Genomic DNA, 922,746 nt, shown 5'->3' with positions numbered 1-922,746 from the left:
TATGCATGGAAAGAACTATATCAGTTAATGGATAAGATTGCAATTGAAGAAGGTGTTAAGCAAGAGAATATAATGATGGGACCTGGCTCATCTGATCTATTGGAAAAAACCGCCATGGTATTCTTTCAAAATGGAGGAAATATCGTTTCTGCGGACCCGGCGTATATGTCACTTATTAAAGTTGCAGAAGCAACGGGTGCCACTTGGAAACCAGTTCCACTTAAAAAAGATTGGTCACATGATTTGGCTGCAATGGAAGCAGCTGTAGATGATGACACCAAGTTGGTATATATATGTAATCCTAATAACCCAACAGGTAGTATGACAGACCATGATGAACTTATTGATTTTTGCTCTCGTGTTTCTGAAAAGACCCCCATTTTTGTTGATGAAGCCTATTTAGGATTCTTGGATGACGCCACCAAAAAAAGTATGGTATCATTGATCAATGAAGGTAAAGACGTAATCATAGCCCGTACATTTTCAAAAATACAAGGTATGGCAGGTTTGCGTGTTGGTTATATTGTAGCACAACCAGAAACGCTAGGAATTATTCAAAAAATTACACGTGGCGGCATGGGAATCTCCTTACCATCTGTTTACGCTGCTATGGCAAGTATGGATGATGTTGCCTTTAAAGATAAATCCAGAAAACTAAATAAAGAATGTAGAGACTATGTATATGAAAATCTTGACAGATTGGGGTTTGAATATGTGCCTTCTTCTACCAGCTTTATTATTTTCCCCATACAAATGGACGGTAAACCCTTCTTAGAGAAGATGACCGCCGAAGGTGTTGGTGTAAGAGCTTTTGAAATCTATGGTAAAAATTGGTGCCGAGTAAGTATGGGCACTATGGATGAAATGAAGTTGTTTACAACTGCACTTGAAAAAGTGCTCGTTTAAGTTTGAATTAGTCCGGGAGTTGGGCATATAAAGCATTGCCTTGACACAAAGCCAAAGTTCAACTCCTTTGGGCTATTTCTAATTTACTTTACAACATCAAATCCCAATGAAATTTTCAACAGCATGAATTTTGCACTACAAAAAACCCTAGAATTAATACTGATTATAGGACTTGGACTACTACTTCAAAAGAAAGTGGCAAAGCAAGATTTAAAAGGGATAAAAGTTCTGATTTTAAGCGTTGCACTACCTGCAACTATTTTTGTTGCACTATTAAAAATAGAACTTAAGGGAACCTTATTGGTGTTTCCCCTAGTTGCGTTAATTTTCAATCTTATAATGTTGGCAGCAACAAAATACTTCTTAGCTGCATCATTACACAAAGAAGAACAGAGCAAAAAGCGAACATTGATGATGTTGTTACCCTCAACAGCACCTGGCCTATCATGCTTTCCATTCATTGTAGCTTACTTAGGTGACGACACCTTAGCCTTAGCAGCACTTGCAGATATTGGAAACAAGATATTTGTACTTATCTTACTATACATGCTAGCCATGCACTGGTATCGTAAGAACTCCGTAATCAATAAACAGGAATCTTCTAAAAGTAAGCTTAAAGGACTATTTATTTCATTGATCAATGAACCTATTAACTTGGTTATCGTCATAGGATTGATCATGCTAGGCTTAGGACTTGATCTTTCATCACTGCCAACCTTTTTTCAAAATACCGCATTGAGCATTAAAGATTTAATGACTCCGTTAGTGCTCTTGTTCATAGGTATGGCGGTAAGAATTAATAAAGGCGAGTTTAAATTGATACTTGCTATGCTGTTACGCAGAATGGGCCTGGCATTTTTAATAAGCGGTGTTTTTGCCTATACAATACCTGCATTAACGCCTGCTATGATTCTACTTTTAGTAGTCTTTCCGCAAAGTGCCTGTAGCTTTTGGCCTTTTGCCCACATGAGTGCCATACAATCTATTGAAGAAAAAGACGAACAGCCAAAACCTACATTCGATGTCAATTTTGGGTTGAACATTTTGGCTTGTTCCCTACCCTTTTCAACACTATTAATAATTGGCATATTCTCATTTAGCGAATACTTCATTAACCCGCTTACACTTCTTGGTCTAGGCGCAATAATATTAGGGATCACATTTGCCCCCGATATTTTTAAATCTACCAGCTTTATGCTCGACAGAGAGCGTAAGAAGATGCCAAAATCAGTTAAACCAAAATCTAAGCTGACCATCGCAAAAAACGATTTTAAACATAAGTCCGAGAAAACAATGAACGAAGCTAAGGCCAGCTAAACTTTAGTATGTTTCTTTCATCCATTCATAAGGCTTTCTTTTGATCCAAAGTCCCCTAGTAAAATCAGGAAAATCCTGGGGTTCGCCATTATTGGCAATAGAAGCCTCTGATAATGGTGTAACAGCACTCCAAGCAGCTGCATCGTAAGCGTCTAAAGGTGGCGCTATGTTTTGTTTTGCAGATTCAACAAATGAGTTAAGTACAAAGAAATCCATACCGCCATGACCAGCATTTAAGGCATACGCTCCATACTTTTTCCAAAGTGGATGATCATATTGTTCCAACCAAGGTTTTGCATCATCCCATTGATGTGGTTCAGACTTTCCTTCCACATAAATACGACTTCCGTCAACCTCCCAGAGTCCGTTTGCACCTTGCACGCGAAAACCTAAAGAATACGGTCTTGGTAAATTACAGTCGTGTGTAATGATTATTGTTTCGCCATTTGTGGTATTAATGGTTGAGGTAATGACATCACCCTGCTTAAATTTAATTTTTGCATTTGGGTGTTCTGTTCCCCCCTGGCCAACAATATAATTGTGCAAGCCAATACCTTTTGTTGCATGTGAAGTCATAGATACAAATCTATTGCCCCTATTGACATCTGCCATTATAGCAACTGGTCCTAAACCATGTGTTGGGTACACATCCGCATTTCTCTTTACAGAATGCTCCGTACGCCATTTAGATTCAGAAATCCCCTTTTCTCCAAATTCAACACCTTTACCGTAGGCCGTTTTGCCATCATTGAACTTTACATGACGTAAATCATGCTGATATCCGCATCTATAATGTACCATTTCGCCAAATACATTTTGCTTTACCATATTCAGAACGGCCAATACATCTCGCCTATAATTTACGTTCTCAAGGATCATCATATGGGTACCGGTACGCTCATGCGTATTCACAAGATCCCAACATTCTTCTAAGGTATTGGACGCAGAAACTTCTACACCTGCGTACTTTCCCGCTTCCATGGCATCTACCGTCATTCGGGTATGCCATAACCAAGGTGTAGCTATGATTACGGCATCAACCTCTTGCAGAGTTAATAGGTTTTTATAATCATGCTCATTAGCCCCAAATACTCTAGGACTCTTACCATTTGCATCTGCAATATGCTTTTTAGCAATTGCTATCCTATTTTCGTCTATATCACAAATTGCGGTAACGTTAACGTCTTTTCTAAGTAATAAGTTTTGCAAATGGTTAGTTCCCCTTAAACCTACACCTATTAAACCTACATTTAGTTTATCCGTTACACTAAATTTTTTATGTGCAAAACCAGGTACTGTAACAATACCCATACTTGCTATTGATGTGTTTCTAATAAATTTTCTTCTCGTTGTCATTGTTGGCGGTTATTAAGAACACTGAATTTAAAAAAAGATACTGACTCATATTAACTAATCATCAATTTTAAAAGGGATACATCTAAAATTAGCCACAATTTCTATTAGCATTTCATATTTTTGGCATTTAAACACAAAAATCATGACATTACTTTTAATGGCTGCCGGTAGTGGTAGTAGATATGGAAAACTAAAACAATTTGATGATTTAGGTCCTAATGGTGAATTCTTAATGGAGTTTGCTATATATGATGCTATTCAGAATAACTTTGAACAGATAGTAGTTATTACCAAAAAAGAAAATGTTTCTTTTTTGGAGGAACATCTTTCAAAAAGAATTCCTAGCAATATTAAATTGAACGTTCTTGCTCAAGAACTTACAGATTTACCTGACGGAGTTACTTTTACAGGTGAACGTAAAAAACCTTGGGGTACCGCTCATGCAGTTTGGACGGCAAGAAATGTGATCAACGGACCGTTTGTAGTGATTAATGCAGATGATTTTTATGGTCAGTCTGCCTATAAAAAAGCTGCGGATTTCATGAAATCAGATGATAGTGCCTATGCACTTTTAGGTTATACCCTTAAAGACACTTTATCTGAGCATGGTTCTGTATCTAGAGGTGTTTGCGAAGTAAATGGCGATAACCTTGTATCTGTACAAGAGCGATTAAAACTGGTACAACAGGGAGATAAGATTATTGATGAAGATACTAATTTAGAATTTACAGGTGATGAACAGGCCAGTATGAACTTTTGGGTTTGTAGACCATCTATCTTTGATAAAATTGAATCTGAATTTAGAATTTTCTTAAAAGATGATGACCGTATCGCTAACAGCGAACTATACATTCCTTTAATGATACAAGAAATGTTACAGACCAACGAAATTGAGGTTAAATGTATACCTTCTGGTGGAGATTGGTTTGGTGTAACATATGCCAGTGACAAGGAAAAAGCAATGAACAGTTTAAAGGAAAAATCCGATTCAGGAAAGTACCCTGCGTCTATTTGGAAATAACCCTTTTCAACATATACCAGAACCCATTAATTTTTAATTTAATGGGTTTTTTTATGCTCTAAACCGACTTTAACTAAAAAGAGTCCGATCTTATCAGACCGGACTCTTTTACGAGAACACTATATGAAAATGAAAAAATTTTATTCGTTTTTAATTACATTGTAAATATATAGGTAAGGTTAATTATTAGAAACAAATTGATGTCAACCCCCTATATTTTGTTGTCAGATGGGCTATTTTTGTTGTGAACTGAATCTATAGCTATGAAAATTAGAATAAAAGGCGATTCTGTACGGTTTAGATTAACCCAATCTGAAGTGAAAACATTATCGGAAAGTGGAGAAATTTACGACAGTACAAATTTTGGAACTACAAAATTTAACTACGGTGTAGTATTAAAGAGCAATATTGAGCAATTACATATCAATTTTGAAAACAGTAGTATTATCCTTTCTATGCCAGAAGCTAATGGCAGACCCTGGTTTTCCAATGATATCATAACTTTTGACCATACCTTGAAAACAACCGATGGCAACAACCTGTACTTGCTATTGGAAAAAGATTTCACATGTTTGGACAATACTATAGAAGACCAATCTGACAATTACCCCAATCCTAAGTTGAATTAAAATATCCTATTTTAATCATTTGGACTACAGTTTTAATAGAAATGATTATAAACGATACTATTACATTTCTTAAGTTTATTGCATGAATGCAAAAAACGAACGTAACGTCTCTTTTAGAGGGTCTGAAGAATTTCTGGATATTGAAGTAAAAGAACCTGTAACACATGCTGCAGGTTATTTAGGCGTACGTGAAGCCCTCAAGCATACATTCAAAGAAATGGGCGTATTACGATCAATGCGCACCTTGCTGAGCATGAACCAAAAAGACGGTTTTGATTGCCCAAGTTGTGCTTGGCCCGATCCCGAACACCCATCAACAGTAGCTGAATACTGCGAAAATGGAGCCAAGGCCTTAGGTGATGAAGCTACTACCCAACATATTGGTGCAGATTTTTTCAAAAAAAACTCTGTAGAAGAACTTTCTCAACTTACCGATTACGAACTCAACAAGTTTGGGCGCTTAATTGAGCCTATGGTATTAAGACCCGGCAACGTTCATTATGAGCCAATTTCTTGGCAGGCCGCATTTGATCTGATCGCAGCTGAATTAAAAAAGTTGGACAATCCGGACGAGGCTATTTTTTACACTTCTGGTAGATCAAGTAATGAAGCTGCCTTTTTATATGGCATGTTTGCACGTGCATTAGGCACCAACAACCTTCCGGATTGTTCTAACATGTGCCATGAGAGCAGCGGCGTTGCCTTGGGTGAAACCTTGGGCATAGGCAAGGGATCAACCACTTTAGAGGATTTATACGAAGCAGAGGTCATATTGATAGCCGGGCAGAACCCAGGTACCAATCACCCTAGAATGTTATCCGCATTAGAAAAATGCAAGCAGAACGGTGGTAAGGTCATTAGTATAAATCCGTTAGAAGAATCAGGATTAGTGAATTTTAAAAATCCGCAACATCTAGGCGGATGGATCGGCGGTGGTGAGGACATGGCAGATATTCATTTGGCGGTCAACATTAACCAAGATATACCCCTGGTAAAATTAATTTTAAAGAAATTAGTTGCATTAGAAGAAAAAGGAAATACAGTTTTTGACCACGCATTCATTGAAAAATATACAGATGGTTATGAGTCTTTGATCTCTGATTTAAGAAGCTACAATGCAGAAGACCTATTGGCGCAAACTGGCGTATCCGAGGAAAAAATAAACGACACGGTTGCACTATTGGCGAATAAATCTAAAATTATAGTGTGCTGGGCCATGGGTCTTACCCAACATAAGAATGGCGTAGAAAATATTAGAGAGTTCATAAATCTTCTATTGTTGAAAGGAGCTATTGGAAAACCAAATGCAGGTACATGTCCGGTTCGTGGCCACAGTAATGTTCAAGGAGATCGCAGCGTTGGTATTCAGCATTTTGTAGATAGTGCCATGAACGCACGTATTAAAGAACATTTAGGGTTTACCCCACCTGAGCATGAAGGTGTAGATGTTGTAGGCTCCTTAAAAGCGATGTATGAAGGTAATGCCAAAGTATTCATGTGCTTGGGCGGTAATTTTTTAATGGCGGCATCTGATACAGAATATACCGCAAAGGGAATTCAAAATTGCGATTTAACGGTACAGATCAGTACCAAATTAAACCGTACACATTTAATCACCGGTAAAACAGCCTTGATCTTACCGACTATTGGAAGGTCTGAAAAAGATTTGAAAAATGGCAAGCCCCGTCATTTTACGGTTGAAAATAGTATGGGCAGGGTAAAAAGATCCAAGGGAATATTAAAACCTGCCTCGGAGACCATCATGAGCGAACCAGAGATTATTGCCAATTTAGGGCATACCTTGTTCGGCGAAGAACATCCTATGAACTGGAAATCTTTAGGTGAAGATTATGAATTGATCAGAAAGCGAATTGACCAAGTTGCAAAGGGGTTCAATGATACCGAAGAACGTTCAAAAGGCGCAGGATATTACTTACCAAATAATGTACGTGAATTGGATTTTAGCATGTTGCCTAACGGTAAAGCACAATTTACAATTAACAAACTACCAGAACACACCTTGGCAAAAGATGAATACATGTTGATGACCATACGTTCTCACGATCAGTTCAACACCACTATTTACGGATTAAATGACCGTTACAGAGGTGTTTACAATGCAAGAAGAGTGGTTTTTATGAATATAGACGATATGAAGGCCATTGGTGTAAACAAACTTGACATTGTTAATATTACCAGTACATATGACGGTATTGTAAGAACAGCCCATAATTTTAAGATCGTTCCATATAATATTCCATCGGGAAATCTGGCTTCTTATTTTCCGGAGACCAATGTTTTAGTACCCTACAATCATTTTGCCGACAAAAGTAAAACACCAATAAGCAAATCTGTAAAGGTTAGACTAGTAAAGAAATAGTTAATAAATACATTTCTGAAATTCAATTACTTAACAATCTCGTAACCGAATAATAAGTTAACAGTAACCTTTCTATAATCATAAATTTTGAAACTTTACGGTCATAAGTTTCAGCATATGAAATCTACTGATTTGGCCGCCTTATGTATTGCCATTCTTGCATTTAATGTCAAGTTTGAGGTGGTTCTATCTCTTTCTAATTTTCTAAAATTCCCAAGAAAGGAATCCCTCATTCACTTATGAAAAAAAGACCGGTTGATATTGTGGTCATTTCCGATGTTCATTTAGGAACATATGGCTGCCACGCCAAAGAGCTTTTAAAATATTTAAAGTCCATTAAGCCAAAAGAGGTAATCCTCAATGGCGATATTGTAGATATTTGGCAATTTAGCAAACGCTATTGGCCCAAGTCTCATATGAAAGTCATTAAACTTTTATTGGAGTGGGTAGCCAAAGGAATCCCGGTACATTATATAACAGGTAACCACGATGAACTTTTGCGGAAATTTTCGGGCAACAGTATGGGCTCATTAAATATTGTCAATAAAATGGTGATTCCGCTTGAAGATAAAAAAGCTTGGATTTTTCATGGTGACGTGTTCGATGTTACTATGCAGCATTCAAAATGGGTAGCCAAACTTGGTGCAAAAGGATATGACTTTTTAATTCTATTAAATAGAGCCATTAATTTTATAAGCAAAAAAATGGGCAAGGGTCCAATTTCAATGTCCAAGAAAATTAAGAACGGTGTAAAGTCTGCCGTTAAGTTCATAAACGACTTTGAACAGATTGCCGCAGATATTGCCATAGAAAATGGTTATGACTATGTTATTTGCGGTCACATTCACCAACCGGAAATTCGCAATATAAAAACAGATAAAGGAGAAGTCGTCTATTTAAATTCTGGAGATTGGATAGAAAATTTGACCGCACTTGAGTATCATAATGGTCATTGGAAACTATACTCTTATCTTGAAGATCAATTAACCATTGACCATAAAGAGGAAGAAACCTATGTATTGGAAAAAGCTGAACTGTTTCAAAGCTTGCTTGAAGAGTTTAGAATAAGTGGAATGACGCAACAGAGTAAATGAGAATACTATACGCAATTCAAGGTACCGGCAACGGACACTTGAGCAGGGCTAGAGATGTTATACCCGCATTATTAAAGCATCATATTTCATTGGATATTTTAGTAAGCGGCATACAAGCTGACATTAAACTGCCCTACCCCATTAAGTATCAATTAAAAGGATTAAGTTTTATTTTCGGCAAAAAAGGAGGTGTAGATGTTTGGAAAACCTATTACAAGGCAAACTCTATGCGTTTGCAAAAAGAGATAAAAAGTATACCGGTTGAAGATTACGACCTCATTATTAATGATTTTGAACCGGTTACGGCGTGGGCGTGCAAGTTAAAAAATATACCTTGCTATAGTTTTAGCCACCAAGCGGCAGTACTCTCTAAATTAGCTCCAAAGCCTAAAAAAACGGACAGAATGGGCAAATGGATTCTTAATAATTATGCACCCACCAGCCATCAATTCGGACTTCATTTCAAACCTTATGAACCTAATATCTATACACCTATAATCAGAAACGATATACGATCGGCATCAATTTCCAAAGGCGAGCATTATACCGTATATCTACCATCTTACAGTGATGAGAAATTGTTGAAGTTTTTAAGTAAGATGAAAAGGGTAAAATGGGAAGTATTTTCAAAGCACAATACCTATGAATATTTTAAAAAGAACATTCATATAAAGCCAATAACCAATGAGGCATTTGTAAAAAGCATGGCAAGTAGTAGAGGTATACTATGCGGTGCAGGTTTTGAAACACCCGCAGAAAGCCTATACATGCAAAAAAAGCTAATGGTAGTGCCTATGAAAGGGCAATATGAGCAGCAATGTAATGCAGCTGCCTTGGCAGATATGGGTGTACCGGTAATAAAATCGCTTAAAACAAAACACTTACCCAAGTTGCAACATTGGTTAGATACCGAAACCATTGTGCCGGTAGACTACCCAGATATTACCGACCAAATTGTGACCCAACTATTAGAGAAATCTCTAAAAACACATTAAAAAGCCACTACTCTATTGAGAGAACAAGAAGAATTCTTTTTAAATGCCCATGATTTTGGCAAAAATTTCACTTGGGGAGTTTCCACCGCAGCATACCAAATTGAGGGCGCGTACGACACCCATGGAAAGGGACCCTCTATTTGGAATACATTTACCACCAAACCAAATACGGTTTTAAATGGTGACAATGCCAATGTATCTTGCGATTTCTATCATAAATACAAGGAAGATATCCTATTGATGAAGTCCATGAATATTGACAACTATCGTTTCTCTATTTCTTGGACAAGAATTTTACCTAATGGTATTGGCTCTGTAAACGAACCAGGTATTCAATTTTATAATAATGTCATTGACTTTTGTCTAGAACAAGGTATTACCCCATGGGTAACCCTATACCATTGGGATCTTCCACAGGTGTTAGAGGATAAAGGCGGATGGACGAATAGAAACATTATACAATGGTTTTCAGAATTTACCAGCCTTTGCGCAACTTCTTTTGGAGATAGGGTTAAACATTGGATGGTTTTGAACGAACCCATGGTATTTACGGGTGCCGGTTACTTTCTAGGCGTACATGCACCTGGAAAAAAAAGATTGAAAAATTTTCTTCCCGCCGTGCACCATGCTGTTTTGTGCCAAGCGGAAGGTGGCAGATTACTTCGTAAACTAGTACCCAATGCCCAAATAGGCACCACGTTTTCATGTTCGCAAATTTCACCCTACAGACAAAATAACAGAGACAAGAAAACAGCTGTTCTGGTTGATGCCTTATTGAATCGGTTATTTATTGAACCAGCATTGGGTTTAGGTTATCCAACCAAAGAAGCTCCGGTTTTAAAAAAACTACAACCTTACATTCAACCTTCTGATATGGAAGATTGCCTGTTTGATTTCGATTTTATCGGAATTCAAAATTACACTCGAGAAAAAGTAAGATATAGTCTTTTGGTACCGTACATTAGAGCTAAAATTGTAAAGGCAAGTAAGAGAAATGTACCTACAACATTGATGGATTGGGAGGTATATCCGCCTAGTATTTACAACATGATCAAGAAATACAGTTCATACCCGCAAATTAAAAAAATCATCATCACCGAGAACGGTGCTGCTTTTAAAGATTCCATTAACGGAGAAATTATAAATGATATCGCTAGGGTAAATTATTTGCAGCGTTATTTAAACCAAGTGCTTAAAGCCAAAAAAGAAGGGTTGAATATCCACGGATATTTCGTGTGGACCTTTACGGATAATTTTGAATGGGCAGAAGGGTATTACCCTAGGTTTGGCTTGGTACATATTAATTTTAAAACCTTAAAAAGGACTATTAAAGCCTCTGGTAAATGGTTTGCCGATTTTTTATCGCGAAAAAATTAGCATTAAAAAAGCCGATGTCTCCATCGGCCATAGCTTATATCTAAAAAAAACATGCACACATCTTACACGCGCAAATCAAAGATAGATGGTGTTCAACAGTTAAATGTTATGCCCATTAAAGCAAACCGTTAAATTATTGAAAAGCAGGCATTCCAGTAATATCCGCCCCTGTAATCAGTAAATGAATATCATGAGTACCCTCATAGGTAATTACACTTTCCAAATTCATCATATGCCTCATTATACTATATTCACCGGTAATACCCATACCACCTAGAACTTGTCTCGCCTCTCGTGCTATATTAATGGCCATTTCTACATTATTCCTCTTGGCCATAGATATTTGGGCAGAGGTTGCCTTCCCTTGATTCTTTAATTGACCTAGTCTAAAGGCCAATAACTGGGCTTTGGTGATCTCCGTAATCATTTCTGCCAATTTCTTCTGCTGTAATTGAGTTGCCGCAATAGGTTTACCAAATTGAATACGTTCTTTGGCATATCTTAATGCAGTATCATAACAATCCATAGCAGCACCTATAGCACCCCAAGAAATACCAAATCTGGCAGAATCCAAACATCCTAATGGCGCGCCTAGACCAGATTTATTAGGTAATAGGTTTTCTTTAGGGACCTTTACATTATCAAATATCAATTCACCGGTAGCCGAAGCTCTTAATGACCATTTGTTATGGGTTTCCGGTGTTGTAAATCCTTCCATTCCACGCTCCACGATCAAACCATGAATACGTCCTTCCTCGTTCTTTGCCCATACTACCGCAATATCACAAAATGGAGCATTGGAAATCCAAAGTTTGGCTCCGTTCAAAAGATAATGATCGCCCATATCCTTATACTTGGTTTCCATACCACTAGGATTGGAACCATGGTTTGGTTCTGTCAACCCAAAAGAGCCCATCCATTCGCCAGTAGCCAACTTAGGTAGGTATTTTTTACGTTGGTCTTCGGTTCCATACGTATAAATAGGATACATTACCAAAGAGGACTGTACCGATGCCGTAGAACGAACACCACTATCTCCCCTTTCAATTTCTTGCATAATAAGTCCATAACTAATTTGATCTAATCCCGCACCGCCGTACTCCTCAGGAATATAAGGTCCGAATGCACCAATTTCAGCCAAGCCATTTATTATCTGCTTAGGAAATTCAGCTTTTTGGGCATACTCTTCAATAATTGGGGATACGTCTCTTTTTACCCATTGACGTGCGGCATCACGTACTAACAAATGCTCTTCAGATAATAAATCATCTAAGTGATAGTAGTCTGGGGCTTCAAATAAATCTGGTCTCATAACTATGCTTTTATCAAAGATAAATAAAGAAATATAACAATATGTAACACTAAAGTTACATTTTTAAATAGAACTCCTTAGTTAAAGCTATATAATCATCAGTATAAGAGTGCCTTTCAGTTTCAATGACCAATTCTGATGATTCTAATGGTGTTTTATTTTTTGAGAATGCCAATAATACCCGCTTCACCTCTACAGTAGAATTACCCTTTACATAAGTGCTTTTGATAAGATAAAGACCTTTTTCCTCTGCCATGGCGACAAACTCATCTTTCTCTTTATAGGGAATTACCGTTGTAAACAATCCATTTTCCGCCAACAAAACAGCAGCCGAGGCAATGAGCTCATTAAAAGGTAAAAAACCGTTCTGGCGTGCTTGATCCCGCTGTAAGTTGCCAGAACTAACATTTTCCGAATAAAAAGGAGGATTACACGTTATCAACTCATACTGGTCTTCGATTTCATCAACAAATTCATCTAAGCCGGCGTGGTAACAGTACAACCGATCTCCCCATGGGGAGCCTTCAAAATTCTCAACACATTGTTCATAAGCATCAGCATCTATCTCAATGGCATCTACCACATCCGCATTGCTTCTCTGGGCCAGCATTAAAGCGATGATTCCTGTACCGGTGCCAATATCTAAAATAGATTCCAATGATGTGTCCACTGGCGTCCATGCACCTAACAACACACCATCTGTACCAATTTTCATGGCACAACGATCTTGTTCAATACTAAATTGTTTAAATTTAAATAGTTGGCTCAAGGCAATTTAATTCTATAGTGAATAAGAAATTTTAATCTGTAAGGTTGTTAAGTATTCTGCTTTTGGCATCTGCTAAATAGCTTCTACCTATGGTGTACCTAATACCGCCAATTTCAACGCTATTGCCCTCAACCACACTTACCTTATCAACAGCTATAGTATAGGAACGGTGTATTCTTATGAAATTATCACCTGGTAACTCATCTGTAAAACTGCTTAAGGTTCTGTGAATTATATATTTTGCCGTTGGTGTTATGATCCTAATGTAATCTTTTAGGCTCTCTATCACCATAATCTCGTCCAAATAAATCTTTTGTAACTTCTTTTTGTCAACCTTAACAAAGATGGAAGGCTTCTCTTCTTTTTCAGCACTACCGTTACTACCTATTTTCTTAAGACCTATAATACGATCTATGGATTTAAAAAATCGAGGTAATGAAATGGGTTTCACCAAATAGTCAATGGCTTCTAGCTCAAAGCTCCTTAATGCATGTTCTTCATGAGCGGTGGTCATGATTACGAACGGTTTTTTGTGCAAGGTGCTTAAAAACTCCAATCCGTCCAAATAGGGCATATTGATATCCAAGAACATGATATCTACCTCATTGTCCCTCAAAAAGGTCGATGCATCCAAGGCATTGGAAAAAGTACCCTCTAGCTGTAATTCTTTTACCCTAAGTATATAGTTCTTAATCACATTTACTGCCAACGGCTCATCATCTACTACTATTACTTTTAAAATCATATTACCTTAAGCTTTAAAAACACATTGAACATTTTATCCTCTTCAAAAATCTTTAAATCGTACTCACTCTTAGCGTAGCCCAGCTCTAACCTCTTTTTCACATTAGAAAGACCAATACCTCCTCGTTTTACCGGGTATACATATTCTTTCTTTACTACTGGTATGGAATTGGATACTTTAAAATCCATAAAACTATCGTCAACATTTACATCGATCTTAATCTTCATATCACCAATATTCTTACTTGCCCCATGCTTAAAGCAATTTTCAATAAGTGGTATCAATAACATAGGTGGTATTTTACAGTTATCAAGATTCCCCGAGATATTCATATCAATCTTCAAAGAATCATCGAACCTTATACGTTCCAAATCTATGTAATTTCTTATACAATTAATTTCACTGGTTAGATCCTGTCGTTGCTTTTTGGTTGCGTACAATAAGTAACGCATTAGCTCTGAAAGTTTTAAAACCACCTCTGGAGCTTGGTCAGATTTCTCCAAGGTCAATGAATATATATTGTTCAAAGTATTGAAGAAAAAATGAGGTGATACCTGCGACCTCAAAAATCTAAGTTCGGTCTTTAGCTGTCGTTTTTCAAGATCATGTAGTTTGCTACTTTCCCTTAACCAATCTATGGTCAATTTAATTGCTGTAAAAAACGATATCACATAAACCTCACCAATCATAGTCTGCACGGCATACCCAATTGTCAATGAGTTGATAACATCCTGTGCTTCGGGCATAACATCTGTACTTACCAGGTAATACGTTAGATTATACTTCACCAAGAGCATTATGAACAATGACAGCAGTATATATACCGTATACTCAAAGTATCTTTTGGTATATATAAATTTTGGCATTAGGTAATAGGCATTTAAATACGCCAAAAACATATGAATGGGAAAACCTATTAGGTTGGTACGTAAAGAAAGTAAAAAGTCGTCATGTATAAAGGTCCACCTAAACGTATTAAAGATAAAATAGACAGACCAAAATAAAATATGGTGCCAAGGTTTAATTTCACTTGTACCAAAAAACTTGGGCCTTCTCAAAAACTTCATTAATCTAATGTCCATAGGCTACTAAAACCAATTTATTTTCTCCGTTTTTTTGACGTTGAGCAACAATCTACGGTTGTTAAGCTAAAAACATTCAGTTTACGAAGAATTTTAAAAATATTCAATTATAATCTCAGAATAGCCTCCTTAGCTTAATTATTTCTAAATGTAGTTAAAAACGGCCTAAGCAAAAGTGTAATTTGTAAAATTGAAAAGCAACTTCATCGCTTAGTTTGTGCATTCAAAAACTTTAGAAAAGCTTAGTATAATACAGAAGTAGCAGATTATTCACTACTTACAATTTTCTATTCTTAGGATTATAAGATCATCAACAAGTACAGGACAGACTATTAGGCTATGGAAATAATCAATAAAAAATCTTTAAAAACTAAAAAAGCCATAGCATTATTATTGTTTCTACTATACCTAGGAGCAATTTCCCTAATGGCCCAAGAAACACCACGCTCATATATTGCAGAAAATACACTTGAAAACATATCCATAGATGGCAAAATGACTGAGAGTGCATGGCAAACAACCAGTTGGTCTAGCGATTTCATTGATATTGAAGGCATAAAGAAACCCACGTATAACACAAAATTTAAAATGCTATGGGACCAACAATACATTTATTTTTTTGCAAAAATTGAAGAACCACATATTTGGGCCACATTAAAGCAAAAGGATACCATAATATTTTACAATAACGATTTTGAAATATTCCTGGACCCAGATGGCGATACGCACAACTATTACGAATTTGAAATAAATGCCCTAAATACCATATGGGACCTCTACTTATCAAAACCATACAGAAATAATGCGCACGTTACCGATGCTTGGGATTTTAAAGGCATTAAAACCGCCATACATTGCAACGGCACATTGAACAACTCAACGGACATAGACCAAGGTTGGACTGTTGAAGTAGCCATACCATGGTCTTTTACTACAGCCCCAGGTGGAACAACTAAAGTACCGGAAAATGAATATTGGAGAATAAATTTTTCTAGAGTAAACTGGGATTTTGATCTTAATAATGGTACGTATTCTAGAAAAAAAGATAGCAATGGTAATTTTTTACCAGAATACAATTGGGTATGGTCACCACAGGGAGTCATTAATATGCACGAGCCAGAACATTGGGGATATGTCTATTTCAATAAAGGTACCAAAACCACTAAATTTAATATACCTGATGATGAACATATAAAATGGTATTTATACAAACTATATAGAAATGTAAAGACCAAAAACGACCAAGAATGGTTGTCCATACATGGGGAACTGCAAAAAAAGCCGATTTTAATACAGGGCAAACCGGTTGTTGCTGTTTTAGAAAAGAACAACTTTGGCTTTAACATATGGGCAAAAAGCCCATTCACGAACAACAGACTAATTATACATACCGACGGAAAATTTACAACTGACTATGACCAAACCAACTAAGTTTTTACAGGCATTACTTCTTGCACTTATTACTCTTTTCATCTCATGCGGAACAAATGAACAAAAAGAAGAGAAAATAGCCACTACAGATACTTCATCTAACACTGAGACATTTAAATTATGGACATGGATTACTGCTGACAAAGCACGGACAGATGAATCTTTTGATGAAGAGTTTAAAAAGTACGGAGACAATGGTATTAATGCAATACTTATAAATACCTACGGAGATCCAGAATTACTGACTAGGTTGGTACCAATAGCCAAAAAATACAATTTAGAAGTCCATGCTTGGATGTTCACTATGAACCGCCCTGGCGATAAAGTTGCAGAACAGCATCCGGAATGGTATGCTGTAAGTAGAGATGGCAAGTCTTGCTTTGATGAACCACCCTATGTAGGATATTACAAATGGCTTTGCCCCACAAGAAAAGAATCTCGCGAACACATACTAAGTTTAATTGAAGGATTGTCAAAAGTAGAGGGTGTAGCAAGTTTCCATTTAGATTATATTAGATACTCGGACATTTTTTTACCTATAGGTCTTCTTCCTAAATACAATTTAAAACAAGAAACGGAATTGCCCAGATATGACTTTTGCTATTGCGATGTCTGTACTTCGGAATTTGAAAAAGAACATCATAAAAACCCAAATGATTTTAGCAACCCAGCGATAGATATGGAGTGGAAAAACTTCCGTTTAAACAAAGTAAAAGCCATTGTAGACGAAGCATACAAGATTACGCATGCAAATGGCAAAATACTTACCGCAGCGGTATTTCCTTATCCAGAAATGGCAGACCACATGGTTCGTCAACGTTGGGATAAATGGAATATAGATGCAGTTCTACCCATGATCTACAATGTCTTTTATAATGAAGAAATAGATTGGATCGGGTATGCAACCCAGCAAGGTGTTAATGATTTAAAAGGGAAAAACACTGAGTTACATACTGGCATATATGTGCCGGGCATGACACCAGAACAATTGCAGGAAGCTATACATCAATCTATTAGCAACGGTGCAAAAGGAGTATCTTTCTTTGACGGACCTGCCATAACTGAAGAACAATGGCAAGTAATTAGAGCATCACAAAACCCTCAATAATTGTTTCATTCCTAAAAATTTCCTTTTTATTAACATGCTGTTAAGCTTTTCATAATTGTTATTTGTCGAAATTTTTGATAATTAACTGGAATATGGCTCACCTTATGACAGTATTTTATACAAACTAACTTAACTCAAATATTTATGAATAAAAAAATCTCAAGTTTTTTGACCATTGCTGTGCTGCTGTTTTTTCAAGCAGTAATAGGTCAAGACAAGACCGTATCTGGTGTAGTCACAGATGACACCGGTTCACCTTTGCCAGGTGTTAACGTCGTTGAAAAAGGCACAACAAATGGAACTTCTACTGATTTTGATGGTAATTACTCCATCAACGTTGATGCAAATGCTACATTGGTTTTCTCTTCTTTAGGATACAAAACCAAAGAAGTAGGAGTGGATGGTAGATCTACAGTAAACACTTCAATAGCGGAAGATGCCAGTGAATTGGACGAAGTAGTTGTTACAGCACTTGGTATACGTAAAGAAACCAAAGCGTTAGGATACTCCTTAACTGAAGTAGATGCAGAGGAAATTGCAACCATTAAAACTCCAAATGCAATTAATTCTTTACAAGGTAAAATTGCAGGTGTAAACATCTCTCAAAATGCTACTGGTGCCGCCGGTTCTAGTAGAGTAGTCATTAGAGGTGCAAGTTCATTATCCGGTAACAACCAACCACTTTATGTAGTGGATGGTATTCCAATCGGAAATGGTAATAACGGTTCTGCCAGTTTATGGGGTGGATCAGATGGTGGGGACGGTATCTCTAGTTTAAATCCAGATGATATTGAATCTATCTCCGTACTAAAAGGTGGTGCGGCTTCTGCGCTGTACGGTTCTCGTGCTGCGGGTGGTGTTATCATCGTTACCACAAAATCCGGTAAGGGCCAGGAAGGTTTTGGCATAGAAGTAGGTAGTTCAGTAACCTTTGACAAGGTAGACACTTCATTACAAGATTTTCAAACAGAATATGGACAAGGAGTTAGAGGTGTAAGACCATCTTCACAAAGCGCCGCATTAGAAGCAGGTAGTTCTTCATGGGGAGAAGCTTATGATGGTGTAAACTCTCCTCAGTTCGATGGTGTATCAAGACCTTACTCCTATTTAGGTAACAATGTTGACAAATTTTATAGAACAGGGTCTACTTTCATTAACACGGTTGCTATAACCAGTGCTAAAGAAAATTTGACCTATAGACTTTCTGCATCTAATTTGGATAATGCGGATGTATTACCAAATGCAGGATTGAACAGAAAATCTTTTTCTTTCAACTCCAGTGCTATTTTAGGAGATAAGATAACTAGTAGCGTAAATGCCAAATATATTATAGAAAAGGTACAAAACAGACCTAGACTTTCAGATTCCCCTGGTAATGCCAACTTTTCAGTGGCTTTACTTCCAGGCAATATAGATGTAACTACGTTACAGCCATCTACCAATCCTGATGGTTCTGAAAGACAATTCTCAAACAATACATTTTCTACCAACCCGTATTTTGCCGCTTATAATTTTAATAATGAAGATGTTAGAAATAGAATAATTGCATCAACATCTCTTCGTTATGATATATTGGATTGGCTATCGCTAACCGGTAGAATTGGTATTGATAATGACATTATCAGAAGAACTTCCGTTGAACCTTTCGGTACGGCTTATAAACCATTGGGAGGCATTAACGAGGAAGAAAGAAGATACAATCAAGTGGATGCCGATTTAATTTTAGCGGCAGAAAAAGATATTACAGATAAGTTTGCCATTTCTGCATTAGTAGGTGCAAACAACAACCACGTTAAATCTGAAAATTTATTTCTAGGTGGTAACGACTTCATTGTTCCAGGCTTAGAAGACATAGGCAACACAGTTAGCCAATCTCGTAGTAGAGAATATTCGGAAAGAAAAATTGGTTCTGTGTACGGTTCGTTGGAATTATCTTATGACCGTTGGGCATATGTAACGTTTACAGGTAGAAATGACTGGTTCTCTACGTTATCATTCCCGGGTAAGACTACACCAAATGATGATTTCTACCCTTCGGTTAATGGTAGTTTAATATTATCGGATGCTTTTAATATGCCTTCTTTCGTTAGCTTCTTAAAATTAAGAGGTGGTTATTCAGAAGTTGCAGGTGGTGCTCAAAACCCATATTCCTTGGCTTTGAACTATGAGATTTTCGGAATTCCGATCAATGGCCAGCCATTAGGTAGAGTTTCCGGTAATACGGTTCCAAATGCTAATTTGGTTGCTTTTAGTAAAAGTGAAACGGAAATTGGTTTAGATATGAGGTTCTTTAATAACCGACTATCTTTTGATGTTGCTTACTATAGCAATGAAACCACAAATGATATTGTAGATGTATCAACATCTGTATATTCTGGTTATACCGGTGCTAGCGCAAATCTAGGTAAAGTAACCAACGAGGGTGTTGAATTTTTAATCAGTGGTACGCCGATCAGAACTAATGACTTCTCTTGGAATATGACCGTAAACGGTGCTTATAATGAAGGACTCGTAGTTGCTACAGATGATGTTGACTCTGACGTTAACTTAGATGAACCAAGAACACAGAACGTAAGAATTACCCACATTGTTGGTGAAACTTATGGTTCTATAGTTGGTGTTTCTTATGAGCGTGATGATAATGGTACTATAGTTTATGAAATAGGTGATGATGGTGTACCTAGAGCTGTTGAAGGTGAGCGTAAAATATTAGGTGAAGGCGTACCTCCATTGACATTAGGTTTTTCAAATTCATTTACTTACAAGAACTTTAACCTGAACTTCTTGATCGACGGAAAATTTGGCGGACAGATCTTTTCTGGTACCAACACTATACTTTATAGTAATGGACTTCACAAAAACACTTTAGAAGGTAGAGAAAATGGTTTAACCGTATCTGGTGTTGACCAAACTGGAGCTGCATTTACAACTACGGTTGCACCAGAAAATCTAGCTGACTATTATGGCGAAATTGCAGATATCGCAGAAGAATTCGTTGAAGACTCTGATTATATAAAATTCAGACAATTAAGCCTAGGTTATTCATTACCAAAGAAAGCCTTGGACAATGTATTTTTAACCAATGTTAATGTATCACTAATCGCTTCTAACTTATTCTACATAAAAAGAAGTGTAGATAATATTGACCCGGAAAGTGCATACACCGTTGGTAACTCACAGGGTCTGGAATATTTTGGAGTTCCTTCTTCTAGAAGTTACGGTCTAACTATCAATGTAAAGTTTTAAAAGAGAACTATGAAAAAATCAATATATATACTAATGTTTGCACTACTTTCTGTAGGTGCATGTGATGATGGTTTTGAAGATTTAAATGTAAATCCAACAAAACCTACCCAAGTTGCTGCGGGTAATAAGCTAACTGCAGTGATGAAATTTATATCTAGTGAAAGATATGACAACTGGAGAGCGGCGATGATCTATCAATCTACCATGATGCAACATGTAGCTACAACTGCCGGTTACTGGAGTGGTGATAAATATACGTGGAACAAAGGTTATGCTTCATCCTTATTGGATCGCTATTATGAGAATGCCATTAAATCAATTGAGGATTTGACCTTTCAATTAGAAGAGGAAGAAGCTCCTGAAGAAATGAAGGCAATTGTAAAAATACTACGTGTCTTTGCTTATTCTAGACTTACCGATCTATATGGTGATGTGCCGTATAGCGAGGCAGGTAAAGCAGTTATAGAAGGTATTTTTCTTCCTAAATATGATGCGCAAAGCGAAATATACCCAGATTTGTTAAATGAACTGGAAGAGGCTTCTGCTGCATTAGGCTCTGGTATTTCTGAATTTGGTTCTGCAGATGTTATCTATAATGGTGATCAAGCAAAATGGAAAAAGTTAGCTAATTCCTTGATGTTACGTTTAGGTCTTAGGTTAATTAAAGTAGACCCTACCGCTTCACAAGCTTGGGTTACAAAAGCTATTGACGGAGGTGTAATGACATCTAATGATGACATTTTTTACCTACAACATGATGCGGACAATAAAAATGGTATTGGCGAAGTGTTTACGGCTGATGGAAATCCAAGAATGAGCGATACGTTCATCAATTTATTAAAAGATGCAAATGACCCGAGATTAACGGTATTGGCATCATTACCTGCACAGAAAATAATTTTCAAAGAAGACCCTGATAATCCCGGTCTGTTCATAGAGGATTTTAGAGAAGATAGAACAGTGGAGGAAAGACTAGATCCAGACGCACAAAGAGGTCTGTCCAATGGTAAGGATCTTCCTATGCTACAAGAGCAAGATGTTGACCTTGATAATCTTTTCAGCAATTTAAACGACTACTCTGAGCCTAATCGTCTTTTAATTACCTCAGAAACTGCCCCTATGATTTTTCAAACTTATGCAGAAGTAGAGTTTATGCTTGCAGAAGCAAATGTAAGATGGGGTCTAGCAGGTGATGCAGAAACACATTATAACAATGGAGTTACCGCTGCTATGAAACAATTATCACTTTATGGTGATGCCGGTATTATTGCAGATGCCGACATTGCAGATTATCTTGCTGCCAATCCTTATGATTCGGCTAATGCACTAGAGCAGATCAATACACAATATTGGGCTGCCACTTTCTTAAATGAATATGAATCTTTCTCTAATTGGAGAAGAACAGGTTTCCCGGCACTTACACCGGTAAACTACCCTGGCAATGTTACCAACGGTACTATACCAAGAAGATTAACGTATTCTGAAAGTGAACAAAGTAACAACCCTGATAATTATGCCGCTGTAATAGCCGCTCAAGGTCCAGATGTTCTTACCACTAGAGTGTGGTGGGATGTTGAATAATAACAATTAAGTTTGGTTTTTGAGTGAAACCTCTCATAATAGTTTTGAGTTAATTTTTTATTGAGTTTGAAAAGGAGGGGAAACTCTCCTTTTTTTGTATAAAATAGTATCTTGTAATCATGAAAATTAGGCATTTATTATACTTCTGCTCCTTACTCGTTTTATGTTGTGAAAATGCTCCTGAAGAGACCAAGGCAACACCAAACTTATTTACACTTCTCAGTTCCAATGACACAGGAATTGACTTTAATAATATTATTAAAGATGATAAGGATAAAAACATATTTGCCTACGCCAATTTTTATGGCGGGGCAGGTGTTGGTGTGGGCGACTTTAATAATGATGGACTGCAGGACATCTTTTTTGCAGGGAATATGGTGCCTGATAAATTATATCTGAACAAAGGAAATTTGGTTTTTGAAGATGTTACCATAAAAGCTGGCATCAAAAATTTTGATGGTTGGTCTACCGGGGTCACCATTGCAGATATTAATAATGACGGACACCTAGATATTTATGTTAGCAGAGAACTGTATGATGAAAACCCGGAGTGGCGCAGAAATTTGGTATACATTAACAATGGAGATGGCACTTTTACAGAAAAAGCTGAAGAGTTGTCCATTGCAAATACAGAAAGAACAAGACACGCAACATTCATAGATTTTGATAAAGATGGACTATTAGATCTTTTTCTATTGACCCAACCACCAAATCCGGGAAGTCTTTCTCAATATCACAATGCGGACAATTTACTCATACCAGAATATGCACTTAAACTTTATAAAAACAATGGTACTACGTTCAAAGACGTATCAAAAACTGCAGGTATAGACCGCACCGGTTTTCCTAATGCCGTATCGGCGAGTGACATTAATAATGACGGATGGCCAGACCTCTATGTGGCCAATGATTTTTATGCACCAGATTTTCTATTTCTAAATAATCAAGACGGCACATTCACAAGCATTGAAAAAAACGCTTTAAAACAAACGTCTTACTATAGTATGGGTGTAGATGTAGCCGATATCAATAATGACCAAAATTTAGATGTATTTGTACTGGATATGGTGTCTGAAGATAATTTCAGATTAAAATCCAACATGAGCGGTATGAACATTGGTGCTTTTTGGAAAGTAGTAGAAGACGGTGGCGGATATCAATACATGTATAATACACTACAGCTAAACAACGGTAATGAAACCTTCAGTAACATTGCGCAATTTACCGGTATGTCCGCAACAGATTGGAGCTGGTCTAATCTTATAGCCGATTTTGACAATGATGGTCTAAAAGACACGTATGTCACCAACGGATTATTGCGTGACATTAGAAATACAGATGCGGATAAAAATGTAGCCCATTATATAAATACCACTAGAGCACAATGGCTACAGAATAATCCCAATGCCCAAAACGTTAAAAGCATATGGGATATCGTAGACCTTGAAAAAGCGGTTAGCATGGTCCCATCCCAACCTTTAAAAAACTACGCCTATCAAAATTTGGGCGATTTGGAATTTAAAAATACTTCCACTGAATGGGGTTTGGACAATGAATCTTTCTCCAACGGATCAGCATATGCCGATTTAGATAACGATGGTGATCTAGATTTGGTGGTCAATAACATCAACAGTGAGGCATTTATTTACAGAAACAATTCGGAAGCAAAACCAAACAGTAACTATTTAAGAATACAATTGGTCAATAAAAACAACGGACCAACATTTGGAACTAGGGTAAATATGTACACTCAAAATGGTGTACAAACCTTAGAGACCACAAACGTACGTGGTATTTATTCTACCAGTGAACCTACGCTACATTTTGGATTAAATAATTTGACACAAGTAGACAGTCTAACGGTTGTTTGGCCCAATGGAAAAAGTACTGTAAAAAGAGACATCTCGGCAAATCAACTGTTAGAAATTTCATCTGACGAATCTGAAATTTTAGAAATCAAAAAGAAAGAAACGGAAAAGACTCTTTTTGCAGATATGACCGATGTTTTTCCTGCAAAATTTAAACATCAAGAGAATCAATTCGATGATTTTGAGAAACAAATACTGTTGCCACATAAGCTTTCTCAATTTGGACCAGCCCTGACCGCGGGAGATATCAATGATGACGGATTGGATGATTTCTATATTGGCGGTGCCGCCAACCAAGCACCTACCCTATTCATTCAACAAAAAGATGGCAATTTTGAAGAAAGTCAGGTTGCATTTTGGCAAAAAGAAGCCGGTTATGAAGATGTAGATGCCTTATTTGTTGACATCAATAATGACGGATTAAAAGATTTGTACGTAGTAAGTGGTGGTAATGAGTATCCAAAAAACGATTTTCACTATACCGATAGAATCTACCTAAACCAAGGTAATGCGACCTTTAAAAAAGGAGCCATTTTAAATGCTAAAAGAATTAGTGGCTCTGTAGTAAAATCCGCCGATTATGACGGTGATGGTGATATGGACCTTTTTGTTGGTGGCAGACATACTCCGCAACAATACCCAAACCCATCTTCTAGCATGTTATTGGTAAACGACAATGGGCAATTGGTGAACCAAACAGAATTATTATCCCCACAATTGTTGCAAATAGGAATGATTACCGATGCCATTTGGAGCGATTATGACAATGACCAAGATTTGGATTTAATGATTGTAGGCGAATGGATGCCTATTACCATTTTTGAAAACAATAATGGTAACCTAGCAAAGGTTGAGAAGGAAAACTTTACATCTAGCTACGGCTGGTGGTTCAGCATAGAACAAGGAGATTTTGACAATGATGGAGATATGGATTATATAGCGGGTAATTTAGGTCTTAACTACAAGTACAAAACCAGCTCTGACAAACCTTTTGATGTATATTATAATGACTTTGACGCCAATGGTAATGCAGATATTGTCTTAGGATATTACAACAAGGAAAAACATTATCCATTAAGAGGGTTTTCATGTTCATCGGAACAAATTCCTGCCCTAAAGAAAAAAATAGTAAAGTATGATGCCTTTGCCTCTATGGAACTAAAGGATGTATATGGTGAAGAAAAACTGAAAAACTCCCTACATTACAGCGCAGACACTTTTGCATCGGTATACATTGAAAATCTAGGCAATGGTCAATTTAAAATAACGGACTTGCCCAATGTAGCTCAACTATCTAATCTCAATGATATGCTTGTAAGGGATTTTAACGGTGATGGCGCATTAGATGTTCTTGCCATAGGCAACTTATATGTTTCAGAGATAGAAACCCCTAGAAACGACGCAGGAACAGGACTACTGTTGCTGGGAGATGGTACCGGGAGCTTTTCTGCTAAAAGAGGGTCAGAGATAGGGTTCTTTGCAGATAGGGACGCCAAAAAACTGGTTACCTTAAGCAATGTTCAAAATGACTATTTCTTGGTGGGCAATAATGATGATGTCCTTCAGATTTTTGAATTACAGAAAAACTAATTAATCAATACGCCCGGGAGACCGGGTTTCACTACCCTTTATGTCCAAAAGGGAATCGCCCAATTTGGCTCGCATATCATCCGCCAATTTTTGTATGGTCTTTACCACTTCTGGATGAGCTGCTGCTACATCGGTAGTTTCGCTTTCATCCTGTTCCAAATCATAGAGTTCAATTTGCTCTAAATCGATCATTTTATATACCCCGGGCAATCCGTCTTTACCGGGGGTTTGTCCGTTCATAGTTCTGTACTTGTGAGGAAAATAAAGCTTCCATTTCCCATACCGCACCCCAAATAGCTCATTTACGCGATAATAAAAGAAATAGGCTTCTTGCGGACTCTCATCTGTTTTGCCTGTAAATAAAGACCATGCGCTTTTACCGTCTATCTCTTTCTCTGCCAATGGGGCATTGATAACCTCTGCTATTGAAGGTAAAATATCTATTGCCATAACAGGTGCCTCAATAATAATTCCCGCTTTTATTTCTTTCGGATATTTAATAATGAACGGTTCACGTTGACCACCTTCCCACCCGGTGCCCTTACCCTCTTTAAAAGGCAAAGCACTTCCGGAGTGATTTCCGTATGCCAACCATGGTCCATTATCAGAAGTAAAAATAATAATGGTATTTTGGGTTAATCCATTCTTATCAACAGCCTTTATAATTTCACCTACGGACCAATCCAATTCCATAATAACATCACCGTACAATCCTCTTTTAGACTTTCCCTTAAACTTATCGGACACAAATAAAGGTACGTGGGGCTGAGGATGCGGTACATACAAAAAGAATGGATTTTCTTTATTACGATTAATGAAGTCAACACTACGCTCTGTAATCTCAGTAGTCAAATTCGTTTGATCCGTTAATGTATCCAATACCTTTTCATTCTCATAAAGAGGCAAGGGACCAAAATTAAAAATAGGACCTTGCTGCGGATGTAACGGCCACATATCATTGGAATAAGGTATGCCATAATATTCATCAAACCCTTGATTATTGGGCATAAATTCTTTTGCATCTCCCAAATGCCATTTTCCGAAAATAGCCGTGGCATACCCTTCCGCTTTCAATAATTCGGCGAGGGTAGTTTCATCAGGATTCAAACCTACTTTACTATTGGGCATAAAAGCGTTATGAATACCGATCCTATTAGGATATGTCCCCGTTAATATACCTGCCCTTGAGGCGGAACACACAGCTTGAGCAGCATAAAAATGGGTAAGCATTGCACCGTCTTTAGCCATTTGGTCCAAATTGGGAGTATCTATGTCGTGAGCACCAAAAACGCCCACATCATTGTAACCTTGGTCATCCGTAAAAATTAAAATAACATTAGGTCTATCATTTGCAGCAACTCCGGTTTTCTGAGCCAAAAGACGCTGACCCGTAACCAATAGGAATATTATAAAGTAAACTGATCTTAAACTCATAACTATTATTTTGACTCTATTAATGGACATTTTTCAATACAGTTTCCACTTTTTAATTCAGCACTACTTCATCAATGAAAATCCAGCTTTTACCACCAGGATCAGTGTGCCAATCAGGGTTTTTCAAAGGACTCTTAATGGATAGTTTTACATACTTTGCTTGGGTGGTAGGTATATCTAAATCGAAAAAAGTGAGTTTCACCTCGGCATTGGGTTTCTCTTCTCCCATATCTTTTCTCCCTACTTCCTTAAAGTTAGTACCATCATTGGAAACAGATACCACGAAAGATGTAGGATAAAAAATCCAACTTGCAGGTGCGGACAATGCACCAATAGATACTTTTGAAATGGCGTTCTGCTCTTTCAGCTCTACCACGGCATTCAAGTGCTTTCCTTCAAAACCCAACCAGTTACCATCTACAAAATTGGTAGACCCACGCTTTTGATCCATTAAAGTTTTACCTTTTTTTCCTTGATACTTATCATTGGGCACCGTTAATAAATCTACATCGGCATAGGCTATATTGTTCTTAATAAACGTTCGTTCGGTAATGTTGCTTGGCTCCCATTCTTTTTTTGCAGCAATCGCTTTCACATTTGCCGTTGTCTCTAATGTGATCGCACCATCATACTTCAAGGAAGATTCCGTTGGCTCTGAGCCATCAAGCGTATAGTAAATCTCAGTACCATCAAATAGGCTTTCAATAGCTATGGTTAAACTATCACTAAAAAAACTACGGCCACTTATAATGGTGGGCGGGTCTAAAACGGTTGCCTTAAATACGTCTGCCCCAATTTGCTGAATGGTCACTCCCGGTAAATTCTGCTGTAATTGTGCCAGTCCGTCTTCCGTAACATCAGTTTTCCATAAATAAATATTACGAAGCTTTTTGTTTTCCTTTAAATCAAGAACGATCTTATCGGTAACGGTGGTACCATATAAATTTAATGACTCTAACAGTTCAAGATCACTAAGATATTTCCCAATAGCATCGGTTACTTTAGTATGCTGTAACTTTAATTTCAACAGATTTTTAAACGGTTTCAATTCTGACGCAAAATCATCGTTAAAGTTGCTGAACCCTAAATCTAGCTCTACAATGTTGGATGCATATTCTTCAAGCACTTCTAACGTATCGTCAGTAATAGAATCCATACTTGCCATATTCACAGAGAGCAAGTGATTCTCACTAGATAAGGTTTGAACCGATATACCGACGCGCCTAACATTTTGCAACCATTCTTGTGGCACTTCCAATGCTTCTTTCGTTAATACGGCAATTGCAGAAGTGTCTTGTTCCAATGAAGTTAATATTCCTGCTATATTTCCTTCCCTAGTCAGTTCATTTACTTTACACTCAAAGCAATTGTTATTTTCCATCCACCATTCAAGCAAAGCCTTTTCATTATCGGTCAATTGCACCTTACCTTTTGGAGGCATATGTTCATCATGATTTAAAGGCAGATGTACCCTTTCCAAGAAGAAAGATTTTTCTTGACCTGAAATTGTGTCTAAAAGACTACCCGTATCACCACCTTTAATGATATCCTTAGGTGAACCCATAAGCAAACCGCCTTTAGCCTTGCTTTCATTATGGCAGCTTACACATTTAGCGTCAAAAATAGGTCGTATGACTTGGGCGTAAACCTGAGCCTCTTCAATATTTGTAATGACAATTGCTTCTTTTTCATCTACAAATAAATAATCTTCTCCATGGGTCATATTACCACCAAAGTGACCGGTAAGGCTAATTAATGCCAATACCAATAACAACGTTGGAATATAGGTTTTTCTAATCCACCCTATTTTACTTCGTTTCACCAAATAAAGAAGTACTGTTGTAACGGTAAACGCAACAGCCATCCACTTATGTAGAAAAAGGGAATCTTCATCATAACCACTTTCCTCTCCGAGCAACCACCCGGTACCCAGTGAAAATATTGCCGTAATACCCGCTACCAAAAGTGTAAATTCTACTACCTCAGCAAAAGATTCTTTTGACTTTAATCTACCATAAATCTCTAAAATAAAGGCAAGCATGATGATACCTATGGGCAGGTGAACAAAAAGCGGGTGCAGGTGTCCTATTTGTATTCCTAATTGAATCATGCTATTGTATAATTATTTCATCTATAAAAACCCAAGGCGTTGTTCCTTTTCCTTGATGCCATGCTGGAATTTCGCTTAGCGGATGTATTACTACATTCAACGTATTGTACATTCCTGTACTTACCGGTACATGTAAAAATGTAGGACTGTTAGGTGTTTCTTGTTCGCTCTTTGCAAACGTCCTTTCTCCTATTAATTCGCCCTCATTAAAAACTTCAATTTTTCCAGGAGCGAATATCCAGTTAGATTGATTGGTCAATACACTGACCACTATTTTATTGACCGTGCTATTCTTTTCTAGCTGAAGTGCTGCCGTTATCTTCTCCGTTTGAAAACCCATCCACTGTTTATCCCCTGCAAATTGTGCACTTCCTTTTTTCAAATCCGATAATCCCATAGCACCCTTACCTGAATATTTCTCACTAGGTTCCGGTTTAATTGCTACCTGCTTAATAGCACTGTTCTTGGCAATCTTTACCACTACTAATTCAACTTCATCACTTTCTTTATAATCCGGATGAAACATTTTAGCCTTGATTACGGCACTTTCCTGTATTTTCAATGGTTCAGAAAACACCTTTGCGTTTTGATTTACCGAGCTACCATCCAAAGTATATTTTATAATCGAATTTGGCATATCTACGTTGAAATTGAGCATAGTATACGAATCGAAAAATATGGACGACACTTGAACACGAGGGTTGGATAGTTGAAATAAGGCTGTTGGTGCATGTTCCGTATTTTGAGAAATACAGGCTTGGCACAATAGTAGAATTATAGCTATTGAATAGAAAATTCGTTTGATCATATTCTATTCAATTTTATAGGATACGTCTTCCCTGAATTCCACTGGGCAACATATAAATTATCTTCATCATCTACACATACATCATGCGGATGCGTAAATATTTTGATGGATTGATACATAGGCTCCAAACCATTTTTCCCATAAACAGGAGTACATCCTCCAGGTGCGGATATAAGTTTATTTTGCTTATCCAATATGGAAATAAATCCGGTACCATCAGAGCCATCGCCAGACCAAATGGTTGCCAAATAAATGGTATCACCCTTAATTACCGGTCTACAAATATATGCTCCGGGCAAATCTATACTTGCTATAAATTCCCCATCCATGGTAAACCGTTTCAACTTATTTTGCTGTCTTGCAGTTATTAAAAGTTCGGGAGACTTCCCGCCTCTGGTATCTATACAAATACCGTGGGCATTGTTAAAAAGGTGATCAGCATCGCCTTTACCGCCAAAAGTTTGTAACAACTCCCCTTTGGCATTGTACCGCATAATATATTGAGCGCCATAACCATCGGTAATATATACATCGCCATTTTCAGCAATAGCCGTTTCTGTAGGTATGTATTGCTCCTTGGCTGTATATTTTCCCGATTCCTTGGGATACGAAAAAACTTGTACCACCTTACCATCTATGGTTGTCTTAATCACTTCATGCCTATTGTTATCCGCTATGTACAGAAAGTCCTCACCATTTTCAACATTCAATGTTAAACCGTGTGCACCGGGATAATCCGTTCCCCAAGTTTCCAACAATTTACCAGAACGGTCATAAACAATAACATTGTTCTTGGTATGGTTGGTTAACAATAAAATCCTGCCCTTGGAATCTTGCACCATTTCATGGCAATCGTTCACCGGATGGTAATTAGAATTCAATGCACCCCAGTTCAAATCTATTTTATACCGGTGACTACCATGACCAATAACGGCATCTTTATATTCCAATATACTTGCGCCAAAAGAAGAGCAAGTTAAAAGTCCCGCTGAGGCTGCGGCGGTATTTTTTATAAATGTTCTTCTCTGCATTATGATAAAATATCTTTAACCACATGACCTTCAACATCGGTAAGCCTAAATCGTCTACCTTGATATTTATAGGTGAATTTCTCATGATCAATACCCAATTGATGCAACATAGTAGCCTGAAAATCGTGAACATGCACCGGGTTCTTGGTAATGTTATACCCAAAATCATCGGTTTCACCATACACAATACCCGGTTTAATACCGCCACCTGCCATCCACATGGTAAAACATCTTGGGTGGTGATCCCTACCATAATTGGTATCTGTGAGCAAACCTTGGGAGTAATTGGTTCTACCGAATTCTCCTCCCCAAACCACCAAAGTATCTTCTAACATTCCACGCTGTTTAAGATCTGCCACCAGAGCCGCCGATGCTTGATCCACATCTTTAGCCTGTTTTTCTATTGCTCCAGGAAGATTATCATGCTGATCCCAGCCCATGTGGTACAATTGTATAAAACGAACATCTTTCTCTGCCAAACGTCTTGCTAAAAGACAATTAGCTGCAAAGGTCCCGGGAATTTTAGCATCCGAACCATACATTTTATAAATATAATCTGGCTCACCATCTGTATTCATGACATCTGGTACAGAAGTTTGCATTCTATATGCCATTTCATACTGGGCAATTCTACTTTGAATTTCCGGATCGTTAGATTCTTGATAATGTTGATCATTGAGTTCTGCCAATTTATCAAGCATAGATCTTTTTACATCTGCCGTAGTTCCTTTGGGGTCATTCAAATATAAAACAGGATCTTTTGCCGCTCTGAATTGTACCCCTTGATGAAGGGAATGTAGAAACCCGTTACCCCAAAGTCTCGTATACAACGGTTGCCCGTTAGGTCTACCCGAACCTCTTGACAGAAGCACTGTAAAAGCGGGTAAATTTTCATTCTCGCTACCCAGCCCGTAACTTAACCACGAGCCAATACTTGGTCTGCCCGGTTGCTGTGATCCCGTTTGAAAAAATGTTACCGCAGGATCATGGTTAATAGCTTCCGTATACATTGATTTAACAATACAGATATCATCTACAATTTTAGCGGTATAAGGCAAAAGGTCACTAATATAAGTACCATTTTTACCATACTGCTGAAATCCGAAATTAGAGCCCACCAAAGGAAATCTATCTTGACCGGAAGTCATACCCGTTAATCGTTGTCCGTTACGAATAGATTCTGGCAAATCTTCACCCCTACGTTGATTTAAAAGTGGTTTATAATCGAATAACTCTAATTGCGACGGACCACCACTTTGAAACAAATAAATTACCCTTTTAATTTTCGATAGATGATGCAAAGAATCGAGTACGCCCTTTACTCCTGTAGGTCCGCTATCTGCCGTATATAATCCGTTTTCACCTTTTCTAAATAAGTTTGTACCCAATAAAGAAGCCAATCCAATTCCACCAACTCCCAATGCAGCCTTTCCTAAAAAAGATCGCCTGTTTAGAATTAGCGACCGCTCTTCAACTATTTTCTTTTCGCTCATAATCAGCCTCTATTTATAGTTTCGTCTAAATTCAAAATTGTGTGTGCCGTTAAGGTCATTGCCACTAACTTTTCTTTGTCCAAACCCATAGGTACTTCACTTCTGCCAATACTTAAATACTCGCTTGTAGAAATTTCACCGTTCTCAACTTTCGACAGCATTTCAGTATAGTAATCGGTCAAAGACTGTATCTCCGTCTCATTGGGCATACGAGAGGTTGCTTTGTAAAACAGGGTTTTTATTTGCTCGCTCTCCGCATTTGGGTTTGCCTCCATCTCACCTACGGCGGCAACCCTTGCGGCTTCAACTATTTGTGGATCGTTCAATAATACCAAAGCTTGTAACGGGGTATTGGTCTCTTGCCTTTTAACAGAACAATAATCTCTTGAGCTACTGTCAAAAGTCATCATACTTGGTGGTGGAACGGTACGTTTCCAAAACGTATAAATACTTTTTCTATACACATCTTCACCCTCACTTATGGTATAGGAAGCCGTACTACCACCACCGCCACCCGTGGTTTCTTCCCAGATACCTTCTGGCTGATAGGGCTTAACACTAGGACCGCCCACTTCCCTATTCAGTAATCCGCTAAACGCCAAGGCTTGATCACGAATAGCCTCGGAAGAAAGTCGTAAACGAGAAGCTCGCGCCAAATATTTATTTTCAGGATCTTGCTCCAACTTCTCGGGACTAGCCTTTGTATCTTGCTGATATGCCTCGGACATTGCAATGTACTTCAACATTTTTCTGGTATCCCAACCTTCAGTTTTGTATTTGATAGCCAGATAATCCAACAATTCCGGGTGTGTAGGCAACGAACCTTGATTACCAAAGTCGAAAGAAGATGCTACAATACCACTACCGAACATTCGTTGCCACAATCTGTTCACCGCAACCCTTGCCGTAAGTGGGTGCTCATCATCAAACAACCATTTTGCCAATCCTAATCTGTTCTTCGGATAGTTATCAAAAGGTAAAATGGATTCCGGAGTATCAGGAAATACCTCATCGCCATATTGATCATAAATACCTCTTTTTAATATAAATGAAGATCTAGGCTGATCCATTTCTTTCATCACCATCACCGGCACCTCTTTCATCTCACTTTTCTCTAGGTTGATGAATCCTAGAATATCGTTCACCTCTTTCTGCGTCACTTTAATGTAAGGTTCGGGCAAATCCGCAGCATTATCCAACAAGCCTTTTTCTGGTATTGTGTTGAAGAAGCTATAAAACTGAAAGTGATCTTTTTGACTAATGGGATCATACTTATGGTCATGGCACCTTGCACATTCTAAGGTAAGCCCCAAAAACGCCGTACCCAGCGTGGTATTTCTATCCTCTACGTATTCAACCCGGTATTCTTCAGGAATCACCCCACCTTCGGCAGTTATCTTGTGATTCCTGTTAAATCCGGTAGCTAATATTTGTTCCAGGTTGGCATTTGGCATTAGATCACCCGCTAATTGATAGGTAACGAACTGGTCATATGGCATATTCTCCTTAAAAGCGTGAATAACCCAATCTCGCCAAGGCCACATGGTACGTTCAAAATCATCTTGATACCCGTGGGTATCTGCGTATCTGGCAATATCCATCCATTCCGCAGCCATATTCTCGGCATAATCTACCGATAACAACAAAGAATCTATAACCTCTTCATATTTTTCCTGTGAAGGATTTTCCGCAAATTTTTCTATTTGCTCTAAAGTGGGTGGCAATCCGGTTAAGTCAAAAGTAATTCTGCGCAATAGTTTTTCACTACTTGCCCTAGAACTAGGACTCAACCCTTTTTCGGTCAATTTACTTAAGATAAAAGCATCTATTTCATTGCTGCCCCAAACTTTAGCACCATCATTTTCCGGTACTTCTTGCGGAGTAGGTGGTATAAATGCCCAATGCGTTTTATACTCGGCACCTTGTGCTATCCATTTTTCTAGAATAGCTTTTTCAAAATCCTCTAAAACAAGGTTAGATTCCGGTGGCGGCATGATCAAATTAGGATCATCACTGAAAATACGTTCTACCAAACTACTTTTAGATGCATTACCGGGCACAATGGCCGCATGGTCTTTAAGTTCACCCAAAGCCCTATAAGCTTCTTCGGCGGAGTGAAGGGATAGATCACCTTCAACGGCATTCTTATCTGGACCGTGACATATAAAACATCGGTCCGATAGAATAGGCTTTACATGAAAAGTAAAATCGATTTTCTCGGGTATAGCCGTTTCTTTATTGCCATCTTCCAGTGCAATTGTCTTATCAGCTTCAGAAGCACAACTGCATAATATACAGCTTGCAAAAACAAAAGCAGCAATGCTGAACAATTGGCTCATTACATTCTTGGTCATTGATGGTGGTTTTAAATCTGTAATGAACTTACAAACTTTACCATTTAATAACCGTTAAAATTCGACCAATAACAAAGCAAACAAGCTAAATAATATCAAAATTCGTAAAAATGAAATCATAAAATATGATTATCCCAAAAAATGCTTGAAATACTTACAAAAACAGCAATATGTAGTAGTGTTTGATTTTAAGACAGATACAGATCTACTAGACCTTCTGGTGTAGTTACAAGAATACGCTTATTCTCACGATCTACCTTAGTAATGATATCATCACTTATGGGTATCAATAATTGTGCGCCATCTTTTTCCACCTCAAAGAGCGCTTGTGCAGTTGTATCGTTAACACTTTGTATAATACCAATATCACCGTGAACGGAATCGATCATAGCAAAACCGATAATCTCATGATAATAGAATTTGTTGCCGGTAAGTTTTGGCAACATGGTAAGGGGCAAATAAAGTCCAGATTTCATGATGCGATCTGCATCTGATTCTGATTTCACCTCTTCAAAATCTATACGAAGTAAGTTAGATTTATGAAGTCGGCATCTTTTAATAAAAAATGGAACCAGATTGTTTCCTAAAGAAACAAATACTGATTCCATATTTTCGTATATCTCAGGATCATCGGTATCTAGTTTAACCAATACCTCACCTTTGAAACTATATTTTGAAACGATATTACCTAGGTAGAAACAATCTTCCTTTCGCATCGTTTCTTAAAAATTATGCTTTATCGTCTTCAGCAGGAGCTTCAGTAGCTTGTTCTGGCTCACCAGCAGCTTCAACAGCTTCTACTTCTGCTTCAGCATCTTCACCTTCTGGAGTCTCTGGCAAAGCAGCAGCGGCAGCTTCAGCAGCACGCTTATCGTTTACTTCTTTCTCTGCCTTTAATGCAGCAGCTCTAGCTTCTGCTTTCGCTTTATCCAATCCACCAACTTTATCGGCAATTGCAGCTTCTTTTCCAGTAACCCAAGCGTTGAATTTTTCTTCAGCTTGCTCTTCGGTCAATGCACCTTTACGAACACCACCTAATAAATGATGCTTTAAAAGCACACCTCTATAAGAAAGAATAGCTTTAGCAGTATCCGTTGGTTGTGCTCCGTTTTGTAACCACTTTACAGAACTATCAACATCAAGTTCAATAGTTGCAGGGTTTGTATTAGGATTGTAGATACCTAATTTTTCCAAAAATTTACCATCTCTTTTAGCTCTTGCATCTGCAGCAACTACCCAATAGAATGGTTTACCTTTTTTACCGTGTCTTTGTAATCTAATTTTTACTGGCATATCACATTAATTTGTAGGGTGCCCGACCCCTGATTATTAATTCTAGTTTTTTAACTCGTTCGCCATCAATAAGCAAAGCTCATCTGAAAGCGGGTGCAAATATAATTCAAAATGCTGAATTGGCAACAATGTTTTAAAGTTATTTGAATCAACAAACCCAAAATTCTTTTCAAGCTCTAAAAACACTCAAATTCAATTATTTAAATCAGGAATAGCCCAAATAAAAATAGCTAAAAAATCACCCGTTGATAACTCTTAGCAACTACGTTTTCACCAACACCTCCTTTTTCGTAATTTTATAGTCACTTTTTAGGTCAAAATTCTGACCTCTTTTGAACACTCAGAAAACACGATATGTACCTTATTTTTGATACCGAAACCACCGGTCTTCCAAAAAATTGGAATGCCCCTATTACTGACACGGACAATTGGCCCCGTTGTATACAGATCGCTTGGCAGTTGCATGATGAAATGGGTAATTGTATTGAACATCAAGATTATTTGGTGCGCCCAGACGGATTCAACATACCCTATGATGCTGAACAGATCCACGGTATTTCTACAGAACTTGCCGAGCAACAAGGTGTATCTCTTGCAGAGGTTTTAGAGAAATTCAACATTGCTATGTCCAAAACAAAATTCATTGTTGGGCAAAATGTTGGATTCGACGTGAATATCATGGGGGCGGAATTTCACCGTTTAGGTGTTGAAAATCCGTTACAAGAACTTCCTGTTTTAGATACTTGTACAGAACACACTGCACAACTATGCCAAATACCCGGTGGTCGTGGTGGTAAGTTCAAATTACCCACATTGACAGAACTGCATGAGTTTTTGTTTGGCGAACCATTTGGCGAAGCCCACAATGCAACTGCCGATGTTGAAGCTACCACACGTTGTTTTCTAGAACTTATACGAAAGCAACAATATACCAAAGAACAATTAGACGTTCAACCCGATTATTTCAAGAATTTCTCCGAAGCTAATCCGCAAGAAATTCAACTCATTGGTCTTAAGCATATCAACCTTAAAAAAGCATCGAAAAAAATTGCCGATGCCCTATGGGAAAAAGATACGGGCGGAGTTTCACAAGAAGAAATACAGGAAAACCTTGCGACATTAGAAAATGCAAGTTTTGCACATTTACATAACCATACGCAATTCTCTATTCTACAGTCCACCATTAGTGTTCCTGATCTAGTAGCCGCCGCGGCCAAGGCAAAAATGCCGGCAGTAGCTATGACGGACCATGCAAATATGATGGGCGCATTTCATTTCGTCAACGGCGTACTCAATCATAATAAAGGAGTAGTATCCAGGAATGAAGCCAACCAAAAGCGCTATGAGGCTACCCAAAACGGAACGCTGGAAGAAGGTCAAGAACCTTTAAATGAGTTGCCCGAACCAGAACAGGAGATCACACCTATAATTGGTTGTGAATTTCAAGTATGTGAAGACCATACCAACAAATCTCAAAAAGACAACGGATACCAAATAGTCATGCTTGCCAAAAGCAAAAAAGGATATCTAAATTTGGCAAAAATGTCTTCAATAGCCTTTGTAGACGGTAAATACTACGTACCACGTATTGATAAGAAAATTGTTGAGCAGTACAAGGAAGACGTCATGGTACTTACCGGTAACTTATATGGTGAAGTTCCAAGTAAAGTATTGAACGTTGGTGAAAACCAAGCTGAAGAGGCATTACTTTGGTGGAAAGAAACCTTTGGCGATGATCTCTACATAGAAATTATGCGCCATGGGCAAGAAGATGAAGACCGTGTGAACCAAGTTTTAATACAGTTCGCAAAAAAGCACAATGTTAAGCTCGTTGCTACCAATAACACGTATTATGCAGAGAAAGAAAATGCCCATGCGCATGATATTCTTTTATGTGTAAAAGATGGGGAAAAACAATCAACTCCCATAGGTCGTGGTCGTGGTTACCGCTACGGTTTACCCAACCAAGAATACTACTTTAAATCATCTGATGAGATGAAGGAGCTTTTTAAGGATATTCCTGAAGCCATCATCAATATTCAAGAAATTATAGACAAGGTAGAAACCTTTACTCTTGCACGTGACGTACTGTTACCTGCTTTTGATATTCCAGAAGAGTTTCAATTCGAAGAAGATAAATTAGACGGAGGCAAACGTGGTGAGAACAAATTTCTAAGACACATCACCTATGAAGGCGCCAAAAAAAGATATGGGGAGATTACGCCCGAAATTGATGAACGTTTAGACTTTGAACTCAAGGTAATTGAAAAGACCGGCTACCCGGGTTATTTCTTGATCGTGGAAGATTTCATAAGGGCGGCAAGGCAAATGGATGTATCCGTTGGTCCGGGTCGTGGATCGGCTGCGGGATCTGCTGTTGCCTATTGCTTATGGATTACGAATTTAGACCCTATTAAGTACGATTTACTTTTTGAGCGTTTCCTAAATCCGGATCGTGTAAGTATGCCCGATATCGATATTGACTTTGATGACGAAGGGCGAAGTCGGGTTATGGACTATGTAATTGACAAGTATGGATCTAACCAGGTGGCACAGATTATTACCTATGGTACCATGGCCGCGAAATCATCTATTCGAGATACGGCAAGAGCGCTTGATTTACCTTTAGGTGATGCGGACCGTATGGCGAAGTTGATCCCGAACATGTCCAAGCTGAAAAAAATTATCGGCATTGATGAAAAGGTACTCCGAAGCAAATTCAACAGTGAAGAACTCGAAAAAATAAACGAGCTTTTGAACATTTCCGAAGGCGACGGATTAGAATCTGAAACCTTAAACCAAGCGTACGTATTGGAAGGCTCTGTACGTAACACCGGTATTCATGCCTGTGGGGTTATCATTACACCAGATGATATAACCAAGTTTGTACCCGTGGCGCTTGCCAAAGATTCGGAAATGTACTGTACCCAATTTGACAACTCGGTAGTGGAAAGCGCAGGGTTGTTGAAAATGGATTTCTTGGGACTAAAAACGCTGACCTTAATTAAGGATACCGTTAAAATCGTAAAAGCCAAACATGGTGTTGAGCTAGACCCTGAGAATTTTCCGCTGGATGATGAAAAAACCTATGAGCTTTTCCAACGAGGTGAAACGGTAGGTGTATTCCAATATGAATCTCCCGGAATGCAGAAGCACATGAGATCCCTAAAACCAACGGTTTTTGCCGATCTTATTGCCATGAACGCCTTGTACCGTCCTGGTCCTATGGAATACATACCAAGTTTCATTGCCCGTAAACACGGTACCGAAGAAATTGTATATGACCTTGACGCTTGTGAAGAATACCTAGCGGAAACTTATGGTATTACAGTTTACCAAGAGCAAGTGATGCTTCTATCGCAAAAGTTGGCAGACTTTACTAAAGGTGAAGCCGATGTACTGCGTAAGGCAATGGGTAAAAAACAGAAGCACGTACTAGATAAAATGAAGCCAAAGTTCATTGAACAAGCTTCAGCAAAAGGACATGCCGTAGATAAATTGGAAAAAATTTGGAAAGACTGGGAAGCGTTTGCAGCCTATGCCTTTAACAAATCGCACTCCACTTGCTATGCCTGGATTGCCTACCAAACCGCATATTGTAAAGCCCACTACCCTGCCGAATATATGGCGGCAGTACTGAGCAACAACATGAACGATATTAAACAGGTTACATTTTTCATGGAAGAATGTAAGCGCATGGGTCTAGATGTACTTGGACCAGATGTAAACGAATCTTACTACAAATTTGCCGTAAACGATGCCGGTGCGGTTCGTTTTGGTATGGGAGCGGTAAAAGGCGTTGGTCGTGGTGCCGTTGAAACTATAGTTGAAAACAGAAAAGATGTAGGTCCTTATAAATCTGTATTCGATTTTGCCAAACGAATAGACCTACGTGCAGCCAATAAAAAGGCATTTGAGAACCTTGCCGTTGCAGGTGGCTTCGATTCTTTTGGTACTACACATAGGGCACAATATTTTCATGATGAAGGTGACGGTATTACATTTCTTGAAAAAGTCATTAAATACGGTGCCAAGTATCAAGAAAACGAAAACTCTTCACAAGTAAGCCTTTTTGGTGACGCCAGTGAAGTACAAATACCAGAACCCGTTGTACCACCTTGCGAAGAATGGGGAACCATGGAAAAACTCCGTCGAGAAAAAGAAGTGGTAGGTATCTATATATCCGGACACCCTTTGGACGATTTTAAAACGGAAATCAAAGCTTTTTGTAACGCAAATGTGGGCTGCGTAAACGATTTACCCACGTATGTAAACAGAGAACTTACGTTTGCAGGAGTCATTACAGATGTACAGCATAGGGTTTCTAAAAACGGTAAAGGCTGGGCTGCGTTTACCATGGAAGATTATACGGACTCTTTTGAATTTAGAATATTTGGTGAGGAATACCTGAAATTCAGACATTTCTTAATGATCAATTCCTTCGCGTATGTAAAACTCTATGTACGAGATGGATGGACAAATAAGGATACGGGAAAGAAAGGAGATCCAAGAATGCAATTCAATAGCTTTATGTTATTACAAGAAGTCATGGAAACCTATGCCAGAAAACTGACCATAAAACTTAATATTGCCGAATTAAAAGAAGATAAAGTCAGGGCCTTAAAAGACACCTTTGACAATCATAAAGGAGACCATGCCATTAATTTTATTGTCTACGAAATGGAAGAAAAAATTAAGGTGAATTTGAACAGTAGAAGACAAAAAGTGCAGATTTCGAGCGAATTATTACAACTTTTAGAGCAACAAGACGTTCATTTTAAGCTCAACTAAATAATGTAATTATGGAGTATTAGGCTAAGAATATGCGTTTTACAAACATCCTTACTGCAAATTATAACTTTTATTTAGCAGTAAAATGTAAGAAAATAGCCCTAAAAATTGATAAATTAGCTTGATACCCCTATAGGTAAAACGAATTGTTGGCACGTAAGGAAACAGAAGAATAATTGACTAAATTTGCATAATCAATAAAAGTAAATATAATGGCATTAGAAATAACAGATGCTACTTTTGACGAGGTAGTTTTAAAAAGCGATAAACCTGTAGTAGTAGATTTTTGGGCAGCATGGTGCGGTCCTTGTCGTATGGTAGGTCCTATCATAGACGAAGTTAGTACTGAATATGACGGCAAAGCTGTTGTTGGTAAGGTTGATGTAGATGCAAATCAAGAGTTTGCTGCAAAATATGGTGTACGTAATATACCAACAGTTTTAGTTTTTAAAGACGGCGAGATAGTAAGTAGACAAGTAGGTGTTTCACCTAAGAAAGTGTACACAGACGCTATTGACGCAGCTTTGTAAGCAACTGTATCACGTTATAATCAAATAAGTTAGAAGAGCCGGCAAATGCCGGCTCTTGTTATTTGCAGTAATTTTAATTCTTTCCATTTATATAGTTCAACCGTCTTCACTATCTTTAGTAATGTGAATCTACAATCAGAATTAAACAAATCGTCGTTATTCTCCAATTTAGAGCTACTTGCCAATCAAGTTGTAGAAGGCTTTATAAGTGGAATACACCGCAGTCCGTTCCATGGGTTTTCTGCGGAATTTGCGGAACATAAAATCTATAACAATGGCGAAAGTACCAAGCACATAGATTGGAAACTATTTGCCAAAACAGACAAACTCTACACCAAGAGATATGAGGAAGAGACCAATTTAAGATGCCACATGATCTTGGACAACTCTGCTTCTATGTATTATCCGGAGGTAGACAATTTAAGTATAGACAACTTAAATAAAATTGGTTTTAGCGTCTTGAGTATAGCAGCGTTAATGAACGTACTTAAAAGACAACGAGATGCTGTTGGGCTTAGCATATTCTCCGATGCTTATAACTATTACGCCCCAGAAAAAGGCAGCGAACGTCATTTTCAGATGCTTTTAGCCCAGTTAAGTAGTGTGGGCATGGCAAAGAATCCACCTAAGGAGACCAAAACGTACACCTATTTACATCAGATTGCAGAGAATATTAAGCGTAGAAGCCTTATTTTTTTGTTTACCGATATGTTTCAGACCGAAAAAAATGATGCAGAATTGTTTGAAGCACTACGTCATTTAAAATATAATAAGCATGATGTGGTACTTTTTCACCCAATGGATAAACAGCGAGAAATCTTCTTCAATTTTGAAAACACCCCCAAGAGATTTGTCGATGTAGAAACCGGAGAACATTTAGACCTCTATGCAGACAACATAAAAGAAGCTTATAATGAACGGGTTACAAATTACTTAAATGATATAAAAATGAAATGTGCCCAATATAAAATTAAATATGTGGACATAGATATACACCGAGATTTCTCTACAGTTCTCAATACTTTTCTTGTGGAGAGAAATAAGTTTCTCTAGTTTGAAAAAAAATAAAGAAAAATGTTTGTGCAATTGAAAATGCGGTGTATATTTGCACTCGCTAAACGCCACGGTCTGGTAGTTCAGTTGGTTAGAATACCTGCCTGTCACGCAGGGGGTCGCGGGTTCGAGTCCCGTCCAGACCGCAAAAACAAATCCTAATTAGTTACTTTAACTAGTTAGGATTTTTGCGTTTATAGCGTGTACAGTATTTATACGGTAAATCTTTTCCTAGCTAAAATTACACTCATATTTATTTCTACAAGCTGTCCGTCCATAGAGACAAGATGTTACAATTGGTAATTTTAAATACTCGATTATATCGGAGGCTATTCACAATTATCCAAGATTAGATATTCTATTGACCATCAACAGAAACTATAAATTGTAAAAAAATCTACCTTATGTTATCGCAAGTATGTTGGTTAAGCAGCGTAATTTTCTAAAACTTAGTCGTCCGCGGGGCAAGCAACAATCTCTGAAAGACCTAATCGAAACGGACATCCAGATGGCAAGTATATTAATTTGCTAAGATTATTAAACCAATATTCTCAAAACTAAACAAATAACATATGTCATTGATTTATGATTGCACTACATGAAAATAAAAAAAATTTTCGTTTTAATTACATGGAAAAAGTAGCTAACCCCTTCCTGTGTTAAAAAGAAATAATACGTAGAGAGTAAAACATGTTGTGAATATCCGTGATTATGTTTTTAAACGCAATGAAATTATATTTTCGTCGTTAAACCAATTTAACAAACAAACAATCAAATTATGCTTAAAAGACCTATTGCACTTTTTTTATTGACCTTGTCTTTTTTAGGATGTTCTAAAAATGAATCCGATGATTCGCCTAAAACTCCAGAAGAGGAGGTTTTGAGTGATGCCAAAGAGATTATTTCATTTAAGATTAGTATTGACAATGAAGATTATACGGCGGCAATCAGGAACGACAGTATCTTTTATACTTTTCCTTCTACCACGGATTTAACTGCTTTGACACCGATAATCACCTATTCCGAAATGGCGGATATAGATCCCGCTTCGGAAGAAACGGTAGATTTTACAAGTCCGGTTAAATATACGGTAACAGCTGAGGACGAATCCCAAAAGGAATATACGGCCGTATTGGACAAATCTGATTCCGAAAATGAAATTACATTGGTAACTTTTGAGAATTCGGGTAGTTATAGCACAGGTTTTTACGGGCAAAATCCGGCAGATATAGATACATTGTACTACACGTTCACCTTTGCCGATATAACAGATTTAACAGCACAGATCGAGGTTTCTGAAGGATCTACTTTGGAGCCTGATCCCGCCGGAATAACTGATTATTCTTCTCCGGTCAAATATACAGTGACAGGAGCCGATGGTTCAACAAATGAGATTCTTGTTTTGGCTAAGAATCGGCCACTTCAAGAAGTGAGAATAGATGGTTTTGTTTCAAGTGAATTTGCTGATGTGCCTTTAGGAGGCGATATAACGTTCGAGGTGAATGAACTCACACCTTATCGCGATAGTATCCAAGTACGGTTGTTCAGTGATTTGGAGTCCTTTGACCTTGAGGTAAAGAGTATTAATGAAGAAACCAATGAAATAACGGCAACCCTACCCGATTCCTATATAAATAACAGATTTGCACTTGAAGTTTCGATAGCAAGTGAAAATACCGATGAATCTGACGGATTTAGGTTACTTAAAGGAAAATCGAATTTCACAAGGGTAGTAACCCCTTATAACGATGGCAATCCAATACCTGTTGAGAAAGCAATATGGCCGGGACATATTTTTGATTTGTTTGTATATATAAAGGATGATGCTGTGGATGATCATGAATTTTTCCTTTTAAAGGGTGGGGTCTATTATGAATTGATTAAAAAAGATGAGTATAATACATCCATTACATCAGGGGTTAGGGTTGAGATGCCGGAACTTCCAAATGTATTGCCGGCAGAAGGTACCGATTTTAAATTGGTCATACGAAATGCCGATGGGGATGAAGTATTTGACCTTGTCAATAGCGAAGGAAACAAAATAGAGGTTGTTTTTGCCAAGGAACCGGTAGTTAATTCTATAAGTACTACTTCGGTGCGAAAAGATGGGACTTTTAAAATATTGGGAGAAAATTTGTTTAATGGTCCTGTTATTGGTTATGCCAACTCAAACTTTTTAAGGGAAAGAAGTAATGTGTTACTAAGTGATGGTATGGGTAATTACCTTTATGTTTATAGTGAAGAAGTAGATGCTAACGGAAACCTTATCGTTGATCTTTCAACTCGCCAATACATGCCAACGGGAACCTATAACGTGGCTTATTCCAGTAACTATACGATTTATCCCTTAGAATACATCGGTTACAGCATTACTATTACGCAATTGCCTTCAGAGCACCCAACTTTAGAGGTTGCTGAGTCAAAGCTATATAGCGATAGCAATGCTACTTCTGCAAAACAGATTCTTTTGACTTTCAATGAAGATATTGGGGATTATACTATCAAAAGAATCGTAACAGGTAAACATGAAAATGTTGTTGTAGAGAATTATTTCACTTATCCCACCACGGTATTAACAGGAGCTTTATCAAATGAAGATTATGCCTTAACGGTGAATGATCGCGACGGTTATGTTGTGGTAGAGGATAATGGCGTTGAGTATAAAATCTATTTTACCATGCAACTAGAGGATTAAAATAAATTGAGTAACTATATCAATGCCCCACATATATGGGGCATTTTTTGTTTCTGTTCTTTTGAGTACGTGATAAACTCAAAAGAGTCCTATCAATCAAGACCGTACTCTTTTATGCATATTTTTTATAATCAATAAGCCAACTTTTAAATTTCTTAAATACAGACATATTAATTTCAGACACTTTATAATTATTTCCATCTGAAAATTCAGGATATTCCAAGATAATTCAAGTCAGGTCCAGACCGCAAAAAGCTCTCAAGAAATTGAGAGCTTTTTTTATACATTAATAATTCAAGATTATAATAGAATTGTCTTAGATAAGTAAGCGAAAAAATTAAATCAACTTACGCTTAGTTCTTAGCATTCGCTCATTCATTAATTGAGCATATAGTATCTGATTTTCTTCAATTAATCTTTCTCTCTCAGAAACCCCGGATACCACTTCATCACTTACAAAGGCATCAGAAGATTCCTCATCTTTTTGACTTTCGATAGTTAAATCGTTTAGCAAAAGATTTAACTCGTTAGTTACTTCAGTTTCAGATAATGCTACGGTATGTTCTTTAGAGACCACAGATTTGAATAGGCTTAAAAACGTCATAGGTATTGATTTGGGGTTTAGTATAAAACGATACTAATGTCAAAATAGTATAATTAAAAGTAATCTTTTTCCTACTTATTTTAATGACAGCAAATAGTATCTTATAACTTTAAAAAACTATAATTAGCTCATTTACGCCAAACCATACACGATGAATGCAAAATTCTTATTTTAGGGTATCCAAAATACTACAAAAGCAAAAAAATAGTTACCATATTAAAGAATCCATTATCTATATTTATGTTGAAAAACTGGTATGTACTATATGTAAAACCTAAGAATGAAAAAAAGGTAGCAGAAAGATTATTGAGCCATCAAATTGAAGTCTACTGCCCAATGATAAAGGAAGTAAAGCAATGGAGTGACCGTAAAAAGACCATTGAAGTCCCCTTATTTAAATCTTACGTTTTTGTACAAATTGCAGAATCGGACAGAAAGAAGGTGTTTAACGTTCCTGGTGTTGTACGGTACTTGTACTGGTTAGGCAAACCAGCCATAGTGCGCAATACTGAAATGGAAGCTTTAAAAAACTGGTTATCTAATGATACGGTAGAAAACTACAGTTTATGTAAACTAGAATCTGGTGATAAGGTTGCTATTAAATATGGGGCGTTAAAGGATCAAAAAGCCGAAGTTATAGAAGTAGGTAAAAAACGTGTAAGATTGGTTCTAGAAGGTATGGGTGTTGTACTTAATATGAAAATTAGGGATTTGGCATAATTTTTCTTCTCCACGTTCAACTTTAGCTCCTTACCTAAGTATCTAAATTATTCCAGTTAACAAAGACATATTTGCGCTTAGCCAATTCATATTTTCACACTTTCTACCCTTTGTTCTAAATTAAATACATCGTAGTATAGTAGAATTATTCTATTCTTATCATTTTAAAAAATCACACTTATAAATTCATAATAATAATTGTGAAATTATACCAAAGTACACGTAAATAGAGATTTAAAATTTCTATTTCATAATTTAATATTTCGTTATCGAAATTTTTTGGAATGTAACTTTATGCTACTTAAGTTTGTTCCTACATTTTACCCCCCCGTAAAAGTTTAATGAAGTATATAGGTATACTTCGTTTTTAAAATGCAAACCTACGGTTGGTTCTAGAAAATGGGGCTGACGATGCGGAGCGCTATACCCTATTTAAAGATCAGACATTTTCTCAGTAAAGAATTTTATTTCCCTTTTGCACGCTGTAGTTATTAGTTTCCATTCCATTTTATATACTAAAAACTACTATAGCCACAAGCTTAACCACCTTAGACAAACTTTATTCCCTGCAAATTGAAAAAGTCCTTTTTTGTTATACCACTTTCTTTCATAGCCCATATATTAATTATAAATATTACTTCATATGTACTTACCCCCTACACCTATCTAAATGCATTTAGTATTGTATTTTATAATCTGGCTTGGTTTATTGCCACTTATAGTCTAGATTTTTATCCCACAGCAAGAAGGGAAGGTTTTAATGTTAATTTTAAAAATTTTTTTAAGTTAATTATAGTTTTTGGACTTGCTTATTTTTCCTCTTTTACATTTTTGACTCCACATCCTTATTCTTGGCAATTTCTACTCATGGTTTATATGGTCATATGTTTATTGCTCTTGCTTTTTAGATTATTCTTTTACTGGGCAAGAAACCTTGTTAGAACAAAAGAATATGTGCATACCAGAGCGGTTGTTATCGGAAGGGATAAAAACCTTAAGAAAATCCGACGCATTTTTGATATTCCAAAATATGGCTATCGGTATATGGGTTATTTTGACAATTCTAAATCAAACAGCCCTACCTATTTAGGTAACATTGAGAGTAGTTATGAATATATCTTTAAGAACAATGTTGAAGAAGTGTATTGCATGGCATCACGTTTGTCAAAAGACGAGATAAAGCACTTAATGAATATTGCCGACAACAGTTTAAAGAAGCTTAAGATCATTCCAGATAACAAGGAGCTTTTTTCAAGAGCTATGTCCATCGAATTGTATGACTCTGTACCCGTGTTAAACTTAAGGGCCTCACCATTAGACTTAGAATATTCCAATTTAATAAAACGCATATTTGACATCATCTTTTCTTTAATGGTCATCATTTTAATACTCTCATGGTTAACACCTTTGGTGTACATATTAATGAAGTTAGATTCCAAGGGACCTTTATTTTTTAAGCAGAAGCGTCATGGGGTCAATAAAAATACGTTTTGGTGTTACAAGTTTAGATCTATGACCAAAAGCGACGATAGTGACACCAAAATGGCTACAAAAAATGATATGCGTGTAACCAAACTTGGCAAAATACTACGTAAAACCAGTATAGATGAATTACCACAGTTCTTCAATGTATTAAAAGGTGATATGAGTATTGTAGGACCTAGACCGCATATGGAGGTACATACTAAAGAGTACGAAACATCTGTTGAAAAATACTTGGTACGTCACTTTTTAAAACCAGGGATAACAGGTTTGGCTCAGGTAAAAGGATATAGAGGAGAAATCATACGTAAATCGGACATCGTAAACAGAGTTCGCTATGATATTTTCTACATGGAAAAATGGTCTCTATTCTTTGATTTACAGATAATTATACTCACCGTTACTAATATTTTTATGAATGATAAAAAAGCCTACTAGACTACCTATTCATGGCCTATCCATATTTTAATTAAGTTTACATAACCATTACAAATTAAACGTTATATATTTCATATGAAATCTGCACTTAATAAGAAAAACCTAATAGTTTTCATTCTCCTACCCCTAATATTCTCATGTTCGCGAAGAAACTTAGGGTATTTTAGCAATTATGGTGATGAAAAATTGCTCACTGAAGACATTACCTTAAAACAAAAACAACCCATAATTCAAACAGGTGATTTATTGCAGATTTCTGTTACCGATGCCAATCCTGCAGCGGCAGCACCTTTTAATCGTATTTCTTCTAACACATCAACAACTAACTCGGCATCCGTTAATTCTCAAGAAGGCTATCTTGTAGATGAAAACGGCATTATAGATTTCCCCATTTTAGGTAGAATAAAAATTGGAGGGCAAACAAAGGCCGAAGCCAAATTAAGCTTAACCAATTTGCTGACCAATTACCTAGGCAACCCAATGGTGAGTATTAGGTATCTCAATTATAGAATAACCGTTTTGGGCGAAGTTAAAAGCCCTAGCACTTTCCTTGTGCCTTCTGAGCGTATTAATTTAATAGAAGCCTTGGGCATGGCCGGTGATTTGACCATTTATGGAAAACGAGAAAATATTAAGATCATTAACGAAGCTGACGGTGTACGTACCGTAGCCCAATTAGATTTAAACGACAAGGCCATTTTAGATTCGCCATATTTTTACTTACAACCCAATGATATTGTGTATGTTGAACCGGTAACCGCTCGTAAAGATCAATCTAGCCTTACTAGATCCAATATTTCATTGGTTTTAGGTATTATCTCAGCTGCATCTTTAGTATTAATAAATTTTAGATAGACCTCAACCCTATGTTTGAACTCAATTCAAGTACAGTGAACTCAGATAACACCAATCTAAGAGATTTTTTAGCTTCTTATATTAAACATTGGTATCTCTTCGCAATTGGTATTTTCTTATGTGTGTTGGCGGCCTTTCTATATTTAAGGTATAAAGCCATACCCCAATATCAAATTACCAGTACGATACTAATAAAAGATAAGGATAAGGGATCTTCAACTAATTCTGAGCAGTCCTTAGGAGATTTAGGCTTGGTGAAACCTTCCACTAATATTGAAGATCAAATTGGGATCATTACATCTTCTTATTTTATGGAAATGGTAATGGAAGAATTAGCACTCAATGTTAATTATAGTGTCGAGGGTCAAGTGAAAGACATTGCCATATATTGGAAAAACCTACCATTTTACCTTCTTACCAGTAGAGCATCGCAGCCCACATCTAGCATGCCCTTAATAATTACCCCTATAGATTCAATAAGTTTTAATCTAAAAAGTACCACGGCTTCTACAGAAGTCCAAGCCGGCACCTACCAATTTGGCGATACTATTTATACGGGCAAGAAATTTTTTCAGGTTCTTAAAAACCCACATTACACCAATGGTCAAATAGATGTAACCCCAATACAGACAAATTTCACCAATATTGAAGATATAGCCATGAGCTATAGTGGACAATTGATGGTAGAATCGGTAAACAAAACGGGGAGTTTACTATCGCTTAGTTTATTAGATCCTATCCCACTAAGGGGTAAAGATGTTTTACAAAAACTTATAGAACTTTATGCAGAAGAATCGGTTAAATATCAAAATCAATTGGCCATTGGTACTATTGAAGTTATAGATGAACGGCTAAAATTATTGACCGGTGAAATTACAAGTGTAGAAAATGACGTAGCAACCTACAAACAACAGAACCTTCTAACTAATATCAGTTCTGATGCCGCAGTCTACTTACAAAGCGCACAATTAGCGAATAGACAATTAGAAGAATACCAAACCCAAATAGACATCTTAAACTCTATAGAAAGTTATTTACGACAGAATGGTGATGAAAGGTTAGTACCTAGTTCATTGAATATACAAGACCCTACCTTATCTGGATTAATTTCTCAATTCAACTCGAAACAACTGGAGCGGAAGACACTTGTTCGCTCCACACCGGCAGATAACCCTTTGGTAGTTTCTCTAGACAGAACTCTAACAGATCTTAGAATAGATATTTTAGAAAACCTTAGAAATATTAAAGATGGCTTACTCATTGCGCAAAAAAATGTACAAGCTAATTCATATAGGGCTCAAGCCAAAATAGCAAAAGTGCCTACCGCAGAACGTGCTTTACAGACTATCAATAGAGATCAGGGCATTAAACAAGACCTGTATCTTTATTTACTTCAAAAAAGAGAAGAAGAAGCATTATCATTAGAAGCGCCTATATCAAATACACGTATAGTGGATCCACCTAAGGCAAGTCGTTTTGCGGTAAGCCCTAATAAAACTTCTATTTATTTAGGCGCCTTAATTTTTGGTCTATTTATTCCATTCTCTTTTGTTTTTGCCAAAGACCAATTAAACAATAAAATTTCTGGAATAGCAGATATAGAAAAATTGACCAACGCCCCTTTATTAGGTCAAATTTCGCACAACACCGATCGTAAAAATCTAATTGTTCATAAAAACAATACCAGTGCCATTGCAGAATTGTTCAGGCTCATGCGTTTTAACTTGAGTTATTTGACCATAGAGAAAGCAAATAAAGTTTTATTGGTTACTTCTAGTAATGCCGGGGAAGGGAAAACCTTTTTTACCATCAATTTTGCAGCTAGTTTGGCCCTTAGCGGTAAAAAGGTTGTTGCTTTAAGTTTTGATCTTAGGGCCCCTAAATTATTGCAACGTTTAGGTTTAAAAGAAAGTATCGGTATTACTGACTATATCGTAGATCAAAAATGGACCAGTAAAGATTTATTGGTCAACGTACCAAAATATGAAATTTTAGATGTCATCGGATCCGGTCCTATACCGGTAGATCCAGGTGAACTTATGCTTCATGAGAGAATAGGCTCGCTAATCGAAGAATTGAAACAACACTATGATCATATTATTATAGATTCCGCACCTATAGGTAAAGTAGCCGATGCTTTTGCTTTTGTGCCTAATATAGACGCTACTGTCTTTATAGTAAGGCAAGATTTTTCGCTTAAGAAGGATGTTAAAATTCTAAATGACATGTATAGTAATAACAAACTAAAAAATATGATGGTGGTACTTAACGATACTAAAGTCGGAAATAACTACGGTTATGGAAACATTGAATTAAATAATTCCCGAAAATAAACCGCTTGTCATAATTTTAAGGTGCGGTAATAGTAGAGGGGGGCTTGACCACAAGAATTTAGGCAGGATTATTTATAAAAATTGACTCCCAGATGTTTAAATTTTTTGGAATAGAACAAACAGTAATGAAATTAAATAACTTAAAATCATTAAAATGAAAGTTACATTTTACTTAGAGTCTAAAAAACTAAAAAGATTTAATTGGGAGGATATTAAAAATGATACTGTAGCTCTTGCCGGAACAACTGGACAAGCATTTCGATTGATTTATAACCTTCAAAAAAAAACTGAATGGGAAATTAATCTAATAGATACAGCATCGATACCAAACTATGGAAATGTCAAAACTTTTCAATGTGAAAATTTTGAACAGGGAATTCAAATAGCAAAAGAGAATAAAACGGATGTTCTAATTTTTACCTTAAGTCCCATTTTCAGGGAAGAAGACTTGAGAATAATGAAAGTTGCCAATGATGCAAATTTAAAAATGATTATTTGGTCAAAAAATCAAATGCACGAGTCCTATTTAAAGCTCTTTAATGAATTAAGTTCTATAAAAGTAATTGCAGGACCTTCAGCAGTTATGATGAATTGGTATCGTCATAAAAAAGCCTTTAAAAAAATGACCTTTATGCACAATGCTTTATATTTTAATCATGAACCTAAAAATTCAATTTTATATAACAAGAAGCAGTTTGTATATATCGGAGCACTAACAGAAGATAAGGGTTTTCATCATTTAGCAAAAGTTTGGCCAAATATTATAAAAAAAGAACCAGATGCTAGCCTTCTTGTTATTGGCTCTTCAAAACTATATAACATAAATGATAAGATTGGACCTTTAGGTATTACTTCTGAACGTTTTGAAAAGAATTTTATAATACCCTACCTAGGTAAAAGCCTAAAAGATATAGATAAAAAAAATGTAAAATTCCTAGGTTTGCAGACTTCAAACCAACTTTCTAATCATATTGCCTCTTCCTTAGCGGGAATTGTTAACCCTAATTGGGAAATATCACCAGAGACCTTCTGTGTGTCAGCAATAGAGATACAATCAATGTCCAAACCAATTATAGGAGGAAAAGTAGGAGGTCTCATTGAGGTAAGCCAAAATAATAAAACAAGTTTATTAATAAAAAATCATCAAGAACTAGAAACTGCCATCCTATTTTTTTTGAGAAATCCTAAAAAGGCTGATGAAATGGGAAAAAATGCAAAGAAATATGTACTAGAAAAATTTGATAAAAATCGCATTACTAACGAATGGATTGATTTAATTTCCAAAATTAATGAATCAAAACTAAAAAAAATACCAATAAAATATAATGACTCATTTATCAAAACTGGCATTAAAGAGGCTATTAGGAACATCAATAGGGTTTTAGATTAGTGATAGTTTCAAATAGCTCTTTAAAATTATCCACTATAATATGCTAGAAAAAAAACAAAATAATTTTAAGATTGATATTAAAGGAATAAATCTGAAAGCTATTGGTCAAGTTTTAAGTTCTCAATTACTCTTACAGTTTTTTAGTTTTGGAATTGGAATAATCTTAGTACGAGAATTACCGAAAGTAGAATATGCTATTTATTCAATTTTAATGTCAATTTTGGCTATACTTTCAATTTTATCTACTTCCGGGATAATGATTGGCTTTACGAAAATAGGAGGTGATATTTGGGATGACATACCAAAACTTTCCTCACTGATAAAAACTGCTTCTTCTATTAGAGGTTATATTACATTTGGAGCTTTTATCATTGCCGGTACATATGGTTATATATTATTAACCGAACAAAATGTCACTTTAAGTCACACAATATTCTTTTTAGTCTGTATTTTACTAATGGTCATACCAGAAATTTATAAAGCTTTCATAACAGAAGCGCTATTGTTAAGAAAAGAAATTGCTCCTGTTCAATTGGTTAAAATAATTACACAAGCATTTCGGTTAATAAGTATAGGAATCATATTCTTATTTTTCAATGAATACCTTTCAATAAAAATTATTTTAGTTGTAACAGTAATTAGTGTTTGGATAGGATACCTATATATTAGGAAAAGAAGTGAGTTTTTAATTAATTCAAAGGCAAAAATAGTTCAAAAGTATAAAAAAACACTACTACACTATATTAAGCTAATTTGGCATAATGAACTATTTTTTGCTTTTCAAGGACAAATATCTATTTTCTTAGTTGGAGCATTTTCTACTTCAAATAATTTAGCTGATCTTGGAGCATTAGGGAGGTTTTCAGTCATTTTTACTGTACTATCTTCTCTAGTTGGTAATATTTACGGTCCTCGATTTGCTATCACAAAAAACAAAAAACTTTTAAAAAAGCAATTTTATCAATTAATGATTTCTCTTAGTATAATATCATTCTTAATTATAATTGTAGCAATCCTATTTCCTAATCTTTTTTTGTGGATATTAGGTACAAAATATACAGGATTAGAACTTGAGTTAAGTTTAGTAATCCTATTAGGAACATTTAATCTATTTGTTACCAGCATATCCATACTAAATCAAACCAAAGGGTGGGTTAAATTTAGAACCTATTGGGAGATACCAATTAATATTTTAGTACTAGTTTCAGGGGTTATTATACTGGACATCACCAACTTAAAAAATGTTTTAATTTTATCAATACTTGTATCAATATCAAATATTATACTTTGTATTGCCAATAGCATTCATGGTTTTAATTCCTATACAAATATTGATTAATAAAGCTATTTTAAATTGACCTAAATAAAAATATTCTAGATTACCATTCAGAGTTGAGCATTTATTAATAAAAAAAACGAAAATTTAACCCTACAGAATATATATGCAACGTATAATTCAAAAAACAGACTTTACTTTTAGGTATAATTTTTTGAAGTTCTGCACCTCTTTTGTTAGAAAACTCTATTTACGTAGTATGGGCATGCATATTGGATCAAACATAATTATCCCGAAACTATATATTACCTGGCCAAATCGTGTTAGTTTAGGCAAAAATTGTCATCTAGAACACGATATTTTTTTTAAATATGATGGTATTTGGGGAAAAGAATTTTCTATTATTATTGATGACAATGTATTTATAGGGTCTAACTGTGAATTTAATATTTCCAAAAAAATTGTTATAGGCAAAGATTCAATGATTGCTTCAGGCTGTAAATTTATTGACCACAATCATTCAACTGAACTAAAACCTAAAAAACAAAGAATGGGCGATAGTAAAAAAGAAATAATTTTAGGTGAAGATGTATGGTTAGGTGTAAATGTTACTGTATTAGAGGGAGTCAATATTGGTAATGGAGCTATAGTTGCCGCAGGTGCAGTAGTAAATAAATCTATACCCCCAAATGAAATCTGGGGTGGTATACCTGCAAAAAAAATTAAAAATAAATCATAATATTTCAAAGTTTGTACTAATCAGTAACTAAAAAATGACCAAAATAGTAGTCTTGACACCAATTAAAAATGAGGAATGGATTCTAGATACTTTTCTTAAAACAACTTCTAGTTTTGCCGACCATATTTTACTAGCAGATCAAAATTCAGATGACAATAGTCTTACAATAGTTAAAAAATATCCTAAAGTTGATGTAATTCAAAATAATTCTAAAAAATTCAATGAAGCAGAAAGACAGAAACTACTAATAAACACGGCAAGACAAAAATATGGTAATAATAATATTCTTCTAGCTATAGATTCAGATGAAATAATTACATATAACTCGTTAGAATCTCAAGAATGGGATACTATAAAAAATAGCGAACTAGGAACAGTACTATATTTTGAAAAACCCACTTTTTTTAATGGTATAAATAAAGTTATACGCTATGAAACTCATGGTGGTTGGCCGTTAGGTTTTGTCGACAACGGTGATGAACATAATCCAGAATTCATTCACAGTACTAGAATTCCAATTAATCCAACATCTCCAAAATTATTTTTAAAAGAGATTAAATTTTTACATTGTAATTTATTGTCTTTACCGCGACAACGTTCAAAAGTAAGATACTATTGTATTTTAGAACGTTTAGCAAAAACTAAACCTTGGTATCATAGACTTATGATGTATCGTCATAATTACGATTATGCAAAACATGAAGGCGATGGCTTAATGTCTTCAACTAAGGACTGGACAGATGGTTGGTTAGACAAAGGTATTTTATTTAAAGAAGCGAAAATAATGCCATACTATTGGTTTGATAGGGAAGCAGTAAAATTGCTACAAAACAAAGGTTATAAGTACTTTTGGTTAGAAGATATTTGGGATGTTGATTGGAATTCAGTCGAAGAACATTTTGGTTTAGAACAACAAATTCATGCACCGCCAATGTTAATAACAATCTTTAGAGAGTTTCTCTACTTTTTGATGAAGTGTATTTTTACAACAAAAAAAATGCTACGTATTTAATAAAAATATAGTGTTGGGAATTAACTCTAATATTCAAACCTAGCCATTAAATATTAATCAACCAGACTTAAAGCATTAATTTAAATTACGACTCAAAAACTTCATTAATGCTATAAATTTATTAGAAAAATATGAAAAGAATATTAGTTACAGGGGGAGCTGGTTTTGTGGGCTCACATTTGTGTGAAAGATTACTTAATGATGGGCATGAAGTAATTTGTATGGACAATTATTTTACTGGCAGAAAAAGTAAAATTCTTCATTTAATGGATAATCCATATTTTGAGTTGATAAGGCATGATATCACCATGCCATACTTCATTGAAGTAGATGAAATATACAATTTAGCATGCCCTGCTTCACCGGTACACTACCAACATAACCCCATTAAAACTATTAAAACTTCGGTTTTAGGGGCTATAAATATGTTAGGTCTAGCTAAACGTGTAGGGGCAAAAATTTTACAAGCATCTACCAGTGAAGTATATGGTGACCCAGAAATGCACCCACAACCAGAGCATTATTGGGGGCACGTAAACCCTATTGGTATACGCTCATGTTATGACGAGGGAAAACGTTGCGCAGAATCTTTATTTGTCAACTATCATGAATCTAATGGTGTTGACGTCAAAATTATTAGAATATTTAACACCTATGGACCAAAAATGGAACCTGATGATGGTCGCGTAGTCTCTAATTTTATCATGCAAGCATTACAAGGAGAAGACATCACTATATTTGGTGATGGCAAACAAACCAGAAGTTTTCAATATGTGAGTGATTTAGTAGAAGGTATGATTCAAATGATGGAGACGGAAAAAGATTTTATAGGACCGGTAAACATCGGTAACCCAGTAGAATTTACTATGTTAGAATTAGCTGAAAATGTAATAGAATTAACTAAAAGTAAATCAAAAATAATTCACTTGCCATTACCTAAAGATGACCCTACACAAAGACAACCAGATATTAGTTTAGCTTTTGAAAAATTAAATGGATGGCAACCAAAGGTTCCATTAAAAAAAGGACTGGTTGATACCATCGCCTATTTTGACCAATTAATTAAGAGTTAGAATTTGTCAAGATTAAATGTAGTTTTTATTTGTGGTTCTTTAGAGCCCGGCAAAGATGGTGTTGGAGATTATACCCGAAGATTAACCTCAGAAATAATAAGACAAGGAAATGGCGCCAGTATAATAGCCTTGAATGATACCTTTTGTAAAGGAATAAAGAATGAAAATCAAATTAGCGACAACATAAGTATTTCTACTTTACGCCTTAGTTCTAATACTTCCATAAAAGAAAGAATTTACCAAGCTAAATTATGGATAAATGAAAGGAATACAGATTGGGTCAGTTTGCAGTATGTACCCTATTCTTTTAATTCAAAAGGAATTCCTATAAATTTAGCAATACAATTAAAAACTATTGGACATCACAAATGGCATATCATGTTTCATGAACTAGGAATTGGCATTGAAAGTGGTGCGAGTTTAAAACATAGGTTAATTGGAAAAATACAACTGTGTATAATAAAATCTTTAAGAAAAAAACTAAATCCCAAAGTTGTACATACACAAACACAGCCATATTTGAAACTTTTAAATGATCTCAATGTTAAAGCTATATACCTACCATTATTTTCAAATATTCCAAATGAAAATATAATATTAAAAGAAAAAGATATTAATTCAGAAATTATATTTGTTCTATTCGGTGGCATTCATAGCAATGCCCCAATCGAAAATTTTGTAGCTGAAGCAATTTTATATTCAGAAGAAAAAAATATCAAGATTTCTTTACTTACGATAGGAAGAAATGGCAACCAACTAATAAAATGGATAGATTGTGCCAAAAATCAAGGATTACAAATTATAAATATGGGTGAACAATCCCTTTCTAGTATTTCCAAGACATTATCACGTTCCACTGTTGGCATAACAACAACACCATTACCATTAATAGAAAAAAGTGGATCAGTCGCAGCTATGTTAGCTCATAAACTACCTATTGTTTGTGTTTCTAGAGATTGGAATATGAAAAATCGAAACATTCCTCAATTTAAATATATATACTACTACCAAAAAGGAAATCTTGAAATTATCATTGAAAACCTCATGAAAAATATTTTAAACGATAATTATCCAAACGGCCATCAGGTATCACAAATTGCAAATACATTCTTAACCAGTTTAAAAGGTAAACAAAGTAATGGCAACGCTTAATTATTTATGGAAAAATAGAGCAAAATTCCCTTTAGGATCTAATCATTTTTTTAGAGCATGGGCAAAACGTGTTATTTCACTACCTGAATTGCTCAGAAAAAATAGAAGAAGAAGAGCTCTTATCAGAAAAGGAGCTTTAATTTCCAAAACCGCAGAAATAGGTGAAATACAAATTGGCGGACCTAAAAAATTATTTAAAGTTGGTTCTTTTTCTTTTTTAGGTAAAGTGAATATTTCCCTTCACCATGAGCTTCATATTGGCAATAATGTATGCATTAATGATGGTGTAGAAATACTAACGGCATCTCATGATGTTGAAGATCCTTTATGGCAACATATCAAGGCAAAAGTTACCATTGAAGATTATGTTTGGATTGGTACCGGAGCATTAATCTTACCAGGTGTTACTTTGGGGCATGGTTGTGTGATAGGCGCAAGGGCTGTAATAGCTAAATCTGTTGCTCCAGGGCAAATTGTTGTTGGAAATCCAGCAAAACCAGTTTCAAAAAAAAGAAGTGAAAATTTAAATTACAATCCATGTGAGTTTCTAGTGCCAAATCGCGCTTGGCTAGTGGGATAAATCAATATTATTATGAAAGTCATTTTTTCTAACATCACCAACAACACTTTTGCTCGTTCTGCCGCTTTAGGTTTAACCAAAGCCAAGCTCATGGCAAAATACTACACTACCATTGCAGTTTTTGAAGGTAATTTTTGGGACAGATTAAGTTCTATTACTAAACTGCAAGAAATACAACGCAGAAGGTTCGATCCAATGTTAGAACCATACGTTAACACCAGACCATGGCGTGAAATAGGTAGGCATATAGCTAGTAAAGCCAAAATATCCAGCTTAACAAAACATGAGACTGGCTTTTTTAATGTTGATTCTGTAAGTAAAGAATTAGACCAAAGGGTAGCAAAAAATTTAAAAAAAGCATTAGATGCAGGTGTTCGAGGTGTATATAGTTATGAAGACATGGCACTGTATTCTTTTAGAGAAGCAAAAAAGCATGGCATAAAATGTTTATACGACCTACCCATAGGTTATTGGAGAGAAGCCCACCGGCTTTTAAAAATTGAACAATCCGCATGGCCAGAATGGGCTTCAACTTTAACTGGGTTTAACGACTCAAAAAATAAACTAGCAAAAAAAGATGAAGAACTTGAGTTAGCAGATGCCATTTTTGTTGCTAGCACCTTTACCGCCAACAGTTTAAAAGCCTACCCAGGTAAGCTAGCACCAATACACATTGTACCTTATGGGTTTCCTCCAGTTATAGATAAGCCTAGAGATTATAAAAAAGATGATTCTAGAAAACTAAGACTTCTTTTTGTAGGCGGCTTGTCTCAAAGAAAAGGAATAGCGAATCTATTTAAAGCCGTAGAAGGTTTAGATGAAGAATTAGAGCTTACCATTGTAGGTTATAAAGCTAGCCAAGATTGCAAGCCATTGGACCAAGCGTTAAAAAAACATAATTGGATACCAACCCTACCACATGATAAAGTTTTAGAACTCATGCAACAAAACGATGTCTTAGTTTTCCCTTCTTTATTTGAAGGCTTTGGTCTAGTTATGACAGAAGCAATGTCTCAAGGAACACCTGTAATTACTACAGACCGTACCGCAGGACCCGATATTATGACCCATAATAAAGATGGCTGGCTTATTGAAGCAGGTTCTACTAAAGCTTTAAGGGAGCAAATTGAATATCTTATTGCCCATCCAGAAGAAATTGAAGCAGCCGGAAAAGCAGCTATTGAAACAGCTAAGAATTGGACATGGGATGACTATGGTAGAAAATTAACCGAAGTAATTGAAAATACCCTTAGCAGTTAAATTTCATTTATGACCAAAAAAATAATATTTATAAATTCTCATCCAATACAGTATTTTGCCCCTATGTACAAATACATGAATGAACAAGGGGTAAATACCGAGGCTTGGTATTGTTCGGACGAATCTATAAAAGGAGGTTTTGACAAAGAGTTTGGCGTCAAAATTACATGGGATATTCCATTATTAAATGGATATTCTTACCAGTTTTTTAAAAATTATTCTTGGAAGCCGTCAATATCGAAAGGTTTTTTTGGGCTAATAAATCTTGGATTAATCAAGCAATTGTTTAGCGAACCCAAAGCTGTAATAATTGTACATGGATGGAACTATTTTACCCATTTTATGGTTTTAATGTTGGGTAAACTTAAAGGGCATACCATATGTCTGAGGAACGATATGCCATTGAGCCATGAGCATTACAAAAAAGGTTGGAAGCAAAAAGTGAAAAAAATTGGCTTAAAATATATTTTGTTTCCTAGAATAGATAACTTTCTTTATATAGGGTCACAGAACAGACTGTTTTATGAAAGTTACTCCGTTAAAGAAAACAGATTGGTCTCATGCCCTTATGCAGTAGACAATGATAGATTTAAAGCCCAATTTAAAGCTATAAAACCTAATATTTCTATTATAAAAACAAAGCTCGGTATTCCTGCAAGTGATAAAATCATTATTTTTTCAGGAAAGTATATTGATAAAAAAAGACCACTTGATCTATTGCATGCTTTCAACAGTTTAAATAGTCCAAATTGTTGGCTTATTATGGTGGGAGAAGGGGATTTAAGAATCTCTATGGAGCGCTACATTGAGAAACACCAATTAAAACAAGTAATACTAACCGGATTTGTAAATCAATCAAAAATTGCCGAGTACTATGCTATTGGGGATCTTTTTGTTATGTGTTCATCATTAGGTGAAAATTGGGGATTATCTGTAAATGAAGCCATGAATTTCAATACTCCTTTATTACTTTCAGATCTTACAGGTTGTTCTGAAGATTTAGTTATTCAAGGTGAAAACGGTTACACTTTTAAAACTAAGGATGTTATTGAACTTAAGAAGAAAATGGAGGAAATACTAATAAAAAACTCTTTAACATTACGGACTACTTCAGAAGAAATAGTAGACAACTATAGTTTTTTAAGAATAACCAATAATTTAAAAAACTTATTGTAAGATTTTTTTACAATCAATTAAGAATATGCTAAATAAATCCAAAATCAATTCACAACAAATTATTAAAATTGGTATTTGGATTTATTTTTTTCTATTACTTTTTGAAGGAGGATTGAGGAAATGGATTTTACCCACTTTAGCAGGACCATTAGCATTGGTGAGAGATCCTATAGCTATATTTTTAGTATTGTTTTCATTAAGACAAGGGTTTTTATCAAAAAATAACTACTTAATTGCAGCTATTTTTTTTGGAGTAACTGCTTTGGCTACTACTTTTTTAACCGGTCATGGAAACCTTGGGGTTAGTATTTATGGCGCAAGAATTATGCTAATACATTTTCCAGTTATTTTCATAATTGGAAAGATATTCAACAAAGAGGATCTCCTTAAAATGGGCAAAATTATGCTATGGATAGCAATACCTATGAGCATTTTAATGATATTACAATTCTATAGCCCACAGTCTGCTTGGGTGAACCGTGGAGTCGGTGGCGATTTAGAAGGCGCAGGTTTTTCAGGAGCGCTTGGATACTATCGACCTCCGGGAACCTTCTCTTTTATTACCGGTCTAACCCAATTTTACGGTCTATTAGCATGTTTTGTTTTTTACTTTTGGTTACGACCCGGCATTGTTAATAAATATTTATTGATAACAGCCACTATAGGTTTATTAGCTGCTATACCTTTTTCAATTAGTAGAACCTTACTTTACCAAACAATTATCATATTTATATTTAGCGTATTTGTTGTTTCAAGAAAAATAAAAAACCTTCCCAAGCTAGTGTTTGGAGGTATTGGTATTGTTGCCGTATTGATATTTCTAAGTACATTAAGTATTCTTGAAACCCCCATGGAAGCGTTTACCTCTAGGTTTGTAGGTGCTACCAAATACGAAGGCGGTGTCAGTGGTACATTGATAGACCGTTATTTAGGTGGAATGTTCGAAGCTATACGCCCCGGTGAAAATCAATCAATATTTGGCAATGGACTAGGTAGTGGAACTAATGCTGGGGCGAAAATACTACTCAATACTGGAATGCATAAAATTCATTGGGTAGAAGAAGAATGGCAACGAATTACATATGAATCAGGCATAATTTTAGGTTTCGGTTTTATATTCATAAGAATTATTCTCGGAGTTCAATTATTTGCATTAGCCTTTCAAAGGCTTATTAAAGATTCTATCTTACCTTGGCTATTAGTAAGTTTCTGTCTTATATTATTACCAAACGGTCAATGGGGACAACCGGCCTCTCTTGGTTTTGCAATAATTGCTACTGGTTTAACGGTAGCTTCCTTAAAAAAGTAGCTATTAATAAAATATTAAATCTTGAATATTATTTTTTTTTCACATCCAAAATTTATAGGTCATCAAAGTATGCCGCGATATACCCATTTGCTAAGCAAAGGGTTGAAAGAAATTGGCTATACCACCGAAGTTTGGTCACCAATTGCCATTGCTAGTACTTTACCAGCACCTAAGGCTTTTAAAAAATGGCTTGGTTATATTGATCAGTATTTGTTTTTCCCTTTAAGCGTTAGAAAGAAGTTAAGAACCGTAAATAAAAATACTTTATTCGTTTTTACTGATAACGCTTTAGGGCCATGGGTGCCATTAGTTAAAAAATATAAACATGTAATTCATTGTCATGATTTTTTAGCCCAGCGTTCTGCATTTGAAGGCATTGATGAAAATAGTACAGGGTATACGGGAAAGCTTTATCAAAAAATGATTCGTAATGGATATTCAAAAGGCAAAAACTTTATATCTGTTTCTAAAAAAACACAAACGGATCTACATCGATTATTAGGGTTTACACCTAAAATATCTCAAGTAGTTTATAATGCCATGAACAGAAGTTTTTCGCCGCAACCCATAGCAGAAACAAGAATTTTATTAACCAAGCTAACTGGTATCTCATTCAACAAAGGATTTATTTTACACGTAGGCGGTAATCAATGGTATAAAAACAGAGTTGGTATTGTTGAAATTTACGACCAATTACGGCTTAGATATAAAATTGAAATTCCATTACTATTAATAGGCACTCCACCAGATGAGAAATTAAAAGATCTAATCTCAGCCTCTTCATTTCGCAAAGACATTCATTGTTTATCCAATTGCACAGATGAAATGGTCAAAAATGCATATGCTGGTGCATCTTTGCTACTTTACCCTTCTTTAGACGAAGGTTTTGGTTGGCCTATTGCAGAGGCTATGGCCTCTGGCTGCCCAGTAATTACAACCAACCAACCCCCAATGACAGAAGTAGGCGAAAATGCGGCATTTTATATACCCAGAAGACCAACGAGGAACCATGTTGAAAAATGGGCTTTTGAAGCTTCTAGTATAGTTCACAAAGTATTGACCCTTAGTCCTGAAAGTCGTAATAAAACTATTACAAATGGATTAAAAAATGTAGAGCGTTTTGAGCAAGAAAAAATGATTGCACAACTAGACAACATCTATAATCAAATCATGTCTCAACCATAACACGAGGTATTTATTTTAAGCTATAATTAGTATTGTTTTAATCTTATGATCAAAATATTAAATGTAATTACAAGTATGGACCCCATTTATGGCGGTATGTGCCAAGGTATTAGAAATAGTATTGGGTATTTAGATCAAAATGAAATTATTAGCGATGTAGTTTGTTTAGATGAATCAGATGCTGAATACTTAGATAGTGATAATTTTAAAATTTTTGCATTAGGTGGTAAAGCCACTCCATGGGCGTATTCGAAAAATCTTTTACCATGGTTAACTAAAAATATAACCAATTACCAAGTAATCATTGTACACGGTTTATGGCAATATCAAGGTTATGCTGTTAGAAAAGCGTTGAATAAAATAAAAGGTGAAAAAGAGGGCTCTCCAAAATTATTTGTTATGACCCATGGTATGATGGACCCTTATTTTCAAAAAGCTCCAGAACGTAGACTCAAGGCAATTCGAAATTCATTGTTCTGGAAAGCAATAGAAAAAAAGACAATGAATAGTGCAAACGGAATACTTTTCACATGCGAAGAAGAGCTATTGCTTGCCAGAAAAACATTTAAAGGGTATAATCCTAAAAAAGAACTGAATATAGGTTACGGTATTTTACCACCGCCCCCAAAAAACTTAAATGATATTAGCTCCTTTAAAAAACGACATGCTATATTACCCGATGAAGAATATTTGCTCTTTTTAAGTAGACTACATCACAAAAAAGGTTTGCTAAATTTATTGAATGCCTATTCCAAAGGTTTAAAAAAAGATATGAAGTTACCTAAATTGATTTTAGCCGGACCTGGTATTGAAAGCGAATTTGGTCAACAACTCTATGCCTTGGTAGAAAAAAATTCTCAATTAAAGCAACAGGTTACATTTATTGGAATGATTTCCGGTGCCGAAAAATGGGCATCGTTTTATGGTGCCAAAGCCTTTATTTTACCAAGTCATCAAGAAAATTTTGGTATTGCCGTCGTAGAAGCCTTAGCATGTAAATGTCCTGTAATCATCTCTGACAAAGTAAATATTTGGCGCGAAATAGAAAAGGGTAATGGTGGCATTGTATCAGAAGACACAGAACTAGCTACTTTTGAAGCACTTAAAAAATATAATTCGTTATCACACACAGAAATAACGAAAATGAAAGAAAGTGCATTTAACGTATACATAGACAATTTCACCATGGAAAAAACTTCCCAACAATATATTAATGCCATTACAGATGAATCAATCTAAATCTAAGGTTTCATTAAAGAATTTTGATGCCAGTATAGGATTAGACCGTGGTGCCAGTAAAATTAAAGAGATTATTTGGTATCTATTTAAAACGTTTTTTTTCCTATCTGCATTACCCTACCCTAGTAGATTGAAAGTTAGCATATTAAAAATGTTCGGCGCAAAGGTTGGTCATGGCGTAGTAATTAAACCTAGGGTAAATATTCATTTTCCTTGGAAATTAAGTATAGGAAGTAATGTATGGATAGGTGAAGAGGCATTTCTTCTAAATTTTGAGCCATTGCACATTAAGGATAATGTCTGTATATCGCAACGTAGTTTTTTATGTGGTGGCAACCACGATTATAAAAACCCTACTATGCCTTACAGAAATGGTCCTATCACCCTAAAAGAAGGTTGTTGGATAGGCGCCAACTGTTTTATAGCCCCAAATGTAACTATTGGAACGGATACCGTAATAACGGCAGGTTCCATAGTTACTAAAAGTGTCAAAGAAAATCTAGTGACCAGTATAACTCCTGAAAATTTCAGCAAACACCGTTGGGTCTAGTTTGGGTTTTAACCTTAAAATAGCAAAGAAGACCCGTTTATAATTTTCACCATAAAATACCTTTTTTTCTTGTCCATTCCCGGACCCCTCCTCGGGTTACATCAGTAGATATATTCTATCACAATATATTTATTCATAACGTTTTTAAACATACATAAGCAACCAACTAAATAGTATTATTTTGAAAAAAAGAATCCTTTTAATAGGCTACAATTATTCACCAGAGCTTACAGGCATAGGCAAGTATAGTGGTGAAATGATGGAGTGGTTGTCAAAAAAGGGCCACGAATGTTCTGTGATAACAAGTTACCCTTATTATCCGCAATGGAAAGTACAAGCGCCTTATCAAAAAAATAAATACTGGTATTTAAAAGAGAATGTAGAAATTGGGCAAAACCAATCACGCATTAAAATTTATAGATGCCCCATGTACGTTCCCAAAAAACCTACCGGACTCAAACGCATACTTTCCGACGTTAGTTTTTTTACATCTGCATTGCTATTACTGTTGTATTTTTTATTCAAGAAAAAATTTGATTTAGTTATTTCAGTTGCACCAACATTTCTATCGGGTGTTTTAGGTGCTTTTTATAAAATACTTAAAAACACCAGACATATACACCACATACAAGATTTGCAGATAGAGGCTGCCTTAAAACTCGGCATGATAAAGTCTAAATATCTTATCAGTTTATTATTATATGTTGAATGTTTCATTTTCAGAAATTCAGATAGGGTTAGCAGCATATCATTGAGTATGATCGATAAAATTGAAAAGAAATGTAAGAAAAAGGTGTTTTATCTTCCCAATTGGACGGACAATTCTTTGTTTTTCCCTATGGATAACAAAGCTGAATTAAAAAGAAAATTCGGATATAATAAAGAAGATAAAATTATTGTGTATTCAGGGGCTATTGGAGAAAAACAAGGTTTGGAAATCATACTCAATTCTGCCAAAGAATTTATTAAAGACAAACATATCAAATTTTTAATTTGTGGTTCGGGTCCATATCAATTGGTATTAAAAGAAAAAGCAAGTCTATTAAATTTAAATAACATTACGTTCTTGCCTTTACAGCCGAAAGAAGTATTTAATGATTTTTTAAATATGATCGACATTCATCTGGTCATTCAAAAAACCAATGCCAGCGATCTTATGATGCCGTCTAAACTTACTACCATTTTAGCTGTGGGCGGTATAGCCCTAATCACCGCTAATGAAAATACTGATTTGTATAGATTGGTTCATTCGCACAATATGGGGCATATCATACAACCAGAAAATGACACTGCTCTAACATCAGGGATTAATTATCTTATTTCAAATAAAAATTTGTCTACTCTGAAAAAAAATGCCCACATATATGCCTCACAATTTTTATCCCTTGATTATATTATGCAAGATTTTGAAAATAGGATATTGCTTGAACGTTCGTCTACCTAAAATAAGTAACTTTAGAAATGGGTGTAAATTTTAAAGAAATAATTTATTCCATTAAAACCAAGCTTTTAAAGCCTTCACTTTACAATTCTTTTTTGAAAACTGAAAAAGAACTTTTAAGTGAATCTGTTAATGACCTAAATTTTAAAAAAAGGCAAACACTTGTAAAACACGCCTTCAAAAATTCCGCATTTTATGGCAAAAAATATGCGAAAGTGTTAGATGACGTTGACCTTATAAGTGCTGAAGATTTTCTTAAACTACCGCCACTTACTAGAGAAGAATTAGCAAATAATTTCAATAGCATTAAGGTAAAAGGTTTAAAACCGTGGCAAATTCGTAAAGTAACTTCTTCTGGCAGTACAGGGCAACCCGTTTCCGTATTACATGATTTAAGATTCCCTATTAGTTCTTTACAATGGCGCATTTTAAGTTGGTGGGGTGTTAAACCTTACGAAAACCAAGCTTTTATCTATAGATACAAACGCTCTTTATTGAAAAGGATAGGTAATACTATTATGTGGTGGCCAACAAGAAGAATTTTTTTACCAGGGGCAGAAATGAATTTAGCACATGTAAAGAGGTTTGTATTAAAAATAAATGGACTAAAGCCAGCGCTCTTACAAGGTTATGTTGACGTTATGTATGAATTTGCACTTTTTCTATTAGACCACAACTTAAAAATTCACCCCCCTAAAATGGTTTGGGTGACATCTGCACCTTTACTAGAACATCAACGTAGAATTATGGAAAAAGCTTTTGAAGCACCGGTATGCGACCAGTATGGAAATACCGAAGTTTTATTGATAGCTGCAGAATGCCCAAACCAAACTGGTCTTCATATTTTACAAGATGCCGTACATATTGAATATGTTGATGATAATTACCAACCTGTACCACCAAAAGTTACAGGAAAAATATTAATAACCGATTTAAATAACTACGCTTTTCCTTTAATACGGTATGAAGTAGGTGATCGTGGTCAATATTCTTTAGGACAATGCGAATGCCATATACCCTTACCTATTATGTATGCGGTAAAGGGCAGACAAGCAGTCACCTTACAACTACCGTCAGGTCTAGGAATAAAAAGTGAACATTTACATTTACTTTTTGAAAAACAAATTAAAACCATTAGAGAGATACAATTGCTACAAAAAAAAGATTACTCGGTAGAGCTACATTATATACCCCAAATAAATTCAACTACTACTCATGAGGTCAATAATATTATTAAGTCTTTAGTCCATAGAACAAGAAATGAAATAAAAATAACACCCATAAAAGTGAATAGCGTTAAAATTCTAAACAATAAAAAACCTTTGATTATAAGCGAATTGCCTAGATAATAAATTAAGTATTATCTTAAAAATTCTATGATACCTACTGAACCTATTAAAAATTCCATTAAAAAATATTACTCGTCATTACTAGACAGACGGTATCACTTTATCTCTAACAGACAAGCATTAAAAGCTTTAAAACATATTGAAAAACAAAAAGGAAAACTACCTATACAATTAAAAAAAGTAGTACGGCAATATGCTCAAGAAACTTTAGGCTGGAAAGGTTACGCACCTTGGTTATTAGTGTACTCGGCAATCTGCGGAAAATTTAAAAAAGGATGGATACCAGACAATTATTACAGAATGGTAATCACCCCAAAATTACAGGGCGAATATGGAAAAGTATCTTTTTTAAAACCCCTTACCAAACCACTTTTTCAAACTGATACATTAGTGGATATTGCCTATTTTATCAATACTGATTGGTTTGATCATAACTACAAAAAATTATCGACACCACAGGTAGAAAAATTAATAGGTAAACAGACAAATAAAATAGTTTTTAAGGTAGATAACTCTTTTCAAGGAAAAGGCGTAAAGGTTTTTAATACAGAAGATTTAAACTTAAAGACGATAGAGAATATTGGGAACGGTACCCTACAACGATTTGTTGAGCAACATGATTTTTTTAATCAATTTCAAACCAACAGTACCGCAACAATTCGATTAACAACTGTAATTGACAAAACCGGAACAGCATCTTTACGAGCAGGTTATTTGCGCTTAGGCAGAACTAGGGATACACATATTTCATCTAAAACTCATATAAGAGTACCCATTGATATAGCAGAAGGCACACTAGAAGAAGTAGGTTACCTACCCAATTGGTATACAATTACCAATCACCCAGATTCTAAAATTGAATTTAAAGATAAAACCATACCCAACTTTAAGACATGTGTAGAAGAAGTAAAAAAACTTCACTTAAAGCTCCCCATGGTGCAATGTATAGGATGGGATGTAATAATCGACAAGCATTCTCAAATGGCCCTAATGGAATGGAACGGTTATGGTAACGATATAAAATTCTCTGAAGCTACACAAGGACCATGCTTTAAAGGTTTGGGGTGGATAGATTAAGGAAAGTGACAACTCTATATTGAGATTCCATATTAAACTTCACGATTTTTTCACATACGAAATCTCTTAATTTTAAAAACGTTTAAGGACATGTATTTAAAACTATTTAAAAGAGTAGTCTCTAAGGGTACGTATAGACCTGAAATAGATGGTCTTCGATTTATTGCTATTATAGCGGTACTTATATTTCATGTAGATGCCTTTCTTACACTCTATATGGACAAGGCTTCTGCATTATCCAGCTTATGGTTTACAGGGCATTATGGAGTTCCCCTCTTTTTTAGTATTTCCGGTTTTGTATTGTCTTCACAGTTATTGAAAACTAAAAAATTTAGTTATAAGCAATATTTAATAAGGAGAATAGAGCGTATTGAGCCGCCTTTTTTAATAACCACCATTGCATTTTACTTATTACTAAGCTTTAGAGACGGATTTGATCAGGAAAAAAATTATAGCTTATTTCGGGTATTAACATATACCAGTAATTTTGACACTAATTTAATTAATGTAGTTACTTGGTCTTTAGAAATAGAGGTCGTATTCTATTTATTATTACCATTGCTATACCTATTAGCAAAAGATACTATTTGGAAATGGTCTGTACTTGCCGTATGCACTTTTGTTTTTTCACAATTTTATAGACTGCCTTTTTTAAATACCTATTTTCATTGGTTTGCCATAGGTATTATCATAGCTATTTTGGAAACAAAAAAAACATCTTCTTTTTCTTATAAATTATTGGGGCAAACAATTACTTTATTATGTTTGATACTTTTTTTTGGTCTTGCCCATTATGAAACCTTACTAGTAATTGAAATAGTACAACCCATTTTACTGTTCTTTTTTTTATATGGGGTTTTAATACAGAAATACTTTTTAAAATACCTGTCTTTTACCTCTTTCACAATAGTTGGCGGGGCATGTTACATTATTTACCTCATACATTTTCAAGTTATTTCAGTAACAGGTCATTTACTGATACCTATTATAGCTCATAGGGAAATACTTTCATTAGTTTTAGTAGTTGTTACTACATTACTCTGTTTAATGGCATTCCCAGTTCTAGAAAGACCGTTTATGAAAAAAGGATGGTGGAAGATTAAAAGTTGAAATTTATCAATAAAAAATATAGAATTATTCGACAGTAATTGAAAGTATATCAACTTTCACACTATCTAAATCAGAAATTCTCCATCTATGAATACCACCATGCCAAGATTCATCAGGGTGATATAAATACGCAATATCAGAATTTAATGGATTGAAAACAGTATATGGATTTATTGCATTTCCAGCCATACCATCAAATGGCGTAAATACCTCACCGCCTAATCTACTAACAGAGAGACCATTTACATTTTTTGTCCAATTCGTACCGAAAACATTCAACAGCAAACCATTTTCCCAATAATGAGCATATTGGTTGGTTTGAAAACCCCCTTTCCAAAATTCCCCATAATACCCCCAAACAATATTATTTCCAAATGCCATTGCTTTACTCCCGGCATTATGGACGTCATTACCTGTATCGAATCGTCCATCAAGAGGATAATCACCAGTATAGTCCTTTCCCGTAGCTTTAGACGTTTTAAATATCCAAGTATTATCATTCGTATTTAATAACCCTAAATGATAGCCAGCTCCCATATTATTCTCCTCAGGTCGAGCATCAAAAGTAAGAAGTTTATAATCATCTAAAATTGCAACACTTAAGGAACTACCATATCGAAAAAGTGGTTCATTAGCTAAAATGTTAGTTCTTTTAGCTAAAAGTGATCCTCCTAAAAAAATAGGGTCGTTATCAATATCAAAATCATTTAATTCATACTTCTCCCAAATAACATTACCGTGCAATTCTGCTGGGTTAACATATACTAATGAACCGTCTTCTAACCAAACCCAATTAAAGCCATCTAAAACCTTATCCGTAATTCTTATTCCACTCTCTGTTAATTCCGCTATTACAAAATTATATCCTTCAGTTAGTAAAAAGTAGGTTTTTCCGTTAGACAAGGTAACCGGTTCTCTGATTCGACCGAATGAGTTATTGTAATCATCTTGTATTGAGAAGCCCCAATTATTTTTTAAAGACCAACTTTCACCAATATCTTCTTGTGAATAATCTATTTCATATTCCAAAAAATCAACAAATAATCTTGAACTATTGTTTTTATCGATAGACATTATTAGCCAATCTGGGGTATATTGAATTTTTTCTTGGAAGTTTCGATTACTATCATATTTCATCATTCTGTTGTTTCCGGTATCCAATACCCAAAACGAACCATCATTTTCAAAAGCCAATGATGCATGATTATACTGGGGCGTATATATATCTGCATTGAAATCTTTAGACTTTGAGTCTGAAAAATAAAACTTGTTATTAGATACTTTTGGTCCATTTGCATAACCTCCCAGTTCTCCAAATGGAGCATCTTCCTCACCATTATCAGCATTAAAAAAACGAATTTGTTGATACGCACCTCCGTCACACACACCTAGAATATTATCTTTTTTATTGAAGCCCAATGTCAATGGCTCATCTAATGACGAAATACTTAAATTAGATTTTTCTAATTGTCCATTTTCTTGAATAACGTATTTAGATACAGAAGATTCATCTGAAATTAACCAAAGATTCCCCTTATCATCTGTTGTTAATTCCCTAGGTGCATTAATAAATTGAATTGTTTGTACCAAAGAACCCCCATTTGATAAACTTAAAACATGTATAGTGTTTTGAAGCTGTCTTGCGACATACAAATACCCATTATAATAAGCCAAACCGGTTATGTATGAGTTAGTTCCCTCAATTAAATCTAAAGTAGATTCATATGTTCTAGAATACGTGACCTCATATGATATTGCTTTATCAAAAATATATTCTTCGTTGCTATTCTGATCTGTAACAAATACAAATGATTTATTTGCTTGAACATCATGGCCACTCCAAAACACTTTATCTTCTCCCGTAGCAATATATTTAACTATAGCTCCTTTGTCCAAAACCGGAGTAGTTACTTGTGGATCGCTTAACTCTGAAGTATATGCCGCAGTTCGCTGTTCATTGTAGCCATTAGACCAATAAATTTTTTCTCCATGAACTATAAATTTAAAGAAACCACTTAATCCGTGATATCTATTTACTCCGGTTAAATTTTTAGACGTATTTCCAATTTTTGCACCTTCCCATTCATATTTAACATTGTTAGAAAGCACTTTGATAGTATAATTTCCAGAAGAAACCGGTATACCTTCATCATCTAAACCATCCCACTCAATGCTATGTGTTCCTTTATCCTTTTCAACATTACTCCATAAAGTTCTCAACAACACTTCCCCATCATAGACACCTGCGCTTGTTCTTGCATTTTCATCCAAATAAAACTGTACTTCTTTAGCTGTATTTTTGTTTTCAACGTAATGGTAATTTTGCGCATTAAGCACATAAGACAAAAACAAAAAATAGTATAATATTTTCATTGTCCAGAAACAATATAAGAGTTAGCAGCTAGCTTTCTAAGTAGACCAAAACGAACATTACCCTTATTACTGATAAAAGTGGCATTGCCGTTTAATTGGTAATTTAGTTGAACACCTTCTAAGGCCTGTATATTAAGTACGGCACCATTGTGTGCCTCTAAATTAATATAATCCCCAACTTTCATTAGATCAAAATTAGAAGTAATACGTAAAGTGGCGGAATTAATACATTCTAAAGTGTTGAGAATATCCGATTCATTGATATCCCTATCTGTTTCAAATGAAATAATTTGAGATTTCTTCAAATACTCGTTGCCCATTGTTATGCTACCAGCAGTTTTGGCATAAAGAGCATATGGAACGCTCAAAAGCTCTGTTAAACCTGTAATTGAGTAATTAACACCTCCATTTAAGTCCATTTGAGTCTCTAAAAAAAAAGGACCATTTGACCAATCAATATCAGTAAAAGTCCCTTTTAATACCGTTCCGGTCCCAATCTGTAGGGTCATGAGTCCGTTTTCATTCGTTAATGGCAAATGTGATTCTTGGTAAACCTCTTGTCCATTTGTGGTTTGCTGGAGTATTGAAATTTTGATTCCTATAGTTGAATTACCTAAAATTTCACCATTAGTATTACGTACGATTGCCTGATAACTAATTTTTTCCGGCATTTGGGCATATATGCCTATAGTGAGAAAAAATAATGTAAGAAATTGATATAATTTCATTTTCAAATTTTTATAAATTTAATTGAAGTAATAAATTCATTGTTATTACGAAGTAACAGTATATAAATACCCTCAGACAAAAAGTTTAGTTCTATTTCCGTCACAATATCGTTGATATTATTAGTTGCCATCAATTTACCTTCAAGATTGAAAATCTGATAGTTTAAATTCTCAAAACTTAAACTATCAACACTTAACTTCATTAAATCTATCACCGGATTTGGATATACTTTTAAAGTTACCGACTCGTTACCTGAAGCCTTAAATGCATCTATACCTTGTTGAACCCCTAAATCTATTTGGTCTTCTTTCTTAAAAGTTTGGGTCGCAAAGATCTGACCTATGGAATAAGAATAATTTCCTTGTAACCCTACTGCAACACCACCTCCAGCATTAATAGAATAATTGGTTTGACCTACCTTTAAAGAATTGGACATATCATCAACATCTTGACCAAAAACAGAACTGACAACAATTAGCTGTAAAACAAAAAAAATAAATTTCATCAAAAATTATAAAACCCTTATTTCACCTAAGTGTTTAAAAATAAGTTTAGTACCTATTCCATAAACGAAAATAAAGCAAACTTGGTCTAAGTTATACGCTTTAAAAACATATAAAGACTATTGAAATTTATTTTTCTGTTATCTTTTTTAAAAACAACGAAAAAACTAATGAAAATTCAATAAAGTAGATGATTTATAGCAGGAAAGACAGATTTAAGAAATGTTAAATTTAAAATTTAACATTTCTTAAATCTCTAATACGGGAAATAATGTCGCCATTGCTTACTTAAAGAAGAATAAAGCTCTTATAATTAGTAACTAATGCTATTTTAATTAAATGTAGTCCTCATTCTGCTGTCTGCAGAAAACTTCGCCCTTACCAAATGTACTGCATAGACAACACCAAAATAAAGATACCTTTTAGACATTCGCCTAGGTTCGTTTACCAAACGCCCCAACCATTCTAAGCCTAAATCTCTCCATACTTTGCTTGGTCTTTCTACAGTACCTGCATAAAAATCAAAAACAGCACCAATACAGCATATAATCTTGGCATTAAGAAAATTTTTATGTGCATGGCTCCATTTCTCTTGTTTTGGAGCGGTCATACCAACAAAAAGCACATCTGGATCAAAACTATTAACCGCCTCAATCATACTTAGATTCTCTTCTTCAGTAAATTGCGGTTTAAAAGGTGGCGCATAACTAGCAAATCTAATATTTGGATATTCACCCTTTAAACGAGACTCTATTTTAGCCAAGGTATCACTGCTTGCCCCTAAGTAAAAACAAGATCCATGGTTTTCATTTAATCGTTTTAATTGATACTCATGAAAATCTGCTCCTGCTATTTTTTTTATGGAAGTACCATTCAACCATTTTGCAGCTAATGTTATGCCAACACCATCGGGCAGAATAATATCACTAGCCAACAACGCTTTTTTAAATTCAGCGTCTTCTTCAGCTATACAATAAGAATATTGATTGATTGTATTTACCAATAATTTAGATTTTAATGGTAAATTATCAAGTGAAGAATTGTAAATAGGATAACCAAGGCATAATACCTTTGAGTCAAATTCAGTAAGCATCATAAATTTCTAAAAAAGCCCTAATTATAATTTTGTTCTCCCAAAACATGTACGGAATATTCGCATCAATCTTCAACAACAATTATAACTATATCGGGGGTTAATGGTTGTTCAGACAAATATATTTATTTGGCATGCAACCACAGATTACTTCTGTTAACGTGTAGTAAAATATAGTTATAGCGCAGCTTAAAACATATGGCCTTACACTATCAAAAAGATCAATTACCAAACTTGTAGTACTATTCTAACAACTACTGTAAGTCGGTGATGCGCAGAAATTTTTAACTTTTAATAAACGCGCTGAGGACTGCATTTTACATTTTAAAATTTATCTTAGCATTCTTAATCATTTAAGAATTAACACATAAGGGATTCCAAATTTTTATTCTGCTTATATTTCCCCCAAATCATATTCTGAATAACAATTTTAAAAGACCCAAATGATCTTATAGAAATTTTAATGACTTTCAATTATAAAGACATTAATGAATACTTAAGAATTATGATAAGACCTACTTCATTAAAAAACACATTGTTCTTTTTTGCGACCCTCCTATTCTATGTATGTCTATTTGAATCTTGCGCCTCTGAAAAAGACCATGTAGAAGATGGGAATACCACGCATGAACAATCAGAAGAACCCAAAATCATCACTTTTAGTTTTTTAACTACAGATAATAATGGCTTAACCACCGATATTGCTGCAACCCTTGATGAAGAAACAAAAACTATCTACGTTGAGCTTGATCCATTAGTGTTAAACATAGACCAACTAATACCTACCATTACCTTATCATCTGGATCTAAGGTTAGCCCTATATCAAAATCTGAACAAGATTTTAGCCATGAAGTTACCTATACGGTTACTGCAGAAAACGGCACAACAACCGTTTATAAAGTTGTACCGAGTATTATAGGGAATATTTGCACTTCTAATCTAGTTGATTCCGGTCCTATTGTAGTAAGCACGAACAACCAACGCATAGATAACCTCTACATTAGAACATCTGACCAACATGGTATTGAGATCAACAACCATACAGGTGTGGTAATCTCTAATTGTATTATTGAATACACCGGGGCTTACATGGGAATAAAGTTCACCAGTGCCGATAACCTGACCATAAAAAACTGTTATATAAAATATACCAATGCGCCATCTAGCGGTCCATTAGCGGATTCTGAAAGAAACTGTATTGAAGGTATAGGTTCGCAAAATATTGTAATTGCCAATGTAAAATTAGAAGACGGGTCAACGGGCATACGATTAAACCAATGTGATGATTCGGTTTTAAAATATATTGAAGGTCATAATATGAGAGGTCCTTTCCCTAGGGGTCAATTAGTACAATACGATAAATGCGCCGGTGGGCTTTTAGAGAATTTCTCCGTGATCAATGATCGTGATGTGGCTTGGACAGAGGACAATATAAGTATCTACAAAAGTGGTGGGCAACAGATCAAAAAAGGATTGATCGTTGGCAATAACAGCCCTACTGGTGTTGGTGTGTTATTTGAAGATCAAAATACCGAAGGTGCAAGGGGTGGTTACGGCGGACTTGTAGAAGATGTAGATTTTTTGGAAATGGGTAACGGTGTGGTCTCCTCTGTAGAAGGCTCTAAAAATGTGAGTTTTACAAGAATACGAGCCAAACAGATCATTTGTGGCGATTTAGGACAAAACAGGGGAAAATCTACCTCTAACTCATTAATATTCGGTGCTTTTGGCACTACGGCAAATACCGGTGGAAATAGTATAAATGATTGTATCGTTTATAATTCCTGTAACCCCACCAATATTGTTTGGCCAGAACACAATTTTGATGTTATTGACTATAGAACAGATATTGATTTTGAACCCAGAAACCCTATTGTGCTTAATTTCAACTGTGATTAAGGTAGTAATGGCAATTAGACATGTTCAAGGAAAATACCACTACATTACCCTTCTGTAGCATACCCAGGAATTCTTAGAAAGCCCAATATTTTTCTGCGTACTATAGTGTCTTTAAAGAAATATTTAAAATACCTTCTATCTGCCTTTATATCCCTAATAATAAACTTAGGATGCAATAACGGAAAATCTATTTCCTGTGCTTCATTATATTGCCTAGCATCATTGGCACTAACGGTATGTGTAGCATCTTCACCAAACCCAACATTTTTGATCATATTTTGGTTTGGTATTATTGACAAGCCAGAGTTGACCAGTTTTGTATAGTCCCACTGATAGTCCCACCAAGAGACTTCTTTAGCATTGATCGTTTTTTCTATTTTACTAAGTCGATATTTCTTTTCGATGATGTTTGAAAAGTAATTGTCAAAATAGCCTTTCTTTTTAAGTTCTGGAAAGCTTGAACATTCATAATCATAGTTTTTCCAGGCTCTTCGCCAACTTGCCCAACCCCACTCATGACTAAAATAAGAGAAGTAATACGAATAATCTGAATCTGGGACATACCCATTCTGAAAGTTAGAGCCTCCAATATGCATAATCTGGTTATTGTCTCTATATCTTTCCAATAATTCTGAACAAAACTTGAAAAAACTCAAAGACGGCAAACAATCATCTTCTAGAATAATGCCTTCTTCCTCATTTTCAAAAAACCAATCTATAGCAGTTTTGGGTCCTAATCCACAACCTACATTTTCTTCCCTGAACAGCGTTTTAACTTCACAATCCCAATCTACTAAATCTATAATAGCCCTAGTTTCTTTGCATTTTTGATCATCCTTACCATTTTTACGTGGACCATCTGCCGCAACATAGAGTTTTGCTGGCTGGGCTTTCCGTATCATTTCAAAAACCCTTTTCGCCTGTTCCGGCCTATTAAAAATGATAAATAGTACCGGTGCTTGTGCTGTTGCTGTTTTCATTTTAAATAGTCTTCATTTTTAAACAATTGCCAAATGATGGGAAATAAGGTTTTACCCCACAACAGTAAGAATGCCTGTGGTAGGTGAAACGGAAAATGCACCTTAATGAACTCTAAATATTCTTTATACGATAAGCCTGTAGGGCTATATAAATATGCTATTCTTTGTTTTAAATTACTTTTTTGGCTTAACCAATTTACCCCATGATCATTTTTACAATAGCCACAATAAGCACTGGCAACATAGGTAAAAATACCATTATCCAAAGCTTTTAAGGTGTAATCAAAATCTGCAATTCCGTGCGTATAGGTTTCCGTTAAAGAACCGATAACCTCGTAGACTTCATGAGGTACCAGCATGATATTGGCATTGCCCATTTCGCACTTCTGCGGAAATTTATCATTAGGCAATACCATTTTACTCTTAAATGATAGTTTGTTTAAAATTTTATGTCCGCCATAAGAAACCTTCTTAGTATCTGGATTTAAGGTAGGACCCACGATGATACTTTTAGGTTCGTTTACTTCTTCTAAGTCACTTAACAGCCTGGTCAATGTATCCTTAAAAACAATGGTATCATCATTTAACAGTAAATAATAATCTGAATGCCTGTCATTATCACGAGCCGCTTTCCAAGCCGTACGCATGCCACCTGCCCAAAACAAACTACCTGATCCCTGTATGATATGAAGGTTTTTAAAATTACCCTGAAGGTATTCCGTAGTACCATCTGTACTACCATCATCTACCAGGTAGATTTTTAAATAGTAACTATCATCATCTAAATCACAGTTTAAAAGCGCCTCTAAACAGCTATACGTTTTCATCTTACGATTATGGCACGTAAGTAAAACCGTTATTAATTTCTTTTCTTTAGTTGACATCATCTCTAAACTTTTTCAACTGTTAAGCTGGTAACTTTCTGTTTTTTCTCATTTCTACATACACTTGGTACGGTGCAACAATTAACCCATTGACATTGGTTACCACAATTGCCATACAGATACCAAAAATTCCGTAACCCATTTCTACCGATAGGAAATAAGCTATTGGTACAAAAAATAGGATTACAAAAATGGAAATATAGAATTGTAAATTGACCTTACCCATGCCGTTCAACACACTTATAAATATTTCTGAAAAGCAATTAGACAACACTATTAGAACAACACCCAATGAGGTTATGAACGGTATGGTTATAATATCACCGATCCATAAGTTATAGATAGTAGGCGCCAATAATAATCCAATGATACATCCTACGGCAATAACGCTCCAAATGAGCAATAGCTTTTTTATCAATTTTTTAATCCACGTGTAGTCATTGTTTACCTGGGCATTGGTAACAGAACTCCACACCGGACTCAATATGATACCAAATATTAAAGAAGCAACGCTAAACAGCTTAAAAGCAATATTGAACTCGGTTACCTTTTCTGGTCTAAAGTATTTACTGATCAAAAAGTTACTGGTTTGAAACTGCACCATATAGGCAATGTTCAAAAAGAAAAATTTGATCCCTAGAGAAAAGATAGACCCTAAGGTATCTACCGTAGGCTTTTCTATTTTCTGTATTAAATCCGGTCTTTGTACTACAAAGAAATATGCGGTAAAGAGAAATATAGAAAGTAAGTTACTACCCATGACCACAAAACCTAAATTAAATAAGGAAGGCTCAGAAAATTCCCTTAAATACAGAATACCAATTAAGCCAAGCACATTGCCCAATAAGATAGTTCTGGCAATCATTGCTGGCTTTTGCAGGGCAAATTGGATAGGGTTATATATTTGAAAAATAAACTGTAAGCTAAAAAAGGATATTAAAAGAAAAACCAACTGTTGCAGTTCTGAACGGTAAGATGCATTTACTCCTAAAAATTCATCCCATTTTAACTGATCTGTAAATATGACATTTAAGATAAATATGATGGTAGAGATCAATATTAATACGGCTGCAGTGGTATGAACCAATTTTCGCTGCTCTTTGATATCATCCAGAGCTACGGCTTCTGAAAATTTATTGCGTAGACCGTTACCAAAGCCAATATCCAACAAGGTAAACCATGTTAACACAGAACTAAGCGTTAACCAAATACCGTATCGTTCAGCGTTGACAAAATTTATAACCAAAGGAACAAACAAGAAGTTTATAGCCGTACCCAAGCCTCTTAAAATCAATGAAGAAAAAACATTCTTAATCAACAGGTTAGTCCTAGAATTTCCTTGAAAATAAGACTGTATGATTACCTTAATGGAGTTAAACCTTTTGATCATTATATTGTGTTAGGTCTTTTTAATGGTAGGTACTTTGACCTATAATCAAATGACAAAGCTGAAAAATCTTGTTTTTTAAATGTGGGCAAAAATATAAATATGACACAAATAGGTAGCATTAGTATGGGTTCACCAAAGCTTAATATCAGTAAAATTAATATGGAATAACATACATATTCGGTTTTTCTTAAATACCCCCGGCATAACTTACCATATCTATAGAGTAAAACCATAAATCCAACCACACCGAACTTAGTTATAAAGTCCATAATACCGTTAGAAATATTAACATTAAACTCATTAATGTAGTACTCATCATATTGATTACTGACCCCTAAAAAAAGTTTCCAGTTAAATTGTTCGTAAAGAAAAATTATACTAGCAAAACGGTTTAAGGGTATTTGCCTTTCTACATCTTCATAATAGACAGATAATTGCTCCAGCTCTTTTAAATCACGTATATCTTGCTCATAAATCTCAACCACCTTCTCCCCTAAAAAAGGTACGTTGGGTATGGCCAATGCAAATATGACCGCAAAAATTATGATGGCGATCTTACTGCTCCTGTTCAATACGCGGTATCTAAGGAAAAATAATAGAAACACACCAAGGTAGGCCGTGGTAGACACCGTTGTTAAAATGGCTAAAGTAATTATCAATGCCTCTTTGTTCAGTTTAAAATCATTGATTAAAAAATTGAACATTAATGCCAACGTCAAAAACGAACCAAAAGCGCCAGGCTCCCAACAAAATCCGGAATTTCTATAGTAATGGATATCATCAAAGGTGAAAAACACAAAATTGGTATATCTAAAAGAGCCATCATCTACCGTTAAACTTTCAAACGTAGTACCTATTGTCTTTACAATTGCGCCATTTTGAAATAATTGTATGCTATAAAACACCAACGAGACTATGGCTAAATGTGAAATTACCTTTACCAAATAATACAAAGCCTTTTCTCGTAGTATCACACAAAACAAATAGGCCGTAAATGCAAATTTGAAAAAATAGAATACATCGCTTGTAAAATAATCCGCAGGTAGTTTATTCAGTTTGAATCGAACGGCGATATATAGAAAGTACACTGCCAGGCAAGTCAAGAAATACTGAATATCGCGCTTTTTAACCTTCTTCAATCGAAACGCAACGATAATCATAAAAACCTCAAGCCCGAACCAAGCCGAATTATAATCAACTAAAAAATTGGCTTTAGAAGAAAACAACAAGAAAAGTAAAACTACAAGGTAGTATATATTCATTTTGGCCTTTACTTTATTCTAATTTTGGTAGGTCGTTTATTAATTGTTCGTAACATCGTTAAAAACAACCATAGGATTTTTAAACTTCTTATTACGCTTAGCTTCTTCCAAGATTGCCAGATCATCTAAATGGGTGTAATTCTCACGAACCATAAAAACACAACAATCCGAATATTTAGAAAGGGCAAGCGTATCTGCCAATGTGCCAATTGGGGCAGAGTCTATGACAATATAATCGAAGTCATTTCTTAACTGCTCCATAAACTGAACCATTTGCACCGAATTAAAAGATTCTAATCCGTCTACTTTTTCGGAACCCAACCCTATGGCAAACAAATTGTCATTGTTATTTACCGGCACCAACAAATCGTTGATAGTAATAGTACGGGTTCCTGGTGATAGGTAATTTGAAACACCAATTTCTGAATTAGCAGCTCCCAATGCCCCCATTAATTCTGGATTGTGCTTATCTAATTCTAAAATCACGACTTTAGAGTTTGAAGAAGCCAGTGCCACCCCAATATTTGAAGAAAAGAAAGTTTTCCCCTCCCCTTCTTGCGCTGAGGTAACCAAAATAGTTTGCATCTTCTTTTTAGGTAGATGAAAACTCATATTCATACGCATCATTCTAAAATCTTGAGCCAATCTACTACTCTCCTCTCCCTTTTCAATAAGATTTTTACCTGATGCATTATGTGTTATTTCACCTATTAAAGGCACACTAACTCTTTTCTGAACATCTTTCTTATCGGCAACTTTAGTATTTAATCCATCCTTTAAATGAACAATACCTACAGGAACGGCAAGACCCAATAACAAGGATACCAACATGAAAAGTTTTTTACTGGGAGATTTAGACTCAAAATCAGTAATAGCCTTATCGATTACGGTAAAGTTATCTTGCCTAACACCAACCATTAAAGCCGCCTCTTCCCTCTTTTGTAATAAGTACAAAAATAAGTTTTCTTTAATACCCTGCTCTCTACTAATTTCCAATAATTGCCTTTGCATTGATGGTATTCTTTGCTTTTTGGCTGCAAATTGATTGGACCTACTTCTAATACTACCTATAGTACTTCTTAAACTTTGCCTAGATGTAGAAAGGCTACCAAGAATATTCCCTTTCAGCTGCTGTAACTGATCCCTAATATCAATCATACGCGGGTTGTTCTCAGGAACCGTTCTTTGCAGACTTTTGCGCTCTATCTGTAATCTATTATAATTATCTATTAAATACACCAGATTAGGGCTTGATACACTTAAAGAATTTAAAGTAGATTCATTATCCCCATTTCTTAAATTACGGTCTATAGCACTTAAAACTTTTAGTTCTATTTCAGCTTCGGTCAGTTTTCTACTATAATCTATTTCTTGCTCAGAAAATGAATTTGCATCTAACTCTACATTAGCCAGTTCATTTTCTGTTTTGAACTGGGCAACATTTTTTTCTACCTCACTAAGCTCTACCGATAATGCATTTAAACGCTCATCAATAAACTTTACGTTATTTAAAGCCATGGCATTTTTCTCTTGATATGCCTTTATACCATATATTTCAACCAATGTATTTATGATATCCTCGCCTTTCTGAGGATTTTGCTCTTTTAAAACAATGTTGATAACAGAAGCATCTTTATTGATTACATACACACTCAATGCTTTTTTCACATAATCATGTGCCATCTCATCTATATCCCTAAATTCCAGTAAAAATTCAGTACTCTTTACGTTGGACTTTTCATTGGGCACAATCTTAAAAGTTCCATAGGGTTTTTCAATCTTATAACCATAATTATATCTATTATAGCCATAACTTGAGCTAATAGAATTTGCTGCATCTAAGTCACCTTCAAAATCTTCCGATATACTAAAACTATCTTTTCCTTCTAACTTAATTTTAATAGAAGTATCATAAGCCGATGGATATAAGGTGTCTACAACAATTTTAAATGGCAACTCTGAACCATACAATTCCGTTTCAGAAAAAGTCTCTGGAGTACTAACTTTACATTGCAAGGACAAACTATCTAAAACAGAACGCATTAAATTTACAGAAGTCAACACCTCAATTTCATTGTTAACCCGCTCTGAATTACTAAACGGATTATTGCTGACCATGTTATTACCAGAGGCATCTATATTAGATGTTTCATTTTTCAATAAGATTTTACTAGAAACCTCATATGAGGTGCTTATGAACTGCAGGGCAAGAACTGCCAAGCCAATAAAAATCAGAAGAAACAATAGAAATAGTTTCCATGATTTCAGGTATTTGCTCAACAATGCCTTTACATCAAAATTTTCTTCATTATCAGAAGAAGATAGCCTTGAGTCAAAATATTCCTTTTCAGTCATTGTATTCAATTTATCGGGATAAATAAGCCTGACTATGAACAAGTCTTAGCTTAAGAATTTTTTAATTGTATGGATTGATTAAAAGCTGGCAATAGAAATTACCGCTAATGACAACGAACCTAATATTACCGAGAACCATTGCGTGGCATTAGAAGTATTTCTAACCTTTCTATCATTTGGTTGCACGTAAACAATATCATTTGGTTGTAGGTAATAGTTTGGTGAAGTAAATAATTCGTCTGAAGTAAGATCTATTCTTCTAGTACTTTTAATACCGTCTTCCTCACTTATTAATAACACATTATTTCTTTGGGCATATATAGTCATATCGCCCGCCATACCCAAAGCTTCTAGCAGTGTAACTTTTTCATTTGGTATGGTAAAAACCGCAGGTTGATTTACTTCTCCTAAAACAGAAACTTTAAAGTTCATAAAGCGTATATCAACTATTGGCTCCATCAACAATCTTTTAGATATCAACTCTTCTCTTATATATTCTCTCAGTTCTTTCTTTGTAAGACCGGCTACCGCTATTTTACCCAAAACCGGGAATCTTATAAATCCATCTTGATCGATCAAATAACCAGGAGTTTGTATACCGCCTACGTTATTGGCAATATTGAACATCTCGGTTACCTCAGCATTTAAGCTGGTAATATTGATACTCAACAAATCATTCTTTTGCAAAATGGGCTCTAAGGGCTCATAATATGATGCAAATGTATTATTACCTACTTCATTGAAATAAGATGATTTTTTAGCGCTACCACACGATGTCAATTGCAATGCCACAACAAGCAACATTGAAATTTTCAGCAAATAAGATTTAGTGTTGTGAAAGTTAATTGGGGAAATACTAGTTTTCATAAATTAATTGTTTGCAGCTTATAGTTACTGTAAATGGTGAACATCAAAATTAATTGAAAGAGAAAATTGAACGACATTAATTCCGACATCCTAGTTTATATAATCGTCGTAATTAAGATAACAGGGCATTTTACCCATTGCTAGCAGAAAATTTTAAAAGTAATTAGGCACTTCATCGTATTTACATGGTCTTACAACAATTCACCGAATAGTTTTGAAGAAATTGGATCCCATAAAATCCGCTATTTTTTCTGGGCTTACATGTGTAATCTCCGTACTGGAAAATTCATTTAAATGCTGTGTAGCAATATGGCATTTATATTCTGCAGTAAGATCTATTTCTTCTAAATAAAAAACTTCTTCACCTATTGTAGAAAATCCGTCAATAATTTCAATAGAATCCAAAGCTACATTCAAACCGGTTCCATAAGCTTTTAAAACTGCTTCCTTCTGTGTCCAAAATTCAAAAAACTTTTCTTGCACATGTAAAGAACCAACCATATTGTCATATTCCGATTTTGAGAATTGTAATCTAAAATCATTTATATCTACATTACTAATTTTCTCTACATCTACACCTATACCTCCATGAGACGTAAATGCACAAACTATAAAATCATTTGAATGGGAGATGTTAAACTGAACCTCAGAATTTTCTAAAAAAGGTCGTTTATCTTTAGAATATTCAATGGCAATATCATCAACATTAATGCTATAGAATTTTTGTAAACCATATGCCAACAACAGTCTGCCTAAAATAGTAGACTTAGCATCTTGCCATCTTTTATATTTCGAATATTTAAGCACAAATTCTTTAGAAAATTTCTCTTGTGCCTGCGCAAAGAAAATTTCATTGTCAATAGGTGTTAAGCTAGTACATAAAAGATGTGTCATCTAAACAGGTAAACAATATTCCCAAACCATTCTATATCTCTAAATATCAATTTTCAAATAGCCATTTTCTTTTGTGGCATCTGCTACGTACCATGCTGGCTGCCCATTCTCATCTCTACCTAAACGAGCACCTGGCACAGGTGGTGTGTTCAATCTCTCAAAAGAATTTTGCATTGTAACGGCATGCCCATTGGTTTCCTTTTTTAATATCCCAACAGTTACCAATTCATCAATGGAATCTAAAAGTGTTTTCTTCAAAAAGTCCACATCCTCATTGGTATATGCCGTGGTTAAAAAGCAAGGGAAGCCATCCCAAATATGTATTCCTTTCTCTCGCATAATTACAAACAGTAATTCTGAATACGGAATTTCTTTCTTAAACTTTATCCTCCATAAAGACCCAAAATAATTGATTTCTAAAGGCAGCCCGTTTTTAGCAAAATTTTCATTTAAACTAATCACCATTTGTTCAGTCATAGCAGAAACATTTGCCTGCAAACTTGGTCCTTGTTCTTTCATATGGAGCAAAGCCGCCTTCGCAGAGGCTAATGCCAAAGGATGGCGAACAAAAGTACCGGCAAAATAAGTAACCCCAACTTCTGGGTAAGAATCATCTCCATACTGCCAAAAGCCACCATCAAGTGCATCCATATATTCTTTTTTACCCAATATAGCACCGATGGATACACCACCACCTATGACCTTACCATAGGTTGCAATATCCGCCTTAACATCAAATAGGGCCTGGGCACCACCCGGATGCATTCTAAAACCGGTAATAACCTCATCAAAAATAAATGGTATTTCTTCGGCTGCAGTTATTTCCCTTACTTGCTTTATAAATTCTATGGGTTGAAATTCCGGTCTACGGCTCTGTACCGGTTCTACAAGAACGGCCGCCACTTCATGTGCTCTATCTTTAATAATCTGCAAGCTTTCCTCGGTACCGTAATCAAGGATCAACATATTTTGAACCGCTTCTGGTAGTATCCCTGCTGCAGCCGGAAAAGTTTTCTTTTTCTGGGTTCCCCTTACGATACCCTCATCATTAATTCCGTGGTAAGACCCCGTAAAAGCAATAATAAGCGAACGCCCGGTTACGGTACGTGCAATCCTCATGGCACCCAATACAGCTTCTGACCCAGTATTACATAAAGCAGCCCTGTCATGACCTGTAAACTCTAAAAGTAAATCACACACTTCACCAGCCAACGGATGTTGTGGTCCAACTTCATATCCTAGATCCACTTGTTTGTGCATTGCCTCTTTAATAAAATCTGGTTGGTACCCAAAGAAACACGAACCAAACCCGTTCAAAGCATCTATATACTGGTTGCCGTCTAGGTCCCAAAGTCTATTTCCCTGAGATTTACCGATCACTATGGGATATACCAAATCTTTGGTCAACGGTTTAAAACCCGACACCACTCTTGGATCCGCCATTTTTGCCCTGTGATCCTGGGCATAATTTTTACTGCCAATGGTTTTCTTGTTATATCTAGCAGTCAATTCATTTAAGTATTGAGACTGAGCTTGATCTAAACCAGTTGTTTGCTTTTCTATTCTTGGTGAAGCACCAAACGGTTTTTTATGTTCTTGTTTTTCCTGTTCCGTACGTATATCCATACTACTTGCACCATTGACCTTTTCTGGTTGTTGAGGAGCACTTGGCGCAACGCTTGGTTGTACAGTAGCTACCGAACCACCTTGCAAAAGCTGTAATTGCTTGCTAAGTAGTTGAAGTTGTTCCCCTATTAAACCAATAGCCGTTTGGTTACCAGCAGCCGTAACATATTGGGCTGCGTTATTTTCTTTAACCTGATGTATGGCAACACTAGGCTGTTGAACCACTTGTGGTTGTGGCTTTAGAACTTCTTCAGGTAAATTAGCATCTAAATAGCTTGCTAAAAGTTCTGGTGTATTAATATCCTCATTAAGCTGTCTAAATGTAATTGGAATTTTAAATTCTCTCTTACAAGTAATAGCCATTTGAGTAAGGATAAGGGAATCTAACCCTAGCTCTAAAAAGCTTAGATTTTTGTCATTGGTTTCAATTTCAATACCATAATTGTTTGAAACTAACTCCGAAATTTTATTTAAAATGGTCACGTTTCTCATTGGTGTAACGCTTTTTGGTTTTTCTGTTAAGGTTTGTATTGTTGGGTTGGTATGAACACTCGTCCTTTCAATTTTTGGTTGAGTAACTATAGGGTCTATCCAACATGGTTTTCGTTCAAACACATAGGTAGGCAATCGTAATCTTTGTCTGCCCTGTTTTTCATAAAAATTAGTCCAATCTATAGTTATACCCGTTAACCATAATTGTCCTAAGGCATTAAGTATACCGTGGTAATTATTTTCATTGGATTTAGGCACCGGTAATGAAGCTATAGACTTAATTTTTCTAGCTTCTTTGTTTTGACGGCTTAGCGTTGTAAGTGTATTTCCCGGACCAACTTCTAACAATACCACATCTTCTAATTTAACTATGGTATCCATAGCATCGGAGAATTTCACGGTATCTCGTAAATGATTGGTCCAATATACAGGGTCTACAGCCACCTCATTGGTCAGCCAAGTACCTGTTACGGTAGATACTATGGGTATCTGTGGAATCTTTAAATCGATATTTTCAACAATAGCGCCGAACTCCTCTAAAATAGGGTTCATCATTGCGGAATGAAAAGCATGGCTTGTAGCTATTAATCTATAAGGCAAATTTTCTTCCTTAAGTACCTCTGCAAATTTTTTAATTTCACCATCCTCACCAGAAACTACACAAAGTTTATGGGAATTAACAGCGGCTACAGATAAGGTTTTTGGCAATATTTTATGGAGCGATTCTTCATCTATACGAACGGTGAGCATACTACCTTTAGGAAGTGTACTTACCAGAATACCCCTCATGGAAACTAGTTTTAATGCATCTTCCAAGCTAAAAATACCAGCCAGATGAGCTCCAACGAACTCCCCTAAACTATGACCGCAAATTACGGTAGGTTGAATTCCCCAACTGATCCATAATTGAGATAGTGCATATTCTATGGTAAACAACGCCGGTTGTGTAAACCGTGTATCGCGAAGATTATTTTCCGCTTCCTCATTTAAAGATTCCGGGAAAATTATTTTTCTGATATCCAACTTTAGGGTGTCCAGCAACAAGTTGGCACATTTATCCACAGCATCTTTAAATACACCTTCGCCACTATACAACTCCTTGCCCATGTTCAAAAACTGGGAACCTTGCCCTGGCAATAAGAATGCCACTTCATTAGGAACTGCCCTAACTACTGACGATTGTGCTGTTTTATTATCTTTATCAAACAGTACATCTGAAGCCTCTTTAGTGTTCGATGCCAACATAAACCTTCTAGCACCAAAACTAGCTTTAGTAGTACTCAGCGTATAAGCCACATCTGCTAAATTCTCCTCTTTACCAGCATCAAAATGAGCTTTCAAGGCACTTTCATAACCCTCTAAACTTGTATTCGTTTTTGCGGAAATAGGTAAAAGCTGTACCGGTCTTTGTTGCACGGGCTCTTTTAACTTCATCTCATACTCTTCTAATACCACGTGTACATTGGTTCCACCAACGCCAAAAGAACTTACCCCGGCTCTTCTAGGGCCTTCTACGTCCCATGAAGCCAAAGTATTGTTTACATAAAACGGACTATTATCAAAATCTATTACCGGGTTAGGTTTTTCATACCCTAAAGAAGGTGGTAATTGTTTATGGTTAAAGGCCAATATCGTTTTAATCAAACCAGTTACACCTGCCGCAGCGGTAAGGTGGCCCATATTACTTTTTACCGAACCTAGTCCACAATAGTTTTTCTTGGATTGCTCTCCAAAGGCGAGGTTGAGTCCGTCCATCTCAATAGGATCTCCTAAAGGCGTGGCCGTACCATGAGCCTCTACATAGCTAATGGTTGCAGGTGAAATACCGGCATCATTAATAGCGCTCCTAATAGCGTTGGCCTGCCCTTTTGCGCTAGGAGCCGTAAAGCTACCCTTGCCACCGCCATCATTGTTAATACCTACACCCTTAATCACTCCATATATAAAATCCCCATCCTTTTTAGCTTCCTCCAAATCCTTTAAAACAACCACTCCTGCACCATCGCTGAACACGGTTCCTTTTGCTTGAGAATCAAAAGGTCTACAATGACCGTCTGTACTGAGCATTGATCCTTCTTGATACAAATGGCCACTATTAATTGGTGCCGTTATACTGGAGCCCCCAGCGAGAGCAACCTCACAATGTCCATTTCTAATAGCTTCGACCGCTTCGGCTATAGCCAGCAAAGATGTGGAGCATGCGGATTGTACACTTACCGCCGGACCTTTTAAATCTAAATGATAAGCCGTTCTTGATGATATATAGTCCTTTTCATTTACCGTATCCAGTTGTAGCTGACCAACGGACTCTATCAATTCATGGTTCGGTAAAATGTTCTTTTTATAATACGTATTGGTACCCGTACCGGCATAGACCCCAACCCTACCGCTATAATGTTCCGGAAGATGACCAGACTCTTCAAGTGCTTCCCATGCAAGCTCTAAAAACAAACGTTGCTGAGGATCCATGGCCGCAGCATGTTTAGGCGTTAAGCCAAAGAAACGCGCATCGAACATTTTAACAGAAGGTACTACACCTCTTGCAGCTACGTACAAGCTATCATTTCTTAAGGTTTCAGGAATACTTTGATCCAATTCTTCTTTGGTGAAAAATGAAATAGTTTCCTTTCCATTTTTTAAGACCTCCCAAAATTCATCAATATTCTTGGCACCGGGAAATCTGCCCGTCATACCTATAACGGCAACATCGTTAGATGAAGCATTATTTTTCTCTTTTCGCTTATTGGATAATATAGCAGGTTCTTTGTCGCCCTCTATAAAATTCACAAGTGCGGCAATGGTCGTATGTTGATACAGCTTGGTTACCGGAATTCTCTTGTTCAGAGTTTTCATAATGGCATTTACGACTTTTTGTGCCATAAGCGAGGTACCGCCCATTTCAAAAAAGTTATCATCAACACCAATACCCGAAAGTTTTAATTCCTTTTCCCAAATAGCAGCTATACTCTTCTCTACCTTGGTACGTGGTTTTTTAAAGATCACATCTGAATTTGACCTTACATACCCAGGAGCCGGTAGCTTTTCCTTATCAATTTTCCCATTAGAGTTTGTAGAAAACTCATCTACCCACATTAAAAAAGTGGGGACCATAAATTCTGGTAACTTATTGACAAGCGCTAGTCTAATACCGGTCATTTCAGGTTTCTCACCAACAGCCTGCATATATGCTACCAATCTGGTTTCACCTTCCTCATTTGTATTTGGCAACACTACAGTGCGTTCAATACCGTCTAAAGCATTTATGGTAGATTCTATTTCCCCTAATTCTATACGGTGTCCGCGAATTTTAACTTGATGGTCAATTCTGCCAATATATTCTAGAGTACCATTTGAAAGTCTTCTTACCAAATCTCCTGAGCGATACATTTTTTGCCCAGGTTCAAACGGATTCGCAATAAACTTTTCACTGGTCAATTCCGGTCTATTCAAATAACCTCTTGCCAATCCATGACCTGAAATGCACAGTTCACCTATAACCCCTACGGGTTGTAACTGGTTTTTGGTATTCACCACATGTGAAGTTAACGATGACACACAATTACCAATATTGGAAACATTGGTTCTTACATCCTCATCATCAATGATTTTAAATGTTGTAAATATGGTAGTTTCGGTAATACCGTAGCCGTTTACGAATTGAATACCCGGAAATTTACGGTACCATTTTTCTAAATATTTTGGAAACAATGCCTCACCACCAAAAATGACGTATCGCAATTTCAGATCGACATCACCTGAAGGTAAGCTACCCATGATATTTAAAAATGATGATGGTGTTTGGTTCAGAATGGTCACCTTTTCTTTTATGAGCAAGGACATAAATTCAAAAGGATCCTTGATCACTTCACTGGAAGGAATTATCAATTTACCCCCAAACAACAACGCTCCGTAAATCTCCCAAACAGAAAAATCAAAACAGTACGAATGGAACATGGTCCAAACATCGTTCTCATTGAAATCATAGAAAGGATCATCGTTAACAAATAAACTAACGACATTTCTATGTTCTAACATGACACCTTTAGGATTACCTGTAGTTCCTGAAGTGTAAATGATATAAATCAAGTCGTTAGGCAATAGCACTACACCTTTTAATCGGGCAGTTGTAAAACTAGCTTTAGTTGACTTGAACTCTTCAATTGCTGCGGCATCTACCGTTATATTGCAATTGCTATCGTTTTTAATATATTCTTTGCGTTTTTCCGGGTAGTTTGGGTCAACAGGCACGTATGCGGCACCAGTTTTCATAATCCCCATCATACCAATAATTAGCCATTCACTCCTATCTAGAATCAAACATGCCAGGTCCCTTGGTTTAACCCCTTTCTTTTGAATTAAATAATTTGCAAATTGATTGGACAGCTCATCTAACTCCCTGTACGTTAATGTATGCTCCTCAAAGGCTACAGCTATACGATCTGGAGTTTTTAGAGCCTGCTCCTTAAGCAAATCAACCACGGTTTTATCCGTTGGATAGTCTACGGTAGGTGTATTGAATTCAGTTAACAATATTTCACGCTCCTTATCTAAAAGAAAATCTATACTTCCTATTTCAGAAGTTGAATTTTTCATTAATAGAGAAATGATGCTCATATAATGCATCATAAACTGTTCAATAAAACTATTTTCAAATACCGCATCATTATATACGACATCTAACCTAATAGTATCAGCATTAATCTCAAGATTAATTTCCAAATTAGATTTGACATGGACTTCACCTATCCTTTTAATCTCATTGAATGTATCATTACCATTTGAGACAGAAGTATCATGAGTTTTTATAGCGTTAATGGAAAGCACGACATCTTGTAGTGCATTGTGACCATTGGTATCGATTAAATTAAAATCTGCCAATAGCTCTTCAGAAGGATAAAAATTTTCTTGATTTAGCGATAACCTTTCAGTAGTGTCTTTATTTACCCTATTAAAGTTAAATTCAGCCTCAATGGTATTTCTAAATAAAGATAGATTTTGATCTAACAATAGTCCAAAAGCAATATCGTTCTGATTTGTATACCTATGAAAGAGTACAGCTAATGCCGAAATTGCAAAAGTCGATATTTCAGTAGGAGAAGAAGTATTTGATTTCAAATAACCAGACAACTGTTCAGAAAAATAAGTACGCAACAAAACCCCTTTTGAAGCGGTATCGTTTACTTTTAAATTTCTATTGGGCAAGTCAAGCAATTTTATGTCGTCTGACAATAACTTTTCCCAATAGAATTTAGCGCTACTGGAAAAAGCCCCTTTATTTTTGGCATTCATATCTTACTTAATGCTATAATTATCAACTAAGTTCAAGTACTTTTCAAATTGCAAATGCCCAAAACATACTGCATGGATTATTGAATAGATTAAAGGAAAATTGTTTTGTGCTAAAAGCTTAAACAAGCATACCTATTTTTATAAAATATTTGAATGTATCATTGAACATTATAATAGTAGTAAAATTAGTGAATCTATTGTATAAATAAGATTTCAGCTAACAGCAATCAATGAACCATTTCAATCAAAATTAGATTACAAGTAATTGACTATCAATTAATTAAAAAATTATACGTCATCTATTACTAAAACATAAATTATTTCATTCCTATAATTTCATCGAATAAAAAAAGACGTTCTTCGATATACAATTTCACCCAAATATGACTAGGTAGATGAACTGTGTTATATTTAAGATAATCGGCGATTTCAAATAAATATATTGTTTATTTTCACAAGTAAATTACAACAAGATTAAAATGAAAGGAAAGCTTATATATCTCATAGGTGACTTACTCATATTGTTGATGCCAAAAAAAGCAAAGAAACTTGCAAAAACCGGCATGACAATTACCGATAGAAATAAAATTACCCTGATTGAGCTTTTTATGCGCAAGTCGCTATTAAAAAAAGTAGAGGATAAATCAGACTACAACACACTATCAGAATTTCATAAGGCATATTGGAAAAACAAAGGAGATGATTTCTTTACGGCCACCGATGACTCCTTTGAAAAAAACTTCTTACCCGAATGTTCTTTTATGTTTGACCTTTTAAAGAACAAATTATCTATAGAAGAGGAAGATTTTAATACCATAGTGGAGATTGGCACCGGCAACGGAAAAGTTTTAAATTATTTAAGCGAACAATTTCCACAAATAGACAGGTTCGTAGGCATTGACCTAAGTGAAAATCAAATAATTAGTAACCAAAAAATATACAGCAGGAACCAAAGACTTGAGTTTGTTGCCTACGATGCTTTTGATTGGGTAAACACGTATGCTAATAAGAATATGATTTTTGTCATCTCTAGAGGTGTACTTGAATACTTTACCGAAAGTAAGCTCTTAGACTTTTTACAACAGATAAATAGATTAGGAAACACCATTTTTGTAGCTATTGAGCCTAATGGAGTTAACCATGACCTTAATGCTAATACCGGTTCAGAGCCATATGGGTATGAGCGTTCATTTTCCCACAATTACAAGGTACTTTTTAAGAAAGCTGGTTTTACGTTATGGCATAGCTCAAAAAAAGACAGCACCCTTGATCACTATTTTAGTTATATGGGTGCTGATAATTATAGTAAAAAAGCTGTAATGGTAGCCTTAAGATAGTCTGGTTTGGCTATCATTTTTACACCTAGTTATTTTTATCTAGAACGTTTTGGAGCGTCTTTGATAAAATTTTATCATTAGGTGGTGAAAACATTGTTAAATGCTCACCGGGTACATAATGAACTTCTATACCATTTTTGGCATATGATTTCCATCCCAAATTTTTAGGATCATGGGTATAATCTATTACATCCTGTATTCTGAACAGATCTGCCTTAATGGGCAAAGGTTTTAAATGGTATTTATCCACGACCTTATTGTGTTCAATAATTCTGCTTTCATATTCCCAATCGTAATCCATTTTAGACAAGGTATTTTTATCCTTTTTCAACCTTAGATAAAACTTCTTCAAGTTTGCCTTGGTAACGCCTACTCTATAATTAAAGCCCTCTCTGCTTAACAACAATTGTTTTAATACATGCAAAGCCTTATTCGCTATATAATTACCGAATGCCAATTTTTTACCCAAATATGTATTACGCCCATAATGTGTATAAGCATAGGTATCTAATAATGCCAAGGTAGATATCTGTTCTCCTCTGTCCATCAACTGCTTTGCCATTTCATAAGCAATAATACCCCCAGAGGAATAACCCGCTAATTTATACGGTCCTTTAGGTTGTGTTGCCAATAACGCATCATTATAATGAGATGCTATTTCTTCTACAGAAGTCAACATAGCTTCTTTACCATCAAGACCTTTTGCCTGAAAACCATAAATGGGTTGTTCTGGATCCATATGGTCCTTTAGGGTTTTAAACGAAAGAATATTTAAACCTGCTCCATGCACAATGAACAAAGGGGTCTTAGAACCTTTTGGTTGTATTGGCACCATAGAATCCCAGGTTACGGTATTATCCTCTATTTTTAATAAACTAGCTAGTCCACTAACCGTAGAATACTCAAACAATGAAGAAAGAGGTAAGCGTTGACCGGACTTTTGCTCCAAACTGGTCATTACCTTGGCAGCTATTAATGAATGCCCACCGAGCTCAAAGAAATCATCATCTAGTTGTACTTGGTTTAAAAACAAGCATTCTTTCCATACTTCACAAACCAATTCTTCTGCTTTTGTTAATGTCCGAGGAGGTTTGTTTATATTGGCTTCGCCATTTAAAACAGTATCGGGAAAGCTCTTTCTATCTAACTTGCCGTTTATGGTCACCGGCAATTCCTTTAGTCTTATATATTCAAAAGGCAACATAAAAGAAGGCAATTGCTCAGCAAGTTGATTTTTCCATTGCAGCACACTTGCATCCCAATCCTCATTACTTCCATTAAAAACAATGTATGCTTTTAAAGCATGATTTCTAACATCTGTTGCAGCAGCTGAAACTCCCTTTAATTTCAGTAGTGCGTGTTCTATCTCGCCAAGCTCAATTCTATGACCACGAACTTTTACTTGACCATCTTTTCTACCCAAACACTCTATTTGACCGTTAGGCAAAAGTTTACCTAAATCACCCGATAAGTACATTTTAGATTGCCCGTCACCAACAAACGTATTATTCACAAAACGCTCATTAGTTAGTTCTCTTTGACCTAAATATCCGTTTGTTACTCCCTCACCGCCGATAACGATCTCACCTACCATACCTTTTGATACAGGATTTCGCTGATCATCCAAGAGGTATATTTGAGTATTGGCAATAGGCTTACCTATTGAAATAGGATTATCATTTGCCGTAATTTTAGTAAGTATACAGCATACCGTGGTTTCGGTAGGGCCATAAATATTCCACACTTCATTACACTTTTCCAATAATTGTAATGAAAGTGCTTTAGGCACAGGTTCTCCACCGATCAATGCTTTTATAGGTAATGGTTTTTTCCAACCGGAATCCAGTAAAATTTGCCAAATGGTTGGCGTTCCCCACATCATGGAAATATTATCGGCAATTGCTTTTTGCAATAAAAGATGTCCGTCTTTTCTAGTGTTTTCATCTACCAATACTACACTGGCTCCGTGGATTAATGGTAAAAATATCTCCATGACCATAGCATCAAACGAAATGGTCGTAGTTGCGAATATTCTGTCATGTTCTGAAATACCAGGCTCAGAACCCATTGAATGTAACAAGTTAATCACATTTTTATGCGTTACCTGTACACCTTTAGGTTTGCCCGTAGATCCCGAAGTATAAATGATATAGGCTCCCGAATCTGCAGAAACATCTATTTTCTGAAAATCCTCATTCCCGTTGGCTACAATATCCTCCACGAAAATTGTTTGACAACTGTGATCCAGTGCCTTCTTAGATGTATTGCAAATGAAAAAAGTGGCATGAGCATCGGCTATCATCAGTTTTGTACGAATATCCGGATAACCGGCATCTATAGGAACATATCTAGCTCCACATTGTAATATGGAAAATAGCGTAATAATTAAATCTGGAGATCTTTCTAAGGAAATTGCAACCGTAACCCCTGGCTTAATGCCTTTTTGCCACAAATAACCGGCTGTAGCATTGATCCTACTTTGCATTTCTGCATAGGTAATTTTCTCTTTATTAAACTCCAGTGCAGTTGCATTTGGGGTAATTTCAGCTTGTTTATGGAATAACTCGTGTAAGTTGGTATTTGGTAAAGCCATTGAAGCACCTTCAATACCGATCTGCTTTGGTTCTTTATCAATTATTTTAGATAGTTTGGCGTTAGGGTTTTCAACCAACTGGTTAATAATGGTCTTAAAAGCACTACCTAAGTTTAGTATCGTGTTCTCTTCAAATAAGTTGGTATTGTAAGACCACTCAAGTGTTATATTATCATTGGAGCCTGTAGCATTCAAGAACAATTCAAAAGTTTCGAAATTACGAGCATTACCATGATAATCATAGGTTAACCCTTCAAAAGCAACATCATCATCTAAATTCATGTCCACATTAAAAACAACAGGAACCAAGGGAACCCTACCTGGTGTTCTAGGGATGTTCAGTTTTTTCAACAGGCTACCAAAGGTGAGTTCTTGATTTTCGAACGCATCAAAATTGTCAGATTTACGTTTCTTTAAATAATCAATAAAACTATCATCATCATTAAGCTCACTTTTCATAGGAAGCAGCTTAACGCAATGACCCACTAAATTTTTAACGCCCATGTTAGATTGCCCCGCAACAGGAAGCCCTAGCACTATACTTTTTTGAGCCGTAGTTTTGTAGAGCAATATTTCAAATGCGCCCATTAAGGTCAAAACTAAACTAGAACCAGCTTTAATACCAGTATCTTTTATGCGCTTTACAATTTCTTTATCTAAAGTTTGATTTATACGAGCACCGTTATAGGTTCTTTTCGTTACTTGTCCAAAATCGGTAGGTAAATTTGTTTTGGGAATCTCACCTTTAAAAAGGTTCAACCAGTACGTTTCAGCTCTTTCAAACTCGCCATTGGTTTTTAATTCCTCTTGTTGAGTCACATAGGCAGTGTACGGTGTTGCTACCGGAAGATTATGAGATTTATGGAGTACTTTAGACGAATATAGCGCGCCTATTTCCTGCATAATAATGCCAACGGACCATCCGTCGCAAACAATATGGTGTGCGGTAATTGTAAAATTATAAACTTCCTCATCAAGTTTAAGCAGTGCAAACCTGATCAATGGTCCTATGGTAAGATCAAAAGAAGTATTCGTATCCTGTTCAGTATAATTATGTATTGCCTCCTTGGCTTTCTCAACTGAAAGTTGACTATAATCCACCAGGTCGATATTAGTAAACACCGATGAAAAAACGTTAATATACTTACCATCCGGGCTAAATGAAGATCTTAGTGACTCATGACGCGCAATCAATTCATCTACCGCCAATTGCAAAGCATTTACATTGAGCTGTCCTTGCAGTTTTATAGTTAGGGAAAGGTTGTAAGCAATATTTGCCGCCTCACCACCAAAATAACAAGAATACCAAATTTCCTCTTGCGCATCGGTCGTTTGCAAAATATGCTTAATCTCAGGTCCTTCAAAAGGATTAAAAGGTGTTAAAACTTCCAAGATTCTATAGTAAATAGGTTAATTATATAAGATAAGGGGAACACGTTTAAATTCACACAACTTCACCTTAATGGGTGTAATTATTTAAATCTTGGGATAAATATATTTATATTCCTGACAATTTGGATTTAGATTCGCTAATCTGTATATAAAAAGAGTTGTTTGTAAAAAAGCGAAGATTTTAGCCCCCTACTTAAGCCCCTTAATAATGATGTATATAACAACAAAAAAAGGTATAACCCAATAAAGTTTGGACTATACCTTTTCATTATCAATTACCAGGTTGGCATTTATAAATACTTATATAATTTCTCAAAAAACTGTATTAGCCTTTTAACAACCTTTCCGTCATTAATTTGGCATATATTATTTGATTCTGTTCAATAAGATTAGGTGAATGTTGATCTCTAGTACCTTGATTTTTTTTTCCATTCAAGGCAGAACCAGATGCATTGACCTGTCCACTTATCTTTATCTTAAAATAAGGCTTAAGTTGCTTATAGCAATCTTCAAGAGAAACTAACTTTTTACTTTGATAAGTAAATTTTAGCCTTCCATTTAAAATGTTAGATATCATTATTCGGGGTTTAAGTTGATACAATAACGAGGAGAAACAATAAACATTCTTAAAGTGAGAATTAAAATTAAAATTTTAAAATCCAAGTAAGACAATTCTTATAAATAACAAGCATATTACAAATAATAATAATATAACTATTAAAAAAATTAGATATTATCTAATTATTAACTAAAAAGATATTTATTTAACAAAAGTATATTTATGAGTTTTATTTTAGATATTGAAACACAAATTAAAACTCTCTCTTAATAAGTCTGAGAAATTATACTATTATGATTCAAAATATGGTAATTAAAATAAAAAATGAATGTAATCCAGCTTTACTTCAGATAGTCGTTTAAAAATAATGTATTTTTTAAAATCATAAATAAATAAAATTTAATGGAATTATTATTTAACTAGGACATTCTTAGAATACCTTAAGGTTTACATGTTATAAATACACTCTTCGTAAAAATTGAGAACAACATTTCAAATAACTACACTTTATCGAATAAATGATTAATTTGTCTATAGTTTGTTTTTAACAAGGTGATTTAGATAAATATTATCCTAACTTTGTTTCACAACCATTAACCACAGTCATTTTAGGCGGTTTGCCCTATTATGAACTTCAAGCTTATTTTGTTTTAATCTAGGTAGTGGTAAAAAATAATTTTACTTTTAAAACCAGTTTATTAACGAATAAAATAAACATCTTTTCCCACAGAAATTTATTGAACGTAATATTATCTTTGGCAAAAAGATGTTTGTTTTCTATAACAATTCAATTAATTAGAACAAAATTTAGATTTTCTAACTAAACATAAAATACTATTTAAATTCATTTCACAGCACTATGAAAGTAGCATTAATCACAGGAGTAACAGGTCAAGACGGCGCTTATTTGAGCGAATTTTTATTGAAAAAAGGATACCAAGTTCACGGACTTAAAAGAAGAGCTTCTCTTTTCAATACTGATAGAATAGATCACCTTTATCAAGACCCACATGTTGAACATAGAAATTTTGTACTTCATTATGGTGATATGACCGATAGTACTAACCTGATAAGATTAATACAAGAGATTCAGCCTGACGAAATATATAACCTAGCGGCCATGAGTCACGTTCATGTATCATTTGAAGTTCCTGAATATACAGGAAATGCAGATGGACTAGGTACTTTAAGAATATTGGATGCAGTTCGTCTACTAGGGCTAGAGAAAAAAACAAGAATCTACCAGGCGTCTACTTCAGAATTATACGGTAAGGTACAAGAGGTACCACAATCTGAAACTACTCCTTTTTACCCAAGAAGTCCCTATGCAGTTGCAAAAATGTATGCATTTTGGATTACGGTAAATTACAGGGAAGCTTATAACATGTTTGCTTGTAACGGTATTTTATTTAACCATGAGTCGCCCATTAGAGGGGAAACTTTTGTTACCCGAAAAATTACTAGAGCCGCCGCACGTATTGGCCTTGGATTACAGGACAAGGTATACTTAGGAAACTTAGATGCGCAGCGTGATTGGGGTCATGCAAAAGATTACGTACGTATGATGTGGATGATTTTACAGGCAGATGAAGCTGAAGACTGGGTAATTGCCACTGGGAAAACTACGCCGGTTAGAGAATTTGTACGAATGGCATTTGCAGAAATGGGTGTTGAAATAGAATTTAAAGGTGAGGGAGTTAATGAAAAAGGATATGTAAAATCTTGTAATAACCCAGAAATTCAATTAGAAATTGGCAAAGAGGTACTAGCTGTAGACCCTAAGTATTTTAGACCAACAGAGGTAGAATTGTTAATTGGCGACGCTACCAAAGCGAACACTAAATTAGGTTGGACCCCGGAATATGATTTACAAGGCTTGGTAAAGGATATGATGGAACATGACCTAAAACTAATGAAGAAAGACCAATATTTGAAAGAAGGCGGATATGTAACTTTTAATTATTTTGAGTAAGAAATAAACAACTATTCAAACAATTATTCAAGGTAAAATTTCAAAATGTTAGATAAAGAAGCTAAAATATATGTTGCGGGTCATAGAGGTCTGGTCGGTAGTGCAATTATAAAGAACCTTAAAGTCAAAGGCTATTCAAATTTAATTTTTAGGACACATAAAGAACTAGATTTGACCGATGCTGTAAAGGTTTCACATTTTTTTGAAACCGAAAAACCTTCATATGTTATACTTGCCGCCGCGAAAGTTGGCGGCATTGTTGCAAATAATACATATAGGGCAGATTTCATTTATGAGAATCTCATGATTCAGAATAATGTAATTCACCAAAGCTATAAGCATGGTGTAAAAAAATTGCTTTTTTTAGGTAGTACTTGTATTTATCCTAAAAATTGTCCACAACCCATGAAAGAAGATTATTTGTTGACCGATACTTTAGAGTATACCAATGAGCCTTATGCTATTGCTAAAATTGCTGGCATTAAAATGTGCGAAAGCTATAATCTACAGTACGGCACTAATTTTATTTCTGTAATGCCTACGAACCTATATGGTCCCAATGACAATTTTGATTTAGAAAAATCACATGTATTGCCTGCATTGATTAGAAAAATGCATTTAGGGAAAGCCCTAGAGAATGATCATTGGGATGCTATCTCATCTGACTTAAATGCCTTACCCATTGAGGGAGTCAATGGAAACTCATCAAAAGAAGATATTTTATTAGTCCTAGATAAATACGGTATTAAAAAGAAAGATGATAACATTCATTTAGAAATTTGGGGAACAGGAAAACCAATGCGAGAGTTTCTTTGGAGTGAAGACATGGCAGACGCTTGTGTTTTCTTAATGGAACAAAGAGATTTTAAGGATTGTTATGACAAAGACAATAAAGAAGTTCGCAATACACATATTAATATAGGTACTGGTGTAGATATCAGTATTAAAAATTTAGCTGAACTTATCCAGCAGAAAATAAATTTTAAGGGCGAATTATATTTTAACACCGAAAAACCGGATGGAACCCTAAAAAAACTAACAGACCCCTCCAAATTACATGACCTTGGATGGAAACACACCGTTTCTTTATCACACGGAATAGAACAAGTATATTCTTGGTATACCACTAAGAAATAGTTGTCATTTACCTACAGATTTCTATCAAACTCAAATTTACCTGTTATCTATTGGTTGAAACCAATGGATAACAGTAATAACATATCATTAGCTCTTACCAACCATTATTAAAAGCTGAAATGAAGAAATCAATTTTCATTATTCCAATTTCATTTTTTGTACATATAATGTTCATAAACCTTACATTATACGTATACATACCTGAAACCTACCTAAATATTTATGGCATACTATATTATAACTTAACTTGGTTAATTGTTGCATACAACATTAACTTTTACCCTACTGCGCGAAGGGATAGTTTTATGACAAATTTTAAGAATTTTGTCGCACAATTTACTGTTTATGGGTTGGTTTACTTTACCTCTTTTATATTCTTTAACCAGCAAACTTATACATCTATTTATTTAGTTCTAGTATATCTTCAGATTTGTATTTTTCTCACTGTTTTCAGAATACTATTTTACTGGGCGAGAAATTTATACCGTAAAAAAGGCTATAGCGAAATTAGAACGGTAGTAATTGGGCGAGATAAAAACTTACAAAAAGTAAAACGCATATTTGACAATCCTGAATACGGCTATCGTTATATGGGGTATTTCGACAATATTGAATCAAAAAATCCTTTTTACTTAGGTAATATTGAAAGTTCCTTTAATTACATTTTTGAAAATAACGTAGAAGAGGTGTATTGCATGGCTTCCAGACTCTCAAAATCAGAGATTCAATATTTAATAAACATTGCCGATAATAGTCTAAAGAAAGTGAAAATAATACCAGATAATAAAGAACTATTTTCAAGGGCAATGTCTTTAGAGCTTTATGGGCATGTGCCAGTACTAAATCTTAGGGCATCTCCTTTAGATCTAGATTATTCTAGCATTATAAAACGTTTATTCGATATTTTTTTCTCAAGCCTAGTAATTTTGCTAGTACTATCATGGTTAACTCCTATCATATATATCCTTATGAAACTTGATTCTAAAGGTCCTTTATTTTTTAAACAAAAGCGTCACGGGGTTAATAGAAAAACTTTTTGGTGCTATAAGTTCAGGTCCATGGCCCAGAATAAAACTAGTGATACTCAAATGGCTACTAAAAATGATGTACGGGTAACTAAATTGGGCAAAATTTTAAGAAAGACCAGTATAGATGAACTTCCTCAGTTTTTCAATGTATTAATGGGAGACATGAGTGTTGTTGGTCCAAGACCACATATGGTTGTTCACACGCAGCAGTATGAAGGTTCCGTAGATAAATATTTGGTCCGTCATTTCCTCAAACCTGGCATTACAGGTTTGGCACAGATACAAGGTTGTAGGGGAGAAATCATTGAACGTTCAGATATAGTCAATAGAGTACGCTACGATATTTTCTATATGGAAAAATGGTCTTTAGGGCTAGATGCAAAAATTGTATTCTTAACCATATACAATGCTATTAAAGGAGAGGCACGTGCATACTAGACAAAGTAAACCTTGTATGCTATTTTCTGAACATTGATTTAACCCCTTTAAAAATCAAAAGAGCTACAAACCCTACTACAAGTCCAGTTAAAAATTCCACAATAATACCTGGTACATTAGGCAACAGGTGATGTAAAAATTCAATATTGTGTACAAATATTCCCCCAGAAACCAAAAGTAACGCTATAGTACCTATTACAGCAAGCGCTTTAATCACCTTAGGTAATGCGCTTACAAAAAATTGCCCTATTTTATCTGAAATGGTATTGGTCTCTTCATTTATGTTAATTAATCTAGCACCAAACTCATCCATACGCACTATTAAAGCTACAATACCGTATACCCCAACCGTAGCCAATAAAGCAACAACTGAAACCACCGCTATTTGAGTAGCCAAAGGCTCTTCAATCACAGTACCTAACGCAATGATCACAATTTCTATGGACAAAATAAAATCCGTTAGAATAGCAGATTTCACTTTTGACTTTTCCAGTTCTAAAATTTCCGCCTTGCTCATTGGTTGAGTATCGGCAGAAACATGATCATGCTTGTGGGGTACAATAAATTCATAAATTTTCTCGGCACCTTCAAAAGCAAGGTAAACACCTCCTAAAATTAAAATCACTGTAACCGCCCAAGGTAAAAAAGCACTCAACAAAAAGGCGATAGGTAGAATTATAATCTTGTTGAGCAGAGAGCCTTTAGTAATTGCCCAAAGTACCGGTAATTCTCTTTGAGAGACGAATCCTGATGCTTTTTCCGCATTTACCGCTAAATCATCACCAAGTATACCAGCGGTCTTCTTAGTAGCTATTTTACTCATTGACGCTACATCGTCCAACAATGCCGCTACGTCATCCAATACTGCAAAAAATCCTGATGCCATTTAAATCATTTTACACAAAAATAATTCAACAAATTCATTATTAAGAATTCTATACCTAAAAAAGATAACCCATCCCTAATTTGTAACTTTAGTAAGAAATAAAAAGAGCCTTAAATGAAAGAAATTAATTGGGGAATAATTGGTTGTGGTGATGTTGCCGAAGTAAAAAGTGGACCTGCTTTTCAAAAAGTGGAAAACTCCAACTTGCTAATGGTCATGCGCAGAAATGAAGCTAAAGTTAAAGATTTTGCACAACGCCATGAGGTACCGTTATGGACTACCAATGCTGATGATATTATACAGGACCCATATATTAATGCAGTATATATTGCCACTCCCCCATCTTCTCACCTTACCTATACCATACAGGCTCTAAAGGCAAATAAAAATGTGTATTTAGAAAAACCAATGGCACTGAACCCAAATGAAGCTAACCAAATTTGTGAAGTATTAGTAAATAGCACAGGTAAATTAACCATGGCTCATTACAGACGTAAACTACCCGCTTTCTTAAAAGTAAAAGAATTACTAGAAATTAATGCTATTGGCAATGTGCTTCACGTTGGATTACAAGTTTTACAATCTAAAAATGAACTATTTGCTTCTGACAAAAAAGAGAATTGGAGAATACAACCAGAAATATCAGGTGGTGGCTATTTCTATGATCTGGCTCCGCATCACATAGATTTAATGCTTCACTTTTTTGGAGAAATTGATCAAATGCACGGCTTTACCAAACAATCTAACAAGAATCATGTGGAAGAAATAGTGAATGGGGTTTTATCTTTTAAAAATGGAGTTCAATTTCAAGGCATATGGAATTTTAATGTTTCCGAAGTGGATCAAAAAGATCAATGTATTATATATGGCACGGAAGGAAGTATTGCCTTTTCCTTTTTTGGCTCCAAAGTTCACCTTAATACTGAAATAGATAATAAAGAATATGAGTTCAACAATCCCAAACATGTTCAAGAACCCATGATAAAGGCAACTGTAGATTATTTTCTAGGATATAGCAAAAACCCTTGCTCTGCATTAGATGGATTAACTGTTATGAATATTCTAAATCAATTAAAGAAAAGTGAACACTAGACGCTTCATTTATCAATAGTTTCAAGTTCACTGAAAAACCCACAAACTTAAGTCCGTTATCTATCTACCAATAAACTTCAACTGAAAACAGCTTAAACAAACACCAATACACTATTATTTATAATCACTAGTTTCCCATATCGCCTAACAATACATTGAAACAATAGCAATCATCATTCAATGTATTTCCACAAAAGTAGATATTGGATGAATCTTTAGTTGACAAGAAACTCACCTTAATACCTGAAAAAATCACCTTAACACCTCCCAATACCATTAAAATCCTACAATTAACCACTTATTTCCATTAATAATATAAATTTTTAACGTTTGTGAAATCAATTTGTTAAAAAATAAATGTATTATTGTCACACTTTGAGACAATAACTAACATCTATCATGAAAAAAATACAAATTCTATTATTTAGCATCATTTTAAGCTTCAACTTTATGCTAGCCCAGGATACCAATTCTTTTTCTGTACAAGTACAAGTTGAAAACGGAATTATTGAGGGTAATTATGACACGCATACTGGAATTCAACGTTATTTTGGCATACCGTTTGCAAAACCTCCAGTAGGTGAGCTAAGATGGAAAGCCCCTCAACCTTTAGATAACTGGGAAGGCGTAAAGGAGACTAAAACATTTGGTCCTAGACCAATGCAAACTATTGTTTATGGCGACATGAAATCGAGATCAAACGGAGTTAGCGAAGACTGTTTATATTTAAATGTTTGGACACCTGCAGACCGTAATACCAAAGACTTACCCGTTCTTGTATATTTCTTTGGCGGTGGAAATGTAGTTGGTGATGGTTCTGAGCCCCGTTATGATGGTGAGAGTATGGCCAAAGAAGGTATTGTGGTTGTTACAACCAATTATAGATTGAATATATTCGGATTTTTGGCACATCCAGAATTAAGCGCAGAGGCACCATATAAGGCTTCTGGAAATTATGGATTGTTAGATCAAAATGCAGCTCTAAAATGGGTAAACAAAAATATTGCCGCTTTTGGAGGCAATCCTAATAAAGTAACTATTGCCGGAGAGTCTGCAGGATCTATTGGTACAAGTCAACAAATGGCATCTCCCTTGTCAAAAAATCTTATTGCAGGCGCTATTGGTGAAAGTGGTGCCGCTATTAAGCCAACGATGTCTCCCGTTAGTTTGGAAGAAGCAGAAAAAATCGGTTCAGACTTTCTAAAAAATACCGGTTATACTTCCATAACCGAATTCCGAAAATTGAGCTCTAGAGAGCTATATGAAATATATATCGAGTTAAATAAAATGCGTTTTCCTACTGTTTTAGACGGCTATTTTCTAACTAAAACACTACCTGAAATTTTTAAGAATAAAGAGCAAGCTATGGTACCTTTATTATTAGGATGGAACTCTGCCGAAATACCGGGTATGGCTTTTACCCAAGGTCCTTATACAAAAGAAAACTATGTAAACAAAGTCAAAGAAGCTTATCCAAAAAAATATGAAAAGGTATTAGAACTGTATCCTCATAGTTCTGAAAAAGAAATTGAATTATCTGCTACTGCTTTAGCATCTGACAGATTTATCTCTTATAGTACTTGGAAATGGTTCGACTTACATAGAAAAAATAGTGACCAACCGGTTTACAGATATCTATATAGCAAATTAAGACCCCCATTAGTAGATAACACTTTAGCTTCTGGTTTAGCCGGCGGCACAGTAGCAAAGGAATCAAATTCACCTACTGTTCCAAAAGCCGTGGGAGCACCACATGCTTGTGAAATTGAATACTGTATGGGCAATCTTTATCTCGTGGATGATTATGCCTGGACTGCAGATGATTATAAAGTTTCTAAAGTGATGATGACCTATTTCGCGAATTTTATTAAAACCGGAAACCCTAATGGCGAAGGACTACCAAAATGGAATCCTTCCAAACCCAACGACACAACTCCTCCGGTTATGGTTCTAGACACTGAAAGCAAATTAGTAAAGGCTCCCAATGATGAACGTTATGAGTTTTTAGATAAGTCTTTCAAAAATTAATTAGTAACTCCGTCCGTTCAAATACATCTCTTTTTCATTTTAATAGCATCTATGCTCTTAATAAGAAAAAGAGATTTTTTATTGAAACAAGTTTTTGAGCAACTTTTTACATCAATAGTAACCAAACAATATTATAAATTGCACCCATGAAAAAATTAATTCAAATTATTGGCGCATGGTACGGCGCAAAGAAAATAGGTGGTGGCAAATGTGGCTGCATAGGAACCGTTTTTGTATTTCTTATTCTGTATTGGATATTCGGTTATGTTTTAGAGGCTTTTTGAGGATGGTTGTTAGTTGTTAGTTGTCGGTTTATGGCTTTTACGCTGGGCGCTATGCGCCGGTCGCTTAACGCTTGACGCATTGCGCTGGACATTATAAGACGCTTTATCTGCGCAGAGCATATAGGGCTTTGCAAATAGCGCTTCCTCTATTCTCTAATTTCTATTTTCTCTTCTCCAGTTTTCTTTTGGTCAAAAACCTTGACGCTGGTTTTCATATCGGCATATCTAGGGTCTTGTATAAAATCTTGTTTTTGTAGTTTTATAACTTCTATACTTAGAAAACCAAATTCACTGACCACTTTACCATAAAACCGATAAATTCCTCGTCCTTTAAACATATATTTTCCTGCCACGGGCGGAAATAAGACCGTATCAAAAACCTGTCCCTGTTGATCCAACAATGTTGCAAAGTACATGGCTTTCTTTGTATGTGTTCTGGTGCGCTTTACTGTAATTAGATATCCGTAGATATCTATATTCTTACCTAAGTACCGCTCCAAATCTTTACTACCACAAGTATTCAAAGGCTGCTCTAACAACAACTGAAACGGACTGCATAAACTAAAGCCCAACAATTCTAATTGTGTAAAGGCAACTTCTAAATGGGTGCTATATAATGATGGAATTTCAAAATGTTGGTGTCGTGGCGCGAACAATTTAGGGTGATCCACTTTTTTAGTCTTATTTAAAAACAAATGTGCTTTCCACAGTAGTTCGTGCTTATTGGTTTTTGTGAACCTAAAAGCATCAATCCGTATTAAAATACTCACTTGCTCTATAGAGATAATCAACCTATCTAAAAAATCTTCTAACGAATGAAACTTTCCATTAAGAAAGCGCTCTTTTAAAATACGCTCCATAACCCGTTGTTCCAATTCTCGCAGATAGCCTAACCCTAAATACAAATCTTTACCATAAATGCAATTACCTGCATTACTTCTATTTACGCAAGGCGGATGTATGGTTGCGCCCAACATACGGGCTTCGTGCACATAGAATTCGGGTTTGTAGAATCCGCCGCCATTATTCAGTACCGCCACCATATATTCTAACGGATAATACGCGCGCAGAAACAAACTCTGGTAACTTTCTACCGCGTATGATGCCGAATGCCCTTTTGCAAAAGCATAGCCGGCAAAACTTGCCACTTGATCCCACACCTCATTAATAAGCTTTTCTGTATAGCCTTTTTTACGACAGTTATCTATAAATTTATCCTGTACTTTTTGAAACTCTTCTCGCGAGCGAAATTTACCGCTCATACCACGCCGTAACACATCGGCTTCACCCAAATCCAAATCGGCAAAATGGTGGGCAACTTTTATCACATCTTCTTGGTATACCATAACTCCGTAGGTCTCTGGCATAATTTCTAGCATCACCGGATGAGCCAACTCTTCTGCCCTGCCCTTGTTGCGATGCCGAAGAATATATTCTCGCATCATACCACTTTTAGACACTCCAGGGCGAATAATGGAACTTGCCGCCACCAAACCTAAATAGGTATCTACCTCTAGCTTTTTCAACAACATACGCATAGCGGGAGATTCTACATAAAAGCAACCCATGCACTGCGCTGTTTTTACCATGTTATTGATTTTGGGGTCGTTTTTAAATGCTTTGATATCGTGAATATCGAATTTGGCAAATTCCTCAGGGCGGTCACGTTCCAAAATATCGAGCGTTTCTTTTATTTTGGAGAGTCCGCGTTGGGCAAGAATATCAAACTTAAAAATACCGACATCCTCGGCAATCACCATATCAAATTGTGTGGTAGGAAAACCTTTTGGGGGCATATTGGTTGCCGAAAACCAGTGAATAGGTTGTTCGGTAATTAAGATTCCCCCGGCATGTATACTCAAATAATTGGGCATGCCGTGTAGCAACTGAGTGTATTTTAATACCAAAGCCGATATATTATCTAACCTGCTGGCTTGAAAATCACCGTTGCACAACACATCTATTTCATCTTTTGGCAATCCAAATACCTTACCCAATTCTCGAATTACCCCTCTAGACTGAAACGTAACATAGGTACCCAACAAAGCAACGTTCTTGAACCGATTAAAAATATACTCCGTCATTACCGGTCTGTCCCGATGCGAAAAATCAATATCAAAATCTGGCGGATTTACACGATACAGATTAATAAAACGCTCAAAATACAAATCGAGCTCCATAGGGTCCACATCGGTAATAAAAAGCAAATATGCCACAATACTATTGGCACCACTACCACGCCCCACATAAAAGAATTTCTGCTTACGGGCATAAGAGATGATATCCCAATTAATAAGAAAATAAGAGACAAAATCCATTTTTTTAATGAGGTAGAGCTCTTTCTCTAAGCGATCTAAAACAGCTTGGTTTATTTCTGGATACCGCTTAGGCAAGCCCTCTTGACACAGCTGTTCTAAAAACACCTCATCTTCTGCCTTGCTCCCTAAATACACATTTAAATTCTGTGGTTTTCGTTCCAAGCTAAAATCGAAATGAATAGCACAATTATTCATTAAACGCTGGGTATTTTCTAAAATAAAGCTATGCTCGGAAAAATGCGCTGCCAAATTTGGCATGGCATACATCTTTTCATCTTCATTAGCTTGCTCAGTAACCGACAGCATACTCAACAAGGTGTTATTAGCAATGGCGCGTAGCAACCTGTGTGCATTAAAATCGCGCTTATTTCTAAAGGTTACAGGTTGTAGCAATACAATTTTATCGTGCTGCTCTAACAACTTTGAAAATCGTAATCGTTTTAGCTCATTGACCGAAACCCCAATAAACTCATGTTCTGCAAAGACTTTCTTTTCACTCTCTAAAACTTTCTCAAAAGGATAAATAACAAAGACATTTTTAAACTGCGGAGCTATTTCAGGAATGTCCTTTTCATGATGAATATAATGCGATAAAAAATCGTTGAGCTCTAAAAACCCTTCGTTATTCTTAGCTATACCCACAAAACAAGGTTCAACCCCGTTTCTAAAATCGATTCCTAAAATAGGTTTTATATCATATTCTGGAGCTTTACGAACAAAATTTAAACAAGCCGATGTGTTATTGATATCGGTCAATGCCAGTTGCGTAACCCCATGATTTTTTGCCAATTGCAAGAGCTCCAGTTCCGAGAAGGTTCCGTAGCGAAGGCTGTAATATGTGTGACAGTTTAGGTACATTTTTGGTTGATGGTTGTTCGTTGTTGGTTGTTCGTTTTTTTTGCGCTTTGCGCTTTGCGCTGTTCGCTTGACGCTACGCGCAGTGTGCTTTTTTTTGCGCTTTGGATGTGGCGCTCGGCGTACTGCGCAATGCTCTTCTCTATTTTCTATATTCTAACTTCTAGTTTCCCTTTACATTTCACTTCAACTACGCTTAGTGAACGGATGTCGTCATTGCGAGGTATTTTGCGCTTGCCGTGAAGCGTTTTTTTTCCTTAATAAACAACCGACAACGAACAACCAACAACTAAATTTTCCGATGCGCCAGTACAACAGGCGGCAAGCCGTTAAAAGGGTTATGCATTCTACCAATGGTCTTTGCTCCCATGCCCGATGCCCGCAACACACTTTTATCTCCGTAGCGTTTTCGTATGTTATCCATAGCATTGTAAAGGCTCAGAATTTCTTCGGTATCATCGAACAAATTGATCTGATAATTGCCCGATACTAAATGACTAAAACGTATGCCTATTAAGCGTACTAGCAATCTACGGTTATACAAGTTTTTGAACAGGTCTAAAATTTTAGGAATTAAAATATGATCTGCGCTGGTATACGGAATACGCATTTGCTTTGAATAGGTATTAAAATCTGAATATCTGATTTTTACCGAAATACAAGCTGTTAGCTTCTCGCCTCTTCGTAATTGGTAGGCTAGGTTTTCGGTCATAGCAATGAGAATACCGCGCAGCCTGTTGACATCAATAGTATCTTTATCAAAAGTTCGTTCTGTAGAGATAGACTTTCGTTCGTTGAACGGAATAACGGGTGTATTATCAATGCCATTGGCACGTTTCCAAATAACGCCACCATTGGCACCCAACACACGCTGCATTACCTCCATGGGCATTTCTTGTACGGTACGTACTTGGCGCAATCCTAAATTTCGTAATGTTTGATAGGTTTTATCGCCCACCATAGGTATTTTTTTGATGGACAGCGGTGCCAGAAAAGGCTTTTCCAATCCCTCATCTATTTTTAATTGATTGTTAGGTTTTGCCTCGTTCGTAGCCACTTTAGAAACCACTTTATTTGCTGAAAGTCCAAAAGAAATAGGAAGCCCCGTTTCCCTAATAATCTTCTTTCGCATGTCAGATGCATATTGGTAGCAACCAAAAAAACGGTCCATACCGGTGAGGTCTGCATAAAACTCATCTATGCTCGATTTTTCGAATACGGGCACATACTCTTTTATAATTTCGGTTACAATATCTGAGTGCTTACTATAGTCACCCGCATTACCTCTAATGACAACAGCTTCGGGACAAAGTTCTCTTGCCATTTTCATGGGCATACCAGAATGTACCCCAAAGCCACGGGTTTCATAGCTACACGCTGCCACTACACCACGGTCTCCTGTACCGCCTACCAACAAAGGTTTATGCTGTAACTCACGATTATTTAATCGTTCTACGGACACATAAAAAGTATCTAAATCTATATGAAGAATGGTCTTGCTCATAACTACCCCTATAAAAAAGCGGGACAGCTAAATTATGGATTATTTCCAATTATTAGGATTATTTCCATTTTTTAACATTGAAAAATGAAGAAAAAAATTCTGAACCAAAATGACCATATACTTAATGCCTACTACACTACAAACTACTTACTATCAACACAATAAAACACACAACTTACCTCCCATTGCAAATATTCATCTTCTATATTATTTCAAAAAAATAGTAGCATTTATATTAATTTAATATAGTTTTTCGTTAAATGTCATATATCTTGTAGATTATAAGGGTCTTGAACAATTACTACTAAGACTATCTTTAAGATTAGAAAGTATATATGCGCCAACTTCATTTTATATTTTTATTTGTTTTATCATTATCATCTACTATTGCCCACACGCAAGAGATATCTACGATAAACATTACTTCTCCAAATGAAAACACAATCTGGAATATTCCAGAAAAAATAACATTAGAGTGGAATACCGTAAAAATAGATACCAGTAAGTCTATTCGTTTTTTTCTAGTTAGAAATGAAATGGTGGTACAAGAACTAGGCTCTTTTAAGAACGATGGTTTTGAAAGCGGAATAGAATTAGCAAAAAATATAGGTTCTGGCAATAGATACCAGGTAGTTGCCATAGAATTATTTCCTGATGACAAATACAATATTGCCAAAAGGGTAACACCTTTTTTTACCATTACCAATGCAGCCTCTGACGAAAGAAAGAAAAAGCAGCAATTAGCAAATGCCAATACGGTTGCCCCTAAAAAAAAGAGAAAGAAATCTAAAGTAAAAACAAAGGAACAAATTGTCCCGGCGCAAACAGAAGTTGCCCAAACCCAAAAGAAACCTGAAGTAAGAGAAAGTTTTGATGGAAGAAAAATCTCATATACCAAAGAATTTGAATTCGATTCTGAACACATTATTGTAAAAATATGGGACCATGGCAGGCAAGATGGTGACATCGTATCTATTTATCTTAACGGAGTACAAGTAGTAAAAAAGTATTATCTAACCTATTGGAAAAAAGAGTTTACAATTAAATTAGACCCCAATAAATCTAACGATCTTTTTCTCTATGCCCATAACCTAGGCGACTCGCCCCCAAATACCGTAGCCGTGGAAATCACCGACGGAAAAAAATCAGAAAATATTGTTCTTAACTCAGATTTACAAAGTTGTGAAGCGGTTTTGATCAGTGTAAAATAACCAACACTGAGTATGCCCTTCCATTGCTATTTTGATGAACCTGATAATTATAAAAATCAATTCGATTTTTATAAACAGGGTGGCTCCCCTTTCTTACTTCAAAAATTTATACGCACTATTGAAAAGGACAAGAACAATATTAAGGAAATCAATATTTCATGGTACCTATTCAACAATCAATATTTGTACAACTATCTTAAAGAGCTAGCCGCAAATGGCATTACGGTAAATGTAATTACTATTCCGCTAGAGGGCTATGACCATAACAATCCTAAAGTTTTAAAAGACCTTGATACCGGAAAAAAAACAACTCAAGAACTTACCAAATATAATTTAGCAAGAAAGATTTTTGGGGAAGTTTACAGATCTACATCTCTCAAAAATTTTCATTTTTATGTATTCTCCCATCTTTATGTTCGCAGCGCGAATATTAAAAAATTCTCAAGGGGCACATTACCGTATTCCCTGCATATAAAATCTGCCTACATAAAAAAGAAAAACGGCTATTTATTATTAATGAGCTCATCTAATTTAGCCGTAAGGGATTTAGTGAAAAATGAATCTATGATCTGTATTGAAAACGAACCTGGTTATGAAGAAACAGCCAATACGTTTTACAAGAATTTGATAGAGCGTTCTATTGCCATAAAAGATTACAGGTCTTCACTGAATACGACATGTAACACCCATGATAAGGCAGCATTTCAATTTTCCGATTCAATATATATCACCGCTCCTTTTTACGACAACTCTGCTAACCACCTAGAAATAACTTTGATCAATTACCTAGAAGCGGCAAAAGAAAAAATAATCATTTGCGCGCAACATTTAGCGGCATTTAATTATAATTTCAACGCCACACATTACTCTACTTTAGAAAAAAATGAAACTAGGCAAGGCATATTGGGCGTGGTACTAAAAATGGCAGACAAAGGCATTAGCGTCACCTGTTTATCTCAAACATTTGCTCCATTACCCCAAGATGAACAAAAATTTAAGGATGTAAAATTCAGAAGTCCGGTAAACACCGGGAATTTCCAAAAATTCTACAATCAGCTTAAAAACACCAAAAACGCAACATACTTTATCAATAATGACATTCACTCAAAATACATCATCATAGATGATCTTCTCATCTATTGCTCTTACAATTTTACCCCTACCCAATTTATATATTTAGATGATGTGAACATCCCTACATTTAAGAATATGCCAAATGTAAGTTATACCGGTATTCATTGCGAGGTGGGAATGCATGTTGTCATAAAAGACCGTAATATTATAAAGTCTTTTGAAGCCAACGTAGCGAATATTAAAAATAAGAAGCAGACCATACAAGTGAAATAGATACTTGGTTTAAAAGCATTTTGAAAATCTAAAATGTATTTTTGTAATAGCAATAGCATTTAAAATCAAGATATTGTTTAGAACAAAAACAATTGAATAGCACAAAAAAATGAATGTAGTATCCTTTTTTGCCGGAGCGGGCGGTTTAGATCTTGGTTTTGAACAAGCAGGCTTCAATGTCATTTGGGCAAACGAATATGATAAGGATATTTGGGAAACGTACGAGAAAAATCATCCGGATACTATCTTTGACAAAAGAAGTATTGTAGACATCCCTGCCGATGAAGTTCCCGATTGCGACGGAATCATTGGCGGACCACCTTGCCAAAGTTGGAGTGCAGCAGGTGCTGCCAGAGGCATTCAAGATAAACGAGGGCAACTCTTCTATGATTTCATTAGAATTCTAGAAGCCAAACAACCCAAATTCTTTTTAGCAGAAAATGTAAGCGGTATGCTTATTCATAAGCACAGCACCGCTCTTGATGGCATTAAAAAACTTTTAAAAAATGCAGGTGTAGGTTATGACCTATCATTTCAAATGCTAAATGCAAGCGACTACAATGTACCACAGGATAGAAAAAGGGTGTTTTTTATAGGTATTAGAAAAGATTTGAATTTTAAATATGAATTTCCTACCCGTACCTTCCCCAAAGTAACTCTTGAAACTGCCATACATGACCTAAAAAGTAACGCCATACCTGCATTGGAATATAATAACACCAATGGTACAAATTGTAAGGTAGCCAATCATGAATATATGATCGGTGGTTTTTCTACCATGTTTATGTCAAGAAACCGGGTTCGTAATTGGGACGAACAATCTTTCACCATACAAGCTGGCGGCAGACATGCCCCTATACACCCACAGGCACCCAAAATGAAACTGATAGATAAAGATGTTAGAATCTTTGTCCCAGGAAAAGAACACCTTTACCGAAGGTTAAGTGTACGCGAATGTGCCAGAATACAAACTTTCCCCAATGATTTTACTTTCCATTACAAAAAAGTAGCAGCAGGTTATAAGATGATCGGTAATGCCGTACCTGTGAATTTGGCAAAATTTTTGGCTGAAAGTATTATGGAGCAATTGAAGGCGAATGAGAAAATTACACCTAAAAAGGCAAGAGCGAAGAAAATTAAAATGGATAGCATAACAAGCTAATTAAATAGCAAGTTCAATTATTCCACAAAATCAACATTAGCAATACTAGAATTTTCCAAAATCAAAAAACCCTCTTAATCAATTGATTAAAAGGGTTTAGAAGTACTCGAGGTGGGAATCGAACCCACACTCCGAAGAACTGGATTTTGAATCCAGCGCGTCTACCAGTTCCGCCACTCGAGCATATTTGCCATTCAAAATTGGCATCCTATCAAAATAGGACTGCAAAATTAAATAATAATTTTCTTTCTACCACTAAAAATATCAATATTTATGCATTAGCAACCAAAATTAATTTTTAAATTTGCACCTTCTAAAAAACAAGTGCTTTCCACCATACAAGGAAGTAACTATTTGGAAAACAATAAACAAAGACATGCCATACCAAGTTCCGCAACCGAAAATATTTGCTTGTACACAAAGTAAAATCTTAGGAGAAAAAATTGCCAAAGCCTATGGTATGGAATTAGGTAATGTTATATTCTCCAGATATAGTGATGGTGAATTTCAACCTTCTTTTGAAGAATCAATAAGAGGAACCCGTATATTTCTTATTGGATCAACACATCCCGGTCCAGAGAACTTAATGGAAATGTTATTAATGATAGATGCTGCCAAAAGAGCATCTGCGCGTCATATTACAGCCGTTATGCCATATTTTGGCTGGGCAAGACAAGATAGAAAAGACAAACCTAGAGTGCCTATTGCAGCCAAATTGGTCGCAAAAATGTTAGAAACCGCTGGGGCAACTAGAATTATCACCATGGACTTACATGCTGATCAAATACAAGGCTTTTTTGAAAAACCGGTTGACCACTTATTCGCATCAACATTATTTTTACCTTATTTAAAAAATTTAGGATTAAGAGATCTTACCATTGCCTCACCCGACATGGGCGGATCAAAAAGAGCTTATGCATATTCCAAAGCTTTAGATAGTGATGTTGTAGTATGTTATAAGCAAAGAGCCAAAGCCAATGTTATTTCCCATATGGAACTAATTGGTGATGTAAAAGGTAAAAATGTAGTACTAGCAGATGACATGGTAGATACGGCAGGTACATTGACCAAAGCAGCGGACCTAATGATGGAACGTGGCGCTTTGAGTGTTAGGGCCATTGCTACACATGGTCTATTATCAGGAGATGCTTACGAGAAAATTGAGAAATCAAAACTTACGGAATTGATCATTACAGATTCAATACCGGCGGAGGTAAAGAGTGATAAAGTAAGGGTTTTAAGTTGCGCAGATTTATTTGCCGATGTCATGGACAAGGTACACAACAATAACTCCATATCTTCTAAGTTTTTAATGTAACGAAGAAGTCAAAACAAGAATATTAATTTTTAATACATATAATGAAGTCAATTACAATTAAAGGATCAGAAAGAGAAAGCGTGGGCAAGAAGGCAACGAAGGCCCTACGTAATGCTGGAAAGGTTCCTTGCGTGGTATACGGAGGGGATAAACCATTACACTTTTCAGCAGACGAACTAACGTTCAGAGACTTGGTTTACACTCCAAATGCACACACAGTTGCAATTGAGTTGGAAGACAAAGAAACTGTTAATGCAGTATTGCAGGATATTCAATTTCATCCTGTAACGGATGCCATCATCCATATTGATTTTTATCAGTTATTCGATGATAAAATGGTTACTATGAACATTCCTGTAAGATTACAAGGGAATTCACCAGGTGTACGTAATGGTGGACGTTTATTGTTCAGAAAACGTAAGCTTGCAATAAAAGCTTTACCTAGCAAATTACCAGATTTCTTCGATATCGATATTTCTAAATTAAGAATAGGTCAGAATATTTCTGTAGGATCATTATTAAGTGATGATTTCACTATTTTACATCCAGAAAACCAAGTAGTAGTACAGGTTAAAACTGCACGTACCGCTGTTGTTACTGATGATGAAGATGAAGATGAAGAAGGAGCTGAAGGTGCAGAAGGTGCATCTGAAGAAGCTGCTCAAGAATAGACTTAACGGTTTAAAATTTATTAAAAAGCATCCTGGTATTTGTATCAGGATGCTTTTGTATTTTTACGCACTAAATTATAGTTCAAATGCTCCGTTTACTTAAATCCTTTTTTACCAAACAGAGTATTATTATCGAAGAAAAAGATCCCATGAAAAAATTTTTGATCGTTGGCCTTGGAAATATAGGAGAAGAATATACCGAAACCCGACACAACATCGGTTTTAAAATACTGGACGAAGTAGCCAAAACAAACGACTTTACCTTTGAAACGGCAAAACTAGGAGACATTGGTTCTTATAAGGTAAAAGGAAGAACTATTATTTGTCTTAAGCCCTCAACATATATGAACAGAAGTGGCAAGGCATTGAAATATTGGATGGATAAAGAAAATATTCCGCAAAGTAACGTCCTTGTAATTACAGATGATATTAATCTGCCATTTGGAACCATTCGTATTAAAACAAAAGGCAGTAATGGTGGACATAATGGATTAAAGGATGTAGAATTATATCTACAGACCATTCAATACAACAGGTACCGCTTTGGAGTAGGTTCAGATTTTAGTAAGGGTAGACAGGTTGAATACGTGTTAGGACAATGGAACAGTGACGAGCAAGCATTGTTACCAGAGCGATTAAAAAAATCAACTGAGATTATCAACTCTTTCGCTTTAGCCGGCATTGCCAGAACAATGAATCAATTCAACAACTCTTAGCATTAAAGCACCTTAAAACTATATACCCCGGTATTAGATCTATTACCTTCTGCATCTATAACAATTACACGCCAATAGTAAACCGTATCTGAAGATACCGAAACTTTGATATTGGTAACATCTGATGAAAGCGTACGTATAAGATCAATTGGTGGCGTTTCTACCGAGAAATAGACTTCATAACCGGTTATATCATTATCCAGATCAGATGCAGACCAAACTAGCTCTACCTCATTATTGATGTCCTTAAAAACACTTGAAGATGAAGCCGGACTCTCAATAGTTGCCGGAAAGGGAGCAAATGTAGTTCTAGACCCCGCATTATAAAAATACCATTCTTCACTGGAAACAGTTTCTTCTACGTCACTATTACGTGATCGTACCAACCATGAAAACTGCTCTCCTTTAGCCAAAGGCAGCTTTGCTGAATTTGAAGTAGACACAATGGTTTGCACCGTACTCGTAGCAATATTGGTAACACGTAACTCATACGTTTCCGTATTATCCGCCAAATTCCATCTAAATTCTACCTGACTGGTTTCAGTACCTAAGCTTACACCGGTTGTACATTCAGAATTCTCTTCGGGGAATACTAAGCTTACTGCTTCTGGAGGTGTTGCAGAACGCTTTTTTTTACAGCTAGAAAAAGCTATAACTACGCAGAAAGAGAACATTAGAAAACGTATCATTCCTTAATTACTTTTGTTGTTCCATTAATTGTATTTCCCTCATACCTTAAGTAGTATATTCCCGCGGCCAATGCACTTAAATCTAACTGAATTATGCCATTCACCAAAGTGGTAGTTTCATCATAGATAAACCTACCGTCTATACTAAAAATACTTACAAAAACATCTTCTTGCTGCCCACCTATATACACCTGTACTACATCTTTTACCGGGTTTGGAAAAACTACCGGGCGCTCATAAAAACCTATTTGCTCTTCATGAACTCCTTGACAGGCAATTGGAGTATATACCTTTAAAGAATTTAGCCCTTTTTGCAATTCTAATTGCACAACAGAATCTTCCGTTTGTATGGCTATACCGTTCAACTCTATCGTATAAAATGAAGACCCGGTCAAATTCAATGTCACTAAAGACCCATCATCCGCAATTTTAGAAGAAACGTTTAACGGACCAGGTTCGGTTATTTGTACTTCAACACAATATTCTTGATACACAACTGTACCATCCGTACCCGTAATACATAACGTATACGTACCCGCACTTAAGTTTGCCAAATTAAAGCTATTGGAAAAATTTTGCGTTAAATCAACCCCATTACCCGACACGGTAATTTGATAATCCAATGCCAATTTAGGGGCAATGGTCAAAGACCCATCATTATTATCGCTACAGGTTTCACTTTCTAAAGTAATTACAAAATTCTCTGAAGGAAAGCGATAAATAGCACAACCGGAAGCATCTACCTCCTGCCCTGCCGGGGTATTTAGACAAAGGTCGTCACCATCATCGAATACACCATCATTATCTGCATCTGGTCTAAAGTCACCTTCAACACAAACCTCAAGAACAAAAGAAACCAAGCGTCCACCATCAGAAGGCGCATTATCTTTTACTTCCAAAGTCCATTCACCCAGTATAGATTCCCCATTAAAGGAACTTAACGTTCCCAATGGTTTCACAGACCCACCTATTCCAGGATTTACACCACAATTAAAAGCAGGGCTGTCATCATCGAAAATAGCATTGATGTCACTTGCATCACCACAAGAATTAGAAACCAAGGTAACGGTTGTACCTGCCGGTGAAGTTAAACTGACCACCAAATCAGCTAAAAAAGTATGCTCAATATCTAACTGCACATTAATATCCGCAATGGGTAAATCTTCTAAAAAGATCAACTTAGACGTTATTACCGGTGTTCCGCTGCTTGATATTGCTATTGGCGTATCAGTAGATTCTTTTGTCGTACAATTAAACTGTACGGTAGAGAAGCTAAAGGCTTCACTAAAATCTCCCTCACCACAATTGTTCTTAGGTTTTACGCGCCAATAATATGTGCTATTATTATCCAAAAGGGTTGGCGTGTAGGAACTACCTGATACGGATACAGATTCTACGATAGAAGTAAAGGCAGAATCGCTCGCAATTTCCAACTCGTACTGAGTATTACCGATCGATGTACCCCATTCCAAAAGAATATCTGTAGAAGCATTTGCAAATCCATTTGTAGGAGCTACTAGAATAACATCTTCAAAATTGTCTTCGAACACCCTTACTTGAAGCGTAATTTCCTTAGTGACCGTAGCGGATGTAGCTACCACCTTTATAGGGTACTCTCCTACGTTTAGACCCGCCACACCTTCTATAGCTATACTAACTTCGGTATCTGTTGCATCTGCGGTCGCCGGGGTAAAGGTTGCCGTTAGGCCTGCAGGCAAACCCTGAACACTAAATGTACTTTCCTCATCAAAACCCAAATTAGTTTCGTAATTAAAGGAAACATTTAAATCATTAGGCTTACAGACATCAAATATTACCTCATCAAAATCCATTACAATTTCAGAAGGTGTTATGGAAAATAAAGCATCGTTTACTGCAAAGAATATATTATTATCCGCCATTACCATTATACGCCCTGTACTGGTAGGTAGGTTCGGTATAATAACTTCATGACTTCCATCATTTAGTATATTCTCTGCCAATATTTCAGTAAAGGTAATTCCACGATCCGTAGATAATAATATGGTAACCGTTTCCGCATTGATCGGTGCTACGTTCGTATTGGCTACATCCCAAGCTATGGTTTGTACCGATCCAGCTTCAAAGGTCTCTTGTGTACTTTGTGAACTCACCAAAAAAGGACCGGCTTCACCGCTCACCGAAACTGTCATTTCATCAGAAACAGATTGCCCTCCGTTCAAGGCATTATCTCTTACGGTCACTGAAAAATTGAGATCCCTGCCAACGTTTGACACAGTTTCCCAAGCATCGCCAATTGAAGGCAACGCCTCTGTAAGTTCCCCGCCCAAAATACGGGTAAGGTTAGGAAAATATCGTTGTGGAATTAATGAAGGTGGCAAAGACCTAAAATTGGCTCCTGCCGGATTTGTAGGTCCGAACGTAGATTGGGTTACAATACCGTTATCTATTTGCTCCCATGTATAACTAAGAATATCACCGGTATCTACATCGTTAGCTTCTGCAGTTAGCACAAAAGGTGTGCCTTTTGGAATATTATAATTCACCAATGGACTTAACGTTGGTGGTGTATTTCCAAGTACCTCGGTACTACCACATGAAACTGTTTCCAAATAATCCCTGATCTGTACAATACTTACGTAGTGAAAATAATCATCGCTATTATTGGCAACATTATTATTTCCCGTAATACCGGCATACCCCATAATAGTTGTTCCACTGGCAGGCTCAACTTGTACTATAGTGCCTTCTGAAGTATGTGAAAAAGAGTGATTGGCACCAAATTGATGCCCTATTTCATGCGCTACCAGATCAATATCAAAAGCATCGCCTATAGGAGAAGACAAAGTAGTATAACCGCTACCTTTTCTTCCGTCTACGCAAACAGCACCTATAAAACCAGAATTACCATCCAAAGTATTATCCTGTTGGTTGAATAAATGCCCGATATCATAATTTGATTCTCCTATGACACTTGTTAGAGTGTTTTGCACCTGAGAGCTTAAACTACCGGTGTAAGGATCAGTATCTGAATTGGTATATATAACAAGATCTGTATTTGCGATCAACTCTAAAGTAATAGCCAAATCTCTTTCAAAAACGGCGTTGACCCTTGTCAACGTAGCATTTATGGCCGCTAAAGCATCTGCCTTGGTTCCCCCATGAAATTCTGTATACTCACCTGATGCAGAAATAGCTATCCTGAATTTTCTCAGTGTTTGATCATCTACCAATTTAGCGGTTACATTCTGTGAATACTCCTTAACCTCCGGTACTGTTTTACAAACAAAATCGATATCACTCTCCTCTTGTTCCGTTCTACGGTACAACACATAAATATCATCAGTAGATTTTTGCATGAACAATGCCCCATTTTCACCAGATGTACTCATTGTACTTTGTATACCCTTTGGCGACATGCTGAACCTTATCTGCGTTGTTGCATCGTTCAAGGCAACTCCTTTAAAAGATTTTATGGAAGGGTATTTCTCGGCTAAACCTTCAGCAAAAAGATGTGCATCTTCCACTAAAAAGGGAATTATTTCACCCAACTCGTTAGGGAAATAAACAATTTTAGATGATTTACCGTCGTTTAATACCTTCGTAAATTGTTCTTGATCTAATTTAAAAGCCTTGCTTTTATTTACTTTTAAGCGTTGTTTGGATAATCGCTTCGCCGCTCCGTTCAACTCCGTACTTTTCCAATATGTAGATTGCGCTACACTGGAAAAGGAAAGAAATACTATGGTAATTGTAAAAACTAGGCGTAATTTTGCAATCATTAAGGGACTTTTAACCAAAATCAAATATAAGTCTTTTTATTTTCTATCATAAGGTGATTACAGTCCGCAACATTTCCAAATACAAAGAAGAGTATCCTACGGTCATTACCATAGGCACCTTTGATGGGGTGCATATAGGCCACCTGAAAATACTTAACAAAATCATAAATCATGCCAAAAATACGGCATTGAAATCATCGGTTCTTACGTTTTTTCCGCATCCAAGAATGGTTTTACAGAAAGATGCCAATATAAAACTCTTGAACACTATTGATGAGAAGATCAATATTTTAGAGCGCTTAGGGTTAGATGTTCTTATTATCCACCCATTTACAAAAGAATTCTCTAGACTTACGGCAACAGAGTTTGTCCGTGATATTTTGGTTAACACCTTAAATACCAAAAAAGTAATTATTGGCTATGATCATAGGTTCGGTAGAAATCGTAATGCCAACATAAACGACTTGGTCACTTTTGGTAATACGTATGAATTTTCAGTAGACGAGATACCCGCCCAAGAAATAGATGATGTATCGGTAAGTAGCACCAAAATCAGAAAAGCTTTGGAAGAAGGTGATATTGAAACCGCCAACAGCTATTTAGGCTATGAATATATGCTTACCGGAACAATCATAAAAGGCAAGGGAATTGGCAAACAACTAGGCTACCCTACCGCCAACCTTTCCATTGCGGAAGACTATAAGCTAATACCTAAAAATGGAGCCTATATCGTAAATAGTACTATTAATGGTAAAATAGTTTACGGAATGATGAATATAGGTTTTAACCCTACCGTAAACGGCACCAAACAATCCATAGAAGTCAATTTTTTTGATTTTGATGCGGATTTATACAATCTTAAATTACAAGTTAATATTTTGGTTCGTTTACGAGATGAACATAAATTTGAATCTGTTGATGCCCTAAAGGCTCAATTGGCAATAGACAAAGAAAAATCTCTTCACTATATAAATAAGTAATTATGCTTAATAGGTTATTATTTCAACGCATAGATAATAGCTCATTGATCATTTTTAGAATCTTTTTTGGCATTCTAATCTCACTTGAATGTTTTGGCGCTATTGCTACCGGCTGGGTGAATAGAAATTTAATTGCCCCAAAATTTAAATTTCCATTTATAGATTTCGATTTTTTACAACCTTTACCAGGCAACGGAATGTATTTCTACTTTGGTATAATGGGTCTAATGGGCATATGCATTGCATTAGGTTTTAAGTACCGGGCAAGTATGATAACGTTTACAACCATGTGGACGGCTACTTATTTAATGCAAAAGACCGCCTATAACAATCATTACTATCTTCTTATTTTAATTTCATTGATTATGTGCTTTTTTCCTGCCGAAAGAAGCCGTTCAATAGACGTTAAGCTTAACACCAAGATAGAAAGCAATGCAATGTATGCATACATAAAATGGATTGTGGTGCTACAACTTTTTATTGTTTACACATACGCATCAATTGCTAAAATATATGGAGATTGGCTAGACTTCAGTACCATAGCCGTTTTAATGCATTCGAAGAGGAATTATTGGCTTGTTGGTGATATTTTACAGGAACCTTGGATACATACTGTTATAGGATCTGCTGGTATTTTGTTTGATTTACTCATTGTACCGGCATTACTTTGGAAACCGACCAGAAAAGCGGCTTTCTTTCTTTCATTATTCTTTCACCTATTTAATTCGATCATATTTCAAATTGGTATTTTTCCTTATTTATCCATAGCCTTCAGTGTTTTCTTTTTTGAGCCTGAAACCATCCGCAAAATTTTCTTTAAATCTAAAATTCCGTTTACCACATCAAAAGTCATCATCCCAAATTATAAAAACAGCTTTTTGATCGTAGCTGCAGTATACTTTTTAACACAGCTGTTATTACCCGTTAGACATTATACTTTTGAAGATGATGTGCTATGGACCGAAGAAGGACACAGAATGAGCTGGCGTATGATGTTACGCAGTAGACAGGGCAAAGGCAGGTACAAAGTAGTGGACAAGAATACCGAAGAGGTTTTTATAATCAACCCCAAAGATTACGTATCTCGTAGTCAAGAGCGAAAGATATTTGCTTACCCAGATTTTGCCTGGCAGTTTGCCCAATATCTTAAAAAGGAATTCAAAGAAGAAAATAGGGACGTTTCCGTATACTTAGAAAATTCAAAAATTAGCATAAACCGTAAGCCGTACGAGCCCTTTATAGATTCAAAGACCGACTTGGCGGCCGAGACATGGTACCGAACAAAACACCATAGCTGGATTCTTCCATCCCCATACATCAAATCAGAAAAATAGATAATTGATGTTTAGTCTTAAAAAGTAGCTACTTAAAATATTAGATTAAGTAAATTTGCAGCCAAATACAATTCTACAATGTTACAAATACAGATCATTAGAGATAACAAAGAAGAAGTTATCCTAGCTCTTGAAAAAAGAAATATTGATGCACAACCATTAGTGGACAATGTGCTTAGATTAGATGAAAAAAGACGTGCTTCACAAACTAGTTTAGATAACGTTTTAGCTGAATCTAACAAGATTTCTAAAGAGATCGGCGTATTGTACAAGACAGGTAAAGTTCAAGAGGCGAATCTGTTGAAAGAGCAGACCGTAAAACTTAAGGAGGAGTCTAAGCAATTAGGCGACGACTTAAATGCAGCTGAAGAAGAGTTAAAATCATTATTATATCAATTACCTAATACTCCGCATACCTCGGTTGTAAAAGGTTCTTCTGAAGAGGACAATGAAGAAGTATTCAGTGAAGGCGAAGTGCCAAAATTAGATGAAGCTTCTTTGCCACACTGGGAGCTTGCCAAAAAATATGATATCATAGATTTTGAATTGGGCGTTAAAATTGCCGGAGCGGGATTCCCTGTATACAAAGGCAAAGGTGCAAGGTTACAACGTGCACTAATAGCTTATTTTTTAGATAAAAATACTGAAGCGGGCTATACTGAAATTCAAGTACCACACTTAGTAAACGAACTATCTGGCTATGGTACTGGGCAATTACCGGACAAAGAAGGACAAATGTACCATGTAACCGCAGATGACCTTTATTTGATACCAACGGCAGAGGTTCCTGTAACCAATATTTTTAGAGATGTTATTGTAAATGAAAGCGATTTCCCAATAACTTATACAGGTTACACGCCATGTTTTAGAAGAGAAGCAGGTAGTTATGGTGCACACGTACGTGGACTAAACCGTTTACATCAATTTGATAAAGTTGAAATTGTTCGTGTAGAACACCCTACAAAATCCTATGAAGCTTTAGACGGCATGGTTGAGCATGTGAAAAATATTCTACGTGAATTAAAACTACCATACCGTATACTAAGACTTTGTGGTGGTGATTTAGGATTTACCGCTGCGCTTACTTTTGATTTTGAAGTTTTCTCAACTGCGCAAGATAGATGGCTTGAGATTAGCTCGGTTTCAAACTTTGAAACCTACCAAGCCAATAGATTAAAATTACGCTTTAAAGACGAGAGCGGTAAAAGCCAATTGGCACATACCTTAAATGGCAGCTCATTAGCATTACCACGTGTATTAGCTGGTATTTTAGAAAACTACCAAACCCCAGATGGCATTAAAATTCCCGAGGTGTTAGTACCTTATTGTGGGTTTGATATGATTGATTAAATCCTCAAAAGCCAACTTTTAAATTTTGGTTGATTTAACTTAAGGTTACAACAATCAGTAAAACGTCATGAAACTTATAAATTTCATGACGTTTTTTTTTTGATACCAATTAATTCTTCGACCTTTATATTTAAAATTGTTACTTATGAATTGGATATTATTAATTATCGCCGGCATATTTGAAGTAGCATTCGCTTTTTGTTTGGGTAAAGCAAAAGAATCTACCGGTAATGAAATGTATTTATGGTATATCGGTTTTTTAATAGCCTTAGCTATAAGTATGATACTCTTGATAAAAGCAACGCAAACTCTTCCCATTGGCACTGCATATGCGGTTTGGACAGGCATTGGAGCCGTAGGTACGGTTTTAGTGGGCATATTTGTTTTTAAAGAACCCGCTACTTTTTTACGAATATTATTTTTAACTACATTGATCGGATCTATAATAGGCCTTAAAGTCGTTTCACACTAGCTCATACCATTATGGCTTAAAACAATATTGAAAAAGTATGAACCTAAAAGTGGATGATTTTCTGAACGAACAAGTAGTATGGAAGAATGAACTTTCATTGCTCCGAGAAATAATCCTGGAATGCGATGTTAAAGAAGATTTTAAATGGAAACATCCTTGCTACACCAAAAATGGAAAGAACATTGTTTTAATTAACGGTTTCAAACAATACTGCGCTCTTCTATTTTATAAAGGTGCCCTGCTTAGAGACCCACATAATATTTTAATACAACAGACAGAAAACGTACAAGCGGGCAGGCAAATAAGGTTCAAGAATACAGAAGATATTTTAAAAATGAAAAAAGTGATCAAAGATTACATTTTTGAAGCCGTAGAAATTGAAAAATCAAATCTAATAACACCAACGAAAAAAGTTAGTGACTATGAAGTCCCTGAAGAATTGAAAATAATTTTTAAGGAAAATCCCGCTTTTAAAAACGCGTTTGAAGAATTGACCCCTGGTAGGCAAAAAGGATATTTATTACATTTTTCAAAAGCCAAACAATCTTCGACAAGGTTAGCCCGAATCAATAAATACACCAATAGAATTTTAAGCGGAAAAGGTCTTAATGATTGTGTTTGCGGACTTTCAAAAAGAATGCCCAATTGCGACGGGTCTCATAAGGGTACCGGAACCATTTCATAAAATATGCTGTGATAATATATGCTTTGTAACAACTTACAGCATTCTATGTATCTTTGAGTATGCGGTTTATCCTTTTTCTAATTACATACATAACCTTTACAACATTTTGTTTTGCCCAAGATGATTTTTTGGCCAAACAATATTTTGCAGATGGTGATTTTGAAAAAGCTGTAGTATTCTACGAAAAATTGGTAGAAAAAAATCCCCGAAGAACAGAGTATGTGCAAGACCTAGTTGCTTGCTACCAACAGTTGGAAGCATACCAAAAAGCAGCATCTTTTTTGAATGCACGGTTAAATGACCGCAATCCTTACCCTACCCTGTTAATTGACCTTGGTTACAACTATGCGCTACAAGAACAGCAAGACCTGGCGCAAAAGAATTACGACAAAGCTTTGGCCATTATAGATAAAAATCCCAATTACGGATATGCCTTGGGACTTCAATTTCAGAAATACAACCTTTTGGATATGGCCATAAAGGCTTTTCAAAAATCAATGGAGTTAAACCCCGCTTTAAACTTCAATTTTCAATTGGCAAGAATTTATGGGGAGCAGGGCAACGTTGAGGCTATGTATAATTCGTATTTAAATCTTGTTATTGATGGTAAAACTTCCAAAAGCAATATTCTAAGAAGCATAGACGATTTTGTATCGGAAGAACCGGAAAACCAAAATAACATTTTGCTAAAAAAAGTGTTATTGGAACGCGCTCAAAAGAATCCTGATATTTTATGGAACGAGTTATTGAGTTGGTTATTTGAAAAACAAAATCAATACGGTAGTGCATTTAGGCAAGAAAAAGCCATTTTTAAGCGTATGAATGGCAGTTCTACCAGTCGTTTAGAAAATTTAGGACAAAGCGCTCTGGAGAATGAAGAATATGAAATTGCTAAAGATATTTACAGCTATATCATTGAAAACACCAGTGATAAAATAGTTCAACTAGATGCAGAATTAAATCTAATTGATATTGAATTGGTTGGCGCAACGGATAGTACGTTAGACGCTATTCAAAAAAAATATGAGGAACTTGTGGATATTTATGGGTACAGATCACAAACCCTTCAGCTACAGGTAGCCTATGCCAATTTTCTGACTTTTAAAAAGAATGACCCGGCACCTGCCGAAAAATTATTGAAAAACAGCCTTGAACTGCCCATGAGCGATAAAGGCACTGCCTATTTAAAATTGGCACTTGGAGATATTTTAGTGTTCAACAAAAAATTCAATGAAGCACTCATCTATTTTTCACAGATTCAGCAAAAACTTAAAAACGACGTTTTAGGTCAAAATGCACGGTTTAAAGTTGCACAGACCAGCTTTTACAAGGGAGATTTTGATTGGGCCTTAACCCAACTAAAAGTTTTAAGAAGCTCTACCTCACAGCTTATCGCAAATGATGCCATGCAGCTAAGCCTTTTGATATCTGATAATTCATTAGAAGATTCTACTCAAACAGCATTGAAAAAATATGCACGGGCAGATTTTTTAGCCTATCAAAATAAAAACGATGAGGCGATCAATGCCTTGGGTGACATTCTAGAAAATCATAAGGGAGAAAAAATTGAGGACGAGGCTTTATTAAAGCAAGCCCAATTATACGAGAAACTTAAGAAATACGATGATGCGCAATTAAATTACCAAAAAATCATCACGTTCTATGGTAATGGTATTCTTGCAGATGATGCTTATTATGCTTTGGGAGAACTTTACAGAACAGTGTTCAATGACCCCATAAAAGCAAAAGAGCAATATGAAAAAATCATTTACAACTATCAAGATAGTTACTACTTCCCAGAAGCCCGCAAGAACTTCAGAATTTTAAGGGGAGACTCCATTAATTAAATTCAAGGGATATCTAATTCATAGTCAGGTCTAGTTGAACTAACTTTGCAATTCAATCTGAACAATAATACATGTACATATATAACGTTACCACCAATATAGAGGAAACAGCACATGACTCTTGGCTGCAATGGATGAAAGAGACCCATATACCACAAGTACTATCTACCGGTAAATTTTTGAGCGCAAAATTCACCAAGGTTCTAGTAGAAGAAGATATGGGAGGCTATACGTATTCCGTACAATATACGGTGCCCGATAAGGCAACATTAGATCGTTACTATGAAGAAGATGCCCCGGCACTCATAGAAAGTATCCAGAAAAAATTTGCCGGTCAGTTGGTTTCTTTCAAAACAGAATTAGAAGTTGTAGATGAATATTTTGTACAACGCGCTACTGCAACACACTTTTTGTTTACGTATGGCACTTTACAAGAAAAAGAAGTTCAATTGGGAGTTTTTGCAAGACCTTTGAACGGATTTGAAGATGAATTACCGTCATATATAATATCCGACCAAAAAATAGCAGACCTCTACCCTACTTTGCAACATACAGGAAAAGCGGAAGATTCCATTAAAGGCCAAGTGTACACCCTGTCTCATCAAGAATTGCAAAAAGCCGATGTATACGAGGGTGAAGCATATGAAAGAATTGAAATTCAATTGGCTTCCGGTAAAAAAGCGTGGGCTTATATTGCAAAATTTTAAGCTTTTAAAATAGATTTATGGGAACAAAGAAAAAGAAATACAAAGGAAATAAATATGCTCAAAAAAAGCATCAAGAAAAAGGTCCCGTAAAAGCAAAAAAACACCTTGGCCAGCATTTTCTAAAAGATGAGAATATTGCCAAACAAATAGCAGATACGTTATTACAGAAAGACTATAAAAATGTAATTGAAATTGGTCCGGGTACGGGGGTATTAACTAAGTACCTACTATTACGCAACAGTAATTTAGTGGCCATGGACTTAGATACGGAGTCTATCAATTACTTGAACGAAACTTTTCCACTAGAGCATCCAAAGGCATTTCAAGGTGAAGGTTCTTTTAAGGTTATTGAAGCGGATTTTTTAAATTTCGATATCTCTACTTTATTTGGCAATGAGCAGTTTGGCATTACGGGTAACTTCCCCTATAACATCTCAACCCAAATAGTTTTTAAAATGTTAGAGCTACGTGATCAAATTCCAGAATTTTCGGGTATGTTTCAAAAAGAGGTAGCACAACGTATATGTTCGTCAGAAGGTAGCAAGGCCTATGGTATTCTTTCTGTATTGTCTCAAGCATTTTATGATGCCGAATATTTATTTACCGTTGAAGCCGATGTCTTTGACCCACCACCAAAAGTGCAATCGGGCGTTTTAAGATTGACCCGAAAAGAGAATTTTAAACTCCCTTGTGACGAACAACTACTTTATAGGGTAGTAAAGACAGCTTTTAACCAAAGAAGAAAGACATTACGTAACAGTTTAAAAACATTCACTTTATCAGATAATCTAAGAGAAGACACTATATTTGACCTTAGACCGGAACAATTATCGGTCGAAGATTTTATTGCATTGACGAAGAAAATAGCAGATGACACCCTTTAAACTTACAGACGAATTAGTTTCAGAAATAGAACAGCTCATTGAACAAAATAATGACGCTGAACTAAATGCTATGTTAGGGACCGTGCATTATGCAGATGTTGCGGAGATCATTAATGAACTGGATAAGGAGCAGGCAACTTATTTGATCAAATTATTGGACAGCGATAAAACATCGGATGTTCTAACAGAACTAGATGAAGATGTCCGTGAAGCTATTCTTAGTAACTTATCTACCAAGGAAATTGCGGGCGAGCTAGAAGAACTTGACACAGATGATGCTGCCGATATTATTGGTGAACTACCAAAAGAACAAATACAGGATGTTATCTCTAAAATTGAAGATAGGGAACATGCCAAAGATATTGTTGATCTTTTAAGATATGCCGAAGATTCCGCAGGGGGACTCATGGCAAAAGAGCTTGTAAAGGTGAACGAAAACTGGAACGTGCTTACATGCGTAAAAGAAATGCGCACACAAGCAGAAAACGTTACCCGTGTACATTCTATCTACGTAGTAGATGATGAAGATAAACTAAAAGGTCGTTTATCCTTAAAAGACTTATTGACCACATCTACCAAAACCCACATAAAGGATGTTTTTATAAAAAATGTAGATTCGGTCAACGTTAATGAAGATCCAGAGGAAGTAGCTAGGATTATGAGCAAATATGACCTTGAAGCCATACCTGTGGTTGACGAAATTGGCAGGTTGGTGGGGCGTATTACAATTGATGATATTGTAGATGTCATTAAAGAAGAAGCGGAACGAGATTACCAAATGGCCGCGGGTATTTCACAAGATGTTGAGGCAGACGATAGTATTTGGGATTTAACTAGAGCTCGTTTACCATGGCTGATCTTAGGGCTTTTTGGTGGTGCCGCCGCCGCAGTAATTATGGGCGGTTTTGAAGAAATGTTTCGTGAGTATACCGTACTTTTTCTATTTACACCACTAATAGCGGCAATGGCAGGTAATGTTGGAGTACAATCTAGTGCTATTATAGTACAAGGTCTGGCCAATGACGACATTAAAGGAAGCATCAGTAATAGATTGATAAAAGAAATGTTATTGGCATTATTGAACGGGTTTATCCTGTCTTGCTTACTGCTTATTTTTACTTGGATTTGGAAAGGGGATTTTCCCACCTCATTGGCAATTTCCATATCACTGATCGCCGTTATCGTAGTAGCCGGTTTCATAGGCACATTTGTGCCATTGTTTTTAGACAAAAGAGGTATTGACCCCGCCATTGCAACAGGACCTTTTATTACGACTAGTAATGACATTTTTGGTATATTAATTTACTTCTCTATCGCAAAATTGATTTTGGGCATATAATTAACCCACTATCTTTTTTAGAATACTAAGGCTTTACGTATCTTACTGTATTCAATTTTACCTTAATTAAATCATTCTTTGCCATACCCTTCAAAAAGGATAAGGCAAACAACCCTATGAAAAGCATTAATCTTAAAGAAAAACATAAACTTGTAGATGGGTATTGGCATCCACACAAAATTGGTGTCGTGGATAATATGCAGGTATTATTGGCTAAGCTTAAAGGTGAATTTGTATGGCATTCACATGACAATGAAGATGAACTATTTCAAGTGACAAAAGGTACGCTATATATGCAATTTAGAGACCGTACGGAAGTGGTAAGACAAGGCGAATTAATTATTGTACCCAAAGGTGTAGAACATTGCCCTTTAACCAAAGACAATGAGGAAGTGCATATTATGTTATTTGAAAAACAAGGCATAGCACATACTGGTAATGTAATAGACGAAAAAACAAAGACAGAATACCCCAAAATATAATTGAACATAAATGAAAGTATTACACATAGATATAAACCACCCATTAATAATTGAACAGTTTGCTGAACTAGGTTTTACAAACGATGAAGATTATACTTCTTCAAAAGAACAGATAGAAGCAAAAATAGCCGATTATGATGGTCTGATCATTAGAAGTAGGTTTACTATAGACAAACAATTTCTTGATAAAGCAAAAAATCTAAAGTTCATTGGCAGATTAGGAGCCGGACTTGAGAACATTGATACCAAATATGCAAAATCATTGGGTATTTTTCTAGCAGCTGCACCTGAAGGCAATCGCAATGCCGTAGGTGAACATGCCTTGGGTATGCTTTTATCGTTATTCAACAAATTAAATACTGCCGACAAGGAAGTTAGAAATGGCAAATGGGACCGAGAAGGCAATCGCGGAATTGAACTAGAAGGAAAAGTAGTTGGTGTTATCGGTTATGGCAACATGGGCAAGGCCTTTGCTAAAAAACTAAAAGGTTTTGATGTGGAAGAAGTGATCTGCTACGATATTAAAGGCGGCGTTGAAGATGAAAACGCACGCCAAGTTGGTATAATGGAATTTCAAAGCAGGGTGGATGTCATAAGCCTCCATGTACCCCAAACAGAGTTAACCATAGGCATGATAGATGCAGAATATCTAGATAAGTGCAAAAAACCTATTTGGATTATTAATACTGCCAGGGGAAAATGTATAAAAACCAAAGATTTAGTTGATGCCTTAAAATCCGGTAAAGTTTTAGGGGCAGGTTTAGATGTATTGGAATATGAAAAAGCTTCGTTTGAAAACATGTTCACAGATGATAATCTTCCTGAGGCATTTCAGTATTTAATTGCATCTGACCAAGTAATGCTATCGCCACATGTAGCCGGTTGGACGGTAGAAAGCAAAATAAAATTGGCCCAAACCGTAGTTGATAAAATAAAGGCAAAATTCGAAAGCTACAATGAAGTACAAAGCTAACACACCAGACGAATATATTGCTCAATTACCACCCGAACGCAAAGAGGTATTTGAAAAGCTAAGGACAATTTTACTTAAAAATTTGCCTAAGGGCTTTACAGAGCAATTGAGTTATGGTATGCTGGGCTATGTAGTGCCACATTCGCTTTATCCGGCAGGTTATCATGTTCAACCAGAACTACCTTTACCTTTCATTAATTTGGCATCGCAAAAAAATTATATTGCACTGTACCACTCAGGCATTTATGCAGACAACACATTAATGAGTTGGTTTAAGGACGAATACCCCAAATATTGCAAACGTAAATTGGATATGGGCAAAAGCTGTATACGATTTAAGAGTATGGATGACATCCCGTATTCTTTAATAGAAGAACTGTGCACTAAAATGACCGTAAAGAATTGGATCCATCTGTATGAAAATACTATTAAAAGATAAATAGATATGAAAAAAAGAGTTACGGGACTAGGTGGCTTTTTCTTTAAGACCAAAGATCCCGATCATTCAAAAAATTGGTACAACAAACACTTAGGTTTAACTACCGATCAATATGGCTGTACTTTTTGGTGGAAAGATAAAGAAGGAAACGACTGTTCTACACAATGGAGCCCTATGAATAAAGACACTACCTATTTTAATCCTAGCAAATCTAGTTTTATGATGAATTTTAGGGTTGAGAATCTTGTAGAACTTTTGAAAGTTTTAAAAGAAGAAGGGGTCACGGTAATTGGTGAGATCGAAGAATTTGAATATGGAAAATTTGGATGGATTTTAGACCCTGATGGAAACAAGATAGAACTTTGGGAACCAGTTGATAAAGCATTTTTATGATGTTAAAATAATTGCTACATTTAACATCTATTAACCACCAAACAACAATTAAAATGTCAGACGAGAATAAAAATTTCGGAGATAAGGCTGAAGATGCTTTTGATAACGCAAAAGAATCTGCCAAAGAATTTTCTGAAGATGCAAAAGAATCAGCTAAAGAATTTAGTGAGAATGCCAAGAAAACTGCCGATGAATTTACTGCTGGAGCAAGGGAAGCTTTTAGTGGAGCAGGAGGAGAAAACAAAAAAGTTTTAGTAGGAATTTTAGCAATTATATTAGGTTCCTTAGGGGTTCATAAATTTTTATTGGGTTATCAAAAAGAAGGATTTATACTTTTAGGGGTAACAATTGCTGGTTATGCCACCACTTGTTTAGTTATAGGAGCTTTTTTCTTTTGGATACCGGGCGTTATTGGATTAATTGAAGGTATCATCTACCTAACAAAATCAGACGAAGAATTTTATAACACGTACCAAGTAGGTAAAAAACCTTGGTTCTAAATAACTTGAGCCAGATATGATCTATCTGGCTTTTTTTAACTTTTTTAATATCGTAATATTGCTATATACAAATATCTTATGGGATTAACGAAAACACAAATATTCAATGCAGAGCAAAATGACCTAGCTATTATTTTTAAAGTGCTTTCTAATCCCGCTCGCATTGCCATACTACAATACATAAGTCGGCAAGATGCTTGTATTTGCAATGATATTGTTGATGAAATAGGTTTGGCACAACCGACAATATCGCAGCATATAAAAGAATTGAAGAGTATTGATTTAATTAGAGGTGAAATTGAAGGTAAAAAAGTTTGCTACTGTATAAATCTCCAAAAATGGACAGCAATACAGGACTTGTTGAATTCATTTTTTAATACTACTAAAAGTAATTGTTGCTAATGAATATTAAAATCATTGAATTCCATTAAAGCTAATAAAGTATGAATAATATAACCATTAGAGCAATGTTGGCTACTGATTGGAATGCTGTATCAGATATATATGTAGAAGGTATTTCAACCGGCATAGCCACTTTTGAAACATGTGCACCAACCTTTGAAGCATGGGATGCAGCCCACATGAAAAACTGTCGTTTTGTTGCTGAAAGCAATGGTGAAATATTAGGTTGGGTTGCCCTCTCTCCCGTTTCTAATAGATGTGTTTATGGTGGTGTAGCAGAAATTAGCGTTTACATTGCTGATCACAGTAGAGGTAAAGGTCTTGGAAAATTGTTACTGGAACACGTCATAATCGCAAGTGAAAAAGAAGGTATTTGGACATTACAATCTGGCGTATTCCCTACAAATTATGGAAGCATAAAAGTTCATGAAGCAACAGGTTTTAGAATGATAGGTAAACGCGAGCGTATAGGAAAATTACATGGTAAATGGGTAGATAACGTGCTTTTTGAAAGACGTAGCAAAGTTGTTGGTATAGATTAAATTATGCTTCGTTATCAGTATTTTGACCTTCAAGTAATCGTCGCTCCAATTCAGCTTGAAATTCTTCCATAACAGGTTTAACCGTGCTTTCCGGCAGATCTGCTATTTTAATATACATCAATCCGTCTACAGAATTATTAAAAAGTGGGTCAACATTAAAAGCCACCACTTTTGCATTTTGCTTAATGTATTTTTTAATTAAAACCGGTAAGCGTAAATTACCAGGTTCTACTTCATCGATCAAGCGATCAAACTTATTTAAATCGGCCTGGGTTTCATCAAAAACGAATTCTTTATCGGCATCCTTTAGTTTCACCTTAAATTCCTTTTTAGGCCTAATGTATTGTGCCACATAGGGATCCCAGTAATTGGACTTCATGAACTCGATCATCAAAGACTTAGAAAAATTAGAGAACTGGTTACTTATACTTACACCGCCTATCAAATACTTATGTTCTGGAAAACGCAAAGTAGTATGCACAATACCTTTCCACAGCAAGAATAATGGCATTGGTTTTTGCTGATACTCTTTCGTGATATAGGCACGACCCATTTCTATGGAATGCTTCATCATATCATAGAGTTCTGGCTCTACCCTAAATAAATCCTGTACATAAAAACCATCTATACCATGAGCAGGAAATATCTCTGACCCCATACCCATTCTATAAGCACCAACAATACATTTAGCATCATCGTCCCAAAGAAAAAGGTGGTGATAGTAGGTATCAAAATCATCAAGATCTATTGCCTTATTGGTACCTTCTCCAATTGCCCTAAACGTTACCTCTCGCTGTCTACCAATTTCTTTTAAGATAAACGGCATATCCTTTTCTTTAGCTAAAAAAACCTCATAGTTCTTACTCTGCAGCAACCTACAATCTTTCTCCCTTAGCTTCTCAATTTCACCCTCCATAACCTCTTTACGAACCGCATCCGCAATTTTCTTTGGTTGCTTGGGCAGTTTAAGTGAAGTAGGTATTTGATCAATTAAACGCTCTTTCTCATAGGCGTTAGAGAGCATGTATGTTTTACGGCGCAAAAGATCAGTATATTCTTCAATACTTTGCTGTTCTTGCTGGGTGGTAAGTGAAATAGGTTGACCAATTCTAACTTTGATCGGTCTATTGCTTTGGGAAAAAACCTGTGAAGGTATCATGGCAGTTCTTAAAGAATCGCCCAACTTAGAGATCCTATAGAACAAAGAGCTGTTTTTAGCATGAAAATATATGGGTACTACGGGTACATTTGCCTTTCTAATCAGTTTAATGACCGCTTCTTCCCAAGGCTTATCAACAATTAACTTACCGTCTCTATACGTAGATACTTCGCCCGCAGGAAATACACCCAGTACATGACCATTCTTTAAATGTTCTAAGGTTTTCTTGAATCCGGCTAAATTGCTTCTAGCATCTTTATGGTTATTAAAAGGATTTACCGGTAATATATAAGGTTTTAAAGGCACCATTCTCTCTAAAAGAAAATTCGCCATTATTTTATAATCTGGGCGTTGACGCAACATTAGCTTGAATAACAGAATACCGTCAATTGCCCCCAAAGGATGATTACTGATAGTAACGTATGGTCCTTCTTTGGGCAAACGTTTAAAATCTTCCTCAGGAATTTCATAGTCAATATCAAAATGATCTAAAATGGCATTGGCGTAACTTTCCCCCTCTAAATGGGCAATAGAATCATAAAATCTATTGATAGCCGATATACGTGTAACCTTCATTAACACCCAACCAACAAAGGTACCCAATACCCCATATTTGGAGAGGTTAATGGCTTTGGCTATTTCTTTTGCGGTGACTAAACCCATATATTCATCCTCATTTTAAAATGTAAATATAGGCAAATAGCCAAAGTAGCTACCAATAATAAATTAGTGAAATAATGACTGTATTACTTCACTACCAATTGAACGGTTTCCGTACCGCGCTGCTCCAGTAACAACTCATGTCCGTTTTGCAAGGTCTCTAAAGCCTTATTGTCAAAATGCCTTATGGTATATAAAGAAACATTCTCGTGGTGTACCACTTTAAACTTACTTTTTAGCTGTTGTAATAACGCAGCCAATCCTCCAAATTTATTATCGATACAAACAGAAAAGCTAATAGCGGAATTCTGAATTAAATCTACCTTAATTTTATGCTGATGGAATAATTTAAAAAGCTCACTAATACTGTCTTCTACGATAAATGAAAAATCCAATGAGGATAATTTCATTAGTACCTGATTCTTCTTTACTATAAAGCAAGGTACTTTTGGTTCTATACCTACACCCTTGCCTACCGTAGTACCTTTATCCTTTGGGTTGACAAAAGATTTTACGTGCAAAGGAATTTCCTTGCGCTGTAGAGGCTGCAATGTTTTAGGGTGAATAACGGATGCCCCATAAAAAGCAAGTTCAATAGCCTCTCTATACGAGATATTGTTAAGTAATTGTGTTTCTTCAAAATATCTGGGATCCGCATTTAAAACGCCTGGAACATCTTTCCAAATGGTTACGGAATCCGCATTTAGGCAATAGGCCAAAATAGCTGCCGTATAATCAGAACCTTCACGTCCCAAGGTTGTTGTAAAGTTATTGTCATCACTGCCTAAAAATCCTTGCGTTATGTTAAGAACCTTTTTATCAATATTGGTTACGTTCTTTTGCGTACGTTCCCAATCTACAGTGGTATCTCTATAACTACTGTCTGTTTTAATATAGTTTCTAACATCTAACCATTGGTTTGCAATGCCAATCTCTTTTAAATACGCACTAATTATTGTTGTAGATAACAGCTCACCGTAACCTACAATTTGATCATAAACAAAATTATAATTAGGAGATTTGTTCCAAACTAGAAAGCCGTTTATTTCATCGATTAATACTTTTATTTCTTTATAAATGGTATGTGAAGCATTTGGAAATAATTCTGACACTATAGCATGATGATAATCGACCAACTCAGAAACCTTAGCTGGTATTTCTTGTTTATCATTAAAATAGGCATTAATAATATCTTCCATGGCATTGGTGGTTTTCCCCATTGCCGAAACTACCAGTAACGTATTATCATACCCTACTTCCCTTAGAACCTTAACTACATTTTTAACCGCATTTGCATCTTTTACAGATGCTCCTCCAAATTTAAAAACCCTCATATTCAATCTATATCTAATCTATTTATTTTCTTTTTCCTTAGTTCTTATGCAATGGCATTTAAATATGCTTTAATACCTTTTTGATCTAATTGAACTACATCCCAATCTCTCATTACATTGGCACCTTTACTTTCATAAAAACCTATAGCAGGCTCGTTCCAATCCAGCACTTCCCAGCAAATTCTTCTTACTCCTAATTCATCACCATACTTCACCACTTCATCTAAAAGCGCAGTACCCAATCCTGTTCCGCGCATTTCTTTGGTGACGATCAGGTCTTCTAAATGAATAACCGGTCCTTTCCACGTGGAATATCTTGGATATACCAATGCCATACCTACAATTTTTTGATTCTTTTCTGCAACAAAACAGTGAAACAATTTCTGTTTGCCAAAACCATGTTCCTTTAAATCTTGTACACTAACCTCAACGGCGTGTTCTTCCTTCTCAAAAGTGGCCAATTCTTGAATTAATTGATGCACTTGTTCCATGTCCCCTGCTTGGGCAACTCTAATTGTATACTCCATAATTGTTACAAATAAAACACAAAGTTATAAATTTAAAAAATGTAATTAAAATGAAAATGAAACGTTTAACAAAATACACGATATTTGTATATAACCATAAACTAAAGAATGTCTCCAAAAAGAAATCAGACCCTAGGGGAGTTTATTATTGAAAATCAAGATTCATTTCAGTACTCTTCGGGCGAATTATCAAAACTTATTAATGCCATTAGATTAGCGGCCAAAGTTGTAAACCATGAGGTAAGCAAAGCAGGACTAATTGATATTCTAGGTGGCGTAGGCGAAACCAACATTCAAGGTGAAGACCAACAAAAACTAGATCTTTTCGCGAACGATAAATTTATTCAAACATTAAAAAACCGGGAAATTGTATGTGGTATCGCCTCGGAAGAGGAAGATAGTTTTATCAGCATCAACAGTAACGATGATAACCACCAGAACAAATATGTAGTACTGATCGACCCATTAGACGGCTCGTCTAACATCGATGTAAACGTTTCCGTGGGTACCATTTTTTCTATTTACAGACGGGTTACTCCTATTGGAACTCCTGTTACTATGGAAGATTTTTTACAGCCTGGCCACAAACAAGTTGCCGCCGGTTACGTTGTTTACGGCACCTCTACTATGTTGGTGTATACCACAGGTGATGGTGTAAACGGTTTTACCTTAAACCCTGCATTGGGTACTTTTTACCTATCGCACCCAAATATGCAATTCCCGGAAGATGGTAGAATTTACTCCGTAAACGAAGGTAATTATGTGCATTTTCACCAAGGCGTAAAAGATTATATAAAGTACTGCCAAATGGAAGAGGATGATAGACCATATACCTCAAGATATATTGGATCATTGGTTTCAGATTTTCATAGAAACATGATCAAAGGTGGCATTTACATGTACCCTAAAAGTAGTGTTACTGAAAGCGGTAAATTAAGGTTACTATATGAATGTAACCCTATGGCATTTTTAGCCGAACAAGCGAACGGACTTGCAATTGGCGGCAAAAATCGAATTATGGACATACAACCAACAGAACTGCACCAAAGGGTTCCTTTCTTCTGTGGAAGTAAGAACATGGTCATAAAACTTCAAGAATTTTTAGATAAATATCATTAATAAAAAAGGGAGCTTTTAGCTCCCTTTTTCTTTACCCCTTTTCAAGGATAAAAATTATTTCTTTAATAAATACAAGTAATCTTCAAAATCGATTTTTCCTCCAAAAATAGCTACTGAACGCTCAATAACCTTATCTGCTTTATCACCGGTAAAACCAAGACCAATAGCATACTTTTTAATTAGAATTCTTTCTTCATCATCAATTTCATGATCAGAATAAACAATTCTAAATAGGTCATATAAACGCTCCAATCTTTTTTCGGAATCTGGCGTTGAATCTATTGGATATTTATTTTCTTTCTTAAAAACCTCCTCATACTCAGATTTGGTGATATCTAGTTTCGTAGCAAAACGATCTAGCATTTTTCTTTCCTCTGTACTAATTTCACCGTCTACTGACGCTAAAGTTGCCAAAGCTGCAAAGTGGGCCAAATTTCTTCTGTGCTCACCGCTAGTATATAAATCTGCAAAAGACATATCTTATTTTTTAATTATTGAGCAAATATAATTTTTTTAGAGGTCATAGTTTACTTTGACATCAACTTTGTTAAAATACAAAATTTGTAACTTGACAATGCTATGAAAACTCCCTTATTACAATTTACCAACAATGGTATTTTTTGCGAAAAAGCCAATGTATACCTAGATCCGTGGAAACCGGTAGACCACGCCATAATCTCACATGGGCATGCAGACCATAGTAGATATGGTCATAAGAAATATATAACCCACCACCGCAACGTACCAATTATTCAACATCGTTTAGGTGAAATAAATGTTACCGGAAAAGAATGGGGAGAAGTCTTCACGGTCAATAATGTAAAGTTTAGTCTTCATCCAGCAGGGCATATTATTGGCTCGTCACAGATTAGGGTAGAACATAAAGATGAAGTTTGGGTTTTTACAGGAGATTATAAAACTGAAAATGATGGTATTTCCACACCGTATGAACCTATAAAATGTAACACCTTTATCACAGAATGTACTTTTGGACTACCTGCATTTAAATGGACACCCCAAGAAGAAGTTCTAGCAAACATCAATAAATGGTGGGCAGAAAATAGCGCTGAAGGTAAAACATCCATACTTTTTGGATATAGTCTAGGCAAAGCACAACGATTATTAAAGTACCTAGATACCGACATAGGAGAAATATACACCCATGGCGCCATTGAAAATATGACCCAGGTACTTAGACCGATGGTAGATTTTCCCAAGACCACTTTAATTACCAGAGACACCAAAAAAGAGCAGCTATTGGGCAACATCGTTTTAGCACCACCAAGTGCCCATGGTAGTACTTGGATCAGAAAAATGGTACCCTATGTTACTGCTTCCGCAAGCGGATGGATGACCTTTAGGGGAGCAAGACGAAGAAGGGCTATTGACAAAGGTTTTGTTTTAAGCGATCATTGCGATTGGCCCGGTCTTTTAGAAAGTATTGAAGCTACAGGCGCCGAAAAAATTATCTGTACACATGGCTATACCGATATATTCTCGAAATATTTACGGGAACAAGGATATGATGCCCGTACGGAAGCTACGCAATATGGTGAAGAAGAAACAGAAGCTGCATTAGCTTCAAAATCGACAGCATCTGTATGAGAAATTTTGCACAGCTTATAAAAACCTTGGATAGTACCAACAAAACTACGGTTAAGGTACAGGCATTGACCGACTATTTTCTTAAAGCCGATGATGCCGATAAGGTTTGGACCATAGCAATTTTATCGCATCGCAGACCACCTAGACCGGTAAATACAACGTTATTAAGAACTTGGGCTTCAGAATTGGCTAACATTCCATTGTGGTTATTTGAAGAAAGCTATCATATTGTTGGTGATCTCGCAGAAACCATAGCATTGGTCATTCCTGCAGCCGACCAATCATCGGACAAAAGTTTAACCGATTTTCTTCAAGAAATGATTGCCCTTAAAAAGAAGACAGAGGAAGAAAAAAGAGCGTATCTCTACGAAAATTGGAGTGTTTTAAACTATTACGAACGGTTTGTGTTCACTAAACTGATTACTGGCGGATTCAGAATTGGGGTAAGTCAAAAACTAATGACACGTGCCCTTGCAAAAGCCACCCAAATTGATGAAGATATTCTAGCCTATAAATTAATGGGCAATTGGGACCCGAATAAAATAACTTTTCAGCAATTGGTTTTAGAGGAAAATGAGAGCGATTACCTTTCAAAACCTTACCCTTTTTATTTGGCTTATGCCATTGAAGGTGAAGTATCAGACCTAGGCGATATACAAGAATGGTCTGCAGAACATAAATGGGACGGAATTCGTTCTCAAGTGATCTTAAGAAACAATGAATTATTTGTTTGGAGCCGTGGTGAAGAATTGGTAACGGATAAGTATCCCGAATTTGAAAAATTCATAGGCGTTATTCCAAACGGTACGGTCATAGATGGTGAAATTCTCCCTTTTTCAAAAGGTGGTATTGGCACCTTTAACGATTTACAAACCCGCATTGGTAGGAAAAACGTAACCGCCGCACTTTTAAAAAAAGTTCCGGTAATCTTAAAAGCATATGATATTCTTGAATGGGAAGGAGAAGATATTCGCCAATTACCTTTTGTAGAACGTAGAGAAATTTTAGAACATCTTTTTAAAAATGTCACTGAGCATAGCCGAAGTGAAGACATTGAGCAAAGCCAAAGTGGGGTTACTGAGCGTAGCCGAAGTGATGTTCCCCTTCACCTCTCTAAAACCATATATTTTAATTCATGGGAAGAGATGGCTGAAGAAAGAGACCGCTCTCGCGAAATGCACAGTGAAGGCTTAATGTTAAAAAGAAAAGATTCGCCCTATTTAGTCGGTCGTAAGAAAGGCGATTGGTGGAAATGGAAAGTTGACCCACTGACCATAGATGCTGTTCTTACCTATGCCATGCGCGGTCATGGTAGGCGAAGTAATCTTTTTACAGATTATACTTTTGCCCTTTGGAAGGATAATGAAGAAGGAGAAAAAGAACTGGTAACCTTTGCAAAAGCATATTCCGGATTAACCGATGCGGAATTTAGAAAACTTGATGCTTGGATAAAGAAAAATACTTTAGAAAGATTTGGACCCGTTCGTAGTGTTACTCCGCATCACGTGTTTGAAATCGCCTTTGAGGGTATAGCATTATCCAAACGACATAAAAGTGGTGTTGCTACCCGTTTTCCCAGAATGCTACGCTGGAGAAAAGATAAAAACATCCATGAAGCAAATACCTTGGGTGATTTGAAGGGATTAATTCCGAGCGAAGCGAAGGAATCTGTTAAATAAAAAACGAAAAATTAATTTATATCTGTTGATTTCACAAGCCTAAATAAAATGAAAGGATATGTCTATATAACAACCAATAAAAATAAAACAGTTCTTTATGTTGGAGCTACAGATGATATTAAAAGAAGAATAAATGAACATAAAAGCAGAATATATCCAGATGCTTTCACCAAGAAATACAATTGCGATATACTAGTTTATTTTGAGGAATTTGAAAATGTGGAAGATGCATTTAAAAGAGAATTGAAATTAAAAGCTGGCAATCGGAAAAAAAAGGAAGAGTTAATAAACTCAATGAATCCTGAATGGGGTGATCTTTCCATTAATTGGTTAGATGATAACTTTAAGTTTCGGAACAAAAAATAAAATTCAAGAATAAATTAAACAGATTGCTTCGCTTTACTCGCAATGGTAAAAAGACAAGAATTCTACGATATAGCAGAAAACTGGTTTCAGGAACAAAACTGGAAACCCTTCAAGTTTCAAAAAGATACCTGGAAAGCCTTTTTACAAGGTAAAGACGGACTATTAAATGCTCCAACCGGTAGTGGTAAAACCTATGCCTTATGGTTTCCCATTGTTTTAAATTACATTAAGAGCAATCCTAACTACAAGACCAAACATAAAAAAGGGCTAAAAGCTATTTGGATAACGCCATTACGTGCATTATCGCAAGAAATTAAGCAATCGGCAGAACGTATTACGCAAGACCTGGACACACAGATGACCGTGGGTATTCGCTCTGGAGATACTACGACCAAAGAGCGGGCGCAACAAAAAAAGAATATGCCCGATCTGCTGATCACCACTCCAGAAAGTCTCCAGTTACTGCTTGCTACAAAAGGTTATGACAAAATTTTTAAAGACTGCTCGGCAATTGTAGTAGATGAATGGCATGAAATTTTAGGCACAAAACGTGGCGTACAAATGGAACTTGCTTTATCACGTTTAAAAAATATATCCTCACAATTAAGAATTTGGGGCATCTCTGCAACCATTGGCAATCTAGAACAGGCACGAGATGTTTTGTTGGGCATTGATTCTAAAACGATAAAAAACTCGGTGCTCATAAAAGCCAAACTCAACAAAAAAATTACGGTTAAAAGTATTATTCCCAAAAAAATGGAAACCTTTCCATGGCGCGGTCATTTGGGTTTACACCTTTTGGAAGATGTTGTCCCCATCATCAATAATAGCAAGACCACTTTACTCTTTACCAATACCCGCAGCCAATGTGAAATTTGGTTTCAAAAAATCTTGGAAAAGCACCCTGAATATGCGGGAGAAATGGCAATGCACCATGGCAGCATTAATAAAGAAACTCGCGTTTGGGTTGAAAATGCAATTCGCAATGAACAGTTGAAAGCAGTGGTTTGCACCTCAAGTTTAGATCTTGGAGTAGATTTTGCCCCTGTAGAAACGGTAGTACAGATTGGAGGACCCAAAGGTGTTGCTCGTTTTTTACAACGTGCCGGTCGCAGTGGTCATAGTCCCGGTAAGGAAAGTGTCATTTATTTTTTACCCACACACGCCATTGAGCTTATTGAAGCATCGGCTTTACAAAAAGCGGTAAAAATGAATTCTGTTGAAGACCGTATACCCTACCTTAACAGCTATGATGTGCTATTGCAATATTTGACCACCTTGGCCATATCTGACGGATTCTACCCTAAAGAAATTTTTCAAGAAGTAAAGCAAACTTTTTGCTACCAAACGCTGACCGAAAACCAATGGCAATGGTTATTGAATTTTTTGGTGATGGGCAGTCAAAGCCTACAAAGTTATGATGAATACAAAAAGGTAGAAATTGAGGAGGATGGCAAATTTAAGGTCAATAACCGTGGTGTTGCCATGCGGCACCGTTTTCAAATAGGTACTATTGTTGGCGATGTAAACTTATCTGTTAAATATCAAAAAGGAGGATATATAGGGTCTATAGAAGAGTTTTTTGTTTCTAAACTCAACAAAGGCGATGTGTTTACATTTGCCGGTAGAAATCTAGAATTCATCCGAATAAAAGAAATGACGGTGCAGGTGCGCAATAGCAACAAAAAAACCAACAAAATTTCTAGTTGGATGGGGAGCCGACTCACCCTTTCCGCACAAATGTCAGAATTATTGCGAAATGAATTATACAGTTCAGGCGAACCAATAAAAAATCAATCTGAAGAAATAAGGGCATTGGCTCCACTTTTTGAAAGACAAAGACGAGATAGTATTGTACCCAAACCATCAGAATTTTTAATTGAAACCTTTAAGACCAGAGACGGGTATCACCACCTCTTCTACCCTTTTGAAGGCAGATTTGTTCATGAAGCCATGGGCAGTCTTTTAGGATATCGCATAAGTTTACTATCCCCTATTACATTCTCTTTGGCATTTAATGATTATGGTTTTGAACTATTATCCGACCAACCCATAGACATTCAGCAAGTACTGGACAATGACCTGTTCACTACAGATTTTATGCTGGATGATCTGCAAAAAAGTCTGAATGCCACAGAAATGGCTCGCCGAAGATTTAGGGATGTTGCCATTATAAGTGGTATGGTCTTTACCGGATACCCAAAAAAAGGTATTAAAATGAAACACTTGCAAAGCAGTTCTCAGCTATTGTTCGATGTCTTTAGGGATTACGAACCAGAAAATTTACTCTTCCAACAAGCCTTTACCGAAACCTTTGAGCACCAGTTGGAAGAAGGGCGATTACGATTATCCTTAGAAAGAATTGCCACGCAAGAAATTGTTTGGAAAGCGTGCAAGCAACCCACACCATTCTCCTTCCCGTTAATTACAGAACGTGTTGGGCGCGAAAAACTATCTAGTGAAAAATTAGCAGACCGAATTAAAAAAATGGCAGCCTTATTGATGAAGAAATAGGTAATTTTGCAGTAATGACCCACACTATTATTCTAAAAGACCACACCTTTAAAATGCATTTCTCAGGTGCTTTATTTTGGGAAGAGCACTCCATACTTTTAATTAGTGATGTGCATTTGGGCAAAGTTTCCCATTTTAGAAAATATGGCGCTGCGGTACCACAACAAGCCGTACAGCAAAATTTTGAAGCGTTAACAGCGGTCGTTGAACATTTTAAACCAAAAACGATTGTTTTTTTAGGAGATTTATTCCATTCTGCCTTAAATACAGAATGGCTGTTATTTGAAAATTGGGTACAAAAAACCGCTCAAGAAATAATTTTAGTTAGTGGTAATCACGATATAATTTCTCCGCTTAAATATGAAGCGCTAAATATTAAGGTAATTCCAGAATTAACGCTTGATTCTTTTTTACTTACACATCATCCAGAGGAGCGCGATGGTTTCTTCAATTTTTCAGGGCATATTCATCCTGCCATTAAATTGAGTGGATTAGGTAGGCAATCGGTACGTTTACCATGCTTCTACAAAACGGAACATCAAATGATATTACCTGCTTTTGGAGAGTTTACGGGCACCTATACCCTAGAACCTTGTGAGGGCTGTGAAGTCTATGCCCTTATGGGTGATGCCGTATTACCCGTACCTATAAAAGAGGTGAAAAAAAAGCGGTTTAAACGAAAATAGTCCATTTAATACGCTAAAGGGCATACCTTTATAGAATATCTATGATATTTTTATAGGGATGAAAAAAAAGTTATCCATACTTAATTTGGTATCTGTTGTTTTGGTAATTGCCGTGAATTATATTTCACAAGCCTTTTCACTTAACGACACCACTATAGGTGAAATGAGTAGGCGTTATTACAACTTGTTTACCCCTGCCGGATATGCTTTTGCCATATGGGGCATTATATTTCTAGGCTTACTGGGCTATGGTATTTTTCAAGTAAAGAGAGCCTTCTACAGTAACAAAAAAAGCAATTTTATAGAACAGACTGGGTATTGGTTCTTTATAGCCAATATATTGAACTGTTGTTGGGTGTTTGCCTTTATGTACAATTACACAGGATTTTCAGTAATTATCATGCTCGGGATATTACTGTCACTGATAAAAATAATTCTTAATACAAATATGGAACGTTGGGACGCCCCAATTTCCACAGTAGCCTTTGTTTGGTGGCCTATATGTTTTTATAGTGGATGGATTTCTGTAGCCACCATAGCCAACATTGCGGCATATTTAAGTAAACTAGATTGGAACGGGGGCATACTTTCTGAACAAGCCTGGACGATCAATATGATTGTAGCGGCTACGATCATTAATCTATTGATGATTTGGAAAAGAAACATGCGAGAGTTTGCCTTGGTTGGTGTTTGGGCATTATTTGCCATTTTTATAAGACACAACGGGTCCAATATGTACATTGCCTATGCGGCTATTACAGGTGTTATTATACTTTTTGTTGCAATTACCATTCATGCCATGAAAAATCATGAGACCAACCCATTTAAAAAACTGAAAGAAAGATTGAGCGGTAAGAATTAAACCATACTCTTAATATCATTTACCCACGAAGGATACGTAAAAATAGTCGACTTAATATCCCTATCTGTCATTTTATTATTTATAGCCATGGTAAAAATGTTTATGGTCTCACCAGCATTAGGACCAATTAAGTGAGCCCCAACAATCTCTCTTGTTCTTTCGTTTAAGATTACCTTGTAGGCATACAACGGTGCATTTATGCGCTTGGCATTGAACCAATTTGTAGACACCTCATAATTAACAATGATATTTTTATATCTAGCACGGGCTTCTTCTTCAGAATAACCTACGGTAGCCAAATTTGGTAAGGTAAAAACAACAGAAGGTACTACAGGTACTTCCAATTCTTTTTTATTTCCGTTGATAATATTCTCTGCAACTACATAACCTTGTCTTCCAGAAAGAGGGGTCAAAGGCAAATTTTTGTCAGACACATCTCCGCAGGCATAAACATTGACATTGCTCTTACTTTGCAAAAAGTCATTGGTAACTACTCCGCTATCTGTAAAATCAACATTACCCTTATCCAAATCTAGCTCAGCCAATGCCGGTACACGACCTGCAGTATTAAAAATCATATGGGCTTCAATAATTTTTATATCACCTTTTACCTCATAGCTTAAAATATGTTTCTTTCGTTTCTTTTTAAGTGAAGTTGGTTTCGCCTCAAAAATGAAAGTAATACCTAAAGATTCAGAATACTTTTTCAGCGCTTTAACCAAGTCTGGATCAAATGCATGTAATGGTCGTTTACCCGTATCTACAACAGTGACCTTTGCTCCTGCGCGTGCCGCCATGTGGGCAAATTCCATCCCAATGTAACCACCACCAACAAAAACAATATGCTCTGGCAATTTTTTAAGGTTCAGAAAATCATCACTATTCTTAAAATGTTTTGAGCCCTTAATTTCTATTTTTCTAGGTACTTGCCCTGTAGCAATCACAATTTTTTGGGCACTTATTTTTTTTCCCTCCACCAGTAACGTTCGCTCATCAATAAACTTTGGAGATTGGTGAAAGAGGTGAATACCTTTCTCTTTTAAAACCCGCTCTGTAGCAACAGGCACGTTAACAGTAAAATTACGTTTATACTTTTGCAACTTGCCCCAGTTAATTTTAGGTGTTTTGGCAACGCCTTTCCCCTTCAAATTTTTACTAAGTTCATAAGCCTCCATTGCCCCTAATAGTATTTTTTTGGGATCACAACCTCTGTTTGCACAAGTACCTCCAAACTCACGGTTATCGGCTATAGCAACTTTTAAACCAGCCTCTACGCATGATTTTGCCACGGTTTGCCCGGCGATACCACTTCCTATTACAAAAACATCAAATGCATTCTCTTCCATAAACCTTACTTTATTAGCTACATCACAATTTCCAACTTTTTAAGGGTAATGTGTAGCCCATATGTGATAATAATGAGTGGTATCCATTAATTAGGTATACGTATATTTGCAAAAATTTAAACTGTTGAGTCATTCTTCTATCCAACAACGGTATGCCCAGTCTCCCCAAATAGGGAAACTGCAAAACGCTATTGCCGAATCTGAACAATCAGGAACAAAAAATATTCAACTGAAAGGTCTTGTAGGATCATCGTTATCCTTTGTACTTTCTAGTATTTTCGAATCTGAAGACCGACCGTTTTTGGCGATATTCAATGATAAGGAAGAGGCGGCCTACTACCTTAATGATCTAGAACGGCTAATTGGTGAAGACCATGTGCTATTCTACCCGGGCAGTTATAGAAGACCTTACCAAATTGAAGAAACAGACAATGCCAATGTGCTTTTACGGGCAGAGGTATTGAACAGAATAAATTCCAGAAAAAAACCTGCGGTAATTGTCACCTACCCAGATGCGCTGTTCGAAAAAGTGGTCACCAGAAAAGAATTGGACAAGAATACCCTAAAAATGAAGTTAGGGGATACGCTTTCTTTAGACTTTTTAAATGAAATACTTTTTGAGTATAAGTTTAAACGCGTAGATTTCATAACAGAACCTGGTGAGTTTTCAGTTAGGGGCGGTATTGTTGATGTCTATTCGTTTTCTAACGATGAACCCTATAGAATTGAATTTTTTGGAGATGAAATAGACAGCATTCGTACTTTCGATGTTGAGTCGCAGCTTTCAAAAGAGAAAATAAAATCAATTACCATAGTGCCAAATATGGCAGATAAGTTTTTGGTTGAAAAACGCCAAAGCTTTTTAACCTATGTTGCCTCTAAAACATTGGTATTTGCTAAAAACACCGATTTATTATATGACCGATTAGATGATTTCTTCGGCAAGGCAAAGGAAGCATTCACAAAACTCTCAAAAGATATAAAACATACCGAGCCCGAAGAACTTTTTATGGGTGGTAATGAATTTAGGAAGCAACTTTCCGGTTTTACGGTTTTAAGTCAAGATGCCCATAAAGATGCGCCCAACCTTGTTGAATTTCACTCAAAACCTCAACCATCTTTCAACAAAAAATTCGATTTATTAATCGAAAACTTAAATGGTTATAAAGACAAAGAATACACCAATTTTATATTCTGTGCCAGTGAACAACAGGCAAAACGTTTTCATGACATTTTTGAAGAAGTAAACCAACAAGTTCATTACCAAACCATTGTTTCGCCCCTTTTTCAAGGCTTTATAGATGACGACCAAAAACTGGTTTGCTATACTGACCATCAAATATTTGAACGTTACCATAAATTCCACTTAAAGAACGGTTATGCCAAAAAACAGGCCATAACGTTAAAAGAGCTGAACAAGCTTGAAATTGGTGATTATGTAACCCATATTGACCACGGAATTGGAAAATTCGGCGGATTACAAAAAATAGATGTTGAAGGTAAAAAGCAAGAAGCCATTAAATTAATGTATGGCGAGCGAGATATTTTATACGTAAGCATACATTCTTTACATAAAATATCCAAGTTCAACGGTAAGGATGGTGCTCCGCCAAAAATTTACAAACTTGGTTCTGGTGCGTGGAAAAAAATAAAGGATAAGACCAAATCCAGGGTCAAGAAAATTGCCTTCAACCTTATTAAGGTCTATGCAAAAAGAAGATTGGAAAAAGGGTTCCAATATAATCCAGACAGTTATTTACAGAATGAACTAGAAGCTTCGTTCATCTACGAAGACACGCCCGATCAAAGTTCAGCTACCGAAGACGTAAAGCGCGATATGGAAAGTGAACGCCCTATGGACCGTTTAATATGTGGCGATGTAGGTTTCGGTAAAACCGAGGTAGCCATAAGGGCCGCGTTTAAAGCAGTGGATAATGGCAAGCAAGTTGCTGTTTTGGTACCAACTACTATTTTGGCTTTTCAACATCATAGAACTTTTTCCGAACGTTTAAAAGATATGCCGGTAACCGTAGATTATTTAAATAGGTTTAGAACGGCAAAAGAGAAAAAAGAGACCATTCAGCGTTTAGGTGAGGGCAAAGTAGATATTATTATTGGTACGCATCAACTGGTCAACAAAAATGTCCAATTCAAAGATTTGGGACTTTTAATAGTAGATGAAGAACAAAAATTTGGGGTTGCCGTAAAAGACAAATTAAAATCAATTAAAGAAAATGTAGATGTTTTAACGTTAACGGCTACGCCAATACCAAGAACACTTCAGTTTAGTTTAATGGCAGCCAGAGATTTATCTACCATAACCACAGCACCACCAAATAGGTACCCTATTGAAAGTCAGGTAATCCGTTTTAACGAAGAAACTATTAGGGATGCGGTAAGCTATGAGATTGAAAGAGGTGGACAAGTCTTCTTTATTCACAACCGTATTGAAAACATAAAAGAAGTGGCCGGTATGATCCAAAGATTGGTACCCGATGCAAAAGTAGGTATTGGTCACGGTCAAATGGACGGCAAAAAACTAGAGGCGTTAATGCTTGGTTTTATGAACAGTGAATTTGACGTTCTGGTTTCAACAACAATTGTGGAAAGCGGTTTAGATGTAACCAATGCCAATACAATTTTCATTAACAACGCCAATAACTTTGGTCTAAGTGATTTACACCAAATGCGTGGTAGAGTTGGTCGTGGTAATAAAAAGGCATTCTGCTATTTTATTACACCGCCGTACGAAGTAATGACAACCGATGCCCGCAAACGAATTGAGGCTTTGGAACAATTTACAGAACTGGGCAGTGGTTTTAACATTGCCATGAAAGATTTGGAGATTAGAGGCGCGGGAGACCTATTAGGTGGTGAGCAAAGCGGATTTATCAATGAAATTGGTTTTGAAACCTATCAAAAAATTCTTGCCGAAGCCATAGAAGAACTAAAAGAAAATGAATTTAAAGACCTTTATGATGAAGTTGAAGGCAAGCAAGAAAAGATATTTGTAAAAGAAACACAGATAGATTCTGATTTTGAATTACTCTTCCCGGATGACTACATCAATAATATAACAGAAAGACTAACGTTATATACAGAACTGAATCAAGTAAAGGATGAGGAAGCCCTTCAAAAATTTGAAGCACAGCTTGTAGACCGTTTTGGCGAATTGCCCGATGAAGCTCAAGATTTACTGAATTCAGTACGTATAAAATGGATTGCTAACAGCATTGGTTTAGAGAAAATTGTAATGAAACAAGGTAAAATGATCGGTTATTTTATAAGTGACCAACAATCGGCCTTTTATCAAACTTCAACATTTACCAAAGTATTACAATATGTACAATCACATGCTCAGCAATGCAAGATTAAAGAAAAACAGACCCGTAACGGTCTAAGACTTTTATTGGTTTTTGATAGTATAAGATCAATTGACAGGGCTTATTTAGCATTAAGACCCTTTGAAAGTAAAGAAAAAACAACAGTATAAAATGGAATTTGACATCTCAGAAAAATTGGCAATCGTCCATCTTATAGACTCTGTAATCATTGCAGACGGTAAAGTACATGAAGGTGAAATTAATGCCCTTAGCAAATTAATGCCCATTATTGACTTTGATAGTAATTTCTTAATTCAGGCACGTACCATAGACATTGATCAAAGTGTACTTATTCTAAAGGAAATGACTGAAGATAAAAAAAGTAAACTGGCAGAAATCTTAGAAGAAGTCGCTATTTCAGATGGCTATGTGCATGAAAAGGAAAGTGATGTAATACGTCATGTATTTTCAGAGATAGGCGTTTCTAAAAAAGCTTAATCATATCCTGTTACAATAATTGTGTTGACTCTATATTATTTTATTATCCGTAGCAACTTATGTATCTTAACGGTAGAATTTAAATAAACCGTTTTGAACCACACCATAGTTTCTACACAAGAAATGCAAACTGTATTGGCGACTTTGTTCACCAAATACAATTTTCCACAAGAACAGGCAAAAACATTGGCCCGTATACATACCGAAAGTACAATTGATGGCATATATTCCCATGGTATCAATAGAATACCCGTATTTATAGATTACTTAAAAAAGGGGTTAATTAATATAGACACCACAGCAAGTAAAGTTACTGCTATGGGAAGTATAGAAAGATGGGATGGCAACCGTGCATCTGGCGTACTCAACGCCATAAAATGTACGAACAGGGCTGTTGATATGGCTAAAACGCACGGCATGGGCTTAGTTGCCCTTAGAAATACCAATCATTGGATGCGCGGTGGCACTTATGCCTGGCAAGCAGCTGAAAAAGGATGCATCTCTATACTTTTTACAAACACCATACCTAATATGCCAGCTTGGGGCGGAAAAGAAAATAGAATTGGCAATAACCCATTAGTCATTGGTATTCCACGTAAAAATGGACATGTAGTTTTAGACATGGCACTATCACAATATTCTTTCGGAAAAATGCAAAGTTTAGCTTTAAACGACCAAGATTTACCCTTTGACGGTGGATGGGATAATGACGGAAATTTAAGTAAAGACCCAAAAGCCATTATTGATTCTGGTAAGGCATTGCCCGTTGGCTATTGGAAAGGATCTGCACTATCAATGATTTTAGATATGTTGGCCACTTTATTGTCAGCAGGAAACTCAACGTATAAAATAGGCTTAGAAAAAGATGAAACCGCGTTATCACAAGTATTTCTATGCATAGACCCATCAACCTTTAAGGATACAGAAATTCAAGAAAAACTGCTAAACGAAATTATTGGTTTTGCCCATGACAGCAGTCCAATCTCAAAGGGAGACAGAACCTACTACCCTGGGGAACGAACTTTAAAACAAAGGTCAAAATCCATTAAAGAAGGAATGCAGGTCAACACGGTAATATGGAAAAAAATTCTTGAGCTTATTGCGTAAACAATTAATTGTCAAGTGTATAATTTTATACCTTTAACTGTTTCACCATCAATGTAATGCTCATGAAAAAAGTTCTACTCCCACTTCTCGCCTTATTGATTGTTTGCTCTTGTAAAGAAGTATCTAAGGGCAAAGCACCTGAGAAAGCTATAATCAAAAACAAAATAATTACCACAACTGCAAAAGCAAGAATAGACTCGGTACTCAACGCTTTCGTACAATCTGGAAATATTGCCGGTGCTTCTGCACTCATTTTTGAAAATGGAGAAGAGGTATATTATAATGCTTTTGGTTATGCCGATATCGCCTTAGAAAAACCAATGCAAAGAAATACTATAGTTCAAATATACTCCATGACAAAGCCCATTACGGGTACGGCTCTAATGACTTTATTTGAGCAGGGAAAATTCAAACTGGATGACCCTTTGTCAAAGTACATTCCCGAGGTTGAAAATATGACCGTGTATGCTGGTGTAGATGAAAATGGCAAAATGAAAACCGTACCACTAAAGAGAGAAATTTCCATTAGAGATCTAACCAGGCATACCGCTGGTTTTCCCAACAGGGACGACATTCCTGGCTTAAGCAAGTTATTTCGTAAGGCAGATGCTATGAATAGAGAAAATACACTTACTCAAATGGCGGAAAAAATGGCAAAAGTACCTTTATGGTTTCAGCCAGGTGCACAATGGGAATATGGTCCCAGTGTAGATGTACAAGCTTTATTGGTAGAAAGAATTTCAGGAATCCCCTACGGTGTATACGTACAACAACATGTATTATCTCCTTTAAAAATGGATGAAACCAGATATTTCATACCTAAAAAAGATAGAGATAGATTCTCAAAATTATATATTAGAAAAGGTGAAGGTGAGTTAGTTAAAGATACTACAACCTACAGTAATTATACAGCACATTGGCCACTTACACGTGGTGGCTCTGGACTTACCTCAACCTTAGATGATTATATGCGTTTTGCACAAATGCTAGTCCATCAAGGAAGTTTAGATAGCGTACAGGTATTACAACCAGAAACGGTAAAACTTATGACTACCAACCACTTGCCTGATAGTGTTACCAAACGTTCTTGGTTGCCCAGCAAAGGTCAGGTCGGTTTTGGCATTGACTTTGCCGTTAGGGTGGCACCACCAAAAACGCCAGAAGAAAATAACGGTGTGGTTGGCGAATTTTATTGGGACGGTGCAGCGTCTACCTTATTTTGGGTGGACCCCGTAAATCAATTAACGGCTGTATTGTTCGTACAACTTTTTCCTTATGACCAGATAGGGTTACATAAGCAATTTAGAGATGCAGTATATGGTCCTTACCCCATTTAAATTAATATAGCTTCTAAAATATTAGTGAATAACTAGTAGTTAAAGTCAATAAGATATCCTCTTGTTTTTCTTATCTTTCAGCTCCAAAAAAAAGTACATGGAGTTTGAAGATTTTGTAAAAGCGGCCTTTGTAAAAATGATTTATGAGGTTATAGAGGCAGACGGTAAAATTCACCCCGCGGAATTAGAAACCTTAAACAAACTAAAGAACATTATCGGTTTTGATAATAAATTTTTAGAACGTGCAAAGAAATTGGACTATGACAATGCCTTAATAACCCTTTATAATTTGCCCCATGATCAAAAGAACGCTTTGGCCCAAATTTTAGATGAGGTTGCTATATCAGACGGTGCCATTCATAAAAAAGAAATGGATCTAATCATAGAAACATTTATAAATATAGGCTTAGGCGAAGAAACGGAATAACTAAAAGTATGATGAATTACACAAAGGAAGAAAAGCTAGCTGTGGTAAAAATGGTTGACTATGTTATTTTAGCCGATAGCAAGGTTGCTCCTGCAGAAATGCAATTTCTTACCCAACTAATGGATCGCTTTACTTTTGACAGTTTCTTTATAGGTGAAGCCCGAAATTTAAATAAAGATTTAGCCTATAAGATTTTAAGTACAATGTCCCTGCCCAAAAAAAAGGCTCTTGCCCAACTCTTAGATGAAGTTGCATTATCAGATGGCTTTGTACATGAAAAAGAAATATTAAAAATTTCAGAGGCTCTTGGCCACATGGAAATTGAAAAAGAATTATCATAACCTTTTCAAAATTAAAGCTTTCAATTGCGGGTCTATTAGTACTTTTATACCGTGAATATTAAAATCTTCACTTCGTCAATGACCAAAACAATACCTTTTAAATCAACATCTTTATTTACCGGTGCTAGCAAGGTAATTGGTATAATAATTGTTTTTTAATTCAGCATGAGAGTATTTTTACGTTTTTGCATCTTTTTTATTACCATAAGTATACAAGCGCAAGGTTCTATAAGCGGCAATTTTTCCCCGGCAAAAGATTTTAAATGGCTCATTGCCTATGAGCTCACCCCCAATGGTGAACGTTACAGTAAAGACACCGCTGTTAAAGAGGGTGCATTTACTTTAGAAATGCCCGTGACCGCACAGGCAGGCATGTACAGACTAGTTTATGCAGTACCACAAGATGAGTTTTATATTGATATCATCTATGATAAAAAAGAAGAGGTAAAATTCAATTTTGACCTTCAAGATGGGTTGACCATAACCAACTCAATAGAAAATAAATGGTACAATGAATATTTTTCAAAAATAACAACTGCTCAAGACCGTTTATTGGAATATTATGAGCTAGGCAAAGATTCAAAAAAAGAATACATGGCCCTTCTTAAAGACTTACAAACACTACAAGATACATACGAGGAGAACCATGCCAATACTATTGCTCATAAATTCATAAAGGCCAACCGTAGTTATTTACCTACGGAATATGAGAATCTAGAAACCTTCCTGAAAAATAAAAAACAGCATCATTTTGATCATTTAACTATCAATGATCCTATACTACAGGGCTCTAATTTTTTGACCGATAAATTTGCCAGTTACGTTTTCTCAGCATTACCGGTGAATATTACCACCAAAGAACAATTAATTACAGAAGTCATTAAAAATGTAAATGTTACCGCTTCTAAGATTGCGAATACATCTACAGGTTTTCAAGTAAGATCATTTCACCAATTATGGAATATTGCGGATGCCAACGGTATGGCAGAAGTTCAAGATTACATTTTTAAAAATTATTTGAAAAAAGCAGCAATAGCTAACAATGACCAAAAACTTGTAGATGAACTAGAAATGGCTTCACGGTTAAGAATTGGTGCAATATCTCCTAATATAACCTGGGAAATCAATGGTAAGAAGAAATCACTTTCGACCATTGACCCAGCAGAAAACTACTTACTTATTTTTTGGAGCAGCACATGTTCTCACTGTCTAAAAGAACTACCTACACTTCATAAAGAACTTAAAGAATATGAAGATTTAAAGGTAATAGCCGTTGGTTTAGAGGACGATGCCATTAATTGGAAAAAAGTATCTGCCACATTACCTGCATTTAACCACGCCATTGCTTTAGGCAAATGGGAAAGTGATTATGCCAAAACCTTTGGTATTCAAAGTACACCAACCTATTTTATCTTGGATAGCGAAAAGCGATTTTTAGCTAAACCAGAATCTGATAAAGAGGTGGTTGAATTTCTAGAAAATTAAAGAGATTTTAAATCCTTAATAGTTTTGAATGCCATATCTACTTGTTCGTCATTAACAAGAATAGTGAACTCATTGGTTGTAGAAATTACTTCATAAAGTACAATGCCTTCCCAAGCCAAGCGCTGAAAAATAAAATAATATATTCCGGGTACCGAAACATTTTCAGCAGGTAATTTTACCGTTATGGAAGAAAGTTCCTCTGCTTTTTGTGTACATTTTTCATCCTTAAAAAGCTTTTCAACCGTTTTGTCCATCACATTGCTAATAACAATGTTTATTTCGTTAACACCACGGCTAGAGGTATAAAATACATCTTGGTTATCGTTGATCTCTTCAAGAAGCTTAGCTTGGTGCACCAATATTTTGTCCGATGCCAAAAAAGTATAATCGGTCAAAGAAGACCTTACGGTAATCTCACCAATATTCTTTAATACTTTAAGAATTTTGTGGGTTGCTCTAAATTCCAGGTCATCGGACAAGCGTTTTAGTGCCATTACAATTGCACCATTACGAATATCCTTACCTAATTCATGCTCAATTTCTGGTTTTACTATTCTAGATAGCGATGTAAGATTGATGATTCCCTGAGCAAGAGCACTTTGCAAAAATGGTTTTTTCTTGATGTACTCTTCAACGACTGACGATATTGTTTTCATTTTTATAACTGGTTGTTGTGCAAATATAACAACTTGTTATAAATAAAACAAAATGTTTTTATATAAATCTACTAATTAGGTAGATTATTCAAAAATGAAAGAATGCGGATTCTATATGTTCAAGTTGAAATTGCTTAGTATTTTTAAGGATGGTAATAATATCAAATCGAACCTCAACGTCCATATTATTCTCGTTAACATAATGGTCAGCTGCCATGACCAATAGTTTTATTTTTTTCGGTGTAACCGTTTCAGCAATATTCTCTAGAAAATCTGAGCTTCTTGATCGGACTTCAACAATGGCCAGCACATCATCCTTTCTAGCGATAATGTCTATTTCCGCCTTTAAGTACCTATAATTTTTGTAGCAAATGACATACCCATTCTTTTTAAGGAAGTCTACCGCTAATTGTTCTCCTTCCTTTCCAAACTCGTTATGTTTTCCCATGTAGTAGTGCTCAAATTGTGCAATTCATCGAAAATATAGGAATTTCGACGCCATTATAAGGATAATTCTCGTTATTTGATTCCAGATTATCGAAAATAGATAGTTTTAAATACTATACCAAATTTCGAAACGTTTAGCATAGAAGCCCCAACTCTACGAACGTAATACAAATGCCTATTTTAAGACTATGGAATATTTCATTAATTGTAATACTTCTACTCTTGCTCCGTATACAGCTAATTTAGACCAGCTTAGAGCATCTCATTTATATAGACGATTAGGGTTTAGCGCCTCTGTCGCCACTATAGACCAAGCCACGGGACAAAATGCCGGCACCTTGGTTGATCAGTTGGTTGATGAAGCGTTGAATATGCCCACGATAACTGCTCCTACCTGGGCAACATGGACTAATGCTAATTATCCTGAAGATAGTGACGCTAGCAATCAACTAAAGAGAGAACAAAAGAACGAGTTTCAGCTAGCATATGCCAATAGCTTGTTGAACAATAATTTAAGAGATAGGTTAAGCTTTTTTTGGAGTAACCATTTTGTTACGGAATTAGAGGTTTATAACTGCAACTCCTATTTATATGAATATATAGAGTGTTTACAAAGAAACTCAATAGGTAATTTTAGAACATTTACCAGAGAAATAGGGCTTACAAATGCCATGTTGTATTACCTAGATGGTGTATATAACAATGGTAACAACCCCAATGAGAATTATGCAAGGGAGTTGTATGAGCTCTTTACTTTAGGTGAGGGCAATGCTTATACGGAAGAAGATATTATTGAAACTGCCAAGGCTTTGAGCGGTTATGTAGAACGTGGTGAAATTGGTTGTTCTCCAGTAGCCTTTGATGCTACCAAGCACGATGCCGGTAGTAAAACCATTTTGGGCCAGACAGGTAATTGGGGCTATGATGATGTCATCAATATTCTTTTTGAGCAAAGGGCTCCTGAAATAGCCGAATTTATTTGTAGAAAACTATACGAATTCTTTGTTCACCCAGACTCTAGGGATGATGCCAATAACGCACAAGTTATAATCGATGGCATGGCAGCTACTTTAGTCTCCAATGATTTTGAATTAGCACCGGTTCTAAGACTTTTATTCAAGAGTCAACATTTTTTTGATGATGAAGCTATTGGGGTTATTATAAAGAGCCCTGTAGATTTCTATTTTAACACGCTCAACGAATCTGGTTTTGCTTATACCGATACCAATGTAGCCGAAATGGTAAATTATAGCGCATTGCTAAGTCAAGAGATATTTGAACCGTTTGATGTTGCCGGATGGCAAAGAGACCGATCTTGGATCAACACTAATTTTATGATCGGGAGATGGCTTACTATAGAAAGTATTTTAGAGAATTTCTACATGGCCGATAATGAACAATTTAGGTCTTTTGGATTAGAAATATCCGGTAATGCAGGCTTAACCAGTTCTAACCCAGATGAAGTTGCAAGGCTAATAATCGATTTTATCCTCTCCAAAGGACTATTAAATGAAGATGAATATGCCAAAGCATTTACAATTTTCAGGAGTGATGTTGAAGATGTGTATTATGAAGGTGGCAACCAAGAATCTTGGACCTTGGCCACTTGGCCACAAGCACCTTTTCAAGTATATCTACTTTTTCAATATTTAGCGAGACAACCTGAGTTTCAATTAAAATAACACCTACATCTATGTGCAATACACACCATACCCCATTTAAAGGCCTACATCACGAAGGTCATGATGAAGAACATAAAACATGGAGCAGACGCTCTTTTTTACAAGCAATGGGCATTGCAGGATCAGGCTCAATGATGTTAGGTTCCAACATGCTATCAGCTTCTGCTCCATCTGCATTGTCTGCAGGTATATCAGCAGCAGAAACAGATAATATTCTTATACTCATTCGCTTATCTGGTGGCAATGACGGGCTAAGCACCGTTATTCCCATTGAACAATATGATAGTTACGCAAATGCAAGACCCAACATATATATACCAGAAAGTAAAGTACTTAAATTGACCGATGAATTTGGTGTTCCTTCCTATATGAATTCCATTGCCCCAATGTGGGATCAAGGTCAGTTTAAAGCTGTTCATGGTGTAGGATATGAAGGTCAAAGTTTATCACACTTTACAGGTTCAGATATTTTTGCCAATACAGACATAGAAACTACGGGTTTTAGTGGACTAAATACTGGTTGGATGGGCAGGCACTTTGAAAGTATTTACCCAGATTATTTAGTAAATCCGCCAGCAGCACCTGCTGCCATTCAAATTGGACAATTCGGTAGTTTGGTCTTTCAAGGGGACGAAACCAATTATGCCTTTGTCACCTCAAATGTGGATCAATTAGAAGAAATAGCCGAATCTGGTGTAGTTTATGGTCTAGAAGATACTTTGTTCAACAATTGTATGTACGGTGATCAATTAAAGTTCTTAAGAGGTGTTGCCAATACAACCTATGAATATTCAGGAATTATTCACGACGCTTACACACGTGGACAAAACCAAGTTGAATATCAAGATAATAGTTTTGCCCGCCAACTGGCTCTTATAGCAAGATTGATAAAAGGTAATTTGGGTACTAAGGTTTATATGATTTCTATGGGAGGATTTGATACCCATGGCAATCAACCACAGGCACATGCACGTTTAATGACCAACTTATCTGTAGCCGTAAATAACTTCTATGAAGATATTGCATTTACTCAACAAGATGATAAAGTATTGAGCATGACTTTTTCTGAATTTGGTAGACGTATTTTCGAGAATGGTTCTAATGGTACCGATCACGGTAAGGCCACACCAACATTGTTCTTTGGATCAGGCTTAAACGGTAGTGCTTTTGTAGGTGACCATCCCACTTTAGATGACCCGGACGGAAGAGGTAATTTAGAATATACAATGGATTTTAGAGATCTGTACGCCACGGTATTAGCAGAGTGGCTCTGCGTTGACATTCCATTGGTAGAGGCACATTTATTGAATTACAAACCCTATGTTCCGGTAGATTTAGGTTTTAGTTGTAGTGGAGAACCATTTCCGGATATAGCTTACAGTGATGGTGAAGTTACACCACCGGTACCGCCAGGGGAAGAGGCCGAAACACCTATAACTCCAGATTTATTGAACGCTGTGGTACATAAACCATTCTACCCAACGGATCAGACACCACATATCTACCTAGAAATGCCATTTTCTGCACACGTAGATATTCAACTTTATAATATTTTAGGACAAAAAGTAGGCACCGTTTTCAACGAAATGATGTTAGAAGGTTCTACAGAAATAAATATACGAGAGCGCATGCCCGAACAGTTATCTACAGGTAAATACATCTATAGAATCAATGTACAGAATCAAAAGATGAGTAAATCTGTTATGGTAGCCTAGTTTGTTTCCCACAAATGAAAAAGCCCTATTTGCAATATGTAAATAGGGCTTTTTTTATGTAAGTTTAGAATTGTTCATCTTAGATTCAAATCTTAATTCTTTAATAACCCTATGGTTTTTGTTCTTGTGAACCAAAGCCACATTCTTAATGTTTTTCTCAACGCTCTTTCCTTCTATATCTAACTTTTCTAAACATTTATCTAGCTTTAGTTTTTTTGAATCACCAACTGCCATACCATATATATTTTAGTTAAAAAAATAAGTTTTTTCTTACAATAGAACTTTTTTTTATTCGTTTTAGTATATTTTTCAGTAACCTCCCTAATATTTACTTCACTTACCAGTCCTATATTGACTATAGTTTCATTAGGACGATAACTTCAATTGCTCGGATATTAGTAATTCTCCCAGCAAATTCAGTATTTTTGTGGCTTAATTTATTTTGATGTCCGATATTAAATCACCCTCTAGATATACGATTACTGCAGCACTACCTTACACAAATGGTCCAATTCATATTGGTCATTTGGCCGGTGTTTATGTGCCTGCAGATATTTACGCCCGTTACTTAAGATCAATAGGTAAAGATATCGCCTTTGTTTGCGGTAGCGATGAACATGGTGTTGCCATTTCAATGAAAGCTAAAAAAGAAGGCGTTACCCCAAAAGATATTATTGACAAATACCACGCAATAATTAAGCAATCGTTTATGGATTTTGGTATTACGTTCGATAATTATTCTAGAACCTCTGCTCCCGTTCATCACAAAACAGCATCGGATTTCTTTACGACACTCTACAAGAAAGGAGACTTCATAGAGGAAACTACAGCCCAACTATATGATGAGGAAGCCCAGCAATTTTTAGCTGATCGTTTTGTAATAGGTACGTGTCCAAAGTGTGGAAATGAAGAGGCATACGGTGATCAGTGTGAAAATTGTGGGTCAAGTTTAAATGCGACGGATTTAATAAATCCAAAGTCGACCATTACCGGAACAGTACCAACCACCAAGGAAACAAAACACTGGTTCTTACCATTGGACAGATATGAGGATTTTCTTAAAGATTGGATATTAAAAGGACATAAGGACGATTGGAAACCAAATGTTTACGGTCAATGCAAATCTTGGATCGATGGTGGCTTAGAGCCAAGAGCTGTCACCAGGGATTTAGACTGGGGTATACCGGTACCTGTTGAAGGCGGAGAAGGAAAAGTATTATACGTATGGTTTGATGCCCCGATCGGATATATTTCATCTACCAAAGAATGGGCTGCTCGTGAAGGAAAAGACTGGGAACCGTATTGGAAAGATAAAGACACTAAATTGGTGCACTTTATAGGTAAGGATAATATTGTTTTTCACTGTATTATTTTCCCATCTATGCTAAAGGCAGAAGGAAGCTATATTTTACCGGAAAACGTTCCTGCAAACGAGTTCTTGAATTTAGAAGGAAACAAGCTTTCTACATCTAAAAATTGGGCGGTTTGGTTACATGAATATTTAGTGGATTTTCCAGAAATGCAAGATTCGCTACGTTATACACTTACAGCAAACGCACCGGAAACAAAGGATAATGATTTTACTTGGAAAGATTTTCAAGCACGTAACAATAATGAATTAGTTGCCATTTTAGGTAATTTCATTAACAGGGTAGTTGTACTGACCAACAAATATTATGATGGCAAAATACCAGCTACAGGTAGTTTAACCAACGTTGATGCAGAGACACTTGAGCAATTATCAAAATACCCTGAAATCATTTCAACTTCTATTGAGCGTTACCGTTTTAGAGAAGCTGGTCAGGAATTAATGAACCTTGCCCGTTTGGGGAATAAATATTTAGCCGATGAAGAACCATGGAAGGTCATTAAGGTAGATGAAGAACGCGTAAAAACAATTATGAACGTGGCTTTACAAATAGCTGCAGGTTTAGCTGTTTTAAGTGAGCCATTTTTACCATTTACTTCTAATAAATTAAAGAATATTTTAAATCTATCCTCTTCGGGGACTGAGCGTAGCCAAAGTCTTAACTGGAACGATGTTTCTGATAAAGAAGCATTATTGAAGCCTGAACATCAAATAAATAAAGGAGAGTTACTTTTCAGAAAAATTGAGGATGCTGAAGTACAAACTCAGTTAGATAAGTTAGAAGCGACCAAAAAAGCGAACGAGAACGAAAACAAACAAGTAATGCCACAAAAAGATACAATTACCTTTGATGATTTTTCTAAATTGGATATGCGTGTAGGTACCATTATCGAAGCTGAGAAAATGGCGAAGGCCAAAAAGCTTTTGGTACTTAAGGTTGATACCGGATTAGATGTTAGAACCATAGTTTCCGGTATTGCAGAAAGCTTTAAACCAGAAGAAATAGTTGGTAAAAAGGTAACGGTGTTAGTCAACCTAGCACCAAGAGCATTGCGCGGTGTTGAGAGTGAAGGTATGATTTTGATGACAGAAAACGCCGATGGAAAATTGGTATTTGTAAATCCTGACGAGGATGGAGTTGGTAATGGATTGACCATTAATTAAACCAAACAGAATATATCATTAAAAGCTTTGGTTAATCACCAAAGCTTTTTGTTTTTAGATAAATAGGTCTACACCTTGATTTCAATACCTAATAATGGGTATTTTTAAAAGTTCTAAACGATTTTACATGCAATTACTGCCCTTTATACTTAAACACACCCAACTGCCCGAAAAAGGAATACAGAATACCATTGAGCTTTTAAATGCCGATTGCACCATACCTTTTATATCAAGATACCGTAAAGAAAAAACCGGCAATTTAGATGAAGTCCAAGTGGGAGCCATTGTTCAATTCAAGGAACAATTTGAAGCGCTAGAAAAACGTAAAAAAGCAATTATAAGGGCAGTTGATGAACAAGGCGTACTTACAACGGAACTACAACAAAAATTTGAGCGCGCGGAAGATCTTACCCAATTAGAAGATCTTTATTTACCTTTCAAAAAAAGCAAAAAAACAAAAGCCGAAGTTGCACGTAAAAACGGACTAGAGCCTTTGGCAAAAATCATTATGGCGCAACGTAATGATGATATTGAATTTACGGCATCTAAATACCTTAGCAATACTGTTGAGAATGAAGATGATGCTTTAGAAGGTGCACGCCATATTATTTCTGAGTGGATAAATGAAAGAACAGATATTAGAGCATCTATCAGATCTCAATTAGCAAGATTTGCCATTATTAGCACCAAATTGATCGGCACAAAAAAAGATGATGAAAAGGCGCAGAAATTCCGTGATTATTTTGATTGGAGCGAGCCTTTGAACAAATGTCCGTCCCACAGATTATTAGCTATACTTCGTGCAGAATCTGAAAAATTCATTCGGGTTAAAATTGAATTGGATGATGAACGATTATTAGACCGAATAGAAAACAGAATTATAAAAACAAATAATGCCTGTGCCCAACAAATTGAAATGGCTTTGGCAGATGCCTATAAGAGATTATTGTTTCCTTCCTTATCCAATGAACTTTTAAAAGCGGCAAAGGAAAAAGCAGACGATGATGCCATTGCTGTATTTTCCAATAATCTGAGACAATTATTATTGGGCGCTCCTTTGGGAGAAAAACGTATACTTGCCATTGACCCCGGTTTTAGAACGGGCTGCAAAGTGGTTTGTTTAGATGCCCAAGGCAATTTGCTACACAATGAAACCATATACCCACATGCGCCACAAAACGATTTTGGCGGAGCTATCAAAAAATTAAGCTCATTGGCAAATGCGTATAAAATTGAGGCTATTGCCATTGGCAACGGTACCGCGTCAAGAGAAACGGAACAAGTCGTAAAGAAAGTACTATTCAACGATCCCGTTGAAGTTTTTGTAGTGAGCGAAGCTGGTGCCTCTATCTATTCCGCATCTAAAATTGCGCGAGAAGAGTTTCCCAATTATGATGTTACCGTACGTGGCGCCGTTTCTATTGGTAGGCGCTTAGCAGACCCACTTGCAGAATTGGTAAAAATAGACCCTAAATCTATTGGTGTAGGGCAATACCAACATGATGTAGACCAAAACAAGCTAAAAACTTCCTTAGATACGGTAGTTGAAAGTTGTGTAAACTCCGTCGGCGTAAATATCAATACTGCCAGTGTTCCACTATTAAGTTATGTATCTGGTATTGGTCCTAAATTAGCAGAGAATATTGTAAGCCAAAGAAAGGAAAAAGGAGCTTTTAAAAGCCGAAAAGATATTATGGATGTTCCTCGTTTAGGCGGCAAAGCGTTTGAACAAGGGGCGGCATTTCTACGTATTAAAGATGCTGAAAATCCGCTTGACGATTCTGCCGTTCACCCAGAGAGTTACGGTATCGTAAAACAAATGGCAAAAGATAAAGGAACCGAAATTCTTTCCTTAATTGGCAACAAAACGCTCCTTAAAGACATAGACTTACAAAAATATTGTACCGCCGAAGTTGGACTACCCACCTTGGAGGATATTCGTTCAGAATTGGAAAAACCTGGACTGGACCGTAGAGAAAAGGCAAAGGTGTTCACCTTTGATCAAACTATTAAATTGATCACCGATCTACACAGTGGGCAATTACTACCAGGTATTGTAAACAATATTACCAACTTTGGGTGTTTTGTGGATATAGGTATAAAGGAAAGCGGATTGATCCATGTTTCAAATCTTTCGGACAGCTTCGTTAAAGATGTTAACAAGCATGTTCATTTACACCAACAAATAATTGTAAAGGTATTAGATGTTGATGTTTCAAGAAAAAGAATTCAATTGAAGCTTCACAAATAGAAATGTAATGCTAAAAATAGCCTATCATCCTATTTACAAACATCCATTGCCAGAAGGGCACCGGTTTCCAATGCTAAAATATGAACTGCTACCACAGCAACTTATTCATGAAGGCACATGTACCGAGGCTAATTTCTTTGAGCCAGAAATACCAAATGACAAGTATATTATAGCGGTACACGATCCTGAGTATTTCTATGATTTATTGAACATTATGATTTCGCCAAAAATGGCACGGAAAATAGGTTTTCCACTATCAGAAGAACTGGTAGAACGAGAACGTATTATTGCCGATGGCACCATAAAAGGTTGTGAATATGCATTGAAAAATGGCATTGCCATCAATATTGCCGGTGGCACCCACCATGCTTATAGCGACCATGGTGAAGCCTTTTGCATGCTGAACGATCAGGCTATTGGCGCAAGGTATTTACTGAATAAAGGGCTGGCGAAAAAAATTCTCATTGTTGATCTGGATGTGCACCAAGGCAACGGAACGGCAGAAATATTTCAAAATGATGAATCGGTCTTTACATTCTCCATGCATGGGGCTAGTAACTACCCGTTCAAAAAAGAAGAATCTGACCTTGATATTGCCCTACCTAAAGGAACCAACGACGAGACCTATCTTTCTATTTTAAACAAAGAATTACCTAGACTAATTGAAAATATACAACCAGATTTTATCTTTTATCTATGTGGCGTAGACATTCTTGAGAGTGACAAATTAGGAACTTTAGGTTTAACTTTAGAAGGATGCAAAAAACGGGACGAGTTTGTTTTAAGCACTTGTCATAGACTAAAAATACCTGTGCAATGCAGCATGGGTGGTGGTTATTCTCCAGATATCAAGATTATTGTAAATGCTCATGCAAATACATTTAGAATAGCACAGCGTCTATATTTTTAATGTCTTTTCAATAGTAATAGGATCAAACATTGTTCTAATTTCACTATATTCTAAACGACCAACCCATTAAATTTGCACCATGAAAAAATTATTGACCCTTTTAGGCTTTATTTTATGTATCTCATTAAGTGCACAAGAAACCAGTAAAGATTCTGTTGAAACAAGATGGAATATGTTCAAGTATGATATTGCCACCATGTTTCAAGGTGTGGGATATTCTTATACAAGACCCCTACATTGGGAAGGAAATCAATGGGCTCAATTTGGTGCGGTCGTTGGCGGTACAGCTTTGGTATATTTAGCAGATGATGATACCTCTAGGTTTATTAGAAATAACAGGGAAGGAGTACCCCAAGTAATTCGTGATTATGGAGAATTTTATGGTAGCCCGTCAAACAACTACATGGCAACTTCTGGTGTTTATGCAGTGGGATTAATAACCAAGAACGAAAAACTAAGAAGAACAGGTGTGCTACTGATATCCTCAGCCACCTCTGCCGGATTATTACAGCAGGTCTTAAAATCGGTCGTGGGCAGAGCAAGACCGCTCGCCGATCTAGGTAAGGATACCTTTGATCCATTTAACTCCAGCAGAAATTTCCATTCTTTTCCATCTGGACATGCCCTACTTGCATTTACGAATGCATATGCCATAGGTAAGCAATTTAAGAGTCCATGGGTAAAAGCAGGAATTTATACCCTAGGAGCAATACCTGGTATTTCACGTGTTTGGGACGGTCAACATTGGTTGAGCGATATGGTCTTTGCTTTTGCCATAAGTATTGCAACAGTAGAATCCATAGACAGATATTTGGACAAAAAATATGACCAAAAGTACAACGACCAAAAGAAGTTGGTCAGTTGGAACTTAAATTTTGGTCCAGGCACTATGGGTGTGACCGTTAATTTTTAAATTCCTACAACAGATTAATACATTTATATAGGTGTTTTCCTACATTTTACAACATTTTATTACATAAGACCTTAATATTAATGTTCTTAGCGAAATAAACAAACGCTATGCATTTAAGTCTTACCTACAAATTATTGTTGTTTTTTTTAATATCTAGTTTCGCCTCTGCACAGGTCAAAATAGGGGACGAAGTGAATTCCATAGATAATTCCTCTCTCTTAGAACTTGAAAGCAACACAAAAGTACTTGTCTTAACAAGAGTTACAAATTCACAAATGTTGAATATAAGTCCCCTAAACGGTGCACTTGTATATAATATTGACAATAGATGTATTTATACATACAATGGCACTCAGTGGATAAGTTTATGTGAAGAATCAACAAACAGTATTTCAATAATAGATAATGAGGATGGATCGTTTACATTAACTGCAAATGATGGTTTAACGTTCACATCTCCCAATGCTGCCAGCCTTAAAGGGGAAAAAGGAGACATTGGCGCAGAAGGTTTACCAGGACAGAATGGCGCCGACGGACTTAGCGCATACCAAATTGCAGTGAACAACGGGTTCTCCGGTACGGAACCGGAATGGCTTACCAGTCTCGAAGGTACAGACGGAAACGACGGAAATGATGGTGCTGCAGGTGCTGCAGGCGCTGACGGACTTAGCGCATATCAAATAGCAGTGAACAATGGATTCTCCGGAACGGAATCGGAGTGGCTTACAAGCATTGAAGGTGCAGATGGAGCAACAGGCGCCGACGGACTTAGCGCATACCAGATCGCGGTGAACAACGGGTTTTCGGGAACGGAATCGGAATGGCTTACTAGCATTGAAGGTGCAGATGGTGCTGACGGAAATGATGGTGCTGCAGGTACTACAGGTGCTGCAGGCGCTGACGGACTTAGCGCTTACCAAATTGCAATAAACAACGGATTCTCCGGAACGGAATCGGAATGGCTTACCAGCCTAGAAGGTGCAGATGGAACGAATGGAAACGACGGAGCAACAGGTGCCGATGGACCTAGTGCTTACCAAATTGCAGTTAACAACGGATTCTCCGGTACGGAACCGGAATGGCTTACCAGCCTTGAAGGCACAGATGGAACTGACGGAAACGACGGTGCTACAGGCGCAACTGGAGCAACCGGAGCAACCGGAGCAGCGGGTGCAGACGGTGAAGATGGACTTAGCGCATATCAATTAGCAGTGAACAATGGATTCTCCGGTACGGAACCGGAATGGCTTACTAGTCTTGAAGGAAGTGACGGAAATGATGGTGCTACAGGTGCTGCAGGCGAAGACGGACTTAGTGCTTACCAAATTGCAGTGAACAATGGGTTCTCCGGAACGGAACCGGAATGGCTTACCAGTCTCGAAGGTACAGACGGAAACGACGGAGCTACAGGCGCAACTGGAGCGGCAGGCGCCGATGGACTTAGTGCTTACCAAATTGCAGTGAACAACGGATTCTCCGGAACGGAATCGGAATGGCTTACCAGCCTAGAAGGAACTGACGGAAACGACGGAGCAACAGGTGCTGACGGTGAAGACGGACTTAGTGCTTACCAAATTGCAGTGAACAACGGATTCTCGGGAACGGAATCGGAATGGCTTACCAGCCTTGAAGGAAATGACGGAAATGACGGAGCAACAGGTGCTGCAGGTACCGATGGCGAAGACGGACTTAGCGCATACCAGATCGCGTTGAACAACGGATTCTCCGGAACGGAATCAGAATGGCTTACCAGTCTTGAAGGTACCGATGGAACTGACGGAAACGACGGTGCTACAGGCGCAACTGGAGCAACAGGCGCTGAAGGACTTAGCGCTTACCAAATTGCAGTGAACAATGGATACTCCGGAACGGAATCGGAATGGCTTACTAGTCTTGAAGGAACTGATGGCGCATCAGCAATTGTTCAGAATTTAGACAATGCAGATGCCATTACAACCTTAAGTACCTCTGCGTTAATATCATATCTTCAAACAGAAATACTAACCCAGTCAACTACTTTTAGCACTTCAAGCCTTCTGGGCATTGACACTATTGAGTTGAGTATAGTGGCACATACCTTTAATCCCGTATTAAGTAATATCTCAGGAGCAAAATATGTAGGGGAAATCCAATGGGAAATTTTAGAGACGTTGGGAATATTTAAAAACAGATTCGCTATTTATGTAAATGGTACACGAGTTACTCCAGTATTGAACATTTGGCCAAACGTTGTAAACATTACCTCTGCCCCAACGAGTAGATTTTTTGAATATACAAGTAATGGCAACGATGTTATTGAATTAAGAATGTCTAGAAGTTTAGGCGCAACTGGCATATCTCAAGTTTTAAATGCAGAGTTAAAATTGAAAAGATCACTTTAAAGTTCATTCTTCTAACATCCCATTTTATGAAACATAAAAATTTTACATACCCATTTATATTGCTATTCTTAGTAACTGCCATGCAATTACAAGGACAAAAAATGAGAAACCATGGAGATTTTGAAGTTCATACTAATGGGCAAGTGGGATTTTTTGGACCAATAATAAATGACGGCTTTTTTTTTTGTAATAGTGGATTAGTCGGACTGTACGGAGAAAGTTCTTATCATATTTCAGGAAACGTAGTACCAAAACTCTATGATTTAGAAATAGCAAATGCTTCAAGCATATTATTAAATGTACCTGTTACAATCAGCAATAATGTAAATTTTATTTTAGGAGATTTAGAAACCACAAAAACAGATAGCATCAACTATTTGGAATTCAGCCAATTGTCTTTTTCAACCGGATCATCTGATTTCTCTAAAATGAATGGTTTTGTTAAAGCCAATGTCCAAGAACACTTCATGTTTCCTACAGGTGACAATATCTTTTTAAGACCCATCTCTGTTGAAAGTACGCTATTGAATGTTAAACATATGGCCTGCTATTTATTTGAAGATTCTACAAAGAACTATCCGTTTTATAGTAATGAAGAAATAGCACAGATCAACACTAACGAATTTTGGATACTAAAAGGAGCTCACCAAGTTTCAATAACAATTGATTGGAATGAACGTAGCAGCATAGAAAGAATTACCGATGATATCAATGACATTGAAATAGTTGGTTATCATATTTCTACATCTCAATGGAAAAGCTTAGGAGGCAGAGGGAATACAGGCGACTTGAACAGTGGATTTTTAAGTTCAGAACCTTTTATACCCAATGATTACGCCGCAATTACTTTTGGAATTTTTAACCAAAATGAAAACGAACAACCAGAAATTCCACTAAACAGTTATCATTATATGCTTAGTCCGAATGGTGATGGTATAAACGACAAGTTTATTATTGAAGAACTAGCGGATTATGAAAATAACGTACTCCATATTTACGATAGAAATGGATTACTTGTTTTTGAAGCACAAAATTATACCGATGAATTTGATGGAAATACCGGAAAAACAATATCTGCTTTAGATAGAGATGCAGGTTTAGCCCAAGGTATTTATTACTATATAGCAGCTGTAAATGGAGGAGAATTTTCAATACAAGGCTATTTATATATCGACCGATAATCTGAACCATAGTACTATTAAAGTCAGTCATCCAACATATACAACGCAAACTTAATTTTCCAATAAGGCACTTTTTCTTCAAAGTATTCAAAATAATCTTTCAACCCTGTAGCATCGGTTAATTTTGATTTGGCTTTTTCTATTTGTGCTATTTCTTTAGCGTCAACAAACTGATCTAAATCTAGCTCCTCACCTTCGGCATGTTTTTTCATTAAATGTCCGTAAATGGTGTTTTCAGATAGGTTTCTTTGCGTGGCTATCTCAGAAACCGATAATCCGTCAGAAAACAGTTCAAAAGTTTGATCGTGAGTTTTCTTTTTAGATTTTTTAGTGCCTACATGCTTTTTAATTTCCTGCAAAAACACATCTGCATACTTCTCTAATTTCGCCTGACCTACTCCGGATACCTCCATAAATTCCGTTTCGTTCTTAGGTAACTTGGCTTCCATATCTTTCAAACTGGCGTCACCAAAAACTACATAAGCAGGAACATTCTGTTCTGTTGCGATCTGTTGCCTAAGCAATCGTAGTTTTTCGAATAAATCGGTTTTCTTCACTTTTGATTTGGATGGTGCCTTTTTCTTTTCCACGGCTTTTTGTAAAACGGCCAATTGTATTTTTTTACCGGAAAACAAAACTTCGTTTGCCAAGGGTGTTAACCCGATCCTAGCCCCTTCCCTAAAGTTGATTTCCAAAATACCTTGGTTCAACATTTGAATTACATACTGCTGTAAATCTAACCATGTAACATCTGTTACGGCGCCATAGGTTTTTATATGCTCATATCCCTTCTCTAATACCTGTGCGTTTTTTGCCCCTCTTAAAACATCAATCACCATACCCATAGGCTCACGCTCCTTTAGTCTGGCAACTCCGGAACATACTTTTTGAGCCAATACCGTAGCATCAAAATAAGCAGGCGGTGCGGTACATATATCACAATTACCACAACCTTGGGTAACTTGTTCTCCAAAATAGTTCAACAATGCAATCCTACGGCAACTTAAGGCTTCGGCAAACTGTTGCATGCGCTCTAATTTAGCATATTCAACATCTGCATTTTCACTTTGGGTTATAAACCTTCGTAATTGTGCTACATCTGCAAAACTATAGAACAACAAGGCATGTGCTGGCAGTCCGTCCCTACCACCACGACCAATCTCTTGATAATAGCCTTCTATATTTTTAGGTAAATTATAATGTATGACCCAACGCACATTACTTTTGTCTATTCCCATACCAAATGCAATGGTGGCTGCAATGATCGGTACTTTGTCCGTAATAAATTCTTCTTGCACCAATGATCGCTCATCTGAAGACATACCTGCATGGTAAGCTTTGGCCTTAAAACCTGCATTGCGCAATTTCTCGGCAATAGCCTCGGTACTTTTTCGGCTAAGGCAATAGATAATACCGCTTTCAAAAGGACGCTCCTCTAAAAATTCTAATATATGCTTTATTCTATCTTGGGCAGGTTTTACATCCAAATACAGGTTAGGTCTATTAAAAGAAGCTAAATGGCGATTGGCGTTCGGAATACTTAATTGATCAACAATGTCATCTTGTGTAGTTTTATCGGCAGTTGCCGTAAGAGCCATAAAAGGAATATTAGAAAACCTTCTTTTCAATCCGCCGAGCTGAGTATAAGCCGGTCTAAAATCATGTCCCCATGAAGAGATACAATGTGCCTCATCAACTGCGAAAAGACTTATTTTTAAGTTCCCGAGAATGTTATTAAAGAAGCCTAAACTTTCAGGAGCAACGTAAAATAATTTCAACTCTCCTCTCTCTAACTTCCCTAAAATTTCTTGTTGTGTTTCTACAGACTGGGAGCTGTTGTAGTACTCTGCAGCTATACCGTTAGCTTTAAGCACATCTACCTGATCTTTCATTAACGCTATAAGTGGTGAAATCACAATAGCGGTTCCTTCAAGTGCCAGAGCCGTTAATTGATAGCAAAGGGATTTACCACCACCTGTTGGCATTATCGCCAATACATCTTTTTGTTGCAATGCATCTTCAATAATTGATAATTGATTCGGTTTAAAAGAATCATAACCAAAATATTTCTTTAATAAGGGAAGTAATTCTTGCTCTTGTGTCATCATGTTTTGCAAAAATAAGAAGTTTGAATACCATAAAGGTCTTTGGACTGTACTAAGACTTGCATTCATCTACATTTATAATGCCGATTTAATGGTGCCAACTGAACTTTACACATAATTAACTCCTAATATTCAGATGTGTGTCAACCCGTTTTTAGCACAGTTCAAAGACCTGATAGTAATTATTACTTTCCTAACATCAACAGCTCATTACACCTAACTTCGGTAATATATCTTTTATCACCTTCTTTGGTTTCATAAGAGCGATGGGTTAACTTTCCCTCTATGGCAACCTGTTTGCCTTTTATCAAATAATTCTCTACGATTTCAGCAGTCTTACCCCACGCTACAATATTATGCCATTGGGTATCGTCTACTTTTTCTCCGTTTGCATTTTTGTAACTGTCTGTGGTAGCAATGGAAAATTTTGCCAATTTGTTGCCTCCTTCCAAGTTTACAATTTCTGGGTCTTGCCCTAAATGTCCAATCAACTGTACTTTGTTCTTTAATGCGTTCATCTTACTAAAATTTAATGGTTTAACAGTTCATACTATCAAGCTACTATAGCCCAACACCGCAAACCTAGAACAGCATTGAAATTTTATTCGGTATGTAAACGTTTACTATCGTTAGTTGTCGTTTACATTCGTTTATAAACGTTTTTATTTTTGATTTACAGTAATTTACAAAACATAGAAGAGTTATATTATTTTCTACGATATAACCACCAATTCATATCTCTAGTTAAAGTATATCCTAATTTTTCATACAGAGGTATTGCAGAGTTACCCTTATTGGTGTGAAGAATGGGCTTCTTATTCTCTTTTAGAATCTCTTTTGTTGTATGTGCAATTAATTGTTTTGCAAGTCCTCGTCTCGTAAAATCCGGATGGGTGACAACGGCACTAACCTCAATAAAAAGATCTGTTTGCATTCGTTGACCTGTTATTGAAACCAATTTACCATCCTTAAAAATACCGTAGTAATTACCCATTTCAAAAGTTTTTCTTCTGTAATATCCGGGCATTACCAACCAAACCAAATCATATATTTCATTGATATGTTCATCTCCCAACAAAACAATTTCCTCAGTGATAGAAACATCTGATAACTCATTCAGAACCATTTGACAACCATCTATTTTCTTTTCCAAAAAAACATGGGCACTATCAACTTTTGGAGTTTTATTTTCTGATACAAAGAAAAAACTATCGGTAGTTTTAAGGTATTGGTTTGAAGCGGCAGTGGTTCTATCTTCATCAAAAAATGCACCAAAAGTGCACACTTCTTGATCATAAAATAATACTTCCTTATACTTAACCGCAAATTTTTTGTGAGTTTCATTTAAGGAATACCACACCGGATTTTTAAGTTGCTGTTCTAACGCTGTCATTATATAAATATAAACAGTACAATTTAAATCTTAGCTAACTATATATTTACGACTAGTAAAGATTTTTGTTAAATAAATATAATTAGAACGCTTTTTAATATTAAAAAATGAACATTGTTTAAATAAATAAGCTTTTTTATCTATTTTAAACAAAGTAATTAATAAACCAACCATTTTGAAAACCTATATTCTATATGTTCTGGAATAGTATAGGCTAGAAGTTACAATGAAAACTTCTTTTTGTATCACCTAATACACCTATTGCACTTATGAACGTTATTGATTATCAATATTTTGAAACTTTTATTTTTACGGCAATTTTTGGTGTTTTTGCAATCTATCACATATTACTTTACATAATTCTAAGGTATAAGGCATTACTTTACTACTGTGTTATATTGATAGGCTTAACCGCTCATTTTACGCTCTATTTATTGCTATTCGATGCAGATAAGAGCTTTTCTCTACTAGTTCAAAATACATCGTTGATCACCGCTATGGTTACCACCTTTGGGTTTTTAATCTTTACAAGGAATTATCTTACCATAAACCAGTATAAGACACCAAGGTTAAACAAAACCTATAAATTTCTAATTGTAGCAACAATCGCCTTAACCATTATTCATATTCTTAACATCATTATCGCTGGATACAATACCTTTAGCAAACTTCTAGAATTATTAGCCGCTTTTACCGCATTGGCAACCATGATATTAAATATCATCTCAGGAGTTAAATTATTTCATGCAGAAAAATTCAATAAATACTACCTCTATTCTTACACACCTTATCTTTTAGCCTCGATCTTATACGTAATTACCTGGTTGTTAAGTTATTTTTTCAATATCAAAACTGACTATATATTATTAATCACCTCAATTTTAATAACCTTACAGATCATACTTTTCTCCATATTAATGGGTTTCAAATTCAAATCTATTCAAGATGAAAATAAGAGAATACAGGTAGAGGCCAATAATAGATTAGAATTCGAAGTTGATTTACAAACCAAACAATTACAATTAGCCAAAAAGGAACTTGAAATTCAAAATAAAGAACTTGAAACGGTAAATAAATTAAAAAACAAACTATTCTCCTTGCTTACGCATGATGTAAGAGGACCACTCAACAATGTTAGTACCTTAATTGAATTGATAGAAAATAAATTATCAGATAGTCCATTAAAGGAAATTACATCCAAATTAAAAAGTGATGTCAATGACAGGGTATCAATGATCAACACTTTGTTAGACTGGTCTTATAAACAACTAGAAGGTGTTAGGGTACATAAAGAACAATGTGATTTAAATGCAATTTTCATTACTATCATAAAGGAATTTGAACGGGCTGCACTTGATAAAAATATAAACATAGAACAAGAGGTTTTATGTCCCGTTATTTACATAGACCAGAATATGTTAAAGGTTATGCTACGTAACCTTTTATCAAATGCTATAAAGTTCAGTGAACACGGTCAAAAAATTATGTTATCGTCAAAATGTAACTCCGATACAATTGACATCATCGTTGAAGATTTTGGAACAGGTATGCAAGTAGATTGGTTCAATTCAAAAAACGAACATTGTCCCCAAACCAAAAAAGGCACCAAAGGTGAAGTCGGTACCGGTTTTGGGCTTTTGATTACAAAAGATTTTGCAGAAATGAATGGTGGAAAAATAATATGCGAAAGCGAAATCAACGAAGGCACTAAGTTCACCCTAAGTTTTGAGAATATTTTACCAGATTAAGATACCTTACAAAGCATTGATGTATAGGCTCACCCTACAATACAAAGTAACATAAACCTTCTCAAAAGCTATTGTGGCTTAAAAGAGTACTGTTTTACAAACCAGTTCCAATTATCTTCCTAAAAGAATCATTTTTTTCCTAACTTAAAAATTCTAAAATCAACAACTTACAAATGGAAGAAAACAAATCAAATGACCAATGCGTCACCACTATTATTGTAGCCAACAACGGTCCTTTAAAAGTTAAAGGAAACCTAGAAATACAATTGGCCTCAGGTGAAATTGTAACTAAAGAAGGTACCACAGGTTTTTGTCGTTGTGGCGCATCTGAAAACAAACCGTTTTGCGATGGTGCCCATAGAAAAATAGAATTTATAGGATAATCAAAACAAATCTGCCTAGCCATGGAATTAGCCATACATAATTGGATGCGTGCCGAGACTTTAGAACACACACTCAACAGGATCAACAAATTAGATTACACGCATATAGAAATACAAGGAACCCCAGAGAATTACGACATAAAAAAAGCTCAGTTACTTTTAGACCTCTACGGAATTAAATGTTGGGGATCTGTAACACTTATGTTAGAGCAACGTAATTTACTTGCTAAAGATCCAGCGCAAAGAAAAATGTCTATACAATACGTAAAGGATGTTGCCAAAATGGTATATGAATTGGGCGGTAAAGTCATTTCTTTAGTGCCGGCAACCGTAGGCAAAATTGTCCCCGATGCCAGACCTGAAGAAGAATGGGAATGGGCGGTAGAAGGCATTAAAGAAATTTATAAATATACCGAAGACCACGGTTTACAAATAGGCATTGAGCCCATTAACCGTTTTGAGACCTATTTTATCAACAGGGGCGAACAGGCATTGGCACTTGCAGAAGCTGTTGGTCCTAATTGTGGAGTTTGCCTAGATACATTTCATATGAATTTAGAGGAGGTCAATATGTTTGACACCATTAAAAAAGTAGGCAAGCGTTTGGTAAATTTTCATGTTGCCGATAATAATAGAATGGCACCGGGCATGGGGCACCTCAATTGGACTAAAATCATAAATACATTAAAAGAGATTGAATATGACAAGGTGCTATCAGTAGAATTTTGTTCCCCGTTGGATAGAACACCTGCCAATCCGTATCCGAATTCCATAGAAACAAATCCTAAGGGACTCACTGCAGAACAAAAGAAATTCTTAGAAGACCACGGTAGTTCTGCAGTCACCGATGAGTTTTACACCATGCTGACCAAAAAATCTATAGACACCCTAAAAGAGCTTATTAAATGAAAATCACCAATATAGAAGCGTTTTGGTTACGCTGTCCAATACCCAAAGAAAAGCAACATTTTTCAGATTATGGTCTATTGACAAATTTTGATATGACCTTGGTAGTGGTAACGACCGATACTGGGTTACAAGGTTTTGGCGAAGCAAAGGCAGCTGTAGGTTCTTCCGGGTCTTGTGCCTCTATTGTCAGCTGCATAGAAAACGAACTAAAACCACAATTAATAGGTAAGGATGCCCGAAATATCTCCCGTATTTGGGAACACGTATACAACGGCACACGAGATCATTATTCCCTATCAAGAGGTCGTAAATTTCCCATTTTAGGAAGAAGGGGATTGACCATTTCTGCCATGAGCGGAATAGACACCGCACTGTGGGACATTAAAGGAAAGGCTTTAAAAGCTCCCGTGGTAGAATTGTTGGGTGGTAGCTGTCGCGATAAAATGCCAGCATACGCCAGTGGTGGTTGGGCAAAAGCCGATGCTATTGGCGAACAACTGTTGGGGTATACCCAAAAAGGGTTTAGCGGTGTAAAAATGCGTGTTGGTATAATGGATCAAACTGTAGCCGAAAGTGTAAAAAGAGTTCAAGCAGCACGTGAAGCCTTGCCCGATCACATAAAGTTAATGACCGATGCCCATGGTACTTTTAGCGTACCCGAAGCCAAGCAGTTTACAAAGGGTGTAGAAGACTGCAACTTATATTGGTTTGAAGAACCTATTAGTCCAGATAATAAAATAGGTACAGCGGAAGTTCGCGCAAATACCTTTATACCCATTGCCGCTGGTGAAAGTGAGTACACCGCTTTTGATGTTCGCGATTTAATAGCTGAACGTGCGTTAGATGTGTTACAACCAGATTGCGCCATAATTGGCGGTATTACAGAAGCCATGCGGGTTTCACAATTGGCACATACCTATCAATTGGAATTGGCACCGCATTGTTGGGGATCAGCATTTTCATTTATGGCGGGACTTTCGGTGGCATTCGCTTCCCCTTCTGCCAATGTAATAGAGTTTTCGTTGGGCGGTAACCCTATGATGTATGATTTGGTAGAGGAACAAATTACGGTGGATAATGAAGGTATGCTCAATGCACCCACCAAACCCGGACTCGGTTTAACCCCTAATTGGGATTTTGTAAAGGACTTTAAACAATAAATTATGGCAAAGGCAGTACATATTAATCACGTTGCATTAGTGGTAAGCAACTTAGAAGAAGCTTGTAAATTTTACGAGGAAGAACTCGGTTTGGAAGCCATACCCGCATTCTTGTTTGATTATCCCACGGCATTTTTTAAATTTAACGAGGAGCAACAATTGCATTTAACCGAGTGGGAAGATGCCTATTCGTTTAGAGGTCATATCTGTGTTCAGGTAGATGACATCAATACCTTATTCTTTAGAATGAAAGAGCTCTGTGCCATTGATATAAAACCGTGGGGCAATGTACGTCAACTACCGGACGGCGCCATACAAATGTTTGTTCGTGACCCATCGGGGAATTTGGTAGAACTCTCTTCCGTTCCCGGCGATTATATAGACCCAAAGATTTTTGAAGACGAGTTGTTCAAAGAAGGAATCTATGTATCGGGCAGAAATGATTTCCGTGGATACAAATCCAAAGACGCCACGCTTTACCATAGATCAGATGAATAGAAAAAATATTCTTTTACTGGAAACGGTTGCCGAAGATGCCATGAATATGTTGGAAAATGCTTCGGACATGAATATTTTGACAGGGTTTGATGAAGCATCGCTAAAGCATCAGATAGAAAACAATGCTATTGATGCCATCATTACACGAGGAAAAGGTCAGGTACGTAATTCGTTCATGGAACAGTTGCCCAATTTAAAAGTAATATCTCGTTGTGGTGTTGGTTTGGACAATATTGATGTATCAAGTGCCACAAAACGAGGAATTAAAGTGGTGAACGCCCCTAATTCCAATGCCGACACTATTGCAGAACACACTATTGCCCTGCTATTAATGCTTCAGCGGAATTTGTACAATGCCGTTACCATGGTCAAAGAAAATAGATGGGGAGATCGGGGAACGTATGTTGGCGATGAAACCCATAGCAAAACTTTGGGGATTATCGGTATGGGAAATATTGGAAAAAAAGTAGCACATATCGCCAAGGCTTTAGGCATGAATGTCATTTATTGGAGCTCAAAAAAAGAAGATGTACCCTTCTCATTTGTAGAATTTAAACAGCTTTTAACCACTTCAGACGCAATTAGCTTACATCTGCCCTTGACCTCTAAAACAGAAAAACTAATTGATTCCGCTGCCTTTTCATTAATGAAAACCAATGCGTTGTTGATCAATACCGCCAGAGGAGGAATCATAGATCAAAAGGAGTTGTTCAAGTCCCTGCAAAGTCATAGCATAGCAGGTTTCGCCGCCGATGTTCTGGCAGAAGAACCACCAGTGGAAAATGATCCATTACTTCAATTAAAAAATGTATTGATTACTGCACATTTAGGCAGCTTAACCAAAACCACGTATACTAAAATGTGTACAATGACGGTTCAAAATACCTTGGCAATATTACGTAGTGAAGCTCCAATGGAAAATTGTGTTTTCAATAAAAAAGAATTGGACAACAACTAAAGCATGATTTTATGAGAAACAGTGAGCCTATAATTGTCACTCAGCTTTTTAACACTTCAATGGAGCAGGTATGGGAAGCATTGACACATGTGGAATACATGCGAAAATGGTACTTTGCTGTTATTCCGGACTTTAAGCCAGAAGTTGGTTTCACCACCAGTTTTCTCATTACCAACGAAGGAAGAAATTTTACCCACAACTGGGAAGTGATAGCGGTAACACCGCCATCAAAAATCAGTTATCGTTGGTCATTTGATGAATACCCCGGAGAAAGCATCAGTACTTTTGAGTTGTCCAAAAATGAACTAGGCACCCTTCTTACCCTTACTGGTGAAGTCATTAAAGATTTCCCGACCGATATTCCTGAATTTAAAAAAGAAAGTGACAAAGCGGGTTGGGAATATTTAATTCAGGAAAGTCTAGTCCAATTTCTAAAATCCCATAAATTTTAACAGCGGGCTATCGCCCTTAAATGAGTACCTTAGTTCAAAGAACTAAACTAACTTGAACATGAAAAAAGTACTACTCATTGGGGCATATTTCCTATGCTCCACATTTGCAATTTCACAAACGGTAGAAGATATGGTCAATGCCATAGAGAAAGAAGGCATTGAAAATTCTCAATTAGAACAATTGGCTTACGAATTAATGGACCTCAACGGTCCAAGATTAGTAGGTACGCCAGAAATGAAAAGTGCCCATGATTGGGCGGTAAACACCTACAAAAAATGGGGGATTTCTGCAGAAAACCAGCAATGGGGAACCTGGAAAGGATGGCAAAGAGGTATTACCCATGTAGATATGGTTTCACCTCGTGTAGCATCATTACATGCAACACAATTAGCATGGAACCCAAGTACTAGCTCTAAAGGTGTTATGGCTTCATTAATTACACTGCCAAGTTTTACAGATTCATTGTCCTTTGTAAAATGGCTACCTAACGTAAAAGGAAAAATAGTAATGGTGAGCATGTTGCAACCTACTGGCAGACCAGATGAAAATTGGGAAGAATACGCAACCAAAGCATCTTTTGAAAAAATGAAGAGCGAGCGCGATTCATTGGAGAAAATCTGGAGACAGAATATTAATAATACCGGCTATACCAGTAGAAACATCAATGCAGCATTTGAAAAAGCGGGTGCGGTAGGTATTGCACAATCAAGATGGTCCGAGGGTTTTGGTGCCAATAAAATTTTTAGTGCAGGCACTGAAAAAATTCCTGCTGTTGATATTTCATTAGAAGATTACGGAATGCTATACAGGATGGTAGAGCACGGTGCGGATACCAAAATTAAAATAGTGGCAGAGTCCAAAGACTTAGGCGTTGTACCAACATTTAATACCATAGCCACCATACCCGGCACCGAGTTCCCTGATGAATATGTGATTCTTTCCGCTCATTTTGACTCATGGGACGGCGGTACAGGTGCAACCGATAATGGTACAGGTACCATTACCATGTTAGAAGCAGCACGTATTCTGAAAAAAGTATATCCAAACCCAAAAAGGACTATTCTTGTAGGGCATTGGGGAAGTGAAGAACAAGGTTTAAATGGTTCTAGCTCATTTGTTGAGGATCACCCAGAAATTGTTGCCGGTGTACAAGCATTATTCAACCAAGACAATGGTACGGGCCGTGTGGTTCGTTTATCCGGGCAAGGATTTCTTCATGCATATGATTATTTGGGGCGATGGTTAGAAGCCGTACCGGAAACCTACAAAAACGAAATAGAAACTACATTCCCTGGTTCGCCCGGTCGTGGTGGATCAGATTATGCATCTTTCGTAGCGGCAGGTGCCCCTGCGTTTTCGCTAAGCTCCTTGAGTTGGGATTATTGGAACTATACTTGGCACACCAATTTGGACACCTACGATAAAATTGTTTTTGACGATGTACGCAACAACGCCATATTAACTGCTATTCTTACCTTTATGGCATGCGAAGACCCAGAAAAAACATCTCGTGAAAAAGCTGTTTTGGGCATTAACCCAAGATCAGGCAAAAAAGGAGAATGGCCAACACCAAGAACGCCACAACGTAAAGGCGGACAAGATTAATGGTACCATCTAAAACTGATTTTCAAGCTCAAGGCTATCCGCTGCCTGTAATGCTTTTTTAATAGCAGTACTCCACAGTGCATAGCCTTGCTTGTTCAAATGTAATCCATCAGAAAGGTATAACTCTGGAATAGGCCTATTATCAGTAGTGATCATTTGTGCAAACACATTAATGTATTGGGCATTAAGCTCAGAAATAAAATATTTTGACAGCATTAAATTAGTTTCCATGATCAGCGGGATCAGATGTTCACGCTCTACACTTGGTTTTAAACTTATAAGCGCCAATTCTACATCTGAGTATTTATTCTTGATCAATTCTACCAGCTCCATACACCCAGAAAGAACTTCTTGGGGTGTCTTGCCATCATTTAAATCATTTTCACCGGCATACAACACAATTTTAGACGGATTTGCCTCTACAAATATTTCATCAAAATAATGAATACACCAAGCAAAAGTAGAACCGCCAAAACCCAGGTTAACCACATTGAACGGGCTCAAGTCCCTTTTCATATTCACCCAAAGCCGTACAGATGAACTACCATAAAAGGCAATTAAATTATCTTGGGTAGGCAATTTGGCCACTCGTCTTTTAAGTCGCTTTATTTCATTACACCAAATTGCGGGTGGTTCTTCTAAACTATCGGCACCTGAGCTAGATACGTTCAATTGCTCTGCTCTTTCAATTGCCGCTTGCACATACCCTTTATATTCCTCTTGGTATTGCTCCATAAAAGCATATAGATCTTCATTGCTTTTAGAAGGCACCTTTTCACTCAAAAGAAAAGGTTCTTTAATGGCGCAATAATATAAAGATTTACCAATTCTGTGGTCAAAATTCACCATGACTATAGGAATAATGTATGGTTCCGGCTCTGTATGCATTGCTAGTTTAAAAGCACCCATTTTAAATGGCCCAGGAGATTCCTCAGTTCTATAAGATGTACCTTCTGGGCTTATGATCAGGTTATATTCCTGCTTTAAATGCTTAGAAGCCTCACTATAAAATATGCTTCGCGCCTGTTCCTTTTTATTACTTGTCGTTTGATCAGATTCTTTGGTGTAAACATTGATATAGCCTAGATTATTGTAATAATTTTGATGGCCATACTCCTGTCCTTGCCCAATACGAACAGTTCTAATACCCGGTTCTCCATATTTCTTATACAGTACCATAGCACTTAGAAAATGAGAATCTAAGGTTATTTGAAAATTATTGTTCAAGGTATAATGTGCATCATTGATCAGGTGATTATAAATGAAGATATTCCCTGTTTTATCAGGTAAATTATCCCATCCTTCAATAATATAGGGTACGTTTTTAAAAACCTTCATAGTCAATTCCGCACATACCTTTCTATTCAGCATTACATCATTACTATTCTTTTCCGCAACGTTTTCATACATCTGCTGTAATCCATTAACAAACTCGTGCTCCTTTTGATCTTCTCCCAATAATTCTAAACTCAATGAGGCTATATGACGTTCTAACGCTGTACCGTTTTTTAACAAATTTGCAAGTGCTTCATAAGCAAATTGCTTTGTAGTCATACTCTTTAAAAGATGTGGTACTTGGTGTAACGGCGATGAAAGCAATAAGCGCGATTTGTTGTTCTTGATCAATTGATATACGGCTTGCAAACTATGTTTTCCCAACAAACCAACATATCTAACAAAAGCCGCATTCAGTTGGTTGCCCATGAGCCAAAGCAACCGTTGATAAAATTGACCTTCAAAGGCATCATCTCTCTGAAACAATTTCATGAGATCACATTCCGGTATAAAATAGGCAGATGTCTTTGTATTGGTAATCGCAGAACAAATATCTTTCTCCTTTAAAAGACAAGACCACCCAAAAACAAACCCAGAATTTTTTATAGAGCGTTGTTTAATTTCAATGGTATTTTCAATTCTTTTTATAGTAACCTCGCCATGAATTAGAATAAATAACCCGTTGCTAGAACCGTCTTGCACATACAATACCTCATCTGGTTCATATTCACGCCTTTCCGCCAAGGCGGCCAATGCCATTAAATTTTTCTCCTCAAAAAAATCTAAAAACGGAGAACGTCTCATCAATGAGACTATTTCTTCTTGTTCCGTTACCGGGGAAATAAAAAACTGCCTATCCTCTACAAAAGGCTGAAACCTTGCCGGGCTCAACAATTCCGTTTGTTTCAATAATGCAGTACGCAAAACGTGATATAACTTGGCACCTATGTTTTTCAACAGAACGTTTTGGTGCCCCTTTTTTAAGTATACATCAAGATCGTTAAAAGGAATTTCAAAGAATGAAGCTTTTGCAGACGCCACCGTTGCTTTATAAGTAAAGCGTTTAGGCGTGTTAAATCCGTTTAAACCAATAGTTGAAAACGGTTCTGAATTTTGGCAAACCAAAATATCGCTCTCTGGGCTATCTAAAGAAATATAGTAATTGACGCTTCCTTCAATAAACCATCTAAAAGTGTTTACCTTTTTGTGAATATAACTAATAGCATACCCTTTTTCGTATGTTTTTATTACTCCTTTTGGGAAGTATTCCTTAAGTTTTTCAGTACTTATTTCTTGTCTTAAAAGTCTAGTTTGGTGTGTCATGCGCCTTCTAAATTAACCAGATAAAACCTAAAAAAGAAACCCTACTCACATTAAAATCAATTTATCATTTTAAGAAAATAATATTGGTCAAAACCATAAAAATGGCACCCTTAAAATTAGAATTACCAAATTAAATTTTCCCACTCACTTTTTACAAAGGCTTTTGTTATCTTACCTACTCAACAACTAATTTGACCACACCATGAAAACCATCAAATTTCTATTTGTGCTATTGATGATTGCACCTATGACCTTACAATCTCAACGTAGAAAAAGTAAAATAACCCAACCATCAATTACATTAGAAGACTCTCTTTTTACTGGATTAAAATGGAGAAATATTGGTCCGTTTAGAGGAGGAAGAAGTGTAGCATCTACCGGTGTGGTTGGTCAACCCATGGTGTATTATATGGGAACCGTTGGTGGTGGAATTTGGAAAACCACGGATGATGGAATCACTTGGAAAAATGTTTCGGACGGATTCCTAAAAACGGCAACCGTTGGCGCCATATCTGTATCTGAAAGTAATCCGAATATTGTAATTGCCGGCATGGGCGAACATGCGGCAAGAGGTGTGATGACCTCTATGGGAGATGGTGTTTACAAATCTACCGATGCGGGTAAAACATGGAAACACATAGGGCTAGACAAAACACGCCACATTTCTGATGTCATTATTGACCCTACAGACCCAAACATCATTTTTGTTTCGGCACAAGGTGCACAATATGGAGCTTCTACTGAAAGAGGCATTTATAAATCTACCGATGGCGGTGATACTTGGAAAAATGTTCTTTTCGTTGATAATACTACTGGAGCATCTGGTCTTACAATGGATATGACCAACCCAACCATATTATATGCCGCTATGTGGCAACACAGACGATATCCCTGGACAATGGAATCTGGTGGAAAAAACTCAGGTATCTATAAATCTACCGACAGTGGTGAAACCTGGCAGCAATTAACCGAGGGGTTACCAAAAGAAATGGGGAAAATTGGCATTTCTGTATCTAGGGCCAACCCTGAACGTGTTTTCGCGGTGATCGAGGCGGAAGGAGAAAAAGGCGGAGTATACCGTTCTGATGATGCCGGTAAAAAATGGAAATTGATCAATAAAGACCGTATTAATATTGCCCGTTCTTGGTACTACATGGAAATTTTTGCCGATCCCCTAAATGAAGATATTGTCTATGTGCTAAATGCACCGGTCACAAAATCAATAGATGGTGGTATATCTTTTACACCGTTGCCAACACCACATGGCGATAATCATGATTTATGGATAGACCCTTTGAACAACCAACGCATGATAAACTCTAACGATGGTGGTTCTAACGTTTCCAATAACGGTGGAAAAAGTTGGAGCACACAAGAGAACCAAAATACTGCACAATTCTACAGGGTAATTACAGATAATTTGGTGCCGTACAATGTATATGGCGGGCAACAAGATAATTCTACCGTTGCCATTGCGTCAAGAACAAACGATAACGGAATAGATTGGAAAGATTGGTACGCAGTTGCAGGTGGTGAAAGCGCCTTTTTAGCTTTTGACCCAGACGACCCAAAATTGATTTATGGTGGCACATACCAAGGAAATATTGACAAGTGGAACGCAAGTACCAAAGAGTCAAAACCCATTAAAGAATACCCGGAATTAGGTTTAAGTATATCTCCAGAAAATGCAAAATACCGTTATAATTGGAATGCCCCAATTATTACCTCTCCACATGACAGAAAAACAATTTACCACGGCGGCAATGTAGTTTTCAAATCAACTGACGAAGGTCAAAGCTGGTCAGTTATTAGTCCGGACTTAACACGAAACGAGAAAGACAAACACGGACTTGGCGGCAAACCGTTTACCAATGAAGCCGCAGGCGGTGAAATTTATAACACACTTACCTATTTGACAGAATCTCCACATGAAGAAGGCGTAATTTGGTCCGGTAGTGATGATGGTTTAGTACATGTAACCAAAGATGGGGGTGCTAATTGGTCAAATGTTACTCCCATAGGTGCCAAAGATGGTATTATCAATAGCATTGAAGTATCTCCACATGATCCGGCAACAGCTTACATCGTTTTAATGCGTTATAAGTCGATGGATTTCAAGAATTACATCTACAAAACTACGGACTATGGTACTACTTGGACAAAAATCACCAATGGCATTACCGGTGACAACACCTTTACCAGAGTGGTTCGTGAAGATAAAAAAGTAAAAGGTCTACTATATGCGGGTACCGAAACGGGCTTGTTTGTTTCTTTAGATGATGGCATAAATTGGCAGCCTTTGCAGTTGAATCTACCTTTAACCCCTATTAACGACCTTATTATTCAAGATAATGATTTGGTTGCTGCAACTGCCGGTCGTTCATTCTGGATTTTGGATGATTTAGCTGCTTTACAAAATGCCAGTACACCAAAACAGGCATTGAATATTTTTAAACCCAAAGACACCTATTTATTCATTGGTGGATATAGCGAAAAACCTGTTCCAGGCATAGGAAGCAACCCCAAAAGCGGCGTTACTTTTGATTATTACCTAAACGAAGCACAAGATAGTACTGAGCTAAAATTAGAAGTTTTAAAAGATGGAGATGTAATACGAACGATTACCAATAAAAAAGACAAAAAGTTTAGTTCTTGGCCAGGCGGACCATCAAAACCAGCCGTATTGCCTTCTAAAAAAGGATACAACCGTTTTACTTGGGATTTTAAAAGACACCCACTACCCGCAGTTGACAAAGTATTTGTACTGGGCGGATTAGATGGTTCTATTGTTGGCCCAGGAGATTATCAACTTAGACTTACTTTAGAAAATGAAACAGCAGAAACCTCGGTAAGCATTTTACCTCTCCCTAACATAAAAGCAACCATGGTAGATTACGAAGAGCAACAAAATATGTTGAAAACCATAGAAACTACCGTAATAGAAATACATACTGCAGTGAATGATATGCTATCAGCAAAATCTCAATTAAAACAGTATAATCAATTACTTGAAGACCACACAAAAGCAGAAGCACTTTTAAAACAAGGCGATTCTTTGATCAAACGAATTTCATCTTGGGAAGAAAATCTTATTCAACCCAACCAAAAAACCTTTCAAGATGTTATAAATTTCGAAAATAAACTAAACGCGCAATTATTGAATTTAAGAGGATATATTGACGTAGCAGAACCCAACGTTTCAATGGGCGCAAAAGAAAGATTACAAGATTTACTTGCTATATGGGGCAGTTTTAAAACAGAACATAATGCTATCATCAATACAGAAATGAAGGCATATAATACCCTATTCCAAAGTTTAGAAATCCCTGCAATTATATTACCGCAAGCACAAAATTAAAATTGAGTTGGAAAAACTAATACTAGACCAGACTTTTAAAGGTGAAAATTATACTATTTCCCGTTTGCCACGTGCAGAATATGAAAATTGCATTTTTGAAAGATGCGATTTTTCCAAAGGATACTTGGACAACCAAATCTTTTTGGAGTGCGAGTTTATAGATTGTAACCTAAGTAATGTGAATTTGGTGAACACGACTTTTAAAGAAGTTAAATTTTCACATTGCAAACTTATGGGTTTAGCCTTCCACACATGTAACAGTTTTTTAATGGACTTCTCCTTTTTTGATTGTAATTTGAATTTTTCCATATTTACCGAATTAAAATTAATTGGTCAGGTATTTAAAGCCTGTAACCTTTCAGAAGCAGATTTTAGTGACTGTGATCTAAGTAATTCCAAGTTCGTAGATTGTAATTTAGAACGTACCATCTTTTCAAGAACCAATTTACAAAAGGCAGATTTTAGCACAGCAACCCATTTTAACATAGACCCAGAAAACAACATGGTAAAAGGCGCCATCTTTTCCAGTGACATGCTAGAAGGTCTATTGCATAAGTATAAATTGAAGATATTGAAGTAATTTTAAATTATAAGTATATGTATGAATATCAATTTGTTAAAATAAACCTTGGAGGTATTTTTACCGCAAAGCCCAGCTCAAATTATAAAGAAATTATATCATCTAAAGCAAAGGAAGGGTGGCGATTTGTTCAAATTTTCGCACCAGCGACCTCAGGGTATGGAGCCGCATCTTACTTTGAATTGATTTTTGAAAAAAAGGTAGACTAGCATCGTCATTCATTTTGAACACTCTAACTGTCCAAATCGTAAAGTGAAAGACGCTAATTATTCAATTGCCGAAACCCTCCAAATAACACCACCGTCATCATCATTTACCAAAAGAGATCCATCTGGGGCAACGGTAACTCCAACTGGTCTACCATACACTTCACCAGCTGCTTCATCAGCAATAAAACCAGTTAAAAAGTCAACAGGTTTTTGAGGTTTACCGTTTTGAAAAGGGACGAATACCACCTTATAACCAGCAAATTCCGCTCGGTTCCACGAACCATGTTGACCAACAAATGCTCCATTTTTATACTTCTCAGGAAATTGTGAAGCGTTATAAAATGTAAGCCCTAAAGAAGCGGTGTGGCTACCCAAAGGCACCTCGGGAACTATGGTCATATCTACAAGATTTTGGTGCGGATCATCTTCCCATCTTGGATCATTTATGTCTCCATAATAACTATAAGGCCATCCATACCACCCTCCTTTTTTCACACTGGTTAGGTAATCGGGCACTAAATTATTACCAATCTTATCACGTTCGTTAACAGCCGTCCATAGTTCACCAGTAACCGGGTTCCAATCCATCCCCACCGGATTACGTATACCACTTGCGTATATTATTTCGTCAGACCCATCTGTATTTACCTCTAAAATAGCAGCACGTCTTTCCTCTTTATCCATACCCTGCTCCCCCACATTACTTGCCGATCCAACCGAGATATATAACTTATTTCCTTCCTTATTCGCTATTACATTACGGGTCCAATGGTTATTATAGCCACTTGCAGACAAAACAACTATTTTTTCTCCTTCCCCTTCAAGCTTGTTCTGACCTTCCTTGTAGGCATACCTATAAAGCCCATCTGTATTAGCGATATAGAAATATCCATCTAAAACCAACATCCCTAAATTTTGATTCAGTTGATCTTTAAACACATGTCGTTCATCTATTACACCATCCATGTCGTTATCGCGTAATAATGTAATCCTATCAGCGCTATTTTTCGTGTTAGATTCTGCGACAAAAATGTCATTATTAGGTGCAACATATGTCCACCTTGGATGCTCTAAATCTTGAGCAAATATTGCAACTTCAAAACCTATTGGGGCTTTGGGCAACTTGTTTGATGGCCACGCTATAATTTTACTGTTTTTAGTAACGGATTCAGATGAATATGGAGGTACTAATTCCAAAGGTCCAATAGCGGTTTCCACAACCGATGATCCCGTATTTCGCCATTTTTCTTTTGAATTTTCAGTCAACTGTTTTTTACTACTACAGCTCATTAAAATTGTAGTGGACGCTAGTATATATAGAATTGTTTTCATTGTATAGGTTTACTCTCAAAATTATAGCAACCGTATTAAAAAGTCTACCAAATACACCTGTTTACAAATACTTTAACAGATTTATACATAAAGTTTAAAATATTGATTATTAAGACTCTAAATAAATAAAATTCAATTTTTTAAGATTAACAATATCCATTTTAATTGAGTAAAGAATCATATTAATTTGAACCCAAATTTTAAATAATTAACTTTCTTTCATAATTAAGATTGATGACCAAAGAAATAAAAACAAAAATCATTCAAGTTTGCGATGCTAAAATTGCAGCGAAAGGGGAAAACGTAGGGCTGTCTTTCTATGCCTTTTTTAAAAATAAAAATGACCATCCAGAACTTTTGATGGAAGTTGCCCAATGGTGGATATTAGAAAACAAGTTAGACCATTTTGAGAAGGCGATAAAGATAAGGGATATGATAAAATCTTTAAATTAATCTGTAATGAAAAACAGTTTTTACGTGCTATTTCTACTGTCATTTCTAACTAGTTGCCAGCAACAAAATGTCAACCGTACCGCAGTAGTTAAATCATATTACAGTGCTTTTGATTCAGGAAATTACAACGCTTTAAAAGCAATTACCAATGATAGTGTTACAATAATTTCTGGCGACTTTACAACAAACTATGATAAAGAAGCTTTTTATGAATTCTATAAATGGGATTCCATTTTTAAACCTACTTACAACACTATTGAAATAGAAGAAGAGAACAATACTGTTTTATTTACCGTTGCTCAAAAAAATAAAAGAAACAGTTTTTTACAAAACAACCCTCTAAAATTTAAGGTCAGGGTTTCATTTATCAATGGAAAAATCTCCAAATTAGAAGAACTTGAATATATCAATGTTAATTGGAATGAATGGAACCAGCAAAAAAATGCCTTGGTAGAATGGGTACAACTGAATCACCCAGAATTAGATGGTTTTGTGAATGACATGACCATGAAGGGAGCTATGGATTATTTGAAAGCGATTGAATTGTATGAGAAAAAGGAATTATTGAACTAAGTTACTTTTATTTGAAAACGTGAAATGAACAAAATACATCATACCGCTATCATTTGCTCTAATTTCAAAATTTCCAAGAAATTCTACACCCATGTTTTGGGCTTAGAAATAATTCGTGAGGTGTATCGCCAAGAACGGCAGTCTTATAAATTGGATTTAGCTTTGAACGGAGATTATATTATTGAGTTGTTTTCTTTCCCTAATCCACCAAATAGACCTTCAAGGCCAGAAGCATGTGGTCTACGGCACTTGGCTTTTGAAGTAGATGATTTAGAAAAGATAATTGCCCATTGTAAATCCTACAACGTCATTGCAGAACCTATTAGAATTGATGAGTTCACCAACAAACGATTTACTTTTATTGCAGACCCTGACAACCTTCCTATAGAATTTTACGAAAAGTAAACCTATCCGTTTGTAGACGTTTAATTTGTATATTGTTACAAATACCGAAGTATGAAAATTTTACTATTACTCCTTCTGTCGGCCACTGCTATGGTCCATGCACAGAACACCATATCCTTTGAGCCTGAAATGACAAGTCCTAAAGCCAAATTAAGTCAGATAGAATGGCTGGCAGGTCATTGGAAAGGGGAAGCATTTGGTGGCATTGCTGAAGAAATATGGAGTCCACCTACAGATGGTAGCATGATGTTTTCTTTCCGACTAATTGATAAAGGCGCTGTAAGTTTTTATGAATTCGGACACATTATTGAGGTAGATGATACATTATTATTACAGCTAAAACACTTTGATGGTGATTTGAGCGGTTGGGAACAAAAAGATGAAAGCGTAGATTTTATATTGGTAAAAGTCGAAGAGAATAAATTTTACTTTGACGATTTTACTATTGAACGTATTTCTGATACAGAGATAAACATGTATGTGGAAGTCAGTGAAGAAGAAGGCACATCAAATGAAATAACTTTCAACTATCACAGACAATGAAAAGAGAATGTTTAGAATGCGGTTCAGAAGTTATTGGTAGAATAGATAAGAAATTCTGCAATGATTATTGCCGCAATATATATAATAACAAAGTAAACCCTGCTAGCAAACAGCTTATAAGAAATGTCAATAATAGGCTACGTAAAAATTACCGAGTACTGGATAGTTTTCAATTAAAGGATGGAAAAACCAAAACCACGGGCACACGCTTGATCGATAAAGGCTTTGACTTCAATTATGTTACTAATTTATATACCACCAAAAAAGGTACTACCTATTACTTTCTTTATGATTTAGGATACCTCCCATTGGATAATGACTATTACATGATCGTAAAGCGGGAATAGCAAGCCCCCTAGCCCCCAAAGGGTGAATATTATTGATATAAAAAAGGTTTCCTAATAGGAAACCTTCATGTATTTTAAGCTCCCCTTTGGGGTTGGGGGCTAGCTCTATTTCCAATTATGACCACTTAATTTTAGGGCGGCCACAACAATGTCTTTTCTACTAATTTGCCCTACTAAGATATCATTACGCATTACAGGTAATCTTCTTCTGTTGTGCTGGGCAAAAATACCCGCAGCATCAAAAATGGAGATATCATGCGGAATAGTTTCCACAGTTTTGGTCATAAACTTCTCAACACTTTTATCTAAAATAGGCTGATTGAAATATCTACTTTCAGAAATTTGTTTCATACAATCGGCTTCAGAAATGATACCTACTAGAAAACCGTTGCCGTCTAAAACAGGTCCACCAGAAATGCGATGTTTGGCAAATTTCTCCATAACGTCTAAAATTGAATCATCTGGCGAAAAAGTGATTAACTTAGTGGTCATGTAATCGGCCACAAGAATTGGTGCTTCAAATTCTTTTTTAAATACCTTTCTAACGCCTTGAAAGCTTTTGATTCCCATGATAGTATGTTTAGAGGTTGATTACTAAAGATAATAAATAAAATGAAATTTGCTAATAATTTTCGATGTATGTCAATTAATACTCAAAATTTTAATACATTTTAAAAGAATATCGCAATTATGAAAAAAACACCAACCGTATTAACCCTACTACTTATTATTCTTGCCACTTATTGGAGTTTTAGAGTGCTTTTACCTCAATATACGGAAGGGGAAACCGTTGCTGAGACTCAGTTTTCAACAGACAGAGCCTTAGTACATGTAAAAGAAATGTCTAAAGAACCACATGGTGTTGGTTTTCCTGCACATACCACGGTACGTAATTATATAACAGAGCAACTACGATCGTTAGGGTTAGAAACTACATTACAAGAGGGCTATACGGCCGGGGATTGGGGCAACCTAAGCAAAGCCGAAAATATACTTGCTAGAATTAAAGGCATCGAATCTGGAAAAGCACTTTTGTTATTGAGCCACTATGATAGTAATCCTCATTCATCATTAGGTGCCAGTGATGCTGCAAGTGGAATTGCCACTATCATAGAAGGTATTCGTGCATTTTTAAAAACCAACACACCACCCAAAAACGATATCATAATTTTAATTTCAGATGCCGAAGAATTAGGGCTCAATGGAGCCGACCTTTTTGTTGATAAGCATGAATGGTTAAAAGATGTGGGCCTAGTGCTCAATTTTGAGGCTCGCGGTAGTGGCGGACCAAGCTATATGCTCATGGAAACCAATAGGGGTAACAGCAGGTTAATTTCAGAATTTATAGCCGCTAAACCTGATTACCCCGTAGCAAATTCATTGGCATACAGTATATACAAAATGTTACCTAATGACACTGACCTAACCGTATTTAGGGAAGATGGCGATGTTGAGGGCTTCAATTTTGCGTTTATAGATGATCATTTTGACTATCATACCCAAATTGATAATTATGAAAGACTAGATAGAAATACGCTTGCACACCAAGGTAGTTACTTAATGCCCTTACTAAAGCATTTTAGCAACACTGACCTCACGAATTTGAAAAGTATAGATGACAATGTGTATTTTAACGTTCCCTTTTTTAAGATGGTTTCTTATCCGTTTAGCTGGATCATGCCAATGTTGATACTTGCCATTCTCATTTTTATTTTATTATTGATTTTAGGATTCAAGAAAAAAGTGTTGAATGCCAAAGATGTATTCAAAGGATTTCTCCCTGTACTATTAACCTTGGTTGTCAATGGTATTGTTGGGTATTACAGTTGGCAATTTTTAAAATGGGTGTATCCTGGATATACTGATATTCTTCATGGTTTTACATACAACGGTCATGCCTATATCTTTGCATTCGCCCTATTCTCACTTAGCACTTGCTTCTATGCATATTATAGATTTAGGGTTATCAAGACAGCTAATCTGTTAGTTGCCCCGTTTATTATCTGGATAATTATTTGTGGGTTGGTTGCCTTATATTTAAAAGGAGCCGCCTTTTTTATTGTCCCTTTATATAGTTTTTTGGTCGCATTTTACGTTCATATCAACCAGAAAAATCCGGATCCGTTTTTATTGTTGTTCTTAGGTATACCGGCACTGTTCATATTTGCTCCGTTCGTACAAATGTTTCCTGTTGGCCTAGGGCTTAAAATGATGGTTGCATCTACCCTATTTACTACACTCATCTTCTTTTTGTTACTGCCATTAATATCAAAATACAGAAAAAAGGGTGCTTTGGCATTTTTAAGTTTTCTGTTGTTCGCCGGTTTTATGGTATCGGCCCATATGGATTCTGGGTTTACTAAAGATAGACCTAAACCAACAAGTTTATTGTATGTATTAAATGCAGATGACAATACCGCTATGTGGGCAACCTATGAGCATAAATTATCTGATTGGACCGCACAATACATCATAGATAAGCTTGCCGTACCACCACAAATAAACGAAACCATTAGCAGTAAATATGGAACTGATTTCACCTATACATATGAAGCTCCACTTAAAAACATTCCAAAACCTACTATTGAGGTACAGTTAGACACTGTAATCAACAATGCACGTTCTATACGATTATGCATCACGCCCAATAGACCAATAAATCGTTTGGAAGTTTTCACTAATCCAATTGACATCCTAAAGGCAGATGTGAACGGTATTCAATTGTCTGACCATTTTCTACAAAACAGAAATAGTGGTAGATTGATTACCAACTACATCAGTGATAAAAATTTTACCGATATTAATTTAGAATTTCCGGCAGACTCCCCTTTAGAACTGACATTTTATGAAGCCTCTAATGATTTATTAAACAATGAATTATTCTCTATACCTGAACGTAGAGAAGATCAAATACCAATGCCTTTTGTGTTGAACGATGCAATAGTAACCGTACAAAAAATAAAATTTGGTCAATAAAATAGGAATAATAGGTTGTGGTTGGCTTGGGTTGCCCCTAGCCGAAAGTTTAGTGAACGGCGGATTTGAAATAAGGGGAACTACCACTTCTAAGAACAAAATGGCCGTTTTAGAGGAAAAAGGGATCCAACCATTTCAAATTTCTATTTCCGAGAAGGAAATCAATGGAGATATCCATGCCTTTCTTTCATCCATAGAAGTCCTAATTATAAATATTCCGCCTAAACTACGTGGCAAAGGTCCCAAGGAAAGCTATATTGATAAAATAAAACTATTGTACCTGGCCATTAAAAAGTCTGACGTAAAAAATATCATATTCGCCAGCAGCACCGCTGTGTATGGTGATGCAAAAGGTATCGTAACCGAAGAAACCAAGCCCCTACCTACTACAGCATCTGGCATTCAACTACTGCAGTGTGAAAACCTACTGAAAAACGACAAAGAACTGAATACCGTTATTATTAGATTTGGTGGATTAATAGGTCCTGATAGGCACCCGGTAACGATGCTATCCGGCAGGCAAAATTTGAGTAACGGAGATGCCCCTATCAATTTAATTCACTTGGATGATTGTATCGGTATTATTAAAACGATTATTGAACATAAGCATTTTAACGACGTATTGAATGCCGTTTATCCAGAGCATCCTACTAAAAAAGAATACTATACCCAAGCAGCCATAAAGAGAGGCTTGGAACCACCCACATACCATTCCACCGGCAAAAACCTTAAATTAATTCAATTTTGTAGGATTTTTCTTATTAACAATTATCATTTTCATACCCCGCTAAATTGATCATTTACAACACTAGAATATCCTTTCACAACAAAACCTGAAAATCAGCGTTAATATAATGTTGACTTTCAACTACTTATCGACGTAATACATACCTTTGTTTAACAATATAAAACCATAATGTTATGAAGAAAGATAAATTACGGGAGAGGGTTTTAGTTGAATTAGAGAAGCTCATCTCCCTAAGTTGTAAGAACCCAACAGGTTCTAAAAAATATGAAGATTTGCATGTGGCACTTTTAAAAAAGCATTACAGTGCTACCAATGTAACCATAGACTATCACCGTCATAGAATTCAAATGGAGGTTATAGAAGATGTTAGTCTATATGACCCTAAAACGGTAAATACATATTTACCTACATTCTACACGAATCTATTATTCAACAATTTATGTAATTTTTTGATTTCATGTGTAGAAAAGGACAATAAAAGTATTGGTTTTTACACCCAACTTTTAAACTCTTTCAAAGGTTCAAAAAACCAATTAGAGTTAGCTTAAGAAACCCTATTTGTTGTAAAAAAAAGACGCCATAACAGGCGTCTTTTTTTGTTTGGAACATTTAAACCTTTCCTTAACAAGATCATACAGAATAATTTAATAGTTTAGCGCACTTTAAAAGAATCAGATAAATGAAAAAATCAGTTTTAATATTAGTAGCGGCCATTTTACTATCGGGCAGCTATGGATATGCACAGACCAAATCAGAATTACTTAAACATTACGAAGCATTTTATGATCAAATGAGGTTGCAAGGTGATGTAGATGGTGTAATTAATGCACTAACTCACCTAAACGTGCTATCACCATCAAAAGAAAGAAATGATACCCTAGCCTATATTTATGCCAATGACAACCAACATTTACAGGCATTGAATATTATAGGGATTGAAAAACTGGATTCAGATTCCAACTTGGCCATACAGGTAAAAGCGGTTTCTTTAAAAGCTTTGAACCAACCAAAAAGGGCGTTAGAGCAATTTGAAGCATTATATGCCAGAGAGCCAAATGCCTACCTTGCTTATGAACTAGCAGACCTTAAGGTACAAACAGGAGATAATGTAGGCGCAATGAAACATGTTGAATATGGTATTGCAAATGCCAAAGACGATATGAAATATGCATTTTATGAGCGTCAGCAACCATACGAAGTACCTTTAAAAGCCGCCTTTATTCATGTAAAGGCACTTATACAGTACAATATGGACAAAACTAATATTGACCAAGCTATAGCTACTTTGGACGAAGCTTTGGCCATTGACCCCAATTTTAATTTGGCCAGCTTAAGCAAGCAAGCATTGACTTCGCGAAAAGAAGCACCTACTGAGAAAAAATAATGTCACTTAAGTTTAAAAAAAAGGCGAATCACTTGATTCGCCTTTTTTTATTAATTTGTTTTTAGCTTTTCTAAAAGAGTATTGTCCGTTTCTTTTTTCAGCTCTACCAACTCATCTATCAAATCATTAGGTACCGCAATAGACAGCACATAATGTGCTACCTTCCATTGTCCATCTATCTTTTTCAATACTCCCGATCCACGGCAAATTTTCATTTGTGTATCTAAAAGCTCATCGAACCATGCAAAATCGGCTTCATTATTTATATAAATATTACGCTCAACCGCAGTAAAATTCCATGCTTTTCCTTTATCAAAATAAGGTTTAGAAAAACTCATAAACGCATCTCTTTGCCAATTCTCGGTAGCATCGGTACCTATAAATACAGCATCATTCGTCATTAAATCAAAATAGGCGTCAAAGTCTGCAGAACCGGCCGCTGCATGCCAGCTGTTCAAAGTTTCGGTTATTTCTGCTTTCTCATTATTCTGTGAAAACACAAATGAGCAGAACAGAAATATAAATAGGCTAATTTTCTTCATTCTTAAGTAGTTCTTCTGGCAACGTATTGTTGACCACAACGTTAAATTGATTTCTAAGATCATTATAGGCCTTTATCATCTGAATCATAGATTCCGTAGGATTTTGTCTATACTCCAAATCGCCCTTGGTTTTTAAAACAAAGGTCTTGAACAGTTTCTGCCTACCCTTAATTTGTTGGATATTGAATTTTTCAGGGTATTCGCTTTCTTCTAGTTTTTTTTGATTTTCTATAATCTCATCGATCACAAGTTCAAAATCTTCTATGTAATCAGAAGAATACATTTTATCAAAACTTTTATCCAAGGCGTTATATTCCAACCAATCTTTTAAAATAGCATGGGCTTTGGTATCTAAGCCAATTTTTACGGGCAGGCTGTCTTTTGTAGACTGCCAAAGAGATTCATGTACAACCGTGGTTTCCTTTGCTTCCTCTTTGCAAGAGGCAACTAGGACTATGAGTGATAAAAAAAAGATAATTTTGGACATAAGCGAATGTACAAATTTTAAGAAAAGGTATCTTTATCTCAAATTCATTTAACGAAAAATTTAATGCCGAAATATATTTTGATTATTGGGGCCTGTGGTCAAATTGGAACAGAACTAACCTTAACCCTTAGGGAGAAATATGGTAGTGAGTATGTAATTGCCAGTGATATTAGGGAAGGTAATGAAGATTTAATGGGATCTGGACCATTTGAAATATTAGATGCCACTAATTATGACGCGCTTGAAGAGGTCATTGCCTATTACGAAATTTCTGAAGTGTATTTAATGGCCGCTATGCTTAGTGCAACGGCAGAGAAATTTCCGATGCGTGCATGGAATTTGAACATGAATACCCTTTTCAATGTATTGAATTTGGCAAAGGAGAAAAAAATAGATAAAATCTTTTGGCCGTCTAGTATCGCCGTTTTTGGTCCGAATACACCAAAAGACGATACTCCGCAAAATACCATAATGGAGCCAAGCACGGTTTATGGTATTAGTAAGCAAAGCGGTGAACGATGGTGCGAGTATTATTTCAAAAAATTTGACGTAGATGTAAGAAGCATTAGATACCCAGGTCTTATTAGCTGGAAAACCATGCCAGGTGGCGGAACAACTGATTATGCCGTGGAAATATACCATAAAGCACTTTCAGAAGGCGCATACACCTGTTTCTTGGAAGAAGACACTAAATTACCTATGATGTTCATGGACGATGCCATACGTGCCACATTACAGATCATGGAAGCCCCATCTGAGAACATCAAGGAGCGTTCTGCCTATAATTTGGCAGCAATGAGCTTTACGCCCAAAGAAATGGCCGAAAATATAAAAGCTGTGATCCCTGAATTTGAAATGGCCTATGAACCGGATTTTAGGCAAGAAATTGCCAACTCTTGGCCAAGTAGTATTGATGATAGCAGTGCCCAAAAAGATTGGAATTGGAAGGCAGAATTTGACCTTGAAAAAACTTCTGAAACAATGTTAGAAAATTTGAAGAACAGGGTTTAGCCTGTTCTTCAAATGAATATTTAGTTAATAAACTTCAATCGCTTTTCAATTGCCATGATCATGGCATTGGCGATATCTTTACCTGTAGCATTTTCAATACCCTCTAAACCTGGTGATGAGTTAACTTCCAATAGTAACGGTCCTTTGTTAGATCGTATGATATCTACGCCCGCAACGGCAAGGTTCAATACTTTAGCGGCTTTTAAAGCCAACTTCTTTTCATCAGCCGTAATCTTAACGATTGATGCCGTACCACCTTGGTGAATATTTGCCCTGAACTCCCCCTTTTGGGCTTGGCGCTGCATACTGGCCACTACTCTGCCGTTCACCACAAAACAACGGATATCTTGTCCATTTGCCTCTTTAATAAACTCTTGTACCAATATGTTCGTGTTAACACTCTTAAAGGCATTGATTACACTTTCAGCGGCCTTATTGGTTTCGGCAAGAACAACACCCTTACCTTGCGTACTTTCCAAAAGTTTAATGATCAATGGTGCACCGTTGACCATTTTGATTAAGTCTTTGGTATCCATAGGTGATTTTGCAAAACCGGTGATAGGAATATGGATATCATAGTTTGAGAACAACTGTGATGCGAACAATTTATCTCTAGATTGTGTAATAGCCTCTGCCGAATTCTGACAGTATACACCAAGATTGTTAAACTGACGGATCAATGCGCAACCGTAAAATGTTACGGATGGCTTTATTCTTGGTATTACCGCATCATAGTCTTTAAGTATGATACCACCACGATATCTTATTTCGGGAGAATGGGCATCAAGCTTCATATAGGCTTGCTCAACATTTAAGAAATGTATTTCATGACCCCTTGCCTCTGCGGCTTCCATGATTCTCTTATTACTGTACAAATTTGGATTACTGGCCAAAAGTGCAATCTTTAGTCCTGATTTTTCTTTAAAATAAGGAGCGTAAAACTTATTGACCTCTTGATCTTCAAACAATCCTAATTGATAGTTTACCGCAGGGTTTACAATAAAGCGCTCATTTAAAGCCTCTCTACCTAAAAGCATACGGAACTCCATAGTATCTCTATTGGCCAAGGTCAGTTCAATATCAAATGTAGCATCACCTAAGGTAACCGGTGTTTTTATCACCAGACGTTCTTCTGATATACCCGATGAACTTTTAACCATACGACGGGCAATCAACCTTGCTTGGCATTCAATGGCAATACTACGGTTTTCTTGAAGCGGACTAACCTCAAATTTTACCCATTCCTGACCTCCTTTTGATACTATTTTTAAATTAGTAGCTTGTATGGAAGATGTTTTTGCCCCAGAGTCTACCCTGGCTTTAATTGCCGGTATACCCAGGTCATTGAACACACACCACTCTTCACTACCTATTATTTTTAAATTATCCAATTCTGTTTGTTTTTGACTCCTTTTTAAAATAGGAGCTTTCTTATTTCTTTTTTAACTCAAATAAATCTGTTCTTCTATCGCGAAGATTACGTACTGCACCAAACTGATTTAGTTCACGTAATAAACTAATATCAACATCGGCAATTAAGATCATTTCTGTATTCGGTGTTGCTTCTGCCTTAATTCCGTTTGTTGGAAAAGAGAAATCGCACGGTGTAAAAACCATAGACTGGGCAAACTGAATATCCATATTCTGAACATTTGGCAAGTTACCTACACTACCTGCAATAGCAACATAACATTCATTTTCAATTGCTCTAGCCTGCGCACAATTACGCACTCTAGAATAACCATTTTGGGTATCTGTCAAGAAAGGAACGAATAAAATATCCATACCTTCATCGGCAAGCAGTCTACTAAGTTCAGGAAACTCAGAATCATAGCACACCAACACCCCAATTTTACCACAATCAGTATCAAAAGCCTTTAATTGATTACCGCCTTGCATTCCCCAAACCTTGGCTTCATCTGGTGTTACGTGAAGTTTTTCATAACGCTCCATACTACCATCCCTTCTACATAAATACCCCACATTGTATAGGCGACCATCGATCATTTCCGGCATACTACCTGTAATGATATTAATGTTGTACGATATGGAAAACTCAGAGAATTTTTGGGCAATTGCCTGTGTATGCTTTGCCAATTCACGAATAGCATCTGGCGTAGACATATGATTGTTAACCGCCATTAAGGGTGCATTAAAGAACTCTGGAAACAATGCAAAATCTGAACGATAACCAGAAACCGCATCAATAAAATATTCCGCTTGCTCCAAAAGCTCATCCAAATCTTTATAAGGTCTCATTTGCCATTGAATCAACCCTAATCTAATTACGGTTTTTTTAGTAGCAGCTTTTTTAGACGGTTTTTGGTAATAGATATTATCCCACTCCATCAAAATTGCAAAATCTTGTGAAGCCTTATCGCCATCTAAATACCCTTTCATTACCTTGGCAGGATGAAAATCATTACTGATCTGAAAATTTAGTACAGGATCTTGAATCTCTTTTCTACGGACCTTATCAATGTATTCTTTTGGTGATAGTTTTGATGCATAGGCATGGTAATTTGGCATTCTACCACCAAAAACGATACTTTTTAAGTTTAACTTTTCACAAAGCTCTTTTCTATAATCATATAAACGACGCCCCAAACGAAGACCCCTAAAGCTTGGCTTTATAAACACCTCTATACCATAAAGCACATCACCCTCATTATCATGGGTGTCAAAAGAGTATTTGCCCGTAATCTGCTCATATGTATGGTTGTCATCAAAAGCATCATAATCTACGACAATAGAAAGGGCTACCCCTGCAAGTTGACCATTGATCTTAATAACGACCTGACCCTCAGGAAATTTTTCGATCAACGATTTTATATGTTTCTCTTTCCAATATGAACCCGGCATATTGGTGTAGGCAGAAATCATAGCAGTTTTAAGTTCTTGATAATCATCAAGGTCCAAAAACTTTAATTCAATATTTTCAATTTCATCAATTTTCATATACCTGTTGAAAGCACAACGATAATTAGTTTTATAGTTTTATTGGTAATCCATTTTGGGACAGTCCCAAAGGGCAATCGGAAATTGTAATCGTAACATCTCGCTTTGCGAGAAGAACTTGGTTTTACGGTCTACAGAAAATAGACCGGATGTATTATTCTATAAAGTGCAGGAGCAACTTGGGCGATAGAAAAACTAGTCTTCATCATCACCATCAACCATATCCTCAGGATTTGGTTCTACAACTGCAGTTGGATCATCATCATCAAAATCTTCATAATCATCCTCGTCATAATTTTCCATTGTATACTCAAGCTTAGCACTGATTTTTACTAAATACTTAGTGTCTTCGGTCAATACCTCAACAGCTTCTATACGTTCTCCTTGAGCATTTCTAAAGGAGATAATATTACGGTCATCATACCCATCTGGGTATCTTTCTACCAACAGTTTCAACACTTCTGGTGTCAATTTTTTAAAGTCGACTATGACTCTTTTTAAATGTGCGTTCTTGTCCATAATTACATGTCTAATAGGTAAGCAAAAATTAAGGGCGCAACAATTGTCGCATCACTTTCAATTATATATTTGGGTGTATTGATATCCAATTTTCCCCAGGTAATTTTTTCATTTGGTACAGCACCCGAGTAGGAACCATAACTTGTGGTACTGTCGCTAATTTGGCAGAAATAGCTCCAGAACGGAGTATCTGTACGTTCCATATCTTGATACAGCATTGGCACAACACAAATAGGAAAATCTCCGGCGATACCTCCACCAATTTGGAAGAACCCAATTCCGTTTTCAGAATTTGCCGTATACCAGTCTGCCAAAAAGGTCATGTATTCAATACCAGATTTCATGGTACTAGCCTTTAGTTCACCTTTCATTACATATGATGCAAAAATGTTACCCATAGTACTATCTTCCCAACCTGGGCAAATAATAGGCAGGTTCTTTTCTGCTGCAGCGTACATCCAAGAATCTTTAAGGTCTATTTCATAATATTCCTCTAACACTCCGGAAAGTAACATTTTATACATGAATTCATGTGGCAAATAACGTTCGCCCTTATCATCTGCATCTTTCCAAATTTTAAAAATATGCTCTTGCAATCTTCTAAAAGCTTCCTCTTCTGGAATACAGGTATCGGTAACCCTATTCAAGCCTTTTTCCAACAGGTCCCACTCGTCTTGCGGAGTCAAATCTCTATAATTAGGTACACGCTTGTAATGAGAATGCGCCACCAAATTCATAATATCCTCTTCTAAATTGGCACCGGTACAGGAAATGATCTGTACCTTATCTTGGCGTATAACCTCTGCAAAGATCTTACCTAATTCAGCAGTAGACATAGCGCCAGCCAAAGAAACCAACATTTTGGCACCGTTGTCCAGCTGTTCTTCATACCCTTTGGCAGCATCTACCAAAGCAGCCGCATTAAAGTGTAAATAATATTTTTCTATGAAATTGGTGATTGCACCTTTAGTCTTCGTCATCTTCGAATCTTGAATTTGTATTTGCTTTATAATCAATATCAAAAGTATTGTCATACTCTTGATCTATGTCTTGCCCTGCAAATTTATAGCTGAGCATTTTGTAATATAATTTAGCCGCCAAAAAGTCTGACGATTTATCATTTTTGTTAGGGCAAAGTTCAACAATGTCAAAACCTACCACGTTCTTATCTTCAAAAACCTGCTTTAAAAACTCCAAGGTCTCATACCAAAGTAACCCTCCTGGCTCTGGTGTACCGGTAGAAGGCATAATGGACGGATCAAAAGCATCAAGGTCCAATGTTATAAAGACATTTTCGGTCATTGCTTCTATTACCTTATCTGACCAATATTCATCAGCAACCATATCATGGGCAAAAAAAGTTTTTTCCTCATCCATTACGGTCTTTTCAATCACATCCATAGAACGAATACCTACCTGAACCAAATTGGTAGTCTGGCTAGCTTCGTATACGGCACAGGCATGGTTATACTTTGTACCTTCATAAGATTCCCTAAGATCCGCATGAGCATCTATCTGCAATACCGTTAAATTATCAAAACACTCGTTAAAGGCTCTAATAGAACCAATAGATATTGAATGTTCACCGCCAAAAAGGGTTACAAACTTGTTACGTTTAATAAAATCTTTGGTAATGTTATGTACCTCATTTACCATTGCCTCTGGAGAACTATTCTCTGTAATTGGCTCGGTTAAATGAATACCCTGCTTGTAAACTTCAGAATCGGTTTCAATATCATACAATTCCATGTTTTCCGAAGCTTCCAAAAAAGCTTCAGGACCTTTGTCCGCTCCTTTACCCCAAGTACTTGTTCCGTCATAAGGAACAGGTATCAAGATAATTTTGGATTTTTCTAGTTGTGCGAATTCATCGGAAATACCGGCATAATTCTTAGATGTACTCATGATATATTAGCTATTGTTAAGTGGTTTTTTAGTAATATTTTCAATTTTATATACGTATTTCTATTTCTATCGGTCTTTATTACCGGATTATTTTTATTCATTTTCTGGCTCAACCTCATAACCCAGAATATTAAGTAGGTCTTCTGCTTTTTGCTGGGACCTAAAGAGTTTATAAGTGAAGTTACCGTTTTCATCCTTATCAATCAATATATGCTTTGGCTGTGGAATTAAACAGTGCTGTAAACCACCATAACCGCCAATGGTCTCTTGATAGGCTCCAGTATTGAAAAAACCTATATACAACGGCTTTTCCCTTTTATACTTAGGCAAATAAATAGCGTTCATATTCTGCTCACTATTATAATAATCATCGCTATCACATGTTAGTCCGCCCAACAATACACGCTCATACTCATCATTCCACCTATTGATCGGTAACATGATAAATCTTTTATTGATAGCCCAAGTATCTGGCAACGTGGTTATAAAAGAAGAATCTATCATATTCCACTTTTCGCGATCATTTTGTTGTTTTTGATATAAGATCTCATAAATGGCACCACCACTTTCACCCACAGTAAAGCTACCGAATTCGGTAAAAATATGAGGAACGGGCACATCTGCCTCTGAGCAAGTGATATTAATCTGATTTAAAATTTCATTGATCATGTATTGGTAATCGTACTCAAAAGCCAAGGTGTTCTTTATAGGGAAACCGCCACCAATATTTAAACTGTCCAATGATGGGCAAATTTTCTTTAGACGAACATAAACCTTAAGACATTTTACAAGCTCGTTCCAGTAATAAGCATTGTCACGAATACCGGTATTAATGAAGAAGTGAAGCATTTTAAGCTCTACCTTATCATTATCCTTGATCTGGTTCTCATAGAAAGGAACAATATTCTTATAGCCAATACCCAAACGAGAAGTATAAAATTCGAATTTAGGCTCTTCTTCAGATGCTATACGAATACCTACTTTAAAGGTGTCATTGATAGCATCTGAAAGTAAATCTATTTCTTCATAATTGTCTATAATGGGAATACAGTTCTGGTGTCCATTATTTATTAAGCGAGCAATATTATCAATGTATTTTTCACGCTTAAATCCGTTACAGATAACAAAAGTGTCATTGCTTAATTTACCATCTGCTTTAAGTTTTTCAATGATATTGATATCAAAGGCAGAAGAGGTTTCCATATGAATATTGTTCTTTAAAGCTTCATGCATTATATGCTGAAAATGCGAGCTTTTAGTACAGTAACAATAGTGATATTTACCCTTGTAATTATTTTTTTCTATAGCATTAGCAAACCAGTTTTTTGCCCTAAGAATATTCTCTGAAATTTTAGGCAAGTAAGTAAATTTCAACGGGCTGCCATATTGCTTTACCAGTTCATTTAGAGGTATGCCGTGAAATTGTAGATGTTCACCATCTAGATTGAACTCTTCTTGGGGGAAATAGTAAGTTTGATCAATTAGATCAATGTATTTGGTATTCATGAAATTGAATTATAATGAAATTTGATATTTGTTAAATATAGTAACTAGCCCAAAGACTTAAAGTTAAGAAAACGTAACCATGTTGAATAGTGTATCACACCAAAATTTGCCTCTGCGTAGTAGGAATAAAGAAGTAATCATGCTGACTTTGCATGATAGTAGAAAATGAATTGGAAGTTTGCTTTACTAATCGGCAACCTATCTTATAAGCCATTTGTGGGAAATACTTCCAATTTCCCTCAAACCCGAACATAGAATAACGATACATAATGTTCAGCTAAAAGCTTGAAATCTCCAACACACAAAGTTGTATATTAGGACATGACAAATGAAATCAAAAAAAATGAAAAAACAAGCGTTTTCATTTTTTTTACGACAATTAACATTTTTTTCAATTTTCATACTAAAAATAATTGCCAACTTTACGATAACTACTTAATTTTCAAATTTTTACAAACACACAACACCAATGGAAAAAATTAATTTAAAACTGATTTCTGCAAGTATTTTACTGCTTTTGACTTCAAGTTTGGTTGTAAACGGTCAAATTCCGACCGGAATTTACACTGACACCGTACAAAACAACGGATCAAAAACAGTGCATCAAGTAAAAATAAACGGTGACTATTTCATCTATAACGAGTATGAAGTTGACCCTGCAAAATTCATTAAGACTGTAGGAGGATTTTTTAAAATAGAGAACAACTCATCTCAAAATACCTTAGTAGTCCAATTGGAGTTTAACTCCGATTACGAAGAAGACGCCTTGAAACAACTTACCATACCTTTTAAAATGGATGGTGAAAATCTGCAACTGCATTGGAACCAAAAGTTAGCATTAGAGCCCACTACCCCAGCTGCCCAAGATTTAGATGGCGCTTGGCTCTTTGCCACTAGAGGACCAGATAATGGTCAAGAAAGACGTGGCGAAGAAAATTCTAGAAAAACATTGAAGTTATTAATGGACAATACATTTCAATGGGTAGCGTATGACACTGAATCTTTTAGGTTTTCTGGTACAGGTAGTGGTAGCTACACATCATTAGATGGTATATACACAGAACATATTGAATTCTTCTCAAAAGATGATACCAGAGTTGGGGCACAATTGAATTTTAATTATAACATAAAAGGAAAAGATTGGCACCACAAAGGTAAAAACAGTAAAGGTGAACCTATGTATGAAATATGGAGCAAAAGATAACCAACCAGGATTTTACCCTAACATAGCACATTAATTTATTGATAATTAGTACGTTCAGTACTTAAAACTTAAAAAAAACACTACCGTTTATCGAAAATAACATTAGATGACCATTACCCTTTCTTAGTTTTTATAGTTTAGCAGAAAATTCCTACTCATGTCTAACTACATTAACCTTTTCGGATTTTTTGCTATTTGTTTGGTAATTGCCTTTTTATGGGTATTCTTTTTTACCGAAAACAAAAATTGAATCCGAAAGGTTTAATGGTTATGACCAATATTTATGGCATAAAAAAGCCGATTTCAACAATCGGCTTTTTCAAACTAACTCAAACTAAGAACGTATCCCTTTATTAGGGCGCTGCAAAATTAGGGATCATTGTTTTCTACAAGGTCATTTGTACGTAAACATACTGTTATGAAATTGATACAACAATCAAAAAAGCCTTACATTTAATTTTCACGTTTAATATTTCTTATATCTTTTTGTGTCCAAAAAAATATATTCTAATATTTTGATTATTAATTTAATATAAATATTAATAAGATGAGGAAACTATTAACGATACTACTATTTTTCGTCCTCCAGGTTTCCCTTGCGCAGAATTCCGTGAACACTAAAAATTATCATCAAAGCTTTAAGGAGTTAATTTTTAAGAATCCGGATTCAGCTTTGTATTACATTAAAAAATTAAAGCTTGAAAAAGATGTAACAAATTCATTCTTTTCATCTTATTATTATCATCAGAATCTAGGTCAATATTACTTCTTCACAGCTAAATTAGATTCATCTGAATGGCATTATAAGAAAGCTTATGATATCAGTATACTGAAAGGAATCGACTCTTTAATTATTGACAGTAATATTTGGTTAGCAAACCATGAATACTTTAAAGGTGAATCAAAAAATTCTATTTTGAGATATGAGAACATACTTGAACATTCAAAAAAAGCCAATTATTTAGAAGGCATAGCCTCCGCCTACTCTAGGTTCGCAGGTGTTGAACCTGACTTGAGCAAAAAAATGAATCTTTATTTAAAAATAGATTCTCTTTACACAAATAACAACACCCAGTCATCTTTGTTAGCTCGTGTTAAAGGATATATTGCAGAAATTTATTTAGACGCAAAAGGAAACAATGATTTAGCCAAGAACTATATAGAACAATGTATTACCATATCAAAAGAAGTTGATTATCCACCAGGTGAGTATGAAGCCAATAGACTTTTAATAAAACTTGCCGTACAAGAAAATAATTTTAATGAAGCCATTCAATTATATAAACACCTATTAAATCAGAGTAACAAAATTGGAGACCCCACGGCAATTTCTGTTTCTACAATAGGTCTTGCCAAAATGTATTTCAAAAAAAAGGAGTTTGACAAAACAGAAAAATACCTTACCAACGTAGGATATTTAATAGAGAAACCAGAAGCTTCCACTTTTGCAGGAATAGTTCACTTGCATTGGGTAGAACTTTTTATTGCACTCAATGAACCTAAGAAAGCTTTGTTCCATTTAGAAAAAGCCCGAATGTATCCCGATGTTACTGATCTTTTAGGTTTTAAAACGGAACTAAATAGGGTAGAAATTAATTATTATGATTTAGTGAGTGATTATGCTAACGCATACCAGACTAAACTAGCTTACGACGAACAAGTCAAGTATCTCAATCAGCAAGAAAACGCCAACGGTTTTATATTAAATCAACAATTACGCTTTAAGGAGCAACAACTACAAGAAGTAGCCCTTTTAAAAGCACAGTACGAACTGACCGATACGTTACAAAAAGCACAGCGTAATTTTCTATTCGGAATCATAGCCTTTACTTCTTTAATTGCCCTGTTAATATTTATTCTATATCGTAACAGAATAAAAGTGAATCACAAATTAAAAGAAGTTGACGCCTTAAAAACCGAATTCTTTACGAATATATCTCATGAATTTAGAACTCCTTTAACTTTAATCTCGGCACCAATTCAAGAAGCACTGACCAATGCAAAACTCAGCAATGATCAAAGAAAGCATTTAGAGATTGCTCAAAAAAGTACAGTAAGACTATCTTCTTTAGTAGATCAACTACTAGAATTATCTAAAATTGATAGCGGCAATAGAAAATTACGTGTACAACAAGGGTATGCCACCCAACTGATTGCAGCTTGGAGCGAGTCTTTTTCATTTCTTGCCTTGCAGAAGAATATAGATTTTAATCTTCAAATTTCAGATACCGATAAACTCTGTTGGTTTGATCAAAATGCTGTAGAGAACATCGTCATAAATTTATTGGGTAATGCCATAAAATATACGCCTGAACAAGGTAGCATTCTTCTTAGTTCGAAAATCGTTCAAAATAACTTGAAGATAACAATAAAGAACACCGGTAATGGCATTTCTACTATACAGATGAAAACCATTTTCAATAGGTTTTATCAGACAAGTGATCATAACGAAGGTGTAGGTATTGGTTTATCACTAGTAAAAGAACTTACTGAACTACATGGTGGTAAAATAAACGTGAGCAGCGACAAACTAAACTATACGCTTTTCGATGTATCTCTATGTATAGACAAGAAAAAGCTTAAAAATATAGAGGTCATTAAAAGTATTGAGCCTAGACATTCAAAAATTACCACGACTACTGCATCTACAACTAGTCAAGAAGAAATTTCACCTAAGAACGATTTACCCATTTTACTTATAGTGGAGGACAATAAAGATGTAAGAACTTTGCTTCAGAACACCTTTAAAAACATGTACTCTATAATACAGGCATCTGATGGTGAAGAAGGTATTCAAATAGCACTTAATAAAATACCCGATATCATTATTTCAGACTTGATGATGCCTAAAAAAGATGGTCTAGAGCTTACAAAAACCTTAAAGAATGATGAACGTACCAGTCATATTCCCATCATACTTTTAACGGCAAAAGCTGGTGACGATCATGAATTAACGGGTATAGAATTTGGTTCGGATGATTATATTACAAAACCATTTAATCAAAAAATACTAGAGCGTAAAACCGCTTCTTTGGTAGCGCTTAGAAAAAAATTACAATCAAGGTACAGTCAAGAAATAATTCTTAGACCAAAAGAAATTGCGATATCGTCTGTAGATGAAAAATTCTTGAACAAACTTCAAAAAATTCTTGATAACAACCTCATAGACCCCGCCTTTAACGCAGCTGATTTTAGTACTGCTATTCACATGAGCAGAATGCAACTCCACAGAAAATTAAAAGCACTTACAGGTCTCGCCACTACAGAATTTATACGTTCTCAACGTTTAAAACTAGCTACACAAATGCTAAAAAAACCTGGTATAAATGTATCAGAAGTCGGTTATAGCGTTGGTTTTAATAATCACGCATATTTCAGCAAATGCTTTAAAGAAGTATATCATTGCACTCCCTCAGAATATATTTCTTCACACAACACCAAAATACAATAACATACTACACACCAATTGGTTACATATTAAATAGTAATTGTTACATACAATGTAGCACCATTAAAACACCTGCATTAATTTCATATTCAATAAAACTCGTGTATTTCAAAATGCAAAGTCAAACTGACTATGAAGAAAGACGATAATAGTCTTAGATGCTCAATTTACAGTTTACCTGAAAAGCAGATTTACTTGAATATTAACCATTTAAAAGAAGGGTTTTACGTATTAAAGATTATTCATAACAATAAGATGATCAAAAAAATATCGTTCCAAAAAAAAGATTGATGTTAACCTTTTTTAAATCGTGTCATTAAAAGACAAACGACAAAAAAAGAACATCATGAGAACATGTAAACTAATAGCGATTTTGTTTGTATTCAGCATAACTACCAATGCTAACGCACAATTTTTTAAAAAACTTAAAGAACGCGCACAGGAAGCTGCAGCACAAACTATAGAGAGAAAAGTAGCTGAAAAAACAGAGCGTGAAACAGAAAAATCTTTCGACACCGTTTTTAATAATAAAGGTAGAATATTTAAAAGTAAAAAAACTGAAAAACTTGAGATTTATACATTTAGTCACGAGTATGTAATGGAAATTGAGAGTGATGGAAGCACGACCGACATCACCTACTATTTAACCAATGAAGATGAATATATAGGCAGCTCTTTTAATATGAAAGATGCTTCTGAATTCGTAACCGTAATGGATTTACCCAATGAGGCTATACACACTTTCATGAATATGGGCGGACAGCGAACAACAAATTCCGTGAAAATAGATCTAGAAGATGCGCCAGAACTGAATATGGACAGTAATGATTATTCGGTATCTAACACAGGCCAAACCAAAGATATTTTAGGATATGAGTGTGATGAATATCAAGTTACCGGTCCACAAATATCTGGTACTGTTTGGATAACACAAGATGCAGATATTTCATTTCATACCGCATACTCAAGTTTACGAACAAAGAAATTTAAAAACATAAAAAAAGGAATTGACCCATCATGGTTAAGTATAATAGACGGTTTGGTACTTGAAATGGATATGATCGATTATTCGCAGAAAAATGCGAAGCCAGTTCATATGATCTGCACACAACTTATAGAGAAAGACTTTAGCATTAACACTTTAGATTATGAAAAACCATTTTAAAACATTCAGCATGAGACACACATTAGCTCTTTTTTTTATTACACTTTTAATTGCCTGTAATGACACCCCTAAAAAACAAGATACAAGCGAACCAAATACCAAACAGGTTTTATCGGAAAAAGAAGAAAGTAGTTCAAATACCTCAGGCGATTACAGTTCTCTATATAATAATGACAATTGTGATATGAGTATCGCTGAATTGGCAGAAGTGCTCAAAGTACCGGAATCAAACCTTAATATACTGGACAAAATCGGTGAAAACAAGTGTTCTTTTGATTTGAAAGGGTTTGGCACAAATACTTTAGATGGTGACTCAAGAATAACATGGAGGTCTACACCTAGTTCAAAAAAACAGAACAAAAAAGAAATTGCCAGTTATTTGGAACGTAAAGAAGCTGGGTTAAAGATTATGGGAATGGATATAGAGATGGCAGAAACGGGCGATTCTTATATAGCACAACAACCCGCTCATGGAAGAATAATCATTTACAATGAAAATTATGATCAGGCATTATTAATGCACTATGGAATTAAAAGTGCAAATACAGACCGCACCAAAGAGCAACATGAAGAGCTACGCCTTAAAATGACCGATTTGGCGAACTATTTATTGCAAAAACATAGAAAATAATACAGTTATGAGAACTATACTAATTTTAATTCTACTTGCATTTAGTAACTTAAGTAATGCCCAATTAACAGACTTCTTCGGCAAAACTATTGTACATGAAATAAAACTTAACAAGTTAGATGACGGTACTTACGCTGGTGCCATGGAATGGACTACAGGTGGTGCAGATTCTTTACAAAGATTTATCATTAACGGTTTAGATGTTAAAACACCTGTTATGGTAAGGATAATCTCAAAAGCTCCAGACCATAATATTGACTTAAGTTTTCATAAAGAGAGTTGGGAAAAAGTTGAATCGAAAGTTTCTACCAATGGGGAGAAATTTGTCGATAAAGTTTTTAGAACTATGAACACTGCTGGTATTGGAGTAAGTTCTGAGGTTGCAGAAATACCATATTTAATTACTGTAAAGACTGGCTTACAATTTCCGTCAACACAATCCTTAATACGTTTTACCGATGATATTGAAGAGTACAATCAATATGTACAAACACTAGGGGTATCTGGTAACATAATTTCCCTTGAGTCTCAAAAAGATTCAGAAGCTCCCGAAATCTCATTAATAAACAAAGTAGATAAAGAAAACAATTTAATGTACATCAGTATTGGGCTTTTAATAGCTATTATCATTTTATTCGTTTTGTTCATTTTTAAAAAACAAAAAACAAAAAAACTGTCCATTATAACTATTGGCATATGCTCTTTTGCAAACACCTATGCTCAATCTAGTCAACCAAGACCAATTCCTATATCTGATAAAGAGCCAGCGGTATTTATAGAGTATAGGTCAGAGAATGTAAGCAATCAAGTGCCTATTAATTATACAAGTCCAAATCACCGTCCTGCAGAAGACCGCACAGTACATTTAGAAGGGGATGATGGAACAACTCACGTAGTTAGACTAGAACCTAATCAAGGTTCCTTAGAATTATCAGGTGACGCCGCTGCCGCTGTTGAAAGAAGAATAAGAGAGGCAGATGAGCAGTTTAACGAAGATTATGGCGCTAATTCGCCTGGTGAACCAACAGAAAGTGATGCTAGAATATTACCTGATGATTTAATTCACGAAGAATTGGCAAGACTAAGAAACCAAGTTCGAAGATTACAAGCACAGGTAGATCTATTATCACAACAAGATCAACATCAAGAAGATGAAGGTGAAGATGAGGAACCCCCGATACTTGTATACTGTGAGGTTAAACAAGATTGCAAGAATTGTGCAATGAAGCCATTTAATAGATTTAGAAAAAGACATACCTATTTTATGCAATTACAGCGTTTTTATTATAGAAAACGATCAGATCTTAATGCTGCAATTACTAGTGCTGATGCACTAGCCTCTGTTCCGGGCGCAGGCCTTGGATGGTCAAATATTAAATTATACCAAGTTCGACCAGCTATGGAAAAATTAAAATTAGAATACGACAAAAAATTTAATCAATACATAAGTGATATGACCCTAGATATTCATGCTATCGAAGGTTGCCTAGCAACACATTCGCAGACTACAAGTCTATTTAAAACTCAGGCTACACTTATGTTAGCCAATATGCGAACTTCAAGAATTACTTTTTAATTGAAATGATATGAAAAAAATAATTCTATTTATCACAGTAGCTGTATTCATTGCATCCTGCAGCGAAAATCCTAAAAATAAAATTTTAGATGAAAATTTAGAAATTGAATCTGACGAAAGTGGTGATAAAACACAACTTTCATCAGATGAATTTGAAAAGTCAATGGAGCAATTAGGGGGACTCTTTAGTATAGACAGTGAGGATGAAAGCTCTAATAGTGAATTGCCAGAAGTAGAAGCACTGGAAAAACTACTACAAATGAGCGGCATGGAAGACCAAGGTACTAAGAAGGCATTTCAAGATTTGTTAACTAAAGATGTCTCTTCATCAGGTATGTTTTCAACCGAAGCAATTATCTCACTTTTAGAGCAAAGTGGCGTTTCTCGTACTGAACTGCAAAAACTCATCAATAATCCAGACAGTCTTCAAGCCTTGGTGCAAGAAGTAGAAGCAAAAAGGAAGCTAGAAAAACAAAATGAACCAAAACCAAAAGCGAGAATCAATAAAGAACAACTAACTTCAAAAAATACCCCTACTGGAGTTTCTTTGGAAGAGGCCATATTAATCGTTCAAGCTGAATCAGGACCAGAGGCAACAATGGCAAAACTTAAAACAATCGATTCATTGGCGGGCACCAATGTTATGGAAAAATTGGATTTGACCGAAGCGGAATATGTAATGAGAGATATAGAGCGAAAACACGAAACTCCGCCCACCGCCAAGGAAGAAAAGGAAATGGAGTTGCTTAACAAGCTATCAGGGCAACTACATAGTGACAAAGAAGCGAAACAATTGCTGATAAATCTTAAAAAGACTGAAAGTGAAATTGCTTCCGGTAGTCTTAAAGCAAGTCCTGCATATCAGCGGACCATAGAAGGCAAAGCAAAAATCGTTCAGATTTATAAGAATGATCTAGAAAGAAAGGCAAAAGCCGCAAAACACAAATTTCAAAAACTGAACCCGGACCTTTATTTTGGGGAGGAGTCGGAAGCAACTTATTTGGGCCATAGGAGAAAGGCCGTATATCTGCCCCTGGGCAAACTCTCGTTTGCAGATGCCGTTGTAAAAGCAAATCATCCCTTGTTAAAAACACAAGAAGTGAAAAATGTACTGGGCGAACCAGATGTATGGCAAGGTTTTGACATGGAAGATATTACGGGAATTCATAGCCTTGGACTGGGTGGTACCATTACTGTACAATTTACAAATAATGCATTGACCGATGTCAATGGACCTGACCTTTATATTTTTGAAATCGGTCAGATTGAACCTACCGATTTGGAAATATCCACAGATGGAAAAAATTGGATTCATGTAGGTAAAATTGATGGCGGTGTTGCCGAAGTAGATATTTCATCCTTTGTAAAACATGGCGAACTATTTTACTATGTACGCCTAACCGATTTAAAAATGGAAAGTGGTCTGCCAGGTGCCGATGTTGATGCCATTGCTGCAATTGGAGCAGCTATGCGCCTTAATCTCGACAGTAAAGTACTATTTGAGACCGGAAAATCTATCTTAAAACCAGAAGGAATAGTTGCTTTGAAAGAATTGGCACATAACATCGCCGTGCTTAAGAAAGGGAATGTAATTGTAGAGGGCCATACCGATGATGTGGGCAGTGCAGAAAGCAATCAAAGACTTTCTTTGGAAAGAGCCAAAAGTGTTTCTAACGAACTAAAAAAAATGATTTCAGGAAGTAGTTTTCGTTGGAAAGAAATGGGATTAGGCGAATCCAAGCCTTTGGTTGAAAATGATACAGAAGAAAATAGATCAAAAAACAGACGCGTGGAAGTTTTAGTATTACCGAATTAATTGCTCAAGCACTTTCGAAGGAAAAGAAATTCTATTTGCTAATCTTAACTTTTGTTATTGGAGCAAATCAGGCAAATTCCCAATCAATACTAATAATTTGATAGGCGCTTGGGAATTATTGGAAATATCTTCTAAGGTTAAACAGAACAATATATTACTTAGCCTTAACTGTAGATAGATGAGCTACAATGATAATTATATACACATTCTACCATTTATAACTTAAAGAAAATATCAAAGCCAAGAATCTATATAAGTGATTATTGTAGAAGATAAAAATATAAGCAACCGCTCATTTAAGTCAAGAATATGGAACATTATATACTAGACATGAATGGTATTTGATGGCTTTAAAGGCCGTTGTAAAAGAAAACTTAATCAAAAAAACTGATAATTTTTTAATAAGAATTTTCTATAGCAATAAATTCTTCCTAATAAAAAACTTGTAATACGTTAACCAACTAATTGGAAAGTCTATAACTTTTTCGAATTTCTAGCAAACTTGTATGAATAAAATACTTCCATTTTTATTAACTGTTATATGGGTAGGCATCTGTGCCTGTTCATACTCCCAATCTACCCAAGAAGCTTTGTTAGGTAAATGGCAATTAGTAAGTAGCAGTGGAGGCATTACTGGAAAAGGGTTCCCCATAAAAAAGAATGCTATAATAGAGTTTACTGCAGACTATCAATACTTAAGTTTTGAGCAAGATTCCTTAGAACAAAAATCCACATATTATCTTACAAAATCTCTTTCAAAATATCGCAAAAAAGATAGTTTAAACATCTTACTAATAGGGTACGGAGATTTCAAGAAATACGAATTGTATATAACTAAAACCAGATTGATATTACGCGAACCATATACCGATGGTTTCACTCGCGTTTATATTCGAGAACTCAAAAAGAAATGAAACTTTCCTTTGTACATATTTTTAAAAGTTAATTAGATATGACCTTAATTATCTATAAATAAAGTTTAAAAAAGACAATTAAATCTGTTAACCTTTTCATATTTCAAACATAAAAGGGAAATAATAATTAATAATCATTTAAACAAAAAATTATGAAAACAATTTTAAGTGTAATTGCAATCGTTAATATGGTCGTTTCATTACAGGCCAATGATGTAAAAATTCATCATAAATATGTGAAAGAAAATACAGCGATAAAAACAATGAATCCTGTAAATATTTCAAGCATAATAAATGATGTATTGAGTAAGAAGGGTTCGTACAATATGACCGGTTCTTTAACTATTTTAGATACTTCCAAATCTGGAAACGAAGTTCAAGCCCTAGATCTTTCATTTCGTAATAGTCCTGTTATTGCTTATAAAGGACGAGATTATATTCAGGCAAATCCTCAGGCCCTCAGAAATGATAACAATAGAAAAAACGAGGTTCGTGTATATGTACACCACGATACTAAGGGTAACGTGAACACCAAAAACGTAAAACTAAATTGGAAAAGTGGGTCAACAGGCGAAATTGTCGGTATTTTAAATAACGTCTCGGTATTATACCAAAAAAATAGCATTCTAATTACGGGTTCTTTCGAGAAAAACGGCTATATCGTAGGTGTAAGTCTTGCCATATCTAAAGTAGCCTAAAATTAAATAAGGACTTAGCATTCAATTATTTAATCGAAGTTCACAACTAAATCCGTGTACGGTATTTATAAAAAAAATTGTTACATTCTTTACAGCACGTGTTACATATGTAGTAGGTCTTAAAAGCTAAACAATATATTTTTGACAATACCTAACCCTCGTTAAAAAACTGAATGCTAAGCCTTTAAATAAAACTTTAAAATTACTACATCATGAAATCAAAACTATTATTAATTGTTTTTAGTAGCGTTATAATTTCCTCATGTATAAAAGACTTTACGGGGACAATTACCGACAAAGAAGAAATTGAAATTACCAGTGATAATTACCTATATGAAGGAGATTTATATAGAGAATATCTTACCGTTGAAATTCAAAATAATAATACCATTATTGAGGCATTAGAAAAGCTTTCTTTGGCAAGGCAACTTAATGAAATAGAAAAGGAGGAATTAAATAATGCTAAGGATAATATTCTTTCACTAAAAGATGATTTTGATAATATAATAGATATTGTAGGGCTAAGAATACCAAAACCAAAGCCCCCTTGCCCTAATCCTACTAATTGTGATTATTTTAATTTTCAAAACCTATTTATTTCCGGTAATGCAGAGATGATAAATATTGAGGCTTATAACACTTCTGATAAATTAGTACCTATTGAAATTGGCGAGTTCTCTCCCTATCCAGACTTAGGTATTCCTGTACAGGTCAGTAGTTTCAAAATTGAATCTTATAAGCAAACAGGTCTATTAATCAAAGTTCACGTTATTAATGAAGATGGTACAGAGCGTAGTTATTTTGTAGAAGGCAGATAATTTCATCTAAATATTTTTAACTTGAGGATGTCTTAAAAGTCTTATTTTAAACATCCTCTTTCCATTATGCGCCATGTAATAATTATAATTTTCTTCTTAATACTTAACAACGAAGCGTATACCCAAGAAGTTTCTTATGAAGAAAAACTAGAAAGTCTTTACGACAAAGCATATGAGCATTTATATGTTCATAGAGATTCTTGTTACTACTATTTTAGTCAGATAGAAAAAATTGCGACACAAAATAAGGACTGGGTAAATGTTCTTGAGGCGCTAATAAGTTCTAATCGAAATGCAGGCGAGTTTTATGATCTCAATACGATGAAAAGTAATCTAGCAACATTAGATTCATTATTTAAAACCAAAAAATATTATATAGACAGTTTGCCTGAAAAACGATTGATCGTCAATTCATATCTATACGATAAAGGCAATTACTATTTTAAATCCAATGATTTTGAAAACGCCCGTGTTGCATTTAACACTATAAAAGATTCACTTGAAATATTGCCTGTTTCTAATATGAATAGTGATTTAGTGGATTTGCTTTCTGCAGCATATAGCTTTCTGGCTAAAATGAACACTGAAGAAGGACAGTACGATTTAGCAAAACAATTCTATGAAAAAAATATTCGTTTTCTACAAAAAGAAAGTCCAAATGATTTAGGAACTTTAAATACAAACTATGGCTTATTAGCTGAGGTTTATGGCAAAGAACAACAGTATCAAAAATCAATTGTGTTATTCAAAAAAGCCTTGAAAAAATATTTATCACATAATATAAGTATCAATGGCATTATATCTACATCCCATAGTATTGCAGCAAATTACATAACACTTTCCAAAATTGATAGCGCACAGAAATACACTAAGCTTGCTGAAAATTATTTAAGCAAAGCACCGTATTTCCGGTCACAGCATCATAGAATAAAAGCTAAGTTATTTGCTGCTAAATTAGAAATGAACGAAGCCCTCAAAGAGTTAAATTTAGCTCTAATTCTAGACAAAAATAAACGTAATCATAAACAGAATAGTAGTACCGCAGTTATTTACAATGAAATAGGAAACATAAATAGTGACTTTGAGAATTATGCAAATGCTTTAGAAAATTATGAATCAGGTCTAACACAACTACAAGATAATAGTACAAATGGCGCTCTTCGCCTTAAAATATTGAAAAACAAATCAATTGCTTTAAATGAAGTTGGTACCTTAGATTCCTATGTTTTGTCTTTAGAAACTGTTGACACAGGTTTAGCTGTATTAGATAAGTTAAAACCGTCAATTAGTAGCATAAAAGACAAACTTGAAACTTTTGAAGATGCCTTTCCACTTTTTGAATCAGGAATACAAGCAACCTATAATTTATTTACTACTTCTGAAAATGACCATTATATTGATGAAGCGTTTCGAATTGCCGAAAAAAGCAAATCTGTTCTTCTTTTAGAAGCTATTCTTACTTCAAAAGCAACGAAATTCAGCAATGTTCCTAAAGATATTTTGGAGCGTGAAAACAGTTTAAAATCAGAAATCACATACTTTGAAAAGCAAATAATAACTACTGACAATAAAAACATTTCTACATATGATCATGTTTTTAATCTAAAACAAGAACTTCGTAATATGGTAGTAGATATAGAAACCAACTATCCTGCATACTATGACTTAAAGTACAACACTAAAATACTAACATTACCAGAAGTACAAAATAACCTAACAAAGAATGAACTCTTCATTTCCTACTTCTATGGTAACCAAAATATTTATACAATTGCTATTTCTAAGAATGATAAGTACTTTCATAGTATCAAAACCACAGATGAACTAGAAAATCATATTAGTGAACTTCATGCTATGCTCTCGAATTCCAAATCAAACCTAGATTCACTTTCCAAACTGAGCCATAAACTGTATCAAAAACTATTAGGTCCGATTTTAGAATTACATCCACAAGAAAAAATCATACTTGCCCCAGATGGCTTGTTAAACTATATCCCTTTTGGCAGTCTGGTTTCCAATGAGACAGAGCATCGCTACTTGATAGAAGATAGAACCATTAGTTATGTGAACTCAGCTACATTATGGTCTCAATTAAATAACAAAAAGCAAAACAGTGCTAACCTATTAGCTTTTGCACCTAGTTTCGATGCTAATATACCTTCAGACGGCACGCGTTCTCATGTACTGGGCAATTTACCGCACAACAGAAATGAAGTTCAGCAGATATTGACATCTTTTACCGGTAAGTCTTTTATCAAAGACCAAGCTACGCTTCAAAATTTCACTGCTTCATTGCCTGATTATTCGGTATTACATTTGGCAACACATGCTGTTTTTGATGATAAAAATCCCGAATATTCTTATTTAGCCTTTACGCCAAATACAGCCTCTGACGACCTACTTTTTGTAAAAGACCTATATAATTTAACCTTAAATGCCAGTCTCGTTACCTTAAGTGGGTGCGAAAGTGGCATTGGTGAACTTAAACGTGGCGAAGGTTTTTTAAGCCTTGCCAGAGGTTTTTTCTACAGTGGCGCAGCAAGTATCTCAAGTACATTATGGAAAGTGAACGACAATTCATCTTCGGTGCTTATGGGAGAGTTTTATGAGAATTTAGCTAATGGAAAACCAAAAGATACATCATTAAGGGAAGCTAAACTATCCTTCTTACAAAAGAACAAAGAGAACGGACTTGCACACCCCTACTATTGGTCAGGTTATATCATTCAAGGAAACACCGAGTCCTTAATTACCTCTCCGCATTGGCAATGGTATGTGTTTGCTGTAATAGCGGTTCTTCTTATTTTCTTGAACAGAAAAAGACTAGTTCAACTTTTCAAGTAATTCTGTTGCTTCATTCTTCTTATATGTTCCCATTTTTATAAGTTGCTCCAATAATTTTTCAGCTTCTTCTTCCTGTTCTAATTTTAGGTTCGCAAGCGCTGCATACCAATAGCCCTCATCCTTATACTCGCTATTTATTAATATAATTTCTTGGAATTTATCTGTAGCTTTTAAATAATCTCCCTTGGCAAGATAAGCTTGACCTAAATAAAAATCTACATAATCTAGTCTGGTCTTTTCCTTTAACTCAGTGAGGTAGGCTATAGCAGTTTCAAAATCATCAGTTTCGTACGCTTCAAAGGCTAAACGCTCCAATGACTTATCAGTAGCATCGCCACGTGTAATTGTATATACCGTATTAGGGTATTTCTCATAATTGGAAGCATACAATTCTTCTGTTCCATTAAACATATCAGAATTAAATGCAAACCAACTTAAACCTATTAATAAGGCAATACTAGCAGCTATTCTTAATGGTTTCCAGAAATTTTGTTGATTCTGGCTAGGTGCACCGCTTAATTCAGATTCAAAACCTTGTAGCTTTTTCTTAAGACTGTCATTTTCAGTTTTTCGTACAACAGATTTTACATTCTTTTCAAATTCAAACTGCGTTTTAAATTCTGCATCACTTTCTAAAAACTGGTTGAAATTGACCTTCTCATCTGCGGTCAATGAACCTTCAAAATATTTTAATAATAATTGTTCTTTATCCATCATAATTTGGGGGCATTTTTAATGGCTTCCTTTAATGTTTTTAAACATCTGGATTTCTGACTTTTTACCACATTTTCACTGTTATAATTACCTTCGGTCATAATTTCTTTGATGTTATACTGTTGGTAATAGAATAGCTTTAATATTTTTTGACATTTTTTTCCTAAAGCATCAAAGTACTTTTTCAATAATTTTTGTTCAGTTGACAAAGCATCATTGTCAATATCAAAAGCTTCGATTTCGTCATCTATTTCTTCTACATTGTTCAATAATAATTCATTGTTCGTATGCTTATTTCTGTTTCGTAATCGCTCCATAATCTTATACTTACCTATGCTAATTAGATACGTACTTAAAGAGCTTTTTAAAATCGTTAATTTTCCATTCTGAATATTCTCATACAGTGCAACATACGCATCTTGGTAAGCATCTAAAACCTCTTCATCTGCCAGGGAATACCTTCTTGCAAAATTCAAGAATAATTCACGATTCTCTTCATATACCTTTTTAAAAGCAGATTCAGAACCTTCTTTAAGTGCTTGTAATAAAGTTTCATCTGAATGATTTTCCATTTAATGCATTTACGGATAAATAGTTAACACTTAAAAGTAAAGAATTAAAGTGAATGTTAACCTTTTCTTGCTATTAGCATGAATAGTTGCAACCAAAAACTAAATCAAAATGAAAATAGTAACCCTCTTATTTATATGTACAGCATCAATTACCATGAATGCGCAACTAGTACTTGATGATTTTACTTCTGGTGAAATCAACCATTTGACATTTACCGATATGAATGAAAATAGAAAACTACAAACAGGCAATCACATCATAGGTCAGCACCGGCAGGTTTTTGCAAAGCTCAATCAAAACCCTTTTGAACACAACATGCAATTGAGTATAAAAAAAGGGCTACTCGTCATGAGCTACGGTTATGACACCAGGGGTACAACTTATTTAAATTACGGAGTCAATAAAAATGGAAATGCGCCACTAAATATAGATGCCAGCAAATACAAGTCTTTAAAGGTAGAATTTGAGGCTAAAAGTACGGTAAACGGTATAAACTTGAATCTTTTTACAAATACCACTTATGCTGCATACGGCAAACATGTACCGGCTCGCGAAGGAAAGTTCGTCTTTACCATTCCGTTTTCAGAAATAAAGCCAACCGGCGATGATTTTACATTTTCCGATATTGATTTTATAAGGTTACAATTCGATTCAAGAAGTAAAACCGGTTGTAACATGGCAATATCAAAAATTTGGTTCGAATAAATATTTAATAAACTATAAAAACAGAAATCATGAAAAATTACAAGAAAACCATTTTATTAGGGGTATTCGCTTTAACAGTATGTTCTTTCAAAGTTACCAAGGCAGCAGACAACCCAGAAGTAATGAAATCATCTGTTACTTGCGAAAATTTAGCGTACGACAATGCCGTTTTTGAACGGTTAGTGTCCAAAATAAATGAGGGATACATTTTTAACGCGCATATAAGCTCATCAACAGTTAAAAAAGATGGTAACGTAGAATTACCCTTTACAACATTTGGTTCAGGACCTTTAAACTTGAAAAAAGGAGATATCGTAACAGTTGATAATGTAAAAACCGCTTTTAATGACCGAAACAATTTTCAAAGTAAAAAGACTGTTGAAAGCTTATCGATTACATCTTCTGGAAGCAATGTGAAAGTAAAAATGAACTTTCATACCTGGAGTCAGAACGTAGAACTTTCTAATGTAAAAATCACAAAAGAAAGATTTGGATACTTCATCACCGGATCACAGTCAAATAGTACCAAAACAGTATATTATACTATTACCATTTCTCACAGAGGAAAACTTATTTAATATTTAATTTGCCTAGTATATATCAAAAACCGAGGTAGTTATCTCGGTTTTTTTCTGATTTAAATCTTAACAAATATTATAAAATCTCATATCAACCACACATTAAAAACTACTTAAAACAACACAAATCTTCCTTTTCTTAAATTCTTTGCTATTTTAGTTATAACCGAGAGAATAATAACGGGTATGGGTTTGTCTCCTAAATCAAAGAGAAGATTACAACGTATTTTACCATTTGGTGTAATATGGTGTGTAATTGGTCTTTTTGTTTTATTTATTCAAGAAGCAGCTACCGGCAATAAAAACATAAACCCAAATGCAGCAATTACACTAACCCCTAAGGTATTTGTATTTGCTATGACCTCAGTAACGCTTATTGGTTTGTTGATGGGAACTATAGAAGTACTTTGGTTAGGTAATTTGTTCAACAATAAAAGCTTTTACAAGAAAATACTTTACAAACTAGGTCTGTATTCCTTTCTACTGCTGATTACCATTATAATTGTATATCCAATAGCCGCTTCTATAGAATTGGGCTTACCAGTATTTCATCAATTGGTATTACAAAAGTTATCTAATTTTTTAATAAGCCTAGACTTTTTAAGTACCATGGTTTCCATTGCAGTAAGCCTATTTGCCGGACTCTTCTATTCGGAAATTAGTCAGAATGTGGGTGATGCCGTGCTTAAGAACTTTTTTACCGGAAAATACCACAAGCCCATTCAAGAAAAACGCATATTTCTTTTTTGCGATATGAAGTCGTCTACCACCATTGCGGAACATTTGGGGCATATTGAATATTTTAAAATGCTTAAAGCGTACTATGCAGATTTTACCAATGCCATAATCAATCATTCAGGTTCGGTTTATCAATACGTAGGCGATGAAATCATCATCTCTTGGAAGTATGAGGAAGGAATAAAAAACAACAACTGGATCAATTGCTTTTTAGCCATGAAACAAGACCTGCATAATAAGGCGGAATGGTACAACAACAATTTTGGTTTAGCGCCCACTTTTAAATCTGGCTTTCACGTTGGCGAAGTAACAACCGGCGAAATAGGTACGCTAAAAAAAGAAATTATATTTACCGGTGATGTTTTAAATACAACCGCAAGAATTCAAGGGCTCTGTAACACTTATAACGTTGACATTTTAATCTCTGAAAAGCTCATTAAAGAACTAAAACCAGAGGAAAGCTTGAAAATTATGTCACAAGGTATAGCCGAATTAAAGGGTAAGGAGGAAAAAATGGAACTTTTTACCGTGCTTAGAAATAGTTGAAGTAAAAGGCGATTAAATTACCTAATACAAAACTAAAAATTACACTTAAAATAGATATCTTACCTAAATAGAACGCATTGGTAAAAGCGATATAAAACGCAACACCGGCGCTTACCAATAATACAGACATAATTAATATAGCGATAGATACCGTACCCAGACCAAAAACGTTTAGTATACTGTTCAATACCACGGTAAAACCGAAAAGAGCCATGGCAAAATTAGTTTTTTTATGACCAACAAATAGATAATACGCTGCCGCCAATAACTCTACACAAATAGCAATAGCTCCAAACTGACCGTAATACGCTTTGGTAAAATATTCGCCAAGATGGTGTGGAGTAGCTACTTTTAAATAGAAAATTATTCCAAGGCTTATGGCAAGTATGCCAAAACCAACGGCTACTAGTTTCCTCCTATTTACAGAATTTGTTTTGTATTGCATAATTACTTTTTAAATTCTTCAATATCCTTTAAAAACTCTACTGCTCTTTTAGTATTATTACTTGCGAGAATATCTAACAATCTTCTTACCCATTTAATATGCAAATTTTTATAACTGAGCTTTTTTAGAAACCATAACAACGGTATTAGTAACAATGCATTTATAATCACATACCTATATACAAAAGCACTATCTAAATAAGGAAAAATATCAAAATTGAAAAAGTAAGTCAACGCTACTATCGGGTAAGCCCACCACACCGGAGCGGATAGAAAAGCAAGCTTTATAAACAGTAAACTATGTATGTTTATCTTTTCAATTTTCTCCCTAATCTCTACAATAGGTTTGGCATAATCAACTTGGGCAGCTAAAACCAATTGCCCAATGCTACCAATGAGTGCTATTAGTGCAAAAAACTGCACTAATATTCCACTCACCACAAGGTGCAGTTTACCCCAATGGTTAACCGTGAATTTTCCTAAAACTACCATAACCAATAAAAAGAAAGCTACCTCTATACTTCTTTTCACGAGAATAAAACGTGCTTGCTTTTTAGTATTTTCAAGCTTTATTCTTTCTAGCGATGCCTTATTTAAACTTAGAACGCTATCTAACTTACTATTATACTCTGTAAAAAGTTCTCTTATTTCTTTATCTTCCATGACTCTTTATTTTATCAAATTCTTTTTTAATCTTTACTTTGATCCTACCAATTTTAGTACCTACGTTAGTGGTAGAAATACCCAATATGTCAGCAATCTCCTCATAGCTATTTTCTTCTAAGTACAATAGCATAATTGCCTTATCCAATTCTTTTAGTTTTTGAATAAATTCCTGTAACAACTTTACATTTGTTGACAGTTCTAAAGCTTCAACCGCATTACCTTCTTCTAAGCGAAACATTGATTCATCATTAAAAAAATCGTTTCGTTGATACCATTTCTTCTCTTTTCGATAAAATGAAATAGCAGTGTTCAAAGCAATTCGGTACATCCAGGTGGTAAACTTGTAATTTGGATTATAGCTATCAAAAGCATTCCATAATTGTATTATTATTTCCTGCTCCAAATCCTTTCTGTCTTCAAGTTGCGGACAATAGGAGTTGACTATCTTATAGATGATACGTTTATGCTCATCTATTACACTTATGAAATTTTCCTTTTTGTTAGGTTCCATGTTTAGGCAGATAGTTACTGTAAGTTATGGTTATTGAACCAGTTGGCAATAATTTGCATTGCTTCAACATTATGATGAATTCCATTATGGCTTTCCTTGTCTATTATAAATACTTCACCATTACTATTCTCTGTAATTGCCTTAGGATATTCACTGGCATTAAACGCATCGTCACTAGCGCCAACCAAGACTAACAATGGTTTATCAACACTTTGTAGCCCTACTTTATAATCAGCAGGATACATACTCTCGTTAGCACGATAACTATACTTGGTAACGGGCATGGTTTCTGGTAAATTAAAAAATAGCATAGGCAAATCATTATACTTGGTTTCGCCAATGGAGTTCATCATTTTAATACCAATAACTCTATTCAAGTGCAGTTTTAAAAAGGGTTCTTTCTCCCCTTCTAACGGTCCAATTTTCAACGTTGGGGAGTTTGCGCCTAATTGTGGGGCAAAGAGTAAATATCCGTCCACTTCTATAGCTTCTTTTGCCATAGCGTATTTTAAAATAACACCTCCACCCATTGAATGCCCAGCTAATATAATTTTCTGTTTAGGCTGTTCTTTTTTGATACTATGGACTACATCGATAATATCATCTACATACTGGTCAATATAAGATACATCGCCAGGTGCACCTTGAGATTGCCCATGCCCTCTAAAATCAAGAGCTACAATTTCACTATGCGTTGCTTCTTGTAACAACCCTGCTGTTCTATTCATCATATAAGCACTGGACAAAATACCATGTAAAAGAAGAATAGTAGTATCACTGTTACTATCGTATTGATAGGCAAACAATTGTTTTCCATCTCTAGCCATAATTTTTATTGGTCTGTTCTTATATATTTGCTCCAAACCAAGATCTGCTATGGCTTTGGCATCCATAGGCTTTGTTGGGCTTGCCTGATGATTGAATAATGGATCAGGTAGGTTTATCAGTTTTGCAACTTCATTCTGTACTTTTTCAAATTGTACCCAGTTATTTTCCTGGGACCTTAGGAATGACGTTGTTATCAGAAAGAAAATAAGTATTAGGTAATCTGCTATTTTTTTCATGACTGTTAGATTTTTTTTGATTGTTTATTATATGATTCGCAAGACTTTAAATAAAATCACACTTTTTCATAATTATTTTCACAAATAACTGATAATCAATATAAATATAAGCTACATCTTACAGACAAAGGTTCTGATAATCATTTGTGAGTTCTATATTTCACACCCATATATACTTTCTATAAAAATTGGTACTTTTAGTATACCTAAAAAGCAAAACATCCCCCCCAAAAAAACTATTTGACCCGTGCACGCTGTTATAAATTCGAAATCAATAGCCGTGCTCCCATTTATAAATATTGGGAGTGATGAAAATGAATATTTTTCCGATGGTATATCAGAAGAAATCATCAATGCCTTAACCAAAATTAAAGGACTAAAGGTTACCGCAAGAACCTCTTCATTCTTTTACAAGAACAAGTCTTTGGATGCGCGCCACATAGGCAATGAACTAGGAGTAGAAACATTATTAGAAGGCAGCGTTAGAATTATAAATGAAAGGGTTAGAATTACCGCACAGTTAATACGTACCGATAATGGTTTTCATATGTGGTCAGAAAATTTTGACCGTAAACTCTCTGATATTTTTGAGTTACAAGATGAAATTAGCCTATTGATTGCCGATAAAATACGTGAAAATTTCGGTCATTTTGAGCTGCAAGAACATTTAGTAATTCCCACGACCAAAAATATAGAAGCTTATCAAAAGCTATTAAAAGGACGGGAATTACGCATGCGTTGGAATGGTGCCGACGTTGCAAGTGCCATCGCCTTTTTTGATGAAAGCATAGAGTTAGATCCTCAATATCCTGACGCTTACTTTGAAAAAGGATGGTGCATTGGCATGCTTGCAAGTTGGGGTTATATGGATAAAACGGAAGGTTTAGTACAGGCCGATAGAAATATAGATATAGGGCTGCAATTAAATCCAGATTCTTCAATTGGTCATTATGCCAAAGGCACAATTAGCTTTTGGGGGTACTGGAACTACAAAGATGCATTTAAGCACCTAGAGCGCTCTTTAGAAATAAACCCAAACGCAGCAGAAATTAGAGATGCCTTGGCAGACTGTTATGCTGGTCTTGGTAACATAGATAAAGCATTGGAGAACAATGCCATTGCGCTAAGAATAAATCCACTATCGGCAAACTTACATTTTACCCATGCCAATTTAATTTATTTTAAAAAACAGTTCAAAGATGCCATTATTCATTTAAATAAAGCCTTGAACATAGACCCTACCTTTCCTTTAGCACATGAGATGATGGTAGCCGCTCTTATTTTCGACAATCAACCAGAAGCACTAAAAAATCATATTGAAAAAAACAGTGAATGGTTAAGCAGACCAAAATGCTGCATGGCTATTTATGACTTAATGTACAAGGTAAGTAGGTTTAGGATAAGTGATATCGAACTAAGCCACGAACAGAACAAAAAATCATTACCCCTAAGGGCATGGGATCTTTATTTGGAAGTATACCGCAACAACCACTCTAAAGCTCTTAACATTTTAACAGAACGTATTAATGCTCGATCAGGACAGCTTTTTAGTTTTCAAAATGACTTATTCTTGCAGCCTTTGCATAATTATGGAGACTACCAAAGTCTAGTTGCTATCGTATTTCAGTCATCGGTAATACCAAAATTAAAACAGAAGACCATAAGTACCGACAAAGAAACACCTTTCACAGAAGATGAATTAAGTAAGGCAATTACATCCTTAGAGAAGGCCATGATATTGGGAAAAGAATATTGTAAACCAGAATTGTCCTTAAAGCAACTAGCCTTTAAAATTAATATACATCCCAACAAGCTTTCCTGGTTGCTCAACAATCACTTTGGTAAAAATTTCAATGATTTTATTAATCAATATAGAATCAAAGAGTTTCAACAACTGGCAATTCTTCCAGAAAACAAACACATAACACTGTTAGGCTTAGCTTATGATAGTGGGTTTAATTCCAAAACAGTTTTCAACACTTTCTTCAAAAAAGAAACAGGAAAAACGCCCAAACAATGGGTAAAGGCAAATTCATAAGCCCAGAATTTTCTTCTTTTTTCTTCATTTAATCACACTTTCATTATTAAAAAGTTCTGAATAATTTTTTAGAACCAACACCTGGGTATTCGAACTTTTAAAAAGGTTAAGGCCAGTAATTTGCGCTTGAAATTGAGCTACTTCCACATTTTTTTTTAAAAAAAGTGTGATGATTTAAAACGTGGTTCGAATAATAGAACAATCAATCAAAAAATAATCAAATCATGAAAAAACAAGGAGTTTTGTTAATAGTACTAAGCCTATTGACAATTAATGTATTTGCCCAAGAAACGTACTTAGACATTGTATTGAATTATACCCCTACCAGTATGAGTTTTGGGAGCAACAATGATGCTATCAAAGATTTTAAAAAGGGGTATTGGGGGTTACAAGCTGGGGCATCTTTACAAATGGGTATTACAGATCATTTTTCAATAGTTCCAGAATTATACTTTGTAATGAAAGGAACCAAGTTGAATGCTAACAATCCTTTGACGTACCAAGAAACCCGTATACGGTTTAACACCTTAGATATGCCCGTTTTAGCCCGTTTACATTTGTGCGACCTATACTTTAATGCCGGCCCCGTGATAAGTTATAATATAGGTGGTAGAGTAAAAACTGAAGGAACAGAAACCTTAGAGCCCAAAATTACCAAAATGAGTTTTGGAACCAGTTCTCTTACTTATAGCAGGTGGGATGCCGGATTACAATTTGGACTAGGTTATGAAATTCAATTAAAAAAATCGCGCCTGGTCGTAGATTTTCGCTATCACTATGGCATGGTAGATATGGGAAATGGTACAGAACTATACAATAGATATTTCAACATGAACATTCTGCTGGCCAAAAAGTGGAAAAAGAACCCTTTGTCCAAAGCCAAAACAAAAGACTTGGCTCTTTGGGAAACGGTAGATAATCATCCGTTTGCAGCCCAAGGGAATTAAATACTTAAAAAATTCATCATCATGCAATCAAAAAAACGAAATGCTAGAATAGCGGGTGTACTCTATTTGTTGGTCATTATTTTAGGTGTATTTGCTGAAAAGTATGTACGTACTGGCTTAATAGACTTAGATCATAGCGAAAAAACCATATCTAATATTATTGAACACGAACTATTATTCCGTTTAGGTTTTTTAGGCGATCTAGGCATGCAATTCACTTATTTCTTACTGGCAATATTCATGTACAGTATACTAAAAAACACCTGTGAACTAACTGCCAAAACAATGTTGTTAAGCGTTTGTATAGCCGTGGCCATCATGTGTTTAAATATGTTAAACCAATATGCGCCTTTGCTTTTGTTAAGCACCACAAATGAACCTTTGGAGTTTACCAATAATCTAGTTGTATTTTATATACAAATGCACTCCCATGGATACCATATAGCACAACTCTTCTTTGGGTTTTGGTTACTACCATTAGGATTTCTGATCATGAAATCTAAACACTTTCCAAGCATTATTGGCTATGGATTAATAATTGGTTGTTTTGGGTATCTGCTTGATTTTATCATCTACTTTCTATCTCCAGAAACAAATCAGAATCTATCTGAATTTATTACTGCACCAGCTGATATCGCAGAAATAAGTTTGTGCTTGTTCCTCTTAGTTGCAGGCATAAAACAAAATAATAATTAAAAAGTACCGAATCATAAAACGGAACGACCGGCATATAATTATACTGAATATTTGCACCTAACATAAATTAAAACATCAATCAAAAAACGAACAATCATGACAACTTTATCTAGAATTATTGGAATCTTAATTTTAACGATATTGATATTCCTTACATCCTGTTCCAGTGATGACGACACAGCAACCATACCTATATCTAATGAAACAATGACAAATGCGGAATTAACCGCTTATTTTACAACACTTGCAGAAAATACCGAGGTACCAGGGTTTGCCATTAGTATCGTAAAAGATGGCACAATTGTATATCAAAATGCCGTGGGCTATGCCAATATTGAAAATGAAGAAGCGTATACCAACCAAACCGTAAATTTCATTGCATCGCTTAGCAAAACATTTGTGGGCGCCGCAACAGCAAAAGCCATTGAAGAAGGGTATTTTACATTGGACACCAATATCAATGAACTTTTACCCAAACCCATTTCTAATCCAAAACAGCCAGAAGCGGTAATAACTGTTAGGCACTTGGTTACACATACCTCAGGTTTACTGGATAATGTGGAAAGCTATCTAGCCCATAATTATTATATTTTACCGGAGGAAAATGTCACAACCCCAGGAGCGAATATTTTAAAAGACGCAACAGGGTTAGAACAGAGAGCTGCGCGTTCATTAGAAGATTTTCTAGCCAATTATTTTTTAGAAAATGGGGACTTATACAGTACGGATAATTTTGCCAATGTAAAACCAGGGGAGGTTTGGAACTACTCTAATACCGGTACTGCTTTAATGGGCTATATAATAGAAACGGTTACCGAGCAGTCCTTTTACGACTATGTAAAACAAAATATACTTGCCCCACTTCATATGAATGCTTCTACTTTTAATATTAATGAAGTTAATATTAACGCAACCGCAACATGTTACTTAGAGCAAGGTATTCCACTGCCAAAATATGCCTTTGATTCTTACCCGGAAGGAGGTCTTTACACCAACAATGAAGATATGGGCAACTATTTGTTAGAAATGAGCAAAGGTTTAAGCGGAGATACCACCACATTATTTGGTTCATCTTTGTACGATATGTTATTTGATTACCAACTACCAAATGGCATTGTACCTAGTAATTTTGCCGATAACCACGGTTTATTCTGGTATGTTCACAACAATCTTTGGGCACATGGTGGTAACGACCCTGGCGTTTCAACATATATAGAATTAGCCGATGATGGATCTTGGGGGTATTCCATGTTATCTAATATGGATGCCGTATTTGGCGCAAATGAGGCCAAATATCTTCAAGTAAAAGAAAAAATAGAGAAAGGTATACAAGTATATTTAGAAAGCAATTGACAATCAAATGATTTAATGAGTTCCCCCATCATTAAACCATTAGTAAAACCATAAATTATGAAAATTAAAATATTGTTTATGATAGCTTTTTTAACTTACGGATTAAATTACGGTCAAAAAACAGCTCATGTAAAAGCAAAAATAGATTCTCTATTTAATGCAAAACTACAAGACGATTTAGTTCACAATGCTTTTCTTTCTGTGTATTCCGAAAAGTTAGAAATTGATTGGAATTATAGCGGAGGTACATTTATGAACGGAGAAAAAGTTACCAAAAACAACCCATTTCATAGTACAAGTGTAGCCAAGACTTTTACCGCAACCCTAATCATGTTACTGCAAGAAGATGGAAAGTTGAATATTAACGACCCTATAGCTGAATATCTTCCCGGTGAAATCATCAAAGGGCTACATGTATTCAATGGTATAGATTATTCTAAAAAAGTACTAATAAAGCAACTATTACAGCACACTTCTGGATTACCGGATTATTTTGCAGATACACCTAAAAATGGCGCTACTTTTATGGAGCAGCTATTCACTAATAATGACAGATTTTGGCAACCCCTTGAAATCATTGAATTTACCAAAACTCAATTACGGCCACATTTTGCCCCTGGTGCTAGTTACAATTATTGCGATACCGAATATGTTCTGTTGGGTTTATTAATAGAAGAACTTACAGGTAAACCATATCACATATTCCTCTCCGACAAGATTTTCAATCCTTTAAAAATGGAGCATTCATATATGCACTTGCGCTCAAGACCAATAAGTGAATCGCCGGAAAAATTATCAGAATTCTATGTAGAACAAACCAATATTAGCACGTTCAAGAGTTTAAGTGCTGATTGGGCAGGAGGAGGAATAGCAACTACTACAAATGATTTATTAAAATTCTATCGTGCATTGAACAATGCCGAAATCATTTCCAAAAAAAGCTTTAAGTCAATGCAAAATTGGATAGGAGAGTCATATGGTCTAGAATATGGGTACGGACTAAGAAAATTTGATGTTAAAAAACTATATCCATTTTCAAAAAACCACACACTTATTGGTCACTCTGGCACATCAGGTTCATTTATGTATTACTGTCCGGAATTAGACGTGTATTTAACAGGAACGTTTAACCAAACGACCTATGAAAAGAAACATGTTGATTTTATGGTAGCTATACTGTCACACTTAAAAAATCTTACTAATGTAAAAAGCAAAAGAAATGGATAATGAGGAGTTAGTTTTACTTGCTGGAGCCACCGGATATTTAGGTACATATATCGCCAAAGAACTTAGTGAACGTAGCATGAAGACCAAGATTATTGCGAGAAACACAAAAAAAGCAATGCAATTCGCAAATAATAACACAACCGTAATTAACGCAGAAGTAACTAATACCAATACATTAAAAGGGCTTTTTGAGGGAATTACTACAGTCATATCAACAGTTGGAATTACACGTCAAAAAGATGGTCTAACTTATATGGATGTAGATTACCAAGCCAATAAAAATTTACTTGAAGAAGCTAAAAGAGCCGGTGTTAAGAAATTTATATATGTTTCTGTTTTAAATGGCAAACAACATAGAAATTTAAAGATCATTGAAGCTAAAGAAGCTTTTGTAGACGAATTAATAGCCTCAGGGATAGACTATAGTATTATTCGTCCTAATGGGTTTTTCTCTGATATGAAAGACTTTTTAGATATGGCAAAAAAGGGAAAAGTATATCTTTTTGGTAGCGGTAAGAAAAAAATAAATCCTATTCATGGTAAAGATCTAGCCATTGCCTGCGTAGATAGTATTCACGTTTCAAATGAAGAAATCAATATTGGTGGTCCAGATATTTTAACACAGAACGAAGTAGCGGAACTGGCACTTTTAGCTAGTGGAAAACCAATAAACATTATTCATATACCTCATTGGATCAGAAAATCAATTCTAAAAATATTACGTACGTTCACTTCGTCAAAAATATACGGTCCTTTAGAGTTTTTCTTAACTTTAATGGCTGAAGATGCCATTGCTCCAAGATATGGCAGTCACCGTTTAGTTACATTTTTTCAGAACGAGATAGATGTTTTAAAAAAATAAATTTCGTTTACAGTATTCTTTAAAAAGAGGTTATGAATATCCCTGATAAAAACACCCTATTTCCATTAGAAAACTATAAGAGATTGTGTTTTCTAAAAAACATCATTAAAAACCTGAATATAATTGTAGGTGATTATACCTATTATGATGATTTTGAAGACGTAGCCAATTTTGAGAAAAATGTAAAATATCATTTTGATTTTGTTGGCGATAAACTAATCATTGGAAAGTTCTGCATGATTGCTTCAAATGTCACCTTTATTATGAACGGAGCCAATCATTTAAGCAACTCCATTTCAGCTTACCCGTTTGCTATTTTCGGAAAAGATTGGCAACATGCCATGGATGGAAAAAACTATCCTACTAAAGGTAATACCGTAATAGGCAATGATGTGTGGATCGGCTACAACGCCACCATTATGCCCGGAGTAACTATTGGTGATGGGGCCATAATTGCAAGTAATGCAACCGTAACAAAAGATGTACTGCCATACTCCATTGTTGGCGGAAATCCTGCCAAGCTTATTAAGAAGCGATTCTCGGATAAAGAAATTGCTAACCTTTTAGAATTGAAATGGTGGAACTGGCCTATAGAGCAGATTACCGCAAATGTGCATCATCTTACAGGTGAAAATTTAGAAGAGCTAAATTAATTACTCGTAAACCTCAACAACCATTTCTATCTCTACAGCCATACCAACAGGTAAAGATACCATACCAACCGCGGCACGCGCATGTTTGCCATTTTCACCAAAAACTTCGACCATTAAATCTGAAAAACCATTAATCACTTTAGAATGATCTGTAAAATCTGGAGAAGCATTCACCATACCGTGGGCACTAACAATTCGTTTTACTTTGTTCAGGTTGCCCAGTTCGGCTTTTAAAACGGAAAGTTGATTAATACCCGCTTCTCTTGCCGCTTGGTAGCCTTGCTCTACGGTTAAACTATCGCCCAATTTACCTATCATGTACTCACCATTAGCTTGTTTTGGTCCTTTACCGGCTAAAAACAATAAATTTCCAGCTCTTACAACGTGTTGGTAGTTTGCAATGGGAACACCCTGACCTCTAAGTTCTATACCTAAACTATCTAACTTGGCTTCTGGGTTATAATTAGAATTTGCCGTTTCTTGAATTAATTCTTCTCCTTGTTGAGTTTCTTTGGTTTTATCTGCACAACTGATCAACAAAAAAGTTAGAACGATATATATAAAATGTTTCATTACAGGTCAGTTTATTTGAAATTATTATGGTTACAAGTTACCTAATACTTCATTATCAACATAATACCTTAAAATTCACTTGCCATTGTATTGCATAAAAAACACTAAATATTAAACTAATACTATTTTTTGTGTATTCTGTCGTAGTTAAGGTATCATTTTACTAAAAAAGCATTGATATTATTTCATTTTTATTAGTTTAGCAAATTAACCAAAACAACAACTAAATCAATTTAAATATGGAAAGTTCAACAGCGACTTCTAAGGTAAATGCGAATAGGCTCTTTTATGCCAGTTGCTTTGCCCTAATTACAACGGCATTCTCATTTGCCATAGCAGCAGGTATTTTAGATCAATTAAAAACGGAACTGGCATTAAGTGCAAGTCAAGCCGGTTTGATTACCTCTATGTGGTTTTTAGGTTTCCCCATAGCTATGGTAATCGGTGGTTTGATCTACCATAAAGTAGGGGGCAAAGTAATTATGCAATTTGCCTTTTTTGCGCATTCAATCGGTATTTTACTTTTAATATTCTCTGGCAACTATATAGGTCTTTTGATAGCCAACTTGCTTATAGGTCTTGGTAACGGTTGTACCGAAGCGGCATGTAACCCAATGATTGCAGATGCGTACAAGGGAAACAGAATGAGCACAATGCTTAACCGTTTTCACATGTGGTTTCCTGGTGGAATAGCCGTTGGTAGTTTACTTTCTGGTTTTATGACGGATTTTGGTATTACAGGACAAAGTCAAGTATGGTTATTATTAATACCTGCGATAATTTATGCCTTTTTATTTTACGGACAAACTTGGCCTAAGGCTAAGATAGAGGAAGCGGCAACTATTAGCGGAAACCTGAAAGGCATGTTCACTCCCTTATTTTTATTCATAGGAGTTTGTATGGCATTAACTGCCATATCAGAATTTGGTCCTAACCAATGGGTAGGTCTAATTCTTTCTAAAAGTGGAGCAGAACCAACGCTAATATTAGCATTGACTGCCGGATTGATGGCCGTTGCAAGATTCTTTGGAGGTAGTATGGTTGCTCAGTTCAACCAAACGGGTGTGCTTTTGGGTTCTGCTGTACTTGCTACTTTAGGCATTTATCTTTTTAGTACACAAACTGGAACTATGGCTTACGTAGCCGCTATAATCTTTGCTCTGGGTGTTGCCTATTTCTGGCCTAATATGATTGGCTTAACCGCTACCAAAACTCCAAAAACCGGAGCTTTGGGCATGTCTATTATTGGTGCGATAGGAATGTTCTCTACATCAATTTTTCAACCAATCATTGGTGGTTGGATCGATGCCGATAGAGCTGCTGCCGAAGCCCAAGGGTTTACAGGTGATGAATTAGAATTGGTTTCCGGTCAAGAAACGTTAAGTACCATGGTACTGTTTCCTGCAATTCTAATTGTTTTGTTCACTATTCTCTATTTCTGGTTAAGAAGTAAAGAAAGTAAAGGAGAAATTGCTACGGCATAATTATGCCGATTAAAATAAAGAAAGCCGAGCAATAGATTTGCTCGGCTTTTTTCATTCGATTTTTTAAACTTATTCCAAAAGTAGCTCTAACAATTGAATGGCTGCATCACTAATCTTCGTTCCAGGACCAAATACGGCAGTAGCCCCAGCTTTCGTTAAAAAATCATAATCTTGTTTTGGCACCACTCCCCCAACAATGACCATAATGTCTTCACGGCCGTAGCTTTTTAGTTCCTTAATAACTTCGGGAACTAGTGTTTTATGTCCGCCAGCAAGTGATGAAACTCCTAAAATATGTACATCGTTCTCCACTGCCTGTTTTGCGGTTTCTTTTGGTGTTTGAAAGAGCGGACCTATATCTACATCGAATCCTAGATCGGCATAACCGGTTGCCACCACTTTAGCCCCACGATCATGACCGTCCTGTCCCATTTTAGCGACCATTATACGTGGTCTACGACCATCTTGCTCGGCAAACCGATCAGCTAACTCCTGCGCTTTTTTAAAGCTTTTATCTTCTTTGATTTCTCTTGAATACACGCCTGTAAATGAATTTATAATAGCTTTATGTCTGCCAAAAGCCTCTTCTAAAGCACTACTGATTTCACCTAAAGTTGCTCTTTCCCTTGCAGCAGATACCGCTAAAGCTAGCAAATTTTCTTCCGAATCACTATCATCCAATTTATTCTTTGCGGTGATAGTTAGTTCTTTCAGCTTTTGGGCAACCACTGCGGTATTTCTATTTGCCTTAACTTCTTTTAATCGTTGTAACTGCTGTCTTCGTACTTCTTTATTATCGACCTCTAAAATCTGAAGTTCATCTTCTTCTGTCAATTGATACTTATTGACCCCAACGATTACATCTTGTTCACTATCTATACGCGCTTGTTTTCTTGCTGCGGCTTCTTCAATTCTGGTTTTAGGTATTCCAGTTTCTATAGCTTTGGTCATGCCGCCAAGGTTCTCTACTTCTTGCATCAACTCCCACGCCTTGTGCACCAAATCATGTGTTAGTTTCTCCACATAATAACTACCTGCCCAAGGGTCAACGGTTTTGGTCACATTTGTTTCATGCTGCAAGTATAATTGTGTTTCCCTAGCTATACGTGCAGAGAAATCCGTAGGTAAGGCAATTGCCTCATCCAATGCATTGGTATGTAAACTTTGTGTACCGCCAAAAACGGCAGCCGCTGCCTCTATAGTAGTCCTTGCCACATTATTGAAAGGATCTTGCTCCGTTAAGCTCCAACCACTGGTTTGGCAATGTGTTCTCAGCATCAATGATTTTTCGTTCTTTGGATCAAATTCTTTCACCACTTTGGCCCACAACATTCTGGCAGCACGCATTTTGGCTATTTCCATAAAATGGTTCATACCAATTCCCCAGAAAAAAGAAAGTCTAGGCGCAAAATCATCAATCTTCAAACCCGCTTTTAAGCCAGTTCTAATATACTCCAAACCGTCTGACAATGTATATGCCAATTCTAAATGGGCAGGTGCACCAGCTTCATGCATATGGTAACCAGATATACTTATACTATTGAACTTGGGCATATGTTTACTGGTATACTCAAAAATATCAGCAACCAATTGCATAGATGGTTTTGGTGGATAGATATACGTATTACGCACCATAAACTCCTTGAGAATATCATTTTGTATAGTTCCAGATAACTTATCTAAAGAAACCCCTTGTTCTTCTGCCGCTACAATATAAAACGCCATTATAGGCAGCACGGCACCGTTCATGGTCATGGATACTGACATTTCATTCAAAGGAATTCCTTTAAAAAGCACCTTCATGTCCTCAACCGTATCTATGGCAACACCCGCCTTACCTACATCGCCAACAACACGTTCATGATCACTATCATATCCTCTATGTGTAGGAAGATCAAAGGCGACCGACAAACCTTTTTGACCTGCTTTTAAATTTTTTCTATAGAATTCATTGCTCTCCTCTGCAGTGGAAAAACCGGCATATTGCCGTATGGTCCAAGGCCTTTGTACATACATGGTTGCATAAGGCCCTCTAAGAAACGGCGGTAAGCCCGCTGCAAAATTTAAATGCTCTACCTCCTCTAAATCTTGTTTGGCATATCTTTTTTTCAACGGAATACTTTCGGCCGTAGTAAACAAGTTATCCTTCAAATCTTTACTAATGGCATTTTGTTGCTTACCATTATCAGGAAAAGTGTCTAGTTGTAGATGTTGCAAGTCTTTTCTACTCATGTGATAAACGGTTTTGCTCTAATTCCTCTGCCAATCTTTTTTCTATGATAGGGGTAATCAAGGTTTTTCTTGGGTTCTTTTTCACGAACGGATATAATTCTAATGCTTCGCCCATTTTATCCGCTTCATTTTGAAATACATTGCTACCCACTAATACTACTTTTTTGGCATCAAATTTCTCTTGCTGTTTACGGGCGCTATCGGCAATTTTATTTTGTATGATATGATTTTTTAATTGCTTTAAGAAACCCCCATCTTTTTCTATCGCCTTAAATAAAAGTAAAGCCTTTTCTGCTAATTGATGCGTAATAATTTCTATGTAATAACTACCTTCAGTTGCATTTTCCACCTTGTCAAAATAGCTTTCTTCTTTTAATAAAATAAGTTGATTCAATGCGATACGATTGGCAAAATCATTATCTTTTTTATAAACGGCGTTATAATTCAGATTAAAAACAACATCAGAACCGCCCAATACGGCAGACATACATTCTGTAGTAGTTCTTAGCATATTTACATTGAAATCATAAATGGTCTTATTACGTTTTGACGGCTGTGACACTATGGAGCAGGGAATGGTAATACCATAAGCTTTGGACAAAACACTCCAAAGGTTTCTTAAGGCTTTTAACTTTGCGATTTCAAAAAAATAATTACCAGCTACCGAAACCCTGAAATCTATACTTTTTAATTGTCCTAAATTTTCACCTTGCTGCAGTACATTCAAATACTCGTTCGCATGAGACATTGCATAAGCCAATTGTTGCACAATGTCTGCACCGGCATTTTCATAAAGCGAAACATCTACACTTAATATAGTTTCGGTATCCAATGTAAATAATTCCCCGATGAGTGACATATCCGAAGACATATTTTCATACCAATTTCCAGACCTTGCCAAATGACCTATGGGGTCAATCTGCCAATGGATTTTATTTGCATTTGATACTCTATCAAGAATCTGTTTTATATAAGTTTTGGACAAAAATTGCAGTTGGAAGCATACCTTGACCCTGTTTAAATCAATATTGTTCAAAATGATAACTGCATCTACGTTCTCCGACGGTACAATAAACTGCAGAGCCTCTGCACCTTTTTCTAGATACCTGAGCGCTTTTTCATTAGCCATTATGGCATTACCGGCATAAATATTTTGCCCTATTTTCCACGTAGAATTTTGCACCTGTTGAATAGTAATATGCTCTAGATCTTCTGCATGATAAAATGGTTTTACTTTAATACCTTCAGGTGAATTCCACACTACCTCTTCATTGTAGTCTTTACCTTTTAAATTGTACTGTATCTTTTGTTTCCATTCTTTTTCAGAAATATCCCTGAAACTATCAAATAAGGTTTCACCCTTCATAGCAAGACGTAGTTTAATTAAACAACATATTCCATTAATGCGCCTGTGAATATAAATTCAGCGCATTCTCTCAAAGATACAATAAGTAAATCGTGTTTATATAGAGCTAAGCTAATCTGCCAATTCTGTAGCATTTAGGTTACGCACATCGCCAGTCTCTATTCTTGACAACTCTTTTAGTTTGTCTTTCTCAAACAACGCCGGTAAGTCTTTTAATGGCGTGCCAACAGGTGCCTCCCAATTAATATAATCCTGGAATCTAATACCGTCAATGGTCCTAGGGTTATAAGCACTTCTAAAACGCACACCGCCATCATTTACACTGTAGCTGTAAGCCAAGTAATTTATATAATGAGATTTTTTATTTACCCAATACATGAATATATCATCATAATCGGTACCGCCACCATCTTTACCAAAAGTAACGCGTACTACATCATAATCTTCCCCTTTGATTACGGTTTCACCAACGCTTTCCTTATGTACCGCTTTATCATTAAGCTTATAAGGCAAAGTAGCAAAATAGATTACTGAATTCAATGCATTACTATATACTGTACTATCCTTTTCAGATAGATGTACCGGCTCATCATTGACCTTTCTACCAAATGATCCATTTACAATGTTGTCTTCAATTCTATTCCCTAAGCTATCCTTGAAATTTACACGATAAGTATAGCCATTCTTATTATTGAACATGTACATTTTATCCCTAAAAACAAACTCATAGTTGGCCGTATCATAAAGTTCTCCACCATGCGCTGTAATAGCATGCTTTATAATGTCCTCAGCACTTTCAACCGTGGTCCTCGAGGTTGCATCTTCTAAAGGTCCATTGTTTTTACCTGAGTCATTACCATTTTTGCAACTTAATATGATCAAAAAAATAAGAGTAAATGCTGCTTTAACTGTTTTATTCATATCTATATATTTCACGGGAATCACATTTGTAATAATATTTCTAATGGACCATTAAAACAAAATAGTCGAAAGAGAATACAACTACTAACGTACCAAAGTTATCATAATAATAAATGGAGATTCTCTTTAGAAATCATAATAAATGTTAACAACACTTTATAAACCTGAATTTCAAAAAAAAACCGAACAACTACCAAGGGTTTGATAATTATTCGGCTTTAAATGTCACTGCCAGAACAAAAGTAGGCAAGACATAAAATTTTACTGATTATTGATTTACGATAAAGGCATGTATTACTCCTGGTAACCATGCAAGTAAAGTCAATAAAATACTTATTAATAATGTTGTACCAATACCGTGTTTCATAAAAACGGCCAATGGTGGTAAAAGTATATTCAATATTATTGTTAGTAAAGACATCTTTTTAGTTTTTAGGTTCCATCAAAACTAAGATTATCATACAGTCTTTATTAACTACATTAATTTGAATGATAACCTAAAAAACAAAAACTTATTCTTTTCTGTCTGCCAACAAGCCTTCAATAATCGTTTTTAACCTACCAAGACCTATTGGTTTTACAATGTAGTCAGATATAGCACTTATTCTTTTAGCCCTTTCTATATCTACGGGATCAAGAGAAGATGACACCATGTAAATTGTTATTTTCTTACCCACCCTTGGTTTTATTTTCACGTATTCTTCCATGAATTGAAAACCATCCATGACAGGCATATCAATATCCAAGAAAATAACATCAGGAAATACAGAATCTTGATCTAAGTTATCCAACATAAAATCAATAGCTTCTTCACCATCGGAAAAGACCATAATTTCTAAAGGTAATTTAGTAGACTCCAAGGTTTTGACCATGGTAAATTGATAAATAGAATCATCATCTACAATACAGGTCTTTAAAATATTATTCATATCAAGCTTAATTAAATTTTATAGTAAATGTAGTTCCTACATTTACTTCGCTAGTAGCGGAAATAGTACCGCCCATTGCTTCTATTTGAGTTTTGGTAAGGTACAAACCTACCCCCTTGGCATCTGGGTGTCTATGAAAAACCTTATTCAACCCAAAAAGTTTAGATCCATGCTTTTTAAGATCAATACCCAAGCCATTATCTTTAAAAGTAATGATATTAATTTCATTTTTCACCTCGGTCTTAATTTCAATATGTGGCGCTCTATCTTCGGCGCTATATTTAATGGCATTACCGATCAAGTTCAAAAATATACTTTCCATATATATTTTATTATAGGATATATGGGTAAGTTGTGAAAAGTCGGTATCTATTACTGCATTGGATTTTAAAATAGCTCCGCTTAAAATTTGGGAAGTATCTTTAAATACATCTTCAAAATAAACTTTTTCTATATTCTCATTAGCATCACCCACCTTAGCTTTAAGCGCCTCTATCAAGGTATTGAGTGTAGAGGAAAGGTGGTCTATAACGCTACTGAATTTATTGAATATATCTGTACGCTCCTCATCATTTTCAGCGTAAGTATAAATTTCCAATAAAGAATTAAGGTTGGCAACCGGTGCTCTAAGATTATGCGAAGTTATATGGGTAAAATCTGCTAATTGTTGATTCTGCAAGGTTAATTTCTGAGTGAACTCCTCTAGCTCTTCTTTTGCGTGAATCAATTTTTCTTCCACCATTTTTGTTTTGGTAACATCTTGGCATGCACCGATCATTTCTTTGATTTCGCCATTTTCATCTTTGACGACTTCACCAACAAGTTTAATTATTTTTACGGTTCCATCTTTTAATAGGATACGATGAACGAGACCTTTCTTTTGGTGTGTTTTAATAAAATTATCTATGTGCTTTCTAACACGTTCTTTATCATCTGGGTGTACAAAATGGAAGTATGTATCATACTTTATTTGACCTATTTCTTCCGATAAACCAAAAATTTGATAAAGATTGCTAGACCAAATAACACGGTCTTGCTTTACGTTCCATTGCCAATTACCCATTAAGGTCAATTGCTCTGCATAGTTTAAAAGTTCATTTTTTCTTTGAAGCTCATCCCTAACTTCCTTTATTTTGGAAATATCTGTAGCTATCGCAATAAACCCTGCATTTTCATCATTATCGTCCAATATGGAAGAAACCGTAGTCAATGCAGGAAAAGTTGTTCCATCTTTTCTTCTAAACACCCATTGTCTTGTATTATTTATTTTATCCTCCCAATTATTGTATGACATTTTGGTTAAATCTTTACCAATAATATTGGACATATCTTCTTTAAATTGCATCAACTCATCCTCATGCAAATAAATTTCAGGTGTTTTCTTTCCTATAAGTTCTTCTCTTTTATAACCCAACATTAATTCAGCACCTTTGTTAAATCGTTGAATAACACCATTACTGTCAGTAACTATTAAACCAATAGATATACTGTTGGATATTGCTCTCAGTTCTGCATTGGCTTTGCTTAAATATTTTTCTGAAGTAACTACCCTTGTTATATCTTGTAAAGTGCCGTAGAGCTTTACTGCTTTGCCATTTTCAAAAATTACTTTCCCGATAACTTTTGTCCAACGAAGGTTACCCTTAGCCGTAACTATTTCTGCTTCTATATCTATTGGTTCTCCATGCTCTAAGGCTAAACTAATTTTATGCTTAATTAAATCTCTACTTTCTCCTTGACTATAAAATTCAATACTATTTTCAACAGTAGGTTCATAATCATTATCCACTTCGTGAATTTGCCTTACAATATCACTCCAAACAACTTTATTTCTAACAAGGTCTACCTCCCAAGTTCCTATAACTGCAATCTCGCTAGTTTTTCTTAAGATTGATTGTATACGTTTATTTTGAAGTTCCTTTTCTTTTTGTTCCGTAATATCTCCGGTGTGCATTAAGAGTCCGCCAATCTTACCTTGTGCATTATACCAAGGGCGAACATCCCAATATATCCATTGTATGGACCCATCAGCCCTTTTAAAAGGTGCTTCATCACACACATCAACAGCTCCTTTTAAACATTTTTGATGCTTTTCTTTCCAATCTGAGCCAATCTCTGGAAAAACCTGATAATGAGAACGGCCTATAACATTTTGCCCCTCTAATTTAAAATCCTTTAACCAACGCTTTGAAGCTGCTAAATAGATCATATCCCTATCTAACATGGCTATTGCCGTTGGTGTCTGTTCAATAAATATTTGGTGATGCTTTTCCAGGAATTCGATGTTTTTTGGATACTGATTCAATGTGTATATTTTAACAAGTATTTATGTTAAAAATAGTAATAATTTTCTGATTCAAAATAGATTACATTTTTAAGATTTTAAAATTCATAGAATTAAACAGAAAACATCAGCTGGTATATCCGATATCTTTGGTTAGATATTATTGAAATGATTCTGATAGCATAAACACCTTTAAACAACATAGTTACAACAAACTAAATATATTCTTAAAAAATGCTTGTTGAATTATTTAAATCTCAAAAACCTATTGCGATTATTTTAATAATCACATTTTGTGATATTTATGTTTTTCTTACCTTGTAGGAATCCAACTAACTACCATGACCAAACAACCAAACAATAACTGTTTGTTATTGACAATTACTAAATCGAAAAAAAATATTAGTAAGAATCTTTATGACCATATATTCTTTATAATTTTTATTTTTCTATTCCCTCTTACATCAATTTACGCACAAAATAATACGAATATTAGTGGCGAATACTCTTCAATACCCTTAAAAGATGTCATTACCCATATTGAGAGCCAAACCAATTATAAGTTCTATTTTTTAGAGGAATGGACACAGGGTATTAAAGTGAACAAAACCTTTAATAATGAGGAATTATTTTCTGTATTGGAAACTATATTAGAAGACACCTCTTTAAATTTTCATATTTTAAATGCTACCAATCGTATAATTCTATTAGAAAACGGTTTGATTTATGATGAATTGCCCAAAGGATTTTTTGGACCCGAAGAAGCATCAGAAGAAAAAAATAGTACTCGTATAACAAACAACAGCCCTCCACCTGTATTTTACAATACCGATAATCCAAGTAAAAAAACCTACCAGGTTACCAAAATAGGAAAAAGTGACCCTGACAACTTGAGAGAAACCTATCTGTTAACGGGAAGAGCAATAAATTCTAGTACCGGAAATCCCATTCAAGATCTAGCAATACGTACTAAAGGGTCAAATCTAATTACCGTAACCGATGCTAATGGTAATTATTCTTTAGAATTACCAGCAGGACATAATGTTCTAAACATACGCGCAATGGGCATTGCTTCTACGGAACGTGAAATTATAATGTTCAATAACGGCAATTTAGATTTACTCATGGAAGAAGGTCTTCAGCAATTAGATGAAGTAGTTGTAGAAGCAGATGCCTTCAAAAATGTAGAAGAAGCAATTACGGGTAGTGAGCAAATAGATTCAGAAGAATCTAAAAACATACCGTTGGTATTGGGAGAACGCGACATATTATCTGTTGCCAAGGCTTTACCAGGTATATCCTCTGCAGGTGAAGGTGCCATGGGTCTAAATGTTCGTGGGGGCAAAACGGATCAAAATCTTGTACTGTTAGATGATGCCGTTATATATAACCCACAGCACTTTTTTGGCATTTTCCAGGCATTGAACCCATTTACGACCAAGGGCGTAGATATCTATAAAGGTGCTATTCCTGTAGAGTTTGGCGGCCGTCTTTCATCGGTCTTCGATATCAGAACAAAAAATGGTAATGTAGAAAAGTTCTCAGGCGAAGGTTCTATTGGTCCAGTGACCGGAAATTTAGCATTGGAAATTCCGTTAGAAAAAGAAAAATCATCCCTTGTCCTTGGTGGTAGAGGTGCTTATGCCGATTGGATCCTGAGGTCTTTAGATGACGAATCCTTAAGCAATAGCAACGCTTCGTTTTTTGACGGCATCGTTAAATATCACAATAAAATAAATGACAAAAATGAAGTGAAAGCGACTGCCTATTATAGCAGAGATGCTTTTAGTATTACCTCAGATTCATTATACAATTATGACAATCGTCTTTTTTCTGTGCGTTGGGACCATAGAATGAGTGATAAAACCAATAGCGCACTTATTGTCGATAATAGTAATTACGGATTCGGAATTGATTTTGACGGCGAAACCAATACCGATTTCAACTTAGATTATGGTATAAATGAAACTGAAATAAAATATAAGTTACGCACCTCTTTAAATACTAAAAACACACTAGATTATGGTGCATCTGCCAAATACTATTCTGTAAACCCTGGCAGTATAGAGCCCGATGGTAACGAGTCTGATATTGCACCACGATCCATTGATAATGAGCAAGCTATAGAAGGTGCCCTCTTTATTGGCGATGAACTTACTTTAAATGAAAAACTATCCGTAAACCTAGGTGTACGCTATGCATTTTTTGCCGCTCTAGGTAAAGCCACCCAAAGAACCTATGAAGACGGAATGCCAAAAAATGAATCTACCGTTCAAGATACCATATCATATTCAAGTGGTGAGAATATTAAAACCTATGGTGGACCAGAAGTTAGATTATCCGCCAGATATTTATTTACACCTGATTTTTCTGTAAAAGCCAGTTTAAACAACTCCTATCAATTTCTACACACGCTATCTAATAACACCACGGTATCACCTATAGATACATGGAAACTTTCCGATTTAAATATAGCTCCACAAAAAGGCTACCAAGCCTCTCTAGGGTTTTATAAAAACTTTAAAGAAAATGAGTACGAATTAAGTATTGAAGGATATTACAAAAAAATGGAAGATGTGCTCGATTTTAAAACTGGCGCCAACCTCTTCTTGAACGAAAACGTTGAGACACAAATACTACAGGGAGATGGGAAAGCGTACGGAGTAGAATTTCTTTTGAAAAAGAAGAGCGGTGATTTAAACGGCTGGTTAAGTTACACCTACTCTAGATCTCTGTATCGTTTTGATAGTGAGTTCAGTGAAGAGCGCATAAATAACGGTGATTTCTTTCCTTCTAATTTTGATAAACCGCACGATGTAAGTGTCATTACCAACTATCGTTTTACAAAGCGATATAGCATATCTGCAAATTTTGTGTACCAAACTGGTAGACCTATTACCTACCCCGTAGGCACATTTAGATTCAATAACGCAGATTTTGTTGCTTTTAGCGATAGAAACAAGTTTAGAATACCCGACTTCTATCGTTTAGATCTGGGATTAAACATTGAAGGAAACCATAAGAAAAATAAATTGGCACATAGTTTTGTGACTATATCCGTTTATAATGTTTTAGGAAGAAATAATCCGTATTCGGTATTTTTCGTAACAGATGATGGTGAAGTTAAGGCGCTACAAAGTTCCATTTTCTCCATTCCCATTCCTTCCATTACCTATAATTTCAAGTTTTAAAAGAATAGAAAATTACTATAAATGAAAAAATTAATTCTATTTATAATTTGCATTTCCACTTTAGCATCATGCATTGAAGAGGTTGATTTGGGTATAGCCGCAGATGATGAAGTCTTAAAAATATTAATTGTAGAAGCCACCCTAACCAACGAACTAAAAAACCATACGGTAGCATTAAGCAGAATGGACACTTTAGTAGATTTAGGAATAGACTCCGTTTACAATCCGTACACGCCAATACGAGATATTAATAGAGATTTGGTACGTTACGAAACTAATGCTACGGTTTCAATTGAAAACAGTAATGGCACCACCTATTCTTTTAATGAGGCAAGTCCGGGTATTTATGAATCTGATATTGAATTTGCTGCTGCAATGGGCAATGCATATCAATTGAATATTATTACATCAGATGGAAAAAGGTACACCTCGACCAACATGCAAATTGAAGGTTTAGCAGCTATCTCTAATCTTTACGCAGAAAAAACGACAAGTGAATCTGGAGCACAAGGTATTGGCATATTCGTAGATAATACGATAGAGTCAGGTACCGTTCAAAACTTACGCTATACTTATGATGAAACGTATAAAATAATAGCTCCAAATTGGTCTCCAGAAGCTTTTAAACTTACCAACTACGATCCATGCGCCCTACCAGAAGTAACTTATGACCTTGAAATTGTAGAACGAAAAGAAGAACAACAGGTTTGCTATGGCAATAACCTTTCTAATTCTATCATTCAAGCTCAACAAGGTAACTTAGGTGATAATATTACAAAGTTTATGGTACGTTTTATTGACCAAGAAAACTTTATTATAAGCCATAGATATAGTATTGAAGTAGAACAATTAGTTTCAAGTGCAGCATCTTTTAGTTTCTACGATCAATTGAATAACTTCAGCCAAACCGGTAGTATTTTTTCTCAAATACAACCCGGATTTTTAGAAGGTAACCTTTCTGCAGACGATGGTACGCAGGGTACTGTAATCGGTTTTTTTGATGTAGTATCCGTTTCTAATGATCGGCTCTTTTTCAATTACACCGATTTTTATCCGAATGAAGAATTACCCCCATACCCTTTTAATTGTAGTGAATTGACAGCACCAGAATCTCATGTTTCTTTTTGTTTTAGTGGAATGAGAGGTCCAAACCCATGTCCACAATCGGTAATTCAACAAGTAGATCTTGATTTAATAAGTTATGTGAAGCCAAATGTTAATGAGGAAGATTGTGGCGGACCACACATATTTGTACCAAGAGTATGCGGAGATTGTACAGCTTTAGGTAGTAATATTGAACCAGATTTTTGGGCGGATTAATAGTTAAATATGTTTAAAAAAAGTTTTTTACATTATCGTAAATTGATGCTATTAGTTGTCCTAACTTTTAGTGCTTGTGTGGAAGAAATTGAAATTGACACTTTAAATGAAAATGAATCTCAGTCGGCATTAGTAGTCGAAGCGATTTTTACCAATGAGGCTATTACACAAACGGTGTATTTAAGTAGAAGTTCCGTTAATTTAGATTTAGAAACAGATACGGTTTACAGTCCATATATACCTTTAAGCAGTAGACCTTTTGACACCGTTGATTGGGAAATTGGTGCTACCGTTACGTTGTTGAGCGAAAGTGGCGAAGAGTTTAAATTCACAGAAGCCCAAGATGGCGTTTATCATTCCAACACTCCGTTTGCTTTACAAATGGGTGTCAACTATACCTTAGATATCAGCAGGAATAATGGACAAGAGTATGAATCTGACCCTATATCTATTCAAGGAATCTCTAGGGTAACCAACGTATATTCGGAAAAAGCTGAAAATGATAACGGAGAAGAAGGTATTGCCATCTATGTAGATAGTGAGCCATTAGAAGGTAATGCCAAGTATTTCAAATATACTTATGCCGAAACTTATAAAATTGTAGCACCTTTTTGGCAGAATTTTGAATTTGAACTAACAAATTATGACGGCATTGATGATGTAGTCGATTATGATTTAGAGGTTGTAGTAAAAGAAACAGAAGACCGCATCTGCTACAATACAGTTTCATCTAATACTATAGATGTATTTAGTACAGATGGTGTTTCTGAAGGAAATGTTACTAAGCATAAAGTCAGATTTATTACAAAAGACAATTTCATTATCGCCCAACGCTATAGCATATTGGTGCAACAACAAGTGCAATCCCCAGATGCTAATTCTTTTTATAAGACGCTACAGTCTTTTTCTCAATCCGATAATTTATTTTCACAAATACAGCCAGGAGGTATATATGCCAATGTACATCGAAAGGATGGAAAAATAGAAAATGTATATGGTTATGTAGAAGCAGTTGGGGTTACAGAACAGCGTATCTTTTTAAATTACGAAGATTTTTTTCCAGAAGAAACTCCACCATACGCCTTTAATTGCGGATTTGAGACTGCTAAATTGTTTAATAGTCCTACGGATCCCTGCCCCCAAGGATTACTGGAAAGAATTGATATAGGAACGGTAACGTACTATTCCGATTATGTAGAAAACCTGGTACCCGATGCGAACCCTATTTGCGTGGGTCCATTTATTTTTGTGCCTACAATATGTGGAGATTGTACGGTTTTAGGAAGTAATATTAAACCAGATTTTTGGGTAGATTAAATAACACTTATGAAGACAACACAAATACTTACCGTAATAATCATTTTAATTACCAATCTCGGTAGCTCCCAATATGTGATCAAAGATGGTAGCGACCTTTTGAGTCTAAAAAAAGTACCTCAAGAAAAAGCATATGTGGATTATAGCGGTCCATTATCGTTCTCTGGAGAATACCTGTATTACACTATACATTGTTTTAACGCTCAAACTAATAAGCCTACCAACATAAGTACCATTGGTTATGTAGCACTGGTAAACGAAGCTAAAGAGTTCGTTTTTGAACATAAAATAAAGTTGAACAAAGGTCATGGTTATGGTGACTTTTTTATCACGACCGATATACCGTCGGGCAGATATAAACTTTTAGGCTATACGCAATGGATGAAAAATTCTGGTCTACCTCAGGTTTTTAAAGACGATATAGTCATTATCAACCCATATATGGCTGATCAAACCTTACTATTGAGCAAAACCACAGCTAACATTGATAAAAACAATCTAGACAAAATATCAGTTTCAGACTCATCGATCATTTCTTTAAAAACTTCAAAAGCTTCATATCTCCCAAGAGAAAAAGTGAACCTATCCATTAAAAATTACAAAGGAGCTTTGGGTCATGGTTCATATACCCTCAAGGTGAAAAGAAAAGAAGAAATTGATGTTCCGCCCGCGTTAAACTCCATTACATATGGCAATGCCTACTTCAATGCCGACAAGGAAATCAAACAAACTATTGGCGATAGCATTTTTTTACCAGAACAACGAGGAGAGCTAGTTTACGGTACCGTAAAAAATACTAAGACAGGATTACCTGCTGAGAACCTTCCCGTTGTTATTTCTATTCCTGGGAAAGAATCATTATTGAAGTTTTCAAAAACCGACCAAAATGGAAATTTCTATTCTTACATACGCAAAGACCGTAAAAACCCAATGGCGGTAATACAGGTTGAAGACCAAAGCGAAACGTATACTATAGAAAAAGGAACACCTAAGCATATTGATATAACCGATCTATCATTCGCAAATTTCAGATTATCAAAACAGCAGGCGGAATATATAAAGAGCAGAAGCGTACTAAACCAAATAGAAAATCAGTTCTTTGGTGCCAAACCAGATTCTATTTTACAAAGTAATCCCATAGATATTTTTAACGGTGGCATACCAGAAGTTATCATTCTTGATGAATACACTCGCTTTCCGACCCTTGAAGAAACTTTGGTAGAAGTAGTGAAATTCGCAGGCTTTAGAAAAGTGAATACCAGTGACGCCTATATAAGAATTGGTCAAGATTTTAAATCTTATGATGAAGATTACAACGATTTTCCTGCCATTGTTTTAATAGACGGGGTATTCATACCTCATCACGAAAAAATCAGAACCTTTGATGCCCGAAACATTGAAAAGATTAGCTTGACAAGAGATCAATTTCGTTTGGGTCAAAAAGAGTATCAAGGTATTATTTCTATTGAAACTTTCGATGCAGATTTTCTAGACAACTATACTGCTAAAAATAGCCTAGTTGTACCGTTTACCCAACCTGTAGCCAAAAAGAACTATTTTGTACAATCTTATCAACCGGAGGATGTTTCTTATGATAGAATTCCGGATTACAGAAGAATGTTATTCTGGAAACCAACTTTTAACATCACCGATAGCGATTACAATTTTGAATTCTATACTTCTGACCTTGAAGGCACCTATGAGATCATGCTGAACGGATTTACAACTTATGGTAAGCCTTTAACGATTATCAAGGAAATTGAAGTTATAAACACAAATTTAAATTAAAATTGTTAAGTAATATTTCGTACCCTACTTAACCAAGCTTGCAAAATTAAAACTAGCGTTTACCAGATTGTCTTTACTTTGCTCCATAGCTTGCCTTAAAGTAGAAATGCCTCTTACAATCGATGCCACATAATTTAACCCGAATTTTTGTTGTTGTGCAACGCTAATACTTACCGAGCCACAAAGTGCGGCAACGGGTATATTCTTGGATTTGGCAGATTTTACTACCCCATCTATGGTCTTGCCAGAAAGCGTTTGCTCATCTAACTGACCTTCGCCGGTAATGATCCAATCTGCTCCTTCAATAGCATTGTCAAAATCTGCCAATTCCTTGACCAAATTATTCCCAGAAATTAATTCTCCGTTCAGAAAAACAAGGGCGCCACCACCAACACCACCTGCTGCACCGGAGCCATTTACTTTCTGTAAATCGATTTCATAACGATTCTTGATAATTTCTGCAAAGTTGCACAAACCCTGATTTAGAAATATAATCTCATTTTCAGAAGCACCTTTTTGTGCCCCATAAATATAAGCAGCACCTTGCAGCCCATAAAAAGGATTGGTGACATCACATGCGACTTTCACTTTTACCCCATCTAATCTATGATGCTTGTTGGAATCATCTATAGTTTTCACCTTTGAAAGATGTTTTCCTATTGGGGATAACTCCAGTCCTTTTTCATCCAAAAACCGAAAACCCAACGCATTTGCCATACCCATACCACCGTCATTGGTAGCACTACCGCCAATACCTAAAATAATTTCTGTTGCTCCTTTTTCAAGCGCATCATAAATAAGTTCTCCCGTACCCAATGTTGTCGTTTCCATGCAGTCAAACTCATCTACATTCAACAATTTCAATCCTGATGCTTCAGCCATCTCTATGTAGGCAATCTTTGTTTCATCAGAATATAAATAAGAAGCATTTATAGGTCTAAAAAGAGGATCTTTTACAGTATTGGTTACCGTTTCTCCTTTTATATAATGTTTAGCGACTTCCATGGTACCATCACCACCATCTGCTAAAGGCTTTTTCAAAATTTCGGCATCATTGAACACCATTAGGAGTCCTTCCTCTACGGCATCACAAAATTCGAAACCGGTTAGTGAGCCTTTAAACTTATCTGGTGCTATTACAAATTTCATTGCTATAAGATTAATTCAAAATATTTGGTAATGCAACACTAAAAGCAACTATTGCTACAAAGTATGCCAACAATATTACCACTTCTTTTTTACCGGAATAATATTCAACCTTTAACCCTTCATTTACCCTTCTTTTAACCGTGTAGCTAACACCAAGCGCTACCAATACGGTTACTAAACACCCCAGTGCATTCCACCAGAACCAAAAGATCTGAGGCACATATTGCCATAGGTAAACATTGAACAATACCCCAACTACTATACCTATATTGGCACCAAGAGCATGAGTTCTCTTGGTAAGTATTGCCAAAATAAAAGCTGCCAAAATTGGACCATAGAAAACAGAACTTATTTTATTGATCACCTCTATGACCGTGCCTTCTATATTGCCTGCAAAAAATGCAAAAAACAAACAGACCAGACCCCAAAAAATAGACAGTAACTTTGAATAGGTCATGTATTTTTTATCTGGCATATTAGGGTTGAATCTTTTTACGAAGTCTTCCATAGTTACGGCAGATAAGGAGTTTACCGTAGAACTCAAGGTAGACATAGCTGCTGACATGATAGCTACGATCAAAATACCGATTACCCCATTGGGCAAATATTTTATGATAAAAACCGGTACCATTAAATCTGCCTTTTTACCCGCTAGAGAGCCAATATTTGCCTGATAAACCGTTTCCATTTGCTCTTGAAAAGTTACATCTTGCAATAATAATGTACCCAATACAAGACCCATTATACAGTAAGTTAATGTAAACGGAAAACGTAGTAATCCGTTTGCCATCATTAATTTTTTAAGGTTAGACATGCTACTTGATGATAACAATCGTTGCGATTGGGTTTGATCTGTACCGTAGTATGACGCATATAGAAAAAATCCGCCTATGACCATGGGCCAAAAACCAAATTCATCATTTCCGTCCGCATTATTAAAACCCCATTTACTAAAGTCTACCGCTGTAATTCTATCGGTATCCACATGGGTAAGAAAATTATCTACTCCACCAAGCTCACTAAAACCAAAATACAGACAAATGATAATACCTATAAATAGAATACTCATCTGAATTACATCTCCCCAGATAACCGCTTTCATCCCTCCTTGAAATGAATATACCATGGTGATAAGACCGATGATCAATATAGAAATCCAAAAATCCAGTCCAATTGTTGCCTGTAGAATTAGAGCCATAGTATACACCATAACCCCTGTAGCTACCGATCTGCTAATTTGAAATACAAAGCTTATTAAAAGACGGGAAGAGGAGTCAAATCTTTTCTCCAGATATTCATATACGCTAACAATACCAGATTTATATAGCGTAGGCAATACTGCAATAAGTAAAAAAGCCATTGCCAGGGGCACGCCAAACTCGTACGTTAGCCACTGCATGCCTCCACCATCTTTAAGACCTACAAATGCAGGTGCGGAAATAAAGCTTATCGCCGATAATTGCGTTGCCATTGCAGAAAGGCTTAACGGCAGCCATGATGTTTTACGACCACCCAAAAAGTAATCGCCACCAGAGTTATTCTCCTTGAACATAAAGCCCAACCCTAAAAACCCTGCTAAATAAACAACAATAATGATATAGTCAACGTAGTTCATACCTTAGTTTCTATTTTTTTTGATTAAAAAGCCAACCATAATAATACCGAATAGGTAGAATACAATTAAAAAGTAATCAATATAATTCATAACACATCAGTTTTAATCGGTATTCACCATATCAATATATAAAGCGGCGCTCCAAGAGAAATTATTACCGCCGTATCCGGTAGGTTTCTCATTGCCCGTATCTTTTCTACTGTCAAAATATTCGTAAAAACCATATCTCTCGATCAGCTCTATACTATCTTTTTTCATTTGCTCAGCTACATTTGAAAAATCATAGTTTTTAAGCCCAAGAAAAAGCATCCAATTCATGTTAATCCAAACAGGACCTCTCCAATATTTTCTAGGATTAAATCGATCGTTCGTAGGGTCGAATGATGCACATAGGTATCTCTCATCACCACCAAATTTATCCATCATGGTATTCACCAGCACCTTAGCTCTTTCAGGCGAAGGAATATTTGCGAACAAAGGTGAAAAAGATGATGACGTAATATGGCGAATAGCTTTTTCATTTCTTAGGTCATAATGCACGTAGGCGCCAAGTTCAACATCAAATAACTTCTCGTTAAAACTTGCGATACTCTTAGATTGCCATTGTAATAGGGTTTTAATCTTATCTTCATTACCCCCAATTAATTCATACAATTCAATTAAAGCTTGATTGGATTTTATTAGCATGGCATTGAACAATGGATCTTGTACCAAAAAAGGAGACAATTCCGCTATCTTACCATCGTCATAATTATTCTGTTTAGCAATGTCTATGATATACAGGTAGTGATCATACTCCCTTTTAGAAGGACGTTGAGAAGCATCTACATGGGTGGTATCTTTTCTAACGAAATTATATTCTGGAGGATTCATGGTATCCCAAATATCATCCCAAACAGGTGAGTTGTCAGTACCAGATTCCCAGTTGTGATAGATGTATACCAAACCTTCATCTTTGGGGTCTCTATTCTCATAGAAATACACGTGATTGTTAAAAACCTTATCGATTTCTTCTTTGATAAAGTGCAACATATCATCTTTATCCTCTGCAATACGATGCATTTCCTGCAACACAAAACCAGAAACAGGTGGTTGCGTCATACCCGTAGACCTATACTTTTTTGATGACAATGGGTGCAATTCAGATTGATGAAAATCTGCTCCGGGGAAATATGAATCGTTATCCGTATGAAAAACGATATGCGGTATAAATCCGTTACCCCATTGAGAATCTAACAATGTTCTCATTTCGGTTTTTGCCTTTTCTACATCATAATGGGCAAAACCGATAGCGATAAACCCAGAATCCCACTTCCATTGAAAAGGATACAGCCCTGCGCTTGGTATGGTAAAACCTCCATCTTGAAAATTTGCATCTAATACTGCAATTGCCTTTTTATATAATTCTTGCTTCATATTATCTCATAAATAACCTTGGGGCCACCCCACTAGGTTTTGAATTGAAAAATAACTATCACTTCGACTCAAGCGTCGGAGCAATTAAATCTCGATTATCGAGTAAAAAAACACATTGGTAATTCTCCAACCACCAATGTGCTCATCATTTAAACTTAACTAACAACACAAATTTTTTAGAAATTGAAAGTAGCCGTTACGAACAATCTTCTAGGTAAAATTGGTCTACCTACAAAGAATTGAGATTCCGTTTGACCTGCTGAACCTGCTCTTGGGTTCCCTTCTGTAATTCCGTCACTATCAAATAAATTAAAGACCGATACCCCTAAACGAACCGAATTATTGTTATCCTCTTTTGAGAATGTGTAACCGGCACCTAACCTACCAATTGTTATGGCATCTAATTCTATATTATTGGTATCATCGGTGAATTTTGAACCTGTGTAGTTGAATCCGAAATTGGCATCGAAAACGGCATTGTCATAATACAGTCCCAATCCGCCCAATAGGTTTGGCTGTCTAGCCAATTCATTACCAACGTTAGCTTCTGTAGAGGTACCGTTTACCAAATCGAAATCGGTATTTTTTGTAATCTCGTGGTTTTGATATGTAGCATTACCACGTAGATTTAGATATTGTGCAAGGCTGTAATCCCAAGTTGCCTCTATACCTATGGTTCTTGTGTTTTGCTCAGCTCTGGTTTCATCTATTAATTGACCACCAACAATTGCTTGTCTAATGGAAATACGATCTTTAAGACCTACGTAATACCCTGCCACCGAACCAGAGAATTTTTGATTTCCGAATTTGGCACCAGCTTCAAACTGAATAATGTTCTCGGCATCGTACGGACTTTCAGAAATACCGGGTACCGGAGCAAAACCTCTTAGTTGTGGAAAAAAGTATCCTTTAGAAAAGTTTGCGTATAGATTGGTAGTTTCAGTTAACTCATAAAGACCTGCAAGTGATAGCGCCCAAGCATTTGCATTTACTTCTGTTCTTAAGAACGTACCATCTGCAGTTTGCACATCACTTAACGCAGCTGTAAGTTCAGGGTCAGCATATACCGTTTCGCTCATAATACCACCACGGCTATTGATACCATCTGTATGTTCCCATCTAAAACCAACATCAAAACGCCATTTGTCTAAAATCATCTCGTCTGTAACATATAATGCTAATCTATTTTGAGAAAGAAAGTTATTGGCAGTTTGCCCAATACGGTTATATAAACCGCCTTGAGAATACACTACATTATTTCCACTGGCATCGGTATAATTTAAGTTTACCAATTGAGGGTTATTATTGAACTCCGTTAACACTCTATATTGATAATTTACATCTTCTGCCTCAGTACGGGCTATGTAAGAACCTACGGTTATGTTATGGTTACCACCATTTGCCGTTTCAATAGACTTAGTAAGGTTGATCTCACCAGAATAATCTGTCATTGGACGTAAACGATCCACATGCAAATTATCTATTACCAAGTCGTTACCGTTAATTTGAGCACCTGACCCACTTTGGTAAGCAGCAGTATACCCTAAATTACCAGGAGCTATACTTTCTACATAATTATCTAATGTTATCGGATTTCCGTTTGTTCCATTTCCTCCTACATACAGGGCAAAGTTGTGCTTGTAATTTGCATATTTAATTTTGGAGGTCAATTTAAGGTCATCTTCAAATCTGTAATTGAAATCACCCATAAGGTAACCACCTGAGGTAGCAACACCATCTGAAATAGGACTATTATAGGTTCCGCCTGGTGTGTTGAACGAGGTATTTGCCAAATCACCGGATAACAATTGTTCAACCGGGTCACCATCATTACCGTTTATACGTTCTCTACTACCACCACTTAATGGAATTGGAAGGTAAAATTGAGCTTTGTCGTCAATAAACTGTCCGCTCAACGTAAAAGAACCGTTATCGAATTTCTTTTTAATATTAGCTCTAAACTGAACACCTTTTGTTGGAAGACCAACATCTATAGGACCTCTATCATGACGTACAAAACCAGTAAAAGCGTAATACGTGTTAGAATCTTCACCACCTAGTTGACCACCGGAATAGAAGTCCGTTTTTATTCTACCTTGGTTGGCCACTTCAATATTAATAATGTTACCAGGGTTTGTATCGCCCGTTTTACTTGTGTAGTTAATAATACCGGCAACAGAACCTGCACCATATAATACTGCCGCACCACCACGAACAAATTCAACACCTTTAAAACCAATATCTGGTCTTGCATAGACATCATGCGCAGAAGAATTTAGTCCGAAAGAACTAATTAAAGGCATTCCGTCATATTGCAGTGGGTTAAAAACATACTGACCACCGGAAGGCAAACCTCTAACGAATATATTACTTGCCGTTTCACCACCACCACCTTCAGCGGTAATACCTGGGACACTTCTAAGGATATCTGCCTGACTGTTAGCGGATAGCTTGGTTATTTCTTTCATTTTCACAGAACTGATCGATAAGGGAGCCTGCTTTTGAGAACGAAATGTACTTGATGCGGTTAAAACTACCTCATCTAATAACTGACCACCTTCTTGAAGCACGACATTTACCGTTTGTGTAGTACCATTTAAGGTCAAAGATTTATCTACCGAAGTAAAACCGATATACGATATACGTAATATCTGCTCACCAGTAAGGTCTGTTGAAAAAGAAAAATTACCATCAAAATCCGATGTTGTACCCGAAGTGCTACCTACAATTAAAATATTTGCACCGGGAATAGGGTCTCCTAAATTGTCTGTTACGGTTCCAGAAATATCGGTCTGTGCAAGGGAGCTTGCACTGATAAGAAGTCCGATTACCGCAAAAATAATTTTCTTCATAATGTTTGAGTTTTTTAAGTTGAGTCGATTTAAATTATCAAATCGTTGATTTTGAAGCCAAATTATATGAATATAGCATTCTATTAACCTAAAAATAACGAATTACCTATGCAAACGTTTGCGAAAACGTTTGCAATTTAATTTGTAATATTGTTATTCTCTCAAATTCAACATAATTTACTCATTTCCAATCATGAGCAAAAAAAGAAATACCACTTTAAAAGAACTTTCTAAAGAATTGAGTTTATCTATCTCAACAATTTCAAGGGCACTGAACGATCACCCGGATATCAGTCTTGCAACCAAGGAGAAAGTTAAAAAACTAGCCAAGCAAATGAATTACGTTCCTAATTTATTTGCCAGAGGCTTCCGTTCAAGAGAAACACACATACTAGGTGTTATAGTACCCAACATTTCACACCTATTTACTTCTACGATCATAAAAGGAATTATTGAGGAAGCCGAATTAAGGGGGTACAGGGTAATTATATCTGAATCTAATAATGACGACACCAAGCAGACAGAAATGCTAAATACCATGACCCAATTTGGAGTTGACGGAGTGCTAATGTCATTGGCCAGAAAGACAAAAGATATAGAAGAAGTATTAAAGGTTTTAAATAGAATACCTATTGTATTATTTGACAAGGTATCAAGTAAAATACCTTGCACCCAAGTTGTTATCAATGAAGAAGAAGCTGCTTTTAACGCTGTTGAACATCTAATAGAACTTGGCAAAAAACGAATTGCCATAATTAAAGAAACCGAAAATTCATACAACTCAGAAAAAAGATTTGCCGGTTATTTACGCGCTTTAAACCAATATAAAATACCCGTACGAAACAAGCTAATATTAAGCACCGAAGATATTTCATTGGGCAATGGAAGACGGTTGGCCAATATTCTCATCAGTATGAAAAAACGTCCAGATGCCATTTTTGCCATCACCGATAATGCTGCAATTGGAGCTATTAAGGCATTGCATAAATTTAAAATCAAAATACCCGATGAAATTGCCGTAGTTGGTTTTAGCAACTCAATCAACTCAACGATTATTAGTCCGGCTTTGACCACTGTTGATCAACCCGGTGACAAGATCGGCAGAACAGCGGTTCGTTTTCTAATCAAGGAAATAGAAAGTCAACCCAACGAAGTACATACCAAAACTGTTGAGATAAAGACCAGTTTGATCGTTAGGGATTCTTCACTAAAAGCTTAAAATACGAACACTTGTTATAACGGAATATTGCCGTGCTTTTTCTTTGGCAAGACCGCCACTTTATTTTCAAGCAGGGTATAGGCTTTTATGAGTTTCCTCCTGGTGTCTTTAGGAAGAATAACCTCATCTATAAATCCTCTTTGGGCAGCACTATAGGGATTGGCAAATAACTTTGCATATTCCGCCTCCTTTTCAGCTAATTTTGCTTCTGGATCATCAGCAGCGTTTATTTCCTTCTTAAAAATGATCTCACTTGCACCTTTGGCTCCCATAACGGCAATTTCCGCTCCAGGCCACGCATAATTTAGATCGGCACCAATATGTTTGGAGTTCATAACATCATACGCACCTCCGTATGCTTTTCTAGTAATTACGGTTACTTTGGGCACCGTTGCTTCACTTAGGGCATACAGTAATTTTGCACCGTTTGTAATAATACCGTTCCATTCTTGATCAGTGCCCGGTAAAAACCCAGGAACGTCTACCAATACTAAAAGCGGAATATTGAAACAATCGCAAAAACGAGTGAATCGCGCAGCCTTTTTAGAACTATCAACGTCTAACACCCCTGCCAAACTAATAGGTTGATTGGCAACAATACCAATACTTTTGCCTGCCAACCTAGCGAACCCTACAACAATATTATCTGCATAGGCCTTATGTATTTCAAAGTAAGTATCCTCATCAACAATACCATTGATGACATGGCGCATATCATAGGGCTGATTTGCATTTATGGGCACAATATCTTCCAATACATCACGTACCTCATTACCAAGTGCATAGGGAACATCTGCTGGTTTATCTTCACAGTTTTGAGGCATATACCCGATCATCTGCTTAATTTGTTCTATACATTGAATATCATTGGCAGCCGTTAAATGTGTAACACCAGATTTAATGGCATGTGCCGATGCGCCACCAAGTTCTTCTGATGTCACTTCTTCATTGGTTACCGTTTTTACCACATTAGGACCAGTGACGAACATGTAGCTAGAGTTTTCTACCATTAAGGTAAAATCGGTCATTGCTGGCGAGTATACCGCACCACCGGCACAAGGTCCCATAATAGCCGAAATTTGGGGAATTACTCCCGATGCCATTACGTTCTTATGAAAAATATCCGCATAACCACCTAAGGAACGTACACCTTCTTGAATACGGGCACCGCCACTATCATTAAGACCGATCATTGGAACACCTATTTTCATGGCCATATCCATAATCTTACAGATTTTTTCGGCATGTGTTTCAGATAGAGCACCACCAAAAACGGTAAAGTCCTGTGCAAAGACGCAAACTTGTCTTCCGTTGATCGTACCATAACCAGTGACTACTCCGTCACCATAAAAAACTTGTTTTTCCATTCCAAAGTCTTTGGTACGGTGGGTAACCAAGGCACCCAACTCTTCAAATGAACCTTCATCCAATAAAAAATGTATTCTTTCATGAGCAGTTAACTTTCCTTTGGCATGCTGTTTATCAATACGTGCTTGACCTCCACCCAATTTGGACAATGCCAGTTTTTCCGCTAAAATCTCTTTATTATCTTTCATGCTACTCGTTCAAATCTTATTTGCAATTCTACACTCTACTCTTCTGCCAATTAGAAGAATTTTTGGACGGAACCTTTAAAACCTTTTCATTTTCCTTATACAATTTCAATGCTACCAAGGCCGCTATTCTTCTTTCTTCGGCATATTGCATTTCTAAATGTTCTGGCGAATAATAGTTTTTAACAAAATGGGTGTCAAAATTCCCTGAAGTAAAGGCTTCATGTTCACAAACAAACTTTCCAAAAGACAAAGTTGTGGCAACACCCTCTACTTTATAATTTTCAATAGCCTTTATCATTAATTGGATAGCTTCTTCCCTGGTTTTACCATAGGTAATCAACTTGGAAAGCATAGGATCATAATAAATAGGCACTTCCATACCTTCTTCAAAACCGTCATCAACACGAATACCCTCACCTACCGGTACTTTATAGGTTGATAATGTTCCTATACTGGGCATAAAATCTGCCAAAGGATCCTCTGCATATACACGAACTTCAAGTGCATGACCGTTTATTTTTAAATCTTCTTGGGTAAAAGCCAACGCTTCTCCACGAGCTACTTTGATTTGTTGCTCTACCAAGTCGACCCCCGATATTAATTCAGACACCGGATGCTCCACTTGAAGCCTGGTGTTCATTTCCAAGAAATAAAAATTCTTGTTTTCATCCAACAAAAACTCCACCGTGCCTGCACCAACATAATCGCAAGCTCTAGCTACTTTTATAGCAGCCTCACCCATTGCATTTCTTATTTCTGGAGTAAGTACAGCTGAAGGAGCTTCTTCCACTACTTTTTGATGTCTTCTTTGAACGCTACATTCCCGTTCAAATAGATGAACAATATTACCATGGGTATCGGCAAGTACCTGAATTTCTATATGTCTGGGCGAGCCTACATATTTTTCAATAAAAACAGATCCGTCACCAAATGCCGCTTGTGCCTCACTAATTGCCCTTTGCATCTGCTCTGGTAAATCCTTCAAGTTTTCAACTACCCGCATTCCCTTACCACCACCACCAGCAGAAGCTTTAATTAAAATTGGAAATCCTATTTCTTTTGCAACCTTTTCGGCTAAGGCCACATCTGTTATAGCTTCTTCAATACCGGGAACCATAGGAATATCATAATCACGAACCGCCTCTTTTGCCGCTAGTTTATTCCCCATCACTTTAATGGCATGAGGTTTAGGTCCAATAAAAGTGATTCCGTTGTCCTCCACCATTTGTGCGAAAGTCGCATTTTCACTTAAAAATCCGTAACCAGGGTGAATACCATCTGCACCTGTTCCCTTAGCTGCGTTAATTACTTTTTCCATCACAAGATACGATTCTGATGAAGGGGCAGGACCAAGTAAAACTGCCTCATCTGCAAACTTCACATGTGGAGAATGACGGTCAACTTCAGAATATACAGCTACGGTTTTAATGCCCATTTTTTGAGCGGTCTTCATTATCCGTAATGCTATTTCACCTCTGTTGGCTATTAGTATTTTTTTCATTAAAACTTAATTTTCCTTTTATACAATGGTGGCTATAAGATTGTTTCTATTCCATTTCAATAATTAAGTGCCCTTTCTCAACAGCATCATCTTTTTTAACTTCAACTGATTTTATTACGCCTTCGCCCTGAGCCAGAATAACATTCTCCATCTTCATAGCAGATAGTACCAGTAAAGGAGTACCCTCTATGACCTCTTGCCCTACTTCTACCAAAACATCCACAATTAACCCGGGCATGGGTGCTTTTACCTCGTTTAATTTTTGAGTGGTTACCGCCAGCAATCCCATCTTTTTAATTTGCTGATCATACTCATCTTCAAGTTTAACATCATAAATATTTCCGTTGATGGAAAGGGTAACGGTCTTGTTCAAAAAATTGGAATGAATTATTTCTACGTCCAAAGCGCTATTCTTATCTAAAACATGAAGTGTATTCTCATTGACCAATATACTATCTAAAGAATCTACATCACTAGTGCTACATTGTAATTCTTCTTTGTTTACGGTAATTAAGTAATTTGACATATTTGGATCTTATAAATTCAATAGTTAAGTAAACCAAAGATATCGAAAAAGATTGGGGATGGATTTTGCCGTTTTGAAATGACCTGTTCCGTTGATTATTTGAATAACAGGGATACTTATAATTTAAAATGGTATGCCGAATAGAACACTGAATCTCATATAATCTCGCGAAGAATTGATTTTATTTAAAAAAGTAGAAGTCTCGGTCAGAACGAAGCAAAGCACCGTAAACATTGACCAAAAACAAAAAACCCAACCTAAATAATTAGATTGGATTTCGTTTTTTGCTCCCCCTCTTGGGCTCGAACCAAGGACCCTCTGATTAACAGTCAGATGCTCTAACCAACTGAGCTAAGGAGGAATATGTTTTATTTTTAAGTCTTTTTTTGACTCATTTCCTTTTTACAATTTTGCCGGTGTAAGGAGGAGCTCAGTTCTGAGCCCTGCCTGCCGGCAGGCAGGTAAGGAGGAAAATAACCCGTTTTAGTTTCCTAAAGCGGGTGCAAATATAGTAGTTTTTTGAAAGTCGCCAAACAAATAAATTATTTTTTTTATTTAAATATCGCTTTATAAACATCATTACCGTTTGCGAACAGTAAAAGTGCTATTAAAATAAAAAATCCGGTGATCTGTGCATACTCTAAAAACTTATCGCTCGGCTTTCTACCTGTAATCATTTCATAAAGCAAAAACATTACGTGGCCGCCATCTAAAGCTGGTATTGGCAGAATATTCATAAACGCTAATATAATAGATATAAATGCCGTTGTAGCCCAAAACGCTGGCCAGTTCCAAGTATCTGGGAACATACCGCCTATGGCAGCAAAACCACCAACCTCTTTATATGCACCAGTATCAGGGTTAAAAATTTTCTTCATCCCCTTAATGTAATCTGTAAGGGTTTTAACGCCTTTATTCCATCCGGCTGGGATAGATTCTAAAAAAGTATAGTTTAATGTTTCAAATTTGAAATACCCCTTTTCCTCATATTCCTCTAATGAATTTAACCCAGCATACACTCCAAACTTTCCTTCATCAGAAACATTTGCATTCAGGTTAACCTTCTTCCCATCTCGAATTACTAATACGGGAATACTTTTTCCTTTATTGGCTTCCAAAACCGGTATTACTTGATCTTGATACTCTACGGGCGTACCGGCAATTTCAACAACAGCATCACCAGCTTTAAATCCACTATCCTTATTTTGAGAATCTTCAGGGATTTCTCTAATTACAAACGGATTCCTATAATTTATAAACCTAGCATTTTCTCTATTATCAGAAATTGTTTCAATAAAATTTACCGGTATATCCTTTTCTATTATATTACCGTCACGTTCTAAAGTTATTTTTTCACCATAAACCACTTCAGGCATAATACCATTTAAAGCTTTGATCTTCTTACCATCAACAGCAAGAACTTTATCTCCCGTTTGTATACCTAGTGCATCACCCAACGTAGTATCGGTAACCCATACTCCGTCTTTTAGACTATCATTTGCAATGTATGTTTCACCATAGGCATATGCCAGACCAATGAAAATAACAACGGCCAAAATGAAATTTACCGTTACGCCGCCCAACATAATAATTAAACGCTGCCAAGCCGGTTTACTTCTAAACTCCCACTCCTTAGGTTCTTCTGCCATGGCTTCTTTGTCCATGCTCTCATCTATCATACCAGATATTTTTACATATCCGCCAAGGGGCAACCAACCAATACCGTATTCGGTCTCACCTATCTTCTTTTTAAACAGTGAAAACTTTACATCAAAGAACAAGTAGAATTTCTCAACTCTGGTCTTAAAATATTTTGCCGGTATAAAATGCCCTAACTCGTGTAGTACTATTAATATTGAAAGGCTTAAAAAAAATTGAATTGTCTTTATTACAATGGGGCTCATCCTTATTTCGTGAAAATTAAAATCGCACAAAAGTACATTTTTACAACCGCTAAAAAAAAGAAACCCACTGACCTTATGGTATTTTATGAATAATTTATCAGCAAGACAGCTATATTTACTTGAAATCTTGACAACCCTAGCGTACCTTTGTAAAAAAATAGTATGCGGTCTTTCTTCGCAAAATTCAAGATTTTTGGAATAGTACTTTTGGTACTCTCCGTCATAATCATATATTTATTCTATAATGCCCTACAGCCTGTAAAACTGTTGCCCGTATATTCTCCTGCCATGGTAAACTCAGAACTGGTAGCAGATGAAATTCAACATGTTAGAAAGTACCATACCATTGCAGATTTTTCATTGACCAACCAAAATGGCAAGACCATTACCCAAGAAGATTACAAAGGTAAAATCTATATAGCCGATTTCTTTTTCACCACCTGCCCAACTATTTGCCCTATCATGACCAAAAACATGGTAGACCTACAAAAGGCACTGGGCAAAGATTCTGATGTTATGTTGTTATCACATTCCGTTACTCCAGAGATCGACTCGGTTAAACAGCTTAAAAAATATGCTATTGAAAAAGGGGTGGATGACAGGAATTGGAATTTAGTTACGGGTGATAAAAAACAGATCTATGAATTGGCACGAAAATCTTATTTGGCCGTTAAAACCGATGGCGATGGCGGACCATTTGATATGATACATACCGAAAATTTTATTTTAGTGGATAAGGATAAACGCATAAGGGGCTTTTATGATGGCACTAAAAAAGAGGATATGGATAAAATTATGGCCGATATTGAAATTCTAAAAAATTCTTACGACGAACTAGATAATTAACCGGGCTATTACCTGCCCAAGGCGAAACTAGTTTTAAGATGTAATAATTCCTTAATTGAATTATTTCATTTACTTTTGCCTTACTTATAATGAATCTAAATAAAGATTGGAGACTACAGTAGCACATTTAAAAAGAGGTCAAAGAGGAATCATAAAAGAATTCACTCAAGACCTATTGCCGATCAAGCTACTTGAAATGGGTTGTTTACCTGGTAATGAAGTAGAATTGGTACAGGTAGCACCATTAAAAGACCCAATATATATTAATGTCAACGGATCTCATATTGCCATTAGACGAGAAATGGCCTTACATATAGCACTTGATATTATTGATGACAATGCGGTTATATGAGCAAACAGATCAATGTAGCCCTTATAGGCAACCCTAATACCGGTAAAACATCGGTTTTCAATCAGCTTACCGGACTAAACCAAAAAGTTGGTAATTACCCAGGTATTACCGTAGAAAAGAAAGAGGGTATTTGCAAATTGCCCCGTGGTGTCAAAGCTCACATTTTAGATTTACCGGGTACCTATAGTTTAAACACTACATCATTAGATGAAAGTGTTGCCGTTGAACTTCTTTTAAATAAGAACGACAAAGACCACCCAGACGTTGCCATTGTCGTATCTGATGTAGAAAACCTAAAAAGAAACCTTCTTCTTTTTACACAGATCAAGGACTTAAAAATACCTACCATTTTAGTCATTAATATGGCCGATCGTATGGTTCGTAAAGGGATTACCATAGATATTGAGTTATTGGAGCAAAAGTTAAACTCTAAAATTGCTCTGGTAAGTACTAGGAAAGAAACGGGTATAGATAGATTAAGAAATCTCATTGCAGACTATAAACTTCTACCAAAAAGCCAAGATGTAGATATATCGGTTATTGCACCTGATTATTTTGAACGACTTACAGAAGCTTTTCCGAAAGAGGATATCTATAAGTTATGGTTGGTCATTACCCAAGACGTGAACTTTATGCCGTTGAAAAAAACGTTTACAAAAGACACATCTTCCTTTACCACAAAATCAAAATCCGAGCTTAAACGTTTACAGCAGAAAGAAACCATATTACGTTATCAATTCATTAACGGCATTTTAAAGGAAACGTATAAAGTAGATGCCAATGCCGCCAAAGGGTTTAGAGCCACTTTAGACAAGGTCTTGACCCATAAGGTCTTTGGTTATGCAATTTTCTTTTTAATACTGCTCACCATTTTTCAAGCCATTTATGGTTGGAGCGAGTATCCCATGGATTTAATTGATGGTTTTTTTGCTTCGGCTACAGAATGGGTGAAAGATACATTGCCACCGGGAGTATTTACAAATCTTATTGCAGAGGGTATTTTAGCCGGTATTGGTGGTATCGTCATATTCATACCACAAATAGCATTCTTATTCTTATTTATAGCCCTACTGGAAGAAACAGGCTATATGAGCAGGGTAGTCTTCTTGATGGACAGGATAATGAGGCCCTTTGGGTTGAGCGGTAAAAGTGTGGTTCCATTAATTTCAGGTACCGCATGTGCTATTCCAGCGGTAATGGCCACTAGAACTATTGAAAACTGGAAAGAAAGGTTAATTACTATTCTAGTAACCCCGTTCACTACTTGTTCGGCAAGGTTACCGGTCTACCTAATTATCATTGCCTTGGTCATACCCGAAGGCAGTTTTCTTGGATTAAGCTATAAGGCCCTGACCTTAATGTCATTATATTTAATGGGCTTTGGAGCTGCTATTCTGTCGGCGGTAATCCTGAACAAGATCTTAAAAATTAAAAGTAGGTCTTTCTTTGTGGTCGAAATGCCCAACTATAAACTACCGTTGATAAAAAACGTTGCCTATACCGTTCTTGAAAAAACAAAAAGTTTTGTTTTTGGCGCAGGTAAAATAATATTGGCCATATCTATTGTGCTCTGGTTTTTGGGCTCTAACGGATTTTCGGACGAATTTAAAAATGCCGAAACCATAGTAGCACAAAGAATTAAAGAAAAGGGGTATAGCGCCAATAGCGAGGTTTACTTTGAAAATCAACAAGAAGCACAAGCAACAACTCTTTCCATAACAGAGAAAGCTGTTCAACAGCAAGAATTGCAAGAAAGAGCATTAAACCAAGAAATTGCCAGCTATAAATTAGAGCATTCCTATATGGGTTATATGGGCAAAGCCATAGAACCTATAGTAAGACCTTTAGGTTATGACTGGAAAATAGGAATAGCCGTTTTAACATCCTTTGCGGCAAGAGAGGTTTTTGTAGGTACATTAGCTACTATTTACAGTGTAGGGAATGATGAAGAGGAAACCATTAAAAATAGAATGGCTGCAGAAGTAGATCCCAAAACAAAAAAACCATTGTTTAATTTAGCCTCGGGCATTTCATTACTATTGTTCTATGCATTCGCTATGCAATGTATGAGCACCTTGGCGGTAGTAAAAAGGGAGACGAATTCTTGGAAATGGCCAGCAGGACAGCTAGTATTCATGAGCCTTTTTGCTTATATTGTAGCTTTAATAGCATACCAATTATTAAAATAATATGGACATTATACAACACATATTGGTTTACATAACCCTAGCTATTTCCGTAGGGTATTTGGTAAATAAATTTTTGATTCCTAAATCTATTTGGTCCGGCAAAAAAAACAACGCTAAATCCTGTGGTCAAGATGATTGTGGCTGCCACTAATCTTTATTGATAAGTTAAAATAGCTATAAAAGACTCATAACAGTTTCTAAAACTGTAACGTTTCTTGCTTTTGTTCGTTTAGATTGCGTAGGAATAATCTAACAATATGAACAATAAGCCAACCCACTTATTACTTTTTACATTTTTTGTTTTCACCATTTTAAACACTAGTGCACAGAACTTAAGCGCCAACGTTTTAGATAGCATTACCCAACAACCTATTCCTTACGCCACTGTTCAATTAAAAGAAAAAGGAGTCATTACCAATGAAGAGGGCAATTTCAATTTTATCTTGAACGAAACTATACAAGAATCTGACTCTCTCATTATTTCCTCAATGGGTTATGAAACCCTTGCCAAACCTATTTCAGAGTTTACAAGCGCTAGAATATTACTTGTACCCAAAGCCATTGAACTAAGAGAGGTTATAGTATCCAATAAAAATTATACTGCTGATGAAATAATAGATTTTGTAGTTGAAAATTTAGACAAAAACTATAAGACCGACCTCACTAAAAAACGATTGTTCCATAGGTCATCTAACTTTGATAGATGGACAAAAAGTGATTTTAAAGTCAAAAAATCATCCATAGATATACTAAACCAACAATTTCTAGATAGTGTTATAACCACTGTACCCAAGGACAACAGTTATTATTCTGAAATTGTTGGCGATCTATACGGCAACCCACATGAAGAGTTATTAAAGTTAAATCTTTTAAAAGCCTCCAAACTATTTGATAAAAGCAAGGAACTTGATACTGAAAAATTAGAGGAAAAATTCAATGAAATACTTCGTGAAAATGTTAAAGAAGGATCTTATTTCAAGATAAAATCCGGTTTGTTCGGTACAAAAATAGATGCCGAGGAGGTTAGCGAATTTCTTGAAGAAGATATTGACTCTACAGATGTGGCCGCTGCCAACGAACAACTAGAGAAAAAGAAGAAAGATAAAGAGCTGCAACAGAAAAACTACGCCAATTGGAAAAAAAGTCAATTGAACAATATCTTCAATAATTTACCCACGCAAGAAGACAATGATCTAAACTTTATAGTAAAATCCAGAAAGTATGATTATACATTGCAAGAATTCACATATTTAGGTAATGATGCCGTTTACGTCATCTCTTTTAAACCAAGTGGATCAGCAGATTTTGAAGGAACACTTTATATAAATGCAGATGATTTTGCCGTATTGCAAATAGACTATAGCAATGTAAAGCCTGTTAAAAAATTCAGTCTTTTAGGGATTTCAACAAATACCTATTTATCTAAAGGAAAAGTCATTTATCAAAAAGATGCATTTGACCATTACGGCCTACGCTATTATGAGTCTGAAGTAGGTGAACGTATTGGTGTTAGAAGACCATTAAAAATCATTGAAAAGAATAAAATCGTAAAAGGCAAAAACAAACAAAATGAGCTATCTGGCGATATGGATTTTGTCTTTATAAATGTTGTAAAGAATGAATTAATCATTTTTGAATCTGATCAAATAGACCAAGCTACTTTTGATGGTTTTACAGAAAACAATGCCGTATCACCGACATATATGCCTAAATACGATCCTAATTTTTGGGAAGGCTACGCTATTATGGAACCCAATACAGCAATAAAAGAGTTTAAGTCAACCACCATTGATTAAATATAGTTCTTAACTATATTATAGAACAAAAGCCCCCAACCCGTTACCAAAAGCAAACCTCCAATTGGAGTAATAGGACCCAGTATTTTTATTTTATTTCCTTTGGATGCAGATATACACAATCCATAAATACTAAAGGAAAAAAGAATGATTCCAATGATGATGCAATAGATAATTGCCTTTTCTAGACCAGTTTCTAGATTAAGGTTAAAACTTAACATCAATAGTAAAAGTGCGTGGTACATTTGATATTTTACTCCTATTTCAAAACTATTCAGTTGATCTTCAGTAAACGTTTTCTTTAACAAATGTGCACCAAATGCCCCAAATACTACTGCTAATAATCCTAATAAGGCTCCTACCAATTGCGCCACTAATACCATAAAATTTTTCTTTCAAAGATAATGGCATCCATTTAATTGTATACCTTACATAAAACTAATTATCAAAAAATGAAAAAGTTTATTACTGTCTATGGTTTTATGCTTTTGATAATGACCGGCTGCGGATCATCAAAAAACACAAGTAATGCCAATAACGGTACATCTTCTTTAGATGTGGAATTGAGAGAAAAAAACAGGGCGAACGTTTCTCTACTACAACGTATACGCCAAAAGAGTGGCATAGTCTTGCAAAACAATGTACCTATAATCAATAAGACCAGTAATTCCTTTGCCTCTGGTGGCAGTCAAGAACCTTTGTACGTTTTAAACAATCAGATAATTGGAAATTCTTTTCATTCGATCAACGAGTTAATAGATAGCTATAATGTGAAGAAAATAGTTATTTTATCGGGTGCAGATGCTGCTGGTTATGGTACTCAGGGAGCCAACGGAGTTATCAAAATTACAAGCTATTAGCATTTACTGCAAACTGATATTCATTTGCATATTTGAATCTAGAATAAAGGCACACTCGGTATATTTTGGCGGACCAAACATTTTCATTTTTCCTTTAGAGAATGCTATTTGCTCTTTTGGAATACCCAACATGTTGGTATCTAAATTATTATTTCCGTTAGCATCATGAAATATAGCTATGGCATACTCGCCATCGGGCAAGTTTTCAATATCAAAAACCGTCTTACCCTTCACGGCCTTTTCAGAACCGGATTTATAAACCTTATCAAACTTTAAAAAGGAACTTTCATCAGTATAAACGGCAAAACAGATATTACCTTCTTCAGAAGTAACCCCATCAATATTTAAACTAATATTATGCTGAGCAAATAGACCTGTAGACATCAATCCTAAAACAAATAGTACCAATAGATTCCCTTTTATCATGCCATATTATTTTAAAATCTACAATTTAATTAGGCGCGCCCAATGCCCCTATTTTTCCGCCGAGTTTCTGAAACAATTGTAAAGTTTGGACCGAGTCTTTTAGATTAAAATATACGTAAGTAGAATCTTTATAGACCAACTTAACTTTATGTTGTTCAATATTATCTACAAATACATGAACTTTATTGTCTGTCAAAGAATCTTTAAACTCCCTAAAGACACCTTTCTCTTTTTCCAGCGCAGAAAAACCGTGTAAACGCTCCATTGGCGGTATTCTTTCAACCAACACCACACTATCTAGTTCGTTTAATGGAATTTCAACATTATAAAACCCGGAACGAATTCCTAGGCTATTGTCACTATTACTTACCCAATTTTTTAAATGAAGTATTAAAATGAACGCGCAACAGATTACTGTTAGAATCAACACCACTGTCCATACCCAATTTTTCTTGGTAAAATGCATAAAGGTTTAAAGTATCAAGTTAACCATACTATTGCCTTAAACGGTAAAATTCAAATTAAATTATTAACCTAAACCAACATCTAGGGTCATCATGATGATGAAGCCACCAATGAAGCCCATGGTAGCAATATCAGTGTACTTATCTTGCTGTGTTTCTGGTATAACTTCCTCTACGACCACAAAGATCATTGCGCCGGCCGCAAAAGAAAGCGCATATGGCAGTATAGGTTGAAAAGTAAGCACGGCCCACGCCCCTAGTACTGCTGCAACAGGCTCTACCAATGCGGAAGCCTGACCGAACATAAAACTTTTTGTCCTGCTCAGTCCATGCCTACGTAACGGCATGGCAACGGCAAAACCTTCCGGAAAGTTTTGTAGACCAATACCTAAGGCCAAAGCAACGGCACCACCAATAGAGGCGCCATCAAAACCAGCGGCCACTCCCCCAAAAAGTACACCAACCGCTAAACCTTCCGGTATGTTATGTAATGTAATGGCCAACGTAAGTAAGGTTGTTCTACGCCAAGGTGTTTTAACACCTTCTGCCTCGTCTTCCTTAAAATTAATATGTAAATGGGGCAATACTTTATCCAACCCAAAAATGAACAAAGCACCTAGCAAAAAACCTACTCCTGCCGGTATAACTTTCACAAACCCTTCACCTGGGCTCATTTCTATACCCGGTGCCAGTAAGCTCCAAAAACTGGCCGCTACCATTACGCCCCCAGTAAACCCTAACATTCCGTCTAAAACAGCACGGTTCATTGTTTTAAAAAGAAAAACCAGTGCCGCGCCCGCTGCTGTGAGTCCCCAAGTAAACAATGTAGCATAAAATGCTGCCAGTACGGGATCTATTGATTCAAAATACGCTATAATTTCATCCATAATTCATATAATTAATATGCTACTCTTCATCTACAATCTCCAAAAATAAATTTGTTGCAATCTGTTTTGATATCCTAATGGAGCCTGATCTAGTAGAGATGGTAACGGAACCATCAAACTCTTCAATTTCCAATATTTTAAAGGTATCGCCCAAGGCAATTTTATTCTTGTCCAAAAACTTTAAAAATGCCGCGGAAGAATCGTTGACGCCTACACAAACCCCTTGACTACCCACTGGCAAATCGCTGATCAACTTCTTAACGGATTTTGTGAACACACCATCTTTGTTAGGAATAGGATCGCCATGTGGATCTACTTTAGGGTATCCTAAATGGGCGTCTAACTTATCAATTAAAGCATCACTTTTTATGTGTTCCAATTGCTCTGCCACCACATGAACCTCATCCCAAGAAAAATTAAGTTTATCTACCAAAAAAACCTCCCATAAACGATGTTTTCTAATAATGGAAAGGGCAACCAACCTGCCTTTTTCCGATAGTGAGACGCCTTGGTATTTCTTATAGTTCACCAAAGATTTCTCAGACAACTTTTTTACCATATCGGTTACAGAAGAAGGTTTTGTCTTCATCTGTTCTGCGATGGCATTTGTTGCAACAGATTTACTGTTGAAATCACTTAGGTGATAAATGGCTTTTATGTAATCTTCTTCTGATAATGTCATTTGAAAAGCAATATTAACACAAAAATACATTTTTATACCTAAAAACAATTTTTTAGATTTGCCTAAATTTAATTTTAGATGTTTAAAATATTATTTTTCGCTTGCTCTATTTTGGCTTTTACAACTGTAAATGCTCAAAAAGCTACCATATCTGGAACCATATCTTCAAATGGATTTCCTGAAGCCTATGTAAATATTTATTTGAAAGGCACTCAAATTGGCGCTGCGTCAGGCGAAAACGGTCAATACTTACTTAAAAATATTCCTTCTGGCGATTACATTATTATTGCTTCCAATATAGGTTTTGAACAATTTCGTAAATCGATCTCCGTTTCCGAAGATGAAGACCAAATTGTAAATATTGACCTAAAACCATCAACCGAATCTCTTGATGAAATGGTAGTTACAGGCACTCTAAAACCTGTTAGTAGGTTAGAAAGTCCAGTACCGGTAGAAGTATATACACCTACCTTTTTTAAAAAGAACCCAACACCAAGTATTTTTGAAGCATTACAGAATGTAAACGGAGTAAGACCACAAATAAACTGTAATGTTTGTAATACAGGTGATATTCATATTAATGGACTAGAAGGTCCGTACACCCTAGTCTTAATAGATGGCATGCCCATAGTTAGTGGTTTGGGAACTGTATACGGACTCTCAGGAATTCCCAATTCACTTATAGAACAAATTGAAGTGGTTAAAGGCCCAGCTTCTACATTATATGGAAGTGAAGCCGTTGGCGGACTCATTAATATTATTACAAAGAACAACTTATCTGCCCCAGATTTTTTTGCAGATAGTTTTGTAACCGGTTGGGGAGAATTTAATTTAGACATAGGCACTAAGTTTAATGTTGGCAAAAAAGCCAATGTTCTCTTAGGTGCCAATTATTTTAAGTACGATAACCCTATTGACAATAATGGAGATAATTTTACCGATCTTACATTACAAGATCGCATATCTGTTTTTCAAAAATGGAATTTTGAAAGAAAAGACTCCAGAATCCTTTCTTTGGCAGGAAGGTTTTTTTATGAAGATAGATGGGGAGGTGAACTGCAATGGACTCCAGAATTTAGAGGCGGTGATGAAATTTATGGGGAAAGTATTTACACCCGTAGATGGGAAGTTTTAGGCAAGTACCAGTTGCCGGTAGAAGAGCAAATGATGCTTTCCTTTTCCTATAATGACCACAAACAAAATTCCGTTTATGGCGATGTTCCTTATTTGGCAGATCAACGTATTGGTTTTACCCAGTTATCATGGGATAAAATCATAGGAAAACATAGCCTTTTAGCAGGTACTGCATTACGTTATAATTATTATGACGACAATACGCCTGCTACAGCAAACACGAATGGTAATGAGCCCGATGAAGTAATTATACCGAGTGTTTTTTTACAGGATGAGATAGCGTTCAATAAAAAACATTCCCTTCTTCTAGGGGGCAGATATGATTATGATAACCGCCACGGTAATATCCTTACGCCAAGAGCGGCCTATCGTTTTAAGTTTACCGAAAATGACATTATTCGCTTAAATGCGGGTACCGGTTTTAGAGTGGTAAATCTATTCACAGAAGATCATGCAGCACTTACCGGTTCTAGAGATGTCATTATTGCAGAAGAACTGGAACCGGAAGAATCATTTAATGTAAATCTTAACTTTCTGAAGAAAATTTACGGTGATAATGGCACGTTTGTAAGTTTAGATGCTTCAGTATTTTACACCTATTTCCAAAATGTTATAATCCCTGATTACGACACCAACCCCAACCAAATTATATATGACAATTTAGAAGGTAAATCAATTTCAAAGGGAATAAGTGCAAACATAGATATAACCATGTACAATGGTTTACAATTTATGATCGGAGGAACATTACAGAACGTGAGCAATACTGAAAATGGGGTTACGCAACGTCAAATTTTAACAGAAAGCTATTCCGCCAATTGGAGTGTTGGGTACCAAATTAGGCCATGGAATTTAAAGATAGATTATACGGGTAATTTATATGGTCCTATGCGATTACCAACCTTAGGGGAAAGTGATCCCAGGCGAGATTTTTCACCCGCGTGGAGTATTCAAAATATACAACTATCTTATGATGGGATAAAGAATTTTGAAATTTACGGAGGAGTTAAAAATTTGCTGGACTGGACACCCAAAAGAGGGAACCCCTTTATCATTGCCCGTGCCAACGATCCTTTTGACAAAGAAGTTACCTTTGATGCAAATGGCAATGCGGTTGCCACACCAAATAACCCGAATGCATTAACATTTGACCCATCTTACGTCTATGGACCAAATCAAGGAATCCGTTCTTTTATTGGACTACGTTATACATTGAATTAAGTATTAAAGACACATGCTATTTTGTACTTTTGAAGTGCTAGACCTTAAAAAAGCTGAGAACAATCTGAAAAATTCATGAACGAATTCGATTACATTATCATTGGCGCAGGCGCATCTGGTCTATTGCTGGCAGATGCTATAGCCAACGATTCGTTTTTTGATCAAAAAAAGATTTTACTACTTGACAAAGCACCAAAAAATAGCAACGACAGAACGTGGTGTTTTTGGGAAAAAGGTAACGGTCAATTTGAAGAGATTATCCATAAGAAGTGGAATTCCATTCATTTTCAAGGAGAAGATGTTGCCAAAAGAACCAAAATCGACCCATATTCTTATAAAATGATAAGAGGTATCGACTTCTATGATCATTACCTAAAAAAGGTAAAGGCAACTAGCAATATAACATTTGTGCAAGACACCGTGGTGGGTATCTCCGAAACCGAAGACCAAGTTGAGGTTAAAGCAGTAAACAACACCTATACCGGCAAGTATATATTCAATAGCCTTTTTGATTATAAAATGGCTACCCAGCAAACAAAATATCCCGTATTACAGCAGCATTTTATAGGCTGGGTAATAAAGGTCAACAAACCTATTTTCAATACCAAGGAAGTCACATATATGGATTTTTCCATACCTCAAAAAGGCAATACAAGATTTATGTATGTACTGCCCTACTCCAATGATACCGCATTAATAGAATACACTTTGTTTTCAGAAAAGCTATTGCCAACACCTGAGTATGAAGAAGCTATAGAATACTATATTTTACAACGGTTTCAATGCCAGGAATATGAGATTATAGAAAGAGAATTTGGCAGTATACCAATGACAGGGTATGACTTTAGGGAGCACCATACCAACAGAATACGCTATATAGGTACCGCAGGGGGTTGGGCCAAACCCAGCACAGGTTATACTTTTATGAGTACGGCAAACAAAATACCAAAATTGATAGCATTCATTAAAGAGGGGAAACCTCTGAAAAAATTAAAATTGAAAGGCAAATTTTGGTTTTATGACATGCTCTTTTTAGATGTACTTTACAATGACAATGCCAATGGGCATGTAATATTCGAATCTATCTTTAAAGCATTACAACCACAAAAGGTTTTTAAGTTTTTAGATGAAAAAACAAGTCTCATAGAAGATTTGGAATATATCAACTCTTGCCCTAAACAACCGTTTATCAAAGCATTGATAAAACGAATTTTCTAAACCGTTCTATTCATTAAGTTTTCCCCAAACTGTCTTAGCAGTTCTTTATTTTCAGGATTAATATCCATATCATCAAGAACATCAAAAGCTTTAGCCGTGTAATCTGCAATGGCAGTTTTAGTAGCTTGATCCGCTTTTGTCTTTTCAAATATAGAACGCACTGCGTTAATTTTAGCTTCGGCCTCTTTTGGGTGAATAGAATATAAATGCTCTAATTCTTTAGCGATTACTTCTGATCCAGAGTTTAAAGCTTTAAGATATAGGTAGGTCTTTTTGTTTTCAATAATATCACCACCAACCTGCTTACCAAAGGTTTTAGGATCACCAAAAACATCTAAATAATCATCTTGTAATTGAAAAGCTATACCAAGGTTTAGTCCAAAATTGTACATCTGTTGCTGTGCTTCATCTGGTTCACCTGCAACTATAGCGCCCATTTTTAACGCAGCTGCAACTAAGACGGCAGTTTTGTATTCTATCATTTTAAGATACTCGGGCAACATCACATCATCCCTAGTTTCAAAATCTACATCGTATTGTTGACCTTCACAAACTTCAAGTGCCGTTTTACTGAACAACTTGGCCAAATCTCTAAAAACATTAGGCTCATAATTTTCAAAAAGTTGATAGGCCATTATCAACATGGCATCACCAGACAGAATACCCGTATTAATATCCCATTTTTCATGCACCGTAGTTTTACCCCTACGTACCGGGGCATCATCCATAATATCATCATGTACCAAAGAAAAATTATGAAAGACCTCAACAGCAACGGCAGCATCTAAAGCTTTTCTAAAATCGGTATTAAAAATTTCAGCAGTCATTAAAACCAATACCGGTCTTAACCTTTTGCCGCCTAAACCCAGAATATATGTGATAGGCTCATATAGGTTTCTAGGCTCTTTTGTAATCCTCATAGAGTCTAAATATGCAATAAACTCATCTCGATATTCACTAATAGTATGCATTCTTTGCAATTTTGCACAAAAATAGAACAAAAATGGCTGAATAAGCCCCCTTTTTAAGTGAGAAGAAATAAAACTTTACAGATGAATCCCTAATTTAAAAAAGCTGTCAAATATGAACTTTTACGCTACTTACTAATTATAAAGAAGACCTCTTGATCAGTCTAGAGGGCATAATTAATTTTGTAACTGTATCACCTTTTAAATGCAATGCCGCTCTTTTTGCCATTTCGTTAAAATCGGTGGAAATAGTAGTAATTCCACCAAACACAATTTCTTTTGAAACATTATCGTTTTGGGACAGAATACCGATATCCTCCCCAATTTTATATTTATTTCTAACCGAATCTCTTAGAATTTGCCAAAGTATGGTATCTCCTAACGCAAAATATAAATTGCCTTTTTTAGCAGACCCAATAGTATAATTATTCTTGACACAACCATTGACCTCAAACTCATCTATGAATTTTTGAAACGCGTTTTTTATAGATATAGGAGAAAAATCGCTCTCTTCGTTGAAATACAAAATAATCTTATTATACTTTTTTATTTCTGGCAGCAACCTAACCAAAGACGTATAAATGACCTCTTCAAATTCTTGGGAGATATAAGAATACCCTGGTCCCAAATTTAAATACCTATCTACCAACAATAATTTTTTGGGCTCAATATTCTTTAATAATGTTGCAACCTTTTCATTTTGTATTGGAGCAATAACATACATGCCATATTTACCATTGATATTAGAAATTATGGTCTTAAAAACAGTAAGGTTATTATGATGGAAAAAAACATCTATTTGAAACCTTCTTCCCATTTCTTTACGAAAGGTTTTATAAAATTCTTCTTGATAACTCTGAAAAGCAAATAGTAGCAAAGCCATTCTTTTGGTAATATTGGTAGCTTGGCTAATCACAAAATAACCCTTTAATTGCCTAGACTCTATTAAGCCTCTATTCTTAAGCTCCTCATATGCTTTAAAAATAGTTTTTCTTGCATAGCCTATTTCCTCAACCATAGTGTTTATAGAAGGTAACTGATCACCAATAGTCAATTGCCCATCTTCAATAGATTCAATTACTCCTTGAACCAATTGTTCATGTTTTGTAAGGTTATTATTGTGGGTAAGGTTTAGAATTTTACTAATAACCGGCATAAATAATAAATGAAATTTGCAGGCGTCAATATACAATTTAAAAAAAGATATCAAAAAATAGCTCCTGAATTATAGTGTACTTAACACAACAAATTGTGTGTAAAAAAAATGGTTTATAAGCCGAAAAAGCCTCCAAACACGCAAATACAGATTTTTTAGATAAAATAGCAAATAATATGTATTTGATAATATTTTAAGATCTAAATGAAAATTATAAAAAATAACATGTTAATATTTATTAAATTAACATTTTATTTTATATTTGTTCACAGTAGCATAGTGTATCATAGTCTCTTCATCTCAAAAACGCTCCCTAAAGAGACTATAACGCCTACGTCAACATAATTAACTAACAACTGTAAGAACTAACTTTATGAATTATCAAACAGACTTTTTTAAGTTTTCCATGATTCGGAATCAGGTAAGCTTAACGATGATTTTATTTTTTAGTGGATTTCTCTTTATGGGTCTCCACGCACAGACAACCGTTTCTGGAACTGTTACTTCAGCTTCAGACAACATGCCGTTGCCAGGTGTTTCGGTCATTGATGCCAACAACCCTACAACAGGAGTACAAGCGGATTTTGACGGTAACTTTACAATTACCGTAGATGATGGTAGTACCAGTTTACGATTCAGCTACATTGGTTTTAAGGCTGTAGTGGTACCGGTAAACAATCAAAGTACAATCAATGTATCTTTAGAAGAGGACGTTGCCAACCTAGACGAAGTTGTTGTCGTTGGTTACGGTACTCAGAAAAAAGCGACCGTAACAGGTGCGGTAACCGCAGTACAGGGTCCGGTACTAGAAAGTTCACCGGCCATAAGTGTATCGAATTCCTTGGCAGGTAGATTGCCCGGGGTAGTAATCGTACAGACCAGTGGGGAGCCTGGTAATGACGAATCGAACATAAGTATTCGTGGAACCAATACATTAGGAAACAACCAACCTTTGATCGTTATTGATGGTATTCCAGATAGAGATGGTGGTATAGGTCGTATTAACCCAGATGATATTGCCAATATCTCTGTACTTAAAGATGCATCAGCTGCAATTTATGGAGCTAGAGCGGCCAACGGAGCAATAATCGTTACTACCAAAACCGGTAAAGCCGGCAAAATGCAAATAAATTATAAGGCTGATTTTGGTATAACCAGACCTACAAGAGTACCAGAAATGGCAAGTGCGGTAGAGTATCAAACTATAATGAATGAATTGGCGATTTATAACAGTAATATTCCTTCATCACAATGGGGAGCTGCAAATACCGCTTTTCAAACCTCAGGTAGTTATACTATACCAGGTAGCGATCCTGCAGAAACCGTAAACGCTGCATTTAGTCCAGAAACAATCAATAATCATAGAACCAATGCTGATCCATGGTTATATCCTGATACGGATTGGTTTGGTGCCACTTTTCAAGATTGGGCGGAACAACAAAGACACAACCTATCCATAAGCGGTGGTAGTGAAGATCTAAAATATTACGCATCTGTAGGTTATGCAGATCAAGGCGCTATATATAAAAACTCGGCCAACAGATACCAACAGTATAACTTTAGAATCAATACCGATGCTAGAATTAATGAATACCTGTCTACTAAACTAAGTATGGGATATAGAAAGGAAGATAGAACCTTCCCTACTGAAGGTGCAGGTGCTATCTTTAGAATGTTGATGAGAGGTAGACCAAATGAACCTGCAATATGGCCAAATGGATTACCAGGACCTGATATTGAAAATGGTCAACAACCGGTGGTAGTTACAACGAATGCTACAGGGTATGACAAACAACCAACAGATTACCTACAATTTACAGGTTCTTTGGATATTACCAACCCATGGGTAGAAGGTCTTAAACTGACATTATTGGCAGGTGTTGACCAAAGCCAGTTACGTAGAAAACTATGGCAAACACCATGGACTCTTTATTCTCTTGACCGTGCAAACTATATTGCTACCGGTGTACCGGAACTAAGCGGATCTATACGTTCCAACTTTACAGATGCAAGATTATTACAATCATCTAATAATGTACTAAACACCAACCTAACCGGTTTATTAAGTTATGACAAAACAATTGGTGATGACCACACCATTAACTTATTGGCCGGTGTTACCCGTGAGAATTTTCAAGGTGAATTTTTCTCAGCATTTAGAAGAAACTACCTTTCTACCGCTGTTGACCAGTTAGGAGTAGGTGGTGAAATTGCACAAGAAACGGATGGTTTCGGTTACAACAGAACACGTTTAGGTTACTATGGCCGTGCCCAGTATAACTTTAAAGAAAAATACTTAGCCGAGTTCATCTGGAGATATGATGGTTCATATATTTTCCCAGGTAATGATCGTTTTGGGTTCTTCCCAGGATTGTTAGTTGGTTGGAACATTAATAATGAAGATTGGTTCAACGTTGACTCTATTAGCTACTTAAAGTTAAGGGGTTCTTACGGTGAAATGGGTAATGATCAAGTTTCATTTGACACCAACGGTGACGGTGAAATAACCGATGATGAATTACAAGAATATGCTTACCAATCTATTTACGAATTTGGTCAATACCCAATAAATGGTCAAGTACAAACGACTTTATTTGAAAACCTCTTGGCTAATCCTAGCTTTACATGGGAACGAGCTAAGAATTATAACATTGGTTTAGACGGTATTATATTGGACGGAAAAATGAGTTTCACCCTTGAATATTTCTTGAACAAACGTGATCAAATTCTAATTCAAAAAACAGGTTCTACCCCAGGTTCTTCTGGTATTTCAGACCTTTTACCTCCTGTAAATGCAGGTAAAGTAAATAACGAAGGTTTTGAATTTGCGTTGAATTATTTTGGTGGTAGCTTTGATGGTTTTAAATGGGATGTTGGTGTAAACGGAGGTTACGCACAAAATACAGTTGAGTTCCTAGATGAAATTCCTGGTGCTCCAAGTTACCAATTACAAGAAGGTAAGCCTATTGGCTCATATTTAGTATACGAGTCTGATGGTGTATTTATTGACCAAGCTGCCATTGATTCCAATCCACTAGATTATAGTGCTGTTAAGCCAACATTAGAGCCAGGTGATATGAAATTTAAAGATATCAACGGAGATGGTGCCATTAACGACTTAGATCAAGTAAGGTTAAAAAATAGCATCAACCCTAACTTTAACTTTGGTGTTACGTTTAACGCTTCATACAAAAACTTTGATCTTTCTGTATTATTACAAGGAGCTACAGGGGCTAAATTATTTATCCAAACAGAATCTGGTGACATAGGTAACTTTTTAAAGTACAGCTTTGACAACAGATGGAGTCCAGACAACCCAAGTAGCGTTCATCCAAGACTTGCCAGTCGTGGAGACACCTACTATACAGGTGGTGATTATGGCAATAATACCTACAACTTATTTAGTAAAGATTACCTAAGACTTAAAAATGTTCAATTGGCATACAACTTTCCTTCAGAATTGATTGAGCAATTTGGTCTATCTAAATTTAAAATATATATGAGTGGTCTAAACTTGGCTACATGGGCGGCTCAAGATATATATGATCCTGAATCGACAAGTAATAACGGTCAGTTTTATCCACAACAGACTATTATTAACACAGGTTTTAGTTTAACATTTTAAAAAAAAATCATGAAAAAAGGAAAATTAGTACTCTTAGGCCTACTGACGTTAGCGTTAGTACCTATTTCGTGTAATGAAGATTTTTTAGAAACGCAGCCATTAGATTCAATCTCGGCAGATGCCACTTGGGCAGACGGTGCGTTAGCACAAGCATTCGTATTCAACGTTTATGCATCCCTTGGCTATGGAGGGTTTGAAGAAGAAGGTTTGGCTTCATTAACGGACGAAGCAATGTTTACACACTCTGGTAGAGGAGTAAACGTTATTACAGAAGGTTCACTTTCCCCGTCGGGTACGGGTAACGTGAATATCATTCCACAATGGAACGAATTATATTTAGCAATACGAAAAGCGAATATAGCTTTACAAGAATTACCAAATTCAACTTTTGATGATCAAACATTGAAAGACAGGTTAACGGGTGAAGCACATTTTCTAAGAGCGTATTATTACCATCAATTAATGCGCTATTACGGTGGCGCACCATTAATTGATGCCCCTTATGGCTTAGATGATGACTACTCTATAGCTAGAGGTACTTATGCTGAAAATGTAGATTTTGTAACCAGTGACCTTGACAAAGCCATTTCATTACTGGAAGGCAAAGAGGTTACACCAGGTAGAGCTTCCATGTTAAGTGCTATGGGGTTAAAATCTCGTGTATTAACATATGCCGCCAGTGATTTGCGCGACGGACCTACAGCGAGCGCTAAGTCGGCAACATTGGGTGGATATTCAAATTTAGAACTGGTTGCATATACTTCTGGGGACAGAGATGCTAGATGGAACGCTGCAAAGACCGCTGCCAAGGCCGTTTTAGATGCGACCACTGGTTACAAGTTAGATTTAACCGAACCTGCAAGTGCAGAAGAAGCGACTGAAACATACATCTCTATTGCTATGGGAGGTGGAAGTGCCGTTGGTGATGCTGCTGCAAGATCAGAACTATTATTTGAAAGAACACATTCACCTCTATTTACACAAGAAAGTAATTGGCCTTTAGGTGGAATTCACCAAGGGATCAACAATGGACCAAACGGATATCATAACTGGGCAGGTAACACACCTATTCAACAATTGGTAGACGACTATCAAATGATGGACGGTTCTGATTTCGACTGGAGCAATGAAGAACACGCGGCTGCACCATATGAGAATAGAGACCCAAGAATGGCCGCAACTATTCTTTATGATGGAGCAGCATGGAAACCAAGGCCAGATGACGTTGCCTCAATAGATCCTTATGATGAAATACAGACAGGTACATATGCAGATGGTAGCGGCGGAATAATACCTGGTGTTGACATGAGAGATTCACCAATTGAAAACTGGAACGGAAGTAGAACCGGTTATTATGTACGAAAGTTCATTGATCCAGACCCATCTTTAGTGGACAATCAATCTAGTGCACAAGTTGTACCATGGCCATTTATTAGATATACCGAAATAATATTGAACTATGTAGAAGCTTCTATTGCACTAGGCGATGAAGGTGAAGCGAGAAACTGGCTGAACAAGATTCGTTTTAGAGCAGGTATGCCGGCACTTACCTCATCTGGAACTGAGCTTTTAGAGGATTACATCAATGAAAGAAGAGTTGAATTGGCATATGAAGAACACAGATACCATGATGCACGAAGATGGATGATCGCTGATCAAACTTTGGGCAGGGGCATTAAGGTTATGAAAGTAACAGCTACCCTTAAAGCCGGTGCAACACCAAGAACTCCTTATCAGTATGACACATCTGTATATGATTACACCTATACCGTTGTAGACAATAATGATAATGAAACCAGAACTTGGGACGATAAAATGTATTTCATGCCTATAAGTAGAGATGAAATCAATAGAAATAACCTTTTGATTCAGAATCCAGGTTATTAGTTTAGTTTAAATTGAGTTAAATTAAAGATCTATTCCTTTTTGGAATAGATCTTTTACTTTTAAACAAATGACAAAAAATCTAATCTTCTATATTCTTATAATTTTCTTATTACATCAAAGCTGTACAGAGAAAGTTAAAAAAGATGAAACCTCTTCAACAATTAACAAGATTGAAGAACCCACCCTATTCACTCTTTTATCCGAACATGAAACGAAAGTAACTTTTCAAAACACCTTAAAGGAAGGGTTAAATGCCAACGTATTGGTTTACGAATACCTCTATAACGGCGGTGGTGTAGCTACAGGGGATTTTAATAACGATGGTCTTCAAGACTTATATTTCACTTCTAACATGGGTGAAAATAAATTCTATTTAAATGAAGGCAATTTCACATTTAAAGATGTTACTACAATTTCTAAAGTCGCCGGTAGACCTGGACCTTGGAAAACAGGCATAACCTCTGCAGATGTAAACGGAGATGGTAAATTAGATCTGTATCTATGTTATTCAGGGGCCTTACCAGATGCAAAGCGTAAAAATCAACTTTTCATCAATCAAGGGAATGATGCCAACAACGTACCAATTTTCAAAGAACAAGCGGAAGAATATGGTTTGGCCAGCGCTGCTTTTAGCAATCAAGGATATTTCTTTGACTATGATAAAGACGGTGATCTAGATATGCTTTTACTAAACCACAATCCAAAATCTTTACCTGTTTTAAATGAAGTAAGCACTAAACAGTTTTTAAAAAAAGATGACCCTTATCAAGGTATTAGGTTGTTTGAGCAAAAAAATGAGAAATTTTATGATATAACCCAAAAAGCAGGTATTAGTGGTTCTGCATTAACCTATGGATTAGGTATAGGTATTAGTGACATTAACAATGACGGTTGGCAAGACTTCTATGTTTCTAATGATTATACTGTACCAGATTATCTCTATATCAATAATAAAAATGGCACATTTACAGACCAACTAGGTGATCAAATGGGACATACAAGTCATTTTTCTATGGGCAATAATGTAGCCGATATCAATAATGATGGCCTGCAGGATATTTTCACTTTAGACATGTTGCCTAAAGATAATAAGCGCCAAAAATTACTTTTATCGCCAGATAATTATGAAAAATTTGATTTAAATATTAGAAGTGGATTTCATCATCAATATATGCGAAATATGCTTCAGTTGAACAATGGCGACAATTCATTTAGTGAAGTAGGTCAACTAGCCGGTATCTCAAATACAGATTGGAGCTGGGCTCCACTTTTTGCTGATTTTGACAATGACGGATTTAAAGATCTATTCATTACCAACGGATATTTTAGGGATTACACCAATTTGGATTTCATCAATTACATGGACAGTTTCGTACAATCCAAAGGCAGACTACAACGGCAAGAAGTTTTAGAACTTATAAAAGAAATGCCAGCATCTAACCTGACCAATTTCTATTATACCAATAAAGATGGCGTCCACTTCAATGATCAATCTCAAGAAGCAGGTATAGCCCAACCTGCCAACAGCAATGGTGCCATATATACTGATTTAGATAATGATGGTGATCTAGACCTCGTTATTAATAACATTAACAAACCGGCATTTATTTATAGGAATGACACCCAAAAAGGCAATGGCAATTTCTTAAACATTCAGTTAAAAGGAAACCAAAAAAACACACATGGTATTGGATCAAAAATCAGTATCTACGCCAAAGGAAAAACCCAAGTACTTGAGCAAATGCCAACCAGGGGATATCTTTCGACCGTATCATCGATTTTACATTTCGGATTAGGCGACATAACTACCGTAGATTCTTTAAAAGTAACTTGGAACTCTGGAAAAACGGAGACTATTGAAGCACTTTCAGCGAATAGAACAATTGAGCTGAATGAATCCAATGCCCAAACCTTGGAATTGGCTCAAAAGAAAAGTAAAACGTTGTTTTCAACTGTACGCAATTCCGTTAATTTCGAGCACAAACCATCTTCTGTAAATGATTTTAAACGACAGTCGCTCTTAATAAAACAATTATCTCATAGTAGTCCTCCTATTGCCAAAGCAGATTTAAACAATGATGGGTTAGAAGATATTGTCATTGGTGGCGGCGTTGATCAACCTACCGCCATATATTTTCAAAGTAGCAATAAAAACTTCAATAAAAAACCAAACGCAGATTTTGACCTAGACAAGGCTCATTTTGATACTGATATTGCAGTACTTGATGTTAATAATGATGGTCATCTAGATATTTATATGGCAAGTGGCGGATATCATAACCTAACCGCCAATGACCCTCTATTACAGGACAGGCTCTATTTGGGTAATGGCAAAGGGAATTTTAAAAAGACTCATAATTCATTACCACAAATGACCATAAGCACCGGATCGGTTTCATTTTCAGATATAAACAATGATTCGCACTTAGATATATTTATCGGTGGTTATAATGTTCCTGGTCGCTTTCCTGAAATACCAAGAAGTTATATTCTTATCAATGACGGTAAAGGAAGTTATGTAGACAAGACCAATGAAATTCAACCCAACTTACAATATCCTGGTATGGTTACCGATGCCACTTGGGCAGACATGGATGGTGACACTATAGAAGATTTAATTATAGTTGGTGAATGGATGCCCATAACTATTTTCTTGAATAAAAATGGCAAATTGATCAATGGAACAGACCAGTTTTTTGAAAGTGATTTAAATGGGTTCTGGAGCAGCGTTCTTGTTGAAGATTTAAATAAAGACGGCAAACAAGATATTATTGCCGGAAATATTGGTACCAATACGCAATTCACAATAGACAAAGACACTCCGGCTGAATTGTATTATTCAGATTTTGACAATAACGGTTCTATTGATCCCATTCTAAATTTTTACATTGACGGTAATAGTTATCCATATGTTACCAGAGATGAACTGTTAGGGCAACTATCGAGTAAAAGACAGAAATTTAACAGTTATGAAAAATACGCTGATGCGCAGATAACAGACATTTTTAATGATACTGAATTGAAAAAGGCGAAAAAATTAACTGCAACACACCAAGAAACATCCTTGTTTTTAAGTTCAACAGATGAAAAGTTTACAAAAGTTCACTTGCCATTACAAGCTCAATTTTCCCCGGTTTCAGAAATTATTGTGGAAGATTTTAACCAAGATGGTGATTTAGACCTGCTACTTCTTGGCAACAATGATTATTATAAGTTACGTATAGGTAAATTCGATGCCAACTATGGTACATTACTTTTAGGTGATGAAAATGCCAATTATAAGTACATTTCCCAATCTAAATCTGGTCTATCCATAAAAGGAAGTAATACCAGAGGTATTATCATTGACGATAAACTAATACTTACCAACTACGGCAAGTCAATACAAACATATCAACTAACAAAATAGCTTTATAAATAACAATGACCATTTATAATAAAAACATACTTGGCAGTACGCTCTTACTATCACTACTTTTAATGATTACAGCTTGTTCTACAGAAGAACAACCAAATATGAGTGAAAAAGATGTTGCTAGGGATTGGGCCAACATGACTTTGTACATTACCCAATATACCCCATCTAACTCCCCTACATTTGCCTCAAGAGCATTTGGTTACACCGGTTTAACCATGTATGAATCTATAGTACCAGGTTATAAAGAATATAGTACAATGAACAATCAGGTTACTGGTCTAACCATGTTACCAACAATAGATACGGACAAAGAATATAATTGGATACTATCTCTTAATGCAGGTCAGTCAGAAATATTGAAGAATATTTATGTTCAAACATCAGATGAAAATATCCAAAAAATAGATTCCCTTGAACAGGTTGTTTACGATCAATTTAAAACAAGTGTTGCTCCAGAAACGGTGAAGCGCTCTATAGAATATGGTAAATCTGTTGCAAAAGTAATTTTTGAATGGAGTAAAACAGATGGAGGTCATAGAGGATACTTATACAATTTTGACAAATCTATGGTTCATCCAGACAGACCGGGAGCATGGAAACCACCATTGTTCGCACAGTCTTTTAGCCATCATCCATTACACCCACATTGGGGCGAAAATAGAACCTTTGCTCCTATCAATAAAACAATTGAGGATCCACAAATGATACCTTATGACACACTTCCAGGGTCTGCCTACTACCAACAATTTGAAAATGTTTATCTAAAAGATTTAGAATTGACCCAATTAGAAAAGGAAGCTGCCATTTGGTGGGGAGATGACCCTGACGTTAGCTTTACACCGCCTGGTCACTCGTACTATTTTGCTACGTTGGCAGTAGATGGGCATGATCTTTCACTTATAGAAAGCACCCAAGTGTATGCCCAAGTAGGCATGGCCGTGGCAGACGCTTTTATTAATTGTTGGAAATGGAAATATCTTTTCTTTACGGAAAGACCTAATACCTTTATCCCAAAGTACATTGATGAAGAATGGGAATCTTTTTGGCCAGACCCGCCATTTCCTTCATTTCCATCTGGACATGCAATACAAGCCGCCGCTGCCGCAACCATATTAGAACATAATTTTGGCAAGGAATTCACTTTTACCGATATGGCACACGAAGGAAGAGAACGAGATGAGTTAAAAGAAACCGATTTTGTCGTTCGTTCTTTTGACACCTTTTGGGAAGCTGCACAAGAAACTGCAGATTCTAGATTTTACGGCGGTATACATACTCAACTTGACAACGAGGTAGGATTAGAAAAAGGAGTGGAAATCGCAAAAAATGTTTACACCCTTCAATGGAAGAATATAAATGAAAAATAACACCACTATAACGCCCACATATTTTTTGGCAGTACTTTTTTTCTGCGGATGCCTAATTAACGCACAAGAAACTTTTGTTGATGTTACAGAGCATGCAGGTATTGAACACCAATACGAAGTATATGAAGGAACATTTGGTGGCGGTGTAACCGTTTTCGACTTTAATAACGATGGCTTTGAAGATCTTTATATCACTAGTGGTATACAAGCGGACAGATTATATCTAAATAAAGGAAATGGTACGTTTGAAGACGTTTTTAAAGGCTCTGGTCTAGAGGTTACCAATGAGTATGTTACCCAAGGTGTGGTCAGTGCAGACATCAATAAAGATGGGTTTAGAGATTTGTTCATTACAACAATCACAACTACAGATGGTAAAAATGTAATACCTAGGGCAAAAAATCTATTGTTTCTAAATAATGGAAATGCCACGTTTACCGACATTACAAAAGCATATGGTTTAGAAGAATTCAACTCTTTTAGTACAGGTCCAAGTTTTGGAGACATAGATGCCGACGGATACCCAGATCTTTTTGTTGGCAATTACTTCCAAGAATTTACCGGAAAACTAGGTATTATAAAAGACGCAACTATAGTTAGTGCAAACCAAACCGCAAGAAGTTATTTACTAAAAAACAATCTAGGTAAAAGCTTTAAAAATGTGTATGATGACTATGGCTTAGGCCATAAAGGTTTTGGGTTTGGTGGTGTTTTCACCGACTTCGACAATGACCAAGACCAAGACTTATTGGTGAACCAAGATTTTGGTTACAAAGCAGTGCCCAACTTCCTGTACCAAAATGAATATCCTAATGATCGCTTTGAGGACGTAAGTAAGCAAACCGAAATGGATTTAAAGATCAACGCTATGGGAGCGGCTGTTGGTGATTATAATGGGGATGGATGGATGGACTATTATGTTACCAACATTAAATTCAATATGCTTATGGAAAACCAAGGCAATGGTAATCCGTTTGTAGATAAGGCTAAAGAATTGGGCACCTACAATTTAGCCATAAGCTGGGGCGCCAATTTTGCCGATTTTGATCATGACGAAGATTTAGACCTTTTTGTTTCCAATGGTGATTTAAACCCCAACTGCACCCCAATGGGCAATTTCTATTTTGAGAACAATGCCAATACGTATACCGAAAAGGGACGTGAACTTGCTATTAACGATTATGGTATTGGTAGAGGTTCGGTAATTTTTGATATGGACAATGATGGAGACATGGATTTACTGGTCGTAAATCAAAAACCTATTCTAAACTATCCTATTGCGTCAACCACCCGCTTATTTAGAAACGACACTGCAAGAGGAAATTGGTTAAAAATAGCTTTAAAGGGCGTACAAGCAGAAAGCAATGGTATTGGTTCTAGGGTAACGGTAATTGCGAACGGTAAAAAATTCATTAGGGAAATAGATGGCGGTGGGTCTAGTCATATTTCTCAAAACTCGGTCATTGCACATGTTGGCCTGGGTACAACCACCAAAATAGATTCCGTCATAGTAAACTGGTCTGGTGGCAACACTCAAATTATTACCAATATTAAAGCCAATCAATTATTAGAAATTGTAGAAACAGCCCAACCCAAAAAGCCCTTATTCAATTTTTGGTACTTCATTGGTGCTCTATTTTTAATAATTACAGTCCTATATCTATACCGCAACAAGAGAAGTTAAACAGCTGATTATATTATCTTTACACATTTTACAAAATTAATTTTTAAAAAAATTCCTTAAAAATGCAATAGGTTTCAAATTCTGCGTCTTTATAAGTGAAGACCAATTGAAAAAGCTCTTGGATGGCATCTGACCAAAAAGATAACACAAACCTGAATAGTTTTTTTGAAGAAGAATATAGCTCGATCAAGCGCTACATTCAATCTAAAATTAAACAAACATCAGAAAGTGATGCCGAAGATATTATACAAGATGTTGCTTTACGTATTTTCTCTAGACCTATAGACGCCTTACCAATACATAACATTGGTGGTTATGTGTATAATGCCGTCAAAAATAAGATTACAGATATATTACGTACCAAAAGAACACGGTTTGATGACCAAGAGCAACTAGAACAACTCTGGACAGATTTTACCTATTTGTTCTATGATCAATCTTCAAATGAATACCCTGCACTAATACAAGAAAAACTAAAGATTGCCATAGAGGAATTAAAGCCTGTCTATAGGGATATCATAGTTGCAGTTGATTTTGAAAATTACAGCTACAAAGAAATTTCAATGGAAACCGGTATACCTCAAGGCACACTAATGTCCAGAAGACATAGGGCACTTTCAATACTTCTTAAAAAAATAGAACATTAAAAAATAGCATTATGAAATCTAATTTGGAAAAAACCATGGAAAAATCAGCTCAATATTATGTTTATAAAGCGTTCAAAATTCTCATGTATATTTTACTAGGGATCATTATAGTCTTTTTAGTAGGCTACATTGTTATGCGTTTATGGAATTGGCTTATGCCAGATATTTTTGGATTACCTCAAATAGACTACTGGAAAGCTCTTGGCATACTACTATTATCTAAAATAATCTTTGGTTTTGGTGGTGGTGATGGTCCTAACAACAAAAAAAAGAAAAAGGATAAACACAAGAGATTTTCAAAATTTGATCCATGCAAACCTATGAGAACAGATTTTTCCAAGTGGAAACACTATGATGAATTCTGGAAGAATGAAGGCGAACAAGCTTATAAAGAATACGTGGCACATAATGAATCTATAAACAACGGATGAAGTTTCTAAACGACATTAACAAATTGTAAAACTTTGGAAACTTTTACAGTTTCTAAAGTTTCCTGATGTATATTTGCATTCGTTATGAAAGAAAAAATACGGAATACGGCATCACAGCTATTCTTGGAACGCGGTTTTAAAAGTATAACAATGGATGATATTGCCAATGAAATAGGCATGTCCAAAAAAACAATCTACAGCGAATATGAAAATAAGACTTCGCTTGTTGAAGATTGCGTTATGGCTAAGTTTTGTGTTTTAAGTGAGGGTATAGATCTAATAATAGCTATGGAAAAGAATGCTATTGAAGAATTATATGAGATCAAAAGATTTGTAATGTCCCATTTGAACAACGAAAAAAGCTCTCCTCAATACCAATTAATGAAATACTACCCTAAAATCCATAAATCGCTAAAACTTATGCAATTTGAAAAAATGCATAAGTGTGTGCTTTTAAATGTAGAAAGAGGGTTAGCTCAAGGGCTTTTTAGAGATAATGTAAATCCTGAATTTGTAGCTCGAATATATTTTAGCGGAATGAACACCATTAAAGATCAGAATATTTTTCCTTTAGACCTTTTTCCTATATCTGAACTTATGGATTCATTTTTGGAATATCATATACGAGGTATAGTTACTCCTAAAGGGAAAACCATATTAAATAACATCATCAATTCAAATCAAGAATAAATGCGAAATCAATTAGTAATCTTAATCACTGTTCTAAGTCTAAACTTAGGTCTATCACAAGAACAGACGTATTCTTTTACCTTAGATGAGGCAATTCAATTTGCTTTAGAAAACAACTACGCCGCTATAAACGCCAATAGGGACATCATAGATGCCCAAAAGCAAAAATGGGAAACTATTGCGGGTGGCTTACCTCAAATAAACGGATCAGTTGGGTATCAAAACCAGTTAAAACAACCCGTTACCCTTTTGCCAGCAGAGCTTGTTGGGGGTGCGGCAGGTGAGTTTATTCCGGTAGTATTTTCCCAACCCCAATCTTTGACTGCTACGGCAACCTTAACCCAACAAATTTTTGATGGGTCATACATTGTTGGTGTTCAGGCAACAAAAGCCTTTTTGAGCTATAGTGCCAATAATAAAGAAAAAACAGAGCTAGATGTTAGAAAACAAGTAGTTGAAGCCTACGGCAACGTTTTATTGGCAGAAGAATCGGTAAAGATTTTAGAAAAGAATAAGGCGAACCTTGAAAAAAACCTTTACGAAACAACCAAATTGTACGAAAACGGGTTAGGAGATGAGGAAAGTGTTGATCAATTGCAGATTACGTTATCTTCTATTGAAAATCGATTACAGAATGCACTTAGACTAAAAGAGATTACCTTACAAATGCTCAATGTTAGTTTAGGTTTAGACTTAAATGCACCAACGCAATTACAAGAAAATCTAGAAGACCTTACCGTTTCTAAAATGGATCTTAGCATACTAAGTACAGCTTTTAATATCAGCGACAATGTAGATTATAAACTTGCCGAAAACTTAAACGAGCAACGTTATTACGAATGGAAATTGTCTAGAAGTAGAGCCCTACCCACTTTAAACGCTTTTGTAAACTATGGTAGTTCTTCCTATTCAGAAAGTTTTGATTTCTTTAGTGGAGACCCAGAATGGTTTGATTCTTCCATATTTGGCTTTGATCTAAACATACCAATATTCAGTTCTTTAAAGCGTAGTGCCAGTACACAACGTGCAAAAATTGCGTTAGAAAAGGCAAAAACACAATTAACGGAAGCAGAACAACAAATTAGATTACAGTTAGAGAACGCCAAGAACGACTATACGTTGGCCATTAACAATTATGAAACGGCAAAACAAAACCTTTTACTTTCTGAGCGTATAGAAAACAAAAATCAAATTAAATACAAAGAAGGATTGGCTACCAGTTTTGAGTTGCGCCAAGCACAAACCCAACTATATACCACTCAACAAGAGTTTTTACAGTCAATGGTTGAGGTTATCAATAAAAAAACGGATCTAGAAATTATACTAAATACAAAATCCTAAATAATCAATCATAAAAAAAACGATCATGAAGAAATTACCTATTTTATTAATAGCCGTCATAAGCCTTTACTCATGTGGTGGTGAAGATCAATCGGTAGCTGAAATTCTTTCGGGACAAAATCTTGAGGCCATAAGAGCCAAAAAAAATGAAATAACTACCCAGCAAAAACTGATAGATGCCCAACTAAAATCTTTGGACTCTGCAATTGCCATTTTGGGCAATGAAGAGAAGTTACCTTTAGTAAATACATTAACAGCCAAAAAGGAAATATTTAATCACTATCTGGAATTGCAAGGAGATGTAAGTACCAAACAGAATGTACTGATCTACCCAGAAATGGCAGGTACCTTACAAAGGGTATACGTTAAAGAAGGGGACCGTGTAAGCAAGGGACAAGTTCTTGCGACCATAGATGATGGCGGAATGTCAAGTCAATTAAACCAATTAAAGACACAGGCATCTTTAGCCAAAACTACTTTTGAACGTCAAGAACGTCTTTGGAATCAGAATATTGGATCGGAAATTCAGTACCTACAGGCAAAAACGAATTATGAAGCGGCCGAAAACATGGTATCACAAGCGCAAAGCCAGTTAGGCAAGTCTACGATCAAAGCTCCATTTTCAGGAATCATAGACAATGTAATTAAAGACCAAGGTACTGTGGTTGCACCAGGACAGGGATCTGAAGTATTTCGCATAGTTAACTTGTCTGATATGTATATTGAAGTAGAAGTGCCGGAAGCCTATTTAGGCAATGTTACAAAAGGAAAGGAAGCTTTGGTCTATTTTCCTATACTAGGTGATAGCGTTGTTACTAAGATCAGGGAAACGGGTAATTTCATCAATCCGTCTAACCGTTCTTTTGAAGCTGAAATACCGGTACCGAACAAAGAAGGTAAAATTAAACCTAATCTTTCGGCAAAAGTGAACATTAATGATTACACCAGCGAAGATGCAATTTTGATACCAACAAGTATAATCTCTGAAAATGCCGATGGAGAACAGTATGTATTTGTAGCAGATGAACCAAATGCAGATGGAGAATCAATCGTAAAAAGAACCATAATCACCACAGGTAAAACCCAAGGTGCAGCTATAGAGGTCTTAACAGGATTAAACGACGGAGACCATATTATCAAAGAAGGAGCAAGAAGCGTCAAGGATGGTCAAAAAGTTAAAATTAAAAAATAAAGATCGATGAGTAAAGTAAAAAAGAACGCCGATAAGGAATTCGGTCTTTCATCATGGTCCATAGATAACCCCTCGGTTATTTATGTCATGATCGCCATTTTTCTTTGGTTAGGTTTCAGTGCTTATATGGCTATGCCCAGAGAAGACTTTCCTGAAATCATAGAAACCAAAATTTATATCAGTACACCCTACCCTGGCAACACTGCCGAGGATATTGAAAAACTGATTACAGACCCTTTAGAAGATAGATTAAAGAACGTAAGTAATGTAGTAGAGATCACATCAACCTCTCAAGAAGATTACGCAATTTTAACCGTAGAATTCGATGAGGACATAACCGTAGAACAAGCCAAACAAAAGGTTAAGGACGAAGTTGATAGTGAAAAGGCTAGTGAAGACTGGCCAACATTCAACGGAGCTAAGGTAGAACCAAATGTTTTCGACTTAAATTTCTCTGAAGAAGTTCCCATCATGAACATCAATTTTACGGGAGATTATCCTGTAGAAAAACTGAAGGAATTTGCAGAGTATCTGCAAGATGAAGTTGAAGACCTACCAGAAATTAAACAGGCCGATATTCGTGGTGCCCAAGATCTAGAAGTAGAAATTGGCGTGGACATATATAAGATGATGGCCGCTAAAATTAGTTTTCAAGATGTTATCAATGCCATTAGCAATGGTAATATGACAATGTCGGCTGGTAACCTGAAAACAGTTGGTCAAAGACGTACCATTCGTATTTTAGGCGAAGTAGAAGATCCAAAAGAATTGAACAATTTTGTGGTCAAGTCTGAGAATGGCGCCGTGTACCTTAAGGATATTGCATCCGTTAATTTTCATGCTAAGGATAAAACCACCTACGCCCGTGAGTTTGGTAAGAATGTAGTCATGCTCGATGTAAAGAAGAGAGCTGGTAGAAATGCGATATCTGCCGCAGACAAAATCAAAGAATTGGTCAAGAAGGAAGAAGCTGATTATTTTCCGCCAGATCTTAATATTTCTATTGCCAATGATTCTTCTACTAGAACTTTGAACCAGGTAGACGATTTAGTGAACAACATCATATTCGGAATCATTTTAGTTGTAACCGTTTTAATGTTCTTCTTAGGATTTAGAAATGCCCTATTCGTTGGTTTTGCCATACCTATGTCAATGTTCATGTCTTTCGTAATATTGTCATGGCTTGGTTATACGCTAAATACCATGATCTTATTTGGTATGATCATGGGGCTTGGTATGCTGGTAGATAACGGTATTGTAGTGGTAGAAAACGTTTACCGATTAATGGACGAAGGTCTTTCTAGAACCGAAGCTGCTAAAAAGGGTATTGGTGAAATAGCCTACCCCATTATCATTTCTACCGCAACAACAGTAGCGGCATTTGTACCGTTAGGATTATGGCCAGGTATTTTTGGGCAGTTTATGATTTATTTCCCTATCACACTTTCTGTTGTATTGGGATCCTCCTTGTTCGTGGCCATTTTCATGAACTCTATGTTGGTTTCTAAATTTATGAGTACCGATGAAAAAGAACTGACCCTAAAGCAGCTTATTCGTATGAGTATTATTTTGGGGGTATTGGGAGCTTTGATCTTAATATTTGGTGGTGCTATGAGAGGCTTAGGATCTGTATTGATCTTAACCGGTATCATGTTCTGGGTATATAAATATGTAATTAAAGGTGCGGCCATACAATTTCAGCGTAAAACTATGGTTCGTTTTGAAAATTGGTATGAAAAACGTCTAAAGCACGCCCTTAGAGGTAGTAATGTATACTGGTATTTTGGTATTACCTTTTTTATGTTGATCGGTGTATTTATGTTATTTGGCATGTCGGTTGGTAGTGGACGTACTAAAATTGAGTTTTTTCCGGACAACAAACCGAATGAAATCTATGTGTATGTAGAGTATCCTGAAGGAACCTCTATTGAAAAAACCAATGAAATCACCAAAGAGGTAGAAGATCAAGTATACGCCATAATGGATGACCCTAAGTACAAAAAGAATGGGGAAAACTTTATGATGGCCTCAGCGGTATCGGTAGTTGGTGAAGGTGCCGGTAACCCATTAACAGATGGTGGTTCTTCGGCAGAAATGCCACATAAGGGTAAAGTAACCGTAAACTTTAGTGAGTACAAATATAGGGAAGGTCTGAACACAGAAGACATCAGAGCTCGTGTACAAGCTGCATTGCAAGGTATTTACCCTGGTGTTGCCATTTCCGTAGAAAAAGATGCCAATGGTCCGCCAGCTGGTTTCCCTATTAACATTGAGCTCGAGGGTAGCGATTATAATGAACTCATTAATACTGCCGAAGACATTAAAAACTTCATCAACACCAAAAATATTGCAGGTATAGAAGAGTTAAAAATTGATGTGAACAAGGGCAAACCTGCCATGCAAGTAATAGTTGATCGTGAAAAAGCCGGTGAACTTGGTGTGGCCGTTGGTCAGGTAGGTAATCAATTAAGACGTTCCATTTTTGGTGAAAAAGCAGGCGTATATAAAGAAGATGGCGAAGATTATGACATCAACGTTAGATTCAACGAAGATCTTAGATATAATAAAAGTGCATTATTCAATCAAAACATCATTTTTAGAGACCCATCTAACGGTCAAATCAAAGAAATACCAATTTCTGCCGTAGCCAAAGAGAAAAATACCTCGGGCTTTAGTGCCATTAAACATCGTGATGGTAAACGTGTAGTAACCATTTACTCTGGATTAAAACCTGGCTTTACAGATGCTGGTGCTATTGTAGCGGAAATACAAAGAGAAATGGAAAGTTTTGATGGTACTCCGTCAACCGTTAAAATAGATTACACCGGTCAACTGGAAGAACAAGCAAAACAACAAGCCTTCTTAGTAGGTGCCTTTTTCTCTGGATTAGGATTGATCATGCTTATTTTAATATTCCAGTTTGGTGGTATTTCAAAGCCATTGATCATTATGATCGCCATTTTCTTGAGTTTTATTGGTGTATTTGGAGGGTTAATGATCACCGGATGGTCTTTTGTTATTATGATGACCATGATGGGTATTATCTCACTGGCAGGTATTGTTGTGAACAATGGAGTGGTACTCCTAGATTACACACAGATACTGATAGACCGTAAAAAGATTAGATTAGATATGGACGACAGCGACCTATTGACTATTGAAGATGCTACAGATTCTATGATCGTTGGTGGTAAGGCAAGATTAAGACCTGTAATTCTTACGGCAATTACAACAGTGCTTGGTCTGATCCCTTTGGCAATAGGACTAAATATAGATTTCTTTTCACTGTTCTCAGAATTTAACCCTAAGATCTATATGGGTGGAGACAACGTAATATTCTGGGGGCCATTAGCGTGGACGGTTATCTTTGGTTTATTAGTTGCCACTTTCTTAACCTTAATTATAGTACCGGTATTATTCAATATTGTATACCGTATAAAAATAAAATTTAGAAACTGGGGAAGTAACAGTACAGATAACAATGAGCAATTGGAAAGTGCTGCTTAAGCATCTCTAAAAATTGATATAAAAAAAGCCCGTATTCATTTGAATACGGGCTTTTATATTTGAATTAGTTGATTTACTTGTTGCTTACAACAGGATCTTTTTTGCTTGCTTTAGAAACACTTGCAATTCTATTGTTGTCAAAATTAACTTCACTTCTTACATCACCTTCCCAAAACAACCACTTACCGGTTCTAACACCGCTATCATAGTTACCCATGGCTATCTTCTCTCCCTTTTCATTGAACATTTTCCATTGCCCATCTAGCTTTTCATTTACAAAATAACCTTCTTGGGATTTCTCTCCATTAGCATGAAAGTATGTAGCTTTTACTTTATCTCCATCTTTTTCAAAAACTGGATCAATTTGAGCGTATGCTCCAAACGACAATGCCATTACGGCAATAATTAGTATCTTTTTCATAATTATATATTTTTTTTGATTACTGATTTCTTGTATGATAACGGTATAAAGATACAATTATTTTGCAATTAATCAATGTTTAGGTAACTTTTACATAACATTAAATTAACATTGAAGACATAAAATACTATTTATCAATACGTTAACCTTGTTCACAAAGGTTGTTTCGTAAAACCGGTCATCGAGTAAAACCTGCATTTAATATAGACCTACTATGAAATAGACTTCTTAAATTTGCCCTTTCATTAAAGCAAGTATTATGTATAGAAGCCATTCCTGCGGGGAATTAAGAGAATCACATATTGGTACCACAGTTACCCTTTCTGGGTGGGTTTCCAAAACAAGAGATAAAGGTTTTGTTGTTTGGGTAGATATTCGTGATCGCTATGGTATAACACAATTAGTGCTTGATGAAGATCGTACTTCTAAAGAATTATTGGAGCAAGCAAGAAACTTAGGTAGAGAGTTTGTTATTCAAATAAAAGGTGAGGTTATTGAAAGAGCATCAAAAAATGCAAACATTCCAACAGGGAATATAGAAGTTTTAGTTTCTGAATTGACCATTTTAAACGAATCTAAGACTCCGCCATTCACTATTGAGAACGAAACTGATGGTGGCGAAGACCTGCGAATGAAGTACAGGTATTTGGACATCCGTAGAAAACCGGTACAAAACAACCTTATTTTTAGAAGTAAGGTAACTATGGAAGTTCGAAAGTTTTTATCTGGCGAAGGCTTTATAGAAGTGGAAACTCCGTATTTAATAAAATCCACTCCAGAAGGTGCAAGAGATTTTGTTGTACCTAGCCGTATGAACGAAGGGCAGTTCTATGCATTGCCACAATCGCCGCAAACCTTTAAACAATTATTGATGGTTGGTGGTTTAGATAAATACTTTCAAATTGTAAAGTGTTTTAGGGATGAAGATTTACGTGCAGACAGACAGCCAGAGTTTACACAGATAGATTGCGAAATGGCATTTGTAGAGCAAGAAGATATTCTTAATGTATTTGAGAACTTAACCAAATACCTTTTAAAAGAAGTTAATGGTGTAGAAATAGACTCTTTCCCAAGAATGACCTATGATGAAGCCATGTCTAAATATGGGAACGACAAGCCAGATATTCGTTTTGGAATGGAGTTCGGGGAATTAAATACTGTAGCACAACATAAAGAATTTGGTGTATTCAATTCCGCTGAATTGGTTGTGGGTATTGCGGTACCAGGTGCAGCATCTTACACTAGAAAAGAATTAGATGCCTTGGTAAATTGGGTAAAGCGCCCACAAGTTGGTGCTAATGGAATGGTGTACGTAAAATGTAATGAAGACGGAAGCTTTAAATCTACCGTAGATAAATTTTACGAACAAGACGATTTGGCAAAATGGGCATCGGTAACCGGTGCTAAACCAGGAGACCTTATTTGCGTTCTTTCCGGCGACGCCAATAAAACAAGAACACAGTTAAGTGCGCTACGTATGGAAATGGCAACCAGATTAGGGTTGAGAAAGCCAAACGAGTTTGCTCCATTATGGGTAGTTGATTTCCCATTATTGGAACTTGATGAAGAAACGGGTCACTACCACGCCATGCACCACCCGTTCACATCTCCAAAACCAGGTCAATTAGAATTATTGGACACCAATCCAGGTGCTGTTCGCGCCAATGCTTATGATTTAGTATTGAATGGTAATGAAATAGGCGGTGGTTCTATTCGTATTCATGATAAAGAAACACAGGCAACCATGTTCAAGCACTTAGGTTTTACTCCCAAGGAGGCAAAAGCACAATTTGGTTTCTTGATGGATGCCTTTCAGTACGGAGCACCACCTCATGGCGGATTGGCATTTGGTTTAGATAGACTCGTAGCTATTTTAGGCGGACAGGAGACCATACGTGATTTTATTGCATTCCCTAAAAACAATAGCGGTAGAGATGTTATGATTGATGCCCCTGCCCCAATTGACAACGAACAATTAAAAGAATTGAACTTAAAGTTAGATATTCAAGAATAACCGTTCTTGATTTCCCAACATAATTAAAAATCCTGCCCAAGTGCAGGATTTTTTGTTCTTCACTGGCTTCAATTTTTACAATAAAAGAAGTAATATCCATGTAAGGTATTTTTTGTTAAATTCACTTTGTGAAAAAATGGATAAAAATTTTATTGTTTAGTATATTGGGCATTCTGCTCATATTAAGTGTTTTTGCTGGGTATTTTTACTACAAGTTCGAAAAAGCTTATGATACCACCGACAAACCTTATAAAAACTATATAGGGTATATTGATCAGGAGAAAGCATTACTAAATGATGTCTATTCTTTATGTGATGATGGCAATATTTATCATACGTATAGTGGAGCGGGTTTAAATGCTTACGCAAATACCAAAAGTCAGTTCAGAAAAAACTTGGCAAAATATTACCTAGGAGATACTTTTGATGATTCAGGGTATTTAAATTTTCGTTTTTTAGTGAATTGCGAAGGAAATCCAGGTTGGTTTGAAATCATTCAAATGAATATAGATTTAGAGGAAGAAGAATTAAATACAAAAATGGTAGATTCTCTTTTAAATTTTACTGCAATGCCCCAAAACTGGAATGCTCTTGAATTTCAAGAAGATTCTAGTAATTATTACATGTACGTTTCATACCGAATAGAAAATGGAAAAGTGGTCGAAATTATTCCTTAGTAGTTTTACGTTCTTGTTATTTATTTCCTGTGGAAAGAGTGACAACGCAAAAGAACCAAGAACCCTAGCCGAAGAAAGGTTTAAAGATGCTACTTTCTATATGCAAGGCTCAGTTGCTTTTCAAAATGGTATTGCTGAAGCTGTTTCAATAGACCCAACCTTTGAACCTGGGGTTTATGAACTTTCTGTAGCCGATTTAAAACGAGGTCTACCCAATGAATGGCTTCCACAATATAACAAAGCGGTAGTATTAAATCCTGAACAACGAATTCCATGGCGAGGTTACCTCTACTTATGGTTTTATAGAGATTATGAAAAGGCTATCGCAGATTTTAATGCATCAGATACGATAACCCCATATTTAGATTATCCACAAGGGCATAGTGTAGATTTTTGGCGTGGTATTGCTTACTTAGGGGCAAAAGACTTTGATAATTCTATTGCTTATTGGGATAAACATATTACCAGAGAAACTGAAGATTCCGGTGAAGATTGGGTAGAATTAGAAGCGTTTCTTTATAGAGGCATAGCCTATTACGAATCCGATAACAAAGAAAAAGCAAATGAGAATTTTGACAAAGTCATACAATACTTCACCAACTCTGCAGATGCCAAGTATTATAAAGCAAAACTATTATTAAATGAAGGCCATAAAAAGGCAGCTCTAAACATGATCGAAGATGCCATTGTAGATTTTAACAACGGCTATTATAACAATAGAGCATATGTTGAAACACTTCGTCAAATTTACTTATTAGATTTAGAAGAACTTAAATCAAAAATCATAGCAAGTAATTAAATACCTTTGATGGCTACTAACGATATGGTTATACAATGCCCATACGAACAAACAATTTCTTAAGGCGTATTTATAAGTGGAGATATAAGAACATCTCACAAAAGACCTTTATTTACATTTTAAGTGTTGTTGTTGGCTTATTGGCCGGTTTAGCATCGGTTACCCTTAAGAACATCACTTATTTTATTGAGGCATCTCTAGAGAAAGGAATTATTTTCTCTAGCAATCAATTATATTTCATTTTACCAATCGTAGGTTTAACCTTGGTGTTTCTCTACGTAAAATATGTCCACAAAGAGAAGTTGAAACATGCGGTTTCTTCCATTCTTTTCTCCTTATCAAAAAACAAAGGTCATATAGATGTTAAACAAGTATACACTCAATTGATCATTGCTCCCTTAACCGTTGGTTTTGGTGGTTCGGTGGGGTTATTAGGTCCTGCAGTGGCAACCGGCGCTGCAATAAGTTCTAACCTTGGGCGATTGTTTCATATCAACTCTAAGACAAGGTCCTTACTAATTGCCTGTGCATCGGCCGGTGCAATATCATCTATTTTTCAATCGCCCATTGCGGCTATTATTTTTGCGGTAGAAGTATTTAGCCTAGATCTTACGATGATATCAATGTTACCATTATTATTGGCATCCATAAGTGGCGTACTTACCTCCTACTTCTTTATGGGCAATGAAGTATTGTTCAATTTCTCGATCAATGAACCGTTCCAAGTAAAAGACACCCTATTCTACATCATTTTAGGCGTTGGTACCGCCATTGCATCGATCTATTTTACTAAAATGTATTTTGGCATTATCAACTTGTTTAAACCATTAAAGAGTCCAAAGTACAGACTTTTAGTAGGCGGTTTGGCTATTGGAATTATGCTTTATTTCATACCTCCGTTATATGGTGAAGGTTTTTCCTTTATAAACGACTTGCTAAAAGGAGACCATATTAATGCCTTGGGAAAAACCCCTTTTGACGCTTACATTGATAATATTTGGATCGTTATTGCATTACTGTTCGGTATCACCATTTTTAAAGCTGTAGCAATGACCACTACGTTAGCGGCCGGTGGGGCCGGTGGAATTTTCATTCCCACCATGGTCATGGGTAGCGCTTTAGGAAATGTAGTAGCTAAACTGATCAACAATTCAGGCTTGGGCTTTTCAGTATCAGAAAGTAATTTCACCTTAATAGGCATGGCAGGCTTAATTGCCGGTGTACAACATGCACCCTTAACGGCTATTTTCCTTATTGCAGAAATAACTGGCGGTTATGCCTTGTTTGTTCCGTTAATGATTACTGCATCTATCTCATACATTATTACAAAAAACACGGTAGATTACACCATTTACACCAGAGAGCTGGCAGAAAGTGGTGAACTATTGACTCATAACAAAGATCAAGCCGTACTTACCCTTATGGACCTAGACACCGTGATAGAGACCAATTTTAAAACGGTACATCCAGAAATGACATTGGGGGAAATGTTACATGATTCCGTTGCAAAATCTACCCGAAATATATTCCCCGTGGTTGATGCCCATCAAAAATTTTTAGGTATTATCCTATTGGACGATATTAGGGAGTTCATGTTCGATACTAAACTGTACAACACTACAAAAGTAGAAACCTTTACGCATAAAGCACCGGACCATATTTATTACGGCATTGATACCATGCAGATCGTAATGCAAAAATTTCAGGATAGTGGGGCGTGGAATTTACCCGTTGTAAAGAATGGAAAATACATGGGCTTTGTATCCAAATCTAAACTATTGACCGCCTACAGAAGAGAATTAATAAGATTTACCAAATAAAAAATAGCAGTCGCTCAAGATAAAAGTAATAAAATGAAATACCTTATTTCCCTTATAGTTGTAATCTCCTTTGGATTGATTATTTACGGATTCACCTTAGATAACAGTCAAGAAGCTTTATCCCATAAATATATAGGTTCTGGTACCTTAGGATTGTTTTTATTGGCAATGCCACTCTTCTTAATCAAAGAGAGCAAAGGGAAAAAATTCAAAGATTATATGCTCACAGATGAAAATGTAAGAAAAATGCAAGGAAAAGAGCCTAGAAACACTGATAATCAAGACTCTCCAAAAAATTAATAGGGCAATTCGCTACCAATCAACGCAAAATTATATTAAATTAGAATCATAATATTAAAATTTCAATACAATGATTGGTACCGTCAAATTTTACAACGAATCTAAAGGTTATGGGTTTATAACCAATGAAGAAACTGGAAAAGATATTTTTGTTCATGCCACCGCATTACATGGCACTGAAATTAGAGAAGGTGATAGAGTGAGCTATGAAGAAGAAGAAGGAAGAAAAGGTACGGTTGCCGGACAAGTTCAGGTACTATAATTTATTTTCTTTTTTATCAAAAACATCAATAAACCACGCTTTTGCGTGGTTTATCAATTTACAGCTAAGTTTTACTTTCTCTTTTTAGCGAAGAATTCTTGCAACAAACTAGCCGACTCCACCTCTAAAATACCACCTATGATCTTGGTTTTGGGGTGTAAGGTGGTACCCATTGCACCACAACCACGTTCTATATCTTTAGCCCCATAAACTATTCTACCTATCTGGCTCCAATATAGGGCTCCTGCACACATTTGGCATGGCTCTAAGGTTACATATAAAGTACAATCTTTCAAGTATTTTCCCCCAAGAAAATTAGCGGCAGATGTTATTGCCTGCATTTCCGCATGTGCGGTAACATCATTTAATTTTTCGGTAAGATTATGTGCTCTGGCAATAATTCTATCTTGCACCACAATTACAGCACCTACGGGCACTTCACCAGCTTCAAGAGCATATTCGGCCTCTTGAAGGGCTCTTTTCATAAAATAAGTATCATCGTAAGGTAAAACCATAAGGTCAAAAATACGATAGTTTCATTTTTAAAAAAGTATTTTTGTCCCATTATACCCACAGTTTGAAATCGATACTAGAACATATCAATTCACCGAAAGACCTAAAACCTTTAAATCAGGAAAATTTAAGGCAATTGGCTACTGAGCTACGTGAATTTATTATAGATATAGTTTCTGTAAAAGAAGGCCATTTAGGTGCCAGTTTAGGCGTTGTGGAATTGACCATTGCACTACACTATGTATTCAACACCCCTATGGACAAGCTTATTTGGGATGTTGGTCACCAAGCTTACGGCCATAAAATACTGACCGGTAGAAAAGATATTTTTGACACCAACCGTCAGTTTGGAGGTATTAGTGGATTTCCAAAAATGAAAGAAAGTGAGTTTGATGCTTTTGGTACAGGACACAGCTCAACTTCTATTTCTGCATTATTGGGAATGGCATTGGCAGCACAACTACAAGGAAAACCAGAAAGGCAACATATTGCAGTAATTGGCGATGCATCTATTGCAAGTGGCATGGCATTTGAGGGGTTAAACCATGCAGGAGAAACCAAAGCCAATATGTTAATTGTTTTAAATGATAATGCCATGGGGATCGATCCAAGCGTTGGTGCATTAAAGAAATACTTGACCAACGTAAAAACAGGATCCGCTAAAGAAGAGAACATTTTTGAATGCCTTAATTTCCATTATACCGGTCCGGTAGACGGTCATGATTTGCCATCCTTAATAAAAGAATTGGAAATTTTAAAGCATGTTGATGGTCCTAAACTTTTACATATTATTACTACAAAAGGCAAAGGGCTGCAAAAAGCAGAGGAAAATCAAGTAACCTACCATGCACCCGGTAAGTTCAACAAGCAAACGGGAGAGTTGCAAAGGAAAAATGTCGCTCTTGAACCTCCAAAATTTCAAGATGTTTTTGGAAAGACCATAGTGGAACTGGCATTAAAAAATGAAAAAATTGTGGGTATTACGCCTGCCATGCCAACAGGTAGTTCTTTAAAATATATGATGGCCACAATTCCAGAAAGAGCCTACGACGTAGGTATAGCCGAACAGCATGCCGTTACCCTGGCTGCAGGTATGGCCACTGATGGCATGGTTGTTTTCTGCAATATCTATTCTACCTTTTTACAACGTGCATATGACCAGGTAATTCATGATGTGGCCTTGCAAAATTTACCTGTAATTTTCTGTTTGGATCGTGCAGGTTTAGTGGGCGAAGACGGACCAACACACCATGGTGTTTATGATATCTCTTATTTAAGATGCATACCTAACCTTGCTATTTTTTCCCCATTGAACGAAGAAGAGCTAAGAAATATAATGTATACCGCTCAGTTAGGGTTAGACCACCCAATTGCCATTAGATATCCACGAGGTAGGGGAAAAATGTTGAACTGGCAATTACCTATGAAAAAACTTCCCATAGGTAAAGCTGTAGTATTAAAGAAAGGACATAAAATTGCTATTCTAAGCACCGGACCTATAGGAAATATGATATCTGAAATGATAGAAGAATTGAACCAACCCGATGCTATAGCGCATTACAACTTTCCTTTTATAAAGCCTCTGGATAACAAGTTATTAAAAGAAATACTTTCAAAATTTGAACATATCATCACCTTAGAGGACGGCGCGGCGATTGGCGGATTTGGCAGTGCAGTGTTAGAATTTGCAAATAATATTGGAATCCATAAAATAATTAAGATATTTGGAGTTCCTGATTTCTATATCACCCATGGAGCTACAGAAAAACTCTACAAGGAAGCAGGAATAGATAAGATGTCCGTAAAACAATATGTACAACAGTTTCTATGAAAAGAATAGCTTTTAAACCTTATTACCTTTTACTACCCGCATTTCTTTTGTTGATCCAAATTTCTCATGGTCAAGATACTATACCGGCACCTATTATTGTTGACAGTGTAACCGTTGATAGTATTGCGGTAGACACCATTGTAATTAGAAGGACCGTAGATAAAATTTACTCTCCTAGAAAAGATGTAAACCTACAGATACCCAATATAGATTTTAAAAAAACCAAAACACTCCAAAAGGGATTTCAACGTTTTAGAGTACCTTCTTTTTGGGAAACTGAAAATAGTTTTGGTATCAATATCAGTGAAGTCGCCTTTGTGAATTGGAATGCCGGTGGTGATAACGCCATAAGTGGTCTAGGATTTCTAAAATTTGCCAGAAAATACAAGTTCAGTAACTTTCAATGGGAAAACAATTTAGAATTACGCTACGGTTTAAATGCACAAGAAGGGCAAAAATTAAGAAAAACCGAAGATGTCATAAGATTAACCTCTAATCTAGGCTTTAAAAAAGACAATACCAGCAGGTGGTTCTACTCGGTACAATTGAACTTTAATACCCAGTTTTCCAACGGTTACAAGTACCCAGATAGAGATACGCCTATATCAAGATTTATGGCTCCGGGTTACTTACTATTTGGTGCGGGTACATCATATATTACCAAAGACGAAAAATTTAACCTATATCTATCTCCTTTAACCCAAAAATCAACTTTTGTTTTAGATCAAGACTTGGCAGATAATGGTGCCTTTGGTGTGGAAGAAGCAGAATTAGATGCTGACGGCAACGTTATTACTCCTGGGGAAAATCACTTATTGGAAATTGGTATTCTTATAACCAATAATTTCAATTATAATATTGCCGACAATATTGAATTGAAAAGTAGGCTGAACCTCTATACCGATTATATTAAGAGTTTTGGAAACGTTGATGTTGATTGGGAATTAACCCTGAACATGAAGGTGAACAAATTTATTAGTACAAGCTTAGGCACCCAAATGATCTATGATGACGATATTCTTTTTGACGTAGTCAAAAATGATAACGGAACCATTGTTGATCCTGGAACACCAAAAATACAGTTTAAGCAAGTACTGGGCGTAGGTTTATTATACGGCTTCTAAAGAGTCTTGCCTTTTATTTTATTATGCATATGCACTGCGGCACTATCAGAAAGACTAGCCACGTAGCAACAAGTGTTTAAAACAATTTGATATAATGATGCGTCTGTTTGCTGGTAAAAACCCGGTAAGGTCCTTAAAATGAGTTTGTGATAATTAGATGCCGTATTGTTCTTTCTACCGATAAGCGCATCAATATACACATCTAAAATATCTGAAATGATGGTATAGCCGGCAATTTCTTTCTCTACCACTTCTTGCGATTGATATATTTTTTGAACGCTTAAGCTTATGATATCTTCAATTTGGGCCTTAAATTTACTTTTGTCCAATAAGGATACTTCAAAAGTACCGTTCATAATACTATCTTCATGTTCTATGAATATAGAGACCGCATCTTGAATTAAGGTATTTATAGCCAAGGCCCGCAGATAACTAAGCCTATCTTCCATATACTCCAAGGAATTATACTTCTTGGTATTTATAGTATCCTTAACCAATTTTATCAGGTATTCCAAAGCATAATCTTCAGAAATCAAACCTAAATTAATACCGTCTTCAAAATCAATTATCGTGTAACAAATGTCATCTGCGGCTTCTACCAAAAAGGTTAAAGGGTGCCTACCATAAGCAACGGAACCGTTTAGACTTCTGGCAGGTAAACCTAAATCTTTGGCAACCTCATCAAATATGTTTTTCTCACTTTGAAAAAATCCAAATTTCTTATCGCAAATGTGTTTGGAAGGTTTCTTGGGCAAAGATTCTTTAGGGTACTTCATAAATGCCCCTAAAGTGGCATAGCTTAAGCGTAGACCCCCGGACACTCCTGCCCTATCTTGTGTCAATAATCTAAATCCGTTTGCGTTACCTTCAAAGTCAATAATATCTTGGTATTCTACCGGCGTAAACTGTTCTTTAAATTTTAGTCCGTTTCCAGTTTTAAAATATTCTCCTATTGCTTTTTCCCCACTATGGCCAAAAGGAGGATTTCCAATATCATGTGCCAAGGCGGCCGCAGCGACTATAGCTCCAAAATCATTGAATTGGTAACCATGTACTTCTTTTAAATGCGGATGTTTCTCTATAATTTTTTTGCCCGCTAACCTACCTAAGCTTCTGCCAACAACAGATACTTCTAAACTATGGGTCAGTCTTGTATGAACGAAATCAGTTTTAGATAACGGAATAACTTGGGTCTTATCTTGAAGACTTCTAAAAGCGGATGAAAAGATGATACGATCATAATCAACATCGAACCCTAACCTAGTTTCATCTTGTTCATTTCTTAATCGTTTATTTTTATCGCCTTGTCTGCGTAATGAAAGTAGTTGCTCCCAATTCATTTTAACCCATTGTTTACAAGCCGCAAGATACGGCATTTACTACTTTTTAGCTTTTGAATTATGACACAACTAAGTCATTATATACTAGAATCTTAACCTTTAAAATACGTATTCATAATTCTTAGGTAACATTTTCTTAACCTTGAGTGCCTTTCTTTGCGCGAGAATCTAAATAACCGATGAAAAAAGTATTTGTTCTATTTGCCCTAGTGATAACTTCCTTGTCATTTGCACAAGAGACCAGCTCTATTAAAGGTAAAATTTTGGACGGTGAGTTCTATAACGAGCCTCTATTAATGGCCTCTGTTTCTTTGGACGATGCCACTTTTTCTACACAAACCAACTTTAGAGGTAACTTTGAATTCAATGATATAGCCCCTGGCAAGCACAATATTCTTGTTCAATTCATGGGATACGAACCTATGCGACTAGAGGTTTTGGTAAAAGAAGGGGAACAGGCTACAATTTTAGAAACACTTTATGCCAAAAATTTACCAATGCCTTCTTCTACTAAAGTAAGTTCCGCATCTGCCGAGACGGAAACCGCATTGGAGTTGGCCGTAAATAAAACCAAGTAATATTAGCACATTTTTTAGTCGATTTTTATTCTTTAAAAATTGACCAATACGTGCTTTTAAAAATCTATTTCAAAAGAAAAGTAGTATTTTCATCAACAAAACTTGGTTTCTTTGAAAGTATTAATCATCATTGCATGAAATACGATTTTAACTTCATAACCTTATGTTAACCTGAATGATAATTTATAGTATCATTTTTGTTCCTTATTTAATTTTTTGATGGGCGAGAACATATATTTATTCATGATTATTGCATTGGCCGTACTGGCCATAACCGATTTAATTGTAGGTGTCAGTAATGATGCCGTCAACTTTTTAAATTCAGCAATAGGTTCAAAAGCAATTTCCTTTAAAACCATAATGATCGTTGCCAGTGTTGGTATAGCCTTTGGCGCAATATCATCTAGCGGCATGATGGAAGTTGCCAGAAAAGGAATCTTTAATCCGTCAGAATTTGTGTTTGCAGAAATCATGATTGTCTTTATGGCCGTTATGATTACGGATATATTATTACTGGATTTTTTCAATACCCTTGGTATGCCCACATCAACAACAGTTTCCATTGTTTTTGAACTATTGGGTGCGGCCGTAGCAATATCGCTTGTTAAAATATATTCTGGCGATGGTAATATTACACATTTAACCGACTATATAAATACAGATAAGGCCACCGAAATTATCATTGGAATCCTATTATCGGTCGTCATTGCTTTTACCATTGGTGCCATTGTTCAATTTTTTACAAGGGTTTTAATATCCTTTAAATTCAACGAAAAGCCAAAGTGGGTAGGTGCAATCTTTGGTGGTATGGCCATCACTGCGATTATATATTTCATATTGATCAAAGGTCTTAAAGGCACTTCGATCATTAGTCCTGAGGCAGCTATGTTCATTGCCGAAAATCCAGAATTATTTCTTTTAGGAAATTTCGCTTTATGGTTTGTACTTTCTTGGGCAGCAACCACTTTTCTGAAGTGGAATATTTATACTGTAATTATCATTTTAGGAACTTTTGCCCTGGCCATGGCGTTTGCAGGTAATGATTTGGTAAACTTTATTGGGGTTCCATTAGCTGCTTATGAATCTTTTTTAAGTTGGTCAGAATCTGGTCAATTAGCTTCAGAATACAATATGAAAGGACTTGCGGTCGCTGTACAGACACCAACGTATCTATTACTGGCATCTGGTATAATCATGGTGGTTACGCTATGGTTTTCATCTAAAGCAAAAAATGTTGTTAAGACTAGCGTGGATCTTTCTAGACAAGATGAAGGGGAAGAGCGTTTTGAGCCCAATTACCTGTCTAGGCAAATTGTTAAATTCTCCATTAAAGCTTCAGAAAATTTAAACGGATTAATTCCCGTAGCAATTCAAAATAGAATCAACGAACAATTTATTAAGCCAACATCATATGCCCAAAAAGCAAAAGCTAAAGATCAGCCTGCTTTTGATTTAATTAGAGCTTCCGTAAATCTAATGGTTGCCAGCGTATTGATCTCTTTGGCTACATCGTTAAAACTACCATTATCTACAACTTACGTAACCTTTATGGTTGCTATGGGTACATCTTTGGCAGATAGAGCTTGGGGATCGGAAAGTGCGGTATATAGAGTTGCGGGTGTGCTTAATGTTATAGGCGGATGGTTCTTTACCGCCATTGTAGCGTTTGTAGCTGCAGCGATCATTGCTTATGTTATACATTTAGGAGGTATTTGGGCAATTGGAGCCTTATTGATTTTAGCCTTTATCTTAATTGGCAAGAACTACTTATCACACACCAAAAAATTAAAGGAAACCAAAGAAGAGGAAATCTTACAACGTGCAGAAAGCAGTTCTATTCAAGGGGTTATTGAGGAAAGTGCCAAGAATATTGCAAACGTCGTTAAAAGAGCCAACAAAATATACTCGAACTCCATTAACGGACTTGCGAAACAAGACTTAAGCTCTCTTCATAAAAACAAAAAGCAAGGCGCCAAATTGGCCAACGAAATTGAAGACCTAAGAAACCACACCTTCTATTTTATTAAAAATTTGGAAGAAGCACATATAGGTGCCAGTAATTTCTATATAAATGCCATGGGTCACTTGACAGATATTTCACAATCATTGGAATATATTGGTAAGGTAAGTCACAAGCACGTTAACAATAACCATAAAAAATTAAAGTATAACCAAATCAAGGAACTGAAGCAAATAGATATTAAACTTGCCGAAATTCTAGATAATACCTATCATGCTTTTGACGAAAGATCATTTGAGAAAATAGGTAACATTCTTAATAACAAACAAGAATTATATGATTTGGTATCCCAAAAGATAAGCCTTCAGGTTGAGCGCACCAGGTCAGAAGAATCCAGTCCTAAAAACACTACGCTATATTTTACTATCTTACTAGAGACTAAAGATTTGATGACGGCGACCATGAACCTTCTAGAGCTATATTACAAGGAACATGATGCCGATGTTAAACCGGCAACATTAGACTAAAGGAGATACACTTTAAACAACACGTTTTATGAAATATGTTTTGCTATCCGTTTTCTTGCTACACGGGGTATTAAATTATGCTCAAGAAATTACAGGAACTCAGTTATTAGAACGCACCATTGCCTATCATGATCCAGAAAATAACTGGTCTAGTTTTAAAGGTAAAATGCTCATTGAAATGGAAAACCCTAAAAGCAGTCCACGTAGCACTGTGATTGAAATGAAGCTGCCTCACAACTATTTTAAATCTACAGTTAAAAAAGACAATTATACTATTGAATCTGAATTGGACAATGGTGAATGTACATTGAAATTGAACGGCAGTACTTCTATATTCCCAAAGATTAAGGATAGCTTGAATATTAGCTGTGATCGAGCTAAGATGATGAAAAACTATTATACCTATCTATATGGTCTCCCTATGAAATTGAAAGATCCGGGTACTATAATAGATAATAACGTAGTTAAGAAGATTTTTAAGGGAAAGGAGTATTTAGTATTAAAAGCCACGTATGAAAAAGAAGTAGGTAATGATACTTGGTATTTTTACTTTGACCCTAAAACCTACGCCATGGAGGTATATCAGTTCTTTCATGATGAAAGTAAAAATGATGGCGAGTACATTCTACTTTCAGAGATGATTACGGTAAACGGCATTAAAATTCCTAAAGTACGTGCATGGTATTATAATAAAGGTGATGTATACCTAGCTACCGATAACCTACGTAAAGCGAATTCACTATAATTAGATAGTGATATACTAAATTCAGTATATTCTCAGTTATTGAATGAACCCTAATTCATTCTTAGCATGAGAAAGAGTCATTATATACTACTGATACTGGTTATTACCCTAGTTCTTTTTGATATTGATCCTATGTATGCCGGACCTGGCGGAACTGTGGTGAAGGCAATTTTTAAGACCTGGTGGGGAAAAGTACTTTTAAGCATTATTGGAATTATATTTTTTCCTCTTACTATCTACGTTTATTTCAGGGAATATTTTGCCGTTAAAAACTGTAAAAAAGAATTATTGGAATTAGGCAAAAGAAATAAAGATTTCTCTTGGCTCAATTTAGACAAGAATGTACGTAATATTTTCAATAGGGTGTATATCGCTTGGAATAATCAAGACTTAAAAGAAGCCTCTAGCTACATTAGTCATTGGTACTGGCAAAATCAGCAATTGGTGCATTTGGACGAATGGAAAAAAGAAAACCTAAGAAATGTTTGTAAAGTAGATGGCATAAAATCTGTTAAACCATTATATCTTGAGATTTCAGAAGATGAAGGTCTAGAAGGATCAAGAATTGCCTTTCTAATTACTGCCAATATTATGGATTATCTAAAAGATATTGACACCCATAAGATTGTTCAGGGTAGTAGTAAATTTGATGAAGAAGAAAAAATTTGGGTAATGGAATATACTAATGGACAATGGGTACTGGACGATATTCAGGACGGCCAGCTTTCCCTTGCATTCGCAAAGACCAAAAATATAATTCCAGCAAACATAGCGCCAGCGAGTTAATTACTGGGATTCTTGGAGTACTATCTATAAAAATTCATTTCATCCATATATTTCCAAACCTCTGGTGGTAATAATGGCTTAATGTTTTTACCGTTTTTATGTTCCTTTCGTATAAACGTGGAAGAGATTTCCATAATAGGAGCATTTACCCGATGTATCTTTGCATGGTCTTGAAATTGATGTTCTATAGCACCTTCTGAAATTCTAGGGTATATATAAATGTTATACAGATCTAAAATAGCCTCATAATTCTTCCATTTATGCAGCCCTTTTAAATTATCCTCACCCATTATCAACGAGAATTCATATCCATTTGGGTACTTTTCTCCCAAATGAACAAGTGTATTTATCGTGTAATTCGGCTGGGGTAAGTTAAATTCAATATTACTAGGTTTTAGCCTATCGTACTCTTTTGTGGCTTCATATACCATCTCGAATCTTTGATGGTTGTCTAAAAGCGTTTTCTTGGTCTTAAACGGACTTTGTGGGGTTACAACGAACCAAACCTCATCCAAATCAGAAAACTCCACCATATGGTTCGCAATGACTAAATGACCAATATGAATAGGGTTAAAGGTACCAAAGTATAATCCTACCTTCTTCATAACATACTAGTCTTTGTCTTCAGAAACAAAATCTGCTACTAGATCTACCGCTTCTTTTAGAGCCACATCAAGATCATAATTTTTAATAATCTTATCAAATTGAGGTGCCGTCGCCAATTCTACCGATGCCTTTGCAATACGCATGTTAATTTTGTCTTCACTCTCGGTACTGCGTTTCTTAAGTCTTATTTTAAGCTCATCAACACTAGGGGGTTTTACAAAAACCGCCAAGGTCTGTTCAGGAAATTTCTTTTTAATACGTAATCCGCCAACAACATCAATATCAAAAATAACGTTCTTGCCTTCTGCCCATAAACGTTCTACCTCACTTTTAAGCGTACCATAGAAATTATCCCTATAAACTTCTTCCCACTCCAGAAAATCATCATTTTTAATATGATTCTTAAATTCTGAAACCGACATAAAGTAATAATGCTCCTTGTTTTTTTCTTTCCCCCTTCTTGGGCGTGAAGTCGCAGAGACCGAAAAAGCCAAATTCAGCTCTGGTTGCGCCAATAAATGCCGAACAATGGTAGTTTTGCCACTACCCGATGGCGCAGAAAAAATGATTAGTTTACCGCCTTTCATCTATAATACGTTTAACATTTGTTCTTTTATTTTCTCTAGCTCATCTTTCATTTGCACCACAAGCTGTTGCATTGGAGCAAAGTTGGCCTTAGACCCAATAGTATTGATCTCACGACCAATTTCTTGAGAAATAAACCCTAATTTTTTACCATTACTATCATTTGAACGTAATGTTTTACTAAAATAATCCAAGTGATTGGCCAGCCGAACCTTTTCTTCTGTGATGTCATATTTTTCTAAGTAATAAATAAGCTCTTGCTCAAACCTATTTGCATCAACATCAGCTTTTATATCTTGCACCGCCTTTTCTAATCGCTCACGTATTGTTGCCTGTCTATCTGGGTCAATTGCAATCACCTCTTCCAACAATTTTTCCAAAGAAGCTATTCTAGCTAAAAAATCCTTTTCTAAAACACTGCCTTCTTCGGATCTAAATTCATTGATCTCTTTTAAAGCACCTATTAAAGCTTCCTTAATGGCTTTATACTCCTCTTCATCAATATCTTCCTTATCAGTCTTCATGGCATCGGGAAAACGCAAAGCCATTTCCAATAATCTAAGATCATCACCAGAAGCTATATTCTTTAATTGATTCATGTATTGCTTAACCGCTATTTCATTTACCTGAGTAGAGGTTTCATTACCGGTAAGTTCCACGTACAAGTTAAAATCTACCTTTCCACGTAACAAAGAATTAGCTACCAACTTTCTAAGTTCTAACTCTTTTTCACGATAACTGGAGGGCATACGCGCATTTAAATCAATACTCTTACTGTTAAGTGATTTGATTTCAACGGTAATCTTTTTATTAGGTAACTGAACTACATGCTTACCGAAACCGGTCATGGATTGAATCATAAATTCATTTTAAGATTAAGACAAAGGTAAGGTAATTGAAAAATCTAATGTAAAAACCTATTAACATACATATGTAAAGAAGGAGTAAACAAAAGCGAACTCTTGTTTACTCCTCAATTATTAAATTATTTGTTTTAAAGCTCCCTAACCCAAATATTACGGAAACTTACGCGACTATCGTCGCCATGATCTTGTAACATTAAAGGTCCTTTGCCGTGTGGTGGGTTTTTTGGCCATCCAATATATGGCGTAGTACCTTTTAGTTCAACATGGTCTTGAACCAACACGCCATTATGGATTACGGTGATATCGCCAGATTTTATTTTACCGCCATCTTTGTTGAATACCGGTGCGTGATAAATAATATCATAAGTATTCCATTCCCCTGTTGGCACAGAAGCCATAGCCAACGGCACGTGTTGCTTGTATATAGAAGCTACTTGCCCATTTACATAGGTTGGGTTATCATTTTGATCCAATACCTGTACTTCATAAATACCATTTAAAAACACACCGCTATTGGCTCTATTTTGCCCTTCTCTCTGCACCGGTAAAGGAGATTTCCATTCTATATGCAATTGTACATCTCCAAAATTTTGCTTGGTCTGTATGTTTCCGGTCTTATCATTTACCGTCATACTGCCATCTTTGTTCAAGTGCCATTTAGCAGCCGTACTATCATTTGTACTTATCCAATTATTTAAGTCTGTACCATTAAAAAGCACAATGGCATCACTTGGGGCAGACCCAACTTCGCCAGGTTTAACAACAGGCACTTTGGGTTCATAGAATTCAGTTTCTTCCGGTTTTGTAGGCTCCTCGCCCATATACTCCTTATTTACGATCACACTATCTTTAGCCTGCATAGTTTCTACAACATCGGTAGATACTTTTTCTTGGCAAGACACCAAAACCAAAATAGCCCCCAACATCATTAAAGTGTTATTCTTTCTCATAATCTAATGCTATTAAAGTTGTTTAATTTTAATATTTCTAAAAGACACTACATTGTGGTGGTCTTGCAAACCAATTTTACCAGTGGTATACTTTCCAAATCCGTCCCATCCGGCAAATTTAGATTTTGCAACCATAGCGTCCCATTCATCGTTAGCTACCGGAAAAGTTACCATTTCTTCACCGTTCAAAGTAACACTACCCTTATGCTCTTTGTGGTTCACCGTAATGACCATCGTATTCCATTCACCTACTGGTTTGGTTGCATCTTTGGCAGGGGCAACCATATCATACAAAGCCGATGCTTGGTGCGTTGTACCCGCTTTGGCATCTGGATGCTTATCGTTATCTAAAATTTGAATTTCGGGACCGGTTTGATAACCCGTGCCAAATTTCTCATCTTCGCTTACACCCCAAAATACACCACTATTACCTGCTTCCGATATTTTCCAATCAAGTGTCAAAACAAAATCGTTATACTCTTTCCTGGTAACCAAATCATGGTTTTTTTGTTCTTCACCTTCCGCTGGTGGCGTATATACCAAGGCATCACCTTCAATTTTCCATGCATCACTTACGCCGTCAGTCTTAAACTCTTTCCACTGATCTAACGAAGTACCGTCAAACAGTACTTCCCATTCATTTTCAACGACTTCAACTTCTTCTACTACTGTAGCGTTTACCGTTTCTTTCTTTTCTTGCTTACACGACATCATTGCCAATAAACAAGTGGCACTTACCAATAACTTCTTCATTTATCCTCTTTTTTAAAGTCCTAACATTTTCTTCAACATTTCCTTATCTATTTCCGCACCGGCAAAATCATCAAAGGTCTTCTCAGTGGCCTCAATAATATGGTCCGAAATAAATTTAGCCCCTTCACGAGCACCTTGCTCCGGACTTTTAATACAGCATTCCCATTCCATTACTGCCCATACATCACATCCGTATTGCGTCAATTTAGAAAAGATGGTCTTGAAATCTATCTGTCCATCACCCAAAGAGCGATATCTACCAGCTCTATCTCCCCAATCATTAAATCCACCAAACGCACCTTTCTTACCTGTTGGGTTAAATTCTGAATCCTTTACATGAAAAGACTTTATAAACTCATGGTAATGATCTATATAAGTGATGTAATCTAACTGCTGCAATACAAAATGACTTGGATCATAAAGAATATTAACCCTTTTATGATTTCCCGTAGCCTCTAAAAAACGCTCAAAAGTATCGCCATCATGTAAATCTTCGCCTGGGTGAATTTCATAACATACATCTACACCTTCTTTATCAAAATGATTTAAGATCGGCAACCATCTATTTGCCAATTCCTCAAAGCCCATTTCCACTAAACCGGCTGGTCTTTGTGGCCATGGGTGCATAGTATGCCATAGTAACGACCCAGAAAAAGTTGCATGTGCGTTTAGCCCTAATCTTCTACTGGCCGTAGCGGCTTTTTTAACCGTTTCTACTGCCCACTCTGTTCTTGCCTTTGCATTGCCACGTACATTATCGGGCGCAAAAGAATCGAACATAAGGTCATACGCAGGGTGTACCGCTACCAATTGACCTTGAAGGTGTGTTGAAAGTTCTGTGATTTCTAAGCCATATGAGTTTACTTTTCCCTTTAGCTCATCGCAATAGGTCTGACTTTCGGCCGCCTTGTCCAAATCGATTAGGAAACTTTCCCATGTAGGAATCTGAATTCCTTTGTAACCAAGGTCAGATGCCCATTTACACATTCCGTCAAGGGTGTTGAAAGGGGCTTTACTGTCTACAAACTGTGCCAAAAATACGGCTGGTCCTTTGATTGTTTTCATAAAAATTTACTGTCTGTTGTTTGATTTAGTTGTTGAAAAAGACACATTAAATGCATCAATTTATCTTATATTTAAGAATTGAATAGTGTTCTTCTCAATACTTTAAAGATTTGCTATAAATATAGGGAATACCATCAGAAAAAGATAAAAATTGAAGCATGAATCAAGATGAAATATTCGACGCAATCGTAGTCGGCACAGGAATAAGTGGTGGCTGGGCCGCTAAGGAATTAACAGAGAAGGGCTTAAAAACACTTGTCTTGGAACGTGGCCCTATGGTGAAGCATATTGAAGACTATCCTACCATGCACGATGACCCTTGGGATTACCTGTTAAAAGGTCAACTTTCTAAAGAAGATAAAGAAAAATACCATATTCAAAAACGGGTAAATTGGGCACCTACAGAAGATTCTAAACATTTTTTTGTCAATGACCTGGAACACCCTTATGTAGAGACCAAACGCTTTGATTGGATACGTGGATATCAAGTAGGCGGTAGATCACTTACCTGGGGTCGACAAAGTTACCGTTGGAGCGATATTGATTTTGAAGCCAACAAAAAAGAAGGTATTGGCGTAGATTGGCCCGTAAGATACAAGGATATTGCGCCTTGGTACGATAAAGTTGAAGAATATATAGGTGTAAGCGGTGAGGCCTTAGGGTTAGATGTGTTACCTGACGGAATTTTTCAACCTGCCATGAAATTAAATTGTGTAGAAGAGGATTTTAAAAACAACGTTGCAGAAAAATTCGAAGACGGAAGATTGATTACCATAGGTAGGGCTGCACACATTACCGATCCCAATGCCACTTTTGAAGGTCGTGGTACTTGCCAAAACAGAGATCGTTGTTGGCGCGGCTGCCCATTTGGCGGTTATTTCAGTAGTAACTCATCAACATTACCGGCAGCGGAACGAACCGGAAATATGACCCTTAGACCAAACTCTATAGTGTATGAGGTTATCTATGATGATAATACCAAAAAAGCAACAGGCGTAAAAATTATAGATGCAGAAACAAATGAGAAAATTGAATTTAAGGCAAAGGTGATTTTTTTATGCGCATCTGCAATGGCATCGGTCGGTATTCTATTACAATCCAAATCCAAACGCTTCCCGAATGGATTAGGAAACGATTCTGATGCTTTGGGAAGAGGAATTATGGACCACCATTATAAATTAGGTGCTACGGCAAAAGTTGATGGCTACCTAGACAAATACTATAAAGGAAGGCGAGCCAACGGGTTTTACATACCACGTTTTGTAAACTTGAACGAAAAAACAAAACGGAATGGATATTTACGAGGTTTTGGCTACCAAGGCACGGCCAGCAGGGGAGATTGGTCAAAAGAAATTGGAGAACTTTCATATGGTAAAGACTTAAAGGAGTCTGTATTGAAACCAGGTCGCTGGACCATTGGCGTAACGGGATTTGGTGAGTTTTTACCCTATGATGATAATAGAGTAACCCTAAGCCCTACCGAAAAGGACAAATGGGGTTTACCTCAACTAGCTTTTGATGTAGAGTTTAAAGAGAACGAGTATAATATGCGTGAAGACATTAAAAAAGAGATTGTTACCATGTTCAAAGCTGCAGGCTTTAAAGATGTAGCTTCTTATGAAGAGTCTAGCGGACCAGGTTTGGGCATTCACGAAATGGGTGGCGCCAGAATGGGGCACAGCGCAAAGACCTCCATAATCAACAAGAACAACCAAGTACATTTAGTACCTAATGTGTATGTAACGGATGGCGCTTTTATGTCTTCGTCTAGTTGTGTAAACCCATCATTGACCTATATGGCATTTACTGCCAGAGCTGCAAACCATGCAGCCGAACAGTTAAAAGAAGGTAAATTTTCTTGATACTGAAATTTATTATAAAGAATAGCGTTTACTACAAACTAAACATTACAGAAAATATTAATCTATGGAGAATGCATCGGCAAGAAACATGTGGGGAAGTTATTTAAAAAACCACTTGGAAGACGTTTTTCACGAAACGCCTAAAACTATGTATTTTGGCAACAATGAAACCAACGCCAATGAGAATGCCAATTTAATTAAAACCGGTGTTAAAAAAGCGATTACACATTCTTTGTTAGGCCTACAAAACCATCATGAACCCTTACCCAAAATAGGAGACTACATTGTGGTAACCAATTATAGTGGTGAAGCACAATGCATAGTTGCTACCACCGCAGTTACAATTAAACCTTATTTTAGTATTGATTCGGCTTACGCCCAACTTGAAGCAAACGGGGATAAAACGTTAGAGTACTGGAAAAAATACCATTGGGACCTTTTCAGTAGAGAGTTGCAAAAATTCAATAGGGAACCTAGGGAAAGTATGATCGTTGTCTGTCAAGAATTTAAAATGGTACATTCCTAGTTTTTCATTTTACAACATAAAAAAGAGCCGCAAAATGCGGCTCTTTTATTTTCTACTATATAATGGATTAGTTTTCTAGAGCTACCCAATTATTACCGCTTTTGTGCGATTCTACAGTGGCTTCTATGAAATTCATACCGCGAACACCATCTGACATGGTGGGGAACTCGCCATCATTGTAATCTTCTCCTCTAATGGCCTTTGCAACACCTTTGTAAATATTTGCCATAGAATCAAATATACCTTCAGGATGACCTGCTGGCAATTTTGTTCCGTCCAATGATAATTCAGAGTTATAGGCATGACCAGGCTTATAAACTTGTGTAGGCTCCGTATCACTTAATTTATATAAAAAATTAGGTCGTTCTTGCTCCCATCTAAATGCTCCCTTTTCACCATAAATAGCAATAGCCAAACCATTTTCCTCACCTGTGGCCACCTGACTACCTCTAATAACACCTTTTACATGATCTCCCATGCGAATAAGTACGGTACCATCAACATCCATTTGATTGTCTTCGTATAGGTAATTGAAATCACAAAGTAGCTCTTTAACTTTTAATCCGGTAGTATATTCTACCATATTAAAAGCATGAACACCTATATCACCCATACAAGAACTAATACCCGCTTTTTTAGGATCCAATCTCCAAACTGAAGATCTTTTCTCTTTATCATGTATAATGGTATTGATCCACCCTTGGTAATAAACGGCATCAACCTTATGTATTTTACCCAAAGCACCTGCCTTGATCATTTCACGCATTTGACGTACCATTGGGTACCCGGTATACGTATGTGTCAAAGCAAAAACGGTACCTGCTTTGGCATGTGCCTTTTGTAAATCCTTTGCTTCCTCTAACGTTGTGGTCATTGGCTTTTCACAAATAACGCTAAAACCATTGTCCAATAACTTCTTTGCCATTGGGTAATGCAAGAAATTTGGTGTTAGAACAGAGCACACCTGTATACGCTCATCTTCAGGCAATTTCAACTCCTCTTCTATAAGGGTGTCAAAATCTTTGTATATTCTATTTAAGGGCACATCTATTTCCTTTGCAAATGCAATACTAGCGTCATGATCCGGATTGAACACAGCACCTGTAATTTGGTAATTGTCATTAATAAAAGAAGCTACTCTATGTAAAACTCCTATAAGTGAATCTCCTCCTCCACCTAATATTCCTAATCGTATTTTCTTTGGCATTTTTGTTGTTGTTTAAATTGAAAATAATATTTACTAAAATTTGTTGGATTACTATTATCTATTTTGAAATATTGAAGCCATTTATCTATAAAATAAAGGCTATTTGCACTAATGGTCTATTGATTTTTGGGGCTTAAATTAAAGAATTTATCTAAGATTGATAATCTATTTTCTCCGTTTTGAAAAAAATAGCGAACAAAATAAAAACAACTAATGCAAAACCAGCCGGATACATCCAAATGGTTTGCCATATATGTTCCCCATCATTTATTACATACGCAGTAGATATTTTACCTGCTACCCAAAAACCTATGAGCATACCTACCCCATAAGTTGCCAATGTAATTAGACCTTGGGCAGAGCTTTTAAATTTTTCACCAGCTTTGCTATCCGTATAAATCTGTCCTGAAACAAAGAAAAAATCATAACAGATTCCGTGTAATGCAATTCCGATTATCAGCATAAAGCCTAGCTCGTTTACATCTCCAAAGGCAAAGAGCAAATAACGTACTACCCAAGCGGCCATAGCAACAAGAATAGTTTTCTTGAAACCGAACTTGGTGAAAAAATAGGGCAATAAAAGCATAAAGGCAATTTCAGAAACTTGCCCCAATGTCATTTTACCGGTAGGATTGTTCATTCCTATCTCTACCAAAAAAGGATTGGCGTTCTGATAGTAGAATGCCAAAGGAATACATATTAAGACCGATGACACAAAAAATATCAAGAAGTTCTTGTCCTTAAACAGAGTTAAGGAATCTAAACCCAGTATTTCTTTGAAACTAATCTTACCCGTAGTTGCCGCTCTTGGTGGTGTTTTAGGTAATGTAAAACTAAAAACACCTAGTATGGCCGATGCAATTGCGGTCATCAAAAATGTATTTCTAAGCAGACCATCTCCAATATTGATGCCTTGGTCCCAATTAAACACATAGCTGATCGATAGGCCGGCTATTACCCAACCCAATGTTCCAAAAACACGAACCAAAGAGAATTCCTTGGCAGGGTTTTTCATTTGATTGAAAGAGACCGAGTTCACCAATGCCAATGTAGGCATGTACAAAATCATATATCCTAAAACCAAAATATAAAAATCGTCAAATTCGGTTGTTCCGTACATGAAATACATAAGTACCCCGCCTAGAATATGTAAAACTCCCAAGATTCTTTCCGCATTGAAATATCTGTCCGCAATAATTCCTATAACAAAGGGAGCTATAATAGCCCCCCAAGATTGTGTTGAAAATGCCAATGCTATTTCCCCATCTGTTGCTTTTAAGTTATTCCCTAAAAAAGTGCCCAATGTTACAAACCATGCACCCCAAATAAAAAACTCTAAAAACATCATGAAGCAAAGCTGTGCCCTAACTAAACTTTTCATCTATCTTCTATAATAAACATAATCAAAACCTATTGGCTTCTTCTCATTATTTCTAAAATCCACAGCAATTTGACCGCGGTGATTGGTAGAATGATTTATGATATGGAATAGAATATCCTGAACGGTATTTGTAAAAAGTCTACCCTCCGTATTCTCATAATCTATGCGCTTTTCAAAATTATCTGCATTGGAGATAATCTCAAAAGATGTACGCTGATTATCATAATGAATATCTGACCAGTCCTTTATCTCATGCTCTTGCCAAATCTGCAATTTGCTCGGCTTATGCACCAATCTAGCATTCCATATATGGTGCGCGTTCATAATATGGCTAAACAAACGTACCGTGTTTGCCGGTACGTCGTCTAGCTCTGAACATTGCTCGATCAATTTTTTATTACAGTGAAAATTATAGTCAAAAATTTCATTAAAAAAAGCTTCCATACATCATTCCATAAAAATTATTCTATTTCATTTGAGGCTTTTATCAATAAGTCTCTAGTAGCAATAATACCGGCTTCTTCGCTAATTTCAGAACCTTCATATTCTACACCAATAAAACCTGTATAACCTGCGTCTTTAACAATCTGCAACATTTGTACATAGTCTATACCAGTATCATACCCATCGGTATCAAAATTATTTGATTTTGCACTAACTGCCTTTGCATAAGGCATAAGTTCTTTAACCCCCTTGTATTTATCATACTCTTTAAGGCAATCCCAACTATCTGGCTTACGTTCAATGCAGAAATTACCAAAATCGGGTAGACTTCCACAATTATCCATATTTACGGTTTTCATTACCTCCGCATGAAGTTCACCGTTAGAAGAGAGTCCCCCATGATTTTCTACCAAAATATTAATATTCTTGGTTTTTGCATAGGTAGCTAATTTTGTTAATCCGTCTACCGAATTTTTTATCCATTCTTCCGGCACGGTACTACCATTAAGATTTACTCTAATGGCATGGCAACCCATTGCTGCAGCTGCATCTACCCATTTTTTATGTTTTTCCACGGTTTCATTTCTTTCTGCTTCATCATTGACCGCCAAATTACCTTGACCATCGATCATGATCAACACATTTTTCATTCCGTGTTTTTCAGCTTCGGCATTAGATTTGGCAACAAAATTTGCCATAGCCTCTTCAGAGTAATTTGCTTTTTCAAGTTCCGGATTGTACAATTGGCTAACATACTCTAATCCGGTAAAACCCCAATTTTTAGCTTTTTCGGCAAAAGAATACGGATCTACGCCATCTTCCCTAATCATTTTATGCATAGACCACTGTGCTAGTGATAAATCAAAAAATGGTTCGGCATTACTTGTTTCTTCTACTACTTCAGGTTCTGCCACTTTTTCTTTCTTGGCGTCTTTACAGGAGTAAGTACCTAATACTAATAATCCAACACATACTACAGTAGTAATCTTAATAAACTTGTTTGTTCTCATTTTTGGTTGTTTGTTGTTGTTTGAATAATATTCTCAATCGTTTGCGTAAAACCGTGTCTAGATTTTATGCATATGCAAGATGCATATTTTAGCGAATTTCGCAAGAAGAATGGACAATAAATGTATAGAATTAATTTAATATTTAATAAATTTAGAGATTAAACAACTTTTATGAGCAAATTTTATTACAATGAAGAGCAGGAGTCCTATGACGCTATAGTTGTAGGAACAGGAATTAGTGGTGGTTGGGCCGCAAAAGAATTATGTGAAGCCGGCCTTAAAACACTAGTTTTGGAAAGAGGTCGAATGGTAAAACATATTGAAGACTATGAGACCGCCAATATGGATCCGTGGGATTTTCCAAATGCAGGGCAACCAACAAAGGAAATCATAGCACAACAACCAAAACAAAACAGAACCGGCTACACTACAAACCAAGCCAGTCACATGTGGTTCGTTAATGACCTTAAACATCCGTATAACGAAACCAAACGATTTGATTGGATGAGAGGTTACCACTTAGGTGGGCGTTCTTTACAATGGGGCCGTCAAAGTTACCGTTTGAGCGATATTGATTTTGAAGCAAATAAAAAAGAGGGTATTGCCGTAGATTGGCCTGTACGTTATAAAGATATAGCACCTTGGTATGACAAGGTAGAAGAATATATAGGGGTAAGTGGAGAGAACTTAGGTTTGGAACAATTACCGGATGGTAAATTTCTACCCATGATGGAGCTTAACTGTGTTGAGCAGGAATTCAGGGAAAAGGTGGCGGAGAATTTTGATGGCCGTGTGGTAACAGCTGGTAGAACGGCCCATATTACAGGAACAAAACAATTTGACGGAAGAAGTAAATGTCAATTTAGAAATAGATGTATTAGAGGTTGTCCTTTTGGAGCTTACTTTAGTAGTTTATCATCAACATTACCGGCAGCGGAAGCTACAGGTAACATGACCTTAAGACCAGACTCTATTGTGCATGAAGTAATGTATGATCCAAATACCAAGAAAGCAACAGGTGTAAAAGTAATTGACGCAAACACTAAAGAAACTTTTGAGTTCAAAGCAAAGGTGATTTTCTTATGTGCATCGGCCATTGCCTCTACATCTATCTTAATGCAATCTAAATCTGAAACGTTCCCTAATGGTATGGGTAACGCATCTGATCAATTGGGACGTAATATTATGGACCACCAATTACAAGTGGGTGCGTCTGGTAAGTTTGATGGTTTTGATGATAAATATTACAAAGGAAGAAAGCCAAGCGGTATCTATATTCCAAGATTTAGAAATTTAGGTGGTGATTCTGACAGAGATTATAAAAGAGGATTTGGATACCAAGGTGGTGCCTCTAGAGGTAATTGGGAAGAAACCATTGCCGAGCTATCTTATGGTAAAGATTTAAAAGATGCCGTATTAAAGCCAGGCGGATGGACATTCGGTATGATGGGCTTTGGTGAAGTATTGCCATATGAGAACAATAGATTTACCCTAGACTATGACAAATTAGATGACTGGGGACTGCCTACCGTGACATTTGATGCCGAATTACAAGAAAACGAGCTTAAAATGCGAAAAGACATGCTTGAATCTGCTGTAGATATGTTAGAAAAAGCAGGTTTAAGAGATGTAAAAGGATATGATAACGAAAGTGCATTAGGTTTAGGTATTCATGAGATGGGAACTGCCCGTATGGGAAGAAACAGAAAAACATCGGTATTGAATGGTAACAATCAACTACATGATGTACCAAATGTTTACGTAACCGATGGTTCATTTATGACCTCTGCAAGTTGTGTAAACCCATCATTAACCTATATGGCCTTTACGGCCAGAGCTGCAAACCATGCAGTTCAAGAACTTAAAAAAGGAAATATATAATGGATAGAAGACGCGTATTAAAAAATATGGGAATGTCACTTGGATATATGGTGGCTACCCCAACTTTATTATCGATCGTTCAAAGCTGTAAAAGTGAACCGGCAATTACCTGGACTCCCGAATTTCTAGCTCAATCCCAAGGTAACGTTTTAACAAAATTGGTAGACATCATTTTACCTAAAACAGATACTCCCTCTGCTTCTGAAGTACAAGTAGATATTTTTATCGACAAATTTGCGCAAGATGTAATGGAAAAGGAACAACAGGATTTCCTTAAAATGTCAATGACCAAATTTATTGATAAAGCGTTGGCAGATTCTGGCAAGGAAAATGCCGAAGATCTAACCACCGAAGACTTAGAGCCAGTATTGGCAAGTTCTTTGAAATACACAAAAGATCAGCAAGCAGAAATGTTCGAAACTATCAATAGTTACACAAAAGCTATATCTGAAGGTACAACCGCGGAAATAGACGATGAAATATCAAGATTTGCATTTGCCAACAACTTGAGAGGAATGACCATTTGGGGCTATAAAGCTTCTGAATATGTAGGCGAAGAAGTATTGGCATATTTACCTGTACCGGGTGAATACGTAGCATGTGGAGATATGCAAGAGCTTACAGGTGGTAAGGCATGGTCCTTATAACCATATAACTTTCTAATTATTAAAAGCCAAGAACTTGATCTTACATAGTTCTTGGCTTTTTACATAAAAAAAACCACTTATGAAAAGAAGAAATTTCATTCAAAAGTCCGCCTTGACCACAGGGGCCATTTCATTAGCTAGCAGTTTAGCTTATGCAAATTCTATGAACCAGAAACCAAAAGTTCATAAATACAACCTAAAATATGCTCCCCATTTAGGGATGTTCAAAAACCTCGCAGGTGAAGATCCTATTGACCAATTAAACTTTATGGCCAATCAAGGTTATACCGCATTCGAAGATAATGAAATGCGTAAACGACCTATTGAACTGCAAGAGAAGATGGTAAAAACCATGAAAGAACGTGGTTTGGAGATGGGCGTCTTCGTAGCACATGAAATACATTGGAAAACCCCTAATCTGGCGTCTGGGGATAAGACAAAAAGAGCAGAGTTCTTAAATGATATTAAAAACTCTATAGCGGTTGCCAAGCGGGTGAACGCCAAATGGATGACAGTAGTACCCGGACATTTAGATTTGAAACTAAAAATGGGCTACCAGACTGCCAACGTTATTGAAAGTCTTAGACAGGCATCAGCTTTACTGGAACCACATAATATTGCAATGGTTTTGGAACCTTTAAATTTCAGGGATCATCCAGGGTTATTCCTAACGGATTCGCCCCAAGCCTATGAAATATGTAGAGCAGTTGATTCACCTTCATGTAAGATATTGTTCGATATCTACCACCAACAAATACAAGAAGGCAATTTAATACTCAATATGGAAGCTTCTTGGTCTGAAATAGCCTATATACAAATTGGAGATAACCCCGGTAGAAAAGAACCCACAACTGGCGAAATAAACTATGGCAACGTATTCAAATGGATTCATGAGCAGGGTTATGATGGTATTTTAGGCATGGAACATGGAAACTCTAGAGAGGGCAAAGAAGGTGAACTCGCCGTTATTGAAGCATATAAAAAAGTAGATAGCTTTAAATAGGGTTCAGCAACACTATGACTGACTAGTAAAAAGAAGAACTGAATGTATTTCATCGAAAAATAATATTTATTCGATGAAATACATATCGACTTTGTAAGAATTAACTTACTAATTCGTTCTTTTGTATATGTCCCAATACCTACAAGCAATACTCGTCTATGCCGGTTTATTACTGGCTTCAAAATTATCTTTTTATATCTATAAGAAGATAAGGTCCAATTCATTTGAGCTATTTCAAATGAAACTAACCTACAAATGGTTCAACTTTAAAAACGCTGTAAGATTAATGTATCACAGTCTTTTTAACGATACGATTAAATTTCCGTAATCCAAACAGGTTTTTAATACGTATATAGCTTATACCCTTTTACTTAAGTTATGGAAAACTACATTACAATATTAATGATATATGTTGCCGCGTTGGTATTTACGACGGTATTAAAGCCATATATCACAAACGATAAATAAACGCCCCCTTACTTAACCTCCGGCTTAGCCGTATGTAAAAAAGACCCCAAAATCTGGGGTCTTTTTTATGGTTATTTTTAAAAATGGTATTTAAGAACCACACATTAAGCAATCATCGTCTGCCTGCCCTTCCTTAGCCCTAGCAATCATTTCTTTCATCTCCTGAGGTGACAAAGGTGCTATATCCAATTCTGCTTGAGGAGCGACTTTAGAAACCTTTGTATCTGTAATAACCACTTCACTGTCTATTGCCGTAACAACTTCTGTCTTCTTCACCTCATCCGTAGCTACAACATTTTTCTTACTGTTATCCAATGTAAACTTGATTGCATCAACAGCTGCTTTGGTTCGTAAATAATACATTCCTGTCTTTAAACCACTCTTCCAAGCATAAAAATGCATTGAGGTAAGTTTAGAATAATTGGCATTTTCCATAAACAAGTTCAAGGACTGGCTCTGATCAATAAAGTAACCTCTTTGTCTAGACATATCTATAATGTCTTTCATACTGAGCTCCCAAACCGTTTTGTACAGATCCCTTATATCTTGAGGTATTGTTTCTATATGTTGAATAGATCCATTGGCTCTCATAAGCTCTTGTTTCATACTCTCGTTCCACATACCTAAACCAACAAGATCTTCTAAAAGATGTTTATTGACCACAATAAATTCACCTGAAAGAACGCGTCTGGTATAAATGTTAGATGTATAAGGTTCAAAACACTCATTGTTCCCTAATATTTGCGAAGTGGAAGCAGTAGGCATAGGTGCTACCAAAAGAGAGTTTCTTACCCCATTGGACTGCACTTCTTTACGAAGTTTTACCCAGTCCCATCTACCGGATAATTCATCATCTTTTACTCCCCACATATTGTATTGAAATTCTCCTTTGGACATTGGAGAACCTTCAAAAGTGGAATATGGACCTTCTTCTTTGGCCATTTCCATTGATGCCGTCACTGCACCAAAATATAAAGTTTCAAAAATTTCTTGGTTTAATTTTTTTGCATCGTCACTTGTGAAAGGCATTCTCAGCATTATAAAAGTATCTGCAAGACCCTGCACACCCAAACCAATAGGCCTATGACGCATGTTTGAGTTCTCCGCTTCTTTAACAGGGTAGTAATTTCTATCAATGACCTTGTTAAGGTTTTTAGTCACTCTCTTGGTTACCTTAAACAATTCTTTATGATCAAACTCACCGTTTTTTACAAACATAGGTAACGCAATAGATGCTAAATTACACACGGCTACCTCATCTGGCGAGGTAAATTCCATGATTTCGGTACAAAGGTTTGATGAACGTATGGTTCCAAGATTCTTTTGATTGCTCTTACGGTTGGCCGCATCTTTATACAACATATACGGTGTGCCGGTTTCTATCTGCGATTCTAATATTTTTTCCCAAAGTTCCCGCGCCTTGACAGTTTTGCGCCCTTTACCCTCAGCTTCATATTGTAAATAAAGTTTTTCAAACTCATCACTATGTCTATTAAACAAATCTGGACATTCATTAGGACACATTAAAGTCCAATCTTCATTGGCTTCTACCCTTCTCATGAACAAATCTGAAATCCACATGGCATAAAACAAATCCCTTGCACGCATTTCTTCCTTACCATGGTTCTTTTTTAGGTCTAAAAATTCAAAAATATCGGCATGCCAAGGCTCAAGATATATTGCAAAACTACCTTTACGTTTACCACCACCTTGATCTACATAGCGAGCAGTATCATTAAACACTTGTAGCATGGGCACTATACCATTTGATGTACCGTTTGTACCTGCTATATAAGACCCAGTTGCTCTAATGTTATGTATAGATAAACCTATACCTCCTGCAGATTGGGAAATTTTGGCGGTCTGTTTTAAAGTATCATAAATACCATCAATACTGTCATCTTTCATAGCCAAAAGAAAACATGATGACATTTGAGGCTTTGGTGTTCCTGAATTAAACAATGTTGGCGTAGCATGTGTAAAGAATTTTTTAGACATTAGTTCATACGTTTCTATAGCAGCATCAAGGTCATTTAAATGTATACCTACAGATACTCGCATTAGCATGTGTTGTGGTCGTTCTGCAATTTTACCATTGATCTTTAATAAGTAAGAACGCTCTAAAGTCTTAAAGCCAAAATAGTCATAGCTAAAATCTCTATTATAGATGATCGTAGAATCTAATCTTTCTGAATTTTCAGCAATTACCTTATGAACCTCATCTGATAATAAAGGAGCCTTTTTACCAGTTCTAGGGTTTACATAAGTATATAGGTCGTTCATGGTTTGTGAGAACGATTTTTTAGTATTCTTATGTAGGTTAGATACAGATATACGTGCAGCCAATTTTGCATAATCTGGGTGTGTGGTAGTCATTGTTGCCGCTATTTCCGCAGCTAGATTATCTAACTCAGATGTAGTTACACCATCGTAAAGACCTTCTATTACCCGCATAGCTACCTTTAGCGGATCAACAAGACCATTTAGACCATAACATAACTTACGTACACGTGCGGTGATCTTATCAAACATGACCACTTCTTTTCTTCCATCTCTTTTAACTACGAACATTTGGCTACAAACAATTAAGGGTTAATATTATATTTACGTTATTAATGTTAAAATTTTAACATTTTAAATGATGACACAATTTTCCCGTATACTTCTATTGATAAAATTGTGCACTACATTAATTAGAAATCAGCATCAAAGCTAATTTTCTGGGAATCATCATCTTTATCCTTGTTCAAAACGCCTGCTTTCTGATATTCAGAAACACGTTTTTCAAAGAAGTTGGTTTTACCTTGTAAAGAAATCATATCCATAAAATCAAATGGATTGGAGGCATTGTACACTCTATCACATTCAAGTTCAACTAATAACCTATCTGTTACAAATTCCAAATACTGCGTCATTAATTTAGAGTTCATTCCAATTAAACTAACCGGTAACGACTCTGTAATAAACTCTCGCTCAATATCCAGGGCATTGGTCAAAATTTGAGTAATACGTTCTTTTGGCACTTTATTCATTAAATGCTTGTTATGCAGGTGAACCGCATAATCACAATGCATGCCTTCATCTCTTGATATAAGTTCGTTAGAAAAAGTTAGACCTGGCATTAAGCCCCTTTTTTTTAACCAGAATATGGAACAGAAGGCACCGGAGAAAAATATACCTTCTACTGCTGCAAAAGCAATTAATCGTTCTGCAAAACTTGGCGACTCGATCCAATTTAAGGCCCAATCTGCTTTTTTCTTTATTGCTGGAAAATTTTCCAAAGCTTTGAAAAGAACATTCTTTTCCTTTTCATCTTTTACATAAGTATCTATCAAAAGCGAATAGGTTTCAGAATGAATATTCTCCATCATTATTTGAAATCCGTAAAAGAACTTTGCTTCGGCATATTGAACCTCACTCACAAAGTTTTCAGCCAAATTCTCATTAACAATACCATCGGAAGCTGCAAAAAATGCAAGAATATGTTTTATAAAATAACGCTCGTCATCATTCAGTTTGTTATTCCAATCATTTAAATCTTCATGAAGATCAATCTCCTCCGCTGTCCAAAAACAAGCCTCACATTTTTTATACCATTCCCATAAATCATCATGTTTAATAGGAAAAATAACAAAGCGATCATCATTTGGCTCCAAAATAGGCTCTAAAGCTGCGGACATATAATTTAGATTTAAAATTAGTAGTGAAAAAGAAATAGTTTTCTTCTCTGAAGGTACTAACAAAGATTTAAAATTGCATTGAAAATATAAAGTTAGTTTAGGTATTTTGACCACAAAGTTTTTAACACCGTGTGTTGAAATGTACCTGTACTCCTAGTGTTCATTAACCTTTGCGAAATAAGGGCTTAGCGTTAATTTTAGGTAAACTTTAAACATGAATTTTTTAAACCAAAAAGTATAAAAAACCATACTCAATGGTTTATTAAAACTAGATTATAAAAAGAGGTAAAACAGGTAAGTGTATTCCATAAAAAATGTACGGCCCCACTAATGCTTCTATTATGAAAAATGCCCACCAAAACTAATAAAGGTAGTTCCCCCGAAACCTTTTCTTAGAATGTAATCATACGACTAATCGTATTTATACTATATGGCGCTCAAACATTAGATATAAGGCAACATACACTACCTTATAAAGAACCGTACTATTTTTAAACTTTTATTAGTGCATTGAAAGAGCCCTTGACATTCAAAGATTCTCCGTTAGCATTTTCTAATTGTACTTCTAAATTTCCATCAACTTTATTAGAAATACTTTCCTTTATTATAACATCACCAGATTTCACAAAGAAAGGCAGTTCACCTACCTCACTTAAATCGGCAAAACCATATACACCACTGAACCTATTGATCAGACAATGAATGTTTTTAATTTTATGTTTACCGACCGAAACACCAACGTCGTCTGTATTGGTCGATGCGATAACAATCTCCAGATTATGCATCTTATTAGTATCACAGTCAGAAAACTCAACACTAATTTATCTGCAATATTTCCAAAGTTATCATGTTCAGTAATTCTCTTAAACGATGCAAAACCGTCTATATGCAAATTAGTACTGCCAATGATGCTAATACTACAAGTACCATCGTCCAATTTATCATTAGTAACCCCAACTTTAGACCCACCACTCAATATCATAAATGGCACAATACCAAAGCAAACCAACTTCAAAAATTTACCAACAAACCGAAAACTATTCTTCATGATCATTAGTTGAGTTTTTGAATTATGGCCTGATCACTTTATTTTGTTTTAGTTCAATAGCTACTTCCAATCCCTCATTAATTGACTCTTCATCTTCCATAAAATGAGATGCAATCAATAAGATTACAATAAAAAATGCCAACATATAACCGCATTTTCTCATTTCAATTTCATTTATAATATACTGAAAATCTAGGCTAAAGGTAATTTTAAGCTGAAACAGCAAACACCTATTTTGTATAATCTGCACTCTTTTATGTATAATCGGAACATGAAAAATTCAAAAGAATTTTCATAAATATAATTTGTAGTATTTTTCTTTCTTTTTGTGTTTATAAATCCAAATAATCGGCACCTAGTCAAAATATACCGATTACACTAAAATTAGATCCATTGACACAAAATAGCATTCAATAACCATACAAAAACTTAATTTTTCATAACTTTCTAACTTGATACCCTAACCTTATGCTACAAGCTGTAATTGTTGATGATGAAATAAAAGCACTGCAAAGCTTAACGTGGGAGCTCACTAATTTTAGTGATGAAATCAACGTAATTGCCTCATTTACCAATCCAAATGAAGCACTTACCTACTTAGAAAAACACACGCCAGACTGCCTATTTTTAGATATAGAAATGCCCACAATGGACGGTTTTCAATTCATTAGAAAACTGACCAACAAAAATTTTCCTGTTGTCATAACTACCGCCTATAACCAATATGCCTTAAAGGCCATTAAGAGTCAGGCTCTAGATTATCTATTAAAACCGATCGATACCGATGATTTGGAAGAAACCATTGCAAAGATCAAAAAATTCAACAATAACAATTTTTCTGTCGAGAAATTGGAAATGGTGCTTTTAAACTATAATTCAAGAGCCATACATAAGCGTATTACTTTAAATACCGACGGCAAATTGTTATTTCTAGAAAGCGATGAAATATTATACGCAGAATCTGATGGTAACTACAGCACCATTTTTTTAACAGATGGTCAAAAAATAGTGTTAACCAAAAAATTGAAAGAGGTAAATGAATTACTACCTTCCGATTCTTTTTTCAGAATTCATAATTCATACATCATTAATTTAAATAAAATAAAGGAATTCTTGAAGACAGATGGTTACGTGGTATTAAAGTCCAACCATAAAATACCTGTTTCCAGACAAAAAAAATCAGATTTTTTAGACATGTTGTAAGTCAACAACCGTAAAAACCATTTCAAAGCTTTTCTAAAATAATAGTGTACAACATTAGGTATAAAATTCCATTCTTACTTCTCTATGCTTTAGTGCTGTCTTTTCACGGTTACTCGCAAGACATATCTACTGTTTTAAAGGAAAACATGGACAGTCTTTTGACGGTAGTACCAGAAACCCATAAAGAAATTGATGATATTCTAAAACCATACAGTAATGATAGCACATCGCTTCGTTATATTCAAGAAAGGTCAATTACCAAAAAGTATGTTTTAGGACAAGTATATGCGCTCAATCAACTTGGTTCATTGTACCGTGATCAAGCACTATACCAAGAAGCCTTAGCCTTATACCAAGACGCACTCCAATTATCGGTTGAAGCAAACAATATAGAATTTAGGGTCTACAGCCTAAATATGATCAGCAGTGTATATTCAAGGACAGAAGCCATTAAGTCTTCATTGGACTATAGTCAAAATGCACTTGAATTGGCTGAAACTGTAGCTACACCCAGCGACGGACTCAAAAAGAGCATTATAGCGTCTTTAAATAATATAGGAGCAACCTATCAAATGCTTGAGCAGTATGACCTGGCCATAGAAAAGTACGAGAGATTGATGATTCTTGAAAAAGAATTGGACGATAAGTTGGGCTTGGCCATTAACCATAAAAGCCTGGGCGAATGTTATGAAGCCCAAGGCAAATTGGAGCCCGCTTTAAAAAACTTCAGAAAATCCCTTGTTTATTATGAGATTATGGACTCTAATAAGGGCAAAATAACGTGTAACTACAACATTGCCCATGTATATGTCCATCAAGGTAAAATTCAGGAAGCTATAGACATGCTACAATCAAATTTGTTGAAAGCAATTTCCTTAGATGACAATAAACTCATTACTACCATTTACATAAACCTTGGCTGGGCCTTTATTCGTTTAGGGGATTATAATGCCGCAGAAACCAATTTAGAATCTGGTTTAACATTGGCAAAAACGAACAAATTGAACGCGGAAATAGCAGAAGCAAATAAATTTCTGTCTGAACTATGGATCAAACGTGACGATTACCAAAAGGGAATGCGTTACTATAAAGATTTTAAAAAATATGAAGAACGCATAACCAGCTCACTCAACCTTAGGTATGTGAATGATATGATTCTGCGATATGAATCTGAAATGAGGGCCAATCAACTAGAACGTCTTGCAGAAGAGAATGAATCTGTTCGTTTAAAGTTGAAGAAAAATAAGACCATGTTGATTATCATAGGTATATCACTTATACTATTGATAGGTATTTTATACATTCTCTATCGCCAGAGCCAATTGAATGCAGATAAAAAGCTATTAACATTGGAACAAAGTATGCTTCGGAGCCAAATGAATCCACATTTTTTATTCAATTCACTGAACTCAATTAAATTATATATTATAAACAATGAGAAGAAAAATGCCGTTCATTACCTCAACAAATTTTCAAAACTGGTAAGAAAAATACTAGAGGCATCTTCCCAACGCGAGATTTCTATGGCAGAGGAACTAGAAACTGTTGAGCTTTATATGAACATAGAGAACATTAGGTTTTCTAATGAAATCAACTTCAACGTCCATATAAAAGACGACATTGATATTCATAACATTAAAATTCCATCGCTAATTCTACAACCGTTTCTAGAAAATGCATTATGGCACGGACTATCTTCAAAGGAGGGTGCCAAAAATATTGACTTAGAAGTAAAAAAAGGTAAAAACGGCTTTATAGAGATAGTTATAACCGATAATGGCGTAGGTAGAGATGCTGCAGAGCGAATAAAAGACAGTAAAGTACTTAAAAGAAAATCTGTTGGCATCGATATTACCAAAGAGCGTTTGGCAAATTTCTCCCGTGACTATGAAAACTATTTCCACGTTGATATCATTGACAAATTTGATGATGATACAAATCCGATCGGCACACAAATCGTAATTTATATACCTACTATTTAAGATGGTCCGTAGCTACCTCTTCCAACTCTTTATACCAAGCCTCACCAAATTTTCTGATCAACGCTTCTTTCACAAACTTATAAATGGGCACTTTTAATTCTTCACCCAAGGCACAAGCAGGGTCACAAATATGCCATTTATGGTAATTAACCGCAGTCAATTCTGTGTACTCACGAACTCTTATAGGGTATAAATGACATGAAACCGGTTTTTTCCAGTTGATCACACCTAGGTTATAAGCCTTTTCAATACCACATTTGGCAACTTTTTTTTCATCAAAAATTACGTAGGCACACTCACTACCGTTTACTAACGGAGTTTCCCATTCACCATCTTCTCCCTTTACAAAAGCTCCTTCTTTTTCAATAACCGAAATTCCCTCAGGTCTTAGAAAAGGTTTTATTTTTGAATAGATATCTACCATAATTTCCGTTTCATTATCCTCTACGGGAGCACCTGCCTCTCCGTCTACGCAACAACCACCCTTACAGGCGCTAAGATTACAAACGAAATCATTCTCTATTATTTCCTCGGATACTATGGTTTTCCCTAATTGAAACATGGCTTAGTTTAAAGGCCGCAAGATACATATTTTAAAAAAGTCTTTGAGATAGATTATTTTAAGAATAAAGATCCAAATGCATACATAAAACGTAAATTTGCAAAAAATTTGAAAGATGGAATTTCATTTTAACTTAAGGGAGATTGCTACAGCTAGCATGGTTCTATTTGCCGTAATAGATATTTTAGGCAGTATACCCATTATCATAGGGTTACGTAAAAAGGTTGGGCACATACAATCTGAAAAAGCTTCTGTTGTAGCTGCCGTGATCATGGTAGCCTTTTTGTTCCTTGGTGAGGAGATATTGAACTTGATCGGTATTGATGTAAATTCATTTGCCGTTGCGGGAGCTTTTATTATTTTCTTTTTGGCTATTGAGATGATTTTAGGCATTACCCTATACAAGGATGACGAACCAGAGAGTGCATCTGTTGTACCCATTGCCTTCCCATTAATTGCGGGTGCCGGTACATTGACCTCTTTACTTTCTTTAAGAGCCGAATATTATGTAGAAAATATAATCGTTGCCATTATCGTCAATATTATATTCGTGTTCATAGTATTGAAATCATCGGGCAAGATCGAAAAAATGCTAGGCAAAAATGGTGTTAATGTAATTAGAAAGGTTTTTGGGGTAATTCTTATGGCCATCGCCGTTAAATTATTCGCCGCTAACATTAATCAACTTTTCTAGACCGTTAGAAGGTTGTACTTTTATAAAAACAAGATTATATGAGCAAGACGTTATCCATTATATTCATAGTTATTGCAATTGCTTTAATTGCCTATAATGTCACATTGGTAAATTTTGCAGATCCTTTTGAAAAGAACAGTACCATTGCATTGATCGGTATTATGGCATCTTTATGTGCTATAGTACTACTTTTGGTATTTGTAACCAGCAAGAAGATTCAGGATAAGATGAACCAAGATTAGTTGTAGGTCTTAATTGCGCCAGACTCTTGCTGTTCAATACCACCACCATCTAACTCCAATACTTTCTGCAGCATTAAGTCCTCATCTGCCTTAATTTTGGCATGTATATTTGTATTGAACAGTTGTTCTGCAATATTAGCCTTTAAGAACAGTTTAATGCTATTCTCATGCTCATAGAAGTTCATTCTTAGGTTTCTATCTACCGAATACTCCACAAACTTTTCAAAAAGGATATCATCAACCTTAAAATCGTTCACGAACTCCTCTTGGGTATACTGGGCATACCGTTCACGATCTTCATCTAAATGTTCAAATACAAAAAATGAAATAAAGCCCAAATTATCCATACTATCCACTGCCTCTTCCTCATTTGAACCGATAGGCACAAAGACATCCGGAATTATTCCGCCACCACCATAGACCACTTTTCCCTTAGGGGTTACAAATTTCAATGAATCTGCCACTTTTATGCTATCAACCGAAATCATTTCGCCACTATGGTATCTGTCGGTAAAACGTTGATAGTAATCTTTAGTGCCATTTGCGTACGTTTTCTGAATACTTCTACCCGTTGGGGTGTAATATCTAGAAACGGTCAGTCTAACTGCAGAACCATCGCCTAAAGCCATTTCTCGCTGTACCAAACCTTTACCAAAAGAACGACGACCAACAATGGTACCTATATCATTATCTTGTAACGCGCCGGCAACAATTTCACTAGCCGAAGCTGATCTTTCGTTGATCAAAACATAAATAGGCTTATCTTCAAAACTACCTTCGTCAGTTGCGAAACTTTTACTGATCTTTCCCTTCTTATTCTTAGTAAACAAGATCAGTTTACCATCTTCCAAGAACTCGTCCGCCATTTCTTCTGCCATACCCAAATAACCGCCTGGATTATCCCTTAGATCAAGAACCAACTTGCGGGCACCACGTTTTTGTAATTTTCCTAAAGCATCTTTAAATTCTTTATAGGTAGACTCAGCAAAACGATTCACTTTAATATAGCCCATATCCTTTGTTAGCATGTAGAAGGCATCTACACTTTTTAAAGGCACTATACCACGTTTTACTTTAACATTAAACGTTCTATTTTCAGACTTTCTAAAGACAGTAAGGTCAACCGAAGTACCTTCTTTACCTTTTAGCTTGTCCACAATAATTTCGCTAGGAAAATCATGACCATAAAGTGTGTCTTCATCAGCCATTAAAATACGATCGCCAGGTAAAATTCCCTTTGCATGGCTAGGACCATCCTTAACGGTTTTGATTACTGCAATGGTATCATGATAAGAGTAAAAATTAATGCCTATACCAACAAAATCACCTTTCATATTATCTGCTACGCTAGACATTTCCTTTTCTGAAATATAGACCGAATGGGGATCTAATTTTTCTAGGATACTATTCACGGTAACATCGACTATACTATCTGTATTTACATCGTCTACGTATTCGTAATCAATGTAATCTATAAGTCTGTTTAATTTATCTTTTTTAGAATTGGTAGAGAATAGTCTTTCGGGAGAATCATTAAAATTCAGTTTTCCACCAATAAAAAACCCTAATGCAAGAGCAGAAGCGATAATTAAAGGAAAAAGAGCACTGTACTTTTTGTTCATCATTAGTGTTAACGTTAGTTTGTCACATTTATTTCTGGCATATGTTCTATTTCAACCCCAGCTTTCTCTAAAAATTTTAATCCCGAATCATCTTTATAACCAACTTGATACACTACACGTTTAATGCCAGACTGATGAATTAGTTTACTACATTCTCTACAGGGAGATAAAGTAATGTACAAAGTAGCCCCTTGGCAGGATTGTGTTGAACTGGCAACCTTAAGAATGGCATTGGCCTCTGCATGCAAAACATACCACTTGGTATACCCATCTTCATCTTCACAATAATTTTCAAAACCGGTAGGGGTACCGTTATAACCATCAGATATGATCATTCTATCCTTGACGATAATTGCACCTACTTGTTTTCTTTTACATGACGATAATTTTCCCCATTCCGTGGCCATTCTTAAATAGGCCCTATCGTATTTTAATTGTTTTTCTTTTTTCATGAACGGTGAGCTTTATAAAAGCGCATAACCCTAAGTTACCTGCTTTGAACAGTAACAACATTATGTTAGGCTAAACTTTAACAATCTAAAAAGGAAATGTTTCATATAACAACGGTAAGGTTATCAGTATCACAACAATACTGCCTACCAATATAAAAACACGCTGTTTTACATTCATTAGTGTTTGGACAACAAAAGCTAGGACCAATACCAACAAAACAATAACCACTTGAGATAATTCTATTCCACCGGCAAAACCCAGTAAAGGTGCAAGCTTATCTTCTTCACCCATAATCATCATCTTAAAGTAGTTGGAAAAGCCAAAACCATGAACCAGACCAAAAAAACCTGTTGCCAACATATGAAACCAAATTGTTCTATTTTCTTTAAGCAACATTACATCTACTATATTGAACAACGCTGTTGCTAAAATGGTTACAGGTATTAAAAACTCTATCCAAGTAGCATCTACTACCATAATCTCATAAACCGAGAAAACCAAAGCTAAACAGTGGGTTACCGTAAAAACGGTTGCCAACCATAATACGTTTTTCCAGCTTTTAAAGGTAAATGGCAGCGCCAGCGCCGTCAAAAAAAGGATATGGTCATATGCATTGATATCCAATACATGTTGCAAACCTAATTTTATATAAAACCAAAATTCTTGCATTGCACTTTTATATTATCTGTTCAAACTAATTCAATCCGCGTTCCTTTTGTATAGTTTCGTAAGCCTCTTGTACTTGTTTAAATTTCTCTTCAGCACCTTTCTTAATAGCTTCATCTTGAGTATTGACCCTATCCGGATGGTATTTTTTTGCCATTTGCCTGTACGCCTTTTTCACCTCGGAATCAGTGGCAGTTTTAGGCACATCAAGAATTTTATAAGCATTGTTAGCAGATTTCACGAACATGGCTTTAATACTTTCAAACTCGTTCAATGATACTCTAAGGTAACCTGCAATTTCCCTTATTTTTTGAATTTCAGGATTACTAATGTTGCCATCTGATTGTGCTATACCAAATAAAAAATGTAATAATTGCAATCTAACCTCATAGCGGGTACGTTGTGCCAAAAATGTACACACGTTTTGTGCGGATATCTGCCCTTTTTTATTGATTTCATTGAATCTCCTAAAAATGGCATTTGCCTTATCCTTCCCATAAGTGCTCACAAAGTACTGACGTACATAGTCCATTTCTGATTGGCTTACTTGTCCGTCTGCCTTTATAACTATAGAACATAAAGACAACAAGTTCAATTCAAAATCTGCAGCCGTAACATTTGGTCTGGTATAATCTTCAAAAACGCTACGTGCACTGCCCTTACTAGACCCAAAAAAGTTATCTATTATACTGCCGGCAAAGAAGCCTAAAATTGCTCCAGATAACCCTCTAAAAGAAAAACCAATTACGGCCCCTAACCATTTAATCATTTTCGTATGCTCAATTTTGCCAAAGATAAAATATTACGAATAGAAAGTATGGCCAATGAAACGTTAAGGTATAAAGCAGTCCTACGACTAATTGATTATCTTTGTAACAATTAATTAAAAAATTAAGAATATGTACCCTGCGGAATTAGTTAAACCAATGAGAGATGATCTGGCCTCTGCCGGATTTGAAGAATTATATACTGCAGATGCAGTTACCGATGCCATTAACAAAGAAGGAACAACTTTAGTTGTTGTAAACTCTGTTTGTGGTTGCGCAGCTGCCAATGCAAGACCTGCGGCCAAAATGAGCTTGCAGAACAGTAAAAGACCTGATCATGCCGTAACGGTATTTGCCGGTGTTGATAAAGAAGCGGTTGATGCAGCAAGAAATCTAATGATCCCTTTTCCTCCATCATCGCCATCAATGGCTTTGTTCAAAAATGGAGAATTGGTTCACATGATCGAACGTCACCATATTGAAGGTAGACCAGCAGAAATGATCGCTCAAAATTTAGCACAAGCTTATGACGAGTTTTGCTAAAACTATGGTCTTAGACTCTATTTAAGTAAAATAATAGTATTAAAAAACCGCTCTAATTGAGCGGTTTTTTATTTTTGTAAGATGCAGAAACTGCTTTCATTTATAATAACCCCCTTTTTTTTCATAGCTTTTGGGCTATGTCTTCTTATTTTTCACCCCATTCAATGGTTTGGTTTTAAAGTTTTTGGGTATAATGGACTAAAGCCTGTTGTTAGCAAGCTTAATTTCTTTTTAATGCGAAGCACTAATATTTTAGGCACTACGTATAAATTTACCAACAAATACGATCTTCCTACAAACAGGCCTTTAATAATTGTAACCAATCACCAAAGTATGTATGACATACCCCCGTTGATTTGGTACATGCGCAAACACCACCCAAAGTTTGTCAGTAAAAAAGAATTGGGTAAAGGTATACCAAGCGTTTCCTTCAATCTTGTTCATGGTGGTTCTGTTCTTATAGATAGAAAGGATGGGAAATCCGCTATTATGGAGATAGGCAAACTTGGATCGTACATTGAAAAACATAATAGAAGTGCGGTAATTTTTCCTGAAGGTACCAGAAGTAGGGATGGGCACCCAAAGCCGTTTAAACCTATGGGACTTAAAATGCTTCTTAAAAAAGCGCCTTCAGCTTTGATCGTTCCCATAAGCATCAATAATTCATGGAAGCTGGTGAGATTCGGTCAATTTCCTATGGGATTAGGTTCCAAGGTACGTTTAGAGGTACAACAACCCATAGAGAACAAGGGTAATCTTGATGAACTAATAACACAAATTGAAGCATCCGTAGTAAGCGGTATAAACTCCTTTAAATGACCAACTCAGAAATCGTAGAAGAAACTATCATTTTCGTCAAAGAAACACTAAAAAATGCCGAGGGAGGTCATGATTGGTTCCATATTGAACGTGTTTTCAATAATACCATGCTTATTGCTAAAGAGGAAGACGTAAATTTATTGGTGGTAAGCCTTGGTGCCTTACTTCATGATATTGCAGACGCCAAATTTAATGATGGTGATGAATCTTTAGGGCCAAAGATGGCAGAGAACTTTTTGTTAAGTCTAAAAGTTCCCAAAAGAACCATTAACCACGTCACCAATATCATTAAATATAGTTCTTTTAAGGCTGGTCTAAATGATGGTAAAATGAAGAAAAAATTATTTACGTCAAAAGAACTTCAGGTAGTACAAGATGCCGATCGCTTAGATGCTATTGGCGCCATAGGTATTGCAAGGGCCTTTAATTATGGTGGGTTTAAAAATAGAGCCCTTTATGACCCAAGTATACCTCCTAACTTGGAAATGAGTAAAGAGGAGTATAAAAAGTCAAAAGCGCCTACTCTAAATCACTTCTACGAAAAACTATTGTTACTTAAAGACAAAATGAACACCGCAACCGGAAAGCGATTGGCCCAGCAAAGACACCAATATATGATAGACTTTCTAGAACAATTTTACCAAGAGTGGAGTCCTCTTAAAAATTTAAGCTAGCCATTACCGAATCATATCTATATTTTAAGTCATAAAAAAAGGGTCTCAATTTCAATTGAGACCCTTTATATTTTCTGTATTATTTATTTCTGCGGCAACTCTCTTGTTAACCAACCTCTTCTACTTGCCGTTGCAATAGCATAAGGGGTAATCCAGAACAGACCAAAAGTATATAGAACACTGTAAGAATATGCCCAGAAAGACTCTGAGAACGTATATCTTTTTGCGTAAAATATTACCGGGAATGTTGACAGTACCAAAATACTTAAGAACGTTGAGCTTAAGAACAACAACGGATGCGTGAAAACAAAAACTAACATGAACAGTACAAATGGGTAACACAATACAATTCTTGAGAACTGGCTAAAGAATAATAATCTAGTACCTGCTTTTGATCCTTTTCTAAAGTTCGTAAATACATATTTAGACATTTGAATATTCTCACGAACATTACTTCTACCCCATCTAATGAACATCTTATACAGACCCTTGTATTTTTCAGGAACATTGGTATAAGCAAAAGCATTTCTTTGAAACAATACGTGGAAACCTTGCTTTAAGATCATATTGGTCATAGCTCTATCTTCACCAATATCAGAAGGCTGCCCCATAAAGGTTTGGTTGATCCACTCATCTAAGCAACCAAATACCGCAGTAGCTCTATAAGCTGCTAAAGCTCCTGGAGTACATAAAACTGAATTTAAAGTACTTTCAGAAGAACGTACAAACTCAAAACTAAGTGCAAAACTTACATCTAACATTTTAGGTAAAATCTCCTTCTTGTTATTTAAAACACGAATATTACCTGCAACCGCACCACAATTTTCATCAACGATGAACGGACTAACTAAATTTCTTAAAGTATCTGGGTCTACTATAGAGTCACTGTCCACAGTAACGAAAATTTCACCTGTGCCTTCTTTAAAGCCTCTGTAAAGTGCATGACGTTTACCCATATTCTTAGGCTGCTGACAAATTGAAACCCTGTCACCTAATTCTTTTTTTGCCTCTTGCATCCAGTTCCAAGTGTCATCTTTACTACCATCATCAATTGCCAATAATTGCACTTTATCCTCAGGGTAGTCACTATCTGCCAAACTTTTTAAGGTGGCCCAAACTTGTTTTCCTTCATTATATGCCGGTACAATAACGGTTACCGTAGGCAGTTCATCATCTGAAACTGAAGGTATAGCCTTGTACTTTAAAAAACGGACAAACGTATAGATGAAAAAACTTAACTTGAATACAAAGAAGGCCGCAGCAACGATCATAAAAATAAATCCTATTAAGCTACTTCTGCGCTCTAAATGTAAGTCTGAAAAATCGCTCTGTAATATATAAGCCAAATAAGCAGATCCAAACATTAATACAAATGTGCTGCCCATTACAAAAACACCCCATGCATTGGCATTTTCTATTTGGTTGGCAATTTTGGAAAAGAAAGACTTCTTAGTTTTCTCTTCGGTTTTGTTGTTTACGGTTTTCATATTTTTTATGGTAGTGTTCTTGGTTTTCATAAATGGTTCTAATATTTATTTCATTCTCCCTATCTACGCTTAGAATCATCTTTTAGATCTTATTTTAACAAAAGTTTTTAAAGATTTTTTTTAACCTAAACTTTACCACGATTTTTTTACTAAGTACACTAATTTAAAACCATAAATTTTTGACTTAATAACAATATTTTACTCATTTTCATGTGGTTATACCATTTATTTGGGAAAAATCCATTTCAGATAAATTAAAAACATTTCAAGCCAATTGATGTAAAAAACATTAGCATTTTTATCTAATTATATTTTCCTTGGGATTTTCAACAATTGCAGAAAAATTTTAAAATAATTTCAATTGACCATCTTTATATGATGCGTGCAAATCAGTATTTAATTTTGGGAAAGTGCTGTTTTTAAAATAGCTTCGTTTTGCCAAACTGACCATATCATGAATTTGAGTAGCAATTTTACCTTCTCCTTTACTTCGGATACCAAATCTGCTATCATTTAAACTTCCTCCATGACACTCCTCAATTTGGTGCAAAACCTTGTCTGCTTTATTCGGAAGTGTTTTGTGAATCCAATCGGTAAAAATATGACCAATGGCTCCATTTAATCTAACCACGGTAAAAGCCATTGACAATGCCCCATGGTGCGCAACTGTCTTAGCTAAATTTAAAATTTCATGACTATTGATGCCAGGTATGATCGGAGCCAACATAGCATTTACCGGAATGCCATTGTCAGATAAAACTTTAATAGCCTCTAACCTCTTTTTAATGGTGGTAGTCCTTGGTTCTAATATCCCTCTGGTTTCTTCAGATAAAGATGTAACCGATATGTTTACACCAATTAAACCATGCTCGTTTAATTTCCTTAGAATATCCAAATCGCGCAAAATCAATGCATTCTTAGTAATAATTCCCACTGGATGCTTGTATTTCAAGAAAATCTCTAAGCATTTACGGGTTAATTGAAACTCTTGTTCAGCAGGTTGGTAGCAATCTGTATTTCCTGAAAGCACAATGGTACATGCCTTCCAACTTTTACTTTTTAATTTCTCTTCTAACAATTTTGGCGCATTATGCTTTACTAAAATCTTACGTTCAAAATCCAAACCTGCACTATAGCCCCAAAATTCATGTGCATTTCTAGCATAACAGTAAATACAACCATGCTCACAACCTTGGTACATGTTCATAGAATAACTCATACCCACATCTGGGCTAGTTACCTTATTTACTATTGATTTTGGGTAAACTGGTATGTATTGGGTCTTATTGTTATCGGCAATTTCACCTTCAAGACGGCAAAATTCAAGAAAATCGTCCCTGGTTTCGTAGTTGTATGCTGAAAACTTATTTAAGGTATTCTTTTGGGCGCCTCTACCTTTTATAGAAAAGTTTGATTTCATTAATTAGGATTTAATCCAAAATTATGGATTAAATCCTAATTACAATTTTATTTAACACCTACTTGAACCAGTTGCTTTTTTGTTCCCCTTTTGGCATAGAACATTAATTCATCTTTTTGACGATTAATATATGGTGCAGAAACCATTAACGGCAAACGTGCTTCAGTATCATCAATAACCTTATTATACTTCATATGTCCGTTTTCATCCAAACGAATTAAAAATACATTTCTATTTCTACTCAAACCTTGCTTAAACATAATACGGTCATCACTTAATTGCTGTGGATTTTCAGCTGATGTGCTTATAAAGAAATACGTGTTATTATTCTTAGTGTAGGCACTGTAAGAAGCATAAGCACCATCACCTTGCGTCACTTCTGTTTTGTTTATATTTCTTGCCCAGACTAAGTCACCAGTGGCGCTAAGTTTTGCACTAATAATATCGTTATGATGATACCTAGTAACCATTACCCTACCACCGCTTGAATTCGATTGTACGCTGTTACTGGTAAAGTATTCTTCTGCGTTGAACAGGATATTACCTTCAGATGTGATATCCATCCCTTTAAACACCAAGTTTTTAATGGCCTTATCATCTTCCCTTCCAAATTTATCCAACATAAACTGTTCAGAGAAGGCATTGAATTTTTCTGTCTTTAAAGTAAGCGACATAGGGTCTAAATTAAAATAGGAAATGCCGTTATACCTATTATCTTTTCTATCCGCATAAAATCCTATACACAGTAATTCACCTCCTTTAAATATAGGTTTTAATGCCTCTGGAAATTTCCCTGGGGTATAAAAAGACTGTAAACTTCTTCCGCTACTGGAAACCCTTACCATTTCATACTGAAATTTACGTTCCGTAGCGTTAAAGCGTTTCTTCTTAAAGTATGCCTTACCTACCAAATACACATTTTGCATATCTTTTGAAAAAACTACGTTTTCAAAAGCGTAATTTTTTTCTTCTACCTCATCAGAGAAATCATGCTCAAAAAGCTTATTCAAATTGGCATTAAAGGCATAGATGGTATGCTGGTCAACTTTTCTCTTTTTATAATGCGTAGTTATTGCGAATGCCGAATTATCATCATTAAACAAAATGGAAGTTGTAAAACCCGATGAAAAATTTCGGTTATAGAAATTTCTATCCAAAGGTTGCTCTACAGGTTCAGAAGCAATGGATAAAATGGTCTCTTTGGTAAATTGAAATTGGGAAAACGGACTCCTATGTACTTCGTATTGATAGCTTCTGTTATTATAATTATACTCCAAGAATAATAGATAAACCTGCCCATTACGTACATAGGCATCTATAAAATTAGCACCCTTAAGCTTATAATTATACTCAGAAACCAACTCAAGATCTTTATTGTAATGTTCAATAAAATAACCTTTGGGCTTTAAAACTATACCGGTATAATATGCTCGTACCACAACGGTACCTTCATTGCCGTCATCAGCAATTGCCAGCATATTGGAATATCTGTACTTGTCATGAAATTTTTCCCCAATGGTATAGGTCACCAATTCTTCTTGGGCTAAAGAAGCTATTACATTGGTAATGAACAAAAATAAGAATACGCTACGTTTTAACATAACCAGTTTGGTTTATGTCATGAACCCGGAAACTCAGCTTTTCTTTTTTCCAAAAATGCAGTAGTACCTTCGGTAAAATCATCTGTTCCAAAACAGTCACCAAAAGCCTCAATTTCCTGCTCATAACCATTTACAGTATTCTTAAAACCAGCATTTACCGCTTTTATTGCATGAGCAATGGCTACAGAGGAATTATTGGTGATCTTTGCTATTATCTTATGGCATAGCGGTAATAGTTCTTCTTGTGTAGTTACATGGTTTACAAGCCCGTAAGCTTTAGCTTGATCGGCAGAGATCATACCCGCGGTCATGATCATTTCCATTGCCCTACCTTTACCCACCAATTGAGGCAAACGTTGCGTACCACCGTACCCAGGTATTAATCCTAAAGAAACTTCTGGCAGTCCCATTTTGGCATTATCACTGGCCACTCTAAAATGGCAAGCCATTGCTAGCTCTAATCCGCCGCCTAGAGCAAAACCGTTGACCGCAGCAATTACAGGTGTAGATAAGCCTTCAACAAAATCAAATAATTGTTTTTGACCTTTGGCCGCCAATTTTTTTCCTTCTTTAACATCGAATTCTGCAAATTCAGAAATATCGGCACCCGCTACAAATGCTTTTTCACCGCTACCGGTCAAAATTATGGCTTTGACATCCTTATCTTTTTGCAAATCTTTGAAAGCATCATGTAACTCCCCAATGGTCTCCTTATTTAAAGCATTCAATTTTTTAGGGCGATTAATAGTTACAATTGCCGTTGTTGCTTCTTTTTCAATTAATATTGTTTCGTATGCCATTGTTATTAAGTTGTTGAATTATACATTTTCTTTAGGGAATTTTACACAGAACACCGTACCCTTACCTAATTGCGAAGTAAACTTAATGGTGCCTTTATACGTTTCCACTATATTTTTAACCATGCCAAGACCTAGGCCCATACCACTGGTTTTAGTAGTAAATTTTGGTTCAAATATTTTGTCTTCATTATCTTTCTCTATACCATGACCATTATCTGCCACAGATAATTTTACCATATTACCCTCAGATGCTACCGTTACCAATACTCTTGGAGATTCTACATCTGGCACTGCCTGTATAGCATTTTTCACCAAATTAGTAACCACTCTAATAAGTTGGGTACGATCCAATTTCGCAATAATTTCCTCTTCATCGGCAATAAAATGAATATAGTCTTCATTAAATATATCCAAAGCTAATTTCACGATTTTAACCACATTCAATGTCTCATTTTGCTGTGCAGGCATTTCTGCAAAATTTGAAAATGCAGATGCTATACTGCTCATGGTATCTATTTGCTGAATTAAAGTATTGGAGTATTCTTTTACTTTTTGATGTATATCTGGATCATTGGGATCAAACTTTCGTTCAAAACTCTGCACGCTCAGTCGCATAGGCGTAAGTGGGTTCTTAATTTCATGTGCCACTTGCTTGGCCATTTCGCGCCATGCCTGTTCACGTTCGCTACGAGCCAATTTAACCGCACTTTGACCCAATTCATCAATCATTCCATTATACGCAGAAATCAGTTTTTCTATCTCTTCACCCGGATTATCCAAATAAATTTTCTTGTTCTGTTTACTTAGCTCGGTTTTTCCCATCATGGTTGAAATGGTCTCCAGTGAGCGGGTTATATATTTCGAAATAAAAAAAGCAAAAGATATTGCCATTAGTAGCATTAGCAGATAAACCCCAGATAAACGAAACAAAAATTCTTTCAACTCATAATCGTTAAACGAATTATCTTCAAAATACGGCAAGTTTAAAATACCAATTGGTTTAAACTTTTGATCCGCTATATAGGTGAATGAAGCTTGATACTTATCTCCAGCCAAAGCATTTTCCATGACATAACGTTTATTGGGACTTATTTCTAGCTTATTAAGTACCTCAGCATCTAGGCACATAGAAATAGAATCATTGGCAAACTTGGGCCTAGAACTCTTAATTAGCTCGCCTTCCAAACTATAGATATTAAAGTTCATGTTTTGAACAACGGCAATCTCATAGATTTCATTTTTAAAAATTAAATCTAGATTTTCCGTGGTAACCGGATACGTTGTTTTCTGAATGGCAAGGTCTATACTTTGACGTATTTGTTCCTCTTTACGCTCCATTCTATTTTCATGATAATCCTTTGATTGTTCGCGATATTGATACACAGTAACACCCGCAATCAACACAGATGCAATCAGCACCAAAAAAATCATGGATAAGAAAATGCGCGACCGTAAAGATACCCTTGTTAACAAGCTTTCGTTATTTCGTTTAAAGTTAGCAAATATCGCACCAAAATGCACAAATTACGCTGTTGAACCTACTTTCATAAGATAAAAGCATTTATTTAAGAGCAGCTATCTTATTAAATGCGTAGCCCATTTTACAAAAACTACATCACTACTACTCAAATTATCAAATAGGAGCACACAAAATACATTTTGTTAATTTTGAAAGTAATTTCTTATATTTAATTACGTTAACTCTTAGTATACCTATAAAGGTCCCATATGATTTTCAATACTTTTTCTAAAAATCTTGCCTTTATATTATTGGTTCTATCCTCTTTGAATGCGTATACCCAAAATTTAGAACCTCTAAAATTTCATCATATTCAAGACGGCATGTCACAAAGCTCTTCTACTGTGCTATTAGAAGACAAGTATGGTTTTATCTGGGTAGGTACACGTAACGGATTAAACAAATACGATGGTAAAGATTTTGAAATTTTCACAAAGAGTTCCGATGGCAAAACAGGGCTTAGTCATGAATATATAGTTGAGCTTTACGAAGACGATGAAAATTTATTGATAGGTACCAACCAAGGCTTAAACGTATTCAACCGCAGTTTAAATATCGTAGCACCTTTTCCTTTTAAAAATGAAGGTCTACAAATTAAAGACCACAGTTTTCAATCTGTTAAAAGAATAAATGGAAGTTTATGGCTGGGCACAGAATCTTCTGGTGTTTATAAATACGATGAAAATACCGGAAACCTCAAGCATTTGCCAGTAAATAATAACTTGGATATTGCGAACCCAAGAATAAACAGAATTATCAAAATTGCGCAATTGGATGATAATAGAGTGCTCATTATTTCTTCATACAATATCATTGTCACCAATAATGATTTAGAAATTCTAAACGAGGTTCAAGAAATAGAAAACATAATTTCTACCATTGTCCTAGACGACAATACGTTATTACTTGGAACAAATAATGGTTCACTAATTCGCCTAAAAGTTAGTCTTACATCCGAAATTGAAAAGGAAAAAAAACCGGTTAGTCCCGGATTTGGCATTCGTTCACTAGCTAAAAATTTAAATAACGACTTTTGGATAGGCACTGAAAACAATGGGCTATATATATACTCTAACGAGCTTGAGTTTAAAAAACATTTAGAGTATAATGTTTCTAAACCCAGCTCAATTTCCGGAAACTCCATTTGGTCGCTATTATGTACCCGAAATGGCGTTATGTGGGTAGCACCCTATAAAAGTGGTCTCAATTTTTATGATCCTGAGTATTTTAAGTTCAAACATATCAATACAGATCCGTTTAACTCCAAATCGTTAAGCAACAAATTGGTCAATTGTTTTATTGAAGACCCTAAAGGCAATCTATGGATCGGTACAGATGGTGGAGGGCTCAATTATTGGAAAAGGACCTCCGATTCCTTTGAACATTATGCATTAAAGAACAAAACGTTGAATTCTGATGTTGTGCTATCTATACTACAGAATAAAGAAGATGAATTGTGGCTTGGCACTTGGACCAATGGAATTACCATATTCAATACCAAAACCAAGAAATACAAGGAACTCAATACAGAAAACTCGTTTTTAAACTCGAACATTATAGTCGATTTTTTAAAAGATAAAAGAGGGCGCATTTGGATTATAAACTATTTTGCAGGAGTGCAGGTATTTGACGCTGAAACCAATACTCATAAAAACATTAAACTAATATCGGATATAGATGGTGCTGAAGTAAAATCAATTTATCAAATCTTTGAAGACAAGGAAGCTCATATATGGATTGGAACTTTAAATTCGGGACTGTTTAAATTAACTAAAAACGAAAATCACTGGATAAGCAAACATTATAGTACAAGCAATTCCTTGAGTAATAATTTTGTCAATACCATTATTCAAGATAGCGAAGGCACTATATGGGTAGGTACCCAAGGTGGCTTGAACAAATATAATTATGAAAGCGACTCGTTTAAACCAATAACCGAAATAGACGGTCTTAGAAACGATGCTATTAAGGGTATTATTGATGACACTTATAACCACTTATGGTTAAGTACAGAAAACGGAGTTACGAGATATGACACTTGCTCGGGCGATTTTTTAAATTATGATGTTGACGAAGGTCTACAAGCCAAAGAATTTATTGCAAGTTCTACATTAACCACTAGTAAGGGGGAATATGTATTTGGTGGCATAAACGGATTTAACATTTTCACAGCCAAAGATGTTGAAAAACGAAAAGACACCCTTACTCTTTTTGTATCAGGATTAAAGATTTTTAATAAACCTGTTCTACCTAATGATGAGTTTGGAGTATTGAAAAAAAATGTGAGTCAAGTAGATACGTTGATATTTAGTTATGACCAATCTGTTATTAATATTGACTTTAAGGCACTCACTTTTAGACATCCTGAAAGTGTCAATTATGCTTTTTATTTGGAGGGATTTGAAAAAGAATGGAATTATGTTGGTAACAAACCTACCGCAACCTATACCAATCTAAACCCTGGTAATTACACATTAAAAATAAAATCTACCAATTCAGATGGTATTTGGACAGCTAATGAAATAAGCAAAACCCTTATAATAACTCCTCCATATTGGCAAACATGGTGGTTTAAACTACTGATGGTTTTCTTATTGCTAATGTTATTTTATGTTGCACATTATATTAAACTAAGAACCATCAAAAAAAACCAACGAAGGTTGGAATTAAAAGTTGCCGAGCGAACTAATGAATTACAATGCCAAAAAAATAAGCTTGTAAAAGCTGCAGACCATTTAGAAACAATGAATCAAGAAATACAGCGATTTACTTTCGCAGTATCCCATGATTTAAAGAGTCCGTTGAGCAATATTAAAGGGCTTGCAAGTCTCATACCTACCGAGATGCCCATTGAAGAACATCCACTTGTTGAAGAGTATTTAAACTTGATAGATATTTCTTGCAATAACATGAACGAGTTGATTTCTGATATTACTGAAATTGCCAGGTTAGGAAAAATAGAAAATAGGAACGAGTTACTGAAAACCAATGAAATTTTAAATTTATCAAGAGATCTAATTAAAAGTAAACTTGGCAAGAAAAACATAAACCTTACTATAGCTAATGATTTACCGCCCATTTATGGGGATCGTAATAGAATTATTCAAGTCTTTGGCAACTTTTTAGATAATGCCGTTAAATACATGGGAGACCAACCAAATCCTAAAATAATCGTAGATTATGAAGAGCATGATAAAACCAATAGTTTTCTAGTACACGACAACGGTTCAGGTCTAAGCAAAACTGATTTAAAAAAATTGTTTACTCCTTTTGAGCGTTTTCACCAAAATGAAGAAGGTACGGGTCTTGGTCTTTATATGATCAAAAAAATAGCCATATCACATGGTGGTTCCATTACCGCAGAGTCAAAAGGAAAAGGAAAAGGAACCACATTTAAGCTCATACTACCAAAAGCAAAAATTGCTGCAAAACAAGTCAAAAAGAATCTTACTTCTTAAGGTGAAGAAACTAATCATCAACACGTGTATTAATTTACCTTCAATTGGTAATGAACAAAAGTAAACCGTTATTCTTTCATGAACTTGATCAACGGATCAATAAAACTTTCAAACTTCTCAATATGTGGTAAGTGACCAATATTTTCGATTTCAACTAATTGAGCGTTTTTAATTTTCTGTTTTGTTGTTTTTCCCAACGTATCATATAAACCCATAGTTTTTCTTACCTCTTCAGAAACCAATGGTTTGCCAAGTGCCGTACGATCTCTTGTTCCAATTATCAAAAGTGTAGGAACTTTAATCTTTTCAAATTCATACACTACAGGTTGAGTAAAAATCATGTCATAAGTAAGAGCGGCATTCCACGCAATTCTTTTATAATCAGAATTTAAAGTCCACCCGGCTAATAAATTAACCCATTGATCGTAATCTTCTTTCCACTTATTATCATAATAATTTACCAATTGGTAATTTTTAATGCCTTCATAGCTTTTTTTAAGCTCATTGGCATACCACCAGTCAACTGGTTTATAAGGTACTTTTAATTTCCAATCTTCAAGTCCTATAGGGTTTTCCAAAACTAATTTCTCTGTTGTTTCCGGGTACATTAATGCAAATCTAGTTGCTAGCATACCACCCATAGAATGTCCTAAAATTACCGTTTTATCTATGTTTAAAGTATCTAATAACTCTTTTGTATTACGTGCCAATTGTTGAAAAGTATAATGAAAATGTAGAGGTTTGGTAGACTTTCCAAAACCTATTTGATCAGGTACTATAACTCGGTACCCTTCTTTTGTCAATGCTTTTATGGTTGTCTCCCAATACGCTCCATTAAAATTCTTGCCATGTAAAAGGACAATGTTTTTTCCATTATACTGACTAGGTTTTACATCCATATAGGACATTTGTAAATCTTGACCTTGAACCTTTAAGTTTAAAACCGAAACTTCATAAGGATATTCATAATTGGATAGTTCAATATCTAGCCATTTTAAGTTGTCTGTTTGTGCTTTAGAGAACTGTACAAAGAGAATTACAAACCCTACTACCATTAAATTTCTCATATACTTCTTTAAAGTCAAAGATCTGCAATAAATCTATGGGGACGTGTTAAAATCAATTATACTAATATTAAAAAAAGTTAATGTGATGGCTCTATGCATTTGGATTCTTACTTCTAATTCTTTTGTACAGTCGTATACCTAACATTAAAAGGATACCCAAAACGATAATACCTATTACTCCGAAAATCCAATTAAAAGAACTCTTTAAAATCACCAAGAATACAATGGCGAACAAAATCAACGTAGCACCTTCATTCCATATTCGCATAAATTTAGAAGTATACTGAATATCATCGCGTTGAAACTTCTTGAAGATTTGATGGTTTTTTAAGTGATATAAAATCAATAGGACCACAAAACCTAATTTAACATGCATCCAAGGCTGGGTTAACCATCCTGGATAAATGACCAGCAACCAAATAGCAAAGAACACTGCCAATACCGCCGATGGCCATGTAATAATATACCATAAGCGTTTGGTCATCAACTTCAACTGTTTGGAAAGAATCTCTTTTTCAGGTGATGGTTTAGCATTCGCCTCAATGTGGTAAATGAATAACCTAGGTATATAAAAAAGCCCTGCAAACCATGTGATGACAAAGATGAGATGCAAGGACTTTATATAATTGTAATATTCTGACATAGGATTATAAAAACAAACTCAAGTATAAGAGGCAATTTCAAGAGCAAGAAACAAGTTCAAATGCAAAACATAAATCACTTTTCTCTTTTTTGGTCTTATAGAAGTTCAAAGTTAGTAAAAGTCGATTGAATGTATTTTATAATCTTATTGCCCCAATTCCTGCATCCCACAGGGTTTTATTATAAGCAGGTATTGCCGTATTCTTTAATTGAGTTCCCCTAGCTTTTAGACCCGTCCATTGCGCGTCTAACTCAGTCTTTCTATCTATACTAGACTTATTCAACCTGGGGATACTGCTATTGGTCTGGTTGATCATGAACAGGTATTCAGCCGTAAATTTATTAGGGAAGTTCTCCACATCATCATAAGCTTGGGATTTACGTTGCACCATTTCAGCATCCCAGGCCTTCATATCGGTCAGTAGTTTTTCACCGGCAGTTTTCACCATTGGATCCGTTACTTTCTTTAAAATCGCAGTCAACTCTTTTTGAGCAGCATATAATTGATTGACCATATTGTGCATTACGGTCAATTCTGCTTCGGCAGCGGTCATAAATACATCGAACTCTTCGTATTGCCCAGGTTTTGTTTCATAGGTAGGCAATTCTTTTATAATGCCCGTAGTAGTCACTTTTTCACCATCAACATTTAACGTAAACGTGTAGCTACCAGGAGAAACCTTATGACCTGAAAACCCAGCTTCAATATAGACATCTGGTATACCTGGCATGATAGGATGTTTCATATCCCAAACAAAACGGTTTAAACCTTCATTTTTACTTAAAACCGGTGCCGGTGGAGCACCACCACCATTATGAGGCTTATAAGTAGGATCTTTCTCTGAACTAATGGTTCTGATTATTTTTCCCTTAGCATCTGTGATTTCCAAAGTTATAGCCGTACTATCTTTTAATTTTGGAAGCTCATAATACAATACCACCCCATTTGCAGGGTTGACACCTTCAAAAGGATCACTGCCCGTAAATTTTGAAGAATTACCATTTAAAGGACTGCCCCAAGAACCGTTATAGGCTTCTTTTGGCTTCAGTATCTGAAGTCCTTTTTTAGATGGCTGATATTGACCTAAGGCAATGATATCATCCAAAATCCAAAACGAGCGTCCAGAAGTAGCCACTACTAAATCTCCCTGATGAACTTTTAAATCGGTAATAGGGGTTTTTGGCAAATTCAATTGAAAAGGCTCCCAAGATTTACCTCCGTTCCATGATGCATACATTCCTTTTTCGGTACCTGCATATAACAGGTCTTTCTTAAACTCATCTTCACGAACTACGCGGGTAAATGAGCCGTACGGAATCCCTGAGTTTATTGCCGTCCATGTTTTGCCATAATCGGTTGTTTTATAAAAGCCAGGCGTGTAGTCATTAAACTTATACCTTGTGGTAGCAATATAAGCCGTAGCAGGATCATGCGGAGAAACTTCAATGGCATTGATCAAACATTCCTTTAAACCTTTAGGGGTAACGTTCTCCCAAGTTTCGCCACCGTTTTTGGTCAAATGCACCAATCCATCATCACTTCCGGTCCAGATATATCCTTTTTCATGTGGAGACTCCAAGATATATGCCAACGTACCGTAATTTTCCGCACCAACAGCTTCATTGGTGTACGGACCTCCACCATTTCCTTGTTTTGCATCGATATCACGCGTAAGGTCTGGTGAAATAATATCCCAGGTTTTACCCATATCCGTAGTTTTAAAAACATATTGGGCACCATGGTAAAAAGTTCCAGGTTCATGTACCGAAGCTATAATTGGGGCATTCCAATTGAACAAGTATTTCATATCTCTAGCCTCGCGACCTAAATACTGAATAGGCGCTTGCATAATTTGGGTAGCCGATTTTGACACCATATCCATTACCTCAACAGTACCTAAATATTGACCCCCCATAACATACCTTGGGTTATCTGGGTCAAATGCCAAAAAGGCACTTTCACCACCGGCAGAATCGGTCCAATCCCTTGTTGTAATGCTACCGCTACCTATAGACAAACTTGCAATTTTTACAGAAGTATTATCCTGTTGACCACCATAAATATTATACGGAAATAGATTGTCTACACTAATTCTATAAAACTGTGCTGTTGGCATATTGTTCTGTGTAGACCACGTTTTAGCATAATCAAAGGAAACAGATGCGCCACCGTCATCTGCCAATATCATATTTTTAGAGTTATTAGGGTTGATCCACAAATCGTGAGTATCGCCATGTGCAATATCTAGATCCTCCCAGGTTTTTCCACCATCTTCAGATCGTAAAGCAGGAGCACTCAATACATAAACGGTATCTTCATCATTAGGGTCTACAAATACCTCTATGTAATACCATGCACGCTGCACCAAACGATTATCGCCACTGACCATACTCCAAGATTCCCCGGCATCATTTGAAACGAACAGACCACCTTTATCCGCATTGGAATCACTTTCAATCAATGCATATACCTTATCGGAATTAGACGGACTAACGGCAATAGCCATTTTCCCTTTTTCCTCAGGTAATCCTTTATGTATTTTTTGCCATGTTTCACCTGCATCGGTAGATTTATAAAGTCCACTACCGGGTCCGCCACTTACCACCATATTGGGCATACGTTGATGTTCCCACATGGCAGCATACATAATTTCTGGATAATTGGCATCCAAAGACAGTTCAGAAGCACCGGTTAAGTTGTTTACGAACAACGTATTTTTCCACGTTTTTCCTCCATCTGTAGACTTATAGATTCCACGTTCAGCATTGCCTTCAAAAAGGGCTCCTTGTGCGGCAACATAAACAATATCTGGATTTGTAGGATGAATGATAATTCGTGAAATATGCTGGGTTTTTTCAAGTCCCATTTTCTTCCATGTTTTTCCGGCATCCGTAGATTTAAATACACCGTCTCCGTAAGATGTCATCACCCCACGTGGCGCATGTTCACCCATACCAACATATACAATATTAGGGTTAGACGCCGATACCGAAACAGCACCAACGGAACCCATTTCAAAATATCCGTCAGAAATATTTTCCCAACGTTGCCCTGCAGATTCGGTTTTCCAAACTCCGCCACCTGTCGTACCCATATAATACGTCATGGGGTCACCAATAACGCCCGTAGCAGTTACCGATCGCCCACCCCTGAACGGACCAATATTTCTAAATTTTAAAGGTTCAAAATAATCATTGGCAGTTTGTGCAAAAGTTATGGTGGTTGCCAGTACCGTTACAAAGTAAAGTAATTGTTTTTTCATGTGTGGCTGTTAGGTTTTATCTGAAAAGTAAAAACCTCCCTAAAAAATAGAGAGGTTTATGTTGATGGATTTTTACTTTCCGTCTTCAATAAACAAATAGTTCAAGTTCAATTCATTAAACTCTTTATTGAATTCTTTGAGTTCTGATGATATTACTTCATTAAAAATCTGAAGTTCTTTATTGATTTTGGCTGTCAGTTCATTCTTTACGGCGATGTCTTGCTCTGTGGGCGGGAAATCATCTATTGAGACCAAACTGTTTAAATGACCTAATTTGTTAGTGAGCTTGATAGGGAAGTTTAAGGGATCTTGTCTACTTCTATTTTTAGTCTGATATAGCGCCTTCTCTACCTCACCAAGTTTCTCTTTCATCACTTTTGCCTTTTCGATCAAATCCTTGGTTCTAGTGTCATCTTTATACTGCTCCGTAAATGAATTCAGTTGCTTGGTAACATCTCTAATCTTCTTTATAGATTGATGCGCATTTTCAATGGTAGTGTTGATATCGGTAATAAAATCGAATTGCTGTTGCATTTCTGCCACTGAACTTTCCGCTCTTGGGTCTGGCAAAATGGTAAACGTTTCGCTACTATTGCTGCCGTTTACGTTCAAATGAATTTTATAATCACCAGGCACTGCTTTTGCCCCGTCAAAACTAGCCCACCAGAAAATCATACCTTCCAATTTGGTAGCTCCTTTACCTCGCGTATCCCAAACAAAAGTATTCCCGCCTTTCTTAACTTCAAGTTTTTTCGCTTCGACTCCGCTCAGCGACCCATCTTTCTTCAAATGATTTTTATATATCGCCAAGGTATCACCTGCCATACTGGTATAGGTCAACTGAACCGTATCTTTCTCTGAATAATTCTTAAGTAAAAAATGCGTAATTACACCGTTCTCCAAATTCTGTCCTGATGTTTTGGATGGCTTTTTAGCTGCCATACCCTTAGTTCTATAAGAATCCTTTGGCTTGAACAATACAGTACTTGCACTTTTCTTAGATTCATCTAACTGATGTAAAACAGTAAGATCATCAATAATCCATAGACTTCTACCTTGTGTAGCTACTATTAGGTTATCATCTTTGATTGTTAAATCCGTAATTGGCACAATTGGCAAATTCATTTGAAAAGAAGACCAGCTAATCCCATCGTTGAACGAAACATACATACCGGTTTCTGTACCGGCATATAACAAACCTTTCTTTTTAGGATCTTCACGAAGCACCCTTGTGAAATGTTCAGCAGGTATACCGTTCGTTATTTTTGACCATGTTTTACCATAGTCCGTTGTTTTATAAAGGTAGGGTTGAAAATCGCCCAGCTTATATCTCGTTGCCGCAACATAGCAGGTACCCTCATCAAAATTAGATGGCTCAATACTATTGATCATATTCCACTCTGGCATATTCGGCGGAGTAACATTTTCCCACGTTGCACCGGCATCTTTAGAAACATGTATTAATCCATCATCACTACCTACCCAAAGCAAACCTTCTTTTAAAGGACTCTCGTTTGCCGTAAAAATGGTACAGTAATATTCAACACTGGTATTATCTTGAGTAATAGGACCGCCACTTGAACCTAATTTTGTAGGGTCATTTCTTGTAAGGTCACCACTTATAACTTCCCAGCTTTGACCTTCATTTTCCGTTACATGCACATAATTGGAGAAGGTATATAGTTTCTTAGGATTATGTCTACTGAACAGAATAGGGAAATTCCATTGAAAACGGTACTTCATTGCTTCTGCTCCGGCTCCCATAGGATTGTCCGGCCATACATTGACTCCTCTTACAGAACCCGTTTCATGATTAACACGAGTTAGAAATCCGTCATAACTACCACCGTATACAATATCATCATTGGTTGGGTCTACGGCAATCCATGCAGACTCACCTCCTGCAGTTTCCTCCCAGTTGTTATCATCAATAGTACGACCATCACTTCTATGCTCTATCCGCAAGGTTGAATTATCTTGTTGTGCCACATAAATTCTATACGGGAAAGAATTGTCCGTAGTGACCCTATAAAATTGAGCTGTGGGCTGATTGTAGTAGGTACTCCACGTTTCTCCGCCATCATAGGAAATTTGTGCACCACCATCATCTCCAATGATCATACGTTGAGAATTTTCAGGAGAAATCCACAGATCATGGTGATCCCCATGCGGAGCATTGAAGGTATTGAACGTTTTACCACCATCGGTAGACTTATGGTAGTTTACATTCAGCACATAAACAACATCTTCATCTTGAGTATCGGCATACACTCTAGTGTAATACCATGCGCGCTGACGAATTTTACGTTCTTCATTTACAAGAGACCATGTTTTACCTCCATTTTCTGAACGATATAATCCACCTTTATCTTTGTTTTCAACAATTGCCCAAACTTTTTCCGAGTTTTTTGGTGAAACAGCTACTCCTATAATACCTAAAGTATCGGTAGGAAAACCATCATTCTTGGAAATCTCTGTCCAGGTCTCACCACTATCCATACTTTTCCAAAGTGCAGAACCATCGCCACCACTAATTAAACTGTAAGGCGTACGTTGTGCATGCCATGTAGATGCATATAATATTCTTGGGTTGTTAGGATCAAAAGTCAGATCTACCGCACCGGCCTGTTCGTTTACAAAAAGTACTTGTTTCCAATTTTTTCCACCATCGGTACTTTTATATATACCACGGTCTTTTGTTGGTTTATAAATATCACCAAGCACAGCAGCATAAACTGTATTATAATCTGTAGGGTGCACGCGAAGACGAGGTACGTGCCTGCTTTTTTCCAATCCGGCGGTAGCCCATGTTTTACCGCCATCCTCGGTTTTCCACACTCCGTAACCAGAAGATACATTACCTCTTAAGGTTTTTTCACCACCACCAACATAAATGACATTAGGGTCGCTTTTAGCAACTTCTACGGCACCAATACTTCCACCAAAATATCCATCGGAAATATTATCCCAAGTACGGCCGCCATCCAGTGTTTTCCATACTCCGCCACCAGCTGCGCCAAAGTAAAACAAATTGGGTTCCCCGGGTACTCCAGTTACTGCTGCAGAACGGCCACCACGAAACGGACCTATTAATCTATAATCTAAACTAGAATATAATTCCTCTGGGTAGGTCGGTAAAGTACTTTGTGATTTGTTTCTTCTTTGAGATAGTACCGATAACGGCAATAGCAAACATGCCAGCAAGAGTATGCCAGCATTGGTAAGGTGCTTTTTCATTTTGATAGTTTGAAGTTAGTCTTCTCTAAAATTAAACAATTAGTTGAGCAAATGTTGATTTTAAGATTTTATTAGCATTTCTAGAACAGGATTATTATCAAAATGAAAATTTACTAGGCATTTACAAATTCAATCTTCAAAAAGAAGGGTAACTATTCCTATTTAAATAATTAAGTATTCCCAGAAAGTAAAAAAAATCAGTTCTATAACATTAACAATAAAATATGCGAGCAATTAAAGTATTCTTATATTTAGAGCAACAAACTAACAATTATGAAATTTAAAACACTATTATTTTCGGCATCGTTAATTGCCATTCTATTCAACGGATTGACAATAAATACGGTTAATGCCCAAACCAATGATTTTCTTTACGGAGACCAATTACCAGATGCACCAGAACTAAGTGCCAGAGGGGAATATAAGGTAGGTGTAAAGACGGTAAACCTTGTTAACCCCAACCAAGTAGATATTTTAAATTCAAAAGAAGGTAACGACCCAACGTATGACAGACCAATTACGATGGAAGTTTGGTATCCCGCCAATGTAGGCGACGATGCTAAAACCGTTGTATATGATGAAGTCATGGGGACTAGGGGAGATTCGTTAAGACCTTTAACTCCATTTACCTTTAAGGGACGCGCATACAGAGATGCCACACCAAAGACCGGAAATAAATTTCCTTTGGTTGTTGTTTCTCACGGTTATGTTGGCTCTAGATACTTAATGACCTATTTAACCGAAAACCTCGCATCTAAAGGGTATATCGTTGCCGCCATAGATCATACCGATTCTACTTTCAAAGACGCCAATGCATTTCAAAGCACATTATTGAATAGACCAAAGGATATTCGTTTTGTAATCAATGAAATGGAAAAAATGGGTGCAAAAGGCTCTAAAAATAATTTAGAAGGTGTAGTAGACGCTAACAATACCGCAATTATAGGGTACTCCATGGGAGGCTACGGCGTATTAAATGTTGGCGGGGCCGGTTATAGCGCTGGTCTGGCACAATTCTTTACAGGAATGACCGGTGGCAGCACTGCAATCTCAGTACATACAGCCGGAAATGCTGCATACGAAAAAATGACCGATGCTAGAATTAAGGCAATCGTAGCATTTGCACCATGGGGAATGGAACGTGGTGTTTGGGATACCGAAGGATTAAAAGGATTAAAAACCCCTACTTTCTTTATTGCCGGCAGCCAAGATGATATCTCTGGTTATGAAAAGGGAATTAAAGCCATATACGAGGGTGCAGTAAATACCGACCGTTATTTGCTTACCTATATGAATGCAAGACATAATGTAGCCCCTAACCCACCACCAGCAGAAGCTTTGGCACCAGGTCTACATATAGATGAATATTACAGATACGCAGAGCCATCTTGGGATCAGCGCAAAATGAATAATATAAATCAGCATTTTGTAACTGCCTTCATAGGTAAGCATTTAAAAAACCAAGACAACACCAAGTTTTTAGAAGTTCAGGAAGATTCCAACGAAAAAGACTGGACAGGTTTTAAACCTAGGTCATCTACCGGAATGGAGTTGTTACATGCACAACCTGCAAACTAACCTAATTTCTCAATTTAGCTGCTTTAGGAACTTCTTCCTTTAGCAGCTTCATATATGTGTTTTGATTGGAAATCAACTCTTTCAATTTCCATACCAATAGAAATATGGCAACCGCAATTAATTGTGATAAAATAAAAATCATATTCGTATTCTTTAGCGTTTCTAACGCTACTTACGGAATAATCTGAAAAAGGTTTACTACCTTATTAAAATACCCGTAATCGAGTATTTTAACATATTTGAATATCAGATAGTTTTGGCATTAATCGACATTATCGTTTAATCTAAAATTATTATGAGAAACTTCTTAATCCTTTTAACTGTCTTCGCAAGTGAAATAGCACTTAGCCAAAACTACGTAGGGTATGATACCGATAACTACAGTGGGATTCATGCAATATTAAACAACCCAGGCGCTCTTGCTGATTCCAGAACAAAATCGGAAGTAAGTGTACTTTCTGTAGGAAGCATATTGGCAACAGATTACGCTAACCTAACCTTAAATAACCTTAATAAAATTCTTGGTGATGACGGCTTTGAGGGTTTTGAAAAATTTCCTTCTAACAAAAATGAAATTGTTTTTAATGCTGAAATTTTAGGTCCTTCATTTATTTTTTCATTGAATGAAAAAAGTAGTGTTGGATTAATTTCAAGATTAAGAATAGAGAGTAATTTCAATAATGTAAATGGGGAATTATTTGAGGGTATCTATGAAGGCTTTCCAGCTAACAATTTTAATTTTCAACAAGAAAATTTAGATTTTACAACACATGCCTGGGCAGAAATAGGAATTTCATATGGTAGAGTATTATTCAGTAACACCCACAACCTTTTTAAAGGTGGCACAACCATAAAATATCTTATTGGCGGAGGAACAGTACAAGGCATATCAAACTCGTTGGCTGGAAATTACGACAACACAAATAATCAAGTAGCATTAACAGGTGATTTTACTTACGCTATTAGCTATAGTGACGAACAAGACTCAGTCGATTACTTTAATGAGCTTTCATCGGGGATAGGTGCCGATTTTGGTTTTGTGTACGAATACAGGTCTAATTCATCGATAGCAGATTCCAATGCTAATAATCCAAGAGGTTTTAACCAATACAAGCTTAAAATTGGGTTATCAATTATAGATATTGGTAGTATTGCCCACGACAACGGTCAAATTACAGACTACATTATAAATGGAAACGTAAGTGCCCAAGAACTAGAGGAAGATTTTATAGAAACATTAGACAATAATGCATCACAGAACAAATACAATGAAAGCTTTAAAGTATCACTACCTACCTCTATGCATTTAAATATTGATTATAATCTTCACAACAAGTTTTATTTAAACCTAAATGTAAATCAAAATTTAGTAGAAAAAAATGCCTATTTCAATAACAACCGTATAAACCTTATCACCTTTACACCTAGATATGAAACACGCATTTTTGGTGCGTACCTACCGGTTTCTACCGGTAACTTAGGAAAAACAGCTTTAGGTGCCGGTATTAGACTAGGCCCTTTGTTCGTTGGTTCAGGCACTATTTTCAGTAACATTTCCAAACAGGCAAACTTAGCAAATGTCTATGTTGGTCTTAAAATATCCAAATTCCATAAAAGAAAAATTAAAACCTCTCAATTATGAACAAATCATTAATATGCATCTTTCTGTTAAGTATTACTTTAGCTTGCTCTTCACCAGATGACGGCAATTATGTTGAGCCTTTAAAAGAAGACACAGAAGAGTCCATAGAAACGCCAACGGAACCATCTACTCCAGAAACGCCAAGTGGAGCTGAACTTTTATTCAATGGTACAGCTATAATGGAGACCAATGATGCAAAAACTCCTTACGTATTATTTAATCAAAACGGTGCAATAGCTACGACAATAGACCAAGATTTAGACGGTGTATTTGAACAAATAATCTTATCAGATGGCGAAAACAGTACTATTATAGAAATAAACTCGGAAACAGGTTTACCATCAAAGATGTATACATCTGAAAATGTATTGGTCATGTATAATTTTAAAGATGAAAACACCAATCTTGATATTGCAATTATGCAAGTAAACCAGGAGACTGTATTTATAGAAGATATTGATGTTTCTGACACGTCATTTACCAACAAGTCTATACTAACAAAAAAAGAAGCGGACTGTTCAAAGTTACAAACTCCATTACTTTCAATGGCAAACGGTAAAACCTGGGCTTTAGATAGCTGGTGTAAAATAAAGGAAGATAACCATATTAAGTTTCAAGCTTTAAACTTAACCGCCAAAGAATGCAACGATATTTATAGAGATATGTTCCCGTGTTGTAATCTATCTGTTCTTGAAGATGCGTATTGCACCCAACTTTCAAATCAGTCACTTGTACTACCTGAAATAACAGCGCTAGCATCTTGTGCTACAGATGGTAACATTAGTGACTGTATTAATTCTAGCATTATGGATATTCAAAGTTTAATAAGCAAGGCAGAAACTTTAAAATCACAGATTGGAGCAGATGTGATTTTACAAGCAGAACAGGTTCTTTTAGACGTTATAGATGAAAATCTTGGAGGAAACGATGAACTTATTGGGGTATGGAATTTTGCTAAGTACGAAGAATTGTCTGAAGATGACTTAGAAATTGTAGAACTTAATATAGAATACTGTGATGATGTACCTAATGAAAATTCTTGTTCCACGATAACAGAGTTAACTTTAGAGTTTAAACTAGATGGAACATTTGTTAGCTCATTAACTGAGTTGGATAAGCAACAAGGACTGGAAGGGCCCGCCGATACCATTGTAGAAATAGAAAGCGGAAATTGGAGTTATGATACTTCAACAAACACCCTGGTATTAGTGGCACAGTCTTACGAATATTTAGAAAACGGTGTGATTGTAGAGCAAAACATCTACCCAAATGGAGAAATTATTTCTATTGAACGCTTTACCGTTACCAATACGGAGTTAACCATAATATTTGATGAAGAAGATAACAATGGTGATGGTATTGTGGAAGAAAGTTATACTGAATATTATGTCAAGGATTAACAATTAATAAAAAAATCTTATTTTGTAGAGACAAACGCTTATAAATGAAACAACTAGGCACCATCATATTTATAGTATTTCTGGCTATTGATTTAAATGCACAAGGTTTTCAACAAGATATAGTAACCGAAGATATAGATGAACTCTGTTTTGGCTATCAAAGTGAAATGGCCGACCCAGAAGCTGAACTAATTGTAAATCAAATGATGGCACAAATGCAATTAAAGAAAGTGTTTAAGCTAAGAAAATGTGCCAAGATAAACAATGCAATAGCAACAATAGAGCAAGATAAAAGCGGCAATTCACAGCCGTATATACTTTACGATCCAAAATGGTTAAATAGCATGGATAAATCATCCAAAACAGATTGGGCCTCAATTGGCGTTTTGGCACATGAAGTGGGCCATTTTTTACTATACCATGCATTAAACAAAAAAGGCAGTAATCCAAGATGGGAAATTGATGCTGATCGTTTTGCTGGCAAAACTATGGCTATGATGGGAAGCACTTTAGAAGAAGCTCAAAGTATGTTCGATAATTATACGCTTATAGAAGACAGTAGAACACACCCTGGAAAAGCCAAACGCCTTGAAGCTGTAAAAACCGGTTGGATGAACGTTAATAATCCTACTAAAAACATTGTTTTAAATGAAAACACTTCGGATCGGGATATAAACCCAGAACTTATATTTACCCGCTATTTTAAAAGTATGGGAGGTCTTAAAAATATGGGGCAGGTAAAACAGATTCAGTTTAAAGAAGTAATCACCGAAAAAATTGGAACTAGGCTAGGGCAAAAACCAAAGGAATATGCATATGAATATGAGCTTAGTTCTAACAAAACAAGAGTCATTTCTAGAAATTTTAGTGATCCGGAAGAATATCTAATTGTGAATAGCGACTCTCTTTCCTATAAGTATTTAGACGAAGAAAAATGGAATCAAGGAGCTCCAAAAATAGGTACAACAGCAAATCAAGATACCTATGATTTTAAACAAAAAATAAGACCTAGTATATTTTATTATTTTGATGATTTTTCATGGATATCAAATCCTGAAATAACAGATTATAGAAGACGAAAAATTATTAATGATGAAGAGTGTTTTACCATTGAGTTCCCTCAAGTAACTACTGAAATTGGTAATTTAAATAAACGAGGGAAACGTATTATTTTGACCAAAAGACACTATTATAGTACTTACACAGGGTTATTGAACGCAATTGAAGAAACAGAAAAAATATCGTTCTATAAGCGTGGTCAAATAAAATCATCTTTGACTAGAAAAACAGAATCAATCATAAATGAATATCAAACCGTAGAGCAAATTTTACTTCCATATAAAATTAAGAAAACCATAACCATTTTAGAAAGTGATCTTCCTAAAGAAGATAGAACCATTTACCAAGAAAGAGAATTATCTAATATTAAATTGATTACTACTCCCCTAAAATAGAAAGAGAAATTTAAATACTCTTATATTTTTCAGTCACTATAACAGGCTGACCAACAGGAAATAATCAATAAAATACCCATTAAAAGGTATTTTCTACTATTTAAATCAAGTCTATATTTGATTTAATCGGTAAAATCACAATTTATTCGATGAAATCAAATCAAAATTATAATATGGATTAATTTCTTTTAATACTTTTAAAAAATCCCCCACGTAATAAAAAACCACCAAACCAACCGCAACAAAATGAGAATCAATCCATTACAGATTATTCTATTTATATTAATAATACCAGTCAGTATTTATTCTCAAATAGGTCATGGGTTTAGTTTTGACAATTATACTGGAATCTATGGATCAGTAACCAATCCTGCAAATACTGCTCAATCAAAATATAGGTGGCACATAAATGCAATCTCATACAATCAACTGGGCATTGCAGATTTTGGTACCATTGATTACTTCAATATTGAGGGTAACCCAAATGGATTTAACGGAGTAAATTTTGAAGAACATAATAGTAATTCATTGAACTCAAATTTTATGGTTTCAGATTCTGACGTAATGTTGCCATCTATTTTATATAATATTAACGATAATCATGCAGTAGGGTTAATTATCAGATCAAGAAATTTTTCTGATTTTTTTAATTTCAACGGTCAATTATTAGCCGATTTAAACAATGGTTTTGAAGATACAGAAGGGGGCGAATTCAATTCCGTTTTCAAAAATACCACTCAGCAATGGAAAGAAATTGGATTAAACTATGCATTTGTTTTATTAAACTCAAATTATCATTTTATTAAAATTGGAGGTACCGCAAAATATTTAATGGGAAACAAAGCCGTTGAAGCAAGAGGTACGTTAGCTGGCAATTATACCATAGGTAATATTGGAGAAGTAAATTTTAATTCTATAGACCTATCATATTTAAATACCACCGGAGAGAGTAATCAACAGAACAATCCAGAAAAATTTTATTCTAATGCATTCGGGAATTTTGAGAATAATGGTTCTGGTTACGGTGGTGACATTGGCTTTGTTTATGAATGGCGACCAAGAGAAACCAACCGCGTAGATGTAAGAAGTAACGCAGGAGCTGTAAACACATACAAACTAAAAATAAGCGCTTCTATTCTGGATATTGGGAGTATAAAATATAAATCAAGTATAGAAAAAGATAGTTTATTTTCTAATGCTCCAACTTCCATTGAAAAAAATGAGATTACTGATAATGGATTAGTGGAAGCCATAAAACAAAAATCTGATGTCACTTCAAACCTGAAACAGGGCGAAGTCACTTTTGCACTGCCCCGCTCTTTAAATATAGGTGTAGATTATATACTATTCAATAATAAAAACTACTATATAAATCTTAATTACATAAAATCTTTAACCAAACAAGAAGACCTATTTACCAATTCTAGACTAGACCTTATTACACTTACGCCAAGATACGAAACTCAAAAATTTAGTGTGTATTTACCAATTACTTATGAACAAAATTCAAGTGATGTTTCTGCAGGTATTGGTGTCCGCTTTGGACCAATTACAATTGGATCCGCCGCATTGAGCAATTTGATTATGGATGGCAAAGTGAAGCATTTGTATTTTGGGCTTAACCTACCGTTGTTTCAAGATGTTTTTAGATAAAAGTTACAGCGTCTAAACTATTAAAAAATGAAGAAAAAATTATTTGTTACCCTTTGCATTTTGGGTTGTTATATAGGGTATGGTCAATACACATCAATCCCAGACTCAAACTTTGAGCTTGCCCTAATTTCTTTGGGGATAGATTCAGAAGGAGCACCAGTAGATGGGCGAATACTAACAACTGATATTATTAGCATTACAAATCTGGACATATCTAATTCCAGCATTATTGATTTAAGCGGACTAGAATTTTTCTCTTCTCTAGAGATTTTAAATGTAAGTGGAAATAATTTAGATAAACTTGAACTACAAAATACCAGCTTAACAGAAATTAGAGCCAACAATTGCAATTTAGCCGGAAAATCAATTAGATTTCAGAATAATCCTCCTTCCGGTTCATTTTTAGTAAACGTTACTGCGCTTTTTCTTGAAAACAATAATTTTGGTAATGCCGGATCAGCCATAAGTTTTGGAGGTATACCCAACGTTGAACATTTATACTTAAGAGGAAATAGCTTTGGCACTTTGTTATTGGGTGAAACAAACAAAATTAAGACCTTAAGTCTTGAAGAAAATTCAAATTTGACTTCGATAACAAGCTTAGAGACTCTAACAGAACTTATAACCTTAGACATCACCAATTGTTCTTTAAACATCCTGGATATAACCCAAAACACCAACCTAACCAATTTAAGGGTAGGTGGAAATCCACTAACAACTTTGAATCTTCAGAACAACATACTTTTAAACTCCTTTGTAATTGAAGGAACTCTGATAACACAATTAGACCTCTCTCAAAACAGCAATTTGGATGTAGTGGCAATTAACAATAGTCTAATTTCCAACATTGATTTGAGCAACAACCCAAATTTAGTATTTGTAAATGTATATTCTAATGATAACCTTTCTTTTTTAAATCTAAATAATAATAATAATGGCATATTAACTACCCTATACGCTACGTCTAATCCTAATTTGAACTGTTTACAAGTAGATAATGTTTCAGATGCTGAAAACAAAGCAGATTGGCAAAAAGACAATAACGCATCTTATTCTACAAATTGTAACGCCTTAAATAAAATTGTTTCCTTTTCAATATCACCTGAACAAACATTAGATCTTGAAGGAAATTACGTTATAACAGCTGGTACTAATGAAATTTATTTAAACTATAATTTAGAAGATGAAAATGGTAATGAACTCCCCCCTAGTTCACTTGCTACATACAATTTTGAATTCAGCACTTTGGAACACCCAATCAATAATACGGCTACGGGAGGTAATACTACAACCAACGAAATCGATTTTGAACTAATTACCGATAGACAAGTAAACGCTACAACAACTATAGGAGGACAAGACGGCTCTGAAATAATTGATATTAGTGGAGATGGAATTTTTGAAGGTGATGAATATTTCCTTATCGAAATAAGTAGTACGGATACCAACATTACTTTAAAAAATTCAGTAGATGGTATTGTTCAATTGCCTGTACGCATAATAGATAATGAAATAACTAATGTAAATTTAGAAATAGTCAACAACGGTATTGAAGGAAGCCAAGATGTAAGGTTACGTATAGTTTCAAGTTTAGAAAACCATACGGGTGCTGATATGCCTTTTAATATTACACTACAAAATGGTAGCGCTACCAACGGTACCGATTTTGAATTAGAAAACACTACTATTCAATTACCAAATGGTGCATCTTCAATTGAATTCGATATTTCTGTTTTAACCGATGAATTTAATCTTGAAGGTACAGAAGACTTTATTGCAACCGTGTCCTATGCAGGTGATATTGACCCAAATCGTATTCAAATTCAGAATACTACTGTTATGCCTACCATAGAGGATGCTGATACTACTTTTACTGTAATTAGCTCATTAGGTGGAGATATCATTGTAAATGGAAGTGATTACGAAATAACTGAAGGAAATACTTTTACCCTAAATTTCGAAGCAAATAGCTCGGCTCCAGATGGAACTCAATATACTCCAATAATAGATTTTTCTTTAAACGGGAATTCTAACGTAACAGACTTTAGATTCAATGGAAACGAAACTACCATACCAAATAGTCCATTTACAGTGAGTGCTATAAATCCTGATGGCAGTATATCTGTAACGGCGTTTGATGATGGTGAAATGGAAGGTGATGAAACCTATACGATTACCATTTCATCACCGGACTCTTCATTGTTTACCATCGATGGACTTACAAGTTTTGAAGTGACCATAAAGGATAATATCTCGAGTGAGCCTCCGTCATTGACATTAGACACTAAAGTGCTTGGTGCTACTAGCCTTGGGTATGATTTAGATGGTGACTTCCCTGTTGAACTTTTTGAAATTGTTGAAGGATCTAGTTTGGAAATAACCCTAAATGATTTCTCTTCCGAAGGTGCCAATGGTTTTCCTTTTAGCTTGCCTTGGAGTGTTTCTGGTATTACAGAGGACAATATTCAATTAGTTGACGGTGATGGGAACAATTTACCCTTTAGTAACCAAGAACTGAATTTTACAGTAGATACATCCAATGAGTTTGAAATTCAAATTAATATTGCGCTAAATGATAACGAAATCTTTGAGTCAAACAAAGAATTTACAATACAATTCAAAGAAAATGGTTTTGATGAATCTTTAATCTCTATTCAAAACGCTTCAAATCCCTCTGCTCCATATAGAATGCGTTTTACTATAGTTGAAAATGATACTGAAGGTCAAATTATTACCTCATTGACAAGCACTGGAGGTAGAGAAAACAGCGGAATTACAGATAAGTATGAAATAGCTTTAAAATATCCTAATGAATCCTATTATAAGAACACTACAGGAGCTGATATTATTATCCCTATTGATTTCGATAATACCGATAATCAATTAACAAACCCAATAGATTTTAATGATATCAGTCCAAATCCTCTACCACAAAGCTTTATTATTAAACCCAATGACTCAACAGCAATAATAGAGCTTACCTATCTTGAGGAAATAGATGTAAATGATTTGGAGCCCAATTACTTTAATTTAATTCTTTTACCCGTTACATCGCCTTTGGACCTAGTACATCCTCAAGATACTTTTTTAATAAAGGTATTGGATGAAAACAGCCCATTTGATATAATAACAGACTTTACTGGAAATGTACAAAGACGTGATTTTGGTGGCGAAGAATGTTGCTATTTCTATCAAGTAGAAGAAGGGGAGGATATACTATTCAGCTTTGATGCAGAAAAGGGAGTGCAAGACGCTCTTCCATATCTATTAAACATTGAAATCCTTAATGCGGAATTCTCATCCAATTCAAGTACACGTGCTAACTACGGCGATGGCAGTTTTACCTTAAACACAAATACTTTAGAAAATATTCCCAGATCTGTAAAGATTGACCAAATCGACAATTTTTTAAACATGCGTATTGAACAAGGTGACTACAGTAGCCCCAAGAGTTTTAGAATAACCTTTGGTCCACCTGATAACTCAAATTATGAATACGTAGGACCCAAAGACAGAGATTCTTCGAATGAAACGGTAGGTTTTGATTTTGAAATTATTGATGCAATTCCAGCGAGTATTGAAGCCACGAAAGCCACCTTGAATGAGGAAGATCCTAGCGATTTTGCTGAAGTGAAAATAAAATTAAATACTCTAGAAAATACAAACCAAGAAGATATTAGTTTCAGCTTTATTTTAACTGAAAATTCTACTGCCACTTTTGGTGTTGATTATAGAATAGAATCTAATAATGACTTTGAGATTTTAGAGGAAAACATCCCCACAAAGTCTAAAAAAGGAGTAATCTATTTAGATGCCAATTCTAGTCCTGCTGAAGCAGTCTTTAGAATTATTCCTATAAATGAACCATTAGGAGAGGAAGAACCTGAAGGCACAGAAACGGTAATCATTGAACTCCTTGATGGATTTGGTTATTCTATAGACAATAGCAATAGCTTTGTAGAAATTGATATAACCGATGAAGACGTTGGTGATTATGATGTTAGTCTTAATGTTCCAAATGAAACTTTGTATGAAGATAGTACCCGAAGCCCAAATTCCGGTGTTTTTGAAATACAGCTTTTCTCAAATGATAGTTCTGCTAGTGCCACTAAAGATATAAAAGTATTTTTTGAAATAATAAATGAACAGGATTTCGCGATAGAGGGTGATGATTTTAGAATATATGATGGGATTGGAAATGACAAAACAGACATTACCAATAATCTGAATAAATATGTTACAATAAAAAATAATGAAAGTATCGGATATATATTTATTGAGGTCGTTACAGATGATGGAGAAATAGAACCTAATGAAACAGTGACTATAAATTTAAAAACGGGAATTGGCTATAATTTAAATCTAGAAAATTACACATTATCCGGCTCAATAAATATAATCAGCAAAGAACAAAACACTGAAAATCTAATTTCAAGCGACTTAAGTGCCTTTGTCTATAGTGCCACATGCCCAGAGGTCAGCGAGGGGAAAATTGCCATGATAAACAATTCCCCATTTGATTTTAATGTCGAATTATTTAATAATTCACAAGAGTTTGGTTCAGCAGATTTACAAAATGGAATTGTTACCCCTTTAGTTTTATTCGAAGATCTTGAAGCTGGTAATTATACAGTAAAACTTCAAGCCAAAGGAAGGGATGATATTTATCCACCTTCCTTTAATTTGACAATAAGAGAGAATTTAGACAATAATCAACTTTTATCTTCTATTATTAATTCAGAAAAAAAGGAAGTAAGCCTTAAAGTTTCCGGAAGTAAATTTTATGAAGTCCTAATAAATAATAAAAGCTATCAACGTCGATTTAAAAATGATGGACCTAATGAATTTAACCTTCCTTTGCAAATAGGAAAAAATTCAATCCAAATTACAGGAGAAACTCAATGCCAAGGTATAATCAATCATGAGATTTTCTTTAACAATTTAAAGATTTTTCCAAATCCGACAAGTAGCGTTGTCCAATTTGATGGATTATCAAGCGCAAATAATATTAAATTCATCTTTTACAATACCTCCGGTAAAGTTGTTGCTACTTCCGAGAGATTAAATCAAAAGTCCTCAAATTGGGAAGTGAATTTGGAATCATTATCCGATGGAACCTACTTCTGTAAGATTATTTCCGGGGACAAAGTTATCAACACCCTTAAATTGATTAAAAATTAATGTTATGAAAACTAGATACTCTTCCATTCTCGTTATACTAACTCTATTTTTTGTCTCCTGTGAGGGTGAATTTATTCCTAAGAATAATTCTATTGCCCTAATTGAACCAGATGGTTTATGTCAAGGAGGGATTTCTACTACAAACAATCGATTAGAAATACCGTTTTCTTGGTCCATAGACAGTGAGACGGGTTTCAAAGAGTTTAGCATACAATTGATAAGGGAAGATGATAATTCAACTTCCAATTATAATGTAAGTGGTTTAAAACTGGACACGATAATTACCTTAGAAAGGGGTAAAAATTATCAATGGTCAATTATTGGGAGGCTAAACTCTGGTGAAGAAATCCCCACTAACCAAATAAGTTTTTACAGTGAATCAGAACCTATCCTTGATATTTTACCATTACCATCTCAAATATTAATAGCCAATAGAACAGATTCATTTTTAATCACTTGGAATAATGATAATGAAGATATAGACAATCTAAGTTACAAAGTTTGGTTGAGTGATAAAATTGAATCTGAAACAGCTATTGAAGATGTTACCCAATTAAACTACACACAGCTTGGGGCTACTCGATTTGACACAGACATTAAAGAAGAAATTATTTTAAAAAGTAGCTTGTCAACAGGAGATTATATTGTAAGGATAGAAACTATCAAAACGGAAAATGGGATTTCAAATAGTGTTGATACATATTCAAAATTATCAAATTAATGGCTTGTACATGAAATTAGGAATACTTAACAAAAAAATGGTATTTTATTTTGTTATTTTTCTACTTTTTACGACTTATAATTTTGGGCAAGCTGAACTTAACAACAGTATTTTATTCAACGCCAAAAATCTCTTCCCCCTAAAACTCCAATACAACAACAAGCAGGTAAAAAAACAAACAGATAAAAACAATGCCGTCTACACAGATTTAATATACAAAACCGACATAAGTTGGGACACCATACCGGTATATTTAAATGCGCGTGGCAATTTTAGAAGGGCAAATTGTTATTTTCCGCCATTGAAAATGAACATCAAAAAATCATTTTCAAACAACACCCCATTTGAAGGTCATAAAAAACTTAAAATAGTTCTGCCATGTCTACTCCAATCTAGAGCAAATGATGATGTTTTAAAAGAATATTTAGCCTATAAAATTTATGAGTTAGTTTCTGATACTCATTTTAAAACCCGTTTGGCCACTATTGAATATGAGGACACAAGAGGTGAGAAATCTGAGATACATCCGTTAGCGGCATTTATTCCCATAGAATTTCAACATTCAACATTATTTGAGGAAAAAGAAGCTTTTGCATCTAGAAAACCAAAAACATATCACTTAAAGGCGGTACTAATAGAAGATGATAAGATTGTTGCAAAACGACATGGCGCCCAAGTATTAAAACGTTTTGTTCACCCATTAAATCAAGCTGAAATAGCTTCAATTACAAATGCTTTTTTTCAGTTTATGATCGGCAACACAGATTTCTCTACAGCGTACCAACACAACCAAAAATTAATTTTCAAAGAAGGTAAGACCATACCTTTACCCTATGATTTTGATATGTCTGGCTTGGTAAATGCTAACTATGCTGTGGTCTCTAATATTCAAAATACTGAATTGGATATTTCAAATGTACAGCAACGTATGTACAGAGGCTTTAAAAGAGATGAAACATTATTTGAAGAAGTACGACAGTTATTTATAAACAAACGCCCAGTAATATATTATTTGATTGAAAGCCTTAAAATATATTTTGAAGACAAAAAAAGCCATAAGAAAGCTGAAGACTACATAAAAAGCTTTTATGCCATATTAGATAATGATTCTGAATTTAAGTCTCAAATTGTAAATGCAGCGAGATTAAAATAAAATGAATTACTTCAAATAAGACTTAAATTTCAATTTGGTATTTATCCACCTCACAAGATGTTTATAAAACTTTATAAAACCGGCACTAAATACGGTTACCGCAATGATAGGAGCAGATTTTATGACTATTCCTTTCTTAAACAAAACCAACGTAAACCATACTAGTAAAATAGCAAAAACAAACAACACCGCTTTTCTTGCGGTTCTATAACTAATTTTTAATCGTCTGCTTAGCCATATAAAATAAATACTTGCTAAAAGGCTAAAGAAAAACATCAGAAAAAATATCCAACCATTACCTACTTCAAACATAAAACTGTTGTTCAATATCATGGCTATTATGTTGGCATGTATTACCAAACCATACATGTCTGGTATACTTTTACCGGAAGTAATTTCATTCAATGGAGTAAAATGTTTATCCTCAACATCAAAAACATTACCAGTTGGGGTACCTAAATAACCAACAAGAACTATTTTATTTTCTACTATGCTTTTATCCTTTAAAAGCATAAATTCATCAATTGAAAAACTTAGGAATTTCTCTAGATTTCCCTTATAATTAATTACACTACTATTTTTTAGTTTCTTGTCAATGTTTAAATTTTTCCATTCATGGTTATTCAAATACTTCTTGGCAATTTGTAAAGAGAATGATTTATAGATTTTGTTGTGCTGCTTTATTTCGCTGTCAAACTCTCTAATTACCGAATTTTGATTATTAAGATTAAAATTCACAAATCCAATATCATTACTTCCACTGAAAAAAGAATGATTCGAAATAAATTCTTCTTTATCAATCACGAAAGAATTTACAACCCTTTTATTATCCAGGTAGCTAGCCAGTAAACTATCTTCGGCCGTCTTTCTGAACTCCTTTAAAACTACATCAAATCCAACTACTTTAGGCTTTGCTTTCAATACTTCCTTTAACATTAGACCAATTTCATTTCTGGTCTTATGCTCTATGTTGATCAATAAAATATTAGGTTCAATGTTGGGATCAGCATTTAAACGTTCAGAATAATACACATCTAAAAAACTAAAATCTTGTAAGGCTTTAGTTATAGGGTTAAAAAAGGTAATATTCAAAAACAAAAGAGACAACAAATAGCAAACAACTAAAGATAGTATCGTATTTATCAACCCATCACGGAATAATACCCACTTCCCTAATTTCTTTTTCTTCTTTTTATTTTTTGCCATTTGTAAATCAATATCAGTTTTCGCAAAATTTATAGTCCAAACAAATAGCTGTTTTTATATCCTCATCAGAAAAACCCAATAACTTTAAAGCTATGGTAAGGGTTTCCATTTCCTCTTTTAATACAAGGTATACGGCTTTATCCAACAATTCAAAACTATTAAACTTAACTTCTTTAAAATTAGGATATGGTTCTTTAGTAACCGCCCATTTATATTTATGCCCATTTTCTAAAATAAAATGATCTCTATATAAATGAATTTCATTACCAGTAAGACCTATTTTAAAGATATGCTTGGTTAACTGATCTTCTAAATGGAAAAATACTTTAGTGCTATCGGTATTATTCTTCCACATAAATTTAATATCCGGGAGATAATATTTTACGCTATCAATAGGGGATAATAGTTTTATGCTGCGGTCTTCCCTGTACACAACGCCTGGTCTTTGTCTTGTTTTTTGTTGGTTGGTAAACTGTTTCCAAACATAGGAAAAGTACTTTTTTGTAAAAGAATCTATATTTTCTTTTTTTCTATATTCTACTATTGAACTGTATTCATATTCCTTAGGTTCTTTTAGCTCAAATAATTCACCTAATTCATCAACTAAATAAACGGTGTCTTTGTTATGCAGTTTTAACACATCAGAATCATCAAAAACACTACCTCTTAAAACCGGATCGTTTATGTTAAAAACAGGTCTTCCCATTTTTTTAAAAACAAAATAATTCTTTTGGGCAAAACCGTAGTTAAAGCCCAAAACAAATAAAATAATACAACCTACTAATCGTGAAAAAAATAACCTTGCCATTTAAATCTTTTATATAAATAATGTGCCAATTTTCTATAATACCCTATTAAACCCATACTAAATACCACAACCGCAGTTATAGTAGTAATTTTAAATAAAATTCCATTTTTAAAAAAATATAATGATAGCCAAACAAAGAAAATTGTAAACAGAAGTTGAACCAAATTCAACCTTAATACATAGCTGGCTAACTGCTTCTTTCCTAAATAAATAAAGTATGCTAATGAAAAAAATGTCAATACTATGGTTAGTAATCCCAAAAACCAATTTGGTACTACTTTAATATAATTACCATCTATTAGCATTTGAACAATATTTGCATGTATGACCAAACCAAATGTGTCTGGAGGAGATTTACCTACAAACTTGGGATTCATTGGAGTATAATGTTTATCCTCAATATCATATTTGTATGCCATCTCATTTCCTAAATACCCTACCAAAACAATTTTGTCCTTTATAAAAGGAATTGCTTCTTTTCCAAGAAGATCCCTACTTTCCAATATTAAAAACTCATCCCTTCTTCCTGTGTATTGAATAGGAATTTCTTTTTCAAGAAAAATTTCGTTATTACAATACCAACTCTCTCCCATATAGTTTTTCGCTATCATAACAGGGAAGGAAGTCAAAGTTTTATTTTCTAATTTCCGAACACCTTGAAAATTTCTAATAACTATTGTCTCTTTGTTAAAGTTAAAGTTTGCATACCCCTTATTATCATCAATTTTATGAAGTGTGCAATCTGTATTTACTTCATTTGACCCAATAATAGAATAGGCAAATACCAAAGTTTCATCCTTTAACTTACCCGCTAAATAATTATCCCATATAGGATCCTTTTTATCCTTAAAAATGATATCAATACCAATGATTTTTGGTTGAAACTGTTGTAATTTATCTAAAACCTCGGCAATCTCTTTTCTGTTTAATCTATCTATATTAACTAGAATAATATCCTGGTTTATATGAAAATCATTATCATCTAATTTTTCCGCATGATACAGATCTAAATAACTAAAATCCTTAAAAGCGTTTTTAAAAGGACTAAAGAAACTAAGATTAAGACCAATCAACAATACAACACCTAGAATTAGGAAAGAAAAAAGCATACAGAAAAAAGCTTCTTTCATTAACAAAAAACTTATTCCACCACGTAAATTTCGTATTACAGACTTTATCAAATTGTAAGGATTAGATGTTTGTTTCGATTTACATGTTGCTTAAGAACAAAGAAAATTCTTTTGTTACGACCACCATTTTTTGCCCTTCTAAATTGATGAAACCAACATTTTTAAATTCTTTGTCAATTAACAAATTCAATCGACCATTATTACTTTTTAATAAAACCTGGTGCGTAGGCTCAAAGTCTTTTGTATTTGTGACTGCCGTCCAATTATAAGAAGTATCATTTAATAATTGTTTTATTAAATCATCTCTTTTAGAATTGGTTAGTGTATCTTGAATAATTAATTTATTTGAATACTCATTTGTAGTGCCTTCTAATAAATGCTTCTTAATCTTAAACCTTATCACTTCTTGTACACTAGATAAAATTTCATAATTCTTCTCTCCTAAAAATGCCAAAACATACTTATCCTCTATTATTTCTTTTTGTACCGGACTTTTCTTCACAGTATTCTGGCAATTACAGGATATAATTGCTAACAGTGTTAAAAGTAGAATTCGGAGCTTCAACATAGTTAGGATCTTTTTATGTCCAATATCATCATTGCCATTGAACCTTTATCAAATTCAGCCTTAAAACCCATATTTTCTTCATTAAGCTCTATATTCTCTTTATCAATTAGTTCATCATCAAAAATAACATAGAGTTTATCCATTAGTTCCCCATCCATCGTCTCCAATTGTCTTTTAATATCCGGTAAGTCAATTTTTTCCAAAGAAAAAATAACAATCGTAAAATCTGATTCAACTTCTTTATTTAAACGAAAAAATTGTCTCTTACCTGATTTCGCCAAGGGTGGTATAATTACCTCTTCTTTATCAGAATTTATATAAGAGCTAATTGAATCGTTTTGAGGGAAAAGCAATGAACCCTCATTGTCAGAATCCCAACCTAAAACATATACATATGCCGGCTGATCAATTTTTGTATTAATCCTATAACGGGTATTTGTAGGGTAGCTTACTTTAGTTGCATAATCTCCAATACTTTCTTCATCTTCTTCAACCACTACATCTTGAAAACCAAACACTGAACCTTCATATGTTCCTTTTCCTTTGGTTATTTCCATAGGACTGCCATCTTGTAAAAATAACTCCAATTCCCCTGCTAACATTTTTTTCTCTTCAGGTTTTGAAAGAAATGGTATCATTTCAAAAGCGTACCGCGTATAATTTGGAAAATCCCTATATCTAATCCACATATAACCATTGTTACCCCAAGAAGGCCCCCAACTATTTATCACTTCAAACGACCCACCGTACTTGTCATCATCAAAACCTACAACACACATAGCGTGACCACCGTCCGAACCTAAATTATCAGGTTCGAATACTGTTTTTGCACTATAAAATGATTCTTCTACTTTAAAACCAATTACTACGGGATTCCCATTTATTAAAGAACGTTTTACATTATCTACTTTTTCTTCAGCGGGTTCATCAGATCCAAATAACCTAGCGAAATCTTTTATTTTATGTTCTTCTGCCAATTTTAAAAGATCATTAGATATTTCTGTTTCGCACATCACATTAAAATCTTTATAATAAGGCACGCCCTTATTTACCATGGTTTCCATTGCTTTCCCAATAAAAGCACCACCTTGGCAATTGTAATCACCCTCAACATTTGCATTTAAATACGTAAAAACAGGAGAAAAAGCATTTTTGTTTATTTCTACCGTATCTAGTTCATTATTTAATCTTGATTCAATAATTGTTCTACCATAATAAGCACTTGCCCAACCCACACAAGTACCATAACCGCCTTGATTCTTTATGGTTGGTGCAAATTGTTTGATGGATGCGTTTGTAGTTTCCGTAACTACATCTTGAAAAGCCACATTTTGTGCCTTAATGGGAGTTTTCATATAAGCTTCATCATCGAAAAGTAAACCTGTTCTCGGTTTTTCTTGACCTATTGCAACAAAGCCAACTAATAGCGCAATAAAAATAAGTGTTCTCATATCATAAATGTAAATGTGTTCAATCAACAATTTAACATTTTATATGCAAACCTAACATACCTAATACTAGGTATTTACAACAGAAGCGATCCTTAAGTTCAAAAACAAACAAAATACCTTAGAAATTTATCTTTTAAAATCAATTTCTCTATCGGTCTATCAATGTTTCATTAACCTCTTTCCTTAAAAAATACCCCGTAACTATAGTTGCAAGTACATCTGCAATGGGGAAGGAAATCCAAACACCTAGTTCGTCTAGAAAATTTGGTAGGATCAGTATTAAGGGAATAAAGAAGAACCCTTGTCGGCATAAGGTCAATAACAATGCCGGCACAGCTTTACCTATGGCTTGAAAGTATGCCGCACCAATAAGTTGTAAGGCAATAATGGGTGTAGCGGCAAATACCCATCGCATGGCAGAAGGGGTATTCTCCAAAACAAATGCATTGGTTGCCAATTCCAATTCGCTCATATTTGGTTTATGGCTTAAAAAGAGTCCGGCTATTTCAGCAGGAAAAATCATGAGTCCGGCGAAGACAATTGTTGCCAATATTGCCGCATATTTTATAGCGGTGTATATAGATTCTTTTACCCTATCGTACTTTTCAGCACCATAATTAAACCCTGCAATGGGCAAAAAACCTTGTGTGACACCGAATACCGGAAAAAAGGCGAACATTAACATTCTACCGATTATAGCATATACCGCTACCATTGCCTCACCTCCCAAATCAAAAAGAATATTATTCATCAATAGATAAATTACGCTCACTACAGCCTGTCGAGAAAGGGTCACCATCCCAAGTGAGCTTATTTCCTTGATTATTGAAAACTTGATGCGTACATATTTTGGACTCAGTTTTAATTCTGAATTATGGGACAGAAAAAAATAAACGATGTATAGAAAACATAGCAAGTAACTTATGGTTGTGGCCCAAGCGGCCCCTTCCATACCGTAATCCATCACGTTAATAAGCAAATAATCCAAAATCAAATTCCCAATTGACGGAATTATCATGGCGACCATGGCAAATTTGGGTTTGCCTTCCGATCGGATCACATTATTGCCCATCATATTAAGACCCAAGAAAGGGACACCATACAGTACAATAACATAATAGATTTTAGCCAACTCAAAAATAGAGCCCTTACCGCCAAATGCAGGGATTAGGGTATCAACAAAAGTAAGCCCTACGGCAACCATTGTTGTGGTGATCAAAATGGTAAATGAAATTTGATTACCAAAAGTGCGTAATGCCTTCTCTTTATTTCCTGCACCTAAGGCCCTTGAAATAATACTGGCACCGCCAATACCAATGGCCATACCTAAAGCTCCTATAAAAAAAGAAATGGGTAAAACTACGTTTATAGCTGCAATAGCAATGGACCCTATCCAATTACCAACGAAGATAGAATCTACTAGAACATTGAGTGACATTACCAAAATACCGATACTGGCAGGCAATGCTTGTTTTATAAGCAAACTAGATATTGATTCCGTTCCTAATTGTTCTGCGGAAACGTTTGCCATTGCATTGAGTTTTAACTTTTAATTTTTCATTCTTAGAAGAAATAATGGCGCTACACTACTGATGCTTGGTTCTTAACAATGGAATCTGCTATATGATCCCACAAATTAATGCGCTCTTTTAATGCCTTTTCAGAACATTCTAATACTTCGTGCCATTTGGCTTCATTATCACCACACAATTCTTGAATCATTTTTAAAGAAAGCGGACCGTGTTCATCCCCATCCAATTCTATATGCCTTCTAAGATAGTATTCTAATTTAGGGTATGCATTATTACCAGCCTGATCTACAATTTTCAAGAACATATCAGGTATTAAATCTTCCCTACCAAAAGTAAATGCAGCTGCAATTTTATGAGGTTCTTGCGTTTGTATCGTTTTAAAAGTAAATGACAAAAATGATTGTACGCCATCATTTAAATTGGCATTACCAATTGTTGCTAAAACCGTATCAAGCGAATCAATTTTACTTAGGAAATCAGTTATTTTACTAGTATCCGCACCTACTTCTACCATAGCATCCAAGTACATTTCATAGTGACTTTTTAATGCTCCCAATTCGTTTACGTCTGTTTCTTCTTCTAAAACAATCTCATTAATAAACCGAGCGGTATTTGTATACTTTACCGGTTTCCACGGTAATGTTGTGCAGGTAAGGTTAATTTGTAACGCTTTCAAGAGCGACATAAAATCCCATACGGCATATACATGGCTTTCCATGAATATTTGGATATCCTCAACAGACTTTAATTTGTTATAAAGGACATGATTTCTTAATTGCTCTCTTAAAGGCTCTAATATGATTTCTATTTCTTCGATTTTCATAGCGGTGATTTTCTTAGAGTTATTAAAATTTATGTGCTTGGAGCAACATCTAACTTATTGGTCTCTTCCCAATCATTGACCCATTTGGCCATGACCTTTACCCAAGCATCATTATCGTTCATACAAGGTATATGTTTGTAGTCCGCTCCACCAGCTTCCAAAAACTGTTCTTTGCCTTCCATGGCTATTTCTTCTAAGGTTTCAAGACAATCGCTCACGAAAGCGGGAGTAATAACAGCCAATTTCTTTTTGCCTTCTTTCGCCAATCGTTCAAACTCATAATCGGTATAAGGCTTTAGCCATGGGTCACCCGCCAAACGCGACTGAAAAGAAGTACTCACTTGTTCTTCTTGTAACCCTAAATATTCCTTGACCATTTTGGTTGTGTCATAAACTTGGTGTCTATAACAGGTATTATGAGCTACGGAATTAACATTACAACATGTACCGTCTATTTTACAGTGAAAACTGGTTGGATCGTTCTTACGGATATGACGTTCTGGAATACCGTGGTAAGAGAATAAAACGTGGTCGTAATCAAAGCCTTCCAGTCCGTCTTTAATACTTTCCGATAACACCTTGATAAACTCCGGATGTTTATAGAATGCAGGCAAGGTAGTTATTTTCATTCCAGGAAATGAAGCTTCTTGCTCTTCAAGTACCTTTACCACTACCGTTTCAAAACTAGACATGGCATAATGAGGGTAAAGTGGTACTAAAAGCACATCATCCACACCTTTATCCTTTAATTCTTGCATGGCGTTTTTAATGGTCATGGTGCCATAGCGCATACCCAAGGCAACTGGCATTTTGGTCTCTGTCTTTAATTTATTGGTAAATCGTTCAGAGATTACAATTAAAGGAGAACCTTCTTCCCACCAAATTTTAGCATAGGCCTCAGCAGATTTTTTTGGTCTGGTCTGTAAAATAATTCCCCTTACCAAAATTGTTCTTAGCCATTTGGGCGCATCTATTACGCGCTCATCCATTAAAAATTCATCTAAATAAGGCTTAACATCTTTTGGGGTAGGACTATCAGGCGAACCTAAATTAACCAATAAAACTCCTTTCATAGCGTATGTGTTTATTTTTCAAATGCAAAAATAACACTTGAACATAGATGATATTTTAATTTTTGACAATAGTTTTTCTATAGTTCCATAAAGCAAACTAATAACAGGCCAATAAATTTTTAGTGTTATTTTGTTTTAGTAAGTTGTAGAGCATAGAGATCTATAACCCATTATATATGAATACTTTTTTTGATACGGTACCAAAAAGTGCACTTTACTTCTTTATAGCTTCTACCCTTGGCGTTCTAATTGCCTATTGGGTCATTTCCTTTTTCATCAAAAAATATGGTAAAGACCCTAAATATCTATTACCCAACGGAGCATTCAAAAAAATTAGTGGACCCATTTTCTTGATCATATTCTCGATTTGGTTGCGATCGGAGTCCATTCGAACCTTATTACAATTAGAAGAGCATGATTATTGGTTTAAGAAAACAAGTACTATTCTCTTTATTGCATCTTTAACCTGGTTGTTGCTTAATTTATTAAAGATTATAAAAACTGTAATTGTCAGTAACTATGATGTTCATGTAGAAAATAATTTGAAAGCCCGAAAAATCTACACACAGTTCAACATACTGGAACGTATATTTATTTTTACCATCATTATATTGGCCATTGGCGCAGTTCTTATGAGCTTTGAAAGTATACGTGAGCTGGGTGTCAGTATTTTTGCCTCTGCAGGTGTTGCTGGTATTATTATAGGTTTTTCAGCACAAAAAATGATAGGTACCGTGTTAGCTGGTATTCAAATTGCCATTGCGCAACCCATAAAAATTGATGATGTGGTCATTGTAGAAGGTGAATGGGGGCGTATTGAGGAAATAACATTGACCTATGTCGTAGTAAAAATTTGGGATAAGCGAAGGTTGATCGTACCCACCACGTATTTTATTGAAAAACCATTTCAAAACTGGACCAAAACCTCATCTGATATTTTAGGAACCGTTTTTCTTTATACCGACTATACTGTACCTTTTGATGCCTTGCGTGAAGAACTGACCAAGATTTTAAAAAGTACAGATTTATGGGACAAAGAGGTTAATGTACTTCAAGTAACCGATAGCAAACAAAATTGTGTAGAAATAAGAGCCCTTATGAGCGCTAAGGACTCTCCCACTGCTTGGGATCTACGTGTTCATGTGCGTGAAAAGCTCATTACTTTTTTACAGAAAAATTATCCTGAGAGTATAGCCAAGAACAGGGTTTTGCTGGAAAAATCTACGGATGAAAATAACAATTCATAATTTAGCTTAATGAAACATATATTCTTGATTCTTTTTCTTTGTGGGTGCATTTCAGTTCAAGCCCAACAAATCACCTGCTCCCCAAAAGACAGCACTGCTGTAGAAAGCAAACTAGTTGAAATCGACAGAATGTATCAGGGTGATTTTGGCGCCACCATGGTCAGCGTTGGTAAAACATTTATGAAAACCCCATATGTTGCCAAAACCTTAGAAATTGGCGATACAGAAACTTTAGTAGTAAATTTACAAGGGTTGGACTGCACCACATTTGTTGAGAATGTGCTTGCTTTTTCCCTTCTGCTCCGTCAGCAAGAAATGTCCTTTGACGCTTATTTAAAAAATCTTGAAATTATACGATATAAAGATGGTGCTTTAGACGGATACGCCTCTCGCCTTCATTATTTCTCTGAGTGGATTGCCAACAATGCGGAAAAAGGACTTCTTAAAGATATTACCGGTGAAATTGGTGGCGCAGCAATCACGAAGGATATCAATTTTATGAGTACACACCGAGATTTATATCCCTTCTTGGCAGATGATGTTAATTTCTCAAAAATTAAAGCTTCAGAGAACTATTTAAATAATCAGGCTATTTGTGTACTGGTCCAAGGTGATATTGCAGCCAACGAACATTTAATACAAACCGGTGATATTATTGCTTTAGCAACTTCCATTAACGGTTTAGATGTAACCCATACGGGTATTGCCACCAGAGAAAAAGATGGTAGAATTCACTTACTGCATGCATCAACCGGATCTATGGAGGTTGAAGTATCAAAAAAACCGCTGGCAGATTATTTAAAAGGCATTAAAAGCAATACGGGTATTATGGTGGCAAGACCTCTTTAAACAGTACCACCCGCCAAGGCCAACAAGTATTTTTTAGGTGTTGTATTATACTTTTTCTTAAATGCCGCAATAAAGTGACTAGAAGTACTATACCCAACCCTTAACCCTATTTCATTGACATTATACTGACCGGTTTCCAATAACCGCTTTGCATAATCCATCTTATGATCAAATAAAAAGCTGTATACAGAATCGCCGTAAATTTGTTTAAAACCTTCTTTCAAGCGTTTTAAACTCAGGCCTACTTCACTTGACAGTTCTGCCAATGTTGGTGGTTCGGCCATATTTGCCAAAATAATTTCTTTAGCTTTCTTGATTTTCTTTACGTTCTCCTCATCTGCCAAATACGGGCATTGTTCAATATCGGCATTCGGACTTCTATTAAAGTACAAGGCAATCAATTCATAAATCTTACCTTTTACGTACAACGATTTTATAGAAGGATGTAGATTATAATTCACGATCTGACTTAATATAACGGCAATGGACGGTGAAAAAGGTTCTTGTGCATAGTACTTTTTTTCTTTGTTATCTGCACTTAAAAACGGAATATAATCTGCCTCTGCCGTAAAGAGGGAGTGAAATTTTCGTAAGGTCATCACCACAGAAACCAATGAGGATTTTGGATTAAGGTCCAAATTTAAAGGAAGGTCTAATTGGGTGTTATACAACAGTAAAGAATTCTCTTCCTTAACATCTAGACTATAATTTCCTTGATTAAAATTATAGGCTCCGCTTCCCTTAAGACAGAAGTGAAACTGTATGAACCGCTTATTGATATCACGGGTATACTGTACCATCCTATCCTCCTCATTCTGAAACTTTAGCACATAGAATCCGTCTTCTATCAAAACCTCATCGTATGACCCTTGAGCGTTACTTTTATCTTCCATTTTTCAATTTCTATTTTTATTCTATTTAGAAAGCATCTAAATAAAACACCTACTATTCGCTGATAACACTATAAAATTATAGCTAATTAACTGATAAATGTCATTTTTTATCTAAAAATTCGGCAGACGACATTAATTGTACCTCTAGCGTTGTTTTTATTGAATTGATGACCATATTTTTGTACCCGCTTTATGAAGGACTATCACATTTCTAAACACAACTCCTTTTACACCATTGGTCTTAACTATAAGAAGGCCGATGCCGAGGCCCGTGGTAAATTTAGTTTAGACGAAATTGCCATTGGCAAATTACTTACTGAAGCTAAAAAGCAGGGTATAGATGGTTTATTGGCCACCTCTACGTGCAACCGAACCGAGTTACACGGTTTTGCCCAACACCCGTTTCAACTTATAAAATTATTATGTGACCACTCTAACGGAACCGTTGAAGCGTTTCAAGAAGTGGCATATGTCTACAAGAACAAAGAAGCGATCAATCACTTGTTTCGTGTAGGCACCGGTCTGGATAGCCAAATACTGGGTGATTTTGAAATCATTAGCCAACTAAAGCAAAGTTTTAAGCGATCTAAAGAATTTGGTATTGCCAATCCGTTCATTGAGCGTCTTTGCAATAGCATCATACAAGCCAGTAAACGTATTAAAAACGAAACTGAGATTTCTTCCGGAGCCACATCGGTAGCCTTCGCATCCGTACAATACATTATGCGTAACGTTGAAAATGTATCGGATAAGAACATCTTATTATTTGGTACTGGTAAGATTGGTCGCAATACGTGCGAGAATTTAATAAAGCACACCAAAAATTCACATATCACCCTTATCAATAGAACCAAAGGTAAAGCTGAACAAATTGCAGGGAAGTTCAACCTTATGGTAAAAGATTATGGCGATTTACAATCGGAAATAAGAAAATCGGATATTCTAGTGGTTGCCACAGGTGCTCAAAAACCAACGATTACCAAAGAATTGATCTATACCAATAAACCTTTGTTGATATTAGATTTGTCCGTTCCTAAAAATGTTGACGCAAGCGTTTCAGATATGGACAACGTAACCGTAATCCATTTAGATCATTTATCTCAAATGACAGATGAAACCTTGGAACGTAGAAAACAATACATTCCAGATGCAGAAGCTATAAATGAAGAAGTAAAGCATGATTTCAACCAGTGGTTAGAAACCAGAAAATTTGCTCCTGTTATTAAAGCTTTAAAAAAGAAATTGAAGACCATTAAAGATGAGGAGCTTGACTATCAATCTAAAAAAACGGTAGATTTCAATTCGCACCAGGCAGATGTGGTCACCAATCGCATCATTCAAAAAATAACCAAACAATTTGCAAATCATCTTAAAGATGACTCGGTAGATTCCAATTCAAGTTTAGAATTTATCCAAAAAGTTTTTCAATTAGAATTGGACGAGAAATGAGTAAAGTAATACGATTAGGCACACGCGATAGCGAGTTAGCGCTATGGCAGGCAAATACCGTAAAAGATCAACTACAAGCATTAGGCCATACTGTAAAATTAGTTCCTGTAAAATCTACGGGAGATTTAATTTTAGATAAGCCCTTGTACGAATTAGGTGTCACCGGGGTATTCACCAAAACATTGGATGTTGCCATGATCAATGGGGATATTGATATTGCCGTACACTCCATGAAAGATGTACCCACTGCCCTGCCGCAAGGGATTGTAAAGGCCGCTGTTTTAAAACGTGGCAATTACATGGATATCATGGCATTTAAGGACAATGAAGAGTTTTTGGGAGCACGTGATGCCGTTATTGCTACCGGTAGTTTACGTAGACAGGCACAATGGCTCAACAGATACCCAACACACACTGTTGTAGATCTAAGAGGCAATGTAAACAGCCGTTTGGAAAAGTTGTACAATAATGAATGGAACGGTGCCATTTTTGCCGCTGCAGGCTTGGAACGTATTGGTTTAGAACCGGAGAATACCATTGGTCTTACCTGGATGTTGCCCGCACCTGCCCAAGGAGCTATTATGGTGGTGGCTATGGAGGACAATGAAGAAGTTCGAGAAGCATGTGCACAACTGAACCATGAGGAAACCGATACCTGCGTTACCTTGGAAAGACAATTTCTTAGGGAACTGGAAGGTGGTTGTAGCGCACCTATAGGGGCACTATCCTATATCAACAAAGAAAATATTGTAACGCTAAAAGGCGTATTGTTAAATGTTGATGGAAGTAAAAAATTAGAAACAGAGCTAACTGCACCACTGGGCAAACACCAAAATTTAGGTGTAGATTGTGCCAAGACCATTTTGGCCAGAGGTGGTAGACGTTTAATGACAGAATTGGCAAGTGCCGGAACCGAGGTAAACATTTTTTCTACAAAGAAACTTACACCTCAACAGCAACTTAGCCTTAATATTTCTGTAAATGCGGATTCAGATGATTTCATAAAAATCAATTTTAATCGTATTTCTCCAATTGTTCTTAAAAAGGAGCACAAGAATGTAGTCTTCACCAGCAAAAATGCGGTTGAAGCAGTATTGGCAAGTAGAGATGTGTCCGAATTAAATTTTGAAAATATCTATTGTGTAGGTAGAAAAACAAGACGATTTATAAAAAATAAGTTTGGCAAAATAACGCATTACGAAAACAATGCGAAAGACCTGGCCAATCACTTAGTGGAATTTATTGATGGTACAGAAGTAACCTATTTTCACGGAAATCTTAGCTTGGAAGAATTGCCTGTTATTTTAGAGGAAAACAATATTACGGTAAATGCCATTGAAGCATATAGAACAAAATTATCCGGTAAGTCCATACCAGAATCCGTAAAAGGCATCATGTTCTTTAGTCCGTCTAACGTTGAAAGTTATCTTCAAGAAAATTCGGCAGATAAAATTGCGTATTGCATAGGCGAAACCACTGCAAAAGCGGCCTGGGAACATTTTACTGAAGTTAAAGTTGCCAAAATACCAACGGTAGAAAGTGTTATTGAAATGGTGAATGAGGATTATGAAGATTAGCCAAGGGCTGTTGGCTAAAAAATTAAAAATTAACGTCTTTGCAAGCATAGCGAAGCAATCTGTTTCTTAGGAATACCAACAAACAGATTGCTTCGGAGCAAAAAGGCTCCTCGCAATGACGAACAACATAAACTATGAGCTTAAAAAACGACCTATTTTTAAAAGCATTAAAAGGTGAGACTGTAGATAGACCACCAGTGTGGATGATGCGCCAAGCGGGTAGATATTTACCTGAGTTTATGGCAATCAAGGAAAAATATGATTTCTTCACAAGATGTCAGACTCCTGAATTGGCATCTGAAATTACGGTACAACCTATTCGTAGATATGGTATGGATGCCGCTATTCTTTTTAGTGACATTTTAGTGATACCACAGGCCATGAACATTCATGTGGAGATGAAACCGAATTTTGGTCCGTATTTACCGAATCCTATTCGTAATCAGAAAGATTTGGATAGCGTCATTGTTCCAGATGTTCACGAAACCTTAGGGTATGTAATGGAAGCTATAAAAGCTACCAAAGAAAAGCTGAACAATGAAGTTCCCTTAATCGGTTTTGCAGGTTCTCCTTGGACTATTTTATGCTATTGCGTACAAGGTCAAGGCAGCAAAACGTTCGACAAGGCTAAAGAATTGTGTTTTACACAGCCCGTGGTTGCTCATGAATTGCTTCAAAAAATTACAGATACCACCATTGCCTATTTAAAGGCTAAAGTAGCTGCTGGTGTAAATGCAGTACAGGTATTTGATTCTTGGGGCGGCATGTTATCACCAACGGATTATCAAGAATTTTCTTGGCAGTACATTCAGCAGATTATAGATGCTTTAAAAGACGAAGCTCCGGTTATCGTATTTGGAAAAGGATGCTGGTTTGCTTTAGGTGATATGGCAAAATCAGGTGCTTCTGCATTGGGTGTGGACTGGACCTGTTCGGCAAGAAACGCACGTTATTTAAGTGGTGGCAAAATTACCCTTCAAGGAAATTTTGATCCCGCCAGATTGCTTTCTCCACCGGCAGAAATCAAGAAAATGGTTCACCAAATGATCAACGAATTTGGTAAGGACAGCTATGTAGTTAATTTAGGGCACGGTATTTTACCCAATGTTCCAGTAGAAAACGCAAAAGCCTTCATTGACGCCGTAAAAGAATATAAAGTAGGCTAATACGTACCGTATGGGGTATTTCAAAAATATTGGAAAGACCTACAAGAAATTTAAATTAGGCTTAACACCACAACAAACTTTGTTTTATGGGTTCTTTACCTATATTACTTTTGGGTTTATATTACTGTGCATACCCCTTTTACAAAAAACACCGATTAGTTGGGTAGATAATCTGTTTACGGCAGCTTCTGCCGTTTCCACCACAGGATTACTTACTATACCGTTAACAGAATCATATACTTTTTTAGGGCAGTTGGTCATAATGGTTTTATTCCAGTTGGGAGGTATTGGCTACTTGACATTTACCACCTTTGTAATATTGTCCACCACTAGAAAAATGACGCATTGGCATCAAAAAATTCTAAAGACAGAATTTACATTGCCCAATACTTTACATATAAGGGATTTCATAAAATCTGTCGCAATTTTTACAATGGTCATGGAAACTATTGGAGCAATACTGTACTTTGTTGCCTTTAAAGGTGCAGGGTTAAGTTTTTGGAATGCAGTATGGTCATCAATTTTTCACAGTATCAGTGCTTTTTGCACTGCTGGTTTTAGCTTAGACCCTAATGGTTTTACTTCGTACATAGATCATGGTCTTATCAATACAACTACAAGTTTACTTGCTATTAGTGGTTCAATGGGTTTTATAGTAGTTACGGACCTATATCTATTTTTAAAAAATAGAAAACATCAACTAAGTTTCACCACCAAAATTATTTTCTATGGTTTTATCCTTTTGTTGACCTTAGGTACCGTTTTACTCTATTTTACGGAACCAACACTTTTCTCTTTATCAGCAAAAGAACGGTTTATGGCTGCATTTTTCCAATCTATGAGTGCAATGACCACCGTTGGTTTTAACACAGTTGATTTTAGCGCTTTTTCGCCGGCAATTTTATTGATCATTATTTTTCTAATGTATGTTGGTGCTTCTCCATCGGGTACTGCGGGTGGAATAAAAATTACTACTTTATCCACTATTTTAGCTATTATGAAAAGTGGGTTACAAGGTAAAAAGACCGTTACGTTTATGCATAGGAAAATTCCTAGTGAACGCTTAAAGATTGCCATATCCACCTTCATTTTTTATACACTTCTATTGGTATTAGGTACATTGTTGGTATGCTATACCAACAATTTTAAATTTGAGAATATTCTTTTTGAGGTAGCTTCTGCATTGGGTACCGTAGGTCTAAGTACAGGGATTACAGGGGACTTGGACAATTTTGGTAAAATTATCCTATCTATATTAATGTTTATAGGACGCTTAGGAGTTTTGACTTTTGGATTAGCACTATGGTATAAAAAAAGTAAGAACAAATACAATGTTGTATCCGAAGAGGATTTGGCAATATAACCTTTAAATAAAGCATGGGTAACTTTACATTTCCTTTTTTCGAAATTAACCCTATATCTGAGCGAGATGGGTGGCGATTATGTGATTTTTGCTGTGCAAACGAAAATCACTTAAGCAGATTTTTCCCTAGTACACTTGCATCAAATTTAAATCCGACCCTGTCCAATCTCTTTGTTGAAAAGAAAGTCAGCGAGTTTATTAAAAACGAGGAATATCTATTCACCCTAAAAGAGCCTCAAAACCGTAAAATAATAGGGCTGATATATGTTAAAGCTATTGATCTTGCTAAAAATGAAGCAGAATTAGCCTACTGCATAGATTATAACCAAGCCAATAAAGGATACACCACTATTGCGGTAGAAACCATTTCTAAATGGGCTTTACAATTACCGAATATTAATACGTTACGGATTCTTGTACACAAAACGAATATTGGTAGTATTAGAGTCGCGGAAAAATGTGGTTATCTTTGGAAAGAAACCTTAAAAAAATCCTTTACCCCACCTAACGAAGAACCGTTAGATATGGAACTTTACGTTTTAGAAAATGAAAGATAAATTTTACGCATACATACAACAACTTCAAGATACGATAACCGCCAAATTAGAAGAAGTAGACGGTAAAGCTACTTTTCAAGAAGATATATGGAAACGTCCAGAAGGTGGCGGTGGTAGAACCCGTGTTATTGAAAATGGGGCAGTGTTTGAAAAAGGAGGCGTAAATATTTCTGGTGTTCATGGCGAATTGCCCGATAGTATGAAAGCGTATTTTAAAGTGAATGAAGGTAATTTCTTTGCATGCGGATTAAGCTTGGTCTTGCACCCAAAAAATCCTATGGTGCCTACCGTTCATGCCAATTGGCGTTATTTTGAATTGTATGATGAGCAAGGTGAAGTTGTAGATCAATGGTTTGGTGGTGGTCAGGATCTGACTCCGTATTACCTTTTTGATGAAGATGCCGTTCATTTTCACCAAGTGTGTAAAACAGCATGCGACAAACATCAGCCAACATTTTATGATACCTATAAAAAAAGGTGCGATGAGTATTTTTGGAACACCCATAGAAATGAGGCACGTGGACTAGGCGGTTTATTTTTCGACTATTGCAAAGCTACTTCAGAGATGAATATGCAACAGTGGTATGACTTTGTTACAGAAGTTGGTAACAGTTTCCTATCATGTTATATACCAATCGTTATAAAACGTAAAGACCTTGACTACACTAAGGAACAAAGAGATTGGCAAGAAATCAGAAGAGGAAGGTATGTAGAATTTAATCTAGTCCATGACAAAGGAACTTTATTCGGGTTAAAGACGAATGGAAGAATAGAAAGTATCTTAATGAGCTTGCCTCCACATGTACAATGGCGTTATGACCATCAGCCAGAAAAAGGCAGTGAAGAAGAACGTTTATTACATATTTTAAAAGCACCAAAAGCATGGGTTTAAGGGTACTGCTTTTTTTGGGTATATGTTGCTCAATTAGCTGGTGTACCGCTCAAAACTCTCACTACAAGGAAGACTTCCCTGATAAAATAACACTTCGACTGGCATTACAGACAACTTCCAATAGTTTTACGCTTAGAGATAAGATAACACGTAACAAAACGGAGTTTATACCCAATGACAAGAGCTATTTGGGCTTGTCCATTTTATTTCGGTTTTTAGAAGTTGATCTGGGTTATGCCCCCAATTTCCTTTCGGAGAATAAGGATAACGGAGACTCTAAATTGATCACCTTTAATATTAGAACATTCTTTGGGCAGTACATGCAGACCATAGATTACTACAAGCAAAAGGGGTTCTTTATACGCACACAAGATATTACCTTGCCCATAGATGACTTAAAGACCTTAAAAATAGGCGGAAGTTCTAGCTACATCTTTAATCCGGATTTTTCATTTAGAGCCATCGGTTTTCAGAACGAATGGCAAAAACAGAGCGTAGGTAGCTTTATTCCCAGCATAACGTATTACTATACCAAATTTAAATTGGAAGATCCGCTAATCGAGAATCAATTGGAAAAATCGTTCAAAATGGCTATTGGTCCCGGGTACTATTATAATTGGATATTTGACGAAAATTACCTGCTTTCTGCTGGTGCAACCGGTGGTTTAGGTTTCAATTATTCAAGTACGGACGGTGAGAACTCTTTTAACGGCTTGGCACAATTAGTTTTCAGAATGACGGGCGGATATAATTCCGAATCCTTCTTTGGCGGTGTAAATATCAATACGCAATTATTGAGTCATACTTCCGATGAGAATTTTATTTTGGACGATTCCATTAGTTTTTTAGAATTCTATGTAGGGTATAGATTTGATGCCCCTAAAAAATGGATCGCTAAAGCCGATGAGATAAGTCGTAAATTTGGTATAGAATGATAATCTTTATCCTATGAAGCAAAAAATTTATCAGATCGATGCGTTTACTACCACATTATATGGTGGCAATCCTGCAGCGGTTTGTATACTTGAAAAATGGCTAGCAAATGATACCATGCAAAAGATAGCCGCTGAAAATAATTTAGCCGAAACTGCTTTTGCCGTTGCCAAAGATGATCATTATGAGTTACGCTGGTTTACACCAGAAGTTGAAGTTGATCTTTGTGGTCATGCCACGTTGGCAACAGCCTTTGTACTCTACAACTACTATGGTTTCAAAGAAAATACCCTACGGTTTATTTCTCCAAGAAGCGGAGAGTTATTGGTGCAAAAAAACGACTCGGGATTATTAACAATGGACTTCCCTACTGACGTTGTAACTTCTGTTACAGAACAACCAAATATCACGGAAGCAATAGGGAAAAAACCTTTGGAATTTTTTAAAGGAAAGACCGATTACATGCTTATTTATGAAACCCAGGAGGAAATAGAAGCCATGCAACCAAATTTTCATTTGTTGAACGAGTTGGATTGTAGAGGTGTCATTATTACTGCAAAAGGTAACGATGTAGATTTTGTATCACGCTTTTTTGCTCCGCAATGCGGAATTCCAGAAGATCCTGTTACCGGATCTGCACATACCACCTTAACCCCATATTGGTCAGAGAAATTGAACAAGAATATATTAACTGCCAAACAATTGTCTGAGCGTGGCGGCGATATACAATGTGAATATCATGGAGACCGCATAAAAATATCGGGTAACGGGGTTTGTTATTTGGTGGGGGAAATAAACATTTAAACTATTTCCAGGTAATCGTTTTTTTAGATACCTCCTCAAATTGATATTTTAGATGGGCAAATCTAGCCTTTAACAGCACTTTTCTGCCTTTTAAGGTTCTCGTAAAAAGTATTTTAGAGCCATCTACATGTGCATTCCAATGTTTTTGAAAAATCAAAGCTTCGGTTTTGTTTTTAGCCACTTCCTTTGGAACTACGTAGTAATTTCTAATTTTCAACTTTCGCTTCAACCAATTGCTGTTTACCAATAGATATCGTGGATTGTCAATGGGTGCTATAATCTCTTCTAAAAGAGAGATAAATACATTACTATCATGCTGGCTAGCATCTTTTAAATAGATAGAAAAAGTTCCTTTTAAATTCTGTTCGGCATGTATGGTAGCCTTTTTAGATTCAAAGTACGGAGTCTTATCATCTAACAAATACCCCAACACCGCTTTTGCTATTTTCTTTGTTTTCTTGTATTGATTACCAAATAGAAAGTAAAGCTTTAATGCTTTAAATGTTTTTGGTCCAAAACCAAGAAGAAGGGCTGCGCAGAATATATAAAAAACCTGCAAAATGCCTTTGCCCAAAACGGCACCCATATTTTTAATTAAAAATTCAGGAACAAACATAGACACCCCTAATACTACTTCAAGCATCACGTACTTACCTGCATTTAAGGCATGTAATTTTTTTGTTTTGGCAAAAGGCTGATCACCGGCAGATGGTATCTTAAGTTCGCGCACCAAAATGGAACCTTTTTCAATGGCATAATTCCATCTATATACAAAGTCAGATTTCTGTTGTGCCATTTCTAGCATTTCTGCGTTAATCGTTGCTAAATGGGTAGTTTCATTCCATTCTACAGGTAATACCAATCGGTCTATTCCGTTAGAGATATATATTTCATCACGAAGCGATACTCCTGTAAAGGCTTCAAAACGTTGCTGCAATTTTTCCATGTCTTTACCACCATTGGTAGCAGTTGGGTCCAAACAGGCCAAATGCCATATAGTACCTGTTTTATCAGGATTATTTGCATCTACACGAATGGCGCGACCTCGCATTTGATTGGATGAAACAAAAGAACCTACATAAGATGCCAAGATCAAGGTATTAATACAAGGAGCATCCCATCCTTCTCCCAGAAAAGCTTTTGTACCGATCAAGGTTTGTATTGCTCCATCTTGAAATAACTGCGTAATAGACTCTGCTATTTTATGTTTAAGCGTATCGGGCACTTGTATAAAAAGATACCCTACTGCACCCTCAACAACCTGCACTTGCAGCTTTTCAATAGCTAAAAGCGCTTTTAAATTTGGCAAAACAGTTTCATGCAATAGCACCAATGACCCTGTTAACACACCAAGTTGTGCATAATCACTTTGCTTAGCCAAAATGTACTTGAAAATAGGCACTACCCCAAGCTTATTTAAGGCTTTAGTATCGCTTCCTTCAAAATCTAAAAATTCCTTTCGGATAAAATCAGCCAAAATGACCGTTCTAGCAGCATCACCCAAATTGGCATTGGTACTTTTTACAATTTGATAAATACTTTCAAGCTTGCTAGGGCTATTGGATAAGTTTCTATACAAAACCTCATCACCAACAAAATTTACCCGCTTATTTTCGAGAACCCCTATACCCTTTAGTTCCTTTTCCAAAGGCAATAAAATTACTTCAAGAGCACTAAATGCCTCCCGCTGATCCACCAATAAATGCTGTAACAATGCTTCTGACCATTCATAGGTAAAACTGGGAAAGTTTACATTGTTATTAGAAAAACCAAGAATTTTTAAGTTCTGCTCATTTACGGCATAACCGCAAGCATTCAGATAAATAATAACCGAACTAAAAAAGGTTGGGTTTTGATAGATATATTCCAAAGATTCCTTTGGGTGTACATAGAAATCCTGAGTAATCAACGCCTCTTGTAACTCCTTATTTGTAAGAAGTTGATTGGTAAAATTTAAAATTTGCTCACGGTAGTTTACAATGTATTTGATCTGTGCCTCCTCAGGCTTGGAGAAATACACAAAATCTTGATGCGGACAAAGGTCTCCGTTTTTAATAAGATCTGGTACTGCAATTTCATCATCAATAGGACCACATAAACTAAAATAACGATTGATTTCAGTTGTAGAACTATCGTAAGGCGGAGTTGCGGTCAAAGAAACCACCGTTAGGCCTTCTATTTGCTTTAAATGATAAAGGCATTGCCACCATTCATTTTTAAGGTGATGCGCCTCATCTAACACCAAGGTTTTAATGCCATGGGATGTGATAAAATCTAACAGCTGTTGTTTCTCATTTTCATCAAAAGACTTGGTTAAGGCAAATAACGACTGATAAGTTGAAAAAGTAATTAAGCTAGGTTTTTTTAGGTCTAGTGAATACTCATTGAAATCTTTATGAACTGCAAAAAAATCTAGCAACCGAGAACGCCATTGGTTACGTATGGTCAATGTAGGTGCTAAAACCAAAGTTGGTTTACCTATACGAATTAGAATTTCTAAGCCAAGTATGGTTTTGCCCGATCCCGGTGGTGCAACAACATGTAAATGCTCGTCTTTAATATGACTTTGAAAACCATCCAAAAATTTTTGTTGATAGCTACGCCATGTATATTTGAACTTTAAAACTTCACTTAGCTTTTGCAATGAAACGGAGTTGTTTTGATACTTTAGTTAAATACATATAGTTATGAAAATAGTACAATTAATAAGTAAAACCTGTTCTATTAATGATAATTGCCATTAACGAACAGGTTTGCACCTAACTAAATTGAAAAAACTACTCTTCTACCGTTTCTAAATTATCATCAGAATTACGATCGATCAACTTGTTATATGGATCAATACCAGCTTTTAAGGGTTTTTCATCCGTTGTGACAGCAAATGTATTATCACCTGCTGAAAGCCACTTTAATTCAAAATAAAATGGGTTTTTGATAGTTACCCCATCTTCACCTGTAATATCTTCACCAAAGAGCCCAATATCTACTAGGTTCTTCTTATCGTCTATCAGCTTTTCTTTGCCGGTATCATCATAATAAATCTTCTTGGAATTTACCGTAAATGTAGTTTCCCATTTGCCATTGTCCAACTTTTTGGTTTTAGCATCCATCACACGGTTTTCATAAAGAACAATTTCTTTAAAACCATCTTCAACCTTGTATTTTAAGGAATCTGGAGTAACATTATAAATAGCTTTGTAAAAATCTTCAGAAGTTGGATACACCCCTTTCTCAAAATATTTGTACTCATTTAAAAACTTCTTGAGTCCGGTATTTATAACATCCTCACCAATGACATCTTGTAAATCATACATGATCATAGAGCCTTTTTGATACCAAATATGCTGAGCGGTCTCTACATCTATTAATGGGCGTTCAGGTTTAAAGCTAAACGACCTTCTAGTTAAATATATATCCAAAGAGGGTTTTAAGAATGCTTTGATTCCATTTTCTCCATATTCTTGTTTCATGGTCATTAACGAAACATATTCCGCTAAGGTTTCTGAAATAATGTTAGAGCCAGAAGTATTACTAGGCGTTACGATATGCCCCCACCATTGGTGTGCAATTTCGTGAGACGTTGTACTGAAAGCATGATTCAAACTTTCTAAATTAGAATAATCTGCCACAAACCCAAAATCTTCAGAAAAAGGTATAGTAGTCGCAAATGACTGCGCAAAGATGGTATGTGCCGGAAACTCAATAATTCTTACTACGGAATAAGGATATTCATAAAAATTATTGGAATTATAATCTAAAGAAACCTTTACCCCATTGATAAAGTGCTCCAAGTTATTTTTATGCTTTGGAGAATGATAAATCTCAATATTCACTTTTTTACCGCTAGGTGCTATCCAAATATCTTTTTCGATCTCATAATCAGCTGAGACAAAACTGAAAAAATAATCGGACTTCTCTTCCATTTTATAATTATAATAGCTTCTGTCGTCATGATCCCATTTTTCGACCAGAACACCTGGCGCAACCGCTATTTGCCCTTTTGCGGTACTAACTGTAGCTTCAAAGTTCAAAAAGTGACTATCCTCATTAAATCCGTTTTTCCTTAATGCCACACTATCCGTTCTTGGAGGTAAGATAAAATCCAATTCCTCTAAACCATATTTTGTTCGTACTCCATTTTCTATCAGTCTTCTTTCATAATGAAATGAAGGAAATATGCCATCATTAAAAAAAGTTCCATTTCCTAAAATATCGGTTTCTCTGCCCATTGCAAAGCCATGAGTACGTGCATTTGTTTCTATAATTAAGTTAGCTGTATCTTTTGGTTGCAAGGGTTCTGGTAGTTTATACAGGAATAAACGATTAACACTGTCGCTTACCACAGGTTTAATTTCGTTTCCATTATAAATAACATTGGTAATCTTGGTATCTGAAATAGGAAATCTAACCTCCATCATTACCGTATCAATAGGTACTGTAGAAGGATTAATTACGGTAAAATCTCCCTTTGCATCCACCCCACGGGTTTCTGGAAAAATATCCACATTAGCTTTTAAATCTACTATCTCAATGTGCGGCTTATCTATAAACCTAGAATACTTTTTTTCAGCTTCTGCATTAAGTTCTTCCCAATAATCTCCATTTTGTAAATTATTTAAAACTTTAAGGTTATAATAACTGTAAGCCCCTACCGAAGAGAATGCAAAAATAAATAACAATGTATAAGCCAGTGTCTTTCCCTTGAACCTTTCTTTAGCAATTTTAAATCTTTCTTTCATAGAAGAATAGAAGCCTCTATTCCAAAAAGTAACACCAATACACGCTAGAATTCCAGTAAAAAGTATCCAATAAAAACTCAACCAAAATTGCCCTGTTAAATAATGTCCAAATCCGTTTAAATCACTTAAAAAGCTAGATGTTGTATGTCCAAATATCAATAAAGGATTATTACTTCTAAACGCAAGTCCTAAGATTATTGGTAAACCAAAGTATATGATAACAACTAAAAAATGACCTAAAAATTTATTGTTTACCAAAACGTGAATAAAGAATGCCAATAACACGATAGCTACATAGAAAGGAAATGTATCTGTAAGACTATAAGTCAAATACATATCCAACTCAAAATTAAAATAACCGTTACCTATTTGGTATAAAATACCTACAACAATATTTAGCAATGCTAGAACTAAAGCAACCCCTATAAGAGAAACTATTTTTGACAAATAAAGTGTTGAGTTGGTTACAGGTAAGGCATCATAAAACTCAAATGTTTTATTCTTACGCGTTCTATGCACTGCTTCACCAGCATAAATAATTAGAATAACTATAGAAAACATTAATAAAATACTACCAATATTTTCAACCATAAACCTTGTTAATGGCAATGAAGGTGTACCTTCAATCTGATTAACTTGATAAGTTGAAAAAATAGCAGTTATTACGGCAATTACTATTAAAACCAGAAATACAGTCTCTCTGATAACAGATAAAAATTCTATCTTACTTAATGACCACAAGTTCTCTCTTTGTGCTTTTTTACTAAAATTCTGCTGTACGTTTACTATTTCCGACCCTTTATAAACATCATTGTTCTCTCCTTTACTTTTCTTTTTACTAGAAGTCAAAAAGCCTTTGTAGGAAAATTTTAATAGGGTAAATATGAAGATAACCATACCGACACTCAACCATAAAAGCCTATTAAGCATAAACTTACCGGTTAGCGCCAATTGAGTTGTATTTAATTCTGATACCGACCAGTATTTAGTTAAATATCCATAAGCAGATTCACCAAAAGGATCTACGTATACACTTAGCCATTCGGTATCTAATGATACCACTAATTGACCCGCTACCGTAGTTATAATCATAAGTAAAATGCCCCCCAAATACAATATGGACATGCGTTTAAAAAAGGTCATCAATGAAAAGAAGATACTTCCTACTAAAAAAGCATTGAACATTAAAAAATATACAAACGGGAAAAAGTAAGACCAAAAATTAAAATCGGTATAGGTACCGTAATCAGGTCGATCTAAAAGTGCTCCAAGTACATACCCAAACATAGCGCCGAACATGGCAGCCAAATTCATAATTGTCACAATAGCAAAACTGCCAAAAAAACGACCTAGAATATAATTTTTTTCTGATATTGGAAAAGAAAAGTAAGTCTGTGCAGTTTTGTGCTCCTCATCTCTATATACAGGCACACCCATTATAGCAGCATAAAAAAACAATGCCAATACACTTAGCACTCCTAATACACCTACAATGTTATTAGGACTATTGGTAAACTGCGCCGTGTTAGATTTATCAAATACCGCAAGTAAGCAAGGTATTAGAAACATGATAAATATGTAGATATAGGTTACCGGTCGTCTTAGCCTATATTTAAGCTCAAATAAGAATATTTCTTTCATGACTATACGGTTTGTGGTTGGTTAATACTATAGAAATAAAAGTCTTCTAAATTATTGGCTACTAGCTCAAATCCTTCACCAGGCATGCCTTCAGCATAAACATTTACATATAAATTACCCCCGCGCAAATAGTTGGAAAGCACATTATATTCAGATTGGTATATTTCAACTTCCTCTTTAGATATGTTCTTTCTATATACTTTACCGTTCAAGGTGTTTGTAAGCTCCATGGGGTGCCCTTTTACCACTACACTACCCTCATTAAACACAGCCATACTCTCGCAAAGATTAATAACATCATCAACAATATGTGTAGATAAGATAACCACGGCATCCTCCCCAAGCTCACTTAATAAATTATGAAACCGGTTACGCTCTAATGGATCAAGACCAGCCGTAGGCTCATCTACAATAATAAGTTTAGGATTACCGATCAATGCTTGCGCTATACCAAAACGCTGACGCATACCACCTGAGTAATCTCCCAAATTTCGTTTACGGAATTTATAGAGATTTACCTTATTCAATAAATCCGCTACATATGCCTTACGGTCTGTTTTACTTTGAATTCCTTTAATTTTTGCAATATGATTTAGCATCATCTCAGCAGATACCTTTGGGTATACTCCAAAATCTTGTGGCAAATAACCTAAAACTTTTCTAAGTTCATCTGGTTCTGCAAAAACATCAATATCGTTAAATTCAATATGACCTGTATCTGCTTGTTGCAAGGTGGCAATGGTTCTCATTAATGAAGACTTACCAGCACCATTAGGGCCAAGTAAACCGAACATACCGGTACCAATTTCTAGATTAACATTTTTTAAGGCTTTTGTACCATTAGGGTACGTTTTATTCAAATTTGTAATCGAAAGCATAATATATAGTTTGATGGTTAGTGAAAAATCTTTTTATAAGTGTCTTTAATTGTAGAAATGTTACACATTTTGTAGTTTCTTACGTAATTAAACCGTAATTAATACCTTACAAGCAATTAAAAGAATTCCATATGTATCAAAAACAGATAGCCACAGCAAACACAACAACTCAGAAATTAGATAATTAAAGAGTATAAACATAAAGCAGTAGATAAAGTGATATTTTTTGGTAAGTGTTTTAGTTTTAATTAAAGCTATCCAGATATTATTAGCATCTGGATAGCTTTAATCTAATTACTTATAATATTTACAAGCTATTTAAATACGTAACTACCTCGGTAGCTCCTGAAACTTTTGCATAGTCTAAAGCTGTAGCTCCTATTTTAGATTTTCTTGAAATACTTGCCCCCTCTGCAATCAATACTTTAACAATATCTAATTGGTTATAACGAGCGGCATACATTAAAGCGGTCATTTGAGCACCGGTTTTAGATTCTTGCTCTATATTGACACCATAGGCGATAAAACTCTTTACAACGGCTACATCATCTTCAACAATGGCCATAACCATTGGCGATACATTGGTAATACCTGTTCTGTTTATTTTAGCGATTCTATTTCCAGAATCTGTATGGGCACTTACGGTACTGAATACTGAACTAACTAAAATGGCGAATGCGATAACTGATTTTCTCATGATTTAAAATTTAAAGATTAAGATGTTTGTTTTACTAAATTCAAAAATGCCCGAACTGCTATTGAATTGTTAGCTAAATACGATCGTAAAATTTTTAAAGCTGAACGGTAATCTTTTCGTAAAGAAAGGGCGATTTCTCTCTTTAAAACAAGTCATGTTACCCTAAATTTATAAAAATAGGATGCTTGACACAATTTCAAATTATTGATTTTCAGTTGTTTAATTTATTTTGCAGGAAAATAACATCAATTACTATCAACGCTGCATAAAAAGTGGTATTTACCCCTTTTTATTGATATTTTTTATAAAAGTAGAAGGTGACAAACCGGTGCTTTGCTTAAAGTATTTGGAAAATGAATCTGCACTTTTGTATCCTATTTCTTCTGCAATGGCTTTCACAGAATAGGAACGCAATTGCTTGTTTGTTTTCAACTCATTAATGATATAGTCGATTCTTATATCATTAACAAAAGCTGAAAATGTAGTACCCATATTATTGTTAATGATTGTAGAAAGGTAAGAAGTATTGGTTTTTAGTTTCTTTGCCGTATTATACAAGGTTGTCTTTGGTTTTAGAAAAAAACCTTGTTCTTGTAGTTCTTTTATTTGAACGATCAATGCCGCTACCTTTTCATCTTTTATCTCAGTAGTATTGGTGCTAGGTTCAAGAGATGTGCTTAGTGCTGTTTTGTTCTCTGTTCTTTGCATTAAGGTATCAAACCTTTTCTTTTCCCTTTTTTGTTTCCATAGAACAAAACCTATAAAACATATAACAATTGACCCCAAGGCAATCCATAGATAATTTAATGTACTCTTATAATCATTGGCTGCATTGGCGTTCTCTATTTGAATACGCTGCTTGTCAATATCATAAAGATTATCTAGCGAATTAAATTTAAACGAATTATAGGTTTCTAGAGCTTTATAATACTTCTGCTCATATTCTTTTCTTAAATCATCTTCGCCCTTCTTTTTATAAATATCAATATATAATTTATAGAAATCTGGGGAAATATATTTTTGTTCCTTTAAAAAAATTGGTCGATTCCTAATCAAATTTAAATTGTTCAATGCGCTATCTACTTGACCTAAAGCTAAATGAGCCTTACTCTTTTTAATAAGTGTCGGAGAATCATATTCTTTGAGCCTGCCAAAATACCAATTACTATAAACTCTATACTTGTTAATAGCATTAGAATAATCTCTTTCATTAAAACTTATATTAGCTTCATTCTTTATTAGAAAATAATGTTCCGCAGAAGTTTCAGGATAATCTTTAATAGTTTGTTTGTACAAGTCTCTATAATAATATGTGGAGTCTTTAATTCCCAGCTCATTATATAAATTTGACATATCTAAAAACTGATTATAGTACACCGGATTCCATCTTTTTCTTAAAAAGTCTCCCTTTGTTTTTACAATCTTAAGATTTATATCTATTGCATCCCGGTATTTACCAATTAGCTCATAAAACCATGCCATTTCTATTTCAGATAGAATAGCCAAATACTTATAATTACTATCATTAATCAATTGGGCCAGCGACTTAAATAGTTCAAAAGATTTATCGTATTCATAATTCTGTCCATATGCACTAGCCAAATAAAAATCAGAAAGTACCACTTCGTACGCAAAGTCATTTTCTTTAGCCATTTTATGTGCTATATGGCAGTTCTTGATAGCTTCATCATACAAACCTTCTGATATTTGAAAATCAACTAAAACAAGATATATAGCTACTTGCTCTTTGATATTATAGGCATTAATATTCTTTTGTATTTTATATAAGCCAGATAATGTTTGCTCACTTGTCTCATAAGGTTCATTATAGAATTTTTGAAGATTAGTTATTAAACTATCTGATATACCCTCCAAATCTTGTTCAGTTTGTGCTTTCCCTAAAAAACAACAGAGCAGTAAAAAAATAGAGATGGACTTAAAGTTCATTCTTAACAAAAAAAAATGATTACAGGTTTGAAAACTCATTTAACGATCTTTATTCAATTTTTTAATATAAGATGATGGTGACAAACCAGTGCTTTGCTTAAAGTATTTGGAAAATGAATCGGCACTTTTATACCCAATCTCTTCTGCAATTGCTTTCACTGAATACGAACGCAATTGCTTGTTTGGTTTCAACTCATTAATGATATAATCCATTCTTATATCATTCACAAAAGCTGAAAATGTAGTCCCCATATTATTGTTAATTACGGTAGACAGGTAAGATGTATTTGTTTTTAATTTCTTTGCAGTATTATATAAGGTTGTCTTTTGTTTTAGAAAAAAGCCTTGTTCTTGTAGTTCTTTAATTTGATGAACCAATGCCGCTACCTTTTCATCTTTTATTTCAGTAGTATTGATACTAGGTTCAAGTGAAGTGTTAAGGGGGGGGTTATTCTCTGTTCTTTGCATTAATGCTTCAAACTTTTTCTTTTCTCTTCTTTGTTTAATTGTAAAAACTACTATAAAAACAATACACAAAGTACCTAAGGCAAATAATAAATAATTTATATATAACTGTAATTTAGACTTTTGACCTTTTTCATTTATTTCAGTCTCTTTAGTCTTTAACTTGTATAATTCATCAACTTTATTGAAAGCAAACTTGTTATACCTTTCTTGCGCTTGATCGTATTTCTCTAAATAATTACTAGCTACCTGAAGTTCCCCCTGTTTTAAATAGATATCATAATAAATTCTATAAAAATCTGGATCCAGATAAGCCTCCATTCTGGTAAAATTATCCATATCCTTAATTTCCTGGAGTACAACTGAAGCACTATCCAATTGTTCTATTTCAACATATGACCTGCTTTTTCTAATCAAAACTTCTCCGTCTTTTACATCAAAATCAGCACTTAGCAATTGTTCATATATCTCATATTCTCGTATTGCCTCTTTATAATTCTTATCATAAAAAGCTAGATTACCCCTATATTTTGGTAAAAAGTCTTCTACGAGTGTGGGTTTATACCTATCACTCAATCTTTGATACTTATTGAAATATATTTGCGCAGAATCCTTTTTCCCAAAAAAATTATATAAATCAGCAATATTTAAGGCAACCTTTTGCCAATGCGCAATGTTGATTGAATCTTTAGCTAGTTCAAATGATTTAACATACAATCTTAATGCCTGGTCTTTTCTACCAATTAACGAGTTTAAATGTGCAAAATCGCCCAGTGTTCCCCATTTAAAAAAATGCTTGTCTGAAGTGCTTATATATTCATCTGCAACAATGAGATTAGTATATATTTGAAATGCATTCTCATAATTATAGGTTTCCACATAAGCCTTAGCAAGTATCCAATTTGCATGTAGATAAAGGCTATCTTCATCTTTACCTTCGATTAAGGAGATTGCTTTCTTTAAATTTTCTATGCATGTACTTACATCGCCATTAAAAAGCATCACATTACTAGTAACTACATAAATTCTAGCTTTAACTGCATCATCACTATACTTATCTACCTCAGACAGAAGCTTCTTTGATGCTACAATACTTTCCTTATAATCAGTTTCACTCAATTCATAAATTAAATCTATTTTTTTATCGAGTTCACGACCATTAATTTGAGAATTAATACTGTTAGCTATTAAAAAAATGATCAGAAAAGACACGTGAAATCTACTAAACACAGGAATTTTTAAAAATTTTAAATACAATATAACTAAGAATAAGAATTCGGCTACAAATTATAGCTTTAATTTGAAAATAGCGCCTTTTAATAGGCATCTCTTATTTGTATGAATGAAGTTCAATGGCACTTTCTATTGGGAGCAAAAAACTGAAACAACCTATTTCTTTTATGACAGCTAATATTGAAACATCTTCAATTGTCCTTACTTTACACGTTAATATTTAAAGCATCAGTAACTGGCAACCCATAAAAATAAGTAATAACCACTGTAGCTATTCTTCAAATTCCCCTATTTTTGTAAAACTTCAAGAGATGCACGTTTTATGGCATAACAATAAGGCTTTAAAGCGATTGAGCGTTTGAATATAAATATTCGAATATGGCAAAAAAAGGCAAGGCCAAAAACACGTTGAACAAAGCAAAGCATGCCAAGCTCATGGATAGAAAGAAGAACAAATTGAAGAAGGAAGCTGCGCTTAGAAAAGAACGGTTAAAGAGCATTATTAAAAAAAGTCAAGAATCTAAAAAATAAAAGGAAACAAAAAATAGGATTATGTACCCACTTATACGCCCCAGAAGATTAAGAAGTTCAGAAGCTGTACGCAGTTTGGTTCGTGAAACCATTATTTCACCCAACGATTTTTTAGTACCGTTATTTGTAGTGGAGGGTAAGGGAATTAAGGAAGAAATACCTTCTATGCCCAATTATTACCGACTTAGTTTAGATAATTTGACCAAAGAAGTGAAAGAGCTTTGGAAAATGGGTTTACATTCGGTGCTATTATTTGTTAAAGTTCCAGATAACTTAAAGGATAACAAAGGTTCTGAGGCCTTAAATGAAAACGGATTAATGCAATTGGCGATCAAAACCGTAAAAAATGCATGTCCTGAAATGTTGGTGATGACAGATGTTGCCCTGGATCCCTACTCCTCTTACGGTCATGATGGTATTGTAGCCGATGGCGAAATATTGAACGACGAAAGTATTGAGGTCTTGACCGAAATGAGCGTATCCCATGCCAAGGCAGGTGCAGATTTTGTTGCCCCTAGTGATATGATGGACGGTCGTATTCTAAGCATTCGTGAAGCATTGGAAGACGAAGGTTACTTAAATACCGGTATTATGGCCTACAGCGCTAAATATGCCAGTGCTTTTTACGGTCCGTTTAGGGATGCCTTGGATTCCGCTCCCGTAGATATTAAAAATGTACCTAAGGATAAAAAGACCTATCAAATGGATTATGCGAATCGATTTGAAGCCATTCGAGAAACGCAGTTGGATATTGATGAAGGTGCAGATATTGTGATGGTAAAACCAGGATTGTGCTATTTGGATATTGTTCGTGAAATTAAAAATGAGGTTGATGTTCCCGTTGCCGTTTACCAAGTTTCCGGTGAATATGCTATGGTAAAGGCAGCCGCAGAAAAAGGATGGTTAGATCATGATGCCGTAATGATGGAACAATTGACCGCAATTAAAAGAGCGGGCGCCAATATCATAGCTAGTTACTTTGCCAAAGATGCCGTTAAATTGTTAGGTTAAAAAACGGTTTACATGCGTAATTATTTATATATACTTTTCGGTTTATTTTACGCTGTTGGCTTTGCACAGGTAGAGCGCACTACACCGTTGTTGCTTCCGGTGGGTTCTAGTTTACAAGAATCCTCCTTGAAGGCCTACGCATTGGATTCTGCCTATGTATATCGTAAGGTAGATAGTATTATAACGAATGGTATAAAGAATAACGCTTTCCCCGGTGCACAAGTTTTAGTGGCTAAAGAAGGAAATATCATTTTTCACCATGCCTATGGCTATCATACTTATGACAGCATTCAGCCTGTTGCATTGGATGATATTTACGATCTAGCATCGGTCACCAAAATATTAGGTCCCTTACCTGCCATCATGAAATTGGTAGATGAAGGCAAGTTGGATTTAGATGAGCCTTTTAGCACCTATTGGAAACCTTGGAAAAGGCATAAGGACAAAAGAAACATAACGCTACGGGAGATTTTGGCGCATCAAGCAGGGTTAGCACCTTACATTGTATTTTTAAGCAAGACCTTAAAAAATAACGGTCGGTTTAAAAATAGGTTCCTTCGTAATAAAGCAAATCGCCACTTCAGCAATCGGGCTTTTGAAGACATCTATGTTAAAAATAGATTTAACCGAAAAATGTATCGCATCATCAATCGTTCTGAAGTAGCTGCTGACAAAAAATATAAATATTCCGGTTTATCATTTCTCATTTTTCCAGAACTGATCGCTCAACTAACGGGCATGCCCTACGATCAATATTTGGAGGAGCAATTTTATAAACCACTTGGTATGAAAACCTTCGGGTTCTTACCCAGCACTAAGAATTTTAGCAACAACATTGTACCTACTGAAATAGATACCCTGTACAGACATACCTTAACTCAAGGTTGGGTGCATGATGAAAATGCATCGCTCCTGGGCGGTATTTCAGGGAATGCCGGTCTATTTGGCACAGCGCAAGATTTAGCGATCATTATGCAAATGTATGTACAGGGCGGCCTTTTCAATGGCAAGCAGTACCTCTCCAAGAACACCGTGCAAGAATTTACAAGTGTACAATATCCTGCAAATGATAATAGGCGAGGTTTAGGTTTTGACAAACCCTATTTAAAAAATGATCAGTTTACCTTGGCAAATGCCTATCCGGCACCAGAAGTGAGTGCCACCAGTTTTGGTCATAGCGGCTTTACCGGCACTTTTGTTTGGGCGGACCCGGAACATCAATTAGTATATATTTTTCTATCGAACAGGGTATTTCCAACCCGTGAAAACCGTAATATTTACGACCTAAATATACGCCCGGCCATTCAACAAATATTTTATAGCGCATTTGATAGATCAAAACAGCACGATCATTAGTATATTTATCAATATCTTAGATTTCTAAAACAACCCTATGGGCTTACTTATATTTTACGCATTCATATCCATTTTCTTCTCGTTCCTGTGTTCTATTCTAGAAGCAGTATTACTGAGTATTACCCCAACGTTCATCAATGTAAAAATGAAGGAGGGCAAAAGCTATGCAACAACGCTAGAGGCATTAAAAAAAGATGTGGATCAACCCTTGATCGCTATTTTGACCATCAATACCATTGCCCACACCGTAGGTGCAATTTTGGTAGGTGTACAGGCAAAAGCGGCGTATGCGGAGCTGTACGGTAGTGAAACCAGTTCTATTTTTGGCATAGAATTTACTGAGGATGTTATGGTAGGTGTAGTATCTACCATCATGACCATACTTATTCTTGTGGCTTCTGAAATAATACCGAAGACCATTGGGGCAACCTACTGGAAACAATTGGCGAATTTTTCTACCAAGGCCTTGAACATTATGGTGCTGGGGCTTAAATATACCGGTCTACTTTGGTTGTTGCGCCTGTTTACCAAAATGGTAGGCGGTGGCAATCACCATGGTAGTGTATTGAGTCGCGAAGATTTCCATGCCATGACAGATATGGCGCATGAAGAGGGTGTGTTTGAAAAATCGGAATCAACCATCATCAAAAACCTTTTGAAATTCGATGAAGTATTGGTAAAGGATATTATGACACCACGTGCCGTAATGAAAATTGCATCCGATGAAAAGACCATTGCAGATTTCTTTGAGGACAACCCAAAACTACGCTTCTCTAGAATACCCGTGTATACGGACAAAATAGATAACATTACCGGTTTTGTTCTAAAGGACAACGTTCTTGAAGAGATGATCAATAAAAACGGTGACATTCCTTTAAAGGAGATCAAACGAGAAATCCTGGTTACACGTAGAAGCACACCGATCCCTACTTTGTTTGAGATATTCATTCAAAAACGCGAAGCTATTGCCCTTGTAGTGGATGAATATGGCTCCGTAAGTGGTTTGGTCACAATGGAGGATGTTATAGAAACCCTACTTGGACTTGAAATCATGGACGAGAGTGACAATATTGCCGATTTGCAGAGTCTTGCCCGAAAAAACTGGGAAACACGTGCAAAAGCCACGGGAGTAATTGAAAAACCCACATCGCCGGACGAATAATTGGGAACATGGAGGATATTGCGTACATAAAAACCCCTTTAGGCGTTGCCAAAATTGTTGGCGATGCGGAAGGAGTGTCCGCCATTACCGTACTCAACTCCGATGAACCTTTAACCGATGTGATACCGGAATCCTTAGAAGATGCCGTATACCAACTCAACGAATATTTTGAGGGAGCAAGAACCGAGTTCAATTTAACCTTGAACCCCGTAGGTACCGAATTTCAAAAAAAGGTTTGGGCAGCATTACAGAACATACCCTACGGGAAATCAAAATCCTATTTAGAATTGGCAAAGGCGTTGGGAGATCCCAATGCCACCCGTGCCGCAGCATCTGCAAATGCCAGAAATCCGTTATGGATCGTAGTGCCCTGCCACCGAGTGATCGGTACAGATGGTTCACTTACCGGTTACGCCGGCGGACTACACAGAAAACAGTGGTTATTGAACCACGAAAGCCCCGTAAAACAGCAAAGTTTGTTTTAAACACGCTTCTAAAACCCTACAAAAAACAAACTGCTTGGTTGGTAACGCGACCATATTCCCCTTTAAACGAAACAGTAGGTGCATTTGGTCGATACTATTACCATGGCTATCGTACAATATGAACATCACCATTCATTTTTTACTCTATAAAACAGACCAGTGGGTCGGTTGGGTGATTTTGCACCCGTTTTATAGCTACCTCTTTAAAATCATTAAAAAGTAGTACCATTATGGTTTCCCGTAATGGAGATTTAGGTGATTATTGTAGGTTTATTCTTTAATACTATATTAGTGAACAGAAAAACAATTGTACATATACCGCTATATTGGAGAATATGTGCAATTGTGTACATACACAATAGTTACCTGCCATATAACTACAAATGAAAATTACTACTTTAACATTAGGTTTTTTACTTTTAACTAACTTCTCTTTCTCTCAAATTAAGAAAAAGGAATTGAGTGGAATATGGAAAACGAATAGCGAATTATATTCTAAAACCGACACGATTAAATTTTATCCAAATATTAAAGATTGCTACCAAACTCACTGGACTATTGAAAAAAGAAAATTCAAGACGAATGAATTAAACATTTGTACAGAACCACCTCGAATAAGCGGAATTGTCGGAAAAGAAAAAATAAAATTAAGGAAAAGAGATTTCGGGCAAATAATTGAATACTACCAAAACGGAATTCTTACTGACAAATTCAGAATAATAGAACTGAAAAAAACTGATTCACAAGGATTAAAATTAATGAGTTTTGACAAACTGTCCGAACAAAAAGTATATAAATATGTTGACTCGTTAGTTTTCAATGTTCTGAATTACAATCCAGATAGTACAGAGAACAATTATGGAGTAAAAATTTCGGACTCTAATCCGAATGTGAAAATAAAAATACGAGATGGTGGAATTGGAAATCCAGAACCTCTTATTGTTGTGAATGGGAGACCTTTACAAAACAGAGAACCATTAAAAGAATTGTTGTTAGTGGAAACTTATGCTATTAAATATTTGACCAAAGAAGAATCTGCAAGTATTTATGGTTCGAGAGCTATAAATGGAGTTGTACTTTTATTGACATTTGAAAAAAGATTTAAGAAAATATGGAAAAAATACGGCAGGTAACACCGTGTATAATTAATGGCTGGTTCACGCCTACTTACGAAAATCCTCGCGGATTTTCTATTCCGTAATTATTTGCTAAATTAGGTTCTTAAACACGCCACTAATCATACACAATCACGTTGTACACAATGCAGAGAATACTCAGGTAACTGAACAAAATTTAAATTTATGACATCAACATTTACTGACTTTTCTGCGAAAGAACCATCATTAGGCTACTTTTATCAAATCAAATATGCTTTATTAATTTTATTAACACACTCGAAGGAACTTGATAATCCAAAAGTTAGAATTGAAAACTTGGACGATATTGAAATTGAAGATATTAACACTTTACAGCTCTTACAAACTAAATTACATATCAAGAATAAAGCAAACCTTACAGATGCAAGCGTAGATTTTTGGAAAACTATTCGAATATGGTCTGAGTACATAAATAATGGAACGATAGATTTGGACTCAACAATTTTCAATCTAATAACAACAGAAGAGATTCCAGACACAAGTGTACTTCATAAGTTCAAAAAAAACATAACTTTAGATAGTGAAGTTTTAAAAGTAATTAGTGCTCTAGATAAAATAGCAATTGAGTCCACAAATAAAACTAATGAAAAGGCTTACTTGGCTTATCAAAAACTATCTATAGAAAATAAAAAAAATCTAATTAAGCGTATTCGTATTTTAGATAATTCAATTGGCATCACTGAAATTAATGATAAAATCAAAAAGGAGTTGATTTTTTCTACTTATCCAAATACTATAGATGCATTTCTTGAAATTTTAGAAGGTTGGTGGTTTAGGAAATCCATTGATAATTTGACTTTAAATATTGATTCTATTAGTTCAAGTGAATTACAACTTAAAATAGCAAATATTAGTGATTCTTTTCAAGCAGACAACCTACCTAATCATTTTCCTGTTCAGTTAGAAATAACTGATGAAGACGTAGAAAATTTGAAAGAAAGAAACTTTTTAAAACAACTAGAATTAATTAAAATAAAATCTAATTCAAAAATTTTAAAACTCGCAATAAGTGATTTTAGAAGAGCATTCGAACAACGCTCAAAATGGTTACGACTTCATCTATTAAATCCAGACGAAGAAGAAGAATATGATTTAAAATTACACGATTATTGGAAAAACATATTCGACATTATGAGTGACGAAGCAGAAGATAAATCCTTAGATGAACTAACAGATTTAGGAAAAGGTTTCTATTTGGAACAGTTTGCGAAAACTTGTCCTCAAATTAAAATAAGAGAAAAATTTAATCAAGATTATTTAACTAGAGGAAGTTACCAAATACTTGCTGACTCTAAAAAAATAGGTTGGCATCCAAACTTTAAAGACGAAATATGAACATAAGTTGGACAGAGCGAAACACTATAGTTGCAAATCTATTTAATCCTGCTTTTTGTGGAGAAATAATCAGGGTTTGTGCTAAAGAATATAATAAACATACGAACACAAAATTCCCTTATGCATATGCGTTTATAATTTTGCCAATAGTTTTACACAAAGCAACCAGAGAACGTATGCCAAGGTCAGTCAGAACATATTTCTTTGTTTGGGTTGAGAAAAATGATGATTTATTTTTTGATTTTGCAAAACGCACAAAAAGTATGGTAAAATATACCAAAGAAGCTTTGTCTTTTCTTTTAGCTCATAACAAGATAGAGTTCAATGATAATGCTGAAATCGTTGCAAGTGATGAAAGAGTTAAAAAAATAAATAAAGAAGATTATCAAGAATATAATGAAATATTAAAAAAAGCAGAGATGCTTGGAAAGTGGCTCTCTTCAACTAGTGATGTTAAGTCAATTTATTCATTTTTAAGAATCACGCCATAAATATGCAAATACATAAAATTATACTTTATAGTCATAGTGGAGAAAAACGAGTTTTACCGTTCGAAATTGGTAAAGTCAACATAATAACGGGAGAATCGAAATCGGGAAAATCTGCATTGATTGAAATAATCAATTATTGTCTAGCTTCAAGCGGTTGCGATATTCCAGAAGGAATAATACGTGATACTGTTTCATATTTTAGTATTCTAGTAAAATTTAAAGATTCAGAGACTGCTTTTATTGCACGTGAAAACCCTAACGTAAAGGGTGTTCAAGCATCCACAACAGTTTGTTTAATTAGGAATTTAGGAGATAACTTACCTGAATTAGAGGAGTTAAATTCTAATTTAAACATAGACTCTCTAAAAGAGTTTTTGACTCGAAAAATTGGTGTTTCGGAAAATGTTCACGTTCCTGATTCATTAACTAGAGAACCGTTAAAGGCAAATTTCAAACATTCACGTTTTTATTGCTACCAACCACAATATTTGGTTGCTGACCCATATCAATTATTTTACAATCAAAATAAAGAATTTGTTCCCCAATCTATAAAAGATACTCTTCCTTATTTTTTAGGAGCAGTGAATGAAAATTCTTTAGCTATAGAAAGCGAAATAACACAACTTAAAAAACTATTAAATAGGTTGTTAAGAGAAAAACGAGAGTCAGAGAAAATAAAATCGGAAGGAATTAGTCAAGCCTTTTCTCTTATTGATGAAGCAAAGGAAATTGGCATATTAGAAAAATCAGTCAACCCACAGAACCAAAAGGATGCTTATTCATTTTTAGAATATGTGTCAAAGTGGGAATATCAACCATTGGAGGTTAAAGCGGAAAACTCAGCGCTAAAAGAATTAATTGACAAAAGAAGTGAGTTAAAAACTGAATTAAGTAAAATATCAGACAATAAAAAGGCAGCAACAGACTATCTGAAAAACTCATTTGGTTACACATCAGAAGCAAAACAACAAGAAGTACGACTAGAATCAATTAATCTATATAACGACTCTAATCAGGATAAATCATTATGCCCACTGTGCGAAAATGATTTGACCAATCCAATACCTTCAATAGATAACATAAATAAGTCCTTAGCAAATATTAGAGAAGACCTAAAGTTTACCAAAGCTGAAAGCCCTAGGATACAATCCTATATTGACTCTGTAGAAATGCAATATCATTCATTAGAAACAGATTTGAAAAGGGTTGAAAAGAGTATTTCAGCACTCTATGTCCAAAATGAAAAGGCAAGAACCGTAAGAGACCTAAATTTACGAAGAGGAAAGATAATTGGTCGCGTCAGTTTATTTTTAGAAAGTGTTGTTGTCGAACAAGAAACAGAAAGTATTGAATCTAAAATTGAAAATTTAAAAACTAGAATTACTAACCTCGAAAAAGAAGTTGATAGCGATAACGAAAAAGAAATGTTATTGTCAATATTAAATAAAATCAATCTTCAAATGAGTAAATGGGTAGAGGGTTTAGATGTCGAATATGAGGATAATCCAATTAGGTTTGATATCAATCGGTTAACTATGTTTATTGATTCTGAAACTAAGCCAATTGCTTTGCCACAAATTGGTAGTGGTGCTAATTGGGTTGCATATCATTTGCTTATTGTATTTGCACTTCATAAACATTTCATTCAAAACGACAGACCTGTTCCAAATTTTATAATTATTGACCAACCAACCCAAGTTTATTATCCACCAGAAAAGAGTGATAATGTCGTTGAAGTAAGTGCAGATGAAATAGCAGTAAATAAGATGTTTGATTTTATGTTTAATGTGGTAGAATCATTGACACCAAATTTACAAGTCATAATTACAGACCACGCTTATCTTAACAATAACAGATTTAGAAATTCGGTTACTGAAATTTGGAGAGATGGATTGAAATTAATTCCGAATGATTGGCTACCAAAGGAAGGAACAAGCACTGTGTACAACAATGTATAAAAATAATAGCGGTTTAATCGCCAAAACGAAAGTAAGTAAATATAAAAAATGGTCTGTGTTTAGCCGAAAAGTAAGTGCATTTAATCCGCTACTATTCTTATACTAGACGTTATGCGCAAGCAGAAAAAAACCATTCTGAAATAAATGATATTTAAAGGAATTAATGACCAAACTGTTGAATTTAGCATAACTAACTACCAGTTTCCTGAAATAAGTGATTGCGAATATGACTCAAATTGGTTGTTGGTTTATTTAAAAGTAAAAAGTGATTTCGGAAATTGGGAAACGATTGACCCTTCACTTTTGGTAAAAGATTTAAAAGAAATAATCGAATGGTTTGAGAAACTCTCAAATGACATTGAAACGGATTCTGATTCGCTTGTGTTTATGGAACCGAATTTGGAATTTGAATTAATAAAAAATCAATCGGATTTAAAAACTGTGCGACTAAAATTTGACTTGGAATCTCGACTGCAAAATGCAAATGATAATAAAGAATATTATGTTGACTGCGAAATGGACAATGCGGAATTGAAAAAAGTTGCGAAGGAATTGACTAAAGAATTAGAATCGTTTCCCGAAAGAGTAATCGGATGAAAAAAAGCCAGCAAACAACAAAGCCTGAACGTAATGCGGAGTTTAGGGCAAAGCCAAAAGGTCTGCGTATTTTTATAATGTCGCTGCCCCGATAGCTATCGGGAATAGATTTAGCTTTGGATAAGAAAAAATAAAACTTAATAATAAGCTTTAGCTGCGTGCTAAGAAGGCAACAAAAGGTTTTCTTGCCCATGTACTAAACTTCACCAAACGGATGGCTACAAGCTAAAAACCTAACAAGATTTAGAATTCAGGCAACCTTTTAATTAGATTTTGCGTCTTTATAGATACAAAGGCACTTGAATTCTAAAACTTTAAAGGACATGTTAGCAAACCCAAAGGTGAATATCAAAATTAAACTTGCTTGTTTATGGGTATCAGCAACTTTCTGTTATTTATATGGAGATTATTTTGAACTCTATACACCAGGAAAAATAAACAGTTTACTTACCGGAGAAAATATATTAGATAGTCCCACTAAATTATTAATAGCCTCAATGATTTTGGCAACTTCATCAGTAATGGTTGCACTTTCAATTATCCTAAAACCGAAAATAAATCGTGTTCTGAATATTGTATTTGGAATATTGTTTACAACAATGATGTTATTTATTGGCTTCAATTCAAATACTGAATGGTATAGTTTCTATGTATTCTTGGCATTTTTAGAAAGTATTATTACCGCATTAATTGTTTGGTATGCATGGCAGTGGCCTAAAGAAAAACCAATACTTTAAGAAAAAAGCCAGTTGCCTTCAACGTATATAATGTATTGTTAGTTCTAGTCTACTTACCAAAATTCATACAGATTGCCTATTCAGTTTTTATTTTCTAATTTAGGTACTTAACCACGCAGCAAACCAAAGCCAAACACGTTGAGCGTCATTATGATAACCCACTAAACAATGATAAAATTCTTTAGAAAAATTAGGCAAAATTTGCTCTCCGAAAGCAAATTCAGTAAGTACCTTATATATGCTATAGGAGAGATCATTCTTGTTGTCATTGGGATATTGATTGCGTTACAGATCAATAATTGGAATGAAAAACAAAAAGAAGAAAAGAGTGAACTATTAATCCTTAAAACGCTACAAAAAGATTTTATCGAGAATAAAAAAATGTATTCGGAAATTGTTGATAAACAGCAGTTTGTTATTGATAATTGTAAATCACTAATAAAATGTTTTGAAAATAAAGATGTTGAATACAAAAGAGATTCTATTGGTACATTTATCTACTATGGTGCTTTTAATTACTATAGGGCAGAACCTATCTTAGGAAGTTATGAAGCTTTGATCGGAAGTGGAGATTTAAAAATACTGACCAACGAAACCCTAAAATCAAAACTGGCTTTATTTTCATCTGAAATAAATCAAGGATTTGAGGATGAAATATCAGCTATGAATTTACTGAATACATTAAATGATGAATTTTCATCAATTGGAACCTTATTTTTAGATCATAAACTTAGACAGTCCATGGGCTTAGGCAAGCTTAAAGAAAATATTGAGATAAAGGATAAAACAATTTCAGACTTATATCAAAATTCCAAAATTCTACATTCACTAGCTATGAAAACAGGTGCTGAACTTAATAGATTAAAACTACATATTAAAATGTTAGATTACTCCACTGAGATATTGAATTTGATTGAATCTGAACTACAAGAGAAAGAATAAAGCAAGTACAAGAACGTATAGTTCCTTATTTCCCACTATTCTCACCCGAGACCAATCTTTGCAAATAAAAATCTCAATTACTTTTTATCCGTGATTTCATTTCTAGGTCCATCACAAGAAAATCCATAGGTTTAATTCCTATTTCTGTGCCCAACCAACCCGTTTTTGTCATCAAAAAAACAAACCGCTTGGTTTGTTCAGCATATAAAACACCCATTCAACATTACATTCCTTGTATTTTACCGATGCTTGTGCCATTTCCGTCGTTGCTTACTACAAATTTCAACTCCATCTACCAGTAAAAAACAGACTTGTTGGTCGGTTCACCACTTCAAGTCAATTAGATGGGAGAGTCTATCTAAGAGATAAAAAACAGCTATTGTAAGCAAGACGATAATGAAATTACCATAATTTCTTACTTATTAGTATCTTACCTTTCTATGCCCGATAAAATACATCTTGAAAATATCTTGTTTTTAGATATTGAGACCGTGCCAGAAAAAAGTGCTTTTGACCAGTTGGATAATACCACCAAAGAACTGTGGGCTCATAAATCTCAATACCAACGAAAAGACGAAATTACGGCAGAGGATTTTTATGAACGTGCCGGTATTTGGGCGGAGTTTGGTAAAATCATTTGTATTTCGGTAGGTTATTTTATTATTCAAGGTGACCGTAGAAGTTTTAGGATCACCACATTTCACGGTGAAGAAAATAAGCTTCTACAGGATTTTAAAGACCTATTGGACGAGCATTTTAACCATGCCAAGCATGTGCTTTGCGCCCATAACGGTAAGGAGTTCGATTTCCCCTATATTGCCCGTAGAATGATTATTCACGGCATATCATTGCCCCAAAAACTAGACTTGTTTGGCAAAAAACCCTGGGAAGTACCACACATAGATACCATGGAGCTTTGGAAGTTTGGTGATTACAAGCATTATACCTCCCTAAAATTAATGGCACATGTGCTGGGCATACCATCGCCCAAAGAGGATATTGACGGCAGTATGGTACGCGTGATCTATTATGAACAGAACGATTTAAACCGTATTATTACCTATTGCGAATTAGATGTGCTTACTACCACCCAGGTCTATTTACGGCTAAGAAACCAACCGGTATTAAAAGATGATGAAGTAAAGAAAGTAGCCAAAAAATAGATTTGAGTTAAAAAAAGCATCTAACGATATAAATACATGACTAATGATGTAATTTTGTTTGTACCATCATTGTTTTAAAAGCGACTTATTTATGAAAAAGTGCATCCTATTATTCTCGGTAATTGTCTTAGTAGCAAGCTGTGTGCAAGAAAAGGAAATAAGCTCTATAAATCCTGAAAACTGGACCAAGAGAAAGGCTACCATAAAAACGATGGATTCTTTAGAGCATGGTAAATCTTACTTATCCATCTATTCCCAAATATATAGCAGCTCTGAGCATAAGACCCATAATTTAACGGCTATGGTAAGTTTACGCAATACCAGTGATATAGACACCATATACTTGACCAAGGCCGAGTATTTTGATACCCATGGCGTATCATTACGCAACTATTTTAATCACCCAATATATTTGGCACCTCTTGAAACCGTAGAAATCATTATTGATGAAATGGATGTTGAAGGTGGTACAGGTTCTAATTTTATTTTTGAATGGCATGCACCCAAAAATTCCCCGGAACCATTGTTTGAAGGCGTAATGAATTCCACTGTTGGGCAACAAGGACTTTCGTTTACTACACAATCCAGAAGAATTAATTAAAGCTATTTAGTACTTATAGAACTTAGTACTCTTATTAACATCAAAATCCTGAATCTGTAAAACGTAAAGACCAGAAGGCAGGTCAGAAACGTTGATTCTTGAGTTTGTGGCCGCATCCATTTTTAATTCCACACCGCTAGTGCTCATTATTCTATAAACCGCCGTATCCGATGTTTTTACGTTCAACTGAATTTCATCTACCGCAGGGTTAGGGTAAACATTAAAAGGAATTTGAGAATCGGCACTTAAAGCGCTTAACGTTTCCAATTGGGTCTCTTCGCCCATAAAAGTAAACGTAGCTACATCACTATATTCAGAAGCAATGTTCTGTGAGCAGAATGTTCTTAATCTAAAAGAGTAGGTTTGATCCAATGACAATCCCTTCCAAATAAAGCTATTGACAGAAATATACTCGGTAGTCCATTCTTCCTGATATATTTCTTTATACTGAATTTCATATAAGGCATCCTCACTATCATTCCAATTTAATGTTACTTGAGCTGCTTCTGCTTGTTCTAAAGCAACTTCAGGAGCATCAATAGAACAAGAAGTCATTAAAACGCCAGATACGATCAAGGAAAAATCTTGAGCATCGTTAACAAGTTCTCCCTTATGGGTAACGGTAATGGTATACGTACCACTTGCATTGGGAATTTCAATTCTTTCAAAAGGATCTACTTTATTATCCCCTTTGGTAGCTGCACTATTGGCTTGAGCTGGGTTCAATTTCCAAGGTAAAAAGGTTTGTCCGTTTTTTGTAACTCTTATATCAAGATCGTTTACCAAGGCAGCCGTTGTGCTGTTCAGCTCACCCGTATTTACAACACTAGATTGTACATCTGTCCAAGAAATAGAAGCGATCAATGTGTCATCACCATTGGCAGTAACCTCAAATGAAAATGAATCGCCGTTTTGTAAAGACTCTTCTGCCACATGGCTTGTAAAATCTTTATTGTTCAATAACTCGGCAGCACTTTTAGCATTCATGATACCCCATCCCATTTTGTAATCAGGACCTTCAGCATCTATATCATCTGCAGTATGCAAAGCCAAACCTTTTAAGGTAGCGGCTTTCATGTACGCACCGTAAAGCTCTTCATGATATTGTTGCAACAATAATAACGAGCCAGTAACCCCAGGTGTAGCCATTGACGTACCCGAAGATGTTTCATAACTAGTATTGCTGGCAGCATCTGTAGACAACACAGAACCACCGTTACCTGCCAAATCTGGCTTAATTCTACCATCATCAACAGGACCAAAGCTACTGTATGCGGAAACATCGGCACTTTTTAGGTTTCCGTTGTTATCTATTTTAGAATTGGCACCGGCAACCGTAATATTGTTCTTAGAAATTGTAAAACCCAATAACACATCAAATCCGTCTGCAGTTTTACCGTATGTAGGTGTGTCATTATCCATGCTTTTTTGAGCATTTCCAGCTGCGGTAACCATTAAATAATAAGGAGCGTTGTACATAATTTTATCCCAGTCCTGAGCAACTTTGGTATAGGCACCAAAATACCAATCTGGTACACGATCAGCCTTAATCCCGTAAGAGTGGTTAGAAAGCAAAAGACCATTGGCAGCTGCTTCTGCTACCTCTATTTTATCTCTTGTCCAATCGTGAGAAATAACATTGGCCTTATTAGCAACGCCTCTAGCATCTTTTTTAAGACCTGTAGAGATAATACTGCCCGTAACATGGGTAGCATGGGTATCTACTTCAGAATTCTCATCTCCGATCGCAATTCTAGAAGTATACTCTACATGATGTTGTAATGCAATACCGGCATCCCAAACCCCAACGTTCATACCATCACCGTTTAAATCCAAACCCATCAAACCATCTGTATTTAAAGTACTTGCTCTTGACACCAACCCTGCTTCATCTGAATATGTTTCGTAGTATAGCGGACTACCATCTGCACCTATACCCTGTAATTCTATTTTTTTACCGTTGGCCAACGTTTCTTTAATTTTCCAATTGTTCAGTTTGGCCACCTCTTTTAATTTTGTTCTTTCAAGAGCGTATTCAGAAATTAAGTTAGACCTGAAATTTGCCAAAGCCGTTTTCTTATTGTTTTCCGAAATTTGCAAACGTTGTTGAGAGGTTTGTGCCATGGCCATTTGGCCCATAGTGAACACAAATAATAGTAGCAAAAGTATACTACTAGCACGGTAGGTAGATTTGTAGGTAGTCATCGTTAGGTTATTATTGTAAGATTTGGACTACAAATATAATAACCATGGGCAGTGTTCGGTGAATGAACACTTTTATTCGATGAATTACCTAAACATTACGGCGAACCTGTTGTGAAAACGCTATTTTTTGATGTGTAGGATTTTTCTTTCCAATTCTTTGCCTGTTAAGAGTTGAAAGTAAACATAGCATAAACCGGAAAGTGATCGCTATAACCTCCTAGATATTTGTCAGAAACGAAGGTTCTATACGGAGTACCTTTATATTTTCCCTTCTTTTCCCTAAGCGATTTATGGTCAAAAATATCCGCCTTATCAAAACTATGGGTTTTCTTCTCATAATTGAAAAATGAATTGGAGACCAAAATTTGATCGAACATATTCCACTTGCTTCCATACACGGAAGACCCTCGGCTATTTGGTATATGCAAAGTTTCCATAGGGTTAAATAGTCCGGCTTCATCTTTTAAAGTCTGCATACTTAAAGAAGATGGATCATCATTAAAATCGCCCATGACAATAATATTGGGGTCCAATTCTTCCATTTTAATAGCTTCAATACGCTGAATTATTTCCTTTGCCGCAATTATGCGTTTATATTCCGTCTCAACACCGCCATCTCTTCTAGACGGCCAATGATTTACAAATACATGCACCAACTCTTTATTCAACTCTCCCTTTACATATAGTATATCTCTTGTGGTATCCCTTACGCCCCCAACATTGTCTACCAACAAAGCCAATGGTTCTGCATGCAACACTTTAAAAAAGCGTTTACGGTAAATTAGCCCAGTATCTATACCACGTTCATCGGGAGAATCAAAATGTATAAAACCATAGTCCACATCATCTAAAGGATCGGTATCTAACAATGCCTTGAGCACACTATTGTTCTCTGCTTCCGCCACACCTATTAAGGCAGGTGGGTAAGGGTGTTCCTCATCCCCTATCTTAAAAATAGTTTTGGCAAGTTTTTGGAGTTTACGTTGGTATTTTTCAACGGTCCATTTTTTTACTCCATTAGGGGTAAAATCCTTGTCCAAAATATTCACATTGCGTTCTGGATCAAATAGATTTTCTAAATTGTAGAAAGCAACCGTGTAGCGCTGTTTTTTAGTCTTTTTCTTAAAAAATGGTAATCGCATGTATACTATTAATGAGTAAACTACTTCAGAGCACGTACTCTTGATTATCGAGTCAATAAAAATACGAAATAGCTTATGGGTAATTGCTTAATTTTGCACTTTACGGTATTATGATAGAAAAGAAGAGTATAGATTATGAAAAAGCGGTTCTTATTGGTATTATCAATAAGGAACAGAATGAAGAAAAGGTAACTGAGTATTTAGATGAGTTAGAGTTCCTTACCTACACCGCTGGTGGAGAAGTAACCAAAAGGTTTGTACAACGTATGGATGTACCTAATCCAAAAACACTGATCGGAAGTGGTAAAATGGAAGAGGTTGAACGTTATGTTCAAGAGAACGAAATAGGTTCTGTTATTTTTGATGACGAACTATCACCTGCACAACAACGTAACATTGAAAAAATATTACGCTGTAAGATCATTGATAGAACAAGTTTGATCCTGGACATTTTTGCACAACGTGCACAGACCAGTTATGCCCGTACCCAAGTAGAGCTGGCACAATATGAATATTTGCTGCCAAGACTTACCGGACTTTGGACCCACCTTGAACGACAAAAAGGTGGTATAGGTATGCGTGGACCCGGAGAAACCGAAATTGAAACGGATAGACGTATTGTACGTGATCGTATAACACTGCTTAAAAAGAAGTTAGCGAAAATAGACCGCCAAATGGAAACCCAAAGAGGTAACCGTGGCGCTTTGGTACGCGTTGCTTTGGTGGGGTATACCAACGTGGGCAAATCTACCCTAATGAACGTTATTAGTAAGAGCGATGTTTTTGCCGAGAACAAACTGTTTGCCACCTTGGATACCACGGTAAGAAAGGTAGTTCTGGGCAATTTACCCTTTCTTTTAAGTGATACGGTAGGATTTATTAGAAAACTACCTACGCAATTGGTAGAAAGCTTTAAAAGTACCTTAGATGAAGTTCGTGAGGCAGATTTGCTTTTACATATTGTAGATATCTCTCATCCACAGTTTGAAGAGCATATAGACTCTGTAAACAATATTCTATCGGATATTAAAAGTTCGGATAAAAAAACCATCATGGTCTTCAATAAAATAGACCAGTATGAGCATGAAACCATTGATGAAGACGATTTAGTTACCGAGCGTACCGGAAGGCATTTTACCATTAATGATTGGAAACATACCTGGATGGAAAAAGTGGGTGACCGTGCTATTTTTATCTCTGCATTGAACAAAGAAAATTTAGATGAGTTTAGAAAACGTGTCTATGATGAGGTAAGAGACATTCATGTAACCCGTTTTCCTTATAACAATTTTCTTTATCCAGAGCATTTGGACGAATACTAAATACCAATTTTAATAGAATTGATGCAGTTCATCGATGAAATGAAACCGATGGTAAATCTCACCACACAATGCGATCAGTTCACAACATAAATTGTTTTCAGCAAGACCTTATGCATTAATTTTACAGTGTGCTTAAGCAAAGGTATTGACCCCAAATCGATATTTTACTTATGAAAACAAAAAGTAAAACCCCAAATTTTACGATAATTACTTAACCGAAAAAAGCCCTCTTAACAGAGGGCTTTTTTAATTTGTACACTTAAAAAAACTTCTTATACTTAGAACGCATAGTTAAGACCTACCAAGAAGTATGTCTGTAACTTGTTATCTACAGTATCAAATGTTTCAGCAGGGTTATCAGCTAATGCGAAATTTAAAGCTTCTTGCTTATTATCACGTAAACCAAATTCAAAACCTAAGCCAATACCGTTCCATAGCGTGTAACCAAAAGAGTTAATCCAAGTTAAGTTAGAAAGGTCTCCGCTCTTGTAGCTTTGAAACATAGAAAGGTTAGACTTGAAATTGATCGCTCCAAACTTTTTGGTATAATCGGCAACGATCTTAGCACCTAAAGAAGACTCAAAAACTGCATCGTTATCACTAAATACAAAGTTGTAGTTTAATGGGTGTATTACAACCACTAAATTGGCGTTAGGGTTCCAAGTAGCACCAACACCTAAATCAAGGTATCCTGGATCGTTGAAGTTATCTAGTATAGTAGTTCTATATTCACCTAAACCAGAAATGGCCCACGTTTTGCTAATATTTCTACCGTAAAGAGAAGTGATGTTAAATACATCGGTACCTTTTTGAAAGCTATCATCATCGGTATCGTCGTTCTTATCATCGAACTTTACCCATCCAAGGTTTACATTCGCAGAATTTCTCCAAAAGAATTTTTCTTCCTTTAAGTTGGCAAACGCATTTACGGTTACACCAATGTTACCAGAAGCTAAATCTGGAGTTCCTTGACCATACCAGTTGTTAAAGCTGCTCAAGTTTGCACCAATAGTACCAAAGGCACCTTTTTTCCAACCTGGCAAGGCGTCAATTTTACCTTGTATAGCATCTGCTCTACCTTGTATAGCCGCTATTGAATCTTTAGCTGCACCTAACTGCGTTTTTAATTCCTCTTCCGTTTGAGAAAAACCAACGGTTGCCACAAAAGCAAGAGCTAGGGTTAATACAATTTTCTTCATAATACTTAATGTTTATAGTTTATAGTGGCGCAAAGGTAATATTATTGACGCCATCTATAAAAAGGAAAATGTTATTTTCTTTTGTATAAAGGCACAGAAGAGCAAGCCTCACCGTACATGATAGACTTTGCTACAGGCTTTAAACGCTCAGCCAGAAAAAGATATGCGTTGGCAGGAACAGGTTTTTTACTACAACCTTTTATAATAATTAATCTATCTTGATATTCTGATATATCTATATTTTCAATTACGGATTGATATATACTGGTTTCCAGATCTACCAATGAACCCTGTACCGCCTTTTTGGCAATACCGCTAAGCTTTACACTTAGCAATAAGTAAGCCCAGCCAGGTATTATGGCATCTGTGGAACAATGCATGGCAACGTATGCATCTTTATATTGCGACCAGTCATGGGCATCAACAAAGGCTCTAAATTCTTTTTCTTTGAGAATAAAGCCTTCATACAGCCAATCTTTGATGTCCAAAACCATTCTTTCACCTTTTGGATAGTAATCCTCAAGATTAAAGGTGATCAATTTGCTCTGGGCAACTTTATTTACAATTTCATCTTCCATAGAAGCACGTTATCAATTGCTTGGTCTAATTAAAGTAGACCTAATTCTAATTTAGCCTCTTCGCTCATTAAATCTTGGGTCCAAGGTGGATCAAAAGTAATTTCAACCTCTGCATCTTTAATGGCATCCAAAGATTTTACTTTCTCTTCAACCTCTGCAGGCAAGCTTTCCGCTACAGGGCAGTTAGGAGAAGTTAGGGTCATTAAAATCTTTACTTCATTGTCCTCGTTCACCAATACATCATAAATTAAGCCTAATTCATAGATGTCCACAGGAATTTCCGGATCATAAATCGTTTTTAAAATACGAACAATTTTCTCCCCTAATTCTGCACTATCTTCTGCTATATTTTCGTCACTCATAATTTCTATTCTTCAATTTGTGTTTGATACGCCACTGCGTATAACTTCAGTTGTTTGATCATACTCACCAAACCATTTGCCCTTGTGGGCGATAAATGCTCTTTTAATCCAATTTCATCAATAAATTGGGTATCCGCATCTAAAATATCTTGTGGCTTTTGATTGCTGAACGCCCTAATTAAAATGGCAATAATACCTTTTGTAATAATGGCATCACTATCCGCGGTAAAAACCAACTTATTATCTTCAAGCTCCGCATGTACCCAAACCTTGCTTTGACAACCTTTTATAATATTATCATCGGTCTTGAATTCTTCTTTGATCAATGGCAAAGATTTGCCCAACTCGATCATGTATTCATACCGTTGCATCCAATCATCGAACATGGAAAATTCGTCTATTATCTCTTCTTGAATCTCTTTTATTTCCATTGCTTTATTTTATACAAAAATACGATAACAATTGATGCATTTCAAACCTTTACATTACCAATGAAACTTTGTGTTACAACAACATGCTTTTTGCTTTTAAAACACCGGCGATAAGCACATCTACTTCATCTCTGGTATTATAAAATGCAAAACTTGCACGCACGGTTCCCGGTATTTTAAAGAAGTCCATTATGGGTTGAGCACAATGATGACCTGTACGTACCGCAATACCCAATTTATCTAGAATGCTACCCATATCATAAGGGTGTATACCTTCTATATTGAATGAGATCACAGACGTTTTGTTCTTAGCTGTACCGTAAATTTTAAGTCCGTCTATCTTCAATAGTTCTTGCGTAGCGTACTCTAATAATGCTTGTTCATACTTGGCAATTTCCTCAAAACCTATGGCATTCATATAATCCAATGCCGCGCCAAAAGCAATACCACCACAAATATTAGGCGTACCCGCTTCAAATTTATGAGGCAAATCAGCATAGGTAGTTTTCTCAAAAGTAACCTCCGCGATCATTTCGCCACCACCTTGGTACGGTGGTAATTTACTTAGCCACTCTTCTTTACCGTATAGCATACCAACTCCCGTTGGTCCACATATTTTATGGGCGGAGCAGGTATAAAAGTCAACATCTAAAGCTTGTACATCTGCCACTAAATGCGGAGCTGCCTGTGCCCCATCAATTAATACGGCAGCGCCAACCTTATGTGCCTTTTCTATTATTTCTTCAATAGGATTAATGGTACCTAACGCATTTGAAATATGATTGCAGAATACCAATTTCGTTTTATTGGACAACAACTCTTCGTACGCATCCATCAGTAACTCCCCTTCTTTATTCATTGGAACTACCTTTAAAATTGCACCGGTACGCTCGCATAACATTTGCCAAGGCACAATATTGGAATGATGTTCCATGGCAGAAACAATTACCTCATCACCTTTCTTAATCAATGCAGAGAATCCGTTGGCAACAAGATTTATACTATGCGTTGTTCCGGACGTGAATATGATTTCATAAGATTTTGCAGCATTAAAATGCTTTTGAATCTTTAATCTAGCCTGCTCATATTTATCTGTGGCCTCTTGTGAAAGCGTATGCACCCCACGATGTATGTTGGCATTGTAGTTCTGATAATAATCTACAATAGCATCAATAACCTGTTGTGGCGTTTGCGATGTAGCGGCATTGTCCAAATAGACCAATGGCTTACCATTTACCTCACGCTTAAGAATTGGAAAATCTTCTCTTATCTTTTTAATATCTAACATAGTCAATCTTCTTATATACAAAGATACCCGATAATGAAAACATATCGGGTATGAAGGGTATTGTAATATGTAATTTTAGAATCTAAATCCTACTCCTATTTTTAGGCGATCTATATTTTCTCTAAAATCAATGTTTATTCTTTCATTATCAAATACAACCTCATCTTTAACTTGAAGTAAAATCATATCATACTTTAATTGCAAAAAGAATCTTGATGATATATCATAGGAGATTCCGATATCAAAATTGAATCCTCCATCAGCACCACTGCGATCTGAAAAATCTGTACCTGAAATTGATCCACTAAAATTATTACTCACAACAGAATAACCAACACCGACCATAGGATGCCATTTTGGTGCAAATGGCACACTAAACTCCGCAAACAACTTCGGTTGAAAAAGATATGTTTTAGACTTGAACGTATCTTCATTATTATTACCTGCTTTGTCATATACAAAACCACCATTAAGGTCTAAACCCAAACAAACTAAGTCTGTTCTAAAAAAGCGGTATTTTATACCTAAATCAATTGCTCCATCATTATTGGAAAATGTACCATCATCTAATGTGAATGGGTAATTAGCCTCAACACTCCATTTCTGATCTTGAGCATGTAAAACAATACAGGTAAAAGCTAAAAATGAGGTAAGTAAAAGTCGTTTCATAAAATTCCAGTTAAATATTTATAAGACGAAAATAGCTTAATAGTAGTGTAAGAAAATACAACGGCTCGTTAAGAATAACCTAACGAACCGTTAATTTTAAATAATCTTGAATTGAAAAAATATATTACAAATCAAACCCAAGGTTCACCCCTAGCTTCTTTGCTATCAATTTATTTATTCTAATCTTTAATTCCGGAATACGAACAGAAGACAATACGTTATTTGCAAAGGCATACATTAATAATGCTCTTGCTTCTTTCTGTGGAATACCTCTAGATTGCAGGTAGAACAATGCATCTTCATCTAACTGACCAATAGTACAACCGTGAGAACATTTTACATCATCGGCAAAAATCTCTAATTGCGGTTTTGTATTGATGCTGGCCTTGTCACTGATTAAAATATTATTGTTCTGCTGAAAAGCATTGGTCTTTTGAGCAATTTTATCAACGATAATTTTACCATTAAATACCCCAGTTGAACTATCACCATAAATACCTTTGTAATCTTGGTGACTTTCACAATTAGGTTCAATATGATGCACTAAGGTATGGTGATCTACATGTTGCTTTTCACCTAATATAGTAACACCTTTCATGGTAGAATCTATATACTCCCCATTCTGATAAAAATTAAGGTTGTTACGAGTTAATTTACCCCCAAAGGAGAAGGTATGAACCTTAACAACACTCTTGTCTTTTTGATCGATATAGGTATTGTCGATTAATGAAGCAGATTCAACATCGTTCTGAATCTTATAAAAATCTACGATAGCACTTTTAGCGGCAAAAATTTCCGTAACCGCATTGGTAAGTACCTCGTTTGAGGTTAAACTCTGGTGACGTTCAATTATTTGTACTTCGGCATTTTCTTCAACAACGATCAAATTACGTGGTTGCAACATTAGTGAAGCCTCATTACCTGTGGAGAAATGTAAAATTTCAATAGGTTTTTTAGGCATCTTGTTCTTAGGAATATAGATATACGCCCCTTCTCTACTAAATGCTGTATTCAAAGATGTCAATGACTCGTCTTTAGATGCAATTTTATTGAAATACACATCTATAACCGGTTTGTACATTGGCTTGGTAAGTGCAGCACTCATTAAGCAGATATCTACACCGTCATGCGTAGTCTCAGAAAGGTAAGAACTGTAAATACCATCTACGAAAACAATCTTATAAGAATCGATCTCGTGTAAAAAGTAACGCTTTACATCTTTATATTCCAACGCATTATCCTCCTTTGGAAAAATGCTAAAATCAATTTTCTGTAAGCTATTAAGCGAAGTATATTTCCATGCTTCCTCCTTTTTGGAAGGAAACCCTTTTTCCTCAAAGTTCTTTATAGCCGCCATACGAACATCGTGTACCGGATGCTCTACATCCACGTTGTTCTCAAACGCCATAAAAGAGGAAATCAATTTATCTTTTAAATCCATATATCTTTAGTATTAAGTCCTTAGTACAAAGTAATTAAGTACTCTATACTAAGTACTTTGTACTTAGTACTAATTTTTTAAACCGCTGTTTCTTGCTTTAACCAGTCGTATCCTTTTTCTTCTAGCTCTAAAGCAAGTTCTTTACCACCAGATTTTACGATTTTACCATTATGCAATACATGTACATAATCTGGCACTATATATTCCAACAAACGTTGGTAGTGTGTAATTAAGATAACTGCATTATCCTTGCTCTTTAATTTATTTACACCACTAGCGACAATTCTTAGGGCATCAATATCCAAACCAGAATCGGTTTCATCTAAGATAGCCACCTTTGGCTCTAACATTGCCATTTGAAAAATTTCGTTTCTCTTTTTCTCACCACCAGAGAATCCTTCGTTCAAAGATCTAGATAAGAATTTGCGGTCAATTTCCAATAATTCAGATTTCTCACGAATTAATTTCAACATATCCTTGGCAGGCATGTCCTCTAAACCTTTTGCCTTACGAGATTCGTTAATGGCAGTTTTCATAAAGTTGGTTACAGAAACGCCTGGAATTTCCACTGGATATTGAAAAGAAAGAAAAACACCTTTATGCGCTCTTTCTTCTGGTGATACATCCTCTAAATCTTCTCCGCTTAGTTCAATAGAACCTTGGGTAACTTCAAAGTTCTCATTACCTGCAATTACAGAAGCTAATGTACTCTTACCTGAACCATTTGGTCCCATGATAGCATGCACTTCACCTGCTTTAACTTCTAGATTAATTCCTTTTAATATTTCCTTATCCTCTACACTAGCATGTAGATCTTTAATTTTCAACATAATATGTTACTTTAAATATTCTGGTGCCTATGGCTTTTTTTTAATATTGACTTTTCTTATCCTACAGAACCTTCTAAACTAATTTCCAATAGTTTTTGGGCTTCTACAGCAAATTCCATAGGTAGTTTGTTTAATACTTCTTTGCTGAAACCGTTTACGATCAATGCAATTGCCTTTTCAGTATCTATACCTCTTTGGTTACAATAGAAAATTTGATCTTCACCAATTTTACTTGTTGTAGCCTCGTGCTCTATCATGGCGCTTTTGTTCTTTGCCTCAATGTACGGGAAGGTATGTGCACCACACTCGTTACCCATCAACAAAGAATCGCATTGAGAGAAATTACGTGCACCTTCTGCACGGCTGTTCACCTGTACCAGTCCTCGGTAACTATTTTGGGATTTACCTGCAGAAATACCTTTAGAAATAATAGTACTCTTGGTGTTCTTACCAATATGAACCATTTTAGTTCCCGTATCTGCTTGTTGGTAATTGTTTGTTACTGCAATAGAATAGAATTCCCCTATGGAGTTATCTCCTTTTAAGATACAAGAAGGGTATTTCCAGGTAACGGCAGATCCTGTCTCTACCTGAGTCCAAGAAACTTTGGCGTTCTTTTCCACCAATGCTCTTTTGGTAACAAAATTGAATACTCCGCCTTTACCATCTTTTCCTCCAGGGAACCAGTTTTGTACCGTTGAGTATTTAATTTCCGCACCATCTAAAGCAATAAGCTCTACAACGGCTGCATGTAATTGGTTTTCATCTCTAGAAGGTGCAGTACAACCTTCAAGGTAACTTACGTAACTATCTTCATCGGCAATAACTAAGGTACGCTCAAACTGACCTGTACCTGCTTGATTTATTCTAAAATAAGTAGAAAGCTCCATTGGGCAACGAACACCTTTTGGAATGTAACAGAAACTACCATCAGAGAAAACCGCAGAATTTAAGGCTGCGTAAAAATTATCTCTTTTTGGAACTACAGAACCAATATACTTTTTCACCAATTCTGGGTGATCTTTAATAGCTTCAGAAATGGAACAGAAAATAATACCTTTTTCCGCCAAAGTCTTCTTAAATGTAGTTGCTACGGATACAGAATCCATTACAATATCTACCGCAACGTTTTGAAGTTTCTTTTGCTCGTCCACAGATATTCCCAACTTTTTGTACATCTCCAATAACTCTGGATCAACATCATCTAAAGTTTTGTTCGGATCTGCTTTCTTTGGGGCAGAGTAGTAAGATATCGCTTGAAAATCTGGTTTTTGATAATGTACATTAGACCATTCTGGCTCTTCCATTTCTTTCCAGTACTTAAAAGCCTCTAATCTCCAAAGCGTCATCCATTCCGGCTCTCCTTTTTTCTTAGAAATAGCAATAACGATCTCTTCGTTTAAACCATTGGGAAACGTTTCGGATTCAATATCTGTATAGAAACCATACTCGTATTCTTTGGTTTCCAGTTCTTTCTTTAATTCTTCTTCTGTATATGCCATATATTTATAGTTAATAAGTTAAAAGTTAACGAGTTAAAACTAACTACATCTCTTCTTAACATATTTAATATAGTTTGCTAGCTGCTTTGAAATTACCACAATTTGCGCTCTATACTCTATTAATTCCCTTTTATCAAAATATCCTATTTCCTCCATTACATTGAAAAGATTTCTCACTTCTCCTGAAGATCCTTTCGCAAAATATAGGAACCTAATCAATTCCTTATCCGTTTCTCGCTCAAAACCTTCGGAAATATTATTTGAAATTGAAATTGTTGCTCTTCTTAATTGATCAACCATTGCAAAATCATTTTTCAGAGGCTGCCTTTCTAGCAATCTATAGATATTCCCTGTAAACGTTATCGGTAATTTGTATACTTCTAAATCTTCAAAAGAACTATACATAACCACCTTTACTTATTTCCTTTTTTCTCTTTTTACTTTATTTATAATGAAAAACTTTCGCCACAACCACAGGTTCTTTGTGCGTTAGGGTTGTTAAAAACAAATCCTTTTCCGTTTAGACCACCTGAGTATTCCAGCACAGTTCCTACTAAATATAAAAAGCTTTTTTTATCTACGATAATTCGTACATTATTGTCTTCGAACACTTTATCTGCTTCATCTTTCTTATTATCGAAGTTTAACTCGTAAGATAATCCACTACACCCGCCACTCTTAACACCAACACGCACAAAATCTTTAGAAGCATCAAAACCCTCTTCTGTCATGAGGCTGATGACTTTCTGTTTAGCCGTTTCTGATACTTGAATCATAATATCTCGATTTAATCTAAAAATAGTTTACAAATATACGTTATAAGTAGGTTTTTACCATAGAACCTTACATTATTATAACGTATAAGTCAATAGAGAAATCCTATGATCAACTGTTGAAGGTTATTTAATTTTTAGAAGTACAAGTTCTTTATTTCCTTTAGAGGTCAAGGTATTAAAATCAGTACTTGCCGTTTCTCCCACCACCATTACACTTCCGTCCTCATTTTCAATGAGATCATATGCAAAATCCAGTCCCGACCCACCATAGGATTTCTCCCAGACCAATTCTCCTACACTGTTGGTTTTCACCAGCCAAATATCATTCTCACCATAATTAAACGAACTGTCCTTATCATCACTTTTTGAATTACCGGTAATGTAGAAACCGCCATCTTTACTCTGCACAACAGCTTGTGCCAGATCAAACTCCGATCCGCCATAGGTCTGCTCCCATATAAGGTTACCTTCGGCATCAATTTTAATCATCCACACATCAGACCCTCCATGATTGACCAATACATCTCCATTGTTACTAAATGTATTTCCTACCACAACATAACCATCATCTAAGGTTTTTGCTATATCATATGCAACCTCAATACCATCGCCCCCAAATGAATGCTCCCAAAGCAGATTGCCAAATACATCTACTTTAACTACCCAGAACTCATAACTACCATTGGTGCTGCTAACATCGTAATCATCACTTTCAGTAAAACCGGCCATTACAAAACCGCCATCATTACTCTGAACCACGCTGTGAGCACGGTCATTGTTTGTTCCACCAAAATAACCTCGCCACTGAATACTTCCATTTTCATCTATTTTGGTTCCCCAAAATTCACCCACACCATGGCTGGTAAGACCGTTTCCTTTTTCAGTATTGCCGTCGGCCCTGGCCGAGGTAATATCTAAAAAACCCGTAAAAAAGTACCCACCTTGTGACGCCTCAAGAATATCGTATGAATGATCATGTCCAGAAAAGCCATAGCTGCTCTCCCATTCCAAAACACCTTGTGCATCTAATTTTAAAATCCAGTTGTCATGAAAACCTTGATTATTGGTAGCATCACCATCACTACTCATGGCATAACCCGTTAGCGCATAACCACCATCTGTAGTTTGAACCAAACTCTGACCGATATCGTCCATACTACCGCCATAAGTTTTGTTCCATTGTAAAACTCCGTTGGCATCAAATTTTAAAAACCAATAATCATTTTCTTCCTCAAACTTTGCAGCAATATCACCATCAATACTACCTGTATATCCTAAAACGGCAAAACCGCCATCGTTTGTTCCAATAATTGCCTGAGCACTTTCGTTTCCACTACCGCCAAAATTTTTGACCCAAACCAACTCCCCTACAAATTCAGATTCTAGCCCGTTAAAAGCAACTTCTGCATCTTCTTTTGCACAAGAAAAAACAACACACAGCACCAAGAACAAAAGAATCCGTCTTATCATCAGTTCGATTTTTTAATAATAAAGAAACCGCTATTGATATCACTTACAACAATATTGGCACTTTCAAAATAAGGATAAACACTCCAAACACCTGAAAACTGCGTATTATCATTTTCAGGGTAGGTATCAAAATACCCTGTTTCAACAACCACACTATTCTCAATTTCAGAAATATCCAAAATTCGCACACCGGCAGTATAATTGGCTAAGAAAAACTCATATTGCAATACATAACCATTATGATCTATGGCATTCGTAGGACCTAAATACGTGTGATGCAACACGGGATTCTCTAAATCTGCCATATCAAAAATTAGCGTACGTGTTTTAAAACCTTGTCTCACCTCATCCAATTCATCACCTAGAATAAAAAAACGCTGATCTTCCGTAAACCAACCTTGGTGTGTATAGCCAATATTAGGATATGGCAATGTGGCCAAGGTTACCGGTGCACTCTTGTCCGATATATCCACAACTACCACTAAGTCTTCATTAGCGCCCACAAATATTTCCGCCCCTTGATAATCAGCATCAGGTCCATTATATGTAATCACCTGGGCATCATGCGTATATCCATTCAAACCCCAACCACCTGCAAGTACAGGAACAATAGGATTTTGTAGATCAAGAAAATGCACTCCGCCGTTAAACTCATCATCCCTATCAGTACCGACCGGATAGGCAAAACCAGAGGTTTCATTTATTACAATGTTATGTGCATTTCCAAGTCCGGTATAATGCCCGTCCGCCGTAAATTCTTGGGGAGGGCCAACAACATTTCGCAACCGCTTTAAATCAAACACCTGAACACCATGACCATTAGCCTCTGAGACCACATAAGCAAAATCTTCATACACTTTTACATCTCTCCAGGAACTGGCAGTTGTAGCTGTTGGTAGTTTTCCTAAGTACATGGGGTTTTCAGCATCGGAAATATCTATAAATACCGTACCATTATCCAAGCCCATTATGGCATACTCCTTACCTGTTTCGGCATCGGTCCACCCCCATATATCATTAGCCTCGCTAGCAGAAAAATCGTCCAAAGAAATATGCGCTACCAAATCATAGCCATTACAAGGGTAAATGCCTGCCATTCCATTATTGCATGGTACACTTCCTATTTCGTTAGGTATGTTGGAAGGCGTTTCATTTTCTACCTCATCGTCTAGCTCTAAATTGGCGCTATCATCTGAAGAACAGCTAAAAAGCAAAGAAAATGTTAAAAACCAAATCACCTTTTTCATGCAATCAATTTATAGTCAACACTTAAAGATACTAAATGCATTCATACAGAATGTATTAAATCCGTTAACCATTTAAATTTCAAAAGAAATCGATTATCTTCATTACCGAATCAAACAACAACAACTTATGTCAAACAACAAAATCAACGACAAAAAGAACACCCGCCGAAAATTTATGAAGAATACCGGTATGGCGGCAGCCGGTTTTATGATCGTACCAAGACATGTACTTGGAGGAACGGGCTTTATTGCTCCGAGCGACAAACTTAACATTGCAGGTATTGGCGCAGGAGGTAAAGGGCAAAGCGATATTGCATCGTTTGCCGAGAGCCCTAACGTTAACATTGTTTCGCTTTGTGATGTAGATGATAGACAAGCGGTTACTTCTAGAGAAAACTTCCCAAAAGCCAGTTATTACCATGATTTTAGGGAAATGCTAGATAAAGAAGGTAAAAACATTGATGCCGTTTCTGTTTCTACCCCCGATCACAACCACGCCGTTGCAGCTTACCAGGCAATGTCAATGGGCAAACACGTGTATGTACAAAAACCTTTGACCCATGATATTTGGGAAGCAAGAATGTTAACAGAGGCTGCCAAAAAATTCAAAGTTGTTACTCAAATGGGTAACCAAGGTGGTTCTGGCGACGGTGTACGTACCATGAAAGAAATTTATGATACCGGAATTATAGGTGAGGTACATACCGTAAAATGTTGGACCAACAGAGCAATTTGGCCACAGGCATTACAAACACCAACTAAAAAAGATCGTGTTCCTAAAGGTCTAAACTGGGATCTTTGGTTAGGCACCGCTCAAATGCGAGATTATAACAATGCCTACCTACCATTTGATTGGAGAGGTTGGTCAGATTTTGGAACAGGTGCACTAGGTGATATGGCCTGCCATATTATGGATCCGGTATATAGAATTCTTCCGATTTTATATCCAGATACCGTAGAGTGTAGTGTATCCGACTCCTTCAGTGGCAATTTCCAATATAAAGATTACCCTAAAAGTTTCCCGAATTCCAGTAAAATACATTTAAGCTACCCAAGAACGGATGGCAAAGGAAAAATAAAAGTAACTTGGATGGATGGCGGACTGCTACCTGAAAGACCAGAAGAATTAGGCGATGATGAAGCTTTAGGAAACTGGGATGGTGGTGTATTGTTCATAGGTACTAAAGGAAAGTTAATGGCAGATTGTTATGGTGCAAATCCGCGTTTACTTCCACTGAGCCTAAACGAACAGTTTGAAGTTGAACAAACCATTGCTCGTGTACCAGAAGGGCACTACTTACAATGGGTAAACGCTTGTATGGCCGGTTACGGTAATGCAGAGACCAGTTCATCCTTTGATTATGCCGGACCATTTACAGAAAGTATCCTAATTGGTAACTTGGCATTAAAATCTTATTTTGAAGTAGACCCTACGGTAGAGAACCAAAGCTTTTGGGGCGGTGGCAAACAATACCACGGTAGAAAACGCTTACAATGGGATGCCGCAAATATGAAAATCACTAATTTTGAACCCGCAAATAAATACGTAAAACGCACCTATAGAGATGGTTATTCTTTAGGATAAGCACTCAACAACTTTATAATTTCAGTACTAAGACCGATGCTTTTCAGCTTCGGTCTTTTTTATGCCATACATCTTATTTTACTTCTTATTTTTGCAACATGCTAGAAGATAAAGAACAAGAAAGAACATCGTTGGAGAAATTGGGCGAATTTGGGCTCATTGAACACCTTACCAAGGGTTTTGAAATAAAACAAGCATCTACACTCAAAGGAATTGGTGACGATGCCACAGTTTTAGATTTCAAGGATAAAAAGACTGTAATAAGTACCGATCTTTTAATTGAAGGCGTTCATTTTGATCTTGCCTATATGCCATTGAAGCATTTAGGGTATAAATCTATCATGGTAAACCTATCCGATATTTATGCCATGAACGCTACGGCTACACAAGTAACCATTTCTATTGCAGTCTCTAATAGATTTCCGCTAGAAGCTCTTGAAGAATTATATGCTGGCGTAGCTACGGCATGCAAAACATATAATGTTGATTTAGTGGGTGGTGACACTACCTCTTCCAAAACAGGTTTAATGATCAGTGTTACGGCCATAGGTATTGCCAATGAAGAAGATATTGCTTACCGATCCGGTGCACAACCAAACGATTTATTGGTTGTATCCGGTGATTTGGGTGCGGCATATATGGGCTTACAAGTTCTGGAAAGGGAAAAAGAGGTTTTTAAAGTAAACCCAAATAGTCAACCCGATTTAGAACCTTATTCTTATATCGTAGAGCGACAGTTGAAGCCTGAAGCAAGAAAGGACATACCTGAGTTATTAAAACAATTGGAAGTTCATCCTACATCAATGATAGATATTAGCGACGGTCTATCCTCAGAAATTCTTCATTTGAGTAAAAGTAGCGGATTGGGAATTGACTTGTACGAAGACAAAATTCCTTTAGACCCTACCGTAATATCTGCATGTGAAGAATTCAAGATAGACAGTACCCTTGTAGCGTTAAGCGGTGGCGAAGACTATGAGCTATTGTTCACTATTGACCAAAAAGAATTCCCAAAAATTAAAGGCAATCCTAACCTTACCGTCATAGGGCATACCACGGGAAAAGACGAAGGGGCTTACTTAATTTCTAGGAATAATACGAAGATTCCGTTAACCGCGCAGGGTTGGAATTCATTTGACTAATAAATACCTATTATGACTATGCTACCTGTTGTTGCGTAGCCGTATGTCTTCTTTGGTAAATATGTTCTAATGTTCTATTGATATCTTGTAATTCAGGTGTCAATATAGACAGGTTGCCACTTACGTCTGTGGTTACTTCTTTTTGACAATGAATACATTTGTACTCCTTAATGTGAGATGTCACTTTCTTAGAAATGGAATAGTGATGGCCAAAGATGCTGCAGAATATTTTTTTCATGCTGTAGGTTTTATTGCAAGAATTCCGATTTGGGTGATCGAGAAAATGCGGTTAATATATTAGGTTGAAACTCAAGGAAATTAGCATACGCTTATTTTCCTTTTGTTAAAGTACAGTATATTAAAGGACTGAACCACTAATTGTTGTGAGTTTCACCTATGCTGTTGTCAATGCTCTTTTTTTTGCGGTTTCAAAAAATGAAAAAGCTTGGCTTACCTGTTATTTAATAATCTTTCACTTAATTTGTACCTATGTTTAAAAAGAAGGAAACCCTTGTAACCGCCTTTGCTCTATTCTCTCTTTTTTTTGGAGCGGGCAACCTTATTTTACCTCCCCTATTAGGGTTTAATTCTGGAAATCAATGGCTGGTAGTTACTATCGGTTTTGGACTCTCTGCCGTGGCCATTCCCGTTCTCGGAATTTTGGCTCATGCAAAATTACAAGGTTCCCTTATAGACTTTGGCAATAAAGTCTCACCTATTTTCAGCTTAGTATATGCATTTTTCATATACACTATTGCCATAGCACTCCCAAGCCCTAGAACAGCATCTGTAACGCATGAAATGGCCATTCAGCCATTTTGGGATATATCTTCTTGGTATACCAGCAGCATCTATTTTGCTTTGGTGTTATTGTTTGCGCTTAACCGTTCTAAAATATTGAATATACTGGGCAAGATATTGACGCCGGCTATCATTTTAATTCTTCTTTTGGTAATAGGAATAACGATTTTCTCTTTCCCCTTTGATTTTGGAAGCACTATGATTGCCAGTCCGTTTGCCAACGGAATACTGGAAGGCTACCAAACATTCGATGCTATTGGCGCTGTAGTTGTTGGTGGGGTAATCATCATATCCATTAACCTAAAGTATGTTGATGCAACCTATGACGAAAAAAAAACATTAATTAGAAATGCTGCCTGGTTTGCCGGTTTGGCCTTGTTTTTAATTTATATGGGTCTTATTCTTTCTGGAGCCTTGTCTCATGCTGTTTTTAATGCAGAAACGACCAGAACCGAAATATTATCCGGTTTAGCAAAACAGAGTTTAGGTAACATTGGTAATTTGTTCTTAAGTATACTGGTAGGTTTAGCATGTTTTACCACCGCAGTAGGTATCGTAACCGGTACGGCAGATTTTGTAGCATCAAGATTTAATGAGTCAAAATCGGCATATACCATTATGGCTATTATTGGTAGTGTATTAGGTGTTCTTGTTGGCCAGTTCAATGTAGCTTATATTATTGCCGTAGCCATACCCTCTTTAATGTTCATTTATCCCATTACCATTATACTCATTGTTTTGAATGTAGTGCCAGATAAATATGCATCGTCTTTGGTATTTAGAGCGGTAACCATAGCCACCATACTATTTAGTATTCCTGATTTCTTGGGAAGTATTGGAGCATTAACACCTGAAGCAAATACGTTTTCGTGGATTCCGCTTCAGCAGTATAGTTTAGGCTGGGTCTTGCCAGCTTTGATTGTGTTCGTAATTTTCAATATTTATATAAACGCCAACAAAAAATAAATTACTGAAAACTTATTACATCTAATTCATACCCAAAAACCAAACCTTCGCCATTTGTTTTCCGTAAGTGAGGTATACTAAAAAATTAGATTATGAAAATTTCAAATACGATTAAACTTGCCACTCTTGCCTTAACTTTAGGACTTACTACTTCATCCTTCGCTCAAGATGGTGCTATGGAAATGAAGAAGGACAAGAAAATGATGAAAAAGGAAAAAATGATGATGGAGACCAAAATGGTCGGTGGCGCTGAAATGTACCCTAATAAAAACATCATTGAAAATGCAGTGAACTCAAAAGACCACACAACTCTAGTTGCAGCAGTAAAAGCAGCAGAATTAGTAGAAACTTTAAAAGGTGAAGGTCCATTTACAGTTTTTGCTCCTACAAATGAAGCATTTGAGAAATTACCAAAAGGGACTGTTGAGACCTTGTTAATGACTGAAAACAAAGCGAAATTACAATCGATTTTAACATACCATGTAGTTGCTGGAAAAGTCAGCGCTATGGATTTAATGAAGATGATTAAAGATGGTAACGGAAAAGCTGAATTAACTACAGTAAACGGTGGCACTTTAACCGCAATGCTAAAAGGAAAGAAGGTTCAATTAAAAGATGCCGCGGGTAATATATCTACTGTGACAATTGCAGATGTAAACCAATCAAATGGAATAATTCATGTTATTGATGCCGTGGTTTTACCAGGTATGTAAGAATTAATATTCGCCCAATTTATAGGAACGGCCCATTTTTAATGGGCCGTTCCTTTTTTTAAAAATCTATTTCTAAACTAATAGGGCAATGATCACTGCCCATAATCTGATCATGAATTTCGGCGGACTTTACTTTGTCCCAAATAGATTCACTTACCAAAAAGTAGTCTAAACGCCAGCCCACGTTTCTACCCCTTGCACCACCACGTGCACTCCAAAAAGTATATTTATTGAACGTAGTAGGGTGTAGTTTTCTAAAACTATCAACTAAATTGACCTCTTTCAACATATGGTCAAACCCATCTATCTCCACTTGGGTAAATCCAGAAGTTTTGTTGTAATTACTTTTAGGGTTCGCTAAATCGTTCTCAGTATGTGCCACGTTAAAATCACCTGTAATGATCAACGGCTTTGATTTTGAAAGCTCTTTTAAGTAATTGGTAAAATCTTTATCCCATCCGGCACGGTAATCCAATCTTTTTAGTCCACTACCGCTATTTGGAATATAGACGTTCACCAAATGAAAGTGTTCAAATTCAGAATGGGTAATCCTTCCTTCTAAATCATGAATTTCTACCCCCATATTCTTGTTGAACGCCACGGGTTTCTGTTTAGAAAGAATTCCGGTACCAGAATATCCTTTTCTTTCGGCACTATTACTAAACAGTTCATAATCTGTAATTTCTTTCAATGCTTCGGCAACCTGATCATCTTGCGCTTTGGTTTCTTGAACGCAAAACACATCAGCATCAAATTCCTTTACAATATCCTCAAATCCCTTTTTAACCGAAGCCCTAATTCCATTAACGTTCCACGATACTAATTTCATGCTTGCTATTTAGTTGTTCATTAATTCCTCTATCTCATCTGCCTTAATCGGAATATTCGCCATTAAGTTAAAAGGTTCTCCTTTTTCTTGAATAACCACATCATCTTCTAAACGAATACCCATATTTTCCGCAGGTATATAAATACCCGGCTCTACTGTAAATACCATATTGGCTTTCATTGGTGTTTTCAAAGCCCCATAATCATGCGTATTCAAACCAATATGGTGACTTGTACCGTGCATGAAGTATTTCTTGTATGCAGGCCATTCGGGATTTTCATTTTGTACATCGGCTTTATCCAACAAACCAAGACCTAAAAGTTCTGAGGTCATTATTTTACCACATTCCTTGTGATATTCTGCCCAAAGCGTACCCGGTACCAACATTTTGGTAGCATCGTCTTTTACACGTAAAACAGCATTGTACACCTCTTTTTGGCGTTTGGTAAATTTTCCGCTTACAGGTATAGTTCTAGTAAGATCACTAGAATAATTGGCATATTCCGCAGCAGTATCCATCAAAATTAAGTCACCTGCATTACATGGCTTATTATTCTCCAGGTAATGTAAAACATTAGCATTATTACCAGATGCAATAATTGGCGGATAAGCAAAACCTTTAGATTTGTTTCTTATGAACTCATGCAGCAACTCAGCCTCAATTTCATACTCCATTACCCCTGGTTTCACAAAACTTAGTAGTCTTCGAAATCCCTTTTCAGTGATATTACATGCCGTTTGCATAATATCAATTTCCTCAGGTTCTTTTACTCCTCTAATTTCCTGCAAAATAGGATTACTCTTTGCTACGCGATGAGCAGGGTATTCACGCTTACATTTTTCAATAAACCGATCTTCTCTGGTCTGCGTTTCTACCGCCTGCCTGTAATGCTCGTTTGTATTAAAATAAATAGTCTCGGCTTCGGTCATTAGATCGAAGAAGATTTTATCAAAATCTTGCAACCAACAAATGGTTTCTATACCAGACACTTCCGTAGCCTTTTCTTTTGTCAATTTTTCACCTTCCCAAATGGCAATATGCTCATTGGTTTCACGAACAAACAAAACTTCGCGATGTTTTTTATTTACAGCATCGGGAAACAACACCAGTATCGTTTCTTCTTGATTAGCACCAGATAGGTAAAATATATCTCTATGTTGCTCAAAAGGCAAAACACTATCGGCTCCTATCGGGTAAATATCGTTAGAGTTAAAAACTGCAATACTTTTAGGTTGCATGCGGTCCATAAACTTCTTACGGTTCTTTATAAATAGGGAGTTAGGTATTTGATCGTATTTCATGAATTTATATTTTGATATAAAATTACGCATTATGTGTTGTTTCCTTAAAAAATAGGGCATGGAATTATAAAATTTACAAGAATGTTAGCACAACTTCTTAGCTACAAAATGGCTAACTTGTATACCTAAACCAAACAAAGACAACTCATGAGAAAAATTGCTTACCTCATCTTAGGTGCACTATGCCTACAGGCATGTTCAGAAACGCCGAAAGAAGAAACACAATCTGACCTTTTTGCCCGTATTGATACCGAAATAAAACAAAATTCCAAAGGCTATAGCACGTTAAAGGAAGCTACCGAAACTATAGGTCATAGGTTAACAGGATCAACCAACGGTGCACAGGCAGAAGAATACACCTACAACAAATTCAAGGAATATGGTTTTGAAGATGTTGTTTACCAAACTTTTGAAGTTGAGGCATGGGCAAGAGGCGAAGTTTCTTTAACCATCAACGAGGATGATGTTAAGGTAGTGACCTTAGGTCATGCACCTGTAGAGGCACACGTTACCGGTGAAATTGTAGACATGGGCAATGGACTAGATACAGACTACGCTGCCAAGCCAGATGCCGTAAAAGGAAAAATAGCTTTGGTATATATTAATATTCTACCAGGTAGCGAAGAAGGGTTAAGCAATTTACACCGTAGCGAGAAAACGGCTTTAGCCATAAAATATGGTGCTATTGGCATTATAATCATTAACCAAGTGGATAATGGCGCTTTACTTACAGGTACCGCTTCGGTCACCGGAGAGTTGATTCCAATACCTGCGGTATGTATTGGCAAGGAAGATGGCATGGCATTAAAAGAAACGTTGAAGACCAAAAAAGCTACCGCCAAAATTGACATGACCAATACAAGCGATATGATTAAGGCAAGAAACGTAGTTGCAACATTACCAGGTACAGAAATACCTCAAGAAGAAATTGTCATTGGTGGTCATTTAGATTCTTGGGATCTGGCTACCGGTGCCATAGATAACGGTATTGGTTCATTTGCGGTGCTTGACATTGCAAGGGCATTCAAGGCTAATAATCTACAACCAAAAAGAACCGTGAAGTTTGTAATGTTCATGGGAGAGGAACAAGGTTTACTAGGTTCTAAATATTTGGTAGAACAAGCTGTTGAGAACAATACCATTGAAAACATTAAATATATGATGAACCTAGATATGTCTGGTAACCCAATAGGTATGAATGCTGGCGGTAAATTAGATAATGAACAGTTTTTTAAAGATTTAGGTGCTGCCATTCAAAAACAGGACACTATTTATCAAAACAAGTTCTCCAACAGATCTGGGCTACATAGCGATCACCAACCATTTATGCTTGAAGGTGTGCCCATTTTATCGGTTCATAGTAATTTAGACCGTTCTATCTATGGCTGTTACCATTCTGATTGTGACGATTTTCATTTGGTGAATGAAGACCATATGAAAAATACGGCACGTTTTGGCACAATGATGTTATATGCTCTGGCAAATGCCGATACTTTACCAGCAACAAAAATGGATAGTGAAACCACTAAAGAATTCATGATCAAGAATGATTTAAAAGAGAAATTGATCATTGGCAACGAATGGAAATGGGAAGAGTAATCTCCATCAAAAGAATATTATTAAGGCAGGGCATTGTACCCGCATTACTCTGCCTTTCTTTTTTAGCAGGATGCTCTCAGCAGCCTGAAGAAAAACCAGTAGATTATTTTGAGCTTGTTCGACCAGAATTCACGGGTCAGCTTGCGTATGAAACTACAGATTTTGTAGAAGATTATTGGCGTGTTGTGGGCAACACCGGTTTTAATAAAACAATTCACCTTATTGCAGATAGTCTAAAAGCAGCAGGTTATGTATTAGAAGAGGAAGCAAAAACTGGTGACCGTTTTACCTACCGTATTGAAAAGCGAGCAATGAGCCGCCAAACTTGGGAACCTGTTTCAGCATCACTGCAAATTGTAGGTCAAGAAATGCCCTTGCTACTTTCACAAACCAATAGAAACATGACTTATTTAAATTCGGCTTCTACCTCAAAAGAAGGTATTAAGGCAGAAGTTGTATGGGTAACATCTGTTGAAGAATTGGAGTCCGTCTCCATGAAAGGCAAAGTAGTTTTTGCAGAAATGAGTGCTCGAAAGTTGTACAAAACCGCAGTGAAAAACGGGGCAATAGGAATTCTCACCTATGACAACCCAGGGTATTTACAACCAGAGAAAAATACCACTTCAATTCAATTTAGAAGTCTTCCTTCACCATCTGATAGTGATTTTTGGGGCATTGCCCTGTCATATGAGGCAAAAGAAAAATTAATAGCGCAACTTAAAACAGGTGCTACTGAAGTTCTAGCAAAGATAGAAACCAAAAGATATCCATCCGAAGAACTAACCATTGTTGCAGATATTAAAGGAAATGAATTGCCAAACCAACGATTAGTGTACAGCGCGCATGTTCAAGAACCCGGCGCAAATGACAACGCAACGGGTGTTGGCACGCAATTAGAAATGGCTAAAACCGCAGCCAAATTATTCGGCGAAAATAAAATAGCATTTAAAAGAACCATGACTTTTTTATGGGGCGACGAAATTGTTTCTACCAACCGGTATATTCAAGAAAATCCAGAGCGTGCAAAAGGAATTAAATGGGGAATTAGTCTTGATATGGTAGGCGAAAATACTGCAATAACAGGCGGCACTTTCTTGATTGAAAAAATGCCAGACCCCAGTGCTATTTGGACTCGTGGTAATGATAAACATAGTGAATGGGGCGGTGATGTTTTAAATTTAGAAGACATGAAACCACACTATTTAAATGATTTTATAACATCGACCTTTAAAAAACAGGGCGAATTTGCGAATTGGGTGGTAGAAACCAACCCGTTTGAAGGTGGCAGTGATCACACTCCGTTTTTACAAGCTGATATTCCCGGACTTTTACTTTGGCATTTTACAGACCAATTTTACCATACCGATAACGACCGTATAGACAAGGTTTCACAAGAAACCATGAAAAATGTGGGTACTGCGGCACTAGTGAGCGGACTCACCCTAGTAAATTCATCTACGGCATTTGCCTTAGAACAAATATCCTTATTGGAACAAAAAGCCATAGATCGTTTACAGACCGAATTTCAATTAAGTGTAAACGCTATTAAAAATGGCAACGCCATTGAGAATGAAAAGGCTATTCTAGAGGCTTGGGAAGATTGGTACGTTAAAGCCATCTCAACCACTAGCGATGTTGTTTCAAAATCAAATGGCGATATTAAAGATGCCATTAAAGAATCACAATCAAGGGTATCGTTAAAATCACAAGAATTGATCAAGAAATTGAAAACCAGCTCTAAAAACTAATCAGTAACTTACCATTTGCAGTATCAAAAACATTATAATGAAACAGTTTTATTTCCTATTACTAATCGGTATTTCTATAGTATCGGCACAGGTTCAACCAACTACATCTGAAAAAATAGATGAATCATTGATTGCCAAACAGGCTATGGATACCAATTCACTGGTCAAAAATATTCCATTAAAAAATATAGGTCCTTCTGTAATGAGTGGTCGTGTAGTAGATTTAGCGGTCAACGACAACAACCCAACAGAATATTACGTAGCATACGCTTCTGGTGGATTGTGGTACACCAACAATAACGGCAACACCTTTACTCCGGTAATGGATGAAACCCAAACCCAGAATCTTGGTGACATTGCGGTTCATTGGCAAAGCGGAACCATTTGGGCAGGCACGGGAGAAAATAACTCATCGCGTTCATCATACGCCGGTATCGGAATTTTAAAGTCTACCGATAAGGGTAAAACCTGGCAACATATGGGCTTATCAGATTCGCACCATATTGGGCGCATTATAGTAAATCCTGATAATGCAAATGAAGTAACCGTAGGCGTTACCGGTCATTTATATTCTCCTAACGAAGAACGCGGCATTTACAAAACCTCAGATGGCGGTAAAACTTGGAAAAAAACTTTGTTCATTGATAACAATACAGGCATCATCGATGTTGCGGTTTCCCCTAATAATTATCAGATACAATACGCAGCAGCTTGGCAAAAAGATAGAAAAGCATGGAATTTTAGCGGTAGCGGAGAAGGTTCTGGCATTTACAAAAGTACAGATGCCGGCACCACTTGGACAAAAATTTCAACACCCTCAAGTGGCTTTCCTACGGGAGAAGGAGTTGGTAGAATTGGCTTGGCCGTTTTTGATGACAACATTCTTTATGCCGTTCATGACAATCAATTTAGAAGAGAAAAATCCAAAGAAAAAAAGGAGAAACAGTCGGGCTTAACAAAAGATGATTTTAAATCGCTCTCCAAAGAACAGTTCTTGGCCCTGAACGACAAAGAGCTGAACGAATTTCTGAAAACCAATAATTTTCACGAAAAATATAGAGCTGCCAATGTCAAGCAAATGGTACGTAGTAATGCCGTACAACCGGCAGACTTGGCGTTATATTTAGAAGATGCCAACAGTATGTTGTTCGATACGCCGGTTATTGGTGCAGAAGTCTACCGAAGTAATGATGGCGGTAAAACTTGGTCAAAACAAAACGAAGACTATATAGACGACCTTTTTTATAGCTACGGGTATTATTTTGCCCAAGTTACTGTTGATCCTAATAATGTTGATGCCATTTACTTAGCCGGTGTACCCATTATAGCTTCTAAAGATGGCGGCAAAACATATACGTCAATAAATGGTGACAACGTTCATGCAGATCACCATGCATTATGGATCAATCCAAAATTACCCGGTCATCTCATTAACGGGAATGATGGCGGAGTTAACACGAGCTACGATGACGGTAAAAATTGGTTTAAGAACAACTCTCCCACAGTTGGTCAATTTTATGCCATTGCCGTAGATAATGAAAAACCATATAACATATATGGCGGATTACAAGATAACGGAGTTTGGATGGGACCACACAATGCAGAGGAAAACAGCGAATGGCAGCAAACAGGGCAATACCCTTGGAAATCCATTTTAGGCGGAGACGGTATGCAAGTAGAGATTGACGATCGCAACGCTAATATCGTTTACACGGGATATCAATTCGGAAATTATTTTAGAATCGATTTAGAAAAAGACCAAAGAAATTATATTCAACCAAAACATGAGCTAGGCGAGGCTCCTTACCGTTTCAACTGGCAAACTCCTATTTTACTTTCTCCCCATAACCAAGATATTTTATATATGGGCAGTAATAAAATGCATCGTTCCTTAAATAAAGGAGACACATGGGAAACTATCTCAGTTGACCTGACCCAAGGAGGAAAACAAGGTAATGTAGCCTATGGTACCTTGACCACAATTTCTGAATCTACCTATAAATTCGGATTGTTATATACCGGTAGTGATGATGGTTTAATTCAACGAACTGATAACGGTGGTGGTAGTTGGATAACCGTATCTAATAACCTACCTCAAAATTTATGGGTAAGCAGGGTCATTGCTTCAAAACATAACGAAAATAGAGTATATGCTACATTAAACGGATACCGTTCAGACGACTTTACTCCCTATGTTTTTGTAAGTGATGACAAAGGGTCTACTTGGAAAAACATTTCTAATAACATACCTACATCTGCCGTGAATGTTATAGTAGAAGACCCTGAAAATGAAAACCTTTTATTTGTTGGTACGAATAATGGCTTATACGTTTCATTGGATAGGGGAACAACATGGCAGTCTTTCCAAAATGGAATGCCCTATGTTGCCATTCATGATTTAGTCATACAACAAGATGCTAAACATTTAGTGGTGGGTACACATGGTAGAAGTATTTATACCGCAAATATCGCTGCGATTCAAAATTTGACTTCAGAAGTTCAGAACAAAGCACTGCACGTATATGCGCTAGAAAATATTAAACATTCTTCACGTTGGGGTAATTCTTGGAGCTCATGGTCAAAACCTAGAACACCAGGATTAGACATCACCTTCTACTCTGATAGTTATGATGTGTATGAAGCCAAAATAATATCTTCAGATGATATCGTAGTGAGTGAAACTGAAATTATTGCAGACAAAGGTTTAAATGTTTTATCCTATGATGTTGCTTTCTCTAAAATTGGCAAGATGAATTACCTTAAAAAACACAAAACCGTTTTAAAACAAGCTGATAATGGGAGCACCTATCTACCAAAAGGAACCTATACCATAGAAATCAAAGGAAACGGAACTGTTGAAAAAACAACTTTTGATATAGAATAGTACAATGAAAATAGTAGATTGGAACGAGCTACCGGAACTAGGTGTTAGCCATGACCCAAGTATTAAGAAAAAGACATTGATAAATCGTGGTGAAATACCACAATTAATGATGTACGGTACCGCTGTTTTCAAGCCTGGTCAAAAAGTTGAACTTCATAAACATGATACTATGTTTGAAGTTTTTCATATACAGACCGGTAAAGCCGTATTTACTATTTCAGGAAAGGATTATGAGGTTGGCCCTGGAAAATGCATTACCATAACCCCTGGTGAAATACATGGCCAACACAACCCATTTGACCAAAATGTAACTTGGACTTATTTTGGAATAGCTACGGATTAAGAATTATTATTTATGGAACTCACTTTAGGCATACCGGCACTACTTTTCCCTGCCATTTCATTGACAATGTTGGCATACAATGCAAGATACTTGGCTATTGCCGCATTAATACGCCAATTACATCAAAAATATCAAGAAACTGCATCGCAATCCGTTGGCCTACAAGTTCAAAAATTACGTAAACGACTCACCATTATAAAAAACATGCAAGCCACTGCGATCTTCAGCTTTTTATTGGCGGTAATAACAATGACCCTTATTTATGTAGAACTTACATTTTGGGCAAATTTGATATTTAGCATTAGTTTATTTGCGCTAATGGTGTCTTTGGTCTTATCCTTGATCGAGGTGCAGCTATCGACAAAAGCACTAGAAATACAGCTAAAGGATATGGAGAACTAATGGAGTTACTTGTTTAAAGAACCCCAAACCAATTACCTTACCGTTCATCGATGTTTTTATAAGCTATTTAACTAATATCCAGTATATTTGCCGTCCGATAATTAATTGGCATGAAAAAAGTTCGAGATCTCGAATTAATTAATCAAATACGGGAAATAAGGGAGTTTGAATTTGGTGTATTCTATTTCTTTAAAGGCGGTATTGTAATATCTGAAATGCACGAAGGTGTTCTCTTCAGATGGGATAATGCAAAAAAAGCCGTTTATGCCGCCCAAGAAATTTACGACGATCATATTCCATTCATTTATATTGCCAATAGAATCAATAGATATCATGTAGCTCCGTTTGACTGGTTCAAGTTCTACAAAAATAGGTTTGATATGCAACATATTGCTGCGGTAGGTCCTTTAAAAGGTCATGCGTTAAGCATGTTCTTAAAAAAATTAATCTTCCCAAAAAGGATAAAAAGGTTCGTAGATTTAGACAAAGCTGTGGCTTGGGCAACTGAAATTTCCGAAAAATTTACGGAATCAGTAAATTAACATTATAATTTTGTTGAAAGATTAATTATTTGAAAGCCTTATTTACAAAAAAATCTTAAACATCTTCAAAATAGATTTTATAATCAGTCTAAATAGACATACTAAATCCTGTTAATTCTTGTTAATAACTAGCTTGTGATGTAAATTCGCATATAAAATTATCAACTAATGAGCGGATTTTTTAAATCTTCGATTGGTAGAAAGTACGCAATGGCACTTTCTGCTTTCTTTTTAATGTTTTTTCTACTTCAGCATTTTGCAATTAACATTTTATCGGTTTTCAGTCCTAATGCCTTCAATGAAGCTTCGCACTTTATGGGTACATTTTGGGCCGTACAATATGTTCTGCAGCCTGTTTTAATTTTCGGTGTAATCTATCATTTTGTGATGGGTTTCATCTTAGAAGCCAAAAACAGAAGTGCTAGGGTAAAAAAATACGCAAAAAACAATGGTGCTGCCAATTCATCATGGATGAGCCGTAATATGATTTACAGCGGTTTGTGCATTTTGGCATTTTTGGTACTTCACTTTATTGATTTCTGGATCCCAGAAATCAATACAAAATATATTCAAGGCGATATGTCCGGTTTATTGGGTAACGGTGAAGGCTTTCGTTATTATGAGGAACTTGCCCATAAGTTTGAAAGCCCATTACGTGTTGGCGCTTATGTAATCGCCTTCGTATTCTTATCGTTACACCTAATGCATGGCTTTAGTTCTGCATTTCAGTCTGCCGGTGCAACGAGCATGAGAAAAGAAAAATTACAATTGTTTGGTAAAGCGTATTCGATTTTAATTCCGTTAGGATTTATTTTCATTGCACTTTTTCATCATTTTAATCATCATTAATACCTATTACTTATGTCTGTATTAGACTCAAAAGTACCTAAAGGTCCGTTGAAAACGAAGTGGACCGATTATAAGAACCATATAGATTTGGTAAACCCTGCCAACAAACGTAATATAGATGTTATTGTAGTTGGAACAGGATTGGCGGGTGGTTCTGCTGCTGCAACTTTAGCAGAATTAGGCTATAATGTAAAAACATTTTGCTATCAAGATTCTCCAAGAAGGGCACACTCTATTGCTGCACAAGGTGGTATTAACGCAGCAAAAAATTACCAAGGTGATGGTGATTCTACATACCGTTTATTTTACGATACCGTAAAAGGTGGTGATTACCGTTCAAGAGAAGCAAATGTATATAGATTAGCAGAAGTTTCTGCAAATATTATTGACCAGTGTGTGGCACAAGGGGTTCCTTTTGCACGTGATTATGGCGGACTATTAGACAACCGTTCATTTGGTGGTGTATTGGTTTCAAGAACTTTTTACGCCAAAGGTCAAACCGGACAACAATTATTATTAGGTGCTTATTCTGCAATGAACAGACAAATTGCCCGTGGTAAAATTACCCCGTTCAATCGTCATGAAATGTTAGATGTAGTAAAAGTTGATGGTAAGGCTCGTGGTATTATTGCCCGTAACTTGGTTACCGGTGAAATTGAGCGCCACTCTGCACATGCAGTGGTTATTGCCTCTGGTGGATATGGTAATGTATATTTCCTGTCGACCAACGCAATGGGATCTAACGCAACGGCTGCTTGGAAAATCCATAAAAAAGGAGCGTTCTTTGCCAACCCTTGCTATACTCAAATTCACCCAACCTGTATTCCACGTTCAGGTGACTATCAGTCTAAACTGACTTTGATGTCAGAATCTTTACGTAACGATGGTCGTATTTGGGTTCCTAAAAGCCTAGAAGATGTTAAAGCAATTCGCGAGGGCAAAAAGAAACCTACAGATTTATCTGAAGACGAAAGAGATTATTACTTAGAAAGAAGATATCCTGCATTTGGTAACCTAGTACCACGTGATGTTGCATCAAGAGCAGCAAAAGAACGTTGTGATGCCGGTTTTGGTGTAAATGCTACCGGTGAAGCTGTTTATTTGGATTTTGCCTCTGCTATTGAAAGATATGGTAAAGAGCAAGCTAAAATTCATAACATCAACAATGCTTCTGCTGACAAAATATATGAACTAGGTGCGGCTATAGTAAAAGCGAAATACGGTAACCTTTTTCAGATGTACGAAAAAATCGTAGATCAAGATCCGTACAAAACACCAATGATGATTTACCCTGCAGTACACTATACCATGGGTGGTGTTTGGGTTGATTATAATTTAATGACTACTGTTGATGGTCTTTACTGTATTGGTGAAGCTAACTTCTCTGATCACGGTGCCAACAGGTTAGGTGCCTCTGCGTTAATGCAAGGTCTTGCAGACGGTTATTTTGTATTACCATATACCATTGGCGATTACTTATCCAATGAAATTAGAACTGGTAAAATTGCTACTGATTCCCCTGAATTTGATGAAGCAGAAAAATCTGTAAAAGATAGAATTGATTTCTTCATCAATAATAAGGGACAACATTCTGTTGATTATTACCACAAAAGACTAGGTAAGATTATGTGGGATAAATGTGGTATGTCCCGTAATGCGGAAGGTTTAAAAGAAGCTGCAAAAGAAATTAAGGAACTAAGAGAAAGTTTCTGGAAAGAAGTTAATGTTCCAGGTGCTGCCAACGAAATGAACCCTGAATTGGAAAAAGCGGGTCGTGTAGCAGATTTCTTGGAGTTGGGTGAATTGTTCGCAAAAGATGCCTTGGTAAGAGAAGAATCTTGTGGAGGACACTTTAGAGAAGAATCCGTTGAAATTGGCGGGGAACAAGCAGGCGAGGCAAAACGTAACGATGCTGAATTTGCCTTTGTTTCGGCTTGGGAATATAAAGGAGAACCTGGTGATGCTGTTTTACATAAAGAGCAATTAGAGTTCAACGAAATAGAATTAAAACAAAGAAGTTATAAGTAGTTGATGGTTGCTAGTTGCTGGTTTTAATGAACCAACAACGAACAACGAACAACCAAAAACGAAATAATTATGAATCTGACATTAAAAATCTGGAGACAAAAGGGACCAAAAGATAAAGGTTCTATGGTCGATTATAAGGTAACGGATATATCTGAACATATGTCTTTCTTAGAAATGATGGATGTTCTTAACGAGCAATTGATCAACCAAGGAGAAGAACCAGTAGCTTTTGACCATGATTGTCGTGAAGGTATTTGTGGTATGTGTTCAATGTATATTAATGGTGAGGCCCACGGTCCTGACAGAGGTGTTACAACCTGTCAATTACACATGCGTATGTTCAAAGATGGCGACACGATCACTATTGAGCCATTTAGAGCAAAGGCATTTCCTGTAATTAAAGATTTAGTGGTAGACAGAAGTTCTTTTGATCGTATTCAGCACGCTGGTGGATATATTTCTGTAAACACTTCTGGTAATACCCAAGATGCAAATGCCATTCCTATTTCAAAGCAAGCAGCTGATGAAGCTATGGATGCCGCTACCTGTATTGGTTGTGGAGCTTGTGTAGCAAGTTGTAAAAATGCCTCTGCAATGTTATTTGTTGGTGCAAAAGTATCACAATATGCATTATTACCTCAAGGTCAAGTAGAAGCCGTAGATCGTGTGAAGAACATGGTAGCACAAATGGATTTGGAAGGTTTTGGTAACTGTACCAATACCGGTGCTTGTGAGATTGAATGTCCTAAAGGAATTTCTTTAGAGAATATTGCAAGAATGAACCGCGAATATTTAAGTGCTAACGTTAAAAGTTAGACTTAAAAATCATAAAATTTTAAAAATCCCGACCATTAAGGTTCGGGATTTTTTATTTTTAAGATATGTCAAAAGACTATAAACAAGAGCGAATTAAAGTACCACGATTCAATGAGGAATCTGGTTTTTACACTACTCCACAACGTTCTAAGATAATGAGCAAAATACGGGGTAAGAACACCAAACCCGAACTTGCCTTTAGAAAAGCCCTTTATGCCGCTGGATATAGATATCGCATTGATTATAAAAAGCTAATAGGCAAACCAGATATAGCACTGCCTAAGTACAAAACAGTAATATTCATTGATGGTGAATATTGGCATGGCAAAAATTGGGAAGAGCGTAAACCAAAAATTAAGACCAATCGTGATTTTTGGATTGCAAAAATTGAACGTAATATACAACGCGATCAAGAAGTCAACCAAGAACTAAAAAGATTAGGATACACTGTTTTTAGGTTCTGGGAAACCCAAGTGAAAAAGGATCTTGAAAATTGCTTACAAATAACTATAAGCCATCTAAATTCTTTTGAAAAGAGCACAAAATAATATGTTTAAAGTTCTTTTAGCAAATGTTTAACCCTTGAAACCTCTTTATTAATAAGGCTTTAACGGACATTACTCCCTTTGGTGTGTAACTTAGTATCCAAGAAATTATTAATCGTTAAAAACTATATATTATGAAGAGGATAGCAATATTAGCTACAAATGGATTTGAAGAAAGTGAATTAAAATCTCCAAAAGAAGCCATGGAGAAAGAAGGCTTTAACGTAGACATTGTAAGTATAGAAAAAGGAGAAATAAAAGGTTGGGCAGACGGTAACTGGTCTAACAGTTACACCGTAGATAAAACCTTGAACGAAGTTAGAGCTGAGGATTATAATGCATTGGTATTACCTGGCGGAGTAATTAACCCAGATTTACTTAGAAGGGAAGAAACGGCTTTAGATTTTGTACGAGACTTTTTTAAATTGAAAAAACCTGTAGCAGCTATTTGCCATGCACCATGGACATTGATTAGTGCAGGTGTAGTAAAAGGAAGAAAAATGACTTCATTTCACTCCATTAAAGATGACTTAATAAATGCAGGAGCTGATTGGGTAGACCAAGAAGTTGTTGTTGACGAAGGATTCGTGACAAGTAGAAATCCGGATGATTTACCTGCTTTTAATTCTAAATTAGTTGAAGAAATAAAAGAAGGAAAGCACGAAATGCAACATGCATAATGCATCTGAAGTGGAATGTAGAAGCCCCGCCATTTGGTTGGGCTTTTTTTATGTCCGTAGTTAAAATTCATACATTTACTATTATGAACTATGCACATCTTATAAACGCATCAAAATTACCAGATGTAAAGACGACGATTTTCACAACAATAGGCAATCTTGCAAGAAAACATGATGCCATTGATCTATCTCAAGGATTCCCAAATTTTGAGGCAGATGAGAAACTAAAATCCTTGGTAAGCCATGCTATAGATCAAGGCTATAACCAATATGCACCCATGCCTGGTTATTTTGGCTTAAGACAAATTATTTCCGATAAAATAAACACACTACATAACAAACATTACAACCCAGAAAAAGAAATAACCGTAACCATAGGTGCAACTGAAGCTATTTTTACGGCTATTACAGCCTTTATTAGCAAAGGTGATGAGGTTATCGTTATAAAACCTGCTTACGACTGTTATGAGCCCGCTATTCTTCTTAATGGTGGCATTCCAGTGTATGTACAACTCAATGCACCAGACTATAGTATAGATTGGGAAGCCTTTCAGGAAAAAATCACCAGTAAAACTAAAATGGTGATTTTAAATACACCCCATAACCCCAGTGGAACGGTTTTATCTAAATGGGATATGGAGCAACTACAGACCATTTTAAAACCTACCAACATCATATTATTAAGTGATGAAGTTTATGAACATATTATTTTTGATGATCAAGAGCATGAAAGCGCATCAAGATATCCAGAACTGGCTAATAGAAGTTTTGTGTGTGCCTCTTTTGGCAAAACTTTTCATGTTACCGGTTGGAAGGTAGGGTATTGCGTAGCACCAAATGAACTAATGGCCGAATTTAGGAAGGTGCATCAATTTGCGGTATTTTGTGTAGACCATCCTGTTCAACGGGCATTAGCAACTTATTTACAAAACCCTTCCAATTATCTACATTTGAATGATTTTTACCAGGAAAAACGAGATTTATTTCTTAATGGGATAAAATCGTCCAAGTTTAAATATAAGCCATCACAAGGAACGTACTTTCAATTATTGGATTACACCGCTATATCCATGGAATTTGATGAAGCTATGGGTGAACGCTTAATTAAACAAAACGATATAGCCTCAATTCCTATTTCATCGTTCAATGTTGAAAATAGAAATGACCATATGCTCAGGTTCTGCTTTGCAAAAAAGACAGCTACCCTTGAAAAGGCAATTGAGATTTTGAACAGCCTATAAGCTTCAATTTATAAGGCAGCGTTTACTTTCTTCATAAATGCTCCAATTTTATTCGGTTCTAACCAACGTGTAACGACTACAAGATCATTTTCTTTATCTATAACTATAAAATTACCTCCAAAACCGGCAGCGTAATAAATGTTTTCAGATAATCCTTCCCAATGTCTTGCACCCTTTTTATTCAACCACCACATATACCCATAGTTACTATTAGGTATGGATGGTGTTGTTGCCTTTCTAATCCAATCTTCGGAAATCAATTGTTTATTTTCCCACCTACCATTATTTAAGAACAACAGACCAAAGCGTGCCATATCTTGGGTACTGATAAACATTCCTGCCCCTGAATGACCTCCTCCAGTAACCGATTTCATTTGTAGACCATCTATCTCTGTCCATGCATTATCATAGCCATACCAACGCCATGTAGTAGATGCCCCAATATTATCCATAATATTTTCCTTTAGCACCAACGGCATTGGTTTACGCCAAACCTGGGTTAGGGAATATGCCAAAACATTTACACGAACATCATTATATTCCATAACAGTACCTGGCTCTTTGGGCATTTCCATTTTCCAGTCATCAATATTTCCTTTACTTGGCGGTCTATCTGCCCAGTCCTTACCTCCCCATAGCTCACCTGACCAAGCCGAGTTTTGCTGTAGCAGATGTTCCCATGTAATTTTGGAATTATGGACACCATCAAATGTACCGTCCCATACGTAATCACCCACCAAATTTTTGGTGTCTTCAATGAGACCTTGGTTTTCTGCTAGACCAGCCATGGTGCTTAAAAAGCTTTTAGTTACACTAAAGGTCATATCTACTCTCTTTGTATCTCCCCACTGTGCAACCACATAGCCATTCTTTAAAATCATACCAGCAGATCCGCCTCTTTTTTTTGTAGGTCCCAATATTTTATGAAAAGGTTCGCGCTCAAAACCCTTAACAATTGCTATACGTAAATCTCTAGATCCAGAGTATTCATTATCTTCTGCAAAAGCAATAGCTTCTTGCAATAATGCGTCTTTAATTTTAAAATCTTTTGGAGCACGCTGTTCCCAAGAAGCGTTCGCATTGGGAAAGTAATAATCTTGAGCATGAATATTTCCAATTAAGAAAATAGTCAAAACAATGATAAGAGAATATTTCATAAATGTTGGTTTAAAGTTACAAGGTACTTAAATCGAACTGCATTAACCAATCGGTCTGTTCATCTGAGCCTATGAAATACGGGTGGGTATCAAATTTTATAAAACCGTGACGTTTATAAAATTTAATTGCCCTTACATTTTCTTCCCATACCCCTAACCATAGCATTTTCTTATTTTTTACTAATGCTATATTTTTAATGTGATGCAAAAATTGTTTCCCTAAACCTAAATTTTGATACTCCTTTAAAACATAGATGCGTTCCAACTCTATGCTATCATCTCTTCTAACGTCTGATTGCGCAGAAAGCACGTTGAGTTTAAAATAACCCACCAATATATCATTTCTGAATACGAAATAAAACTCGCTGTTGGCATTTAAAAGTTCAGATTTAATTTTATTAAGGGCAAAAGCCTTTTCTATATAATCTTTAAAATCTGCGGGGTCGTTATCTTTTTCAAAGGCATTTACGAAGGTCTGCTCAGAAATCAATCTTAATTGTTCCGCATCTTTAAGAGAACATTTAGTAAATGTGAGTTCCATATTACTAAAATAGAAAAAGGAGCAAATTACTTTGCTCCTAATCGGGGGAAATTCTATAAAAAGGTTGATTTGATAACTTATCTGTTTTTAATACCGCTCTACAAAAGCGGTATTATTATTCGCGGGCATTTTTCATATGCGAACTTTTATTGTTTCTCTGCAAATAATTTTCCTTCTGTTCTCATTAAAATAGTACCATCGGCGGTTTCTTCCATTTTTACAAAATCGTCGGGGAAATCTGTGCCTGGATAGCTTACTATATAAATTCCGTCGTGAACACTCCAACTGAAATCTGTTAGGTAAACCACTTGACCCTTGTTATAGCCATGAAACCTACCTAAATAGACGTCATTGAAAATCCATTCCTCATTATCAACCACCATTTTATTTTCATTGGTAGCAGTTTTCACTGTATGCTGCCAAATACCGATTATGGGGTCATTGTTCTCCTCTATTTTGGAACATGAGGTAACCAGTACCATCAGAACCAGGCAATTAAATACATACTTCATATTAGGTTAAGTTTCAAAAGCAATTTGGGATTCACTCTTAATTACCATACAAATATATGTAGTCTTTTTCTTACAAAATAATATTTGTGGTAAAACTTAGGAAAACTGTTGTGAACTTCTATTGATTGGTTTATGAATTGAGAACCGTAATAATATTTAAAGAAATATCTGGACATGGTGCAAAAAAAAAGAGCGACTAATATGTCGCTCTTTTTTTAATTCTTTAAAACTTATTTATAGCATAAACAGCTTTTTAGTAAGTCTAAGAAATCCGCTTAAAAAGTCATTTCTGTAAACCTGTACCTTATGTTCTGGTGTAATGTTGTTTGTTTGAGAATTCATGGTGGCTAAGTAATTAATGGATTAAGGGTTTTATTGAGACCTAAAGATATATTTGTTTCCCCTAATTCTAACAAAAATTGTTGTGTATAGAATATAACATGTTGTGAAAAAAATGAAAAGCACATTTCACCGATGAATTCACGGTATTCTAAACTTCCATTTCTTTAACCTGATCAGGTACAATTAACTGACCTTCCGTAGTCTTCTTAATTTCATCAACACTAACACCGGGCGCGCGCTCTAACAATAGAAATCCGTTCTCGGTTACCTCTAGAACAGCTAAGTTGGTAACTATCTTTTTTACGCAACCCACACCCGTTAATGGCAGACTGCAACGTTTTAACAGCTTAGAATCCCCAGCTCTATTGGTATGCATCATGGCAACTATGATATTCTCCGCTGAAGCTACAAGATCCATAGCACCACCCATTCCCTTCACCATTTTACCGGGTATTTTCCAATTGGCTATATCGCCATTCTCAGCAACTTCCATTGCCCCCAAAATAGTCAAATCAACATGCTTACCCCTTATCATGGCAAAGCTTGTTGCCGAGTCGAAAAAAGAAGCTCCAGGTAATGCAGTTATCGTTTGTTTACCGGCATTGATCAAATCTGCATCTTCTTCTCCTTCCACTGGAAAGGGACCCATACCTAAAATTCCGTTTTCACTTTGAAACTCCACGCTAATATCATCTCGCACATAATTTGCGACCAAGGTAGGAATACCAATACCTAGATTAACATAATAACCGTCTTCTACTTCTTGTGCAATTCTTTTTGCAATTCCGTTTTTATCTAACATGAGCTTATTTTTGACGTACAGTTCTTTGTTCTATTCTTTTCTCATAACCCTTACCCTGAAATATGCGTTGCACAAAAATACCAGGTATATGTATTTGGTTTGGATCCAACTCACCTTCGGGCACCAACTCTTCTACCTCCGCAACGGTAATTTTAGCTGCTCCACACATACAAGGATTAAAATTACGTGCCGTACCTTTAAAAATTAAATTTCCGGCAGCATCTCCCTTCCAAGCTTTTACAAAAGCATAATCTGCCTTAAATGCTTCTTCTAAAATGTACATTTTACCATTGAATTCTCTAACCTCCTTACCTTCGGCTACTTCTGTACCATATCCAGCAGGAGTATAAAATGCAGGAAAACCAGCCTGGGCAGCCCTACATTTTTCAGCTAATGTGCCCTGTGGTGTCAACTCTACCTCTAACTCACCACTTAACATTTGTCTTTCAAATTCATCGTTTTCACCAACGTAAGAAGATACCATTTTCTTAATTTGATGTTGATGCAACAATAATCCCAAGCCAAAATCATCGACTCCCGCATTATTGGATATACAGGTAATATCCTTTACACCCAATCTTACTAGTTCAGTAATTGCATTTTCGGGTATACCGCAAAGACCAAATCCGCCCAACATAAAGGTCATTCCATCTTTAACGCCCGCTAATGCTTCGGTTACATTATTTACAGTTTTACGTATCATTTTGTTATTAATTATCTTGTTACTAAAATACCGAATATAAATGGGATAAAATAAAAAAAGGTCTTGGCGTACGCCAAGACCTTTTTTAAATACTTTACATTATCTCTTAAAAATCCAAATCATCTAGATCATCATCTGTGTCCGATTCAGTATTAGTGCCTTCTACAAATTTATCGCAATCAATTTCAATGGACATATTTTCAGGTTTAACAAAGTCTTCTTTTGAAATACCCAACTCCTCATCAGCATAATTCTTGGTCATATATAGCCCCCATATAGGCAAAGCCATAGAGGCACCTTGACCATATGTGATGCTTTTAAAGTGAACCGATCTTTCTTCACCGCCAACCCAAACACCGGTAACAAGATTAGGCACCATACCCATAAACCAACCATCACTATTGTTTTGAGTAGTACCTGTTTTACCCGCAATAGGGTTGGTTAACTTATAAGGATAGCCCGTTATAATTTCATCATACTCCGGTCTCCATTTATTAAACCCAGTTGTTCTTAAACGTGTACCTGAACCACCTTGGGTTACACCCTTCATTAGGTCTAAAATAGCATAAGAAACATCTTTACTTAAAACATCTTTTGTTTCTGGTACATACTCATATAGTACGGTACCATCTTTATTTTCAATACGTGTAACCATAACAGGCTTAACATATACACCTTGATTTGCAAAGGCACCATATGCACCAACCATTTCATATACATTAACATCTAACGTACCTAAAGCAATTGAAGGTACTTCTAGAATATCTCCCGTAAGACCAAGATTACGTACCATGCTCACTACAGATTTTGGTCCCACCTCATCAATCAATTGTGCCGTAACGGTGTTTACAGAGTTTGCTAAGGCTTTCTTTAAAGAATAGCTATTACCAGAATATTTAAGGTTAGAGTTTCTTGGACACCAAGGCTCCATGTTACCGTGTTTGCCCGCTTCTATACAATATTGTGTATCTGGGCGAGTTTCACAAGGAGATAGCCTTAACTGGTCTATAGCGGCAGCATATACAAAAGGTTTAAACGTAGAACCTGCTTGTCTTGCTCCTTGAATTACATTATCATATTGAAAATGCTTGTAATTAATACCACCTACCCATGCTTTTACATGACCCGTTTGTGGTTCCATGGACATCATTGCCGTTCTTAAAAATGCCTTATAATAACGAATAGAGTCTCGCGGAGTTAAAATAGTATCTTTTTCTTTTGTTGGACTTTTCCAATCAAAAACGGTCATCTCTGTTTTCTTATCAAAAGACTCTCGAATCTCCTTTTCAGATTTGCCCTCGCTTTTCATAATCTTCCATCGATCGGAATTTTTCATAGCCCGTTCCATAATTGCCTTCGTTTCTTCTGGTGTAATATCCAAGAAAGGCGCGGTTTTATTTCTATCCGGTGTATTTTGATGAAAGAACTCCGCTTGCAATTTTGTCATGTGCTCATTGACCGCTTCTTCTGCATTAGCCTGCATTTTAGAATCAATGGTAGTGTAAATTTTGAGTCCGTCTAAATACAAATTATACTTGTCCGGTTCATCACCAATGGCTGGCTTTGGATTTTTATCGATCCAATCTTTCATGAAACGTTGCAAATACATTCTAAAATATGTAGCTAGACCTACGCTATGTGTTTCAGGATTGTAATTGATATCCATTTTCATCGCTTGAAGCGAATCTTTCTCAACTTCGGTGATGTAATCATATTTTGCCATTTGGGCAAGAACAACATCCCTACGGGTCTTTACCATTTCTTCTCTGCGCAATGGATTAAAAAGCGATGAGTTCTTGAACATGCCCACCAACATAGCAGATTCTTCAATTTTAAGATCTTTAGGTTCTTTACCAAAATATATACGAGCAGCCGATCTAATACCATCTGCGTTGTTACCAAAATCATAGATATTGAAATACATACTTATGATTTCTTCTTTGGTATAACTACGCTCTAACCGAATAGCAAGTACCCATTCTTTTATTTTTTGTTTTATAGCATCGAACTTGCTTCTAGAACGAACCCCAACGAAAAGCTGACGCGCCAATTGCTGCGAAATGGTACTGGCACCACCTTTACTTCCCAAATATGCGAATGCCCTTACTGTACCACGAGCATCAATACCCGAATGGTCTCTAAAACGAGCATCTTCCGTTGCAATAAGTGCATTCACCAGATTATCCGGAAGTTCTTCAAACTTTACATCTGTACGGTTATCATCTAAATAAAACTTACCCAAAAGTTTGCCATCTGAAGATATAATCTGTGATGCCAAATTGGTTTGTGGATTCTCTAAATACTCATAGGGTGGCAATTCACCGAACAGCCCCCATGAGGCAGATAAAAATATTAGTGCCACTAAGGCAATACCAGATGCAAATAAGATCCAAAACCACAAGATGAATTTGGAAAAATTGTTGGTTGTTTTCTTTTTTACCGCTTTTGCCATTTTTTAAGGGGTGCTTTTTGTTACTTCTATACCTACATCAGTAATACCTTCTAAGTTAATAATACCAGAAACATTACCGTTTTTACGCATTGCTTGGGATACCTCAATAGTATATACGCCAGAAGAGGAAAAAACGATGTTTTCCTTATACCACAATTTACTTTCCATTATACTACCGTTACCCTTGCCCAACCATGTACCGTCTGGTAAAGACATGGCATATTCAAGTGTGTCTTTAGTAACCTCACCTTCAGGTGTAGTTAGAGCTGCAATAATAAATAAATTACTATATGGAAAGGTATTGTCGTTTCTTACATTGATAAAGATATCATGTTCCGTAACGGTATCCATTTCACTTAGAGAAAACTCTAAAATATTATCCTTGTTCCAAACACCATCTTCCAATGTTCGGTATTCAGATTTTATAATATTGCTGTCACAAGAAGCAAAGAGCACAAGTGCTAAAAAACAACAAAATATACTACGCATTCTTCTTTTGATTTCTATTACGATTTCTATTCTTGTTCTTATTACGATTTCGATTCTTGTTCTTGTTTCTGTTCTTGTTCCTGTTTCCTCCGCCTTTAGGCTTATCAAAACGGGTAAGACTATCTTGACCAACAACATTCTCAAAAACTACTTTTTCCTCTACTACAATTTCCATTGCGTACATTTCAAGGCTAGCTACCTTTTCCTTCTTTTTATTTTTTTGAAGGATTTCATTGACCTGATCTTTAGAAAGCACGTGCCAATTGCCCGGATCCTCTTTATAAGAGAACCAAAGCATTTCTTTAAAAATATCCGTTTTTTGACAGAAAGCTAAACCCTTCTCCGTAAACAACTTTGTATCTTGGGAAGGAAAGTCTTTAAGCGCATCTAAATACACATCTAGCTCATAATTTAAACAGCACTTAAGTTTACCACATTGACCTGCCAACTTTTGCGGATTCAATGATAATTGTTGGTAGCGTGCCGCAGAAGTACTTACCGATCTAAAATCGGTCAACCAAGTAGAACAACATAATTCTCTACCACAAGAACCTATACCACCAAGACGCTGGGCTTCTTGCCTATAGCCTATTTGACGCATTTCTATTCTAATGCCAAAGGCCTTAGCCATATCTTTTATCAACTGACGAAAATCTACACGCTCATCTGCCGTATAATAGAACGTAGCTTTAGAGCCATCACCTTGAAACTCAACATCGGAAATTTTCATTTGAAGTTTTAAGATAATAGCTATTTCCCGTGCTCTTTTCTTAATTTCTTCTTCTCGATCTCTACATTTTTGCCAAATATCAATGTCTTTTTGGCTGGCTTTTCTATAGATTTTAGGAGCCTCTTCTTTAAAGGATTCCTTTTTTCGTTTCATTTGCACACGAACAAGCTCACCCGTTAAGGTAACCATGCCAATATCATGACCAGACTGTGCTTGTGTGGCAACTATATCACCAATGGAAAGTGAGAGATTTTCAGTATTCCTAAAAAACTCTTTTCTACTATTTTTAAATCTTACCTCAACAAAATCGAATGGTCGTTCCCCATTTGGGAGCGACATATTTGAAAGCCAGTCAAAAACTGTCAGTTTATTGCAACCATCTGTACCGCAAGTACCGTTATTCTTGCATCCCTTTGGTTGTCCATCCTTACCGGTAGAACAACTACTACAACCCATATTATATATATTGATTTGGTCGAATTTTCTAAAATTCACCAAAAAAGGTTCATAAAAAACTTATAGGTAAAGATACAGTTTTTTTAATGTGAAATAAAAGCTAAGTTCTCTCTAACCGTTTTAAAAAGCTTCAATAATTATTAGTCGCCCATAGGGTTATCACAACAAAAGAGTGTTCAAAAAGCAAGCTTTAGACACCTAAAACAGCCTTAGCTCTGACGTTTACTATACAAACGAAGCTCTATTTTTTAAACTTCAACACCTCAGACCGTCCTTTCTTGAATATCTTATTGCTGACTACCTTACCTTTTCTTAGCGCCTTTTGCTCTTCATACGGTAACTCATGTACTTCTTTGCAAGCATCTGAACAACAATTATTCATCTTTTCCGCACAAGACTTACATTGAATAAATAATAAGTGGCAAGCTTCATTGGCACAGTTCACGTGATCATCGCAAGGTGCGCCGCATTGGTGGCAATTGGCAATGATGTCATCGCTAATACGCTCTCCCCTTCTGTGATCAAAAACAAAGTTCTTACCTCTAAACTTATTTTCAAGTTTCTTTTGTTCCACTTGTCTGGTATATTCAATAATACCCCCTTCTAACTGATATACCTGCTCAAAACCTTTATGTTTATAATAAGCACTGGCTTTTTCACATCTAATGCCACCGGTACAGTACATTACAAGTTTCTTGTCTTTCTTATGATCTGACAAGTCCTTTTCAATGATATCCAACGAATCTCTAAACGTATCAACATCTGGAGTTATGGCGTTTTTAAAATGACCTATTTCACTTTCATAATGGTTACGCATATCCACTAGCACAGTATCTGGATCTTCAATAAGCTCATTGAACTGTTCTGCCCCCACGTGAATACCCTTGTTGGTTACATCAAAAGAATTATCCTCTAATCCATCGGCTACAATTTTCTTGCGCACTTTTACTTTTAGTTTCAAGAAAGAAAGGTTGTCTTGTTCTATGGCAATGTTCAATCTAACATTCTCCAAAAATGAAATACTGTCTAAATGTGCCTTAAAAACACTGAAGTTTTCTGCAGGAACAGAAAGTTGGGCGTTTATACCTTCATGGGCCACATAAATTCGCCCAAGAACGTCCATTTCATTCCAATGGATGAAAAGGTGATTTCTAAAAATAGTGGTATTACCAATGTGTGCATAGGTATAGAAAGAGATTGTAAGGCGCTCCTTACCCGCTTCTTCAATTAAAGCCGCTCTTTCTATTGCACTTAACGTATTGTACAGTTGCATGCTATACTAATAATTTAAGCCTGCCCATAGGCAGAAGGTTATAGAAAATTTTTGAAGGGCAAAAATAACGATAATTCTGAAGAAACCCCTATTTAATTAAGGTTTAACACCTTATATAAATTAAAAAGAGCCCTGTTTATAAACAAGGCTCTTTAAAGGCTATCCCATTTTTTCTTTTTCATAACATTCTTAGAGAGTACAAAAGGAAATAGCCACCAATAATCGCCAACACTAAACAGCGATCTATAACCAATAAAGCAACTTCTATTTTTAAATAGATGTCAAATACATAAATTGGTTGCGTAAACGGTTTCAATATTATATAGTTCAAAAAAGAATTGGTAATTTAGCTTTCCAAAAAATTATGAAAATGAGTTCTGAAAAAGAAGCAAAATTAAAAGCATTAAAGTTGACCCTTGACAAAATGGATAAGACCTACGGAAAGGGCGCTGTAATGAAAATGGGGGATAGTGTTGTTGCAGATGTTGAAGTGATTCCTTCTGGCTCATTAGGTTTAGATATTGCCTTAGGTGTAGGCGGTTACCCAAGAGGTAGGGTAATTGAAATTTACGGACCGGAATCTTCTGGTAAAACCACCTTGACCCTACATGCCATTGCCGAGGCTCAAAAAAATGGAGGTATTGCGGCATTTATTGATGCAGAACATGCCTTTGACCGTTTTTACGCTCAAAAATTAGGGGTAGATATTGACAATTTAATTATTTCTCAACCAGATAATGGGGAGCAAGCACTAGAAATTGCAGACAATCTAATACGTTCTGGAGCTATTGATATTGTTGTTGTGGATTCCGTTGCGGCATTAACCCCAAAAAGTGAGATCGAAGGTGAAATGGGTGACTCTAAAATGGGGCTTCATGCACGTTTAATGTCACAAGCGCTTAGAAAACTTACCGGTTCTATCAGCAAAACAAATTGTACTGTAATTTTCATTAACCAATTACGTGAAAAAATTGGTGTTATGTTCGGTAACCCAGAAACCACTACTGGTGGTAACGCCCTTAAATTTTATGCTTCCGTTCGTTTAGATATTAGAAGATCTACTCAAATAAAAGATACCGATGGTAACGTACAAGGAAACAAAACAAGGGTTAAAGTTGTAAAGAACAAGGTTGCACCACCTTTCCGTACTACAGAATTTGATATTATGTATGGCGAAGGTATTTCTAAAGTTGGCGAGGTAATAGACCTAGGTGTTGAATATGAAATAGTAAAAAAGAGTGGTTCTTGGTTTAGCTATGGCGACACAAAATTAGGTCAAGGTCGTGATGCGGTTAAAAACCTATTATTGGATAATCCTGAATTATTTGAGGAATTAGATGGCAAGATCAGAGAAGCCATTGCAGCCTTAAATGCATAAATTCAATAAAAATACTTTAGCAAAAGTAACTTAACGCAACCATTGCACTTACTTTTCATCTTATAAACAAAACTGTTATATGATGAGAAAAAAGATAATGCTGCTGGCAACTGTCATGGCATTTCTATGCAATGGTTGTTCTATTGATGATGATGGCGCCAATTTCCATTTTACAGCGCTGGAAATTGTAGAAGCAGAAGTACCAGAATCGTTTGATTTAAACGAAACCTACAAAATATCTGTAGATTATTTAAAACCAGATAGCTGTACGTATTACGAAGGGTTTGATGTTGTAAAGGATTCCTTGACCGTTAGAAGCGTAGTTGCCATAGGCACCGTAAGAACAGATTTCGATGATTGCACTGAAGAATTAATACAGGAAACTGCATCTTTTAACTTTCAGGTAATCTATGATAAACCATATACATTTAAATTTTATACCGGAAATAATAGTGACGGAGAGGCAGAATATATGGAAATTGTAGTTCCAGTAAACAAACCTTAAAAACAACCGACCATTTGTGAGTCTAGAAGAACTCATACATAATTGCAAAAAAGGAGACCGCAAAGCGCAGGAACTATTGTATAGAGCCTACGCAACTACCCTCTTTGGCATATGTTTAAAATATTCAAAATCCAAATCTCAAGCAGAAGACACCCTACATGATAGCTTTATGACCATTTATGACAAAATAGGTCAGTTTAAAAACAAAGGTTCTTTTGAAGGATGGATGAAAAGAATTACGGTCAATACCGCTCTTCAAAAATATAGAAAAGAAGAGTATTTAAATGTAGTTACGGATAACACAGAAGAAGAAGTAACCGTAGATAACGCCTTTAGCGATATAAGTCTACAAACCCTCTTGGGCTACATACAAGAATTGCCCAACAAATACAGAGCTACATTCAATTTATATGTTTTGGATGGATACACCCATAAAGAGATCAGCGAAATACTGGGTACTTCGGTAGGTACTTCAAAATCCAATCTCGCAAGGGCGCGCGCATTATTAAAAGAAAAAATAGAAACAAAGGTAACACAGTCCATTATTAGTGTCCTTATCATAATATCAAATCACTTTTTATAATCTAACATGATTATAGACTGAAATAGTACTAGATGCAGAGAAAAAATATAGACGAACTTTTTCGAGATAAACTCTCGGACTTCAAACAAGCACCGGACAATAAGGTCTGGCGCGCGATTGATGCGTCATTAGACAAAAGAAAAAAGAGAAGGGTGATACCTATATGGTGGTCATTAAGTGGAATAGCGGCAGCTTTATTGATCGGATTATTGATTTTTAATCCGCTTACAGAAGAACCAACTACCAATGAGATTTTGGTGGAAACTGACAATGCCCCTACAACCATTGATGACATTCAACCGAACATCAAAAATGAGGTCTTTATCGACTCCATAACTACCAATTCAAATGCCATTGTTGAGCAAAGCATAACTAATGAAGAATCTGTAAATGATCCTGAAGACAGCTCATTAAACCCGGAAAAACAAACCAATACATCTACAGTTTTAACCAAAAAAATCAACTATAAAAAGGCTCATACCACAGACCATATTGCCAAAAACAATACTATTGACCAAGAAACCAATGCTTCATCACAAGAAACTTTAATTGCCGAAAACATCTCTAAAGAAGGCTTTGATCAAAACAACACGGAAAATCCGCTAAACGAAGATTTGAATTCAAGCGAAGCCATGGCAATCAACAAAAGAGAATCCTTTAAATCTCTAAACACGGATAGTCTTAAAGAAGAACATACCGTTACTGCCAACACCCCTATTGAAGAAACTACTGAAACAGTTGAACCCAACAAAAAATCAATTTTTGAGGAAATAGAACACCAAGAAGAATTGAAAAAGGAAAAAGTAGCGACCAATAGATGGTCCGCAGGTCCAAATGTTGCACCAGTATATTTTAATGCACTTGGTGAAGGTTCTCCAGTCAATTCTATTTTTACTCCTAATACCAAAAGTGGTAATATAAATATGAGTTACGGTGTAACCGTGGCTTATGCCGTGACTAAAAAACTAACTATTCGTTCTGGGATCAATAAAGTTGATTATGGTTATGACACGGAAGATGTAGCATTTTCCTCTTCTTCCAGTTTAGCTTCTAAAGGTGGTCAATTATCCACAATTAATTATGCCGAAACCTCAAATACATTGACAATTGCAAGTAACATTGTTACTTCTGAAAAGTATACCACTACCAATTTAGCCCAAGATGTTACAGCAAAAAGCCCTACAAGAGATGGGTTTATGTCTCAACAGTTTGGCTATTTAGAGCTTCCTGTAGAATTGAATTATGCCCTATTGGATAAAAAATTCGGGGTAAACATTATTGGCGGTGTCAGTTCACTTTTCTTAATAGATAATGCCGTATCGTTAACATCTGGAGATCTAACTACTGAAATTGGAGAGGCAAACAATATTAACGACCTTAATTTTAGTGCCAATATGGGTCTAGGGTTAAATTATAATTTTTCACAAAAAGTCCGTTTTAATGTTGAACCCATTTTCAAATACCAGCTCAACACATTTTCTGATGTAAATGGAACATTTAGACCGTATTCTGTTGGCGTTTATAGTGGCCTAACTTTCAAATTTTAAAAATAAATATGAAAAAATTCATTTTAAGTTGTTTTTGTCTTTTTAGCCTTTTTTTACATTCACAAGACCAAGTTGATGGGTACACAACATCAGAAGAACAAAACGAGTTAAAAATAAATGGTCTCTTTTTAATTTTAGGCGCCATTGAAGTAGATTATCAATATTTACTGAATGACGAGTCTGCCTTGGGTATAGATGTTTTATTTGCCTTTGATGATGAAACTATTGACGTGAATTACTACTTTTCTCCCTACTACCGCCAATATTTCGGCAAAAAGTACGCTACCGGATTTTTTGTGGAAGCATTCGGTATGCTGAATTCCGTTGATGACTACATCTACGATTCCTACCATGATGAATCAACGAACACCTATTATTCCTATTCCACGTATGATGACAACGTTGTTGATTTTGCTTTAGGTATCGGTACGGGCGTTAAACTAATAACCAAAAGAGGTTTTATCGTGGAAATTGATCTAGGTATAGGTCGTAATCTATTTAAAAACGAAAGAGACTTTACAATTATTGGAAAAGGTGGAATAAATTTAGGTTACAGATTCTAGCTGTTTGTTATTAAGTCGTCAAGTATTGTCTCCCTAATATTTGTTTTTAACTTTACCGTATCTTCTGGGCACAATGAGTGGGTCTCTACAAACTTGTGCACTCTAGCCCTACATTTACCAGGGCCACCACTAAAAAACGTAAAGGAAAAACGCTCTTTGTTATCATAAAATGTCATAGGCACTATGGGTATTTTATGGGCAATGGCCATTTTAAATGCCCCATCTTTAAATTTATCCAACAACACATGTTCTTCTGGAACACCGCCTTCTGGAAAAATACAAATACTTAACCCTTGCTGAAGCCTTTTCTGTGCTCTTCTGTACACTCCTGTCCTACTTTGGGTATTATCCCGATCTACCATAATACAAACTCGTTTATAGAAGAATCCGAAAAGTGGTATTTTCACCAACTCCTTTTTACCAACGAATACAAACGGATTTTTACTAACCACAAGCATTAACATTATATCTAACATGCTGGTGTGGTTGGCCACCAACATATAGCTCTTCTTCTTGATCAATCGTTGCTCATAAGTCACTTTTGGAAAACAAAACATACCGTACAGTATCGGTTTTGCCCATAGGTTTCTTGCCATCCAAAAAAACTGGGGATACCAAGTCTCTTTTGAGGCGAAAACGACCAATACAGGGAAAAATATAATGATAGGTATGGCTACTAGAATATAAAACCAAATTCGATATAAGGTCTGACCAATTTGTCTAACGACTTTAAGCATAAATCAAAAGTAGTTATTTAGGATAGTTTTTTTGTATTGTTTTACCTTTGCTTGATACAATTAAAGAAAATGGCAAGAATTTTAACAGGTATTCAAAGTACGGGAACACCACATTTAGGAAATATTCTAGGAGCGATCAAACCGGCAATAGAAATGGCCAATGATCCGTCTAACGAATCTTTTCTGTTCATTGCAGATATGCATTCGTTGACACAAATAAAAAATGGCGAAGAATTACGCCATAACACTTATGCAGTTGCAGCAACATGGCTTGCATTTGGTCTGGATATTGAAAACACCGTTTTTTACAGACAGAGCGATGTACCGCAAACCACAGAATTAGCTTGGTACCTTAGTTGCTTTTTTCCATACCAACGCTTAACACTTGCCCATTCCTTTAAAGATAAGGCAGATAGGTTAGACGATGTAAATGCCGGACTTTTTACCTACCCTATGTTAATGGCGGCAGATATTCTATTATATGACGCCAACATAGTACCTGTAGGCAAGGATCAAATGCAACATATTGAAATGACGCGTGATGTCGCATCTCGTTTTCATGCACAATTAGGTGAAACTTTTGTATTACCAGAAGGAAAAGTACAAGAAGAAACCATGTATATACCTGGCACAGATGGTGCCAAAATGAGTAAGAGTAAGGGCAACTTGATCAGCTTGTTTCAGACAGATAAGAAATTACGCAAGCAGATTATGGGAATACAAACAGATAGCACTCCCATGGAAGAACCAAAAGATCCTGCTAACGATAACATATTCGCGCTATATAAACTTTTAGCTAGTCAGCCTCAAATTGAAGAAATGAGTGCTAATTATTTAGCAGGAAATTATGGGTATGGGCACGCCAAACAAGCACTTTATGAAGTGATTGTAAATAAGTTTGAAGAACCACGTGAGAAGTTTGAATACTACATGAACAACCTTAATGAGATTGATGACGCATTGGCATTAGGAGCTGAAAAAGCCAGAAAAGTTGCAGACGGAGTACTAGAAAGGGTTCGTGAAAAGTTAGGATATTAACGAGTAGTTTAAAAAACTACAAAAGACAAAAACCGACCAAATGGTCGGTTTTTGTCTTTAATATACTTATCCCATGTCTTAAAATCATCGTCATCATAAAGTCATTTCACGATAAAGAACAAGAACCTAAAGAAAATACGCAACAAACCTAGAAAAACAGACCCAGTAGTTTGCTATAACTTCATATAGCCTCGAACAATTTCCCTGGCAATGGTCGTATTACCCCTTTCATTTCCATAGTCAATAAGGTAGATGACGTTCTAAAAATTGGCAGTTTACAATCTAAGGCAATACTATCCAATAACTGCTTGCCATTATTCTGTAAATATGTGTAGATGCCTTGCTCAATTTCATCAAGCTCAATGAACAATTGTTTTTGAATAGGCTTGGTTTCCTTTTTTCCTATATCCCAATCTAACAGATAAATCAAATCTGCCGCTGCGGTCATTACATGTGCCTTTTGCTGCTTTATTAAATTATTACAACCTAAACTGTACTTGTCCGTAGTTCTTCCAGGAACGGCAAATACATCCCTATTATAACTATTGGCAATATCAGCGGTAACTAAGCTCCCACCTTTTTCAGCAGATTCTACAACCACTGTAGCCTCACTTATACCAGCGATTACACGGTTTCTTTTTAAAAAATTTTCTCGTTCGGGATTACTTGTACTCCAAAATTCAGTGTAGAATCCGCCATTTTTAAGCACTTCAGCTTGATATTTTGCATGAACTTTAGGGTAGATTTGATTTAAACCATGTGCTAGGCATCCTACAGTCTGTAGCCCATGTTTTATGGCTTCCCTTTGAATACAAATATCCACTCCGTACGCAAAACCGCTTATGATTACAGGATCAAGTGGTGCCACATCTTCTATAAACTGCTCACAAAAAGCCGTTCCATAACTCGTTATTTTACGGGTACCTACTACGCTAATAATTTTTCGTTGGGCTAGGTCAATATTTCCTTTCTTGAATAATAATATAGGCCCATCAATGCAATGCTTTAAATATTTAGGATAATGATCATCTAAAAAATAGGTGCATTCAATATCATTTTTAGTAATATAATTGAATTCTGCCTCAGCAGCTTCCAAATGCTCAAAATCAAAAAGATGTTTAATTGTATGGGTACCTATACCATCAATTTTTAATAAATTTTGCTTTCTGTCTTCAAAAATTGCTGTTGGACTCCCGCAATGTGAAATTAATTTTTTTGCGAGGACATCTCCAATATTGGGGACATGTTGCAAACGAAGTATTGCAACAAGTTCATCGGCAGTATGTTGTGTAGTTTTCATTTCTTGTTCACAAATTAGGTGAAAAAATATGTTAATAAAAAGTTACGTAAGAGGTTTTTATACCTCTTTATTTTTTCCATATTTGCGCAACTATGGTTTTAGAACACTATATAAGCGATTTACTTTATAGGTACAACTGTGTTGTTGTCCCAGGGTTTGGAGCGTTCCTTACCCAAAAAAATTCTGCGAAATTAAACGTAGTTACCAATACGTTCAGCGCACCCAATAAATCCATTGTTTTTAATAGACAACTGGTTTCAAATGACGGGCTTTTGGTTTCTTATGTATCCAATGCCGAGAAAGTTTCTTATGAAACTGCATTGGTAGAAATAGAAAACCAAGTGAAAATTTGGCAAGAGGTCTTGATACAAGAAACGTCATTGCACTTAAAGAATATTGGATCTCTTACTAGGAACAACGAAGACAAAATATTGTTTCAGCCTGCAAATGAGACCAACTATTTAACGTCCTCTTTCGGACTTTCCAATTTTAATTCAATTCCTGTGTTAAGGGAAGAACTAAAAGAGGAAATCGTAGAAATTGAAGAAAAAATACCGTTCGTTATTAGTCCTGAGCGTAGAGAAAGCGGTCGTTTTAGACCATACTTGAAATATGCTGCTATTTTAATGTTGGCCTTTTCAACAGGAATTACAGGCTACAGAGCATACCAGCAGCAACGTACCAATGAGCAAGTTGCAAGACAAGATGCCCAAGAGTATGTTAACAAGCAAATACAGGAAGCTACATTTTTTGATCTTTCACCATTAGAATTACCAACGGTAACCATTGATGCCTCTTCTACTTCAACTACACAACCAACAGTTAACGAAGGTGAAGAAATGCATTATATTGTTGCTGGTGCCTTTAGAGTTAAAGGAAATGCGGACAGAAAAATAGAACTGCTAAAGTCACTTGGCTTTAATGCTGGCTATTATGGCACTAATGCTTATGGATTGCACATGGTTACCTTCGATAGCTTTACAAATGCAAACGATGCTTTAAAAGCACTGCGTGAAATTAAGCTTACACAGTCCAAAGACGCTTGGTTGTTATCTGAAAAATAAACCTGCACACATTTTATAAGTATCATTGATGCCCGTATCTTTGCGGAAAATTTCTATTTAATGGAAGCAAAATCGCCTTCAGCATCTCGTACTACAATGACAGATATGGTACTCCCAAGTGAGACCAATGCCCTACAAAATTTATTTGGAGGTGAATTATTGGCCCGTATGGATCGTGCCGCTAGTATAGCCGCGGGAAGACATAGCCGTAGAATAACGGTTACCGCATCTGTAAACCACGTAGCCTTTAATTTGGCCATTCCATTAGGAAGTGTAGTTACTGTTGAAGCAGCCGTTTCTAGAGCCTACAATACTTCCATGGAGGTGTATATAGATGTTTGGATAGAAGACCGCTATAACGGAAAACGAACTAAGGCAAATGAAGCAATTTACACCTTTGTTGCCGTAGATGAAACCGGTAAACCCACCGAGATACCAGAGTTGGTTCCTGAAACACCCTTAGAGATCACTCGTTTTGAGGGTGCCCTACGCAGGAAACAGTTAAGTTTGGTTTTAGCAGGTAAAATGAAACCGGACAATGCCACAGAATTAAAGGCTCTATTTACCAAATAATTAGTTTAAGCCACTTGTTCGTATAACTCCCTTTCCAATTCAGACTGATCAACATCAATTTGAAAAGAAACTTCCATGTCCGCACCTTTTGTATTGACCCAAACATAAAGTGCTGCTAGGACTATACTGCCTACTATAAAGAAAATACTGGAGAACAGCAATGAACCAAATAGGGCAATCATTAAACTTACCACCAGAAATACGGCATAGACCATCATAGGAATATATGATCTAAAACCCTCATAGGTTTCCGCTTTTAACTTTGTACTTCTTTTATTATAATTTTTATCGGTAGTTGTCGAATGTAATGTAAAGGTATTATCCATGATAGTCTCCTTTTAATCAGTTAACCAAATTTCGCAAAAAAAATGAAACTACCTAAACATAACTACATGTAAATCAGTATAATAACTAATTTTTAAAGAAATGATACTATTCAAATAACATAAAAATCATTATCACAAAATAGGGTATCAAAAATTGAAGTTATCGGGATCAGGACCAATACGTTCACCAGTTTCCAACCCATCTAAAAAGGAAATGTCTTCAGATGATAGTTCAAAGTCAAAAATTTCCGCATTAGCCGCTATACGTTTTGCATGAACAGATTTTGGAATAGCGACAATACCTTTTTGAAGATTATAACGTAGAATAATCTGCGCTACGCTCTTATTGTACTTTTTCGCCAAATCTGCATAAATATCCAACTCAAAAACCTTACCCTGCATAAAGGGAGACCAAGATTCATATTGAATTCCTTTAGCCGCACAAAAATCAATAAGATCTTGTTGTACCAAATGTGGATGAAACTCCATTTGGTTAACCATAGGAACCACCTTACAATCTTGCAAAATATCTTCTAAATGATGTTTAAGAAAGTTACTCACCCCAATGGCCTTTATTTTCTTTTGAGCATACAAATACTCTAAAGCTCGCCAAGTTTCTTTATACTTACCACTAACCGGCCAATGAATAAGGTAAAGATCTAGATAGTCTACACCCAAACGTTTTAAACTCGCATCAAATGCTCTTAGCGTATCATCATAGCCTTGATCTTCATTCCAAACTTTAGAAACCAAAAATATTTCTTTCCTATCTATACCACTTTCACCAATACCCTTACCAACACCTTCTTCGTTTTTATAGATTGCAGCAGTGTCTATGTGCCTATAACCAATTTCAAGTGCACTTTTAACGGCATTAACCACTTCTTGATCATTATCTGACTGATAAGTACCCAAGCCTATATACGGCATTTGTACTCCGTTATGTAATGTAAAACTCCCTGTAAGATCGGTAATATTGATGTGTTTTTCCATTTGAATACAGTTTAAAGACGGTACACCCATTCTTCTGGGTTTAAACGAGACGTATCTTGATATAAATAAAATTTTAACCTGGTCTGGCCATTGTTCCTATTGGTATATACAATACCCAACTCTTCCTTACTTGATACCTTATCACCTTTCTTCACATAAAGTTCAGATAGATTGTAATACGTACTTATAAAGTTACCATGCTTAATTTGAACACCTTTGTTACCACCGGGTACTGCTAAAATAGCAATGACCTCGCCTTCAAAAATAGCCCTGGCTTTGGCTCCTTCATCCGTGGCAATGATTACACCATTACTTTGGTGCTTGATCCCTGGGTAAACCGGGTCCGCATACACTCCAAACCCCTGACTCTTAATTCCCTTTTCAACTGGCCAGATCAGCTTTCCCTTATTCGCTGAAAAACTGCTGGCTATTCTAGAAGCTTCGGGGGTAAGAACAAATTTGCTGGTATTCTTGGAAGTGCTGCCAGATTTTTTGTTAGAAGCAGCAATAGCACTTCGTATCAATTTTTCTATTTGTTGATCGATCTTTCTTGCCTCTTTCTTTTTAGCTTCGATTGCACTTGCATACTTGCTTTCATTTTTACGAATAGTTCCTAGAAGTGCTTTTTGAGATTGAATTTCGGCAAATAATTGATTCTTTGCTTTTTTGTTTTGGGCCAATAATACCTCTTTTACTTTTCGTTCCTCGTTAAGGTCGGCATTCAACCGTGAAAGCTCGTCAGTTTTAGCCAATATTTCAGCTCCCTGTTCTTTTCTGTAATCTGTATACTGCTTCATATATTGAAGCCTTTTAAAGGCTTGAAAGAAGCTTTCTGAAGATAGCAGGAACATTAATCTATTTTGTTTGGATTTATTCTGATAAGACTTTTGTATCATCTTAGCGTATTCATCCTTTACCTCTTGTAGTTCGGTTTTTAATTTGCCAATATTTCTGATGTTGGTATTAATTTGCCTGTTCAACAAATTAGATTGTTGATTGGTAACCCGAATTAATTGTTGGCGCACCGTAATTTTTTTATCCAAGGCTTCCATCTGATCCAGAACATTGCCTTTCTCCTTTTTCTCAGCAAATAACAATCTATTGATATCGCGTATTTCAGATTGAAGTTGTTCGCGTTTTTCCTCTAAAGCTTTTTGTTCGCTAGTCTGCGCTATTAGGTTTACCGAAGTAAACAATAATAGTAACAAAACACTAGGTTTAAATCTGAACAACATCTGTTTAAAGCTCTATTTCATTAAAACCCTTAGGAATTGAATAAGGAAAATTGACCGTGCCGTTCAACTCCAAATTCTTAAATTCAAGGTCTATATTATTTTCATTATCCTTACTAATTGCTTTTACCATAATTTCATTAGGTAAAATTTCATTATCCAAACTTTGATAATTTTTATAGGCAATCTCTAAAACTCTTTTCTCCAGCGGTTGCGAAAGTTGCTGTAAAGCCATCTTAAAGTTCTTTGGCTCTACCTGAAATAATGTTTTGTATAAAACGTCTTGCTCTTTAGGAGTTAAACGATAACTCTCATTTGAGATGCCTATATCGTATTTTCCTTGTCTTAAATCTATAATTGCCTGCCCTGTAAGCAAATTTTGTAAAATGGAAAAGTCAACTTCTGTACCCAATAAATCACTTAAATACGAGAAATCGCCATCAAAATATTCATTTTCCAATTTATTATAAAAAGACACCCTATCTGGAGTAATATAAGCCTTAACAATGCCAAGAGGAGCACTCATCCATATTGCCTTGTCCTTTTCCATACGTAGGCTCACTGAAACGTTCTGTGAAGTTTCACCATCAGAATAACTAATTTTCACCCTACCTGCCAATGTTTTAAATCCAGCTTCATTTTGATAATGTGCCTTTATAACTGATTTGGATGATAGCTTAGCATCTACCGTACCACCAGAAATCACCTTTGTACTTTTACAAGATGCCATGAAAATTACCATGACCATAGGTAAGGCATATTTCATTTTTATTATTTTTAAAAACTTCATCATCTTTACATCAAGATTTAATTTTACTAAGGTACATATTTGCTTTAGACGTATTATTGGTTGCGTTATAGGCTTTGACCAATTCTTTATAAATGGCATTTTCCAAAGGAATATCATCTATTAAATAATCTAACGCACCCTCTAATATTTCAATAGCATCTTTATGCTTTTGTAAGCTGTTCAAAGCAGCTCCGTTGGCATAATAAAAATAGGGTTGCGACGGAAAACTCTCCATTGCTTCTTCCGTAGTTTTTAACAACATATCATTCCCCGTATCTGTTTTGAGCATTGCCTCTATTCTAGATTTAAAACCTTCTATACTGTTTAAATCTTTATTAGGTGCAGTATTTACGGCTCTAACCGAATGTACAAAAGTCCTTTTCTGGTTAGCAATAGAATCCGTAATCTTTTTTGCCAAATACTCTTGCTTTTTAGAGATGTTTACACCTTTTAACAGCGTTTGTGCGGTAACATAATCTTCGTTCAAATAATAGATCTCCGCTAAATTTACCCTCATCTGAACATTGTTCCATGGTAATTCTTCTCTAACATCGCCTATTACGGATTTTTTGGCGTTAATAACATCTACAAGTGTTTCTGCATACCAATAATTTTCTGGTTCTCCGGTCAATGCCTCTACCGCATACTCTTGTGCATTGATGTATTGCTTCTCGTACAAATGAAATTTGGCCAACTCAAAAGAAACAACGGTATTTTGAGGTTGTAAACGCTTACATTCCAAGAAATACGTAATTGCACGGTCATAATTTCTAATGCCTTTCTGCTTTAAGCCTTCGAAAAAATTTTCTTGAAAAGTATCAGAATACTCTTCAAGGAAAACTTCTGAACTTTGTTCAATATCCAATTCAGGCGTTTCTTGTGCACAAATGGTTAAGGGGGTACATAAAACCCCGATCACAAAACCCAAAAACACCGCCTTTACCATACTATTTATCAGATTTCTATTTTACACCTGTACTCCCAAAACCGCCTTCTCCCCTAGCAGTTTCAGACAAAATTTCTACTTGGTTCCATTCAGCACGTTCGTGTTTTGCAATGACCATTTGAGCAATACGTTCGCCGTTTTCAATTACAAAATCTTCATTGGACAGGTTTACTAAAATAACACCTACTTCTCCTCTATAGTCAGCATCAATTGTGCCAGGTGCATTAAGTACGGTTATTCCCTTTTTAGCCGCCAAACCACTTCTTGGCCTTACCTGAGCTTCAATACCTACAGGCAATTCAATGAAAAGACCAGTTGGTATAATAGCTCTTCCTAAAGGTTGTAGTGTAACCGCTTCGGCAAGATTAGCTCTTAAGTCCATACCAGCAGACGCATTGGTCTCATAATTGGGTAAATCGTGACCTGACTTATTGATAATTTTTATGTTCATCTGTTTAGATATAATTTTTTAAGATTTTCAAATTCCAGCTTATATACCAAGCCCAAGAATACTAATAACAAAGGTATGCCAATAAATAGGTTCCTATCAAAAATGTAAAATGAAAGCGTAGAAAACAAGATGGACATTCCTAAATAAAAGATAATTTTTCTAAAGTTATATGGAATGGGATAATACATACGTCCAAAATAAAATGAAAGCATCATCATAGTACCATATGCCATTAATGTAGCCACTGCTGATGCCATATAGCCGAAATACGGAATAAAAATCAAATTGATAATTATAGTCAGTACGGCACCTATCATTGAAATATAAGCGCCAAATTTGGTGCGATCCGTAACTTTATACCAAACGGACAGGTTATGGTAAATTCCTAAGAAGAAACTTGCCAAAACAATTAATGGAACTATAGGCATGGCATCCCAATATGATTCATTTAGAACAAGAAAACGCTTTAGAACATCAGAAAAAACCACAACCGACAATAAAATAATACTGCCCAAAACCACAAAATAATTTGTAATCTGAGCATAAGCTTTCTGGGGGTTTTTGGTATCTGAATGACTAAAGAAAAAAGGTTCAATTCCCATTCTAAAAGCAGTCGCAAAAAGTGTCATGAACAGCGCAAGTTTATAGCATGCTGAATATTTTCCCATTTCACTTTTGGCAATATCTATTGGCAATAACTCTGATAACAGATAACGATCAAAAACCTCATTAATGGTAAAAGCAATACCGGCAACCATAACCGGCATAGCATAGCGGACCATCCTTTTCCAGAGATCTTTATCGAAAACATATGGCTTACGGATGTAAACCCTGATCATCAATAATAATGTAACACCACTAGCAATTAAATTAGCAATTAAAATATAAGGTATCTCATAATCTGGTTTATATAACGAGTTGAAAAAACCTGTTGATGAGCCTGTAGCTATCTTAGGTAAAAAGATCAAGAAAAATAAGGTGAGCCCTAGGTTAAGAGATACGTTTAATATTTTAACAATGGCGTATCGCATTGGCTTTTCATTAGCCCTTAACCAAGCAAAAGGAATAATAGCTAAAGCATCTAATGCCAATATCCCTAACACATAATTCATAAAAGGCAAGTCAATATTCAACGCAGTGGACAATGGCGTCTTAAATAATATGCCCACTAAAACCAATAAAGCGGTTGAGCCCATTATGGATAATAACGACGTGCTAACTACCTTTTTTCTATTTTCTGACTCCTTGTAAAAACGAAAAAACGCCGTTTCCATACCGTATGCCAAAAAAACATTGAAAATTGCAAACCAAGAAAATATCAAAGTAACCTCACCAAATTTGCCCGGTGCCATTACATCGGTATAAATAGGTACAAGTAAAAATGAAATCATCCTTGGCAAGACAGTTGCCAAGCCATAGATCGCAGTTTGTTTAAAAAGTTTTTTGAGTGGATTCAAGCACTGTACATTAAGGCGATAAAAGTACCTATTAAAAGCCTAGTTACAAAGTTAGTTTTTGGGTGCGCCTTTATAAATTAGGGGTTGTTTTTGTTTTATGTCTGATACCTTTGCATATTTCAACTTTCCATTTTCGCTGTAACTCACAACGGCCTCATCTTTACCTAGGTTTAAATCTATAGCTTCAGGAGACTTTGAAGCAGTATTAGGTATTCTGACAACGATCACATTTTCGCCATTCACAGTATTGACGATGGCATCTACCTGTTTCCCCCTAAAATAAACATGATTCATTTGAATATCGGAATTCTCAATCAACGTAACCGGAATTCTCAATTCTGTACCAGAACCGCTTTCTTCACGACCACTTACATATTCCTGACAAGACGCTTTACCTATATCAAATGAAGGTTCTGCTTGCAACTTTTTCTGAGAAGTACAACTAGTTAAACAAAGACAAAAAAGTAAAAAATAAGTATTAAGATATTTCATTAGACCATATTATACTTATAAAGATAATAAGTAATATGGGTTTAATACGTCATTTAACATGGCTATCACAATTTAATGCACTAATCCGCCTTTTGCAATTGCCTTAATTTATTAAGCTCGTTTTTTACCTGCCTGTAAATAAATACACAGAAAACCGTTAAAAAAACTATGGATGAACATAGTATATATACATAAAAACCATGTGACAGCGATACTTTGAACAGAGGTAACAGAATAATAAACCCAACGGTATAAATAATAATCGCCAATGGAGTAATTATAAAATGTGTAAACCTTCTAAACGAGTAATATGTAGTCAAATCTTGTTTAAACGTATTATAGTCAGCACTAAAATTGATAGATCTTAATCTTCTTAAACTAAAGAGCTCAATACCTATTCTAACCATTAAACTACCGATCATTAAACCGACCCCCAGTAAAAATGTCGCATTTTTATAGCCGGAAACGTACAGTAGAAAAGCGAACAATGTTATGATTGTAATTGTTAAAACTGCATTCCCTGTTCTTTGTTTGTTTTCAATGGATTTTACACTTTTCAAGAGTGATTTAAAACTCTCTTCAGTTGCAGATATCTTAGATTGGTTTTGCCATGTATTTTGTAAATCTTCAAAATTATTCATGATTTGCACATTTTGTAAGTTGTTGTTTTATTCTATGTATTCTAGTCCTGATAGCGTCATGCTTAATCCCTATGATTTCTGAGATCTCTACTTGTGGCACATCTTCTAGTTCCAACAAAATTATAGCCTTGTTAGTGCTACTTAATTGGTTGATGCATTTGTACAATTGAAAAAGCATATCTTCTTTTTCTACAGGATCTTCACTACTCTCACTTATTTGCAAATCATCAATTTGTAGTTTTTTCTCTTCTTTCTTCTCCCTACGTATTTCTGCCAAACAAGTATTCACACAAATTCTATAGATCCATGTAGCTATTCCGCTTTCATTTCTAAACGTATCTAAGTTTTTCCAAACTTTAATGAACGTTTCCTGGGTCAAATCTTTGGCCAGTACATCATTACCTCCGGTATACCCCATACATAAACGCATTACTTTAGGGTAATTAATCTCATATATCTTTTTATATGTTGTCTCCTTAGGTGTCATTAATCCTCTAATGCTTTAAGTACATTTTCAATAAACCAATCTGGTTGATCAAACATTATAAAGTGCGAAGAACCCATGGCAAATTCCAAGTTATATTCTTTAAGGGTTTTATATTGACTATTATATGTGGTTTTAGCCATTTCTATCCCATAAGGTTCAGTTGCCGCTAAAATGGTTACAGGTATATCAATTTTAGAAAGGTCGTTACGCAAATCCAATTTCAATAAATCAGTATAACCATAGACATATGTTTCTCGATCAGCTTTTATCATCCAATCTTTTATTATTTCTTGGTTTGATGCATCTAAAGTCATTCCGCTTGCCATTTGACTGACCATGGACTCAAAATCCTTATCGTTCATGCCCAATACTTTCTTATTATAAGGTGAATCATAAACCATATATTCGCTTTTAAAGTTAGGCATCATTAAGGCACCGGTTGAGGGCAAAGCATCAACTATGATCAATTCTGTAAAAGCACTATTTTCTGTAGCCATCCAAAGTGCTAATGCACCGCCTAAACTGTGCCCAAGCAGAACAGCATTATCTAATTTGTTACTAGAAATATACTTAACCAATTCATCTTTAATTTTTGGCAGCCAAGGTTTTTCTATAGCGGGCACATCGCCAAAACCGGCAAATGTAAATACATGACATTCATAATCTTTTGATAGCTCAGCAACGGTAGCTTCCCAAACATCTCCAGTACAAGTAAAGCCCGGAAATAAAAGTATTGGTTCACCTTTACCAATGACTTCAACTCTAAAAGGATTGTCTTGAGCAGTTATTGAAAAGGAGGAAATAAAAAATAATGCGAATGCTAATAATTTAATTGTTTTCATCGTAAGAGTTTTTGTTTTGTTCACCCTTTAGATTCAAGAATTAAAAAATGTTACCTTTTTATTTGAAAAAATATTATTCCGGTTCTACATTCATCCTTTTTATAGCCGTTGTAGCCAAAATAAAGGCAATTAAGAGAAGAACCGCTGCAAGGGCATATGGAGCGCCAGGAAAATAAATTGAAGTCTCAGGCCTAATAAAATAATAAAATACGGGCGCAAATATAAATTGCCCTAAAATAGCCGTTATGCTAACCAGACCGGTTATAGAGCCCTGTAAAATTCCCTGCTCTTTTTCCGATACTTGATTAGAAATAACACCTTGTACGATAGGTCCGGCAATACCACCCAATGCATATGGAATCAAGAATGCATACAGCATCCAAGGTTCATGGGCAAAAGAAAACAAGAACATACCCACTGTCCACAATAGAAAGCCGTAGATGATAACCTTACGTTTTCCAAATTTTGTCACTAATTTACCAACCAAAAACCCTTGAACAACTGCAACCAATAAGCCAACTACCATAAGAGACAATCCTATTTGTCTCGGGTTCCAATCATACCGTTCTATCCCGTAATAAGACCATGTAGATGGTAGTGCCTGACCAGCAAGGTTTGACAAGAAAAATGCAGAAATCAACAGTAGAATTCCCTTATAATTGCGCAATGCGAACAATGAAACCCCAGGAATCATCTTTGCATAGTTAATTTGTCTTCTGTTCTCCATGGTCAATGATTCTGGAACAAAGAAATACCCGAACAAAAAGTTTGCAAATGTTAACCCTGCAGCTATATAAAAAGGCAAACGTATATCTATTTCACCAAAAAAACCACCTATACCCGGACCTATAATAAAGCCTATTCCGAATGCAGCACCTATTAATCCGAAATTCTTTGCTTTATTCTCTCTGGTACTAACATCTGCAATATAGGCGGATGCCACGGTAAAACTTGCACCAGTAATTCCCGCTAAAAACCTACCCAAAAACAACCAAACAATAGAAGGTGCCCAAGCGTGGATTAAATAGTCTATACTTAACCCTAACAAGGCAATAAGCAATATGGGACGTCTACCATATTTATCGGATATTTCACCCAATACAGGCGAAAACAGAAATTGCATACCTGCAAAAGCCGTTGTTAACCACATACCATAGATAATAGCCATATGATTACCTTCACCCGTTAATTCCATAATTAAATCAGGGATAATTGGTAGAATTATACCAATGCCAATGACATCAACAAGAATAGTTATGAATATAAAAAGTAAGGCGGTTTTATTAGATTTCATGGTGATGACAAAAGTCGGGTAAAAAAAGTTAAATAAAAGCAATAAAAACAAAAACCCCACTGGTTAGTGGGGTTTTTATATATAGTTTAAAGCGTTAAAGGTTTAGACAACATGAAGTCATCTGTAAGTGAACATTTTTAATTGTTCAATGCCTCTGCACCACCAACGATTTCTAAAATTTCATTGGTAATTGCTGCTTGCCTTGCTTTATTATATGTCAATTTCAATTGGTCACGTAGCTCAGTTGCATTATCTGTAGCCTTGTGCATTGCGGTCATACGAGCACCATGTTCACTAGCAAAAGAATCTCTAATACCTTTATACAATTGTGTTTTTAAGGATTTAGGAATCAATTGCTCTATAATTTCAACCTTAGAAGGCTCAAAAGTATAATCTGCACTTGCCGTTTCTTCTACCTCCAATGGTACAATTGGCAAAAACTGCTCGGTCATAACAATTTGGGTAGCCGCATTTTTGAATTTGTTGTACACAATATCAATACGGTCATATGCGCCAGCCGTGAACAATTCCATTAAGTTCTCTGCTATTACTGCAACATTATCAAAGGTTAGATCATCAAATACACCACTATGGTTAGCAATAACATTATAGCGTTTACCTAAATAATCATTAGCTTTTTTGCCTACCGCAACAAAATCAACTTCTTTACCTGCATAAACATTTTCAACAAGGTTAACAGATTGCTTTAAGATGTTGGTATTAAACGCCCCACATAGTCCTCTGTTAGAAGTAACCGATACGACCAAAACTTTATTCACCGCACGATTATCGGCATAAACACTACCAGAATCACCTTCTAAACTAGCACTTAGGTTTTGTAGTAATTCGGTCAGTTTATCGGCATAAGGTCTCATTGCCGTAATGGCATCTTGCGCCTTTTTCAATTTTGCAGCAGAAACCATTTTCATGGCACTGGTTATCTGCATCGTTGAAGAAACCGATGAAATCCTATTTCGTATTTCCTTTAAATTTGCCATTTTATTCAGTATTTAGTAAAAAGTACAAAGTATTAAGTTGCTTCAACACTTTGTACTATTTACTCAGTACTCAGTACTTTTTTAGTTCTTATATTTCGCAGAAAGCTCTTTACAAACAGAAGTCAAGGTATCTGTTACTTCATCTGTAAGCTTACCAGACTTCAAGGTATCTAGAACATCTCTGTGCTTAGCGTTCAAAAACTCCAAATAATCACGTTCGAATTCTTTTACTTTCTCAACAGGAACATCTCTTAACAAGTTTTTAGAACCGGCATAGATAATTGCAACCTGATCTTCAACAGTAAAAGGATCATTTTGTGCTTGCTTCAAAATTTCAACGTTTCTACGTCCTTTTTCAATTACGTTTAAAGTAGCAGCATCTAAATCTGAACCAAACTTAGCAAAAGCTTCCAATTCACGGAACTGTGCTTGATCTAGTTTCAATGTACCTGCAACTTTTTTCATTGATTTAATCTGAGCGTTACCACCAACACGAGATACAGAAATACCTACGTTAATTGCCGGTCTAACACCTTGGTTAAATAAATCTTGCTCTAAGAATATCTGTCCGTCAGTAATAGAAATTACGTTAGTTGGGATATAAGCAGAAACATCACCTGCTTGTGTTTCAATAATTGGCAAAGCCGTTAAAGAACCACCACCTTTTACCATTGGCTTTAATACCTCTGGCAAATCGTTCATTTCTTTTGCGATGTCATCATCATTGATAACTTTTGCTGCACGCTCTAATAATCTAGAGTGAAGGTAGAAAACATCACCTGGATACGCCTCACGTCCCGGTGGTCTTCTTAACAAAAGAGATACCTCACGGTAAGCTACCGCTTGTTTTGATAAATCATCATATATAATTAAAGCAGGACGACCTGTATCACGGAAATACTCACCAATAGATGCTCCAGTAAATGGTGCATATACTTGCATTGGTGCAGGATCAGATGCGTTAGCAGCTACAATGGTAGTATATGCCATTGCACCTTTATCTTCCAATACTTGAGCAATACCGGCAACGGTAGATGCTTTCTGACCAATGGCAACATAGATACAGTAAACAGGCTCACCAGCATCATAAAATTCTTTTTGGTTTAGAATGGTATCAATACAAACCGTAGTCTTACCAGTTTGACGGTCACCAATAACAAGCTCTCTCTGCCCTCTACCAACCGGGATCATCGCATCAATTGCTTTGATACCTGATTGCATTGGCTCAGTTACAGGCTCTCTGTAGATAACACCTGGAGCTTTACGCTCTAATGGCATCTCATAAGTATCACCGGCCATAGGTCCTTTACCATCGATTGGGTTACCTAGAGTATCAACCACACGACCAACAATTCCTTCACCAACTTTTACAGAAGCGATTCGTTGCGTACGTTTTACAGTATCACCTTCACCAACAGATTTAGAAGGTCCTAAAAGAACCACACCTACGTTATCTTCTTCCAGGTTAAGAACGATACCTTCAAGTCCACCTTCGAACTCAACTAATTCTCCGTATTGAGCATTGGCTAATCCGTAGATTCTTGCAATACCATCACCTACAGTTAATACAGTACCTACTTCATCTAAAGTAGCGGTAGCATCAAATCCTGATAATTGTTTCTTTAAAATTGCTGATACTTCAGCGGCTTTTACTCCTGCCATTTTTAATTAGTATAAGATATTAGACAATGAATGTAACCATTCGTGGTCTTATATTGTTATTATAGACTATTTGAAAATTCTCTTTTTAAATTATTAAGCTTGTTGCTTACGCTAGCATCATACTGTAAATCTCCAACTCTTAAGATGAAACCTCCAATAATACTTTCGTCAATTTTACTTTCAATGGTAACCTCATCACCAGTAATAGTAGCAACCTGCTTTAATATTTTTTTCTCCATCGCGGCATTTAAAGGTACAGCGGTTGTTACGTAAGCAACGTTCTTACCTTTTAATTGCTCATTTAGGATAATGTATTTTAAGGCTACCTCATTTAACATACCTATACGCTTGTTGTCTACCAACATTGTTATAGCGCCTTCCGTAATTGAATTACATCCTTTGAAAATTTCAAGTAATGCACTCTTTTTAGAAGTACCGGAAACAACAGGACTTGCCAATACATCTTTTAATTCTTTACTATCTGAAATAGTAACGGCGATTGAACGCATATCTTTCTCAACAGCGTCCAAGGCTTTGTTTTCCTTGGCCATATCCAATATCGCCTTTGCGTAACGTAATGCAGCTCTAGATTCGCTCATTATTTCTTTTAGTTAAGTTTTATATCGCTCAACATGGTATCTACCAACTTCAATTGCTTGTCATTACTAGATAACTCTTCTTTTATTACTTTCTCGGCAATTGCTACAGACAATTCTGCAACTTGACTTTTAATATCGGCTACCGCTGCTTTTTTCTCACTTTCGATAGCAGCTTGCGCTTGTTTCAACATTTTATCACCTTCTAATTTTGCTTGCTCTTTGGAGTCCGCGATCATTTTTTCTTTGATCTCACGAGCATCCTTTAACATTGCCTCACGCTCAGAACGTGCTTCTTGCAACATTCTGTCATTATCCGCTTGAAGGTTCTGCATATCTGCTTTAGCCTTTTCAGCAGCAGCCAATGCTTCTTCTATACCAGTTTCTCTTTCATCTAAAGAAGTCATAATTGGCTTCCATGCAAATTTAACTAGTAGAAAAATAATTATTAATAATAGTAAGGTCTGAACAATGAACAAACCTGGTGAAAAATCGTTTAATAAAGCTTCCATTTATCTGTAATTAAAATCTAAATCAATAATTAAAAAACATTTCCCGTAACCAACCGTTACGGGAAAACATTTTTTTGGTTTCTTAAGCCTTTCCTAAGATTAATGCACCGAATGCCAAACCTTCCAAAAGTGCCGCAACGATAATCATCGCTGTTTGAATTTTTCCTGCCGCTTCTGGTTGACGAGCAATACCTTCCATTGCTTTACCACCGATTTGACCAAGACCAATACCTGCTCCGATTACGATTAAACCTGCTCCAATTAAATTGTACATAGTAAACTGATTTATATATTAAATTAAAAAACTCACCTCTAAATAAAACTCTCTCTTACATCTTCTGAATCAACAACATCATGACCAGCCTCATCATGATGATGCTCATGGTCATGGTCTGCTACTGCCATACCAATAAATAAAGCAGAAAGCATAGTGAAAATATAAGCTTGTAAAAACGCAACGAGAATTTCAATAACAAATATTAGAATAGATAGTACTAAAGATAAACCTGTAGCACCAACTACACCCAACGATTCTTTTAAGACAAACATAATAGCAATCAAACTCATAAAAACAATATGTCCCGCAGTAATGTTGGCAAACAAACGCACTAGTAATGAAAATGGCTTAATAACAAACGTACCAACCAATTCTATAATGGTCAAAACTGGTCGAATTAAAATAGGCACACCTGGCATCCACAAAATGTGCATCCAAAAATCTTTATTTCCACTAAAAGCATAGATAACTAAAGTAAAAATAGCAAGAGCTGCAGTAATAGCTATCTGACCAGTAACATTAAAACCGAACGGCGTCAAGCCTATCAAGTTTAAAATCCAGATTAAAAAGAAAATTGTAAGAAGATATCCTGAGAATTTTCTATAATGCTTTTCTCCAACGTTAGGTTTCGCAATCTCATCTCTAACATATATTACTAATGGCTCTAACACTCTGCCGAAACCAGTAGGAACACTTTTCTTTTTATATTGTCTAGCCAGTGACGAAAAAGCTAATAAAAGAAATAGACCTACAATTAAAAAACCAACAACACTCTTAGTAATAGAAAAATCTAAAACCTTATGCGCATTTGTTGCATGGTGCTCTTCATCAAAATTCACTGAAGATGCGCCCGCTTCCAACTCATAAATTTTACTGTGAAGCTTTACGAATTTAGATCCGTTCTTTTCTACGATTACTTCACCGTTATCATCATGATGAAATTCAGACGACATAAAAGTTACCAATCCGTTGCTTGACCATAAGATCACCGGTAATGGAAAACCAACATGTTTTCTTTCGCCTGCATCATTGGTATATGAAAACAAGTGAAAATCATGAGAGTCTTTTAGGTGGTGTAAAATATACTCATCTACCTCTTCTTTAGTACTCACCGCACCTTCTTGTTCGGTATCGGATAGTGCGAAACTTTGTAATGAGAAACAAAGTATTAGAAGTTGTAATAAGGTTTTAATCGTATTTGAAACTTTCATCATTAGTTCTATGTCAAAAAATTAAGCTCCTAGAAATTTTGCGCAAAAGTAGTCAATAATAACATAACCATCCCAATTTTAAAGCTTTAAAATTTATAGACTTTTATTCCCCATAATTTTGGCTATAAAAAATACCTCTAGAAAAAGAAATATTAAGATTGGAATCAATAGCATTCCCCTATATAACTGAGGCATAATTAGTTCTCCAAGCAGGTAAGGATAGAAGATCATTGCGAACAATGTGATCTTAAATACAAGTGCGGCCATATAAAGAAAGCCTAACTGCTGAAAAAATGAATTGTTTTTCGACGCGATTAAGAAGGTGATGACCAATACCAACGAAAACACATAATGAAATGTATAGGCTTTTTGCAATAAGGGCTCAAAATTCGGTTCGGCATTGCCCAATAACTGATCTTGTAAAAAAAAGGAAGTCGCGCCCACAACAGTGAACACGACTATGTATAAAATAATTTTTTTTAGCAACGTTTATTTATTTAATGCCATAACTTTCTTTATGACCAAATAGATAGACAAAAATACTGCAAGTAAAGTAAATGTGTCTTCTAAAAACGTTTTTTCAAATTTTTCATCTAACCATTCTCCTAAAAGATTGCCTAAAAATATGGTGACACCCATTTGTATGGCCACACCACTTAAGTTTACGGCATTTCTTAGTAACTCGGAATTGTCATTGCCTTTACGAGGCTTTTGCGGCTCCATTGTTCGGTGATTTAAAACCAGCTGGGTTACTTCCTCCTTTTTTGCCTCCCATGTTACAAGATGCATTAAAAGTAGCGCCAGGTTCTACTGCCAATTTACTTACTGAAACAGTACCCTCTATCACTGCAGACGATTTTAAGGATAACAGATCAGAGACGTTTAGTTCTCCGTTAAAACTACCTTCTATATCTGCATTTACACATTCTACTTTGCCGTGTATATAGCCATCTTTACCTATGACCACTTTACCTGAGGTTTTAACATTGCCATCTAACTTACCATCGATACGAAAATCTGCTTCTGAGATGATATCTCCTTTAATTTTTGTATTCTTCTCTATTCTATTCGGCTGTCCTCCTATTTCATTCATAGCTTTGGGTTTTTGTCTGTCTGAAAACATTGTTCACGGTTTTGGGGTTAAAAGCGTATTTCTATATTCGATTATATTTTTGTGTACCTGTATAATCTTATAGTTCTCTGATAAAACTACAAAATTCTCATCAGCAACTCGGTAATCCTTATTATTTTTTAATAGCTCGGCGTAACCAAGTGCGAAATCTTTCGATTTAAATCCGTGAACGACCACAAATTGGTCTTCTACATTATAAATATCTCTTGAAACTTTGTTTTTATATCTAAGGTCTTCAATGGATTTTTCTAACAGTTCCATCAATTTCAAAGCCTTTTCGTTATTGCTCCTTTTAAAAGGGAAAACCACTTTCCAGTTTGATGTGCCTTTGGAGTCTGTCTCTGGAGAGAAGTCTTTTTGTTCTAATTTAGGAAGCTGCTCGGCAATCATCTGTTCTGCCTTTTTACCTTCTGGATTATTAGGGTAAGTCAATGCCACATAGTTCAATGCTTCTTTAAAAAGCTCAAAACCTTGCAACCTTCCAATGGCATTTGCTTTTAACATCTCAAATTTTGGCACAATTGGATCGCCGGTAAATCTATTGATATTTTCCTCTGCACCTGTTATTACCTGTAAATAATGTTGGTCTTGATATTGTTTGAACAAACTCTCATAGCGCTTTTCTGGACTATCTGGACTATCTGAACTATCTGCCAATACGGCTTGCGGATTCAACAATATTTCAGCATATCTAGAATCTGCGTGGTTGGCAATAATATCTGCCTTCATCGATTCTTTCAACGGACTACCAACTTCTTCGTAAATTTTATACAAGTTATATTTTGAAGGAAGAATCAAACGTTCTTCCGCATTTGATGCCAATACATTTTCAAGCTTCTCTGCTGCCAACAGATTCTCGTTGAATTTCTCCTTATAGATAAGTCCTAATTGATAATTCGCAAAATTTCGTTCTGTTTTTAAGCTATCGATTATGGCAACATCTGTAGGTAAACGATCCATATAATAATCTAAAGAGAATTTCTCGTCTTCACTTACCACATTTAAACTATCATTTGCTCCAGGTGCATTTTGTAATGCAATATTCTCATTATTGATAAGTGACTTGTCTGACCAGCGCCAATCATCAGTGAGCTCTCTATTGCCCCAACGGTTTTTAAAATCATTTTGGCCATAGCCTAAACTGGTAATATTGTAGAAATAGAACTTACCCTTATTCTCTTTACCACCTTTACTATTGTTAAAAGCCGCAAAACCATCGGTAATTCTTTGCTTTTCTTTTTTCTGCGCTGCTTCTTTCGCCTTTTGTAATTCTTCAATATGCTTTCCAAAATATGCCAACTGCTCTTCTTTTGGCATTTCAAATACCGTAATAACACTATCGGAATATTGAACAATATCTTCGTACTTAATTACATCTTCAAGGTTATCGCGCTTTTTCTTTATCGCCCTAAATTTCTTAGTATTCTCGTTAAGATTGGTCAGTACGCTATCATAATAGGCACCGGCAGGCTTGTAGACACTTTCATCAAAATTATATTCCGCCAAATTCTCATAGTTAAGCGCATTTAATTTTGGTTTGTTCTGCGAAGCCCGAAGCGATTTATTAAAATATACGATTGCCAAACTATCAGCTTCTTCCTCCAAATGAAATTCGGCCAACTGTCTATAAATACCATCTAAAAAGGGTCTGTTTTCTCTATTCAACTCCATTTTAGTCAAATACTCCAAAACCTCTTCTGTATTCTCGCTAGTTACTTTGGTATTCTTTAGTTTTTCAATCTCCGCATTGATCATGTAAACTCTTGGAGATTTTCTGTTCAGCTCAATTACCTTATCAAAAGCATAATTGGCACTATCCTTAAAACCCATCTGATTGTACAACTGACCAATGATATAGTAATACCTTCCTTTTTCAGGGTTTTTCTTGGTGTAATGCGATGCAACCTTAAGGTTTTGCACTGCAGTATCAGGAGCGTTTAGATTGATATATGCTTGTGCCAACATAGCTCTAGCGTCGGCATATTCTTGGTCTTTTAAACGCTCATACTTCATTAAGCGTTTTAAATTTTTAATGGCAAGGTCGTCGTTTTCTAGTCTTATGTTTACCTTTTCTCTCCAAATACTAGCTTCATTAAGCTTATCACTTTCTGAGTATTTATTAAGAATGTAATTAAAGGATTCTAATGCAGGAATGTAGCGTTCGTCAAAATAACGGGCTTTGCCTAATAGCAGAAATGCTTCATCTATTTGAGGATTTCGCTCTTCATCCTTAATATCCATACTATGGCGCTGAATAGCTTTGGTCGCTTTTTCTTCTGCAATAAGGAAATTAGGGTTGTTGTCTTCTGAATCTAGTTTTATTTCGCCACTAACTTCTAAACGTTCTATTGGCAATACTTCAAAATAGTCATCTTGATACGTATCGTTCAAAGTTTCTCGCCCCAGGTCAAAAGCAATGTTACCATTATACAAGGTATTGTACTTGGTATTGAGCGCGTGCCAATTACGGTTTACGAACTTGTCTTTCTTGACAGAACATGCATTAAATAACATACTCGCCAAAACACCGGATAAAATAAGTTTGTTTCTAAGATTCAAAATAGATAATCTACGTATGTATGTTTAACTTAAAAACAACCAGATTATTATACCGTTCATCGGTAAACTGCATATTTATTTTTGAATGATAATAATGGAAACAAGCTGGAAGATACTTTTATAACAGACTGAGTAGTTTGTTTTGACATAAAATGATCAAGATTTCATCATTTTATTGCAGTTAATCTGATCAACGAATTCTTTATCGACTTTTATTAACCTTATAGTAAAGGTGTACTATTGAAAAACCGACCTAACGGTCGGTTTAATAAATTTATGGGGTTTTACACCAAAAGTTAGATTTTCAACTGTAACTAAACCAAAATTACATTGGTTAATCTTCCAAAACCACCTCAGCATTATCTGAACCAAAAAACACTTCTAATTCTTTTAAAGTTTCAGTAGAAGTTTCAATATCTCTTACCACCTCGCCTTTGTTCAACACCACAATACGTTCGCATACTTCGGTTACATGAATTAAATCGTGACTAGAAACCAAAACGGTAACATCTTGCTGTGCTGCAAGCTCTTTTATAATTTGCTTTAGACGAATCTGTGTTGTTGGATCTAAATTGGCAAAAGGTTCATCTAGAATCACCACTTTAGGATTTCCAATAAACGAAGCCACAATACCTGCTTTCTTTTGGTTTCCCTTAGATAGGTCTCTCAAGTACTTTTTCTGACCCAATATTTCACCATGAAAGAAATCTTGATACTGCGCCAATAGTGCATCAACATCGGCTTTGTTTTGACCACGTAGGTCACCAATGAAGTAAAAATACTCTTCGGGAGTCAAATACCCGATCAAAAAAGTTTCATCAATAAATGAAGAGGTAAAAGGTTTCCAGTTTTCGCTAGTATTTACTTGAACATCGTTATTAATAATATGACCTGTAGTTGGCTGTATTAAATCTAACAGTAAACTAAAGAGCGTTGTTTTGCCCGCCCCATTATTACCAACCAAACCGAAACTTTGTCCTGTTGGAATGTTTAAAGATTCTATATTCAATACTTTATGTGCGCCGTAAATTTTGGATAAATTTTCTATTGTAATCATAATCTTTTTATTCTATTTATTTAGGATGAATTGTAAAGTGATAAATGGATAAAACCTAACTTGCCTTCTCTTTAAAGCCCGCAATCATTCCGTATTTCTTTTTCTTGTATTGTTCCGTAATTAAACCTAATAGATAATTCTTCATAGCAAAACCGATAATTCCTAAAACTGAAAGTACACCTACTGCCACTTCTAAATTAAAAATGTAATAAAAGATGGAAAATATAATAATAGGAACAACTAAAACAGGAAGCATTACTAGAAATTGAGTGGCACTTGCACCTTGCATATTACCGAACGGACTCTGATCCAATTCAATCCTTTTCTTGTTGAAAGAACCGAAATATAAAATGACCGGTATATTTACACCTAAATTATATAAGGCACAGCCAAAATTGATTGCCAAGGCATCCCAACCAAAGTAAACATAAGGTATAGTCAATAAAAACATAGCCACTATACTCACCGTAATTAAAGAAACTTTAGACTCCAAATACTTGCGCATGGGTATATTTTGCGACATCATCATACTATAGTAACTACTATCCCAAGCGGGAATAAACTGACCGAAATTACTTAAGAAAATACCGGTCATAAATATGCCGACAAAAGCTTTCATAGGCATCATACTACTATATATATCTTGGGTGTAAAACACTAAGCCGTAAAAAACAAATAGCAGAGAAATATACACTTGAGACTTGGTTCTTTTATTACGCCATATCATTTTAAGATCAAGTTGTAAGAAAGAGCCCATTTCACCAAAACGTTTTGTCCAAGCTAAATCTGAGGTATTTGCCTCTACAGATTTCGCTTTGAGTTTTGCATCTAGGTAAATTTTATCTTTTAAATATGTATAGTTTATATAATACATGAGCAAGGCTAGAGCAACGGGTATCAATACTGTTATGGGATATGCATAAAGTGCATGAAAAACGGGCGCAAAAAATTCCTTAATAGAAAACACCCCAAAATAATCTAATCCATAGCCCAAAACGAGTAAGCTTACAATAGCAATAAGAACCTTGTCATTTTTATTGACCAAAAGGTTTAAATAGTTAATACTAAGAACAATTGCCTTTATTGCAACAACCCATAATAATACATTCAATACAGGGTAATCATTGAATAAAAGAACAATTGCGAAGGGAACAATAAAAAATAAGGTCAATAAATTATAAATAGATGCAGCCGATCTACCTAATATATAATGTGCTATGGTACTTTTCTTCACTGGTGTGGTCAAAAAAGGCTTAATATCCATTACCGGTAGTTTTTGCATAAAATACCTGAGCATTAATTCCATTAGAATCCAGTAAATAAAATATTGACTAACGATCCATAAAGGGTTTTGATCTGGGAAGAATTTGCGCAGTAGAAAGTACATACCTCCACCGGTTACGGCTAGCGATATCAACATATACACCGCAAAAAATCCCATTACTATTTTTATCCCTAAACTTTTACCAAGGTTAGAGGACCTAAAAAAGGATTTCCATTGTAATGAAGAAAAACGTTTAAACATTCGGTTGGTTTTAGTATTTGAAATATAAGTAAGAAAAATCTTGAGTTTGTTACAAACAAAATTCAAAATATTCTTTAAGGTCTTATTTTATACCTTACTATATATCCAGAAAAAATTAACCGATTAATCTCTTCCTTTTTATAGTTAAAAACTTCTTTTCTAGCGAATTCGAAGTTTCCAACATTGCTTTATCCAAAAAAGAGATTGCCAAATCTTTCTCACCTTTTTTCAGATAAAATTCTGCATAACAACCATAATATAGATAGCCTCTTTGACCAAGTTCGGCTACCTCAATGCAATTCAATAATTGATATGTTTTCGCTAAATCGTTTAGTTGAAGACAAACTGTTGCATGATTTAACAATGTAAACATGTTAGGTTCAAACGTATGCAACTGTTCATACCAATAAGAAATCTTTCTCCAATTGGTATCTTTAAATATTTTGGCATTTAAATGCTCAGAGGCTATGGCAGCTTCATAATGATACACAGAGGTATCTTCATATTCCGTAGCTTTAAGCATGGCACTGTTTCCCATCTTTATCAATGGAAAATACCATTTGGTACGGTCTTGATACCGCAAATTAACTATTTGATTGTCAGAGGAAACTTTACTTTCTAGTCGTGACATATGAAAACATAGCAATGCAAAAAGTGCATACAAACTGCCACTTCTAAATTGCTCCTTTTTTAAAAGTAATTGACAAAGGCGAATAGCTTCGCCACATAAATCTTCTTTTATTAACTTTTCCTTGTTTGTAGAATGAAAGCCTTCATTGAACGTTAAGTAAATGACTTCCATAACCCGTGCCATTCGTTCTTGAACAGTTTCAGGACTTGGGTATTGAAACTGAATATTTTTATCGCTGATCGTTTTTCTTGCTCGGAGTAATCGCTTAGCGATAGTTTCCTCTTTGGTCAATAAGGCAGCGGCAATTTCTTTGATACTAAAACCGGAAATAGTTTTAAGTGCAAAGGCTATTTGTTCGCTAGGGTGTAAACTTGGGTGACAGGCAACAAAAATCATTCGCAACTGACTGTCTGCAACCTCATGATCTAAAAACAGTTGCTCAATTTGTAAAGATGATGCTCCAGTTGTAATGCTAAGGTTTCTATTCTTTTCCGCTTGTATACTACGAAGAATATCAATGGTTCTGTTTTTTGCAACCCTGTTCAGCCAAGCTTCTGGGTTATCGGGTATTTTAGTCCGCCATTGAGAAGTTGCTTTTATAAAGGTATCCTGTACCGCATCTTCAATGGTCTCTATATATGACAACCCGAAAAAACGGGTTAAAATAGCTACCATCTTTCCGTAATGATGTCTAAAAAGATGGTCTACTACTTTATGTTCCATTTAATTTACTGCTCAAAAACCATTACTTCCCTAATCTCAACAGTACCGTCTAAATCATAATCTGGATAATCTTTAGCGATTTCAACTACAGCTTCAGCATTCTCTGCCTGTACAATATAGTAACCGCCAATCAATTCTTTACCTTCGATCAAAGGGGCATCGGTAACGGTACGGTTTGGTCCAGATACTCTTTTTACTTGGGGCATTAATGCATCGCCAGATTTAACAATACCTTGTTTTTGCATTTTTTCGTTCCAAGCAAACCATTTCCCCATACGTTCCTGTAATTGTTCTGGTGATAGACCTAATTCTTGGTAATCTGCACCAATGAAAATCATCATAAAATCTTTCATAATTTAACTGTTTTAGTTGTTCATAGAACATGCTCTAAGTTCTCATGTTTACCCCATGACGTTACCGAAATCAAATTAGGGACAATTTTTATAGGTTTTTTTCAAAAAAAGATAAGTTAAGAATTATTTAATATGATAAAAACCCTTCAAATACCATAGATGGTTAGACTTTTTTGACAAATGTCATATGATATCGCAAAAGCATGCTTAATTTTGTAAATCGATTTAAAGAAATGAACATATGTCGCAATTTCACCCATTAACGGTAAAACATATCAAGAAATTAACGCCAACCTCTGTTGCCGTTACATTTTCAATTCCTAAAGAATTGGTACAGACTTTCACCTTTACGGCGGGTCAGTATATCACCATTAAAAAAGAAATAAAGGGCAAAGAACTTAGAAGAGCATATTCTATTAGTTCATCTACGGACAAGGATGGTATCACCATTGGGATCAAAAAAGTAGACAATGGCGGATTCTCCAATTACGCCAACTCACAATTAAAAGTAGGCGATACATTAGAGGTGATGGAACCAGAAGGTCGTTTCGTTTTTAATACTACTAAAGAAGTACAGAACATAGCAGCATTTGCTGCAGGTAGTGGTATTACCCCTATTATGAGTATTGTAAAGTCTGTTTTGGATAGTAACCCAAAAAACAAATTTGTTTTAGTTTACGGAAACAAATCTTACGAAGAGACTATGTTCTATACAGATTTGGTAAAACTTGAACTAGAATATGCCAATCGGTTTTTTGTATACTTCACTAATAGTCAAACTCGTGAAGACAAGGCTTTATTTGGTAGAATAGATACCTCAACGGTAAATTATGCACTATTGAACAAGCATAAGGACGTTGATTTTGATGGATACTATTTATGTGGACCAGAAGAGATGATCCGTTTGGTACAAGATACTTTAATAGAGAATGAAGTTGATAAGGATAAAATCCATTTTGAGCTCTTTACACCCACTGAAATAAAAGAGGAATTACCTATACAGGCCGATGGTCAAACAGCAGTTACCGTAATTGTTGATGATGAGGAATTTCAGTTTACGATGGACAAGAAAAACATAATTCTTGATGCCGTTCTTAAAGAAAACATTGATGCACCATATTCTTGCCAAGGTGGGGTATGTAGCAGTTGTATAGCCAAAGTAACCGAAGGAAGTGCTGAAATGGTCATGAACCAAATTTTGACCGATAAGGAAATTGCGGACGGATTTATTTTAACCTGTCAAGCGCATGCCACCACACCTACCATAAAGGTAGATTTTGATGATGTATAAAACTATATTAGTATAATTATAAAACGCCATTATTATAACATAGTAATGGCGTTTTTTTATTTCCTGGTCTATCTTTTCAAAGGTAAAATTAAATTGGATTGCGTTATTGTTTTTAAGGCGTTGAAATACCTTTAATAGTATTTTCAATTCGCTAAAGGTATGTCTATAGAAATCATTGGTGTTTTTATCATCATTGCGGTAGTTATAATTTTATTTGCTTTTGAGGTTTTTCCGATGGATAAAATCGCTTTCTGCATTATTGCCGCATTACTATTGACCGGCTTGGTTTCACCTGAAGAAGCCGTCAGCGGATTTTCTAACAAAGCCGTAATCACCATTCTATGTTTAATGATCTTAGCGATCGGACTTGAAGAAAATGGAGCCATTTCTTATCTCGCAAAAGGCTTAAAGGTGCTAAAGAACTGGCCGGTTGTCCTGGCCATGGTCGCTATTATGCTGATTGCGGGAAGTATTTCTGCCTTTGTAAGCTCTACTGCCGTGGTCATTGTCTTTATTAAAATTGTTGCAGAACTACGCGAAAAATATCAGTTACCCCCAGGCAAATTGTTATTGCCTATATCTTTTGCAAGTATTTTAGGGGGCAGTTGTACCCTAATGGGCACATCTACCAACCTTTTGGTAAGTAATATAGCCGCAAGGTATACCGGTGAAAAATTGGGTTTCTTTGAATTTACATTGACCGGCATTGTTTTTTTAGGAATTTCAATGGGAATTATTGCCCTTTTTTATCGGTTTTTGCCAAAAGACACTGGTAAACTTTCAGATAATTATGACCTTGATCGATATCTCTTGACGGTGACGGTAGAAAGTGATTCTCCTTTGGTAAATAAACCAATAGGTGAAAGTTTCATGTTCAAAGAAGTTGACATTACCGTTTTGCGACTAACACGAAAAGGCTTTGACCAAAACTTATTGAATCATGATTTGTTAATTCAACCTAATGATATAATTCTTCTGCACTGTAGTTTGGAAAACCTTCAAAAAATGCGTGCCGAAGGTTATTTTGAAGTGGATTCGGAAGACAAAGACCATTTTACATCCACTAAAAATACCCAAATCAAAAAAGTTAGTGATGCCCAAGTAAAGAATGATGAAAATAATGAGGAAGATGATGAAAGTCTTTTGTTAGAATTATTGCTGTTACCCGGTTCTAAATTTTTAGGCAGAAACTTATCTGAATTAAAAACAATGTTAATACCAAGAGCAATCCCTTTAGCGGTAAACAAGCGAAAGAAGCTACGTATTCTTCAGAACCGACTTCATCAAAGCAATCATGAGTTTACAAAGCTTCACGTAGGAGATCGATTATTGATACAAACCAAGCCCGAGTACGTATCTAATTTTGAAAACAGCAATAATTTAGCAGTATTAAACCAATATGAAGGTCGTGTACCTGCCACGCCGTTTAAAAGAAACTTATCTATCCTTATATTAATTGCCACCATTGCCATGGCAGCTACCGGAATTTTTGAAGTAATGACAAGTGTAATTACAGGAACCTTAGCTATGCTCCTTTTTAAGTGCATAGAGTTAAATCGTATCTATGAGAAGATCAATTGGCAAATTATTTTCTTATTGGCAGGTATGATACCACTAGGTATAGCAATGAGCAATGCCAAGGCAGATACATGGATCACGGAAGAACTGTTGGCATTAATGTCCGGAGAGCAACCTATATTCATTATCGGATTGTTGTTTTTAACGACTATGATACTAAGTAGTGTAGTATCAAACAATGCTACGGCAATTATAATGGCACCTATTGGAATTTCATTGGCCAGCGGATTAAGTCTTGATCCCAAGCCATTTATTCTTTGTGTAATGTTTGCGGCAAATTTCAGTTTCTTTACTCCCTTAGGATATCAAACAAATGCGCTGATCTACAGTATGGGAATTTATAAATTCAAACACTTTTTAGTAATCGGCGGGGTTATATCCGTAGTGCTTTGGATCGTGGGCACCTTACTTTTAAGTGCAATATTGTAATTAGCTATTTGGTAAATACCTCCTCGAACTTTTTAACAGCAGCTTCATAGCCAATGGCGTAGGCTTTTTCTATACCCCTTCTATCTAACAAGCCAATATGTTCCAATTCTTTAGATTCAAGCACCAAATGACAATTATTGATCTTTTGTCGGTTAATGGCATAGATCATCAATCCGGTAACCCTGCCCGTTAATTGAAATGAGTTGTTTAAGTGCTTTTTCTCCAATTGAGATACAACAGATACATTACTACCAATAACAAAATCTACCTTGGGCAAAACCGGTTCAGAAGGAAAATTGTTCATGATCCCACCATCTGCATATAATTCTCCATTATATTCCACCGGACTGAAAACCGGCGGTAATGCAGCGGAGGCCAATAAGGGTTTTATAAGCTCGCCTTCATGAATAAACAGCTCTTCACCTTTCTGTAAATTGGTTGCTACTACATGTAGTTCCCTATTTAAGGCCGCAAAACTATCCTCTGGAAAATACTGTTTAAAAGAAGTAATATAACTTTCACTATTGAGCAAACCGGGTTTGGCAACCGCAAAGTAATTATACTTAAAGAGTGGCGTTTCCTTAAAAAATCGAAGCATATCTTCTACGGGCTTATCGGCAGCATACAAAGCACCTACTAAGGCACCTATACTACTACCCGAAACCACATTGGCCTCAAGACCGAATTCTTGCATTGCCTTGATCACACCTATATGCGCCATGCCTCTAATACCTCCGCCCGAAAGTACCAAACCTATGGACTTAGAACCTATTTGCATCTATCTAAAATTAATTTCAAAAAAAATGCCAAGCGAATACTATTATTCGCTTGGCATAAAATTAATCATAAATACGGACTAAGAATCCAATCCGAAGGCATAATAATATTTACTTCCGTCTTCATAAACGCCCTCTAACATTACCCCGCCTTTTTTGTTTTCCAAAACAGCGGCTACATCTTCAATATCATTGATACGTTTACCATCTATATGTGTTATGATAAACCCTTCTTGCATTTGGGTTTCCTTCTTAATTTTACCAGGGTAAAGTTTAGAAACCTTAACACCGCCATCTATTTTCAGTTTTTTAGCGATTTCCTTATCCACATTCTCAAAATCCGCTCCTAAAAGGTTAAACACCTCTTTCTTTTCTTTTTTGATAAAATTGGTCCCACCTTGAGAATTATGTAACTCAACCTCAAACTCTTTTTCCTTTCCGTTTCTATTTACCACGATAGTTACCTTATCACCTGGTCTTTTACCGGCAATAATTTCTTGAAGTCTAGGTGATGTTGCCGTTTCCTTTCCGTTAACGCTAACGATAATATCACCAGATTCCATTCCTGCCAAATCTGCACCGCTATCCTCACCAACTTGCTCTACCCAAACACCTTTAGTAAAATCAACATCTTTTTCTTTTGCCAAGTTGCTATCCATAGTTCTAATGGTTACCCCCAACATACCACGTTGCACATTACCGAATTTTAACAGGTCTTCTACTACTTTGGTAACAATATTACTAGGGACTGCAAATCCGTACCCTGTATACGTACCCGTAGTACTTGCAATGGCCGTATTGATCCCTACTAGGTTTCCGTCTAAATTTACTAATGCACCCCCACTGTTACCTGGGTTAATGGCAGCATCTGTCTGAATAAAACTCTCTACCGCAAACTTATCGGTATTTATATGTATACTTCTTGCCTTGGCACTAACGATACCTGCAGTAACCGTAGAGTTCAACCCTAAAGGATTACCAACGGCCAATACCCACTCACCTACTTCAACATCATCGGAATTTACCAAAGACATGGTTTTTAAATTATCTGCTTTGATCTGTAATAGCGCCAAATCTGTAGTAGGATCCGTACCAATTACCGTAGCCTTGTACGATTGATTATTATATAAGGTTACTTCAACTTCATCCGCATTGTCAATGACATGGTTATTGGTAACAATATATCCTTGATCATTGATGATCACGCCAGATCCCGTACCTACTCTAGGTCTAGATGAGGATCCTTGTGGAGACTGCCCCTTGAACATATCACCAAAAAACTCTTTGAACGGATCAGGCAGTTCACGAGCACCTTGATTTTGATATGATGATCCCGTTTGTGTAGATTTAATGTGTACAACGGCATCTAAAACTTTCTCTGAAGTTTCTGTAAAATCCAATGGTTTAATATTACCATCGTTGTCTTTGGTATATAATGCCTGTGCCCCTGGTATAGATTCTACCACGGTTACACCGCTAGACTCTTTTACATCTTTTTTGTTGAAATGAATTACCCCGTAACTTACGGCAAGGGCAATAATAGCTGAGAAGAAGTATACCTTCCAAGCTCCTCTAGAATTTGTGTTTGATTTCATATGTATATAAATTTTAATATTCTTCTAACTGCCTAGTGTCAATAGCTATGCCATGTATAGCCATGTCATTGCTAAAAAAAATTTAAAAGTTTTTGAAATTTTAAGGGATTTTTTAGACTAAGTGGTCTGTAACCTTAAAATTACATTACTTGAAGCATAAAAATTATGCTCATCAACTGATATTATAGCTTGTTTATAGGCTTTTGCAATTTGTAAACCCTAAAATGTTTTAGAGAAACAAACTGCTTGGTCTAAAACTGACATTTTGACTTAAAGTAAGGCGATTCTTATATTTTAATGATACAATTTATGTATAGTTAAAAAACCTTTGCCATATTTTTACGTAAGTTTAACAACGAGAAAGAAAATTGAATTGAATTCACTAGGTGCTACTGCTATATTGTTATTTGCTAATTCCGCTAAGGAAGATTTAGCCAATAAGGGTATTGCCAAAGGTGAACAATTGTTTAACATTCTTACCACGGCCACACTTCGTAAAGCAAAAAATACAGGTTTGCCCGTTTTTCATTTTTCCGATGAAAACCAAATTGGCAACAGTTTTGGTGAACGTTTCACGAATGCCATAGCTTCCGTTTTTGAAAAAGGTTTTACAAGTGTTATTACCATAGGGAACGATACTCCGCACTTAAAAACACAACAACTTAAACATACTGCCAAGCAATTGGCAAAGGGCAAGTCCGTTATTGGACCATCAATTGATGGCGGGTTTTACCTTTTAGGTTTACAAAAATCGAATTTTGAGGTAGGCGAATTTCAAGATCTACCTTGGCAACGCTTTGGCTTGTACCACAAAATTACCATGTGGCTACAAGAAGAATCAACGGCATTGGTGAAATTGCCCGTTTTACAGGATTTGGATACTGAAAAAGATCTAAAGGCTATTTTATCATTCTCAAAAGACTTACCCACTACCCTGCTATTGGTGATAATAGCAATATTACGAGTAAACAGAAGTCTATCCTATACTAACCATCACTTCTTTCGTCAATTTCCAAACAGTTTTCTATACAACAAGGGCTCGCCTTTGGTTTCATTTATATAGATCCCCCTTTATCCAATGGTTGGATAAATGAAAAACCAGTCGAAAAACTATATATGAAACACTTATTACTAGTGTTGACCTTGTTTATATGTACTATGGTCAATGCTCAAGAAACAATTACCGGTACTGTAAAAGATACCGATGGAAATACCATACCTTATGTCAACATTGTTTTGTCTGGCACGCTAAATGGCACTACCACTAACGAAAACGGCATATATACCATTGATGTACCCGAACTTTCCGGTGCTCTTGAATTTTCCGTTTTAGGGTATGAAACCAAAATAATTACCATAAATAACAGACGAACAATTGATATAGTCCTAGGCGACTCTTCCGAGGTCTTAGATGAAGTGGTATTAACGGCTTTAGGTCTAAAACGAGAAACCAAAGAATTAGGTTATGTAGTTCAAAGCTTAGATGCCAAAGGAGTTACCGAGGTAAAATCGGTCAATTTTCTAGACAACCTTTCGGGTAAATTGGCAGGGGTAACCATCAACCAAGGTGCTACGGGTGTAGGATCTTCCTCTAAAATTACCATTCGTGGAGAAGCTTCTTTCTCGAACAACAATCCTTTATTTATTGTAGATGGCGTTCCTATCAACAATAATTCGGTCTTTAATTTCACCAATGAAGCGGCAGCCGGATTTCAAGAAATCGATTTTGGAAACGGAGCCATGGAGGTAAACCCAGATGATATTGCAGAGGTATCGGTTTTAAAAGGACCAAGTGCTGCGGCATTGTACGGTACTAGAGCTTCTAACGGAGTGATTATTATTGAAACAAAAAGCGGCAAGAATTCAAAAGGATTGGGCATTAGTTACAACACCAGCTTTTTTGTAGATTCAGCTTTTCAGCTGCCCGATTTTCAGAATGAATACGGACAAGGAAATTCAGGAGAGTTCGCCTTTGTAGACGGATTAGGTGGTGGAACCAATGACCTAATTACGTACAGTTGGGGGCCACGTTTAGATGTTGGTAACCTTATTCCGCAATATGATAGTCCTGTTACCTTGCCAGACGGTACCGTTGTAAGAGGTGGAGACACCGCTCTTTATAGTGGAATACCTATCACCCCTACAGAATTTAGATCACAACCGGACAATCTAAAGAACTTCTACGAAACCGGTACTACGTTAATTAATAATATTGCTATTTCCAACGGATTTGATACCGGTAATTACCGACTTTCATTTACGGACTTACGAAGCGAATCTATTATACCGGGTGTTGATTTAGACCGGCAAACGGTGAGTGCACGACTCAATTTTCAGCCAATAGATAAATTACGCATCAATTCATCTATAAGTTATATCAATTCTAATTCTGACAACAGACCGTCTAACGGTTATGGTTCAGAAAACGCAAACTATTCTTTGGTTGCTTGGGGGCCACGCTCGCTGAACATAGAGAATCTAAAAAATTACTGGCAACCAGGTTTAGAGGGTATACAACAATACTCGTACAACTATACCTTTTTTGATAATCCATATTTCATTCTTAATGAAAACAGAAACTCGTTCAATAGAGATAGGGTATTCGGAAATATTTCCGCTAGCTATGATATCACAGATCATTTAACGGCAACAGTTAGAACAGGTATGGATTATTCTAGTGAACTACGCCAATTGCGAAGAGCCTATAGTTCTAATCGTTTCGCAAATGGTGGTTATGCAGAGCACGATGTGTTCTATAGGGAGATAAACACTGATTTTTTAATAAATTATACCAATCAGTTCAATAATTTTAATATAGATGTCTCTTTAGGTGGAAACCGATTAGACCAAAAAGCGTTTACCTCACAATCGCAAACTACAAGTTTGGCACAACCGGGTATATTTAGGTTATCTAACGCAGCATCACCTATTGAAGTTTTCGAATTTGAATCAAACAAGAGAATCAACAGCTTCTATGGCTTAGCAAAAATTGGATATAAGGATTTCTTATTTTTGGATGTCACCGGAAGAAACGATTGGTCTAGCGCATTGGCTACCCCTTTTTCAGTAGATAATACCTCTTTCTTTTATCCATCGGTATCCAGTAGTTTTATAGTATCCAAGGTGGTCAATTTACCTGAGGTGATTTCATTTGTCAAGTTACGAGCAAGTTGGGCGCAGGTAGGTAATGACACAGACCCCTACCAAACTACAGGGGCATTTGTTGCACAAACGCCTTTTAACGGGCAACCAACATTCAGTAATTCCAATACCATTGCAAATGCCGATCTGCAACCAGAACAGACCTCTTCTTTTGAAGTGGGTGCTGATCTACGCTTTTTCAATGATCAACTTCGCTTTGATGTTTCCTATTACAACGCATTGACCAAAGATCAAATTATTTCTCTACCCATTGGTATCTCCTCTGGATACACACAACAAGTGGTCAATGGTGGTGAAGTTCGCTCTAAAGGACTTGAGGTCATCGTAGGTGTTTCCCCTATAATAAGTCAAAATTTTAAATGGAACAGCACCTTGAATTTTAGTACCAATAGATCAACCGTTGAAAGTTTACCGCAAGATGAAGGTAGGTTAACATTGGCGTATTCTAGAATTTATGACAGTCAAAACCAAACGGTATTTTTACAGGCAGAAGAAGGTGGTCGCGTAGGTGATCTATATGGAACCGGATATTTGAAAAATGAAAATGGCGATTTTATCCTTACGGATGAGGGTAGATATATACCGGACAATGAACTACAAAAATTGGGTAATTATAATCCTGATTTTATGCTGGGTTTCAACAACCAATTCAATTATAAAAATTGGAATATGGGCTTTCTACTAGATTGGCGACAAGGTGGCATTATCGTTTCTAGAACAAGGGCATTAGGTAATGTTGGTGGTCAGCTGGCAGAAACCGCTTTTAGACCTGAAGGAGGAATTGTACCAGAAGGCGTTGTAAATACCGGTACCGAAGATAATCCGGTTTATGAAACAAATACTGTAGCGGTTTCCGCAGAAAGTTACTATCGTCAATTTTATGATAGAAACCACGAAGAAAATAACACTTATGATGCATCATTTTTAAAGCTACGCCAACTATCCATTGGGTATACGTTCAACAATCTTAGCCTGTTTAACCAAGATGCTACGTTGAGTTTATCATTAATAGGAAAGAACTTATTTGCTATAACAGAGAATCCGCATTTTGACCCAGAGCAATTGGCAGTACAAGGGCAAGGATTTATTAGTGGCGTTGAAGATATGTCTTATGCCACAACAAGAAGTATAGGTTTTAAAGCTGGATTTAATTTTTAAGAAAGAAAAGATGAAACATATATATAGCATTTTAGTCTTATTGTTGGTCATTGGCTGCACAAAAGATTTTGAGGAAATTAATACGAACACCAACGATCCCGTAACCGTACAACCTAGTCTTTTGTTAAGACAGGTAATTTATGACTACGGGGAACAGATGTCATATGAAGGTTTTACTGCCGGTAACCTACTAGGACAATATAGTACCGCTCTAGACTTTAACTTATTTGACAGGCATGATTTAAAATCTCCGCAGCTTGGTGGTAATCCATGGCCTATATTCTATCAGAATTTACGAGACAATGAAATCATATTAAAATTGTCTCAAGAGAATGTTGCCTATGCCGTTTATGAAGGTCCGGCAAGAATTATGAAGGCATACATGGCAGCCGGGTTAACCGATTTATTTGGTGATGCTCCCTATTCAGAAGCATTTCAAGGAGATACAGAAACGGTTACTCCGTCCTATGACACTCAGGAGTCAATTTACATGGATGAAGGTGGTGTTTTTGACAATCTTGACAAAGGAATTTTAGCCATTCAGAATTATTCAGGTACCATAGCTTTAGAGGGAGATATTCTCTTTAATGGTGATTTAGATGGATGGATTCGTTTTGCAAATTCATTGAAGATAAAATACTTGATGAGGGTTTCTAATAAAATAGATGTTGCATCGCAATTACAGACCATAGTAAGTGAAGGTAAGTTCATTGATGATAATGAAGAAAATGCCATTTTTAACTTTACCGATGGTGAACCTAATAGTTTTAGACTTGCGCAACTTAGGGTTGGGGACTTTAATAATTATGTACTTTCTGAAACTATGGATGAAATTTTGACCAACTTGAACGATCCTCGTATTGGTCGTCTGTACCAACCTTTTGCCAACAGTGCGGATGGTGAATACAATGGGCTTTTAAACGGTATAGACGCATCAGTTGGGGTATCATTGGCAGATTACTCTTTATTAGGTACCATTTTTAGGGAAAACACCGGTTTATTGGATGCGAATTTTATGACCAGTATGGAAACCCACTTTTTGTTGGCCGAAGCTGCTGAAAGAGGATTCATTTCTGCAGATACCCAAATTTTGTACAATACCGGCGTAACACAGGCATTTGCCTATTGGCAGGTAGAACTACCTGAAAATTACCTAACAGAAGATGCCCCGTTTGATAACGGCAATACTATAGAGAACATCATTACTCAAAAATGGATTGCAAATTCAATAAACGGTTATGAAGGTTGGATAGAGTATAGAAGAACGGGTTTTCCGCAATTGAAAACAATATCGGCTAGTTTAAACAATAATTTGATACCTACCCGTATGCCTTATCCATCTGAAGAAGAAGCATTAAATAATGCCAATTATACCCAAGCTTCAAATAACACGGATGGCAATAGTATTAATGTACCTGTATGGTGGGATGAATAACCGAGCTAGGAGAAAAAACAAAAAATGACTGAAGTACAAATTTGGCAATGGGGATTAGTGATCACATCTAGTTTGGTGTTGTTCTTACTATCACCGTGGGCAAAAGATACCAATCAGTTTTTTAAAGCCGTGCAAAAGAAGAAAGCGCCCAATACCTTTATGTTAATGGGCAGCCTTATCATCTCATGGATATTTGCCAAAAGTATCACCAACGCTGCAAACTTAGGTCTGGATTTTGGTATTGTTGGTGGTGTAGCCTATGCAGGCTATTATTTATCATTTGCCGTGGCAGGTATTGTCATTTATAAAATGAGGCTACACGGTAAGTATACTAGCATACATCATTTTTTAACCTCAAAATTTGGTAAAACTGCCGTAACTATATTCTCCATATTGATTGCCTTTCGTTTGTTCAATGAAGTATGGAGCAATACCATGGTCATAGGTTCTTACTTTGGTGATATGGGCACTACCGCCTACTATTGGTCCATTTTAGTATTTACAGGTTTAACCCTTGCCTATGTTCTAAAAGGCGGCATGAGCAGTTCCATTTTTACCGATGTTGTCCAAATGGGGCTATTTTCAATACTATTAGCGGTAATATTGTTCACCATCTTTGGTAAAGACAATGCTATAACCACATCAGGAGTAGTAAATTCTGGCATATGGTCTTTTGAAACCGGGCTGAATTTATTGTTCGCTGCCTTATTGCAATCGTTCAGCTACCCTTTTCATGATCCCGTGTTGACCGATAGAGGTTTTATTAGCAGTCCTAAAGTAACATTGAAAAGTTTTCTGTGGGCAAGTGTACTTGGAGCTATTTGCATTGTTCTATTCAGCATTATAGGTGTTTATGCGCAATCGCAGGGCATGCAGGGTCAGGCAGCTGTTCAAGTTGGTAAGGCGTTTGGTACGGTTATACTATTGGTCATCAATTTTATTATGATCACTTCGGCAGCATCGACCTTGGACTCTACCTTTTCATCTTTTTCCAAATTATTGGCTCTTGACCTAAACCTTGGCAACACGGTTAAATTTGGTCGTTGGTCAATGGTCGCTGTAGCAGTATTGGGTACGGTTCCGGTCTTTTTAGATGCTGAAATATTATCTGCCACCACCATTAGCGGTACTATGGTAATCGGTTTAACCCCCGTTTTTTTATTTTGGAAAGGTAGTGCTCCTAAAATCAGTTTTCATTTAAGTGTTTTCTGCGGATTGCTATTCGGTTTTTTATTGATTTTCAATTGGTTTCCAGATAGCTTAATATTTACCACTGGCAAGTATGCCAATTTATTATGGATTAATTTTTGGGGCATCTTATGCTGCCTTTTCGTTTATATGATACCTACATGGATAAAGAAATAAAACATTTGGGCACTAAAACAGGAAAGCTGTTGCTATTTGGAGGTGTGTACAGCAACCTACAAGCTTTGGAAAAACTAATTTCAATAGCCAAAGATGCCGGTATTGCAACAGAAAACTGCATTAGTACCGGTGATATTACCGGTTATTGCGCACAACCGGAAGAAACTGTTCAGTTGTTCCAAAAATGGGGCGCTTTAAGTATTGCGGGCAATGTAGAATTGCAATTGGCAAATGATAGTGAAGATTGTGGGTGCGATTTTAAAAGCGGTAGCCGTTGCGACGATTTTTCAAAAATGTGGTTTCCGTATACCAAAGGGCATTTATCACAGCAATCATTAGAATGGATGCATGAAATTCCTGAATACATCAGTTTTGAATATGGTGGTAAAAAAGTAACGGTAGTCCATGGAAATTATGGAAATACCTCTGAATTCATTTTTAAGTCGAACGCCACGGAAAGTAAAGAAAACTGTTTTAAAGAGACTAATAGTACTATTATCATAGCCGGTCATTGCGGGTTACCTTTTCATCAAACTCTAAAGGAAAATGTATGGCTAAACCCAGGTGTAATAGGTATGCCTGCAAATGATGGTACTCCAAGGGTATGGTATATGATATTGGATATTATAGATGGTGAAGTTGCTTATGCCCATCATTCATTTGAATATGATGCCGAAACCGCTCAAAAATTAATGTACAAGAACCATTTACCTGAAGCATATGGAGACACGCTTACATCTGGTATATGGGATAATATGGAAATACTCCCTGAACTAGAAAAAATGGGACAGGGAATTCCAATATATTTTAACCAAGAACAAAAAGATACGATACAAACTAAAACTCAGAAAAAGATGGCAAATACGTACTATGACCCAGCAGATTTAAGAAAATTTGGAAAAATTACAGAATGGAGCGAAGAGCTTGGTACCAAATTTTTTGACTATTATGGTAAGGTTTTCGAAGAAGGCGCACTAAGTGCTAGAGAAAAGTCTTTAATTGCATTGGCGGTATCTCATGTTGTCAAATGTCCATATTGTATTGACGCCTATACTAAAGACGGCTTACAAAAAGGCATTACCAAAGAAGAAATGATGGAGGCGGTGCATGTAGGAGCAGCTATTGAAGGTGGTGCCACCTTGGTGCATGGAGTACAAATGATGAACAAGTATAACAAATTGTCAATGTAAATTTCGTTGTTGGTTGTGCGTTGATGGATGTTCGTAACAGCCTTCTTCAATAAGCAATACAATGAAATTAAAGCGGGTTTAAAAAATATTGCAAATGGAATATTCATTATGAATATCCAAGGTTAAGAATAAGAAATTAAATGTTGTGAAGTTAGAGTTTAATGCATTTGTACAAAATGCCAACAACGAACAACGAACAACGAACAACGAACAACTAAAAAATGGCTACAAAATCATTAAAAGCAAAAGGAAACGATTTAGCAGTTTCCAATAAGCAGTTAGAAATATTGAACGGAGGCATATTTGCTGATGGAGAGCTTCCTTATTTTAAAGACAAAATCGCAGATATTGGGCATTTTCCATTACGCCCCAAGAAACTTGAGATCCTACAGATAAACGTAGGCTATATGTGCAATCAAGTCTGTGAACACTGTCATGTAGATGCTGGTCCAGATCGTAAAGAAATCATGACCCGTGAAACCATGCAGCAATGTATTGAGGTCATCAAAAACACGGGAGCACATACCTTAGACTTAACGGGCGGTGCACCAGAAATGAATCCTGATTTTAGATGGTTTGTTGAAGAAGCGGCAAAAGCCGGCATTAAAGATTTTATTGTTCGTTCTAACCTAACCATTATACGTGCCAACAAGAAATACTACGATTTACCAGATTTCTTTAAAAAGCACAATGTGCATGTAATATCCTCTATGCCGCACTATACCCGTGGAAAAACGGATAAACAAAGAGGAGACGGTGTTTTTGACAAATCGATAAAAGCATTGCAAGAATTGAACGAAAGGGGTTATGGCATGCCTGGCAGTAATCTAAAATTAGATTTAGTCTACAATCCGTCTGGCGCATATTTACCAGGAGATCAAGCTGCTATGGAGAAAGATTTCAAAAAAGCGCTTAAAGAAGTTTTTAATATTGACTTTCACAACCTATTTGCCATTACCAATTTACCCATTGCACGTTTCTTGGATTATTTGATCGCATCAGAAAATTATGAAGATTACATGTATGCATTGGTAGAAGCATACAATCCGTCTGCAGTGGCAAATGTAATGTGTACCAACACCATTTCCATTAGCTGGGACGGTTGGTTGTACGATTGTGACTTTAACCAAATGTTAGATTTAAAAGTAGCCAGTAAGGTAAAGCATATAAAAGATTATAATGAAGATATCTTAAACGATAGAAACATTATAATATCACAACATTGCTATGGCTGTACAGCGGGTGCCGGTAGTAGCTGCCAAGGTACCGTTGCTTAGTAACAATTACCGATAATAAATGAACCGTTCAGTGAATGCATTGAGCGGTTTTTCTTTTACAAACCTTTTTATTTTTATAGACCACAACCAACCAAGGAGTATGTTTATTAACGCTATAGTATTGTTTTTCAACTAAAAGGGTGTGTTTACCGAATAAAAATGCATCTCATCTATAAATTCCATTCAATTATATAAATCTCAAGTTCTATAAACAGACCATATGGTCTAAATACCCAAATCTCAGTATTATGAACAAGAGTTTAAAGCGCATGGCTACCATGCAACGTATGCAGACTACAGGATTAGAATTGTTCTATTCCCAAGGATATTATAATACAAGTATAGACGATATCCTAAAAAGACTAGACCTCTCTAAAGGTGCTTTTTATTATCATTTTGATTCTAAGGAAGATTTCTTTGTTCAAATCATACAGAATTTATTGGCCCGTAAAATTTACAGCACATTAATAGAGCCCATTGAAGGTCATGAGAACCCTTTAACGCTGATTACAAAATGTTTTGACGATGCTATGGAAACTGCCGTACATAATGAAATGGATTATGGTTTTATTCTAAGTAACTTCTTATCTGAATTCAATGGAAAGAACGAAGTCATCATGAAACATTTAAATGAAATTGTAACGGTTTGGGAAGTTAACTTGGTAACTACCTTACAAAAAGGAAAATTCAACGGTTTTTTGGACAGACATGTAGATTGCGAAGCCGCTGCAACCTTTTTAATGAGTTCTTATTTTGGAGTACGCACATTAATGACCAGCTCTGCTCCTGCTGCTAAAAAATACCGATTCATGTCTCAATTAAGACAATATTTTAAAAGTATAGAAGCAAAGGTTACCACACCTTAAATTGTAGGTTTTAAAATATCAACTATTTTCTGAACGATGGTTTCTGGTTTTATGGTTTCCATGACCTTATCATAACCTTCAGGGTACTTATTTCCATAAATAGAAGTTGGTATAGCAGGATACAGACTCCTGTCGGATAAAAGGGCATTTTCCTGGGGCTGATTAAAAGGTGAGAAACCAGCATAAGGGTGGGTAACCCCCCAAATTGTTACGGTTGGCACAGCATACATGGCAGCTAAATGAGCGTTACCGCTATCCATGGCCAGCATAAGGTCAAGATTGGATATGAAGCCGAGTTCCTCTGAAAATGATAGCTTTCCCGCAGCGCTAATACAATTTTTAAACTGTTTTTCCCATGAAGCAAGAATTTCTATTTCGCTGATACCACCGCCAAATAACACCAGTTTATAGCTCTCTGAACGATCCAATTGTAAAACCACTTTTTTCATTAAGTCTAAAGGATACATTTTTCCTTTAAAAGCAGCAAAAGGGGCTATACCTATAACTTTCCGGGTATGGTTTTCAAGCAAAGTGGCAAAATCGTAAGACATGGGCTTTTTAGACCTGGTCTCCATTTCGTTTTTACCAATGGGATAGCCCAGTTTGCCGAATACATCGGCATATCTTTCAAAAGTGGATCTCAATGGCTTAAAAACATCTCTATCGGCATTTATCAAAGCTTTCTTTTCTGCCCTACCCTTGTCCAATTGCACAAATGGAATACCTGATAACCTAAAAAATTGTTTTAGTATTGAACTTCGTAAAACATTATGAATATCCGCAACGGCATCAATCTGCAATAATTGTAACTCTCTGTATAATCTCCAAAGACCTAAAATTCCTTTATGCCTACCTTTTACATCTGCCTTAAAAACTGAAACATTAGCTATATTATGGAATATAGGAGCAGTAAATGCTTTTGTTAGAACAGTGATTTTTACCTGAGGATATTTTTTAACAATACCTGTGATAACAGGAACCGACATAGCAACATCTCCCATAGCGGAGAGTCGGATGACCAAAATGTGTTTATGACTATTTATTGCCACGAAGGATGGGGTTTAGTTCCTCATCATTATACATCTTCATTTGTTTATAGACCTTCATATACTTAATGCCACTTTCAATGTCAGCAAGTAACTGGTCTATAGCTTGTGAAAGATCACTTTTTTGTTCCAACAAAACTTCTAACTTGACCTGACATTTTTCTCTATGTGCAAAAGCAGCATCTGACCTAGTTGCTTCTTCTTTCATGTGATAGATCTTTAATGCCAATATGGACAATCTATCTATTGCCCAAGCCGGACTCTCTGTATTGATAGTAGCGTTCGGCTTAACTTCTACCGATTGGTATTTTTTTAAGAAATAACTATCTATAAATTCTACCAAATCTGTTCTATCTTGATTGCTGGCATCAATTTTACGTTTTAAAACCAGGGCATCTGTAGGATTAATGTCCGGATTTCTAATGATATCCTCATAATGCCATTGAACCGTATCGATCCAATTTTTTCTATATAATAAATGCTCAATTTCCTCCTTGGAATAAGGGTTTTCAAAACTTTGGTAAACATCATCTTTTACATGATATTTTTCAATACTGTCATTAAAAATTTTAAACGCGAATTCGCTAAACATATGAGCCTTTTTTACAAAGATAAAGTTTATAGTTGTAACCTATAATTTGACCAGATAGACTATTAACGGAACTACAATGCTAGAAATGATTACAAGCTCTAAAAACTTAGGTTTTTTAATAGATTGAAGATAATTTACAATAAAGATAACCGATGGGAAAAAAGTTATTATGACCGCATTGTTGTTTTCTGAGGTCACTAAAATATTCACTACCAGACCAATGATAAATGAAAATGCAATTAACCTCATAACAATAACCTTACCAACACCAGATTTACCTAGGTGAATAAATGCAGAAAATGCCATTGCCATATTCAATAGAGCATAAAGCGTCATTTTTAAGCTGGTCCACCATTTTATTGGAAAAATGGCATCATAATCAATTGCAAAATCATAATGCTCAGCTATAAAATTAGGCTTATCAAGAAGTAAGACAACTCCATAAAGAATCATAAAAAAACAAAAACCAACAGATAAAATTACCATCCAATTTCTAATATTCTTAGGCTCATAGATATAAATTGCCGCAAATACTAAAAGCAAATATAGCAGTGCCCATTCGTAAAAGACACTTGAAATACAGATCCATAGACCTGCATCAAAAATCTTTAGCTTAATATTCTTCAAGGATTTAATACTCAGCAAACGCCTCATGGCCAATAGAAGAAAAAAACTGGTTAAAATAGCCTTACTATCACCCAAAGTTTCTGGAAAGACCACAAAAAGTAACGTGAAAAATAATATGGCATAAGAATTCGTACCAGTAAGTTTATTGCGTTTTACAATGAAATCAACAACGAATACACTGAAAAGAAGAATGGCTAAAACACCTATAGATGGCATGATTTCCACTTCACTTATTTCAAAATCAAACAAGTAAAATTGAACCGACCAATAAAATAGAAACAAAAAAACCAGAAGAATTATGAAATTCACCGGTTTTGTTTTCTCAAAAATGCTTGAAATCATCTAAGCTTTTTATATTTTTGCTCGTAAATATAGTAATAAGATGAAATCATTTTTTGAAGGTATCGCGGATTTGTTCGTAAATGTATTGTTTGCACCGTTGGATTTTTTGCGTTTTACTGATAGTTGGGCATTAGCAAATATTCTTAATTGGATATTTATGCTAATAGGTTCTGTAGCATTTGTGTATTGGATGCTAGAGTTGAAAAAATACAATGAAAAGGGAGAAGAAGACAAGTCAAGTACTTCTCACTCTTACCTATAAATAAAGTATATTTATTTCATCGGATTTTATAAATTTAAATCCGATGAAATAAATAATTGTTAAAGATCAAACCCAAGATCTTTTCTATAGTTCATACCTTCAAAGGAAAGCTTCGCTACATTTTCGTAAGACTTAGATAGTGCAGTTTTAAAATCACTTCCAAAAGAAGTTATTGCCATTACCCGACCACCATTAGTTACGACCTTACCATCTTTAAGCGTAGTACCGGCGTGAAAAACCAAGGAATCTTCAATAGATTCAATACCAGAAATTTCTTTACCTTTCTCGTAAGACCCTGGATAACCACCGGAAACGGTCATAACCGTTGTAGCGGTTCTTTCATCCAATTGTAATTCTATGTCAGCTAGTTTCTGATCGGCTACGGCCTTTAATAAATCGACCATATCATTTTGAATACGTGGCAATACCACCTCTGTCTCAGGATCTCCCATTCTAACGTTGTATTCAATAACCTTAGGGTCATCTCCAACTTTTATAAGACCTATGAAGATAAAACCCTTGTACGGCATATTGTCCTTTTTAAGCCCCTCTACGGTAGGTTTTACAATTCGCTGCTCTATCTTGTCCATAAAAGCTTTATTAGCGAAAGGAACAGGGGAAATAGCTCCCATACCGCCCGTATTCAATCCGGTATCACCCTCTCCTATTCTTTTATAGTCTTTTGCAGTAGGTAACACTTTATACGAATCGCCATCTGTAAGCACAAAAACACTTAACTCAATTCCGTCTAGAAACTCCTCTATAACTACAGTAGCACTTGCTGAGCCAAACTTTTTGTCTACCAACATAGATTTAAGTTCATTTTTGGCATCATCAAGATCATTTAAAATAACTACACCTTTACCAGCGGCAAGTCCGTCAGCTTTTAATACATAAGGAGGATTAAGCTGTTCTAAAAATTTGAATCCGCCTTTAACTGTTTCTGAAGTAAAACTTTTATACTGAGCGGTAGGAATTTGATGGCGCATCATAAATTCTTTGGCGAATTCTTTACTACCCTCTAAAGTAGCCGCCAACTTTTCCGGTCCAATTACAGCAATATTTTTTAAATCGTTATCACCTAAAAAGAAGTCATGGATTCCATTAACCAGAGGATCCTCTGGACCAACTACCACCAATTGAATATTTTCTTTTAAAACCAATATTTTGATTTCTTCAAAATCATTTACACCAATTGGTACATTCGTTGCGATTTTATTAGTTCCTGCATTTCCTGGCGCCACAAAAATTTTAAAAACTTTTTCACTTTGTGCTATTTTCCATGCGAATGTGTGCTCGCGACCTCCCGATCCTAATATTAAAATATTCATTTTATTAATAACCTTGTTTATTGTATAATTTATCTTGTTGTCGAAAAATCCCTATGTTCTTTCTTTTGTAACTCCTCTGTAGACAACGATTTGAAATAATCGTATACGATTTAGTACTTTTTATATTTTTTTAAAATGTTCAAGTTTATCATTCAAATTCCTCTTGAAAATAAAACAGTCGTTACGGTTTTAAATATAATTCTTAAATCGAGGGTTATCGAACGATTCTTAATATAATATAAATCATATTCCAACTTCTTTATAGAATCTTCAAGATTCTCTCCATACTTATATTTAACTTGAGCCCAACCTGTAATCCCTGGTTTAATGAGATGACGAGTGCCATAAAAAGGTACTAAAGAATTCAATTGATTAACAAATACCTTTCTTTCAGGTCGTGGTCCAATGAATTGCATATCACCCTTTATTACTGATAAAATCTGCGGGAGCTCATCTATTCGAAATATTCTCAATATTCTACCGAATGGAGTTATTCTAACATCATTCTTTACTGCCATCTTAGCCCCTTCCTTTTCAGCATTAACCACCATCGATCGAAACTTATAAATTTTAAATTCATTTCCGTGAAGACCAACACGTTTTTGGGTATAAAACAATGGTCCTTTGTTAAAAAAAACATTTAAGAAAAACACAAACGGAACGCATAACACTAAGAGAAAACCTACAATAAGCGAAAGAATTAAATTAACTAAAAAACTAAATATGGTATGTAAATATCTAATCTTTCTATTTCTTAACTGTAATATTTCATAAAAACTATCATTGTGAGATTGTATAGGTAAGGCTTCGTAAATATTTTCATAAAATGATGTATATGAAATGACTTCTTTACCTCTTAATATTGAGCGTAAAAGAACTTTTTCCAGGTCTTTAGGGAATTCATTATAATTTTTTATGTTAATAATCCAAGAATCAACCTTTTCACTTGCTTGTAAAAAGGTCTTTTTTATTTCACTATGCTGATTTAAATTATATGATAATTTTACACGATAAAATGTTTCTTCATCATCACCATCAATCGCATAATTGATTTCTCTATAATCCTTTTCCGTCTCTTGATCATAAATTAGCAGCACATTTTTCACCGTTGGAATGACCCTAAAAACATTTGCAAAAAACAATCTCCACAAGGCAACTTCTATTGGTGTCAAAATTAGAAAAACCAATAAGGGTATGCGCCAAAAACTAGCGTCAAAAAATAGTACAGCAAAAAGAAATACTATGAAAACAAAAAAAGATGTAATATATAGTGCTTGAGTAACGACATACTTACGTCTTAAACGTTTATGAATATTATATAAATCTAATATGTAAGACAAAACAAAAAATGATATAACGCCGAAGGTAAATATTGCAAACTTCAGTTTAAAGGAAATGTATTTACTATCAATGGCATTATGAATAAATACATTTAAACTTGCTATTATAATCAGAAAGTCTCCTATTACTAAAATGAACTTACGCTCTAAAGAATTTAAAATTGATGGTCTAGGCATGAATATATAATTCTCTTGGACTTAATTAAATTGTTTAAGTGTTCGATGATTAAACATCTTTCTTTCTTTATCAAAAATCCAGCCCCATTTGTTAAAATATTTAATCATAGAAGTTACATGATAATACAACAATTTTTTGTTTTTATAGGAACCTTTTCCATGTTCATGAACTATAGTTACTTCAGGAAAAAATAAGGTTTTATAGTATTTATGAATTCTTCTAGTAAGATCGATATCCTCTGGATACATAAAAAACCTGTCATCAAAGCCCTTAACTTTTTCAAGTGCATCCCCACTAATAAACATAAAGCATCCTGAAAGATAGGGTACGTTAATAATCCTATTATAATCAAAAAATTGTAGTTCATACCTATAATTCATTCTATCTTGAATAAATTTAATAGGAACAAACCTTCTTACTATTAAGTTAATTGGATTTGGCAACAATTTTGCAGAATACTGATTTGAACCATCCACATTAAGCACTTTAGGACACAACAAACCAACATCATTTCTTTTTGACATAAAATCATATATTGATTCTAAAATTTCAGCCTTAAATTCTACATCTGCGTTTAAAACTAAATGAAATTTAGAGCTTTTATTAGGAGATTCTAAAGCAACATTATGTCCCCCTCCATATCCTAAATTTTTTCCATTAAAAATGTATTCAAGATAATTTTGTTTAGGAATTTGATTTTCTAATAATGGACTTGGAGAATTATCAATTAAGAATATTTGTATATTTAAATTTGACGCTGATACTATATTCAATACATTTTCTATATCACTTAATTTAGATTTAAATAATACAATAGAAACCGAAATATCAAATACCATTTTGTTTGTTTTAAGTTGATTTATACTATTGAAATCCTTATTTCTATTTTAATCGAAAAATCCGCTTTAAGATCTTTACAACTAATAACAATCTAATCGTAAACATTTTATATTTAGAATTTTCACTCTTCTCTCCTGTTAAAGAAGCATTTTTACCATGGCGACGGTAATATATTAATGGTTCCTCCTCAAAATATGTGCTTCCAATTATTTCTGCAATTAGACCAATCCAAATATCATGCATGGGCAATTCTTTTGGAAAAGGCAAGGCTTTATCTAAAGTTGATTTTTTAAAAGCCATTGAAGCTCCAATAATATTTGATTTATATAAATTGTTAAAAAAACCTGTTTTACGTTTCGAATCCTTAAAAAAAAGATTTGCATTACTAACATCACCATCTTTAAACACTAGAACATTAGAAAACACCATTGAATGCGTTTTAAGATGTGATAATATAATCTCAACTTTATTATCCATCCAAATGTCATCTTGATCTGACAAAAGCACAACATCTCCTGATGCATGTTTTAAAGCATTTTCAAAATTCAAAACAATATTTTTAAATTTTGAATAATATACTTTAATTCTACTATCCTTATAAGATTCTATTATTTTTAATGTGTTATCTGTAGAACCATCATCTGATATAATCAATTCATCATTAAAGTCAAGTTGTTGAAGTATAGAGTCTAATTGAGCTCTAAGATACTTTTCACCATTATATGTGGCCATACAAACCGAAACCTTCATGTATAAAATAATTTAGAAATGACAAACTTAACACAATAATGTTCTGTTACTTATTTATTAAAAGCGAATTCAGAAAAAAAACCCTGAAATAAATTACAAAAAAAATTATTTTCTTATATCTAATAGTTAGTTTCACTGCTCTAGCAATAACAATCATATGATATTGCAGTTTATCTAAAAAACTATGCTTTTCAATATTCAATGCTCCCTTACAAAAAAACTTAAATCTATTTATTTGACTGGAGACTGAAATATCATCATCTGAAAAATCTTGGAGACACTCTGCTTCAATTAAACAAAATTTGAAAAATTTTTTTCTGAATCGTTCTATAAATTGAAAATCACTAAAATCTAGTTTAACCTTGTTGTTATAGCCACCAGAATCAAAAAAAGCCTGTATACTAATTAACATTCCGCTGTTAACAGGTGCATATTCAGTTAAAGGATGTATTCCAGAATCAATTTTCTTTAAATGAAACCCACGTTTGAACCTATATTTAAAAGGTGAAAAAATTCGACCATCTCTTAACACTAATTTGGGTACAAACAAAAATATATTAGAGTGCTTTTTTATTGCCTTATCAAATTCATTTAATAAAGAATCTGGCAGTTTAGTGTCTTGATCCAAAACAAGAATCCATTTTTTTTCTTTCTCCTTAGCAAACTTTGCACCAGAATTATAGGCTTTACTTATTCCTGAGTTTTTTTCATCATGAGTATAATATATATTTAAATTATCATACGTTTTGATTTTCTGAGGAAATGGTGAATTATCATAAATATATACCGAAAGAGCTTCTCCATTCTTGTTCATCTTTAATATGGATTGAAAAGAATCTGACTCTTCTAGGTTATTTTTATACAAAACAACAATAACACATAATGACTCAATAAAATTGTTCATCTTTAATTAATTAAAAAATAGTTTTATTAAATCATAAAAGAATTATCAATGGCTAAAATAAAAATGATTGCTAAGCAAGAAAATATCAATTTAATGGATTAGAAAAACGCATCAATTTTTTTGGGTTAAAATCAACTTTTCTATGTTTAGAATTACTTGAGAAAACTGCGAATAAAAAACTAACCACATATAGTGGTCTAGCTGTTTTAAATGGAGATTCAATAATCATTAGCGTTATAAAGGCAAACCAGATAAGAAGCATAGTTTTGTTCTCGTGTTTTCGAAATTCGTTAAATAATAATAGCAAAACAAGAATAGCTAATAAAACCCCAATAACACCATTCTCCAATAAAAAAGTTAAAAATTGATTATGGGAATGGTTAATTGGCATTGGCACATTTACCCCAGATTTTATAATTGGAAGTTGTTCAGGCAGGAGTAAATTTGAAGTTCCCGTACCGTGTCCAACCCAGAAATTTTCTTTTGCTTTTAAAATAGACATCTCCCATAAATTTGCCCTAAAAGGGTCTATCTTTTGAATAACTACATGAATAAATCCAAAAATTAATAGATATAAAGGTATTAATATTAGTTCTAAAATTCCTTTTGAGATAAAATTTAGTAAGGTTATCATTACGCCCAATGCAAATGCAAATCTAGAACCCAAAAGCAATAAGCCAATCAACGTCAACAAAGAATAAAATATCAAATCAGATCTAAAAACTAATTTATTCTTCCCAAGGTCAAAAATAAATATTTGACCTATTAACATAAAGAATGAAATAAAGGTAGTATGGTCGTAAAAAACCCAATACAAAAGGTGATGGCTATTAGATTTCAAATTCAAAAAGAAATTTAAAAAATCAATATTATAATAGAAACCATCATAGCAAAAGAATAAGACACTATATGAAATAAGTATAGAATTGAAAACCATAAAAACTTTAATGAAAATTGTTTTTATTTCAATTAAACTATCTGAAAAATCAATAGCCGAAGAAATAACTGAGAATATTAAAAAAGCTATTGGTATTGCCAATTTTATTGATTGACCCTGCCCTAACAATACAAATGGGATTATAAAAAGAAAAACCAATAAACAATTCGTTTTGGTGTAATAGATTTTATTATCCTTAATTAGCGTTATTATCCCTAATAAAAGCAAGAGCAATGAAGCCATTGTAATCCATGCAGCTTTTAAAAGTATAACCGATATAAACAACCCAACTAATAACATTTTAAAATCACCTAATTTTACTTTTTCTTTAATCCATTCGTATACTGGCATAAACATTAAAACGACCCAAGGTAAAACCAGTAAAAAAACTCGTTGCCATTTTGGAATCATTAAATCATAACTAGAGACAAAAACAATATAGGGATCAAAAGGAGTTGCAGAAGTTTCTAAATAAAAAATCCCATTGTCCTGATCTATTGGGGAAATATTTTTAGAAAAACCAATTTTATCAGAAATTTGTAATGAACTAAAAGAAAATAACACTTCACTCGACTCTAAAAGTTGAATCTCATATATTTTGACTTTTGATAGTTTAGTATTTTCACCAAAATCTAACCTTATAAACTTTAATTGTTCACCTTTTATTAAGGTAAAGGGGATTTTTATATGATTAACCCCTCTGTTAACCATCACTTTAATTCTATTATTTTGTTGAAAACCATCTCCTGTATCTAAATATAGGTCCAAGCTACTATCTGTATTATAATATAATTGAACATGTAATTCATATTCAAGTTGTTGAAATTTAGAATGTTGATAATGACTTACTAAAAAATTTAGACTTATAGACAAAATCATGCACCAACAAATTTTATACGCAAATGAATTTGTAAATAGTAGCATGACTTAGATTAAAACTGTGTTATGGGTTCTGTATTACTTCTGTTTAATACCTTTAAAGATGCCAGCCCTATCATAAACATAGATATCCCTAGAGGATTGTTAAAATATGGGTTTGTTGAAGAAAGCAAAATCACAAAAAGAAACCCCAATAAAAATGGTTTTCTAAATTGTTTTGTATTATTTTCCTTTTTAAATTGAATAAATAAATAAGCAAATAATGTTCCCCAAATACATAGACCTACTAATCCTTGTTTATGAAATACTTCTAAATATCCTATTTCCATATGAACTGGTCTTATAGGAACTCCATTACCAAAGCCATGGCCTATAAAAAATGAAGTAAGATTAATCTCATCAAAAACTTGAACTATTTGCTCTACCCTTGTAGAATCACTTAGTTTTTTATCACCAATATCATTTTTGGCAAAGAAATATATACTACCAAATACTAAAAGAAATGCCAAGACAAGCATTTTCACATTGAGTCTTAATAACAAAGGAACTCCGTAAAAGAGTCCGTACAATATCCCAAACATTAAAATTAAACCTCTTGTGCCAGTAAGGATCATAGCAGCAGTAAGAATTAAAACAGCAAGAGATTTACCAAAAGATTTAGGACTGTGAATCCAAAATATTAATCCTAAAACCATATACATAAAACCCTTATAAAAAAACAATCCTTCTGTACCCCTAAACATAAAGTCCGAAGAAGAAATTTTTAAGTTTACAAAGTTATAAAACCAAGTAAAATTTAACTTTCCAAAAAAGAATAAAACTTGAATTAATAAGTAAAAAGCCGCCAAAAAAAAACTGGTTTTTTTGATTAATGAAACTACAAGAGCAACGTCTTTATATTCTCTAATATAATAACTAATAAAAATGATGCATAGAAAATAAGAAAGAGGCTTAATATCTTCAATTATCAACGGCAAAAGAGCGCCATTAAGAAAACCCAATACTCCATAAAAAATGGAAACAATTATAAAAACTGAAGAAATTACCAAAACATAACCTTCAATTCTACCACGTCTTATATAAAGCAACGTTGTTAAAAGTATGTTAATAACAAATAGCCCTATTCTAAGAGTAATAGACCCAAATTCAAACACCCTACCTCCACCACCAATAAACAATTCTATAAGTGTTATAGAAAAAAGTATTGAAATTAATGCACGCATAGATTAGATTGACTGAAATGTATAACATTTATTAAAATACTACAAGAATACGGTTTACAATACATTATTTAAACCATAAAGGCAAAAACTTATTAAATTGTCCTGAATAAAACAACAAATAACATATTTAGATTTTCGGCTATTCTATAGATAGTTTTTATTGATTAGTTAAGTCCTAGATATAAAAACACTTAAATTTGACTTTGATATAAGATAAATTCAATTTTTAAGCTTAAATATTTTAGATATTCAGATTATGGTAAAAAATATTTTATGGGATTTTGATGGTGTTATTTTAGATTCAATGCAGGTAAGAGATTATGGATTTAGAAAAATATTTGAAGAACATTCACATGAACAAGTTGAAAAGCTTATAATATACCATAGAACAAATGGTGGTTGGTCTAGATATGTAAAAATCAGATATTTTTATGAAAAAATTTTAGGACAAAATATTAGCGAAAAAGAGGTTCTTGTGCTTGCTAATAAGTTTTCTGATATTATGAGAGAAGAATTAATTAAATCAGAACATTTAATTGCCGATTCATTAAAGTTTATTGAAAACAATCATATGAACTTTAATTTTCATATTGTTTCTGGATCAGATGAAAATGAATTACGTTTTTTATGTAAAAAATTAAAAATTGACTCCTTTTTTATTAGTATTAATGGATCTCCTATAGCTAAGAATAAATTGGTATTCACTGTTTTAAAAGACTTTGGTTATAAAAAACATGAAACTATATTAATCGGAGATTCAATTAATGATTATGAAGCAGCAGAAATTAATGCAATAGAATTCTATGGATATAACAATATCAAATTAAAGGAGCAATCTAAAAAATATATTGAGAATTTTAATGAGCTTCAATTAATATAGACAAGCTCCTTCAACCACTAATTTAATATCTTCTCACAAGCTTTTGAAATCTATACGTTATAATACAATATACTTAGTTGCAGCCAACTCATTACAGGTTGGACTAGGGCTTGTATTAAGTATTTATTTAGCTAGGTTTTTTGAAGAAAAAGAAATATTTGGAAAATATCAACAGTTATTTATTATAATAAATTTTTTAGTCTCTTTCTCATCTGGCATTCCTATGGGTTTGTCTTATTTTTTTGGAACATACTTGGATTACACCTCTCGTATTCAAATTTATAAGCGTTTTTGGTGGTCTATGTTTTTTCTTTCTCTAGTTTTAGGAGGTGTTATATTTTTATTTAACCCTATTCTAGCTGATTTTTTTCAAAATAATTATTTTAGTGAATATTCTATTCTATTTAGTGGGCTTCTTACATTAAAAATAATTAACTCATACTATTTACAATACTATTTAACAAGGGGTAAGCTTCAGTTTTATTTCGTTGTTATAGTTATTGAGTTCATACTGAGTATTATTTTAATAGCATCCATTTATCAATTTAACCTTCAGATAAAAGAAATCTTAATTGGTTTAATTTTAATTTCATTGACTAAGTTAATAGTATTTGGATCTAATTCTTTGTTGGTATTCAAAATTAAAGGTCCAATTATTTTAACAAAAAAGGAGTTAGATTATATCTTACCAATGATAGCAATATCAATGGCTTCTCTTCTTACTCTTTATACGGATAAATTCATGATTTCTTCAATTTTAAATCCAAAGAGTTTCGCTGAATATCAAGTAGGAGCTTTTTCAATTCCATTCATAGGAATAATTACTGGATCAGTTGTAACAGCCTTAATACCTGCTTTAGCAAAATTAAAATCTGAAGGTAACATCAGCGAAATTAAAACTCAATTACGAAATGCTACTAAAAAAACCTCGCTTTTTTTAGTTCCCATTTTAATTTATTGTATTCTACTAGGTCCTCACCTAATTACTGCACTTTACACTGAAAATTATAAGAACTCTGGTTATATATTTCAATTATATACTGCCAGTTATTTATTAACCGTAATCGCTTTTTCAGCTGTAATGAATGCCATCGGACTTCAGAAATGGGTTCTTTTAAATACAATCCTTAATTTAACTTTAAACGTTATATTAAATTTAATTCTTATACCAAAATATGGTAATTTTGGCGCTGTCTATGCTACTTTAGCATCTACTTATTTAGGGTATTTTTTACCAATATATCTATTAAAAAAACAAATTTCGGTTAACTTTTTAGAATATTTCCCATTTCGTTTCTATTCCAAAATTTTATTACTGTCAACTGCTCTAGCCTTAATTATCTTATATTTAATGAACCATTATAATTTATATAAATGGTTTGCATTTATTGCAGCTGTACCATTTTACTTTATAATTTTAATAATTGCTGCTGACAAAAGCATTCTCGATAAAAACCAAGTTATAAATAGAATAAAAAAAATTGGCGGAAAATAAGCATCTTTTTGAACGGTATAGAAAAAACAAATCTCAACTAAAATATAATTTTAATGGCTATGAGCTAGATAAAATTTTAGCGATGGATTTAATTTCGGAGATTTATGTTAATCCTCCATTGAAACTTAAAACTTTACGATATTTTTTTTTAGCAGTTGATTTCAGTTCAATGAACTCAATTAGCCCTTTTAAGACCCTTTTTTCCATAGGGAGGTACCATAGGGATGATTATTATGAAATACTGAATTATGCGCGGTCTAAAACTCCACAGTCCGTTCTTATTGATTTAAGTAAGGTAAAATCGATACCACATATAAAAATTTCCAATTTAGTTTTAGCTTTTTCGCACATTTTTAAGAACACCGACCTATCTTTTAAATCAAAACTTTTTTTATCATGCCAATTATCTTATTACTTAAACTCTATTGATGGGGTAGAGAATAAAAAAATTTCTTTTAAAAATTACTGTGCATTTAGTGGAGTACACCATTTAGAGGCTATTATTACATTTTATTTTAAAAAGAAAAATATCTCTACATATAGCCTACAACATGGTATATATTATGTTTTTAAAAAACACATTCCTTTGGATGCTATTTTATTCGAAAATTTCTTGTCAGACAAACAATTATGTTGGGGGCAATATAGTATTGATGAATATAATAACTATGGTATTCCAAAGGAGTCATTAAAGTTGGCAGGTTACCCTCGAAATTTAATTAGAAAAAGAATTCCTTCTACTCTGAATAAACAAAAGTGCTTAGTTCTTTTAGCTAGGTATACCTATGAACATTCAAATGTTGAGCTCATTAATATATTAAAACGATTTTCTCTAACTCATAAAATAGATATAAGTATTAAACTTCACCCAACTCTAAATTGGCAGAAATATCATGATTTGTGTAATTCCCTTGGTTGGCAATTAATCGAGAAGAAATATACATTAACAAATATGTTTCAAGAGAATAGCTTTGGGTGGGCTATTGCAATAAACACTGCTGCTTATTATGAAGCATATCTTAATTATTTGCCATGTAAAAGATTTAATGATGGTACCTTTGAGGATAGCTTACAAGTTTTTGATGATAATTTTGAAAACTTAAAGCAATTAGAAGAAAAATTTATATCAATTCCATTTAATCATAAGAAAAATTTATCAGAATATTTTAGTAAAGCAGATGAACGCCTTAAATATATTCTAGGACTTGGTATTGACAATTATAATGATATTAATGAAAATTCATAAAACAGCTATTATGATATTCGCTGTTAATCCAAATTAAATTTACAAAAGGTAAATGGAGACTCAGAATATAAAAATTACAGTTATTATAGCTGTCTTTAACGGGGAACAACATATTGAGGATACAATTAAAAGTGTATTAAGTCAAAAAATAGAAATAGATTTAATAATTATTGATGGTGAAAGTCAAGATAAAACCATAGAAATCATAAATAAATATGAAAATAAATTATACAAATTTATAAGTGAAAAAGATGAAGGTATCTATGATGCTTTTAATAAGGGTTGGAATCTTGCAAAATCTGACAGCTTTATTCTTTATTTAGGCGTTGGTGATCAATTAATAAAACTTCCTTCAGAAGATAAACTAATAAAAGCCGATATTGTTTACGGAAAGGTAATATTAAACGAGAATACTATATTTAATTCTAAAATAGGATTTAGATTAAGGCTAGGAAATACATTACATCATCAAGCATTATTGGTAAAAAAAAGCCTTCATCCTATATCCCCCTTTGACAAGCAATTTAATTTATATGCAGATTTTGATTTTAATCAACGTTTGTATAAACAAAATTTAAAATTTGTATATGATGATTCGTTTTTATCTTATGCATTACCAGGTGGAGTTAGTGCAAATTTCGATAAAAATCAATCTTTAAAAATTGTACAAAAAAACTATGGTAAAAATTACTATTATTTAGCAAAGCTTTTCTATCAAATTCAAAGAATAAAAAGTTTATTTAGTAAATAAAATTTCTCGTATACCCCCTCTTCTTCTTGGATCATTTGCTATTTAGTTTATTTTAAACTATACGCTAATTATTGAAATTAGTTATTATCTCTTTTGTAATTCCTTTATAATTAGAGTTTAAAATATCCGACTCATTAAATCTTGCAATAATAATTTCTTGATCTGATTTTCGGTTTCTGTCATAAATTAAAATTATATTCCCATTTTTTCCTTCAACAGCATCTGGGTAACTTACTCCCATTCGTTCATCAATTAACAAAGACTTAGACCACGTAACACATTCATCCTCGGATAAAAAAGCAGTTAGTCTTTCTCTTTTCTTTGAATTATTGATTACTAAAAGAATTCTTCCTGACTTTAATCTACTTATAAAAAATTTACTTCTAGGCGATACTAACGAAAATGAATCTGGCCTTGACCAATCCATTCCATCATTTGACCTTAACTCTTCTATACCATTTTTAGTTCTTATTAAACAATAATAACTACTGTCTTTTAACTGAATTAACATGTGCTCATCATGTGTCCTTACACTATCTGGAACCGTTGTGATTTTTGAATAAAATTTTGGTTTCTTTAAACTTTTAGCTATCCAAATTTCTGGGTAATTATCAATTTTATACACTAATTTCGTAGAATCTACAGATTTTCCTTTTTCAAGATCTGGATGAGCACCGGGATTTACATGTGACCATAAGGCAATAGGTAAAACTATTTCGCCTTTAAAATTAACAATTGGCTTATTTATCATTACACCATCAGCTATAAACTCAATATCAGTCCATTTGTTATTTACATATTTACTAAACCATACTCCAGCCTTTCCATCATACCACTCATATGAATTACTCCAAAAAAGAAATAATTCATTTTTATTCGACAACCATAAAACGGGGTCAAATAAGCGATAATTCTCATTACTATTTTTTATTATAAATTTCTTCTTCCAAATAGAATCCTCTTTAACAGCTGTACAATGAAATTCCCTGCTTGCTCATTATTTTTACCAGTATACCAAGCTGCAATTTCTTTCCCATTAAAGATTTCAATAGTAGGTATTCCTCTCCATTTTGTTTCTATTTCATCATAATTATACACTTTGAAAACCTTATTGCTAGTTTGACATGAATTAAAAGAAAGTAACAATATTAAGATAATTAAGTGTCTCATTTTTAATTAAATCAGAATAGTAAACTCTCTATCTTTTGCACATCTGAGGGTTCATCTACTGCAGCAGAACTGCCAGATGTTTCAATCATCTTTATTGGTATATTTAAATCAAAAAAACGTAGGATTTCAATATCCTCAAAATATTCGAATTCCGCTTTCTTTTTTGATTCTCCAAATAATTTTAAATCATTATAACTAAAAGCATAAATACAAACCTGCTTTTTATATATCGGCATTTCACCTTTTACACCTTTTATCCCTGGAATGGGCAAACGAGACATATATAATAAGTCATTATCCTTATTTACTAAAACCTTAGGTATGTTTGGGTTAGTTGGTAATTCACTTTTACCTAAACTACACATTCCATTTATAACATAATTATAAAATTCTTCCTTCTTTGATGCTATAAGATTTATATCCTCTGGATTTAACAAAGGTTCATCTCCTTGTATATTTAAATAAATATCAGCTTCTACTTGCTGAGCAGCCTCCCAGACCCTGTCAGTGCCTGTTAAACAATTATCGGTAGTCATTAATACCTTATAACCTGCAGAAGTAACAACATCCTTAATTCTATCATCTTCGGTAGCTATATATGTGTTTTCATGACCTAAGGCCTTTTCTACAATTTTAGCAACCATAAGAATCATAGGAGTTCCATTAATTAGTACTAATGGTTTTCCTGGAAATCGTGTCGATTTATATCGCGCAGGTATGATTCCAACTTTCCTCATTTAACTAAACTAAAAACTGAAATAATATTCATATTCTTATATTTTGTAGGAGTTATACATTTAACTACAACATCTTTATAGTTTAGTAACTCATCAAATATTTTTTGATTTTCTTGTGAGACTAGATATTGAGTATGATTAATTGAAGTTTCATATCCGTCAAAACCCGCAAAATATAATTCTGTTACTCCTTTATCTAATGCGATTTGTATAGCTAATGCCAAAGGAGAGTCAGATGAAATATTAGTAAAGTCAACTGCAGACAATTCATTTGAAAGGTTAATAATTTCTTGTGGTACTATTGTTCCCATGGCTCTGGGGTAAGGAGGGTAAACACATGTTTGAGATATATTACCAAAGTCTTTTACCTTATCCAATAGTTTTTCGCTTTCAAAACCAACCAAGGCATAAAACTGTTCACAAGAAACGTCTAAATACTCTCCGACATTTCGGGCTCCTGCATGTACCAAACATATATCATAATTCTGTTTTAAAAGTTTCTTTATGGCGACACTACTATTTCTAACGGTTTTTCCGCCACCTAAAATTATAGCTTTTCTATATTTTTCTTCTTTTGGCAATACTGGTAATCTAAAATTATCAGCTACAGCTTCTTTTTGATTATTAAGCGCATTTACAATACTGCTAATAGGGTATCTATTCATTCCTACCCACTCCATGACTTGTTTTTGAGGTAATGAATTAGCTCCGGAAAACATGTATGGTAAGCTTGTACCCCATAAAAATTCAGCTTTTAACTTTTCGAATTTAGCAACAACTACGCTCAAGTTATTGTATTCAATTTTTGCAATCTGCTGACTATCTAAGTAGGTTAAGAACAACTCAGTTCTCAAATTTCCTGCACCTCTTCCCATACCGGTTATTGTGGCATCTACTATACTGCAACCATGGTCAATTGCAGTTAAGGTATTTGCCATTGCCATTTCTAAATTATTATGTCCATGAAAACCTAATGCACAATTGGTTTTACTTTTTACTAAGTCCATTATTTCTTTTACATCCTTCGGGAAAACTCCACCAAATGAATCTACCATATAGAAATAATCAATAGTGTCATCTAAGCCTTCTAATAAATCTAAGAAAGATGAATTTTCTTTCCAATTAGACATATACATTACGTTAAAACCAACTTCAAACCCCATTTTCTTAATGGCTTTTGCTAAAACTATAGCTCGTTCGAAATTGGATGGGTCTATTGCTAGACGTACCAATTTAATATAATCTTTGCATGGACCTAACAATTCGTCTACATGAGTTGCTCTTATATCCTTTTCATTTAAAATAATCACCAGTTTTTTTGATGGCATTAATTTTTTCAGCCTTTTTAAAACATATTCAGGGCAATAAAAATACTCACCTAAATAACCTTTTAAAGGTATACTTCTATAACCCACCTCTACATACTCAATAGGGAGATTTTCCATTGTTCTACAATAGTCTTCAACCAAATTTTCATCAAAATCCCAATTTGTATAATACCCGCCATCTCGTAAAGTACAATCAAGTAATAAAGGTTTATTTGTCATTATAAAATAATATTAACTTAAGTTTTTTAAAGCAATTTTTAAACTATCTCTCCAGTAAGGAATTGTAATGTTTAATTCTTTTTTAATCTTTGATTTATCCATTACACTAAATGCAGGTCTTTTTGCTGGTGTAGGGTAACTTTCTGATTTGATGGGTAACAGTTCTACTTTAGTTTTACTAATGTCAAAAATAGATTTAGCAAAATCGTACCAACTTGCAACACCTTCATTACTAAAGTGAAAAGTGCCAAAATTGATACTCTCTTTATGTATAAAAGCAACTATAACTTTTGCCAAATCTACTGCGTATGTCGGTGTACCTATTTGATCAACGACTACTCCTAACTTGTCTCTTTCGGCGCCTAATTTAAGCATGGTTTTTAAAAAATTATTACCATACTCTGAATATAACCATGAAGTTCTAATAATTATATGTTTCTCCCAAGATTCGGCTACAGCAATTTCACCTTTAAGCTTAGTTTGCCCATAAACACAGACAGGGATTTCTTTATCTTCTTCAGAAAATAAAGAAGTTTTCTCCCCATCAAAAACAAAATCTGTTGAGATATGTATTAATATCGTATTAAATAAACTACAAACTTTAGAAAGGTTTCTAGCACCATCAACATTAACCTTTGTTGCAGCTTCTATATCATTTTCTGCATTATCAACAGCTGTATAGGCTGCACAGTTAATGCAATATGAGATATCGTTTTTCTTAAAAAAATTATTAATTGCATTGTAATCTGTTATATCTAATTGCTTAGAACTTACAAAAAGGAGATTTAAATCACTTTGCTCCTCGCTTACTTCTTTAAGACAGGTCGCTAGTTGTCCATTACCTCCCGTTACAAGGATATTCTTCATAATCTAGCCTTGTTTAAAGTTGGTAAGATTAAATCCTTTTCCGATACTTTAATATCATCTGAATCCACTTTCCAATCTATACCCAAAGTTGAATCGTTAAAAATAATTCCTCCCTCGGATTCTTTATTATAATAATTATCACACTTGTAGAAAAACTCTGCTGTTTCAGATATCACAGAAAATCCATGTCCAAACCCTCTTGGTATGAAAAGCTGCTTTTTATTTTCTGCACTTAATTCAATAGCGACATGTTGCCCATAAGTAAGAGAATCTTTTCTTAAATCAACAGCTACATCGATTACAGTTCCACGTAATACTCTAACCAACTTTGCTTGAGCATTCGCCCCTAATTGATAGTGAATTGCTCTTATTACACCTTTTTGAGAAAATGATTGATTGTCCTGAACAAAATCTACGTTTGTTCCAATACCTTTATTAAACCTTTCTTCATTAAAAGACTCAAAGAAATAACCTCTATCATCGGCAAACAGCGACGGCTCAATAATAAAACAACCCTTTAACTTAGTCTCTATAAAATTCATTGATTTTTATTTAAAATACCTAGAAGATTTTTACCATATCCACTCTTCATTAAAGGTTCTGCAAGCGCTTTAAACTGATTTTTATCTATATATCCCATTTCATAAGCGGCAGCTTCAATTGCACCAATCTTAAGTCCTTGGCGTTCTTCAATTACTTCAACAAATTGCGAAGCCTGCATTAATGATTGAAATGTACCTGTATCTAACCAAGCTGTACCTCTATCTAAAATACTCACGCTTAGTTTACCTTGCTTTAAATATTCTTTGTTTATATCTGTAATTTCCAATTCACCTCTTGGACTAGGCTTTATGTTGGCAGCTATTTCAACTACATTATTATCATAAAAGTATATACCAGGAACCGCAAAATTAGACCTTGGCTCAATAGGTTTCTCTTCAATACTAATTGCAATACCGTTTTCATCAAATTCAACTACACCATATCTTTCTGGATCATGAACTCTATACGCATAAATGATTCCTCCAACTGGGTCATTATTGCTCTGTAATAGTTTTGCTAATCCTGAACCATAAAATATATTATCTCCCAATACCAAAGCCACCTTTTCTTTACCAATAAAATCAGCGCCAATTATAAATGCTTCTGCAAGTCCGTTTGGAGCTTCTTGAGCAGCATAGGAGAAAGAACAACCAAACTTTTTTCCATCTCCAAGTAAATCTTCAAAAAGAGGTAAATCTTTAGGCGTTGATATTATTAAAATCTCCTTAATTCCGGCATACATTAAAGTTGATAATGGATAATAAATCATCGGTTTATCATAAATAGGCATTAGTTGTTTACTAACTGATAGCGTCAGCGGGTGAAGCCTTGTTCCTGATCCTCCTGCCAAGATTATTCCTTTCATATTATTAGGTTTGATATGTTTAAATTATGAATACATTTTTTTATAATATTCTTTATAATCGCCAGAAGTAACATGTTCTAACCAATCTGGATTATTAAAATACCAATCTACTGTTAATTCTAAACCTTCTTCAAAAGTAACAGAGGGTTTCCAGCCTAATTCTTTATTTATTTTGGTAGCATCTATAGCATATCGTAAATCGTGACCTGGTCTATCTTTTACGTAGGTTATTAATTTTTCTGATTCACCTTCTGTACGGTTTAGTTTATTATCCATCACCTTACAAAGTAATTTTACTAAATCTATATTTTGCCATTCATTAAATCCACCAATATTATAAGTATCATGATTGGCTCCTTTATGGAAAACCAAATCAATTGCTCTTGCATGATCTTTTACAAAAAGCCAATCTCGAGTATACTTGCCATCACCATAAACAGGTAAAGATTTATTCTCCATTATATTATTAATAAATAAAGGAATAAGCTTTTCTGGGAAATGATACGGTCCATAATTATTGGAACAATTCGTGATTACAAACGGCAAACCATAAGTTTCGCCATAGGCTCTAACAAAATGATCTGAACTAGCCTTAGAAGCTGAGTAAGGTGAATTCGGGTCATATGAAGTTGTTTCTGTAAACAAACCTTCTTCGCCTAATGCACCATAAACCTCATCTGTACTTACATGATAAAATCGCTTTCCCTCAAATTTATCCTTCCAGGTATTTTTAGCAGCATTTAATAGGTTTACCGTACCAATAATATTTGTTCTTACAAAAGCAAGTGGGTCTTCAATAGAACGATCAACATGAGATTCGGCAGCCAAATGAATTACTCCATCAAAATCAATTTCCATAAAAAGTTTATTGATAAATCCCTCATCAACTATATCACCTTTTATAAATTTGTAGTTTGGTTTACTATCTATATCTTTTAAGTTTTCAAGATTTCCGGCATAGGTTAATGCATCAAGATTATAAATATTATAATTGGGATAGCTATCCACAAACCTTCTAACTACGTGAGAACCTATAAACCCTGCGCCTCCTGTTATTAATATATTCATACCTAAGCAATCTTTTTTAGTTAATTAATTTTGATCTTCTATTTATAAATAACAATGCCGATATTAAAAAGAAAATTGAAATAAAAATTATTGGAATCAACACAATACTCTTCCCAAAAAACGACTTATGCTCTACTTGTGTTTCCCCAAGGTTGATTACACTTACTGGCACAGTACGTTCTTCTAGTTCTATTTTTTTGGATTCTATATCTCTGATCAGTCCTGTTTTGTATTCAAAAATATCAGCAATGTTCACTTGTTCTTGGTTATCAAGAATAATCTTATCAGTTGCAGTACTATTACCTTTGTTAGCTAGACCGCTTGTATAATTAACTATAATCTCATCTACTTGTTTTAATAATTTCTCGTCTTGTTCAATACGATTTTGGGCATTGTTTCTATATATTTCTAATAGCCCGTTAAAATAGGTATTGGAGTTAATATAATCTAAAACCTTTTTTGCAAACTGCTTACCAAATACAGCATTGTTATAATAAAAAGTAATTCTATGGTTGAAAGAGCTTTTGTTTTGTAACTCGGCCCTAACGATATCAGCAATAGCATCTGTATTTTCAAAGCTTTGAAGCAGTTCCAAATATTTTAAATCACTTTCAGAGTTGCTCACCTCGGTGACTCTACCTATTTCAATTCTTAAACCTGTAAAATCAACTTCATTTAAACCTATAGTATTAAAAAACAAAGTATCTTTCGCTTGTATATTAGATTGTATTTCGGTTACAACATCATATAAATAATTTTTGCTTTCCAATTGAGGTTTAACAATGACCTCTGTTTTATACTTTTTAGATATAATTTGATTAAGACCATACCCAATTGCAAGACCAATAACGACGAGGCCAATAAGTATGAGTAGATTCTTTTTTAAATAAAGAAATACTCTTAAAAACCAACGAAAAACAGCATTAAAGCCCCTTCCTATTAATTGAAACAATTGCCCTAAGTCAATTTCATCTGAATTGTTCTGGGTAGATGGTGATTGATTGCTTGCCATTTACGTATTGAATATTTGTTTTAAAATTTTATCTGTAATAAGATATGTTGGTTTTACCCCAGTAGTTCCTAATCCGCCAGAAGCCAATGTACTACCGGTTTCTAAAGGGTTATCCGATGCATAATATGCATAACGTACTTTTACATCTTCTCCTATACTCTTTCTAATTTTTGAAGCACTCTGTATTGCTTTTTGATAATGTACTCCCTCCATCTCCAGTCCAATAACGTTCCATGTAGACTTGTGAAAAAACTTTAGTATGTCTTTGTTCTGAAGTGATGTTCCCAACACGGTTACCATAGTCCCTTCAAAAACCTTAAGACCATAACCCTCAAAATCCTTGGCACAAAGTTCATTATTAAATGGGTAATTATCTGCCGTACCTTCAAATATATGTGCAGATGGAATCATTAAATCTCCCTTACCGCCTTCTAATATTCCTGCCTTACCCATAATGGAAACAGAATCTACGTTAATCAACGACGAACCGCCCTTCTTGGTTACATATGGTTTCAATAACTCGTCTATAGTCTCATAAGCCTGTTCGCCAAATGCGTAATCCATTACAAATATAACAGGTTTTTTATCATCTTGATTTTCTGAAAATTCGTACGAACAGTTATTGATTTTTATTTTCGCCGTATCAAAAATTTGCACATCAATATTGGTTCCTGATGTATCATCAATAGCGATCATACCATTTTCTTCTGCTAAATCAATAACCTTTTTTCTTAAAGCAGCGTTCCCAGAACTACTAAGTGCTTCAAAAATCTCTAAAGAATCAGTATTTGGAAATTCACTCTTTAAGGCTACTTTAGCAAATAAAGAATTCATTACACTGTGCATATTGGCAGAGATAATATGAATTGGCCTTTGCAATAAATTATTTTTGGTCAGTACCTCTTTTATATTATTTGCCCATCGTTCACCATGAATATGATGCCCCAAACGCTCTCTTAACAATGCACTGAACGTTATAGTTCTTTTTTCACCTGTTATTTCTTCATCTAAGGCTAATTTACCTAACCAATAAATTACTTTTAAAAAACGATCGGGATTGTCTTTGGTACTGAATTTTTTATACACCTCCAATATCTCTTCAAAGGATCTGCCCAAGATATTAGCGGTATGAATAATGGCAATTTCACGTTCAGATTGAGGCAATTCATCCTTTTGTACGGCATTTTCAAGCTTGGTCCAATCCCTGATGGTTTTATCGGTATCTGTTATAAGGACCTTTTTACAAATTTTCTCAGATTCAATGAACAAAAATGTAAGGTGAGTTAGAATGTCATAAATGTCTGATCGTCCCCTTGTAATTTCAATATTCATTTGCTCCTCATCTATTCGGTAGCAATTTCTTCTTCTCTTTGGTGGAATTATTGGGTTAATGTGTGAAATACCATACCCTTCATCTGAAGTTAAATTAATAAAAGAGCACTGTTCTATACCTTCTGGCAATCTTTCTAGGACATAAATGAGTCCGTTCAATTCTGCTTTTTCTTCACCTACGGAACCATATATTTCAGGTCTTAATTGTAGGAGTGCGTTTTTTAAAGCTTCTCCCGATACGCCGTTCGGTTTATAAAAACCTCTATTGAACAAATGGCGCATGGTGATGTACATGCGTTCAATTGCATTTGTTGACTCTTGCGCCCTTGTAGTTGTAATTGCTTTTCCCATTGAATATTTCGAACGAAATTACGATTTATAATTTGTTATTAAAAAGTTAGCTATTGCTTAGCTTATATTTTGATAAACCATCAGCAACTTTTCTATCATTGGATAATCTTTGTACTTTATTTTGTCCGCCAAGTTTACCTATGGACTTCATATATTCCATAAAAGCCCCATGCTGTACAGGTGTGATTTTTAATGTTTGTAACACCTTACCTACTATTAAATCGTAGTAATAGCTATTTTGTTGTTGCAAAGCCACATCTAAAGTATTAATGAATTTGTCCATGTCACTAGGTAACTTTTCAAATTCAATGAACCATTCGTGATAGGGCAATTCGTTATGTTGAGGAACAATTTGCGGAGCTACCGTAAATTCGCTTACACTTGCATCTGTAGCATTCGTAGCAACCAACATTGCTTCTTCAACTTCTTTAGCAATTACATGTTCTCCAAAAGCTGAAATGAAATGTTTAATACGCCCCGATACTACAATTTTAAAAGGGTTCTTTGAAATAAACCGAATGGTATCTCCTAAGTTGTAGCCCCATAATCCCGCATTTGTTGAAATAATCATTACATAATCTACGCCTAACACTACATCTTTTAACGTAATTCGCTTGGGATGTTCATTAAAGAATTCATCAGACTTTATGAATTCATAGAATATTCCCGCATCCAGGAGTAGCAACATTCCGCTTTCCTTCTGCGAATTTTGATAAGCAAAAAAACCCTCGCTTGCCGGAAAAAGTTCTATACTGGCTACTTTTCTACCTATTAATGCTTCAAACTTCTTTCTATAAGGCTCATAATTGACTCCGCCGTAAATAAAGAGTTCAAAATTTTTGAAAAGATAACCAACATACTCATTGGTATTTTCTTTAAGTTTTTCAAAATACATTTGTACCCAAGATGGTATACCCGCAATTACGGTCATATCCTCATTCTTGGTTTCTTCTACTATGGCATTAACCTTTGTTTCCCAATCTTCAATACAATTAGTTTCCCAACTGGGCATTCTATTCTTCTGTAAATAATTAGGAACGTAATGTGCGGATATACCTGAAAGTCTACCCAACTTTACACCGTTCTTTTCTTGTAATACAGGACTTCCTTGTAAAAAAATCATTTTGCCAGTTACAAAATCGGCATTCCCGGTTTCATGTATATAATTGAGTATGGCATTCCTAGAGGCTTTAACCTGTTCTTTTATACTCCCTTCAGTAATAGGAATATATTTTGCACCAGAAGTGGTACCAGAGGTTTTGGCAAAATAAAGTGGTTTACCAGGCCAAAGTATATTTTCTTGTCCTTCTACCGCCAAGTTTACATATGACTTTAATTCTTCATAATCACGTACGGGTACTTGGGCAATGAAGTCGCTATGTTTTTTAATGGTTTTAAAACTATGGTCTTTACCAAACTTTGTTTCCGCTCCTTTGGCAATTAAACTTTTAAAAACCTTTTCTTGGGTCTCAATGGGGTTGTTTACCCATTTATTGGTCCTTTTGGCAATACGGTGCGCAAATATTTTAGCAGCAATGGTCTTTAAGGACATTTTGTTTTAATTAAAGTCAATATAATTGGTTGGATCAATAGGTGTGCCATTGTCCCAAATTTCAAAATGTAAGTGTGGTCCGGTAGTAAGTTCTCCCGTATTACCAACAGCGGCAATTACCTCTCCCCCTCTTACGATATTACCTTGATATTTAGATAAAGAACCATTATGCTTATACACACTTAACAGTCCTCCTTCATGTTCTATAATAATAACATAACCAGTATCGGCGGTCCACTCTGAAAATATTACGGTTCCATTTGCTACAGCTTTTACCGGACTATCGGTAACCGCAGTAACATCTACTGCATAATGCTTTTCATTGGGATTAAACCCCATAGATATTGATCCGGTGACCGGAGTAAACAAAACCAAATTCTTTTTATCTATTGTACGCTCAAACAAGTTGTATTTATCTTCTAAAGCAACTTCGGCACGTAATAAGGAATCTTCCTTGATCGGACTTAAATCTACTGATGCCGGATCTAGTTTATATTGTTGAAATAATGAATCTCTATTAACTACGGTATTCTCTATATCTCCCTTTAAAACCATACGTATATTATCTAAATACTTATTGGTATAATTTAAGGTTCTAATGAGTGAATCCGTTTTATAGGTCAGTTCAGTGGCTTCCTTTTTTAGCCTGGTAGATGAATACCCTGGTATATATTCTCTTAACGGTGTAAAGGCTATCAATAAGGTGGTAAGCCCTATTAGACCGATCATAAATAGAGATCCCGTAACAAATACATTGAGCCTACTTAATTTAAAAGAAATCTTTTCTTCAAAAGTACTTTCGTTTAGTATTACCAAACGGTACTTATGCAGTAATTTACGTTTTATCTCCTTTCTTTTTTTGACTTTCTTTTTGGCCATCTTAACAAAGATAAACTTAGAATTTAATTTTAAACCTATTCACTTAAGAAATATAGCGGCAATAACGATAGCTTTTTGTTCGTATATACCCAAATTATAGTTAAAATATACAAACCTTTAAACGTATTTGGATATACTGAAGATTTCTACAGTAGTTTTTAGTATCTTTGAAATCCATATTTAAATTATAGTCTTATGACATTCTTATCTACATTTTTGGCCATAGGCGCTCCACAAATAATATTAGTGGTAGTCGTAATTCTGCTATTATTCGGAGGAAAAAAGATTCCTGAACTTATGAGAGGTTTAGGTAGTGGAATCAAAGAATTTAAAGATGCCTCCAAAGAGGATGAACAATTAGGAGAAAAGAATAAGGAGTAATTACAAAATAAACTTCTTGTGAATCATTATAAAGCCCTGTTGAACAGGGCTTTTTGTATTTTTAATATTCAATCTACACCTTCAATTAGTTTGTACAAAGGTTTATTGATCAAGCGTTTAACAGCGCCCTTACAACGTAGGTAGCTACTGAATAATCTACATACACGACAAAAAATACCTCTTTCACAACAATTAGTATTCAGAATACCCCTATAAATCTAATTTCGTTAAACAAACGGTACTAAAAACCAATGGCTAACCGTTTGAACTATACTTAACCCCCTGTTGAATTATTCATTCAGCTTAGATTTATATTTATGAGAAGTGTTTTAAATTTATTTTTTCTAGTATTTGTTCTATTTGCCCAAGCCCAGAATTTTGGAGATAATATAGAAGCAGATTTATCTCAAGAAAAGGAATATGGTACAAGAATGGTATCAGATTTTGAAGAGGAAGATAAGAAAGAATTTCAAAAAGCTGCAGAAGCAATACCGGTTCCCTACAGAGCTTTTAATAAAGTAGAGAACACAGAAAATGGCTACTACGTTATCTCTGGTACCTTCTCAAAAAGTAAAAATTTAAAGTCTCAAGTAAGAAAGCTGAACAAGAAGGGGTTTAATGCCGGTTACTTTCAAAATCCTGAAAATCAACTTTACTATGTTTATCTAAATCATTATGACTCTTGGCGCGACGCTTTGAACGACTGCTCTTCAAAATTTGGCGGCAGATATGAAGATCAAGTTTGGGTACTTAAGATACTAGACGGAGAAACGGAGTCTTTGCTTAATATAGAAACTGTACCTGTAGAAGATGTTACTTATGATATGCTTAAAGAAACTACAACGGTAAATACAGAATCTAAAACCAAACTTGTTAAAAGAGCCGATGAATATTTTGATAAAATGTGGTATGCTGAAGCAGCTAAGTTATACGAACAGGCATTATCAAAAGGAGAAAAATCATATTCTTATGACGTATTAAAAAAAGCAGGAGATGCGCATTATTTTAATACTGACATGGAGAATGCATATAAGTGGTACAATATACTTTATACCAAATATGAATCTGACATGGGCTTAGATTATTTATTTAAGTATGCTCATTCTCTAAAAGGTATTGGTAACTACAAAAGATCTAAAAGACTTTTAAAGTTATACAATAGAAAACTTGCCGGTGAGGAAGTGGAGCAGCAAACCAAGCATAATGAAATTGTGTTGGACGGACTTCTTAGAATGGAAGAGAAATTTGATATAAATAACCTTAGTATAAACTCAAAGTATTCAGAATTTTCACCAATGTATTATGGTGGTGATCAAATGGTATATGCCTCAGCAAAAGATTCATCTATTTTTAATACCAGAAGGTATAAATGGAACAATCAGCCGTATTTAGATTTGTTTGTAGCTAAGGTAAATGATGAAACCCAAGACTTTAAGAATGCACTTAAATTTTCAAAAAAAATAAATACTAAATATCACGAAGCCTCAGTTGCCTTTTCACCTGATAATGAGACTATGTATTTTACCAGAAACAATTACGGTAAAAAACTAAAACGAGATAAAAACGGCATTAATCACTTAAAGATATATAGATCTAGGAAGGTAAATGGCGAATGGTTAGAGGCAGAAGAAGTTTCATTTAATAGTGATGAGTACTCCACTGGTCACCCAGCATTGAGTCCAGATGGAAAACAATTATACTTTGTATCGGATATGCCAGGTAGCATGGGAGAAACTGACATTTTCGTAGTAGACGTATTAGAAGACGGCAGCTTTTCTTCGCCTAGAAATTTAGGTCCAGAAATAAATACCGAACATAAAGAAATGTTTCCATTTATTAATGACAAGAAATTGTATTTTTCATCAGATGGTCATGTAGGATTAGGCGGATTAGATGTATTTGAAGTAGCTTTTGATGATGAAGTTGGTTTCTTGGAAGTACGAAACGTTGGTAAACCGGTCAACAGTAAAAAAGATGACTTTTCATTTATTATTGATGAAGAAACACAAAAAGGATACTTTGCTTCTAATCGTAGTGGCGGTAAGGGAGATGATGATATCTACTCATTTAAAACCTTACAGATTGAGGAAATACCAACCAGTATTAACGCTATCTCAGGTATTGTTACCGAGTTGATTACTGGAGATTTAATGCCTAACGCATTGGTTGAACTACTTGATGAAAACAATATTAAACTAAAAGAAATGGAGACCGACGAGAATGGTAACTTCATTTTTGAAGACTTGGATGCCGATACTAGGTATGTATTAAGAACAACAAAAGGTTCTTATTTTGATGACACCAGAGAAGCCGCTACTAAAGAAAATGAGATTGTTAATGTAGATGTTTCCATGAGAAAACTGAACGATATGATTGCTGTTGAAGATGGTATTAAGAAACTCAAAACAGAGATGATCCACTTTAACTTTGATAAATCATTCATTCGTAAAGATGCTGCTCTAGAACTTGATAAACTAGTAGCCGTTATGAACGATTCACCAAACATGGTCATTAAAATTGAATCTCATACAGATTCCAGGGGTGATGCCGTATACAACAAATACCTATCTGATAAACGTGCAAAATCTACAAGAGACTACATTATATCTCAAGGTATTGATCCAAAACGTATAGAAAGTGCTATTGGTTATGGAGAAGAACGCTTAATCAATGAATGTGATGGTTCTGTTCGTTGTACAGAGGAGGAACACTACTTAAACCGTAGATCAGAATTCATTATCGTGAATATGTAATACAACTTTAACTAAAATAATAAAACCCGCTAAATAGCGGGTTTTTTGTTTTTAAACTCTTTTCTAATCTCTCTAATAGCCACTTTAACCCATTTAATATACATTCTATCGATCCAATAAAATAATGACACAGGTCGTTCATCTGATCTAATAACCGTTCATAGATTTTGGTTTTAAAAGGGTACAGTTGGTAGTAATAATTATCCTTTCACCTAAACTATTCCATATAACTTTCTATTATGGTGAACTTTACACCCAGCAACAACTAATATATTGATTATGGAAAAAATTACTCTAGTGAAGGAAATATACATTGAAGCTTTTAGAAATTGGAAAAGCTATATCTTAGAGCATTACTTCAAAGTATTCTCTTGGTTATGTTTTGTGTTGATTGCTTTTGCCATGTACGCATTGATATACAGAGTATCTACCGGTTTTACATTTAGTAATCTATAAGACCGTATAATTTTAGGTTCTGAATAGTTGAACTTAATTCACATAAAAAAGGCTCAGGAGTTTCCTGAGCCTTTTTTATTATATCATAATGAAATGGAAATTAATTCTTTTGATCTCCTACATTGAATTGAACCGATTTCAATATCGCCTCTAACTCGAACATGTAATCTCTTTTCTTAGTAGCCGGTGCAAAAACAAAGCCTTCCAAGACCAACTTACGGTTGTTCTCCTTATCATTTATAATATAGGTCAAAAATGGTCCTGCCATAGGGTATGCAGACATTTCCCAGATTCCCCTTACCTCTGCTGCCTTTTTACCAGAAACCTCAGCAGGAAAGACATATGGGGAAAAAGCCTTCTCCGTTATCATGTGGTTCTTTTTACCAGGTACATCTTCCCCGCCAATATACAGACCGCCTATTGAATCTCTCATCTTAACAATGTCTTGAACAAAGGTAGAATCGTTCTTAAAGCTGTCCCAAGGCATGGTATACGCAATAATATTCATGTTCCCTTTTTGAATTTGGCGATCGATCCATACAAAATTATCCTCTTCTCTACCTACTCTATAAATGGAAGGAATTTTCATTGAAATATTAAACTTATCTTTAAGAGCCTTTTCCTTATTCAATGATTTCTCAAAACGTTTTTGAGCCTTACCAATTTCCAGAGCTTTATATTCCGCTATAAATTCTTTTGCCGTTTTATTGATGTTCTCAATAAGCTCTTCTTTATTATGCCCCTTAATAACACCTACCTTTTGCGGTTTGGCATACATGTTAGATTTCATGTGGGCAATGTTTAGAGTGTCTTCCATAACATATAATACAGAACTCGTATTACGTATTGCGCCACTAAATATCTGTTGGGGAATTTGGGTTACGCTAAAAAGCGCCTCGTCCCATGTTAAGCCCTGTGCCGCTGCTGTGTAATTTTCTCGTATGGCATCGCCTACGTTGCTATTCCACAAATCATTATCAATTACAACCGTAAGCGTATTCATGGCACCTACAGATTCTGGTAAATAATCTGCCTTGCCTTCTTCTTTACAAGCTATTGATAATCCTAAAATTGCTAAAAAACAAAGTAATATTCTTTTTTTCATTTGGTGTTTTAATTTACGATGAACAGTCGCACAGTTTTAATTTTGTGCCAGGTTTTAAATTGTTACCACTAATACCGTTCCATTTTCGCAAATTTTCAATAGTAACCCCAGGATATTTTCTAGAAATGGTCCATAATGAGTCTCCACTTCTTACTTCATGAATTTTTGAATTGTTGGCAACCGCAGTTCTAGTAGGGGTTTCCCTTGGTTTAACAGATGAAGTAGGTTTTTTTCGCGGGTAAATAGTCAATCTTTGGCCTATGCGTAAATTATTACTTCGCAAACCGTTCCATTGCTTTAGTTGACTTACACGAACACCGTAGCGTTCTGCTATTTTACCAAGAAAATCGCCATCTCTTACTCTATATCGAATACTGTTCTGTTCTGCTTGTTTTTGAATCTCAGCAACAATACTCTCTTTCTCTTTAAGTTCATTTTTTACATGGGCATAAATTGCTTCTTCATTAGCAACAAACTTTCCCATTTCTCGTACGGGTAACCTCAATGCGTTAGGTTTTCCTTCTACGAAAGGAATAACATCTAATTTGTAATGCGGGTTAAGTATTTTTAATTCTTCCTTGTCAATAGCTGCCAATTCAGAAATTTGATCAAATGTTATTAGGCTTTTAACATGAACAGTATCTGTTTCAAAATAGGCACGATCCACTTTCTTAGATCTTAGACCATGTTCCTCGGCATATTCAAATATATACATGGTAGCTTGAAAAGCAGGAACATACCCCGCCGTTTCACGTGGTAGATTTCTTCGAATATTCCAATAATTTCGTTGTCCGCCACTTCTACGAATAGCTTTGTTTACGTTTCCTGGACCAGAGTTATACGCTGCTAAAGCCAAATCCCAATCATCATAAATTCTATGCAATCTATTAAGATAATTGGCGGCAGCTGCGGTAGACTTAATAGGATCGCTACGTTCATCAACATAACTATTGATATTAAGCTTCATTTCTTTACCGGTACCGTACATAAACTGCCACAATCCCGTTGCACCTACCCTAGAACGTGCTTTGGGGTTCAATGCAGATTCTACGATTGACAAATACTTCATCTCCAATGGAATATTCTTATTGTCAAATTCCTGTTCAAATAAAGGAAAGTAAAATTGGCTAATAGTAAGCATGCGTTCCATTAAATCTCTTTTTCTGATAAGAAAAGATTTTATTACGCTTTCCAATGATGAGTTATATTCAATGTTGAACGGTGTTCTTTCGTTCATTCTAGCCAACCGCATCCTTAAAGTATCGGTAGGTAGGTCCAAAACAAAAGTCGCTGTTGTATCTGGTTCCGTTAGTACCTCTTGATACATTTCGTTGAAAAGTGGTGCGGCATCTACAAGCTCTTTCATCCAAAGACTATCAAACTTTGCGGCAAGTGCATTGTCTTGAAGGTTATAGGTGGATGATTCCGTTGGCTTAAACAATGCCAAAGACTCTGTATTGGAGCTTTTAACTATTTTCAGTTGCTCTAATGGTACTACACTATCTGTAGAATCTTGAGCTACAATTAAATTACTTTGTAAAGAGTCTTGTACCGTAGTGCCGGTATCTTTTTGTTGGGCAGCACCTATAATAGGAAACAGTGCCAATCCAAAACAAAAACAATTATAGGTTATTTTATTCATCATGGGGCAAAAATATCTTAACGGAACAAACGAAAATCGTACATTTTTTACTGAGAATAAAATATATTCTCTTAAAATGCACAAATTTTCGTTATATACCGTTTGTCGATAACGCCCTGACTACGCTAATATTGCAGCGATCCCTGGCAAGGTTTTACCTTCTAAACTTTCTAACATTGCCCCTCCGCCTGTTGATACATAGCTAACTTTGTCCTCAAAGCCAAATTGTTTAACGGCAGCAACTGAATCTCCACCACCTACTAAGGAGAATGTTCCCGCTTTTGTAGCTTCAGCAATATAATTACCAACTGCAATGGTACCACCGGCAAATTTCTCCATTTCAAACACACCGATCGGTCCGTTCCAAAGAATGGTTTTAGAATTTAAAATGACGTTTTTAAATATCTCTAAGGTTTTAGGTCCGGCATCTAAACCTTGCCAACCATCAGGAATTTTGTCTACATCCACTATTTGGGTGTTTGCATTTGCATCAAAATCATCGGCAGCAAGCACATCTACAGGAATATGGACGTTTACATTTTTCTGTTTTGCTTTTTCAAGAATTTCCATTGCAAGATCCATTTTATCGTCCTCGCAAATAGAATCTCCAACTTTACCACCTTGAGCCTTAATGAAGGTATAAGTCATACCCCCACCGATAATTAAATCATCTACTTTATCTAAAATGTTTTCTATAATCGTAATCTTAGAAGATACTTTTGCACCACCAAGAATAGCTAATACAGGTTTTTCACCAGTAGCCATAACTTTCTCAATAGCATCTATTTCCTTTGCCAATAAATAGCCAAAACATTTAGCATCCGGGAAAAATTTAGCAACAATTGTAGTTGATGCATGAGCACGGTGCGCAGTCCCAAAAGCATCATTGACATAAATATCACCAAGTTTGGAAAGTTTTTCAGCAAAACCTTCATCACCTTTTTCCTCTTCGTTATAGTATCTTAAGTTTTCTAATAAAAGTACTTCTCCGTTCTTTAATTCCGCAACGGCTTTTTCAGCTTCATCACCAACACAGTCACTAACAAATTTAACGGCAACACCAATAATTTCAGATACTGCATCTACAATATGGCTCAATGATAAATCTGGATTGCGTTCTCCTTTTGGTCTACCTAAATGGCTCATAAGAACGGCACTACCACCATCTTCCAACACTTTTATAATTGTAGGTTTTGCAGCCTCAATTCTATTGGTATCGGTTACTTCAAAGCTTTCGTTAAGTGGTACATTGAAATCTACCCTTATTAACGCCTTTTTATCTTCAAAATTAAAGTCATTTAATACTTTCATCTATTTATCCTTTTGTTAGTTAACAAATGTAAAGATTAAAAGGTTTGTGATAAAGTGCTAATAAGGATAATTTACACTCAATACCCTTAAATTTGTTGTGCTATAAACAACTATATTTGAATCTATGTTATTCAAAGAAATTTTAGGGCTTTCCCATATCAAAAATCATCTGTCTTCAAGTGCAGATGCTGGTAGAATACCCCATGCGCAACTATTTGTGGGTCCAGAAGGCTGCGGACTGCTGCCTATGGCTTTGGCTTACGCCCAATATATAATATGTCAAAACTCCAATGGCGAAAACAATGGTGGTAATGAAGCGTGTAATCTAAAATTTAAATCATTTGCCCACCCAGATGTACATTTTGCTTTTCCGGTCTCCAATTCTAACAAAGTAAAATCACATGCAGTGAGCAACCACTATATGAAAGAGTGGCGTGAATTTATCATGGAGCAACCTTATGGTAATTTATTCGATTGGTACAGACATATAGAAATTGAAAAAAAACAAGGGCAAATAGGTGTAGACGAAGCTCAGGACATTGTTAAAAAGCTTTCTTTGAAATCATACGAAGGAGGCTACAAAGTCATGATCATTTGGATGGCAGAAAAGATGAACACTGCTGCATCCAACAAATTATTGAAACTTATTGAAGAGCCGCCAGAAAAAACTATTTTCTTGTTACTTTGCGAAGATGAGGAACAGATCATACAGACCATTAAATCTAGATGTCAAGTAGTACATTTTCCTCCTTTAGCAGAAGATGCCATTGCTACGGCATTAGTTGAAAAGGGAGCCAATAAACCAGAAGCTATGCTTTTGGCACATGAGGCGAATGGAAATTTCAACAAGGCCCTAGATCTTTTAAATAAAGATTCTGAAGATCTGGTTTTTGAAAATTGGTTTGTACAATGGGTTAGAACTGCATTTAAGGCAAAAGGTAATAAAGCCGCAATTCATGATCTTTTATTGTGGAGTGAAGAAGTAGCGAAAACAGGTAGGGAAACACAGAAAAACTTTTTAAGTTATTGCATTACTGTTATGCGGCAAGCCCTAATGATCAACTATGGTGCAGAAGAACTAGCTTATTTAAGAATACATGCAGAAGGGTTTCAATTGAAAAAATTTGCTCCCTTTGTTCACGAGAATAATATTCTTGACATTACCAAAGAATTGGAAGATGCCATTTACCATGTGGAGCGTAACGGTAACTCAAAAATTATATTTACCGATCTATCTATTAAACTTACACGGTTACTTCACAAAAAAAAGACCGAACTTAAATAAACCTAAATGGAGATATTAATGAACAACGCTACAGAAGTTTTATTGCTATTATTTTTAATCATTACCTTTTTACAAAGTGGTTTTGATAAAATTACCGATTGGAACGGAAATGTCTCATGGCTTAAAGAGCATTTTTCTAAAACCCCGTTTAAAAATAGTGTTCCACTGCTGGTTGGGATAATTTTGGTAACAGAAGTTATTGCAGGACTTTTATGCGTTATTGGCATTTACCAAATTTTGAGTTCTGGTAATACCACTTTTGCAATGTATGGCGCAGTATTATCAAGTATAACACTTTTAATGTTGCTATTTGGGCAACGTGTGGCCAAGGATTACGAAGGAGCTAAAACTATTGCCGTTTATTTTATACCTACAATATTATTGGTGTTTTTGCTACAATCTTAAGGAAGTATAGCCTATAAAAAAGGTTCATTTATTAAAAAAGCAAAACCCTCCAACTTGGAGGGTTTTTTTGAGGCATCGAGCGGATTCGAACCGCTGTACAAGCTTTTGCAGAGCTCTGCCTAGCCACTCGGCCACGATGCCCTTTTTTAGCGAGAGCAAAAATAAACAATTTATACCAATCTAAGCTGCATTCACAACCAAGAAATTGTAGTAAATTATAATATTTAAGGTGGATGATTCTAGTTTACCAATTGACCACGTTGCAAATTCAATGATACGGTTACCTTTTCTACATCTCCATTAATGGGCGGATTGATCTTGGAAACAGATACCATTGCAGTGTCTACGGTAGGCAATTCAATAAAAATTCTATCAATGATTCTTTTGGCAACATGCTCCAACAATTTTGATGGTATTGCCATTTCTTGCTTTACAATTCTGTTGATATGAACATAGTCTACCGTGTCCTTTAATTCATCTGTGACCGAAGCTTTTAATAAATTCGTATCTACGGAAACGTTGACCAAATAATCACTGCCAATATTGGTTTCTTGTGGCAAGCACCCATGATGGGCGTATGCTTTTATATTCTCTAATTGTACTTTACCCATTACTTATATTCTGGAGTACAAATTTAATGAATCTCCCTATAGCTTTAGTATGTACAACGACAATTACTGATCCCTTGAAATAAATCTACCCCTAAGGTGATTACGTGTGTACCTGAACTATAGCCAAGAAGTTCGTTTAAAATTACCTGATAAGAATATCCGAAGTAAAAATTACTCTTCTTTAAACCTGCAATAGGAGCTATATAAAGTGGGTTTCCTATTTGATCGTTCAAGAAACGATAGTTCACCCCAGCATAGAAGTAATCTTCAAAATCATAAAACCTGAACTTTAAGTTTAGATCCGTAACCGATCTACCATCACTCTCAAATAACTGAAACAATACAGAAGGCTCTACTTCTACTTTACTAGTTCTTTTCTTCATATATCTATATCCGGTATAGATATAGTAGTTTCTTAATCTATTAGGCTCATATAATTCATTAAAATTACTTAGATCCTTATCTAAAATGTTTGATGCGTTGGCACTGAAATAAAACTTATCGTACCTGTACAATACACCAATGTCAAAGTTATGGTTGGTGGTTGCCTTATCTCCAACATACGCCGGGTCCGCAATTAAATCTGGATTAGAATTGTCTATTCTAAATTGATTGTAGTTGTAAGACAATCCAAAAGATAAAAACTCATCATCATAACGATCTAAAGTCAAATGGTGTGCAAATGATAATCTTGCACCCTGTTGTTTGGTTTCACCATTACTGTCATTATACAAGACCATACCAATACCCGATTTTTCTCCTATTCGCATATCTGCTGCAAGAGATTGGGTATCTGGCGCATCTTTAATACCTACCCATTGGGTAAGACCATTCAATCTTATTTTAACATGGTCACCGATACCTGCGTAAGTTGGGGACATTACAAAGGGGTTATCGGCAAGATATTGAGATAATTGAGGTATAGTAAGCTCTTGCCCTCTTGCGGTGAGCACGCTTATAAATAATACCAGTGTCAATAGACTGTTCCGCATCATCATTTTTAGGTTAAGTTTTTAACGGTATAGGGTAAAGTGTCCAACAAATTCTCTTTCGTCTCTATCGCCATTTAGTTTAACTACGTACCAGTAGTCTCCCGTTGGCAATTCATTGTCTAAATATGTTCCGTCCCAACCTTCAGAATCAACAGATTGTTCAGAAACCACTCTACCATAACGATCAAATATTTTTATTAGTATTTCTGGGTATTGCTCAATATTTCTTGGGATCCATAAATCGTTCTGCCCATCTCCATCTGGGGTAAAGAAATTAGGTATTTCCACGTCTATAAACTCCATAAATATATTTGCTACCCTTGAGCATCCATTCTCATCAACTACACGAACTTCATAGGTATCTGTTCTAGTAATATAGAAGGTATTGCTATCGCCATTATCTATTCCATCAAAATAATAGTTGTAACCTTCTCTACCACCTTCAACAACAGCTGTTATTTCGTTCATGTTATTTTGTTCCAAGGCTAGTGTCAGTGGCTCAAAATCCTCAATTACAAAATCAATAGTTACAAAACACCCGTTAGCATGGGCAATAGTAATGTAATGGTTGCCCGGTGCCGAGTTTCTAAAATCAGGATTCAATTGAAGATCTGCAGGGTCCACAGAATCTATTGCGTATAACACATCTCCAATTACACTATCATCTTCTAATGTGATGTTCACAAAATTATCTGGCACATTACCCGAACATTCGTAAACAGGAATTACCGTTGCATTAAGGTTTACTCCCGATTCAATATCAACTACAACATTGGTATCACAACCATTGGCATCTTTAATTACAATGATGTAATTACCTGCTGCCATATCATAGAATTCAGTTCTGTTCAGTACAAAATCTTCATCGCTATTAGAATTCAACGCTGTACTATATGGTGCCGTACCTCCTGAGATATCAAGAATTATAGTACCATCTTGACTATCAACACAAATTTCCGGTGTAGTCTCTACTTCAACAACCAAACTTGATGGTTCAGAAATAGTATACGTTAAGTATTCAAAACAACCATTTTGGTCTTGAGCTATAACAGTATACTCTCCAGGACCCAATTCTGTAAACGTGTTTTCATCATAGAATTGGTTCAGATTTGGTGAAATTGCATATTGATAACCACCTGCTCCACCAGATAATGTAACCGTTATTTCACCATTGTTCTCTCCTTCACAAGTAATATCAACAACATTGTCTGTATAAGAAAGAGGTGTAGGTTCTACAATAATAACCTCTTCTGGTGTTGTTGTACAATCATCACTAACTACAGTTACATAATACGTACCTGCTCCCAAATCTCTAAACACACCTTGAGATTGTGGACCGGCAATTCTAGAAGCTACGCTTAAAGAACTATCTGTAAACAACTCATATTGGTAGTTACCTAATCCGCCATCGGCAGTTGCATAAATAATAGCCGTGCTTTCACCTGTACAGTTCAGTACCGCAGCAGAGGTATCAACCGTTAATTCTAAAGCAGGAATCTCACTTTCTGTAATTGCATTTGAAACTGCAGACTCACAACCGTTAATAGCATCACGTACATAGAATTGATATCTACCGGCAGGATACATACCTGTTTCAGGTAACCCTAACGGATTACTGGTCATAGGCAAGAAGTTGACGTTATCAACGCTATACTCATATGTTCCGCTACCACCTGTGGCAGTAAGTTCAAACTCAGCACCAGTAGTACAGGTCAATGCATCCGTTCTAATTAAACTTGCCTGTACTTCTGTTGGCTCTCTTACCTCAACAACATTTGTTGTGGTATCACAGTTCCACCCATCGACTACGGTAACGCTATAGAAACCTGCGCCTAGATCCGTAAAATTAGGATTGGTTTGTACACCAGTCGTTGTAGTAATCGTAGTACCGGTTTCATTATAGAAATTCAACTGATAGCTATAATTTCCACTACCGCCACCTGTTACATTTGCAGTTACAACCGCTCCTGTATCACCGTAACAAGCTAGGTCTGTTACAAGCGGTGTTGCATTAGCCACTATAGGTGTTGCTGGCGTTAATGTTTCAGTATAATTTACAATACATCCGGCATCATCGGTAATGCTTATTGTGAAAGCACCCGCAGCTAAATCTGTAAAGACTCCTTCATTTACATCGTCCATGGTATAAACATCACCAGTTGTAGTGTTGGTCAATACGATATCATAAGGACTATAGCCGCCCTCTATTTCAACTCTAATAACCCCTTGATCATCTGTACAAGTAGCTTCTGCCAAAGGCGTTATCACACCGCTCAGTGGTCTATCCGGAGAAATTATTGTCACCATATTTGTATCTTCAGAACAAAAGGGAACATCTGTTTCTGTAATGGTAACATAGTAGCTACCACCGGATAATCCTGTTATTGTTCTTGGATTAACACTGGTATCCGAAGCAGTTGCTGCTATAACCGATGCTCCTGCGGCGTTGAACACTTCATAAGTGTAATATCCGGTATACCCATCAATATCAATTTCCAAACTTCCATTGGTATCACCAAAACATGTAACTTCTGTTATAGCCGTTGCCGTAGCAGTTATAAAATCGAACGGAGCAACCGTATAACTTGCCGTATTAACATAACAACCCGTATCTAAATCTGTAACTCTAAACACATAGGAACCAACAGTATTTAAATCGTAAGTTGCAGATGTTGCTGTTGTACTAACCAAAGTACCTGTGGCATTACCAATTGGTAACAATTCATAACCATAGTTATGTGCCAAACCATTATCAACTACTGAAATTGTTATTCTCTCATCGTTTGTACATGTAATTGCGACATCTTGAGCTAATGTAGCCGTAAATGTATTTATAGGTTGAATTGTAACGGTATCGAAAGTGTTACAACCATTGGCATCTTTTACATAAACATCTATGGTTTGTACGCTTCCATCGTCCGTAACATTGAATGTATTTGACGCTTGGAAAATAACATTATCAATACTGTATAGGTATGGTGCGGTTCCTGTACCTGTACCAGCCGTAGCTGTTATAGTCGCAGTATTTACACTATTATCTGCCGCACAACTAAATTCTGTTGCTGTTGCAGAAACGGTTAATTGCGTTGGTTGAGTAATGGTTTCATTCTTAACAGCATCACAGCCTCTACTAGAAATTACTCTTACTTGGTATTCTCCTGCAGCTAAACCTGTAAACAACGGATCGTTTTGAGCTGGCACAATTGGCGTTACCAAATCTGCAATATCATATAATTCATACTGATAAATAGGATTATCATCTGTTGCCGGATCAATATTGGCTCTAATACTACCGTTACTATCCCCAAAACAACTTACATTAACAATAGTTGCATCTAATAATACAGGGTCTACTGGAGCATCTAGAACTTGAGTTACCGTTCTTTCACAAACTGGATTTGTCGTATCTAAATCCCTAACCACAAAAGTATATGTTCCAGCCTCTGTTAAGTTTGTAAACACACCTGTTGTTTGAGTTACCACAGAACCTAATGGAGTATTCATTTCAAACTCAAGGTTTGTTGAACCACCGGTTACATTAACCGTTATTTCTCCACCCGGAGTCACCGTACAATCAATAGACTTATCTACTGTCGTAGAAACATCCATTTGTTCATAAAGTACCACCGCATTAGTTGTAAAAGTACAGCCCCATTGGTCTATAATAGTAACATCATAACTACCAGCACCAAGACCTGAGAATACTCTAGTGTTTTGTGGTGCACGGAAATCAGTACCGTTTAATCTTAATTGGTATGTATAATTACTTCCTTGACCGCCAGTAGGCACACTTACTTCAATTTCTCCTTGTAAGTTGGTGCAGTTCTCTATGTTTACATCTAATGTTGCTGCTATTGGGTCTGGAACATCCAAAACAATGTTATCTTGAATTAATCGCTCACAACCTTCAGCGTCACGAGCCCATGCTTGGTAAGTACCAGCAGGTAACAAATCAAAAGTAGCGTTAGCTACGAAATCTGTAGTTGCAGGAGCACTTGTACCAACAAAATACGTATAACCACCCCAACCACCTTCAACATCGGTAATGGTAATTGAACCATCATTTCCTGGTACACATGTAATATCAGTTACTACCGTAGATCCGCTGATATCAGCTGTAGGACCGTTAATAGTGAACGCTTCTGTATTTGTACAGAAAGGGTTGTTGTCTTGTGTAATAGAAACATAGTAACTACCTGCAAATAAGTTAATATCTGCTGTAGGTCCATTTGTTGTTGCTTCTGAACCAGAAATAACAACCGTGTCATCACTAGTATCTGCTAATGTTCCCTCAGTGTCATAAATAGTCCAAGTAAATCCGCCAGGGTAGGTTGCATCAACTAATTCAAAGTTCACAGCACCCGTATCTGTTCCAAAACAAATTACATCACTTGTTTTAACAACATCAATGGTAAATGTGTTTGGCTCTTCTATAGTTTCCGCAACAGAAACCACACAACCCGTATCAATATGTCTTGCCAATATCGTATACGATCCCGCAGACAAACTACCGAACACGTTAGAAGTTTGGTAGTTAGCACCATTATCAATGCTATATTCGAACCTAGTTGGGTCGCTTAAAGTAGATGTCACCACTACCGTAATTTCGCCATCGCTACCAGGAGCACATGTAACCGTATTTGAAACCGAAGCGTCTATATCGGTAATCTCATCAAAAGGAAGAACAGTAGCTGTTGTGCTACCAGCACAACCCTTATCATCATAAACATTGATGGTATAAGTATCACCTGCTCTATTTGTAACCACTAATACATTTGATGCACCAGATTGTACCACAGCCGAACTGCTATCCACAAATTCATAGATTACATAGTTACCGCTACCACCGGTAATGGCAGTCTCGTCAACTGTAATTGTAGCATTGTTAGGATTATTACCAGCAGTACAACCGAATTCTACAACTGTAGTATCTATGTTCGATATTACTGCAGGTTCGTCTATTACAATGTTACCTGATGCCGTAGTACAACCGTTAGTTCCTGTTGCCGTTACAACGTACGTATTTGGAGGTAAGCCTTCAAATGTATTGTTACTTGCATTGAATGTTCCTGCTACTGGAGATATCGTAAATGTTAACGGATTTACTCCGTTTTCAACTTGTGTCAAAGTGATTGACCCATTGTTAGCTCCAAAACAAGTAATATCTATATGCGAATCTGTAAAAACAGGTTGAATAGCAGGAGCCAACTCTTGCGTTACCGTAATTTCACAAACAGGATTTGTAGTATCTAAATCTCTTATTAAGAAACTATACGTTCCATCAACGGTTAAGTCAGTAAATGTTGCATTATTGGTTTGCGTAACCGCAGCACCTGTTGGAGGTGTCATTATAAACTCAAGGTTTGTTGAACCACCGGTTACATTGATAGTGATAGTACCACCTGGTGTACCCGTACAATCAATAGCCTTGTCTACCGTAGTAGTTGCACTTAACTGTTCGTATAATTCTACTGGAGCAGTTGTAAATGTACAACCCCATTGATCTGTAATGATCACTTCATATGCTCCGGCACCTAAACCTGAGAAAACTCTAGTGTTCTGCGGAGTACGGAAATTAGACCCATCCATTACCAATTGGTAGGTATAGTTACTTCCTTGACCGCCAGTTGGTACACTAACTTCTATTTCTCCCTGTAAGTTTGTACAATTTTCTATGTTTACTGCTAATGTTGCCGCAATTGGGTCTGGAACCTCAAGTACAATATTATCTTGTATTAATTGCTCACAACCTTCAGCATCACGAACCCAAGCTTGGTATGTACCAGCAGGTAACGAATCAAAAGTAGCGTTAGCTACGAAATCTGTAGTTGCAGGAGCACTTGTACCAACATAATAGGTGTATCCACCCCATCCACCAACAACATCGGTAATGGTTATACTACCATCATTTCCTGGTACACAAGTAATATCATTTACTACCGTATTACCCGTAATAGCTGCATCTGGACCTGCAATATTAAAAAATTCAACATTGGTACAGAATGGATTGTTGGTTTGTGAAATAGAAACATAGTATTCACCAACACCTAAATTAATTATTGGTGTAGGACCGTTCGCAGCTTCAGAACCACTAAGAACAGAAGTATTATCAGTACGGAAAATTTCCCAATCAAAACCTGTGCTGTATGTAGCATCTATCAATTCAAAAGTTACTTCACCGGTATTTGTTCCAAAGCAAATAACATCACTTGTTTTAACAACATCAATCGTAAACGTGTTTGGCTCTTCAATTCTAGCCGAAGCAGTTATAATACAACCCGTATCTGTATGTCTTATCAAGAAGTTATGGTTTCCAGCAGACAATCCGCCAAAAACATTGGTAGAAAGGTATGTAACACCATTATCAATACTATACTCGTATTTAGAACTATCACTAGCTGTAGAAGTTGCCGTTACGGTAATTTCACCATCAGCACCAGGCGCACAAGTAACCGTATTGGTCACCGCGGCCGTTGCTCCTGTTAATTCATCATACGGAAGCACAGTAGCCGTAGTGCTACCGGAACATCCATTATCATCATAAACATTGATGGTATATGTTTCACCCGTTCTATCGGTAACCGTTAAAACATTAGATGATCCAGACTGAACAACAGCAGAGCTGCTATCAATAAATTCGTAAGTTACATAGGTATTGCTACCTCCTGTAATTGCTGCCGTATCCACGGTTATAGTTGCATTGTTTGAATTGTTACCAGCTGTACAACCAAATTCAACAACATCTGCATTTACATTTGCAATTTGTAACGGAGTACCTACAGGACTATCTACCTCTAACTCACAACCACGTCCAGAAGTTACCCTAACAACGTAATCATCATTTGCGGCTAAATTTGTAAATGTACCCGTTGTTTGAGGGGCACTTGCAGGAGTTAACACCGAAGGCGCGGTTTCAATAAATAACTGATAAACGTACGGTGGGTTATCCATAGATGCATCTAAAATGGCCACTATAGAACCATCTGTTGCTCCAAAACAAGTTACATCTGTTATATCTGTCGTAAATAAAACAGGGGTTGCCAACTCTAATTCTACGTCTGTTTGTGCAGTACAACCACCCAAAACCGTATCATAAACATGAGCTGTATAAATGCCTGAATCCAATCCTGTAAAAATAGGTGAAGGTTGAGGGCTACCAGTTACACTAACTCCGCCATTATCGAATAATTCATATTCATAGAATGTAGATCCGCCATAAGCCGTAATTATTATTTCTCCATCGCCTTCCGTACATGAAGGTTGGGTAGTAACTTCAGCTGTAATAGCTGTCGGTGCAAAAATTTCGATCGTCTCTACATTTCCACAACCGTTAAAATCACGAACTTGAACGGTGTAGTTTCCAGAACTTAAATCTGTAAACTGATGTGTTGAGCCTGCAGTAGTCAACGTAGATGATTGGTAAGAACCGCTATTTATACTCAAAGTATAAGGTTGAATACCTTCTCCGTCCAAAGTAATTTCTATAATAAAGTCACCTTCATCTGCCGTACATTGGTTGATTACGACACCAGAAATAGCCGGTGTTGGGTCGTCTGCAATAGTAACATCCAATGGTAGTGCCGTAGAACAACCGTTACCGTCCATCACATAAATATCCCACTCTGTATTAACCGAAGGGTCTAATTCCGCATAGTTACTAGTAATATAATCACCAGCAACAGGAGAAACACCATTTTCAACGTAGGCATACGTATAAGAGCCATTTCCACCGCCTGCAATTACGGTTACATTAGCATCTTCAGAACAGTATCCGTTATTTTGATCCGCCAAGGTCAAAGTCACCGGATTAGGCTCTAAAATTCTAAATTCGAAAGTATTTGTACACTCAGGAGTAGCTGCTTCTTGGAAAAATAGCACGTAATCTCCAGGAGGAATGTTTGAAACCGTTTCCAACGGTGTTGGACCAGGACCTATTGGACCTGTAACACTACCTGAATATGCACCACCTAATGGTGTATTACTAATGCTTTCTCTTATTTCATAATTTATAGTAGTTACATTAGGATCATATTCTTCAAACTGGAAAGAAATAGACCCATCTGTATCTCCATAACAAGAAACATCTGTTACCGTTGGATCTGCAACTACATCAATAGCAGATACATTAGGAATATCAACTTCAACAAAACTAGAACATCCTGTTGTCGTGTCGATCACTTGAAAAACATAACTGGCACCAGGGTTTAGTCCGTTGTATGTTGCAACTTCCTCATCAGCTGTAGCACCCGCCGCCTCAGCATCTGGTGCGGTACCTGTACCATAAATAGTAAAATCGTAATTTCCTGAACCTCCACTTGCGGTAAGTTCAGCGGTACCACCAGCAATACAACTAACTGGCATTAAAACCGGGTCAACCGATAAATACGGACTAGACAAAACCCTAACCGGATTCTCGTAATACTCACAACCATTGGCATCCAATACACGAACATAGTAGTCTCCGAAAGCCAATCCGTCAAAAGTTACCGTAGTTGCTGTCGTATTTACCACAGGGTTTGGTCCTGTCGTAGGAACAACATTATTAAGATTATCATATAGGGTGTATGTAAAATTAGGGACCCCACCACTTGTAATCGTAATTTCAATACTACCTGGAATATCACCAGAAGGACCACAACTAACGTCTGTTGCTACAACATTTGCATCAAACAATACTGGATCAACAACAATTGCACTACCATTATACGTACATTCTTTAGAATCTCTAACTATATAATTATAAGCACCAGCGGCCAAACCTGTGTAAACCATTTGGCTTGTAAAGGCACTGCCGTCAAAACTAATTTCATAAGGTGATGAACCAAAGTTAGGATCCACATTGATTTCAACGATACCATTGGTATCTCCAAAACACGTAGGGTTGGTAACGGTTTCCGTTGCAACAGGGTTTACTGTTGGTGTAACCGTAACTATATTAGAAACAGCTGTACAACCTTGATTATCAGTTATTCTAAACCTATACGTACCTGCTGTAGAAGTGGTATATGGGAATGTTCCCGTAAAAGCGGTATAACCACCACTATTTACATCTAACTCATAAGTATAAGGAGCATAACCACCAGCAACCTGTAAATCCATAGTTGCATCTGGCGATACCGAGCAATCCAAATCTTTTGTTAGGGTAAGGTTCGCCGTTAATTGAGGTTCAACATCAAAAGTTACCGTATCTGTACAACCATTGGCATCTCTAATCTCAAAAGTATAACTACCTGGGGTAAGACCCGTAAAACTGTTCGATGCTCTATATGCACCCGTTCCAATTCTGTAAGTGTAAGGTGCCATTCCACCTGATGCGCCTACCTCTATAGTAGCTGATCCGGTAACCGAAGAATCAAAACATACATCTGAACCTGGTAAAATACTCGCTACAGGAGCTACAGGAGCGGTTAATGTAAATGTATCCGTTTCCGTACAGCCATTTGCATCGGTAACCGTTATCGTATGTAAACCTAATTGATCCAAACCTGTAAATACCCCTGTGCTTTGTGCAGCCGTATTGGAGCCGTCCGGCAGTTCTATTACATAAGAATATGCTGATGAACCACCGGTTACATTAATAGTTACCGAACCATCATCATCACATGTTGGTTGAACAGGTGTATTTGAAACTACAAGTGCTGAAGGTTCTGTTATTGTTTGTGTTAAAGGAACCGTACACCCTGCAATAGGGTTATCTACGTCTCTAACATAAATAGTATAAGTACCGGCAGCTAGACCAGTAATTTGATGTGTTGTTGCGGTATCACTACCTGCTATAGTTGCAAAAGAACTATCATAGCTATATTCATAACCACCAGCTCCAAAATTATCGACTTCAAAAGTAATTGTACCACTATTATCTGCATTACAATCCAAATCTTCAAAAGATAGAATTGCAGCTTCAAAAGCATTACCGTCTTGAACATTTACAATAATATCTGTTGTACAGTCACTACCATAATCCACGGTAACCGTATGTTGACCAACAGATGCGTTGTTAAATATATTGCTAGTCTGTGGCGTATTGCCATCAATACTGTATGTATATGTAGCATCATTAGGAAGAACTGTAATATTTCCTGTACCGTCACAATTATAAGTAACACTACTACTTAAAGATGGTTCCGTTGGTAATGGAGCTATAACAATATTTGGAAGGTCAACAACACAACCTGTATTATTTGCATCTCTAACCTGCACAGTATACGCACCATCGGTCAATCCTGTGAAAACCGTACCACCTGTAGTAGCAGTCGTCCAAGAACCACCGTTTAAGCTATATTGATAAGAACCCGAACCGCCCACAGTAGGTGTAATGCTACCTACCGAAATTTCTGCCAGTTGATTACAGGTATAATCTTGTGTTTGTTGGCTCTCAGCGACAATTTCTGGTAATTGATCTACGTCAACAGACAACGTTAGCTCACAATTATTTACATCTCTAACTCGAACATCATATGTGCCTGCAGTTAGATTATTGAATAAACTTACAGACCCGAAGTTTGCACCGCCATCTATACTAAAAGTATACGGAGCTTCACCACCACTAGGGGCTAAAGAAATACTACCGTCATTTCCACCAAAACAAGTTACATCTACTACTGTTGGTACAGCAGCTACTGGAGCATCTTGATCAATATTGATGTCGTACATGGCAGGACATGCATCTGCCGCTCCATTGTTATCCAAAACATAAACATCATAATCCCCAGCACCACTAACGGTAACCGGATTGGTAGCTGAATAATCGCTCGCTGTAGGAGTTACACCATCAGCAACTACTGCGTAAACATAATTTCCGTCACCACCTGCTGCTGTAATATTAATTTCACTATCGGTACCGCAAGCTGTTATAGTACTTGCACTTGCACTGACCGTTACTTGTTGTTCAATGGTTACGGTTTGGGTAGAAGCATCACAACCATAAGCATCGGTAACCTCAATAGTGTACGTTCCATTTGAAAGACCTGTAAATGTATATGTGGTTGCATCAATTGGAGTAGGGGTAACAAACGCTCCTCCATTTATTCTAAACTGATAATCACCATTACCGGCGGTAACATCTACAACAATAGTTGCATCATTACTACCACTATAACACGTTGTTTCCAATAATGTAAAAGCTGGTGTTTCCGGAGCCGTAACTACAATTGGGGTGTCAATTAAATCTGAACAACCATTGGCATCTCTAGCACGAATATTATATGTTCCTGCCGATAAGCCATTAAATACTGTATTCGTTTGATATGCAGTTATTATTCCGCCAGAAGTATCTTCTAATTGGTACTCATACCCTGGAGTACCACCTGTAGCACTCGCTGTTATTTCTGCTCCGCCATTATTACAAGTAAATTCTTGTGAAAGGTCTGCATCAGCAACCACAACTGTTGGTTCATTAATAGTATGATCAAAAAATGTTGTACAACCAGGTAAAGAACTCGCCGCGTCTCTAACATATACTCTATACGTACCTGCAGAGAGTCCGGATATAGTTTGTGGTGAAACCGTTGTACTACCTAAAATACTAGCAAAATTATCTAAGCTATATTCAAATCCGCTTGCGCCATAGTTATCTACTTCAAAAGTAATTGATCCAGAATTATCACCATTACAATCTAAATCTTCAGAAGAAAGAAGACTAGCTTCAAATGCATTACCATCTTCTACCGTAACATCTATAGTAACTGTCTGCGAACACTGTTCTGGAGTTTGTGTTGCTGAAATATCATCAATGGCAATGTCATTTCCATTAACTACTGCTGAGTTTGTTCTAATAACAATATCTAAATTAGAATTAGACCCAGGATCTAGAGTTACACTATAATTTTGCCAATCATTTATTCCATTATTTTTAGGAATATTTCCGGTTGCTGTGCTAGCAATTACATTACCCCCAGCATCTACAAGTTCTATTTCAATTGTAGGGTCACCTCCCGAAGTTCCATTACGCAACAAGTTAAATGCATAAAGTGAGATGGTAATATCTCTATTTGGAATAATTTCCACTCCTCTTTTAGCATAGATAATACCTCCAACACCAGCAGCACCTCCAACATTAATTGCTAAAAATCTACCATTAGCTATTCCTGTGTGATCATTAGGACTTAACCAGCTTCCGTATGGGTTTGAAATAACACTGGTAACAGAGTATTCTCCATCCTGAATATGTGTATCCGTCCCAAATCCGCAAAGACTTTCACTACCATCTTGTGGTTCATAACAATATAAAGGGTCAATTTGAGAAATACTCGTATTTACACCAGACCCAAAGTTTTCTTGTAACAAAGTACTAACCGATGGTGGTGTACTACTTATATAATCTACAGAAACTGTATGTGTACCAACAGATACGGCATCAAAAACATTAGAATTAGCTGGTGTGTTTTCTACTCCGTCAATACTATAAGTATATTCTAGATTAGGATTATCTGCAGATATGGTAACAATACCCGTACCATCACATAAATAATCTACGCTAGGCGTTAATTCAACATTTGGTGGTGTAGGTGCTTGCTCAATAGTAATATCCATTGGAAAGGTACAATTGTTAGCATCTTGAATATACACGGTGTGTGATCCCGCTAAAAGGTAACCAATAGCACTAGTATCATACGTATTACCGCCATCAAAACTGTATGTATAAGGTGCGGTACCACCTTGAGCATTTGTTATACGTACCTCAGCGCCATCAGATGGATTACATTCAACTAAAGCCGCAACTGCAGCCGAAGCAGATAAATTTAATGGTTCTGATATGCTATAAATCTGATTTACCTCACAAAGGTTAGCATCTCTTACCCTAATGTTGTATGAACCTGCACCAAGGTTATTAAAAGTATTCGGAGTTTGATAATTTGTCCCATTATTAATACTATAGGTATATGGTGCCTCACCACCAGAAGCAACTATTGTTAAAGTAGATTGATTTTCTCCACTACAAAGTATATCTGTATTAGAAATAGATAATGCTAATGGATCATCTTGGTCAATAGTGATGTCATAATTAGATTCACAGAAATCAGCATTACCGTTATTATCTCTTATGTAAACATCATAATTACCTGCGCCGGTAACCGTCACAGTAGTACTTGGATCAAAGTCTCCGGCATTTGGGGTAACCCCGTCAGCAACTACTGCATATACATAATTACCATCGCCACCTGCACCACTAATAGTAATATCGGTATCGGTGCCGCAGGCAGTAATGTTACTTGCGCTTGCAGTTACCGTAAGTGCAGGATTTATAGTAATACTTTCAGTGTCTGTACAATTATTACCATCTCTTACCTCAACCGTATATGTTCCTGCTGAAAGATCAGAAAATACATTGGTTGTACTAAAAGGACCGCCATTTAAACTATATTCAAAAGTACCGTCACCACCAGAAGAAACACTTGCGGTCAAGGTCAATAACACGGCATCATCAAAACAATCTTGATTTGGTGTAATAACCAATACCGGAGCAGTTGCAGGGTTAAGGTCAAAAGTAAACGGAACGCTACAGTTATTAGCATCTGTTACCGTACCGTTATATGTACCAGACTGGGTTAAACCAGTAAAAGAACCTGTTGAGTTAGACCCAAAAACCGAAGTATCTGGATTGTTCAATTCATATACATAGCTTCCCCATCCGCCAGTTGCGGCTACACTAACACTACCATATGTTACACAACTAGGTTGTGTTTCAGTTAGGTTAGAAATGGTCAACGCCGAAGCAGGACCTTCCAATTCATGTGTTTCAGAATAGGTACAGTTGGTATCCGTATCTACAATGTCTATGGTATAAATACCGGCAACCAAGTTATTGATGTTGTCAATGACAGCTTCTGTACCACCAGTTCTAACAACACCTGTAGGACCGGTGATTGTATATGTGAAGTTTTGACCTGCTTGGAAATTTACATTGAACCTAATAACCCCATCTGCAGCTCCAAAACAACTAATAGGCTGTGTGGTTGCTCCACTAGCCGATATTGGATTGATTGCATTTATCGTATAATTTTCTTCATAGAAACAGCCATCCGCATCAGTAACCCTAATCGTATAGGTATCTGGAGACAAATCTTCAAAGACAGCCTCATTTCCTGAGGTACTTGTTGGACCAATGGCAGAAGGTGCAGTAATGGAATATACGTAAGGTGCTGTACCATTAATTGCGTTAACAGTTAAGTTAGATGTTCCAGCAGGACATGTAATTTGAGATTCCGTAATAGTTAAATCCGTTGGTGGATTTGGTCTATCAATAACAATTTGATTGGTTACAAAAGTACAGTTATTAGCATCTCTAATAGTAATGGTATAAGAACCATCTGTTAAGTTTTCAAAACGATTAGCATTTGCTGTCGTATCGGGAACAAAGTTAATACCGTCAATACTGTATGAATATGGTGCGGTACCTCCTATTACATTTTGTGCCTCAATTATACCCTCTTGTAAACAGGTATAATCTTGAACCAAAATAGCATCACCACTAATTGCAGCCGTTGGTGCGTCAATACTAAAACTTTCTTCTGAAATACAAGTTGCCGTACCCCTTGTTTGGGTAATTTCAACTCTATAGTCTCCTGCTGCCAAGTTTGGAAAACTACCTGTACTGTTATCTGCTAATGGTTGATCGGTATCATCAAATAATGCGAAATCTAAAGTATAGCCATTAGGGTTGGTTACATTAAACTGAATTCTACCGGTAGTTTCACCAAAACAAAGTACATCTGTAACAGTAGTTGGATCAAAATCTGCAGTTGGGTGATATTCTATAGAGACCGTATTTGATTCTACATAACATCCTGTTCTATCCAATACCAAGAAAACATAATCTCCAGCTCCAGAAACATTGAACGTAGTCTCTGTTTGGAAATTGGTTGCAGGAATATCCGCAAAATCAGAATAAGAAATAACCGTAGCTCCTCCCTCATCAACATAGCTCCAAATTACATAAGAGTAATCTGGGTTACCACCACTAGCATTCATTGAAATAATACCATCTTCACAAGTAATATGTTGGTCTACACTAGCGGTAAGTTCTAAATCGTTCTCATCTAAAACAGTAACCGCTTCACTATAAGAACATCCATCATCTGTAGAAATATAGGCGATATAATTACCGGCACTTACATCTGTAAAAGGATAGTTATTATCTGCATGACCATTTTGGCTATCTACTAATGTACCCAATCCACCATTAGTGCCATCATCTAGTCTTATTTCAAAATCATATGGAGAATCAGCATCTGTTATCTGAAGCGTAATAGTACCTAAATTGAAACACGTCTCTGGAGTTACACTTACGTCATATGTTACCGCTCTTTCTCTAATACCTATAACCGGAGTTGAAAAAATACATGCATCTTGAATTGGATCACCGTTTGTATCTAATTGAGTAACCTCAACTCTATAAGAACCGTTCTCACCAGAAGCAAAATCAAAACTTGGACCGTTGTTAGCACTAAATGGAACAATAACATTATTAGTGTCATTATCTACCAATTGATAACCGTAACCCGCTCCAATATTTGTAATGGTAATATTACCATCAGTATCACAAACAATATCCCTATTATTAAAATCTATATCTAAATTGTTCTGAAAACCTTTGAAATAGAAACTGCTAGTACATCCATTTTGATACACTACGGATAGCCTATATTCACCTGGTGCATTTAATAAATAATTACTACCGGTACCTACTTCTGTCCAAGAACAAGTAAGGGCCCTGTTGGCACAATCCTCACCAACAGTAACACCGCAACTACCTTCATCCAAAATCTCCCAAGTGACACTTTGAGCATCAACAATATTAACAGCCAATGGTTGGGTATCGTTAATACCGCACAAGAAAATTTTAGGTAAAAAAGAGCTATCATCTGAACAGAAAACTATTTCGCCAGGTATGTCATTACTAGGGTCGGCATCACCATTTACTTCATTAAAGTATTCCGTAACAGGGTTTGGTAAATTACCCGAACCAAATGGCTCTACATTTATAATTTCTTTAAACCCTTTACATGGATCGGCAACAATTTTATCTACTATATATTGACCAACAAGTGTTACTACTTGTGTACTTGGGTCATTATCTGGATCACCATCATTAATTTCAATATCGGTAGCATCAATTTCACCGTTACTATTTGTATCTCTATACCATACGTAGGAATCAAAACCATCACCTGCATTTAAAATAGTACTTGTACCACAAAGTTCTATGGTTCTTTGAAAATTACAATCGGACAAATCATCCAATAGGAAATTGGTAGCTCCCGGAACAACAAATCCACAAGAATTAAAATCTGTAACACTTGGGTCATCTGTAACTTGGGCAGAGTTGTTTTCACCTCTATATGAGCTATAAGCCAAGTTCTCGATTAAATCTGAACATGCGTTTATAAAGTCAAAACAGTTTTCAGCAACTTGAACTCTAAAAATAATTGAATATTCCCCATCTTCATCCTCAACATAAACATCAGGAACATTAAAAACTATTTCCCTACTTGCTGGATCATAGGTATACGTAATTTCATAACATGTTCTAGGTGTTCCCGTACATATAGGTGCGGGAAATGAAAAATCAGTATCATTAAAAAAGCTACGTCCATCTGGTGGAGAAACGTTAACTGGCAATACGTCTCTAATGGTATAGTTGACACCATCATCATTACCAATATTTTCAAAAGTCAATACATAATCCAATGTTTGACCTAAGTTTACCCCTTGACCTGTAATGTCAACACCGCCTGGAGTTTGTACTCTTTTTTCCAAAACAATGTTTGGCGCAATTATATCGACATCAAAAGAAGTAAAGAAGATATCATACTTATCTTGTGAAGAACTTGCCCTTAAAATAGCACTTGTAGAACCATTAGGTATTACGGTATTACTGGCACCACCATTAGGTATTTCAAAAAGATCAACATCCCAACCCAGTGTATTTACACTATTAGGGTTTCTATTGGTATACTGAGCATCGAACTGAGTAATACTTGAATTAAAAAAGTTATTTGCTGGGTTTTGACCGTTTGACAATGTGGTAAAAGAGCCGTTGGCATTAATTTGTAATGCATCACCACCAATTCTATTATCACCTTCTAAGGCAGCAACACCCATATTTGCATACACAGGAAAAGGTGCTGGCAAGGTTGTAAATCCGTTTACTGGTATGTCAATACTTTCCCCGGATTTTACACCCGCATAACCATCAAAAGTGGTGATGAACTTATCACCCGGTAAATTTGGGTTTTCATATACAATGACCATTTTCCATCCACCGGAAATACCACCTGAAATACTATTGCCTGTACTAGCTCTAACATTGGCTACAAAGTAATCTCCATTTGGATTTCCTAAACCAGCTACTATAGAAGTTACATCTTTATAAGCTGCATAAGGACTGTAATACCCGAAATCTACATCACCATTACCGTCAAAAATTATTTCATCTGCAGTAATATCTTGGTAAGTTCCTCCTGGAGTTCTAAACTTAATATCATCAATAGTACTTCTATCTGGATTTACATAAACGGCTGACCAATAAAGACCTGCATAACGTACCAATGAACAATCAACATCCGGTATTTCTAAGTTAGCACTACTAGAACTGAATGTGCTGTTATCATTATCGACATCAATATACTGCATGTCGTAATTATCATTATAATCTGAAGAACTTCCGGTAGCGTTAAGTGGTTCATTAGGTGAAACTTCAGGAATTGTTACAGTTTCGCGTCTCCATCTGCCATTTCTATAAACCCATTGTCTTCTTGTGGTCTCTGGTATTCTTCTATTTACAATGTTGTTAGCAATGAATGTAAGTTCACCTCGTATATCCGCTTCGTAACGAACATCAAAATCATTTTTAACCTGAGCAACCGCAGTTTGTAAACCAAGTGCCAAGAATAAAATGAAAAATAAACATTTTGAGTACTGTTTTCCCATAAGAGAAATGTGTTTGTTGAAATCTAAAAATGTGGTCAGCTTTGTCATGTCCAAAAATTGTTGAAGCATTCCTTTCACTCGACATCGATTACCCATCGGTCCACGTGGAATTCTCCAATAACAAATATTAACCTTAGTAGTAACGTGAAGAATTTATTGTTGTGGTAACGATGTTTTCTGTTGTGAAACAGCAAATAAAATGGGTTTGTTTTTATCAAAAAGTGTGCATTTCAACGATAATACACACATAAACACGACTTTAAAAATGCATCGATTGAGGTAATCCTAATAAAAATTTTGGCAGACTTTTAATGTAAACACCTCTTTTTCAGGGGTAAAAATCGGTGTCATTTTTTCTGAAATTAGAGTAAATTTTTCATGTTTTTTTAACTAAGTTTTAATGCACTAACAACAATTTTAAATGAGTAAAATAAGGCTATTTAATGTTTAAAAAATGAACAAAAAACATCCGAACCAAACGTTTCAAAAATTGTATTTCCAGATATTTTTTAATGACATTTACCTGTTTTTCTGATATTAAAAGTCGCTTAAAATCAAAAAGTAAAATGTTATTTGGAGTGCATTAAAGCGCTTTAAACAATTTTAAAAGCAATGTGGCCTTCTGCAAAAAAAACAGTCTTTAAAATAGCTTATATAAAGCTGTAGGACACTAATAGTTTTCAAGCACTTTACCACAACGACAAACCATGTGCTGCTCCACCAGCATTTTAAAGTCAAAATTCTTTAAAGGCACTGCTATGAACAACTATTATATTGAATATCTACTACTTTTTAATGTATACCCAAATATTAAAATTGAGACTTTGAACCTCTATTTTAATATACCTAAACAAAAATTATTTAGAAGTTCAAATGAGTACGAGATAAGAATTACTATATTTATAGCCTGTTATATTCATACTACATATTAGCAATGTCTTTCTAAAAGACTTTCTCGTAAAACGAGTAAAAAAAGCTTTGAAAGGGCTCAACGCTTAGCTAATTACAGCCAATTATTTATTAGAATTTTTATTAAGAAACTTTAGGTTTTAAGCACTATATAATTTTGCATATTAACCTTTTGTGCCAAAACATGTAGTATGAAATGAAAAAACAATTAATATCTAAAACCATTGAAACATTCTACAATCAAGCCTCGGAGGAAACCCCACTTGAAAATGGAATGGGGTTATTTGAATTTGAAAGAAATAAGTTGCTAATTGAAGCATATGTAACCGAACCAAACTTACAAATAGTAGATGTTGGCGGAGGAACAGGAAAATATGCGGAGTGGCTATCAAAAAAAGGTCATAAGGTTGATTTAATAGAACCTCTTGAAAAACATGTACAATTAGCAAGCCAAAGGTCAAAAAGACTTAAGAACAAGTTTAAGGTGCATTTAGGAGAATCTAGAAGTCTTCATTTTCCAGATGATTTTGCCGACTTGATCATACTTCATGGTCCACTTTACCATCTTCAAAGAAATGAAGATAGAGCATTAAGTATTATAGAAGCTAAACGTGTCTTGAAAAATGGCGGAATCATTTTGGGTTTTGCCATAAACTATACAGCTTCAACCGTGGTAGGACTTTTAAATGGTCTCATTCACAAAAGGTCATTTTTTGAGATGTGCAAAAGTGAATTGACAACGGGCATACATAATCCGCCAGATGATTTTCCTTGGCTCTTGGCAGAGGCTTATTACCATAAACCAGATCAATTAAAATCAGAATTTGAAAATCAAGGTTTAGCCTATTTAAAAACCTATGCAGTGGAAGGTATGGCATGGCTTGACAAAGACTTTTTTGTCAACATTCAAAATGTCAAAAAAAGAAAGACTTTAATAGCGTTACTTAAAATCACGGAAAACGACAGCTACATTTTACCTTTTAGTCCACATATGATGATAGCAGTAAAAAAAGAAACACATGGAAAATAAAGACAGATACTTAAAAGCCCTCATTGAAAACCGTGGTCAATTAAATGAGATTGATTTAGGAGAAAAGATTCAATTAAAAGAAGAGGAGACAAGGGAAATAATAGCACAGCTATTATCTGAACATAGACTTATTTACCAAGAAAACGGATGTTGTGCATACAACGTTAAGTAAGTACTTTCCACAGGTCTCCATTCTACTTTTTTTGAAATTAACTATGAAGTAAAAATGACCGGTATAGACAGTTACATTCTAATCCAAACTATTTAAATATACCCATATGTATATTTTGTGAAAAAATGACAGATATAGTTTCTGTGCAAAAATGGTTTATTAAAAACTATACTACATATAACGATTGGTATATGATAGGTTGTCATTTAAAAGTAAAAACAACAAACCCCTTGTCAATGTAATGACAAGGGATTCAATATTGTAGAATTACCTTATAGTGGTTCTATGCCATCTGCTCTTGATTGACCCGCATAATCCACATTTTGTCATCATAGGCATCATTTAGCTTAGAGTAATAGGATATAAGGGCATTGGTCCAAGAGTCGTGCTTTTTAAGGTACACGTATCTATAATTGTTCTTAGGGTTGATAAAGTAGCTAGCACTTAGTCCAAATGAATTTAGCAGCGCCACAAACTTTTTAGCATTATTTGGGTTTGCAAATACATTTGCAATTAAGTAGTAACCAGAACCGGCTCCTTCTATCACATAAGATTTAGAATCGATCTCTCTAGAATCTACATTGTCTCTCACCACCTCATTGGAGGTTAAAACATTAGAATCATATTTGGAAGACTTCTCTTTTAGTTTGTTTACATTACTGGCGTAGGCCTCATTAGAGTACTTATTATCAACGTTCATGATCCACATGGCACCATCATAAGCGCCATTTAATTTTGAGTCATGTGCGGCAACAGCATCTTCAAAAGTTTCAAAACGTTGTAAATACACATATTTTAAACCAGTGTTGGGGTTATCAATATAATCGGCTTGTATCCCTTTTGCATTAAGGTCATCTATGAAGTTGTTCATGTACTGCCCACCTTTATACACATTGGCTACTACGTAATATCCATCGGTAACATCTGGTAAATTTTTAAATCTTCTACTCTTAACTCCATCTTGTACAATCTCTGTAGTCGTAGCAGTCGGTGTTGTGGTAGTGGTTCTTCTTCTACTTGCCACAACTGCATCTTTAGGTTGTACCTGCTTTTGATATTCGCGTTCAACGGTTGATCTATCGGTAGTATTGGTTGCCACAACCGCTTCACTTTTAATAACAGGTTCTTTAGTGTTATTAGCTGCAACAACTACTCTATCTTGTTGACTTTCATTTACTGCTTTATTCGAGTTTATGGGTTGTCCTGTGTTGCTAGGGTTATAACTAGATGCAATCTCAGTATTACTATTCTCATCTAAAAAAAGTTCCTTTGCCCTTTGCTCTAAATCTGGTCTTTCACCGTTGGTCTCGTTCCGTACCATACGCATAACCATGGCAAAACGTCTTTCTAGGTCAGACTGGCGAATAGCTTCCAAAGAATCCTGACGAAACATCAGCTCTTCGATTATAGCATCATTTTCGGCCAGCTTCATTTTTAGCTCCTCAATTTCTTCATTGGTTGCAACGTTCTCAGGATCTTCATCGTTCTTTACCAGATCATCTTCAAAATCATCTTCTAACATTACCCTATCTTCGGTTAGGTTAGGAGAGAATGAATATGCAACGGATATCTCATGCGTAAGACCAAAATTGTCAAAATTATTGGACAGACCTTTTTCCATGGTATACCCTAATGATATTCTTTCATTCAAGTTAAAACCAACACCTGCCGCAGCTCCATAGAAACTATCATAACCACCCTGGATCCAACCTAATTTAGGAAGATCAAGTATTAAACTACCACCCAAGGTGACATCTTCTTCACCTACTTTTCTAACCCTTGCCAACGGCATTAATCTAGCTTCTTCAAAAATTCCTTTTTTATTTTCAAACTGATGGGTATATTGTAAGTGGGCAGAATATGTTTTATCCTTAAATTCGGTTACCGACTCGCTATTCTTTAAATTGTAGTCAAATAGGTTTTCTGCAAACATACCTACATCAAACTTTCCATAAGAAAGGTTAAAACCAGGTTGAAACGATAATAGGCTTTGATCTTGTAAACCCGCCAAAAAAGGATCTTCTTCAACCGTTGAAGCCCTACCGTTATCAAATCCACTTTGATAGTACGATACGTTAGCACCAAAAGTAAAATTACTCTTATCGTTCAACTTAACGCCATAAGCGTAGTTTGCAAGTACACCAAAATTACTTAGTATACCTTCTCTTTGTGAATATAGACTTAAACCAAGTCCGGTTCTATCACTAATACGTCCACTATAGCTTAAGAAATAGTTCTGATTGTTATCATCAAATTGTACCGATTGGTTTCTGTGTAACAAGTTGATATATGATTTATCTTCCCTAACCGTTGAAAACGTAGGGTTAATTAAGAATCGGTTATACTTCAATAAGTTTTGGGCAGGAACGTCATATGATACAAACGGACTTTCCTCTTGCCCACTAACCTTCATGATAGCAGACACAAATAACAATAGATATAAAACACTTTTCTTTAGCATGGTGAGCTTAACGTATTACTGTGATCGTACCTTGTTTAAGTACTTCACTGGCATTTCTAATTTTATAATAGAATACCATATTTTGTTTGGTGAAAGCCGTAGTTGACTGCGGCCAATTATTTTTATAGTCGAATTCGTTTACAATTTCCTGACCTTGTTCATTATAGATTATGATATTAACATCGGCCTTATTAGAATATGAGTTAGGGATTACCCATTGATCATTGATTCCATCTCCGTTTACCGTAATTACATTAGGTACTTTAAACGTATCTAAGTACGAGACTTCCACCTGTCTAATGATCTCACAATTATCAATTGAAGCGATCAATGTATAGCTACCAGCTTCCGTAAAAGTTATACTATCCACATTGCCTATTTCAACGGCATTTGCATCTAGCCATCTATATGCGGTACCTCCACTTGCGGTAACCAATTTTGTAGTGCCTTCTGGCATTACAATCTCAGTTCCCAGATCAAGCGTAATCAAGTTTTCATCAAGGGGACTAATTACAATTTCATTGGATAATAAAGCACAACCATCTCGGTTTACTGCCAATCTATAGCTGCCTGGAGTAGTTACCGTTAGTGATGTATCTGTTGTATTTACAGATGCTCCATCTAGTTGCCATTCAAAAGTGGAAGAACCTAGATCACTAGAGGTACTTAAAGTTATCGTTTCGCCACCAGAACAGAATACAGTACCTGAACTTGCTATAGAAATGGTCTCACTAGTTAATAACTGAACAGTTAACGAATTGGAATCTACAGTAAAACTATCTACCGATGCGTTAAGATCGTATGTTCCATTTTCAGCATTAGAAGCCAAACTAATAGTACTACTTGTTGCACCACTAACAGCTGTACCATCTTTGGTCCATTTATAGGTGAACCCATCTACTAAGGCGCTGGTAACATCTGTTTTAGTACCATCTGTAGCAACGGCATTAATTTGTTCTACACCCAATATAGTACTTGTTGATTCACATGAAGTATACGCATCGGTATAATTAATGGTCATTTCAAAAGAAGCAGGTGACACAACCGTAATCACATCAGAATTTTTTGAGGATACAGAACACGATCCCCCTGTTTGGGTTACCTCAGCGTAATACTCTCCGTCTTGTGAAATAGTTATAGTACTATTGGTCTCGCCAGCTATTTCTATTCCATTTCTAAACCATTTATAATTAGGTGTATTTGCCGTTGTACTAACTGATAAGGTTTGGCTCTGCGTAGGCAAAAGCACCATATTAATTTCGTTTTCAACATCTACCGTATATACATCTGCATTTGTTATAGTAATCGCCGAAGATCTTTCATTGCAGATACCCGTACCCGAAATTTCAATGGCATAGTCACCTTCAAATCCTGCAGCGGATGCATCAACGGTATAAGAAGTTGCCGTAGCACCTAATATAGCAACATCATTTTTAAACCATTGATAGCTCCATGAAGCATCTGTTTGATCTATAGTAAGTGTTTCAGAATCTGTACTACACAAAGCAGTTTTGCTTGGTGCCGTTACAGCTATCCCCGTACCAGAACCTCCAATCGTTACATCAACAATATTAGAATCTGTATTACCGGAACCGGTACAACGTGGTCCGTAATCAATATAAACATTATACATACCAGACTGGGTTACGTTTAATGTATGACCTGTTTCACCTGTTAACTCAGTTCCGCTTCTAAACCAAATATACTGGTAGGTTTCTGGGTTGCTTATATTATCTACTTGTAAGGTAATAGGACCAGTGCTACACACTGTACCTGGAGGCACACCATCACCTTGTTCACTAATGTTCAAGTTAGAAGTTACATCCATGTAATACATGTTATATGCGGGAGATTCGTTACCAATCTTTTCAGGATCCGTACTACGAACCCTCATTTTGTAACCTTCGCCACGCGTATCAGTTGGTATGGCAAAACTGGTATCAAAGTCCTTTACAGTATTTTTATCACTAATGGTTTGTAAAGTTTGCGCATTAGCAAAGTTACCAGTAGCATCAGATAATTCGAGAATAAACTCATTACCTGCATTGGCGGTACCAATCCACGTGATATTCACAAAATATTCATTGAAACCAGAGTTTCCAGCACAAACGGCGGTCCATGGCGTACTTCCTGACAGATTAGGATTGTCTGCAGGTTCCGGGGCATTGAGCACTATTGCCTGTGCCGATAATTGATAGGCACTAAATAGCATACAAAATGCGGTAAAAAAGGTAATTTTGGTCAAGGTTTTCATAAGTATTTGTAGTTATGGGGGCCACTACGGTTGAAAAGTTGGTTAATAAATTATTTTACTTTTCCATCATTTCATAGACAAATATGTTATTTAATCCGACGAAGAGGAATTTATTGTTGTCGGAAGGAAGATTTATGTTGTGAAACTCATTTTATGTAAGGTGTACTTTATTTAAACCTGTCGTTTAAGGCAATTTTGCTACTTTTGTAGCTTGAAATATATTGACATGAGCGAGACAACAAAGTCTTTGAATTTTATTGAACAAATTGTTGAAGAGGACTTGGTAAATGGTTATACCAAAGATCAATTACGATTTCGTTTTCCCCCAGAACCTAATGGATACCTTCATATAGGTCATGCAAGTTCCATTTGCTTAAACTTTGGTTTAGGTTTAAGGTATAATGCCCCTGTAAATCTGCGTTTTGACGACACCAACCCGGCAAAAGAAGAACAAGAGTTTGTAGATGCCATTAAAAAGGACGTTGAATGGTTAGGTTTTAAGTGGGATACCGAACGGTATGCATCTGATTATTTCCAACAATTATATGACTGGGCAATTGAATTGATCAAAAAAGGAAAGGCATATGTGGACAATCAATCTTCTGAAGAAATGGCCGCACAAAAAGGCACGCCTACAGAACCCGGTACCAATAGTCCGTTTAGAAATAGATCGGTTGAAGAGAATTTAGCGCTTTTTGAAAAAATGAAAAATGGCGAATTTGAAGAGGGTACACATGTACTTAGGGCAAAAATTGATATGTCATCTTCAAATATGCTAATGCGCGACCCTATTATGTACAGGATCCTGCATAAAGCGCACCATAGAACAAATACCGATTGGTGTATTTATCCTATGTACGATTGGACTCACGGTGAAAGTGATTATATAGAACAAGTGTCTCATTCCTTCTGTACGTTAGAATTTGCCATGCACCGTGAATTGTATAACTGGTTTTTAGATCAGGTATATGATCAGGATAAGGTAAGGCCTAAACAACGTGAGTTTGCACGTCGTAACTTAAGCCATACCGTAGTTAGTAAAAGAAAATTAGCCCAGCTGGTAGAAAAGGGCATTGTTAATGGGTGGGACGACCCAAGAATGCCAACCATATCAGGTCTGCGTAGAAGAGGATATACGCCAGAGTCTATCCGTAATTTTGCGGATACCATTGGAATTGCTAAAAGGGACAACTTAATTGATGTTTCTTTATTGGAATTCAACATACGTGAACATTTAAATAAAACCACGCATAGGGTAATGGGTGTTCTAAATCCATTAAAACTGGTTATTACCAATTATCCAGAAGGAGAAACCGAGTGGCTAGAAGCAGAAAATTCCCCTGAAGATGAAAATGCAGGTTCAAGACAAGTTCCTTTTTCAAGAGAACTATATATAGAACAAGAGGATTTTAGGGAGTCTGCTAACAAAAAGTTCTTTCGTTTAAAATTGGGCGGAGAGGTTCGTTTAAAGAACGGATATATCATAAAAGCTGAAAGTTGCACAAAAGATACCGATGGTAATATTACAGAAGTCCAATGTACATATGACCCAAAAAGTAAAAGTGGTAGTGGTACGGAAGAAAGTTTGCGTAGGGTAAAAGGGACTTTACATTGGGTTTCAATAGCACATGCCTTAAAGACGGAAGTTAGGTTATACGATAGACTATTTACAGATGAGAGTCCAGATGCTCACAAGGACAAGGATTTTTTGGAGTTTATTAATCCAGATTCTTTAACCGTAATAACAGGATATGTAGAGCCTGCGTTAAAGGATGCGAAGCCAGGTGATCGTTTTCAATTTCAACGACTAGGATATTTTTGTGTTGATCCAGATACCACAACAGATAAATTAGTCTTCAACAGAACTGTTGGTTTACGAGATTCTTGGGCTAAAATCCAGGAAAAAAAGTAATATAATCATTGCTTATAAAGACACATCAGTTTAATCAATAAGTCTTATACAAAAGCGCCGTTAGATATACGTTCTAACGGCGCTTTATAAATTAAAGACCTATTGGTATTGTTTAGCCGGCAAAACCCCATTAAAAGGGTGTATTTAGCGAAATCCTATACAAGTAAGAGCCTTTGCTATCAAAAAAAGCCAGACATAAAAAAAGCCCGAAAAAAATTTTTCGAGCTTTTTTAAAATTGGTCTTTTAATTATTCTTTTGGTTTGGGCTTGTTGGTTTTTTTCATGCTTTCTCCGATCATGTTACTTGCCGTAAAGCTTGCCACCATATTATTCAACATATCACTACCGGCTTGTGGTGAGTTAGGTAATAAAATTAAATTCGTATTGGTTTCTTCACCTATACTTTGAAGTGTATCATAATGCTGTGTTACTACGATCAATGCAGAAGCTTCTTGGGAGTTTATACCTACCTTGTTCAATACCTCTACAGATTCTTCTAGACCACGGGCAATTTCTCTTCTTTGATCAGCAATACCCTGTCCTTGTAACCTTTTACTTTCCGCTTCGGCTTTTGCCTTTTCAACAATTAATATACGAGCAGCATCACCTTCAAACTGAGCAGCTGTTTTTTGGCGCTCAGAAGCATTAATTCTATTCATGGCCTCTTTTACCTGTGGATCTGGATCAATATCCGTTACCAAGGTCTTTATGATATCAAAACCATAATCCAACATGGCCTCCTGTAATTCAGATTTTACCGCAATTGCTATATCATCTTTTTTAACGAATACATCATCCAATTTCATTTTTGGCACTTCTGCACGTACAACATCAAATACATATGATGTTATTTGCTCGTGCGGATATTCCAACTTATAGTAAGCATCATATACTTTTTCTCTAATTACTACATATTGTACCGATACTTTCAGCTTAACAAAAACATCATCCAACGTTTTAGTTTCAATAATTACATCTAGCTGCTGAATTTTTAAACCTATTCTTGCTGCTATACGTTGTACAAAAGGAATTTTAAACTGAATACCCGATTGTCTTACACTGGTAAATTTTCCAAATGTTTCTATTAAAACCGCGGTTTGCTGCTTAACAATAAAAACACCGGATAAGATGGTCACAATGACCAGAAACAAAATTGGAATCCAAATAAATGAGCCCATAATAATTGATTTTTAAGTTAATAATGGAAGATACTAAAAGCCTTCTTAACATTAGTTGTCAAATAGCCACATTTGTTACATGAATTTCCTGTTTAATTTATAACGGGTAATTCAAACGTTACACCGTATTGATAATTAACTTACTATCTGTACATTTAAAGCTATAAAGTTATTTCAATGCTATTAGCCATACAACCAAAACTACCTATGCGAAATAAGTCTAAGACCAAGGCTTATTATATAGATATGCTAGGTTTTAAAGAGTTGGGCACTACCACGTATCCGAATTACTTAATGCTTGTAAAAGAGCATGTAGAAATTCATTTCTTCTTGTTCAAAACACTTGAAGTAAAGGAAAATTATGGCCAGGTATATATACGAACCAAAGACATAGAAATATTATACCAATCATTATTAAATAACAAAGTTCCTATTCATCCTAATGGTAAACTAGAAGCAAAACCATGGGGTCAAACGGAATTTTCCCTTTTAGATCCAGACAATAATCTATTGACATTTGGTGAATCTACAGCTTAAATTCTCCCATAAAAAAGGGCAGTACCGAAGCTGGATACTGCCCTTTAATTTAATCTTGAAGTGTTATTACTTTAAATCATAACGATCTAAATTCATAACCTTTGTCCAAGTCTTCGCAAAATCTCTTACGAATTTCTCTTTAGCATCTTCCGTACCATATACTTCCGCTAAGGCACGTAGTTCAGAGTTGGAACCAAAGATAAGATCTGCTCTTGTACCAGTCCACTTAACCGCTCCAGATTTACGATCGCTACCTTCAAATACGGTATCATTATCAGATGCCGCTTTCCAAGTAGTACCCATGTCTAAAAGATTTAAGAAGAAATCATTGGTCAATACACCTGGCTTGTTTGTAAACACGCCGTTATTAGAACTATCATAATTTGCACCTAATACACGTAGACCACCTATAAGAACCGTCATTTCCGGCGCAGTTAAATTCAATAGGTTAGCTCTATCGATCAATAATTCTTCGGCCTGTACAGACAATTTTTTTCTAGTATAATTTCTAAATCCGTCCGCTAAAGGCTCTAATGCATCAAACGCTTCGGCATCTGTCATCTCCTGAGTAGCATCGGTACGACCTGCATTGAATTCCACATTCGTAGCAAAACCTGCTAAACTAGCGGCATTCTCTACTGCAGCAGTACCACCTAATACAACTAAATCTGCAAAAGAAACCTTTTTATTGCCAGACTGGCCTGCATTAAACTCTTTTTGAATTCTTTCTAAAGTTGCTGTAACCTTGGCCAATTGAGTAGGGTTATTTACTTCCCAATCTTTTTGAGGAGCTAAACGAACACGACCACCATTTGCACCACCTCTTTTATCCGAACCTCTAAAAGTAGAAGCAGAAGCCCATGCTGCACTAACCAACTCTGCCGTTGAAAGTCCAGAAGACAAAATAGTTTTCTTTAATTGGGCGATATCAGAATCATTAATCAATTCAAAATCTACCGCTGGTACAGGATCTTGCCATAGCAATTCCTCTTGTGGCACCTCTGGTCCTAAGTAACGCTCCTTAGGTCCCATATCACGGTGTGTTAATTTGTACCAAGCTCTAGCATAGGCATCCTTAAACTCATCTGGATTCTCTAAAAAGTTTCTTGAAATCTTTTCAAATTCCGGATCTACACGCAAAGACATATCTGTTACCAACATGAATGGTTGGTGAGTTTTTCCTGGAATATGCGCATCGGGCATTTCACCAGCACCTGCATCACCTACTGGTTTGTATTGCCATGCACCAGCCGGACTTTTAGTTAATTCCCATTCAAAACCAAATAGGTTTTCAAAGAAATAATGGCTCCATTTTGTAGGAGTTTGTGACCAAGCACCTTCTAGACCACTAGTAATTGTATCTGCACCAAAACCACTGCCATAACTACTTTTCCAACCAAGACCTTGTTCTGTAATATCGGCTGCAGCTGGTTCAACATCTACATAATCATCAGGACTGGCAGCTCCGTGCGTTTTACCAAAAGTGTGTCCACCGGCAATCAATGCAACAGTTTCATAATCATCCATGGCCATTCTTTTAAAGGTCTGTCTTATATAGTGAGCAGCTTCTAATGGGTCAGGATTTGCATTATGACCTTCAGGATTTACATAGATCAATCCCATATGGGCAGCACCTAACGGATTCTCCAATTCATTTCCATCCTCATCATATCTTTGCTTGTTGCCCAACCATTCTGTTTCAGATCCCCAATACACATCTTCTTCCGGTTGCCAAATATCTTCACGACCACCAGCAAAACCAAACATTGGTAATCCCATACTTTCATGGGCCACGTTACCTGCTAAGATCAGCAAATCTGCCCAAGATATTTTTTTACCATATTTCTGTTTAATAGGCCATAATAACAAACGTGCCTTATCTAGGTTGGCGTTATCCGGCCAACTATTTAATGGAGCAAAACGTTGGTTACCTGAACTTGCACCACCTCTACCATCTGAAATACGGTAAGTACCAGCACTGTGCCAAGCCATACGGATGAAAAACGGACCATAATGACCATAATCTGCTGGCCACCAATCTTGACTATCGGTCATTAAATCGGTCAAATCTTTCTTTATCGCTGCTAAATCCAAAGACTTAAATTCCTCAGTATAGTTAAAGTCATCATCCATTGGATCAGCCATTTTAGAATGTAACCTCAATATATTAAGGTTTAACATATTTGGCCACCAATCTTTATTAGTGGTTCCACCACCTGCTGCTTGATGCATTTCACCATTTAAAAATGGACAATTTGCTGCTGACGAATCATTCACGTCCCAAGCTTCACCTTTTCCGTTAGTACTACTCATGATTATAATAGTTTAATTGTTGTTTTTAGTTCTTCTGTGGTAAAATTATCAATAATTAACTTATCGAAAATTCAATTACAATAGAAAATATCTATGATGTGATTATAAAACGTTTAGCAATTATTCAATTCGGTTGCAGAACCACTTCATAAAAGCCACTAAATCTTAGAATATCATAAAGATAAAAAGATAATAGTATAATCTGATACCAAACAACCATTAATTAATGGTTTAGTAAAACAAGCTATAAGTCACAAAAACTATCAACGTATAATGCATAAAGAGAGATAGACAAAATTTAACCATTGAGATAAAGCAGCACTTATTTTATGATAATGATTACACTTAAAATTCACCTGCATACCTTTGAACAAAGCCGACAATCAAAAATTAATTTAACAAATCATTGATAATTCTACCTTCTAAAACTAGCTATATTGCAGGTTAACCAGACCAAATAAATGCCTAAAATCACCAAAAGACAACGCCAAGCAAAATGGTTGCGAATATTTCGCAAAGTACATCGTGCAACAGGTGCTGCTCTGTTCATTTTTTTCTTTTTCATTTCTATTACAGGGCTTCTTTTAGGTTGGAAAAAGCATAGTGGAGGAGTAATTCTGTCTAAAACCTATAAAGGCACTTCCACTGATTTAAAGGAATGGCTATCAGTAGATAGTTTACATAGCCTTGCTAACACCTATATCTTGGAACATATATCGCCAGAACTATCCACCAAAATAGATCGCATAGATATTAGAAAAGAAAAAGGTATCGTAAAATTTGTATATGAAGATCATTATTGGGGTTTGCAACTTGATGGGGCCACAGGTACTGTCTTGCACACCGAACGCCGGTATTCTGATATCATTGAACATATTCATGATGGTTCCCTTTTAGATGATTATTTAGGTACAAGTGATAATCAAATAAAGGTATTCTATACTACGGTAATGGGTCTTGCCCTTTTACTTTTTACCATTACAGGCTTTTGGCTTTGGTATGGACCTAAGCGAATGCGTAAAAATAATGCAAGTACTTAAAAATTAGGCTTAGCTTTGAAATCTTCAATAAGCTATAAAGACATGCCAGAATACAAGAAAAAAAATACCTTACAAAAGCCTAGTTTACACTCAAGAAATAAACATACCGGTCGTTATGATCTTAAGGCGCTAAAGATGGTCAATCCAGATTTAAAACCATTTGTAGCCAAAAATAAACACGGTAATTTATCTATTGATTTCTTTAATCCAATAGCCGTAAAAGCTCTGAACAAGGCGTTACTTATGGCACATTACGGTATTGAATATTGGGACATACCAGATGGTTTTTTATGTCCGCCAATACCAGGTAGAGCAGACTATATACACCATATTGCAGATGTTTTGGCAGACAGTAATCATGGAACTTTAGTCAAAGGTGATAAAATTAAGTGTCTAGATATTGGAGTAGGTGCAAATTGTGTATATCCAATAATTGGAAACAGCACCTATGGTTGGTCTTTTTTAGGTTCGGATATTGACTCAAAAGCCATTGAGGCGGCACAAAAAATTGTAGAAAACAACGCCAATCTAACTGGTAAGGTAAAATTTAGATTACAAGAAAAACCTGAGCATATATTTTCTGGAATTTTAAAGGCTGATGAGAAAGTAGATTTCACCATATGCAATCCGCCATTTCATGCGAACCAAGCCGAGGCCGAAGCTGGAACTTTACGTAAATTGAGCAATTTAAAAAAGAAGCGTATTAAAAAACCGGCTCTTAATTTTGCAGGGCAAGGAGGAGAGCTTTGGACCGATGGTGGCGAAAAACGATTTGTATTGAACATGATCAATGAAAGTGCACAATTTTCAAAAAATTCCGCTTGGTATTCAACTTTGGTAAGTAAACAATCAAATTTGAGATCGTTCTATGATCGACTGGAGAAAATTGGAGCAATTGCCCATAAAACCATACCTATGGGACAGGGTAACAAAATGAGCAGGTTGGTTGCTTGGACATTTTTGACCGAAGTAGAAATGAACGCATGGGCTAACGAACGTTGGAAAAGCGAATAAATATCAATTTAAAATTATTGAAGTAAAGACTGGTTTATAATAATACGTTTGTAGCTTTTTAAACCCTTTATATGATACATATGACCCGAAGGGTCGATTTTTATTTTTAAATCCCTTAAAATCGATACTATGCCCGGAGAAAGCAATCTAGAAGTTCTTTTACAAAGTTTAAAACCTAAATTAAACGAAGGGGACTATGTTTTTATAAGTCTCCCCGAAATTGGCCATATTTCAAGAGCTGATATTCTTTTTGAATTTAAAGAAACCGAAGGCATCACCATAATATTGACAAAAGAAAAAGCAGCGCATTATAAATTAGCTTATGAATTCATAGCCTCTTGGATTACATTGACCGTACACTCCGCTTTAGATGCGGTTGGGTTGACCGCTGCAGTAGCGAATGCGTTGACAAAACACAATATTAGTTGTAACGTGGTTGCCGCATTTTATCATGACCATATTTTTGTCTCCACAAAAGACGCTACTAAAGCCATGAGCGTTCTGCAAGAATTTTCTAAGAAATAAGCTTTAACCCAGTTTTTCTAGCGCTGTTTTAATTCGGGCAATACTTTCTTCTTTTCCAACCATTGCCATTATATCAAAAATATGGGGACCTTTCATATCACCAACTAAGAACAAACGTAGGGGAGGCATAACCTTACCAAAAGAAAGTTCTTTTTCACCGATCCATGCTTTAACCATGGTTTCGCTATTCTCCGATGAAAAATCTTCAATGGATTCTATTACAGAAATCAATTCATTCATGATGACTGCAGTATCTTCTTTCCACTGCTTTTTGGCAGCCTTTGCATTATACTCAGTAGGAGCTACGAAAAAATAATCTGACAGATCCCAAAAATCGGAAACAAAAACTGCGCGTTCTTTTATTAAACTTACCACCTTGGTTACATACTCCAAATTTATCTTATCCTCATCAGTAGTGTGCTCTTTTACAATGGGTAAGAAGCTAGCAGCCAATTCTGCATTGGCAGTTTCCTGTAAATAGTGTTGATTGTACCATTTGGTCTTTTCTGGGTCAAAACGCGCTCCAGATTTATTTACACGGTCTAAACTAAAGGTTTTCACCAACTCGTCTAAAGAAAATAGTTCTTGTTCCGTACCAGGATTCCATCCCAACAACGCCAAAAAATTAACAACTGCTTCAGGGAAATATCCTGATTCTTTATACCCTACAGAATCGTTCCAAGAAAGAGGAAAAACCGGAAAGCCCATTTTTTCACCATCACGCTTACTCAATTTACCTTTACCAACAGGTTTCATAATCAATGGTAAATGAGCAAATTCTGGAGCAGTCCATCCAAAGGCATCATACAACTGTTTGTGTAATGCTAAAGAAGGTAACCATTCTTCGCCACGAATTACATGAGAAATTTCCATTAAATGGTCATCAACAATATTTGCCAAATGATACGTTGGCATACCATCACTCTTAAAAAGAACTTTATCATCTAGCACATTCGTATCTATCTGTATTGTACCACGAATTAAATCTTGCAATTGCAATTTTTCATCTGGCGGCGTTAAAAATCGAATAACATAGTCATCACCATTGGCCAACCTTTCTTTAACTTCTTCTGGCATTAATGAAAGAGAATTATCCAACTTTAACCTGTTATGCCAGTTATATATAAAAGTTTTACCTTTTTCTTCGTGCTCTTTTCTATGCGCATCTAAGCTTTCTGAAGTATCAAAAGCATAATATGCCTTACCATTCGCGATTAGATCATCTGCGAATTTTTTATATAAAGATTTACGCTCGCTCTGTCTATACGGTCCAAAACTACCTTCTTTACCAATACCTTCATCAAAAGGAATTCCACACCAGTTCAATGCATCAATTATATATTGTTCCGCACCTTCTACATATCTATTTTGATCGGTATCTTCTATACGCAGTATAAAATCGCCACCATGTTTTTTGGCAAATAAATAATTAAATAGGGCCGTGCGCACACCGCCAATATGTAATGGTCCTGTAGGACTTGGTGCAAAACGCACACGAACTTTCTTAGACATAATGATTATTTGATTGCGCAAAGATACATAACCAAGTGTTTTTAAATATAGAATACGAAATAGGATTTCACTTAAGTAGAGCGCATTTTCACTATAATAATCAGCATTACAGGATTTTGATTTAACAAATATTTCCCAACAAACCATCTTAATATCCGTTATCTTGGTATAAAAAAGGGCAATTGCAAGACTATAATCACATATTACACCGGTTAAATCAATTTATAAAAAAACATTATACTCAAATTCTACTAAAGGGAATTTTGCTTTTTAAAGCGTTAGGATTTTTGTTTTTCCTCACCATCTTAGCTATAGAATACTTTCTTTGGTTAAACTCTTTGGGCCGAACGGTATTATTTACCTTGTTCATAGCAGTAGAAGTTCTATTGCTTTATAAATACATTTTAATACCGGTTTTCTATCTTCTTAAATTAAAAAAGGGTATTGGAAATAAAGAAGCCGCAAATATGATTGGCAAGCATTTTCCAGAAGTAGGGGATAAACTCACAAATTTGTTAGACTTAGCAGAAGATTCTGAACAGTCTGAATTATTACTAGCTAGTATTGCACAGCGTTCCAAACAAATGGATTCTGTTCCATTTTCAAGCGCAATTGATTTTAAAGACGCCTTCAAATATGTAAAGTATTCTATTATACCGATTGTTATTGTCTGTTTACTTTACCTCACCGGTAGTTGGAGTTCTTTTTTTGGTACATATGAGAGAGTGGTAAATTATGAAATGGCATATGAAAAACCTGCACCGTTTCAATTTCATGTGCTTACCGATCAATTAAGTGCCTTACAAAATGAATCATTTACCATTCAAGTTTCCACAAAGGGTAAAGTTAAACCAGAAAATGTGTACATCGTAGTAGACGGTAAAACCATATTGATGCAAAAACAGGACGGGATCTATGAATACACTTTTTCACCACCCATACAATCTACAAATTTTACGTTTTTGGCCAATGAAGTTAATTCAAAATCCTACTCATTAATCGCATTGAAAACTCCTTCAATATTAGATTTTTCAATGGATTTAAAATATCCTACATACCTGAACAAACCAAATGAAACAATCAAAAGTACGGGTAATGCGATTTTACCGGAAGGAACCCAAGTAACATGGAACATTGAAGGAGAAAATACCGAAAAGATTAATCTAAACACAAAAGATACCGTTCAACCTTTTATAAAAGAAAAAAACACGTTTACAATACAACGGAAAATATACAATGACCTAGATTATGAACTTACCACAACCAATGTAAATGTCCAAAATTATGAACGTTTAGAATACTCGTTCAAAGTAATTAAAGATGCTTATCCAACATTAAAGGTGACCCAGGTTTTAGATTCCTTGAATCCAAATGTTTCGTACTATACAGGAAATGCAAGTGACGATTATGGTCTTTCAAAAATTGAACTTGTGTACTATGAAGTTGGTAAAGAGAATCAAGAGCAGAAAATAAGCCTTGCAAAACCCAGTTCAAATTTTGAACAGTTTTACTACACCTTTCCATCAGGTTTGGCATTAGAATCCGGTAAACAATATGCGTTCTATTTCCAGGTAACTGATAACGATGCCGTACACCATGGAAAGGCTATAAAAAGTCAAATATTCCAACAGGTATTATTAAATGAAAATCATCTCAAGAATAAAGATCTTGAATCTCGACAATCACTCATAAAGGATTTAGATAAATCTTTAGAACGTGCAAAACAACAGAAAGAATCATTAGAGGAAATAAATCAAAATCAAAAAGAGAAAAGTAGTTTAAATTTTAATGATCAAAATCAAATTAAAGACTATTTAAAAAAGCAAGAACAACAAGAGCAATTAATGCAAAAGTTCAGCAAAGAGTTAAAGGAAAACCTAGACAAAGGAAACAAGGATGATAAATTAAACCAATTGTTACAAGAACGATTGGAGCGACAGGAACAACAAGCCAAGAAAAACCAGCAACTGCTAGAAGAACTTAATAAAGTAGCAGATAAAATTAAAAAAGAAGAGCTTACAAAAAAGCTTGAAGAATTAGGTAAAAAACAACAAAATAGTGAACGCAGCCTAGAACAATTATTAGAATTGACCAAGCGCTATTATGTCACAGAAAAAGCGTCTCAGCTAGCACGCGATCTTGAAGAACTGGCAAAAAAGCAAGAAGAACTTTCCAAAAAGAATAAAGAAGAAAATAGTTCAATTAAGCAGCAACAATTAAATAAAGCGTTTAATGAATTATCCAAAGAAATGGATGGGCTAAAAAATGATAATGAAAAACTAAAAAAACCAATTGATTTAAATTTAGACACCAATAAAAAAGAAGCTATTAAAGAAGATCAGAATGAAGCTTTAGACCAACTACAAAAACAAGAAAATTCAGAATCAAAATCAACCCCCGAAAGGGATGAAAACAATGCTTCAAAAAAACAAAAATCTGCTGCGCAGAAAATGAAAGAAATGAGTGAGCAACTCAGCTCATCTTCTTCCCGTAGTAGTGGAGGATCATCAGTAGCCGAAGATGCAGAAATGCTAAGACAAATATTGGATAACCTCATTATATTTTCATTTAAGCAAGAATCTTTATTTGATAAACTATCGGCTAAACAAGACCAAGATCAAACGCAATACTCACAAACAGTTCGTGACCAAAATGAATTAAGAGGGTTATTTGAACATGTTGATGATAGTCTTTTTGCCTTGTCTTTACGACAAGCAGAACTTTCAGAATTCGTAAATGAACAAATTACGGAAGTATACTATAACATTGATAAATCTTTAGAAACAATGGCAGATGGACAATTGTTTCAAGGAATTTCACATCAAAAATATGTATTGACCGCTTCAAACAGCTTAGCAGATTTTTTAGCAAATGTTATGGATAACATGCAAGAAAGTATGCAAATGGGTAAAGGTTCCGGTCAAAACGAAGGAGGTTTTCAACTACCAGATATTATCAAAGGACAACAACAACTTGGGCAAAAAATGGGTCAACAAGGCCAATCCGGAAAGGAAGGCAAAAGTGGAGAAGGAGAAAAGGGAAGTAAGGGCGAACAAGGAGAAGGAGGAAAACAAGGAGAGAATGGGAAGAAAGGTCAAAACGGAAAATCTGGAGAAAACGGAAGTGAAGGAGAAAATAGCCAGAATGGAAAAAATGGTAATGGTGGCCAAAAAGGAGATAATGGTCAAGGAAACGGAAAAGGGAACTCTAACGGAAATGGAGGACAAGGAGATGGACAGATGAGTGAAGCAGAACTAAAAGAGATTTATGAAATTTATCAAAGTCAACAAAAAATTCGTCAAGAGTTAGAAAAACAGTTAAAAAACATGATTAATAGCGGAGACCAAAAATTGGGTCAAAAGCTGATTAAGCAGATGGAGGATTTTGAGAATGATTTACTTGAAAATGGAATTACACAACGTACCATCAACAAAGCCAACACTATACAGTACGAATTATTGAAGCTGGAGAACGCAACACTAAAGCAAGGAGAAAAATCTGAGCGAGAAAGTAGTAGAAATACAAAAGACTTCACAAATCCTATTACTACTAAACCCTCATTATTAGAGAATTATCATAATGAAGTGGAAATTTTAAATAGGCAAAGCTTACCTTTGCGGCAAAATTTTCAAACAAAGGTTAAAGAGTACTTCAAAGCAAATGATTAATTACAACTACCTAACCGATTTTAAGCTAGTAGAAGAAACACATTTTGATTCATGGATTATTAATTCTTGCAAAACCGAAGGTTTTTCAGTTCAAGAATTAAACTACATTTTTTGTGATGATGAATACTTGCTTAAAATCAATCAAGATTATTTACAACACGATTATTTAACAGACATTATTACCTTCGATTATGTATCAGGTAAAAATGTATCTGGAGATTTGTACATCTCTATAGATCGCGTAAAAGAAAACGCAGAAGACTTTAATGTCTCATTTGAAAATGAATTAAAGCGTGTAATGGTTCATGGTGTTTTACACTTAATGGGCTATTCGGATAAATCGGAAACAGCTACTGCCGAAATGCGCGCTAAGGAAGAAGAAAAAATAAAGCTGTTCCACGTGGAACAATAGAAGGTATGTTTGGAGAAGAATATGATGTAATTGTAGTTGGCGGAGGACACGCCGGTGCAGAAGCGGCAGCAGCAGCTGCAAACTTGGGTTCTAAAACCCTATTAGTAACCATGAATTTGCAAAACATTGGTCAAATGTCCTGCAACCCAGCAATGGGAGGTATTGCAAAAGGACAAATTGTAAGAGAGATTGATGCACTTGGAGGATATAGTGGTATAGTCTCTGACAAATCTGCAATACAATTTAAAATGCTGAACAAATCCAAAGGACCAGCAATGTGGAGTCCAAGAACTCAAAACGACCGAATGCGATTTGCAGAGGAATGGCGATTAATGTTAGAACGTACACCAAATGTTGATTTCTACCAAGAAATGGTTTCTGGACTATTAGTTGAAAACAATAAAATTGTAGGAGTTAAAACTTCCCTAGGTATTGAGATAAAATCAAAAGCAGTTGTTTTAACTAATGGAACCTTCTTAAATGGTTTAATTCATATTGGTGAAAAACAATTTGGCGGTGGTAGGGCAGGAGAAAAAGCGGCTACTGGCATTACAGAACAACTTGTAGCATTAGGATTTGAAAGTGGTAGAATGAAAACCGGAACTCCACCAAGAGTTGATGGAAGATCATTAGACTATTCAAAAATGATTGTTCAACCAGGAGATGCCATCCCAGAAAAATTTTCATATTCCCAAACAAAACCCTTAGCGCAACAACGTGATTGTTTTATGACTCACACAAGTGCTCTGGTTCATGATTTACTAAGAGAAGGTTTTGATAGATCACCCATGTTTAATGGAAGAATTAAAAGTTTAGGACCAAGATATTGTCCATCTATAGAAGATAAGATAAACAGGTTTGCTGATAAGGATAGTCATCAAATGTTTATTGAACCAGAAGGATGGGAAACCGTAGAAGTCTACGTAAACGGATTTTCAACTTCATTACCGGAGGATGTTCAATTTAAAGCATTGCGCTCAGTCGTAGGTTTTGAAAAGGTAAAATTCTTTAGACCAGGTTACGCCATAGAATATGATTACTTTCCGCCAACACAATTGAAACATACACTAGAAACAAAGCTAGTTGATAATTTATATTTTGCTGGTCAAATTAACGGAACCACAGGTTATGAAGAAGCTGCTTCCCAAGGATTGATGGCTGGTATTAATGCACATCTTAAAATTAAAGAACAGGAACCATTAATAATAAAAAGAGATGAAGCTTATATTGGTGTTTTAATAGATGATCTAATTACAAAAGGAACAGAGGAACCTTATAGAATGTTTACTTCCCGCGCAGAATATAGAACATTATTAAGACAAGATAATGCTGATTTACGTCTTACTCCCTTAAGTCATTCTATTGGATTAGCTAAGAATTCACGAATGAAAAGAATGGAAGAGAAATTAGAACAATCAGAATCATTAGTTCAATTTTTCAAAGAAACTAGTGTTTTACCAAAAGACATAAATCCTATCCTATCCAGTGTAGATTCTGCCTTAGTAAAACAATCAGATAAAATGTATAAAGCATTTTCAAGACCAAATATAACTATGGATCACATGTTGCAATTGAAGGATGTATCTACCTTTGTTGAAGAAAACAATTTTGATAATGAAATTTTGGAACAGGCAGAAATACAGATAAAATATTCTGGTTATATCGCAAAGGAAAAACTAAACGCTGATAAACTTCATAGATTGGAAGCCGTTAAAATTCCTGAAAACTTTGACTATTCTAAACTAAAATCTTTATCATTTGAAGCAAGGGAAAAACTAACTAAAATTCAACCGGTAACCATTTCTCAAGCATCAAGAATAAGTGGGGTGACCCCAAGTGATATCAGTGTACTTTTAGTTTTTCTCGGAAGGTAGGGCAAATTGTTCCACGTGGAACAACTAACAATTATTCACTACCAAAATCCAAAATCACAGTATGAACAGCAATAAAATCTATCTAGAAACTACGGACCATTTAGTTAGTAATGAAAAGTTTCGACTTGAATATTTAACAGAAACCGATATGTTGGTTACGCAACCAATACCCGAAAATCTAATCAACTATTATGAATCTAATAATTATATATCACACAAAGATGAAGCAAAAACCTTGCTTGAAAAGGTATATCAAACAGTAAAAAAAATTGCTCTAAAACGAAAACTAGAACTCATAAACAAGTATGATAATACAAGTAAAACCATATTAGATATAGGCTGCGGAACTGGAGAATTTCTAATAACCGCTAGAAAAAATAATTGGAATACCGTTGGTGTAGAAATAAATGATGAGGCTAGAAATAAATCTAGTAAGAAAAATATTACAACATACAAAGTTATAGAAGAAGTAAAATCAAGTCAATTTAACATAATAACATTATGGCATGTACTAGAACATCTTAAAGATTTAAATGGAACTATAACCAAAATATCCAGTCTATTAGATACTGACGGCACCTTAGTCATAGCAGTGCCAAATTATAAATCTTACGATGCTAACTACTATAAAGAATATTGGGCAGCATATGATACACCTAGACATCTATGGCATTTTTCCCAAAAATCAATTTCAACCATATTCGAAAAGCATAATTTAAAAGTGGTAAGAACATTACCAATGTATTTTGATTCCTATTACGTTTCGCTATTATCAGAAAAATATAAAACTGGAAAATCCAACTACTTTAAAGCATTCTATAGGGGAATGCTCTCAAATTTAAAGGCTAAAGGTACAGGAGAGTATTCTTCACTTATATATGTCCTTCAAAAAGCATAATTTATCAAATTAACGCGATTTAAAGTATTTTAATCACCAAGTGATACTATTTGACCTTAAATAAATTTAAACGTAGTAAAGCCTCCTAAAAATAGGTCAATATTATAAGTTGTAACTATAAAAAATTTAAAAAGAATAAGTAATTCTTATATTTATAAAAATCAAATTATTAATATCAATTTAAAAACAAAATCCTTCTAAAAGCTTTATTACTTTTGCATCTCATAAAAATGAAAAAATGAAAAACATAATTGTAATTTTTGCTATTGTATTATTAGCATCTTGCCAACAAGAAAAAATTGGATACGTAGATAACGTTAAATTAATGGATGAGTATCAACAAAAAATTGATGTTGAATCCAAATTCAAAGTTAAGGCAGATGCTTTAGCAAAAAAAAGAGATAGCATATCGCAAGCATTTCAAATGGAAGCTCAAGCTTTTCAAACTAAAGCACAATCCATGTCTCAATCTAAAGCACAAGAAGAATATGCCGCTATGCAACAAAAGGGTCAAATTATTGGTCAGCAATTACAACAACAAGACCAACAATTACAAATGGAAGGACAAACTGAAATGGATAGTATAGTCTCTAAAGTAAAAGAAGAAATTAAAGCATACGGAAAAACAAACGGCTACTCTTATATCTTAGGCGGAGGAGATGGTGGTAGTGTTCTTTATGGTACAGAAACAAATGATCTTACCGATGAGATTGTTAAAATCTTAAATGATAAATACAAGAAATAAAATTAGATTTCTATTTTAAAAAAGCCGGTAACCCCGGCTTTTTTTATTCTATTAAACTAGGTTCAAAACGTTCTAATTCATGTTCCAAATTAAATTGATCCTTGGGTAAAAAGCCTTTTACTACTAGAACAACTCCACAAATAATGAGAATAATTCCTATTACTTTCTTCACCCAAACAATTCTTTCTGGGGTTAATTTTCTTTTTAATTGCTTAGCCAATAAAATTTTGAACACATCGGTCACAAAATAGGAGAGTAGTACGGTTGCAAAAAAAGTAAAAAACCTATTGGGTTGATTATCTAAACTAGGGCCTACTATAATAATTATACCAAGCCAAAATACCAGCACACCAATATTGATAAAATTCAATAAAAAGCCTTTTATAAAAAGCCCAAAAAAATCCGATTTTCTAATCTTTTTGGACTCTATAGGAATTTCTTTCTTTTCAGTTCTAAAAAACGTTACCAAACCATATACCAATAAAATAACACCACCAAAAACATAAAGTCCTGGTTGATTACTTAAATTTTCAAGTAACTGAAAACTACTGAAGTAAGCTACTAAAATAAATAGAACATCTGCAAATAAAACGCCAAAATCAAAGGTAATTGCTGCTCTAAAACCTTTAACTGCACTAGTTTGTAAAAGGACAAAAAACACAGGGCCTACCATAAAACTTAGAAAAAATCCTAAAGGAACTGCCGCTTGAATATCTTCTAACATTACCTATTACATTCTAGTTATAGTACCGCCAAAAACGGTCTTTTCTTCTAATTTTTTAGGATTACCATAAACCAATACCTCGCCACCTGCCTTTACGGTAGCCTTTACATAGTCTCTAGCATTAATTTCCGCACGAGAACCGGCGTTTACATTAATCGTAGAAAAGTTCGTCTCAAAAGATTTACCTTCATAGACTCCACCAGTATTTATTTGCACATCTTGTACGTTTGAAGAACCGTTGGTTTTTATAATTCCGCCAGAAACGGACTTGATCAACATTTGTTCAACTATTGCATTCACCACCAGCTCACCACCTTCTTGAGCTTTTAATTCCAGTACATCTTGCTCAATCATTTGCTCCGTAACTATTCTTGCATCTTCATTAACATCTATAATCAATATATCTTGAGCATAATGTAAATCTACAAAGGTTTTATAACCACTAAAGATTTTACCAATCTGCATTCTTATTTTTAAGATACCATCATTATTAACAATAGCAACTTTATCCGTATTCTCTCCAGAAATAACAACCTTATTTTCAGATGATTTAATAAGATTTATAGATAGTCCATCAAATCCTTTTACTTCTTTAAAAGGCTCTATACTTTGAGTTATTTTGACATCTTGGCCATTGACCATAAAACATCCAAAGAGAAACATTATTAATAAAACTTGTTTCATTCCTATTTATGTAATTTTTAAATAAAATGTATTGATTAAAGCCAATACATTTTATCAATTCTGCCAATGAATACCAAAATCTATTCCAAATTATTTAGTGTCCTCTGGAATTAAAGCAAAATCTAAATGTCTTTTTATTAGATCCGTATTCTTAACCATAACGTTTACTTCATCACCTAAGGTATATTTTTTCTTGGTACGTTCACCAATAATTGCGTATTCTCTCTCATCAAAGATAAAATAATCTCCCTTGATGTCCCTTATACGAATCATACCTTCACATTTATTGGAAATAATTTCAACATATATTCCCCATTCGGTAACCCCACTTATAACACCTCTAAATTCCTCATCTTTATGGTCTTGCATAAATTTGATCTGCATATACTTAATAGAATCTCTCTCAGCACTTGATGCTAAATATTCCATATCGGAAGAATGCTTACATTTCTTTTCAAATTCTTCCGCATTTGCAGATTTACCACCATCTAAATAATGCTGTAATAACCTATGCACCATTACATCTGGATATCTACGAATAGGGGAAGTAAAGTGAGTATAATAATCGAAAGCCAATCCATAATGACCAATATTATCAATTGTATAAATAGCCTTGCTCATACTACGTATGGTAAGTGTATCCACCATATTTTGCTCTCTTTTACCTTTTACATCTTCCAATAATTTGTTCAAAGAAGAACTAATGGACTTTTTGTCCTTAAAATCCAATTTGTGTCCAAATCTTGAAACAATACCGTTTAAAGCCATTAATTTATCTGGATCTGGATCATCATGAATTCTATAAACAAAGGTTTTTTTAGGTTTTTGTTTGCCAATAAATTCGGCAACCTTTCTATTTGCCAAAAGCATAAACTCTTCTATAAGTTTGTTGGCATCTTTAGATTCTTTAAAGTATACACCTACTGGTTCGTTATTTTCATCAAGATTAAAACGTACTTCAACCTTATCAAAAGATAAAGCACCTTGATCCATACGTTTATCACGCATGATCTTAGCAAGTTCATCCATTTTTAAAGTAGCTTCCACAACTTCATCAGAGACCTTATACGCAGTTTCTCTTATAGAAATTTCCTCCGGAATTTCTCCACTACCTGTTTCAATAATATGTTGCGCCTCTTCATAAGCAAAACGCTCATTTGAATCTATTACAGTTCTACCAAACCATTGATTTCTAATAGTGGCATTCTCATCCAATTCAAAAATTGCGGAAAATGTATATTTTTCTTCATTAGGCCTTAAAGAACAAGCATTATTAGACAACACCTCTGGTAACATAGGCACTACACGATCTACTAGATATACCGAGGTGGCACGTTCGTAAGCTTCATCATCTAAAATGGTATCTTTTTGTAAGTAATGAGATACATCTGCAATATGAATACCTATTTCATAATTACCATTTTCCAATTTTTGAAACGACAATGCATCGTCAAAATCCTTAGCATCTTTAGGATCTATGGTAAAAGTAAGTACGTTGCGTAAATCTTTACGCTTTCTAATCTCTTCCTCTTTAATACTGGTATCTAAACCATCTGCAAACTTTTGTACATCTTCCGGAAAAGAATAGGGCAAACCGTACTCCGCCAAAATGGAATGAATTTCCGTGTCGTGTTCACCAGGAACACCTAAAACTTGAGAAATTCTACCAAATGGAGAATCTACATCGTCTGGCCAATCTGTAATTTCAACCAATACTTTTTCACCATCTTTTGCATCGGCCAATTTATCCTTTGAAACAAAGATATCTGTATACATTCTAAAATCTGTAGGTCTTACAAAAGCAAAAGTTTTCTGCATATCAACAATACCCACAAAAGTAGTTTTATACCTTTCAAGTACCCTAACTATTTCACCTTCAAGTTTTTTACTCTTTTTTCTAGGATATATAAAAACCTCTACCTTATCTTTATGAAAAGCCTTGTTCAATTTATTTGAAGGTATAAACACGTCATCATCCATACCATCTACAACAATATAGGCATGACCTTTACCGGTTAAATCTACGGTACCTTCATAATAGGTTTTTGTATTCTCTAAAACTTTAAACTGACCACGATCTACTTCTTGAATTCTTTTTTTCTCTTTTAGCTGCGTAAGCCTTTTAATAAGAGTATTTCTATCTTGAGCATCGGTAATATTTATCTTAGCGGCAATTTGTTTATAGTTGAAACTTTTATTCGGTTCCTTTTCAAGAACGGTAAAAATTCCCTTAGTAATTTCGTTCTTTCTATGATTCTTCGCCTTCTTATTTCTTTTCGACATTAAACTTTTAATTTGTTGGAAAATTACGAATTATAATCCACTACCTGTTACACAACCATTTATTGAAAAGTTAAGCAAACTAGTTGTTATTAACATATATATCATATTAGACATTTTTTCTTTTAAATTAAATTAAAAATTAATGATTATTATAGCTTGTTAATATCTAGAATAACTTATTTAAATATTACTTGACTTTATGAGATACTAATAGTTGTTGACAATAACTTTTATAAAACTATAATTGAATATCAGTATTTTGAGAAGTTATTAAACACAGTTTATAAGTGCTATTAACATGAATTTATTAATAACTAAATGTAATTTTAATGTTAACTAGGATTAGATTTTTGATGAAAATGAGCTAAAACTTTCTAATATTTAAATTCGTGTTAAGAAGATTAAAAGTGTAAGCAGATGTCAACATTAAAAAGCAAATATTTTAGCAACTTTTTCTAAACAATTTATGCAATGGGTAAACTCGTTTATAACATACTAATTAACAACTATTATTATTTAGTTGGTAACAATTGTTGTGAACCCCCTGTTTTTTGTTGTGAACCCCTGATTATTGTACCTTTAGCTTAGTTTATTAACTACCCCACAGCAAATAAACATTGAATAATTAACCTTAAACTATTATGCATATGAAAATTGCTATTGGTAATGACCATGCGGGTACAGCTTATAAGTTAGCTATTATAGGTTTGCTAAAATCTTTACAAATAGAAGTTATTAATTATGGAACAGATGGTACGGATAGTGTTGATTACCCAGATTTTGCGCACCCGGTTGCTTTAGATGTTGAGGAAGGTAATGTAGATTTTGGAATATTGATCTGTGGTAGTGGTAATGGGGCATGTATGACGGCAAATAAACAACAAAATGTTAGAGCGGCGTTATGCTGGACAAAGGAAATTACGAAGTTGGCAAGAGAACATAATGACGCCAATATATTAAGCCTGCCCGCAAGGTACATAGCACTACCTCAAGCACTTGAAATGGTATCTACTTTTTTAAATACTTCTTTTGATGGGGGTAGACATGAACGAAGAATTGAAAAGATTCCTATTCAATAAATAGTTATTATAACTATGTTGATAACCTAAATTAGTTATTATAAGTATTTAAAAATTAATATGTTACATGGTAATAGATATAAACATAAGAAGTTAATTAAATAGATTTATGCTAGATATTAAAGTAAAAGGTTTTAATGAATTTAATAGTGTAGAACTTTATAATGTGCTGCAGTTACGAAGTCAAATTTTTGTAGTTGAACAAGATTGTGTTTATTTAGATATTGATGGTAAAGATGATAAGGCATTACATGTAATAGGGCTAAGTAATAACAAAGTAGTTGCTTACACACGCATATTTAAGCCAGGTATTTATTTTGAACAAGCTAGTATTGGTAGGGTGGCCGTTCATGAAGATTATAGAAAATTTGGGTATGGTAAAATAATTATGCAATCCTCTATACAGGCGGTTAAAGAGCATTTTAATTGTACTGAAATAAAAATTTCCGCTCAAAAATATCTAACTAAGTTTTATTCAGATTTGGGTTATACCGCAACAGGAGAAGATTATTTGGAAGATGGCATACCTCATATAGCAATGATCAAAAAATAATAAGTCCGCTCATAGCGGACTCATTTAAAATAATTATTTTAAGGTGATTATATTTTGATAGGAGTTTTGTTGCTTAGGTTAATATCCTCTAACATGTTATCCGTAAACTTATAATGACCTTTGGTGGTTATAATTCTAAATCGATTAGAGTTCATTCTACTCAAGGTATCTAAAAACAACCATTTGGATTTTAATAACCTAGTTTTTGGTGATTTTAAACTAATATCGAAATAATATTTTCTACCGTTTTTAATAGCTACTATGTCTGGAGTAACGTTGTCATCTTTCCCTTTTCTAACGTATGATTTTGGAGTTTCATAACCTTCAATATCAGCCTTAATATTTTCAAAACCAGTGGCTTCTAAATGTTGTATAGACTTTTCTAAAAATGCTGTGTTTTCTGACTTTTCTACTTTTACCATACCTAATAAGATAATAAAAAAAATGACAATTCCTAATTTTAAACGTTGATTAACAATATGTTATATTTATCAACATCAATATTTAGGAATTAATGGAAATATAGAAATGAGGAATAAAATTAAAAACAGAGCATTAAAATATTAAATATGCATGTTTAAATTATGCTTCCATAATTTTTTCAGATAGTACTTTTCCTATTTTTTTAACCACACCTACCACTAAAGCATTACCCATAAAAAAAGCTCTTTTTGTATTAGAAATACCTTCTAGTAATGTATGGTTATCTGGGAACATATTTAGGCGTTCCAATTCTATAGGAGTTAATCTACGAAGACCATTTTTAGTGTTGATAACATGTTTAAACCGTGATGGGCTTTTACCGCCCTCACCGGTAATAATGGTTCTTGAAGCAGTATCCAATGCATCTGGAAAAACCATACTACCTTCATTGTAATGATATATAAATCCAGATTTTGAAGTTCTGGTTTCTTTTTTAGCACCTTTTAAATAGTGCCATTTATCATGGTCTTCTTCTGGAATGTAAAATTCGTTTAAAATAGATTCTTTCTGTAGAATATCTCCCAAGACTGTTCTTTTTCCAATATAGCTGGCTGTTGTTTTGGTAGTATGAACCTTTCCTTTTATAAAAACTCCGGTATTTTGAAATGGAGATAATTTTTCGCCCAAATTAAAATTTTCTGACAGTGCTACCAGATTATCTTTAATATCAAAAGATTGCATTTTAGAGGAAGTACTGGTAATAGGAAACGCTGTTGCTATAGTTCCTTTTTCAAAAATCCACTCTGCGGCTTCGGCTTTTTTAAATTGTTTATAAAGCGGAGTAGATTTATGGTATCCTAAGAAAAAAATACGTCTTCGTCTTTGTGGCATTCCATAATCCGCAGCGTTAATAACCCTCCATTCTACTGCATATCCTAAGTCATCAAGACTTTTTAGCATAATGGCAAAATCTCTACCACGTTGTGTAGAAGGAGATTTCAGCAAGCGATCTACATTTTCTAAAAACAGGTATTTAGGAGGATGTTTTTTTTCAGATAAAATACGGTGAATACTCCACCATAACACTCCTTTTTTACCAATTAGTCCTTTAGAATTGTGAAGGGTAGTTGCTACCGAATAGTCTTGGCAAGGAAAACCTCCTACCAAAATATCGGCATCTGGAATTTCTTTTGTAGGAACTTCCGATATGTCTTGATTACGGTGGTTGTTTGATCCAAACCTAGCTTCGTACACCTTAGATGCATGTTGCATTTTTGTGCTGGGTTCAAATTGATTGCTCCAAACTACCTCAAAATTGTCAGTATCTTCTAATCCTAAGCGAAATCCACCTACACCTGCAAAAAGTTCTATGACCTTTAGTTTCTTCATTTGCGATAAAATTACATAATTTCACAAGGCTATTACTATTAGAAATTGTTTAAGGATGAAGAGAATATTGCTAACAAAGGCTTTTGTATTGATTTTGATTACTTTAAATAACTCGTGTGGAGTTCGTATGGGTCAAAAGAAAGTTCTTGCCAGTGAGATAGAACAAATTAAGAATACGTTTGGTCCAGATAAACGAACTGCGTTATTTAATATAGATGTTTTAGATGGTCCTTCAGGATTTACTTTAATAGGTGAAACAAATTTACCCAGGGCAATTGATTCTTTAGAAGCTGTTTTAAGTGAAAAGGGGATAGTGGCTACCAATGAGGTTAACGTATTACCTGCGGATAATCTAGAGGGTATGACAAAGGCAGTAATAAACATTTCTGCCGCCAATCTAAGAAGTAATCCTAAACATTCAGCAGAATTGGCAACCCAGGCTACTTTGGGTACAGTGGTCAATGTACTTAAAAAAGAAGGAGATTGGTATTTGATACAAACGCCAGATAAGTATTTGGCATGGGTAGATCCCGGTGGAATTCAGTTAATGAACAACGCTGAGATTACAGCATGGAAATCATCAGAAAAGATTATTTATACCAATACCTATGGGCATGCATTTAGTTCTATAGATGCAGAGAATAGAATATCTGATATTGTTGCAGGAAGTATTTTAAAATTAGTGGGCAGTGATGAAAGCCATTTTAAAATAGCATTTCCAGATGGTAGACAAGCTTATATTTCAAAAGATGAAGCACAAGAATATGAGACTTGGTTATCTAGTTTGGATTATACGGCAAATTCGCTGATAGAAACCTCTAAAACATTAATGGGTGTTCCTTATTTGTGGGGCGGTACTTCTACAAAAGGTGTAGATTGTAGTGGTTATACAAAAACCATTTATTTTTTAAACGGTATGGTTATACCACGTGATGCTTCTCAACAAGTACATGCTGGTAAGCCAGTAGATTCTATAGCAGATTTCAGCAAATTGGAAAAGGGAGATTTATTGTTCTTTGGAAGAAAAGCTACAGACTCAACCGCAGAAAAAGTTGTACATGTAGGTATGTGGATCGGGGACAAACAATTTATACATTCTTCTGAAATGGTAAGAATAAGTAGTGTAGATGAAGAATCTCCAAATTATGATGCCTTTAATGTAGGTAGGTATTTAAGAACTCAAAGATTATTAAATGAAGATGACCCATTGCTTCAAAATTTAACGATCAACCAACCGATCAAAGATTAAAAGGAAGTTTACTGAAAACTGAAATAGGTGGTTCATCGAATTTAAGAGAAAAAGTATAACATAGTAATTATGTACCCGTTTTATGATAGATATCTATCAATTACGTGTCATGAAAAAAACGTTTCTTTTAGTTTTAATCAGCTGTTTTGTAGGTTCATATATGGGCATTGCCCAAAAAGATGTTGCTACCTTATATTTTAAAGATGGTAAAAAGCTTACAGGTTTTGCTAAGCTCATTAATGGTAATCAAGTAAAATTCAAAAAAAGCAAAAGTGACAAAGCGGAAAAATTTCACTTTGATAATCTAGAACAAGTAGTAATCAATGATAAGGAAAAAGCCTCTACCTATATCTATTTAGAAACCCGTAAAGGCTATTTCAATGTGGTGCGGGAATTGGAGATAGGTACTGTTAATCTATATGTTCTTGAACAAACAGGGTATTCTTCTCCAATGTTCGTAGGTGGTGCAAATGGGCAAATGAACATGATGCATGGTAATTATTATGATATAAAAAATCTATATGTAAGTAAAGGAGTAAATGGTGAAGTAACCCATTTAGGTTCTAATCAGCTCTTTAGTAAAAACTTTAAGAATGCAGCTTCAGATTACTTTGCCGATTGCCCAGAATTGGTGGCAAAAATTCAAAATAAAGAATACAGGAAAAAACATGTAAAAGACATAGTACACTTTTACAATCTTAAATGTAAGGGACAACATGTGGTTTTAACAAAGCAAAGTAAAACACCTTAAGGCAAGCCTCGGGGTATTATACCCTTTGGCAGTGCCAATAAATAATATCGTAGAAACAGGTTAATTCTTAGTTATAAACGCACGAATATCTTTACTTAATTTTATTAGATCTGGTTCATGGGTGTACATCATATGACCTGCTTCATAATACTTCATTTCAACACGTTCCTTAACAATTCCGTTTCTATCAAAAGTATATTCAGCATCAAAAAACGGAGTAATCAAATCATAGTATCCGCTGGCTACCATTACTTTCATAGCAGTATTTCTACGCATGGTTTCACCTAGGTCAGGAGCTGTATTAACAGGCATGGGTTCCCAGTATTGACCATCTGGTACCGTTCTCCATTTCCAATTAGAACCTCCACCAGAAGTAATATAAGGTCTATCCATTTTTACCTTTAATTCTGATGCAAAATAATGATTTAAGCTTGCGGTATAGGCAGCGCTTATTTGATAACTGGCTGCATCGCCCAAATGTGGTTTTTCAGATACTTTATCCTCTTCATTTCCCATAAATCTTCCGTCAAGTCTACCAATTGCCAAACCTTTATCTTCTAATAGTTTCTTCTGAAAACGCCCCATTAGAATTCTCAAATTAGATTGTAGAATATATGTTTTATCCAATCCAGTAAAATAAGAGAGTTTTTCTACCAAACTATTCTTTTCCGGATCACTTAAAGAATTGCCTTTGTATAAAGCTGGCACATAGGTATTGTATGTAAAATCTCTACATTCCTTTGTAAAACTTTCCAATGTTTTGCCTTGCCCCGCTTTTTTATGGTACCATGCTGTTGCCGCCATGCTTGGTAAATAGGTAATGAATGAAGTTATGTTATTAGATATAGATGTTGAGCCTGCATAATCTAAAGCTTGGGAAATTAAAATCATTCCATTTAACGCCATATTTTGACCGGAACCTTCTAATGCTTTTCCAAGAGCAGCGGCACGTGTTGTTCCGTAACTTTCACCAGCTAAATATTTAGGTGAAAACCAACGTTCATTTTCGGTAACCCATTTTCTAATAAATTGGGCAAAGGAATTTACATCTTCTTTTAACCCGTAAAAGTCTTTTCCTTCACCTTTCCCTACCAATCTGCTGTAACCGGTACCTACTGGATCTATAAAAACCAAATCTGTAATATCTAATAAACCATGATCATTATTTACTAAATGGTAAGGTGCCGCACCATCATCTGATTTGGCATCAGAATCTACTTTTACAACCTTGGGTCCAAAGAATCCCATATGTAACCACATTGATGCAGAACCTGGTCCGCCATTGAAGACAAAGGTTACCGGTCTTTTGGTAACATTTCCTATATTGGTTTTAGTATAAGCAACAGACCAAAATGTAGCTATAGAATCTCCTTCTTTATTGGTCAAGTAAGTTTCTTTTGCTGTAGTGGTGTATTCAATGTTTTTACCGCCAAAAACCCCTTGGTGTTTGGTAACAAAAGATTTTGTTGGGGGTATAGGTTTTATATTTTTCTCATTTTTTGAGCTTTGTCCATAAAGCGATGGAATTAGTAAAAAACAAACGGTAAGAAAGAATAGATTTCTCATGATATATTGTAGTAAAAGTAGTTTTGTTAGCTCTTTTAAAAGTAGCATAATATTTCTACGTATGATCCTCTTATTAAAAATCAAAGGTATTTTAATGAAACCTACATTTCTAACAACTTAACATTGAGTATATTTAGAAATAGAATAGTATTGTTTTATATCAATTTTTATAGCAACTATATGAAAACAACGTTACGTATACAACATACCATGATGTCAACATTATTCTTTGTGATCGGATGTGGTATTGCCAGTTCACAACAATTAAATGATGGTTGGGAAACCATGTTCAATGGGAATGATTTAAAAGGATGGACCACAAAAGTACATCATTATGAAGTTGGTGATAATTATGCTGATACCTTTAGGGTAGAGGATGAGATCATAAAAGTAAGATATGATAAATATGAGGGTGATTTTAATAATAGATATTCTCATCTGTATTATGATCGTCCATTTTCCGATTTTCATTTAACTATGCAATATCGTTTTATTGGAGAGCAGTATAAAGGAGCACCAGATTATACTATTCTTAATAGTGGTGTCATGTTTCATTCACAAGACCCAAGAACTATGTTGAAAGAACAAGATTGGCCTATTAGTGTTGAAATGCAATTTTTAGCGGGAGTGGAAGAAGGTGTAGAACGACCAACAGGTAATATGTGCTCACCAGGTACAGATGTAGTTTTTGAAGGTAGAATAGACCCAAGGCATTGTATAAATTCTACATCGGATACCTTTTACGGGGATCAATGGGTAACCGCAGAATTAGTTGTATATCATGATTCATTGGTTAAACATATTGTTAATGGTAAAACAGTATTGGAATACACAAAACCACAAATAGGGGGCGGTGTGGCAACCGGTTATGATCCTAAGATGAAACAAGATGGTAAACTTTTAAAAGGAGGATTTATAGCATTACAAAGCGAGGGTCAACCTATTGACTTTAAGAATATTAAAATACGCAACTTAAAAGGCTGCACAGACCCTAAGGCATTGAACTATAAGGAGTACTATAAAATTTCAGATAAAGGGGCGTGTACTTATGAATAGGTCTATTTTAAAATAGCACTGTATTTTGAGTTATTGCTTAATAGTTCTGTTGCTGCTAAAATAGCTTCGTCATTATTCAAGTAATATTGGTACAGGCCATCTCTATAAAAATAGCGCTTTACTATTTCATCTTCTAAATTCTTTTGAATTTCGCTTTGGTATTTATCCAACGCATTAAGTTTGCCTTTTTCAATGTTGGCTAGCAACGTTTTGTAACTATCCTTAACATCTGACCCTAAAAAGTCGTTCTCGTCGCCTGAGAGTGCTTTTTTAATAGCTTGTTCCGCCTTAGTCTCAAAAGAGAAGCTACTTTGCTTTACATAATTTTTAAAAGCATTAAAATCGGCATCTGTAAATTTAAAATCGTTTACATCTGCATAACTGTGGGTGTAATGGTAGTCTGTGGCATAATCAAAAATGACATTGTTCTGTAAAAGTGCCAAGGTAAGATCATTGGTTTTAGAAGTGGCTACTTCAATATCTGGCAAAATACCACCGCCATCTTGTACTTTTCTACCATTACGCGTAGTAAAATCATTGAACGTAGTATTACGAACGGCATTGCCACTTTCATCTCTGTTCCAATAATCCAAAGATTGTATGCAACGACCAGATGAAGTATAATATCTAGAAATGGTAACTTTGAGTTGTGTACCGTAAGTTAATTTTAATGGGCGTTGTACCAAACCTTTACCAAAGCTTCTTGCACCCATGATCACTGCTCTGTCTAAATCTTGTAAACTACCAGATACAATTTCACTGGCAGAGGCGCTGCTACCGTTTACTAAAACAACCAGTGGTATTTCTTCATCTACAGGTTGGTTGTTGGTGTGGTATTCTCGGTTGAATTTTTTAACCTTTGATTTTGTGGTAACCACAAGCTCTCCTTTTGGAACAAATAAATTGGTAACATTAATAGCTTCAGATAACAAGCCACCAGGGTTGTCCCTTAAATCCAAAATGATTTTTTCGGCACCTTTTCCTTTAAGGTCCAATAATGCCGCTTTAGTTTGATCGGTAGCTTTCGCATTGAATTTTGCAAGAACAATGTATCCAGTCTTGTTATCTATCATTTTAAAGAACGGTACGGCATCTACTTCTATACCTTCACGGGTTATGCTGGTAGTTTTTAATTTGCCCTGTCTTTTGTAAGTAACGGTGACTGTAGATCCATTAGCTCCTTTTAAAAGCTCACTGGCGTTATTTTCAAAATCTGCTACTTTGATATCTCCGATCTGTATTAACTCGTCTCCAGCCTTTAATCCTGCTTTATCTGCCGGGTAGCCCTCATGTGGTTCAATGATTAATAATCTATCATCAAACGAACGTACCATGGCACCAATACCAGAATATTCACCGGCATTGTTTATACGATACGTTTCAACATCTTGTTCGTTCAAAAATTTGGTATAGGGATCCAATTCATTCAGCATATTTTTAATGGCGGTATCCATTAATTCTGCCGGGTTGGTTTCATCCACATAGTTCATGTTCAATTCTTTGAACAAGGTGGTAAAGATTTCAATTTGCTTAGCTATTTCGAAAAAATCACTTTTATAACTACTTCCAATGAAGAGAAAGGCAATGGCTATTATGGGTACAAGTACTTTTTTACTTACTATTTTTTTCATCAATTTGTAGCTTAAACTTGTTTAAAACGAGCTTCATTTTATGATCTAACTGCTCAAAGGTGGGCATATCCTTACCAAGGTATAAAAATAGAAACGCAAAGTTAGCATCTGTATTGTTAAAAACCTCTGCTTTATTACGTCTATAACTCTCTCTAAGTAAGCGCTTGATCCTGTTTCGATCCACTGCGCTCTTAAAATTTCTTTTAGATACGGTGACTGCTGATTTAATAGAAATCTCTTGCTTTTCCGTAGATAAATAAATCAATTTCAAAGGGTATACAGAAATACCTTTACCCTCTTCAAATAATTGGGTGATGAGTATTTTGTTTTTAAGTTTTTCCTTTTTTCCGAAGGATTGATCCATTATAAAAAATGCATTTAAAAAGAATTAGCCCCCAAGTTGGGGGCATAAATATCTTAAACTTTACAAGAACTTACTATTCTGCTTGCCAAACATTATTCTCTAAATTAACATCTGCCATTAATTGAGAAGGGTCTATCACTATGGCTTGAATAGAAGATATTGGTTTTTGAATTTCAAAATCATAAGTTGGATAAGCCCAAGCCCAATCTTTGATTACCGTTCTTTTAATACCCTCATAAGGGTTTTCCTTTTCACCGCGCATCATTTGTAAAGGAGCATAGAAAGTTTCTCTGCTGCCATCATTATACACAATCAATATATCTAAAGGCATTGGCATTAAGCCTATACGTTCTAAGGTTACTTTTGTAGTATTGTCTTCAGCAGTAACCGTTTTTATACCGTAATCAATAGTATTGGTAGTTTGTGTCCAATCTGTTAAATACCAATCTAACTCAACACCGGATATTTTTTCTGCAACACGTTTAACATCGTTTGGTACTGGATGTTTAAATTTAAATTCATCGTAATAGGTACGAATTGTTTGCATCAATTTATCTTGACCAATTACATAACCTAGTTGAGAAAGGAAAATAGATCCTTTACTGTATGCAGAAATGCCATATGCAAAGTTAAGTGCATAACGATCGGCATGTGTTGTTTGTGGTTGTTCTTTACCAGATAACGCTAAGTTTCTATAACCTTTGTAAGTGCTCTCGAACGGATTTTCCTTGTCCAAATCCATTATTTCACTCATACAAAGTTTAGATATGAAAGAAGTAAACCCTTCATCCATCCATTCATGCTTGCTTTCATTTGTTGCCAATATATGTTGAAACCAAGAATGTGCAAGTTCATGAGCCATTACACCAACCAAACTACCAAATTTGCGATCACCCGTAATTAAAGTTGACATAGCATATTCCATACCACCATCACCACCTTGAATAACAGAGTATTGGTCATATGGATATTTACCAATATTTTTACTGAAGAACTCCATTGCCTCAATGGTCTTAGGCTGAAAATTTTTCCAGTTCTCTAATATTTTAGGATCATCCTTATACAAAAAATGTAACACAGGACCGTTAGGCACTTGTTGTATATCATGAATATAATCTGGATCTGCCGCCCACATAAAGTCATGTACCATTGGTGCCTTAAAGTGCCAAGTTAAGGTCTTTCCTTTTTGCTTTTTAACTTTTGTACCGGGAGTTTCATATCCATGCCCTATTTCATCGGCATTTTGTAAATAACCAGTTCCACCAACGGTGTAATCCTTATCAATAGTCAATTTTACATCAAAATCTCCCCAAACACCTTGAAACTCTCTAGCTATGTACGGATCGGCATGCCAACCTTCAAAATCATATTCCGCTAATTTTGGATACCATTGGCTCATAGATAAGGCCACACCTTCTTCGCTATTTCTACCTGAACGTCTAATCTGTAACGGCACTTGACCTTTAAATTCCATATTAAAAGTAGACTGGGCACCTGCAGGAATGGGTTTTGCAAGGTCAACCACCAATATAGTACCTTCTTCAGAAAAAGAAACTTCGCTACCATCTTGTGTCAAAGAAGTTGCATGTAAATAGCCTTGTTCATTTTCTGCAAGCAAAGCTATTCTACTTTTCTTATCAGCCGTTGTCATTCTACCATCTGGGTCAGCAATGTTCTGTAGGCGAATATCCATTTCACTACCTGGTTGATAAGCATTGAAATACAAGTGAAAATATACTCTTTTAAGCTCATCTGGAGAGTTGTTGGTATACACTAGTTTTTGTGTACCGGTATACTGAAAATTATCAACATCCATGTCTACGGCCATGGTATAATCTACATGTTGTTGCCAGTAATTTGTAGTATTTTGGGCAAATACTGCCATAGAGCATAAAGCCGTAAAAAATGTGAAAAATGATTTAGTCATCTGAGTTATTTATAATTAAAGTTTAATCTGACCTGCTGCAACTTTACTCGCCATTACCAAGGCGTTATACGCATTTGCAATTTTACCAGAGGTAGAGATTTCATCTAAAGAAGCACTTTTGCCGGTATTTTTACCTAAAACCACTTTTGTTTTAATTGGAAGTCCTGATTGTAAAATTATTTTCTTCACCTGTGCAGCCGTTAAACTTGGATATTGAGACATAACCAAGGCGGCAACCCCTGCAACACCAGGTGCAGCCATTGAAGTACCTGGAGAATATTCATAATCATTGTTTGGGTAAGTAGAATAGATATCTGTACCCGGGGCAAAAATATCGACATTTATTTTACCGTAGTTAGAATAGCTGGCTACAAGCTCTGACCCATATTTAGGGTTTAAAGCACCCACCGTAATTACGTTATCTGCAATTTCAGGTCCGTTGTTAACTTGGTCATTTGGGAAGTTGGCGTTAACAGGATTATCAAGATCGGCACCATCATTACCGGCAGCATGTACAAAAAGTACGTTATTATCTGCAGCATATTTTATGGCATCATAAACCCATTGTGCATTTGGAGAAAAAGACTTTCCAAAACTACCGTTTATAATACGTGCACCATTGTCAACGGCATATCTTATACCTCTAGCAATATCTTTATCATATTCATCTCCGTTAGGTACTGCCCTTATGCTCATAATAGCTACATTGTTGGCAACACCGTTAACCCCAATTCCATTATTACGTTCAGCACCAATAATACCTGCTACGTGCGTACCATGGCTCTCATCATCTACCCTGTTCATTGGGTTGCCGTTACCATAATCTACATCTGTAAAATCATAAGGATCATCACCAACGCTCTCACGACCGTTAAAATCTTTGTTTAGATTGTAGTTCAGTTGCTCTGTGTAATATTTGATACCGTTGTTCAATTCTTCAAGAACTTCAGGTATAGTATCTTTTATACCGAACATTTGATTTAGAATGGCAATATTACGCTGCATGGTTTCATCGGTAGCGGTAATAGTGGCTAAATCTTGTTTAGTATACGTTTCCTTTTTCAAGTATTTCTTTACGTCCGCATCGGCATTTTTTACTGCCTGATATATAGATTCATATTGTTCTTTACCTTGAAGAGCTTCGTTATATTTAGAATCAAGTTTGGTTTTTGCCTTGGCTAAAGTTGCTGCATCGCCTATGTTTAAACGAAGCATACGAACATATTCCAATTGTTCATTATATGACTCTCCCAAGAAATTATAGCCATGTATATCATCTATATAACCATTACCATCATCGTCTATACCGTTACCGGGTTTTTCTTTTGTATTGGTCCATAAAACACCGTCTAGATCTTCATGGTCAAGGTCAATTCCAGAATCTAGGACGGCAACTATTGTTTTTGTTCCCTTTTTGTTTTTAATGATTTCTGCGTAAGCTTTATCTACACTCATACCCGGTATGGTATCTGTTACCAGATCCAAGTGTCCCCAATTATTTTTTTCAGCTGTTGTTAAATCTGAAATCTTTAAAGGGGTAGCATCAATGTTTTCTACTGGAGTAAGAATTAAACCGCTGCTAGTGGCTGTATTTGTGCTTCCGCATCCTGAAATTACGGCCGCTAATGAAATGGCAAAGATTGATTTAAGAGATGTATTTGTCATATAAGGGAAAACGTTTAGTTAATGTTTATCGTTAGAATTTAAAAGTGTAGAGTTAGTTGAAGAGCTCGTTGAAAGTGTATACTTGATCTAACCTAACTCCTCTTTCTGTATGTTTTAAGGTACAAAGTTGATTGTGTGCATCGTGTTCAAAGAATAAGTAGTAGTTATTTTCCACAGCTTCATTTAAAAATATTTCTTTTTCGGTCATAGTAACCAATGGTCTGGTATCATAGCCAATAACATAGGGCAAGGGAATATGACCTACCGTTGGTATAAGATCTGCCATGTAGGCTATGGTTTTGTCTTGATAGGTAAATTGTGGTAACATTTGTTTCTCCGTATGGCCGTCTACAAAACGGATATCAAAACCAAGCGGACTGTTCTTTAAAAAGCTATTATCCGTTGGGTCAATAAAAGTTAGTTGTCCACTTTCTTTCATGGGATATAGGTTTTCTTTTAAAAAAGAAGCTTTTTCCCTAGGGTTAGGTTCGGTAGCCCATTTCCAGTGTTTTTCATTGGTCCAAAACTTGGCATTTTTAAAAGCGGGTTCATACCCCGTTCTATCTTTGTTCCATTGGATTGCACCACCAACATGGTCAAAATGAAGGTGGGTCAAAAAAACATCGGTAATATCATCTCTATGAAAACCATATTTATTTAAAGATGAGTCTATATTAAAATCTCCCCATCTGTAGTAGTAACCAAAAAACTGATCAGATTGTTTATTGCCCATACCGGTATCAATTAAAACTAACCTGTCCCCATCTTCTATCAAAAGACTTCTGGCGGCAATATCAATTAAATTGTTTTCATCTGCAGGATTCGTTCTTTGCCAAATGGTTTTAGGAACCACCCCGAACATTGCACCACCGTCCAACTTAAAATTACCTGATTCAATGGGATAAATTTTCATAAGGGGCAAAATAGTAAAAGTGTACCAAATCTTATGATTATTAAGAAGATATTATAATTTAACCCTGGATAAAGGGTGTTTTTCTGATGTTTTCACTGAATTTTGAACGGGAGAAAATATGTTTTTACCAAACGTTTAATCTTCAGCCAGTAAATCGCCAATTTTATGATGTGCTAGAGGTTTGGTCAAATGCTTTTTAACAATAGCATATTCTTTTCCTCTTTCAGAATCTATAGAATCTATAGATGAGCTCAATATGTAAATTTTACAATGATTTACGAGTATTTCCGGTAGTTTTAAATATTCATCTAAAAATTCAAAACCGTTCATTCCCGGCATTTTAATATCCAGAAATATAACATCTGGAAATGTTTGAGGATTATCAATTACCCCATTCAAGTGTTTTAAAGCTTCTTGCCCAGAGGTCATGGTAGTAATTTGAGAAATATTATCTTCTTTAGAGATAACGGCTTTATTAATGAAGTTATCCACGTCAGAATCGTCAATCAACAAAATATTAATATCCTTACTCATATTATAATTTACCTGATTCATTTGGTATTGTTATCGTAAACGTTGAACCTTGTCCTATTTTAGATGTTACGGCTATTGTTCCTTTTAATTTTGCGATTACCTCTTTAACGATAAATAGCCCAATACCAGAGCCCATTACTTTAGAGGATACTCTATAAAACATTTCAAAAATTCTTTCTAATTCATCATCTTCAATACCGACACCATTATCTTTTACAACTAAGATAGCTTCTTTTTTAGATGTCTTTACATTTATATGTATAAAAGGTGATTCTTTATTAAGATCATGATACTTGATAGCATTTGAAATAAAGTTATTCAATAAAACCGACACTCTTTTACTATCAGATACAAATTGAATTTTATCATGTATGTCAATGTCAATTTTAATTTTTTTAGTATTTTCTAAATACCAAAAACTTTCAATAGACTGCTCTATTAAAGTACTAAAATTAATGGGTTCTAACTCAATATTTTTATGTTTATTTCTTGAGTATTCAATAATATCTTTGATAAAACTATCCAGTCTTTCAATAGAAACCTCCATCATATCTATATGTTGATATAACTTTGGATCTACCCCTTCCATTTTAATAAGCTGTATTAAACCCAATACAGAAGATAAAGGAGCTCTTAATTCATGAGAAGCACTGTATACAAAACTATCTAGTTCTGAGTTGGTCTTTTGGAGTTCATTAAACTGCGATGCTAAGATTTCAGCGGTTTCTTTTCTTTTTGTATCATCATTTATGGTAACTAAAACTCTTATTTGATCTTTTATCTTTAAATATTCTTTTGATACCAAAACAGTTTTTTCCTGTCCGTTCTTGAGTGTTATTTTAAATTCTTCATTAGAAACTTTGCCTTTTTCTTGAAGTTGTATAATAGTATTGTTTCTTTTTTTAGTGTAATGCTCATTTAGAAATACAATACCAGAATCCATTATTTTTTTATTTATCAAGTCTTCTTTTGATACGTTCAATATATTGCAAACAGTAGTGTTAGCCTCTATTACTATTTCTTCTTCATCTAAAATGAGCATACCAATAAACTTATTTTCAAAAGCCTTGACAAATTTCTCTTGACTTTCTTTAAGTGCTTTCTCGGCAAGTACGCTTTTGGTAATATCCATAGCAGTTCCTCTGTATATTATTGGGTTACCAGAATCATCAAAAACTACTTCTGACGAAGCCAAAAAGTATTTGAAAGTATTATTTTTTAGTTTTGATCTATAGATATTTGGTGAATGATGTTTATCACCTGGTTTAGATGATAAAATACTATCCATTAAATACAAATCTTCATGATATATAGTTTTCCTAACTAGGTCTACGGTCATTTTAGTACTTGGGTCTATTTCATGTATGGCATACATTTCTTTAGACCATTCTACAACATCACCGGACATATCCCAATGCCAATACCCAATATTACCAATACGTATTGCGGCGTTCATTCTGTTTTGAAGTTTTAATATCTCAAAATCTGCCTCTATTTGTTTAGTAATATCTATTATGGTACCACGGATTTTAATGGCACGGTTATCATCATTTCTATCTACTTCCGTTTCAACCATTAAATATTTAACGGAACCATCTTTAACTATAATTCTATAAGAAAATGTATGGGTATTTTTTTCTTTTAAAATTAACATCACGTTTTGCCTATGCATTTCAAGGTCATCCGGGTGTATGAGACTTTCAAGATAAGCTATATCTATAAGTGTACCTGGTTCAATAGTGTAAATGTCATATATTAATGGAGAACAGATATAGGTTTTAGTATTCATGTCAAAATCCCAATATCCAATTTTACCAATTCTTATAGCAGCGTCCATTTTGCCCTGTAAGTCAAGAATTTCTTTTTGGATTTTTTTACGCTCAGTTAAATCAAAACCAATAGCCCCTAAGGCAATTGGTTTATTTGTTTTTTCGTCTCTGATTAAGAATCCTGAAAATTCCAATGGTGTAGATGTATTGGTCTTAAAGTTTTTAAGTGGTACCTCACCCGTCCATAATCCCTTTTCCATTAACGTAGGAAAATGTTCATTTTCTATGATGTTTCTATATTTTTCATCAAAATAATCATATATAGAAATGTTTTGAGGATTTATGTTTATAGGAAGATTCACTAATTTTTTACCAGCCTTATTTATGAAAAGGGGAACACCCTCTAATGTGGCCATTGCAATAAATCCAGGGCTGTTCTCAATAACAGAGATAAGACGTTGCTTTTCTTCGTCCGCTTTTTTTCTATGGGTAATGTCTCTAACAATTCCTAAAATAGTGGAGTTGCTTAATTTTTTACCGCTAACCTCACCATAAAATATTGAACCATCCCTTTTTAACATTTTACATTCAATGCGAATTGATTTCCCTTTAATTATTTTGCCTAAATTTTTATGCATATGTAGGCGTTCGTCTGGGGAGATTAAATCGGCAATATTTATTTTCAAGATTTCTTTTTTACTATATCCAAAAATTTGTAAGGCATATGGATTAACATCTAATACTTTACCTTTAAAATCGGACAGAAAAATACCATCAGAAGCTTCTTCTATAAGCATTTTGTATTGCTCTTGGCTTTCTTTTAACATAGCAGTTTTTTCATCAACCAATCTATTTAGTTTAGAAGGCTGGCGCATTAAAAACCAAGATAGCAAACCACAAACAAATGCAAGAAGAAGTCCTAAAACGGAGAAAATTGTGGAGGCCGAACTAAATTTATTATGATTGGAATATACATATAATTTCCATTCTCCTTGACTAGTTGTTAACGGAATTGTAGTTGTTCCTTCTTTAGAAATATTTTTAGAGGCATAAAAGGTTTCTTCGGTTTCGTCTAAATTAATTTTTACTAACTTATATGAAAATTTCGATTGGCCCAGAGTATCTAGTTGAATAGCGTTTAGCACTGTTGACAAACGTACCACGGCTGCGGTAAAACCGTTAAAAGCACCGTTTTTAAACATGGGTTTGCGTCCAATAATTCCAGAGCCACCTTGTCTTAAATAAATCGGTCCTGCAGTATAATAATCACCAATTTCAAGTGTAATCTTTGCCCCCATTCTATTATCTGGGTCATCTAGAATATTTAATCCAATGACCTCATTATTCTTAAGCGGATAAACGTGTGTTATTATACCTTTCTCATTAACCAATTCTAATGCGTCTATGGCCTTGTAGCTTTTTAAAAGTAATTGGGCAACACTGTCAAAATTCTTTGGAATTCCATAATGATCAACAATAAATGCCAGAGTTTGTGTAGCATTGTAGCTTTGACCTAGAACGTTCTGTAAATCAACTTTTAAATTTGATACCCGTTGCTCAATCTCTTGCTGATCTGTCTTTTGGTCTAATTGGTATTTTTGATAGGCGATAAACTGTGTAATAACCAGAACTAGTAAAAATGACAAAAACCCATAAAATATTGGGTTTTTCAAAATTAAATGCTTTTCTGGAATAGACATTTTTGGTTATATGAGTTAATTGACCTATTCTATTATTTTTTTAATAGACTTTAAGATTTAATCCATAGTGGTAATTACGAAGTTATAAAAGTCTCGCCTATTATGATGTTTTTTCTGATACTTTTGTAAGATTAAACTTGGTGTATAAAACACATTTAATAATTGATATTGAAAGCAATACAGTTTTTTAAAAATTGCATTATACGAACCATAGTGCTATAGTTCTCTTTTGTTAAACGTAATACCTTTACACAATGGAATTTTAGAATTACCTATAAAATACAGCAATTATCTTAAACATTAGTTGGATATTTATTTCTTTTTATGAGTTAATTACAAGCTATAATTATATTTAGTTTGGAATTTAAGGAGAATTAAACTGCTCCATATGGTGTTGTTATAATTGAGCATAAAATAGGGTTAAAAAGGTAAGGCGAGTAGCGTTGTATAGCTTTTAGGTATCTTAATTTTAGATGCAGAACAAACAACTGAAATGTTTTACAAATCAAATTATATGCTTTCCGTCCTTGTTTTATAATAATCGAAAAAACAAATGATATTAAAATAGGTGTTATGGGCTGTAAATTATGACGTTTACTGGTCTAGAATTGTTATTTTTATCTCAAAACAAATTAAATGCTAGAGCTTGCAGGAATTATAATTTTAGGAATACTTGCTCAATGGGTAGCATGGCGCTTAAAACTGCCTGCAATTTTACCTTTGATACTTATAGGATTGATTGTGGGACCTTTATCCACACTATATACCGAAGATGGATCTAAAATAATTGAACCAATTTGGAACGGTGATAAAGGACTTTTTCCTGGTGAGGGACTATACTATTTTGTTTCACTCGCCATAAGTATTATTTTATTTGAGGGCGGACTTACCTTAAAGCGCTCAGAAATAAAGAACATTGGACCGGTAATTACTAAACTGATTACACTGGGTAGTTTAACAACCTTTTTTGGGGCTGCATTGGCCGCATACTTTCTTTTTGGATTGTCATGGCAACTTTGTTTCCTTTTTTCGGCATTGATCATTGTTACAGGACCTACTGTAATAACCCCTATTTTAAGAAATATTCCGCTTAAAAAAGATGTATCTGCAATTTTAAAATGGGAAGGAATTCTTATAGATCCCATTGGAGCCTTGGCCGCAGTATTGGTATATGAATTTATAAGTGTGGGTGAAGGCCAAGCATACACCGTGACGGCGTTAATTGAGTTTGGAAAAATTCTGTTATTTGGTTTTACCTTCGGGTTTACCTTTGCACATGCACTTACATTTTTGATCAAAAAGAACTTTATACCACATTATCTTTTAAACGTAGTGTCCTTATCTGTGGTACTCGGTGTTTTTGTAATGTCCGATGTTTTTGCACATGAATCTGGTTTATTGGCAGTAGTTGTAATGGGTATGGTCATGGGGAATACAGATTTACCCAACATTAAGGAGTTGCTGTACTTTAAAGAGTCTTTAAGTATTCTTTTAATATCCATATTATTCATTTTATTGGCTGCAAATATTGATATTGCCGATTTAGAATTGATATTCACCTGGAAGACCATAGCCCTTTTCTTATCAATAGTACTTATTATAAGGCCTCTTGGGGTTTTTTTAAGTTCAATAGGATCTAATTTAAAATTCAATGAAAAACTTTTTATTAGCTGGGTAGGTCCTAGGGGTATTGTTGCTGCGGGTATTGCCTCATTATTTGGATCAAAGCTTTTATCTAAGGGCGAAGCTGGCGCAGAATATATTACACCCTTGGTATTTATGATTGTTTTGGGTACCGTTTTGTTAAACGCAACTACGGCCCGTGTATTCGCTAAATTAATAGGAGTCTTTTTAAATAAATCTGAAGGCATTTTAATTTTGGGAGCCTCTAAAGTTTCACGTTTAATTGGTGATTATTTACATAAAAACGATAGGCATGTTGTCTTAATTGACAATAATCAATCCAATATTGATAAGGCCACCAAACTAGGTTTAGAAGCTATATCTGCAAACATATATTCTGATAATTTGACAGATAATATAGAACTCAATGATATTGGCTATTTAATGGCCTTGACCCCCAATTCGGATATCAACAAATACGCAATCAACAAATTTCAAGATGCCTTTGGTGAAAATGGATCCTTTAGGTTGGTAGATGCCGATGAAATGTCCGACCCGGAAAACAACCCTAAAGAAGGGTTATTCTCTCATACAGATGACTTTATTAAGTTGACCGAAGCTGCTAGAAAATTCCCTGCGATACATGAAATAGAACTTCATGATACAGAGCATTATGAAGGATTAATTGAAATTACCAAGGCCGATGCCGATATTGTACCATTATTTCTTTTAGATCCAGACGGCGACATACATATTATCACTGCATTCAGTAAGGACTTTACAGATATACAAAAAGGGTATAAATTGGCATATTTGGGTAAAATGTTCCCTAATGAGGATCCTGATAAAGAAGCTCAATCGGAAACCGATGAGGTATAATGGGTTTACTGTTTTAAATAATGCCCCTTTAGGGTGTTGTGAGAACTACAACGCGTTAAAAAAAATATAGCCTATCTCTGAATCCAGAGATAGGCTATTATAATTGTAAGATTAATTAATTACTAATCGTTTAGTTTTAATACGGCCATAAATGCTTCTTGTGGTATTTCAACATTACCCACTTGGCGCATACGCTTTTTACCTTTCTTCTGCTTTTCTAGAAGCTTTCTTTTACGAGAGATATCTCCACCATAACATTTAGCGGTTACGTCTTTACGTAAGGCTTTGATCGTTTCTCTCGAAATAATTTTTGAACCAATTGCTGCTTGAATAGGAATATCAAACTGTTGTCTTGGTATTAGCTCCTTTAATTTTTCGCACATCTTTTTACCAATTGTGGTAGCACTATCAAAATGTATTAAAGCGGACAATGCATCTACGGTTTGCGAATTCAAAAGAATATCTACACGAACCAGTTTAGATTCACGCATACCTATTGGTGTATAATCAAAAGAAGCATATCCTTTTGACACTGTTTTAAGGCGGTCATAGAAATCAAATACTATTTCTGCCAAAGGCATATCAAAATTAAGTTCAACACGTTCCGTTGTCAAATAGGTTTGGTTGGTAATCTGCCCTCTTTTTTCAATACAAAGAGACATAACATTACCCACAAAATCAGACTTGGTAATAATGGTTGCTTTAATATATGGTTCTTCTACACGATCTATGGTAGATGGATCTGGTAGATCGCTTGGGTTGTTTACAATTAACGGAACTTCTGGGTCTTTTCTAGTAAACGCATGGTAGCTAACGTTTGGTACCGTAGTAATTACGGTCATATCAAACTCACGCTCCAAACGCTCTTGAATAATCTCCATGTGCAGCATTCCTAAGAATCCACAACGAAAACCAAATCCAAGTGCAGCACTACTCTCAGCCGCAAATACCAATGAAGCATCGTTAAGTTGTAATTTCTCCATAGAAGAACGTAGCTCCTCAAAATCTTCGGTGTCTACAGGATATATACCTGCGAATACCATTGGTTTTACATCTTCAAAACCACCTATAGCATTTTTTGTTGGGTTTGCAGAGTCTGTAATGGTATCACCAACCTTTACTTCACGGGCATCTTTTATACCGGTAATCAAGTATCCTACATCACCAGTGTTTATTTCCTTTTTTGGGTGCTGGGTCAATTTTAAGGTACCTACCTCATCTGCAAAGTAACTTTTATCCGTAGCAACGAACTTTATTTTTTGTCCTTTTTTAATAGAACCGTTAACGACCCTAAAGTAAGTTTCTACCCCTCTGAACGGATTGTAAACAGAATCGAACACCAAAGCTTGCAAGGCTTCATCAGAATTGCCTTTAGGGGCAGGAATTCTTTCAATGATGGCACTTAAAATTTCTTCTATACCAATGCCCGTTTTTGCAGAGGCGGGTATAACCTCTTCTGCCTTACAACCTAATAGGTCAACAATATCATCGGTAACCTCTTCTGGATTGGCACTCGGTAAATCTACTTTATTCAATACCGGTATTATCTCCAGATCGTTCTCTAGTGCAAGGTATAAGTTAGAAATAGTTTGTGCCTGTATACTTTGTGCAGCGTCTACTACTAACAATGCGCCTTCACAAGCTGCTATAGATCTAGAAACTTCATAAGAGAAATCTACGTGACCAGGGGTATCTATTAAGTTCAGTATATATTTTTCGCCTTTATAGATATAATCCATCTGTATGGCGTGGCTTTTTATAGTAATACCACGTTCTCTTTCAAGATCCATACTATCTAGTAGCTGTTCCTTTTTTTCTCGATCGGTAACAGATCCCGTATATTCCAATAACCTATCTGCCAAGGTACTTTTACCGTGGTCAATATGTGCAATAATGCAGAAGTTTCTAATGTTTTTCATAGCGGAAACAGTAATATTGATGCTTTTTATACCATAAATTATGCTCGGTACAAAAGAGCAATTGCAAATATAATCTAATTTATAGCGCTAAACTTTAGTGAGCTTACCTATTTATTTATTGTATTTATAACTTTGTATTACATATATTGTAAAGAATTACGACAATATTATATTTAGATTTGACAAAAAACCCCAAATTTCTGTTGAAACCTCTACTTGTTATTTTTTGTTTTACGCTAGGCTTTTCACACTTTTCATATGGGCAAGGCTTTGAACTTAGCGGAGAAGTAAAAGACCAATACCAAGAACCCGTTGCCTTTGCATCTGTTTTTCTTCTAACGGTTACAGATTCAACATTGGTAACAGGTACATCTGCAGATGAAAACGGAGCGTTTTTGTTCTCTAATATTGCAGAAGGTCTATATTTTTTAAAAGCATCTTATATAGGTCAGGTTTCTGAGAATTTGCCTTTGGAAATTTTGAAGGATACTAAAATTGGGGCATTAATTTTAGAACAAGAAGCTGAGCAATTGAACGAGGTAACCGTTACCAGTAATAAGCCCGTAGTCAAAAGAGAAGTAGATCGTATTGTTTTTAATGTAGAGAATACCGTTATCTCTCAGAATAGTTCATGGGATATTCTTAGGCAAACGCCCGGAGTACTTATGATGAATGATGAACTTAAAGTAAGAAACCAGGCTACTACCGTTTATATTAATGATAGAAAAGTTCAATTATCTTCAGATGAGGTCAAAAGTCTTTTAGAAAACTACCAGGGCGAGAATATAAAATCCGTTGAAGTAATACATAATCCACCGGCTAGTTATGATGCCGAGGGGGGATCTATTTTAAATATTATTACCAGTAAAAATGTATCTATTGGTTATAAGGGAAATGTCAATGCCGGTTATACGCAAGGTGTTTTTCCCAAATATAATTTTGGTACCTCTCACTTTTACAAAACCAAAAGATTAAACGTAAACGCCAGTTATAATTATGCACCCAAAAAGGAGTATAAAAACACGTTGAACAATACAAATTTTATGGGCGATAGTGGTATTGTTTCTGTTTGGGATACAGATTTTGACCAAGTAATACGTAGCAATACACATAGTGCAGGTTTAGTAATAGATTATGATTTTAACGATAAAAATGTACTAAGTTTTACAAGTAATGCCCTTATACAACCTAAGAGGGATGCCGATTTCTTTCAGGAAACTACCATTAAAGATGCATCTGGTGTTTTGGATTCCCTATTTACCACAAATAGCTTTTTAAGTGAAAGAAAGAACAATATTTCTGGTGACCTTACTTTTAAACATCAATTTAAGGATCAGGGTAATTTGACCGTAAACGCACATTACACGAATTTTGATTTAGATAGAAATCAAGATGTCAATTCTGACTACTTTCAACCCAATGGGTCATTTATTCGCGATTTTAACTTTTCTACACTTGCCGATCAACAAATAGAAATTAAAACCGCTCAAATAGATTTCAACGATTACCTGGGCAGTGTCTTTTTTGAGACAGGAATCAAAAGTTCTTTTATAGACTCTAAAAGTAAACTAGATTATTTTTTGGAGAATAATGGCACCGAGTTTATTCCAAATTTATCCGATGATTACACATACGATGAAAGTGTGTATGCTGGTTATTTTAGCCTTTCTAAAGACTGGGAAAAATGGAGTGTTAAAACAGGCTTGCGTGCAGAACAAACAGAAAGTTCTGGGGTATCTGTAAATGTATCAAGTATTAACGACCTTAGTTATTTTGAACTTTTTCCTTCTTTCTACCTATTACATAACATTAATGACAATCACAGCTTATCTTTTGATTATGCTAGAAAAGTACAACGCCCTAGATATGAAGATTTAAACCCCTTTAGAACCTATATCAATGAACGTACTTTTGAAGAAGGTAATCCTAATCTAATGCCTAGTTTTGGTCATAACTTTAATTTGAATTATACACTGAATCAGGAATATTATTTTGATTTCTATTATCGAGATAATGGCATATTTATTTCTACACTTACTTTTCAAGACAATGATAATTTCGTCTTGAGGGATATCACACAGAATGTATTGGAAAGTACTTCGTATGGGATTGATTTTACCTATGGAAAATCCATTACCAACAATTGGTATTTGTATAGTTACATTTCACTGTTTCATGAAGATGAAACATTCATAGCCCTACAAAGCGATGATTACTCTTTTAAGAATGAGTATAATGGGGCCTATATAGACTTAACCAATTACGTAACGCTTTCCAACGATGGTAGTTTTAAGGGGGAATTAGGTTTTGTATATTTATCAGGCTGGTTGCAGGGTTCTTATATTCAAGAAGAATCCACAAATTTAACAGTAGGTTTAAGAAAGTCTTTTTTCAATAATAGAGCGGTTTTAAGTGTAAGTGCCAATGACTTATTAGGTAATTACAATTCTTATGTTTCTTCGCAGTATTTGAATCAAGACAACAGATTTCTAACCGTTCCTGAAACCCAATATGTAAAGTTTGGCTTTACCTACAATTTTGGAAATTTCCGTTTAGAGGACAATCAAAGAAGCATAGACAAATTAGAACTGGACAGATTGGAATAAGATAAAATGTTAACTATCAATATCTTATTGTTTTGTTAAGAAAATATTAAGAATACTGTAAGATAATTCAATTTTACTTTCCTACATTTAGTTAGAATTCCGCTTATTAAATGATTAGGAGTACTTATTTAACGGTTATATTTTTTCTTACGTTTTCTTTAGCGTTAGCACAAGATTTTACCATCAACGGTACGGTCGTAGACGAGAACAATATACCCGTTGTTTTGGCCAATGTAATCTTGTTGAGTGAACAAAGTGAATTTATTAAAGGTACGGTTACCAATGATCAAGGAGACTACGAGATTCATTCCATAGCAAAGGGTAATTTTAGAATTGTTGCCAGTTATATAGCAAATACTGTTGAAAGTGATTTGTTAGTGGTAACAAGTAATATTGAGATGCCACCACTTGTTCTTCAAAGCGCTCAAGAATTAGATGAGGTCGAAGTAACACAGAACAAACCAAAATTAGAACAATTGGCAGATCGTCATATTTTCAACGTTGAAAACACGGCAATTTCTGATGGCGATATTTGGGATGTTCTAAAGCGTACACCAGGTGTTATGGTAATGAATAATCGTTTGTATGTAAATGGTAGTTCTAAGGTAAATATTATGATCAATGGTAAGCTGGTCAACTTACCGGAAGAGGATATTATTAATTTACTTAGCGGTAGTTCTGCAAGTAATGTACAATCTATAGAAGTAATTACGAGTCCGCCAGCAAAATATAGTGCAGAGGGTGGTTTGTTAATTGATATTAAAATGAAGAAAAACCTTGTTGCAGGGTATAACGGTGCTGTTTTTAACAGATATACGCAAGGTGTTTTACCAAAACATACAGTAGGTACAGATCACTTTTTTAAAGGTAAAAGAGTAGATTTTTCAACGAACTACAGTTTTAGTCATGATAGGGATTGGACCAGATATTCTGATGCTACCACGTTTTTTGAAGACGGACAAGAAAATGAGATTTGGACTGCAGAGCAAAAATCTATATCTAAAGGAAAAAGTCATAATCTAAATCTGTTTTTAGATATTGAATTAAATGAAAAAAATGCGCTAAGCTTTTCTTCTACCTCAAGTTTATCACCCGATAACAATACAATATATACCTCATCAACCGATATTGAAAGTACCAATGCAGATATAATAGCGCGTTTAAAAGGTCTTAATACATTAGGTGATGATACCTATAACACGTCTAATTATTTAGATTGGGTACATAAGTTGGATGATAAAGGGGCAGAAATAGCAACAAACGCCCACTTTACCTATTATGATTCTAAGGATAATCAAGAATTAAATAATGACATTGTAGAAGGTTTTACCGAGAATACTTCTGAGAATACGTTAAATATAAGTTCAGACCAGATTATAAACCTTTTCAGCGCCCAAACAGACCTAACATTACCGTTATCAAAACAGTCTACTTTAGAGACAGGCTTAAAATTTGCAAATATAAACTCAGAGTCAAGTATTCTACAGTCTGGTTTTGATGAGACCATTACCAACATTAACCCTTCAGAATCTGGAATTTTTAATTACGACGAACAAATTTATGCAGGTTACGTAAGCCTTAGTAACAGTTGGGAAAAATGGAAATTAAATGTAGGTCTTAGAGCAGAATATACAGACACAAAGGGAGAATTAAATATTTTATCATCAGCAAACACAAATTCTTATTTTGATGTATTTCCAAACTTGTCTATGTCCTATACGAAAGACAAAAATGCTTTCATGGTTAAATATTACAGGCGAATTACCCGGCCTAGATATAGCAGCATTAACCCTTTTCAATATTATATATCTGCAAACTCTATTTTTGAGGGAAACCCTAATTTAAAACCAGCATATCGCAGCTATATAGAAGTTGATTATGTGTATGATAAAGACTATAAGTTTGCATTATTTACGAGTATAAAATCGGACCAACAGGTACAACAATTTATTCAAGACAATACGACCAATTTTTTAATAGCGCAGTATGTAAATTTAGAAACCAATTATAATTTTGGTGCAGATGCTAGCGTATCTAAATATTTTACCTCGTATTGGTATTTTTATTTTTTAGTGAGCCAATATTACAATCAGAATAAATTTGTTGATGTAACTACCAACGCTATTATTGACAACTCTACTTGGACCACATACCTACGAGCTAATAATTATTTTACATTATTAAAAGATGAATCATTGTATGCGGACATGGCATTCACTTATATTTCGCCATACGTACAAGGTAATGCCAGTTTTAGAGCCTATAGTAAATTGGGTATAAATTTCAGAAAGACATTTTGGAACAAAGATGCTAGCATTTCTATAGGTGTAGAAGATATTTTTAATAAGGGAAATATTTATTCTACAAGAAACTATCTTGAACAAAATAATTCTACAAGTACTAGACGCGAAAATCGACTGTTTGTATTGGGTTTTAGGTACAAATTTGGTAACACAAAAATTAGAGATAACTCTAAGAGTAAAAGCACAGATGAAAACAATCGATTATAGATTTGCTTAAGTCATCATAGATCCACAAATACCTAAACTAACTAGTAGGTAGATACCTGCTAAAATCAAAAAAACTTTACCGGCTTTTTTCTTTTGTTGAGAAAATAGAATAATTCCAATAATTAAAAACAATAATGCCGGACCAAACATTATAAGAAGTATTAAAGTAAATAGCCCATCAAGATTTCCAACCTCTAAAATCATATCATTTCGTTTTGTAATTCCTTTAATCGTTCTATTTTATCATCTCTATAAAATAAGTTCATAGTTTCAAAAGGGATAATTTTATAGTCTTTGTTTACAATGTGTACACAAGATTTCTTAATGGCACGGACATCAAAATTATGGGCATCTATAAATTGCATAATGATGATGCGAAATAGATTGTCATATCCAAGTTCTGGAGCATCAATTTCAGGTAGGCAGCACATTATGCTCTTCAAGTTTTCCGATGCTTTTTCAACGGAATTGCCTGTACTAAAAAGCTCGATCATTTTACCGTGCAGTTGTTCATCTTGCTCGTAAATTATAGTGTTTTTACCTTCGTTCAATAAATCATCTGGGTTAATGAACCTAGTTAGCGGGTTTACCTCATCGCCTAATTTTAGAGCATATGCCATCACCAAGGCATCGGGGTTACAGGGTACCGGTATTAAATCGTCTGGTTCAAAAATGGGCGATTGCTCTAAAATTTTTCTACGTACTTCAGTTAAGGTAATACGGTTTTCATCTACTTCAAAATTTTCTAATCTACCAGCAATTTGTGTGGGTTGAAAAGTTACGCCGCGCACACATTTTTGTTTTAGGGCAAAGTCTATGGTGCTTCCCATTTCATGGTCGTTCAGCCCCTTTTGTAATGTGACTACCAATGTTGTGGAAAGGTTCAATTGATTTAAGTGATCTAACGCTTGTAGACGAATATCTGCCAGGTCTGCCCCTCTTAAGGTTTGTAGTACATGGTTATCCAAAGAATCAAACTGTAAATACACTTCAAAATCTGGTGCGTAAGTTGCCAATCGTTTCGCAAAATCAAAATCTTTTGCAATTTTAATTCCGTTGGTATTCAACATTAAATGCCGAATAGGGAGCGATTTTGCGTAATCAAGAATTTCAAAAAAGTTAGGATGTATGGTAGGCTCACCACCACTAAGTTGAACCACATCTGGTTCTCCCTCGTTTTTAACGATAACATCTAACATTTTTTTAATCTCCTCTAATGTGCGGTGTCTACCATAAGTGGGAGATGATCCCGCATAGCAGGTAGGGCAGGTAAGGTTGCAGCGGTCGGTCAGTTCAATAACCGTAAGACAAGAATGTTGCTCGTGATCCGGGCAAAGACCGCAATCATAAGGGCATCCAAAATGTGTTTTTGTATTGAAGGTTTTTGGGTATTCAGAAGCCTTATTATAGTTTCTTATGTTCTTATAGTACTCAATATCGTCTGCAATAAGCACCTTAGACCTACCATGCTCTCTACAGTTTTTAAGCATATACACCTTCTCGTTCTCAAAAACGATTTTGGCATCTACCCTACGTAAACATTCTGGGCATAGGCTTAATGTAAAATCATAATAGGTATAGTTTTTTTCTGACATATGTTATTCCCCGTAGGATGAATTTTTGGTAGTACACCAAACAAATTAGACATAATATTTGAATACTACTTAGCCCTAAGAAATAAAAAGGGTTGGGTTTTAGAAATTCGATACCGAATCGAAGGGAGAAATAGGTAACCATAAAGAGCTTAAAAAGATCCCCGTTTTTAAAAGTAAGATTCAACTTTTGTAACCTTTTGATGATGATGAAAAGCACGGATAAAAATAGCATTTCATATAGTGCAATAGGGTGTCTTAAAACACCATCACCTAAATCCATGCCGGTAAAAAAGGTAGTTTCTTTTCCGTAGGTAAACTCTTTAACACCTGCTAAAAAGCAACCAATTCTACCTATGATAATGCCTAAGATGATAGGCAGTGTAAATAAGTCTCCAGACGAATGTTTTTCGCCAATAATCTTCTTCGCAAGCTCCACACCCAGCAAGCCACCAAAGAGTCCGCCCATTATGGTTTTGTTGTTTAGGTTATAAAGCAAACCTTGATCTATGTGGGCTATAGGGTTTTCAAAAAACGCCGCTAATCTTGATAAAAACAGCGCCCCAAAAATAGCACCTATGATTATGGAGAGTCGGTTATTGGAAGAAATGACATCAGCGCTCTTTTTCCGTAGAAAAACATAGTATCTAAACCCTACAAAAAACGCTAGGTATTCAAGAATAAGGTGCATGTTTAATTTTACACCAAATACAATAGGTTCAAAAGGTAGCGAGACAATAAGTAGCGTTTGGGTCATAAAGTTATTGTCAAAGCTTTATTTAAAATTTGAAATATATTTAGAAGCGTATATAAAGACTGCATTTGGATACTAATTTACGTCGTTTCTACAAACAAGTGTTTTAACAAGTGATAATAGCCTGTAAAACCATAGAATTTATCAAAAAGCTTAAGTAATGCGCTTCCCGTATTTTTATATAACTTTGCAACCCAAAATTAGACAGCAGTGCCCAAGATAGGAGACATACAACTACCTGATTTTCCGTTGCTTTTAGCGCCAATGGAAGATGTAAGCGACCCACCATTTAGAGCCCTTTGTAAAGAGCAAGGAGCCGATGTTGTGTATACAGAATTTATTTCTTCGGAAGGATTAATTCGTGATGCCGCAAAAAGCGTAATGAAGCTAGATATTTATGAGAAGGAACGCCCTGTAGGTATTCAAATTTTTGGCGCTAATTTGGATAGTATGTTACAATCTGTAGAGATTGTAGAAAAGTCAAAGCCCGATATCATTGATATTAATTTTGGTTGCCCTGTAAAGAAAGTGGTATCTAGAGGAGCGGGAGCCGGAATATTAAAGGATATAGACTTAATGGTCTCTTTGACCAAGGCTATGGTAGAGCATAGTAATTTACCCATTACGGTAAAGACCAGATTAGGTTGGGATGATAGTTCCATTAAAATTGTTGAGGTTGCAGAACGTTTACAAGACGTGGGCTGTGCCGCAATAGCAATACATGGAAGGACCCGTGCACAAATGTATAAGGGAAGTGCAGATTGGAATCCTATTAGAGAGGTAAAGAACAATCCAAGAATGCATATACCCGTATTTGGTAACGGAGATGTAGATTCACCGGAAGCAGCCATGAAAATGCGTGATGAGTTTGGTTTGGACGGTGCAATGATTGGTCGTGCAAGCATAGGTTACCCTTGGATATTTAGGGAAATAAAACACTTTTTTGAAACAGGAACCCATTTAGCACCACCAACAATGGCAGAACGTGTAGAAGCTGCGCGTCGTCATTTACAGATGTCTATAGATTGGAAAGGGGAAACTTTGGGCGTGTTTGAAACTAGAAGACATTATACCAACTACTTTAAAGGAATTCCTAATTTTAAGGAGTATCGTATGAAAATGGTAACCAGTGATGATTCTGCTTCGGTATTCGCTGCTTTTGATGAGGTGTTGCAAAAGTTCGGCGATCACCAGTTTACGAATGCTTAGAGGTCTACTAACTTTTTATTGATTCGGCTACTTGCAATTTTAGAGGCAATTATGCCCAATACAAGAATGGTTGCCAGTACTATGACAATATTGATAATTTCAAACTTTACCGGATAAGCTAAAGTAGCCGTTATTTTTAGCCAACTGAAAGCAAGTTGGGACCAAACAATTAATACACCAAGTAATACGCCAATTAATCCACCAAAACCGGTAACAAGAATGCCTTGTACAAAATAAATACGGCGCAATTCTTTGATCGTAGTACCTAGGCTGTAGAGTGTTTTAGAATTCTGTTGCTTGTCTAAAATCATCATGATAATAGCGCCTACCACATTAAATAAGGCGATGATAAGTACCAAAGTAAAAATGAGATACGTAGCTACGTTTTCGGTATTCAGCATTTTGTAAAGTGTACTGTTCAGTTGTTGTCTGTTTTTTAGTTGTACGCCATCACCCAAAATTGTTTGAATTTCATCACGCACGGCGCTAGGTTCAACACCTTCATCCATCTTAAAATTAATACCGGAAATGGAGAGCGAATCTTTTTCCAATAAAGCTTGTGTCAATCGCAGATCGGCAAAGACGTATTTATTATCCAAATCAGCTTCTACGGCATACACGCCACCAATGACCATGGGCAATTGATTGTAGAGCGATGAAATACTTTGTTGCGATATAGAACCCTTGCCCGGTTTAAAAGCATAGATCTGCATAGGGCTTCTATATTGATTGATGGTAACACCTAGGATATTGGCAATACCCAGACCGGACACTACTTGAGATTCGTTTAATGTCCAGTCGCCAATATAAAGTGTACTATCTACACCAGTTACTTTAGTGTAGTTACTATCTACCCCTTTTATGTATGCAATATGGTTTTTTCCTCGGTGTTCAAGAGAAACTTTCTCTTCTATTTCTTTAGAGTAAAATGCCAATCCGTTGACCGTTTGCAAACGTTCTTCCTGTTCTGGGGATAAGGTAAATGTCTTACCAGCTACGGGTAATGCTTTTAATTGTGGGTCAAAAGACTCTGTAAAAGAAAGGCTGAAGGTTTTTAAACCGGCGAAGGCAGATAATACAATAAATAGTGCGGCAGAGCCAATGACAATAACTAAAAAGGTGATAAAATTAATAATGTTGACCGCGTTCTGGGTACTTTTAGAACGCACATACCTTTTAGCGATATAGAGAGGAAAATTCAACTGATCAGCTCTTTTTACGTTTAGGTAATAAATCTCTGTTCTCTATTGGGTTTTCTTCGCGCTTCAGTGATTTTTCAATGTTCTCTATATAATCTAGAGAATCATCTAAATAGAACAATAACTCAGGCACTCTACGTAATTGGTTACGTGTACGTTGAGAAAGTTCGTGTTTAATTAGGGGTTGGTTAGATTTTATGCCCTCCATTAACTCTCCCGCTTTCTCATTAGGAAAAATGCTCAAGTATATTTTGGCAATAGAAAGATCTGTTGTTACCGAAACCTTAGATACGGAGATAAGGGTATTACGTAACCCACCATCAATGGCAGCCTTTTGTAGAATGTCTACAATATCTTTTTGAATAACTCCCGCTATCTTACGTTGTCTTTGCGTTTCCATACTGCAAAAATACATAGAAAAATGTATCTTAACCCCTATATAATGCACTCTGAAGCAAATAAGGCATGAAAAAGATCGAACATTTGGGTATTGCGGTAAAGAACATGGAAGATTCTAATGCCCTTTTTGAGAAATTACTGGGTGTGGCACCCTATAAGCAAGAAGAAGTTGCATCGGAAGGAGTACTAACCTCCTTCTTTAAAAACGGACCTAACAAAATAGAGTTGTTGGCCGCCACAACGGCTAACGGACCCATTGCCAAGTTTTTGGAAAAAAAGGGAGAAGGCATACACCACGTAGCTTTTGAAGTGGAAGATATTTTTGCTGAAATGGAACGTTTAAAAGCTGAAGGCTTTACTTTACTGAATGAAAAACCCAAGAAAGGGGCAGATAATAAGCTAGTTGCCTTTGTACACCCAAAGACAGCAAATGGGGTGTTGGTAGAGTTGTGCCAAGAAATTGTCAAGTAGCGGTGAAATTGTTTGTGTTGGTTAAAAATAAGTAGTAATATTGCATCCGCAATTTGCGGGTTTTGTAATGCAACTGGTTTGAGCACTAGTTTAACCGATTAAATTCGGGTTACGCCTTACAAAATTATAACCAGTCCTATAGCTCAGCTGGTTAGAGCACCTGACTCTCCCGATAGCTATCGGGACAGGTGGTAAAAAAAGAATTGAAATATTGAATTATAACCGGTCCTATAGCTCAGCTGGTTAGAGCACCTGACTCATAATCAGGTGGTCCCTGGTTCGAGTCCAGGTGGGACCACATCAACAAAGACAAGCCTTTCGAGAAATCGAGAGGCTTTTCTGTTTTTAGTGGGTCGAACATAGGTCGAACATTTGATTTTTATTTAGTTCCAATAGTTACTAATTTAGGTAAAAATCAATAAAATGGCTAATAAAAATTATCTCATAGAATTCTATAAATGGTTTATTCCAATAACCTATAATATCAGGTTAAAAACTAACGAAAGGTTTTTTAGCAATGAAAAATTATTAGTTGAGATTTTTTTCAAAGGTTTTATTTTAGCTCATTTAATTGCTTTTTATGACATGATTAATTCTCATCATGATAGTTTGTTCTGGTCAATTTTTTATATAGTAGTATATCTGATTTTGATTGTTATTACAATTGCAAACTATTATTTGACCAAGAATGGTTTTAAAATAAATACTCCTGATCATATTATAATCAAGCCTTCAGTTTTCAAAAGAAGAATAAAGAGAATAAAGAGAATAAAGAATTTTGGATTTACTTTCTCAATGGCAGATTTAAAAAAAATTTACTTAAAATTGCTTGACGCAGAATTTATTGATAATAAAACATCTTTCGAAGATTTTAATATAGTTCTAATGAATGATTTTGGTCACAAGGCTAAAATCTATTGGTCAAGTTCATTAACGTTGGGTCAATTTTCTACAATTTTAGATGTTTTTGAACAGTATTCTAAATCGTTCAAGCCTTCAATTGCATTTCGTAAAAAACTATTTGTAGATGATAAAGGAGATATATTTAATATTTCATCTTATAATAATGCTAAGAAAAGCAGAAATAAAAAAGTAGAAGAATATTTTTTTCATGAAGAATACGTGTCTTTCGTCGAATTTATGACACACTTTATCGTTAAAAATGATTAGAAATCACCATTATCAAAATCCAATAGTACCAATTATAATACATTAGAATCGAATTCAAATATAAACGACGTCGTTTACTCAAGCTTTTAATTTAAAACCTTAATATGAGTAAACTATTTATTACAGCAGAAGAACTTAAATCAATTTTTAGAGATTCCTTTTGGGTACAAAAGAGAGTTTTTAACTTGAAAGATCTAATGAATTATACGGGTTGGAGCGATAAAAACATTTATCGTTTAACCTCTTTAAATCTTATACCATTTAACAAGCCAACTAAAGGTTCTCTCTTTTTTGACAGGCTAGAAATTGAAGAATGGCTTTTGAGCAATCATTCTCCCACAGACCAACAAGTCGATGATTTGGTCAGTAAACACCTATCTAAAAATAAAAAAGCGTAGTGCTTGTAACACTACGCTATAAATTTTAAACAATTTAAGACTTCACCTTAAATCGTATAGTTCAAATATACGGTTTTCAATCCACTATATATGAACGAGACACCATATATTAGAGTAGGTACATCCTATTTTAAGACAGTTAAAGCACCTACTATTGCAGGTCATTACAATGAAATACTAATCTCTTGGAATGCCGAAATCATTAGACAGGATCATGGCAAAGACTACTTTGCGAAAATTGAAAAATTTGACGGCTTTACTTGTATTCCTAGTCATACAAATTTTAAAAAACAATATTTAACCTTTTATAATACCTACAACCCACTAAGCAACAATCCAATTCAAGGAGAATGCGAACTATCAAAGAAGTTTGTGAAACATATTTTTGGGAATCATTATGAATTAGGATTGGATTATTTATCGCTTTTATTTCTAAAGCCAACACAGACACTTCCAATTCTGTGCCTGGTATCAACCCAAAGAAGTACCGGAAAAAGTTCTTTTCTGAAATGGCTTAAAATGATTTTCGAGAATAACGCAACCTACCTAACCAATGATAGTTTTGGAAGTCAGTTCAATGCCGATTGGGCTAATATGCTCTTAATAATGATTGATGAAGTGCTATTTAATAAAGAGGAATTAACAGAAAGAATTAAATATTTAAGTACAACCAATATAAATAAGATTGAAGCTAAGGGTAAGGATAAAAGAGAAATTGAATTTTTTGGAAAGTTTATTCTTTGCAGTAATAACGAAGATAGTTTCATAAAAATAGACAGCAATGAAACTAGATTTTGGGTACTTAAAGTTCCTACTATAAAAACGGAAGAGATAGACATGCTGGTCAAATTAAAAAAAGAGATTCCTGCTTTTCTCTATTTTTTAAAAAATAGAAAACTAAGTACAAATAATACTACCAGAATGTGGTTCACTCCAACTCAAATAAAAACGGCTGCACTAAAAAAATTAGTACAGAATAATCGTAATCGGGTAGAAAAAGAAATTGCTAGTATTTGTCTAATGGTAATGGAGAAATTTGATTTGGAAGAAGTTAAATTATGCTCAGGAGACATTCTACCAGCTCTAAGTAAATCAAGGGTAAGTACGGATCAAACACATGTTAGAAAAATACTAAAGAAAGAGTGGAAATTGAAAAATCAAGAGAACAGTAAATCATATGAAAAGTTCTGTTTCCTTTCAGACGGTGAAATCATACTAAATACAACCAAAGGAAGATACTATACCGTAAAAAAGGATTTTTTACTTGAAAATTTTGATGATTTGATGACAGAATACGATTAGCCCAATGAGAATGGACGATTAGAGTGTCATCACTTTGTCATCATTTTGTCATCAAAAATACAAGTGATGACAGATTAGTATAAGAAATAAATCAAGTTTGATGAAACGATGACAAAACGATGACAGGGAAACTCCTAATACCATTGAGTTAACAGAAATTGTCATCGTTTCATCAAAAATATCACCAATTAAACTCCACAAGAAATGAACTGTGTAGAAGCAAAGAAAATAGACATAATAATAACTCTTAGAAATCTAGGTTATAACCCCATTCGAGAAACCGAAAAAGAAGCCTGGTTTCTATCTCCATTTAGGAATGAATCTGACCCTTCATTTAAAGTCAATAAACAAAAAAATGTATTCTATGATTTTGGGATAGGTTTAGGGGGTAATTTAATAGACCTATTATCAAAAATGCTAGGTTCGGTAAAAGATGCACTTGACTATTTATCCGAAAATAAAACTCATTTGTCTTTTCATCAGCAAACTTTTACATCTACAAAATTAAATTCTTGTATAAAGATTGACAGCGTAAAACCTATTCAACATTTTGGTTTGATAGATTATCTAGAAACTAGAAAAATTTCTATATCCGCAGCACGAGTTATTTGCAAAGAGGTGCACTTTACTTTAAATGATAAAAAATACTTTTCAATAGGGATAAAGAACAACTCCGGAGGTTGGGAGTTGCGTAACAAATATTTCAAATCGGGTTCTTCTCCAAAGGATATTTCTCTAATCAATAATGGCAATAATTCGTTGACGGTTACAGAGGGAATGTTTGACATGCTATCTCTTTTGTCAATGGATTATTCACTAATGAAAAACTCTGATTTACTAGTTCTTAATTCCTGTTCTTTTTCTAGTAGACTAAATGATTATTCTGAAAAATATAAAAGAATAAATCTCTTTTTAGACCAGGATAAAACTGGACGAGCAATAGCACAGAAATTTACTACTCAACAAACAGTTTTTAAAGATTGTTCAAAATTATATACAGCATTTAATGATGTAAATGAGTGGTGGGTTAAAAAAAATGAAATTTAGGGAATGAGTAAGTTGGCAAGCAGTGGTCTTGTCATGACAATGACATACCAAAACTTGCTTTTACTCCCGATGGTCGCAAAAGAAAATGAAAAAAACAAAGAAAGAATTTATTCAATTTAGATGTAGGGTGTACGAGAAAAAACTGCTAAAAAAAAAGGCGAAAAAGGCAGGGCTATCACTTAGTGAATTTTGTTTAAGGTCTGCTTTAGATGTTAAAATTGTCGAAATCTTAAATGAGGAACAGATTGAGTTTTATAAAACCTTAATCAAATACAGTAATAATTTTACTGCAATTGGAAATATGTACCGCAAACGAAATCCAAAATTAACTGAAGAAGTATATGCTCTTGCTAAAGAAATCAAAGGTCATTTAAACAATTTTAAAAATGATAGGTAAGGTTAATCTAGTCTCAAACAATAATACCATTGCCTATAGTTGGGATCAAGAAAAAGATGCAACGGTTGTTCTTAGGCAAAATCTATTAGGTGAAAATTCTAAAGAAATTTCCAATGAATTCAAAACCATTCAAAACATGAATGTTAAATGCAAAAAGAACACCATGAGTTTCATCATAAGTCCAACTATAAAAGATGGTCAGAAGTTGACCGATAAACAGTTTGGTGAAATAGCGCAAAGATTTATTACAGAAATGAAACTTACAAACCATCAAGCAATCGCATTCACTCACTCCAATACAAAATGCAAACATATGCACTTGATAATCAATAGAATAAACTTTAACGGCAGAACCTATAACGATAGTTTTATTGGAAAAAGAACCACATTTAGTGCTGAAAAAGTAGCCAAATCCATGGGGCTGAAAACGGTGCAAGATGTTCAAAATGAAAAGCTTGACAAGCTTAAAAACTTACGTTTAGAAATTCAAAACATACACAAACATGTAATGAAAAATAGCCGACCTAAAACTTTTGACGATTACATCAAAAAAATGGCTTCTAAAAATATACAAGTAATTCCTAGTATCAATAAAGGTGGACGGTTACAAGGCTTTAGATTCGAATTTAAAGGGGTAAACCTGAAAGGAAGTGAAGTACACCGTTCAATGAGTGGAGGTAAGATTGCAAATGAACTTGCCACAAATAGTAGTGGAAAAATTCTTCAACATTCCGCAAAAGCAGTTAACATAGGTGGTAGCATGGTTGAACTAAGTACTAATTTCTTGTCAAGTTTAGCAAAGAAGGCTGTAAAACAAGTAATAACAAAAGGAATGGAAATAGGAATTTAATTATGGCAAAAATTGATGATTTAGCAGAGCTATTAGTAGAGGAGTTAAGCGATTTTAAGACACAACTCCATAAAATGGAACAGTTGTCCAAGGAATTAAAAACTATTCCTCTGTCGCCAGATTTAAGGGAAATGAAATCGGTTTTGAGCATCAGTCTTAAACAACAGGAAGAACTATCCGTAGAACAACACAAAAAAATCTCCGAGTTGACAAGAAAGCTTTCGAAGTCGAATCACTACCCTAATTGGATTATCATCTTATTTGGTAATTTGCTTTTATGCTGTTTTTTGTTGACCAGCTTCACTATTTATAATCTAAACTCTATTTCTGAAACTAATCTAGAATATTATGAAAAAGGTCAAAATAATGTCATAAGTCATTTCAATTCCTTTTTGAAAGACAACCAAGAAGCTAACGAAACTTATCAAAAATGGAGCAATACTAAAACTGAATAACTATGGCAAAAATCATTTTAATTATGAATCAAAAGGGAGGCGTTGGAAAGAGTAACCTTTGTTATAATCTTTCACAGAATCTTAGTGAACATTCAAAAGTTGCCATTCTTGACATAGATGCTCAAGGTAGTCTATCACAGTTAGCTAAAATTGTTGATTCGTTTCAAATAACTACAGATGAAAATATTTTGACAATTGACAATAATTTGGATTTCATTTTCATTGATACACCTCCTTACCTATCGTCAAAGTTGAAAGGGCTTATCAAAATTGCAGATTTAATATTAGTTCCCACAAAAGCCGGAATTCTAGATTTGTTAGCTATTGATAACACTATTAGTATTATTAAAGATGAACTGAAAGAGAACAATACCATGATTATCCTGAACATGGTAAAAGCTAACACAACAATTACTGAAGATATTTTGAAAAACCTTGATTTACATAAAATAAATGTAGCTAAAACAATGATAAGCGATTTGGTAGCATTTACTAGATCTCCTTTGCTAAAAGGAGTTGCAACAGATAGTAATGCCCAAAGGCAAATTGATAGCCTAACGAAAGAGGTATTAACATCACTTATATAAATACACATTTACATAAATAATGAATTATATAATTATATAAATCTACATCATGTTAAAAACAGAGTTCAATAATTTAATAGCCCAAGCACGAGCCTCGAAACCAGACAAGTCTATTCAAAAGGTGGTACCAGAAATACCTATTGACAAAAATGAAAAGCAATTTTCATTTTATATAGATAAATCAATTTTGAGAAAATTGAAGGAAAAGGCACTTGAAGAAGATCGAAGTGTTAAAGCAATTATCAATGAAAGTATTCTTATATATTTAAATCAATTATAATATAATAATCAAAATTCTATTTTTAATATTTTATAAATTTGCAACGGTAAGATACTGATACTACAAGTATCCTATTATTAATGGTGTAATAAAAAATATTTATGATACCTATGTTACCTACAAGTTGAGAAGCCACTTATAAGGTTAAGCTCTATATCCTTTTTAACTATTCGAAAAATAATCTGAATTAAACCTTAGAGGCCGAAAATGTTTTATAAATTTGGACAATATCTGTCTAAAACAATTTTGACCAATGAAAACATTAGGCGACACTTTAAAATGTGCGAGAGAGGAAAAAGATTTGATACTTCGAAAAGTTGCGGCTGAAGTCGATATTGATCAATCTTTGATTAGCAAGTTTGAGAAAAATGAAAGAAAACCGACAATGGAACAAATTGTAAGACTTGCCAATTTTTATGGACTTCCCGAAACTGAATTAATAATAAATTGGTACTCTGAAAAAATTGCGGACGAATTAAAATATACGGAATCTACTTCCGAAATATTAAAGATTGCAGAAGAAAAAATTAACTATTATAAAGCTCAAGAAATTGGAAAATAGGAAAATGAAAGTTGCAGAATTGTTTGCAGGGGTTGGAGGTTTTCGTCTTGGACTTGAAAAAAGCAACTACAAAGTGGTTTGGAGTAATCAATGGGAACCGTCAACCAAAATGCAACACGCTTCAAAAGTTTACGAAGCCCGTTTTGGAAAAGAAAATCACTCAAACGAAGATATAAATGAAGTTGTTACAAGAAATGTAGAAGAAATTCCTGATCACGATTTATTGGTTGGTGGATTTCCTTGTCAAGATTATTCTGTTGCAACAACTTTACACAATTCAAAAGGGTTAAAAGGAAAAAAAGGTGTTCTTTGGTGGTCAATTCACCAAATTTTAGAAAACAAAAAAAACAAACCAAAATACTTGTTTTTAGAAAATGTTGATAGACTTTTAAAATCGCCAGCAAAACAAAGAGGTCGTGATTTTGCTGTAATGCTTCAAAGCTTAAATGATTTAGGTTACGCAGTAGAATGGCGAGTTATAAATGCAGCTGAATATGGAATGCCACAAAGGAGAAGAAGAGTTTTCTTTATTGGCTATCATAATTCGACAGAAGTTTACAAAAGACTTCAAAAATCAAATAAAACAAATTGGCTAACAGAAGAAGGAACTATTGCAAACGCTTTTCCTGTTGCTAAAACAAATTCAATTCAAGAAGTTGAGTTAAAAGGAGATTTAGTAGAAATAACCAATAATTTCAATAAAAATGGTAAATTATCGCCTTTCCAAAATACAGGTTTATTAATAAAAGGGAAAGTTTACACAACTAAAACAGTACCAAATTATGATGGTAAGAAAACTGTTTTAGCAGACGTTTTACAAAATGGAGAAGTTACACCTGATTTTTTCATTGACGATAAAGACAAAGAAAAATGGGAATATTTAAAAGGAGCAAAAACTATTGAACGAAAATCACAAGATGGTTTTGTTTACAAATATTCAGAAGGTGGAATGATTTACCCAGATGCTTTAGACAATGCTTCAAGAACGATTATAACTGGAGAAGGTGGTAAATCACCTTCAAGATTTAAACACGTAATTATTTCTGACAGGGGTTTGAGAAGATTAACACCAATTGAGTTAGAAAGGTTAAATATGTTTCCAGATAATCATACAAAATTGGAAGGAATCACAGACACAAAACGAGCGTTTTTTATGGGAAATGCTTTAGTTGTTGGCGTGATTGAAAAAATTGGAGAAGAACTTTACAGACAGATAAACCAATTTGAATATGTTGGATATAACTTCGGCTGATTCAATTATTGAATTTGCCAAACAACTTAAAAACCAAAATTTAAGACAAGCTTGTGGTTCTGAAATTGAAAAACACGGTTATAAAGGAAAAGGAAATTTTGGTCAAATATTAGAGAAATTTTATTTCGGCTATGAACCAAATTCTGATGCAGAACCCGATTTTTTGGAAGCAGGTCTTGAATTAAAATCAAGTCCGTTAAAAACCTTAAAAAACGGAGAATATCGTTCAAAAGAAAGACTTGTTTTAAATATCATAAACTATTTAGAAGTTCATAAAGAAGAATTTGAAACGAGTTCATTTTGGAAGAAAAACGCACATTTACTTTTAGTATTTTATTTACACGATAAAGATTTAGATTTACTTGATTATTTAATAAAATTAGTTGACGGTTGGCAATATCCAAACGAAGATTTAAAAATTATCAAAAAAGATTGGGAATTAATAAATCAAAAAATTAAGGACGGAAAAGCTCACGAATTATCAGAAGGAGATACGTTCTATCTTGGAGCTTGTACAAAAGGTTCGACTGCTCTAAAATCATTTAGAAATCAACCGTTCAACAAAGAACAAGCAAAGCAACGAGCTTATTCTCTTAAACAAGGTTATGTAAATCATATCATTGCAAATATTGCTCAAGAAGAAACTGCTGTTTATGGGAAAATTATTGAAAAACCTGAGATTTTAGATGACAAAAATTCTATTGAAGATATTGTTCTCTCAAAGTTTGTCCCGTTTTATGGAATGCTTGCAAGAGAAATAGAACAGTCTTTAAAACTTGAAATAAAAAAATCTTATCAATATTATCAATCTTTAACAAAGGCGATTCTTGGAATAGAAATAGATCAAGAAATTGAGGAGTTTCAAAAAGCAGACATAGAGATTAAAGCAATTAGAGTTGAAGAGAATAATTCAATTGAACAATCTGTTTCCTTTCCTGCGTTTAAATTCGAACAAATTTATGAAGAAAGTTGGAGAGAATCTGAACTAAAAGACTTGACAGAGAAGAAATTTTTATTTGTCTTTTTTAAGAAAATTAAAGAAGAGTATTACCTAGATAAAGCCCAATTTTGGAATATGCCTTTCAATGATAGAAATGAAGTACGAAGAGTTTGGCTTAATACAAAAAAGCAAATTCAAAACGGAACTATTTTTAAAGATTATGCCTATGATAAAAAAGGAGAAATTAGGTATTCCAAAAAAGGAAATCCAATTAGGAAAAATAATCTACCCAAATTAAAAGATAGTAATGTTTGCCACGTAAGACCTCACGGAACTGACTCTACTTTTACATATCCTTTGCCTGTTGAAGATAAAAAACTTAAAACTAAGGAATATAGTAAACAATGTTTTTGGTTTAATGCAAATTATGTGCGAGACGAAATATACCTGAAATAAGATAACGTAGATATAAAACATAGCTCATACATTTAAAATTGTATGGCTTGTGCTTATATATAATACCCCTAAATTTGAAAATTTGGTTTTTAGAAAACAAAATATAAAAGGTGGCTCTGTGTTTATTTGAAAAAAAGTATCTTTTTATACCCTAATTTTCTTAAACAATACGGTTAAGCACATTTTCCAAACCCACAAATGTTTTTGATTTAAGGATTAAATAATCAAAAAATAAAATAATAGATTTAAACTAAATTTGAAGTAAATTAATTAATATATTATATAAGGAAAATTAAAGAATTTAAAATATAAAAGCATTTTGCTTTTGATTTAGTACCGATAAAATCGCCAGTTTTAATAAACACTACAATCAAGACATATGCCCACGCTCTGGCGTGGGCTGTTCTTGTGTGGTGTTAGGGTGTCTGGCGATACCTTCGGTGCTAACAGGTTCAGTTCCGCGCTTTTTTTATGGATAATACTCAAGAAATAAAATACTCCGTTATCATCAGAAATAATCCAGACGATGAGACGTTGAATTTGTTAAACAGATACTGGCTATTTGAAAAAGGTCATTTTTTGAATAAACCAAAAAAGTTGGCTGCTGAAAAAAAAATAAGAATTCGTGAGCTCTTCGATATTATCAAAGAGTATTCTCATTCGATTCTAACAATCAATTGTAAAAATTGTATTAACCTAGTAGAACGAAATGTCAATTCTCAATCTAGCTTCGCCGAACTTGTAAGAAATAAACCGTTGTGCAAAGCCTGTGAAGCAATCAGAAAAAAAGAAAATGATGAAGCTAATAAAAGGATTTTAGAAATTTGGAAACAAGAACAAGAACAACAGGAAAAGAATAATCAAAGTATACTTAGATTTTACGAAGCAATTCAAAGATTCGAAGAAACTAGATTTGATAATAATGAAGCTAGATTTATTCTAAATTTTATTAAAAACCATGGAAATATAGTTTCATGGGCTTATTACATAGAAAATTATTCAATATATAATAAATTTAAGCTTTTAGGCTTATTGGAAATTGAAGAAAATACAATTGATAAATATGTTACAATTACATACCCCGAACAGTTAGAAGGTCTTTTAAGTGAGCTTCTGAAAACAGAAGCTTCAACCAACGAACCAAAAGATTCCAATCCATGGTCAAGGTTAAGTTTTCATCTGGAGAAAAATAAATCTTACCGCAATTCAAACACACCACGGTTTAGCGGCACTATAATCTTCAAAGAAGATATTGTCATCAAGAAAGGTACAAAGTGCTTGTACGGGGTCTGGGATAGAGATCATGATGATGCCTGGCTTACATTAACTCCAACATCTGATATTATTGTTGCTAAGAACAAGCCAATACATAAAGAACCAGAGCACATAAGAGATTTACTTAATAGGTTTTTGGATAATCCTGAAAATAGAGATTATTAAACCGAGTTGAATAGTTTAATAAACAACATTCCAGATACGGGGTTGGGTGCAGTTATTTATTCGTATGTTTTTAAATGCTTTATATAATTATTTAAAAGTCCTCTTATTTGTTCAGCTGCAACTGGGTTTGCTGAATGTACTTTAAATTCTAAATTTCGTAAATCAAATCCTGATTCATAAACCAACCATTTAGCAGCAGCCAAACCATCAGGCGCTACTTTCCCGTCTTCACCAAGTCCAAGGTCATTATCAAAGCTTATGTAATTTGGAAGTCCTTTTGTTTTTATATAATCCACAAAAGCAGAGTAGGTACGAACAATATCAAATTCCGACTCCGTTGATTTATCATAAACCATTTCTATACTTCTGACATCGTCTAAAAAGAGTTTCTTCATTTTGCTTTTAGGTAATCCTGAAAAATTAGAGCAATTGGCTATTTAAATAGAACAGCAGTTAACATTACCGAAGCTATTGTTCCAAATAAAACTACTCCCGATATAACTAGATTTAATTTACTTTCTACTTTCTTAATTGTAGTTGAATTTTCCATAGACACTTAAAGTTTAAATTTTACCTGTTCTAAATTAATCATTATTACCATAAAAACCCTCGCACTTCATAGTATTAGTTTTGGTAAGATTTGGGTTTTGATTCTGACTATGAAAAATGTATTACAATATTTCTAGAATTATATATATTCTGAATAGAAAAATGGTAATAAAGCGATTTAGTTCGAGATAATTGATAATTACTAAAGATTCGGTGAAAATGAATTTAAAATGAAGATTTTTTACAACAATGCTCTAGTTACAATTATTTTTCTTGATTAATCTTAACACAATCCATAACCAAATCAATTTTAAAAGATCAGTTTTAAGAAAAACCTTATAAAAATTGCAGCTTAAATCTTTATTTAATTAGTTTTGATTTGTAATACACTTACGAATAAATAATTATGTTAAGCTTAAAAGCAAAAACACTTGACGACTTATTGTACAATGTACTAAAATCATTAATTGAAGAAGGGTTGGACGTTAATCCAACTAAAGGTAAAAATAAAGAAATATTTGGTGCTTGTCTTGTATTAGAAAACCCTAGAGCAAGATTGAGTCAAACGGAGTCTAAAGGAAAAGCTTTTAGCGCAATTGGAGAATTATTATGGTATTTGTCTGGTTCAAATAATTTAGATTTTATTGAATATTACCTTACCAAATATGGAGATTATTCTGATGATGGTAAAACAATACATGGGGGATACGGTCCAAGATTTTGGAATAACAACAACTGTGATAATCAAATTCAGAATATAATTGATTTACTAAGTAAAAAAAGAAATAGTAGAAGAGCGGTAATTCAACTCTTTGATTCTAGTGATTTAAGCGAGGAGTATAATGACATACCTTGTACTTGTACAATGCAATTTGTAATTAGGGAAGGTGCATTGAAAATGTCTGTTTATATGAGGTCTAATGATGCTTATATTGGATTACCTCATGATATATTCTGTTTTACAATGCTTCAAGAGATTATAGCTCGAGAGCTAGGTGTAGAATTAGCTGAGTATTATCATTTCGTTGGTAGTTTACATTTGTATGATAATAGTCTAAAGTTAGCAGAAGGTTATTTAAAAGAAGGTTTTCAATCTTTAAATGTTGAGATGCCTAAAATTCCGGACGGTAGCCCTTTTGAGCAAATTAATCTTGTTCTAGAGATAGAAAAAACCTTAAGAGACGGGAAAGTAATTGATATCGATAATTATAAAAACCTTACTAAATATTGGAAGGATATCGTATTATTGTTACAAATACATTCAAAATTTAAAGCTAAAGATTATTCAAGTATAGATTCGTTAAAAAAGCAACTTATTTACATAGATTATGAGCAAATTGTGGAAGACAAATTAAGAAGAATAAGATTATAAGAAAATGATAAGTGTTTTAAACTATATCTTCAAAGAGTTTAATGAAAAAAACTTAGAAAACTTACAGATTATTCCATGGTCATCACCTATTGTATGCTTTGGTAATCTAAAAAAAGCAAAAATTGCCACGTTAGGTATTAATCCAAGTGATAAGGAGTTTATAAATAATGATGGTATTGAATTAAAGGATGATAATAGAAGGTTTCATACATTAAATTCGTTTGGATTAGAAAACTGGGTAGATGTAGATTCAAAACATCTAAAGGAAATTAATATAAGTTGTGAAGAGTATTTTTCGCGAAATCCTTATGACAAATGGTTTAAAAGACTCGATTATATAATATCTGGAACTTCAAAATCTTACTATTTTCCGTCATATGAAGCATGTCATTTAGATTTAGTTCCTTGGGCCACAAGGCTCAAATGGTCTAGCTTAAATCTAAATGAACAAAATAAATTACTAAAAAACTCGTCTCCAATTTTAGGCTCAATTTTGAGAGAGTCTAACATTCATGTTTTAATTTTAAATGGACAGTCTGTAGTTACTAATTTAGAAAAAATAACTTCTAAAGTTTTTTATAAAAATGAAGTCTCAGAATGGAATTTAAAAAGAAAAAATTCAAATGACGTAAAAGGTTATAGTTATAATGGAATTATAGAAGAAATTGGAGGGATTTCACTCGATAAAAAAATATTGGTGTTGGGTTATAACCATAATATCCAAAGTAGTTTTGGAGTTACAAAAGAAGTACAGAAATCAATAAGAAATTGGATTGCTAAACAATTAAACAGAGCATTTTGAAATGAAAAAAACGGATAAAGAACTTTACGATAAAATAGACGAAAAACTATCTACATTTCATGAAGTACCACTACCAGGAATTGATTCTGAAGAAAAAAAAGAATGTTTTATACGTCAGATTGTTGACAGTATTAAAAGAGTAAAATATTTACAAATAATAGCTAAAAGACAAAGCACCGAAGACGTAGCTAACCCTTTTAATCCAACATTTAATCCATTTTTAGCAGCGGTTTGGCATAAGCAACAAGGAAATCTAGATGAAGCTTTTTGGCTGGTTTTTTTAGCCACCCACTTTGGCAAAGATAATACTCATGGATGGGGTTTGTTAATTAGCGTTTACGGTAAACTTGGTTCTTCCAGCTTTTGGTCTTGGGATGCAATCAAAGATAACATTGATGATTTTAAATTATGGCTTTATGAGAATAATGATTTAGTTAAGGCTAAAGGCAAGTTTAGTAATCATAGAAAATTTCAAAGTTTAAATGCTTATTCACCGACAGGAACAGGTTCTACTGTTCAAACTTATCTAAATTGGATAGGAAAGTCTCATTTTGATTTTGTAAAAGAAGCTACAACTAAGGAGTCAAACCCAAGAAAATTATTTAATGAACTTTATCGTTCGATGGATTCCGTTATTGGATTTGGAAGGCTAGGCAAGTTTGACTTTTTAACTAATATAGGGAAACTAGGACTTATAGATATAGTTCCCGATTCTACATATATGTCAGGATCAAGCGGTCCTAAAAAAGGAGCTGCTATATTATTTGGTGTAAATACCAGTAACAAAAAATATGATGAATGGTTCGCCCTTTTAGAGAAACATTTAGAAATTAAATTTGGAATGCAGGTTTTGGAAGATTCTGTATGTAATTGGCAAAAAGATATATTAAACTACAGTTATTTTTCTGGTTAAATATTAGTAGTTCAAAACATCATTTATTTCATCCCATTTGAAGAATCTCTTATAGCCATTTAAGTATTGGGGAGATACGATTTTGTTATACTGCATTTGACCTACAACAATACCAGGAGATATTCCCATCTTGGAAGCGAACTCAATTAATTTTCTTTTGTTGCTTTTTATTGTTTTTAATTCTCCTTTAAAGTTATAAGGTATTAAAACTTCAGAAGCAAAACTATTAGCTTCCATTTCTTCATCGCTCTGGACGTATGCTTTTCGGTCAGTTACCTCTATATGTGTTCTATTTTTTTCATGCAATATTAAGTGTCCTGCTTCATGAAAAAATGTAAACCAAAAATTATCATCTCTTAAATATCTAAAACTTAACTGTAAAAGAGCTTTTTGATTTGATATGAATTTAGTCACTCCACTTGCCGGGCAACCTTTGGGTGTAGGAACAATGGCTACAGCAACACCACAAGATGCACAAATACTAATAAGTTCTGGAATGAATTTTCTAGGATTTTTCTCTCTAGTAAGTTTTTTTATCTCATCTAACTTGTCGATAAATAACTCTTTATTCCAATTATCACATTTAATGTTTTCTGCAATTAACTCTCCTTTTCTCAACCAGGTAGCAATAGAAGTACTTTTAGATTCAATGTTTGGTGAAATCCTAAAAGCAGGATTACCATTATTAATATTATATTTTAGGTTCCATGTTTCAATATCCGGTACGTTAAAGAAAGATAAACAATCTTGAAAAAGATTTTCTGATTTTTTAATCCAACCAAAATTCAACATATCTTTTATAGGTAATGTTTTTACCCAAAGATTTTGTTCATCTTCAATGGAAGATAAATAATTTGACACTTCACGAAATTGATTTTCTCTATTTATCCAAAAATCAGAAGAAGCACCTAAAGTATTTTGTAATCTAATGGCTATTTTCTCATCAATTCTATTTTGACCGTTTAAAAGTCCTTTAATTTTTGTTTTTGAAAGACCCATTTCTTTCTCAAACTCATTAATAGAAATAGATTTTTCATTTAAAATATCAATTATAGTATTACCCGGAGCGGAATTCCAATTAGGTTTTAAATCTGCCAGTCGATTCATTATAGTTGTGTGATTTCTTGAATTTTAATTCGAGTTATGTTAGACCAATCAACACTACCATCCTGCAACTTAGGAATGGTCAAGTTGTTGGGTAAGAAAAGTATAGCTAAACCATCGTGTAAATCTACTTTGTAAGTTAGCGATTTTTTGTCAATTGGTGCAGGCCTTCCAACAATTAATTCTAAAGGGGATTTAGCAGAAAACATATCTGCGAGCCTATTCTGTAGTTGGATTGAAGCCTTAAGTCCAATCTTCAACATAGCCTTTTCCTTATCCTCGCATATTTCACGAATTTCAATATTACTAAAGGATACCTTCAATTATTAATAGTTAATGTGGTCCATTTTTTCAGCTGCGAATATATAACTATTGACAGTAGGTATTAAAAATTTTTACCATTATCTCTATGATAATAAATAAATTAAAAATTTTCATTTAGTTTATTTACAATTGGAATATCAGCCGGGGCTAAATTTTTATCAAGTATATTATTTAATTCCATCCACTCATATCTGTCATGATCTAAGAGTTTAATTTCAGTTTCTATAAAAATGCATTTATAGGCAATAAGTTGGATTGTGAAATTTTCATATTCATGGATTACTGTGGTGTAATAGTTTAATTTTTTAACTGAAATTGATAATTCTTCATCTAATTCACGAATTAATCCGCATTCTGGCTTTTCATTTAATTCGATTTTACCGCCTGGGAACTCCCAAAAACCTGCTAAATGTTTGTTAGGGCTTCTTCTGCATAGAAGTATTTTGTCACCATTATAAATGATTCCGCAGACTACTTTCATCATAGTTTTATCAGTATTGACTAAAATCTCTTTAAGGTTGTCATTTATAATACACTAAAAAATAGTCAAATATCTTAAATAAACTATTCAGATTTTTCTTTTTGATAGAGTCGATTACTATTTAGTTAGTAAAAGCCAAGATAATAAATCCACATTGTTTAATATCTAGACATATTAATTTTTAATAAACTTATAAAGGAAGAAATTTATTATTAAGTTTTGTCAAAACTTAATAGATTTTAATGTAAAAGTGATTCACAAGCATCATCAAGAATAGTACTTCCTAAATTTTTCACATAAGCTTTTGTAACTAGAACACTTGAATGACCCATTGATTGACTAACAATGTCAATTGAGGTTCCACTTTGTACTAAACAATTAGCAAAACTATGACGAGCAGCATAACTTGTAAATGATTTGTTGATGTCGCAAAGTTTTGCAATTTGCTTTAAATCTTTATTGTACTCTTTCAACATTTTCTTCTTCCTTTCTTTGATTTGTTCCGAACTATAATCTTCCCTGTAGAGGATAGGAAACACATAATCTGTATGATTTCCGTTCAATTGATAATAATTAAGTATTTCTTGAATTGGCGGTAATATTTTTATATTGAAATTAACCTTTGTTTTATTTCTTGTGTAATAGATTCTATTCTCAGAAATATTACTCCATTTTAAAAGTGCCATATCTATAAAGTTCATTCCCCTTGTGTAAAAACTAAATAAAAAGTAATTACGAGCATTGGTGAGTCTATTTGAATTCAAATTTTCTAAAGCCTCGATTTTATTAATGAACTCTTTTGGCAACGCTCTTTTTATTGGACTAGATTTTAACTTTGAAATTTTATAAACTGCAAAAGGATATCTATTTTTCTTTGCAAAACCTCTCCTAATAGCTGAATTATATAATGCTCTAAGAGCTCTCATTTTAACCCCGATTCCTCCATTTGTTCCTCCGTTTGATCGTAGAAATACTTCATATTTCTCAAGAAAATACACACTAATTTGACTAAAAAAAAGCTTTTCACTTCCATGAAATTTTGAAAGAGATCGTTTTGTATCCTTATTTACATCCGCATTTCCAAACTTTTCTGAACTTTCCATTTCAGCAATTATTTCGTTCCAATATTCAAAAACCGAAAGAGTTTCATTTGATGCAGTTCTAAATTTAGCTTCAAACTCGTCTAAAGTAAAATTGATGTCCTCCTCTTCAAATTCAAGAAGGATAAGCCGGGCTTTAAGTTTAATTTTTTCAAGTTTTGTGTTCAAAATAATTGCATTATTATGATTGGATTTGAATAAGCCCTCTTTTGAATCCCATGTTTTAGGATTACCAAAAACCCCCAGACTTATAATTTTTACCTTTCTATTTTTTATTATTTGAAGAACTATCGGATACTCTCCATTTGAGTTTGCTTTATTTTTTAGCTTAAGTTTTATGCTTGCCATAATTTAGTGTTAGGTCGAACATGGGTCGAACATTTATAGAACTTTTTAAAATTCAATAGAACTAAATAAAAATTAAATTGACTGTAAATCAAGGCAAAGACATGGAATAGAAATGAATAGAAAGAATTGAAAACAAAAACTTTCTGACTCATAATCAGGTGGTCCCTGGTTCGAGTCCAGGTGGGACCACATATAAAACTCCTTTAAAATCACTAGATTTAAAGGAGTTTTTTTATTTCAAACCATGTCTTCACATACTTAACATTCTATACAGCACAATACTTAACAAATTCTATATCGGTGCATGTCATGGAGATTTATACCAACGTATTGAAAATCATAACGCAGGTGTTTATGGTTCAAAAAGCTTTACCTCGAATACAAATGATTGGGTTTTGTTCTTAAAGTTTGATTGTGATGATTATACCCATGCAATTCGCCTAGAACGAAAAATAAAATCAATGAAGAGTAGCGTTTACATTCGGAACTTGAATACATATGCAGAGCTACGAGATAAGATATTTAATGAAACCAGGAGCAGCTGATGCTCCCGATAGCTATCGGGACAGGTGTTCAACTTTTGGATAGGTGGGACCACTTTTAAAACTCCATTAGATCATTTGATGTAATGGAGTTTTTTTATTTCAAACCATGTCTTCACATACTTACATTCTATACAGCACAACACTTAACAAATTCTATATTGGTGCGTGTCATGAAGATTTAGACCAACGTATTGAAAATCACAACGCAGGTGCTTATGGTTCAAAAAGCTTTACCTCGAATCACAAACATAAATTACACTTAGAGCTACTACTAATAGGCGCATTATTCCTGTTCTTGTTGAGAAGAATTGTTAAAAATAAAGTGATTTTAACAATATCAATCTTTCCACATGTAAGTAGATTTTATCTTTGGATAAACCATTTCCTCAAAAACACCCCCATCAAATCACGAACTCTGAAATTAACATTTCTTTTAACATAATCTTTGTTTGTAAGATTTACGCAACTCTTTACTATTTCTTAATTTCCTAGTTCAAACAAACTAATTCAAAAAATGACTACAAAAATCTCTTGGTACAAGGCGGCATTGCTGACCCTTGTACTAGCCATTTCGTGTATGCCCATGACCATGGCGCAAACCGTACCTTCACCTGAAGACGTTTTTGGCTTCAAAGTCGGTGCCGATTATAAATTGGCAGACTACAGCCAAATTGAAGACTACCTTTCTAAACTAGACGCTTCATCTAATCGTGTCAAAAAAGTAGAAATTGGAACTACGGTACTAGGTAGAAAAATGTACATTCTGTTTATTTCTAGTGAGGAAAACCTAAAAGATTTAGATAAATGGAAAGACATTAGTACCAAACTAGCCCGTGTTCAGGTTTCTGACGAAGAAGCCATGAAATTATCCGAGGAAGGAAAAGCTGTGGTTTGGATAGACGGTGGTATGCACTCTACAGAGTTGGCACACGGTCAAATGACCTCTGAGTTTGCATATACCTTGGCTACTTCAGAAACTACCGAGATTAAAAAAATTAGGGATAATGTAATTACGATATTAATGCCGGTAATGAATCCTGATGGGTTGGATATTGTTGTAGACTGGTACAAGAAGAATTTGGGTACTGCTTATGAAACGTCTCGTCCGCCAATTTTATATCACTATTACATGGGGCATGATAATAACAGGGATTGGTTTATGAATACCATGCCAGAAACCTATAATGTAACTAAGATTTTGTACAATGAATGGTATCCACAGATAGTATATAACCACCATCAATCTTCACCATCTTGGACAAAAATATCATTACCACCATATGCAGATCCTGTAAACCCAAGAATACACCCGGCAATCACTGCCGGTGTAAGTGAAGTAGGCTCTGCAATGACCAAAAGATTTTCATTGGAGAATATGCCAGGTGCCATTGCCGATAATTTTTATACCATGTTCTGGAACGGTGGTGGGCGTACCGTGCCTTACTATCACAATATGATCGGTATTTTAACGGAAGTTGGGCATACCTCGCCAACACCTAGATATTACGATCCAGAAAAATTACCGAAAACGGTAGCAGGTGGCACACCTACAGATGGTACTGATATTATGTATCCGGACCCTTGGAAAGGTGGCGAATCTCATTTTCGAGATGCCGTAGACTATATGCTGACCGCAACTTGGGCAACTCTGGATTTAGCAGCTGATCGTAAGAGCAACTACTTGTACAATATCTATAAAATGGGAGCTTCTGCAATTGAGAAATCAAAAGAGGAAGGTCCGTTCGCATATGTAATAGCAAAAGAGCAGTGGGATGCTTTTGAATCTGTAAACCTGGTAAACGTATTGTTAAAAGGGGGAATTGAAATTGAAAAAGCCACTAAGAATTTTGAGATTAACGGAAAAAAATATGAGAAAGGTTCGTATGTAATTTACACTGCGCAAGCCTTTAGACCGTATTTAATGGATTTGATGGAAAAGCAGAATTACCCAACGCGTTTTCAATATCCAGGCGGTCCACCAGACACTCCTTATGATCTAGCCGGTTGGACATTGCCCATGCAAATGGGTATTGCAGTAGATAAAATTGCAGAACCTTTTAAGGTAAGTACAGAAAAAGTGCTAGCTTCTGCACCGTACTATGAAGGTGGTGTAAAGGGGAATGCTTCCTTTGGGTATCTATTAAGTGCCAATAGTAATGCATCTGTTGCTGTGACCAATAAAGTATTAAAAGCAGGCGGTACGGCACATAAAACCAAAGCTGCGTTTAAGTCGGGTAAAACTGAATATCCTGCTGGGTCATATATTGTTTCGGGCGGTAGTGCATCTATAGATGACTTAGCGGCAGAATATGGTTTAGAAGTTGTTGGATTATCTGCCGAGCCAAAAGTGGAAATGACCAAGGTACATACGCCAAAAGTAGGATTGTATAAATCTTGGGTTTCCAATATGGATGAAGGGTGGACACGCTTTATCATGGATGAATATTCGTTCGAGACCGATACGCTTCACGATACAGACATACAAACAAAAGATTTATCGCAGTATGATGTACTGATCATACCATCGCAACGCGCAAAATCAATTTTACATGGTAACTCACCATTAAAAATGCCAGAGAAGTTTACAGGTGGTATTGGTTTAGAAGGTTCGCTTGCCTTGAGCAAATACGTAGAAAATGGCGGGACTTTAATGGCTTTTGATGCTGCCAGTAATTATGTGATAGAGCAATTTGGTTTACCCCTAAAAGACGCTACCGAAGACACAGATAGCAAAGAATTTTTTATACCGGGTTCATTGATCAAGACAGGTATAGATACCACGCATCCGTTGGCATTTGGTATGCAAGATACCGTTGCTGTATCCTTCAATAAAAGTCGTGCCTTTGTTATTGATAAGCAAAGTAAAAAAGGCGAAGGTGGTACAGAAGATATAAAAGATGCACCTGCTCCAGAAGTTGAGGTAATTGCCACCTATGCGGAGAAAGACCTTTTAATGAGTGGCTGGGCAATGGGCGAGAAAAAGTACATTGCTAAAAAACCAGCTATGGTCAAAGCAACATACGGTAAGGGTTCTGTTGTGTTGTTCGCATTTAGGCCACAATTTAGAGCACAACCAAGAGGTACCTATAAACTAATATTCAATACTATTTTTGAAGGAGCCGCAGAATAGTATTAAGTATATGAATTAACATAGAATAAAGTGATATAATCTTTCAATAACGGAAAGGTTAGGTACCAAAAATGCCCATCGAATTTCGGTGGGCATTTTTTATTTATTTTTTTTCGAATCAAAATATTCCTACAAACACCGTGGTAGTTGACCTCGTTGAATTATTACGGATTTCCGTAATAAATACATTACAATATTTTTAAAAGCTAATGGTTAAGTATAGACCTAACAATAAATAAAATCAAAATTTAAACATGAGATCAATTAAACACTTATTACTATTTTCATCTGTTGCAATCCTTAACTTTAGTTGTGATGATTCTACCTCAGATGAGTTTGAAGAAGTAAACGGTAAAGTAGAAACAAAGCTAATAAGCTCAATAGATGTGGCGTCTGCCGAAAATTCAGATGATAGCAGCAGTATTATATTTTCTTATAATAGCGAGCTACAGTTGAATTCTATTTTTGATGGAACAGAAACCACTAATTTCATTTACGAAGATGGAAATTTAGCTAATGTTTCCGGTAATGTAGACAATGGTAATGTAGAAGAATTATATGAATCACCGTATGATGCTTTTGAAACCGGCCAAGTAGAGGAATATGATGAAAATGGCAATCCATCAGTGATCAAGTTTATAGAATATGACTATGATTACATGACCGGTGAAGAAGAAGTAGTGTATTACACCGCTGAAATCTCTTATGATGATAAGCCAAACCCATTTTATAAAACTGCAGAAGCAGCAGGTTTGATCGATGTTATGGATCAAACTAGATTAAATTTTGCGGCAGCACCACAAGCAGAAGAAATTGTAAGGGCCAAAGCATTGTTCCCAAACAACAATCCGTCACAAGTACTATATAAAAATGAGGAAGGTGAAATAGAGTACACTATTAATATGTCATATACTTATGACGGTGATTACCCTACAACTGCAACGGTTTCAACAGTATCTGAGCATTCAGATGAGAATGAAACTTACGTTACCACATTTTCTTATGTAGGTGAATAAAAAGTAAATTGGATAAATTAAAAAGCAGCCTAATCGGCTGCTTTTTTTGTTTTATATCATTTCTGGTAATTAAATACCATTGAATTTATATCTGATTTTTGTATTTCCTAATTAAATGTTAAATTGAGGCTGCCCTTAATATTAGTATACTAAAGTTCCCCCAGAATCTATTAGTGTTGCTCTTTATTAATGGTCTTTTTTTACCCTTTGTTTGCAGAAAACTTTTCACCTTTACCTCAATTAAAAAAATGCTATCAGAAATGAATGTAGCAGAGGTTTAGCATTGACAATTCATTGGCGTGATAAATAATTTTTCAATTAACTTTCATAGGTATATGTGTTGGGTAAGGTATTTCAATGCTCAAATTCAAAAGAATATTCCTAAATTTAGGCAAACACTAAAATAAATGCATTTGTAAACAATGGCAAAAATTGAAATTAAAGGTTCCCCCGAAGAGCTAGAAAGAGTAGCCACTTTCTTGGCAAACAATAACGTAAAATTTGATATTGTCAATGATTACGGAAACCACTCTTTAGAAGATTTAGATAAGTATGCGCATTTAAAATCAAGGTTCTCTGACCCAGTGCCAGAAAATTAGGATAAGATATGAAAGGCTTACAACAAATTAAATCTGAAATAGATCAGCTGGCTAACAATAGCAATAAGACCGAGTTAGAAGTGGTTGATGCTCTACATAAATACTACTTCAATAAAGCCGTTACGGCAGAAATAAAACATTACAAAAAGAAAACTAAAAAGGTGGCGCAAATTACCAAAGACCTTAAAATAAGTCACCGTAGGTTTTATAAAATATTGGAAGATAAAAAAGTAGAGTTTACCAAATACAACAAGTCTAAGGACGATGTTGAAGAATAGCGGTTATACCTAATCATGGACTTGCCAAATAAGAAATGAAATGACCAAAGAAGCCTTAGCTAAATTAAGTACCCAAGAACTGGTTAATAAGTATACTATGGCAAAAACTATTGTATGGCTTTTTTCAATTATTTTAATCTTAGCCTTGCTTTTTTGTTATTTACATTTCTATACAAGATGGCTTAACTCCGTTATTGGCAGTTCCGTTGGCATTATCGGCAATTATTCCGTTGAATGTAAAGCATATGAATGCCTTTAAAAAGGAATTGGATTCCAGATTGTAAAAACACCTCAGAGCAAGCCCATGAGGTATTCAAAGGAAACAAACTATTAAATTCGAGGCAAGCCTCAGGGTAGTATACCCTTTGACGGTGCCAATAAATAAGGTAATATGAGAAAAGCAATTTTTATTATTGGTATGGTTATAGCAATAATTGAAATAGCCTATAGCTTTGTTAGCAACAGTGAAACAGGTCAGTTTTTTGGAATTGACATGAATATCTGGATTTTCCGTTTGATATGGGTTGCCCTATTTGGTGTGGTATTTAACGGGTATCTTAAGGAAAGCAAGAAAGGATAACTCCTTAAGAATTTGCACAAATTTAACCTTATTGTGGTTTAATCTGATACAAAGAGGCAATTACGTTCAACTGTTAGTAAACACTATGTTTTTCGACTCACACCCCATATGAAAAAGAGGAAGTTCAAAATTAGCGATATCATATTTGTGGTGTTCATTTTACTGCTGTTGATTCCACAGACCAGAACACCTATTCAAGTAGCGGTCAATAAACTAAGAGTAGCAGTTTGGTCGCCCAGTTTAGAAGACGCCAATGACCAAAATCAAGTGGCGCCATTTCAATACGCGGTTACAGATTTGCAAGGTGCTTCAAGAAATGTTGCCGTTGGTGAAGGCAAGGTTACCTTCATTAGTTATTGGGCAACATGGTGCCCGCCATGTATTGCAGAATTACCGGGAATTCAAGAATTGTATAAAGACTTCGGGGACAAAGTCAATTTTCTATTGTTGACCCATGAAGAACCAGAAATTGTGCAGCGGTTTGTTCGTAAGAAAGGCTATGAGCTACCTATCTATTTTCCACAAATACAGACTCCGGAAATTTTACAAGAAAATAGTATACCTACCAATTATGTCATTGATGCCCAAGGTACCATTATCATTAAGGAGACCGGTGCAGCGGATTGGAACGGTTCTAAAGTGAGAAATTTGCTGAATGAGTTGTTGGCAAAGTAATAATTTAGAATAAAAAAAAAAGCCGAAAACTGAATTCCGGCCTTTCCCACATTTCCCAATCAAAGAAACATCAATCAATCATTTCACTAAGTATTTTTCCACCTTCATTGAAAACAACGTCCTTTTCGTTGTTCCATCCTTTTTCAAGTTCTACTTCATATGTTGAATTTCCATTTACCGTAGTTTTTTCAATGGAATCTACTTTATACCCGGCATAGTTTCCGCTTATGGCCGTTTTAATTGTTTGTGGTAATTCTGCTTCGGTCATTTCTTGTTTCGTTCTCGTAGCAGTACCATCTGTAGCGTACCATATTTCATGTTCATTTCTATTCATATCGAATTCTACTTTATAAGACTGCCCGTCCATTTCCCACTCCACATCGGTAGCCTGAGGAAAACTTTTCTGAAAATTCTGTTTTAAATTTGCAGGTACATTATCAGGGTTCATATCCTGCGCAAATATTGAGAATGCACCAAGTAATGTAAAAGCTGCAGTTATTATATTTCTATTCTTCATGATCAGATAATTTTTAAATTCAGTTCAAAGAAAAGGATCAAATCTAGAAGAAATTGGGAATGGAATTGATGTGCTCAATTTTAACAACTATTTAGTACTGCAACATTATTCCCATATCTTTCTAGAATTCTTTTATATTATTGATGCAAATAATGATGCCATGAAAATTCTAATTATAGAAGATGAACCCCAAATGCTACAGAATATGCGCCAAACGTTAGAGCGTGAACAGTATACTGTAGAAACGGCTTCTGATTATGAAACGGCAAAATCTAAAATTGGCATTTACGATTATGATTGTATTTTATTGGATATCACCTTGCCCGATGGGAACGGACTGGAATTGTTAAAACTTGTAAAACAACTTGGTAAGGATGATGGAGTAATCATTGTTTCGGCAAAAGATTCTTTAGATGATCGTATTATGGGCCTTAATTTAGGAGCGGATGATTATTTGCCAAAACCCTTTCATATGGCCGAGTTACATGCACGTGTAAACGCCATTGTTCGTCGTAGAACTTTTGACGGTAATAAATTTATAGAAATCGGTAATGTAAACATTGATCCAGACAGTAGAAGCGTGCATATCAATGAAAAAGAAGTAGTACTTAACAGAAAGGAATATGATGTACTGTGGTATATGGTAGCCAATAAAACAAGGCTGGTGACCAAGACCGCATTGGCAGAACATGTTTGGGGCGATCATATTGACCAAACCGATAGTTTCGACTTTATTTATTCGCAAATAAAGAATTTACGTAAAAAGCTGTCAGATGCAGCTGCTACAATTGAAATTGAAGCGGTTTATGGTGTTGGTTATAAATTACTGGTCTTATAAGCAGCAGGTACTATGAAACTTCTAAACCACACCACAAAATATTTTGCCTTACTACTCATAGTTCTCATTTCCGTTTGGGCGGTTATCTTCTATTTTGCTATGATAGATGAGGTGTACGACAGTTTAGATGATGGCTTGGAAAACCAAAAAGAACTAATTATTGATGCGGTAAAAATAGATCCCAGTTTATTGCAGGATACGGAGTTTGGGGTAAACAACTATACCATTAAAAGGGTAGCTCCAGTTAGTCATGACATCAATAAGGATAGTTATCGCGATACTTTAATGTACATGCAGAATGAAGATGAGTTTGAGCCCATTAGAATGCTTGAAAGTACTTTTGTGCAAGATGACACCTATTATAAGATCAAGCTTATAACGTCAATGGTGGAAGAAGATGATCAAATAGAGAACCTGTTTACTTATTTGGTGGGGCTGTATTTGGCGTTGGTATTGAGTATTGTGGTCCTTAATAATTTGGTCTTGAAAAAGGTGTGGAAACCTTTCTACTCCTTAATTGATAAATTAAAAGGATTTAGAATTGAAAGAGATGAACCTATCCAACAAGAGCCCACGGATATAGATGAGTTTAACTTACTGAACCAAAGTGTAGAAAAGTTAACCAAGAAGTCTCGCGATAGTTATATTGCACAAAAGGAGTTCATTGAAAATGCCGCACATGAGTTACAGACCCCGTTGGCCATTGCAATGAATAAACTAGAACTTCTATTGGAGAAAAATGAACTTACAGGGCATCAGACCCAAGAAATAGGAGGAGTTCTTGATAACCTCACCCGTTTAACACGCCTGAACAAGTCGCTATTATTACTGTCTAAAATAGATAACCGTCAGTATTTGGAAGAGGAGGATATTGATTTTAATGCACTTATAGAGAAAGTCGCGGCAGATTTTTTAGATTTTGCAAACCATATGAACATGCAGGTCAATGTAATATCTAATGCCAAAATCCGGTATACCATGAATACCGATTTGGCAATTATAATGGTCAACAACCTCATTAAAAATGCCATAATCCATGGCGAAGAAGGTAAGGAAATAGCTATTGTAATTGATGAAAATAGTGTAACCATCAAAAATTATGGTAAAGAGAAAGCATTGGATTCTGGCGAATTATTTTCACGATTTAAAAAGGTTTCTACAGATAGCCGTTCAACAGGGTTAGGTCTCGCCATAAGTAAAGCTATTGCTGATAAATACAACCTACAATTAAGGTATAGCTATAGCCGGCAACACCATTTTATGATCCTATTTAAGGTAAAGGGTTAAGGTTTTTATAAAAAACGGATCAAAGCGCATTAGTTCCTATTTCTTTACATATTTGAAGGCTATTTTTATATAAATAGTTTTAAATAAAGGAATTATGACAACTAAGAATGCAACATTGAATATGGCTAAAGTAAAATTTTGGACCATTACAGCCATTGTTTTAGGTATGGGTTTCCTTTTTATGAACTTTAGAGATTGGTTACCCTATGATAGTGCTAATAAGGCAGTATATGAAATTTCAGAAAGATGGGAGTTGCCGGCAGAATTACGGGAAGTTTCAGGTATTTCATGGATAAGTGAACATCAAATAGCTGCAATACAAGATGAAGACGGTATTATTTATATCTATGATCTTGAGCAGAGAAAAGTAGTAGAGGAAATTGAATTTGGCAATGCAGGTGATTATGAAGGCCTTGCTGTAAAAGGAAACAATGCCTATGCGCTTGAAAGTGATGGTACAATAACCATTATTGAGAATTTTCAACATAAGGATAGGAAGGTTACCGAGTATAAAACCAGGTTTAATGAAAAGAATAACATGGAAAGTCTTTGGTTGGATTTATCCGCAAATCAACTATTGATGATCCCCAAAGACCGTGATATAGATGCTGATAATACAAAAGGTGTTTATGCCTTCTCATTAAGCGAGTTCACTATGGGTTATAATCCAGTAATGCAACTAGATATGGATGATGAGGTATTAAAACACTTTAGGGAGAAAAAGATTTATAATAATTTTAGACCATCTGATATTGCAATTCATCCCCAAACAAAAGAAATATACATGCTAGAAGGGGCTAAACCCAAACTGTTGATATTGGATAAAAACGGAGTGGCAAAGAATGGGTATAGTTTAAGCAAGAAAGTATTTCCGCAACCAGAAGGCATTACTTTTAGCCCAGATGGAGACCTGTATATCTCAAGTGAAGGAAAAAAAGATGGTGTGGGCACCATCACAAAATTAAAACTGTTGCTTTAATTATATGCCAAACAAAGAAGACGATACAACTAAAAGTAAACTACCGTTATATATCTCTATAGGTATTTTGGTGGTGTTGGTAGTAGCTTATTTTGTAGTACCCAGTGTACAAGATTTTTTAAATGAAGCATGGTCTGTCTTAACAAGTGATAATGAAGAGCGCATTCAGCAATGGGTATCTGGTTTTGGATGGTTTGGTCCGGTAGTACTGGTGTTGGCCATGGTAGCCCAACTCTTTCTTTTGGTAGTGCCCAGTATTTTGCTAATGGTTGTTTCGGTATTGGCCTATGGTCCCGTTTGGGGCAGTGTAATCATCATTGTTTCCGTATTTGCCGCTTCTACGGTAGGTTACTTTATAGGTAGTTATTTTGGCGATGCATTCGTGAAGAAAATTATAGGAAAGAAATCTGAAAAAAAAGTAGCATCATTTTTAGATGACTATGGGTTTTGGGCCGTAATTATTACCAGGTTGAATCCCTTTTTATCAAATGATGCCATAAGTTTTGTTGGTGGAGTTCTAGGTATGGGGTACTGGAGGTTCATGGGGGCAACGTTGGCAGGTATATTGCCATTGACCATATTCATAGCCGTTTTTGGTAAAAATATAGACGACTTAAAAATGGGGTTGCTATGGGGTTCATTAGTGAGCTTGCTGTTTTTTATAGCTTACGTTTGGTATGATAAAAAGAAGAAACCAAAAAACAAGAAACTTAGCCAAGAGCATTCTTAATGTACTTAGCCATATAGTGTTTACGGTCCAGTGCTTTTTCCGCAAAATTAAAGAGACTAAGACAACGGTCTAAATTCTGATTTTCGTAGCTGACTTTGTAATATGTATTGTTGTTCAAATAGTCGGTCAACGCCCGTAAGCCATGAATAAAGGGCATAAATACAGCACCAAGCGGAAGACTTTCCTTTTCGGCTGATGATAAAAAGGGTCCGTAAGATGCCAGGCCGTCTACGAAGGAAGTAAACAATGCTTCGTTAAATGTAATTAAGCTATGATCTTGCTCATCTTCGGCAGCAGTATTGACAATGGTTCTAATGGCATCACCAAAATCATAAAAGAAAAATCCCTGCATTATAGTGTCCAAATCAATTAGGCACAATGCTTTTTCAGATGTTTTTGAGAAGAGAATATTATTAAGCTTTGTATCATTATGGCAAACTCTAATGGGTAGGCTACCTGTATTTAAATGGGCAAGCTCGGTTATAAAATGCTGTGCTTTTTTAATAGCTTTATCGGCAACATTAAGCTTTTCTTTGGTAGCATCTTGCAAGGCTTGTTTAAACTCATCTTTTCTGTGAGACAGCTTATGAAAATTTGGCAACGTGTCTTCAATAAGAGTTGTATCAATATGTTGTAATAGTTGATGAAACTTACCAATAATACGGCCTGCCTCAAATGCGGTAGTTGGGTGGGTAGTGGTATTATACGTAGTACTGTTGGGAATAAAGGTCATCATTCGCCAAAACTCATCGTTTTGAACAAGATAATTTTTGTCGCTTCTCGTTTTTAGAAAAGTTATTTGTTCATAGTCATCAGCATTTAGAATGGGCAATGTAAATTGAATATTTGCCATTAAAATACCGGCATTTTTAAATACCTGCGTGTTGATTTTCTGAAGGATATACTGCTCACCATCATCTTCTTTTACTAAATAAGTGTCATTGATAAGTCCGTTATTAAGTGGTGTCCACTGGGTAGAATTACCGTTGAGGTTGAATTCAACCAGTATTTTAATGATAGATGCCGAAGTCATTTGTACGAAGCAAGTTTAAGCATTTAAAGGTATAGAAAAAGGGGCTTTTGCGATAAAATAAATATACTTGTTTGATGATGAGTCGCGAATATTTAGTAAGAATATTCTTTAATTTATGCAGTTGGCCTAATAATAATACGATTTTGAAAATAAAGTAGTTAGTATCATTACCAATTATAATTCCCCCAAGAATGAACAAGATTAAAACCTGTTTAAAGGTGGCTGTATTATGTATTACTTCTACCTATGTACACGCCCAATGTGAAGTTTTTAAGAGTGAAATTAGCGATGTACAGCATTATATGCAGCAAGTGAGTCAGCTTTCAGATTCGCTGAGTACTTCTGCGGAAATTGCCGCTTTTGATGCTTCTTTGACCAAAGCAAGAAAGAACACTAAAACTGTAATGCTTTTAATGGGACAAGCGGTTAACGCTGCGGATGAGGCCGTAATTTTAGCATCTGAAGCGCAATACGATTCTGAAAGTTGCGGTTTGGCAGAAGCCATTAGCTATACCATAGATGCTGAAAAGCATGCTATAGATACGAGAGACTTTTCTGCAGAAGCTTTTGAAAATGTAAAGAGTGCCACAAAAGCGCGTAACCTAGGAAATTTACAATATCATATGCGCATTGCGCAACGCTTAATAAAAGAGGCGCAAGAGTCTGCAGATGCTTCTGTTTACGCTGCGGATAATGCACATTACAGTTGTAGCCATGATCAGGATCACGCAAGTTTAGAGAAGTAATTTTACTTCTCTTTTTTGTTGACCAGACCTTTGGTAAATTCATTTAGGGTTTCAACTTTTTCTTCAAAATCGCCCTTTATGGTTTTTCTAAATTCGTTGAGGTTTTTAACCAGGTCATCAATATTTTCCGGTATAACATCTTCAAAAAACTGTCGTAGCCTTTTGGCCGTGGTTGGGGATTTACCGTTTGTTGAAATCGCCACTTTCACATTCCCTTTGGTAACAATACCGCCCATGTAAAAATCACAGTATGGTGGGTTGTCTGCAACATTTACTAAAATTTGCCTTTCTCTACAATCACGATATACCTGTTCATTTACGGGTACGTTATCGGTAGTGGCAATGGCAATGTGTTTTCCTTTTAAAAATGATGCATCGTATATAGCATTATGCATCTTAATATTGAATTTATTGGCAAGTTCAATGGTTTCGTCCCTAAACATAGGTGCCACCATTTCTACTTGTGCATTAGGGCTAGACTTTAGAAGAAAAGTGAGTTTCTCTTGAGCCACATTGCCCCCACCAATTATTAAGATATGCAGGTTAGATACTTTTAAAAATATGGGATATAGCTCATTCCGTTCCATATGAAATTTTGTTTTCTTCTGTTTTGTAATTGATAGTAACACGTGTGCCCCTACCTATTTCTGAATTTATAAAAAGGCGTCCGTTGATATAATCTATACGTTCTTTCATAAAGAAAAGCCCCATGCCACCCTCACTATTGTTCTTTGGCAATTGAGCCAATAAAGTGTCATCAAAACCTTTTCCATCATCATCAATAACCACACTTAATATAGGATAAGAGTAATTTAAAGTAACCAAAATATAATTAGATTCGGCATACTTTATAGCATTGTTCACCGCTTCTTGTGTTACTCTATAAATGTTGGTTTCTGCCAAAGAATCAAATCTGATGTTGGCATCTGTCTTATTTTTGAAGAGAATGGTCTTACCGGTCAATTTAGACAGTTCGGCAGTCATTTTCTGTAATGCGGGAAAAATACCATGATCACCAAGTTCAGGTGGGGTAAGGTTAAAAGTAGCGGTTCTCACCCCTTTAATTAAATCTGATGTCAGTGCCTTTAAATAGGCGATTTTTTCTTTCGTCTTGGTCTTATCCTCAGTATCAATGGACTCAATATTGAACTTTAGAGCGGTCAACATTTGTCCAATACCATCATGAATATCTTTAGCAATACGTTTGCGTTCTTCTTCTTGTCCCTCTACGATTTGACTTGCCTGCAGTTTTTTCTGTTGCATACGCTCCTCAAAATTCTGCTGGGTCAATTCTTGTACTTTTAGCTGGTTTTCTTTTCGTTCTGTGATATCTGAACATAGAATTAAAATATCCTGTTCTAGAGTAGAATGGTGCATGGGAACAATAGACATGTCTAACCATATGGTTGTGCCTTTAGTGGTCACTACCTGCAACTCCTCTTTTCTAATGATATTTTTTCTGTTGATTTTTAGAACCTCTTTTAGATACGATTGCTGACCCTCTTCTACCGTTAGAATTTCTGAAATCGGCTTGTTTATCGGGGTGTTCGTGTGCCCTAATAGGTCAAGAAATTTTTTACTGATGAATACAATGCTACCGTCTTTTCTGATACTTGCAAAAAGGGCAGCATTGTCAATTACGAAATTCAGCTCTTGTAGTTCTTTTAACGAGCGTTCCTTTTCGTCATAGAGGCTTTGTATTTTTTCGAGCTGATTTTTAGACTCCGCATCTTTTCCTATTAAATGGCCAATGGTATTTTTAATTTGAATGGATAAGGGCCTGAAAATAACAAAGATTTCGAGCAGAAGAATCAATAGCGAAAAAGCAAGTAGCCAATATTCTTTTCGTTTTAATTTTTGAAGCTGTTCGTTACTACGTGCATCATACTCATTAACAATTTGGTCCATAAGATTTAAAAACTGCCGCTCATTATTTAATAAGGTATCTAAATCTGATTGTTCTACCGGTGCATTAATATTTTGTTGATGGGTAAATAGTACATGTTCTATGGCATTGACCATGGCATTATGATGCGGATCAAGTTTTTTGAACAATGATTGTACTTTAGGGTCATCTTCATAAGGCAGGTTAAAGGAGGCATCGCCTAAGTGAAGGCCCATATGGGAAACTTTCCAAATTTCTAGGGTTTTTGCAATTTCTGAAAGCACTAATTTTTTCTCCTCAGGGTTGTTCAGTGCTTTTAATAGCAAAGTCTCTTTAGTCAGTTTTTGACTAAAGGCACGTTGCCTACCCGCAATGTTTATAAGTTGAGAATCTCCAGATTGTGCCTTTAAATGTAGTTGAATAAGTACTTGGGCAATAATTACCGTAAGCGCAATAGCGGCCAATGCCAATAGGTACCATTTACGTATACGTATAAACGTAGCGGTGTCCAATGGTATGTTACGCTCGTTATGGTCCATAAAAAAGCAATCGTATATTAAACTAGGCGTGTACGGCCTTGGTAATTAAGTCTAAAGAGAATTTAGAAAGGGGAAGTTCTAGAGCTGCTTCTTGACCCTTGGTTGACATTTTTCTCCATGTTTTTTGAAGAATATCAATAGTTTTATCCTCTGGGTGTTTATGGGCAAAGGGTTCAAAATAGAACTCTAAAAAGACCAAACAAATAACATCTTCCAAAGTTTGGGTTTCTTCGTTTTTCTTTAGTTGTTTTTTTTGTAAAAGAAATTTGACATTGTCAATGGTTTCCTTGTCATAGCCTATATCTTCTAAAATAGAAGCGGCTTTTGTGGCATGGAACTTTTTTAATTCTTGTCTCCATCTCAAATACCCTTCACGGTTCATCTCGTAAGACTCTCTAGGAATTTCCCATCTACAGATATGTTGACATCTTGCGGTTAGGCGTAATGCTTCAGATGCATTGGGGTCAAAGGCATTTAGCCTTTCTGTCATACGTATACCGTACAAAACTTCTTTTGGGTAGGTAGCACCTTCAAAAACTTCGGTATTAGGATCTTGCTTATTGGCTTCGTCAAATTGTTGAAATGCTAGTAGTAATTTATCTGTGGTCGCCATAAGTCTTTTATTTACTCAAAGCTATTCAGAAAAGCCAACATACACAAAGTCCGACTCTATTTTTACAGGATATGTAGCAATGGGATCTAAAGTCCCGTTTAAATTTTCTCCGGTTTTTAAGGAAAATGTATTCTTGTGAAGTGGGCAGGCCACTTTAGCTTCCATATTTTCTTCACCGATCATACCTCTGGAAAGTACCATTTCCATTTTATGAGGACAAAGGTTTTGGCAAGCGTACCAAGTACCTTCTCTTGTAAAATTGAATACGGCAATCTGTTTGTCCTTATATTTTATACAAGCTCCGCCATTCTTAGGAAATTTAGAAATTGGCGCGGCCTTGAACCAAACCTTAACATCACTGGCAGCTACACTTGTATACGTATTCAAAACAGATAAAGACATAATTTCGTTTTTTTGATTTTTAATAATTTTCTACACTTAGATAATTGCAATACTGGTTTATAAATAACCAATAACTGTCAACCATCAACCGTTACGCCCACTCCTTTGGCATTTTTTGTTCTCTTAAAGACACAAATTCAATATTGTTATCCGTTTCTTCAGAATTTACAAAGTGTGTATAGCGCTCTCTTATTTCTGGAGTTTCTACCGCTTCTTTCCATTCACATACATAAGAATCTACCAAGGCTTGCATTTCGGCATCCAATTCATCAACAATGCCCAAAGAGTCGTTGATAACAACGTTTTGTAAATAGGTAATACCACCTTCTAATTTCTCTAACCAAGGTGCGGTTCTTTGTAAAGGTTGTGCTGTTTTTATGTAGAACATTATAAAACGATCTACATATTTGATGGCGGTTTCCTTATCAACTTTTTCAGCAAGTAAAAGGGCATGTTTAGGCGTTGCACCACCATTACCACCTACATAAACGTTCCATCCGCCTTCAACGGCAATAAATCCGAAGTCTTTGCCCCTTGCTTCTGCACATTCACGAATACAACCCGAAACGCCACCTTTAAATTTATGTGGAGATCGTATGCCTTTGTACCGGTGTTCTATTTCAATAGCAAAACTTACGCTTTCATCCATACCATAGCGGCACCATGTAGATCCCACACAACTTTTTACCGTACGTAAAGATTTTCCATAAGCTTGGCCCGTTTCAAATCCTTCGGCAATCAATTCTTCCCAAATAGGAGGTAATTCGTGCAGTTTTGCTCCAAACATATCTATGCGCTGGCCACCGGTAATTTTGGTGTAGAGGTCATATTTTTGAGCTATTCTTCCAATGGCCATTAATTGTTTAGGTGTAATCTCTCCGCCAGCAACCCTTGGTACAACAGAGTAGGTACCGTTACGTTGTATATTGGCCAAATAACGGTCATTACTATCCTGTATGGTTTCTTGCCTGTTGGCGGTTTCATTATATAGACTAGCAAATATTGCGGCAACTGCCGGCTTACATACCTCGCAACCATGCCCGGTACCTACTTCATCTAATAGGGTATCATAATCAGTAATTCCCTTTAATTTGGCAAGATCAAAAAGCTCTTGGCGAGAATAATCAAAATGTTCGCACAAGCGCTCTTTTACCGTTTTCCCTAAAGTCTTTAAGCTCTCCTTGATTAAGTCTGCCACCATAGGTTTACACCCGCCACAACCTGTTGTTGCCTTTGTGGCTTTGGCTACATCTTTCATGGTTTCATTGCCATCTTCTAATACAGAACAGCAAACTTGGCCTTTGGTAACCGCTTCACAAGAACAAATAACTGCTGTATCGGGCAGGTCCATGGCACTACCAAAAGCAGAGCCGCCTTCACCTCTAGAACCAACGATCAGTTCTTCAGCGTTATCGGGCAGTGGCATATTGTTCAAATACATTTGGTGTAAAATGCTATAATCTTCTGCATCGCCCACCATTATTCCCCCTAAAAGGGTTTTACCGTCATGGCTTACGTTTATTCTTTTATAGATACCCTTTGTTTTGTTCTCGTAGATAATGGAAAGTCCCTTTTCCGCAGGCATATAAGGAATACCGAAACTGGCAACATCAACACCTATTAATTTCAGTTTGGTAGACATATCTATTTCCGGTTTCATGACAACCTCGTTTTGCTCAAGAATTTGATTTACGGCCACCTCGGCCATTTCATAGCCCGGAGCCACTAAACCGTAGATCATTTGGTTGTATAACGCTACTTCACCAATGGCAAATATAGTTGGGTCAGAGGTTTGCATTTTATCGTTGACCACTATACCGCCACGCACGCCCATTTCTAGATTACAGGTTTTGCCCAATTCATCTCTTGGACGTATACCGGCGGAAATGACCAACATATCTACATCTAGTTTATCATCTTCGCCAAAGTCCATACCTGTAATGGCGCCATTGCCCATAATACTATTGGTAGCTTTTCCTGTATGTATGGCAATACCTATGGATTCCAATGTTAATTGTAGTACGTTACTACTTCTGGAATCTAGTTGTCTAGGCATTAATTTTGGAGCAAATTCAACCACATGCGGTTCTAGCCCCATGTCCATGACAGCTTTTCCTGCCTCTAGGCCAAGTAGTCCGCCACCAAGAATAGCCGCTTTACCGTTAGGTTTAGTTTTTTTAATTTCTTCGGCATATGCTAGCATTGCCTCTAGGTCTTCTATGGTTCTATAAACAAAGACACCTTTTTTCTCTACGCCTTGTATTGGAGGAACAAATGGAGCAGAACCCGTAGCCAATACCAGGTAGTCATATTTAAATTCTTTTTCACTGGCGGTAGTAATGGTCTTTTTACTTCTGTGGATATCGGTGACCCTTTCATTGACCACTAATTCTATATCATTGTCCGCGTACCATTCCAAGGGAGCCATTTCTAGAGCTTTGGCATCTCTATTTTCAAAGAATTCGCTTAAGTGAACCCTATCATATGCTGCGCGTGGTTCTTCACCAAAAACAATTAGTTTAAAATGTTTGCTTTCTTCCCTTGCGGCAAATTTTTCACAGAATTTGTATCCTACCATTCCGTTACCGACAACAATTATTGTTTTCATACCCATATTGTTTAGCTACTTAGCAATATTACGTATAAATACGTATATAAATACTGATTTTATGAAAATAATTACGTATTCTTGTTGAAGAATCGATAATTAATAATGCTAAATACTATGAAGATGGAATTAGAAAAAACGGCAAAAGTAAGTTTAGTAGGTGCGGGTCCAGGAGCTAAAAACCTAATAACTGTAAGGGGTTTGAAGGTTTTGAACCAAGCCGATATTATTTTGTACGATGCATTGATCAGTGATGATCTATTATCTGAAATACGTACTGATATACCTAAGATATTTACGGGTAAAAGATGTGGTCAACATTCGCATTCCCAAGATGAAATCAATGAATTAATAGTAAAATATGCCTTTGAATACGGTCATGTGGTACGTTTAAAAGGTGGCGATCCTTTTGTATTTGGCAGGGCAAATGAGGAAATAGAATATGTAGAGTCATTTGGCATACCTGTTAGTGTAGTTCCTGGAATTTCCAGTGCTATAGCTGTACCATCTAGTCAAGGTATACCGATGACCAAAAGAGGAATAAGTAGTAGTTTTTGGGTAATGACGGCAACAAAAAGAGATGGTACGTTTTCGCAAGATTTGCAATATGCAGCAAAATCTTCTGCCACTATGGTTGTTTTAATGGGCATTAGAAAACTTAATGAAATAGTGAAAGAAGTTAGTAAATATAGGGGTTCAATGACGCCTATTGCGGTAATTCAAAACGGAACTACCCAACATGAAAAATGTTATGTAGCTACTTTAGATACATTGAACAATAGTATAGGGGAGGTTGATGTTACCAAACCGGGCATTATTGTCATTGGAGACGTGGTAGCTGATCATCCATCATTTTTTGAAGAAGAAGTACAGCGTATTCTACACCATGCTATTTAATCAAATAAAGGAGATTTCACCTTTATAGTAGTCTAATAAAAGGTAAACGGCAAGGCATTTTAGTGGCAGAAATTACACTATTTCAATTTTTTTGAGCATTTAATTTAGAATTGAATAATAGTAACAGGCTCATTTCCTTAATTCCTCAAAAATACGTAGTAATTTAAAATTATATTAAAAACTACGTATAATTACGTATTATTTATAGTAGGTTTGTATGCATTCAATAACGCAATCTGCTATATTATGGAAAATCAATCTAAAAAGTCCACCACCTTAAATTTAACGAATATAAAGAGTTTGCCCATTCGTACTTTTTGGATAACTTCAATTGCATTTTTCATTTGCTTTTTTGCATGGTTCGGTATTGTACCCTTCATGCCGGATGTTGTTAAAGATTTAGGGTTGACTCCCGATCAAAAATGGAACTCAATTATATTGGCGGTTACAGGAACCGTTTTCGCTAGACTATTAATAGGAAAGCTTTGTGATAAATATGGTCCTAGGTTATGTTATACCTATTTATTGATACTAGGAGCCATTCCCGTAATCCTTATCGGTTTTGTACAAACGCCGCTTCAATTTTTAATTTGCAGATTGTTTATTGGTTTTATAGGTGCTTCATTCGTAATCACCCAGTTTCATACATCTATCATGTTTGCACCCAATATTGTTGGTACCGCAAATGCAACTTCTGCCGGATGGGGTAATTTGGGTGGTGGTGCCAACCGTTTAGGTATGCCATTAATTGCTGCTGCAGTGGTAAGCTTTGGGGTTGCCGATGAAATTGCATGGAGATATTCAATGATCATTGCAGGTATCATTGCCATGCTAATGGGGCTTGTATATTATTTCTTTACCCAAGACACACCAGAAGGTAATTTTAAGGAATTAAAGGAGGCAGGTAAAATGCCGAAGCTAAAAAAAGATGAGGAATCGTTTTTAAGTGTTTTAACAGATTATAGGGTGTGGATTCTTTTCATTGTATACGCAGCATCTTTTGGAATGGAACTTACGGTGTATGGTACCATGGATGATTACTTGCAAAACACTTTTGGGTTAACAAGGTCCACTGCGGGTAATTTAGTACTTTCTTTTGCCCTGATGAATATATTTGCCCGAACCTTGGGCGGCTTTTTCGGAGATCGTTTCGGTAGATTAAAAGGCTTGCGCGGTAGGGTACTTTTCCTAACGGTCATATTGGCTTTAGAAGGAGTTATGCTCTCCGTTTTTTCAATGGCAACAAGCTTTGCCATGGGAATTGTATTTTTAATTGCTTTTAGTTTAACGGTACAAATGGCAGAAGGGGCAACGTTTTCGGTAGTGCCTTTTATAAATAAAAAAGCTATTGGTTCTATCTCTGGTATTGTTGGTGCAGGTGGTAATGTAGGTGCTTTTTTGGCGGCATTATTATTAAAATCAAAATCGGCTTTGGCAGAAACCAATGCCTTGGCCGCTAACGCTAATTTAGGTGAAGAAGCAATGAAGGCGGCTCAATCTGCTGCGGCATCGGGGGCTGTTTCAAGTGGATATTTACTTATAGGTGGCTTTGTTATAGTCACGGCACTTGTTACGCTGGCCATTAAATTCTCCGCCGAAGATGAAAAACTAGTCAAGGAAGAATTACAAATGGCAGATAAGTCCGTTATCAATTTATCGCCAAGTAGTATCTAAATTCATGTAGTTATGCGAGCAGGTGCTAATCATATATCAACACGTATTTCCGATCGATCGGAGCTGCTAGATAGTGCCTGTGGATTATGCTCCAATGAAAATTGTCTTATTCAAAAGAACATTCACACTTCTAGTATTGGCAAACTTGTAAAGGCAAGAAAAGAAATAAAGTGTAAAAAAGGACAGCAATTTATTATGGAAGGAGCTTCGGTAACCGGACTCTTCTTTCTTTTAAGTGGTAAGGTTAAAGTTTTAAGGACCGGGCTACATGGTAAAGAACAAATTGTTCGTTTTGCATCTCCAGGTGAAATCATTGGGCATAGAGGTTTTGGCACAGAAGAGACCTATCCAATTAGCGCCATTGCTTTGGTAGATTGCACCTTATGTTATTTTTCAAAAGAGTTACTTCAAGAAACATTAAGGGAAACACCTGGTCTTACGTATGATTTTATGCTGTTTTATGCCAATGAACTCAATCGTAGTGAAATTAGGGTAAAATCCTTATCTCAAATGACGGTTCGTGAACGGGTTATAGACACACTATTATATATTAACCGCAAATTTGGACAGGTAAATGGGTATTCTTCACTTTTATTAAGTAGGAGGGAATATGCAGATTATGCGGGTACTACCGAAGAGCAGGTCATAAGAATGTTCTCTATTCTTAAAAAAGAGGGCTTATTGATTACCAAAGGCAAAAGAATTGGTATTGCTGATATAGCATTACTTAAAAAAGAAATTTCAGAGCACAATTTCTATTTGGATAGTTAATAGTACGTACTATCTAATCACACATACTTACGTAGTTATTCTCAATATTCTCAGTATTTATATACTGCTGATAAATAGGTTGTTATTGGATAAAAACTGCTTTTTCGCAGTAAAGGATATGTGTTTTACTGGGTTAATTATATGGTGTAAAAAGAGGTTTAAACATACCTAATAGCATTAACAAAAGTATAGGATACGTATATATTTGCTTCAATAAGTATTAATACGTAGAAAACTAAATGATATGATTATGAAAAACATTTTTACTTCATCTATTTTAACCCTTTCCCTCGCTTTGGTGTTTACCGCTTGTGGAGATACAAAAAGTAAGAAAACCGAAGCGGTTACTGAAGAAGCTGTAACCTCAAAAACAAAAATACTGGATATTGAAAAGCCACAGTTAACTTTTGGTTTTATAAAATTGACCGATATGGCACCATTGGCCATTGCAAAAGAAAAGGGCTTTTTTGAAGAGGAAGGACTTTTTGTTTCGGTAGAAGCACAATCTAATTGGAAAAATGTATTGGATCGTGTTATTGACGGTCAATTAGATGGTTCGCATATGTTGGCAGGCCAACCAATTGCTGCAGGCGCAGGTTTTGGTAGACAAGCAGAATTGGTTACTCCGTTCTCTATGGATTTAAATGGAAATGGAATTACGGTATCCAATGACGTTTGGTCAAAAATGAAACCAAATGTACCTGCAGATTCAGATGGTAAGCCAATTCATCCTATTAAGGCAGATGCATTAAAACCTGTAATTACCTCTTATAAAAATGAAGGAAAACCTTTTAAAATGGGAATGGTTTTCCCGGTATCTACCCATAATTACGAATTGCGTTATTGGTTGGCTGCAGCAGGTATTCACCCAGGTATGTATACTGCGGATAATGTACAAGGGCAAATAGATGCCGAGGTTTTACTTTCTGTTACACCTCCACCACAAATGCCGGCTACATTGGAGTCCGGTACTATTTACGGATACTGTGTAGGTGAGCCTTGGAACCAACAAGCGGTATTTAAAGGAATAGGTGTTCCGGTTACTACCAACTATGACATTTGGAAGAATAATCCTGAGAAAGTATTTGTAATGACCAAGCAGTTTGTAGAGCAGAACCCTAACACGGCAATTGCGGTTACAAAAGCATTGATCAGAGCCGGTAAATGGTTAGATGAGCCTTCAAATAGAGTAGAAGCGGTTGAGATTCTTTCTATGTCTCAATATGTAGGCGCGCCAAAAGAAGTATTGGCAAATTCTATGACCGGTACTTTTGAATTCGAAAAAGGAGACAAACGAGAAATGCCAGATTTCAATGTATTCTATAAGTACAACGCAACATATCCTTTCTATTCTGATGGTATTTGGTTCTTAACTCAAATGCGTAGATGGGGACAAATTCCAGAAGCTAAAACTACAGACTGGTACGCTAGTACCATTAAGGACATCTACAGACCTGATATTTGGAAAAAGGCTGCGGATCTTTTGGTTGCCGAAGGTCAAATTCCTGCAACGGATATACCTGCAACAGATGGCTACAAAGCCCCTACGGCAGATTTTATAGACGGTACAACCTATGATGCCAAAGATCCAATTGGGTATATCAATAGTTTTTCTATAGGTAACAAAGACAAAAAGTAAGCACATTTATTCATTGACTTTAAACAAATTATTATGGAGCAAGAAATGGTCTTAAAAAACGAAAAAAGCATGTCTGCAAGTTTTAAGCAGGTACTTTTAAAACTTACACCAAGTGTAAAAAAGGATGGCATTATAAAATCTATGAAGAATGCTGGGATAACACTTCTATCCATCTTATTGTTTATAGGTTTATGGCATATGGGATCTAAAGCCCTTTACAACAAAGAGGCAGATTACAAGGTAGAAAAAGCGTTGCAAGAACGGGGTGAAGAAGCTGCAGCGGCAGAGCGAGCTTGTATAGAGTCGGGTGACAGTAGTTGCCAGCCCAACACCCTACCATCACCTACGCAGGTTTGGGCTTCTTTAAAATCTTTGGTCGCAGATCACCAAGTTATAAAAGCGGACAAGGCTGCCTTTGCGGAAAAATTGTCGGCTACCAATGAAAAATTAATTGCTCAGGGCAAAGATCCTATTGTTTATACGGGCAGGGCGTCATTTATAGATATAGTACTTACAAGTATTAAAACGGTATTTGCAGGTTTTCTATTGGCATTGTTGATTGCTGTGCCCATAGGTATCATAATAGGTCTTAGTCCGTCTTTACGTAGTGCGTTCAACTGGTTCATCCAAGTTTTTAAACCAGTATCGCCCGTAGTATGGTACTTATTGGTTTTTATGATCGTAAAAACTTTGTACATAGGCGATAGTTCAGATAATGCATTTGTTATTTCTTTTATCAGTGTTGGGTTATGTGCCATGTGGGCAACTTTGGTCAATACGGCAATGGGGGTATCATCGGTAGATAAAGATTATATCAATGTAGCCAAAGTATTGAAATTAGGCACGTTTCAAAAAGTATTCAAAGTAATACTGCCATCATCGTTACCCTTAATTTTTACAGGTCTAAGAATTACGCTTTCTGTTGCTTGGATGGTTTTGATCGCCATTGAATTGCTTGCACAAAGTCAAGGTTTAGGTCTTTTCGTTTGGGAGGAATTCCAGAATGGTGCCAACGACTCCAATTCAAAAATCATTGTGGCCATGTTCGTCATAGGTATCATTGGGTTTTTATTGGATAGGTTGATGTTGACCGTACAGAACATGGTTTCTTTCAACAAAAACGAGATGGCATAATTTATAAAAAGAAGAGCATGGCATACTTAGAACTAAATAATATATACAAAACCTATGGTGAAGGAGATGGAAGTACAGAAGTGCTGTCTAACATTAACCTCACCATGGATGAAGGAGAATTTGTTGCCATTGTAGGGTTTACGGGTAGCGGTAAGACCACCTTGGTAAATTTGATCAACGGCTTGTTACAGCCAACCAGCGGCGAAGTACTTTTTAAAGGAAAACCGGTAACCGATACCAGCCATGAACGTGGAGTTATTTTTCAAAACTATTCGCTATTGCCATGGTTAACTGTTGGGCAAAATATTTACATGGCGGTAAAAGAAGCTTTTCCAAAAGAAAGTAAAGCAGATTTAATGAAAAGGGTAAAAGAGTATGTGGCTATGGTAAGTCTTAGTCCCGCAATCAATAAAAGACCTAAAGAGCTTTCTGGAGGAATGCGTCAAAGGGTGGCGGTTGCACGTGCCTTGGCCATGAACCCTGAGATGATCATTATGGATGAACCTTTAGGAGCTTTAGATGCTTTGACCAGAGGTAATCTGCAAGATGAGATCTTGAATATTTGGAGCCAGGACAAGCGTACGGCATTATTAATTACCAATGATGTTGATGAAGGCATTTATATGGCAGATAGAATAATACCTCTTAAGCCGGGACCAAACGCCACTTTGGGTCCGGAGTTTAAAATAGATATAGAAAGGTCAAGGGATAAAACGGCCATGAATGACAATCCTGTTTACAAGAAAACCAGAAATGCCATTATAGAATATCTAATGAATATAGGCGAAGAGAGAAAAACGGTATCTAATGTAGAATATAAATTGCCAGAGCTTACACCAAAAAGTTTTGTCGCTTAAAGAATTGGAAAATGAATACAATAGAACAATCTAACGAAGTATATTCAGAGAACGGTATTATCTACCCATCCAAGGTAATGCTAGATTTGGCCGACTTAAAAAAAGTATACCCTACGCCAAAAGGGGATTATGTAGTTCTTGAAGATTTGAATTTACAGATCTTAAAAGAAGAATTCGTAACCATTATTGGACATTCAGGATGTGGTAAAACAACCATGCTTTCCATGATAGCAGGTCTTAATCCTATCTCTGGCGGTAATATTTCAGTTCTGGGAAATCTGGTAAAAGGTCCAGGTCCAGATAGGGGGGTTATTTTTCAATCTCCGAGCTTAATGCCTTGGATGACGGCACTTCAGAATGTCTTGTTAGGGGTCAACCAGGTTTTTCCTCATGCCACTAAAGGACAGCGAGAAGACATTGCCAAATACTATTTACACAAAGTAGGTCTTGAGAATGCCTTTCATAAAAAAGCATCTGAACTATCTCAAGGCATGCAACAACGTGTAGGTATTGCCAGAGCCTTTGCCATTAAACCAAAAGTATTGTTGTTAGACGAACCTTTTGGAATGCTAGACTCGTTGACCAGGGGTGAGTTGCAAGATATTCTCATAGAAATTTGGAACAAGGAGAAAATTACGGCGGTCATGATTACCCATGATGTGGATGAGGCCATTTTTTTAGCAGATCGTGTTATAATGATGACCAGTGGGCCTAGGGCAAAAATTGGGGATATACTCTCCATTGACTTTGAACGGCCACGAACTCGCAAATCCGTATTGGAAAGCGACGATTATTATACCTACAGAAAACACTTAATAGATTTTCTTGAACACTAACCATTAACTAACTCAAAATTTTAATTAGAAAGATTATGAAAAAACAATACTTAATCATCACCCTATTATTACTAACGGCTAACGCCATATATGCACAATTTACACTAGATGGTCAGTTTAGACCAAGAACGGAATACAGACATGGCTTTGGTAGTTTAATACCAGATGCGGCAGATGCCGGATTCGCCATTTCTACACGTGCTCGTTTAAATGCCAAGTATGAATCTGAGGCATATCAGTTTTATCTAAGCCTACAAGATGTAATGGTTTGGGGTGAGAACAGACAAATTCTACCAGATGATCAAAACGATTCTTTTGCTGTATTTGAAGCGTGGGCAAATATTAATTTAGGAAAGGGTTGGTCTACTAAATTGGGCCGTCAAGTGATATCTTATGATGACCAACGAATATTTGGCGGGTTAGATTGGGCACAGCAAGGAAGAAACCATGATGCCGGACTATTAAAGTACAAGAAAGATAAATTTATCTTGGACATAGGTTTGGCCTTTAGTCAAGATTTTGACAACCCAACAGGTTTTCAGTCTGTAGGTACGGCATATAATACAGCAGGATTTTTTACCTATAAGACCATGCAATATGTATATGCAAAACAACAATGGGATGGTTTTTCTGCAAGTTTCTTAGCCCTGAACAATGGCTTTCAAAATTTTGATGATACAGACGCTGCAGACGGTGTAAGCAATTTGCAAACAATAGGTACACACTTAAATTTTAAGCAAGGAAAGTTCAATGCTAATGCCAACTTGTTTTTACAAACGGGAGAAAGACAAAACGAAGTAAAATCTAGTGCCTATTTATTAGGTTTGGAATTGGGTTATAAAGCAAGTGATAAAGTAGCGTTGGGTATTGGTACAGAAGTAATCAGTGGTAATAAAGCGGATACTACGGACAAAACTGAGGCATTTTTTCCATTGTACGGTACCAACCATAAGTTCAACGGATTCATGGATTATTTCTACGTGGGTAACCATGCCAATTCTGTAGGTCTTTTTGATATTCATGCGAGTGCAAAATTCGATTTAGGCAAGCAGTCTAGCCTATTGGTAAAGGTGTTGAACTTTAGTGGCGAGCAAGAATTACCAAGTGGCGAGAAATCATTGGGTACTGAAATTGATTTGGTATTTGCGAAAAAATTCAAAGGCTACGGTTTGGCAATCGGGTACTCTCAAATGTTCGCTGCAGATGGTATGTATGAACTTAAGGGAATTACAGAAGAACTAGCTGCCAGTAGCCAAAATTGGGCATGGGTACAATTAACCATAAAGCCTCAATTTTTGAACACCAAAAAAGAATAGTATTTGTATTTAAATTAGTTTGGTTTTACGGTCTATACAGCACTTTTTGTATAGACCGTATTTTTTTAAAATTATATGTAATTTAGCGGCATACGTATAATTACCTATATTTTGAGTGAAATAACAAGAATAGTATTGGCAGATGATCACGCTTTGGTAAGGGACGGTATACGTTCTTTATTGGAAACAGAGTCTGATCTACAAGTGATCGGTGAAGCGTCTAACGGTAAAGAGGCCATTGATTTGGTAGGGGAAGTAAATCCCGATATTTTGATCATTGATATTAGAATGCCCGTTATGAACGGTATTGATGCCGTTGCCGAATTGACGCAAAGTAAATCTTCGGTGAAAACTATAATCTTGTCAATGCATGATTCTGAAGAGTATATCTTGAAATCCATTAGTTCTGGAGCCAATGGTTATTTATTGAAAGATACTGATAAATCAGAGTTCATTAAAGCTATACATACCGTTAGGGAAGGTGGTAAATATTTTAGTGGAGATATTAGTAATGTGTTGGTAAACAATCTTTTGAGCGGTAAAAATGAGATTGTAAAAAAAGAAGAAACACCAAAAAAGACTGGTGAAAATGTTTTTGACCTCACCAATAAAGAATTAAAAGTACTAGAGTTGGTACTCTCTGGCTTAACCAATCAGCAAATTTCCGAAAAGCTTCAGAATAGTAAGCGTACTATTGAAACGCATCGTTTTAACTTAATGCGTAAGATGGATGTAAAAAACCTTATTGATCTTTCTAAAAAATCGCAGAAGTATAATTTAATTTAATATCGTTTGTATTTGAGGTTGTTGTGCTACAAAAGAGAGCTGTAGCCTAAAACGGATATGATAAACAATTCTTTTTCAAATAGAGCTGAGGTTTAATACTTTAACGGGTATTAGCTCTAGAATGCTATTCTTTGACTTATTCTCAGTATTTCTCAGTTTTAATTTTGAATCACTAGTTTTTAGGCAAAACATTTATCATAAAAAAGTACGTATTTATACGTACTTTTTATAATTTGCAGTACACTTCTAACCATTCTTTATCTCTGGTAAAATGAATAGTACTAAAACTCATAAAACAATATGTTCTTATTGCGGTGTTGGCTGCGGTATGTTGGTAGATGTTGATGCAAAAGGAACAATAAGCGTAGATGGTAATCCTGATTATCCTTCAAATAAGGGCATGCTCTGTACCAAAGGGCGTAATCTAAATTACGTAGCGCAAGATACTACAGATAGAATTTTATATCCAGAGATGAAGTGGAGCCGCAATCACCCATTACAGCGGGTTTCATGGGATACCGCCTTTGAACGTGCTGCGGCGGTTTTTAAGAGTATCATTGCAAAACACGGACCAGATAGTGTAGGATTTTATGTGTCAGGCCAATGCCTAACAGAAGAATACTATCTAATAAACAAATTGACCAAAGGTTTTATAGGCACAAATAATATAGATACCAATTCTAGACTGTGCATGAGTTCTGCCGTAGTAGGATATAAGAAAACTTTAGGGGAAGACTCCGTTCCAATTTGTTATGAGGATATAGAATTGGCAGATTGTTTTTTAATAGCAGGAGCAAATCCGGCTTGGTGCCATCCTATTTTATATAGAAGGTTGGAAAAGCATAAAGAAGAAAATCCACAGGTTAAAGTAATTGTCGTAGATCCTAGAAAAACCCAAACCTGTGCAGGGGCAGATTTACATTTGCAGATTTTACCGGGTACCGATGTAATTTTATTTAATGCCATTGCGCGTAGATTAATAGATAAAAGAAAAATAGATGTCGCCTTTATTAAAAAACACACTGCAAATTTTGAAGCGTGTAAAGAAATGGCTTATACACTAACGCTCAAAGAGGCGGCTAAAAAATGTGGTATTCCAGTAGCGGATATACGTAAAGCGGCAGAGTATATTGGCAATGCCAAAAAGTTCATTAGTATGTGGACCATGGGGCTGAACCAAAGTGTTATAGGTGTTGCTAAAAATGTCTCGTTATTAAACCTATCGTTATTAACAGGTCAAATAGGAAAACCTGGTTCTGGTCCGTTTTCATTGACAGGGCAACCAAATGCCATGGGGGGTAGAGAAGTTGGTGGTATGGCCAGTTTATTGGCAGCCCATAAAAACTTGGGCAACCCTAAGCATAGAAAAGAAGTGTCCGACTTTTGGGGAGGCGGAGAAATTCAGGCAGAACCAGGGTATACCGCTACAGAAATGTTCGACGCCTTGGATGAAGGAAAGCTAAAGGCCATTTGGATCATCTGTACCAATCCTGCAGTTAGTATGCCCAATGTAAAAAAGGTAGAAAGAGCATTGAAAAAGGCAAAATTCGTGGTGGTACAAGACATATCACATAACTCGGAGACGACTAAATTTGCCGATCTTTTGCTACCTGCGGCGGGTTGGTTAGAAAAAGATGGTACCATGACCAATTCTGAAAGAAGAATTAGTTATCTGCCAAAAGTTATAGATGCCCCTGGCGAGGCCTTGCCAGATGCGGAGATTATTTGGCGTTTTGCACAAGCAATGGGCTATACAGGTTTTGATTATGCAAATAGTAGTGAGGTCTATGATGAGCACTGTTTGCTTACCAAGGGCACCGAAATAGATATATCTGGTCTGTCTTATGAAAGGTTGATTAATGAGGGTAGCTTTCAATGGCCCGTACCGCACAAAACACATAAGGGGACACCTAGATTATTTACAGATCGTAAGTTCTTTACCAATGATAAAAAAGCACATTTTAATGCCCCATCAACGCTTTATAACAAGTCAGAGGAAACGGATAACGAATATCCATTAATATTAAATTCAGGTAGGGTTCGCGATCAATGGCATACCCGTACCAAGACCGGTAAGGTTAAGAGGTTATTGACCCATATTCCACAACCTTATTTAGAAATGAATGCTGTTGATGCCTACTTAAGAAAAATTAAGGATGGAGATATTGCAGTGGTCAAAAGCAGACGTGGGCAGGTACAGGTGAAGGTACAGCTCAACTATGATATAAGAGAATCGGTAGTTTTTTTACCAATGCATTGGGGTAAAGTATTGAACAATGATTTTGGAAGGGCAAATAACCTGACCAACGATTTGGTAGACCCAATATCTAAAGAGCCAGATTTTAAATACTGTGCGGTTGAGGTCTCCAAATTTGTCAAAGAGAAGCAGAAGGTAGTAGTCGTAGGTGCCGGTGCCGCTGCATATCGTTTCATACAATCTTACAGAGAAAAAAATACAGAAGATGAACTTCATGTGTTTTCAAAGGAAAAAGATCCTTTTTATAATAGGGTTCTACTACCGGAATATGTTAGTGATGAACTTTCTTGGGAAGCTTTGGAAAAATTGAAGGAAGGTGAGTTGCAAAAGTTAGATGTCACCTTGCATTCCGGTATTTGTATTGACAATATCAATGCAGATGAAAAGACGATTTTAGATTCTTTGGGTAATGTGCATTCTTATGATCTGCTTATTATGGCAACGGGTAGTAGGGCATTTATTCCTAGTGATGTTCAAATAAAATTACCTGGTCGCTTTACCATGCGTGAAAGAGGCGATGCCGATAAGCTTAGAAAATATTTAGCGGAAACCGGTCTAAAGGCAAAAGATCAGAATGTGGTCATTGTAGGTGGCGGACTTTTAGGTTTGGAGCTTGCAGCGGCATTGAAAAAGATCAACATCAACATTAGCATTATTCAAAGGGCACCGCGTTTAATGGAACGTCAATTGGATAGTGTTGCAAGTAGGCTACTGGCAGAAGATGTCATGGAGCGCGGCATAAATCTCTATTTTGATAATGAGGTAAGTACTGTTTTTGAGGATAAGGGCCAAAAACATAGTCTTTTGGTGAATTTAAAAACTGGTAGAACCATTCAATGTAATGCCATTGTGTATGCCATTGGTACTAGGCCCAATATAGAATTGGCAAAACAGACTGGGGTTCATACCCGAAGGGGAGTCGTTGTAAATTCATACTTACAAAGTAGCGACCCTTCTATTTTTGCACTAGGTGAAATAGCGGAATACAAAAATTCACTTTTCGGAATTACGTCGGCAGCTGAACAACAAGCTGATATTGCGGCAAATTTTATTCTTGGCGATTTCAGCAGTATTTACAACGGGTCTGTTTTAATGAATATTTTAAAGTTCGAAAATTTAGATCTCTGCAGCATTGGCATGGTTAACTCACCGTTAGGGGATCCATCGTATGAAGAAATTATTCTAATGGATGTCAGCAAGCGCTTCTACAAGAAATGTATCGTAAAAGACGACACGCTTAAAGGTGCCATTTTAATGGGCGATAAAAATGAATTTGCAGAATTTAAAAGGCTCATAGAAGAGGAAATTGAACTCTCTGAAAAGCGGGATGAGCTATTACGTGGCGCTTCTACCTCTGTTCCGTTAAAGGGTAAATTAGTCTGTTCATGTAGTCAAGTGGGCGAGGGCAATGTTATTGATGCCATTAATGGCGGATGCTCCGAGTTCAACAAATTATGCTCAGAAACGGGTGCAGGTTTGGGCTGTGGTAGCTGTAAGCCAGAGATTAAGGAGTTATTACAAAAACAGCTGGTATTGGCTAATTAAAATGATAAGATATGAACGATGATCTTCATAGAATATTGATCAAGGGAGGGGTTACTTCCCCGGGTGAATTAAAGGATATAATTACCATGCTGGAGTCTGCCGGTCTTACCAGTGTAAACTTTGGTTCTAGACAAGATATTTTGTTTCCGTTGAAAGATGCTAAAGAAGAGCAATTGGAAAGTATTTCAAAATTCAATACTGATATCATTGCCAATAGATCGTATCAGAATATTGTAAGCTCTTACGTATCGGCAGATATTTTTGACATGACCCATTGGTTAAAGGGATCTACGTATTTATATATTTTAGAAGGTTTTGATTTTTTACCAAAACTCAAAATCAATATTACCGATCCTAAACAAAGACTAGTACCTATTTTTAGTGGCAATCTCAATTTTATAGCATCTGATCAAGAAGATTATTGGTATTTAAACATTAAACTTCCACACTGGAAATCATCTGCTTTTTATCCGGTTTTGATCTATAGTTGGGATATAAATTCCATTTCAAAGCAAATAGAGGAAATTCATGAAGACATTTCAGATATAGATGAGTTGTTCTTTGTAATGAACAAAAACTTGGAGACGAACAATAAAACCATGGAAAAGGAATTAAAGGTTCCTTTTCAGACCTTCCCGTACTATGAGGGTATGAACCGGTTGGGTACCGATCTTTATTGGTTGGGACTGTACTGGAGAAATAATAAATATGACCTATCGTTTTTAAAGGCGTTCTGTGGTTTTTGTTTAGATAATAGTATTGGTAAAATCTGTATTACACCTTGGAAATCTTTTGTGGTTAAAGGAATTAAAAAATCAAGTAGACCAGAACTTGAAAGGTTTTTGGGCAAAAGGGGAATTAATGTTAGGCACTCTCAGTTAGAGATGAACTGGCACGTACCAATTGATGACGGTGAAGCCCTTGAGCTTAAAAAATGTTTGGTCAGAAGTTTTGATCAAAATGATATTAGTACCTACGGTCTTACTTTTGGTATAAGCAATGAAGTGGGTAAGCGTTCGCACTTTGCCTCGGTGATTATTGAAAAGAATAGCTTGCCCACCATTGTTAAAGAGTTTGAAGTTCGCCCAACGTACAATGTGCTACATTTTGAACATTTTGATCCCAATAGTCAAAAGTATATTACTTACGCCCAGGATATTGATAAAATAGAACTGCCCGGTCTGTTAATGGAGTTGAGTAAGATGTATTTTGACCAACTAGGGCAAGTTGACGATTTGGAAAAAACTACAGATGTTGAGGTGGTTGAAACTAAACAGCAGTTATATCAATGTCAAGATTGCTTTACGGTATATGATGAATCATTTGGAGATGAAGATTTCAATATAGTTGCCGGCACAAAATTTCAAGATATAAGTGAGGCATATGAGTGCCCGGTCTGCTCCGCTCCTAAATCAAAGTTTAAGGAAGCCATGATACAAATGGGCTAATAACACTATATGGTTTTCTACTTGCCCTATATTCAATAAGTTAGTGTATATTTAATGGAGGTAATAAATTCGCTTTTGGAGTTAAAACTTAAAAAAGTGAAGCCATAATTTTGTGGTATTATTCTAAATAAACCAACACTCATGACCAGGGTAAATGTAAATGAAAGCCGTAAAGAACCGGTATTGGCCAAAGCATTAAAGTTCACTATTGTAATTGCCGTTATCGGTATTATGTTATGTGTACTGTTTATGGCTTTTGGTATTTAAACTTTACAGTTATTGAAAAAACACCGTAATCAGCCTTACCAGTTTTCTACTATGGTTGCATTACAGGAAGTTCAAGTATGCGGTCTGGTCCGTAGAATTTTAAAGCAATACCGAACACGATTACCGATAATACCATACCTATCATAAAAATGGTATATGTCCATCTTAGAATGCGATACTTTCTTTCCAGGACCACACCCAGAAAATATAGGTCTTTAGTTAGAGAACTATATATATAATCCTTGTCCTTTATAAGTTCTTTCATAGCCCAATTGTACTGCTCTAGTTTCATTTTGTGAAAATTACCGAAGAACAATAAATTGACTTTTTTGGTGGTAACCTCTTCTTCTGTAAACTGCCCAGTGGTTACGTTAGGTTTTGTGGCAATAATGGACATTACCATAGAAACTACACTAAAAACGATGAACAAAAAGGTAGGGTAAAATAAATAATCGTTTGTGGGGTTGTCTAATTTGGGCACCAAATTAGCGAGCGCCATAGATATGATAATGGCATTTACGGACAATAGGATGTTTGCCTTGGTGTCTGCAATGTCACTAAGTTTTAAATGATTTTGTAACGTAACCCTATACAATGTCTGTATTCCCCTATCTGGCAGTTCTCCTTTAAATTTAGCTTTTAAACTTTCTTTTTTTACGAGCTCTTTGTGCTTTTTTCTTACTTTAATGAGTCTCTTAATATTTTTGTCTTTGCCCTCTTGCCAATTATTTATGGCATAATCTGTATAAAAGCGATGATTGGTACGTAAGAGTTTTATATTCTCTTCTCGCCAATCTGCCGTTGTAAAGCTTTGTTTGCCAATAAGGGCGAGTTCTTCACGTAAAAGCTCTGTAGATGCAACAAAATTTTTAATATGAAAGTGTGATGAGTCTGCATCGCGAATTATTTTCTCTAATTCGTTTACTGGCTCGTAATTTTTTTTAGTAGCCATAATAAGGCTACAAACAACTTCAGAGAAGGAAACGGACATTTTATATTCTGCCAAGAAATCTTTTACCAATAGGCAACTTTGCTCTTCGTGATCGGTATAAGATTTTGTGTAGCCCAGATCATGAAACCAAGCGGCAACTAATAATTGTTCACTTTCTTCGTCTGAAATATTCTCTCCTTCGATCAATTCTTTAGTACTCTCTACAACACGTTGGGTGTGCCTAAGATTATGATATAAAAATCTTGGGTCAATATTGCCGGTCAAGAGATCTGTGGCAAATACTTCGGCTTTTGAAACTATTGTAGACATAAGTTTAATGAAAAAGATAATACTTTAGAAATGTACAAAAATTATCTGCTTATGTTAAATGGATATTCCAAAACCAACCTGAATAAGATTACTTTCCTTAGAATTAAAATACCCAATATTAAACGTAAGTGCCTTTAAGCTGCTGATCCAAAAACCGCCGCCTTGGGAAGTATGCCAAACATTTGAACTTTCATTGGGCATCCATACCCTACCATAATCAAACCCACCATACATACCAATGGTCACAGGAGATACAGCGGTGATGTAACGCTTTAGTTTTAGTTTAAGATCTGAAGATTGGTAGAAATAAGACTTGCCGGTAAAACGTTCATCCCTAAATCCTCTAAGTCCGTTACCACCACCAATAGAGGGTGTATGGTAAAAATATACATCATTGTAATCAAAAAGTCCTTTGTATTCCGCAGTAGTACTAAATACAAGGTTTCCCTTATGTTCTAATTTATGGTCAAAACCTACTTTCAAAGAAGCATAACCAAACTTGTTGTCATTATTGACGATATTCATTTTATAACCAGCGGAGAAGCCAAAGTAAATTGCTTTTGATGGAAAATCACCTGCGTCATCACGATCATATTCCCCCGTCAATTCTAGTCCTCCGTAGTTTTGGGTTTCAAATATTTCATTATTAAGATTGTTACTATTGAACAATCTGTCTGGGTTGTCATCTACCTTAAACGACTCAAATAACCCTCTGATACGAAGGCTGTAATATGCTAAACCGGCACTTGCCTTGAACATTCTAATTCTGCCTCTATAATAATCTCTATCAAGGGCATCTTCATTGTTTACAGTTTCGTTACCAAAGCCAAAAAAGTTCTTTACATAACGATCATTGGCAAAGTAGGCACTTGTTTCAAAATTCCATCCGGGGAAAACACTTCCGTAAATACCGGAGTAAGACAGTTCAGCAGCCTTAAAATTAAAGTAGTAATTGGCACTAATGCTATGCTGTTGTCTAAATGAATTACCGTCTATTCCTTTTTGGGTATAGGTGTTTGATGCTCCTAGAAAAAAACCATCGTCTGTTCTAAACCCTAATGTGGGCACCAATACGTTGGTATTAGGCTCAAAATATCTAAAATGAAAAGTGTTCGTCTTATAATTATCGGTTAATAGGGTTTTAGGTTTTTGATCTTGAATATCAATCTTTTCATGTTCCCAATCGTACAATTTTACTTTTTTCTTATTGCCTATGGTGTAAGTATCGTCACCATAACCTCCAATTATTCTTAATTTGGTTTTAGGGTTTTCTTCACCTTCAACAACAAAAACATCATCATCACCTAAACCATAGATATAGACTTCTTTCGTTAAACTATCATTGAATGTTCTTGAGTAGACCAATTCATTTTTTTCATCACTTAGAATACGTTTTACCACAACCTTGGTCTCACCATTTTTCATTCTGGTCATGGTAAAGATGTCGTCTTTTTCAGTACCGAGTACGGCTACAATTTTATTAAGGTAATTTGCATACGCTTCAGCGGTTTTGGGCAATGTTTCTAGTCGTTGTTTTAAACTTTGCTTAATATATTCTGAAGTTTCATCTTGCACCGCCAAGGGCAAACGTTTAAAGGCTTTTTCTATAACCTCTGCCGTCATTCCATCTTGTATGGCTCTTGCCTCTTCTACCCATGCCTCTGGTCCGTAGCCAGTGGCCAATGTTCTATCTAGTCTATTACCGGAAAGGTTCAGCCATTTTACATTATCTACATCCTCATCATAGGTTTCCCAATTTCTTGTACCGGGAACAAACCACTGTACAAAAGGGATTACTTTACCATCGAACCTTGGGAATGCATTGTCCCTATCTCTTGGAACGGGCATAAACTCTTTTTCACCATCCGGACTTTCATATTCGATCCACCTCCATTGATCTTGGTGGCGGTCCCAATCGCCAATAAGCATATCGAAAATTCTAGCTCTAATAAAGCTCTTTTCATCTACCCCATAAGACTCATCGCTCTTTATTTTTTCTAACATATCAGTAGTACTTTCATAGTCTACCACTTCACCGGAATTTTCATGGATCGTTCTTCTATAGCCCTTATAATGTGCTTGTTCTTCAGACGGTCTACGCTCTATATAATATAATTCATCACCATAGTTTTCATTGAACTGTTTAAGGCTGTCTTGCTTTGGAACATAGAACAAATCTGTATCAGAATGGTTTATTCCTACGGATTTAGCTAAGGGATTAATGACCAGCTGCATGTATGGGTGGGCAGTGGTAAAGAAATCTGAAATTGCTTTTTCTGCCCAAGTATCTTGATAATCTTGCGTGTTATACGATATGCCCGGAAGTTTGAATTTTAAAAACTTAAGCGCGCTTTTCTTTAATGATCGCATGGCATATTGTTTGCCGTTTGCATCTTCTAAACGAAGGGAGAAAGATTGGTGTCCGCCTCCTTCTTTAACAACCGATAGACCTCCGTAAAGGGTGTCTAATTGAACTATGGGAGCTTCTACAGGCTGACCGTAATAGTTACGATAACGCTCTCCCCACAAAAATTTATAAAATCCACTTTTATTGTAATCCTTTGGGTCGTCTAAGATATGGGTCTCTTCTATTTCCTTACCATTTGCCGTAAATTGATTAAATTCTTTTTCAGGTTCTTTTTTAGCAAGGACATTAAAGGTCTTGCTAGATGAAAGATCGTTTTCAGAAACAAACGTTACTTTAGAACTACCATCTTTAAAATAGTCTAGCCTTGCAAAGCCACGCTCGCCATACACATATTCACCATGATAATCAATAGAACCACCAATGGCGGTAATTCTACCAGCTGTTAATTTAGCAGCACTTTTTTCTCCTAAAGAGCCACTTACTATTTGGTGAATGCCACCACCTTCCAATAATTGCAGACTTTCTTCATGACCGGAAATCAAGGTAATTCTATCATTGGCCTGTGCCAAGGCACTTACTGCAATACGTAGATAATTATATCTTCTGGAATTTACATGTTCAGGATTAAACGCACCCAAGTCCATCACGGCATTTTTAATAGTACCCACTAACGGTAGTGGTGTAGCGTGATCTTTAACCGTTGTTTTACCTGCGTAGGTACCGTTGGTAAATACGGGGTGATGCATGGCTATGACAATATTCTTGCCTTGGCCATCGCCTATGTACCCTTCCAACTCCTCCATAAATCGTCTACGGGTAATAATATCAGAGCATTTTTTGTTAATGTCTTCAACTCTAGACCAGTTAGATACAAACCATTTCGAATCCACTAAAATAAGATCAAGGTCGTCATTTATGACCTTGTGTTCTATAGGGCAACCATTATTTGGAAGTACAGCAGTGTTTTGTCGTTCAATATCCTTCAGATAGTTTTCTACTTTTTCTATTTTATTTAATTTATAACTTTTCCATTCGTTGTTACCAGGCAAGAATATGGTTTCTCCCTTAAAATTAGATATAAGATCTAATTGTTGTTGAATAAAAAGGCTATCGATCAGCCAATTATTGGTCTCGGGAGATATATTATCACCCGTAAAGACCAACGTACTATTTTCTGTAGCTAGATCTAGTTCTTCTTTAAAGCGCTGTAAAAGTGCATTGTTAGGTACCGAAGATGCGTTGCCCAGACCGCCTGCAATGTAGAAGGTATGGGTAATATCATTAGTATTTTCCACAGTTGAGTCACTGTGAATATTGCTTTGCTCTTTGTATGTTGCGCAAGAAGATATAAACAGTAAAGCAATTAGAATACTAAAAGGTTTTACGGTCAAATAATTTGCCCAAGAATGGTATGGTGGGTTGGTCATATAAATATTTAAGTTGATACTGGTCTAAGAGGTTTTTTTAATTGGTAAAAAACACGTTTGATACAATGATGCCAATTATAAGAATAACCAAAAATGATATTAAAATGGTTACGCCCAGTTTTGTTTTTTTGTTTTTCTGAAGGATAAATTCCCTGGTTTCTTCTTCGGGTTCTTTTACGAACTTTGTCTCTTTTGTATTCTCTTTCATGTTTTTATTTTTTAATGTATACTGTTTTTTTGTTAACGAATTCCAATATGCCTTCCCTAGACAGTTCTCTACCATAACCTGAAGCTTTTGTACCTCCAAATGGTAATCTAGGGTCAGATTTCACCATGTCATTGATAAAGAATGCTCCATCTGGAATTTGTGATATCATATCCATAGCGCTATCTATATCTTGGGTAAACAACATACTACCCAGTCCAAATCTAGAATTGGTCGCTAATTGTATTGCCTCTTCTCTATTTGCCACTTTGGTAATAGCAGCTACAGGACCAAAAGTTTCTTCTTTGAACACTGGCATTTCTTTGGTAACATTGGTAAGTATGGTTGGTGAAAAGTAGGCACCATTTCTTTCATTGCCCAGTATAACTTCTGCACCCATATCAATGGAATCCTGTACTTGTTTTTGAATTTCTTCAGCCAAATCTTCCCGCGCCATAACACCGATAAAAGTTTCTTTATCCATTGGGTCACCTACTTTAAAAGATTTAATTTCTGCGGTGAACTTTTCTATGAAGTCATCATAAATATCAGCACATACAATGAACCTTTTTGCGGCAATACAACTTTGTCCCGTATTCTGCATACGAGCAGTGGCCATTGTTGATATGTATTGGTCCAGATCAGCATCTTCCCATATAATACATGCATTGTTCCCACCAAGTTCCAGGACAGATTTTTTAAGATTTTCACCTGCTGTACGGGCAATAGACCTACCTGCTTTCTCACTTCCGGTGAGGGTTACGGCCTTAATATCTTCGTGGGCAATAAGTTTTTCTATTTCTTCATGACCGGATTTTATACTTTGAAAACACCCTTCTGGATATCCGGCATCTAAAAACAATTGCTCTATGGCCAGAGAACATCCCGTAACGTTTTTTGCATGTTTCAATAAAGCGGTGTTACCAGCGGTCAATGTAGGTGCTGCAAACCTTAACACTTGCCAAAATGGATAATTCCAGGGCATAACCGCTAAAATGCATCCTAAGGGATCATGACTAATAAAACTTTCATCTGCATCTGTATCAATAAGTTCATCGGCTAAAAGGTCCTCGGCATTTAAAGCATAAAAATCACAGACCCAAGCGCACTTTTCAATTTCGGCAATGCCTTGTGATATTGGCTTGCCCATTTCTTGGGTCATTAGCTTGGCGTATTCCTCTTTACGTTCTATAAGCAACTCGGCTACATTGGTCAACAATTGACATCTATCTTCAATTTCCATGTTGGCCCATGAAGTTTGGATTTCCAATGCTTTCTTCAACTTAGAATGTACAGACTTACTATCATCTAAAGTATAAGTAGCTATGGTATCGCCAGTGTATGGGTTTTTTAAATCGTAATCTTTCATAACGGCAAATTTAGGTGTAAGGAGTTATGTGTATTAATTCGTTCCATATTATTCTTAACCCTTTAAGTTAGGTATTGTTACGGTCAATATTATAAGGTTTTGAGTTAAGTAATTGTATAGGTATTAAAGATCTTTGTTGAAGATGATAGCTAGACCGCTATTATTGAATAAAAGAAACGTTTAATCTAAAATTTAAAATATGAACAATAGTGGAAATACATTATTAGCAATTATTGCAGGTTCCGCCATTGGTGCAGCCTTGGGAATTCTTTATGCACCGGATAAGGGTGAGAATACAAGAAGATTAATTGCAGATCAAGCAGCATCTACAAGAGATAATTTTACAGAAAGTGCTTTAGATATAAAGAACAGAGTAGTATCAAAAATGTCTGATGAAAGAGAGACTTTAGATACCAGGGTAGAATCTTTGGTTTCTGATATAAGTTATAAAACCGAAGATGTTATTTCAACATTGGAGAAAAAATTGGCCGAGTTAAAGACCAAAAATAAGAAACTGCAGAAAACAGTATAAATGGGAGTAATTGATTCACTTAACGAAACGTCTAATAAAGCTATTGATGTAGGAGAGGTTTATTATAAAAAAACCCAAGAATACTACAGGCTAAAAGTGTTTCAACAATTAACTATGACCACTGGTATGCTGCTGAAAACAGCTGTATTTGGTGGTCTTGGTTTTATGGCACTTGTTTTTATTACGGTTGCCGGCGTTGTGTACTTGGCAAAGATTATTGATAGTATGGTAGGCGCATGTCTAATTGCCGGTGCTTTCTTTATCCTTTTATTGATATTGGCCTATTTATTTAGGAGCAAAATTGATAATCTGTTGGTGAAAAAGCTGTCGGTCAAATTCTTTAATTAAATAGAGCTATGTATAAAAATTTTGAGGAAGTAGAGTTTCATTTAAAGCGCTTGAAGTTAGAGCGTGAAATTGCTTTAGAAGAACTTAAGGGCATAAAGAATGACGTAAAACAAGATTTGAGTCCGTACAACTGGGTTTCCACTGCAATCTCCGCTGCCAAAAAATTTGGAATGCTTTATTTGGTACGTAAAGTGGTCAAATAAAATATATAACCATTTGAAAAGCATAAAAAAAGCACCTCATTAAATGAGGTGCTTTTTTTATGTGTAATGTTTGTTGATGTTATTCTTTGGTCCACGCATCTAACATCCAACTTACTTTTTCAATTTCGCCAATGTATCCACCGATCATATCAATGGTTCCTTCATCGCCACCAGCTTCTGCAACTTTAACAACCTTGCTCATTTGCTTTAGTAAGGTCTCATGCTGATTAAGTATATTTTTTACCATTTCGGTATCAGAGATCAGGGAAGACGTTTCTTTGATGGACGACATTTCAAAATATTTTGAAAATTCACTGGTTGGGTTATCTCTTAACGTTAAAATACGTTCAGCTATTTCATCAATTTTTATTCTAGCGTCTGTATACAGCTCTTCAAACTTAATGTGTAGGTCAAAAAAGTTTTTACCGGACACATTCCAGTGATAGCCTCTTAAGTTTTGATAGTAAAGATTGTAATCTGCCAACAACGTATTTAATTCATTGACAATTGGTTTAATATCCTTTGATTTTATATCTAAGTAGCTCATAAAAATTTGTTTAATTGTTTAATACAAAATTAATTATGTTAACGGTAAGGTGTTGACCCAGAAAGCTTAATGATCAACACTTTAACCTTTTTTAACGTTAGTAGTATTATTAGGGTTTTACAAGGGGCTTTAGGTTAATGTATGAATAGTTTATTTCACCAACATGTTCATACTCGGTAGAGTTTTGTTTTAAGGAACCCCAATCAAATTGATCATCCAAATTGTTCTCTTTGTAAAAATTGGTCAAGCCTTCGGTAAACAATAAATACTCGTTCATTCTTACCTTATTCTTTAAAAGCTTGTGGGCAATGATAAGGTCTTCGCCAAACAGCTTAATGCTGTTACCAACCTTGGTCAATGCTATTTCTTTTCCATAATGCAGGATTATTTTAAGACCTAATATTTCCGGTATAGAAGCGGCATCTTTATTTTTCTTATATTTTTCTCTCAACGCATCCAATTCTTTGTAGAATTCAGTGTAGAATATTCTACACTGTTCAATGAGTGCTTGTAATGACGGCATTTCTCCGGTCTTAAAAAAGAGTACGGCATCGCCTTCAATTTCAGAAACTTTTAATCCGATCTTATTCGTGTAGATGATCTGATTTAAAAGCGCAGGAATAATTTTTGAACTTAGCTCAAAATCCGTTTCGCTCATAAATTCAGTAAAGCCACTAATGTCCGGTATACAAATTAACATGGGTGATCCTTTCATAAGCGGCGGTATAAAGATATTGGGGCAAGGTAGAGAACTTCTATTATCAAAAAGACCTCGTTTCATAAAAATGATATCACAATCCAACTAGCAAGTGAAAAGTCATTTAGGCTATAAAACAGTTTTTTTGGGCACTAAAAAGATGACCGCATTATTTATTTTTGTTTCACAATATATTAAAAAGAATAAACAAAAAATAAATGCGTTTCACTTTACTTCTCTAAAAATGAACTATTCAGAACTATTGGCTAGTGAGCCCCATGATATTGCTGCCCATATGCAGTTAAAATATGTAGATAGAGAAGCCTTGACCATACAAAGGGTGAAAAAGAAAGACAAGTTTCTGTATTTTCTGAAGAATAAACCTTTGCAAAAAGAAACTGAACTAAAAAGGATAAAAAAGTTAGTTATTCCACCTGCTTGGCAAGAAGTTAAAATAGCATCGATAGCCAATGCACATTTACAAGCAGTGGGCTATGACTTAAAACATAGATTGCAATATAGATATCATGAACTTTGGCTAAGGGTAAGAAACCGTACCAAGTTTTTGAGAATGCACCATTTTGGGCAGGCATTGCCCAGTATACGCAAACAAGTAGATGAAGATTTACAATTAAAAGGTTGGCCAAAAGATAAGGTGTTAGCACTTATAGTTAGGTTAATGGAAGAAACGCATATTCGAATAGGCAATGAACAATATGCTAAAAGAAACAAGACCTATGGGCTGTCTACACTTAGAAACAAGCATTTAAAAACCAGTAAGAACAAATTAAAGTTTGAGTTTACAGGTAAAAAGGGCAAAAAACATAGCATAACTCTTAATAATAAACGTTTGCGTAGGTTGGTACTTCAATGCGAGGAGATACCAGGTTGGAATCTTTTTCAATTTTTTGACGAGGACGGAATTAAAACCAATGTAGATAGTGGTATGGTCAATGAGTATCTACAAGAAATAAGCGGAGACCTATTTACTGCAAAGGACTTTAGAACTTGGTCTGGCACCATTATATTTTTTGAGTCATTGCTAGAGAATGCATCAACCAATGATGAAACCCAAATTAAAAAGAATGTAATCAAGGCTTTTGACGCCACGGCCAAAGCCCTTGGTAATACCAGAAATGTTTGTAAAAAGTATTATGTGCACCCATATGTGGTAAGCACCTATGAAAATGGAGGATTAAAAAAGGTATTTCAGAATTTGGAGAAACAGTCCTCGTCAGCATATCAAACAGCGGCAGAGAAAGCATTGATAAAATTAATTTCGGATTTTAATCCGTTATTGAATTTGTCCAAAAAGAATTAGGTTATTTTCAATTTAACCGGCGCGGTCAACCTCGCTCTCACTTTTTAGAACGTAATCACCATCATCTTGTTTTATATATAGTGCTTTATCGTCACTACTGCCATTTCTAGTAACCTCACTTCCTTTTATGGTCTTTGTGGTTTTAGATGTATACGTTTCTTCTACAGTACCTTCTGCAGTACCATTACCCCATGACCATTTTACTACTGTCCCTTTTCTAATCATACCTATTTATTGTTGTTTGTGCATTTCCATCACTTCTAGTTTTTTGGAGAACCAGTGATGGAAATTACCTTTTTCAGGGGCACAAACACGAGAACTAAAATTTGATATTGCAATTTCTATAATATTTGAAATTATTGTGTGAAATGCCGCATTTATTTTTTGCTCTAAACACCTGAATATTAACCCAATTCAAAGGAGTTAATGCTTCTTTTTTTAAGGGTAAAAAGAACCAATGATCACGTATATATTTGATATTAAAACAATACGATGATAGATTTTGTTATAGGGACATCGATAATAATTGGTCTAGGTTATCTAGGTTTTTTGGTAAACGAATATTTGATAGATAATACTGTTGAAGATTTGGGCAAAACCCAAAGAGATGAGTTTTGCGAAATTGATTTAGATCATATGTTGATGTATTCCGATCAAAGCAAAGCGAAAGATTTGAACGAGCTAAAAAGAAAATTACAAGATTTTAAAAACAGAAATAAATTTTACAAGATGTAATAGTGATCAACATCTTTAAAAAAGAGGTCACGTAATTAAAACTATATAAAATGAGTACATATACAGAAGAAGTTGGAAATAAATTAAATGAGTTGTTGGAGAAAACCTATGATGCCGAGAAAGGCTTTAAAAAAGCGGCCGAAAACATTGATAACCCTCAATTAAAGGCGTTTTTTGAATCAAAGGCAAAACAACGTTATGATTTTGGTCATGAGTTAAAAACAGAGATTATGTCATTTGGTCAGAAAATTGATAAGGGTGATAGTATTACCGGTAAAGCACACAGAGCTTGGATGGACGTTAAAGCCTTATTTTCAATTGATAATGTAGAATCCATGTTAGAAGAAGCTATTAGAGGTGAAAAAGCAGCTATTGAAGAGTATGAAGATGTATTGGAAGATACCTCTTTACCGTCTACCACGGCTACAATTTTAAGAAGTCAAAAAGAGGCGATCAAAAATGGTTTGTCCAATATTAAAATTTTAGAAGACGCACGATAAACAATAGTGTTTAAACTAATGAAAGAGGCTTATTTAAGCCTCTTTTTTTTTGGATCGTATGCAAGAATTTAAGGAGTACATAAACTTATTTTTAATGCGTCATCATTTTTAGTTTCTGCAATAAGAGATGCTTGCTAAATAACTGAACTTTACGTCTAAAGCAAAAGATTGATATGTATTTTAAAATTTCGAATACAGCAAAGATGAAGGAGATAGAGCGAGACGTAAATGCTTTGTTCAAATATCCCAATTTATATACCCCCCAAGTTGTTATCAGCGGTCTAACCGAAGTGTCTATACCCATAGTAACCATGGATGAGCCAAACACAATATCTTTAGCTATTTGGGGTCTATTGCCCAGTAGTTTTAATGAGGATTGGGAGCTCTTTCAAAAGCTGACCAATACACTCAATATACCCACCCATAAGATGGATACAGAAATCTGGTATCATGATTCTTTTCTGAACAGAAGGTGTATAGTGCCCGTTACGGGTTTCTTTACATCAGTACTAAGAAATGGAGAAATTTATCCTTATCACGTTAGTAGAACAAACGGTGAAATATTATACCTGGCAGGTATTTATACCATCTTGGACGATGGGTTTTTAACATGTTCGTTACTTACAGGACCACTGGAAGAAGTGGTTATAGACTATCAGAATTTAGTGGATTACATGCCTAGCATTATAGACCATGAAGATAAACAAGAATGGCTATCTGGTGATATTTCAGTAGAACAAGCTAAAGCACTATTAAGACCACCGCATAGAACAGATCTTGCGGTAAGACCGATTGCTAAAAGTCTTTTTAATCAAGACATATCATACGATAGCATGCTCAACTCTTGCGAGTATCCTGAAAATTAACGTATAGATGAGTTTTTGTTCTTTATATGCTTTCTATACTCGGTTGGTAGTATATCATATGCTTCAAAGAAAATTTTAGAGAAATAACTTCTACTTTTAATTCCTATGGCATAAACTATTTCTGAAACGGAGAGATCGGAATTTTTTAGATAATTCTTAGAAATTTCAAGCTTTAAAGATCGTACATACTCATTGACCGTTTTTGAATATAAAATTTTAAAACCTAATTGTAATTTTTTAGGGCTTAGTCCAGACTCTTCACTTAAGGTGGTAATTGATATATTCTCGGATATATTTTCAATAATATAGGTGGTCAATTTGTGAATTTTTAGAATATCCTCTTTAGAAATAGCTTCAGGTAAATTCATATTTTCTTCAAAATTTTTATGTTCTAATAATTGCAGAGATAGTATAAGATAGACCCTACCCTCTAGTGATAAGGATCTTAGCATAGCGTTGTCAATATCTATGTTGTTGAGCAATTTTATTTCTTCTGCAATTCTTAGACTATAACTACCACCGTGTTGAAAAGCGGTGTGGCATTCATTGTCATTGAAAATTGAAACCAATAATTGATTTAATTGCGAAATGTCATTGTTCTTTTTTTGTAAATATTCTTGACGTTCTACCCGTATAAAATTGATCTTTAAATGCTCACCTTTTGGAAATAGAAATGTTTTTTTGGCATTTCTTTTATGAGAGATAATCGTATTTTGAAACTGCTTAAGCCTATTGAAAGCATCGGTACAGTTTTCGCTATACTCAAAATAGCCTTTTGTAATAAAAATGAATTCAATTGGCGATAGTTCATCGGTATCAAACACAATTTTTACATCTTCGTTAAGCTTTAAGTCACAATCAATTAGAGATAGGCCCCAATTAAAATCAATGGTTCTCAGCGTACCTTTTCCTGTGCTATTATTGAAGGTTATGATTTTTTCGCCCCAGTCACCTTTAAGTTTACCCTGCAAACACGTTTGTATCTGGGTAAAAATGTTTTCTGACTTAGTACTATTTATAATCAACTCCCTCATTGTTTTATCATTGGTATACACTGGTAATTGCATACTACAAAACAACTGTAAAAAGCAGAATTAGGTTAACACTTTTGAAATGTTAATTGACACAAATGGGTACTTTTAATTTTGTATGAAATGTTAAAAAATGAATGAAAGCAACTTTGATTAAATTTAAAAAGCATACCTAAATAGCAGTGGTATCATCTTTTTCATTGGTAGCTTCTAATTTTTGCATATACTGTTTTGGCGACATTGAATATCGTTCTTTAAACAATTTAGAGAAGTAACTTCTAGAGGTAATACCAATTCTATAAGTAATTTCAGTGATGTTCAAATGAGTACTTTCCATTAAATGCCTGGCTTTTTCCATGCGTTTATTTTGAGAATATTCCTTGACCGAAAGTCCAAATAAGCTTTGAAAACCATTTTGTAGTGTATTTTGATTTAAGCCTACTTTTTTTGAAAGTGTTAAAACATCTGGTGCCTGGTCTAAACTCTCATCTATAATATTTGCGGCGTGTTCTATTTTAACAACGGTAGATTGTCTAAGAATTGTTCTTTTTTCGCTTGGGGAGGCGTCATCTACATATTGCCTTAGATGGTGCGCCAGTATTTCATAGCACTTACCTTCAATAAATACACTTTTTGTAAAACCTTGATCTTCCGTTTGGTTGATTTCCTCAATACATTTTGCAATATCAAGGCTATAATGAGCTTTGTGAAAAAAAAGGTTAATACCGTTAACATCTCTAAACAGACCCTCTAGGTCTTCGTTCATTTCCGGTAAAAAAGACTCAATTTTTTCTTCGAACAATTTTCTATTGATCTCTAGGCTAAAAAAGCAAACAGGTTCTTCGGCTTTAAGTGTAAGTACATTTCCGTATTTACTGTTACAAGAAAAAATGGCACTTTCTAAATGCTTTATTTCTGTTTGTTTTTCTTGGCCTTCAAACTCATGCCTAATACTCTTTTCCCTATTAAATACAATTTCCAATGGCTGCACTAAAGATTGATTAAGCACAAACCGTGTGTCTTTCTTAAGGGTAATATCAACATCTAAAATGCCCACACCATGAGAAAAACTAATTGCTTTTATATGACCGGTACCAGCCTCTTTAGGGATATCCATACAAATTTCATTGTTCTCTTCCCTATAATCAACATCTAATCTGTGGGCAATATCCTTTACGACATCAACCACGTTCAACTCCTTAAACTCTTTTTTTGTACCCATACTAATTGGATTATGTGTACAAGATAAGTCAATTTACGAAAGGATATTTGGCTTAATAAGGTTTTAGATTAACACAAAAATTTAGGTAATGAATTATACGTTAGTCAATTAGCCATATTGTTTGGATGAGTTAAGATTTAATTTTTTACAACCAAGCAAAACAGGGTATTAGTGTCATTTTTGTACCAACAATAATGAGATACTGCTTAGAGCATTTCATTATGAACAATCAAAATATTAACCTAATTATTAAAATCTATATTATGAAGAAGTCACTATTAATGTTCTTATTTGCTATTATGACTGTGAGCGTTGCAACCAGTTGTAGAGAAGAAAAATCAGCAGGAGAAAAAATGGAAGAAGGTATTGAAGATGTTGGTGATGGTATTGAAGACGGTGCAGAAGAAGTTGAAGATGCGGTAGAAGATGCTACTGACGACAACTAGTATAAAAATTGCTATGAAATTTAAAGCCAGATAGATTTTCTACCTGGCTTTTTTATGTTTGGCCTATAGGCTATTCTTTTTTGCCATTGCTGGTAAGTACATCTACCAGGCCATCTTGTAGGTTTATCCACAAATAATTGAAAAACGATTTATGTTGTGTGCGTTCAACGGAAATTGTACCATACCTAAAACCGTTTTCATCAGCTTTTGAGCCATCGTTAACAAATAAATTACCAATAAAGGAAAGCACTTTTTTTACACCGTTTCTTTCTTTGTTCAACAACTGAAATTTAAAATCTTCATATCGCATTTTGATGTCTCCGCTAGAGGTGTATTCATCACCCGATATGGTAAAATATAGTTGTTCAATGGTTCCGGTAGTTTGGGTTCTTAAGTTGGGTACAAGAAAATCGTTTAGCTTTTCAGTATAAAAATTTGAAAGCTTGCCAGATATTAAAAAAGAATCATGTGGATCGTTCACGTTGAAATTCCAATCTAAGTGCAGTGCACCGGCATCCATTAAATTAGCGTTTAGCTTAATGTTTACTGTATTGTTAACTGTTGTCAAATTGGATAGATTATTTATATCTGCATTTAAATTGGTAAAACGTAAAGCACCCGCTTTTACATTATTGGGTGCATTTTCTTTATAAACAATTGTTCCTTGCTGAATTAAAATGGCATCTATTGCTATTATAAAGGGTAGTCTTCTTAACAGTGTACCGTAAAGAGGCTTTGTACTAAAATCTTCCAATGGAGACTTATCCCTATAAATTTCTAGGTTGGGCTCTATGAGTTTTACTTCTTTGAAATTAATTTGAAGTGAATCTTTGTTGGCCACATAATTGTGATCGTTGATAGAAATAGCCGGAATTGTTAAGCTTACATGATCTCTCTCATAGGTAATTTGCTTACTGAGTTCTGCTTTAGAATATTTGGTTAAAAGAGAAATATCAGTCATGTCTATAGAAGAATTGTTCATCACTAAAGAGGTCATTTGCAGATTTTCGTATTCCCCAAGGGGAGCTTTAAATTGCGCTATTTCTATTTGATAATTAGAAAATGTAAACGGAACATATTTGGTAATTGTCTCGGGGTCGGTAGCTACATCTTTTAAATGAAGACCTAAAGATGCTACTGAAATGAGTTCAACTTCTTCATCAGCGTCCCAAATTTCCACAACACCAGATTCGAACTTTAATTCTTCAACAAAAATTTCTTTCAGGAGATTAATGGGATTGCTTTTGTTGGCAACTACGTTGTTAGGGTCTTTTGGGCAAGTTTTAAAATGAAGATGAGGTGTTGACAGTGTCAAGGTTTTTATATGAACAGACTTTTGAAAAAGTATTTTCCAGTAACTAAATCCTTCAATGGAAAGCTCGTTGGCATTTACTCTTATTTCACACGAAGAGGTTTGCTTGCCTAAACTGACTACGGCAACGTCGGTAAAAGCAATGTTGCCCTCTAATAGGTTTATTGCAAGTTTATCATATGAAAAATTAATGTGATCGGGTACTTTTCGCTCTAAAAAACTGATAATTTCATGCTTCATTTTCCATTCGGCAAGCATATAACCACCTATGGAGAAAATGAGAATAACAACTAGCCATTTTAAAATCTTTGACATAAGGTAAAAGTTAGAGCGTAACAAAAGGTAAAGTACCTATTTGTTGAGAAGTAGATTCTAAAATGGGATTTAGGACCTTGTTACTTATAAGGCTTTTCTATACCCGCGCTGTCAGGGTCCATATATTGCTTAAAATCCGATGCGCTGGTAAGTTCTATGAAATCTTTTCCTTTAATGACAATGGCATTTTTTAAAAGACTAGGTTTTTTATCTAAAATTTTTAACCAACCATCATCATCTAAATTAACGGTTTTATCGCCATACTCATCCTTAAAATCCGGGTGGTCGGTATTTACCAATTCAGAGATGGTCTTACCTAGGCCATCTGCTAACTCTGCCCATTGGGTGCCGGTGACATTTGTCTTAGAGATATCTATTGTTAAATGTTCTTTACCAGAAGATTCCACGTAAGCGTTCAATTGCTTACCAATTGAATTTTCTGAACTGTAATAAAGGGTTATCTGTTTTTTATCCATAGCAATTACTCCCATCACTTTTTTTTAAAAGTACTCACAACCACAGGGAGTAATTAACTCGTTTAAAACTAAAAATATCTTGAAAGGTTAATTAGGGGTAACACCGTGCGATTTTATAGTATATTGTTGATAAACAATTTATAAGGTGGTGAATACTTTTTTTTGGGTTGCATATATAGCGGTAACGCTGTGGAGTATCGTCAATATTATTTTCAATGGATCAAGGGCAACTAAGATGATTAGTTGGTCTTTGTCTGTTATAATATTTCCTTTTTTGGGTCCGCTGTTATACTATTTGTTCGGTATTAACAGAAGAAAATTCAAGCTGTTTAAATTAAAACAAACAGAGAAAAGAAGGTTATATTCTGAAACCTATAAAGAGTTGGAGGGCGGCGAACAAAGCGTTCATGATTTTGATGACTACAAGAGAGATAAATTAGCATCACTAATAAGAAAGAACAGTTATTTTGCTCCTTATGAAGGTAATGAGGTAACCTTGCTCAATAGTGGAGAAGAAGCCTTTGGAGCCATATTCAAAGCCATTAAAGGGGCTAAGAAATTCATACACATCCAATACTATATTTTAGAAGATGGAATGTTGTTAGACAAGTTCTATGGACTGTTCAAAGAGAAGGTAAAAGAAGGTGTAGAAATTAGAATGTTGTATGATTCTTTTGGTAGCAATTCAATGCGGGGTAAAAGAGTACAGCGATTTAAGGATATTGGGGTCAAAGCATTTTCTACGATGCCCATTCGTTTTGGAAACCTCTTGTTTACTCTTAACTATAGAAATCACAGAAAAATTGTAATCATAGACGGTAACGTTGGTTTTACCGGTGGTTTCAATGTGTCCGATAAGTATATGAAGCCAGTGTCAGAGCTGGGAATATGGCAAGATTTGCATGTACAGATCAAAGGGCCGGCAGTAAATAGCTTGCAGCGTGTTTTTGTAAAGGATTATCATTTTGCAGGTAAAGAAGAATTGTTGCTACAGGATAAATATTTTCCCAAAGTAGACTCTTCTGGCAAAACGGTTGCGCAGATTATTTCAAGCGGACCAGATTCTAGATACCCTGCAATTATGCAGCAATATTTGGCAATGATCAATATAGCCACCAAGAGTATTTGCATTGCCAACCCTTATTTTATCCCTGGTGAGCCGGTCTTGGAAGCCATAAGAATTGCGGCATTGAGCGGAATACAGGTCACATTGTTGACCCCAAAGATTTCAGATTCATTGTTGGCACAATACAGTATGTTCTCAACTTTTGAAGCATTGCTTGAAGTGGGCGCCAATATATATTTAAGACCAGATTTTTCTCATAGCAAGGTCATTATTATTGATGGGGAAATAGTATCGGTAGGCTCAGGTAATTTTGATTACAGAAGTTTTGAGCACAATTTTGAGACCAATGCTATTTTATACGATAAAGAAAAAGCTTCTGAAATAGAGAAGTTGTTTGAATCGCATTGCACCGATGAGGTTAAAGTTGACCTTGAGGAGTTTAAAAAAAGATCCCCATTTAGTAAGTTTTTAGAAGGGCTTGCCAAATTCTTTAGTCCACTATTATGATTACACCAGAATCCGTTAAAAAATTAAACTATTTAATCCTATTTATATTCAGTTTCCCTATGGTTGCATCTGCACAACATATAATTCCAGAAGTAATAACCAAAGAAGCAAAAATTGCGCTTTCCCATTATCCGGAACTTACAGATGTTGCTATTGAATTTAAGTTCAAGAAGAACATTAAAAAGTCTACCATGCAGGCACAGCCTTCTTTTTGGAGTGTTTTTAAATCAAAGAAAAACAGGTCATATAAAATATTGATAAGCGAAAGAATAAAAATTGCCGATTCTGTGTACTATACCAAAGACATTCCGTCAGAAATTATGATCGGATGGTTGGGTCACGAACTTGGGCATGTGATGGATTATCAACAGCGCAGTGGGTTGAATTTAATTGCATTTGGGTTTAAATATATAACCTCTAAAAGTTATATACGTGAAGCAGAACGCCGTGCAGATTCTTATGCGGTAAACCACGGTATGGAAACCTATATACTTGCTACAAAAGAGTTCATTTTAAAGAAAGCTGGCTTAACCCAAAAATATGTGGATAGAATTAAGAATTTCTATCTATCCCCAGAAGAAATAATGGTATTGGTAGAAGAGAGAGACGCCTCACTTAAAGAATAAGGTAATAGGCTTTATTGATGTTTTTTAACGAAAGCTTCCCACTCGGCAAACTTTTCCTCTTTCATAACTCGCTCCATTTTTACTTGTCCGCCTTTCTTTTTGTTACTATCGTTCCAATCGTAAAAAACTTCTGGATCTACCGTGAAAACCTTCACTCCTTTCAAAGCTTTAGACCTGGCAACCTTGTAATTTTTATTGGCAGCTTTTAATGATTCGTCAAGTTTTTCCGCAATCTTTTCAGGGTTTTGAGTAGCGGTAGTGCCTAGGTACCAGGTATGGTAAAATTCATCATCATACTTTTTTGCACAAAGGGTGTATTCTGGTACTTCAATGTCAAAAGTTTCCATGATATCTTGTAGCGCATCATCCAATTTATTGACAGATAACTGTGAACCCACGGTGTTTAAGAAAAATTTGGTGCGCCCCGTAATTTTTATTTCGGCACGTTCCACATCTGTGAATTCTATAGTATCTCCAATTAGGTAACGCCAAGCACCGCTGACCGTACTGATAATGAGCACGTAGTTCTGTCCTTTTTCAACTTCAGAAAGAGTTAATGATGGTGCATTTTGAGAAAGAGAACCATCTTCAAGAATATAATCTGGATCAAAAGGAACAAACTCAAAGTAAATACCATTGTCGGTCACCAACTTCATGGCATCGGTTTCTGGTCTTGCTTGAAAGGCAATAAACCCTTCAGATGCCAAATAGGTATCAATTACCGTAACGGGTTTGCCCATTAAGGCGTTAAAACTCTTTTCGTAGGGACCAAAAGCCACTCCACCAGATGTGTAGACCTGTAGATTGGGCCATATTTCGTGAATGTTGTTAAGGTTGTGTTTTTTAATGACCTCCTTCAGCATTAGTTCTATCCAAGAAGGAATTCCGCTTAACGCTCCAATGTCCCAGTCCGCAGCCTTTTCTGCAATCTTTGCAACACGTTCGTCCCAATCATCAATTTGGGCAATTTCCTTTCCAGGTTTATAATAACCACTAAACCATGACGGAATGTTACTGGCACTAATACCACTGATTTCACCTTCTAAATGATCATCGTTTTCAACCAAATCCGTAGAACTGCCCAGCATTAAAATGCCGGTTTCAAAGAAATCTGCCGGAAGATCGAAGTTTGAAATGGCCAGCACCTGCTTTATACCTGCTTGTCTTATGGCATCTATCATGGCATCTGTTACGGGAATACGTTTACTTGTTTTTCCAGTAGTACCGGAACTCAGTGCAAAATAATCGGGACTACCCGGCCATGTGACATCGGTTTGTCCCTCATGTAAGTTATGCCACCAAGCGTCATTGATTTGATTATAATCAAAATAAGGAACAGCATTACGAAATGCCTGTTGAGGGTTGTTGCTCTCTAGAATATCTTCAAATGCATACGCTTTACCAAAAGAAGTGTCTTTTGCCGTTTCCAATAGGTTTTGAAGCACAGCCTTTTGATCTTCAATCGGTTTGTCTTCACCGGTAATTTTATCGGTAACATTGATAATCCCTTTAATAAAGTTTCCTATGATATTCATGAGCCAAAAGTATTTCTAGATTAATGCCTATAAAGGTAGTTTGGGGTAGAGATAAAGATTAACCCTAATCTGAAATATGTGGACTTTATTAAGCTTTATTTGAAAATAAGGAAGATTTAACTAAGCATAATAAGCACTGCTCCTACAGCGGTCAACACTAAAATCATTTTTCTGAAAAATGCTTCTTTAATGTATTTAATAAATTTGACCCCTACGAAGAAACCTAATAGAATGCCAGGCAAGAGCATCAAGTTTAATTGTAACGACTCTACGGAAATGGTTTTCCAAACAAAAAAGTGAAAGGGTAGTTTAATAATGTTTATGATCAAGAACAACCAAGCCGCAGTGCCAATAAAATGGTTTTTAGGTAGGCGCATGGCTAAAAAATAAATATTGGAAAAAGCTCCCGCCAAATTTCCCACCATGGTGGTAATACCTGCAATGGTACCAATAGAACCTGCAAACGACCAATGTGATGGTACGTTCTTATCTTTTTTACGGTCCCAATAGAACATCATACCTACGGTAATGATGATGATGGTGGCCATTGCTATTTTAAAAAACTTCTCAGGCAGCCCATTACCAACAAACACCCCTATTAAAAGTCCGACCAACATCCATGGTAGCACTTTAAAAACATATTTCCATTGTGTGTATCGGTTATAGTAAATTACTGCAAAAATATCGGCGAGGACCAGTAACGGTACTACCATACCCGTGGATTGTCTTGCGCCAAATGCTAACGCCATGATCGTAACGTTTAAAACGGCAATGCCTTTTATTCCCGCTTTGGATAATCCTATAATAAAGGTGGCTATAGAAGCAAGAATCCAAGCCGTTGGGGTAATTTCAGAAGTTATTGATAGTAGCACGTAGTACGTTTAGCGTATTAGATATAAAAATGTTCTAAAATAATATATCTTTAACAATCAACCTAAAACCAACTTATGGAACTCAGTACATTAGACTATGCATTTATTATAGTTTTCTTCTCTCTTGTCTTAGGAATAGGAGTATATGTGTCTAAGAAATCAGGCAAAAACTCTTCAGAATTTTTTCTATCGGGCCGTACAATGCCATGGTGGTTACTTGGTCTTTCAATGGTAGCGACAACATTTTCAACGGATACCCCCAATTTGGTAACAGATATTGTTCGTACTAACGGAGTTTCGGGGAACTGGGTGTGGTGGTGTTTTTTGATTACCGGTATGTTGACCGTTTTCGTTTATGCCAAACTTTGGCGTAAATCTAACGTAAATACAGATTTAGAGTTTTATGAAATGCGCTATGGTGGTAAGCCGGCAAGTTTTTTAAGAAAGTTCAGGGCGGTTTATTTGGGCGTTATTTTTAACGTGATTACCATGTCTGCGGTAACCTTGGCGGCAATTAAAATAGGTAGTATAATGCTGGGTCTAGAACCATGGCAAACCGTGGTCAGTGCAGGTCTTATAACGGTTACCTTTAGTGCCTTAGGCGGATTTAAAGGTGTGGTATATACAGATTTCCTTTTGTTTTTTGTTGCCATGGCCGGTGCCATAGGAGCAGCATATTATTTAGTGAATATTCCTGAAGTTGGAGGAATTGAAGCTTTAATGGCGAATGAAAATGTAACAGAGAAATTGAACATATTGCCAGATTTCAGTAACAAGAAAGCATTGATAACTTTATTTATAATACCGCTGGCCGTACAGTGGTGGAGTTCTTGGTATCCAGGTGCCGAGCCAGGCGGTGGTGGTTATATTGCACAACGTATGTTGGCGGCAAAAGATGAGAACCATGCTATTGGGGCAACCTTCTTTTTTAATATTATGCACTACGCATTAAGACCTTGGCCATGGATTTTAGTGGCATTGGCTTCTATAGTGGTTTACCCAGATTTGGCGAGCATACAAGAAGCTTTCCCAAATGTAACGGCAGATAAATTAGGTCATGATTTAGCATATTCGGCAATGTTGACCAAACTACCAAGCGGATTGTTAGGAGTTGTTCTAGCATCTTTGGTGGCGGCCTACATGAGTACCATTAGTACCCAATTGAACTGGGGCTCTTCATACATTGTTTATGACTTTTATAAACAACAGATCAATCCTAATGCATCTGAAAAGCGATTGGTAGCGGTAGGTAGAATTTCAACCGTAGTATTAATGATATTCAGTGCTGCACTGGCATTATTGCTACAAAACGCATTACAGCTGTTCGATGTCCTATTGGCATTCGGAGCAGGTACAGGGTTGATTTTTATACTTAGATGGTTCTGGTGGAGGATTAATGCATGGAGTGAGATTACGGCAATGTTTGCATCGGGTATTATTTCTATCATCTTAAAATTAACTCCCGTAGGTGCATATTTATTTGCTACCGAAACAGGTTTGTTGCCAGATTGGTCAGAGTATATATTTATAGTAGTGGTAACGACCATTATTTGGTTGATCGCTACATTTATGACGCAGCCAGAGTCTAATGAAACGTTGAGAAGCTTCTACAGAAAAATACAACCAGGTGGGCCGGGTTGGTCCAAAGTAGTTGATGAAGCAAAAACCGATGCAGTGGAAATTGTAAAGGATAAGGAAAAGTGGAGTGTACCTGCAGGGGTAACCGCAATGTTATTAGGTGTATTATTGATTTATTCGATCATGTTCGCTACCGGATATTGGATCTATGGTAGAACTACCCAAGCAATCGTATTAACGGTTGTTTCAATAATAGCAGGTGTATTGCTGGTAAAAGCATGGAATCGCTTAAAAGGCAATATTTTATAAGATCAACATGAAGAAGGACAGAATTGTTTCGGTCGACATCTTTAGAGGAGCTACCATACTGTTAATGGTATTGGTGAATACACCAGGAACATGGTCAAATGTGTACGGGCCTTTTTTACATGCAGATTGGCACGGTTATACACCAACAGATTTGGTTTTTCCGTTCTTCTTGTTCATTGTTGGTACATCAATAGCCTTTTCATATAAGAACAGAACGGTTGATGCAAAAGCATATAGAAAAATTGGGATCCGGGCAATGAAGTTAATTGCTTTGGGTCTTTTCTTAGGGGCATTTTTAATTCATTACCCATTCTTTAAAAATTTCAGTGACATTAGATTTCCTGGGGTATTACAACGTATAGGAGTGGTATTCTTTTTAACAGCTATTTTGTTTATTAACCTAAGTTGGAAAAAACTAATTTGGGTAACGGCGGTATTACTAATAGGATATTGGTTATTAATGACGTTCGTTCCTGTAGAAGGAGTGGCATCCACCTTGGAAAGAGCACCCAATAATTTGGCAAACTGGATAGATGTAAAAGTTTTTGGTACGCATAACTATAAGGCAGATTACGATCCAGAAGGCTTGTTAAGTACAGTACCAGCTATTGCCAGTTCTTTATTAGGGGTATTTACAGGATTGATACTAACCGCTAAGCAAGAAAAGAAAGCGACTATTCTAATGGGCATAGGCGGCAGCTTCTTGATCATAGGGCATATGTGGGATTTAGTGTTTCCTATTAACAAAGCACTATGGACAAGCAGTTTTGTATTGGTCACTGCAGGTTGGGCAAACCTTATTTTGGCACTTATATATTACCTGACAGATGTAAAGAAAATTGAATATGGATCTATATTCAGATATGCAGGAGCAAATGCTATTGTAATATATTTTCTTTCTAGCTTCATTAGCAAGGTGATGGGTCAAATACAAGTGGGCGACACCTCATTACACGGTTGGTTGTTTCAAAAAGTATATGTCCATGACTTTCTTGCACTAGAAACTTCATCCTTATTATATGGGCTAAGTGTAGTACTGTTCTATAGTCTTGTGGGCTATATCCTATATCAGAAAAAGATATTTATAAAGGTGTAGCAATAGGCTTACTTAATCATCAATTTTGCTACGTACTTGCCAATAACATCAAATTCCAAGTTTACAATGGTGCCCGGTTTATAGGTGTTAAACCTAGTGTGTTCGTAGGTGTAAGGTATAATGGCAACTTCAAAAGTATTCTTGCCAGAATTTACTACAGTTAAGCTTGTACCATCTATAGTAATAGAACCTTTTTCAATAGTGGGGTTACCAGTTGCCGCATCATAGGTGAAAGAGAAAATCCAGCTTCCATTATCTTCTCGAACACTTGTACATTCCCCGGTCTGATCTACATGGCCTTGAACAATATGCCCATCTAACCTAGAGCCCAAGATCATAGCACGTTCAAGATTGACCGTATCATTTATCTTAAGTGTATCAAGGTTGGTTTTATTCAACGTTTCGGCAATTGCGGTAACCGTATAAGTAGTATCCGTAAGGCTAACGACCGTTAAACAAACACCGTTATGAGCTACGCTTTGATCAATTTTAAGCTCTGGAGTTAAACTAGATGCTATCTTAATGTCCAAGTTGCCACCTTTAGGTTCAAGAGCGGTGACCTTACCTAATGTTTCAATAATTCCCGTAAACATGTGTCGTTTAATTTAAGTAATTTTGAAAATTCAAAATTGAGTACAAAGGTACAGATTATCATGGACGAAAATAGGAAAATAAGGTTAGGTATCTCTATAGGAGACTTAAATGGTATAGGTTGTGAGGTCGCTTTAAAAACATTCGAGGACAGTAGAATGTTAGATTTTTGCACACCGGTTATTTTTGCCTCAAATAAGACCGTTTCCTTTCAAATGAAACAATTAAAATTAAATATTGCTTTCAATGGTATACCTCATGCTTCAAAAGCAATAGATAATAAAATCAATATTGTAAATGTTTGGAAAGAAGTGCCTAGGGTTGATTTTGGTCAAGCGACCAAAGCAGGTGGCGAGTATGCTATTAAATCATTAAAAGCAGCAGTGGAAGCTTTAAAGAATGGAGATATAGATGTATTGGTAACGGCACCCATCAATAAGAACAATATACAATCTGAGGAGTTTAATTTTCCAGGGCATACAGATTTTTTAGCGCAAGAGCTAGAAGGTGAAAGTCTAATGTTTATGGTTACAGATACGTTAAAGGTTGGTTTGCTTACAGATCATGTGGCCGTAAAGGATGTATCTGCCGCTATAGTACCTAGGTTAATACGTGATAAGATCAACACCATAGAGAAATCATTGAAAATGGATTTCGGTATTCGCAAGCCAAAAATAGCTTTGTTGGGTATTAATCCGCATAGTGGTGATAATGGAGTAATAGGCAAAGAAGATGATAAAGTTTTAAAACCTGTCATAAAAGAAATGGCCGAAAAGGGACATTTGGTCTTTGGTCCATATTCTGCCGATAGTTTTTTTGGTTCTGACGCCTATAAAAAATTCGATGCTATTTTAGCGGCATATCACGATCAAGGTCTTATACCTTTTAAAACAATATCGTTTGGGCAAGGAGTCAATTTTACCGCCGGATTGAATAAAGTAAGAACTTCACCCGATCACGGTACCGCATTTGAGATAGCTGGTAAAGGTGTTGCAGATGAAAGTTCTTTTAAAGAAGCTGTGTTCATGGCATTGAACATTTTTAAGAACAGAACAGAATATCAAGAGCTAACACAAGATGTATTAAAAAAGCAGCGTTTAAAGAGAGAACGTTAAATTTTGGTACAATAAAAAAGTTATAAAGATAAATAGTTGATAACTATTGTCTTTTATTAAAATAATAGTATCTTTGCACCCGCCTTTTATGGGCGATTAGTGTTAATTTAAGTGTGTACGTGATGAAGCAAAAGGAGTTCAATATTCCTTTCTCAGGTTTGAAGCAAGGAAAACACAACTTTAATTACCAGATTGACAATACGTTCTTTGATTCTTTTGGATACGATGAATTTAACGCAGCCAGCATCAATTTAGATGTAGTACTTCATAAAACAAGTACCATGATGGAGGTTGATATGAACGCATCGGGAACAGTTAATGTAGCTTGTGATATTACCAGTGAACCATACGATCAGTCCATAAGTGGAGATTTACGTTTGGTGGTAAAATTCGGTGAGGAGTATAACGATGAAGATGATGAAATTTTGATTCTTCCTCATGGTGAACATCAATTGAACATTGCACAGTATGTGTATGAAATGTTGGTGTTAGCGGTTCCGCAAAAAAGAATACACCCTGGTATTGAAGATGGCACTTTACAATCTGAAGTGTTGGACAAATTGAACGAGCTTCAACCAAAAGAGAAAAGATCAAACAAAGAAGAAAACGATCCCAGATGGGATGAATTAAAGAAACTATTAACGGATAAATAAGGTTTAAATGGCACATCCTAAAAGAAAAATTTCCAAAACAAGGAGAGACAAGAGAAGAACTCATTATAAAGCGGTAGCACCTACTTTAGCAAAAGATTCTACTACAGGTGAAACACACCTTTACCACAGAGCACACTGGCACGAAGGTAAATTACATTATAGAGGTCAAGTTTTGGTTGATAAAACCGAAGAAGCAGAAGCTTAAGACTTTTTTACAATATACTAAGCTCCCACTTCATTAGAAGTAGGGAGTTTTTTTTAGTCCAATTTGTATTTTATCACTTTGTAACTCAGATAATTTAAAAGGTTATAGCCTTAGTGCTATCAATTGCAATTTTTCAAAAACCCGATAACTTTAGGCGAAAAGTCGTTGAAAATCACTAATTTTCATGACTTTTGACTCGTTTTTTAAGTTTTTTACAAGAAAGCAAATAAAGTATGACCAAAATTACAGCAGCTATTACCGCAGTAGGAGGCTATGTTCCCCAGTTTGTAATGACGAACAAAATGCTTGAGGAAATGGTTGACACCAATGATGAATGGATTACTACCAGAACAGGTATTAAGGAAAGAAGGGTGTTAAAAAAGGAAGAAGGGGAAGGTACTTCATATTTAGCCGTTAAGGCGGCCCAAGACCTTATGGAAAAGAAAGGGCTTGATGCTGCCGAAATAGATTTGGTCATTGTAGCTACCGCTACACCAGATAGTATGGTAGCCTCTACGGCAGCTTTTGTAGCCTCTGAAATTGGGGCTGTAAACGCCTTTGCTTATGATCTATTGGCGGCATGTTCCAGTTTTCTTTTTGGAATGTCAACAGTTGCCGGGCATATTGAGACAGGTAGATATAAAAAGGTATTACTTATAGGTGCAGATAAAATGTCATCTATAATAGATTATACAGATAGAACAACCTGTATAATTTTCGGTGATGGTGCCGGAGCAGTACTTTTTGAACCTAATACCGAAGGCTTGGGTCTACAAGATGAATACCTTAGGGCAGATGGTACAGGAAGACAATTTTTAGGCATGGAAGGCGGTGGATCTTTAATGCCGGCCACAATTGAAAGTGTAACCAATAAAAAACACTATATTTTTCAGGAAGGAAAAACAGTGTTCAAATTTGCGGTTTCCAATATGGCAGATGTAGCGGCCAAGATCATGGATAGAAATGATCTTACCGAGTCAGACGTTGACTGGTTGGTGCCACATCAAGCTAATAAGAGAATCATTGATGCCACAGCAAAAAGAATGGGTGTAGATGATTCAAAAGTGTTGATGAATATTCAGCGCTACGGTAATACCACATCCGGTACATTACCACTTTTACTTTTCGACTACGAAAAACAGCTTAAAAAAGGGGATAACTTGGTTTTCGCAGCCTTTGGTGGCGGCTTTACCTGGGGTTCTATCTACCTTAAATGGGCGTATAACTAACATCAACTACCAATTATAACTTAGAGAAATATGGATATTAAAGAAATTCAAAGCCTTATCAAGTTTGTTGCCAAGTCTGGCGCTAGCGAGGTAAAACTCGAGACGGATGATATAAAGATTACCATCCGTACCGGAAGCTTAACTGGTAATTCTGAGCCAACCTATGTGCATACAATGCCTATGGCTCAACCTGCCGTACCTGCTCCTGTAGCAGCTGCACCGGCAGAAGTAGCTGCACCTGCAGCGGCCGCATCTGAAGCTGAGCAGAAAAAAGCGGATGATGATAAATACATCACGATCAAATCTCCGATCATTGGTACTTTCTACAGAAAACCTTCTCCAGACAAACCAGTATTTGTTGAGGTAGGAGATACTATAGGGACCGGCGATGTACTTTGTGTTATTGAGGCAATGAAATTGTTCAATGATATAGAATCTGAAGTTTCTGGTAAAATTGTCAAGATTTTGGTAGATGACTCTTCTCCAGTTGAGTTTGATCAGCCATTATTTTTGGTAGACCCTTCTTAACTAAATTTTGAGTAGTCATTGTTAGATGCCGTTATTGAACGGTGTGTAAGAATCATGTAGAACCAAGAACTTAAAATTTAAAAGATGTTTAAAAAAATACTGATTGCCAATAGGGGAGAAATCGCTTTGCGTGTTATCCGTACCTGTAAAGAAATGGGTATTAAAACGGTAGCCGTTTATAGCAAGGCCGATGAAGAAAGTTTGCATGTTCGTTTTGCAGATGAAGCTGTTTGTATTGGTCCTGCCGCTAGTAGCGAATCTTATTTAAAGATCCCTAACATTATTGCTGCTGCTGAAATAACCAATGCAGATGCAATACACCCAGGGTACGGTTTTCTATCTGAAAACTCAAAGTTCTCACGTATTTGTGCAGAACACGATATAAAATTTATTGGAGCATCTGGCGATCAAATTGATCGTATGGGTGATAAGGCTACGGCCAAGCAAACCATGAAAGAGGCAGGTGTACCTTGTGTACCTGGTTCAGATGGTCTTTTAAAAGATGTTGCCGATGCCAAGAAAGTAGCCAAAAAAATGGGCTACCCGGTAATGATCAAAGCTACTGCCGGTGGTGGTGGTAAAGGAATGCGTGCCGTAATGTCTGAAGACAAAATGGAAGAGCTTTTTGATAGTGCCGTAAATGAGGCTACCGCTGCCTTTGGTAACGGTGGTATGTATATGGAAAAGCTGATCGAAGAACCTCGTCATATTGAAATTCAAATCGTCGGTGATCAATTCGGTAAGGCATGTCACTTATCTGAAAGAGACTGTTCAGTACAACGTCGTCACCAAAAGTTAACAGAAGAGACTCCTTCACCTTTCATGACAGACAAGTTAAGGGAGCAAATGGGTGAGGCTGCGGTTAAAGCAGCAGAGTATATAAAATATGAAGGTGCAGGTACCATTGAATTTTTGGTAGACAAGCACCGTAAGTTCTATTTTATGGAGATGAATACACGTATTCAGGTAGAACACCCAATTACGGAGCAGGTTATAGATTACGATTTAATTCGTGAGCAAATATTGGTAGCCGCTGGTGTGCCAATTTCTGGTAAAAATTATCTTCCAAAATTACACTCCATAGAATGTAGAATTAATGCAGAAGATCCTTATAATAATTTTAGACCATCGCCGGGTAAGATTACGACCTTGCATACACCAGGTGGTCATGGAGTTCGTATGGACACCCATGTGTATAGTGGGTACAGTATTCCTCCAAATTACGATTCAATGATCGCTAAGTTGATTACCACCGCCCAAACTAGGGAAGAGGCAATCAATAAAATGAAACGCGCTTTAGATGAGTTCGTAATTGAAGGGATTAAAACCACCATACCTTTTCATAGGCAATTAATGGATCACCCAGATTATTTGGCGGGTAATTATACTACGGCCTTTATGGATGATTTTAAAATGGATCCTCCAAAAGAACATTAATAAAAACTCCAACAGCAATGTTGGAGTTTTTTTTATTCTATTTTGTGATGGAATTTCTATCTTATATCACAATCAAAATAGTACTATGGATCTAAGCTACTGGGAACGTACATCATGGTTTTCTAATATCGATTTTACAATCGTGGGTAGTGGTATAGTAGGTTTAAATTGTGCTTTAGAATTGCGTAGGCAGCATCCAAAAGCACATATTCTAGTATTGGAAAAAGGAAAACTGCCGCAAGGCGCTAGTACAAAGAATGCTGGTTTTGCCTGTTTTGGCAGTATTTCAGAAATCTTATCGGACCTTAAAACACATACAGAACTAGAAGTGGTGCAATTGGTACAAGATAGGTTCAATGGCATACAATCGCTTCGTAGTATTTTGGGTGATGCTGCCATAGGATATCAAAATAATGGTGGACATGAATTATTTCTGGAAAAAGATTTGGCCTTATATGAAAGATGTATACAGAAGATGGAAACCGTCAATGAGTTACTACACCCTGTGTTTAAAAAGAATGCTTTCAAAATAGCTCCAAATGATTTTGGTTTTAAAAGGCTTCATAAAAACTACATTTCACAAGTTTTTGAAGGACAAATAAACACGGGTAAAATGATGTGTTCTTTGGTACAATTAGCACATCAAAAAGGCATCAGAATCCTAAATTCAACACAGGTGAAAACTTTTGAAGATTCCGGATCGTCCGTAACGGTTAAAACAGACGACATAGAATTTGTGACTAAGAAATTGTTAATAGCTACAAATGGTTTTGCCGCCCAATTACTATCAGAAAATGTAAAACCGGCAAGAGCACAAGTGTTAATTACAAAACCGGTAAATAATTTGGCCATTAAAGGCACGTTCCACTTAGAAGAAGGGTATTATTATTTTAGAAATATTGATGACCGTATTTTATTGGGCGGCGGAAGAAACCTAGATTTTAAAACAGAGGAGACAACCGAGTTTGGAACTACAAGTTTGGTAGAAAATAAACTTAAAGAGCTGCTTTCCAATATCATTTTACCTGAAACGGCATTTGAAATAGATTATAGTTGGAGCGGTATTATGGGTGTTGGTCAACAAAAGAAACCCATTGTAAAACAAGTATCTGCTAATGTATTTTGTGGTGTGCGTTTAGGTGGTATGGGCATTGCCATTGGTACTACAATTGGTAAAAAATTAGCACGTTTGGTCAACTAATAAATGCACCATTTAACCTGTTTTTTTAAATCTTGTCCAAAAGAGAGGTGTACTCTTGTTTTTATTTATAAATTGTATGCCCCCTCAGATTATCTATTACCCTAAGTGCGCTTATAAGTTTGCCCTAGAACAGTGAACTTTTAAGAAGGTTTGTAATAGCATGTATACTATATGAGAACATTATTTAATAGAATTGCTACGGCTGTACTATCAGTTGTATTGGGTTTTACTTGTTTAACAAGTTGTGGATTGACAAAAACCGATTATCAGCGAGAATATGCCAGGGTATGGAAAGAGCATATTAAGAGCGAAGCATGGAAACAATCTCTCATTTCAAATAATGAGTATGCCAAAGATGATTTATATGCCAGTACAGACACTGAAGTGACTTTAGCAGAAGAGGAAACAAAGGTTTCCGGATTCAATGCCACATATGAGTCTTTAGTTTCAAAAGCCTATTTTAAAATTATTACCGAAGCGGAAAAAGCAGATGCTAAAATTACAGCAGACTACAAGATGCTAAAGGATAATGATACAGCACTAAAAGTAGACAAGAAGAGGGTGCAAGCGATTACAAAACGCTATGAAGCACATAAAGCAATGCTTAGCGGATTAAAATCTTGGAATATTTTTAGCGAAGACCGCTCTGGTGATTTGGAATATTTTAAGGCAGAAAATGAAATTGAGATTCAAAAGATGCTCAGTGCTGGTGAAAGTGATAATCAAATTGTAAATTACTTGATCTATAAACTGGCAGATCTGTACCACATTGAAGGAAATTGATTCACTTAAAAATCTAAAAAAAGACGCTTACAACTTTTGTGTTCTTTTCGTTAACGAGAGGTTGGCGAGAATTCAAGGTCAGATCAAGGAACTTGAAACGGCTTTAACCTCAGAGACCAAAAGTAGTGCTGGTGACAAGCATGAAACCGGCCGTGCCATGATTCAGTTAGAACGGGAAAAACTAGGGCAGCAGCTGGCTGAACTTGAAAAAACCCAGCAACTATTATCTAAGGTCCCAAAGGAAGGAAGTCCAGAAACTGTAGGTTTGGGAAGTCTTGTCATTACAGACTCGTTCATATATTTCATTGCTATATCAGCAGGCGAATTTAAGGGTACGGGTAAGTCCGTCTACTGTATTTCTGCGGCAACGCCTATTGGTAAGCTTGTCTTTGGTAAAAAAGTAGGGGATGTTTTTAGTTTTAATGGTAAAGAACTAACTATCATTGATGTTCATTGATGAACCTTTGTGCTTAAATTTTAGCTAACTTATAGTGCTATATTAAATAGCTTTTTTTAATCACAGGTAACATTTGATTCAAGTAAATTTTTAGTCAGTAAATCATGGAAATATTCTACTTACTTATTGCAGTCATTGCCATAATTATATTGACGACTAAGCTTAAGATCCATGCTTTTTTAGCCTTGTTTATCATATCTATTTTATACGGCATTTTTGCTGGTATGCCTTATGGCGATATCATTACATCTATAAATGATGGTTTTGGGGGTACACTTGGTAAAATAGGGCTGATTATTGTACTGGGAGTAATTATTGGTGCATTTTTGGAGCATACCGGTGGTGCATTTGCAATTGCAGAAAAAGTCTTGGGGTGGATAGGTAGAAAACGGGTACCCACGGCAATGGGTATTATTGGTTATATCGTATCTATTCCCGTATTTGCGGATAGTGGTTTTATGTTGCTACATCCTCTGAATAAAAGTCTTTCCAAGAAAGCCAAAATCTCCATTGCCGGTCCGGCAATAGCATTGGGTTTGGGTTTAATGGCGTCGCACACTATGGTACCACCAACACCCGGTCCTATAGCGGCGGCAGGTATTTTGGGTGCAGATTTAGGTTTGGTCATCGCTTTTGGATTTCCCACCAGTATAGTCGCTTTGGTTGTCGGTATCATATTTGCCAAAAAGTATGCTTCAAAAACAATGATAACGCCCAATGTTGAAGATGCGCTAGAGGCAGAATCAGAAATTAAAGATTCGCCAAGCGCTTTAAAGGCCTCTATTCCTATTTTGGTCCCTATTTTATTAATTGTCTTGAAATCCGTCTTGAATTCCATGAACATTGGGCAAGAAAACGGACTTTTGGATTTCATCAATTTTGTGGGTGAGCCGGTTATTTCTTTATTGATCGGCGTATTCTTATGCCTGCTCTTGCCCAAAAAATTAAATTACGATATGCTTTCTTCTGCGGGGTGGGTAGGTAAGGCTATCAAAGACGCTGCGTCTATACTTTTAATTACTGGAGCTGGAGGAATTTTTGGTAAAATTTTACAGAACTCTGGTATAGCCGATATTCTTGGGCAAACCTTGACCGATTATAATATGGGTATCTTTCTTCCTTTTGTTTTAGCTGCGGCCTTAAAAACTGCACAAGGTTCATCTACCGTAGCATTGGTAACTACGGCATCTATCATAATGCCTATGATGGCCTCTTTGGGTTTTGATACAGAAATACAAAAAGCTTTGGTCGTAGTGGTTATTGGGGCGGGTTCTGCGGTAATTTCCCATGCGAACGACAGCTTTTTTTGGGTGGTAACACAAATGAGTGGTATGAACGTAAAAACAGGATATCGACTTTTTGGATTAGGTACGGGCGTTCTTGGTCTTACAGGAGCAATAACTGTATTTGTATTCTACACTATATTCGTTTAGAAATACAGCGTTTAAAAATCCGGTTTACTTCGGTTAATTTTTTTGAGCGAAGCAATTTTCTTGCTTTTCAATCTTTTTTCTATAGAAGAACGGGTGGGCTTACTTTTCTTTCGTGCTTTGGGAATGATCAATGATTTTTCCAGAAGCTTAAAAAATCTTTTAATGACCAAGTCTTTATTCTTGTGTTGGCTACGGGATTCATCGCACTGTAAAATCAAAATGCCCTCTTTGCTGAGTTTGTTGCCTAATTTTAAAAGAAGCCTTTTTTTCTGTCGTTCTGTGAGTCCGTCAGAAGCTGCTATCTGAAACGACAATTCTACTTTAGAAGAGACTTTATTTGCATGCTGACCACCGGGACCACTACTTCTAATGGCTTTAAACTGGAGTTCATTAAGAATTTGTTCTTGGTTCACAATATGCTTTTTGTAAATGTAGTCAAAAAGTAAAGCGTTCTATGTAGTGGCGTAATAGATACTATACTATGAATTTGAAAACATAGCTATTACTCTATAGATTAGATGCAGCTTCTTGTATACGCTGATTGATGGTTTCAATGGCTACATTTAAAAACACCTCTTTCCCCTTAGGGTATAGCTTGTCCGCATTGAAATAGATAGTTTCATTGTCATCACTCTTGCTTTCGGTTAAATAATGACTGCCCATAGGATATGCTTTTTCTACGGTAACATGAAAACCAGAGGAGGGTGAAACCCTAAACTCATGTGCATAAACAATTATTTTTCTTTTGGTATTGGCATACGTTTTAAGCACATCTATAGAAATCATACTGGCTTCACCAAAGAGCGATGCTACATATAAGCTTTTAGGGTTTTTATATAACTCCATAGGTCTTGCTCTTGCAATGATCTTGTTATCACGTAGTACAACAGCTCTGTCTGCAAACGGTAGAACATCGTTAACATCATGCGTGGCAACAATAGTCGTAATTCTATGTTCTTTTAAATAATTAAAGATGTTACGGCGTAAACTGTTCTTTAAAAAATTGTCAATATGGCTAAAAGGTTCATCTAAAAGCAATACCTCTGGTTTTTGAGCCAGAACCCTTGCCAGTGCTACACGTTGCTGTTGACCGCCACTAAGTGTCTTTACTTTTTTATCTGCAAATGCTGTGAGTTCTATCATCTCTAAAAGCTCTTGAGTTCTTTCCTTTAATTCATCTGGATAAAAAACAGAAAGGTATTGGCTAATATTTTTTGCCACAGAGATAAAAGGCATTAAATCAAAATCTTGAGAAAGATATTTCATAAAAGGCATACCTGGAACCAAGTTGAATGCAGGACCTAAAATTGGCTCATCTTCCCAAAAAATCTCACCTTGTTCCAGATCCATTAGCCCATACATTAACTTCAACAAGGTGCTTTTTCCGCAACCGCTTTCTCCAATGATAGCCACATGTTCACCACGTTGAATACGCAGATCGATAGACGCTAATACTGGAAGTTTGTCATAAGAAAATGATAGGTTCTCTACTCGTAACATGCTTTTGTGCTTAGAACTGTAAAATTGAAAAATCCGTTCCAATTTGAAACGGATTTTTCGATAATTTATTGATTTAAAAAAATATTTACTCTTTAAATTCCTTTAAAACACTTTTATTGGGTAGCTCTGAGTATCCCATGTTAAATAGGGTGAACCCAAAAATATCGGCATATTGTTCAATGGTTTTGCTTACGGGTGTACCTGCTCCATGACCTGCATTGGTTTCTATTCGGATTAAAGTTGGGTTAGACCCTGCTTGTTTTTCCTGTAGTTCTGCCGCAAACTTAAAACTATGTGCAGGCACTACCCTATCGTCATGATCGCCGGTAGTTACCAAGGTTGCAGGGTATGCAGTACCTGTTTTTACATTATGTACAGGGGAGTAGCCTTTTAAATACTGGAACATTTCATCACTATCTTCTGCGGTACCATAGTCATAGGCCCAACCGGCACCAGCTGTAAATGTATGATAACGAAGCATATCCATTACACCCACTGCAGGTAGCGCTACCTGCATTAAATCTGGTCTTTGGGTCATTGTGGCGCCAACAAGTAAACCACCGTTAGAGCCGCCACGAATAGCTAAATACTCCTTTGAAGTATAGTTGTTGTCCACTAAATATTCTGCAGCTGCGATAAAGTCATCAAAAACATTTTGCTTTTTAGTTTTTATTCCCGCATCATGCCATTTTTTGCCATATTCACCACCACCACGTAAATTGGGTACAGCGTAAATTCCACCCTGTTCCATCCAAACGGCATTACCGATGCTAAAAGACGGAGTTACACTAACATTGAATCCGCCGTAGGCGTACAGAATAGTCGGATTTTTACCATTAAGTTCGGTTCCTTTTTTATAGGTAATGATCATTGGTACTTTAGTGCCATCTTTAGAACTATAGAAAACCTGTTCAGAAGTGTAGTTCTCAGGATTGAAATCTATATTCGGTTTCCAATACAGCTCATATGTACCACTTTCTACATTATATTTAAAAGTTGATCCCGGCGTATTGTAATTGGTAAAAGAGAAATACAATTCCTTATCTTCCTTTTCACCGCCAAATCCACCCACAGAACCAAGACCTGGTAAATCTACTTCACGTATAAGTTTGCCTTCATAATCATACTGAAAAACCTTTGAGATAGCATCAACCATGTATTCTGCAAAGAAATAGCCACCACCTGTATTGGGGTTCAATACAATTTCGGTTTCTGGAATAAAATCTACCCAATTTTTAGCTTCGGGTTTACTGGCATCTACCGTTACTATTTTTTTATTGGGAGCATTTCTATTGGTTACAATGTATAGTTTTGAACCAACATTGTCAATTACATAGTTGTCAGATTCCGTGTCTTCAACTATAGGTATCAACAATCCATTTGGGTCTTCAAGGTTTCTTATAAACAATTTGTTTCCAGAAGTGGAAACGGATGCACTGATCAATAAGTACTTGTTGTCCTCAGTAACACTGGCACCAATATAACGATGTTTTTCTGTAGGTGTACCGCCAAAAATAAGTTCATCATTTTTTTGTGGAGTACCCAGTTTATGATAGTATACTTTATGTTGATCTGTTTTGGCGGAGAGTTCGCTACCTTTTGGTTTGTCATAACTAGAATAGTAAAAACCATCATTTCCTTTCCAAGAAAGTCCGCTGAATTTAATATCAATTAAGGTATCTTCCACAACTTCTTTGGTTTCGGCATTGAGAATAATAGCTTTTCGCCAATCGCTACCACCTTCTGAAATGAGATAGGCGGCCAAAGATCCATCTTTGGTAAAACTTAATCCTGCTAAAGATGTGGTGCCATCTTCAGAAAAGGTGTTGGGGTCTAAAAAAACCTCAGGTTCTTCATCTCCTTTAGCCCTATATACAACATATTGATTTTGTAGGCCGTCATTCTTATAGAAATAGGTGTAATCTCCCTTTTTGAACGGAGACCCTAATTTCTCATAGTTCCATAATTTTTCCAATCGGTTTTTAAGGTCGTCTCTAAATGGAATTTTTTCTAGGTAGCCAAATGTAGTTTTGTTTTGATCTTTTACCCAAGCTTCTGTCTCTGGGCTTCTATCATCTTCAAGCCAGCGGTATGGATCTTTGACCTCGGTGCCAAAATAAGTGTCTACGGTATCTACTTTTGCGGTAACAGGGTAATTCACGATAATGGGTTCTGGTTTAGATTCGTTTTTACAAGAAGAAATTAGTGCAACAGCAAAGAGCGCCGGTATAACATTTTTCATGTGTAGTTCAGTTTGTACTAAAATACCATAAAAAAACCTTCAAAACTGTGAAGTTTTGAAGGTTTTAACGTTCTAAGGGTATAAATTAAACTAAGCCTTTTTCTACTAAATATTCAGAAATTTGAACAGCGTTTGTTGCGGCACCTTTTCTAAGATTATCTGCTACGATCCACATATTCAAAGTGTTTCTTTGAGTTTCATCTCTACGTAAACGCCCAACGAATACCTCATCTTTGTCATGAGCATAAATTGGCATTGGGTAGGTATTGGTATCTGGGTTGTCTTGTACCGTAACACCTGGCATTTCGTTCAATAATTGGCGCACCTCGTTTAATTCAAAATCATTTTCAAATTCCACGTTTACAGATTCTGAGTGCCCACCTGCCGTAGGAATACGAACAGCGGTTGCACTAACTGAGAATGTACGGTCATCAAGAATCTTCTGTGGCTCGCGGGCCAGTTTCATTTCTTCTTTTGTATAACCATTTTCTAAGAACACATCGCAGTGGGGCAGGGCATTTCTACCAATAGGATAAGGGTATGCCATTTCGCCTTGAACACCGGCAATTTCGTTCTCCAGCTGTTTAACTGCTTTTACCCCGGTACCAGAAACAGACTGGTAGGTTGAAACGACCACACGTTTCATTTTATATTTTTTATGTAAAGGGTGTAACGCCATGACCAATTGTATGGTAGAACAGTTAGGGTTGGCTATAATTTTGTCTTCAGCGGTAAGCTCATGGGCATTGATTTCCGGAACCACCAATTTTTTTGTAGGGTCCATTCTCCATGCTGAAGAATTATCTACGACCGTAGTACCAACTTCGGCAAATTTTGGAGCCCATTCTAAAGAAGTGTCGCCACCGGCAGAAAATATGGCAATATTGGGTCTTGCAGCTACAGCATCTGCTAAGCCTATAACCGTATATTCATTTCCTTTAAAGGTCATTTTCTTACCTACGGAACGCTCAGAGGCAACCAATAATAATTCCGTTAACGGAAAATTACGTTCTGCCAATACTTTCAACATTACATCGCCAACCATGCCTGTGGCACCAATAACAGCTACTTTCATTTGTGAAACAATTATATTAAGCGGCAAAAATACGTATTACAAGTACTTGCACAAGCAAAAAAGAAAAGAATAATCAAAATATAACAAAATGTTTTATTTGTAACAATTAATTAGTAGAGTGGACTTGGATAGTGGATAAAAAAAGAACCGTCAATGTTGTTAGCGAAACAACGTTGACGGTTTAAATTAAAATAGGTTGCAGTGCAACGGTTCCCTTTTCCAAGGGTATATTTTAAATTACTTTTTTAAAGCATCTCTAATCTCTACCAATAATTCTTCAGCAGTAGGTCCTTTTGGAGCCTCTTCAACAGGAGCAGGAGGAGTTTTAGTTTTGTTGTAAGCTTTAACAATGATAAATAATACAAAACCAACGATAACCAAGTTGATGATAGCATTGATCCACTTACCGTAAAGAATAGCATTCTCTGGTTTGGTCACTGATCCATCGGCAGCAACAACAGCTTCATCCAATACAACTTTCATATCGGCGAAATCAAGTCCACCACTAAAATGACCAACAATTGGCATCATTACATCGCTAACGAAACCGCTAACAACTAATCCCATAGCGCCTGCAAGTAATACGGCTACGGCTAAATCTATGACATTACCTGTCATAATAAACTCCTTAAATTCTTTTAACATGTTCTAGTGTTTTTATTAATGGTTAAATATAATAAGTGAGGCAATTTACAAAAAAAAGCGATTCCTTAAATAAATGTTAACAAATCAGTGAACGATTATTCTTTTAATTCGCTGTGAAAGACCTGTTAAAAGTTCATATGAAATGGTTTGTGCGGTTTCGGCAAATTCGTTTGCCGGTAAGGGTTTTCCAAAAATAATGACCTCATCGCCCTCATCGCATGCAATAGAAGTAACATCTATCATTATCATATCCATGCAAACATTACCTATTATTGGAGCCAATTGACCGTTAACGCTTACAAAAGTTTTACCATGACCGTATTCTCTACCTATACCATCTGCATGCCCTATGGGTAAAGTTGCGGTAATTCTTTTGGAATTGGAGGTATATTTTCTGTTATAACCCACAGACTCACCTTCAGAAATAACGTGTTTTTGGGCAATTATGGTTTTTAAGGTCATTACGGGTTGTAACGTAGCGTCAACTTCTGGTTCGTTTCCGTAACCATATAAGCCAATTCCACTTCGCACCATATTGTACTGCGCTTCTGGGTAATTTATAATACCCGAAGTATTTAATACATGTTTAATCGGTTTATCCTTAAAAAGTTGGTCCACCTGCTGGCAAATGTTCTTAAATCGCTGTAATTGCAAATTGGTGAACGCTCTTTCCTCATGATCTTCGGTTGCTGCCAAATGTGATAATACCGCCACAATTTTAATGGCTTTTTGTTGTTCAACAAGACTTGCAATTATGGGCAATTCATCTGCAGAAAACCCTAATCGGTTTAGTCCAGTATTAAATTTTAAATGTACGGGGTAGTCTACGATGTTCATAGCATTTGCCGTAGCAATAAAATCGGTTAAAATAGATTGCGAATATATGCTAGGCTCTAACCGGTGTTCAATTAGACTTGTAAAATGTACTTTTTGTGGGTGTAAAACCAAAATGGGTGCAGTAATACCACCTTCTCTAAGGGTAATGCCTTCGTTAACATATGCAACTGCAAAATAATCTGTACCCAACTCTTGTAAGTGTTTGGCAATAGCGACCGAATCGCTACCATAGGCATATGCCTTTACGACCGCCATAAATTTGGTTTCGGGCTTTATTTTTGATCGGAGTACATTGTAATTATGACCAAGTGCTTTTAGGTCGATCTCTAAAACGGTCTCTTCTGCCTTAGCCATTTTCGCTTTTTTTGATCGTATTTACCTCTTCGGAATTTACATCGATCGTTTTCACTTTCTCTTTAAGCATGGCTTTATAATAGGCGCCACGGCTTAAGGGTTCATATTCATTAACCTCACCTAGCATCACCAATTTATCGTTGCTCGATTTTCTAAAACTGTAGTTGGCCAAATTACCGGTTCGTGTACAAATGGCGTGTACTTTGGTAACATATTCTGCAGTGGCCATAAGCGCAGGCATAGGTCCAAAAGGTTTTCCTTTAAAATCCATGTCCAGACCTGCAACAATAACCCTTACCCCTTTATTGGCAAGGTCGTTGCAAACGGTAACTATTTCATCATCAAAGAATTGAGCTTCATCAATGCCTATAACATCACAAGTGTCTGCCAAAATACGAATGTTGGCTGCCGCGGGTACCGGAGTAGACCTAATTTCATTTGCATCGTGCGATACCACCATTTCATCATCATAACGGGTATCAACCATTGGCTTAAAGATTTCAACCTTTAATTTGGCAAATTGGGCACGTTTAAGTCTACGGATCAGTTCTTCTGTCTTTCCAGAAAACATAGACCCGGCAATGACTTCTATCCAGCCGAATTGTTCTTTATGATTAACTGTGTTTTCAAGAAACATTTTGTAATTTTAGACGAAAATAAGTGGATTTTCGTTTATTCTTTAAAGATGATAAAGGTATTTAAAAATCCTGCTATTTAGGTCTTGACCTTAAAAATTGTACTATGAAAAACAAGTTGAAACTGGAATTGAGAAAGTTATCTACAGAAATTTTGACTGCGGAGAACTTAGATGATGTTACAAGTTTGTATGAGATTTCTAAGAACTTGTATGAAAAATTAGCAGTATTAAAATTCATTGAGGTAGAGCTCAATGACATGGAAGTAGATGTTTCTAAAAATGCGATAGCGGCAAAATTTGAGGAAATGGCAAATGCCGTTTTAGATTCTAATAAATCGGTACCGGAAAGTAATCCACATGAAGAGGATATTATTCAATATCCAGGGATGGATACCATTAAAGGTTTTGTTTCTGAAATGCCCAGCACAGATGAATTAGAAGATGTTTTGACAGAATTTATGTCGAAGCCCGATTTAATGAAGAACGATAAAGAATTGTTCACCCCTACAAAAGCAGATCTAAAGCAGGCCGAAGCATTACCAAAGTCACTTAATGATCGCTTGGCAAAAAGTAATGTAAAGGTAGATTTAAATGACCGCTTGGCTTTTGTAAAGCATTTGTTCAATGATAGTATGGAAGATTATAACCGTGTGTTGTCGCAATTGAATACTATTGATACTGAAGAAAGGTCAATTGCATTTATAAAGAATATGGTGAAACCTGATTACAATAATTGGGTAGGAAAAGAAGCATTTGAAGAACGATTCATAGAATTGGTTTCTCGTAGATTTTCTTAAGAGTTATAAAACTAAATATCATAGACCCAGCACTTGTGTTGGGTTTTTTATACGATAATCAAGAGTTGAATCAAATCTACGCTTGCATCTAAATCTAAATTAAATTTTCAATACAATGCTTCGAGGTCGTGCCTTGAGGTTGTTCACTTTAAAACAAATGGGAAAGCTGTATCTAGTGCCAACACCTATAGGAAACTTAGAAGACATGACCTTAAGGGCCATACGGGTTCTTAAAGAGGTAGATTTGATTCTGGCGGAAGATACCCGTACCAGTGGAAAGCTCTTGCATCATTTTGAAATTGGTACACCAATGAAGAGTCACCATATGCATAATGAGCATAAAATGGTCGATTTTTTAGTGGGAAAACTAAAAGGAGGGGAGCATATTGCATTGATTTCCGATGCTGGCACGCCGGCAATTTCAGATCCTGGATTTTTATTGACCCGTGCCTGTGTAGAAGCAGGTGTTGAGGTAGAATGCTTACCGGGAGCCACGGCTTTTGTACCTGCATTGGTCAACAGTGGTTTGCCAAATGACAAATTTGTTTTTGAAGGATTTCTTCCGGTAAAGAAAGGAAGGCAAACACGTTTAAAGTTATTGGCAGAAGAACCGCGCACCATTATCTTTTATGAATCTCCACATAAACTTGTAAAGACATTAGGAAATTTTGTTGAATATTTCGGTGCAGAAAGACCGGTTTCCGTATCAAGGGAATTAACTAAGTTGTACGAAGAAACCGTTCGTGGAACTGCCGAAGAAGTTTTAAAACATTTTACGGAAAAACCGCCAAAAGGTGAGATCGTTATTATTGTTGGGGGGAATAAATAACAGTTTTACACTTAAATTAAAGGGAATTTAAATCTACATATTCTACAACAATATTAGAGTTTGAAATATTTTCTACAGCAATATATAAAGTATCGTTAACAATAGTTAAGCCTTCAATATCCACCAAACTCGGATCTATACTTTCAAAATTGATAGAGGTTTCTATAAAAGAATTTGTTTCTACATTTAAGACACCAAAAAAGAAGTTTGGCTCATTCTCCACAAAAGGTAATTTACCTGAAACAAAGATTAGATTCTCATATCTGCAAGCTGTAGTTTCAAATATTCCTTTAGGTAAATCAAAATAATCTAAAGAGCCATTATCCAGGTTGTATTTAAAACCGGTTTTAATTAATTCATATGGATTTGAGTTCTCAACTAATCCGCCAAAAACATATAAATCAGAATCAACTATTTCTCCTTCTGCAATAGTCCTTGATTCCTCTATGGTAAAAACATCTTGTAAATCATAAGTGCTGTTGTTTAAACTTCGGATTTTGAAAGGAACTTTTGGATTGTCTAGAACAGTTAAATCTCCTCCAAGTAAATACACTTGAGAATCAACGGCTGCAGAACCAGCTCTTGATAAATTAGAAGCATATGGGTAGGTACTAATTTCAGAATCCAATGTGTTTTTCATTGTTGATACTCGTCCTGAACCCACAACCACTAATTGATCATCAATTAAATGTAATCTGCTTGAAGTAAATTCGGAACCAGTATACGTTATTTCGGTAGAATCCAGAACCTGCGAATTAATATCATATTTGTAGACCCTTCTAACTCTTGGGGAACTGCTATCATCACGGTAAGATAGATATAAACTGTTGGTGTTATTGCTCCCTACAAATCCAGTAGTTTTACCATAGCTGGTAATATTGTTGAAATTTGCAAATGATTTAAAGTTAATGTTAGTGGGAGCTATTTTATAATCGTCACTAGTTTTTTGGACCAATGAAACCATTAATTTGGAATTAGTGGCTTCATCAACTATAATTTCACCGGTAATTGTATTTTCAGTGTCCTTGATCAGTGTAAAATCTGGATGTACTATTTCTATATTATCATTAATAATAAAGTCAAGCTCCACAGGCGACGAATAATTGTCATTCGCGATTGATGAATTTGCATCGGCATTATGGTTTATACCTTTTCTCTTTTTCCAGGTTAAAATACCTGATACTTCATCGGAAGAATTAGAAGATGTAAAAATAAATTCATCATCCAAAATGCTGCTATTAGCGGTAATATCTAATGTCCCCGTAGCATTAACTAATGAAGCGCTTGAAATGTGCCAAGTCTTTTTTACTCCATTGTTTAATGTATTCTCAATTAAAAGCTGAAGTAAATCATTCTTTGATTGCAATATTTCTTGCTCTGATGGTCCTTCTGGTAAAGGTTCTACAATTTCTTCTTCCGGTTCTTCGACCTCCTCGGTTATTTGATCATCATCATTATCAATAACGATGTCCTCATTTGAAGAGCAGGCTATAATAAAGATAAACAAGAATGAACATGTGAATTTAATCGAAGATAACCTTAGGAGTCTATTGCTCATATTATAAATGCAAAAGGGTTTGTATGTTGAAATATAACGTTTCTTTTCTGACTTTCTGATACGCATTAAAACGCTGTTCACCTAAATCATTTAAAATCAATAGCCCTAAGTGTTAATTTGGAGAAATAAATAAGAAATTTTCAAAATGAGAATTACCTTTACTCCAGTTTAGCATGAAAAAAATTCTCACATATACCTTTATTCTTCTTTACCTCACTGCAATGGTAAAGCCAGTATTGCCTGTGTTAGAATATGTGATAAATCAAGATTATATTGCTGAAGTACTGTGTATCAATAAAGACAAGCCCATGCTTAATTGTGATGGTAAATGTTACTTGGCACAAATGATCAAAGAGCAACAAGAAAAAGATCATCAAGATATACCTTCTGCCGATCTTCGCGAATATCCTATTGGCTTTGTAAATATTCTTGATGTTGATTTTGAAAGTGTATTGATTAAAACAGCTTTGGTTTCAATGCATTCTAACTTGAACGAACAACAGTTTATATCTACTGTTTTTCGTCCACCAAATTTCATCTCCTAAATAGCATTGTAGATTAGGCAAGCTTATTTGAAGTGATGCCCACCTATGTGTTATTACCACGGCTCAAATCCTGAAGTCGGGGGTAACTGATCAATTATTTTATTTAAAAATATCTTATGCCTGTGCATAAGGTGAAACCAATACAATGACAAGAATGTAACAAGCCAGTTTTACATGGCTTCTGCATTCATAATAATATATCAACAGATGAAATCTATATTTAAAATTTTAGCAATAACCTTAGTATTAACCGTATTTGTTAGTTGTAGCAGCGATGATGATACTGCTACGGAGTTAACTGGCGAGAACAGTGTAACGCTTGAGTTTGATAACAGTGTGGGATCAGATGATCTTTTACTGGCAACATCTAGCTATACCAATTCCCAAAATGAAACATTGACAATTACAAGGCTCAATTATATTGTCAGTAATTTTCGTTTAACCAATGATCAAGGTGAAACCTTTACTTATGAAAAAGATGACAGCTACTTTGTTACCAGTGAAGAAACTGGTAATACAGAGGTAGTGTTAGAGAATATACCTGCGGGAACCTATGTGTCTATCACTTTTGGTGTGGGTGTAGATCAAGAAAAGTACCTTCAAGGTGCTGAAGGCCAGGGCGATTTTTTAACCGTAGCCGAAGAGACCAATATGATGTGGTCATGGCAGGCAGGCTATAAGTTTTTAAATTTCGAAGGAACGTTTACTTCGGAAACCGTGACCGAAACAACAGATTTTAAGGTGCATATGGGTAGTCATGGTTCAAGCTTGGATAATTATAAGGAAGTTACCCTAAGTCTGGGTACAGATGCTTTGGTAAGTGATGAAATGTCTCCCATTGTTCACCTAGTGGCAGATGCCAATGCTATTTTAGACGGAGCGCATAAATTATCACTTTCTGAACAGTCGGTAATTATGGTAAGCGAAGAAAAGTCGCCATTGGTGGCCTTAAATACGGCAAGTATGTTTACGGTAGATCACGTACATAACGGATCAGAACACTCACATTAATCACATATGGGGTCGCTTAGTTTTAGCGGCCCTGTTTTAAAATTAAAACAGATGAAATATCTATTTTGGGTATTGCTGTTAGTGTGTTTGGTGTCCTGTAATAATGAGGGATATGTACCATTGGAGAATACCTTGTTGACGGTAGAAGTTCCTGAGAATTTTCCTGATTTGGTGTATGACATAGAAGCCAATCCGCCAACACAATTAGGTTTTGAGTTGGGCAAAAAATTGTTCTATGATGGTAAACTCTCTTCCAACGGGTTTATCTCTTGTGGGTTCTGCCATGAGCAAAATTTTGCGTTCACCCACCACGGTCATCAATTTAGTCATGGTGTAGATGATTTGGAAGGCACAAGAAATACGCCTGCCATTGCTAACATGGCATTTTTTAATGAATTTGCTTGGGATGGTGCTACATCGCATTTAGACCTTTTTCCAATTATACCTATAACCAATGAGGTAGAAATGGGGGAGACCATGACGGGAGTCATCAATAAAATCATAGCGGACAGTGAATATCAGCAACAGTTTGAAAATGCTTTTGAAGAAGGTGGTGTAAACGCCGAGAATTTTTTAAAAGCCTTATCCCAGTTTATGGTCATGATGATTTCCTCAAATTCTAAGTATGACAAGTTTGTACGAAATGAAGAGGGCGGGGAATTAACCGAAGTTGAAGCATATGGTTTAACGGTTTTTCAACAAAAGTGTGCCACTTGCCATGCTACTGATTTATTTACCGATGGTAGTTTTAGAAACAATGGCTTGCCACCTAATCCTCAATTGAACGATGTTGGTAGGGCTGAGGTCAGCGGTAGTGTTAATGATAATTATAAGTTTAAAGTGCCCAGTTTACGTAATGTAGCACTAACGGCTCCTTACATGCACGATGGTAGGTTCGGTAGCCTAGAATCCGTACTGAATTTTTATGCCAATGGCGTGGTAGATTCAGAAACATTGGATGATTCTTTAAGAACGGATGACGGACTTGGAATAGCATTAAGCGATGCGGAAAAAGAAGGGCTATTGGCCTTCTTTGAACTATTGACAGATGAGACTTTTATAAATGACGAACGATTTTCAGAATATTAAAAAATGAACAAGATTATAATATATATGTTGTTGCTTGGCGGACTATTTAGTGCCATAGCAAATGATTTGCCAGAAGTAGGATCTGATTGTATTTGGAAAAATACCGACTTTGAATATTTCTGCGACACCTGTGGCTGCGGGGGTAACGGTGGTAGCATGGGTTTTGGAACAGGGCTGAACAATAATTTCGTAGGTTTGAGATATATAGGTCAGAAGTATCGTTCAAGAGATGGTATTTTTGATAATTCCCCTTGGATCAACGAAAACTTCAATACGGTACAGGCCTGGGGAAAATTCCCGGTTGGGAAAAGGGTATTGATCAATGCCCTGTTGCCGTATCATTTTCATAACAGAACCTTTACAGATAATACTGAGCAGACCATAACGGGCATAGGTGATGCTACTGTTTTGGCATATTACAATGTACTACGGCAAACACCAGATAGTATTATTTCTATAAAACCGGAACATGTCTTGCAAATTGGTGGAGGTCTAAAATTCCCTACGGGTAGTTTTGATGCCGCAAATATTGAGGGCAGTGTTAACCCAAGTTTTCAATTAGGTACCGGAAGCTGGGATTATATTTTGGCTGCCAATTATGGTATTAGCCATAGAAATTGGGGCTTGTCCACGTTAGTTAATTATACCATTAAAACGGAGAACAGTAAAAAGTATCAATTTGGAAATCAATGGAATGTGGCATTAAATACGTATAAGACCTACTATGTATCCCCATCTGTATCCCTTACTCCGCAAATAGGTGTTGGATGCGAATTTTTTGAAGAGAATTTAGAGTTTAGTTTAGCGGTACCAGATACCGGTGGCAATGTCTATTTTGGGCGATTGGCCGTAGAGTTAAATTATAACAGATATGCACTTGGGATTTCTAGTATGCTGCCCATTTCGCAAAATTTGAATGAAGGTAAAGTTGAGGTAAAAAACAGGGTTTCATTATATTTGAATATCAATATATGATAGATAACCTTTTAAAAACCTAAATAACTGACCATGAAATTAGTAGAGTTTAAAAAAAAACTAACTGCAGCACCAAAAGAAATATCTTTTTCAGACACTATGCAGGTAATAGATTCTAAATATAGTTTTACGCCTACGGCATTTACCAATGGAGAAGTAAAAAATGAAGCTGGCCAAAACTCTGGTTCGTGCAAATTATTATCGTTTGCAATCAAAGAGGGCCTCACAAAAGAAGAGACCTTAGTTTGTTTTGGTTCTTATTATTTTGATGAGGTATTATTGGATTTAAAAGGAGACTCTCATCAGAATATTAGAAATTTTATTGAGACCGGTTTTGAAGGTTTGCATTTTGAGGGCGAAGCATTAAAGTTATTATAGAATAAATAAAGAATCTTTATCACAAACCCATGCAAGAATTATTGGTTGAAATAAGAAATTGTACGGTTTGTGAGGCACACTTGCCATTAGAACCTAGACCAATTGTTACAGGAAATAAGAATTCTAAAATAATATTGGTGAGTCAGGCACCTGGTAGAAAAGCCCATGTCGAGAATAAGGCATGGGACGACCCAAGCGGTAAAAAACTACGAGAATGGTTAGGTGTTACAGACGAAGTATTTTACAATCCCGGAAATTTTGCCGTATTGCCGATGGGATTCTGTTATCCTGGCAAAGGTAAAACAGGTGATCTACCACCAAGGAAAGAATGCGCCCCGTTGTGGCACCCTAAAGTGTGGGAAGAGTTCAAAAATGTAAAACTCATTCTACTTATTGGCAAGTATGCTCAAGACCAATATTTGGGCCAAGAAGCTAAAAAGAACTTGACTGAGAATGTGTTGCACTACGAAGAGTTTTTGCCAAAGTATTTCCTTTTACCACATCCATCACCAGTAAATCGTTTTTGGCGAAGTAAAAATCCTTGGTTCGAAGAAAAGGTGGTTGGGGAATTGCAGAAATTGGTTGCTAATATTTTAGGTTGATTTTATAACCATGAATGAGTTATTCTTCTACTAAGAATAATTCTTCTACACTAAGGCTGAACAATTTTGCCATTTTAATTGCTAAAATTACTGAAGGGTTAAATTTATTTTTTTCAATTGCATGAATAGTTTGCCTTGAAACCCCTAGTTTTTCTGCTAAATCTGCTTGAGTAAGATCTAATCGAGCTCGTTCTACTTTTACCAGGTTTTTCATTAATGTAATTGTCTTTTTTTGAAATAAAATATAATCAGAAATATAATAATGAAGATATATATGGGATAGGATAGATTAAACATCATTTCAGCATTGATTAAATGTAAAATGAAGGTAATCGCTAAACATATTATAGTGGCTAATTGATATGATTCTAACCTTAATTTGGTAATGTAATCATCCTCTACCTTTTCTTTAGCTAGCATGTAAACCAGCATCCCTAGAATCGTCAAAATATTCGCATATTTCATTATGGTAGGGTTCAATAATTCATGAAGAAATGGTGAATTTTCATTGCTTTCAAAAGGTTGGGTAAATCCCATAAAAAAAGAAATAATTGAAGGTATTCCGCAGAAAATAAAGAAAGTAAATAGTCCAACTATTTTAAACTTATTAGGTAGTATTTGTAAACTCATAGTCTATTATTATAGACTAAAAGTACATAATACTTTACATAATGACAAAAATAATAGTTATATTAATTAATAGTAAAGAGTTTTAAGGTTATAAATACATATTGTAATATGGTAAATAGCGTTACCAAATTTAGATGGTTACGGCTACTTTCTCAATGAAGTTTATAACAAGACTTATGTAATTGATACAAGTATTTAATGATCACTTCGAGTGAATTTTTAAGGCACGAGAAAATTAGTATCGAGAAGCTTTCGTGTTCCAAAAGGTTCTCGATACGCTTTTTTCTTTCCGTTCTACTACAAGAAAAAACCACTCAAACTGACAGTATTTACAAATTGAGCATAAGTTTTGAAATCAACAGTTATTCTTGTAATTCCCAATACAGATTTTTAACTTTTGCTAATTGCTAATTGCTAATTGCTAATTGCTAATTGCTAATTGCTAATTGCTAATTGCTAATAAACCGATCCGTCATGTTTTCCTTTTTCCCAGCCATGTTTACCTAGGTATTGGTCGGCACTTTCAACAGCTCCCGTTTCAATAGATGTGCCCATAGAATCGTTCCAGCGGTTAAGATATCCAAAGAGGGAGATTACGCCTAGCATTTCAACAATTTCCCCTTCGTTCCAGTGTTGGTATAAACGTTCTTTTATTTCGGCATCAACACCGTTAGGTACCTGTGAGGCCTGTAAGGAGAAATCTAAAGCGGCACGTTCTGCATCGGAAAACGCAGGGTGTGTTCTGTATTCCCAAATATTATCCAACTGTTCTTGTTCCGCACCATAACGTTCTGCAGCTCGTATAGCATGAGCTTGGCAATATCTACAACCCGTAGCGTTGCTACTCACCCACGCAATCATTCTTTTTAGGGCAGAGGTTACGCGGCCTTCATTTGCCATAACGGCTTTGTTCAAATTTATAAACGCTTTTGAAATTGCAGGCCTATGCTGCATGGTTAATACGGAATTAGGGCAAAATCCTAAAGTTTCATTGAAAAATGCAGCCAATTCTTTGGTTTCTGGATCATGATTTGGGTCAAGAGGTGTAACTAATGCCATACGTTTTGTTTAAGTATTTATTTAAGTTGTGTTAATTGATTATTGGCCATTGAGTTCACCACATTGGATATTAAAACAGCCTTTATTGTTGTATTTTTGTAATCTACAAGAAACAAAAAATTATGAGTACAACAAATCATATTAGCACGAAATGGTTGGGTAACATGTCCTTTGAAAGTAACAATCCATCTGGGCATTCATTAAAAATTGATATTGCCAAAGAAGATGGTGGTGACAGTAGTGGGTTAAGACCAAAAGCACTTATGCTTTCTTCATTGGCCGGTTGTTCAGGACTAGACGTTGCGGCCATGTTTAAAAAAATGAAGTTAGAGGTAGATGAGTTTCATATTGAAACCATTGCAAATCTTACGGATGAACATCCAAAGTACTACGATAAGGTAGTGATTGAGTATCATTTTCACGGTGCAGATTTAGCGGAGAAAAAACTGCAAAGAGCAGTAGACCTATCCATTGAAAAGTATTGCGGAGTAATGGAGATGTTTAGACAATTTGCTGAATTGGAGATTAAGACTGTTTTTCATAAGAAGTAGAAAAACTCAAATACAAATTCAAAAATCAAATACAAGTGGATGTCTAATAAGCCGTATGATTTGGAGAAAAGATTAGTAAATTTTGCAGCTGATGCTGCTCTATTTTGTAAAGGGATTCCGAATGATTTTACAGGACAGTACTATGGACATCAACTTTTAAGGTCTGCAGGTAGTTCTGCCCTTAATTTTGGAGAAATGCAGGGTGCTCAAACAGATAAAGATTTTAAGAATAAGGCAACAATCTCTTTAAAAGAATTAAAAGAGTCTAGAATCAATTTAAAGATTCTAACTAAGATACAATATGGTGATAGTGCCAGAAGATTAATGATATTGGACGAAGTTGAGCAACTAAAAAAAATTTTAGCAACTATTATTAAAAACAAGAAACAAACGAATACTTAAATTTTAGTTTTTAATTTCACATTTGGATTGAATTTGAATTTGAATTTGAATTTGAATTTGATATTTGAGTTTGTATTTAGGTTTGAACACTGCCAACTGTTACTGAAAACTGATTACTAAAACCATGCGCTGGACAATTAAACCGAAACCGAAACAAGAAGATATTGACACTTTAGCCAATGCGCTTAATGTTGATAGTTTGGTGGCGCAATTATTATTGCAAAGGGGTATCTCGACCTTTGAGGAGGCAAAGCATTTCTTTCGCCCGCAGTTGAGTGATTTACACGATCCTTTTCTTATGAAGGATATGGATATTGCCGTGGAAAGAATTGAAGAAGCTATTGCCAACGGAGAGAACATTCTAGTGTATGGCGATTATGATGTAGATGGTACCACGGCCGTTGCATTAATGTCATCTTATCTGTTAAGTTATTATCCTAATGTAGCAACCTATATTCCTGATCGTTATGATGAAGGGTATGGAGTGTCTTTTAAAGGTATAGATTTTGCCGAGGATAATGATTTTACATTGATTGTGGCATTAGATTGCGGAGTAAAGGCAATTGATAAAGTAGCCTACGCTAAAGAAAAAGGAATAGATTTTATTATTTGTGACCACCATAGACCTGGTACAATATTACCAAGTGCTGTAGCTGTTTTAGACCCTAAAAGAGAAGATTGTTCATATCCGTATGATGAGTTATGTGGCTGTGGTGTTGGTTTTAAGCTGATTCAGGCATTGGGCTCACGTAGAGGTGAAACTATAGATGATGTCATCTATTACCTTGATTTAGTGGCAACTGCAATTGGAGCGGATATTGTACCGATAACTGGGGAGAATCGTATATTGGCTTATTATGGCTTACAGGTTATCAATCAACAGCCCAGAATTGGGTTTAAAGCCATAATTGATCAAATCAATAAAAAAGAATTGACCATTACAGATGTAGTGTTCATAATAGCTCCCAGAATAAATGCTGCCGGTAGAATGAAGCATGGGCAACATGCCGTAAATCTTTTAACGGAGACCAATATGGACCAAGCCATTCAATTTGCTTCTGAAATTGAAAAGTTCAATACGGATAGAAGAGGGCTGGATCAAGAAATTACGATAGAGGCCTTAGGACAGATTCAAGAAAATGAAGAGCAAGAAGGCTTTACCTCTGTGGTATATAAAGATACTTGGCATAAGGGCGTTATTGGTATAGTAGCATCAAGATTAACCGAAACCTACTATAGACCTACTTTGGTTTTTACCAAGAGCGGCGATAAATTGGCCGCTTCTGCAAGATCCGTTAGAGGCTTTGATGTGTATAATGCCTTGGAAGGATGCTCAGACTATATAGAACAGTTTGGCGGTCATAAATACGCTGCGGGCTTAACTTTATTAGAAGAGCAGTATAACAACTTTAAGCATCAGTTCGAGAAAGTGGTCAAAGAAACTATTGACCCACAAATGCTGATTCCTGAAATTACCATTGATGCGGTTATTGAGCTAAAGGATATTAATCCTAAGTTAATGCGCATATTAAAGCAATTTGCACCCTTTGGTCCAGGGAATATGTCACCGGTTTTTATGGCAGAAAATCTACAAGATACCGGTTATGCCAAAGGAGTGGGTAAAGAAGAAGCACATTTGAAATTGTCCGTGGTTCAGCAAGACAGTCATAAAATTGATGGCATTGGTTTTAATATGGGAGATAAGCTATCGTTGGTAACAGGGAGAAAACCTTTTAACGCCGTTTTTTCTATTGACGAAAATGAATGGCAAGGTAATGTTAGTTTACAACTGAAATTAAAGGATATCAAATGAGAATTGAACATATCGCCATTTGGGTATCTGATGTAGAGGCGATGCGTAAATTCTACGAAAAATATTTTAATGCTGTTTCAGGGGAGAGATACCATAATCCTTGTAAAAACTTCACTTCTTATTTCTTAAGCTTTGATGATGGTGCCCGGTTAGAGATTATGCATAAACCAGAAATTGACCCAACTAGTAACATGAACGTTACCTACACTGGTTACGCCCATCTTGCCATATCGGTTGGCTCAAAAAAGAGGGTAAATACCTTGACCGAAGAACTTAGAAAAGAGGGGTTTACTATTTCAGGAGAACCAAGAACTACCGGTGATGGGTATTACGAAAGTGTCATCTTGGATCCTGAAGGAAATCAGATAGAAATCACCATTTAACATTATTATTTATAATTGTTCTAAATAAGATTGCTATTTTTATATAAATATTTACATCTTATGAACGATATAAACCCCATTTATCAGAACGATTTTGGTATTGCCTTTCAATGGAAACGTGATAAACCCCGTGAATCGAACAAAGTTCAGGTGATTTTCAGGGATATTGGGTTACTATTGACTACTAGTGAATTACGCTATTTTTCTAAATGCATTGCACATACCATTGAAAATGGAAAGGGTAATTTATGCGGCGACTGTAAATCAAAGGAATCTTGCCGATCATTACTTTTAAATTCTCCTGCACATCAAATAACTTTTGCCGTAAGCTATCAAGAAGCTATTGAGATTAGAGATCTGATCAACGGCACAATGTTTAGGTTAGAATTGGATTCTTTCTTTGGTGAATTAGGTATTGAATAAGATGCAAAAATTCATGCATCATTAATTACCATATTTGTTGCCTAAATCATATTTGACCATTTTATTAATAAATATCTTTGAGGTCAATTTACCGAAAGCTATATGAGCGTGAACGATCCCTATGCTGCCTTACGATTTAAGGAGTTCAATATTTTTCTACTAGTTCGTTTTGCTATGGTCTTTGCTTGGTCTATGCAATTTATAGTTATAGAATGGCAAGTATACACCATTACCAAAGACCCATTGTCATTAGGCATCATTGGTTTAATGGAGGTAATACCGGCAGTGGGCATGGCGCTTTTTGCGGGTCATATAGTTGATCAGAAAGAAAAACGAAACCTACTTATGAAATGTATATTTGGTTTCTCGGTCATTAGTTTTGGATTGTTTATGTTAAGTCTACCTTCGGTCTTAGAAACCTATGAAACCAAAACCATTTTATATGGTATTTATGCCCTGGTTTTCTGTGGTGGGTTGGTACGAGCATTTTTAGGGCCCACTATATTTTCATTGATTGCATTGATCGTTCCAAAAAAAATATACCCTAATGCAGCTACTTGGAGCAGTACTACTTGGCAAATGGCATCAGTATTAGGTCCGGCATTGGCAGGTTTTTCCATTAGTATTATAGGAGTACACTGGTCAATGTGCGTAATTTTCGGATTTTCTTTGTTGGCGTTAACGGCACTTTTCAATATTTCAAAGAAACCAATTCTTAATCCTAAGATTGGAGAACCCGTTTTTCAAAGTTTAAAGGAAGGCCTAACATTTGTATTTAAGACCAGAGCGGTATTGGGTGCCCTTACCTTAGACATGATTGCCGTATTATTTGGTGGTGCCGTAGCGTTATTGCCCATATTTGCACAAGATATACTGCATGTTGGATCAGAAGGTTTTGGGGTACTTAGGGCAGCACCGGCAGTGGGCGCCGCAATAACCATGTTAGGATCAACGAGATTTCCACTGCATAAGAATGCAGGTAAAAAATTGTTGCTTGCAGTATTTGGTTTTGGTGTATGTATGATCGTATTTGGTTTGTCTACCTACTTTTGGCTATCCGTTATTGCTTTATTTTTAAGTGGTGCGGTAGATGGAGTGTCCATGATCATTAGACAGACAATTTTACAATTAAAAACGCCCGATAATATGAGAGGCCGCGTAGCATCGGTAAATTCTATGTTCGTAGGATCATCTAACGAGCTAGGTGCTTTTGAAAGCGGTGTTACGGCAAAGCTAATGGGTACGGTTACAGCGGTGGTTTTTGGGGGTAGCATGACGCTACTTACAGTAGGTCTTACCGCAATTGTTTCGCCCAAGTTTAGAAAATTAGATCTACAGAAAGATGTAGAAGACCATGAAAATTAATGATCTATAGTGTTATCAAAAAAAGCCCTAATGAAAGGGCTTTTTTATATTGTAAGTAGTACTTAAGACTTTCGTCGTAAAGTGGTAGCATTCTCGTAGGTCAGTTATAGTATTGGGAATAAACACTTTATCTAAACTTGTGCGTAAAGATAAAACCAAATTCTATTTTTTGCCAATTTTTATGGGAAGTTGATACAAGTAGTTGCACAATTTCGATAGATAGGACTTGTAATATTAGTTCATAAAAAAAACTCCTAAACTAGGAGTTTTTTTTATTGTAGGTAGTGCTTAAGATTTGGGTCATTAAGCGGGGGAACTTGTAGGTAAACTGTAGATTTGGGAATCAACACTTAATCTTAACAACACTGTAAAGATATGGTCGATATCTAGTTTGAACTAACTTTTGTTGTGAACTGCTCATTTTAATATGTAAGAAAAAGATTACAAGTGGTTTAAAGGTATTTAATGCCTCAATTAGCTATATATTATCATAATTCTGTTTTGGAGTAATATAAAATATATTGAAACGTAATTTTTATGAAAGCTTGAAAATAAAGGATTTCAAATTCTAACGGATTCTAAAAATTTCAGATGTTTCGGAAGTATTTATAATGCTTTAATCACAAAAAAAGCCCCTAAACATAGGGGCTATTCTTTTAAGTAACACTTAAGAGTTTAAATCTTCAAGTGGGGAAACTTGTAGGTAATGTGAAGATTTGGGATACAACACTTAAACTAACTAACACTGTAAAGGTATGTTGAAAGCTAAGTTTTATAAAACTATTGTTGTGAACTGCTCAATTCTTGTTGTAAGAAAAGGATTACAAATTAAATATTGCATTTCATCGATGATTTTAACGGAATTCAGCTGAATTCTTTCAACGAAAGTTTTGAACCGTCAAACTCGGCATAGGTGTAATATTTTATCCAATCTCCTAGGTTGGTGTACATTGAATCTTTCTTTAATTCAATTTCCAATGGCAGATGTCTGTGTCCAAAAATAAAATGATCAAAATGCTGGCTTTCTAATTTTCGTTTGGCATATAGTACAAGCCATTCTTTATCGTTTCCTAAAAATTTAGCATCGTCATCTCCGCTGATCAATTTATTACTAACAGATAGATGTTTTGCCAAACGAACGCCAAGATCGGGGTGTAACCACTTAAAGAACCATTTTGCTACGGGATTGGTAAACACCTTTTTCATTCTTTTAAACCCCTTATCGTCCGGTCCAAGACCATCACCATGACCAATAAAGAATGATGTTCCGTTAATGGTATATTGTTGTGGTTTATGATAAACAGGTATATTCAGTTCTTCCTCAAAGTAACCATTCATCCAAAGATCGTGGTTGCCAACAAAATAATGAATTTGTATACCTGCATCAGACAGTTCTGCTAGCTTCCCCAAGGTTCTGGTAAATCCTTTTGGTATTACGGTCTTGTATTCAAACCAGAAGTCGAACAGATCGCCCATCAAAAAAATGACTCCTGCATCTTTCTTAACGGTATCTAACCAACGCACAAACTTAAGTTCTCTCACTCTACTTTCTTTCATAGTAGGTGCACCTAGGTGGTTGTCACTGGCAAAGTATACTTTTTTCCCTGCTGGAAGTTCAATGTTCGTCATCAGAATGTAAATATAATAACTGTTTTGCGTACCAAGGGAAAACGTTGGTCAAAATAAGTACATACAGGTTTTTGTGAACTTGGTTTAAGCAGTTGGGTCTTTTTCGTTCAATACAATTTTAATGGGGAGATGATCGCTAAAACCATTTACGTTGAAGGTTGAAGAGTTTGGTCTACCAAATTTTACAGGTTTTTGGTAGGCACCGGAAGTTAGTTCAGGGTATGCAATAATTTCTACGGTACTCAATTTAAACGGCAAACCTGATTTTTCTGATAAAATACTTTTAGAGATCATAAACTGGTCTAGCATATTATAGGTGTTGCCAAATACAAAAGTACCGATCTGTGCATCTAAAAATCGATGCATTACGTTATAGAAGTACTTTAACCGCACCCTATTGCTTTTAACCAATGCCTTGTTATTGATGGCCATTAAATAATTGGTTATACTTTTATTGTAAGGGTTGTCATTGAAATCGCCCATTAATAGAATATTGGCATCGCTGCCCTGTTCCTCGTAAATGCGTTCAATCCAATATGATAGGTTTTCCGCGACCATTATTCTAAAAGGTTCGCTTGTTAGCTCACCTCCTGATCTTGATGGCCAGTGATTAAGAATACAAATAAGCTTATTGCCGTTGGCAGTATTTATATGTACCTGAAATAGATCGCGTGTAGTATTTCTTTTAATGATACGAAGGCTAAAGGTCAACTGTTCTGGTCCATATTTGGTCTTGTCATAAATAAGTGCAGTATCTATACCTCGTTTATCATCCCCTTCAGAAATAACAAAACCGTAATTTTTTTGTAATGCCGTGCTCATGGCAGATATCAGCAGTTCAATTACATGTTCGTTTTCTACCTCACAAACGCCAAGAATATCCGGACCTTCACCATTATTGAATTTGGAAATGATAGCGGTGAGATTGGCAATTTTTTGGTTGAGAATGGTAGCATCCCAACCTTTAAGTTCATTCCATAAGTGGTTGTTTAAAAATTCGCTTCTTCTAGGCGAATTTTCAATATCGAACAAATTTTCAAGATTCCACCAATAGATATGATGTTTAGTCATGTTGCTATATATTAAGGAATTACCCTCAAAATAAAGCAATTTATAATGATGAACGGCATTTGAAGTGTAAAGTTTAGATGAACTTAATTATCACTTGCGTACCACTCGGCAAAAGAGGTATCCGTTTCCTGAAGTTTTAGGGAAAACAAAGAAATATTCTCTGGCAACCTCGATTTTATTTTGGCTGCAAAATCTATCACCATATTTTCACTGGTAGGTTGGTAATCCGCTAAAATAACATTGTGCCCCCTATCGGTTAATTCTTTGGCCAGTTCTACGTGTGGTGTATTTTTATTGAACACGGTAGCATGATCAAAAATATCAACAATGTCTTCTTTCACTATTTTTTTAAGATCTCCAAAATCTATCACCATACCCAGCTTAACATGGTTGGTATCGGTAATAGGGCTTCCAATTACGGTTACGGATAATTTATAGCTATGGCCATGTACGTTTCTACATTTACCATCATAACCATACAGGGCATGACCGGTCTCAAAGTTAAATTGTTTTGTAATGCGAATTTTGCTCATAACCAATAATTATATGGCAAAGGTAGGGAAAGTATAAACGTATTTATACAGAAGAAATCAATCTAATACAATCTCTCTATTTCCTGTGATTAAGCTAACATGGCAACAATCTGCTCCCACTTCAAATTCTTGGTTTACCACTAACTCATCATTAATATAACCCTTAAAAGTTAGGGTAATAGTCTTATTTTGATATTGACTGCGGTGTGCATCACTTATCAGAGGGTATATGCCTTGATCATTGTGGTATTCTTCGGCACTTATATCTTTTGCCAAATTTTCACCGGTTGCAGTGTCTATTACTTCAAAACTATCTAAAACTACGGCATTATCAGATGTATCTTTAATGCTCACGGTAATAGTTACAAAATTTAAGGTACATATCGTTGAGGAACAATCTACTACCTCAGTATCAGGTTCATTTTTATCACTACAGGTCATTAAAAAGAAGGATAGAAGTATCAATGTAATTTTTGCGAACATAAAAACGGATTTTATTAAAAGATGAATAAATACCGATTAGTTGCGTGGTGATACAGCATTACCTTTTGTATTTTCTTTTTGCGCGGACTTTATTTACAAAATAAATGACCAAAACAAAAAGTGCAAGAATTGGAAATACAAGGTTACCGTTTAAAAATTGAAAGAATTCCATAATAATGATTTAGAAACAGAACGACAGGCTGTTTCGGTTATTGTTTATTTTTTAAATTTTGACAGCGCGTTACGGGTAAATTCCGATAGCGCTAATTTACCTGTAATAGATGCGCGATCTGTCAATAAGGTATCCCAATGGTCGGTGCCTTCCCATAAAACTTTCTTCCATTCGGTCAATGCATCAGGATTATAGCTTGCCAATTTATGAATGAAGAAATCAAGTTCTTTGTCCATTTCTTGGGCATTGTCATATACTTTGTTGAACAGTCCTTTTTCTAGAGCCCAATAAGCACTCTTCCATTCCGTAGGGGCTAACGACATTTCGCCCATAGCTGCATTTCCTATTTTACGGGCAACTGCAGGAGCAATAACCAACGGAGCAATACCAATACTAAGCTCAGAAAGTTTAATTGATGAGTTCACGTTAGAATACACATAATCACAAGCTGCGGCAAGACCTACGCCGCCACCAACAGTTTTACCATGTATACGGCCAACAATGACCTTTTTACATTTACGCATAGCGTTTATCACGTGGGCAAAACCACTAAAGAATGCCTTACCTTCTTCTAAGTTGGAAACCTCTAACAGCTCATCAAAAGAAGCGCCGGCACAAAAAGCCTTTTCTCCCTCAGATTTTAAAAGGATAACAGAAATACCCTCGTTTTCTGAAAGTTCATTAATGGTATCGGTTAGGCGTTCTAAAAGTTCAGAAACAAAAGAGTTACTGGCAGGATGCCCAAATTCTACATGCGCAACTTTACCATCTATTCTTGTATATAAACTTCCATTTTTTCTTGTGGTGACCATAGCATCTTTTTTTGCTCGATAATCGAGACGATTTGCATTAGGGATTGCCCTAAGGTATTGAACACAAAATTACTGATTTTGCAATAAAGGTTTGAATTTGTTTCTAAACTTCCACACTAAAGCGGCACCTCTAATAAACATCCAAACGGTAAAGGCCAGCCATATGCCCGTTAGCCCCCAATTGAGGTATTTACCTAAAAACAGCATAGGAACAAAACCTAAAAAAGTAGCTGCGAGCAGGGTGTTTCGTAAATATTTCATCTCGCCCAGACCTTTAAAGACTCCGTCAAGCACAAAGGCAATGGTGTTTATGGGCAGTCCTAAAATAAGGATATAGAATATGGCATAGAATGCGGATAGCACCAAACTTTCATTGGAAAAAAGGGCACCTAAAGGTTTATAAAAAATACCGGCAAAGGCCATAATCACTACACTGACTATGAGTCCGTACTTTGTTATTTTTTTAGCCAATAACCAAAGTGCATTATAATTTTTTTCTCCCAGCAATCTACCGCCCATAATATTTCCGGCGGCACCAAAACCATCAATAAAAAAAGCTGAGAACAACCAAAGGTTAATAGCAATGGTATGTGCACCAATATACTTATCGCCCAGTGCAGTTGCTTCCCTAACAGCAAGGATAAGAGCCGTATTCAATGCTATGGCACGAACAAAAAGATTTAGGCTCATTACCACTAATCTTCCAAGTTCTGGGTGAATGGGTAGCCTTAGCTTTAGACTAATATCTGTCTTTGTCCAAAGTAGATAAAATGCCATTATGGCCATAATACTTTGCGCCAATAAACTGGCATAGGCCGCACCATCTAAATACATTGCTGGTATAAAGCCATCAATACCGTATACAAAGGCGAAGTCGAAAATTACATTTAATAGAGCTCCTGTAATGGCAATGACCATGGGCCAATAGGTATTTTGTAATCCACGAAAAATACCCATTACGGCAAAAACGAATAAGGTCAAGGGAAATCCCCAAACGCGAATACTGTAATAACTAATGCAATACTGCAGTATTTTTCCCGAGGCATTTAGCAACTCAAAAATTTCTTGAATGACAAAAATGGTAGAGAGCAAAATTAAAATACTTAGAGCAATATTGAGGTAAATGGCCTGCGCGGGCAGGGTTTTGACCTCTTCTATTCTACCAGCGCCCAAATACTGTGATATTATGGCAGAAATAGCGCTACGTGTTTGCCCTAAAATCCAAATGAGCATAGAAAGAAAAGAACCTACAATACCGGCTGCGGCAAGAGATTCTAGTCCGTCAACCGGAATATTCCCCACTATGGCGGTATCGGTAATGGATAATAAAGGTTCTGCTATACCTGCTATAGTTGCGGGTATGGCCAAGGCATTTATAGATTTAAAATTAACGGAAGTTTTCAAAAAATATAGATTCTATAGTACAAGTTCGTAGCAGTGAAAAGGATGTGCGCTTTGCTTGGGAAAAAAGATATCCTCTAATTTAACATAACCACGTTGCTCATAAAATTTCTGATTTCTTTTGTTTTGGCTAAAGGTATCTAACCTTACTGATAGGGCGTTCTTTTTACGTGCAAAGTTTTCGCCAAAATCCATTAATTGTTGTGCAAGGCCCCTGCCTTGATATTTAGGGTGTACCGCTAGTCTATGAACATAGTAGTTGTTGCCGTTTTCTGTTAACCAGGCAACATTTTTATATTCATCGTCCATTACTTGCGATAGTACAATGCAGCCAATAATGGCATCCTCTTCTAAAAGTACATAAAGTTCATTGCGCTCAATATCTTTTTCAAATGCTTTTTTAGAAGGGTATTCCGTTGTCCATTGGTAAATACCTTTTTCTTCCATGGCAATTCTACAGGCATTGGTCATGGTTAAAATTTCGGGTATTTGCGATATCTTTGCAGGTGCTATCATAAAAGCCATTTAATTAAATTGTAAATTTAGAGTTATAATCAATACTTTTTATCATGATGAATATTCTTGTTCCTATAGGGACCTCAACAAATGCGAACGAAACTTTACAATATGCCGTTAATTTTGCAGAAGACTTTGGTGCGGATATTTATGTAATGGAAGTTTTCAACGTCAGTGGAAAAACGGGAACCCTTACGAACGTTACCCAAAAAGTTACTGAGAATTCTAAAGAACGATTAAAGGAGGTTATAGCTACGGTAGATACCAAAGATGTATCTATCAAAATTGCAAGTTTTAATGGCGAGCTTAAAGATGGGTTAAGGGAAATTGATAAGGGTATAGGTATTGATCTTATCATTTTAGCTCCTAGAAGTAATGATATTCAAGAAGAATATTACCTGGGGCATACCTCTGGGGCCATTATCAAAAGAACCAATATACCTACATTGATCGTCCCTAAAGGAACTGCCTATAAATCATTTGAGAATATATTGGTAGCCTTTAAATCAGGTATTTTAAAAAGAAAGAGAATACTTGATCCGTTAATTGAAATAAAGAACAAGCATAATGCAAAAGTGAATCTTTTAATGGTGAAAACGCCTGGGTATTCAGATGATGATTTAAAAATCAATACGGCGTTAATGGACATTAGTTCACAATTAACCTTTACGGATAACCCAACCACATATCATGGGGTTTTGGAACATTTTCAGGCAAAACACCCCGATTTATTATGTGTTTTTAGAAGAAAAAGAGGCTTTTTTAAGAAATTATGGGAAAAAAGTACCATTTCAAAATCAGAGTTCTTTGCCCCGGTACCCGTATTGGTACTCAGTGTAAAGAAAGATTAGATTGTACTTTGATACGTTGTTAAAATGTATTTCCTTTGATCCTCTTGAAAATTGGGGTTTTCACCATGTGAATAACAAGCAATTTTAAGCAATCAATATTGAAGGGGGATTAGCTCAGTTGGCTAGAGCGCTTGCCTGGCAGGCAAGAGGTCACCGGTTCGAATCCGGTATTCTCCACTTAAAGCTTCCATTATGGAAGCTTTTTTGTTTATGGTTATTAAGCAATTAATTATCGGTTTAAATCGGTTAGGTAGTAAAAGAATAGAGCGTCCCGAAAGCCTTCGGGAAGGTCACCGGTTCGAATCCGGTATTCTCCACAACTTTAAAGCCTTCACGAAAGTGAGGGCTTTTTTCTGGTTTTGAGTAAATAGTGTAATTAAAGGAATAGCGTCCCGAAAGCCTTCGGGAAGGTCACCGGTTCCGGTCCGGTATTCTCCACTTAAAGCTTCCATTTTGGAAGCTTTTTTTATTTGATTATTTTTAAATATGAACTTCGCAACCTATATTTTTTAGCAAGACTTTAAATCGTTATTATGTGGGGAGTACAGAGAATATTGATACAAGGCTATTACGCCATAATAATGGCAACGGAAGTACTTATACCAAAAAAGCAAATGATTGGGTATTGAAATGGCAGCGTAATTTTAAAACTCGATCAGAAGCAGTCTCATTTGAACTTCTGATTAAAAAGAAGAAAAGTAGAAAGTATATTGAGTATTTAATCTCAATAGGAAGACAAGAATAGAGCGTCCCGAAAGCCTTCGGGAAGGTCACCGGTTCGAATCCGGTATTCTCCACAACTTTAAAGCCTTCACGAAGGTGAGGGCTTTTTTATATGCTATTGCTTGCCTTTTCAAAAAAAGCAGTCAACAAAAATTGTTTTACTAACGCTTACTAATACACATTAAAGTATCATCAATATTGACTGGTGGGGTTGAAATTTTGTACAAAATAATACCTGATGTAGGTGCTTTGTACTCTTTAAGTTTTTCGCCAAATTCATTTGTGGTGTAGCCTACGATGTCATCTTCTTTAACTGTATCTCCCGCTTTCAGATCACTGTAGAAAAGCCCTGTTTCGGTAGCGCTTAAATAGGTTTGATTGTTGAGTTGCACAAGGTTGGCACTTGGCTCGGAACCGTTATCGTACATGTTCAAATGGTCAAGCATATTATAGATTCCATTTTTTATGAAACGTACGGCATCTTTCTGAACATTGCCCAATTTGCCACTTTCAAAGCTCAATGCTATTTTGCCATCTTGTGAGGCTTGCTTAAAAACATATTTTGCAGGTTCATTGTCCTTTAATGTGAATGGATATGAAACAATATACTCGAACCCGCTGATCTCTGTAAGTTTCCTTGCCTTTTTAGTCTGTTCCGGATAATTGGGGTTTTCGTAGAAAAGCGCAAACGGAATCAAATCTTCATTGACACCTCCGCCATGTATATCTATAAAAACATCACTCGCGGGTATAATGTCCGTTGTTATAAAATCAGCTATTTTTTGCGTAACGCTACCGGTAGATTTTCCAGGAAACGCACCGTTTAAATTCACTTGATCTTGCGGATTTACAATAGAAGTTCTCGAGAAAAAAGAGCTGGTATTGGCAATGGGTATAATAATTAAAGTACCGTTCAATTTGTCAACATCAATTTCTCTCAAGAGCTCTTGTACGCCAACAATGGGTGGATATTCAAACCCATGAACGCCGGCAACAATGGTGAAAACCGGTCCTTTATTTTTTCCCTTTAGTATAGATATGGGCAAGAAGGTTTTGTTGTTTCTAGCGTCTTGAAATGCTAGGCGTATGTTTTCTTTTAATGGTCTTTTAGAGTTGGAGAACACATCTTGAAAAGTGTTTTGGGCTATTGCTGAGCAAAGGGAAAAAGACAAGAAAAGGGTAAAGAATAGCTTTTGCATGATACGTTTATTTTTTATGTGATGCGTTTGGCTAGACCAAAGTATTAAAAAGACATTATTTAATTACTTATACAACCATATTTCTCTCTTAAAAAATGCGGGTAAACTAAGATAAAACTCCATACATAGTTAAGTAGAGCTATTTTAATTGAGGTTAAAAGCAAGGTATTATCACTAAGTGCTTTTAACCTCGTTTATTTTCAGTACCTCGTACTTCGTGATGGGCATTAAAACGTCAAATTTTCTACGGAACTCCCTATGCTGTAAATAGTTGAGCTATCTACCGAAAAAGGAGGAGAATTCCTTAAAATATATTGATATTCAGTAAATTATATTGGAATAGGATAATTTTATATGTGAACGGATACATAAATTAACCCTAATATACCGAAATTGCCCATGGTCATAGCACCATAAAATTCCATAAAACATAGGGTATGAAAAAGACAGATTTTAGTGATTTGAAAGTGATATATATTAATTGTACGCTAAAGAAATCGCCCCAAGAAAGTCACACCCAAAAGTTAATGGATGTGTCAAAAGCCATTATGGCCAAAGAGCAGGTAAAAATTGATGAGGTTCGGTTTATAGACCATCAAGTGGCCAGTGGTGTTTATCCAGATATGACAGAACATGGTTGGGATGTTGATGAGTGGCCAAAAATTGCCGAACGTATTTTAGATGCCGACATCACTATTATAGGCACACCAATTTGGTTGGGCGAAAAATCATCTCAAGCCCAAAAACTTATAGAACGCTTGTATGCCATGAGCAGCCAGACCAATGATAAGGGGCAGTATATTTTTTATGGAAAAGTAGGTGGGTGTATAATAACAGGTAATGAAGATGGTGTAAAGCACTGCGCTATGGGTATTTTATACTCCATGCAACATGTTGGGTATTCTATACCTCCACAAGCAGATAGCGGATGGATCGGTAAAGTAGGACCAGGACCAAGCTATGGCGATACCAAATGGAAGGGCGAAGATCTTAAGGAACCTGTAGGTTTTGATAGTGATTTTACCAATAGAAACACCACTTTTATGACCTACAACCTGTTGCATTTAGCTAGAATGATGAAAGACAATAACGGCTACCCCAACTACGGAAATAGCCGTACCGAATGGGATGATGGCAAGCGATGGGAGTTCGAAAACCCAGAATATAGATAGTGGTTTAGTTTATAGTATAAAGTATTAAGTATGAAGTACGAAGTACTTAGAAGTTACTTTTAAAAATAATTTACTTAATACTTTGTACTCAGTACTTAATACTATTTTTTCTCCTAACTCCTAACTCCTAACTCCTAACTCCTAACTCCTAACTCCTAACTCCTAACTCCTTTGTACTCCAATAGAATTTCTCAAGCATTTTCATCTTTAAAAAAGAAATATCGTATTAATTTACCTTAAGAGATATACATATTAAAATAATCACTAACTTTCTAAATATTAAGATATTGTGTGTCCAAAGTATGTTTATTGTTTAAGCATTTAACGAAGCAAGTAAGTTCCCCTAGTATGTATTGCCGATAATAGTATTCCCCCTAGTGGTAAAATACCAATTGAGTAGAATATTAACCAATAATTATATATTATGAGAACTATTAAGATGACTATGTTTTTTATGCTTGCTGTGTTTTTAACACCACTTATTAATACCGCACAAGAATTTTCGGCTACTATGGATTTTGAGAATGCAGAAGCCAATGTAGCTGTTGTATCGAATTACGTAAATGCAGTGCAAAACGGAGATGTGGAAACGATGGTAGCGCAATTGGCAGATGACGCCAAAATTTATGGTCTTAGCGGAGGTCCTACCAACGTAATGAACCCTTCCCAATTGTCTGAATATTATAAAGAAAGTTTTGCAACTACCAAACATTCAATTGACCCAAACACGTCTTATGCACCCATAAAGGTAACTGGTGGCATAAACGAGGGCGAATGGGTTATGGTTTGGACTACAGACACTATTTCAAATAAAAAAACCGGTCAAGAAATTGCGATTCCTGCACAAGTTACGTGTGTTGTTGAAGATGGTAAAATTAAAATGATGGCGCATTATTACGATCAATTAAACGTAATGACGTCTATGGGCTACACGCTACAACCACCTACTGAATAATTAATAAACCTTTAATATTAATGTAAAACCCAGAAGCTTTTTCTGGGTTTTACTTTTTATCTTTTTACCGCCATCACCAAGTACTATTTCGGTGTAGTTACAAGTGGAAAATGAAAAAATTGCCGGACTCATGGCAGGCGGAAAAGGAGTAGTTGCCCGTGAATTGGAAATTAAGATATAAGCAGAAAAAGCAACCAATTATGTTAAACGCATCTTTACTATACAACTATATATGTAAAGGAATGAAAAATTGGGTTCGAAATTGGGTCGTTTGTAGTGTAATCTCTTTAGCAGTTTTTAGTTCTTGTAGTAATGATGATGATACTTCCACATGTAATGTAGAGAACCCTTTAGAAGAACTTTCTTGGCTTAATGATTGGGTAAATTCATTGACTGATGATCACGAGTATATAAGAACAGCCAAGTATCTGGGCATTGATGTTTTTTATTATGTGAATTGCGACCCCACTGTTGCATATGTTTCGTTCACCAGAAATTGTGAGGGTGAAACAATAGGTAATACTGCCGAATTAAAATCAGAATTCACGCAAGACAGAATTTTATGGTTACCAGAAAATTCAGAATGTAGTTTTGAGTAGCCTCTACGAAGGCTTTGTACTTAATATTTTGTGCTCATTACTTAATACCATTTTTTCTCCTAACTCCTAACTCTTAATTATCATATCAAAATCTCCGGCAGTTTCAATAACTTTCTGAATGATTTCCGGTGCAACGGATTTTGTTTGTGCATCTTCAATTTCTTCAGCAATACCCATTTTATCAAAGAATGCCCTAAAACCCTTTGGGCTATGAATATTCACCCATTTACATGATGCATCACCCGTATTTCTAAATGTATGCAATGTATTTGGTTGTATATCCAATGATTCACCTGCCTTTATATTTTTAATTTCTCCATTCACAAAAAATTCCATCTCACCTTCAACGATTAAGAAATATTCTTTAAAACTATTATGAGAATGTGGTGGAGGACCTTGAACATGAGGCGGAGTTTCCGCAATCATTAAATCGTAATCTCCTGAGGTATTATGTGCCGTTACCTTATGCCCTAACACCCATTTTGTAGTACCTGTTTCCATTATATAAGATTTTTGTCTCATAAACTTAAGAAATGATTTTTAAAAATCAAAAACTTATAAGATATTTGTCTTATGAATGATGATTATATCAATACGGGAAGGAAAAATCAGAAACAAGAAACAAGAGATAAAATCATAGAAAGTGCCCAGTATTTTCTAAATAAGGGTATTGAATTCAACCTTGAAGACGTTGCTGGTAGAACAGGAGTCTCAAGAGCTACAATTTATAGATACTATTCAAATGTTCAAATATTGGCAGAAGAGGCAGGTTTAGATATTAACACCTTGCACCCAGAGCATATTATTGAAAATGTGCAGAATGAAACATTTGAAAATAAAGTTCTTGGTATTCAAGACTATTTTAATACCCTTGCCATAGATAATGAGAACGCCTTTAGAAAATACCTTAGCATTGTAATAGCTTCTAATCCTTCGGAAATTAAAAGAGGAGCCAGACGTAAAAAAACAATGCAATTAGCTTTTGAAAACACCAATTTCACCAAACAGGAAGAAGAAGATTTAACTAATCTTCTCATTATTTTAATGGGCATTGAACCATTGATCATAACCAAAGATGTATCTGGGTTAGATAACAAAGAATCTTTGCGACTTATGAAATGGGGCATGAAATTAATTTTGAAAGGTCTCGAAAAGTCAAAAGAAGAACAGAAGAGTTAATTATTAGTAAGTTATCACGTAGATTTTTTAATTAATATCCCAACTCCCAACTCCCAACTCCCAACTCCCAACTCCCAACTCCCAACTCCCAACTCCTAACTCTTAACTCTTAACTCCTAACTATTTTATACCCCCTACCTTTTCTCCTTTCTTTTACGGTTACCCGTAATTTTCCATGGAAGAAAAATACTACCTTGTTGGTCGGTTCTAAAACATTACTTCCCCCTGCCGTTTTGGAGTTTAAATTTAGGTGTGAATTAATTAGATGCTTTATACAGTTGTTGGCATTCATTTTAAACAAGCATTTTTGAAAATTATAACTTGGAATTGTAACGGAGCTTTAAGAAATAAGTTTAAACACTTACTAGACTTCGATGCCGACATATGCGTAATTCAAGAATGTGAAAATCCATTAGAAACTAAACATACAGAATATAAGAATTGGGCTGAAAATCATATTTGGATTGGGGACACAAAAAATAAGGGAATTGGAATTTTCGCGAAGAAAGGTATAGAATTAGATAAAAAAAATTGGACAGACGTTTATCGAGACTTAAGAGTAAAGCATTTTTTACCCTGTAGAGTCAATAATGATTTTGATTTATTGGCAGTTTGGACTCATAGTAATAAATCACCAACATTTGGTTACATTGGTCAATTGTGGAAATATCTTCAAATTCACAAACCGAAACTCCGCAAAAGTTTAATTCTGGGAGATTTTAATAGCAATGTGTGTTGGGATAAATTGGACAGATGGTGGAACCATTCGGATGTGGTAAAAGAACTTGAAGAAATAGGAATTAAAAGTCTTTATCACCACTATTGGAATGAGAAGCAAGGCGAAGAATCTCAACCAACATTTTTTCTTCATCGGAAAATAGAAAAACCTTATCATATTGATTATATTTTTGGGAGTTTGGACTTTCAAAATGGAGTTAAAAAAATGGAGGTTGGTGCTTTGGAAAAATGGATTGTGGTTAGCGACCATTTACCAATTGTTTGTGAATTCGAAACGTAAAAAATAACCAATACTAACACAACCTATGAACAATAAAGGCTTCGGGCTTAAACGAAAGGTTTGTGTATTTTTATGATGTCGATAAAATCTTTAGGATTTAGCTTTGGAACAAGATAAAAAAAACTAAGCAATAAGCTTTAGCTTTGTGCGCAGACGGAAACCAAAAGTTTCCTTGCCACCACACTACGCTTATCATAGAATTTGAAAGTTACTATAATGGTAAAGTTATCTGGACTTGTGAACATAAAAAAGACTTGGTTCCAGGAGATGACGTATATAAATTAGAAGGTAATTAATATTCTTCACTATCCCACTATCCCCACCAAAAAGTACACAACATTCGAAAATGTGTGTAAGTCCTAACGGCAACTTCGCATATACCTTTGTCCTATTCTTTTAGACATTTAAAAAATAGGCGATATGAGTACAACACAATTTGGTAAAAAAGGGTGGACCCCAGATAGAATCAAAAGCCTTAAAGGCAAAACGTTCATAATTACCGGTACAACCAGTGGTACTGGTTTTGAGGCGGCAAGAATACTGTTGAAAAAAGGGGCTAAAGTGGTCATGCTAAACCGTAACCCAAAAAAGGTTGCCGATACGTTGTCAACCTTAAAACAAGAACTTGGCAATGCCATACCGGTAAGCAATATAGAAATGGACTTGGCATCATTGGCATCGGTTAGGAAAGCTGCAGATGAAATTCTGAAAACCGTACCACAAATAGATGCCTTAATGTGCAATGCCGCTATTGCGCAAGTACCCAAACAAACATTTACGGAAGATGGTTTTGAAAGTCAGTTAGGGGTAAACCATTACGGTAATTTCTTATTGCAGGCTTTGCTGTACCCACGTATAGAAGAATCAAAAGGGCGTATAATGACCGTGGGCAGTATGGGCTACAATTTGGGCATAAAGACCATACAGTTCAATGATATGAACTGGGACAAGAACTACAGCCCAAACGGCGTGTACAGTCAAAGTAAATTAGCACAGATCATGACCGTTTATGAATTGCAAGATAGACTTAAGGCGGTGGGCAAAACAGGTGTAAAATCATACGCATGCCACCCTGGTGCCTCTTCAACATCATTGATCAAGACCAGCGGTAGCTTGTTCACAAGATTTATTTGGCAGATCATGAAATTAACGCCCATGGTACAATCTGCGGAGAAAGGAGCATACCCAGAAATCATGTGTGCCACCGAGCCAGATTTAGATCAATCTGGTTTCTACGGACCAACGGGCAAAAACTATTGGACAGGTCCGGTTGGGGAATGCAAATTAGAACCTCACGCCAAGGACAAACCCGTCATGGAAAAACTGTGGGAGCTTTCAGAAAAGGAAACTGGTGTAACTTGGAATTTGTAAATTAGTTAACGATCAAAATAAGAGAAATGGATATATTAAAAGCGGCAACAGATTGGGCAAAGGCAGAACTATTTTCAACTCCGTTCTTTATGCTATTCGGTTTGGCATTTTTAGTGGCAAGCTTGGGATTTTGGCAATTGGGCAAAACAGATATCGCCAGAGCGTATATAATTCCTACATTGGTAGCGGGCAGTTTACTTTTAATCATTGGTGTTGGGTTGTTTTTTACCAATAAATCAAGAATTCCCCAATTTGAAAAAGCCTACCAAACAGATGCACCAGCGTTTGTAGCATCAGAATTGGAACGCGCCGAAGCTACCTTAAAAGAATACGATACTATTGTCTTTAAGGCGATACCCATCATAATCATAGCTTGTGCCATAGTACTGTTGTTTGTAAGCACACCGGTTTGGAGAGCTAGTATGATTACCACCATAGCCATGTTGACGGTTATTTTATTGGTAGACGGTACCGCCCATGCCAGAATAGATGGGTATAATAAACAATTACAATTGGCAGCTAAAGAAATGGACAAGTAGTATGCAGCATTTTAAAACATTATCGTCCTATATAGCGTATTTGGAACTACCTAATCCGGAACACCCCATGTTGAGTGTATTTTCGGCAACGGGAGATGGTTTTTTACCTTGCCCCAAAGAAAGTTCGCCACCCATTACCAACGATTGTTATACCATTAGTTTTAAGAAGTTTGTACAGGGCGATTTAAACTATGGCCGTACAAAATACGATTTCAATAACGGAGCGCTATTTTTTATTGCACCAAGGCAAGTATTGCAATGGAACGAGGCAGCAGTATTTGAACAAAAAGGGTTTTCGATCAGCTTTCACGAGGACTTTTTAAAAGGAACGGAGTTGGCGCATCAGATCAAGAAGTATGGTTTCTTTTCGTACTCGGTCAATGAGGCATTGCACCTTTCACCAAAAGAAGAAAAGCAGATAGAGTCCATTGTCGAGAATATTGAAATTGAATATCAAAACAATCAAGACGAGTTCAGTAAGGACATTATTGTATCTCAATTGAGTACCCTACTGAAATACGCCAATCGATTTTATGAGCGTCAATTTTTAAACAGAAAAGAACTTTCTACGAGTTTGTTAGAACAGTTTAATACGCAGTTGTTGGAGTACGTAGAATCTGGTCAGCTACAGGAAAATGGTATACCTAGCATAGAACAGATTGCCGATAAAATGGCAATTTCGCAACGTTATCTAAGCGATACCTTAAAAAAAGGAGACCGGTAAGACCACCACGGAACATTTGCAGTTGTTGTTAATAGATGAAGCAAAGAATATGTTGTTGCATCCCAGTAAAAGTATTGCTGAGGTTGCGTATGAGTTAGGTTTTGAATATCCGCATTATTTCTCAAGGTTATTCAAAAAGAAAGAAGGTATTAGCCCAACGGCTTATCGTGAAAAGTTTAGTGTGAATTAGATACTTCCATTACTATTAAAGGGAAAAGACTACAAAGCCCTCGTTACATCTGTAATGAGGGCTTTGTAGATAATGTATGTTTAACAAGATGATGTTTTATTCTTTCACCAATTCCTTGCTCAATTCCTCTAAAGAAACTCCTTTGGTTTCCGGCATTTTGGTCATTGCCCAAATAAGTTGCAATACCATCATTGCACAGAAGAAGTAGTAGATATACCAAACATGGTCTTTAAGAACACCTTGGGTAGCATCTAGGAAAAAGGGAGTGATCAATGTAATGATCGCGGCAAATACCCAATGTACACTAACACCCCAAGACTGCCCGTAAGCACGAACACTATTCGGGAATATTTCTGATATAAAGACCCATATTACCGCACCTTGCCCAATGGCATGAGAGGCAACAAAAGTACAGATGAAGGTAAGTGTAAGGGTAGATCCCAGATCCATTTGAAAACAGAGACCCACCATAACCAAACTAATAATGTAGCCTATAGAACCAATAATAATCAGTTGTCGTCTTCCTAGTTTATCCAATAAGCGAATTCCAATAAAGGTGAATACAAGATTTACGATACCAATGGCGATCGAGTTGAAAAGAGACTCTTTACCGCCTAACCCGGCTTGCTCTAAAATTTCAGGGGCATAATACAGCACAAAGTTGATGCCGGATAATTGATTAAAGAATGCTATAAAGAAAGCTAGCCAAAGTACTTTTGAGTATTTCTTTTGAAAAAGGCTTTCACTTTTGGTGCTGTGCTGTAAATCGGTCTTGATCTCTGCCAATTGTAGCGCGGCCTTTTCTTTAGAGTGTATGATCTCTAATATCTTTAAGGCACCTGCATCATCCTTTTTGTGTAAGGCCAACCAACGTGGGCTTTCTGGTACGGTAAAAACCATTGCGGTATAAATGAAAGCGGGTATGGCTTCTACACCAAGCATCCAACGCCAATCATTTGCACCATCAAAACCTTTTAATAACCAGTTAGATACAAAGGCAATCAAAATACCGAATACCAACCAAAATTGGTAAAGTCCGCCAAGCTTTCCACGATTCTCCTTAGATGTAATTTCAGAAATGTAAATAGGAGCGGCAACCGAAGAAATACCGACACCTACACCACCAATGAAACGAAATATAGAAAATGAATATGGATCTTGTGCTAATGCAGAGCCAAGTGCGGAGACCAAGAATAGAATACCTACCCATAACAGCGTTTTCTTACGCCCAAGGTTTTTGGTGGGAATGCCACCAAAAAGAGAGCCTACTACGGTACCCCAGAGCGCCATACTCATGATAAAGGTGCCGTGAAATAAAGGTGATGTGTTCCAAATTTGTTTGATAGGTTCATTTGCGCCGCTGATGACCACGGTATCGAATCCAAATAAAAATCCTGCGAGGGCCACGGTAATGGACCATACGATAATTCTGTTCATTGTTGAGTGTTAAGTTGTTGTTAAATATAATGAATGAAAATCGTAAAATCATAATCTTTTGGGTTAACATAAAAATCAAAGAATTGGTAACTTGTGTTAATTTTAAAATTGAACCATGAAAGATTTAAAAAATAAAGTAGCTTATATAACAGGAGGCACTAAGGGAATAGGTTTTGCCGTAGCGCAAACATTATTGGATCAAGGCATGAAAGTGGCCATTAGCGGTAGGTCTCAAGAAAGTGTAGATCAGGCGTTAAAAGATTTTAATAACGATGATGTTTTAGGAATTGTATCTAATGTCGCTAAACTTTCAGACGAAGAAAATGCCGTAGCTAAAATAACGGATAAATGGGGTCAAGTAGATGTTGTTCTTGCAAATGCCGGTGTTGGTAATTTTGCACCCATAGATGAAATGACCGAAGAACAATGGCACCAAATGATAGATGTAAACCTTAGTGGTGTTTTTCATACCCTAAAAGCATCTGTAGCGTCCCTGAAGAAAACAGAAGGATATTATATTACGCTAGCAAGTTTGGCAGGTACCAATTTCTTTGCTCAAGGTGCTGGGTATAATGCATCAAAATTTGGTGTGGTAGGCTTTACACAAGCTGCAATGTTAGATCTTAGACAGTACGGTATAAAAGTATCTACCATAATGCCGGGTTCTGTGGCAACACATTTTAACCATAATGAGCCAGGTGATAAAGATGCATGGAAAATTCAACCAGAGGACATTGGTGAATTGGTGTTAGATCTATTACAGATGAACGAAAGAACCTTACCTAGTAAAATAGAGGTAAGGCCAACAAGACCGGACAAGAAATAGGTTTAAACTTCTTTTTCAGTAAAAGGAATGTCGGCATTACAGATTTCTGTAATTAACTGACCAAGTAGCTGCTCGAAATCAGAAATGACCTCATTGGTAATAAGGTGATTTTTGGGACCTCGGGCAGTTTCTTTTTGTGCGAACAACAACGTACCATCGGCAAAATTCTTCAAAGAGATAATACCTGCTTGAATGGTTAAGTTATTTGCAGGATGCATTTTAAAAAACATTAATCCGTAGCAAAGCAATTGAAATGCCTTGCTAAATTGATAATCTTCGGTAAGTACGTCCCAATCCATTAGTTCAACATTACGTCTTTCTACCTTACCTGTTTTGTAATCGATAATACGGGTAACGCCATCAAACTCATCAACACGGTCTAATTTTCCTTTTAATGTAATGGGGAAGTCTAAACCGGCAATCTCCAGGGGTACTGATAGTGACTGTTCCAATGCAATTATTTTAATGCTATGGTCTTTAATAGCGGTTATTTCTGCATCTATAAATGTTTGAATGTACTTAAGGATGACATGAAAAGAAATATAGTTTTTGCCAGAACTGATGTTCCCTTCCTTGTACGTTTTTTCAAAGTTACGGGCTACCGAGGTAGTTACATTTTTACGGATATTGTTTAGAGTCTCTTTGGTGAGGGTTGTGCCAACTAAAGGTGTATACAACTCTTCTAAGCTATCATGGACAATAGTACCAAAAGTATTAGGGGCAAGAGTCTCTTCAACCTGCATGACCTCATTGATATTCAATAGATTCTGCTTATAGAAATCAATTGGGTTTCTAATGTAATTGCTCAAAGAGCTTGGCGAAAAGCCTTTAGCGGCTTTTTCACGAATAAGTTGTGTAAGCGTAGTTGTCTTTGCTATCTGCTCAATTTCTTTGGCAATAGGTTGTATGGTAGGTGTGGCTATGACTTCTTTGATATCGCTTCTGTTATCATCCGTTAGTAATTGGGTGATCAACCTACTACGTTCTCCACCTTCTAAAGCATCTGGCTCTGTGTTATATAAGATGTATACGTTTTTGGCACGCTGTAATAATCGATAAAAGTGATAGGTGTACACCGCATCTTTTTCTTTGTAGGTGGGTAATCCGTTTTTCGTCTTTAAGTCGAACGGAATAAAGGAATTATTGGATTTTCCCGATGGTAGTACACCTTCGTTTACAGACGTGATGATAATGGTCTCAAAATCCAACAACCTACTTTCTAGCATACCCATAATCTGTATGCCTTCTATAGGGTTTCCTTGAAAATCTAAGGTTTCTGAGCTTAACAACTGTTTAAAAAGGTGTTTTAAACTTTTTAAATTGTTTATGTAGGTAAAATTGTTGCAAAGATCTTTGAGCTGATTGAACAAGGTATAGAATTTATATAACTGCTCTAACAATAATGAATTCTGTTTTACCGCCTCTATGCTTCTCATAGAAGTAATTAAGGCTAGAAAGTTTTCTAAAAGTTTATTGGGATCGTTGCTGATCTCTTCAAATAATAAAGAAACTGTGGCATGCTCAGGTAAAAGCGCATTTATTTGTCCATGGTTGATATAGGTCCAATTATTCAACTTTATTTTTGAAATTAACTGGTGGGTAGAAACCTCATTTGCATCGAATAATATGACAGTATATGAATGCGTTAAAAGATTCAATAGGTGTTTATAGAACCAGCCACGATCTGTTTTTTGTTCATGAAATTCTATGAGGTTTATAAAAAAACTTGCTAGGGTAGTAGATTCTAGCTTTTGACCCATGGTAATATTCGTTGCCGGAATATGATCCGGTATAGAATTTAATAGTGGGTTTAATAATTCTTCATTACCAAGAACAATGGCGGAGTTTTGCAATGTTTCTGGTGCATTACTTTGAATGTGATTTAAAATATCACCTACATAATTCACCTGGGATACATTTTTGGGTACACCAATAATTTCTATGTGCTTTTCAGTATTGTAGTAATTGGTTAGACCGGCAAGGGGTTTATCTTTTAGAACCTTCCATGTTTTTTGATACTGGCGTATAAAGTATCCGGCATCATGAATATTGTCTTTTAGAAAATAAGGGTCAATATCCCAATAGATAGCGGCATCTGTTTTTTCAAGAATGGTTTGTATAAGAATACTTTCAGCAGTGTTCAAGGCATTAAAGCCAAGAAAAATATGTTTCTTGCTGTTGGATTCAAGATAACCAGAAAGTTGGGATACCGATGTTTTGTATATAAGACCTTGATGTCCTAAACCTTTTTGTATGAGGTTATTATTGAATTTGGTATAGATTTCTTCAAGGTGGCGCCAAAAATGAAGGTAATTTTCGATCATTTCAGATTTGTCGCTGTTCAAGGACCAATGATTTACCTCTTGTATAGCGGCAACATTTTGATACAGACCAGTGGCATCTACTAAGTAGCGATCCACTTCATTAAAATCTTGTAATAGAATTTGTCCCCATTTCAAGAAAGAATCAAAAGATTCTTTTTCATAGTCACCAACGCTCAAGTAAGCATTATATAGTTCAAATAACTGGGTAGTAGTATTGGCGGTTACCAGGTTGGATACTTTTTCAATGAAGTCTTCAATACTGTAGATTTCAGGAGCAAGTATGGTTTTGGTCAATGATTTGGATAGTGCTTTCTTAAGAAAGACACCAGCCCGTTTACTGGGTAAGATAAAAATGGTATTGGCAATGTTAGAATTGTGTTTTAAAACATCCTGTACTACATCTTGTATAAAGCTCTGCATGATGTAAAAATAAAAAAGCTCCGCAATATTGCGGAGCTTTTATTTTATTAAAACACTTAGGTATGTTTTTTACTTATTTTACTAAGTTGATTTCTACCCTTCTGTTTTGAGTTCTACCAGCTCTAGTGTTGTTTGTTGCGATAGGCTTAGACTCACCGTAACCAACTGCAGATAATCTGAACTCTTCTATTCCTTTGTCAACTAAGAATTCTTTTACAGAAAGAGCTCTTGACTCAGAAAGACTTTGGTTTAATTTTTCGCTACCTACGCTATCAGTGTGACCTTCAACTGTAAATTTAGCGTTAGGGTATTCTTTAAGGATAGTGATAATGTCAACCATTACTGAAGTAGACTCAGCTTTGATAGAAGATTTACCAGTATCAAATAAGATAGTTCTAGCGTAATCGTTCAATTGCTTTTGAACTTCTTCAGTTACTTCAGGACAACCAGCGTTAGCTACAGTACCAGCAACTTCAGGACATTGATCGTCTTTGTCCAATACACCGTCACCGTCAGTATCAGGCCATGGGCAACCTTTGTTCTCAGCAGGACCTGCTTCAGAAGGACAAGCATCATCTTTATCAGCAACACCGTCACCGTCAGCATCTGGACAACCAGCTAAAGCAGCAACACCAGCTTCGTTAGGACAAGCGTCATCTTTGTCAGCAACACCGTCACCGTCAGCATCAGGACATCCGTTCATTTCTTTAGAACCAGCTTCGTTAGGACAAGCATCTTTGCTGTCTTCTATACCGTCACCGTCAGAATCTGGACAACCGTTGAATGCTTCAAGACCAGCAACTTCTGGACAAGCATCATCTTTATCGTAGATACCGTCACCGTCAGTGTCAGTACCACCAAACTTAACTGAGATACCAGCTAAATGTTGGAAATGAGGAGCTAAGTAATCTTCGAAAGCATGCTTATAAGAAGATTGTAAAGTAAGACCTAAGTTCTCAGAGAACCAGATGTTAAGACCAACACCACCGTTTGCAGTACCAGCACCGATTTCATCGATCCAAGTATAACCACCACCTATTTCGATGAATGGGTCAAGAACAGTTTGTCTTTTTATGATATCATATTTAATTGTACCATCTATAGCGTAGTGAGATAGATCGTCAACACTAACGTCACCTAATTTGCTAATTTTGTTAAGAGAACCTCTAGCTCCAACAGAGAAACCATCTCCTATAGATTTAGATACTCCTACATAAGAAATAGAAGGTAAGATATTCCAGTGATCGTTTGCATTGAAGAATTCATTACCGAAAGAACTTACATCCGAAGTTGGATATACGTCAATGGCATTAACCCCAAATTGCACTTGCCAAGGGTTATTCTCGTCTTGCGCTTGTATGTTGTTGATACCTACAACAAGTAGTACAACAACCAATAATTTGCTAAGATGTTTCATGTTCAAATTTTTAAGTTTAAGTGTTTATTAGCTGCAAATGTAACTTGTTAAATATTATTAACAAAATCAATTTCCTATTTTTTTTAATGCATTTAATAGATTAAATGGTGCATTTAAACGATTTTTAATTCCTTGCCTACCTCTGTGAATGCGGTAATGGCAGCGTCTAAATGCTCTTTTGAATGCGCGGCTGAAAGTTGTACCCTAATACGAGCTTTGTCTTTTGGTACAACAGGGTAGAAAAACCCGATAACATAAATGCCTTTTTCCAAAAGCTTATTTGCCATTTCTTGAGATAGTTTGGCATCATATAACATTACCGGTACAATGGCAGAATCGCCATCAACAATGTCGAAACCAGCCGCTATCATGCCTTTTTTGAAGTATGCAGTATTTTCTTGCAACTTATCTCTTAAAGAAGTGTCGTTCTCCAACATATCAAATACCTTTATAGAGGCACCTACAATGGCCGGTGCCAAGGAGTTTGAAAATAGGTAAGGTCTAGAGCGTTGTCTCAATAACGTAATGATTTCCTTTTTTCCTGTAGTATAACCGCCCATGGCACCACCTAAGGCTTTGCCCAGCGTGCCGGTTATAATATCAATTCTACCCATTACCCCTTTTTCTTCTAAGGTGCCTCTTCCTTTTTCGCCTATAAAACCGGCTGCATGGCATTCGTCTATCATCACCAAGGCATCGTACTTATCGGCTAGATCACATATTTGGTCCAGCGGGGCAACAATGCCATCCATGGAGAATACACCGTCCGTAACAATAATCTTAAAACGTGCCCCGTCTTCGTTTGCCTTAATAAGTTGTGCTTCTAGATCTGCCATATCACTATTGGCATATCTATAACGTTTTGCTTTACATAAACGAACACCATCTATGATTGAGGCATGGTTCAATGAATCTGATATGATAGCATCTTCTGCGGTAAGCAAAGGTTCAAATACGCCTCCGTTGGCATCAAATGCAGCAGCATATAAAATAGTGTCTTCGGTACCATAGAAATGAGCTATTTTTTGCTCCAATTCTTTATGGATGTCTTGTGTGCCGCAAATGAACCTTACAGATGACATACCAAAGCCATGGGTATCCATAGCATCTTTTGCCGCTTGTATAACCTCTGGATGTGATGATAACCCTAAATAGTTATTGGCGCAAAAATTAATGACCTCTTGCCCGGTATTTATTTTAATGACGGCATCTTGTGGAGAAACAATAATTCTTTCCTCTTTAAAAAGTCCGTCCTTTTTAATCGTTTCAATTTCTTGCTGTAAATGTTCTTTGATTTTTCCGTACATATTCCTTCTATATATAATCTAGTTCTATTTCAGTATTAATATACACAATGATTTTGTGATCAATGGTGTAGCCCATATTTGAAAAACTTTGGGCATAGGCGTTCACCTGTTGGTGATAGTACTTATTGCGTTCACCGGTTTTATAATCTATAATGGTTGCATGGTTATCTTTAAGCACGACCCTATCTGGTCTTTGGGTAGAACCGTCTGACATTAAAAGATCTCTTTCGTTCAGCACCTCAAAATCTTGACTGTAAAATTGCGATAAATCTTTATGATAGATGACCTTTTTTACAACTTCCTTTATCTCATTGACTTCTTGTTCCTTGATCAGACCTTTTTGTAATGCCAGTTGCATGGCTCTTTCCAGGTCTTTTGCGGTATGGATGGCACCCAGTATAAAATGTATAACGTTACCTTGATTGATGGCAATATCTAAACCTTCATCCCAAAGGGTTCCTGCCAGGGCCAGTATTTTAAAATCTGCCCTGTCTTTATTGGTATATATATAAGGTATGGTCAGAGGATCGTTATCCATTTCTTTTTTGGCTTGGTTAAGTGGGAACTCACCAAAATGGTAATCTAATTTATCTTGTTGGTACGCACCAATGCTTTTTAGGAAATGAATGAAAAGCCCAGAGTAGTAATTGGTATTGTGTTCCCCTTTCTTATCAAGTTTGTTTTCGCTAATTATGAAAATTGCTTTTACGGCTCTGGTTAAAACAACATATAAAAGGTTGAACGCATCTAACTGTAATTTTTGGTGATCAAGGGAATACAACAAGGCTTCGGTTTCTCCGTATTCTTGAACTTCCTGTTTCTTATTGATCAGTATTTCAGAAAAGCCAAGAAACTCATCTTTATCAACCGGCAGCCATAATTTAGGGTCTATTTCTTCAAATATGTTTGAATTTGCATAGGGGAAAATGACCACTGGAAACTCCAGACCTTTAGATTTGTGAATGGTCATTATCTGCACAGATTCAATATTTTCTGGTGTGCTAATGCTTGCTGAATATCCTTTTTTGTCCCAGTAATCTAAAAAAGACTGCATATCTGAGCCAAATTTTTGCTCTACATCAAAAACAAGATCCATAAAAGCAGTCAAGTGAGCATCTGAAGTAGGTATAAGGTCAAAGGTTTTGATGGCATATGACAATCCATCATAAACAGATGTTTGTCTTAATCTAGAAGAATCAAAGCCGTAAACGTTTAGGAAATGGTTGTTTAGATTATCTAGGTTCTCATAAATATAAGCGTGTTTGTCAGCTTTGTTTTCAGAAAGGAAATGAAGTAATTCATATTGAATTTCCAATTCCGTGGGTTGTACCAAGTGCCTAATTAGCTGTACAAGAAAAATAACCTTTTTGCTCTCGCTCAACAATAAGGAGTCTGAGGAAACTACCGGTATATTATGCTGCATCAACTGATCTGCAAGCAATAGACCGTGTTTCTTTTTTCTGATAATAATGCAGATATCACTATAGGTATAACCTTGTTCTATACATTTTTGAATGGTCGCTAAAGTGGTTTCGGCATAAAGCTCATCGTCATCCTCTTCCAAAAGAGATATATGAACATAGCCACCTTCTTTATGGTTGATTTCCTGTTGGTTGCCTATTTTAAAAAATTCTTGATAAACCTCATTTTCCAAAAAAGGACTCACACTTTGAAAGAAGTTGTTGTTGAAGTTAATGACTTCCGCGTGACTTCTATAATTCTTTGGTAACGTAACCAAATCAGATGGTACGGTAAAAGGATGTGTTTTATGGGTCGCCAATTCTAAAAATTGTTCGGCCTTACCGCCACGCCATCTGTAGATGGCTTGTTTGGGATCACCCACAAGAAATAGAGAACCCGTATTGCCTAACTCATCTTGGCCTTCCATGGCATTCCCTATGAGAGGTATAAGGTTTTCCCATTGCATTTGCGAGGTATCTTGAAATTCATCAATAAAATAATGGCGGTATTTTTCTCCCAAGCGTTCATAAATAAAAGGGGCAGGTTGATCCTTTACTTCATTTGCAATTAATGTGTTAAAATCAGATATGGATAACTGATCCTTTTCTTCTTGAATGATTTTTAGTTCTTTTTGAATAGCGTTCAAGAGCGCAAAAGGAACAATGTTTCTGTTAATGTTGGCAAACAGCCCTCTTTTGTAAATAAGTTGCTTTATAGTTTGATAATAAACTAAAAGTTGAGGTGCTAAATCAATAGGGGCATTTTTTACCGTGGCTTTTAGAATTTTACCTTCAATTAAATTGTCTTCTAGTTTATTGTTGTAAAGTTGAGTAGGTGAATAGTTGCCGGCAATTATTTTTTTAAAATGATTGGGTAAGGTTTCCCTTGGAAAATCTTTAAAATCCAATCCGGCATTGGTAATGAGTTCAAGACAAGCGGTTGCAAGTTCCTCAACTTTTTTTTCTATATCCTTAGTTTGTTTTTTAAGGTGGTTTTGAAGTTTTAAAAAATCACCTAGCTCAATAGCATTTAAGCTCTTTAAATGTGCAGCATTATTTTCGTCGAAAATTAATTTTCCGATTTTTAAAAGGTCAAAACCAATGTCCCAACTTCTATCGTCCTCTATTTTTTCTAGCGCAAAATCTAAAAGAACCTTGGTAAATTCAGGGTCTTCACCAGCTTTGCCTATGACGCGCTCTACGGCTTCTTGTAAAAGCAGATCCACATCTAGAACCACTTCAAAATTTTGTGGAATCTTTAAATCCTTGGCGAATGTTCTAATAAGCCTATGGGTAAACTTATCTATGGTAGAAATATCAAAGAAGGCATAGTTGTGCAAAATTTGCTTTAAACGCAGTTTGCTCAAAGCGGGCAATTCCTCAAAAGTATAATCGGTCTCATTCAGTATATCTTTGAACAATGGAGCTGCATGGTCCATAGAAGTCGTTTTTGAAAACTCAAAAAGACTGTTGAGAATACGATGTTTCATTTCATTTACCGCCTTATTGGTAAAAGTGATCGCTAATATTTTTCTGAAATTTTGAGGAGAAGCCAGTATAATCTTCAAGTACACCTTGGCAAGCGCATACGTTTTGCCTGATCCAGCAGAAGCATTATATATGGTAAACGGATTATTAGACACTGATTTTTACTGCAAATTAAGGATTACTGTACAGTTCTTAACAAATTATTACGTGAATATAAATGTTAAAATCCGTAACTTTGAAATACAATTAATATAAATCTAAAAACACATAAATTATGGCTTTTGAATTACCAAAATTGCCTTATGCATATGATGCTCTTGAGCCTCATATTGATGCAAGGACGATGGAAATACATCATACAAAACATCATAACGGATATACAACTAAGTTAAATGCCGCTATTGAAGGTACAGATCTTGAAGGAAAATCTATTGAAGATATCTTAACAGGTTTGGATATGAGTAATGGTGCGGTTAGAAACAACGGAGGTGGTTTTTATAACCACTCATTATTCTGGACTATATTATCACCAAACGGTGGTGGTAAGCCTAGTGGAGAATTAGCATCTGCTATTGATAGTGCTTTTGGTTCTTTTGAAGAGTTTAAAAGCAAGTTTACTGCTGCTGCAGGTACTAGATTTGGTTCTGGTTGGGCATGGTTATGTGTTCATGAAGGTGGTAAAGTAGAAGTTTGTTCTACACCAAATCAAGACAATCCGTTAATGCCAGGAGTAGAATGTGGTGGGCAACCTATCTTAGGATTAGATGTATGGGAGCATGCATATTACCTTAATTATCAAAATAAGAGACCAGATTATATTGAAGCGTTTTTTAATATTATCAACTGGGATGAAGTATCTAAACTTTATGCTAGTAACAAATAAGGAAAGGTAAAGTAAATCCTAACTAACTTGTAGGAAACCACTTATGAAAATTTCATAGGTGGTTTTTTTGTTTTTAAAATAGAAAAGGGCGGAGAAGTCTCCACCCTTTTCGTCCCAAATCTTACCATAAACTTAACCTACTTATGCTATGGCGATACTAAATTACTGGTATTGAGTAAATAAAAAAAGGAATTTTAAGAAAAAAATTCACTTTTATTTATGTCGTGTTACATTTCTCTTAGTGAATTATGATAGATAACAGCCTGAAAGTAAACTAGGTTGCATTAAAATAAAAAGACGGAGCATAGCCCCGTCTTTTCCCCAAATCTTACCATGAACTTAACCTACTTATGCTATGGTTCTGTAAATATAAATGATGTTACTGTGGTTGGGCAAGCTAATCGATGTACGTCGTAAACCTAGGTTGTACTACTATTTTAGATGAAAATGATACTTAGGTAACGAGAGCTTTGATGAAATAGGGTCAAAAAATAAAAAGACGGAGCATTGCTCCGCCTTTTTCCCCAAATCTTACCATGAACTTAACCTACTTATGCTATGGTTCTGTAAATGTAATATGCTTAACTACAATTGAAAATAGTACTAGTTAAACGTACCGTTAAAACGTTAAAGGGGGCTTTGTGAAGAATTGGATTACAAAATAACAATCTGTAATCTGTATAAAATAAAAAAGGCGGAGAAGTCTCCACCTTTTTTGCCCCAAATCTTACCATGAACTTAACCTACTTATGCTATGGTAGCTTTAAAAGTAAACAGGGTTAAGTCAAAACGACTATTCAGTCGTTAAAATGCTATATTCGTCGATGAAATACATAAAAAGTGTGCATTTCATCGAATTATTATTTAATAAGCGCGTTCGTTGTTTCCTTCGTAGAAGTTGATGAACGCTCTATTTACAACTCTATTTCCACCAGGCGTTGGGTAGTTGCCGGTAAAATACCAATCACCTAAATTCTTAGGGCAAGCCTCATGTAAGCTAGATATGGTTTGATATATTATGGAAACTTCTGCATTGATATCATCTGGACTCAACAGCTCTCCGATCTTTTTAGAAATTTCTTTTGCTGTGAATGGTGCATAGAAATCCTTTACATAGTTAATGACATCTTGATCACGGCTCTCTACTTGTGTTAAGCATTTTTTGTAAATTTCCTCTACAATATGCATGGAGTTGTTATCCTCGTGCAACGCCAAGGCTGCTTTAAAGGCAATAAAATCTTCAAGCTTTGCCATATCTATACCATAACAATCTGGGTAGCGGATCTGTGGTGCAGATGATACAACTATTATTTTCTTTGGAGATAACCTGTCCAAAATTCTAAGAATACTCTTTTTTAAGGTAGTACCCCTTACAATACTATCATCTATAATAACAAGGTTGTCTCCTTTTTTTACAGAACCATAAGAAATGTCATATACATGTGCCACTAGGTCATCTCTACTGCTATCTTGCGTAATAAAGGTTCTTAGCTTGGCATCTTTAATAGCTACTTTTTCAATTCTTGGACGTACCTCTAGTATTTCATGAAGTTGCTCGCCGGTTATTGCAGGACCTAATGCAAGTATTTGTTCTTCTTTTTTCTGGTTCAAATAGTTTTGAGCCTCTTTTACCATACCGTAAAAAGAAGTTTCTGCAGTATTCGGTATATAAGAGAATACAGTGTTTTTGATATCTTCATTTATAGATTCCAATATCTGTGGAAATACCAATTTACCTAAAGCTTTACGTTCTTGATAAATCTCCTTATCGCTACCTCTAGAAAAATAAATACGTTCAAAAGAACATGCTTTACGTTCTTTAGGTTCCTGAATTTGGTGAATGGCGCTAGTACCGTTCTTTTTAATGATAATGGCGGCACCAGGGTCAAGTTCTTTTACCTCGTCATAAGGTACGTTGAATACCGTTTGTATAGCAGGTCTTTCTGAGGCAACTACAACAACTTCATCATCCCTGTAGTAATAAGCCGGTCTAATGCCACTAGGATCCCGTAGGACAAAAGCATCACCATGGCCTAACAAACCTGCCATGGCATAACCACCATCAAAATTCTTGGCGGCTCTTTTTAATATCTTGTACACCTTTAAACGTTCTGCAATAATAGGCGAAGCTTGTTGTTTGGTGTATCCTTCTTTTTTTATCTGCTTATATAGTTTAGCAACGGCATCATCAAGAAAATGACCTATTTTTTCCATTACCGTAACGGTATCTGCCATCTCTTTAGGATGCTGGCCAAGTTGAACCAGGTTGTCAAAAAGCTCATGAACATTGGTCATATTAAAATTACCGGCAACAATTAAGTTACGGTGCATCCAGTTGTTCTGTCTTAAGAAAGGATGAACACTCTCAATGCTGTTTTTGCCAAAGGTACCGTAACGCACATGACCTAAAAGGAGTTCACCTATATAAGGTATATTCTTTTTTTGCAAGGCAACATTATGCTCATACTCCGGATGCTCTTTCATCTCGGTATTGATACGCTCATTTATTTGTGCAAAAATGTCCTGTATAGGCTGTTGCTGGCAAGAACGAACACGGCTCATGTAACGTTCACCTGCCTTAACATCTAATTTAATGCTGGCAAAACCTGCACCGTCTTGACCACGGTTATGTTGTTTTTCCATCATTAAGTACATTTTATTTACACCATAAAATGCTGTTCCATACTTTTCCTTGTAATACTCTAAAGGTTTTAATAACCGTATTACAGAAATACCACACTCATGCTTAATTGCGTCACTCATTGTTTTTGGTATTAAAAAAACCCCAAAATATTTTGGGGCTAGGGGATTATTGTAATTCTATGTCAAACTGGGTCAATTTCTTAAACTGATGCAGTCTTTCTCTAATTTCTTTTCGGTCTAACTGTAACATTCTTTCCGCTCCAAATTTCTCTACACTAAAGGATGCCAGATTAGAACCGTGTATAATTGCCTTCTTCATATTCTCAAAAGAGCTATCTCCGCTTGCTGCCAAATAGCCTGAAAAACCACCGGCAAAGGTATCTCCGGCACCAGTAGGATCAAATACTTCTTCTAAAGGTAGCGCGGGTGCAAAAAAGATCTGGTCTTCATTGAACAAAAGTGCGCCATGCTCTCCTTTTTTGATCACTACATACTTAGGCCCCATGGTAAAAATCTTTTGCGCTGCCTTAACAAGTGAATATTCACCGGTTAATTGTCTTGCCTCTTCATCATTAATAGTTATTACATCTATATGTTTAATAACGTTCATTAAATCATCTAAAGCATTGTCCATCCAAAAATTCATGGTATCCAATACTATTAACTTTGGTCGCTTTTTCATCTGGTTGATTACACCCATTTGAACAATTGGGTGAAGATTACCAAGCATAACCACATCTGCATCGTTATAACTTTCCGGTACAACAGGATTAAAATCCTCTAAAGTATTTAACTCCGTTACTAAGGTGTCTCTGGTATTTAGGTCGTTGTGGTATTTTCCTTTCCAGTAAAAGGTTTTACCGCCTTCAACAATTTCCAAGGCAGAAATGTCAATACCGCGATCGGTTAAAAGGTCTAAATATTCTTTAGGCATGTCATCACCTACAATAGAAATGATAGCAGAATCAACATCAAATTGAGATGCCGCTAAGCCAATATAGGTAGCTGCGCCACCCAATATTTTATCCGTTTTACCAAAAGGAGTTTCTATTGCATCAAAAGCGACAGTACCTACTATTAAAAGCTTGCCCATAAATGTGAAAAAATTTAAGCTGCAAATATACGATTTTGATAAGCTAATTAAAACGGTTTATCGAATACAAATTGTAATAGTTATCAAAGGCGAATTGTTGATATAAATTACCATTTATTTCCTACCGAAATCTGCAGGAATTTCTCCCCAAGCTTTCGTTTCCCATTTGACGACAACGGTTTTGTATTCATTCTTGTTCAGCCAATCTACCGCTCTATCAATAAATTCAAAAAGTGTTTTGTTCTTTGCGTTAGGAGTAAGTTTGGTGTTGCACTTTTTTTTACGCACCCAGCTCATGGCCGTTCTAGAATCTGTATAAATGATACGGTCGCTATTATGTTTTTTCAGAAAAGCTAAACCATGGACAATGGCTAAAAATTCACCAATATTATTGGTTCCATTAGGAAAAGGACCTTGTTTAAATAATTTTTTACCAGTTTTGGTATCAACCCCTTGGTATTCCATAATACCGGGATTGCCACTAGAAGCAGCATCAACAGAAATGGAGTGATAATTTGGTAGCCCAATTCTTTCTAATTCTGCTTTGGATAAAGTAAGTGCAGTTTTTTTCTTTCCCTTGAAATCTGCGTAAGTGCCATTATATGCTTTTTTGGCTACCTCAAAAGATTCAAATGACTTGTATTCGGCACCGGCATGGCCGTCAATGGATTTTTTACATTCTTTCCATGTTTCATAAATACCCGGCTTTTTGCCTTTCCAAACAACATAAAACTTTTTCTTTTTGCCCATTACTGCTTAGATAATAATTCGTCTATGACCTTTGGAAAAAATTCATATTCCAACAGATGTACTTTTGATGCGATATCCTCGGGCGAATCTTTTGGGTTCACTACAGTTTTTACTTGTTGTATAATAGCGCCTTCATCATAATGTGCATTTACGTAATGAATGGTAATACCGGTTTCAGTCTCTTTAGCTTCTTTTACGGCATTATGAACATGCATACCGTACATACCTTTACCGCCGTATTTTGGTAGTAGGGCAGGATGTATATTTATAATTTTATTGGGGAAGGCATTGGTAATGGCTTCGGGTATTTTCCATAGAAAGCCGGCCAACACTACTAGGTCGGGTTCTAATGATCGTAGCATATCTAGAATAAAATTACTCTTTGAAAATGCTTGTCTATTAAAAAACAAGGCGTTGATTCCAAGTCTGTTACAACGTTCAATGACTTTGGCATCGCTTTTGTTAGTAAGTACGCAGCATATAGTAACATCTTTGCGAAGCTTAAAATAATTGGCAATGTTTTCAACATTAGATCCAGAACCTGAGGCAAAAAGTATAATTTTCTTGGTTTTCAATAGAAAGGGTCTTTATAAGATAACGAACAATGAAATTAAGTTTGGCAAATAAAGCAAATTTAAAGCTTGTCAGAATTTAGAAAAAAACGATTAACTAGTATAGTTCTAATACCTCACTACTTTTCAATACCTTTTATCAACGTTACCGAAACAAAATATTAATACGGTAAAATTACAGCACATGTCTTTAATTTTATTAAATTACCATACATTTTAACGACAATTAGTGTAATTAAACCAAAGTTTTTTATTTTTGCCTTCAATTTAAATTTTTAAAACAAATATTATTATGTCAGACATTGCATCAAGAGTTAAAGCTATCATCGTTGATAAATTAGGAGTTGATGAGAACGAAGTGGTAACCGAGGCTAGCTTTACCAACGATTTAGGCGCAGATTCATTAGACACGGTAGAGTTGATAATGGAGTTCGAAAAAGAATTTGATATTCAAATTCCAGACGATCAAGCTGAGAATATCGCAACTGTTGGTCAAGCCATCAGCTATATAGAAGAAGCTAAGTAAAACATGTTTTCTTAAATAGAATTCAAATTATCCATGTGGTAAATGCTCCGCATGGATAATTTTTTTTAATTTACGCTTGGTTTAGATTTAAACAAATACAAAGTTAAATGCAGTTAAAGCGAGTTGTAGTTACAGGTTTGGGGGCACTTACCCCAATTGGTAATAATATTGAAGAGTATTGGGATGCTTTGGTAAACGGTAAAAGTGGATCAGCGCCCATTACTTATTACGATACAGAAAAATTCAAAGTAAAATTCGCTTGTGAGCTTAAGAATTACAAGACAGAAGATCACTTTGATAGAAAAGAAGGCCGTAAGCTGGATAGATTTGCGCAGTACGCACTTGTATCTTCAGATGAAGCTATTCGTGATTCTAAATTAGATTTAGAGAAATTAGACAAATTTCGCGTAGGCGTTATTTGGGGAGCGGGTATTGGAGGTTTGGAAACTTTTCAGAACGAGGTAATGAATTTTGCCAACGGAGACGGTACACCAAGATTCAATCCGTTCTTTATTCCAAAAATGATAGCTGATATTGCCCCGGGGAACATATCCATTAAGCATGGTTTTATGGGACCTAATTACACTACCGTTTCCGCTTGTGCATCATCGGCAAATGCAATGATCGATGCCTTGAACTATATACGATTGGGTCATTGCGATGTCATTGTAACAGGTGGTAGTGAAGCGGCAGTAACTATTGCAGGTATGGGTGGTTTTGGCGCAATGCACGCATTATCAACAAGAAACGATAGTCCTGAAACAGCTTCAAGACCTTTTGATGCAACCAGGGATGGTTTCGTTCTAGGTGAAGGTGCAGGAGCCTTGGTTCTTGAAGAGTATGAGCATGCCGTTGCCAGAGGAGCAAAAATCTATGCAGAAGTTGCCGGTGGAGGTATGTCAAGTGATGCTTACCATATGACCGCACCGCATCCAGATGGTATAGGGGTGGTTAGGGTAATGGAAAATTGTCTAAGGGATGCAGGCTTGTCCATAGAAGATGTAGACGCTATAAACACTCACGGTACATCTACCCCTTTGGGAGATGTGGCAGAGTTAAAAGCGATTACTCAAGTATTTGGGGAGCATGCTAAAGACATAAACATTAACTCTACCAAGTCAATGACCGGTCATTTGTTAGGTGCTGCGGGCGCTATTGAAGCAATTGCTTCAATATTGGCCATGGAGCATGGTATGGTACCACCTACCATAAACCATACTACGGTAGATGAGAATATAGATCCTAGTTTAAACTTAACGTTGAACAAGGCACAAAAACGAGATGTTAAAGTTGCAATGAGCAATACATTTGGTTTTGGTGGGCATAATGCATGTGTAGTTTTTAAGAAAATTGATTAATTTTTTATATGCCTTTTCCCACGAACTTATTTAATTCCCATCCTAAAGAGGATGGGGATTTTTTTTGGGGAATTACCAAAATTTTAGGTTTCAAACCTAAAACCTTATCTATTTATAAAAAGGCCTTTCTTCATAGGTCAATGAACAAAAAGGATGATAAGGGTAATGCAATGAATTATGAGCGCCTAGAGTTTTTGGGAGATTCAATGCTAGGTACCATAATATCTAAACATTTATACAGCGAGGTACCTGCAGGGGATGAAGGCTACCTTACTAAAATGCGATCTAAAATAGTAAGTAGAGAGCATTTAAATGAGTTGGGTAAAGACTTGGGATTAATAGATTTTGTACAGAGTAGAATACCTAAATCCCATTTTGGACAGAACATACACGGCAATGTTTTTGAAGCATTGGTAGGTGCCATTTATTTAGATCGCGGTTATAAATACTGTGAAAAGTTCATTCAAAAAAGGGTGGTAGAACCTTACGTAGATATAGAACAGTTAGAAGGCCGGGTCATTAGTTATAAGAGTTTGGTGATCGAATGGTGTCAGAAACAAAAGAAGTCTTTTGATTTTGATGTTTATGAAGATACAGGAAATGATCCTTTAAAACATTTTGCCGTTAAACTCTCCATTGGGGGAGATGTAGTTGCAAAAGCAAGAGCCACCTCAAAGAAAAAAGCGGAAGAAAGAGCAGCTAAAAGGGCATTTTTTGCACTGCAGGATAAAATGGATAGCTGATCATTTTACCAAAAGGTAAAATGCTAACATTTTAATAACTTTTAGAGTGTTTTTATCAATTTATGAAACTAGGCATTATAGCTTAGAAGTTCTATATTTACCCTTTTGTTGAGTTATGGCTGCAACTATTAAAATAAATGATGATTTTTACGATGAATCCTTTAGCCTTATAGCTTTACACACTACCTTGGAAGATTTTGCTTTGGCCTACGGTTTAAACCAAAGTATGAAGGCAAAATTTGTAAGGGCAAAAAAGAATTTTAATCTTGCTGAAAATAAATCGTTTCCAATCTTTGAATGGGAAGACGAGTATAATGATATGTACTGGGTGTTGATCGCCAACCATAGCAGTGAAAAAGAAAGCATTGTACATGACGATTTGTTTAAGAACGAAACAACATTTAAGACGCCAAGGTTACTTCCTGAGTATAAAGATGTTGATTATCTTCTGAAGATTGAAACGGATAAGGATTTAGATATAAATTCTATTATTAAGAACATACAATCGTTGCCAAGAATTATGGCAGCGTATGAAATAAGTACAGAGAAACTAAAATCAAAGAACAATCTAATTTTTAAAATATGCCAACTGTAAAAAAGACGAAAATTGTAGCGACCCTGGGTCCTGCAACTAGCAAGAAAGAGGTGCTCAGGAGCATGATTGATGCTGGAGTAGATGTATTCAGGATAAACTTTTCACATGCTGATTATGAAGATGTTAAGGAGCGTGTAAATATGATACGTGAGTTAAATGCCGAAATGGAAACCAACACTTCTATTTTAGCGGATTTACAAGGCCCTAAATTGCGTGTAGGCGTAATGGCAGGTGACGTTGTAGTGAGCCCTGGTGATGAGATAACATTTGTAACAGGTGAGCCTTTTGAAGGTAGTGCGGAACGTGTTTACATGAATTACAAGGAGTTTCCTAGAGATGTTAAAGCTGGGGAGCGTATTTTATTGGATGACGGTAAATTAATGTTCGAGGTTGTAAAGACCAATGGTGAAGACGAAGTTTTGGCCAAAGTAATTCAAGGCGGACCTTTAAAATCCAAGAAAGGGGTAAACTTGCCCAATACCAATATTTCTTTACCTGCACTTACCAAAAAAGATATTAAGGATGCGGAATTTGCAATTTCATTGGAAGTAGATTGGATCGCACTTTCTTTTGTGAGATTCAGTCAAGACCTTATTGATCTTCAGAATATCATCAACAAACATTCTGATCATAAAATTCCGATTATTGCAAAAATAGAAAAGCCGGAAGCTGTTGAGAATATAGATAAGATCGTTGCATACTGTGACGGTTTAATGGTTGCTCGTGGAGATTTAGGTGTTGAAGTTCCTGCACAAGAGGTTCCATTAATTCAAAAGCAATTGGTGTTGCGTGCTAAAAAGGCCAGAATACCTGTAATTATAGCCACTCAAATGATGGAAACTATGATTACAAGTCTTACACCAACAAGAGCAGAGGTAAATGACGTTGCCAACTCGGTAATGGATGGTGCAGATGCGGTAATGTTATCTGGAGAAACATCGGTTGGTAATTACCCGGTACAGGTAATTGAAAAGATGTCTAGCATTTTAGAGAGCGTTGAAGGTTCAGATTTAATTCAGGTACCACAAAATCCTCCACACATTCGTACTAAAAGATTTATCACAAAATCTATATGCTATCATGCAGCCTTAATGGCCAATGATATCAAGGCTAAAGCAATTTCTACATTGACCAATAGTGGATATACCGCTTTTCAGATTTCTGCATGGAGACCTAGTGCTTACATTTTAGTATTTACTTCCAATAAGAGAATTTTAACGCAACTGAATCTATTGTGGGGTGTTAAAGCATTCTATTATGATAAATTCGTATCAACGGATGATACCATAGAAGATGTTAACCACATTGCTTTTAATAAAGGGCATTTACAGGTTGGAGATATGGTAATTAGTCTTGCGGCCATGCCTATTAAAGAAAAAGGAATGGTAAATACCTTAAGGGTTACTGAAATTGAATCCAAGGATATTTAATGAATCCATTTTCATAATAAAAAAGGACCGCTAACTAGCGGTCCTTTTTTTATGCTTTTTGTTTATGTGTTAAGCAACTTCTTTTTCAAAGGCTATAAAATTAACCACCTTGCCATTATGGTCAAAAACGGGTTCTCCTTGTATTTTACAATTGTAGGTAGTACCGTCTTTTCTGTAATTGACAACAGTAACTTCAAAAGGATTTTTTTCTTTTACTGCTTTTGAAACTATTTTTAATGTAGAATTAGAAGTTAAGTCGCCTTGAAACATTTTAGGGTTCTTACCTACTATTTCTTCAGGTCTATATTGGCTCATGTTCCACATGTTCTTTGTGGCAAAAACAATGTTTAGGTGAGTATCTGTTACAACAATAATGTTTTTCTCTGTTCTTAATTTTCTATCTATAATGCTTGTATCAATATTCCAAGAATTAGTAGAAACTAAAGATAACAATGAGTTATAATCTTCATCAAGGTTTTTGATCTCCTCATAATTAGAGGCATAAAAATCCCAAGAAAGAATAGGTAACATGGTGAATTTTAAGCTATTTCTAAACTTGATATGTGCATTATCATAATCTCTTAATTCCATCATCTTGTATAGTTTAGATTAAAAATATCTATATTTTTTCATGGTTTTTGGAAGTTAAAGCTATGAAAAATACTTGCTACGGGAATAACTTTAATAATGGTTTACTATAAATGTTTAAGTAATCCTTCATAATTGGGCAATAGATCTTTAAAAGGTTGAACAACCCATGGTCAAAATTTGTTGAAAATTGGTGGTTTTATAGAAATCCCCAATAGTGTGTTTTCACTTTTGGGGACTTATATGCTAAGTTTTCAACAAGAGTATTGCTAGTTCCACCCGCCACCAAGAGCTTGGTATACATTTATTTTTGCAAGTAACTGATCTTTTTTGGTTTCGATCAATTCCATTTTAGATTCCAATGCTTCACGTTGTGTCAACAATACTTCAATATATTCTATCCTTGCAGATTGAAACAGCCGAGTAGACAAATCGATCGAAGCGATCAAAGCTTCTACTTGGTTCTCTTTCAGCATATAACTCTGCTTAAGATTTTCAATTTTAGAAAGCATATTTACAACTTCAATATAACCGCCTAAAACAGCTTTTTCATATTCGTAGACTGCCTGTATTTGTTTGGAATTTGCTGTATTGTAATCTGCTTTAATGGCATTTCTATTGATCAAAGGACCTACAATATCTCCAACGGCGCTATAAATCAAAGATTCTGGGGTATTTGTCAGGTATTTTGGTTTAAATGCCTGTAGTCCAACGCCAGCCTTCAATCCTATTGAAGGATAAAAATTTGCCCTAGCAACCTTTATATTCAATTTTGCCGCTTCCAGTTCAAATTCCGCTTGCCTAATATCCGGTCTATTTAAAAGCAACTGTGATGGTATACCGGCATCAATAGTATTTATTGCCGTTGCTATAAAATCATCGGAATTACGGGCAATATGCTGTGGTTGTCTACCTACCAAAAAATTCAGCTTATTTTCCATTTCAACAATTTCTTGGAGAACTTCAAATTTGTGGCTTTTGTTTTTAGCTACTTCTGCCTCAAATCTTTTTACCGCTAATTCGGTAGCTCTAGCTGCTTGCTTTTGTAGCCGAACCATAGTTAGGGCATTACCTTGTAATTCTAGATTTTGCTCAATGATTGTCAATTGATTATCCAATGCGATCAATTCGTAATATGATTGGGCTATTTCCGCAATTAACCTGGTAACCATAAAGTTTTTGCCCTCAATAGTAGATAGGTATTCTAAGGTGGCGGCCTTTTTGGAATTACGTAGTTTTTTCCAAACATCCAATTCCCAGGTAGCAAATAGACCGGCGGAGTAATCTGCTAAAGGCTCAGGAAATTCTTCGCCTTCCCTGATATCCAAGTTTTTTTCAACAGCACCGTTACGGGTATATTCGCCTACTTTTTCTACTTCAGCTCCGGCACCATAATTTATAAAAGGCAAATATTCTCCTTTTCTTGCCTTCACTTCGTTCTGGGCAACATCAATTTGTTGCATCATAATGCGCAACTCTTGGTTATTTGCCAAGGCGGTATCTATCAATGCAATAAGATGCTCATCTTCAAAGAAATGGCTCCATTTTAATTGAGCACTATTTAAAGTATCTACGGGCAAACCATTAAAACTTGAAGGTAAGTCCGTATTTGCCGATTTTAATTGCTTTGTGGGCACACAAGAATAGAAGAGACCCATTAGTATTAAAAATAGCAATAGGATCTTACCATGCTTCATGGTATTGTTTATCTTAATCATTATCTTCTTTTTTGGTTAGTTTTTTAATCATTTGCTTTAATTCGCGAAGCTTTTGGCGTGTTTTACTTTCACCTTCGCTTAGTCTCATAAACTCTTCCGATACGGGTTCGTCCGACTCCCCTTTAATAAGTCCACGACCATCTGCCATTTTTGCGAAAATGTAATACAGGCCAGGGATAATAAGTACACCTATTAGTGTACCCATAAGCATACCGCCCATTGCCGACCCACCAATGGTTCTATTGCCTATTGCCCCTGCGCCATGTGCAATAACCAAAGGAATTAGTCCAGCGATAAAAGCAAAGGAAGTCATTAGAATAGGTCTAAAACGCACCTTTGCACCTTCAATGGCGGCTTCTAGAATAGTGCTCCCCTGTCTTCTTTTTTGAACTGCGAATTCAACGATAAGCACGGCATTTTTACCCAGTAGGCCAACAAGCATAATGAGTCCGATTTGTGCATAAACATCATTTGCTAGTCCCATTGCCTTTAGCATAAAGAAAGACCCAAGAACACCTACCGGTAGTGATAGAATGATGGCGAACGGAAGTAGGAAGCTTTCATACTGGGCCGCCAAAACAAAGTATACGAAGATCAATACCACCATAAAAATGTAGAGCGATTCATTTCCTCTTTGCGCCTCATCATATGAAAGACCTTCCCAAGCCACATCAAAGCCTCTAGGTAAAGTTTGCTCTGCAACTTCGTTAATAGCTTGTATAGCATCACCACTGGTATAACCGCTAGCAGGAAGCCCTCTTATAGAAGCAGAATTGTATAAATTATATCTGGTGATCTCATTTGGTCCCAGTCTCTTTTCCATGGACATAAAGGCGGAATATGGAACCATTTCTCCCTCTTCGTTCTTTACGAACAGTTTTTCTAGATCAGAAGGCAATGCCCTGTATTCAGGAGCAGCTTGGGTGTACACCTTAAAAAATCTACCAAAGCGAATAAAACCTTGTTCATAGGTACTACCAATTAATATATTCAGGTTTTCCATGGCTTTATCTATGGAAACCCCTTTTTGCATGGCAATCTTATTGTTGATTTTTAATTCATATTGGGGGTAATTGGCAGAGTAAAAAGTAAACAGTCCGGTAAGCTCATCCCGTTTAGACAACGCTTCCATAAAATCATTGTTGATTTTTTCAAATTCGTGATAATCGGTTCCGTCCGTTTTATCTAAAAGACGCATGGAGAATCCGCCAGAGGATCCAAAACCGGGTACCGCAGGTGGTTCAAAGTATTCAATTACCGCACCTAGATCTTTGGTTTCCTCCTCTAGCTCTTCCATGATTTCATGAACGGAATGATGACGCTGGCTCCAGGGTTTAAGGTTGATCAACACCGTACCGGCATTTGATCCACGCCCTTCGGTCATGATTTCATAACCAGCCAATGAAGAGGCGGACTCCACACCTTCAGTCTCTTCACAGATTTGCTGTAATTTATGGGCTACATCATTAGTACGTTCTAAGGTAGAACCTGGTGGTGTTTGTATAATGGCATAGATCATACCTTGATCCTCGTTTGGTATAAAACCAGCGGGCAAACTTTTGTTGGTGAAAAATATGGCGACACAAAAAGCACCCAGAATACCAAAGGTCAATACTCTTCTTGCAACAATTTTATTAAGGATGTTACCATACCTGCCCGTAAGTTTTTCAAAACCTCTATTAAACCAATCAATGAATTTATCTACAATTGTTTTTTTACGTTGTTTACCATGGTTGTTTTTAAGAATCATGGCACAGAGAACAGGTGTTAAGGTTAGGGCTACAATAGCCGATAGAATTATTGAGCCTGCCATGGTTATAGAAAACTGACGGTAGAAAACCCCAACAGGTCCCGTCATAAAAGCAATAGGAATGAACACCGAAACCATTACCAAAGTAATGGCTATTATGGCACCCCCTATTTCGTTGACTACTAATTTTACGGCTTCATAAGGTCCCACATGGGTTTCTTCCATTTTGGCATGTACGGCTTCAACCACTACTATAGCATCATCAACCACAATACCAATGGCCAGTACCAATGCAAAAAGGGTAATTAGGTTAATGGAGAGTCCAAATAACTGCATAATAAAAAATGCCCCGATCAAGGAAACGGGTACGGCAATAATGGGAATTAAGGTAGAGCGCCAATCGCCCAAAAAGAGAAATACAACTATGGCAACCAGAATAAACGCATCTCGTAGTGTGTGAATTACCTGTTCTATGGATGCATTTAAAAAGTTGGAAACGTCATAACTAATTTTGTAATCCAGACCCGTGGGAAGGTCTTTTTTAAGCTCGTTCAACTTGGATTTTACTTCATCGATAACATCACTGGCATTACTACCAAAAGTTTGTTTCAATACTATAGATGCTGATGGTTTTCCATCTAGATTAGAGTAGATATCAAAAAATTCGCTACCAAGCTCCACGTCTGCTACATCACCAAGCGTTAAAATTTCGCCTTCGGCGTTTGCCTTAAGAATAATGTCTTTGTATTGTTGAGGTTCATCATACCTATCTTGGTACATGAGAACATATTCCAGGGACTGTGAGGTTTTGCCGGAACTTTGCCCAATTCTACCGGGACGTGCCAAAATACTTTGCTCTTCCATAGCCTCAAGAATTTCTTCGGCAGAAATATTATAGGCACGCATACGATCAGGCTTTAACCATACGCGCATGGCAAACTTACGGCTACCTAAGATCTGTGCACTTGCAATACCATCTATTCTTTGAATTTCAGGAATCATTTTGGTGTATGCATAGTTGTATAGAAACAGCTCGTGATCATCTGCATTGTCACTATACAGGTTTACGTACATAAGCATACTTGGCTGTACTGGAGTAATGATAACACCTTCACGTTGTACCAGTTCTGGTAATAACGGCATTACTTGATCCACCCTTGTTTTGACCCTCACAACTGCTTGATCAGGGTCTGTGCCAGGCTCAAAGATGATACGGATGGTGCCTTCACCGGCACTTGTAGCATCAGAAGCAATATAGCGCATATCTTGTACACCATTAATTGCGGTTTCTAATGGAATAAGCGTTGATTTTACCAGTACGTCTGCACTAGAGCCCGGGTAGGCTATAAAGATATTGACCGTGGTGGGCGCAATATCCGGGAACTGTGAAATAGGTAATTGCTTTATGGAGAGCAACCCTACGAATACTATGATTACCGATATGACGATAGCCAATACCGGTCTTTTTATAAACTTACTGAACATGTTCTTTGTTTTTTGGTTATTCGGCGTAAACGGCCAATTTTGACATTACCTCGGTAGGTTCGGCAAATAGGGTTTCAATCTTTTCATTGTTTTTAACCATTCTGATACCATCTACCAAAATTCTGTCTTTAGGTTGAAGACCTTTGCTGATTACAAAAAGGTGAGGCAATTCAGCGGCAACCGAAATTTCGGTTTGGTGAACAACATTATCATTATCAAGAACAAAGACATAGCGTTTGTCCAATATCTCAAAAGTTGCTTTTTGTGGTATGATCAAAGCGTCATTGAAAGGAATGGTCATGAGTACGCTACCGGTTTCACCGTGTCTTAAAATCTGATCTGGGTTAGGGAAAGTGGCCCTAAAGGCAATGTTACCGGTTTCATTATTGAATTCTCCTTCAATAGTTTCAACAATTCCCTTTTGGTTGAACCTTTTATTGTTGGCCATTAATAGTTGAACCTCTTTTTTAGAGTCTTTGTCCGTACTCATGATATAGTCTAGATACTCAGCCTCTGGTACATTGAAATAGACCCACATTTTAGAATTATCGGATAAGGTGGTAAGTAGTTCTCCCTCGTCTAAAAGGCTACCTTCCCTAACATGTAAATGGTCCATGATACCATCAAAGGGAGCTCGAATATTGGTAAAGCCCAAATGGGTCTGTGCGAGAGAAACTTCTGCGTTGGCCTTATCAAAATTGGCTTTTGCCATGGATAATTCGTTTTCAGAAACCACATTTCCATCAGCTAAAAGCTGGGTGTTTTGTAGTTCTATTTCGGCAACTTTAGCCTCTGCCTTTGCTTTTTGTAAATCTGCTTCATAAATGTTGGGCATTATATTGAACATTTTTTGCCCTTTTTTCACTATCTGTCCTTCGTCTACATGAATTTCGTTCAAATATCCTTTTTCAAGGGCCCTAAGTTCAATGTGTTTAAATGAATGTATTTGACATACATAATCTTTGGTAATAGAAGTGTCTTTTTTAATTGGACTGGTAATTAAGAATTTGGTGTGCTCTTCTTTTTTTTCTTTTTTAGAATTACAGCTTGTCACAATGAACAAAGTGCATGCGGTAGCGATCAGGAGTACGCTCTTGGTCATAAGTATAATATTTAATTGATTGGAAAATAAAATGTGAATATGTGGAGACACGCACAATTCTTAAAGCAGAAGATGATTACATCTTAAAATTGGCTGCTGCTAAAAAAATGTAGACGTGTTTTGGGTCAAATAGAGACTTGACCTGAAGAAATTTTAAATACGAAATACCTGATATAGGACAAAGCGCCTATTTGCTATGGGTAGAAAAGTAAATAGCTTTTGTAGTGTGCTGCTATTTGTAAAATAGCTGAATAAGAATAAAACAGCTAATAAATAAAATGAAGCAGAAGCATGTTGCTGCGCTACATCTTTTTGAAAATGAGATTGTTTACTTTCTTCTTCTTCAATTTCAATGGCCTCAATGGCCATTACCTTTTCTAGGTTGCCAAATGAGTTTTTAAGAACAGTTTTGTGTAAAGCAACCGTTTCTTGGGTATTGCCTATAGCATGTTGAAATTGCTGAATGTTATGAAAAGAGGTATGCTCTATATTGTAGTTACCGTATAGAGGGCTGTATATACCAGTTAGTAGTATACAGATGGAAAGAAGAAATTTTAAAAAACTCTTTTTCATTTAAGGAGCCAAAATTATTCTAGCTATAGTTGCTGTACAACTAAAAGCCGTTAATTTTTGTTAACATTTTCAATTATTGGTCAAAAGGCTAAAAAATGGGGTGAATAATTAAAAATCAAACTTTAATTGCACTAAAATCGATTTATCATCAACTTTTTTAGTTTTCTTATCTTCTGTATTTAAATTGGATAAGGAGATGCCTAATAGTCGAACAGAGTTTTGTAACTCCTCTTGATAGAGAAGGTCTTTAGCCGTTTCTAAAATAAGATCTTTGTCCGCAATAAAATAGGGCATAGTTTTACTTCTGGTGTTTAAAGTGAAATCGCTGTATTTTATTTTTAGCGTAATAGTTTTTCCTGCTACCTTAGATTTCGTTAGTCTTCTTTCTAGTTCTTGAGCAATATGCTCTAACCTTTCCAGCATAAAAATTTCACTGCTGAGGTTTTCGTTGAATGTACGTTCCGCTCCAACAGATTTTGGTATGCGGTGCGGTTTAACTTCACTATTATGAATGCCACGTACTACATGATAATAGTATGGACCGCTTTTGCCAAAATTTTCGGCAAGAAATTCAATGGATTTTGATTTTAAGTCCTTGCCCGTAAAAATGCCCAGCTTATACATTTTTTCTGCAGTAACCTTACCAACGCCATAAAACTTGCGTATATCTAAATTTTCTAAAAACGGAATTACCTCTTCTGGATTAACCGTTTTTTGTCCGTTAGGTTTATTGATATCACTTGCTACTTTGGCTATAAATTTATTGATCGAAATTCCTGCGGATGCATTTAAGCCTGTCTTTTCTAGAATACGTTGTCGGATTTCTGTGGCAAGCATAGTGGCAGAAGGGTTTCCTTTTTTATTTATGGTTACATCTAGGTATGCTTCATCAAGCGACAATGGTTCTACCAAATCTGTGTATTCAAAGAAAATGGCCCGTATTTGTTTTGAGATTTCCTTATAACGATCAAACCGGGGCTTTACAAAAGTAAGGTGAGGACAGTTTTTTCTAGCTTGATATCCGCTCATAGCACTACGCACACCAAATTTACGGGCTTCATAATTTGCTGCCGATACCACGCCTCTTTTCTCACTGCCACCAACGGCCAAGGGCTTGCCCTTTAAATCTGGGTTGTCTAACTCTTCTACGGACGCATAAAAGGCATCCATATCAACATGAATAATTTTTCGAAGAGGCATTTCATTGGGCATAAGCAAATTTAAGACTTATCTTAGTTTATGAATAGTAGTTGTACCCATTCATATGTTAGAAATAGAGCGTAAATTTTTGGTAGGATCAGAAGATTATAAATCTGAGGCAAGGTCTAAAACACGAATTGTTCAAGGTTTTTTAAATACAGACCCTAATAGAACGGTAAGAGTAAGAATAAAGGGCGATACCGGATTTATTACCGTAAAGGGGAAATCCAATGCTTCGGGTACATCTAGGTTTGAATGGGAAAAGGAAATTTCTGTAGTAGATGCCGAAAGTCTGTTGAAGTTGTGTGAAAAAGGAATTCTAGATAAAGATAGATATGAAGTGCCGGTAGGGAACCATGTTTATGAGGTAGATGAATTCCGTGATGAAAATGAAGGGTTGACAGTAGCTGAAATTGAATTGAACGATGAGAATGAATTATTTGAAAAACCAGCTTGGTTGGGGGTAGAGGTCACCGGTGAGGTAAAATATTACAACTCCCAATTAAGTAAAACACCTTTTAATCTATGGTAGGAAGTAAGAATCTTTTTTTTGGCTTACTGATATTGATGCTCTTTTTCGCATGTAATCAAAAGAAAGTAGAATTAAGCCCTAACATGCCCAATGAGGAAAAGAAATCGGCGGCACAGTTGAAAACAGAACTAACTGAGAAGGGTTTTCAGATTTTTGATTATGTAGATGAGAAAACCAAAGACACGGTACTTATGCAGGAGTATTATATTGCTTTTTTAAAAAGTGGTCCAAACCGTGATCAGCCAAAAGCTGTAGCGGATAGTTTGCAAATGCTACATATGGCACACTTGGGTAAAATGTATGAATTGGGATATGCGGATATTTCTGGACCATTTGGTGATGATGGCGATATAAGGGGAATAACCATTTACAATACACCAAGTATGGAAATTGCCGATAGTTTGGCCAACGCAGATCCCATGGTAAAAGCGGGTAGATTAAAAATAGAAATTCACCCGTGGTGGGCGGCCAAAGGTTTTGGACTTCGGTAATTCACATTTTATTTTTTGATACCATGTAAGGGTACCATAATTAAGTGTTCCAGTAGTTCCTCTGTACTGTAGCTATCAAAAAAGTCTCTATTTGGCAATATAACCTCATTTATTCGAATGAGAAATAACTCGCATATGAGCTTAAGATTGATATTATCTTTTAAAAGGCCTTTGTTCTTTGCCACTTCAAGCAAATCTAATACATAGGTCCAAACAACGGCTTGGGTAAAATTTTCGTAAAGAATATAGGACTGGGGATAATATTTTTTTAAACTATAAAAAAATGTAGGACTCAGGTTTCTAAGTTCCTTAAGTCCTACATTATAAATATGAATGATATTATTAAACGGATTTGGCTCTTGGTCAGAAATTTGAATAAACCTGCTTATTTTATCATGGGTACGATTAAGCAAAAGAGAAACACTTTCCTGAACTAGATTATTCTTATTTTCAAAAACTTCATATAATGTTTTTTTAGAGATGCCAAGGGTCTCAGCCACATCATCCATTCCGACCCTTTTGCATCCATATTTAGAGAAAAGCAGTAATGCCTGTTCTATATATTCAGTTTTTTTCTGCATTTTTTATGAGCAAAGATTTATTGCCATCCGCCGCCAAGGGAACGATACAATTCTACCGTAGCAGATAATTGATCAAGTTTGTTGTCCACTAAACTTAGTTCTGCGTTTAAAGAGTTTTCTCTTGCCGTTAATAGGTCCAAATACGTAAGGTAGCCACTGTTCAATAACTCTTCAGAATTATCTTCAGCTCTTTTCAAAGCAACAACTTGCTTGCTTACAAAAGCCTCTTTTTCAACAGAGATATTGTAGTCATATAAGGCTTCGGATACTTCTTTTCCAGCAACCAAAAGCGATTGTTTAAAGCTTAATAGCGATTGCTCTTGTTGTGCTTTTGCTACTTCATAGGCAGTTCTAACTTTTCTGCCGTTGAAAATAGGTTGGGTTAGACCGCCTACTAAATTTGCGAAAATAGAGCTGGAATCTATCCAATTATCCAATTCTAAACTTTGAAATCCACCTTGTGCGGATAGGGTAATGGATGGATAAAAGTTACTTCTGGCAACATTGGTCAATTCAAAACTATTTACCAATCCGTATTCCGCCTGCATAATGTCTGGTCTGTTACGTAATAAAAGTGCAGGTACACCAAGTTGCATGTTGGCAGATAATTTTTGATCATCTAAAGTTCCACGGTCATAATCTTGTGGTGCCTCACTTAAAAGAATACTTAAAGTGTTTTCTGTTTTGTAAAGAGCATTTTTAAGATCCAATAATTGACTTTGTGCACTATACAATTGCGCTGCTGTTTGGTCTACGCCTACCTGGTTTTCTTGCCCGGCTTCTTTTAAAGCTGTAATGGTCTCTAAACTTTTAGAGCGGGTTTCAATAGTTTCTTCGGTAACTGAAATTTGTTTGTCCAAAGCCAATAATTGATAGTAGGTAGTTGCTATTTGTGATACCAGACTTGTCTTTACCACTCTATGAGCGGCAACAGTCTGTAAGTAACTTGCATCACTGGCCCTTTTTGTACTTCTGATCTTTCCCCAAATATCTGCCTCCCAAGACAATGTTCCAGAGGTTTCAAATTGGTTAAAAGGTTGCGTAAAAAAGCTACCGAATTGTCCGTTCTCACTAGTTCTAGCAGTTCTTGTAGCACTTGCGGCACCGTTCAAGGTAGGTAAATAACCAGCCTTGCCTTGTTTTACGTAAGCCTCTGCGGCCGCAATGTTCTGCAGTGCAATTCTTATATCTAAATTGTTCTGTAAACCTCTTTCAATATAAGTTCTTAGGTAAGTATCTGTAAAAAGATCCTTGTAAGACACTGAGGCAAAAGAAATACTGTCTTGTGGCAGATTATCTGTTCTGTACAGATTCTCTGTTTCTACACTAGGGCGTTCATACGTTTTTGCCGTAAAGCAAGACTGTAATAACAGTGGCAGTATGGCTACCAGTATAAGTTTATTTGCTATTATTTTATTCATGATTTCTATAGTTCTTTATTTTTCTATGGCTTCTTTTGGAGCACCGGTAAATCTTTCTTGAATAGATTGGAAAATGACATATAGCGCAGGTATTACGAATACACCGAAAATGGTACCGATCAACATACCGCCAACGGCACTCATACCAATAGACCTGTTACCTACTGCGCCTATTCCACTGGATAGTGCCAATGGTAAAAGACCAAGGATAAAAGCAAAGGATGTCATTAAAATTGGTCTAAGCCTTGCTTTTGCACCATCAATGGCAGATTCCATTATTGACATGCCGTGCTTTCTACGCTGAAGCGCAAACTCAACTATTAGAATGGCATTTTTAGATAGCAGACCGATCAGCATGATCAATGCAATTTGAAAATAAATATTGTTTTCTAGTCCAAACAGGCTAACAAACCCAATGGCACCTGCAATACCTACCGGAAGCGATAATAAAATGGAGAATGGCAGTATATAGGATTCATACTGTGCACTTAACAAGAAATACACGAATACCAAACTCAAAATAAATATGATGATGGTTTGACTACCAGCGCTATTCTCTTCTTTGGTAAGTCCGGAGTATTCATAGGTGTAATTATTGGGCAATACCTGAGCAGACACTTCTTCTATAGCGGTAATGGCATCACCGGTACTATAACCTGGGTTCATGGCACCGTTAATCTTTACAGAATTCAGTAAGTTGAATCTACTAACAATTTCAGGACCATATATTTTTTGTAGCGATACAAATTGAGACACCGCAACAGATTCTCCGTTGGCATTGGTCACAAAGATGTGGTTCAGTGACTCCTCATTCGCCCTATCTTCGGGTTTAGCCTGTATCATGACACGATATTGCTTACCAAACTTATTAAAGTCGGTAGTATACAGCCCTCCATAATATCCTTGCATAGCATTGAATACATCGGTTACTGCTAAACCTGCAGACTTGGTTTTTTCAATATCTACTTGCAGCTCATATTGTGGGAAATTAGGGTTAAAGGAAGTAATAGCATATTGAACTTCCGGACGTGCATTTAAAGCTGCCAAAAACTCATTGGTCGTTTGACCAATAGACTGCCAATCTTCTGCATCTTTATTCTGTAGATTCAGCTCAAAACCGGCCGAGTTACCAAAACCTCTAACCGCTGGAGGTGTAAAGAAAAAGATACGGGCATTTTTTAACCCTGCTGTTTTAGCAAAAAGCTGGCCAATGGTAGCCTCTACAGTTTGTGAAGGTTCTGTTCTTTCTTCCCAATCTTGTAAACGAATTACAGAGAAGCCGTAAGAACCCCCGTTAACACTGTTTAATATACTAAAACCGGTAATGTTCATTCTTGCTTTAACAATATCCATTGATTCATAAATAGAATCTAATTGCTTAACGGTTTTTTGTGTTTCTTCCAATGTAGTACCAGGAGGCATAGTAACATCGGCAAAAATGATTCCTTTATCCTCATTTGGTATAAACCCGGTAGGTGTGGTCTTAAACATGTAAATGGTTAATACCGTGAATACTACTAAACTACCAATGGTAAGCCATTTATTTTTGGCAAATACTTTTACGGATCCTACATATTTGTCGGTTATAGTGTCAAAACCGGTGTTAAAGGCTGTAAAGAAACGTTGCTTCAATCCTTTTTTATGTTCTTCTGATGGATTGTGTGGTTTTAAAAACAGTGCTGCTAATGCCGGACTCAAAGTCAAAGCGTTAACTGCTGAAATTAATATGGCGATGGCTAATGTAATACCAAATTGTTGGTAGAATACCCCAGAAGAACCACTAATGAATGATACCGGAATAAATACTGCTGACATTACCAAAGTAATGGAAATAATGGCACCGGATATTTCGGACATCGCAGATTTCGTTGCCGTTTTTGCATTGGTGGCACCTTCCTCCATTTTAGCGTGAACCGCCTCTACGACTACAATGGCATCATCTACAACAATACCAATAGCCAAAATCATAGCGAACAAGGTCAACATGTTAATGGAATACCCAAAGAGGGATAGGAAGAAGAATGTTCCTATAATGGCCACAGGTACCGCAATTGCGGGAATTAAGGTGGATCTGAAATCTTGTAAGAACAAGAATACAACCAAGAATACAAGTAAAAAAGCTTCAATTAAGGTTTGTACTACGTGCTCTATTGAGGCACTTAAGAAGTCTTTTGTGTTATATGGAATTACATAATCTAATCCGTCAGGAAAATCTGGTTGACTCTCTTGTAATATAGACTGTATTTGGTCAATAATTTCGTTTGCATTTGACCCGGAGGTTTGAAAAACCCCAACTGCTGTTCCAGGGTTACCCATACCTTCATTTTTGGTACCGTAATTAAATGCTCCTAATTCTACCTCTGCAACATCTTTTAAGCGTAAAAACTGTCCGTTTTCTTGAGCTCTAATAATGATGTCCTCATATTCTGCTTCTTCAGAAAGTCTACCTTTATATTTAAGAACATATTCATAAACACCATCCGCATTTTCACCGATTTTACCAGTTGCTGCTTCAAGGTTTTGTTCATTTAAGGCTGCTTGAATATCAGAAGGCATAAGCTTATAGGCGGCCATCTTAGCTGGGTCTAGCCAAATACGCATAGAATAATCTTTGGCACCAAAAACCGTTACGTTACCCACACCTTCTATACGTTGAAGCTTAGGTACTAGGTTAATACGAGCATAGTTTTCTACGAACGTAGCATCATAATTATCATTTTCTGAAAATAATGAAAAGAACAGTAGTGCACTTGTTTGTGACTTTTGCGTAATTACACCTGTTTGTATTACAGCTTGTGGTAATACACTATTTGCTCTAGCTACTCTATTTTGAACGTTAACCGCCGCAATATCTGGATCGGTTCCTAATTTAAAGTAGACGTTTATGGTGGCACTACCATCGTTACTGGCATTAGATGTCATATACAGCATGTCTTCCACACCGTTTATCTGTTCTTCTAATGGTACTACTACACTTTTTAGTACGGTCTCTGCGTTGGCACCCGTGTAAGTACTAGTTACCTGTACTGTTGGCGGTGCAATTTCTGGATATTCCTCAATAGGTAAAGTACTTAAACCTAAGACACCTAGAATTACTATAATAATCGATATAACCGTAGATAGTACGGGCCGATCAATAAATTTTTGAAACATTGTTCTTTATTTATGTATTATGAAATAGCGGATGTTTATTTAACCGGAGAAATGGTCATACCGTCTTTAATTTTTGTAACACCTTCAAGAACAATTTGTGTTCCTGGTTCCAATCCGTTCTTAATGATAAAACCATGCTGCGTATTTGCAATAATGTTCAACGGTTTTGTGGTTACTGTGTTATCATCCTTAAGAATGTAAACTAGTTTTTTACCCTGTAAATCTATGGTAGCAGATTGTGGAATTTCAAATGCATTTTCATAAACTGTGGGTAATTTAATTTTACCGGTACTACCACTGCTTAGCATGTTGTTTTTATTGTCAAAATCCGCTCTAGCGGTAACACTGCCCGTTGAACTATTAATAATGTTATTAATCATTGCAATTTTTCCTTCTTCGGGATATTCTTCGCCGTTGATCATAATTAAAGATACTTTAGGAGCTTGGCTAAGGTCCATTTGGTTCTTCTCATTTTTAGGCATAGACTCCTTAAGCTTCAAAAGCTCTTTTTCATTTAAGGAAAAATATGCACGTACCTCACTAATATCAGAAACTGTAGTCAAAGGCTGGGTCATATTAGAGCTGACCAATGCCCCTACTTTAAATGGAATTTCGCCAATATAACCGTCAACAGGACTGGTTATTCTAGAATAGCCAATATTGGAAGCTACACTTTCATAGTTGGCTTTGGCTTGCGCCAATTGAGCTTTTGCCGTTTCTAATTGAACTTCACTGATAATGTTCTTTTCAACAAGAGGCTTCAGTTTATTTACTTCTACTTGTGCTACGTTAACAGAAGCCTTGGCAGCATTGGCATCTTGGTTTAAGGTTTGGGTTTCTAATTTAAAAAGTAATTGTCCTTTTTTTATCTTCTGGCCTTCTTCAACATAGACTTCTTGTACAAATCCCGATACTTTTGGCCATATTTCAACATTTTGCTTTCCTTCTAAGGTGGTTGAAAATTCGTTGTAAACGGTAATTGTTTCGGGGCTGAGAGCCGCTACTTTTAAACTAGGTGGCGGTGGTGCCGTAGCACCTTGTGCCGGTTGCTCAGATGAGCCAAAGCAAGAGCTCAATAGTAGAGCAGAACTTAATATTCCTATAATCGATAATTTTTTCATGATAGATAGTTGTTGTTTGTATGATTGTTTTTGCGTGTTAAGGTTTTGTTAATTCTGTAAGTTCGGTAATAAACGAACTAATTAAATAAAAAAATTAGCCATCTAATTTTTTAAGATTATTAATAGTTTGTTTAAAAATCTTTCTAGTTTCTTCTAAACAGTTAAGGTAGATTTCTTTTTTCTCTTTGTTTTCCTCATATTTTGTAATGTTGTGCTCTTTGTTATATTCAGCGACTTTATCAATCATTTTGCATTCAGTTTCTAATTTTTTTAATGATTGTTTTAATTTGTTACTAAAGAATGCATCCTTTTCTGAAACTTTAAAATAACGTTTACGATCACCAGATTTAGTGAAATAGTTGATAAAACCAATTTGTTGTAAAAGGTTTAAAGATGTGGAAATAGAACTTTTGCTGGCACCTCTTTTTTCAAGGCAATCATCAAACGTTAATCCATCTTCATCGGTTACCACAAGATTTGCAAATATTCTGGCAGCAAGTGGGGGTAGGTCATACTCTGTCTCAAAGTATACTCCTAACTCCTCAATTAACACTTGTTTGCTTTGTTCTTTGTTCATCATTCTTAATTTAAAAGCACAAAGGTATTATTAGTTCGGTAGAAAACAAACCAAAAGAACTTAAAAAGTGTTAAAATTATATTTTGTGCGGTATTTGGTAGAATATAATTTAAATAACTATCTGTTGTGTAGGCTTTTAATAGTAGTATGCTACAGTATTTACCATTGTTATTTGACTACGGTGATTTTAAAAAAATTACGGTTCTCGTTAGGTAAAACTTCGTAGTCAGTTGTATTATAAGTAGCGGTTTCTATATCAAAGTAAGGACCACAGCACTCAGATGTTTGATTCAATTCCACAAGATTAAGGGTTAATGTATCAATTTCAGAATCTGAAAAAATGATGCTATAAGTGTTTTCTCCGCCTTTATTATCTACAATAAAATTTAGAAAATCGTTTGAATTAAAAGGTATTACATCTATTTCAGATTCATTATAGTTTATTGAAATTTCAGAAAGTGAGTAGGTACCATTAGTAATTAAATTATTGCCACTGGCATCAACCAGTTCAATTGAAAACCACTGTTCAATGGCACAATCTACTAAAGAGCAATCAGTTCCTTCTTGAGAAATATTACAACTATAGTTTATAATAAGTAAAACAAATAGAATTGCCGTTTTTAGGTTCATTTTTTATTCATAAGACGCCAACGAACAGCGTTGGTTGCTTTAGAACCTATTATTTAGCCATTATCCCTTCTTTATCAATAAGCTGAATTTGGACTAAATTATTTTCTTTAACCGTATTTTTTTCAAACACAAAACGTTTTTCGTACAATTTATTATCGGCATAAAATGTGACAAAAAATTCATTGTTCAAACCTAGAACATCTTCTTGAACAACTTCAATTTTTCTAAACGACTTTGGTTGCATATCACCAATGCCATGTCTCATAGTTGAAGATTTACGATCTTTATCATATCCTTTTGAAACGACCATGGTCATCTCAATAGGTGTGGTGCGATCGTTAATGATATAGGCATTCCAATCTTTATCCAAAAACTCTTTGTTCCATTCACGGATCATGGCAACATGCACATCTTTGGCAACCGGTATTTCAATATCTTTTTTCACGTAATGGTTTTACAGGGCGCTTTTAAATTGTTCTAAAAATCTAACATCGTTTTCACTTAATAAACGAATGTCGGTGATTTGATGTAAAAGCATAGCAATACGATCTATACCTACGCCAAAAGCAAAGCCAGAATATTCATTGGGGTCAATTTTACAGTTGGTCAATACATTTGGATCAACCATACCACAGCCACCAATTTCTAACCAACCTGTACCTTTGGTTATTCTATAGTCTGCCTCGGATTCTAATCCCCAATAAACATCTACTTCTGCACTAGGTTCAGTAAATGGAAAATATGAAGGTCTTAGTCTAATTTTAGATTTCCCAAAAAGTTCAGAGGTAAAATATTGAAGTGTCTGTTTTAGATCCGCAAAAGAGACATCTTTATCTATATATAAGCCTTCAACTTGATGAAAGAAGCAGTGTGATCTAGCCGAAATGGCTTCGTTTCTATATACTCTTCCAGGAGAAATAGTTCGTATAGGCGGCTTATTATTTTCCATATAACGTACTTGAACTGATGAGGTATGGGTACGCAATAGTATATCTGGATCAGTTTGTACAAAGAATGTATCTTGCATATCTCTTGCCGGATGATATTCCGGTAAGTTCAATGCGGTGAAATTATGCCAATCATCTTCAATTTCAGGACCTTCTGAAACATTAAAACCTATTCTTGAGAAAATATCAATGATTCTATTCTTTACAATAGATATTGGATGGCGCGATCCTAATTCAATAGGATTGCCTGGTCTAGTCAAATCACCATATAACTGCTCATCTGTTTTTGAATTCTCTAAGGTCTCTTTTAATTCCTCAACTTTTGCGGTTGCAGCTTGCTTAAGTTCGTTAATGGTTTGCCCAAATTCCTTTTTTTGTTCATTGGGTACATTTTTAAATTCAGCAAAAAAGTCATTAAGAATACCCTTTTTACCAAGATATTTAATTCTAAATGTCTCAACAGCGTCAATATTATCTGCTGTGAACGAAGCTACTGTGGCAATTTCTTTCTTTATATTATCAATCATAAATGTTGATTAAAGCCGCAAATTTAAAACTTTTACAAGAGGTTTAATATGTTTTTGGCTGTTTATATAGGTTAAGTAGAGTTTATAGAATTAAAATGATACAAATACCTTTATATTAAAAATGTAGATAGAACATTCATTAATAAAAAAAACCGATGTATGTACATCGGTTTTTTTTAAATACTTTGTTAAAATGTATTTGCGGTTATGCATAAAATTCTACAGCTCCAGAAGCAATATCATACATAGCACCTACAATCTTAATTTCTCCGTTTTCTTCCATTTCTGCAAGTACCGGGCTTTGTTTTCTTATATTCTCTATAGTTAACTCCACGTTTTTAGCTGCTACTTTATCTACAAATTCTAAATTTTTTGAATTTCTAATGCTTTCATCTGCTGGTTCAGTTACGGCTTCTACAGCTGGTTCAATTTTATTGATCAATGCCGTTAGGTTTCCTAGCCTTGCGTGATCACAAGCTCCCTTGATGGCACCACAACTGGTATGTCCTAGAACAACAATTAATTTGGTTCCGGCTAATTTGCAACCGAATTCCATGCTACCAAGAATATCTTCGTTTACAAAATTACCTGCAATTCTAACACTGAATATATCGCCAAGTCCTTGGTCGAAAACCAGTTCTGCAGAAACTCTAGAGTCAATACAACTTAATATGGTTGCAAATGGAAATTGTCCTTCACTAGTATCATTTACCTGCTCTAACAGATTTCTGTTTGCTTTAAGGTTGTTTTGAAATCTTTCATTGCCTTCCTTTAAAAAAGTTAATGACTTTTCAGGAGTCATTGTAGCCTGTGTTTCTTTAGTATGTGCTTTCATAATGTTTTTAATATTTTAATTTGTCCAGTAATTTCTTCCTAATACTACTGCTATAATAGCGTTATAAACTTAAGCGTTTATAAAGTTTGGGTAAGTCATATGGACATTATTTTTTATTGTGTGTTAAAGGTACTGTTTAACTTAAGCTTAAATTAGATTTTGGTTTTTGCTTAAAAAACTCAATATAGCTAGGAGGGTTTTCAACCACACCTCTTTTGGAAATTAACTTAATATCAATATTTCTCTCCTTTGCCTTTAGGCTAAAATCCTCTAAAATTTCAATGATATCATAATCTAAATATCTAGTTTTCATAACATCCAATTCTAGGTAGGTGCCTTCTGGTAAACTGTCAAGTTCTTTTAAAATAGCTCCTTTGTTAATAAAAGTCACTTCTTCTGCTAAAGTCATTTTTATTTTATTTTTACCATCACTATTATCTTCAATATGCAAAAAATGAGAGTTTTGGTAATTTTTTAAAAGAATAACGATAATACCAACTGCAAGACCTAAACTAATACCTATCAGTAAATCCGTAAATACGATACCTAATACGGTTACAAAAAATGGAATAGATTGTTTCCAGCCAAGTTTGTACATTTTCATGAATAGCGATGGTTTTGCTAGTTTAAAACCTACAATAAATAAAATTGCAGCTAAAACCGATAGCGGAATCATATTCAACAAAGTTGGTATTAAAATCACCGAAATCAACAATAAGAATCCATGTATGATAGCCGATAATTTGGTTCTACCACCAGATTGAATGTTCGCGGAACTACGAACAATTACCTGTGTAATAGGCAAACCACCGATCAATCCAGATATGATGTTACCGGTACCTTGTGCTAATAATTCTCTGTTTGTTGGGGTAACATTTTTATGTGGATCTAACTTATCCGTAGCCTCAACACACAGTAATGTTTCTAAACTTGCTACCAAGGCAATGGTAAATCCTGTTACCCATACCTGCGGATTGGTTATGGCACTAAAGTTTGGAAAACTGAACTGACCAATAAATGATGCTGCATCTTCAGGAACTGGAACACTCACCAAATGATCTTTAGATATACCAAGTACTTCACTATCTTGGGTGATGATATAAAATATAATACCAACGGCAACCGCTACCAAAGGACCTTGTACCAATTGGAAGATTTTTCCTTTTTTAGACAGCACCTTATCCCATAGTAACAAAATAGATAGTCCTATAATGGCAATAAGGGTTGCACCCGGACTTATATTGTTGATAGTATTTAGAATTTCTGAAAAGGTGTTCTCTCCATCAACTTGAAAAAATGCCCAATCACCTTCTGGGTCGGCGTCATATCCAAAAAAGTGAGGAATCTGTTTTAATATAATAATGATACCTATACCGGTAAGCATACCTTTAATAACAGAAGACGGAAAATAATAACCAATAACACCTGCTTTTAAAACACCGAAAATAATTTGGATAATTCCACCTAAAACCACGGCAACCAAGAAATTTTGATAACCGCCCAGAGTGCCAATGGCAGTAAGTACTATTGCCGCTAATCCGGCAGCAGGACCACTAACGCCAATTTTAGAGCCACTAAGTCCGCCGACTACGACACCTCCAATTATACCGGCAATTAATCCTGAAAATAAAGGAGCTCCACTAGCTAATGCAATACCTAAACATAAAGGTAGCGCAACGAAAAATACAACGATACTCGCTGGAATATCACTTTTAATATGTTTGAACATGAAATACAAAATTTTGCCCTAAACTAAGGGCAGATTAGTTAAAATATTGAAAACGGTACAATTAACTAATATAATCTGGCGGGGGTGAAAAGACTTCTAAATATAAATCTAGATATCCTATTTTATTGTTGTTTCCAATTACGGAATTTTCATAAATTGAAATGAATGAAAAATCAATAAAATTTTCATTTACAAATTTTTCTTCCCCTAAGGATTTTTTACCCGATTCTTGCTCTTCTTCGTTTAAATTGGTAATAACAATAGGGTTTTCAACATCGCACAGGGTAATAATGCTTGGTGCAGTAATTGCAAAAAGCCAAAATATTAAAAGAGTTAAACGTGCGATTAATTGCATATACTAAAATAAGAAAGGTAAAGATAGTACCCAAACGGGTATAAACTGTTAACAAGGTACTAAAAATCCTTTAAGAATCTTATATCATCTTGCGGTAACCAACCCGTTTTACCGTCCGTTAGTTTAATTTTTTTCCAGTCTTCCAATTGGTCTAGAACATTCACCTTTGTACCGGCATGTATTACAAAAACTTCAGCGCTGGTGGTATTGGGTTCCGCTTTAACGGTACTCTCTTCTGCAAAAACAATTGCTGGTTGGTCTTTGTCAAAATCAGCTCTTTGCACGTAAGCAAACAATACCGAAATTATACAGAAAAACAGTGCGAGTAAACTACCAATAAACGTAAATCTTTTTCTAGTTGAATAGTTGGAATAATAGAATAAAATATAAAGTAGTACAAAAAGGATCATGAAGGTTATTCCCAAATATGCCCATTGGTCAAAGGTTAGTTTACCGGTAACGTTTTTATAAAGTCTAGCCAAACCAGTCTCGGGCATGGTATCAATAGCGTCTATGGTCATATTTTGAGCATAGCTAAGATTGGTTTTTATTTCTTGATCATTTGGCGATAGTAGCAGGGCTTTTTCATAGAAATAGATACTTTCTGCAATCTTATTTTGTTTGTAATAAGCATTACCCAGGTTATAGTACAGGGCAGATGAATGCTTACCATTATCCAGGATATTGTTATAAAAACTTACCGCTTTCCCATAATCTCCCGCATTATATGCTTCGGTAGCCTGCTCAAACAATTGATTGTTCTGAGCGGTACACAGTAGAACCATAAATAGGCCAATAAGAGTAACTAGCTTTTTGAACATGTTTATAATTGTTTATCCATTATAGAAATTACTTCGCTCGCTTTATCATAATCTGCCTGCATCTGTACATTTGAAAAAGGACTGTACCTAGCAGCTTCGCAGTTTTTAAGTAATGCTATAAAACTATCAACAGTGGTAGGGTCTATATTTTTTTCAGTAAGTAATTCGGTAATTTTATCTTTACTGAACTCTGAGGTCTCAATTTTTAACTTGGCTTTCAGGTAATTATGAAGAGCTCTTTCTAAGGCAATATAAAAGGAGTCTTTGTTACCCAATTCTTTTCTGGCCGCAGATAAATATTTACGTGCCAATTTGTTTGCCTTTCTTATTTTATTACCTACAATATCGCCGGCCATTGCATCTCTCTTCTTTCTAAATACTATTGCAATAGGGATTAATAATAATGGGCATAACAACCAAAGGTAAAATGAGGTGGAACCAAAGAAATATGAATAACCTTTTCCGGTTAAATTAGGATTCAACTTAATAAAATTGAATTGATTTCCACTGGCGACAACCGATTGTTTTTGATTATTGGTAGAAGCAGAAGCATTGGAAGATGCGCTTAGAGGTCCTTCTAAAACATTGATTACTATTTCATCTGAGGTAAGTGTGGCATATTTACCTGTTGATGGATTAAAATAGCTAAAGTTTAAAGATGGAATAGGGTATTTTCCTCTAAATGATGGTACAATGGTATATTGGTTGCTTACCTTACCCTGCATGCCGGCTAATGTAGTTCTGACCCCTTCTGTAAATTCTGGCTCATAAACTTCTAAGGCACTTGGAAGTTCAAGTTCAGGAAGCTTAAACAGTTTAAGATTTCCTTTTCCACTAACTTCTACGGTAGCTTGCAAAGATTCAGAGGCATTTAAACTTGTTTTACTAGTAGTTACGGCAAAATCAAAATCGCCAACGGCGCCGTTAAAATTGGCGGGCTGATTATCTAATGGTAAAGGTTTCACATTAATAGTCCTATTACCGGCAGATACGGTTTTATTTGTTTGAGCGTACATACGCTGGCCAAAGAAATCTCTTCTTCCTGTGGGTACGTCTACGGTAACATCTAGGGATAAGGGTTCTATATCTAGTTTACCGGATTTTTGGGGATACAATACTACACGTTTTAATATAACATAGCGATAAGGTTTTCCCTTATATGTGCCATTTTGGGCACTTAGGGCATTCACTTTAATGTCTTGGCTCCAAAAATTATTGTAAGTAGGATTGTCCAACGGTTGATAGTTGGATACACTAATGTTAGGACTCACATACAACTTGTAAATAACCGTAATAGCTTCGTTTAAATATGGGTTGGATTTAGAGACTTCTGCAACTAAATGTAAATTTTCATCGGCTATATCATCAGCGGTCATTTGATCGTTTGGTTTGTCTACCGCGGCAGTAACTTCAACATCTTGTGCTAGTGATTTATAGGTTTCACCACCAATAACAATAGTAGCTTGTTTTATGGTAAACTTACCCCTGGCGGTAGGTGCCAATGTATATGAATATGATTTGGAATAACTTCTAACCCCGTTGATCCAAGATGAACTTATAGATTGCGACGGACCCATAATAACTTTGAAACCAGTAAAGTCCGGAGGGCTAAAATTATCGCCATCACGGTTCATGACAAAGTCTACCCTTAACCTTTCATTGATGCCAAGCTTTGGTTTGCTCAACTTCATTTCAAAAGTAACGTCATTACTGCCTTGGGCCATCATCAAAACAGATGATAGAAAAATGGTTAATACTAACCCTAGTTTAGTTATGGACTTAAAGTCTACCAATCCTTTTCGTTTTTAATTTTAGCACCTTTTACTTTCTTGGCATCAATTTTATCTTGAACCTTTTTCTCGGCATTTTGCATTGCCCTTAATAAGTTCTCAACTTGTTGCTTGGAAAGTTGGTTAGGTCTGGGTTGTTGTTGGTTCTGTTCATTTTCTCCATCACCTTGTTCAGGCTTTTTTTGCTGATCAGAATTATTGTCCCCGTCACCTTCACTATTATCGTCTTTTTTCTCTTCGTCTTGGTCCCCTTCATCACCCTTGTCACCGTCTTCACCTTGATCTTTCTTATCCTCGTTTTCTCCTTCGTCCTTTTTGTCTTGATCTTTATTCTCGTCTTGATCTTCTTTGTCCTTGTCCTTATCGTCTTGGTTCTGTTTATTTTCGTCTTGATCTTTTTTAAGAAGCTCTTTTGCCAAAGCTAGGTTATAACGGGTTTCCTCATCGGTTGGATCGTTACGCAATGCTTCTTTATATGCTTCAACAGCTTTAGCGTAATCCTTACGTTTCATGAAAACATTGCCCATATTATGGTAGGCTTTGTGTTTCTCATCTTTGGAGGTAGAGGTTTCACCAGCTTCCTTAAACCTGCTAAATGCTTCATTATACGTTTCATTATTATAATAAGCATTACCTAAATTATAGGGTGCGGCGCTATTATCTGGGCTTTTGGAAATCGCTTTTCTGTAATCTACTTCGGCGGCAATAAAATTGTCTTCTGATAAAGCCTTGTTACCATCCCAAGTTAGATTGGTAGATAACCTTAAAGCTTTTTCTTTTTCCTTCTCGTCTACCTCTTGAGCAAAAGATGAAAAGCAAACAAGAAGTAATACTAAAATTGTGCTTGTGTTATTCATTTCTTTTCTCATTGAACAAATTGAGTTTCTTTAACCAGCTTGTCTTGCGGTCCAAGATAAAAATATCTAAAAAGAGAAGCAATAGTGCCCCGCCAATAAACCATTGAAACTGATCTTTATATTCTGCGAATTGTTTGGCTTCAAATTCTTTTTTATCCATTTTCAACAATTCTTCTTTTATGAACTCTACGGCAGCATCAGTGTTAGACCCGTCAATATATTGTCCGTCACCTTCACTTGCTATATCTACTAGAACACTCTCGTTTAATTTTGTAATTACGGTTTCACCTTGACTATCTTTCTTCAGGCTTTCTAGTATACCGTTTCTTTTAATGGGTATAGGAGCTCCTTTTTCTTTACCAACACCTATAGTATAAATAATGATACCTTCATCTGCAGCATCTTCAACAGCGTCTATAGTTGATCCTTCTGAGTGATCTTCACCGTCAGAAATTATAAATAGAACCCGGTTGGTTTGTTCGGCATCATCGTAGTACGTAGTGGCCAATTCAATAGCTTGGTCAATTGCCGTACCTTGTGATGTTAGCATATCTGTATTCATACTTTGCAAAAACATCTTTGCAGCACCATAATCAGTGGTAATAGGTAGTTGCGGGTAGGCTTGACCAGCATAGGCAATTATACCTATTCTATCGCTTGCCAGTTGGTTGATAATTTCGGAGACCAAACGTTTGGCCTTCTCCAAACGATTGGGGGCAATGTCTTCTGCCAGCATACTTTTACTGACATCAACAGCAAAAACAATATCTACCCCTTCGCGTTTAACGGTTTCTAGTTTCGTGCCAATTTTAGGGTTGACCAAACCAATGATCAATAAAGCCAAGGCCAATATAAATACCACAAGTTTAATACCACCTTTATTGTATGAACGGTTAGGCGTTAGCCTTTTTAATAGATCGGTATTGGCAAATTTTTTCTGTGTTCTCTTTTTCCAAACCAGTAACAAAAGGAACAGTACCACTATCACCGGAATGATAATGAGCAAATAGAAATATATTTTTTCGTCGTACTGTATCATATTATACAAAGCTTCTAAATACCGTGTTTCTTAATATCCATTCTAACAAAAGCAACCCTAGTGCTAAAAGTGCCCAAAATCTAAATTTCTCTTCGTAACGATAATATTTAAATTCTTCTACTTCGGTTTTTTCTAACTTATTGATCTCATCGTAGATTTCTTCCAATGACTCATTGTCCGTAGCTCTAAAATATCTACCGCCCGTAGCACTTGCAATATCTTTTAGAAGATTTTCATCGATTTCTACTTGTCTCATGCCATATCTAAAAGAACCATCTGCGTTATAAGCAATAGGGGAAAGCGCATTTCCATTTGTCCCTAAGCCAATGGTATACGTTTTAATGCCAAATTCAATAGCTAGGTCTGCAGCCGTCTGCGGCTCTATAAAACCAGAATTGTTTACACCATCGGTCAATAAAATGATAATTTTACTTTTTGCCGTACTCTCTTTAAGTCGGTTTACAGAGGTTGCCAGCCCCATACCAATGGCAGTACCGTCGTCCAATTGCCCATAAGTAATTTCAGACAGCGCATTGAGCACTATAGATTTGTCTGTGGTAATAGGTGTTTTTGTGTAACCTTCACCGGCATATACAACAAGACCGATACGATCGTTTGGTCTCTCCTTTATAAAATCTGCGGCAACTTTCTTTAATGCCGATAATCTATTGGGTTTTAGATCGCGTGCCAACATACTTGAAGACACGTCTATGGCCATAACAATATCAATACCCTTTGTAGTTTTTGTTCTGGTAGAAATATCCTCGGTCTGTGGTCTTGCCAGCGCAACTATAAGGGCGCCCAAAGCCAGTAATCTTAATAAGAAAAGTGCTGGTTTAAGTTTTGGTAAAATACTGTTATGGCTAAATCCTTTGGCACTAGAAATTCGTAGTGATGCAGTTTGCTCTTTTTGTTTAAAGATATACCACACAATTGCCAATGGCAGTAATAGGAACAGCCAAAAGAAATCAGGATTTGCAAATGATATATTATCGAACATTTATGCTTCTGTTTTTACTTCTACCGATGTTAAAATACGGTCTACTATTTCTTGTGCGTATGTGTCTTCTTCTAACCAGGTGAGTATTACATATTGTTGAAAGCCTTTTCCGCCAAAAAGTAATACTGCATATTCGCCATCAATTAATTCTTCCGATCCGGGCATAGGAAACTTGCCACTACCAAAAACCTTAACACCTTTTACCCCGCTAATAGTGCTAAATTCCTTTTGTTTGGTAATGATGTTCTTAGCTCCATGACTTTCAAAATTTGATAGTATTTGTTCAATGGTCTTATCAAATTCTGGTTCTATATCTTGTTGTGCTAAAGTGATGCTGGTTGTACCAATGTTAAAAAGTGCAATTGGACTTCTATATTCAAAAGCTTGGATATCCGCTATGGCAGCTTTTGCTTCTGCCGGTAATTTTATCTTTTGGCGTACCAGTACTTGTGGGGTTTCTAATTGTATTGGCGGAAAACCATAGCTACTTTGTACCCATTCACCTTCTAAAAGCTCTTTTGTTGGGTGGCCCAGAACAGTGTCTTTTAAATAACCGAAACCAAATTTAACACCGGCAATGGTAATACCTATCAATATTACGGCTACTGCGGATATTACTGCAATTTGTATTTTTTTCTTTTTTGCCTTTCGCTCTAATTCTTCTTGGTATTCAGCTTGCTCCAGTAATTCTTCTTCTGTAGGTTCAGGTAAAGCCTCGTGTGTTTTTTCTACAATTTGCTCAACCAGTTTTCGATCTTGTTCAGCAACAGATGTAGAAGGTTTATTCTTTGCGAATTTTACTAAATCTGCCGTTTGTAAAATTTGTTGAAACTGTTTTATGGTATCATCATCTAGTTTTAATTCTCCAGCATCCTTTAGAAGTTCTAACTTTTCGATCAGTTGACCGGTGGTACTCTCTAAAGCAGTTACGTGGGCATCTTCTTCTAAGTATGAACGTACAATGGTGGTTAATTCAGAATAATATTGCTTGTATTCATCTTGAATTAAATACTTGGAGTTTTCTAACTTCTTAAGTTCAAGTAATGCCCTGTCGTATGGTGGTAACAGTGCTACTTTTTCTTCTTCGGTCAATGGTTTTTTGCGTAAGACGAACCAGTAGAAAAGTGCTCCTAAAATCAATAGGATCAAAAGACCGATAAGTAGGTATTTCCAAAAGTTATAATTACTTTTTTCTACATTGATTATTGGTTTTATGTCATACATTTTCTGATTCAGGGTATCTACAGGAACTGTAGCTACATTGATCAAAGAAGAATCGGTCATAAAACCTGTACCGTTGATGTCAATACGTTGAGAAGGTAATTTATAGGCGCCGGAATCAAATTGGGTTAATGCGTATATTTTTTGGAGCGTAAGCCGATCCTTATTTCTAGTGGTATCCGTTGCAAAGGCTTCTACGGTTTCCAATGGCGAAAATGTTTGTCCTTCAGGAAAAATTACAAAGTCTGTAGAATCTATATTTACGGTAACCTTCCATTGAACCTGCTCACCTATTTTTATAAAAGTTGTATCTATCTCAGTGGATATTCGTGGACTTTCTTGAGCGCTCATTTTAGAGCCGCATAATAGAAATACGAATACGGGTAATACACGTAAAAAGTACGATACACCTATTTTATTTGTTCTATTAGTATAACTCATTCGTATCAACCTCTTCTTTTAAAATAGCCCAATAATTTTTTCACATAACTTTCATCTACCCTACAGTCTAAAACACCGCAACCTGATTTTGTAAAAGACTCCTTGAAATACGTAACACGCTCTCTGTGAAACTCAGCATAGGCATTGCGTACTTTTTTAGACTTGGTATTCACCAATTGCAATTTGCCCGTTTCGGCATCTTCCATTTGTACCATGCCCAAGTTGGGAATAGATTCTTCACGCTCATCATAAATACGGATACCCGTGACATCATGTTTGCTACCTGTAATCTTTAAAGTTTTCTCATATCCTTCATCAATAAAATCAGAAAGCATAAAAACAATGGCTTTTTTCTTCATAACACTGCTCAAAAATTTCAGCGCTTGGGCAATGTTGGTTTTATTACTTTTAGGCTTAAACTCCAATAACTCCCTAATGATTCGCAGAACATGCGTTTTACCTTTTTTGGGCGGAATAAAAAGTTCTATTTGATCGGAGAATAATATTACACCTACCTTATCATTGTTTTGTAAGGCGCTAAAAGCTAAAGTGGCAGATATCTCCGTCACAATTTCATTTTTAAATTGATTGGTAGTACCAAATAATTCTGAACCACTAATGTCTACCATTAGCATCATAGTGAGCTCTCTTTCTTCTTCAAAGACCTTAATGTAGGGTTCGTTATAACGAGCGGTTACGTTCCAATCTATATTTCTAACATCATCTCCAAATTGATACTGCCGTACTTCACTAAACGTCATACCGCGACCCTTAAAGGTAGAGTGGTATTCCCCACCAAATATATGATCAGAAAGACGTCTTGTCTTAATCTCTATTTTACGTACTTTTTTGAGTAGCTCTTTGGTATCCATTGTAAGGTAAACAGTTTACAGTTTCCGTTTTAAGTATCATTGGTTCAGCACAAAAATAAATCAATGCATAAAAAGCACATGCTGAATAAGTTGTACTGTATTTAAGGAACCTCTATCTCGTTTACAATTTTGTTGATGATATCAACAGAAGTAATATTTTCCGCTTCGGCCTCATAGGTAATACCTATTCTATGTCTTAATACATCATGTACTACGGCACGTACATCTTCTGGCACAACATAGCCCCTTCTTTTTATAAAGGCATAACATTTGGCAGCAGTACCTAAATTGATACTACCCCTAGGAGATGCACCAAAACTGATCAAAGGCTTTAAGCTTTCTAAATTGTATTTTTCCGGATATCTGGTAGCGAAAACAAGATCAAGTATGTATTTTTCTATTTTCTCGTCCATATACACTTCACGAACGGCTTTTTGTGCACTAAGTATTTGATCTATGGAAACAACAGGATTAACCGTTTCATAGCTGCCCTTTAAATTTTGGCGCATGATCAATTGCTCCTCGTTTATTTTTGGATAGTCAATAACCGTTTTCAACATAAAACGATCCACTTGTGCTTCTGGTAATGGGTATGTACCTTCTTGCTCTACAGGGTTTTGTGTTGCCATTACTAAAAAAGGTTTGTCAAGTACAAAGGTTTCATCGCCAATGGTCACCTGCTTTTCTTGCATGGCTTCTAACAGTGCCGACTGTACTTTGGCAGGAGCACGGTTAATTTCATCTGCAAGAACAAAGTTTGCGAAAATTGGTCCTTTCTTTATTGAGAAATCATTCAGTTTCATGTTATAGATCAAGGTACCAACAACATCTGCTGGTAAAAGATCGGGTGTAAACTGAATTCTGCTAAAACTACCTTTTACAGCTTTTGATAAAGTGTTGATCGCTAATGTTTTTGCTAGCCCCGGAACACCTTCCAATAATATGTGGCCCTGTCCTAAAAGTCCAATTAATAATCGTTCAACCATATATTTTTGGCCAACGATCACTTTATTCATTTCAAGCATCAATAAATCGATAAAAGCGCTTTCTTGAGCAATTTTCTCATTTACTGCACTAATGTCAATTGAGGTATTTTCTTCCATTTAAAATATTATATTATTGATTGTTAAGGCTTCTAATTTTAACAGTTATGCAAATTGAAAATTAATTCAGTCAGTCGCTGTTAATGATAGGTTAAAAAATTGGAAAAGCCCTTATTTTTATGAACGTTTTAAGGTATTTCTTTTTAATTTCATTAAACAAAATACAATATATTGAAATATTCAAGAATAATTGCAGGAACTATGACCTGGGGCAAATGGGGAAAACAACTTTCTACTGCTGAAATGATAGCTTTAATGAACCATTGTGTTGAAAATAAGATTACTACGTTTGATCATGCCGATATTTATGGAGATTATACAAATGAGGAAGATTTTGGTAAGGCTTTTAGTAAGAGTAGTATCAAGAGAGAAGATGTTCAGCTTATAAGTAAATGCGGAATTCAATTCAACGTAAAAGAAAGAAGTAATAGGGTTAAGCACTATGATTATAATGCCAGCTACATTATTTCATCTGTAGAAAGGTCATTAAAAATGCTGCAGACAGATTATTTGGATTTACTCTTGTTGCATAGGCCAAGCCCTTTAATGGATGCTTCAGAAATTGCCGAAGCCATAGATAAACTAAAAATTGAAGGAAAGATCAAACAATTTGGAGTGTCCAATTTCTCACCTTCCCAAATACAATTGATAGAGAAAGAGATTCAGGTAGAAGCCAATCAAGTAGAATTTTCACTTTCGTCCAATGGGGTAATGAATGATGGAACATTGGATGACTGCGTAACTTTTGACAGACTAGCCATGAGCTGGAGCCCATTAGGAAGTTATTTTAGGGAAGATTCCAAGGCAAATCTTAGGATAAAAACGGTATTGGCAGACCTGACCAAAAAGTATGGCGCTACAGAAGACCAGTTGCTCTTGGCATGGATTTTAAAACACCCAAGTATTATACATCCTGTGGTTGGTACCGCAACACCACAACGGTTGAAACTAGCCATGGATGCCGTTGAAATTGACATGGAATTACAAGATTGGTTTATTTTACTTGAGGCTAATGAGGGGCACGAAGTTGCGTAATTAAAAAAGAAAATGACAAAAACAGCATTTATTACAGGCGCTACAAGCGGCATAGGAAAATCAACGGCAATTCATTTTGCCTTAAAAGGAATAAACTTGGTGTTGTGCGGTAGAAGACAAGACCGTTTAGATGCCCTTGAAAAAGAATTGGGGAAAGAAGTACAAATTCATACGTTGAATTTTGATATTAGAAGTAAGGAAGCTGTTCATGCGGCCATAGCATCTTTGCCTAGTGAATTTTCTCAAATAGATATTCTAATTAACAATGCCGGTAATGCCCATGGTTTAGATACCATACAAGATGGTAGTATAGATGATTGGGATGCCATGCTTGATATTAATGTAAAGGGTTTGCTATATGTTTCAAAGGCATTGATACCGCAAATGATAGCGCGTAAATCTGGGCATATCATCAATATTGGTTCAACTGCAGGTAAAGAAGTGTACCCAAAAGGAAATGTGTATTGCGCCAGTAAGCATGCCGTTGATGCCATTAACCAAGGTATGCGGATAGATTTAAACGGTACAGGTGTACGTGTTGGTGCCGTTAACCCTGGTTTGGTAGAAACCGAGTTCAGTAATGTAAGGTTCAAGGGAGATGAAGAAAGGGCAGATAGTGTTTACAAGGGTTTTCAACCTTTAAAACCAGAGGATATTGCCGATATTATTTACTTTGTAGTTACCAGGCCATATCATGTAAATATTGCAGATTTGGTAGTTATGCCCACCGCCCAAGCTTCTTCAACAATTGTAGATAAAACGTAGGTCATTCATATTTAGAAGTTTACATTTAAGAAAAATAGCTCAAAATGATCAATAAACGGCTTTTGGTAAAAAACTTGCTCGCACATAATGATGAGAACAGTTTTTACGATAAAAAGCGGTTCATTGCAATTGGGGAAAAGGAGGGGAAAGGCAAATTCTTAAAGCACGTATGTGCTCTGGCCAATAGCAACCCATCCAATAACTCATTTATTGTTATTGGAGTTGAAGATGAGGATAATAGTATTGTAGGTGTAGATTTTTTTGATGACAGCAAGATTCAGAATTTAGTGAACGCTTATTTGGATAATCCACCGCTGATCTCTTATGAAAACATTCCTTTTCCACATTTGCCAGAAGGTAAAGTTGTGGGCTTGGTTACCATAAAATCTATTGGAAAAATCTGCTCGCTCAGAAAAAATATTTGGAAGTATTATGGAGGTTCTGTTTTTTTTAGGGAAGGCAGTATAAGCTTGCCAAAAGTGTTTGATATTGAATTGAAAGATATTAATTCTGAAGCGGTCGCCACCATTGAGCAACACGCCAAGAATAATATTGAACTTACGTTAGACGGTGTAATTGATTTTATTAATCACCGTCACAAAGATCTAGAAAGTGATTATAAAGTTTTTAAAGAACAGTTTGTAGTCTGTTGGGCGGGTAATAAGAAGGTGGTCAATGGTGTTACCTATTATTATCGTGTTGATATAGAATTGATCAACGAACAAGTAAAACTCTTCTATTCAAATTTAGATGAGGTAACTATAACCTATGATAACGATTCTTTTTCCACAATAGAGTTTGTGCAATTGGGCTTGGGTGCAAAGCAAAAATATTACCCGTTAGAAAAGGTTGTCATTAATTTTAGTGAAAATGGTACCTATCAAATTAAAAGCAATTTGTTGTTTGATCCACCTGTACATGATAAAGAGGAATTGAAGAAAATCTATGAAAGTAACAATGCCTTGGTGATTAAGGCAAAGAAAAATGTAGAACTGACCATTGCAGAAGTAAAGCAATTAAAATATTTGGCAGATTCTTATTTGATATGTTTTTTAAACGGATTTGAAGAAGCAAAGGAGCGCATGGAAAAAGCAAGACAGATTCTAAAACCTAAGTATCCTAATATAAATGCTTCGCTCAAAGAAGCACTTCGTGTATTAAGAAAAGTTAAATATTCTTAATCCACAGTTGCTCGTAGGGTTTTAAAGGTAATTCGTTACGTATTAATTCTAATGTTTTTCCGGAAAGCAAATCAGTAGATTTTTTGCCCGTGTGAATACCTATAGAAAGTAGCCAGCCAACGTTTATCATTTCGGTGACTTCGTTAAAATTACTCAGTACCCAAATAGTTTCATTTTTATTGGTACGTTCAAAAACAAATATATGTTCATTAGGGCAACCATGTACTTTAAGGTCGTTAGTGTCGGCAAATACGCTATGCTCTTTTCGTATGCGGATCATATCTTTTAATCCGTTATAAACTATAGAGGGGGCACTTTTTATATCTTTTTCTATTTTAGAAACTACATCCCAATTTTGTATTGGTCTGTTAACCCACCTATTGTCATTTATATGCTCTTGGTTTTGCTCATAGCTATAATCATTTAAAGTGGCGATTTCATCACCAGCATAAATCATGGGTATGCCACCGTAAGTTAAAATTATGCCGTGCATCATTAGAATTTTAGCGATGGCATAGTCAATGATTTTATCATTCTTTTGCTCAAGTGCGGTTTCTAAACCTAATAAAGATGCAGCACTTCCGGTTATTCTACCATCTCCGTTTTTAGGGTTGTACATGAACATGAGCCCTTTTGCTGGCGACCAATCTAACTTTCCACAATAATAGTTAAGAATAAACTGTTTGTGTGCCGTAGGGTCATAACCCATAGCCCTTACAAAATCATCATCATAGCCAAGACCAATATCATCATGACAGCGTATGTAATTGATCCAAGTGGCATCCTCTGGTTTTGTAGGAATATCAGAAACGCTTTTTACCAATAAAGAGGCTTTTTTGGTGGCTATTGAATTCCAAAGCAACGCCATTAAAGAGGCGTTGTAGGCAACTTCACACTCATTACCGGTTAATATGCCTTCCCCAAAATACTTTATAATATTTCTAGGAGCTACAATAGCTTCCGCTAAAAGAATAACACCGGGTGCCACAACTTGTAAGCACATTCTAAAAAGGGAAATTAGGGTATGGGCTTCCGGTAAATTTTGTGACAGTGTACCTAGTTTTTTCCATAGAAAGGCAAGAGCATCAAAACGGATAACATCTACCCCCAAATTTGCAAGTCCAACTAAATTACTGAGCATTTCAATGAACACTTCTGGGTTTCTATAATTTAAATCCCATTGGTAACTATTGAAACAGGTCATTACCCATTTTTCCATTTCAGGGCAGTAGGTAAAATTACCAGGTGCAGATTGCGGAAAAATTTCGGGCATGGTTTTTTCAAACTCGTCAGGGATATGACGGTCAGGGTAAGTATAGTAATAGTTTTGATAATGAAGATCACCCTTTTTTGCTTTTTGTGCCCACTCAAATTCATCTGAAGTATGGTTAACAACAAAATCAAGCATTAAGAACATATTGTTTTTACGTGCCTTTTTGGTGAAATCCAAAAAATCTGCCTTGGTACCATACTTACTATCAATATCATGATAGCTGTTTACGGCATAACCGCCGTCATTTTCACCATCTGGCCGGGTGGTAATAGGCATTAGATGTAGAAAATTAATTCCTAGATCATCAAAATAAGGCAGTTTATCTTTAAGTCCGTTAATGTCTTTGTTAAACCTATCAACATACATTTGCATACCCACCATTTGTTCGCTTTGGTACCAATTACCAGAATTTAAACGGTCAATGTCTTGATTTTGCAGTTCTCTTGGTCGGTTTTTAAAGAGTGATTCTAAGGTGTTTAACAGCGTACTAAAAAATACTTTGTGTTCTTTCTCTTGGTATAAAGAGAAAAATTGAGTTTTAATAAGAGAAATGTTTGTAGCTAACCTCTGATCAAACAAAGATTGGATACTTCTCTTCTTTTGGACCCTAGAGGCCAACAATCTTAATAATTCCGCCTGGTTCATATTAAGAATCTAATTGTTGTAAAGTAGGTAAAGATTCTATTGCACCAAAGTTTTCTGTAGTGATGGCGCCGGCTTTATTAGCTCTGGAAACCATGTTGGTCAATAGGTTTTCGTTTGTAAGTAAGTCTTCAAAATTTGAGTATTGCGCAATTTGTTGAAGAAAGCAGCCAATGAAAGCGTCACCTGCGCCTGTAGTGTCTTTTGGGGAGACTTTTATACTAGGTATGGTCTTTTTGAATTTTTCGGTACTTAATAATGTACCTTTTCCACCAAGGGTAACAACTATAATTTTTGTTCCCATTTCATGAAAAATTTGGCAAGCATCTTCAAGGTCCTCTTTACCTGAAAGAAGTTGGGCTTCTTCAAGGCTAAATTTGCATAAATGAGATTTTTCAATAAAAGGATGGCATTTTCTAATAAATACGTCCTCTTTATTTTTCCATAGGTCAACTCTATAATTAGGGTCAAAACTGATAATGGCATTTTTGGTAAGACCATCAAAAAGATATCTGCTATAAGTTTCCTCTAACGGACCTCCCAATAAAGCTGTTGCAGCACCAAAGTGTATTATATTATTATCAAAATTTGATTTTAGTGAAGAATCATAGGTAAGCTCTTTATCTGCACCACGGCTAAACACAAAATCTCTTTCACCATCTTCGGCAATAGAAACAAAAGCTAGAGTAGTAAAGGTATCGCTTTTCTGTGCTAACGAAATATCTACTTTTTCATTTTCAAGAATACGCAATAGAAAAGACCCAAATGGATCATTGCCAACTGCACCAACAAAGAAGCTATCACCACCAAGCTTACTAATAGCACAAGCTACATTGGCAGGTGCACCACCTGCTTTTTTGGAAAATTCTTTTGCTTTTGATAAATCTTTGCCTTGGTTCTCGGCAACAAAATCAATCAGTAATTCTCCAATACAAAAAACCTTTTTCATAGTACAAAAAGAAAATTAGGAGGTCTAAGTTAAATAGAAATGGTCGCTTCATCCTAAATAATCTTAAATAAATATTAAATTATGGTTGTGTACGGTTTATTTTTATGATTTATTACCCAAGGTATTTTGGGTCTGTTGCCTAATTGCATATCTTGAATTGCACATTTTTAAAACACAAACCGACTATGAGCATATTTGATGAAATTAAGAAAAAACTAAGTCATGAATTTATTGACATAGTAGAATGGTTAGATACTAGCAATGATACCATTGTACATAGATTTGAGCGTTATCAAAACGAAATTAAGAATAACGCAAAACTGATCGTAAGGGAAGGGCAAACCGCAGTTTTTATTAATGAAGGGCAGTTGGCAGATGTTTTTAAACCTGGTACTTACACACTAAACACCCAAAACCTACCTATTCTTACAACGTTAAAAGGATGGAAATACGGATTTGATAGTCCGTTCAAGGCAGAGGTATATTTCGTAAATACCCGTTTGTTTACAGATGAGAAATGGGGAACTAAAAATCCGTTCATGCTTAGTGATGACCGGTTTGGTCTGGTAGAAATACGTGCTTTTGGTACTTATAGTTTTAGAATAAATGATCCAGGTAAGTTTGTAGTAGATGTAGTGGGTACCGATGGTAATTTTACCAATTATGAAGTAAACGAACATTTAAAAAGTTTAATTGTTACCCGGTTTACAGATACTGTTGGTGAAGCCAATTTGCCTATAGAGTTATATGCGGCCAATACCAGTGAACTTTCTGAAACTTGCCAAGAGGTTATGCAACCTGAGTTCAATAGGGTAGGTATAGAATTAGAGCGATTCTACATTGAGAATGTGTCTATGCCAGAAGAACTTAAAAAGGAAATTTTTGAGTACAGCCGTTTAGATAAATTGGACATGGGTAAGCTGGCACAGTTCAAAGCGGCCAAGGCTATGGAGCTGGCAGCAAAGAACGAAGGCGGTACAGCAGGTGCTGGCATGGGCATGGGCATGGGTTTTGTGCTGGCACAGCAAATGGGTGGTCTTATGGGACAACCGGCAGCACAGCCAATTGGTGGTCAAGCAGTACAACAACCACAGGCGCCACCACCAATACCAGTACAGGTTAGTTATTTCTATGCTGTAAACGGTCAGCAGTTGGGCCCTGTTTCTTTTGAGAAATTAAAGGAGCTCTTTGCAAGCAGATCCATTAATAGAGACTCCTTAATTTGGAAACAAGGAATGGAAAATTGGGCGGCACTTAAAGAAATTGAGGAGTTAAAGTCTTTCTTGGGTGGTAATACACCACCACCTTTACCACCGGTCTAAAAAATGTAAAAATATTACTGGACAATCTTTCTTTTTTAGATAAGGTATACTCTCTATGGACGATATTCAACAATCGGAATATAAAAAAGCGTGCGCCAATTGTGGGGCAGAACTTAAATTTAAGCCAGGTTCCCATCAACTTACCTGCGAATATTGTGGTTATGAAGAATTTATTGAACAATCTAAGAGCAGTTTTGAAGAACTAGAACTAGAGCACTACTTAAAAATTGTTGGTGAAAATGCTTATACCGACACCATTGAGTTATTGCATTGTAAAAATTGTGGGGCAAACCAGCATGTAGAGGAAAACTATAAATCATTAAATTGTGTGTACTGTAGTGAACCTTTAATACGGGAAGACGTTGAAAAAGAAGGTTGGATCTTGCCCGGTGCCTTGGTACCGTTTGAATTGGATGCAAAGAAGGCACAATCTATTTTTAAATTTTGGGTAGGCAAAATTTGGTTTGCACCGGATAATTTGAAAAAAGCAGCATTAGATCCAGAAGGTTTGCATGGTCTTTATATTCCTTACTGGACTTTTGATGCCAATCTTTTTGCGTCTTATCAAGGGCAAAGAGGAGATTATTATTACGAAAATCAGACCTATAATAGTGATAAGGGAAAAAGAACTAGAAGGGTTCGTAAAACAAGATGGACGTATGCTTCTGGTAAAGTAGATGGGTTCGTTGATGACATCTTGATCAGTGCATCGGAAAAAAAGAGAAAAGAAATACCGTCAAAGGTTGCTTTTTGGAACCTAAAGGATTTAGTGGTATTCAACTCCAAATATTTATCGGGGTTTGTAACAGAGAAATATACCGTTTCATTAAAAGAAGGTCATCATAAGTCTTTTCAAGAAGCCAAAAATATAGCCTATAACTGGATCAGAAGAGACATTGGTGGCGATACCCAACGAGTGGCAAATGCCGACATTAAATTATCTAACGAGAAATTTAAACATATTCTGCTTCCTGTTTATATAAGCTCCTACAGATATGAGGGAAAGGAATATAACTTTTATATAAATGGACAAACCGGGGTGCTTAGCGGAAATAGGCCATATTCATTCTGGAAAATCTTCTTTTTAGTACTTTTTATACTTGTCATAATCACCATAATTGCGATTTTTGCTAAATGAATATAAATAGAACACTGGTTGTAGGTGACATTCATTCGGGCTTACAAGCGTTAAAACAAGTGCTTAGTAAAGCAGCTGTAACAGAACACGATACTATAATATTTTTAGGGGACTATATAGATGGATGGAGTGAAGCGGTAGAAACTATTGATTACCTTCTAGAATTAAAGAATAAATACAATTGCATATACCTAAGGGGCAATCATGATGAACTTTGCTATGAATGGTTGACAGGTAAAGCGGATAACCCAACTTGGTTTATGCATGGTGGTGAAGCTACTTCCAATTCTTACGCCAATATTTCTAGCAAGGATAAAGAGATTCATCTCAATTTTTATGAAAGTCTAGAGAATTATCACTTAGATACCGAAAATAGGTTGTTTTTACATGCAGGATTTACTAACTTAAAAGGAATTGAGCATGAATATTTTACAAAAACGTTTTACTGGGACCGTACCTTATGGGAGCTAGCTCTTTCTCTGAACAAAAATTTAGAAGAAGATCATATACATTACCCAAAACGACTAAAGAACTATTCTGAGATCTATATTGGTCATACGCCAGTAACAAGAATTGGTAAAACTACACCGCAAAAAGCGGCCAATGTTTGGAATATTGACACAGGTGCAGCTTTCAAAGGACCTTTGACCATTTTCAATGCAGATTCAAAAGAATACTGGCAAAGCGATCCCGTACATACGTTTTACCCTAATGAAAAGGGTAGAAACTAAGAAAACCGTTAACTTTACTAAAAATGGATTGTTTAAATGACGATCTTTGATAAAAAATAAACTATGTCTACTAAAAATATAAGATTAGAAGTGATGCAGGCTTTAGAGCCTCAGGTAGAAGGATTTATGGATTCTTTCCTTATTAAACCAGAGGATATATGGCAGCCTACGGATTTTTTACCAAATTCTGAAAAAGATACATTTTTACAAGAAGTAAAAGATATTAGAGAAGAGTCTAAAGAACTTGGTTATGATTTTTGGGTAACCATGGTAGCGGATACGATAACTGAAGAAGCTTTACCAACCTATGAATCTTGGTTGATGGATGTTGTAGGTATAGACCAACACGGTGATCATAAGACCAATGGTTGGGCAAAATGGGTAAGAGCTTGGACAGCAGAAGAGAATAGACATGGCGATGTGTTGAACAAGTATCTATATTTATCCGGTAGGGTAAATATGAGAGAAATAGAGTTGACCACCCAACATTTAATTTCAGACGGTTTTGATATTGGTACGGATCGTGACCCTTATAAGAACTTTGTATATACCTCTTTTCAAGAATTGGCTACCAATATTTCACACAAGCGTGTTGGGCAAATGGCTAAGAAGAAAGGAAATACCCTGTTAGGTAAAATGTGTACAATTATTGCAGGTGATGAAATGAGACACCACTTGGCATATAGAGAATTCGTTAAGACTATTTTTGGCGAAGATCCATCTGGTATGATGATTGCCTTCGCAGATATGATGAAGAAGAAGATTGTAATGCCTGCTCATTTTTTAAGGGAGTCCGGTGGTACAATTGGATCGGCATTTGAGAATTTTTCAAATTGCGCACAACGTTTAGGTGTGTATACAGCACAGGATTATGTAGATATATTAAGCAAATTAAATGCTTATTGGCAGTTAGATTCTGTACGTTCTTTAAATGAGGAAGCAGAAAAGGCTCGTGATTATTTAATTAAATTGCCGGCAAGGTTAGAGCGAATTGCGGAAAGAATGAAATTTCCAGAAGATCAATATCACTTTAAGTGGGTAGAAGCTAATGGAGCATTATAAAATAAAAAATCCCGATAATTCATTATCGGGATTTTTTTTGCTAAACGGTGATTTATAGTTTACCGTGTTTATGTTCATCTTGCCATTTAACAAGTTCTGTCCATTTACCTTCATAACACATTTTAGCTTGCATTGGCCAAGATGCCGGGTCGTGTATCTTATATCGTGTTCCACCTGTATCCAATATTTTCTGACAATCTTCAAGACTGGCTTCAGAAAGTGCTTTCCAGGTTTTAATACCATGGTCTTTGAACATACCTTCAATTTTTGGACCAATACCTTCTACAAGTTTTAAATCGTCTTGTTTAACGGTTTTGCCAAAAGCAGCTTTTGCAGCGGCACCATCAAAAGCTAAGGCGCTACTTGTAGCGGCACCGGCGGCAAATGATGCTGCTGTAGCAGAAGCACCAAGATTTGTGCTTGTCGTTGGCGGTATGGCTTTGCTAGCGGCAATTACCTTTTGGTTACAGGCATCTAAATCGGCTTTTAATTTAGTGTTGCTAGCCTTTAAGTTGTTCAATTCTGCCAATTGGGCGTTTAACTTTGTATTATTGGCTTTAAGACTGTTTATTTCAGCAGAGTTGTCAATTACTTTGGTAGAACCTTTACCGAGTAGATAACCTAAAATACCGCAGATAAGACCTACTAACAATGGAATTATCCAGCACCAAATACTCATATTTTCAAAATTCATGATTTTACTTATTTATAGGATTAGTGTATGTTTTAATTTAATGTAATAACTGTTCTTCTATTTTTTTCTCTGCCTTCTTCGGTAGCATTTGTTGCAATAGGTTGGGTCTGCCCTTTGGATGTAGCAATGATTTTACTTTCAGCTATACCGTTTTGCATTAGATAGTTTTTGGCGAATTCTGCCCTGTCTTGCCCTAGCCTCATGTTAGTACTTGCTTGTCCTGTAGCATCGGTATGGCCTACAACACTTACTGTTGCATCTTCAACTTTATCTATATATCTAGAAATATCTGCAACCTTTTGGCGCTGCTCGGCATCTAGGTAAATAGAAGCTTCTGCAGTATTAAAGTAAAGTATTAACGGGTCGGCCTTAATTTTCTCATAAAGGGCATTAAGGTCATCCTTTTCATTAACAGATCGCTCTTCAATATCAAAAGAAGCCGCACCCCAATAGATATTTTCTTTAGGAACCATGTCATCCATTAGTTTGCCCAAAGTATTTATTTGTGCAGTAGAAATACCTTTAGATGCTAAATCATTTTTTATGGCATTGGCTCTTGCTAAACCTAAATTAGGAAACGCTGAGTTGTTCTCTTCTTCACTTGTGTAATAACCGGAGACATTGACTACGTTGCCCTCATTTGCTTCTAAATAGCTCTTAAGACCATTAATGCCTTTTGTAAGGTTGGCGCTTAAAGGCATTAAAATAGCATTGGAAGAGACATTAAAATTGTAGTTGTCATTAGTATTATAGGCAAATCCGTTTGCATCAATTGCAAAAGGGTAAGATGTTGCCGAGGGTTCTTTTACGATTACTTTTTCTTTAGCGGGTTCTTCATGCGTACTTGTTGCATTACATTCGCTACAACAAGTGATAAAGAAATAAGTACCTATTAGAATGGTAATCAACATACCTAATAAATACGTTATTGTTTTTGTCATTATTAATACTGTTTAGTGTTTAGCCCACAATTTATTAAAAAAATCTTAAAAATGTTAAATCATTTGAGCCTAATTGCCTTACAGTCAATCATTATAGTAATAACAGTTATGTAGCGTATAGTACCAAGTATACGATCAGTTGGTGAGATTGTAAAAAAAGTTAATGATGCGACAACTATTAATTGCAATTTTGCGTAAGTATTTAAATGGTATGCATCTCCCCACAAAGTTTGGGCATTGATTATACAATTTAAAGTTTTGAGTTAGTTGGTTAAAAAATCCTGTCTTCAATATGTCGACAGGATTTTTTTATGTTCAATAGTTTAGAAAGTAGGTTTCCATCTATACAATTTTTACATGAATTTGTACAGATTTCACACCATTAAAGGATACAATTTGTTAGCTTGAAACAGCTGTATTTGTATTGAAAATGAAGAAAAAAATAAAAAAGTGTTTCAATTTTCTTTGCATGTTTATCGTACTGGGCACTCAAACTTTATTACATGGAAGTTGGTCTCATGAACCACCAAATAGAAAAGCTGCTTAGGTAATAAACATGCAAAAGAAAATATGACTTGATTATAGGTCGAATTTTATTCCCTGAGCCAATGGCAGTTCGGTAGTAAAATTAATGGTATTGGTCTGTCTTCTCATATACACTTTCCATGCATCTGAACCACTTTCACGACCACCGCCAGTTTCTTTTTCTCCACCAAAGGCACCGCCGATTTCTGCGCCAGAGGTACCAATGTTTACATTAGCTATACCGCAATCACTGCCCCAAGCAGAAAGAAAACGTTCTGCCTCTCTTAAATTATTGGTCATAATTGCAGATGACAGCCCTTGAACAACTCCATTTTGAATTGCGATGGCATTTTCAACGTCACCGGAATATTTTAAAAGATAGAGAACAGGTGCGAAAGTTTCGTGCTGAACAATTTCAAAATCATTACTAGCCTCTGCAATGGCAGGTTTAACATAACAACCACTTTCATAGCCTTCACCATCTAAAACACCACCCTCAACAATTAATTTACCACCTTCTTCAACTACCTTTTTCAAAGCATTTTTATAATGTGAAACAGCATCAGTATCAATCAATGGCCCTACGTGGTTATTCTCATCTAATGGATTACCTATTCTTAATTGCTGGTAAGCGGCAACAACGGCATCTTTCACTTTATCATACATAGATTCATGAATGATCAATCTTCTAGTTGAAGTACAACGTTGCCCAGCCGTTCCTACGGCACCAAAAACGGCACCGATAACGGTCATTTTTAAATCGGCATCCGGTGTAACAATAATAGCATTGTTTCCGCCCAACTCCAATAGAGATTTTCCAAGACGGGCGGCAACTGCTTGGGCAACTATTTTACCCATTCTAATTGAACCCGTAGCGGATACCAACGGTATTCTATTATCTAGGGTCATAAGTTCACCAATCTTATAATCGCCGTTTATTAGGCAGGAAATACCTTCGGGTAGGTTATTTGCCTTAAAAACTTCAGCAGCAATGTTTTGGCAGGCTACACCACATAAAGGGGTTTTTTCTGATGGTTTCCAAACACAAACATCACCACAGATCCATGCCAACGCTGTATTCCATGCCCATACGGCAACCGGAAAGTTAAAGGCGGAAATAATACCCACTACACCAAGTGAATGGTATTGCTCGTACATTCTATGCCCAGGTCTTTCAGAATGCATGGTCAATCCGTGCAATTGTCGAGAAAGACCAACGGCAAAATCGCAGATATCTATCATTTCTTGCACTTCTCCTAAACCTTCTTGGTAGCTTTTTCCCATTTCATAGGAAACCAGTTTTCCAAGGGGCTCTTTTAGCTCTCTAAGTTTGTCACCAAATTGTCTTACAATTTCGCCACGTTGAGGTGCTGGTTTTGTTTTCCATTGCTTAAAAGCAGTGGTAGCAGAAGACATTACTTTTTCATAATCTTCTTTTGTGGTCGTTTTTACCTTTGCAATTAAAGATCCATCTACAGGTGAGTAAGATGAGATAATATCTCCTGAGGAGAAATAATCTGATCCGGTTGATGTACCGTCATTTACCTCTTTAATTCCAAGTGCCTTCAGGGCATCATGTATTCCAAAATCTGCTGCTATTTTTGACATTTTATAACTTTTTACGCAATTAATGTTAGATATATTACAAAAATACAAAGAATTTTGTCTTTAGGAAGAACTAATTACAACTAGGCAAATTTGACGATCAACCATAGAATAATACCTGCCAAGGCAGGTACACTCTGTACAATAAATATCTTTTTGCTTACCGAAACGGCACCGTACATACCGGCGACAGTAACACAGCCTAAAAAGAAAAGGGCTACGTTACATGACCAGTTACCATCAGAAATCAGTAATGACCAAATTAACCCTGCTGCCAAAAAACCATTGTAAAGTCCTTGGTTTGCCGCCATTTGTTTAGTGGGTATAAACAAATCTTTCGGGAAATTTTTAAACACCTTTCTACCGGTAGTTGTCCATGCGAACATTTCTATCCATAAGATGTAAACATGAATAAATGCTACAAGTGCTGTAATTATTTTAGCTAATACTATCATTCTTCCTTGGCAATAAAACGTTCGTCAACAGGCATTATCGTGCCGCAATTATCACATGTTCTCAATTCTTTTGAACTGTAAAAATGTTTAAAGTGTGCTAAAAAATCTTTTTCTATGTCATGAAGGGTGAAATAGGCTTCATAGAGCTTATGATTACAATTGTCACAAAACCAAAGCAAACCATCATCAACATTCATGCTAGCTCGTTTTCTTTCAATGACCAAGCCAATAGATCCTTCTTTACGAACAGGAGAATGTGGCACTTTAGCAGGATGCAAATACATATCTCCCGGACCTAATTTCATGGTCCTTTTTTTACCGTCTTCTTGAATGTGAACTTCTATATTTCCTTCTAATTGATAAAACAGCTCTTCGGTTTCGTTGTAATGGTAATCTTTACGTGCATTTGGTCCGGCTACGATCATGACAATATAGTCGCCAGCATCTTTATATAAGTTTTTATTTCCAACAGGAGGTTTTAGTAATGCTCTGTTATCTTCTATCCATTTGTTGAGATTAAATGGTGCTTGTATACTCATTTCAGTGAAATTAATTGAAAGTTAATTAAACGATCGTTTCTCACTGAAAAGTTAAGCATAAAAAAAGCCTTTGTATAACAAAGGCTTCTTAAAATTATATTTTACGATATTTTATCTAAAGAACAACTGTGTAAAGTATAGGTCGTCATTGCTATTTTGGTTAATGCTTATGGCTGAGTAGTTGTATTCACCTTCAATATTTACTCTATGCCCCGGACTTTCTAACCATGCCTCAAAAGCTTCTTCAATAGTGTCATAATTTCTTGCAACATTTTCTGCTACAAAAACTGCACCGGTTCTCTTTGAAATATTCTCTGCACGTTGCGTAAAGTTATCATGACTAGTATTTCCTTTAGAAATCATATAGTCGGTATGAAGCGTTGCATAATAATAGGTGGTACTTTCAAATTCCATTTCATTTAATCCTATACTAGCTCTATATGTATTTATCATTTCAAAAAGTTCACTTTCCAGTGTACTGTGATTTTTAGAAGATGCCAAAGTATATTGCTCTAGGGAGTCTTCAGATGTACTCTCGTAACCTGCGAAATTCTCATATTTTGAACAGGATGATAGTGAAATGATCAACACTACCAAAAAAGGAAATAAAGTTTTCATAGGGGAAACTATTTTGTTTTATGAGTGTCAAAAGTAGTTTAGATGACGAGCTTATAAAGAAGAACATCTATAGATAGGGTAAAATATTCGATAAGCTACATCTATTTGATATAGCAGCGCTTATCGATAAAATGCACTTTGAATTACATCGTAAAAAATGGCATTTAATATGATTTTTCTCGCTTTATCTAGGTTATGATTCACATTGACCTATATGAGTTAATCAAAAATGCTATTTTCTTACCAAAATCTTACTATAAGGTTGTTTTACTGCTTGTAGAAAAGTTGTGTAAAGTAGTAATTGCCGAAATCATCTTTTTTGACACTAATGGCGGTATGGGTAAAATCTCCTTCCATGGTTTTTTTATGACTACTACTTATATACCAACCTTCAAAAGCTTCTTGTGCGGTATCATAATCTTTGGCAACATTCTCAGCCACCATTTCAACAGATATCTCAGAATCTATGTTTGAAGCGCGAGAGCTAAAATTGTCATGGCTAATGCTACCTTTAGAAATCATGTAATCGGTATGCAGGTTTGCATATTTATATGCTACATCGCTAAACTGCAAAGTATTAGTGTTGAGACTAAGTCTATGTGTGTTGACAATATCCAGTAGGTCCTGCTCTATAGTTAAAACATTTTCAGCTTCCAATACAGGCGTTTCTTCAAGAGATTCGCTAGTACAAGAACCAAGAAAAAGTAATAAAAAGACAGTGACCGCATTAAGCAATCTCATTTTCATATAAGTGTCTTTTAATTAGCCTCTCGGCGTAGCGAAGTAGGTAAGAAGGTGAGAATGTTCTAAGTTCTCTATTTTCGATTTGGGTTATCGATAACGTAATATTATATAAAAATTAAACACAGGGGAGGAACAATATTACTTATTCGACAAAGTGCACAATATGTAAGATTATTGAACGATCAAATTTAGATTGTCATCGATTCTTCGCTAGACTCTTCTGGCATTGCTTCTGTCTTAAGAACAGTATCAAATATCAACGCACCTATATCTTTAATGGGTTGGTAAAGTATAGACTCTTTCTTGGTTTCATCTGAAAGTAGGTTCAGGGTGGTATCCATACGATCAAAAAAGATAAATGCGGCCCCTAATAGAATAGCGACTTTTAAGGTGCCAAAAATTCCACCGGCAATTTTATTCAGCCACCCTAACATAGCAAAATTGGCGACTTTGGTCAATAATTTTCCGGCTAGGTTCACTACTATAATGATAAGGATCAACGTAATTATAAATGCTATAATACTCATATTACGTTCATTCCAATCTAAATGGTTAGATAGATAGTTGCCTGTTATATATGAAAAGTGAATAGCGCCAAAAATACCGGCTACCAAGGCTACTATAGAAGCAATTTCCATGAATAGTCCGTTATTATATCCTTTCCACAGACCCCAAATGAGCGGTAGTCCAAGTAAAATATCCAAAAGTCCCATTCGTATAGTGTTTTGACAAATATAGAACTTTGATTTGTACCTTTGCAAGGTCTAGATTATAGTAGATAGCAGGTTGATATGGCAAGGGATATACAGTTAAAAGAACGTTGGGATTATTTAGTAGAGAAACTATCTGAAAAGTTTTCTGATGGAGATACGTTAGAATTGGATGCTATCATCTACTTGGTGGGTGTTCAAGAATTGGGCCAATATCACAGAAAGTATAAGAAAGATGATAAACTAGACCTTATGCACATAGCAATTTGCAGATTGTTGGAGCCTTACGGTTTTTATGAGTTTAGCTTTTTTGATGAAGATGGTTGGCCACATTATAATGTGTTAGAAGAACTACCTTCTCTAAAAGCGGGTGAGCAAACGGTGCTCATGAAAGAAGCAATTGTCTCTTACTTCCTGGAAAAAGAATTTATAAAGTAATTACACTGCAAATAATGCTCTGTAAAAAAGCTGCCTAAAATGTATAGGTAGAGAAATTATCTTGAATAGAAATATACTTTGTCCATTAGATTTTTGATGTTTGAATTGGGTATGAAATCTGCTATATTTAAAGAAATAACTATAGCACATGTCAAGGCAATTTATAATATCATTAGATCAAGGTACCACTAGCTCAAGAGCTTTGTTGGTAGACCATGATGGAACTATTCAAGGAATGGTTCAAAAAGAATTCAAACAAATTTTTCCAAAATCGGGTTGGGTAGAGCATGATCCAAAAGAGATTTTAGATTCTCAAATGATGGTTTTAAAAGAGCTTCTTGAAAAAGAGGAAGTAAAGCCTTCAGAAATTATGGGCATTGGTATTACCAACCAAAGGGAAACTACTGTGGTTTGGGATAAAAATACCGGAGAACCTATTTATAATGCCATTGTTTGGCAAGATAAACGTACAGCTGATATTTGCGAACATCTTAAAAAATCCGGTTTTACGGAGCATGTAAAGAAGACCACTGGTCTGGTTATAGATTCCTATTTCTCTGGCACCAAGGTAAAGTGGATTTTGGATAATGTTGAGGGAGCAAAGAAGAAAGCACAGGCAGGAGATTTGTTAATGGGCACCATTGATACCTGGTTGGTTTGGAACATGACCAAAGAGCATAATCACGTAACGGACTATACCAACGCATCACGAACTATGATTTACGATATCGTAAATTTAAAATGGGATGACAAAATGCTAAAGGCATTAGATATACCCAAAACCATGCTTCCGGAAGTAAAACCATCGTCTGCTCATTTTGGCGATTATGAAATTGATGGTGTTAAAATACCTATTGCAGGAATAGCAGGAGATCAACAGGCAGCGCTTTTTGGTCAGGCTTGTTTTAAGAAAGGTTCAGCTAAAAATACCTACGGTACAGGTTGTTTTATGCTAATGAATACGGGAGAAAATCCACAGTTTTCTAAAAACGGATTACTGACCACTATAGCTTACGGTTTAAATGGTAAGGTACACTATGCTTTAGAAGGAAGTATTTTTATTGCAGGTGCCGCAATACAATGGTTGCGAGATGGTCTGGAGTTGATAGACCACGCTAAGGAAACAGAAGAACTGGCCAACTCCATTAAAGGTGAAAATCCGGTATATGTGGTGCCGGCGTTTGCAGGTCTTGGGGCGCCCTATTGGGATATGTATGCAAGGGGAGCAGTATTCGGTTTAACGCGTGATACCGGTAAAGCTCATTTGGCGAAAGCAACACTAGAGGCACTTGCATATCAAACAAAGGATATTTTAAAGGCTATGGAAGATGATTCTGGTATTCAACTTAAGAACTTAAGGGTAGATGGTGGTGCATGTGCTAACGATCATTTAATGCAATTTCAAGCCGATATCTTGGATTCAGAGGTGCATAGACCCGAGATTATTGAATCTACCGCAATGGGTGCGGCATTTTTAGCGGGCATAGAGGTCGGGTTCTGGCAACAGTCAGATATTGATGAAAGTAGGCCAATGAACAAAATATTTACCCCAACTTTTGACCGTGTAAAAAGAAAGCGTCTATATAAGAAATGGCAAAAAGCGGTAGAACGCTCAAAAGGTTGGGAAGACGAAGAGTAAATACACATTGAATTTACAATTAATTAATTCTTTAGAGCATAAAATAGCATAAGGGTCACGCTATCTTTGATTTTTTGTACTGGCTTTTGTCTGCAACATGGAACAAGCACAAGCATATTAATTTAAATAGAAACTACCAATGGAAAATATAAAATTCACAAATTTAGAACGCCAAAAAACAATAGGTAATCTAGAATCGGAGGAATTTGATTTGGTAGTTATCGGTGGTGGTATCACTGGTGGTGGTATTGCGTTAGATGCTGCCTCGCGTGGATTAAAGGTAGTGCTATTAGAGAAGGGAGACTTTGCTTCGGGTACAAGTAGCAAATCCACCAAATTAATACATGGCGGACTCCGTTACTTAAAACAATTCGATTTTTGGTTGGTCAAAGAAGTAGGTTCAGAACGTGCTATTGTTCACAAACTCGCTCCACATTTGGTTCTGCCCGAAAAGATGTTGTTACCTTTAATTGAAAATGGGTCTTACGGTAAATGGTTAACGTCAATAGGGCTTAAGGTTTATGATATACTGGCACAGGTATCTGGTGACGATAAACGAAAAATGCTCGAGAAAAAAGAAGCAATGAAATTAGAGCCTTTATTGCCAAAAAAAATACTGAACGGGGCTGGATATTATGCGGAATATAGAACAGATGATGCCCGTTTGACTATAGAAAACATAAAGACTAGTTTGCTTTTTGGTGCACAGGCCTTAAACTATGCCAAGGTAAACGACTTTCTTTATGACAATGAAAAGGTTGCTGGGGTTAAAGTTACAGATGAAACTACGGGTAAGGAGTTTACCATTAAATCTAAGTATGTAATTAGCGCTGCCGGACCGTGGGTAGATGAGCTAAGAAGTCTTAATAATTCTAAAAAAGGAAAACAGCTTCATTTGACCAAAGGGGTACATTTGGTTTTTCCATATGAAAAATTGCCGGTGAAGCAATCGGTTTATTTTGATATACCTGATGGTAGAATGATGTTCGCAATACCAAGAGGTAAAGTTACTTATGTAGGTACAACAGATACCAACTATAATGATAATAAAGACCGCGTAAGAACAGATATTGCAGACGCTATTTATTTAATATCTGCCGTTAACAATATGTTCCCGGATATAAATCTGGAATTAGATGATATCGTTTCTTCTTGGGCAGGTTTACGACCGTTAATTCATGAAGAAGGCAAATCTGCATCAGAATTATCTAGAAAGGATGAAATTTTTGTTTCAGATACAGGCTTGATCAGTATTGCGGGTGGTAAATTGACCGGTTATCGTAAAATGGCAGAAAGAGTTGTAGATCGCATTGCCAAGAAAATGGAAGAAGAGTACGATACCGAACTGAAAGAATGTTATACTGAGAAGATATTTCTGTGTGGTAATGTGGATTTCAAAAAATTCAAACATGTAAAAAAATACATAAGCGAGGTTTACGATAACATTAAAGATGAAGGCTTTTCAAAACATGATGCCTGGTTTTTGGTAACCAATTACGGTAAGCAGACAGAGAAAATATTAGAACTGTATGCAACCATTGTAGAAGCTGATCCCTATGTAAGGTTGGCAAAAGCAGAAGTAGCATTTGGTATAGATTATGAAATGGTACAAACCCCAATGGACTTTTTCATAAGAAGAACCGGTAGATTGTATTTTGATATTGAAAGCATTAGAACCCTAATGGAACCTATCTTAAAAGAATTCCAGAATAAATTTGGGGTATCTAATGATATAGTTCAAAGTTGGAGAACTACTTTAGAGGAAGAATTAAAAGAGCATTCAGATTTCTCTTTGGAGCGAGGTTAATCTAATTTCTCTGTTAAATCTAGAAAAACCTTTTTAGGGTTTTTATTTTCATAGAGAACTTTATAAACAGCATCTATGATAGGGGTCTTTACCTTCTTTGTAAAATTCTCCTTAATCTTAAAAGCACTTTTTGCTGCGTAGTAGCCTTCAGCGATCATACTCATTTCCATCTGTGCGCTTTTTACGGTGTACCCTTTACCTATCATATTACCGAACATCCTGTTTCGGCTAAAAATAGAGTACCCAGTAACTAATAAATCGCCTAAATAGGCAGATTTATTAATGTTACGATCTAGGTTATGAATGCGTTTAGTGTATCGCTTCATCTCACGAATTGCATTGCTCATCAATACACTTTGAAAATTATCTCCATATCCCAGACCATGGGCAATACCCGCAGCAATGGCGTAAATATTCTTTAGCATTGCGGCATATTCTGTACCAATAATATCTTTACTGATACTGGTTTTTATGTATGAACAAGCTAAATTGTTGGCAACCAGTTCTGCCTTTTCCGTATCAGCACAGGCAATGGTCAAATAGGAAAGTCGCTCCATAGCAACTTCTTCGGCATGACAAGGACCTGTAATTACTCCAATGTTTTCAAATGGTATATCAAAAACTTCATGAAAATGTTCGCCAACGATCAACCCAGATTCTGGAACAATACCTTTTATGGCCGAAAAAATGATTTTTTCCTGTAATGAACTGTTCAGCTTTTCTAATTCACCCACTAAAAAAGCAGAAGGAATAGCAAAAATTAGAACATCTGCATAGTTTACAATCTCATTGATATCGCTAGTCAATACTAATTGCTCTGGTCTAAATTCTACAGAAGTAAGGTAGTTAGGATTGTGTTTTTGAGATTTAATATGCTCAATAGCTTCATCATTTCTCATATACCAACCTACCCTATCTTGGTTGTTGGTCAACATTTTAACAATCGCCGTAGCCCAACTTCCACCGCCTAAAACCGCAAACTTTACATCATTGTTCATACTGCAAATTTACCAATTAATTGCATGTTTGGTATAAGCTTAGTATCAGTCTTATGTAAAATTTGGCATGGAGATTGTTTCTAGGTAAATAATCAATTAAATGAAATCATATGAAAACGATAAAACTACTTACAGGATATTTTCTTTTGGCCACCATGTTGGTTTCTTGTTATACAGAGGTAATTATTGAAGATGATTTCATTGAGGAATCTGCCTTTAATACCGATCAAGTATTACAGAGCTATGACCTTTGGTATGTAGATATCAATGCTACACGAGGCAATGGTGAAATTCCTTTTTTACAAAGGGCATTTACGGTTTCTTTTGATAGAGGGGTCTTTTACGCTAACAATAATATAGTGGGTATAGGTAAGACCGGTGGTGGTTATGGTATAGACGTAGGATCGTATGGTACTCTTAGAGGTACTGTAGATATTGACCATGATATTGATGGGTCTTGGTTTTTAGAAGTGTATGCCGTTAACAATAATACCATTGAGCTGTATGATGCCGGGACTGATACTTCGTACTATTTAAAAGGATATCAGATCAACAATTTTGATTATGACATGGTATTCTACGATAACATCAATTACTTTTTGCAGGAGTATGATGCGTGGGAAAAAATTTATACAAGTGAAACAGGCGCGTTAAATGATTTTGATGAAGAAAATTACCTGCAATTTCTACCTAATTTCTTTAGATCTTCATTAGATACGCCCAATACAAGTATTTCTAATCTGCAGTGGGATTTTGAGGGAGATTACCAGGTATATAACGTTCAAGGAGATAACTCTTTAAAAACGCTGACCTTGGATTATGATTTTTTTAGTGATGATTACTTTGAACTATATGTCATAAACGACAGCACTATAGAATTATATCACCCAGATAGTGGAACAACGTATGAGTTTAGGGGCAGGGGATATATAGAATACTTAAAGTCCGGTAAAGGATACGATGAAAGTAAAAAAAGAAGTAAATCTTCTAACCCAACAATGAATGTTGAAAGGAAGAAAGCAAAATAGTTTTTAGGTTGATTGTCTTAAGAATGCCCAATTCAAGTAGAAGAGGGCATTTTTTTTATGCTTGAGATTTCACATCTCCCATAATAATGGAATCAATAGTTATAGGGTCGTTGGAATGCAGTACAGAAATATCACCGGTAGTTTCAAAAACAACAGCCTTTACTTGAGATAATTGTAGCACATTGGCCTCTCTTAATTTACCCATTAAATCAGCTTCACTTACCAATGCCTTTTTAAGGTTGTCTTTTAATATGGTGCCATTTTCCATAAGCAAAATAGGGGTGTTTGTTATAAATTGTTGCGCAGCATCAGAAGATGACAATAATTTAGCGAACAAAGCTTGTAGACCAGCCAATAAGGCTAAGGAAACTAAAGCTGGCATTAGATTGTCTACCGGTTTGTTTACGGCATCTGCAAGTATGGATCCCATAGCTATGGTCACTGCAAAATCAAAACTGGTCATTTTTGCAAATGTTCTTTTACCGGTAACTCGGGTAATGAACATCATGTATACGTAAACAAACAGTGCTGCAACGCATATTTGAATTACTGTTTTTATTGAAAGTGGGTCAAAAATTTCCATTATGTTGGTTTTAGGGTTTACACCTAAAGGTAGCAACTCAATGGCCCTATAGTATACTCAATACAATAGAATACTACTTCATTTAATGGGTCTGCAATCTTTTTTTAAATGCCGACGGATTTTCTCCTGTTACTTTCTTAAAAGTTCTATTGAAATAGGACAAGCTTTCAAACCCACATTCAAAACAGGTTTCACTTACGTTTTTGCCTGTTAAAAGCATTCTTTTAGATTGGCTAATTCGATATTGATTTAAAAACTCAATAAATGTACTGCCTGTGGCTTTTTTAAAGTAACGACAAAAAGCCGGTTTGGTCAGGTTGCAGAATTTGGCAACCTCGTCCACAGAGATTTTTCCTTGGTAGCGCTCATCGATCAATGCATAAATGTCACGAATTCTACTTTGTTCCTTTTTGCTGTATCTATTTTTATAAGGTTTCTTATGTAGTAGTTGAAACTCGTTGCTTTGAGAAAGTCTTTTAAGAATAGCCATAATGGCCATAAAATATTCAAATGGTTTAAGGGTGTGTAGTTCTTTTAGCATTTCCCCTACTTCTTTTTTTGTATTTCCATGAAAGGCAATTCCATATCTTGATAAGTCTAGTAATCTATTCAGGCTTTGTAATTCTGGTATTGGGTCTACATAGGTGTTTTTAAAAGAGGGTTTTATGTGTAAAACCTCTTCTCTATAAGTGGTTTTTACACCATAGTCAAAATTCAAATGTGGTATATTGGATCCAATGAGAACAAGATCATTTTCTTCATACTCGGAAATATGATCGCCCACATGTCTTGTACCGTTTGCCCCTTCAATATAAACGATTTCATATTCAGGGTGAAAGTGCCAATAAAAGAGATGACTCAGTTTAGGGTCGTGCAACAAACGGAACGGACTTTTTGTTGCGGGTTCAATGGTTTCTAATTCAACTTTCATAATTAAATGTAACAAAATTGCGCAATATACAAGGTGTCAAGTCCATCTAAATCAATATTGTTCAAATTTAGGTCAATATTACGGTGGTTTAAGTTGCTAAGGCTCAATAGCTTTGTTATGGTATAACGACTTAAATTTTATAAGATGAAACAGACAAAAAATAATGCAGAGCAGGGCAACAAAGCTCACGTAGATATTCCAGGAAATCCGTCTACGGCAACTAGTAGTAAACAGAAACTAAATGATCGTACCAATGGAAAGCCGCTACGTGTACTCAGTGAAGATGATTGGAAATTTTGGAAAGAGAACGGCTATGTGGTAGTTAAAAATGCAGTTCCTTTGGATCAGGCTAAGGCTACTGCAGGTTTTCTTTGGGAGTTCGATGAAAAAGATCCCAATGACAAATCTACATGGTATGCAGCTCCAAGGGCAGAAATGCAAATGAAAGAGCTAACAGGTACAGGTATGGTTGAGGTATACAATCATCAACATCTGTGGAACAACAGGCAAACACAAAAGGTCTATGATGCCTTTGTAGACGTTTGGGGAACAGAAAAACTATGGGTAACCATTGATCGTGCAAATTTGAATTTTCCATTGCCGGAAGGAGTAGATAAAAAGGGATTTATTCATTGGGATTATGATCCAGAAACAAAGCCCCAGAATGTTCAGGGTGTTTTGGCCCTCGCAGATCAAGAAGATGAGAATATGGGTGGTTTTCAGTGTATACCCTGGCTATATAGAAATTATGATTCATGGAAACTGACCCAGCCCAATGACCGAGATCGATTTAAACCCAGTTTAAAAGGATTGGAAGATAAAATAGTAAAAGTAAAAATGAATGCTGGCGATCTTTTGATTTTCAATAGTACAGAACCTCATGGTATACGACCCAATAAATCTAAAGATAAAGTTAGAATAGCGCAATACATTTCAATGATGCCCGCTGAGCCAGAAAACCAGGCTCTTAAGAATTGGAGAATAAACTCTTGGAAAAATAGGGTAGCGCCAGAAGGCTTTGCATTTCCTGGCGACCCAAGAAAATGGGAGCAGACTAAATATGAAACTGCAAAATTATCGCCATTAGGAGAGAAGCTTTTAGGATTAAAAGACTGGTAAACAGATAATTTGGTAATAATTAGCTTGTTAGTGGCGAGGCCGGTAAATATGGCTTATTTTTGCGCCCTTTAAATGATAGAGCATGCAGAAGTACCTTAATATATTCGATTTTAAACAGAAGGTAGATTATAAAAATGAAATCTTAGCAGGATTAACGGTTGCAATGACAATGATTCCTGAGTCATTGATGTTTGCAATTCTTGCAGGATTTTCTCCCTTGGTAGGTTTGTACGGCGCATTTATTATGGGCTTGGTCACATCTATTTTTGGAGGAAGACCCGGACTAATTTCTGGTGGCGCGGGTGCAACTGTGGTAGTACTTATGGCCTTAATGAATTCCCACGGACTAGAATATGTTTTTGGGGCGGTTGCTTTGGCAGGTGTTATTCAAATGATAATTGGCTTTTTAAAGCTCGGTAAATTTATTCGTCTAGTGCCACAGCCTGTTATGTTCGGGTTTGTTAATGGTTTGGCCATCATTATTTTTATGGCCCAGATGGATCAATTTAAAGTAGGTGTGGGCGATGCTGCGGTTTGGCTTACGGGACCTGCAATGTATACCATGTTAGGTTTGGTGTTATTTACAATTGCAATAATTGTTTTTGTTCCAAAGCTTACAAAGGCGGTACCGGCATCTTTAATTGGAATTATTGTTGTGTTTTTAATAGTATATTTTTTCAATATTGATACCAAGCAGGTAGTTGATATTATTAATCAAGATACATTACCAGGAGAGGAACTAAAGTCGCTAAGTGGAACATTACCTACTTTTCACATACCCCAAATTCCATTTACGTTTGAGGACTTCAAAATTATTTTGCCTTATGGATTAATAATGGCGGCAGTTGGTTTAACCGAAGGGCTGCTAACTTTAAACTTGGTAGATGAAATTACAGGTACAAAAGGTAATAGTAACAGAGAATGTGTTGCGCAAGGTGGTGCCAATATATTAAACGGTTTCTTTGGTGGAATGGGTGGTTGTCCAATGATAGCGCAAACATTGGTTAACCTATCTGCAGGTTCTAGGGCAAGGTTGTCTGGTATAATTGCTTCGTTGACCATATTGTTGATCATACTTTTTGGCGCGCCGGTAATTGAACTTGTGCCAATAGCTGCATTGGTTGGGGTTATGGTCATGGTTTCAGTGGGAACGTTTGAATGGGCAAGTTTCAAAGCATTGAGAAGAATGCCTAAATCAGATATTTTTGTAATGATATTGGTTACCTTGATTACGGTGTTTTTGCACAATTTAGCATTAGCGGTATTAATAGGTGTTATTATTTCTGCACTGGTATTCGCTTGGGAAAGTGCCAAAAGAATTAGAGCTAGAAAACACATAGATGAAAACGGAGTAAAACATTATGAAATTTATGGTCCGTTATTCTTTGGTTCTACAACCCTTTTCAATGAAAAATTTGATGTTCAAGGTGATCCAGACCATATTATTATAGATTTTAAGGAAAGCCGTGTTTCTGATATGAGTGGTATAGAGGCATTGAACAAAATTACAGAACGCTACGCCCAAGTAGGTAAGAAAGTTTTATTGCGCCATTTGAGTAAGGACTGTATTCGCTTATTAGCAAATGCAGATGATATTATAGATGTAAATGTAATGGAAGATCCTACGTATAAAGTAATGGTTGATAAACCTCTGGCTAAGAAAAAGGATAAGGATCCGGAAACCCAAAACCCTTTTAAATTATGGGGTTTGTAGAAATCGTGATTTAAGTTACTGGTCTACCCATAATAGAATATGGCATAAAAAGTACCCAAAACGATAGCAAAAGAAATGAGGTAGATTCCTATTTCTAGTATGCTATCTTTTTTTGCTTGCGCTCTAATTTTATTTCGTACAATTTTACGCTCAATATCAGTGAGTTTTTTAAAATGTAATTTTGTTGCTTGGGCATGGCTTACATAATCTTTACGCAATTCTCTAAAGCTTCTACTTTTTTTAAGTAATGCTCTATTTGCCTTTATTACCTTCATAGGTTGTCCGCTGTACCCCATTGTCTTCTCTTTCTTATATGTAGATAAAATTCGATTTTTGTTATATATAACTGAATAAATCTTAATGATTTTACAATTCTTTTATATTTTTGGCAAAATTTATACGGTATCTTGCCTTTTGGCCATTTAATTAAAGTTTATGAAATATAGTATCGGATTTTTGTTGGGCGTATTAGGTTTGATTGTGGTAAACAGTTGTAAGATGGAAGAATCAGAAAATGAAGAAGTTCTTTTTGTGGGAACATATACAGATAATGGAAGTGAGGGTATTTATACATTCAATTTAAATACTGATACAGGTGAATTGACGAACAAATCATTAACAGCGAAAATTAAGAATCCTTCTTATATAGCGTTTTCACCAGATAGAAATTCCTTATACGCAGTTAGCGAGGTAGACGATTATAAAAAAGATGAAGGTTCAATTACCACCTTTAGTGTAAAAGATACTACACTAATTAAGGTTAGCGAGCAATCAACTTATGGTGCCAACCCGTGTTATGTTGGTGTAGATGTAACTGGTAGGTTAGTTGCCGTTGCAAATTACACAGGAGGCAATGTGGCGGTATATAATACATTGGAAAATGGTGATTTAAGGAACGATCCTCAAATAATAGATCATAAAATTTTAGATTCGACCAAAACGGCACATGCTCACATGGCAATGTTCTTTAATGATGAGTTGGTGGTAACTGATCTAGGTCTTGATAAAATCAGGATATATAGCGAAACAGAAGAAAAGTTTGATTCTAGTGGGCAAGAAGAATTAGTCGTTGCCGAAGGTGCTGGTCCAAGGCATTTTGTAACGTCCAAAAATGGAAATTTTCTTTATGTCATCAATGAGTTGAATTCAACGATAACTGTTTTTAAAGATGTTTCAGGGCAATTCGTTGAATTGGACACATATAATACTGTTGATGCTACTTTTAAAGGGGAAAGTTATTGTGCGGATATTCATTTATCACCTGATGGTAAATTTCTGTATGGTACAAACAGAGGTGAGAACACCGTAGTTATATTTCAAGTAAATGAAACTACGGGTAAACTAAAGTTAGTAGGTAGGGAACCTGTAAAAGGAGATTGGCCTAGAAATTTTGTTTTAGATCCTTCTGGTAAATTTGTACTGGTGGCAAATCAACGAAGCAACAATATTGTTGTTTTTAGTAGAGATGAAAAAAATGGAACCCTAACTTTTGTAAGCCAGGTTGATTTGCCCAGTCCCGTATGTTTAAAATTCTATTAATTAGAATTTATTATTTGCAATAAATCATTCTTTGGTATAACTCCAGATTGTCTCCATACCTGTTTGCCGTTTTTAAATAGGATCATGGTTGGCACACCTCTTACTTGATATTTAGATGCTAAGGTCTGATTTTTATCTACATCGATCTTTACTACCTTAATATCGTCACCCAAATCCTCTTTCACGTCTTTAAGAATAGGGGCAAGAGTTTTACATGGTCCGCACCAGTCTGCAAAAAAGTCTACTAATACTGGAGTTTCCCCACCAATGATATCAGAAAATGATGCTTTCATATCTTTAAGTTTTAATAATTAAATACTGTTCTAAATTAGCAAATTCCTGTATTAGGGTCACAGCTATCACCGTTAGCTATGATTTTTAGAGGAGCAATTTGTTTAAAGGCTTCTAAAAATGCTTCTGGGGGTTGAGCTCCACTAATGCCATATTTATCGTTGATAATAAAAAAAGGAACACTGTTTACACCACGTTGTTGGTAGTGAGCTATTTCTTGTTTTACCGCATAAGCAATAGAGTCATCATTTATAATACAATTTGTTTTTTCTGCAGTCCAATCATATTCTGCCATAATATTGCTCAGAACGTCAACATCGTTCAAATGAAGGTTTTCGTCAAAGTAAGCTCTCATGAACCGTTCTTTCAAAGCATCTTTAAACCCTTCTTCTCCTGCTACATGTAAAAGCTGATGTAATGGCAAGGTGTTAACCGCTAACCACTCTTTTCCAAAGTTAAAATTAATACCTTCTGCTTTACCACTTTCTTCTAAGCGTTTGGTCATTTCCATGGGTCCTTCTAAACTTCCAAATTTATTGGTGAGATAGGTATCTCTATCCAGACCTTCTTTTGGTATACTGGGGTCTAACTGAAAAGGATGCCATTCTACTTCAATTTCGGTACCATCCCATTGTTTAATTGCACTTTCTAATCGCTTCTTACCTACATAACACCAAGGGCAGGCTACATCAGAAACTATATCTATTTTTATTTTATCGTTTTTCATATGTCTTTCAATTTTACTACATCTAATTGGTCGTAAATGGATGGCAAAACCTACATGTATTATGTTCTAATGTATTTTAAAAAAGAAAGCCCTTTCAAAATTATGAAAGGGCTTTAGGTATATTAAGGTTGGCGTTTTTTATAACGTACGTAAGTATTCTGCTATATTACGAGCCTCTTCTTCGTTTAAATTCTGATTTAGCATTATGGCATTATTATATTCTTTCAATAATGCTTTGGCAATAGGGTCTTCCTTTAACATTTTATCTGGATTGATGATCATGTTCATAACCCACTCAGGACTTCTACGCTCGTAAACCCCTTTTAACGCAGGTCCGATCATACGTTGTTCTGCCATATGGCAAGCAGTACAGATAGCTTGAAATTTTTCTTTACCGGCAGTAGCCATATCTTCATTAACAGCATCGTCAAAAGTAACACTGGTTATAGGACCAACACCTTTATTATCTAAATCAACAGGCACACCTTCAGTTGCTGTTTCTTTTTTAGTTTCTTTTTTGGTCCTGTTCATTTCAAAACCTTCTTTTTTCTCTTCCTTCTTTTCACCACAACTCATTATCATGGAGCCAAGAACTAATAAAGTGAATAATTTGCGCATACGTTTACTAAATTTTAAGTGTTGTCTGTAAATTGAGCGACTAATATATGAATTTTTACGTGTCTCAGTACCTTTTTGGAGTAGATGTATGCTTGTTTTTAATCAATAAATGTAACAGGATAACAATTTATTATAGACTTATGATATTTATTGTGAGTACAAGCAAAATATTAGGTGATGCTATCCAAGAATTCCAAAGTGCGTTTTTCTGAGTATGTAAAGTTGTTTTTTCCATAAAAACCCACATGCCCACCATATTTGGGCATTTCTAGAAATATCTTCTTGTTGTTTTTAGCAATATTTATGGGATAACAATCTTTACCAAGAAAAGAGTCGTTTAAGGCATTGATGATTAGTGTAGGCACTTTTATATATTTTAGAAACTGTAAGCTGCTACTTTGTGTGTAGTAGTCCAAGGCATCTTTAAAACCATGTGCTCTACTGGTGTAGATATTATCAAAGTCTTTAAGGGTTTTTATATTTTCAATATCGGTATTTGAGATATGATCAGGAAACAATTGCTGTTTTAGCTTCAGTTTTTGTATAAGGTTTCCCTTAAACCTTTTGGCGTATATTGCATTTTTAAACTGCAGTAATTGCTCTAGGGAATCTGCCAATTGGCAGGGTACTGATATAGCAACGGCACCTTTTATGGTGTTAGGGACATCTCTTTTTTCCCCCAAATATTTAAGAAGAAGGTTACCGCCTAGGCTAAAGCCATGTAGATAAATGCTGTGGTATTCATCTAATTGAGTAATATGCGTTATCACCGATCGTAAATCATCTGTAGCGCCAGAATGATATGAGCGGTAGAGTTTATTGGTTGCACCGCTACACCCTCTTAGGTTTATAGCGCAAACATCATAACCAGCTTTAGACAATATCTTTGCGCTACCTTTTATATAGGCCCTTTTTGAGCTTCCTTCCAATCCATGAATAATAATGACCAGTTTTTTTGAAGGTGTTGTAGCATAGCTCCAATCTAAATCTAAAAAATCTGTATCGGGCAAATCAATACGAATTCGTATTTGCTCTAAATCATTAACTTTTCTAATTAACCCTGCATAAATAGTTGAAATATGCCCATTTTTAAAAAATAATGGCGGGTTATATGAAGAGTGTACTAAGGGCATTTTCAGGTTTTACTTTGGGTATGTTTCTAGAACCTTTATCTGCTCTTCAATAGCATCTTTAAATTCAGTTTTAAGGTTGCTAACCAATTCTGCAACAGATGAAGAATCCTCTATAAGGGCAGAACCTTGACCTGCGGACCAAATGGTTTTCCATGCTTTCGCCTCGGTATCTAGCTCTTTGCCAAAATCGATCTTTACATCTTTTTTAAGGTCTTCTTCGGTAATACCTGCAGCTTTTAAACTAGCTGCTAAAAAATTGGCATGTACACCAGAAATAGATGCAGTGTAGACTACATCGCTTGCACCGGCATCAATAATCATTTTACGATATTCTGGAGTTGCTTTACTTTCGGTAGTGTTGATAAAACGGGTTCCCATATAGGCTAGGTCCGCACCCATTTGTAAAGCAGAAGCTATGTCTCTACCAGTACTTATACAGCCCGAAAGAAGAATGGTTTTATTAAAGAATTTTTTTATTTCAGCAACAAATGGCATTGGGTTCAATGTACCAGCATGTCCACCGGCACCAGCAGCTACAAGAATCAACCCATCTACACCTGCTTCGGCAGCTTTCTGGGCATGTCGTTTTTTAATGACATCATGAAAAACTAAACCGCCGTAACTATGAATGGCGTCAACAACTTGTGAAACAGCACCTAGAGAAGTGATAATCAATGGTACTTTGTGTTTTACGCACAATTTAATGTCAGCTTCTAATCTTGGGTTTGTTGGGTGTACTATTAGGTTAACTCCAAAAGGAGCAGCTTTTTTTCCGGTTTCTTCCTCATAGGTTTTTAATGCAGACTTAATTTCTACCAACCATTCTTCAAACCCTTCACTGGTTCTTTGGTTCAAGGCAGGAAAAGTACCAACAATTCCATTTTTACAACATTCAATAACCAGTTGTGGACCAGAAATTAAAAACATTGGTGCTGCAACAGCAGGAAGGGACAATTCTTTTATAAAACCAGGTTTATCAGCCATATCGATGTGTTTTAGAACGTTATTTAAAAATAACTATAAAAAACGGTGTTCTTTGTTTCTTAGGTTTCAAAACTATGTTATTTTTATGAAGTATTATGCATGCATAGCAAAAAATTATAAATATGTACTTTAAAGATTTTGAAATAAGATGGAGTGACGTAGATGCAAATAGGCATTTAGCAAACTCGGCATATATTAATTTCATGAGTCATACCCGTATGGCTTTTTTAATTGAACAAGGCTTTGATCATAAGACAATGGCAATTCATGAAATAGGACCAGTAGTTTTTTATGAGCATGTATATTATTTTAAAGAGGCATTTCCTGGTAAGCCTATAAAGGTTTCATTAGAAATTATGGGTTTAAGCGAAGATGGTAAGTTCTTTGAATTTCATCATAGCTTCTATAACCATAAAGGAGAGAATATTGCAAGGTGTGAGATGATGGGTGCTTGGATAGATTTAAAAACCCGAAAGCTGACTGGGTTAACAGAAGGTTTATTAAATAAATTCAGTGAAATAGAAAAAGGAGAGCATTTCAAAGTGCTTACAAAAGAAGACTCTAGAAAGTTCATGAAAATTCCTAAAAATTTATAGAATTTTCAAGTTCAAATAGTTTATTTTTAGTTGACCGAAACAATTACAGTTGAGTTCCCCCCAAAAAAGCTGTAGTTTTTAACGAACCAATAATTATGTATTTACTTTATGGTTAGCCTACCAGAAGAAATATTTCAAGAAACATACGGGAGGGTAAAAAAATTGATCGTGACCAAAAAATTGGTTCCCGGTCAATTAATAACCGAGCATAGGTTATCTCATACATTAAATATTAAAGACGATACCATACCGGTAGTATTGTTGCAGTTACGACAAGAAAGTTTGTTGGTGGGTAGTTTAGATAATGGTCTTACTGTAAGAGAATTGTCTGAACAGGAAATTGCGGAAATGTTCGATTGTCGAATGGCAATTGAAACAATGACCGTTAAGCTTTTTACTCAAAATGCTTCTCAATCAAAAATAGACGATTTAAGAAATTTATTAGTCCCCTTTGAAAAAGGACCACAAAATGCATATGTCTTTTATAAAATTGACAGATATTTTCATGAGTTTATTGCCAGAAATTGTGGAAATAGAACATTGTATGAATTGTTTAAATCTGCAAAAATTTTACCTTTTATGGATTTAGTGGGGTTAAATAGACCTCTAAAAACAATTATGCAAGAACATTTGGACATAGTATCTGCCATGCATCAACGAGATGAGGAAAAAGCGGTAAGGAGTATAGCCGTTCATCTAGAAAACAATAAGAGGTCACACCTTTAATGTTCTTGAAGTTGTTGTTTTTTTGGTTTTTTACTGGATAGATAAACTCCAAGCAGTACAAAACATGCGGCAACAATTTTTACGGTAGTAATAGTATCTTGTCCAGTAAGTACCGCATAAGCAATACCCACCAAAGGTTGTACGTATACAAAGGCACTTAAGGTTGATGCCTTTAATTGCGTTAGGGCAAATATGTTAAATAGATACGTACAAAAGGTAGTTCCTAAAATAACGAAGCCAATACCAAAATATGCTTCAGAAGGCAGTGTGCTCCACGAAATATCCATAAATTCTTCAAAACCGAACGGTAGACATATTAGTACCCCTAATGAGAAGAGCCACTTCATAAAGGTAAATGGGTGATATTTACTAATAAGCACTTTTACCAATACAAGATAAGAGCCATAAAACATAGAGTTCAGAAAAATCAAAAAATTGCCTAATGGAATATTAGGTGCATCTTGTCTAACTTCTGTAGCAAATAAGATTAGCCCTAAGGCACCTAGCAATCCTATTACAATGCCAATAACTTTTCTGGCAGATATTTTTTCCTTTAAAATGATGGCTGATAAAATCAGTACTATAATTGGTGAAGTGGTAATGAGTACTGAACTATTAATGGGAGTTGAAAGTGATAATCCTTTAAAAAATACTAACATATTCATTGCCATGCCCAATAGTGCACAGATGAGCATGCGTACATAATCTTTTGGATCAATACGTTCTTTTGGTCCTAATGGAGAAATCAGCCAAAATAAAATGGCAGCACCTAAAACTCTTAAAATAATAAAACCAAAAGGTTGTACATAATGGGGCATTACCCCCTTTGCAATCGTATGGTTCAATGCATATATAGTGGTGGCACCAATGGCTGCAAGTATAGCTAGTAATCGCTTGTTCACGAATGTATTGCCTTTTTAGCGGCTTCAACCACTTTTTTACTGTTACCAATAAAAATTTGGTCGTCTACAATGATCACAGGTCTTTTTAGAAAAGTATATTGTTCTAGTATTAGACTTTTAAAGTCATCTTCTGAGAGCTCTTGTTCTTTTAAATTTCTCTCACGGTATAATACCGCTCTTTTACTAAATAATGCTTCGTAGCTGTTTGATAAGCTTTGCATTTGCTCTAATTGGTCATTAGTTATAGGCTGGGTTTTTATATCCTGCAGTTCAAAATCAACAAGGGGCTGTAGGTCTTTAATAATGCGTTGGCACGTAGAACAAGTACTTAAGTGATATATTTTTTTCATTTTAATGCTAGGCTTACTGGTAAGCAGTATTTAATATTGTTTTCAATAAAGGCTTTGGTGCTACAAAGAAACCCAAATAACATTAATTGTGCTATTTTTACTGGGTATTAAATGTGAAATGATGACAGAGAATATTTTTCAGGTAATGTTGCAGAATCGTAGAAACTTACATGCGATATTGACAAAAACATCAAAAGATAAATTATTAAAAATTCCGAAAGGATTTAATAATAATGTGTATTGGAATATAGCCCATACCGTGATTACTCAACAGATTCTGATTTATAAGTTCAGTGGACTTCAAATGCGCGTGCCAGATAATTTAGTGGATAAGTTTATGAAAGGTACAGTGCCCGATGGCACAGCTTCTGATGAAGAGATGATGATGATTGCAGATTTCTTGATATCTACGGCAGAATGGCTTATAGAAGATTATAATACGGAGCTATTTAAAACTTTTAAAGAGTATACCACGAGTGCAAGGGTGACACTGAAAAATGTTGATGATGCCATAGCTTTTAATTTATTTCATGAAGGGCTACATATAGGGCAAATATCATTGTTGTTAAAACATTTGGCCTAGGGTTACTTGGGGTATTTTAAATATGGATTTGCCTTGCTAAATGGAATCAACAAGGTTATTGGTCCGTCAGCAAAAGAAGCTATCTCGTAAGGTTCGTAAAACAGTAACAGTCCGTCTTCTGTATATCCTATATTCGTAGGCAGGTAAAATTGTTCAGTTTCGAACATAAACCCCGTACTGTTTATGGAACCTTCCATTGGGATATTTTCTTGTTTACGAAAGAGCGATTCTGCAAAATGGGTGAATTCATCTAAGTCATGAAATAGATTTTCTTGATATAATTCCGCACCTTCCAGTTTGTTGAAATTCAAAAATCTGTTGGTGCCATAGCCATGTGCCCCACCGGTATAGATATAGGAAATAAGATTAATGGTAATAAGCGTGTCGTTCTCAAAAGAGATGGCGCCTTCAATTGTTGCCTCCCATGGGATTGATTCTTCCAAAAACTTGTTGCTTAACTCCTCATAATCTTTCAAAAAAGCATTTTTTGCTTCAATTAAATTTGTTGCATCGCTCTCCTCATCAAAATTCAATAGAGCTATAATTTCACCCTCCAAAGCAGCATTAATAGTTTTGCTAAGTTTTGTGTTCGCTGTCGCATGTGGTATTTCTATCTTGACTTTAGTGCAATTCTCACAAGAATCGGTAGAAACGGTATAGGGTTCAAAGGGTAGATGGTTTTTATTGTTACAGGCAATAAGTAGCAGACCAAAAAGCAGGAACGAAAGCGTATATTTCATGTAAAAGTTAGATTTCATGTAAAAATACACCATCATTGTATTCCCCAAAAGATAACGATACATTTGTATGGTAAATACTTTACTATGGCCTCCAAAGACTTAAAATTTAACACCAAGACCATACATGGTGGTCAAAAACCCGATCCTGGTTATAGAGCGGTAATGCCTCCAATATATCAAACCTCAACCTATGCGCAAACTACACCTGGAGGGCATAAGGGGTATGAGTATTCACGAAGTGCAAACCCTACAAGAACGGCTTTAGAAAATTCATTGGCAAGTATTGAAGGGGGTACTCATGGTATGGCATTTGGCAGCGGATTGGCAGCGATAGATGCAGTTATAAAGTTATTACAACCTGGTGATGAAGTAATTTCTACAAACGACCTTTATGGAGGATCATATAGAATTTTTAAGCGGATATTTGAAAAATTCGGAATAGTTTTCCATTTCGTAGGTATGCAGGGGGCAAATGCCGTTCAAGAAAAAATCAACTCGAAGACAAAATTGATTTGGGTAGAGACGCCTACAAACCCAATGATGAATATTATCGATATTAAGGCTATAGCATCTTTAACCATTGATAAGGATATTCTGTTGGCGGTAGACAATACCTTTGCGACCCCGTATTTACAAAAACCATTAGAACTTGGGGCAGATATCGTAATGCATTCGGCAACCAAATATTTGGGTGGACATAGCGATACGGTTGTAGGAGCGTTGGTGGTTAAGGATCAAGAATTAGCGGATAGATTATACTTTATACAAAATGCCAGTGGAGCGGTTTGTGGACCAATGGATAGTTTTTTGGTGTTAAGGGGAATTAAGACTTTGCATGTGCGTATGCAGCGTCATTGTGAAAATGGAAAAGCAATTGCCGAGTTCTTGTACAATAATGCAAAAATTGAGAAAGTATATTGGCCAGGGTTTGAACATCATCCCAATCATAAGATCGCAAAAGAACAAATGAATGATTTTGGAGGAATGATTTCTTTTGTACCTAAAGGCGGTAGTTATGAAGAGGCAATAAAGATCGTGGAAAGGTTACGGGTATTCACATTGGCCGAATCGTTAGGTGGTGTTGAAAGTTTGGTTGGTCACCCTGCGAGTATGACCCATGCAAGTATTCCGAAAGAAGAACGACTAAAGAGTGGCATCGTAGATGCTTTGATAAGATTAAGCGTTGGTATAGAAGATGTTGATGATTTAATTGCAGATTTAGATCAAGCTATAGCATAATGGCCTAAATGTTAAATTAAATGCAGTAAGTTGAGGTAGTTTGTTGCTAAAACAACAAATTTTATCGAATTTTAAAAAAATAAGCAATCAAATTACACAAATAGCATAATTTTGCCGTTATATTTTGAAATCAATAATTTAAATTAGTTCAAATAGCTTTATGGAAAATAAAATTAAAGCATTTATGGATGAGGTTATTGCCAGAAATGGTCACGAACCAGAATTCATTCAAGCAGTTCAAGAAGTTGCAGAAACAGTAATACCATATATTGCAAAGCACGAAATTTATAATGGTAAGAACATTCTTTTAAGAATGGTTGAGCCAGAGCGTTTGGTTTCGTTTAGGGTTGCATGGGTAGATGATGATGGTGAGATACATGTAAACCGTGGATATAGAATTCAAATGAATTCTGCTATTGGACCATATAAAGGTGGTTTACGTTTTCATCCAACGGTAAATGCTAGTATTCTCAAATTCTTGGCTTTTGAGCAAGTGTTTAAAAATAGCCTTACAACCCTGCCAATGGGCGGTGGTAAAGGTGGTTCTGATTTTGACCCTAAAGGAAAATCTGATGATGAAGTAATGCGTTTTTGTCATGCTTTCATGTTAGAATTAAATCGTCATATTGGTCCAAATACAGATGTGCCTGCCGGTGATATAGGCGTGGGTGCACGTGAAATTGGTTTCCTTTTTGGTATGTACAAAAAGATACGTAATGAGTTTACTGGAGTTTTAACTGGTAAAGGTCTTTCTTGGGGTGGTTCTAAAATTAGACCAGAAGCTACTGGGTATGGTACCGTGTACTTTGCTCAAAGTATGTTGAAGACCAAAAATGAAAGCTTTGATGGTAAGACTGTGGTAATTTCAGGTTCAGGAAATGTTGCTCAGTATGCAGCGGAGAAAGCAATTCTTCTAGGTGCAAAAGTGGTGACCCTTTCAGATTCTAGCGGATATATCTATGATAAAGATGGTCTTAACGACGAAAAGCTTGCTTTTGTAATGGATTTAAAGAATAATAGAAGAGGTCGTATATCTGAATATGCAGATAAATATGCTTCTGCAGAATTTTTTGCCGGCGAAAGGCCTTGGAACGTAAAATGTGATATTGCCTTGCCATGTGCAACTCAGAACGAGTTGGACCAGCAAGATGCAAAAAACCTATTAAAGAATGGTTGTATATGTGTTGCGGAAGGTGCTAATATGCCTTGTAATGCAGATGCGGTTCATGAATTCAACAATGCAAAAATTTTGTTTGCACCTGGTAAAGCATCAAACGCTGGTGGTGTTGCAACGTCTGGTTTAGAAATGTCTCAGAATTCATTAAGAATAAGCTGGACTCGTGAAGAGGTAGATGAGCGTTTAAAGGATATTATGGAAGATATTCATGATTCATGTATTGAATTCGGTAAAGAGGAAGATGGTTTCTGTAACTACGTAAAAGGAGCCAATATTGCTGGTTTCGTAAAAGTAGCCGATGCTATGTTAGCTCAAGGTGTAATCTAGGTTACTACCTTAAAGTATAAATTTTATAATGCGAGAACCTAGTTGGGTTCTCGCATTTTTTTATGCATCTCATTTACCAAATACCAAACAACTATCTTTGTTGTAATAGATGTTTTAAAATGCAGGTAACGACCAAGGCTATAATATTTTCTGCGATAAAATATGGCGACACCAGCCTTATTGTTAAAGCTTTTACGGCATCGGACGGAATTAAATCATATTTGTTGAGAGGAGTCCTATCTTCTAAAAAAGGTAAATTAAAGACAGCATATTTTCAGCCGTTGACCCAACTGGAAATCGTTGCCAACCACATGAACAAAGGTAGTTTAGAGACGCTCAAAGAGGCTAAGGTTTTTTATCATTACCAAAGCTTATATGCAGATATGGCAAAAAATGCAATAACTTTGTTTTTAGCGGAATTGCTGGGGAACAGCATACGGGAAGAAGAAAGAAACGAAGAATTATTTGAGTTTTTAGAGGCATCTCTACAGTGGTTGGATATGCATAGGAATGTTGCAAATTTTCATCTGTATTTTATGTTGTCACTAACAAGGTTTTTAGGATTTTACCCAGATGTATATCAGATAGATAAGCCTTATTTTGATCTTTTGGAGGGTGAGTTTGCCGAAAAAGAATCATTAAACCCCAATCTAAAAGGTGAAAATATTTATTTTTTCAAATCCTTCTTAGGCACAAATTTTGATGCAATTCATACCATAAAAATGAACAAAACCAATCGCCAGGAATTATTGAAATCCTTAATACTTTACTTTGAATTACATTTACAGGGATTTAGAAAACCGAAGTCGCTTGCCGTTTTAAATGAAGTATTTAATACGTATGTCTAAGTATCTAATTATTGCACTTTTATTGTTTAGTTGTTTTGGTAATGCGCAAAAAATAACTGTTTTAGATGGAGACAGTGAAGAGCAAATTTCCAATGTAGCCGTATTTAATAAAGATAAATCAAAAATTGCCTTGACCGATTTTGATGGGGTATTCAATGCTTCAGTATTCGGTTATAAAGAACGTATTACGTTAAAGCATGTTGGTTATCAAGAGTTCAATACCACAAAACAACAGCTTCAACGACAAGGGAATAGAGTGTACTTGGTTATGAAAGCCCAAGAATTAGATGAAGTAGTTATGTCCGTTTCTAAATGGGAGCAGCAAAAGAGAGATATTCCCAATAAAATTATTTCATTAGATGCACGTTCCATTACATTTACCACGCCCCAAACTTCTGCAGACTTACTTCAAAACAGCGGTAAGGTGTTTGTGCAAAAAAGTCAGTTAGGTGGTGGTAGCCCTATGATCAGGGGTTTTGCTACCAATAGATTGTTATTGTCTGTTGATGGTGTTAGAATGAACAATGCTATTTTTAGAGGAGGAAACGTGCAAAATGTAATATCTATAGATCCTTATACCATAAAGAATACCGAAGTCATTTTTGGACCGGGCTCTGTAATTTATGGAAGTGATGCCATTGGAGGGGTAATGAATTTTTACACGAACAAACCAATGTTGTCTGAAAACGACAGTCTATTGGTTAGCGGAAAAGCAAATTATAGATTTTCATCGGCCAATAAAGAAAATACGCTTCATGCAGATGTCAACTTAGGACTGAATAAATGGGCATCGTTCACTAGTATGACATATAACAATTTTCAAGATTTGAGAATGGGATCACATGGTCCTGATTCATATTTGCGAAACAACTATGTACAAACGGTAAATGGTGAAGATGAGCTGGTAGAAAACCGTAATCCTAAAAAACAGGTAACTACGGGTTATGATCAAATTAATATGATGCAGAAATTCTTATTCAAGCCTAATTCTAAATGGGATTTGAATTTGGGTGCATATTATAGTGAAACATCCAACTATTCTAGGTATGACCGGTTGATTAGGCCAACAAGTGATGGTCTAGGCTTGCGTTCGGCCGAATGGTATTATGGTCCTCAAAAGTGGTTTATGGGTAATGCCCAGCTGCTAAAAAAAGGAAACGGAAAAGTGTATGATGGTTTAAAACTTGGTATGGCCTATCAATTTTTTGAGGAAAGTAGAATTAATAGGGATTTTCAAGACGAAATAAAAAATACTACAAAAGAACAGGTAGATGCGTATAATTTCAATGTAGATTTCGAGAATAAAAAAATTGGTGATTTTAAACTATATTATGGTAGTGAATATATTTATAATAAAGTAAGGTCCAATGGTTTTGATCTTAATGTCAATACCAATGAAAAAACAAATGCCGCATCTAGATATCCAGACGGCTCTTCTTGGCAAAGTTTGGCCGGCTATGTAAATGGCGAATATAAAGCAAAACCGAATTTTACCTTAATGTCCGGTTTAAGGTATAGCCATGTTTGGGTTAATGCTGTTTTTGACGATACGTTTTATAACTTTCCTTTTGAAAAAGCTGACTTAAGTACAGGGGCGTTAACGGGTAGTTTGGGTTTTAGCTGGTTTCCAAGGGCAAACCTTCAGGTTACCTTAAATGGATCAACAGGTTTTAGAGCTCCCAATATTGACGATGTCGGTAAAATATTTGATTCCGAACCAGGTTCGGTGGTTGTGCCAAATCCAGATTTAGAGTCAGAATATGCGTATAATGCCGAAATAGGTGTTCAGCGTAATATCAATGATAAGATCATTCTTAAAGGAGCTGCCTACTACACCTATTTGGTTGATGCTTTGGTTAGAAGGGATTTTAGCTATAATGGTGTATCTGAGATAATGTATGGTGGTGAGCTCAGTAATGTGCAAGCTATACAAAATGCGGCAAAAGCTTACGTTTATGGTTTTGAATTTGGGTTGGAAGCGTACTTGTCAGAACAATGGTCATTGTCATCTAATTTGACCTTAACCGAAGGTGTAGAAGAGGAAGATGATGGTACTGAAACAGCGGCGAGACATGCGGCACCCACTTTTGGTGATTTTCATATTGTTTGGAAAAACCAAAGAATCCGTACAGATCTATTCGTAAATTATAATGGTGAAGTAGCATATGACGATCTTGCGATGTCAGAACAAGAAAAAGATTATATCTATGCAATTGATGAAAATGGTAATCCGTTTTCACCATCGTGGTACACATTGAATTTTCGTTCGCAATACGATGTTTCCCGTACTATTAAAATAACCACTAATGTGGAAAATTTAACGGACCAGCGTTATAGAACATATTCGTCTGGTATTGTGGCTCCGGGTATTAATGTTATTTTGGGCCTGGGCTACTATTTTTGACATAAAAAAGACCCGTAAATTACGGGTCTTTTAAAATTATATAAAAAGGATATGATTAGTGTTTAACCGCCTTTTCAACTTCTGCAGCTTTTTGAGCGGCTTTATCTGCAGCTTCGTTAGCAGCATCTTTCACATCGTTACCGGCTTTTTTTGCGGCGTCAACTCCGTCCTGTCCTGCTTTTTTAGCAGCTTCCATACCTTCTTGTCCTGCTTCTTTTACTGATTCAGCAGCATCTTCGGCAGCTTCCATGGCATTCTCGCTTGCTTCTTTAGCAGCATCCATAGCGCCTTCACCAGCTTCTTCCAATTCTTTACCGGCTTCTTTTAACTCTTCTCCTGCATTCTCTAATGCAGCTCCAGCTTCTTCAGTTGCAGACTTGGCTTTGTCCGCAGCATCTCTACAAGAAACAGACATACTAAGTGCTAAAATTGCTAATGATCCTAAAATTACTTTTTTCATTTGTGTAAACGTTTAATGGTTAATTGTTCGCAATAATATACGTGTAATTTTAACTTTTGGATGTTCAACTTGTTAATAAATGTTCTAAACGGTGGTTTATAAGCATTTCAGTAGGTTCAATACACTCCTTTTTGCTCAAAATTTTATAATTTTGCAGCCTTTAAAACCCAGTACTAGAAGCATTTTGTATGAAGTTCGCAGAATATAAAGGATTAAATTTACCAAAGGTAGCAGAAGAAATACTTGACTATTGGTCAGAACATGCCATTTTTGAAAAAAGTATATCAACTCGTGAGGGTAAAGATAGTTATGTATTCTATGAAGGTCCTCCGTCGGCTAACGGAATGCCGGGTATACATCATGTCATGGCTCGTACCATAAAAGATATCTTTCCAAGGTATAAGACCATGAAAGGTTATCAAGTAAAACGAAAAGCGGGTTGGGATACCCACGGTCTACCGATTGAGTTGGGTGTAGAAAAAGAACTTGGGATTACAAAAGAAGATATTGGGGTAAAAATATCTGTTGAGGAGTATAACGCTGCCTGTAAAAAGGCAGTGATGAGGTACACTGATGTTTGGAACTCAATGACGGAGCAAGTTGGGTATTGGGTTGATATGGAAGACCCTTACATTACCTACAAGTCTAAGTACATGGAGACGGTCTGGTGGTTGTTAAAGCAGATTTATTCAAAAGGATTAATATACAAGGGATATACCATTCAGCCGTACTCGCCAAAAGCCGGTACGGGATTAAGTTCACATGAACTAAATCAGCCGGGTACCTATCAAGATGTGACGGATACCACGGTTACGGCACAATTTAAAGCAGTAGAAGAAACCTTACCGGATTTTTTACAAAACGAAGGTACTGTCTACTTTTTAGCTTGGACGACGACACCTTGGACATTGCCGTCTAACACTGCGTTAACTGTAGGGCCAAAAATTGATTATGTGTTAGTAGAAACGTATAATCAATATACGTTTAAACCTATGAACGTTATACTTGCCAAGAATTTGGTAGGGAAACAATTTTCGGGTAAATACAATCAGGTGTCGGAGAAATCGGATTTGTTGTCATTTGCGTCTGGTGATAAAAAAATTCCTTTTTATGTCGTAAAAGAATTTAAGGGTAAAGACTTATTGAACATTAAGTATGAGCAACTGTTAGATTATGTGTTGCCGTATGAAAATGCAGAAAATGCATTTAGGATAATTGCTGGTGATTTTGTTACTACAGAAGATGGTACGGGTATAGTGCATACAGCTCCAACTTTTGGTGCAGATGATGCTTTTGTGGCAAAACAAGCAGTGCCGGAAATTCCGCCAATGTTGGTATTGGATGAAAACAGTAATTTAGTGCCTCTAGTAGACTTACAGGGAAAATTTAGGCCAGAGCTTAAAGAATTGGGCGGTAAGTATGTTAAAAACGAATATTATGAAGATGGTACCGCACCAGAGCGATCTGTTGATGTTGAGATCGCTATTAAATTAAAAGAAGAAAACAAGGCATTTAAAGTTGAGAAGTATGTGCACAGTTACCCAAACTGTTGGCGTACGGATAAGCCTATTTTGTATTACCCGTTAGATTCTTGGTTCATTAAGGTTACTGAAGTTAAGGATCAAATGTTTAAATTGAACCAGACGGTCAACTGGAAACCAAAAGCAACTGGTGAAGGTAGATTTGGTAATTGGTTGGCGAATGCGAACGACTGGAATCTTTCAAGGTCAAGGTATTGGGGAATTCCATTACCGATCTGGAGAACCGAAGATGGCAAAGAAGAAATAATTATAGGTTCTGTAGCAGAATTAAAGTCGGAAATGGCTAAAGCTCTGGAAGCAGGAGTTTTAGAAAAGGATATTTATGCAGATTTCGTTGTAGACGATATGTCCGATGAGAACTATGATAAAATAGATTTGCATAAGAACATTGTAGATCAAATAACTTTGGTTTCGGCTTCTGGTAAGTCTATGAAACGCGAAAGTGATTTAATAGATGTTTGGTTTGACAGTGGGTCTATGCCTTATGCCCAATGGCATTATCCGTTTGAAAACAAAGAATTAATAGACGAAGGAAAAACGTTCCCAGCAGATTTTATTGCAGAAGGTGTTGATCAAACACGTGGTTGGTTCTACACCTTGCATGCTATTGCAACAATGGTCTTTGATTCGGTTGCATATAAGAATGTAGTGTCCAATGGCTTGGTTTTAGATAAGGAAGGCAAAAAAATGTCCAAAAGATTGGGTAATGCCGTGGATCCGTTCGATACCATGAACGAACATGGTGCAGATGCTACAAGATGGTACATGATAAGCAATGCAAACCCATGGGATAACCTAAAATTTGACGAGGAAGGTATTGTAGAGGTTAAACGTAAGTTTTTTGGTACCTTATATAATACATATTCTTTCTTTGCGCTATATGCAAATCTAGACCAGTTCACATACTCTGAAGAAGATATTCCTTTGGGTCAACGTACAGAGATCGATCGTTGGATTTTATCTGAACTTAATTCACTGATTAAAGTGGTAGATAGTGCTTATGAGGAGTATGAGCCTACACGTGCGGCAAGGGCTATCTCAGAGTTTGTACAAGAGAATTTAAGTAACTGGTACGTGCGTTTATGTAGAAGACGTTTTTGGAAAGGCGAATATGCTGCAGATAAAATTGCGGCCTATCAAACACTATATACCTGTTTAGATGTGGTGGCAAAACTCTCCGCGCCTATATCTCCGTTTTTTATGGATAGGCTATATTTAGATTTGAATAAAGCTACGGTTAAAAAAGGTTTTGAAAGTGTGCACTTGGCAGATTTTCCAGTAGTGGATGAATCTGTAATTAATGAAGGTCTAGAGGTGAAAATGCATAAAGCACAAATCATATCATCTCTGGTGTTATCAATTCGTCAAAAAGAAAAAATTAAAGTGCGCCAACCATTACAGAAAATCATGATTCCTGTTCTTGATGCCAAAGATCGAGAAGAAATAGAGGCGGTTTCAGAATTAATAAAATCTGAAGTTAACGTTAAGGAAATTCAGTTGTTAGATGATGCTTCAGGTATATTGGTAAAACGTATTAAGCCTAATTTCAAGACTTTAGGTCCTAAATTTGGTAAAGAAATGAAGCAAATTGCCCAAGTTGTCAATGCTTTTGAGCAGAATGATATCCAAAAAATTGAGCAAGATGGCGAATTAACAATCCAATTAGAAAATAAAAGTATTACTTTACAGTTACAAGATGTAGAAATATCCTCTCAAGATATTGAAGGGTGGATGGTGGCAACATCAGGTAAATTAACTGTAGCTTTAGATGTTACTATTGATGACAAATTAAGAAATGAAGGTGTCGCAAGAGAACTTGTAAATAGAATTCAGAACATTAGAAAAGATTCAGGTTTTGAAGTAACGGATAAAATTGCGGTTAAAATATTGAAAGATGGTTTTGTTGAAGTAGCTATAGAAGATAATATTGAGTATATTAAAACAGAAACTTTGACGGCCGAATTAAATTTTGAAGAAAAGTTGGATAAAGGCGTTGAAATTGCTTTTGACGAGGTGAACACTAAATTGTTTATTGAAAAACATTAAAAGATGGCAGAAGATTTAAAAGTGAGATATTCTGACAAGGATTTGGCAGAATTCAAAGAATTGATCGAAGAGAAAATAGAGAAAGCTAAAAGTCATTTAGAGCTGTTAAAAAGTGCTTATATGAATGATGGTAATAATGGTACAGATGATACTTCACCTACCTTTAAGGCTTTTGAAGAAGGGTCAGAGACTATGAGCAAAGAAGCTAATACCCAATTGGCTATTAGGCAAGAGAAATTTATTCGTGACCTTAAGAATGCAATTTTACGAATAGAGAATAAAACCTATGGTATTTGTCGTGTAACCGGAAAATTAATCAATAAAGAAAGATTAAAACTGGTGCCCCATGCTACTCTAAGTATTGAAGCAAAAAATATGCAATCATAATTAAAACGCCTTTAGGGGCGTTTTTTAATAGCTGTAGTTTTGAAAGGTTTTATAATTAGTTGCCTACTATTATGCTCTTTTGCGGTTAATGCACAAAAGAAAGTGTATAAAAATGTATTGGACGATCACATAGAACTAATTCAGGTAGATGCTACCAATTGCTTTATTGTTGAAGTAGAAACAAGCAATGATAACCAAATTACCGTACAGACCGAAATAGAAGGCGAGTATAGCCAAGATTTAGGAATTGAAGTGTTTACCAATGGCAATACCCTTTTATTAGATACGGGTTTTACTCCCAATTTTAAAAATCCGAACGATAAATTAAGTGCCCATAAAGTAATATCGATAGCCATAAAAATTATAATGCCGATTCAGAAAAAATTGGAAGTTTTTGGAACAAATGCAAGGGTAGTTGTGGAGGGTGCTTATAAAGAAGTTAATATTTCTTTATCAGATGGGGCGTGCTTTTTAAATAATGTATTAGGAAGTACTAAAGTGAAAACTCAGAGTGGTAATATTAGTGTTGTTGCAAAAGCTGCGAATATTACAACGGCCAGTAAATATGGTGACGTTTCTAGGAACCCTATTCCTTTTGGTACATCCTCTTTTTTGCTGGAAACCATTACCGGTAATATACTTTTAAGTAAAACCGAATAATATTTATATTTTTGCGCTCATTGATGAAAGCCCATGAACATTAAAAAATCCGTATTGTTTATTCTATTGATATTGATAATTGATCAATGGAGTAAAATTTATATCAAAACCAATTTTGTATTAGGAGAATCTGTAGAGGTCTTTAGTTGGTTTAAAATATTATTTATTGAAAATGAAGGTGCAGCATGGGGCGCAAAGCTAAGCGATGTTTTACCTATTTCAGATAATATAGGAAAATTGGTATTGACCATTTTTAGGCTATTTGCTATTTTGGGTATAGGATATTGGTTGTTCGATGTCATCAAGAAAAAAGCTTCTAATACATTGATATGGGCAGTTTCCTTAATATTTGCCGGCGCATTGGGCAATATTTTGGATTCAGTATTTTATGGAGCCATATTCAATGAAAGCTATAATGAAGTGGCTACCTTATTTTCGGATGAACCCTACGGTAAATTGTTTTATGGTAAGGTAGTAGACATGCTTTACTTTCCAATGGTAGATTCTACCTGGCCCACTTGGATGCCTATGGTTGGAGAGCAAAATTTTAGATTTTTTGAACCAGTGTTCAATATTGCCGATACGGCAATAAGTACCGGTGTAGGTATTCTTTTGGTTTTTAATAAGAGAGCTTTCAACAAAGAAGAAAAGGTAGAGTCGTCCATCTCGGAAGAAAATTCGGATAGGACTCAAGAAGAGATAAATGAATAGGTTTTAAAGGGTGTTACGCAGTAATCTAAAGGAATATCTGTAGTATCCACGTCATCAATTTCAATTTCGGCCTCAAAAAAAGACAGCCCTATTTTAATTACATCTTCTCTGCATTCGCTTAAAAAGCGGTCGTAATAACCTTTACCATATCCAATTCTATTTCCGCCTTTATCAAAGGCTAGTAATGGTATAAAAACAACGTCAATTTTTTTTGGTTCAACGGTTATACCATCAATGGGTTCAGGTATATTGAGTGTGTTGGTGGTGAATTTAGTATTGTCCGTAAGCAAATAGTGCTCTAATTCTGTAGAAGAAATTATTTTAGGGACAATTACGTTTTTATCAAGACCTAAAAGAATAGAGATAATGCCTTCAGTATCTATTTCTGATTTTTGTGCTATTGGCAAAAATATATGAAAGTATTGCATATCCCAAATTGGCAATTTCAATACTGAATTTGCAATGGTAATGCTATTTTGAGATATTTCTGTTGGAGTTAGGGAACTTCGAAGTCTTGAATATTTTATGCGTAAATCTTTCTTCAACATAGTGAAGTGATTTTTAACGATAGATTTTTCAATCTATTCTTTACCTGCAACGGCAAAAAATACCTTAAAAAATAACATTAAAACAAGGTAAGTTCCTAAAGTGATGATATAACTATCCATAATCCTAGATTTGTAAATGAGCCAATAATTGTTGTTGTTGAGTTAAAAATAGGTAAAATAATCGATACTATATCTTTGAAATGCACATTTTTATCGTTGAAATGCACATTTTTATTATAAAATTAACATTATGATGCATATAAATAAACAAATTAGATTTTAATTAACTGAAAACCATGTAGTTGCAGTATTGTTGAATTTTTTCGGATTATTAATAATATAATTTCAAGTGGTTTTAATTTTCTAATTCTCAAAAAATTGTTTTAATAATTTCATATTCCTATTTAGAGGTGTGTTTTTATGCTTATAAGATTTATACGTTTATCAATAATATAAAGTGCCTATTATAGCCTAAATTAGTGGTGTAGAATTATGACAGATATTCCATTAAATATACAATTAAGCGCATTGCCTACTGGTCCAGGAGTTTATCAATTTTATGATAGTAATGAAAGTATACTATATGTAGGTAAAGCCAAAAACCTTAAAAAACGTGTTTCTTCTTATTTTAATAAGAATCATGAGTATGGTAAAACACGTGTTCTGGTAAAAAAAATAAAGGCAATTAAACACATAGTGGTGCCTACGGAGTCAGATGCACTTTTGTTAGAGAATAATTTAATTAAAGAACTAAGACCTAGGTATAACGTATTACTTAAAGATGATAAATCTTATCCTTGGTTATGCCTTAAAAATGAACGTTTTCCAAGATTTTTTCCTACTAGAAGGGTCATTAAAGATGGGTCCGAGTATTTTGGACCGTATACCAGTATGAAAACGGTAAGGGTGCTTTTAGATTTAATTAAAAGTGTATATCCTTTAAGAACTTGTAATTATGATTTATCGGCAGAGAAAATAAATGCTGGCAAGTATAAGGTATGTTTAGAATATCATTTGGGAAATTGTAAAGGTCCATGTGAGGGCTACCAAACAATTACGGAATATGATAGACAAATTGAAGATATTCGCGAAATTGTAAAAGGAAATTTTAAGTCTTCGTTATCCTATTTTAAAGGACAGATGAAAGCCTTGGCCGAAGAAATGAAGTTTGAAGAGGCGCAAAAAATAAAGGATAAAATTGATGTTCTCGAAAATTATCAATCTAAATCTACTATAGTAAATCCTAAGATCAGTAATGTTGATGTTTTCAGTATAGTATCGGATAATGCGTATGCCTATGTAAATTTTCTGCAATTGTCGCATGGCTCTATAATTAGGTCTCATACCATGGAGATCAAGAAAAAGCTTGAGGAGCAAGATGAAGATTTGTTAGAATTGGCAATTGTTGAAATCAGGAAGCGATTTAAATCTGAGTCAAAAGAGTTATATGTGCCTTTTAAAATTGCGGTTTCTCCTGGTCTTAAGGTAACCGTTCCCAAACTTGGTGATAAAAAGCGTATACTTGATTTGTCTGAACGTAATGCGAAGTTCTTTAGGCAAGAAAAGTTCAATCAAATTAAAATAATTGATCCGGATCGCCATACGAACAGGATTATGGCTCAAATGAAGAAAGACTTAAGGTTGTCCGCAGAACCGCGCCATATAGAATGTTTTGATAATAGTAATATACAAGGTAGTAACCCGGTAGCGGCATGCGTTGTGTTTAAAGATGGCAAACCTTCAAAAAAAGAATATAGACACTATAATATAAAGACGGTTACAGGTCCTGATGATTTTGCCTCCATGGAAGAGGTGGTATTTAGAAGATACAAAAGACTACAGGAAGAAATGCAACCTTTGCCGCAACTAATTGTCATTGATGGTGGTAAAGGTCAGTTGTCGTCAGCGCTAAAAAGTCTTGATCTTTTAGGTTTACGAGGTAAAATTGCAATTGTTGGTATCGCCAAAAGATTAGAGGAAATATATTTTCCAGAAGATCCCATACCATTATACTTGGACAAAAAATCTGAGAGTTTAAAAATCATTCAATATTTAAGGAATGAAGCACATAGGTTCGGCATTACATTTCATAGAAACAAAAGGAGTAAGGGAGCTATTAATTCTGAGTTAGAGGGTATAAATGGTGTAGGAGAAAAAACTGCACAACAATTATTGAAAAAATTTAAATCGGTAAAACGTATCAAAGAAGCATCTGTTGAAAGTTTAAGTCAAGAAGTTGGTGCATCAAAAGCAAAGAAGATTTATGAGTCTTTTCGTCAAAAATAGAATGTTTTCAAGATTTGCGCTTATTGTGCTGTCAATGTTGTGCGTTTCGGCATTGGTTGCGCAAAATGTAGATGTAGAAAAGGATCCAAAAATAGGTTTGGTGCTAAGTGGTGGTGGTGCCAAAGGTATGGCACATATTGGAGCGTTAAAGGTTATAGAAGAGGCAGGTATAGAAATAGATTACATTGGCGGATCTAGTATGGGAGCAATTGTAGGGGCTTTATATGCTTCTGGATATTCGGCGAGAGAGCTAGATTCTCTCTTTACTGTTACCAATGTTGGCTCTTTAATTCAAGATAACCTTCCAAGAAGCGCAAAAACTTTTTATGAAAAAGAAGATTCTGAAAGATATGCGCTTACCTTACCCTTTAAAAATTTTAAAGTTACCGTACCACCTGCGTTTTCTGGAGGGCAAAATATCTATAATGAATTCGTGAGGCTTTTATACCATGTTAAGGATATAGAGGATTTTAATAAACTGCCTATACCTTTTGTGTGTATAGCAACAGATATAGAAACGGGTAAACAAGTTGTTTTAGATTCTGGTTATCTGCCAGAAGCAATATTGGCTAGTGGAACCTTGCCTTCTCTTTTTGAACCTACGGCTATTGATGGCAAGGTATTGATAGATGGCGGTGTTGTAAATAATTATCCAATTGATGAAGTAAGGGCTATGGGTGCCGAGTTAATTATTGGTGTTGATGTTCAGCATGACTTATCTGATCGAGATGCACTTTTGTCCGCTACCGAAATTTTACTTCAAATAAATAATTACAGAACCGTGGCCGACATGAAAATTAAATCGGCTAAAACGGATATTTACATAAAGCCGCAAATAGAAGATTACTCTGTTATTGATTTTAACAGGCTGTCAGAAATAGTTAAAAAAGGGGAAGACGCCGCAAATTTGAAAATAGATGATTTAAAAAAACTTGCCACAAGGGGTGTTGGTGAAAAAAGAACCATTCCGGTTGTTGGTGCGGCAGAAGAGCTTACGGTCAACAGATTGTTTATTGATGGTAATACAAATCATACAAGGGGGTATGTAAAAGGAAAATTAAGATTTAACTTAGATGAACCCATAGATTTTAAAAAACTACAACAAGGCATTAGTAACTTGTCGGCCACAGGCAATTTTAGAACTATAAAGTATAAATTATTGGACAATTTAAATGGCGGAGAAGATTTGATCTTGCCATTAGATGAGACCAGAAATACTTCCTTTTTAAGATTAGGTGCGCATTATGATGATCTGTATAAAAGTGGGGCTATAATCAATCTTACCAAAAAGAGACTATTGTCAAAAGATGATGTGGCGTCATTTGATTTTATTTTGGGAGATAATATTAGGTATAACTTTGAGTATTATGTTGATAAAGGTACATATTGGAGTTTTGGTGTAAATTCTAGGTTCAATGATTTTGAGCAAGAAATCAACTTTGATCTCATTCAAGGTAATTTTGAAGTAGGTAATGGTACGCAATTGAATTCTATTAATTTGAACGTATCGGATTTTACTAATCAATTGTATGTTCAAACAGTGGTTAAAGAAGAGTTTGCCTTTACCCTTGGTGGGGAGTTTAAGCATTTGCAATTTAGTACTAGAACATTTGGAGATGTAGACGATGACAGCTTGCCGGGTAATACGGCTAGTAATGGAAGAACTTATTTTGAAAGAAGTAACTATATAAGTGCGTTTGGAGCTTTAAAATTAGATACCTATGATGATAAGTATTTCCCATCTAGAGGCTTGTATTTTAATGGAGATATGCACTATTATGTTTTATCCTCTGATTATAATAATAATTTTAAAGACTTTTCAATATCCAAAGCTAGAATGGGAATGGCATTACCTTTGGTGAGAAATTTATCTTTAAATTTAGAGACCGAGGGAGGTTTTAAGCTGGGCACCTCTAACGTTACCTCTTTCGATTTTATTTTGGGAGGCTACGGAACGGATTTCATTAACAATTTAGTTCCTTTCGTGGGGTATGATTTCATAAGTTTAGTGGGTAACAGCTTTGTGAAGGCATATGCTAGACTTGATTATGAATTTGCACCAAAAAACCATGCCTTGTTCACCGCCAATTATGCAAACGTAGACGATGATCTTTTTAGAACGGGAGATTGGTTTAAAGCGCCAACATATTCCGGTTATGGTGTGGGATACGGTTGGGAATCTTTTGTAGGACCAATAAATCTAATGTACTCTTGGACACCGGAAGATGATCGTTCTCATTTTTTTGTAAGTATCGGGTATTGGTTCTAAAGTGAAATAAACGCTGTTGTTTTTTGAGTGAAATTCGACCTTTTCAAGCTAAAATTCTTAATGGATTCCCAATTATTAAGTGGAAGTGTGAATAACTGTTAAGTTTATCGTTAAAGTAAGTTAAACCGTACTTTGGGTAAGGTAAAGTGCCTTAAATTTACATCAGCTAAGGGGTGGTTCCCTTACAACTTTAAGTAGTGGTTTTTCATAATTTAAAGTTTGGTTGGTTATTTAGGAAAAGCCCAGTTTTTAAACTGGGCTTTTTTTATACAACAATACTTTGGAATAAATTTTGTTTAAGATATTGTAACTAAAGTAATGGGAAATTATCTATTGTTATTTTTACAATAAACTGCGAACTATGAAAAGATTAATTATACTTGCTCTTATTGTTTCCTCTTTTAGTGTGCAAGCTCAAAGTTCTCAATCTGCATTTAAAACTGGAGAATGGTTAAAGTTTAGAATGCATTATGGTTTTTTAAATGCCAGCTTTGCTACTTTGCAGGTGAATTCTGCCAATATAAACAATAAGCCAGTTTATCATGTAGTGGGTCATGGTGAAACCACGGGTGTTGCCAGTTGGTTCTTTAAGGTAGATGATACGTATGAAAGCTATTTTGATAAGGTAGATGGTAAGCCGTATAGGTTTGTGCGTAAAATTGACGAAGGTGGTTATACCAAAGATGTTGAAATAAACTTTGATCATGATACATCTAAAGCGGAACTTAATGATAAGAAAAACAAGAAAAAGCTTAATTTTACACTAGAGGACAATATACAGGATTTAATATCCGCTTTTTATTATTTGAGGAACAACTATGAAACGGAAGATCTTGAAATAGGAAAAGCTATTACCCTTAAAATGCTTTATGATGATGATGGGATCTTCAACTTTAAACTAAAATATTTAGGTTTAGAAGTGCTCAACACTAAGTACGGTAAAGTAGAATGCTTAAAATTTAGGCCTTTGGTTCAATCGGGTCGTGTATTCAAGGAGCAGGAAAGTTTGTCGTTATGGGTGTCAAATGATGATAATAGAATTCCAATTAGAATTAAAGCAGATTTAGCGGTAGGTGCTATTAAAGCAGATTTAGATGGGTATAATGGTCTTAAGCATCAGTTTAAAATTATAATGGATTAACCCATAGATGGAAGATAAAGAGAAGATTAAATCCCAAATCTCTAAATTAGAAGAAAAATACAAGGATTCAGGGCAAGATCTTAGCTCGTATTTAGATGGCTTGCTACATCAGCGTTATTTAACGTATTGGGACTATATTCATTTAGACACGTTGCTTAGTCTTCAAGTACCTAGAACTCATTTCCCCGATGAGGAAATTTTTATCATGTACCATCAGATTACCGAGTTGTATTTTAAATTGATCTTACATGAACAAAAACAACTAGTAGATGATAAAAGTGGAAATCTAGATTTTTTTATTGAAAAAGTTAGAAGAGTCAATAGTTATTACAAAGTATTGATATCATCGTTCCGTGTTATGATAAAAGGTATGGAGCGTGAGCAGTTCTTGCAATACCGTATGGCACTTTTACCGGCGAGCGGGTTTCAATCTGCTCAATTTAGAATGATAGAATTGTATGCCACTCCTTTGGAAAACCTGGTACATGTATCAGATAGGCAGCAATTATCCCCGGGTGTCTCTATAGAAGATCTTTATGAACATATCTATTGGAAAAAAGGGGCAACAGATTTGGCTACAGGTGAAAAGACCTTGACTTTAAAGCAGTTTGAATATCGTTACACGCCTAGATTGATCAGAATTGCAAAACAAGTTGAGAATTCAACAATATATCATAAATACTTAAATTTACCCAAAAAACAAAGAGAGGATCAAGCATTGATAGATGCGTTGAAAATGCTTGATATGAATGCCAACATTAATTGGCAGTTAATGCACATGGGTTCTGCCTATAGGTACTTAAGAAAAGAAACGGGAGATATTGAGGCAACTGGAGGTACAAATTGGAAAGAATATTTACCGCCAAGTTTCCAAAAAATAGTTTTTTTCCCAGAGTTGTATACAGAGCAAGAACTAAATAATTGGGGCAAACAATGGGTAGACCATATGTTAAATCCAGATAAATCAAGAGGAGAGTAATGCAGAAATATTGGGGTATAATCTTGGCTTTGACCGTAATGGTATCATGTAAAGATGCCGAAGTGCAAAAAAAAGATATCGCACAAGAAATAGGTGAAGTTGAAAAGCCGGTCTTAAATGAAAGATTTGGTTTTAATCTAGATGAATTTTATGTGAAACTAGATACCATTAAATACGGTGATAGTTTTGGTGAATTAATGCAGCAGCATAAAGTTGATTACCCTAAGGTGGCGGCTATTTCAGAAAACTTTAGAGATAGTTTTGACGTGCGTAAAATACGCGTGGGAAAACCATATGTTATTTTGCAGTCCAAAGATACCCTAGCACAGGCTCAAGTATTCATTTATGAAAATGACCCAATTAATTATACTGTGGTAGATTTGAGAGATACCGTTAAAGTATATAAGAATAAGAATAAGGTAAAGTATGTGCAAAGAGAAGTTTCGGGGGTAATTGAATCTAGTTTATCCGAAGCAATATTGCAACAAGGGGTAGATTATAATGTAACCCACAACCTGGCAAATGTATATGCATGGACTATTGATTTCTCTAGATTACAAAAGAATGATAAGTTTAAAATCATTTATAACGAGAAATATATAAACGATACGGTGTATGCAGGTGCAGAGCCAATTGAGGCTGCATATTTTCAACATAATGGTAAGCCTATTTACGCCTTTGCCTATGAAAACGATTCGCTAAGAAGTATAGTAGATTATTTTGATGAAAATGCAAATAATCTTAGAAGAACGTTTTTAAGAATGCCCGTAGAATATGGTCGTCTATCTTCTAGATATAATCTAAAGAGAAGAATTAAATATTATGGCTATAAATTAAGACCACATAAAGGAACGGATTATGCGGCGCCGATAGGAACCCCTATAATGGCCACTGCAGATGGCACTGTAGTAGAGTCTACAAGAAGGGGCGGTAATGGTAAATATGTAAAAATCAGGCACAACGGTACCTATTCAACACAGTATTTACATATGAAGGCACAAAATGTCAAAAAAGGACAATTTGTACGCCAAGGAGATGTCATAGGTTGGATTGGAATGACAGGAAATACTGGTGGTCCACATGTATGTTATCGTTTTTGGAAAAATGGTAGGCAAGTAGATCCGTTAAAAGAAGAGTTACCGCAAGCAGAACCGCTACACGACTCGTTAAAAGAAGATTACTTTGCATATATATCAACATATAAAGAACAGTTAGATTGTATAATATATCCTAAAGTTTTATTGGAAAACGAAGAGGACTTACTAACACTTAATCAAGAAAATGGCACTGAGTAAAATAAATCCGCAACAAACAGATATCTGGAAAAAATTAACTGCACACTTTGAGGAGACCAAAGGCACGCATTTAAGATCTTTATTTTCTTCCGATGCAAATAGGGCAGAGAAGTTTACACTTCAATGGAACGATTTTTTGTTCGATTATTCAAAGAATAGAATAACCGATGAAACTATGCAGTTGTTGCTGCAATTGGCAGATGAAGTAAATTTAAAAGGTGCTATAGATGATTATTATACTGGCGGTCATATCAATGAGACAGAAGGTAGGGCTGTGCTTCATACGGCATTGAGAGCAAAAAAAGATGATGAGGTGTTAGTGGATGGTGTTAATGTAATGCCAGAAATCTACGAGGTTAAAGAGCATATTAAAGAATTTACCAATGCTGTAATAAGTGGTGAGTTAAAAGGTTATACCGGCAAACCTTTTACAGATGTGGTAAATATTGGTATTGGAGGCTCTGACCTTGGTCCTGCTATGGTAACGGAGGCGTTGAAGTTCTATAAGAATCACTTATCGGTTCATTTCGTAAGTAATGTAGATGGTGATCATGTTCATGAAATCTTAAAGAACTTAGATCCGGAAACTACCTTATTTGTAGTGGTTTCCAAAACATTTACGACACAAGAGACCTTGAGCAATGCTACCACCATTAAAAAATGGTTTTTAAAGCATGGTACTCAAGAAGATATTGCCAAGCATTTTGCGGCGGTTTCTACGAACAGCGAGAAAATTGCTGAGTTTGGTATAGATGCTGCCAATGTATTCCCTATGTGGGATTGGGTAGGTGGAAGATTTTCACTGTGGAGTGCTGTAGGTTTAACAATAGCATTGGCAGTTGGTTATGATAATTTTAATGCTTTGCTAGAAGGCGCCCATGAAACGGATGTTCATTTCAAGGAAAGTGATTTTTCAGAAAACATTCCCGTTGTCATGGCATTGTTGAGTGTATGGTATAACAATTTTTATGGAGCGGAAACAGAGGCAATAATTCCTTATGCACAATATTTAAGTAGATTCTCGGCATATTTACAACAGGGAATCATGGAAAGCAATGGTAAAAGTGTAGATAGGGCGGGTAATGTGGTTAATTATGAAACCGGAACAATTATTTGGGGAGAACCGGGTACAAATTCTCAGCATGCGTTCTTTCAATTGATTCACCAGGGCACAAAATTAATTCCAACAGATTTTATTGGGTTTAAGTATTCTTTACATGGGGATAAAGATCACCATAATAAGTTGATGGCAAATTATTTTGCTCAGACAGAAGCATTAATGAACGGTAAAACAAAGGATGAGGTGGTCAAGGAATTGAAAGAAAAAGATCTGACAGAATCTGAAATAGACAAGCTTGCTCCGTTCAAGGTTTTTGCCGGCAATAAACCTACCAATACTGTTTTAATAGATAAGCTAACGCCAAAATCTTTAGGAGCTTTAATAGCTTTGTATGAGCATAAAATATTTGTTCAAGGAATAATCTGGAACATTTTCAGCTATGATCAATGGGGTGTAGAACTAGGTAAACAGCTAGCTGGTACAATATTAAAGGATATTGAAAATTCTGAAATTTCTAATCACGATAGTTCTACATTGCGACTTTTACAATATTTTAAGAAATAATTTAGAATACAATAAAGATTTTCAAAAAAGGATAACTATTTAATTTTCAAGTAAATCGTGTATGGTTTTTAGGTATTTTTGAGGTATTGATTTAACGTTGTCTTAACGTTAGAACTTTAAAAATACTTGACTTTTGCAGCAAGTTAAAAACTAAACAAATACTTGAAAAAATGAGAAAAATGTATTTTGCATTAGCGGCATTTTTAATGACCGTAACTGCTTTTTCACAAGGATCTATTTCTGGTACTGTACTAGATGGCGACACAAACACTCCGTTGCCAGGAGCTACAGTAATGGTTAAAGGTACTACTAACGGAACATCAACTGATTTTGATGGAAACTTTACAATTAATGCAAGTGCCGAGTCTGGAACCTTAGTTGTTTCTTACATTGGTTTTAATTCTAAACAAGTTGCCTTTACTTCAACAGGTAACATTGGTTCAATTGTTTTGGAACCAAATGCTGAAGAGCTTGAGGGTGTTGTTGTAACAGGAATTTTAGATATTGCTAAGGATAGGGAAACTCCTGTGGCTGTTTCAACAATTAGAGCAGCTGAAATACAAGAAAAATTAGGTTCTCAAGAATTACCTGAAATACTTAAGTCTACTCCTTCTATTTACGCTACCAAAACAGGTGGTGGTTTTGGTGATGGTAGAGTTAACGTTAGAGGTTTCGATTCTAGAAACACCGCGGTAATGGTTAATGGTATTCCTGTTAATGACATGGAAAATGGTGCTGTTTACTGGAGTAACTGGGCTGGTTTAGGCGATGTTACTACTGCTATGCAAGTGCAAAGAGGTTTAGGATCATCTAAGTTGGCAATTTCTTCCGTTGGTGGTACAATAAATGTTATTACAAAGTCTACCGAGAAAGAAGAAGGTGGTACTGTTACACTTGGTGGTGGTAACGATGGTTATTTAAAAACAAACGTTGCTTACAATACTGGGAAATCAGATAAAGGTTTTGCAGCTTCTATATTACTAGGTAGAACTTCAGGTGATGGTTATATTCAGGGAACTGAATTTGAAGGTTATAATTATTTTATTGGATTAGGTTATGAGCCTAATGATAAACATAATTTCCAGTTTGTTTTAACTGGAGCTCCACAAGTACATAACCAGAGAACATCAAGTTTCTTTAATGTTGCTACTTTGGCAGATCATTTAGAGTATGGTGCTAAATACAACTATAATGGAGGTACATTAAACGGTGAGGAATTTGGATGGAGAAGAAATTTCTATCACAAACCTATTACTTCTTTGACATGGGAATGGAAGGCTTCTGAAAAATCTACATTGTCTACATCTGCCTACGCATCATTTGGTCGTGGTGGTGGTACTGGTGATATTGGTTCTGGTCCAAATTTCGGTTTTGCTAGTTCTAGTAGATATAGAATACCAGAAACAGGTCAAGTTGATTATGATTTAATTTCACGCTTTAATGGCGGTGAGGCAGTTACTTTTTATGATGGTAACGATTATCAATTATCACCTAATGCCGATGGCGAATATATTACTACAAGCTTTGGTGATGGTCTTACAAGAAGAGCTTCTATTAACTCTCACAACTGGTTTGGTGTAATTGCTAATTTGAATACTCAAATTAACGAAAAATGGAGTTATGATGTAGGTTTGGATTTAAGAAGCTACAAAGGTATTCACTACAGAAGAGTGGATAATTTATTAGGAGCGGATGGTTATTTTGATGATGACGACATTAATAACCCTAATCATACTGTACGTCAAAATGGTGTTGTAGATTCTGATTTCTCTTCTATTTTGAACGTATTCAAGAGTATTGATGATGAAGAGAAAATTGATTACTATAATGATGGCCTTGTAAGATGGGCCGGAGCATTTGGTCAAGTTGAATATACTGATGGTGTAGTTTCTGCTTTTGTTCAAGGTGGTATTTCTAATCAAGGATTTAAAAGAATCGATTATTTCAACTATTTAGATTCTGATCCTTTACAAGAAACTGATTGGGAAAATATTTTAGGAGGTAACATTAAAGGTGGTGCTAACTTTAATATTAATGAAGCTAATAACGTATTTTTTAATGGTGGTTACTATTCTAAACAACCATTGTTCGATGCAGTTTACATTAATTTTGTAAACGAATTAAACCCAGATTTAACTAACGAGAAAATTTTAGGTCTTGAAATGGGTTATGGTCTTAATCTAGGTGATTTCAGAGCAAAGGTGAATTTATATAGAACATCTTGGAAAGATAGATTTGTTTCTATTGGCATTGAAACTCCAACAGGAGATGAGGGTAATGCTAATATTAATGGTGTTGAACAAGTTCATAAGGGTATTGAGATTGAAGCGGATTACCGTGCGTCAGATGTTGTACAGTTTAGAGGTATGATATCTTTAGGTGATTGGGAGTATGCTGGGAATGCAACTGGTCAAGCTCTTGACGATGATAGAAATGTTATTGACCCAGATGTTACTTTATTTCTAGATGGTGTAAAAGTTGGTGATGCCGCTCAATTTACTACAAACTTAGAAATGATTGTAAGACCTATTGAGGATCTTAAGATTAGCGCTAATCTTTACAATGCTTCAAGATTATATGCATTCTTAAATGCAGAAGATTTTGATTCAGCAGATAATCAAGGTTCATTACGTTTACCAAGTTATACACTTTTTGACTTAGGTGCATATTACACTTTTGGTTTAGGAGGAAGCAACAAGCTTAGTATTGCTGCTAACGTAAACAACCTTTTTGATACAGAATATATAGCTGAATCGTTGACAAATACATTTGCAGGACAAGGAGATGATGTATTTAGAGGAATTTCTACTGATAACAAAGTATTCTTTGGATTTGGAAGAACTTTTAACGTAAGTGCTCGTTATAGTTTCTAAGATTATTTCTTACTTAAATATTAAACCCTGACTGTGCAGTCAGGGTTTTTTTTGCTCAAAATTCAGTACATTTAAAACTTAAATTATATACTATGTACGAAACTATTCACATACTTCATTCTTACTTGGCTTATATAGCATTGGCCGTATTAATATTGGCTGTTGTTAATGCAATCTCTGGTCTTGTATCAAAAAGAATATTTGATATGGGTAAAGACTTAAGAGTAAGTCTGTTCGCCTTAATTCTATGTCATATTCAATTATTGGTAGGTTTGATCCTCTATTTTGTTTCACCAAGTGGATTAAGTGCAATACAAGAATTTGGTATGGGTGGTTTAACTTCTGCAGCACGTTTGTTAGCTGTAGAGCATCCTTTTATCAATATTTTGGCAATAGTATCAATTACCGTTGGTTGGTCTAGACATAAGAAATTTGTTGAAGGCAATAAGAAATTTAAAAGCATTGCTATCTTCTACGGTATTGGGTTGTTATTCATACTAAGTAGAATTCCTTGGGGACAATGGTTTAATTAAATTTAGACTGTAATACGTTGACGATTAAAGAACCAAAATGTGATTCATTTTGGTTCTTTTTTTATGAATTTAATTTTTTAATAAGGTAGAGATAAACTGGAAAATGGTCACTGTACCCTCCAATATAACTACCACCGGCATACGTTCGTAATGGATATCCCTTGTACCTTCCTTTAGGGTCCAGTAAGTAAGGCGGAGTAAATATGCCGGTTTTCCAATATCTGTAGCCCTCATTTGGATTATTGATTAAACTAGAGGTCATATAAAACTGATCGAACAAATTCCATTTGTCCCTATAAGCCAGCGAGCCCCTTCCTTTTCTATAAAGCTTTTCCATAGGTCCATAAAGGCTTGTGGAATCCAGCTTTTTGGAGTTTTTTTCAACTTTCAGTACTTTTTTAAAACTTGGGTCAATAGGGTCATCGTTAAAATCGCCCATGCTTATAATTTTTGCATGAGTATTAAATCGTCTGACAGAATCAATAATTCTTTTGTTCAATTTAGCCGCTTCCACTCTAAAAGGTCTACTTCTGGCTTCGCCTCCACTTCTAGAAGGCCAATGGTTTACCATAAAGTAAATTTGCTCATTATCCAGAAGGCCTTCGACAATTAATTGATCTCTCGTATAATCTCGTTTGCCATCTAATTTAAATAACAATAACCTATGACTATTAAAATTGACCGGTACAAAAGCATCTTTCTTATAAAGTAAGGCTACATCTATTCCACGTTCGTCTGGTGAATCAAAATGTACAATTCCGTAGTTAAAAGCCGATAAGAATTCGTGATGAACTAAATCTTCTAAAACACCTAAATTTTCTACCTCGCAAACTCCAATTATATCTGGCGCCGTCTTGTTTTCTTTTGAACCTATTTCGGATAATACCTTAGCCATGTGTTCTATCTTGTGAGTATAGCGTAGTGGTGTCCACTGATCTTTGCCATCTGGGGTTCTATCGTCATCGTAGACTAAAGAATCATTTTTAGTATCAAATAAATTTTCTAGATTATAAAATGCAATAGTCCTTATTTGATATGTATCTGGCTCTTGGGCAAATGACAATAAGGTTAGAAAAAAGAATATTGACTGTAAAAAGCGCATTGTTGAATGTATTTGGTCTTAAATATCAACGAGTATACGGATTTTTCACGTTAATTATTTCTTAAATAGTATCTTAATGACTTATAAATAAGGCATTAAGCTGTCTAATGGTTAAGCATACATTATTTTTATTACTGTTTTTTATAATTATCGGTCTTAGGGCTCAAAACACTTTTTCGGTTCAAGGTGTGGTAAAAGATAATGAAAGCAAGATGGTGCTTACCAATGTATCGGTGTTTTTGGAAGGGGAAGATACTATGATGGTAACCAATGCATCAGGTAAATTCTCACTGTCATTTTCCAACAAAGGAGAATACATACTGCAAATTTCTTCAGGAGAATATACGATCAAGCGTATTCCGGTTATTTTAGAAGATAAAAATATTGACTTAGGTGATATTTTTTTAATTCGAGATATAACTTTAGAAAAATCGATTAACCTAATAACAATTACAGATGACGAACTTTTAGATGAAGAAGTGAATTCTAATGCACTTGCACTTCTGCAATCCACAAAGGATGTTTTTCTTAATAGGGCGGCGTTTGATTTTGGTCAGGCGTTTTTTAGGGTAAGGGGTTATGACTCTCAATATGGAGAGGTTTACCTTAATTCTCTGCCAATGAATAAATTGTATGACGGTAGACCTCAATGGAATAATTGGGGCGGGCTAAACGACGTATTTAGAAATCAACAATACTCTAATGGATTAACAGCTTCAGAGGTCACCTTTGGTGGAATATTGGGAAATACCAATATAGACTTAAGGCCTTCAAAATTAAGGGCAGGCACTCGTTTGTCATCTTCTATTTCAAATAGAACCTATAGTGGTAGACTAATGGCTACCTATAATTCTGGAGTAGAGAAAGAGAAATTCGCATATATAATATCCGGTTCAAGAAGATGGGCAAAGCAAGGGTATATTAATGGTACTCTATATGATTCTTATTCCCTTTATGGAGCAATGGAATATTTTTTAAACGATAAAAATTCATTTTCCGCTACGGCAATTGTTGCATCTAATAGAAGGGGGCGTTCTTCTGCAATAACAGAGGAAGTATTTAAATTAAAAAGAAATAAATATAATCCATATTGGGGATATCAAAATGGTAAAATTAGAAATTCAAGAGAACGCCATATAAGGGAACCGTTGTTCTTATTAAATTATCATCACGAATCTGAAAAATTCCGTTTAAATGCTGGATTAGCATATCAAACTGGGCAGTATACAAAAAGCCGTTTAGGGTACTTTAATGCTCCTAATCCAGATCCTACATATTATCGGTATTTGCCTAGTTTTTATTTGAATTCGCCTATAGGAGCTAATTTTGAAAGTGCAATAGAGGCTAAAAACGGATTTTTAAGTCAGCCACAATTAGATTGGGAAAAGCTGTATGCGGCAAATACCAGTATAGGTCAGAACGGTGAGGCCGCATATGTTCTTTATGATGATGTAACCAAAGATGATCAATTAACAGCTAGAATGACTTCGAATGTGGAGTTGAACGCTCATTTTAAGTTAGATATGGGCTTGACATACAGATCGCTCAATTCAAGAAATTATGCTCAAATTTTTGATTTGCTTGGAGCGGAATATCATAACGATATAGACGTATTCTCTGAGACTAAAAACGATTTGTTTTCAGCATTAAATAAGAATAATCGAGATATTTTCAACTACAACTATAATGTAAAGGGAAATGAAATAGATGGGTTTATACAGTTAAATACTGAATTCAAAAGTTTGAGGTCGTTTATCTCTGGCAGGTATACTATTGTTGACTATCAACGAGAAGGTCTGTTTAAAAATGAACGCTTTATTAATAACTCTTTAGGTAACAGTGATAAAATCAGATTTTCCAACTGGGCGTTTAAAAGTGGTGCGTCTTATAGTATAACCGGTAGGCACTGGGTAGCGGCAAATGCAGCATATATAAATAAGGCACCTGTACTTCAAAATGTCTTTATAAACCCTAGGGAAAGTAATGAATCGGTTCCTAATATTCAAAATGAAAAAATCACAAGTATAGATGCTAACTACTTTCTACGTTTACCAAAACTAACTGGCAGGTTAACTGGTTTTTATACCCGTTTTCAAAATACTACAGATGTTAATTTTTTCTTTGTTGATTCTGGCTTGGGATCAGATTTTGTGCAAGAGGTATTGACAGATTTGGATAAATTACATTTAGGTGTAGAATTAGGTCTAGAATATCAATTATCAAGTGCGGTTAAACTATCATTGGTAGGATCTGTCGCTAAGCATTTGTATGCTAGTGACCCATTTGTAACTATAAATTTCGATACGGCCGGGGCAAGGGAAGACCTTATAGATATATCTGGTACAAAGTTCCTGGGGCAGTCAAAAATAAAAGGATATAAATTGGCTCAAGGTCCACAAAAAGCAATGGCTGCAGGTATTGAGTATAGAGATCCAAAATATTGGTGGGTGGCTATGACCGCTAATTACTTGGCTAACAATTATGCAAATATTTCTACGATTACCAGAACACAAAGTTTTCTAATAGACCCAGAAACACAGGTTAGGTTTCCTGATGCAACAGACGAGAATGTGCAACAGTTATTAAAACAAAAATCTTTAGATGATTTTTATTTGTTGAACTTGGTAGGTGGCAAGTCATGGTTAAAAAATGGAAAATATGTAAGTGTTTTTGCCAGTGTGAACAATGTTTTTGACACCAGTTTTAGAACTGGTGGTTATGAACAAAGTAGAAATGGAAATTTTGGTCAGTTAAAGCAAGATAATTTAAGTGGTAGTCCGTCTTTTGCGCCAAAATATTGGTACGGATTCGGTAGAACTTATTTTTTAAATTTTGCTTTTAGTTTTTAATAAAGGGTTATAGATGATTATTAAACACCGATTTTTTATAATAATAAGTTGCAGTTGTTTGCTGGTAATTATGTCTTGTGTAAAAGATAGAGATTTTGAAATACTTGATACTAATTGTTTGGATACGCAAATTGAAACTATTGAAATAAGCGATCTAAAAAGTCTTTATGCCGGAGAAACTGTTCAAATTCATGAAGATTTGGCAATATATGGCTATGTAGTTTCTTCAGATAAAAAAGGTAATTTCTTTAATGTAATACATTTTCAAGATAAACCTGCCGAGCCTACAGAGGGGTTGCAAATTGAATTAGAATTAAGGGATTCACATTTGTTCTTTGATGTAGGGCAAAAAATAGTCATCAAATTAAAAAACCTGTATCTAGGTGAATCTAATGGTGTTTACAAAGTAGGTGGTGTATTTACTTCTTTTGGGAATAGAAGTGTAGGTAGATTACCTAAAAATCAAGTTTTTGAACACGTTCTAACTACATGTGATAATAATTTTGGTATTCAGCCTTTAAAAACAACGATACAAGATCTAAATATGACGATGATCAATACATTAATTATGATTGATGATGTTGAATTTGAAGAAAATGAATTAGGGAAGCCATTCGCTATTAAAGAAGAGGAAACCATAAGAACCCTAATTGATTGCAATGATAATGAATTGTCTTTGAACAATAGTGGTTATGCAGATTTTCAACCTGAAATACTTTCGGATAGAATGGGATCGGTAACTGGGGTTTTAACTTATAATGACAATGAGTTTCAGCTTATAATTAGAAATTTAAATGATGTAAAATTCGACAAAGACCGTTGTGAAGATTTTGTTGATGAATTTACTTCAGAATTTTTACTCATTTCGGAAATTGCCGATCCTGATAATAATTCTGGAGCCCGTTTTATTGAACTCTATAATTCCTCTAGTGAAAGTTTATCATTAAAAGGTTGGACTTTACAACGGTACACGAACAATAGTTTGGAGGTAAGCTCAATAATAGACTTGTCAGGTTTAACTATAGAGGGCAACAATTTTCTGGTTATCTCGCCAAATGCAGACGAGTTTGAAAACGTTTACGGTTTTGCTCCGGATCTTGCGGTAGGTACCAACTCTCCTGCAGATTCAAATGGTGATGATAATATGGTACTTGTGGATCCATTTGGAAGTATAATAGATATATTTGGTATTATAGGTGAAGATGGTAGTAATACCGATCATGAATTTGAAGACGGTAGAGCCCTAAGAAAAGAAGAAGTTATAATGGGTAATACGTTTTTTAATGCAAATGAGTGGTTAATTTATAATGACACCGGTTTAAGTGGCACAATAAATGAACCTCAAAATGCTCCAATGAATTTTACACCTGGTGCAAGATAAATTTAAACGTCATCATTAGAGGCTATGATTTTTTTAATAGCGTCTTCTGTTAAGGGCTTAACTAGGTAATCTTTTACTAATTTATATTTCTTGGCCTTTTCCATAAAACTTGGGCTAATAAAAGAGCTGGTAATATATATTTTAATATGGCCGATTTTATCCATTGGTAGTGCCTCAAATTCTTCTAAAAACGACCAGCCATCTCTATTTGGCATGTTTAAATCTAAAAAAATAACATCGGGCAAAGTTATATTTTCCACTAATAAGCCAACCAAACCATCAATAGCTTCTTGACCTTCTGAGTAGTATAAGATATTATCACAGAAATCATAGTGCTTTAAAGTGGTCTTTGTGCTTACGGAGAAAAACTCGTCGTCATCAATAATACAACAACTTGAAAATACGCTCATTTAAAATGGTTCAATAAAAAATCTAATATTAGATTTAAGGTTTTAAATATAAATAATTGTTAATGACTAAGTTATGTAAATAACTGGGTGAATTTTCTTTGGAGAAAAGAAAGTTCACCCAAATTATTAACAATTAAATTTAAATAAATTAGTACAAATTAGCTTTCCACTGTTGCACCTAAAATTTTAGAAAGATCATCTGGCGTAATTGGTTTTAATATGTAAGTATCTACTTGTTCGTAGTCTTTTACTCTTTCAAGATCTCTAGGGTCTACTGATGAACTAATGATGTAAATCAAGATTTTCTTTGATTTTTTACTTTTACAGAGTTTAAACTCATCTAAAAATTCCCATCCATTCAAAACAGGCATATTTAAATCTAAAAAGATTACATCTGGCAAAGGTTCGTCTGCCAAACATGTTTTCTTTAAACCATCAAGAGCGTCTTGACCGTTGGAGTAGACTATAACGTTTTCTGCGAAATCTACTTCTTTTATGATTCTTTTGGTGCCATATACAAATATAGGATCATCATCTATAATACAGCATAACTCAACTTTTTTCATAATATCTTAATTATCCTTGGTTCAGTTCAATGAACATGGTTGTACCTTTGTCTACAACACTTTCAATATTTATAGTACCGTTCATAGATTCAATTTGGTTTTTGGTAATGAACAAACCAATTCCTTTTGCATCTTTATGCTTATGAAAGGTTTTGTACATACCAAAAATTTTATCTCCATGTCTATTTAAATCTATTCCTTGACCGTTATCGGTAAAGGTAATGAGTACTTTGTCTTTTTTAGTTCTTGATTTAATTTCAATAACCGGTGTGCGTTCCGCAGACCTGTATTTAAGGGCATTTGTAAGAACGTTTAAAAATATACTTTCTAGGTAGGCAGGTACGGCACTTACAAATTGGGTCTTTGAAACATCTATTTTTAATATAGCACTTTGTTCTTCAAGTATACCATTTATACTTTTTGTAATTTGGTTAATGGTATTGAGAACACTAATGCTTTGTAATTTTTCAAGCGCCCCGGTCTTCACCTGTACTACGTCGTTTAAATGAGCAATGGTTTCAGATAGGCTTTCTGTGGCGCTGGTAATCATTCTATTCAAGTTTTTACGCTCGTCTTCATCTTCTTCTTCATTTAAGAACTTGGTAAGCATGGTCATATTTGTTGAATGTGACCTTAAATTGTGTGAAACGATATGGGCAAAATTGGTAAGACTTTCGTTTTGACTTTTAGTAACTTCTACAAGACCTTCAAGTTTTTTTTGTGATTCAATTCTTTTGGTAATATCCAAAAATTGGACTATGGCATGACTTGGTTTATCATCGTAATCAAAAACAGGTGTAACGCCTATAATGGCGTGTACTATATTTCCATTTTTGTGAAAATATCTTTTTTGTAGGTGTAGATTCTTATTAGATCCATTAAATACCTTGGTTTTGAACTGTTGACTGTCGGTCAAATCTTCTGGGTGCGTCATATCTGTGGCTTTCATTTTTAAAAGCTCACTTTCAGAGTATCCTAAGCTATAAGATAAACTTTTATTTATTTTTAACCATCTAAGATCTGGGTTAACCAAAGCCATACCAATTGCAGAATGTTCAAAGGTTTCTGAAAATGACTTTGTACTTCTAGCAAGTTTCAATTCTGCACTCCTTAGCTCTGAAATGTCCCAATTTGCACCGGTCATTTTAATAGGCTTTCCATTAATGTCTTTTATGGTTTTAGATAAGCCTTTTATATATCGTAACGAGCCATCATTAAGCTTAATTCTAAATTCTTCATCAAAGTCTTTAGTACCTTCTATGGCCTTTTGTGTGGCTATTAATATTCTTTTCTTATCATCTAGGTGAATAGTATTGGACCAAGCTTCAAATACGCCAGAAAATTCACTCTCGTTTACATCGAAAATGCGGTACATCTCCTTGTCCCAGGTTAACTCATTATTTACTAAATCATAATCCCATATACCAATTTGGGCAGTTTCCGTTGTTATCTTAAGTCTTTCCGTTATTTCTTCATGTGCCAACTGCATTTTTTTACGCTCATCAATATCTTGAAATGTACCTACAAGTTTTACAGCCTTTCCATTTAGCATTTCCACCTCACCTTTTGCGCAGACCCAAACTTCTTTGCCGGTAGCTGTTACAATTATCAACTCTGTATCAAAAGACTTGCCTTCGGCTATAGCGGTGCTGACTAAATTGGTAATATTTTCTCTATGAATTCCTTTTTTGTAAAAGTTGATACCGTCTTCAAGGTTAGGTTCAAAATCTTCACTAACCTCATGAATATCTTTAGTTGCTTTGGTCCAATAAACCATACTGGTTTTAAGATCAAGCTCCCAACAACCAATACGGGCAACCTCTTCTGCTTTATGCAATAATTCTATTTCTTTCTTATAGATGGTTATATCATCTAGAAATATAACCACACAGTCAATCTTGCCCACATCATTCTCAATAGGCAGAATTTTCCATTTTAACCATTTAATTTCACCGTTGGGTAAAACAAATCTCTCTTCTTCATTGATATTTTCTTCCCCCTTTAAAGCGTTTTTAAGAGCTGCTTTAAAAGATTGGGGAGTTTCTAGGGTGACTTCAAAAATATGTTTATTGGTCAAATTGGATTCATGTAAACTAAAATCACTTAGCCATTGGTTAGAATAGCTAATATAGTTTAACTTAGTATCCACGATAGCAATTGCATTGGGGGACTCTTTTACAAGAAAGTCAACGGCTAATGTTTTCAAAAGATGTTAATTTAGATTTAAAGGTACGTATTTCCATTAAAGTAGGAAAAAATAGTTGTTCGGTAAGAAATTACATCAAATTTTGATGAACTATTGTTTTAATGAATTGAAAAAAATTAAAAGTTATGAACGAGTTTTTTTTTAAGGCCATAAGGGAAGGAAGTATTAATGAGGTGAGGTCAATGTTGGATAAAAACCCGGTGCTAGTAAATAGTAAAGATACAAGAGGTTCTACGCCTTTAATATTGGCTACCTATTATGATGAAATGGAGATAGCTAAGTTGCTATTGGAAAAGGGAGCGAAAATAGATGCTGTAGATGCTTCTGGTAATACGGCATTAATGGGTGTTTGTTTTAAAGGTTTTACGGATATTGCAAAATTATTAATTGAAAAGAAAGCAGAATTGAATGGACGCAATGCAATGGGCGCAACATGTCTTATTTACGCTGCACAATTTAATAGGTTAGAGATTGCAAAACTGTTAATAGCCAATGGAGCTGATAAAACAATTAAGGACAATAGAGGTAATACTGCATTAGATCATGCTAAAACACAAGGATTGACCGCCTTTGTTGATATGCTGGAATAATTTATGGAGGATAAAAAAGATAGTTTGAAAATCGCATTGGTTCAATCATTGCTACATTGGGAAAACCCTGCTGCAAATAGGCAAATGTTCAGTGATAAATTAGAACAAATTACCGAGCAAGTAGATCTTATAGTACTCCCAGAAATGTTTTCAACGGGCTTTACTATGTCTCCAAGTAATATAAGAAAAGAAGAAGGTTCAATAACAGTGCGTTGGATGCAAGAAATGGCATCAATTAAAAATAGCGCCATTGTAGGAAGTATTGTTTTTGAGGAAGATGGCAGCTATTACAACAGGCTTTTCTTTGTAAAACCAGAGGGTAATTTGGAGTCTTATGACAAAAGACACACGTTTACATTGGCTGGTGAAAATGAAAAATATTCAGCGGGTACCGAAAGGTTAATTGTTGAGTACAAGGGTTTTTCCATTTGTCCATTAATATGTTATGATCTTCGTTTTCCTGTTTGGAGCAGAAATACCCAAAACTTTGATATGCTATTGTATACGGCAAATTGGCCGGGTAAACGAATTGCAGCTTGGGATGCACTGTTAAAAGCAAGAGCTATAGAGAATATGGTGTATTGTATAGGGGTTAACCGTATTGGTACTGATAGTTTGGGGCACCAATATCCTGGTCACTCTAGTATTTATGATCCATTAGGTGAACTTCAAGCTTTTACTAAAGAAGAGGAAATCAAAATAGTAAAAGTTGAAAAGTCCAAAGTTGATAGGATCAAGAATAAGCTAAGGTTTTTAGATGATAGAGATGAGTTTAGTCTATTAAATTAAAAGTCTCAATTTTCTCCCAATTAGCCCTTAGCTCAATTAATGCAGGGTAATAACTAATTTTTTCTGGCTCTATTTTTTTCAATAGATTTCCCGTATCCCATTTGCCATTACCGTTTAAATCGAAAATAACACGGGCTTGATATTTGCCAGGGTTTAAGTTATCAAAAGTATAAACTTGTGGTTCTGTAGCATAAATCTCTCGCTGTAATTCGCCCTTTTCATTGGTAAGCTGCACAATTATGGGGTAAACAATTGAATTACCGTTTAAATTAAGGGTTAGATTACCATAATCGGCAAGACTCTTTGTTTTAAATGAAAATGCGACAGAGTCATTTGTGGTTTCAAAGAAATCTGTAACTGCCCCGGGTATCAATTCCATTCTATAGTTTTGATCTGGATCAATTTTAAAATCAAAGTTCAACAAATTTCTTAATGAGTCCAGTTTTACGTTAACGGCAATTTCAATGGAGTCTTTATCCATTAATTTTATTTTGGTACTATCAAAACGTATTAGTGGCGTATTGCTTAAAAGGTTAATAGGTTTGTCAAATTCTATATTACCATTCTGGCTCATGGAAATTTTCAAAGAATCGAATGCTACTTTTCTACTCTTTACTTTAAAAGTGTCTCTAACCTTTAATTTTTCATTTGTTAAAGTAAAAATTAGGGAGTCCATCTCATAAGGAGTAAACCAAAAATTTAAAGTGTCTTTATCCCTTTCTTTGGTTATTATGGTCTTAACGGTATCTGGTATTTCCGTTAAAGTGTTAATACTAATATCAGAGCCTTCACCATAATACCCGAAACTAATTTTATTACTTGCTTCCATTGTAGGTACGGCGACACTATAATCAGGTATTTCCTTAAATAACGTTAGTAAATAAATAGAATCTGTAGGTAAATTGATTGTATCCTTTACAAACGCTATTTTATCTGTTTTTTGATCAAATAGATTGTTGTTGGCAGCATCTTTTACTCCAAATAAGGCATACTTTCCTTCCTTTAAATTATTGAGCTTAAAAATGATAGCGCTATCAAGTGTATTGGTAATGTAGTTTGGAGGTCTCTTATAAATGGTAGAGTCAGTATAACTAGTGTCAATTTTGTATAGCATTACGCTAATAAAGTCATCAGGTTTTTTGTTGAAAGCGTCTTTTACCACTCCTTTAAGCTCTAATGAATCAATGTAGTCACCAGTTGAGAAAACATAGGTAAAAAAAGATTTAGGGTTTTCTTCGTTATTGTCCACAATACCTTGACCAAAATTTAACGTATAGGTGGTATTTGGGGCAAGGGTATCTTTTATGGTAATTTCTACATATTTATTCGCATTACCTATAGGAGAGAGTACCGGTGAGTTTTTTAACGGAGGCGATATAATAAGTTGTTTTTGAATATCTTTCAACTTCACCAATTCATTAAAATAAAGTCTAATTTTTTGACCCTTGAAATTGGTGGTCATGTTAGGCGGTTCTGCTCTGGTAAGTTCAGGGGCTGTAATATCTTTTGGTCCTCCGGTAGGGTTTCCGCGTTGCGCACATTGGTAGGACACCAATATGATGATGAAAACAAATATGAAACCTAAAATTTTTCTGCTCATTAGTGTATTTATCGACCGCAAAGAAACAACATATTTTATAGAAAACTAGTTCTAAGGAACAACTGCCATACTTGTGACATAAATGTTTACTCCTTCTATATCTTTAAACGTATTGGCACAAATTTCCATGGTTGCGCCAGTTGTAATTACATCGTCAACCAATAATATATTTTTATTGATTAAAAGCTCATGATTTTTTATCTCGTATAAAGATCTGTTGTCATACCATCTGCTTAATCTGTTTTTCTTTGTCTGTGTTTTAGTATTTGCCGTTTTTATCAGCATGTCGTCAGTATAATCAGCGCCAATATGAGTAGCAATTTGTTTGGCAAAAAGTGCTACTTGATTATAACCCCGTTTTTTTAATTTTTTACGGTGCAACGGTACCGGAATTACATAATCTATTTGTAATAAATCTCCTTGTTCTTTTAAGATTTGGCCATGCCAATCACCTAAAAATCTGCCAATACCCTCTTGATTTTTGTATTTCAATAGATGTATTAGGTTTTTAACAATTCCAATTTCGGTAAAGAATAAGAATGAATTTGCTTTTTTTATGTTAATTCGTCCATAAAAAATACGGTCAACGGCATTTTCTTCGTTAAAAGTATACTCGGTAAGCGGTAATTGATGTCGGCAAGATGTACAGAGAAGAACCTCTCCTCTATATAATCGTGCATTACATCCAAAACATGATATGGGTAACAGTATGTTGGTAACATCCTTTAGTATATTTGAAATTCTGTTTTGCATCAAACCTTACAGATTACTTAACCTACAGCCCACTTTTTAAATGGACACTCAAGATAACAAATTCAATTATAAAATAATGCTTGCTGCATTTGCTGCCGTAATTATAGCATTGTTAATTGCATTCTACTATAGTTACGCCCAGTCTAACGCCCAAATAGACTTTTTAGAGCAGGAAAAAGCAATTTTGGTAAGAGATCTTACCATTATGAAAGCAGATGTGGATCGTTTGTCCGCAAAGAGCGAAATGAATGAAATAGAGTTGCAAGACTCTAAATTCAAGGTTCAAGAACTTTTAGATTCTGTGGGAAGATTAAATTTTACGGTGCAAAGATTAAGAGAATTCAAAACAGAGCTACGTAGACTAGAATCTAAGAATGATAGTTTAATTTTAAAGAACAATTTTCTTCGTTACAATAACATGTTGCTTACAGATAAATATGATGAGTCTCGCAAGCAAATTGAAAACTTAAGGGCGAACAGTAATTCATTGGCAGAGGCAGAAGCTTTGCAGAGAAGAAAGATATTGGAGCTGAATCAAAAATTAAAAACCAAAAGTTACCTAAAAATGGCAAATGCTGAAGGTAGTGGTTTTAGATTGATAAGAGGTACAAGGCCAACTAAAACAAACAAGGCTTCGATCATAGAAAAATTAAGAGGTTGTGTTACTGTATTGGCAGATGAAAGCGAAGCTGGAAATGAAAAAATTATCTATTTACAATTTTTAGATCCTAATAAACAGATCATAGAAGACAATGCCAATACAATTACAGTAAACGGTAATGTATATAGTAAGAGGGTAGAGTTTGTTTTTCAAGGTATAGACCAGGCGTTATGTGAATCTATAACCATACCCGAAGGCTCTTTAATGGAAGGTAATTATACCTTAAACGTCTTTGAAGATGAGCGATTGATCACTTCTTCAGAATTTCAATTGAAATAATTATTATTTTTTTAGGCTATTATCCTATTTTTGCCGCATGGCAAAGCAAGAAGATGATTTTAAGCGTGTAATATCTCACGCAAAGGAATATGGTTATGTATTCCAATCTAGTGAAATTTATGATGGTTTAAGCGCTGTTTATGATTATGGTCAAAACGGTGTAGAGCTTAAGAAAAATATACGTGACTATTGGTGGAAAGCCATGGTACAGCTCAATGACAATATAGTTGGGCTAGATGCTGCGATTTTTATGCATCCGTTAACTTGGAAAGCATCTGGACATATAGATGCCTTTAATGATCCATTGATAGATAATAAAGATTCTAAAAAGAGATATAGAGCAGATGTTTTAGTTGAGGATTATGTAGCTAAAATTGATGCCAAAATTGAAAAAGAAGTCAAAAAAGCAGAAAAACGCTTTGGAGAGTCTTTCAATAAAGAAAAATTCTTGGAAACAAATCAACGCGTTGTTGACTATCAAGAACAAGGAAAAACAATTCTAAGTAGATTGGGTAGGTCTTTGCAGAACGAAGATTTAGCCGATGTTAAAGCTCTTATTGAAGAATTGGATATTGCTTGTCCAATGTCAGGGTCAAAGAACTGGACAGATGTAAAGCAATTCAATTTAATGTTCGGTACAAAGTTAGGAGCCAATGCAGAAAGTGCAATGGACCTATTTCTTAGACCGGAAACTGCCCAAGGTATCTTTGTTAATTTCTTGAATGTTCAAAAATCGGGTCGTATGAAATTGCCTTTTGGTATTGCTCAGACCGGTAAAGCGTTTAGAAATGAAATAGTCGCAAGACAATTCATTTTTAGAATGCGTGAATTCGAACAGATGGAAATGCAATTTTTCATTCAGCCAGGTACTCAGAAAGAATGGTATGAAACTTGGAAAGAAAAAAGAATGAAATGGCATTTATCTCTTGGTATGGGGCAAGATAATTACCGTTTTCATGATCATGAGAAATTAGCTCATTACGCAGATGCAGCTTCAGATATAGAGTTCCGTTTTCCTTTCGGATTTAAAGAACTTGAAGGAATACACTCTAGAACAGATTTTGATTTAGGCAGTCATGAGAAATTCTCAGGCAAGAAATTGCAGTACTTTGATCATGAGGTTAATAAAAACTACGTTCCTTATGTGTTAGAAACTTCTATTGGTCTTGACAGAATGTTTTTGGCTGTATTTTCAAATTCATTACAGGAAGAAGAATTAGAAAATAATACTACAAGAACTGTTCTTAAATTACCTGCTGTTTTGGCACCTGTTAAAGCTGCAATTTTACCATTGGTCAAAAAAGATGGTTTGCCAGAAGTAGCACAAAAAATTGTGGATGACCTTAAATGGGACTTTAATGTAACCTATGATGAAAAAGACGCGGTAGGTAGACGTTATAGAAGACAAGATGCAAATGGTACTCCATTTTGTATAACAGTAGATCATCAAACTTTAGAAGATCAAACGGTTACCATTAGGCATAGAGATTCTATGGAACAAGAGCGTGTTGCCATATCTTCATTGAACGGGATTATTCATGATGTTGTAGACATGAAAACCTGGTTAAAAAAGATGGAATAATCTATAAGGTGTAGTTTAATTTTAAACCACCATAGTAATTGATATTGTTCCCAGGGTAGAAATACCTTGGGGCATTTCCTCCAAATCCACTAGCATTTATCAATACTGATTGTGCGTATTTAGTATCGGTTAAATTATTGATGCCAAAATCTAAACCTATTCTCAGTTTTTCTGATATTTGATTTTTGTATCCTAGTTTTAAGTTCAATAAGTTAAAAGAATCGCTATACAAGGTATTTGCATCCGTCAACGGAATTTCATCTACATATTGATGTGTAATATTAAAGAATAGTCCATTACCAAAATTGGTTTGTATCCCTGAATTGATTTTGTTTTTTGGTACACCTGTTAAAACATTATCTGAATAATCTTCATTTGCTTCTTCATCTATAAAGTCTAAGAATTTATGATTGCTGTAAGTGTAGCTGATAAATGGCGATATGGTTATTTTATTGTTAACATTAAATTTGTAACTCCAGTCGAGATCAATTCCTTGATGTTTGGTTTTCCCGGCATTTCTACCAATATATTGATTGTCGCCAACACGTTTGGCTACTAATAAATTGTTTATCGGCATTATGTAAAAAGCAATTTCAAATCTATTCCTGTCATCTTCACTCTTGTGCTCTATGCCTAATTCATAGTTTGTGCCGGTTTCTTGTACAATGTCCGGATTGATTATTCCATCAGGTGTTAATGTTTCTTCTAAACTAGGGTTGGAAAATCCGCGACTAATGTTACCATATAATTGGTAGGTAGGTGTAAATGCGTAGTTAACATCTATACTTGGTAGCAACAGGGCTTTAAAGTTTCTATTTGCACTGGTATTTAGCTCCCCTGTATTAAAAAAGTCCCTAAAATCATATTGGGTTTTGTTGATATTCAGCCCTAACTGTGTGGTAAGTTTTGGTGTAATTGAATAAGAGGCAGTTGCGAAAATGTTTATTTGGTTTCTGAATTCTTTATTTTTTGATTGTTGATCTCCTTGAAGGCTTCCATTGCCTTCATTTTCCTGATATAGATTTTCAAAAGTTTGCCAATTGTATTCGTCTATGTAAAGCTCACCACCTAAAGTGTAAAAGAGAGCGTTTTTAGATATGTCCAAGTTCCCAGAAAATAATGTCCTAACACCATAACCGTTGGTGAATTCGTCTAAAATATTGAAGGGTGCAGGTTCGTAATGATCCAAGTATGTGTAAAATAAACTGGTTGTATTCTTAAGGTTAGGGCTAGCGTAGTAAGTGTGCGATAACCCTATAAGACTATAATTGTTGTCTTCATAACCTTGTGATGCTTTCCATGTAAATGCAGCTTGGGTAGGGTCTTCATTAAAATCTTCTTGACTTATAGAGCTTGCTATTTGGGCAGAATAATCTATATGGTTAACTAATAATCCTAGTTCACTCTTTTTAGAAAGTTTAAAGATGGTGTTTAATAAATATCCGTCACGTTCAAATCTGTTATTTTCACGATATCCATCAACTTCCATATGTCCGTATTGAAATGTCATATAGAAATTATCTTCTGCATGGGTAAATCCTAAGCTGTTTTTAAAAAGTCCGTAAGAACCAATAGTTGTATTGTTTGTAAACTTTGTAGGTTGATCACTTAATTGTTTTGTGTTCAATATTATTGCGCCACCGAGGTTGGTTCCAAAACCCGTTCCTTTAGGTCCTTTAATAACTTCAACAGAGGTCAGGTTTTCTAAATCAAAAGCTTCTATTGTAGAAGATCCCGTACCATTTGTAATCGGGATATTGTTGTAGTATAATCTTAATTTATCTGTGCCGTATAAGGTTCTGGATCCAACTCCCCTTATGGTGATTCTATTGGTGTTTAAAGCACCTGAGAGGGCATATAGACCGGACACTTGATTTAAAGAACTTATAAAGTCAACAGGGCTGTAATTGGAAAATGTAGTTTCCCCTATAATTTGAGATGGCACAATGCCAATAGCATTTTTAGCTGTTAGGGTGTCAATTACAATAACTTCGTTTAAACGGGTAATACTATCATTTTCTGTTGTTACCTGTGCTAAAAGAACTGAGGGGGTTGTAAGAATAAATAGTAGGCTAAAAAGAGTTTTTTTCATAAAAAGATTAAAACTCAAAAGTACCCATTAAAACCTAAAACCTAAAGATAATCCTGCTCTAAACATAAAGTCATCTTGAAAATCTTCTGGGTTAATATTTCTGCCCAAACCTCCGTTTAATTCAATGGTAAATTTTTGACTTCTGGTAGCCCATTTATAACCACCACCCAGACCAAGTGCAATGGTAGAATAGTCATAATTTCTTGTGCCTATATTTTGAGTGTCTACATCGTCATCTCCTGTGTAATATAAACCAAAGACCTCTGCAAAGAGGCCACTTTTTGGTTCAAAACCAAAATAAGCTCTTAAGTTGGGTCCTATACCAAAGTTACCATTGTAATCAGTTGATTTTCCATCAAAATATATTGTTCCTCCTATACTGGTATCTTCATTAATATAATATTCATAGCCAAGTTCAACCGTAGTGGTAATTAAAAACTGACCAATATTAAGTTTAACCTCATGGCTATTATCGTTATTATAATATGCTTGTGCAAAAGAAGATGTAGTTGCAAATATTAGAAGGGTTGTAAAAATGAACTTGTTCATGAATAGATGATTATAATATAAAACAGACTTGTATGGATACTTTTAAAATGTGAAATTATGATTTTAAAAGAAAGTATACACCTTTAATCTACAACTCTTTTTTATTTTTAGGTCAAAATTTAGATACATGAAAATCATATCCTACAATGTAAATGGTATTAGGGCGGCAATAAGAAAAGGTTTTTTGGATTGGTTGGTTGCAGTTTCGCCAGATGTTGTTTGTCTGCAGGAAATAAAGGCAAATGAAGAGCAGTTGGATCTTTCATTGTTTGAAAAAGCGGGATATAAATATAATTATTGGTATAGTGCACAAAAGAAAGGGTATAGCGGAGTGGCAATTCTTTCAAAAACAAAACCAGATGCTGTAGTATTTGGTACCGGTATAGAGTATATGGATTTAGAGGGTAGAAATATTAGAGCGGATTTTGGTGAAGTATCAATTATGAGCATGTATTTACCTTCTGGTACCAACATTGAAAGATTGGAGCACAAGTTGATGTATATGGCAGATTTTAGACAATATGTTGATGGACTTAAAAAAACCAATCCTAATCTTATTGTGTTGGGAGATTATAATATATGTCATGAAGCTAGGGATATACATAACCCTGTAGGACTTAAAAATGTTTCTGGTTTTTTACCAGTTGAGAGAGAATGGATAGGGGATTTTATAGACAGTGGTTTTGTAGATAGTTTTAGGGAGTTTAATTCTGAGCCAAATAATTATACATGGTGGAGTTATAGGGCAAATGCCAGAAACAACAATAAAGGTTGGCGTTTAGACTATGCCATGGTGGCTTCTACATTAAAAGAAAGGTTGTTGAGGTCCGTTATATTATCAGAAGCCAAACATAGTGATCACTGTCCAATTTTAATTGAGTTAGATAGTTGATCATATAGATGCGTTCACCCTTAATATATTTAGTAGTTTTGTAATTCTTGAAAGCAATTAAAAGAGTTGAATGATCTATACCAAATTACCGCACACTGAAATTGAAGTAAGTAAAATTTGTTTAGGTACAATGACCTGGGGAAACCAGAATACCGAAGAAGAAGGTCATGAGCAAATAAATTATGCACTGGATAAGGGAATTAATTTTTTGGATACTGCAGAGTTGTATCCCGTACCTGCACATAAAGATAGATATGCCGATACCGAGAGGATCATAGGTAATTGGTTCAAAAAAAATGGGAACAGAGAAGATATTGTACTTGCGTCTAAAATTGCCGGAAAAGCAGAAATGACAAAGTTCATTCGTACTACAGGATTTACCAGAGAGGCCATAATTGAAGCTGTTGAAGGTAGTTTAACTAGATTGCAAACAGATTATATTGACCTATATCAATTACATTGGCCAGATAGAAATACCAATTACTTTGGGCAAAGGGGGTACAAACATGATATTTCTGACCATTGGGAAGATAATATTCATCAGGTTTTGGAGACCATGCGCGATTTAATTCGTGAGGGAAAAATCAAGCACGTAGGTTTGTCAAATGAAACGCCATGGGGAACCATGCGTTTTTTAGAAGAAAGTAAGGTTCATGTTACTTTGCCAAGAACTATAACGGTACAAAACCCTTATAGTTTGCTGAACAGATTGTTTGAAGTGGGAATGTCGGAAATAGCCATGAGAGAGCAAGTTGGGCTATTGGCGTACTCGCCAATGGGTTTCGGTGCTCTGAGTGGTAAATATTTGGGTGATAGAATGCCGGAAGGGTCAAGATTAAGCCTGTTTCCCCAGTACAATAGATATATTGGAGATACGGCTGTTGAGGCTACCAAAAAATATTATGAACTTGCTCAGGCCAACGGTTTAACTTTAGCGCAAATGGCATTGGCCTTTGTGAATACAAGACCATTTGTTACCAGTACAATTATAGGCGCAACAAATTTAAGGCAGCTAGAAGAAAATTTTGGCAGTATAGACGTTACTCTTTCTGATGATGTTCTTAAAGAAATAGAAGCCATACACGGTTCAATTCCAAATCCCGCTCCATAATATGAACAATATAATATTCTTTAAAATCGGCTTTGGACAAATAGTAGTTATTGTTGCCGTTGTGATAATTATAATGGTCTTGGCCAGAATAATGAGAGATAAACGTTAACCAAATAAGTTACCGGCAACTTCTTCAATTTTAGAAGCCAATAGAATTCTTATTTTGGTTGATTTAAGACCTATTTTATTATTTTTTGAAATAATAATTGTTTCATAGCCTAGTTTTTCTGCTTCAAGAATTCGTTGTTCAACTCTTTGTACAGGTCTAATTTCACCTGCAAGCCCAACTTCTGCAGCAAAACAAATGCCTTTGTCAATAGGTATGTCTTCATTGCTCGATAAAATTGCGGCGATAACTGCCAAATCAATAGCGGGGTCGTCTACGGATATGCCACCGGTAATATTTAAGAAAACATCTTTTGCACCTAGTTTGAAGCCAGCACGTTTTTCTAAAACGGCCAAGAGCATGTTTAGTCTTTTAACATTATAGCCCGTAGTTGAACGTTGAGGTGTTCCATAAACCGCGGTACTTACCAAAGCTTGAATTTCTATAAGCAGTGGCCGCATGCCTTCAACGGTAGCTGCAATGGCAGTACCACTTAAACCATCATCATTTTTGGATATTAAAACCTCTGACGGATTGTTGACTTCTCTTAGGCCACTACCTTGCATTTCGTAAATACCAAGTTCCGCTGTGGATCCAAATCTATTTTTTAGTGACCTTAGAATTCTGTAAACATAATTACGGTCGCCTTCAAATTGAAGAACGGTATCAACCATATGCTCTAAAATCTTTGGTCCGGCAATAGAGCCGTCTTTTGTAATATGCCCAATTAAAATGACAGGTGTATTGGTCTCTTTGGCAAATTTTATAAGTTCCGCAGTGCATTCCCTAATTTGAGAAATACTTCCGGCAGCAGATTCAATATAATCGGAGTGCAGCGTTTGTATAGAATCAATGACTACAATATCTGGTTCTGTAGCTTCAATTTGCTTAAATATATTTTGAGTTTTGGTTTCTGTAAGTATAAAACAGGTTTCACTGTTAGGGTGAATTCTGTCAGCACGCATTTTAATTTGTTTTTGGCTTTCTTCGCCTGAAACATATAAGGTTTTATAGGGTAGTTTTAAGGCAATTTGAAGCAGTAGTGTGCTCTTTCCTACACCAGGTTCCCCACCTAAGAGCACCAATGCTCCAGGTACTAATCCGCCACCAAGAACTCTATTGAATTCAAGATCAAAAGTATTTAAACGAACTTCTTTTTCAATACTAATTTCATTGACCAAAAGAGGTTTTGAAACTCTTTTTGAGCTTTGTGAAGGGGTTTTCCAACTAGATTTTTCTTCTTTTTGTACAACCTCTTCAACAACAGTGTTCCATTGTTTACAAGCAGAACATTGCCCTACCCATTTTGCATATTGGGTGCCGCAATTTTGACAAAAAAAGGCAGTTTTTGTTTTGGCCATCTTTAGTATTTAAAAAGTGGCTAAAGGTAGCAAGAAGTTTGAGATGAGTAAATTCTTAAATCAAATTTAGAATCAATTTTTACTCGAACTTTCTTTTTTAAAAGCGCTAAAAGCTAGAAAAAATGATGCCCATGCCATGAAAAGGGCAATTCCGTTATACGCCAGATTAAATTCTCCTTTTAATCCAAAGTAAGTAAAGAGCACTCCGGAGAACACGAAGTACATTGCGTCAATTTTAATCATAATTAAGTAGGTTAGGCTAATTTGGGAATAGCCGTTTATTAATTCTGTTTAAAAACCAAAATCGGCTTTTAGTGCATCCATTTTCTCAAGGGCCATTTCTTTAGTTAAAAAATCTATTTCTTCCATTTGAAAAGATTTCTCAAATGTTCTTAATGCTTTCTTGGGTTCGCCCAGTTGTTCATAATACTCAGCCTCAAAATAAAAACCTAGCATAGTCTCTGGGTATTCTTTTTTGCAAAGATCAGATAATGGTTTTAACGATTCAAAATCTTCTTTTTTTCTAGAGGCAGCATAAATTGCCATAATGTCGTTCAATTCAACCGGTTTGCTAAAGCCAAACATATCAACAATACCTTGGTATTTATTCTCTAAATAATTGTAAACAGGTTCTTCACTGGTAAGAATCTGTGTTTTGTATTCCTTAGGGCTTATGGGCTTAAACATGCCAAAGATATTGTCAAAGGCTTTGCCTATACCGTAAGTCGCTACAGAGATATGGTCAGCATTTGTATATTCATCAAAGAAATAATGTAAAGACTCTTTTTCTATAGATTTAATATCATTGTGCATAGTCAATATTCTCTGCTTATCATTACTTGCTTCCCCTTCAACAATAAGTTGGTAAAAAATTTGATTGTCAAAAGCACCCAGTCGCATGGGTACCCTGCTTTCCATTTCTGGGGCAAGTGTGGGCGAAATACTTACATAGCCATCAAATATAGAATTGTCTTTAAACAGCCAGTAGTTCATGAAGTTTGCAGTGATGTCATACCCTACGATCATCTTAAAAGGCGCTGTGCTGTAATTAAGGTCTAGGTAAGGTATAAGTTCCATACCAATAAACTCATAAAAGCTTTTGCCTTTCTCGGAAGGTAAACCACTTTCTGGATCAAATGCACAATCTTCATATCTAAGATCGTTTTCGCTTTGGTCAATACCTACAACTATACTTTGGGGCATACCATGAAATCTACTATAAAATTTAGAGGTAGCTACAACTTGCTCGAATAGATACTCGCCATCAAGTACTATGATTAATGGGTATTTTTTAGTTTCATCTAAATTCTCTGGAAAATAATAATGAACATCTCTACGTTCTTGAAGTTTAAACGATTCGAAAATTTCTTGTGTTACTTGCGCATAGGAGGTTAAGCCAAATAAGAGTGCGAAAATAAAAGATAGATTACGCATAAGGGGTTATTGATTAGATGTAAGTAAACTACTTGCTTCTGTTCAATAACGGTAATAGCAGAAAAGATATTGCACCAAAAACAACTATCATTAAAGTCTGTGCGATCCAAATTATCCATCCAAAGGCATCACCCGATACAGAGCTAATACCAAAGATTGCCAAAGCACTGCTTACGGCAATAGGGTAAAGCCCTATACCACCGTTAGTTGTGGCCATCGCAAAAGCCCCTGCAACAAAGGCTACCAAAAGTTGGCTTAATGAAAGTGAAATGGTTTCTGGAACGGTAAATTTTATTATCCAAAGCATACCAATATAGCATCCCCAAATGAAAAAAGTGTGTAGAATGAACAGCCATTTATTTTTCATTTTAAAAATGCTGAATACTCCGTCAAGAAGTCCTTTTACAAAGGTTTTTATTTTATTGGCAAATTCACTTTTAGATCTCTTGATGATAAAAATAAAAACGAATAATAAAGCGATACTTCCTAATGCCAAAAAAAGAAGTCCGGTAACATTAAAACCACGTTCTTGTAGTATGCCCATAATTACATCTGTCTGAAGTAAAAAAGCCAGGGTTACTACCAATAGAAGCATAATTACATCAATAACCCTTTCGGTTACAATGGTGCCAAAACCTTTTTCAAACGGAACGTTTTCATACGTGGATAATGCCGTTGCCCTTAGTATTTCTCCAGTTCTTGGAATACCAAGATTGGCAAAATATGAAGTAAGAATGATTAAAATGTTGTTTATGAGTTTGGGCCTGTAGCCAAGTGGTTCTAAAAGGTAGTTCCACCTTATGGCTCTAGACACGTGACCGAGAATACCTAGTAATACAGATAAAAATACATATAACGGATTTGCTTCCTTAATGTAAAAGATGATTTCCTTTCTATCTTCGGGTGTAGTGGAGTTGTAAGAATACCAAACTAAAAAAACTCCCAAGGCTATTGGGAGTATAATTTTAAGATTCTTTTTCAGTGTATTGGTCAACTTTAGGTCAATAGGTTGTTTGCTTCGTTAGGGAAAACTAAAGAAGGGTTAAATTTCTTTGCCTCTTCAATATCCATCCAAGTATAAGAAATTAAAATTAAAACATCTCCTACGGCAACTTTTCTGGCCGCAGCACCGTTTAAAGTTATTTCGCCACTTTTTCTAGGACCCGGTATAATATATGTTTCTAGTCTTTCACCGTTATTATTGTTGACAATTTGAACTTTTTCACCACGAATAAAATTAGCGGCATCCATTAAATCTTCGTCAATAGTAATACTACCAACGTAATTAAGATCGGCACCGGTAACCTTTACACGGTGTATTTTAGATTTAACTACTTCTACTTGCATAACTTGTACTAATTTAAGGCTATGTTATCTATTAAACGTACGTTCTCTACGTAAACGGCAATAAACGCCCTGTATTTTATATTATTTATTTTATCAATTACTGGTGTTAAGGTTTCAACATCGGTAATGTCGAAATATTCAAGCTCAAAATCGTTTGTTTTTTTAAACTCGTTAACTACCCAGTCTTTAATATTCAGTACATTATCCGTGCCAAATTTATTTTTGGCAGTCTTTAATGTCTCATAAATGAACGCAGCTTTTTGTCGTATTTCTTTACTTAACCTTTCGTTTCTAGAACTCATGGCTAAACCGTGGTCTTCTCTTACAATTTCACAACCAATTATTTCAACAGGTATTTGTCTTATTTCAGTAAGTTTTTGGATAATACGTAATTGTTGAAAGTCTTTTTCGCCAAAATATGCTTTTGTTGGGTGTACCACTATTAGTAATTCTTCTACAATTGTACCTACACCATTAAAATGGTCGTCTCTAAATTCCCCTTCCATCACCTTTTCCAGTCCTTCAAAATCATAAATTTTTGGAATAACGGTTTCAGGGTATATTTCAGAAACTTCGGGGGTGAATACTATAATGTCTTCTGAAATTTCAGAAATCAAAAGTAAATCTGCATCTAATGTTTTTGGGTATTTGTTCAAGTCCTCTAAGTTGTTGAACTGCGTAGGGTTCACAAAAATACTGACAACCACCTTATCATTTTCAGAAACCGCTTTTTTTATCAACGATGCATGTCCTTGATGAAGGGCTCCCATAGTTGGCACAAGACCTAGGTTTAGGCTGCTACCAAGTTCGTTCAGTTTTTCTGTAAGTACTTTTTTGGTCTTAATTACCTGCATTGAAAATTGCATTAGCGAGCAAACTTACTATAATTACTGCTAATCTCTATATTTTTTGTAATTTTGCGGTTACGTTCCAGTGAAAAATAAAATATAACCTTTATGAATGGTAAAAAGATATTGTTTGTATCTTCTGAATTAGTTCCTTACTTACCCGAAAACGAAGTTTCCTTAATGTCTTATGAAGCACCTAGAATGGTCAACAGTAATGGTGGCCAGATTAGAATATTCATGCCTAGATATGGAAACATCAATGAAAGAAGACATCAATTACATGAAGTAATTAGACTTTCTGGAATGAATTTGGTCATTAATGATATGGATATGCCATTGATTATTAAAGTGGCTTCTATTCCAAAAGAAAGAATACAAGTTTACTTTATTGACAACGAAGAGTACTTTAAGCGTAAAGCCACTTTTACAGACAAGCAGGGAAACCTTTTTCCAGATAACGACCAACGTGCAATATTTTTTGCAAAAGGTGTTATGGAAACTGTGAAAAAATTGAATTGGTCACCAGACATTATTCATGTTCACGGTTGGATGGCTAGCTTGCTTCCATTGTATTTGAAGAAATACTATGCTGATGAGCCGCTTTTTGGTGACAGTAAAATTGTTTTGTCGGTTTATGGTAAAACTTTTGAAGGGGCTTTGGATAAGGACATGATCAAAAGAATTTCTTTTGATGGTATACCAGAAGAAGAAATTGCTTCTTTAGGCGAGCCAACTTATAATAATTTGTTAAAGGTAGCTGTTGATTATTCCGATGCTGTAATTTTAGCTTCTGAGGATATTCCAGAAGAATTAGAGAGCCATATTACCAACCAAGAAAAACCCGTGTTGCCATATGTACCTGTTCAAGAGTTTGAAGAGGCGTATGCAAATTTTTATAACACCGAAGTTTTAAAATAATCTGCATGAATTTTATTGCTAAGTCCGCTTTCCCCAAATTTTTGGGATTGTTTTTGATGTTGGTTTTTTTAGTTTCTTGTGAGCAAGATTTAACAACCGTAGGTACTGGTGTAGTTGGTAATGAGCCTTTTGCTACTGGTAAAGAAGTCTATGATGTGTTTGCTTATAATAAAAACATAGAAGCGGTACAGACCAATAAGTTGGCTGTTTATCAATTGGGTACGTATAATGACCCAATTTATGGCAAAACCGAGGCATCTGTAACTTCGCAATTATTTCTTAGTACAGCAAATCCTACTTTTGGGAGTTTTTCTCAAGATAAGGAAGATAGGGCGGGTACTACAGATGAGGCTATAACAACAGTTCAGGAAAATGAGACGGTAAAAGAGGTATATCTTTATATTCCCTTTTTAACGAATTCGTTGGATACTGATGGAGATGGTGTTGCCGATGAGTACGATGCCGAGCCAGAGAATAGTGATAATGATAACGATGGCGATGGGGTTTCGAACATTATAGAAACCGCATCGAATACAGATCCTTTAGATGATACAAGTGTGGATGCTGATCGTGATGGTCTAAATGATACAGACGGCGCCACTATATTTGCTGACAATTTTGCTGAAAAGGTGGAGTTGGATAGTATTTATATTAACGGAGTTAATTATGATGATGTAGCTAAATCTCCACTGCCAAAATTTAATTTAAAGGTTGAGCGATCTACCTTCTTCTTAAGAGATTTGGATCCAAATGCCAGTTTTCAAGAAGCACAACAATATTATTCTAATCAAGTGTTTTCACCGGATTTTGTTACAGGTGATCCTTTGTTTCAGGGTGATGTAGAAATCATTGATGAGGAAATTTTAATTCAGAATGAAGATGATGAATCTACAGAAGATGTAGATGAAGCGCAAACAAATACCAAGTTGCCACCAGGAATTAGAGTAGCATTGGACAATGATTTTTTTCAGGAAAATATTTTGGATAAGGAAGGTAGTTCAGAATTGATCAGTCAATCTAATTTCACTGAATTTATACGTGGTCTTCATTTCTCTATAGTCGATGGTGATGGTAACAATGTACTTTTCATGTTCGATTTAAGAAGTTCAAATATTACCATGACATATAGTTACACAAACTATGATACCAATGGTACCACAGATGATACTAGTGATGATAACCCAAATAATATTTTAGAAAGAGATTTTACTTTTTCTTTTTTAACTCAAAATACATCGACTGGTGTAATTTCTGGAAACGCCGTAAATACTTTAATTACTGAAAATTACGGACCGCAGATATTGCAGGCTTTGGATAACGATGAAAATGCAGCAAGAATATATGTTAAAGGAGGTCCTGGTACATATGCGGAAATTAATTTGTTTGAAGAAGATGGTGGTGAAAATATTCTTGAACAAATAAGAAGTGAAGATTGGGTGATTAACGAAGCAAATTTGGTGTTCTATATTGACAGAGATCAATTGGATGCTGCAGGTAGTACATTAGAGCCGCCAAGACTTTATTTGTACAACGCTGAAAATAAATTCCCTTTGATCGATACATCGACAGATGTTGCTTTGGCTGAAGCGGGTACTCCTAATCTGTTTGCTTTTTACCCAAATTATGGTGGCGTAATAGAAAAGACTAATGGTAAAGGTGTGCGTTATTCTGTAAAAATCACCGATCATATCAACGATATGGTCGTTAGGGATTCTACAAACGCTACATTAGGTTTAACTTTAGCTACGAATATCCAAAATTGGAATATATCAGATGCAAAAGTTACAAATGGTGAAGAAGAATTGCCAATTACTTCAACGTTAACACCATTAGGGACTATTCTTTACGGGAGTAATTTAGAAGCCACTGATCCAAATTTTGATAAGAGGTTAAAGTTGGAAATCTATTATACTCAAGCAAATTAGTAAGTGGTTCTATTTTCCTTGATATTAATTTAGTTGTTGACATACCACTTGTACAATAGTAACGTTGTTTACACTAAATGGTTTAATTCTATTGACGTAATTAATTAGTTTTGCTGCAATTAGAATTGAATATAAAATACTCAAATAGAAAGTAATATGTGCGGAATTGTTGGTTACATAGGACATAGGGAAGCTTTTCCTATAATAATAAAAGGACTTCAAAGATTGGAATACCGAGGTTATGATAGTGCAGGTATTGCATTGTATGACGGTAATCAGATAAATCTTTCTAAAACAAAAGGGAAAGTAGAAGACTTAAAGAATAAGGCAAAGAGTATTTCGCAGGCTGGTACTATAGGTATTGGTCATACACGTTGGGCAACACATGGTGTTCCAAATGATGTTAACTCACACCCGCATTATTCCAATTCAGGTGATCTAGTAATAATTCATAATGGTATCATTGAAAATTATGAATCCATAAAACAAGAGTTGACCAAACGTGGTTATACCTTTCAGTCTGATACCGATACAGAAGTATTAATTAATCTAATTGAGGAGGTTAAGAAAACCGAAGATGTTAAACTTGGTAAAGCGGTTCAAATAGCACTTAACCAAGTTGTTGGCGCATATGCAATTGCAGTATTTGATAAAAATAAGCCAGATGAGATTGTAGTGGCTAAGTTGGGTAGTCCTTTAGCTATTGGTGTTGGTGAAAAAGAATTTTTCATAGCATCGGATGCTTCTCCGTTTATTGAATTTACTAATAACGCCGTTTACCTAGAAGATGAGGAAATGGCCATTATTAGACTTGGAAAAGAAATAAAGCTTAGAAAAATTAAGGATGATGCAGTTGCGTATCCAAGAATTCTAGAGCTTCAAATGAATCTTGAAGAAATTGAGAAAGGTGGTTATGATCACTTTATGTTAAAAGAGATTTATGAGCAACCTAGAGCTATAAAAGATACCTATAGGGGACGTTTGTTGGCAGATCAAGGTTTAATTAGAATGGCGGGAATTGACCTTAATATGGAAAAGTTCTTAAATGCCAATAGAATTATTATTGTTGCTTGTGGTACATCTTGGCATGCAGGTTTGGTTGCAGAATATATATTTGAAGATTTAGCAAGAATTCCTGTAGAAGTAGAGTATGCTTCAGAGTTCAGGTATCGAAATCCTGTTATTACAGATAAAGATGTATTAATTGCAATTTCACAATCTGGTGAAACTGCAGATACTTTAGCGGCAATCAAATTGGCCAAGGAAAGAGGTGCGTTTGTATTTGGTGTTTGTAATGTGGTAGGTTCTTCTATTGCTAGGGAAACAAATGCCGGAGCCTATACACATGCCGGACCAGAGATTGGGGTTGCCTCAACAAAGGCGTTTACTACTCAAATTACTGTGTTGACCTTAATGGCTTTGAAACTGGCTAAGGCAAAAGGTGTTTTTTCAGAATCTAAGTACCATGAGTATTTAACTGAATTGGAAACTATACCAAGTAAGGTTGAAAAATCTTTGGAATCCAATACATTAATTGAAATTATATCGGATGTCTATAAAGATTCAACTAATTGTCTTTACTTAGGAAGAGGGTATAATTTTCCTGTGGCACTAGAAGGAGCGCTTAAATTAAAAGAAATCAGTTACATTCATGCTGAAGGATATCCGGCAGCGGAAATGAAGCATGGTCCAATTGCACTTATCGATGAACATATGCCAGTTTTTGTAATTGCTACAAAAAAAGGACATTATGAAAAAGTGGTAAGCAATATCCAAGAAATTAAATCTAGAAAAGGTAAAATTATAGCAATTGTTACTGAAGGGGACGAACAGGTAAAAGAGTTGGCAGATCACGTAATTGAGGTGCCGGAGACTTTAGAAAGTTTGACGCCGTTATTGACTACAATACCTTTGCAATTGCTCTCGTACCATATTGCGGTAATGAGAGGTTGTAATGTTGATCAACCAAGAAACCTTGCCAAATCTGTAACGGTGGAATAAAAGAAAATTATAATAATTTTAAAAAGGGGTGTGATTGCAATCACACCCCTTTTTTTCGTTCAGTCAAAAAATAATTTAGGTAGATTAAGTTGATTTTTAGTTAATTGCAAAAGAATAGTTAATTGCGTTTTTGCTAGTAAAATAGCTATATAATTATTAAAATAATACTATGCATGCATAATTTTTTTCAAATTACTATTATTGGTATAAAATAATCTGTATCTTAACCCACAACTAATTTTAAACTATAATTAAGAATGAGAGCAATACTACTTTTAGCATTGATGATTATGGGAACCTTTGCGTATTCCCAAACTAATATCAGTGGTAATGTTGTTGACCAGGACAACGTGCCTATCCCCGGGGCCAATATTGTTATTGTTGGCAAAACCATTGGGACTGTAACAGATTTTGATGGTAATTTTAATTTGGCTACATCAGAAGTGCCACCTTTCAAAATAGAAATATCAAGTATTGGTTATACGAGTAGTACAGAAGATATTACTAGTGCGAGCCAAACTATTACCGTTGTTTTAAATGAATCTCAAACCTTTTTGGATGAGGTAGTCATATCTGCTTCAAGGACTCCTGAGCGTATTTTTGAATCTCCGGTAACCGTTGAGAGAATTGGTATTTCGGAAATAAAGAATACCACGGCTGCCGATTTTTATGGCGGTCTTGAAAATCTTAAAGGTGTAGACGTTAACACAAACAGTTTAACATTTAAATCGGTTAACACCAGAGGTTTCGCATCTTTTGCCAATACACGTTTTATGCAACTTGTAGATGGTATGGACAACTCTACACCTGCATTGAATTTCCCTATTGGTAATTTGGTTGGTCTTATAGAGCCAGATGTGTTAAGTGTTGAATTGTTGCCTGGGGCATCATCTGCACTATATGGGGCAAATGCATTTAATGGAATTTTGTTTATGCGAAGTAAAAGCCCTTTTGACTATGAAGGTATCAGTGTATCTATTAAACAAGGTATTACTTCTCAACAAGCTTCGGGAGATAATTCTTATACTGATTTTGGTATTAGGGCTGCACATAAGTTCAGCAATAAGTTTGCGGCTAAGGTTAATTTTGGTTACTTAAAAGGTACGGACTGGGCTGCTAATAATACAGATGATAGAAATACAGTTGGTGGTACGCGTGATAACCTAAACTATGACGGTATTAACGTTTATGGTGACGAGGTAGCTACCAATATTAAAGAAGTTGCACTTACGCTAGAGGGCTTAGGTATTTTACCTTCTGGGGCAAATGCTTTAGTCCCTTCTGAAATTGTTAGTAGAACAGGGTACAATGAAGGAGATCTAACCAATTATAATGCAGAAAGTATTAAAGCGGATTGGGGCTTGTATTATAGACCCATTGAAGATAATAGTTTAGAAATTTCTTATGTAGGTAAAGTTGGTACGGGTAATACCATTTACCAAGGTACTAATAGATATAATATTGCCGGTTTCTTTCAAGAACAACATAAATTGGAAATCAAAAATGATAACTTTTTTGTTAGGGGTTATGTAGTTGGTGATAAAGCTGGTGATTCTTATGATATGGTTTTTACCGGAATTAATATTAACAGAGCATGGAAAGATGATAATACATGGTTTGGTGAATATACGGGTGCCTATGTGCAGGCAACATTGGCAGGTGCTACTGACCAGCAGGCTCATGCTGCTGCAAGGGCACAAGCTGAATCTGGTAGACTATTGCCAGGTACGCCAGAGTTCGAAGCTGCATTTAATAGGGTAATAAAAGATCCGGATTTAAGTGTAGGGTCACAATTCTATGATCAATCTAAATACTACCATGCTGACGCTAATTATAACTTTAGTCATTTAATTGATTGGGCGGAAATACAAGTTGGTGGCTCTTTTAGAGAATATAGTTTAAATTCTTTAGGTACTATTTATACAGATTCAGAGGAAGATGGACCTATTGATTATTCGGAATTCGGAATTTATTCACAGGTTCAAAAGACTTTGCCTATGGCAGGAGAAAAAAGTTTAAAACTAACAGGGTCTATCAGGTATGATAAATCTGAGTTTTTTGATGGTTTTTATTCTCCAAGATTGTCTGCAGGTTATACATTGAACAGAAATCATAATATAAGAGCGTCTGCTCAAACAGGATTTAGAAATCCTACTACTCAGGATCTGTTTATTGGTTTGGATGCCGGTAGAGCAATTTTAGTTGGTTCTGCACCTGATAATTTAGAGCAATATTCAAGAGATTTTGATGTTAGTGCAACAGGTCAGTTGTTAGGTCAACCTTCGTCGGTTACACAAACTGGTGCAGCTGCATATAATAATTCTTACTCCGCAGCTTCTGCCACCGCTTTGGCTGAGACAGGTGACCCTTCGGTTCTTGAAGTTGCAAATCCAGATTTAGTGAAGCCAGAAAAAGTAACTTCTTTTGAAATCGGGTATAGAGGTAAGGTCGATAAATTAGTTATTGATTTTAGTACCTACTATAACAGCTATCAAGATTTCATCTCTCAAGAGGTAGTTGTTGCTCCTTACTATGGAGAAGTTGGTGATGGCGGACTTTCAGTTGCGGCAATAGCTAATGGAGATTTCCAGGCATATAGTACATACACCAATACTGATGCTAATGTTAATTCTTATGGAGCATCTATTGGTCTTGATGTTAAGGTGTTGGGTAATTTTGATTTAGGTGGTAGTTATACATTTACAAAACTGGATTTTGATCGTGAAGCCAATCCAGATGTAATGCTGAACTTCAATACTCCAGAACACAAGTTCAAAGCTTCTTTTGGAAATAAGGAACTTTTTGAAAATTTCGGGTTTAATGTGTCCTATAGATTTAGCGATGATTATTTCTGGGAAGCTACTTTTGGTAATGGTGTAATCCCTGAATTTCATGTAGTTGATGCGCAAATTAACTATGAAGTTCCAAGTATAAAATCTTCTTTCAAATTAGGGGGTACAAACCTAACGGGTAAAGAATATAACACTGCGTTCGGTACGGGTCTTATTGGGTCTATGTACTATGTTTCTTGGACAATTAACAACTAATTAAAATCAAAAGTTGAAATGAAAAACTTAAAATATTTATATATTTCTTTAGGTGTCTTGGCTTTTACGGCTTGTAACGACCCAGAAGATGTTGATTTAGAACCAGAGGTCATTGTAGAGGAATTGCCCGCGTTAACTGCTGGTTCTGCAGATTTCTCTAATTATGTTTCATTAGGTAACTCTTTAACGGCAGGTTTTACAGATGGAGCTTTATTTCAAGCTAGTCAGACATTGTCTATGCCCAATCTGTTATCGCAAAAATTTAGCCTTGCAGGTGGGGGTAGTTTTAGTCAACCTTTAACCAATGATAATATTGGCGGTCTTGCACTTGCGGGTACTAGAATACAAGATCCTAGACTAGTATTTGGTGGGGCGGGTCCTGTTTCTTTAGAATCTTTAATTGGGGATGTAACCGTTACCACGGATATTGCTTTAAATAACCCAACAGGACCTTTTAATAACCTAGGGGTGCCTGGTGCAAAAAGTTTTCATTTGTTAGCGCCGGGATATGGTAATATAGCTAACGTTCAATTAGGTCTTGCTAATCCTTATTTTGTAAGAATGACCGGTGCCACGCCAGATATTAGCGTTTTAGAAATGGCAGTTGGTCAGTCCCCTAGTTTTTTCTCTTTATGGATAGGTAATAATGATGTATTAGGATATGCCACTACGGGAGGTGACGGAACAGATCCTATTACGCCTATTTCCGGTGCGCCAGGTCAAGGTTTTGATGGTAGTTATGGAGCTTTGATCGCAACATTAACTGCAGGTGGTGCTCAAGGGGTCGTTGCCAACATTCCTAATGTTACAGATGTGCCTCATTTTACAACAGTGCCACATAACCCGTTAGATCCTACCAATCCAGATTTTGGAGATCAAATTGCTACTTTAAATGGCATTTTTGGGCAATTGAATCAAGTGTATGCTTTCTTGGGTGTGCCAGAGCGCTCCATAGAATTTTCCACAACCGCGGCAAGTGAAGTCGTAATAAGAGATGAAACGTTGACCGATTTGTCAGCTCAAATAGCTGGTGTACTTAGTGCAAGTCCTACATTTCCGGCTTTTGTACAATCTTTTGGACTGCCAGTAGAAGCTGCGCCTTTAGTGGCGGGGTTATTGGGTAGTACTTATGGGCAAACAAGAGAAGCAACTGAAGATGATTTGTTCGTATTACCAAGCTCTTCTATTATAGGAACAGTAAATACAGAATCCGTTGCTGCTCTTATGGCTGCAGGTTTACCACAGACATTGGCAGGACAGTTTTCAGTTGAAGGTATTTCATTGCCATTAGAGGATAAATGGGTGTTAATTCCTAGTGAGCAAGAAGAAATTGCCGTGGCTACAGCGGCTTTCAATCAAATTATAGAAGCTACGGCTAATCAAGCAGGTTTAGCTCTGGTTGATGCAAATGGACTATTGAACCAATTGGCGAATGGAGGAATAACAAGTGGTGATTTTACATTAACCTCAAATTTGGTAACTGGTAGCGCATTCTCTTTAGATGGTATACATCCAACTGCAAGAGGATATGCATTGTTGGCTAATGAATTCATGAAGGCAATAGATGCAACATATGGTTCTAATTTTGAAGAATCCGGTAATTTGTTGAACGTAGGAGATTATCCTACGAATTACCCGGCAACACTACAATAATTGTGTGTAAAATATGAATTTAGGAAAGGTGCTTTTAGGGCACCTTTTTACTTTTGTAAAAAAGAAAAAAAACAGTTTTTCTTTAAAATTGAAAACTATATCTTTGCAGCCTGAAAATGAGAGCATTTTTTTCAGGTTTTATTAAACGTAATATATAAACATATAACTAATGTCAAAAGTTACAGGTAAAGTTTCGCAAATCATTGGCCCCGTAGTTGATGTAGAATTTCAATCAGGTGCAGATCTTCCTAAAATCTATGATTCTTTGGAAATTGTCAATAAGGACAAATCAAAATTGGTTTTGGAAGTTCAATCTCATGTTGGCGAGAATACGGTAAGAACTATTTCTATGGATTCTACCGATGGTCTTAGTAGAGGGGTTGAAGTAGTGGCTACAGGTAGTGCGATTCAAATGCCGGTAGGTGATGACGTATATGGTCGTTTGTTCAATGTAATCGGTGATGCTATCGATGGTCTTGGTAATTTGCCTAAAGCAGGTGAAGCCGGTCTTCCAATACATAGAGAAGCTCCAAAATTCGAAGATCTTTCTACATCTACGGAAGTTTTGTTCACTGGTATTAAGGTTATCGATTTGATCGAACCTTATGCAAAAGGTGGTAAAATTGGATTATTTGGTGGTGCCGGAGTAGGTAAAACGGTATTGATCCAAGAATTGATCAACAACATTGCTAAAGGTCATGGTGGTCTTTCAGTATTTGCAGGAGTAGGAGAAAGAACTCGTGAAGGAAATGATTTGCTTCGTGAGATGTTGGAATCTGGTATTATTAAGTACGGTGATGATTTCATGCACTCTATGGAAGATGGCGGATGGGATTTGACGAAAGTTGATAAAGAAGCAATGAAAGGTTCAAAAGCGACATTCGTTTTTGGTCAAATGAACGAGCCACCTGGAGCACGTGCTAGAGTTGCACTTTCAGGGTTGACAATTGCTGAATATTTCCGTGATGGAGCAGGTGATGGTCAAGGGAAAGATGTACTTTTCTTCGTAGATAACATTTTCCGTTTTACCCAAGCAGGTTCTGAGGTATCGGCGTTATTAGGTCGTATGCCATCTGCGGTTGGTTACCAACCTACGTTGGCTACGGAAATGGGTGCTATGCAAGAGCGTATTACGTCAACTAAAAGAGGTTCTATTACTTCGGTACAAGCGGTTTACGTACCTGCGGATGATTTAACGGATCCAGCACCGGCAACAACTTTTGCTCACTTAGATGCAACAACGGTATTGTCTCGTAAAATTGCCGAGCTTGGTATTTACCCTGCGGTAGATCCTTTAGATTCGACTTCAAGAATTCTTACAGCTGAAATATTAGGGAAAGAGCATTATGCATGTGCGCAAAGAGTAAAAGAGCTATTACAGCGTTATAAAGAACTACAGGATATTATCGCCATTTTAGGTATGGAAGAATTATCTGAAGAAGATAAGTCTGCGGTAGGTAGAGCAAGACGTGTACAACGTTTCTTATCTCAACCATTCCACGTAGCAGAGCAGTTTACAGGTATACCGGGTGTTTTAGTTGATATCAAAGAGACTATCAAAGGATTTAATATGATTATGGATGGTGAATTAGATCACTTGCCGGAATCAGCTTTTAACCTTAAAGGTACTATTGAAGAAGCGATTGAGGCTGGTGAAAAAATGTTGACTGAAGCGTAATTAAGTTCAGAGTTCAGAGTTTATGGTTCAGAATTGAAACTAATAACTCATAGCTCATAACTCATAAGTAAAAGAGATATGTATTTAGAAATTGTATCACCAGAAGCTACCTTATTTGCTGGCGAAGTAACATCAGTTACAGTACCTGGTATAAATGGTGAGTTTCAGATGTTAAAAGATCACGCTCCAATTGTTTCTTTACTACAAGAGGGTAAGGTGAAAGTTGCGGGCAATATAACTCTAGATAAAGAGTATGCGTCTAAGTTCACTAAAGATGCTGCCGGAAATACAGTTTTACAAATTTCTAGCGGTACTATTGAACTTAAGAATAATAAAGTAATTGTACTAGCGGATTAATTAGTACATTTTATTATAAATTATAAAGGCTACACTTAAAAGTGTAGCCTTTTTTTATTCCTTTTCGTAAGCAAGAATATCGGCAGGTTGGCAGTCTAATGCCTTACAAATAGCATCCAGTGTAGAAAAGCGAATGGCTTTTGCTTTACCTGATTTAAGTATGGATAGGTTAGCTTCGGTAATACCAATCGTTTCAGCCAGTTCTTTGCTTTTTAAATTACGGTCTGTTAATACGGTATTTAAGTTAACGACAATGCTCATAATTATATGGTTAGGTCGTTTTCTGTTTTTATATTATATGTCATTTTCAAAATATCACTTTGAATAATAAAATACAATCCAACTATTGTTATGAATACTTGAAGGAGTAAATTATTATCAAATATAATTTCAACTGGTACATTTGAAATTAATTGTTTCACGAATACTAAGGCGTAAGTTAGGTAGTTTAAGAGTGAACTGAATATTAAGGACTTACCTGATTTTTTTAGATTGATTTGAACTGATGGACTGAAACCTATATTTTTTGTCATTATCCCAGCTACGTTCTTTAGGTATTTGACTCCAATTATTAGTAAGATATAGCCAAGAATAGATATGACTAATATTAACCATGAAATTGCATCCCATTCTTGGACGAAATTATTTTCTTGAGCAATAGGATTCAACCCTAAAGGACCAAAAAATAATATTACTAAAAGTCCAAGACAAAGGGTATAAAATAGAATATCTATTAGTACTTTAAACAGTTCAGTGTGTCGCATAATTATATAGTTAGGTCGTTTTCTTGTTTTAGACGATAGCCTTCTTTAATTAATTGGGCTATAATAAGTAGAAAAATAGCTATTACTAAAAGTGATATTCTGCCGCTTAGTGCCGTTCCAAAATTTTTGCCTAAGGTATATGAAGCTGAAACACCATATTCTAAAGTTTTTTCAAAGGATTTTTCTATTAACCTTATAAAGAAAATTAATACAGAATAGGCTATAAGTCCGTTACCGACCTTTCTAAATATAGCACTATTTTTTTCTGTAAATATTGTATCCGTTTTAAATTCAGGTATTACTTTTCTAAATTTCAAAAGAAGCCAGAATATATAACCTTGTAATAAAACAGTTGGTAAAGGAATTAGAAGCATTAGTATCCAGCTATTTTCTTCACCGAAATATTGAAGCAAATCAGATTTTGTTAGAACGTATTTTGATAGTTCACCTAAGTTTATAATTATAGATATTAGTACGGAGAAAATTAAAAAATTAATAAGCCATTTGAGTGCAGTAAGAAGACTTTTCATAAAAGATATTATTGTTTAACGATAATAAATATATAAAAATTATCGAAAAACAATAATAAAAATAAAATTTATTGGATTATGATGTCTTCAAAGAAATCAATTCCCAGTCTTGACCCAAAGAATGATAAGTGCAAATTTTCTCAAAACCAACGGCGTAATGTGCACCTAATGATCTGCTGTTTGTAGCATCAACTTCGGTAATTATGGTATCATATTTTGGGTAAGAGGCTTTTTTCATGGCGTTATAGAGTCCACGGAAAACACCCATTTTTCTATGGGTCTTGGCAACACAGATTTGCCCCATGGTAATAAAATTTTTAATGTTTACATTTTCTAATTCGGTAAACATTGGTCTTAGAACTGAAATTTCATCTTTAAAATCATCAGTCATTGAAAGTGCGTAACCAACTACTTTATCACCATCTTTTGCGATAATATGGGGGCAGGCGTTGTTCATTCTAGTTAGCACATCTAAATTGTGATGTACAGTTACAAATCCTTCTTGTTGTATTTCTAGATCGGAAACAGCTGATTTTAGGTTCATTTCTTGTAAAGAAAGAATTTGTATTAATTCTTCTTTGGTTGTGGCGATAGTATATATTAAGCTCATTTATTCAACTTTTAGCCAAGCTTGGCGGGCTTTTAATACTTTTTTTGAAGGAGCTTTGACATTTTTCTCCACTAAGTTGATGGCATAGTTTGGTTCAGAGGTTAAAATGACCTCAGTTTTTCTTTCCATACCATCTCTTAAAAAAGTTATTGAAAGAGTGTCTTCTGGTTTGAATCCTTCATTGATAAACGAATTAAATTGAATTCCATTAGGGAATGATTCTCCGTTTATTGAAGTAATGATATCGTCTTTATCTAATCCGGCAAGGTAAGCCGGACTCCCAATTTTGGTATTGCTTCTAATTTTACCGTTTAAATCATCTGTTATAGATACAGCGGCACCAAAATAGGCTATTTCTGCATTTTGAGACATACTTATGCCAACTGTTTTAAATAGTTCGTTATACTGCGGCATTTCGCTTTTATAAACAAAACTATTAAAGAAGTTATTGCCGAATGTTTTACCGGCGTACGTGTTCAATAGTTCGTTCAAATTTTCAATGGTATAAGGTTTTTCGGTTTTACCGTAGGTTGACCAAACCAGCTTCATAAAATCATCTAAATTAAGACCTTCATTACGTAGTTGTAAATCTAAAGCTAACCCAAGAACACTGCCGTAAGAGTAATATGAAATAAAGGTATTTTCTCTGTTAACGGGGTCTACGGAAGTTGCCGCATCTACAAAAGGAGCTTGGTAACTCATTTCTATAGGGTTAAAGAATTGTCTTGCAGGTGAATTCCATACATAGTTAAAAGTGCCTGTTAATCTTTCTGCATATTTTTCAGGTGTAATTAAGCTTGCCCTGCATAAAATAAGGTTGGTATAATAACTTGTAAAGCCCTCTGCAAACCATAATTCACCACTCATGTTTGCTTCTTCAAAATTAAACGGTTCCAAAGATTTTGGTCTAATACGTTCCACATTCCAGCTATGAAAAAACTCATGTGAAACGGTCCCTATATTTCTATCCATACCACCATTTGATAATGTTCTGGTGCTGGTCAAAATTGTAGAATTTCTATGCTCCATGCCATCACCGGAAGCATTTGGTACATAGCAAGCAATAAAAGTATACGAACCATAATCAAATGTGGGTAGCTCTCCGAATACTTCTTTTTCGGCAAGAACCACTTTTTTTACTTTCTCAAAATATGTGGATGCTTCTTCTTCGGTACATGGATCATGTAACGCTAATTTTATGGTTTGCCCATCTATATTGAATTCCCTTAGTTTGTGATTGCTTAATTCGGTTGGGCTATCCATAAAATACTGCAGATTTGGAGCGCTATAGGTGTTGTTTTTTATTAAAGGTAATTGTGTAGCTATCTTCCAATTTAAATCATCTCTGGTTTTGAAATCTACAGTGATTTTTCTTGTGCTTAGGGATGGGGCGTACATAAAGGTTGCCGGTATATTCAAATGGGCGTGTGTCTCATCAATTTGAGAATACGTTCCGTCCGCTCTATTGGCATAAAGTGTATAGGTGATTTTTACAGTGCCATCATGTTTAGGAACAAGCCATTCATATGGGTTGTTTTTTGAAATGGGTAGTGCATCGCCCTTACTGTCAAATGCCTTTAAGTTATATACGTTTTTAGCGAATTCATGAAGTGCATACCTACCTGGTGATGTGCGGCTCATCCTAAGTGATAAAGTGTCTTCAATTATTTCGTTGAAGGTTGCTGAAATATCGGCTTCGTGATGTACCGCATTATCAAATGATATTACATAGGTACTAGATTGTGCGGTAATACTTGAAATATGTAATCCTAAAAAAAGTAAAAGGGTGAGATAGCGCATATCTTAGATTTTTAGCTAAGATAATGAAGCTGGTAAATGAATGTTGGAAAAATGGATTCTAAAATGAAAATATGGGGTGATAAGTAGGGGGGTTATACAATTCCGTTTTTTTCGAATTTTTCTATAATGGTATCTTTAATACCTTTTAAATGAAATTCTGTAATTGGTTTGGTTACAAAATCCGATACCAATGACTTTTTCTTTAAACGTTCAATATCATCTCTATAAGCAGAAGAAGTAAGCACAAATACCATACAATTATCTGGAGTTGCAATAGATTCTAATTTATCCATAAACTCCCATCCGTTCATTACTGGCATATTTAAATCAAGAAAAATAATGTAATTATGGGATTTTGAATAGGAATTGCTAAGGTGTTCTATTGCGGGCTTTCCATTTGAGAAATTTAATATTTCACCCTGTAGTTCGGCATGATCAATTCCTTTTTCCAGTAAAAATGTAAAAATGGGATCGTCCTCAATTATTATAAGTTTATAATTCATTTATTTTCGTCTAAATCGATGGCATTAATGGTATTGTCTACAATATCTTTGATAACATTGTCAATTTCATCTGCCGATGTAATTATATAATTGAGAATTTGATCTCTTTCTTCAGGCTTTAATTTTTCTTTATCGTCTCTTAATAAGTCTACCAAACCCATTAATCTTGCTACTGGAGCTCTAACGATATGTGATTGGGTCCATGCTATTTTTTTCAATTGGGCATTTTGTTCCTCAATGGCATTTAAATGTTGAACCTTGGTGGTAACATCTTTAGAATTTACCACAATTCCTTTTAATGAGGGTTCGTCAATTTTGTTGGTAATAATGGTTTCTAACCAGATCCAGTGTCCGTCCCCATGTTTAAATCTAAATGGCTTAATGGATACTTGGTTAACTTTTAGAATTTTAATAAACTCATTAAATACTCTATTGTAATCATCTGGGTGCACATAATCGAACGCATTAGTACCCATAAATTGTTCTG

The 922,746-nt window shown here is 35.6% G+C and carries 789 protein-coding genes, 6 tRNA genes and 1 pseudogene (2 of these 796 cut by a window edge); 429 read left to right on the top strand and 367 right to left on the bottom strand.

Annotation, left to right across the window (positions count from 1 at the left end; all coding sequences use genetic code 11):
* Both YQ22_RS10595 and YQ22_RS10590 read left to right on the top strand, forming a co-directional pair.
* Window positions 1-906, top strand: the 3' portion of a protein-coding gene (locus tag YQ22_RS10595) for a pyridoxal phosphate-dependent aminotransferase (protein ID WP_058104039.1). Its footprint begins 285 nt before the window's first position; only the last 906 of its 1,191 coding nucleotides appear in the window; its start codon lies off the left edge, out of view; its stop codon occupies window positions 904-906.
* Window positions 907-1,029: 123 nt separating this feature from the next.
* On the top strand, window positions 1,030-2,223 hold the full coding sequence (locus YQ22_RS10590) for an AEC family transporter (RefSeq protein ID WP_071341188.1): 1,194 nt from the start codon (window positions 1,030-1,032) through the stop codon (window positions 2,221-2,223).
* 3 nt (window positions 2,224-2,226) lie between these two features.
* Here YQ22_RS10590 and YQ22_RS10585 read toward each other — a convergent pair whose 3' ends face one another.
* Entirely contained in the window at window positions 2,227-3,579 is a 1,353-nt protein-coding gene (locus YQ22_RS10585) for a Gfo/Idh/MocA family protein (protein ID WP_071341187.1), read from the bottom strand.
* Window positions 3,580-3,721: 142 nt separating this feature from the next.
* On the opposite strand from YQ22_RS10585, the gene YQ22_RS10580 reads away from it, so the two are divergent.
* The 6 genes from YQ22_RS10580 (at window position 3,722) to YQ22_RS19100 (ending at window position 11,075) form a co-directional block, all read left to right on the top strand.
* Complete coding sequence (locus YQ22_RS10580) at window positions 3,722-4,600, top strand: nucleotidyltransferase family protein (protein WP_071341186.1); 879 nt, start codon at window positions 3,722-3,724, stop codon at window positions 4,598-4,600.
* Between the two features lie 263 nt (window positions 4,601-4,863).
* On the top strand, window positions 4,864-5,229 hold the full coding sequence (locus YQ22_RS10575; protein WP_071341185.1) for a DUF7009 family protein: 366 nt from the start codon (window positions 4,864-4,866) through the stop codon (window positions 5,227-5,229).
* A gap of 82 nt (window positions 5,230-5,311) precedes the next feature.
* Complete coding sequence (locus YQ22_RS10570) at window positions 5,312-7,609, top strand: FdhF/YdeP family oxidoreductase (RefSeq protein ID WP_071341184.1); 2,298 nt, start codon at window positions 5,312-5,314, stop codon at window positions 7,607-7,609.
* A 239-nt stretch (window positions 7,610-7,848) separates the two neighbouring features.
* Entirely contained in the window at window positions 7,849-8,703 is an 855-nt protein-coding gene (locus YQ22_RS10565; RefSeq protein ID WP_071341183.1) for a UDP-2,3-diacylglucosamine diphosphatase, read from the top strand.
* Window positions 8,700-9,698 carry a glycosyltransferase family protein gene (locus YQ22_RS19105; RefSeq protein WP_071341182.1) on the top strand — a complete coding sequence of 333 codons (999 nt, stop codon included), beginning with the start codon at window positions 8,700-8,702 and terminating at the stop codon, window positions 9,696-9,698. The genes YQ22_RS10565 and YQ22_RS19105 overlap by 4 nt, the downstream gene beginning before the upstream one ends.
* 15 nt (window positions 9,699-9,713) lie before the next feature.
* Window positions 9,714-11,075 (top strand): GH1 family beta-glucosidase, encoded by a 1,362-nt coding sequence (locus YQ22_RS19100; RefSeq protein ID WP_071341181.1) that lies wholly within the window; start codon window positions 9,714-9,716, stop codon window positions 11,073-11,075.
* A 133-nt stretch (window positions 11,076-11,208) separates the two neighbouring features.
* On the opposite strand, the gene YQ22_RS10550 is transcribed toward YQ22_RS19100, so the two are convergent.
* From YQ22_RS10550 to YQ22_RS10535, 4 genes are read right to left on the bottom strand one after another with little or no spacing between them, the layout of a single operon-like run.
* The gene (locus YQ22_RS10550) at window positions 11,209-12,387 is read right to left on the bottom strand and encodes an acyl-CoA dehydrogenase family protein (RefSeq protein WP_071341180.1); all 1,179 of its coding nucleotides are present in this window, start codon (window positions 12,385-12,387) and stop codon (window positions 11,209-11,211) included.
* Window positions 12,388-12,442: 55 nt separating this feature from the next.
* Entirely contained in the window at window positions 12,443-13,156 is a 714-nt protein-coding gene (locus YQ22_RS10545) for a tRNA1(Val) (adenine(37)-N6)-methyltransferase (RefSeq protein ID WP_232231167.1), read from the bottom strand.
* 31 nt (window positions 13,157-13,187) lie between these two features.
* On the bottom strand, window positions 13,188-13,901 hold the full coding sequence (locus YQ22_RS10540; RefSeq protein WP_071341178.1) for a LytR/AlgR family response regulator transcription factor: 714 nt from the start codon (window positions 13,899-13,901) through the stop codon (window positions 13,188-13,190).
* Window positions 13,898-14,983, bottom strand: a complete 1,086-nt coding sequence (locus tag YQ22_RS10535) for a sensor histidine kinase (protein ID WP_071341177.1) — start codon at window positions 14,981-14,983, stop codon at window positions 13,898-13,900. The genes YQ22_RS10540 and YQ22_RS10535 overlap by 4 nt, the downstream gene beginning before the upstream one ends.
* Window positions 14,984-15,322: 339 nt before the next feature.
* On the opposite strand from YQ22_RS10535, the gene YQ22_RS10530 reads away from it, so the two are divergent.
* From YQ22_RS10530 to YQ22_RS10510, 5 genes are all read left to right on the top strand, one after another.
* Entirely contained in the window at window positions 15,323-16,414 is a 1,092-nt protein-coding gene (locus tag YQ22_RS10530) for a carbohydrate-binding family 9-like protein (protein WP_071341176.1), read from the top strand.
* Window positions 16,398-17,522, top strand: coding sequence for a family 10 glycosylhydrolase (locus YQ22_RS10525; RefSeq protein WP_071341175.1), 1,125 nt, complete (start codon window positions 16,398-16,400; stop codon window positions 17,520-17,522). Before YQ22_RS10530 ends, YQ22_RS10525 begins: the two co-directional genes overlap by 17 nt.
* Before the next feature lie 144 nt (window positions 17,523-17,666).
* Window positions 17,667-20,768, top strand: a complete 3,102-nt coding sequence (locus YQ22_RS10520; RefSeq protein WP_071341174.1) for a SusC/RagA family TonB-linked outer membrane protein — start codon at window positions 17,667-17,669, stop codon at window positions 20,766-20,768.
* Window positions 20,769-20,777: 9 nt separating this feature from the next.
* Window positions 20,778-22,349, top strand: coding sequence for a SusD/RagB family nutrient-binding outer membrane lipoprotein (locus YQ22_RS10515; protein ID WP_071341173.1), 1,572 nt, complete (start codon window positions 20,778-20,780; stop codon window positions 22,347-22,349).
* Between the two features lie 119 nt (window positions 22,350-22,468).
* Window positions 22,469-25,807 carry a VCBS repeat-containing protein gene (locus YQ22_RS10510; protein WP_071341172.1) on the top strand — a complete coding sequence of 1,113 codons (3,339 nt, stop codon included), beginning with the start codon at window positions 22,469-22,471 and terminating at the stop codon, window positions 25,805-25,807.
* Here YQ22_RS10510 and YQ22_RS10505 read toward each other — a convergent pair whose 3' ends face one another.
* From YQ22_RS10505 to YQ22_RS10470, 8 genes are all read right to left on the bottom strand, one after another.
* A complete protein-coding gene (locus YQ22_RS10505) occupies window positions 25,808-27,241 on the bottom strand; it encodes a sulfatase family protein (protein WP_083414235.1) in 1,434 nt (477 codons plus the stop codon).
* Between the two features lie 52 nt (window positions 27,242-27,293).
* Complete coding sequence (locus tag YQ22_RS10500; RefSeq protein ID WP_071341170.1) at window positions 27,294-29,351, bottom strand: FN3 associated domain-containing protein; 2,058 nt, start codon at window positions 29,349-29,351, stop codon at window positions 27,294-27,296.
* Between the two features lies 1 nt (window position 29,352).
* A complete protein-coding gene (locus YQ22_RS10495; protein WP_083414234.1) occupies window positions 29,353-30,159 on the bottom strand; it encodes a chitobiase/beta-hexosaminidase C-terminal domain-containing protein in 807 nt (268 codons plus the stop codon).
* Window positions 30,156-31,190: a 6-bladed beta-propeller gene (locus tag YQ22_RS10490; protein ID WP_071341168.1), complete on the bottom strand. Its 1,035-nt coding sequence runs from the start codon at window positions 31,188-31,190 to the stop codon at window positions 30,156-30,158. Before YQ22_RS10490 ends, YQ22_RS10495 begins: the two co-directional genes overlap by 4 nt.
* Window positions 31,190-32,683 carry a DUF1501 domain-containing protein gene (locus YQ22_RS10485; protein WP_071341167.1) on the bottom strand — a complete coding sequence of 498 codons (1,494 nt, stop codon included), beginning with the start codon at window positions 32,681-32,683 and terminating at the stop codon, window positions 31,190-31,192. Before YQ22_RS10485 ends, YQ22_RS10490 begins: the two co-directional genes overlap by 1 nt.
* Before the next feature lie 2 nt (window positions 32,684-32,685).
* Window positions 32,686-35,037: a PSD1 and planctomycete cytochrome C domain-containing protein gene (locus tag YQ22_RS10480; protein WP_071341166.1), complete on the bottom strand. Its 2,352-nt coding sequence runs from the start codon at window positions 35,035-35,037 to the stop codon at window positions 32,686-32,688.
* A gap of 188 nt (window positions 35,038-35,225) precedes the next feature.
* Window positions 35,226-35,753, bottom strand: a complete 528-nt coding sequence (gene rimM, locus YQ22_RS10475; RefSeq protein ID WP_058104061.1) for a ribosome maturation factor RimM — start codon at window positions 35,751-35,753, stop codon at window positions 35,226-35,228.
* A 13-nt stretch (window positions 35,754-35,766) separates the two neighbouring features.
* On the bottom strand, window positions 35,767-36,330 hold the full coding sequence (locus YQ22_RS10470) for a 30S ribosomal protein S16 (protein WP_071341165.1): 564 nt from the start codon (window positions 36,328-36,330) through the stop codon (window positions 35,767-35,769).
* Window positions 36,331-36,684: 354 nt separating this feature from the next.
* Between YQ22_RS10470 and dnaE the strand changes: the two genes are divergently transcribed.
* From dnaE to YQ22_RS10445, 5 genes are all read left to right on the top strand, one after another.
* Complete coding sequence (gene dnaE, locus YQ22_RS10465) at window positions 36,685-41,121, top strand: DNA polymerase III subunit alpha (RefSeq protein ID WP_071341164.1); 4,437 nt, start codon at window positions 36,685-36,687, stop codon at window positions 41,119-41,121.
* A 212-nt stretch (window positions 41,122-41,333) separates the two neighbouring features.
* Window positions 41,334-41,651 carry a thioredoxin gene (trxA, locus tag YQ22_RS10460; RefSeq protein ID WP_027065108.1) on the top strand — a complete coding sequence of 106 codons (318 nt, stop codon included), beginning with the start codon at window positions 41,334-41,336 and terminating at the stop codon, window positions 41,649-41,651.
* Window positions 41,652-41,774: 123 nt separating this feature from the next.
* Complete coding sequence (locus tag YQ22_RS10455; protein WP_071341163.1) at window positions 41,775-42,704, top strand: DUF58 domain-containing protein; 930 nt, start codon at window positions 41,775-41,777, stop codon at window positions 42,702-42,704.
* 72 nt (window positions 42,705-42,776) lie between these two features.
* Window positions 42,777-42,850, top strand: a tRNA-Asp gene (locus YQ22_RS10450).
* A gap of 632 nt (window positions 42,851-43,482) precedes the next feature.
* The gene (locus YQ22_RS10445; RefSeq protein ID WP_071341162.1) at window positions 43,483-45,399 is read left to right on the top strand and encodes a hypothetical protein; all 1,917 of its coding nucleotides are present in this window, start codon (window positions 43,483-43,485) and stop codon (window positions 45,397-45,399) included.
* Window positions 45,400-45,736: 337 nt separating this feature from the next.
* On the opposite strand, the gene YQ22_RS10440 is transcribed toward YQ22_RS10445, so the two are convergent.
* The gene (locus YQ22_RS10440; RefSeq protein ID WP_071341161.1) at window positions 45,737-46,003 is read right to left on the bottom strand and encodes a hypothetical protein; all 267 of its coding nucleotides are present in this window, start codon (window positions 46,001-46,003) and stop codon (window positions 45,737-45,739) included.
* 240 nt (window positions 46,004-46,243) lie between these two features.
* Between YQ22_RS10440 and YQ22_RS10435 the strand changes: the two genes are divergently transcribed.
* From YQ22_RS10435 to YQ22_RS10335, 21 genes are all read left to right on the top strand, one after another.
* Complete coding sequence (locus YQ22_RS10435) at window positions 46,244-46,723, top strand: UpxY family transcription antiterminator (RefSeq protein WP_071341160.1); 480 nt, start codon at window positions 46,244-46,246, stop codon at window positions 46,721-46,723.
* Window positions 46,724-47,296: 573 nt separating this feature from the next.
* Window positions 47,297-48,643 carry an undecaprenyl-phosphate glucose phosphotransferase gene (locus tag YQ22_RS10430; RefSeq protein ID WP_071341159.1) on the top strand — a complete coding sequence of 449 codons (1,347 nt, stop codon included), beginning with the start codon at window positions 47,297-47,299 and terminating at the stop codon, window positions 48,641-48,643.
* A gap of 75 nt (window positions 48,644-48,718) precedes the next feature.
* Entirely contained in the window at window positions 48,719-49,498 is a 780-nt protein-coding gene (locus tag YQ22_RS10425; RefSeq protein ID WP_071341158.1) for a polysaccharide biosynthesis/export family protein, read from the top strand.
* Between the two features lie 11 nt (window positions 49,499-49,509).
* The gene (locus YQ22_RS10420; RefSeq protein WP_071341157.1) at window positions 49,510-51,831 is read left to right on the top strand and encodes a GumC family protein; all 2,322 of its coding nucleotides are present in this window, start codon (window positions 49,510-49,512) and stop codon (window positions 51,829-51,831) included.
* A 154-nt stretch (window positions 51,832-51,985) separates the two neighbouring features.
* A complete protein-coding gene (locus tag YQ22_RS10415) occupies window positions 51,986-53,221 on the top strand; it encodes a glycosyltransferase family 4 protein (protein WP_071341156.1) in 1,236 nt (411 codons plus the stop codon).
* Between the two features lie 40 nt (window positions 53,222-53,261).
* Entirely contained in the window at window positions 53,262-54,560 is a 1,299-nt protein-coding gene (locus YQ22_RS10410; protein ID WP_071341155.1) for a hypothetical protein, read from the top strand.
* Window positions 54,561-54,663: 103 nt separating this feature from the next.
* Window positions 54,664-55,236, top strand: a complete 573-nt coding sequence (locus tag YQ22_RS10405; protein WP_071341154.1) for an acyltransferase — start codon at window positions 54,664-54,666, stop codon at window positions 55,234-55,236.
* Window positions 55,237-55,270: 34 nt separating this feature from the next.
* The gene (locus YQ22_RS10400) at window positions 55,271-56,248 is read left to right on the top strand and encodes a glycosyltransferase family 2 protein (protein ID WP_071341153.1); all 978 of its coding nucleotides are present in this window, start codon (window positions 55,271-55,273) and stop codon (window positions 56,246-56,248) included.
* 131 nt (window positions 56,249-56,379) lie between these two features.
* Window positions 56,380-57,321 carry a UDP-glucuronic acid decarboxylase family protein gene (locus YQ22_RS10395; protein ID WP_071341152.1) on the top strand — a complete coding sequence of 314 codons (942 nt, stop codon included), beginning with the start codon at window positions 56,380-56,382 and terminating at the stop codon, window positions 57,319-57,321.
* A 3-nt stretch (window positions 57,322-57,324) separates the two neighbouring features.
* Window positions 57,325-58,473, top strand: coding sequence for a hypothetical protein (locus YQ22_RS10390; RefSeq protein WP_071341151.1), 1,149 nt, complete (start codon window positions 57,325-57,327; stop codon window positions 58,471-58,473).
* Window positions 58,460-59,053: an acyltransferase gene (locus YQ22_RS10385; protein ID WP_083414233.1), complete on the top strand. Its 594-nt coding sequence runs from the start codon at window positions 58,460-58,462 to the stop codon at window positions 59,051-59,053. Before YQ22_RS10390 ends, YQ22_RS10385 begins: the two co-directional genes overlap by 14 nt.
* A gap of 12 nt (window positions 59,054-59,065) precedes the next feature.
* Window positions 59,066-60,313 carry a glycosyltransferase family 4 protein gene (locus tag YQ22_RS10380; RefSeq protein ID WP_071341150.1) on the top strand — a complete coding sequence of 416 codons (1,248 nt, stop codon included), beginning with the start codon at window positions 59,066-59,068 and terminating at the stop codon, window positions 60,311-60,313.
* 9 nt (window positions 60,314-60,322) lie between these two features.
* On the top strand, window positions 60,323-61,489 hold the full coding sequence (locus tag YQ22_RS10375; protein WP_071341149.1) for a glycosyltransferase: 1,167 nt from the start codon (window positions 60,323-60,325) through the stop codon (window positions 61,487-61,489).
* Window positions 61,490-61,514: 25 nt separating this feature from the next.
* The gene (locus YQ22_RS10370) at window positions 61,515-62,798 is read left to right on the top strand and encodes a hypothetical protein (protein WP_071341148.1); all 1,284 of its coding nucleotides are present in this window, start codon (window positions 61,515-61,517) and stop codon (window positions 62,796-62,798) included.
* A gap of 21 nt (window positions 62,799-62,819) precedes the next feature.
* Window positions 62,820-63,983, top strand: coding sequence for a glycosyltransferase family 4 protein (locus YQ22_RS10365; protein ID WP_071341147.1), 1,164 nt, complete (start codon window positions 62,820-62,822; stop codon window positions 63,981-63,983).
* A gap of 45 nt (window positions 63,984-64,028) precedes the next feature.
* The gene (locus YQ22_RS10360; RefSeq protein WP_232231163.1) at window positions 64,029-65,222 is read left to right on the top strand and encodes a glycosyltransferase; all 1,194 of its coding nucleotides are present in this window, start codon (window positions 64,029-64,031) and stop codon (window positions 65,220-65,222) included.
* Complete coding sequence (locus tag YQ22_RS10355) at window positions 65,209-65,772, top strand: WcaF family extracellular polysaccharide biosynthesis acetyltransferase (RefSeq protein ID WP_071341146.1); 564 nt, start codon at window positions 65,209-65,211, stop codon at window positions 65,770-65,772. The genes YQ22_RS10360 and YQ22_RS10355 overlap by 14 nt, the downstream gene beginning before the upstream one ends.
* A 181-nt stretch (window positions 65,773-65,953) precedes the next feature.
* Complete coding sequence (locus YQ22_RS10350) at window positions 65,954-67,216, top strand: WcaI family glycosyltransferase (protein ID WP_071341145.1); 1,263 nt, start codon at window positions 65,954-65,956, stop codon at window positions 67,214-67,216.
* Window positions 67,217-67,308: 92 nt separating this feature from the next.
* Window positions 67,309-68,562 (top strand): phenylacetate--CoA ligase family protein, encoded by a 1,254-nt coding sequence (locus tag YQ22_RS10345; protein WP_156894557.1) that lies wholly within the window; start codon window positions 67,309-67,311, stop codon window positions 68,560-68,562.
* Between the two features lie 27 nt (window positions 68,563-68,589).
* Complete coding sequence (locus YQ22_RS10340) at window positions 68,590-69,639, top strand: sugar-transfer associated ATP-grasp domain-containing protein (RefSeq protein WP_083414232.1); 1,050 nt, start codon at window positions 68,590-68,592, stop codon at window positions 69,637-69,639.
* A gap of 90 nt (window positions 69,640-69,729) precedes the next feature.
* Window positions 69,730-70,749: an acyltransferase family protein gene (locus tag YQ22_RS10335; RefSeq protein ID WP_071341143.1), complete on the top strand. Its 1,020-nt coding sequence runs from the start codon at window positions 69,730-69,732 to the stop codon at window positions 70,747-70,749.
* A gap of 24 nt (window positions 70,750-70,773) precedes the next feature.
* Here YQ22_RS10335 and YQ22_RS10330 read toward each other — a convergent pair whose 3' ends face one another.
* The 4 genes from YQ22_RS10330 to YQ22_RS10315 form a co-directional block, all read right to left on the bottom strand.
* Window positions 70,774-73,122, bottom strand: a complete 2,349-nt coding sequence (locus YQ22_RS10330; protein ID WP_071341142.1) for a FlgD immunoglobulin-like domain containing protein — start codon at window positions 73,120-73,122, stop codon at window positions 70,774-70,776.
* Window positions 73,119-73,850 (bottom strand): hypothetical protein, encoded by a 732-nt coding sequence (locus YQ22_RS10325; protein ID WP_071341141.1) that lies wholly within the window; start codon window positions 73,848-73,850, stop codon window positions 73,119-73,121. The genes YQ22_RS10330 and YQ22_RS10325 overlap by 4 nt, the downstream gene beginning before the upstream one ends.
* A 2-nt stretch (window positions 73,851-73,852) precedes the next feature.
* Window positions 73,853-74,356 (bottom strand): T9SS type A sorting domain-containing protein, encoded by a 504-nt coding sequence (locus YQ22_RS10320; protein ID WP_071341140.1) that lies wholly within the window; start codon window positions 74,354-74,356, stop codon window positions 73,853-73,855.
* A gap of 329 nt (window positions 74,357-74,685) precedes the next feature.
* The gene (locus YQ22_RS10315) at window positions 74,686-75,450 is read right to left on the bottom strand and encodes a WecB/TagA/CpsF family glycosyltransferase (RefSeq protein ID WP_071341139.1); all 765 of its coding nucleotides are present in this window, start codon (window positions 75,448-75,450) and stop codon (window positions 74,686-74,688) included.
* 460 nt (window positions 75,451-75,910) lie between these two features.
* On the opposite strand from YQ22_RS10315, the gene YQ22_RS10310 reads away from it, so the two are divergent.
* Window positions 75,911-77,347 (top strand): right-handed parallel beta-helix repeat-containing protein, encoded by a 1,437-nt coding sequence (locus YQ22_RS10310; protein WP_071341138.1) that lies wholly within the window; start codon window positions 75,911-75,913, stop codon window positions 77,345-77,347.
* 44 nt (window positions 77,348-77,391) lie between these two features.
* Here the strand turns inward: YQ22_RS10310 and YQ22_RS10305 are convergent, their stop codons facing one another.
* The 8 genes from YQ22_RS10305 to YQ22_RS10270 form a co-directional block, all read right to left on the bottom strand.
* Window positions 77,392-78,327, bottom strand: coding sequence for a nucleotide-diphospho-sugar transferase (locus tag YQ22_RS10305; RefSeq protein WP_071341137.1), 936 nt, complete (start codon window positions 78,325-78,327; stop codon window positions 77,392-77,394).
* A complete protein-coding gene (locus YQ22_RS10300; RefSeq protein ID WP_071341136.1) occupies window positions 78,324-79,211 on the bottom strand; it encodes a glycosyltransferase family 2 protein in 888 nt (295 codons plus the stop codon). The genes YQ22_RS10305 and YQ22_RS10300 overlap by 4 nt, the downstream gene beginning before the upstream one ends.
* A gap of 22 nt (window positions 79,212-79,233) precedes the next feature.
* Window positions 79,234-80,601 (bottom strand): lipopolysaccharide biosynthesis protein, encoded by a 1,368-nt coding sequence (locus YQ22_RS10295; protein WP_071341135.1) that lies wholly within the window; start codon window positions 80,599-80,601, stop codon window positions 79,234-79,236.
* Complete coding sequence (locus tag YQ22_RS10290) at window positions 80,601-81,863, bottom strand: hypothetical protein (protein ID WP_071341134.1); 1,263 nt, start codon at window positions 81,861-81,863, stop codon at window positions 80,601-80,603. The genes YQ22_RS10295 and YQ22_RS10290 overlap by 1 nt, the downstream gene beginning before the upstream one ends.
* A gap of 39 nt (window positions 81,864-81,902) precedes the next feature.
* Entirely contained in the window at window positions 81,903-84,218 is a 2,316-nt protein-coding gene (locus YQ22_RS10285; RefSeq protein ID WP_071341133.1) for a GumC family protein, read from the bottom strand.
* A 78-nt stretch (window positions 84,219-84,296) separates the two neighbouring features.
* A complete protein-coding gene (locus YQ22_RS10280; protein ID WP_083365600.1) occupies window positions 84,297-85,085 on the bottom strand; it encodes a polysaccharide biosynthesis/export family protein in 789 nt (262 codons plus the stop codon).
* A 201-nt stretch (window positions 85,086-85,286) separates the two neighbouring features.
* On the bottom strand, window positions 85,287-85,979 hold the full coding sequence (locus YQ22_RS10275) for a 4'-phosphopantetheinyl transferase family protein (RefSeq protein WP_071341132.1): 693 nt from the start codon (window positions 85,977-85,979) through the stop codon (window positions 85,287-85,289).
* Between the two features lie 39 nt (window positions 85,980-86,018).
* Window positions 86,019-93,386 (bottom strand): hybrid non-ribosomal peptide synthetase/type I polyketide synthase, encoded by a 7,368-nt coding sequence (locus YQ22_RS10270; RefSeq protein ID WP_083414229.1) that lies wholly within the window; start codon window positions 93,384-93,386, stop codon window positions 86,019-86,021.
* Window positions 93,387-93,865: 479 nt separating this feature from the next.
* Between YQ22_RS10270 and YQ22_RS10265 the strand changes: the two genes are divergently transcribed.
* A complete protein-coding gene (locus YQ22_RS10265; protein WP_071341131.1) occupies window positions 93,866-94,723 on the top strand; it encodes a class I SAM-dependent methyltransferase in 858 nt (285 codons plus the stop codon).
* A 25-nt stretch (window positions 94,724-94,748) separates the two neighbouring features.
* On the opposite strand, the gene YQ22_RS10260 is transcribed toward YQ22_RS10265, so the two are convergent.
* Entirely contained in the window at window positions 94,749-98,708 is a 3,960-nt protein-coding gene (locus YQ22_RS10260; RefSeq protein ID WP_083414228.1) for a non-ribosomal peptide synthetase, read from the bottom strand.
* 325 nt (window positions 98,709-99,033) lie between these two features.
* Entirely contained in the window at window positions 99,034-99,285 is a 252-nt protein-coding gene (locus YQ22_RS10255; RefSeq protein WP_071341129.1) for a hypothetical protein, read from the bottom strand.
* An 841-nt stretch (window positions 99,286-100,126) separates the two neighbouring features.
* Here YQ22_RS10255 and gmd point away from each other — a divergent pair.
* From gmd to YQ22_RS10240, 3 genes are all read left to right on the top strand, one after another.
* Window positions 100,127-101,239: a GDP-mannose 4,6-dehydratase gene (gmd, locus tag YQ22_RS10250; RefSeq protein WP_071341128.1), complete on the top strand. Its 1,113-nt coding sequence runs from the start codon at window positions 100,127-100,129 to the stop codon at window positions 101,237-101,239.
* Window positions 101,240-101,284: 45 nt separating this feature from the next.
* A complete protein-coding gene (locus tag YQ22_RS10245; protein ID WP_071341127.1) occupies window positions 101,285-102,376 on the top strand; it encodes a GDP-L-fucose synthase family protein in 1,092 nt (363 codons plus the stop codon).
* Window positions 102,377-102,495: 119 nt separating this feature from the next.
* Window positions 102,496-103,842 (top strand): undecaprenyl-phosphate glucose phosphotransferase, encoded by a 1,347-nt coding sequence (locus tag YQ22_RS10240; protein ID WP_071341126.1) that lies wholly within the window; start codon window positions 102,496-102,498, stop codon window positions 103,840-103,842.
* 19 nt (window positions 103,843-103,861) lie between these two features.
* On the opposite strand, the gene YQ22_RS10235 is transcribed toward YQ22_RS10240, so the two are convergent.
* Window positions 103,862-104,728 (bottom strand): DUF808 domain-containing protein, encoded by an 867-nt coding sequence (locus tag YQ22_RS10235; protein ID WP_071341125.1) that lies wholly within the window; start codon window positions 104,726-104,728, stop codon window positions 103,862-103,864.
* A 114-nt stretch (window positions 104,729-104,842) separates the two neighbouring features.
* Here YQ22_RS10235 and YQ22_RS10230 point away from each other — a divergent pair, with 114 nt between their 5' ends.
* The 3 genes from YQ22_RS10230 to YQ22_RS19205 all read left to right on the top strand — a co-directional run bounded on the left by YQ22_RS10230 (window position 104,843) and on the right by YQ22_RS19205 (window position 108,132).
* The gene (locus tag YQ22_RS10230) at window positions 104,843-105,820 is read left to right on the top strand and encodes a Gfo/Idh/MocA family protein (protein ID WP_071341124.1); all 978 of its coding nucleotides are present in this window, start codon (window positions 104,843-104,845) and stop codon (window positions 105,818-105,820) included.
* Between the two features lie 399 nt (window positions 105,821-106,219).
* Window positions 106,220-107,848 carry a carboxylesterase/lipase family protein gene (locus YQ22_RS10225; protein WP_071341123.1) on the top strand — a complete coding sequence of 543 codons (1,629 nt, stop codon included), beginning with the start codon at window positions 106,220-106,222 and terminating at the stop codon, window positions 107,846-107,848.
* Between the two features lie 146 nt (window positions 107,849-107,994).
* Window positions 107,995-108,132, top strand: a complete 138-nt coding sequence (locus YQ22_RS19205; protein ID WP_027065147.1) for a hypothetical protein — start codon at window positions 107,995-107,997, stop codon at window positions 108,130-108,132.
* Between the two features lie 146 nt (window positions 108,133-108,278).
* Here the strand turns inward: YQ22_RS19205 and YQ22_RS10220 are convergent, their stop codons facing one another.
* On the bottom strand, window positions 108,279-111,308 hold the full coding sequence (locus YQ22_RS10220) for a DNA polymerase III subunit alpha (RefSeq protein WP_071341122.1): 3,030 nt from the start codon (window positions 111,306-111,308) through the stop codon (window positions 108,279-108,281).
* A gap of 286 nt (window positions 111,309-111,594) precedes the next feature.
* On the bottom strand, window positions 111,595-112,809 hold the full coding sequence (dinB, locus tag YQ22_RS10215; RefSeq protein WP_071341121.1) for a DNA polymerase IV: 1,215 nt from the start codon (window positions 112,807-112,809) through the stop codon (window positions 111,595-111,597).
* Window positions 112,810-113,144: 335 nt separating this feature from the next.
* Between dinB (YQ22_RS10215) and YQ22_RS10210 the strand changes: the two genes are divergently transcribed.
* The 3 genes from YQ22_RS10210 (at window position 113,145) to YQ22_RS10200 (ending at window position 116,529) form a co-directional block, all read left to right on the top strand.
* The gene (locus tag YQ22_RS10210; RefSeq protein WP_071341120.1) at window positions 113,145-114,020 is read left to right on the top strand and encodes a hypothetical protein; all 876 of its coding nucleotides are present in this window, start codon (window positions 113,145-113,147) and stop codon (window positions 114,018-114,020) included.
* A gap of 12 nt (window positions 114,021-114,032) precedes the next feature.
* Window positions 114,033-115,367, top strand: a complete 1,335-nt coding sequence (locus YQ22_RS10205; RefSeq protein ID WP_071341119.1) for a phospholipase D-like domain-containing protein — start codon at window positions 114,033-114,035, stop codon at window positions 115,365-115,367.
* Window positions 115,368-115,476: 109 nt separating this feature from the next.
* Complete coding sequence (locus YQ22_RS10200; RefSeq protein WP_071341118.1) at window positions 115,477-116,529, top strand: DNA cytosine methyltransferase; 1,053 nt, start codon at window positions 115,477-115,479, stop codon at window positions 116,527-116,529.
* Window positions 116,530-116,632: 103 nt separating this feature from the next.
* On the opposite strand, the gene YQ22_RS10195 is transcribed toward YQ22_RS10200, so the two are convergent.
* Window positions 116,633-116,712 (bottom strand) — tRNA-Leu (locus YQ22_RS10195).
* A gap of 193 nt (window positions 116,713-116,905) precedes the next feature.
* Here YQ22_RS10195 and YQ22_RS10190 point away from each other — a divergent pair.
* From YQ22_RS10190 to pth, 3 genes are all read left to right on the top strand, one after another.
* Complete coding sequence (locus YQ22_RS10190) at window positions 116,906-117,847, top strand: ribose-phosphate pyrophosphokinase (protein WP_071341117.1); 942 nt, start codon at window positions 116,906-116,908, stop codon at window positions 117,845-117,847.
* Between the two features lie 41 nt (window positions 117,848-117,888).
* Window positions 117,889-118,518 carry a 50S ribosomal protein L25/general stress protein Ctc gene (locus YQ22_RS10185; RefSeq protein WP_071341116.1) on the top strand — a complete coding sequence of 210 codons (630 nt, stop codon included), beginning with the start codon at window positions 117,889-117,891 and terminating at the stop codon, window positions 118,516-118,518.
* Between the two features lie 86 nt (window positions 118,519-118,604).
* Window positions 118,605-119,234: an aminoacyl-tRNA hydrolase gene (gene pth / locus YQ22_RS10180; protein ID WP_071341115.1), complete on the top strand. Its 630-nt coding sequence runs from the start codon at window positions 118,605-118,607 to the stop codon at window positions 119,232-119,234.
* A 2-nt stretch (window positions 119,235-119,236) separates the two neighbouring features.
* On the opposite strand, the gene YQ22_RS10175 is transcribed toward pth, so the two are convergent.
* Entirely contained in the window at window positions 119,237-119,923 is a 687-nt protein-coding gene (locus YQ22_RS10175) for a hypothetical protein (RefSeq protein ID WP_071341114.1), read from the bottom strand.
* Complete coding sequence (locus YQ22_RS10170; protein WP_071341113.1) at window positions 119,920-123,684, bottom strand: zinc-dependent metalloprotease; 3,765 nt, start codon at window positions 123,682-123,684, stop codon at window positions 119,920-119,922. Before YQ22_RS10170 ends, YQ22_RS10175 begins: the two co-directional genes overlap by 4 nt.
* 53 nt (window positions 123,685-123,737) lie before the next feature.
* Here YQ22_RS10170 and YQ22_RS10165 point away from each other — a divergent pair, with 53 nt between their 5' ends.
* The 16 genes from YQ22_RS10165 (at window position 123,738) to YQ22_RS10090 (ending at window position 137,013) form a co-directional block, all read left to right on the top strand.
* Window positions 123,738-124,664, top strand: a complete 927-nt coding sequence (locus YQ22_RS10165) for a bifunctional riboflavin kinase/FAD synthetase (protein ID WP_071341112.1) — start codon at window positions 123,738-123,740, stop codon at window positions 124,662-124,664.
* A gap of 2 nt (window positions 124,665-124,666) precedes the next feature.
* Window positions 124,667-125,998, top strand: coding sequence for an HTTM domain-containing protein (locus tag YQ22_RS10160; protein ID WP_071341111.1), 1,332 nt, complete (start codon window positions 124,667-124,669; stop codon window positions 125,996-125,998).
* 78 nt (window positions 125,999-126,076) lie between these two features.
* Window positions 126,077-127,348: a serine--tRNA ligase gene (serS, locus tag YQ22_RS10155; protein ID WP_071341110.1), complete on the top strand. Its 1,272-nt coding sequence runs from the start codon at window positions 126,077-126,079 to the stop codon at window positions 127,346-127,348.
* A gap of 145 nt (window positions 127,349-127,493) precedes the next feature.
* Complete coding sequence (locus YQ22_RS10150) at window positions 127,494-127,820, top strand: DMT family transporter (RefSeq protein WP_071341109.1); 327 nt, start codon at window positions 127,494-127,496, stop codon at window positions 127,818-127,820.
* 37 nt (window positions 127,821-127,857) lie between these two features.
* A complete protein-coding gene (locus YQ22_RS10145) occupies window positions 127,858-128,505 on the top strand; it encodes a DUF1801 domain-containing protein (RefSeq protein WP_071341108.1) in 648 nt (215 codons plus the stop codon).
* A gap of 128 nt (window positions 128,506-128,633) precedes the next feature.
* Window positions 128,634-130,352 (top strand): tetratricopeptide repeat protein, encoded by a 1,719-nt coding sequence (locus YQ22_RS10140; RefSeq protein ID WP_442914835.1) that lies wholly within the window; start codon window positions 128,634-128,636, stop codon window positions 130,350-130,352.
* A gap of 71 nt (window positions 130,353-130,423) precedes the next feature.
* Window positions 130,424-131,059 (top strand): DUF4286 family protein, encoded by a 636-nt coding sequence (locus YQ22_RS19415; protein ID WP_071341106.1) that lies wholly within the window; start codon window positions 130,424-130,426, stop codon window positions 131,057-131,059.
* A 17-nt stretch (window positions 131,060-131,076) separates the two neighbouring features.
* The gene (gene rsmA, locus YQ22_RS10130; RefSeq protein WP_071341105.1) at window positions 131,077-131,943 is read left to right on the top strand and encodes a 16S rRNA (adenine(1518)-N(6)/adenine(1519)-N(6))-dimethyltransferase RsmA; all 867 of its coding nucleotides are present in this window, start codon (window positions 131,077-131,079) and stop codon (window positions 131,941-131,943) included.
* Window positions 131,930-133,282 carry a magnesium transporter gene (gene mgtE, locus YQ22_RS10125; RefSeq protein WP_058104117.1) on the top strand — a complete coding sequence of 451 codons (1,353 nt, stop codon included), beginning with the start codon at window positions 131,930-131,932 and terminating at the stop codon, window positions 133,280-133,282. Before rsmA ends, mgtE begins: the two co-directional genes overlap by 14 nt.
* Before the next feature lie 116 nt (window positions 133,283-133,398).
* The gene (locus YQ22_RS10120) at window positions 133,399-133,764 is read left to right on the top strand and encodes a cupin domain-containing protein (protein ID WP_071341104.1); all 366 of its coding nucleotides are present in this window, start codon (window positions 133,399-133,401) and stop codon (window positions 133,762-133,764) included.
* Window positions 133,765-133,774: 10 nt separating this feature from the next.
* Window positions 133,775-134,737 (top strand): 2-hydroxyacid dehydrogenase, encoded by a 963-nt coding sequence (locus YQ22_RS10115; protein ID WP_071341103.1) that lies wholly within the window; start codon window positions 133,775-133,777, stop codon window positions 134,735-134,737.
* Window positions 134,721-135,176, top strand: coding sequence for a DUF1801 domain-containing protein (locus YQ22_RS10110; protein WP_071341102.1), 456 nt, complete (start codon window positions 134,721-134,723; stop codon window positions 135,174-135,176). Before YQ22_RS10115 ends, YQ22_RS10110 begins: the two co-directional genes overlap by 17 nt.
* Before the next feature lie 6 nt (window positions 135,177-135,182).
* Window positions 135,183-135,569, top strand: coding sequence for a VOC family protein (locus tag YQ22_RS10105; protein WP_071341101.1), 387 nt, complete (start codon window positions 135,183-135,185; stop codon window positions 135,567-135,569).
* Between the two features lie 53 nt (window positions 135,570-135,622).
* The gene (locus YQ22_RS10100) at window positions 135,623-136,069 is read left to right on the top strand and encodes an NINE protein (protein ID WP_071341100.1); all 447 of its coding nucleotides are present in this window, start codon (window positions 135,623-135,625) and stop codon (window positions 136,067-136,069) included.
* Between the two features lie 78 nt (window positions 136,070-136,147).
* The gene (locus YQ22_RS10095; protein WP_071341099.1) at window positions 136,148-136,471 is read left to right on the top strand and encodes an ArsR/SmtB family transcription factor; all 324 of its coding nucleotides are present in this window, start codon (window positions 136,148-136,150) and stop codon (window positions 136,469-136,471) included.
* A 41-nt stretch (window positions 136,472-136,512) separates the two neighbouring features.
* Window positions 136,513-137,013, top strand: a complete 501-nt coding sequence (locus YQ22_RS10090; protein ID WP_071341098.1) for a GNAT family N-acetyltransferase — start codon at window positions 136,513-136,515, stop codon at window positions 137,011-137,013.
* Window position 137,014: 1 nt separating this feature from the next.
* On the opposite strand, the gene YQ22_RS10085 is transcribed toward YQ22_RS10090, so the two are convergent.
* From YQ22_RS10085 to YQ22_RS10075, 3 genes are all read right to left on the bottom strand, one after another.
* The gene (locus tag YQ22_RS10085; protein ID WP_071341097.1) at window positions 137,015-138,835 is read right to left on the bottom strand and encodes a GNAT family N-acyltransferase; all 1,821 of its coding nucleotides are present in this window, start codon (window positions 138,833-138,835) and stop codon (window positions 137,015-137,017) included.
* Between the two features lie 83 nt (window positions 138,836-138,918).
* Entirely contained in the window at window positions 138,919-140,166 is a 1,248-nt protein-coding gene (locus YQ22_RS10080; RefSeq protein WP_058104126.1) for an aspartate kinase, read from the bottom strand.
* A 44-nt stretch (window positions 140,167-140,210) separates the two neighbouring features.
* Window positions 140,211-140,693, bottom strand: coding sequence for a GNAT family N-acetyltransferase (locus YQ22_RS10075; protein WP_071341096.1), 483 nt, complete (start codon window positions 140,691-140,693; stop codon window positions 140,211-140,213).
* 108 nt (window positions 140,694-140,801) lie between these two features.
* On the opposite strand from YQ22_RS10075, the gene fbp reads away from it, so the two are divergent.
* Window positions 140,802-141,812 carry a class 1 fructose-bisphosphatase gene (gene fbp, locus YQ22_RS10070; protein ID WP_058104128.1) on the top strand — a complete coding sequence of 337 codons (1,011 nt, stop codon included), beginning with the start codon at window positions 140,802-140,804 and terminating at the stop codon, window positions 141,810-141,812.
* 54 nt (window positions 141,813-141,866) lie between these two features.
* Here the strand turns inward: fbp and YQ22_RS10065 are convergent, their stop codons facing one another.
* The gene (locus tag YQ22_RS10065) at window positions 141,867-142,289 is read right to left on the bottom strand and encodes a tellurite resistance TerB family protein (RefSeq protein WP_058104129.1); all 423 of its coding nucleotides are present in this window, start codon (window positions 142,287-142,289) and stop codon (window positions 141,867-141,869) included.
* Window positions 142,290-142,391: 102 nt separating this feature from the next.
* Here YQ22_RS10065 and YQ22_RS10060 point away from each other — a divergent pair, with 102 nt between their 5' ends.
* Genes YQ22_RS10060 through YQ22_RS10035 form a run of 6 tightly spaced genes read left to right on the top strand, consistent with a single transcriptional unit; the run spans window position 142,392 to window position 149,524 of the window.
* The gene (locus YQ22_RS10060) at window positions 142,392-143,417 is read left to right on the top strand and encodes a ligase-associated DNA damage response exonuclease (protein WP_071341095.1); all 1,026 of its coding nucleotides are present in this window, start codon (window positions 142,392-142,394) and stop codon (window positions 143,415-143,417) included.
* Entirely contained in the window at window positions 143,414-145,096 is a 1,683-nt protein-coding gene (locus YQ22_RS10055; protein ID WP_071341094.1) for an ATP-dependent DNA ligase, read from the top strand. The genes YQ22_RS10060 and YQ22_RS10055 overlap by 4 nt, the downstream gene beginning before the upstream one ends.
* Before the next feature lie 48 nt (window positions 145,097-145,144).
* Entirely contained in the window at window positions 145,145-145,462 is a 318-nt protein-coding gene (locus tag YQ22_RS10050) for a GIY-YIG nuclease family protein (RefSeq protein WP_071341093.1), read from the top strand.
* Between the two features lie 42 nt (window positions 145,463-145,504).
* On the top strand, window positions 145,505-147,976 hold the full coding sequence (locus YQ22_RS10045; RefSeq protein WP_071341092.1) for a ligase-associated DNA damage response DEXH box helicase: 2,472 nt from the start codon (window positions 145,505-145,507) through the stop codon (window positions 147,974-147,976).
* Window positions 147,977-147,990: 14 nt separating this feature from the next.
* Window positions 147,991-148,662, top strand: a complete 672-nt coding sequence (gene pdeM, locus YQ22_RS10040; protein WP_071341091.1) for a ligase-associated DNA damage response endonuclease PdeM — start codon at window positions 147,991-147,993, stop codon at window positions 148,660-148,662.
* Window positions 148,663-148,720: 58 nt separating this feature from the next.
* Entirely contained in the window at window positions 148,721-149,524 is an 804-nt protein-coding gene (locus YQ22_RS10035; protein WP_071341090.1) for a hypothetical protein, read from the top strand.
* On the opposite strand, the gene YQ22_RS10030 is transcribed toward YQ22_RS10035, so the two are convergent.
* Window positions 149,521-150,870 carry a dihydrolipoyl dehydrogenase family protein gene (locus YQ22_RS10030; RefSeq protein ID WP_071341089.1) on the bottom strand — a complete coding sequence of 450 codons (1,350 nt, stop codon included), beginning with the start codon at window positions 150,868-150,870 and terminating at the stop codon, window positions 149,521-149,523. The two genes, YQ22_RS10035 and YQ22_RS10030, sit on opposite strands and share 4 nt — an antisense overlap.
* A gap of 124 nt (window positions 150,871-150,994) precedes the next feature.
* Between YQ22_RS10030 and mfd the strand changes: the two genes are divergently transcribed.
* The 7 genes from mfd (at window position 150,995) to YQ22_RS09995 (ending at window position 159,388) form a co-directional block, all read left to right on the top strand.
* Window positions 150,995-154,363: a transcription-repair coupling factor gene (gene mfd / locus YQ22_RS10025; RefSeq protein ID WP_071341088.1), complete on the top strand. Its 3,369-nt coding sequence runs from the start codon at window positions 150,995-150,997 to the stop codon at window positions 154,361-154,363.
* 1 nt (window position 154,364) lies between these two features.
* Window positions 154,365-154,691: a TerB family tellurite resistance protein gene (locus YQ22_RS10020; protein WP_071341087.1), complete on the top strand. Its 327-nt coding sequence runs from the start codon at window positions 154,365-154,367 to the stop codon at window positions 154,689-154,691.
* Window positions 154,692-154,784: 93 nt separating this feature from the next.
* On the top strand, window positions 154,785-155,798 hold the full coding sequence (yiaK, locus tag YQ22_RS10015) for a 3-dehydro-L-gulonate 2-dehydrogenase (protein ID WP_198033479.1): 1,014 nt from the start codon (window positions 154,785-154,787) through the stop codon (window positions 155,796-155,798).
* A 62-nt stretch (window positions 155,799-155,860) separates the two neighbouring features.
* Entirely contained in the window at window positions 155,861-157,135 is a 1,275-nt protein-coding gene (locus YQ22_RS10010; protein ID WP_071341085.1) for a serine hydrolase domain-containing protein, read from the top strand.
* A 97-nt stretch (window positions 157,136-157,232) separates the two neighbouring features.
* Entirely contained in the window at window positions 157,233-157,562 is a 330-nt protein-coding gene (locus tag YQ22_RS10005; protein WP_071341084.1) for a hypothetical protein, read from the top strand.
* An 8-nt stretch (window positions 157,563-157,570) separates the two neighbouring features.
* Window positions 157,571-157,903, top strand: coding sequence for a tellurite resistance TerB family protein (locus YQ22_RS10000; RefSeq protein ID WP_071341083.1), 333 nt, complete (start codon window positions 157,571-157,573; stop codon window positions 157,901-157,903).
* A 165-nt stretch (window positions 157,904-158,068) separates the two neighbouring features.
* Window positions 158,069-159,388 carry a TlpA family protein disulfide reductase gene (locus YQ22_RS09995; RefSeq protein ID WP_071341082.1) on the top strand — a complete coding sequence of 440 codons (1,320 nt, stop codon included), beginning with the start codon at window positions 158,069-158,071 and terminating at the stop codon, window positions 159,386-159,388.
* Here YQ22_RS09995 and YQ22_RS09990 read toward each other — a convergent pair.
* Window positions 159,385-160,044 carry a hypothetical protein gene (locus YQ22_RS09990; RefSeq protein WP_058104143.1) on the bottom strand — a complete coding sequence of 220 codons (660 nt, stop codon included), beginning with the start codon at window positions 160,042-160,044 and terminating at the stop codon, window positions 159,385-159,387. The two genes, YQ22_RS09995 and YQ22_RS09990, sit on opposite strands and share 4 nt — an antisense overlap.
* Before the next feature lie 88 nt (window positions 160,045-160,132).
* A complete protein-coding gene (locus YQ22_RS09985; RefSeq protein WP_071341081.1) occupies window positions 160,133-160,492 on the bottom strand; it encodes a YraN family protein in 360 nt (119 codons plus the stop codon).
* Window positions 160,493-160,679: 187 nt separating this feature from the next.
* On the opposite strand from YQ22_RS09985, the gene YQ22_RS09980 reads away from it, so the two are divergent.
* Complete coding sequence (locus YQ22_RS09980; RefSeq protein WP_071341080.1) at window positions 160,680-162,173, top strand: DUF1800 domain-containing protein; 1,494 nt, start codon at window positions 160,680-160,682, stop codon at window positions 162,171-162,173.
* An 11-nt stretch (window positions 162,174-162,184) separates the two neighbouring features.
* Window positions 162,185-163,888 carry a DUF1501 domain-containing protein gene (locus tag YQ22_RS09975; RefSeq protein ID WP_071341079.1) on the top strand — a complete coding sequence of 568 codons (1,704 nt, stop codon included), beginning with the start codon at window positions 162,185-162,187 and terminating at the stop codon, window positions 163,886-163,888.
* 54 nt (window positions 163,889-163,942) lie between these two features.
* Here YQ22_RS09975 and YQ22_RS09970 read toward each other — a convergent pair whose 3' ends face one another.
* Window positions 163,943-164,122 carry a hypothetical protein gene (locus tag YQ22_RS09970; RefSeq protein WP_071341078.1) on the bottom strand — a complete coding sequence of 60 codons (180 nt, stop codon included), beginning with the start codon at window positions 164,120-164,122 and terminating at the stop codon, window positions 163,943-163,945.
* Between the two features lie 211 nt (window positions 164,123-164,333).
* Here YQ22_RS09970 and metG point away from each other — a divergent pair, with 211 nt between their 5' ends.
* The 6 genes from metG to YQ22_RS09940 all read left to right on the top strand — a co-directional run bounded on the left by metG (window position 164,334) and on the right by YQ22_RS09940 (window position 174,057).
* On the top strand, window positions 164,334-166,421 hold the full coding sequence (metG, locus tag YQ22_RS09965) for a methionine--tRNA ligase (protein ID WP_071341077.1): 2,088 nt from the start codon (window positions 164,334-164,336) through the stop codon (window positions 166,419-166,421).
* A gap of 127 nt (window positions 166,422-166,548) precedes the next feature.
* A complete protein-coding gene (locus tag YQ22_RS09960; protein WP_071341076.1) occupies window positions 166,549-168,672 on the top strand; it encodes a Tex family protein in 2,124 nt (707 codons plus the stop codon).
* A 7-nt stretch (window positions 168,673-168,679) separates the two neighbouring features.
* Entirely contained in the window at window positions 168,680-169,582 is a 903-nt protein-coding gene (locus YQ22_RS09955; protein WP_071341075.1) for a histone deacetylase family protein, read from the top strand.
* Between the two features lie 79 nt (window positions 169,583-169,661).
* A complete protein-coding gene (locus YQ22_RS09950) occupies window positions 169,662-170,495 on the top strand; it encodes a phosphatase PAP2 family protein (RefSeq protein WP_071341074.1) in 834 nt (277 codons plus the stop codon).
* A gap of 107 nt (window positions 170,496-170,602) precedes the next feature.
* Window positions 170,603-172,876, top strand: a complete 2,274-nt coding sequence (locus YQ22_RS09945; RefSeq protein WP_071341073.1) for a hypothetical protein — start codon at window positions 170,603-170,605, stop codon at window positions 172,874-172,876.
* Between the two features lie 26 nt (window positions 172,877-172,902).
* Window positions 172,903-174,057, top strand: a complete 1,155-nt coding sequence (locus YQ22_RS09940) for a gliding motility-associated C-terminal domain-containing protein (RefSeq protein WP_071341072.1) — start codon at window positions 172,903-172,905, stop codon at window positions 174,055-174,057.
* 23 nt (window positions 174,058-174,080) lie between these two features.
* Here YQ22_RS09940 and recQ read toward each other — a convergent pair whose 3' ends face one another.
* From recQ to YQ22_RS09925, 3 genes are all read right to left on the bottom strand, one after another.
* On the bottom strand, window positions 174,081-176,165 hold the full coding sequence (gene recQ, locus YQ22_RS09935; protein ID WP_071341071.1) for a DNA helicase RecQ: 2,085 nt from the start codon (window positions 176,163-176,165) through the stop codon (window positions 174,081-174,083).
* Between the two features lie 182 nt (window positions 176,166-176,347).
* Window positions 176,348-176,680: a single-stranded DNA-binding protein gene (locus tag YQ22_RS09930; RefSeq protein ID WP_058104152.1), complete on the bottom strand. Its 333-nt coding sequence runs from the start codon at window positions 176,678-176,680 to the stop codon at window positions 176,348-176,350.
* A gap of 188 nt (window positions 176,681-176,868) precedes the next feature.
* Window positions 176,869-177,555: a GNAT family N-acetyltransferase gene (locus YQ22_RS09925; RefSeq protein ID WP_071341070.1), complete on the bottom strand. Its 687-nt coding sequence runs from the start codon at window positions 177,553-177,555 to the stop codon at window positions 176,869-176,871.
* A 269-nt stretch (window positions 177,556-177,824) separates the two neighbouring features.
* Here YQ22_RS09925 and YQ22_RS09920 point away from each other — a divergent pair, with 269 nt between their 5' ends.
* From YQ22_RS09920 to YQ22_RS09885, 8 genes are all read left to right on the top strand, one after another.
* The gene (locus tag YQ22_RS09920; protein WP_071341069.1) at window positions 177,825-179,303 is read left to right on the top strand and encodes a sensor histidine kinase; all 1,479 of its coding nucleotides are present in this window, start codon (window positions 177,825-177,827) and stop codon (window positions 179,301-179,303) included.
* Between the two features lie 173 nt (window positions 179,304-179,476).
* Window positions 179,477-179,686 carry a CDGSH iron-sulfur domain-containing protein gene (locus YQ22_RS09915; protein WP_058104158.1) on the top strand — a complete coding sequence of 70 codons (210 nt, stop codon included), beginning with the start codon at window positions 179,477-179,479 and terminating at the stop codon, window positions 179,684-179,686.
* A gap of 21 nt (window positions 179,687-179,707) precedes the next feature.
* Entirely contained in the window at window positions 179,708-180,595 is an 888-nt protein-coding gene (locus YQ22_RS09910) for a sugar phosphate isomerase/epimerase family protein (protein ID WP_071341068.1), read from the top strand.
* Entirely contained in the window at window positions 180,592-181,755 is a 1,164-nt protein-coding gene (locus tag YQ22_RS09905) for a mandelate racemase/muconate lactonizing enzyme family protein (protein ID WP_071341067.1), read from the top strand. Before YQ22_RS09910 ends, YQ22_RS09905 begins: the two co-directional genes overlap by 4 nt.
* A gap of 3 nt (window positions 181,756-181,758) precedes the next feature.
* On the top strand, window positions 181,759-182,253 hold the full coding sequence (locus YQ22_RS09900) for a VOC family protein (RefSeq protein ID WP_071341066.1): 495 nt from the start codon (window positions 181,759-181,761) through the stop codon (window positions 182,251-182,253).
* Window positions 182,246-183,211: a 2-hydroxyacid dehydrogenase gene (locus YQ22_RS09895; RefSeq protein ID WP_071341065.1), complete on the top strand. Its 966-nt coding sequence runs from the start codon at window positions 182,246-182,248 to the stop codon at window positions 183,209-183,211. Before YQ22_RS09900 ends, YQ22_RS09895 begins: the two co-directional genes overlap by 8 nt.
* An 11-nt stretch (window positions 183,212-183,222) precedes the next feature.
* The gene (locus YQ22_RS09890) at window positions 183,223-183,663 is read left to right on the top strand and encodes an SRPBCC family protein (RefSeq protein WP_071341064.1); all 441 of its coding nucleotides are present in this window, start codon (window positions 183,223-183,225) and stop codon (window positions 183,661-183,663) included.
* Between the two features lie 58 nt (window positions 183,664-183,721).
* Window positions 183,722-185,269, top strand: coding sequence for a M20/M25/M40 family metallo-hydrolase (locus tag YQ22_RS09885; protein WP_071341063.1), 1,548 nt, complete (start codon window positions 183,722-183,724; stop codon window positions 185,267-185,269).
* Window positions 185,270-185,278: 9 nt separating this feature from the next.
* Here YQ22_RS09885 and YQ22_RS09880 read toward each other — a convergent pair whose 3' ends face one another.
* Window positions 185,279-187,867 (bottom strand): cyclic nucleotide-binding domain-containing protein, encoded by a 2,589-nt coding sequence (locus tag YQ22_RS09880; RefSeq protein WP_071341062.1) that lies wholly within the window; start codon window positions 187,865-187,867, stop codon window positions 185,279-185,281.
* A 202-nt stretch (window positions 187,868-188,069) separates the two neighbouring features.
* Between YQ22_RS09880 and YQ22_RS09875 the strand changes: the two genes are divergently transcribed.
* The 3 genes from YQ22_RS09875 to YQ22_RS09865 are packed head-to-tail and all read left to right on the top strand — an operon-like array spanning window position 188,070 to window position 192,014.
* Window positions 188,070-191,225, top strand: coding sequence for a WD40/YVTN/BNR-like repeat-containing protein (locus YQ22_RS09875; protein WP_071341061.1), 3,156 nt, complete (start codon window positions 188,070-188,072; stop codon window positions 191,223-191,225).
* A 7-nt stretch (window positions 191,226-191,232) separates the two neighbouring features.
* Window positions 191,233-191,805 (top strand): pentapeptide repeat-containing protein, encoded by a 573-nt coding sequence (locus YQ22_RS09870; RefSeq protein ID WP_083414227.1) that lies wholly within the window; start codon window positions 191,233-191,235, stop codon window positions 191,803-191,805.
* A gap of 17 nt (window positions 191,806-191,822) precedes the next feature.
* Complete coding sequence (locus YQ22_RS09865; RefSeq protein WP_071341059.1) at window positions 191,823-192,014, top strand: DUF4177 domain-containing protein; 192 nt, start codon at window positions 191,823-191,825, stop codon at window positions 192,012-192,014.
* Between the two features lie 57 nt (window positions 192,015-192,071).
* Here YQ22_RS09865 and YQ22_RS09860 read toward each other — a convergent pair whose 3' ends face one another.
* Window positions 192,072-193,346 carry a PQQ-dependent sugar dehydrogenase gene (locus YQ22_RS09860; RefSeq protein ID WP_071341058.1) on the bottom strand — a complete coding sequence of 425 codons (1,275 nt, stop codon included), beginning with the start codon at window positions 193,344-193,346 and terminating at the stop codon, window positions 192,072-192,074.
* Between the two features lie 234 nt (window positions 193,347-193,580).
* Between YQ22_RS09860 and YQ22_RS09855 the strand changes: the two genes are divergently transcribed.
* Genes YQ22_RS09855 through YQ22_RS09835 form a run of 5 tightly spaced genes read left to right on the top strand, consistent with a single transcriptional unit; the run spans window position 193,581 to window position 195,667 of the window.
* Entirely contained in the window at window positions 193,581-193,799 is a 219-nt protein-coding gene (locus YQ22_RS09855; protein ID WP_058104170.1) for a DUF6500 family protein, read from the top strand.
* Window positions 193,800-193,805: 6 nt separating this feature from the next.
* Entirely contained in the window at window positions 193,806-194,372 is a 567-nt protein-coding gene (locus YQ22_RS09850; protein WP_071341057.1) for a hypothetical protein, read from the top strand.
* Between the two features lie 24 nt (window positions 194,373-194,396).
* Window positions 194,397-194,777 (top strand): SMU1112c/YaeR family gloxylase I-like metalloprotein, encoded by a 381-nt coding sequence (gloA2, locus tag YQ22_RS09845; protein ID WP_071341056.1) that lies wholly within the window; start codon window positions 194,397-194,399, stop codon window positions 194,775-194,777.
* Between the two features lie 51 nt (window positions 194,778-194,828).
* Window positions 194,829-195,320, top strand: coding sequence for a DUF6265 family protein (locus tag YQ22_RS09840; protein WP_071341055.1), 492 nt, complete (start codon window positions 194,829-194,831; stop codon window positions 195,318-195,320).
* Window positions 195,317-195,667: a hypothetical protein gene (locus YQ22_RS09835; RefSeq protein WP_071341054.1), complete on the top strand. Its 351-nt coding sequence runs from the start codon at window positions 195,317-195,319 to the stop codon at window positions 195,665-195,667. The genes YQ22_RS09840 and YQ22_RS09835 overlap by 4 nt, the downstream gene beginning before the upstream one ends.
* 105 nt (window positions 195,668-195,772) lie before the next feature.
* On the opposite strand, the gene YQ22_RS09830 is transcribed toward YQ22_RS09835, so the two are convergent.
* Window positions 195,773-196,237 carry a CBS domain-containing protein gene (locus tag YQ22_RS09830; RefSeq protein WP_058104175.1) on the bottom strand — a complete coding sequence of 155 codons (465 nt, stop codon included), beginning with the start codon at window positions 196,235-196,237 and terminating at the stop codon, window positions 195,773-195,775.
* Window positions 196,238-196,357: 120 nt separating this feature from the next.
* Between YQ22_RS09830 and YQ22_RS09825 the strand changes: the two genes are divergently transcribed.
* The 4 genes from YQ22_RS09825 to YQ22_RS09810 all read left to right on the top strand — a co-directional run bounded on the left by YQ22_RS09825 (window position 196,358) and on the right by YQ22_RS09810 (window position 200,775).
* A complete protein-coding gene (locus YQ22_RS09825) occupies window positions 196,358-198,643 on the top strand; it encodes a M28 family peptidase (RefSeq protein WP_071341053.1) in 2,286 nt (761 codons plus the stop codon).
* Window positions 198,633-199,439 (top strand): SDR family oxidoreductase, encoded by an 807-nt coding sequence (locus YQ22_RS09820; RefSeq protein ID WP_071341052.1) that lies wholly within the window; start codon window positions 198,633-198,635, stop codon window positions 199,437-199,439. Before YQ22_RS09825 ends, YQ22_RS09820 begins: the two co-directional genes overlap by 11 nt.
* A gap of 125 nt (window positions 199,440-199,564) precedes the next feature.
* Window positions 199,565-199,939 carry a hypothetical protein gene (locus YQ22_RS09815; RefSeq protein ID WP_058104178.1) on the top strand — a complete coding sequence of 125 codons (375 nt, stop codon included), beginning with the start codon at window positions 199,565-199,567 and terminating at the stop codon, window positions 199,937-199,939.
* A 131-nt stretch (window positions 199,940-200,070) separates the two neighbouring features.
* The gene (locus YQ22_RS09810) at window positions 200,071-200,775 is read left to right on the top strand and encodes a hypothetical protein (protein WP_058104179.1); all 705 of its coding nucleotides are present in this window, start codon (window positions 200,071-200,073) and stop codon (window positions 200,773-200,775) included.
* 50 nt (window positions 200,776-200,825) lie between these two features.
* On the opposite strand, the gene YQ22_RS09805 is transcribed toward YQ22_RS09810, so the two are convergent.
* Together YQ22_RS09805 and YQ22_RS09800 are read right to left on the bottom strand one after the other, a co-directional pair.
* A complete protein-coding gene (locus tag YQ22_RS09805; protein WP_071341051.1) occupies window positions 200,826-201,317 on the bottom strand; it encodes a nuclear transport factor 2 family protein in 492 nt (163 codons plus the stop codon).
* Window positions 201,304-201,804, bottom strand: coding sequence for a hypothetical protein (locus YQ22_RS09800; protein ID WP_058104181.1), 501 nt, complete (start codon window positions 201,802-201,804; stop codon window positions 201,304-201,306). Before YQ22_RS09800 ends, YQ22_RS09805 begins: the two co-directional genes overlap by 14 nt.
* A 63-nt stretch (window positions 201,805-201,867) precedes the next feature.
* Here YQ22_RS09800 and YQ22_RS09795 point away from each other — a divergent pair, with 63 nt between their 5' ends.
* A complete protein-coding gene (locus YQ22_RS09795; RefSeq protein ID WP_071341050.1) occupies window positions 201,868-202,815 on the top strand; it encodes an NAD-dependent epimerase/dehydratase family protein in 948 nt (315 codons plus the stop codon).
* A gap of 20 nt (window positions 202,816-202,835) precedes the next feature.
* On the opposite strand, the gene rimK is transcribed toward YQ22_RS09795, so the two are convergent.
* The 6 genes from rimK to YQ22_RS09765 form a co-directional block, all read right to left on the bottom strand.
* The gene (gene rimK / locus YQ22_RS09790) at window positions 202,836-204,206 is read right to left on the bottom strand and encodes a 30S ribosomal protein S6--L-glutamate ligase (RefSeq protein WP_071341049.1); all 1,371 of its coding nucleotides are present in this window, start codon (window positions 204,204-204,206) and stop codon (window positions 202,836-202,838) included.
* A gap of 40 nt (window positions 204,207-204,246) precedes the next feature.
* Window positions 204,247-205,773, bottom strand: a complete 1,527-nt coding sequence (locus tag YQ22_RS09785; protein ID WP_058104184.1) for a bifunctional GNAT family N-acetyltransferase/carbon-nitrogen hydrolase family protein — start codon at window positions 205,771-205,773, stop codon at window positions 204,247-204,249.
* Between the two features lie 195 nt (window positions 205,774-205,968).
* Entirely contained in the window at window positions 205,969-206,292 is a 324-nt protein-coding gene (locus YQ22_RS09780; RefSeq protein WP_058104185.1) for a hypothetical protein, read from the bottom strand.
* Between the two features lie 2 nt (window positions 206,293-206,294).
* Window positions 206,295-207,272 carry a deoxyhypusine synthase family protein gene (locus tag YQ22_RS09775; protein ID WP_071342557.1) on the bottom strand — a complete coding sequence of 326 codons (978 nt, stop codon included), beginning with the start codon at window positions 207,270-207,272 and terminating at the stop codon, window positions 206,295-206,297.
* Window positions 207,259-208,197 carry an agmatinase gene (gene speB, locus YQ22_RS09770; RefSeq protein ID WP_058104186.1) on the bottom strand — a complete coding sequence of 313 codons (939 nt, stop codon included), beginning with the start codon at window positions 208,195-208,197 and terminating at the stop codon, window positions 207,259-207,261. The genes YQ22_RS09775 and speB overlap by 14 nt, the downstream gene beginning before the upstream one ends.
* Window positions 208,198-208,290: 93 nt before the next feature.
* Window positions 208,291-209,703, bottom strand: a complete 1,413-nt coding sequence (locus tag YQ22_RS09765) for an arginine decarboxylase (RefSeq protein WP_058104187.1) — start codon at window positions 209,701-209,703, stop codon at window positions 208,291-208,293.
* 469 nt (window positions 209,704-210,172) lie between these two features.
* Between YQ22_RS09765 and YQ22_RS09760 the strand changes: the two genes are divergently transcribed.
* The 10 genes from YQ22_RS09760 (at window position 210,173) to YQ22_RS09715 (ending at window position 224,817) form a co-directional block, all read left to right on the top strand.
* On the top strand, window positions 210,173-210,907 hold the full coding sequence (locus YQ22_RS09760; protein ID WP_071341048.1) for a hypothetical protein: 735 nt from the start codon (window positions 210,173-210,175) through the stop codon (window positions 210,905-210,907).
* A gap of 547 nt (window positions 210,908-211,454) precedes the next feature.
* Entirely contained in the window at window positions 211,455-214,358 is a 2,904-nt protein-coding gene (locus YQ22_RS09755) for a response regulator (RefSeq protein ID WP_083414226.1), read from the top strand.
* Window positions 214,359-214,701: 343 nt separating this feature from the next.
* Entirely contained in the window at window positions 214,702-215,520 is an 819-nt protein-coding gene (locus tag YQ22_RS09750) for a DUF4412 domain-containing protein (protein ID WP_071341046.1), read from the top strand.
* Between the two features lie 10 nt (window positions 215,521-215,530).
* A complete protein-coding gene (locus YQ22_RS09745) occupies window positions 215,531-216,151 on the top strand; it encodes a hypothetical protein (protein WP_156894555.1) in 621 nt (206 codons plus the stop codon).
* Window positions 216,152-216,158: 7 nt separating this feature from the next.
* Window positions 216,159-217,727 (top strand): hypothetical protein, encoded by a 1,569-nt coding sequence (locus YQ22_RS09740; protein WP_071341044.1) that lies wholly within the window; start codon window positions 216,159-216,161, stop codon window positions 217,725-217,727.
* Window positions 217,728-217,737: 10 nt separating this feature from the next.
* Window positions 217,738-219,543, top strand: coding sequence for an OmpA family protein (locus tag YQ22_RS09735; RefSeq protein ID WP_071341043.1), 1,806 nt, complete (start codon window positions 217,738-217,740; stop codon window positions 219,541-219,543).
* Between the two features lie 506 nt (window positions 219,544-220,049).
* Window positions 220,050-220,457, top strand: a complete 408-nt coding sequence (locus YQ22_RS09730) for a hypothetical protein (protein ID WP_058104194.1) — start codon at window positions 220,050-220,052, stop codon at window positions 220,455-220,457.
* 152 nt (window positions 220,458-220,609) lie between these two features.
* On the top strand, window positions 220,610-221,155 hold the full coding sequence (locus YQ22_RS09725) for a hypothetical protein (RefSeq protein WP_071341042.1): 546 nt from the start codon (window positions 220,610-220,612) through the stop codon (window positions 221,153-221,155).
* Between the two features lie 212 nt (window positions 221,156-221,367).
* On the top strand, window positions 221,368-221,973 hold the full coding sequence (locus tag YQ22_RS09720; protein WP_071341041.1) for a hypothetical protein: 606 nt from the start codon (window positions 221,368-221,370) through the stop codon (window positions 221,971-221,973).
* Window positions 221,974-222,039: 66 nt separating this feature from the next.
* Window positions 222,040-224,817, top strand: a complete 2,778-nt coding sequence (locus YQ22_RS09715; protein ID WP_071341040.1) for a CHAT domain-containing protein — start codon at window positions 222,040-222,042, stop codon at window positions 224,815-224,817.
* On the opposite strand, the gene YQ22_RS09710 is transcribed toward YQ22_RS09715, so the two are convergent.
* Complete coding sequence (locus YQ22_RS09710; RefSeq protein ID WP_083414225.1) at window positions 224,797-225,534, bottom strand: tetratricopeptide repeat protein; 738 nt, start codon at window positions 225,532-225,534, stop codon at window positions 224,797-224,799. The genes YQ22_RS09715 and YQ22_RS09710 overlap by 21 nt on opposite strands.
* Complete coding sequence (locus YQ22_RS09705) at window positions 225,531-226,103, bottom strand: RNA polymerase sigma factor (RefSeq protein ID WP_071341039.1); 573 nt, start codon at window positions 226,101-226,103, stop codon at window positions 225,531-225,533. The genes YQ22_RS09710 and YQ22_RS09705 overlap by 4 nt, the downstream gene beginning before the upstream one ends.
* Before the next feature lie 109 nt (window positions 226,104-226,212).
* Between YQ22_RS09705 and YQ22_RS09700 the strand changes: the two genes are divergently transcribed.
* From YQ22_RS09700 to YQ22_RS09690, 3 genes are all read left to right on the top strand, one after another.
* The gene (locus tag YQ22_RS09700; RefSeq protein ID WP_139254368.1) at window positions 226,213-226,809 is read left to right on the top strand and encodes a hypothetical protein; all 597 of its coding nucleotides are present in this window, start codon (window positions 226,213-226,215) and stop codon (window positions 226,807-226,809) included.
* Window positions 226,810-226,838: 29 nt separating this feature from the next.
* The gene (locus tag YQ22_RS09695) at window positions 226,839-227,387 is read left to right on the top strand and encodes a hypothetical protein (RefSeq protein WP_058104201.1); all 549 of its coding nucleotides are present in this window, start codon (window positions 226,839-226,841) and stop codon (window positions 227,385-227,387) included.
* Between the two features lie 186 nt (window positions 227,388-227,573).
* On the top strand, window positions 227,574-228,671 hold the full coding sequence (locus tag YQ22_RS09690) for an adenylate/guanylate cyclase domain-containing protein (protein ID WP_071341037.1): 1,098 nt from the start codon (window positions 227,574-227,576) through the stop codon (window positions 228,669-228,671).
* Here YQ22_RS09690 and YQ22_RS09685 read toward each other — a convergent pair.
* From YQ22_RS09685 to YQ22_RS09670, 4 genes are read right to left on the bottom strand one after another with little or no spacing between them, the layout of a single operon-like run.
* A complete protein-coding gene (locus YQ22_RS09685) occupies window positions 228,658-229,116 on the bottom strand; it encodes a hypothetical protein (RefSeq protein ID WP_071341036.1) in 459 nt (152 codons plus the stop codon). The genes YQ22_RS09690 and YQ22_RS09685 overlap by 14 nt on opposite strands.
* A 2-nt stretch (window positions 229,117-229,118) precedes the next feature.
* Window positions 229,119-229,778 (bottom strand): hypothetical protein, encoded by a 660-nt coding sequence (locus YQ22_RS09680; RefSeq protein ID WP_071341035.1) that lies wholly within the window; start codon window positions 229,776-229,778, stop codon window positions 229,119-229,121.
* Window positions 229,768-230,292 (bottom strand): RNA polymerase sigma factor, encoded by a 525-nt coding sequence (locus YQ22_RS09675; RefSeq protein ID WP_071341034.1) that lies wholly within the window; start codon window positions 230,290-230,292, stop codon window positions 229,768-229,770. The genes YQ22_RS09680 and YQ22_RS09675 overlap by 11 nt, the downstream gene beginning before the upstream one ends.
* A 14-nt stretch (window positions 230,293-230,306) precedes the next feature.
* Window positions 230,307-231,356 (bottom strand): alpha/beta hydrolase, encoded by a 1,050-nt coding sequence (locus tag YQ22_RS09670; RefSeq protein WP_071341033.1) that lies wholly within the window; start codon window positions 231,354-231,356, stop codon window positions 230,307-230,309.
* A 280-nt stretch (window positions 231,357-231,636) separates the two neighbouring features.
* On the opposite strand from YQ22_RS09670, the gene YQ22_RS09665 reads away from it, so the two are divergent.
* From YQ22_RS09665 to YQ22_RS09635, 7 genes are all read left to right on the top strand, one after another.
* Complete coding sequence (locus YQ22_RS09665; protein WP_156894554.1) at window positions 231,637-233,394, top strand: helix-turn-helix domain-containing protein; 1,758 nt, start codon at window positions 231,637-231,639, stop codon at window positions 233,392-233,394.
* 224 nt (window positions 233,395-233,618) lie between these two features.
* Window positions 233,619-234,341 carry a porin family protein gene (locus tag YQ22_RS09660; RefSeq protein ID WP_071341031.1) on the top strand — a complete coding sequence of 241 codons (723 nt, stop codon included), beginning with the start codon at window positions 233,619-233,621 and terminating at the stop codon, window positions 234,339-234,341.
* Between the two features lie 21 nt (window positions 234,342-234,362).
* Window positions 234,363-235,037, top strand: a complete 675-nt coding sequence (locus tag YQ22_RS09655; protein ID WP_071341030.1) for a DUF4386 domain-containing protein — start codon at window positions 234,363-234,365, stop codon at window positions 235,035-235,037.
* 96 nt (window positions 235,038-235,133) lie between these two features.
* The gene (locus YQ22_RS09650; protein ID WP_071341029.1) at window positions 235,134-236,390 is read left to right on the top strand and encodes a serine hydrolase domain-containing protein; all 1,257 of its coding nucleotides are present in this window, start codon (window positions 235,134-235,136) and stop codon (window positions 236,388-236,390) included.
* A 57-nt stretch (window positions 236,391-236,447) separates the two neighbouring features.
* Complete coding sequence (locus tag YQ22_RS09645) at window positions 236,448-237,617, top strand: serine hydrolase domain-containing protein (RefSeq protein WP_083414224.1); 1,170 nt, start codon at window positions 236,448-236,450, stop codon at window positions 237,615-237,617.
* Window positions 237,610-238,479, top strand: a complete 870-nt coding sequence (locus YQ22_RS09640) for an SDR family oxidoreductase (RefSeq protein WP_071341028.1) — start codon at window positions 237,610-237,612, stop codon at window positions 238,477-238,479. The genes YQ22_RS09645 and YQ22_RS09640 overlap by 8 nt, the downstream gene beginning before the upstream one ends.
* Before the next feature lie 32 nt (window positions 238,480-238,511).
* Complete coding sequence (locus YQ22_RS09635; protein ID WP_071341027.1) at window positions 238,512-239,132, top strand: CatB-related O-acetyltransferase; 621 nt, start codon at window positions 238,512-238,514, stop codon at window positions 239,130-239,132.
* Here YQ22_RS09635 and YQ22_RS09630 read toward each other — a convergent pair whose 3' ends face one another.
* Window positions 239,133-239,705: a RidA family protein gene (locus YQ22_RS09630; RefSeq protein WP_071341026.1), complete on the bottom strand. Its 573-nt coding sequence runs from the start codon at window positions 239,703-239,705 to the stop codon at window positions 239,133-239,135. It abuts the gene before it with no gap.
* Between the two features lie 239 nt (window positions 239,706-239,944).
* Between YQ22_RS09630 and YQ22_RS09625 the strand changes: the two genes are divergently transcribed.
* Window positions 239,945-241,189, top strand: a complete 1,245-nt coding sequence (locus YQ22_RS09625; RefSeq protein WP_058104205.1) for an MFS transporter — start codon at window positions 239,945-239,947, stop codon at window positions 241,187-241,189.
* Between the two features lie 69 nt (window positions 241,190-241,258).
* Here the strand turns inward: YQ22_RS09625 and scpA are convergent, their stop codons facing one another.
* The 6 genes from scpA to YQ22_RS09595 all read right to left on the bottom strand — a co-directional run bounded on the left by scpA (window position 241,259) and on the right by YQ22_RS09595 (window position 248,942).
* Window positions 241,259-243,421: a methylmalonyl-CoA mutase gene (gene scpA / locus YQ22_RS09620; protein WP_071341025.1), complete on the bottom strand. Its 2,163-nt coding sequence runs from the start codon at window positions 243,419-243,421 to the stop codon at window positions 241,259-241,261.
* Window positions 243,414-244,787 carry a methylmalonyl-CoA mutase subunit beta gene (locus YQ22_RS09615; protein WP_071341024.1) on the bottom strand — a complete coding sequence of 458 codons (1,374 nt, stop codon included), beginning with the start codon at window positions 244,785-244,787 and terminating at the stop codon, window positions 243,414-243,416. Before YQ22_RS09615 ends, scpA begins: the two co-directional genes overlap by 8 nt.
* A gap of 111 nt (window positions 244,788-244,898) precedes the next feature.
* Window positions 244,899-245,708, bottom strand: coding sequence for a DUF6503 family protein (locus YQ22_RS09610; protein ID WP_071341023.1), 810 nt, complete (start codon window positions 245,706-245,708; stop codon window positions 244,899-244,901).
* 268 nt (window positions 245,709-245,976) lie between these two features.
* Window positions 245,977-246,129 carry a YqaE/Pmp3 family membrane protein gene (locus YQ22_RS09605; protein WP_036151377.1) on the bottom strand — a complete coding sequence of 51 codons (153 nt, stop codon included), beginning with the start codon at window positions 246,127-246,129 and terminating at the stop codon, window positions 245,977-245,979.
* Between the two features lie 91 nt (window positions 246,130-246,220).
* Window positions 246,221-246,637 (bottom strand): response regulator, encoded by a 417-nt coding sequence (locus YQ22_RS09600; RefSeq protein ID WP_071341022.1) that lies wholly within the window; start codon window positions 246,635-246,637, stop codon window positions 246,221-246,223.
* 7 nt (window positions 246,638-246,644) lie between these two features.
* Complete coding sequence (locus tag YQ22_RS09595) at window positions 246,645-248,942, bottom strand: PAS domain S-box protein (protein WP_071341021.1); 2,298 nt, start codon at window positions 248,940-248,942, stop codon at window positions 246,645-246,647.
* Between the two features lie 320 nt (window positions 248,943-249,262).
* Between YQ22_RS09595 and YQ22_RS09590 the strand changes: the two genes are divergently transcribed.
* The 4 genes from YQ22_RS09590 to YQ22_RS09575 are packed head-to-tail and all read left to right on the top strand — an operon-like array spanning window position 249,263 to window position 256,537.
* Window positions 249,263-252,112 carry a TonB-dependent receptor gene (locus tag YQ22_RS09590; protein ID WP_083414223.1) on the top strand — a complete coding sequence of 950 codons (2,850 nt, stop codon included), beginning with the start codon at window positions 249,263-249,265 and terminating at the stop codon, window positions 252,110-252,112.
* 21 nt (window positions 252,113-252,133) lie between these two features.
* Complete coding sequence (locus YQ22_RS09585; RefSeq protein WP_071341020.1) at window positions 252,134-253,432, top strand: DUF4249 domain-containing protein; 1,299 nt, start codon at window positions 252,134-252,136, stop codon at window positions 253,430-253,432.
* A gap of 45 nt (window positions 253,433-253,477) precedes the next feature.
* Window positions 253,478-254,749, top strand: a complete 1,272-nt coding sequence (locus YQ22_RS09580; protein WP_232231159.1) for a DUF4249 domain-containing protein — start codon at window positions 253,478-253,480, stop codon at window positions 254,747-254,749.
* Between the two features lie 9 nt (window positions 254,750-254,758).
* Window positions 254,759-256,537, top strand: coding sequence for a hypothetical protein (locus YQ22_RS09575; protein WP_071341018.1), 1,779 nt, complete (start codon window positions 254,759-254,761; stop codon window positions 256,535-256,537).
* Between the two features lie 24 nt (window positions 256,538-256,561).
* Here YQ22_RS09575 and YQ22_RS09570 read toward each other — a convergent pair whose 3' ends face one another.
* The 4 genes from YQ22_RS09570 to YQ22_RS09555 all read right to left on the bottom strand — a co-directional run bounded on the left by YQ22_RS09570 (window position 256,562) and on the right by YQ22_RS09555 (window position 263,569).
* Window positions 256,562-257,686 carry a glycerate kinase gene (locus YQ22_RS09570; RefSeq protein WP_071341017.1) on the bottom strand — a complete coding sequence of 375 codons (1,125 nt, stop codon included), beginning with the start codon at window positions 257,684-257,686 and terminating at the stop codon, window positions 256,562-256,564.
* Window positions 257,687-257,696: 10 nt separating this feature from the next.
* On the bottom strand, window positions 257,697-259,301 hold the full coding sequence (locus tag YQ22_RS09565; protein WP_071341016.1) for a sodium:solute symporter: 1,605 nt from the start codon (window positions 259,299-259,301) through the stop codon (window positions 257,697-257,699).
* A gap of 102 nt (window positions 259,302-259,403) precedes the next feature.
* On the bottom strand, window positions 259,404-260,717 hold the full coding sequence (locus tag YQ22_RS09560) for an MGH1-like glycoside hydrolase domain-containing protein (protein WP_071341015.1): 1,314 nt from the start codon (window positions 260,715-260,717) through the stop codon (window positions 259,404-259,406).
* Between the two features lie 176 nt (window positions 260,718-260,893).
* Complete coding sequence (locus YQ22_RS09555; protein ID WP_071341014.1) at window positions 260,894-263,569, bottom strand: TonB-dependent receptor; 2,676 nt, start codon at window positions 263,567-263,569, stop codon at window positions 260,894-260,896.
* Window positions 263,570-263,762: 193 nt separating this feature from the next.
* Between YQ22_RS09555 and YQ22_RS09550 the strand changes: the two genes are divergently transcribed.
* On the top strand, window positions 263,763-264,788 hold the full coding sequence (locus YQ22_RS09550; protein WP_071341013.1) for a LacI family DNA-binding transcriptional regulator: 1,026 nt from the start codon (window positions 263,763-263,765) through the stop codon (window positions 264,786-264,788).
* Between the two features lie 14 nt (window positions 264,789-264,802).
* Here YQ22_RS09550 and YQ22_RS09545 read toward each other — a convergent pair whose 3' ends face one another.
* From YQ22_RS09545 to rseP, 5 genes are all read right to left on the bottom strand, one after another.
* Complete coding sequence (locus tag YQ22_RS09545) at window positions 264,803-266,344, bottom strand: acyl-CoA carboxylase subunit beta (RefSeq protein ID WP_071341012.1); 1,542 nt, start codon at window positions 266,342-266,344, stop codon at window positions 264,803-264,805.
* 28 nt (window positions 266,345-266,372) lie between these two features.
* Window positions 266,373-267,845 (bottom strand): acetyl-CoA carboxylase biotin carboxylase subunit, encoded by a 1,473-nt coding sequence (accC, locus tag YQ22_RS09540; RefSeq protein WP_071341011.1) that lies wholly within the window; start codon window positions 267,843-267,845, stop codon window positions 266,373-266,375.
* A gap of 46 nt (window positions 267,846-267,891) precedes the next feature.
* Window positions 267,892-268,371, bottom strand: a complete 480-nt coding sequence (locus YQ22_RS09535) for a biotin/lipoyl-containing protein (protein WP_071341010.1) — start codon at window positions 268,369-268,371, stop codon at window positions 267,892-267,894.
* A 287-nt stretch (window positions 268,372-268,658) separates the two neighbouring features.
* Window positions 268,659-268,732: transfer RNA gene (locus tag YQ22_RS09530), tRNA-Asn, on the bottom strand.
* A gap of 190 nt (window positions 268,733-268,922) precedes the next feature.
* Window positions 268,923-270,275: an RIP metalloprotease RseP gene (rseP, locus tag YQ22_RS09525; RefSeq protein WP_071341009.1), complete on the bottom strand. Its 1,353-nt coding sequence runs from the start codon at window positions 270,273-270,275 to the stop codon at window positions 268,923-268,925.
* Window positions 270,276-270,437: 162 nt separating this feature from the next.
* Between rseP and YQ22_RS09520 the strand changes: the two genes are divergently transcribed.
* The 4 genes from YQ22_RS09520 (at window position 270,438) to YQ22_RS09505 (ending at window position 275,458) form a co-directional block, all read left to right on the top strand.
* Window positions 270,438-271,121 (top strand): SCO family protein, encoded by a 684-nt coding sequence (locus tag YQ22_RS09520; RefSeq protein WP_071341008.1) that lies wholly within the window; start codon window positions 270,438-270,440, stop codon window positions 271,119-271,121.
* 106 nt (window positions 271,122-271,227) lie between these two features.
* Entirely contained in the window at window positions 271,228-271,473 is a 246-nt protein-coding gene (locus tag YQ22_RS09515) for a FeoA family protein (protein WP_058104354.1), read from the top strand.
* Window positions 271,470-273,662: a ferrous iron transport protein B gene (feoB, locus tag YQ22_RS09510; RefSeq protein WP_071341007.1), complete on the top strand. Its 2,193-nt coding sequence runs from the start codon at window positions 271,470-271,472 to the stop codon at window positions 273,660-273,662. Before YQ22_RS09515 ends, feoB begins: the two co-directional genes overlap by 4 nt.
* Window positions 273,663-273,919: 257 nt before the next feature.
* On the top strand, window positions 273,920-275,458 hold the full coding sequence (locus YQ22_RS09505) for a carboxypeptidase-like regulatory domain-containing protein (RefSeq protein ID WP_071341006.1): 1,539 nt from the start codon (window positions 273,920-273,922) through the stop codon (window positions 275,456-275,458).
* Here the strand turns inward: YQ22_RS09505 and YQ22_RS09500 are convergent.
* Window positions 275,455-275,841: a DUF423 domain-containing protein gene (locus YQ22_RS09500; protein WP_071341005.1), complete on the bottom strand. Its 387-nt coding sequence runs from the start codon at window positions 275,839-275,841 to the stop codon at window positions 275,455-275,457. The two genes, YQ22_RS09505 and YQ22_RS09500, sit on opposite strands and share 4 nt — an antisense overlap.
* Window positions 275,842-275,910: 69 nt before the next feature.
* On the opposite strand from YQ22_RS09500, the gene YQ22_RS09495 reads away from it, so the two are divergent.
* Window positions 275,911-276,318 (top strand): TonB-dependent receptor plug domain-containing protein, encoded by a 408-nt coding sequence (locus YQ22_RS09495; RefSeq protein ID WP_071341004.1) that lies wholly within the window; start codon window positions 275,911-275,913, stop codon window positions 276,316-276,318.
* A gap of 3 nt (window positions 276,319-276,321) precedes the next feature.
* On the opposite strand, the gene YQ22_RS09490 is transcribed toward YQ22_RS09495, so the two are convergent.
* The 4 genes from YQ22_RS09490 to YQ22_RS09475 form a co-directional block, all read right to left on the bottom strand.
* Complete coding sequence (locus tag YQ22_RS09490; RefSeq protein ID WP_071341003.1) at window positions 276,322-276,744, bottom strand: DUF2141 domain-containing protein; 423 nt, start codon at window positions 276,742-276,744, stop codon at window positions 276,322-276,324.
* Window positions 276,745-276,769: 25 nt separating this feature from the next.
* A complete protein-coding gene (locus YQ22_RS09485; protein WP_071341002.1) occupies window positions 276,770-277,210 on the bottom strand; it encodes a hypothetical protein in 441 nt (146 codons plus the stop codon).
* Between the two features lie 63 nt (window positions 277,211-277,273).
* Window positions 277,274-278,095 carry a ZIP family metal transporter gene (locus tag YQ22_RS09480; protein WP_058104361.1) on the bottom strand — a complete coding sequence of 274 codons (822 nt, stop codon included), beginning with the start codon at window positions 278,093-278,095 and terminating at the stop codon, window positions 277,274-277,276.
* 19 nt (window positions 278,096-278,114) lie between these two features.
* The gene (locus tag YQ22_RS09475; protein ID WP_058105099.1) at window positions 278,115-278,777 is read right to left on the bottom strand and encodes a metal-dependent transcriptional regulator; all 663 of its coding nucleotides are present in this window, start codon (window positions 278,775-278,777) and stop codon (window positions 278,115-278,117) included.
* Window positions 278,778-278,855: 78 nt separating this feature from the next.
* On the opposite strand from YQ22_RS09475, the gene YQ22_RS09470 reads away from it, so the two are divergent.
* Together YQ22_RS09470 and YQ22_RS09465 are read left to right on the top strand one after the other, a co-directional pair.
* Window positions 278,856-281,132, top strand: coding sequence for a TonB-dependent receptor (locus YQ22_RS09470; protein ID WP_071341001.1), 2,277 nt, complete (start codon window positions 278,856-278,858; stop codon window positions 281,130-281,132).
* 75 nt (window positions 281,133-281,207) lie between these two features.
* On the top strand, window positions 281,208-282,350 hold the full coding sequence (locus tag YQ22_RS09465; RefSeq protein WP_071341000.1) for a lycopene cyclase family protein: 1,143 nt from the start codon (window positions 281,208-281,210) through the stop codon (window positions 282,348-282,350).
* On the opposite strand, the gene YQ22_RS09460 is transcribed toward YQ22_RS09465, so the two are convergent.
* Both YQ22_RS09460 and YQ22_RS09455 read right to left on the bottom strand, forming a co-directional pair.
* Entirely contained in the window at window positions 282,347-283,321 is a 975-nt protein-coding gene (locus tag YQ22_RS09460) for a polyprenyl synthetase family protein (protein ID WP_071340999.1), read from the bottom strand. The two genes, YQ22_RS09465 and YQ22_RS09460, sit on opposite strands and share 4 nt — an antisense overlap.
* Before the next feature lie 136 nt (window positions 283,322-283,457).
* Complete coding sequence (locus YQ22_RS09455) at window positions 283,458-284,474, bottom strand: GntR family transcriptional regulator (RefSeq protein ID WP_071340998.1); 1,017 nt, start codon at window positions 284,472-284,474, stop codon at window positions 283,458-283,460.
* A 433-nt stretch (window positions 284,475-284,907) separates the two neighbouring features.
* On the opposite strand from YQ22_RS09455, the gene YQ22_RS09450 reads away from it, so the two are divergent.
* From YQ22_RS09450 to YQ22_RS09400, 11 genes are all read left to right on the top strand, one after another.
* Window positions 284,908-288,099: a SusC/RagA family TonB-linked outer membrane protein gene (locus tag YQ22_RS09450; protein WP_071340997.1), complete on the top strand. Its 3,192-nt coding sequence runs from the start codon at window positions 284,908-284,910 to the stop codon at window positions 288,097-288,099.
* 9 nt (window positions 288,100-288,108) lie between these two features.
* The gene (locus YQ22_RS09445) at window positions 288,109-289,986 is read left to right on the top strand and encodes a RagB/SusD family nutrient uptake outer membrane protein (protein ID WP_058104367.1); all 1,878 of its coding nucleotides are present in this window, start codon (window positions 288,109-288,111) and stop codon (window positions 289,984-289,986) included.
* A gap of 67 nt (window positions 289,987-290,053) precedes the next feature.
* Window positions 290,054-293,395, top strand: a complete 3,342-nt coding sequence (locus YQ22_RS09440; protein ID WP_071340996.1) for a VCBS repeat-containing protein — start codon at window positions 290,054-290,056, stop codon at window positions 293,393-293,395.
* 14 nt (window positions 293,396-293,409) lie between these two features.
* The gene (locus YQ22_RS09435; protein ID WP_071340995.1) at window positions 293,410-294,771 is read left to right on the top strand and encodes a phosphatase PAP2 family protein; all 1,362 of its coding nucleotides are present in this window, start codon (window positions 293,410-293,412) and stop codon (window positions 294,769-294,771) included.
* Window positions 294,761-296,455 carry a CRTAC1 family protein gene (locus YQ22_RS09430; RefSeq protein WP_071340994.1) on the top strand — a complete coding sequence of 565 codons (1,695 nt, stop codon included), beginning with the start codon at window positions 294,761-294,763 and terminating at the stop codon, window positions 296,453-296,455. The genes YQ22_RS09435 and YQ22_RS09430 overlap by 11 nt, the downstream gene beginning before the upstream one ends.
* 122 nt (window positions 296,456-296,577) lie before the next feature.
* Window positions 296,578-297,102 (top strand): RNA polymerase sigma factor, encoded by a 525-nt coding sequence (locus tag YQ22_RS09425; RefSeq protein ID WP_071340993.1) that lies wholly within the window; start codon window positions 296,578-296,580, stop codon window positions 297,100-297,102.
* Between the two features lie 11 nt (window positions 297,103-297,113).
* Window positions 297,114-297,533, top strand: a complete 420-nt coding sequence (locus YQ22_RS09420) for a hypothetical protein (protein WP_071340992.1) — start codon at window positions 297,114-297,116, stop codon at window positions 297,531-297,533.
* Between the two features lie 84 nt (window positions 297,534-297,617).
* Entirely contained in the window at window positions 297,618-298,223 is a 606-nt protein-coding gene (locus YQ22_RS09415; protein ID WP_058104372.1) for a TetR/AcrR family transcriptional regulator, read from the top strand.
* Entirely contained in the window at window positions 298,224-299,564 is a 1,341-nt protein-coding gene (locus YQ22_RS09410) for a TolC family protein (protein WP_071340991.1), read from the top strand. It abuts the gene before it with no gap.
* Window positions 299,565-299,589: 25 nt separating this feature from the next.
* Window positions 299,590-300,756 carry an efflux RND transporter periplasmic adaptor subunit gene (locus tag YQ22_RS09405; RefSeq protein ID WP_071340990.1) on the top strand — a complete coding sequence of 389 codons (1,167 nt, stop codon included), beginning with the start codon at window positions 299,590-299,592 and terminating at the stop codon, window positions 300,754-300,756.
* Window positions 300,757-300,762: 6 nt separating this feature from the next.
* Window positions 300,763-304,263: an efflux RND transporter permease subunit gene (locus YQ22_RS09400; protein WP_071340989.1), complete on the top strand. Its 3,501-nt coding sequence runs from the start codon at window positions 300,763-300,765 to the stop codon at window positions 304,261-304,263.
* Window positions 304,264-304,336: 73 nt separating this feature from the next.
* On the opposite strand, the gene YQ22_RS09395 is transcribed toward YQ22_RS09400, so the two are convergent.
* Window positions 304,337-304,684 carry a toxin-antitoxin system YwqK family antitoxin gene (locus YQ22_RS09395; protein ID WP_071342553.1) on the bottom strand — a complete coding sequence of 116 codons (348 nt, stop codon included), beginning with the start codon at window positions 304,682-304,684 and terminating at the stop codon, window positions 304,337-304,339.
* 259 nt (window positions 304,685-304,943) lie between these two features.
* Here YQ22_RS09395 and aspS point away from each other — a divergent pair, with 259 nt between their 5' ends.
* The 6 genes from aspS (at window position 304,944) to YQ22_RS09365 (ending at window position 310,556) form a co-directional block, all read left to right on the top strand.
* Complete coding sequence (gene aspS / locus YQ22_RS09390; protein WP_071340988.1) at window positions 304,944-306,698, top strand: aspartate--tRNA ligase; 1,755 nt, start codon at window positions 304,944-304,946, stop codon at window positions 306,696-306,698.
* A gap of 128 nt (window positions 306,699-306,826) precedes the next feature.
* Complete coding sequence (locus tag YQ22_RS09385) at window positions 306,827-307,375, top strand: hypothetical protein (RefSeq protein ID WP_071340987.1); 549 nt, start codon at window positions 306,827-306,829, stop codon at window positions 307,373-307,375.
* Window positions 307,347-308,174, top strand: coding sequence for a tetratricopeptide repeat protein (locus tag YQ22_RS09380; protein WP_071340986.1), 828 nt, complete (start codon window positions 307,347-307,349; stop codon window positions 308,172-308,174). The genes YQ22_RS09385 and YQ22_RS09380 overlap by 29 nt, the downstream gene beginning before the upstream one ends.
* Window positions 308,175-308,209: 35 nt before the next feature.
* Window positions 308,210-309,994: a chloride channel protein gene (locus YQ22_RS09375; RefSeq protein WP_071340985.1), complete on the top strand. Its 1,785-nt coding sequence runs from the start codon at window positions 308,210-308,212 to the stop codon at window positions 309,992-309,994.
* Between the two features lie 33 nt (window positions 309,995-310,027).
* Entirely contained in the window at window positions 310,028-310,294 is a 267-nt protein-coding gene (locus YQ22_RS09370; RefSeq protein ID WP_071340984.1) for a hypothetical protein, read from the top strand.
* A 70-nt stretch (window positions 310,295-310,364) separates the two neighbouring features.
* A complete protein-coding gene (locus tag YQ22_RS09365; protein WP_058104381.1) occupies window positions 310,365-310,556 on the top strand; it encodes a cold-shock protein in 192 nt (63 codons plus the stop codon).
* A gap of 71 nt (window positions 310,557-310,627) precedes the next feature.
* On the opposite strand, the gene YQ22_RS09360 is transcribed toward YQ22_RS09365, so the two are convergent.
* Window positions 310,628-311,071, bottom strand: a complete 444-nt coding sequence (locus YQ22_RS09360; RefSeq protein ID WP_058104382.1) for a nucleoside deaminase — start codon at window positions 311,069-311,071, stop codon at window positions 310,628-310,630.
* Between the two features lie 62 nt (window positions 311,072-311,133).
* Here YQ22_RS09360 and YQ22_RS09355 point away from each other — a divergent pair, with 62 nt between their 5' ends.
* The gene (locus YQ22_RS09355; RefSeq protein WP_071340983.1) at window positions 311,134-312,900 is read left to right on the top strand and encodes a 1-deoxy-D-xylulose-5-phosphate synthase; all 1,767 of its coding nucleotides are present in this window, start codon (window positions 311,134-311,136) and stop codon (window positions 312,898-312,900) included.
* Entirely contained in the window at window positions 312,897-314,024 is a 1,128-nt protein-coding gene (locus YQ22_RS09350) for a DUF3078 domain-containing protein (RefSeq protein WP_071340982.1), read from the top strand. The genes YQ22_RS09355 and YQ22_RS09350 overlap by 4 nt, the downstream gene beginning before the upstream one ends.
* Here the strand turns inward: YQ22_RS09350 and YQ22_RS09345 are convergent.
* On the bottom strand, window positions 314,021-315,364 hold the full coding sequence (locus YQ22_RS09345; RefSeq protein ID WP_071342552.1) for a deoxyguanosinetriphosphate triphosphohydrolase: 1,344 nt from the start codon (window positions 315,362-315,364) through the stop codon (window positions 314,021-314,023). The genes YQ22_RS09350 and YQ22_RS09345 overlap by 4 nt on opposite strands.
* A gap of 179 nt (window positions 315,365-315,543) precedes the next feature.
* Between YQ22_RS09345 and YQ22_RS09340 the strand changes: the two genes are divergently transcribed.
* The 4 genes from YQ22_RS09340 (at window position 315,544) to YQ22_RS09325 (ending at window position 319,960) form a co-directional block, all read left to right on the top strand.
* The gene (locus tag YQ22_RS09340; protein WP_071340981.1) at window positions 315,544-315,942 is read left to right on the top strand and encodes a carboxypeptidase-like regulatory domain-containing protein; all 399 of its coding nucleotides are present in this window, start codon (window positions 315,544-315,546) and stop codon (window positions 315,940-315,942) included.
* Between the two features lie 219 nt (window positions 315,943-316,161).
* Window positions 316,162-318,429 (top strand): inorganic phosphate transporter, encoded by a 2,268-nt coding sequence (locus YQ22_RS09335; protein WP_071340980.1) that lies wholly within the window; start codon window positions 316,162-316,164, stop codon window positions 318,427-318,429.
* Window positions 318,430-318,457: 28 nt separating this feature from the next.
* Complete coding sequence (locus YQ22_RS09330) at window positions 318,458-319,174, top strand: DUF6503 family protein (protein ID WP_071340979.1); 717 nt, start codon at window positions 318,458-318,460, stop codon at window positions 319,172-319,174.
* A 66-nt stretch (window positions 319,175-319,240) separates the two neighbouring features.
* A complete protein-coding gene (locus YQ22_RS09325) occupies window positions 319,241-319,960 on the top strand; it encodes a hypothetical protein (RefSeq protein ID WP_071340978.1) in 720 nt (239 codons plus the stop codon).
* 20 nt (window positions 319,961-319,980) lie between these two features.
* Here YQ22_RS09325 and nadD read toward each other — a convergent pair whose 3' ends face one another.
* From nadD to YQ22_RS09295, 6 genes are all read right to left on the bottom strand, one after another.
* A complete protein-coding gene (nadD, locus tag YQ22_RS09320; protein ID WP_071340977.1) occupies window positions 319,981-320,565 on the bottom strand; it encodes a nicotinate (nicotinamide) nucleotide adenylyltransferase in 585 nt (194 codons plus the stop codon).
* A gap of 6 nt (window positions 320,566-320,571) precedes the next feature.
* The gene (gene gmk / locus YQ22_RS09315) at window positions 320,572-321,153 is read right to left on the bottom strand and encodes a guanylate kinase (RefSeq protein ID WP_071340976.1); all 582 of its coding nucleotides are present in this window, start codon (window positions 321,151-321,153) and stop codon (window positions 320,572-320,574) included.
* Window positions 321,154-322,011: a YicC/YloC family endoribonuclease gene (locus YQ22_RS09310; protein ID WP_071340975.1), complete on the bottom strand. Its 858-nt coding sequence runs from the start codon at window positions 322,009-322,011 to the stop codon at window positions 321,154-321,156. It abuts the gene before it with no gap.
* 134 nt (window positions 322,012-322,145) lie between these two features.
* A complete protein-coding gene (locus YQ22_RS09305) occupies window positions 322,146-322,967 on the bottom strand; it encodes a 3-keto-disaccharide hydrolase (RefSeq protein WP_071340974.1) in 822 nt (273 codons plus the stop codon).
* 12 nt (window positions 322,968-322,979) lie between these two features.
* Window positions 322,980-323,720 (bottom strand): 3-keto-disaccharide hydrolase, encoded by a 741-nt coding sequence (locus YQ22_RS09300; RefSeq protein WP_071340973.1) that lies wholly within the window; start codon window positions 323,718-323,720, stop codon window positions 322,980-322,982.
* A 12-nt stretch (window positions 323,721-323,732) separates the two neighbouring features.
* Entirely contained in the window at window positions 323,733-324,785 is a 1,053-nt protein-coding gene (locus tag YQ22_RS09295) for a sugar phosphate isomerase/epimerase family protein (RefSeq protein WP_058104395.1), read from the bottom strand.
* A 158-nt stretch (window positions 324,786-324,943) separates the two neighbouring features.
* Here YQ22_RS09295 and YQ22_RS09290 point away from each other — a divergent pair, with 158 nt between their 5' ends.
* Window positions 324,944-326,647 carry a GMC oxidoreductase gene (locus YQ22_RS09290; RefSeq protein ID WP_071340972.1) on the top strand — a complete coding sequence of 568 codons (1,704 nt, stop codon included), beginning with the start codon at window positions 324,944-324,946 and terminating at the stop codon, window positions 326,645-326,647.
* Between the two features lie 64 nt (window positions 326,648-326,711).
* A complete protein-coding gene (locus tag YQ22_RS09285; protein ID WP_071340971.1) occupies window positions 326,712-327,173 on the top strand; it encodes an ASCH domain-containing protein in 462 nt (153 codons plus the stop codon).
* 67 nt (window positions 327,174-327,240) lie between these two features.
* Here YQ22_RS09285 and YQ22_RS09280 read toward each other — a convergent pair whose 3' ends face one another.
* The 4 genes from YQ22_RS09280 to YQ22_RS09265 form a co-directional block, all read right to left on the bottom strand.
* A complete protein-coding gene (locus YQ22_RS09280) occupies window positions 327,241-328,380 on the bottom strand; it encodes a Gfo/Idh/MocA family protein (RefSeq protein ID WP_071340970.1) in 1,140 nt (379 codons plus the stop codon).
* Between the two features lie 151 nt (window positions 328,381-328,531).
* Window positions 328,532-329,761: a nucleoside permease gene (locus YQ22_RS09275; RefSeq protein WP_071340969.1), complete on the bottom strand. Its 1,230-nt coding sequence runs from the start codon at window positions 329,759-329,761 to the stop codon at window positions 328,532-328,534.
* Complete coding sequence (locus tag YQ22_RS09270; RefSeq protein WP_071340968.1) at window positions 329,762-330,205, bottom strand: DinB family protein; 444 nt, start codon at window positions 330,203-330,205, stop codon at window positions 329,762-329,764. It abuts the gene before it with no gap.
* Between the two features lie 17 nt (window positions 330,206-330,222).
* Window positions 330,223-331,215 (bottom strand): sugar phosphate isomerase/epimerase family protein, encoded by a 993-nt coding sequence (locus tag YQ22_RS09265; protein ID WP_071340967.1) that lies wholly within the window; start codon window positions 331,213-331,215, stop codon window positions 330,223-330,225.
* A gap of 171 nt (window positions 331,216-331,386) precedes the next feature.
* Between YQ22_RS09265 and YQ22_RS09260 the strand changes: the two genes are divergently transcribed.
* The 3 genes from YQ22_RS09260 (at window position 331,387) to YQ22_RS09250 (ending at window position 334,746) form a co-directional block, all read left to right on the top strand.
* Window positions 331,387-333,096, top strand: a complete 1,710-nt coding sequence (locus YQ22_RS09260) for a GMC oxidoreductase (RefSeq protein WP_071340966.1) — start codon at window positions 331,387-331,389, stop codon at window positions 333,094-333,096.
* Entirely contained in the window at window positions 333,096-333,743 is a 648-nt protein-coding gene (locus tag YQ22_RS09255) for a gluconate 2-dehydrogenase subunit 3 family protein (RefSeq protein WP_071340965.1), read from the top strand. The genes YQ22_RS09260 and YQ22_RS09255 overlap by 1 nt, the downstream gene beginning before the upstream one ends.
* 79 nt (window positions 333,744-333,822) lie before the next feature.
* Window positions 333,823-334,746, top strand: a complete 924-nt coding sequence (locus YQ22_RS09250) for a hydroxypyruvate isomerase family protein (RefSeq protein ID WP_071340964.1) — start codon at window positions 333,823-333,825, stop codon at window positions 334,744-334,746.
* Window positions 334,747-335,304: 558 nt separating this feature from the next.
* Here the strand turns inward: YQ22_RS09250 and YQ22_RS09245 are convergent.
* The 3 genes from YQ22_RS09245 to YQ22_RS09235 form a co-directional block, all read right to left on the bottom strand.
* The gene (locus YQ22_RS09245; protein WP_071340963.1) at window positions 335,305-337,785 is read right to left on the bottom strand and encodes a ribonucleoside-diphosphate reductase subunit alpha; all 2,481 of its coding nucleotides are present in this window, start codon (window positions 337,783-337,785) and stop codon (window positions 335,305-335,307) included.
* A gap of 122 nt (window positions 337,786-337,907) precedes the next feature.
* Window positions 337,908-338,894 (bottom strand): ribonucleotide-diphosphate reductase subunit beta, encoded by a 987-nt coding sequence (locus tag YQ22_RS09240; RefSeq protein WP_058104406.1) that lies wholly within the window; start codon window positions 338,892-338,894, stop codon window positions 337,908-337,910.
* Window positions 338,895-339,385: 491 nt separating this feature from the next.
* The gene (locus tag YQ22_RS09235; protein ID WP_071340962.1) at window positions 339,386-339,679 is read right to left on the bottom strand and encodes a hypothetical protein; all 294 of its coding nucleotides are present in this window, start codon (window positions 339,677-339,679) and stop codon (window positions 339,386-339,388) included.
* 101 nt (window positions 339,680-339,780) lie between these two features.
* Here YQ22_RS09235 and YQ22_RS19200 point away from each other — a divergent pair, with 101 nt between their 5' ends.
* The gene (locus YQ22_RS19200; protein ID WP_198033529.1) at window positions 339,781-339,951 is read left to right on the top strand and encodes a hypothetical protein; all 171 of its coding nucleotides are present in this window, start codon (window positions 339,781-339,783) and stop codon (window positions 339,949-339,951) included.
* A 13-nt stretch (window positions 339,952-339,964) separates the two neighbouring features.
* On the opposite strand, the gene YQ22_RS19195 is transcribed toward YQ22_RS19200, so the two are convergent.
* Entirely contained in the window at window positions 339,965-340,105 is a 141-nt protein-coding gene (locus YQ22_RS19195; protein WP_198033528.1) for a hypothetical protein, read from the bottom strand.
* Window positions 340,106-340,410: 305 nt separating this feature from the next.
* On the opposite strand from YQ22_RS19195, the gene YQ22_RS09225 reads away from it, so the two are divergent.
* Both YQ22_RS09225 and YQ22_RS09220 read left to right on the top strand, forming a co-directional pair.
* A complete protein-coding gene (locus YQ22_RS09225; protein WP_058104409.1) occupies window positions 340,411-341,145 on the top strand; it encodes a LytR/AlgR family response regulator transcription factor in 735 nt (244 codons plus the stop codon).
* 146 nt (window positions 341,146-341,291) lie between these two features.
* Window positions 341,292-343,127, top strand: coding sequence for a tetratricopeptide repeat protein (locus tag YQ22_RS09220; RefSeq protein ID WP_083414221.1), 1,836 nt, complete (start codon window positions 341,292-341,294; stop codon window positions 343,125-343,127).
* Here YQ22_RS09220 and YQ22_RS09215 read toward each other — a convergent pair.
* On the bottom strand, window positions 343,120-343,689 hold the full coding sequence (locus YQ22_RS09215; RefSeq protein WP_071340959.1) for a DUF3109 family protein: 570 nt from the start codon (window positions 343,687-343,689) through the stop codon (window positions 343,120-343,122). The genes YQ22_RS09220 and YQ22_RS09215 overlap by 8 nt on opposite strands.
* Window positions 343,690-343,804: 115 nt before the next feature.
* Here YQ22_RS09215 and YQ22_RS09210 point away from each other — a divergent pair, with 115 nt between their 5' ends.
* Both YQ22_RS09210 and YQ22_RS09205 read left to right on the top strand, forming a co-directional pair.
* Window positions 343,805-344,383, top strand: a complete 579-nt coding sequence (locus tag YQ22_RS09210) for a MarC family protein (RefSeq protein WP_058104411.1) — start codon at window positions 343,805-343,807, stop codon at window positions 344,381-344,383.
* A 38-nt stretch (window positions 344,384-344,421) separates the two neighbouring features.
* Window positions 344,422-344,625, top strand: a complete 204-nt coding sequence (locus tag YQ22_RS09205; protein WP_058104412.1) for a hypothetical protein — start codon at window positions 344,422-344,424, stop codon at window positions 344,623-344,625.
* On the opposite strand, the gene YQ22_RS09200 is transcribed toward YQ22_RS09205, so the two are convergent.
* The 4 genes from YQ22_RS09200 to YQ22_RS09185 form a co-directional block, all read right to left on the bottom strand.
* Window positions 344,622-346,247, bottom strand: a complete 1,626-nt coding sequence (locus YQ22_RS09200) for a S41 family peptidase (protein ID WP_071342551.1) — start codon at window positions 346,245-346,247, stop codon at window positions 344,622-344,624. The genes YQ22_RS09205 and YQ22_RS09200 overlap by 4 nt on opposite strands.
* Window positions 346,248-346,261: 14 nt before the next feature.
* Window positions 346,262-346,699 (bottom strand): deoxycytidylate deaminase, encoded by a 438-nt coding sequence (locus YQ22_RS09195; RefSeq protein WP_058104413.1) that lies wholly within the window; start codon window positions 346,697-346,699, stop codon window positions 346,262-346,264.
* 85 nt (window positions 346,700-346,784) lie between these two features.
* Complete coding sequence (locus tag YQ22_RS09190) at window positions 346,785-347,369, bottom strand: HupE/UreJ family protein (protein ID WP_071340958.1); 585 nt, start codon at window positions 347,367-347,369, stop codon at window positions 346,785-346,787.
* A gap of 25 nt (window positions 347,370-347,394) precedes the next feature.
* A complete protein-coding gene (locus YQ22_RS09185; protein ID WP_071340957.1) occupies window positions 347,395-348,135 on the bottom strand; it encodes a TerB family tellurite resistance protein in 741 nt (246 codons plus the stop codon).
* 130 nt (window positions 348,136-348,265) lie between these two features.
* On the opposite strand from YQ22_RS09185, the gene YQ22_RS09180 reads away from it, so the two are divergent.
* The 3 genes from YQ22_RS09180 to YQ22_RS09170 all read left to right on the top strand — a co-directional run bounded on the left by YQ22_RS09180 (window position 348,266) and on the right by YQ22_RS09170 (window position 350,169).
* On the top strand, window positions 348,266-348,676 hold the full coding sequence (locus YQ22_RS09180; RefSeq protein WP_058104416.1) for a BrxA/BrxB family bacilliredoxin: 411 nt from the start codon (window positions 348,266-348,268) through the stop codon (window positions 348,674-348,676).
* Window positions 348,677-348,910: 234 nt separating this feature from the next.
* Complete coding sequence (locus YQ22_RS09175; protein WP_317038729.1) at window positions 348,911-349,495, top strand: lysophospholipid acyltransferase family protein; 585 nt, start codon at window positions 348,911-348,913, stop codon at window positions 349,493-349,495.
* Window positions 349,492-350,169 (top strand): HD domain-containing protein, encoded by a 678-nt coding sequence (locus YQ22_RS09170; RefSeq protein WP_058104418.1) that lies wholly within the window; start codon window positions 349,492-349,494, stop codon window positions 350,167-350,169. The genes YQ22_RS09175 and YQ22_RS09170 overlap by 4 nt, the downstream gene beginning before the upstream one ends.
* An 83-nt stretch (window positions 350,170-350,252) precedes the next feature.
* Here YQ22_RS09170 and YQ22_RS09165 read toward each other — a convergent pair whose 3' ends face one another.
* The 5 genes from YQ22_RS09165 to YQ22_RS09145 form a co-directional block, all read right to left on the bottom strand.
* Window positions 350,253-351,686 (bottom strand): glycosyltransferase, encoded by a 1,434-nt coding sequence (locus YQ22_RS09165; protein WP_071340955.1) that lies wholly within the window; start codon window positions 351,684-351,686, stop codon window positions 350,253-350,255.
* A 316-nt stretch (window positions 351,687-352,002) separates the two neighbouring features.
* A complete protein-coding gene (locus tag YQ22_RS09160) occupies window positions 352,003-353,076 on the bottom strand; it encodes a PA0069 family radical SAM protein (RefSeq protein ID WP_071340954.1) in 1,074 nt (357 codons plus the stop codon).
* A gap of 47 nt (window positions 353,077-353,123) precedes the next feature.
* Window positions 353,124-354,677, bottom strand: coding sequence for a hypothetical protein (locus tag YQ22_RS09155; protein WP_071340953.1), 1,554 nt, complete (start codon window positions 354,675-354,677; stop codon window positions 353,124-353,126).
* Window positions 354,678-354,694: 17 nt separating this feature from the next.
* Window positions 354,695-355,477 (bottom strand): enoyl-CoA hydratase/isomerase family protein, encoded by a 783-nt coding sequence (locus YQ22_RS09150; RefSeq protein ID WP_071340952.1) that lies wholly within the window; start codon window positions 355,475-355,477, stop codon window positions 354,695-354,697.
* 18 nt (window positions 355,478-355,495) lie between these two features.
* Window positions 355,496-356,908: a sensor histidine kinase gene (locus YQ22_RS09145; RefSeq protein ID WP_058104423.1), complete on the bottom strand. Its 1,413-nt coding sequence runs from the start codon at window positions 356,906-356,908 to the stop codon at window positions 355,496-355,498.
* Between the two features lie 297 nt (window positions 356,909-357,205).
* On the opposite strand from YQ22_RS09145, the gene YQ22_RS09140 reads away from it, so the two are divergent.
* Complete coding sequence (locus tag YQ22_RS09140) at window positions 357,206-360,454, top strand: ligand-binding sensor domain-containing protein (RefSeq protein ID WP_071340951.1); 3,249 nt, start codon at window positions 357,206-357,208, stop codon at window positions 360,452-360,454.
* Between the two features lie 68 nt (window positions 360,455-360,522).
* On the opposite strand, the gene YQ22_RS09135 is transcribed toward YQ22_RS09140, so the two are convergent.
* The 4 genes from YQ22_RS09135 to YQ22_RS09120 all read right to left on the bottom strand — a co-directional run bounded on the left by YQ22_RS09135 (window position 360,523) and on the right by YQ22_RS09120 (window position 368,663).
* On the bottom strand, window positions 360,523-361,521 hold the full coding sequence (locus tag YQ22_RS09135) for an alpha/beta fold hydrolase (protein WP_071340950.1): 999 nt from the start codon (window positions 361,519-361,521) through the stop codon (window positions 360,523-360,525).
* A gap of 91 nt (window positions 361,522-361,612) precedes the next feature.
* On the bottom strand, window positions 361,613-362,164 hold the full coding sequence (locus YQ22_RS09130; protein ID WP_071340949.1) for a CopD family protein: 552 nt from the start codon (window positions 362,162-362,164) through the stop codon (window positions 361,613-361,615).
* 136 nt (window positions 362,165-362,300) lie between these two features.
* Entirely contained in the window at window positions 362,301-365,426 is a 3,126-nt protein-coding gene (locus YQ22_RS09125; protein ID WP_071340948.1) for a VPS10 domain-containing protein, read from the bottom strand.
* Window positions 365,427-365,498: 72 nt separating this feature from the next.
* Window positions 365,499-368,663, bottom strand: coding sequence for a WD40/YVTN/BNR-like repeat-containing protein (locus YQ22_RS09120; RefSeq protein ID WP_071340947.1), 3,165 nt, complete (start codon window positions 368,661-368,663; stop codon window positions 365,499-365,501).
* A 273-nt stretch (window positions 368,664-368,936) separates the two neighbouring features.
* Between YQ22_RS09120 and YQ22_RS09115 the strand changes: the two genes are divergently transcribed.
* A complete protein-coding gene (locus tag YQ22_RS09115; protein WP_071340946.1) occupies window positions 368,937-370,241 on the top strand; it encodes an alpha/beta hydrolase family protein in 1,305 nt (434 codons plus the stop codon).
* Window position 370,242: 1 nt separating this feature from the next.
* Here the strand turns inward: YQ22_RS09115 and YQ22_RS19095 are convergent, their stop codons facing one another.
* The gene (locus tag YQ22_RS19095) at window positions 370,243-370,383 is read right to left on the bottom strand and encodes a hypothetical protein (RefSeq protein ID WP_156894553.1); all 141 of its coding nucleotides are present in this window, start codon (window positions 370,381-370,383) and stop codon (window positions 370,243-370,245) included.
* 153 nt (window positions 370,384-370,536) lie between these two features.
* Between YQ22_RS19095 and YQ22_RS09110 the strand changes: the two genes are divergently transcribed.
* From YQ22_RS09110 to YQ22_RS09080, 7 genes are all read left to right on the top strand, one after another.
* The gene (locus tag YQ22_RS09110) at window positions 370,537-371,883 is read left to right on the top strand and encodes a DUF5723 family protein (RefSeq protein ID WP_071340945.1); all 1,347 of its coding nucleotides are present in this window, start codon (window positions 370,537-370,539) and stop codon (window positions 371,881-371,883) included.
* Window positions 371,880-373,283, top strand: a complete 1,404-nt coding sequence (locus YQ22_RS09105; protein ID WP_071340944.1) for a hypothetical protein — start codon at window positions 371,880-371,882, stop codon at window positions 373,281-373,283. The genes YQ22_RS09110 and YQ22_RS09105 overlap by 4 nt, the downstream gene beginning before the upstream one ends.
* A 44-nt stretch (window positions 373,284-373,327) precedes the next feature.
* A complete protein-coding gene (locus YQ22_RS09100; protein ID WP_071340943.1) occupies window positions 373,328-374,737 on the top strand; it encodes a DUF620 domain-containing protein in 1,410 nt (469 codons plus the stop codon).
* Between the two features lie 246 nt (window positions 374,738-374,983).
* On the top strand, window positions 374,984-376,390 hold the full coding sequence (locus YQ22_RS09095; protein ID WP_071340942.1) for a DUF5723 family protein: 1,407 nt from the start codon (window positions 374,984-374,986) through the stop codon (window positions 376,388-376,390).
* A gap of 27 nt (window positions 376,391-376,417) precedes the next feature.
* Complete coding sequence (locus YQ22_RS09090) at window positions 376,418-381,571, top strand: Calx-beta domain-containing protein (RefSeq protein WP_071340941.1); 5,154 nt, start codon at window positions 376,418-376,420, stop codon at window positions 381,569-381,571.
* Window positions 381,572-381,575: 4 nt separating this feature from the next.
* Entirely contained in the window at window positions 381,576-382,292 is a 717-nt protein-coding gene (locus YQ22_RS09085) for a hypothetical protein (protein ID WP_071340940.1), read from the top strand.
* Between the two features lie 10 nt (window positions 382,293-382,302).
* Window positions 382,303-383,445 (top strand): hypothetical protein, encoded by a 1,143-nt coding sequence (locus YQ22_RS09080; protein ID WP_232231380.1) that lies wholly within the window; start codon window positions 382,303-382,305, stop codon window positions 383,443-383,445.
* Window positions 383,446-383,451: 6 nt separating this feature from the next.
* Here YQ22_RS09080 and YQ22_RS09075 read toward each other — a convergent pair whose 3' ends face one another.
* The 8 genes from YQ22_RS09075 to hemH form a co-directional block, all read right to left on the bottom strand.
* A complete protein-coding gene (locus YQ22_RS09075; RefSeq protein ID WP_071340939.1) occupies window positions 383,452-384,651 on the bottom strand; it encodes a CHASE2 domain-containing protein in 1,200 nt (399 codons plus the stop codon).
* 13 nt (window positions 384,652-384,664) lie between these two features.
* Entirely contained in the window at window positions 384,665-385,459 is a 795-nt protein-coding gene (locus YQ22_RS09070) for a hypothetical protein (RefSeq protein WP_071340938.1), read from the bottom strand.
* Entirely contained in the window at window positions 385,432-386,589 is a 1,158-nt protein-coding gene (locus YQ22_RS09065) for a CHASE2 domain-containing protein (RefSeq protein WP_071340937.1), read from the bottom strand. The genes YQ22_RS09070 and YQ22_RS09065 overlap by 28 nt, the downstream gene beginning before the upstream one ends.
* 79 nt (window positions 386,590-386,668) lie before the next feature.
* On the bottom strand, window positions 386,669-387,157 hold the full coding sequence (locus YQ22_RS09060; protein ID WP_156894552.1) for a hypothetical protein: 489 nt from the start codon (window positions 387,155-387,157) through the stop codon (window positions 386,669-386,671).
* 2 nt (window positions 387,158-387,159) lie between these two features.
* Window positions 387,160-388,608, bottom strand: coding sequence for a C1 family peptidase (locus YQ22_RS09055; RefSeq protein WP_156894551.1), 1,449 nt, complete (start codon window positions 388,606-388,608; stop codon window positions 387,160-387,162).
* A 148-nt stretch (window positions 388,609-388,756) separates the two neighbouring features.
* Entirely contained in the window at window positions 388,757-390,139 is a 1,383-nt protein-coding gene (locus tag YQ22_RS09050) for an MATE family efflux transporter (protein WP_071340934.1), read from the bottom strand.
* 50 nt (window positions 390,140-390,189) lie between these two features.
* Entirely contained in the window at window positions 390,190-390,963 is a 774-nt protein-coding gene (locus tag YQ22_RS09045) for a DUF3050 domain-containing protein (protein ID WP_071340933.1), read from the bottom strand.
* A 29-nt stretch (window positions 390,964-390,992) separates the two neighbouring features.
* A complete protein-coding gene (gene hemH, locus YQ22_RS09040) occupies window positions 390,993-392,036 on the bottom strand; it encodes a ferrochelatase (protein WP_071340932.1) in 1,044 nt (347 codons plus the stop codon).
* Between the two features lie 176 nt (window positions 392,037-392,212).
* On the opposite strand from hemH, the gene YQ22_RS09035 reads away from it, so the two are divergent.
* Window positions 392,213-393,283, top strand: coding sequence for a mechanosensitive ion channel family protein (locus YQ22_RS09035; protein WP_071340931.1), 1,071 nt, complete (start codon window positions 392,213-392,215; stop codon window positions 393,281-393,283).
* A 9-nt stretch (window positions 393,284-393,292) separates the two neighbouring features.
* Window positions 393,293-394,132, top strand: a complete 840-nt coding sequence (locus YQ22_RS09030) for an N-acetylmuramoyl-L-alanine amidase-like domain-containing protein (RefSeq protein ID WP_071340930.1) — start codon at window positions 393,293-393,295, stop codon at window positions 394,130-394,132.
* Here YQ22_RS09030 and YQ22_RS09025 read toward each other — a convergent pair.
* Window positions 394,129-395,025, bottom strand: coding sequence for a helix-turn-helix transcriptional regulator (locus YQ22_RS09025; RefSeq protein ID WP_071340929.1), 897 nt, complete (start codon window positions 395,023-395,025; stop codon window positions 394,129-394,131). The genes YQ22_RS09030 and YQ22_RS09025 overlap by 4 nt on opposite strands.
* A gap of 192 nt (window positions 395,026-395,217) precedes the next feature.
* Here YQ22_RS09025 and hemA point away from each other — a divergent pair, with 192 nt between their 5' ends.
* From hemA to YQ22_RS08985, 8 genes are all read left to right on the top strand, one after another.
* Window positions 395,218-396,474 carry a glutamyl-tRNA reductase gene (hemA, locus tag YQ22_RS09020; protein WP_071340928.1) on the top strand — a complete coding sequence of 419 codons (1,257 nt, stop codon included), beginning with the start codon at window positions 395,218-395,220 and terminating at the stop codon, window positions 396,472-396,474.
* Complete coding sequence (gene hemC, locus YQ22_RS09015; protein WP_071340927.1) at window positions 396,471-398,051, top strand: hydroxymethylbilane synthase; 1,581 nt, start codon at window positions 396,471-396,473, stop codon at window positions 398,049-398,051. The genes hemA and hemC overlap by 4 nt, the downstream gene beginning before the upstream one ends.
* Before the next feature lie 134 nt (window positions 398,052-398,185).
* Window positions 398,186-399,217, top strand: coding sequence for a uroporphyrinogen decarboxylase (gene hemE / locus YQ22_RS09010; RefSeq protein WP_071340926.1), 1,032 nt, complete (start codon window positions 398,186-398,188; stop codon window positions 399,215-399,217).
* Window positions 399,218-399,227: 10 nt separating this feature from the next.
* On the top strand, window positions 399,228-400,580 hold the full coding sequence (locus YQ22_RS09005; protein WP_071340925.1) for a TrkH family potassium uptake protein: 1,353 nt from the start codon (window positions 399,228-399,230) through the stop codon (window positions 400,578-400,580).
* 14 nt (window positions 400,581-400,594) lie between these two features.
* Window positions 400,595-401,137: a GNAT family N-acetyltransferase gene (locus YQ22_RS09000; RefSeq protein WP_071340924.1), complete on the top strand. Its 543-nt coding sequence runs from the start codon at window positions 400,595-400,597 to the stop codon at window positions 401,135-401,137.
* Window positions 401,127-402,029 (top strand): oxygen-dependent coproporphyrinogen oxidase, encoded by a 903-nt coding sequence (gene hemF, locus YQ22_RS08995; RefSeq protein WP_071340923.1) that lies wholly within the window; start codon window positions 401,127-401,129, stop codon window positions 402,027-402,029. The genes YQ22_RS09000 and hemF overlap by 11 nt, the downstream gene beginning before the upstream one ends.
* Window positions 402,020-402,964 (top strand): DUF4421 family protein, encoded by a 945-nt coding sequence (locus YQ22_RS08990; RefSeq protein WP_071340922.1) that lies wholly within the window; start codon window positions 402,020-402,022, stop codon window positions 402,962-402,964. The genes hemF and YQ22_RS08990 overlap by 10 nt, the downstream gene beginning before the upstream one ends.
* A 13-nt stretch (window positions 402,965-402,977) precedes the next feature.
* Window positions 402,978-403,766, top strand: a complete 789-nt coding sequence (locus YQ22_RS08985; protein ID WP_071340921.1) for a PhzF family phenazine biosynthesis protein — start codon at window positions 402,978-402,980, stop codon at window positions 403,764-403,766.
* A 1-nt stretch (window position 403,767) separates the two neighbouring features.
* Here YQ22_RS08985 and YQ22_RS08980 read toward each other — a convergent pair whose 3' ends face one another.
* The 6 genes from YQ22_RS08980 to YQ22_RS08955 all read right to left on the bottom strand — a co-directional run bounded on the left by YQ22_RS08980 (window position 403,768) and on the right by YQ22_RS08955 (window position 415,363).
* Window positions 403,768-406,410: a DEAD/DEAH box helicase family protein gene (locus tag YQ22_RS08980; protein ID WP_071340920.1), complete on the bottom strand. Its 2,643-nt coding sequence runs from the start codon at window positions 406,408-406,410 to the stop codon at window positions 403,768-403,770.
* Window positions 406,411-406,543: 133 nt separating this feature from the next.
* Window positions 406,544-410,146, bottom strand: a complete 3,603-nt coding sequence (locus YQ22_RS08975) for an ABC transporter permease/M1 family aminopeptidase (RefSeq protein ID WP_071340919.1) — start codon at window positions 410,144-410,146, stop codon at window positions 406,544-406,546.
* A 2-nt stretch (window positions 410,147-410,148) separates the two neighbouring features.
* Window positions 410,149-411,024, bottom strand: coding sequence for an ABC transporter ATP-binding protein (locus tag YQ22_RS08970; RefSeq protein WP_071340918.1), 876 nt, complete (start codon window positions 411,022-411,024; stop codon window positions 410,149-410,151).
* Between the two features lie 307 nt (window positions 411,025-411,331).
* The gene (locus YQ22_RS08965; protein WP_071340917.1) at window positions 411,332-411,721 is read right to left on the bottom strand and encodes an ankyrin repeat domain-containing protein; all 390 of its coding nucleotides are present in this window, start codon (window positions 411,719-411,721) and stop codon (window positions 411,332-411,334) included.
* 279 nt (window positions 411,722-412,000) lie between these two features.
* A complete protein-coding gene (locus tag YQ22_RS08960; RefSeq protein ID WP_198033527.1) occupies window positions 412,001-413,596 on the bottom strand; it encodes a helix-turn-helix domain-containing protein in 1,596 nt (531 codons plus the stop codon).
* Between the two features lie 111 nt (window positions 413,597-413,707).
* Window positions 413,708-415,363, bottom strand: a complete 1,656-nt coding sequence (locus YQ22_RS08955; protein ID WP_156894550.1) for a helix-turn-helix domain-containing protein — start codon at window positions 415,361-415,363, stop codon at window positions 413,708-413,710.
* A gap of 381 nt (window positions 415,364-415,744) precedes the next feature.
* Here YQ22_RS08955 and YQ22_RS19190 point away from each other — a divergent pair, with 381 nt between their 5' ends.
* The 14 genes from YQ22_RS19190 (at window position 415,745) to YQ22_RS08890 (ending at window position 428,892) form a co-directional block, all read left to right on the top strand.
* Window positions 415,745-415,897: a hypothetical protein gene (locus YQ22_RS19190; protein ID WP_167342549.1), complete on the top strand. Its 153-nt coding sequence runs from the start codon at window positions 415,745-415,747 to the stop codon at window positions 415,895-415,897.
* 21 nt (window positions 415,898-415,918) lie between these two features.
* Window positions 415,919-416,908, top strand: coding sequence for a porphobilinogen synthase (hemB, locus tag YQ22_RS08950; RefSeq protein ID WP_071340914.1), 990 nt, complete (start codon window positions 415,919-415,921; stop codon window positions 416,906-416,908).
* Window positions 416,909-416,920: 12 nt separating this feature from the next.
* On the top strand, window positions 416,921-418,264 hold the full coding sequence (locus YQ22_RS08945; RefSeq protein ID WP_071340913.1) for a serine hydrolase domain-containing protein: 1,344 nt from the start codon (window positions 416,921-416,923) through the stop codon (window positions 418,262-418,264).
* Window positions 418,265-418,301: 37 nt separating this feature from the next.
* The gene (locus YQ22_RS08940) at window positions 418,302-419,426 is read left to right on the top strand and encodes a CNNM domain-containing protein (protein WP_058104446.1); all 1,125 of its coding nucleotides are present in this window, start codon (window positions 418,302-418,304) and stop codon (window positions 419,424-419,426) included.
* 8 nt (window positions 419,427-419,434) lie between these two features.
* The gene (locus YQ22_RS08935) at window positions 419,435-419,911 is read left to right on the top strand and encodes a methylated-DNA--[protein]-cysteine S-methyltransferase (protein WP_071340912.1); all 477 of its coding nucleotides are present in this window, start codon (window positions 419,435-419,437) and stop codon (window positions 419,909-419,911) included.
* Between the two features lie 383 nt (window positions 419,912-420,294).
* On the top strand, window positions 420,295-421,044 hold the full coding sequence (locus YQ22_RS08930) for a Plug domain-containing protein (RefSeq protein ID WP_071340911.1): 750 nt from the start codon (window positions 420,295-420,297) through the stop codon (window positions 421,042-421,044).
* A gap of 168 nt (window positions 421,045-421,212) precedes the next feature.
* Window positions 421,213-422,403 carry an ABC-three component system protein gene (locus YQ22_RS08925; RefSeq protein ID WP_071340910.1) on the top strand — a complete coding sequence of 397 codons (1,191 nt, stop codon included), beginning with the start codon at window positions 421,213-421,215 and terminating at the stop codon, window positions 422,401-422,403.
* Window positions 422,400-422,894 carry a three component ABC system middle component gene (locus YQ22_RS08920; protein ID WP_071340909.1) on the top strand — a complete coding sequence of 165 codons (495 nt, stop codon included), beginning with the start codon at window positions 422,400-422,402 and terminating at the stop codon, window positions 422,892-422,894. Before YQ22_RS08925 ends, YQ22_RS08920 begins: the two co-directional genes overlap by 4 nt.
* Window positions 422,895-422,896: 2 nt before the next feature.
* Window positions 422,897-424,852 (top strand): DUF3732 domain-containing protein, encoded by a 1,956-nt coding sequence (locus tag YQ22_RS08915; RefSeq protein WP_071340908.1) that lies wholly within the window; start codon window positions 422,897-422,899, stop codon window positions 424,850-424,852.
* Between the two features lie 144 nt (window positions 424,853-424,996).
* A complete protein-coding gene (locus YQ22_RS08910) occupies window positions 424,997-425,449 on the top strand; it encodes a WapI family immunity protein (RefSeq protein WP_071340907.1) in 453 nt (150 codons plus the stop codon).
* Between the two features lie 323 nt (window positions 425,450-425,772).
* On the top strand, window positions 425,773-426,186 hold the full coding sequence (locus tag YQ22_RS08905; protein WP_071340906.1) for a DUF6326 family protein: 414 nt from the start codon (window positions 425,773-425,775) through the stop codon (window positions 426,184-426,186).
* 168 nt (window positions 426,187-426,354) lie between these two features.
* On the top strand, window positions 426,355-427,128 hold the full coding sequence (locus tag YQ22_RS19185; protein WP_071340905.1) for a DUF6090 family protein: 774 nt from the start codon (window positions 426,355-426,357) through the stop codon (window positions 427,126-427,128).
* 440 nt (window positions 427,129-427,568) lie between these two features.
* Window positions 427,569-428,291, top strand: coding sequence for a 3'-5' exonuclease (locus YQ22_RS08895; RefSeq protein WP_071340904.1), 723 nt, complete (start codon window positions 427,569-427,571; stop codon window positions 428,289-428,291).
* A 91-nt stretch (window positions 428,292-428,382) separates the two neighbouring features.
* Complete coding sequence (locus YQ22_RS08890) at window positions 428,383-428,892, top strand: DUF3124 domain-containing protein (RefSeq protein ID WP_071340903.1); 510 nt, start codon at window positions 428,383-428,385, stop codon at window positions 428,890-428,892.
* Between the two features lie 6 nt (window positions 428,893-428,898).
* Here the strand turns inward: YQ22_RS08890 and YQ22_RS08885 are convergent, their stop codons facing one another.
* A complete protein-coding gene (locus tag YQ22_RS08885; RefSeq protein ID WP_071340902.1) occupies window positions 428,899-431,097 on the bottom strand; it encodes a S8 family serine peptidase in 2,199 nt (732 codons plus the stop codon).
* 164 nt (window positions 431,098-431,261) lie between these two features.
* Complete coding sequence (locus tag YQ22_RS08880; protein WP_071340901.1) at window positions 431,262-432,239, bottom strand: endonuclease/exonuclease/phosphatase family protein; 978 nt, start codon at window positions 432,237-432,239, stop codon at window positions 431,262-431,264.
* 110 nt (window positions 432,240-432,349) lie between these two features.
* Here YQ22_RS08880 and hflX point away from each other — a divergent pair, with 110 nt between their 5' ends.
* Complete coding sequence (hflX, locus tag YQ22_RS08875; protein ID WP_058104467.1) at window positions 432,350-433,561, top strand: GTPase HflX; 1,212 nt, start codon at window positions 432,350-432,352, stop codon at window positions 433,559-433,561.
* Between the two features lie 278 nt (window positions 433,562-433,839).
* Here the strand turns inward: hflX and YQ22_RS08870 are convergent, their stop codons facing one another.
* The 13 genes from YQ22_RS08870 to YQ22_RS08810 form a co-directional block, all read right to left on the bottom strand.
* Window positions 433,840-434,760 carry a DUF3078 domain-containing protein gene (locus tag YQ22_RS08870; protein ID WP_058104468.1) on the bottom strand — a complete coding sequence of 307 codons (921 nt, stop codon included), beginning with the start codon at window positions 434,758-434,760 and terminating at the stop codon, window positions 433,840-433,842.
* A gap of 71 nt (window positions 434,761-434,831) precedes the next feature.
* Window positions 434,832-435,338, bottom strand: a complete 507-nt coding sequence (locus YQ22_RS08865; RefSeq protein ID WP_058104469.1) for a DUF2480 family protein — start codon at window positions 435,336-435,338, stop codon at window positions 434,832-434,834.
* Window positions 435,339-435,367: 29 nt separating this feature from the next.
* Window positions 435,368-435,700, bottom strand: coding sequence for an SUF system Fe-S cluster assembly protein (locus tag YQ22_RS08860; protein WP_058104470.1), 333 nt, complete (start codon window positions 435,698-435,700; stop codon window positions 435,368-435,370).
* Window positions 435,701-435,705: 5 nt separating this feature from the next.
* Window positions 435,706-436,131 (bottom strand): SufE family protein, encoded by a 426-nt coding sequence (locus YQ22_RS08855; protein WP_071340900.1) that lies wholly within the window; start codon window positions 436,129-436,131, stop codon window positions 435,706-435,708.
* A 73-nt stretch (window positions 436,132-436,204) separates the two neighbouring features.
* The gene (locus YQ22_RS08850; RefSeq protein ID WP_071340899.1) at window positions 436,205-437,419 is read right to left on the bottom strand and encodes an aminotransferase class V-fold PLP-dependent enzyme; all 1,215 of its coding nucleotides are present in this window, start codon (window positions 437,417-437,419) and stop codon (window positions 436,205-436,207) included.
* Between the two features lie 75 nt (window positions 437,420-437,494).
* Window positions 437,495-438,088 (bottom strand): outer membrane protein, encoded by a 594-nt coding sequence (locus tag YQ22_RS08845; RefSeq protein WP_071340898.1) that lies wholly within the window; start codon window positions 438,086-438,088, stop codon window positions 437,495-437,497.
* A 124-nt stretch (window positions 438,089-438,212) separates the two neighbouring features.
* The gene (gene sufD / locus YQ22_RS08840) at window positions 438,213-439,529 is read right to left on the bottom strand and encodes a Fe-S cluster assembly protein SufD (protein WP_058104474.1); all 1,317 of its coding nucleotides are present in this window, start codon (window positions 439,527-439,529) and stop codon (window positions 438,213-438,215) included.
* Window positions 439,530-439,606: 77 nt separating this feature from the next.
* Window positions 439,607-440,359: a Fe-S cluster assembly ATPase SufC gene (gene sufC, locus YQ22_RS08835; RefSeq protein WP_058104475.1), complete on the bottom strand. Its 753-nt coding sequence runs from the start codon at window positions 440,357-440,359 to the stop codon at window positions 439,607-439,609.
* 56 nt (window positions 440,360-440,415) lie between these two features.
* Window positions 440,416-441,861, bottom strand: coding sequence for a Fe-S cluster assembly protein SufB (sufB, locus tag YQ22_RS08830; RefSeq protein WP_071340897.1), 1,446 nt, complete (start codon window positions 441,859-441,861; stop codon window positions 440,416-440,418).
* Between the two features lie 39 nt (window positions 441,862-441,900).
* The gene (locus YQ22_RS08825; RefSeq protein ID WP_071340896.1) at window positions 441,901-442,266 is read right to left on the bottom strand and encodes a four helix bundle protein; all 366 of its coding nucleotides are present in this window, start codon (window positions 442,264-442,266) and stop codon (window positions 441,901-441,903) included.
* 41 nt (window positions 442,267-442,307) lie between these two features.
* Entirely contained in the window at window positions 442,308-442,637 is a 330-nt protein-coding gene (locus tag YQ22_RS08820; protein WP_058104477.1) for a HesB/IscA family protein, read from the bottom strand.
* 123 nt (window positions 442,638-442,760) lie between these two features.
* Window positions 442,761-444,107 carry a hypothetical protein gene (locus YQ22_RS08815; protein WP_071340895.1) on the bottom strand — a complete coding sequence of 449 codons (1,347 nt, stop codon included), beginning with the start codon at window positions 444,105-444,107 and terminating at the stop codon, window positions 442,761-442,763.
* A complete protein-coding gene (locus tag YQ22_RS08810; RefSeq protein WP_071340894.1) occupies window positions 444,107-445,354 on the bottom strand; it encodes a choice-of-anchor B family protein in 1,248 nt (415 codons plus the stop codon). The genes YQ22_RS08815 and YQ22_RS08810 overlap by 1 nt, the downstream gene beginning before the upstream one ends.
* Before the next feature lie 127 nt (window positions 445,355-445,481).
* Between YQ22_RS08810 and YQ22_RS08805 the strand changes: the two genes are divergently transcribed.
* Together YQ22_RS08805 and thiL are read left to right on the top strand one after the other, a co-directional pair.
* Window positions 445,482-446,939, top strand: a complete 1,458-nt coding sequence (locus YQ22_RS08805) for a Gfo/Idh/MocA family protein (RefSeq protein WP_071340893.1) — start codon at window positions 445,482-445,484, stop codon at window positions 446,937-446,939.
* A gap of 98 nt (window positions 446,940-447,037) precedes the next feature.
* Window positions 447,038-448,081 carry a thiamine-phosphate kinase gene (gene thiL, locus YQ22_RS08800; RefSeq protein WP_071340892.1) on the top strand — a complete coding sequence of 348 codons (1,044 nt, stop codon included), beginning with the start codon at window positions 447,038-447,040 and terminating at the stop codon, window positions 448,079-448,081.
* A 16-nt stretch (window positions 448,082-448,097) separates the two neighbouring features.
* Here thiL and YQ22_RS18925 read toward each other — a convergent pair whose 3' ends face one another.
* A complete protein-coding gene (locus tag YQ22_RS18925) occupies window positions 448,098-448,319 on the bottom strand; it encodes a hypothetical protein (protein ID WP_074670994.1) in 222 nt (73 codons plus the stop codon).
* 251 nt (window positions 448,320-448,570) lie between these two features.
* Here YQ22_RS18925 and brnQ point away from each other — a divergent pair, with 251 nt between their 5' ends.
* Window positions 448,571-449,848 (top strand): branched-chain amino acid transport system II carrier protein, encoded by a 1,278-nt coding sequence (gene brnQ / locus YQ22_RS08795; protein ID WP_071340891.1) that lies wholly within the window; start codon window positions 448,571-448,573, stop codon window positions 449,846-449,848.
* Between the two features lie 92 nt (window positions 449,849-449,940).
* Complete coding sequence (locus YQ22_RS08790) at window positions 449,941-450,561, top strand: fasciclin domain-containing protein (RefSeq protein ID WP_071340890.1); 621 nt, start codon at window positions 449,941-449,943, stop codon at window positions 450,559-450,561.
* A gap of 58 nt (window positions 450,562-450,619) precedes the next feature.
* Here the strand turns inward: YQ22_RS08790 and YQ22_RS08785 are convergent, their stop codons facing one another.
* Window positions 450,620-451,390 (bottom strand): exodeoxyribonuclease III, encoded by a 771-nt coding sequence (locus YQ22_RS08785; protein ID WP_071340889.1) that lies wholly within the window; start codon window positions 451,388-451,390, stop codon window positions 450,620-450,622.
* A gap of 9 nt (window positions 451,391-451,399) precedes the next feature.
* On the bottom strand, window positions 451,400-452,692 hold the full coding sequence (locus tag YQ22_RS08780; RefSeq protein ID WP_071340888.1) for an aminopeptidase P family protein: 1,293 nt from the start codon (window positions 452,690-452,692) through the stop codon (window positions 451,400-451,402).
* 147 nt (window positions 452,693-452,839) lie between these two features.
* Here YQ22_RS08780 and YQ22_RS08775 point away from each other — a divergent pair, with 147 nt between their 5' ends.
* The 12 genes from YQ22_RS08775 (at window position 452,840) to YQ22_RS08720 (ending at window position 466,369) form a co-directional block, all read left to right on the top strand.
* Complete coding sequence (locus YQ22_RS08775; protein ID WP_071340887.1) at window positions 452,840-454,291, top strand: M20/M25/M40 family metallo-hydrolase; 1,452 nt, start codon at window positions 452,840-452,842, stop codon at window positions 454,289-454,291.
* The gene (locus YQ22_RS08770) at window positions 454,279-456,039 is read left to right on the top strand and encodes a M28 family peptidase (protein WP_071342549.1); all 1,761 of its coding nucleotides are present in this window, start codon (window positions 454,279-454,281) and stop codon (window positions 456,037-456,039) included. The genes YQ22_RS08775 and YQ22_RS08770 overlap by 13 nt, the downstream gene beginning before the upstream one ends.
* 37 nt (window positions 456,040-456,076) lie before the next feature.
* Entirely contained in the window at window positions 456,077-458,923 is a 2,847-nt protein-coding gene (locus YQ22_RS08765; protein WP_071340886.1) for a WD40/YVTN/BNR-like repeat-containing protein, read from the top strand.
* 4 nt (window positions 458,924-458,927) lie between these two features.
* A complete protein-coding gene (locus YQ22_RS08760) occupies window positions 458,928-459,266 on the top strand; it encodes a cupin domain-containing protein (RefSeq protein WP_071340885.1) in 339 nt (112 codons plus the stop codon).
* A 12-nt stretch (window positions 459,267-459,278) separates the two neighbouring features.
* On the top strand, window positions 459,279-459,668 hold the full coding sequence (locus tag YQ22_RS08755; protein WP_058104488.1) for a DUF2721 domain-containing protein: 390 nt from the start codon (window positions 459,279-459,281) through the stop codon (window positions 459,666-459,668).
* A 110-nt stretch (window positions 459,669-459,778) separates the two neighbouring features.
* Complete coding sequence (locus YQ22_RS08750) at window positions 459,779-460,210, top strand: hypothetical protein (RefSeq protein ID WP_071340884.1); 432 nt, start codon at window positions 459,779-459,781, stop codon at window positions 460,208-460,210.
* 168 nt (window positions 460,211-460,378) lie between these two features.
* On the top strand, window positions 460,379-461,059 hold the full coding sequence (locus tag YQ22_RS08745) for a succinate dehydrogenase cytochrome b subunit (protein ID WP_071340883.1): 681 nt from the start codon (window positions 460,379-460,381) through the stop codon (window positions 461,057-461,059).
* 12 nt (window positions 461,060-461,071) lie between these two features.
* Entirely contained in the window at window positions 461,072-463,087 is a 2,016-nt protein-coding gene (locus YQ22_RS08740; protein WP_071340882.1) for a fumarate reductase/succinate dehydrogenase flavoprotein subunit, read from the top strand.
* 69 nt (window positions 463,088-463,156) lie between these two features.
* The gene (locus YQ22_RS08735) at window positions 463,157-463,903 is read left to right on the top strand and encodes a succinate dehydrogenase/fumarate reductase iron-sulfur subunit (RefSeq protein ID WP_071340881.1); all 747 of its coding nucleotides are present in this window, start codon (window positions 463,157-463,159) and stop codon (window positions 463,901-463,903) included.
* Between the two features lie 65 nt (window positions 463,904-463,968).
* Window positions 463,969-464,451, top strand: coding sequence for a very short patch repair endonuclease (locus YQ22_RS08730; RefSeq protein WP_058104493.1), 483 nt, complete (start codon window positions 463,969-463,971; stop codon window positions 464,449-464,451).
* 131 nt (window positions 464,452-464,582) lie between these two features.
* Window positions 464,583-465,128, top strand: a complete 546-nt coding sequence (locus tag YQ22_RS08725; protein ID WP_071340880.1) for a type 1 glutamine amidotransferase domain-containing protein — start codon at window positions 464,583-464,585, stop codon at window positions 465,126-465,128.
* Entirely contained in the window at window positions 465,128-466,369 is a 1,242-nt protein-coding gene (locus tag YQ22_RS08720; RefSeq protein WP_335626985.1) for a methionine aminotransferase, read from the top strand. Before YQ22_RS08725 ends, YQ22_RS08720 begins: the two co-directional genes overlap by 1 nt.
* 8 nt (window positions 466,370-466,377) lie before the next feature.
* Here YQ22_RS08720 and YQ22_RS08715 read toward each other — a convergent pair whose 3' ends face one another.
* From YQ22_RS08715 to trhO, 9 genes are all read right to left on the bottom strand, one after another.
* Window positions 466,378-467,526, bottom strand: coding sequence for a serine hydrolase domain-containing protein (locus YQ22_RS08715; protein WP_071340879.1), 1,149 nt, complete (start codon window positions 467,524-467,526; stop codon window positions 466,378-466,380).
* Between the two features lie 16 nt (window positions 467,527-467,542).
* Complete coding sequence (locus tag YQ22_RS08710; RefSeq protein WP_071340878.1) at window positions 467,543-468,067, bottom strand: GNAT family N-acetyltransferase; 525 nt, start codon at window positions 468,065-468,067, stop codon at window positions 467,543-467,545.
* Window positions 468,068-468,213: 146 nt separating this feature from the next.
* A complete protein-coding gene (locus tag YQ22_RS08705; protein ID WP_071340877.1) occupies window positions 468,214-468,579 on the bottom strand; it encodes a hypothetical protein in 366 nt (121 codons plus the stop codon).
* 490 nt (window positions 468,580-469,069) lie between these two features.
* On the bottom strand, window positions 469,070-469,723 hold the full coding sequence (locus YQ22_RS08700) for a CoA transferase subunit B (RefSeq protein WP_071340876.1): 654 nt from the start codon (window positions 469,721-469,723) through the stop codon (window positions 469,070-469,072).
* A 4-nt stretch (window positions 469,724-469,727) separates the two neighbouring features.
* Window positions 469,728-470,426: a CoA transferase subunit A gene (locus YQ22_RS08695; protein WP_071340875.1), complete on the bottom strand. Its 699-nt coding sequence runs from the start codon at window positions 470,424-470,426 to the stop codon at window positions 469,728-469,730.
* 106 nt (window positions 470,427-470,532) lie between these two features.
* Entirely contained in the window at window positions 470,533-472,878 is a 2,346-nt protein-coding gene (locus tag YQ22_RS08690; RefSeq protein ID WP_071340874.1) for a penicillin-binding protein 1A, read from the bottom strand.
* 3 nt (window positions 472,879-472,881) lie between these two features.
* Window positions 472,882-473,367 (bottom strand): gliding motility lipoprotein GldH, encoded by a 486-nt coding sequence (locus tag YQ22_RS08685; RefSeq protein ID WP_071340873.1) that lies wholly within the window; start codon window positions 473,365-473,367, stop codon window positions 472,882-472,884.
* Window positions 473,360-474,553 carry a PSP1 domain-containing protein gene (locus tag YQ22_RS08680; protein ID WP_071340872.1) on the bottom strand — a complete coding sequence of 398 codons (1,194 nt, stop codon included), beginning with the start codon at window positions 474,551-474,553 and terminating at the stop codon, window positions 473,360-473,362. The genes YQ22_RS08685 and YQ22_RS08680 overlap by 8 nt, the downstream gene beginning before the upstream one ends.
* Before the next feature lie 241 nt (window positions 474,554-474,794).
* The gene (gene trhO, locus YQ22_RS08675) at window positions 474,795-475,826 is read right to left on the bottom strand and encodes an oxygen-dependent tRNA uridine(34) hydroxylase TrhO (protein ID WP_071340871.1); all 1,032 of its coding nucleotides are present in this window, start codon (window positions 475,824-475,826) and stop codon (window positions 474,795-474,797) included.
* Window positions 475,827-476,196: 370 nt separating this feature from the next.
* On the opposite strand from trhO, the gene recA reads away from it, so the two are divergent.
* From recA to YQ22_RS08650, 5 genes are all read left to right on the top strand, one after another.
* Window positions 476,197-477,204 (top strand): recombinase RecA, encoded by a 1,008-nt coding sequence (gene recA / locus YQ22_RS08670; RefSeq protein ID WP_058105109.1) that lies wholly within the window; start codon window positions 476,197-476,199, stop codon window positions 477,202-477,204.
* A gap of 79 nt (window positions 477,205-477,283) precedes the next feature.
* Window positions 477,284-477,709 carry a hypothetical protein gene (locus YQ22_RS08665; RefSeq protein ID WP_071340870.1) on the top strand — a complete coding sequence of 142 codons (426 nt, stop codon included), beginning with the start codon at window positions 477,284-477,286 and terminating at the stop codon, window positions 477,707-477,709.
* A 16-nt stretch (window positions 477,710-477,725) separates the two neighbouring features.
* Window positions 477,726-478,292 (top strand): RNA polymerase sigma factor, encoded by a 567-nt coding sequence (locus YQ22_RS08660; protein WP_071340869.1) that lies wholly within the window; start codon window positions 477,726-477,728, stop codon window positions 478,290-478,292.
* Between the two features lie 32 nt (window positions 478,293-478,324).
* Complete coding sequence (locus YQ22_RS08655; RefSeq protein WP_071340868.1) at window positions 478,325-479,839, top strand: outer membrane beta-barrel protein; 1,515 nt, start codon at window positions 478,325-478,327, stop codon at window positions 479,837-479,839.
* Window positions 479,840-479,847: 8 nt separating this feature from the next.
* The gene (locus YQ22_RS08650; protein WP_071340867.1) at window positions 479,848-480,402 is read left to right on the top strand and encodes a hypothetical protein; all 555 of its coding nucleotides are present in this window, start codon (window positions 479,848-479,850) and stop codon (window positions 480,400-480,402) included.
* Here the strand turns inward: YQ22_RS08650 and YQ22_RS08645 are convergent.
* Window positions 480,399-481,139, bottom strand: a complete 741-nt coding sequence (locus YQ22_RS08645) for a lysophospholipid acyltransferase family protein (RefSeq protein WP_071340866.1) — start codon at window positions 481,137-481,139, stop codon at window positions 480,399-480,401. The genes YQ22_RS08650 and YQ22_RS08645 overlap by 4 nt on opposite strands.
* Window positions 481,140-481,208: 69 nt before the next feature.
* On the opposite strand from YQ22_RS08645, the gene trpS reads away from it, so the two are divergent.
* Window positions 481,209-482,177, top strand: a complete 969-nt coding sequence (gene trpS, locus YQ22_RS08640) for a tryptophan--tRNA ligase (protein ID WP_071340865.1) — start codon at window positions 481,209-481,211, stop codon at window positions 482,175-482,177.
* 181 nt (window positions 482,178-482,358) lie between these two features.
* On the opposite strand, the gene dprA is transcribed toward trpS, so the two are convergent.
* Window positions 482,359-483,477: a DNA-processing protein DprA gene (gene dprA, locus YQ22_RS08635; protein WP_071340864.1), complete on the bottom strand. Its 1,119-nt coding sequence runs from the start codon at window positions 483,475-483,477 to the stop codon at window positions 482,359-482,361.
* A 92-nt stretch (window positions 483,478-483,569) separates the two neighbouring features.
* Between dprA and YQ22_RS08630 the strand changes: the two genes are divergently transcribed.
* Together YQ22_RS08630 and YQ22_RS08625 are read left to right on the top strand one after the other, a co-directional pair.
* Window positions 483,570-484,541, top strand: a complete 972-nt coding sequence (locus tag YQ22_RS08630) for an SPOR domain-containing protein (RefSeq protein ID WP_071340863.1) — start codon at window positions 483,570-483,572, stop codon at window positions 484,539-484,541.
* Window positions 484,542-484,601: 60 nt separating this feature from the next.
* Window positions 484,602-485,114, top strand: coding sequence for an acyl-CoA thioesterase (locus YQ22_RS08625; protein WP_071340862.1), 513 nt, complete (start codon window positions 484,602-484,604; stop codon window positions 485,112-485,114).
* A gap of 5 nt (window positions 485,115-485,119) precedes the next feature.
* Here YQ22_RS08625 and YQ22_RS08620 read toward each other — a convergent pair whose 3' ends face one another.
* From YQ22_RS08620 to YQ22_RS08495, 26 genes are all read right to left on the bottom strand, one after another.
* Window positions 485,120-485,440, bottom strand: a complete 321-nt coding sequence (locus YQ22_RS08620) for a hypothetical protein (RefSeq protein WP_071340861.1) — start codon at window positions 485,438-485,440, stop codon at window positions 485,120-485,122.
* Between the two features lie 147 nt (window positions 485,441-485,587).
* The gene (locus YQ22_RS08615; protein WP_156894549.1) at window positions 485,588-486,433 is read right to left on the bottom strand and encodes an aldo/keto reductase; all 846 of its coding nucleotides are present in this window, start codon (window positions 486,431-486,433) and stop codon (window positions 485,588-485,590) included.
* A gap of 11 nt (window positions 486,434-486,444) precedes the next feature.
* A complete protein-coding gene (locus YQ22_RS08610) occupies window positions 486,445-487,668 on the bottom strand; it encodes a murein hydrolase activator EnvC family protein (protein ID WP_058104514.1) in 1,224 nt (407 codons plus the stop codon).
* Between the two features lie 4 nt (window positions 487,669-487,672).
* Entirely contained in the window at window positions 487,673-488,431 is a 759-nt protein-coding gene (locus YQ22_RS08605; protein ID WP_232231377.1) for a DUF4292 domain-containing protein, read from the bottom strand.
* A 34-nt stretch (window positions 488,432-488,465) separates the two neighbouring features.
* Entirely contained in the window at window positions 488,466-489,401 is a 936-nt protein-coding gene (locus tag YQ22_RS08600) for a tetratricopeptide repeat protein (RefSeq protein ID WP_071340859.1), read from the bottom strand.
* A 16-nt stretch (window positions 489,402-489,417) separates the two neighbouring features.
* Window positions 489,418-489,852, bottom strand: coding sequence for a dUTP diphosphatase (gene dut / locus YQ22_RS08595; protein WP_071340858.1), 435 nt, complete (start codon window positions 489,850-489,852; stop codon window positions 489,418-489,420).
* The gene (locus YQ22_RS08590; RefSeq protein ID WP_071340857.1) at window positions 489,849-491,309 is read right to left on the bottom strand and encodes a lipopolysaccharide biosynthesis protein; all 1,461 of its coding nucleotides are present in this window, start codon (window positions 491,307-491,309) and stop codon (window positions 489,849-489,851) included. Before YQ22_RS08590 ends, dut begins: the two co-directional genes overlap by 4 nt.
* A gap of 51 nt (window positions 491,310-491,360) precedes the next feature.
* Entirely contained in the window at window positions 491,361-491,732 is a 372-nt protein-coding gene (locus YQ22_RS08585; protein WP_156894548.1) for a hypothetical protein, read from the bottom strand.
* A gap of 149 nt (window positions 491,733-491,881) precedes the next feature.
* Complete coding sequence (locus YQ22_RS08580; protein ID WP_071340855.1) at window positions 491,882-492,442, bottom strand: hypothetical protein; 561 nt, start codon at window positions 492,440-492,442, stop codon at window positions 491,882-491,884.
* Complete coding sequence (locus tag YQ22_RS08575; RefSeq protein ID WP_071340854.1) at window positions 492,435-492,929, bottom strand: RNA polymerase sigma factor; 495 nt, start codon at window positions 492,927-492,929, stop codon at window positions 492,435-492,437. Before YQ22_RS08575 ends, YQ22_RS08580 begins: the two co-directional genes overlap by 8 nt.
* Entirely contained in the window at window positions 492,929-493,771 is an 843-nt protein-coding gene (locus tag YQ22_RS08570; RefSeq protein WP_071340853.1) for an alpha/beta fold hydrolase, read from the bottom strand. Before YQ22_RS08570 ends, YQ22_RS08575 begins: the two co-directional genes overlap by 1 nt.
* A gap of 73 nt (window positions 493,772-493,844) precedes the next feature.
* The gene (locus YQ22_RS08565) at window positions 493,845-495,065 is read right to left on the bottom strand and encodes a TCR/Tet family MFS transporter (protein ID WP_071340852.1); all 1,221 of its coding nucleotides are present in this window, start codon (window positions 495,063-495,065) and stop codon (window positions 493,845-493,847) included.
* Between the two features lie 137 nt (window positions 495,066-495,202).
* Window positions 495,203-496,063 carry an ATP synthase F1 subunit gamma gene (gene atpG, locus YQ22_RS08560; protein WP_071340851.1) on the bottom strand — a complete coding sequence of 287 codons (861 nt, stop codon included), beginning with the start codon at window positions 496,061-496,063 and terminating at the stop codon, window positions 495,203-495,205.
* A gap of 81 nt (window positions 496,064-496,144) precedes the next feature.
* Complete coding sequence (atpA, locus tag YQ22_RS08555; RefSeq protein ID WP_071340850.1) at window positions 496,145-497,725, bottom strand: F0F1 ATP synthase subunit alpha; 1,581 nt, start codon at window positions 497,723-497,725, stop codon at window positions 496,145-496,147.
* A 59-nt stretch (window positions 497,726-497,784) separates the two neighbouring features.
* Window positions 497,785-498,324 carry an ATP synthase F1 subunit delta gene (atpH, locus tag YQ22_RS08550; RefSeq protein WP_071340849.1) on the bottom strand — a complete coding sequence of 180 codons (540 nt, stop codon included), beginning with the start codon at window positions 498,322-498,324 and terminating at the stop codon, window positions 497,785-497,787.
* An 8-nt stretch (window positions 498,325-498,332) separates the two neighbouring features.
* On the bottom strand, window positions 498,333-498,833 hold the full coding sequence (locus tag YQ22_RS08545; protein ID WP_071340848.1) for a F0F1 ATP synthase subunit B: 501 nt from the start codon (window positions 498,831-498,833) through the stop codon (window positions 498,333-498,335).
* Window positions 498,834-498,915: 82 nt separating this feature from the next.
* Window positions 498,916-499,107 (bottom strand): ATP synthase F0 subunit C, encoded by a 192-nt coding sequence (gene atpE, locus YQ22_RS08540; protein WP_071340847.1) that lies wholly within the window; start codon window positions 499,105-499,107, stop codon window positions 498,916-498,918.
* A 38-nt stretch (window positions 499,108-499,145) separates the two neighbouring features.
* Entirely contained in the window at window positions 499,146-500,321 is a 1,176-nt protein-coding gene (atpB, locus tag YQ22_RS08535) for a F0F1 ATP synthase subunit A (RefSeq protein WP_071340846.1), read from the bottom strand.
* A gap of 93 nt (window positions 500,322-500,414) precedes the next feature.
* Complete coding sequence (locus tag YQ22_RS19440) at window positions 500,415-500,807, bottom strand: DUF6168 family protein (RefSeq protein WP_071340845.1); 393 nt, start codon at window positions 500,805-500,807, stop codon at window positions 500,415-500,417.
* A 3-nt stretch (window positions 500,808-500,810) separates the two neighbouring features.
* The gene (locus tag YQ22_RS08525) at window positions 500,811-501,044 is read right to left on the bottom strand and encodes an AtpZ/AtpI family protein (protein WP_071340844.1); all 234 of its coding nucleotides are present in this window, start codon (window positions 501,042-501,044) and stop codon (window positions 500,811-500,813) included.
* On the bottom strand, window positions 501,022-501,444 hold the full coding sequence (locus YQ22_RS08520; RefSeq protein ID WP_071340843.1) for a bactofilin family protein: 423 nt from the start codon (window positions 501,442-501,444) through the stop codon (window positions 501,022-501,024). The genes YQ22_RS08525 and YQ22_RS08520 overlap by 23 nt, the downstream gene beginning before the upstream one ends.
* A gap of 3 nt (window positions 501,445-501,447) precedes the next feature.
* On the bottom strand, window positions 501,448-504,012 hold the full coding sequence (gene porW / locus YQ22_RS08515; protein WP_071340842.1) for a type IX secretion system periplasmic lipoprotein PorW/SprE: 2,565 nt from the start codon (window positions 504,010-504,012) through the stop codon (window positions 501,448-501,450).
* A gap of 334 nt (window positions 504,013-504,346) precedes the next feature.
* Window positions 504,347-505,069: an ABC transporter ATP-binding protein gene (locus YQ22_RS08510; RefSeq protein ID WP_071340841.1), complete on the bottom strand. Its 723-nt coding sequence runs from the start codon at window positions 505,067-505,069 to the stop codon at window positions 504,347-504,349.
* Window positions 505,070-505,124: 55 nt separating this feature from the next.
* A complete protein-coding gene (locus YQ22_RS08505) occupies window positions 505,125-506,594 on the bottom strand; it encodes a DUF5687 family protein (protein WP_071340840.1) in 1,470 nt (489 codons plus the stop codon).
* A 115-nt stretch (window positions 506,595-506,709) separates the two neighbouring features.
* The gene (locus YQ22_RS08500; protein ID WP_071340839.1) at window positions 506,710-507,948 is read right to left on the bottom strand and encodes an RNA polymerase sigma factor; all 1,239 of its coding nucleotides are present in this window, start codon (window positions 507,946-507,948) and stop codon (window positions 506,710-506,712) included.
* Between the two features lie 5 nt (window positions 507,949-507,953).
* Complete coding sequence (locus YQ22_RS08495; RefSeq protein ID WP_071340838.1) at window positions 507,954-508,301, bottom strand: YciI family protein; 348 nt, start codon at window positions 508,299-508,301, stop codon at window positions 507,954-507,956.
* A gap of 241 nt (window positions 508,302-508,542) precedes the next feature.
* Between YQ22_RS08495 and YQ22_RS08490 the strand changes: the two genes are divergently transcribed.
* Window positions 508,543-509,592, top strand: coding sequence for a ferredoxin--NADP reductase (locus YQ22_RS08490; RefSeq protein WP_071340837.1), 1,050 nt, complete (start codon window positions 508,543-508,545; stop codon window positions 509,590-509,592).
* A 159-nt stretch (window positions 509,593-509,751) separates the two neighbouring features.
* Window positions 509,752-511,599: an SLC13 family permease gene (locus YQ22_RS08485; RefSeq protein WP_071340836.1), complete on the top strand. Its 1,848-nt coding sequence runs from the start codon at window positions 509,752-509,754 to the stop codon at window positions 511,597-511,599.
* Window positions 511,600-511,603: 4 nt separating this feature from the next.
* Here the strand turns inward: YQ22_RS08485 and YQ22_RS08480 are convergent, their stop codons facing one another.
* Window positions 511,604-512,377 (bottom strand): patatin-like phospholipase family protein, encoded by a 774-nt coding sequence (locus YQ22_RS08480; RefSeq protein ID WP_071340835.1) that lies wholly within the window; start codon window positions 512,375-512,377, stop codon window positions 511,604-511,606.
* 78 nt (window positions 512,378-512,455) lie between these two features.
* Window positions 512,456-513,970, bottom strand: coding sequence for a Do family serine endopeptidase (locus YQ22_RS08475; protein WP_071340834.1), 1,515 nt, complete (start codon window positions 513,968-513,970; stop codon window positions 512,456-512,458).
* A 373-nt stretch (window positions 513,971-514,343) separates the two neighbouring features.
* On the opposite strand from YQ22_RS08475, the gene YQ22_RS08470 reads away from it, so the two are divergent.
* From YQ22_RS08470 to YQ22_RS08440, 8 genes and pseudogenes are all read left to right on the top strand, one after another.
* The gene (locus tag YQ22_RS08470) at window positions 514,344-515,033 is read left to right on the top strand and encodes a TIGR04282 family arsenosugar biosynthesis glycosyltransferase (RefSeq protein ID WP_071342546.1); all 690 of its coding nucleotides are present in this window, start codon (window positions 514,344-514,346) and stop codon (window positions 515,031-515,033) included.
* Between the two features lie 53 nt (window positions 515,034-515,086).
* Window positions 515,087-518,290 carry a SusC/RagA family TonB-linked outer membrane protein gene (locus tag YQ22_RS08465; RefSeq protein WP_071340833.1) on the top strand — a complete coding sequence of 1,068 codons (3,204 nt, stop codon included), beginning with the start codon at window positions 515,087-515,089 and terminating at the stop codon, window positions 518,288-518,290.
* Window positions 518,291-518,300: 10 nt separating this feature from the next.
* On the top strand, window positions 518,301-519,725 hold the full coding sequence (locus YQ22_RS08460; protein ID WP_071340832.1) for a SusD/RagB family nutrient-binding outer membrane lipoprotein: 1,425 nt from the start codon (window positions 518,301-518,303) through the stop codon (window positions 519,723-519,725).
* 24 nt (window positions 519,726-519,749) lie between these two features.
* Window positions 519,750-521,090 (top strand): sodium:solute symporter, encoded by a 1,341-nt coding sequence (locus tag YQ22_RS08455; protein WP_071340831.1) that lies wholly within the window; start codon window positions 519,750-519,752, stop codon window positions 521,088-521,090.
* Window positions 521,045-521,704 (top strand): annotated as a pseudogene (locus YQ22_RS08450) (metallophosphoesterase family protein); the annotation flags it as partial. The gene YQ22_RS08455 and the pseudogene YQ22_RS08450, both read left to right, overlap by 46 nt.
* A gap of 240 nt (window positions 521,705-521,944) precedes the next feature.
* Complete coding sequence (locus tag YQ22_RS18920) at window positions 521,945-522,280, top strand: arsenosugar biosynthesis-associated peroxidase-like protein (RefSeq protein ID WP_082642972.1); 336 nt, start codon at window positions 521,945-521,947, stop codon at window positions 522,278-522,280.
* A 221-nt stretch (window positions 522,281-522,501) separates the two neighbouring features.
* Window positions 522,502-523,557: an arsenosugar biosynthesis radical SAM (seleno)protein ArsS gene (gene arsS / locus YQ22_RS08445; protein WP_071340829.1), complete on the top strand. Its 1,056-nt coding sequence runs from the start codon at window positions 522,502-522,504 to the stop codon at window positions 523,555-523,557.
* A gap of 248 nt (window positions 523,558-523,805) precedes the next feature.
* On the top strand, window positions 523,806-524,423 hold the full coding sequence (locus tag YQ22_RS08440; protein WP_058104546.1) for a TetR/AcrR family transcriptional regulator: 618 nt from the start codon (window positions 523,806-523,808) through the stop codon (window positions 524,421-524,423).
* On the opposite strand, the gene YQ22_RS08435 is transcribed toward YQ22_RS08440, so the two are convergent.
* From YQ22_RS08435 to YQ22_RS08425, 3 genes are read right to left on the bottom strand one after another with little or no spacing between them, the layout of a single operon-like run.
* Window positions 524,420-525,472 (bottom strand): glycosyltransferase family 9 protein, encoded by a 1,053-nt coding sequence (locus YQ22_RS08435; RefSeq protein WP_335626984.1) that lies wholly within the window; start codon window positions 525,470-525,472, stop codon window positions 524,420-524,422. The two genes, YQ22_RS08440 and YQ22_RS08435, sit on opposite strands and share 4 nt — an antisense overlap.
* Window positions 525,459-526,061 carry a DUF4254 domain-containing protein gene (locus YQ22_RS08430; protein WP_071340827.1) on the bottom strand — a complete coding sequence of 201 codons (603 nt, stop codon included), beginning with the start codon at window positions 526,059-526,061 and terminating at the stop codon, window positions 525,459-525,461. The genes YQ22_RS08435 and YQ22_RS08430 overlap by 14 nt, the downstream gene beginning before the upstream one ends.
* 39 nt (window positions 526,062-526,100) lie before the next feature.
* A complete protein-coding gene (locus tag YQ22_RS08425) occupies window positions 526,101-527,030 on the bottom strand; it encodes a DUF6427 family protein (RefSeq protein WP_071340826.1) in 930 nt (309 codons plus the stop codon).
* A 40-nt stretch (window positions 527,031-527,070) separates the two neighbouring features.
* Between YQ22_RS08425 and YQ22_RS08420 the strand changes: the two genes are divergently transcribed.
* Entirely contained in the window at window positions 527,071-527,292 is a 222-nt protein-coding gene (locus YQ22_RS08420; RefSeq protein WP_058104550.1) for a DUF6341 family protein, read from the top strand.
* A gap of 59 nt (window positions 527,293-527,351) precedes the next feature.
* Here the strand turns inward: YQ22_RS08420 and purD are convergent, their stop codons facing one another.
* The 7 genes from purD to YQ22_RS08385 form a co-directional block, all read right to left on the bottom strand.
* Window positions 527,352-528,623, bottom strand: a complete 1,272-nt coding sequence (purD, locus tag YQ22_RS08415; protein ID WP_071340825.1) for a phosphoribosylamine--glycine ligase — start codon at window positions 528,621-528,623, stop codon at window positions 527,352-527,354.
* 152 nt (window positions 528,624-528,775) lie between these two features.
* Window positions 528,776-530,140, bottom strand: coding sequence for a sugar transferase (locus YQ22_RS08410; RefSeq protein WP_071340824.1), 1,365 nt, complete (start codon window positions 530,138-530,140; stop codon window positions 528,776-528,778).
* A 21-nt stretch (window positions 530,141-530,161) separates the two neighbouring features.
* Window positions 530,162-530,980, bottom strand: coding sequence for a glycosyltransferase (locus YQ22_RS08405; protein ID WP_071340823.1), 819 nt, complete (start codon window positions 530,978-530,980; stop codon window positions 530,162-530,164).
* A gap of 43 nt (window positions 530,981-531,023) precedes the next feature.
* Entirely contained in the window at window positions 531,024-531,731 is a 708-nt protein-coding gene (locus YQ22_RS08400) for a glycosyltransferase family 2 protein (protein WP_071340822.1), read from the bottom strand.
* 46 nt (window positions 531,732-531,777) lie between these two features.
* Entirely contained in the window at window positions 531,778-532,635 is an 858-nt protein-coding gene (locus YQ22_RS08395; protein ID WP_071340821.1) for a glycosyltransferase, read from the bottom strand.
* 85 nt (window positions 532,636-532,720) lie between these two features.
* Entirely contained in the window at window positions 532,721-534,451 is a 1,731-nt protein-coding gene (locus YQ22_RS08390; RefSeq protein WP_071340820.1) for an O-antigen ligase family protein, read from the bottom strand.
* Between the two features lie 53 nt (window positions 534,452-534,504).
* Window positions 534,505-535,674 (bottom strand): O-antigen ligase family protein, encoded by a 1,170-nt coding sequence (locus tag YQ22_RS08385; RefSeq protein WP_071340819.1) that lies wholly within the window; start codon window positions 535,672-535,674, stop codon window positions 534,505-534,507.
* 256 nt (window positions 535,675-535,930) lie between these two features.
* Between YQ22_RS08385 and YQ22_RS08380 the strand changes: the two genes are divergently transcribed.
* The 4 genes from YQ22_RS08380 to YQ22_RS08365 are packed head-to-tail and all read left to right on the top strand — an operon-like array spanning window position 535,931 to window position 540,046.
* The gene (locus YQ22_RS08380) at window positions 535,931-536,554 is read left to right on the top strand and encodes an HAD family hydrolase (RefSeq protein WP_071340818.1); all 624 of its coding nucleotides are present in this window, start codon (window positions 535,931-535,933) and stop codon (window positions 536,552-536,554) included.
* A 43-nt stretch (window positions 536,555-536,597) separates the two neighbouring features.
* Window positions 536,598-538,049: a lipopolysaccharide biosynthesis protein gene (locus YQ22_RS08375; RefSeq protein WP_071340817.1), complete on the top strand. Its 1,452-nt coding sequence runs from the start codon at window positions 536,598-536,600 to the stop codon at window positions 538,047-538,049.
* The gene (locus tag YQ22_RS08370; RefSeq protein ID WP_071340816.1) at window positions 538,036-539,295 is read left to right on the top strand and encodes a hypothetical protein; all 1,260 of its coding nucleotides are present in this window, start codon (window positions 538,036-538,038) and stop codon (window positions 539,293-539,295) included. Before YQ22_RS08375 ends, YQ22_RS08370 begins: the two co-directional genes overlap by 14 nt.
* Before the next feature lie 52 nt (window positions 539,296-539,347).
* Window positions 539,348-540,046 carry a glycosyltransferase gene (locus YQ22_RS08365; RefSeq protein ID WP_071340815.1) on the top strand — a complete coding sequence of 233 codons (699 nt, stop codon included), beginning with the start codon at window positions 539,348-539,350 and terminating at the stop codon, window positions 540,044-540,046.
* Between the two features lie 64 nt (window positions 540,047-540,110).
* Here the strand turns inward: YQ22_RS08365 and YQ22_RS08360 are convergent, their stop codons facing one another.
* The 12 genes from YQ22_RS08360 to YQ22_RS08305 are packed head-to-tail and all read right to left on the bottom strand — an operon-like array spanning window position 540,111 to window position 551,969.
* Window positions 540,111-540,977: a sialidase family protein gene (locus YQ22_RS08360; RefSeq protein ID WP_232231393.1), complete on the bottom strand. Its 867-nt coding sequence runs from the start codon at window positions 540,975-540,977 to the stop codon at window positions 540,111-540,113.
* Complete coding sequence (locus tag YQ22_RS08355; RefSeq protein ID WP_071340813.1) at window positions 540,977-541,216, bottom strand: hypothetical protein; 240 nt, start codon at window positions 541,214-541,216, stop codon at window positions 540,977-540,979. Before YQ22_RS08355 ends, YQ22_RS08360 begins: the two co-directional genes overlap by 1 nt.
* Window positions 541,217-541,227: 11 nt before the next feature.
* Complete coding sequence (locus YQ22_RS08350; protein WP_071340812.1) at window positions 541,228-541,953, bottom strand: 3-deoxy-manno-octulosonate cytidylyltransferase; 726 nt, start codon at window positions 541,951-541,953, stop codon at window positions 541,228-541,230.
* Window positions 541,950-543,500, bottom strand: a complete 1,551-nt coding sequence (locus tag YQ22_RS08345) for an aldolase catalytic domain-containing protein (protein ID WP_071340811.1) — start codon at window positions 543,498-543,500, stop codon at window positions 541,950-541,952. The genes YQ22_RS08350 and YQ22_RS08345 overlap by 4 nt, the downstream gene beginning before the upstream one ends.
* Before the next feature lie 12 nt (window positions 543,501-543,512).
* Window positions 543,513-544,367, bottom strand: a complete 855-nt coding sequence (rfbD, locus tag YQ22_RS08340) for a dTDP-4-dehydrorhamnose reductase (protein ID WP_071340810.1) — start codon at window positions 544,365-544,367, stop codon at window positions 543,513-543,515.
* The gene (gene rfbC, locus YQ22_RS08335; RefSeq protein WP_071340809.1) at window positions 544,364-544,909 is read right to left on the bottom strand and encodes a dTDP-4-dehydrorhamnose 3,5-epimerase; all 546 of its coding nucleotides are present in this window, start codon (window positions 544,907-544,909) and stop codon (window positions 544,364-544,366) included. Before rfbC ends, rfbD begins: the two co-directional genes overlap by 4 nt.
* Window positions 544,906-545,775, bottom strand: coding sequence for a glucose-1-phosphate thymidylyltransferase RfbA (gene rfbA / locus YQ22_RS08330; RefSeq protein WP_071340808.1), 870 nt, complete (start codon window positions 545,773-545,775; stop codon window positions 544,906-544,908). The genes rfbC and rfbA overlap by 4 nt, the downstream gene beginning before the upstream one ends.
* A 24-nt stretch (window positions 545,776-545,799) precedes the next feature.
* Entirely contained in the window at window positions 545,800-546,843 is a 1,044-nt protein-coding gene (rfbB, locus tag YQ22_RS08325; RefSeq protein ID WP_071340807.1) for a dTDP-glucose 4,6-dehydratase, read from the bottom strand.
* A gap of 16 nt (window positions 546,844-546,859) precedes the next feature.
* On the bottom strand, window positions 546,860-547,855 hold the full coding sequence (locus tag YQ22_RS08320; protein ID WP_071340806.1) for a hypothetical protein: 996 nt from the start codon (window positions 547,853-547,855) through the stop codon (window positions 546,860-546,862).
* A complete protein-coding gene (locus YQ22_RS08315; RefSeq protein WP_071340805.1) occupies window positions 547,856-549,538 on the bottom strand; it encodes a DUF6909 family protein in 1,683 nt (560 codons plus the stop codon).
* A gap of 46 nt (window positions 549,539-549,584) precedes the next feature.
* On the bottom strand, window positions 549,585-551,090 hold the full coding sequence (locus YQ22_RS08310) for a GH3 family domain-containing protein (RefSeq protein WP_071340804.1): 1,506 nt from the start codon (window positions 551,088-551,090) through the stop codon (window positions 549,585-549,587).
* A gap of 6 nt (window positions 551,091-551,096) precedes the next feature.
* Window positions 551,097-551,969, bottom strand: coding sequence for a M23 family metallopeptidase (locus YQ22_RS08305; protein ID WP_058104566.1), 873 nt, complete (start codon window positions 551,967-551,969; stop codon window positions 551,097-551,099).
* Window positions 551,970-552,164: 195 nt separating this feature from the next.
* Between YQ22_RS08305 and YQ22_RS08300 the strand changes: the two genes are divergently transcribed.
* From YQ22_RS08300 to YQ22_RS19180, 3 genes are all read left to right on the top strand, one after another.
* Window positions 552,165-552,350 carry a twin-arginine translocase TatA/TatE family subunit gene (locus YQ22_RS08300; RefSeq protein WP_058104567.1) on the top strand — a complete coding sequence of 62 codons (186 nt, stop codon included), beginning with the start codon at window positions 552,165-552,167 and terminating at the stop codon, window positions 552,348-552,350.
* Window positions 552,351-552,667: 317 nt separating this feature from the next.
* The gene (locus tag YQ22_RS08295; protein ID WP_232231375.1) at window positions 552,668-555,103 is read left to right on the top strand and encodes an OmpA family protein; all 2,436 of its coding nucleotides are present in this window, start codon (window positions 552,668-552,670) and stop codon (window positions 555,101-555,103) included.
* A gap of 279 nt (window positions 555,104-555,382) precedes the next feature.
* A complete protein-coding gene (locus YQ22_RS19180; RefSeq protein WP_164674209.1) occupies window positions 555,383-555,559 on the top strand; it encodes a DUF6747 family protein in 177 nt (58 codons plus the stop codon).
* A 100-nt stretch (window positions 555,560-555,659) separates the two neighbouring features.
* On the opposite strand, the gene YQ22_RS08290 is transcribed toward YQ22_RS19180, so the two are convergent.
* From YQ22_RS08290 to YQ22_RS08280, 3 genes are all read right to left on the bottom strand, one after another.
* Window positions 555,660-556,664: a DUF4837 family protein gene (locus tag YQ22_RS08290; protein ID WP_071340803.1), complete on the bottom strand. Its 1,005-nt coding sequence runs from the start codon at window positions 556,662-556,664 to the stop codon at window positions 555,660-555,662.
* Between the two features lie 13 nt (window positions 556,665-556,677).
* The gene (locus YQ22_RS08285; protein ID WP_071340802.1) at window positions 556,678-558,306 is read right to left on the bottom strand and encodes a LysM peptidoglycan-binding domain-containing protein; all 1,629 of its coding nucleotides are present in this window, start codon (window positions 558,304-558,306) and stop codon (window positions 556,678-556,680) included.
* Between the two features lie 120 nt (window positions 558,307-558,426).
* Window positions 558,427-559,617, bottom strand: coding sequence for a phosphoglycerate kinase (locus YQ22_RS08280; RefSeq protein WP_071340801.1), 1,191 nt, complete (start codon window positions 559,615-559,617; stop codon window positions 558,427-558,429).
* Between the two features lie 124 nt (window positions 559,618-559,741).
* Between YQ22_RS08280 and YQ22_RS08275 the strand changes: the two genes are divergently transcribed.
* The gene (locus YQ22_RS08275; RefSeq protein ID WP_071340800.1) at window positions 559,742-560,902 is read left to right on the top strand and encodes a DNA polymerase III subunit; all 1,161 of its coding nucleotides are present in this window, start codon (window positions 559,742-559,744) and stop codon (window positions 560,900-560,902) included.
* 6 nt (window positions 560,903-560,908) lie between these two features.
* Window positions 560,909-561,307 carry a DoxX family membrane protein gene (locus YQ22_RS08270; RefSeq protein WP_091607958.1) on the top strand — a complete coding sequence of 133 codons (399 nt, stop codon included), beginning with the start codon at window positions 560,909-560,911 and terminating at the stop codon, window positions 561,305-561,307.
* Between the two features lie 70 nt (window positions 561,308-561,377).
* On the opposite strand, the gene YQ22_RS08265 is transcribed toward YQ22_RS08270, so the two are convergent.
* The 4 genes from YQ22_RS08265 to YQ22_RS08250 form a co-directional block, all read right to left on the bottom strand.
* A tRNA-Cys gene (locus YQ22_RS08265) sits at window positions 561,378-561,448 on the bottom strand.
* Window positions 561,449-561,546: 98 nt separating this feature from the next.
* A complete protein-coding gene (folB, locus tag YQ22_RS08260; RefSeq protein ID WP_058104573.1) occupies window positions 561,547-561,918 on the bottom strand; it encodes a dihydroneopterin aldolase in 372 nt (123 codons plus the stop codon).
* A 44-nt stretch (window positions 561,919-561,962) separates the two neighbouring features.
* Complete coding sequence (locus YQ22_RS08255; protein WP_058105114.1) at window positions 561,963-562,910, bottom strand: PorP/SprF family type IX secretion system membrane protein; 948 nt, start codon at window positions 562,908-562,910, stop codon at window positions 561,963-561,965.
* Window positions 562,911-562,931: 21 nt separating this feature from the next.
* Window positions 562,932-580,889, bottom strand: a complete 17,958-nt coding sequence (locus tag YQ22_RS08250) for a T9SS type B sorting domain-containing protein (protein ID WP_071340798.1) — start codon at window positions 580,887-580,889, stop codon at window positions 562,932-562,934.
* A 1,057-nt stretch (window positions 580,890-581,946) separates the two neighbouring features.
* Here YQ22_RS08250 and YQ22_RS08245 point away from each other — a divergent pair.
* Window positions 581,947-582,780: a class I SAM-dependent methyltransferase gene (locus tag YQ22_RS08245; RefSeq protein WP_071340797.1), complete on the top strand. Its 834-nt coding sequence runs from the start codon at window positions 581,947-581,949 to the stop codon at window positions 582,778-582,780.
* Window positions 582,770-582,952: a hypothetical protein gene (locus YQ22_RS08240; protein WP_071340796.1), complete on the top strand. Its 183-nt coding sequence runs from the start codon at window positions 582,770-582,772 to the stop codon at window positions 582,950-582,952. Before YQ22_RS08245 ends, YQ22_RS08240 begins: the two co-directional genes overlap by 11 nt.
* 283 nt (window positions 582,953-583,235) lie before the next feature.
* Here YQ22_RS08240 and YQ22_RS08235 read toward each other — a convergent pair whose 3' ends face one another.
* Both YQ22_RS08235 and YQ22_RS08230 read right to left on the bottom strand, forming a co-directional pair.
* Window positions 583,236-585,413, bottom strand: coding sequence for a PorP/SprF family type IX secretion system membrane protein (locus YQ22_RS08235; RefSeq protein WP_071340795.1), 2,178 nt, complete (start codon window positions 585,411-585,413; stop codon window positions 583,236-583,238).
* Between the two features lie 7 nt (window positions 585,414-585,420).
* Window positions 585,421-587,667, bottom strand: coding sequence for a gliding motility-associated C-terminal domain-containing protein (locus tag YQ22_RS08230; protein ID WP_083414216.1), 2,247 nt, complete (start codon window positions 587,665-587,667; stop codon window positions 585,421-585,423).
* A 226-nt stretch (window positions 587,668-587,893) separates the two neighbouring features.
* Here YQ22_RS08230 and YQ22_RS08225 point away from each other — a divergent pair, with 226 nt between their 5' ends.
* On the top strand, window positions 587,894-589,579 hold the full coding sequence (locus tag YQ22_RS08225; protein ID WP_058104578.1) for a glutamine--tRNA ligase/YqeY domain fusion protein: 1,686 nt from the start codon (window positions 587,894-587,896) through the stop codon (window positions 589,577-589,579).
* Between the two features lie 248 nt (window positions 589,580-589,827).
* On the opposite strand, the gene YQ22_RS08220 is transcribed toward YQ22_RS08225, so the two are convergent.
* Window positions 589,828-590,757 carry an SPFH domain-containing protein gene (locus tag YQ22_RS08220; protein WP_058104579.1) on the bottom strand — a complete coding sequence of 310 codons (930 nt, stop codon included), beginning with the start codon at window positions 590,755-590,757 and terminating at the stop codon, window positions 589,828-589,830.
* Window positions 590,758-590,934: 177 nt separating this feature from the next.
* Between YQ22_RS08220 and YQ22_RS08215 the strand changes: the two genes are divergently transcribed.
* Window positions 590,935-591,294 carry a bleomycin resistance protein gene (locus YQ22_RS08215; RefSeq protein ID WP_071340794.1) on the top strand — a complete coding sequence of 120 codons (360 nt, stop codon included), beginning with the start codon at window positions 590,935-590,937 and terminating at the stop codon, window positions 591,292-591,294.
* Between the two features lie 66 nt (window positions 591,295-591,360).
* On the opposite strand, the gene katG is transcribed toward YQ22_RS08215, so the two are convergent.
* Complete coding sequence (gene katG, locus YQ22_RS08210; protein ID WP_071340793.1) at window positions 591,361-593,607, bottom strand: catalase/peroxidase HPI; 2,247 nt, start codon at window positions 593,605-593,607, stop codon at window positions 591,361-591,363.
* 461 nt (window positions 593,608-594,068) lie between these two features.
* On the opposite strand from katG, the gene YQ22_RS08205 reads away from it, so the two are divergent.
* The 3 genes from YQ22_RS08205 (at window position 594,069) to YQ22_RS08195 (ending at window position 596,186) form a co-directional block, all read left to right on the top strand.
* Complete coding sequence (locus tag YQ22_RS08205; RefSeq protein ID WP_071340792.1) at window positions 594,069-594,647, top strand: PepSY domain-containing protein; 579 nt, start codon at window positions 594,069-594,071, stop codon at window positions 594,645-594,647.
* Window positions 594,648-594,662: 15 nt separating this feature from the next.
* Complete coding sequence (gene rlmF, locus YQ22_RS08200; RefSeq protein ID WP_335626983.1) at window positions 594,663-595,661, top strand: 23S rRNA (adenine(1618)-N(6))-methyltransferase RlmF; 999 nt, start codon at window positions 594,663-594,665, stop codon at window positions 595,659-595,661.
* A 129-nt stretch (window positions 595,662-595,790) separates the two neighbouring features.
* Window positions 595,791-596,186, top strand: coding sequence for an ACT domain-containing protein (locus tag YQ22_RS08195; RefSeq protein WP_071340790.1), 396 nt, complete (start codon window positions 595,791-595,793; stop codon window positions 596,184-596,186).
* A 3-nt stretch (window positions 596,187-596,189) separates the two neighbouring features.
* On the opposite strand, the gene gltX is transcribed toward YQ22_RS08195, so the two are convergent.
* Window positions 596,190-597,698 carry a glutamate--tRNA ligase gene (gene gltX / locus YQ22_RS08190; protein ID WP_071342543.1) on the bottom strand — a complete coding sequence of 503 codons (1,509 nt, stop codon included), beginning with the start codon at window positions 597,696-597,698 and terminating at the stop codon, window positions 596,190-596,192.
* Window positions 597,699-598,036: 338 nt separating this feature from the next.
* Between gltX and YQ22_RS08185 the strand changes: the two genes are divergently transcribed.
* From YQ22_RS08185 to YQ22_RS08165, 5 genes are all read left to right on the top strand, one after another.
* The gene (locus YQ22_RS08185; protein ID WP_232231371.1) at window positions 598,037-601,366 is read left to right on the top strand and encodes a DUF4175 family protein; all 3,330 of its coding nucleotides are present in this window, start codon (window positions 598,037-598,039) and stop codon (window positions 601,364-601,366) included.
* The gene (ybeY, locus tag YQ22_RS08180) at window positions 601,359-601,778 is read left to right on the top strand and encodes an rRNA maturation RNase YbeY (RefSeq protein WP_058104586.1); all 420 of its coding nucleotides are present in this window, start codon (window positions 601,359-601,361) and stop codon (window positions 601,776-601,778) included. The genes YQ22_RS08185 and ybeY overlap by 8 nt, the downstream gene beginning before the upstream one ends.
* Window positions 601,779-601,783: 5 nt before the next feature.
* Window positions 601,784-603,652, top strand: coding sequence for a tRNA uridine-5-carboxymethylaminomethyl(34) synthesis enzyme MnmG (gene mnmG / locus YQ22_RS08175; RefSeq protein WP_071340788.1), 1,869 nt, complete (start codon window positions 601,784-601,786; stop codon window positions 603,650-603,652).
* Window positions 603,653-603,713: 61 nt separating this feature from the next.
* Window positions 603,714-604,550: a class I SAM-dependent methyltransferase gene (locus YQ22_RS08170; protein WP_071340787.1), complete on the top strand. Its 837-nt coding sequence runs from the start codon at window positions 603,714-603,716 to the stop codon at window positions 604,548-604,550.
* 238 nt (window positions 604,551-604,788) lie between these two features.
* Complete coding sequence (locus tag YQ22_RS08165) at window positions 604,789-605,295, top strand: OmpH family outer membrane protein (RefSeq protein ID WP_071340786.1); 507 nt, start codon at window positions 604,789-604,791, stop codon at window positions 605,293-605,295.
* Between the two features lie 43 nt (window positions 605,296-605,338).
* Here the strand turns inward: YQ22_RS08165 and YQ22_RS08160 are convergent, their stop codons facing one another.
* The 3 genes from YQ22_RS08160 to rnr form a co-directional block, all read right to left on the bottom strand.
* Window positions 605,339-606,019 carry a LysE family translocator gene (locus YQ22_RS08160; RefSeq protein WP_071340785.1) on the bottom strand — a complete coding sequence of 227 codons (681 nt, stop codon included), beginning with the start codon at window positions 606,017-606,019 and terminating at the stop codon, window positions 605,339-605,341.
* 6 nt (window positions 606,020-606,025) lie between these two features.
* Entirely contained in the window at window positions 606,026-606,703 is a 678-nt protein-coding gene (locus tag YQ22_RS08155; RefSeq protein WP_071340784.1) for a head GIN domain-containing protein, read from the bottom strand.
* Between the two features lie 90 nt (window positions 606,704-606,793).
* A complete protein-coding gene (rnr, locus tag YQ22_RS08150; RefSeq protein WP_071340783.1) occupies window positions 606,794-608,986 on the bottom strand; it encodes a ribonuclease R in 2,193 nt (730 codons plus the stop codon).
* A gap of 647 nt (window positions 608,987-609,633) precedes the next feature.
* On the opposite strand from rnr, the gene rpiB reads away from it, so the two are divergent.
* Together rpiB and YQ22_RS08140 are read left to right on the top strand one after the other, a co-directional pair.
* On the top strand, window positions 609,634-610,065 hold the full coding sequence (gene rpiB, locus YQ22_RS08145; RefSeq protein WP_071340782.1) for a ribose 5-phosphate isomerase B: 432 nt from the start codon (window positions 609,634-609,636) through the stop codon (window positions 610,063-610,065).
* A gap of 109 nt (window positions 610,066-610,174) precedes the next feature.
* Window positions 610,175-610,618 (top strand): GNAT family N-acetyltransferase, encoded by a 444-nt coding sequence (locus YQ22_RS08140; protein ID WP_071340781.1) that lies wholly within the window; start codon window positions 610,175-610,177, stop codon window positions 610,616-610,618.
* Between the two features lie 47 nt (window positions 610,619-610,665).
* On the opposite strand, the gene YQ22_RS08135 is transcribed toward YQ22_RS08140, so the two are convergent.
* A complete protein-coding gene (locus YQ22_RS08135) occupies window positions 610,666-611,040 on the bottom strand; it encodes a hypothetical protein (protein WP_058104594.1) in 375 nt (124 codons plus the stop codon).
* 160 nt (window positions 611,041-611,200) lie between these two features.
* On the bottom strand, window positions 611,201-612,430 hold the full coding sequence (dcm, locus tag YQ22_RS08130) for a DNA (cytosine-5-)-methyltransferase (RefSeq protein ID WP_071340780.1): 1,230 nt from the start codon (window positions 612,428-612,430) through the stop codon (window positions 611,201-611,203).
* A 55-nt stretch (window positions 612,431-612,485) separates the two neighbouring features.
* Here dcm and YQ22_RS08125 point away from each other — a divergent pair, with 55 nt between their 5' ends.
* Both YQ22_RS08125 and YQ22_RS08120 read left to right on the top strand, forming a co-directional pair.
* Window positions 612,486-613,679 (top strand): C40 family peptidase, encoded by a 1,194-nt coding sequence (locus YQ22_RS08125; protein ID WP_071340779.1) that lies wholly within the window; start codon window positions 612,486-612,488, stop codon window positions 613,677-613,679.
* A 109-nt stretch (window positions 613,680-613,788) separates the two neighbouring features.
* A complete protein-coding gene (locus YQ22_RS08120) occupies window positions 613,789-614,430 on the top strand; it encodes a hypothetical protein (RefSeq protein ID WP_156894547.1) in 642 nt (213 codons plus the stop codon).
* A gap of 60 nt (window positions 614,431-614,490) precedes the next feature.
* Here YQ22_RS08120 and YQ22_RS08115 read toward each other — a convergent pair whose 3' ends face one another.
* Window positions 614,491-615,996 (bottom strand): S10 family peptidase, encoded by a 1,506-nt coding sequence (locus tag YQ22_RS08115; protein WP_071342542.1) that lies wholly within the window; start codon window positions 615,994-615,996, stop codon window positions 614,491-614,493.
* 180 nt (window positions 615,997-616,176) lie between these two features.
* Between YQ22_RS08115 and YQ22_RS08110 the strand changes: the two genes are divergently transcribed.
* Window positions 616,177-617,052: a 3-keto-disaccharide hydrolase gene (locus YQ22_RS08110; RefSeq protein ID WP_071340777.1), complete on the top strand. Its 876-nt coding sequence runs from the start codon at window positions 616,177-616,179 to the stop codon at window positions 617,050-617,052.
* Between the two features lie 2 nt (window positions 617,053-617,054).
* On the opposite strand, the gene YQ22_RS08105 is transcribed toward YQ22_RS08110, so the two are convergent.
* From YQ22_RS08105 to YQ22_RS08075, 7 genes are all read right to left on the bottom strand, one after another.
* Window positions 617,055-618,683, bottom strand: coding sequence for a S41 family peptidase (locus YQ22_RS08105; protein WP_071340776.1), 1,629 nt, complete (start codon window positions 618,681-618,683; stop codon window positions 617,055-617,057).
* Window positions 618,664-619,047, bottom strand: coding sequence for a ribonuclease P protein component (gene rnpA, locus YQ22_RS08100; RefSeq protein ID WP_071340775.1), 384 nt, complete (start codon window positions 619,045-619,047; stop codon window positions 618,664-618,666). Before rnpA ends, YQ22_RS08105 begins: the two co-directional genes overlap by 20 nt.
* 73 nt (window positions 619,048-619,120) lie before the next feature.
* On the bottom strand, window positions 619,121-620,974 hold the full coding sequence (locus YQ22_RS08095; protein ID WP_071340774.1) for a M1 family metallopeptidase: 1,854 nt from the start codon (window positions 620,972-620,974) through the stop codon (window positions 619,121-619,123).
* Window positions 620,975-620,989: 15 nt separating this feature from the next.
* Window positions 620,990-622,639, bottom strand: coding sequence for a S8 family peptidase (locus YQ22_RS08090; protein ID WP_071340773.1), 1,650 nt, complete (start codon window positions 622,637-622,639; stop codon window positions 620,990-620,992).
* Between the two features lie 52 nt (window positions 622,640-622,691).
* A complete protein-coding gene (locus YQ22_RS08085) occupies window positions 622,692-623,552 on the bottom strand; it encodes an MBL fold metallo-hydrolase (protein ID WP_071340772.1) in 861 nt (286 codons plus the stop codon).
* Between the two features lie 135 nt (window positions 623,553-623,687).
* Window positions 623,688-624,086: a response regulator gene (locus YQ22_RS08080; protein ID WP_071342541.1), complete on the bottom strand. Its 399-nt coding sequence runs from the start codon at window positions 624,084-624,086 to the stop codon at window positions 623,688-623,690.
* A 1-nt stretch (window position 624,087) separates the two neighbouring features.
* A complete protein-coding gene (locus YQ22_RS08075; RefSeq protein ID WP_198033526.1) occupies window positions 624,088-627,501 on the bottom strand; it encodes a PAS domain S-box protein in 3,414 nt (1,137 codons plus the stop codon).
* Window positions 627,502-628,191: 690 nt separating this feature from the next.
* Here YQ22_RS08075 and YQ22_RS08070 point away from each other — a divergent pair.
* Window positions 628,192-630,057, top strand: a complete 1,866-nt coding sequence (locus YQ22_RS08070; protein WP_058104606.1) for a cation:proton antiporter — start codon at window positions 628,192-628,194, stop codon at window positions 630,055-630,057.
* Between the two features lie 122 nt (window positions 630,058-630,179).
* On the opposite strand, the gene lepA is transcribed toward YQ22_RS08070, so the two are convergent.
* Window positions 630,180-631,976, bottom strand: a complete 1,797-nt coding sequence (lepA, locus tag YQ22_RS08065; protein ID WP_058104607.1) for a translation elongation factor 4 — start codon at window positions 631,974-631,976, stop codon at window positions 630,180-630,182.
* A gap of 203 nt (window positions 631,977-632,179) precedes the next feature.
* On the opposite strand from lepA, the gene YQ22_RS08060 reads away from it, so the two are divergent.
* Together YQ22_RS08060 and YQ22_RS08055 are read left to right on the top strand one after the other, a co-directional pair.
* Window positions 632,180-634,582 (top strand): outer membrane beta-barrel family protein, encoded by a 2,403-nt coding sequence (locus YQ22_RS08060; protein WP_083414322.1) that lies wholly within the window; start codon window positions 632,180-632,182, stop codon window positions 634,580-634,582.
* Window positions 634,583-634,692: 110 nt separating this feature from the next.
* Window positions 634,693-637,092 (top strand): TonB-dependent receptor, encoded by a 2,400-nt coding sequence (locus tag YQ22_RS08055; protein ID WP_071340770.1) that lies wholly within the window; start codon window positions 634,693-634,695, stop codon window positions 637,090-637,092.
* 6 nt (window positions 637,093-637,098) lie between these two features.
* Here YQ22_RS08055 and YQ22_RS08050 read toward each other — a convergent pair whose 3' ends face one another.
* From YQ22_RS08050 to YQ22_RS08040, 3 genes are read right to left on the bottom strand one after another with little or no spacing between them, the layout of a single operon-like run.
* A complete protein-coding gene (locus YQ22_RS08050) occupies window positions 637,099-637,296 on the bottom strand; it encodes a hypothetical protein (RefSeq protein WP_071340769.1) in 198 nt (65 codons plus the stop codon).
* A complete protein-coding gene (locus YQ22_RS08045) occupies window positions 637,293-638,687 on the bottom strand; it encodes a radical SAM protein (RefSeq protein ID WP_071340768.1) in 1,395 nt (464 codons plus the stop codon). Before YQ22_RS08045 ends, YQ22_RS08050 begins: the two co-directional genes overlap by 4 nt.
* The gene (locus tag YQ22_RS08040; protein ID WP_071340767.1) at window positions 638,659-639,441 is read right to left on the bottom strand and encodes a prolipoprotein diacylglyceryl transferase family protein; all 783 of its coding nucleotides are present in this window, start codon (window positions 639,439-639,441) and stop codon (window positions 638,659-638,661) included. The genes YQ22_RS08045 and YQ22_RS08040 overlap by 29 nt, the downstream gene beginning before the upstream one ends.
* A gap of 207 nt (window positions 639,442-639,648) precedes the next feature.
* Here YQ22_RS08040 and dusB point away from each other — a divergent pair, with 207 nt between their 5' ends.
* The gene (gene dusB, locus YQ22_RS08035) at window positions 639,649-640,647 is read left to right on the top strand and encodes a tRNA dihydrouridine synthase DusB (RefSeq protein WP_071340766.1); all 999 of its coding nucleotides are present in this window, start codon (window positions 639,649-639,651) and stop codon (window positions 640,645-640,647) included.
* On the opposite strand, the gene YQ22_RS08030 is transcribed toward dusB, so the two are convergent.
* Together YQ22_RS08030 and rbfA are read right to left on the bottom strand one after the other, a co-directional pair.
* Entirely contained in the window at window positions 640,644-641,849 is a 1,206-nt protein-coding gene (locus YQ22_RS08030; protein ID WP_071340765.1) for an ABC transporter permease, read from the bottom strand. The genes dusB and YQ22_RS08030 overlap by 4 nt on opposite strands.
* 4 nt (window positions 641,850-641,853) lie before the next feature.
* Window positions 641,854-642,246, bottom strand: coding sequence for a 30S ribosome-binding factor RbfA (gene rbfA, locus YQ22_RS08025; protein WP_058104613.1), 393 nt, complete (start codon window positions 642,244-642,246; stop codon window positions 641,854-641,856).
* A 65-nt stretch (window positions 642,247-642,311) separates the two neighbouring features.
* Between rbfA and mce the strand changes: the two genes are divergently transcribed.
* The 15 genes from mce (at window position 642,312) to YQ22_RS07950 (ending at window position 653,852) form a co-directional block, all read left to right on the top strand.
* Complete coding sequence (gene mce, locus YQ22_RS08020) at window positions 642,312-642,716, top strand: methylmalonyl-CoA epimerase (RefSeq protein WP_058104614.1); 405 nt, start codon at window positions 642,312-642,314, stop codon at window positions 642,714-642,716.
* Between the two features lie 224 nt (window positions 642,717-642,940).
* Window positions 642,941-643,014, top strand: a tRNA-Ile gene (locus YQ22_RS08015).
* 125 nt (window positions 643,015-643,139) lie between these two features.
* Window positions 643,140-643,886, top strand: a complete 747-nt coding sequence (locus tag YQ22_RS08010) for a hypothetical protein (protein WP_071340764.1) — start codon at window positions 643,140-643,142, stop codon at window positions 643,884-643,886.
* Window positions 643,887-643,990: 104 nt separating this feature from the next.
* On the top strand, window positions 643,991-644,284 hold the full coding sequence (locus YQ22_RS08005) for a helix-turn-helix transcriptional regulator (RefSeq protein ID WP_083414214.1): 294 nt from the start codon (window positions 643,991-643,993) through the stop codon (window positions 644,282-644,284).
* Between the two features lie 90 nt (window positions 644,285-644,374).
* Complete coding sequence (locus YQ22_RS08000) at window positions 644,375-645,586, top strand: primase-helicase family protein (RefSeq protein WP_071340763.1); 1,212 nt, start codon at window positions 644,375-644,377, stop codon at window positions 645,584-645,586.
* A gap of 204 nt (window positions 645,587-645,790) precedes the next feature.
* Window positions 645,791-646,633, top strand: coding sequence for a toprim domain-containing protein (locus YQ22_RS07995; RefSeq protein ID WP_071340762.1), 843 nt, complete (start codon window positions 645,791-645,793; stop codon window positions 646,631-646,633).
* A gap of 85 nt (window positions 646,634-646,718) precedes the next feature.
* On the top strand, window positions 646,719-647,030 hold the full coding sequence (gene mbpA / locus YQ22_RS07990) for a mobilization protein MbpA (RefSeq protein WP_071340761.1): 312 nt from the start codon (window positions 646,719-646,721) through the stop codon (window positions 647,028-647,030).
* Window positions 647,020-647,880 (top strand): relaxase/mobilization nuclease domain-containing protein, encoded by an 861-nt coding sequence (locus tag YQ22_RS07985; RefSeq protein WP_071340760.1) that lies wholly within the window; start codon window positions 647,020-647,022, stop codon window positions 647,878-647,880. The genes mbpA and YQ22_RS07985 overlap by 11 nt, the downstream gene beginning before the upstream one ends.
* A gap of 2 nt (window positions 647,881-647,882) precedes the next feature.
* Window positions 647,883-648,335, top strand: coding sequence for a DUF6730 family protein (locus YQ22_RS07980; protein WP_071340759.1), 453 nt, complete (start codon window positions 647,883-647,885; stop codon window positions 648,333-648,335).
* Between the two features lie 2 nt (window positions 648,336-648,337).
* On the top strand, window positions 648,338-648,922 hold the full coding sequence (locus tag YQ22_RS07975) for a ParA family protein (protein ID WP_071340758.1): 585 nt from the start codon (window positions 648,338-648,340) through the stop codon (window positions 648,920-648,922).
* A 49-nt stretch (window positions 648,923-648,971) separates the two neighbouring features.
* Window positions 648,972-649,202 carry a hypothetical protein gene (locus tag YQ22_RS07970; protein ID WP_071340757.1) on the top strand — a complete coding sequence of 77 codons (231 nt, stop codon included), beginning with the start codon at window positions 648,972-648,974 and terminating at the stop codon, window positions 649,200-649,202.
* Window positions 649,203-649,455: 253 nt separating this feature from the next.
* Complete coding sequence (locus tag YQ22_RS07965; protein ID WP_071340756.1) at window positions 649,456-649,764, top strand: helix-turn-helix domain-containing protein; 309 nt, start codon at window positions 649,456-649,458, stop codon at window positions 649,762-649,764.
* 4 nt (window positions 649,765-649,768) lie between these two features.
* The gene (locus YQ22_RS07960; protein ID WP_071340755.1) at window positions 649,769-651,016 is read left to right on the top strand and encodes a DNA cytosine methyltransferase; all 1,248 of its coding nucleotides are present in this window, start codon (window positions 649,769-649,771) and stop codon (window positions 651,014-651,016) included.
* Window positions 650,994-652,412 (top strand): Sau3AI family type II restriction endonuclease, encoded by a 1,419-nt coding sequence (locus YQ22_RS07955; RefSeq protein ID WP_071340754.1) that lies wholly within the window; start codon window positions 650,994-650,996, stop codon window positions 652,410-652,412. The genes YQ22_RS07960 and YQ22_RS07955 overlap by 23 nt, the downstream gene beginning before the upstream one ends.
* 471 nt (window positions 652,413-652,883) lie before the next feature.
* Window positions 652,884-653,852, top strand: coding sequence for a hypothetical protein (locus YQ22_RS07950; protein ID WP_071340753.1), 969 nt, complete (start codon window positions 652,884-652,886; stop codon window positions 653,850-653,852).
* A gap of 56 nt (window positions 653,853-653,908) precedes the next feature.
* Here YQ22_RS07950 and YQ22_RS07945 read toward each other — a convergent pair whose 3' ends face one another.
* Entirely contained in the window at window positions 653,909-654,247 is a 339-nt protein-coding gene (locus YQ22_RS07945; protein WP_071340752.1) for a cyclic-phosphate processing receiver domain-containing protein, read from the bottom strand.
* A 560-nt stretch (window positions 654,248-654,807) separates the two neighbouring features.
* Between YQ22_RS07945 and YQ22_RS07940 the strand changes: the two genes are divergently transcribed.
* The 3 genes from YQ22_RS07940 to YQ22_RS07930 are packed head-to-tail and all read left to right on the top strand — an operon-like array spanning window position 654,808 to window position 657,488.
* The gene (locus YQ22_RS07940; protein WP_198033525.1) at window positions 654,808-655,773 is read left to right on the top strand and encodes a thymidylate synthase; all 966 of its coding nucleotides are present in this window, start codon (window positions 654,808-654,810) and stop codon (window positions 655,771-655,773) included.
* Between the two features lie 4 nt (window positions 655,774-655,777).
* Window positions 655,778-656,575, top strand: a complete 798-nt coding sequence (locus YQ22_RS07935; protein WP_071340750.1) for a hypothetical protein — start codon at window positions 655,778-655,780, stop codon at window positions 656,573-656,575.
* Window position 656,576: 1 nt separating this feature from the next.
* Window positions 656,577-657,488: an alpha-glutamyl/putrescinyl thymine pyrophosphorylase clade 3 protein gene (locus tag YQ22_RS07930; protein WP_071340749.1), complete on the top strand. Its 912-nt coding sequence runs from the start codon at window positions 656,577-656,579 to the stop codon at window positions 657,486-657,488.
* A 3-nt stretch (window positions 657,489-657,491) separates the two neighbouring features.
* On the opposite strand, the gene YQ22_RS07925 is transcribed toward YQ22_RS07930, so the two are convergent.
* The 4 genes from YQ22_RS07925 to YQ22_RS07910 all read right to left on the bottom strand — a co-directional run bounded on the left by YQ22_RS07925 (window position 657,492) and on the right by YQ22_RS07910 (window position 660,845).
* Window positions 657,492-658,595, bottom strand: coding sequence for an ImmA/IrrE family metallo-endopeptidase (locus tag YQ22_RS07925; RefSeq protein WP_071340748.1), 1,104 nt, complete (start codon window positions 658,593-658,595; stop codon window positions 657,492-657,494).
* Window positions 658,595-658,915, bottom strand: a complete 321-nt coding sequence (locus YQ22_RS07920) for a hypothetical protein (RefSeq protein ID WP_071340747.1) — start codon at window positions 658,913-658,915, stop codon at window positions 658,595-658,597. Before YQ22_RS07920 ends, YQ22_RS07925 begins: the two co-directional genes overlap by 1 nt.
* Window positions 658,916-659,016: 101 nt before the next feature.
* Window positions 659,017-659,400 (bottom strand): (deoxy)nucleoside triphosphate pyrophosphohydrolase, encoded by a 384-nt coding sequence (locus YQ22_RS07915; protein ID WP_071340746.1) that lies wholly within the window; start codon window positions 659,398-659,400, stop codon window positions 659,017-659,019.
* Window positions 659,401-659,636: 236 nt separating this feature from the next.
* Complete coding sequence (locus YQ22_RS07910) at window positions 659,637-660,845, bottom strand: site-specific integrase (protein WP_071340745.1); 1,209 nt, start codon at window positions 660,843-660,845, stop codon at window positions 659,637-659,639.
* A gap of 158 nt (window positions 660,846-661,003) precedes the next feature.
* On the opposite strand from YQ22_RS07910, the gene YQ22_RS19435 reads away from it, so the two are divergent.
* The 9 genes from YQ22_RS19435 to YQ22_RS07880 all read left to right on the top strand — a co-directional run bounded on the left by YQ22_RS19435 (window position 661,004) and on the right by YQ22_RS07880 (window position 667,668).
* The gene (locus YQ22_RS19435; protein WP_198033524.1) at window positions 661,004-661,390 is read left to right on the top strand and encodes a GIY-YIG nuclease family protein; all 387 of its coding nucleotides are present in this window, start codon (window positions 661,004-661,006) and stop codon (window positions 661,388-661,390) included.
* Between the two features lie 106 nt (window positions 661,391-661,496).
* On the top strand, window positions 661,497-661,832 hold the full coding sequence (locus YQ22_RS19430; protein ID WP_083414212.1) for a GIY-YIG nuclease family protein: 336 nt from the start codon (window positions 661,497-661,499) through the stop codon (window positions 661,830-661,832).
* 72 nt (window positions 661,833-661,904) lie between these two features.
* Window positions 661,905-664,520: a M14 family metallopeptidase gene (locus YQ22_RS07905; RefSeq protein ID WP_071340744.1), complete on the top strand. Its 2,616-nt coding sequence runs from the start codon at window positions 661,905-661,907 to the stop codon at window positions 664,518-664,520.
* Between the two features lie 254 nt (window positions 664,521-664,774).
* Window positions 664,775-665,536: a hypothetical protein gene (locus YQ22_RS07900; protein WP_071340743.1), complete on the top strand. Its 762-nt coding sequence runs from the start codon at window positions 664,775-664,777 to the stop codon at window positions 665,534-665,536.
* Window positions 665,537-665,958: 422 nt separating this feature from the next.
* A complete protein-coding gene (locus YQ22_RS19085) occupies window positions 665,959-666,135 on the top strand; it encodes a hypothetical protein (RefSeq protein WP_156894545.1) in 177 nt (58 codons plus the stop codon).
* A gap of 8 nt (window positions 666,136-666,143) precedes the next feature.
* Window positions 666,144-666,413 (top strand): hypothetical protein, encoded by a 270-nt coding sequence (locus YQ22_RS07895; RefSeq protein WP_058104618.1) that lies wholly within the window; start codon window positions 666,144-666,146, stop codon window positions 666,411-666,413.
* A 40-nt stretch (window positions 666,414-666,453) separates the two neighbouring features.
* A complete protein-coding gene (locus YQ22_RS07890) occupies window positions 666,454-666,672 on the top strand; it encodes a hypothetical protein (protein ID WP_071340742.1) in 219 nt (72 codons plus the stop codon).
* Between the two features lie 132 nt (window positions 666,673-666,804).
* Window positions 666,805-666,993, top strand: coding sequence for a hypothetical protein (locus YQ22_RS07885; RefSeq protein WP_071340741.1), 189 nt, complete (start codon window positions 666,805-666,807; stop codon window positions 666,991-666,993).
* A gap of 108 nt (window positions 666,994-667,101) precedes the next feature.
* Window positions 667,102-667,668 (top strand): TlpA family protein disulfide reductase, encoded by a 567-nt coding sequence (locus YQ22_RS07880; RefSeq protein WP_071340740.1) that lies wholly within the window; start codon window positions 667,102-667,104, stop codon window positions 667,666-667,668.
* A gap of 70 nt (window positions 667,669-667,738) precedes the next feature.
* On the opposite strand, the gene YQ22_RS07875 is transcribed toward YQ22_RS07880, so the two are convergent.
* Window positions 667,739-668,185 (bottom strand): PepSY-like domain-containing protein, encoded by a 447-nt coding sequence (locus YQ22_RS07875; protein ID WP_071340739.1) that lies wholly within the window; start codon window positions 668,183-668,185, stop codon window positions 667,739-667,741.
* A gap of 160 nt (window positions 668,186-668,345) precedes the next feature.
* On the opposite strand from YQ22_RS07875, the gene YQ22_RS07870 reads away from it, so the two are divergent.
* From YQ22_RS07870 to YQ22_RS07855, 4 genes are all read left to right on the top strand, one after another.
* Window positions 668,346-669,023: a response regulator transcription factor gene (locus tag YQ22_RS07870; protein WP_071340738.1), complete on the top strand. Its 678-nt coding sequence runs from the start codon at window positions 668,346-668,348 to the stop codon at window positions 669,021-669,023.
* Window positions 669,024-669,035: 12 nt separating this feature from the next.
* Window positions 669,036-670,310 carry a PorY family sensor histidine kinase gene (locus YQ22_RS07865; RefSeq protein ID WP_071340737.1) on the top strand — a complete coding sequence of 425 codons (1,275 nt, stop codon included), beginning with the start codon at window positions 669,036-669,038 and terminating at the stop codon, window positions 670,308-670,310.
* Window positions 670,311-670,404: 94 nt separating this feature from the next.
* The gene (locus tag YQ22_RS07860; RefSeq protein ID WP_071340736.1) at window positions 670,405-671,289 is read left to right on the top strand and encodes an SdiA-regulated domain-containing protein; all 885 of its coding nucleotides are present in this window, start codon (window positions 670,405-670,407) and stop codon (window positions 671,287-671,289) included.
* Window positions 671,290-671,293: 4 nt separating this feature from the next.
* Window positions 671,294-672,019: a TVP38/TMEM64 family protein gene (locus tag YQ22_RS07855; protein WP_071340735.1), complete on the top strand. Its 726-nt coding sequence runs from the start codon at window positions 671,294-671,296 to the stop codon at window positions 672,017-672,019.
* Here YQ22_RS07855 and YQ22_RS07850 read toward each other — a convergent pair.
* Window positions 672,000-673,052 carry a phosphotransferase enzyme family protein gene (locus YQ22_RS07850; protein WP_071340734.1) on the bottom strand — a complete coding sequence of 351 codons (1,053 nt, stop codon included), beginning with the start codon at window positions 673,050-673,052 and terminating at the stop codon, window positions 672,000-672,002. The two genes, YQ22_RS07855 and YQ22_RS07850, sit on opposite strands and share 20 nt — an antisense overlap.
* Window positions 673,053-673,243: 191 nt before the next feature.
* On the opposite strand from YQ22_RS07850, the gene YQ22_RS07845 reads away from it, so the two are divergent.
* The gene (locus tag YQ22_RS07845) at window positions 673,244-673,798 is read left to right on the top strand and encodes a hypothetical protein (protein WP_071340733.1); all 555 of its coding nucleotides are present in this window, start codon (window positions 673,244-673,246) and stop codon (window positions 673,796-673,798) included.
* 2 nt (window positions 673,799-673,800) lie between these two features.
* On the opposite strand, the gene YQ22_RS07840 is transcribed toward YQ22_RS07845, so the two are convergent.
* The 5 genes from YQ22_RS07840 to nirB all read right to left on the bottom strand — a co-directional run bounded on the left by YQ22_RS07840 (window position 673,801) and on the right by nirB (window position 679,845).
* Entirely contained in the window at window positions 673,801-674,385 is a 585-nt protein-coding gene (locus YQ22_RS07840) for a precorrin-2 dehydrogenase/sirohydrochlorin ferrochelatase family protein (protein WP_071340732.1), read from the bottom strand.
* On the bottom strand, window positions 674,372-676,222 hold the full coding sequence (locus YQ22_RS07835; RefSeq protein ID WP_071340731.1) for a sensor histidine kinase: 1,851 nt from the start codon (window positions 676,220-676,222) through the stop codon (window positions 674,372-674,374). Before YQ22_RS07835 ends, YQ22_RS07840 begins: the two co-directional genes overlap by 14 nt.
* Before the next feature lie 22 nt (window positions 676,223-676,244).
* Window positions 676,245-676,835, bottom strand: coding sequence for a DUF4202 domain-containing protein (locus YQ22_RS07830; RefSeq protein ID WP_071340730.1), 591 nt, complete (start codon window positions 676,833-676,835; stop codon window positions 676,245-676,247).
* Window positions 676,836-676,856: 21 nt separating this feature from the next.
* A complete protein-coding gene (gene nirD / locus YQ22_RS07825; protein ID WP_071340729.1) occupies window positions 676,857-677,237 on the bottom strand; it encodes a nitrite reductase small subunit NirD in 381 nt (126 codons plus the stop codon).
* A 91-nt stretch (window positions 677,238-677,328) separates the two neighbouring features.
* Complete coding sequence (gene nirB, locus YQ22_RS07820; protein ID WP_071342538.1) at window positions 677,329-679,845, bottom strand: nitrite reductase large subunit NirB; 2,517 nt, start codon at window positions 679,843-679,845, stop codon at window positions 677,329-677,331.
* A 123-nt stretch (window positions 679,846-679,968) separates the two neighbouring features.
* On the opposite strand from nirB, the gene cobA reads away from it, so the two are divergent.
* From cobA to YQ22_RS19380, 12 genes are all read left to right on the top strand, one after another.
* On the top strand, window positions 679,969-680,742 hold the full coding sequence (gene cobA / locus YQ22_RS07815) for a uroporphyrinogen-III C-methyltransferase (RefSeq protein ID WP_335626982.1): 774 nt from the start codon (window positions 679,969-679,971) through the stop codon (window positions 680,740-680,742).
* Between the two features lie 246 nt (window positions 680,743-680,988).
* The gene (locus YQ22_RS07810) at window positions 680,989-682,416 is read left to right on the top strand and encodes an MFS transporter (RefSeq protein WP_071340727.1); all 1,428 of its coding nucleotides are present in this window, start codon (window positions 680,989-680,991) and stop codon (window positions 682,414-682,416) included.
* 12 nt (window positions 682,417-682,428) lie between these two features.
* The gene (locus tag YQ22_RS07805) at window positions 682,429-683,187 is read left to right on the top strand and encodes a Crp/Fnr family transcriptional regulator (RefSeq protein ID WP_058104635.1); all 759 of its coding nucleotides are present in this window, start codon (window positions 682,429-682,431) and stop codon (window positions 683,185-683,187) included.
* Window positions 683,188-683,437: 250 nt separating this feature from the next.
* The gene (locus YQ22_RS07800) at window positions 683,438-684,826 is read left to right on the top strand and encodes a CmpA/NrtA family ABC transporter substrate-binding protein (RefSeq protein ID WP_071342537.1); all 1,389 of its coding nucleotides are present in this window, start codon (window positions 683,438-683,440) and stop codon (window positions 684,824-684,826) included.
* A 33-nt stretch (window positions 684,827-684,859) separates the two neighbouring features.
* Window positions 684,860-685,960: an ABC transporter permease gene (locus YQ22_RS07795; RefSeq protein ID WP_058104636.1), complete on the top strand. Its 1,101-nt coding sequence runs from the start codon at window positions 684,860-684,862 to the stop codon at window positions 685,958-685,960.
* Between the two features lie 17 nt (window positions 685,961-685,977).
* Window positions 685,978-686,817, top strand: coding sequence for an ABC transporter ATP-binding protein (locus tag YQ22_RS07790; RefSeq protein WP_071340726.1), 840 nt, complete (start codon window positions 685,978-685,980; stop codon window positions 686,815-686,817).
* Between the two features lie 11 nt (window positions 686,818-686,828).
* Window positions 686,829-687,653, top strand: coding sequence for an ABC transporter ATP-binding protein (locus YQ22_RS07785; RefSeq protein WP_071340725.1), 825 nt, complete (start codon window positions 686,829-686,831; stop codon window positions 687,651-687,653).
* A 35-nt stretch (window positions 687,654-687,688) separates the two neighbouring features.
* The gene (locus tag YQ22_RS07780) at window positions 687,689-688,969 is read left to right on the top strand and encodes an alginate export family protein (protein WP_071340724.1); all 1,281 of its coding nucleotides are present in this window, start codon (window positions 687,689-687,691) and stop codon (window positions 688,967-688,969) included.
* 111 nt (window positions 688,970-689,080) lie between these two features.
* Window positions 689,081-689,755: a response regulator transcription factor gene (locus YQ22_RS07775; protein ID WP_071340723.1), complete on the top strand. Its 675-nt coding sequence runs from the start codon at window positions 689,081-689,083 to the stop codon at window positions 689,753-689,755.
* A 271-nt stretch (window positions 689,756-690,026) separates the two neighbouring features.
* Window positions 690,027-693,557 carry a nitrate reductase gene (locus YQ22_RS07770; RefSeq protein WP_071340722.1) on the top strand — a complete coding sequence of 1,177 codons (3,531 nt, stop codon included), beginning with the start codon at window positions 690,027-690,029 and terminating at the stop codon, window positions 693,555-693,557.
* Between the two features lie 11 nt (window positions 693,558-693,568).
* Complete coding sequence (locus YQ22_RS07765) at window positions 693,569-695,005, top strand: rubredoxin (RefSeq protein WP_071340721.1); 1,437 nt, start codon at window positions 693,569-693,571, stop codon at window positions 695,003-695,005.
* A gap of 141 nt (window positions 695,006-695,146) precedes the next feature.
* Window positions 695,147-695,272, top strand: a complete 126-nt coding sequence (locus YQ22_RS19380) for a hypothetical protein (RefSeq protein ID WP_257786213.1) — start codon at window positions 695,147-695,149, stop codon at window positions 695,270-695,272.
* 49 nt (window positions 695,273-695,321) lie between these two features.
* On the opposite strand, the gene YQ22_RS07760 is transcribed toward YQ22_RS19380, so the two are convergent.
* The 4 genes from YQ22_RS07760 to YQ22_RS07750 are packed head-to-tail and all read right to left on the bottom strand — an operon-like array spanning window position 695,322 to window position 701,902.
* Complete coding sequence (locus tag YQ22_RS07760; protein WP_071340720.1) at window positions 695,322-696,533, bottom strand: Pycsar system effector family protein; 1,212 nt, start codon at window positions 696,531-696,533, stop codon at window positions 695,322-695,324.
* A gap of 54 nt (window positions 696,534-696,587) precedes the next feature.
* Window positions 696,588-700,328: a hypothetical protein gene (locus YQ22_RS07755; RefSeq protein ID WP_071340719.1), complete on the bottom strand. Its 3,741-nt coding sequence runs from the start codon at window positions 700,326-700,328 to the stop codon at window positions 696,588-696,590.
* A gap of 37 nt (window positions 700,329-700,365) precedes the next feature.
* Window positions 700,366-700,536 carry a hypothetical protein gene (locus YQ22_RS19080; RefSeq protein ID WP_156894544.1) on the bottom strand — a complete coding sequence of 57 codons (171 nt, stop codon included), beginning with the start codon at window positions 700,534-700,536 and terminating at the stop codon, window positions 700,366-700,368.
* 4 nt (window positions 700,537-700,540) lie between these two features.
* The gene (locus tag YQ22_RS07750) at window positions 700,541-701,902 is read right to left on the bottom strand and encodes an NAD-dependent succinate-semialdehyde dehydrogenase (RefSeq protein ID WP_071340718.1); all 1,362 of its coding nucleotides are present in this window, start codon (window positions 701,900-701,902) and stop codon (window positions 700,541-700,543) included.
* 199 nt (window positions 701,903-702,101) lie between these two features.
* Between YQ22_RS07750 and YQ22_RS07745 the strand changes: the two genes are divergently transcribed.
* From YQ22_RS07745 to YQ22_RS07735, 3 genes are read left to right on the top strand one after another with little or no spacing between them, the layout of a single operon-like run.
* Window positions 702,102-702,434, top strand: coding sequence for a YtxH domain-containing protein (locus YQ22_RS07745; RefSeq protein WP_071340717.1), 333 nt, complete (start codon window positions 702,102-702,104; stop codon window positions 702,432-702,434).
* Complete coding sequence (locus tag YQ22_RS07740) at window positions 702,435-702,782, top strand: hypothetical protein (protein WP_058104647.1); 348 nt, start codon at window positions 702,435-702,437, stop codon at window positions 702,780-702,782.
* Window positions 702,783-702,790: 8 nt separating this feature from the next.
* Entirely contained in the window at window positions 702,791-702,985 is a 195-nt protein-coding gene (locus YQ22_RS07735; protein WP_036150676.1) for a hypothetical protein, read from the top strand.
* 79 nt (window positions 702,986-703,064) lie between these two features.
* Here the strand turns inward: YQ22_RS07735 and YQ22_RS07730 are convergent, their stop codons facing one another.
* Together YQ22_RS07730 and YQ22_RS07725 are read right to left on the bottom strand one after the other, a co-directional pair.
* Entirely contained in the window at window positions 703,065-703,532 is a 468-nt protein-coding gene (locus YQ22_RS07730; RefSeq protein ID WP_071340716.1) for a Dps family protein, read from the bottom strand.
* 109 nt (window positions 703,533-703,641) lie between these two features.
* Window positions 703,642-704,247 (bottom strand): DUF2652 domain-containing protein, encoded by a 606-nt coding sequence (locus YQ22_RS07725; protein ID WP_058104649.1) that lies wholly within the window; start codon window positions 704,245-704,247, stop codon window positions 703,642-703,644.
* A 226-nt stretch (window positions 704,248-704,473) separates the two neighbouring features.
* Here YQ22_RS07725 and YQ22_RS07720 point away from each other — a divergent pair, with 226 nt between their 5' ends.
* Entirely contained in the window at window positions 704,474-705,550 is a 1,077-nt protein-coding gene (locus YQ22_RS07720) for a DNA topoisomerase IB (protein ID WP_071342536.1), read from the top strand.
* 12 nt (window positions 705,551-705,562) lie between these two features.
* Here YQ22_RS07720 and YQ22_RS07715 read toward each other — a convergent pair whose 3' ends face one another.
* Complete coding sequence (locus YQ22_RS07715) at window positions 705,563-705,775, bottom strand: DUF2945 domain-containing protein (RefSeq protein ID WP_071340715.1); 213 nt, start codon at window positions 705,773-705,775, stop codon at window positions 705,563-705,565.
* A gap of 267 nt (window positions 705,776-706,042) precedes the next feature.
* Between YQ22_RS07715 and YQ22_RS07710 the strand changes: the two genes are divergently transcribed.
* The 3 genes from YQ22_RS07710 (at window position 706,043) to YQ22_RS07700 (ending at window position 707,651) form a co-directional block, all read left to right on the top strand.
* Window positions 706,043-706,285: a hypothetical protein gene (locus YQ22_RS07710; RefSeq protein ID WP_071340714.1), complete on the top strand. Its 243-nt coding sequence runs from the start codon at window positions 706,043-706,045 to the stop codon at window positions 706,283-706,285.
* Between the two features lie 50 nt (window positions 706,286-706,335).
* On the top strand, window positions 706,336-706,785 hold the full coding sequence (locus tag YQ22_RS07705; protein WP_071340713.1) for a ferritin-like domain-containing protein: 450 nt from the start codon (window positions 706,336-706,338) through the stop codon (window positions 706,783-706,785).
* A gap of 203 nt (window positions 706,786-706,988) precedes the next feature.
* Window positions 706,989-707,651: an SOS response-associated peptidase gene (locus YQ22_RS07700; RefSeq protein WP_198033523.1), complete on the top strand. Its 663-nt coding sequence runs from the start codon at window positions 706,989-706,991 to the stop codon at window positions 707,649-707,651.
* On the opposite strand, the gene YQ22_RS07695 is transcribed toward YQ22_RS07700, so the two are convergent.
* Window positions 707,648-708,718, bottom strand: a complete 1,071-nt coding sequence (locus YQ22_RS07695; protein ID WP_232231366.1) for a helix-turn-helix domain-containing protein — start codon at window positions 708,716-708,718, stop codon at window positions 707,648-707,650. The two genes, YQ22_RS07700 and YQ22_RS07695, sit on opposite strands and share 4 nt — an antisense overlap.
* A gap of 136 nt (window positions 708,719-708,854) precedes the next feature.
* A complete protein-coding gene (locus tag YQ22_RS07690; protein ID WP_071340711.1) occupies window positions 708,855-709,904 on the bottom strand; it encodes a helix-turn-helix domain-containing protein in 1,050 nt (349 codons plus the stop codon).
* A 263-nt stretch (window positions 709,905-710,167) separates the two neighbouring features.
* On the opposite strand from YQ22_RS07690, the gene YQ22_RS07685 reads away from it, so the two are divergent.
* Complete coding sequence (locus tag YQ22_RS07685) at window positions 710,168-710,350, top strand: hypothetical protein (RefSeq protein WP_071342534.1); 183 nt, start codon at window positions 710,168-710,170, stop codon at window positions 710,348-710,350.
* A 70-nt stretch (window positions 710,351-710,420) separates the two neighbouring features.
* Here YQ22_RS07685 and YQ22_RS07680 read toward each other — a convergent pair whose 3' ends face one another.
* Window positions 710,421-711,977, bottom strand: a complete 1,557-nt coding sequence (locus tag YQ22_RS07680) for a DUF748 domain-containing protein (RefSeq protein ID WP_071340710.1) — start codon at window positions 711,975-711,977, stop codon at window positions 710,421-710,423.
* 80 nt (window positions 711,978-712,057) lie between these two features.
* Window positions 712,058-712,468 carry an arsenate reductase family protein gene (locus YQ22_RS07675; protein ID WP_071340709.1) on the bottom strand — a complete coding sequence of 137 codons (411 nt, stop codon included), beginning with the start codon at window positions 712,466-712,468 and terminating at the stop codon, window positions 712,058-712,060.
* Between the two features lie 133 nt (window positions 712,469-712,601).
* Between YQ22_RS07675 and cls the strand changes: the two genes are divergently transcribed.
* Both cls and YQ22_RS07665 read left to right on the top strand, forming a co-directional pair.
* The gene (cls, locus tag YQ22_RS07670) at window positions 712,602-714,026 is read left to right on the top strand and encodes a cardiolipin synthase (protein ID WP_071340708.1); all 1,425 of its coding nucleotides are present in this window, start codon (window positions 712,602-712,604) and stop codon (window positions 714,024-714,026) included.
* The gene (locus YQ22_RS07665; protein WP_335626976.1) at window positions 714,023-714,652 is read left to right on the top strand and encodes a hypothetical protein; all 630 of its coding nucleotides are present in this window, start codon (window positions 714,023-714,025) and stop codon (window positions 714,650-714,652) included. Before cls ends, YQ22_RS07665 begins: the two co-directional genes overlap by 4 nt.
* 11 nt (window positions 714,653-714,663) lie before the next feature.
* Here the strand turns inward: YQ22_RS07665 and YQ22_RS07660 are convergent, their stop codons facing one another.
* Together YQ22_RS07660 and YQ22_RS07655 are read right to left on the bottom strand one after the other, a co-directional pair.
* Complete coding sequence (locus tag YQ22_RS07660; RefSeq protein WP_071340707.1) at window positions 714,664-716,187, bottom strand: GH3 family domain-containing protein; 1,524 nt, start codon at window positions 716,185-716,187, stop codon at window positions 714,664-714,666.
* Between the two features lie 116 nt (window positions 716,188-716,303).
* Window positions 716,304-717,059, bottom strand: coding sequence for a sulfite exporter TauE/SafE family protein (locus YQ22_RS07655; protein ID WP_071340706.1), 756 nt, complete (start codon window positions 717,057-717,059; stop codon window positions 716,304-716,306).
* A gap of 75 nt (window positions 717,060-717,134) precedes the next feature.
* Between YQ22_RS07655 and YQ22_RS07650 the strand changes: the two genes are divergently transcribed.
* Window positions 717,135-718,946, top strand: coding sequence for a sodium:solute symporter family protein (locus tag YQ22_RS07650; RefSeq protein ID WP_058104660.1), 1,812 nt, complete (start codon window positions 717,135-717,137; stop codon window positions 718,944-718,946).
* 7 nt (window positions 718,947-718,953) lie between these two features.
* The gene (locus tag YQ22_RS07645) at window positions 718,954-720,042 is read left to right on the top strand and encodes an acyltransferase family protein (protein WP_071340705.1); all 1,089 of its coding nucleotides are present in this window, start codon (window positions 718,954-718,956) and stop codon (window positions 720,040-720,042) included.
* Window positions 720,043-720,050: 8 nt separating this feature from the next.
* Here the strand turns inward: YQ22_RS07645 and YQ22_RS07640 are convergent, their stop codons facing one another.
* On the bottom strand, window positions 720,051-720,635 hold the full coding sequence (locus tag YQ22_RS07640; protein WP_071340704.1) for a riboflavin synthase: 585 nt from the start codon (window positions 720,633-720,635) through the stop codon (window positions 720,051-720,053).
* Window positions 720,636-720,695: 60 nt separating this feature from the next.
* On the opposite strand from YQ22_RS07640, the gene pdxA reads away from it, so the two are divergent.
* From pdxA to YQ22_RS07590, 10 genes are all read left to right on the top strand, one after another.
* Window positions 720,696-721,748 carry a 4-hydroxythreonine-4-phosphate dehydrogenase PdxA gene (gene pdxA, locus YQ22_RS07635; protein WP_071340703.1) on the top strand — a complete coding sequence of 351 codons (1,053 nt, stop codon included), beginning with the start codon at window positions 720,696-720,698 and terminating at the stop codon, window positions 721,746-721,748.
* Window positions 721,749-721,870: 122 nt separating this feature from the next.
* Entirely contained in the window at window positions 721,871-722,401 is a 531-nt protein-coding gene (locus YQ22_RS07630; protein ID WP_071340702.1) for a YceD family protein, read from the top strand.
* A 7-nt stretch (window positions 722,402-722,408) separates the two neighbouring features.
* Entirely contained in the window at window positions 722,409-722,606 is a 198-nt protein-coding gene (gene rpmF, locus YQ22_RS07625) for a 50S ribosomal protein L32 (RefSeq protein ID WP_058104665.1), read from the top strand.
* Window positions 722,607-722,839: 233 nt separating this feature from the next.
* Complete coding sequence (locus YQ22_RS07620) at window positions 722,840-723,835, top strand: beta-ketoacyl-ACP synthase III (RefSeq protein ID WP_071340701.1); 996 nt, start codon at window positions 722,840-722,842, stop codon at window positions 723,833-723,835.
* A 30-nt stretch (window positions 723,836-723,865) separates the two neighbouring features.
* The gene (gene accB / locus YQ22_RS07615) at window positions 723,866-724,363 is read left to right on the top strand and encodes an acetyl-CoA carboxylase biotin carboxyl carrier protein (RefSeq protein ID WP_058104667.1); all 498 of its coding nucleotides are present in this window, start codon (window positions 723,866-723,868) and stop codon (window positions 724,361-724,363) included.
* 84 nt (window positions 724,364-724,447) lie between these two features.
* Entirely contained in the window at window positions 724,448-725,800 is a 1,353-nt protein-coding gene (gene accC, locus YQ22_RS07610) for an acetyl-CoA carboxylase biotin carboxylase subunit (protein ID WP_058104668.1), read from the top strand.
* 85 nt (window positions 725,801-725,885) lie between these two features.
* Window positions 725,886-727,001, top strand: coding sequence for an NAD(P)/FAD-dependent oxidoreductase (locus YQ22_RS07605; RefSeq protein WP_071342532.1), 1,116 nt, complete (start codon window positions 725,886-725,888; stop codon window positions 726,999-727,001).
* Window positions 727,002-727,172: 171 nt separating this feature from the next.
* Window positions 727,173-727,784 (top strand): hypothetical protein, encoded by a 612-nt coding sequence (locus YQ22_RS07600; protein WP_071340700.1) that lies wholly within the window; start codon window positions 727,173-727,175, stop codon window positions 727,782-727,784.
* Between the two features lie 61 nt (window positions 727,785-727,845).
* Window positions 727,846-728,241: a 3-oxoacyl-ACP synthase gene (locus YQ22_RS07595; RefSeq protein ID WP_232231360.1), complete on the top strand. Its 396-nt coding sequence runs from the start codon at window positions 727,846-727,848 to the stop codon at window positions 728,239-728,241.
* 104 nt (window positions 728,242-728,345) lie between these two features.
* Window positions 728,346-729,674 carry a GntP family permease gene (locus YQ22_RS07590; RefSeq protein WP_071340699.1) on the top strand — a complete coding sequence of 443 codons (1,329 nt, stop codon included), beginning with the start codon at window positions 728,346-728,348 and terminating at the stop codon, window positions 729,672-729,674.
* Between the two features lie 11 nt (window positions 729,675-729,685).
* On the opposite strand, the gene arfB is transcribed toward YQ22_RS07590, so the two are convergent.
* The 7 genes from arfB to YQ22_RS07555 all read right to left on the bottom strand — a co-directional run bounded on the left by arfB (window position 729,686) and on the right by YQ22_RS07555 (window position 736,964).
* Window positions 729,686-730,087, bottom strand: a complete 402-nt coding sequence (arfB, locus tag YQ22_RS07585) for an alternative ribosome rescue aminoacyl-tRNA hydrolase ArfB (RefSeq protein ID WP_071340698.1) — start codon at window positions 730,085-730,087, stop codon at window positions 729,686-729,688.
* 94 nt (window positions 730,088-730,181) lie between these two features.
* On the bottom strand, window positions 730,182-731,174 hold the full coding sequence (locus YQ22_RS07580) for an ABC transporter ATP-binding protein (protein WP_071340697.1): 993 nt from the start codon (window positions 731,172-731,174) through the stop codon (window positions 730,182-730,184).
* A gap of 85 nt (window positions 731,175-731,259) precedes the next feature.
* Window positions 731,260-733,416 (bottom strand): prolyl oligopeptidase family serine peptidase, encoded by a 2,157-nt coding sequence (locus YQ22_RS07575; RefSeq protein ID WP_071340696.1) that lies wholly within the window; start codon window positions 733,414-733,416, stop codon window positions 731,260-731,262.
* Window positions 733,417-733,501: 85 nt separating this feature from the next.
* Window positions 733,502-734,491 carry an aspartate-semialdehyde dehydrogenase gene (locus YQ22_RS07570; RefSeq protein ID WP_071340695.1) on the bottom strand — a complete coding sequence of 330 codons (990 nt, stop codon included), beginning with the start codon at window positions 734,489-734,491 and terminating at the stop codon, window positions 733,502-733,504.
* 237 nt (window positions 734,492-734,728) lie between these two features.
* The gene (mscL, locus tag YQ22_RS07565) at window positions 734,729-735,136 is read right to left on the bottom strand and encodes a large conductance mechanosensitive channel protein MscL (RefSeq protein ID WP_058104676.1); all 408 of its coding nucleotides are present in this window, start codon (window positions 735,134-735,136) and stop codon (window positions 734,729-734,731) included.
* 84 nt (window positions 735,137-735,220) lie between these two features.
* Window positions 735,221-736,327 (bottom strand): alanine racemase, encoded by a 1,107-nt coding sequence (alr, locus tag YQ22_RS07560; RefSeq protein ID WP_071340694.1) that lies wholly within the window; start codon window positions 736,325-736,327, stop codon window positions 735,221-735,223.
* Window positions 736,320-736,964 carry a thymidine kinase gene (locus YQ22_RS07555; protein ID WP_058104678.1) on the bottom strand — a complete coding sequence of 215 codons (645 nt, stop codon included), beginning with the start codon at window positions 736,962-736,964 and terminating at the stop codon, window positions 736,320-736,322. The genes alr and YQ22_RS07555 overlap by 8 nt, the downstream gene beginning before the upstream one ends.
* 104 nt (window positions 736,965-737,068) lie before the next feature.
* Between YQ22_RS07555 and YQ22_RS07550 the strand changes: the two genes are divergently transcribed.
* Window positions 737,069-737,761, top strand: a complete 693-nt coding sequence (locus YQ22_RS07550) for a hypothetical protein (RefSeq protein ID WP_058104679.1) — start codon at window positions 737,069-737,071, stop codon at window positions 737,759-737,761.
* A gap of 157 nt (window positions 737,762-737,918) precedes the next feature.
* Window positions 737,919-738,590 (top strand): 16S rRNA (cytidine(1402)-2'-O)-methyltransferase, encoded by a 672-nt coding sequence (gene rsmI / locus YQ22_RS07545; RefSeq protein ID WP_071340693.1) that lies wholly within the window; start codon window positions 737,919-737,921, stop codon window positions 738,588-738,590.
* A gap of 16 nt (window positions 738,591-738,606) precedes the next feature.
* On the opposite strand, the gene YQ22_RS07540 is transcribed toward rsmI, so the two are convergent.
* Entirely contained in the window at window positions 738,607-740,148 is a 1,542-nt protein-coding gene (locus YQ22_RS07540; protein ID WP_156894542.1) for a hypothetical protein, read from the bottom strand.
* Window positions 740,149-740,321: 173 nt separating this feature from the next.
* On the opposite strand from YQ22_RS07540, the gene YQ22_RS07535 reads away from it, so the two are divergent.
* From YQ22_RS07535 to YQ22_RS07510, 6 genes are all read left to right on the top strand, one after another.
* Window positions 740,322-740,693, top strand: a complete 372-nt coding sequence (locus tag YQ22_RS07535; RefSeq protein ID WP_071340691.1) for a hypothetical protein — start codon at window positions 740,322-740,324, stop codon at window positions 740,691-740,693.
* A 207-nt stretch (window positions 740,694-740,900) separates the two neighbouring features.
* Window positions 740,901-741,704, top strand: a complete 804-nt coding sequence (locus YQ22_RS07530; RefSeq protein WP_071340690.1) for an MbnP family protein — start codon at window positions 740,901-740,903, stop codon at window positions 741,702-741,704.
* A gap of 51 nt (window positions 741,705-741,755) precedes the next feature.
* Window positions 741,756-742,793 (top strand): cytochrome-c peroxidase, encoded by a 1,038-nt coding sequence (locus YQ22_RS07525; RefSeq protein ID WP_071340689.1) that lies wholly within the window; start codon window positions 741,756-741,758, stop codon window positions 742,791-742,793.
* Window positions 742,794-742,796: 3 nt separating this feature from the next.
* Entirely contained in the window at window positions 742,797-743,768 is a 972-nt protein-coding gene (locus tag YQ22_RS07520; RefSeq protein WP_071340688.1) for a hypothetical protein, read from the top strand.
* Between the two features lie 33 nt (window positions 743,769-743,801).
* Complete coding sequence (locus YQ22_RS07515; RefSeq protein WP_071340687.1) at window positions 743,802-744,146, top strand: HopJ type III effector protein; 345 nt, start codon at window positions 743,802-743,804, stop codon at window positions 744,144-744,146.
* A 29-nt stretch (window positions 744,147-744,175) separates the two neighbouring features.
* Window positions 744,176-744,748, top strand: a complete 573-nt coding sequence (locus YQ22_RS07510) for a uracil-DNA glycosylase family protein (protein ID WP_071340686.1) — start codon at window positions 744,176-744,178, stop codon at window positions 744,746-744,748.
* A gap of 19 nt (window positions 744,749-744,767) precedes the next feature.
* Here the strand turns inward: YQ22_RS07510 and YQ22_RS07505 are convergent, their stop codons facing one another.
* The 3 genes from YQ22_RS07505 to YQ22_RS07495 form a co-directional block, all read right to left on the bottom strand.
* The gene (locus tag YQ22_RS07505; protein WP_058104688.1) at window positions 744,768-744,962 is read right to left on the bottom strand and encodes a helix-turn-helix transcriptional regulator; all 195 of its coding nucleotides are present in this window, start codon (window positions 744,960-744,962) and stop codon (window positions 744,768-744,770) included.
* The gene (locus tag YQ22_RS07500) at window positions 744,962-745,378 is read right to left on the bottom strand and encodes a hypothetical protein (RefSeq protein ID WP_071340685.1); all 417 of its coding nucleotides are present in this window, start codon (window positions 745,376-745,378) and stop codon (window positions 744,962-744,964) included. The genes YQ22_RS07505 and YQ22_RS07500 overlap by 1 nt, the downstream gene beginning before the upstream one ends.
* Window positions 745,379-745,834: 456 nt before the next feature.
* Window positions 745,835-746,437, bottom strand: a complete 603-nt coding sequence (locus YQ22_RS07495) for a carboxymuconolactone decarboxylase family protein (protein WP_058104690.1) — start codon at window positions 746,435-746,437, stop codon at window positions 745,835-745,837.
* Between the two features lie 122 nt (window positions 746,438-746,559).
* Here YQ22_RS07495 and YQ22_RS07490 point away from each other — a divergent pair, with 122 nt between their 5' ends.
* From YQ22_RS07490 to YQ22_RS07465, 6 genes are all read left to right on the top strand, one after another.
* The gene (locus tag YQ22_RS07490; protein WP_071340684.1) at window positions 746,560-746,988 is read left to right on the top strand and encodes an OsmC family protein; all 429 of its coding nucleotides are present in this window, start codon (window positions 746,560-746,562) and stop codon (window positions 746,986-746,988) included.
* 39 nt (window positions 746,989-747,027) lie between these two features.
* Window positions 747,028-747,390: a four helix bundle protein gene (locus YQ22_RS07485; RefSeq protein WP_071340683.1), complete on the top strand. Its 363-nt coding sequence runs from the start codon at window positions 747,028-747,030 to the stop codon at window positions 747,388-747,390.
* A gap of 124 nt (window positions 747,391-747,514) precedes the next feature.
* Window positions 747,515-749,203: a single-stranded-DNA-specific exonuclease RecJ gene (gene recJ, locus YQ22_RS07480; protein WP_071340682.1), complete on the top strand. Its 1,689-nt coding sequence runs from the start codon at window positions 747,515-747,517 to the stop codon at window positions 749,201-749,203.
* Entirely contained in the window at window positions 749,200-749,586 is a 387-nt protein-coding gene (locus YQ22_RS07475; protein WP_071340681.1) for a VOC family protein, read from the top strand. The genes recJ and YQ22_RS07475 overlap by 4 nt, the downstream gene beginning before the upstream one ends.
* A gap of 60 nt (window positions 749,587-749,646) precedes the next feature.
* The gene (locus YQ22_RS07470) at window positions 749,647-750,009 is read left to right on the top strand and encodes a hypothetical protein (protein ID WP_058104695.1); all 363 of its coding nucleotides are present in this window, start codon (window positions 749,647-749,649) and stop codon (window positions 750,007-750,009) included.
* 102 nt (window positions 750,010-750,111) lie between these two features.
* On the top strand, window positions 750,112-751,374 hold the full coding sequence (locus tag YQ22_RS07465; RefSeq protein WP_071340680.1) for an MFS transporter: 1,263 nt from the start codon (window positions 750,112-750,114) through the stop codon (window positions 751,372-751,374).
* Window positions 751,375-752,238: 864 nt separating this feature from the next.
* Here the strand turns inward: YQ22_RS07465 and YQ22_RS07460 are convergent.
* From YQ22_RS07460 to YQ22_RS07430, 7 genes are all read right to left on the bottom strand, one after another.
* On the bottom strand, window positions 752,239-753,003 hold the full coding sequence (locus tag YQ22_RS07460; protein ID WP_058104697.1) for a UDP-2,3-diacylglucosamine diphosphatase: 765 nt from the start codon (window positions 753,001-753,003) through the stop codon (window positions 752,239-752,241).
* A gap of 84 nt (window positions 753,004-753,087) precedes the next feature.
* The gene (locus YQ22_RS07455; protein ID WP_071340679.1) at window positions 753,088-754,074 is read right to left on the bottom strand and encodes an endonuclease/exonuclease/phosphatase family protein; all 987 of its coding nucleotides are present in this window, start codon (window positions 754,072-754,074) and stop codon (window positions 753,088-753,090) included.
* An 83-nt stretch (window positions 754,075-754,157) separates the two neighbouring features.
* Entirely contained in the window at window positions 754,158-754,607 is a 450-nt protein-coding gene (locus tag YQ22_RS07450; protein ID WP_058104699.1) for a 6-pyruvoyl trahydropterin synthase family protein, read from the bottom strand.
* Window positions 754,608-754,664: 57 nt separating this feature from the next.
* Window positions 754,665-755,090, bottom strand: a complete 426-nt coding sequence (locus YQ22_RS07445) for a hypothetical protein (RefSeq protein ID WP_156894541.1) — start codon at window positions 755,088-755,090, stop codon at window positions 754,665-754,667.
* A 216-nt stretch (window positions 755,091-755,306) separates the two neighbouring features.
* Window positions 755,307-756,074: an enoyl-CoA hydratase/isomerase family protein gene (locus YQ22_RS07440; protein ID WP_071340677.1), complete on the bottom strand. Its 768-nt coding sequence runs from the start codon at window positions 756,072-756,074 to the stop codon at window positions 755,307-755,309.
* Between the two features lie 69 nt (window positions 756,075-756,143).
* Window positions 756,144-757,478 (bottom strand): MATE family efflux transporter, encoded by a 1,335-nt coding sequence (locus YQ22_RS07435; RefSeq protein WP_071340676.1) that lies wholly within the window; start codon window positions 757,476-757,478, stop codon window positions 756,144-756,146.
* A gap of 12 nt (window positions 757,479-757,490) precedes the next feature.
* Window positions 757,491-757,991, bottom strand: a complete 501-nt coding sequence (locus YQ22_RS07430; protein ID WP_071342530.1) for a GNAT family N-acetyltransferase — start codon at window positions 757,989-757,991, stop codon at window positions 757,491-757,493.
* A 53-nt stretch (window positions 757,992-758,044) separates the two neighbouring features.
* Between YQ22_RS07430 and YQ22_RS07425 the strand changes: the two genes are divergently transcribed.
* The 3 genes from YQ22_RS07425 to YQ22_RS07415 all read left to right on the top strand — a co-directional run bounded on the left by YQ22_RS07425 (window position 758,045) and on the right by YQ22_RS07415 (window position 759,587).
* Entirely contained in the window at window positions 758,045-758,842 is a 798-nt protein-coding gene (locus tag YQ22_RS07425) for a universal stress protein (RefSeq protein ID WP_058104703.1), read from the top strand.
* A 103-nt stretch (window positions 758,843-758,945) separates the two neighbouring features.
* A tRNA-Ala gene (locus tag YQ22_RS07420) sits at window positions 758,946-759,019 on the top strand.
* 325 nt (window positions 759,020-759,344) lie between these two features.
* Complete coding sequence (locus YQ22_RS07415) at window positions 759,345-759,587, top strand: GIY-YIG nuclease family protein (protein WP_071340675.1); 243 nt, start codon at window positions 759,345-759,347, stop codon at window positions 759,585-759,587.
* A 139-nt stretch (window positions 759,588-759,726) separates the two neighbouring features.
* Here YQ22_RS07415 and YQ22_RS07410 read toward each other — a convergent pair whose 3' ends face one another.
* A complete protein-coding gene (locus YQ22_RS07410; RefSeq protein WP_071340674.1) occupies window positions 759,727-760,764 on the bottom strand; it encodes a succinylglutamate desuccinylase/aspartoacylase family protein in 1,038 nt (345 codons plus the stop codon).
* Between the two features lie 437 nt (window positions 760,765-761,201).
* On the opposite strand from YQ22_RS07410, the gene YQ22_RS07405 reads away from it, so the two are divergent.
* The 3 genes from YQ22_RS07405 to YQ22_RS07390 all read left to right on the top strand — a co-directional run bounded on the left by YQ22_RS07405 (window position 761,202) and on the right by YQ22_RS07390 (window position 763,490).
* A complete protein-coding gene (locus tag YQ22_RS07405) occupies window positions 761,202-761,936 on the top strand; it encodes a flavodoxin family protein (protein ID WP_071340673.1) in 735 nt (244 codons plus the stop codon).
* A gap of 424 nt (window positions 761,937-762,360) precedes the next feature.
* A complete protein-coding gene (locus tag YQ22_RS07400; protein WP_071340672.1) occupies window positions 762,361-762,891 on the top strand; it encodes a nuclear transport factor 2 family protein in 531 nt (176 codons plus the stop codon).
* A 242-nt stretch (window positions 762,892-763,133) separates the two neighbouring features.
* Entirely contained in the window at window positions 763,134-763,490 is a 357-nt protein-coding gene (locus tag YQ22_RS07390) for a hypothetical protein (RefSeq protein ID WP_156894540.1), read from the top strand.
* A 66-nt stretch (window positions 763,491-763,556) separates the two neighbouring features.
* Here the strand turns inward: YQ22_RS07390 and YQ22_RS07385 are convergent, their stop codons facing one another.
* Window positions 763,557-763,991 (bottom strand): cupin domain-containing protein, encoded by a 435-nt coding sequence (locus tag YQ22_RS07385; RefSeq protein WP_071342529.1) that lies wholly within the window; start codon window positions 763,989-763,991, stop codon window positions 763,557-763,559.
* 72 nt (window positions 763,992-764,063) lie between these two features.
* Here YQ22_RS07385 and YQ22_RS07380 point away from each other — a divergent pair, with 72 nt between their 5' ends.
* The 6 genes from YQ22_RS07380 (at window position 764,064) to YQ22_RS19315 (ending at window position 768,511) form a co-directional block, all read left to right on the top strand.
* On the top strand, window positions 764,064-764,669 hold the full coding sequence (locus YQ22_RS07380) for a TetR/AcrR family transcriptional regulator (RefSeq protein ID WP_071340669.1): 606 nt from the start codon (window positions 764,064-764,066) through the stop codon (window positions 764,667-764,669).
* 265 nt (window positions 764,670-764,934) lie between these two features.
* Entirely contained in the window at window positions 764,935-765,687 is a 753-nt protein-coding gene (locus YQ22_RS07375; RefSeq protein WP_232231354.1) for an endonuclease/exonuclease/phosphatase family protein, read from the top strand.
* A 420-nt stretch (window positions 765,688-766,107) separates the two neighbouring features.
* The gene (locus YQ22_RS07370; RefSeq protein ID WP_071340668.1) at window positions 766,108-767,058 is read left to right on the top strand and encodes an SDR family oxidoreductase; all 951 of its coding nucleotides are present in this window, start codon (window positions 766,108-766,110) and stop codon (window positions 767,056-767,058) included.
* Between the two features lie 26 nt (window positions 767,059-767,084).
* Entirely contained in the window at window positions 767,085-767,597 is a 513-nt protein-coding gene (locus tag YQ22_RS07365) for a hypothetical protein (RefSeq protein WP_071340667.1), read from the top strand.
* Entirely contained in the window at window positions 767,548-768,321 is a 774-nt protein-coding gene (locus YQ22_RS07360) for an AraC family transcriptional regulator (RefSeq protein ID WP_232231351.1), read from the top strand. The genes YQ22_RS07365 and YQ22_RS07360 overlap by 50 nt, the downstream gene beginning before the upstream one ends.
* Before the next feature lie 16 nt (window positions 768,322-768,337).
* The gene (locus YQ22_RS19315; RefSeq protein ID WP_232231349.1) at window positions 768,338-768,511 is read left to right on the top strand and encodes a helix-turn-helix domain-containing protein; all 174 of its coding nucleotides are present in this window, start codon (window positions 768,338-768,340) and stop codon (window positions 768,509-768,511) included.
* Window positions 768,512-768,607: 96 nt separating this feature from the next.
* On the opposite strand, the gene YQ22_RS07355 is transcribed toward YQ22_RS19315, so the two are convergent.
* Window positions 768,608-769,948, bottom strand: a complete 1,341-nt coding sequence (locus tag YQ22_RS07355; RefSeq protein ID WP_071340666.1) for a sugar porter family MFS transporter — start codon at window positions 769,946-769,948, stop codon at window positions 768,608-768,610.
* A gap of 115 nt (window positions 769,949-770,063) precedes the next feature.
* Between YQ22_RS07355 and YQ22_RS07350 the strand changes: the two genes are divergently transcribed.
* Window positions 770,064-770,774 (top strand): SDR family oxidoreductase, encoded by a 711-nt coding sequence (locus tag YQ22_RS07350; RefSeq protein WP_071340665.1) that lies wholly within the window; start codon window positions 770,064-770,066, stop codon window positions 770,772-770,774.
* A gap of 2 nt (window positions 770,775-770,776) precedes the next feature.
* Here the strand turns inward: YQ22_RS07350 and YQ22_RS07345 are convergent, their stop codons facing one another.
* The 4 genes from YQ22_RS07345 to YQ22_RS07330 form a co-directional block, all read right to left on the bottom strand.
* The gene (locus tag YQ22_RS07345) at window positions 770,777-773,518 is read right to left on the bottom strand and encodes a PD-(D/E)XK nuclease family protein (RefSeq protein ID WP_071340664.1); all 2,742 of its coding nucleotides are present in this window, start codon (window positions 773,516-773,518) and stop codon (window positions 770,777-770,779) included.
* Between the two features lie 73 nt (window positions 773,519-773,591).
* Window positions 773,592-774,935: an OmpA family protein gene (locus YQ22_RS07340; protein ID WP_058104732.1), complete on the bottom strand. Its 1,344-nt coding sequence runs from the start codon at window positions 774,933-774,935 to the stop codon at window positions 773,592-773,594.
* Window positions 774,936-775,048: 113 nt separating this feature from the next.
* Window positions 775,049-776,242 (bottom strand): glycine C-acetyltransferase, encoded by a 1,194-nt coding sequence (gene kbl, locus YQ22_RS07335; RefSeq protein WP_071340663.1) that lies wholly within the window; start codon window positions 776,240-776,242, stop codon window positions 775,049-775,051.
* Window positions 776,243-776,249: 7 nt separating this feature from the next.
* On the bottom strand, window positions 776,250-779,345 hold the full coding sequence (locus YQ22_RS07330; protein WP_071340662.1) for a UvrD-helicase domain-containing protein: 3,096 nt from the start codon (window positions 779,343-779,345) through the stop codon (window positions 776,250-776,252).
* A 119-nt stretch (window positions 779,346-779,464) separates the two neighbouring features.
* Between YQ22_RS07330 and YQ22_RS07325 the strand changes: the two genes are divergently transcribed.
* Complete coding sequence (locus YQ22_RS07325; RefSeq protein ID WP_058104735.1) at window positions 779,465-780,073, top strand: superoxide dismutase; 609 nt, start codon at window positions 779,465-779,467, stop codon at window positions 780,071-780,073.
* Between the two features lie 864 nt (window positions 780,074-780,937).
* On the opposite strand, the gene YQ22_RS07320 is transcribed toward YQ22_RS07325, so the two are convergent.
* The 4 genes from YQ22_RS07320 to purN form a co-directional block, all read right to left on the bottom strand.
* Complete coding sequence (locus tag YQ22_RS07320; RefSeq protein WP_071340661.1) at window positions 780,938-782,836, bottom strand: amidophosphoribosyltransferase; 1,899 nt, start codon at window positions 782,834-782,836, stop codon at window positions 780,938-780,940.
* A 46-nt stretch (window positions 782,837-782,882) separates the two neighbouring features.
* Window positions 782,883-783,809: a PfkB family carbohydrate kinase gene (locus YQ22_RS07315; RefSeq protein WP_058104737.1), complete on the bottom strand. Its 927-nt coding sequence runs from the start codon at window positions 783,807-783,809 to the stop codon at window positions 782,883-782,885.
* Between the two features lie 114 nt (window positions 783,810-783,923).
* Window positions 783,924-784,559: a ribonuclease H1 domain-containing protein gene (locus tag YQ22_RS07310; RefSeq protein WP_071340660.1), complete on the bottom strand. Its 636-nt coding sequence runs from the start codon at window positions 784,557-784,559 to the stop codon at window positions 783,924-783,926.
* Complete coding sequence (gene purN / locus YQ22_RS07305; RefSeq protein WP_071340659.1) at window positions 784,559-785,134, bottom strand: phosphoribosylglycinamide formyltransferase; 576 nt, start codon at window positions 785,132-785,134, stop codon at window positions 784,559-784,561. Before purN ends, YQ22_RS07310 begins: the two co-directional genes overlap by 1 nt.
* A 289-nt stretch (window positions 785,135-785,423) precedes the next feature.
* Between purN and YQ22_RS07300 the strand changes: the two genes are divergently transcribed.
* The 5 genes from YQ22_RS07300 to pyk all read left to right on the top strand — a co-directional run bounded on the left by YQ22_RS07300 (window position 785,424) and on the right by pyk (window position 789,783).
* Window positions 785,424-785,657: an acyl carrier protein gene (locus YQ22_RS07300; protein WP_008269813.1), complete on the top strand. Its 234-nt coding sequence runs from the start codon at window positions 785,424-785,426 to the stop codon at window positions 785,655-785,657.
* Window positions 785,658-785,764: 107 nt separating this feature from the next.
* Window positions 785,765-787,015, top strand: a complete 1,251-nt coding sequence (gene fabF, locus YQ22_RS07295) for a beta-ketoacyl-ACP synthase II (protein WP_058104740.1) — start codon at window positions 785,765-785,767, stop codon at window positions 787,013-787,015.
* Between the two features lie 8 nt (window positions 787,016-787,023).
* The gene (rnc, locus tag YQ22_RS07290; RefSeq protein WP_058104741.1) at window positions 787,024-787,758 is read left to right on the top strand and encodes a ribonuclease III; all 735 of its coding nucleotides are present in this window, start codon (window positions 787,024-787,026) and stop codon (window positions 787,756-787,758) included.
* A gap of 115 nt (window positions 787,759-787,873) precedes the next feature.
* Complete coding sequence (locus YQ22_RS07285; protein ID WP_071340658.1) at window positions 787,874-788,353, top strand: IPExxxVDY family protein; 480 nt, start codon at window positions 787,874-787,876, stop codon at window positions 788,351-788,353.
* On the top strand, window positions 788,341-789,783 hold the full coding sequence (gene pyk, locus YQ22_RS07280) for a pyruvate kinase (protein WP_058104743.1): 1,443 nt from the start codon (window positions 788,341-788,343) through the stop codon (window positions 789,781-789,783). Before YQ22_RS07285 ends, pyk begins: the two co-directional genes overlap by 13 nt.
* A 69-nt stretch (window positions 789,784-789,852) precedes the next feature.
* Here pyk and YQ22_RS07275 read toward each other — a convergent pair whose 3' ends face one another.
* The 6 genes from YQ22_RS07275 to dinB (YQ22_RS07250) form a co-directional block, all read right to left on the bottom strand.
* Window positions 789,853-790,377: a PAS domain-containing protein gene (locus YQ22_RS07275; protein ID WP_071340657.1), complete on the bottom strand. Its 525-nt coding sequence runs from the start codon at window positions 790,375-790,377 to the stop codon at window positions 789,853-789,855.
* A 263-nt stretch (window positions 790,378-790,640) separates the two neighbouring features.
* Window positions 790,641-792,089: a TolC family protein gene (locus tag YQ22_RS07270; RefSeq protein ID WP_071340656.1), complete on the bottom strand. Its 1,449-nt coding sequence runs from the start codon at window positions 792,087-792,089 to the stop codon at window positions 790,641-790,643.
* Window positions 792,082-795,324, bottom strand: a complete 3,243-nt coding sequence (locus YQ22_RS07265) for an efflux RND transporter permease subunit (RefSeq protein WP_058104746.1) — start codon at window positions 795,322-795,324, stop codon at window positions 792,082-792,084. The genes YQ22_RS07270 and YQ22_RS07265 overlap by 8 nt, the downstream gene beginning before the upstream one ends.
* A gap of 16 nt (window positions 795,325-795,340) precedes the next feature.
* Window positions 795,341-796,426: an efflux RND transporter periplasmic adaptor subunit gene (locus YQ22_RS07260; protein ID WP_071340655.1), complete on the bottom strand. Its 1,086-nt coding sequence runs from the start codon at window positions 796,424-796,426 to the stop codon at window positions 795,341-795,343.
* 153 nt (window positions 796,427-796,579) lie between these two features.
* Entirely contained in the window at window positions 796,580-796,999 is a 420-nt protein-coding gene (locus tag YQ22_RS07255) for a hypothetical protein (RefSeq protein WP_071340654.1), read from the bottom strand.
* A 108-nt stretch (window positions 797,000-797,107) separates the two neighbouring features.
* Entirely contained in the window at window positions 797,108-798,211 is a 1,104-nt protein-coding gene (dinB, locus tag YQ22_RS07250; RefSeq protein ID WP_071340653.1) for a DNA polymerase IV, read from the bottom strand.
* Between the two features lie 52 nt (window positions 798,212-798,263).
* Here dinB (YQ22_RS07250) and YQ22_RS07245 point away from each other — a divergent pair, with 52 nt between their 5' ends.
* Both YQ22_RS07245 and YQ22_RS07240 read left to right on the top strand, forming a co-directional pair.
* A complete protein-coding gene (locus tag YQ22_RS07245; RefSeq protein ID WP_071340652.1) occupies window positions 798,264-798,731 on the top strand; it encodes a CYTH domain-containing protein in 468 nt (155 codons plus the stop codon).
* Window positions 798,725-799,222 (top strand): YciI family protein, encoded by a 498-nt coding sequence (locus YQ22_RS07240; RefSeq protein WP_071340651.1) that lies wholly within the window; start codon window positions 798,725-798,727, stop codon window positions 799,220-799,222. The genes YQ22_RS07245 and YQ22_RS07240 overlap by 7 nt, the downstream gene beginning before the upstream one ends.
* Window positions 799,223-799,230: 8 nt before the next feature.
* On the opposite strand, the gene YQ22_RS07235 is transcribed toward YQ22_RS07240, so the two are convergent.
* The 19 genes from YQ22_RS07235 to YQ22_RS07145 form a co-directional block, all read right to left on the bottom strand.
* Window positions 799,231-799,803, bottom strand: a complete 573-nt coding sequence (locus tag YQ22_RS07235) for a TetR/AcrR family transcriptional regulator (protein WP_058104752.1) — start codon at window positions 799,801-799,803, stop codon at window positions 799,231-799,233.
* 17 nt (window positions 799,804-799,820) lie between these two features.
* Entirely contained in the window at window positions 799,821-801,224 is a 1,404-nt protein-coding gene (locus YQ22_RS07230) for a TolC family protein (protein ID WP_058104753.1), read from the bottom strand.
* Between the two features lie 15 nt (window positions 801,225-801,239).
* Window positions 801,240-804,377 (bottom strand): efflux RND transporter permease subunit, encoded by a 3,138-nt coding sequence (locus YQ22_RS07225; protein WP_071340650.1) that lies wholly within the window; start codon window positions 804,375-804,377, stop codon window positions 801,240-801,242.
* Between the two features lie 35 nt (window positions 804,378-804,412).
* Entirely contained in the window at window positions 804,413-805,498 is a 1,086-nt protein-coding gene (locus YQ22_RS07220) for an efflux RND transporter periplasmic adaptor subunit (RefSeq protein ID WP_071340649.1), read from the bottom strand.
* A gap of 94 nt (window positions 805,499-805,592) precedes the next feature.
* Window positions 805,593-806,078 carry a GbsR/MarR family transcriptional regulator gene (locus YQ22_RS07215; protein ID WP_232231347.1) on the bottom strand — a complete coding sequence of 162 codons (486 nt, stop codon included), beginning with the start codon at window positions 806,076-806,078 and terminating at the stop codon, window positions 805,593-805,595.
* Window positions 806,079-806,243: 165 nt separating this feature from the next.
* Window positions 806,244-806,705, bottom strand: coding sequence for a hypothetical protein (locus YQ22_RS07210; protein WP_071340647.1), 462 nt, complete (start codon window positions 806,703-806,705; stop codon window positions 806,244-806,246).
* A gap of 49 nt (window positions 806,706-806,754) precedes the next feature.
* Window positions 806,755-807,150, bottom strand: coding sequence for a hypothetical protein (locus tag YQ22_RS07205; protein ID WP_071340646.1), 396 nt, complete (start codon window positions 807,148-807,150; stop codon window positions 806,755-806,757).
* Window positions 807,151-807,159: 9 nt separating this feature from the next.
* Window positions 807,160-808,179 (bottom strand): phenylalanine--tRNA ligase subunit alpha, encoded by a 1,020-nt coding sequence (pheS, locus tag YQ22_RS07200; RefSeq protein ID WP_071340645.1) that lies wholly within the window; start codon window positions 808,177-808,179, stop codon window positions 807,160-807,162.
* A gap of 205 nt (window positions 808,180-808,384) precedes the next feature.
* Window positions 808,385-809,014, bottom strand: coding sequence for a carbonic anhydrase family protein (locus YQ22_RS07195; RefSeq protein WP_058104760.1), 630 nt, complete (start codon window positions 809,012-809,014; stop codon window positions 808,385-808,387).
* Window positions 809,015-809,150: 136 nt separating this feature from the next.
* Entirely contained in the window at window positions 809,151-810,743 is a 1,593-nt protein-coding gene (locus YQ22_RS07190) for a SulP family inorganic anion transporter (RefSeq protein ID WP_071340644.1), read from the bottom strand.
* 61 nt (window positions 810,744-810,804) lie between these two features.
* On the bottom strand, window positions 810,805-811,098 hold the full coding sequence (locus tag YQ22_RS07185) for a hypothetical protein (RefSeq protein ID WP_058104762.1): 294 nt from the start codon (window positions 811,096-811,098) through the stop codon (window positions 810,805-810,807).
* Window positions 811,099-811,157: 59 nt separating this feature from the next.
* Window positions 811,158-811,919: a tetratricopeptide repeat protein gene (locus tag YQ22_RS07180; protein WP_071340643.1), complete on the bottom strand. Its 762-nt coding sequence runs from the start codon at window positions 811,917-811,919 to the stop codon at window positions 811,158-811,160.
* Window positions 811,920-811,921: 2 nt separating this feature from the next.
* Complete coding sequence (locus YQ22_RS07175; RefSeq protein WP_071340642.1) at window positions 811,922-813,646, bottom strand: BatD family protein; 1,725 nt, start codon at window positions 813,644-813,646, stop codon at window positions 811,922-811,924.
* Window positions 813,647-813,705: 59 nt separating this feature from the next.
* The gene (locus YQ22_RS07170; RefSeq protein WP_071340641.1) at window positions 813,706-814,578 is read right to left on the bottom strand and encodes a tetratricopeptide repeat protein; all 873 of its coding nucleotides are present in this window, start codon (window positions 814,576-814,578) and stop codon (window positions 813,706-813,708) included.
* Window positions 814,559-815,605 carry a VWA domain-containing protein gene (locus YQ22_RS07165; protein ID WP_058104766.1) on the bottom strand — a complete coding sequence of 349 codons (1,047 nt, stop codon included), beginning with the start codon at window positions 815,603-815,605 and terminating at the stop codon, window positions 814,559-814,561. Before YQ22_RS07165 ends, YQ22_RS07170 begins: the two co-directional genes overlap by 20 nt.
* Window position 815,606: 1 nt before the next feature.
* Window positions 815,607-816,605, bottom strand: coding sequence for a vWA domain-containing protein (locus tag YQ22_RS07160; protein ID WP_071340640.1), 999 nt, complete (start codon window positions 816,603-816,605; stop codon window positions 815,607-815,609).
* Window positions 816,606-818,267, bottom strand: a complete 1,662-nt coding sequence (locus YQ22_RS07155) for a hypothetical protein (protein WP_071340639.1) — start codon at window positions 818,265-818,267, stop codon at window positions 816,606-816,608.
* A gap of 5 nt (window positions 818,268-818,272) precedes the next feature.
* Window positions 818,273-819,139 (bottom strand): DUF58 domain-containing protein, encoded by an 867-nt coding sequence (locus tag YQ22_RS07150; RefSeq protein ID WP_071340638.1) that lies wholly within the window; start codon window positions 819,137-819,139, stop codon window positions 818,273-818,275.
* A 101-nt stretch (window positions 819,140-819,240) separates the two neighbouring features.
* On the bottom strand, window positions 819,241-820,242 hold the full coding sequence (locus YQ22_RS07145) for an AAA family ATPase (protein WP_058104770.1): 1,002 nt from the start codon (window positions 820,240-820,242) through the stop codon (window positions 819,241-819,243).
* A 171-nt stretch (window positions 820,243-820,413) separates the two neighbouring features.
* Here YQ22_RS07145 and YQ22_RS07140 point away from each other — a divergent pair, with 171 nt between their 5' ends.
* The 3 genes from YQ22_RS07140 to YQ22_RS07130 are packed head-to-tail and all read left to right on the top strand — an operon-like array spanning window position 820,414 to window position 823,223.
* Window positions 820,414-821,277, top strand: coding sequence for an aldo/keto reductase (locus tag YQ22_RS07140; protein ID WP_083414209.1), 864 nt, complete (start codon window positions 820,414-820,416; stop codon window positions 821,275-821,277).
* Between the two features lie 12 nt (window positions 821,278-821,289).
* The gene (locus YQ22_RS07135; protein ID WP_071340636.1) at window positions 821,290-822,042 is read left to right on the top strand and encodes an SDR family NAD(P)-dependent oxidoreductase; all 753 of its coding nucleotides are present in this window, start codon (window positions 821,290-821,292) and stop codon (window positions 822,040-822,042) included.
* A 44-nt stretch (window positions 822,043-822,086) separates the two neighbouring features.
* Entirely contained in the window at window positions 822,087-823,223 is a 1,137-nt protein-coding gene (locus YQ22_RS07130; protein WP_071340635.1) for an ATP-binding protein, read from the top strand.
* Here the strand turns inward: YQ22_RS07130 and YQ22_RS07125 are convergent.
* Window positions 823,210-825,141 carry an amylosucrase gene (locus tag YQ22_RS07125; RefSeq protein ID WP_071340634.1) on the bottom strand — a complete coding sequence of 644 codons (1,932 nt, stop codon included), beginning with the start codon at window positions 825,139-825,141 and terminating at the stop codon, window positions 823,210-823,212. The two genes, YQ22_RS07130 and YQ22_RS07125, sit on opposite strands and share 14 nt — an antisense overlap.
* A gap of 1 nt (window position 825,142) precedes the next feature.
* Window positions 825,143-826,087 (bottom strand): carbohydrate kinase family protein, encoded by a 945-nt coding sequence (locus tag YQ22_RS07120; RefSeq protein ID WP_071340633.1) that lies wholly within the window; start codon window positions 826,085-826,087, stop codon window positions 825,143-825,145.
* A 185-nt stretch (window positions 826,088-826,272) separates the two neighbouring features.
* Here YQ22_RS07120 and YQ22_RS07115 point away from each other — a divergent pair, with 185 nt between their 5' ends.
* The 4 genes from YQ22_RS07115 to YQ22_RS07100 all read left to right on the top strand — a co-directional run bounded on the left by YQ22_RS07115 (window position 826,273) and on the right by YQ22_RS07100 (window position 830,340).
* Window positions 826,273-827,409 (top strand): SPFH domain-containing protein, encoded by a 1,137-nt coding sequence (locus tag YQ22_RS07115; RefSeq protein WP_071340632.1) that lies wholly within the window; start codon window positions 826,273-826,275, stop codon window positions 827,407-827,409.
* A gap of 55 nt (window positions 827,410-827,464) precedes the next feature.
* Window positions 827,465-828,547 (top strand): DNA helicase PriA, encoded by a 1,083-nt coding sequence (locus tag YQ22_RS07110; protein ID WP_071340631.1) that lies wholly within the window; start codon window positions 827,465-827,467, stop codon window positions 828,545-828,547.
* A complete protein-coding gene (locus YQ22_RS07105) occupies window positions 828,544-829,278 on the top strand; it encodes a metallophosphoesterase family protein (RefSeq protein WP_071340630.1) in 735 nt (244 codons plus the stop codon). The genes YQ22_RS07110 and YQ22_RS07105 overlap by 4 nt, the downstream gene beginning before the upstream one ends.
* Before the next feature lie 63 nt (window positions 829,279-829,341).
* The gene (locus tag YQ22_RS07100) at window positions 829,342-830,340 is read left to right on the top strand and encodes an acyl-ACP desaturase (RefSeq protein WP_058104779.1); all 999 of its coding nucleotides are present in this window, start codon (window positions 829,342-829,344) and stop codon (window positions 830,338-830,340) included.
* Window positions 830,341-830,392: 52 nt separating this feature from the next.
* Here the strand turns inward: YQ22_RS07100 and YQ22_RS07095 are convergent, their stop codons facing one another.
* The 8 genes from YQ22_RS07095 to YQ22_RS07060 form a co-directional block, all read right to left on the bottom strand.
* Window positions 830,393-831,034, bottom strand: a complete 642-nt coding sequence (locus YQ22_RS07095) for a hypothetical protein (protein ID WP_071340629.1) — start codon at window positions 831,032-831,034, stop codon at window positions 830,393-830,395.
* A gap of 32 nt (window positions 831,035-831,066) precedes the next feature.
* Entirely contained in the window at window positions 831,067-831,975 is a 909-nt protein-coding gene (locus YQ22_RS07090) for an OmpA family protein (protein ID WP_071340628.1), read from the bottom strand.
* A gap of 579 nt (window positions 831,976-832,554) precedes the next feature.
* Complete coding sequence (gene amaB, locus YQ22_RS07085) at window positions 832,555-834,108, bottom strand: L-piperidine-6-carboxylate dehydrogenase (RefSeq protein WP_071340627.1); 1,554 nt, start codon at window positions 834,106-834,108, stop codon at window positions 832,555-832,557.
* Window positions 834,109-834,188: 80 nt separating this feature from the next.
* Window positions 834,189-834,560 carry a DUF1304 domain-containing protein gene (locus YQ22_RS07080; RefSeq protein ID WP_071340626.1) on the bottom strand — a complete coding sequence of 124 codons (372 nt, stop codon included), beginning with the start codon at window positions 834,558-834,560 and terminating at the stop codon, window positions 834,189-834,191.
* On the bottom strand, window positions 834,557-835,099 hold the full coding sequence (locus tag YQ22_RS07075) for a 3-hydroxyanthranilate 3,4-dioxygenase (RefSeq protein ID WP_071340625.1): 543 nt from the start codon (window positions 835,097-835,099) through the stop codon (window positions 834,557-834,559). Before YQ22_RS07075 ends, YQ22_RS07080 begins: the two co-directional genes overlap by 4 nt.
* A 111-nt stretch (window positions 835,100-835,210) precedes the next feature.
* Complete coding sequence (locus YQ22_RS07070) at window positions 835,211-835,717, bottom strand: CAP domain-containing protein (RefSeq protein ID WP_071340624.1); 507 nt, start codon at window positions 835,715-835,717, stop codon at window positions 835,211-835,213.
* A 267-nt stretch (window positions 835,718-835,984) separates the two neighbouring features.
* Window positions 835,985-836,464 (bottom strand): CAP domain-containing protein, encoded by a 480-nt coding sequence (locus tag YQ22_RS07065; protein WP_071340623.1) that lies wholly within the window; start codon window positions 836,462-836,464, stop codon window positions 835,985-835,987.
* 185 nt (window positions 836,465-836,649) lie between these two features.
* On the bottom strand, window positions 836,650-837,174 hold the full coding sequence (locus YQ22_RS07060) for a CvpA family protein (RefSeq protein WP_071340622.1): 525 nt from the start codon (window positions 837,172-837,174) through the stop codon (window positions 836,650-836,652).
* A gap of 78 nt (window positions 837,175-837,252) precedes the next feature.
* On the opposite strand from YQ22_RS07060, the gene YQ22_RS07055 reads away from it, so the two are divergent.
* The 3 genes from YQ22_RS07055 (at window position 837,253) to YQ22_RS07045 (ending at window position 841,055) form a co-directional block, all read left to right on the top strand.
* Window positions 837,253-837,609, top strand: coding sequence for a hypothetical protein (locus YQ22_RS07055; protein WP_071340621.1), 357 nt, complete (start codon window positions 837,253-837,255; stop codon window positions 837,607-837,609).
* A gap of 148 nt (window positions 837,610-837,757) precedes the next feature.
* Entirely contained in the window at window positions 837,758-839,248 is a 1,491-nt protein-coding gene (gene glpK / locus YQ22_RS07050) for a glycerol kinase GlpK (protein ID WP_071340620.1), read from the top strand.
* 139 nt (window positions 839,249-839,387) lie between these two features.
* Entirely contained in the window at window positions 839,388-841,055 is a 1,668-nt protein-coding gene (locus YQ22_RS07045; protein ID WP_071340619.1) for a glycerol-3-phosphate dehydrogenase/oxidase, read from the top strand.
* On the opposite strand, the gene YQ22_RS07040 is transcribed toward YQ22_RS07045, so the two are convergent.
* Entirely contained in the window at window positions 841,052-842,053 is a 1,002-nt protein-coding gene (locus YQ22_RS07040; protein ID WP_058104791.1) for an NAD(P)H-dependent glycerol-3-phosphate dehydrogenase, read from the bottom strand. The two genes, YQ22_RS07045 and YQ22_RS07040, sit on opposite strands and share 4 nt — an antisense overlap.
* A 110-nt stretch (window positions 842,054-842,163) precedes the next feature.
* Between YQ22_RS07040 and YQ22_RS07035 the strand changes: the two genes are divergently transcribed.
* Window positions 842,164-843,081, top strand: a complete 918-nt coding sequence (locus tag YQ22_RS07035; RefSeq protein WP_071340618.1) for a nicotinic acid mononucleotide adenyltransferase — start codon at window positions 842,164-842,166, stop codon at window positions 843,079-843,081.
* A 55-nt stretch (window positions 843,082-843,136) separates the two neighbouring features.
* Here the strand turns inward: YQ22_RS07035 and YQ22_RS07030 are convergent, their stop codons facing one another.
* Window positions 843,137-843,664 (bottom strand): DUF421 domain-containing protein, encoded by a 528-nt coding sequence (locus YQ22_RS07030; protein ID WP_071342527.1) that lies wholly within the window; start codon window positions 843,662-843,664, stop codon window positions 843,137-843,139.
* Between the two features lie 82 nt (window positions 843,665-843,746).
* Window positions 843,747-844,595, bottom strand: a complete 849-nt coding sequence (locus YQ22_RS07025; RefSeq protein WP_058104793.1) for a helix-turn-helix domain-containing protein — start codon at window positions 844,593-844,595, stop codon at window positions 843,747-843,749.
* 144 nt (window positions 844,596-844,739) lie between these two features.
* Between YQ22_RS07025 and YQ22_RS07020 the strand changes: the two genes are divergently transcribed.
* Both YQ22_RS07020 and YQ22_RS07015 read left to right on the top strand, forming a co-directional pair.
* Complete coding sequence (locus YQ22_RS07020) at window positions 844,740-845,714, top strand: phytanoyl-CoA dioxygenase family protein (protein ID WP_071340617.1); 975 nt, start codon at window positions 844,740-844,742, stop codon at window positions 845,712-845,714.
* A gap of 82 nt (window positions 845,715-845,796) precedes the next feature.
* On the top strand, window positions 845,797-847,428 hold the full coding sequence (locus YQ22_RS07015) for a SulP family inorganic anion transporter (protein ID WP_232231345.1): 1,632 nt from the start codon (window positions 845,797-845,799) through the stop codon (window positions 847,426-847,428).
* 23 nt (window positions 847,429-847,451) lie between these two features.
* Here the strand turns inward: YQ22_RS07015 and YQ22_RS07010 are convergent, their stop codons facing one another.
* Window positions 847,452-847,703 carry a hypothetical protein gene (locus tag YQ22_RS07010; RefSeq protein ID WP_156894539.1) on the bottom strand — a complete coding sequence of 84 codons (252 nt, stop codon included), beginning with the start codon at window positions 847,701-847,703 and terminating at the stop codon, window positions 847,452-847,454.
* Between the two features lie 160 nt (window positions 847,704-847,863).
* Between YQ22_RS07010 and YQ22_RS07005 the strand changes: the two genes are divergently transcribed.
* On the top strand, window positions 847,864-848,967 hold the full coding sequence (locus tag YQ22_RS07005; protein WP_071340615.1) for a lactonase family protein: 1,104 nt from the start codon (window positions 847,864-847,866) through the stop codon (window positions 848,965-848,967).
* On the opposite strand, the gene trxA (YQ22_RS07000) is transcribed toward YQ22_RS07005, so the two are convergent.
* The 5 genes from trxA (YQ22_RS07000) to YQ22_RS06980 all read right to left on the bottom strand — a co-directional run bounded on the left by trxA (YQ22_RS07000) (window position 848,964) and on the right by YQ22_RS06980 (window position 852,720).
* On the bottom strand, window positions 848,964-849,260 hold the full coding sequence (trxA, locus tag YQ22_RS07000; RefSeq protein WP_071340614.1) for a thioredoxin: 297 nt from the start codon (window positions 849,258-849,260) through the stop codon (window positions 848,964-848,966). The two genes, YQ22_RS07005 and trxA (YQ22_RS07000), sit on opposite strands and share 4 nt — an antisense overlap.
* 35 nt (window positions 849,261-849,295) lie before the next feature.
* The gene (locus YQ22_RS06995) at window positions 849,296-849,985 is read right to left on the bottom strand and encodes a DsbA family oxidoreductase (RefSeq protein ID WP_071340613.1); all 690 of its coding nucleotides are present in this window, start codon (window positions 849,983-849,985) and stop codon (window positions 849,296-849,298) included.
* Window positions 849,986-850,123: 138 nt separating this feature from the next.
* Entirely contained in the window at window positions 850,124-850,603 is a 480-nt protein-coding gene (locus tag YQ22_RS06990) for a c-type cytochrome (RefSeq protein ID WP_071340612.1), read from the bottom strand.
* 170 nt (window positions 850,604-850,773) lie between these two features.
* A complete protein-coding gene (locus tag YQ22_RS06985) occupies window positions 850,774-851,736 on the bottom strand; it encodes a YheT family hydrolase (protein WP_071340611.1) in 963 nt (320 codons plus the stop codon).
* Between the two features lie 9 nt (window positions 851,737-851,745).
* The gene (locus YQ22_RS06980) at window positions 851,746-852,720 is read right to left on the bottom strand and encodes an NAD(P)H-dependent flavin oxidoreductase (RefSeq protein ID WP_071340610.1); all 975 of its coding nucleotides are present in this window, start codon (window positions 852,718-852,720) and stop codon (window positions 851,746-851,748) included.
* 122 nt (window positions 852,721-852,842) lie between these two features.
* On the opposite strand from YQ22_RS06980, the gene YQ22_RS06975 reads away from it, so the two are divergent.
* Together YQ22_RS06975 and YQ22_RS06970 are read left to right on the top strand one after the other, a co-directional pair.
* Window positions 852,843-853,316: an acyl-CoA thioesterase gene (locus YQ22_RS06975; protein WP_071340609.1), complete on the top strand. Its 474-nt coding sequence runs from the start codon at window positions 852,843-852,845 to the stop codon at window positions 853,314-853,316.
* A gap of 168 nt (window positions 853,317-853,484) precedes the next feature.
* Window positions 853,485-854,042, top strand: a complete 558-nt coding sequence (locus YQ22_RS06970; RefSeq protein ID WP_198033522.1) for a GntR family transcriptional regulator — start codon at window positions 853,485-853,487, stop codon at window positions 854,040-854,042.
* Here YQ22_RS06970 and YQ22_RS06965 read toward each other — a convergent pair.
* Together YQ22_RS06965 and YQ22_RS06960 are read right to left on the bottom strand one after the other, a co-directional pair.
* Window positions 854,039-854,944 (bottom strand): DMT family transporter, encoded by a 906-nt coding sequence (locus YQ22_RS06965; RefSeq protein WP_071340607.1) that lies wholly within the window; start codon window positions 854,942-854,944, stop codon window positions 854,039-854,041. The genes YQ22_RS06970 and YQ22_RS06965 overlap by 4 nt on opposite strands.
* Window positions 854,941-855,294, bottom strand: coding sequence for an arsenate reductase family protein (locus tag YQ22_RS06960; RefSeq protein ID WP_071340606.1), 354 nt, complete (start codon window positions 855,292-855,294; stop codon window positions 854,941-854,943). The genes YQ22_RS06965 and YQ22_RS06960 overlap by 4 nt, the downstream gene beginning before the upstream one ends.
* A gap of 118 nt (window positions 855,295-855,412) precedes the next feature.
* Here YQ22_RS06960 and YQ22_RS06955 point away from each other — a divergent pair, with 118 nt between their 5' ends.
* Window positions 855,413-855,877 carry a DinB family protein gene (locus YQ22_RS06955; protein ID WP_232231342.1) on the top strand — a complete coding sequence of 155 codons (465 nt, stop codon included), beginning with the start codon at window positions 855,413-855,415 and terminating at the stop codon, window positions 855,875-855,877.
* 2 nt (window positions 855,878-855,879) lie between these two features.
* On the opposite strand, the gene YQ22_RS06950 is transcribed toward YQ22_RS06955, so the two are convergent.
* On the bottom strand, window positions 855,880-856,617 hold the full coding sequence (locus YQ22_RS06950) for a DUF3298 and DUF4163 domain-containing protein (RefSeq protein ID WP_071342525.1): 738 nt from the start codon (window positions 856,615-856,617) through the stop codon (window positions 855,880-855,882).
* Window positions 856,618-856,701: 84 nt separating this feature from the next.
* Between YQ22_RS06950 and YQ22_RS06945 the strand changes: the two genes are divergently transcribed.
* From YQ22_RS06945 to YQ22_RS06930, 4 genes are all read left to right on the top strand, one after another.
* A complete protein-coding gene (locus YQ22_RS06945; protein ID WP_071340605.1) occupies window positions 856,702-857,856 on the top strand; it encodes a cystathionine gamma-synthase in 1,155 nt (384 codons plus the stop codon).
* Between the two features lie 160 nt (window positions 857,857-858,016).
* The gene (gene gdhA / locus YQ22_RS06940; RefSeq protein WP_071340604.1) at window positions 858,017-859,360 is read left to right on the top strand and encodes an NADP-specific glutamate dehydrogenase; all 1,344 of its coding nucleotides are present in this window, start codon (window positions 858,017-858,019) and stop codon (window positions 859,358-859,360) included.
* 119 nt (window positions 859,361-859,479) lie between these two features.
* Window positions 859,480-860,208 (top strand): DNA repair protein RecO, encoded by a 729-nt coding sequence (gene recO, locus YQ22_RS06935; protein WP_071340603.1) that lies wholly within the window; start codon window positions 859,480-859,482, stop codon window positions 860,206-860,208.
* Window positions 860,201-862,612, top strand: coding sequence for a TonB-dependent receptor (locus YQ22_RS06930; RefSeq protein WP_071342524.1), 2,412 nt, complete (start codon window positions 860,201-860,203; stop codon window positions 862,610-862,612). Before recO ends, YQ22_RS06930 begins: the two co-directional genes overlap by 8 nt.
* Window positions 862,613-862,667: 55 nt before the next feature.
* Here the strand turns inward: YQ22_RS06930 and YQ22_RS06925 are convergent, their stop codons facing one another.
* Window positions 862,668-863,072, bottom strand: a complete 405-nt coding sequence (locus YQ22_RS06925; protein ID WP_071340602.1) for a hypothetical protein — start codon at window positions 863,070-863,072, stop codon at window positions 862,668-862,670.
* Between the two features lie 188 nt (window positions 863,073-863,260).
* On the opposite strand from YQ22_RS06925, the gene ileS reads away from it, so the two are divergent.
* Genes ileS through YQ22_RS06905 form a run of 4 tightly spaced genes read left to right on the top strand, consistent with a single transcriptional unit; the run spans window position 863,261 to window position 868,417 of the window.
* Window positions 863,261-866,659, top strand: coding sequence for an isoleucine--tRNA ligase (gene ileS, locus YQ22_RS06920; RefSeq protein WP_071340601.1), 3,399 nt, complete (start codon window positions 863,261-863,263; stop codon window positions 866,657-866,659).
* A gap of 3 nt (window positions 866,660-866,662) precedes the next feature.
* The gene (locus YQ22_RS06915) at window positions 866,663-867,046 is read left to right on the top strand and encodes a TraR/DksA family transcriptional regulator (protein WP_058104814.1); all 384 of its coding nucleotides are present in this window, start codon (window positions 866,663-866,665) and stop codon (window positions 867,044-867,046) included.
* A gap of 39 nt (window positions 867,047-867,085) precedes the next feature.
* A complete protein-coding gene (locus YQ22_RS06910) occupies window positions 867,086-867,706 on the top strand; it encodes a hypothetical protein (RefSeq protein WP_071340600.1) in 621 nt (206 codons plus the stop codon).
* Between the two features lie 33 nt (window positions 867,707-867,739).
* Window positions 867,740-868,417, top strand: a complete 678-nt coding sequence (locus tag YQ22_RS06905; protein ID WP_071340599.1) for a lipoprotein signal peptidase — start codon at window positions 867,740-867,742, stop codon at window positions 868,415-868,417.
* Here the strand turns inward: YQ22_RS06905 and YQ22_RS06900 are convergent.
* Window positions 868,396-868,965 carry a 5-formyltetrahydrofolate cyclo-ligase gene (locus tag YQ22_RS06900; RefSeq protein ID WP_071340598.1) on the bottom strand — a complete coding sequence of 190 codons (570 nt, stop codon included), beginning with the start codon at window positions 868,963-868,965 and terminating at the stop codon, window positions 868,396-868,398. The genes YQ22_RS06905 and YQ22_RS06900 overlap by 22 nt on opposite strands.
* 492 nt (window positions 868,966-869,457) lie before the next feature.
* Here YQ22_RS06900 and uvrC point away from each other — a divergent pair, with 492 nt between their 5' ends.
* The 8 genes from uvrC to YQ22_RS06860 all read left to right on the top strand — a co-directional run bounded on the left by uvrC (window position 869,458) and on the right by YQ22_RS06860 (window position 881,965).
* Window positions 869,458-871,251 (top strand): excinuclease ABC subunit UvrC, encoded by a 1,794-nt coding sequence (gene uvrC / locus YQ22_RS06895; RefSeq protein ID WP_071340597.1) that lies wholly within the window; start codon window positions 869,458-869,460, stop codon window positions 871,249-871,251.
* Between the two features lies 1 nt (window position 871,252).
* Window positions 871,253-873,520 (top strand): patatin-like phospholipase family protein, encoded by a 2,268-nt coding sequence (locus tag YQ22_RS06890; protein ID WP_071340596.1) that lies wholly within the window; start codon window positions 871,253-871,255, stop codon window positions 873,518-873,520.
* Between the two features lie 361 nt (window positions 873,521-873,881).
* The gene (locus tag YQ22_RS06885; protein ID WP_071340595.1) at window positions 873,882-874,661 is read left to right on the top strand and encodes a DUF3108 domain-containing protein; all 780 of its coding nucleotides are present in this window, start codon (window positions 873,882-873,884) and stop codon (window positions 874,659-874,661) included.
* A 7-nt stretch (window positions 874,662-874,668) separates the two neighbouring features.
* A complete protein-coding gene (locus YQ22_RS06880; protein ID WP_071340594.1) occupies window positions 874,669-875,640 on the top strand; it encodes a tryptophan 2,3-dioxygenase family protein in 972 nt (323 codons plus the stop codon).
* Entirely contained in the window at window positions 875,640-876,935 is a 1,296-nt protein-coding gene (locus YQ22_RS06875; protein ID WP_071340593.1) for a M23 family metallopeptidase, read from the top strand. The genes YQ22_RS06880 and YQ22_RS06875 overlap by 1 nt, the downstream gene beginning before the upstream one ends.
* Window positions 876,922-878,559, top strand: coding sequence for a glucose-6-phosphate isomerase (gene pgi / locus YQ22_RS06870; RefSeq protein WP_071340592.1), 1,638 nt, complete (start codon window positions 876,922-876,924; stop codon window positions 878,557-878,559). The genes YQ22_RS06875 and pgi overlap by 14 nt, the downstream gene beginning before the upstream one ends.
* 179 nt (window positions 878,560-878,738) lie before the next feature.
* Window positions 878,739-881,432 carry a TonB-dependent receptor gene (locus YQ22_RS06865; protein WP_335626889.1) on the top strand — a complete coding sequence of 898 codons (2,694 nt, stop codon included), beginning with the start codon at window positions 878,739-878,741 and terminating at the stop codon, window positions 881,430-881,432.
* 92 nt (window positions 881,433-881,524) lie between these two features.
* Window positions 881,525-881,965, top strand: a complete 441-nt coding sequence (locus YQ22_RS06860; RefSeq protein WP_058104825.1) for a hypothetical protein — start codon at window positions 881,525-881,527, stop codon at window positions 881,963-881,965.
* Between the two features lie 61 nt (window positions 881,966-882,026).
* Here YQ22_RS06860 and YQ22_RS06855 read toward each other — a convergent pair whose 3' ends face one another.
* Complete coding sequence (locus tag YQ22_RS06855) at window positions 882,027-883,067, bottom strand: endonuclease/exonuclease/phosphatase family protein (RefSeq protein WP_071340590.1); 1,041 nt, start codon at window positions 883,065-883,067, stop codon at window positions 882,027-882,029.
* A gap of 107 nt (window positions 883,068-883,174) precedes the next feature.
* On the opposite strand from YQ22_RS06855, the gene YQ22_RS06850 reads away from it, so the two are divergent.
* Both YQ22_RS06850 and YQ22_RS06845 read left to right on the top strand, forming a co-directional pair.
* The gene (locus tag YQ22_RS06850) at window positions 883,175-885,916 is read left to right on the top strand and encodes a TonB-dependent receptor (RefSeq protein WP_071340589.1); all 2,742 of its coding nucleotides are present in this window, start codon (window positions 883,175-883,177) and stop codon (window positions 885,914-885,916) included.
* 70 nt (window positions 885,917-885,986) lie between these two features.
* Complete coding sequence (locus YQ22_RS06845) at window positions 885,987-887,297, top strand: DUF5689 domain-containing protein (protein ID WP_232231339.1); 1,311 nt, start codon at window positions 885,987-885,989, stop codon at window positions 887,295-887,297.
* 2 nt (window positions 887,298-887,299) lie between these two features.
* Here the strand turns inward: YQ22_RS06845 and YQ22_RS06840 are convergent, their stop codons facing one another.
* From YQ22_RS06840 to YQ22_RS06830, 3 genes are all read right to left on the bottom strand, one after another.
* A complete protein-coding gene (locus tag YQ22_RS06840) occupies window positions 887,300-887,707 on the bottom strand; it encodes a response regulator (protein ID WP_071340587.1) in 408 nt (135 codons plus the stop codon).
* A 158-nt stretch (window positions 887,708-887,865) separates the two neighbouring features.
* On the bottom strand, window positions 887,866-888,273 hold the full coding sequence (locus YQ22_RS06835; protein ID WP_071340586.1) for a response regulator: 408 nt from the start codon (window positions 888,271-888,273) through the stop codon (window positions 887,866-887,868).
* A 10-nt stretch (window positions 888,274-888,283) separates the two neighbouring features.
* Window positions 888,284-890,479: a PAS domain-containing sensor histidine kinase gene (locus YQ22_RS06830; RefSeq protein ID WP_071340585.1), complete on the bottom strand. Its 2,196-nt coding sequence runs from the start codon at window positions 890,477-890,479 to the stop codon at window positions 888,284-888,286.
* Window positions 890,480-890,604: 125 nt separating this feature from the next.
* On the opposite strand from YQ22_RS06830, the gene YQ22_RS06825 reads away from it, so the two are divergent.
* The gene (locus tag YQ22_RS06825) at window positions 890,605-891,069 is read left to right on the top strand and encodes an ankyrin repeat domain-containing protein (protein ID WP_071340584.1); all 465 of its coding nucleotides are present in this window, start codon (window positions 890,605-890,607) and stop codon (window positions 891,067-891,069) included.
* Window positions 891,070-891,072: 3 nt separating this feature from the next.
* Window positions 891,073-891,858, top strand: a complete 786-nt coding sequence (locus tag YQ22_RS06820; protein WP_071340583.1) for an amidohydrolase — start codon at window positions 891,073-891,075, stop codon at window positions 891,856-891,858.
* On the opposite strand, the gene YQ22_RS06815 is transcribed toward YQ22_RS06820, so the two are convergent.
* A complete protein-coding gene (locus YQ22_RS06815; RefSeq protein WP_071340582.1) occupies window positions 891,842-893,458 on the bottom strand; it encodes an Ig-like domain-containing protein in 1,617 nt (538 codons plus the stop codon). The two genes, YQ22_RS06820 and YQ22_RS06815, sit on opposite strands and share 17 nt — an antisense overlap.
* Window positions 893,459-893,509: 51 nt before the next feature.
* On the bottom strand, window positions 893,510-894,211 hold the full coding sequence (locus YQ22_RS06810) for a ComF family protein (RefSeq protein WP_071340581.1): 702 nt from the start codon (window positions 894,209-894,211) through the stop codon (window positions 893,510-893,512).
* Between the two features lie 40 nt (window positions 894,212-894,251).
* Between YQ22_RS06810 and YQ22_RS06805 the strand changes: the two genes are divergently transcribed.
* The gene (locus tag YQ22_RS06805; protein WP_058104835.1) at window positions 894,252-895,151 is read left to right on the top strand and encodes a hypothetical protein; all 900 of its coding nucleotides are present in this window, start codon (window positions 894,252-894,254) and stop codon (window positions 895,149-895,151) included.
* A 37-nt stretch (window positions 895,152-895,188) separates the two neighbouring features.
* Window positions 895,189-896,733, top strand: coding sequence for a glycine--tRNA ligase (locus YQ22_RS06800; RefSeq protein ID WP_071340580.1), 1,545 nt, complete (start codon window positions 895,189-895,191; stop codon window positions 896,731-896,733).
* A 1-nt stretch (window position 896,734) separates the two neighbouring features.
* Here YQ22_RS06800 and YQ22_RS06795 read toward each other — a convergent pair whose 3' ends face one another.
* Together YQ22_RS06795 and YQ22_RS06790 are read right to left on the bottom strand one after the other, a co-directional pair.
* Window positions 896,735-898,825: a TonB-dependent receptor family protein gene (locus tag YQ22_RS06795; RefSeq protein WP_071340579.1), complete on the bottom strand. Its 2,091-nt coding sequence runs from the start codon at window positions 898,823-898,825 to the stop codon at window positions 896,735-896,737.
* A gap of 27 nt (window positions 898,826-898,852) precedes the next feature.
* Window positions 898,853-899,374 carry a DUF3575 domain-containing protein gene (locus YQ22_RS06790; protein WP_071340578.1) on the bottom strand — a complete coding sequence of 174 codons (522 nt, stop codon included), beginning with the start codon at window positions 899,372-899,374 and terminating at the stop codon, window positions 898,853-898,855.
* 127 nt (window positions 899,375-899,501) lie between these two features.
* Here YQ22_RS06790 and YQ22_RS06785 point away from each other — a divergent pair, with 127 nt between their 5' ends.
* Both YQ22_RS06785 and YQ22_RS06780 read left to right on the top strand, forming a co-directional pair.
* Window positions 899,502-900,266 (top strand): exodeoxyribonuclease III, encoded by a 765-nt coding sequence (locus YQ22_RS06785; RefSeq protein WP_071340577.1) that lies wholly within the window; start codon window positions 899,502-899,504, stop codon window positions 900,264-900,266.
* Window positions 900,267-900,336: 70 nt separating this feature from the next.
* Entirely contained in the window at window positions 900,337-901,377 is a 1,041-nt protein-coding gene (locus YQ22_RS06780) for an aldo/keto reductase (RefSeq protein ID WP_071340576.1), read from the top strand.
* Window positions 901,378-901,482: 105 nt separating this feature from the next.
* Here the strand turns inward: YQ22_RS06780 and radA are convergent, their stop codons facing one another.
* The 6 genes from radA to panC form a co-directional block, all read right to left on the bottom strand.
* Window positions 901,483-902,844 (bottom strand): DNA repair protein RadA, encoded by a 1,362-nt coding sequence (radA, locus tag YQ22_RS06775; RefSeq protein ID WP_071340575.1) that lies wholly within the window; start codon window positions 902,842-902,844, stop codon window positions 901,483-901,485.
* Window positions 902,845-902,916: 72 nt separating this feature from the next.
* The gene (locus YQ22_RS19075; protein ID WP_156894538.1) at window positions 902,917-903,087 is read right to left on the bottom strand and encodes a hypothetical protein; all 171 of its coding nucleotides are present in this window, start codon (window positions 903,085-903,087) and stop codon (window positions 902,917-902,919) included.
* A 48-nt stretch (window positions 903,088-903,135) separates the two neighbouring features.
* A complete protein-coding gene (locus YQ22_RS06770; protein WP_071340574.1) occupies window positions 903,136-904,278 on the bottom strand; it encodes an alpha/beta hydrolase in 1,143 nt (380 codons plus the stop codon).
* Window positions 904,279-904,306: 28 nt separating this feature from the next.
* The gene (locus YQ22_RS06765) at window positions 904,307-905,272 is read right to left on the bottom strand and encodes a lysylphosphatidylglycerol synthase transmembrane domain-containing protein (protein WP_071340573.1); all 966 of its coding nucleotides are present in this window, start codon (window positions 905,270-905,272) and stop codon (window positions 904,307-904,309) included.
* Between the two features lie 2 nt (window positions 905,273-905,274).
* Window positions 905,275-905,625 carry an aspartate 1-decarboxylase gene (gene panD / locus YQ22_RS06760; RefSeq protein WP_071340572.1) on the bottom strand — a complete coding sequence of 117 codons (351 nt, stop codon included), beginning with the start codon at window positions 905,623-905,625 and terminating at the stop codon, window positions 905,275-905,277.
* 8 nt (window positions 905,626-905,633) lie between these two features.
* Window positions 905,634-906,479, bottom strand: coding sequence for a pantoate--beta-alanine ligase (panC, locus tag YQ22_RS06755; protein WP_071340571.1), 846 nt, complete (start codon window positions 906,477-906,479; stop codon window positions 905,634-905,636).
* A gap of 102 nt (window positions 906,480-906,581) precedes the next feature.
* Between panC and YQ22_RS06750 the strand changes: the two genes are divergently transcribed.
* The 7 genes from YQ22_RS06750 to YQ22_RS06720 all read left to right on the top strand — a co-directional run bounded on the left by YQ22_RS06750 (window position 906,582) and on the right by YQ22_RS06720 (window position 918,052).
* Window positions 906,582-907,391 carry a glycogen/starch synthase gene (locus YQ22_RS06750; protein WP_071340570.1) on the top strand — a complete coding sequence of 270 codons (810 nt, stop codon included), beginning with the start codon at window positions 906,582-906,584 and terminating at the stop codon, window positions 907,389-907,391.
* A 5-nt stretch (window positions 907,392-907,396) separates the two neighbouring features.
* Window positions 907,397-909,316: a DUF4270 domain-containing protein gene (locus tag YQ22_RS06745; protein WP_071340569.1), complete on the top strand. Its 1,920-nt coding sequence runs from the start codon at window positions 907,397-907,399 to the stop codon at window positions 909,314-909,316.
* Window positions 909,317-909,472: 156 nt separating this feature from the next.
* On the top strand, window positions 909,473-911,317 hold the full coding sequence (gene glmS, locus YQ22_RS06740; protein WP_071340568.1) for a glutamine--fructose-6-phosphate transaminase (isomerizing): 1,845 nt from the start codon (window positions 909,473-909,475) through the stop codon (window positions 911,315-911,317).
* Window positions 911,318-911,574: 257 nt separating this feature from the next.
* Window positions 911,575-914,364, top strand: coding sequence for a TonB-dependent receptor (locus YQ22_RS06735; protein WP_071340567.1), 2,790 nt, complete (start codon window positions 911,575-911,577; stop codon window positions 914,362-914,364).
* 18 nt (window positions 914,365-914,382) lie between these two features.
* A complete protein-coding gene (locus tag YQ22_RS06730) occupies window positions 914,383-916,017 on the top strand; it encodes a G-D-S-L family lipolytic protein (protein WP_071340566.1) in 1,635 nt (544 codons plus the stop codon).
* A gap of 169 nt (window positions 916,018-916,186) precedes the next feature.
* Window positions 916,187-917,695, top strand: coding sequence for a F0F1 ATP synthase subunit beta (atpD, locus tag YQ22_RS06725; RefSeq protein WP_058104851.1), 1,509 nt, complete (start codon window positions 916,187-916,189; stop codon window positions 917,693-917,695).
* 78 nt (window positions 917,696-917,773) lie between these two features.
* On the top strand, window positions 917,774-918,052 hold the full coding sequence (locus YQ22_RS06720) for a F0F1 ATP synthase subunit epsilon (RefSeq protein ID WP_058104852.1): 279 nt from the start codon (window positions 917,774-917,776) through the stop codon (window positions 918,050-918,052).
* Window positions 918,053-918,106: 54 nt separating this feature from the next.
* Here the strand turns inward: YQ22_RS06720 and YQ22_RS06715 are convergent, their stop codons facing one another.
* The 7 genes from YQ22_RS06715 to YQ22_RS06685 form a co-directional block, all read right to left on the bottom strand.
* Window positions 918,107-918,313, bottom strand: coding sequence for a helix-turn-helix domain-containing protein (locus YQ22_RS06715; RefSeq protein ID WP_071340565.1), 207 nt, complete (start codon window positions 918,311-918,313; stop codon window positions 918,107-918,109).
* Window positions 918,314-918,315: 2 nt separating this feature from the next.
* On the bottom strand, window positions 918,316-918,816 hold the full coding sequence (locus YQ22_RS06710) for a DUF2975 domain-containing protein (protein ID WP_071340564.1): 501 nt from the start codon (window positions 918,814-918,816) through the stop codon (window positions 918,316-918,318).
* Window positions 918,817-918,818: 2 nt separating this feature from the next.
* Complete coding sequence (locus YQ22_RS06705) at window positions 918,819-919,346, bottom strand: DUF2975 domain-containing protein (protein ID WP_071340563.1); 528 nt, start codon at window positions 919,344-919,346, stop codon at window positions 918,819-918,821.
* A 76-nt stretch (window positions 919,347-919,422) separates the two neighbouring features.
* A complete protein-coding gene (locus tag YQ22_RS06700) occupies window positions 919,423-919,956 on the bottom strand; it encodes a GNAT family N-acetyltransferase (RefSeq protein ID WP_071340562.1) in 534 nt (177 codons plus the stop codon).
* Window positions 919,957-921,756 (bottom strand): M61 family metallopeptidase, encoded by a 1,800-nt coding sequence (locus YQ22_RS06695; protein WP_071340561.1) that lies wholly within the window; start codon window positions 921,754-921,756, stop codon window positions 919,957-919,959. It abuts the gene before it with no gap.
* A gap of 92 nt (window positions 921,757-921,848) precedes the next feature.
* On the bottom strand, window positions 921,849-922,259 hold the full coding sequence (locus tag YQ22_RS06690; RefSeq protein ID WP_071340560.1) for a response regulator: 411 nt from the start codon (window positions 922,257-922,259) through the stop codon (window positions 921,849-921,851).
* Window positions 922,256-922,746 carry the end of a PAS domain S-box protein gene (locus YQ22_RS06685; RefSeq protein WP_071340559.1) on the bottom strand. Its footprint extends 2,164 nt past the window's final position, so the window shows 491 of its 2,655 coding nt (coding positions 2,165-2,655); the start codon falls outside the window, past its right edge; its stop codon occupies window positions 922,256-922,258. Before YQ22_RS06685 ends, YQ22_RS06690 begins: the two co-directional genes overlap by 4 nt.

Source organism: Maribacter sp. 1_2014MBL_MicDiv (assembly GCF_001865655.1).
GTDB lineage: Bacteria > Bacteroidota > Bacteroidia > Flavobacteriales > Flavobacteriaceae > Maribacter > Maribacter dokdonensis.
This window is presented reverse-complemented; position numbering and strand designations above follow the sequence as displayed.

What these genes read in the sequence shown, in the direction of transcription:
- YQ22_RS07640 (WP_071340704.1), bottom strand. Translation starts at nt 720,635, where the DNA reads ATGTTTACGGGAATTATTGAAACATTAGGTAAGGTCACCGCTCTTGAA.
- YQ22_RS07505 (WP_058104688.1), bottom strand. Translation starts at nt 744,962, where the DNA reads ATGAAAAACCTGGTAAAAGTAGAACGAGCTCGATTAGATCTTACTCAA.
- YQ22_RS07955 (WP_071340754.1), top strand. Translation starts at nt 650,994, where the DNA reads ATGTTGGATATAACTTCGGCTGATTCAATTATTGAATTTGCCAAACAA.
- YQ22_RS10565 (WP_071341183.1), top strand. Translation starts at nt 7,849, where the DNA reads ATGAAAAAAAGACCGGTTGATATTGTGGTCATTTCCGATGTTCATTTA.
- YQ22_RS09080 (WP_232231380.1), top strand. Translation starts at nt 382,303, where the DNA reads ATGAAATTAGGAATACTTAACAAAAAAATGGTATTTTATTTTGTTATT.
- rnpA (WP_071340775.1), bottom strand. Translation starts at nt 619,047, where the DNA reads ATGGATCAATCCTTCGGAAAAAAGGAAAAACTTAAAAACAAAATACTC.
- YQ22_RS10295 (WP_071341135.1), bottom strand. Translation starts at nt 80,601, where the DNA reads ATGATCAAAAGGTTTAACTCCATTAAGGTAATCATACAGTCTTATTTT.
- YQ22_RS08600 (WP_071340859.1), bottom strand. Translation starts at nt 489,401, where the DNA reads ATGGTAAAGGCGGTGTTTTTGGGTTTTGTGATCGGGGTTTTATGTACC.
- YQ22_RS09430 (WP_071340994.1), top strand. Translation starts at nt 294,761, where the DNA reads ATGAAAAATAACACCACTATAACGCCCACATATTTTTTGGCAGTACTT.
- YQ22_RS07530 (WP_071340690.1), top strand. Translation starts at nt 740,901, where the DNA reads ATGAAATCTATATTTAAAATTTTAGCAATAACCTTAGTATTAACCGTA.
- YQ22_RS09910 (WP_071341068.1), top strand. Translation starts at nt 179,708, where the DNA reads ATGGAATTAGCCATACATAATTGGATGCGTGCCGAGACTTTAGAACAC.
- YQ22_RS08630 (WP_071340863.1), top strand. Translation starts at nt 483,570, where the DNA reads ATGGTTTTAGAACACTATATAAGCGATTTACTTTATAGGTACAACTGT.
- YQ22_RS09365 (WP_058104381.1), top strand. Translation starts at nt 310,365, where the DNA reads ATGATTGGTACCGTCAAATTTTACAACGAATCTAAAGGTTATGGGTTT.
- trpS (WP_071340865.1), top strand. Translation starts at nt 481,209, where the DNA reads ATGGCAAGAATTTTAACAGGTATTCAAAGTACGGGAACACCACATTTA.
- YQ22_RS09625 (WP_058104205.1), top strand. Translation starts at nt 239,945, where the DNA reads ATGGAAAGTTCAACAGCGACTTCTAAGGTAAATGCGAATAGGCTCTTT.
- YQ22_RS19180 (WP_164674209.1), top strand. Translation starts at nt 555,383, where the DNA reads ATGGAAAAAATTACTCTAGTGAAGGAAATATACATTGAAGCTTTTAGA.
- YQ22_RS07800 (WP_071342537.1), top strand. Translation starts at nt 683,438, where the DNA reads ATGAAAAACATTTTTACTTCATCTATTTTAACCCTTTCCCTCGCTTTG.
- YQ22_RS08240 (WP_071340796.1), top strand. Translation starts at nt 582,770, where the DNA reads ATGGAAAATAAAGACAGATACTTAAAAGCCCTCATTGAAAACCGTGGT.
- YQ22_RS07580 (WP_071340697.1), bottom strand. Translation starts at nt 731,174, where the DNA reads ATGTTACGAGTAGAGAACCTATCATTTTCTTATGACAAACTTCCAGTA.
- YQ22_RS09920 (WP_071341069.1), top strand. Translation starts at nt 177,825, where the DNA reads ATGAACGTTATTGATTATCAATATTTTGAAACTTTTATTTTTACGGCA.
- YQ22_RS08505 (WP_071340840.1), bottom strand. Translation starts at nt 506,594, where the DNA reads ATGTTTAAACGTTTTTCTTCATTACAATGGAAATCCTTTTTTAGGTCC.
- YQ22_RS08650 (WP_071340867.1), top strand. Translation starts at nt 479,848, where the DNA reads ATGAAAAAATTCATTTTAAGTTGTTTTTGTCTTTTTAGCCTTTTTTTA.
- YQ22_RS09890 (WP_071341064.1), top strand. Translation starts at nt 183,223, where the DNA reads ATGAGAAACAGTGAGCCTATAATTGTCACTCAGCTTTTTAACACTTCA.
- YQ22_RS10400 (WP_071341153.1), top strand. Translation starts at nt 55,271, where the DNA reads ATGACCAAAATAGTAGTCTTGACACCAATTAAAAATGAGGAATGGATT.
- YQ22_RS07975 (WP_071340758.1), top strand. Translation starts at nt 648,338, where the DNA reads ATGGCAAAAATCATTTTAATTATGAATCAAAAGGGAGGCGTTGGAAAG.
- YQ22_RS07275 (WP_071340657.1), bottom strand. Translation starts at nt 790,377, where the DNA reads ATGATGGAATTAAGAGATTATGATAATGCACATATCAAGTTTAGAAAT.
- YQ22_RS06980 (WP_071340610.1), bottom strand. Translation starts at nt 852,720, where the DNA reads ATGGCTGATAAACCTGGTTTTATAAAAGAATTGTCCCTTCCTGCTGTT.
- YQ22_RS08860 (WP_058104470.1), bottom strand. Translation starts at nt 435,700, where the DNA reads ATGAGTGACGAAAATATAGCAGAAGATAGTGCAGAATTAGGGGAGAAA.
- YQ22_RS09030 (WP_071340930.1), top strand. Translation starts at nt 393,293, where the DNA reads ATGAAACATATATTCTTGATTCTTTTTCTTTGTGGGTGCATTTCAGTT.
- YQ22_RS08715 (WP_071340879.1), bottom strand. Translation starts at nt 467,526, where the DNA reads ATGAAATATTCTCTTATCATTGTTTTGACTATTTTCTTAATTGGAAAT.
- YQ22_RS07710 (WP_071340714.1), top strand. Translation starts at nt 706,043, where the DNA reads ATGATAGATTTTGTTATAGGGACATCGATAATAATTGGTCTAGGTTAT.
- YQ22_RS09160 (WP_071340954.1), bottom strand. Translation starts at nt 353,076, where the DNA reads ATGAAATCAAACTTTTCTATAAAAGGTAGAGGCGCCCAAAAGAATACC.
- YQ22_RS10235 (WP_071341125.1), bottom strand. Translation starts at nt 104,728, where the DNA reads ATGGCATCAGGATTTTTTGCAGTATTGGATGACGTAGCGGCATTGTTG.
- YQ22_RS08220 (WP_058104579.1), bottom strand. Translation starts at nt 590,757, where the DNA reads ATGGGCTCATTTATTTGGATTCCAATTTTGTTTCTGGTCATTGTGACC.
- YQ22_RS09225 (WP_058104409.1), top strand. Translation starts at nt 340,411, where the DNA reads ATGCTACAAGCTGTAATTGTTGATGATGAAATAAAAGCACTGCAAAGC.
- YQ22_RS19415 (WP_071341106.1), top strand. Translation starts at nt 130,424, where the DNA reads ATGTACATATATAACGTTACCACCAATATAGAGGAAACAGCACATGAC.
- YQ22_RS09690 (WP_071341037.1), top strand. Translation starts at nt 227,574, where the DNA reads ATGGGTTTGTCTCCTAAATCAAAGAGAAGATTACAACGTATTTTACCA.
- YQ22_RS07160 (WP_071340640.1), bottom strand. Translation starts at nt 816,605, where the DNA reads ATGTTCGATAATATATCATTTGCAAATCCTGATTTCTTTTGGCTGTTC.
- rpmF (WP_058104665.1), top strand. Translation starts at nt 722,409, where the DNA reads ATGGCACATCCTAAAAGAAAAATTTCCAAAACAAGGAGAGACAAGAGA.
- YQ22_RS07570 (WP_071340695.1), bottom strand. Translation starts at nt 734,491, where the DNA reads ATGAAAGTAGCTGTTATTGGTGCCACAGGCATGGTTGGCGATGTAATG.
- YQ22_RS09850 (WP_071341057.1), top strand. Translation starts at nt 193,806, where the DNA reads ATGAAAAACAGTTTTTACGTGCTATTTCTACTGTCATTTCTAACTAGT.
- YQ22_RS07535 (WP_071340691.1), top strand. Translation starts at nt 740,322, where the DNA reads ATGAAAAAAATTCTCACATATACCTTTATTCTTCTTTACCTCACTGCA.
- YQ22_RS06815 (WP_071340582.1), bottom strand. Translation starts at nt 893,458, where the DNA reads ATGAGCAGAAAAATTTTAGGTTTCATATTTGTTTTCATCATCATATTG.
- purD (WP_071340825.1), bottom strand. Translation starts at nt 528,623, where the DNA reads ATGAATATTTTAATATTAGGATCGGGAGGTCGCGAGCACACATTCGCA.
- katG (WP_071340793.1), bottom strand. Translation starts at nt 593,607, where the DNA reads ATGAGTAGTACTAACGGAAAAGGTGAAGCTTGGGACGTGAATGATTCG.
- YQ22_RS06745 (WP_071340569.1), top strand. Translation starts at nt 907,397, where the DNA reads ATGAATTTTATTGCTAAGTCCGCTTTCCCCAAATTTTTGGGATTGTTT.
- YQ22_RS08480 (WP_071340835.1), bottom strand. Translation starts at nt 512,377, where the DNA reads ATGCAAATAGGTTCTAAGTCCATAGGTTTGGTACTTTCGGGCGGAGGT.
- YQ22_RS07025 (WP_058104793.1), bottom strand. Translation starts at nt 844,595, where the DNA reads ATGAAAGTTGAATTAGAAACCATTGAACCCGCAACAAAAAGTCCGTTC.
- YQ22_RS09255 (WP_071340965.1), top strand. Translation starts at nt 333,096, where the DNA reads ATGGATAGAAGACGCGTATTAAAAAATATGGGAATGTCACTTGGATAT.
- YQ22_RS19205 (WP_027065147.1), top strand. Translation starts at nt 107,995, where the DNA reads ATGAAAAAATTAATTCAAATTATTGGCGCATGGTACGGCGCAAAGAAA.
- YQ22_RS08120 (WP_156894547.1), top strand. Translation starts at nt 613,789, where the DNA reads ATGAAAAAAACGTTTCTTTTAGTTTTAATCAGCTGTTTTGTAGGTTCA.
- YQ22_RS07935 (WP_071340750.1), top strand. Translation starts at nt 655,778, where the DNA reads ATGATAAGTGTTTTAAACTATATCTTCAAAGAGTTTAATGAAAAAAAC.
- YQ22_RS10285 (WP_071341133.1), bottom strand. Translation starts at nt 84,218, where the DNA reads ATGACTGAAAAGGAATATTTTGACTCAAGGCTATCTTCTTCTGATAAT.
- YQ22_RS06945 (WP_071340605.1), top strand. Translation starts at nt 856,702, where the DNA reads ATGGCCTCCAAAGACTTAAAATTTAACACCAAGACCATACATGGTGGT.
- YQ22_RS08750 (WP_071340884.1), top strand. Translation starts at nt 459,779, where the DNA reads ATGAAAAAAGTTCGAGATCTCGAATTAATTAATCAAATACGGGAAATA.
- YQ22_RS08310 (WP_071340804.1), bottom strand. Translation starts at nt 551,090, where the DNA reads ATGTCCTTAAAGACCATTGCTGCTAAAATATTTGCGCACCGTATTGCC.
- YQ22_RS09395 (WP_071342553.1), bottom strand. Translation starts at nt 304,684, where the DNA reads ATGAAAAAGATACTAATTATTGCCGTAATGGCATTGTCGTTTGGAGCA.
- YQ22_RS07080 (WP_071340626.1), bottom strand. Translation starts at nt 834,560, where the DNA reads ATGATAGTATTAGCTAAAATAATTACAGCACTTGTAGCATTTATTCAT.
- YQ22_RS07100 (WP_058104779.1), top strand. Translation starts at nt 829,342, where the DNA reads ATGTCTACTAAAAATATAAGATTAGAAGTGATGCAGGCTTTAGAGCCT.
- YQ22_RS07135 (WP_071340636.1), top strand. Translation starts at nt 821,290, where the DNA reads ATGACAAAAACAGCATTTATTACAGGCGCTACAAGCGGCATAGGAAAA.
- YQ22_RS19200 (WP_198033529.1), top strand. Translation starts at nt 339,781, where the DNA reads ATGCAAATTAGTACTGCCAATGATGCTAATACTACAAGTACCATCGTC.
- YQ22_RS10340 (WP_083414232.1), top strand. Translation starts at nt 68,590, where the DNA reads ATGATACCTACTGAACCTATTAAAAATTCCATTAAAAAATATTACTCG.
- YQ22_RS09335 (WP_071340980.1), top strand. Translation starts at nt 316,162, where the DNA reads ATGGGCGAGAACATATATTTATTCATGATTATTGCATTGGCCGTACTG.
- YQ22_RS08110 (WP_071340777.1), top strand. Translation starts at nt 616,177, where the DNA reads ATGAAAACAACGTTACGTATACAACATACCATGATGTCAACATTATTC.
- hflX (WP_058104467.1), top strand. Translation starts at nt 432,350, where the DNA reads ATGATAGAAAAGAAGAGTATAGATTATGAAAAAGCGGTTCTTATTGGT.
- YQ22_RS10160 (WP_071341111.1), top strand. Translation starts at nt 124,667, where the DNA reads ATGCTTAATAGGTTATTATTTCAACGCATAGATAATAGCTCATTGATC.
- YQ22_RS07215 (WP_232231347.1), bottom strand. Translation starts at nt 806,078, where the DNA reads ATGATGAACAAAGAACAAAGCAAACAAGTGTTAATTGAGGAGTTAGGA.
- YQ22_RS09815 (WP_058104178.1), top strand. Translation starts at nt 199,565, where the DNA reads ATGAAGAAAGATAAATTACGGGAGAGGGTTTTAGTTGAATTAGAGAAG.
- YQ22_RS10375 (WP_071341149.1), top strand. Translation starts at nt 60,323, where the DNA reads ATGACCAAAAAAATAATATTTATAAATTCTCATCCAATACAGTATTTT.
- dinB (WP_071341121.1), bottom strand. Translation starts at nt 112,809, where the DNA reads ATGAGCAAGACCATTCTTCATATAGATTTAGATACTTTTTATGTGTCC.
- YQ22_RS07910 (WP_071340745.1), bottom strand. Translation starts at nt 660,845, where the DNA reads ATGGCAAGCATAAAACTTAAGCTAAAAAATAAAGCAAACTCAAATGGA.
- YQ22_RS09635 (WP_071341027.1), top strand. Translation starts at nt 238,512, where the DNA reads ATGAATATCCCTGATAAAAACACCCTATTTCCATTAGAAAACTATAAG.
- arsS (WP_071340829.1), top strand. Translation starts at nt 522,502, where the DNA reads ATGGCTACAAAATCATTAAAAGCAAAAGGAAACGATTTAGCAGTTTCC.
- YQ22_RS08205 (WP_071340792.1), top strand. Translation starts at nt 594,069, where the DNA reads ATGCCTAAAATCACCAAAAGACAACGCCAAGCAAAATGGTTGCGAATA.
- YQ22_RS07945 (WP_071340752.1), bottom strand. Translation starts at nt 654,247, where the DNA reads ATGAAGAAACTCTTTTTAGACGATGTCAGAAGTATAGAAATGGTTTAT.
- YQ22_RS09840 (WP_071341055.1), top strand. Translation starts at nt 194,829, where the DNA reads ATGAAAATTTTACTATTACTCCTTCTGTCGGCCACTGCTATGGTCCAT.
- YQ22_RS09070 (WP_071340938.1), bottom strand. Translation starts at nt 385,459, where the DNA reads ATGGCAAGGTTATTTTTTTCACGATTAGTAGGTTGTATTATTTTATTT.
- YQ22_RS09345 (WP_071342552.1), bottom strand. Translation starts at nt 315,364, where the DNA reads ATGAATTGGGAGCAACTACTTTCATTACGCAGACAAGGCGATAAAAAT.
- YQ22_RS10050 (WP_071341093.1), top strand. Translation starts at nt 145,145, where the DNA reads ATGAAAGGATATGTCTATATAACAACCAATAAAAATAAAACAGTTCTT.
- atpG (WP_071340851.1), bottom strand. Translation starts at nt 496,063, where the DNA reads ATGGCAAATTTAAAGGAAATACGAAATAGGATTTCATCGGTTTCTTCA.
- YQ22_RS07790 (WP_071340726.1), top strand. Translation starts at nt 685,978, where the DNA reads ATGGCATACTTAGAACTAAATAATATATACAAAACCTATGGTGAAGGA.
- YQ22_RS06885 (WP_071340595.1), top strand. Translation starts at nt 873,882, where the DNA reads ATGAAAAGATTAATTATACTTGCTCTTATTGTTTCCTCTTTTAGTGTG.
- YQ22_RS07225 (WP_071340650.1), bottom strand. Translation starts at nt 804,377, where the DNA reads ATGTTTCAAAAATTTATTGATCGGCCCGTACTATCTACGGTTATATCG.
- ybeY (WP_058104586.1), top strand. Translation starts at nt 601,359, where the DNA reads ATGATTAATTACAACTACCTAACCGATTTTAAGCTAGTAGAAGAAACA.
- YQ22_RS07645 (WP_071340705.1), top strand. Translation starts at nt 718,954, where the DNA reads ATGAAGAAGGACAGAATTGTTTCGGTCGACATCTTTAGAGGAGCTACC.
- YQ22_RS08545 (WP_071340848.1), bottom strand. Translation starts at nt 498,833, where the DNA reads ATGGAAGCTTTATTAAACGATTTTTCACCAGGTTTGTTCATTGTTCAG.
- YQ22_RS09505 (WP_071341006.1), top strand. Translation starts at nt 273,920, where the DNA reads ATGAACAATAAGCCAACCCACTTATTACTTTTTACATTTTTTGTTTTC.
- YQ22_RS07555 (WP_058104678.1), bottom strand. Translation starts at nt 736,964, where the DNA reads ATGTTTCTTGAAAACACAGTTAATCATAAAGAACAATTCGGCTGGATA.
- YQ22_RS10315 (WP_071341139.1), bottom strand. Translation starts at nt 75,450, where the DNA reads ATGATGCTTACTGAATTTGACTCAAAGGTATTATGCCTTGGTTATCCT.
- YQ22_RS09330 (WP_071340979.1), top strand. Translation starts at nt 318,458, where the DNA reads ATGAAATATGTTTTGCTATCCGTTTTCTTGCTACACGGGGTATTAAAT.
- aspS (WP_071340988.1), top strand. Translation starts at nt 304,944, where the DNA reads ATGTATAGAAGCCATTCCTGCGGGGAATTAAGAGAATCACATATTGGT.
- YQ22_RS09550 (WP_071341013.1), top strand. Translation starts at nt 263,763, where the DNA reads ATGAGCAAAAAAAGAAATACCACTTTAAAAGAACTTTCTAAAGAATTG.
- YQ22_RS07220 (WP_071340649.1), bottom strand. Translation starts at nt 805,498, where the DNA reads ATGAAAAAATTATCGATTATAGGAATATTAAGTTCTGCTCTACTATTG.
- YQ22_RS10330 (WP_071341142.1), bottom strand. Translation starts at nt 73,122, where the DNA reads ATGAAAATATTATACTATTTTTTGTTTTTGTCTTATGTGCTTAATGCG.
- YQ22_RS06705 (WP_071340563.1), bottom strand. Translation starts at nt 919,346, where the DNA reads ATGAAAAGTCTTCTTACTGCACTCAAATGGCTTATTAATTTTTTAATT.
- YQ22_RS06995 (WP_071340613.1), bottom strand. Translation starts at nt 849,985, where the DNA reads ATGAAAAACGATAAAATAAAAATAGATATAGTTTCTGATGTAGCCTGC.
- fbp (WP_058104128.1), top strand. Translation starts at nt 140,802, where the DNA reads ATGTCTCCAAAAAGAAATCAGACCCTAGGGGAGTTTATTATTGAAAAT.
- YQ22_RS09830 (WP_058104175.1), bottom strand. Translation starts at nt 196,237, where the DNA reads ATGGGAATCAAAAGCTTTCAAGGCGTTAGAAAGGTATTTAAAAAAGAA.
- YQ22_RS06915 (WP_058104814.1), top strand. Translation starts at nt 866,663, where the DNA reads ATGGCAGAAGATTTAAAAGTGAGATATTCTGACAAGGATTTGGCAGAA.
- YQ22_RS09865 (WP_071341059.1), top strand. Translation starts at nt 191,823, where the DNA reads ATGTATGAATATCAATTTGTTAAAATAAACCTTGGAGGTATTTTTACC.
- YQ22_RS07345 (WP_071340664.1), bottom strand. Translation starts at nt 773,518, where the DNA reads ATGCAGAGCTTTATACAAGATGTAGTACAGGATGTTTTAAAACACAAT.
- YQ22_RS07770 (WP_071340722.1), top strand. Translation starts at nt 690,027, where the DNA reads ATGAATAGTACTAAAACTCATAAAACAATATGTTCTTATTGCGGTGTT.
- YQ22_RS08395 (WP_071340821.1), bottom strand. Translation starts at nt 532,635, where the DNA reads ATGAACAATTTTATTGAGTCATTATGTGTTATTGTTGTTTTGTATAAA.
- YQ22_RS08730 (WP_058104493.1), top strand. Translation starts at nt 463,969, where the DNA reads ATGTCAAAAGACTATAAACAAGAGCGAATTAAAGTACCACGATTCAAT.
- YQ22_RS09760 (WP_071341048.1), top strand. Translation starts at nt 210,173, where the DNA reads ATGGAAAAAATTAATTTAAAACTGATTTCTGCAAGTATTTTACTGCTT.
- YQ22_RS08080 (WP_071342541.1), bottom strand. Translation starts at nt 624,086, where the DNA reads ATGAGTAAGGATATTAATATTTTGTTGATTGACGATTCTGACGTGGAT.
- YQ22_RS07375 (WP_232231354.1), top strand. Translation starts at nt 764,935, where the DNA reads ATGCTTTATACAGTTGTTGGCATTCATTTTAAACAAGCATTTTTGAAA.
- YQ22_RS09450 (WP_071340997.1), top strand. Translation starts at nt 284,908, where the DNA reads ATGATTTTATTTTTTAGTGGATTTCTCTTTATGGGTCTCCACGCACAG.
- YQ22_RS08890 (WP_071340903.1), top strand. Translation starts at nt 428,383, where the DNA reads ATGAAAAAGTGCATCCTATTATTCTCGGTAATTGTCTTAGTAGCAAGC.
- pgi (WP_071340592.1), top strand. Translation starts at nt 876,922, where the DNA reads ATGGCACTGAGTAAAATAAATCCGCAACAAACAGATATCTGGAAAAAA.
- YQ22_RS08305 (WP_058104566.1), bottom strand. Translation starts at nt 551,969, where the DNA reads ATGGCCAAAAAGAAAGTCAAAAAAAGAAAGGAGATAAAACGTAAATTA.
- YQ22_RS10535 (WP_071341177.1), bottom strand. Translation starts at nt 14,983, where the DNA reads ATGGACATTAGATTAATGAAGTTTTTGAGAAGGCCCAAGTTTTTTGGT.
- YQ22_RS07120 (WP_071340633.1), bottom strand. Translation starts at nt 826,087, where the DNA reads ATGAAAAAGGTTTTTTGTATTGGAGAATTACTGATTGATTTTGTTGCC.
- YQ22_RS08690 (WP_071340874.1), bottom strand. Translation starts at nt 472,878, where the DNA reads ATGGCAAAAGCGGTAAAAAAGAAAACAACCAACAATTTTTCCAAATTC.
- YQ22_RS09925 (WP_071341070.1), bottom strand. Translation starts at nt 177,555, where the DNA reads ATGACAGCGTTAGAACAGCAACTTAAAAATCCGGTGTGGTATTCCTTA.
- YQ22_RS06925 (WP_071340602.1), bottom strand. Translation starts at nt 863,072, where the DNA reads ATGAAAAAAGTAATTTTAGGATCATTAGCAATTTTAGCACTTAGTATG.
- YQ22_RS10530 (WP_071341176.1), top strand. Translation starts at nt 15,323, where the DNA reads ATGGAAATAATCAATAAAAAATCTTTAAAAACTAAAAAAGCCATAGCA.
- YQ22_RS10060 (WP_071341095.1), top strand. Translation starts at nt 142,392, where the DNA reads ATGAAAACTCCCTTATTACAATTTACCAACAATGGTATTTTTTGCGAA.
- YQ22_RS09825 (WP_071341053.1), top strand. Translation starts at nt 196,358, where the DNA reads ATGAAAAAAACACCAACCGTATTAACCCTACTACTTATTATTCTTGCC.
- YQ22_RS09545 (WP_071341012.1), bottom strand. Translation starts at nt 266,344, where the DNA reads ATGAAAGATAATAAAGAGATTTTAGCGGAAAAACTGGCATTGTCCAAA.
- YQ22_RS08085 (WP_071340772.1), bottom strand. Translation starts at nt 623,552, where the DNA reads ATGAAAATTTATCCCATTGAATCAGGTAATTTTAAGTTGGACGGTGGT.
- YQ22_RS09375 (WP_071340985.1), top strand. Translation starts at nt 308,210, where the DNA reads ATGCCCATACGAACAAACAATTTCTTAAGGCGTATTTATAAGTGGAGA.
- YQ22_RS08320 (WP_071340806.1), bottom strand. Translation starts at nt 547,855, where the DNA reads ATGGCAAGCAATCAATCACCATCTACCCAGAACAATTCAGATGAAATT.
- YQ22_RS10525 (WP_071341175.1), top strand. Translation starts at nt 16,398, where the DNA reads ATGACCAAACCAACTAAGTTTTTACAGGCATTACTTCTTGCACTTATT.
- YQ22_RS07810 (WP_071340727.1), top strand. Translation starts at nt 680,989, where the DNA reads ATGGAAAATCAATCTAAAAAGTCCACCACCTTAAATTTAACGAATATA.
- YQ22_RS08225 (WP_058104578.1), top strand. Translation starts at nt 587,894, where the DNA reads ATGAGCGAGACAACAAAGTCTTTGAATTTTATTGAACAAATTGTTGAA.
- YQ22_RS08580 (WP_071340855.1), bottom strand. Translation starts at nt 492,442, where the DNA reads ATGAATAATTTTGAAGATTTACAAAATACATGGCAAAACCAATCTAAG.
- recA (WP_058105109.1), top strand. Translation starts at nt 476,197, where the DNA reads ATGAGTTCTGAAAAAGAAGCAAAATTAAAAGCATTAAAGTTGACCCTT.
- YQ22_RS06770 (WP_071340574.1), bottom strand. Translation starts at nt 904,278, where the DNA reads ATGCGTAATCTATCTTTTATTTTCGCACTCTTATTTGGCTTAACCTCC.
- glmS (WP_071340568.1), top strand. Translation starts at nt 909,473, where the DNA reads ATGTGCGGAATTGTTGGTTACATAGGACATAGGGAAGCTTTTCCTATA.
- sufC (WP_058104475.1), bottom strand. Translation starts at nt 440,359, where the DNA reads ATGTTGAAAATTAAAGATCTACATGCTAGTGTAGAGGATAAGGAAATA.
- YQ22_RS09685 (WP_071341036.1), bottom strand. Translation starts at nt 229,116, where the DNA reads ATGCAATACAAAACAAATTCTGTAAATAGGAGGAAACTAGTAGCCGTT.
- YQ22_RS10550 (WP_071341180.1), bottom strand. Translation starts at nt 12,387, where the DNA reads ATGAGACCAGATTTATTTGAAGCCCCAGACTACTATCACTTAGATGAT.
- YQ22_RS07660 (WP_071340707.1), bottom strand. Translation starts at nt 716,187, where the DNA reads ATGAATATCATAGGAAACTTTATTAAAGGGATTATCAATGTTACCGAT.
- YQ22_RS09045 (WP_071340933.1), bottom strand. Translation starts at nt 390,963, where the DNA reads ATGAAAATCGAAGAAATAGAAATCATATTAGAGCCTTTAAGAGAGCAA.
- YQ22_RS07755 (WP_071340719.1), bottom strand. Translation starts at nt 700,328, where the DNA reads ATGACCAACCCACCATACCATTCTTGGGCAAATTATTTGACCGTAAAA.
- YQ22_RS10320 (WP_071341140.1), bottom strand. Translation starts at nt 74,356, where the DNA reads ATGAAATTTATTTTTTTTGTTTTACAGCTAATTGTTGTCAGTTCTGTT.
- YQ22_RS08910 (WP_071340907.1), top strand. Translation starts at nt 424,997, where the DNA reads ATGATATTTAAAGGAATTAATGACCAAACTGTTGAATTTAGCATAACT.
- rseP (WP_071341009.1), bottom strand. Translation starts at nt 270,275, where the DNA reads ATGAGCCCCATTGTAATAAAGACAATTCAATTTTTTTTAAGCCTTTCA.
- hemH (WP_071340932.1), bottom strand. Translation starts at nt 392,036, where the DNA reads ATGAAAGGAGTTTTATTGGTTAATTTAGGTTCGCCTGATAGTCCTACC.
- YQ22_RS08125 (WP_071340779.1), top strand. Translation starts at nt 612,486, where the DNA reads ATGAAGAGAATATTGCTAACAAAGGCTTTTGTATTGATTTTGATTACT.
- YQ22_RS08290 (WP_071340803.1), bottom strand. Translation starts at nt 556,664, where the DNA reads ATGAAAAAAAGAATATTACTTTGTTTTTTAGCAATTTTAGGATTATCA.
- YQ22_RS09065 (WP_071340937.1), bottom strand. Translation starts at nt 386,589, where the DNA reads ATGAAAGAAGCTTTTTTCTGTATGCTTTTTTCTTTCCTAATTCTAGGT.
- YQ22_RS09975 (WP_071341079.1), top strand. Translation starts at nt 162,185, where the DNA reads ATGTGCAATACACACCATACCCCATTTAAAGGCCTACATCACGAAGGT.
- YQ22_RS07240 (WP_071340651.1), top strand. Translation starts at nt 798,725, where the DNA reads ATGGTAGGAAGTAAGAATCTTTTTTTTGGCTTACTGATATTGATGCTC.
- YQ22_RS07720 (WP_071342536.1), top strand. Translation starts at nt 704,474, where the DNA reads ATGAACTATTCAGAACTATTGGCTAGTGAGCCCCATGATATTGCTGCC.
- YQ22_RS09215 (WP_071340959.1), bottom strand. Translation starts at nt 343,689, where the DNA reads ATGTTTCAATTAGGGAAAACCATAGTATCCGAGGAAATAATAGAGAAT.
- YQ22_RS10210 (WP_071341120.1), top strand. Translation starts at nt 113,145, where the DNA reads ATGCGCCAACTTCATTTTATATTTTTATTTGTTTTATCATTATCATCT.
- YQ22_RS06875 (WP_071340593.1), top strand. Translation starts at nt 875,640, where the DNA reads ATGCAGAAATATTGGGGTATAATCTTGGCTTTGACCGTAATGGTATCA.
- amaB (WP_071340627.1), bottom strand. Translation starts at nt 834,108, where the DNA reads ATGTCAAAAATAGCAGCAGATTTTGGAATACATGATGCCCTGAAGGCA.
- folB (WP_058104573.1), bottom strand. Translation starts at nt 561,918, where the DNA reads ATGGGTAAAGTACAATTAGAGAATATAAAAGCATACGCCCATCATGGG.
- YQ22_RS07035 (WP_071340618.1), top strand. Translation starts at nt 842,164, where the DNA reads ATGAAAACGATAAAACTACTTACAGGATATTTTCTTTTGGCCACCATG.
- YQ22_RS07155 (WP_071340639.1), bottom strand. Translation starts at nt 818,267, where the DNA reads ATGAGTTATACTAATAGAACAAATAAAATAGGTGTATCGTACTTTTTA.
- YQ22_RS10245 (WP_071341127.1), top strand. Translation starts at nt 101,285, where the DNA reads ATGTTAGATAAAGAAGCTAAAATATATGTTGCGGGTCATAGAGGTCTG.
- YQ22_RS10505 (WP_083414235.1), bottom strand. Translation starts at nt 27,241, where the DNA reads ATGAGTTTAAGATCAGTTTACTTTATAATATTCCTATTGGTTACGGGT.
- YQ22_RS07575 (WP_071340696.1), bottom strand. Translation starts at nt 733,416, where the DNA reads ATGAAAAATGTTATACCGGCGCTCTTTGCTGTTGCACTAATTTCTTCT.
- YQ22_RS10515 (WP_071341173.1), top strand. Translation starts at nt 20,778, where the DNA reads ATGAAAAAATCAATATATATACTAATGTTTGCACTACTTTCTGTAGGT.
- YQ22_RS07835 (WP_071340731.1), bottom strand. Translation starts at nt 676,222, where the DNA reads ATGGACCATAACGAGCGTAACATACCATTGGACACCGCTACGTTTATA.
- YQ22_RS06735 (WP_071340567.1), top strand. Translation starts at nt 911,575, where the DNA reads ATGAGAGCAATACTACTTTTAGCATTGATGATTATGGGAACCTTTGCG.
- YQ22_RS07485 (WP_071340683.1), top strand. Translation starts at nt 747,028, where the DNA reads ATGTCTAATAAGCCGTATGATTTGGAGAAAAGATTAGTAAATTTTGCA.
- YQ22_RS09260 (WP_071340966.1), top strand. Translation starts at nt 331,387, where the DNA reads ATGAGCAAATTTTATTACAATGAAGAGCAGGAGTCCTATGACGCTATA.
- YQ22_RS08850 (WP_071340899.1), bottom strand. Translation starts at nt 437,419, where the DNA reads ATGTTAGATATTAAAAAGATAAGAGAAGATTTTCCAATTCTTAAGCGT.
- YQ22_RS08665 (WP_071340870.1), top strand. Translation starts at nt 477,284, where the DNA reads ATGATGAGAAAAAAGATAATGCTGCTGGCAACTGTCATGGCATTTCTA.
- YQ22_RS10045 (WP_071341092.1), top strand. Translation starts at nt 145,505, where the DNA reads ATGGTAAAAAGACAAGAATTCTACGATATAGCAGAAAACTGGTTTCAG.
- YQ22_RS08160 (WP_071340785.1), bottom strand. Translation starts at nt 606,019, where the DNA reads ATGTTAGAAGATATTCAAGCGGCAGTTCCTTTAGGATTTTTTCTAAGT.
- YQ22_RS09650 (WP_071341029.1), top strand. Translation starts at nt 235,134, where the DNA reads ATGACAACTTTATCTAGAATTATTGGAATCTTAATTTTAACGATATTG.
- gmd (WP_071341128.1), top strand. Translation starts at nt 100,127, where the DNA reads ATGAAAGTAGCATTAATCACAGGAGTAACAGGTCAAGACGGCGCTTAT.
- fabF (WP_058104740.1), top strand. Translation starts at nt 785,765, where the DNA reads ATGCAGTTAAAGCGAGTTGTAGTTACAGGTTTGGGGGCACTTACCCCA.
- YQ22_RS09110 (WP_071340945.1), top strand. Translation starts at nt 370,537, where the DNA reads ATGAGAAACTTCTTAATCCTTTTAACTGTCTTCGCAAGTGAAATAGCA.
- accB (WP_058104667.1), top strand. Translation starts at nt 723,866, where the DNA reads ATGGATATTAAAGAAATTCAAAGCCTTATCAAGTTTGTTGCCAAGTCT.
- YQ22_RS09300 (WP_071340973.1), bottom strand. Translation starts at nt 323,720, where the DNA reads ATGAAGAAGTTATTGGTAAGTGCCACTTGTTTATTGGCAATGATGTCG.
- YQ22_RS06695 (WP_071340561.1), bottom strand. Translation starts at nt 921,756, where the DNA reads ATGCGCTATCTCACCCTTTTACTTTTTTTAGGATTACATATTTCAAGT.
- YQ22_RS09150 (WP_071340952.1), bottom strand. Translation starts at nt 355,477, where the DNA reads ATGGCATACGAAACAATATTAATTGAAAAAGAAGCAACAACGGCAATT.
- YQ22_RS07930 (WP_071340749.1), top strand. Translation starts at nt 656,577, where the DNA reads ATGAAAAAAACGGATAAAGAACTTTACGATAAAATAGACGAAAAACTA.
- YQ22_RS06905 (WP_071340599.1), top strand. Translation starts at nt 867,740, where the DNA reads ATGAACATTAAAAAATCCGTATTGTTTATTCTATTGATATTGATAATT.
- YQ22_RS08460 (WP_071340832.1), top strand. Translation starts at nt 518,301, where the DNA reads ATGAAACATATATATAGCATTTTAGTCTTATTGTTGGTCATTGGCTGC.
- YQ22_RS10360 (WP_232231163.1), top strand. Translation starts at nt 64,029, where the DNA reads ATGATCAAAATATTAAATGTAATTACAAGTATGGACCCCATTTATGGC.
- YQ22_RS07700 (WP_198033523.1), top strand. Translation starts at nt 706,989, where the DNA reads ATGAAGGAGATAGAGCGAGACGTAAATGCTTTGTTCAAATATCCCAAT.
- YQ22_RS10115 (WP_071341103.1), top strand. Translation starts at nt 133,775, where the DNA reads ATGAAAGTATTACACATAGATATAAACCACCCATTAATAATTGAACAG.
- rnr (WP_071340783.1), bottom strand. Translation starts at nt 608,986, where the DNA reads ATGTCGAAAAGAAATAAGAAGGCGAAGAATCATAGAAAGAACGAAATT.
- YQ22_RS09985 (WP_071341081.1), bottom strand. Translation starts at nt 160,492, where the DNA reads ATGGGAAAACATAACGAGTTTGGAAAGGAAGGAGAACAATTAGCGGTA.
- YQ22_RS09185 (WP_071340957.1), bottom strand. Translation starts at nt 348,135, where the DNA reads ATGATTAAATGGTTAGGGGCCGTAATTGGTTTTTCTTTTAGAGGGTTA.
- YQ22_RS07315 (WP_058104737.1), bottom strand. Translation starts at nt 783,809, where the DNA reads ATGGGCAAGCTTTTAATAGTAGGTACTGTCGCTTTTGATGCAATAGAA.
- YQ22_RS06780 (WP_071340576.1), top strand. Translation starts at nt 900,337, where the DNA reads ATGATCTATACCAAATTACCGCACACTGAAATTGAAGTAAGTAAAATT.
- YQ22_RS08775 (WP_071340887.1), top strand. Translation starts at nt 452,840, where the DNA reads ATGAGAAAAATTGCTTACCTCATCTTAGGTGCACTATGCCTACAGGCA.
- YQ22_RS10185 (WP_071341116.1), top strand. Translation starts at nt 117,889, where the DNA reads ATGAAGTCAATTACAATTAAAGGATCAGAAAGAGAAAGCGTGGGCAAG.
- gloA2 (WP_071341056.1), top strand. Translation starts at nt 194,397, where the DNA reads ATGAACAAAATACATCATACCGCTATCATTTGCTCTAATTTCAAAATT.
- YQ22_RS09590 (WP_083414223.1), top strand. Translation starts at nt 249,263, where the DNA reads ATGACCAAACAACCAAACAATAACTGTTTGTTATTGACAATTACTAAA.
- YQ22_RS10080 (WP_058104126.1), bottom strand. Translation starts at nt 140,166, where the DNA reads ATGAGGGTTTTTAAATTTGGAGGAGCATCTGTAAAAGATGCAAATGCG.
- YQ22_RS09435 (WP_071340995.1), top strand. Translation starts at nt 293,410, where the DNA reads ATGACCATTTATAATAAAAACATACTTGGCAGTACGCTCTTACTATCA.
- nirD (WP_071340729.1), bottom strand. Translation starts at nt 677,237, where the DNA reads ATGTCTTTATCTGTTTTGAATACGTATACAAGTGTAGCTGCCAGTGAT.
- YQ22_RS09360 (WP_058104382.1), bottom strand. Translation starts at nt 311,071, where the DNA reads ATGGTTTTACCTTACGATGATACTTATTTTATGAAAAGAGCCCTTCAA.
- YQ22_RS06795 (WP_071340579.1), bottom strand. Translation starts at nt 898,825, where the DNA reads ATGAAAAAAACTCTTTTTAGCCTACTATTTATTCTTACAACCCCCTCA.
- YQ22_RS07020 (WP_071340617.1), top strand. Translation starts at nt 844,740, where the DNA reads ATGAAACAGACAAAAAATAATGCAGAGCAGGGCAACAAAGCTCACGTA.
- YQ22_RS07765 (WP_071340721.1), top strand. Translation starts at nt 693,569, where the DNA reads ATGAACGATGATCTTCATAGAATATTGATCAAGGGAGGGGTTACTTCC.
- YQ22_RS08070 (WP_058104606.1), top strand. Translation starts at nt 628,192, where the DNA reads ATGCTAGAGCTTGCAGGAATTATAATTTTAGGAATACTTGCTCAATGG.
- YQ22_RS07940 (WP_198033525.1), top strand. Translation starts at nt 654,808, where the DNA reads ATGTTAAGCTTAAAAGCAAAAACACTTGACGACTTATTGTACAATGTA.
- sufB (WP_071340897.1), bottom strand. Translation starts at nt 441,861, where the DNA reads ATGGCATATACAGAAGAAGAATTAAAGAAAGAACTGGAAACCAAAGAA.
- YQ22_RS07510 (WP_071340686.1), top strand. Translation starts at nt 744,176, where the DNA reads ATGCAAGAATTATTGGTTGAAATAAGAAATTGTACGGTTTGTGAGGCA.
- YQ22_RS09795 (WP_071341050.1), top strand. Translation starts at nt 201,868, where the DNA reads ATGCCGAAATATATTTTGATTATTGGGGCCTGTGGTCAAATTGGAACA.
- YQ22_RS07470 (WP_058104695.1), top strand. Translation starts at nt 749,647, where the DNA reads ATGAACGATATAAACCCCATTTATCAGAACGATTTTGGTATTGCCTTT.
- YQ22_RS07060 (WP_071340622.1), bottom strand. Translation starts at nt 837,174, where the DNA reads ATGGGACTTTTGGATATTTTACTTGGACTACCGCTCATTTGGGGTCTG.
- YQ22_RS09725 (WP_071341042.1), top strand. Translation starts at nt 220,610, where the DNA reads ATGAAAACAATTTTAAGTGTAATTGCAATCGTTAATATGGTCGTTTCA.
- YQ22_RS10580 (WP_071341186.1), top strand. Translation starts at nt 3,722, where the DNA reads ATGACATTACTTTTAATGGCTGCCGGTAGTGGTAGTAGATATGGAAAA.
- YQ22_RS09915 (WP_058104158.1), top strand. Translation starts at nt 179,477, where the DNA reads ATGGAAGAAAACAAATCAAATGACCAATGCGTCACCACTATTATTGTA.
- YQ22_RS09980 (WP_071341080.1), top strand. Translation starts at nt 160,680, where the DNA reads ATGGAATATTTCATTAATTGTAATACTTCTACTCTTGCTCCGTATACA.
- YQ22_RS10170 (WP_071341113.1), bottom strand. Translation starts at nt 123,684, where the DNA reads ATGATTGCAAAATTACGCCTAGTTTTTACAATTACCATAGTATTTCTT.
- YQ22_RS07235 (WP_058104752.1), bottom strand. Translation starts at nt 799,803, where the DNA reads ATGCAGAAAAAAACTGAATATATAGAACAGGCATTACTGCTTTTCTCT.
- YQ22_RS07265 (WP_058104746.1), bottom strand. Translation starts at nt 795,324, where the DNA reads ATGTTCAGTAAGTTTATAAAAAGACCGGTATTGGCTATCGTCATATCG.
- YQ22_RS09245 (WP_071340963.1), bottom strand. Translation starts at nt 337,785, where the DNA reads ATGTTCGTAGTTAAAAGAGATGGAAGAAAAGAAGTGGTCATGTTTGAT.
- YQ22_RS07925 (WP_071340748.1), bottom strand. Translation starts at nt 658,595, where the DNA reads ATGAATCGACTGGCAGATTTAAAACCTAATTGGAATTCCGCTCCGGGT.
- YQ22_RS07040 (WP_058104791.1), bottom strand. Translation starts at nt 842,053, where the DNA reads ATGAACAATGATGTAAAGTTTGCGGTTTTAGGCGGTGGAAGTTGGGCT.
- YQ22_RS09270 (WP_071340968.1), bottom strand. Translation starts at nt 330,205, where the DNA reads ATGGAAGCTTTTTTTAATGAAATTTTTGACTATAATTTTCACTGTAAT.
- YQ22_RS06840 (WP_071340587.1), bottom strand. Translation starts at nt 887,707, where the DNA reads ATGAGCGTATTTTCAAGTTGTTGTATTATTGATGACGACGAGTTTTTC.
- YQ22_RS09740 (WP_071341044.1), top strand. Translation starts at nt 216,159, where the DNA reads ATGAGAACTATACTAATTTTAATTCTACTTGCATTTAGTAACTTAAGT.
- YQ22_RS10190 (WP_071341117.1), top strand. Translation starts at nt 116,906, where the DNA reads ATGCCATACCAAGTTCCGCAACCGAAAATATTTGCTTGTACACAAAGT.
- YQ22_RS08285 (WP_071340802.1), bottom strand. Translation starts at nt 558,306, where the DNA reads ATGAATAAAATAACCTATAATTGTTTTTGTTTTGGATTGGCACTGTTT.
- YQ22_RS07805 (WP_058104635.1), top strand. Translation starts at nt 682,429, where the DNA reads ATGCGAGCAGGTGCTAATCATATATCAACACGTATTTCCGATCGATCG.
- YQ22_RS08000 (WP_071340763.1), top strand. Translation starts at nt 644,375, where the DNA reads ATGAACGAGACACCATATATTAGAGTAGGTACATCCTATTTTAAGACA.
- pth (WP_071341115.1), top strand. Translation starts at nt 118,605, where the DNA reads ATGCTCCGTTTACTTAAATCCTTTTTTACCAAACAGAGTATTATTATC.
- YQ22_RS07730 (WP_071340716.1), bottom strand. Translation starts at nt 703,532, where the DNA reads ATGAGCTACTTAGATATAAAATCAAAGGATATTAAACCAATTGTCAAT.
- YQ22_RS09280 (WP_071340970.1), bottom strand. Translation starts at nt 328,380, where the DNA reads ATGCCAAAGAAAATACGATTAGGAATATTAGGTGGAGGAGGAGATTCA.
- YQ22_RS09475 (WP_058105099.1), bottom strand. Translation starts at nt 278,777, where the DNA reads ATGACATTATCAGAAGAAGATTACATAAAAGCCATTTATCACCTAAGT.
- YQ22_RS08880 (WP_071340901.1), bottom strand. Translation starts at nt 432,239, where the DNA reads ATGCGATTACCATTTTTTAAGAAAAAGACTAAAAAACAGCGCTACACG.
- YQ22_RS07950 (WP_071340753.1), top strand. Translation starts at nt 652,884, where the DNA reads ATGGATAATACTCAAGAAATAAAATACTCCGTTATCATCAGAAATAAT.
- recJ (WP_071340682.1), top strand. Translation starts at nt 747,515, where the DNA reads ATGCGCTGGACAATTAAACCGAAACCGAAACAAGAAGATATTGACACT.
- YQ22_RS08315 (WP_071340805.1), bottom strand. Translation starts at nt 549,538, where the DNA reads ATGGGAAAAGCAATTACAACTACAAGGGCGCAAGAGTCAACAAATGCA.
- YQ22_RS08095 (WP_071340774.1), bottom strand. Translation starts at nt 620,974, where the DNA reads ATGACTAAATCATTTTTCACATTTTTTACGGCTTTATGCTCTATGGCA.
- YQ22_RS06990 (WP_071340612.1), bottom strand. Translation starts at nt 850,603, where the DNA reads ATGCGCAAATTATTCACTTTATTAGTTCTTGGCTCCATGATAATGAGT.
- YQ22_RS09670 (WP_071341033.1), bottom strand. Translation starts at nt 231,356, where the DNA reads ATGAAAAAAATAGCAGATTACCTAATACTTATTTTCTTTCTGATAACA.
- YQ22_RS08905 (WP_071340906.1), top strand. Translation starts at nt 425,773, where the DNA reads ATGTTAGCAAACCCAAAGGTGAATATCAAAATTAAACTTGCTTGTTTA.
- YQ22_RS06825 (WP_071340584.1), top strand. Translation starts at nt 890,605, where the DNA reads ATGAACGAGTTTTTTTTTAAGGCCATAAGGGAAGGAAGTATTAATGAG.
- YQ22_RS09480 (WP_058104361.1), bottom strand. Translation starts at nt 278,095, where the DNA reads ATGGATGAAATTATAGCGTATTTTGAATCAATAGATCCCGTACTGGCA.
- feoB (WP_071341007.1), top strand. Translation starts at nt 271,470, where the DNA reads ATGAGCAAACAGATCAATGTAGCCCTTATAGGCAACCCTAATACCGGT.
- atpD (WP_058104851.1), top strand. Translation starts at nt 916,187, where the DNA reads ATGTCAAAAGTTACAGGTAAAGTTTCGCAAATCATTGGCCCCGTAGTT.
- YQ22_RS08920 (WP_071340909.1), top strand. Translation starts at nt 422,400, where the DNA reads ATGAACATAAGTTGGACAGAGCGAAACACTATAGTTGCAAATCTATTT.
- YQ22_RS07750 (WP_071340718.1), bottom strand. Translation starts at nt 701,902, where the DNA reads ATGAAAGATTACGATTTAAAAAACCCATACACTGGCGATACCATAGCT.
- YQ22_RS08235 (WP_071340795.1), bottom strand. Translation starts at nt 585,413, where the DNA reads ATGCTAAAGAAAAGTGTTTTATATCTATTGTTATTTGTGTCTGCTATC.
- YQ22_RS08760 (WP_071340885.1), top strand. Translation starts at nt 458,928, where the DNA reads ATGAAAATAGTAGATTGGAACGAGCTACCGGAACTAGGTGTTAGCCAT.
- YQ22_RS08975 (WP_071340919.1), bottom strand. Translation starts at nt 410,146, where the DNA reads ATGAAAGAAATATTCTTATTTGAGCTTAAATATAGGCTAAGACGACCG.
- YQ22_RS10575 (WP_071341185.1), top strand. Translation starts at nt 4,864, where the DNA reads ATGAAAATTAGAATAAAAGGCGATTCTGTACGGTTTAGATTAACCCAA.
- YQ22_RS07325 (WP_058104735.1), top strand. Translation starts at nt 779,465, where the DNA reads ATGGCTTTTGAATTACCAAAATTGCCTTATGCATATGATGCTCTTGAG.
- YQ22_RS10335 (WP_071341143.1), top strand. Translation starts at nt 69,730, where the DNA reads ATGTATTTAAAACTATTTAAAAGAGTAGTCTCTAAGGGTACGTATAGA.
- YQ22_RS09155 (WP_071340953.1), bottom strand. Translation starts at nt 354,677, where the DNA reads ATGTTAAAACGTAGCGTATTCTTATTTTTGTTCATTACCAATGTAATA.
- YQ22_RS08705 (WP_071340877.1), bottom strand. Translation starts at nt 468,579, where the DNA reads ATGAAGTATGTATTTAATTGCCTGGTTCTGATGGTACTGGTTACCTCA.
- YQ22_RS09520 (WP_071341008.1), top strand. Translation starts at nt 270,438, where the DNA reads ATGCGGTCTTTCTTCGCAAAATTCAAGATTTTTGGAATAGTACTTTTG.
- YQ22_RS08725 (WP_071340880.1), top strand. Translation starts at nt 464,583, where the DNA reads ATGAAGAGGATAGCAATATTAGCTACAAATGGATTTGAAGAAAGTGAA.
- YQ22_RS06805 (WP_058104835.1), top strand. Translation starts at nt 894,252, where the DNA reads ATGGACACTCAAGATAACAAATTCAATTATAAAATAATGCTTGCTGCA.
- YQ22_RS09860 (WP_071341058.1), bottom strand. Translation starts at nt 193,346, where the DNA reads ATGAAAACAATTCTATATATACTAGCGTCCACTACAATTTTAATGAGC.
- recQ (WP_071341071.1), bottom strand. Translation starts at nt 176,165, where the DNA reads ATGATGACACAAGAGCAAGAATTACTTCCCTTATTAAAGAAATATTTT.
- YQ22_RS08355 (WP_071340813.1), bottom strand. Translation starts at nt 541,216, where the DNA reads ATGAGACACTTAATTATCTTAATATTGTTACTTTCTTTTAATTCATGT.
- speB (WP_058104186.1), bottom strand. Translation starts at nt 208,197, where the DNA reads ATGAGTACATCTAAGAATTATGCCGGTATTTCCGATGAATTCGCACAA.
- YQ22_RS07045 (WP_071340619.1), top strand. Translation starts at nt 839,388, where the DNA reads ATGGAAAATATAAAATTCACAAATTTAGAACGCCAAAAAACAATAGGT.
- YQ22_RS10205 (WP_071341119.1), top strand. Translation starts at nt 114,033, where the DNA reads ATGCCCTTCCATTGCTATTTTGATGAACCTGATAATTATAAAAATCAA.
- YQ22_RS08695 (WP_071340875.1), bottom strand. Translation starts at nt 470,426, where the DNA reads ATGATACGTAAAACTGTAAATAATGTAACCGAAGCATTAGCGGGCGTT.
- YQ22_RS09950 (WP_071341074.1), top strand. Translation starts at nt 169,662, where the DNA reads ATGAAAAAATTATTGACCCTTTTAGGCTTTATTTTATGTATCTCATTA.
- uvrC (WP_071340597.1), top strand. Translation starts at nt 869,458, where the DNA reads ATGACAGATATTCCATTAAATATACAATTAAGCGCATTGCCTACTGGT.
- YQ22_RS09135 (WP_071340950.1), bottom strand. Translation starts at nt 361,521, where the DNA reads ATGAGAAATTTAATGGTAGTAGGGTTTGTAATTCTCTTTGTACAGTTC.
- YQ22_RS07725 (WP_058104649.1), bottom strand. Translation starts at nt 704,247, where the DNA reads ATGAAAGGATCACCCATGTTAATTTGTATACCGGACATTAGTGGCTTT.
- YQ22_RS06820 (WP_071340583.1), top strand. Translation starts at nt 891,073, where the DNA reads ATGGAGGATAAAAAAGATAGTTTGAAAATCGCATTGGTTCAATCATTG.
- YQ22_RS10085 (WP_071341097.1), bottom strand. Translation starts at nt 138,835, where the DNA reads ATGGGTTTAGTCACCGCAAAAGAAATAGCCAAAGCCATTAACCTCTCC.
- YQ22_RS09485 (WP_071341002.1), bottom strand. Translation starts at nt 277,210, where the DNA reads ATGCATTTTACCAAGAAAAATTGGGTATGGACAGTGGTGTTGATTCTA.
- YQ22_RS07905 (WP_071340744.1), top strand. Translation starts at nt 661,905, where the DNA reads ATGACTACAAAAATCTCTTGGTACAAGGCGGCATTGCTGACCCTTGTA.
- YQ22_RS08140 (WP_071340781.1), top strand. Translation starts at nt 610,175, where the DNA reads ATGCTAGATATTAAAGTAAAAGGTTTTAATGAATTTAATAGTGTAGAA.
- YQ22_RS10290 (WP_071341134.1), bottom strand. Translation starts at nt 81,863, where the DNA reads ATGAATATATACTACCTTGTAGTTTTACTTTTCTTGTTGTTTTCTTCT.
- YQ22_RS09195 (WP_058104413.1), bottom strand. Translation starts at nt 346,699, where the DNA reads ATGAAAAAAGAAAAACAATTAAAATACGATAGGGCCTATTTAAGAATG.
- YQ22_RS19085 (WP_156894545.1), top strand. Translation starts at nt 665,959, where the DNA reads ATGGCAAAAATTGAAATTAAAGGTTCCCCCGAAGAGCTAGAAAGAGTA.
- YQ22_RS08765 (WP_071340886.1), top strand. Translation starts at nt 456,077, where the DNA reads ATGAAACAGTTTTATTTCCTATTACTAATCGGTATTTCTATAGTATCG.
- atpA (WP_071340850.1), bottom strand. Translation starts at nt 497,725, where the DNA reads ATGGCAGGAGTAAAAGCCGCTGAAGTATCAGCAATTTTAAAGAAACAA.
- YQ22_RS06715 (WP_071340565.1), bottom strand. Translation starts at nt 918,313, where the DNA reads ATGAGCATTGTCGTTAACTTAAATACCGTATTAACAGACCGTAATTTA.
- YQ22_RS08400 (WP_071340822.1), bottom strand. Translation starts at nt 531,731, where the DNA reads ATGAAGGTTTCGGTTTGTATGGCCACATATAATGGTGAAAAGTATCTT.
- YQ22_RS08805 (WP_071340893.1), top strand. Translation starts at nt 445,482, where the DNA reads ATGTCAAACAACAAAATCAACGACAAAAAGAACACCCGCCGAAAATTT.
- YQ22_RS07850 (WP_071340734.1), bottom strand. Translation starts at nt 673,052, where the DNA reads ATGACTTCGGCATCTATCATTAAAATACTGGTTGAATTCAACCTCAAC.
- YQ22_RS09970 (WP_071341078.1), bottom strand. Translation starts at nt 164,122, where the DNA reads ATGGCAGTTGGTGATTCAAAAAAACTAAAGCTAGATAAATGTTTAGAA.
- YQ22_RS08605 (WP_232231377.1), bottom strand. Translation starts at nt 488,431, where the DNA reads ATGAAATATGCCTTACCTATGGTCATGGTAATTTTCATGGCATCTTGT.
- YQ22_RS10100 (WP_071341100.1), top strand. Translation starts at nt 135,623, where the DNA reads ATGTCAGACGAGAATAAAAATTTCGGAGATAAGGCTGAAGATGCTTTT.
- YQ22_RS10275 (WP_071341132.1), bottom strand. Translation starts at nt 85,979, where the DNA reads ATGACACATCTTTTATGTACTAGCTTAACACCTATTGACAATGAAATT.
- YQ22_RS08610 (WP_058104514.1), bottom strand. Translation starts at nt 487,668, where the DNA reads ATGTTGTTCAGATTTAAACCTAGTGTTTTGTTACTATTATTGTTTACT.
- YQ22_RS09420 (WP_071340992.1), top strand. Translation starts at nt 297,114, where the DNA reads ATGAAATCTAATTTGGAAAAAACCATGGAAAAATCAGCTCAATATTAT.
- YQ22_RS19080 (WP_156894544.1), bottom strand. Translation starts at nt 700,536, where the DNA reads ATGAAAGAGAATACAAAAGAGACAAAGTTCGTAAAAGAACCCGAAGAA.
- thiL (WP_071340892.1), top strand. Translation starts at nt 447,038, where the DNA reads ATGCTAGAAGATAAAGAACAAGAAAGAACATCGTTGGAGAAATTGGGC.
- YQ22_RS09605 (WP_036151377.1), bottom strand. Translation starts at nt 246,129, where the DNA reads ATGTCTTTACTAACAATAATATTGAATATACTTTTACCACCATTGGCC.
- nadD (WP_071340977.1), bottom strand. Translation starts at nt 320,565, where the DNA reads ATGAAGAAGGTAGGATTATACTTTGGTACCTTTAACCCTATTCATATT.
- YQ22_RS10590 (WP_071341188.1), top strand. Translation starts at nt 1,030, where the DNA reads ATGAATTTTGCACTACAAAAAACCCTAGAATTAATACTGATTATAGGA.
- YQ22_RS07170 (WP_071340641.1), bottom strand. Translation starts at nt 814,578, where the DNA reads ATGAGAAAAGAAATGAATAACACAAGCACAATTTTAGTATTACTTCTT.
- YQ22_RS09730 (WP_058104194.1), top strand. Translation starts at nt 220,050, where the DNA reads ATGAATAAAATACTTCCATTTTTATTAACTGTTATATGGGTAGGCATC.
- YQ22_RS07255 (WP_071340654.1), bottom strand. Translation starts at nt 796,999, where the DNA reads ATGAAAAAGAGTTTTTTAAAATTTCTTCTTTCCATCTGTATACTACTA.
- YQ22_RS07515 (WP_071340687.1), top strand. Translation starts at nt 743,802, where the DNA reads ATGAAATTAGTAGAGTTTAAAAAAAAACTAACTGCAGCACCAAAAGAA.
- YQ22_RS07380 (WP_071340669.1), top strand. Translation starts at nt 764,064, where the DNA reads ATGAATGATGATTATATCAATACGGGAAGGAAAAATCAGAAACAAGAA.
- YQ22_RS10105 (WP_071341101.1), top strand. Translation starts at nt 135,183, where the DNA reads ATGAAAAAAAGAGTTACGGGACTAGGTGGCTTTTTCTTTAAGACCAAA.
- YQ22_RS07695 (WP_232231366.1), bottom strand. Translation starts at nt 708,718, where the DNA reads ATGCAATTACCAGTGTATACCAATGATAAAACAATGAGGGAGTTGATT.
- YQ22_RS07840 (WP_071340732.1), bottom strand. Translation starts at nt 674,385, where the DNA reads ATGGAACGGAATGAGCTATATCCCATATTTTTAAAAGTATCTAACCTG.
- YQ22_RS07430 (WP_071342530.1), bottom strand. Translation starts at nt 757,991, where the DNA reads ATGATAGCACCTGCAAAGATATCGCAAATACCCGAAATTTTAACCATG.
- YQ22_RS09290 (WP_071340972.1), top strand. Translation starts at nt 324,944, where the DNA reads ATGAATCAAGATGAAATATTCGACGCAATCGTAGTCGGCACAGGAATA.
- YQ22_RS06860 (WP_058104825.1), top strand. Translation starts at nt 881,525, where the DNA reads ATGTACGAAACTATTCACATACTTCATTCTTACTTGGCTTATATAGCA.
- YQ22_RS08655 (WP_071340868.1), top strand. Translation starts at nt 478,325, where the DNA reads ATGCAGAGAAAAAATATAGACGAACTTTTTCGAGATAAACTCTCGGAC.
- YQ22_RS08785 (WP_071340889.1), bottom strand. Translation starts at nt 451,390, where the DNA reads ATGAAATTAGTATCGTGGAACGTTAATGGAATTAGGGCTTCGGTTAAA.
- YQ22_RS08465 (WP_071340833.1), top strand. Translation starts at nt 515,087, where the DNA reads ATGAAACACTTATTACTAGTGTTGACCTTGTTTATATGTACTATGGTC.
- YQ22_RS08135 (WP_058104594.1), bottom strand. Translation starts at nt 611,040, where the DNA reads ATGGTAAAAGTAGAAAAGTCAGAAAACACAGCATTTTTAGAAAAGTCT.
- YQ22_RS09600 (WP_071341022.1), bottom strand. Translation starts at nt 246,637, where the DNA reads ATGAATAATATTTTAAAGACCTGTATTGTAGATGATGATTCTATTTAT.
- YQ22_RS10055 (WP_071341094.1), top strand. Translation starts at nt 143,414, where the DNA reads ATGAGAAATTTTGCACAGCTTATAAAAACCTTGGATAGTACCAACAAA.
- YQ22_RS10090 (WP_071341098.1), top strand. Translation starts at nt 136,513, where the DNA reads ATGAATAATATAACCATTAGAGCAATGTTGGCTACTGATTGGAATGCT.
- ileS (WP_071340601.1), top strand. Translation starts at nt 863,261, where the DNA reads ATGAAGTTCGCAGAATATAAAGGATTAAATTTACCAAAGGTAGCAGAA.
- YQ22_RS08825 (WP_071340896.1), bottom strand. Translation starts at nt 442,266, where the DNA reads ATGTATAGTTCTTTTGAAGATTTAGAAGTATACAAATTACCGATAACG.
- YQ22_RS08455 (WP_071340831.1), top strand. Translation starts at nt 519,750, where the DNA reads ATGACTGAAGTACAAATTTGGCAATGGGGATTAGTGATCACATCTAGT.
- YQ22_RS08425 (WP_071340826.1), bottom strand. Translation starts at nt 527,030, where the DNA reads ATGATTTCAAGCATTTTTGAGAAAACAAAACCGGTGAATTTCATAATT.
- YQ22_RS07875 (WP_071340739.1), bottom strand. Translation starts at nt 668,185, where the DNA reads ATGAAGAATAGAAATATAATAACTGCAGCTTTTACATTACTTGGTGCA.
- YQ22_RS10410 (WP_071341155.1), top strand. Translation starts at nt 53,262, where the DNA reads ATGCTAGAAAAAAAACAAAATAATTTTAAGATTGATATTAAAGGAATA.
- YQ22_RS09780 (WP_058104185.1), bottom strand. Translation starts at nt 206,292, where the DNA reads ATGGACAAGAACGCACATTTAAAAAGAGTCATAGTCGACTTTAAAAAA.
- lepA (WP_058104607.1), bottom strand. Translation starts at nt 631,976, where the DNA reads ATGAAAAACATTAGAAACTTCTGCATTATTGCACATATTGACCACGGT.
- YQ22_RS09120 (WP_071340947.1), bottom strand. Translation starts at nt 368,663, where the DNA reads ATGAAAAAGCACCTTACCAATGCTGGCATACTCTTGCTGGCATGTTTG.
- YQ22_RS07550 (WP_058104679.1), top strand. Translation starts at nt 737,069, where the DNA reads ATGAAAAACAAGTTGAAACTGGAATTGAGAAAGTTATCTACAGAAATT.
- YQ22_RS09875 (WP_071341061.1), top strand. Translation starts at nt 188,070, where the DNA reads ATGAAAACCATCAAATTTCTATTTGTGCTATTGATGATTGCACCTATG.
- YQ22_RS08300 (WP_058104567.1), top strand. Translation starts at nt 552,165, where the DNA reads ATGACATTCTTATCTACATTTTTGGCCATAGGCGCTCCACAAATAATA.
- YQ22_RS09060 (WP_156894552.1), bottom strand. Translation starts at nt 387,157, where the DNA reads ATGTTGAAGCTCCGAATTCTACTTTTAACACTGTTAGCAATTATATCC.
- atpH (WP_071340849.1), bottom strand. Translation starts at nt 498,324, where the DNA reads ATGAGCGAATCTAGAGCTGCATTACGTTACGCAAAGGCGATATTGGAT.
- YQ22_RS07740 (WP_058104647.1), top strand. Translation starts at nt 702,435, where the DNA reads ATGGGAGTAATTGATTCACTTAACGAAACGTCTAATAAAGCTATTGAT.
- YQ22_RS09115 (WP_071340946.1), top strand. Translation starts at nt 368,937, where the DNA reads ATGAAATTTAAAACACTATTATTTTCGGCATCGTTAATTGCCATTCTA.
- YQ22_RS07895 (WP_058104618.1), top strand. Translation starts at nt 666,144, where the DNA reads ATGAAAGGCTTACAACAAATTAAATCTGAAATAGATCAGCTGGCTAAC.
- dut (WP_071340858.1), bottom strand. Translation starts at nt 489,852, where the DNA reads ATGAACATAAAAATTATCAATAAGTCAGGTCACGATTTACCCAATTAT.
- YQ22_RS07450 (WP_058104699.1), bottom strand. Translation starts at nt 754,607, where the DNA reads ATGAGCAAAATTCGCATTACAAAACAATTTAACTTTGAGACCGGTCAT.
- YQ22_RS09425 (WP_071340993.1), top strand. Translation starts at nt 296,578, where the DNA reads ATGGCATCTGACCAAAAAGATAACACAAACCTGAATAGTTTTTTTGAA.
- YQ22_RS07055 (WP_071340621.1), top strand. Translation starts at nt 837,253, where the DNA reads ATGGCAAGGGATATACAGTTAAAAGAACGTTGGGATTATTTAGTAGAG.
- YQ22_RS08940 (WP_058104446.1), top strand. Translation starts at nt 418,302, where the DNA reads ATGGGCTTACTTATATTTTACGCATTCATATCCATTTTCTTCTCGTTC.
- YQ22_RS07885 (WP_071340741.1), top strand. Translation starts at nt 666,805, where the DNA reads ATGAGAAAAGCAATTTTTATTATTGGTATGGTTATAGCAATAATTGAA.
- YQ22_RS07855 (WP_071340735.1), top strand. Translation starts at nt 671,294, where the DNA reads ATGCCAAACAAAGAAGACGATACAACTAAAAGTAAACTACCGTTATAT.
- YQ22_RS09165 (WP_071340955.1), bottom strand. Translation starts at nt 351,686, where the DNA reads ATGAAAACCAAGAACACTACCATAAAAAATATGAAAACCGTAAACAAC.
- nirB (WP_071342538.1), bottom strand. Translation starts at nt 679,845, where the DNA reads ATGAAAACAATAATTGTTGTCGGTAACGGAATGGTAGGATACAAATTC.
- YQ22_RS06785 (WP_071340577.1), top strand. Translation starts at nt 899,502, where the DNA reads ATGAAAATCATATCCTACAATGTAAATGGTATTAGGGCGGCAATAAGA.
- YQ22_RS09955 (WP_071341075.1), top strand. Translation starts at nt 168,680, where the DNA reads ATGCTAAAAATAGCCTATCATCCTATTTACAAACATCCATTGCCAGAA.
- YQ22_RS09675 (WP_071341034.1), bottom strand. Translation starts at nt 230,292, where the DNA reads ATGGAACCTAACAAAAAGGAAAATTTCATAAGTGTAATAGATGAGCAT.
- YQ22_RS07995 (WP_071340762.1), top strand. Translation starts at nt 645,791, where the DNA reads ATGAACTGTGTAGAAGCAAAGAAAATAGACATAATAATAACTCTTAGA.
- YQ22_RS07860 (WP_071340736.1), top strand. Translation starts at nt 670,405, where the DNA reads ATGACAACTAAGAATGCAACATTGAATATGGCTAAAGTAAAATTTTGG.
- YQ22_RS08275 (WP_071340800.1), top strand. Translation starts at nt 559,742, where the DNA reads ATGTTATTCAAAGAAATTTTAGGGCTTTCCCATATCAAAAATCATCTG.
- YQ22_RS07115 (WP_071340632.1), top strand. Translation starts at nt 826,273, where the DNA reads ATGAGCATATTTGATGAAATTAAGAAAAAACTAAGTCATGAATTTATT.
- YQ22_RS19190 (WP_167342549.1), top strand. Translation starts at nt 415,745, where the DNA reads ATGGCAAAAAAAGGCAAGGCCAAAAACACGTTGAACAAAGCAAAGCAT.
- YQ22_RS07490 (WP_071340684.1), top strand. Translation starts at nt 746,560, where the DNA reads ATGAGTACAACAAATCATATTAGCACGAAATGGTTGGGTAACATGTCC.
- YQ22_RS08010 (WP_071340764.1), top strand. Translation starts at nt 643,140, where the DNA reads ATGGCTAATAAAAATTATCTCATAGAATTCTATAAATGGTTTATTCCA.
- trxA (WP_027065108.1), top strand. Translation starts at nt 41,334, where the DNA reads ATGGCATTAGAAATAACAGATGCTACTTTTGACGAGGTAGTTTTAAAA.
- rpiB (WP_071340782.1), top strand. Translation starts at nt 609,634, where the DNA reads ATGAAAATTGCTATTGGTAATGACCATGCGGGTACAGCTTATAAGTTA.
- YQ22_RS10325 (WP_071341141.1), bottom strand. Translation starts at nt 73,850, where the DNA reads ATGAAATTATATCAATTTCTTACATTATTTTTTCTCACTATAGGCATA.
- YQ22_RS09940 (WP_071341072.1), top strand. Translation starts at nt 172,903, where the DNA reads ATGAAACATAAAAATTTTACATACCCATTTATATTGCTATTCTTAGTA.
- YQ22_RS08820 (WP_058104477.1), bottom strand. Translation starts at nt 442,637, where the DNA reads ATGATTCAAGTATCAGAAACGGCTAAACAGAAAGTCATCAGCCTCATG.
- YQ22_RS07890 (WP_071340742.1), top strand. Translation starts at nt 666,454, where the DNA reads ATGACCAAAGAAGCCTTAGCTAAATTAAGTACCCAAGAACTGGTTAAT.
- YQ22_RS07015 (WP_232231345.1), top strand. Translation starts at nt 845,797, where the DNA reads ATGCAGAAGTACCTTAATATATTCGATTTTAAACAGAAGGTAGATTAT.
- YQ22_RS07900 (WP_071340743.1), top strand. Translation starts at nt 664,775, where the DNA reads ATGAGATCAATTAAACACTTATTACTATTTTCATCTGTTGCAATCCTT.
- YQ22_RS09715 (WP_071341040.1), top strand. Translation starts at nt 222,040, where the DNA reads ATGCGCCATGTAATAATTATAATTTTCTTCTTAATACTTAACAACGAA.
- YQ22_RS09800 (WP_058104181.1), bottom strand. Translation starts at nt 201,804, where the DNA reads ATGTCCAAAATTATCTTTTTTTTATCACTCATAGTCCTAGTTGCCTCT.
- dcm (WP_071340780.1), bottom strand. Translation starts at nt 612,430, where the DNA reads ATGAAGAAACTAAAGGTCATAGAACTTTTTGCAGGTGTAGGTGGATTT.
- YQ22_RS07620 (WP_071340701.1), top strand. Translation starts at nt 722,840, where the DNA reads ATGACCAAAATTACAGCAGCTATTACCGCAGTAGGAGGCTATGTTCCC.
- YQ22_RS19380 (WP_257786213.1), top strand. Translation starts at nt 695,147, where the DNA reads ATGACCAGGGTAAATGTAAATGAAAGCCGTAAAGAACCGGTATTGGCC.
- YQ22_RS09370 (WP_071340984.1), top strand. Translation starts at nt 310,028, where the DNA reads ATGAAATACCTTATTTCCCTTATAGTTGTAATCTCCTTTGGATTGATT.
- YQ22_RS08755 (WP_058104488.1), top strand. Translation starts at nt 459,279, where the DNA reads ATGGAACTCACTTTAGGCATACCGGCACTACTTTTCCCTGCCATTTCA.
- YQ22_RS08570 (WP_071340853.1), bottom strand. Translation starts at nt 493,771, where the DNA reads ATGAAAACAATTAAATTATTAGCATTCGCATTATTTTTTATTTCCTCC.
- YQ22_RS19195 (WP_198033528.1), bottom strand. Translation starts at nt 340,105, where the DNA reads ATGAGAAAATGCGGTTATATGTTGGCATTTTTTATTGTAATCTTATTG.
- YQ22_RS08115 (WP_071342542.1), bottom strand. Translation starts at nt 615,996, where the DNA reads ATGAGAAATCTATTCTTTCTTACCGTTTGTTTTTTACTAATTCCATCG.
- YQ22_RS08195 (WP_071340790.1), top strand. Translation starts at nt 595,791, where the DNA reads ATGCCCGGAGAAAGCAATCTAGAAGTTCTTTTACAAAGTTTAAAACCT.
- YQ22_RS09460 (WP_071340999.1), bottom strand. Translation starts at nt 283,321, where the DNA reads ATGCATACTATTAGTGAATATCGAGATGAGTTTATTGCATATTTAGAC.
- pdeM (WP_071341091.1), top strand. Translation starts at nt 147,991, where the DNA reads ATGACCCACACTATTATTCTAAAAGACCACACCTTTAAAATGCATTTC.
- hemF (WP_071340923.1), top strand. Translation starts at nt 401,127, where the DNA reads ATGAAAGATAAATTTTACGCATACATACAACAACTTCAAGATACGATA.
- YQ22_RS18920 (WP_082642972.1), top strand. Translation starts at nt 521,945, where the DNA reads ATGGCAAATACGTACTATGACCCAGCAGATTTAAGAAAATTTGGAAAA.
- YQ22_RS06900 (WP_071340598.1), bottom strand. Translation starts at nt 868,965, where the DNA reads ATGTTGAAGAAAGATTTACGCATAAAATATTCAAGACTTCGAAGTTCC.
- YQ22_RS08565 (WP_071340852.1), bottom strand. Translation starts at nt 495,065, where the DNA reads ATGAAATCTAATAAAACCGCCTTACTTTTTATATTCATAACTATTCTT.
- YQ22_RS09285 (WP_071340971.1), top strand. Translation starts at nt 326,712, where the DNA reads ATGGAGAATGCATCGGCAAGAAACATGTGGGGAAGTTATTTAAAAAAC.
- YQ22_RS07590 (WP_071340699.1), top strand. Translation starts at nt 728,346, where the DNA reads ATGGAAATATTCTACTTACTTATTGCAGTCATTGCCATAATTATATTG.
- YQ22_RS08405 (WP_071340823.1), bottom strand. Translation starts at nt 530,980, where the DNA reads ATGGTATTTGATATTTCGGTTTCTATTGTATTATTTAAATCTAAATTA.
- YQ22_RS08385 (WP_071340819.1), bottom strand. Translation starts at nt 535,674, where the DNA reads ATGCGTGCATTAATTTCAATACTTTTTTCTATAACACTTATAGAATTG.
- YQ22_RS09570 (WP_071341017.1), bottom strand. Translation starts at nt 257,686, where the DNA reads ATGAAATTTGTAATAGCACCAGATAAGTTTAAAGGCTCACTAACCGGT.
- YQ22_RS08735 (WP_071340881.1), top strand. Translation starts at nt 463,157, where the DNA reads ATGAATCTGACATTAAAAATCTGGAGACAAAAGGGACCAAAAGATAAA.
- YQ22_RS09680 (WP_071341035.1), bottom strand. Translation starts at nt 229,778, where the DNA reads ATGGAAGATAAAGAAATAAGAGAACTTTTTACAGAGTATAATAGTAAG.
- YQ22_RS06835 (WP_071340586.1), bottom strand. Translation starts at nt 888,273, where the DNA reads ATGAAAAAAGTTGAGTTATGCTGTATTATAGATGATGATCCTATATTT.
- YQ22_RS08745 (WP_071340883.1), top strand. Translation starts at nt 460,379, where the DNA reads ATGAGCGGATTTTTTAAATCTTCGATTGGTAGAAAGTACGCAATGGCA.
- YQ22_RS07270 (WP_071340656.1), bottom strand. Translation starts at nt 792,089, where the DNA reads ATGATTAAGATAAACAATACCATGAAGCATGGTAAGATCCTATTGCTA.
- YQ22_RS08440 (WP_058104546.1), top strand. Translation starts at nt 523,806, where the DNA reads ATGAACAAGAGTTTAAAGCGCATGGCTACCATGCAACGTATGCAGACT.
- YQ22_RS09140 (WP_071340951.1), top strand. Translation starts at nt 357,206, where the DNA reads ATGATTTTCAATACTTTTTCTAAAAATCTTGCCTTTATATTATTGGTT.
- YQ22_RS07095 (WP_071340629.1), bottom strand. Translation starts at nt 831,034, where the DNA reads ATGAATTTTGAAAATATGAGTATTTGGTGCTGGATAATTCCATTGTTA.
- YQ22_RS09630 (WP_071341026.1), bottom strand. Translation starts at nt 239,705, where the DNA reads ATGAAACATTTTATATATATCGTTCTAACTTTTTTGTTGATCAGTTGT.
- YQ22_RS10425 (WP_071341158.1), top strand. Translation starts at nt 48,719, where the DNA reads ATGAAATCTGCACTTAATAAGAAAAACCTAATAGTTTTCATTCTCCTA.
- YQ22_RS09695 (WP_058104201.1), top strand. Translation starts at nt 226,839, where the DNA reads ATGAAAAATTACAAGAAAACCATTTTATTAGGGGTATTCGCTTTAACA.
- alr (WP_071340694.1), bottom strand. Translation starts at nt 736,327, where the DNA reads ATGGCTAAGGCAGAAGAGACCGTTTTAGAGATCGACCTAAAAGCACTT.
- YQ22_RS09705 (WP_071341039.1), bottom strand. Translation starts at nt 226,103, where the DNA reads ATGGAAAATCATTCAGATGAAACTTTATTACAAGCACTTAAAGAAGGT.
- YQ22_RS09240 (WP_058104406.1), bottom strand. Translation starts at nt 338,894, where the DNA reads ATGTCCGCAGCTTTAGAGCCTATTTTGGAGCCAAATGATGATCGCTTT.
- YQ22_RS10270 (WP_083414229.1), bottom strand. Translation starts at nt 93,386, where the DNA reads ATGAATGCCAAAAATAAAGGGGCTTTTTCCAGTAGCGCTAAATTCTAT.
- YQ22_RS08625 (WP_071340862.1), top strand. Translation starts at nt 484,602, where the DNA reads ATGGAAGCAAAATCGCCTTCAGCATCTCGTACTACAATGACAGATATG.
- YQ22_RS08970 (WP_071340918.1), bottom strand. Translation starts at nt 411,024, where the DNA reads ATGCTTTCGATTACAAATTTGAATAAAACGTACCCTAATGGTACAAAA.
- YQ22_RS10570 (WP_071341184.1), top strand. Translation starts at nt 5,312, where the DNA reads ATGAATGCAAAAAACGAACGTAACGTCTCTTTTAGAGGGTCTGAAGAA.
- YQ22_RS09765 (WP_058104187.1), bottom strand. Translation starts at nt 209,703, where the DNA reads ATGAATACCAAATACATTGATCTAATTGATCAAACTTACTATTTCCCC.
- YQ22_RS09095 (WP_071340942.1), top strand. Translation starts at nt 374,984, where the DNA reads ATGAGAATCAATCCATTACAGATTATTCTATTTATATTAATAATACCA.
- YQ22_RS07090 (WP_071340628.1), bottom strand. Translation starts at nt 831,975, where the DNA reads ATGACAAAAACAATAACGTATTTATTAGGTATGTTGATTACCATTCTA.
- metG (WP_071341077.1), top strand. Translation starts at nt 164,334, where the DNA reads ATGTCCGATATTAAATCACCCTCTAGATATACGATTACTGCAGCACTA.
- YQ22_RS08390 (WP_071340820.1), bottom strand. Translation starts at nt 534,451, where the DNA reads ATGATTTTGTCTATAAGTCTAAATTTTTTAGTAAGTCATTATCAACAT.
- YQ22_RS09295 (WP_058104395.1), bottom strand. Translation starts at nt 324,785, where the DNA reads ATGAAAACAATCAAAGGACCAGCCGTATTTTTGGCACAGTTTGTAGAC.
- YQ22_RS09415 (WP_058104372.1), top strand. Translation starts at nt 297,618, where the DNA reads ATGAAAGAAAAAATACGGAATACGGCATCACAGCTATTCTTGGAACGC.
- hemE (WP_071340926.1), top strand. Translation starts at nt 398,186, where the DNA reads ATGAGCTTAAAAAACGACCTATTTTTAAAAGCATTAAAAGGTGAGACT.
- mce (WP_058104614.1), top strand. Translation starts at nt 642,312, where the DNA reads ATGAAAAAGATCGAACATTTGGGTATTGCGGTAAAGAACATGGAAGAT.
- YQ22_RS10000 (WP_071341083.1), top strand. Translation starts at nt 157,571, where the DNA reads ATGATGAATTACACAAAGGAAGAAAAGCTAGCTGTGGTAAAAATGGTT.
- YQ22_RS07130 (WP_071340635.1), top strand. Translation starts at nt 822,087, where the DNA reads ATGATCAATAAACGGCTTTTGGTAAAAAACTTGCTCGCACATAATGAT.
- YQ22_RS10145 (WP_071341108.1), top strand. Translation starts at nt 127,858, where the DNA reads ATGAACCTAAAAGTGGATGATTTTCTGAACGAACAAGTAGTATGGAAG.
- YQ22_RS09075 (WP_071340939.1), bottom strand. Translation starts at nt 384,651, where the DNA reads ATGGCAAAAAATAAAAAGAAGAAAAAGAAATTAGGGAAGTGGGTATTA.
- YQ22_RS08495 (WP_071340838.1), bottom strand. Translation starts at nt 508,301, where the DNA reads ATGAAAGATTTTATGATGATTTTCATTGGTGCAGATTACCAAGAATTA.
- pheS (WP_071340645.1), bottom strand. Translation starts at nt 808,179, where the DNA reads ATGATTGATAATATAAAGAAAGAAATTGCCACAGTAGCTTCGTTCACA.
- YQ22_RS09585 (WP_071341020.1), top strand. Translation starts at nt 252,134, where the DNA reads ATGAAAAAATTAATTCTATTTATAATTTGCATTTCCACTTTAGCATCA.
- YQ22_RS07440 (WP_071340677.1), bottom strand. Translation starts at nt 756,074, where the DNA reads ATGGTCACCACAAGAAAAAATGGAAGTTTATATACAAGAATAGATGGT.
- YQ22_RS07445 (WP_156894541.1), bottom strand. Translation starts at nt 755,090, where the DNA reads ATGTTCGCAAAAATTACATTGATACTTCTATCCTTCTTTTTAATGACC.
- YQ22_RS08485 (WP_071340836.1), top strand. Translation starts at nt 509,752, where the DNA reads ATGTCTATAGAAATCATTGGTGTTTTTATCATCATTGCGGTAGTTATA.
- YQ22_RS08255 (WP_058105114.1), bottom strand. Translation starts at nt 562,910, where the DNA reads ATGCGGAACAGTCTATTGACACTGGTATTATTTATAAGCGTGCTCACC.
- YQ22_RS10005 (WP_071341084.1), top strand. Translation starts at nt 157,233, where the DNA reads ATGGAGTTTGAAGATTTTGTAAAAGCGGCCTTTGTAAAAATGATTTAT.
- sufD (WP_058104474.1), bottom strand. Translation starts at nt 439,529, where the DNA reads ATGGATTTAAAAGATAAATTGATTTCCTCTTTTATGGCGTTTGAGAAC.
- kbl (WP_071340663.1), bottom strand. Translation starts at nt 776,242, where the DNA reads ATGTACGGAAAAATCAAAGAACATTTACAGCAAGAAATTGAAACGATT.
- YQ22_RS10255 (WP_071341129.1), bottom strand. Translation starts at nt 99,285, where the DNA reads ATGATATCTAACATTTTAAATGGAAGGCTAAAATTTACTTATCAAAGT.
- YQ22_RS07070 (WP_071340624.1), bottom strand. Translation starts at nt 835,717, where the DNA reads ATGAAAACTTTATTTCCTTTTTTGGTAGTGTTGATCATTTCACTATCA.
- accC (WP_071341011.1), bottom strand. Translation starts at nt 267,845, where the DNA reads ATGAAAAAAATACTAATAGCCAACAGAGGTGAAATAGCATTACGGATA.
- YQ22_RS08810 (WP_071340894.1), bottom strand. Translation starts at nt 445,354, where the DNA reads ATGAAAAAGGTGATTTGGTTTTTAACATTTTCTTTGCTTTTTAGCTGT.
- YQ22_RS09180 (WP_058104416.1), top strand. Translation starts at nt 348,266, where the DNA reads ATGTACCCTGCGGAATTAGTTAAACCAATGAGAGATGATCTGGCCTCT.
- YQ22_RS07300 (WP_008269813.1), top strand. Translation starts at nt 785,424, where the DNA reads ATGTCAGACATTGCATCAAGAGTTAAAGCTATCATCGTTGATAAATTA.
- YQ22_RS08500 (WP_071340839.1), bottom strand. Translation starts at nt 507,948, where the DNA reads ATGGAACATAAAGTAGTAGACCATCTTTTTAGACATCATTACGGAAAG.
- YQ22_RS10010 (WP_071341085.1), top strand. Translation starts at nt 155,861, where the DNA reads ATGAAAAAAGTTCTACTCCCACTTCTCGCCTTATTGATTGTTTGCTCT.
- YQ22_RS09310 (WP_071340975.1), bottom strand. Translation starts at nt 322,011, where the DNA reads ATGATTCAATCCATGACCGGTTTCGGTAAGCATGTAGTTCAGTTACCT.
- YQ22_RS19105 (WP_071341182.1), top strand. Translation starts at nt 8,700, where the DNA reads ATGAGAATACTATACGCAATTCAAGGTACCGGCAACGGACACTTGAGC.
- YQ22_RS10395 (WP_071341152.1), top strand. Translation starts at nt 56,380, where the DNA reads ATGAAAAGAATATTAGTTACAGGGGGAGCTGGTTTTGTGGGCTCACAT.
- YQ22_RS07350 (WP_071340665.1), top strand. Translation starts at nt 770,064, where the DNA reads ATGAAAGATTTAAAAAATAAAGTAGCTTATATAACAGGAGGCACTAAG.
- gmk (WP_071340976.1), bottom strand. Translation starts at nt 321,153, where the DNA reads ATGAAAGGCGGTAAACTAATCATTTTTTCTGCGCCATCGGGTAGTGGC.
- YQ22_RS10095 (WP_071341099.1), top strand. Translation starts at nt 136,148, where the DNA reads ATGGGATTAACGAAAACACAAATATTCAATGCAGAGCAAAATGACCTA.
- YQ22_RS07410 (WP_071340674.1), bottom strand. Translation starts at nt 760,764, where the DNA reads ATGCAAAAGCTATTCTTTACCCTTTTCTTGTCTTTTTCCCTTTGCTCA.
- YQ22_RS09220 (WP_083414221.1), top strand. Translation starts at nt 341,292, where the DNA reads ATGGACAGTCTTTTGACGGTAGTACCAGAAACCCATAAAGAAATTGAT.
- YQ22_RS07880 (WP_071340740.1), top strand. Translation starts at nt 667,102, where the DNA reads ATGAAAAAGAGGAAGTTCAAAATTAGCGATATCATATTTGTGGTGTTC.
- radA (WP_071340575.1), bottom strand. Translation starts at nt 902,844, where the DNA reads ATGGCCAAAACAAAAACTGCCTTTTTTTGTCAAAATTGCGGCACCCAA.
- YQ22_RS10300 (WP_071341136.1), bottom strand. Translation starts at nt 79,211, where the DNA reads ATGTCAACTAAAGAAAAGAAATTAATAACGGTTTTACTTACGTGCCAT.
- YQ22_RS10075 (WP_071341096.1), bottom strand. Translation starts at nt 140,693, where the DNA reads ATGGAGTATACAATTAGAGTTGCCCAAGCAGGGGACATGGAACAAGTG.
- YQ22_RS09565 (WP_071341016.1), bottom strand. Translation starts at nt 259,301, where the DNA reads ATGAACTACGTTGACTATATCATTATTGTTGTTTATTTAGCAGGGTTT.
- accC (WP_058104668.1), top strand. Translation starts at nt 724,448, where the DNA reads ATGTTTAAAAAAATACTGATTGCCAATAGGGGAGAAATCGCTTTGCGT.
- YQ22_RS09555 (WP_071341014.1), bottom strand. Translation starts at nt 263,569, where the DNA reads ATGAAGAAAATTATTTTTGCGGTAATCGGACTTCTTATCAGTGCAAGC.
- mnmG (WP_071340788.1), top strand. Translation starts at nt 601,784, where the DNA reads ATGTTTGGAGAAGAATATGATGTAATTGTAGTTGGCGGAGGACACGCC.
- YQ22_RS08945 (WP_071340913.1), top strand. Translation starts at nt 416,921, where the DNA reads ATGCGTAATTATTTATATATACTTTTCGGTTTATTTTACGCTGTTGGC.
- YQ22_RS09495 (WP_071341004.1), top strand. Translation starts at nt 275,911, where the DNA reads ATGAAAAAGTTTATTACTGTCTATGGTTTTATGCTTTTGATAATGACC.
- YQ22_RS09380 (WP_071340986.1), top strand. Translation starts at nt 307,347, where the DNA reads ATGGAAAAGTGGTCGAAATTATTCCTTAGTAGTTTTACGTTCTTGTTA.
- YQ22_RS09750 (WP_071341046.1), top strand. Translation starts at nt 214,702, where the DNA reads ATGAGAACATGTAAACTAATAGCGATTTTGTTTGTATTCAGCATAACT.
- YQ22_RS09405 (WP_071340990.1), top strand. Translation starts at nt 299,590, where the DNA reads ATGAAGAAATTACCTATTTTATTAATAGCCGTCATAAGCCTTTACTCA.
- YQ22_RS07185 (WP_058104762.1), bottom strand. Translation starts at nt 811,098, where the DNA reads ATGCAATTAATCGCACGTTTAACTCTTTTAATATTTTGGCTTTTTGCA.
- YQ22_RS08365 (WP_071340815.1), top strand. Translation starts at nt 539,348, where the DNA reads ATGGAGACTCAGAATATAAAAATTACAGTTATTATAGCTGTCTTTAAC.
- YQ22_RS09465 (WP_071341000.1), top strand. Translation starts at nt 281,208, where the DNA reads ATGAACGAATTCGATTACATTATCATTGGCGCAGGCGCATCTGGTCTA.
- YQ22_RS07965 (WP_071340756.1), top strand. Translation starts at nt 649,456, where the DNA reads ATGAAAACATTAGGCGACACTTTAAAATGTGCGAGAGAGGAAAAAGAT.
- YQ22_RS09855 (WP_058104170.1), top strand. Translation starts at nt 193,581, where the DNA reads ATGACCAAAGAAATAAAAACAAAAATCATTCAAGTTTGCGATGCTAAA.
- YQ22_RS09145 (WP_058104423.1), bottom strand. Translation starts at nt 356,908, where the DNA reads ATGATTTTTTTGGTGCTGATTGCATCTGTGTTGATTGCGGGTGTTACT.
- YQ22_RS07125 (WP_071340634.1), bottom strand. Translation starts at nt 825,141, where the DNA reads ATGAACCAGGCGGAATTATTAAGATTGTTGGCCTCTAGGGTCCAAAAG.
- YQ22_RS07675 (WP_071340709.1), bottom strand. Translation starts at nt 712,468, where the DNA reads ATGGGAGTAATTGCTATGGATAAAAAACAGATAACCCTTTATTACAGT.
- hemB (WP_071340914.1), top strand. Translation starts at nt 415,919, where the DNA reads ATGTACCCACTTATACGCCCCAGAAGATTAAGAAGTTCAGAAGCTGTA.
- YQ22_RS08780 (WP_071340888.1), bottom strand. Translation starts at nt 452,692, where the DNA reads ATGAAATACGATCAAATACCTAACTCCCTATTTATAAAGAACCGTAAG.
- YQ22_RS09960 (WP_071341076.1), top strand. Translation starts at nt 166,549, where the DNA reads ATGCAATTACTGCCCTTTATACTTAAACACACCCAACTGCCCGAAAAA.
- YQ22_RS08250 (WP_071340798.1), bottom strand. Translation starts at nt 580,889, where the DNA reads ATGACAAAGCTGACCACATTTTTAGATTTCAACAAACACATTTCTCTT.
- YQ22_RS09880 (WP_071341062.1), bottom strand. Translation starts at nt 187,867, where the DNA reads ATGACACACCAAACTAGACTTTTAAGACAAGAAATAAGTACTGAAAAA.
- YQ22_RS10020 (WP_071341087.1), top strand. Translation starts at nt 154,365, where the DNA reads ATGGAATTTGACATCTCAGAAAAATTGGCAATCGTCCATCTTATAGAC.
- YQ22_RS10485 (WP_071341167.1), bottom strand. Translation starts at nt 32,683, where the DNA reads ATGAGCGAAAAGAAAATAGTTGAAGAGCGGTCGCTAATTCTAAACAGG.
- YQ22_RS09490 (WP_071341003.1), bottom strand. Translation starts at nt 276,744, where the DNA reads ATGATAAAAGGGAATCTATTGGTACTATTTGTTTTAGGATTGATGTCT.
- YQ22_RS08420 (WP_058104550.1), top strand. Translation starts at nt 527,071, where the DNA reads ATGAAATCATTTTTTGAAGGTATCGCGGATTTGTTCGTAAATGTATTG.
- YQ22_RS07500 (WP_071340685.1), bottom strand. Translation starts at nt 745,378, where the DNA reads ATGAGTTTACAAATACTACCTAATAAGTTTAAAATAGTTGGACTATTT.
- YQ22_RS07210 (WP_071340647.1), bottom strand. Translation starts at nt 806,705, where the DNA reads ATGAACCTAAAAACGGCAATTCTATTTGTTTTACTTATTATAAACTAT.
- YQ22_RS07785 (WP_071340725.1), top strand. Translation starts at nt 686,829, where the DNA reads ATGAATACAATAGAACAATCTAACGAAGTATATTCAGAGAACGGTATT.
- YQ22_RS09990 (WP_058104143.1), bottom strand. Translation starts at nt 160,044, where the DNA reads ATGAAAACAATATCGTCAGTCGTTGAAGAGTACATCAAGAAAAAACCA.
- YQ22_RS06700 (WP_071340562.1), bottom strand. Translation starts at nt 919,956, where the DNA reads ATGAGCTTAATATATACTATCGCCACAACCAAAGAAGAATTAATACAA.
- YQ22_RS09005 (WP_071340925.1), top strand. Translation starts at nt 399,228, where the DNA reads ATGGGGTATTTCAAAAATATTGGAAAGACCTACAAGAAATTTAAATTA.
- panC (WP_071340571.1), bottom strand. Translation starts at nt 906,479, where the DNA reads ATGCAGGTAATTAAGACCAAAAAAGTACTTACAGAAAAACTGAACGAA.
- YQ22_RS08790 (WP_071340890.1), top strand. Translation starts at nt 449,941, where the DNA reads ATGAAAATTTCAAATACGATTAAACTTGCCACTCTTGCCTTAACTTTA.
- YQ22_RS09895 (WP_071341065.1), top strand. Translation starts at nt 182,246, where the DNA reads ATGAATAGAAAAAATATTCTTTTACTGGAAACGGTTGCCGAAGATGCC.
- YQ22_RS09210 (WP_058104411.1), top strand. Translation starts at nt 343,805, where the DNA reads ATGGAATTTCATTTTAACTTAAGGGAGATTGCTACAGCTAGCATGGTT.
- hemC (WP_071340927.1), top strand. Translation starts at nt 396,471, where the DNA reads ATGAGTAAAGTAATACGATTAGGCACACGCGATAGCGAGTTAGCGCTA.
- pdxA (WP_071340703.1), top strand. Translation starts at nt 720,696, where the DNA reads ATGGACGAAAATAGGAAAATAAGGTTAGGTATCTCTATAGGAGACTTA.
- YQ22_RS07175 (WP_071340642.1), bottom strand. Translation starts at nt 813,646, where the DNA reads ATGATGGCCCAAGGCAGTAATGACGTTACTTTTGAAATGAAGTTGAGC.
- YQ22_RS10510 (WP_071341172.1), top strand. Translation starts at nt 22,469, where the DNA reads ATGAAAATTAGGCATTTATTATACTTCTGCTCCTTACTCGTTTTATGT.
- YQ22_RS09440 (WP_071340996.1), top strand. Translation starts at nt 290,054, where the DNA reads ATGACAAAAAATCTAATCTTCTATATTCTTATAATTTTCTTATTACAT.
- YQ22_RS08055 (WP_071340770.1), top strand. Translation starts at nt 634,693, where the DNA reads ATGATTAGGAGTACTTATTTAACGGTTATATTTTTTCTTACGTTTTCT.
- YQ22_RS09785 (WP_058104184.1), bottom strand. Translation starts at nt 205,773, where the DNA reads ATGAAAATTGATGAAATTGAAAATATTGAATTAAAGTTTTTGGACCTT.
- YQ22_RS07495 (WP_058104690.1), bottom strand. Translation starts at nt 746,437, where the DNA reads ATGGCATTAGTTACACCTCTTGACCCAAATCATGATCCAGAAACCAAA.
- YQ22_RS08170 (WP_071340787.1), top strand. Translation starts at nt 603,714, where the DNA reads ATGAACAGCAATAAAATCTATCTAGAAACTACGGACCATTTAGTTAGT.
- YQ22_RS09535 (WP_071341010.1), bottom strand. Translation starts at nt 268,371, where the DNA reads ATGTCAAATTACTTAATTACCGTAAACAAAGAAGAATTACAATGTAGC.
- trxA (WP_071340614.1), bottom strand. Translation starts at nt 849,260, where the DNA reads ATGAAAGCATCATTTTCTGATATCATTGGTGGGGAAACTCCAGTATTA.
- YQ22_RS07520 (WP_071340688.1), top strand. Translation starts at nt 742,797, where the DNA reads ATGAACAAGATTATAATATATATGTTGTTGCTTGGCGGACTATTTAGT.
- YQ22_RS08935 (WP_071340912.1), top strand. Translation starts at nt 419,435, where the DNA reads ATGGAGGATATTGCGTACATAAAAACCCCTTTAGGCGTTGCCAAAATT.
- YQ22_RS07650 (WP_058104660.1), top strand. Translation starts at nt 717,135, where the DNA reads ATGGAACTCAGTACATTAGACTATGCATTTATTATAGTTTTCTTCTCT.
- YQ22_RS08005 (WP_083414214.1), top strand. Translation starts at nt 643,991, where the DNA reads ATGAGTAAACTATTTATTACAGCAGAAGAACTTAAATCAATTTTTAGA.
- dnaE (WP_071341164.1), top strand. Translation starts at nt 36,685, where the DNA reads ATGTACCTTATTTTTGATACCGAAACCACCGGTCTTCCAAAAAATTGG.
- YQ22_RS09575 (WP_071341018.1), top strand. Translation starts at nt 254,759, where the DNA reads ATGAAGACAACACAAATACTTACCGTAATAATCATTTTAATTACCAAT.
- rnc (WP_058104741.1), top strand. Translation starts at nt 787,024, where the DNA reads ATGCCTTTTCCCACGAACTTATTTAATTCCCATCCTAAAGAGGATGGG.
- YQ22_RS07690 (WP_071340711.1), bottom strand. Translation starts at nt 709,904, where the DNA reads ATGGGTACAAAAAAAGAGTTTAAGGAGTTGAACGTGGTTGATGTCGTA.
- YQ22_RS06880 (WP_071340594.1), top strand. Translation starts at nt 874,669, where the DNA reads ATGGAAGATAAAGAGAAGATTAAATCCCAAATCTCTAAATTAGAAGAA.
- YQ22_RS08040 (WP_071340767.1), bottom strand. Translation starts at nt 639,441, where the DNA reads ATGACCCAAACGCTACTTATTGTCTCGCTACCTTTTGAACCTATTGTA.
- YQ22_RS19095 (WP_156894553.1), bottom strand. Translation starts at nt 370,383, where the DNA reads ATGATTTTTATTTTATCACAATTAATTGCGGTTGCCATATTTCTATTG.
- YQ22_RS08345 (WP_071340811.1), bottom strand. Translation starts at nt 543,500, where the DNA reads ATGACAAATAAACCTTTATTACTTGATTGTACTTTACGAGATGGCGGG.
- YQ22_RS06955 (WP_232231342.1), top strand. Translation starts at nt 855,413, where the DNA reads ATGATGACAGAGAATATTTTTCAGGTAATGTTGCAGAATCGTAGAAAC.
- rimM (WP_058104061.1), bottom strand. Translation starts at nt 35,753, where the DNA reads ATGCGAAAGGAAGATTGTTTCTACCTAGGTAATATCGTTTCAAAATAT.
- YQ22_RS06930 (WP_071342524.1), top strand. Translation starts at nt 860,201, where the DNA reads ATGTCTAAGTATCTAATTATTGCACTTTTATTGTTTAGTTGTTTTGGT.
- YQ22_RS09130 (WP_071340949.1), bottom strand. Translation starts at nt 362,164, where the DNA reads ATGTCAGAATATTACAATTATATAAAGTCCTTGCATCTCATCTTTGTC.
- hemA (WP_071340928.1), top strand. Translation starts at nt 395,218, where the DNA reads ATGAAGGACTATCACATTTCTAAACACAACTCCTTTTACACCATTGGT.
- YQ22_RS10065 (WP_058104129.1), bottom strand. Translation starts at nt 142,289, where the DNA reads ATGTCTTTTGCAGATTTATATACTAGCGGTGAGCACAGAAGAAATTTG.
- YQ22_RS10500 (WP_071341170.1), bottom strand. Translation starts at nt 29,351, where the DNA reads ATGATTCAATTAGGAATACAAATAGGACACCTGCACCCGCTTTTTGTT.
- YQ22_RS09610 (WP_071341023.1), bottom strand. Translation starts at nt 245,708, where the DNA reads ATGAATAAAACAGTTAAAGCAGCATTTACTCTTATTTTTTTGATCATA.
- YQ22_RS08475 (WP_071340834.1), bottom strand. Translation starts at nt 513,970, where the DNA reads ATGAAATCAAACACAAATTCTAGAGGAGCTTGGAAGGTATACTTCTTC.
- YQ22_RS07605 (WP_071342532.1), top strand. Translation starts at nt 725,886, where the DNA reads ATGGATCTAAGCTACTGGGAACGTACATCATGGTTTTCTAATATCGAT.
- YQ22_RS06960 (WP_071340606.1), bottom strand. Translation starts at nt 855,294, where the DNA reads ATGAAAAAAATATATCACTTAAGTACTTGTTCTACGTGCCAACGCATT.
- YQ22_RS10280 (WP_083365600.1), bottom strand. Translation starts at nt 85,085, where the DNA reads ATGAAAACTAGTATTTCCCCAATTAACTTTCACAACACTAAATCTTAT.
- mbpA (WP_071340761.1), top strand. Translation starts at nt 646,719, where the DNA reads ATGAAAAAAACAAAGAAAGAATTTATTCAATTTAGATGTAGGGTGTAC.
- YQ22_RS07830 (WP_071340730.1), bottom strand. Translation starts at nt 676,835, where the DNA reads ATGGCGACCACAGATAAATTACTACTAGCATTTCAACAATTTGACGAA.
- atpB (WP_071340846.1), bottom strand. Translation starts at nt 500,321, where the DNA reads ATGAAAGTTTCAAATACGATTAAAACCTTATTACAACTTCTAATACTT.
- YQ22_RS10310 (WP_071341138.1), top strand. Translation starts at nt 75,911, where the DNA reads ATGACTTTCAATTATAAAGACATTAATGAATACTTAAGAATTATGATA.
- YQ22_RS08615 (WP_156894549.1), bottom strand. Translation starts at nt 486,433, where the DNA reads ATGGAAAAACACATCAATATTACCGATCTTACAGGGAGTTTTACATTA.
- YQ22_RS09090 (WP_071340941.1), top strand. Translation starts at nt 376,418, where the DNA reads ATGAAGAAAAAATTATTTGTTACCCTTTGCATTTTGGGTTGTTATATA.
- mscL (WP_058104676.1), bottom strand. Translation starts at nt 735,136, where the DNA reads ATGTTAAAAGAATTTAAGGAGTTTATTATGACAGGTAATGTCATAGAT.
- YQ22_RS08490 (WP_071340837.1), top strand. Translation starts at nt 508,543, where the DNA reads ATGTCGCAATTTCACCCATTAACGGTAAAACATATCAAGAAATTAACG.
- YQ22_RS09455 (WP_071340998.1), bottom strand. Translation starts at nt 284,474, where the DNA reads ATGCCGGTTATTAGTAAAATTCTAAACCTTACCCACAATAATAACCTT.
- YQ22_RS07195 (WP_058104760.1), bottom strand. Translation starts at nt 809,014, where the DNA reads ATGAAAGCACATACTAAAGAAACACAGGCTACAATGACTCCTGAAAAG.
- YQ22_RS08965 (WP_071340917.1), bottom strand. Translation starts at nt 411,721, where the DNA reads ATGAGAAAATCAGTTATCGCATTCGCCATTTTAGTTAGTTCAGTATTC.
- YQ22_RS07190 (WP_071340644.1), bottom strand. Translation starts at nt 810,743, where the DNA reads ATGTTCAAACATATTAAAAGTGATATTCCAGCGAGTATCGTTGTATTT.
- YQ22_RS09745 (WP_156894555.1), top strand. Translation starts at nt 215,531, where the DNA reads ATGAGACACACATTAGCTCTTTTTTTTATTACACTTTTAATTGCCTGT.
- YQ22_RS09560 (WP_071341015.1), bottom strand. Translation starts at nt 260,717, where the DNA reads ATGAAGCAAGAATTATATAAAAAGGCAATTGCAGTATTAGATGCAAAT.
- YQ22_RS08295 (WP_232231375.1), top strand. Translation starts at nt 552,668, where the DNA reads ATGAGAAGTGTTTTAAATTTATTTTTTCTAGTATTTGTTCTATTTGCC.
- YQ22_RS07455 (WP_071340679.1), bottom strand. Translation starts at nt 754,074, where the DNA reads ATGACTAAACATCATATCTATTGGTGGAATCTTGAAAATTTGTTCGAT.
- YQ22_RS09265 (WP_071340967.1), bottom strand. Translation starts at nt 331,215, where the DNA reads ATGAGAACAAACAAGTTTATTAAGATTACTACTGTAGTATGTGTTGGA.
- YQ22_RS07075 (WP_071340625.1), bottom strand. Translation starts at nt 835,099, where the DNA reads ATGAGTATACAAGCACCATTTAATCTCAACAAATGGATAGAAGATAAC.
- panD (WP_071340572.1), bottom strand. Translation starts at nt 905,625, where the DNA reads ATGCAAGTAGAAGTAGTTAAATCTAAAATACACCGTGTAAAGGTTACC.
- YQ22_RS07985 (WP_071340760.1), top strand. Translation starts at nt 647,020, where the DNA reads ATGATAGGTAAGGTTAATCTAGTCTCAAACAATAATACCATTGCCTAT.
- YQ22_RS08410 (WP_071340824.1), bottom strand. Translation starts at nt 530,140, where the DNA reads ATGCCTAGACCATCAATTTTAAATTCTTTAGAGCGTAAGTTCATTTTA.
- YQ22_RS09655 (WP_071341030.1), top strand. Translation starts at nt 234,363, where the DNA reads ATGCAATCAAAAAAACGAAATGCTAGAATAGCGGGTGTACTCTATTTG.
- YQ22_RS09885 (WP_071341063.1), top strand. Translation starts at nt 183,722, where the DNA reads ATGAAAAAAGTACTACTCATTGGGGCATATTTCCTATGCTCCACATTT.
- YQ22_RS07475 (WP_071340681.1), top strand. Translation starts at nt 749,200, where the DNA reads ATGAGAATTGAACATATCGCCATTTGGGTATCTGATGTAGAGGCGATG.
- YQ22_RS06865 (WP_335626889.1), top strand. Translation starts at nt 878,739, where the DNA reads ATGTATTTTGCATTAGCGGCATTTTTAATGACCGTAACTGCTTTTTCA.
- YQ22_RS07630 (WP_071340702.1), top strand. Translation starts at nt 721,871, where the DNA reads ATGAAGCAAAAGGAGTTCAATATTCCTTTCTCAGGTTTGAAGCAAGGA.
- YQ22_RS07460 (WP_058104697.1), bottom strand. Translation starts at nt 753,003, where the DNA reads ATGACGAACATTGAACTTCCAGCAGGGAAAAAAGTATACTTTGCCAGT.
- rfbB (WP_071340807.1), bottom strand. Translation starts at nt 546,843, where the DNA reads ATGAATATATTAATAACAGGAGGCGCAGGGTTTATAGGTTCTCACGTA.
- YQ22_RS08915 (WP_071340908.1), top strand. Translation starts at nt 422,897, where the DNA reads ATGCAAATACATAAAATTATACTTTATAGTCATAGTGGAGAAAAACGA.
- YQ22_RS09055 (WP_156894551.1), bottom strand. Translation starts at nt 388,608, where the DNA reads ATGAGAACACTTATTTTTATTGCGCTATTAGTTGGCTTTGTTGCAATA.
- YQ22_RS09660 (WP_071341031.1), top strand. Translation starts at nt 233,619, where the DNA reads ATGAAAAAACAAGGAGTTTTGTTAATAGTACTAAGCCTATTGACAATT.
- YQ22_RS08990 (WP_071340922.1), top strand. Translation starts at nt 402,020, where the DNA reads ATGGGTTTAAGGGTACTGCTTTTTTTGGGTATATGTTGCTCAATTAGC.
- YQ22_RS08985 (WP_071340921.1), top strand. Translation starts at nt 402,978, where the DNA reads ATGAAGCAAAAAATTTATCAGATCGATGCGTTTACTACCACATTATAT.
- YQ22_RS06710 (WP_071340564.1), bottom strand. Translation starts at nt 918,816, where the DNA reads ATGCGACACACTGAACTGTTTAAAGTACTAATAGATATTCTATTTTAT.
- YQ22_RS08855 (WP_071340900.1), bottom strand. Translation starts at nt 436,131, where the DNA reads ATGGAAATAAAAGAGATTCAAGAAGAGATAATAGACGAATTTTCCATG.
- YQ22_RS07355 (WP_071340666.1), bottom strand. Translation starts at nt 769,948, where the DNA reads ATGAACAGAATTATCGTATGGTCCATTACCGTGGCCCTCGCAGGATTT.
- rfbC (WP_071340809.1), bottom strand. Translation starts at nt 544,909, where the DNA reads ATGAATTTTATAGAGACTAAGTTAAAGGGTTGTTTTATTATTGAGCCG.
- YQ22_RS06950 (WP_071342525.1), bottom strand. Translation starts at nt 856,617, where the DNA reads ATGAAATATACGCTTTCGTTCCTGCTTTTTGGTCTGCTACTTATTGCC.
- YQ22_RS07245 (WP_071340652.1), top strand. Translation starts at nt 798,264, where the DNA reads ATGTTAGAAATAGAGCGTAAATTTTTGGTAGGATCAGAAGATTATAAA.
- YQ22_RS10445 (WP_071341162.1), top strand. Translation starts at nt 43,483, where the DNA reads ATGCTTAAAAGACCTATTGCACTTTTTTTATTGACCTTGTCTTTTTTA.
- YQ22_RS07320 (WP_071340661.1), bottom strand. Translation starts at nt 782,836, where the DNA reads ATGAGTGACGCAATTAAGCATGAGTGTGGTATTTCTGTAATACGGTTA.
- YQ22_RS08155 (WP_071340784.1), bottom strand. Translation starts at nt 606,703, where the DNA reads ATGAAACAAGTTTTATTAATAATGTTTCTCTTTGGATGTTTTATGGTC.
- YQ22_RS10440 (WP_071341161.1), bottom strand. Translation starts at nt 46,003, where the DNA reads ATGACGTTTTTAAGCCTATTCAAATCTGTGGTCTCTAAAGAACATACC.
- YQ22_RS07465 (WP_071340680.1), top strand. Translation starts at nt 750,112, where the DNA reads ATGAGCGTGAACGATCCCTATGCTGCCTTACGATTTAAGGAGTTCAAT.
- YQ22_RS09050 (WP_071340934.1), bottom strand. Translation starts at nt 390,139, where the DNA reads ATGGCAAACGTTTCCGCAGAACAATTAGGAACGGAATCAATATCTAGT.
- YQ22_RS07310 (WP_071340660.1), bottom strand. Translation starts at nt 784,559, where the DNA reads ATGGGCAAAAAGAAAAAGTTTTATGTTGTTTGGAAAGGCAAAAAGCCG.
- YQ22_RS07400 (WP_071340672.1), top strand. Translation starts at nt 762,361, where the DNA reads ATGAGAACTATTAAGATGACTATGTTTTTTATGCTTGCTGTGTTTTTA.
- YQ22_RS07425 (WP_058104703.1), top strand. Translation starts at nt 758,045, where the DNA reads ATGATGAATATTCTTGTTCCTATAGGGACCTCAACAAATGCGAACGAA.
- YQ22_RS07370 (WP_071340668.1), top strand. Translation starts at nt 766,108, where the DNA reads ATGAGTACAACACAATTTGGTAAAAAAGGGTGGACCCCAGATAGAATC.
- YQ22_RS08930 (WP_071340911.1), top strand. Translation starts at nt 420,295, where the DNA reads ATGAAAATTACTACTTTAACATTAGGTTTTTTACTTTTAACTAACTTC.
- YQ22_RS10520 (WP_071341174.1), top strand. Translation starts at nt 17,667, where the DNA reads ATGAATAAAAAAATCTCAAGTTTTTTGACCATTGCTGTGCTGCTGTTT.
- YQ22_RS09930 (WP_058104152.1), bottom strand. Translation starts at nt 176,680, where the DNA reads ATGAACGCATTAAAGAACAAAGTACAGTTGATTGGACATTTAGGGCAA.
- YQ22_RS08430 (WP_071340827.1), bottom strand. Translation starts at nt 526,061, where the DNA reads ATGTTTAGCGAATTCGCGTTTAAAATTTTTAATGACAGTATTGAAAAA.
- YQ22_RS07230 (WP_058104753.1), bottom strand. Translation starts at nt 801,224, where the DNA reads ATGAATAAAATAATAGCAAATAAACTTATACTGGTAGCCATACTGCCA.
- YQ22_RS09720 (WP_071341041.1), top strand. Translation starts at nt 221,368, where the DNA reads ATGAAATCAAAACTATTATTAATTGTTTTTAGTAGCGTTATAATTTCC.
- YQ22_RS09905 (WP_071341067.1), top strand. Translation starts at nt 180,592, where the DNA reads ATGAAAATCACCAATATAGAAGCGTTTTGGTTACGCTGTCCAATACCC.
- YQ22_RS07745 (WP_071340717.1), top strand. Translation starts at nt 702,102, where the DNA reads ATGAACAATAGTGGAAATACATTATTAGCAATTATTGCAGGTTCCGCC.
- dinB (WP_071340653.1), bottom strand. Translation starts at nt 798,211, where the DNA reads ATGCCCAATGAAATGCCTCTTCGAAAAATTATTCATGTTGATATGGAT.
- YQ22_RS09835 (WP_071341054.1), top strand. Translation starts at nt 195,317, where the DNA reads ATGAAAAGAGAATGTTTAGAATGCGGTTCAGAAGTTATTGGTAGAATA.
- YQ22_RS10035 (WP_071341090.1), top strand. Translation starts at nt 148,721, where the DNA reads ATGAAAAAAAAGTTATCCATACTTAATTTGGTATCTGTTGTTTTGGTA.
- YQ22_RS09755 (WP_083414226.1), top strand. Translation starts at nt 211,455, where the DNA reads ATGAGGAAACTATTAACGATACTACTATTTTTCGTCCTCCAGGTTTCC.
- YQ22_RS07150 (WP_071340638.1), bottom strand. Translation starts at nt 819,139, where the DNA reads ATGGATACCAAAGAGCTACTCAAAAAAGTACGTAAAATAGAGATTAAG.
- YQ22_RS07735 (WP_036150676.1), top strand. Translation starts at nt 702,791, where the DNA reads ATGTATAAAAATTTTGAGGAAGTAGAGTTTCATTTAAAGCGCTTGAAG.
- YQ22_RS09200 (WP_071342551.1), bottom strand. Translation starts at nt 346,247, where the DNA reads ATGAACAAAAAGTACAGTGCTCTTTTTCCTTTAATTATCGCTTCTGCT.
- YQ22_RS08700 (WP_071340876.1), bottom strand. Translation starts at nt 469,723, where the DNA reads ATGTTAGATAAAAACGGAATTGCAAAAAGAATTGCACAAGAAGTAGAA.
- YQ22_RS08885 (WP_071340902.1), bottom strand. Translation starts at nt 431,097, where the DNA reads ATGACTACCTACAAATCTACCTACCGTGCTAGTAGTATACTTTTGCTA.
- YQ22_RS08845 (WP_071340898.1), bottom strand. Translation starts at nt 438,088, where the DNA reads ATGAAACGACTTTTACTTACCTCATTTTTAGCTTTTACCTGTATTGTT.
- YQ22_RS10225 (WP_071341123.1), top strand. Translation starts at nt 106,220, where the DNA reads ATGAAAAAAATACAAATTCTATTATTTAGCATCATTTTAAGCTTCAAC.
- YQ22_RS08895 (WP_071340904.1), top strand. Translation starts at nt 427,569, where the DNA reads ATGCCCGATAAAATACATCTTGAAAATATCTTGTTTTTAGATATTGAG.
- YQ22_RS07970 (WP_071340757.1), top strand. Translation starts at nt 648,972, where the DNA reads ATGTTAAAAACAGAGTTCAATAATTTAATAGCCCAAGCACGAGCCTCG.
- YQ22_RS06750 (WP_071340570.1), top strand. Translation starts at nt 906,582, where the DNA reads ATGAATGGTAAAAAGATATTGTTTGTATCTTCTGAATTAGTTCCTTAC.
- YQ22_RS10120 (WP_071341104.1), top strand. Translation starts at nt 133,399, where the DNA reads ATGAAAAGCATTAATCTTAAAGAAAAACATAAACTTGTAGATGGGTAT.
- glpK (WP_071340620.1), top strand. Translation starts at nt 837,758, where the DNA reads ATGTCAAGGCAATTTATAATATCATTAGATCAAGGTACCACTAGCTCA.
- YQ22_RS10240 (WP_071341126.1), top strand. Translation starts at nt 102,496, where the DNA reads ATGAAGAAATCAATTTTCATTATTCCAATTTCATTTTTTGTACATATA.
- YQ22_RS06690 (WP_071340560.1), bottom strand. Translation starts at nt 922,259, where the DNA reads ATGAATTATAAACTTATAATAATTGAGGACGATCCCATTTTTACATTT.
- recO (WP_071340603.1), top strand. Translation starts at nt 859,480, where the DNA reads ATGCAGGTAACGACCAAGGCTATAATATTTTCTGCGATAAAATATGGC.
- YQ22_RS09500 (WP_071341005.1), bottom strand. Translation starts at nt 275,841, where the DNA reads ATGGTATTAGTGGCGCAATTGGTAGGAGCCTTATTAGGATTATTAGCA.
- YQ22_RS07705 (WP_071340713.1), top strand. Translation starts at nt 706,336, where the DNA reads ATGAGTACATATACAGAAGAAGTTGGAAATAAATTAAATGAGTTGTTG.
- YQ22_RS10220 (WP_071341122.1), bottom strand. Translation starts at nt 111,308, where the DNA reads ATGTACCTAAACTGTCACACATATTACAGCCTTCGCTACGGAACCTTC.
- YQ22_RS08510 (WP_071340841.1), bottom strand. Translation starts at nt 505,069, where the DNA reads ATGATTACAATAGAAAATTTATCCAAAATTTACGGCGCACATAAAGTA.
- YQ22_RS06985 (WP_071340611.1), bottom strand. Translation starts at nt 851,736, where the DNA reads ATGCCCTTAGTACACTCTTCATATAACCCGCCATTATTTTTTAAAAAT.
- YQ22_RS07780 (WP_071340724.1), top strand. Translation starts at nt 687,689, where the DNA reads ATGAAAAAACAATACTTAATCATCACCCTATTATTACTAACGGCTAAC.
- YQ22_RS07165 (WP_058104766.1), bottom strand. Translation starts at nt 815,605, where the DNA reads ATGATACAGTACGACGAAAAAATATATTTCTATTTGCTCATTATCATT.
- YQ22_RS08870 (WP_058104468.1), bottom strand. Translation starts at nt 434,760, where the DNA reads ATGAAGAAAATTGTATTAACCCTAGCTCTTGCTTTTGTGGCAACCGTT.
- YQ22_RS10150 (WP_071341109.1), top strand. Translation starts at nt 127,494, where the DNA reads ATGAATTGGATATTATTAATTATCGCCGGCATATTTGAAGTAGCATTC.
- YQ22_RS07845 (WP_071340733.1), top strand. Translation starts at nt 673,244, where the DNA reads ATGAACAAGATTAAAACCTGTTTAAAGGTGGCTGTATTATGTATTACT.
- YQ22_RS07065 (WP_071340623.1), bottom strand. Translation starts at nt 836,464, where the DNA reads ATGAAAATGAGATTGCTTAATGCGGTCACTGTCTTTTTATTACTTTTT.
- YQ22_RS07110 (WP_071340631.1), top strand. Translation starts at nt 827,465, where the DNA reads ATGGACGATATTCAACAATCGGAATATAAAAAAGCGTGCGCCAATTGT.
- YQ22_RS08620 (WP_071340861.1), bottom strand. Translation starts at nt 485,440, where the DNA reads ATGGATAATACCTTTACATTACATTCGACAACTACCGATAAAAATTAT.
- YQ22_RS08045 (WP_071340768.1), bottom strand. Translation starts at nt 638,687, where the DNA reads ATGTCAGAAAAAAACTATACCTATTATGATTTTACATTAAGCCTATGC.
- YQ22_RS08685 (WP_071340873.1), bottom strand. Translation starts at nt 473,367, where the DNA reads ATGCGTAGTATATTTTGTTGTTTTTTAGCACTTGTGCTCTTTGCTTCT.
- YQ22_RS09085 (WP_071340940.1), top strand. Translation starts at nt 381,576, where the DNA reads ATGAAAACTAGATACTCTTCCATTCTCGTTATACTAACTCTATTTTTT.
- YQ22_RS10420 (WP_071341157.1), top strand. Translation starts at nt 49,510, where the DNA reads ATGTTTGAACTCAATTCAAGTACAGTGAACTCAGATAACACCAATCTA.
- YQ22_RS09105 (WP_071340944.1), top strand. Translation starts at nt 371,880, where the DNA reads ATGAACAAATCATTAATATGCATCTTTCTGTTAAGTATTACTTTAGCT.
- YQ22_RS09615 (WP_071341024.1), bottom strand. Translation starts at nt 244,787, where the DNA reads ATGAAGGGTGAAACCTTATTTGATAGTTTCAGGGATATTTCTGAAAAA.
- YQ22_RS09445 (WP_058104367.1), top strand. Translation starts at nt 288,109, where the DNA reads ATGAAAAAAGGAAAATTAGTACTCTTAGGCCTACTGACGTTAGCGTTA.
- YQ22_RS07960 (WP_071340755.1), top strand. Translation starts at nt 649,769, where the DNA reads ATGAAAGTTGCAGAATTGTTTGCAGGGGTTGGAGGTTTTCGTCTTGGA.
- rfbD (WP_071340810.1), bottom strand. Translation starts at nt 544,367, where the DNA reads ATGAAGAATATCCTTGTAACGGGAGGTAATGGACAACTAGCGACCTGT.
- YQ22_RS07715 (WP_071340715.1), bottom strand. Translation starts at nt 705,775, where the DNA reads ATGATTAGAAAAGGGACAGTAGTAAAATGGTCATGGGGTAATGGTACT.
- YQ22_RS07360 (WP_232231351.1), top strand. Translation starts at nt 767,548, where the DNA reads ATGGGTATAATAAACAATTACAATTGGCAGCTAAAGAAATGGACAAGT.
- YQ22_RS08575 (WP_071340854.1), bottom strand. Translation starts at nt 492,929, where the DNA reads ATGACACCTAAGGAGACAACATATAAAAAGATATATGAGATTAATTAC.
- YQ22_RS10470 (WP_071341165.1), bottom strand. Translation starts at nt 36,330, where the DNA reads ATGCCAGTAAAAATTAGATTACAAAGACACGGTAAAAAAGGTAAACCA.
- atpE (WP_071340847.1), bottom strand. Translation starts at nt 499,107, where the DNA reads ATGTACAATTTAATTGGAGCAGGTTTAATCGTAATCGGAGCAGGTATT.
- YQ22_RS09645 (WP_083414224.1), top strand. Translation starts at nt 236,448, where the DNA reads ATGAAAATTAAAATATTGTTTATGATAGCTTTTTTAACTTACGGATTA.
- YQ22_RS09205 (WP_058104412.1), top strand. Translation starts at nt 344,422, where the DNA reads ATGAGCAAGACGTTATCCATTATATTCATAGTTATTGCAATTGCTTTA.
- YQ22_RS08710 (WP_071340878.1), bottom strand. Translation starts at nt 468,067, where the DNA reads ATGGAACTCACATTTACTAAATGTTCTCTTAAAGATGCGGAACAATTA.
- YQ22_RS09735 (WP_071341043.1), top strand. Translation starts at nt 217,738, where the DNA reads ATGAAAAAAATAATTCTATTTATCACAGTAGCTGTATTCATTGCATCC.
- YQ22_RS10175 (WP_071341114.1), bottom strand. Translation starts at nt 119,923, where the DNA reads ATGATACGTTTTCTAATGTTCTCTTTCTGCGTAGTTATAGCTTTTTCT.
- scpA (WP_071341025.1), bottom strand. Translation starts at nt 243,421, where the DNA reads ATGAGTAGAAAAGACTTGCAACATCTACAACTAGACACTTTTCCTGAT.
- YQ22_RS08380 (WP_071340818.1), top strand. Translation starts at nt 535,931, where the DNA reads ATGGTAAAAAATATTTTATGGGATTTTGATGGTGTTATTTTAGATTCA.
- YQ22_RS08050 (WP_071340769.1), bottom strand. Translation starts at nt 637,296, where the DNA reads ATGATTTTAGAGGTTGGAAATCTTGATGGGCTATTTACTTTAATACTT.
- YQ22_RS08215 (WP_071340794.1), top strand. Translation starts at nt 590,935, where the DNA reads ATGCTATTAGCCATACAACCAAAACTACCTATGCGAAATAAGTCTAAG.
- trhO (WP_071340871.1), bottom strand. Translation starts at nt 475,826, where the DNA reads ATGCAACTGTACAATACGTTAAGTGCAATAGAAAGAGCGGCTTTAATT.
- YQ22_RS07600 (WP_071340700.1), top strand. Translation starts at nt 727,173, where the DNA reads ATGAGAACATTATTTAATAGAATTGCTACGGCTGTACTATCAGTTGTA.
- YQ22_RS07525 (WP_071340689.1), top strand. Translation starts at nt 741,756, where the DNA reads ATGAAATATCTATTTTGGGTATTGCTGTTAGTGTGTTTGGTGTCCTGT.
- YQ22_RS07540 (WP_156894542.1), bottom strand. Translation starts at nt 740,148, where the DNA reads ATGAGCAATAGACTCCTAAGGTTATCTTCGATTAAATTCACATGTTCA.
- YQ22_RS08645 (WP_071340866.1), bottom strand. Translation starts at nt 481,139, where the DNA reads ATGCTTAAAGTCGTTAGACAAATTGGTCAGACCTTATATCGAATTTGG.
- YQ22_RS07285 (WP_071340658.1), top strand. Translation starts at nt 787,874, where the DNA reads ATGGCTGCAACTATTAAAATAAATGATGATTTTTACGATGAATCCTTT.
- YQ22_RS07005 (WP_071340615.1), top strand. Translation starts at nt 847,864, where the DNA reads ATGAAATATAGTATCGGATTTTTGTTGGGCGTATTAGGTTTGATTGTG.
- YQ22_RS06850 (WP_071340589.1), top strand. Translation starts at nt 883,175, where the DNA reads ATGGTTAAGCATACATTATTTTTATTACTGTTTTTTATAATTATCGGT.
- YQ22_RS09710 (WP_083414225.1), bottom strand. Translation starts at nt 225,534, where the DNA reads ATGATGGATAAAGAACAATTATTATTAAAATATTTTGAAGGTTCATTG.
- YQ22_RS08925 (WP_071340910.1), top strand. Translation starts at nt 421,213, where the DNA reads ATGACATCAACATTTACTGACTTTTCTGCGAAAGAACCATCATTAGGC.
- YQ22_RS07145 (WP_058104770.1), bottom strand. Translation starts at nt 820,242, where the DNA reads ATGGAAGAAAATACCTCAATTGACATTAGTGCAGTAAATGAGAAAATT.
- YQ22_RS09580 (WP_232231159.1), top strand. Translation starts at nt 253,478, where the DNA reads ATGCTATTAGTTGTCCTAACTTTTAGTGCTTGTGTGGAAGAAATTGAA.
- YQ22_RS10480 (WP_071341166.1), bottom strand. Translation starts at nt 35,037, where the DNA reads ATGACCAAGAATGTAATGAGCCAATTGTTCAGCATTGCTGCTTTTGTT.
- YQ22_RS10030 (WP_071341089.1), bottom strand. Translation starts at nt 150,870, where the DNA reads ATGGAAGAGAATGCATTTGATGTTTTTGTAATAGGAAGTGGTATCGCC.
- YQ22_RS08105 (WP_071340776.1), bottom strand. Translation starts at nt 618,683, where the DNA reads ATGAAAAAAATAGTAAGTAAAAAAGTACTTGTACCCATAATAGCCATT.
- YQ22_RS10495 (WP_083414234.1), bottom strand. Translation starts at nt 30,159, where the DNA reads ATGATCAAACGAATTTTCTATTCAATAGCTATAATTCTACTATTGTGC.
- YQ22_RS10305 (WP_071341137.1), bottom strand. Translation starts at nt 78,327, where the DNA reads ATGAAAACAGCAACAGCACAAGCACCGGTACTATTTATCATTTTTAAT.
- YQ22_RS08090 (WP_071340773.1), bottom strand. Translation starts at nt 622,639, where the DNA reads ATGACAAATACATCTCTTAAATCAATCTTTGCCATTTCATTAGCGGCC.
- YQ22_RS06890 (WP_071340596.1), top strand. Translation starts at nt 871,253, where the DNA reads ATGTTTTCAAGATTTGCGCTTATTGTGCTGTCAATGTTGTGCGTTTCG.
- YQ22_RS09700 (WP_139254368.1), top strand. Translation starts at nt 226,213, where the DNA reads ATGAAAATAGTAACCCTCTTATTTATATGTACAGCATCAATTACCATG.
- YQ22_RS08720 (WP_335626985.1), top strand. Translation starts at nt 465,128, where the DNA reads ATGCATCTGAAGTGGAATGTAGAAGCCCCGCCATTTGGTTGGGCTTTT.
- YQ22_RS09100 (WP_071340943.1), top strand. Translation starts at nt 373,328, where the DNA reads ATGAAACAACTAGGCACCATCATATTTATAGTATTTCTGGCTATTGAT.
- YQ22_RS08865 (WP_058104469.1), bottom strand. Translation starts at nt 435,338, where the DNA reads ATGGAAGATGAAATTGTAAATAAAGTTGCCCAGAGCAAATTGATCACC.
- YQ22_RS06845 (WP_232231339.1), top strand. Translation starts at nt 885,987, where the DNA reads ATGTCTTGTGTAAAAGATAGAGATTTTGAAATACTTGATACTAATTGT.
- YQ22_RS08770 (WP_071342549.1), top strand. Translation starts at nt 454,279, where the DNA reads ATGGGAAGAGTAATCTCCATCAAAAGAATATTATTAAGGCAGGGCATT.
- YQ22_RS07385 (WP_071342529.1), bottom strand. Translation starts at nt 763,991, where the DNA reads ATGGAAACAGGTACTACAAAATGGGTGTTAGGGCATAAGGTAACGGCA.
- YQ22_RS09275 (WP_071340969.1), bottom strand. Translation starts at nt 329,761, where the DNA reads ATGAAAAGTTTAGTTAGGGCACAGCTTTGCTTCATGATGTTTTTAGAG.
- rfbA (WP_071340808.1), bottom strand. Translation starts at nt 545,775, where the DNA reads ATGAAAGGAATAATCTTGGCAGGAGGATCAGGAACAAGGCTTCACCCG.
- YQ22_RS07680 (WP_071340710.1), bottom strand. Translation starts at nt 711,977, where the DNA reads ATGTCAAAGATTTTAAAATGGCTAGTTGTTATTCTCATTTTCTCCATA.
- dprA (WP_071340864.1), bottom strand. Translation starts at nt 483,477, where the DNA reads ATGAAAACTACACAACATACTGCCGATGAACTTGTTGCAATACTTCGT.
- YQ22_RS07390 (WP_156894540.1), top strand. Translation starts at nt 763,134, where the DNA reads ATGAAAAATTGGGTTCGAAATTGGGTCGTTTGTAGTGTAATCTCTTTA.
- pyk (WP_058104743.1), top strand. Translation starts at nt 788,341, where the DNA reads ATGCCAACTGTAAAAAAGACGAAAATTGTAGCGACCCTGGGTCCTGCA.
- YQ22_RS09190 (WP_071340958.1), bottom strand. Translation starts at nt 347,369, where the DNA reads ATGCAAGAATTTTGGTTTTATATAAAATTAGGTTTGCAACATGTATTG.
- YQ22_RS06810 (WP_071340581.1), bottom strand. Translation starts at nt 894,211, where the DNA reads ATGCAAAACAGAATTTCAAATATACTAAAGGATGTTACCAACATACTG.
- YQ22_RS07365 (WP_071340667.1), top strand. Translation starts at nt 767,085, where the DNA reads ATGGATATATTAAAAGCGGCAACAGATTGGGCAAAGGCAGAACTATTT.
- YQ22_RS10490 (WP_071341168.1), bottom strand. Translation starts at nt 31,190, where the DNA reads ATGCAGAGAAGAACATTTATAAAAAATACCGCCGCAGCCTCAGCGGGA.
- YQ22_RS09470 (WP_071341001.1), top strand. Translation starts at nt 278,856, where the DNA reads ATGTTTAAAATATTATTTTTCGCTTGCTCTATTTTGGCTTTTACAACT.
- YQ22_RS06800 (WP_071340580.1), top strand. Translation starts at nt 895,189, where the DNA reads ATGGCAAAGCAAGAAGATGATTTTAAGCGTGTAATATCTCACGCAAAG.
- YQ22_RS10200 (WP_071341118.1), top strand. Translation starts at nt 115,477, where the DNA reads ATGAATGTAGTATCCTTTTTTGCCGGAGCGGGCGGTTTAGATCTTGGT.
- YQ22_RS07665 (WP_335626976.1), top strand. Translation starts at nt 714,023, where the DNA reads ATGATTACACCAGAATCCGTTAAAAAATTAAACTATTTAATCCTATTT.
- YQ22_RS07010 (WP_156894539.1), bottom strand. Translation starts at nt 847,703, where the DNA reads ATGAAGGTAATAAAGGCAAATAGAGCATTACTTAAAAAAAGTAGAAGC.
- gltX (WP_071342543.1), bottom strand. Translation starts at nt 597,698, where the DNA reads ATGTCTAAGAAAGTTCGTGTGCGTTTTGCACCAAGTCCTACAGGACCA.
- YQ22_RS09640 (WP_071341028.1), top strand. Translation starts at nt 237,610, where the DNA reads ATGGATAATGAGGAGTTAGTTTTACTTGCTGGAGCCACCGGATATTTA.
- YQ22_RS06855 (WP_071340590.1), bottom strand. Translation starts at nt 883,067, where the DNA reads ATGCGCTTTTTACAGTCAATATTCTTTTTTCTAACCTTATTGTCATTT.
- YQ22_RS07405 (WP_071340673.1), top strand. Translation starts at nt 761,202, where the DNA reads ATGAAAAAGACAGATTTTAGTGATTTGAAAGTGATATATATTAATTGT.
- YQ22_RS08520 (WP_071340843.1), bottom strand. Translation starts at nt 501,444, where the DNA reads ATGTTTTCAGACAGACAAAAACCCAAAGCTATGAATGAAATAGGAGGA.
- YQ22_RS08740 (WP_071340882.1), top strand. Translation starts at nt 461,072, where the DNA reads ATGTCTGTATTAGACTCAAAAGTACCTAAAGGTCCGTTGAAAACGAAG.
- YQ22_RS06790 (WP_071340578.1), bottom strand. Translation starts at nt 899,374, where the DNA reads ATGAACAAGTTCATTTTTACAACCCTTCTAATATTTGCAACTACATCT.
- YQ22_RS09035 (WP_071340931.1), top strand. Translation starts at nt 392,213, where the DNA reads ATGAATACTTTTTTTGATACGGTACCAAAAAGTGCACTTTACTTCTTT.
- YQ22_RS06975 (WP_071340609.1), top strand. Translation starts at nt 852,843, where the DNA reads ATGTACTTTAAAGATTTTGAAATAAGATGGAGTGACGTAGATGCAAAT.
- YQ22_RS09775 (WP_071342557.1), bottom strand. Translation starts at nt 207,272, where the DNA reads ATGACGAAGACTAAAGGTGCAATCACCAATTTCATAGAAAAATATTAT.
- YQ22_RS08270 (WP_091607958.1), top strand. Translation starts at nt 560,909, where the DNA reads ATGGAGATATTAATGAACAACGCTACAGAAGTTTTATTGCTATTATTT.
- cobA (WP_335626982.1), top strand. Translation starts at nt 679,969, where the DNA reads ATGGAATTAGAAAAAACGGCAAAAGTAAGTTTAGTAGGTGCGGGTCCA.
- YQ22_RS10110 (WP_071341102.1), top strand. Translation starts at nt 134,721, where the DNA reads ATGAAGTACAAAGCTAACACACCAGACGAATATATTGCTCAATTACCA.
- YQ22_RS09350 (WP_071340982.1), top strand. Translation starts at nt 312,897, where the DNA reads ATGAAAAGAATAGCTTTTAAACCTTATTACCTTTTACTACCCGCATTT.
- gdhA (WP_071340604.1), top strand. Translation starts at nt 858,017, where the DNA reads ATGGAAAATAAAATTAAAGCATTTATGGATGAGGTTATTGCCAGAAAT.
- YQ22_RS09025 (WP_071340929.1), bottom strand. Translation starts at nt 395,025, where the DNA reads ATGGAAGATAAAAGTAACGCTCAAGGGTCATACGATGAGGTTTTGATA.
- YQ22_RS10585 (WP_071341187.1), bottom strand. Translation starts at nt 3,579, where the DNA reads ATGACAACGAGAAGAAAATTTATTAGAAACACATCAATAGCAAGTATG.
- YQ22_RS06730 (WP_071340566.1), top strand. Translation starts at nt 914,383, where the DNA reads ATGAAAAACTTAAAATATTTATATATTTCTTTAGGTGTCTTGGCTTTT.
- YQ22_RS07795 (WP_058104636.1), top strand. Translation starts at nt 684,860, where the DNA reads ATGGAGCAAGAAATGGTCTTAAAAAACGAAAAAAGCATGTCTGCAAGT.
- YQ22_RS10435 (WP_071341160.1), top strand. Translation starts at nt 46,244, where the DNA reads ATGTTGAAAAACTGGTATGTACTATATGTAAAACCTAAGAATGAAAAA.
- YQ22_RS09235 (WP_071340962.1), bottom strand. Translation starts at nt 339,679, where the DNA reads ATGCATAATCTGGAGATTGTTATCGCATCGACCAATACAGACGACGTT.
- YQ22_RS08165 (WP_071340786.1), top strand. Translation starts at nt 604,789, where the DNA reads ATGAAAAACATAATTGTAATTTTTGCTATTGTATTATTAGCATCTTGC.
- YQ22_RS09945 (WP_071341073.1), top strand. Translation starts at nt 170,603, where the DNA reads ATGCATTTAAGTCTTACCTACAAATTATTGTTGTTTTTTTTAATATCT.
- YQ22_RS07915 (WP_071340746.1), bottom strand. Translation starts at nt 659,400, where the DNA reads ATGATGAAAGTAGTCTGCGGAATCATTTATAATGGTGACAAAATACTT.
- YQ22_RS10540 (WP_071341178.1), bottom strand. Translation starts at nt 13,901, where the DNA reads ATGATTTTAAAAGTAATAGTAGTAGATGATGAGCCGTTGGCAGTAAAT.
- YQ22_RS09175 (WP_317038729.1), top strand. Translation starts at nt 348,911, where the DNA reads ATGCGAAGCACTAATATTTTAGGCACTACGTATAAATTTACCAACAAA.
- YQ22_RS09995 (WP_071341082.1), top strand. Translation starts at nt 158,069, where the DNA reads ATGAGAGTATTTTTACGTTTTTGCATCTTTTTTATTACCATAAGTATA.
- YQ22_RS09410 (WP_071340991.1), top strand. Translation starts at nt 298,224, where the DNA reads ATGCGAAATCAATTAGTAATCTTAATCACTGTTCTAAGTCTAAACTTA.
- YQ22_RS19185 (WP_071340905.1), top strand. Translation starts at nt 426,355, where the DNA reads ATGATAAAATTCTTTAGAAAAATTAGGCAAAATTTGCTCTCCGAAAGC.
- YQ22_RS09805 (WP_071341051.1), bottom strand. Translation starts at nt 201,317, where the DNA reads ATGAAGAAAATTAGCCTATTTATATTTCTGTTCTGCTCATTTGTGTTT.
- YQ22_RS09000 (WP_071340924.1), top strand. Translation starts at nt 400,595, where the DNA reads ATGGGTAACTTTACATTTCCTTTTTTCGAAATTAACCCTATATCTGAG.
- brnQ (WP_071340891.1), top strand. Translation starts at nt 448,571, where the DNA reads ATGTTTAAAAAGAAGGAAACCCTTGTAACCGCCTTTGCTCTATTCTCT.
- YQ22_RS10355 (WP_071341146.1), top strand. Translation starts at nt 65,209, where the DNA reads ATGAATCAATCTAAATCTAAGGTTTCATTAAAGAATTTTGATGCCAGT.
- YQ22_RS08680 (WP_071340872.1), bottom strand. Translation starts at nt 474,553, where the DNA reads ATGGGTTGTAGTAGTTGTTCTACCGGTAAGGATGGACAACCAAAGGGA.
- YQ22_RS07685 (WP_071342534.1), top strand. Translation starts at nt 710,168, where the DNA reads ATGAAGAAGTCACTATTAATGTTCTTATTTGCTATTATGACTGTGAGC.
- YQ22_RS07180 (WP_071340643.1), bottom strand. Translation starts at nt 811,919, where the DNA reads ATGTTCAAAAAGCTAGTTACTCTTATTGGCCTATTTATGGTTCTACTG.
- YQ22_RS09305 (WP_071340974.1), bottom strand. Translation starts at nt 322,967, where the DNA reads ATGAGAAAGAATAACACTTTAATGATGTTGGGGGCTATTTTGGTTTTG.
- YQ22_RS07105 (WP_071340630.1), top strand. Translation starts at nt 828,544, where the DNA reads ATGAATATAAATAGAACACTGGTTGTAGGTGACATTCATTCGGGCTTA.
- YQ22_RS19075 (WP_156894538.1), bottom strand. Translation starts at nt 903,087, where the DNA reads ATGATTAAAATTGACGCAATGTACTTCGTGTTCTCCGGAGTGCTCTTT.
- YQ22_RS08350 (WP_071340812.1), bottom strand. Translation starts at nt 541,953, where the DNA reads ATGAGGAAAGTTGGAATCATACCTGCGCGATATAAATCGACACGATTT.
- YQ22_RS09250 (WP_071340964.1), top strand. Translation starts at nt 333,823, where the DNA reads ATGAAAAGAAGAAATTTCATTCAAAAGTCCGCCTTGACCACAGGGGCC.
- YQ22_RS10230 (WP_071341124.1), top strand. Translation starts at nt 104,843, where the DNA reads ATGAAAGAAATTAATTGGGGAATAATTGGTTGTGGTGATGTTGCCGAA.
- YQ22_RS19430 (WP_083414212.1), top strand. Translation starts at nt 661,497, where the DNA reads ATGTCTTCACATACTTACATTCTATACAGCACAACACTTAACAAATTC.
- YQ22_RS09340 (WP_071340981.1), top strand. Translation starts at nt 315,544, where the DNA reads ATGAAAAAAGTATTTGTTCTATTTGCCCTAGTGATAACTTCCTTGTCA.
- YQ22_RS10415 (WP_071341156.1), top strand. Translation starts at nt 51,986, where the DNA reads ATGAAAGTTACATTTTACTTAGAGTCTAAAAAACTAAAAAGATTTAAT.
- mgtE (WP_058104117.1), top strand. Translation starts at nt 131,930, where the DNA reads ATGACACCCTTTAAACTTACAGACGAATTAGTTTCAGAAATAGAACAG.
- YQ22_RS07870 (WP_071340738.1), top strand. Translation starts at nt 668,346, where the DNA reads ATGAAAATTCTAATTATAGAAGATGAACCCCAAATGCTACAGAATATG.
- YQ22_RS09400 (WP_071340989.1), top strand. Translation starts at nt 300,763, where the DNA reads ATGAGTAAAGTAAAAAAGAACGCCGATAAGGAATTCGGTCTTTCATCA.
- YQ22_RS08280 (WP_071340801.1), bottom strand. Translation starts at nt 559,617, where the DNA reads ATGAAAGTATTAAATGACTTTAATTTTGAAGATAAAAAGGCGTTAATA.
- YQ22_RS08525 (WP_071340844.1), bottom strand. Translation starts at nt 501,044, where the DNA reads ATGGAGCCGCAAAAGCCTCGTAAAGGCAATGACAATTCCGAGTTACTA.
- YQ22_RS09125 (WP_071340948.1), bottom strand. Translation starts at nt 365,426, where the DNA reads ATGAAAAAACAATTACTTTACTTTGTAACGGTACTGGCAACCACCATA.
- rsmA (WP_071341105.1), top strand. Translation starts at nt 131,077, where the DNA reads ATGGGAACAAAGAAAAAGAAATACAAAGGAAATAAATATGCTCAAAAA.
- YQ22_RS09810 (WP_058104179.1), top strand. Translation starts at nt 200,071, where the DNA reads ATGAAAAAATCAGTTTTAATATTAGTAGCGGCCATTTTACTATCGGGC.
- YQ22_RS10380 (WP_071341150.1), top strand. Translation starts at nt 59,066, where the DNA reads ATGAAAGTCATTTTTTCTAACATCACCAACAACACTTTTGCTCGTTCT.
- YQ22_RS07260 (WP_071340655.1), bottom strand. Translation starts at nt 796,426, where the DNA reads ATGACCAAGAGCGTACTCCTGATCGCTACCGCATGCACTTTGTTCATT.
- serS (WP_071341110.1), top strand. Translation starts at nt 126,077, where the DNA reads ATGTTACAAATACAGATCATTAGAGATAACAAAGAAGAAGTTATCCTA.
- YQ22_RS07980 (WP_071340759.1), top strand. Translation starts at nt 647,883, where the DNA reads ATGGCAAAAATTGATGATTTAGCAGAGCTATTAGTAGAGGAGTTAAGC.
- YQ22_RS10265 (WP_071341131.1), top strand. Translation starts at nt 93,866, where the DNA reads ATGAAAGGAAAGCTTATATATCTCATAGGTGACTTACTCATATTGTTG.
- YQ22_RS10370 (WP_071341148.1), top strand. Translation starts at nt 61,515, where the DNA reads ATGCTAAATAAATCCAAAATCAATTCACAACAAATTATTAAAATTGGT.
- YQ22_RS09170 (WP_058104418.1), top strand. Translation starts at nt 349,492, where the DNA reads ATGACCAACTCAGAAATCGTAGAAGAAACTATCATTTTCGTCAAAGAA.
- YQ22_RS07030 (WP_071342527.1), bottom strand. Translation starts at nt 843,664, where the DNA reads ATGGAAATTTTTGACCCACTTTCAATAAAAACAGTAATTCAAATATGC.
- YQ22_RS08230 (WP_083414216.1), bottom strand. Translation starts at nt 587,667, where the DNA reads ATGAAAACCTTGACCAAAATTACCTTTTTTACCGCATTTTGTATGCTA.
- YQ22_RS07865 (WP_071340737.1), top strand. Translation starts at nt 669,036, where the DNA reads ATGAAACTTCTAAACCACACCACAAAATATTTTGCCTTACTACTCATA.
- rbfA (WP_058104613.1), bottom strand. Translation starts at nt 642,246, where the DNA reads ATGGAAACGCAAAGACAACGTAAGATAGCGGGAGTTATTCAAAAAGAT.
- YQ22_RS07340 (WP_058104732.1), bottom strand. Translation starts at nt 774,935, where the DNA reads ATGAAACATCTTAGCAAATTATTGGTTGTTGTACTACTTGTTGTAGGT.
- YQ22_RS10405 (WP_071341154.1), top strand. Translation starts at nt 54,664, where the DNA reads ATGCAACGTATAATTCAAAAAACAGACTTTACTTTTAGGTATAATTTT.
- YQ22_RS07760 (WP_071340720.1), bottom strand. Translation starts at nt 696,533, where the DNA reads ATGTCTACAATAGTTTCAAAAGCCGAAGTATTTGCCACAGATCTCTTG.
- YQ22_RS18925 (WP_074670994.1), bottom strand. Translation starts at nt 448,319, where the DNA reads ATGAAAAAAATATTCTGCAGCATCTTTGGCCATCACTATTCCATTTCT.
- YQ22_RS09325 (WP_071340978.1), top strand. Translation starts at nt 319,241, where the DNA reads ATGAGAAAGAGTCATTATATACTACTGATACTGGTTATTACCCTAGTT.
- rsmI (WP_071340693.1), top strand. Translation starts at nt 737,919, where the DNA reads ATGGGAAAGCTGTATCTAGTGCCAACACCTATAGGAAACTTAGAAGAC.
- YQ22_RS08245 (WP_071340797.1), top strand. Translation starts at nt 581,947, where the DNA reads ATGAAAAAACAATTAATATCTAAAACCATTGAAACATTCTACAATCAA.
- YQ22_RS06720 (WP_058104852.1), top strand. Translation starts at nt 917,774, where the DNA reads ATGTATTTAGAAATTGTATCACCAGAAGCTACCTTATTTGCTGGCGAA.
- YQ22_RS08815 (WP_071340895.1), bottom strand. Translation starts at nt 444,107, where the DNA reads ATGATAAGACGGATTCTTTTGTTCTTGGTGCTGTGTGTTGTTTTTTCT.
- YQ22_RS10385 (WP_083414233.1), top strand. Translation starts at nt 58,460, where the DNA reads ATGGCAACGCTTAATTATTTATGGAAAAATAGAGCAAAATTCCCTTTA.
- YQ22_RS09900 (WP_071341066.1), top strand. Translation starts at nt 181,759, where the DNA reads ATGGCAAAGGCAGTACATATTAATCACGTTGCATTAGTGGTAAGCAAC.